Source organism: Vibrio sp. Scap24 (assembly GCF_013394185.1).
Lineage (GTDB): Bacteria > Pseudomonadota > Gammaproteobacteria > Enterobacterales > Vibrionaceae > Vibrio > Vibrio pomeroyi.
Map to the genome: position 1 here is coordinate 230,686 of NZ_CP041332.1, position 922,746 is coordinate 1,153,431.

Genomic DNA, 922,746 nt, shown 5'->3' on the forward strand with positions numbered 1-922,746 from the left:
GGTATTTAATGCAGATGACCAAACCGACATTCCGACGCCTTGCGATTGCCAGTATTCTTATCGGTGCTATCAGTTCGCCAAGCTATGCTGCCCCGCTCACTTTTTCTGAGGCGTGGCAAATACTCCAAGAGAACAACAACTCTCTTGCGGCTCAACAAGCTAACGTTGAGCGTTATCAACACCTTCAAAATGCAACTGGAAGCCTTAACTTACCTTCTGTGACGCTTGGCGCTAACTACACTCACCTTGATAGTGACGTTACCATCAATGGCGAACAGTTTGCAGATAGTCTAAGTGGCGTCCCAGCTGGCTTATCTGGTATTGGAGCCATTGCTCCCGGGCTAGTTTCATCTCTCGGAGGTATCACCTCCACCATCACCGAACAAGACATCTTCAGCTCTTCCATTCGCGCAGTTTGGCCTATCTTTACTGGCGGACGAATTAACGCAGCACAAACCGCAGCCGAAGGTAAAAGTGAAGAAGCGCAGAGCCAACTCTTGATGGAAAAGCAGGCTCGCTACGAAGACTTAAGCAAATACTACTTCTCAGTGATCTTAGCGGAAGACGTTGTGAAAACGCGTCAAGCCGTAGAAGCAGGCTTAACTCAGCACCGAGATTTCGCCATCAAGATGGAACAACAAGGGCAAATCGCACGCGTCGAACGCCTACAAGCGGATGCTTCTTTAGATAAAGCAGTCGTTGAACGTACTAAGGCTGAGAATGACCTCAAAATTGCTCAGTTAGCACTGACTCAAATTCTTGGGCAAAGCCAGAGTGTTGAACCTTCAGAGCAACTGTTTATCAACAAGAACCTGCCTCATATGGATGTGTTCATTGACCAAACACTGATGACCTACCCCGGCCTTAAGATCCTTGATGCGAAAGAGAAACAAGCGAGCAGCTTAATCAAAGCTGAAAAAGGCAAATACTACCCAGAAGTGTACCTTTACGGTGATTACAGCCTTTATGAAGACGACTCGCTAGCAAGTGAAATGAAACCGGATTGGTTAGTCGGCATTGGTGTGAACGTACCGCTGATCGATACCTCTGGTCGCTCTGATAAGGTAGCCGCTGCGCACAGTGCGGTTTCACAGGTGCAATTCCTTAAGTCACAAGCCAAACAAGACTTAACCGTGTTGGTACAAAAGACCTACCTTGAAGCAAAGCAAGCGATTGAAGAGGTTCAAGGACTCAACTCTAGCTTGTCGTTAGCTCAAGAGAATCTATCCCTTCGCAAAAAAGCGTTCACTCAAGGGCTATCTAACTCGTTAGAAGTGGTTGATGCAGAGCTATACCTTGCGAGCATTAAGACACAGCAATCTGCTGCGCGATTCAAATATCTAATCTCTCTCAACAAGCTTTTGGCGCTTACCAGCGAAATGAATGCTTACTCAAGTTACTTAACTTCTTCTGTTACGTCTGATTTCGACTCAAAAACAGACACCGCTAGCCAGTCAAAAGGATAACTCATGAAACCTATTAAGCCCCTTCTTCTATCTATAGTTGGTATCGGCATTATTGGCTGGGTCGGATACAGTTTTTACCAAGCGTATCAGCCTCAACCGGTTAAGCTTCAAGGCCAAATCGATGCGCAGCAATACAGCATCTCTTCTAAAGTACCTGGCCGAATTGACCAAGTATTCGTGCGCAAAGGCGATTCTGTTGAGAAAGGTGAATTGGTCTTCTCTCTACTTAGCCCTGAGATCGACGCTAAATTAGAACAAGCGAAAGCTGGCCAGAAAGCCGCTGGCGCATTAGCTCAAGAAGCCGAGAATGGTGCGCGCACCCAGCAAATCCAAGCCGCTAAAGACCAATGGTTAAAAGCGAAAGCTGCCGCCGATCTGATGAACAAAACCTACCAACGTGTAAATAACCTTTACAACGATGGTGTCGTCGCTGAACAAAAACGTGATGAAGCCAAAACACAGTGGCAAGCCGCGAAATACACAGAAAGTGCTGCCTTCCAAATGTACCAACTGGCACAAGAAGGTGCTCGTGATGAAACCAAAGTAGCCGCAGCTCAAAAAGCCTTAATGGCTGCAGGTGCCGTGGCAGAAGTTGAAGCCTACGCAAAAGACACACAGATCCACAGCTGGTTCAGTGGTGAAGTGTCTCAAGTATTGCTAAGCAGTGGTGAATTAGCGCCGCAAGGTTTCCCTGTTGTCACCGTTATCGATACACAAGACGCATGGGCGGTGCTTAACGTCCGTGAAGACATGTTGAAGCACTTTGAAAAAGGCGCACAGTTTGACGCTTACCTTCCTGCGCTAGACAAATCACTGACCTTTAAAGTGACTCATATTGCCGTAATGGGTGATTTCGCGACTTGGCGTTCAACCGATGCAGCACAAGGCTTTGACTTACGTACATTCGAAGTAGAAGCACGCCCTGTCGACACTGACGAAACATTGCGCATGGGTATGAGCCTTGTGGTTGAGCTTTAGGTGACTTATGTCTGCTAACTTTCGATCTACAGGAGCACAATCTACAGGCTCTTATTCACCTGATCATCACAAAGTGACGAGTACCTTGCTGAGGCAGTGGGCGATAGTCCGCAAAGACAAGTGGTTGTTGTCGTGTCTGACTTGGATACCCTTGCTGCTTGCAGCAAGTATTTGGCTGATTTTCTCGCAAGGCATCGCTCGTGATTTACCCGTTGCAGTGGTTGATCTTGAACATAGCCAAATCTCGCAACAATTCACTCGTCTTGTTGATGCGTCACCTACCCTACAAGTGACTCAGAAATACAGCTCAGTGAGCGAAGCAGCTAAGGCGATGATTGAGCGCGATATCTACGGTTACGTTGTGATACCAAAACACTTCGACCGTGATCTCTACCTAGGCTTAAACCCGCAAGTGTCTGTGTTCTACAACAGTCAATTCATCTTGATAGGTAAACTGGTCAACTCAGCACTGTTGCAGGCTCAAGGTACTTTTAACGCGCAGCTTGAAGTCGTTAAACAGCTTTCACACGGCGATACGACGGTCCAATCAGCATTAGGCCAAGCGGTCACGGTGCAAAGTCAGATCACGCCGTTGTTTAACAAGAACACCAGCTATGCACAGTTCTTGGTATCTGCCGTTATTCCGGCTTTATGGCAAATCATGATTGTGGTCGGCACGATACTGGTGTTAACCGCAAACGTTCGAGCTCGTGGGCTAAAAGCTTGGTTGTCACACTCTCCTGCGAAGTCGTTAGTTTCAACGTTAACCCCTTACGTCGCTCTGTTTTTAGCGTTTGGTATTGCGTTTAGCTTTTGGTTCTATCGTCTGCTCGACTGGCCATTTAACGGCAGCTTCATGGCTTTAACGGTTGCTCAACTACTAACGGTTGTCAGCTGTATCATTATGGGTTGCTTGTTCTTCTTCTTGACGCTCGATCCAGCAAGAGCGATGAGTTTCGCCGGTGCCTTTACAGCACCAAGCTTCGCTTTCATGGGGATTACTTTCCCAGTAACCGACATGAACACGGCAGCTCAAGTTTGGAGAAGCTTACTGCCAGTGAGTCACTACATCGAAGTACAAACGGCTCAGTCCAGTTATGGCGTGAGCGCAGCACAATCGTTAATCAGCCTCACTTCTATGTTGTGGTATGCAGTTCCTGCATTGGTGGTTATGTTGTTAATTAAGAAACATCTAGCGCAAGCATCACTCTCAACTAAAACTAAAAAAGAAGCAGAACAAGGAGTAAAACAATGAGCTTGACTCAACTGCTAAAACAAGAACTGTTAGCGGTACTTCGCAACCCGGTTGTCTTGCTCACCGTATTTGGTGGTGTGGTCTTTTATTCATTCTTGTATCCGCTACCTTACGCAAATCAAGTACCTCAACAATTGAAAGCCTCGGTGGTGAACTTGGATAAGAGCCAAAGCAGCTACAAGTTAGAAAGAATGGTCGATGCGACCTCTCAAATCGATCTGGTTCGTCGAGATTCAACCATCGAAGATGCGAAACAAGCTGTGCTGAACCAAGAGATTGGCGGGTTCATCGTCATCCCAGAAGATTTCTATAAAGATCTACTTCTTGGAAAGAGCCCTACGCTCTCTTATGCCGGCGATGCGTCCTATTTCTTGGTGTACGGAACCATTGTTGAAGGGCTGGCCAAAGCTGGAGGGACACTAGCCGCACAAGTTAAAGTCAGCCACTTGCTAGTAGAAGGTGTGCCGTTGGAATCCGCAGCCAAAGGCTACAGCGCGTTTAGCTTGAACCTAAAGCCAACCTTCAATAGCCGCACGGGATACATCGATTATGTTGTTCCTGCTGTATTTGTGTTGATTCTGCAACAAACCTTAGCCATGGCTTCTGGTTTAGTTGGCGCAACGCAAAATGCTCAATCGACCTTTGGATATTGGAGTAGAACACCACCAGCCAAGTTGATCCTTGCTCGTTGTTGTACCTTAGTCGGCATTTACTATTTACTGTCCATGTACTACTTCGGTGCCAGTTTCTCGATGTATGGGATTAACTTGCTCGCCTCTATGACTCAAATTCTAACTCTGCTGCTGCCATTCTTATTGGCCAGTTGTTTGATCGGAATTTTTATCGGTGAGCTAGTACCAAGAAGAGAGCTAGTCACGGTTGTGGTGTTAATCAGTTCAATGCCACTTATCTTCTCGTCTGGATTTATCTGGCCTGTTGAAATGATGCCACAGTGGTTGGTACTGCTATCAGAACTGTTCCCAAGTACCCCTGCGATTCAAGGTTTCTTGGCGCTGAATCAGATGGGCGCTTCATGGCAAGAAGTAGCACCTCAATGGACGCTGTTATGGGGACAAGTTGCTCTATGGGGTTCGTTGTTAGCACTTAAGCTCTACCACAAATCGAGTAAAAGCGTCGTTATCAGTAGTACCAGCAACAGCAACATTCATTAAGCTGTTTGACTCATCAAAAACCATTAAAAAAGCTCTGATTAAGGGCTTTTTTAATGCCTTCAAACTTGATGCCTATTTACCATCGAATGGTTAGAAGCCGCCAAAAACATATCAAGTATTCAAACTTCATTCACTCTCTTCTATCAGGTTTAAAGCAATTTGATCGTAAATCCCCCCCCCTCAAGATCTAAGGAATCGTTTTAAACAAGGATAAACCGCCTACATAACAAAATGCACCTGCCGCTATTGCCATCACTGCATATGCCTTTTCAAACTCGAAAACCATCGACTTATTCCAAAATGATGACAAAACCCGAATAATTGTAAATTTATTGTAAAAATCTCTTTGATGGCATTATTTTTATGTATAGGGTTATCAATAAGACTTGATAGGCCGAATATCATAGTCTGATTGATGGACGTACCGAAAGGATCTCCATATAAAACGTGATTAGTAGTTATATTTATTTCGAATTTTGACTTAGCAACAGAGCTTTTGTCGCTACCAAAGAAATATATAAGCTATTGAAATACAAAACAAACACAACAGCAACAAACATAATTTAATAAAAAGCAGGGAAAACCATGAAAAACATAAGAGAATTATTTTTTGGGTTTATATTATTGTTTAGTTCCAGTGCATTTGCAGAAGAAGGGTCATTTAATCAAGCCATTAGCAACTTAAGCCAAAGTGTTGATGGATTTTTCAACGAGTACACAGGATGGTTCGTTGGATTAATATTTAAAAGCGTGCCAGTAGGTGAAGCAAACTTCCCGATTATTGTTGGGTGGCTATTACTGGCTGCACTCATCTTTACTGTTTACTTTGGCTTCGTTCAATTTAAACGTGTCGGCATGGCTATCGACATCATTAAAGGTAAGTACACCGACCCTAAATCGAAAGAAGATGGCGAGGTTTCTCACTTTCAAGCTCTAACAACCGCTCTTTCAGGAACGGTAGGTCTTGGTAACATTGCTGGTGTGGGTGCCGCGCTTGCGATTGGTGGTCCTGGGGCAACATTCTGGATGATCTTGTGTGGCATCCTCGGGATGGCTTCTAAGTTCTGTGAGTGTACCTTAGGTGTGAAATATCGAACTATCTTACCGTCAGGCGTTGTTTCAGGTGGTCCTATGTACTACCTAAGCCAAGGTCTTGGTGAAAGAGGTCTAGGTGGACTCGGTAAAGTGCTGGCTATCGGCTTTGCACTGATGTGTATCTTGGGTTCTTTGGGTGGCGGTAACATGTTCCAAGCCAACCAAGCTCATGCAATGTTAACATATGCATTTGATATTCCTAGCGAATACGGTGTTATCACTGGCCTTGTGCTCGCTGCTCTAGTTTTCTCTGTAATTGTTGGTGGTATGCCTTCTATTGCATCGGTAACAGAAAAAGTTGTTCCTTGGATGGCTGCGCTATATATCGGTATGGCTGTGATTGTTATCGGTTCTAACCTTGATCAAGTTGGTCCTGCGTTCAGTGCAATCTTTACAGGTGCATTTACTGGCGAAGGTGTCGTTGGTGGATTCATCGGTGCGTTAATTCAAGGCTTGAAACGTGCAACGTTCTCGAATGAAGCAGGTGTTGGTTCAGCAGCTATTGCTCACTCAGCGGTTAAAACAAAAGAGCCAATCACTGAAGGTCTAGTATCACTATTAGAACCGTTCGTTGATACGGTAATCATTTGTACAATGACAGCATTGGTTATCACTATCGCAGGCCTAAACACAGGTCCATTCGATGGTACAGGCCTAACGGGTGTAACCTTAACTGCGGCATCATTCACTGAAACTGCAGGCTTCTTCAAATACACACTAGCCCTTGCCGTTATCATGTTTGCGTTCTCTACCATGATTTCTTGGTCGTACTACGGTCTTAAAGCATGGACTTACCTATTTGGTGAAGGAAAGGCAACGGAACTCGTATTCAAAGTGATGTTCTGTGTGTTCGTTGTAATTGGTGCGACCATTCAATTTGGCGCGGTAATCGACTTCTCTGATGCAGCTATCTTTGCAATGTCTATCTTTAACATCTTAGGTCTATACTTCTTGATGCCTGTTGTTAAGAAAGAACTGCAATCATTTGTTGCTCGCGTAAAATCTGGCGAAATTAAAACGTATGAGAAATAACTTCTCTTCAGTGCTTATCGTCAAATAACACTGTTCTAAAAATTTTTGTAATACCCTTTGCTTGAGAAAGCGAGAACAGTACTGCAATTAATCTAAAATCCCTACTGGCTATGGTTTAGCTCGTAGGGATTTTTGTATCTGGATTGTCTTGTTCAAGCAGTTCAGGATCTTGGCTTACTCTTTTACGCTCCAACACTTCTTCTACTTCAATCATTTCTCGTTGCGCTAATGGCGAATTACAATCATCGAAGCAATAGGCTACGGTGCAGTTCTCACACTGATATTCATTCATGGTTTAATCCCTGTCCATTGAGATGGTCTAATCACAGAATGACAACAGACCGCATGTTCATCCTAGAACACCGCTATTATGCTGTTTCTCAACCTTATAAATATGCGTGCAAAGTCACCAAGTATTCAATTAATCACATATTAAAACCATTTTACGGCTCTAATCACGAATAGCTTGGTAATAGCGTGAAAACGGTTCTTAACTGTACGACTTTCCTACAGAAATAATATGGAACGAAAAACGCCCACACCATTTTCATGATGTGGGCGTTTGAATAGTTATAGCTAAAGACGAATGAATTAAAGGTTTGAGCTTATAAACCCATCTCTTCGGTTAGCGTTTTGATTTGCTTGAGATCCATGGTGTGGACTTCAATCATTTGTCTGATGTCACTTAGACGAGAGTTCGCGTTGTCTTGCTTCTCACACGCGTCAGATTTCGCATCCCATGAAGTGCCATCTAAGAACACATCACACGCTTTCTTAAGTGATCCAAGGTTCTGTTCAAGCTCGTCTCTTTCCTTCTCAAGCTTTTCAAGCTCTTGAGATATTTGTAATTCTTTACGGAACAGCTCACGAGAGCGTTCAAACAAGGTCGACTGCATATCCGCCTGACGGTTTAGCTTCTGGTTATCTTGCTCGGTTTTGTCTAGCGTTTGCTTTTGTTCGTTTAACTGCTGTTCTAGTGAGTAGTTCGCCTTCTCTAAAACTGCAGATTGCTTCGCTAAATCTTGGATCTCTTTTTGATGCTCTTCAGCCTGTTTAGCTAACGCGACTTCTACTTTTGCGTCGATCTCGGTATCGACTTTTGCCACCTTAGCTTCAACCGACGTCATCAATTCTATTTTACTGTCGCGCACTTCTTGATAACGGGTTTCAAGTACCTGATAAGTGGACCCCCACTTCGAAGCCGTCACTGTCGAACCGATTAAGCCACCCAGTGCTAAACCTATAACCGCAGCAATGCCGATATAGAGCTGACTGCGCTTATCGCGTTCTTCAATAACAACCACTTCATCTTGTTCGCTTTGTCCAGATTGCTGGTTCACTAGCGGGTACTCCCAAAAATATGTTTAACGTTACGCGGTCACTGGTACTAATACCAATACTGATTTGTAGGTTCAGTTAAACCTGTCTCTCAAGTCAGAAGCACTTGAGCTTTCCTAACACGTTCATCCCACCTGCTCACAGACGGTTTAACGCGTTAACTCCGAAATCATCAAGCTGGCAGTATACAAAAGGAAGCTGCTAACGATAACTATCACTACCCATTTTTGCAGTTTTTCGTTGGTCCGGTAACGAAACAATACAAATGCCAAAGCCAATAAAAAAACAATCGCTATTAATCGAGTCATAACTCCTCCTTGTTTCCCTATTTTATACCATTTAAATAAGCAAGTTACGTCAGAGTCGCGTTGTTTGATCATTTAGTTGAACAACATTTGTGCAAACAGATATTTTGTAGCTGACATCACATTTTATATGATCTAGGATACGCCTACAGATTACCTAATTATTTAGGTAATTGTTCCGATGAAGACTGCAGGAGAGTGGTTTTTAACTAAATATTAACATTTAGTTAGATTGACCCGCCGAAGAAGTAAATCTTTCAGGTGCTTTATGCTGGAGAAATCCAGAAAAGTGAGGACTGTCGTTGGAGGAACCTCTGGAGAGAACCGTTAGATCGGTCGCCGAAGGAGCAAGCTTAGTGCCCGTTACTTATCTATAAGTGATTCGCTAAGTGAAACTCTCAGGCAAAAGGACAGAGGAGTGGAAAGCAACAAGCCTTAATTAACAAAAGAATTCTATCTAGAAATCCGTATGTATTAAGTAGTGCTACCGATCCCTGTGATCTGCACTGCCTTCCCTCTTCTCCTTAAATTTTTTAATTTATTAAGGGGAATCTATGAACCACCTACAAGCTACACTACAAACCATCAACCAATTCGTTTGGGGACCACCACTGCTTATTCTGCTAGTGGGTACAGGTATCTACTTTACTTTTCGCTTAGGCTTACTCCAGTTTAGACACCTTCCAACCGCGCTAAAAATGGTATTCAGCAAAGACAAATCAGGCACGGGTGACGTATCAAGTTTTGCCGCTTTGTGTACCGCACTTTCAGCGACCATTGGTACTGGTAACATCGTTGGTGTAGCGACCGCAATCAAGATTGGTGGCCCTGGTGCCCTATTTTGGATGTGGCTTGCCGCTGTATTTGGCATGGCGACAAAATACGCAGAATGTCTACTTGCCGTTAAGTACCGCAGAACCGATAGCAATGGCGAAATGGTTGGCGGCCCTATGTACTACCTTCAATACGGTGTTGGCTCAAGAATCTTGGCGGTAATGTTCGCTGTGTTCGCTTTGGGTGTTGCCTGCTTCGGTATTGGTACCTTCCCACAAGTTAACGCGATCTTAGACGCTACTGAAATATCATTTGGCGCTTCGCGTGAGATGTCTGCTGTTGTTCTAACGATATTGGTGGCAGTGGTAACGCTTGGTGGTATTCAATCTATCGCTAAGGTTGCAGGAAAAGTGGTTCCAACCATGGCAGTTATGTACATCGTCGCGTGCTTGAGCGTTCTGGTTTCAAATGCAGACCAACTACTGAATGCCATTACCCTTGTTGTTACCTCTGCGTTTACTAATACAGCGGCAACAGGCGGTTTCTTTGGTGCCAGCATCATGCTTGCTATCCAATCGGGTATTGCTCGTGGCGTATTCTCTAACGAATCTGGTCTAGGTAGTGCACCAATGGCTGCGGCGGCTGCAAAAACAGATTCATGTGTGAAGCAAGGTCTTGTCTCTATGACAGGTACGTTCTTCGACACCATCATCATTTGTACGATGACAGGTTTGGCGCTTATCTTAACTGGCGCTTGGCAGACTGACCTTTCTGGTGCTGCGATGACCACTCATGCATTTGCTGTTGGTCTGAACGCAGACACGCTTGGCCCTATGTTGGTTTCTGTTGGCCTAATCTTCTTTGCGTTTACTACGATTTTAGGTTGGAACTACTACGGCGAGCGTTGTGTTGTTTTCTTGCTAGGTACAAAAGCAGTCTTACCTTACAAGATCATCTTCATTGCGTTGGTGGCTTCTGGTGCATTCTTGAAGCTCGACATGATCTGGATAATGGCAGATATCGTGAACGGCCTAATGGCAATTCCAAACCTAATCGGGCTTATCTTGCTACGCCACGTGGTTATCGAAGAAACTAAGCTGTTCTTCAAACCTTTAACGTCTTCAAACGATTGTGAAGCTGTAAAAGCATAATCAGAATTGATTGAACCAAAGCCCGCACTCAAATGCGGGCTTTTTTATATCTATTCAATACTTAAACTGACTAAATTATTACTACCGTATACCCACAAATAAAATAAGATTTTAATTAGAGCACTGTTCTAATTAATTTATAGACAAAGATTAATCCAAAAATCTCTAATTAAAAGCTCACTAATAAAACCAACACTTAATTAGATGTTACTTATATTTAACAGATTATGACTAAATGGCAGAGTTTCTTTCATAAACAAATAATGAACGCTTTTGTTTTGACCACTCAAAAACACACCAGAATAAAACATGTGACTTTAATTCATATAATAGTCAGTTTATAGTCATCTAAATTGTTGAGAGAATTATAATAAAAATAAAACGTTGGCTATATGATCAGATTCGACCCGATTAAAAACCGTATTTATAACGACGAACGTTCTATTAAAATAGGATATCGTGAGACTCGCGTTTTAGAGTTATTACTTAAAAACTCACCCGAGATTGTGAACAAACAAGATATTATTAGTTTCGCATGGGGAAGCGAGTTCATTGGGGATACGTCACTGGCGAAGTGTATCAGCTTACTTCGCCAAGGGTTCGTTAAGCTTGGCATCAAGGAAACGCCCATTGTCACGGTGCCGAAAGTCGGTTACCGCCTTATTGATGAATACGTCTTTATTGACTCGCAACCACAAAGCGAAGTCACGATTCCCCTCACACCTGTGAGCGAGCAAGGTTCGCTAGGTCAAAGTAATATTGCTGCCTCTGTTTCGAGCAACGATACACCTGAATCCAAATCGAATTCACTTACCTATTCTCCACTTAGCTATTCTCAAGTCAGCTTATACAAAAACAGGCTGTGTTACTTCATAACAGGCTGTTTGTTGTTGTCCTCGGCGCTGTTGGCTTTTGCTAAGGTTCACGATAAAAGCCTTGGTGATATCACTCCCTTTAACCGACTTAATGAACAATGGGTTGGGCAAGTGCAAGTTTTTCAAGAAACAGAGATGTCCTTGAGCCCAGAACTCGAGGCCATTCTCTACAAGCACCAATGCGATTGCGTAGCCTACATCAGCAATGAGCCAGGCTATTCAGAACTCTCCATGCTCAACAAGACAACACGTCAGTCCATCAATATCTTTTACACAGCCACGCAATTAGATCGAGCGAGTGAAGAGATAGCATTATTCCTAAAGAGAGGCCAATTATGATGCCATTTGTAGCTCTGCTTTCCTCGCTAGCCTTATTGATTGGTATCTGGAGTATTCCTTCTTCTCCTCCCCAAGAAGAGCACCGTTATCAACATAGCGTGGTAGATCTTGTGTTAGATGGAAATGTATTGCGAACCGATGGGCTCACCAAAATAAGTGATAACAAAGTTCTGCATCTTATGTCCGTCCAAGATGACAATATGCCCGACCCGATTGTTCTACGATTTAGAGGAGAAGCTGGTCCTTCTCAATCCCTATTCTTTTCAATAGCTGGCACTATCGACTTAGTCTCCGTGCAAAAAATAAATAAAACCATGAATGACAGCTTATTGTCACCCTACCTACTTATCAACAATGACCCTTTAACATTGAAGGTTGATATATTAAGTTCAAATGATTTATTTGCCATCATTCGAACATGTAATACAGGAAGAACACAACTTTTGGCTAAGCGATAATTTATCTTCGTTTGGCCACCAGCTGAATCCACTTCATTTTAATTAACACCGTTCTGAATATTACACATAAAAAACGGATGGTTATATTTATTACTGCATCAATAAACATCTCTTGTATTTTGAGTATTCAATTAATCGGATGTTTAAAACACTGGATTAAATTTTAAAACCCAAGTCTCATTTATCGCTTTCCTGTTGATATTTACATCAAATAAAAACGATGTGAATAATATGTCTTCTCTCGTACTTAACCATTCATTTCACCCGCGATAGACCACGTTAAAAACTATTTGACGTGAATGTATCAATCATCACGCCTCATTTTTCTAAAAACGGTTTGAGCCCTATCAAAGATTTTCTTTTCAGTTACAGCCTCTTTCACCGAACAAACAAATAAAACAATACAAACCATTGAATTAAAAAGGAAATTTAATTCAACCCTTTTCAGTATCTATCTATTTATCAACATGAAAAAGTGAACTTGTCTTGTTAACTGCACGGCACAAAAAACATTATCAAAATAGAAAAATTACAAATGAGGGAATTGTTAATGATCCGAATAAACAGAAGTCTCTTAGCAACCGCAGTGTTGTCTGTTCTATCTACGGGCGTAAACGCAAAGATTTACCCAGACCAAATAGTCCATGACCAACTTGGTGACGATGTATGTCGCTCTGGCTATCGCCCGTTAGACCGTTTTGAAGCCGAAGAGCAAAAGAGCGCTTTGCTGGCTAGAATGGGCACTTGGCAGATCACAGGCTTAAAAGGAAACTGGGTGATCATGGGCCCGGGATACAATGGCCTTATTAAACAAGACACAACCAACGGCAAAACGTTCTGTTATCCGAACAATGACCAGTCTGAAATTCCAAACTACTCTGCTAAATCGGTTCCAGAAGGCAGCGAGTTGGATGTTCAATATGAGCTGGTCAATAACCGTAATGATTTTGTTCGTCCGTTAAGCTATTTGGCTCATAACCTAGGTTACGCATGGGTTGGCGGCAATAATAGTCAGTACGTGGGTGAAGACATGACGATCAACCGCTCTGGCGACAGCTGGGTGATACAAGGAAACAATGGTGGTTCTTGTAGTGGTTATCGCTGTGGGGAAAAAACTAAAATCACCGTCGACAACTTCGCCTACACCGTTAACGACGACAACTTTTGGCATGGTGATGTTATCGAATCAGACCGTGAGCTAGTGAAGACAGTTTACGCGACGGCAAGAAACAACAGTAATATCGCGCAACAAGTGGTTGTCGATCTGAAAGTGGATGAATCAACAAACTGGTCAAAAACGAACAGCTACGGGTTCTCGCAAAGCGTTCAAACAGAGAATACGTTTAAGTGGCCTCTTGTTGGCGAAACTAAGCTCACCGTTAAATTTGAAGCCAACCAAAGCTTCTCTAAATCCAATGGTGGCTCTACTAGCGAACAAGTGACACTTCAAGCGCGCCCAATGGTTCCAGCCAACTCAGAGCTTCCGATTCGAGTCGAGTTGTATCGTTCAAGTATCTCCTATCCGTACCGATTCAACGCTGATATTAGCTACGATGTTGAGTTTAACGGCTTCCTTCGTTGGGGTGGCAACGCATGGCATACACACCCAGACAACCGCCCTTACAAAGCCCACACCTTCACTATGGGTCGCGGCGGTGAGAAATCTGCAGACATTCGCTACCAATGGGATCACCGATACATTCCAGGTGAAACCAAATGGTGGGATTGGGGTTGGGCAATCAAAGAAGCGGGCTTATCTAGCATGCAATACGCAACAGGCGGAAGCTTGCGTCCATTCCACTCTTACGTATCGGGTGATTTCTACGCGGACTCTCAATTTGCAGGCACCATTGAGATTGGCCAAGCAACACCGATTGCTAACAATCTACGCAGCAAAAGAAGTACAGATTCTGTAAACGAAACGACTGAACGTATTGGCGATATTGAAGTTACCACCAACTTCAATGCTGATGAGTTGAGTGCCTTAGGTTTCGAAGGTGCTGAGATGAACATCAGTGTCGTCGAATAGCTAGACGGTAAATAGCGACACTGTGAACAACAGTATTGCTGAATAAGAATGGTACAAAGTTCTACAAGCAATAAAACGCAAAAGCCCACGACGTGTCGTGGGCTTTCATATGTTCTATTAAAAAAGGTGAACTACACAGGTTCTTCCATCAGAAGCTTAACGCCCAGTCCCACCAGCACCATGCCAGTCACACCTTCCATCCACTTCATAAAGCTCGCATTCTTTAGCAAGTTTTTAGCCGAGTTAAGCGCGCCAGCTAAGCCACATTGCCACACCATCGCAATCATAAAGTGGACCGAAGCCATCAACATAGATTGTAATAATGGCGAGCCCTCAGGGTTTACGAATTGAGGCAGAAAAGCCAAATAGAAAACCGCCGTTTTCGGGTTAAGCACATTAGATAAGAAACCTTCACGCAAAGAACGTTTTGCACTGTAGGCTTGATGAGCTTGCTCACCCACCTTCAACCCGCCGCCATTTTTCATCAAAGCACGTAAACTGCTTAAACCAAGCCAAATAAGGTAAACCGCACCCACCATTTTAACGGCTTGAAAGAGTTCAGCTGATTGAGCAAGAATCGCAGAGATACCCACAGCAGAGAAAAAGGCGTGCACATAAAGACCGCTACAGATACCAAAGCTGGTCATCACACCGTCAGATAAGCCAGAACGGCTCGTATTGCGAATTACCAAAGCCGTATCTAAACCCGGCGTTAACGTTAAAATAGTGATGGCAATCAGAAATGCCTCAAAGTTCAAAATATCCATATCATTATCATTCTTGTTCAGCGATCTATCATCAATACCGTGTATCTGAACAATTCGCAAGCAACAATTGTCATCAGCTATACAACTCACTGATTTTGTGCACAATGGTACAGTTTAATTTGTTAACAAATAGTAAATTACTGGCATATCACTGCCCTACCTTGTTTAGGCTATATCTTCTACTGGAAGAACTGCCTCAGAAACAAAGTGAAGTGACCAACTTCAAAGTACTAAACATCGAGATGCCCCTTAAACTGATGCAGCCTTATGGGTCATTTAAAGAAACCAAATTAAGAGTAGTCAAATGAGCGCATTCAAAAAACTAGTCGAACACTCTCAAAAATGTTCACGCTTTCAACACCTAGCCTCTATCTGTGGTTGGGACCAAGCTTCCATGATGCCAACTGGCGGTAACCAAGCACGCAGTGAAGCGATGGCCGAGCTTTCTGTTCATATTCACGGCTTAATGACTCAGTCACAGCTTGGCGATTGGATTGCAGACGCTGAAAACGAAGCGCTGAACAACGAGCAACAATCGTCACTTCGTGAAATAAAACGCCAATGGCAACAAGCTAACCTACTTCCAGAAAAACTGGTTGAAGCGAAGTCTCTAGCGGGTTCAAAATGTGAACATGCATGGCGTAGCCAACGTGGAGAAAATGACTGGGTTGGTTTTGAAAAGAACTGGCGTGAAGTGGTTGAGCTATCACGTGAAGAAGCACAAATTCGCGCAGATGCCGCTAACTTAACGCCTTATGATGCGATGCTGGACATCTATGAACCAGGCACCAGCTCTGCTTCATTGGATGTCTTATTTGCAGACGTTAAAACATGGCTACCAAGTTTGATTGACGAAGTGATCGAAAAGCAATCGAGCGAGCAATTTAACGCGCCATCGGGTATCTACTCGACAGAGAAACAGAAAGCACTTGGCCTAGAAGTGATGAAGCTACTTCAATTCGATTTCGAACACGGCCGATTAGATGAAAGTGTTCACCCTTTCTGTGGTGGTGTTCCTTCAGACGTGCGTATCACGACTCGCTACGATGAAGCTGAATTCGTTCAAAGCTTAATGGGCATCGTCCATGAAACAGGACACGCACGTTACGAGCAAGGCTTACCTAAACACCTAGCAGGACAACCAGCAGGTGAAGCTCGCTCTATGGGTATCCATGAATCTCAGTCTTTGTTCTTCGAGATGCAAGTTGGCCGCAGTGACCCATTCATCGGACACTTAGCTAACCTAGCAGGACAACAGTTCTCAGGCTCAGAATTTGAGAAAGATAACTTCCAGAAGATCTATACTCGCGTGAAGAAAGACTTCATCCGTGTTGATGCCGATGAGTTGACCTACCCAGCGCACGTGATTTTACGTTACGAGATTGAGCGTGACCTGATCAACGGCAAAATCAAGCACACTGATGTTCCTGAACTTTGGAATACTAAAATGCAGTCTTACCTTGGTTTAAGCACTCAAGGCAACTTCACTAATGGCTGTATGCAAGACATCCACTGGACCGACGGCGCATTCGGTTACTTCCCGTCTTACACACTAGGTGCGATGTACGCGGCTCAGTTCATGGCTTCAATGAAGAAAACGGTCGATGTGAATTCAGTGATTGAAAGCGGTGATTTATCACCTATCTTCACTTGGTTAGAATCGAACATTTGGAGCAAAGGCAGCCTACTCACCACTGATGATTTGGTGAAAGGCGCAACAGGTGAAACCTTGAATGCACAGTACTTTAAAGATCACTTGAGAAGCCGTTACCTTTAATGGAATAAATCGATAGAGGCTGATCAGTTTATTGATTCAGCCTTTTTAATCACATTTTCAAAACATACTTAGGTTGATTTGAAGGATTTATCCCTTCATCGAACTTAACAATCACAGAATATTCTGATACCTACTAGAACGGAATTGGACAAAACTAAGTTATACGGGTTGCTAAATTAGCATTTAACGAATGACTTAAACTATAGCAAGACCTTTAATCTAGTGGCCAAACTTTCTTATCCACTAAACATTTATCGGTGTATGTTAAGTATCCAAAACAACGTGAAAGATGACTAGAGAATGTTAGATGGCTATTCAAGCTGCTAAGTTTAACCAATCTACAACAGATTGGCTAAACTCCTTTATCTACTACATCTATAGTCGATTTGTAATGTTAAATTGCTGATAAGTAAGCTTTGTAAGATTTAAGCCTAACCGTTGCTGCACCGATAATATCTATGAAACCAAGCATTGGATGAGGTTTTGTTGCAGAAACCCATCCGGAACCAGTAGCCCCAATTGGAATGTTGTATCCCTCTGGTTCATCAAATTCAATCACAATTGTTCGGCCATGATCGTTCATATTGTTCCCAACGTGTTGGCGTACATGTTGCGAACCATTCATGACAGAAACACGTGCTTCACCCGTACCAGTGGTTAAACTATGTACACGGCCACGGAATATCTCACCTGGGTATGCATTCACATAAAACTCTGCAAATTGACCGACTTTGAGTCCGCGATAGGTTTGGTCAGCAATACGCATTTCTACAAATTTCTTATTCGTGTTGTATAAGTGCATGTTACCTACACGCGTACCATCAACAATGTTCGAGATTGAAAGCTGCCCATCAAAAGGAGCACGAACTTCTCTTCGCTCATTTTGCCATTCTGCTGTTGCAATCTGAGCCTCAATACTCAAAATTTTTGCATTGGCTGACGCAATTTGAGCGTTAGTAGTGTCGATACGTGTCCGTAGGTTATCTCGTTCTGATTCTTGTGAAAAGTCACCAAGTTGGGTTAAACGATCAAGGTTCTTTTCATCGTTAGCAATCTGATGAGTGAGTGCGAGTATTTCAGCTTTTGCCGCCTTCTTCTCTGCGTCTAATCCTATCATTTGAGATTCAGTGTCAACCGAACGCAGGGTGTATATTAAATCGCCTTTTTTGACTACCTGATTATGATCCACGAAAACTTGTTCAACTTCTTGTCCAATTAATGGACTTAAAACGGCATGTGGCGCTTTCACTGTCGTACTATCGGTTAGATCTGAAGGAGACCAAAATCGGTGTGCCGTAAACAAAGCAAACGCGAGCGTCAAACCTATCGCAACAATGATTGTAGCGTTACGTAGCGTCCATTTAACGACACCTATTTTAACTAAGATCCAACAAACTAGAATATATGGAAGCATTATTTCTTTCATCTTACTGCTCCTTATTCGTAGAGATCACAGTACGACCATTTCGAATTATGGACGAAATCGCTTCGGCTAATACGTCCCAACGCGCAAAAGCAATGATGATGGCTAAAACCCACCACGTTTTATCTATAAACAGACCACACAGTGAAAGAGCGAATACAATTTGTGTGTGAGCACTCGACATTTTCGCGGACTTATGCACTGCAATTTCATGCAATTCCCAAAGCAGATAAAGGACATACACAATAATGGCGACGGTTACAAAAAATACAAATCCCATAAATACTTCAGAATCAAGCAGCTTCAAAATAGTGGGATAACCATCAATAAAGTAGTTCTCAGGAAGAGTTTTTCCATGGATAGTACCAAGCTTAGACAAACCAATTGAACTTCCAATTAATACCGCCAATATCACAATAGCTTTTATCAACCACATTGCGAACCCGATGATTTTATTGCCTTTGTTTGCTTCCTCGACCCCATCCCTAGTATCGTTTTTCACTTTGCTACGAGACATACATTTTACCTTCGTAAGCGCCCCATATTTGAGGCGCTGTAGACTTACCTTAGACCATTACTTCACAAATATTGCGGCTGAACAAGTGTAAACCCCAACGATTCCGGGAAACTAAAAAACCATCCATCATACTTCCACGTCACTTTGAGCAATAACATGCTCCCCCTCCATCTCGGAGAGTTCAAAACCCAATAATTTCGCTAAGCCTTGCGCGTAATTACGATCGGCGAGAAGTGCATGTTGAACATGTTTCAGTTGCACTTTCCTAGAGGCAGAGCTAATTGAACGTGCTGTATTTTCAAATAGACTCTTCTGTTCACTCGATGTCATAATTCGGAACAAATTGCCTGCTTGAGTGAAGTAATCCGTGTCTTCACGATGATCCCAATGGTTCACTTCGCCCTCTAGTTCTAGCGCAGGTTCAGCATGCTCTGATTGCTGTGCCCATTCTCCATACTGGTTCGGCTCATAGCCTTTGGTTGAACCAAAGTTGCCGTCAACACGCATCGCACCATCACGATGGTAGCTATGCACAGGGCAACGTGGCGCATTCACTGGAATTTGATGATGATTAACGCCCAAACGGTAACGCTGCGCATCACCGTAAGCAAATAAACGACCTTGCAACATTCGGTCTGGAGAGAATCCAATTCCGGGTACGATAGCGGCAGGGTTAAATGCTGATTGCTCAACTTCTGCAAAGAAGTTTTCTGGATTGCGGTTGAGCTCAAGCTCCCCGACTTCAATCAACGGAAAACGCGCATGAGGCCATACTTTTGTTAGATCAAATGGGTTGAACTCAACGTCGTTCGCTTCTTTCTCTGTCATCACTTGGATTTGCATCGTCCATTTCGGGAACTCTCCATTTTCGATGCTATCGTAGAGATCACGATGATGGCTTTCTCGGTCTTGACCAATCAGTGTCTCTGCTTCTTGATCCGTCAGGTTCTTGATTCCCTGCTGTGTTTTGAAGTGGAACTTCACCCAAACACGTTCGTTGTCTGAATTGATCATACTGAAGGTATGGCTACCGTAACCATTCATATGACGGTACGTTGCTGGAAGACCTCGATCACTCATCACAATCGTCACTTGATGGAATGCTTCAGGAAGTGACGTCCAAAAGTCCCAATTATTTTCGGCGCTGCGCATATTAGTGCGCGGATCGCGCTTTACCGCGTGATTCAAGTCCGGAAACTTGAGTGGATCTCGTAAAAAGAATACCGGAGCGTTGTTACCCACTAAGTCCCAGTTTCCCTCTTCTGTATAGAACTTAAGTGCGAAACCACGAATATCACGCTCAGCGTCTGCAGCTCCTCTCTCGCCTGCAACCGTTGTAAAGCGAGCAAACAGTTCGGTTGTTTTGCCAATTTCAGAGAAAATTGACGCCTTCGAATACTTGGTAATATCGTTAGTCACTGTGAATTTGCCATAAGCCCCAGAACCTTTCGCATGCATTCGACGCTCAGGAATCACTTCACGGTCAAAATGTGCAAGCTTTTCCAAAAACCAGACATCTTGCAAAAGCATCGGACCACGTTTACCCGCAGTCATTACATTTTGGTTATGTGCAACAGGACAACCTGCTGCTGTGGTGAGTTTATTTTTCATTGACTTCGTTCCTTAATGATTGAAAATTAACACTTACTCAAAACTACGCCGTAATACGCTTTACGAACATGGGATAAACTGCAGCCGGGTGTCCTAGCTTGATTGCCTCTAGCATTGCGGCAAAATAAGGCATTGCGTGCACAAAGAATTTTTTATATCCAAAACATAAATGATTTAAACCCGGCTCAAGGTCTGCGGTAAGAGAAGTACGCTCTTTTGGGCAGCCGCCATTGCACATTGGTCTGAAATCGCACTCTCGGCACTGCTTAGGCAGTGACTTCCACTTGTTTAAACCAAATTCAACTTGCTTCGAGGAGGATGCTAGAGCGCCTAAATCTACCGATTCTATATCGCCAACTTTATGATTTTCATAGCTATAGTGGTCACAAGAGTAAATACTGCCATCATGTTCTAGCATCATTTGTTGGCCACAAGTTTCCGAATGGAAACACATTTGACTTGGTTGACCCGCAAGAATACCGAGCGTGTTCTCAAAAAACTGAATGTGTACTTTCCCCACGTCTTCTTTGCGCCACTCATCGAATACATCACACAAAAAGTACCCCCACTGATGTGGGGTCAAAGACCAGTCTTTTTCCCCACGACGATCAAGGGAGTGCTCAACGCAAGGCTGAAACTGAATGACGTTAGAACCTAATTTTTTGAGTGTCTGATAGGTTTGCTTACCTAGATGCGCGTTGTCGTTATGCACAACGGTCAAGGTATTGAACTGTACTTTATGTTTTTGCAGCTTGGAGAGGCCACGTAATACTCGTGAGTAGCTGCCATTCCCTTTTACGTCAGGTCGGCCTAAGTCATGATTTAGCTTGTCACCATCAATACTAAGTCCGATCAAGAAATTATTCTTTTTGAAGAATTTCGCCCATTTCTCGTTGATCAGAGTTCCATTACTTTGGAATGTGTTTGAGATCGTCATACCTGAACGAGCATATTTTTTCTGCAGTTCTACAGCTCTTTCGTAAAATTCAAGACCGCGCAGTGCAGGCTCCCCACCTTGCCAACTGAAATCAACAAATTTGATGTGTTTTGGCTGAGCAGCGATGTATTGCTGGACATATGTTTCCAAGAGAGCGTCTGACATCTGCATTGTCGCACCTGGCTGATAACGCTCTTCTTTTCTCAAGTAGTAACAATAGTGACAATCTAAGTTACATTTTGAGCCAACAGGCTTAACCAAAAGGTGGAATGGGTGTGGTGATGTCATCGTCATATCTGCGCTCCTGTTGGATTTAGGATAATTATCCTTAGGCGGCCTAAATTAGACCACTAGGACATTTCCTAACGGGAGGAGATATGGATTAGAGAGGTGGCGGGTAAGTTAGATGAACTTTCGACTGTGAGCCCAAGCAATAAGCTCAGATGCACTAGCAAGTTCAAGTTGTTCGATCATCTTGTATTTGTGGTATTCGACCGTTTTAGAAGAAATATTAAGCTCCAAAGCCACTTTCTTCGCAGAAAAACCTTGAGCTAATAGTTTAAGGATATCAACTTGTCTGGCGGTCAAATCCGTCTTTTGCTCAATAATGCTTTTCAACTCATCTGGTATGTAGCGTTCTCCGGCGAGTACATTTTTCATCGTCGCTGCTAGCTCAAAACCGGCTTGATGTTTCAGTACATACCCGTCAGCACCATATTGATATGCAGCCTTAACGATCTCTGGTTCATCATGCATAGATAAGCAAACAAGTTTACTGTTTGGCGAAGTTCGCTTAAGCAGTGAAAGCGTAGTGTTTAGCTGCATACCAGGCATAGAAATATCGGTAATAATTAAGTCGGGCTGATGTTGCTTAACAAGCTGAAGTAGCTCTGTTGCGTCAACGCTAATCCCGACAACTTGGTGGGTTAAGTCCACTAAGCGGGCAATACCTTCACTGACTATCTGGTGGTCATCTGCAATTACAACGGTTGCCATTTATACCTCACTTGTTTTTATGGATAATTTAACTGTAGTTCCTGCTTTTGGATCATTACGTTTAATAACCAATTCTCCACCAATCAATTCTCCGCGTTCAATCATAGATTGAAGACCTAGCGAAGGAGATTGAGTATATGTTTGCTCTTGATCGATTCCGATACCGTCGTCTCGAATCGACAATTCTACGCGCCCGCAGCTATATGGCTTTAACGTGATTGTTACTGCAGAAGCATTTGCGTGTTTCACAATGTTGGATAACGCTTCTTGGATAATGCGATAGACATGCAATGAAACATCATTGTTAAAAGAAGTATCGTCATCAAGCTCAATCGATAAGTACAACCCTGAGCGTTCGGCTACTTGTTCAGCATGAGATTGGATAGCGGCATTAAGCCCTACTCTTTCTATGACCACTGGGTGCAAATGACGAGACAGATGCTGAACATCTTTGGTGATTGATGCGAGTTCATTGGCGCACTTCATTAGCGCAGGTCTTGTGGTTTCATCACAAATACTAGAGACAAGACTGAGCTCGATCCCTAAAGAAGCAAGGCGTTGGCTGAAATCATCATGTAAATCGCGCGCAATATTCTGTCGTTCTCTTTCTCGTTCTCCAATGATGCGTTTGTTTCTCTCAACTACATCTTGGCGGCTTTTTATTAGCTGCTCATAATGACGTACACGCTCAATACTGGATGCAATCATATTACCCAGCACTGTCGCCGCGTTTATAAACTCTTCTGAATAGCCGTCTACCTCACTAAAATTTGCACAGGCCAATAAGCCCCATGGTTTCCCCATAGCAGTTATTGGAACCAATATATGACGCAGCGGATTTTCATCCTGTAAGTGACTAGCGAGCTCAAGCAGTTCTGGTGATTCCTCACTTGATACAACAACTCCCGCTTGGATATGCCGACGATATTCTAAAACCAAGGATTCCGGAAGTTGAGATTTGACTCTGGGAACGCCTTCTCCCGCAGCCTCATAAAATCGCCAGTCACGTATTCTGGTTTGTTCAATAGGCAAGCATGATATACGGTCGACTTTTAAAGCAATTCGACATTCATGTAGCGTCTCTATGATGGTTTCTTCCATTTGTGCTGTTGGAGAATTTAATAACCGACTAGACATGGATATTAATGCTGAAGTGATTGAATCAGATAGCATTTGTAAACCTCTTTTCATTAATGAACTTCATTACCATAAACAGCAACACCCAAAATACCTAGTAGTATTTTAAGTAAGTAGCTCAACTTCAATTCGTTTAGGAATTGTCCTAGTTCAGTTCATTTTGGAAAAAAAACATACTGTGCTCATCTTATTTCAGGAGCATCTTATGAAAACCCTTTCTAAACGCTTACTAAAGAAAACCGTGCTCAGCACTGCTGCATTAGCTACCGTTGCTGCAGCACCAGCAATAGCAAAAAACACTTCAGAGAAACCAAATATACTCGTCATCATGGCCGATGACATAGGTTGGTCAAACACCTCTGCCTACAACCTGGGCATGATGGGCTACAAAACGCCAAACATCGACCGTATCGCAAATGAAGGCATGCTTTTCACTGACCACTATGGTCAACCAAGCTCAACTGCTGGTCGTGCAGCATTCCTAACTGGCCAACTTCCTGTTCGTACAGGTCTTCTAAATGTGGGCCTGCCAGGCTCTCCGGTCGGTATTCACCAAGATGATCCAACGCTGGCTGAAGTGCTTAAAGAGCAAGGTTACTTCAATGTACAACTTGGTAAAAATCACCTTGGTGACCGTGAGCACATGATGCCTCACCGCCGCGGTTTTGATTTCTTCTATGGCAACCTCTACCACCTAAACGCTGAAGAAGAGCCAGAACACCCAGATTACCCACAAGATCCAGAGTTTTTCGAACGCTTCGGCCCTCGTGGTATTGTCACGGGCACAGCCGATGGCCCAACTGAGTCGGCAGGACCTCTCACTAAGAAGCGCATGGAGACCATCGACCGTGAACTAACGGACATGGCTCTGGATTACCTAGACGACTTTGCCAAGACCGATGACCCATTCTTCATGTGGTATAACCCATCTCGAATGCACGTTTGGACTCACCTAAGCGAAGAGTGGCAAGGCAAAACTGGCTACGGTCTATATGCGGATGGTATGGCTGAGTTGGATCACTACGTAGGTGAGCTTCTAGAAAAGCTAGAAGAAACAGGCCAACGTGACAACACTGTCGTTATTTTCACTACCGACAATGGTGCCGAGAAAATGTCTTGGCCAGATGGCGGTAATACACCATTTAAAGGGGAGAAAGGTTTAACGTCTGAAGGTGGTGTGCGTGTGCCATTCATGGTTAGCTGGCCTGGTTACATCCCAGAAGGAGCTCGCAACAACGGTATCCAGTCTCACGAAGACTTGTTCACCACTCTAGCAACAATTGCCGGTGTTAAAGATGTTCAAGAGTCGTTCAAAACAAAACATGACGTTTACATTGATGGTTACGACCATACTAACGCGTGGTTCAACAACGAAGACACTGAACGTAACGAGATTTTCTACTTTGCTGAAACAGGTAATCTAGAAGCGGTACGTGTTGGTAAGATCAAAGCAACATTTATCCACCCAACAGAAGAGAGCTGGTTCGCTCCACGTCTAGCCTCTACTTGGCCAGAACTGGTTGACCTACGTGCAGACCCATATGAGGAAGCGCCAGAACACTCAGGGATGTACCTACGTTGGTACGCAGAACGTATGTTCCACTTCGTTCCAATCCAAGTTGAAGTGGCAGGTCTACTACAGACGTTTAACGAATTCCCACTGCGTCAGGAGCCAACTGCATTCAACTTAGACCGAGTGCTGTCTTCACTACCTTACCGCGAGGAATAACCCCCCTCAATCAGCGAGTACATCAACACAGGTGCGCTTTATGCGCACCTGTGTTCATTTTGAGGTCCATTTAGTAATACTCCTAGTTCACCACCACCTTCACAGTTATTACTCTAACACCATCGAATAGTTCTACTCAGCCTTCGGGCTAAACGACGTCCCTAAGGAGATAACGTGAGCGTACAAAAAAACCACTTTATTACGTTACAAGAGAAAATTAATTTGCGCGTGCTTGGGCAGGAAAAATCTGTTGAACAGTTAGTGATCGCTCTGCTTGCCAACGGTCATGTTCTTCTCCAAGGTTTACCTGGTCTCGCTAAAACCCGCAGTGTAAGCGTAATGGCTAGCCAATTAGATTCCGATCTAAACCGCATTCAGTTCACACCGGATATGCTTCCTGCTGACATCACGGGTAGCGAAGTTTACGAAAGTAATACTCAATCGCTGACATTCAAAAAAGGCCCTGTATTTACTCACCTTTTGCTGGCCGATGAAATCAACCGAGCTCCAGCTAAGGTGCAATCAGCACTGCTTGAAGCGATGGCAGAAAAACAAGTTTCGATAGCAGGAGAAACACACAAATTACCAGAACTGTTCATGGTTCTCGCCACACAAAACCCAGTTGAACAAGAAGGTACCTACCCACTGCCTGAAGCACAGATGGATCGTTTCTTAATGCAGATTTTGATTGATTATCCAAGTAAAGACGCTGAGAAAAACATGCTCAAACTCTTGCGCATTGAGAACCAAGGCTCCACTAGCAGCAAACCGCTCATGACCATCGAACAAGTGCTAGAGGCACGTCGCCATATTGATAAGATTCATGTCGCAGAACAGGTAGATCAGTACATTGTCGATCTTATCGATGCAACTCGCTACCCAGACAAATATGACGAACAGCTTAGCCAGTGGATTGAGTTAGGGGCTAGCCCTCGTGCAACCATCGCATTAGACAAGTGTTCACGTGCTCACGCATGGTTAAATGGCCAAGATTACGTGACACCAGACAACGTAAGAGCAGTGGCTCATTCAGTATTTCGCCACCGTCTAGTTTTGACTTTTACGTCTCAAAATCAAGGGGTGGATGCTGAGCAAGTCATCGATAAACTGCTAAACAGCGTTGCATTTTCTTAATTGCGGGGAGGCTTTATGACCGTCGATCTTCGTATCTATCCGACTTCAGAAAGGCTTGCAGAGCTAACGTTACTAGGTCGTAAGATCTCGTGGCAACCACCTTATCAAAAGTTGACTCCTCTCACTGGTAAGCATCGCAGTCAACAACGCGGCAGAGGGTTGGATTTTGTCGAACTCCGTCACTACTACGCAGGTGATGATGTTCGTTGTATTGACTGGAAAGTAACGCAACGAACAGGTCAACCTTATTTGCGAGTTTACGCAGAAGAAAACGATAAGAATATCGCTCTGCTCATCGATCTTAGAACTCGTATGTTTTTTGCGTCCGATGGCCATATGAAGTCTGCCATTGCTTGTGAAGCTGCCGCAATTGCCGCAGGCGCAGCCTGTCATCATGGCGATCGCGTAGGCGCTGTCATTCTCACCGACAGTGAAATAGTCACGTTACCATTTCGACGTGGCGAAAAAGCGCTCATGGCTCTTTTATATGCAATCATTGAGCAATCAAACAAACTCCCAAATTGGATAGTGTCTAAAAAAGCACCCAATTTAGAGCAAGCATTAAAGCACTTAGTCAATCTTGGATTAAAAGAGAGCCAGTGTTTTATTTTTAGTGACTTCAGCGACTACGACCAACGAAATTCTAGCGCGATGATCGACAACTTAGCTCGTCAAAATAATCTAGTGGGTATCCGAATTACCGATCCGCTGGAAGAACAATTTCCTAAGCAGAATCTAGTCATAGGTAATGAAAGCTATCAAGTCGAACTGAAGAAGAGTGATCAATCCACCAGAGCTCGTTATGAACATTACGTCCAAGAGCAAAAACAATCGCTTTCTGAGCACTTTATGCGTCATCGCTTGGCATTACTTGATATGTCCACGAAACACGATGCTTGGACACAATTACTTTCACTGACCAAACGATAGGCTTTTTATGGGCAATTCTACTCAAGGCCAAATTGTCGAATTTGGTAGTCATCTAGTAAAACGAGCTGAATGGATTGATCCACCTGCCGCAATATCTTGGCTCCCATCAACACTCACGTGGCAGTTGATTGGGTTAACCCTTGTCTCTGCGTTCATTCTTTTCTGGGTGCATCGCTACCACCAGTACCTCAAGCGCTCTTATTTGCGCCAAGCGTGGGCGCTGTTTCAACAGTATCACGCCAACAATCAACTCGCTTCGATGGCTGGTTTAATAAAGCGTCTAGCGAATCAGCATTGGCCAAATGAATCTGTAGGTTTAATGGATAACCAACGCTTTGCTCACTTCATTGCGAACAACAGCCATGGTCGCCTCACCGCAGATCAAGTAAAGGACCTAATGAACACCAGTTATCAGCCTGCTCCTTCACTCGATCCTGCCACGCAGAAGGCCATATACCAGTGGTTTAAGGAGTTAACATGTTAACCTTTACTTATCCTTGGCTAGGGCTTTTGGCATTACTTCCAATTGTGATGTTTTTCAGCCCAAAGTACTTCACTCGTCATAGTGCGCTGCGCTTTAGTCACTTTGAGCGTTTAATTGAAGTCACCGATTCTAAGCCAACCACTGGGGCAGTCGTCATTCCGCCGATTTGGTGGCAACGGATTCTTATTACAGTGACCTACCTAAGCCTAGTGGTCGCTGTGACAAAACCAGTTTGGTTAGGTGAGTCCGTTTCAATAGAAAAAAGTGGTCGTGAAATGATGGTGGCCGTCGATCTTTCCGGATCTATGGAGGCTCGCGATTTTGTCGATGCAGACGGTATCAACGTTCGCCGCGTCGATGGCGTTAAGTTACTGTTGGACGAATTTTTATCACAACGCGAAGGTGATCGAATCGGCTTGATTGCATTTGGCGATGACGCCTACCTACAAGCCCCATTTACTGATGACTTCGCTATTATTGCTCAGCTACTCAATGAAATGGACGTACGAATGGCAGGAGCGGGAACCGCCCTCGGTGATGCGATTGGTGTGGCCGTCAATCACTTCGAACATTCAAACAGTGCCAACAAAGTATTGATCCTCATGACGGATGGCCGTGATACCACCAGCAACTACCCTCCCATTGACGCAGCCCATTTTGCGGGTGAAAACGACATTACTATCTACCCCATTGCCATTGGCGACGCAACCAACGTTGGTGAGGATAGCATCGACTTAGAAATGTTAGAGCGTATTGCCAATTACACTGGCGGCCAGGTATTTGAAGCGCTCAATGGGCAAGATTTAGTTGAAGTATATAGCGCACTAAACGAGCTCGAAGCAACGCTTTTTGATAGTTACACCATACGGCCAAAAGTCGAACTCTATTACTGGCCACTTATTGTCAGTTTATTCCTCAACCTACTGACATTAGTTGTTGCTGCACTTCGCGGGCAAAGTAATACGAATAAAGGAGACAAAAATGGCTGAATTTCATTTCATTCGACCATGGTTACTTTTGTTAGCCATTCCTTTAGGCATTTTGGTCTATGTCCTCAAGAGAAAAGTAGACAACAGTGAACGGCTTCCTATCGCCGCTCACCTGTTGCCATTTCTCAATGCAGGAGAAAGCCAAACGCGTTGGTTTTCTCCTCAGAACTTGCTACCACTTTTCCTAGGTCTGCTGACTATCATTGTGGCAGGTCCAACATGGCAGCCAGAACCTGATACCCACGCAAAAAACCAATCGCCGATTCTATTTGTGGTTGATTTATCACGTTCAATGGGTGAGTCCGATATTGCACCAAGTCGCCTTGAAAATGCCAAATTGAAGTTATCCGACCTATTAGAATACAAATCTGATGGGATTATTGGTGCGTATGTCTATGCTGGCAGCGCTCATATGCTCATTCCACCGACAGAGGATCGGGAAGTGCTTGAACTGTATCTTTCTTCTTTATCAACAAACCTCGTCCCTAGACAAGGGAAAAACCTGCCAGCTGTCTTGGATCAGATTGCCCAGCAACAGACAGAGAGTAGCATCCCAGCAAGCATTGTCGTTGTAACAGACAGCCTCGATAACAGTGCTGCTCAAGCCATAGAGAATTATGAACGTACCTACAGTGATCAAATGATCGTTTGGAAATTTGGTTACAACGAAACTGTCGGTTCTCCCTCGGATGTCCGTCTAATTCAAAGTACTCCTGACCATAGCGACGTTCAAAGTATTAGCCGATGGATAGACAGCTTCAGTTACTTTGATCCAATGGATGAAGATATACAATGGCAAGAAGCCGGATTTTATCTCGTCTTCCCTGCTCTGCTGTTTAGTTTACTTTGGTTTCGCCGAGGCTGGAGTATCCGTTGGGTTCCTAGCTTATTGATCAGTATTGTTGCTCTCAGTGCCTTTCAACCAAGCCCGGCTTTAGCAAAGTCGTCGACTGATCTCACCACGTGTGATTCACTGTCAATGAGGCTCTTCCTCACGCCAGATCAGCAAGGACAATGGTTTTATAATCAAGGCAATTATGCATGTGCTGCACAAGCCTTCATCGATCCTGATTGGAAAATTGAATCCCTCATGCGCAATCAGCAGTGGGAATGGGCGCTGACCATGCTCAACAATCAGCCGGACTCTCTCGAAAAACGCTACAAAGTGGCTCTTGCTTATTTGCATATTGACCGTTTTCGTTCATCAGAGCGTTGGTTTGAACAAGTATTAGAATTAGACCCACAGCACCCACAAGCACTTCACAACCTTGATTTACTTGAAGAGATTTTCGACCTCATGGCTGATCGTGCGCAAGGCCAAGGCACCGCCGGAGAGGACATGACTGCCGATGTCATTTCCACACTAGAAGAAGATATAGGAATTGAAGAACCTGAAGACAAAATTGAAGTCATCAACAGTGCAGATTTAATGGCAGAAGAGCATTTGACTAAAATTTGGCTGGAGCAAGTTAAATCCAACCCTGAAGTGTTCCTTCGCAATAAGTTCTCTATTCAACTGCAGCAAATAGACAAACCCGTTTTGGTCGGCGAGCACACCCAACAGGAGGTGAAGTAATGAGCACGTTCAAACGTTTCATCGATGATATAGGGACCGCCATCGCTTTTGGCATGATACTCATGGCAAGTTTAAGTGCTCAAGCATCCATCTCTACAAATGATCCACTGTCGCTTGCATCTTCTCAACCGCCAAACACAGTGAATACGCAGTACCATGCCCGCTGGGCTCTAAGTAGTGAAACCTTTACAGAGAGGCAACGCCATACCGTTTTCCTAGAACTTCTCAGTGACGCAGCCATTACTGATGTCATCAACGTTGAAACGATTTCAGCCAAAGATCTCTTTTTTGAGCAAACCACCACATTTTGGCAATACACTAGGCCAACAGAAAACGGCAAACGTGTTGAAAAAGCAGCATTAAAGTTAGAACTATTTCCAGCTAAACCTGGAGAGTTCACTTTACCAGGTATCAACATCACCCTTGGCCGTAGTGACAACGTGGTTACTATTCCAACACAGCCATTGAAGATCACGGTAAAAGCACTTCCTGAGGCTGCGAAAGGTAAGATTGCCTCTCCTAACGTCACAGTAGAGCAAACTGTCAGTGACGTAGAGATCACTGAAGGCGGCGCGGTAACCCGTTCAGTCTCTCTCAATGTTGCTGATTTGCCGGGGCACTATATTTCAGAACTGCCATTGATTAACCAGATTGAAGACGTTGAAATTCGTACTGGCAATAGCCAAACGACAACCCAAACATTCCGCGCAGATATGACTGGCACACGCATTACAGATATTCACTATCGATTTGTTCACAAAGGGCAATACATCCTACCTGAACTGTCATTCCAGTGGTGGAACACAACAAAACGTAAAGTAGAGAAAATTTCGCTGCCAGCCATAACGGTGGAGGTCAACTCTGCACCACCTTTGCCTTTAGATCAGCGTATTGAGCTATGGAGTTCAAATATAAAGCTGTGGTTGGAAGAACAACGTAAAACACTCATTTTAGGGTTGTTAGTTGTGCTTGGCTTATGGCGTTTACGTTTTAAGTTTTCTCACTTATGGAAAGTGTTAAAAGTGCAGAATCAAACTGCCCTTCACTCTTCTTTTGTAAAACGCTTAATAACCATTTTTTGGGTTGCTGTAGGGACAAAAAAATGTGCCAGCCAAGCACTTTATCAATGGTTTTCATATCATGGAATTTATGACCTAAACCATTACCCAACACTGAAAAATGGCATCCGTACTAACAAACAAGGTCAGTGGCATTTAAAACGCTGCATAGTTGTTTGGGTGTTAACGAATGAAGTCAGACAACAATGGCGAGTAAAGTACCGATTAAAGCAGATCAATCCTGCGTAAATTCGTAAAGCTAGGACTAGGGAAAGTCCTAGTTAATCTCTTTTAGTAATCAATGTAATGTTTGAGTTACTTACACGGTCAACCACAAAGAGTTGTTAATATGAAATTTAACAAAATCCTATTTTTTTTTGCCGCATTAACCTGCACGAATGCACTTGCAAAAGATACCGCTACGCCTGAAGCAGAAGAAAAGCGGCCAAACAAACCATTCGTTATTACTGGGGATGAAATTCAACCACTCTCAGATACTCACTGGCGAATTAAAGTCTCCTACGCTGAAGCCGTCAAAGTTCGTTGCATCGCGTTTGATGAAAAAGAACAAGCCGTTGCAATCGATTCTATCGCTGTGATTCCGCCTTTTTCTGTGTCTGATATGTATACACGAGAAGACGATGGCAAGATCGAGGAAGTAAAATGTTGGATCACCAGTACCCGCTCGGAAGATCTAGCCAAAGACTACATTCGTCATGATACTTAGAATGCACCAAAGCAGTTAGTGATTGGACACGATTACAGCATGCAGTGATGAATCTGAACGTAGAGAGAAAAGCTCGTTTTGGAGCGTAACCATATCGAAAACTGGATTAACAATATGAAGAACCTTGTCGTTAGTACCCTTGCACTCAGCATGTTATTTTCTTCAGGTGCTGTCATCGCAAACGAAACCCAGCCAAAACTCATTCTGCAGCTTACCGTTGACGCGCTGCGTGGTGACTTACCCAATCGATTTAAACACAATTTTGGTGAAGGTGGTTTTAGGCTGCTCTTAGATGAGGGCGTTCACTATACGAATGCACACTACCAACATGCGAACACAGAAACGATTGTAGGACACGCAGCCCTTGCTACAGGCGCACCTCCCGCAGTAAACGGCATGATTGGTAATGTATGGTACGACCGAACTCAAGAACGTGTGGTGTACAATATCGAGGATACTAACTACAACTTATTGGCAATCGATGCTGACATCGATCAATCAACAGAGATCGATTCTACCCAACGCGCAGCACAAGGCGATGGTCGGTCACCGTTAAATATCCACACTTCTACAATTGGAGACGAAATTGTTAAAGCCTATCATGGTAAGTCTCGCGCCTTTTCTGTCTCTTTTAAAGACAGAGGGGCTGTGTCTTTAGGCGGTGAATTAGGCAAAGCTTTTTGGTTCTCTAAATCTGCCGGCGCATTTGTAACGAGTGATTATTACTACGACAAGAACCCAGCTTGGGTTGACGAATGGAATGCCAAGGATTTTACTCAACAGTACAGCGGTAAGCGATGGGAACTCACTCTACCCCAAGAAAAGTATCTATTTTCTGATGATGGTGATGTCGAATATAAAATTGACTTAGCCAATTTTAGTCGTAGTTTCCCTCACCCTTATGGCCCTGCTAACTACCCATACTTCACTACACTATTGAGCTTAAGCCCAGCAAGCGATGAGATCGTTGCAGATTTTGCAAAATCTGTCATTGACTCAGAAAGTTTAGGTCAAGGTGAATACCCCGATTACCTTTCGGTTAGTTTCTCAGCGACTGATTATGTCATCCATATGTATGGCCCTTCTAGTATCGAGGCAGAAGACAACCTAATACGTCTTGACCGCACATTAGAGGATCTATTCGCTCATGTGGACAAAACGGTTGGGCTTGATAACACACTTATAGTGTTGTCAGCAGATCACGGAGCCCCTGACGTCCCGGGCTACGTGAATGCGTTAGGTGGGAATAAAGCTGACTATTTTGGCATTGAAAAAATGAAACAGTCAGGCGTTTTTGAAGTGGTAAAGAAGCGTTTTGGATTAGGTGAGGATGTTGTTCGCCAATATGCCGATCCCTACCTATACCTGAACCATGAACTGATTGAATCAAAAGGCTATAAAGTGTCAGAGGTTCAGACTGTTATCGCCCGCGCATTAGAAAACATCGATGGTATTAGTCAAACAATTACAGCGACAGACATAATGAAAGGTCAACTTTCAGATACGCGTATTAATCGACTAGTGGCTAACAACCATCACCCCACTCGCTCTGGAGATATCTATGTGGTTTACAACCCAAATGTGTACATCAACAACTTTGATGGTTTGAAAGTAGCCTCAGTTCACGGGTCTCCATGGCGCTACGATACTTTCGTTCCTATCTTTTTTGCAGGAATGGATATCAAGGGTGCTAAAGTTCACCGGGAAGTCACCCCTTATGATATAGCGCCAACTATCTCTCAATTTATGGAAATCAACTTTCCATCAGGTTCGACAGGCAGCGTACTCACAGAGGTCGTTCCTTAACCCATAAGTTTTAGTTATGAGATACGTAGCGGATAAGAAAGTCTGGCCACATAGTGAGAGTTTTGTCATAAGAATAAGTGAGTCAAATTGTACAACTTAAAGCCAGGTTCAATCTTGCTCTGGCGCACAATGGGGCATAAATGAGCTACAGCTTCCCCTAAATTAACAATTCAGAGATAACTAAAGGTATGGAAAGTCGCTTAACGTAGCGTCCAGTATTGATGGTGCAGATCACTGACAAGTATGCGGGTCTTCAGACAATATGCTTTTTTCAAATATTTAAAATCATGTTCTCTACTGCCTCTCAATAAAAAAGCCCAAACAAAGGGTTGGGCTCAATTCAATAATCATGAAACCATTGTCACGGTGGTTATATTCCGATTAATTTCCCCAGATTTGGCTTACAAACTCTGGATGGTCAATAAACGGATTACGATTCCCTTGAAAATCATGCACCGCCTTATTCCGATCCATTTCTTTTTGACTTACTGGATCATCAGAATGCCAACGCTTTAGCATAGTAAGTAGCCAAGGTTCAAAAACAGTTGTATTGGTTCCATCTAGAACGGCATCAGAGCTTGTAGAGTTCCCATCCCAATTAGCGATTTCATTTTCATAACGTGTTGCCATGTAGAAATATGCTCTTGCGAAATCACCTTTAAACTCATCAATTGGCTCAAACACCGTACCCACATAACCAAGAGAGTTCGCTGCATTGCCTAACTTAGAACCGTTGCTTGATGTGTATGTCGCGCTACTCACCTCACCAAATGGCCAATTACTACGTTTCGAGTTAACGTAGCCGTCAGTGGCAAATAAATGGTGACCGTCAGAGTTCATTGGTTCGACTTTCCCACCAAACCAGCTTTTCGGGAATGAGTGCTCACGGTTGTAGCAATCACCTTCTTTGCTGTATTGACCACATTGATCGACCACCTTAGTAAATTGGATTGAATCTAAGCCTGAAGGTTTCTCCGAATACATATCGAGAATTGACCCATCAGTGTCATAGTATGCGTCTAGGTCAGCCTCAGACACCAACGTCCAAATAGCGGTGTAACCCTGACTACTATGATTATCAATAATTTGATATAAGGCCGTTTTTAACGCAAAGCCCATTTTGCCTTCAGCATCTTTGTAATACTCACCTAACACTGGTGGTTCAGTTGGTGGTGTAGTTGAGCTACCAATCGTAAATTCTGTACTCTGACTTGCTTGGAAATCACCACCAGATGCCACAACGGTTCCGTTTACCGACAAACTGTATGAACCATTCCCCACACTGCAGCACATTCCATCCCCATAAGAGTCTGAGACTTCTAGGGTGTAGCTACCATTCGCTAAACACATTTCCACTTCATTGATGGTGTTACTTTGATAATCTGAACCAGAAAAAAGAGTTTGAGAAACTGAGTTTTTGAGAGACCAACTGGTTTCAGAACCATAGTTATCCGTCGCTAGCGTGAGTGCGGCACTTGTGTCATTGCAGCTTTGTGTTGGTGGAGTCTCCGTAGGCTGAAAGTTATCTAAATACACCACTTCCGAACCATCAAAACCTGCATCATCATAAAATCGTACGCCCACAACGATATCTTTAGTGCTCGTAGCGTTGTACGAGTGAGTCAATGCTTGCCACTGATTCGTTAAACCATTATTCGAGTAACCTAAATAGCCATCAACAAAAAGGCGAGCTTTCACGTTGCCTTCCGTGTGGTAAACATCGACAGAGAAATCATAAGTTTTCCCTTGTTCAACACGTATCGTTTGAAGAAAATCGGTATTACTTTGAGTACTTGTATTCACTGTTACTTGTGCTGAGAGACTGCCGTTATTTACAGGATCGGTAGAGAGCGAAAGTGCAATGCCGGAGTCAATCACACTCCAACCAGATGGTACGTTTCCTTCCCAGCTTTCGAAACTTCCATTTTGCATTTGCGCATGCGCACTCGTTGAACAAAGTAATGCAACGCCACTTAGTGTTATTATTCTATTTATCATGTAACCTTCTGTTTAATTGGATAAAAACCAACTAAGCTTAGAAAGTAATCAAAAAATGAATGGAGATATACATCACATTTATAAATGTAAGCATTATGGGATTTATCAATATATGTGATGTAAAGCAATATAATATCGACCAGTTAAATAAATGTCTCGTCCTAAAATACGTTGACAGTATTTCTACTAAGCCAACAGCGCCAGCTGTTGGCTTTTTTCATGCACCTCATTTGGAGTTTTCATCATGAGACTGAGGTGCGGCCTCATATTGTTATAGATATTGATAGACTCTTTTACTAGTCGTTTAAGCTCCTCAAGACTCTTACACCTATCAAGTAAGAACTCTTGTTTCAGGATCCCGTTTATTCTTTCTGCTAAGGCATTTTGGTAGCAATCATAACCATCTGTCATCGAAGGCATTATGCCGCTAGTTTTCAGTTTATCTTGATATACACCTGAGCAATACTGTAGACCACGATCTGAATGATGGATACAAGAATGATGATATCGACGCTCTTTGATAGCCATATCTAGCGCTTTCACGACATCCGTCGCTTTCATTTCATTACTCAGCTCATAACCCATTATTTTTCGGCTAAAAGCATCTGTAACCAATGATAGGTAGTGAACTCCTTCATCAGATTGAACATAGGTTATATCGCTCACCAACACACTCTCTGGACTACATGGCTTGTAGTCCTTTAATAAGTTCGGGTGTTTCTTCATCCAATGCCGACTATTGGTCGTTTTTGTAAAACTACGCTTAGGTCTTACCAACAATCGCTCAGCGCGTAAGTAGTTGAAAAGCGCATCTCGGCCTAACTTGATACCTTGTTCTTGTAGTCTGGGTTTTATTAAAAAATAGAGCTTCCTAGTACCAACCCGAGGCATATAGCGCCTAATATCCAACACCATTTTTTTAATCGGTTTAAGCTCTAACCGACGGTGATGAGCTCGCTTTTCTCGTTGATAAACACTCTGCCTTGTTATGCCGCAAAGCCTACATACTCGAACTAGACTTATTCCTTCTTGCTTTTGAAGGCTTCTGGCTCCTTGGCTAGATACTTTTTTCTGAGACTGGTTCCGTGCTCAGCATCAAGGATATCAACCACTCTATTTAAGAAGAGGTTCTTGATTTTTTCGTCTTCCAACTCTTTTTCAAGACGTTTTATTTTCTGTGCAGGCGATTCTTTAGGCTTAGGTGATTGGCTCATGACATTCATCCTTGGATTTTGCGCCCAATTCATCTTACCGTGCTTTCGAAGCCAGGTTAAAACGGTTGAACGGCCTTGGATACCATAAATGGTTTGGGCTTGTTTATATGTCATATCGCCTCTTTCTACAGCGGCGACGACCTGTAATTTAAAGCCTAGTGTGTAATCACGCTGAGTGCGCTTAACGTAGGTATTATTTGAAGTAGTCATAATTCGTCCTCAATGTGTAAACACATTTCAGGACGAGACAAAACGAAAAAAAAGGCTGAGCAGATTACTGACTCAGCCTTTTTACTCTCAAGACCTCTAACCATCAATCGCCTGTCAACATATCTAAGAAGATCTGTCTGGACTCGAGTGTGTTATCTCTATGGGTTTCGTACTTTATATGTGTCTCTGCATCGGCAAATTGAGACAACTTGATGCTCCAAAGTGCTTGCAGTTGGTTCGGTACAATTGAATATCGAACATCGATAACACGCAGATCATCCATTGGGTCTTGTGCCACGTAACCATTTGAGAACCAGCGAAAACGCTCAATGTCTTTTGCTTGCTGTGAGTTAGGGTCAAGCCACGGGAAATCCTGACTCACATTAAGTTTAGCAATAGAGTCTCCAGGGTAGGTTTTAACAGAAGTACCAACTCGAACAGCATCTATGTAGTATCGAGATTCTGTTTCGTACACTACTTTCCACACTAAGATATTTGCAAAACTCGGCTTGGCTTCTAACCGAATAGGCGTATGTTGGCGTTCTTGTGCTAATTGCCATCCTATCGCTTCTGTTCTATCCCTTTGAATCATGCCTAACGTCGGATAAATCAAAGCCCACAGAAACGCAATACGAGCCAACCAAGGGGCTCGCTTCCATGTCGCAAACACAAGTAATATCAAGATAGGGAGTGTATATACAGGGTCGATAATCGAAATGGTATTCCAAGCATAACGTTCATTGGTGAGCGGCCAGAACAGTTGAGTGCCATACGTAGTACAAGAATCGAGTAAAGCATGTGTGCCATAACCTAACGCGCAATACAGCCAACTCTGTTTAAACGAGAGGCCACGCCTTTTCGCAATCAAAGGATACAAAATCAGAGCGCAAATCAGGCTGCCAATAGGGATAAACAAGAGTGAATGGGTAAACTGCCGATGGAACTCCAATGCGAGTAAAGGATCACTCTCAGATCGAATAAACGCATCTAAATCTGGCGCCATTCCAGAGAGCAAACCTAGAACCCCAGCGACCACCAAATATTGTTTTTTACTCGCCGATTGTGACAAAGAAGCACCTAGCACGCCCTGCGTTAACGGATCCATAAATCACTCACTTTTAGCATTCCCTTGAATTGAACAAGTACATTTAGCTATAGCAGTGAATCCGGTTAAACAACAAGATTTTGTCAACATACTCATAGACATAATCGTATAAATGTAGACGGGCAAACAAAAAAGAGCAGACTGATGACTGCTCTTATTAGGTTCTCATTACTCGTATTTAATCACGTGATGGTGTCGTCTTACTCAGCAATAGCTCCCAATCGGATAGCTCAACCTGCCCTTTGCGTATATTCACCTTGTGGTAACCTTTTTCGGTTAAGGATTTCACTTCAATAAAAACATGACCCAACACAGACTTTTTAACCACTAGGTTCGCCTTAATACCATGCAAATACACGTTCCCATCATCTAAAGACAAATGGCTTTTCGTGAGCCTTGAGGCAAACATGTAAACCAAAGTCATGAGGGTAATTGAGATGATGAAAGGAAAAAGCTGCAATTCAGTTTGATAAAAGAAACTGATCATCAGAGATACGATCGTATAGGTTATCGTCATTGATAAAACAACGTTCCATTGCGGCCCATTACCTTTGAATGAGATTTCCCGTGCCATCATAGATTCCTTCGAGTAAGTGCTTGAGCATATTTGAGATATTTATAAAACGGGACAAGTTATTATGAGTGGTGATGCATTTAAAGGGCTGAATTACACTATTGAAGTGATCAGATCGCAATTAGACATTTACGTGGTGTTTCACACATAAATATCTAATTAAGTCATCAGCCGGATAGGTCGTGAACTGCCTAAAATTAACGAGCCACCATGCTTGCCGCGATAACAACCAACAATACTGAGAAGATCTTCTTGATGGTTGGAACGGGTAAATGGTTTGTCGCTTTTGCGCCTAAAGGTGCGGTGAACCAAGACGTACACACGATACCCAATAACGCTGGTAAATAAACAAAACCTGCAAAGCCATCAGTTAGAGCAAAGTGGCTACTGCCCGACGTGATGTAGCCGATAGAGCCAAATAGCGCGATGACAATGCCACACGCAGACGCACAACCGATCGCCTTTTTCATATCGACCGAAAAGAACGTGAGCAATGGAACGAGCAACGCACCGCCACCAATCCCTATCATTGCAGACAATCCGCCAGTAATGGTTGTCAGAACTGTTAATACACCTTTATTCGGTAGCTTTCGCTCTTTAGGCGCGTCGCTTTTACTGCTTAAGAACATCTTAATCGCGATAAGAACAACGCTCACAGCAAACACGATACGAACCACCTTTTCCGGTAATAACGCCGCCATAAAACCACTGACCAAAGCACCAAGGGCAACACCCAACATGATCCAAGGTGCTAAATCCCAAGGCACGTTGCCGTTTTTGTGATGAGCGAGTGCAGATGAGGTTGAAGTAAATAAAATTGAAGCCAATGAAGTCGCAATCGCAGCGACAACAACTTGGTCAGATGGTAGAACGTCTAAATAAAGTAAAATGCTGCTTAACACAGGAACAATAATCAGCCCTCCACCAATGCCCAAAAGCCCGGCAAGAAAACCAACACCACTGCCTAGTAACGCACAGTAGAAAATCAACAACAGCAATTCACTCATTTCATCCATCTCTTATTCAATTAATTATCTTAAAGAACACAGTATTAATGTGGTTATATTTCCATTAAGCTAATTAATATAACTGACACCGACTTGAATGTTCAAACATATAGATCATGAAGATTCTTCATGATGAATGTGAAGTAATACCATTATTAATCCCACTCCCATCCACGTATAAAAACCTTAAGCAAATAAATTTATACGACACTTTTAGTGAAGACAGCCTCGATTCTTAATCCGGTCACACGCAAAAATAAAGCATTTAATTATTAAAGACCGAGAGAATCAGACAACGAATTGGGATACCAGATCAACATGAATAATGAATTTAACTTTACGATTAAGAGCATTAGCCTCGACGAAAACTACCAACCTGCAGACAGCACGCGTATCACAACTAACTTTGCTAACTTGGCTCGCGGAGACAGCCGTCAAGCGAATTTACGTAATGCACTACAGATGATTGACAACAGTTTCAATGCTTTAGCACACTGGGACAACCCAAAGGGTGACCGTTACTCTGTAGAACTTGAAATCATTTCTGTTGATATGGACATTGAAAGCAACGGCGAAGCCTTCCCTTCAATTGAAGTGCTAAAAACAAACATTCTGGACCACAAAACGAACGAGCGCATTGAAGGTATTATCGGGAATAACTTCTCTTCTTATGTTCGTGATTATGATTTCAGCGTATTACTTTTAGACCATAATAAAGGCCAAGATAAATTCAGTATTCCAGCCGATTTTGGTGATTTACATGGCAAGCTGTTTAAATATTTCGTTAACTCTCAAGCGTACAAAGAGAACTTTAAAAAAACACCTGTTATTTGTTTAAGTGTTTCAGATAATAAAACCTATTACCGTACTGAAAACCAACACCCAGTATTAGGTTTTGAATACCAACCGAATGAGTCTTCTTTAACTGAACAATATTTCAAGAAGATGGGATTACAGGTTCGTTATTTCATGCCGCCAAATAGTGTCGCTCCTTTGGCTTTCTATTTCTTTGGTGATCTGCTGAACGATTACTCTAACCTAGAGCTTATCAGCACCATTAGCACTATGGGTACTTTCCAGAAGATCTACCGCCCTGAGATCTACAACGCGAACGCTGTTGCAGGTAACTGCTACCAACCAAACTTGAAAAACTTGGATCACTCACTGACTCAAATCGTGTATGACCGAGAAGAACGAAGCAAGCTAGCTGTTGAACAAGGTAAGTTCGCAGAAGAAAACTTCATTAAGCCATACCAGTCGGTACTAGAAAACTGGTCTGCCAACTACGCGCTGTAATCGCTCTACTTTACGCGCATTAGGAAACGTACGATCCACTTTGGGAATCTAAGGACAGGCAGAATTATTATGAAAACACTATTACCGACTTCAACAGCAGGCAGCTTGCCTAAGCCATCTTGGCTAGCGCAACCAGAAACACTTTGGTCTCCTTGGAAACTGGAAGGCGACGAATTAACGGATGGCAAGCAAGATGCACTGCGCGTGTCTCTGCATGAACAACAACAAGCAGGCATCGATATCGTGAGTGATGGCGAACAAACCCGTCAGCACTTTGTGACCACCTTCATTGAACACCTGAATGGTGTCGATTTCGAGAAGCGTGAGACCGTTAAAATCCGCGACCGCTACGATGCAAGTGTACCGACTGTTGTTGGCCCAGTTTCTCGTCAGAAATCAGTGTTTGTAGAAGATGCGAAGTTCTTACGTCAGCAAACCGACCAACCAATCAAATGGGCTTTGCCAGGGCCTATGACCATGATTGATACACTTTACGATGCGCATTACCAAAGCCGTGAAAAACTGGCGTGGGAATTTGCAAAGATCCTTAACGAAGAAGCCAAAGAACTTGAAGCTGCAGGCGTTGATATTATTCAGTTCGATGAGCCTGCATTTAACGTGTTCTTTGATGAAGTGAATGATTGGGGAATCGCTTGTTTAGAAAGAGCCATTGAAGGGCTTAAATGCGAAACCGCAGTGCACATTTGCTATGGCTACGGCATTAAAGCAAACACAGATTGGAAAAAGACATTAGGTACGGAGTGGCGCCAGTATGAAGAAGTCTTCCCTAAACTACAGCAATCCAATATCGATATCATCTCGTTAGAGTGTCACAACTCTCACGTACCACTTGAACTGCTTGAGCTTGTTCGCGGCAAGAAAGTGATGGTTGGCGCAATTGATGTTGCTACAGATTCTATTGAAACACCGGAAGAAGTGGCTAGCACTCTAAGAGAAACACTTAAGTATGTTGATGCAGACAAGCTCTACCCTTGCACTAACTGCGGCATGGCTCCCCTACCTCGCGACATTGCCTCAGCTAAGCTGAATGCACTCAGCGCTGGCGCAGAGATAGTTCGTAAAGAGCTTTCAGCGTAACGGCTGATCTGAATAGAACAGCTAAATCTTGAAGCCTAAGTATCGAATGATGCTTAGGCTTTTCTCGTATTAAGTGAGGCGTGCTATTCGCAGTTTGTTTACCACGTTTTATCCAAGTCTTGAGCATATAAGGAGATCGCTCTTTGGTACTCTTTGATCGCATCACTATTGGTTGTAGAAACCAACAACTCAAGTAGCAGAGACGTCGCTTCTTTATGTCGGCCTAAATTGTACAAACACATCGCGTAGAAAGGCTGAACTTCAAGGGAATCAGGATACTCAGTCATCGTCTGTTCGAAATAGCTTAAAGCCTCTGCATATAGGCCTAGGCTTCGATAAGTACTCGCCAAACCGAAAAGCGCATCAAAGCGTTCTGTAGAAGTAAGTCCGCCCAAAAGAGACAGCAAATAATGCTCGATGGCCTGCTGTTCTTTGCCTTGATTGTCGTAAGACCAAGCTATCTGCAAGTGCGCTTTCGCAGCATACTTTTCATCATCGAGTAGTGTCGCTAACAAGTCTCGTGACTCTTGATACTTGGCTTCTTTTCGCAACTCGATGGCTTGTTTAATAATGGTGTCCATAACTCTCCCTGACGCTTAAGCGCTGTGCTATGCGTTCATTTCCTCAAACATCTGTTTATAAGATTGAGTTTGTAGTGCTGATTGAGTCAGCCCAAATCGACTGGCTAATAACTCCAATTCATCTTTGTAAACCGATAACTTAGACTCATCGTCCGTCATGATAGCGAACTCTGCAAAATCACCGATACCCTTTAGTGAGTCGACAGTAATATGAAATTCGCCCACGAAGTAGATACTGCGTGTCTTCTGTGCTTTTAGAATCACTTCGTAACCTAAGTTCTCAAGCATACTCTTGGCATTCGAAGCATCGGTGATGTTTGTCGCTTCACATCGGTCAGACTCTGGGCCTTTTACAATCCATAACTTAATGCCCGATGGCTCCATAGTCCGAATGCACAAGCTTTTGTTTTGAGCTTGTAAGCTTCTGTCTGGGCTATCGAAATACCAATCGCACTCAAGATTATCTTGGAGCATCACTTCATGGGGAATAAGACTCAATGTCTTCAAGAATTCTGATTTAGAATCGAGACGATACTTAAGCTCTACTTCGTATTTACCCTGGAAATGGTCGTTAGTCATATACTAGCTCGGTGCAAAAAATGGATACTAGCACACCACCAGAACCTAAAATACAAACTGGCGCACAACACAAACTAAAGAAGTGGAACTATGCACGGCAAGCTAATACACGCTGCCATTCATCTTGGTTCATGGCCCCTTTCGGAAGGTAAATATTGCGTTTTTGCATCGCACCTTTCGTGTAGGAAAGCTTAATAACAGACCCGATACCAAAAGGAAGAATATTTCCCTGTAACTTGATATCGCAAGCGTAACCATCGAAACAAACATGGTTGTTCGATATTTCAAAAGAGCGATTGCGGAACTGCCACCATAGCGTGACGACTTTTAATACCGCGACAGCACTGAACATCAAACCAATAGTAGGTAGTGATTGAGGGTTACCATCAAATAACCAATAAATAGACACTAATAAGAACGCAGCGAGTGCGAACTCAAGCAGAGTATATTTAACAAAATTTAATCGGATACGGCTAACCATGATGCCTTCCTTGTAGTGAATCCAAACGTAACTCCATTTCAACCAAGCCTTTAACCTCGGAAAGTTTGGTGAAGCCTTTTGATTGATAAAGCCTAATAGCGGGGTTCTCACTGAACACACGTAACACTAACTGAGTCGATGCTTGATTGTTCGCATGTTCGATCACTAAATCTAAACACTTAGCACCAAAGCCTCGGCCTTGATGTTCAGCTAATATCTGAAAGTCTCTGAGAAACGTGGTGTCACTGGTATAGCTGAATCGAATAACTCCAATACGGTTACCACCAACATAGACTTCATAGTTATCCAGCTCATCCCAGCTTCGTAAAAACTGACTATGGCCCCAAGCGATACCGCGAGCCTGATAGTAACTCGCCATATTCGTTTTGGTGATCGATTCAGCGAACTTAGGATCTGAACCTTTGACCAGATCTACTTCCATATTGTTTTCCTTACCTTCAAGTTGCTCCCTAATACTGCATCCAAAAATGCCATAAGTATTGAATCGAAAACGTTAAGAAGATTTAAGAGACATATCTGCGTCTAAAGCCTTTTCCAACCAAATTGAACTGATGTATTGGCCATTTTTCTTTGCATATTCATTGAACACACCAACTTCTCGAAAGCCAAAATGCTTATGCAGAGCGATAGATGCCTCATTAGGTAATGCCACACCGGAAAGAACTCGATGAACCCCGAAATCAATGATTGATGCGAAGAGCTGAGAATACAACTTAGAGCCTATCCCTTTACCTTTTGCATCTTCAGTTAAATAAATGGTGACTTCAGCTGTATCTTCAAATGCCGATGTAGCTCTGTATTGTTGAGAGCATGCGAAACCAAGTAACGAGTCGTTTTCGGTTGCGACGTAAAGTTGATATTTACTATTGCTCGAGAATTGAGAGAACCATTGCTGTCGATTTTCCAACGTAAACTTCTCTTCTTCAAAGCGCGCATTGGTATGTTCAATATAAAAGTTGAAGATATCAGTAACTCCTTCAACGTCAGACAATGTTCCTATTCTAATATCCATGTAATGTCCTTTTTAATTGTGCTTAAACACCCAAACCAACACATAAAATACACAACACACTTAGATTCATCTTTCGAGGGTGAGCTATGTACATTCCAGCCAACTGTACTCCATTTGACACGCAACTTTCTTGGCAAACTTTAGGCCGTTATGTACTGATACCAAATGTAAGCTCATGTCTATACCTGCCGAGATACCGCCAGATGTAGTGAATTTACCTGATGCCACCCATCGTTTATCACTGATCACATTTAAACTTGGGAATTGCTGCGCTAAGTCGGAGATGTCTTCCCAATGAGTGGTTACTTTTAACCCCTCAAGTAACCCTGCTTTAGCTAAAAGAAATACACCAGTACAAACAGACACGACTTGTGAGGCCGATTCTGAAACAGAAGATATCCAGTCGAGCACATTTGGCTTGTTCATTTCGTCAGTATGCACACCACCAACGACCATCAACAAATCTATTTTGGGGTGGTTATTTAACGAGTAGTCGGGCAATACCTTAAAACCGCCGCGAGCTATAACCGGTTCTGCAGTTTCGGAGATTAAGAATACATTTAGATCTTCAGCACCTAAGCGCTTTGCTGTACTGAAAACTTCAAACGGGCCAGAGAAGTCGAGAACTTCTGCTTGATTATAAATATAGATTCCGATGTTCATTGCACCTCCATGTACAACTTCATTAATAACTAGAATTAGCCATAAACATCTTGTCCGGCTAATTCATACAACCCATTAAGGATTCTTAACTTTACCCATTTTAGTCAGGGTGTCTTTGCTATTGCCATAAACAAAGATAAACCAACGTAGACTGAAACCCACATAGCAAAATTAAGAGTGGCTAACTTGAAGGGCTAACCATTGATTTTAACGATCGCACCGCGTTTTGATAACTCACTCGTGGGTTGTTTCCCCAATACGCCAAGGCGTAAACGCCTAGTACCTGTGAAGTCCAAAGCAAAGCCGATATCAGACAAGTACTATAAATATCGGGGAGCATAGAGATTGCCTTGTGATATTTTTCGTCTGGAATTGTCCCTTGCACTTCCATGATGCTCAAGGTGACGTTAATCGGCGTATAACCTATCCAGAATAAAACCCATGAGCCAGCAGCAACAGGTGATAAAAACAGAAACGGCTTTAACCATCGGTGAGGAAACAAGAAATATAAAAGCATGAACACATACAATACACTAAGAAACAGACTCCACGAGCGCACGTTAATATTGGCAATCCAATAACTTTCTTCGGCATACATAAACAAAACAACGGTTCCCAAAATACTTGCAAACATAAGTTTGCCGATATTAGTCGTCCTCTTTATCCGAAATAGGACATAACTTAGTATGGTCACCAAGACGGCAAACCACACCATAATGTCCCAGTCCATAAAGAAAAAGCGCGGAGCGTAGGTATTGTTAAGTATGACAACGCCCAGTAAAACTCCGATAGATAAGTACGCAATGACTAACCGTACCATGAACCAACCTAGCTTTTTCATTACTTCATTATTCATCAGCGCAGACCAACTTTAATTGAGAACGGAAAAAGGCAGAGTTCCCTAACGTAATTACCTTCTGCAAATGCGTATCGAAAATGCCAAATGTTGGATGTCATGAAAATTGTCCTTTATTCGTCAACGCCAAGATTGTCACCCAGCTTTTCCATAAACCAAGTTCCTTGGCACGGACCATTGGTTAAATGCCAACGACCATCAAATCGCTTGCTGTTGCCAGTTGCTGAAAAACGATAGTCCCACTGGCGATGTTTGGCATATAAACGTAAGTCGCCACTTTCCGTCACCCAACCTTCTAATGGTGTTCCGTTGTAGGTAAGCCTAAGCGTGGCTTTACCCTCACGAATGGTTCCGGTGATGGTTGTGCGTTCACACATATTATTGCCAGTGGTGTTAATACGGCGACCTAGCCACTCACCGTCAAAATCAGTAGATGGCACAAATTGGGGACGATCAGGAAGTTTAGGGAATGACTCGGAATTACTGGACCCGAACCATTGAAGTTCGCGGCCAACGAGGAAGAAGACAACAAAGCCAATTGATACAGCGATGACAAATCCCTTTTTCATAATCTAGTCGCCTTCTATAAAAATTAGAAGAACCCTAACATAATGAAAAGTAATGAGTTAGATAAAATAATATCAACTTTGATGTATACCACAGATTGCATTTGGATCTTTGTTCAACCGACTAACGGATTCTACACCTTAGGTTAAGCGCCCTTCTGGAAAAGCGCTCAACTTGGCATGTAATTCACACCAGTTCGCTTTGTAGTTTGTATAAATCTGAGCATCAATTTTGACAGGAATATCGACATCGAACGTTGATATCGCCAACTCGATATTTTCAAGAGGTTCACCTTGAACTCTGAAGCCAAGGCTTGATCCACAGTTGGAGCAGAATGTTCGTGTTGTGCCGTTTGATGCGACAAACTCTTTGAGTCGATCTTTGCCAGAAAGCCAGTTTAAGCCTTTTACACCAACTAACGTCCCGAAAGCGGCGCCGTGAAATTTTCGGCACATTGAACAATGGCAGTTTGCTGCTTTTTCGCTGAACCCTTCAACAGAAAAATGAACACTGCCACACAAACACGAACCTTTAAAAACTGCACTCATCCTGAGTCTCCTTCCCTTTCATACAGTGTGTTAACCCACTGGCTATTGCGGGCTTCTAACCATTTAACGCATTACGCCAATATTGCACCGTTTTATCAGACACAGAACCGGTTTCATTCGCTGCTGCGATCAAGAAGTCACATAAGTTGGTCGCAACCTTTTCATTGCCTAGCAAGTATAAACTGCGAATAGTTCGTGTTAGTCGAAGCTGGTTATGGTCATGATTCTTCAACCATACATGGTTCGCAGGGCTAAGTGGCAACAATGAAGATATCTCACTTCCGTCTCGCTGCATTCCCCAAAATTCAAGCATCAGGTCAAGCACTTGTAGATGGGCAGTGCGAAGCGCTTCTGAATTAGCAAAAAGCGCCCTATCTTCTTGGGTAACCAACGGGGCATGTTGATTAAACTTAGTCCCCTCATCGATTGGGAAAAACACTTGAATATACTTATGGTCATGCTCCAACCAAAAGTGATTGTAAGCTAACAACTGTTCTATATTACGACCAAACTTGTCTGGCACTTCACCAGATATAAAGCGAGCGATCTCACTCATTTTTAAATCCTACTGACTATAAATCCCCACTTGTGGGCGAATGCATTATTACGCAATAAGCAGTGAAAAGCCTAGTCCTTTACGTTGTAAGTACCGATCTGACTTCAAACTCCACATACCACGCATTAGGAATCACTTTCGAATAATTTCGACTTACTTTTCTAACAAAGGACACTGATAGTCTGCGATACATTTTAGCTCTGCTGCATGTTCAGGGAATCGTTCGTGAAGAAAGCACAATGCATCTGTTGGCGTAGCGTATGAGTTTTATACTAAAGCCAACAATCAGTGTGTTAATAACTGAGTACTAAAGCCTGAACGACTAAAAGAGATGGGAAATATATGCACCGAAAGATTACATCTTTCACAGAAAAAATCCTTCAGAAAGCGTCCTTCGGTGCATACAATTTCAAGCGACTGACATCAATGACTAGCGTAAGTCGCTAACATAAAAGACTAGCGTAAGCGTCTCAACACTACCTGCTGGTCAAGCTCATTCTGATAGTCCGTGTAATCAAGCCCTTGATCAAATATGTACTCAGTGACAAGAGTACGAATGCATTCAACTAATGTGTTTGCTTGCCAAGGCTTTTCAAAGTAACGGTCGATGCCTGCTGTATTAATCGCATTGATGGTATCAGTATGAGTGGCCTGCCCCGTAAGAAGAATTTTCTTTGTATTCGGAAAGCGACTGTCATGGAACACTTCAGTGAGTAACTCCACACCCGTTTTCCCAGGCATCACATGATCAGACACGATGACGGTAATGTGTTCGCCTTCTGCGTCAAGTTCATCAATGAGATCAAGCACTTCTTGCGCTGATTCACAATCTTCAATATTCAGCCAACTCGCCAGCGGCTCTAAATCTTGTATCACTGCGCTCAGTACTTCTCTCTGGTCATCGACACAGATTAAATTAAGCTTCTCCATGTTCACCCTCTATTGGTAACTTGATTCTAAATACAGTTTTAGAAGCATCACTTTTCACAATAATACTTCCGCCATAACCTGCCACAATCCGCTTAACTACTGATAAGCCCAAGCCCAATCCAAACGATAAACCACCTTTTTTAGTGGTGAAGTTGGGCTGAAATACCTTTCTACGAGTCGCCTCGTCTATCTCAGGGCCGTTATTCGCGATCGTAACTAATATTCTTTTCTTACTTAATCTGGTTTGAATCTCTATTGCGGCATCGTCTGAATTCGACATCGCATCACAAGCATTCTTTACAATGTTGACCCAAATCTGAACGAGCTCTGTTTTCGAACCTTTAAAAGACGGTAGATCCGCAGGGCTCAATCGCACAGACACTCTACGTAACTCACTTTGTAACAACGATAAGGCATGGTTAATGGAGTCGTTAATATCGACCGCTTCTTCGGTGTCGATATCAACTCTGCCAAGTTGTTTAACCGATTTTACGATGCCGACAGTGTGTCTAGATGCCAAACGTAAGTCATGTAAATCACAGCCCATCTGCCAAAAACGAATCGCTTCTTCTGGATTTTTCAGCCAATGCTTTGAAATAACGTCTGTTGCAGATAAAGCATCAATTGGAATCGCCTTCGCAAGAGAGCGAGCAATGTTTTTGTCTAAACCATATTTTCTTTCAAATTGTCGCCCACGTGTTCGTGCTTCTAACGACGACGTTTTCTGACCATGCATTAACCCAAAATCGAAAAATTGACTGGCTTCTGGATGCACTTCCTCAAGCAGATCCATGATGACCGTTTCAAGTCGACCTGATTTACTATTTACTACACCAATAGCGTTGTTAAGTTCATGAGCAATCCCCGCAGCTAATTGACCCAAGGTGGTCATTTGCTCAGCAGTATGTAACTTCTCTAGCGCTTTTTGTTTCGCAATGGCTTCTTGTGTTGCGCGGCGTTGACGACGTGACAACTCATTGACAATCACAGGTGTAAACTGTGCGGTAAGAGGACCAAATTTACGTTCATCTTCTGCAGGCGTGTCTTTATCGATCCACGCTAACTCAACATCGGTTTTAGCAACAACCGTTGAAGATGCTGTCCAATTACCTGAAAAGAAGCTATGAACGCCTATAAAAGCCCCACTACCCGCGCTAAATACTCGCACTTGCGGTGTATTCGCATCGGTATAAAACCCTTCCAGTTCTCCACTAAACACATAATATAAACGAGTGTTTAGCGCTGATTGTTCAATAATGGTGTTACCGGCACAGCACGTCACCCGACGTTCTGTGTGGTTAAAATAGCGATCGATAAGTGCTTCTAACTTTTGTTGATACACGTATCGTTACCCTATGTGACCAATTGAATGTAGCAGCCACACCATAACAAAACTCAGTAGCACACCAACCACACCCAAAATAATACCGATTCTGGCCATTTGATTACTTTGCACATGACCAGTGGCATGAGCCAACGCATTCGGTGGCGTACTGATTGGCAACGACATACCTAATGAAGCGGCAAAAGTCACAACCAGAATTAACGTTAACTCTCCGCCTAGTGGCGTGAGTGAAGCCATAGACGAACCTAATGCAGCCATAATTGGCATTAACAAGTTAGCCGTTGCGGTATGAGACATAAAGTTTGCCATTACCAAGCACAAGAACGCCGCTCCGAACAACACCACATAGGGTGAGTAAGCATCAAACGGGATACTGTGTACCACCAGCTTTGCTAAGCCAGTTTTATCGAGCGCTAAACCAAGCGCAATACCACCTGATACAAGCCACAATACGTCCCAAGAAATTTTCTTCAGGTCTTCTTTATTGATGATCCCAGTAAGAGAGAACACAGCAACAGGAATCAGAGCGACGGTATAAGAGTTCATGCCATGGCTTGAACCCATTAACCAAAGAATGATGGTGAGCGCAAAAGTGACGTATACCGCAATGGCTTTGGGTGTTTTAAGGAATTTACCTTTGATGCTTAGCTCGATTTTCTTTTGGTCAGCTTTGTACATAAAGCCGATTAAAAACCACGCTAACGCCATCATAATAACGACAAACGGCACACCAAATGCCATCCATTCACCGAACGTAATGAGGTTATCGCCAACTAAATATTTAAGTGCGATAGCGTTCGGAGGGGTACCGATCGGGGTACCAATGCCACCAATGTTAGCGGCAACAGGAATACAAAGCGCAAACGCTACACGACCGGGGTCTTTCGGACCAAACACAGCCAGTACCGGCGTTAAAATAGATAGCATCATTGCCGTTGTTGCCGTGTTAGACATAAACATCGAAAAGATACCAGTGATCAACATTAAGCCGAGCATCACAAACTTTGGGTCTTGTCCAAATGGCTTCAACAACACGCGAGCTAAGTTTACGTCTAATCGATATTTAGTGGCCGCCATCGCTAAGAAGAAACCACCTAAAAACAGCATGATGATTGGGCTAGCGAATGTCGCCATAATATCGCTGTATTTTAACAGCTCACCAAAATGTTCCTCCCCATGCTCAAACCTTAAAAAGATCAGCCCTTTATCCGACAACATCAATAATTGCAGAACGATAATAACAACAGACGTCGCGTAAATTGGGATAGGCTCGAACACCCAGCACAATGCCGCTAATAAAAAGATCGCGATAACGCGTTGTTGAATAATCGTAAGGCCTTCAAATGGAAACGCTGATAGCGGCATTACGAGGATAATGAAAGGAATTAAAATAGGGATAATGTATTTAATATAGGGGCGCATAGCACAAAAACTCTTCCTGAGATAACAACTACTTAAAAATTAGATTTAAAGTTCTAATTTAGATCCGACAACGAATTATCGAACTCTTGTCACTATCTCACCCTCGGCTAGATCAATGATTACGTGATCACGATATCCCCTTTTTCGATTCTGTGCGCTACCTCTACGTTTGTATGTCATTTATTGTTGCAATTAAATTTACTGTTCTAACAAACGACACTGATACTCTGCGACACATTTTAGCTCTGCTGTATGTTCAGGAAATCGTTCATGAAGAAAACACAATGCATCCGCTAGGGTTATCTGGTGCAGATTCGACGTATACCCAAAAACCAATCGGTGGACATTGTCATAGAACTCATCTGAATTATCTGAGCTTTGACACTGCGCCAAGATAGCTTGATCAATCTCATCGTCTGGATCTTCCAATAGACTATTAGCCTGTCGATAGAGATTAGAGAGCATCGCGTCATATTGCTCTTTCGACAGCTCTTCCTTACAACGCAATATCCACGTAAGTGTAATTAGGTTATGCCCAAAGAAACCAAACTGTTTTAGGCATGCTTGTAATACCTTATCGAGATCTACAACTTCACTTGTGCCAGTGCTTCGGTAGTCATCAGAACGGGTCGATGTGACAAATTCGGTGAAGCGGTTAAGGAATGCTGGAACTTGAGACGGCTCTAGCTCACGGTAAACACGATTCAGCGCCAATAAGATAGTCACATTGTGGGAAAGGTATTCGCTTGTTTTAGAAGCCTGCGAAACGTAATACGAGAAGATATCTTGAAAGCCCTTATTCTCATACCACTGCATCAAAGCGGCATACGCAGCTGGGTATACCCCACTTTTCAATATCCTGTGAATACGAAATTCTGAGAACTTTGGCGCCTGCACCGTTGCTGAGTACTCGCCTAAAACTTCAATCTCAGTTTGGTTTATCAGCTCACTCGTTTTAAGCCACACATTGTCTGATTTAGCGAAATACCCATTCAAATAATTCGCAGCCAAATAAGCTTTTAAAGAATGAGGTTGATGGATGCTGGCACTGCTATAAAGTGCCTTTTCTAATAGTTGGTCGCTTGTCATGTTTCCTCCGTGAAACTGAATTGGAATTGAGGTGAACAAGACACCCTTGGCTAATTTGTCCACCTTACACACATAAACCAATAGACAATGAGGTTTCCACGAGTCCATTATTCCAAAAAACAGAATTATTCTTAAATATTTGCAACAGGGAATCCCCATAAGTAGCGATAGTTACCTGTGAGATAAAAATAGCGTCAAAAATTAACTATTGACGCCATAGATTCTTGTTATACCCGTCCAAACAATATTGCAGACAATGAATTTTGTACAATCCCCCAACTACCATCAGGATGATTTATTGGCAAAGGCAGGAGGTCGTCAGATGAATAATTTAACCGAAGTTTGAGTGGATAATCCTCTCTTTTCCCTTCGACTGAAATAGTCAAACATACATCTAAAACGACGCTACTAGGGTTATCACAACACCCACCAAGAGTCTTATAGTCGATCAGTTCAAAGTTACCGTATGTTTCTTTAACTTCACTCGCTGACTTCCCGCGGTGCTTACCGACTAGATGGTACATATGGGGAACAACTTTCCCCCATTGCTTTTTCCGCCAGCTTTCCAAAAAAGCATTCGCCACTTCAGAAGCACCTGAACTGTCTAAAAATAAAAAGTCGTCCTCACGCTTACCAAACTTATCTAGGTAAAGCTTCAACTTTTCATTTTCTTTCGAAACATTTAGCTCAGCACCAAGCTTGCGTCTTTTGTAAGATTCATCTCTTTTATCACGATACCACGTACGTAAAACATACAATATATTCCAACATTTAGCCGATACACTTGCATTGGCATAATTTATATCTCTGCCATGTAATATACCGTTCCTGAAAGGAACGAAGATTTCATTGAAATTTGTTTTAGTTCTACTTTTTGTAAGAAAGTTCTTCTGTAAATAAGTGAAAGCATCATCATATTGACATATAGAATCCCACACGCTTATATCTGAATCTTGGGTGAATAGCCCAAGATTATTAATGTCATTAGAAATACCGTCAATAGCCATTAACAAAAGAGGAACAACTGCTCCATAGTTTTTTTGCAACTGTAGTTCTTTTGCGTTAATCAGAATATCTGAACGTTGTTCAAACTCTTGAGCCGTTAGTAAGTGTTGCATAAAAAGTGAAAGTCCAGCATCGACTCCCTGTATCAGCACTTTCTCAGCTTCGGAAAACTTACCACCCTGAGCTAACATCACAGCTTCTTCGCAATACGCTAACGGTAAGTAGTCATTTAACACCCACGCGTGATCTTTAAATAGTGGACTAAAACTTTTTATCACTGACAATACATTAGCTTCTCGTTCAAGTTCTGCCGACAATACCCCTAGACGTTCTAATACATCGTACATATTAGCCAATCTATCTACTGTCGGATTATTTGATTCATCGATGTCCATTTTTCCTCCTTAACGTATACGCCTAGAATAAGGCGTGCGGCATTTGACTCGCCAAATTCGGTAAACTCCACACCAAAACCGCCAAGAGTTGTGCGTGTTACCTCAGAATGTCAATTAGTTGAGATAAAGGCTCCGGGAGCTCTTCTGGAAGTGCTCTTTGTGCGATAGCTTTTCCAAAAATTGGCTTAGTCATTTTCTTACCACCAGAATTAAGTTTTCTAATTTCTTTAGAGAACTTAGCACCGGTTTCTTCGCAAGTTGCCCTCAGATCTGCGATGGCAGTTTCAGTCCAGCTTTCGGGTATATCTTTGTTGGAGCTTTCTAAATACTGTCGCCATGATTCAAAAAGCACATTGTCACTAAAGGCATCTTCAAATTCTTTGTTGCCAACTATAAAACGTCTTTCATTTGGTACATTTAATTCTTGTATAACCTCGTTGAGTTCATCTGTAGCATCGTTATCAAACAAAAGATAAATTTTTTCTGGATCATGTATTTCCAAAATTGCCTTACAAAAGCCTGGAATGTTTGTAATCCCCTTAGTATTTATTATTTTAACCAAGTTTGAACCAATAGGCTTATCAAATTGACTAATGAAATACTCTGGTAAGAAGCCATCTTCAGTCTCACCTTCAAAAATAACCAAATGTCTAGAGAAAAATAAATATGTATTCTCAACACCTAGGGATCTCAATATCCGATTAGATTTTTCTGGTTCATCCCTAAGAAACTTAACTTTACTGATATTATTTTTATTTTCAATTAACCTTATGTTTCTTGGCTGTATCTGGTTGATAACAAATGGAGAGTGAGTTGTCAGGATCACTTGATTACCAGAATCAGCAAAACCTTGAATTGTATCTAACAACTCAACCTGTGCCTTTACATGTAAATGTGTATCAGGTTCATCAAGCAAATATATTGTTGATGCATCTCCTTCAAGAATACTTTGTTCTTTCTTATATTCCAATAATGCCATCGATATGCGACGTTTTGTACCATAACCTTTTTTGCTAATATTAATTTCTTTTTCATTTTCTAAAAATTGGACTTTAGCATCAATATTTAGATCTTTAGATTGGTAAAGTGGAGTGATCTTTATATCAGCCCCCTCGCCCAGAAACATTCTTAGTTTTGTTAAAACCCCATCATCCCTTATTTTATTAGTTATTTCCTCTGAATATGTATCTATTTTATTTTGCACAAACTCTTCAATAGTAAGGTCTTCATCAATCTTTTCAGACCATATGCTTGTTTGCTTTTCTTTTAAGAATACCTCTTTAAAGAACGAAGGTACGTTTTCAAACTGGTTCCCATTTAATTGAATATTGTTAAATGCTGGAAATTTTGCTCCAGCTATTTCAATAACTCCATCTTGATTCAAAACCTCAACAATTCTATCTTTAAGAGTTCTAGGAACAGAGTTAGCTCTAACAATCAAGCCGAGTTCTTTAGCGACTCTTTTTATCTCTTTAATATTACCTTGATCTTCAGCATCATATTCGTCTACGAATATATCTTTCAACTCGTTAATGTAACTCTCAGACGGAGATGAAATCATTAGACCTTCAGCAACAATTAAACCATCTTTTGTAAACGTTTTTGTGAAAACGAAGTTTTCTATTTCAATTTTGATGGTAATATCATTCATATCAAAGTTGAAATCATCTAATTCAACTTTTTGATTTTGAGTAATGACTCTTAAACAATCAATCAATGACGTTTTACCAGCATCGTTTTCTCCAACAATAACCGTTAAACGATCATCAAATGTTAAATTAAACCCAACCAAACTTCTAAAACCATCAATACTAATGTTTTTAATCTTCATAGAACTCACTTTATTTAATTAACTCATAAAATCTAACTATGTATCTGACAACGTATACACGGACTAGGCACAAGAAACACAATTTTAAGCTGAGAAAAATCATTTTGTACACCGAATCACTGTTAAGTCATTTGCTATATGCACCATCATGTAATAACTAGATAAGATAATTACATAATTTAGTGACTTGAATAGCAAATGACTAATTTACCAACAAAGACCAGTTGAAACCCTATCCCTTTACCCACATTTTTATAGTGGTTATAAAGCCGCACTATTAAGGAATCAATTGTGAAACAGATCATAGGCAATGCAGGTAAGAACTTACACACAATAATTATCACTGCGCGTGAAAAAGACGGCACAGCTGAAACCCGAGAAGCTGAACCATATAGCTATAGAATAACTAAAGGTGAAGAGAAGTTCTTTTGCTTTGACATCCAGAAAGGTGGAATAAGAAACTTTGCAGTTTCTAACATTATCTCTGTTGAAGAAACTCAAAACAGCTTTACACCTAGATGGCCTGTTGAAGTATAAGATATTTCAGGCGCAAAATGCCCACCCGAAGCACCTAACACTTATTAGACAGAAAAATATTTATTTAAATTCATAACTTTCTGTCTAGTATCTATTTTAAACGACTTACTTGATTAATAACAATGACTTATGTTTACTAATTTGCGATTGAACAAGAAAATGTAGAAATTTTCTGTCTAACAGAACTAAATGAAGAGAACTCGATAACTACTCTGATTGATATTGTTAAAATAAGTTTACTATTGATAATAAAGACAATATTCCCACTTCCAAAAACCGGTTATTTACTGATTTATAATTAAGATAAAAACAGAAAAATATCGAGATTAACTAAGATACTTTCATTCTCTAGATTCAAACAAAGTGGCTTTTAATAACTCCCGACCCTTCATACGTTTACGATAAATAATAAATTTGTATTTTATAAAAACAATCTAATCAATAAGAACTTTTGTAAACTTTGAATTACATACTCTAAAACTTAATCTCTAATTAAAACTTGTCATAAGCCGAAATGCTCTTCCAATCTTGATTCGCAACACATGGCATGAGTGTGTTGCATATAGACTTCCTATAAAGCCGTTGGGAAGAAGGAGTTTATATTAAAATCAGGAACGAAAAATGAACCAACAACGTCAACTAAGCTGGAAAATAGCAGCCATTCTAGGTACGTCTTTCGGCTTTACTGCACACGCTGCAGAAATGGTCAGAATCGATAATGATACACTGCTACAACAAAGCCTCGTCGCGCAGTCGAAGAGTGTTGCTCCACTTGAATTAGGTTTTTCTGAAGTTAAACGGGTGGTATTGCCCAATGGAAAAACGAAAGTCCGCTATCAACAAACTCACCTAGGTTTACCCGTCTTTGATACCTCCGTTGTCGCCACCCTTTCCAAGAACCAACCCACTCAGGTATTCGGTTCAATGGCACAAGGCATCAGTGGAGACTTATCCAGCATCGCACCAAAGCTGAATCAGGATCAGGCGATTGAAGCTGCTATTTCCTCTCACCGTTCGTTTACTGTCGGCAAAAAGTCGATTGAAAACAAAAATGCAAAGCTCATGGTGAGACTGGACGAGAACCAAACCGCGCAAATGGTGTATCTGGTCGATTTCTTTATCGCTTCCTCTTATCCAGAGCGCCCTTTTTACTTTATTGATGCCATGACTGGCGAAGTAATCCAAAAATGGAATGGATTAAACCATGCTAAATCGTCTGGTACTGGCCCCGGCGGTAACCTCAAAACCACTCGATATGAATATGGCAGTGACTTCCCTAGTTTTCCCATCGACAAAACAGGCACGACGTGTAAGTTAGAAAACGATTCGGTTAAGACGGTCAACTTGAACCACGGAACGTCTGGTAGCGCAGCCTACAGCTACAACTGTGCCGATGGAACCAACTACACCGATCATAAGTACATTAACGGTGCTTACTCGCCTCTTAACGATGCGCACTACTTCGGTAATGTCGTGTTTGATATGTACAAAGAGTGGATGAACACCTCACCGTTAACTTTCCAGCTGACGATGCGTGTTCACTACAGCTCGAATTACGAGAATGCGTTTTGGAATGGCTCATCAATGACCTTTGGTGATGGTGGCAGCACCTTTTATCCATTGGTCGATATTAACGTGAGTGCTCACGAAGTCAGCCACGGGTTCACAGAGCAGAACTCGGGGCTTGTTTACAGAAACATGTCGGGTGGTATTAACGAAGCCTTCTCCGATATTGCAGGCGAAGCGGCTGAATATTACTTGCGTGGCAATGTGGATTGGATTGTAGGTAGTGATATATTCAAATCGGAAGGTGGCTTGCGTTACTTTGATCAACCTTCAAAAGATGGCCGCTCGATTGATAATGCCTCTGAATACTACGATGGTTTGAACGTTCACTTATCTAGCGGTGTTTATAACCGCGCCTTTTACCTTTTAGCGAACAAATCGGGTTGGAATGTACGCAAGGGCTTTGAAATATTTACAGTCGCAAACCAGCTGTATTGGACGGCAAACAGCACCTTTGATGCCGGTGCGTGTGGCGTTGCGAAAGCCGCAGCAGACATGGGTTATGTGGTTGCCGATGTTGAAGATGCTTTTAACACGGTAGGCGTGAATGCAAGCTGTGGTGTCACACCTCCAACTGGCAATGTACTGACGAAAGGCACACCGATTGCGAACCTAAGCGGAAACCAATCCTCAGAGAGCTTCTACACCTTCACTGTGGATTCTGCATCAAGCGTGACGGTTTCAATGTCTGGAGGTTCAGGCGATGCCGATCTTTACGTGAAATCGGGCAGCAAGCCAACCACATCCAGTTACGACTGTCGCCCCTATCGCGCTGGCAACAATGAGCAGTGCAGTTTGAGCGCGCAACCGGGCGTGACTTATCATGTGTTACTGCGTGGGTACTCGAACTACTCTGGCCTAACGTTGCGTTTAGATTGAGTTAGTACGTACCGCTAAAGGTAGCAACCAATAACTAAGCCTACTCACATGAGTAGGCTTGATTGCTTATTAGAAGGCTGAGTTGTTCTAGAGACTTAGACGACCTCTTAAAATGCCGAATTGATCACGCAGACAGTTTTAAGATCTCACTGGTAAACAGTTCTCTTAACCATCGGTTTACGATGTCATCGTTACGGTTGCTGTGCCAATACACACTCAATGATGGCTTGTTGTATTCGAATGGCAGTTCAAACATCTTTATTTTTTCTTCATCGAAATACGCTTTCGCCACACTTTTGGGGAAGGTTGCAATCCAATCACTGTTGTAGATGGTATCTGAGAAATCAGCGATCGAATTAAGCTTTCTTGCTACTTTTCGCTCAGAAAAGATTGGGCTGTGAAACTCGGAAAGTTGATTCACTCGGTAGTTATCATGTGTGAGCGTCACATGCTTTTCTGAAAGGTATCGCTCTAAGCTGACTTGCTGGTCAATGTTCGAGTGGTTTTGGCTACACACGATACATAACTCGTCGCTCCATACCTCTTGGCTTAATAAGGTTGGATGTGCGCTGGTTAAATCGACAACAAGGTCGATCTTTTTCTCTCGAATATCTGTTGCCATGTCTTCTTTGATGTTCACGATTTCAATCACGCAGTCTGGTGCTTCTTTCTGAATCCTATCCAGAACTTGCGGCAGCGTCACACTGCTTGAAATACTCATCGCGGCAATTCGAAACGTGTAACTGCACTCTTTCGGTTCAAAGTCGTGCGTTTCAGGTAACGAATGAGAGACAAGCTTGTGTGCTTGCTTGAAGATTGGGTACAAGTCGTTAGCAACAGGTGTCGGTTCAAGCGTGTACGATTTTCTAACGAAGAGCAGATCGCGATACTCGTCTCGAAGTTGCTTCAAGTGAGCACTGAGGCTGGGTTGTGAGATGTTGAGCCGCTCTGCTGCGTACGTTAAGTTTCCTTCTTCATATATCGCAATAAAGTAATAGATGAGGTTCAGATTAAATCGTTTCATTCGAGCCCTTTAGGCGGTCATTTATATGAATAAACGGAGAATTAATATCGTTTAACTTGCCCTCTATTATCGTGTTCAATTTCCATCATTCAGTTATGGTCATGACAGTTCATTGTAAAAACACCGAATACAAATAACACGAACTAGTACGGTAGGATCGAAGGAAATAGCAAGGGAAACAAACAAAGTGAATAAGCAAGATATTGGTTTATATAGAGATATAGGTTTTTCTGATATCAAGTATAGGCGTGGCGTTATATTAGAACGCAGATGACTTTGACATAATTATCCGTTCCTAAACAGACACGTGTAGAAATAGATAATGATTAACCGATTTGCAAAACCGATAATAATCTCAATGAGCCTTGTGACCTTATTTGGTTGTGTGGGCAGCAATGCCGTAACCGGAAAACTAATGGAATTTAACGTGAAAGCCGTTGATAACCGTTACGCTCGTGGTGGCCTAAACATGTTACTTGCCCCTGCTTACGGTATTACCGTTGCCGCCGATTACATCGTATTTAACTCACTGGAGTTTTGGACGGGTAAGAACCCAATCAACAAAAAGCCTCACATCTTTGACACCAAAGTAGATACGTACATTGATATTAATGACCAACTGGATGACAGCCTAACAGAAGCGCCAATCGACCCGCTGGCAAAGCATGTGATTGACCACAGTGAGATGAGAGTGATCAACGAAGACCAAATCGCAATTGAGTTAACTTACAACGACGGTTCTCACGCGACATTAACGGGCGAGCGCTTTGGCGATGAAGTTCACTACTCTATTGATAACCAAGTTATCGCAAAAACAAGCTTAGAAGAGATGCAAATGTACATGGCATCCGCAGAGCAATCACAGGGCTAAAGCGCTTATATAACGCCGCTCTGTAATGAGATAATAGATACACCAACAAACAGTCAGTCTTTATAAGCATTGCCGTTCGCTTATAAACATAAAAGGGTTAGCCAAGCGCTAGCCCTTTTTCTTATCTGCCCTATACAAGCCAACAGATACCCTCATACCTGAGCGTACTCTTTTGAACCTACAGACATATATACCCAGCCTATACAGTTAATAATTTTGTTAATTAACTACTGATTGGTTTATAAATTTGGATATATCAAGTCGTCACACACTTAATATTTTATAAATTATTTAAATTGAGATCCTGTGCTGCACAACGAAATAAAAATAAGCTGTCTAACTTTTAAACACATTCACCTTGCTGATAGGTTAATCCTTATAGGGCAAATGCTCTATTAATGATAAAAATTAAAATAAGGATTATTTATGAGACCATCTTTCTCTATCAGTATGGTGCTTGCAACAACAGTGGTTGGCTTCCAGTCCTATGCAAACAATATCGACACGACAGACACACGCTCTCTTTCAGAGAACTCCTCAGCACAAAAGCAATCTTTGGCGTTGCAAATCAGTGCCCGCTACTCGGAACTTGAGCTTTCTTTAAAAGATCAGATAACAGAAAAACAGCTGTCTACACCGATAGATAAGCTTAACTCAGACAAGCCCTACTCCTCGTTTTCAAGCAAAATGCAAAAGGCCGATCTTAGCTACCGCAAGATGAAAGGGATCAACGACTTCAGTGACTCTGTGTTAGAGATTCGCATGGCCGATGAAGCGATGATTGAAGCTTGGAAGAGTGGTGAAAGCCCACTGTTTGCTTACGAACCATCAGGCGATGATTCAAACTGGCAATACATCGAAGCCTATGATGTGTATGGACAAGTTCATGAGTTAGATGTGTACCAAATGCCAGACGTTCCTGTGTTTATTATTGATAGTAACGGCTCAGAAGAACTCAAAGCAGGCCTAATGGCAATGCAGGCTGAGATGAACAAACTGGGTACTGCAACACAAATCAATTCCGGCTCCAAAACCACCAGCGGCAGTAAAGCTAGTAAAAACAGTAAGGTTCAGAAGCATACGTTTATGAACAAAGCTCAACGCTCGATGGCGATGCAGGAACCTGAGCCATTAAATACTACACAGTTAACGAAAATCCGTTTGGCTGTCGACCAAGAACCGTGGATCTCTGGCAAAGCTGAAATCTATGCCATTGTGACGGGTGTCGATTCAAGTCGTTTAGAGCCACAGATTGATCTCGTTGAGATGCCTTATCTGGACTACGACAAACAGACGTATTACCCAAATCAAACCGTTATCTTCTGGCCTCGTTACCGTTGGGGCGCTGCCGATATGATTTTGATGGAGCACGATGATGGCACCGATTACAAAGCGTTAGCCAAGTTGCTGGTTGAAGCCGCAGAAGAGATCTTGAAGATGATTCCTGACCCAGAAGTTCAAGGGTATGCGATCATTGCTCAGATCACAGGTAAGATCATTGATGTGATTCCTGAAGGCGTACTAGTGAATGACGATGACTTCGTAGACGTGTACTACACCTTAATGCAAAACACCCCTTATGTTGATCGCCCGGGCGCAGGCGGAAATGCCGTTGCTTCGTTCGCCCCTGTCACGATTTCACCAACAGAGTAAATCGTTTCTTATTTCGTTAGGGCTTAATCACTAAGCCCTAACTCTTTGCTATAGAGGATCACAGATAGATCGAGACACAAAGACAAGCTAATTACATGGAGTAATCAAACACAATGATGTCTTCTAAAAGCGGACGAAACACATCTTTCAGCGCATCATGCTCTGGGTGTGGAAGGTAATTCTGACGGCCTTCTTCATCAGCAAACGTCATTAGCACCGAATGGGTATAACCTTGATTCTTGTTTTCTGGGCTGTCATTTAGCCCCCACTCGACTGAAGTCACACCTTCCACCTTGCTTGGCATTGCTTCAAACAGTCCTTTCAGCTTCTCTATTTCAGACACTTCTGCATCTTGTTTAAACTTAATCAGCAAAATATGACGAATCATTCCCGTTTCTTTTCGATTCATTCTTAATCCTTTTCGAGTCTTCGTTTACTGGTGTGTCATTCGAGCCCACACCAGTCGCAAGCTAACGTTAATAGAAAGACAAAATGCCACAGGTTACAGATACTGCCAAGGCTAGATGGCTGAATTTTATAAAAGACTCTAAAACGAAAAACGCTGCACCCGAAGGCACAGCATTTTCCATGGACATGGTAAGCACAGATTAAGCGTTAGTCGCGACGACCTGTAAGTTGGATCGTTTGGTCTTGATCAACGGTCTTTTGGAATTTTATTCCGCCATTGCTAGCGTCATTTCTTCCTTCAAGAGTAAGATCAGACTCAACACGCTCTACATTTACCTGATTGCCTTGGCTCATTGTCATATCAATGGTGCCTGTATAGGTTCCATCAGCCGCAAAAGCAGTATTCATTGAAATAGCCATCAAGCCTAGTGCGATTAACTTGTTCATACATCACCCCTCGTTATTTTTAATATTATGTTCGTTTAGTTACTGTGTTTCTTTGTTGAGGTAACTTTAACAACCGGATGCAGGCCATTCGAGGAAAAGCAAGATTTACAAAATGGAAACTTGCTCGATAAATCAACGAAATAGTTCACATCTTGACGTTGTGCTGTCTTAAAACTTAAAACTCATGACTATGATATTAGAGTCAGATGCTTTTACGTTTCTCTGTTGTCGCGCTTTTATGCTTTAACGCTTCATTCGCAACAAAGAATAGCATCGTTATCACCTAACCAATTCGGAGTGCTTGTGGACATCAATCTCGATATTCAGAATATCTTGGTCATCAAACGTATGTATGAGCTTCGCAATGTTGGTTTGGTTGCAGAGTCGCTAGGAAAAACCTCTGGGGCGATCAGCAAGAACCTGTCGAAGCTAAAATTACAGCTTGATGACCCCTTATTTATTCAAACCAAACACGGGTTTGAGCCAACGACTTTTGTCGAAACCAATATCGAAAACTTTGAGCAGATACTCACGAGTGTCGAAGCCATCAAACACCAAGTGTTCACTCCTGATACTTATCAGGGCGACATCAAAATTTACGCCAATACCCTGTTTTGGGAACGCTACGGATCTAAGCTCTACTTTGCTCTCAGCCAAGAAGCACCACATGCTCATTATTCCTTTGTGAGATGGGGAACCAATGTTAAAAACAGGCTCATCGACGGTGAGGATGCTGTCGCGGTTCACTACTTTGATGAAGGCTTGCCGCAATCCATTTCACAGAAGGAAATAGGTAAAGGCAAAGCGGTGTTTTTCGTTCGAAATGACCACGAAGCACAAACCTTTGAGTCATTGGTTAACTACCCAATCATCCTGTTCAAAACCCCAGGGTGGAATGACAATAAATACCCCATTATCGACAGGCTCAGAAACGTCGGTTTCAACGTCACGCCAAAAGTTGAGGTCGACCACCCTGCGATGATCCACGATGTGGTGTTGAAGTCGGACTATTTTGGGATCACCTTAGATGGCAGTGTGCCAGAAGGTTGTCGAAGCATTGATTTACCCGAGAAGCTGACTATCGGTGTTAGCTATGTGATGAGCTGTCGTCGTTCACAAAAAGACGCCCCTGTGAACCAATGGCTTTTAAAGATCCTCAAGTCCGTATTGCAAAACAAATAGCCACGAACCAATAAGGGCCTACATTATCAGTAGGCCCTTTGTTCATTCACGATCCAGCTTTTGATATCAATCGACAGCCATCGAGTTACTTAGTCTTGAGTCGTGTTTTTGTAGATAGTCCCGTTTTTCATGATCATGTCGAAATTGTCTGTTGGATTCGTTAATACCGACAAGTCTTCCAACGGGTTACCGTCGACCAAAATCAAATCCGCCAGTGCGCCCTCTTTTACGACACCTAGCTTCCCTTCATATGGGTTTCTAGGGCCAGACATTTCAAGCAGCGCAGCGTTACCAGAAGTCGCTTGGCGAAGGATCTCATAGTTTGAGAACCACTTAGTGCGGTTGGTAAACTCTTCGTTTTGACGCGCCATTAATGAGTGGTCGGCAATCACATCCGTGCCGAAGGCTATCTTCTTGTATCCCTTCTTCTTGATAAGCGAGAACGTATTGTCTAAGCCATCAAACGCTTGTGCGAACTTGGCCTTCTGGCTTTCGTTCACTCCTGCGGGTGTGTTGATGTACACCAAGGTTTGAACGCTCAACCACGCGTCTTTCTCAATCAATAAGTCGAGGTTTTCTTCGCTGATGAAGTTAGCGTGCTCAATCGATTTCACGCCATTATCCAGTGCCATACGAATCCCATGATTGTTGTACACGTGCGCTGCGACATAAGTGTTCCAGTTATCTGCCGCTCTTACTGCCACATCCACCTCTTCTGGCAAGAACTGAGTCACGTCAAGAGGATCGGTTGGTGAAGCTGCGCCGCCTCCAACCAAGATTTTGACCTGACTTGCACCTTTACGAAGCTGTTCACGAGCGCCTGTTAATACTTGAGACTGACCATCAACAATCTCGGTGTGACCACCACGAACAAATGGATCAGGGTCATTGGTGTGCAGCTTAGACAAGCTATTTGGCATGCGATAATCGGCGTGACCACCTGTTTGCGTTAGAACGCCACCGGACGGGTAGATTCTTGGGCCATTCACCATATCAGAATCAATCGCTTTCTTTAGAGAGAAGGTGTTGCCGCCCATGTCACGAGCGGTAGTAAAACCACGCATCAACATGGCTTCAGATTCCTCGACCTGACCAATAGCAAAACGGTACTCATCCGCGACCATCATTTCGCCGAAACCTAGCTGGAGCGATAGATGCACGTGAGCATCGATAAAGCCAGGTGTCAGTGTTTTGCCACCGCCTTGAATCACTGACGTTACACCTTGTTGATCAAGGTTCTCGCCAATCGATTTAATGGTGTTGCCTTCGACCAGAACATCCATGTTAGATGTTAGGCCATTGGTGGTGCCGTCGAATATTTTTACGTCTTTGATCAGCACGCTTTCTGCTGCAAGTGAAGAGAAAGAAAGTGCCGACAAGATTAAAGAAGAGATCACTGTTTTTTTGTAAAGCATAACGATAAACCTAAGTAAATTTGATTGGATTAGTTTCAATTGAATAAAATGAATCAGTTTAGAAATGCGACGTTGGTCGCCGTCATGTGGTAAATACTTTCCACACTATTCGTTCCATCGTAGTAATTGCCTTGGTCGATGTTTAACTCGCTCTGCAATGTCCCTTCAATGAACAATGGCGCCTCTAAAGAGGACATCACGATCCCCTCTGGGTAGTTGACCAGTATGATCTGATTCGCAGGTGGCGCAGGTGTGTGAATGCATTGGCCAGCGATAGGTACGAGAAAGAACTTGGTAACAGAAAGCCCTTCAAAATCAATCGGTACCATGTAACCGCCCAGCTTCCAGTTCTTATCCAAAACTTTAGGGTTCGGGGTATAAAAACGTTCTTCGTTGAGCGTTATCATCTCGTTTCGCAAGTCGTAGAGTTTGTTCGCATCTAGTCCTTCATCGAGCAAAACGTCTGCGATTTTGTGCACTTGGTTATTGATGTAGTCGCTGTATTTGGGGTCACTGTCTAAGTCACCTGTTTTAATCGCATCCTGGAAACCAGCGTACTCTCGTAACAAGGTAATGTTTTCGTATGAGAGGTCTTCAAAAGGGTTCTGAATTTCTTTGGTTGGTTTGATTAACGCATCCCAATTGAGATCAGCATTGTTCTTTTGGATATTCGAACTGTGAACGGAGTTAGACGTCATCAAATACCCAGTTAGAGCCACCAATAACGCGATTAAAACTTTAATCTTCATACACAAACCCTTCTACTATTCCACTTGAGTAAACAATCTTTTAAAGCCTTGCTCATCGATAACGACCTAGGCGATGAATGGAATTATATGGGGCGTGCCGATTTTACGTTTATCTCTCTTGTAGGATCGGATCCTACATAATTCGATTTCTGCTGTTCTCTCAATTTCTGCTTTTCCAACAATAGAAAGAACTCTCTCAGCTAAAGAGCTCCCAAAGTAAAAAGAGCTCCAAAAATAAAAGAGCACCCACAAAAAAAGAGCCGCTAAAAAACGGCTCTTTGGTCTGTGACTATTCGCTTATGTTTTTATTTTAAAATGCTTCTTCGAGCGTTTGTTCATTCTTTTTTCCTGCTTGTTTCTCGCTTATCTCTACCTCTTTCAAGCGCGCCGTAAAGTGTCTTAACACTGGCGGTTCATAGGTAAAGTCGAGCCCTTTCACTTTGCTTGCGTTCTCTTTCACTTTTTCGAACGCTTCGATAATGAAATCCATGTGTGTTTGTGTGTAAGTCGCGCGTGGAATGGTTAAGCGCAATAATTCTGCAGGACATGGATGCTGCTCTCCCGTTACCGGGTCACGGCCTTGCAATAACGAGCCAATCTCAACCGCTCTAATGCCCGCCACTTTGTACAGCTCACACGCCAAAGCATGCGCGGGGAACTGACCCGCTGGAATATGAGGAAGCAGTTTACCTGCATCGACAAACGCAGCATGACCGCCCGCTTGTTGACACACGATACCCATCGCTTCTAAGCCATCAACAAGGTATTGAACCTGACCAATGCGATACTCCAACCAATCTTGACGCATACCGTCATAAAGACCAACCGCAAGACGCTCCATTGCGCCACCTTCTAAGCCACCATAAGTTGGGAAGCCTTCTTGCACGACACACAGAGTTCGACAATCTGTGTACACATCCATGAAAGAGTCGTCTTTAAAGCACAACAAGCCGCCCATTTGTACCATTGCGTCTTTCTTGGCCGACATAGCCAAACCATCCGCGTATTTGTAAGACTCACGAGTGATTTGTTCGATAGTCCAATCTTGATAACCGGCTTCACGTTGCTGAATGAAGTAAGCATTTTCAGCGTAGCGTGCAGAGTCCATGATCACTGGAATATCGTACTTCTGTGCAATCTCATACACGGCTTTGAGGTTGGCGATAGAGACAGGCTGTCCACCAGCTGAGTTACAGGTAATGGTACTCACGATGTAAGGAACGTTGGCAGCACCCGCTTCTAAGATTGCCTCTTCCAATTTCACGATGTCAAAATTGCCTTTGAAGTCGGCATTCACTGAGGTATCGAACGCTTCTTTGGTATAAACGTTCTTCGCCACGCAGCAATTCACTTGAGTGTGGCCTTGGGTGGTATCGAAGAAGTAGTTCGACAAAGCGACCATTTTGCTACGATCGAGTCCTTTTTCCATTTCACGCTTCTTGATGAGAACAGGAATGTAAATCTGCTCTGCGCCACGCCCTTGGTGAGTAGGAATAGTCAGCTCATAGCCGAAGATATCTTTCACCGCGTTCGACAGTGCATAGTAACTGCGACTGCCACTGTAGGCTTCATCACCCATCAACATCGCTGCTTGCATACGTTGTGTGATTGAACCTGTACCGCTGTCGGTCAGCAAGTCGATAAACACGTCATCACTGTCGAGTAGAAACGGGTTCATGCCCGCTTCGACAATGGCTTGCTCACGGTAAGCACGAGTTGTTCTTTTTACTGGCTCTACAACGCGAATACGAAACGGTTCTGGTAGATGTTTGAAATTTTCCATAATAGTACCTTTCAACAAATTCAGCTTAAGGAGAAAAAGCCAAATTCATTATTTTTAGATGTCACGAGTCATCACCATTAGTTTTATTTAACACACGATCAAACTCGTGATAATTACGATATAAACTAATGGATAGAAATAAATTATTTAATCAATAATGTATTGATTGGAATCCAATTAATAATGACCAAGAGATAAAGAACCACATGCACAGCAATACAAACAACGAACACATGAGTTACTAAATTTCTTAAAGACGAAATTAATAGAATTGGGCAAAGCTCAGGGGCTCTGCTGGCGCGTGACGCCTAGAGGGTACTACTCTGAAGAAAGGTGGAACGAGAGCTGATGATCTAAAGTATACCAAGCTAACAAGGTTAGCCATGTTGTTGATTGCCATTTCAGATACATGTTCACAATATATCCCTACGTTGAAATCAAGGTGATCCGAAATTTAAATATAGTGCAATTGTTTTATAAATACAGCGAAAGAAAGTATAAATGTGATCAATATTTAGAATGGTAATTAAATACGATAGCGTGTTATATAAACTGTGAATATTGTCAGTTTATATACTATTAAACTAGTTCGTGGAATTAACTAGTGCCGACAAATAGCTGTAGTGATAAGGGATTTCGGTAATAGAGATTTAATTAAAACTAATGGCAGATAAAACAAGCTCTGATAATCACTGAGTTTCGTTAACTTCTTCTTCAGCTTCATCAGAGCTTGGTTGCTATTGCTCTTTCCACTTCCATGTAATCGGGTTACTTCTTCTTAACCACTTGTTTAATCACCATTTCAGCTAGCTTCGGTGTCGCGGCTTTAAGTGCATTGGGTGCCACCTTCTTACCTGCTTTTACCGCTTTGTTCAGCTGTCCTTTAACCGACGTCCCTCTTTTCATTGCTTCAAAACGTTGGCGATTTCTCTGCACGTTATTTGCGTCAGCGATACGCTCAAGCAACGTCTGCCTTAAAACATCTAAACCAAACTGCGCCTTTTCAGGAGCAATCGCCAGTGGTAACACGATATCGGTTTGCAGCAATATATGATTGTATTCGAGCGCTTGAGCAATGATCTTCGCTTTGGCCGATGCTGGATTCTCTAAGTCATACGGTGGCTGCCAATCGTCTACAGGCTTTAACCGATCTACCTGATTAACAACCGACACCACAATCGGCTTCTTGCGTGAGATGTTCTTCGGATCATCATAGAAAGCGTCAAACTTACCCTTCAACTGTTTATCCAACTCGCGAGCCGATTGATTGGCTTTAAGCACCCAAAGTACCACATCAGCTTGAGTCATCTCTTTAAGCATCAAGGCTTCGGTTTTTGCATTGCCATCAAGCCCTTGAAGATCAACCACTCTAACGTCATTGTCATCGACAAACGCGTTGTAAACGGTTGAAGTATCGGTTGATGGTAGAACGTCGACCTCGGCAACCAGCTCTTGCTTAAGGGCGTTAATCAGTGAGGATTTACCCGCACTTGTTTGCCCAACCAGCACAATTCGTACGGGCTCTAATTCAGGGGCAAAACGCTTTTCGTCGACTTCAGACACATCAGATGCTGTTAACGCTTCGTCTTCAATGCTGAATCGACCGCTATAGAGATCAATTGCTACCGCAGCTACTTCATCGAGTAAGGCTTGTTTGGCAGCGTATTGCATATCATCGACCACGCCTTTGGTCATGGTAGATGTGGCTTGCTCTCGACCTAAATCCGAAATCACTTTGAGCGGATTCAAATACAAGTTTTTAAGATGGTTGCCCCAAATAGCCGCTTTGAAGATCTTCTGCCCTAGCTCACCGTATTTGTCATAGGCTTCATAGCCCGCTTTGATGTAAGAAACCTTAAGATACTCAATGCCCGGGATGTGTTCTTTCACCACCAACTTATAGCGGCGGCTGACCTCTTCAAATAATTTAAGCCCTTCAGGAATCGAAAAATCGAGTGATTTTTTATCAAACTTTTTGGCGACAAATTCAAGCACCTCTAAACCAGTTTGGTCGAGGTTGCCCCACTCTATCTCGCCACTTAACTGCTGACGCACGTAGTGTTTCGAGTCGTTCCAAATCAACAACTCAGCTTGCGACCATTCATCGGATGCTTTGACCATTGCATCGTTTACTAACGCGTCATTGATGTCAGCACTCTTAGGTGATGATTCGGTTTCACCCTCGCAGGCTAGGTTTGCAAACGCATTGCTATAAGTGGGTTCGCGAGAAGAACGGCTAGAAATGTATAAAGGAATGGTGAACAGCAAGGTACTTACCGCTATAGCAATCGACATTTCCAACAGATAGCCGTATTTGACCGCCAAAAACAGACCAAAGCCCATCATGATGAGGCTTGGGAAGATCGCCGAAATCAACGCAATGCCCCAACGTCCGCTCGATAAAACGGCCAGTAATCGAAACAGATTTCTAATTTTCTTCATAGCCCGACGCCGCCTTACCTTTTTTCAGGGATTCTTTGTAGATCTTTTGCATCTCTTGTTCAGACACGTCTTCGCCTTTGTTCTTATGATAGAAGTAAAAACACGCTGCTCGTCCTAAACCATAACTGGTGCCGAAACTCATGGCTGCGGCCGCAACCGCACCGACCGTTTGACCATAAACCGGAATCAGCTTTATCAGCTGTCGAGTTCCGAGCTTCATGCCGTACTGCACTGCAAAGCTGCTTCCCAAAGTGCCTATCAGCTCGCTAAAGACTCTTTTGTTCCATTCCACCCCATATTGGTTTGCCAAACTGTGGAGCATCTTCGCTTGAATTGCAGGCACAGACACCAAGCCAACACCCGGAATCAAGTCACTGGCCGCTGCACTTCCTGCGTACCAAAGCACTTCGTTTTCTACTTGGTCAAAGTTGGCTTCTTCTTGGGTGGAATGCTCTTTGTCGACCACCATCATTCCGATAACAGGCAGTATATTAGTTAGCTGTTCAATCAAGGCTTCATAATTGTAGATTGCGCCACTGTTGTTGCTGTCGTCATCCGTTTCGAAATCCACTGCGACCGATTCAAATCCCTTTCCCCACACCTTTTCTATTTGATTGGTGTTGAATTGAATTTGCCTTGCGCGATCTGCTTCATTGGAAGACAGCACAGCGGTATGAACAAGCAGTAAGTGTTTAATCTTCTTTTGCTTCTTAATCTGTTGCAGAGCGGTAAGCACAGCGGATTGTTCAGGCTCATCGGCCTTCATCACCACGACGAGCGCATTACCCGCTTGGCCAATCTCTTGAAGATCGTCTGCCGGATCGTAATCGGCCTCACCCAGCCCTCGGGTATCGAGAAATCGCATAACCGGTTTGTCTTGTGGAAACGCATACGACATTGCCGTCATGGTGCATGGCGCAAAACCATTACCCACTTCAACAGAGGAGTTACCCGTGACCGCTTGAATAAACGATGACTTGCCCGCACCCGTTTTGCCCAACAGCCACAAGGTCGGCAGATGCTTACGCTGATATTCATGAGCCTGCGTGAGATCGGGGTTCTTGCTCGGATTAATGAAGTCTTTAATTTGATCAAACATGGTTAGACTAACGCTCACTTGATGTTGAGATTCGGGTTGGTGACAAGGTGCGATGACTTATATAATCAGGTTATCGCATTTAACTTAAGTTTGTTCAGTGACGCGTTTGTTCAGTCGTGCTGATTTACAATGCTTAAGCGCTTGTTTTTATAAGCCTGTTTTATATACGGTTCTATCACGTATTTAAGCATGCTCCAAGCTATTGAATGCTTGACGCTGTAACAGTTTAAGTCGTCTATTAGTAATCAACAGCCATCAGTTAAAAGCTAGCAACAAACACAGAGAGCCCAAAGAGAAGTATGGAACAAATTTATTTAGCAGGTGGATGCTTGTGGGGTGTGCAAGAGTTCATCAAGTATGTACCCGGTGTGATCAGCACAGAAGCAGGCCGCGCCAATGGTAGCTACCAGCCAACAGAAGCCGAAGCACCAAAAAGCGATGACGACCAAAACGCTTATGATGGCTATGCAGAGTGTGTGCAGATTGAGTTTGACCCAAGCATCACATCCGTCACGGTTCTGATGGAGCATCTGTTTGAGATCATCGACCCTTACAGCGTAAATAAACAAGGTGTCGATGTGGGCGAGAAGTATCGCACCGGTGTTTACAGCACCGACGCTCAACACTTAGCGGAAGCCGAGCGCTACATTGCATCTCGTGAAGACGCAGACCGAATCGCTCTAGAGGTTTTGCCATTAACCAAATACGTCGCCAGTGACGATATCCACCAGCATCACTTAAGCCACTTTCCTGAAGATCATCACTTATGCCATATCCCTTGGGATCTGCTGCATAAATACAAATCCTAGCTAGAAGCTATAAACAGAACACTAAAAAGCCCCAACAGGCACTCACTGTTGGGGCTTTTTCAAGTCTATTTGGGCTTGAAACAACACCCTATAGCCCATCAAATCACTCTCCCCAATGCGTTCGCCCTATTACACGATTTTGGTTACCAAGACTTCATAATTCTCCCACAGGGTAGTAGGAATAATCTGAAAAACACGTCTTTGGGCAGAATCTCATAGATCTCAAAAGCTTGAATGTAATAACTTACGCCGCCGCAATAGTGCAATATCAAGACTTACAGGTGTTATATGAATCTGTCCTTAAAACAGAAAATAACCTTTGCTTTCACGTCGGCCATCGTCGTCATGGCAACACTGCTCACGTGGCAATCCACCTCTGAACAATACGAGCAAAACCATAACTCAACGTATCTTAGAGCCGGTGGCATCATTCATGCCGAAACCGAGTCGATCAAACAATGGATCGATATCAGAACCAACATCATTGTCAGCACAGGTGCGCTGTTAGAAGCCGGAAGTATTGAACGCGCTCTGATACAAGCTAAAGAAAACGGGCATTTTCAAGAAGTCACTTTTGGCAATACTCATGGTGCGCTTTTTAGCTCGAATAATACCGAGCTGAAATCCAACACCGATGCCAGAAGCGAACTTTGGTATCAAAAAGGCGCAAGTTCTAATGAGCCAGTGACCAGTAAAACTTACAAAGATAAAGTGACCGGGAAAATGGTAATCACCATCGCTGCGCCCGTGACTCGCAATGGAAAACTTCAAGGCGTTATCGCGGCAGACTTGGACGTTGAAAACCTTATTTCAAACATTGTGAACCTCGATGTTGGTGAGAATGCTACGCCAATGTTGATCGATGAATATGACGGTACTTTAGTTGCGCACCCTTCTTCTCCCCTTCTCATGCAACCTACGACTCATATTCACAGAGATCTAACCCTTGATCTCATCCTCAACGCGGAAGAGAAACACCGCATTGATATTTTCAATCAAGACAACGAGCCACAACTCTTTTACGTTAAGAAGATTCCAGATAGCCATTGGTTATTCGCGATACAAATGGACAGAGCGACCGAAGAAGCTGGATACAAGGCGTTCCGACATCAATTGATCATTACCTCCGTGATTTTAACGATCGTTCTCATTACGTTGGTTCTGTCTTTGATTTCGTACCTGTTCAAAGATCTGCTCGCCGTTCGAGACTCTCTTGAAGAGATTGCTTCTGGCGAAGGAGATCTAACGCAACGAATCAACCCGCGTTCTGATGATGAAGTGGGTCAGCTGGCCAATAACTTCAATACCTTTGTATCCAAAATGCACGGTATGGTCACCACCTTAAAGGCAATATCGGCCTCGCTCAATCAGCAAGCCAAGATAACGTCTCAACAAGCCGAAGCGCGCAGTGTTCGCATTATCAAGCAGCAAGATGAAGTGAATATGGTGGCGACGGCTGTTGGTGAAATGTCTGCAGCCACTTCAGAGATCGCTTCAAATGCAGAAAATACCGCTCAGAACTCTCAAGTAGCGGTTGAAGCTTGTCATGAAGGTGCATCTCAAGTGACCAACTCGCAAACCTCGATTGAAGAACTCGCGACTGAAGTCCAAACAGCAACCGATGTGATACTCAAACTAGAGACACACGCAACAAGCATCAATGCGATTCTTTCGACGATCCAAGATATCGCTGAGCAAACTAATCTACTTGCCCTAAATGCAGCAATTGAAGCTGCCAGAGCTGGCGAACAAGGACGTGGCTTTGCCGTTGTTGCAGATGAAGTTCGAGTGTTGTCACAGCGCACTCACGCCTCAACACAGGAGATTCAACAAACAATTGAACTGCTTCAATCCACCACCAGCAATGCCGTTAACGTGATGGATCAAAGTCAAAATAAAGCGATGGAAAGTGTTGCGGTTGCAACGACAGCTTCGACCAACATCACCAGCATTAACTCGGCGGTTGATTTGATTTCAGACATGGCTGCACAAATCGCGGCGGCAGCAGAAGAACAAAGTATTGTGACCAGTGAAATCACCATCAACACCGAAGGGATTCGTGCAGTGTCTGATGAATTAGCGTTGGAAGCGAAGGACGCTGCGTCTCAAGCAGTGAAGTTATCGGAACTTGCTAACGAACTCGATGTGGAAATATCAGCATTCAAGCTCGGTTAAATGACAAATAGCTTTTGGCTGTTGGCTTATAACTGACAGCTAAGCAAAACTCTAGGGAGTTGGGTAACACTGACTCCCTTTCCTCAATTCAAAATCCAAACATCAAATTAGGTTAACCATGCCATTTATTAACTTAGTTGCTTCTTCGCTATCGGGTGTATTTTTCTTTCTCTGGTCAATGCCAATGCGGGTATTTAGAGAACGTGAGTTTAAGAACAAAAGAGTGTTCAGAAGCGACTCTCCGTTTCTTCAATTCAGTCTGTCTTTTTCATACTAGTCACCTCAATGCGCTTACATTTAGGACAAAGCAAGTAGTAATGGGTTCCGTAGGCGTAATCTCGCACAAGAGAAAGAGGCTTAATGGAGCAAGTACAACCGCTCTCTTGGTTTGATTGGTCTGGAGTAATTTTAAAACGGTTGGCTATCAGTAACTGCTGTAATCCTGGTTGTGTCATCGCTTGTCTTATCGTCGTTAAGTACATATAAGCCTCGCTCAGTCAGCTACATTTGGTAAGTGAGGGTTCGATGATTTAAGTACGAGCAGATACTCAATCAGCTTGTATTTTTGAACGTAAGACACCGATTTAGCGTGTTCAGAATGACAGCGACTCATATTCCAACGCTCGACGACTTGTCTATCACGGCACGTTAGATATTCCGTTTCGGCTTTGGTTATGAGAGACGCTTCCTGCATCGAGAATCCTTGGCTTTTCAGTAAATTTAAGACTGCATTATGGATAGGAGAACTCGAATACATTAACTGGGCACCTCACGCGTGGTCACTTTTTGTACGAAGACGCCCATTATTATTAATTTTCAGAGGATGCACAGGAAAATGACAATTTCCAAAACATAAAAGCCCCAGAACGCTGACACGCGCTGGGGCTCGTTTTTATGGTTGCCAGTTAAAAACTGACTTTATTTTGCGTTACTTCTTTGTGTTTTCAAGCACGTAATCAGGACCTGCTGTTTCAGCCGTTACCACTGCCAGTTTAGACACATCTGCACCTTCACCTTGGTAAGCGTTCATGCCATTTTCTACCGCTACTTTTGGTAGTTCTACCGAGTAGCTTTCAATCAGCTCAGAATCCGTCACTTGACCCACGTAAGTTTCGTCTGTGTAAGTCGCACCCACTAATGGGAAGTCGTGAGTTGCACGTACACTTACAAACTCAGGTGATTGCGAGTTATCAACCACGTTGTGTTTGAACGCCACGTCCACACCTGCGTAAATGCCTTCAACTTCTGCGTTGTTAAACAGGCTTACACGGTGGCTTTGGTTGCCGTAAACAATGCCCCACTCAGTATCGACTAGAGAGTTGTTTTCGATGGTGATGTTTTTCGGTGTCCATTGCTTGTTAAGCTCTTTGCCTTTCACCGATTGATCTAGCTGCTCGCCATTCGCTACGTCGATGATGCCCGTGTTAATCACGATACCGCCACGTAGGTCAGCGTTGCCTTCAATCACACCATCACGGCCACGAGTGTTAGCAATGTAGTTATTGCGGATCACATGGTCTTCATCGTAGATACGAATGCCGCCTGTTAGACGTTTCTCGTTACCCAAGATCATGTTGTTCTCAACTGTGTTGCCTTTACCATGACGCAGTGAAATTAGTGCTGCGCTTTGGAAGATGGTGTTGCCTGAAATCGTGTTGTCGCCCGACTTAATAGAGATAAGCTCACGCTCACCATCCATATCGATCATCAGGTTGTTTACAAACTTAGAGCTTGAATCCCACTGTGAAGATTTAGAATCGCCGATACGGATCGCTTCCCAGCTGTTGCCGTTGTATCGAATCGCTTCTTTGATATCGAATTCATTAAACTGGTTCGGCTTTTGATCCATAAAGATGTTGTTCGCGATAAGGTGGTTATCTGATGTGTCATCCTTTTGAACACCAATCAAAGTACCGCGCTTTTGCTTACCTTCGAAACGGTTGTTGATCACTTTGCCGTCTTTACCCCATAGAGAAACCCAAAGGTACTTTGGATACTCAGAGCGACGCTCATCTGGCTCGTACGTGTAATCGTGGTTGAAGTAGTAGAATGTTGAGTTTTGTAGCGTGTTGCCATTACCCATCATACGTACTGCGCCAAAACGTTCGTTTGGACCGCCTTCGGTAAACACTAGGCCATCAAGCGTGATGTCATCACCTTTCAATTCGAACTGAATCAAGCCAGTGATCCACGCAGAACCTGCTTGCTCAGCTTTGATGGTGATGTCATTCGCGGTAATCGTCACTTGACCTAAGTTCGCGTACTTACCATTAGGGATAACAACTTCGTCGCCATCTTTTAGGTTTTCAAATTGTGCTTTGAGTGCAGCCACTTGTTCTTCTGAAGCAACATCTAGTGTATTGCCATCAACCTCAGTTAAGCGGTCACTGCTTAGTAAGTAACTACGATCGATTTCGCTGATCGAAGGCACTGCTTGCTCAGCCGCGCTGATCACGGGTGCTGCTTTTTCTTGAGTCGTGCAGCCTGTCGCGAAAGCTAACGTAAACGCGCTAATAATGCTTACCGAAATTAATTTTTTCTTCATTTTACATCTCACATTAAATAATGGATTACCAAAATAACGGCCACCCAAACTGGTGACCGTTTTATTAAAGTTTTCTTTGTTTGAACTTATAATTTCTTAAGACTTGTCGTCTTATTGAAAGCCGTATCTCTTGAGGGATAAGGACTTAGCTTTCAGCTGGTGTTACTTCGTCTTGCTTCTCAACCTTGTCATCCACCGCTTTAACAAGCAGCAAACCAACAGAGAATACAATCAAGCCACAAAGAACGAACACCATGCGTCCCCACATTGGGTTAGGCAGTACGAACATTGTCATCACGCCCACACCCGCAACTGCGATGAGTGAACCCAACATACGACGTTGCTTGTTATCCAGTTTCTTCTGCTCGTTACTTTCAGCAACCAATGGTGTCGCTAGGTTGTTGAAGAACTTGTCTACGTCTTTCTCACGGTGCTCAGCAAGAGGCTTGTAGAACAGTGTTGATAGTACGAAGAAGCCAGCAGTAAATACGATGTGACCGATAAGGCCGATAGCCACTTTCAGGTCAGCCCACTCACGGCCTGTTAGCTCGTTTAGACCGAACCAGTTTTGGATCATGTCAGCTGTGATAACGAAACCAACGAAGTAAGAAACCACACCACCTACAACTAGTGTGCCCCAACCTGCCCAATCCGGTGTTTTACGGATGAAGAAGCCACAGAATGCTGGAATCGTCATTGGGAAGCCGATCAATGCGCCCACGTACATCATGGTGTCGAAAAGGCTCAGACCTTTAAGAGAGTTGATGAACAGAGCAACTAAGATTATAGCGATGCCGAAGAAAGTAGACGTTAGTTTAGACACAACCATTAGCTCTTTCTCTGTCGCTTTAGGGCGAAGAATCGGCTCATAGAAGTTCTTAACGAAGATACCTGAGTTACGGTTTAGACCAGAGTCCATTGAAGACATGGTTGCTGCGAACATAGCGGCAATCAGAAGACCAACCATACCTGCTGGCATGTATTCTTGAACGAAGTAAAGGTAAGCGAAGTCAGCGGCTTTGCTGCCAGCTTCAGGGTAAGCTGCTGCTAAATCAACACCTTGACCAGCCATGAACCAAGAAGGCATGAACCAGATGATTGGACCAAGCGTCATTAGTACACATGCAAGTAGAGCGGCTTTACGTGCGTTGTTTGAGTCTTTCGCAGCAAGGTAACGGTAAGAGTTAAGCATGTTGTTGGTAATGCTGAACTGCTTTAAGAAGATGAACACAGCCCAGATGCTGAAGATGCTCATGTAGTTCAGGTTGTCACCCGTGATGAACGAATCCGTTGGGAAGTCGCTAACGATTTGCGTAACACCGCCACCATGGTAAATAGCAACGACAGCACATGTTACCGTTACCGCCATGATGATAACCATCTGCATAAAGTCAGATGCGATTACCGCCCAAGAGCCACCCGTCACTGACATGATCAGTACAACCAGACCCGTTAGGATAATCGTCGTTGTCATATCAAAGCCGAAGATACCCGATGCGATGATCGCTAGACCATTCAACCAGATACCTGCAGAGATAACGCTGTTTGGCATACCAGACCAAGTGAATACTTGCTCATTCACCTTACCAAAACGCATACGAATCGCTTCAATTACCGTCACAACACGCAGTTGGCGGAACTTCGGAGCGAAGTAAAGGTAGTTCATTAGGTAACCGAACGCGTTAGCAATGAAGATAATCGCTACCGCAAAACCATCGGTAAAAGCTTTACCCGCGGCACCGGTAAATGTCCACGCACTGAACTGGGTCATAAATGCTGTTGCACCTACCATCCACCACAGCATGTTACCTCCCCCACGGAAGTAATCACTTGTCGTACTTGTAAACGTTCTAAACATCCACCCTATCGCAATTAAGAATAGGAAATAGATGCCAACTATCAGGGTATTGAGTTCCATCTTTAAGACCTTTTTATTTATGTTTTTTGTTAGGGTCACTATAGATAGATGGCAAGCATATTTGTACTACAATAATTTAAATGCGTGACGATGATCTTACAGTCTGACTCTCAATTAATCATACAAGTGATCGAGTTCAAATTTGCACCGCCTGGGAGCACCTTTTCATCAACTTAGTGCAGACTCCAGCGCCGGAAACCCATCAAAAACCCGTAAAATTAGAACAAAGTCACTAAAACACTGATAACAGTTGTTAAAAACGGTTAATCGTTACGGAAAATTTTCATATGTGAACAACGGAAACACCGCTAGATATAGTTTATAAAAATGAATAAACACGACATATTTGTATTACAAATATCACAAGTTTATAGTCAAATTACGCTTTGAAAAGTTCCCTTCATTAGACCGCTAATAATGAAAACTTGAAAACCACTAATAGATACTGACAGTCGGCCACTGAAGTGAAATGCTTTTAACACACCGGTTACACTTTCCCCTGTCCAATAAAAAGGTGTCATTATGAAGAAATACATCCCTATATTGATTGCTCTTAGTACGATGTCTTCTATGAGTTATGCAGCTACACCACGCGAAGATGCTGTCGACTATTTACAAATGCGTAAAGGCTTGGCTTATCAAGTAAACCATTCAAAACCCTTTACTGGTCAGTTTGAAGAGAAGTTCGATAACGGCCAAGTCGCGACCCAAGCTCAATTTGCCGACGGCCTAGAACTTGGTTTAGAAACCAGTTGGTATCCAAATGGCCAAGTCGCTTCTAAAGTGAATTACGTTAAAGGTGAATTACAAGGCAAGGCAGAAACCTGGTATCCCAACGGGCAGAAGAAAGCCGAGCTCAACTATAAAGACAACGAACTATCAGGTGTTGCCTCTCGATGGTATCCAAATGGCGAACAAAGCCTAACGGCAGAATACAGTGACGGACAAAAAGATGGTCTGGTCACTGACTACTACCCGAATGGCAATAAGGCGAGCCAAGCGAAATTCAGTGACGGTGAAATGGCGAACGGGAAACTGACTCGCTGGAACTCTAACGGCGACAAGGTCGAAGAACTGACGTTCAAAGACCAGAAAATCACGTCAAAACAAGTGTGGATGCCGACTCAAAGCTAGATTTGCTCAGTCGCTAGGTCTTCATAAAAGCTAAGCCTACTTTATGTCGCTTATAGAGAAATGCGTAACCTAAAACATAGCCACAAAAACTCATACTATGGTTGTTAGATAGCCTTTCTCTCAAACAAATCGACACTAGAAACGAGCATTCATGTAAACCGACGTGAATGCTCGTATTTTTTTGCCCCTAGACAGTGCCTTCCCTCTCCCGCTTGTTGTATTCCTTTCTCTTCCAGCTGACTTCCACCAATCTGTTAGTGACAAAGCGATCTCTAGCGCCAAAACAGCCTCTTAGTGACAAAAAAATCACCAATAGTCATTGAAATAATAAATATTTAACTTGTTAATAATCATTTTATAAAATACTGTTAGCAAACGTTTCCGTTGCGAGTCAGATCTCATTTTCGTTCTCATAAGCTATTTAACACGCAAATAAGAGAAACACGATTCCAAATACATTGTTGAGTCATATTGTTTGCTTTGGTACCCGTCTATGAAAATTAAAACTTCCCTAATTAGCCTTACTTGTTTATCCATCCTGTCTTTACTGATCGTGGTTTCATTTACAGAACTGGCCAATCTAAAACTGATCAAACTTGAGAAAACGCTGATCAAGGTAAAGTCACTCGAAGTCTCTATGCTTCAGCTCAATCGAACAGAATTAGAGCTTCTGATAAGCCACGATACAACGCTCAAGCCGGTGTTTGCTCAAGAGTACTCTCACTTTCAACAACTTATGGGCGGTTTCTCAGTCTTGCTTAAAGAGTCTGATATCGCAGTCCCTGAGTTAGAGAAGTTGACACTTGAAGTAAAGCAATACCACAAAGACTTCTCGTTAATGGTCGATGCCATCGACCGTAACCCCGCCAAGGTCGCTGAACTGAAATCAGAAATGAAAATGCTGTTTGAAGATATCATCTCTATATTCATCAACGTTGAAGGCCGATTAGAACAGCAAGTCGAATCGATTCAGCAAACCATTACCACCTTCATTGTAAGCTCCATTATTACCGTCGCGGCATTATTGATGGCGCTGTCTTATGGCATCTCATCTCGCGTAGCAAAGAAAATAGCCTCGCTGAACTCGACCATGATGCTCGTCGCTCAACAACGCGACTTTACCGTAAGAGCTGAAGACAAGGGATCGGACGAGATTGCCGATATCGCAAAGGCATTTAATACAGTCCTCACCGATATTCGTCAGCTTGTCGGCCAAGTTCAGGGCTCTATTCAAGAACTCGGCAATATTTCGAACCAGCTACAACACGACGGAATGGAAGTTGAGAGTGCTTTAAACAAGCAGCAGCAACAGACTGAGAACATTGCGACCGCGATAAACCAGATGGGCAGCAATATTCAAAACGTAGCGACCAACAGTGAAAACGCTTCATCCAATGCGCAAACCAGTTTCGCTACGGCAAACGAAGGTCTGAATGATGTGGCATTCACTAGAGACACCATCAATACCCTTTCGACTGATCTTGTCAGTGCCAGTGAAGAAGTGAATCGCCTTTCTGTTCACTCAGAGAAGATTAATACTGTATTAGAAGTGATTAAAGACATCGCAGAACAAACCAACCTACTTGCTCTCAATGCAGCCATCGAGGCAGCTCGCGCGGGAGAACAAGGCCGTGGCTTTGCGGTGGTCGCTGATGAAGTAAGAACGTTGGCTGGCCGAACACAACTTTCTACTGAAGAGATCTCAAAGATAATCCAAGGCGTTCAGGACCAAACACAAACGGTCGTAAATACGATTCAAAGTTGTTGTGAGAAAGGCAACAGCAGCGTCGACTCTTGTGAAAATGCGCATTCAAGAATCACTTCGGTGATTGCAGACATGGAAACGATTTTAAACAACAGTTTGGAAGTGGCGAATGCAATGAAAGAACAAAGCGCTGTTACCTCAGAGATCATTGAAAACGTGGGTGCCATTAAGCAGCTAACATTGGCCAATGTAACGGGAGCGTCGAAAAACGCCGCTTCTGCAACGTCTGTGGTAGAACAAACCGACTCACTTGAGCGAGCTGTCATCAACCTAAGAGCCTAGCTTTTAAACCGCGGTTTACACGCTTATTGAGCCTCAAACGACTCTTTACTGAAATTCCAGATAAAAAAACGCTCATGTTGCCTGTATCAACATGAGCGCAAGGGCAGATCTTCGACTACCATCTCCTACCTTTCTAAATGAAAGCAGAAGTTATAATTAGAATAGTTGGGAGCAATAATCAAAATGCTCTTGCAAGCACTTCAACGATTTCTTTTTTTCATCGATTTAGAGAGGCGTTAACCGTCTTAACTAAATTCGATTCTATATAGCAGGCGATGTCACTGCCTTGCCTACTACATTTCAAACCTGCTCTGATTGAAGCTTTTATCACCTCAAGCAAATGCCTCGTCCTTTGAACTATCCGTTCCTCTATCCACTTTACTTCACTACTTAGCGGTTCTTTATTGAATCTACATATATTCAACATACGAAAGATAAGTGTTGCTACATAAAGTTAGTAAATAATAATGTATTACAAATAAAAATAACATCTAAAGATTCAATTTTTTGCTGTAGCGCACATTTATTGATAAACAAGAACTTTATAAACAGACTTATCAAGATAAATTAACCAATAAAAACATAGTGTTATGCCACACCTTAACTTTGTAACCCTTTGTAAATAGTGGTTTTGTCACTACAACACGATCTAATTCACAGATCATCACGCCTCGGATCGCTACCATATTTGTATTATTTTAATTCAAAACAAAAGGCGTAAATATGAAAGCCCCCCGACTCCTACATCTGGCTGCCTGTATTGGTGCTATCACTTTCGGTTCACAAGCTATGGCTGCTGAATTCGTTTTCCTCGATGAAGCAACATTAGAAGCGAACCGCACTCTTCTTCAGTCAGATAAAGCTACTGATTCAATGAAAGATGCTTACACCAAGCTGATTGAAGAAGCAGAACTAGCTATGAACGATGGTCCTTTCAGCGTTGCTGATAAAGGCATGGTTCCGCCAAGCGGCAGCAAAAACGATTACATGAGCATCAGCCCTTACTGGTGGCCTGATGAATCAAAAGAAGATGGGCTTCCATGGGTACGCCATGACGGAAAAACCAACCCAGCATCAAAAACTGACGAAACTGACTCAAAACGTATTGGCCACTTCACCCGTTCTGTTCGCGCATTAGCGATCGCCTACTACTTTAGCCAAGACGAAAAATACGCTCAGCAAGGTATCGAATATGTAAGAACTTGGTTCTTCAATGAAGATACGAAGATGAACCCGAACGTGAACTACGGACAAGGTGTACCTGGCGTTGCTGAAGGTCGCCGCGGTGGAATCATCGATACCAGAACACTGACTGACCGCATGCTGGATTCAATCGCCATTCTGTCTCAATCACCAACGTGGACTGAGTCTGATGAAACGCAAATCACTCAGTGGTACAGCGAATATCTAGATTGGTTAATCATCGATGATCTGTCTGGTGGCCCTAAAGGCGAAGCTTACGCAGAAAACAACCACGGCACTTGGTACGACTATCAAGTAGCAGGCGTTTCTTACTTTATTGGTAACGACGCACTGGCTAAGCAGATGGTTCAGAAAGGCAAAATGCGTATCGACACACAATTCGAGAAAGACGGCTCTCAGCCCCATGAAATCGAACGTACACGTGCTTACCACTACCACTACTTCAGCCTAGACCCATTGGTCGGCATGGCTCAGATCGGTGACAAAGTCGGCATCGATCTTTGGAACTACACAAACAAAAAAGGTGGCTCTTTAGACACAGGTATTCAGCTAATGGCTGACTACAACGACCTGTCGAAAGAGTGGCCATACACACAAAAAGATGAACGTCGTCGCGTTGAACGCATGACTCCGCTTTACCTGAAAGCCGGTGTTGCTATGGAAAACCCTGAGTGGGTGAAACTGGCAACAGAAACTGACTTCAGTGCGTTCACGGTTAAGAAGAACCTAGCGGAAGTTTGGGCTCAACGAGATGTAGAACTGCTTTACCCGAAGCTTTAATCCAAATAACTACAAGGGGCTTTGTAACCGCCCCTTGAACAACCATTTTTAATTAAAAACAGTGGAACAAATCAATGTTAAAAAATAATAAAATCGCTTTAGCTGTCGTAGCAACTCTATTTGCAGGCAGCGTTTCAGCAGCATCACTTGATGCCCGCCAAGAGTACAAACACGGTTCAGAAGACTGGGCAAGCCGTATCAAGATGAGCGGTTCGGTAGATAACCACTTCTTCGGCGCTGAAATGAAGCAAAAAGGTAAGCCTTTCTCTGAATGGGAAGCAGCGGACAACGAATTTGAATACGGCTACAAATTCAAAATCAGCGATCACTGGTTAATCCAACCAAGTATGCCAGTAACATTTGGTTCTGATAGCGTAACCTACAAACCACAAGTACGTGTTCAATACTCTTTCGATTCAGGTGTAAAAGCGAAGCTTCGCTACCGTCACGAGTTCCGTGACTACACCTCTGATTCTTCAAACGACAACAAGAACCGCAGTAAAGTAACAGGTAACATCGATTACAACTGGAATGCTTGGCAGTTCGGCTTCGAAGCTAACTACGCAGAAGACTTCATTGATAATGAGTGGACTGGCGGCGGCGGTGCTGACAACGAGTGGGATTACAACCTTAAAGTGGGTTACAAAGAGGCTGACTGGAGCTGGCGTCCATACGTTGAGTTCGGTAACGTTCAAGACAGCCGTGACCGTCAACTGCGTAGCCGTGTAGGTATTACTTACAGCTTCTAAGCAGCACATTACATGAAAAATCTAAGATAATTACTGTCCTAATTTTCTAAGACCTAAACAAAAGCCAGCTTAATCGCTGGCTTTTTATCGTTTAAACTCGGCTCATTCAAACAAGAATCGAGTACGTGGGGCTTCTGCCCTTAGTGACTGATCCGATAAAGAAATGAAACGGTCACTTCATCGTTAGGCACGACTCTCTTCTGTTGAGCTAAAAACAACTCTGCGGTCGAGACGGCATCGGCTAGTGCATTGTGGCTGTTGTACTCCGGAAGCCCATACCTTGCACGCGTCCCAGCCAGAGTTAAGTCTACCTCTTCATGGTTGCTGATCGCTTTCTCCATGCTCTTCTCAATACACAGTGTATCCAACCAAAGTAAAGGCAGTTGCCTTAAGCCATAACATCTCAGCAAATATTGGCTAATGAACTTCTCTTCGACCACACAAGCGTGTGCAACAATAATCTTGCCTTTCGCTGCTTCGAAGAAAGTGAGCATCGCATCATGAATGGATGCCCCCTCTTCTAACATCTGTGGTGTGATGTGGTTAATTACCGCAGTTTCAGCGTTGATCTGAGAATCATTGTTCAGGTAGATATGCTTGGCCGAAGCCAAATCGATTCGTCCTTTCACCACATCGACCCATCCCATAGACAAGATAAGATCTTGCTCACTGTCTAAGCCTGTGGTTTCAAGATCCAACACAATATAGTCGCTGTCTTTAGCCAAATCCGTCATTTCAGGACAAGGCTGTTCTACCAGATCATGCAACGCTTCTGGCAGCTTAACCGTACCCAGATATTGCTTACGCTTGCGTTTTATTCGCTCAAGCGGATGAAAGTAGTTCAACAAGGCTTTCATTAACGCGCTCCGAAACGAATTTTCGCCGCTTCTTGAAGGTCGGCAATGATTCTAAAGGCATCTTTCAAGTGCTTACGTTCAAAGCTACCAAAGCTGTCTGGATTGATATTGTTGTCTGGCACTTCCCCGTTCTTCAAGGCTTCTAATTGATGGCCGAAACGGAAAGACAGAATGAACTGATACGCGCCAAGGATGTTCTTGAACGCATCATCGCTCAACATGCCTTTTTCATTAGCAGCAGCGAAACGTTCGTCCGTTGCCGACAAATCACACTCCACCGCCAGACCGTAAATACGCGCTAAATCGATGATCAAGTTAATAGCGTACTTCTTCACGTTGAGTGTTTTTTTATTCTCACCTGACTTCTCAAGTACCAAACTATTGAAGATGCCCAGTGGTGGGTTTGTGTTCACCGCATCTTTCACTAACGTGCTTAAGAACTCACGATTGCTGCGAATATTGTTATGCAGTTCATCACGGAGAATACCTTCAAACTCACTGTTGCCGTAAATTGTACGAATCTCTAGGAACACACTGATGTTAAGTAAGCGTTCGTACTCAGGGTTTGCCACCCACTTCTTATAGTAATGCTTCCATACGCTGAGCGGCTGACACCATTTTGGCGTCGCAGCCATGAATTTACCCGGACAGAGTGGGTAGTCACAGCTCGCTAGACCATTGGTCACCATCATCGCTAAGTGTTTGAAGTAAATACGGTCACTGTCGGTTGCATCGTCAGCCAGTACGATCGCACTGTCTTGATCAGACAACATGTGAACTTCGTTACGAGCGTGCGATCCCGCCACAATCCATGAGAAATCACACGGCGGTGGCCCCAACTTATCAATCGCGATCTGAATCAATCGGCGCGTGTAGGCATCCATAATCATGGTCATTACTTTGCCGACCGTTTCCGGTGCAACCTTACCTTCCACCAGCGCTTCAAAGATTGCTTGTCGCTCTGAAGTGAAGGAAGACATGGTTTTCACGCTGCCCGCGTATTTGATTTTCTCGATTAAGAAGATCGCTTGAACACGGTGGTTTTGAACCAAGTGAGAGGTAGTCAGAAGGCCAACGACTTTGTTCTCTTTCACTACAGGAAGGTTACGAATGTTGAATTGCATCATGATAGACGCGGCATGCAACACGAGATCATCCGGTTTTACCGTGAGTGGAGAATGCGTCATTACCTCAGAGATTAAATTTTCAGTACTAACACCGTGCGCAATCACGCGTTTGGTCATATCACGGTCGGTGATCAAGCCCACAATGGTTTCACCTTCATAGATCACCGCACAAGGAGAGCGTTGATGAAGCATTTCTACCGCGACCGATTGGATGGTTTGCTCAGACTTAACGATGGCCACCTGCCCGCTTGCCACCTCTTCAACCTTACGAATGAACAAGCCCTTCTCTTTATTTGACCACACCACATCCAACGCCGACTTCAAGCGAACTTGAGCCTGTGATGCAAAGTGTTCTGCACAACTTGGAAATGCTTTGAACAGCGTTTGAAGTGCCGAGTGTGGAATCACATAAAGCAGGGTATTTTCGATGGCGACGGCGCGATAGCCTTTCTCGTCGTTTACTTCAGAATCTAAGAACGTAAAGCCGAACAAATCTTCACTGCCTAAACGCGCACGAAGTACGCCGTCTGATTTTCTTTGCTCCATCGAGCCTGTTCGAATGATATAGAGCGACTTCTCTTTACCCGACTCACACAGATCAACCACATCTCCTTTACCGAGGTAAGTGATCTGAACATTAGAGGCAAGCTCACGAAGTGCTTCTTTAGGGATCTTATCGAAAGGGTCTATCTGACCGATGAATTGAAGAATATTTGGCAGCAGAGACTGGGGCATAATCACACTCACAATAATTTAATTAGTATTATTATATAACTTAAAATACTGGTTACTAGTGATTTTAATAAAACGGTAAATAATAGATTAAATATTGGACACCGGTCAGGTTTTCATCAAATTTGAAGACAAAAAAAGCACGTATTGAACGTGCTTTTTAGGTGTCAGTTTGTTTAGCTAAGGTTTTTAAATCACTATTTTTTATAAACCAAAGTCTTTTTAAAACAATCAGCTAGCCACTGGTAATCTGTGATTAGTTTCTAACAGGTGACTTGCAGACGCTTGGCGTGCTTTGTCACTGTTACCCGCCATGATTGCTTCATAAATTTGGCGGTGTTCGTTAATACAGGTACTTCCCTCTTCAGAAGAGTGAGAAATAAAGTTAACAAACATCGTCGTCAAGATATTACCGAACGGTAGGTAGAAGTCGTTGCCCGTTGCATTAAAAATCAGGCTATGGAACTTCATATCGATATCTAACCAACTCTCTTGGTCGAATTCTTCGGCACTCGAGATTTCTACCATCTGTTGGAAAATACCCGAGAGTTCAATACGTTGCTCAGCGCTCGCAAATTGAGCAGCCAACGCACACGCTTCTGGTTCAATCGCGCGGCGTAAACCCAAGAACTGATGACAAAATTGGTCTGTGTCTGCTAGGCCATCCATCCACTCGATCAATTGTGGATCGAGGAAGTTCCAGAATGCGCGGTCAACCACACGAGTACCAATCTTAGGACGAGATTCTAGTAGACCTTTTGAAGTCAGAAGTTTCACCGCTTCTCTTAATGCTGTTCTACTGATACCAAATTGCTCACACAGAGCCATTTCACCAGGGATAATAGAACCTTGAGGCAAATTGCCCGACAAAATACCACGAGCGATTTCACGTGCAACTTGCACATGAAGGCTTCGCTTAGAGCCTGAAATCGAATTGAAAGAGCCAGCCATGTGTCTACTTACTTATTAGATATGTATTATTTAACCCGGACTATAGCACTGATTTATATCTGCACCAACTCAGTATAAGAATAACGTGAGGTCACTCCTGATATAGTCTAGAGCAATATTTCACTCACCTCCCCCCTATTCAACACATTAAACCTCTTCAATCTATTTATGCATACAAATAGTTCTTATTTACACTTTTTGAGTATGCGCGAACTCACAAAACCACTCTTACTCTCACTATTTATGTCGTTAATGATCGGTTTTGAGATGAACACCCTTGAATATGGCAAGTGTTATTGTATGATTTATTAACGCAAATAATCTACAATATAGGCGACTCTGATGTTTAACGATTTAAAAGGCAAACGCATTCTAATTACTGGCTCTACCGCTGGTATGGGCTTAGCTACCGCACGTATTTTTGCAAAGTATGGTGCAAAGATTGGCATCAATAGTCGTGCTTTCAGCCCAAAAGTGGATGACGTTCTAACCGAACTCACGGCACTGGGTGGCGATGTTGCGTTTTTCCCAGCAAATCTGATGGACACATCAGAATGTGAAAGATTAGTAAAAGAGTTCACCGAGCATTTTGGTGGAATGGATGTCTTGATCAATAACGCAGGTGGCTTAGGCGGTCGTGCAAATCTAGAAAGTATCGATGACGAGTTTTATGAACGAGTCATGGATCTCAACGTTCGCTCTGCATTAATGACAACCAAGTTCTCTATCCCCCACTTACGTGCTTCTGCAGCTGAGTCGGGGCAAACATCGTGTGTTATCAGCACGGGTTCGATTGCTGCTCGTGAAGGTGGCGGTGTGGGTGCTGGCATCTATGCGGCTTCAAAAGCGTGGTTACACGACATTCACCGTAACTGGGTGAAAGAGTTTGCGAAAGACAATATCCGTTTCAACATTGTTTCTCCGGGCACTATCGATACTGCATTTCACGATGGTAAAAGCGACGAGCTAAAATCGAACATTGCTAGCAACATCCCAATGGGACGCTTTGGCAATATCGAAGAAGTGGCACCGACTTTTGCTTTCTTTGCATCCCATGCTTGCAGCGGTTACATCACAGGGCAAATCTTGGATGTAAACGGCGGACAGATAGCGCCTTAGCTTAACGGCTGTAGCTCAGCTTTAAGGCTGCACTTTAAGTTACACATTACATTAGGTCACAAGACCTTAATAGATGAGGCAAAACCTCACGCTATATTAGACGTATACACTGACATCAAAACGCCAGATTCGTCTGGCTTTTTTTGTTTTTAAAGTTTCAATTTCAGGTGGTTTAAATGTCAATATTTACATTGGTGGAAGATTCAAGCCGCCGAATTCATGTTCAAGTGGCGCGACAAATTGCTCGTAAGATCTTATCTGGCGAGTTACAAGAAAATCAAAAGTTACCTAGCGAAATGGAGCTGTGCGATATCTTTGGAGTAAGCAGAACTGCCCTTCGAGAATCAACCAAGCTACTTTCTGCAAAGGGGTTGATTGAGTCAAAGCCGAAAGTCGGCACTCGTATCAAGCCAAGAACGCAATGGCACTTCTTAGATCCGCAATTGCTGTACTGGATTCAAGACTTAGAAGACACCAAACCCTTCTTGTCTCAGTTCTTAGGCTTAAGAAAAGCGATTGACCCAGAAGCGTGTGCGCTAGCAGCAACCAACGCAACGGTAGAACAACGCAAAGAGCTTTCGATTCTGTTCCAAAAGATGACTATTGCAGCAAACAGCTTTGATTATGAAGAGTGGACAACCAACGATCACCTGTTTCACCAAACGATTTTCTTATCGACAGGCAATCAGTTCTACATCCCGTTTGCGAACATTCTGTCGACAATCTTCAAGCAGTTCATCGACCATTCAGCCGAAGGCGGTCGCTTCTGTTTAGAAGAACATAAAGCAATATACGATGCGATTATGTCAGGTAACGCTCAGCAGGCTCGAATAGCCTCACAAGTGTTACTAGACGATGAAAACCAAAAGCTGTCTCGAGTTGAACTCGCCATCGCATAACCAAGATTTACCAAACTGACTCGTGTATCTCAATACACGAGTCAGTCACATTTTAGCGTCCAATTTTTTACCATCCATACCGTAGTGTTTCATCTTTAAACCTTGAAGTCGGGTCGTCTCAGAGAAAGCTTACGGTTATACACATAAGGTGTTGTTTGTGTCTTCGCAATCGTACGTAAGGAAAAACTTCTCTCTCGCCTGGCCCCTCGCCTTAAACGCATTACTGATGCAATCGATGTTGATGATCGACACGCTATTGGTTTCTCCGCTTGGTGAAATACCTCTTGCCGCCATGGGCATTGCGACGACCATCATCGCGTTTGTGTTGGGTATTCAAATGGCCTTGGCTAATGGTACCCAGCTGGTTCTCAGCCGCGCAGTGGGCTCTGGTGTTAGCTCTTCACTATCCAAGGCATTTTGGGCGGGTCTGTTCATCAATGTTGGCGTCGCATCGATGTTTTGGCTTCTGCTGACCTTTTTTGAGCAACCTCTAATCCAAGCATTAACCGACGATAAGACACTTCACCTTGAGATCAGTCATTATCTAGACATCTCAAAATATTTGGTGATCTTCACAGCCTTAACACAGGTGATCATTGCCTTGTTTAATGGACTGGGCAGAACTAAGGTTCCGTTTAAAGGCTACTTAATCGAACTGCCTGTCAACGCCGTGCTCTCTTATGTACTTATTCATGGCTTCTCAAACTTTGAAGGCATTGGCGTACAAGGTGCAGCGTTAGGTAGTGTTATCGCTATTACGATTCGTCTTGTGTATTTGATTCTATGTGTGCATTACGATTCATCTGTGTCGTTGAAACTGGATACTGAAAAGTCAGAGTTCATCACTAACATCCGTCGTCACTTCATTGAGATTTTCCCGGTCGCAGCGAACGTGACTATGCTTTCGATTGGTGCAACGATCTATCAGCTATTGTACTCACAGCTCAATATTAATGCTTACGTAGCGATTACTCTGGTGATGCCGTGGATACGTGCCGGTACTCAATTCATTACGGCTTGGGCCCATTCTTCCGCGATTACGATCAGCCAAGCGATCGGTTCGAAGAAAATGGATGACCTAACTAAAAACGTTGATACCAGTATTGATGTGGCGGTTGGTATCTCTATGGTTTGTGCGGTGATGTTTGCAGGTTTAAGTTTGGTGATTGGCGATATTTACCCAGATCTTGACGCCTCGACTTATCAAGCTTTGGCTGTTATTGCCCCACTCTACATCTTCTTGCCAATCGTTCGTGGTTACAACACCGTTCACGGGCACGTATTAAGAGCTCTTGGCAAAACCACTGACGTATTCAAAATCAACTTTACGGGTCAATGGGTAATTTCAATTCCATTGTGTGCGTTGATCATCTTCGGTTTAGACGGCTCTATCTTTTGGGCATTTGCCATCCAACCATTCGAAGAGATAGTCAAAGCCTTCCCATTCCGTCATTTGGCGCGCAAGTCTCTTAAAGAGTTTGATGCAAACAAGGCCAATGAGTTGATGTATGACTAGTGATGGTATGTCGTTCATACCCAACTGACTCTAAGGGTCAGAGTTATCTCTAAAAGATATCTAAGCTCTGTCTAAGCTTTCTGAATACAACCTTGTCCTTTGGCAAGGTTGTATTGTTTTGGCTGTACCTTTCATTGATAAGCTTCACTACGCTCTCGCTGGTTTAAAACTCCTATAAAACAAAAAGACCACTCAACATTCGTTTAAGTGGTCTTAAGAAAACATCTACCATGGCTAGCTTCTGGTTAACCCTGCTAGCCTACTGGTGATGGCATGTACTATTTGCCGTTCAGCTTAAGGGCTGAGAAAGTCACACTGTTGTAATCGCCGTTCTTTTTATCGACAGCGAAATCGCCAGTGCCAGCACAACCTGGGCCCCAAACTGGGTGAGAGTCGCTTACACTACATTGACCGTACGCACCCGCTTTATAGTAAAAGTCATCTTCCGCATAACCTGTTGGCGAATCAAGTTCGTCAATGCCCTTGCTCAAGTCGATTTCATACTTAACCGTATCGTGGCGAGCCGTTTCAAATGTGAGGTACATCATTGTACCCTTCACTTCCACTTTGTAGCTGAACTCTTCACCTAGAGCAATCCCCGCGTCACCAGGTTCTGTTGGGTTTTCCCAAGTATTGCCCCAAACTGGGTAAGCAATATCAGCGCGGTTAGGATCTTTCTTCTCTAAGTTACGTTCATAGTTCCAAAAGACTGAGCCCATCTCTTGATCAGGAAACTTCTTATAGAAGATCTTCAGGGGTTCGTTACCATGGCCGTAACCTGTTTTTGCTTTGATCAAAGCATCGTGTTTCTTCGCGTGTATCTGACCAACAACCACCGAGTGAGCTGGATACCTTTCTGGGTGCTTAGCATTAATCGCAACGTGATTCACTTTTAGTGTCGCTTCTAATGTCCCACCAACCGCACTGTATTCACTCGCTGCTGGGTGGCTTGATAATGCCCACTGGTTTCCTTTGTCAGCCGTATCGATTGAGAAATCAGCACCGCGTGGCATCTGGCGTAATTCAGAGCGTGCGTTTTTCGAGTTCTTCGTGGTAATCGCTTGGTTTTGTACTTCAAAGACGAGATTACCGTCTTTATCAAGATGGAAGAAATCGCTATGTGAGTAGCTCATCATTGCTACCCCTTCGATTTCATCAACACGTCCATCTTCGTTAATATCTGAAGGGATCGTTATTTTCCAATTACGCATATCAAACTTATCAGCGGGAACTGGATAAGACACACCGTTATTCGCAAATGACACAATAGGAACTGCTGATAGCAAAGCTATAGCAAGCATATTTTTTTTGAACATCCAAATTATCCTTAATAACAAACGAGTATTTGTAAACCCATTAATATTAACTAGGTGTAAGAAAACTAGTTGGTAATAACAGGTGAATCTTTAATTGAATAAACTAAATTGTAAAAGTGAGCTTCGCTTTCACCATTTTTGAATTGGTTATAAACGCCCGCTTTATAATAGCTAATCATATCTTTCCAATAACTAATGTCATGATTAACAACAGTGCTGCCGTTATGGTTAATAATTAACCTTTGGTTGCCGACATAAATATCGAACTTATCTGCGCCTTTTTCAGCTATTGGCCCCAATGGTAATTTTATATAAGCCTTTTTGCATTCCGTTGAGCCTTTATTTCCACTCTTTGAACTACAGTTAACGGCATTATTTTTAATGATTGCCCAATACCAATCTGTCTTACCACTTCGGTCGGCGTCATAAACCACACGAACTAAAGGATGGGGAATATACCCTTCACCATGAGAACCTGGTTTTCCATCGTAGTACGTCCCTTTGTTATGCACTTGCAGGTACGTCATTTCATCACGTTTTTTTTCGCTGTTTTTTACCGAATCACGAGGATTAATGGGCATAAACTCAGCACTCAGATGATGGTACTTATTAGGCTCATCGACCTTAAAATTGTCATTGACGCGAATCTCACTGCGATTCTTGTAACCCGCCATTTTAAAGACCAATGCTTGAGTGGGTTCATCAACATAGAAGTGTTCAAACACAACGCCATCAAAGTTGCCTTTGCTCGCATAATCTTTCTTGTTCCCAGGTTTCCCTTCTGGATCAGACATTTGCAGCTTAGAGAGTTTGAGAATGTCTTGAAACTGACTGTAGTCAGCAGGAACTCCCATATCAGAAGCATGTGCGCCGAGGGAAAGTGACGCCGTTATCGCCAAACATACTAGGTTTTTCATTTTTCTTTTAACCATCCATTGGATAAACATTCAAAGTATGGCGACCAAAAACAGAACAACCAAAAAGATAAAAAATCGATTTATCTGATAGTTGGGAGTAACATATCGCCACATCAACCCATAAAACATTTGTATTATTTTATCACATGGATTTTGCATTTCTCGGCAACATTGAAAAATTGAGAGGGCTGTCATTATTGACATTAAACACAGCACTGAAAGTGGGATATTCATAACGTTTTGATATAAACAGGCGGTAAAAAGTTAAATTTGTTAACCAAGAGCAACCATAATTAACGAATTATGCCGTTTTGTGTATATACCATTCCAAAAATCAGTGACTCACAACTGAATTAACAAACTAGTCAATATCCAATTTATTCGAATTTCAACCTAGCTCACGGTTTTTCATAAACTTAACATATAAGATTATTGTATGAGTTATTAAGTAGCTCGGAAGAAAAACCCTACCTTTACTTAATTTTAAATCTAAAAATATGAGAGTAATGATGAAAAAAATGAATACGGTTGCTATCGCAGTGGCAACAACTTTATTTGCAGGCATGGCATCAGCAACAACACTTGATTACCGTTATGAGTATCGTGCAGCGACTGACTATACAAAAACTAACGGAGATGAAGCTCATGTTGACGCTCGCCACCAGCACCGCGTGAAACTAGGCCACAGCTTTAAGCTATCTGATAAGTGGAAGCACTCAACTGGCCTTGAAGTTAAATTCCATACTGACGACTCTTACTACGACGCAGACTCTGGCGAAGTTAAATCAGCGAACAGTAGAAGCTTCTATGATGGCAACTGGTACATTTACGGCATGGAAGTCGAGAATACAGCAACTTACAAGGTCGATAACAACTGGTATCTACAAGTAGGTATGCCAATCGCTTGGGACTGGGATGAGCCGAACTACAACGGCGGTGACTGGAAAATGAAAAAGGTCACTTACAAACCTCAATTCCGTGTTGGCTATAAAGCAGACATGGGTCTAACAACGGCTATTCGTTACCGTCACGAGTATGCTGATTTCCGTAATCACACTCAATTTGGTGACAAAGATTCAGAGACTGGTGAGCGTTTAGAATCAGCACAGAAATCAAAAGTCACACTAACGGGTTCTTACAAAATTCAATCTCTACCTAAACTTGGTCTTTCTTACGAAGCAAACTACGTGAAATCTTTGGATAACGTACTGCTTTACAACAGCGATGACTGGGAATGGGATGCAGGCTTAAAAGTTAACTACAAATTCGGTTCTTGGAAACCTTTTGCTGAAATCTGGTCATCTGATATCAGTTCGTCTTCTAAAGATCGCGAAGCAAAATACCGTGTTGGCGTTGCTTACTCATTCTAATTTGAAAATAGTCAATTTATTAAAGCACCCCTCTCCTCTTGTAAAATTTTGGGGCATATTTAATTACTTTATTTTAAAGAATAGGACGTTCTAATAAATATTGTTTAATCCTGAAAAATATTTAACGCCTATTCATTATCTATTTCTTATGTGGTTTACATACGGATTTAATATCATAAAGAGAATATTTTATGCAGATTTCTAAAATCGCTACTGCTGTCGCTCTTTCGACAGGTTTATTATTTGGTTGTAACAGTGATGGTTTACCTATTCCAACAGACCCAGGCGGAACTGACCCTGTTGAACCTGTTGAAGTTTACTCTATAGAAAACGTCTATTGGGATCTGACAGGTGGTGCTGTTGCTGCACAGTCACTCAGCGGAACTTCACCATATCGCTTTGATAATGATGAAGAAGGTACTCGTGCTCTAAGCATTTACAGTGGAGACGTAGCTAATGGCTTCACTTTTGAGAGTTCAATATATACTGCTGAAGAAGAAGGTGTTGTTTCCTTTGAAGGTAAGGACTGTACTTACACAGTGACTGAGCAACAGCTAGATATGACATGTGAAAAAGATGACGTAGAAACAGCTTACTCAGCAACAGAGATTACAGATGAATCTGTTATAACTGCATTAGAAAATGCCGATGATGGAAAACCTAAATCAGTCGATGATGTGAACGCTGCGATTGCATCAGCAGAAGAAGGCGCAACTATTGAACTATCATCTCAAGGTACATTTGATACTGGCGTTATCGAGTTAAACAAAGCCGTTATACTTGATGGTGCTAGTTTGGTAACAATTACCGGAGATGCTTGTATTGATGTCACTGCACCCGGTGCTAGTATCAAAAACATGACTTTTGCCAATGATAAGTTGGACGGATGTTTTGGTAGAGAGTCAGCAGGTACTTCAGATAATGAAACCGGCGCGATCATCATTGGTAAAATTGGTAAAGATTCAGATCCTGTAGCACTTGAAAATCTAAAGTTCGATGCAAACGGCATTACCGGAGATGATCTGGGCGAGAAAAAAGCTAGTTGGTTATTCTCTCGAGGTTACTTTACATTAGACAGTAGCGAATTTGTCGGTTTAAGTGGCAGTATCCAAAATAATGCAATTCGTATTAACTGTAGCAGTAACAATGCGCGATTTGGTTCACAAATCACTAATAATACGTTCACTATTAAATCGGGTGGTAGTGATGTTGGCGGAATTAAAGTTGGTGATTCTAGCAGTGCGGAAATAAAGGATACCGATAATAACAACACCTGTAATGTAACTGTCGAAAGTAATACGTTCAATGGTTATAAAACCCTACTTTCAGCAGACAACACTAGCGATTTTAGAAATACAGCTATTTACGCACAACCATCTGCAGTGAACACTGCGGCAGGTAAAGAAAATATATTGAATTAAGACTAGGAATATCAAAACAGACAAGTTGACTTGCTGTTTGCTAATCTTAGATCCTGACTTATTCAAAGCCATAGCAACTGCTATGGCTTTTTTATTTTTAAAACACAGAGCTTATGACACGATTAAATTTAACAAGCCAAATATCTATTTTATTAACTCTAATTAAAAACCAGAATAACTCTAGCACTAATTGTCATTCTACTGTTCTAACCCTCTCAAAGCCCTGTATCTATCATAGATAGACAAAGTCTCTCAGTTCTATACTGATACCTGAAAATTATTATTCAGCGTCACCGTACAACTACAATCAGGGCATTTACGACCTCCATAACTAACGCTAAATCACACAACCTTGAGCTGATCGAGTCGTTTGATTGTCGACTTTAACCTACCTATGTATTTCATAGAGCATAAGAGCTAATAGAGTGATAGCCCTGCCCTTCTAATTATGAAAGAGTTAAAGCACTATTTATTGCTGTTGCTAGGAGCCTTGCTAAACACCCCAAGAGTGACAGTTTCAAGAAAAGTACGGGAGTAATCAGCCGATCTAACATTTATTAGTAGGCCACACACAATAATATGTTCGTAAATAAACGCACATAGGTAAATACCTTAAGAACGAGGGCAAAGTTTTCGAACTATGGTGATTCCGATAAACATAACGACATTATTTGGGTTTGAATCCGCGACAAGTTGACCTATTAGTAGCTGAGATTAATCATGAGCGGCGCTTGGGGGATTAATAGCGACTGAAACTGATAATGACTGAAGTTAATACTGAATGAGCTTGATAATACTGTCCTAAATTCTGTGCAACTACCGCGACCCTCACTTCTTTACTCAATTAAATCATATTCTTTACACCTAAACAAAAGAAACAAAAGAAACAAAATGTCTCGTCCTAAAATACGTTGACAGTATTTCTACTAAGCCAACAGCCCCAGCTGTTGGCTTTTTTCATGCACCTCATTTGGAGTTTTCATCATGAGACTGAGGTGCGGCCTCATATTGTTATAGATATTGATAGACTCTTTTACTAGTCGTTTAAGCTCCTCAAGACTCTTACACCTATCAAGTAAGAACTCTTGTTTCAGGATCCCGTTTATTCTTTCTGCTAAGGCATTTTGGTAGCAATCATAACCATCTGTCATCGAAGGCATTATGCCGCTAGTTTTCAGTTTATCTTGATATACACCTGAGCAATACTGTAGACCACGATCTGAATGATGGATACAAGAATGATGATATCGACGCTCTTTGATAGCCATATCTAGCGCTTTCACGACATCCGTCGCTTTCATTTCATTACTCAGCTCATAACCCATTATTTTTCGGCTAAAAGCATCTGTAACCAATGATAGGTAGTGAACTCCTTCATCAGATTGAACATAGGTTATATCGCTCACCAACACACTCTCTGGACTACATGGCTTGTAGTCCTTTAATAAGTTCGGGTGTTTCTTCATCCAATGCCGACTATTGGTCGTTTTTGTAAAACTACGCTTAGGTCTTACCAACAATCGCTCAGCGCGTAAGTAGTTGAAAAGCGCATCTCGGCCTAACTTGATACCTTGTTCTTGTAGTCTGGGTTTTATTAAAAAATAGAGCTTCCTAGTACCAACCCGAGGCATATAGCGCCTAATATCCAACACCATTTTTTTAATCGGTTTAAGCTCTAACCGACGGTGATGAGCTCGCTTTTCTCGTTGATAAACACTCTGCCTTGTTATGCCGCAAAGCCTACATACTCGAACTAGACTTATTCCTTCTTGCTTTTGAAGGCTTCTGGCTCCTTGGCTAGATACTTTTTTCTGAGACTGGTTCCGTGCTCAGCATCAAGGATATCAACCACTCTATTTAAGAAGAGGTTCTTGATTTTTTCGTCTTCCAACTCTTTTTCAAGACGTTTTATTTTCTGTGCAGGCGATTCTTTAGGCTTAGGTGATTGGCTCATGACATTCATCCTTGGATTTTGCGCCCAATTCATCTTACCGTGCTTTCGAAGCCAGGTTAAAACGGTTGAACGGCCTTGGATACCATAAATGGTTTGGGCTTGTTTATATGTCATATCGCCTCTTTCTACAGCGGCGACGACCTGTAATTTAAAGCCTAGTGTGTAATCACGCTGAGTGCGCTTAACGTAGGTATTATTTGAAGTAGTCATAATTCGTCCTCAATGTGTAAACACATTTCAGGACGAGACAAAAGAAACAAAAAAGCCTCCAAACCCTGAGGCTGGAGGCTATTGCGATAACTTAAATATTAAGTGTTATTCGGTTCGATTACTTTTGGTACTGATCGTGCGATACGTCTAGTTGGTAGAAAGTCGCTTGTGAGTAATCGTCTAGGTCGCCGCTGATGTTTTGGTTGTAAACACCCGCTTTGAAGTACATGTACTTGCCGCCAACGTCGTAGCCGCTATTGCTCATGTCAACCACTTGTACAACGTCGTCTTTGCCTTCACGCATTAACGTAACCGTCATCGTGTTGCCTTTAACGTCAATGCGGTAGCTGAACACTTCGCCAAGCGCGATACCATCTTCACCCACTTCAGCCGTCATATCGCCCACTAGAGGGTAGAAATCCTCTTTTGTTGCGTCTTGGCTTTCGTGTGCAAAGTAAACTGCACCCGTTGGTTGGTTTGGCAATTTACGGTAGTACAAACGAATCGGCTCATCGTTTTGATCGTGAATCTGACCAATGATAAAGCGACCTACTTCATTCGCATTACCCGTTGTTGTTGCGTGGTCGATTTTCAATGTCGCTTCTAGAACGCCATCAATACCTGCCGCAGCTTCTAAATCAGATTCAGGTGCGCTTGAGAATACCCAGTTGTTCTTGTTAACACCTTTAGTGCTAATAGACTGGTCACCACGACGCATCATTTCACGAAGCTCAGTACGTGCGTACTTAGTGTTTTTAGAGGTACGTACACCTTTCACGTAAGCCTTGAATACTAGGCCGCCATCATCCGCTGTGTAGAAGATTTCAGGGTGCTGGTAACCGTTTGCAAGGTTCCACTCAGACACATCATCAGGCTTGCCGTTTTTGTCATGATCGAATGGTTGAGATAGGTACCAATGAGTCATGTCGAAGTTTTCACTCGGTGCATTACCGGCAACGGGTGTTGCTGGTAGGCCTGTCGGAACAGGTAGTGCGCTGCGCGTATCACATTCAACCGAAGTCTCACAAGGGTAAACCGCTGCTACGCCGAAGTTACCAGAGCGTAGATCTTTACGCGCTGCTTTACGTGCTTTTTCTGCCGCTTTCATTTCAGCGATAATTACCGCTTCTGCAGCTACCACGTCTGAAGTGATGATATGGCTAGCAGGACATGCGTTAATGCTACAGTTAACTGCGGCTAATCCAGTCACACTGTTCCAACCGTTTTTGGTGTTACCGTGACCAACATATCTTACGTAACGTGCTTTCACCGCAGGCTCAAATTGGAAACGCTCAAGGCCGATAGCTTTACCAGAACTCAGCTGGTTCTCAAGTACCGTCGTCCAGGTCTCACCATCGACGCTCACTTGGATATCAAACTTAGATTGGCGCTCATTACCTTTACTGAATGATGCTTGCACAGCGTCAAATTCTTGAACTGAACCATAATCTAGCATTGCCCACTCACCGTCACCCGCTGAAGACCAACGTGTTGTTAGATCTTGGTCAATTAGACGATCTGGGCCGTTACCATCATGGCTACTAGCGGCAACTGAAACTGGCGTTAGAAGCGCTTCACCCGTTTCTTTGTTATTTGGAAAATCAGCAGTCGTCGTGCTCGTGCTCGCACAACCAACCGCAAGTAGAATAGAAGAAGCGAGTAAGGTTTTTAGAGTAATTTGTTTCATATTTAATCCATTATTATAATACAAAGACAGCGTTCGTAAGTGAAAGCTAAATCAGCAAACACGAGCTATAAGGCGATTCCCCTCTCAGTATTTGCGATAACATGAAAATATTACGTAATCTTATAATACAAATAAAACATTTCGTTGAATAAATGAGACTGGGAACACTTTCCGATTTTTCCATACTTTAACTGGATCACACTTCCTATTGATAAAAACAATATATAAAAAAATTGAATGCGAAATAGACTAGCAATACCAAAATAACCCAGCTGAAATAACAAGTTTTGAATCCAGTGAATCCGTTCTTTTCAACAATAAGATCCAACGATTGCTTCCCTCCTCCCAGAACGTAAAAAGACCACATTGTTGGAAATCAATGTGGCCTTTTAAGTCACCGTTCTAGCTATTCAGGATTAGTGCGGCTATTTAATGACCAATGGTACTATTCAAGCATCTGTGATCGCATTCAAGTCCCTGGTAACTCAATAGTGCGCCGCTCTAAGAGAACTAAAGCTCACATCGAACACCTCACCAGCATAGTCGCTATCAGGTTTAAATTGTGGATAGATGCCCGCTTTGAAATAGAAAGCAATATCTGCCGATGTCCAATCTGATGTTAACGACACCGTGTCCCCATCTTTGTCGGTGTAATCTTGTCCCCAAGGGATTGAATGAGAAACGGTGTTGGTTCCATCTAAGTCATGGGTTGCTAAGTACACACCGTCTTGGTTGGCTCGTATCGTATATCGCCATTCTTCACTGGCCGAATAAGTACCTAACTCAACACTGAACGGTTCGCAATGACCGCAGTCTTGGTTGTTTCGTTCAAAGTCGGAGTTCAGAATCACGCGTACTGGCTTACCCTCACCTTCCCAAAGCAACTTCACTAGGGCTTGATTGATCTTCCAGCCGTGTATTTGACCAAGCACCACTTTCGGCTCTTGGCTATTAATGTTCGGATAGTCCTCGATTCTCAGGGTTGCGGTTAACTCGTGACTGGTTGCGTTGGTTCTAGTGTCGTCCAAATACCAACTCGTATCTTCATCGCTGGTGCTGCAATCTGGTTGAGCACTACTTTGGTATAGCTCTCTGAGCTCAGAGCGAATATAGCTAGAGTTTTGCGTAGAGGTGCCATATCCCATATCCGCTCTAAAGTGCATTCTTCCTTCATCTGCATTGAAGTAAGAAAGATTAATATCGCTGTGGTACACGTCGCTGTCATTTGAAAGAAGATCTTTACTCGAGTCACAACGTTCCGGTTCTAACTCAGCAGCACTATCACCACCGCTTCCATACCAAGTATCTTTACTTGCCGGAATGGTCAGCTTCCAATCATTAATGTCCCAATCGTTTGACCCATTGATTTGAGTCGTGGTGTATCTCAGCGCCTGATAGTAAGCATTCGCTTCACCATTCTCGAATTGGTTATAGATACCCGCTTTGAAATAGCTCAACAGGTGTTGCCAATACGCGATATCTTGATTCACTTTTACTTCATCATTTACTTTGATCGACAGTGTGTTCTCATAAACAGAAAGATCAAACTCGGTAAAGCTATCCAGTTCCGCCTCACCTAAATCGTAACGATTGTATGAAGTAGCATAACAATCCGAAGAGTCCGCCGCACTGCTACAGTCAGTTGCATTGTTCTTCATAACAGCCCAATAATGCCCTGTGAGGCCGTCCCTCTCTTGTTCCCACACCACACGCAATAACGGATGAGGGATGTAACCTGTCCCACTCTCATCAGTGCCCTTATTGTGTATTTGTAGCAACGTCACTTCATCATGATCGGCAGGTGAACTCGCCATTGCATGTTCGATATCAGGTAAGCTTATTTCCGCATACAGGCTTCGTCTTACACCCGTTTCATTGATATCGAAGTTTTCTCCCTCACGAACCTCAGAACGCATCTTATAGTTCGCCATTTTAAAAATTAGGTTTTCCGTCTCTTCATCTGCGTAAAAGTAATCACTGATGTAACCATCGAAATCACCATCTTTCACTTCAGAGGTTTTGTTACCCTCTGTGCCGTTAGGATCCGATACCTGAAGGTCAGAGCTGGAGAGGATGTTTTGATACTTAGCAATATCATAAGGCGCAACAACGCCAAAAGACGTACCCGGATTGGTGTTATCAGAAGAGTCATTGCTATCACTTGAACTATTTGAACTGCTTCCACCGCAGCCATAGGTGAGCGAAGCGAGCGCGACGATGAGGATTGGCTTATTCACATTTATCTCACTTATCCATAAGAGTAGAGTGATAATGTATATTTGTACTATTTTATGTCAATTATCTATTTATCAGAATGTGAGATGCGGCAAATGAGGCGATATGAACAGTTTTCACCGAGGGTTTATAGACAAAAACAACGCAGAAAGGCCACTCTAAACTCGATAGGTTATGAGTGGCTCTCAGGCTAAAAACCAAAATTAACGCATTGATTTTTATTGTTTATTAATAGAAACGTCAGACTTTAAAGCTACTCATTAGCTCGCTAACGCTGCCATTAAGTGTTTTGATTTCAGCGGATCCTGTTAGTTGGTCTTGGCTTAGCTTATTGAGTTCCTCAACGAAGCTTTCAATCTTATGCATGTTCTTAGCGATACTCTGAATCAGCGCATTTTGCTCAACAGAAGATCCTGAAATATCGTTGTTGAAACGACTCACGGTTTCCATCTGTTCCGTTAGCTTCGCTAGCATGTTTACCGCTTGGACAACTTGAGCACGAGTCATCTCGCAATTGCTCTTCGTTAACTCAATCGATTTAACCAAACCATCCGATTTAGACTGCAACCCAGATAACGCCTCTTCTATTTCAGAGGTACTGATTTGAGTTCGGTTTGCTAGCGCACGGACTTCGTCTGCCACCACAGCAAAACCTCGACCATGCTCACCTGCTCTCGCCGCTTCTATGGATGCATTCAACGCTAGCAAGTTAGTTTGCTCAGCAATGCCACCAATCACAGACACTATCGACTGGATGCTCTGCGTTTCGTTAGCCATAGAACGAATATCATCCGACGTCGTGCAAACCTGCTTCTCAAGATCACTGATGTACGTTTCTGTCACCGTGTTAATTTGCTTAGTCTCGTCACTAAACACGGCCGCATCTCGCGCTGCTTCTGCCGCTGACTGTGAGTTTTTCTCGACTTCACTTGAAGCTTCAGACAATCCATTAATCGCAGAGACTACTTGAACCGTTTCATCGGTATGAACTTTCAGTACATCGCTGGTTTCTTTGCAGCCTTCTCGAATACTTAATACCTTGGTATCAAGATCCGAGTTTTTGAATTTCACGTCCTTAACCATCTCTTGCAGGCCAATGATGAACAAGTTGATGTCTTTGGCGATGTGTCCTAGATCGTCATTACCTTTCTCGGCAAGCCTTTGAGTCAGGTCGCCATTACCTTGAGAAAGGTCGTGAACAATTTTACGCAGTGACACAATTGGGCGGTAGAAACGATTCAGGAGTAGAATCATCAATATGACTGACCCCAAAACACAGGCGATAATCAACATTCGAGCATCTGACATCACACCATTCAGCTGATTGAGCGCAAGTTCAGGGTCGATACTTGAAATCATGTACCACTCTTTCTGGCTGCCAATATCGACCTTTTTAGCCATCAAGATTCTCTGATTACCATCAATCACACCTTCAATGAATTGATCTGGTCGTTCGATGGCCTTGTTGAGTTTCATTAAGGCGTCAGCAGAAGAGATATTGCTCTGTGGAAGCACGTTTTCTATTGTGGATGCGACAACCATCCCTCTCTCATCCACGATGATACCTTTGGCTTCGTAGATGCTATCTAGCTGTTTGAGTTGAGTTTCCAAATCATCGAATCGAATGTCCGCCATGATCACGCGATCTTGGTATGAGTAAGTCACACCAATCATAGGCACTTGAGTACTCTTAGTGAAAAACAGGTCACTAAAAGATAAACCTGACTTCAATTTCGCTTGTTGATACCAAGGGCGAGTTGTTGGGTTGTATTTTTCTTTGATTCCAACACCGTTAGGGAAAGACTCTGAAGGACGAGAAGTGTAAGAACGGCCGTCGTCAAAACCCACCACAATTTTGTCAATGCCACCGAGCTTAGCCGCGTAATGCATCAGAGCTTCATTTGGCACTTGGTATGGGGATTTCATGAACTCTTGTGCAACGGAATTGACCGTATCTATGGTGCGCTGAACGGTACTTTCAATCTGATTAATTTCTATCGTTAGCGAGTGATCAATCTCGTTATAAATCGTTTGGTTTACCTGATCAGTCGCCAAGTTAAGCGTGAACCAGTTAGTAAATGCCAAGGCACTAGAACTGACGATCGCCACCATTAAAATCAATTTTCCTTTAAACCCTAGAGACAATTTTGAATTCATAAAACTCATCATCCATATCAACCTATGTCTATTATTTTCATCCGAATGAAATGGTCATTTTTTAGATATTCGAAGATACGGGAAGCAAAACTTATTCATGCCGTTCCATCGTCACAACCATCAATTTAATTAATATTGTATGTTTAATTAACTGCACTTTCTGTGAGCGATCTTGATATATCAAAACTGGCTAAAACCACCCTGTGACATAGGTATCATTTATGAGTTTGAACTTTTAACGTGATTAGAAAGGAATGATTAGCCAATCAAAACTGATCAACTTTCAGATAATTACCTCACAACTTCGCCGATAATGCCTCTACTCAAATTATTTATATCACTTTCGGTCATCTGACTAGGAAAGTGAGCCTTAAGTCACATTTTTACGAACCAACCATTCACTAAAGGCATTTAACCTTAAAATTTATTTGTAATACAATAAGCCTTAAGTTATGGTGTATTTGAATCATAACTTAAGTTCTTTCTGAATGCTTTTGTGCAATTCAAAGTGGAAATTGAAGCGTCTCGCTTTAAGGTCATTGAACACGTTTAACGTAGAAACTGTCGGGGGATCTCGTTAAGCGGTACTTCACTTAGATTGTTCATTCGTTTTTTCAGACGGCTCGTCCGAATACGCCCACATAGTCACCAGCTGTGTGGGCTTTTTTTTGTTTTGTTGATTATTGCTACGGGTTTTGGTTAGTGCTCAACAGTACGAACTATCGCGGATTAATGACGGTATTAGATATTTGATCATGTGAGAATAGAGAGTCAGCGGATACATAACAAAGCACGTCTAGAACGAAGAATTTCTGGAGACGTCAAGTGTCAACAAGCAGCATTGAAAATCGAAAATAAATGAAAGTCGAAACAAATAGAGTTTTGATTAAATAGAACAACAAGAAGCAAAAAGAGTAGAACGAGAAATTTAATACCGATGGCTGCGGGCTTTACGAGGGAGAGTGAAATCGTGGGAGCAAGCGAGTATTTAGAATAAAACGGGGAACGAAGATAAAGCGGGATTTGAGATAAAATAGGCTTATAGATCAGGCTTGTGCAGATAAAAACGAACCTCGCTGAGGTATCGCCGCCTAAAAGACAAACAATACCCTAGCGAGGTCGTACGTCGATTACTTCTCTAGTTTAGCGAAGTAGTCGAAGATTACTGGTACATCGTTGTTACCCATGCCTGCGTCAACAGCAGCTTGTAGGCTTGTTGCAGTGCCTTGAGCGATTAGAGACTCAGTACCTAGCTCTTCACAAAGAGCAAGGAAGTAACCAAGGTCTTTGTTAGCGTTAGCAACAGAGAAACCTAGCTTCTCTTCGCCGTCTACTGCGTAGAACTTACAGAATTGCATGAACGGAGAGTTAGATGGACCTGCAGACATGATGTCAAACAGTTGTTGGCCATCAACACCAGCGCGTTGAGCAACAGCGAAAGCTTGAGACATAGTTGCAACAGTCGTCATGCCCATGAAGTTGTTTACAAGCTTAGTAACGTGACCTGAACCTAGAGCACCTAGGTGGAATACGTTTTCGCCTTGCTCTTCAAGAACAGGTTTAACTTTGTTGAAAGTTTCCATGTCGCCAGCAGCCATGATGTTCAGAAGACCATCTTTAGCGTGTGCAGGAGTACGACCTAGAGGTGCGTCGATCATGCCCGCGCCTTTTTCAGCTAGAGCTGCGCCGATTTTCTTAGTAGAAGCAGGGATAGAAGTACCGAAGTCTACTAGTACTGCGCCTTCTTTGATGCCCGCTAGAACACCGTCTTCGCCGTAAACGATTTTTTCAACAACAGCTGAAGTTGTAAGACAAAACTGAACGATGTCACTTGCAGCAGCTAGTTCTTTAGCAGAAGTGAATGCAGTCGCATTGCCGCGATCTGTAACGCGAGCAACAGCTTCAGCGCTTAGATCCATTACGTTTACGTGGTAGCCGCGCTTTTGTAGGTTTTCAACCATGTTGCCGCCCATAAGACCTAGGCCAATGAAACCGATTACAGGTTTAGTCATGTTCAAACTCCAAATATAGTATTGTATGATTATATGGTCATTATAATAACGACGTCTTTTCCGTTACGCAATAGTTTTAGGGTAATCCTTCGATGCTTAGACGCAAGTTGTGACGGGGATTCACTTTACGAGAGAATATGGTCACGCTTTGTACTTTGAGGAACGATATCCCACTCAAAAATTCGCCGATTGATGAAATAACATACGTTAAATGTCATACGATTATTAAGAATAAGCCACGCCTCTAACTATTGTTAACTCGCTGGTCCTTTTTTCAGTCAGTACTAAAGCCGTCAGTGACTAAGAGCATTCACTATAAACAAGCACTCAAACGTGTCAGGAACATCCCTCTCCCTTAATCTGCGTAATTCAACAACCCCGTACCTGCTATTGCTCCTGTATCAATTGGTTTGGCATCAAGATGCCTAGAAAATGCAGTTGTCGCGCTGTTTGAGCGTGTGTGAATACACTTTAATAGAGGCTTGTGACACAGTGGTTTAACCTAAGATGTGTTTAAACTGTGCTGCCTGTTAACTGCGATGCCTTTAAACTGCGATGCCTTTAAACTGCTATGCAGCATCGCCAATCTCGCCCAAACTAACAGTGTTCCCCTTTTCACCCCACAAACTAAAAAACTCCAAGCTTTCGCCCGGAGTTTTTAATATATCGCCTCTGTTATTTCAGCAAATTACAGTTCAATTGAAACCGTTTCGCCGTCAACATTAAGCAGTAGCGTGTTGCCTTCAAGCTTGTGAGATACTTCAACTTGCTCGCCTTCGTTCTTATTAGGAACAAGAAGCGTTAGGATGTTGTGCTCTTTAGAAGGCTTGAATTCCACTTCAACGTGACGGTGAATTTCAAGATCTTCAAACTCGTATGGGTCAACTTCGCCGAAGCCTTCAACGTTCTTAACTGAAGTGATGTTATCAGCAGACTCGTTAATGAAGTTTACGTCTAGGTGCGCTACTTCGCCACGGATAGTGAAAGACTTATCAGCCACTTCGTTTGCGAAAGTTGTGTGCATTAGCCAAGTCATGTCTTTCTCTTCAGAAAGCGTCGCCTTGTCTTGCATTACGAATACTTTACCTTGAACAAACCAGATCTTACGCTTGTAAGATTCGATTTCAGGAACGAAGTACTTGTAAGATGCCGTTGCATCACCTTCAACCATCTTCACATCAGATTCTGTGTCGAAGTCAGAGATTGTGCCTCCCGCTTCAATACAGAAACGGTCTTGGTGGTTCTCGTAACCTGTGTTCTTATTCTCGCCGTACTGACCTTTTCCGCCAAATAATGGCAGGTTTTTAGAGAACGTGTGACGACGCCATTTGGTGTGCATATCAACACCGAAACCACCGTAGTAGCCAGTGATTGACGCTAGCGTTTCACCGAATGCATGCAACGTGAATGCATTTTGGTCACCGTGAGAGTGGCTAATTGAACCAAACGGAGAACACTTAAATACCATGTGAATATGGTTATCACGCTCAGTCATCTTGTTGTGGAATGCCGCCCAACCCGTGATTGGGAACACTTTCAACAATGGATCGTTTGATGGCGCTTTCTCTTCTGGCGCATCCCAAAGGATGTTGAAGCGAAGATCGTCGTAACCGAAGTCCCACCAGCCGAAGTTGTAGAACTTCGTGTGCGCTTCAGTATCACGGCCTTTAAGTTGGTTGTAGTACCAAACGTACTCAGGCTTCTGGTTAACACCTGCGTAGTGCTTGATGTTGTAAGCCAGTTTTAGACCTGGGAAATCACCGATTGAAGACTGGTCACAGAAGCTTGCGCGCTTAGAGTGAACAGGCATGCAGTAAAGCGGGAAGTCACCTGTGTTTTCGTAGAATGTTTTATTGAACATGTCTACGCCACAGTATGCTTTCAATAGGTCGAATGCTTCGCCTAGGAATGCAGTTTGCGTGTTCCAGTAGTCAGGACCTTCAGCCCAACCGCCGTCTACACCGCCCCATGGTGGGTAATGTACTGCGTAGTATTCTAGAGCGTAAGCAATGTACTCGCCTGCTTTCGGGTGATCGTGGTAAAGCGCGATACACGTTGGGATGATAGCAGAAGAGATAGAACGAACACCGTGGCTGTTTAGTGGGTTGTTCAATAAATCAACCGTCACTTTCAGGTGGTGCATGATTTCGTCTAAACGCTCAATCAACGCATCTTGAACTTGCTGACGTTCTTCATCTGTGAAGTAGCCGTGTAACCAGTCGTACCCCCAAGCCATAGCCGCGATAACACGGAAAGCCGCTTCATCGTTATAGCCACGAGAAGTCACACCTTCTGGATCGTACGTAGACAGTTTTAGAGTCCAAGCTTTTGCTTTCGCAATGAGCGCTTCGTCTTCTTTTACCACACCAGCAATCGCTAGGTTACGTGTCGCGTTCAGTGCCATTTGGCAATCAACGTACATTTGACGCCAGTAAGGACGCCACAAAGAAGCTTTGCCTACTGTTTCCGCAGGGTACGCTTGAGGCTCTTCGAAAGGTGCTGTCTCAAGGAACTTAACGGTAGAGTTGTTGTAGAAATCATCAAACATGCAGTGAGCTTCATCAGCTTTCACTTTTGCTTTGAATTCTTCTAGTTGATCAGCTTGAACAAGAAGACGTGGACGTGCTTCGCTCAAGTTGTCTAGGAATGATAGGTCGAAGTCACGTTTTTGTACTTCGATAGGGAGTAGGTCTACAAGATTACCTGCTGAAGTGTCATTCTCCAGCTTCATCTTCCTGATTGCATCAAGAGATTTTTGGTCGCTCATTCTAACTCACTTATATTCAAGTTGACTGAAAGGAATTAGCAATAATATACGTCTTATTGTAGGACAATTGAATCTGTTTCGATTCGATTGAACACTTTTTTACAGTTTTCGTGATTTAGGTCTGATGTTGCACTCCAGAGCAAGCGCTCCCTGTGATCCTACTCCAACCCAATCCACATAAATACTCGCCATCAAATCGCCAATGCCCTCCCCTAAGCGAGCGAGATTTAGACTTCCTAGCCTAACAGTGTTCCAGCTTTGCAAAGCAAAAAAAATGCGATGCCCTCTCGAGCATCGCATTCTATTAAACATTTTCTATGTATTAGCTTTCAGCGACCGCTTTCGCTTGCTTGCCGCCATCATCGACAGCTTTAACCAGCAGCATACCAACACCACCAACTATCACACCACATAGGATGAAGACTAGGCGTCCCCAAATTGGGTTTGGAAGCATTGCCATCAGCATGATACCAACACCCGCAACTGCGATAAGTTTACCAAGCATCTCACGCTGTTTGTTGTCTAGCTTCTTCTGTTCCGCTGACTCAGCAACAAGTGGCGTTGCTAGGTTGCCGAAGAACTTATCAACGTCAGCCTGACGCTTCTCAGTTAATGGCTTGTAGAACAGAGTAGATAGGATGAAGAAACCACCTGTCAGTGTAATGTGACCGATTAGACCGATAGCAACCTTAACATCAGACCATTCACGGCTTGTTAGCTCTTCTAGACCGAAGACTGACGACACCATTTCAGCATTAACAACGAAACCTACGTAATAAGAAACGAAACCACCGACCACTAGCGTACCCCAACCTGCCCAGTCTGGTGTCTTCTTAATGAAGAAGCCAAGGAATGCTGGAATTGTCATTGGGAAGCCGATAAGTGCGCCCACATACATCATTGTATCGAACAGGCTCAAACCTTTAAGCGAGTTGATGAACTGTGCGATAAGGATGATAGCGATACCAAACACGGCAGAAGTAATCTTAGAAACCGTTACTAGCTCTTTCTCTGTCGCGTTGCCTTTACGAACGATTGGTTCGTAGAAGTTCTTAACGAAAATACCTGAGTTACGGTTTAGACCAGAATCCATTGAAGACATTGTCGCTGCAAACATAGCGGCAACAAGAAGGCCAACCATACCTGCTGGCATGTACTCTTGTACGAAGTATAGGTATGCAAAGTCACCCGCTTTCTTACCTGCATCTGGGTAAGCTGCTGCTAGGTCGACACCTTGACCTGCAATGTACCAAGAAGGCATGAACCAGATGAATACACCACAAAGCATTAGCACACATGCTAGTAGCGCTGCTTTCTTCGCGTTCTTTGAATCTTTAGCCGCAAGGTAACGGTAAGAGTTAAGCATGTTGTTAGTAATAGAGAACTGCTTAACGAAAATGAAGAATGCCCAAATACTGAAGATGCTTAGGTAGTTAATGTTGTTACCAGAAAGGAAAGAACCGCCTTCTGCTACTGGGAAGTTATTTACGATTTCACCAACACCGCCGCCTTGAACAACCGCAACAACAGCACAAGTCACGGTTACCGCCATGATGATAACCATCTGCATGAAGTCAGATGCGATTACCGCCCATGAACCACCTGTTACTGACATCGCCAATACAACCAAGCCAGTAATCCAGATAGTCGCTGTCATGTCGAAGCCGAAGATACCAGAAGCGATGATTGCCAGTGCGTTTAACCAAACACCCGCAGAAACAACACTGTTAGGCATTGAAGACCAAGTGAATACTTGCTCGTTCGTTGCGCCGAAACGCATACGGATAGCTTCGATTACCGTTACTACACGTAGCTGGCGGAATTTAGGCGCGAAGTATGCGAAGTTCATGAAGTAACCAAATGCGTTGGCTACGAAGATGACCGCGACTGCAAAACCATCGTTATACGCTTTACCTGCCGCACCGGTGAATGTCCATGCACTAAACTGGGTCATAAAGGCGGTTGCACCAACCATCCACCACAACATGTTACCGCCCCCGCGGAAGTAGTCACTGGTGGTACTTGTAAATGTTCTAAACATCCAACCTATCGCGATCAAGAATAGGAAATAAATGCCGACAATAATCGTGTTGAGTTCCATCGTGTATCCTTTGTCCGTTGTAATTTGTTACGAGCACTATAGGAAACCTGAAACTTCATTTGTAGTACAATAATCCAAATAAGTGATGGTGATCTTATTTTGATTGATTAAGTTAATTATATATATGACATAGGATGGAATATGGCTAATTCATCAAGGAAATAACTGCGGTTTGGGATAACGAAGCACCAACTTTGCTTTCTTATCGACAAATACCATTTAAATCAACAGCTTAAAATAAAACGAGACTTTTCACACTTAATAACAAATACAACCAAACACATATAAATATAAAATCTTTAAAAATAACAAAATCCAACAACCCACCAAATCGCCGACATTTATCACACAATAAACCATTGATTTTCGCTCATCGAGAGCGCTCAATTTCATTAGAATTCAACCTAAATATAAAAATAGAGAAGCCAAAATTCCGGTTATGACCTTAGTTATTTCAAAATATAGTGGGATGAAAAATCACAGCTAGCGCATAATTATTTTGGCGAACTTGTAGCGTGTAGCGGAATGCATTTCCGGCGTAACTTCTTCTAAATTGAGGCGCGGAAAAAGACAAAAGCTAGGGGTTAGTTAAGGAGGTAAGAAGGTAAGAATTCAACCAAGAAACCGGTCAATAGAAGTGAACCAAAACAGTGCTATCCATGGTGCAACACGAGCCCTAGAAACAAAAAAAGGCATGCACATGGCATACCTTTTTAAACTTTGTCTAGGCTCATCAAGAGTTAACTAGAACTATATGCAGAGCATTTGAACCTGTAAGTAATTCAAATGAAGCTGAAAACCGTGTTTAGCTTGCGGTTGCTAAGCGGTGGTTAGCATCTTGCAGGTGCGCAGCTGACATTGTACGTGCTTTTTCACTGTCGCCAGCCATAATCGCTTCATAGATTCTGCGGTGTTCGTTGATACATGTGCTGCCCTCTTCTGAAGAGTGCACGATGAAGTTCATGAACATGGTCGTCAGGATGTTACCAAACGGCAGGTAGAAATCGTTGCCTGTCGCATTGAAGATCAAGCTATGGAAACGGATATCTATGTTTGTCCAACTTTCTTGGTCAAACACTTCAGCAGCATCCACTTCTACCATCTTTTGGAAGATCTCTGAAAGCTCGATACGTTGCTCTGCCGTTGCAAATCTTGCTGCTAGTGCACACGCTTCTGGCTCAATCGCACGGCGAAGGCCCAAGAACTGAGAACAGAATTGGTCTATGTCGGTTAGACCATCCATCCATTCAATCAGCTGAGGATCAAGAAAGTTCCAGTAGGCGCGATCCACTACACGAGTACCGATTTTCGGGCGGGACTCTAACAGACCTTTAGAAGTCAGTAGTTTAACAGCTTCGCGAAGTGCCGTTCGGCTGATGCCAAACTGTTCACACAACGCCATTTCACCAGGAATAATAGAACCTTGTGGAAGTTCACCAGACAAGATTCCACGAGCGATTTCACGCGCTACTTGCACGTGCAGGCTGCGCTTCGAGCCCGAAATTGAATTAAAAGTGCTAACCATAAGTTCACTTATGTTATGTTTATGTATTATTTAAGGATCACTATAACAGTATTTCAACCTATCGCCAATTGAGTAAAATGGCAACGAATAATAACCCACTAATTTACTCAACTAATCAAACACTTACAAAGTGCCTAACCTTACCCAGCCAGAAACATTATGTTACACCATTCATAAATCCGTCATCAAAACGCATCGGTTCTGTCATCCTCGATTTCTATACTCCCTCCCAACAAATCACTCAATTGGACTGAAATAATGAAACCGACAAAAACGAATCTCACGCTTAAAAGCGCTATTACTGCTGCGCTGATTTTTTCTGGTTCTGCATTAGCAATGGATACACGATACGAAGATCGCTCTGGCAACTTGGTCGCCGATGTTCCTCAAGATGAATCACAATGGGTGGATCCAAACACGCTAATTTTTGCTTATACGCCAGTTGAAGACCCAGCAGTATACGCTGATGTGTGGAGCGAGTTTTTGAGCCACCTTGAAAAAACAACGAAAAAGACGGTTCGTTTCTTCCCTGTTCAAAATAACGCAGCTCAAATCGAAGCAATGCGTTCAGGTCGTCTTCATATCGCGGGTTTCAACACAGGTTCTACACCACTGGCAGTTAACTGTGCAGGCTTCGCACCATTCACCATGATGGCTGCGGAAGATGGCTCTTTCGGTTACGAAATGGAAATCATCACCCACCCAGGTTCTGGCATTGAGAAAGTAGAAGACCTAAAAGGTAAGAACCTGGCATTCACAGCGCAAACCTCTAACTCTGGCTTTAAAGCACCTTCTGCGATTTTGGATGCTGAATACCAACTTCAACCTGACCGTGATTTCAAACCTGCATTCTCTGGTGCGCACGACAACTCTATCTTAGGTGTTGCGCACAAAGACTACGATGCAGCAGCGGTTGCTAACTCTGTATTGAACCGCATGCTTTCACGTGAAGTTGTGAAAGAAGACCAAATCAAGAGTATCTACAAGTCTCAAACCTTCCCAACAACGGCTTACGGCACAGCACACAACCTAACGCCAGAGCTGCAAGAGAAGATTCAAAAAGCCTTCTTCACTTTCGATTGGGAAGGCACAAAGCTTCAAGAAGAGTTTGAGCGTAACGGCGAAGCGAAATTTGTTCCAATCACTTACCAAGAGCACTGGGAAGTAATTCGTACTATCGATACAGCAAACAAAGTGTCTTACACCTGTAGCTAACCGATTCAAACGCGAAACCCGTAACACAATAAAGATAGCTGCAGGTACATGTGCCTGCAGTTACTCACCACTCTCCGCGGTTTACTTCCCATTTCAGCCTTAGGCGAACACTTAGTACACCGGTCTTATAGGAATACTATGTCTACTCTTACCCTTAAAGGGCTTACCAAGCACTACTCCAGTTCTGATAAAGCCCTGACCAACGTTAGCTTATCGGTGAATGCCGGCGAAGTAGTTGGATTGATTGGCCCATCTGGTGCCGGAAAATCAACACTTATTCGTTGTATTAACCGACTCACCGAGCCCACCAGCGGCGAAGTTATCTTTTCCAATACCAACCTAGAAACGCTTTCTAAGCGCCAACTAAGACAATCACGCCGCGAGATTGGGATGATCTTCCAAGAGTACGCACTGATTGAGCGTTTAACGGTAATGGAAAACGTGCTTTCAGGCCGTTTAGGGTATGTGAATTTCTGGCAAAGCTTCACTCGCCGCTTCCCAGAGTCGGATATCCAAGCCGCTTATGCCCTACTCGACCGTGTTGGATTGTTAGAACACGCCAATAAGAGAGCCGATGCTCTGTCGGGTGGTCAGCGCCAACGCGTTGGTATTGCACGAGCACTTGCTCAGAAACCAAAATTACTGTTGATTGATGAGCCAACAGCAGCACTTGATCCACGTACTGCGCGCCAAATCATGCGCTTGATCAGCGAGATTTGTTCAGAGCAACAGCTCCCTGCGATCATCAATATTCACGATGTTCAGTTAGCCAAACAGTTTGTGGATCGCGTTGTCGGCCTGAATGCAGGTTGTGTAGTGTTTGATGACAAGCCAAATCTACTCACCGAAGACGTACTGACACAGATCTATGGTGAAGAAGATTGGAGCCAACAAGCAGAAGAAGAGGAAGATGATCTGATCATCACGAACCCTCGCTTGTCTGAGGCAACAATATGACTCAACCATATCCAAATCAAACTCAGCGCCTAGCAAAGCAATATTCAACACAATGGACCAAGCCGCCACTGATTTCTAACCTATGGTTGCGTTGGAGTTTGATCATCATTGTTGCAGTGTACTTATACCTTGCAACCCAGTCGGTGCACATAAACTGGACTCGAATCTACGAAGGCAGCGAGCGCGGTTGGCAGTTCATTTTAGCGTTCATGAACCCAGATTTTGGTGGTCGTTGGAACAACATCTCACAAGGTTTGATTGAGAGCTTAACCATGACACTCACATCAACCGTGGCAGGTGTCATTCTTTCGATCCCATTCGGATTAGGCGCAGCCAAAAACCTTGCTCCGACGCCTGTTTACCTATTCTGTCGTGCGTTTATTTCAATCGCTCGTAGCTTACAAGAGATCATCGTTGCGATTTTGTGTGTGGCACTGTTTGGCTTTGGTACCTTTGCAGGTTTTGTCACGCTAACCTTCGCGACCATCGGCTTTCTTGCAAAACTGTTTGCTGATGAGATTGAAGCCATTGACCCAGCACCACTCACTGCAATGCGTGCGACTGGCGCAAGTTGGCTACAACAGGTGAACTATGCGATTCAAGCGCAGGTTATGCCGCGCTTTATCGGCCTTTCGATGTACCGACTGGACATCAACTTCCGTGAGTCTGCCGTGATTGGCATTGTTGGCGCAGGTGGTATTGGCGCAACGTTGAATACAGCAATGGACCGTTACGAGTACAGCGCCGCAGCCGCTATTCTATTGATTATTATCGTGATCGTGATGCTGTGTGAATACCTATCGACCATCATCCGTAAGCATGTGCAGTAAGGAACGACCAATGAGCACGCTAAATGACACACCTTCAAGCGCCATGAATCGTACCCAATGGCAGCGTTACGACAGTAAACAGAGCCTAATGCTCTGGATCGGCTGGCTTTGCTTTGTCGCTTTGACCGTTTTTGCATGGCAAGTCATGAACAAGGATACGATTTGGTACTTTGTGACTGACTCACCGAATCAACTTGCTGATATCTCTTCACGTATGTGGCCGCCGAGATGGAGCTACTTAGAATCACTTTGGAGCCCTTTGTGGGACACCATTAACATCGCAACACTTGGCACATTGTTAGGGATCGTACTGGCGTTTCCGGTTGCATTCTTAGCGGCACGTAACACGACACCAAGCATGACGTTTATCAGACCTATTGCGCTGTTCATCATCGCGGCAAGCCGTTCAATTAACTCGTTAATTTGGGCTTTGCTATTAGTGGCGATCATCGGCCCAGGTTTGTTGGCGGGTATTATCGCGATTGCGCTACGCTCGATTGGTTTCGTGGCTAAATTGATGTACGAAGCAATTGAAGAAGTGAACGCAACACAAATGTCAGCGATTCAATCAACAGGTGCATCTCCACTGCAAGTGTTGAACTACGGCATTCTTCCTCAAGTGATGCCAAGTTTCATCGGTACGAGCCTGTTCCGTTGGGACATCAATATTCGTGAATCTACAGTATTAGGTTTGGTCGGCGCAGGCGGTATCGGTTTGAAACTGCAAGAGTCGATGGCGATGCTGGCATGGCCTCAAGTGACTGTGATTTTCTGTGCGATTCTCGTAACGGTTATCTTCTCAGAATGGTTGGCAGCCAAAGCTCGAAAAGCCCTTATCTAAATAATAAAACAACGTCAAATAGACGGTTCGCTAGTCAATAAGATCAAAGCCTACTCAGTGAGTAGGCTTTTCGTTTGTTAAGACTTTACAGGCAAACCCTCGCTTAGAACCGCACTTCATTGACGACAGTCCCTACCCCTTCAATGGTAACACTCACTTGGTCTTTATCGGATAACGCAAACGTTCTGCCCGGTGTGCCCATAAAAATAAGATCGCCCGGCTTGAGAGTAAAATAGTGACTCAAATAGCTGACGACTTTTCGAGGCTTGTGAATCATGAACGAGGTATTTTCTTGCTGCACAACTTCGCCGTTGACACGTGTGGTCAGTCGCACGTTGTTATAATCGACACCACGAACAATCGTATTACCAATTGGGCCAAAACCGTCGGATGCTTTCGCTCGTAACCATTGTAAATCCGTCCCTTGCCAGCTTCTTTCTGTAATATCGTTGCCCACGGTGACGCCAAAGATCGCTTGATCGGCTTCTTCTTCACCGGCACGGCTCAACTCCTTACCAATCACAATCACCAGCTCTCCTTCAAAATGAACGTTCTTCGCTTTCGGTGGCACTTGAATCACTTCGCCGGTGAGGGTTAAAGAAGAAGGAAGTTTAAGAAACATAGGGGGAGGCGCATCGGCAGGTGATGCTAAGTGACTAGCGAAGTTCATGCCGACCGCAAACACCTTTTCAGGCGTTGTAGGTAACAATACTTCGACTGACTCAAGAGGAATCGAGGTTTTTGCGACTGAATACTCACCGAAGATATCGCCACTGATTGGTAACACATCGCCTTTAACTAACTTCCCATAACTGATTTTGTCTTGATATTGATAGCGCACAAATTCCTCGGTGCTGTTCTTAACTACGGTTTCTGCATTGACATAAGCAGCGCTTGAAATCATCAAAATCGCCATTAATCCCTTCATGCTTGATTCCCTTGTCGATTAGTCTCCAATCTAAACTTTAGTCCACTCTGATTATCTTCGGCTCACTCTTGTTATCTTAGAGCAACTCTAATTACCCACGGTCAATTCCAGTGCGCGTGAAAGAATGACTCTCAAATCGCAGACATAAAAAAACCGAGCAACTCGCAACGAGTTACTCGGTTTGACTTATTTCCGATATTCTTTGTCATCGACTTTAGTTTCGTTCAGTTACTTAGATGTGAACACCTTTACAACCGAACTTGATATGGCGCTTCGTTCCCGCAAAGCACCACATCAGCACACACCATCGTTAAACAGTATGTATATTGATCATTTACAGTTGAGCAAATGACCCTTCCCACGAGTATGTCTCACCAGCAAACTCAACTGTGTGAGTTGCTTGCTGCTTATCTTCAGCTTGGTTTGAAATACCGTAGTGGTGAGTGTTGCCAGATGTCGTTTGAATGCGCACAACAGTCCCGACACTGTTATGGCCAACAACAGACACTGATTTAACCAGACCACGAGCGCCTACAGAGGCTTCGATAGACTCGTTAAAGTAACCGTGTGTTTCCAATACAGAAGCAAACACATGGTTTTGACCAGACTGACGTAGAATGAACGCAGGCTCACTCTTAAGGTTGAAGTCTGGATCGTTAGCACCAGTGCGAGCAAAGATAACTTCGCTGCCCGCATTAGCGCTGGTTACTAGGCTGTAGTAGCTGCTGTCATGTAGCCAGCTTACGAGAGAACCTTCTTCGTTCACTTTACCTGAAGCAACGTTCCATAGGTGCTGGTAACCGTTGTCTTCACCTAATGGCTTAAGCGTTTTTTCCATGTTGTAATCAAAGTCAGTACGAATAATTTGACCCGAGTGGTGAACTGGTAAGTCGTACTGGTGCTCAGCGTCAGCTTCGATGCGGTAAACATCAATTACTAGCGGCTTTTCGAACTCAGGAAGATCAGCAAGAATCACGCTGCGCTGCATATCTACGCCAGTGTAGTACTCAGAAATCGTGCCGCTCATACCTTGTAGAGACTGGTCGTCTGCTACGAAGAAGTGCTTCTGACCAAACTTAGACTCAGCCAATGCTGTGTTGAAGTTGTTCTGCGTTTTCTGATCAACCGTTACTGTGTTGTGAGCAACCGTCTGCTTACAGTAAGACTTGTTCTCTGGGATGTAACGACCGCCAAACTTAGGCTCAACGTTTACCCAACGACCGAAGCCGTAATCGTGCAGTACTTCGTGGCCACGGTTGAATACGCTTAGATGCAGGCCGTCGTAGTGACCATGGTCTAGTGCAGAGTGGTACTGGTGGTCGCTGCCGTGTTGACCAAACCAGATCAACGCCATTGTGTCGTCGTCTTGCTCGTCACGGTGACGCAGGATGCTTACGCCGCCTTTTTCGCCTTCAGGGCCGTCTGTTACAAACAGGCTACCCCAGTTGAATGGTTTGATATCGTCTGCTGCATCAACCGCGTCAGACAGTGTTTTACCAGAAGCATGAACCCAAACATTTTTTTGGTGATCAGCCATACCAAGCAGAGTTTCAGTCTGCTCGTAACGGTGGTAACACACAGACGTCGCCATGATAACGCCTTCATCGTTGATAGAGATCGTCTTCGATGAATCGTTCAGAGCTGGCAATGTGCCGTCTGGGAATGCAGTTTTGAACACAGAGTAAGACGTTGTCTTGATCACTGAATCGTTAAATTCGTAAATACCGATTTCTGGCTGACGACGTTCAATCGCTTCCGCGAACAGGTAGATTGGACGTAGAGAGAAACGGTGGTAGTAAGGACCTTCCATGTAGTAGCCGTCTGGCGAGAACAGTTGGTCAAGTTGCGCTAGGAAACCGCCGCTTACTTTGTCCAATTTCAGGCCGTAAAGTGCTTTATCTACAGATTCTTGATCGTTGATCGCGTAACCACAGATACCTACCGCCGCCACTGCCCATAGACCGTGGTTGTGTACGATATCGAAATCATGTGCGTAAGTAACAACGAACATTTCGATCATTTGCTTAAGAAGATCGTCTTCGATAAGGCGCTTCTGCTCTTCAGAGATAGTGTGATAAATGCAGCTGTACGCACAAGAAGCGTAAAGCATCCACATGTTCTCGTTCAACGTTTGGTGGAACAGCTTACCCGGAGGGTTAGTGTCACGGCTTACGTTGCTTTCCAATGTTGGGTATACCGTCGCGTACGCTGTTAGCATATCAACGATGTAATCACGGTACTTTGTTTCCTCAGTAATAAGGAATAAACGACCTGCTAGATCCATATGGATGTAGTTTTGCTTGTGACGGTTGTGCTCGTAACCGCCGCCTTCACCGTGACCTGGTACTTCAATGCCAACTTCAGCCATGTAAGCGTCAGTTTGTTTAATGTCACGAGTTAATGCGTTACCTAAAAGGCTATCCTTGCCAAGTTCTTTACGAAGCTCTGCTGCTTCATCAAAGTTAAGTAAAAGTGGTTGATAGCTCATTATTATTTCCCCTGCTCTGCAGTGTTAAGTTCTTCTGAATTTGTTTCTTGTAACGTTGTCTCTACTGAGTAGAAGCCTGTCCAGCTGTATACTTTGCCGTTCAGCTCTACCTTGTGTTCAGTCTTGTCAGTCGCACCAAGTTGATTGCTGATCATCACTGTCACGTTTGATTTCTCTGTGCTGATTTCGACGACTGAACCGACATTTGTATGCGCTACAACCTTGATGTCTTTCACAACACCGCGAGCATTGACTGATTGCTCGAACTCTTCGTTGAAGTAACCGTGCGTTTCTAGAACAGAAGCGAACAGTGTTGTTTCGCCCTTGCTACGTAGAATGAAAGCAGGTTCTGAACGTAGGTTGAAGCTTGGGTCATTCGCGCCAGTGCGAGTAAAGATAACTTCAGCATTGTCGTTAGACGTTGCACCTAACCACGTGTAGTAGGTGTTGTTTTGTAGCCAGCTCACTAGTGCCGTGCCATTCACATCACCGCTTGCTACGTTCCATAGGTGTTGGTAACCAAAGTCGCTACCCAGCGTGTTCAACTCTTTGTTTGCTTGGTATTCAAAGTTAGTACGAACAATCTGACCAGCATATTGGTGTGAGTAGTCGTATTGGTGTTCGCCTTTGCCACCTTTCTCAGAATCTAAGCGGTAAAGATCCAATAGTAACGGAGATTCCAACTCTTCAAGATTTAGCATGAACACGCTGCGTTGCATGTCAAAACCTTGGTAGTGATCGTTAGCAAACGCACTCATGCCGTTGATTTGCTCGTCTTCTACTTTGAAGAAGTGTGGTAAGCCGTGTACTGCGTCTGCACGTTCAACATCAAAGTTATTCTGGCATGTTTCATCAATCGTTACTGCGTTGTGAGCAATCGTTTGACGAGCGTAAGATTTGTTTTCGTCTAGGTAGCGGCCGCCGAATTTTGGCTCCACGTTAACCCAACGACAGAAACCGTATTCACGTAACACTTCTTGACCGCGGTTGAAGAAAGAAATACCCAGCGTATCGAAGTTGCCGTGACCCATGCCGTGTTGACCGTAGTTCATCACTAACTGAGAAACGTCGCCTTTGTTATCCTGCATGCGGATAAAGCCTTGTGCGCCGTTGTGACCTTCAGGGCCTTCGTTCAATTCAACACTTGGCCAGAAAGGCATACCGATTTCTTGCTCAGCAGACGCCGCTTCATAAGCTTTAGATAGCTCAAGACCACATGGGTGCATCCAAACTGCGTCTTGAATCTTCGCCATACCAAGAATGTTTTGGTCAACGCCGTTTTCAGATGAGTAATGTTTGCTGTAAACGCTCACTGCCACCTGAACACCCATGTCTGTGATGCCCATTGTGCGAGATGCATCGTTCAGAGCTGGGAATTCACCGTTCGGGTACGCTGTCGCCAGCATCGCTTGTACCGTGTTACCAATCACACCACCTTTGTAGTTGTAGATATCCACTTCAGGCATATGACGGTGAATCACTTCAGCGAATACACAAGTTGGGCGAATCGCGTAACGGTGGTAGTAAGGACCTTCCATGTAGTAGCCAGAAGGTGCAAACAGTTGAGAGATTTGCGCTAAGAAGCCGCCAGTGTCGTTACGGTCAATGCCGTAGACTGACATTTCAAGGTACTCACGCTTACCAAGAGCAAGACCACAGATGCCCACAGCGGCTACAGCCCAAATACCGTGGTTGTGGATGCGGTCGAAGTCGTGTGCGTATTTAACTGTGAACATTTCTAGCATTGGTTCGAAAACGCGAGACTCAATGTTGTCACGCTGCTCTTGTGTCAATGTCGAAGCAACACAAGAGTAAGCCAAGCTTGAGAACATTAACCAGCAATGTTCGTTCAAGATTTGGTGGAACAAACGACCTGTAGGGTTAGTGTTTTTCTGTACGTGGAAATCAAACGTTAGGTATTTGTCTGCGTATTCTTCTAGTAGTTCTGTAACAAAGTCAGCGTACTTTTGCTCTTTAGTGATCAAGAACATGCGACCAGCTAAGTTCATGTACGTGTAGTTTTGCTTGTGGCGGTTATGTTCGTAACCACCCGCTTCTCCGTGACCAGGAACATCAATAGGTAAACGCATGAACGCTTCTAGGTCTTTCGCGTTCGCTGCAATGGTTTTGCCCATTAAGCTAGAACGGCCTACTTCAAGGTGAAGTTGCTCTATTTCAGCTTCAGTCAACAATACTGGTTTAGTCGTCATATTCTTTGTCACCCTCAATAAAGAGTTTATCTGCTTAAACTTTGATTAAATTTTCAAACTCCATATAAAGTAATACAATATGAGCTTTAATTATAGCAATTCAGTGCTAAATGATGAGTAGAATCACATAAATCACTGTAAGTCATTGATGTAGATAGCGAATGGTAAATAACAGGCATTTGTTAAGTTGTTGATTTATTTAGGCTATATAAAGTATCGCTTGATCGGTATCACACAATTTTAGATATATTGTATTACAATTGAAGTCATTCCCTTATGATGAACACAGTTAAGTAACACTTAAAAGATTTAAACAGATTAGGAGATACACAATGAACTCTTTCTTTATTCTAGATGAAAACCCATGGGAAGAACTTGGCGGCGGCATTAAGCGTAAAATCGTTGCTTACACTGACGATCTTATGGCTGTTCACCTATGTTTCGATAAAGGCGCGATTGGCCACCCTCATACTCATGAGATTCACGACCAAATCGGTTACGTAGTTCGTGGTAGCTTCGAAGCTGAAATCGAAGGCGAGAAGAAAGTGCTTAAAGAAGGCGATGCTTACTTTGCTCGTAAACACATGATGCACGGTGCCGTTGCTCTAGAGCAAGACAGCATCCTTCTTGATATCTTCAACCCTGCGCGTGAAGATTTCCTAAAATAATGAATAGCGCAACCTCAGTTGCTAAGGTAAGCATATGAAATCATTAAACATCGCGGTCATTGGCGAGTGCATGGTTGAGCTACAAAAGAAACAAGACGGGCTTAAGCAGAGTTTTGGTGGCGATACACTGAATACAGCACTTTACCTGTCACGCTTAACAAAAGAGCAAGATATCCAAACAAGCTATGTAACGGCGTTAGGTACTGACCCATTCAGTGTCGACATGTTGGAAAAGTGGCAAGCAGAGGGTATCGACACGAGCTTAATCGCTCAGCTTGATCACAAACAACCAGGGCTTTACTACATCGAGACCGATGAAACTGGTGAGCGTAGTTTCCACTACTGGCGTAGTGACGCTGCTGCGAAATTCATGTTTGATCAGCAAGACACGCCTGCTCTACTTGATAAGCTATTCTCTTTTGACGCGGTTTACCTAAGTGGTATTACGCTTGCTATCTTGACAGAAAATGGACGCTCGCAGCTATTCAACTTCTTAGACAAATTCAAAGCTCAAGGCGGCCAAGTATTCTTCGACAATAACTACCGTCCTAAACTGTGGGAAAGCCAACAAGAAGCGATTTCTTGGTACTTGAAAATGCTTAAGTACACCGACACAGCACTACTTACGTTCGATGACGAGCAAGAGTTGTATGGCGACGAAAGCATTGAACAGTGTATTGCACGTACGTCTGAGTCTGGTGTGAAAGAGATCATCATTAAGCGTGGCGCGAAAGACTGCCTAGTGGTTGAAAGCCAAAGCGCTCAGTACGTTGCACCAAACCCAGTAGACAACATTGTTGATACAACAGCCGCTGGCGACTCGTTCAGTGCAGGCTTCTTAGCTAAACGCTTGAGCGGTGGCAACGCGCGCGATGCAGCATTGGCTGGCCATATTGTGGCAGGGACTGTAATTCAGCATCCAGGTGCTATCATTCCTCTAGAAGCGACGCCTGATTTGTCTCTATAATTGCGCACTTTAACTATTAATCAAGGGTTTGCTTAGTTGAAAGCAGGCCCATTATTAACGTGAGAAAGAATTCATGACTACATTAAATGAACAACTAGCAAACCTAAAAGTAATCCCTGTAATCGCTATCAACCGTGCTGAAGATGCCATCCCCCTAGGCAAAGCACTGGTTGAAAACGGCATGCCATGTGCAGAAATCACACTACGTACAGAATGTGCAATCGAAGCGATTCGTATCATGCGTAAAGAATTCCCAGACATGCTAATCGGTTCAGGTACAGTACTGACTAACGAGCAAGTTGACGCATCTATCGAAGCGGGCGTTGATTTCATCGTAAGCCCAGGTTTCAACCCTCGCACTGTTCAATACTGTATCGACAAAGGTGTTGCAATCGTACCGGGTGTTAACAACCCAAGCCTAGTTGAGCAAGCAATGGAAATGGGTCTTCGCACGCTGAAGTTCTTCCCTGCTGAGCCTTCTGGCGGTACTGGTATGCTTAAAGCACTAACAGCGGTTTACCCTGTTAAATTCATGCCTACTGGTGGTGTGAGTTTGAAGAATGTAGACGAATACCTATCTATCCCTTCTGTACTTGCATGTGGCGGTACTTGGATGGTTCCAACTAACCTTATCGACGAAGGTAAGTGGGACGAACTAGGCAAGCTTGTTCGTGACGCAGTTGATCACGTTAACGCTTAATCTGTTTCAGATTTAGTGATAAAGCCTCACCTCGGTGGGGCTTTTTGTTTTCTAAAGTTCCGCGGGTTCAGTATTTGCCGTTATCGGTATCCGGAAGTTTGGAGAACTTAGCAACTTAGGGTATCCCCTGCTCAACCCGACGTTTACGCCCAATTAAGACCTCTCCAATACCTTCCTGTTAATCAAACTACCCACCAGCTTCACACTCGATGATATTACGTAGCATGCTATCTTAACGCTTCACAGAGCGCTTGCTTTGCTTGGAAAGCTATACTCAGAGAAGTCATCTCAATGGAATCCAGCATCATCGAGACCGCCATCAAGAGACACAACGCCTAAACCTGAAGCTATTGTTATAGATAGCGCGGCTTCCCACTCTTATTTCCGCCCATTAGACAAGCTAAGAGGCCAAACGCTAAAGCCGTGGTCAAATCAAAAAGAAATGGGAAACGCGAAACAGAAATAAAGACTTAAAAACAATAAGCTACACTTAAAAGCCGGAAACATGACTTAGCGATTGAGTATTGAAATTTAACGTGAATTCCATCGTAAAATCACGCCCACTTGTAGCATATTTGTTACGGTTATAATTAAAATCTTATAAATAAGGCAAACTGAAAGCTTGCTGCTTATATTGTAATACATATAAACATTTGAACTCCAATTTATTTTGAATCTAAAACAAATTGGGCGAACAATTTAGCCATTTAAAAACAACAACTTAAACAATACCGACGCAAGCAGATAAAAATCAATGCGACCTGGATCATACTAAAGACATATTGTAGTACAAATAAACCTTGGGACGCGTTAATCTAAGCCCAGTTAATTATGATATTTAAAAGGCTGAAAAGATGACTATTGATACTTTTGTTGTTCTCGCCTACTTCTTCTTTTTAATCGCTATTGGTTGGATGTTCCGTAAGTTCACCACGTCGACTAGTGATTACTTCAGAGGGGGCGGCAAAATGTTGTGGTGGATGGTTGGTGCAACTGCCTTCATGACACAGTTTTCAGCATGGACGTTTACAGGTGCCGCAGGACGCGCGTTCAATGACGGTTTCGTTATTGTAATCCTATTCTTAGCCAACGCATTTGGCTACTTCATGAACTATATGTACTTCGCTCCAAAGTTCCGCCAACTTCGTGTGGTAACGGCGATCGAAGCTATTCGTCAGCGCTTTGGTAAAACGTCTGAACAGTTCTTCACATGGGCAGGTATGCCGGACAGCCTTATCTCTGCAGGTATCTGGCTAAACGGTCTAGCTATCTTCGTAGCAGCTGTATTCAACATCCCAATGGAAGCAACCATTGTGGTAACGGGTATGGTTCTAGTATTGATGGCAGTAACGGGCGGCTCTTGGGCGGTTGTTGCTTCTGATTTCATGCAAATGCTTGTAATCATGGCCGTGACAATTACTTGTGCGGTTGCAGCTTACTTCCACGGTGGTGGCTTAACTAACATCGTTGCTAACTTCGACGGCGACTTCATGTTAGGTAACAACCTAAACTACATGAGCATCTTCATCCTTTGGGTTGTGTTCATCTTCGTGAAGCAGTTCGGTGTAATGAACAACAGCATCAACGCTTACCGTTACCTATGTGCGAAAGACAGTGAAAACGCACGTAAAGCGGCAGGCCTAGCATGTATCCTTATGGTTGTTGGTCCACTAATTTGGTTCCTACCACCTTGGTACGTAAGTGCATTCATGCCTGAGTTTGCTGAGCAATACACATCAATGGGCGACAAAGCCGGTGATGCTGCTTACCTAGCATTCGTACAGAACGTAATGCCAGCAGGTATGGTTGGTCTTCTTATGTCAGCAATGTTCGCTGCAACGATGTCTTCTATGGATTCAGGTTTGAACCGTAATGCTGGTATCTTTGTAATGAACTTCTACAGCCCAGTTCTTCGTCAAAACGCAACTCAGAAAGAGCTGGTTATTGTAAGTAAGCTAACGACTATCATGATGGGTGTTATCATCATCGCGATTGGTCTGTTCATTAACTCTCTACGTCACTTAAGCTTGTTCGATATCGTGATGAACGTAGGTGCGTTGATTGGCTTCCCAATGCTTATCCCTGTACTACTAGGTATGTGGATTCGTAAGACACCTGACTGGGCTGGTTGGTCTACTCTAGTGGTTGGTGGTTTCGTTTCTTACATCTTCGGTATCTCTCTTCAAGCAGAAGACATCGAGAACCTATTTGGTCTAGAAACAGCACTGACTGGCCGTGAATGGAGCGACTTGAAAGTTGGTCTAAGCTTAGCAGCTCACGTAGTGTTCACTGGTGGTTACTTCATCATGACTTCTCGCTTCTACAAAGGCCTATCGCCTGAACGTGAGAAAGAAGTTGACCAACTATTCACTAACTGGAACACACCGCTAGTAGCGGAAGGTGAAGAGCAACAAAACCTAGATACTAAACAGCGTTCAATGCTTGGTAAGCTTATCAGCACAGCAGGTTTCGGTATCCTAGCAATGGCTCTGATTCCAAACGAACCGACAGGACGCTTGTTGTTCCTACTATGTGGTTCGATGGTACTCACCGTTGGTATCCTACTGGTTAACGCATCTAAGGCTCCAGCTAAGATGAACAATGAGTCAGTTGCTAAGTAGCTAAACGCTAAACGCTAAACGCTAAACGCTAAACGCTAAACGCTAAACGCTAAATAAGCATCTAACACGTTAAACCAATAATGAAGCCTATGTTATTCGATAGCATGGGCTTTTTGTTTGTTACTCAAACCTGCGCATACTTTCAACTCTGAATAGCACTTTAATGTTTCTCCCCTCCTTCTCGAAACCCATCCAATACACCCGTTACCCCCCTCTTTTCAGACAGAGTTTTCTTACCTCTATTTTTTGTAATCTCACTTTCTTTTAAACTTTCCAATGGTTTGATCTCTTTCTGCTTTTCTTTCTGTTACTTTTAACAACTAGACAAACACAACAGATAATTACAATGAAAAAAACATCACTATTACTTGCTTCCATTACTCTGGCTCTTTCTGGTGTCGCACAAGCTGACCAATTAGAAGATATCCAAAAATCAGGCACACTTCGTGTCGGTACCACAGGCGATTACAAACCTTTTTCTTACTTCGACGGCAAAACCTACTCTGGTTATGACATTGACGTAGCCAAACATGTTGCAGAGCAGTTGGGCGTTGAATTACAGATTGTTCGTACCACATGGAAAGATCTACTGACCGACCTCGACAGCGATAAGTACGACATCGCGATGGGTGGTATTACGCGCAAAATGCAACGCCAGTTAAACGCAGAACAAACTCAGGGTTACATGACCTTTGGTAAGTGTTTCTTAGTTGCGAAAGGTAAAGCAGAACAGTACGACAGCATTGAGAAAGTAAACCTGTCTTCGGTTCGTGTGGGCGTGAATATTGGCGGTACTAACGAGGTTTTTGCAGACGCTAACTTGCAGAACGCAAGCTTCACACGTTACGAGAACAACCTAGACGTTCCGCAAGCCGTTGCGGAAGGCAAAGTTGATGTCATGGTGACAGAAACTCCGGAAGGTCTGTTCTATCAAGTGACGGACGAGCGCCTTGAAGCAGCACGCTGCGAAACGCCGTTCACCAACAGCCAATTCGGTTACTTGATTCCTAAAGGTGAGCAGCGCTTGCTGAACACTGTGAACTTCATTATGGATGAGATGAAATTGAAAGGCGTTGAAGAAGAGTTTCTGATCCACAACTCTCTGAAATAATCTTCTATCGTTCTAGATAAAAAAAATAGGCCAGCATTGCTGGCCTATTTCGTTTTGGTTTAATGGTTCGCGTTAACCGTGAGTGATCACATTCTGCTGTACTAATGCATCCAGAATATCCGAAGGCATAGTGCCACTTAGTGTTAACTGAGGAGCAAGGTCTTCAACCACGATCACTTGCTCTGTGGTTCCTATACCATCTGGGTTGATCGTAAGCTCAATATCATCCCCTTCCACTTTCGCATCTATCTGTTGTAGCAATGCAGTCATGTCTGGAGATGAATTCTTAAGCTCTGGCAAGACTTCGCGCAAATCAATACTGTCCCCTTCAGACAAATCAAAATCGGTAATCGTATCTTCAACACCATCTTCGATGTTCAGCCACACGAATGAATCCATACCATCGCCACCAGTTAGAATATCTGAACCGCTGCCGCCAATGAGCGTGTCGTTACCGTCACCGCCCACGAGCGTATCATCACCTGCACCACCTTCCAGTCGGTCATTACCTGAACCACCCGTTAAGTCAGTCGCATTAGCACTAGCCAGTAACTGAACATCATCGGTTTCCGAAGCCAAGTTGATATCAACCGAATTCGACACAATGTTCAAGTTCAGGTCTATCGATGCAGAGGTCGCTGTATCGTTGTTGTCAGTCTCTTCAGAAACTGCCTCAACTTTCAGTGTGTAGTTACCTGGAGTTTGAGAAAGCCCAACCGCTTGCAAGCTTTCGATTGCATCCGCCGTTGCCACCCACACACCGCCGCCAAGATCCGTCACTGAACCCGCTGTACTGGTGATTTGAGCGCCAGCAGGCACATCACTAATATGCAGCGTTAGCTCTTCTGTAATGTCCGTTAAGGCTGCGATAATCCCAACTAAAGGAATGCCACTCGCACTCACAGACTGACTCGCAGTAATGTTTCTCACGTAGTTAGTCGCACTATCGATAGACAGGGTTGGTGCATTCGCCACTGGCGTTACCGCGATGTTGTAAACCACAGGTGCTGTCTCTATCGCAATACCTGAAGGGTTGCCGCTGTCTTTGGCGACAACTTCTAATCCAATGCTATTGGTTGGAGACAGGCTCGCATCAAGGAACACACCATTTGGACTGGTTGGCGTATCAATCAACGCATTCAGGTCACTCAATGTCCCCACTAAGATGACTGAACCCGTGTTGTTGCCGTTAACAACAACCGTCGTCATTGCCGGAAGTGATACATTCAATGTACCGTAATCCACCGTCAGCGTGACTGTCATTAAGTCATCAGAAAATGTATCAACATAATCAGGGTCACTGACATTGATACCACTCAACAGTTGACCAGCATCCTCATCGACAAGTGTGGTGACACTGTCACCATTAACAACAGGCGTATCGTTCACTCCATCGACAATCGCGGTGATCTCCGCTGTATCCGTTAGGAAATCATTAGCGCCGTTGGTTGTACCATCATCCTCTACGGTATAGGTAAACTTAACGTTGCCGTTGTATTCATCAGCTGCCGTAAATACCCAGTATGGGCCAGTGATCATAGCGTCATCAACGCCACCTGCGTTCTCGAAGCGTTGTAGCTGACCTTGACCTTCATCGAGCACCAGATTAGTCACGGTAATCGTGTCATTTTCCAGATCGCTCGTCGCAGCAATTAAATCGCCCTCTTTGATGATCAACTGCCCTTCTTCAAGGATGTTGCCTAAGTCGATGTCCGTTGCCACCGGCTGATCATTCACTTCGGTTACTTCAAGACTAATTTCAGCACTGTCGGTTTGGAAATCATCCACGCCATTAGTTGTACCGTCATCAGTAATTGAATAATTGAATTTAACGTCGCCGTTAAAATCGTTGTCCGCTACAAATAGCCAGAATGGTCCGGTAATCGCCGCGTTATCTGCGCCACCTGCATTTTCAAAGCGCGTTAGTTGGCCTTGTCCCTGAGTCAGAGTTACACCTGTTACCGTTAAGTTGTGGTTTTCTGGATCAGAGCTTGCTGCAATCAAATCACCTTCAACAATGACGATTTGACCATCTTCCGCAATCGAACCTAAATCAACATCAGTTGCCACAGGAGCGTCATTCACTTCCGTTACGATGAGGCTAATTTCAGCGCTATCGGTCAGGAAATCATCCACACCGTTGGTGGTACCGTCATCAATAATGTCGTAATTGAACTTCACGTCGCCATTAAAATCATTAGCTGCAGTGAATATCCAGAATGGTCCAGTTATCCCAGCGTCATCAGCACCACCAGCATTTTCAAAGCGCGTTAGCTGGCCTTGCCCTTGTGTAATAGTGACACCAGTTACAGTGAGGTTATGATTTTCTAGATCAGAACTCGCTGCAATCAAGTCTCCTTCCACAATCACTATTTGACCATCTTCAGAAATCGAACCTAAATCAACATCAGTCGCTACAGGAGCGTCATTCACTTCTGTTACTTTAATGGTGAAAGTAGTTTGGTTGGTCTGTGCTGTATTCGGGTCACCGGCGTCAATCAAGCCGTTATTACCGCCGTCATCGAGTGTTGCATTGATCGTGACTAAACCACTCTGGTTGAGATAGTTCTGGTCTGGGTCGGGTTTGAAAGTCACGGCCCCATTAGTCAATGCGGTATTGATGTCGGCTTCTTTACCAGTAACCACCAATGAACCGTCTGGTTGCAATACAAACGTCACGTCAGGTGAGCTCGTAAACTCAAACACACCTTGCGCTCCCGGCAGTGTTTGATCAATTTCCAACGTCAACGTATATGGCGCATCTGGGTTATCAAAGTTAGCGTCAACATCGTAGATACTGAAGTTATCGATAGCGATGCTAATATCTTCCGGCGTCTCAATGTTGGTCACATTCACAAATGTCGGTTGATCGTTAATTGGATCAATCACTAAATCAACATCGAAGATGGTTGGTGTACCCAAGTATTCAGTATTGTCAGCATCGGTATCCACAGAGCGAACTGTGACCTGCAATGGGCCAGTAATGCCCAACGCATTACCAGTATCGCTATTGTGTTCACCAGAATTAAATACGATCTTATCGAGTGACTGAGCTGAGACATCCAGTGTCCATAGCTGTGTCACAGGATCGTAGCTCGCTAAGGTTGTACCATCAGGGTAGAAAATAGACGCATCTTGAGGCACGCCTGCCACTTCAACTCGAAGTGTTTCTGGCGCATTCTCGCTATACGTGCCACTGCCTGTTGCGGATAGCTCTTTATCCAAAATCGTCGCATTGATTTCGATATCAATGTTTTGGCCTTCATTGCCAGTCACAGAGTCAGTTGGATTGGTATCAACATCATCGCCCACAGGAAGCACATGGACTTCAAAGCTCGGCAACGTACCTGCATTCGTTGGAACACCTAACAAAGACTCTTGAGTAAAGACTTCGACACCAAATTCAAAGGTACCACTGAAATCTTTCGGCGGTAGAACAGAGATCTCACTTAAATCAAATGACGTTGACACGCTAGGCGGTAATTGGACACTCCAGACTCCTCCACCATTATTCTTCACAGTAAAGTCTGAATTGTTATCGACTCGGAATTGGAAACCATCCGGCACGTCAGTAAATTTAATGGAAACAAAGGATTCTGAACCATCTAAATCCGTCAAACCAATTGAGATCGGGCTAGTTCCAGACAACGAGATTTCTTGATCTTCGCTACCCGTAATTTCGATAACATCAGGGTCACTACCCGGCCCTGTGATTTGGACATCATCCACTACAGGGACCACTTCAAAGTTCACACTTGTAGAGAAGGTATCTGTGTCAGTTGCGCTGCCAAGAGGAGACGAGGCGTCATTGTAGGTCGCTGTATCGGTAATCGTACCGCTAACATTAACTTGTACCTGATTAATATCGTTACCCGTTGGGTAATTAAGTGCAGGACGGAACAAGACGTTATCGAGAGCACCTGCGCTGATCTGGGCTTCATTAAAGGTCACCGTTGTGCCAAGAGACGTACCCGTTCCATCATAGAAAGCGCCAACACTCGTGTCATCCAAAGTCAGCGTAATAGAAGTGAATTTTTCATCCCCCCCTTCAACCCCACTGACTTGGTCAGCAATGGTTGTGCTGAAATCAAGCTGAATGTAAGTATCTTCGTAACCGACAGGATCTTGTCCAGCTTGACCATCGGTATCGACAGGGATAAGAGAATCGTCAAGAGAACCAACAACCGTAACATCGATATCAGGGTTGCCTTCAACATCTGGTGCAACTTTAATGACCACTTCTGTCACTAGAGTTTTCTCATCACCCGACAATACGTCTTTAGTTACTATCGTCAACGGCAACCTAAAGTCGCCAGAATAGTCAGCAGGCAGATTAAGTAGTAGACCTGAGAAATCCGTTGGAACACCCTGATCGACCGTTGTTTCAAATACATATTTCCCGTTTACGAAGTCAACATCACTGCCTCCTCCTAAACTGATTGGGAAAGTTATTCCTGGCGGGATAGTCACAGAGTCATCAATAATGATAGTCACTTGGTCTGTTGAAGCGTCTTCACCGGAGAATGTGATCAGACTATTTAGTGCCGTTCCTAAGTCTAACTGTGTATCCTCTACAGCATCGACAACGCTATCTGGTGTCATCGTAATATCTGCAGCTACCTCGTTCCCGCCAACAAGCACTTCTGGGAATGACAAGTTCACCTCGCCTTCCCTCTGAACCGCAGCTGATGACTCAGTTTCAGCGCCATCACCTCGATCAATAACGGTACTATAGATGGTCATCTTGATGTCATTGAACACACCAGAGGTGCCTGATAGAGGTGGAAAAGCAAGACCGTTCGGTGCACTAATGCTAAACAGATCTTCATTGGTTACCACCCAACGACCATTGCCTTCATAAGCGGCACCAATAACAAGTAACTGATTAAGCACATCATCTGATAGCGCCGAGTCGTCCACGTTTGTTAATTGGATAACTAACTGGTCCACTTCTTCGATAGCGGATGAAGCATCTGTTTCTTGGTATCGAATAACAAACTCATCCGTAACCGATGTATTGTCACTGTTGGTTGTAAATTTGAGAACACCAGTTAGAGCATCCGCGACCACTGTACCCAAGTCTGTAAGACCTGCGACCTCATCGACCACCAGTTTGTTGCTCGCATCTTCAGGCTCAACCACAGGTCGCACACGAACATCAATTGAGCCCGTGATTGTCGCTGTAGCAATACCCTGGCTAGGGTCAGTTGCATCAACATGTTCATGATCGCGTTCTTCAATCATAACAACCGTATTAAGCGTAAAGTCGGTACTTGAATCTTGTTCGGGTGTTATCTGAATAAAATTATTGTTCAGCGCGATTTGAGTAAACTCTTCTGCCGTCTGTCCACTCTTCGGAGTAATGGTTAAAGTCCCTGCGGCAGCATCGTAAACCCAAGTTACATCGCCATTAACCACAACACTTTCAACATCCGTTGGAATGTCACTGATGATAATAGAAGTGAAATGCTCATCATCGTCAATATAGTCAGTACCTTCTGGGTGCCAATCGATGTTGATAGCCGTATCTTCGTCGCCGTTGGTCACGGTATTGTAAGTTGCTGAGGTATCGATCCTAGGCTCAACTAGTACTCGAACTTCTTGGTCGAACGTTAAGGTATGGCCATCGTTCTCGGTCACTATCACTTGACCTTGAATGTGGATATTCTCTGTCGATGAGTCGACAGGTCTGATGCGAATACCTGAGGTTTTACCCGCCTCTGTAATGTTCGCTTCGTAGATAGGTTTAGATAAATCAGGGCTACCGCCCGGTCCCGTTTCGTAACCAACAAAGTTAAGGTCGATCACCGTACCGTCGCCGTCTTCGAGAATCACGCCATCTGGAATGCCCGATAGAATAACCGTTATAGACTCCGAGCCATCGTCAGCTAATGGCGTAGTACCAGTATCAGGTCTTCTTTCTCCAGACAACACTGTGAAGTCCAACTCAGCAAAGCTATCGCCGTTTTGGCTCTCCTGAATGGTAGTTTGAACACCGCTTGCAGGGTTAGGATCGGTATCAGGTATTGCAGTCCATGCCGTACCGTTGGTACCGCCGTAAGGAATATCAGCAACACCTTTCACTTCTACGTTAACCGTTTTAGTACCTAGGATCTCTTCATCGACTTGCGCACCTGTAGAAAGGTTCGCGGTGTCTTTGACAACACCGGTAACCTCAAACGTGAAGTCAACATTGCTGTGTTTAGCCGGAACGATCTCTACGTTGGCTAGATCTGAATACGCCACTTCCTGATAATCGACACCGTTAATGGTGATTGTCGGAACCGGTGTGGTGGTTCCAAGGAAATAAAGCACCGCACCTTCAGTTATATTGCTGATGCGAACAAACAGCTCTTCGGAGCCATCAGTGTCCACCGAGCCATTCATGGTGATCACTTCATCCAATGTGAAGGCATCTTTATTCGCCAGAGGACCTATGTAGTCTGGATCATCAATATTGTCTTCATTAATACGAATTCGGTTAACACTGAACGAGCCAGGATCCGCGTCAGCAGTCACATCAATGATGATGTTTTGCTCTACAGAGCGAGCGGTCGTTTTGTCTACCCCACCATTAGCTGAATCATCGTATGGGTTAAGCGTCTCTTCCGTAATTGCCGTCGCTTTGAACTCAATTTGCCCAGAGAAGTTATCAATAGGATTAACTACGGTGCTATTGATATCAGCAGATGCGATAATATAAACACCATTAACTGGCGTAAGCACTGTGCCATTTTGGTCAAGCAGCTCAAACTTCCCGTCGCCTTGAACAGCTTCAAGCTCATAGGTAATGGTTTCAGTTTGGCTATTATCTTGTGACACTGCGTTCAGTTGCAACGTGACATCGTCTTCATCTTCGTTCACTTGATATTGATACGTGCTGTTGGAATCATCCCACGTTGCAATATCCGCTACCGCTTCAATCTCAATTCTGAAGTTTGAATTGACGGTGTGATCTGTACTGCCATTTTTCTCAATTTCAAGCTCATAACGAACTCGCCCACCAGTTTCATCCGAACTAGCGTGTTGGTCCGGAACAAAGAACAAGTTGTCTATCGTCGCGATAGTTTGTCTCGGTTCATTAGGATTAGGAGCAAAGCTTTGTTCGAGTTGAGGAGGACCAAATATAATGCTCCCATTTGGCTCAGGCACTAATTCAATGTACTTAGAGCTAACAGCATCCAAGTAATAAAAAGTACCTTGGTGACTGTCACCTCCGTTCGGGCTTTTAATCGTCAACTGCCCAATAGATTCAGCGTTATCTTGGTCATACAGACTCACTTGCAGCGCAACTTGCGCTGGTGCATCAGGCAAATCAATCTGGTTATCTTGAACATTCTCAAAAGTCGGCTCTTCGCCTGTTGCGTAAGGTATGGTTGAGTCTCTACCCGCATCCTCGAAGGTCGTCACTTTCAGCGCAATTCTTGTAGAGTCCCTATCAGTAATCGAAATATCTAACGGGGTTTCAGAGGTGTCTAAATCTCCATCCGTCGCAATCACGTTAATCGAGAAGTCGATGGTATCAAGGCCGTTATGATCTAGATAACCATTAGCTCTGAATTCAACTTCACCATTTGAGTCGATACGTAATCGACCAAGTTGACGAGTATCAGCTCCTCCATTCGTCTGCTCGTAGACTCGAACCACTTGGCTGCCACTACTTAAATCTAAGCCGCTGCTGTATGGCCCGTTGTTTCCTGTTCGGAACACAATATCGGCACCATTGCTGGTAATACCCTCTATGCGAGTCAGTGCTGCGCCATCAGCTCCCACATCCGTCGCATTGGCAAACATATCGACTTTAGAACCATTGTAATTCTGACCTTCAAGACGAGTAATCGACTGAGTTGTCACTAACGGAACATCATCCGTCACTGTGATTGTCAGATCAATCGCGTTTGATTGGTCTTGGTCAAAGTCTTCAGCCACAACTGAGAAACCAAGTTCGATGTTGTTTTCATCGCCACCATCAGGGTGTTTAAGAGGTTTAAACAATTCAAACTGATAGCTGTTATCCGAGGTATCGAAAGTAATCTCAAACACCGCCTCATTGCTCGTCACGGTTTGAGCAACATAGGTAAATGTTGTGCCTACCTCTGAAACAGTTAACCACTCTAAGCCTTCTCCATCGGAAGTTAAGCCAGCCAGAACCAAGTCTTCATCAACCAGTTCATACTTCACAACGCCATCGGCGCCTTCATCGACAGTGAACAATCCATTAATAATGGTGTCTTCCGTCTGATCCGACCCAATACCTGTAAGATCGTCTTCATCAACAACCGTTTCACCGGTCGGAGCGGTCATCACAGGCACATCATCTAGCACCTCGATTGGCAATACATATTGGTTAGAATCATCGCCATCACCGTCAACGGCAACAACATCAAATGGTATTGTTAATGTATCGAGGTTACTCGGTGTCGTAGCGTGATTGAGAGGGCCAAGCAAGGTAAAGGTGTAAGCACCATCATCAGTCAACACTAATGTGAAAATTGGCTTTCCACTTGGGTCGGTTGCCCCTTGGTAGGTGGTCGTATTAGCAGCACCGGTAATTTCAGTGATCTTAATACCTTCGCTGCCCGACGATAGCGTTGCTTCCAGCGTTGAGATATTACGCAGTTCGTAAACCTCAACTTGGTCTGCGCCTTCTGTGGTAACAAACGAACCCGTTGCTTGTGCCAGAGTGCCTAAATCATCTTCATCAACCACAAACGTACTTGCAACAGTCGTATCAGTAATGGTTGGCACATCATCAGTAATGGTCACCGTTAGCGGTTTCATCGCTGAGTCAGTATTGTCTTTGTCGACAGCGATAACTGGCAAGGTGAAAACTTGATCGTTATTACCCTGTACTGGAAGGTGATCTAACTCTTCCAACAAGGTGAATGTGTACTCTCCTAGAACCACGTTGCTAAACGTGATGGTGAAGATATCCGTTTGTACACCGCCGCTTTCAACGTAACCAATATAATTATCGCTGTTCAGAGGATCTTCTTTTAGCTGAACCACCAAACCATCCGCTTTCAGATCGCCAGATGTGTTGAACTGAGTAGTATCAATACGGAAGTAGCTCACATCATCACTTCCTGCTGTGAAAGTAATGGTTTCAGTTTGGCTCACGGGTAATCCCGGAGAAGAGCCGTCGACTAAATTCGCTTCTTCCAATGCAACCGTTGGTACTGTGTCTATTACTGGTGGAGCACCATCTGCAATAGTCAGCGTCACTGTTGAAGTGACAATGTCGCCATCTTTATCTTCCGATGTCACCGTAATGGTCTTAACAATGTCACCACCAGAATGATCGAGGTTGCGTTTAGGCTCGAAACGTACATCACCTTCGAGATTGATAAACAAGGAACCTTCAGCGAACATAAACTCTTGTTCACCCGTGTCGGTTTGTACTAGTGACTCTTCAGGTTGGCTGCCATAGGTAAATTTAGTGATTGTGGCGCCATCTGCACTTTGCGCAGGCATCACATCAAAGACTGTTGTAGTCGGTGTTCCTGTGGTTGGCTCTGTGATGTTGAGCGCACCTGACTGCATCAGTTGGACATCATCAGTAATAGTGACAGTAAGCGGTTTAGACGCAGAAATATCACCATCGGTATCTTCTGCATAAACAGAAAGATCAAAGCTCAGATCGTTATTTCCCAAGCCATCAACATGGTCTAAACGTTCAAGCAGAGTAAACGTATATTGGCTCGGATTCATGTCATCAAAGTCTAGAGTGAAGATAACTTTCTCAACACCCGAACCATCCGTCGTGAATGCGATGTAGTCACCAGAGTTTGCAGGGTCTTCGCGCAAACTCAATTCAAGGCCATCCGACTTCAACACGCCGTTGGTATTGAACAGCCCTACTTCCACCACTATTTCAGCAATATCATCACTGCTTGCAAGTGAAGTAATGGTTTGAGTCATACTCACAGGGTTTACGCTAGGCGTAGAACCATCCGCAAGTAAGCTTTCTGATAATGCCACACCCGGCACAACGTCTATTGTTGGTCCATCACCATCAACAATGGTGAGAGTGACTTTTGATGAGAAGATGTCGTTATCAAAATCTGAAGAGGTGAACACAATCGATTTAACAATGTCGCCTGCTGAGTGATCAAGGTTTCGATTTGGCTCAAACCTCACATCACCATCTAATGTCACAAACAGTGAACCTTCCGTGAAAACAAACTCTTGTTCACCGCTAATACTTTGATTCAGAGTAATTGCAGAGCCACCGTCATACGTAAACTGCGTAATGGTCGCACCGTCTGCACTTGGTATTGGCATCACATCAACGGTAGCCGTTGTAGGAGTACCAGTATTAGGCTCAGTAATGGTTAAGAAGCCATCTTGCATTTGCTGGAGGTCATCTTCTATCGTAACCACCACATCGCGTTTCGTTGATTCAGAATCATCTGTATCAACGGCATAGATAGGCAAACGGAACGTGAGATCGTTGTAAAGCACGCCATCAAGATGATCGAGAGCCTCGATTAAGGTAAATGTAAACTGAGCTTTGTTTACACTATCAAAGCTAATGGTAAATACATCGGTAACGTTACCCATACCATCATCGGTATAACCAATGTAGTCACCAGCAGAAGAAGGATCTTCTTTTAGTTGAACAACAAGACCACTTGATTTCAACAGATCACCAGGGTTGAATTCGTTGGTCGCAATTCTAAAGTGACTAAAGTCATCACTTCCTTCTGTATACGTAATTGTGTGAGTCGAACTGACCGGAGAACCAGTTGGTGTCGAGCCATCCGCTAGGTTAACTTCCGATAAGTTAACATCTGGAACCACGTCAATTACTGGATCGATACCGTCTTTGATCGTCAAAGTGACATCTGCAGTATCTGTATCGTTATCAAAATCACTGGTGGTAACGACAATCGTTCTTACGATATCGCCAGATGAATGGTCTAGATCTCGGCTCGGCTCAAAACGAACTTCCCCTTCAATAGTGATGTACAGCAAGCCATCGGTTACGGTAAAGACTTGTTCTGTGGCGATGCTTGGGTCTAACGTTACAGCTGTACCACCATCGTAAGTAAATTGTGTCACTTTCGCGCCATCAGCACTCTGCGTTGGCATAACATCAATAATTGGTGTCGTAGGTGGCGTGCCCGATGCCAAATCAGCTAATGAAGGCTCAGTTATACTCAAGGTACCATCTTGAACACCTTGTACGTCATCGGTGATCGCAACCGTCATTGGCGACATTGCAGAATCATCACCATCCGCATCAACCGCTAACACAGGGACATCGAAGCTTAGTATATTATTTTGCAATCCATCTACATGATCTAATGCTTCAAGCAGTGTGAACGTATATTGCCCTAAATTGCTCGTCGAGAAGCTAATCGTGAAGACGTTAATTTCTGCGTTAGAACCGTCTTTAACGAAGCCAATATAATTACCAGAATTAGCTGGTTGCTCTTTTATCTCGACATCTAAACCGTTTGATTTCAAAGCTCCCGAAGTATTGAACTGCGTAGGGTCAATTCTGAAATGACTGACGTCGTCACTACCTACGGTATAGGTAATGGTTTGTGTCATCGTTACTGGATTACCCGTTGGCGCAGAGCCATCAGCCAGATCCACCTCAGATAACGTAATCCCAGGAACAAGGTCGATTGTAGGAAGGTCACCATCAACAATCTTAAGTGTCACTGTCGATGTGACAATATCGCCATCGAGATCAACAGACGTCACCTCAATCGACTTGGTAATATCACCACCTGCATGATTTTGATTACGTACAGGCTCGAATCGTATCTCACCTTCCGTCGTAATAAATACCGAGCCTTCCGCGAAGACGAACTCTTGTTCACCATTCACATTTAGATCAAGGCTTTCTGCAGTGTTACCGTCAAAAACAAATGAAGTGACTTTCGCTCCGTCGGCGCTTTGGTTTGGCATCACATCAAAGGTATTTGATGTTTCAACACTTGATGCCGGCTCACGACTGGTGATTGTGCCGTCTTGCATCAATTGCACATCATCACCAATGGTCACACCAAGCTGAGAAACTAACGAGTCATCGCCATCACTATCAACCGCATACACAGGCAGATTAAAGCTTAAATCGTTGTTGCCACGTGCATCTTGATGATCCAGAGCTTCGATTAAGGTAAATGTGTATTCGCCTAAGGCTCCAGCGTTAAAGTCCAGCGTAAATACTGTCGTCTCTACATTAGACGAACTGGTAGTAAAACCAACATACTGACCAGATCCTTGAGGATCTTCACGCAGTTCGACCGCTAAACCATTCGATTTAAGTGCATCGTTCGTATTGAACTCGGTTGGTTCCAGACGGAAGCGAACAACATCGTCACTTTGGTTGGTGAAAGTAATCGTCTCCGTTTGACTCACCGCACTACCACTTGGCGCAGAACCATCAGCTAGGTTTGTTTCTAAGAGCGTAACGCTTGGCACCGCATCGATGGTTGGAATATCACCATCAGTAATGGTTAGTGTTACGGTTGAAGTCACAGGATCGTTATCAAAATCACTTGAGGTTACTACTATCGACTTCACGATGTCTTCGCTAACTGAATGGTCAAGGTCGCGATTCGGTTCAAAGCGCACTTGGCCTTGCAGAGTAATAAACAACTCCCCTTCTGTGAAACTGAATTGCTGCTCACCTACGATGCTTTGATCGAGTGTTTTGACAATACCGCCAAATGAGAATTCAGTGATCGTCGCACCATCGGCACTTTGATTTGGCATCACATCAATGGTGTTGGTTGTGATGGTTCCGTCTGCAAGATTTGGCTCAGTGATATCTAACGTACCGTCTTGCATGATTTGGACATCATCACCAATGGTCACATTGAGTTGAGACACCAGTGAATCATCGCCATCACTGTCGACAGCGTAAACAGGTAGATCAAAGCTCAGATCGTTGTTATCCAAACCATCCGCATGGTCTAACGCTTCAAGCAGAGTAAAGGTGTATTCGCCCAAACTACTCGTAGAGAAACTAATGGTGAACACTGGAACTTCAGCGTTCGAACCATTGGTAATAAAACCTATGTAAGTGCCCGGATTCGCAGAGTCTTCTTTTATCTCAACCGCAAATCCATTCGATTTAAGTGCACCACCCACGTTGAACTCGGTTGGCTCAATACGGAAACTGGTTACATCATCACTTTGATTGGTAAAGGTAATCGTCTCTGTTTGACTGACAGCAGTACCGCTTGGAGTTGAACCATCTGCTAGGTTGATTTCAGACAAGGTAACACTTGGCACCGCATCGATGGTTGGGATATCACCGTCAGTAATGGTCAGAGTGACCGTTGACGTCACCACATCGTTATCTAAATCGCTTGAGGTCACCACTATCGACTTCACGATGTCTTCGCTCAGCGTGTGATCCAGATTGCGGTTTGGTTCGAAGCGAACTTCACCTTGCAAGGTGATGAACAGAGAACCTTCAGTAAAGACAAATTTCTGTTCACCTGTGTCGTTTTGGTCGAGTGTTATTGCCGTCCCGCCATCGTAGGTAAACTGGGTAATTGTCGCGCCATCGGCACTTTGATTAGGCATTACGTCAACGGTGGCTGTGGTTGGAGTTCCCGCAGCCAAATCAGCAACCGCTGGCTCAATAATATCAAGCGCTTGGTTTTGCATAACCTGTACATCATCACCGATGGTGACGTTAAGTTGAGATACTAGTGAGTCATCACCATCGCTATCAACGGCATAAACAGGAAGATCAAAAGTCAGATCATTCTTCGCTAAGCCATCTACATGGTCTAATGCTTCAAGTAAGGTGAAGGTGTATTGGCCTAAATTGGTATCCGAGAAGCTAATCGTAAACACGTTAGTTTCAACATTCGGAGCCGTTGTCACAAAGCCGATGTAGCCACCCGGTGTGGTTGGATCCGCTTTCAACTCAACCGCCAATCCGTTCGATTGCAAAGCACCACCAACATTAAACTCAGTCGGTTCAATGCGGAAGCTCGTCACGTCATCACTTTGATTAGTAAAGGTAATGGTTTGAGTTGAACTTACCGCACTTGCATTCGGAGCAGAACCGTCACTCAGATTCGTTTCTGACAGCGTAACGCTTGGCACTGTATCAATGGTTGGGATATCACCATCAGTAATGGTTAGCGTTACCGTTGAAGACACAAGATCGCTATCGGAATCACTGGAGGTTACGACTATCGACTTAACGATATCGCCGCCAGTATGGTCAAGGTTACGACTTGGTTCAAAACGAATATCGCCTTGTAGAGTGATATACAATGACCCGTCTGCAACCACGAATTTCTGCTCGCCCGTATCATTTTGGTCAAGCGTTAATACAGCACCACCATCGTAAGTAAACTGAGTAATGGTCGTGCCATCAGCACCTTCTTCATCAAGGACATTAACGATAGGCGTAGTCGGCGTACCTAATGCCAAATCTGCAACCGTTGGCTCTTCAATAGTGAGAGAGTCATTAACCATCACTTGAATATCATCAGTGATAGTTACTGCCAGTGGCGACATTAGCGAGTCATCACCGTCGCTATCGACAGCGTAAACTGGCAAGTTGAATGTTAGATCGTTATTGCCTTGAATCGGCGTGTGGTCTATCGCTTCCAAAAGCGTGAAGGTGTACTCACCCAAAGTGGTACTGCTGAAATCGAGTGTAAACACTGTGGTTTCGACATTCGAAATATCAGTCGTGAAACCAATGTAATTGCCTGAACCTGTTGGTTCTTCTCGAATCTCAATGATTAAGCCATCGGACTTGAGCGCGTTGCTGGTATTAAATTCACTTGGCTCTAAACGGAATTTCTCAACATCGTCACTTTGATTAGTGAAAGTGATGGTTTCCGTTTGGCTAACCGCACTACCACTTGGCAATGAGCCATCAGCGAGATCCGCTTCTTTAAGCGATACACTCGGCACCGCATCAATAGTCGGATTGTCACCATCAGTAATGGTCAGCGTAATGGTTGAAGTCACCGGATCGTTATCAAAATCACTTGAAGTCACCACAATCGACTTCACGATGTCTTCGCTAACTGAATGGTCTAGGTCGCGGTTCGGCTCAAAGCGCACTTCACCTTCAAGGGTGATATAAAGCTTGCCTTCCGTGAAGCTGAATTGCTGTTCGCCAGTATCATTTTGGTCAAGCGTTCGTAGCTGACCATCATAAGTAAACTGAGTGATCATCGCGCCATCGGCACTCTGATTTGGCATCACATCAATGGTGTTGGTCGTGATCGTGCCGTCTGCAAGGTTCGGTTCCACAATATTTAACGTACCGTCTTGCATGATTTGAACATCATCACCGATGGTCACATTCAGTTGAGACACCAATGAATCGTCGCCGTCTGTATCAACTGCATAAACAGGCAGATCGAAGCTCAGATCGTTGTTATCTAAACCATCCGCATGGTCTAAAGCTTCAATTAAAGTAAAGGTGTATTCGCCCAGTACGCTCGTAGAGAAGCTAATGGTGAACACTGGAACTTCAGCGTTCGAACCGTCGGTAATAAAACCAATGTAAGTACCTGGATTCGCTGAGTCTTCTTTTATCTCAACCACAAAGCCATTCGATTTCAGTGCACCGCCCACATTGAACTCGGTTGGCTCAATACGGAAGTTTGCTACATCATCACTTTGATTGGTGAAAGTAATCGTCTCTGTTTGACTTACAGCACTGCCACTTGGTGCGGAACCATCGGCGAGATTCGTTTCATACAAGGTAACACTTGGCACGGCATCAATGGTTGGGATATCACCATCAGTAATCGTCAGCGTCACTGTAGAAGTCAGTACATCATTGTCTGAATCGCTTGAGGTCACCACAATCGACTTCACGATGTCTTCGCTAAGCGTGTGGTCTAGATTACGGTTTGGCTCGAAGCGAACTTCACCTTGAAGAGTGATAAATAACTCCCCTTCTGTGAAGCTAAATTGCTGCTCACTAGTGTCTGTTTGATCTAGTGTTCGTAGTTGACCGTCATAAGTGAGCTGAGAGATCGTCGCACCATCAGCACTCTGATTTGGCATCACATCGATGGTATTGGTTGCGATTGTGCCGTCTGCAAGGTTTGGCTCCGTGATATCTAACGTGCCACCTTGCATGATTTGGACATCATCACCAATGATTACGTTTAATTGAGACACCAACGAATCATCACCATCGCTATCGACCGCGTAAACTGGTAAGTCGAAACTCAAATTATTATTTGCGAGGCCATCAACATGGTCTAACGCTTCAAGTAAGGTGAAGGTGTATTGGCCTAAATTGGTACCTGAAAAGCTAATCGTGAATACGTTGGTTTCAACATTCGAACCATCCGTAACAAAACCGATATAACCACCCGGCGTTGTTGGGTCAGCTTTCAGCTCGACGGCCAAACCGTTGGATGTCAAAGCGCCACCAACATTGAACTCAGTCGGTTCAATTCGGAAGCTTGTCACATCATCACTTTGAGTGGTGTAAGTAATGGTTTGAGTTGAACTAACCGCGCTGCCGCTTGGTGCAGATCCATCACTCAGATTGGTTTCTGACAAACTCACAGTTGGCACACTATCAATGGTTGGGACATCACCATCGGTAATGGTCAGCGTGACGGTTGAGGTCAGCACATCGTTATCGGAGTCACTAGACGTGACCACGATTGATTTCACGATGTCTTCGTTCAGTGTGTGGTCTAGATTACGATTGGGCTCAAAGCGCACTTCACCTTCAAGCGTGATAAATAACTCGCCTTCTGTGAAGCTAAACTGTTGCTCGCCAGTGTCATTTTGGTCAAGCGTTCGAAGTTGGCCGTCATAAGTGAACTGAGTGATCGTCGCGCCATCAGCACTCTGGTTTGGCATCACATCAATGGTGTTAGTTGTCACTGTGCCAGCAGCCAAATCTGCGACGGTTGGCTCGACGATATCTAACGTGCCATCTTGCATGATTTGAACATCATCACCGATAGTGACATTTAACGGAGACATCACTGAATCATCACCGTCACTGTCTACCGCATAAACAGGCAGATCAAAACTGAGGTCATTATTACCTCGTGCATCTTGGTGATCTAAAGCTTCGATGAGTGTGAATGTGTACTCACCCAATGAACCAGCATTAAAACTCAATGTGAATACTTGAGTTTCTACGTTTGTCGCGCTGGTCGTAAAACCAATGTAATTACCCGACCCTGCCGGATCTTCACGTAACTCAACGGCTAAACCGTTCGATTTAAGGTCATCGTTAGTATTGAATTCCGTTGGCTCAATACGGAAACGAACAACGTCATCACTTTGGTTGGTAAACGTAATGGTTTGAGTCGAGCTTATCGCGCTGCCACTTGGCGTGGAACCATCACTCAGGTTCGTTTCAGAGAGCGTGACACTTGGCACCGCATCAATAGTCGGATTGTCACCATCCGTAATGGTCAGCGTAATGGTAGAAGTCAGAGAGTCATTATCGAAGTCGCTTGAAGTGACCACAATCGACTTCACGATGTCTTCACTCACCGAGTGGTCTAAGTTTCGGTTCGGCTCAAAGCGCACTTCCCCTTCAAGAGTGATATAAAGCTTACCTTCTGTGAAGCTGAATTGCTGTTCACCCGTGTCATTTTGGTCAAGCGTTCGTAGTTGACCGTCATAGGTAAATTGAGTGATCGTCGCGCCATCGGCACTTTGGTTTGGCATCACATCAATGGTGTTGGTTGTCACCGTACCGTCGGCCAGATTTGGCTCGATGATATCTAACGTACCGTCCTGCATGATTTGGACATCATCACCAATGGTCACATTCAGTTGAGACACCAATGAATCGTCGCCGTCTGTATCAACCGCATAAACAGGCAGATCAAAACTCAGATCGTTATTATCTAAACCATCCACATGGTCTAACGCTTCAATTAGAGTAAAAGTATATTCGCCCAAACTACTCGCAGAAAAACTAATGGTGAACACTGGAACTTCAGCGTTCGAGCCATCAGTAATAAAGCCTATGTAAGTGCCCGGATTAGCAGAGTCTTCTTTAATCTCTACCGCAAACCCATTGGATGTCAGAGCTCCACCTACATTGAACTCGGTTGGTTCAATACGGAAACTCGCCACATCATCACTGCCTGCAGTAAAGGTAATCGTTGCAGTTGCGCTCACTGCACTTCCGCTTGGTGCAGAACCATCGGCGAGATTCGTTTCAGACAAAGTAACGCTTGGTACCGCATCAATGGTTGGGATATCACCGTCAGTAATGGTCAGCGTCACTGTGGAAGTCAGTACATCGTTGTCTAAATCGCTTGAGGTCACCACAATCGACTTGACGATGTCTTCGCTAAGCGTGTGGTCCAAATTACGATTTGGTTCAAAGCGAACTTCACCTTCAAGAGTGATGAACAACTCACCTTCTGTGAAGCTAAATTGTTGCTCACCAGTGTCTGTTTGATCCAGTGTTCGAACTTGGCCGTCATAAGTGAACTGGGTAATCGTTGCACCATCAGCACTCTGATTTGGCATCACATCGATGGTATTGGTTGTGATTGTGCCGTCTGCAAGGTTTGGCTCAGTGATATCTAACGTACCACCTTGCATGATTTGGACATCATCACCGATGGTTACATTTAACTGAGAAACCAAAGAATCATCGCCATCGCTATCGACCGCGTAAACCGGTAAGTCGAAACTCAAATTATTATTTGCGAGGCCATCTACATGGTCTAACGCTTCAAGTAAGGTGAAGGTGTATTGGCCTAAATTGGTATCTGAGAAACTAATCGTGAACACGTTGGTTTCAACGTTCGAACCATCCGTAATAAAACCGATGTAGCCGCCCGGTGTGGTTGGGTCGGCCTTCAGTTCGACCGCAAAACCATTTGATGTCAAAGCACCACCAACATTGAATTCAGTCGGTTCAATACGGAAGCTGGTCACATCATCACTTTGAGTAGTGTAAGTAATGGTTTGAGTTGAGCTAACCGCGCTGCCACTTGGTGTAGAGCCATCACTTAAGTTGGTCTCCGATAAAGTCACAGTTGGAACATTATCAATGGTTGGGATATCACCATCGGTAATGGTCAACGTGACGGTTGAAGTCAGCACATCGTTATCGGAGTCGCTAGACGTCACCACAATCGACTTCACGATGTCTTCGTTCAGCGTGTGGTCTAGATTACGATTAGGCTCAAAGCGCACTTCACCTTGAAGCGTGATGAATAGCTCACCTTCTGTGAAGCTAAACTGCTGCTCGCCATTATCATTTTGGTCAAGCGTTCGAAGTTGACCGTCATAAGTGAACTGAGTGATCGTCGCGCCATCGGCACTTTGATTGGGCATCACATCGACAGTACCGGTTGTCACGGTACCATCTGCAAGATTCGGCTCGACGATATCTAACGTATCGTCTTGCATGATTTGAACATCATCACCGATGGTCACACTTAACGGCGACATCACTGAATCATCACCATCACTGTCTACCGCATAAACAGGCAGATCAAAGCTGAGCTCGTTATTGCCTCGGGCATCTTGGTGATCTAAAGCTTCGATGAGTGTGAATGTGTACTCACCCAATGAACCAGCATTAAAACTCAATGTGAATACTTGAGTTTCTACGTTCGTCGCACTAGTAGTAAAACCAATGTAAGTACCCGACCCTGCCGGATCTTCACGTAACTCAACGGCTAAACCGTTCGATTTAAGATCATCGTTAGTATTAAATTCAGTTGGTTCAATACGGAAACGAACAACGTCATCACTTTGGTTGGTGAACGTGATGGTTTGAGTCGAGCTTACCGCACTACCACTTGGCAATGAGCCATCAGCGAGATCCGCTTCTTTAAGTGATACACTCGGCACCGCATCAATAGTCGGATTGTCACCATCAGTAATGGTCAGCGTAATGGTTGAAGTCACCGGATCGTTATCAAAATCACTTGAAGTCACCACAATCGACTTCACGATGTCTTCACTCAACGAGTGGTCGAGATTTCGGTTCGGTTCAAAACGCACTTCACCTTCAAGAGTGATATAAAGCTTACCTTCTGTGAAACTGAATTGCTGTTCGCCAGTATCATTTTGGTCAAGCGTTCGTAGCTGACCATCATAAGTGAACTGGGTGATCGTCGCGCCATCAGCACTTTGGTTTGGCATCACATCAATGGTGCTGGTTGTCACCGTACCGTCGGCCAGATTTGGCTCGATGATATCTAACGTACCGTCCTGCATGATTTGGACATCATCACCAATGGTCACATTCAGTTGAGACACCAATGAATCGTCGCCGTCTGTATCAACCGCATAAACAGGCAGATCAAAACTCAGATCGTTATTATCTAAACCATCCACATGGTCTAACGCTTCAATTAGAGTAAAAGTATATTCGCCCAAACTACTCGCAGAAAAACTAATGGTGAACACTGGAACTTCAGCGTTCGAGCCATCAGTAATAAAGCCTATGTAAGTGCCCGGATTAGCAGAGTCTTCTTTAATCTCTACCGCAAACCCATTGGATGTCAGAGCTCCACCTACATTGAACTCGGTTGGTTCAATACGGAAACTCGCCACATCATCACTGCCTGCAGTAAAGGTAATCGTTGCAGTTGCGCTCACTGCACTTCCGCTTGGTGCAGAACCATCGGCGAGATTCGTTTCAGACAAAGTAACGCTTGGTACCGCATCAATGGTTGGGATATCACCGTCAGTAATGGTCAGCGTCACTGTGGAAGTCAGTACATCGTTGTCTAAATCGCTTGAGGTCACCACAATCGACTTGACGATGTCTTCGCTAAGCGTGTGGTCCAAATTACGATTTGGTTCAAAGCGAACTTCACCTTCAAGAGTGATGAACAACTCACCTTCTGTGAAGCTAAATTGTTGCTCACCAGTGTCTGTTTGATCCAGTGTTCGAACTTGGCCGTCATAAGTGAACTGGGTAATCGTTGCACCATCAGCACTTTGCTCTGGCATCACATCAATGGTATTGGTTGTGATTGTACCATCTGCAAGATTTGGCTCAGTGATATCTAACGTACCACCTTGCATGATTTGAACATCGTCACCGATGATCACATTCAGTTGAGACACCAGTGAATCATCACCATCACTATCGACCGCGTAAACCGGTAAGTCGAAACTCAAATCATTATTTGCGAGGCCATCTACATGGTCTAGTGCTTCAAGTAAGGTGAAGGTGTATTGGCCTAAATTGGTATCCGAGAAACTAATCGTGAACACGTTGGTTTCAACATTCGAACCATCCGTAACAAAACCGATGTAGCCGCCCGGTGTGGTTGGGTCAGCTTTCAGCTCGACCGCTAATCCGTTTGATGTGAGAGTACCGCCAACGTTGAACTCAGTCGGTTCAATGCGGAAGCTTGTCACATCATCACTTTGAGTAGTGTAAGTAATGGTTTGAGTTGAGCTAACCGCGCTGCCACTTGGTGCAGAGCCATCACTGAGATTGGTTTCCGACAAGTTCACTGTTGGCACATTATCAATGGTTGGGATATCACCATCGGTAATGGTCAACGTGACGGTTGAAGTCAGCACATCGTTATCAGAATCGCTAGACGTCACCACAATCGACTTCACGATGTCTTCGTTCAGCGTGTGGTCTAGGTTACGATTAGGCTCAAAGCGCACTTCACCTTCAAGAGTGATGAACAACTCACCTTCTGTGAAGCTAAACTGCTGCTCGCCATTGTCATTTTGGTCGAGCGTTCGAACCTGACCATCATAAGTGAATTGCGTCACCGTTGCGCCATCGGCACTTTGATTTGGCATCACATCGACAATACCAGTTGTCACTGTGCCATCTGCAAGATTCGGCTCGATGATATCTAACGTACTATCTTGCATGATTTGAACATCATCGCCGATAGTGACGTTTAACGGAGACATAAGTGAATCATCGCCGTCGCTATCTACCGCGTAAACGGGTAAATCAAAACTGAGGTTGTTGTTGCCACGGGCGTCTTGGTGGTCCAAGGCTTCAAGTAAAGTGAAGGTATATTCACCTAATGTGGTGCTAGAAAAACTCAGCGTAAATACCGTGGTTTCGACATTCGTCGCACTAGTAGTAAAACCAATGTAGTCACCCGACCCTGCCGGATCTTCACGTAATTCAACAGCTAAACCGTTCGATTTAAGAGCATCGTTAGTATTGAACTCCGTTGGCTCAATACGGAATTCCTCAACATCATCACTTTGATTGGTGAACGTGATAGTTTGAGTCGAACTGACTGCGCTGCCACTTGGAGCAGAGCCATCGCTCAGATTCGTTTCAGAAAGAGTAACGCTTGGAATAACGTCAATCGTAGGGTTATCACCATCGGTAATGGTCAGCGTTACGGTAGAAATCAGAGAATCATTATCGAAGTCACTTGAAGTGACCACAATCGACTTCACGATGTCTTCACTCACCGAGTGGTCTAAGTTTCGGTTCGGTTCAAAACGCACTTCACCTTCAAGAGTGATATAAAGCTTACCTTCTGTGAAACTGAATTGCTGTTCGCCAGTATCATTTTGGTCAAGCGTTCGTAGTTGACCGTCATAGGTAAATTGAGTGATCATCGCGCCATCGGCACTTTGGCTTGGCATCACATCAATGGTGTTGGTTGTTATCGTACCATCAGCCAGATTTGGCTCGATGATATCTAACGTACCGTCTTGCATAATTTGGACATCATCACCAATGGTCACGTTAAGTTGTGATACCAGAGAATCATCGCCGTCTGTATCAACCGCATAAACAGGCAGGTCGAAGCTCAGGTCGTTGTTATCTAAACCATCCGCATGGTCTAAAGCTTCAATTAAAGTAAAGGTGTATTCGCCTAACGTACTCTTAGAGAAGCTAATGGTGAATACAGGAACTTCAGCGTTCGAGCCATCAGTAATAAAACCGATATAAGTCCCCGGGTTAGCAGAGTCTTCTTTTATCTCAACCACAAAGCCATTGGACGTCAGAGCTCCACCTACATTGAACTCAGTTGGTTCAATACGGAAACTCGCCACAGCATCACTGCCTGCAGTAAAGGTAATCGTCTCAGTTGCGCTCACTGCACTTCCGCTTGGTGCAGAACCATCGGCAAGATCTGTTTCAGATAAAGTGACAGGTGGAATCAGATCTATAGTTGGGTTCTGACCATCGGTAATACTCAGCTCAAGTGTTGAGGTATCAGTATCTCCATCACCATCTTCAGCTAAAAATGAGAACTGTTTTACTATCGTTTCACTGCTTGAGTGGTCGATATCACGAGCGACTTCAAAACTGAAATCACCGTTTAATGAGATAGTGACGACACCCTCAGTAAAACTGAAAGTCTGGGGCGCATCGGGAAGCAGGCTTTGATCTAGTGAGTAATCAACACCATCATAGTTAAACGATTGAATTGTAGAGCCATCTGCGCCTTCGAAATTGAACAGGTTATACGAAACAATAGTATCACCCGCTAAAGTGGGCTCAGTGACTGACTCAACCTTATCAACTAGCTCCACAACATCATCTGTTACATTGACGAGAATCTCAGCGGCTTCTGGTGTGTTCGAGCCTCCAGACAGTGCAGAACGGTCTCCATCCGCATCAACGGCATAAATAGGCAGAGCGAAGGTCAACAACGCGTCTTCAGCGCCTTGGTGAGAAAGCTCTTCGTACAGAGTGAATTCATAGTTCCCCAATGATGGACTATCAACTTTCACGTCAAAGACCGTAATTCGAGAACCATTGACTTCAACATAGCCTTCGTAAGCTCTTACACCGTTAGTTTCATCAATAAGCTCAAGCAATACGGCTTCGCCATTAGACGTTAAAGAGCCACCAGTATTAAACTCCGTAGGTTCAAGCTCGTAATGATCGATGATGTCACTTTCAAAAATATCGGCAGTGATGCTTCCGCTACCCGCTACAGGCGCGGTTCCCTCTTGAGAACCACCCACAATACCAGCTTCATCAACATCAATACTGTCAACATTGGTCACAACCGGGCTATCGCCATCAGTAATCTCAATGTTAATGGTATTAGTTACAACATCTTGGTCAAAGTCCGTAACCGTGATCGGCAGCGAAAAAGAGAGTGAGTCAGTGCCGATCTGTTCGATCGGATTAAACTGCTCAAATTTATAAGTGCCATCGGTATCAAGTGAGATAGTGAGAACCACCTCACCACGACCTTGGATAGCCAAAGTGATCGTCGTGCCATCATCAGAAAGTCTTGCCAGAGTGTTCTGATTGTCACTGAGTACGCCATCAAACTGCTCTAATGCACTTGCATCAAAGACTACTGATTGAAGGTTGTCACTTCCGATATTGGAGAACGTGCCTTCGATTGCAGCACTGCTCGTTTCAACGTTACTGATATTCACACTTTCAGCAGACGGATCTACCCCGTCAAATACGGTAACTTGCGTGTTGATAGGTGTTGCTAATGGGTTTCCAGCGGTGTCTTCGCCTTGAATATCGAAAGTAATATCTATTTGATCGCCAGTATAGGAAACTTGGCCACCACCGACAGACGCTACATGATCAATCGGCTGAAAAATCGTTGTGATTAAAGAAAGCTCAATGTTATTTCCAACACTGACGGCATTAATGTCGATGCTTAAAACTGTATCGGTACCTTGGACACCAATAATAGAGTTGTTTGTCGCGTCGTAAGTGAAGGTGACAGGCTGGCCGCTTGAGGTTATGTCACTGTTTAGCTCACTGAGTAATGAGGCGAGGGATAAAGCCTCTGGAGCAAAAGAATCTGGAGCGAGCGCTAAACTACCAGCAATGATGGTTTCTATAGTCGTGATAGATTGAGGATAAGTATTATCAGATATCGAGCCTTCAGTAAGAGCTTCACTGATTGATTGGCCGCCTGATGAACGAGTGATCGACCTGAACTCTTCTCTGTCTTCATCAACGGTTTGTTCTTCCAGACCTGCGGTCTCGAAAAATGTCGAGGGATGAGTTTCTGTATAGTTATAGTCTATCGTCACAAAGCCTGCGTTTGCAGAACCTTGTCCACCACCAGCAGCTGTTGCTTCTAAGATTTGAGTCGGATCGGCACCACCTAAAATGGCTTCTTGGATAGCAGCAAGGTCGTCTTCGGTGAAGGTTTCTGCGTCTGCTTGCTGTAAGTCAAAATTAACCTCACCCGCTATTGGGGCGTCTACCCAAGCTGCATTTTCATCAACACAACCGACACAATTCTCTGCAACCGGAATCGAATCATTCTGAACGCCTAATACAAGTTCTGACTTGTTGGCCGTAATCACGATCTCATTTTCACGGATGGTATCGCCAACTGAAATTTTTCTTGCGCTGCCGTCTGGCTTAACTACGACGACATCTCCACTAGCTGCTTCAACTACCGCAACCTGGCGCGAAACTTCGATATCCATATATCCCCCGTTGTCACAAAACACTATTCTCGAGCGCTGTGAAAATTATTTGTAATAGCAATTTCAGGTTTCATTTGAATGCAGACTTAACTCTCATCAACGGCAATCCATTGTCACGTCCAACTGGCCTAAAAAGAGAAAAGCATTTCACCTGTTTTTTTATAGTTTACTTACTCTTAAGCCTAGTCTTCCCCATAAAAAATGCCATGTCTGTGCTAAGGGACGTCTTTTCACAAATCGAGGTATTCTTGTTGGGGTTTGAAAAACTTAGTTAAAAGTTAGTATGGTGCTGATTTATATGCAAATAAATTCACAATGTAATTGCACCTCATTATTTATAAATATATACAGCAATAAAGTTGATAAATCATTAGCAAACATGGGGCATTAATTGAGGCTAACTATGCGTTTGTAGCAAAGCAGAAGTAATTCCCATTTATGAGACACTAATTAGAGGAAAGGTGGTGAAATTCGAATCAAAAACAATCAAATAAGTTGCATAAAGCGTATCTGACGGAATTTTAATCAACTGATAAACAACTGCTAACCACTTCAATTTGGTCACAGGTTCTTTTCTGGAAGTGATAAACAAAAATGTATGGTCCGCCCCGTTATTGCAACTACAATTAAGTAATAACGGAGTTGGTTTGCGCTAATGTATTCGGAGTCCTTGTTGGGAGCACTAGCTTCCCAGCTCCACGATGATATCCGCGCCAGATTATCCTTAAAAAGCCCAAAGCATTGATTGCTATTTTTTGTGTCAGGTTCTTAATCTGGCCGATTGACCGTTTTTGTCATCACGTTCATTGACGTTGCAAACTTGGTTATAGCTAAACAGCCTTAAAAGCTTGGCGGTGGTATAACACCGCCCAAGCTATCCTCACTAGCTTGTTGGCTAATGCGACTACCACTACATTAAATGGTTTGGTGGCTCGTAGATTCACAAGCCACTCTCCAAACACTTTCCCTGTCGTCTCTAGTCTAGAGAGTACAGCCCTTGCCCCATGGACAAACAGAGTTCTGAGGTGTTTATTCCCTCGTTTACTCATACCAAGTAGCTTGGTCTTTCCTCCCGTTGAGAATTGCCTTGGCACAAGCCCCAACCAAGCCGCCATCTCACGGCCATTGGTAAAGTTACTCGGAGAGCTTACATCGGCAATACACAATGTGGAGGTAAGATCACCAATTCCAGGGATAGTTTTTAATAATTGAGCACTTTCGTTGTTATTAACAATAGTTTGAAGCTTGTTATCTTGAGTTTTGATTTGTTCATTAAGGTACTTGTAATGCTCGTGGATAGATATCAATTCACATAGCAAGCTTTTTGGTAATGAGACGGTTTGTTCTGCTAACCATTGAAACAAAGACTTCATCTTTGCATGCCCTTTGGGAAAGCTAAGGCCGAACTCAAGTAAGATCGCTCCGATCCGCGACATAGTGGCAGTTCTCTCCTTGATATAACTATCTCTGACTCGATGAATCGCTGCGATGACTTGAGCCTCTTCACTTTTTACAGCTACAAACCTCATGGTCGGTCGACCCGCAGCCTCTGCGATCGCTGAAGCATCGATGAAATCGTTTTTATTGCCTTTGACATAAGGCTTAACATACTGAGGAGGAATAAGTCGGGGTTGATGCCCAAACTCACTACACTTTCGAGCAAGCCAATGAGCACCGCCACAGGCTTCGAAAGCAATAGTTGTTGGTTCTATTTTGCTAAGAAAGATTAAGAGTTGGTTACGATTAAATTTACGACGAAGAACCACCACTCCACAACGGTTATGTGCGATAGCATGGAAGCAATGTTTACCTAGGTCGATACCTAAAATATGAATAGAAGACATATGGTTCACCTCATTCTGAGAGCCTACTCTAAGCTTAAGGGCTTGAGAGTGAGGCGGACCATATAATTAAGCCCACCAAGTTAAACCTGGTGGGCTTTTGAATCAGTATGCAGCGTTATGCATTTAGTTGTAAAAGGTTATGATTTAGCGAGGCGATTCGCCGTCCAAACATAAAGTAATTCAAGCGCAATCGTCGCGCCAGCCAAAGCGGTAATCTCACTTTGGTCATACGCTGGAGAAACTTCTACAACGTCCATACCAACCATATTGATGCCTTGCAGGCCACGGATGATTTTCAGAACTTTATCTGAGTTCAAACCACCACACACTGGCGTACCAGTACCCGGCGCAAAAGCAGGATCCAGACAATCGATATCAAACGTCAGATACACTGGCTTATCACCAACAATATCTTTCACTTGAGCAATGATCTCGTCCACACTCATGTCATTGGCTTGCATCGCATTTATGACGTTGAAGCCATGACCTTCTTGTTTGTACTCAGTACGAATGCCGATCTGCACCGAATGTTCTGGCGAGATAAGACCTTCGTTTGGTGCATGATAGAACATGGTGCCGTGGTCGTAACGGCTACCTTGGTTGTAAGTGTCGGTATGTGCATCGAAGTGAATCAACGCCATCTCACCGTACTTCTTACCATACGCTCGTAGTAAAGGCAGTGTAATGAAGTGATCACCACCTAAACCTAACAGAGTTTTACCGCTATTTAGAATCGCATCAGCCGCCGCTTCCAAACGCTGAGTTAGGTCTTCTGCATCACCACAATCGAATACAAGATCGCCAGCATCAATTACCGAGGTATGTTCAAATACATTGAAATCCCACGGGAATTTTTTGCCTTCCCACGCCAGGTTCACAGAAGCGCGACGAATCGCATCAGGGCCCATGCGAGCACCCGGACGACCAGATGTCGCCATATCTAGTGGCGCACCCAACACCACAACATCAGCGTCGTTGTCGATTGGATTTTGCACCAATGGACGACGCATAAACGTCATCGCATTTGAGTACAGCGAGTAATCTGGTTTCGTAAATAGATCGTTCATTAAAAATCCTCAAGATAGGTGTAACCCATCAAGCCTTGCTCTAACTCTTCAAGTACACTCTGCTGCTCTTGCGCTAGTACTTTAGCCGTTACCAATTCTTTGTAGTTCTGACGAATTAGGTCCATATCGATATGAACGTAACGCATCATGTCTTCTACTGTGTCGCCTTCGTTGATGTAGTCGATGTTTGCTTCGCCGCTCTCATCAACATTCACCACAACACTGTGCGTATCACCAAATAGGTTATGCATATCACCCAAGATCTCTTGGTATGCACCTACCAGGAAGAAGCCCATGAGATATGGTTCATCTGGGTTCCATGCCGGCACTGGCAATGTTGTTTCAATGCCTTGACCGTCAACATACTGGTCAATCGTACCGTCAGAGTCACAAGTGATGTCCAACACCACAGCGCGACGCTCATCTGCATTGTCTAAACCGCTCAGTGGCAATACAGGGAACACCTGATCAATACCCCAAGCGTCTGGCAATGATTGGAACAACGAGAAGTTCACGAAGAACTTATCCGCTAAACGCTCGCTCAACTCATCCAAAATTGGACGGTGGTAACGGTTCTTTGTGCTCATACGAGTACTAAGCTCGTAGTTGATGCGCAAAGACATCTGCTCAGCCCAAGCACGGTGCTGAAGGTTCAGCATACCAGTCGCAAATTGGTTGTGCGCTTCTGCAATATCACTCTGCGTGTCGTTGTAGATCTCAATCAACGCACGATCATCGTTACCAGCATCGAGCTCTAAGAAGTTCTTCCACATGTTGTTTAGCAACATTGGAGCGTCAGCTTCAGGCGCAGCCATATCTTCCGGCGAGTAGCTTTCAGTACCAATAACGTTGGTGATCAGTACAGCATGGTGCGCTGTCAGTGAGCGACCAGACTCTGAAATAATCACAGGTTGTGGCTGATTGTAGAGCTTACAAATGTCCCCTACTGTCATCACGATGTTACGAGCGTACTCAAGCAAGCCGTAGTTCATTGAGTTTGAAGATTGGCTACGTGTGCCGTCGTAATCGACTGCTAAACCACCACCAACATCTAAGAACTTCAGTTGAGCGCCAATATCACGCAGTTCACAGTAGAAACGAGCCGCTTCACTCACACCATTTCGCACGTCACGAATGTTCGCCATTTGCGAACCTAGGTGGAAGTGCACGAGTTCAAGTACATCCAGCTGGTCTTCTGCTTTCAAGCGTTCGATAACGGTAAGTACTTGTGATGCAGACAAGCCAAACTTCGACTTCTCACCACCACTTGCTTGCCATTTACCAGCGCCTTGAGAAGCAAGACGGATACGTAAACCCAAACGAGGTTTTACACCCAATGCCTTCGCTTCAGAAAGAACAAGATCAAGCTCAGACAGTTTCTCTAGAACGATAAAAACCTTGTGCCCTAGCTTTTCGCCAATCAGTGCAAGACGGATGTATTCTCTGTCTTTGTAACCGTTACACACGATCACAGAGCTCGCTTTTTGAGCCAGCGCCAATACTGCCAATAGCTCAGGTTTGCTGCCCGCCTCTAGTCCTAGCTGCTTTTGCTCTAACTGAGCTTGGCTCGCTAAGATCTCATCAACCACTTCTTTTTGTTGGTTAACTTTAATCGGATAAACAAGTAGGTAACGATTGTCGTATTGATATTCGTCGATCGCTTGGTTAAATGCGTTACAGATATTGTGCACACGTTGATGCACTATTTGAGGAAAACGCACAAGAGCAGGTAAACCAATATTTCTTTGCTCTAACTGTTTTACGATCTTACTTAGGGGAACTTGATGATCCGTTTCGCTTGGTGAAACATACACCTCACCGTTGTCATCAATTCCATAAAAACCTTGGCTCCAGTGCTTTACATTATACTCAGCACGGATGCGTTCCAAATTAACCGAATTTTCCAATTCTAGAGACCTCACACTATAGGGCCATCGACAGAAGATACCTCTTTGGAATAGCGAGGTATAACCCAACAAAAACGCTCGAAAACGATTTGTTGGCTGCATTAACCGATATTATTAAGAGTGAGTCCAACCATTGATATTTGTGGTTACGATTACGTTTTTTTATCAACAGATCGACTTAAAGTGACAGGTAAGGAATTACAAGGTTTTAGGCTAAAAATCAGGCGGGAGCGCATTAAATTTAAAGCACTTTCTAACAAAAAATCAGGTGAATAAAATAGTAATCACACCTAAAATTCCAAGTTAATTTGGTGATGTTAAGTCAGGGTTGTGACAAATATCGGCACTTCATTATCACAACTCTCGCTATCACCAAAATTGTCAGTATCCTGTTGTTCCATACCTATTGATGAGTGTTAAATCATGTCCGAAATATACACCACCTACGCAAAGCAATACGACTCTGCTGCTCGCGATAATATTTACAACGCCCTATTAGAACGCCCATCAACCATAGCCTTACTAGACGATGTTAAAGGGCTCGATATTGTCGACCTTGGTTGCGGCTCAGGTATTTACGCACAATGGTTTATTGACCAAGGTGCCAACAAAGTTACGTGCACCGATCTGTCTCAAGATATGGTCGACTTAGTGAACGGAAAACAAATCCCCAACGTGACCGCATACGCGCAAGATGCTGCACTTGGCTTGCCCAAAGAAGCCGACAACAGTGCCGATGTCATCGTGTGCCCATTAGTACTGCATTACATTGAAGACCTAAAACCTGTCTTTGATGACATTTATCGCGTTCTAAAACCGGCCGGTTACATCGTGTTTTCCACTCACCACCCATTTGCAGATTTTGAGTGCACCCTTTCAGGTAACTACTTTGAGCGCGAATTCATTCAAGAAGAGTGGAACACGGTCGGCACACCGGTTCAGGTAAGCTTCTACCGCCGTTCATTGACTGAGCTTTGCCAAGCTGTCAGCCAATCTGACTTGCTGATTTCACAAATCACTGAAGGCACAATCGACGAGAAAGCCAAAGCTATCTCTGAAGAAACGTACGAGCGCCTATCGAAAAACGTTAACTTCATCTTTATGCGTTGCGAGAAAATGTCTGCCTAACCCGCAAGCAAATCGCGTGTGCCTTTAACTACACCAAAGGCACACGATCATTTCTCTGCAAACCTGTCATTTCTTCCTCAAGATCAACCCTTCCGTTGTTGCGCCCACTTAACTAAACCGCCAGTTCATTGCACAAAAAATAAACTTTTCTTGTCTATATCTTGTATTCGACCATAACTTCTTGTAATTTTAACTGACCAACCAATCGGTCAGCTTTCGAATTTAGGGGATACTATGAGCCATAATCTAGACCTTGAACCAAACACGTCGAGCACCAACGACATGGATCAAATATTCAATCGACAACAAGATCACTACCGCAACAACGTTAACCCAACGCTTGAGCAGAGAAGAAAAGACCTCTCTGTATTGAAATCGTTATTAATGCGCTACCAAGAGCAATTGATTGAAGCGGTATCTGAAGATTATGGCCATCGAGCAAAGCACGACAGCTTAATTGCTGATATCACCCCTTCTCTGCACCAAATCAACTACAGTGATAAGAATCTTAAGAAGTGGTTGAAGCCTTCACGCCGTAAAGCTGGCTTGATGCTAACCCCAGCTAAAATAACCGTTCACTATCAGCCAGTGGGTGTTGTCGGCATTATTGTTCCTTGGAACTTCCCAGTAATGCTCGCTTTGGGCCCTCTCATCACAGCATTGGCAGCAGGTAACACAGCAATGCTCAAGATGTCTGAGTTTACCCCTGCAACCAACCGTGTTTTGAAAGCGATGTTGGCCGAAGGTTTCAGTGAAGATCAGGTGGCGATCATCGAAGGTGAAGCCGACGTTTCTGCTAAGTTTAGCCAGCTAGCGTTTGACCATATCCTTTTCACAGGCTCAACCGCTGTTGGTAAGCACGTGATGAAAGCTGCCGCTGATAACTTAACGCCCGTGACACTAGAGCTAGGTGGAAAGTCTCCAACCATTATTGCCCCAGATTTCGATGTCGCTGACGCAGTTGAACGTATCTTGTTTGCTAAGAGCTTAAACGCAGGTCAAATCTGTGTTGCACCTGATTACATCTTGCTACCCCGAGAAAAAGCCGATGCATTTATCACGGCTTACAAGCGCTACTTCAAGAAGCTCTATAAAGCGGGAATTGAGAGCAAAGACTTAACCTCAGTGGTTAACATGCGTCAGTACAATCGCTTGCAAGGTGTAGTTGAAGACGCGAAGTCAAAAGGTGCTGTAGTACACACCGTCACCGAGCAGGCACATGACGACGTGAACCACAGAATGACGCCGCACCTTCTCACCGAAGTGAATGACGACATGGTCGCGATGCAAGAAGAGTTGTTTGGTCCTGTTCTGCCTATCGTGCCTTATGATTCTATTGAAGAAGCGATAACCTACATCACAACCAGAGAACGTCCACTTGCCCTGTACCTAATGAGTCACGACAAGAAAACCCAAGACCGATTCCTATCGGACACTCATTCAGGCGGCGTTTGTATCAATGACTCTTTGGTGCATGTGGCGGCAGAAGACGCACCGTTTGGTGGTATTGGCCCTTCAGGCATGGGACACTACCACGGCATTGAAGGCTTCAAGACCTTTAGCCATGCTAAAACCGTGTTGACTCGAGGCAAGATCAACTTCACTAAGTTGATGCACCCTCCATATAACAACCCAATCAAGAAAATGATGTTCAAAGTACTGAATCGATGATTACAAAAAGGCAAAAAATCCTAGATGCTGCGCTCCTACTCTTCTCTCAACAAGGGTTAGAGGGCACATCTACTGGGCAGATAGCGAAGAGCGCAGGTGTAGCAAAAGCGACGCTGTTTCATCACTTTGAGAACAAATCTCTACTGATTGATGAACTGTTTCGTGAACTGAAAGTAGAGTTATTTTCTACTCTTGACCAGCACACTGAAATCGCTGAACAAGACCGCTACCAAGCCTTTAAATTCATGTGGATGACAGGGATTGATTGGGCGTTAGAAAACCCTGTCGCCATGAAGTTCTTCACCAATGTTCATTTTGACCCAACGACTCAAACTCGTGAAGTCATTGTGTCGCAGATGTTCGCATCACTCGATGACATCGTACTGAAAGGACAAGAAGCTGGAGAGTTAATGGTGTTAGACATCAACCTTGTTAGACACTTCATCCACAGCCATTTTTTGATTTGTGCCAACTGGCTAATCGAGCAGGCCGAGTTATCGCCAGAGCAATCAGCCAAGTACATCAATGATAGCTTTGATATGTGCTGGCGAGCTGTCGGCGGACAAAACTCGTAATTTCCACACTCTTCGAAGCTATTCTTTCAAAGAACACTCTAAAGCGCCTCATGGTTATCTCATGGTTATATAGGCGCTTTAATTATTTGGATACATTTTAATCAGGTCACCATATTGACTTTAAGCGCCCTCTTTCAGTAACATTCCACCATCATTTCAAAAGAGAATAACGCCATAATGAAGTACTAACATCCTGACATCCGATTTATTTTTATAAAAATCATTTGGACACTCGGGGTTAGTGGGCGTTACTTCGTCATCTATTTTCGCGACAAATCAAGTTCTTAAAGATCCGTCTTTTGACAAAATGAATCTTGCAGAACTGTACCTCAAAGACAGAAATCATCTCACCACAAGTTTTCTATTTTTGATTGGTCATCTACCTAAGTAACGTCTTTGGCGATCTATTGTTAGAGTCCTACATTGGAGTCTATATAGAAAAGCGCCTCACCCCTTTTACTCGTTTACATGTAAAGGGAGGTATTCTTATGCCTACTATATTAGCCAATAATCTCTCATTTCAGCTTGATACTGGTGAGTGGTTATTAAAAGACATCAGCTTTAATCTGAACACGCGCCTTACAGGACTAGTTGGAAGAAATGGGGCTGGAAAGTCACTGCTACTGTCGTTACTCACTGGAAAAACACAGCCAACATCAGGCAGTGTTTCCAGACAAGGTTCGATCGGCTTTTACTCACAATTACCTTCAGAGCTTTTGGATAGCGAAATCAACATTGCTGACTTTTTAGGTATCACTGAAAAGCTCAATGCCTTGCAAGCTATCGAGCATGGTAGCTGCGAAATTCAGCACTTCAATATCGTTGGTGACGATTGGGATTTACAAGAAAGCACTCAACAGCTTTTAGCTACATTGAAAATAACCAGTGAGTTAACCACACCATGCAACACATTAAGCGGTGGTCAACTTGCCCTCTTACAACTCCATCGCTTATTTACATCGAATCACGACATGTTAATTCTCGATGAACCTTCCAACCATTTAGATAACGACGGACGTAATTGGTTACTAGAGCAGTGCCAGTTGTTTGAAGGCAAAATACTAATCGTCAGTCACGATCGAAACTTATTGAGACACATGGAAGGAATCTACCATCTCAATAGTTTGGGATTACGTTTCTACAAAGGAAACTACGATGATTATTTCAAACAAATGTCGAGCCAAAGTGAAGCATTGGACAAGCAGATTGCGCATCACCAATCCGAAAAGAAACGTCTGGAGCGCCAAGCTCAAGCCAATAAGGAAAAAGCACAGCAACGTGAGTCTCAAGGTAATCGACTCAGAAAGTCAGGCAGCCAACCCAAGATATTATTGGATGCAATGAAAGACAAAGCAGGACGAACCCAAGGAGCATCAGCCACTAGCCAAAAGAACTTAAAGGATCAAAACCAACATAAGCTTCAATCCCTAAAAGAACAAAAGGAACAACTAAAACCACAGGCCTTATATCTACAACATGGTAATAACAGTAAAAAGAACTCGCTATTAACCGTTGAAGATTGCCACCTGAATTTTGGTTCTGGCGCTCCCATCAACTTCTCTCTATCGCAAGGTGAACGGTGTTATCTAACGGGTGCAAACGGCTGTGGAAAATCGACGCTGTTAAAGGCCATTCATGGGCAACACTCGAACTATACAGGTTTCATTAAACGCTTAGGAACCACAGTATACTTGGATCAGCACTTTGGACTGTTGGACCCCAACGACACCATGTTCGATAGCCTGATGACACATAGCTGCGGCATAACAGAAAGTGACGCACGCACCTTGTTAGCAGGTATTGGGTTTAGGCGAGACTCCGTTTACCGCAAAATAGCTCACCTAAGCGGTGGAGAGAAAATGAAACTGGCGATGTTGATCGTCAGCCATAAACAGGATTCGCCATTACTGCTGCTCGATGAACCAGACAATCACCTAGACATCGACTCAAAGCAAATATTGGCGTCAGCTTTGCGTGAATACCGAGGCGCGTTCATCCTAGTCAGTCATGATGCTGATTTTGTTGAGGAGGTAGGCGTAAGCCAAAATCACATACAACTTTAAACTTCCTCAATTCATTCAATAAGCTTAGTTAGGCGAGCGTCGTTCCGGTGCTCGCCTTTCTCGATTGAGACAAGTACACTACGCGCCTCGAACATCTACTCATAAGGCTAAGGTTTGCATACTCTAGAACAATTAAAATCAGGGCAACTAAAAGGTATTAAGCGCTTAAAGCTGTCAGAAGGTCTCACCGAGTTTCCATTAGAGATCTTAGAACTCGCCGATTCACTAGAGATTCTGGATCTTTCAGGAAATCAATTATCGGAGCTTCCACAAGAGTTAACACAGCTGACTAACCTGCGCATTATCTTTGCGTCGAATAACCTGTTCACGCACCTTCCTGATGTTCTTGGTTCACTTCCTAAGCTTGAAATGGTTGGCTTTAAGACCAACCAAATCAAAACCGTGAGCGAAGTATCTCTGCCACCTCAATTACGCTGGTTAATTCTGACGGATAATGCCATCGAAGTTCTCCCTAACTCACTAGGTGAAAGACCACGACTGCAAAAGCTCGCATTGGCAGGTAACAAGATTCGCGTTTTACCAGAAAGCATGGAAAACTTATCAAACCTTGAACTGGTTCGCCTGTCTGCAAACCAACTGACAGAATTTCCTGAGTTCCTTATTAAGCTACCAAAGCTTGCTTGGTTAGCCTTTGCGGGAAATCCGTTTTGCAAACACCCTAGCAGCTTAGATAGCGTGCCCGCTGTGAGTTCTCAATGTTACTCATTGAATCAAGTGCTTGGCCAAGGCGCATCAGGCGTGATATCTCATGCGAATTGGTTAAACAGTGATTTTGATTTCCCTCAGGAAGTGGCGGTTAAAGTATTCAAAGGCGAAGTGACAAGTGACGGTTACCCACATGACGAACTGGAAGCGTGTCTTCAAGCTGGTCACCATAGCAACCTAGTGAAGTCTATCGCCCAAGTGGACGAGCAAGATTACCTTGCATTGGTGATGGAGCTTATCCCAAGCAGCTATTACAACCTGGGCTTGCCTCCGACACTCGAGACTTGCACACGTGATACTTTCCCAGAAGATTTCGAACTTCCAATCGCGCAAATCGACAACATCGTTACTCAAATGATTGATGTATTTAATCACCTACACGACAACAAGGTTTGTCACGGTGACTTGTATGCGCACAACACCCTAGTCAATGAGCAAGGCCAAATGATCTTTGGTGATTTTGGCGCAGCGACTATCTACGGTTACCTAACAGAAGAGCAGCAACAGGGTATTCGACGCATCGAAGCTCGCGCTCTCAAGTACTTTATTCAAGACCTATTGACGGTTTGCTCTACTGAAGAGATAGATTCAGAACTGTACAAGAAACTTGAAAACTATCACGCATAAGCGCTACCAAGCCTAAGTAGCCAATCAAGGTTCGATAGAAATGAAGAAAGCTAACGTTTGACGTTAGCTTTTTTGCTTTTGGAGCTTGATGAATCAAACCGAGTTAGCTAGCTTCAACCTGAACAAGCTTAAGGTAAGAGTGAAGCTCTTGGTTTTTATATTCCACCGCTGAGTGGATATTCAAATCCTTACACGCAACCGCATCAAACTGGTAACGATTGTCACCTTTGCTGATTTCAACATGCAACAGCCCGCTTTTCAGCAGCCAATAACCTTGAGTTTCAAACCGATCAAACAAGCGGTATTCCGTTAGGCTACCATCCGAATGAAAGTGAACCTCAGTAATGTACCCTGCTGGGCAGCTTTTTACCCAAGTACGCCCTAAGACATCCTCTTCTACAAAGTTTCTTTTGCTCTCGCACCACTTTAAATAATCGGCGCTCTCGCTCAGGTCACTGTCTAAGTCGTGTTTATGCAGTAACTTTTGCTCTTGCTGTTCGCGGTAGTAAAGTTGAAGCAGTGTCTGTTGGTTATCACTCATTAATCGCCATCCCTAGCTAGTTAATCCAATCCAAGAAGGCTTAAGCTACCAACTCATAAGAGACAACATAAAGCTCAGAGATCCCAGGGTAGATATCTTGAATTACGCCCTTAAGAACTTCTAACGTCATGTTCTCTTGCTGAGCATGGAACTCACCCAGCTCATCAAACAAGATTGGCTCTACGCTGATGATTTTAAGATTACAGAACACACGTCCTTGCTCTAGCGTTGATACTTCCACAACGCTACCTGGCTGGTAATCGCGCTCAGATTCATCACGAATAGTAATCGTCTTTTTGCCTGAAAGGATATCGGTTTCAAAACGTTCGAAGAACGTCATAGTGGTAGGTGCGGTCATTTATCTCTGTCGCTTAACATTGAAAGGTTAGGTAGATGTTTATATACCAGAATGCTTGTTCAAGCGAATAAAAATTAGATGCGAGATGCGAGATGCGAGATGCGAGATGCGAGATGCGAGATGCGAGAGAATATGGCAGAGCCAAAGAGCAGGCAATAAAAAAGGAGAACCGAAGTTCTCCTTTTCTTAAACCTTTAAGCTAACTCTAAATTATAGAGATGCTTTCGCTTTTTCAACTAGAACAGCAAATGCTGCTTTGTCGAATACTGCGATGTCAGCAAGAATCTTACGATCGATCTCGATAGATGCTTTCTTAAGACCGTTGATGAAACGGCTGTAAGATAGACCATTTTGACGAGATGCCGCGTTGATACGTGCAATCCAAAGTTGACGGAATTGACGTTTCTTGTTGCGACGGTCACGGTAAGCGTATTGACCAGCTTTGGTAACTGCTTGGAAAGCTACACGGTAAACACGTGAACGTGCTCCGTAGTAACCTTTAGCTTGTTTTAGAACTTTCTTATGACGTGCACGAGCTTGTACACCACGTTTTACGCGAGGCATTATGCTTCTCCTAAACTAAACGAATTTATAAACTAAAAAGAATTAAGCGTATGGCATCATACGTAGAACTTGAGCAACTTCACATTTAGGAAGGATCGAGTTCGGACGTAGCTGACGCTTGTTCTTAGTAGTACGCTTAGTCAGGATGTGACGTTTACCAGCGTGCTTAAACTTAATACCACCAGCAGTTTTCTGGAAACGCTTAGCAGCACCTTTGTTGGTTTTCATCTTAGGCATGATGAATAACTCCGCATTGTTGAGTTGTTAATAACATAGTAATTAGGGCGAATAAAACCCCGCAACCTGAGGCTGCAGGGTTCAATTACTTGCAAAGCCGTTAATTACTTCTTTTTAGGGGCCAATACCATGATCATCTGGCGACCTTCAATTCTCGTTGGGAAAGATTCGACTACTGCAAATTCTTCAGTATCCGCTTTCAAACGATTAAGAACGTCAACACCGATGTCTTGGTGAGCCATTTCGCGGCCACGGAAGCGAATTGTTACCTTCACTTTGTTGCCGTCTTCTAGGAAACCAGTCAGGTTGCGTAGTTTTACCTGATAGTCTCCAATATCAGTTCCAGGACGGAATTTAACTTCCTTAATCTGAACCTGTTTTTGCTTCTTCTTCTGCTCTTTCGCAGCTTTGCTCTTCTCGAAGAGGAACTTACCGTAGTCCATCACACGACAAACTGGCGGCTCGGCGTTAGGGCTGATCTCTACAAGATCCATACCAGCTTCATTTGCAGCTTCCATCGCTTCAGCGATTGAAACCACACCAACAGCTTCGCCGTCAGCGCCAGTTAGACGCACTTCACGAACGCCACGAATGTCACCGTTTAAACGGTGCTGGTTTTGTTTGGCCGGTTGTTGGCCACGTCTTCCGCCTTTAATAGCTATTCCTCCAGATTGAGCTTACGGCTTGAAACCTCAGCTTGGATGTATGAAATAAAGTCATCCACTTTAAACTTGCCAAGGTCTTTACCTTTACGTGTACGTACTGCAATTTCGCCGGCTTCCATTTCTTGGTCACCACACACAAGCATGAACGGTACACGTTTCAAAGTATGTTCGCGGATTTTAAAGCCAATCTTCTCATTTCTCAAGTCTGCTTTGACTCTAAATCCACTTTTTTGCAGTTTTTTCGTAATTTCTTGTACATATTCAGACTGTTTGTCTGTAATGCCCATTACAACTGCTTGTTCTGGCGCCAACCACGTTGGGAAGAAACCAGCGTATTCTTCAATAAGAATACCGATGAAGCGTTCTAGTGAACCTAAAATCGCGCGGTGGATCATAACTGGCGTGTGACGCTCGTTATCTTCACCTACGTAAGTAGCACCTAAACGTTCTGGTAATGCAAAATCGAGCTGCACTGTACCACATTGCCATGCGCGGTCCAAACAATCATGCAAAGTAAATTCAATCTTAGGTCCGTAGAACGCACCCTCGCCTTCTTGAATCTCGTATGCAATCTCTAATGCTTCTAGCGCTTGCTTAAGGTCAGCCTCTGCACGGTCCCACATTTCGTCTGAACCTACACGCTGTTCTGGACGAGTAGATAGCTTAACAACAATGTTTTCGAAACCGAAAGTTGTGTAAGTATCGTAAACCATATCAATACAAGCTTTAACTTCTTGTTGAACTTGGTCTTCAGTACAGAATACGTGAGCATCATCTTGAGTGAAGCCACGAACACGCATGATACCGTGAAGTGCGCCTGACGGCTCGTTACGGTGACATGAGCCAAACTCAGCCATACGTAGCGGTAGATCACGGTAAGATTTCAAACCTTGGTTGAAGATTTGAACGTGACCAGGACAGTTCATTGGCTTGATAGCGTATTCACGGTTCTCTGAAGAAGTAGTGAACATTGCTTCTGCGTACTTATCCCAGTGACCAGAGCGTTCCCAAAGAACACGGTCCATCATTAATGGGCCTTTAACTTCTTGGTATTCGTACTCTGTCAGTTTCTGACGAATAAATACTTCTAGCTCACGGAAGATAGTCCAACCGTTGTGGTGCCAGAACACCATGCCTGGTGCTTCTTGCTGCATGTGGAATAGGTCAAGCGCTTTACCGATTTTACGGTGGTCACGTTTAGCCGCTTCTTCTAGGCGCACAAGGTGAGCTTTAAGCGCCTTCTTGTCGTGGAATGCAGTGCCGTAGATACGTTGAAGCATCTTGTTGTCACTGTTACCACGCCAGTAAGCACCCGCTACGTTAAGTAGAGTGAAGTGCTGGCAGAAGCTCATGTTAGGCACGTGTGGGCCACGACACATATCGATGTATTCTTCGTGGTGGTACAGGCCTGGACGATCGTCTTTAGAAACGTTCTCGTCCAAGATTTCAATCTTGTAAGTCTCGCCGCGAGCTTCGAATGCGTCGCGCGCTTCCTGCCAGCTAACTTTCTTCTTAACAACCTGGTACTTGGTCTTCGCTAGCTCTTTCATGCGCTTTTCGATCTTTTCTAGATCTTCTTGCGTTAGAGAGTGCTCAAGGTCGATATCGTAGTAGAAACCGTTATCGATGGTAGGACCGATCGCCATTTTCGCTTCTGGAAAAAGCTGCTTAACCGCGTGGCCTAAAAGGTGAGCACAAGAGTGACGAACGATCTCAAGGCCATCAACTTCATCTTTAGCTGTGATGATTTCTAGGCTTGCATCGTTTTCGATAAGATCACAAGCATCAACACGCTCGCCGTCTACACGACCAGCAATGGTTGCTTTCGCAAGACCAGGACCGATTGATAGGGCAACATCTAGAGTTGATACAGGGTTGTCAAATTGACGCTGACTACCGTCAGGAAGAGTAATAATTGGCATTATTTGTCCTTTACAGTGGTGTTGCACACCAAGCAACACATGAAAATGTTTAATATATGTTTGTCAGTCAACGAGTATGTTGACCGGAGATATATGCATAATAAAGATACCCACATAGAAGCAAATACAGATGCCCCATTTGTAGGTATCCGAGCATTGTAACGAAATAATATAAAATGACAATGACAGAGGGTCTCTCGCGGCTTTCTTATAACTCCGATAGATAAGAATTTGTCATGCTAACCAACACCTTCCCTCTCCGACAAACCCACTCTTGAGCTGCTCTAATCCAACATAGCAGTTTCGATTTAGTCATTTAGAACTAAGCTATAGATAAGTGACGGAATACGGATGAGATGCATATGGAGAAACAGGCTACTTTTATATCGTTTATACCCTCTTTACCGTTAATCATAACTGCTGTTATTTACACACCAGCGACATCGGCCAATAAAGATTACGGCCCCTTAATCAGTTATACCCAAGCACCATTGCAGTCCGTTCGCCTCACTCCGACACTTCGCTCTGGCTTCCCACTCGAAGAGAATAAAATTGAAGTATTCTCCGCGTTAACGGCCGCGAGTATCTGGGCCAATTCCCACGACTACCATTTAGACTATTATCAGAATCAACTTCAAACGGGTTTACGATGGCAATTAACTAAAGCATGGCAAGTAGAATTCAATTACCGTTACCTTTACGCCGCCAATAATCACCTCGACAAAATCACCATCAACTTTCATGACCTATTCGACATCGACCAAGCAGGACGCGATCGAAAAGAACGACATCAATTTGATATTTACGCACCAGACCACGACATCAATGTTCGGGACTTCTCCGGCGACACGCTAACTAGCGCTTTCACCCTCTACACTCAATACCAAATCATAGACATTGAAAACCACGGCTTATCTTTTGGCATATCTCTCTACCATAACAATGTCAGCCATGGTGCATTTGAAGGAAGCAGCACCGAGCAAAGCGCTCAATTCAACTATGCTTACCAACTTTATATTAATACCTTCTACACAAGCCTAGGGTTGGCGAATCAGTCCAATCGAGAGGTAGAGAGCGGTTTCTCACACAAGAAAACGACATGGTCATGGATGGGCGGCTATCAACTCACGTTATTCGAAAACCATGAATTGCACCTAGAATATCGTTGGTATGAAGGCGCAGAAGATGGCGAAACTGAGTTTTCAGAATCAGCTAATGAGATGATGTTTGGCTATCGTTACGTGATGCAACGCTCGGCAATTGAGGTATCCATCATCGAGAACATCTTCAACATGGATAACTCCACCGATGTCGCCTTTCAATTGGCTTATCGGCATCAGTGGTAGATTTGATTCACTTCGAGGTAATTGAATTAAAAAGCCGAACAATTAAGTTCGGCTTTGGAAACGGTGTTGTAATTACTAGTAGATAGAGCGACTACGAGCAGAGAGACAACTACGCACTCATGATTTTTGATACGGCATTGCGAATGTCTGAGTCAGCTGCATTAGCAGGTAAACTGAATGAGATGTATTGGTCGCCACGGAAGCTCATTGAGCGGTCAATTTCGGCTAGGCAGTGAACCATAGAGCCTTCAACGATGAATGATAGCTCGATCTCTTTGTTATTCATGAAGCCGCCGCTACGAAATTCAATCTCTTGGTAACAGCCAGAGCGTGAAGCAAAGCTATTACCTTTTAAGAAGCCCTTCTCTACGTCTGCTTTCACCATTTTCATGCCCGATGCTTCAACACCTTGGATGATTTTCGCGACTGTTGGCAGTGGATGAACGGAGATAAAATCACGGTCTTTAGGATCAATCGCAAAACCAATATCTAGGTTGGTTTCTACCCACACATGACACTGGTTCATTTGTGCGTTCAACGCGGTGACTGGCGTTTCATCATTCAACTTAAGACGGAATGGCACCAATTTGGTTTCACCCGGTTGAATTACGAAAGGCTCGACTGCTTGAATACGACCAAGTGAAAAGGTTTCGTAACTGGTGCTGTCTTCCGTTTCGACTTTAACTTCTGTATTGAGAACTAAGTTGATCAGGTCGATTTGTTGCTCAACGTCGCCACCAATGATGTGAACATTGCCAGACAACTCGCCACCTTGGAAAACGTCAATATTATCTAAGACGGTATCGACCTTTGCCGCACCGATGCCCAACGAGGCCTTTAATTTCTTAAACATATTATTTCCCTTTCTAATTATCTGATTTACGAATAGTTATTGCGTGACAATTTGCGACACTTGCCCCACAGAATCAAGACATTTGCGCTATCAATGTTGAACAAGCTCACATCCTCTGAGGAAATGTTGAAATCGTGAAAAAATCCGTTACTCTATTTGTATAGTCAAATAAGGTTTCATTATGTCGAAAGCGCCGCTCTACCTTCAGATAAAACAGTTCATAGACGACAAAATTACCAATGGTCACTGGCCGGTGGGTTATCAAATTACCACCGAACTCGAACTCACAGAGCAGTTCAATGTGAGTCGAATGACGGTGAATAAAGCAATTCGAGATCTTGTGTCTGAAGGCAAGCTCATCAGGAAGCCAAGACTGGGCACTTTTGTGTGTGAGCCAGAGGAAAAAGCGCAATCTCCCCTACTTGATATCAACAACATCGCCCAAGAGATCAAAGACCGTGGCCAAACCTACACAAGTCAAGTGATCAAGCATGAAAGTATAAAGGCCGATGAAAGCACCGCCACACGGTTAGGCGTGATGATCAACGCAGAGGTATTCTATAGTGAAATCATCCACTTTGCCGACAATATGCCGATACAGCTAGAAGCTCGTTGGGTAAACTCACAAGCGGCTCCCCAATACTTAGAACAAGATTTTTCAGCCTCTACACCCAATGAATATCTTTCAAAAAACTGCCCGTTAAGTGCTATAGAGCACACGGTTGAAGCCATTATTCCAGACTCGAAAATCAGAACGTCACTAAAGCTATCTGAATCAGAGCCTTGCCTTCTTCTTAATAGAAGAACATGGAGTAAAGAACGCCTTATCAGCTTTGCATTACTCTACCATCCCGGCTCTAAGTACAAATTAAGCTCTAAGATCGTTTTGGATTAAAGAATATCATCCTGATCGCCGATCACATTTTTGCAACATCAACTTGATTCGGGTCAGTATTTAGCCTATTTATTTGTATATACATTTATTGTTTAGCAAAGATCTAGGTGATTGGTGATTATGAATTTGATCCTCAAAAATGCACGAGTGGTCTCGATGAGCTCGGGAGGCGACGGTTACCAACCTTCTTCCCCGCAAGATATCGTTATCGAAAACGGTAAGATCGCGTCCATCTCTTGTTCAAATCAAAACGCACTGGCTTCTAAATCGGAACAAACAAGTGTTGATGGTTCTTTGGATTACACCACCTACGACTGCAAAAACAAGCTCGTTACCCCTGGGCTGATTGATTGCCACACTCACCTTGTATTTGCAGGCAATCGCGCCAATGAATTTGAACAACGTTTGAATGGCGTCTCCTACACCGACATCGCCAAGCAAGGCGGCGGTATTCTAGCTACAGTCACTGCGACACGCTCAGCACAAGAAGCCGAACTGATTGAGATGGCGCTGCCTAGATTAGATGGGCTTCTAAAAAGTGGCGTCACCAGCGTCGAAGTAAAGTCTGGCTACGGTTTAACGCTTGATGACGAACTCAAGATGTTACGCGCTGCCAAAGCCTTAGAAAACCACCGTCGTATTAAAATCACCACCACACTCCTTGCAGCACATGCTGTACCACCAGAATATAAAGAACAGCCAGATCGTTACATTGATCTGGTCTGCCAAGAGATCATCCCTAAAGCCGCAGAGCAAGGACTAGCTGACGCAGTCGACGTATTCTGTGAATCGATCGGCTTCAACCTAGAGCAAACCGAGCGTGTATTTGCGGCAGCCAAACAACATGGACTAGCGATAAAAGGTCACACAGAACAGCTTTCTAATATGGGCGGCAGTGCGCTAGCAGCTAAATACGGTGCTCTCTCTGTTGATCATGTTGAGTACCTAGATGAAACCGGAATAAAAGCGCTAGCGGAATCGGGTACAGTCGCCACCTTATTACCGGGCGCTTTTTACTTCTTGAAAGAGACTCAACAGCCACCTATTGCCCTACTTCGCGAGCACAATATCCCAATGGCAATAGCGACCGACTTAAATCCCGGCACTTCTCCTTTTGCTGACTTAACACTGATGATGAACATGAGCTGTACCCTGTTTGGCACAACTCCAGAAGAAGCATTACGTGGGGTTACTTGTCATGCAGCTGCCGCTATTGGCGAGTCGCAAAACAGAGGAAAAATTGAAGTAGGTTACGCTGCTGATTTGGCTATCTGGAATATCGAGCACCCTGCCGACTTAAGCTATCAAGTCGGTGTTCCTCACCTGCATAAACGCATTGTTAATGGCGAGGTATGTCATGACGCAATCTAAACCCAACAGCACTAACGCAACTACAGTCACCACCCACAACTTTGTGTGGACGGGACGCAATGATCTTGAAGATGGCGAACATGGCACCCGAGTTCATCACATCACCAACCAAGTCAAAAATGGCGATTTGGATGACCAACTGATGAAGAATGCTATCGCCTTGGTTGGCTTTGCTTCCGATGCCGGTGTTGCAAGAAATAAAGGACGCGTGGGCGCGAAGCAAGCACCTAATTTGATTCGCCAAGCGCTGGCGAATATGGCTTGGCACAGTGATACACATATTGCTGATCTTGGTGATGTTGAATGTAACGACGGTCAATTAGAAGTCAGCCAAAAACAGTGCGCTACTGTGATTGCCAATGCTCTATCAACCAACAAAGTGATTACCCTTGGCGGTGGTCACGAAGTGGCTTGGGCCTCTTTCCAAGGCCTCGCAGAGCACCTTCACCGAACTCAACCAGAGCACAAACCTAATATAGGCATCGTTAACTTTGATGCTCACTTCGACCTTCGTGAATTTGAAAGCGACATCGCTGACGTCAAGCCAAGTTCAGGCACACCCTTTAATCAGATTAACGAATACTGCCACACACATCAGTGGCCATTCCATTACGCGTGTCTAGGTGTGAGTGCTGCCAGCAATACCAAAGCGCTGTTTAATAAAGCCGACCAACTTGGCGTGTGGTACGAACATGATCGCGATATCACCCAAGTAAACCAAGTTGCTCAACTGGTTAAGTTGCAAAAATTCATCGCTGAGTGTGATTACCTTTATCTCACTATTGATTTGGATGTCTTCCCTGCGGCGACGGCACCGGGTGTCAGTGCACCAGCAGCAAGAGGCGTTAGCTATGAAGCGCTCGCGCCTTTCCTAGAACAGATTTTTAAACACAGCGAGAAACTCATTATCGCGGATATTGCGGAATACAACCCAGACTACGACGTCGATGGCCAAACGGCTCGATTGGCGGCACGTTTGTGTTGGGATATTACCAGTGCAATGGCCAGTGAATAAGCCAGCTATATAGATAAATACAACTACAACGATATAACGTGAAACAGAAGGAATTTCAAAATGACGGAACACCACAACAGTGACCCTCGTCTCGACACGACTCGCGAAATTCGCGCACCTCATGGCACTACTTTGCGCGCTAAATCTTGGTTAACAGAAGCACCCCTTCGTATGTTAATGAACAACCTAGATCCTGATGTGGCAGAACACCCACATGCACTGGTTGTGTATGGCGGTATTGGTCGTGCAGCACGTGATTGGAAATGTTACGACAAGATTGTTGAAGTATTAGAGCGTTTAGAAGACGACCAAACGTTACTTGTTCAATCAGGTAAACCTGTGGGCGTGTTCCCGACTCATAAAAATGCACCTCGCGTATTGATCGCTAATTCTAACCTTGTTCCACACTGGGCGAACTGGGAACACTTCAACGAGCTCGATAAAGAAGGCTTGATGATGTACGGCCAAATGACAGCAGGCAGCTGGATTTACATTGGCTCACAAGGCATTGTTCAAGGCACTTATGAAACGTTTGTTGCTATCGCGAAGAAGCACTTCCAAGGCGAAGCAAACGGCAAGTGGGTTCTAACGGGTGGCCTTGGCGGCATGGGTGGTGCTCAACCTCTTGCAGCGACCATGGCTGGATTCTCAATGATCGCGGTTGAATGCGATGAATCACGAATCGACTATCGCCTACGTACTGGTTATGTCGACAAAAAAGCCACCAGCTTAGATGAAGCAATGGCTATGATTAAAGAGTCAGACGCGCCTATTTCTGTTGGTCTATTAGGTAATGCTGCTGATGTATTCCCTGAGTTAGTAGAGCGTAACATCACGCCAGATGTTGTGACTGACCAAACCTCTGCCCACGATCCTTTGAATGGCTACTTACCGCAAGGTTGGACAATGGAGAAAGCAGCACAAGAGCGCACCATTGATGAAGCGAAAGTCGTAAAAGCCGCTAAACAATCGATGGCAATTCAAGTTCAAGCGATGTTAGACCTGCAATATCGCGGCGCTGCAACCGTGGACTACGGCAACAACATTCGTCAAATGGCACTGGAAGAAGGCGTAGAAAACGCGTTTGATTTCCCGGGTTTCGTTCCTGCTTATATTCGTCCACTGTTCTGTGAAGGCATCGGTCCATTCCGTTGGGCGGCCCTTTCTGGTGACCCAGAAGACATCTACAAAACAGACCAAAAAGTAAAAGAACTGATTCCAGACAACCCACATCTACACAACTGGTTAGACATGGCGCGAGAACGCATTCAATTCCAAGGCCTACCAGCTCGTATTTGTTGGGTTGGTTTGAAAGACCGTGAACGCTTAGGTCAAGCATTCAATGAAATGGTGAAAAATGGCGAACTGAAAGCACCAGTAGTCATCGGTCGTGACCACCTAGATTCAGGTTCTGTTGCCAGTCCGAACCGTGAAACCGAGGGCATGATGGATGGATCAGATGCCGTATCAGATTGGCCACTATTGAACGCACTACTAAACACAGCAGGCGGCGCAACTTGGGTTTCTCTACACCACGGCGGCGGCGTTGGCATGGGCTTCTCGCAACACTCAGGTATGGTGATTTGTTGTGACGGTAGTGAAGATGCATCACAGCGTATTGCTCGCGTACTTCACAATGACCCAGCAACCGGCGTTATGCGTCATGCGGATGCGGGTTACGATATTGCCAAGCAGTGTGCGAAAGAACAACAGCTTGATTTACCTATGCTAAACGAAGAACTTCGTCGCCTTTAATGTCTGGAGAGAACATGTTGAATTTATTACTTAAACCAGGACTTCTAGGCCTATCTGAACTTCGCAAGATCAGTCGTAGCCCGGTGAACTTATCACTCGACCCTGCTGCAATCCCAGATATTGAAGCGAGCATGCAGGTTGTCGAACAAGTGATTGCTGAAGATCGCACTGTCTATGGCATCAACACAGGTTTTGGCTTGTTAGCAAACACCAAAATTGCGCCAGAAGATCTCGAAGTTCTACAAAAAAGTATCGTACTTTCTCACGCGGCAGGCATCGGCAAGTTCATGTCTGATGAGACTGTACGTTTGATGATGGTGCTGAAGATTAACAGCTTGTCTCGTGGCTACTCCGGTATCCGCCTCAAAGTAATTAATGCTCTTATCGATCTTGTGAACGCGCAGGTTTACCCATGTGTACCACAGAAAGGATCAGTTGGCGCATCTGGCGACCTTGCTCCCCTAGCCCACATGAGTACTGTTCTACTTGGTGAAGGCCAAGCACGACATAACGGCAAAATCATTACTGGTTTAGAAGCGATGAAGATCGCAGGGCTAGAGCCAATCACGCTCGCACCGAAAGAAGGTTTAGCGCTACTAAACGGCACACAAGCATCAACCGCATTTGCGTTAGAAGGTCTATTCGCAGCAGAAGATCTGTTTGCGTCTGCAACTGTCTGTGGCGCTATGTCTGTTGAAGCAGCACTCGGTAGTCGCCGCCCATTTGACCCTCGTATCCATCGCGTTCGTGGTCATCGTGGCCAAATGGATGCGGCTCTTGCTTACCGACATATGCTTGATCAAAAGAGTGAAATTGGTGAATCACACACTTGTTGTGAAAAGGTTCAAGACCCTTACTCGCTGCGTTGTCAGCCTCAAGTGATGGGTGCCTGCTTACAACAAATTCGTAATTCAGCAGAAACGTTAAACGTTGAAGCAAACTCGGTATCCGATAACCCGTTGGTGTTCGCTGACGATGGCGACATCATTTCAGGCGGTAACTTCCACGCAGAGCCTGTTGCAATGGCCGCAGATAACCTTGCATTAGCCATTGCCGAGATCGGTAGCTTGTCAGAGCGAAGAATGGCACTGCTGATTGATAGTGCGCTAAGTAAACTTCCACCTTTCTTGGTCGATAACGGCGGTGTGAATTCAGGCTTTATGATTGCTCAGGTCACCTCAGCAGCGTTAGCAAGCGAGAACAAAACACTGGCTCACCCAGCTTCTGTAGACAGCTTGCCAACGTCCGCTAACCAAGAGGATCACGTGTCGATGGCAACCTTTGCGGGTCGTCGTCTTCGTGACATGGCAGAAAACACTCGTGGAATCTTGGCCGTTGAGTACTTAGCAGCCGCACAAGGGTTAGATTTTAGAGCACCAAATCTGTCTTCTCCTCGAGTAGAAGAAGCAAAACAGATCCTGCGCGAGAAAGTCAGCTTCTACGACAAAGACCGTTACTTCGCACCTGATATCGAGCAAGCAAATCTACTGCTCAAGTTATCAGTGCATAACCATCTAATGCCAGAAGGCCTACTGTGTAGCTTCTAAGGTTTAACGAAATAACTCATCATATAAACAGGGGCTATTGATTAGCCCTTGGTGCATTGAATCCAAGCCCCTATTCCCCTCAAAATCGTCACATACCATCCAACGTATTTATCTAATCGACTGATATATAAGCAAAGTTAACTGGATAGACCATTAGAACGAAGTTAGTTAGCTATAATCCACCCCAGATTTGATGACTAATAGCGATACTATGTTTCTGACACCTTACTTTTCTACTGAAGACAATCAATTTCAATTCACTCGTGAACAAGCTAGCCACTTTGCTAAAAAAGTAGCTGCTGACTTCAACCCAATTCACGATGAAGACAACAAGCGCTTCTGCGTGCCTGGCGATCTTTTGTTTGCAGTTCTTCTGCAGAAAGAAGGCATCAGCCAAAAAATGCGTTTTGATTTTTCAGGTATGGTTGGTAACGGTATTGCGCTAAGCGTTGATAACAAATGTGAAAAAGAAAGCTCACTGGTTGACGAGAAAGGCAAAGAGTACCTACACATGTCTTGTGAAGGTGAGAAAAGCCACGATCAAGCATTCATCGAACACGTAGTAACAAACTACGTTAAGTTCTCTGGCATGAACTTCCCACACATCATGGTTCCTCTTATGGAAGAGCAGCAAATGATGATCAACTGCCAACGTCCTCTTGTGATTTACGAGAGCATGGAAGTTGAATTTACTCGCCTAGATCTGTCTCACCCTGAAGTTGAATTCTCTGGTGCGACTTTTGACGTTGAAGGAAAGCGCGGCATCGTGACTCTGAACTTCGATTTCAAAGAAGATGGCGAAGTTGTCGGTAAAGGTGTGAAGCGCATGGTAGCAAGCGGCCTTAAGCCATACGACCAAGCTTCTGTAGACGACCTAGTAAACCGCTTCAACGAGCGCAAAGAGATGTTTCTAGCTCAGTTCGCAGCCGCTGCTTAATCGGCACTCTTATTTACACCACTTGATGTAAATGGCGCTAGAACAAGATCAATAAAGCCCAGCTTGATATCCTCAAGCTGGGCTTTTTAGTTTTTAACCATCAAATTATATTTGTAAGTGTTACTTTTCAAACTTCAAAAGTGAGGGTGACTTTCGCACAATTACACCGCCTAAAAGAACGAATAGCCAATGCCAAGTAAGTGAACCACCGCTGCCACCACCTGAGCTTTTTGCGTTCTGTGTTCCTTCAGACTTAGATATCTTTACCTCATCGGTATACGCAAAGTTTTTGATCGTAGCTTTGTCATTTCCTGAAGAACCTGACGAATCTTTCACATAAGTAACCATGAAGCTGTTGTCAGCATCTCTTACCATCGGTAAATTTACTGAGCCAGAAAACTCGCCCGATACTCGATCGAGTTGCTGCCCATTAATGTAAACCTCAACAAAGTCATATTTTTCTTCAGACGAAGCTGTAAGATCGAAAGAAACCGTACCAGTGGGAATGCCCTCAACAACAATGGATGTAGATTCACTATTGCCAATAACTGGAGAGGTTATAGTGCTTCCTTCCACATTCCAAGATTCTGTATTATAAACAGCGCTGTGCGGTACACCCACTAAAGCATTTACGTTACTTGTTGCAGCATTTGTCCCGATAACAGAAACCGTTGAAGTCACCGTGCCTAATAGTGAGTCAGTATCAACGTTAATACCAAATTCATGCTCACCGATTGAGTTTAGGTTATAACTCACCACAACTTCACAGCTTTGCCCTGCAGTTAAGGTGCTACATCCATTATCTGTTATGGCAGTATCATAACCGGAAATTGGATAGACACTGTTCACTTCGATGTTTTGATCAGACTTATTTGTGAATTCGAAGGTATGAGAAATAGTAGCCAATAACCTTGCACCTAGCATTTCCGTTTGACGGTAGCTAAACCCAACTTTCTGCTCATCAATCCAATCATCAAAGTAACTAATATTGGTATAAACACCGTAAGCATCAGCTAGCGCACAACCTTCTCCCCAACTTACAATACCCAGTTGTTCATAAACGCCATTGGTTGATACAACTATTGGGCCGCCACTGTCTCCCTGACAAGAGTCGTAACCACCATCACTGTAACCAGCACAGAATGCGTCATTGCCAATAAAGGAGTAACCATAGTAGGGAACACTATTACATTGGTACTGGTTAACCAAAGGAACATTGACTTGATACAATTCACTCTTCGATGAGTACCCATCAGATGCGTCCTGATCACCCCAGCCCATAACCGTTAGCATTTGGCCGTCATTCAAGTTGCCACGAGTATAACCATCAACGAGATTAACCACAGATTCTGACGGCTTTTCTACTAGCTCAATAATAGCTATGTCACTGCCTGTCGCTACAGAGTTGTAATATTGATGTACGTAAATATTTTCAACAGCATACCTATGCTGTGCTGCTTGTGATGAAGAGAGGTTGGATACGCCAATCACGACATCTAGATCTTCACTACTATTACCTTCCACACAGTGAGCGGCAGTTAATACATATCGCTCACCAATGAAGCTCGCACCACAAAACTGACCGTCATAAGCATTCACGTTCCTTGAGACCAACGCAGCCATAAATGGCCAATTTCCGTCTGTCGCTTCTTTACCGTTTATAATTCGAGCTGAAACATCTGCCAACACCGACGTTGAAGACAGACTCACTACATAGATACCTAACGACAACCATTTAGCCTGAACCATTTTTATTACCTAGCCTTTTATACATTTTAATAATGACGCGCAGGCTATTTTATAAAAACACAATATGAAACATTGGCTATATTGTTTTGTGATACAGCTCAACTAAATGATAACAATTCTTATCTAATTACTAAGTTGTATTTGAATCCACATCAGATCCAACGCCTAACCTTTTGTTTGTAATCAACATATTCTGCACCGAACAATTGCTCTAGAACACGCTCTTCTGGCTTGATTTGGAATTGATTCATGTAAATCACGAACACAAAGCTGAGTAAGATACTGAAGATGTTTTGAAAGTAGTAGCCGAAGCAAAACAGTAAAATGAATAGCCCTAAATACATTGGGTTTCGGGTGTAGCCGAAAATGCCGCTGTCTACGACTGCCGAGGCGGTTTCAACTTTGATCGGGTTAACGGTGGTTTTCTGTTTTCGAAACTCCCATATACCTGATAATCCAACCACGCCGCTCAATGCGATTCCAACACCTAAAACGATTAGCTTATAAGGCAATGCTATTGCCGCCGTACTTAGTTGTTGAGCGCAAAAATAAGACGCAACAATTACCAATATAAACAGAGCAACTGGTGGTACTTTTAACTCAAGAAATCTCATAGCTTTCCTTATTAACAATTCCATTGTTAGTTTAGAAAAAAGCCCAGCAATTGCTGGGCTAAATAGTATAAAGAATTTTTGCGAGCGCCTGTAATGGATGGGCAAGCTTCTCACCCTCAAAACGCTTCACTTGGCTTCGGCAGGAATAACCCGTCACTAAGCAACGCTCTTTTGGTAAGTCTTGCATCCTTGGCTTCCAACTTAGACCGTATATATCTTTCGACATTTGCAGCTTATCGACTTCGTGCCCGAAGGTACCCGCCATACCACAACAGCCGACAGGAACGCTGGTCAGTGCAGCACCAAAGTGTTTGAAGATAGCACCCCACTCTTTTTCAGCGTTTGGCATCTTGGTCTTCTCGGTACAGTGAGCGAACAAGTACCACATTTCCTCACTTGCAGAACGCACTTCAAAGTCACCGAGCGATGGCATTAACCATTCATGCACGGTGAGCACATCAAAGTCGCCACGCTTATCTGCTAAGATCTCGACGTACTCATCGCGGTAACAAAGCACCAGAGCTGGGTCGACACCCACTAAAGGAATACCGATATCAGCGACCATCGACAAGAAATCAGACGTCGATTTAGCCTCACGTGCAAAACGACTTAAGAAGCCTTTGATGTGCAGTGCTTTACCATTTGGCTTAAATGGCAGTAAGACCGGAGTTTTGCCAAGCTTTTGAGCTAGAGTAACGAAGTCTTCAACCACCTCTGCATCATAGAAGCTAGTAAACGGGTCTTGAACGATCAATACATGCTGCTTCTTCTCTTCCGAAGAAAGCCCTTCAAGATATTGAATATCGAACAGTTGCAGCTCTTTGCTCGCCAAACGATTCTTAAGCGTAGGTACCGACATCAATGGTGCATCGACATAACCGACTGTTTTCGCTGTTGCAGATTGAACCCACTTTTGACCCAATGCAGCATTAACGACTTTTGGCGCTTTCGCCATCAGTGGCAGCATGGTTTCAATGTTCGCTACCAAATAATCTTTCGCAGGACGTTGGTAACGTGAGTAGTAGATATTTAAGAATCGTGAACGGAAACTCGGCACGTCAACTTTGATCGGACACTGGCTCGCACACGCTTTACATGCAAGACAGCCGTTCATCGCTTCGTGTACTTCGTGTGAGAAGTCGTACTCATGGCGTTTGTTCATCGTGTTACGAACACGTTCCACCATGGTTTTAACCGGAGTGTTGTCTTTTAGCGCTTCTTGCTCTAAATCGAGAATATCGACGCCTTGCTCCGTTAACTGACGTAGCCATTCTCTTACTAAGCCTGCGCGACCTTTTGGAGAATGACGACGGTCAGCAGTGACTTTCATCGAAGGACACATTGGCGAGCTCGTATCATAGTTGAAACACAAGCCGTTACCGTTACATTCCATCGCTTGCTTAAAGCTGTCACGAACTTGAACGTCGATCTGACGATCGTAAAAGCCACGCTTAGTATCGGTGACTTTCACCAATTCAGCGTCGCTTTCTAAAGGCGTACAGATCTTGCCTGGGTTCATCTTGTTATGTGGGTCAAACGCCGCTTTAACTCGTCTTAATTCGGTAAATAGTTCTTCACCAAAGAAGTCAGGGCCATACTCAGAACGGAAGCCTTTACCGTGTTCACCCCACATTAAGCCGCCGTATTTCGCCACCAGCTTAACCACTTCATCAGAGACTTCGTGCATCAAGGCTTCTTGCATCGGATCACACAAGTCTAGAGCTGGGCGAACGTGCAGTACACCCGCATCAACGTGACCAAACATGCCGTAGTTCAGCTCTTTTGAATCAAGCAGGACTCTAAATTCAGAGATGAAATCCGCCAAGTTTTCCGGTGGTACACAGGTATCCTCAGCAAAAGCGACAGGCTTAGCTCGGCCTTTCGCCGCACCTAATAGACCTACGGCTTTCTTACGCATGTTGTAGATTCGGCCAATACTCGCCAAATCGCTACACACTTGGAAGCCAATCACGCCCGCTTCTTCGCTTTCAACCATGGTTTCAAGTCGTGCCGTCAGCGCTTGAACTTGTTGTTCAACTTCCGCTTCATCTTGGCCTGCAAACTCAACCATGTTGATGCCAAGCATCTCTTTGTTTGGAACATCAGTCAGCAAATCGCTCACGGTGTGCCAAACAATGTCTTGCTTCGCGAGGTTCAATACTCGTGAATCCACCGTTTCAACAGAGAGAGCTTTCGCTTCAACCATGAACGGCGCATTACGCAGTGCAGAATCAAACGTATTGTATTTCACGTTAACCAGTGTGCGCGCTTTTGGAATCTTCGTTAGGTTCAGCTTTGCTTCTGTAATGAATGCTAAAGAGCCTTCTGCGCCACATAGAACGCGAGTCAGGTCGAAGCTGTCATCTTGTTCGTTGATTGCATTCTTTAGATCGTAACCTGTTAAGAAGCGGTTCAACGGAGGGAATTTATTGAGGATTTGAGCACGCTTGTCACGACAAACAGCCTCAGTCACCGCAAGTGCATGGTGAGCAAATTCACCTTCAACAGGCAAGCCATGTGATAAATCAGATTCTAGACATGAACCGTCTGCGAATACCGCTTGCAGCGACAACACGTGATCAGACGTTTTACCGTACTTCAATGACCCTTGGCCAGAAGCATCAGTGTTTATCATGCCACCCAAGGTTGCTCGGTTGCTGGTTGATAGATCAGGAGAGAAAAAGTAACCATAAGGGCGAACTGCATCGTTCAATTGGTCTTTAACGACACCAGACTGAACTCTTACCCAGCCTTCTTTCTCGTTAATCTCAAGAACCTTATTCATGTATCGAGATAGATCAACCACGACGCCTTTTGTTAAAGATTGTCCGTTGGTTCCAGTACCACCGCCACGAGGGGAAAAAGTCACGCGTTCGTAAGCAGATTTAGAACCCACTTTACCGAGCAGCACAACGTCTTGAGTTGTTTTAGGAAGGATGACCGCCTGCGGCAATTGCTGATAGACACTGTTATCAGTCGCCACAGCCAAACGGCTAGAATATTGAGATTCAATGTCGCCAGTAAAGCCCGCTGTTTTTAGTTCATCTAAAAAGCGTACAACAACTGGATCGACATCAGCATTGAGTTGAAGTCTTGGTAACATTTGCTTCCTGCCCCTACTTCGCTGATCCTATCAGCATTGGGTTATCTGAGATTTTTAATAATTTTCTTTGAATTTCGTCACTTTACTACTATTAAGATCATATAAAAAGGTGATCAAATCAGAATCTCAGTGCAAGAATGGAGAAATAGTCACTTTCGTCTTAATTCGGTAGCAATATACTGAATAACATTTTGTTTAAGACATCTCCATGAGCACATCACAATGAAAAAAAACAAAACAGTCACAACTGAAGATATTCTTCTTAAGCTATGCCAATCAGTCTCAAGCGTACTCACTTCAGCAACGGCTTCTCAGGTGTCCTATTCAGCCATGGTTCAAAAGATCAACAAGACAAGTCTGAAGCCAGATTTCGGTTGTTTCGTTCTTTTCGACGGCGGTTTTTCTGGTCTTGTTGTTATCAATTTTACGTCGAAAGCCGCACTAGAGATCTATACCAATTACATGCGTAACATGGGCATGCCTGAAAATGAGCTAGCCGTGCTGCATACGTCAGACGAAGTGGGCGATGTTTTGGGCGAATTGATGAACCAATTGGTAGGTGATTTCACCAATAAAATCCGTAAAGAGCTACAAACCAACATCACTCAGAACCAACCGAAGATGTTGGCGTTAAATAAGCAAGTAAACCTTTCTGTTGATACCAATCTCGATCGCCCACAAGCTCGTCGTGTTACCTTCTCGACGCAAAACAACAACATCTTCTACCTCGAGCTTGCTATGGATAAGACAGAATTCATCCAATTGGAAGAATTTGAAATTGCGGAAGACGAGTGTCCAGACAGCATCCTAGAAGCGACTCAGAAAAAAATGCAGGAAGAGAACAAACCAGCACAAAGCTCAGGCAACGACTCAGCAGCAGATCTGCTCGATGAACTTGGAATCTAGTGTGCTAATACTCTAGTCACTCTGAAAAATCGTGTCACGAACGCCATCAATACACTTGATGGCGTTTTTGTTTATGTAACCAAGCGGCCTTTTACTTTCCTATGTTCACCGCCTCACTTACGCCTCAAACGAGTTTTGCCTTTCTGTTACCCGCGAAAACATGTAAAATGTCGGACTTTTAAAAATTTGCGGTAATGATTAAGTAGTCGATGGATAAGAAAAAAGCCCTAAAGAAAATTGCCAAGTGTCTTGAGCTTGGAAATTCTGCGAACGTCAATGAAGCTGCCAATGCGATAAAAATGGCGCATAACTTGATGCTGAAATATGGTCTCGAAAAAGACGATATTGAATTTATCAAGATGGGGAAAACTCAATCCACTCACCTGTTACCTGCAAATATCAGTTCTACACTGCTGCGTGTTATTCGCGGTATCAACACCAAGTTTGGCGTAGAAGCCGTATTGCTAAACCACAAAGGCCTCAAACGTGTTGAGTTCATTGGTGAAGCCGATCGCGCAATCTTCGCTGCCTTTGCTTTCGATATCATCTATCGCGAACTTAATGAGCACACAGGCCAATTCAGAAATAGCTTTGCTGGTTCAGGCACTGGTTCTTTAGAAGTGACACGTCGTGTGAACTCGTTTGTTTCAGGCTGGGTTGAAGGTGCACTTGAAAAGCTGCCAACCATTACTCCAGATGACGAGTCGAACAACAAGATCAACAACTACATCGATAAAGAATTCAAAAATATCGACCGCGAAACCTTCAAGCAACAACTCAGAGAAGCGATGAAAAATCTTACCGCCGATTATGAAGTTGGTCTGAAGAAAGGTCGTAAATTGTCTGTTAATCGACCAGTTGCCGGCGCCCAGGCAGCTAAAAAGATAACTAAATCATAGAGCCGCTTTACATTGCTTCAACGTATTGATAAAAACCATCAATAAGATTTACAGGACTATGTTTGTCATTCGAATTCATTTGTTTGACAGAAGTACATGATGGAGAAAATACGTTGAAAAAAATCACACTAGCCCTAGCACTTACTATCGCTTTAACAGGTTGTCAGGCAACTCAACGCCAAAACGCAACAACTGGCGAGTCTGAGACGAACTCTGCAACTCAAGGCGCTCTAATTGGTGCACTTGCTGGTGCCGTTGCTGGTGCTGCTACCGGTGACTCTAAAGACCGCGGTAAGCGTGCACTTATTGGTGCAGCAGGTGGTGCGGCTGTTGGCGGTGGTATTGGTTACTACTTTGACCGACAAGAAGCAGCACTTCGTGAAGAGCTAATGAACTCTGGCGTTCAAGTAGAACGTGTTGGTGAGAATCAACTTCTGCTTCGCCTAGAAAACGGCATCGGTTTTGATTCTGGCTCTTACGCTTTGGAATCGAGCATTCACAACACTCTTCGCGGCGTTGCGCGTATCCTAGTTGAATACCCAGACACAAGCCTAGTGATCGAAGGTCACACGGACAGCACTGGCAGTGAGTCGACTAATCAAATCCTTTCTGAGCGTCGTGCTGAATCTGTTCGTGCATTCTTGATATCTCAAGATGTAGCTGCAGGCCGTGCCATTGCTCGTGGTAACGGTGAGCGTTACCCTCTATGTGATAACAACACGTCTCAAGGTCGTGCTTGTAACCGTCGCGTAGAAATTCAAATCTTGCCGCTTAAGTAGCACGATTAAAGCCCAGTCGCCTTTATCTATTGAATTAACCACTATATAGTTGTTTGTCAGTTGTCGCGCTTGTCTCAAACGTTACAACCTAATTAACAGCCACATAGCGTATTCATACTGATATATCGGCACTGGGCTTTTTACGAGACTTATCTTTTGCTTATCCTATCCAACTTTCTGTCATCATCGTCTATTAGAACTCTGCTTCTTACCTTCATCTTTGCCACGATACAGCTGTTCTCGATACATTTGGTCCATGCAGAAAGTAGCCCTCAGCTGTCAGTAAATTCACAACCTCAAGACCCAGCATCTCAATACCAATTGGCGCAAGCCTATGAATTGGAAACCGATGTGCCTGAAAACATCGATGACGCATTCTATTGGTACTCGCAATCTGCCGAAAATGGCAATGCAAATGCGCAATTTAGACTCGGCGAGTGGTACTTGGCAGGAACAAGTGTCGAGCAAGACAACAAACAGGCCTTAGAGTGGTTCATCAAAGCAGCACTGCAAGGCAACAAGCAAGCGCCTCTTGAAGTAGCAAAGATCTACGAGTCCTCACTTGATAAGGAGCTCCTTCAACCACTAGATGCCGCGCAACTATGGTATGAAGCCGCTTTAAAAGACAACCCGAATGCAGAAGATGGCTACAACCGTATTCTAGAAGCACAATTCAACCAGCAACGTGCCAAGCAGATCTCTTCAATAGAACAGCTCGATGACAGCATCGACTCTGAAATAGACAGCAGTCAGGGGTTACCTCAGCAAGTGCAATCTAGCCAAATTCAATCTGACCAAATACTATCTGACCAAGCCTCACGCTCTAACCTCTCCAGTTCTAACCTAACCAGCTCTGACTATATGATTGGTGCTGCGTTGGCCTTACTGATTGCGATCGTGAGTATCAGCGCGACTCTGGTGATCTCGCGAAAGAGACAGGTGCTCAAGTCTGGCGAATTGAATCAGCAACAACAGACGCTTGAAGCGCAGCTTAGCTCGAAGGATTTCACCATTAAGCAGCAAAATCGTCAGCTTCAAACCATTTATCACGAATTGAAGAAGCAGAAAAACAGCAAAAGCCTAAATCAATTACAAGTGGCTTGTGCTCTTTTTGGGTACACACCGAGTTCAATCCCTGACCAAAAAAGCATCAAAGTTCGATACAAACAACTCTCGAAAATTTATCATCCTGATGGTCATGGATGTGACGAAGAAATGAAACGTTTGAACAATGCGCTAAAAACCATTTTACAAAGTGTTACAAAATCGTAAACAAGCACACACCTTTGGCTTTCCAATTCACGGAGATATCGATTTTATTGGTGTTGCAATCGATCACCTTCTCAAAAACGGGTAACAAACTATTAACTAATGGGTCTTACTTGTGTCATAATTTGCGCCGAAAATACACCTGACATATACAGGTGAGGAGAGAATATGTTCACAATAGAAGGCGTTTGTGATTGGTGCAAAAAGCCAAGCCTAGTTAAAAAACACGACTACCTAGATGGTAAGTGTCATCATGCATGTAAAGAGTGTAATGATATTGCAACCATTGATGTTCGCCAGTTCAATATTGGTGAAATGGAAATGAGAGCAAAACTCTCCCAAGCAACACTGAGATAAGTTACACCGTTGAAATATAAGAAAGCGCCCAAGGCGCTTTTTTTGTATCTGGGATTTATCTTCTTATCTTCTTATCTTCTTATCTTCTTATCTTCTTATCTTCTTATCTACTTATCTACTTATCTACTTATCTACTTATCTTCTATACAGGTGTATACAGTACTTTTCTGTAAAAACCACTGTATACACCTGTATAAAGCTCACATTTCTTCAACTTATGAGACAAAACAACAAATTCATTCGAATTTAATTTAGACAATAATTTCAATCACTTAAGTTAAAACCATCCCCTTACCTGTGCAAAATCGTCCAATAATCCCACAAAAAACGCTTGATCTTATAAGCAACAAAAACTACTGTATACACATACAGCATGTATATAAGGACAGCAAAATGATTCAAGCACACGTTAAAGCCCAACACTCTAGCCCGCTAGTTCACTGCGCATTTACATCAGTTTCTCGTAAAAGCAAAAATTCAAACGAGGAAGCGTTGTTCGCAAGAATGGCGTTGCTGTCCAATCAACATCAGTGGTTGCTGTTTACAGCGCAAACACCAAGACCATCGGCTAAGCAGCTTAAGCAACACAACGTGTGCTGCGACCGCGTTATTCACATGAAAGCCTCTCACCAGATGACGGAAGTTGAAACGGTCGAGAAGGCCATCCGCTCGAAAAATGCGAGTGCGATTGTTGCAAGTGCATCGATTGATCAGTTCAGCCAGCAATACCTAAGAACATTAGGAATGCGCTTTCAATGTGAAGTCTTCTTTATGGATGCAAATTCAGAGCGTATTCACTGATCTACCTTGCTTAACATTTTGGCTAACAAACTTAAGTCAGCTTGACAGCATGGCTCCAAAACACAGTCCAAACATACTGCCTTCCCCTGCCCTACAATTCGCCAATTTTTCAGCGGATAGTTAGGCGGGGGTTTTTATTTGATTAATAGATTTAGCAATCGTTTGCTTTTTCTCTGGAAGCAAACAGTAGATTGGGTATAATGCCCGTCTAATCATGTGCACACCGCACTTCTCTGTATGACGTTTGATAAAAGATAGGAATGTCTAAATGAGCCTTGCTGATCAAGTTCTTGCCGTAAATGATGACCTACCAATCCGTACTGACAAACCTGTCCACAGTGGCAAGGTTCGCTCAGTCTACTGGTTAACTGAAGAAGATAGCCAACGACTAATTAAAGAGAAAGGCTACGACGTAGCACCCGATGCGCCTCTAGCTATCATGGTGATCAGTGACCGTATCTCTGCGTTTGATTGTATCTGGCGCGGTGAAGGTAATCTTAAAGGTGTTCCAGGTAAAGGAGCGGCTCTGAATGCTATCTCTAACCACTGGTTCAAATTGTTTAAAGACAACGGCCTTGCTGACAGTCATATCCTTGATATCCCTCACCCATTCGTATGGATTGTACAAAAAGCTCGCCCAGTAATGATTGAAGCGATTTGTCGTCAATACATCACGGGCTCTATGTGGCGTGCGTACGCGAACGGCGAACGTGAATTCTGCGGTATCGAGATGCCTGAAGGCCTAGAGAAAGACAAGAAGCTGCCTGAACTACTTATCACGCCTTCTACCAAAGGGATTCTGAAAGGCATTCCTGGTGTACCAGAAGCTGACGATGTGAACATCACACGTAACAACATCGAAGATAACTTTGCAGCATTCAACTTTACTCAAGCAAGTGACATCGCGCACTACGAGAAGCTGCTAAAAGAAGGCTTCAACGTTATCAGTCAAGCACTGGCGAAAGTAGACCAAACCTTTGTCGACACTAAGTTCGAGTTCGGTTACGTGAACGATGCTCAAGGCAAAGAGAAGCTTATCTACATGGACGAAGTCGGTACTCCAGATTCATCTCGTATTTGGGATACTCAGGAATACAACAATGGCAACATCGTTGAAAACTCGAAAGAAGGTTTCCGCCAGTTCTTGCTCAACTACTTCCCTGATGCGGACATTCTATTGAACAAAGAACGTATGCCAGAGCGAGAAGCATTAGCGCGTGATAATGAACTGCCTTTGGACGCATTAATGTCGCTTTCTCGCACTTACCTTGATATCGCAGCGAAAATCACAGGTGCAGAGATTGTATTAAGCGACAATCCGAAGCAAGAGATCATCGACGTATTACGTGCAGACTACGGACTGATCGATTAAGACCAAGTTTGTAGCACCACCTAAATACAAAAAGGGCCTCAATATTGAGGCCCTTTCTACATGTACGTTTCTGATACGCTTTTATCTGTATCCAGATCTGTAAGCTCTAAGCTCTAAGCTCTAAGCTCTAAGCTCTAAGCAATACTGAGAAATTACAGCTTGATAGTAAACTCTTCTCCAGTATTACCTGCAATCACTAAATGACTGCGCGATTCGATGTACTCGATCTGCTCTTCTTCAAGAGAGTATGGCATAACCACCTTGAGTTCATTGATACCTTCAAGCTTGGCAAGCTTCAGCAAAGTAACAATGTTTGATTCATCGCTTTTACGTGTCGACATTGATTTCAATGCCATCTGCCATAAGCGATCCTCTGGGGTGCCCAGCTCTTTAATGCTATCTCGCCAGACGGTACTGAACACTGGCGCAATTGTGGTAAGTGCTTCCAGAAAAGTCCATTTTTTACTGCATGAGGCGCCAAGAAATGTTGTGTAATCAAACTCTACACGCGTCTCTTTCTGTTTATCCATGATGTCCCCCGACACTTTGGCAACACAATATACTCAATATCTATCAACTTTTTCTTTATAGCAATAGGATATAGAAGAATAGTCTTTTATGACCTTTTGATTGGTTAAAAAGGCATATAAAAATCAAATCCGTAACATAATAAGCACTGAAAAATAATATATGCGCCTATTTGATTAATATTTTAGAGATAAAACTTATCCATCTATTTTATATCAATTATTCGGCTCGCTTTTTTATACTGAATACGCCACCCAGACCATGTGGGCAGCTCCCAGCGTTTTGGTGATAACTTCCGACTACCCGATTGATAATGAACGTAAATCAACTTCCTTCCTGTCAGATATTCCACCTCAAGTTGCAAGTCGGCAAGACACAATGAAAACGGGTATTTTTCCGAGAACTCGTTATACAGCCAAGTAGGTATACCATCAAAGGGAATATCGTCATGTTCGAACATTTCCAGCTCACTGACATCCGTCACGCCTAACACTTCCAGTTGCTCTATAAACCATAGTTCAAAGCTCAATTGTTCGAGCTCTGGTGTAAATTGAGTCTGCTCATCCAGCCCAAGTTTCACGTAAAGCTGCCAATGCTTAATCTCTTGAGTGCGAGCCTCTGCAAAGCCTGGAAGTTGAGCACCACTTACCACCAGATCAACGATAGGCTTCAAAGATAACTGACCTTCTGCCGCCACCAGTTTAGTCGTAATCGTGCGGCCAGCGTGCACCAATGCCATTTCGGTAAACACGCCCTCATCATTGACCACGGTTTCACCTTGCTGCCATTCACCTAATTCTGCTTCAACAACCAGTTCTAAAGGAACAGGTGCAGTGGTCGTCGCTAAAGTAAGTGTTTGCTTCACACCTCGGCCCGGTAAGCTGTGAGTGTCCAACACCAACATCGCTTGTGCATTGTCAGGGAAACGATTCTGGCGACCGAGTACGACTTCTAACATCCCATTAGCGAACGCTTCTTTTCGTTTCAATCGACGAACAAACACCAGTTCAGGGTGCAGCTGAATAATAGTTTCAAGTAAAGCGGCACGTTGATAGCGCGACGCGACTTCTAACTGCGGAAGTTCAAACACTTCTCGCATTTGCTTCGCCAAACCTTGGGCTTCATTCAAGGCCTGCTGGTCTATTTCAAGATGCGGATAATCACGACCGCGAACAATCTGAATTAACAGGGATAAATCACACCCTTCTTTTTCTTGTTGCGCGAGCGCTTCCAGATGTTCTGCATTGTTAGGTAATTGATATAGGCGAGCAGGCACAGACAGCGCAGCCGTGAGATCGACCATCGCTTCTTTGAGTGCTTTGGTTTTAATGCGAGTTACAATATCGGCATACAAGGCATCAATCGGCAGTGGATACAACTTTTTTCCGTGCTCGGTAATTTGGTGATCAGTGTTAATCGCTTCCATCGTCAGCAAGGTTTGAGTCGCGCTGTTTAGTGACTTCTCAGGCATAGGATCGAGGAAAGACAAACTTTCAAGAGTCGCACCACAACATGCCGCCGCCAACATAGGTTCGGTCAGTTCTTCACGCTGTAGTTCAGGAGGCGTAACCGACTCCAACGCAGCGTGTTTGCCATACAAACGAACACAAACGCCGTCCATTACCCTACCCGCACGACCCGCGCGTTGTTTGGCACTGGCGCGTGATATGGATTTCAACATCAAGGTGGTTCTGCCGTTACGCTGAACGGTGCGTCTTTCTAATCCGGAATCTATCACCACACCAATATCAGGAATGGTTAATGAGGTTTCTGCCACGTTGGTCGCAAGGATGACCTTTCGCAAACCGCTGCCATTGCCATTGCCATTGCCATTATCACTATTGCCATTATCACTATTGCCAGTATTACGACCAGATAAAGCGAGATCTCGCTCTTTGTCACTGACCGAGGCATGCAGTTTAACGACTTGGATATCTGGATTCTTTGCCAAGGCTTGTTCACATTGTACGATCTCTTTCTTACCCGGTAGGAAAACCAAGATATCGCCATGTGACGCAATCAGTTGATGATTCACTTCTTCAGCGATGCGCTGCTCTAGATGTCGACTATCCGGCAGAGCTCTAGATTCATTCGCTCTGTGTTCAATTTCAACCTGATAAGTTCGGCCTTCACAACTGATCCGACTCGCATCCAAATAATCAGCAAGGCGCTCACCCTCAATGGTTGCCGATGTGATGACTAAACGATGACTCGCTTTTTCCTTTAGGATCGCCACCAGCAAGTCAATGTCCCAGCGTCTTTCGTGGAATTCATCCACCACAATCACATCAAAGCCAGCGAGCACATCTTCTGATAGCCAACGCAGTGCGATACCGGGAGTCACAAACACCACGTCTGTTTGCTCGTTGTATTCCGACTCTAGCTTGATCGCATAACCAACTTTTGAACCTAACTTTTCACCCGATTGTTGCGCTAAATATTTCGCAAGTGATGTACACGCAATTCTTCTCGGCTCCACCACCAAAACACGCCCATGTTGAGATGCCCAAATCGGCAAGCGCGTTGATTTGCCCGAACCGGTTTCGGCTTCGACAACAAGATGAGAATCGGAGATCTGTTCATGGAAAACATTTTGATAAGAATCGATGGGAAGTAGAGACATAAAAAGGAAGCGTCGCGAAAAAGTGTGAGCAAAGTATAACGAATTATGGCGTTCAAATTCGATAAGTGTGGGACATGGGTAAGAATATCATTTTGTTTGCTAAGATCGGAGGGAAACTATTTACAATTGAATAACTAAACCGTTATCATTTTTCAGTTACCCTTTCTCCCATATTAGGCATCCAATGAACAACGATAAACGCCCTCTATATATCCCTTATGCTGGTCCTGCTCTACTTAGTACCCCTCTTTTAAACAAAGGCAGCGCATTCTCTGCTGAAGAGCGCAGTTCTTTCAACCTTGAAGGTTTGTTACCGGAAACAACCGAAACAATCCAAGAGCAAGTAGGACGTGCATACAAACAATATTGTAACTTCGAAAGTGATATGGATAAGCATATCTACCTTCGTAACATCCAAGACACTAATGAAACGCTTTTTTATCGTTTAGTTCAAAACCACATTTCTGAAATGATGCCTATCATTTACACGCCAACGGTTGGCGCAGCATGTGAGAACTTCTCAAATATTTACCGTCGTGGCCGTGGTCTGTTTATCTCTTACCCGAACCGCGATCGTATCGATGATCTACTGAATAATGCGACAAACCACAATGTTAAAGTCATCGTGGTTACGGATGGTGAGCGCATTCTTGGTTTGGGAGACCAAGGTATCGGTGGTATGGGGATTCCAATCGGTAAGCTAGCACTTTACACAGCGTGTGGCGGCATCAGCCCTGCTTACATGCTACCAATCGTACTTGATGTAGGTACAAACAACCCTCAACGTCTTGCTGACCCAATGTACATGGGCTGGCGTCACCCTCGTATCACAGGTGCTGACTACGATGCATTCGTTGAAGAGTTCATTCAAGCCGTTCAACGTCGTTGGCCTGATGCTCTAGTTCAGTTCGAAGATTTCGCACAAAAGAACGCAATGCCACTGCTTGAGCGCTACAAAGATCGCATCTGTTGTTTCAACGATGATATCCAAGGCACAGCAGCAGTAACGGTAGGTTCTCTACTTGCAGCATGTAAAGCAGCCAACAGCAAATTGTCAGACCAACGTATCACCTTCTTGGGTGCGGGTTCTGCGGGTTGTGGTATTGCTGAAGCTATCATTGCTCAAATGGTGTCTGAAGGTATCAGCGATGCACAAGCTCGCTCTCAAGTTTACATGGTTGACCGTTGGGGTCTGCTACAGGAAGGCATGCAGAACTTGCTTGATTTCCAACAGCGCCTAGTTCAAACCAACGCGAATACTAAAGACTGGGAAAGTGATGGCACTGGCTTCTCACTACTAGACGTTGTTCGCCACGCTAAGCCAACAGTATTGGTTGGTGTATCTGGTGCACCAGGTCTGTTCAGCAAAGAAGTCATCAAAGAGATGAACCTTCACTGTGAACGCCCTATCGTATTTCCACTGTCGAACCCAACTAGCCGTGTTGAAGCAACGCCAAACGACATCATTCGTTGGACTGATGGCCAAGCACTTGTTGCAACAGGTAGCCCATTTGAGCCAGTGGTTCACAACGGCACGACTTACCCAATCGCTCAGTGTAACAACAGCTACATCTTCCCAGGTATTGGCCTTGGTGTACTGGCTGTGAACGCTTCACGCATCACTGACGAAATGCTAATGGAATCGAGCCGTGCGCTTGCAACATGTTCTCCGCTAGCAATCAACGGTTCAGGCGCTCTGCTTCCACCATTGGAAGAGATCCACACAGTATCTAAGAAGATCGCTTTTGCTGTTGGTAAGAAAGCGATTGAACAAGGTGTTGCACTAGAGATCACTGAAGAAGCACTGCAACAAGCGATTGACCAGCACTTCTGGCAGCCGGTTTACCGTCGCTATAAGCGTACTGCATTCTAATAGAGCGTACTTGTTCTCAAATACCACTCTTACAAGAGCCTCTGCAACTGCAGGGGCTTTTTTCTTTACACTGTCTTGTCTTTTTAACTGATTTTTCTCATTTTTATTTGGTATTATCGAGCACTCAAAAATTAATGCTCAGTCAAGGACCATGCCGAGAGTGAAATTCGATTCTCACATTTACCGTAGCTACCTATCAAAAGCTTACAAAAAACTGCAAGGTTTTCTGTTTGGCGCTTTCCTCGTGTTCTTAGTAGGCAGCGCTTCGGTTATTGCGATCGATTATTGGGTTTCATGGCAAGCAGAAGACCGCATCATTTACGATATTGATGAAGTGCCTGAGCTTGAAGTTGCAGTGGTACTTGGCACCAGCAAGTATTTGGGTAGAACACTCAACGACTATTATAAGTATCGAATCGAAGCTGCGATTGAGCTCTTCGACCGTGAAAAAGTCGACCAGTTTCTGTTAAGTGGCGACAACGCTCACCGCTCTTACAATGAGCCGTGGACGATGAAACGAGATTTGCTGAAAGCCGGTGTGCCTGATGAACGCATTAATCTCGATTATGCAGGGTTTAGAACATTAGACTCGATTGTTCGCGCTAAAAAGATCTTCGACACCGACAACTTCCTGATCATCACTCAAAAATTCCACTGTGAAAGAGCACTGTTTATCGCTAATTCTTACGATATTCATGCACAATGTTTAGCGGTTTCAGGCCCTACTCACCATTCGGGTACGTCTATCCGTTTACGTGAAGTTTTTGCGCGTACGAAGGCGTTCTTAGACTTGTATATTATGGGGACAACGCCAAAGTTCCTTGGACCTAAAGAGCCGATTCAACCGAGTCCAAAACCGGAATCATTTCCGATTCCAAACCCTATGACTGACCCCTCTGTAAACCCTGTTGTAGATCCTACAACAAGCCCTATTTCAGACCCAGCAGAGACGGATGTGTAGAAAACTACACATTTTGAATTTGTTGCCTCACATTTCCCCACTGTTACACAAAAACACACCAACACGCCTTTATTAACTTAAGTAACATTCTCCCAACAAAGTCTGGCCCTACATCAAGCTATATACCTCGAAAATAATAAGCACGACTCAATGAAGTCGTGCACCAATAAAACGAGGATAACAAAAGGAGCGTCTTATGACGGCACTTGTTACTACACTGAAACACTGGTTGTTCACCCGCAACAGCATGATATTAATTGGTAATTTCATGTTATTTGCTCTGTTAATCAATACCCTCCCTTTCGAAACACAAGTCAATACTGGTCTGAGTATTCTCGTGTTTGTCGCCGTTTTATGGTTAACCGAAGCAATTCACGTCAGCATTACTGCTCTGCTCGTTCCACTCTTAGCCGTGCTGTTTGGTGTGTTCAACACATCGGCTGCATTGGCGAACTTCTCGAACCCAATCATCTTCCTATTCATGGGTGGTTTTGCCCTTGCTGCTGCGCTCAACAAGCAAGAGCTCGATAAGGCGATTGCCGACAAAGTACTGCTGATTGCAAAAGGCAGAATGTCGGTGGCAGTGTTCATGCTATTCGGTGTAAGTGCGGGTTTGTCGATGTGGATTTCGAACACAGCAACCACGGCAATGATGCTTCCCCTTGTTCTTGGCATCATGAACAAAGTTGACCAAAGTGAAGACCGTAATACGTACGTGTTCGTGCTGCTAGGTATCGCTTACTGTGCATCGATTGGTGGTATCGCGACCTTAGTGGGTAGCCCACCGAACGCAATCGCCGCTGCAGAAGTGGGTTTGAGCTTTACTGAGTGGATGGCGCTAGGTCTTCCAATCTCACTTATCTTGATGCCAATCGCGATGTTCATCCTTTATGTGATGACGAAGCCTAAGCTTGACCACAAATTCGAGCTAGACCACGCACCGGTAGAGTGGACGAACAGCAAAAAAATCACGCTATCTATCTTCTTACTAACGGTTACGCTTTGGATATTCGGTAAGCCAATCAACGCAATGATCGGCGGCTTCTCTAAATTCGACAGCTTGGTAGCGATTGGCGCGATTGTACTACTAGGCGCTTCTAGAGCAGTTGAGTGGAAAGATGTTGAGAAGACGACAGACTGGGGTGTATTAATCCTATTCGGTGGTGGTATCTGTCTAAGTAACATTCTTAAAGCAACAGGCACCAGCGTATTCCTAGCACACTCACTCAGTGGCTTCTTAGAAACAGCAGGCGTTCTGCTAACGATTCTAGCGGTAGTGGCATTCGTAGTGTTCCTAACTGAATTCGCAAGTAACACAGCCAGTGCAGCGCTTTTGGTGCCGGTATTCGCAACCATCGCGGAAGCACTTGGTATGTCGCCAGTTATCTTGTCTGCACTGATCGCTGTAGCTGCGTCTTGTGCCTTCATGCTTCCTGTTGCAACACCACCAAACGCAATTGTGTTTGCCTCTGGTCACATCAAGCAGAAAGAGATGATGCGAATTGGTATGGTGCTTAACCTAGTTTGTATCCTAGTACTGACACTGTTCGCTTGGATTTTCTGGTAAGCAATAAATGCTCCCCTAAACTGGCTGCAGTTCCCCCACTCAGCCAATATAAAAAGCCCGCTCAACATGAAACATACACTGAGCGGGCATCCAAAAAAACAATAAAACGCTTTTCCCTTTTGGTGGCTCTTCGCCACCTTTTTTGTTTCTAACCTCTAACCTTCCAATATTCCAACTAACCAACTCACCAATGACTAAATCGCACTGGGTACTAAATTGCGCTCAGAACTAGATTGCACTTGGGACTAGACGCGTCCAACCCAACAGCAACATAGAGGCACACAGAACCCACACGACTGTTGCCAATGACAGCGTCGACACCAAGTTGTAGCGATAACTAAATACATAGACCGCACCAAGATAAGCCGCGTAAGGCACAAGCGAAAACAAGCCAAACAGTGCTGTGGTACGCAATTCCACCATGGTTTGTTCCGTGCCGACAATGTAGTGGGCAATCAAAGCAAAAGTAGGAAACAGCGGCACAAGGCCAGAGATATAAAAGCTCTTACTTTTTGACAACAGCGCAATCAATAAAACCGCCGCCGCACCAAGCAAGCATTTAAAAAACAGGGAAATCATTTCAATACGTTATCCAAACAAACCAACAAAAGGCTCTAGAGGGTAAACTCATATAGCGCCCATAAAAACGCCACACGTCACATATGCACGTGTGGCTTATTAAGTAATCAAAACAATTTGCAGATTAGTGACTCAAGATCACCTGATTACGTCCTGAGTGTTTGGCTTGATAGAGCGCTTCATCAGCGCGAGCTATCGTCTCTGTCACCCTCTCTTGTTTCATCTCGGCGAGACCAATACTGCAAGTGAGCGGGTCGCCATGAACCCAAAGATGCTGGCTAACCAGTAGTCGAATGCGTTCGGCTTTGATCTGCGCCTCTCCGGCTTCGGTCTCTGGGCAGAAAACGATAAACTCTTCACCGCCCCAACGCACCAGTTTGTCGGTCGCACCGATGGAGCTGCCCACGACCATGCTGAATTCACGCAGAATATGGTCACCCATTTGGTGTCCGTATTTGTCGTTCACACTCTTAAAGTAATCAATATCGAGATAGAGCATACTCAGCTTACCGTGGCCTTGCTTCACGTGTTGCGATTGCATCTTCAACCAATCACGAATTGCGTGTCGATTGAGGATCCCCGTTAGCTCATCACGGTGCGCTTTCTCAGAGAATTCAAAGTTCTGCTCTCTCAATGCTCGGTTCACGTTCTTTAAGTGGTTGTGTCTCTTCTCGGCAATCACCATACGCTTTCTCGAACGATGTAATTCTGAAAGTAAGAACACAGTACCCGTGCCGACCCAGATAAACAGTAAGATCAAGAACAAGCTTTCCGCAGAGATATACGAGCCTTCAAACTCGATGCTGCGAATAACAATTCGATGATGGCCTAACTTCGCACCCGATGCGGTAGCAAACTCGACCATATTCACGTTCGAATATTCAGGCGCTGAGTGCTCTAACGCCACATCATTGTCGGCTAACCACCATGTCATCACCTGTAGATTGGCGATTGGGATTTCAATCACACCACCATCGATTCCTGGAGAAAACTCCATGCCGTTGTACTTGTGTGTGTACTCGTCATCAGGAACAGAATAAGCGGGATTGTAGTTGCGTAGGTAAGTTCTCAAACGGCCACTAGAGTCCGCTTCCGCATGGTAATCAATATTTACTCTAAAGGTGTGATACTGAGAGAGATCAAGGCCTTTGGTAATGTCTGGGTTGATACGAATCGACAGGCCGCAATAAGGCCAAGGATATTCCGACTCTTTAAGTTCACAGTCGAGAATATACTGCCCATTTTCGTAGGATAATTGGGATGTACTGACGCCCCTATCAACTCGATCGCTGGTCGCGATAAATTCATATTTATCAGGGGTTATTGCTGTTATCACACGATTTCCGCTCACACGGTAATACTGCACAATGGCAAGCGTTGCGATAACGAGAAAGATAACAATCTTATGGATCCACTTCACGTCTAAGCTTCCGGCTTAAGATCCCTATAGTTGGGATTTCACGATAAAAAACAAGTCAGATAAATTAGTGATCTTAATACCAATAAATCACTAAAAAACGTTATATCACGCCCGAACAAAATGTCATACTATATTTTTATGCATGTATTTGCTGTTGATTATCCACGACGAGAATCAAGTAATATTGCGTATAAAAACAGGCTCTATTTGTTATACTCATCGCATAATCATCGTTAACCGTACTGCCTGCTCACAGCGCAATCGAGTCGACGAAATAATAATCAAAATACAATGAGTAATGTCATGTCTTTATTAGCAAAAGGAACACTCAAAAAGATGAGTGCTTCCCTTGATGGCGCGGTTACCTACCGTTTGCCTGTAGGCGAAGAGTTTGTAGAGCTAAACCCTCTGATTGGTAAAACCATCAACCTCACTCACACTGGCAACATTTTTTGCTGCTCATGCGGTAAGAAAACCAAAAAGAGCTACTCTCAAGGCCACTGTTTTGTGTGCATGAAAAAGCTAGCAAGCTGCGACATGTGCATCATGAAACCAGAGACTTGTCACTACGATGAAGGCACGTGTCGCGAGCCTCAATGGGGTGAAGAGAACTGCATGGTTGATCACTTCGTTTACCTATCGAACACATCTAGCCTTAAGGTTGGTATCACGCGTCACACTCAAATCCCAACACGTTGGATTGACCAAGGTGCGACTCAAGGCCTACCTATCTTGAAAGTAAAAACTCGTCAGATTTCTGGCCTGATTGAAGTTGAATTGGCAAAACACATCGCCGACAAAACCAACTGGCGCACGCTGTTAAAAGGCGATGGCGACGATATGGAATTGGTCGAAAAAGCAAAAGAACTGTTGCCATTGGTTGAGGATAAAATCCAAGAGATCCGAGCAAAGTTTGGTGACGATGCTATCGAAATTCTGAGTGAGAACATCACTTCATTGAGCTACCCAGTAGAACAGCACCCAGTTAAGATTGTGTCGCACAACTTCGATAAGAACCCTGAGGTATCTGGTGTGCTGCAAGGCATTAAAGGCCAATACCTAATCTTAGATACGGGCGTAATTAACATCCGTAAATTTGGCTCTTACGAAGTTGAGGTTTCTGCATAATTTGTAGAACTTGAGCGCTTCTAATTGTTAGCGATCTGTCGCTGATAGCCAAAACGAAAAATGCCCTGAAGCTCATTACTTCAGGGCATTTTAAATTAAAAACCTGTGTTACTTATTATCAAGATCTAAAGCGCGACCACATCGCCACACACGCGATTCTTGCCAGCCGCTTTTGCACGATACAGGGATTGGTCGGTCACATTCACAAGTGCATCGATAGAAACCGTTCCTTCACAAGCTCGGCTATCACTCACACCGATACTCACACTCACATTAAAGCGAACGTGCTCATCAATCTTAAATTCGGTTTGATTAAACTGCTCTCGGATCTGATCAGAGACTTGACGCGAAACCTGAGGCGACGCATTTGGGATAAACACGATGAACTCTTCACCGCCCCATCGACCCGCTACACCGCCCACAGCCTCAACATTACGCTTGGTAATATCAGCCAATGCGCAAATCACCTCGTCACCCACCATATGTCCGTAGGTATCATTGATCGATTTAAAGTCATCGATATCAAGCAGCATACACACTAAGTGAGTCTCAGAGACAAGGTGCTCTCTCAGCCACTCATAAATCGCCCTACGGTTAAGCAAATCCGTCATTTCATCGTAATTCGCTTGGTGAACCAGTTGCCTTTCTAGCATCACCTTCTGAGTCACGTCTTCAAGCACAACCTGAACCGCAGGCTGGCCTTTCCAAGTGATCGCATTATCGTAAATATTGAAGAAGCGATGAACACCATCTAAACCGATATTCTCGACCACATTGCTCATGCCTGAAGGCTTACCCGAAATCACCGATTGATAGCGTTGATAGATGCTTTCAACATTTTTCTTCGGCACCAAGTCGAGGATAGAGTCTAGCTTCAAGGCTTGCTCAATCGACTCTCCGCCCTGAAGTTTCACCCAAGATTGATTGACCATTAATGGCTTAAAATCTCGATGAACCAAGATGCCCTGACCGGACTGCATGATCATATCGTGGTACATCTTATCTTGCTCGCGCACCACGTTTTGTAACTGAATCGCAGGAGAAAGATCGATAACCGTCACTTGCAGTGCTGGCCTACCTTGCCATTCAGTCACATGGTCGATTGAAAACACGGTGAACTCTCTACCATTGCAATCAACATTGGTATAGGTATGCCCTTTCGGGTCGCGTTGACCGCTGACGGTTTCAAGGTAATTTTGGTAGGCGAGAACATGAAACTCTGCTGGAATGAGGTCCAGAAAGCTATCTATATTGGAAAGTAGTTCTTCGGGTGATTGGTATCCATAAATACGAGCATAATTAGCGTCAACACTAACCACATTCATATCTTGAATAGTTATTACACCGTACGTGGATTCGAAATTTATTGAAGACATTGCCAACTCCGCATTATAGCTATACTTCACGAACTGGAGCATAACAACACATCCCGCCAACGCTTCCACACAATCTATCACGCGCTAGGGACATTAATATACCATCTAGTATATCGTACTGTTGCGGCCTTCTCTACAACTCAATCGCTAACACGAGTTAGTAAAAGTAGACAAGCATCTCAATCCCATTATTCGCGTCAAAAAACAGAAATAGATAACCTATACCAATGTAACTATTATCTTTTTCTATTTTTGGGTTAAATCTGATCAAAGAACCCGCTCACTACCACTTCAAATCCTGTTCGCTATTCTTTTAAACCTGCGCACTATTCTTTTAAACCTACGAGCTATTCATTCCAATCAGAGAAATAGGAAACTAAGAAGTCGATAGCCAACCGTGCTCTCTGTGGAAGAAAACGACGGTTCTGATAAACAATCCAACTGCTTGTTCCCGCTCCCCAATACTCTTCTAACACAGGGACGAGTTTTCCATTGCTAAGACTGCCATTGAAGCTGCTTTTAGGAAGGTAAACGATGCCAAGCCCCTCTTCGCAAGCTTTCAGTACCGCGCTTGAATTGTTGCTTCTCCAACGGCCATGAACTCTTACCGCATTTAGCGGCTTTCCATCTTTCTCGAACAACCATTGGTCACTGTTGGCGATAATACAGCTGTGCAGCTTGAGTTGTTCTGGATTCGCTGGCGTACCAAACTCAGCAATGTAACCTTTGCTTGCTGCCGCAGCCATCGGGCGATCAACCAGCTTTCTTGCCACCAGCCCTGAATCGTCTAATCGACCGTAGCGAATGGCGAAGTCGATACCATCTTCGATGAAGTTAACCATCTTGGTGTTGAAGTTCATTTCGATAGTCAGATCGGGATGATCTTTCGCAAATTCCATCAGCGCCGCGGCAACATGATTCTCAGCAAATGCGCCCGCCGCACTGACACGTAAAGTACCGCTAAGCTGAGTTTGTTGAGACGTGACTTGTTCATTCGCTTGTTGCAGCCCAATCACCAAGTCTTTGCACTGTTGGTAATAAGTGTGGCCAGATTCAGTCAGGCTAACCATACGTGTTGAACGCGCAAGCAGAGCCACCCCAACTCTCTCTTCTAACCTTGAAACTTGTCGACTCACATGGCTGGTACTGCAACCTAACTGTTTGGCGGCCGCTGAAAAACCGTGGCATTCGGCGACCGCAACAAATTCATTAATCCCTTCAAAGCTATCCATACTTAATCTACTCGCATTCTATCTTTGCTATATAGCAACAATGTTTTGCCTGTTTTGCATATTATCACCTAATCAGTTTGGAACTAGTATTAGATACAACAAGACAGCGATAGTTAAGTAACAGCGCGATACCTAGCGCCTAACGAAAAGCATCAGCATCACAATAAAAAACAGCAGCTCAAAGGGATGAATCATGAAAAAAATACTAATTCCAGTAACGAACCACGCAACACTTGGCGATACAGACCAAGCTAACGGTACTTACGCTCCAGAACTTACCCACGCTCTGAAAGAAATCATGGCTGCTGGATTCGAATACGACATCGCTTCTATCAACGGTGGCAAAGCGCCACTCTACGGAACGGATATTGAAGGAGATGTGGTTAACGCTGATATCTTGGCGGATGATGATTTCCAAAACCGCATTAACAACACGATTCCAGTAAGCCAAGTCAATGCAGAAAGCTACGACGCTATCTTCTACCCAGGCGGTTTTGGTCTGCTTTCGGATTTGGCAACCAATGAGCAGTTCGCTAGCATCGCAGCAAAGCACTATAAAGATGGCGGTATTGTCGCAGCGGTATGTCACGGCCCTGCAGCCCTACTTCCTATCGTACTGAGCAACGGCGAGAAACTACTAAGCTCTAAATCGGTGACTGGCTTTACACGTGAAGAAGAGATCGACTTTGGTACGATCAACGACATTCCATTCCTACTGGAAGAGTCGCTTGCTCGTAGCGCAGCGCGTTTCAACAAGGTTCAACCTTGGCAAGAGCTTGTGATTGTTGATGAGCGAGTGATTACAGGCCAGAACCCAACCAGCGCACACGCAGTGGGTGTCGCCATTGTTGAGCAGCTTTCTTAGTCGAGTAACTGTCTTGATTAGGTCACTGGCGCTAACTAAATAAGCGCGTGAAACGAAAAAGAGCATGCTTCCTACCAACACTCTTGAGAGAAGTATGCTCTTTTCTAATTCTATAGCTATTAAGTGCTAGTGACTTCTTTCTAATGACTTCTGCTAATGGCTTCGCAAGATTCCTTCAAGCACATTGAACAGCAAGTCGATCTCCTCAATCGAGTTGTAATGCATACAACCAATACGCACCACGCCCTGCTCTTCAATACCCAACTGCTTCACCAAACCTAGCGCGTAGAAGTGTCCGTTCCACACACAGATATTATGCTCACCCAGCTTCTTAGCGATGAACTCTGGCGAGTGATTATCAAAGGTGATGGCGAATGTTGGCGTTCTCAGGTTCGAATCAAACTCCGTTTTACCATAAAGTTTCGCTCCTTCCAGCTCGCCCAAGCGTTTTAGGAAGTACTCACTCAGTTGGCTTTCATGCTTGTTATAAAGCGCGTAGCTTTGCTCTAAACGAGAACGCAGTGAATCTGTTGGCTCACCAAACTGCGCTAAATAATCCACCGCCGCAATCACACCTGCAAGGCCTTCAAAACTTTGTGTTCCTGTCTCAAATCGACCTGGGCCAATGTTAGTGGCTGGCTCTACCTTGTAAGGCTTTAACGTATGCAGCCATTGAGGTGCAATGTAAGCAATACCCACATGCGGGCCGAAGAACTTATAAGCTGAGCACGCTAAGAAATCACAATTCAGTTGTTGAACATCGATCAAGTGGTGTGGCGCATAATGCACAGCATCAACATAAACCTGCGCACCGTGCTGATGTGCAAGCTCAATAACTTTCGCCATATCAACAATCGAGCCTGTCGTATTCGAAGCAAACGTCACAGCAACAAGCTTGGTCTTCTCATTTAATAGAGACTCGAAGTGCGCCATGTCTAGGCTGCAATCTGATTCGTCTACACGAACTTGGCGAACAATCGCGCCTTTGTCGTCGGCCGCTTGCTGCCAGCTTGATACATTCGAGTAATGGTCTAACGCAGTGACGATAACCTCATCGCCCTCTTTCCAATCGCGGCTGATCGCGCGGCTAAGTTGGAAGGTCAGCGAGGTCATGTTCGCACCGAACACAACATTGCCAGAAGACTCCGCATTGAGTAGCGCTTGCGCCGCTTCTCTCGCTTGCTGCATTAAACCTGTGGTCTTTTGGCTAGAAAAGTAATGACCGCCTAGGTTTGAATTAAAGTGCCCAAGGTATTCCGTCATGGATGCTAAAACATTTTCAGGAACCTGAGAGCCACCTGGCCCATCAAAAAAAGTCACCGGCTTACCGTTATGGTATTGGCCTAGCGCGCTAAACTGCTGGCGCACATCATTAAGAGTGAAGGACATTGCGCGCATCCTTAGCCGTTAGAACAAACACATCCATATAGCCCATCTCATCGTGGTCTATGGTACGAATCGGTTGTGCGTTGTGCCAAAGCTTGCTGTCGGCCAGCATTGCGACTTCACCGTCTTCAAGCACTTTTCTAAAGAATGGGGCTTCATGAGAATCTTGGTACAGCATGATCTCGCCACCCACAATGTTATGACGGTTAACACCAATTAAAGCGATGTGGTCGAAGCCATCTTGGTGAACACCTTCTGGCGCAACCTGTGTCTCTTCAAAAATGGCAGCGATGCGGATTTGGTGGATTTCGATTTCTTGTCCGTCTTCAAGCCCATTGGTTTCAATAAACAGTTCACACATCTCTTGCATGCCTTCGCTGCTTAAGATTGGTGCTTCAATTGGCTCGAATTGGCGAACAACGTCACCTTGAAAGTGATTAATGTCTTCAGACTGAACAAAGTTATGTTTGTCTAGCTCTACGACTTGTCCATTACTGAATTGAACCACCGAGTACCTTCTCAATCGAAACTGACCATCCGCATGCTCTGTGCTTGGAAGCTTAGAGAATGACGGTGACAACTCCTCAACTGCGTGGTTACTGAGGTGGGTAATATGTAGGGTATTTTCGTGAGCATGTAACATCATCGACTCCTTAATGATTGTTAATTAACTTTCGATATTTAACGTTTTGCTTACATAAAGGATACTTGAAGATCTTGCCAAATCAACATTAAACAATCATTTATCCCGTCAGATTTAATAATTCAGACTCTAAATCTAACCTGAAATTCAAAAGCAGTGTATAACACCAGAATAAAAGATGACCAACTCTTAAAACTAGCACACTCCACTAGCTAGTTATAAATCCCTGAAAATTTAAATTTAACGATATTATTAACTGGCAAGTGATGTTTCATATTGTGTCAGCCCTTTCGCTTCAATACGCCAGCCTCCTTGCATGAGTTCAGGCATCACACTCGTCATCATTCATTTCTATGCTTTTGCACAGCGAAATACGACCTACCTATCAATTGCCAAGTTATTGATTATTTACACAACAAACTGAAATTGGTTAATTTATGACTAAGCCAGAAACCAAACGCCTTTGCTTGCGCGTCTGGAACAGGTCGAGTTCGGGGGGAACTCGGCCGCCCTTAATTCAATTTGCTTCCTTTCAGATAGTGGCTTCACTATTCTTTTCAGTCACGAAGACGTTGTCTCCATTAAGCTCCAGTCGAAAATACCTATCGTTATGCTCAATAACACAACTGAATAGCGACAATGCTCACTTTTAAACGGCGTACCGCCTAATTCGAATTAATGATGTGATTTATGTGAAGTGCTAGAAGTGGAATATTGCGAAAGGAATTTACCTAGTGGTTTCTGACAACTAAGAGCATGACGCTTTTGAAATCGACCACAACAACGGACGCAACTTCAAGATCATCGGCAAGGCGATAGCGCTTGTTTTTAGGAAGGTTCTTTGATTGTTAACAACTAGGATGGTTTAGTTAGCCGACGACCTAACAGATGGGTGATCACAAATGTTAGGCGTTTCTCTCTAACACGTTATACACCATTTCTTATTCCTAGAGTTTACCCCACCATTTCACCAACGAGTTATATGGCTTGCTTTTTCTTACGTTAGTAACCTTTATTTAGATAGGGCTATTTGTTAAAGCACAATATATACTTCACAAACAAAAAAACGATTCCTTGTTATGTTAATAAAAACATTCAAAAAAAAGACAGTACTTTAACAGTAAAATGAGTGGACTAAATGGAACTGATCATAGGTTTGGTAGCTATCTACCTTATATATAAAATTTTATTCGGTGGAAAGAAAACAGATGCAGAAGCTGCCAATAACAATTCACGATCTTCTAATATGAGTAAATCAACTCCGCGTAATCAAAGTCAAAATAAAATCAGAGTTTCAGTTTCAACTATTGATGATGGTAATGAGGATGATTTTTCAACATTCGAGATACATACAAGCTTTGGGAATGAACCTACTCGCTCAAAAAACACCTCTGAAGGACGATGGTTAGGTGAAAAAGAAGCATTGGTAATTAATGGTCGTAACATTACTAAAGGTTTCTTTTACTTTGGGGGAGTATTAAATGGGTTAAATGGTTATGGACTCGAACCATCTTTGGTTGATAAAGATAGACCGGCTTCAGAGGTGAATGATTGTGATTTCGAATATCAAGATGACTCGCTAGGGTATTGGCCAAGCTATGCGACTCTATCTAAAGAGTGTCGAGGCCTGTACTTAGATTGGTTAGCATCGGATCGTACAAATGAAGATATATCGATCGGTTATGTATTCATTTACTTTTATGGCTTTGAAAGAAGAATAATTGAAGACATTAGTGAAACTAAAGTTAGTGATGTTGAGTTTTTAGCCATTTTTAATGAAATTACTAGATTACTTGGGATCTACGGTGTGAATCGCTCGTTTAGAAGCTATTCATCTGGATTACTTGAGTTGATGTATTTTCTTAGAAAAAACGTAATCGATGATGCAGGAGTAAAAGCACCAGAAAGTAATAATTCACTAGCGTTTAAGTTTAGGCTAGCAAAAAACGTGCAATCGGGAGTCGCTCTACAATCAGAGCTTGCACTGGAGTGGCTTAAAGATACGAGTGAGTATTCACTGAAGGCACCAGCGCGTCGCTGTGAAGATGAATTTGCGAAATTATTCAAACTTAAATTTGACAATAAATTCCCAGAAGGGTTCAGCGTAAAACCAAACAAGACAAAGCTAAAATTAACATTCCGTGCTGCAAGTAATGCCATTCCGGTCAGTGAGATTGACGCTGGAGATCTCCCGGACCCAAGTATATTGAAAGGACCAATCAAAAAGCTGATCCCAATAGCGGACGAGTGTACAGAACAGTTGAATGCTTATAGTCGATATTTAGCTAAATCAAATACATCAAGACAAGATGTAGCTGCGTTATTATTGCTTCCAAATGAACTGGTTACAGAAATTAAGTCTCCTGTGATTGAAAGGTTCAAATCATGGTCAATGGCAGTGATTAATGAAAATAATGGGCTAACAAGCGTTAAAGAGTTTTGGAAGCATCTTGATATGCCTCTGCCAAAAGCAACCAATAAAAAAGAAAATGAACTGATTATTAGCCTGGCAAGTAAGGTTGATGTCGGTGTTGCTCCTGATTTTAGATACCATCAGTCTAATGTAAAGCTTGATGGTAATTTAGTTCTATTTACACCTGGACACGGTAAATTCTTTGAACCTAGTCGAGCTTACTATCAAGTTGCTACAGCGCTCCGACTAGGTGCAATTGTTGCCACGATCGATGGGCGTGTTGATGACAGTGAAATGCAAGTATTGAAACGTCTTATTGATAGTGATGACAGCCTATCTCCAGGTGAAAAAACATCACTTCACGCTTACCTTAAATGGCGTTTAAATAGCCCTGTAAACATGGTTGGTTTAAAAGCCAGAGTGGAAAGCTTGAAAGATGACGAAATAGAGTTCGTCAAAAAGATTATTGTGTCGATAGCTCTAGCCGACGGTTCAGTCGAAGTATCAGAGGTTCGACAGTTAGAAAAGCTTTATGCAGCGATTGGTTTAGATAAGTCACAAGTATCCAGTGATATCCATAAGCTAACGTCAAACGATGTTCATAAAGCGCAAAACGGCACATCAACTAATACTGATATTAATTCTTTTAGTATTGATAAAGCAGTATTGGCTATGCATGAAAACGATACTAAAAGCGCTAAGAGTATGTTGGAGAGTATCTTCATCGAAGAAGAACCAAAAATTGAGGTTGAATTTCAAGGTCATAATGATGGTTTGGATGACGCCCATAAAGCGGTGTACAACATATTGGTGACAAAAGAGCAGTGGTCGCGTAATGAAGCTCAGTCTATATTCTCCGAACATAAGCTAATGATTGATGGGGCTATTGAAACCATCAATGACTGGTCTTTTGACATGGTAGACGCTCCCGTTTTGGAACAAGATGATGACATTTTTATTGATTTAGAAATTGTTGATGAATTGAAAGGATAATATCGTGGGTAAAAAAATTAGAGCAAAAGAAAGAGATTCCATTATTCAATCTCTAAAATCTGGTGTAACCCCGCGAGTTGGAATTCAGCATATCCAAGTAGGGCGAGTAAATGAGTTAAAAGCTCTCATTCAAGATATTGACCGTGTTTCCCAAGGGGGCTCTGCATTTAGACTGATAATCGGAGAGTATGGTTCAGGGAAAACCTTTTTCTTAAGCGTTGTAAGAGCGATTGCTTTAGAAAGAAAGATGGTTAGTGTGCATGCAGATTTATCACCGGATAGACGCATTCATGCGTCGTCGGGGCAAGCAAGGAATCTGTATTCAGAGTTAATGAGAAACATGTCCACCCGAAACAAACCCGATGGAAATGCACTAACCAGTGTTGTTGAAAAGTTTATTACCGAAGCTAGGAAGACTGCTGAGAAAGAAGGACTCACTATCAATTCCGTTATCCATGAAAAGCTTGCATCGCTAACGGAGCTTGTTGGTGGATATGATTTCGCAAAAGTGATTGAAGCATACTGGAATGGTTATGAAAATGACCGCGAAGATTTAAAAATCAATGCTATTAAGTGGCTTAGAGCAGAATATTCGACCAAAACAGAAGCCAGAAAAGATTTAGGTGTACGGTCTATCATCTCTGATTCATCTTTCTATGACGCGCTTAAATTAACAAGTATGTTTGTCCGTCAAGCGGGCTACCAAGGATTGCTAGTAAACCTAGATGAAATGGTTAATTTGTATAAGTTAAATAGCACTCAAGCTCGAACTTCAAACTATGAGCAGCTCTTACGAATTCTAAATGATTGCTTGCAAGGGTCTGCGGAAAACTTGGGGTTTTTATTAGGTGGAACACCCGAGTTTCTATTGGACCCACGAAAAGGGCTCTATAGTTATGAGGCCCTACACTCGCGCTTGGCTGAGAATAGCTTTGCTAAACAAGCAGGGGTTATTGATTATTCGTCACCCGCTTTACACTTGGCAAGCTTGACTCCGGAAGAGCTATATATTTTATTGAAAAATTTGCGACATGTTTACGCATCAGGAGATGAAACCAATTACTTAGTTCCAGATGATTCTTTGATATCCTTCTTAGAGCATTGCAGTAAAACTATAGGAAATGCCTATTTTCGTACACCTCGAAATACGATTAAGGCATTTTTGGATATGCTAGCAGTCATAGACCAGAACCCATCGATACAGTGGGATCAATTAATTAAGTCAATCTCCATCACCAAGGAACAACCATCGGATTTAGAGTTATTTGATAGTGTTGAGGAACATGAGCTGACCGACTTCAAATTATGATAGACGCGCACACAAAGCTGGATCGTCGAATTCAAAAATGGATCTTTAATCAAGGTTGGTACAGCCTTCGTGAGATTCAGTGCAAGGCTATAGCCCCAATTTTAGCTGGAAATGCAGATGTTTTGATTAGTGCTTCTACAGCTGCAGGTAAAACAGAGGCCTTTTTCTTACCTGCAATAAGCAAGATGCTCAGCGGAGGGAAAACTGGTGTCAACATTTTATATATCAGTCCTTTGAAGGCGCTTATTAATGATCAGGATCGCCGCTTAGAAAGTCTTGCAGATCTTACAGACGTAACTGTTACCCCTTGGCACGGCGATAGCTCCAAAGGACGAAAAAATAGGCTTAAGAAGTCGCCAGCTGGTATTGTTTTAATCACACCTGAGTCGTTAGAGTCAATGTTAATAAGAGACGCAGGATGGGTAAGGGAAGCGTTTTCTAAATTAGATCATATCGTTATCGACGAATTCCATGCTTTTTTGGGGACAGAACGAGGTCATCACCTTGTGTCATTACTCCATCGATTGGAGCACTTGTTAGGTCGATTAGAATCACCAATCCCGAGAACGGCATTAAGTGCAACGCTGGGTAATATAGAAAATGTACCGGTACTTTTACGTCCAAATCAGTCGTTACCCTGTCGAATTATTAGGGATTCTCAATCAACGACGTCCTTAAAAGTGCAAGTTAAAGCATATGTCGAACCAAAAGAGATATCGGAAAAGGGGCCAGAAAGTGCGGAAACCCAGGTGTGTCGAGATCTATTCAAATTTTGTAGAGGAGACAGTCATCTTGTATTTGCTAACAGCAGAAAGCGAACAGAAAGCTTAGCTGCGACTCTGACTGATTTCTGTGATGAAGCGGTCGTACCGAATGAATTTTTCCCTCACCACGGATCACTTGCAAAAGAATTGCGAGAGGATCTAGAGAGAAGACTACAGAACGAGCAATTACCTACCACTGCAATCTGCACCATGACTTTAGAACTCGGAATTGATATTGGTAAGGTTAACTCAGTAATCCAAGTTACTTCCCCTCACTCAGTGTCGAGCTTGCGACAGAGAATGGGGCGCTCTGGAAGGCGAGGAGGTCCATCTGTTTTAAGGATGTTAATCACAGAAGATGAGCTTGACCAAAACTCTGATGTTGTGAGCAAATTAAGATTACAGCTTATCCAGTCACTTGCCATGATAAGACTTTTAATTAGAAATAAATGGTATGAGCCTGCGGATACGGATAAATATCATTTCTCAACGCTTCTCCACCAAATACTGTCTGTTGTAGCCCAATGGGGCGGCGTCAGAGCAGATCAGTTGTTTACGTTATTGTGTAAAAATGGCGTGTTTCAAAAGATCAATGCGAACCAGTTTAAAACGCTTTTGATACACATGGGCCAGCAAGACCTGATCACGCAACTAGAGAGTGGTGAGTTATCTCTGGGCTTAACTGGAGAACGTTTAGTTAGTCATTATTCCTTTTTTGCTGTATTTAAAACACCAGAAGAATATCGAGTTGTTAACGGTGATAAAACACTTGGTTCATTACCAGTAGATTCTTTAATTATGACAGGACAGCACATAGTCTTTGGAGGAAAACGATGGAAGGTTTTAGATGTAGACCCAGACAAAAAAGTTATTAGTGTAGAGTACGCTCGCGGTGGTCAAGCTCCTAAATTTGGAGGTAGCGGTTTAATCATTCATGATGAAATCAGAAAGGAAATGTTCAATATTTTATTGGATGGCGACTATCGAATCTCGATAGACAATCAAAAAGTTGATTTTGTTGACGCTACCGCAAAAGAGTTATTCACAGAAAGTATTGAATATTTTAACGCAGCAGGGTTAGCAAAAAAGTCGATCCTGCAAGTTGGAAAATCAACATGTATTTTTACATGGATGGGTGACAAAGTAGTAAATACGATTGCGGCGCTGCTTATTAATTTAGGCTACGAAGTTGGAAATTTTGCTGGTGTGTTGATAGTTGAAGATGCGAAAGAAGAAAGTATAGAAGCATCACTTAAACAAATTTTGCTAGATTCATTACCAACAGAACAATCATTAGCTAACTCTGTACGTGATAAATGCACAGATAAATTTGATGAGTACCTTCCTGAAGATATTCTCGCATTAAACTTTGGTGCAGCCGCTTTTAATATAGAAAAGGCAAGGCTTTGGCTCAAAAATGTGGTGGTTGAGTAAATCTGATTACGTGAACAAAAGTTTGTAAGTACAAACATTATATTTAATTTTCCATAACGCTTTTTTGTCCAATTGTGAGCTTAAGAATGGGAACGTCTTGCACTCACTACAACATACAAGCTTCTTCAAGGTCGATTTCAAAATCAACGGGCGGTAGGTTTACTAAGTGCTTGTTCGTTGTGTTTAGCAGGGGCTTCCCTACTTCGTTTGTATAGATAGTCGCTAGATAAAGCTTGTCTGAACGGTGGAACGCATCGTGAAAACTCACTTCTTTGTTAACAAGCTGCCAGCAATGGCTTTCACTGTTCTTCCAGCCACGAAAACGTTTGTCTCGATTAAGTTCTAAACTATAACGATTAATTACACTTCAGCCCTTGTTTACACTTTTATTGCCTCCATATTTTCCATACAATCCTAAGCGATTATAAATAAAAACAAATTCAATTTCGGAGTCCTCATGAGCGACGTAAAGCACTGTAATTTATTGATTCTTGGTTCTGGCCCTGCTGGCTATACAGCTGCAGTTTACGCTGCTCGTGCAAACCTAAACCCAGTACTTGTTACGGGTATGCAGCAAGGTGGTCAGCTTACAACAACAACAGAAGTGGAAAACTGGCCGGGTGATGCTGAAGGTTTAACGGGTCCAGCTCTAATGGATCGCATGAAAGAGCACGCAGAGCGCTTTGAAACAGAGATCCTGTTCGACCACATTAACGAAGTCGACCTTTCAAACCGCCCTTTCCGTCTTAAAGGCGATTCTGGCGAGTACACGTGTGATGCGTTGATCATCTCAACAGGCGCATCAGCTAAGTACCTAGGTTTAGATTCTGAAGAAGCATTCAAAGGCCGCGGCGTTTCTGCTTGTGCAACGTGTGATGGTTTCTTCTACCGCAACCAGAAAGTAGCGGTTGTGGGTGGTGGTAACACGGCTGTTGAAGAAGCACTTTACCTATCTAACATCGCGTCTGAAGTTCACCTAGTTCACCGTCGTGACACGTTCCGCGCTGAAAAGATCCTAGTGAAGCGTTTAATGGACAAAGTAGAGAACGGCAACATTGTTCTTCACACTGACCGCACACTAGACGAAGTTCTAGGCGACGACATGGGCGTAACTGGCGTTCGTATTAAAGATACTCAGTCTGACAAAACAGAAGATATCGAAGTAATGGGCGCGTTCATTGCTATCGGTCACCAACCGAACACTGAAATCTTCAAAGGCCAAGTAGATATGAAAGATGACTACATCATCGTTCAGTCAGGTCTTGAAGGTAACGCGACACAAACAAGCATCCCAGGCGTATTCGCTGCGGGTGATGTAATGGACCACAACTACCGCCAAGCAATCACTTCTGCTGGTACAGGTTGTATGGCTGCACTGGATGCTGAACGCTTCCTAGATGGCCTTAACGATAAGTAAATCTGAGATTGCAGATTTGATTATCGGTGCTCTCGCCTCAGTAGATGCAGGGCGTCATCACATTTTGTTGTAAATCCCTAAAGCCCAGTGGTATATCCACTGGGCTTTCTTTTGTATACTAGCCGCCCTCAACAAATAATAATTATCATTAAGCCTTCATAATGGATAAGAAAAAACAACGCAGCTTGAACAAGTGGCTTAAGCAACAGAGTAAGTTAGCGAAACGCTGGCTTATGATTGCGATTAGCCTTGGCGTACTTTCAAGCGTGTTTTTAATTGCTCAAGCAGCTCTTCTCGCCTCTATTCTTCACCAGCTGATCATCGAGAATGTCGATAAGTCTGAACTGGTTGGTCATTTTGCTGGCTTGGCACTTTCGGTCGTTGGCCGTGCGGGCTGTACATGGGGTCGTGAAATCGCAGGTTATCGCTGTGGTGAACAGATCCGTGTTTACATTAGGCAGCTCATTCTCGATAAGTTACGCGAACTAGGCCCTGCGTACATCAAAGGTAAGCCTGCAGGTACGTGGGCAACCTTGTTGCTAGAACAAGTCGAAGACATGCAAGACTTCTTCTCTCGTTACTTACCTCAGATGTCTTTGTCGGTAATGATTCCGTTCATTATTTTGGTCGTGGTGTTCCCAGTAAACTGGGCAGCTGGCCTTATCTTCTTGCTGACTGCGCCACTGGTACCGATGTTCATGGCACTTGTAGGTATGAAAGCGGCCGATGCAAACCGTAAAAACTTCAAAGCGCTTCAGCGTCTTTCAGGTCACTTTTACGACCGTTTGCAATCCATGACAACAATTCGTCTTTTCGACCGTACTAGCGCTGAAACCGAAGTATTGAAAGGTGCATCAGAGGTGTTCAGAACGCGCACCATGGATGTATTGAAGATCGCTTTCTTGTCTTCTGCTGTGCTTGAGTTCTTCACGTCTATCTCTATTGCGATGACGGCGGTTTACTTTGGTTTTACTTACATCGGCGAGCTTAACTTCGGTCACTACGGCGTTGGTATTACTCTATTCGCTGGTTTGTTTATCCTTATCTTGGCTCCTGAGTTTTACCAACCTCTACGCGACTTAGGTACGTTCTACCACGCGAAGCAACAAGCGGTTGGCGCAGCCGAAAGTATTGTCGAGTTCCTAGAAACCGACATCACTAAGGTTAAATCAGGCGACACTCAACTCGATCCGGCTCAAGGCATCAATATTGAAGCTCAAGATCTCAAAGTATTAAGTCCTGAAGGTGTTCAATTGGTTGGTCCTATCTCGTTCGCGCTTAACACTCGACAGTCGACTGCGTTAGTTGGCCCAAGTGGTGCGGGTAAAACGAGTTTGATCAACGCTATTCTTGGTTTCATGCCTTATGAAGGAAGCTTGAAAATCAATGGCATTGAACTGCGTAATTTAGACTTGGTATCTTGGCGCAAGACGATCAGCTGGGTTGGTCAAAACCCATTGTTGCTTCACGGCAGCATTCGTGACAACGTCACTCTGGGTAAGCAAGATATCACTGACCAAACTGTTCAAAACGCACTTGAGCAATCTTTTGCTAACGAATTTGTAAACGAGCACGGCTTGGATTACATGATCTCTGACCGTTCAGGTGGCCTATCTGTTGGTCAATCTCAGCGTTTGGCCTTGGCTCGTGCAATGATTCAAGACGGCCAATTCTGGTTGCTTGATGAACCGACTGCCAGCCTAGATACTCGCAGTGAGCAGCTCGTGATGAAAGGCATCAACAGCAACATCGAAAGTCGCACTGCCCTGCTTGTGACGCACCAACTTGCTCCTCTTCAATCGGTCGATAACATTCTGGTTATGCGCGATGGTGGTCTTGTGGAACAAGGTCATTACTCTCAGCTCTCGACTGCGGGTGGTTTATTCGAAGAGATGCTAAACGCGAACTTAGCTCAACAAGACAATAAGGGTAATTTAGATGCGTGATTTACTGCCTTACCTGAAACTCTATAAAAAGCATTGGTTTGGCCTATCGCTAGGCATGCTATTGGCCTTTGCTACTCTATCGGCTTCTATCGGCTTGTTAACACTATCGGGTTGGTTCATTTCAGCTTCTGCGGTTGCTGGCCTGACGATTGCGCGTGAAACCTTCAACTACATGCTGCCGGGTGGCGGTGTACGTGGTTTGGCAATGAGCCGTACTGCGGGTCGTTGGGGTGAACGTGTTGTGAGCCACAATGCGACATTCAAGCTTCTGACTGATCTGCGTATCTTCTTCTTCAAGAAGCTGGCTCCGCTGATCCCAGGTCGTATTTCAAACCTTCGTGACGCCGACCTGCTTAACCGCTTGGTTGCGGATGTCGACGCAATGGACCACGTTTACTTGCGCTTAGTAAGCCCAGTGACGGTTGGTGTGTTCGGGATTTTCTTCCTGACTCTGTTCTTGATGTGGTTCGATAGCTCGCTTGGTTTAATCTTAGGTTCTATCCTTCTGATCATGCTGCTAGTTTGGCCTGTCTTGTTCTACAAGCTAGGTAAGCGTAACGGCGGTGAGCTAACACAGAACAAAGCAGATCTTCGTGTTACCACTCTAGATTGGATTGAAGGCTACAGCGAACTGACTCTGTTCGGTGCGGAAGAGCGTTACCGTAATGCGATTCTAGAGACGCAACACAAGCTGATGGCGAATCAGTTTGTGAACGCTAACCTAACAGGTATGGCTTCAGCAGCGCTCATGCTGTTCAACGGTTTAACGCTGGTTCTTATGCTTTGGCTTGCAGCTGATGGTGTTGGCGGCAATGCTCCAGACCCGTTCATCGCGCTAATGGCATTCGCAACTATGGCAAGCTTCGAGCTATTAATGCCAATCGCAGGCGCGTTCCAGCATTTAGGTCAAACTCTGTCTTCTGCTCGTCGTTTGAACGAAGTTATTCTGTCAGAGCCTGAAGTTCAGTTCGCTGACGAGAAGCTAGACATCAACAAGCCGCTTGATATTACGTTCTCAAACGTGACGTTCAACTACCCTGACTCTGAGCGCAGTGTTCTGAACGCTGTCGACCTAACGATTCCGGCTACGAATAAGGTTGCGATTGTGGGTCAAACGGGTTCTGGTAAATCGACACTGATTCAGCTTCTAACTCGCTACTGGGATCCGAAAAAGGGTTACATCTCTATCGCGGGTATTGAGCTGACACAATGGAACGAATCACAACTGCGTGAATCTATCAGTGTGGTAAGCCAACGTGTCGACATCTTAAACGGCACGTTGCGCGACAACTTGCTGATTGCAAAACCAGATGCCAATGATGATCACCTAGCGAACATCCTTAAAGACGTTGGCCTAGAAAAGCTGCTTGAGAATACTGCACTTGATAGCTGGTTAGGTGACGGTGGTCGTCAACTGTCTGGTGGTGAGAAGCGCCGTATTGGTATTGCACGTGCAATCCTTCATGATGCCCCTATCCTGCTTCTTGATGAGCCTACAGAAGGCTTAGATAAGCAAACTGAGCAGAGCATCATGGCACTGTTTGAGAAGCACTTTGAAGGCAAGACGGTTATCTTCATTACGCACCGTTTGATCGGTCTGGAATCAATGGATTCTATCGTTCTGATTGAACAAGGCGAGATTGTAGAAAACGGTTCTCACGAGACACTACTGAACGAAGAAGGACGTTATTTCCAACTTCGTCAGGCAATCTAGCGCCTTCATAGATTCTATCTAAGCTATAAAAAAAACCATTTAAAGCCCGAGTTCATGCTCGGGCTTTTTGTATCTATCGATCTTGTTAGCTCTCGAGCATTGTATCTTCTCACTAGACTTACCCGACACTCACGCGTCATTGAACTCAAAATAACCCCAAAGCAATATTCAAATCATAAACTTAAGCAAGGCTAAGCGAATACGTTACTTTTTAAACCATAAAGCTAAAAACACACCAAAATCACACATTATCAAACCGTGTACTTTCGGTTATTACTTAAACAATCCAATAGATAAAAATATCAGCACAAACACCGGCACTGTTGCTAATCAGGAGTTAAACGTTGAAACGTATTTATCTAGCAGGACCAGAAGTATTTTTAAGTGACGCCGTCTCTATCGGCGACCAAAAGAAGAAGATTTGTGAAGCTTATGGCTTCGAGGGTATTTTCCCGCTCGACAATATTCTAGAGTTGAATGAACCTAGCCCGCAGCAAAATGGCTTGAAGATTGGCCGTGCTAATGAAGAGTTAATTGAAAGCTGTGATGTGGTGATTGCCAACATGACCCCTTTCAGAGGCGCAAGCTGCGATGTGGGCACAGCCTATGAGATGGGCTTTGGTAAAGCGCTAGGTAAAACAGTACTTGCCTACAGCAACAATTCAGATCTTTTCTTAAAACGAAACCTAGACCAATTGCCAAACGCAAAACAAGTAGACGACCAAACCTATGTAGATGGCATCGGCATGACGCTAGAAAACTTTGGTTTAGTAGACAACCTAATGCTCGATAATGCAGTGTCAGGCCCAATCGAACTAGAAAACGTCACCATGTTTTATGACCAAACGGATGTATACCGTAACCTGCGTGCGTTTATCCGTTGCCTCGAACAGCTAAAAAGTGACGTTAAGGCAGCATAAACTGCAACCCTAGTAGACTGACTATGATTCTCCCGGCATCCTCACAATGTTGGGAGGATTTCTATTAGCGATAAGGTACTAACGATAAGATATTAACGATAAGGAAGAAATATGAGCGAGACTTGCATGATGTCTCTGACCAGAGACGAAGTAGCGGAGCGCAAAGACTATGATGCAATCAAAGCATCCTTCGATGATTTATGGTATTCGATTAACTCAAACGAAGACGCAGGTGTTAGCATCTGTACCAGTGAAGGGACTTGTCTTTTTGTAGATAGAGAACACCAGCTGTACAACATCAAGCTAGGCGTTGATCAGAATGAAGAGTACCTATCATGCAGAGTGAATCAGGCTGGCCTTGAAGAGGTTGAGAGATTTCTCCATGCCTATTGCACGTATAGCAAAAGCCAATTGATTCAGTTAATCAAAGAACGCAATTCAGAAGGTAATTCAGAAAGCGAACTGTAATCATCGATTGGAATACTGATAGCCCTCCCCTCCTAAACTATTCTGTTCAAAATCATTCAAATAACACTCGACCCTATCGATTTCACGGGCTAAAAAGCTAACCTCCCACACGAGAGGTTAGTGAACTAAAAGCAAAGGCAGTTCAGTTAAGGGAAATCTAAAAATTGCTTGTATCTCAGAACTCACCACACGCTCTATCTTAGCTCTTACTCCGAAAATCAGCGTATTCCAAATATCACTTAAATGGACAACCAATCTTATGAGTAACATTATTCTAGAAAGTGGAGAGAGCGCTAAATAAGCGCTTATAACTAAATGATGCGTGGGTAGGAAGAGTAAGCCAAGTGACGTTGTATCTTAATTATTGTAAATTGGGTCCTCCCACACATCTTTAAGCTGAGCCTCTATCTTGAGTTTATTTAGCTCCGCTTTTAACCGCTTAATTTCTAAATCATACAATCGGTTACAGTTTAAACGTTCTTGCTTCTTACCAAGCGGTATCACCAATTGAACGTAAACACCGCTATCGTCGCTATCGGTTCGGTTATTGATCGATTTATACTGTTCAGAACTTTGAGTGTCGTATTTATCGTCTGTTACCGTTGTGTACATACCCGTTTGCAAATACATTTCTGGCGTAATGCTCGCTTCACAAGTAGTACCGTCTGCTGTAGATATTCTATCGTATCCTGTTGGAACATTAGCACTTGGTATGTAAAACGAGGCAAAAGCTAGCTTTGTAATTGTAAGCGAGAGTATGGATACAATAATTTTACTGATGTGCATATACGAGTCCGTATTTTCACTTTTGAGGTTGGCAAAGAAACGCTGCAAACTTCAAATGTTTCTTTTCTATCTCTCTCTACAGGAAAAATGATTGATTTTACTTTCTGTTTCGAGCTTCTAATTAGAAATTTATCTCCTGAAACAACGCCATCGACATAAATTTGGAAATACTGGTCGAACGAAGAGTCATTGCCTACCGTTATATCAATTGATGTGTTCTCACTGTAAACAATTTTTTTAACAGTCATCGGGCCTTGAAAGTGAGCAAGCGTATTAAAAGAACACATACAAACTAACAATATTGAGTATTGAGCTATTTTTGACATGTTATCGTAACCCCCATTTCTAATTTACCACTACCGAGCTGTGACCTTGGTACATTGTTAAAGTTGGCATACACCTCAGCGTCGAGCCTCCGACGTTTCCTTAACGGATATAACTCGTTGTGTGCCAATTGCGCATCCAGATAACCTCCTCCAGCTTTAAGTACAAATAGGCTTTGAGAATTAAGTACTTTAGACCAAGTATCTGCGCTCACCTTTCGATTATTAACGGTAAGTGAATCAACATCTAAAGAAATGAAATAACCGCGACCAAAACTATTTACTGTGAACCTTGCTGGATCGTTATGTGATAAGCCATCAAGACTAATTTCTCCACGCTTATCATAAACTATTAAGCTGCAATAATTTTTGCGATTAGAATCTCTAAAGACTAACTGAGCTAAACTAGTATTATTAAGGTACACAAGTAAATCACTCGTATGGATCTGAGAATTATTTTGAAATAATCTGACGACAAAAGTCTTAGACTCTTCACCTTTCAAACTAAACCGGCTTCGATAATAAGTATTAAGCCTAAATTTCTCTGCTCCACTAGGTAATTGACCGTTAGCTGATACCTGATAAGCGATGGCATTACTCCAAATACTTAACAGTTTTAGCTCTAATTCCACTTTAACGTTAGATAGATTTGTAACTTTGATCGGAACCCCAGTGCTAAAATCATCTCTATTAGGATTAGGTTTATTCCAACTTCGCTTATTCTCTAGCACTCCCCTAGCTGCGTAGCACAATCTGATTTTCACTTGGTGCTTAGAGGATAAATCCCTTGTTGTTTTATCTATGCACTGCATGTCATTAGAAGCATTGGTGGTGCCCGTTAGTAAAATCCACACCAATGCAATTGCTAATATACGCGACATATTAGAAGAGAAAATTGAGCTTAGGTGCATGTCAAAGTTGCTACAGCAGTTATCGAATGATCCCCTGCTGCAATATCAGAATAATTCGCATCGACTGTGGTTGAGAACTCGATTTTCCCATTATTTGTCGTATCTTGTTCTACGTTTTGCGTAATCTCAGTGCCGGCCTTGTTGTATAGCTTTATTTTTGCAAGTGCTAATACGGAGTTGTCACTTTGATTTTTCAAAGTTGTTGCCGTAACGTTCAGTTTATATTTGAGTGTCCCTGAACCTTTATTGGTATATGGAAAAAGTACTAAATGCTTTGTCGCATCGTCAACGGTAGTATCTGTGAACTTTATTTGGTTACTCGTGGTTGTTGTTTGACTTCCACTTTTAAAGCCACATACTTCAGGAATCGTTGTAGTAAAGGTTAAATCTCCGCTGGTACTTTGATCATTCAATAGAGCAACAGCTGAATATGTATTACACGAAATTAGTGCTGTTGTTATAAAAATCATATGGCTAGTTTTACTTTTCATTTATTATACCCTAGTTGAAATTATAGACATATTGTCTAAATATGAATTTAGTTGGAATTTGTTAACTGGCTTAGGTATATCTTTTTTTGCTATAGTGACTGGGTACGTTTTTGGTATATCCAAATAATAGCCTTGGAAAAAATCAGCACCATACTGTTCAGCCACGTTATAGTTTTCAATATTTTCAATTCCTTCGAAAATAACGGTTATTCCTTGTAAGCTTGTAATTGCATTTAGCTCTGCCAGTAAATTATCTTCTTGTGGTTGATTCATACCAAACTCAACCAACATGTCTCTACTTACTTTTATGTAGTTTGGTTGTACAACAGCCATTCGGCTATACCCTGACCACCCAGTACCAAAATCATCTAGGGCAAAAGATATTCCAATACTCTTGAGATATTCCGTACCTTTATGAAGACTTTCGATATCTGATATTGGGCAATAGTCTTCTACAATCTCTACTACAATCTGTTTTAAATCGACATTTTCTTCTTTAATCAATGGGAGATACAACTTGGCAAGGTCGTCACCTACCGAAAAGTATTTAAAAAAGCATGGCGTTAAATTTAGGAACAACTTAACGTCTCTACTATAAATGTTTGAATTTCTAAAATTACGTAGATGCATAATGTTCAGATAAAACTTAAATCTAAATTCTGCCTTTTCACCAAAACCTTCTAGAATCTTAAAAAATCGCTTGATGTTGACGCGTTCACCTTGCATTTCAATACGGCAAAGCGCTTCATATCCAAAGACTGTTTTATCGCTTCGGCTTATCGACTGAAATACACTGTGAACTTTAAACCCAAGAACTGTCATTTCATATCGACTGTTATCTGTGTTCCACTCGACCATAGAATAATTCCCAACTGTATTAGTTTTTGTCCAACAATATCTTCATAGAAGCTACTAATATTGTTTCTGCTTCTTCTAATTCCATACGCTGCACAAACACCAATTCAGCGCTAATTAAGTCATTGATATGAGATACTAATGTTTCTCGATCGCTCTTCGTGATTTGTTTGCTCTGTAAAGCCAATAAGCGAATCAACAAGCTAATGGCATCAAGTTCTTTAGACTCTACACAAGCCACCTGCCGATATTCCTCAATGTAATCATGTAACTGCACTACACATTTTTTAGAAATGGTTCTCATCCAAACTCCCACAAGCTTTGTTGATTATCCCTCTAACAATTCAACTCCTATCCGTGAAGTACGTCCCAATAATACGCACCAAATTTATAAATCTCATCACATAAAAGTAACGAAAAACACACTAAACCTACATGCCACACATTTTTCAAACGAACTTGATTTTAGATAGCCAAAGCCATAAAAAAAAATAGAATCGACAACAAATGGGTTAGCGTAATAAAAAGAAAATAATTAATTTTTGAGAAATAGAATGAATGATAATAATTCACTAGTAATTAATGACGAGTTACATATCAACCTAAGTGATCGCTCGGTCATGAACATGGAAAATAAAACCTTAATCAAACTAAGGCCAAAACCTTTTCGTGTCTTACTTTATCTTCATTACCACAATGGCCACTGTATTAGTAAGGATGAACTCTTTAATGAATGCTGGAATGGAGCTGTTGTATCCGATCAGTCATTAACGAATACAATAAGCACACTAAGAAAAGCACTTAATACCATTGGGATAAACAGCATAAAACTGACGACAGTAAGCAAAGCCGGATACCTACTAGAGAATGTAACGGTCGAAGTACCAGTGGGTACTATTAATGCTTTAAGTACAGAGGTTACAGAATCTGAAGAAGATGTCGACGTTGAATTATTCCCACCTCTGAAAAAAGAAAAAGGCAAAGAACTCCCTACAAAAAGTAATGATAAACTGGTTTATCTGAAAAAATTAATGATGTTGATGCTAGCAATTACGTCCTTATCTTTAATAAGGGGTTGCTATAACACAAATAACATTAACAAGAACATGAATCAGCGCCTGGTGTCTACCGAAAGTATCTCATACAACCTTGTAGATCATACGGGTGTATTAGATCTTGAGAATATTGAAGGGATAATACGATTAAACTCGTACAAAAATTGTAAAGCGCGCCATATTGATATCACAGTAACTAAAAATGATGATGGCGTCTTCGAAACAGACTTCTCAATCATCTACAAAAATAAAGCTCATAATTACTTACACTCTTACAAAGTAAGAAATGACAATTCAGAAGTGAGAATAATACAGATCTCCAAGATACTCAGTTTATGTAAACTTTCTTTTTAACAAATAAGTCAATAGTGCGTCATCCATTGTATTGGCACGTTAATTCGATTGTCATTAGCGTATTACATCAATTGGTGTAATTTTCGTTATCTATTTGTTTGAACAAAACCTGAATAACTCAGTTAGAGTGCGCTCAGCTTGAACACAGAGCTTAAATAAACAAATTCAAGAGACTAAACATGAAAAAAACGCTAATCACGCTAGCTGCACTATTGCTTACAACGACAATGGCAACAACGGTTAATGCTGCGGACTACTTAACCACAAGCGATACAGCCCCAACAGGCAAAGACAATACGCTGACTTTATACTATGAGACGACTTTCAACCTTGTTGGCAACAGCCTGTCTGTGGGAGACTACTTGCCTTCGGTTACCTTGATGACGAACCAAAATCAACCATACGACACCACAGCGAAAACGGACAAAGTTCGTATTTTTAGCGTGCTGGCGTCTGTTGATACGCCGGTATGTAACCAACAGGCACAAGATCTTTCGAACTTCGTCGAAGCAAACCCTGAACTCACCAAGAATATTGAATTTATTGGTTTGAGCGCAGACACAACGTTCGCTCTAGATCGATTCAAGAAAGAGAAAAGTATTACCGACAAATTAACTTTGCTTTCAGATGCAAAAGACCACGCATTTGGATTTGAGTCAGGTACGCAAATCAACGAGCTAGGCTTACTAGCTCGTAGCACTTTCGTTGTCGACAAAAACAACAAAATTGTTCATATTCAACGTGTTCCGGAGCTGACGATGATTCCAGATCTGAACAAGGCTGTTGAAGTCGCGAAAGAGTACTTCTAACTCAATAATCAAGGCCTCTGTGCAATTACTATAAGCATAACAGGCACAAAAAAGCCGAATGTGACAATCACATTCGGCTTTTAAATTTACGAATTAGCGCTTACAGCTTGAAGCGGCTGATTTCGCTTTCTAGCTCGTGAGACAGTTCAGACAGTTGAGCAGCTTGCTCTGCAGCTTGGTGTGCTTCGTCAGCTAGCTCGTTAGACACGTCGCGGATTCCTTCAGTGTTACGAGTAATCTCAGACGTTACAGACGCTTGCTCTTCTGCAGCAGAAGCGATCTGTGTTGCCATGTCGCTGATGCGTTCAACAGCTGCATGAATTTGCGTTAGGCTCGCTGCTGCTGAGTTAGCGTCATCAACACTGGTTTCAGCAAGCGTACGGCTATCATTCATGATGTTAACCGCTTTACCTGTCGTGCCTTGCAGCAATTCGATCGTCTGTTGAATTTCTTGAGTTGAACCGTGTGTACGTTGGCTCAGAACACGAACTTCATCAGCAACAACCGCGAAACCACGACCTTGCTCACCCGCACGTGCTGCTTCAATCGCCGCGTTAAGTGCAAGTAGGTTAGTTTGTTCAGCGATACCTTGAATGTTCGACAGGATAGCGTTGATGCTATTACCGTGCTCTTCAAGTTCTAGAATCACGTTTGTTGCGATTTGAACTTCTTGAGCAAGGTTTTGGATTGAGCTTTGAGTCTGTGTCACTTGACCAGTACCGTGCTCACACGCACCAACCGCTTCAGATGAGTTCTGAGCTGTGTGGTCAGCGTTACCTGCGATTTCTTGTGTTGCCGCAGCCATTTCGTTAACAGCTGTCGCTACCATGTTGATTTCGTCTTGTTGCATCTGGATGCGAGCACTACGTTCTTCCGCTTGAGAAGCTGTTTGGCGCGCTTGGTTGCCCAATGCAGCAGACACTTCGCTTAGCTTGATAACCATAGTGTGCATGTTGCCCACGAAACGGTTGAAGTTTTGTGCAAGCTGACCAATCTCGTCATCGCTCTTAGGCTCAAGACGTTGAGTAAGGTCACCTTCACCTGATGCAATCTCTTCAAGTGCAGCAGAAACACGGTTTAGGTCGCGGAATAGGAAGCTCACTAACCAAGAAACCAATACGATCACGATAAGCGTAATCACAACAGCGGTCATGATCAGCTGAGTAAGCAATGTTGAGTGGTTTGCTTCTTCAGTCGCACGGTCCATCTGAACCGCGAAGATCCAGTTAGTGTTTGGTACTTGCGTGAAGTAAAGCAGCTTCTCAGCGCCGCGCTCTTTAATGATCTCGATGCTACCAGTACGCACTGCGTTCTCGATGATAGGCATAGAGATGTCGTTTGAAAGCTGGCTTACTGGCTTCAAGCTTAGAGCTGAATCTGGGTGCGCTAGGAACGTGCCGTCAGACGCATCAATTAGCATTGCGTAAGCGTTGTCACCCACATCTAGGCTGATAACGTCGTTAACGAGTTGGTCGATAAGTACGTCTGCACCCACTACACCAACCAATTGACCATTGTAACGAACCGGTTCTGCAATCGTTACTAGAAGTGCTTTCGTGATCGCATCTTGGTAAGCCGTAGTAATGATTTGCTTACCTGCAGCGTTTGCTTCTTGGTACCAAGGACGTTGACGAGGATCGTAACCTGCACGGTTACGTTCAGGATGTGAACGGTACATTCCGCCTTCTGGAGTACCTAAAAAGATATCGTCAAAGCCACCCGCTACACGAGCTTGCTTAAGGAAAGGAACAACATCATGCTCTCGTGAAAAGTCATTGAATGCTGAAGCGATATCCGTACGAATATCAATCCAGTTCTTAATACCTTCAGATGCTGCTTCTGATACGCTTTCAGCTCGTAGGTAGACGCCATTACGAGTCTGTTCAAATAACTGGTTTGCTGATAACCAAGTCAACGCTGTAGCCATAACGACAACAGCAGATAGGCTAGCACCTATTAACTTCTGTTTTAGTGTTAGTTTCATGTCAAAGTTCACGAGTGGTGGGAAATCCCGCGCATACTACCCAATATCAGTATTAAATTCGAGCGATTTCACAATTTAATAATGGAATATATTTTTATGTAAACCATAACCTTAGCATATGCCAATTAGTTGTCATGTCGCCAAATTCAAGGCGCTATTATGTGTATGGTTATTAGGAAATATGTCAGATCTAATACGGTAAAATAGGTGTGGAAATAGGTATAAAATCTAGATAGAAAATAAATGCAAAAAAGGCAGGTGAGTCTCCTCACCTGCCTTCTTATTATCTGTCGTTCGACCGCATATTCAACACGGTCGAATCGAGCTTTATGAGCTAGCGTTTCTCTGTACGCATACCCATTAGCAAGCTTACACACATCAACAATAGAATGATGGTGAACGGCAAGGCTGTCGAGATAGCACCCGCTTGCAGAGCTTGTACTGCTTCTGTACCGCCAACCCACAATAGAGCTACAGCGATCGCACCTTCAAGGAACGCCCAGAACACACGTTGAGGCACTGGCGTATCCACTTTACCACCAGCAGTGATGCTGTCGATAACAAGAGAGCCTGAGTCAGACGATGTAATGAAGAATACTAGAACCAATACAACCGCAATGATTGATAGCAGCGTACCAAACGGTAGAGCATCAAACATTTGGAACATCGCTAGTGATACATCAGTCAAACCTTCTTGACCAAGGATACCAACGTTATTCACGATTTGGTCAATCGCCATGCCGCCAAATACTGACATCCAAATGATAGTGACAGTAGTTGGAACGATCAGAACCGCTGTGATGAATTCACGAACCGTACGACCTTTAGATACACGAGCGATGAACATACCTACGAATGGTGACCATGAAATCCACCAAGCCCAGTAGAATACCGTCCAACCGTGCAACCAAGCTTGGTCTTCACGACCATGGGGGTTACTCAGTGGAATGATGTTCTCGATGTATGCCATCAATGTTGTTGGGATTGAACCTAGCGTTACTGCGTAGCCGATCAGTGCAACCAAGATAAGCAGTAGGAAAGCCACCAACATGTTGATGTTACTGATAACCTTAACGCCGCCGTCAATACCACGAAGTACCGAAACGACCGCCAGCAATGTCACTACAGTAATAACGATAACTTGCAGCCCTAAACCAGCTTCAAGACCGAATACGTGTTGAATACCACTCGCGGCTTGCTGCGCACCTAAGCCTAGCGACGTCGCCAAACCAAACAGAGTTGCAAGAACGGCAAGAATATCAACGATGTGACCAGCCCAGCCCCACGCTCTATCACCTAAAATTGGGTAGAAGATAGAACGAATCGAAAGCGGTAATCCCTTGTTGTAAGAGAAGAAAGCCAGTGAAAGCGCTACAACACCATAAATAGCCCAAGGGTGAAGACCCCAGTGATACATAGTTGCACCGAGTGCCAGTTTTGCTGCTTCTGGTGTATTTGGCTCTACGCCAAGTGGCGTTTCAAACCAACCCGTGTAGTAAGCCGCTGGCTCTGCCACACTCCAGAACATTAGGCCGATACCCATACCTGCTGCAAACAGCATCGATAGCCAAGACATGAAAGAGTAATCTGCCGTTGCATCAACACCACCAAGGCGGATTTTACCGAACGGAGAAACAATCAAGCCTAAGCAGAAGAGTACGAAAATGTTGCCTGACCAGATGAACAGCCAATCAAATGAATTGATGATTTGACCTTTAACGCCATCCAGTGCCGCCTTTGCGGATGCAGTATCAGTAACCAGAACACCAATCAAAAACAGAGTAATTAAACCTGCACTTATGCCAAATACTGGGTTATGAACATCAAAACCCCATTTTTGAACATTGTCCTGACCAACAGTGTAATCGGTACTGTCGATACTGTATTTATCTATACCTTTAGTCATTATCCCTCTCTACGGAATACTAATAGGGTCTGATGACCGAGTATCCCTTACTTACCTGTGACCTAATCACAAACTTGAACCTACGATCCAAGCAGAACAAGCGTGCTGTCACAATAATTCAAATACTTGGATGTCTGAAGTTTAGCAGGTTAACTTATTGTTTTCAGTAAACCTGAATCGGTTCGATGGGTTTTCATCCAATATTCACGTAATTACTCAAATTACTGGCGAAAAAAAGGTCGAACGAGTCGACCATTGTTTCAATAATACTTTCAGCTCAAAGCACTTTGCTGATTAACCAATTGATTTTCGGTTCGTAAACCAAGCAATAAGCTTAGGCACATAAGCAATAATATGAATGCAAATGGCAGCGCCATAGAGACGGTTCCGGCTTGCAGTGCTTGGATAGATTCCGTACCACCAACCCACAATAGAACCGCAGCAATTGCACCGCCCATCAACGCCCAAAATACACGTTGTGGCACTGGCGCATCGACTTTACCGCCCGAGGTGATGCTATCGATAACAAGTGAGCCAGAATCTGATGAGGTGATAAAGAACACCATGATCAAACCAATCGATACCACAGAAAGCACAGAACTCATCGGCAAGGCATCGTAAGTATGGAACAGAGAAAGGGTAATATCTTGCAGGCCATTCATGCCAATCTCACCCACCTTGTTCGCCACTTGATCAATCGCGATGCCACCGAAAATAGCCATCCAGATGATGATCACAGTGGTCGGGATGAACAGTACAGCCACGATGAATTCACGGATCGTACGACCTTTAGAGATACGAGCGATGAACATACCTACGAACGGAGACCAAGACATCCACCATGCCCAGTAGAATACCGTCCAACCTTGCATCCAAGTTTCATCGTCACGGCCATGTGGATTACTTAGAGGAATAAAGTTATCAATGTAACCCATCAGTGCTGTTGGGATGGCTTTAATGCCCGCCATGCCACCCGCAATGGTTACGAAGATAAGCAGACCCAAAGCCACCAACATGTTGACGTTACTTAGAACCTTTACACCACCGTTGATGCCACGAACCACTGACATTGTTGCTAAAAAAGTGACCACTGCGATAACAATCAACTGCATGCCAATACCACCATCGGTACCGAATACATGGTTAATACCACTGGTTGCTTGTTGCGCACCCAAACCTAACGATGTCGCAAGGCCGAACAAGGTTGCCAGTACTGCCACGATATCAACGATATGACCAAACCAACCCCAAGTTCTGTCACCCAAGATAGGATAGAAAATCGAGCGAATTGAAAGAGGCAGACCTTTATTGAAAGTGAAAAAGGCAAGAGCTAGAGCAACAACCGCGTAGATAGACCAGCCGTGTAAACCCCAGTTGTAGATGGTTGCACCCAGTGCCAACTTAGCCGCTTCTGGCGAGTAAGCTTCAACACCTAAAGGCGTTTCATACCAGCCCGTGAAATAAGCCACTGGCTCAGCCACACCCCAGAACATCAAACCAATACCCATTCCCGCGGCGAATAACATCGACATCCAAGATAGGTTGGAGTGCTCTGCTTTGGCATCATTGCCACCAATACGTATCTTGCCATACGGGGAGACAATGAGGGCAAAACAGAAAATAACAAAGATGTTGGCTGCCCACATGAAGAAACCATCGAAGTTACCAATGACTTTCCATTTTATTCCATCAAGAGCCGCTTTTGCGGTTTCCGGATCTGCGACTAGAAGTGCAATCAGGAAGATAATGATCGCCCCTGCACTGATTCCAAATACTGGGTTATGAACATCAAAACCCCATTTCTGAACGTTATCTTGTCCTACTGTATAATCGGTATTTTCAATACTATACCTATCTTTTACAGGCTCCATGCTTCCTCTCTAATTTGCAGCGCACAGTTTGCAACATTGCATTCGGCGCTTAAATTTCGAAAAGAAGAATATCAACCTGTCGCAAAAATACTAAAAAAACCTCCATAAAGGAGGCCTAAATTACACATTTAGTAATTAAATTACACATTTAATGTAATTTAGCGTAAGATCAGTCCACAAGCCCGGAGCTGACCGCGTACTTAGCGAGCTCAGCTGTAGAGTGAATGTCGAGCTTATGCTTAATATTTTGTCGATGGGTTTCTACCGTTCGATAGCTGATATTCAGTGCCTTCGCGACCTCTTTGCTACTCTCCCCTTTCGCGACTAATTTCAATACTGCTTCTTCACGTCTACTCAATGGATTCTTCACAGATTGCGTCGGGGTAATTGGCTGAGTAAACAAATTCTGCGTCACTTTTTCACAGAAATAGGTCGAGCCTTGATTGACCGTTTTGATTGCCTGCACCATTTTTTCAGCCGAAATCTCTTTCAACATATAGCCGACCGCACCCGACTGCATCACCTTCATGATGTATTCACGGTTGTTATGCATGGTCAGCATCAGCACTTTCGCTTCTGGGTCTTCTTCTTTAATCAGGTGGGTCGCGTCAATGCCATTCATGATAGGCATACTAATATCCATTAACACCACATCAGGGCGCAGCGTTTTCACTATCTCGACGGCTTCTAGCCCATTACTGGCCGTGCCGATCACGCTAATATCTGGCTCAAGTTCCAATCTCGCCATAAAGCCATCCATTACCACTTGGTGATCATCAGCGATCACAACTCGAATAACTTCACTCATTCACTAATCCTTCTAGTGTCAGTAACACTGTAATTTCCGTTCCGAAGCCAATTTCACTCATCAGTTCAAAGTCACCACCAATGAACTCCACTCGCTCTCTCATATTACGCAGACCGATCCCTCGTTTTTCCATCGCTTTATAGGTGTTGAAACCGACACCGTTATCTTGAATCAGTAACTGCAGCACATTACCAATTTGCTGCGCAATGACCGTTACCTTGGTCGCTTGTGCGTGTTTCTCTATGTTATTCAGTGATTCTTGTACCACTCGATAGAGGGTCGTCGCCGCCTCTGATTTCAACTTGCCCGGTTGCGTAGCAAACATCGTCTCGACTTCTATGCCTGAGTGCGCCTGAAAATCTAACAGCAATGAAGACAATGCCGCCTCTAGACCAATATCATCCAATGAACTTGGGCGAAGTTGGTGCGAGATGTGCCTCACCTCTTCAATGGCTCGCATCAGTGAATGCTGTGATTTATTCAGATGCGCTTTTAAGTCTTCACTCTGTAACTTATTACCAAGTAGCTCCAAGTGGCAACGACTCGACACTAATAATTGGTTAATACCATCATGTAACTCACGCGCTAGGTGTTTCTTCTCGTCTTCTTGGAACATCACAGTCTTATGTGCCAGTTCTTTTAGATTGTTATCGGCAATGCGATGTTCATGCATGTTGATGGCTAAGGTAAGCACGATAATAACCGCGACTGTCACGCTCAGAATCACCACAATAGAAAAGAACGTGGTTTCAATATTCTTGTTGATCTCGGCCTGCATCGAAGCCACTTCTTGATGCACATCTTCGATATACAAACCGGTGCCAATCATCCAGTCCCAGCGTTCTAACCAAGCGGCGTAACTCAACTTAGACACCACCTCACCCGTTGATGGCTTTTGCCATAAATACTGGTGAAAACCTCCACCGGTTTGCGCCTCTCTTAGCAGCGCTTCTATCAGAAAGTCGCCATCTTCGTCTTGCAGTTCGAGTAGGTTTTGACCAATCAATTCAGGTTGAATTGGGTGAACTAAATTGGTTCCGTGGCGATCGTAGGCGAAGAAATACCCGTCTGATCCATATCTAAGTTTAGACAATATGGCTCGAACTTCCGTTTTGGCTTGGGCTTCTTGGATGTCAGGGTCGTTATAGATGTGCTCAATGGCATCGAATGCGAGGTCTACAGTGTCCTTTAAGGCGTTTTCACGCGACTTGATTAAGCTGTCTCTGAAGATCTCGACCTCTTTCGCACCTAACGTTTTGGTTTGGTGTAACGAGATCCAACTAATGCTCGCCGTTACCAGTAGCAACGGGAGTAGCGTCAGCAAAATCAGCTTGGCTTTTAGAGGCATTCCTTTTCCTCACTAAAAACGGCCTATTGAACATCAATAAGCCGTTTTATTTTAGCAATTTATAGATAGCCGTTGAAACATATCATTCACATTCTTGGCGTCACTCACATTCCATAGAACGCAGGAAATGCGAGAAGTGATCCAAGTACGAGGATTTGAATCAGAATGAATGGCATCACTCCGCGGTAGATGTCTTTCGTAGTTACGCCTTTTGGTGCCACACCTTTTAGGTAGAACAAGCTGAAACCAAATGGCGGCGTCAGGAATGAGGTTTGTAGGTTCATCGCAATCAGGATAGCGAACCATGTCATGTTGATGCCCATTAGCTCAGCAACTGGCGCAATGATTGGTACGATGATGAAACAGATCTCTACAAAGTCGATAAAGAAACCCAGAATCAAAATCACTAACATAGTGATGATCAGGAATCCCCATTTCTCACCCGGAAGCTGTAGCATCCACTCTTCAACCAGATAGTCACCACCGGTATAAGTAAACGCCATCGAGAATGCGGTTGCACCCAGCAAGATAGCAAACACCATCGCCGTTACTTTCACCGTCTCTTTCGACGCTTCATACACCATCGACCAACTAAATTGACCATACAGCAGTGCCAATACCATCGCACCCGCGCCACCTAATGCCGCAGACTCTGTTGGCGTTGCCACACCCGCAAAGATTGAACCCAACACGACAATGATTAACGCAAGAGGCGGAAGAATCGCTTTAAGTGCGTCTAATACTTCTTGCTTGCGGCTGATTGAATCGTCTCGCTCAATCGGTTGAGCCGCTTCAGGGTGTAGCTTGGCGTATATCAAGATGTAGAGAATGTACGCACCGACTAACATCACACCCGGCCAGATCGCTGCTTGGAACAAGTCTCCTACTGGCACACCTAATACATCACCTAATAAGATCAATACGATGGATGGCGGGATGATCTGCCCTAACGTACCAGACGCACAAATAGTGCCGCACGCTAGGCCTTTGTCGTAGTTGTACTTAAGCATTACTGGTAAAGAGATTAGTCCCATTGCAACAACAGAAGCACCAACCACACCAGTAGAAGCCGCAAGCAGTGAACCTACTAATACGGTTGAAATCGCGATACCACCACGAACGCCTCCGAACAGTCGTCCCATAGACTCAAGTAACTGCTCAGCAAGCTTGGTCTTTTGTAGAACAAGTCCCATGAAAACAAACAATGGAACGGCCATCAGCACCGTGTTTTCCATAATGGATTGAATTCGATATGGCATGAAGGCAAACATTTCAATGCCCTCAGCCCAAACACCAAAGATTAACGCGATACCACCAAAGGTGAACGCCACTGGGAAGCCAAGTAAAAGCGCAAACAAGGCTACGAAAAACATTACTATTCCAATCATGTTCAGCCTCTACTTGTTGTTTGTATGAATATTGTTTGCATGCGTGTTATTTGCATGAATAAGGTGCGGATTAAAAATCTTGTTCAGTGAATGTAAGATCAAACCTACGCCACTGAGTGCCATTAAGAAGAATGACAGCGGGATCATGGCTTTGATGATCCAGCGATACGGCAGACCACCGGGATCGCCTGAGGTTTCACCCAGTTCATAGCTCTCTTTGGCAACATCGATACCAAACCAAGCCACCAGCAGGCAAAACGGAAGTAGGAAGATTAGCGTGCCAAGCAGATCAATAATGGCTTGCGCCTTGAAGCTCAGTTGCTCGTAGAACACGTCAACTCGAACATGACCACCCGCTTTGATGGCATAAGGAACACCAAGTAGGAAAACGGCTGAGAAAAGGTGCCATTCCATCTCTTGGAAGGCGATAGAGACATCGTTGAAGGCATATCTCATGACAACGTCATACACGACGTTGGCGATAAGTAAAATAAACAACATACTGGAAAGCCATCCCAGTGCGTCACCGATACGATTAAACAGGCGTTCAATATAAATTAGACTTCGCATTCCCGACTCCATGGAATTTGAAAAGACATCGCGCAGCTGAGGTAACGAGCTGTAGGACGTAGAAAAGGTTCTTGAGCGTAATACAGGATTTATCCTGCTTAGTTATTATGGTTTAAATGAACCCGCCACTTACTCACTCTTAGTTGCCTAACATGGAAAGCTTTGGGTTCATTTAGATTCAGTTCAACAACTGTCGATTATTTCGCTTGGCTATTTAGGTAAGCTCTGTGGGAAATATCCGTCCATGAACGTACTTGCTCTAGGTAGTTTGCTTGTGAAGCTTGAATCTCTTTTGCCAGCTCATCTTTCTCAGCATGTGCAGCAAGTAGGCGATCGTTCGCTTCCTTCAAAGCAGACATAACCTCTGGCGGGAAATCTTTCACTTGTACATCAGGGTATTCTGTCTTCATTGAAACCCAGTTCTTACCACTTTCGTGCGTTGCTTGTGTGTACATGTCGTAAGCTGCTGTACGCATTGCAACACGCAAGATTTCTTGTAGGTCTTCAGGCAGCTTGTTCCATGTGCGCTTGTTCACTAGGAATTGAAGCTCTGAACCCGGCTCGTGCCAACCTGTGTAGTAGTAAGGTGCGATTTTATGGAAGCCCATTCGTAAATCCAGTGATGGACCTACCCACTCGAGTGCATCAATCGTGCGACGCTCTAGAGATGTGTAAAGTTCACCTGGGGCAATGTTCGTTGGTTTCGCGCCTAGCTCAGCAAGAATCTCGCCGGCAAAGCCTGGGATTCGCATTTTCAGACCTTGTAGATCTTCAACACTGTTGATCTCTTTTTGAAACCAACCACCCATTTGGATATCTGTGTTACCACCTGGGAACGACATCAAGTTGTGTGGAGAGTAAACCTGCTCCATCAACTCCATACCACCACCGTGATAGAACCACGCGTATTGTTCTGCTGGCGTCATACCGAAAGGCATAGAAGTGAAGTAAAGAGTGTTTGGAACTTTACCTTTCCAGTAGTAAGAGCCTGAGTGACCCATGTCGTATTGACCAGACTTAACCATGTCAAAAACGCCAAGAGGTGCTTTGTGTTTGTTTGCTGAATCGATTCTGATTTGAAGTCGACCATTCGACATCTTCTCAGCCATCGCTGCCATGTTCTTAGTTGCATCACCGAAAACTGGGAAGTTTGGTCCCCACGTTTCTGCAAGCTTTAAACGGTAAACCTTATCAGCGGCTGTAGCACCAGTAGCAACCAAAGCTAAACAAGCCGCAGCGGTTACTGCAACGTTCTTAAAAACTCGTGTGAGGGAGTTAGAAATGAGACTCATGTTCACGTCCTTTGTTGGGTTAACACTCTTTCTATGAGCATTTTTTATGATTCAACATAAGAGTGCACCGTGATGAGGCAACAAGATATCAGGGAGAGCACGCACGCATGGCGTGAGCAAAGTTACGTATTAGACCAAAGGATTAAGTAGAACTACGTAGGAGATGATTGAATAGCGTCGATTTTAAAGGAGTTTGGATATTCACCAAGGCAATGCGTATTGATAAATACCTAAGTAGTTATAATGAACCGCTATTAACAATTGATTCCCATTTCGTGATGAAGCTCTATCCATTGCTGCATTTTAGGGAAAGTCACCCGCGCTTTTTAGTTAGCCGCCCTACTTTAGGGCTCGCTGATGAGAAGCAAAGCTAGGAATTAGGGATAGCAAGTTAGGCGGTCGCTTGAAATGGGAGTAACCAGTAAATGAGAATAAGCGGTAAATGAGAATAAGCGGTAAATGAAGTTTATGGCAGATACAAAAAAGCCTCGATAATCGAGGCTTAAAAACTTAACGAAGCGAATGTAATCCCACAGGATTAGATAGCTTTGTAGATAACCTTGTTACCTGCTAGCTGCTCTTTCGCTACTAGGTTTTCTTCAAGAAGTTTTTTCAATGCGCCTGTTGCCCATGAAGCTGCTTTCGCGTCTTCTTGACCAGCTTCTAGGCCGATACCTTTAGGGTTAATGCCTTCAGCATTGCTAACAACGATGTCTAGAACTTGTTGTTGCTTAGGAGTCAGTGCTACTGCAACTTCTTTAGTTGCTGCTACTGTTTTCTCTACCGCTGGTTTTGCTGCTACAGTTTTTTCTGCTACAACTTTCTCTGCGACAGGCTTCGCTTTTTTCGGCGTTGCCACTGCTTTAACTACAGCCGCTTTAGTGCGTTTCTGCAGTTTAGCCTGCACCTTACGCTTATGAGCAAGTCTCATTGAATATTTCTCCAGTTCACTGCTCTTTTCGCAGTGGTGAAAATTTGAAGCGCGATTTATACCAAAAAACAGGAGCTATTTGTAGAGTGAAGCGTCGAAAGTCGACGAAAAATACCGATATTGTCTACTAGCGTCTATTATTTAAACATCGACTTATCAATTCAGGGTCATATACACTGGTTATCCATCCAGACAAAAATATGAAAACTTGGTGTTGCCTATGGACACTCGTCATCTTACTAATTTCTCTTTGCCTTCATTCACTCGCTCGTACCGTATCCTAGCCGTTATTCTAGGCTTCATTTGCTTAATCGTTGCACTGTATAGCGACAACCCAAAGTTACTGATCGTTGGTGCTTTTTGCAGTATTACCCTTCTGGGAACTGGCTATTATTTGATGCTGCGCAGCCGAGTGATGTTCACGCTGACTCCGACTCATTTTCAGCAACATTTCTATAAAGGCGGCTGGGTTTTGAAATGGAGCAACATCGAAACAATCGGCCTGTGTACTTACGAACAAGATGGCTGGCACCAACCTTTGCCTTGGGTCGGAATTAAGGTCAAAGACTATTCGCCCTACCTCGATTCAATCTGCCCTAAGATCACCTGTGAATTGCTGCTCAGCCAACGTGCACTTTTGTACTTGGGAGCGAAGCAAGCGGGTAAAGAGTCGAACTTTGAAGACATGGTTTTAGACTCATCGCACTACCACACGCGTTGTACCGAAAACGGCTGTGTTGAATTAAGCCAATATAAAGAATCAAAGAATACCGACGACGTGCATTTCAACGCTCAACAAACGCAATTGGATACGGACTCCTCCGATGAAGTAAATAATCAAAATGCGGTGATCAAGGACTATTCAGGATTACAGGCGATGCTTGCCAACAGAATGAAGTATCAAAGAGGCTTCCACGGTTATGACATTTTCATATCAACTCATGATTTGAATATTAGTGGAGAAGAGTTTGTTGGTTTGGCTCGACGCTACTTGGCAGCATCCGAGCGCCTTTCTGATTAAAAAAATCGGTTTAAAAGTAAACTCACACCCAATAAAAAAGCTTAGCTTTCATAAGAAAGCTAAGCTTCATTTTCAATCGTTCTTTTACTAAGACAGTGGTTTAGTAGAGAGGCATTTCATCTGCGACGAACGGGTTTGAAGCGCGCTCACGACCGAATGTCGATTCAGGACCATGACCCGGCACGAAGGTTACGTCACTGCCTAGCGGCCAAAGCTTAGTCTTGATTGAAGCGATAAGTGTATTGAAATCACCTTGTGGGAAATCAGTACGGCCAATAGCACCGTTAAACAACACATCACCAACAAACGCTAAACGAGCTTGCTCACTGAACAGTACAACGTGACCTGGCGTATGGCCCGGCGTATGAATCACATCGATAACTTGGTTACCAAAAGTCACTTTGTCGCCCTCTTCTAACCAAGTGTTTGGTTCAAAGGCTTTACACAAAGGGAAACCAAACATCTGGCTTTGATTCTCTAGGCCTTGTAGCCAGAAGTTATCAGCCTTATGTGGGCCAACAATATTCACCTTCAACATCTCAGCAAGAGGCACAGTGCCACCTACATGGTCTAAGTGACCATGCGTCAGTACCAAGTTCACCACTTTAACACCCAGCTCTTCGATGATAGCGGCTAGTTGTTGAACATCACCTCCCGGATCGACAACGATGCCTTCCATGGTTTCATCACACCACACAATCGAGCAGTTTTGAGCGAAAGAGGTAACAGGTACAACTTGATACTTAAGAGACATATACAAACCTTAGAGGGCAAACTGAAATTTGGGCAAACTATGACATTGGATGTCTACTTTGACAAGTGCCTACCGTATCGCCCTTCAACTCAGATTAGCGTTACCAGCTGCGTACTGGACCAGTATCAATATGGATAAAGTTGCTACGCGCATAATAACCGACGCCACCTGCGTTCAGGCTTTTAGCTACATCTCTCAGCTCTTTGAGGTCAACACCATCGATACGGAAATCGATCGCTTTACCTAGCATGTGGTAACTCTTTTTAGCCACACCACTCGACTTAGAACGAAGAGCTTCATTGGTCGCTGGAGAGCGGTAACCAGAGATCACCTGGACTTCTTTTTGAATACCCAAGATATTCTGGATCTGAGTAATCTGATCGAACAGATTCTTATCCATTGGGTGAATTTCATTACGGCGGAAATCACGACATAGTTTGCTAAGGCGTGCCATCTCGTCACCAACATAGTTAGTGCCATCGAAATAACAAGTCTCTAATCGTTCACCAGTGTGAAGATTGTTCATGCTAATCGTTCTTGGTTGATCAGGGTATGAAGCAAAAGCGATAGAAGGAGTAAGAGAGGCGACAACAGCAGTACCACCAGCGTAAGTCAGAAACTGACGGCGTGAAAATAAACTTTGAGACATACAGCAAAAAAACCAATTAGATCGAACGAAAAATGCACGATACATAATGGTATTTGCTGCGTCAACGTACAAAAACCACGCAAAACGTTAGTATTTGTAACCTTTGCGCGGTTAGTTATTGATACTCATTATAATTTTATCAATAGAAGCTTCGTTGTCATTTTTTGGTCAAGATCACCTTTATTGGTCGTATTTTAATCATCCACCCTCTTTATCATATTGGTAGATGTCGCCGCGGTACTGTATGCCGCCCTCTTCAAACAGCACGGTTTGATAGATGATATGCACGGGAATTCGCTTCTTGAGGCGAACCTTAGTATTAGGAGCAAGGTCGTCATTCTGATTCGGGACCTTCCTTACCTTGGTCGCAAACAACAGCTCAGCCAGTTCTTCTGCGTGTTCAACACGTATGCAACCTGAGCTATAGGCACGGAAGTCGTCATTAAACAGACCTTTACTTGGTGTATCGTGTAGATAGATCGCTCGCTTATTGGGTGTATTGAACTTATACAAACCTAATGCGTTGCGCGAGCCGGCCTGTTGACGCATCCGATATGGGAACGAGTTGAAGTTGATGGTCTGCCAATCGATCTCTGTGGTGTCGACCGTTTCCATTGAACGCCAACCGTCAATCACTTGGAAGTTGTTCGTTTCAAGGTAGCTTTCGTCGGCTTTTACTTTGGGCAGGATGTCTTTGACCATGATTTTCCATGGCACGTTCCAAGTCGGATTTAAGATGACAGAATCTAGGTTTATCTCTAGAAGCGGCGTTTTTCTCGATTTTCTACCGACCACAACTTTCGACTCAAAAACCTCTTCGCCACCTTCCCAATACTTCATATCAAAACTCGGGACGTTGACGACAATGAGAGAGTCTCTGTCTCTTGGCCACAAACGAACACGTTCAGCATTCAGAGCTAATGAGGTTAATCGATCATCAAAGCCCATGTTGATCCACTTGATCGTGTCAGGGCCGATGATCCCATCGTCTGTAAGACCGTGCATACGCTGGAAGGACTTAATCGCAGTTTGCAGATCTCGATCGAACTTAGAGAAATCGACCGCGATCATCGAGGTATCAACGCCAACCAAGGCAATACGTTCAACAAGAATGGCTTTATCTGAAAGTTGGTCGCCCAAACGTTTCAAGCCCTTCTGTCTGTATCGCTCAATCTTGAGTTCAGACGCCGTTTCTAACACAGAATAGGTTGCTTTGAATTGGTCAAAATCCCCAACAGGAGGCGCGTAAGACAACACCATCTCTAATAAGTAATCATTAGCGACACTGCTTTTCAGTCTCATCAGAATATGGGGCGAAGGCGCAGGCAGTTTGGAATGCAGCTTACCCGAGAAGTACCACTCTTTACCGGCAAGTGGCGCATTCTCAACGTAGCTTAAGTAATAGATAAAGGTGTCGGTGAGTAAGATGTCTAGCTCTTGCCATTGACCACGAGATTGGTACTGACGGATTTGCTTCAATTGTCGATCAAAAAGCGGTGCCATTTGCGCTTGTTCTAACAGCGACAGTTGGAATTCAAACGCTTTAACAAGTTCCGGTGAGTCCCAAAGGATAGGAAGAGAAGAGTCTTGATAAATACTCTGAGTGAGCTCTGGATAAATCAGCATAAAAGAGAGTTCTGAATCAGCCGGAATGAAACGACTCTCGTCAGAACTCGTATAGCTCCATGCATGCACAGAAACTAACACCAATAATCCACAGAAGTATTTCGCTAACATGCTTAACTCCGTCACCAGTAATCCCATAAGTATGGCAAAGAAATGGGAGTAAGCATGTTATTTTTTAAGGGATTTTATGAATCAGATTGCACTCCAGTGATTATCCCACTGGACGGATGATTGCTGGCTTGATTTCTCATAAGGCTTGCGTTGGCTAACCACACTGCCCGCTCCAGAACTGAGTCTAAACTCACCATCAAGCAGCACAGCACCAGAAGCATCGGATAACGCAGACAGTTCCACTAACTCTTTCGTCTCTTTAGACCAAATACCGTAGCAATTGCCTCGTGGTGAGGTTGCAATAATCCAATCATCTGACGCCGCAATACTTGCGATATAGTGATTAAACCTTGCCCACTGTTCAGGCTCTGCGTTCAGTGATTCAAATTGCCCACCTTTAGTGTGCATCGCCAACAGCGAAGGATACTCGTCCGGTTCACCGCGATATTGCTGACCACAAAGCACGGTTTCAGCGCCATCGTGGGCTAAGTGTCGAATGCTTAGCTTCTTGTCCAACAACTCAACCTGATCAAGTAGTACACCTTCAGGAGATATATAACTTAAACTCGGTTGCATTGAATCCAAGTTTTTCGGTGTTCTTCCGTCAGTATGAACGCCACCAACGCCGATCGCGAGATTACCATCGGGCATGATGATCACTTCATGAGGGCCAATTCCAAAACCGGTGAACTCTTCAACCTTACGATAGCCTTGAGCGACATCGTAAACACCAATCACACCTTGGCTGCTGTCCGTTTTACCTTCAGTGGCATACAGTAACTTGCCATCTAACGAGTAAACACCATGACCATAGAAGTGGCGGTTGTTCCCTTTCACCACCATTTTAATCTGCTCGCCCTTTTTATAGTCGAACACCATAAAATAGTCACCAGGACGACGAGCAAACACCACGGCATGCGATGAGGTTGGACAAATCGCGACACCATGACCACGATCTGGAATCGGCAGTTGACTCAATGGCATTCCATATTCGTCAGCCACAACCGCTGAATATTGACCACGGCCATTTAGCGCACAGCCAATCAGCTGAGGATCATTAGATGTACTCACGCCATCCTTTCGGCTCGCACAGCCAAATGGAAGCACAGGAACAGCTGCACAACCCAGTGCAGCCTTGAGTAGCGTTCTTCTCGTATTATCAGTCACCATCGGTAGCATTAAATCCTATTACCACGCCAAGCTCGATCGCCACTTCTTCATGAATCAGGTACTTCAAACGTTCAAGTTTATTGTATTGAGTCAGCACCTCGCGGTAGCCCTCTTTACTCTGCAGTAACTCGAACAAGCTTGAATCAGTCGGCCAAGTCTCTAGCGTCAATATGAACTGGTCTGTAACACGATCAGCAAGGTCATTTAAGCCCTTCTCTCTCAATAATCCGTCTAGGCCATTGCCATCAGCAAGGTACAAGTTCTGAAGTGCTGCTACGTTTGCTTTTAGTTGAGTCATCGAGGTTTGTGCACGCCATGATTCTGAGAAATAAGGACGCGGATGACCAATTTTCGCCATCGGACGACTCAGCTTTTTCATGCTGTAGTCAAGCTGGTTAGTCAATAAAGCAATGTATTCAGATTCCCAACGCATCTCGTCCAGAGCTAACCACGGGTTTATCTGCCAAGCTTCAGCAATAGAGGCTGATTTCATCGCCAAGTTTTGGGCGATAGCTTGTGAAGATAGACAACCTGAAGCTTTGTCTTGAAGCAGTGGAGATTGCTCGTCGTACAGAGACCACTCCAATGCGCCAAGCCCTTGAACAGTAACACTCTGCTGTGCGATTTCGTCTTGTGACCAAGCTTTATCTTGCTGAGTCAGCTGACGCATCTTTAGGCCTGTGGTGTTCTTTTTGTCTGGCCAAAACTGAACATTCCAGCTCTCTTCCAGCGCCGCTGTTGGGCCTCTTTCTTGACCTTGCAGTGCCATCCAACTGTTCATCGTAAGCTGCCACTGATTTTTCAACGCATCCAGCTCAACATTGTTGGTTTCACAGTAACCCTGCATCAAGACTTCTAGCTCACTGGCTTGCTTAGCGAATAGTACGGCTGAATCAAACTCTTGTTGATACACGCTGCGACTGATATGAGCAGTCGTGTCTGCTTGATAAGAAACACCATTAACCTCAGATGAAGCTATTTGCTCACCTGATGATTGGCAGCCTGCCATGATTAATACCGACAAAGGCATTAACAAAAATTTATGTGTCATGCTGTTACCTTACTTCCTAGTTTTTCTTTTAATTATATGAGTTCAATAAATATGAAACGACCGCTGAGCTCGTATTCCTACAAGTTCAGCGGTTGTGTGCTTTAAGTTAACTTTTTATTCGAGCTAACTCAGTCGTAGAGGCGCTTAGCTTCAAACTGCCTATAGCGAGTTCAAAAATGCCAGTAGTGCTTCGCGCTCGGTCGCATTCAAAGACAGAACTTTTTGTTTTGCCATTTCAGCTTCACCACCGTGCCAAAGCACCGCTTCCATAACGTTTCTTGCGCGACCGTCATGAAGCAAGAAGGTGTGACCATTCACTTCTTTGGTATAACCTAATCCCCACAATGGCGTGGTGCGCCACTCTTGACCATTAGCAAGATACTCAGGGCGGTTATCCGCTAAGCCTTCACCCATGTCGTGTAGCAACATGTCGGTATATGGGCTAATTAACTGATTAGATAATGCAGGCAGACCTTCACGCTCAGCCGTGCGGAACTCAGCTTGGTGACAGCTTTGACAGCCAACGTCTTTGAACAGTTTTTTACCTTGCACGACAGCTGGGTTATCTACGTTACGACGAATAGGTACTGCTAAGTGCTGCGAATAGAACTCAACAAAATCTAGGATGTTGTCGCTGACTTCTGGCTCACCACCATTTGGGAAATCATCACAAGTCGATTGTGCTGACGTGCAGTTTTCGTTCGGGAACAAGCTGCTTGTTAGGCCTAAGTCACCATTAAATGCTGCTGCGTTTTGCTGCATTAGGTTTGGCTGTCCAGCTTTCCAACCGAAACGACCAAGCGCCATCTCATTGGTTTGAACATCAAGAACATAGTTGGCTTTACCCGATACGCCCTGCTTGTCTGCCAATTGTTGCTCGGCAAATCCTAAAATTGTTTCTTTTGGAATGCTCTCAAGCAAGCCAAGGCCGATCATTGGCGGAGCAACACGTGCTGAGAATTCAGTTTTAGGGTGCATCTCACCGAACGCAAGTTCAGTAATTTTCAAAATGGGTTTACGCAGAGTAACGACAGTGCCGTCTTTGAATTCAACAGGGACATCGGTGTAACTGATGTTCACTTTACCCTCTGGCTTAACACCTTGAAGTGCGAAATCTTGTAGCTGACCGCCATAAGTCGGTTCTGGGATACCACCATCGCGAATAAAGGCTTGTCTTTGCTCTGGCGTTTCAGCCGGAATGCTTAAACGAACCAACATGGATACTGCGTTCTCATCGCCTTTTTCTGGCGCGTGACCACGACCATCTTTGATGTGGCAGTTTTGACAGCCGTTAGTATTAAATAGTGGCCCTAATCCATCACGAGCATCGGTTGATGACGGCGCGGGAACCCAAGGGTTTCTAAAGAAGCTGTTACCTACGCTGAAATCCAGGCGTTTACTCATTGGTAGATTGGCTGCGGGAAGAGAAAAAGCGTTCGCTCCCTCTTTCTTCACGGTCGTTTTGCCACCAGAGTAGGTTTCATGGGCGTGTAATGGAGATACGAAAAACAGTGCGGTTAATAGTGAGGCTGAGAGATACGACTTCATACATTGCCTTGCTGTGTTTTTGATTTTAGTTTTATTTGGGAGTGACTTTCTTGAATAGCAAACAATTAAGGGCTCAATGAGAGCCCTTACATTGGTTTTGGTCTCGGGTTCTTAGAACTCGTGATCAGCCGTGTCTGGGTTTAGGCTATCAATACCAATCACACCAGCAGCACGCTCAATTGCAGCAGTTTGAGACACTAGCGCAACAATTGTTTTGTTTACTAGCGCGTTACCTGCAGCGTTGTCAGCAGCGATTAGCTGATCGAAGTGCTGGTTGTTTTTCTCTGCAGACGTTACTAGCTCGCCTACTTGTGCACGTGCTAGGTCAAACTGCTTTTGGATCTCTTTCGCAGCTTGCTCATCTTTTTGCTCTACTAGGTCAAATAGGCTTGGACCTGAAAGTAGAGTACCGTCTTCACGCTTGTATAGACCCGTGTAAACGTTGTAGATGCCTTGCTCGTTGTAGTAGTGAGAGTTGTGCGTGTTATCAGAGAAACAATCATGCTCGTCTTCCGTTGAGTTAGCTTCTAGTGCCACCTTCATACGCTCGCCCGCTAGCTCACCTAGAGACAGTGAACCCATGCCGAATAGCATTTTACGTAGGCCGTTCTCGCTAGATTCAGAAAGAAGCTCTTGACGGTAGTTGCCTTTCTCGCCTTCAGCCCACTGCTTTTCCATCCACTCTAGGTCTTGGATAAGTAGCTCAGCTGATGCTTTTAGGTATGCGCCACGACGGTCACAGTTACCATTAGTACACTCAGCGCCAACAACGAAGTCAGTGTAAGCACGCTCACCTGCACCGCTGTTAGTGCCGTTTAAATCTTGGCCCCAAAGTAGGAATTCAATCGCGTGGTAGCCAGATGCTACGTTCGCTTCAGAACCGCCGATCTCGTTAAGGTCTGCGATTAGCTCAGGGGTGATGTTTGTTGCGTCAACAGTTGTCTGACCAATTTGGAAAGTCTTGTTCGCAACGATGTTTGCGCTAGCGCCTTCGTTACCAAGCTCATATTGGTAATCAGAAGAAACGTAGTCGATAAGGCCTTCATCTAATGGCCACGCGTTTAGTTGACCTTCCCAATCATCAACAACAACGTTACCAAAGCGGAACACTTCAGATTGTTGGTAAGGAACACGAGACTCAAGCCAAGCTTGTTTTACTTGTTCGAAGTTGCCAGCAGAAGGAGAAGCTAAGAAGGTATCAATAGAAGAGTTCAACGCTTTTGCTGTGATAACTGAATCGGCAAACACTGCATGAGCAATATCTGCGTAATGTTCTACAACTTGATCTTGAGTTACTGCTGCGAAAGAAGAAGCAGAGGCAAAAATGAGTGACGAAGTTACGGCTTTTGTCACTAAAGATTTAATGGTCATGAAGCATCCTTGTTGAGCTTTAAATTATTATTCGTAGTAATAGTGCAAACCATTATCATTTACACTACGGATTTGAATAATACAAACTTACAATTTTATTGCAAGATAAATACAAAAAAACCTCACATTTGTGAGGTCTTTGAACATTTTTGTGTTATACGCAACAAAGATGGCTAATCAGATATCCAGATTATGCTTACCGTGTGAGACTTTGGCCTTCAAGTAGCTTTCGTTACCCGACTTAATGTGAGCAGAGGTGTTCACTACTTCTGCAATCTCAATACCAAACTCTTTAAGTTCATTGATTTTCTTAGGATTGTTGGTCACTAAGCGGATTTTTGTAGTACCCAAAGCACGTAGCATTTCTGCCGCTTCAGTGAAATCACGTAAGTCATCGCCAAAACCTAAGTGGTTATTCGCTTCGTAAGTGTTCATCCCTTCGCTTTGGAGACGGTACGCATCAATCTTGTTATATAGACCAATACCACGACCTTCTTGGCGTAGATAAAGAATCACACCGCCCGTTTCGCCCATAATTCTAATGGTTTCATCTAGTTGCTCACCGCAATCACAACGAGAAGAGTGGAAAACATCACCAGTAAGACACTCAGAGTGCATACGAACAAGAGGTATGTCTTGTGTCTTGTCTGCTGATTTAAATATTACAGCCACATGCTCTTTATCTGTTTTCAACCCATGAAAAGACAGAAGTTCAGCATCGATACTGCTTGTTACCCCTACTTTGAAATCTATTCTGGCACGCACTTCCGCCATAGCTATACTCACTTGAAAATTCAATGTATTTAACAACACTACAGGATATGTCTAGGCAATATTTTGTAGTGGACTATCTAATGATAGACACTATGAGGCTGTTAACAATTTTTTTCAAGGTCGACCACGAACAAATTGTTATAATATAACAATTTATTTTTCAGATAAGAAAAAACCCCACATTGAGGTGGTCAATGTGGGGTTGTAAATTAATCACTTGCGACTAAGACTGTGTTTTTACAGAACGCTCAACTTACTTGAGTTTGCTTCCAGATGACAAGCTGAACCCAAGCATTTTCTAATTCAGTGAGCTCTTCTTGCGTAAGTGTAGAAATGCTCGACTTCGCACTGTATTTTTCTGCCCACTTGTCTGACTGGACATGAGTATGGAACTCTTTCTTTAAATTTGAGATTACGTTATCCACAGATACATCCTTATATAACAGTGCTTAGCCTTTATAATCCTTTAATGTTACAAAATACAGCTCAATTGGTAAACAGTAATACATATTTTTTATGAGCCCTTTCTAACACTTTTTACTGATAAATATATAAATAAGAGAAATAATAGGCTTGGTAGAAGCCAAAGTAATAGGTTTGAGGCGCTCATTGCTGGCTTATAAAGCACAAACTCGCCAAATCGCTCTGTCATATATTGAGTGATTTCATTATTACTCTTCCCTTCTTTCACCATATTAAACACAACAAGACGTAAATCTTTTGCTATCGGCGAGTTCGATTCAATCAGGTTTTGATTCTGACATTGAGGGCAGCGCAGCGTTTTTGCCAAGCTAATAGCACGCTGCTGTTGATCCGGGCTTTCAAACTCAAACAGTTCAACTTGAATGCTTGTCTCTTTATTACTGGCTGTAAACAACTCTTCTGCCATGGTCGGAAAGCTAACAGTAATAACTGCAGACAAGATTACGACCATCTGTATTAAAGACTTCATCATCCAATCTCACCATCAAAATACATGGCAAGTTCGTTTTGCCATACGGATTCATTAATCACACCCAGTAGCTTCTTAATGATTTGACCGTCAGCATCAACCAAGTATGTCTCCGGCGTTCCGATGACTCCTAACTCCAAGGCTAGCTTCCCTTGAGGATCGCTGATGACTTTTAAATATGGGTTTCCATCGTTCGACAACACATTAATAGCGGCAGCTGTGTTATCTCGGTAATTGAGCCCAACAATAGGAATGCCTTTATTGTGGAGTTTGAGTAAAAAGGCATGTTCGGTTTTGCAGATACCACACCATGACGCCCAGACATTCACCAACTGGTAAGGGTGCTCAGTAATATCCGCTCGCGTTAGCTCTTGTTGCCCTCTGATGCCTTCGCTATTGGCTAACGCTGCCGATGTAAATTCAGGAAACGATCTCTGTTGCGTCGATACTGTGGTGGTTTGTTGCTTGCTATCAAGCGCGAACAAAAACGCCAACACCACGATCAGTGCCAATACAATAAGCGTGATGAGTTTGTTACGAACGCTGGTATTCATACTGTGACGCCTTAACGGTTTTCTTTTTACGATAAATCAATGAGAGCAACGCACCTAAAATAGAGAACAACCCACCGAACCAAATCCAACGAGCATAAGCCTTATATTGAACGCGGAATGCATAAGCGGTTGAATCCACCTTTTCCCCCATGGTGATATACACGTCGCCATGCCAGAACCACTTCATTGCAGGCTCACTCATGTTCATGACTCGAACTTGGTAATGCCTTCTTTCAGGTGTGATGTAAAAGCTTCCTTCATTAGCCTCTAGGTCAAGCACTGCCCTTTCGGCAGTAAAGTTCGATGCAACATAAAGCTCAGTATCACGATGAGAAAGCGTCCAGTCCATAAACTCAACCTGTTCTCCGGGGCTCAATTTATAGCTCCGCTCAAACGAATGGTAGCTATTCATCGCGGCACCTACGGCTAATACTGCGACACCCACATGTGCGAATGTCATTACCCATACTTTGCGTTGGAATTTGGAACTGTGCGTGACCGCTAGACCATAAACATGAGTCAGTACAACCCAAAACGCGAGTGACCATGTCATCAGTGCCATCACGTGAATCTTCTCTACTTGCAAAACATAACAAGTAAACCCGAGAGCAATAGATAGCAGAGCGATTAACGCCATAACGCCTTTCGAAGCTTGGGGTTTGATGCTGAGCAATGGAGCAAGGCCAACAACGCCCATTGCGAGCAAAGCTAACGGTGCTATTAGCAGGTTAAAGTAAGGTGCACCTACCGATATGTTTCCAAGACCTAACAACTCAAACACCATTGGATAGAAAGTACCGAACACCACAACCGCCGTTGCCAATACAAAAATGAGTACGGCGACTAAACTCAAAAAGCTTTTGCTGGCAAAGCGCGTGATTGGGCTCGATTCGAAAGATTCACCACGCACAATAAGCAGAGAAAACGAACTCACCAACACCACGACCAAAATCAGCAACAGTGCGATACCTTTACTTGGGTCAACCGCAAAGGCGTGTACTGAAGTGAGTACGCCAGAGCGAACAATAAAGGTGCCGAGAATACTTAGACAAAACGTAATGAAGGCAAGGCTCAGAGACCATTTCAACAATTGTTGCTTGCCCTTGGCAACACCCAAAGTATGTAGCAAAGCGGTAGAAGTGAGCCACGGTAACAAGCTGGCGTTTTCAACAGGATCCCAGAACCACCAGCCGCCCCAGCCCAATTCGTAATATGCCCACCAAGAGCCAAGAATGATCCCGGCGGTTAAAAAGATCCACGCGACTAAACACCAGCTTCGACAATGGGCGACCCAGTCAAACTCGATCGGATCCACTAATAGCGCTGCGACTGCAAAGGCCAGTACAACCGAAAACCCTACATAACCTAGATAAAGTAATGGCGGATGAAATATCAAACCGACATCTTGCAGCATTGGATTAAGATCTCGCCCTTCAAGCGGCAAGGTTGAATTCAATTCAAATGGGTTTGATGCGAATAACGTGAACCAAGCGAATATTGCGAGTAGTACATTCATCACCCACAGCACACGGCTTTGATATTCACTTGAGTAGCGTTTTTGCAAAGCGATAACACCGGACCAACAGCTGATGGTCAATACCCAAAACAACAATGAGCCTTCATGCCCTGCCCACACGGCTGCCATTTTGAAAAAGGGAGGTAACTGTGTATTAGAATGTTCTGCGACATACAGAATCGAGAAGTCGTCACTGATAAAGGCATAGCCAAGCAGAACAATAGCGCCAATGGAAAATAGTGCGCTTGAAAGAGAGAAACTGCGAATTAAACCTAGATTCGGTGATTGCTTAGCGAGCATTGGGTAAATCGAATGCACAGCGATAATGCTGCTAAGCACAGCGACCAAAACTAAACTAAACAGCCCCAAAGAACCGACCATATCACCTCAATAAGGCTCCACCTAAGCAGAGCCAAGTAAAACCGTTGTTAGCTTCTTTACGCAAAGAAACAGAGAATTAGTAAGCAGATGCCCAGTATCCAACATCTACTCACTAACAAACTTGAGCAGAATTAAGCGAGTGTTAATTGCCCAGCATAAAGGACAAAAGTTCGTAGCATTAACACGCCCATTAAGCTCAAAGACGTCACGGAAAAGATATACACCGAACTATGACGAATAGAGTCTGGCGTAACGGCATTGAGTAACAAGGGTAAAACCATGCCCACTCCAATAACGCCGTACCAGAACCAACTTGCCCAGAAGCCGCTGCCAATCGCGTTCCACACCGCTTGTTCACTTTGTCCACCAGCAAATACCAGCCCAGTAAAGAAAGTCACCAGAACAAACAACTCGAACATCACAACCGGACGCTCAAATCCGTGAATCCAAGAAACACTGATGCTGTGTGGCGATTCTTTGAAAACCAAAACACCAAACAAAATACACGCAGCCGCACCGGAAGATAAACTCGAGAATAAGAATAGAATCGGCAGTACTGGGTTATTCAGCATTGGGAAGGTATTTAACGCCGAAAGCAGGAAGCCAGTATAAGCGGCAAGCATCAGAGCAAGAATAGCTAAGAATATTTCCAAAGCATTTTCAAACACTTCTATTTTGCCAATCCAATTCCCAACAAAATCGAGTCGTCCTTTTAACCAAGCTTGGTCATTCAAGAACACGACGATTTGATCTCGGAATATAATGCCGATCCAAAGGAATAAGATCACCATATACACTTGGAATAAGATCACACCCATCGACATCACAGACGTTGGATTATAGAAGATCATGATCTTCCAAAAGGATAACGGTTTTGTTAGGTGGAAGACCAAGATCAACAGGCCTGAAATGATCCCAAATGGCGCAAGAAAAGCGGTCGCTTTTAACACACCATTATGAGCAGGATCGCCTTCAATGACCTTTCGTTTAAGGTAAATGGAAATCATGACGGCACCTGCCGACATCCCCGCCAGAAATAGATAGATGGCTATAATCCAGTCCCATACCACGGTACCAGACTGAAAAGCTATGTCCCATGCACTCATAATCAAATCTCCCCTTTTTGGTGTGGCACTTTATAGAGTTTTGGCTGAGTCCCTAGGTAGGCTTTATCCCTATAAACCACTTCCGATTGAAGCACTTGGTTTATCTCACTCTTAGGGTCGTTCAGGTCGCCAAATATCAGCGCGTTAGTTGGGCAAGATTCAACACAAGCAGGTAACTTCCCTTGAGCCAAGTTAGTATCACGGCAGAAGTTACATTTATCAGCGGATTTATTCTCTGGGTGGAAAAAGCGCACTTGATATGGACAAGCTAATAAGCAGTAACCACAACCCACACACTTATCTTTGTGCACATCAACAATGCCTGTTTTCTCATCTTTATAGGCTGCACCCGTTGGGCAAACCATCACACACGGAGCATTATCACAATGTTGGCAAGAGTTACGGGTAAAACGGTAATCAACATTCGGATATTCGCCTTGAGGTTCGCTCTTAATGATCTCTAAGCGCGATACACCTTCTGGCACTTTATTTACTTCACGACACGCTTCAGTACAGGCAGTGCAACCAATACACGCGGTTTCATCATGAACCATCCCGTAGCGCTTAGTGCCATCTTCCTGAACATTGGCCAACGTTTTTCGGCTTGTTACCGCCGCCGTTCCTGCAACCCCGGTCGTAAAGATCACTGCGCCTGCGCCAGCTAAAAAGTTTCTTCTTGAGCAGCTCATAGATTACTCCCCTTCTTTCTTCTGGTTGAAGTCTGAATGGCAATCCACGCACAGCTTAATGGTTTGCTTTTTATCTAAGCTCAACACCTTAGCTTCGGTCGCATGAACATCATGGCAGTTTGAACACGTTAAGTTCTGTGCGTGAACATCGTGAGTCCAGCTCGCTTCACGCAGATCATCCGGTTTATGACAATCGATACATTGGCTATTGGCGTCTAAAATTAAGCTAGGATCGAGGAAAACCTTTTCAGTTCCCGGTTGCGATTGAGCCGAACGATACTTCACCACTTCAGGTGCACCTTCACGGTGATCGGGGCCAATAGAGGTATGACAATCGGTACAATTCACTTCACGACCAAGTAAAGCGTGTGCGCTCTTACCGTGTGAACCCAATATCGTTTCTTTGGAATCTTTATGGCATTGAACACACTTGTAGTCTTTGTCGCGGATTAATTCAACTTCATGTCTTGTTGATTCTCCTACTGGCGTAACAGCAGGCTCAGCAACAGCATGAATGGAATAACCATAGAGGCAGAATGCTAGAAGGGATTTAAGCATTATGACTATGGCCAATTTAATATTGCCCATTTTATCCTTTCCTTATACCGGCATTATTTAACTCTCAACTAAATAATATTCCGGTTAAACAAAAGTACCCTTAAACGATATTATTAACGTTTAAATGATATCAATTCTTATTTTGGATAAGCCACAACGCTTTCTATATTTAGAATATACCTCTAATTGGGTAATGCGAAATTTACGAAGGCTAATATGTGAACACAATCACCCTATTTATCACAAGGTCATAGTATGTAATTGCTTGTTATATTTGATAATAATTATCACTTAAATTCCCCTCCACATGCTAACACATACCCCTTTAGGGTTATATAAACTTCAACGTGATTAAAGTCACTGCCATTAATTGATCTAAAACAAGCAAACTTCCGACACGTAACAAAATGTGTTTATTTATGAATTAATATAAACAGGAATTCTCCAGTTCTTAATTTGAATAGCAAACTCACAACGCTTGGTATAAAAATCAGTATATTGGAGATATCACTGTGAAAAAGCACTGGATACGTAATTCCGTCACAGCACTATTAATGGTTAGCGCGTCACTAGCAAGCGCGACCAGTTTTGCTGCGTCTGAACAAAAAGAAATTGGTGATCCTCGTAACGACCAGTTCGAGCAAAACCATCCTGATCAATATCACTCATGGAGACAAACGTCTGAAAGTGAAACTATTGAAGATGCGCTAAAAGAAGATCCAAACATGGTGATCATGTGGGCTGGCTACGGGTTCGCAAAAGACTACAACAAAGCGCGCGGCCACTTCTATGCGATTGACGATGTAAGACAAACCTTGCGTACTGGCGGTCCGACCGACGAAAACTCAGGTCCAATGCCAATGGCATGTTGGAGCTGTAAAAGCCCAGACGTTGCACGTGTTATTGAAGAACGCGGTGAAGACGGCTACTTCGAAGGTAAGTGGGCACGTCTTGGTAACGAGATCGTCAACCCTATTGGTTGTGCTGACTGTCATGACACCCAAAGCGATGAGTTCAAAAACGGCGAGCCAGCACTGAAAGTGACGCGTCCTTATGTTGAACGCGCTTTCGAAGCGATTGGTAAAAAGTTTGATGAACAGAGCCGTTTAGACCAACAAGCTTCAGTTTGTGCCCAATGCCACGTGGAATACTACTTCACCGGTCCAACCAAAGGCGTGAAATTCCCTTGGGATAAAGGGACACGTGTTGAGCAAATGGAAGAGTACTACGATGACATCAACTTTAAGGATTGGACGCACAAGGTATCTAAAGCGCCAATGCTAAAAGCGCAGCACCCAGGCTATGAAACATGGCGTGAAGGTATTCACGGTAAGAACAAAGTCGTTTGTGCTGACTGTCATATGCCTAAAGTCACCAAAGAAGACGGCACGGTTTACACCGATCATAAAGTGGGTAACCCGTTTGACCGCTTCGAAGATACGTGTGCTAACTGTCATACCCAATCTAAAGAGACCATGCGTAACATCGTTTCAAGCCGTAAAGCTCAAGTGCTAAACATGAAGCTGACTGCTGAGAAACAAATCGTTGCCGCTCACTTTGAAGCAGGCGCGGCATGGGAAGCGGGTGCAACAGAGCAAGAGATGGAGCCTATCCTACTGGATATTCGTCACGCTCAATGGCGTTGGGACTACGCAATCGCATCTCATGGTGTTCATATGCATGCACCAGAAGTTGCGCTTGAGGTTCTAGGTACAGCCGTTGACCGTGCAGCCGACGCTCGTACTAAGATCATTCGTCTATTAGCGAAGAAAGGCATCACCGACCCTATCGAAATTCCTGATATCTCAACCAAAGAAGCGGCTCAAAAAGCGCTAGGAATGGACATGGATAAGATGAACGCTGAGAAACAACACTTCTTAGACACGGTTGTTCCTAAGTGGGAAGAGCAAGCTGAAAAACGTGAAGCGAACTACGAATACTAGTTTCTTCAATTAGACCATTACGTAAAAACCAGTCACACTATTATTGTGTGGCTGGTTTTTTTAGGTTTTGGGGGAATACACATCAATACCTACCTCCAACCTACTCGCCAATTCAAGGAATCAAGAATGAGAACCCTACTTTCACTTTCAGCATTGTGCGTTGCACTATTAAGTTCTGGCGTTCACGCGTCTGAGCGCGCCAATATAGGTTGGGAGTTAATTGAGAAAGGCGCATTAGTGGTTGATGTCAGAACACCTGAGGAGTTCAAGCAAGGGCATATAGACAACGCCATTAACTACCCACTATCCGAGGTCGCGACACACTTTGCCAACATAGATAAAGAGCAACCTATTGTCTTGTATTGCCGCAGTGGTAATCGCTCAGGACAAGCCTATCAATTCTTGCAGGCTCAAGGGTTTACTCAAATCCACAACGCAGGTGGCTTGATTGAAATGCAGGAAAGTAAATAACGAAAGACAAACGATTAACGACTAGCGATTGTACCAAGCTTAACGGAGCATCTGTTTGGCTTGGTTGATCGAGTGGATAATAGATACACGATCAATCCCCTTCTGATTAGAGTCGAGAATTTGAGTCCACGCATCGATCGCATGTTGATAGCGCATACTGATGAAGTGATCGGTGGCGATTAACATTAAGGCCGTTCGATCGTTCGGATCAAGATCCATAGATTGCTCTAGCAGTTTGTTTACGTCATCACTCATCGCTTGTGAACTGAGATAATAAAGTGCGGTAGCCTTAGCGGCATACAAGCCTGAAGGCGCTTGAGGATCTAAACGAATCGCGTAATCGTAACAGGTGAACGCCGCATCAAACTCCCCTTTCTGCATATAAACACCACCAAGCTTAAACCATAAATCAGATTGATTCGGGTCTTGCTTAAGGCTTTGTTGCAGCTCATCTTGGAAATCTGTTGTGGTGTAATTTTCGTTGTCATTGGAAGGAGGCTGAGGCAGCTCTTGCTTCATTTGAAACCAGATAATGCTACTGAGTAGCACTGCGGCGAATGAGATAAGAAGGTTCCCCTTAAGGCTACTACTGTTTTTGTTTGATGCAACGACGAGCACCACCAAAAACAGGCTCATCAATAACAAAGCAACCAGTAACCAGATATCCATTTTACTCTCCCTTTTTATCCGCCCATCCACTCTACCTCTTTCGCCACAAAGCAAACTTGATCAAGGTATAGCTATTGGTATTTAACGATTCTCCACAAACAACAGGCAATAAAAAACCGAGCACTTAGGCTCGGCTTTTTCAATGGTAAGCTTAATTACTTAGCGTAATCAAGATTACTCAGTGTCTTGCTCGCTATCACTTTCAGAGTCAGAAGCATCTGATGCTTGCTCTTCACTTGAATCAGAAGCCACTGTTCCTTCTGCGTTAACTGCTTCAGCATTTGCTTCTTCAGCTTCGCCTTCTACAATCTCAGCTTCTTCTACTTCGTCGATACGTTGTAGACCTACAACGTTCTCGTCTTCAGCAGTACGAATCAGTGTTACACCTTGAGTGTTACGACCAACTTGGCTTACTTCCGCTACGCGAGTACGTACTAGTGTACCTGCGTCGGTGATCATCATCATTTCATCGCCTTCTTCAACTTGAACAGCGCCAACTACTGGGCCATTACGTTCAGAGACTTTGATAGATACTACACCTTGCGTTGCACGGCCTTTTGTTGGGTATTCAGCTAGCTCAGTACGCTTACCGTAACCGTTTTGAGTCACAGTTAAGATATCGCCTTCGTTAGAAGGAACAATCAGTGAAACCACTTGATCGTCTTCTGGAAGCTTCATACCACGAACACCAGAGGCAGTACGGCCCATTGCACGTACTTTGTCTTCGTTAAAGCGAACAACTTTGCCCGATTTAGAGAACAGCATGATGTCGCTATCACCGTTAGTGATGTCAACGCCGATCAGTGAATCGTCATCACGTAGGTTAACAGCGATTAGGCCGTTAGCACGTACGTTTGCGAATTGATCCAGAGATGTCTTCTTAACAGTACCGTCGCCTGTTGCCATGAAGATGAATTTCTCGTTAGAGAACTCAGAAACAGGCAGGATAGCCGTAATACGCTCACCTTCTTCTAGAGGAAGAATGTTCACGATAGGCTTACCACGAGCAGTACGACTTGCTAATGGCAGTTGGTAAACTTTCAGGCGGTATGTCTTACCACGAGTAGAGAAACATAGGATGTTATCGTGAGTATTAGCAACAAGCAGGCGCTCAATGTAATCCTCATCTTTCATCTTAGTTGCACTCTTACCTTTACCACCACGACGCTGAGCTTCGTAGTCGCTTAGGATTTGGTACTTAACGTAACCTGCGTTAGAAAGCGTTACTACAACGTCTTCTTGAGCAATCAGCTCTTCCATGTCGATGTCATGAACTGCAGCTGTGATTTCTGTACGACGCTCGTCGCCATAGATTTCACGTACCGCTTCAAGTTCTTCACGGATAACTTCCATCAAACGCTCAGTGCTTGCAAGAATGTGCATTAGCTCAGCGATTTCTTCTAGAAGTGCTTTGTACTCGTCTAGAATCTTCTCGTGCTCTAGCCCAGTTAGGCGGTGAAGACGAAGTTCTAGAATAGCTTGTGCTTGTGTTTCCGTTAGGAAGTATTGGCCATCGCGGATACCGTATTGGTCTTCCAACCAATCAGGGCGAGCCGCATCAGTACCTGCACGCTCAAGCATTGAAGCTACGTTACCAAGATCCCAACCACGAGACACTAAACCAACTTTAGCTTCTGCTGGTGTTGGAGCGCTCTTGATCAGTTCAATGATTTCATCAATGTTAGCAAGTGCTAGAGACAATGCTTCAAGGATGTGTGCACGGTCGCGCGCTTTCTTCAGTTCGAAGATAGTACGACGAGTCACAACTTCGCGACGGTGGTCTACGAAGCACTTAAGCATGTCTTTGATGTTGAACAACTGTGGTTGACCGTTGTTCAACGCAACCATGTTGATACCGAAAGTCGTTTGCAGTTGAGTTTGAGCGTATAGGTTATTAAGAACCACTTCGCCTACTGCATCACGCTTACATTCAATAACAATACGCATACCGTCTTTATCAGACTCGTCACGTAGTGCACTGATGCCTTCTACTTTCTTATCTTTAACCAGTTCAGCAATCTTCTCGATCAAACGAGCTTTGTTTACTTGGTAAGGGATCTCAGTAACGATAATGGTTTCTTTACCATTCTTCTCTACTTCGATATCCGCTTTTGAACGCATGTAAACCTTACCGCGGCCAGTCTTGTATGCATCTACGATGCCTTTACGACCACTGATAAGTGCTGCTGTTGGGAAGTCAGGACCAGGGATATAGTCCATTAGCTCATCAATAGTGATATCTTCATTATTGATAAATGCTAAACAGCCATCAACAACTTCACCAAGGTTATGTGGTGGGATGTTGGTAGCCATACCTACTGCGATACCAGAAGCACCGTTTACCAATAGGTTAGGAATTTTTGTAGGAAGTACTGCTGGAATTTGTTCTGTACCATCGTAGTTCGGTACGTAATCCACAGTTTCCTTATCAAGGTCAGCCAGGAGCTCGTGAGCAATTTTCGCCATACGAACTTCGGTATAACGCATTGCAGCCGCGGAGTCGCCATCGATAGAACCAAAGTTACCTTGGCCATCAACTAGCATGTAACGCAGTGAGAACGGTTGCGCCATACGAACAATAGTATCGTATACAGCACTATCACCATGTGGGTGGTATTTACCGATTACATCACCTACTACACGAGCAGACTTTTTATATGGTTTGTTCCAATCATTACCTAGTACATTCATCGCGAACAAAACGCGGCGGTGTACAGGTTTTAGGCCATCACGCACATCTGGAAGGGCACGACCAACGATGACGGACATCGCGTAGTCTAGGTATGAACCTCTAAGCTCATCTTCAATATTTACGGGCGTGATCTCTTTCGCTAGATCGCTCATAGAGCCATTTTCCCTCTATAGTCAGATCGTATTTTTGAATACGTATAAGACCGAAAAATATAACACAAATTTACCTACGGAGGCATCACTTTCCCTCTCCTTTTACCATCTTGTGACCCTTGTAGCCAATCAATTGATGAGAAATTGCACCTCCGCATCATATCTTGCTGAAACATGGTCACTTTACATCCAATAAACTAGCAAAATTGTAGATCTTCTGGTCAGGGCGAAAAGGCAAGTTATAATGCCTGCAATTTCATGGATGCATTATTTAACTTGGAAATGCCGATTATGACTAAATCACAGAACGTAGACCCAGCAGAAATCAAAAAATTCGAAGACATGGCGTCGCGCTGGTGGGATCTGGAAGGCGAGTTTAAGCCTCTACATCAAATCAACCCACTGCGCCTAAATTACGTGCTAGAAAAAACCGAAGGTTTATTTGGTAAGAAAGTACTCGACGTTGGCTGCGGTGGCGGCATTTTGGCTGAAAGCATGGCTGTTGAGGGCGCAGTAGTCACTGGCCTAGATATGGGTAAAGAACCACTAGAAGTGGCACGTCTTCACGCATTAGAAACAGGCACCAAGCTAGATTACATCCAGAGCACCATCGAAGACCACGCAGAACAGAATCCACAAACTTACGATGTGGTAACGTGCATGGAAATGCTAGAGCACGTTCCTGATCCACAATCAGTGATTAGTGCATGTTCAAAATTAGTGAAACCGGGTGGTCACGTGTTCTTCTCAACCTTGAACCGTAACTTCAAATCTTACCTGTTCGCTATTGTTGGTGCAGAGAAGCTGCTTAAGATTGTTCCTGAAGGCACTCACGAGCACGAGAAGTTCATTCGCCCTGCAGAACTCATCAAGATGATTGATAACACTCCGCTGCAAGAGTTAGGCATCACTGGTCTGCACTATAACCCACTGACTGACAGCTACCGTTTGGGCCACAATGTCGATGTAAACTACATCGTTCACACTCAAAATTTCGCCCAATAACTGCTCGTGTAATTACCAGTATCCCTACCGTAAAACCTTTTGTAAAAAAGACTAATGAAAAGAGTTGCAATTAACATAAGTTTGCGACTTTTTTCAGTCTAAATTTCGTGCGCTAGCTTCCATTTTGACCACCTAGATTTAATTTTAATCACCCAAAATCCATCGCTCATTTTGTCCAAAGATCAAGGGATTTTTTTTTATGGGAGTGCAAAAATAAAGCATCCTTAAAAGCCGACTTTTATACAATCAAGTCACATCTAACCTCATCAGTTAGTGGTCACTTACAGTTTTTTTTCAATCCACCACTTATCCACAAGCAACCCAATTTCTTTACCTTGAAAAATATCAGTTGTAGCACTATCTTGTAACCCAACAAACAAATGACCCCTATATGTTGTGTTTGAACTACAATGTATGGGTAGACCAAGATCACAAAGCCGAAACGTAATTTACAAAAATTACACAGAAATACACAAAAACACGGCCTTGTTCAGTTTTGTTAGGGAAATTAAGCAGAATGAACCAACAACTTACTGTTACCAAGCGTAACGGGCGCAAAGAAACGATCGATCTAGAGAAGATCCATCGCGTGATTACATGGGCAGCTGAAGGCTTGCACAATGTTTCTGTATCACAAGTAGAATTGAAAGCTCACATTCAGTTTTACGATGGCATCACCACTACTGACATTCATGAGACTATCATCAAGTCAGCAGCGGATTTAATCTCTGAAGAGACTCCTGATTACCAATATCTAGCAGCACGTCTGTCTGTATTCCACCTACGTAAAAAAGCGTACGGCGAATACGAGCCGCCTGCATTATACGACCACGTTGCAAAACTGGTTGATATGGGTAAATACGATAGCCACCTAATGGAAGACTACACGAAAGCTGAGTTTGACGAGCTTGACGAGTACATCGACCACAAACGTGACTTAGACTTCTCTTACGCAGCGGTTAAGCAGCTTGAAGGTAAATACTTCGTGCAAAACCGTGTAACGAAAGAAATCTACGAGAGTGCTCAGTTCCTTTACATTTTAGTTGCTGCGTGTCTATTCGCTAAGTACCCGAAATCGACTCGTCTTGACTACATCAAACGTTTTTACGATGCATCGTCTACGTTTAAGATTTCTCTACCTACACCGATCATGTCTGGTGTACGTACGCCTACTCGTCAATTCAGTTCTTGTGTACTGATCGAGTGTGGTGACAGCCTTGATTCAATCAACGCAACAGCAAGCTCAATTGTTCGTTACGTATCTCAACGTGCTGGTATTGGTATCAACGCAGGTCGTATCCGTGCGCTTGGTTCTGAAATCCGTAATGGTGAAGCGTTCCACACTGGTTGTATCCCTTTCTACAAATACTTCCAAACAGCAGTAAAATGTTGTTCTCAAGGTGGTGTTCGTGGTGGCGCAGCAACAGTGTTCTACCCACTATGGCACGGTGAAGTTCAGTCTCTATTAGTACTGAAAAACAACCGTGGCGTTGAAGAGAACCGTGTTCGTCACATGGACTACGGCGTACAGCTGAACAAGCTTATGTACTCTCGTCTTGTTCAAGGTGGCAACATCAGCCTGTTCTCACCTTCTGACGTACCTGGCCTTTACGATGCGTTCTTCGAAAACCAAGACCGTTTTGAAGAGCTATACGTTAAGTACGAAAACGATCCATCAGTGAAGCGTGAAACAGTAAAAGCTGTTGAGCTATTCTCTCTGCTAATGCAAGAGCGTGCTTCTACTGGTCGTATCTACATTCAGAACGTTGACCACTGTAATACACACAGCCCGTTTGATTCTGAAGTTGCCCCTGTTCGTCAATCGAACCTATGTCTAGAAATCGCGCTTCCTACTAAGCCACTTTCTAACGTAGAAGATGACGAAGGCGAAATTGCGCTATGTACGCTTTCAGCGTTCAACCTTGGCGCAATCAATGAACTTGACGACCTAGCAGAGCTTTCTGAGCTGGTTGTTCGTGCGCTAGATGCACTTCTTGATTACCAAGACTACCCGCTTCCAGCAGCATACAAGTCGACAATGAACCGTCGTACTCTAGGTGTAGGTGTTATCAATTACGCATACTACCTAGCGAAGAATGGTGTTAAGTACTCTGATGGCAGCGCAAATGGCCTGACTCACCGTACTTTTGAAGCGATTCAATACCACTTGCTAAAAGCATCTGTTGAACTAGCGAAAGAGCAAGGTCGTTGCCCATCTTTCCACGAGACCAACTACGCGAAAGGCCTACTGCCAATCGATACTTACAAGAAAGATATCGACTTAGTATGTGAAGAGCCATTGCACTACGATTGGGATTCTCTACGTGAAGAGATCATGGAGCACGGTCTGCGTAACTCTACGCTAACAGCGCTTATGCCTTCTGAGACATCGTCTCAAATCTCGAACGCGACTAACGGTATCGAGCCACCACGTGGTTACGTATCAGTGAAAGCATCGAAAGACGGCATCCTGAAGCAAGTGGTTCCAGATTTCCTAAATCTAAAAGAGAACTACGAGCTGCTTTGGAACATTGGTTCTAACGACGGTTACCTACACCTAGTGGGTATCATGCAAAAATTCGTTGACCAAGCTATCTCTGCAAACACTAACTATGATCCAAGTGTTTACGACAGCGGTAAAGTACCAATGAAGAAGCTGCTTCAAGACCTACTAACAGCGTACAAGTACGGTGTTAAGACGCTTTACTACCATAACACTCGTGATGGTGCTAAAGACGACCAAGGCGACGCAGTTCAAGTGCCGGAAGAAGATTGTGAAGGCGGCGGTTGTAAGATCTAAACCGCGATAAACATTAAGACCCCAGAGAAGAGTTATCTTCTCTGGGTTTAAAGCATTAACAGGGTCCGTTTTATGACGGGTCTTTAAAGGATTTGAGGCATTTATGGCTTACAGTACTTTTTCTCAGCAAAAAAATGACCAACTAAAAGAACCAATGTTCTTGGGTCAGTCGGTAAACGTTGCACGTTACGACCAACAGAAATTCGAAATCTTCGAAAAACTTATCGAGAAGCAGCTTTCTTTCTTCTGGCGTCCAGAAGAAGTTGACGTGTCTAGCGACCGTATCGACTACAACAAGCTTCCTGAGCATGAAAAGCACATCTTCATCTCTAACTTGAAGTACCAAACACTTCTAGATTCTATCCAAGGCCGCAGCCCGAACGTTGCCCTACTTCCATTGGTATCACTACCAGAAGTAGAAACTTGGATTGAGACTTGGTCTTTCTCTGAAACGATTCACTCTCGTTCTTACACGCACATCATCCGTAACATCGTGAATGATCCAGGCGTAGTATTTGACGACATCGTTGAAAACGAAGAGATCCTTAAGCGTGCTAAAGACATCGCTTTCTACTACGACGACCTAATCAAGCTAACGGCTGACTACCACCGCTACGGTGAAGGCAACCACAGCATCAACGGCGAAGACGTTAAGATTTCACTTCACGACCTGAAGAAGAAACTTTACCTATGTCTAATGTCAGTAAACGCACTAGAAGCAATCCGTTTCTACGTAAGTTTCGCATGTTCATTTGCATTCGCTGAGCGTGAGCTAATGGAAGGTAACGCTAAAATCATCAAGCTAATCGCTCGTGATGAAGCGCTTCACCTGACTGGTACTCAGCACATGATCAACTTGCTACGTAACGGTCAAGACGACTTCGCATTCATGCAAATCGCTGAAGAGTGCAAGCAAGAGTGTTTCGACCTATTTAAAGAAGCAGCAGAGCAAGAGAAAGAGTGGGCAGAATACCTATTCAAAGACGGCTCTATGATTGGTCTGAACAAAGACATTCTTTGCCAATACGTTGAGTACATTACCAACATCCGTATGCAAGCGGTTGGTCTAGGTACTGCTTACCCAGCAGCGACATCAAACCCAATCCCATGGATCAACGCTTGGTTATCTTCAGATAACGTACAAGTTGCTCCACAAGAAGCTGAAATCAGTTCTTATCTAGTTGGTCAAATCGACAACGAAGTAAAAGCTGACGACTTTGAAGGATTTGAGCTGTAATGCCAACAATCAAAATCAACAAGCTGACTTCGATTGAATCTAACCCTTCAAACACTCTGTTGGAAACAATGGAACAAGCTGGGTTAGAACCAGAATACAACTGCCGAGATGGCCACTGTGGCGCATGCCGCTGTACGTTGGATTCTGGTGAGGTTGAGTACGTTGGTTTTGCTATGGCTTACACACAAGGCGATGAGATTTTGCCATGCATCTGCAAAGCAAAAACCGATTTATCGCTGAGTAACGTGATTCACAGAAGCAAACAAAAGCGCGCCTAATCTATTCGATTTAAGTTCGCTTGCTGAGTTTCATTTGCTTTCGCTTTAGATAGAATCATGTAAGTTCAAACGCTTCATCAAAGATGATAAGTATTAAAAAGGGTCCGTCTCCTCTTGGAATGCGGACCCTTTTTCTATTTGTGTCTTTAGCTCTCAACCACCGAGCCAAACTAGATGGCTACTGTTGAGTCAGATTCAAAGTCACAGAGCCAATGTAACAAGCGCTTCGGCACTCTCCACAGCCATTGCACTTATCTTGAACGACCGTAGGCAACTCCCCAGCTTCAATGTGTATTGCACCGGCAGAACACGCGGTTTGGCACGCATTACAATCCATTTGCATGTAGTTATTGCAGCTATCAGCAAAGCTTGGCTTCAAGTCGATATAAGGCATCACGGTTTGATGAAGCGCGCCAGTCGGACACACTTCACTGCACTTATTACACATCGAACAACTGTTGTAATCCAAATTCAGCAGCGCACTGCCCTCTAGCATCTCAATAACGCTATTCGGACACGCTTGCTCACACAACCCACAACTGTCGCAAAGACGCTCAAACAGCACCTCATCGACCGCCCTAGGTGGCCTAGCATGTAGGCGCTGTGATTTCTCTTCATAACTTGCAGCCGCTTTAACCGGCTTAGAGAGTCGAGTTAAGAAACCACGCCTATTTGAATTTATTTGCTCAGACATTAGTCGATATATAACTTTTTAGTAGCAACGTTTAAATTATATTCAGATGTTAATTGATTAAGCCAATTTATTACATCGCTTGATAGCTTCTTATAAAATGATAAATCTGATGCTGTATTTAATTTATCTAAATAAGCAGAAGACCAAGATAATAAGTGGCACTCAAGTAATTCACTAGCTGAATTAATATTATTGTTTTCTAACAAATACGCATGGGCGAATAACATTAAACCAAATTGATCTTCTGGCTCTCTTAAACCTGTATCCAATTCAATTTGGTTTAATTCTAGAAACTGTCGATATTCCACAGTCGATGCACCAAACACCACACGGTCTTTATCTAAGTACACAGAACCCCAAGGCGGAGCTGGCATGTCTCCAACTCCTTCAAACAAGCGGCTAAACTCTGCAGCTAGAGCATCTTCCTGTTCGTTTTGAAGTGCCAGTAAACAATCTTCTGATAAGACTTGGCTCTCTACGAGTGCCTGAACAATATCTAATAACTGTTCTTTATTTGTTGCTTGATAAAATAATGAACCGAGCAATTTATGCGTATCAATAATCATTCTTATTTATACCGTAATTGGTTTAACGACAATTATATAAATACGACGACTAGATTCTTTGATCTATTTTATACATTCGATTCATAACATTTAAATTCCGCTCTTATTTGATGCCAATCAATCAATATTTAGAAATAAAAACATAGAAGCCAAACTACCTATAAAGTGCTAGCTATCAATAACAATAGGCATCTTAGAATGACGAATAAGAAAGAATCTGGGGTAATGAATCTTACTCGAAGAGGCTTCATGAAAGCTTCTTCGGCGGTAGGTAGTGCAGCCGCACTCGCGGGCGGCATCGCTTTACCTTTCAAATCCAAACCAGTAGCGGCTGCGGTTGCTGAGAATGTGGATGAGAAAATCGTATGGAGTGCATGTACAGTAAACTGTGGCTCTCGCTGCCCACTGCGTATGCATGTGCAAAACGGTGAAATCAAATACGTAGAAACAGACAACACGGGTACTGACGAATACGGTCATCACCAAGTGCGTGCGTGTCTACGTGGTCGCTCTATGCGTCGCCGTGTTTACAACCCAGATCGCCTGAAATACCCAATGAAACGTGTGGGCAAACGTGGTGAAGGTAAGTTTAAGCGTATTAGCTGGGAAGAGGCTTATGATGAAGTCGCTGGCACTATGCAACGCCTTATCAAAGACTACGGTAATGACACTATCTACCTAAACTACGGTACAGGTACGCTTGGTGGTACGGTAACTAAGTCTTGGCCACCAGCACAAACGCTGATTGCGCGTCTAATGAACCTAAGTGGTGGTTACCTAAACCATTACGGTGACTACTCAACAGCGCAAATCGCGAAAGGCTTGAGCTACACCTACGGTGGTTGGGCAAACAACAACTCTTTCTCTGACTTAGAGAACACTAAGCTTAATATCCAATTTGGTAACAACCCTGCTGAGACTCGTATGTCTGGCGGCGGTCTGATCCACCACTACGTAGAAAGCAAAAACAAATCAAACGCAAGAACGATCATCATCGATCCACGTTACACCGATACTGCCGGCGGCCGTGAAGATCAGTGGATCCCAATTCGCCCTTCTACGGATGCTGCATTAGTAGCGGGTCTTGCACACGTGATGATCACTGAAGACCTAGTCGACCAACCGTTCCTAGACAAATACTGTGTCGGTTACGATGAGAAGACTCTTCCAGCATCAGCGCCTAAAAACAGTGACTACAAATCTTACATCCTAGGTTTAGGTGAAGATGGCGTAGAGAAGACACCTGAGTGGGCTTCTAAGATCACAGGTATTCCGGTTGATACTATCGTTAAACTAGGCCGTGAGATGGGTACAGCGAAACCGTGTGCTATCCACCAAGGTTGGGGTCTACAACGTACTGCTAACGGTGAGCTAGCTTGTCGTGCAATCGCAATGCTGTCGCTACTCACCGGTTCTGTCGGTGTATCAGGCGGTTCAACAGGTGCACGTGAAAGTGACATCAACATTCCGTTTGTTCGCTTCCCGACTGTGCCAAACCCTGTTGAAACATCAATTTCAATGTTCATGTGGACAGACGCAATTCACCGTCACCACGAGATGACAGACATCACTGATGGTGTTCGCGGTGCAGAGCGCCTTAAGAACCCAATCAAGATGATCTGGAACTACGCAGGTAACTGCATCATCAACCAACACTCAGACATCAACAAGACGCACGCGATTCTTCAAGATGAAAGCGCATGTGAAATGATTGTTGTGGTTGATAACCATATGACGTCTTCAGCGAAATACGCCGACATCATCCTGCCTGACTTAACCACATCTGAGCAAGACGACTGGTGTATGGATGGTAAAGCATCGAACATGCCTTACTTCATCTACGCACAAAAAGCGATTGAGCCTCAGTTTGAAGCGAAATCTATCTACGAGATGTGTACGCAACTTGCTAAGCGCATGGGCGTAGAAAAAGAGTTCACAGAAGGTCGCACTCAAGAGCAATGGATTGAGCACCTTTACGCGGAAACTCGCAAGAACGATCCAACACTACCAACCTTCGAAGAGATGAAAGAGCTGGGTATCTACAAGCGTAGCTATGACCACCACTACATCGCTTACGAAGATTTCCGTAAAGACCCTGAAGCGAATCCACTGACTACACCAAGTGGCAAGATCGAGATCTACTCAGAACAACTGGCTGATATCGCGAAAACGTGGAAGCTAAAAGAAGACGAAGTGATTCACCCACTTCCGATTTACGCGGATTCTTTTGAAGGTCATAACGATCCACTGGCAGAGAAGTACCCACTTCAGCTAACGGGCTTCCACTACAAGGCTCGTACGCACTCAACTTACGGCAACGTTGCAGAGATAAAAGCTGCGGCACCACAAGAGTTGTGGATCAACCCAATCGACGCGAAAGAACGTGGTATTGAAAGCGGCGACATGGTGAGTATTTTCAACGACCGTGGCGAAGTACATATTCCAGCGAAAGTGACACCAAGGATTCTTCCTCGAGTTGTCGCACTAGGCGAAGGTGCATGGTACGCACCCGATGGTCAGAAGATCGACCATGCAGGCTCTATCAACGTGCTGACTACTCAGCGTCCGAGCCCACTTGCTAAGGGTAACCCTCAGCATACAAACCTAGTTCAAATCAAAGCGCTAAAGAAAGCATAAGGTAGGTTGGAATGAAACAATACGGCTTTTACATTGATTCAAGTAAATGCACGGGTTGTAAAACCTGTCAGCTTGCTTGTAAAGATTATAACGATCTAGACATCAAAACGAACTACCGCCGCGTATACGAATACGCAGGTGGCGGCTTCACTCAAGATGGCGATACCTGGGTTCAGAAAGATGTTTTTTCTTACTACCTGTCTATCGCTTGTAACCACTGTACTAACCCAGCGTGTGTGAAAGTGTGTCCTTCGGGCGCAATGCACAAACGTGATGAAGACGGCTTAGTTGTGGTTGACGAAAGTGTATGTATTGGTTGTCAGCACTGTAGCAATGCATGTCCTTACGGCGCACCGCAATACAATGCGAAGAAAGGTCACATGACCAAATGCGATGGTTGCTACCAACGTGTCTCTGAAGGCAAACAGCCTATCTGTGTTGAGTCTTGCCCACTTCGTGCATTGGAGTTTGGTGAAATCAATACACTTCGTGAGAAGTACGGTTCTGGAGCAGATGTGGCACCACTGCCATCTTCAACTGAAACACTGCCAAACATCGTGATTAAGCTAAACAAAAACGCGAAGCCGACTGGCGATACCAGTGGTCACCTAGCAAACCCGAAGGAGGTGTAAGATGATTTTTCATGAGTGGTCTTTGATCTTCTTTACGGTACTGGCTCAAACAGCCGTGGGTGGTTACTTACTTATTGGTGCTCGTGCACTGGTACTGGGTCATGACGAAGAGAAACTAAACAGCTACAAGGTTCCAATGTTCATTCTGTGGGCATTGATGGGGCTTGGTTTTATGTTCTCGACAACGCACCTGGGTTCTCCACTGCGCGCGTTTAATGCTTTTAACCAACTAGGCTCAGCTTGGTTGTCTAACGAAGTGTTCTTCGGAGCGGCATTCTTCGCAGTAGGCGGCCTACAGTGGCTACTGTCTGTGGTTAAGAAAGGTGGCCTTGCTATCCAAAAAGCACTGATGGTTGGCGCTATGGTGCTGGGTGTTATCTTCATGTACGCGATGATCAACGTATACATGATAAACACAGTACCAACATGGGACAACATCTACACCCCACTGAGCTTCACCATGACGATGGTTGTGGGTGGCTTGCTGCTGTCTCAGTTCGTGATTGTGTTTGCTAACGACAGCCGCTTTACGGTTGACCGTAACATCACCATGCTGGCTGTTATTGCGGTTGCGATCAGCTTGCTTGTAACAGTAGGCAAACTGAACCTAATCGGTGACATCCAAACTTCAGCAGCAAAAGCATCTGAGTTGGTTGACGGTTTAGGCAGTTATGTGACTCTTCAAGTTGCATTACTGATGGCAAGCTTACTGATTTGGATTCTACCTATGCTGAACAAAGCAAAAGTGAACCCAGTAAACCTAGGCCTAGCATTGGTACTGTTCTTAGCTTCAGAGTTAATCGGCCGTGGCTTGTTCTACAGCCTACACATGACAAGCGGTTTGTAATCACTTACTCAGTTTAAGTGCTAGCTACAAAGCTATTCGCCATTTGTTGGCTTATCTAGAAGGCTAGATAAACAAAAGGCCCCACAACCATATGGATGTGGGGCCTTTTTATTTGTTCTGTCTTAACCTTAGTTCAAGAGGTCTTGGCTCAAGAAAACTTGGTTAGCAGCAAGAGCTGCTTACTTGATGATAGCTGAAGGGATAAACATATCCTTCACGCGTTTTAGTGAAGAATAGTCACCAAACATAGGTTTGCTATCTAAGTGTCTTCTCAGCATATCTGCCGCTACGGTTTTGATAATGGTACGTGCATCTTCACGATTGTATTGGCGATAGAACTCTAGCACTTGTCCCCACTCACCCGCTTCGCTCGATAGCGCGATACTGAATGTATTGCCGTCTAACTTGCCCGTCACCAAGGCCAATTCCGTGCCGCACTTTTCTCTGGTTGCGCCCGCTAAGGCAAAAGTCGCCGCCAATGGGTCACTCTTTTCGAGTTCACTCTCTTTGGGTTCAGCCATTACCCATGAGTGACCAAAGCAATCTTCCACCTGCTCATTCGATTGTAGCCAAGCCGAAAGCGCACCTTTGGTCGACACTTCAGATACAGATAAGGTTTTCTTTCTCTCTGCCATGATATGGCCAATATGATCAATCATCGGCTCATCAACACTGACTACGTTGCTCTCTAACAGCTTGTACACCATTTGTAGCAGTTTAACGCGCGTTTCTAAGCCAGACTTAGGCCCAAACAGCTTCACCTCAATGAAGGGCAGATACGAGCGATAACCCAACTCATAACCTTCAGGCAGCTTTAATTGGTCTAACACATCCGAAATACCTGACTCAGATAAGCCAAACGTAAACAAGCGACTGCATTCTGAAGCAACGACTTGAGGATACGTGCGTGACAAATCAGGCAGAATTTCGAAGGTCACCATGCGTTTGAATTCACTCGGTACACCCGGCGTGAAATAGAAGGTCGCATCGTTGATTTTCAGCTTGAAGCCACAGGCAGTACCGACAGGGTTATCGACAATCTCAGAACTTGCTGGCAACAAGGCTTGCTTAAGGTTGCTGTCAGGCATCGGCATACCACGTCCTGAGAACATCTCTTCCATACGAGCGAGCCATTCAGGGAACATGACTAACTTTTGCTCGGAAGCAGCGGCAGCGGCGGATGCACTCATATCATCGGTTGTCGGCCCTAAACCACCATTGACGATAACCACATCATAGTTAAAGCTCAGCATCAGCAGTTCTTCAACCAGAGCACTCATTTGGTCACCCACAGTGGAACGTTTCGCAAGAGCAAAACCGTGCTGATAAAACTCACCAGACATCCAAGCTGCGTTTGTGTCTACAATGTCTCCGTGAAGAACTTCTTCACCTGTGCTTAACATTGCGATTTTCGTCATATTTCTATCCCTTGTGGTCATAAAAAGACACTGCATTATTCATAAACTGGTCTATGGTTGAATTTGAGACATTTCAGCTTTTCACAAATATTAATAATGTTAAATCTAAGGTTTTCTTAGGAAAAGCGACAAATTATTAGTTCCCTAAATCAGGCGTTTAATAGATAATTGTGACTCTGATCAATTCTTAACTTCTCATGGAGACCCTTGTGGCCAAATCACCGTTACTAGCAAAGGTTACTGCTGCATTTTCAATGCTAATGTCAGTTAACTCGGTTGCAAGCCAATACGACTTCGACCAGCCAATCAACCTTTCTTATTCGGATGAATGTGCTCAAGATTACTGTGTTAATGATAGCTTGTACACCTACAAGCCTAATACCAATTACGCACTGAGCGAATCAAGTGACGAGTACGACTTCTCAATCCAACAACCAAAACACATGTTGGTGAGCCAAGAGAAGGATTGGGACTACCTAATGGGCCAAACCTACACCATTTTGGGTTTAAGTGTCGCTACAGTAGGTTTGATGACTCTACTCCCTGAAAGTATCACTAAGTGGGATGATGACCAACGTGACATCAGCTCACTAGGTAAAAAATGGAAGGATAACGTGTCTGATGGCCCGGTATGGGACCGCGATGAACACTTCCTAAACTACGTGATGCACCCGTATTTTGGTGGTGTTTACTACACCGCAGCTCGACACGCAGGTTACGATGAGTTTGAGTCTTTCCTATATTCTTGGACGATGTCGACGTTCTTCTGGGAATACGGTGTAGAAGCGTTTGCCGAAGTACCATCATGGCAAGATCTGTTCATCACCCCATTCTTCGGTGCGGTTGTTGGTGAAATGATGCTAGAAGCAGAGCAAGACATCATTGCTTCAGGCGGCGAAGTGATGGGCTCTCAAACCATGGGTGATGTGTCTCTATTTTTCCTAAACCCTGTTGGACACATCCACTACTGGGTAAGTGATGCTTGGGGCGGTGACGCAGAAGTTAATCTGAATACTAACCCTTGGTGGGATAACCAAGACGCAGCCCGATTCGCATACGATGCTGGCGCACCCTACGATTCTCAGTTTGTTGGTATGAACTTTAAAGTAACCTTCTAATCCAGCGACCTAATTACTTTCGTGAAAACAAAACTCTTCTAAAAAGCGGCTCTCTAGCCGCTTTTTTTGTGCCCTACTCTTCATTCTCTTTTTTTGCATCACAGCTTAGTTTCAAAAATTGACACAGGTCAAACATTGTTCGATGTAACCTTCTACACTGAAATTAAAGAACTTTATCGCGTGATATCAAACATTTAATTAGCAACGATTTATTGAGACTTTGGGGGCTGATATGAACAGTACATTTATCGTAAACTTTATCGGAAAAGCATCACCAGCAACAATCAAACAACTTGCTGCGGTTACTCACGAAAACGACGGAAAATGGCTCATCAGTAAAGTGAATTTTATTGAAGACCAAGTCGCAGGCGTACTCAAGGTTCAACTTCCAGCCATCAACGAATCGATTGTTAAAGAGGCCTTCAGCGCTAATCCTGATCTCATCGTGCAGTTTGTTGATTCAGACCATTCGCACAATGTGCAAGACACTATCCATCACCTAAGACTCGACTCAAACGACCGAGCAGGTATCGTTAATGAAGTGACGCATGTACTGGATAGACAAGGTATAAGTATTCTCGATATGGACTGTCACCGAGTATTTATCGCGGGCGGCGGTGGTGTTAGCTCAAGTCTATTTACTTCAAAAATAGCGGTTAAGTTACCTATCGAAGTGCAAATTGATGACGTGGTTAATGAGCTAGAAACCCTAAGCGAAGATACTCGTGTGATGATTGAGGGCTAGTGGTTAGTTCTTAACGACACAAACTAAGCGTTATCTAAAAACAAAAAAGAGCAGCTCATCGGCTGCTCTTTTTATTGTTCTAATGCGATGTTCAGTTACTTAACCGACCATTGTGACAATGAACGTTTAAAGTCTTCATAACCGAATTCATTCAGCTTTTGAACGTCGCCATTGCTGCGCTCGCAGTAGATCGATGGCATCTTCAAACCATTGAACCAGTTCAGTTTCACCATGGTGTAACCTGCACTGTCCAACAGGTGAAGCTTTTGACCAATCTTCAAAGGCTCATCAAAGCTTGTTTCACAGAACTGATCGCCCGCCAGACACGAACATGAACCAATCACGTAGTCATGGCTGCCGTTTTCAGACGCTTCTAATACCGATGCTGGTTCATTGTAGATAAGCGTATCAAGACGGTGTGCTTCCGTTGCTGAATCCACAATTGCCGTTTTCTTCACGTTCTCAACAATATCTACCACTGTCACAACCAAGTCTGTTGTTTTAGTGATGATAGCTTCGCCCGGCTCAAGGTACATCTGCACGCCGTGCTTTTCAGAGAAGGCTTTTAGCGCAAGCCCCAGCTTCTCGATGTCGTAGCCCGGCCAAGTGAAGAACACACCACCACCCATGCTCACCCAATCTAACTTATCTAGGTGCTCGCCAAACTGTTCTGAGATTGAATCAAGCAAACCAATAAAGGCATCGACGTCCTTGTTCTCACAGTTCATGTGGAACATCACGCCATTAATCTCGTCAAAGATCTCAGGCTTAATGTGATCAGCTTGAACACCTAAGCGAGAGAATTGACGCGCAGGGTTTGCTAAGTCTTGTCCTGCGTAGCTTACGCCCGGATTTAGACGTAAACCCAGCGACGCTTTGCCTTCAACAATATGACGGTACGCTTCGAATTGGCTTTGTGAGTTGAAGATCATCTTGTCGCAAATATCCGCGACTTCTTTCACGTCATCTTCGCTGTAACCCACACTGTAAGCGTGCGTTTCGCCACCAAAGGTTTCGTGACCAAGTTTCACTTCGTATGGGCCAGAGCTTGTCGTGCCATCGAGGTAAGGCTTGATGATGTCAAACACACCCCATGTAGAGAAACACTTCAGTGCCAATACCAGCTTCACACCTGAAATTTCTTTCAGCTGCTTGGCTTTCTCTAAGTTCGCAATCAACTTGTCTTCGTTGATCATGAAATAAGGCGTTTTTAGTTCGTTGTTTTGCATGTTAATACCTTGCGGCCCTCGAGTTCACGAAGGCACATGATAATCGAACAAAGCCGACGCTAATGCATCGGCTCGATATAAGTAAGTACATTGGAAGTCTTTAAGTGTATTAGAGATTCCCTATTACACTCGTCCCTCGCTTTAGGGAATGACGATTTCTGCATTACCGATTAGATGAAGCAAATATCGCCTTCATCAAATACCAGAGAAAATAATCACCTTTCGTCATCCTCTAACGGAGTAAATACACTCTCCGTCATCCCCAAGAGGGAGGAATGAGCGAGTTGGGGATCTCCCAAAGCCACCTATCGTTCAATAGAATCGACAGCAACTGGGATTCCCTATTACGCTAGTCCCTCTCTGTAGGAAATGACGATGCTCTAAGTCATCTCATGGAAGAAGTAACCATCACCTTCGTCATTTCCCCAGTAATTCAAAGCGAGGTAAGAACCTAACTATGTATTACTTCAAAGTATGGATTAGAGGTAGACCCTGTCCTGGCTCTAGCTCTTGAACGTGCCAGTCTAGACCGATTTCTGGCATCGTTGCTAGGAACGGGTCTGGGTTTAGCTGTTCCATGTTGAACACGCCTTTATCAGCCCATTCGCCACGGAAGAACTGAAGTGCAGCCGTAATAGCTGGAACACCCGTTGTGTAAGAAATCGCTTGGTGCTCTACGTCTTCGTAAGCCACTTCGTGGTCTGCGTTATTGTAGATGAACACGCTGCGCTCTTTACCATCTTTCTTACCTTGAACCCAAGTACCGATACACGTTAAACCTGTGTAACCCGGAGCCAAAGATGTTGGGTCTGGCAGTAGCGCTTTAAGAACGTGTAGCGGCTGAACAACAGTGCCATCGTGCAGTGTTAGCGGATCTGGGCTCAGAAGACCAATATCACGCATGCAGTTGAAGTAGTTTAGGTAAGCATCACCAAAGCCCATCCAGAACTCGATACGCTTCGCTGGGATGAATTCCTTCATTGAACGAACTTCATCGTGCGCCATTGAGTAAACTTTGTGAGAACCACAGTTAGGGAAATCAAACTCAAGCATACGAGAGTGACAAGGTACCTGTTTCCACTCTTCATTTTCCCAGTAGAAAGAATCACCTTGGATCTCAAGCATGTTCGTTTCTGGGTCAAAATTAGTCGCAAACTTCTTACCGTGGTCGCCTGCGTTTACGTCCATTACGTCGATCGTATCGATCTCATCGAATAGGTGCTTAACCGCGTGCGCTGCAAATACTGAAACCACACCAGGATCGAAACCCGCACCAAGGATACCTGTGATGCCCGCCTCAGCGAACTTCTCACGGTAACCCCACTGCCAATCGTAAGCTTGTGGTACTTGTTGGCCTTCAGAACATAGGTCAACCGCTACCGATGTATCCAGGTAAGATACTTTTGCTTGGTAACACGCTTCCATGATCGCCATGTTTACCCAAGGAGGACCAGCGTTGATGACTAGGTCTGGCTTCACTTCGTTAATCAGAGCAACAAGAGCATCAACATCATCGGCGTTTACTGCGCGAGCTTCTAGTTTTTTAGTTGAATCTTTAAGGTTGTTTTTACCTTTGATTGATTCGATGATTTTTTCACATTTCGCGATTGTGCGAGAAGCGATTGTGATATCACCCAGTACTTCGTTATTTTGTGCTGCTTTATGTGCAACAACCCAACCAACGCCGCCCGCACCAATTTGTAGAATAGCCATAGTATTAATTACCCTTGTTGTTCTGCTAGCTCAGTGGCTAGAGTTTGAATTTTGTTAATTAGAGATTTGAAATCTGATGTCTTTAGGCACGGATTTAAGATAGTGAATTTAAGCGCGCTCTTACTATCCACGACCGTTTCACCCAATACCGCAACACCACGAGTCAGCGCTTCCAGTCTTAGCGTTTGATTTAGTTTGTCTAAATCTAGCTCACCGTTTGCTGACGGCTTAGATCGGAACAGCACTGTTGATAGTGAAGGCTCCGCGAGTAGCTCTAAGTCAGCTTGGTTTTGAATCAGGTCTGCCACTTCTAGCGTTTGCTCAAGAAGATGGTCGTACATATCGCCCAACGGCTTTGGACCAACACTTTGCATCGTCATGAAGACTTTCAATGCATCAAAGCGCTTGGTCGTCGCGATAGACTTGTCCACTAAGTTCGGCAGCTCATCGTGTTCGCGATTTAGGTAGTCTGCGTGATGCAGAAGGTACTTAAAGTTTGCTTTGTCTTTCAACAACACCGCGCCACAGCTGATTGTTTGGTAGAAAAGCTTATGGAAGTCGACACTCACAGAGTCCGCTTTTTCGATACCTTGTAAACGAGCTTTATGGCTACTTAAGATAAGCGCGCCACCGTAAGCACTGTCGACATGGAACCAAAGGCCTTGTTGACTTGCGATGTCTGCAATCGCATCAAGGTCGTCAATAGCTCCGTGATCAGTAGTACCTGCCGTACCCACTACAGCAAAAGGAATCAGACCTTGAGCTTTAAGTGCTTTGACTTCTGCGTCCAATAAATCCGGCTTGATGGTGCCGTTTGCGTTTGTCTCAACACAGCACACCGCGCTCTCGCCTAAACCAAGCAATGAAGCAGATTTTTGAACCGTGAAATGAGATTTGTTTGAACACAAGATGCGAAGCTTGCTCGCGTAATCTGGCAAACCCAGCTTTTGGATTGAGTGACCATCGTGATTATCCGCAACCCAGTCTCTCGCCAGCAATAAGCCCATTAGGTTACTTTGCGTGCCGCCGCTGGTGAAAACACCGTCCGCTTGATCGCCAAGTTGGTACTTGTCACACATCCAATCAACCACGCGCTGTTCAACGTAAGTTGCAGCCGATGCTTGGTCCCATGAATCCATTGATTGATTCAGAGCCGCGATAATGGATTCCGCAGCGACCGATGCCATAAGAGGAGGTGTATGAAGGTGTGCAATACAGTCAGGGTGTTGCACGAAGATGGAGTTTGCAGCGACAAGGTCTGCAGTGCTATCTACAACGTCAACCAAAGCGTGTGGGTTGTTGTCTAGGTCGACAGCCTTGATTGCAGCCTCCAGCACTTTTGGCTCTAGACCTGAGTATGGTGTTTCAACCTGCTCAAACACAGCTTTCATTGCTTGAGTGGTTTGGTTCATCACGTTAGCGAATTCGTCGCTACCGCCTAGGCCGGTGTGAATGAAGTGCTTGTTCCACTCTTGGTTTTCTTGCTCACTTGAAGCTTGATCTTCTTGAACATCTCCACCAGCAGCAATGATGGCTTCTTCCATCACGCGCAGTGCAAAATCAATCTGTTCGAAAGAGATAATCATCGGTGGTAGGAAGCGAATCACAGAGCCATCACGACCGCCCTTCTCGACCATCAAACCACGCTCTAATGCTGCGCGTTGAATCGCGAGGGTGAGTTCGCCGTCCGACTTCGGCTCACCAAATTTGTTGAGTTCACCGTTTGGTTGCTTGATCTCAGCACCAAGCATTAGGCCTTTACCACGAACCTCAGCAATACAGTTCACGCGAGATTGAATCTTCTCTAACCCGTGACGTAGGTATTGTCCTGCAATGTTCGCGTGCTCAACCAAACCATCTCGCTCGATGATTTCTAATGCTTTCGCTCCAGACACCATTGCTAGTTGGTTACCACGGAAAGTACCCGTGTGCTCACCCGCTTTCCATGTATCGATGCTCTTATCGAATACGAGCAGCGACATAGGCAGTCCGCCACCAATCGCTTTAGATAAACATAAGATATCAGGGTTAACGCCTGACTCTTCAAACGCAAATCGATGACCTGTTTTGCCGACACCACACTGGATTTCATCAAAAATCAGTAGGATACCGTGATCATCACAGATGCGACGTAGACCTTGCAACCAAGAAGCAGGAGCTGGAATCACACCGCCCTCACCTTGCACAGGCTCAACGATCATCGCAGCCGGTTTCATGATGCCAGACTCGTCATCGTTCAACATACGTTCGATGTAACGAATACTTGCATTAGCACCCGCTTCACCACCAATGCCAAACGGGCAGCGTAGGTTGTATGGGAAAGGCATAAAGTGCACATCAGACATCAAGCCGCTACGACGCTCTTTAGTACCGAGGTTGCCCATCATGCCCATGGTGCCGTTTGTCATGCCATGGTAAGCACCACGGAAAGCAAACATGGTGTTACGACCTGTGGTTTGCTTCGCTAGCTTGATTGCCGCTTCAACAGCATCAGCGCCTGATGGGCCACAGAATTGGAGAACCGAGTTATCAGAAAAGTCTTGAGGAAGAAAAGCTTTAACTCGCTTGATAAACGTCTCTTTTGCTTGAGTCGTGATATCAAGAGTTTGGTATGGCAGACCTGAATCAAGTTGGTCTTTAAGTGCTTGGTTAATCTCCGGGTGGTTATAACCCAAAGAAAGTGTACCTGCACCAGCTAAGCAATCGAGAAAGAGTTGGCCACGTGTATCTTCAACTAAGGCACCACATGCTCGCTTAATAGCGATAGGAAGGCGTCTTGGGTAAGAACGAACATCCGACTCATGCTGTTCTTGCTCAAGCAAAATAGCGTCAGGTGTTAGGTCGTAAGTTCCCTCTACGATAGGAACCATAGTTGAAAATGAATTTGCGATAGTATTGATATCGACTTCAAAGGCGGTAGTCATAAAAGTCCCCTTGAATGTGTTCATACTCACCTCCATCAGACGCAATTACACACCGACCCTCTATTGTTTAGAGAGAGTTCATGGTGGAGCACGCGTATTGTCTAGAAATGAGATATAGCTGTACGCTCGCATAAGTCAAATGACGAATACGAAATTAGGCCGTCTTAAGACAGCGAAAAATTGTTAGCGAAAGCTCAAGGTTCAGTAATGCTACTGTTTTGAAGAATTGGACATTTTTGCAGGATCGGGCAGCTATGAGGAGCTGGTCCCTTTGGAAATGCAGAGCTGATTAGCAATGTTGTAGTTAGTGTGTTCAATGTTGGGTTTCCCATTAACATGGCGAACTGCGCCATAAGTATCCCGTCTATCAGCTAAAGGACTAGCCAATACCTACCCTACGTAATGTCCCAATCAGCAAGAATGGTCATCACGCGTATCCCCCAGAAGCAATCACGGCTCTTTTTGAGCATCGGTCATTCCGAGATTGCGCGGGAAAGTAACATAAAGTGAAACGAACTATCAATAGTTTTTAATGATGGCTTAATAAATAACGGAAGTGACGGAAAGATCGTTGAAAATATCATCAACACAGCCTTTCATGACAGAGATCCCCGGTTCGCTCGTTCCTCACGCCCGAGGATGACGGTGTGGGTATAAAACGTTATTAGTAAGGATTTAATGCTAGGTGCTTTTGTCATTCCTTAGAACCAAAGGCGACCGCATAGCGAACCTTGCACTGAAACTAGAAAAATTCACTACACGGTAAGGGAGTGAAAAGTTATTCACCAGTTCGCGTTTACGTCATTCCCTAGAACGAGGGACGAGTTCATAGGGAATCTCTTTGAGCCAGTTTTTATATAGTTAGACTCAAACAACGACTTGATTATCAGCCTCCGATAAATAGACCTCGTTCGCTCGTCCCTCTCGCCCGAGGATGACGACGCGGGGTTAGAAACGTTGCTAGAGAAGCTTTAAAGCTGGATGCTTGCGTCACTCCTTAGAATCGGAAACGACCTCGTAGCGAATCTTGCACTGAAAGCATCAAAGTTCACTACACGACAAGGGAGTGAAAAGTTAATCACCTGCTCGCGTTTACGTCATTCCCTAGTACGAGGAACGAGTTCATAGGGAATCTCGCTTTTAAAACTAACTTGATTACGAAATTTTGAGACAGATATAGATATAGATATAGATATAGATATAGATATAGATATAGATATGAATTCTAAGTACGGGTTCGAACAAGAAGAATATCGATATAAAGCGCTGAACGGCAGAAACCAAAAAAGCCCGAACATTTCTGTTCGGGCTTTTTAATTTGGAGCGATACATCGGGTTCGAACCGATGACCTCAACCTTGGCAAGGTTGCGCTCTACCAACTGAGCTAGTATCGCATTTGCTTTATCGAGATAAAGACTTTAATAGATGGTGCCCCGGGCCGGACTTGAACCGGCACAACGCGAACGTCGAGGGATTTTAAATCCCTTGTGTCTACCAATTCCACCACCAGGGCACGCAATTCTTTATTGCGATGCCGATTACTGAAAAGTAAAACACCATCTTAATGCTGAAGCCAATCAACATTACAAAATTTGGAGCGATACATCGGGTTCGAACCGATGACCTCAACCTTGGCAAGGTTGCGCTCTACCAACTGAGCTAGTATCGCATTTTCATTCATCAGCTTTCTAAAATGAAAGAGAGAATGGAGGCGCCTCCCGGAGTCGAACCGAGGTCCACGGATTTGCAATCCGCTGCATAGCCACTCTGCCAAGGCGCCTTAGTAACTCCAATCGAATCGCTCATTGCCATCCTCTTGGGTACGGGATGCATTCTACGGATTCAGACGATTGAGTCAATATTATTTTTGTATTTTTAATTCGTTTGAATAGATTTCATACGAAACAGGCCAAATAGCTGACTTTATGTGCAAAAGACACTGTGAGCAGGTTATTCAAAGGAGATCTATATCACATTAGATATCGAGTATTGATAACTTAGCCTTAGGTTAAAGATCAAAAAAGCGAGCCTCAGCTCGCTTCTTCATCAATGGTGTTTTTCGTCTAACAAATCGTCTTTGGCGGCCATCAAGTATTGCGCCATCGACCAATAAGTAAGAACGGTTGCGACATACAGTGCAATGTAACCAACCCACACCATCCAATCGTCGTATCTCCAGATAAGTACCCAAAGAGCGAACATCTGAGAAACCGTTTTGACTTTACCGACCCAAGATACCGCAACACTTGCGCGTTTACCGATTTCGGCCATCCATTCACGAAGCGCTGAAATGATAATTTCACGAGCAATCATGGTCACCGCTGGGATAGTTATCCAAATTGAGTGATAGTGTTCAGTAATCAAAATAAGAGCCGTAGCCACCAGCACTTTATCGGCCACTGGGTCAATAAATGCGCCGAAGCGAGATGTTTGCCCTAGCTTACGAGCAAGCATGCCATCTAGCCAGTCAGTAAAACCTGCTACCCAAAACACCATCGCAGCAGCAAAAGGAGCCCATTGATAAGGTAGGTAAAAAACAACAACGAATACTGGGATCAAAAATAGTCTCAGTAAGGACAAAATGTTAGGTATATTCAAACGCATATTATTGGGCTCTTATTAATTGCGCTTTAATGGTGCGGGATTTTTACTATTGTTTCAATGCTTGATAAATGTTTTCTGCCAAAGAATGACTAATGCCCGGCACTTTGGCTATTTCTTCGACAGTTGCACGCTTAAGTTCTTGTAAGCCACCCATATATTTCAACAAAGCTTGACGACGCTTAGGCCCTACCCCTTCAATTCCTTCCAAAGCACTGGTTCTGCGCGTTTTACCACGTTTCGCTCGGTGCCCTGCAATCGCATGATTATGACTTTCATCTCGAATATGTTGAATAAGGTGCAGCGCTGGTGCATCACTAGGTAAATTAAACTCTTCACCTTCAAGGGTCACTAGAGTCTCTAAACCGGGTTTACGGGTTACCCCTTTCGCAATACCCATCATTCTCGGTCTAAACGGCCAGTCACCCCAATATTGGGAAATAATCTCATGAGCGCGGTTAAGCTGCCCTTTACCACCATCGATAAAGATAATGTCTGGGATTTTGTCTACATCGAGTTGCTTCGAATAACGTCTCTCAAGTGCCTGTGCCATTGCCGCGTAATCATCACCACCGGTGATGCCAGTGATGTTGTAACGGCGGTATTCTGGTTTCACAGGGCCTTCCTGATTGAACACCACACAAGACGCAATCGTGCTTTCACCCATGGTATGACTGATATCGAAACATTCCATGCGTTTAATCGCATCCATCGACAGCACTTCTTGTAACTCTTTGAAGCGCTGATTAATCGTCATCTTGTGATTAATCTTGGTCGTAATCGCCGTTAACGCATTGGTGTTCGACAATTTAAGGTAACGACCACGAGTACCAGAAGGATTAGTGTTGAAATGGATCTTACGACCCGCAACCTCACACAAAGCTTCTTGAATCGGAGTGACGTCTTCCATTAGGTCTGCGTTTAGAATCAAGCGGGTTGGAATGGTTCTCGCTTCATTATGCGCTAGATAATACTGGCTTAAAAAGCTCGAAAAGACCTCTTCTCGCACCGTATTGTTTGGAATCTTAGGGAAGTGGCTGCGGCTACCTAAGACTTTGCCTTGGCGAATCATCAAGATATGAATACACGCTACGCCATTCTCTTGAGCAAAGCCCAACACATCCATATCTTCCATAGAGTCGTCAGATACATACTGTTGCTCTTGCACACGTCGAATCGCTTGGATTTGATCGCGGAAAGCAGCGGCTTGTTCAAAGCGAAGCTCTCGGCTAGCCGTGTCCATCTTCTCGATGAGCGTCTCTAGCACCAATTTATCTTTCCCTTGCAGGAACAGACGAACATAGTCGATAAGCTCACTATACTCTTCATCAGAGATAATCGAGCTAACACATGGCGCAGCGCAACGACCAATTTGATACATCAAGCATGGACGCGTTCGGTTTGCATAAACCGTGTCTTCACACTGACGAGCAGGAAAGATTTTTTGGATTAGGTGTAACGTCTCACGCACAGCGCCGGAGTCAGGATAAGGACCAAAGTATTCACCCTTTTTCTTTTTAGCTCCACGGTGCATCGACAAACGAGGATGCTTGTGACCGCTAATGAAAATATAAGGGTACGACTTATCATCACGCAGAAGTACGTTGTATTTCGGTAGATACTGCTTGATGTAGTTGTGCTCAAGAATAAGAGCTTCGGTTTCCGTGTGCGTTACAGTAACATCGATCTTGTCAATATTGCTGACGAGAGCGCGCGTTTTTTCACTGTCGACTTTTTTACGGAAATAACTGGAAAGGCGTTTTTTGAGGTTCTTAGCTTTACCGACGTAAATAACGACAGCCTCGGCGTTATACATTCGATAAACGCCGGGCTGCTCTGTTACTGTCTTGAGGAATGAGACTGAGTCAAACAAGTTGGTCACTATACGATCTCAGTGTTAAAGGGTCTCAGTGTCTAACATTCCATGTCTAATCGCTAAGTGCGTCAGCTCTACATCGCCACTGATATCCAGTTTGCTGAACAAACGGTAGCGGTAACTGTTGACTGTCTTAGGACTTAGATTGAGTTGTTCTGAAATATCCGTCACTTTCTGACCTTTGGTAATCATCATCATGATTTGAAGTTCACGTTCAGATAAGTCTGCGAATGGATTTTCAGACGCAGGCGAGAATTGGCTCAATGCCATCTGCTGCGCAATTTCTGGTGAAATGTATCGTTGGCCACTGTTAACCACTCGAATTGCATTTACCATTTCATCCGGACCTGCACCTTTAGTAAGGTAACCTGCAGCTCCAGCTTGCATCACTTTAGTTGGAAACGGATTTTCCGTATGAACAGTTAAAACGATGATTTTAATATCAGGGTTGAAACGCAAGATTTTCTTGGTTGCTTCTAAGCCACCAATACCAGGCATATTCATATCCATCAAAATAACGTCAGTATTGTTAGTACGACACCATTTTGCAGCATCTTCACCGCTTTCAGCTTCCCCTGCTACGTTCATTCCACGGACGTCTTCAATAATACGTCGTATCCCTGTGCGAACCAGCTCGTGATCATCTACAAGGAAAACATTTATCAAACTTGTATCTCCACACTATTAATTGGCTCTGCAACCACTGTGTCGTTTCATCTGTTTGAAACAATTGAACAAAGGAACAGTGGATCGCAGCATTGAGTACATCTTAACTTAATTAGTAAAAAAAAGCTCTGTTGAATATGTGCTGAAACACGAACTTTAGCAAGTACTTATTTATAAATAAGCCAGCTAAAACAACAAGCTTTTGGTAAAAATCAACTAGTTAAAACAACACCCAATAAAATTACACAAGATAAAGATATTTTCAATACCATTGAATAACCATTCGTGACAATTTCACTTTTTTGCTTATATCGTCCCGTTATTCAACGCTATTAACGATAAATTAATGACTATTTGTCCAGCCTATTGTGCGGAATCCAGCGCTAGATGGTAGTATTCGATTCCCAGTTTCAATAGGTTACTACATTGGATATTCAGCAAGGCTTTGTACTCACTAGACAAGCAAGAGATTTTTCAGGGCGCACACAAATCGATTTGTGGCTAAGTACCCCTCAAGGCTCTACTCTGCTGACCATTCAAAATGAAAAGCCTGTATTTTTTGTCGCTCAATCTGATGTACCAGCATGTCAGACTATTGCGACCAAAGAATCGATAGACTGCCAATTTAAGCCTTTAGACCTCGCGACCTTCGAACAAACGCCTCTCGCGGCTTGTTACACATCGCTTTCAAGAAGCAGCTTTGGCTTAGCGCAAGCCTTCCATAACGAAGAAATTCAAACCTTTGAAAGCGATATTCGACTCGCTGACCGATTCTTGATGGAACGCTTTATCAAAGGAAGTGTTGAGTTCACAGGTACAGCGGTACAAAAGAATCAGCATCGCAGAGTATCAAACGCGAAATGCCGCGCAGGAAACTACTTACCTAGCTTGTCGGTGGTCTCACTGGATATAGAGTGTTCAGAGAAAGGTGTGCTTTACTCCATCGGCTTAGATAGTCCAATGGATAGCCGAGTGATCATGGTCGGCGAACCGCAACAAGCAGACACCAACATCCAATGGGTTGCCAACGAAAAAGCTCTTCTAGAGGCCATGATTGCTTGGTTCTCCGAGTTTGATCCTGACATCATCATTGGTTGGAACGTCATTGATTTTGACTTTAGGCTGCTGCACAAACGTTCAGAATGGAACGAAGTGAAACTCAGTATTGGTCGAGACAATCAACCCAGCTTCTTTCGTAGCTCTGCACAAAACCAGCAAGGCTTTATCACTATTCCGGGACGTGTTGTCTTGGATGGTATCGACATGCTTAAAACGGCGACCTATCACTTCCGCTCATGGTCGCTGGAATCAGTATCGCAAGAGTTACTTGGTGAAGGCAAAGACATCCATAACGTTCATGACCGAATGGATGAGATCAACCGGATGTTTAAGTTCGATAAGCCTTCACTCGCCAAGTACAACCTTCAAGATTGTGTGTTGGTAAACCGTATCTTCGAACATACTCACCTACTCGACTTCGCTATTGAGCGCTCGCGATTGACCGGTGTGGAACTTGACCGTGTTGGCGGTTCTGTTGCTGCCTTTACTAATTTATACCTACCACAGATACACCGAGCGGGTTATGTCGCACCTAACCTAGAGCCAGAGAACTGGATTGCAAGCCCCGGTGGCTACGTGATGGACTCGATTCCCAACCTCTACGACTCGGTTTTGGTGCTCGATTTTAAGAGCCTATACCCTTCAATCATTCGCTCGTTTTTGATTGACCCTATGGGGCTAATCGAGGGTTTAAAGTTAGAACTTGGCCCAGCAGAAGATCAAGCGGTTGATGGCTTCCGAGGCGGTCAATTCCATCGCTCTAAGCACTTTCTGCCAGAGATGATCGAGAACTTGTGGGCAGCTCGTGATGTAGCAAAGAAGAACAACGAAAAAGCCTTCTCTCAGGCCATTAAGATCATCATGAACTCGTTTTATGGTGTGTTAGGTTCATCTGGTTGTCGCTTCTTTGATACTCGCCTAGCCTCATCGATCACCATGCGTGGCCATGAAATCATGAAGCAGACCAAAGTGCTTATCGAAGATAAAGGCTATCAAGTGATCTACGGTGATACTGATTCAACTTTCGTGTCTCTGAATGGCAGTTATGATCAACAACAAGCTGACGAGATTGGAAATGAACTTGTCGCTTACATTAACGATTGGTGGACGAATCATCTCAAAGAGACCTACAACCTAACCTCAATACTTGAATTGGAATATGAGACTCACTATCGCAAGTTTCTTATGCCAACAATTCGTGGTTCGGAAACTGGCTCGAAGAAGCGCTATGCAGGTTTAATCAATCAAGGCGACCAAGAGAAGATCATTTTCAAAGGGCTCGAAAGTGCACGAACAGACTGGACACCGCTGGCACAACAGTTCCAACAAACGCTGTATGAGATGGTGTTTCACGACCAAGATCCAACCGACTACGTGAGACAGTTTGTTGATGAGACTTCAGCAGGTAAACACGATGACTTATTGGTTTATCAGAAGCGTCTGCGTCGTAAACTGCATGAGTACCAGAAGAACATTCCGCCACAAGTTCGCGCTGCGAGACTAGCCGACGAGATCAACGCTCAGCTTGGTCGTCCGCTTCAATACCAGAACAAGGGGCGTATTGAGTATTTGATTACTCTGAGTGGCCCTGAGCCGAAAGAGTATTTAAAGAGCGGTATCGATTATCAGCATTACATCGACAAACAGATTAAACCGGTCGCAGAGGCTATTTTGCCCTTCATCGGTTTAGATTTTGAGAGAGTCAGTGGGCAGCAGTTAGGTTTATTCTAAAACTGCTTTTGAGCTTTAATTGAAACAAAAAAGCAGAGGAATGTTCAATTCGCTCTGCTTTTTTATACCGATAGATTATTAAGCTCTATCCGATTCGAAACTCTGTTTTCTGATACTGCTTAACCAGCCACTCTCCGAAACCATCCAGAATGCCGATCACCGAACGTTTCGGAATCGCTCTTCCAGAAAGTAAGATGCCCAATCGTTGGATTTCAACTTCTCTATCTGGGTGATACTTCAAGAACTGTTGACCACATTCAACAGGATCATCAAACCAATACTTATCTCGGTACATGACCAAAGAGTAGCTCGCTCTTAGCAGCTTCTTGGCAATGATCACTTGCGCGGCCACTTGTTGTTCTGGCGTTGTTGCTCGGGCAATCTTGTTGCGATACACCGCTAACCAGTTTTCCGCATCCATATTCCAATGCTTGGCAATTTCCCAACTCGTTTCAAAATCACCATAGCAATCCGATAAGTCTTCACCGTGCACACACACGGCCAAATGCTTAAGCATAAAGCCCCATGTAAAGATATTATCGAAATCGACTATCTCGCTAACTAAAGTCGTTTTAATCGCGACTTGAGTAACCTGCGGGAAGCTTTTTTGGAAACGCCATTTAATCGTGTTTAACAGCGTGGTTCGCAGATCAGGAAACGGACGGTGTGTCACCACAACCACATCAAGATTTGAGCGACCGACAACGGCTTGCTTGCGAGCGACACTGCCATAAATATAGACACTGTGTAGATTAGAACCTAACCCACCTTTTAAGAAGGTAATCAGATCGTTAACCACAGGTTGGAATTCAGGTTGAAAAGGCTGTGTTGGGTCAATAACAGGTAGCTGCATAGGTCGTTTCGGCAAATAAAATCATGATTTAACTGTGACTCTATGATCGCTTAGGTGACTTTATGATTCAAGCTATTCCTATTTATAGCATCTCCGAGATATAATCAGCGGATAGACCCAATAAGGACAAACACAAAATGCCTAGAGCAAGTGAAATTAAAAAAGGTTTTGCTATCACAGTAGAAAGCAAAACAGTGATCGTTAAAGATATCGAAGTAACAACACCAGGCGGCCGTGGCGGCCAAAAAATTTACCGTTTCCGTGGTAACGATGTAGCAACTGGCGTTAAAACTGAAGTTCGCCACAAGGCTGACGAAATCGTTGAAACTATCGACGTAACTAAGCGTGCAGTAATGTTCTCTTACGTTGATGGCAACGAGTACATCTTCATGGATAACGAAGATTACACACAATTCATCTTCAACGGTGAAACAATCGAAGACGAACTACTGTTCATCAACGAAGAAACTCAAGGCATGTACGCGATACTTATCGACGGCAACGCTGCAACGCTTGAGCTACCAACATCTGTTGAGCTAGTTATCGAAGAGACTGACCCTTCAATCAAAGGTGCATCAGCGTCTGCTCGTACTAAGCCTGCTCGTCTTTCTACAGGTCTTACAATCCAAGTACCTGAGTACATCGCGACTGGCGACAAAGTAGTAGTAAACACTGCTGAACGTAAATACATGAACCGCGCAAGCTAAGATATTTATTATGACCGAAGCTAACGACCTAATGTCTTATGACGACGCAATTGACACTGCATACGACATCTTCCTAGAGATGGCACCTGACAACCTAGAACCTGCAGACGTGATTCTTTTCACTGCTCAGTTTGAAGATCGTGGCGCAGCAGAGCTTGTTGAAACTGGCGATGATTGGGTTGAACATGTTGGCTTTGAAGTCGACAAAGAAATCTACGCTGAAGTGCGCATTGGTCTTGTGAATGAAGCTGATGACGTGCTAGACGACGTATTTGCTCGCATGCTAATCAGCCGTGATCCAGACCATAAGTTCTGTCACATGCTGTGGAAACGCGACTAGTACCGCTGTTGACGCTCATCTGCATGAGTAAACAAGTATTCATGTACGCGAGTTAAAAATTAGCCGAGCCCATTGCTCGGCTATTTTTATCGCGCTAATTCTCATCGTGACTACCCACTTTCATCATCAACGTTAGATTCACTGATTATGACCAAAGCAAAAACAGACACACAATCGAAAGGCTATGCCTGCATTGGCCTAGTTAACCCAAAGACGCCTGAAAACGTAGGTTCAGTAATGCGAGCGGCTGGCTGCTACGGCGCCAACTCTGTGTTTTACACGGGCACACGCTACGACCACGCGCGAAAATTCCATACCGATACCAAAGAGAAGCACCTAGCGCTGCCTTTAATTGGTGTTGAAGATCTGAAAGACATTATTCCAGTAGGCTGTGTACCTGTTGCTGTCGATCTGATTGAAGGCGCAAAGCCTCTACCGGATTACAAGCATCCACCACGCGCGTTTTACATCTTTGGCCCTGAAGACGGCACGCTGAAGAAAGAGATCACCGACTTCTGTCGTGAGACGATTTACGTCCCAACGAATGGCTGTATGAACCTAGCCGCATCAGTGAACGTTGTGCTTTACGATCGATTGGCGAAAGGCGATAACTTTTCGAATCATAAGTAAAAGAAACGAGATACGAGATACGAGATACGAGATACGAACAGATTATAGATGCGAAAAGCTCGCTTACTGCGTTTATGGCAGCATGTTTTCGATACTCGGTTACTCGCACCCCGCATCTTCTATTTCTCCAGATGTAAAAAAACCTGCTCAATGAGCAGGTTATTTAGTATTCAGTGCTTTCAGCTAATGAAACTTTAGAACTTACGAAATTACTGACGTGTTCTTGGCTTAGCTGGTTTAGCCGGACGACCATTGTTCATCTTAGGCTTGCTTTTGTTAGCCTGAGGCTTGCCTTTAGCTGCTGGAGCGCTACGACCTGAATCAGGTGTTGTAGTACCGCGAGTCGCTGGCTTCTTACGCTTAGGTTGGTTGCTACGACCTTTAGGTGCATTTGCGCGCTCTTCGTGACGCTTAACAGCACGACGAATTTTTTGGCTACGAGAACGCTCACGCTTACGAGAAGTGTTTGAAGGATCAAGATCCAACAAAGTTTCTTTCTCTGGGTTCAGTTCAACTAGCTGACGTAGGTAGTTAACTTCTTCAAGATCTAGCTCTTTCCAACCGCCGCGAGGCAGTTTCTTATCAAGGTAGATATCACCGTAACGTACACGTTTCAGGCGGCTTACTGTTGTTTCTTGTGATTCCCAAAGACGACGAACCTCACGATTACGACCTTCGTTGATTGCTACGTAGAAAGTATGGTTCATACCTTCACCACCAGCGTAAACCACGTCTTCGAAACGAGCCATACCATCTTCTAGTTCAACGCCACGCACAAGGTTCTTAACCTTCTGCTCAGTCACTTCACCGAATACACGTACTAGGTACTCACGTTCAACCTGACGGCTTGGGTGCATTAGGCGGTTTGCAAGTTCACCATCAGTAGTGAAAAGCAAAAGACCCGATGTGTTTGCATCAAGACGACCAACTGAAATCCAACGAGAACCACGGATCTTAGGTAGACGATCGAAAACAGTACGGCGGCCTTCAGGGTCGTGACGAGTACAAAGCTCACCTTCAGGTTTGTAGTAAGCAAGTACACGACAAACAACTTCTTCTGAAGCTTTGCCTGAAACAGTATGGCCATCGATACGGATCACTGAGTTCTCGTCTTCAAGACGCTCGCCCAGTTTCGCAACTTGCCCGTTAACACTTACACGGCCAGATTTAATTAAACCTTCTAGTTCACGACGAGAACCGTGACCAGCTCGCGCTAAAACCTTCTGTAATTTTTCGCTCATTTACTCTTTTCTACCTAATTGTCGTCTTCACAGACGTCGAATGAATTTTTTCGCGACCAAATCGCGGTCGCGTATTATCGCAAAGAACCCGCTAAAAAGCACTTGTTATTTGCTATAGCAGGTTCGTTGTATCGTTACAGACTGTTAATCAGTAAAGCGATTATTCAAACGGCGCAGGATCACCAGCACCACGACGTAGAATCACGGCGTCATCGTCACTGAAGTCAATAACAGTCGTTGGTTGCTCACCCAAGTAGCCGCCATTCAAGATGACATCAACGGCGTGCTCAAGGCTGTCACGAATTTCTTCAGGATCCGATTCGGTTGTCTCGTTACCCGGCAGAATCAGTGACGTCGACATCAACGGCTCGCCCATCGCTTCCAACAGGTCTAGCGCGATCTTGTTGTCTGGTACACGAATACCAATGGTTTTACGTTTCGCGTTCATTAAACGCTTTGGCACTTCTTTGGTTGCTTTGAAAATAAACGTGTAAGCACCCGGCGTATGCGCCTTAAGCAGACGGAATGCGACGTTATCCACGCGTGCATACAGCGACAGTTCAGACAGGTCACGGCATAACAGGGTGAAGTTATGTTTATCGTCGATACGGCGAATTTTACAAATACGTTCAAGTGCTTGTTTGTTCTCAAGCTGACAACCCAGTGCATAACCGGAATCAGTTGGATAAACCACAACACCGCCATTGCGGATAATCGCAACCGCTTGGCTGATTAAACGTGCTTGTGGGTTATCTGGGTGTACATAAAAAAACTGGCTCATTGTTGATCCTCGTTATCGAATCTCTCGACTCTATCATCAGAAGGAGCTGGTTCACCTAAAGACTATTCAGATGGTGAAACCGTTTGAAACTCCCAATCTTTCCATACTTCTTCTACCCCAGAAGGTAGCCAGAGATTACGTCCAAGTTCCATCCACGGAGATGGGTAATGGAAATCGCTGCCTTGGGAGGCTAATAGTTTGTATTGTATAGCATAATCCGCAAGTGTGCGTCTTTCTTGTTGCGCTTGCTGAGGTTGAGCGACTTCCATCGCGTCCCCTTTTGCTTCAACAAATGCCGCTAACAGGCGCTTAACCCACTTCGCTGTGAAGCCATATCGCCCTGGGTGCGCCAGGACAGCTTGCCCACCAGCGGCATGAATCGCCGTGACAGCATCACTCATTGAACACCACGTTGGCGGAACGTAACCTGGGTTATTACGAGTCAGAAACTTTTTAAACACCTGCTGCATGGTTTTCGCGTAGCCATTGTCGACTAACCACTTAGCAAAGTGAGCGCGAGTGATAGGCGCATCACCAGCAATCAACTTCACTTCGTCCAGCACCCCTTCTCGAGTCGCTTTCTCCAGACGCTGGGCAATAAGCTCGGCACGCCCGATACGGTGTTGCTTCTGTTGTTCAATCAGTGCTTTCAATTCCGGCGATTCAGGATCAACGTTTAGCCCAACAATATGGATATCTTTGTTTTGCCAAACGGTTGAGATCTCGATGCCATTAATCAACTGAATAGGAAGGTTGTTATCAGCAATGTAGCTACGTGCTTCAGCAAGCCCATCAGTCGTATCATGATCTGTAATCGCTAACGCTTCGATGTTAAAGCTTAGCGCTCGGTCAATTAGCTCAGGTGGAGTAAGTCGGCCATCTGAGGCTGTTGTATGACTATGTAGATCAATTCTCATATATTCTTTTTCATTGTTTTCAATTTTTATCGTTATATTTGTGTCAACACACTTGACCCGCAAGCGGAAAACTAGTTAACTAGTACACAAATACGAAGTGTCACATTTGATAGGTTCACCATGTTACAAGAATTTAACCAAAACCATAAAGATAAAGTTTTAGAACTTTCTTCAGTAGAAGCAAGTTCAGAGCTTAATTGGTGGCGCACTTGGACAAGTTCTTGGTGGGCTAACGTGTACTTCTAATTAAACAGTTTGTTTATAAAAAAGTTATCACTAAGCCCGCTTCCATAGCGGGCTTTTTAATTTGTCGAACATCTCACATTCAACTGACTAACAAATCATCGAATTGACCATATTCTAGATTGGGTGAAAGGTATCTTTATGCGACTATGTACGGCAGGAAATTTAAAGAATCATAAAGGAGGTCTTGTGAACAAGGCCATTGAAATCAAAAAGCTGGGAACCATTGAGGTCATCAATTCTTCAGTTCCTTACTCGCAAGATCCAACCAGTGTTTTTCATACTTTGTGTGAGAACAAAACAGACAGTTTGCTGTTGGAATCTGCTGAGATTGAATCTAAACAGAACCTGACAAGCCTACTCCTTATCGACTCTGCTGTTCGTATTGTATGTCGCGGACATGAAGTAACCTTTCAAGCGTTGACTCAAAACGGTCAAGCGCTTATCGAACATCTGACTCAAAACGTTAAAGCAGAGATTAAATCTGATTTGACGGATAACTTACTGACGCTGACTTTTGTCGAGCCAAGCAACGAGTTAGACGAAGACTCACGCTTGAGAGAAGCTTCTTCTTTCGATGCACTGCGTTTGGTTCAGCACAGCTTTGAGCAAGACACTGATAATAAGCACGCCTTGTTCATGGCTGGCCTATTCGCTTACGACATCGTGGCGAACTTTGAACCGCTAGGCGATGCTGAAGCAACCAACAATTGTCCTGACTTTGTTTTCTACGTGGCTGAAACACTGTTGCGTTTCGATCACCAAGAGAACGAAGGCCTACTACACGCAAGCTTGTTCGCTCAAGACGAAAACATCAAAGCACAGCTAACTGAGCGCTTAACCGACATTCAAACACAATGTCAGTCGCTGAAAGCCATCACAGAAGTTACGCCACTAGACAACGTTGACGCCGTACCAAGCGTTTCAGATGAAGACTTCTGCCAAACGGTTCGTGACCTAAAAGAGTACGTAGTAAAAGGTGATGTGTTCCAAGTGGTACCTTCACGCCGCTTCACGCTTCCTTGCCCTGCTCCACTGGCAGCCTACAAAGAGCTTAAGCAAAGCAACCCAAGCCCTTACATGTTCTACATGCAAGATGAGCTGTTTACTCTGTTCGGTGCTTCTCCAGAAAGCGCGCTGAAATACGAAACCGAAACCAACCAAATTGAGATCTACCCAATTGCGGGTACTCGTCGTCGCGGTAAGCGTCCTGATGGTCAAATCGATTTCGACCTAGATAGCCGTATTGAGCTTGAACTGCGCACCGACAAGAAAGAGAACGCAGAACACATGATGCTAGTAGACCTAGCACGTAACGATGTGGCACGTATTGCCGAAGCAGGCACTCGCCACGTAGCAGACCTGCTAAAAGTAGACCGCTACAGCCATGTGATGCACTTGGTTTCTCGTGTTGTTGGCCAACTACGTGAAGACTTAGATGCCCTACACGCTTACCAAGCTTGTATGAACATGGGGACGCTAACAGGCGCACCAAAGATCCGCGCAATGCAGCTTATTCGCGATGTAGAAAAAACGCGTCGTGGTAGCTATGGCGGTGCGGTAGGTTACCTAACCGGTGAAGGCACGTTAGATACCTGTATCGTGATTCGCTCTGCTTACGTTGAAGATGGTGTAGCACAAGTACAAGCTGGCGCTGGTGTGGTATTCGATTCAGACCCACAAGCAGAAGCGGATGAAACGCGCGGCAAAGCACAAGCGGTCATCTCAGCGATTCAAGCTGCACATACTAAGAACATCTCAAATAAGAAGGAGTCGTAATCATGGCTGATATTGTATTCATCGATAACTTCGACTCGTTCACTTACAACCTTGTAGACCAGTTCCGTTCATTGGGTCACAACGTAAAGATTTACCGTAACAACATCTCTGCAAAGGTCGTTGAAGCGGCGATCAACGAATTAGACAACCCTGTTGCCCTACTTTCTCCGGGCCCTGGCGCTCCAGCAGACGCGGGCTGTATGCCTGAGCTGATTCAGTTGCTAAAAGGCAAAGTGCCAATGATTGGGATTTGCTTAGGCCACCAAGCGATTGTTGAAGCCTACGGCGGCACCGTTGCAGGCGCTGGCGAAATCATTCATGGTAAGGTGTCGATGATGGAACACCAAAACCATGCGACTTACCAAGGCTTACCTTCGCCACTGGCTATTGCTCGCTACCACTCTTTAGTAGCAACGCATGTATCCGATAGCCTAACAGTGACAGCTGAAGTCGATGACTTGGTGATGTCTGTGGTTCAAGAACAAGACAAGGTGTGTGGATTCCAATTCCACCCTGAATCAATTATGACGACCTACGGTGCGACGCTTCTTGCGAACGCTATCGAATGGGCTCTTGAGAAACCTCTCTGCCTTGAGAAGAAAGCCACTCTTGATAAAAAGACTAACTAGGACGAAATCATGGAACAGATTAATAAACTTTACGAACAGCAGTCTCTTACTCAAGAAGAAAGCCAACAATTATTTGATGTAATCATCAAGGGCGAACTAGACCCAATCCTGATGGCTTCTGCGCTGACTGCACTTAAGATCAAAGGCGAGACGCCCGATGAGATTGCAGGCGCAGCGAAAGCACTGCTTGCCAATGCAAACCCGTTCCCACGTCCTGATTACGATTTCGCTGACATCGTAGGTACAGGCGGCGACGGTCACAACACCATTAATATTTCGACGACTTCAGCATTTGTTGCAGCGGCATGTGGTTTAAAAGTTGCGAAACACGGTAACCGCAGTGTATCGAGCAAATCAGGCTCTTCTGATCTACTGGATTCATTTGGTATCAACCTAGCAATGACGGCAGAAGACACTCGTACAGCTGTCGATGAATTAGGTGTAGCGTTCCTATTTGCTCCGCAATACCACGGTGGTGTACGTCACGCGATGCCTGTCCGTCAAACCATGAAAACACGAACCATCTTCAACATCCTTGGCCCACTGATTAACCCTGCTCGCCCTAACATCGAGCTAATGGGTGTTTACAGCAAACAGCTAGTACGCCCTATCGCAGAAACCATGCTGCAAATGGGCATGAAGCGCGCGGCGGTTGTTCACGGTAGCGGACTTGATGAAGTGGCTATTCACGGCGAAACCATGGTTGCAGAAATCAAAGATGGCGCAATTCACGAATACACAGTGACACCGGCAGACTTTGGTTTAAACACTCACCCGCTTGAAGCAATCAAGGGCGGCGAGCCAGAAGAAAACAAAGCCATCACAACAGATATCCTGACGGGTAAAGGCACTGAAGCCCAAGTTGGCGCAGTAGCCGTTAACGTTGCTCTATTGATGCGTCTATTTGGTCACGAAGACCTAAAAGCCAACGCACAACAAGCCATTGATGCGATGAACTCTGGCAAAGCGTACGAGCTTGTACAAAAGCTTGCTGCACACGCCTAACGAACGACGAATTGAGACAAAGAACATGACACAGACTACCGAAAAATTGTCGACCCACGTTTCAGTCAAAGAAGCTGAAATGGCGGAAGTACTAGCAAAAATCGTTCGTGACAAATACCAATGGGTTGAAGCGCGTAAGCAAACTCAACCATTGGAAGAGTTTAAAGCAGCGTTAACCGCAACAGACCGCAGCTTTTATGATGCGCTGAGCGGCGAACAAACGGTTTTCATCACTGAATGTAAGAAAGCCTCTCCGTCAAAAGGTTTGATCCGTGACGAGTTTGATTTGGACTACATTGCATCGGTGTACAACAACCACGCAAATGCAATTTCAGTTCTGACAGACGAGAAGTACTTCCAAGGTGATTTTGAGTTTTTACCTAAGGTTCGCAGCATTGCTAAGCAGCCAATCCTGTGTAAAGACTTCATGGTGGATACCTACCAAATCTACCTAGCTCGTCACTATTCGGCTGATGCTATCTTGTTGATGCTATCGGTATTAGATGATGAAGAATACAAAGCACTTGCAGAGGTTGCTCACTCACTCAACATGGGTGTGCTTACGGAAGTCAGTAACGAAGAAGAACTTCACCGTGCTGTGGCTCTAAACGCTAAGGTGATCGGCATTAATAACCGTAACCTACGTGACCTTTCGACTGATTTGAATCGTACCAAAGAGTTGGCTCCACTGATTCGCGAACTGGCTCCAAACGCCATCGTGATTTCAGAGTCTGGTATCTACACACACCAACAAGTGCGTGATCTTTCAACATTTGCAGATGGCTTCCTAATCGGTAGCTCTCTTATGGCTGAAAAGAACCTTGAACTGGCCGTTCGTAAAGTAACGCTGGGCGAAAACAAGGTGTGTGGTTTAACTCACTCTGACGATGCTTCCAAAGCGTATCAAGCAGGCGCGGTATTCGGTGGTCTGATTTTCGTTGAAGCGTCTAAGCGTCATGTGGATATCGAAGCGGCTCGTTTAACGATGAGCGGTGCACCGCTGAACTACGTCGGTGTGTTCCAAAACCACAGTGTGGCAGATGTTGCTAACACGGTTTCTGAGCTCGGTTTGTTTGCTGTTCAACTGCACGGTGATGAGTCTCAAGCGTATGTCGATGAGCTAAAACAATCACTGCCTGAAAACGTTGAGATTTGGAAAGCTTATGGTGTTGCTTGTGGCGCTGAGAGTGCATTACCAGAATTACTGGAAAGCAACGTGACTCGTCACCTGCTAGATACTAAAGTGGGTTCTCAAACAGGTGGTACAGGTCAAGCGTTCGATTGGAGCCTGATCAACAACCAAAACGCAATCATGTTGGCGGGTGGTCTAAACCCAGAAAATGCCAATCAAGCCGCTAAGTTGGGCTGCTTAGGGTTAGACCTAAACTCTGGTGTAGAATCTGCTCCAGGTAAAAAAGACGCAGACAAGCTACAACGTGCTTTTGCAGCGATTCGTAATTACTAGTCTGGCTTTAAACGCAGAAACTAAAACATATTTGTGAGCTTTGCCTTAGCGAGGCTCAAACAAGACTAAACGACTTGGTGTGAAGGCACGCCAATAGAATTGAAGGAATAAGATAATGGCTAAACTCGATGCCTACTTCGGTGAATACGGTGGTCAATACGTACCGCAGATCCTAGTGCCAGCACTAGACCAACTTGAACAAGCATTTATCGATGCACAAGCCGATCCTGAGTTCCGCAGTGAATTCATGACGCTTCTTCAAGAGTACGCAGGTCGTCCAACGGCACTAACGCTAACTCGCAACCTAACTAAAGGTACAAAAACCAAACTGTACCTTAAGCGTGAAGACTTACTTCACGGTGGCGCGCACAAAACAAACCAAGTACTGGGTCAGGCGCTACTTGCTAAACGTATGGGTAAGCAAGAAATCATCGCTGAAACAGGCGCTGGTCAACACGGTGTTGCGACGGCGCTAGCATGTGCTCTATTGGGTCTTAAGTGTCGCGTTTACATGGGTGCTAAAGACGTTGAACGTCAAAGCCCGAACGTGTTCCGTATGAAGCTAATGGGTGCAGAGGTTATCCCTGTTCATTCTGGTTCTTCTACGCTAAAAGATGCATGTAACGAAGCACTTCGTGACTGGTCTGCGACTTATGAAGATGCGCACTACCTGCTAGGTACGGCTGCGGGTCCTCACCCATTTCCAACCATCGTTCGTGACTTCCAACGCATGATTGGCGAAGAAACGAAAAACCAAATTCTAGCTCGTGAAGGTCGCCTTCCTGATGCCGTTATCGCTTGTGTTGGCGGCGGTTCAAACGCTATCGGCATGTTCGCTGATTTCATTGAAGAAGAAACGGTTCGCCTAATCGGTGTTGAGCCAGCTGGTAAAGGTATTGATACCGACCAACACGGCGCGCCGCTTAAGCACGGTAAAACGGGTATCTTCTTTGGTATGAAAGCACCACTGATGCAAGATGAAAACGGCCAAGTAGAAGAGTCTTACTCTGTATCTGCGGGTCTAGACTTCCCATCAGTAGGTCCTCAACACGCTCACCTGAACGCAATTGGCCGTGCTGAATACGAAAACGTAACCGATGACGAAGCACTAGAAGCGTTCCAATCTATCGCACGTAACGAAGGTATCCTCGCAGCGCTAGAGTCATCTCATGCTTTAGCTCATGCAATCAAAATGGCTCACGACGAACCAGAAAAAGAACAGCTATTAGTTGTTAACTTGTCTGGCCGTGGTGACAAAGACATTTTCTCTGTACACGACATCCTTAAAGAGAAAGGAGCATTATAATGGATCGCTATCAATCACTATTCACTCGCTTAGCTGAAAAGAATCAAGGTGCATTTGTACCATTCGTAACGGTTGGCGATCCTAACCCTGAACAGTCTCTTAAGATCATGGAAACTTTGGTTGAAGCAGGTGCTGATGCGCTTGAACTTGGTATCCCATTCTCTGATCCACTGGCTGATGGCCCAACAATCCAAGGTGCGAACATTCGTGCGTTAGATTCTAAAGTAACGCCTGATGTGTGTTTTGATCTTATTGGTCAAATCCGCACGAAATACCCAGAGCTACCAATCGGCCTACTGATGTACGCGAACTTGGTCTACGCACGTGGTATTGAGAACTTCTACGAGCGTTGTGCAAATGCGGGTATCGACTCGGTACTGATTGCAGACGTACCAACCAATGAAAGTGATGAGTTTGTTGCAGCAGCTAAGAAGTTTGGCGTTCATCCAATCTTTATTGCTCCACCAACAGCAAGCGATGAAACGCTTCAGTCAGTATCAGAACTTGGTGGTGGTTACACTTACCTACTTTCTCGTGCTGGCGTAACAGGTGCAGAAACAAAAGCAAACATGCCAGTAACGGCATTGCTTGATCGTTTGAACAAGTTCGATGCGCCACCAGCACTGCTTGGTTTTGGTATCTCTGCTCCAGAGCAAGTAAAAGAAGCGATTCAAGCTGGCGCTGCCGGTGCTATCTCTGGCTCAGCGGTTGTAAAAACCATTGAGAACAACGTTGAACAGCCAGAAGCAATGCTTAAAGCACTAGCTGAGTTTGTAACGCCAATGAAAGCTGCCACACAGAAGTAATCTTTAGCATTCGCTAAACACGACTTTAGATTCTAAAAGGCACCACAGATGTGGTGCCTTTTTTATTGCTGCTAGAAAACTTGCTAATCTTCGGATTTCATCGCTTTCTTAATCGCGGCCTCATTGAGTGTCGCTTTGATTGGGTCAGTGATTTTATCCACCAAATCGACCGGCATCGGGAATACGATGGTTGTGGTGCGTTCATTCGCGACCTCGGTTAATGTCTGCATATAGCGTAACTGAATGGCATTAGGCGCTTTGTTCAGCACTTCTGCGGCTTCTCTTAGCTTAGTGGATGCCTCTAGCTCACCCGTAGCATGTATCACCTTGGCTCGACGGGAACGTTCTGCCTCTGCTTGTTTCGCAAGCGCTCGCACCATACTGTCATCAAGATCAACATGCTTGATCTCGACATTAGCAATCTTAATCCCCCAGTTATCGGTATGTTGATCCAGTATCGATTGTAAGTCTCTGTTGAGCTCTTCACGCTCAGACAACAGCTCATCCAACTCATGCTGACCTAGAACAGACCGCAACGTGGTTTGTGATAGCTGGCTAGTGGCTTCCAGATAGTTCTCCACGTTGTTGATTGCCATCTTAGGATCAAGTACTCGGAAATAGACCACGGCATTAACCTTGACCGAAACATTATCTCTGGTGATCAAATCTTGTGTTGGTACATCTAAAACTATGGTTCGTAAGTCGACTCGCACGATTTGTTGGATGAAAGGAATGATGATGATTAACCCCGGTCCTTTCACACCGTAAAAGCGCCCAAGGAAGAACACCACTGCACGCTCATACTCGCGCAGAACTCTGAACATGCTGGCTATCAACAAGATAACGAGCACGATAACAATACCTATAGTGTGTATAAACATAACCGCCCCCCTAGTGGTAACGATGGTTAAGCCATTAATAATTCAATCAAGTTTGTCCTAGCATTCCACGCTAACAATGTGTGCTAACAGTCCGCACTAACCAAGTTTCGATGGTGTTTCATCGGACAGCGCTTCAACATCCAAAGAAAGCCCTGTGAGCTTGGTGACTCTGATACTCTGCCCTGCTTTCAGTTCATTAGCGCACTTAGCTTGCCAGATCTCACCTTCAACCAGCACGCGACCCGCACCGGGGAAACCGCTGACGACTTTACCAATCTCACCGACAACTGCTTCCATCCCGGTAGTCACTGGCTTGTTTCTCACTCGGACTAGCATTGATATTGTTACGACGATAAATGCTACAGAGAACAAACTGATTCCGATAATTAACGGTAATGCGATTTGATAGCCCGGTACCTCAGTGTCCATCAGCATGATTGAGCCCAATGTAAACGCAGCAACGCCTCCCAAACCAAAAATACCAAAGCTCGGACTAAATGCCTCTGCGACCATTAAGGCAATTCCCAATAGGATTAAAGCAAGGCCGGCGTAACTCACAGGCAGCATTTGTAAGGAGTACATCGCCAATAACAGGCAGATGCCGCCCAATACGCCCGGTAAACCGACACCAGGGTTGTAGAACTCAAGCAGCAAGCCGTAGATACCAATCAGCATGAGAATGTAAGCGACATTTGGATTGGTGATCACCGAAAGCAAACTGAAACGCCAATCTTGTTCTCGTTCGACAAACGCCACATCACTAAGTTGAACTTGCTGACTGACGCCATTAACAGTAATGGTGCGTCCGTTGCTCATTTCCACTAGCTGCTGTAAATCACTCGCGATGAAATCAATGACGTTAAGTTCGAGGGCATTCTCTGAATCTAAACTCGCCGCTTCTCTTACCGCCTTTTCTGCCCACTCTTCATTACGGTTGTGCAATTTGGCCAAGCTCACAATGTAAGCGGACGCATCATTGATCACCTTCTTCTCCATCGCCGTGGTGGCTTTTACTTGCTCAGAGTTCTCTTCTTTAGGTGAACTTTGCTCACTGGCTTTGGCGTTGTCGTCTTTATTAGGCTCTTCTTGTGGGGATAACGGATTAGTAGGGCCTTTACCTCCGCCAAGAGACACTGGAGTGGCTGCACCCAAGTTGGTTCCGGGTGCCATAGAAGCGATGTGACTGGCGAGTAAAATATACGTCCCTGCACTTGCTGCGCGTGAACCAGCAGGTCCAACCCAAGTTGCTATCGGAATTGGTGACGTGGTGATGGATCGAATAATGTCGCGCATCGATGTATCTAACCCACCGGGCGTGTTCATTTTCAATATGATGAGCTTAGCTTGCTCGTCGTGAGCTTGTTCTATTTCTCTCGTGAGGTAATCACTGGTCGCCGGACCTATACCTCCATTCACCTCTATCACCCAGACATCATCGGCCTGAACATTCGCAGAGGCGAACAACAGAAGAAACGCGAACAAGCACTTTAATATAAAAGTCATAGCCCCTCTCCTTAAAACTGAGATGCTAGATAGACGTTTTATTTAAAGCGTAGAGGTAACATCTTGGTAATAAATAGATACCTTAAGCATAGTTCAGGCTGAATTTCCCACAACACACCACTCAAAATCTCCCCCCGATCGTAACGAGCAAAAAAAGCGCAAAAATGAAACACAAATGTTAACAAAGCCCACTAAATACCGAAGTATAGAAATCATTCACAAAACACCAGATAGATTTACATTTATAAACTCGACAAATAATCAACCAATAAAAAACAAAAGCAAACGTTTGCATCGGTACAAAAAAACGACAAATAACATTAGACCTCCTATTTTTAGACCTCTTTCACCTCTGCTCATATTGATAAATGTAAAGGATACGTGTAAAACTCTTCGCGAAATATTTATCCAATGGTACATCGTACATTGGTAGGTAGTTCTGGGATTTTTATATTTAGTAGCACAGAGGTTATGGAAGTGTTAAAAGAAAAGAGTTTACTAAGCAACATCGGCGTTCAAGTCGTTATTGCAATGATCATCGGTACCGTAGTCGGCGCGATGATGGGTGACAGCGCAACTATGTTCGCTCCACTGGGTGCTATCTTCATCAACTTGATCAAGATGCTGGTTATCCCTCTAGTCGCAGTTGCCCTAATTTCAGGTGCTGCTGGTCTAGGAAATAGCTCATCGGCTGGTAAAGTCGGTGTAACAACACTGGGTTACTTCGCACTAACGTCTGCACTTGCTGTAGCACTAGCGCTTGTAATGGGTGAAGTATTCGAACCGGGTCGTGGTATCGATGTTTCTGGCGTAGAAGGCATGTTCTCTTCTGAATACGCTGCGAAAGGCGAACTTCCAACGTTCTGGGCAACCATTACTGGCATGATCCCTACCAACGTTTTCCAATCATTGAATGAAGCAAACATTCTGCAAATCCTAGTTTTCTGCTTATTCTTTGGTATCGCGCTTTCTAAGCAAGCGAAAGAAAAACGTGACCCTATCATCAATGGCGTAAACGCGATTGTTGACGCTATGGTTTGGATGATCAACAAGGTTATGATCATCGCACCACTTGGCGTATTCGGCCTAATGGCAGAAGCAGTAGGTACGTTCGGTTTCGGCGCACTAATGGTTGTATTCAAACTGTTCATCGTTTACATCGCTGCGATCCTGATCTTCGGCTTTGTTGCTTACCCACTGATGATTCAAATCTTCACTAAGACTTCAGCTAAGAAGTTCCTAGTAGCAATGAAGAAGCCTCAAGCGGTTGCACTATCAACGGCTTCATCAATGGCGACACTACCAGTAACAATGGAAACAGTTGAGAAAGAACTTGGCGTTCGTAACTCTACTGCTTCATTCGTTCTGCCTCTTGGCGCGACAATCAACATGTCTGGTAACGCGATCTACTACGGCCTAGTGGCTATCTTCTTCGCACAGCTATTCAACATCGACCTATCTATGGGTGCTTACGTTGCTATCATCGTAACGTCTACGCTAGGTGCAGTCGGTCAAGCTGGTGTTCCAGGTCCTTCTTTCCTAGTGGTTGCAGTTCTTCTAGCGGCTGGTATCCCTATCGAAGGTTTACCTCTGTTGTTCGCACTAGACCGTATCTTCGACATGATCCGTACTGCTCTGAACATCACTGGTGATGCAGCATGTGCAGTTATCGTTGACTCTCTAATCGAAGACGAAGCAAAAGAAGCTGAGCTACAAAAACAGCAAGCTTAATCTTGTCGTTCACTTTGAATGAATAAATAAAAACCGCCTTATTTTAAGGCGGTTTTTTATTAGATACTTATTCTGGTTGAGTCGATTAATCTCGTACTTGAAAGGTTAATTGATTAACCCAAATGCACGAGGAAGAGCCAAGCTGATTTCTGGAATGAAAGTAATGGCCAACAATGTGACGATCAATACGGCACAAAACGGCATGATACTTCTTATAACATTCTCAATTTTAGAACCACTGACACTACAACCTACAAATAGCGCAGTACCAACGGGTGGCGTGGCAATGCCAATACATAAGTTGAAGATAATCATCATCGCAAAGTGAATGGGATGCATGCCTAAATGCTCGGCTATCGGCATAAAGATAGGGGTAAAGATCAATACGGCTGGCGTCAGATCCATAAACATACCCACAATTAGTAGAATCAGATTCATCAGAATAAAGATGATAATCGGGTTATCTGAAATAGAGAGCATCCAATCACTGATCATTGTTGGTAGACCTGTAAACGCCATTGCCCATGACATAATCGTAGAAGCACCAATCAAGAACAACATAATGCCAGTAACCTGAACGGTTTCTCTGCAAATTACCGGGAAGTGCTCCCACTTGAGGGTTCGATAACAGAGTGACAGTACAAAAGAGTAAAGAACCGCGATACATGCCCCTTCTGTTGCAGTGAACACACCACCAATAATACCGCCAATAACAACAAAAATAAGCCCTAAGCTTGGTGTTGCTTGCCAAACAATATTGAGCACATCTTTCGTTGTAAAGCCGTCATTGGCACTTGTTTTATAGCCTTTCTTTTTAGCGATGAAATAGGCTACGACCATACAACTTAGACCCATTAAAATACCTGGGACATAACCTGCGATAAACAGTGCCGCAACGGATGTTCCACCCGATACCACTGAAAATACGATCAGCGAATTACTCGGCGGTATTAATAAACCAGCCGGGCAAGATGCAACGTTTACTGCTGTAGCTAAGTTTTTATCATAACCATCTTTTTCTAATTCAGGGCCTAAGGTTTTGCCAACCGCAGCTGCAGCTGCAACGGCTGATCCTGAAACGGCGCCAAACATCATATTTGCAAAGATATTAACGTGAAAAAGTGAACCAGGAATCCAACCCACCAAGAGCTTTGCAAGGTTTATCAGTCGACTCGCTATCCCCCCCACATTCATGATATTCCCAGCGAGGATAAAGAAAGGGATTGCTAATAAACTGAAACTATCGATACCGGTAATAATTTTTTGGCCCGCAGTAATGCTTGCGACTTCAAACGGTAAGATGAAATACATGATCGTTAAAGATGACATAGCAATTGCAATCGCAATGGGCATGCTTATCGCGATCATGAATAAGAAGAGGCCTAGCAGCCAAACACCAATGGACAAATCCATAATATAGAGTCCTTTTAAAACTTACTGTTTATTGGGTTCACAAAAAAGATCAAACGTATTCATGACCAAATAGATGAGGATAATAACGGCTGAAATTGGCAATATTGAATAAACCGTCGACATCGGTAATTGCAGTGCTGGAGATAGTTGTTGTGTGGTTCTTCCCATTAAGGCAATACCACCTTGAAGCATTGCTAAAGAGACAAATGCGCCAGAGATTACATTGATGAGTAAATGCAGGGCTATGTGTGCTTTGCCCTTAAGGTAACCATCCAATAACGTTATTGCTAAGTGTCCTTTGATACCAAATAAGTAGCTTGCTCCCAATAGGCCCAGCCATACCATCGCATAACGAGCAAGTTCATCAGTCCAGTTACTTGGGTCATTCAACACATAGCGACTAAAAACCTGCCAAGTGACCGTCACGACCAGTAACATGAGCGCAAACGAAGAGACAAAAAGAATCAACCTATCAAGTAGGTTTCTGAAAGTTGCTAACATGGGGTGATACCTCAAAAAATTTTGCCTTAGCAAAGCCAGGGCAAAATTATATTTTCACTAATACTGGTTAAAGAACTTCAATTTTTTCAATAAATGAAGCTAATTTAGGGTCTTTTTTCGCTTCATCAATCATAGGTTTAACCGCTGCACGGAAAGGGGCTTTATCAACCTCAACAAACGTCACGCCTGCTTTCATTCCTTTCTCTTTGTTCATGTCATCTGTTGCGTCCCAGATCTTGATCTGCTCTTCAAGAGACTCTGCTGCTGCTTCCTTTAAGATTTTTTGTTCGTCTGGCGTTAGTGAAGCCCATTTATATTCTGAAATGATGATCACATCAGGTGTCATCATGTGCTGATCCATAGAGTAAAATTTAGCAACTTCACTGTGTTTCATTTCAACTAAGCTAGAAATATTGTTTTCAGCGCCATCAATTACGCCTTGTTGCAGTGCCGTGTATACCTCATTGAAAGGTACAGGTGTTGCTTTACCACCTAATAGGTTGACCATTTCCATCATGGTTGGAGAACCAGGAACTCGAACTTTCATTCCGGCTAGATCGGCCGGCGAGTTGATTGCTTTTTTAGCGTAGAAGCTACGTGTACCTGAATCATAAAATGTAAGTCCAATGAAACCTTTACCTTCGCTCGAAAGCAGCATCTCTTGTGCAGCTTCACTTCGCATGAACGTTCTCATATGTGGAACATCACGGAATAAGAAAGGCAGTGCATTAACCTTAAACGTTGGTTCAAAAGATTCAGCTAATCCACCATTGATTTTCGCCATATCAATCGCGCCAGTAACCACTTGCTCAGCTTGGTCACGCTCAGAGCCTAGTTGACCGTTCGGAAAGATCTTAATCGTAAGGTCACCATTCGATTTTTCTTTAACTTTATCAGCCATGATCACCATGCCTTGGTGAGCAGCGCTTTCTAGTGACATTGCATGCCCTAGGGTCAAAGTTTTTGCTTGAGCTCCAAATGCCATGAGAATTGATGCTGCAGCAATCGTCAGTAGGTGTTTTTTCATGTTCTTCTCCAGAATCCATTTTTGTAAGAGGTACAGTTTTATATGTCACGTTAGAGCTGAGCTTGAGATCTAAAAATCAATTGCATACCACTCACTCGTGTAACGCTTCATTACAATATTCTTACCCTATGAATTTTGTATTACAATAACATCTGTATATTTTGTGAACTAAGGTTCGTATGTGAGCCTGATGCTTGAATTGATTGTGATACCAATCATATTTGGCACAACTTAAGCCATGAATTAGCCTAATTTAGGGTTTGTTTGGAATTCTGGGGACTTTCAACTGCTTTAAGAACAAGCTCTTAACTAAAAACCAGATACAAACTTGTGTTATTTTAAGACTTAAAATCCAATTTCAAAGCATGGACAAAGAAGGATTCATAGATTGAAAAGTGGGTTGTTAACTGCGCTTGGGAGAGGTGATAAAGGTAAAGCTTTGGCAACAAGAGTGGATCAACGGGTATGAGAGCAAAGGCGGGAATCTTACTGGATAGAATTGTTTGTAACAAAAATCCGAGCGCCTCACAGCTCTCGGATTTTTGTTTTTAGTGATTTAACTTTAGGTGCTAGCTCAATTACAAATCACTACCATAGATATCAAACGTGAAGTACTTAGAAGCGATTTTGTCGTAAGTACCGTTCGCTCTGATCTCTTCAATAGCGTTGTTGAACTGTTTTGCCAGTTTTGAGTCTTGCTTTCTTAATGCTAAAGCCGTGCCTTCGCCAATGTAGGCTTTGTCGGTTACCGCTTTACCTTTGAATTCAAAGCCCTCTCCTTCTTTCTTATCTAAAAAAGCGAGTGACAGTTGATCGGAATTGCCGAAGGTAAGATCCAGACGGCCATTTTGCAGATCCAGATACACTTCATCTTGCCCTGTGTAACGCTTGATGTTGGCAACACTACCAAACTTGTCTGTTACGTAACGGTCGTGGATCGTGCCTTGCTGAACACCGATGGTTTTACCTGTTAAACCTGACTCATCAATTGCAAACTCTGTACTCTTTGCTGCAACAAACACGGCTGGTGTTTGATAGTACTTATCAGTAAACAAGATTTTGCGTTTACGCTCTTCGGTAATACGCATAGAAGCCATGATCACATCTGACTTTCTTGCCAATAGGCTTGGAATCAACGAATCCCAACTTTGTGATACCCAAGTGCAATCTAGTTTGGCTTGTTCACACAAAGCATCAGCTATCTCAATATCAAACCCGACAGGCACGCCTTCACTGTTTTTATAGTTGAATGGCGGATAGGTAAAGTCTGACGCCAAACGGATTTCTTTCGCCTGTACCGTTGTACCAAGTAAAGCGGCCGCACAAGCAAGTCCTAGTATTATCTTTTTCATCATTGCCATCCTAGATATGATCTTTGTCGAGTTGAAATTGAGGTTCTTTATCTTGAAGCTGTTGGGTTAGTTGCTTCTTTTCTAATTCGGTTTGGTAACTTGTAAGTGACGCTATCACTTCCGCCATGCTCTCTGGGCTACCAATGCTGATTCGAACGCAGTGACGTAATGAAGGCTCATGATGCTGATTCCTTGTCACAATGCCATCTTTCGCCAATACACTAAACAGCTCATGTTCAGGCTTGTGGCGTAATAACACAAAGTTGGTTGATGACGGGTAAACCTGCTCAATGAAATCAAACTGATTCAGTTCAGAAGCAAAGCGATTTCGTAATTCCACCAGCTTTGACGTTGCTTCTTGCATCACGGCAACACGCTCACTAGATAGCGCCTCTAAAACTATCTGAGACGAGCAATCTGGCATTGGGTATGGCGGAATGAGCTTAGCGACATACTGCATCACATTTTGGCTCGCCAAGATAAAACCACAGCGTACTGCTGCAAGTCCAAATGCCTTAGACAAGGTGCGAATCACAACCAAATGTGGGTAGCGTTCAATCAGGCTCACCGCCGATGTTTGAGGTTCAAACTCAATATACGCTTCATCCACCACAACCAAAGATTTACCCTGAGTCCCTTCAAGCACCTGAATCAGATCCGATTTCGGAATCACATTGCCTGTTGGGTTGTTCGGCGAACAAAGGAAAACGATATTAGCCAACTCAGCTTTATTCACGATATCAGCAACGTCTAAACTGAAATCTTCCTGCAAAGGAGAATCAAGCGTTTCAATCGCTAATGCATCAGCGCAAAACTCATACATGGCATACGTTGGTGAACAAATAAGGATATTATCTTGAGCGGGTTTGCAGAATGTTCTGATCAGTAAATCAATCGCTTCATCGGCACCACGCACCGCAACGGTTGCAGCGTCAGTTCCGCAATAAGCTTGGTAAGCCTTGGCAATGTCTTGCGGTAAAAAGTCTGGGTAACGATTATGGCTGGCTTCTCCTTGAAACAGAGAGTTTTCCAATTCATTTGCGTTTAACCAGACACGTCCATCACCACCAATTCTTCTTGCTGACTGATAAGGTATTAATTTTTTTACAGCCTGAGGCACTAAGTTATCAATAAAAGATGTCAAGAAGCTATCCCTTTCACATAATCACAATGTCTTCACCACTGCTTTCATATTCAAAAAATGTGATTTATACACATATTGAATCACTAATGATGATTAAGTATTTACATTCAAACAGAACACTATTGATAAATGAATCGAAATAATCACATAATAGACATGATAAAAAATCATAGGTAAAGATATGAACAACACACTGCCTTCAACCAAAACCTTGCTCGCATTCCTGTCTACGGCAAGACATCTCAACTTTACACGCGCAGCACATGAGCTCAATGTGACGCAAGGTGCGGTGAGTCGTCAGGTGTTGTCATTTGAAGAAAGCCTGGGGTGTGATCTCTTCTATCGCCATGCTCGTGGTTTGTCATTAACGCCTAAAGGAGAAGAACTGGTTCCTCTCATTCAAGGGACCATTCAGCAACTGCAATCGGCACTTAACCAGGTCGCGAGCTCTCCCTCTAAGATAAAACTCAATGCCCCGAGTTGTATTACCTCTTGGCTATTACCTAAGTTGATGTCATTTCAACAGGCCTACCCTGAGATTGATGTCGAGCTCACATCGACCATCAAGCACGTTTTTGAGCCAAGCTTTGATCCCTTCGATGCGGTGATCACCTATGGCAAGAAACCAAGCCAGCACTCAATTGTTAGCCAGTTATTGTTCAACGAACAACTCGCCCCTATCTGCCAAGCACAGAGTATTGTTCCAAGCCACCTGATTGACAGCGCTTCAACTGTCATCAAGCCACACAAGCTTGCTCAGTACACTTGGTTACACGCTAACAATGAGCAAAGTGACTGGCGACTTTGGTTAGAGCACATCGGCAGCCATGATCTTTCCAGTAAGAATAACCAACAATTTGCCACACTCGACCAAGCGATGAACGCGGCCATTCAAGGGTTTGGGATAGCGATAGGCGATATCACACTCGCTAAGCAAGATATCGATTTGGGTAGATTGGTGAAAGTGAGCGAAGGCAGTGTGTTCTCCGGCAATGGTTACTTCTTGCTGCAACCTAAGAATCGTCAAAATGCGTCATTATCAACTCTGGTAGATTGGCTTATTGACTAAAGAGTTACTGGGAATGACTCCAATAAAATTTCCTTTTTAACAAGGTGTTATAAAGGCAAAGCGCCCTCGCTCGTCAGAATGAGAATCAAGTGATTCCCAAATTGATGTAAGAAATCGATTCTCAAAATAAAACTATTCCTCTTCCACAACGTATTGTTTGGGTGAGAGCAGACGAAACCTTCTTATAGCTCAATGAAAATACAAATCAAATCATTTCGTTAGGTTAAAAGATCTGTCCTCATAGAGAAAATGGCATTCGAATTGCTTTGTCATAGATAACCCAACCAATATACAGCAGGTTGCATCTTATTCATCATGCAGCTTGTCACGGAGGATAGGCTATGACCTTACAAAGACATACGTATTACGGCTTGATTCACCACGGAATTAAGACCTTGCTAATGGATAGAGTTGGTCACTTTACTGAGCGTGAATATCACGAATATCTGGATCTGACGACGGGAAAATCAACGTGTTTTGCCATGAGCGAGCAAGAGCTAGAGAACACCTTAGATAATCTGAAAAGCGAAGGTTATTTAGAAGACATCAAGAAGTTGATTCCTCGCTACCAAACGTCGTCAATCCGCTGACTCGTGCTTAACAAAATTAGTTTTACAGCCAATTGCCTCGGGCTATTTAGCATCGGGGCAATTTTAGTTAGACTGTTTGCAACTCAACTAACTGGATAGTCAGTCCACATGAAACAAATTCTTGATTTCATCCCTCTCATCATTTTCTTTGCGCTCTACAAGATGTACGACATCTACACCGCGACAGGTGCTTTGATTGTTGCCTCTGCAGTACAGATTGTTTTGACGTACTTCATCTATAAAAAAGTAGAGAAAATGCAGGTGGTCACGTTCCTTATGGTTGCCGTATTTGGTGGCATGACCATCTTCTTACACGACGACAACTTCATTAAATGGAAAGTAACGATCGTTTACGCTCTGTTCGCTATTGGCCTGACAGTCAGCCACCTTATGGGCAAATCAGCCATTAAAGGCATGTTGGGCAAAGAGATCACACTACCTGATGCCGTGTGGGGCAAAATCAACTGGGCTTGGACTCTGTTCTTTACCCTGTGCGCTATTCTCAATGTTTACGTTGCTTTCAGCCTGCCGTTGGATGTTTGGGTTAACTTCAAGGTGTTTGGTCTGCTCATCGCAACCTTGTTGTTCACATTACTTACGGGTGTGTACATCTATAAGCATTTGCCAAAAGACCAGCAGAAAGAGTTAACGGACAAAAATACTGACGAGAAGTAACCCTAAGGGATGAGTCCTCATTCCCTTTTTGATACAATTCTTATCAATATGCTATTTAACAGTGGCCAATGATACTTGTGATCATTGGCCACTGGCTTTTTTGTGTTGCGGAAACTGGTCAAAATAAAGCCTATTATTTAATGACAATCTCACTAAATTAGCGGTCATCTGGTTTCTTGTTGTTCATTGCACTCATTTGCCAATGTGCTTAACCAGTCAACACATCAGTTTTTATTTAAGATAATCAATACCACCAAGAGTACTACAATGACGATTCAATCAACTTTGAACCCTATTGGTTCTTTACTTCTTCGCACATTAGCGATGCCTTCTGACACTAATGCAGCGGGTCAGATCTTCGGTGGTTGGATAATGTCTCAGCTCGACCTAGCTGGTGGCATCTTGGCGAAAGAGATCTCTAACGGCAAGATTGTGACTGTTTCAGTATCAAGCATTGAATTCAAACAGCCTGTATCGGTTGGCGATGTGGTGTGTGTGTATGGTGACTGTACCAAGATTGGCCGTAGTTCAATGAATATCGATCTAGAAGTATGGGTTAAGCCTGTGCTTGATCACGGCATCGGCGACCGTTACAAAGTTTGTGGCGCGACCTTCAACTACGTGGCAGTTGATGAAAGTGGCAAGCCTCGCCCTATCAATAAATAGTACTTTCACTAAGTCATACACGTCAGTGGTCTTTAGTTTCAGCAAATGAAATTACTAGGGCGTATTGACCTTTCGAGCTGATTTTTGCAGCGAATTGCTGGGTATTTATACAAGGCAGAGGCTTTGATGTGTAGCTAGCCTCCATAAGAAGCCGATAACGTAGTAGAAATGACCAGCAAACGCTGCCCGAAGGGTTCAGCTAAAAGCGTTTTACTCTTTGTTGAGGGAGATTTGCTTAGAATGCTAGGCTACTTCCCCCTCGCCGCGATTAAAACGCTTTTGACTAGGCGTCCCCATCCGAACAAAATTTAACCACGAAAGGTCAACACGCCCTAACGACCATACTACTCTCTCGCACCATTTCACAATTTCTTATCATTAGCCCTTCCAATACCAATTAGTTCGCGTAAATTAGCAAGATAGCGAATTTAAACGCCCCAATTCAGTGAAGTAAAATAAGGATATCTCAATATGTGGTACGTGATTTTTTCTCAAGACGTCGAAAATTCATTAGAAAAGCGCCTAAGTGTTCGCCCACAACATCTAGAACGCCTACAAACACTTCACGATGAAGGCCGACTTTTGACAGCAGGTCCAATGCCAGCTATTGATTCGGATAACCCTGGCGAAGCTGGTTTCACAGGCTCTACTGTGATTGCTGAGTTTAACTCTCTAGAAGACGCACAGGCATGGGCAGACGCAGACCCGTACATCGAAGCTGGTGTCTACCAAAATGTCATCGTAAAACCATTCAAGAAAGTATTTTAACGTGAAAAAATGGATTATTGGCTCACTAGCAATGGCTCTGCTTGCAGGCTGTGCTTCAAGTGAGCAAGACCAACAAAGACAACTCGAGATGATGGCGCAGCACCGTGCTGGCGTTTTATCTGCAGGCCTACCAATTGAGTATGGCCCGTTGTCGGTCATGCGAGTGCTCGCAAAAAACACCGTTATTGAGATCATGATGATTTACAACCAAGATGCTAAAGGTGCGAAGCCTTTAAACCAAGTTGTAGACATGAGTGTGAATAGCTACTGCACTAACTCAGAAGTAAGAGCAAACCTAGACATGGGCTTGGCTTACAACATCAAGATTCGCAACACACGCGGACAATTGATGGTTGAGAAGCTGATCAGCAAAGATACTTGCCAGAGCAGCAGCTAGATTCGAACATATATAAACGTCAAAGCCTCGCAGTCGCGAGGCTTTTTGTTTTGAGTCATCTAGCTCTAATGATAGTTAAGCTTCTACTGACTCCCACTCTTTACGCAATGCCTTAGTCGCTGAGACTAAGTTAGTCAGTGCTGTTTCTGTTTCAGCCCAATTACGAGTTTTAAGACCACAATCTGGGTTTGCCCATAAGCGTTCTGCTGGGATTTTTTCAGCCGCTTTCTTCAGTAGACCAATAATCCATTCTTGTGATGGGATGTTTGGCGAGTGAATATCGTAAACTCCTGGGCCAATCGCATTCGGGTAATTGAACTCTTCAAACGCTTTCAAAAGTTCCATGTTCGAACGAGAGGTCTCAATGGTAATCACGTCGGCGTCTAGTGCAGCCACTGAATCAATGATCTCGTTGAATTCGCTGTAACACATGTGAGTATGAATCTGAGTCTCTGGCTTGGCACTCGCGGCTGAGATCTTAAAGGCATCCACCGCCCACTCTAGGTATTCTGCATGATCGCGTTTTTTCAGTGGCAAACCTTCACGAATCGCTGGTTCATCAATCTGAATAATGTTGATTCCTGCATCTTGTAGGTCAGACACTTCATCACGCAGCGCAAATGCCAATTGGTTAGTGATCTCTTTGCGCGAGATATCTTCGCGTGGGAACGTCCAACACAAGATAGTGACAGGGCCAGTTAACATGCCTTTCATTTGCTTTGAAGTTAGAGATTGCGCATAGGTCGACCACTCTACCGTCATCGGTTTTTCACGCTCGATATCTGCCACCACAATCGCAGGTTTCACGCAGCGAGAACCGTAGCTTTGTACCCAACCAAACTTGGTGGTTTGGAAGCCTGCTAGGTTTTCAGCAAAGTATTCCACCATGTCGTTACGTTCAGCTTCACCATGAACCAACACATCTAAGTCGAGTGCTTCTTGGCGCTTCACCGCATCCGCGATATGACCTTTTAGTGCTGTGGTGTATTCCGCTTCGCTCAACTTTCCGGTGCGATAAGCGCTACGCTGAACACGGATCTCGCCAGTCTGTGGGAACGAACCTATCGTTGTGGTTGGCAATAAAGGTAAACCTAGTACCTCTGATTGATGCGCGGCGCGTTCTGCATAAGGTGCACTGCGCTCCGCTAATGCTTTAGTGATTGTATTAATACGAGCCTGTACCTGCGGCTTGTTTACGTGAGTCGCGCTCTTGCGGGCAACAATCGGCTGGCTATAAGTCTCACACGCTAAAATGGCATTTTGATCGCCGTCTAGCGCCGCACCCAATAAGCTAACCTCTGTGACTTTCTGTTTCGCGAAAGCAAACCAGCTTTTCACCTCTTCGCTAAGTGAATCTTCTAACTCTAAGTCAACTGGGCTGTGCAGTAGCGAACATGAACTTGCCACCCAAAGCTTGTCACCTAGCTTCTCTTTCACAGGTTGCAGTTTCGCTAACTGACTAGCCAAGTCTGCTCGCCAAACATTGCGTCCGTTGATGACACCAGCAGACAACACCCACCCTTCCGGTAATTTACTCACGACTTCATCGAGCTGTTGTGGTGCAGCGGCTAAATCAATATGTAAACCGTTCACTGGCAGTTTTACGATTTTGTCTAAGGTGTCCGTCACCGAATCAAAGTAAGTGGTCAATAGTAGCTTCACATCACCTTGAATCACTTGATAAGCCAATTTGAATGAATCTACCCAATGTTTTTCAAGCTCGAGCGACAGAATAGGTTCGTCGATTTGCACCCACTCAACACCCAATTTGGCAAGCTTAGCTAAAATCGCTTGGTAGGCAGTAAGTAGACGTGGAAGTAAGGCTAAGCGATCAAAGCCCTCTTCTACTTCCTTACCCAAGTACAAGTAAGACAGCGGGCCAAGAAGGACTGGCTTAACCTTATGCCCAGCTTGAATGGCTTCATTCACTTCATCAAACAGTTGCGGCCAGCTCACTTCAAACGAATCATCTTTACTGAACTCGGGCACAATATAGTGATAGTTAGTGTTGAACCACTTGGTCATGTCAGATGCAGCTGCACCATCTTGAGCAATTTCTGAACCATGTTTCCCACAACAAGTAGCTTCAACTTGTGATTGCCCACGTCCCACTCGGAACAAGGTATCTAAGTCTGGGAAGGCTTTTTCTTCTTCAGATCCACCAGCGTGACGTTGTGGCACATGACCTAAAAGCAAAGTCGTAGTTAACACATGATCGTACCATGCGAAGTCACCCGCAGTTGCAAAGCTTAGATTCGCGTCGGCTTGTACATTCCAGTTACGATTTCTCAGTTCGTTACCGAGCTGCTTAAGCTGTGATTGGTCAATCTCACCGCGCCAGTACTTCTCTAATGTGAATTTGAGTTCGCGTTTTTCACCGATGCGTGGGTAGCCAAGAATATGCGTTGTCGTAGTCATGAACCTGTTCCTTATTCAATAATTATTAGTTTCTGTTCAAACGGCCTGTCGTAATGCTGATTACACAAAGGCGTCTGGATGGCTAAACTATCTACCCAATCCGAATAATGAACAACGTCCAAATATTCATCTTGTTTATTAAAAATATTCATCTTGAATAAACCAAAGATGAGGAACTTAAATCCATCTGGACATCTAGACGTTTACAAATGATAAAAAACCCCGTAGGGTGATTATTAAGAAATATTGAATTGGCTTAGGGAATATGAGGAATACTCATGATAGAGCTTAAACACCTTCGAACATTGACTACCTTGAGAGACAGCGGCTCACTGACAGCAACTGCAACCTCTCTTCATCTGACGCAATCGGCACTTTCTCATCAATTGAAAGACCTTGAGGCGCGTATTGGCGGTCAGCTTTTCCTACGTAAAACTAGGCCAGTTAAATTCACTTCTGAAGGTGAGATTCTGCTTAAGCTCGCCGATGAGATACAGCCAAAAATCGCTAAAGCAGAGAACGAACTCGCAAGTCTGAAAGAGGATGTGAATGGTCGTTTGCACATGGCGATCGAGTGTCACTCATGCTTCCAATGGTTAATGCCCGCTTTAAAGGAATACCAAGTTGCTTGGCCAAGCGTGACATTAGATTTTTCATCAGGTTTTGGTTTTGAGCCTCTACCCGCATTAATGGCTGGTGAATTAGACCTGGTGATCACCTCAGACATTCAGCCGCGTTCAGAGGTTCACTATGAGCCACTTTTCGATTTCGAGATGCGTTTGATCACTGCAATTAACTCGCCTTTGGCTGAAAAACCAAGCATTGATCCGCAAGATCTTAGCGATCTCACTATGCTCTCCTACCCTGTTCAAAAGCAGCGCTTAGATGTAGTGAAACACTTTTTACAACCTGCAGGCATCGAGCCGAAGAAATGGAAGCAGGCAGACAACACATTGATGTTGGTCCAAATGGTATCGGCAGGATTAGGTGTCGCAGCATTGCCAAACTGGGCAATCAGTGAGTTTTCAAGACAAGGCTTAATCGCCAGTAAGCCATTAGGAACAGGACTCTCAAGAAGACTATTTGCAGCGGTAAGAAACTCAGAAAAAGACAAGCGCTACCTGCAAGCTTTCTTTAGTACAGCAAGACAGCAAAGTAAGAGTCACCTTGATGGTATTGAGGTCGTTTAACGATAACCATCATCAGCTAACTCCGCTTACACCAAGCACAAGAGGCAAATGCCAGAAACAAAAAAGTCACAGATAACCTGTGACTTTTTAGTTTCAGTAACGATGATTTTCGATATCTGTTGATTAGCGAAAAATAGACTATCTTGCGTAAGATTTAAACTGGTTAGTCAGCGGGTCGTATTGATAGCCAAGCATATCAAGCTTACCGACGACACTTTCTATATCCATCTCATACATGCTAATGAGCTCTTCAAAACTGTCGCACTCTAAGCGCAGTTTCTCGTTCACTATTCCCAGCAAGATAATGCTATCCAGACTTTTGACGTTGCTTAAATCCATCTCGTACTCCTTACGAACACACTGACTAGAATTAAGTTTAGAACGCTTACTAAGGTCACGCTAAAAAACAGATCACACTTCTTAAATCAGATACGTGGTTACCATACCCAAAGTTACAATGCCCAAACTGGCGTTAAACCAACAGCGGCCGCTAACAACATCAACAATGAAACCGTCAGTTGAAGCTTTTCAGGTGTCTTAACAAACAGTAGATGCCAACACCACACCACGATAGACGAGATCAACAAAGCGAAGCTAAATAGCAAGGTGGAAATTACTGGCTCTAACTGAGCTTCAGAGAGTGAGTAAACATTCACGACTGTCGCCAGTACCACCAACATACCCGTCAAGACACCCACCACAGGCAAAACACGGTGGAATGCTTGCAAACGCGTTCTTGCGATCGTCAGCAGTAAATGGCCAAACGCGGCACCTAACAATACCACCAACAGCAGAGTCGTAATGATGCCGACTGTGGTTGCTTGCTCCGTCGCTTGAATAGCAACGTAAGACAACGCCAAACCACACGCCAAATACATAACCCAGATAGGGCCAGAATCACGTGTCTTTTTAGTTTGAACTTGAGAATAGAAATAAAAGATTGCGAACACGACCAGAAAGGCTTCAATTTTCACTGAGGCAACCGCCAGCCACAGCACGCCAATTGCAGGCAACATCTTGTGAATACGGCCACGTTGTCCCGGGCAAATATCCCCTTTCACCAAGATGAGGGTTAAGATCAGTTGAGCTCCTAAAAGCATCGGAGCAAATTGTACTAATAACGTTTCGACCATTGTGGCTCTACTTCTTCAGACTTATTTTCGCGAATAATATCAAAAACTGCTGCGAACACTAATCAAAATCACAAATTAGCGACGTTATTCAAGGCTTCAACTATGCTGTTGTATGGCTCTTTTGCTGCTTTTAAAAGCGATAACACGAAAGACACCAGAACTAACAGGGGCATGTTCTACTGGCTAGTCAGGGCGCATGCCGCTATAATTCCCGCCTCAAAAATCAGAGGTCGAAATATGTACAGCGATATCACTCCTATTCACGAACACAAAAAATACTGGGCCGAGTGCTACGGAACTGCACCCTTTTTGCCTACCAGTAGAAAGGAGATGGATGCTCTTGGATGGGATAGCTGTGACATTATTATTGTAACTGGTGACGCTTATGTCGATCACCCGAGCTTTGGTATGGCTATCATTGGCCGTCTTCTTGAAGCTCAAGGTTTCCGCGTGGGCATTATTGCTCAACCTAAGTGGGACAATAAAGATGCCTTCATGAAGCTAGGTAAACCTAACCTATTCTTCGGCATCACTGCGGGTAACATGGACTCCATGATCAACCGCTACACCTCTGATCGCAAATTACGTCACGATGATGCTTACACGCCAAATAACGAAGGTGGTAAGCGTCCTGACCGTGCAACTCTAGTTTATTCTCAGCGTTGTCGCGAAGCCTACAAAGGTACACCAATCGTTCTTGGTGGTATTGAAGCGAGCTTACGTCGTGTTGCGCACTACGACTACTGGTCGGATAAAGTTCGTCGCTCTGTATTGTTCGATGCAAAAGCAGACATCCTTCTTTTTGGTAACGCTGAGCGTGCACTGGTTGAAGTAGCACACCGCATTGCTGATGGCGAAGATATGTCAACGTTGACAGACATTCGTGGTACGGCAATCAATCTTGCTGCAGCGCCTGAAGGCTTCAAAATCATCGACTCTTCTCGTATCGAAAAACCGAACAAAGCTTACGTGCCGGTAAACCCATACGAAGTGGAAACGCAATGTGATACTAAAAAAGATGAGAAAGAAGAAGTAAAAGCGCAGCCGATTACGATTCGTCCTTCTCGTCACGATGCAAAAACAACAGCCGTTCGTATTCCTGCATACGAGAAGCTAAACAACGACCGTATTCTTTACGCTCACGCTAGCCGTATCTTGCACCTAGAGACAAACCCGTACTCAGGTCGCGCTTTGATTCAACGTCACGGTGACCGTGAGCTGTGGGTTAACCAAGCACCAATTCCATTGACGACTGAAGAGATGGATTACGTGTTTGGCCTTGCATACAAGCGTGTTCCTCACCCTATGTACGGCAAAGCGAAGATTCCTGCTTACGACATGATCAAAACCTCGGTGAACATCATGCGTGGTTGTTTTGGTGGTTGTTCTTTCTGTTCAATCACAGAGCACGAAGGTCGTATCATTCAGAACCGTTCGAAAGAATCTATCTTGGATGAGATCGAAGACATTAAAGATAAAGTACCTGGCTTTACCGGTACGATTTCTGACTTGGGTGGCCCAACGGCGAACATGTACCGTTTAGGTTGTTCAGATCCGAAAGCAGAAATTAACTGTCGTCGTCCATCATGTGTGTTCCCTAAAATCTGTGAGAAGCTAAACACAGACCACCAGCACACGATTGACCTGTACCGCTCTGCGAGAAAAGTACCGGGCGTTAAGAAGATCATGATCGCTTCTGGTGTTCGTTACGACTTAGCGATTGAATCTCCAGAATACGTGCGTGAGCTTGTAACGCACCACGTAGGTGGTTACTTGAAGATTGCTCCAGAGCATACTGAAAAAGGCCCTCTGGATCTGATGATGAAGCCAGGCATGGGCACTTACGATCGTTTCAAAGAGATGTTCGAGAAGTACAGTGCGGAAGCCGGTAAGAAACAGTATCTAATTCCTTACTTCATCTCGGCTCACCCGGGCACAGAAGATGAAGACATGCTTAACCTCGCGTTGTGGCTGAAAAAGCACAACTACGAGTGTGACCAAGTACAAAACTTCTACCCATCGCCAATGTGTAATGCAACGTCGATGTACTACTCAGAGACGAACCCTCTGAAGCGTGTGAAATATAAGAAGCGTGAAGATGTGCCTGTGCCTAAAGGTGACCGTCAACGTCGTCTGCATAAAGCACTGCTTCGTTACCACGATCCAGAAAACTGGAAGATCATCCGCGAAGCGCTAATCGATATGGGTAAGAAACACCTTATCGGTGATAAGCCGGGCTGTTTGATTCCGGAAGAAGACTTTGATGCACAAACACCTGCACAACGTCGTAAGTCTGGTCGTCACGGATCACAGCGTTTTGCTACTAAGCACAGTAAATCTCAACCGGGATTAGGCGGCGAGAAGCCACGCAACCATTCCAAATCTGGTGGCAATAAGCCTGGTGGTAAAAAGCCGAATGGTAACGGCAACGGTAGCCAAGGCAATGCTAACCAAGGTAACGGAAAGCAAAACGGCGGCGGTAATAGCAGCGCTCGTAAACCAGCAACTGGCTTTATTAAGAAAGGCCCTGGTGGTCAATCACAAGGCAATGGCGGCGGAAACCGCAACAAAGCTGGCAATGGTCAAGGTGGCAAACCTGCTGGCAACGGAAAAAATCGCCAACGCGCGACACAACGTTAATATTGTGAGCCAATAAACTTAGTCATAATAAAATACAAAGCGCAGCTATTTAGCTGTGCTTTTTTGTGTCTTGAAGGTTTTCCAAGCCGTAACTAGCACAGTTATGAACGCTGCCATTGGTCAGGATAATGGATGATGTTATGGAAAACAGCTTGTTCAGTTCCAATGTTCTTGTATCCATGAAGTTGTTCGGCATTAAAGCGTACCGCTTGTCCCGGGCTCAATTCATACCAGCTATCATCGAAGAACACCGCCATACGACCTGAAATACACAGTATATGCTCGATCACCCCAGTGCTGTGTGGTTCAGAAAAATGCTCATAGTTCTCTGCTAGCCCAAGCTCATACACTTCAAAGCCTAACGAGGGTTCAAAAGGAAAAACAACACTGACCAAGAAGCCCTTATTCAGGCTTTCATCACGCAGTTCATTAGCGTCTCGGAATAAGCTCACCAGTTCATCACTAGAGCAAGACAGGATCAAACTCGAAAACGAAACGTTCAAGCCCGTCGCGATTTGCCACAACTTGGCTACGGTCGGGCTAGACTCTCCGCGCTCAATCTGACCGAGCATCGCTTTACTGACTCCAGTCGCCTTCGCGGTCGCGTCGAGGCTCCACCCTTTCTCTTTACGAATTCGTTTTAGGTTGTGGCTGACTCGCAACTCGTCTTGACCACTCAAACTCTCTTTTAGATTAACGCTAGCTTCTACATTGATTTTCTTCGGCATGTTTTCGTTCATCTACCTACTTAAGTTTGCTCACGACTAAAATTATCACGAACAAAATTTATACAAATAACACTTGTGCGCTATAACGCACAAATGCTAAGTTAAGTTCTATGTATGTTATAACGCACAACGAGAGTGGTTAGTATGGGTCAGATTAAGTTTTCTCACATCAGTACTGGTTTTATTGCGGTATTTATCGGTTATGCGAGTGCGGCGGCGATCATCTTCCAAGCGGCGACCAGTGCGGGAGCAAGCCAACAACAGATCGCTTCATGGTTTTGGGCGCTCGGAATTGGTATGGGTGTATCGACGATTTTGCTTTCGTGGCGATACAAACAGCCAGTCGTGACCGCATGGTCTACGCCGGGTGCTGCGCTACTTATCACCTCGTTGGATGGGCTCACCGTAGAGCAAGCTGTGGCTATATTCTTGTTTAGCTCACTGCTGATAACCATCACGGGTCTAACTGGCATCTTTGACACGCTACTTAAACGAATCCCAACATCCATTGCCTCTGCGATGCTAGCGGGTGTGTTGTGGATGTTTGGCATCGGGATATTTACCTCTCTATCTCAAGAAGCGATTATCATCGGCACTATGTTAGCCGCGTATATTTTTGCTAAGCCTAAGTTTGGTAATTTATTGATTCCGTTTATCTTATTGCTTGCCGTCATCATGAGTGGAGTCGCGGGGAAGCTCAATTTATCGGATGTGAACTTAACGCTGACTCAACCTATGTTCATCACCCCAGATTTTGACTTGGCGTCGCTGTTGAGTGTTGGCATTCCGTTATTTGTGGTAACAATGGCATCACAAAACCTGCCCGGTTTCGCAGTATTGAAAGCCAATGACTATAACCCACCAGCGTCACGCATTATCACCACAACAGGCATCACGGGGTTACTACTTGCGCCCTTTGGCGGCTTTGCCTTTAACTTGGCGGCGTTAACAGGCGCAATATGCATGAGCCCGAACGCTGACCCAAACCCGAAAAGTCGTTATAAGGCAGCACTAGCGATGGGTGGTTTCTATCTGTTGGCAGGGATATTAGGCACAACCTTTGTGTCTTTGTTCTCATCCGTTCCGCAAGCCATCATTATAACCATTGCAGGATTGGCCTTATTGCCAACTCTTGCGAACTGCCTAACGACGGCACTTGCTGATGAGACACATAGAGAGGCTGCACTCCTCACCTTCTTACTTACTGCCTCTGGGATTAATTTTGCCGGAGTCGGCAGCGCATTTTGGGGATTGTGTTTAGGTTTAATTTGCTACGCGATAAAGAACTGGCAGTTAAAAGCGTCTCGAACAAAACAGACTCAACCTGCACAAGCGAACGAAGGCAAAGAGCAGAGTTAAATTTACTATTATAGCTATCCAGAGATTCAATAAAAAAGGCAAGTCATTAGAAGACTCGCCTTTCTCTTTCTTTTTTAGCGGGTAAAGACCCAATACTGACTAAACAAATAGTTAGTCACCATACCGACTAAAATACCAACGGCCATCGCGATAAACACAGCCCCAGTAAACGCTGGCAGTAATTCAGTCATCAACTTAAAGCACAGTAGATTAGGTACTGCTGATATCGACGCTGAAAACATAAACTTTTGCCACTGAATCAGTTTTTCAGACCAACTACCCTGCCCTTGGAACCCAAAAGTAAGCACTCGATTACCAAACCAAGTTGTCGTTGCTGCAGCAATGAAAGATCCAATTCTCGCCGTCATCAAAGGCAAACCAATTATGTAATGCAGCAAGGCAAATACTGCACAATCAACAACAAACCCACCAACACCAACCACAGCGAACCGAACCATCTTGTGATGGGACTGAAGCCTTTGACTGTGTGTCTGAAGCTTGTTATTGATCATTTGCAGCCCTGAGTTAACGCTGAACATCACTTGCACTTCTAATGTGACTCAACGACAAATTTGGTTTGATGTTTTGGCTATGACAACTGAACAAAGCGCGCTTTATTTTCACCGTCGGCTCCAAAATACAGGTTAACGCGTTGTCTTTAATCTTAGTTTCCACTTCTGCTCTTTTACCAATCAAATAGAACTTATCGATGCCATCTAATTGTTCGATATCAAGCAGTTTTTTTGCTTGCCCGTGGCTGTAAAACTGCCCAGAGAACGGTCGTTTACCGACATAAAAACTTGGCGATGAATCGGTGATCTGTTCGAAAATGATACGGTCACTCTTCTCGTTCGCTTTACCTAGGTTTAGGTAAACCATCGCTATCATCAGCAACACAGGCAGAACTAACGCAACGCTCGAGAACCACTTCTTATCTTTTTCTACTACGAGTATAGCAACCAACAAACCAAGAGCTGGAATGCCCGGTAATACGTAAGCAGGAAGAATATTGCCCGCCATGGTGAAAAGAATCAGAGGTGAAATCAACCAGCACACAAGGAATGAAAACAACCCGCTATTCTCAGCGTTAACTTCCGCAATTTTCTTACGTCGAGCAAACGCCAGTATCGGCAATACAATCGACCAAGGCGCAGCAGCTTGGATCCAGAATACCCAAATCATGCCTCGAGTTTCGTCATGAGCGGATCCGTAAAGATCCCCTTCCCAGCCACTCACAACAAAGCGCTTAAAGTGTTCGCCAACAATAAAGTAATCAATAAAACCCGGTGTCGCCATTTCAGCCATGATGTACCAAGGCAGAGCAATCACTAACATCACACCTAAGCCGGACAACAATGGGAAACGTTGCCAAAGCGCTTTGAAAGCACCGAAGAAGCCATGCTGTAAGACCAACCAAGGAAATACTGCGATACCCATGATGACAATCGCTACTGGCCCTTTTGCAAGTAAACCTAGCGCTAAACCAATAAAGCCAACGTAACCCCAATTTCTATTGGTCTTCGCACTCTCTTCTCCCTTCCAACATAGGTAGAAACCCAGCATGGCAATAGTCATTGCTAAGGTTAATGCGATGTCTGTCATCACAGCACCCGCAGCGATAGAGAAAATACCGCATGTCGCTAACACAACGGCTGCGACTAAAGCGCTTTGCCCTGTTCGCTTCGCCATGTAAGCCGTCAGTAAAATCGTTACGACACCCGCTAACCAATGGGGTGCACGAACGGCAAATTCACTCAGGCCGAACAGCTCAATACCGGCAGCACTCATCCATGTAAACAGCGGCGGCTTACCCCAGAAAGGAATGCCGTAGTCGAATTGCGGTGTTAACCAGTTTCCTGTTTCCACCATTAAACGAGCCATTTCGCCATAGCGCGCTTCAGTGGTGTCCATTAATGGATAAGTTGCCAGAGATAGGAGCCTTAGAACCAATGCAAAAGCCAACAAATACCATAGGTGCGTTCTGTTCAGGCTCATGCTGACTCCTCTAATTTAAAATGTGTTTTTAATGCAGGTGTATCGACCACGGATTGGATCAGATACAAAGGACGATTCTTGGTCTCGATGAAAATACGACCTATGTATTCTCCCATTAAACCAATACTCAGAAGTTGAATGCCGCCAAGGGCAAGTTGAACGACCATCATTGATGGATAACCCGTGATAGGCTCACCAAACATCAGGGTTTTGAACACGATGACCATCCCATACACAAAAGCCGTTAGGGCAACGAGGGCACCGACTGCCGTTGCAATACGCAGTGGTCGAATAGAGAACGAGGTAATGCCATCCATCGCCAAGCCAATCAGCTTCAAGTAGTTCCACTTGGTCTCACCACAAAAGCGAGCGTCGCGCTTAAACTGGATCGTCGCTTGTCTGAAACCCGGCCATGAGAAAATGCCTTTCATGTAGCGATTACGTTCAGGAAGTTGATTGATATGGTCGACGACTTCACGGCTCAGCAGTCTAAAATCACCGACATTTTCAGGAACATCGATCTTCGCAGCCACGTTCATGACTTTGTAAAAGCTCGCCGCTGAAAACTTCTTAAACCAGGTTTCACCGTCACGCTGGCTGCGCTGCATGTTGACGACGTCATAACCTTCGCGCCACTTAGCAACCATTTGTGGGATCAGTTCCGGCGGATCTTGCAGGTCTGCATCTAACAAAATCACGGCTTGTCCGCGACAATGCTCAAGCCCAGCGCTCATGGCTGACTCTTTACCAAAGTTACGGCTTAAACCAATCACCGAGATTGAGCTATTGATTGAAGTGAATGAACTCACCAAGTCCAAGCTGTTGTCTTTGCTGCCATCGTCGACATAAACAATCTCACTCGTGATCGGTAAGCTATCGAGAACCTTAGTGAGGCGAGAATGGAACTCTTCCAACACCTCTTGTTCATCGTAAAAAGGCACAATGATAGATAAAGAGACCGCAGGGTTGATCTGCGATGTGGATATCTTAGGGCGGCTAATATGAAGTTCAGACATAATATGTTCTTCTATTTTTTAATCTGGAGCCAATCTACCCTCCCATAAGTGAAAGTTATGTTATTGACATATTTTTCACGCTCACTCAGGATAATGTTACTGTCTATTTCTGTATGAGAATCAAAATGAAACGAGTTCTATTAGTCGAAGATAACCGTGAAATTGCAGGTGTCTTGTTTGATTATTTTGAGTGTATTGGCATGGAACTCGATTACGCAGACAACGGCGAGCTTGGCCTGCAACTCGCGTTGGATAATTCATTTGATATCATTATCTTAGATTTGATGTTACCAAGAATGGACGGCCTAACGGTTTGCAATAAACTACGTGATCAAGGCAACGCGACACCCATTTTGATGCTGACCGCACTGGATAGCCGCGAAGACATGTTGAAAGGCTTTGAGCATGGTGCCGATGACTATCTGACTAAACCTTTTGATTTGGATATTCTAGAAGCGAGAATGAACGCGTTAGTTCGTCGTTACCGTGGAAAAGTTGCCTCTTCTAAGCTTCAGTTCGCTGAACTCACCATCGACCAAAAGACGCGTAAAGCTTACCGCCAAGATAAGCTACTTGCGCTAAACCCAACTACTTACACCATACTTGAGATGCTGTGCCAAAACGCACCTGAAGTGGTCACTCGCGAAGATATCTCATACAAGCTGTGGGAAGAAGACGAACCCAACAACGATGTGTTACGCAGTCACATCTATCAATTGCGAAATCAACTCGACAAGCCTTTCGACACGCAAATGTTGATTACCGTACCTAAAGTTGGATTCCGTTTGGAGTCGTCGAATTGATCTTAAATGTCCTCACAAGCACCAAAACCTTAACCGGCCGCCTAGCGCTTTTCTTTGGGTTAATGGCCGTGATTGTGTCGGCATTCGTCTATGTGGTTTTTATCGCCGCGCTGTACTTATCAGAAGACCGAGTCGGTGAAAGACGTATCCTGATTGACCGCAACTATGCGGTTGGTTTATTCCAAGCCGGTGAGAGTGGCGAGTTAAGAATTGATGACCTGACCATCGCCTACAACGACCCGTCGTTCATACCTCCAGAATACAAAAAATACGTTGAAGGCAAAGAGAGCTTTGTTGGTGAGGTCGGCGAAGAGCCAGACTCTCGCATGGTGTATGTTGGTGAGTATTCTGATGAAGGTGAAACCCACCCCATAATCCTGCTTTCTGAAATAGACCGCGTTGAATTTGATATTTACGAATTGGTGTATGCGACCACTTTTGTACTGACCCTACTCTCTATTCTGATTTTTAGCTTTGGGGCGCTGCTCTATCGATTATCTAAGCGTCTAATTGAACCTTTCAACTCCCTATCTGAACAACTCGAATCTAATAAGCTCAATCTAAACGAAGAGTTTGGTGTGAGTGATGATGCGGCGGTGGAATTCCGTCAATTAACCGATCAGCTCAATCAATATCGCAGAGAAATCAATTCGTTAGTCAAACGCGAACAAGCCTTTGCTCGCTACTCCAGTCATGAGCTGAGAACACCTCTGACTGTTGCTCGCGGGGCGAATAAGCTGCTCCTTCGCAGCGAAACAACCGAGTTTCAATCTCGTCAGGTTGAACGCATTGACGAAGCCATTATTCAAATGTCAGAAATGGTCGATGCCCTGCTTGGTCTGGTTCGCTATGAAAGAAACAGTGACGATGCACCATTGCGTTTATTCAGCCAGCAAGAGCTAGAGACCATCGTTTCTAAAAACTCGTTGCAGGCAGACGAGAAGGAAGTCGAGATAACCTTACAAGTTCAATCAGAGCCAACCATTCAAGCCACCAGCGCGATCATGAATATGTTGGTCGGAAACCTGTTGAGAAACGCAATTGCAGCCACTAACAGCGGCACAGTAACGGTCACCCTCTCCCAAGACAGCCTTGTTATCGAAGACCAAGGTGAAGGCCTGCAGGAGCAATACAACCCGAATGGACACGGACTAGGTTTGCTGATTGTCGATGACTTGTGTCAGCGTTTTGATTGGGACTTTGAATTGTTCAATCGCAGCTGTGGTGGATGCACCGCCAAGATCTCCTTTCAAGGCGATTCTTCCGCGTCAATATCGAACGAAAACTTGATTTAGTTGGTTTACAGCCGCCTCTGGCTACTAGATACTCGTCCGTCCTATTTGATTTAAAAATGCTGGCTCTTTAGTCAGCATTTTGTTTAAGTGCGATGAAACTAAATAATAGCCCTGTAACTCAGCATCAATTTAACGACCACACCTTTTTCTTAAAGCGTGACGATCAGCTTCACTCCCATTTTTGCGGCAACAAAGCCCGCAAGTTCATGAAGCTGCTGGAAGACGAGCACCCAGAGACCACAACCTTAATCAGTTATGGTTCTGCGCAGGCTAACTCTCTGTTCTCACTCGCGGCACTGGCAAAGATCAAAGGTTGGACGCTTGAGTTCTACGTCGATCATATTCCCGAGTGGTTACTAGAACGCCCAATCGGTAATTACCGTGGTGCTATTGATCTTGGCGCGAAGGTGATTCCAGTCAAAGAGACAGGCTCTGAGCTTCATCCACAAGCGTATATTGAGCAAGTAAGACAACCAGACTCCCATTGCATTGTATTACCAGAAGGTGGACGCTCTCAACTTGCTGAGTATGGTGTTAAGCAACTGGCGATGGAAATACTGAGCTGGACTCGCTTCGAAAACCAACACGATTTTGTGGTCGCATTGCCCGCAGGGACTGGCAGCACGGCTCTCTATCTTCATAAGCATTTAAAACTGCACAACATCCCAGTGTTAACCTGCGCTTGTGTTGGTGGCAGCGACTATTTAACGCAACAATTTAACGAGCTAGATGAAACTGATCATCCACAGATCTTATCGCTCGAAACCAAACACCACTTTGGAAAATTGTATCAACAGGATTATCAAACTTGGTTAGATCTACAAGAACAAACCGACATCGAGTTTGACCTGCTTTACGATCCATTGATGTGGCAATGCTTACAACAATGGCAAGAAGATAACCCAACCAAAACCATTATCTACATTCACCAAGGTGGCATATTAGGTAACGAATCCATGCTGCCACGCTACCAGCGAAAATATCCAGATATGTGCCGTAGCACGACCAACGCTTCTTGGTAATTGCATTCCCTCACACCTAGATCTGGATATGCAAATTCCCGTAATCTGAGAACTCTGTTAAACAGCTATCACACTTCATACGTGATGGCTGTTTTAGCATTTCCCCTTCATTTTTCACCTCTACTCTTACACTTCAAATTAGAAACAGAAATCTGGCGAGAATCATCGCGTTATCTATACTTTCGATTGGAACGTCATTGTCATCTGAAGGAATAACGCATGCGAAAACTCACTACACTCGGCCTGTTTTCAGTTTTACTACCCTTTTCAGCAATTTCTGGAGAAAACGTCACTTACCAAGTCGACGGTATGGACTACGAAGGTTATTGGAGTGAAGCCAGCGACCAAGCGCCTTTGGTGCTGCTAATACACGATTGGGATGGCTTAACCGATTACGAAAAGAAGCGTTCTGAGATGCTCAATGAACTCGGTTACAACGTGTTCGCTATCGATCTATTTGGTAAAGGCATCCGCCCAACCGAAGTCAAAGACAAAAAGCAACACACAGGCGAACTGTATAAAGAGAGAGAAAAAATGCGTGCGCTACTCAACGCTGGAGCCATGGAAGCGAAGAGACTTGGCGGCAACTTAGATAACAACGTGATGATGGGATACTGCTTTGGTGGAGCCGCTGTATTGGAAGCCGCTCGTGCGGGGATTCCTTCGAAGGCTTACGTCACCTTCCATGGCGGTTTATCAACACCAAAAGGTCAAGACTACTCGCTAACTAAGGCTCCGATTGTCGTATTCCACGGCACGGCTGATGCGATGATTTCAATGCAAGATTTTGGCAACCTCGCCGCTGAACTTGAAACGACCAAAGTTCCCCATGAAATGATCACCTACAGTGGTGCTCCACATGCGTTTACCGTGTTCGGCTCCAATAATTACCAAAATGAAGCTGACCAAAAATCGTGGGAACGATTCACACATGTGTTAGAAACCACCACCCGATAAGCCGCAACACTCAAATCAAATCAGCCCACGCTTAATAAACATGGGCTGCTTCGTATGACCAAGTATTTTGATGGACTACATGTAACGATGGATACTCAAGTCGTCTGCTTTTATATCGCAATCAGAGCCACTGACCACACTCGCTAACAGTTTTCCTGAACCACACGCCATCGTCCAGCCCAACGTCCCATGACCGGTATTGGTAAATAGATTCTTAATTGGCGTCTTTCCGATGATAGGCGTGCCATCTGGCGTCATCGGTCTTAACCCGGTCCAGTATTCGGCTTTAGAGAAATCTCCCGCTTGTGGGAAAAGGTCTTTAATCACCATATCAATCGTAGCTTTGCGTTTTTCTGGAATCAGGTAATTGAAACCAGCAAGCTCTGCCGTCCCGGCAATACGAATTCGATCATCGAAACGAGTCATCGCTACCTTATAGGTCTCATCCATAACCGTTGAAGTCGGCGACTTATCTGCACTCATGATCGGCAGTGTCAGGGAGTAGCCCTTCACTGGATAAACAGGAATCGATAAGTCCACTTGCTTGAGCAACTCTCGAGAATAACTCCCCGAAGCCACCACATAAACGTCCGCTTTGAATTCACCTTGAGTTGTCGTAATGCTCTCTATGACTTGGTTCTGATGATTCAAACTCACCACTTCAGTATCAAATACGAACTGAACGCCAAGCTTCTTAGCTTTTTCAGTCAAAGCTAAACAGAACTGATGGCAATCACCCGTTTCATCATGAGGTAAGTATAAGCCGCCCACCAGCTTGTCTTTCACGTCAGCTAATCCCGGTTCCACCGAAAGACACTGTTCAACACCAAACAACGAGTGTTCGATTCCACTCTCTTTGAGTAACTTCATATCCTGCTGAATCGCACCCAGTTGCTTCTCGCTTCTGAATACTTGCAGCGTCCCTTTCTGCCTTCCCTCGTAAGCCAAATCTTCACTGGTTCTTAGATGAGTGAGACAGTCTCGACTGTAGTTTGCCACTCTTAACATTCGTGACTTATTCACAGCGTATTTGGCTTCGTTACAGTTGGCGAGCATCTTGGTTGCCCAAGAAACTAATTCAGGGGCAAGTGACGGCTGCACCTTTAAGGGAGCATGTTCTTGAGTGAGCCACTTCATCGCTTTCAACGGAATACCAGGAGCAGCCCAAGGTGAAGAATAGCCGTAAGAAATTTGTCCGGCGTTCGCAAAACTGGTTTCTTTACCACTGCTATCCTGACGGTCGATAACCGTCACCGAGTGGCCCTCTTTCGCCAGATACCAAGCACTGGTCAACCCAATAACACCGCTGCCAATTACAATTACTTCCATTCTCTTCCCCTAATATCCGACACAGCAAAACATGCCGAACACTGCTGCCTGTTTCAAACTGCTTTCGTTAATAATTTGTAACTTATTCAGCACGCGTTGACTTAACAATGCATACAGTGTTGATAAAAAATCAATTCATAGGAAAATCGGGAGGATGAATTTTGGAAGTGTGATGTTGAAGCGCTTATAGAGCTTCAAGGTATAGGCTTATTGTTAAGAGAAAGTGCTCTACGAAAATGGAATACTGAACTATCGTGGAATGAAGTTAGGTGATGTGATTATGTACACCAACCCACTTCAATCTAAATATTGTGGGCGTCGTGACTTAAGAAAGTGGCGTTTTCGAGAAGGAAATCTAAAAAGGTTTCGGCTTGTAGCGTCAGGGCTCGTCCTTTGAGAGATTGAACTTTCACAGTTGCTTTCGAGAACATGTCTAGCTCAGTCGCAACCACTTCTATTTGTCCGGACTTTATCTCATCAAGCACCGTGAGTTTGGGCATAAAAGTCACGCCTAGTCCTGCCGATACAAAGTTGGTTAATGCGGTTACCGAGTTGGTTTGAAGCTTTGGCTGCAAGGTAAGATGAGAGTTTTGTTCGGCCTGCTTTACGAGTCTTCCCATACCTGTCGAGTTGTCGATCAAAGCAATAGAAGCCTCTCTAATGTCTTGCAATATCACTGGTGCTTGTTGTGCCGTCAGTGCGTGCCCTTTTGGAGCGATAAGCTCTAGAGGGTGGCTACGCTCGACGTGTGAATGCAGTTTAGGATGAGGAGCAGACGCATAAGTGATCGCGAAATCAATCTGTTGGTCTTCCAACATTTTCACGGCATCCAATGCACCTGCAATCTCAATCGACAAATTGATATCAGGGTATCGAGCCATGAAGGTTTGCATCGGTTTAGAAACCAAGTTAGTAATAAACCCTTCCCCAATCGCAATGCTGACATTACCACCCTTGAGGTTTTTCAACTTGGTTAGACGTGCCAGTACCGCCGTTTCACTGCGAACGATAGAACGGTAGTAATTCAACAATTCATTGCCCGCCTCAGTCAGCATTGATTGACGATTATTCCGTTCCCAAACTTTCATTTCCGCTTGTGCTTCAAGCTGCGTCAGCATTCGGCTCATCGCCGCAGGATCAACATTCATCATTTTAGATGCCTTACGCAATGACCCATATTTTGATAACGCATTCAGATACTCAAGCGCACGAAGATTAAAATGGTGCATGCAACTTCCTTGTAATTCGACTGACACAATACAAGCGTCTCATAGTTTTCTGATTTGCCCATCTAGGAATTGGAGATACCGACACTGCAAGTTTGCAAGTTGTGGGCTGAGTCACCAACACAAGCTCTTGAAGAACAATAGAGACCATGCAGAAGGCATAAGTATTCGCAGCTAATAAAACAAAAACACAGCTCAATCCAACGAAGAAATGAGCTGTGTTTGATGTTAACTAACGGCTGTTTGAAGCCGATAACCAGTGGCTATTTTAACGCAAACAGCTTATCGACAAACTCTGAGAAACCGTATCCGCCGGGCTTGCTCATCACCACTGATGGGTGATGCTCGAGTCGCTCCCAGTAATGCTGGATATTTGCCACCCCGACACTGTTGGGCAAAATTTCAAACATATATTGGTCATTCATCGAGTCACCGACATAGCAACTACGTTCGACTATCTCTTGGTCAGATAACCCTTTCTCTTTGAGAAAAGCGGTTGATGTCGCCTTCTTAGAGTGCTCACCATACCAAGCATTAATATGAATAGAGCTTGCTGTAGCGTGAGCGCCTAACGCGTGAATCTTAGAGACTATCTCTTCAATAATCGCATCATCAACTTTCGGACGGTTTTGACCGATGTCGATCGCCACCTCACACAAACGGTAAGACTGATCCAGCGTTAAACTGAGCTCTGGGTAATCGCTCAAAATAACTAATACTTGTTCTTTGAGTTTACTCTGATTGGCACTGACTTCTGGCAAAGGGATATCAGAACGCAATGTCAGATAACCGTTTTTCTTTTCCATAATGAATGCGCCATTCTCACCGAGAACCGCATCAACAGGCCAAAGCTGAGCAATATGATCACACCAACCGGCACATGCACCCGTTACCGCAACCACTTTCTTTCCTGAATCACGAAGCTTGCTTAACGCAATCAAGGTTTCAGGCGGCAATTGACCTTGCCACGTTAAGGTGTCATCCACGTCGGTTAACACCCAATCTATCTTTTTCCAATTTTGGTTCAATTCATTCGATACCGAATTCATTTCTACACCTCTAAATAATCAATCACTAAACAGTGTTAAAGCAAATTCGGTAAAAACATCACCAAGCTTTCAGAGAAAGTCAGCAACATCAGAACCGTGAGTAGTGCTAGCAACAACGGAGCCACTTCTTTCACGAAGTCGACCATACGAACTTTTAAAATCGAGCAAACCGTAAACATCATCGAGCCAAATGGTGGAGTTACACCACCAATCATGATATTCACAATCACGATAATGCCGAAGTGAACCGGGTTAACGCCTAGGTTAAGCACCGCAGGCAGCAGCAATGGCGTGAGTATGATCATTGCAGCGCCGCCTTCGATGAACATGCCAACCACTAACAGCAGCACGTTAATCAACAACAGCAAGACTAACTTGTTGTCGGTAAGCTCAATCAAAGCAGACGCAACATTGTGTGGGATCTGTTCTAGCGTCATGTAGTAACCAAAGACCATGGCACCGATAATGATGAACATAACGCTACTGGTGCCCTGCACTGTTTCACGCATGATGAGCGGGATATGGCGGAAGCCCAGTTGACGATAAACGAAGATGCCAATAATCGCGCAAAGAAATACGGCAATCGCACCCGCTTCGGTAGGCGTAAACAAACCGAAACGCATGCCCAGAATAATGCCGAACGGGATCAGCAGTGCCGGAATCGCTTTCAGGAAGTAATGAAAGCGCTCTTTGGCAGACGCAGGCTTAGAACGAGAAGGCTTGTAACGACGTTTACGAGCGATGAAGGCAATAGTCACCATCAGCGACAACGCCATCAAAAATGCTGGAACGTAACCCGCAATAAACATTTGATGGACAGAAACGTTCGCTAATAAGGCAAAGATGATGAGGTTAATACCCGGTGGTATCACTGGGCTGATACTTGATGACGCAGCAGTCACCGCCGCCGTGAATGGCAAGTCGTAACCACGCTTGGTCATCTCAGGAGCAAGAATCTTTGATTGCATCGCCGCATCCGCATTTGCAGAACCAGAGATACCGCCCATCAGAGTACTCAGCGCCACATTCACTTGAGCCAGACCACCAGTTTTGTGGCCAATCATCGAATCGGCAAAGGCGAGTAAGCTCTTACTGATCCCCGCATAATTCATCACCGAACCCACCATAATAAAGAACGGAATGGCTAACAGCGGAAAGGACTCAGCTGAGCTAATAAAACGCTGCATTACCAAGCTCACAGGAATAGAGTCATTGATAAAAAGAAAGTAAACCATCGCCGATGCAATCAGAGAAAACGCGATGGGTATGTTCAATAGAAACAGAATAAACAGAATAAGAATTGGAAGATAGCTTTCCATAAATCGTACCTACTTAGAAGAGCGCTTTAGAGAGGCGACATCGCTCGCGATAAATCGAACGGTGTGAATTGCCATCAATGAGAAACAAAGCAACAGCACGCCATTGATAACAAAATATGACACGCCCATTACCGGCGTTACCTTGTTAGATAGCATGAGATATTGATAACTCAGAACCGCCATTAAAATGTTCAGAGCCAGTAGGAAGACGGAAACACATAACCTAAATGGGATTTTTGCTTTTTCTGGCAACATGGCAACCACCACGTCTACACCCATGTGAAGCTTGTGTTTGTAACAGGAGCTAATCCCTAAGTAGACAGCCCAGATGAAGCAAATAACCGACAGTTCTTCACTCCACGGGACAACAAAGCCAAATCCATAACGCAAGACGACGTTAACGATAACAACCAAAACGGTGATCGAAATAGCGATAGAAGCGAGGATTTCTTCAATATTTTTCAATAAAAACAAAAGACTTCTCCAACGAAATACCTAATACGACGTGGGTATTTCAGGAATAAAACGGCCTAAAGATATTTAGGCCGTAATCATTAACTAATTAATTTAAGTATGCAGGACTACTGTGCCGCTCGAATCGTTTCCAACTCTTTCATGATCGTCGCGTGTATACCTTCGCTCCATGTTGGGAACTGGTTGTACACATCCGCAGTCAGTTGGTTGAACTCATCAGAATTCACTTCATTGAAGGTAACGCCTAGTTCTTCAAGTTTTTGAGTGTATTCAACATCCAACTTAACTAGCTCTGCAGTGTTAGATTCAGCACCCGCTTCTAACTCTTCATTAATAATTTGCTGTTGCTCTGGCGTAAATTTGTCCCAAAGCGTCGGTGAAATGTAGATACCAACCGTACCTAGGAAGTGCTTAGTCAAAGACATGTTCTTTGCTACTTCGTAGATTTTGGTTGAGTACATTGTCAGGATAGAACCTTCAAGACCGTCAACAACACCTTGTTGAACGCCTGCATAGGTTTCAGGAAATGGTAGAGAAGCAGGTGCTGCGCCCATTGCTGAAAGCGTGCTAATGAACAGCTGACTTTGTGGAACACGAATACGCATGCCTTTCATGTCTTCAGAATTAACGATCTCTTTATTAGTAATCATGTGACGGAAACCAAACATGTAGTCAGCATTCAATACTTTGATGCCTTTCTCTTCGGCTTTAGCCTTTAGGCCAGCGACAAATTCAGTGTCCATCATCGCTAAGTATTCATCGTAGGTGTTGTAAAGCATTGGACCAGCAAGTGCTGCAAAATCAGGTACGTAGTCACCTAGGTAAGTCAAATCTTCTACAGCAATCCAGTTTGCGCCGTTAACCACTTGTTCCAAGTTATCTTTATAAACAGGTAATTGACCGCCTGGAAAAACTTTAATGTTTACCGAACCATCGGTTCTTTCTCTAATTTTGTCGGTCGCTTTGATAAGTTCTTGTGTTAACAACTCATTTTGAGTGAACACAAGGCTCATGTTGATATTGATCGGCTCATCTTTAGCTTCAGAACCAGCCTTGTCAGCTTCACCACAACCAACAAGCAGCGTTGCCGCCATAATTACTGTACCTAATAGCTTTTTCATTTTTTATCACCTTTTCGTGGCTATCGTTTTCTAAATATAGAGGGTGTTATTAAGTTTTCGTAGAGTATGTAAGTGAATTATTACATTCATATGAACATTAATCTTACAGATTTGAACATTGTGAGCATAAGGTCTCACTATTGTACAAACTCTGTACAACACCTTTAAGCTCGCTCTCATTTAAAATAAGTAGATATAGCGGATAGATAATAAATCTGTAATAAAGTAGAGCTACTGTTTCCTGAATTTTCAAATGAACATCGAGATTGAATTATGATCACAGGCCACCGCGGTGCAGCTTCTTTAGCACCAGAAAATACGTTAGTGAGTATTGAACAAGCAGCGAAAGCTGGTGCTAAATGGATTGAAATTGATACCCAGTTAAGCGCTGATGGCACCCCAATGGTTTTTCATGATAAGACGGTCAATCGTTGCACTAACGGAACGGGCAATATCGCAGACTTAGATTTAACCGCTCTCAAAACGTTAGATGCCGGCAGTTGGTTTGGTAGCGAGTTCGCAGGAACAACTATTCCGACGTTGAGTGAAGCGCTCGACAAGTGCCTAGAGCTCGATGTGACCTTGAACCTCGAGATCAAAATTTACGACCATAAGGCTATCCAACCTTTAGTTAAGAAAGTTGCTGCGCTGATTGAACAAAAGCAGTTCCCTATTGAAAAGCTACTCATCTCAAGCTTCAAAAAAGAGTCACTAAGCCTTTGCCAACAGATGATGCCAGAAGTTAAAAGAGGCTTTATCTGCGAGGTTTGGAATGATTTCAGCCTGGAATCTCTTCAATCACTCGACCTTTACAGCATTCATATCGACCACCGAATTCTTGATGAGAAAACGGCCAAAGCGATCAAAGCTTCTGGCGCAGTTCTTAAAATATGGACACTGAACGATCCTCAATTGGCGGCTAAATATTTCAACCTTGGCGTCGATAACATCATCACCGACGTACCAAACCAATTTTAATGAGCTTCTATGGAACTGAACCATCGCCAGAAAGAAATACTCGCAACGCTTAAGGCTAATCAAGACATACAGATCGACCATTTAGCCGAGTTATTTTCTGTCACCACTCAAACCATTCGTCGTGATGTAAACCACCTGTGTGAGCAAGGCCTAGCACGCAGAGTACACGGAGGCGTGAGCTTACCCACTACGCTCACTAATACTAGCTACCGATTCCGTGCTGGTGTTGAGTCTGAAACAAAAGACAGTATTGCGATGGCGGTTGCCGACGCGATATCTGAAGGTTCAACCGTCATGATGGGGATTGGTACCACCGTCACTCGCATCGCTCAGTATTTGTTGGCAAAGCCTGCATTGCGAGTGATCACCAACAACCTGCAAGTCGCTCGTATCCTTGAAGCAAATGAGCAAATTGAAGTGTATTTGGCTGGCGGTTTGTTCCGACGAGAACACCAAGACATGGTGGGAAGCAGTGTGGTCCATTTCTTCTCTGACTTTGAAGCTGACATCGGCATTTGTGGTTGTGGCTCAGTAACAGACAGTCATTTCGCCATGGAACATGAGCAAGTTGAAGCTGACCTATCCAAGTCGATAATTAACAATAGCCGTGAAAGTTGGCTTGTCGCAGACGCCAGCAAATGGGGACGCTTTGCCGCTCTCAAAGTCGCTCCGCTGGATGACTTTGATCGTATCTATACCAACAACAGCCAATTGCCTTCGGAGCTAAGCATTCACCTTGTAGAAGATGACGTTCAGCCTTAAGCACAAAAAATGTATGGTCCGCCCCGTTATTGCAACTACAATTAAGTAATAACGGAGTTGGTTTGCGCTAATGTATTCGGAGTCCTTGTTGGGAGCACTAGCTTCCCAGCTCCACGATGATATCCGCGCCAGATTATCCTTAAAAAGCCCAAAGCATTGGTTGCTATTTTTTGTGTCAGGTTCTTAATCTGGCCGATTGACCGTTTTTGTCATCACGTTCATTGGCGTTGCAAACTTGGTTATAGCTAAACAGCCTTAAAAGCTTGGCGGTGGTATAACACCGCCCAAGCTATCCTTACTAACTTGTTGGCTAATGCGACTACCACTACATTAAATGGTTTGGTGGCTCGTAGGTTCACAAGCCACTCTCCAAACACTTTCCCTGTCGTCTCTAGTCTAGAGAGTACAGCTCTTGCCCCATGGACAAACAGAGTCCTGAGGTGTTTATTCCCTCGTTTACTCATACCAAGTAGTTTGGTCTTTCCTCCCGTTGAGAATTGCCTTGGCACAAGCCCCAACCAAGCCGCCATCTCACGGCCATTGGTAAAGTTACTCGGAGAGCTTACATCGGCAAGACACAATGTGGAGGTAAGATCGCCAATCCCAGGGATAGTTTTTAATAATTGAGCACTTTCGTTGTTATTAACAATAGTTTGAAGCTTGTTATCTTGAGTTTTGATTTGTTCATTAAGGTACTTGTAATGTTCGTGGATAGATATCAATTCACATAGCAAGCTTTTGGGTAATGAGACGGTTTGTTCTGCTAACCATTGAAACAGAGACTTCATCTTTGCATGCCCTTTGGGAAAGCTAAGGCCGAACTCAAGTAAGATCGCTCCGATCCGCGACATAGTGGCAGTTCTCTCCTTGATATAACTATCTCTGACTCGATGAATCGCTGCGATGACTTGAGCCTCTTCACTTTTTACAGCTACAAACCTCATGGTCGGTCGACCCGCAGCCTCTGCGATCGCTGAAGCATCGATGAAATCGTTTTTATTGCCTTTGACATAAGGCTTAACATACTGAGGAGGAATAAGTCGGGGTTGATGCCCAAACTCACTACACTTTCGAGCAAGCCAATGAGCACCGCCACAGGCTTCGAAAGCAATAGTTGTTGGTTCTATTTTTCTAAGAAAGATTAAGAGTTGGTTACGATTAAATTTACGACGAAGCACCTCCACTCCACAACGGTTATGTGCGATAGCATGGAAGCAATGTTTACCTAGGTCGATACCTAAAATATGAATAGAAGACATATGGTTCACCTCATTCTGAGAGCCTACTCTAAGCTTAAGGGCTTGAGAGTGAGGCGGACCATATAATTAAGCCTAGCATCATCGCTAGGCTTTTAAGTTTAAGAAAATAGCTTTTGATTAGTGCTACATACCAACAAAGAAGCTGATCACCAACGCGTTAATCAAATCGACAAAGAAACCACACACTAATGGCACCACGATAAATGCTTGTGGGCTTGCACCATAGCGATGTGTAACCGCAGTCATGTTTACGATCGCAGTGGCTGTTGACCCCAGAGTGATACCTCCGAAGCCTGAACATATCACCACTGAGTCGTAGTTTCTTCCCATCAAGTAATAAACGACAAAGATGGTAAACAGCAGTGAAAGTAGAATCTGGATACTCATGACCACTGAGATGTAGCCAAACAGACCATCAAGATCCCAAATACGTAGCCCCATCAATGCCATGGTCAAGAACATGCCCAAGCAGATGTCAGAGATCATTGCTAAGCCTTTACGACCTTGTGCAATTTTCTCTTGTGTACGGCGCTTCTTGAACAATGCACGTCCAACGTTACCGATTAGGATACCTGCGATTAAACAGCTAACGAATAACGGCAGTTTCAAACCCATTGAGTCGATAACTTCACTCAAGCTGTAACCCAGCATCAATGTTAAGTTAAGAATCAACCATGCCCACAAAACACCGTAGTGGCTTAGCTCTGTTTTGGTCTCACTCTCTTGGTATGCACCAACCGTCACCTCTTCTTCATTAGATGGGCTGACCTTGTGTTTATTGAGAAGGTAATTGGCAATCGGACCACCAATGACACACGCCGCTATCAAACCAACCGTGTTCGAAGCCACACCAAGTTCTAGCGCGTTAGCAATACCAAACTCTTCCACGAACATCGGTGCCCACGCCAACGTAGTACCAACGCCGCCAATCAAACTTACAGAACCCGAGAGCAAACCCGCTTTCGCATCCATTCCAAAGCCTGACGCGACAGCCATACCAACCACGTTTTGCAACACGATAAAAACAGCAGCAAGACATAACAAGATGAACAGCGGTCGCCCACCTTTTATCAGCGTTTTAATATCCGCTTGAAGTCCGATGCCAGCAAAAAAGTAAAGAAGCAAAAAATCTCTGACATCTAGGCTAAAAGTAATCTGAATTTCAAACAGATAGTAAAGCGCTGCTACGGTTGCAGCACAAACGAAGCCGCCAATAACCGGCTCTGGCAGTGAGTACTTCCTTAATACTTCCGATCGCTCGATCAGACCTTTACCGATAAACAGTAAAGAGATCGCGATGGTAAAGGAGAGCATTGGAGAAACGAGGGTTTCTGTCATGAGGTAATAAGTTCCTAGTGTTGAGATTATTCATAATGTTGCTTACCCTTAATAATCAAGATCTAGGCCAAAAAATCAAGCATTTATCGGTGACAAAAACGGCTAATATGGATCAATTTACGTCAGTATAAATAGAAGAAATAACTACTCAGGAATGATTAAAGAAAGTCATATTAGGGAAGCCTGAAGGTAGTGCGGAATATAGGGGCTCTAAAACGAGAAAACCCCAGCATTTCTGCTAGGGTTTTGAATAGTGGTGGAAGGATGGGGATTTGAACCCCAGATACGCTATAAACGTATACTCGCTTTCCAGGCGAGCGCCTTAAGCCACTCAGCCATCCTTCCACAAATTATGTGTTGAGCTTGTCACTCAACGAGGCGCTACTTTATTGATTCTGCTTGCTTTGGTCAAGGGGCATTCTCAAAAAAAGTGCCTTTTTCAGCTTGTTCGATTACAAATTAACTCATTAGATCAAAAACAAACCAAATTTTATTCTATCGCTACACTTAAGCTTGTTGCTTTTCTTAAGCTTGTTGATAGTAGCCTGGAACTCTAAACCATTTGCGGCACATGTCTAAGAAATAACCGTAAAGTACGCCCATACCACATGAGATAACGGCATTACTGGTTACCGCGGTCACGATCTGATCGCTTGAAGCGCCCACCGCCAACAAAATACCCGCATACACAGGTGATTGGAATAACACGTAAGCCATAAGATCAGACAAGTTCTTCATCAACGAACTTTGTGAAAGTTTTGCACCATTGCGCAAGAACCAATCACGAAAGACACCATAAGGCCATGCGATAGCTATGTTTACCGGAATAGATAACGTTCGTGAAGCAAGAGATTGCTCAAACGTCATTCCAGAGATAAACACTTCTACGATCATGCCAGAGATAAAACAGAAAACTACCATAGCAAATGTATCCGCCGCTGCGTTACGGATACAAAATGGACCACGAGACTTCATTGATGCCAAACCTAAAATATATCACTACCTATTTAGTGATTTAGTAACATATAAACAAGGTGTTTTCGCACCCTACCAGATAATGTCGCTATTAAATCACAAGATAGGTAGTCATACATTCCAAATTCAAAATCAAGTTGTAAATTAACAACCAAAAACCACTTAAAAAGCAGTCACTTCCACCAAGAAATCACATCAAGGTCAAATAATGGACAATTCGTTGTTTACTTTCTGTAATTAAACAACAACTAGGCCATAGGCAGATTGACAGTAATGATATTAATAACATCTTGAGTAGGAGGGGCGCCCTGAGAAACCTGCTCTAAAGCCTTATCCACTTGGTAGGTCAGTTCAGCATTGTTCATAGGTTTGACATGAACACGCAAGCTCTCTAAGGCAAATTGAATCAACTCGAGATTGTTGTCTTCAAGTGCCACGTAAAGTGTCACCAACAACTCTTCAGTATTGTCTTTGTTTCGCAGGTCAGGTTTAGGCAGCGAGCGACTTTGACTCTTTTGCCCATGAAGGTGTGTTTTTTGAGCATTAGCGTTATTGCTTGCTAGCTCATGGTTTTCTGTTTCACGACTTGCTCTTTCATCAATAGCTTGATCATCGATATAGTCGGCACTATCGCTCTGTTCATCATTACTCTCTTCCTCGTGGAACTGGTAAAGCTTATTCGAATAACGGAATAAAGCATCGTCTAGCTCTCGCTCATCGATTGGTTTTGCAATAATGTAGTCCACACCCGCACCAAGCATACGCTCGCGAGTCTCTTTAAACACATCAGCAGTACAACCAAATATTAAGACGGATGAAACATCGCCAATTAAAGCGCGAATCGCAGTGGTTGATTCCACACCGTCCATCACTGGCATGTGGTTATCCATCAACACCAAATCAAAATGCTCAGCAACAACGGCTTGGATAGCAAGCTCACCGTTTTCTACGCTTTTACATGTGAAGCCTTTACTGCTCATGAAGGTTTCGATAATGACGGTATTGGTTCGGTTATCCTCAACAATCAGAACTTTCAAGCCGGAGTAATCTAATTTCTTGTGAGGTAAGCTCTCTATCTCACCCGGCTGACACGGTTGAATCTTCAATCGAACATCAAAGCTTGTGCCTATGCCCTCCTCGCTGGTGACGGTAATACTGCCATCCATGAGCTGGGCAATCTTCTTCACAATCGCTAAACCAAGGCCAGTACCACCAAAACGTCTTGTGGTCGACGACTCTGCTTGTTCGAAAGGTTTGAAAATACGCTTTTGCGCTTCTTTAGAAATACCGATACCAGTGTCACGAACTCGAATACTCAGGTAGGTGTCGCTGCCCTCAACGATTTCTTTAAAGTACACCTCAACAAAGCCTCTAGAAGTGAACTTCACAGCGTTATTCAATAGATTAAACAAGATTTGGCGTAGGCGTGCTTTATCCGAGAAGTACCAACGACCTGAAGGCACTTCAGAGTACACTTTGAATTGGAGGCCTTTTTCAGAAGATAAGGTGTAGTAGACACTATTAATACTGCCGATGATCGAATCCAGAGGGAATCGAGTTTCATCGAGATCCAACCTGCCCTGCTCGATCTTCGAGAAATCCAAGATCTCATTGAGCAGTGTCATCATATGATCGCCCGACTCATACAAACTCTTCAGGTGCTTCTCTTGTTCCGAATTTAAAGGCGTTTTCAATAGGATCTGAGCTGTACCCAATACGCCATTCATCGGCGTTCGGATCTCATGTGACAGGGTCGCGAGGAAAGCCGTTTTAGCATTGGTTGATGCCTGAGCTTTAACCTTTTCCGCCTCGAGGTAGATGGTCTTCTCGTTGAAGGTTTTAATCAAGTGACCAATTTCATCTTCACTTGAATATTCAACATCGATGATCTCTCCCGCTTTAGAACCGCCGACCTTAGCGGCAATGTTGGTAATTGGGCTAATCAAATAGCGGTTCAGCAAGTAATAACCTGCCATGACACACAGTAGTAACAGCGGAACAATACCGCCCTCAATACTCATGACCTGACGAAACACTTCATCTGCTACACGTGATTTTGAGTTAACCACATCCACTTGCCAGCCAAACTCACCAAATTGATTGCTACTGATGTAGATCCCTTCAACGAGATTGAAGTTATGCGAAACCAAGACCTGGTTGAGTTTATCTCTGAGGGTGATACCAAGGTTGTACTCTTCTGCGTGGTTTTTAATGAAACCCAACAACTCTTCGAGTGAGAGATCCACCGTCGCAATACCAGCAAAGATGCCGTCATAGTAATAAGGTGACGAAGCCGTAATCATTCGAACGTGTGTATAGGGATCGATATAGACATCGCTCCAAGAGATGGTTCCCTGCGGCTTGTCTACAACCGAGGTATACCAATACTCTTCATGATAAGGGGCATTTTTAGGATTGTTGTAAGAGAACAGCTGGTCAATCGTGCCATCGTCAGCTTTGTTGAAAAAATAACTGTTTAAGAGCTTGTCGGAATCCAGCGCATAAGGTTCTGGCCAAATACCAGCACTCACGATTGTGTCATCGCTCGCGGCTAACATCGACTTGAATAGCGGGATGACATCTTCACCTTTACGATGTGCCTGAGCAAAACCAACTAAACTATCAACAAAGCCTTGAGAGCTGCTGAGTGGCTCTGTAATCAATGCGGATAACAGTTGCGTACGCAAGTCGAGGTTTTGCTGTAATTTGGCGCGCACGGGGGATTCTACGACGTAATACGTCACACTACCGACAATGGCAATAAACATAGCAAGGTAAAGCCCAAGTGCTACCATGCTTTTTTTCTTAAGAGACGACCGTATCTGCATAATTCTTTTATTGTTTTCTTTTCTGTTAAAACTAGTGTTTATCATCCATGACATCAAGGCTTTTTAGATTGAAGCTTGATTGGCACAAGTTCATTGGTACTATAAGCGCAAATATGTTCCCTTTTACGGTACCTCACTTTGACTTTACAAGATATTCTTGCGCTTCCAGAGTTGGAAGGAAAGCTAATCACAGAACACAAAACCATCGGATTTGTCACTGCAATGGCAGCGGCACCTAATGTGTTAACCCCGCATGAGTGGCTACCGTTCCTTTGGGGTGGCGAGGAAGTCGCTCCTTTTACTGATGGTGAGCAACTTGAAAGCTACATTGAAGTTATCATCGCGCTTTGGAATAAGACACGTCCAGAACTGATCGAAGGCACTTGGGTTTGGCCTGAAGCTTGTCAATTGGATGATGAAGAAGTCGTTAACACAGCGGCTCGCGATTTTTGTGAAGGTTTGCTTCAAGGCTGGCAGGTTGCCCGTGATGATTGGGAAACACTGATGCCTGAAGACAGCGAAGACAATGCATTAGTTGGCGGCGTACTGCTTTCACTGAGCATGCTTTACGATCCAGAAACTTCAATCGCAACACTTGCTGAGCAAGGTATTGAAGGTCTAGAGCAGTTCGAAGAGATCTTTAACGCGGTCCCTGTGATGCTTTGCGGTCTAACGCAGCGTGGCATCGCATTAGCAGAAGCTCAATAATCTCAACAAGCTCTGCAAAAATTAAGCTCACTGCTTAACTCGAACAAACGATAACAAAAAGGCCTCTAACGAGGCCTTTTTTAATTCTGAAGGTATTCGGCTGATTTAAAAGCCTTTCCAATCAAAATGATCAATCCGTTCATCAGCAATGTAGAACAACTTAGTACCGCTGCTGACAACTTGGTCCAGTTCCGGGTTAAGTTCAATACCACTTCCCGTATCAATCGCAATCAAAGTGGCTTGATACTTCTCTTTAAACACAGAGAAAATCGGCGCAACCGTCACTGGCTCAGAATTCTCTGGGTAATAGGTCGAATACTGTGTCATGCCCCTTGTTGAGCTCAATAACTCTTGGTGAAGCGCACTTGAACCCGGGTCAACCGCAGCCTTAGCCAACATTTCTGCACCCACCGCTGGAATACATTCTGAGTTAGGACAATGCTTATGTAGCAAATCGCTCAATGCTTCGTCTTTAAAGTAAACAAGAAGATGAGCTTTAGGGTTACGGTTTGCACAGTAAAGCGCTGCAGATAACGTAATGTCGTCTTCTGGGTTATCAATAAGAATACAACTGGCAGACTCGATGCCTGTTTTTTCCATCTCTTTGCCATCTGTGTAGCTGTTCACTTTAACGAAATTGATTTCGCCGGGTAACGGGTTCTCGATATCTGAACGAGTACATAACACGATTGGTCGCTTGCCCGTTTCTTCATGCTGCAACATGCGAATGAGGTGAATGGTTCTTTGCTCATTCCATCCAAGCATCAAAATGTGGTTGTCCACTCTAACTCTCCTTTTTCCTAGCAAGCCCGCTCGCCAATATTCAACACCTTCTGTCGCTACCTTACCAAGCAAGGCCGCGAAAAGACTCAGTCCACCCGGAATCACAAACAGTATAACGATCCACTGCCCGGCTTCTGTTGTGGGCGATAAATCACCGTAACCCACCGTAGACGCAGTCACGACTAGGTAGTAAGCGAACGTGGTAAACGAGCTGGTTAGCGCTGTTTCACCCGCTAAATACAAACTCGACCACGACAGAAATACGTAGCCTAAGAAGGTGAACAGTAAGTTTTTTCCATTCAAAACAAAGATATTTGCTTTGACCCAACGTTTGAGTTGTAACCAGATTATCATTCGAGCCTCAAATCCTTCGATCTTACTTACATGCTAGAAAAAATACCTGATATCAACAAGATGTATCATCAGAAAAAGATACATGACCACAAGATTGATAGTAGCGACCTATCTTTAGGCACAAAAAAACCAGCACTATTGGCTGGTTTTCGTTGGTTAGATAAAAGAACGGCTTACGCGTTACCTTTTACCTGCACATTTAACTGCTCAGCAAAATCTAGCATGCGGTTCAGTGGGATAAGAGACTTCACACGTAGTTCGTCAGAAACGAAGATCTCGTGTTGCTCACCACCGTTCTCAAGCGCATTTTCAATCGCTTCAAGGCCGTTCATCGCCATCCAAGGACAGTGTGCACAGCTACGACAAGTTGCACCAGCACCAGCTGTTGGCGCTTCAATCAGTTCTTTTTCAGGAACCAATTGCTGCATCTTGAAGAAGATACCTTTGTCAGTCGCAACAATCATCTGTGGATGAGGAAGCTCTTTCGCCTTCTTAATCAGTTGGCTTGTTGAACCTACAGCGTCAGCCAGTTCAACCACACTTGCTGGTGATTCTGGGTGAACCAAAATAGCCGCTTCTGGGTATACCGATTTCATTTTCTTCAGAGCATCAGCTGAGAACTCGTCATGAACGATACACTCACCTTGCCAAAGCAACATGTCAGCGCCGGTTTGATTTGCAATGTAAGAACCTAGGTGACGGTCTGGGCCCCAAATAATTGGTTTGCCTTCTGCGTCTAGGCTTTCAACGATTTCTAAAGCGATACTCGACGTAACCACCCAGTCTGCACGAGCTTTAACAGCCGCAGAGGTGTTCGCGTATACAACCACTGTGTGGTCAGGGTGAGCATCACAAAATTCTGTGAATTTATCAGCAGGACAACCAAGGTCAAGTGAACATTCAGCTTCAAGTGTTGGCATTAGAATGCGTTTTTCAGGAGTAAGAATCTTTGCAGACTCACCCATGAAACGAACACCTGCGATGATCAAAGTGCTTGCTGAGTGACGGTTACCGAATTTAGCCATTTCTAATGAATCGCCAACGAAACCACCAGTTTCTTCTGCCAGAGCCTGAATTTCAGGATCTGTGTAGTAGTGTGCAATTAGAACTGCATCTTTTTCTTGAAGTAGTTTTTTGATGTTTGCGATGTGGGCCTGTTTCTGAGCGTCGCTCAATGGAACTGGCTTAGGCGGAAACGGGTAAACTGTATCGATTTTATCTAGTATATGACTCATTGCTCTTGCTCTACGCAACTTCTTCCGAGAATCCGAGTATTCTACACAGGACAGCGATTGGGATCAAAAAGGATTGGTTGTAAGCAAGTACGGATAAGTATTAAAGAGGGTATAAAAAAGAGGCGCCTAAGCACCCCTATTTTGTTTTATAAGTGGGTTTTCGCCACTTTTGCCGAAGCACTATTTGGGTACTCGGTCACGACTTGTTGGTAATATTTCTTAGCTTGCGTCGCGTTGTTGTTGCGCGCAGCTATGTCACCAAGCTTAACCAGTGCATCTGCTCGCTTGTTTGAGTCTTTGTACGACACAACAGCGGCAAAGCTCTTCACGGCTTCTTTATCTTGCTTCTTAGCGAAATAAAGCTGACCTAACCAGTAATGTGAGTTAGGTGTGAAGGTTGAATCTGGGAAGTCTTTTTGAAACTTTTGGAATGCGGCAATCGCACCCGTGTAGTCTCGTTGCTTTAGAATCATATCTACAGCATTTTGATAAGCGGTTTGCTCATCGACATCAGTACTGAACGTACCAGAAGCATCTTTAGAGCCTTCACTCGCTGCCACTGCTACCGTTGCGGTTCCTGCTGCTTTCACCTCACCTCTTACACGATCCAGTTCAATGAACAGTTCACGTTGGCGCTCTAGCATTTGCTTCATATCGTAGCTGTTTCGTTCCAGCTCACCACGAAGTTCACTGATCTCCAGTGCCATGTCGTCGATTTGCTGTTGCATTTGAAGCTGAACAAGGTTGCGATTTTGAAGCAGGCGTTCTAAACGCTCAATATCTGATTCGTTAGATGCAGACGCTGCTCGAGAGGAAGATGATGAATTGGTTGCGGTGCTATTGAGATCGGATACTGGAGCTGGTGCAGCGAACGCGGTGTTCGCTGCACTTGCCAGTAACGAAAGCAAAATGACTCGCTTTGTGTTACTGAACATGAGGCAATTCCTCAATTATATAGCCTACTAAAATTAGTAAACTAGTACTGCGCGACGGTTTTTAGCGTACACATCTTCAGATTGACCTAGAAGAAGTGGCTTCTCTTCACCGTAGCTTACGATAGAGATTTGGTCTGCTTGAACACCTAGAGCTTGTAGGTATTTCGCTACAGCTTGTGCACGACGCTCGCCAAGTGCGATGTTGTACTCAGGAGTACCGCGCTCATCAGCGTGACCTTCGATAGTAACGTTCATGTCAACGTTCTTAACTAGGTAAGCTGCGTGAGCTGCTAGCATTTCTTCGTAATCGCCAGCGATAGTAGAGTTATCGAATGCGAAGTAGATTGTTTGAGTTTCACGTAGCGCTTGCTCTTTAAGCTCTTGCTCAGACAGTTGACCGTTAGCGTCAATTGGCGTTACAACAGTTGTGTCTACGTTGCCTTCTGAACCTGAAGTTGTTTGGTTGCTTTCAGTACCAGATGTTGCAGATGTTGCTTCATCAGTTGAGCTACATGCCGTTACTGCCATCACTGGTAGTGCAATCATCAAGCCTTTAAGAACTTTGTTAAGTTGCATCTTTTTTTCCTTACGTTATCAAACTTAGTTTCTACAGCGACTAAGTGCTATAGATAGTTAAACGCCACAATAGTTAACACTATCAATAGCTAATAGAATGTATCACTTAAACTAGAGGAACGGTGACCATGCAGGCGCTCTTACACGTCCGTTGGTTGCCGGTAATCTAGCTTTGAAACGGCCATCGATAGAAACCATCGATAGTACATTTGTCTTGTTGTAAATAGAGCTATAGATAACCATACCTCCATTCGGTGCAATACTTGGGGATTCATCTAACAGTGTTTTTGTTAGTACCTGAACCGCACCTGTTTCCAAATCTTGCTTAGCCAAGTTAAAACCTGAGTTGCTGCGATTAACCATGATTAGGAATCGTCCGTCAGGTGTGATCTGGCCACCTAAGTTTTGGCTACCTTGCCAAGTAATACGAGAAGTCGAATTATTTGACAAATTTACATTATAAATCTGTGGTTTACCACCACGATCCGATGTGAAAATTAGAGACTTGCCATCTGGGTGCCAGAATGGTTCAGTATTATTCGAACGGCCGCGGGTAATTTGAGTCAGCTTACGGCTAGCAAGGTCAAGTGTGTACACCTGAAGGCTGCCCGTTTTCGACAATACCAATGCCAATGTTTTACCATCTGGCGAGAATCTTGGCGCACCATTGTGACGAGGGTATGACGTCACTTTCTCACGTTCACCGGTGTAAATATTCATGATGAATATTTCAGCTTGGCCATTCTGGAAGCTCACATAAGCCAGTTTTTTACCGTCAGGTGACCATGCAGGTGACATAAGAGGCTGCTTAGAACGAAGTACTAAACGCTCGTTAAAGCCATCGTAATCAGCAACACGAAGCTGGTACGGGTACTTATCTTTATCGTTCACTACCACGTAAGAGATGCGAGTTAAGAACGCGCCTTTCTCACCAGTTAGCTCTTCATACACTAGATCTGAGATACGGTGTGCGTACTCTCTCAAGCGCTTTCCAGGAACTGTAGCCTTCTTGTTGAACAACACGTGGTCTTTAGAAAGCACTAATTGGCCTTCATCACTCAGTGCACGGCTTTGTCCTTTGGTCAGTTGACCACGAACAATGTCGATCAATTGGTAATTCACCACATACTGCCCTTCGGCATTTTTAGTGATGCTACCGGTAAGCAATGAATCAACACCTAGGTTAGTCCAAGCATCAAAGTTAACCTCAGTTTCGCTGTAAGGCGTTTGAGGCATTTTGCTTGTCGCAACTGGGCTGAATTTACCACTACGTTGTAAGTCAGAAGCGATAACTGCTGATACATCGTGTGGTAGCGGCTCTGCGCCTTCCCAGCGGAAAGGTACAATAGCGATAGGTCGTGCAGAGTTAATACCGTCTGTAATGACAAGCTCTAGAGCTGCATTTGCGACTTGAACACCGCTAAACAGTAATATACTCAGAGTAAATAATAGTTTTTTAAACACACTACATTCCTTTATAGCTCAACGGTTAAATTGATGTCTTTCAGTTTATCAACGATTGCAGGATCAGACGGTAATGGAAATGTTCCCGTTTGAGCAACTGCGCGTTTACTTGCTTCACAAAGGCGACTATCTCCACTCAAAACACTTACGCTTTTAACGATAGCATTTGAACCTGTAGCAAGTAGACGTAAATTAACTCTACATGATTTACCTGAGAAGCTATCTTCAACACGTAAATTACCTTGTATCATTTGTTTGTAGATTTCACCGTAACGCTGTGCTTCATCACTAATAAATTGTTGTCTTGCCGAAGAGTTTTGAGTCGCTTCAGTTTCAAGGCCAGCAAAGATATCGTTCAATGCTGCTTCTTGTTGTTTGCGCTCTTTTTCCGCTCTCGCTGCCGCTTCTTTTGCCTTACGGGCTTTCTCTGCTGCAGCTGCGGCTTCTTTCTCTTTCGCTATACGTTGCTTCTCAGCTCGCTCAGCGGCCTCTTTTTCTTTACGCGCTTTTTCAGCAGCTTCTTGCGCGGCTTTTTCTTTTGCCACGCGTTCTTGTTCAGCTTTCGCAATAGCAGCTTCTTTGGCTTTACGCTCATTTTCAGCTTTTACCAACGCCGCTTCTTTCAACTTGCGGTCAGCTTCTGCTTTAGCGGCTTTCTTTTGCTCTTGTTGTAAACGCGCTTCTTCAGCTTTGCGCTTCTTCTCGTTCTCGACACGTCGTTTTTCAGCCTCTCGAGCGGCTTTTTCATCCTTCGCTTGTTGCTCTTTTAGCTTACGGATGTTTTCTTCTTCCGCTTTACGATTCTTTTCCAGTCGTTCACTTTCACGTCTGAGTTTGTCTAGACGTTCTTGCTCTTTCTTGCTCGCAGCTTCTCGCTGTTGACGAATCTGTTGAGCTTGCTGGCGAACCAACTGAGGGTCAATCACCACAGCCTGAACCATTTGCCCTGTCGGCTTAGGTTCTGACATCGTGAAGTCCGCTCCCCAAATGAGCGCAACGAATAGAATGACGTGCAGCCCAAGTGAAATAAGAAGCGGTTTTCTGAAACTATTGGATTTTTTATTAGTCGCTTTCATGAATGCTACGGAGCTATTCCCTTATATCCGTTAAAAGGCCAACCTTTGGCACACCTGCACGGCTTAATTCATCAAGTAATAAAACCACTTCAGCGTAAGGCGTTGCGGCATCACCGCCAACCGCCACTGGAGAATTCGGCTTCAAAGACAACTCAGCTTTCACTCGGACGATAATATCTTCCATAGATAAGCCACGTTGTACTTCTTCGTCATTCACGCTCAAACCAAGCTCACCGTCTTTGTTCACTTCAACGATAATAAAGCTCGCGTTATCGTCACCCAAAAGATCTTGTGCAGACTTAGCCGTTGAAGCCTGAGGCAATTCAACGTCGACACCTTGAGTCACAAACGGTGAAGTCACCATAAAAATGATCAGCAAAACAAGCATAACGTCGATGTAAGGTACAACGTTAATCTCTGCTGTCATTTTGCGTTTTTTAGGTTGGTATCCAGCCATCTATTATTCCCTGCCAGCCATCGCTTGACGGTGAAGAATGCTGTGGAACTCTTCAGAGAAAGTCGCATAGTTATGCTCTAGCTTTCCTACTCGGCTGCTGAAGCGGTTGTAGGCCATTACTGCCGGGATTGCGGCGAACAGACCCATTGCCGTTGCAATAAGTGCTTCTGCAATACCAGGAGCAACCATAGCCAGTGTCGCTTGCTTCACTTCGCCTAATGCGATGAATGAGTGCATGATGCCCCAAACCGTACCAAATAGGCCGATGTAAGGACTGATAGAACCGACTGTCGCTAAGAAAGGTAAGTTAGTTTCTAGCTCGTCTACTTCGCGGGCTACGGCAACGCGCATTGCACGGCCTGTGCCTTCCATAATGAAGTCAGGAGATGTTGCGTTTGATTTACGAAGGCGAGCAAATTCAGTGAAGCCTGCGTAGAAAATCTCTTCGGTACCAGAAAGCTCATCTTTGCGCTTATTGCTCTCTTGATACAATTTAGCCAGATCAACACCAGACCAGAACTTATCTTCAAACACTTCAGTTTGTTTAGAAGCTTGAGATAACACTTTACTTCTTTTTATGATCATCGCCCAAGACACAACAGACATGCCCATAAGAGTCAGCATGACCATCTTCACTAGTAAACTAGCTTCTAAAATTAGGCCTAAGATTGAGATTTCAGCAGTCACTATTCGTTAGCTCCGTAAGAATAAATGTTGGCATTGCCTTTGGTTTCATTTTTTGATTGTCGATACATGCTACCTTAACCATTGCTTTACACAATGCTTTGCCATCAGGATTTACGATCTCTTGACAGAAGACCAAGGTAGCTCGCTTCAACTCGTAAATATTTGTAATGACTTGTAAAGAATCATCAAGGCGTGCGCCTTGAATAAAATCTATGTCCATATGTCGGACTACAAAACCGATGTTTTGTTCTAATAATACCTGCTGAGAAACGCCAATTGAGCGCAACATCTCAGTTCGAGCGCGTTCAAAAAATTTGAGATAGTTAGAATGGTACACCACGCCACCGGCATCGGTGTCTTCGTAATATACGGTTACTGGCCACGTAAACGGCTTAGATAATCCCTGCAAATTGATTCCACAACCCTAAAACGGTAAAGAGATTACTATAACCTAACTCATTATCATTAATAGTATATGGCAGTGAATTTTTTGAGTTTGGAGACGAAAAAAAAGGCCATCTGTATAAGATGACCTCTTTTTGACTAAAAACCCAACAGTTACCTAGGTTTACTTTGTTATAAACCTAATTCACAACCTTATTTAGATAAGGCGCAGCACCGTTAGGTAGAGCAAAATTGTGAGCGAAACGTAAGGGCTAAACAGCAGTTGCCACATCCAAGCTCTTGGCTTAAATCCGATACCGTAAACCATGCTTGAGCATACTGCCCAGATAAACATTGGCCCGATGATCGCGTTAAAGCCACCGATGCTCGTCGCATACGCTTCAGGATCCCACATTACCAAACCAACATGCATGAAACCCAATACCAGGGATAAAGCTCTTAACAGAGTCTTATCCATTGGTTGATGCAGCTTAGCAACTTGCTCTGCGAGATTACTCACTGTCTTTGTCCATCATTTCTGAATGCTCTAGCCATAGAGCATTGATGATGCCGAATGCACATGCTAGAAGTACACCCAAAATCCATGCGAAATACCACATAAAATTTCTCCTAAGTTATTTCACTTCTAGCTTAGTAAGCTGAAACGTCGTTATCTTCGATGTGTTTCTTATCTAGGCGACCGAACATTTTGTAGTATGTCCAAGTTGTGTAGCCAAGAATCACAGGAACCATTACCGCCGCAACTGCAGTCATAAGACCAAGCGTTAGCTCACTCGCTGTTGAATCCCACATAGTCAAACTATGGTTAGGGTTCAGGCTTGATGGCATTACGAATGGGAACATTGCAAAACCAGCCGTTAGAATAACACCAGCGTTAGATAGGCTTGAGAACAAGAATGCGAAACCACCACGCTCAAAGCGAGATGCAATCACAGCAAGCAGTGGCATTACTACACCAAGAATCGGCGCAGCCCACATTGCTGGATATGTTTCGAAGTTTGTCATCCAAGCACCAACTTGAAGTGATACTTCTTTGTTTAGTGGGTTTGAATCAGCAAACGTATCGATAGTGCTTGTAATCACATAGCCTTCGATAGATTGAACCCAGAAACCACCAATAACAAACAGAGCAATAGCAATTAGGCCAGTGATCTGAGCAACGTTACGTGCACGGTTGTGCAGTTCTTCTGTTGTCTTCATTTGAAGCCATGTTGCACCTTGCATCACGAACAACATTAGAGCCAACACGCCACATAGCAATGCAAACGGGTTTAGCAGAGCGAAGAACGTACCGTGGTACTTAGACATCATCAGGTCGTTTAGGTCAAATGGAACACCTTGCATTAGGTTACCAAATGCTACACCGAAGATGATTGGTGGAACTGTGCCACTAAAGCAAAGTGCGTAGTCCCAAGCCTTACGCCATTTAGGCTCTTCAATCTTTGAACGGTAATCAAGAGCAAGTGGACGTAGCCAAAGTGCTGCTAGCGTCACGTACATTGCAAAGTAGAAACCAGAGAAAGACGTCGCGTAAACCAGTGGCCATGCAGCGAACAATGCACCACCAGCCGTGATTAGCCATACTTGGTTGCCATCCCAGTGAGGGGCAATAGTATTCAGCATAATACGACGTTCAGTGTCGCTCTTACCGATAACAGGAGACAGAGCTGCAACACCCATATCAAAGCCATCAGTTACGGCGAAACCAACCAGTAGAACACCGATCAATACCCACCAAATAAGTCGTAAGCTTTCGTAATCAAACATAATATTCCCTCACTTATACTTCAACTGAACGGCTAACTTTGTCTTCAACAGAGTTATCGTTTTGTTCGAAGTGGTAACGGCCTGTCTTCAAGCTACTTGGACCTTTACGTGCGAATTTCAGCATTAGGTAAACTTCAGCAATCAAGAACACAGTGTACAGTGCCAGGATAGCGAATAGAGAAGTCCAAAGCTGTTCGATAGTTAGTGCTGATGCAGCAACGTTAACCGGTAGGATTTCACCAACCGCCCATGGTTGACGACCAAACTCAGCAACGAACCAACCTGCTTCAATCGCAATCCAAGGTAGTGGGATTGAGAATAGCGCAGCTTTAAGTACCCATGGTTTCTGTTCGATCTTCTGACGACACGTTTGAACAAACGCAGCACCGAATACAAACAACATGATGAAGCCACAAGCAACCATCAGACGGAATGACCAGAATAGAGGCCAAACTGTTGGGATAGAATCATCCGCAGCCATTTGGATTTGGTCTTCTGTCGCATCAACAACTTCGTCTGTGTAGCGCTTAAGAAGTAGACCGTAACCTAGGTCACCTTTCACTTCGTCGAAAGCAGCCATGTTTTCTTCAGACTTGTCGCCTGCACGTAGCTTTTCAAGCAATTCGTACGCGTACATACCCGTGCGGATACGATCAACGTGGTCATCACGTAGGTCACGCAGGCCCGTTACTTCTTTATCGAAAGAACGTGTTGCGATGATACCCATTACGTAAGGAATTTTAATTGCGTAGTCAGTATTCATTGTCTCTTGGTTTGGAATACCAAAAACAGTAAATGCTGCTGGTGCTTCTTCAGTGTGCCACTCTGCTTCTACAGCAGCGAGCTTCACTTTTTGAACTTCACCAAGCTCGTAACCAGATTCATCACCTAGTACGATTACTGACAGGATCGCCGCCATGCCGAAAGATGCTGCAATCGCGAAAGAGCGACGAGCAAAGGCAAGGTCACGACCTTTAAGAATGTAGTATGAGCTGATACCAAGGATGAACATTGCACCCGTTGTGTAACCAGACGCTACTGTGTGTACGAATTTAACTTGTGCTACTGGGTTTAGTACAACTTCAGCGAAGCTCACCATTTCCATACGCATGGTTTCAAAGTTAAATTCCGCACCCACTGGGTTTTGCATCCAGCCGTTTGCTACCAAGATCCAAAGCGCTGAGAAGTTAGAGCCAAGTGCTACTAACCAAGTTACCGCTAAGTGTTGACGCTTTGACAGTCTGTCCCAACCGAAGAAGAATAGGCCAACAAAAGTAGACTCTAGGAAGAATGCAACAAGCGCTTCGATAGCTAGCGGAGCACCAAAGATGTCGCCAACATAGTGAGAATAGTAAGACCAGTTAGTACCAAACTGGAACTCCATGGTTAAGCCTGTTGCTACACCAAGAGCAAAGTTAATACCAAACAATTTACCCCAGAACTTGGTCATGTCCTTGTAAATTTGCTTGCCAGTCATTACATAAACTGACTCCATAATGGCAAGTAGAAATGCCATACCTAAAGTCAGTGGAACAAATAGGAAGTGATACATCGCTGTAAATGCAAACTGCAATCGCGACAGATCAACAACATCAATCATGGTAACTCCTTTGTGTCGGCTGAATGACACTTGTGTGATTATTCACCTCAAAAATCCATGTTAAAACAATTTATGTAATTGTTATTACAAATTGAAATTTGTAGCAAAAACGTACCGTTATAGTTAGATTATTGTTAAGCATGAGCTAATATAGCTGGCGCTAATATTACTGGTAAAATCAGTATGTTTCAAAAGGTTTATGGGAGAACCCTGCGTTGATTTGTATCAAATTTATTCGAGCAAATTAGAGTTATTTTTGTACAATTATGATTAAAATCACACCAATTATGCTTGTCTTAATAACAGCGCATGATATCTGTGACAAATGCTCATCACCACCTCAACATCCAAATTACAACTACCTATAAAGTATTAACAAAAAATATGACAACTTATTTCATTTTCTGTTACCTAAATCAAACCTGAAATCAAAGTTTCCATTTTTGAAGCGCCCTTTTCGACCTTTTTATCGACTCGCTCAAAGAGTTGTTATTCAGTAAAAAGCAAAAAATCCCAGCGCTTATGCAACTGGGATCTTTAAAAATGAATAATTTAACGATTGGAGGGTTTATCTATTCCAAAGTGTAAATACGCTCTGTCGGTCGCTATTCGACCTCTTGGCGTTCTTTGTAAATAACCCTGTTGTATCAAGTAAGGCTCCAACACATCTTCAATGGTGTCTCTCTCTTCACCAATCGCGGCTGCCATGTTGTCGATACCCACTGGACCACCACCAAACTTCTCCATAATTGCGAGCAGAAGCTTTCTATCCATGTAGTCGAAACCTTTAGCATCGACATCCAACATGTTAAGCGCTTTATCGGCAACCTCAGGACAAATATGGCCATCCCCTTTCACTTCCGCATAGTCACGTACACGGCGCAGTAAACGGTTAGCAATACGAGGTGTGCCACGAGCACGACGAGCAACTTCCAATGCGCCTTCAGATTCCATAGATAAACCTAAGCAATCGGCACTGCGCTGAACGATGTTTTGCAGGTCTTCAACTTTGTAGTACTCAAGACGCTGGGTAATACCAAAACGGTCACGCAGCGGAGACGTCAGAGAACCAGCACGAGTCGTCGCGCCAATCAGAGTGAAAGGTGGAAGGTCGATCTTGATTGAGCGTGCCGCAGGGCCTTCACCGATCATGATGTCCAGTTGGTAATCTTCCATCGCTGGATACAACACCTCTTCAACCACAGGGCTTAAACGGTGGATCTCATCGATGAACAGCACATCATTTTCTTCAAGGTTAGTCAGCAATGCCGCCAAGTCACCTGCTTTCTCTAATACAGGCCCTGAAGTGGTGCGAATGTTAACGTCCATTTCATTGGCAACGATGTTCGCCAAGGTGGTTTTACCTAAGCCTGGAGGACCAAATATCAACAGATGATCGAGCGCCTCATTGCGAAGTTGAGCTGCTTTGATGAAGATTTCCATCTGACCACGAACGTGATCCTGACCTTGATAGTCGGCTAATGCTTTCGGTCGTATAGCGCGGTCAATAACATCTTCATCTTTAAAGACCGGATTATCAGGAGCAATGAGGCGATCAGCTTCAATCATAGAGGGTTCCAATTTAAGAGTGTTAACTCTGTTATCTTTAATTCTTGCTTAGTCGCTCACCAATATTGGAGCACTTGAATACTAAGCATATTCTAACGAGATAGGACTCGCTAGAGATTAACGCGATGCAGCATTGAGCTTACATCGCGGTTTCAGTGTCGGTTTTGATTAAACCATCGACTTCAAGGCATCACGAATCAGTTGTTCGCTCGTCATACCTTCTTTAGCTACTTGAGAAACAACCTTAGAGGCTTGAGTCGGCTTATAGCCTAATGCAAGCAATGCACTTACCGCTTCTTCTTCAGCGTCGTGAACGGTTGGCATAGAGTCAATCGGTGCAGCATCCGTTGCAGGCGTAAACAGATCACCTGCGCCCCACCCTTTCAGGCGGTCTTTCATTTCAACAACAAGACGCTCAGCCGTTTTCTTGCCGACACCCGGAAGTTTCACTAGCGTAGAAATGTCTTCACGTTCAACACTTTGAACAAACTGGCTAGCCGTCATACCTGAAAGGATGCCAAGGCCAAGTTTAGGACCAACACCGTTCGCTTTGATTACTTCACGGAACAGCGCGCGTTCTTTTACTGTGTTGAAGCCGTAAAGCAGTTGTGCATCTTCACGAACAACAAAGTGAGTGTAGATAATTGCCTCTTCGCCAACGTTTGGTAATTCATAAAAACAGCTCATTGGCATTTGAACTTCATAGCCAACGCCACTCACTTCAATTAATAACTCTGGTGGCTGTTTTTCTATTAATGTACCGCGTAGACGTCCGATCACAATTCACTCTCTTGGTGGAATATAATTTGAGGGACAGAATATAAAAGAACTGGATGCTTATCCAGTTCTTTGTGTTTATTCGGGTGATTTATTTACGCTTGTTTGGCTTGTGAAACCACGTTATTTAAGCTTTCGACCAGCTCTTTGACAGAGGTAACATGTCCTGTGAGTTCAGAACCATAATTAGCCACTAAGCCTGAAACAGATTTAGTTTCCGCGACACTTTGCGCCACCTCTGAACTCGCGAGATCGAGCTCCTTCAAAGAATTCATCTGCATCGCCATAATGTTGGTGAGCTGATTAACGTCAGTCGAGATAGTTTGCACCTCTGAGATAATGCCGTTCATTTCATTGGCCGTTGTTTCGATAATCGCTCGCCCATGCTCCACTTCGTCTTTACTGCGGTCCAACAAGCTTCGGATCTCGATGGCTGAATGACTACTTTTTGCTGACAGCTCCCTCACTTGGTCGGCGACAACCGCAAATCCTCTTCCCTGCTCACCTGCGCGAGCCGCTTCTATCGCAGCATTTAATGCCAACAAGTTAGTTTGCTCCGCTACTGAAGTAATCAAATCGGCGACTTTCATGATCTCTTGATTACTTTGAATGATCTGAGTGATAGCACTGGTTGAAGCTTCTAATGACTCAGAGCTCTTTTGCGCTTTCTCGCCGACCGCTTCACTGCGTTCTTTCAGCTCACCGACAAATGAGTTGGACTCTTCGATACCTTGGGTCATTTGGTGTAATTGTTGGCTCATCTGTTCTGCCGCACTCGCTTGAGATTCACAGTTGATGTTCAGCACTTCAACTTGAGAATGTAAGTCTCGCGACTGTTGGTCTAGATGAACAGACACACCCTGTAAGCTTTCAGAGTTGGAATTGGCTTGATCGAGCACAACCGATAAGCGCGCTTCACTTTGAGTTGCTTGATTGGCAACCTGCTGGCTTTCTAAAATCGCTTCTTCGGCCATTTCGATTGCCACTTCTTTTTGCTTGGCGGTAAACGCTTGAGCAATGCAAATCACCACCAGCGGCATAATCACACCAGACCAGGTTTCAACCACCACCGCTTCAGGAGTAAGTACTAACTGCGGAAATTCAAAGCCGTTAAGGTGAGCCGACGTCATCACCAATGAAACGCCAATCACTAACCCACTCCATACCAAGGCGATAATGCGTGTTCCTGACAAGAAAAAAGCGACCACTAACAAAGGAACCCAATAAGCCTGAGTCGATGCGACCACACCTCCGCTTTGGTAGATGATATTCAGCGCGTGTACCGCCATACCAACAAAACCAAAATTGAGTGCAAGGCTGGGTTTATTGGTGATACGCAAGAACAGTGCGGAGATCAGTTCAAACACGATAAGGAACACAGATGTGGCGATCAGGAGTTGCTCTTCGTGCTTTGTCCATTTGATTAGGCTGTAGACACCCACAAAGAAGGCGATAAAGGTAAAGAGTAATAAGATATCGGCTTGTCTGACTTCGTTGTTACTCCACCCATTACTTTTGGGTAAAAACAGCGCACGCCACAGCTTTATAGGGTTCATCAGTGATCATCCTTGATTAACTTGTTAGACCTCCGACCAATGTTAATAACATGTTAAATGATACGCAATGTTATTATTTGGTTTGTGTTCGAAAGATCTCATTTCATCAAGGATTTAGCTGCGTAGTGTTTTGATATGAGCCAAACAGGGCGTGAGGCTCATCAGTAGAATTGGTTTAAAATACTGTATGTAGGAGCTAACAGAAGAATGGCAATTAACGGTAACGCCCTTTTCTTGCGCCTGTCGCCTTACCCGCCAGTGCAATCAAGGTTTTGTTGGTGTTAGCGTGAGTGATCGCTACGCCCAGAGCATCTGCCGCATCGGCCTGTGGCTTGGCAGGCAGCTTAAGCATGCTCATCACCATATTCTGGACCATAGACTTATCTGCACCACCATTACCTGTCACCGCTTGCTTAATTAAACGAGCCGCGTACTCGTGAACAGGCAAATCCGCATTTACAGCCGCTACGATCGCACTGCCACGAGCCTGACCAAGCTTAAGCGCCGAGTCCGCATTCTTCGCCATGAAGACCTGCTCTATCGCAAACACATCGGGTTGAAACTGAGTGATGATTTCGCTCACACCTGCATAGATCTGCTTGAGTCGACCCGGTAACTCTTTTTCTGAGGTGCGAATGCAGCCACTCCCTAAGTAATATAGATGGCGGCCATTTTGACGAATAACACCGTAACCGGTAATGCGTGAGCCAGGGTCAATCCCTAAGATAATAGACATAACTTCAAATACTGATTATTTATACATGCTTTATGAGCTTAGTATATCGAACGCAAAAAAAAATGCCCGTCAAATTAACGGGCATTTTATTGTTCTACTGCGAAACTAAGCTCTAAAAAGCTAGGTTCTAAAAAACTAGGTTCTAAAAAAACAAGCTCTTTAGAAAGTTAGGCTAATCGTTTGATTAGTCTTCTTTCTTCGCTAGTTTAACTGCGATTGCTAGCTCTTCCAGTGATGCTGGGTTCGCTAGGCTTGGCGCGTCTGTTAGTAGACATGCTGCAGCTGTTGTTTTCGGGAATGCGATAACGTCACGGATGTTCTCTGTACCACAAAGTAGCATAGCTAGACGGTCAAGACCGAATGCTAGACCAGCGTGTGGTGGAGTACCGTATTGAAGAGCATCTAGTAGGAAGCCGAACTTCTCTTGTTGCTCTTGTGCTTCGATACCTAGGATACCGAATACAGCCGTTTGCATTTCTGCGTTGTGAATACGTACAGAACCGCCGCCTACTTCGTAGCCGTTGATTACCATGTCGTATGCATCAGAGTTTGCTGCTGCTGGGTTCGCTTTTAGCTCTTCCGCGTTCACACCTAGTGGCGATGTGAATGGGTGGTGCATTGCGTGTAGGTTACCTTCGCCATCTTCTTCGAACATTGGGAAGTCAACAACCCACAGTGGAGCCCATGCAGATGTGTCTGTTAGCTCTAGGTCTGTACCTAGTTTAAGACGAAGTGCGCCCATTGCTTCAGCAACGATGCCCGCTTTGTCTGCGCCGAACAGAATGATATCGCCAGATTCAGCTTGAGTGCGATCTAGAATACCGTTGATTACGTCTTCGCTTAGGAATTTAGCAACTGGAGATTGAATACCTTCCATGCCTGCAGCACGGTCGTTAACCTTCATCCAAGCTAGGCCTTTCGCGCCGTAGATGTTTACGTGTTCTGCGTAACCGTCGATTTGCTTACGAGTTAGCTTAGCACCACCTGGAACACGGATAACCGCTACACGACCTTTTTCGTCGTTAGCAGGGCCAGAGAATACTTTGAACTCAACGTCTTTAACTAAGTCAGCAACGTCCACTAGCTCTAGTGGGTTACGTAGATCTGGCTTGTCAGAACCGAAACGACGAATCGCTTCAGAGAAAGGCATTACTGGGAATTGACCTAGTTCAACATCTAGAAGCTCTTTCCACATATCGTGAACAAGCTTTTCAGTGATGTTACGTACTTCTTGAGAAGACATGAACGATGTTTCGATATCGATCTGAGTAAATTCAGGCTGACGGTCAGCACGTAAATCTTCATCACGGAAACATTTAACGATTTGATAGTAACGGTCAAAACCAGACATCATCAGCAGTTGCTTGAACAGCTGAGGAGATTGAGGAAGCGCGTAGAAGCTGCCTTTGTGAACACGGCTTGGTACTAGGTAGTCACGAGCACCTTCTGGTGTCGCTTTAGTTAATACTGGCGTTTCGATGTCTAGGAACAGGTTCTCATCAAGGAAACGACGAACGAAGCTAGAAGCGCGTGCACGAAGCTTGATACGATCGCTCATTTCTGGACGACGAAGATCGATGTAACGGTACTTAAGACGCTGCTCTTCAGAGTTCGTTTGGTTGAAGTCTAGTGGAAGCGCTTCTGAACGGTTGATGATCTCTAGACCAGTCGCGTAAAGCTCTACTTCACCAGTAGCCATGTCTTTATTTACTTGGCTGTCAGGACGAACACGTACTTCACCAGTAAATTTGATACAGAATTCATTACGCAGTTGGTTAGCGATCGGGAAGATATCTTTCATATCTGGATCGACAACAACCTGAACGATGCCTTCACGATCACGCATATCAATAAAGATAAGACCGCCTAAATCACGGCGACGGTTTACCCAGCCGCACAATTCTACAGTTTGTCCCGCCAGGGACTTGTTCAGGTTACCACAGTAATGGGTACGCATAATGAATTTCCCAATCTCTTAATTATTTACTAATTTCCAAGCTGTCAGTGGTCGTTCCACACAACAGAGCAAAGAAACATTTATACGCGGAAACTCGGTTAAAATCGACCTTCCACATTCGAATTTATTGTGTTTTATCTGGCTTTGCTGCTTTTTAGCCCATCAAGTGCGCAAAGATTCATCAAAACCGAAAAAATTGCGATAATTATATCTCGAAAGTACCTTAATCAGCAAAACTCTCGTAAAGTAGATTTTCGTTTCAACCCAAAAACTTTTTGTAATGTCTGATGGCGTGATAAATGACGGTGTAATAGATGGATGATCGTGTAATAACAACAGAAACGTTACCTTTAAGACTTGGATTAACCATGTGGTCTCACTCTGAGTGGCAAAGTCAGTTCTATGGCAAGGGAACAAAGCCTGCGGAACGTCTAGAGAAATACACCCAAGTTTTTCATACCGTTGAAGGCAACACGACCTTCTACGCGACGCCGAGTATAACTACAGTGCATAACTGGAAAGCGGCAAGCCACGATGACTTCAGGTTCACCTTTAAACTACCCAAATTCATCACCCACCAGCAACAATTGAGACATTGCCAAGCCGAACTCAAAGAGTTCTTAATGACCATGTCACCCCTGCATGAGCGCATTGGTCAATGGACGATTCAGCTACCACACAGCTTTGAGCCGAGCATGCTCCCAGTCCTGCAAAAGTTTTGTACTTTGTTTCCAAAAGACATGCAGCTTGGTGTTGAAGTTCGCCACTTGGGTTTCTTTGACAAAGGTGACGACGAAAAGCGTTTCAATAAATGGCTGGTTGAAGAAGGCATCAATCGCATTATTATGGATAGCCGCCCCGTTTTTTCCGCGCCGCCAACCACAGAGGCAGTGATCGATGCGCATCAGAAAAAACCACGCGTGCCCGTTCATGCCATAGCGACCGCCAACAACCCGATGATTCGCTTTATTGGCCACCCCGACCAAGCGCCTAACATCGAGTTTTTTAAGCCTTGGTTTAGCAAAATTCCAAACTGGCTCAGTGAAGGCAAACAACCGTATTTAATGATTCACACCCCAGACAATAACCATGCGCCTGAACTCGCGATTGCTATTTACGAACTATTGCAAAAGCAAGTGTCTGAAAATACGTCATTATTATTGCCCGATCTTGCTCAGTTTCCAGCTCAGAAAGGCAACCATCAAATCTCGATGTTTTAAGTCTTCTTGAACATCTGGTCATAATCCTCAGCAGTAATCTCAGTTTTCGTGACAGCAGTCCTTTTTTTACGTAAAATGCGTCCCCTTTTATTTGGTACGAATTTTGTGCCAATTACGCTGACTGTCGAGAGAGAATGCCATGAGCAACACAGACAATATCTTTTCCGCTCCTATTGATAAAATTGGAGACTTCACCTTCGATGCAAGGGTTGCTGAAGTATTTCCGGATATGATTCAACGCTCGGTGCCTGGCTATAGCAACATTATCTCTGCAATCGGCATGCTGGCAGAGCGCTTCGTAAAGCCACATTCAAATATTTACGACCTTGGTTGTTCTCTTGGTGCAGCAACGCTTTCAATGCGTCGCCACATCCAACAAGAAGGTTGCACGATTTTCGCGATCGACAATTCAGAAGCGATGGTTGAGCGCTGCAAATTGCACGTTAACGCTTACCGCAGCGACACGCCGGTAGAAGTGATCGAAGCTGATATTCGTGAAGTAGAAATCAAAGACGCTTCCGTTGTGGTTCTTAACTTTACGCTGCAATTTTTGTCTCCAGACGATCGATACGCTTTGCTTGAGAAAATTCACGCAGGCTTACGCCCAGGTGGCATTTTAATCCTGTCAGAAAAATACGTATTCGAAGACGAAAGTTCAAATGAGCTGCTTATCGACCTGCACCATGATTTCAAACGTGCGAACGGATACAGCGAATTAGAAGTGAGCCAAAAGCGTAGCGCGATCGAAAACGTGATGCGCCCTGACTCTATCCCTGTACACAGAGAGCGCTTTGATAAGATTGGCTTCTCTAGCAGCGAAGTATGGTTCCAGTGTTTCAACTTTGGTTCGATGTTCGCTATTAAATAGTCTAGCTAAGTGATACTGAAGGATACCCGTCATTCCCTACTGTGAGGGACGAACGTGATAGGGAATCTCTCTTTTTTGCTTTACCTTAATCACTAGTATTTTTATGAGTGTCGAGCGACTCAGAAAGCGCCCTTTAACAAAACACTCTAGCATCTATTTATAGATCCCCGATGCACTCGTCGACTCGCGTTCGAGGATGGCGATAGTATCGGGTAACAAAATTTAGGAACTTGTTCTAATGTTTAATTTTGCCAATTTTTATCAACTCATTGCCCAAGATACTCGCCTTCAGCCGTGGCTTAATGTTCTTCCACAACAGCTGACGGATTGGCAAAATGCAGAACACGGCGACTTCGACCGTTGGTTACGTGCACTGAACAAGATTCCACAAGGTGTGCCTGACCAAGTTGATCTGAAAAACTCAGTAACGATTGGCAGCTCTACACCGTTCCACACGGGTGAACTTAAAAAGTTAGAAAGCTTACTGAAGACTTTCCACCCTTGGAGAAAAGGCCCTTACACAGTTCACGACATCCATATCGATACGGAATGGCGCAGCGACTGGAAATGGGATCGTGTGCTTCCACATATCTCACCACTTAAAAACCGTTCTGTGCTCGATGTAGGTTGTGGCAATGGTTACCACATGTGGCGCATGCTTGGCGAAGGCGCACGTTTAACCGTGGGTATCGACCCTTCTCATCTTTTCTTGGTTCAGTTTGAAGCGATCCGTAAGTTAATGGGCGATGACCAACGCGCGCACCTGTTACCTCTAGGTATTGAACAACTACCAAAACTGGAAGCGTACGACACTGTATTCAGCATGGGAGTGCTATACCACCGTCGCTCTCCGCTTGATCACTTGATTCAACTGAAAGACCAATTGGTGTCTGGCGGTGAATTAGTGCTTGAAACCTTAGTGATTGAAGGCGATGAAAATGCAGTTCTGGTTCCTGTTGACCGTTACGCGCAGATGAGAAACGTGTACTTCTTCCCATCTGCTCGAGCACTAAAACGCTGGCTTGAACAGGTTGGATTTGAAGATGTTCGTATCGTGGATGAAAATGTCACGACAATTGGCGAGCAACGCACGACAGAATGGATGACACACAACTCTCTACCAGATTACTTAGACCCGAATGATCCAAGTAAAACGGTTGAAGGTCACCCAGCACCAAGACGTGCCATTCTTGTGGCGACCAAGCCATAAATGTGATGCCCGAAAGCCATTATTTAGTTGATAACAGAGTAATGGCTTTTTGGTGGCTACAACGCCACCTTTTGCTTCGCTGTGAGCTTTCACAAAAATGCGCGTAAATTGAACGAAAATTGACTTATGATTAATAAGTGAGCTATTTCAAATTGCAATAATTGGCGTCGCGCTCACATTGCGATTCAATATGACCAGACTCTTACAATAGGATGCTTCACGCATCCTTTTTTGTGGGCTAAACTTCTAAATAGTCTGAACTATTCTCTAATTTCCAAAGGTTTTTTTATGTTTAAGCGATTATCGCCTATTGTGGCGGTTGGTTTGCTCTCTGGCTGTACCCTAACTAACGGTGCTGCCTACCACCAAGAAACTCTCGATGCTATTGCCCGCTCAGAGACAAACATCGCAAATAAGGTTCAAAATCTTGAACTGCAAGTCAGTAATCAAAGTGATTACATTGAAAGCTTAGAAGACGAAATCATCACCCTTTCAAATCAGTTAGATGTTCATCTAACGAGCATGGAACACAAAGTCATTGAAGAGCTAGAGGAAGAAGAACCCGTGGCAGTTACAGCGGCTCCTATCGCTCCTACCTCACAACCGACTATCCTTGGCGGAATCGAAAAAGTGTCTATCGACTCAATCAAACAAAGCTTTGATGCTCGAGTGGATACTGGCGCAACAACCTCTTCTTTAAATGCAGTCGATATTAAAGAATTCGAACGAAATGGTAAGAACTGGGTTAAGTTCCACCTAGAAGACCAAGGAAAAGCGGCAGAAGACCAAAAATGGATTGAAGCACCTGTTGTACGTTACGTAAAAATCCGTCAATCAACGAATGATCAGACAGAACGTCGAGCTGTGATTGAATTATGGGTTAAAGTTGGAAAAATCCATGAAAAAGCGCAATTTACATTGGCGGATCGCTCTCAAATGAGTCACCCTGTATTACTAGGGCGCGAATTTATCAAAGACATAGCGCTAGTAGATGTAAGTAAAAAGTACGTACAAACGGAAGTTAAATAACAATAGTAGGGTAAGCTATGACGTCAAGAATTCCATTTTATATCTCTATATTCCTGCTTATCGTGGCAGGCATAACACTGAGTATGTTCAGACATACGACCTACGGTGTACCTTGGACTCCAGGGGAAACCAGGCAGGTTTGGGACGTTGAAGCTCGTATCGAGTTCAACGCTGTAGGCAAAGAAGCAAAAGTTTCCTTAGCGGCTCCTCATACTCAGTCTAACTACACACTTATCGGCGAATCGGCTTCATCACCAGGTTACGGTATTTCTTACTTAAATACTGAGTCAGGTCGTCGTGCTGAGTGGTCGATTCGTTACGCAGATGGCCCTCAAACCATCTACTACAAGACACAATTCCTAGTCGACAACCAAGCTAAAGTGAACGACACACCACCAGAGGGTGAAGTGGTTCAGCCAAGCTTCGACGGTCCGGAAGAAGCGGCGTCTCTTGCTCTGATTGATAGAGCAACAAAGCGTTCTGCAGACAATCTAACGTTCACTCGAGAGCTCATCAAAACGCTGAATGATCCAGACAGCCAAAACTCGGCGCTGATTCTGAACAACATGACCAAAGTGGAAGCGACACACAAGCTACTTTCAGCAGCGAAAATACACAACAAAGTGGTTGGTGTTATCGAGCTAGAAGATGGACGTCGTCGTCAGTCTATTCAGAACATGATTCAGATTTGGGATAACGATGAGTGGATTCTTTTCTCTCCTGAATCCAGCGAACAGCAAGTTCAACCAAACCTACTTATCTGGGACGAGTCAAACGTTTCTCTGCTTGATGTTGTGGGCGGTCAGAACAGTAAAGTTCACTTCTCTATGATTGCTCAAGAGGTTTCACCAACTGAAGCAACCAACAGTAAAGTGTCGGCTGACCAGCTGTTAAACCTATCAATCCACAGCCTACCGTTAGAAGAGCAAGCGATGTTTAAAACCATCATGCTGATTCCTATCGGTGCGCTTATTGTTGTGTTCTTGCGTGTCATCATCGGTTTGAAAACGTCTGGTACCTTCATGCCAGTTCTGATTGCGGTGGCCTTTGTTCAAACACAACTGGTAACGGGTATTGTTGGCTTCCTACTGATCGTCGGTACGGGTCTTATTATTCGAAGTTACTTGTCCAAACTCAACTTGCTACTGGTAGCCAGGATATCCGCCGTAATCATTACGGTAATCATGATTATCTCTGTGTTTACCGTGGTCGCGTTTAAAGTCGGTCTGACTGAAGGTCTGTCAATTACGTTCTTCCCAATGATCATCCTATCTTGGACTATCGAACGTATGTCTATCCTATGGGAAGAAGAAGGCGCGAAAGAAGTAATGCTACAAGGTGGTGGCTCTCTATTCACTGCGGTTCTTGTTTACTTAGGCATGACTAACCCGTTCATTCAGCACTTAACGTTTAACTTTATTGGTTTACAGCTTGTTATTCTAGCGACCATCTTGCTACTAGGTAACTACACAGGCTACCGTCTAACTGAGCTTCGTCGCTTTAAACCGCTAGCGGAGGACTAAGTTATGTTTGATCAGTTTACTTCACCGTTTAGGTTGAAAGACAAAGGCATAATGGGAATGAACAAGCGTAACCATAGTTACATTGGTCGCTACAATGATCGTTCCAAGTATCCACTCGTTGATGACAAGCTTAAGACTAAGATCATCGCTGAACAGGCTGGCGCTACTGTGCCAAAGCTGATTGGCGTTATTGGTCACCAAGCTGAAGTAAAAACAATCCACAAGATGGTAAAAGAGTGGCCGGGTTTCGTAATCAAGCCAGCTCAAGGCAGTGGTGGTAAAGGTATCCTAGTTGTGACTTCTCACAAGGATGGCGTTTATACCAAGCCTTCAGGTTCGACTATCAATGAAGAAGACGTAGAGCGTCACATCAGTAACGCTCTTGCAGGTCTTTTCTCACTTGGTGGTAAGAATGATGTTGCGGTAGTTGAAAACCTCATCAAGTTTGATGAGTGTTTCGATGGCTTCAGTTACGAAGGTGTGCCAGATGTACGAATCATCGTATTCAAGGGCTACCCTGTTATGGCGATGATGCGCTTATCTACTTCGGCTTCAGACGGCAAGGCTAACTTGCACCAAGGTGCTGTAGGCGTAGGTATTTGTATCGCAACGGGTAAAGCCGTTCGTGCCGTTCAGTTTGACCACCCAGTCACTCACCACCCAGATACGGGGAAAGAGTTAGCGCTACTTCAAGTGCCACATTGGGAAAAACTGCTAACACTGGCATCAAGCGCTTGGGAAATGACAGGTCTTGGTTACATGGGTACTGACATGGTTCTAGACCAAGAAGAAGGCCCAATGGTACTTGAGCTTAACGCACGTCCAGGTTTGGCTATCCAAATCGCTAACGGTGCTGGCCTACTACCTCGATTGCACCATATTGAGAACCTTGGTACACCAGCTGAATACCCGAAACCTGCAGAACGCGTGGCATACGCAGCTAAGCAATTCGGCGTTCACGGTAACGAGATTGTTCCAAACTAAGCTATTTGCTGACTAGGGCACTTGATGCCTAATGGAGCTCAATAAAAAGCCGCAAAACTCTGAGAGTTACGCGGCTTTTTAGTCTCTGCCATTTGTTAACGAGTTGGACTAAGCTTCTGTAGCTTCAATTTCAGGCTCACGAATCGGATCAATGCGCACTGCCGCAACCTTAAACTCTGGGATCTTGGCATGCGGATCTGTCGCTGTGGTAGTCAAACGGTTCACAGGAGACTCCACGAAATGGAATGGGATAAACACCACACCTTTCTGCATTCGCTTGGTTACAAAAGCCGCAATTTCAATTTCACCACGACGTGTCGATACTTTGAGCATCTGACCATTCGAGATCCCTAACGCTTCTGCATCATGCACACTGACCATGGCACGTGGCCCTGCTAAGTTATCCAAACCTTTTGTTTTACGCGTCATGGTTCCTGTATGGAATTGCTCTAAGATACGCCCTGTCGTTAATACTAACGGGTATTCTGCGTCTGGCAGCTCTGCCGCATATCGAAACGGAATTGCTTCCATCTGACCACGCCCACGAGTGAACTGAGTCTGGTGCATAATACGTGTGCCATCAGGATTGTTCTTATTGCTTGGCCATTGCACACCATTAACCGTGATGTTTTCCCAACGTAGGCCACCATATTGTGGCGTGACGCGAGCAATCTCATTGGTAATGTCCGCAACAGAATCGTAGCTCCAACCACCACCCATTGCGTTGGCTAGCATTTGTATTATCACCCAATCTTCTTTCGCTTCACCTGGAGGCAATACTGCAGGGTTAATACGCTGAACGCGTCGCTCGGTATTGGTAAAGTGACCAGATTTCTCGGCGAACGAGCAAGACGGTAGAACCACATCGGCATACTGCGCCGTTTCGGTTAAGAAGATGTCTTGCACCACAAGGAAATCTAACGCTTCAAGCCCTTCAATCACGTGTGCTTGATTCGGGTCACTGAGTACTGGGTTTTCGCCCATCACATATAAACCACGCACATCTCGCTTACACGCCCCGTCAATAATCTCGGTCAACGTTAAACCCGTTTCAGCAGGCAAATCAGCAACGCCCCACTCCATCGCGAATTTTTGGCGAACCATTGGGTTGTACACTTTTTGATAACCCGGCAGGTTGTTTGGCAATGCACCCATATCGCACGCCCCCTGCACATTCGATTGACCACGCAGAGGGTTGATACCACCACCTTCAATACCGATGTTGCCACACAAGAGCTGCAGGTTGGCGATCGAGCGCACGTTGTCGTGGCCAGTGGTATGTTGCGTGATACCCATGGAGTAATACACCGCCGTGCGTTTTGCAGTACCGATCAAGCGCGCCATCGCGAAGATGTCTTCCGCTTTAACACCAGTCACTAGTTCTACTTTGTCTAACGAGTAGCTTGGTGACATTACCTCTTGCAACAAGGTATCAAAGCCATCGACACGATCATCAATGTATTCTTGGTCATACCAACCGTGCTTGATGATCTGCTGCATCACACCATTAATCAGCATCACGTCTGTACCCGGTCGGTGTGCTAGGTAAAGTTCAGCATGGTCGGCAATATCGATTCTCTTAGGATCAGCGACGATCAAGCGAGCACCGTTATGCCTTACTGCCTGTTTGATGTGTGAGCCGATAATTGGGTGCGCGGATGTAGTGTCAGAACCAATGATAAAGATGACATCCGAGTGTTTGATGCTTGGGATATCATTGGTCATCGCACCACTGCCTAGCGAAGCTTCAAGCCCAGTTACCGTCGAAGCATGACAAAGACGAGCGCAATGGTCGACGTTGTTGGTGCCAAGTTCACGACGAATGAATTTTTGGAACGCGTAGTTATCTTCATTGGTAGTTTTAGCCGATGAGAAACCCGCCAGTGCATTACTACCAAAACCTTGTTTGATAGCCGTGAATTTATCGGCAATCAGCGTAATGGCTTCTTCCCAGCTCGCAGGTTGTAGCCAGCCATCTTTACGAATTAATGGCGTAGTCAAACGGGCGTCGCTGCCGACGAAGTCGAAACCGAAGCGCCCTTTAACACACAACATACCTTCGTTGACCGGTGAGTCACCACCTTCTATATAGCGAATCTTATTCTTCGCTTCGTCAACGTGCATGGTCAGCTTACAGCCCACCCCACAGTAGGTGCAGATAGTGTCGACCTTTTTAAGGATGTCGGTGTCGCCTTGTTTTCTATCTCTCGCATCCACCATCGCACCGGTTGGACACGCTTGAATACAAGAGCCACATTGAACACAGTTAGAGTCACCCATTAAGGTCTTGTCAGCCCCGAAATTCGGACGACACTCAGGTCTTGAAGCGGGCTTGCCATCAGCCTGATTCATGAAACTTAATACGCCATGAACATTCTGTTCACGACATGCTTGAATACACTGTCCACAACTGATGCAGCGGTTGGCGTCAAAGATGATGAATTCAGAGCTATCATCGACAGCAAACTTTTGCCTTGTCGAACCAACTTTGGATTCCTCTGCGCGAATAGCTTGCCAACTCTCATTAGAAGCGACATCGATTTTGTATTCTGGATGTGTTTGGGTTGCCTTGTATTCAGTCGAGTAATCACGCAGATCGCAGTCGGTATTAACTTGGCAACCACACTCTAAACATCTTGCTGCTTCTGCGATCGCATCAGCATTATCAAAGCCCGTTTCTACTTCTTCAAAGCTCTGCTCTCGCTGCTCTGGTGTTAGCTCTGGCATGATTTTACGTGCCATGCGCTGTATCGACTTGTACTGCTCAGGATCAACGGCTTTAAGCTGCTTATGCTTTCTTGAGTTAAACGGTTTAGCCGGAATGTTTTCCATATCACCATTGAAGAATCGGTCGATCGCTTGCGCAGCAATACGCCCGTCTCCTACCGCTTCGACTGCTGTCGCTGGACCACGCCTGAAATCGCCGATACTAAATATATTACCCGTACCTGTGTGCATGGTTTGCGGATCAGCGTCCGCTGTGTTCCAACGAGTCAATGGGATATCAATCTCTTCGTTATCCATGAAGCTTAGGTCGGGCTTTTGCGACACCGCAGCGATAACCGTATCGAACGCTTCAACAAAGAACTCACCCGTTGGTTTCGGGCTACGACGACCAGAAGCATCTGCAGGACCAAGTGCCATACGTTCTAATCGAATCTCAGATACATGGCCATTGTCATCAGCAATATTCTCAGCCGGATTGGTCAAGAAATGGAACTTCACACCTTCGTGTTCAGCCTCTTCGATCTCATAATCTTCGGCTGGCATTTCATCTCGTGTACGACGATAGATCAGCGTGGTATCGGCACCATCACGTACTGCAGTTCGAGCGCAGTCAATCGCCGTGTTACCACCACCAATCACAGCGACTTTTTTGCCGGTAGTGAAGTGTTGGTCAGTTACATAATCTTTCAGATAATCAACACCTAGATAGCAGCCACCAAGGTCACTACCAGCATAATTCATCTCAACAGCTTGTGACGCCCCCACGGCTAAGCAGACCGCATCAAAATCGCGACTAAGATCTGACAAGGTAAAATCGACACCAAGCTTTTTGTCGCACTCTACTGCCATTCCGTTACGACACATGAGTTCGATTTCTTTATCTAGAATCGACTTCGGTAGACGATATTCTGGAATACCATAGCGCAGCCAACCACCAGCTTTAGGCATCGATTCATAAACACTGACGTCATAACCTTCATTAGACAGGTAATAACCTGCTGTTAAGCCACCAGGGCCACTGCCGACAATCGCAATGCTTTTACCTTTGTTGGGTTTCTTCGCAGGCATGTAGCTCTCTTGAGCAGCCAAATCGGCATCGGCTGCGTGTCGCTTGAGCTGGCGAATCGCAATAGAGTCATCGACTAAGTTTCTTCGACACTCGGTTTCACAGAAAGCAGGACATACACGACCAATCGATAGTGGCATCGGCAATGTTTTCTTAATAACTTCGATGGCTTTGGTATGATCATTTTGAGCAATATGATGAAGATAAGATTGAATATCGACTCCCGCAGGGCAAGCGGTTTGGCACGGTGCTTCGCAGTCAGCGTAGTGGTCTGCCATGATACGATTCAGCGCATCTTGGCGATGAGTCGTTAGCTGTTTAGATTGAGTGGTGATGTTCAAGCCATTGGTTACCTCAAGCTCACAAGAGCGAGTGACGCCTATCCCATCCACTTCAACCACACACAAATCACACGGCACCTTGTCCGATGTTTTGTTCAAACCACATAACGATGGAATCTCTAAACCACATGTTTTCGCCGCCTCAAGAACGGTTTGCCCTTGTTCGACGATTCGAAATTTCCCATCAATGACGATTTGAATCATAGCCTGTCCTACCTTTACCTTTCGCACACTGCGAGTTATCAATAATTAAAAATAAAGTAATACAATATTATTAATATTATTTAATCTATGTAATTACCATACATTAATTATGGTTTTGTGCGTGTGACCTCAAACAAGTTCCATTGATAATAACCATAAGGTATGAGTGGTCTTATCTGTATATGGAAAACGTTAAGTTGAAGGTAAAGACCATTTTAGGAAGGCAAGTGTAATCAGGGAGATTAGATTTCAGATATTAAAAAGCCCCTACCACTGTATATAAAGTGAATAGGGGCTTTGAATAGGTATTAATGAATCAGCTTATTGCTTACTGCTCAGCTTCTTCAATCAGCTCTTGCACTGGTGATGCAGGTTTGTTTTGTGCAAAACCTCGCAGACCAACAACGTGTACATGTTCATGATCTTTGAAGACCTTACGTACCAGTTTGTAGGTTGTGCCTTTCTCTGGGCTGATGTTTTCCGGTGCTGCAATCAGAAGCTGCATACCTAGACGGTCACACAGTTCAAACAGTGTAGAGATAGACTTCGCATCCAGACGTGCTGCTTCATCAAGGAACAATAAGCGACATGGAACAATGTCTTTGCTACGAAGTCGACGAGACTCTTCTTCCCAGCTCTGAACAACCATCAATAGGATAGATTGACCAGTACCGATCGCCTCACCGGTAGATAGAGCGCCCGATTCCGCTTGTAACCAACCATCAGAGCCACGGTTAACTTCAACACTTAGCTCTAGGTAGTTACGGTAATCCAGTAGCTCTTCACCTAGAACTTGAGGAGAACGTTGACCCATGTCGATGTGTGGGTTCACACGTTGGAACAACTTCGCCATTGCTTCAGAGAAGGTGAAGCGAGTCGTCTCGAACAAGTCTTTGTGCTGCTCTTGCTGAGTCGCTAGACCTGATAGCAAGATTTCGTGACTTTCACGGATCTTAACATTCAGACGTACGCCCTTAACCTGACCAAAGTAAATGTTTGATAGACCTTGGTTCAGCATTCGAATACGGTTCTGCTCACGCTGAATCGTCTTCTTGATAATGCTTGCTACCGACTCAGAGCTGATCGCTAGGCGGTTTTCACGCTGGGTCAGTTCTTCTGTTAATCGAGCTAGCTCAACTTCCATCTCTTCGATTGCTTCAACCGGATCATCCGTATGAATGATGTCTTGGCGAATACGCTCGCGAAGATGTTGGTAAACCGCAATGTAGAACAGAACCTTACGCTCTGGATGTGCGTTATCTTCCGATAGACGCAGCGAATCACGTAGGTCGTCATTATCAGCCACAGCCAGACGCAGCGCACCCAGTGATTTATCCGACATTGAGCGAAGTTCGCCTGCCGTTAGGTAAGCCAGCTCACGCTTGTGTAGACGACGTTCAACGTCATTCTCACGAGCCAAGCGAAGTACTGAACACCAGCCTGCTTTTGCTGCAACCACAAAGGTACGAAGCTCTGTGTACTCTTTCTGTACTTTCTTAAGACGCTTAGCCAGCGCTTTCATCTCAAGTTCAGTCGAGGTAATCGTACGCTCGTATTCACTCTTACGGCTACGAGACGTGTGTAGACGCTCTTGTAGCTCGTCGCGACGACGTACAGCACGTTCTTCAGCGCCTTCATCAGCGTTAACACCGAACTCTTGAAGCTCTTGCTTGAACTCTTGAACCGTCTCTTGCTTCGCTTGGTGCGAGCTCTTCAGTGCTGCTAATACTTGGTTGTACTGGTTCATCTGCTCGCGAGCTTGCTTCAAGCCATCACGACCTTTCGCTCGTGCTTGTTCCGCTTGAACCAGTTTCGCTTTCAACTGCTCGCTCAGTTCGCTGCTCTTGTTAAGCAGGTCAACAGAATCAGCGTAAGCAAAGTAGTGACGACGTTCAATCAGATCAGACAGTGCGAACACTTTGCCTTTTAGCGTTTGCAGAGCGTTATCTGCTTGACGGTACTCCGCTTCTAAAGCTTCGAATTGCTCTGGGTCAGCATCGAGTGCAGAAACAATTTGCTCTAATGAAGTAAGCGCTTTGCCATGAGTGTTCAAGTAAGACTTAGCTTCGCTTAAACGCTCTAGTTGTGCTTCTAGTTCAGCAAGACGCTCAGCTAATGTTTCGTCTTCAAGAATACGAACCATAGGTGCCAGTTTGTCTAACGCACCAAGTGCTTGCTTGCTTTGTAGAAGCTGACTGCGTTGCTGCTGCTCTTTAGAATCTAGCTCTGCCAGAGAACGAACAATTTGGTTACGCTTATCACGAATAGACGCTAGCGCCTGTTCTGGATCTGCGTTGAACGCAACGTGCAGATGCTTCGCAACAAAGCTGTTGAATGCTTGGTATAGACGATTCAGTTTTTGTGAATCAAACGCTGCTTTGGCGTGATTCTCAACAACTACATCACGCTCTTCACGTAATTTCTCAAGGCGTTGTTCACGAGCCGCGCGACCAAACAGTGGAATCTCAGGGAAGCGAGAGTAACGCATTTGGCGATCGTTCAGTTGAACGCACACCGCGCCTTCTAACTCGTCCGCGTTGAATGAGCTGTCATCAAACGCGTCTACATCACCTTCAAGGATGTAAAGGTCTTCAGGACAATCATCAAGATCAATCAGCTTCTCTTTGATGCCATCAAGATCAGACACCACAATCGCGTGACGAGCCGGGCCGTACATCGCACTGAAGTAAGGTGCATCACCAATCGTGATATCGTCGTAGATCTCAGAAAGCAACACGCCACCAAGCGTATCCGCTAGGCCTTTCAGGCGAGGATCGTTAGAACCACCTGGAGATGCTAGACGCTCAATTTCTTGCTCAAGTTCAGCTCGGCGAGTTGCCAGTTGATCTTTAGCAACCGCTTGAGATTTTTCGTCTTCAAGCACTTGCTGCATTTGAGTCATTACCGCTTGGCTATCTTCTAGTTCAGCTTCGGTTTGATCTCTTAGTGCTTCAAGGGCATCGTTTGCCGTGATCCAAGCAGGAGCAATAGACTCTAGCTTTTGAATCTCTTGATCGTGGTTTTGTTGCACACGACGCTGTTCACTTTTCGCTTCACGTAACTCTTCTTGAGCATACTCAAGCGTTTCGATCTGCATTGCATGACGTTCGCGCTCTTCGTCGAAAACCGCTTCATCAGTCAGTGAGATGTTGTGTTGCTTTTGGTATTCAGTCGCAAGCTCTTTTGCTTGACGCTGCTGCGCCACATCACGAGCCATGTCGCGGTGCTGAGCACGCCATTGCTGTTCGTTCTCAACAACGTGTTTTGCGTTACGACCTTTTTCTAGAGCTTGCTTAGCACTGTGAGACGCTTCTTTACGTTCAACGTCACCAACGATGCTCTTAACCAAAGACAGTGCTTTGTCGAACTGTGCAGAAGCTGCAGAAGACATGTCTAGCTTGTGCTTAGTAGACAGTAGCGTCTGCGTGCTTGACTCTTCTTGTGCTTTTAGCTCAGAAACCAAGGTTAACGCGCTTTCTGCAGTAATAGATTCATCACCTAGCAACTGCTTGGTTTTCTCTAAAGCTTGAACGGCTTGCTGGTATTGAAGTGCACGAGTCTGCTGAACATCCAACGCTTGTTGGTAATCAGCAAGCTGAGTTTTCAGGCTATCCACTTCTTCTTCAGTAATGGTTGCCTGCTCTTCCGCAAGAAGTACACGTTCTTGAGCTTCTTCAACCACCATCATCTGCTCTTCTAGACGCTCATTAAGCTCTTCTAGATCTTCGCTGTAACGAGCAATTTTCTCTTGCTGGCGAAGTGCAGTTTGAACCAATTGAAGATGATCCGAAGCCGCTTGGTAATCTTGCTCTAGCGCTGACTCTTGATCCACCAGCAGCTCGAGTTCTTCTTGGACACGATTCAACAGGTTGTTTTGATCAAGCAAGGTTTCGCGAGAGCCAAACAGTTCACCACGGAACTTCATGGTTTGATCTAACTTGTTGCGACGATCGTTAGCATGGCGCATGTAGTCCGCAGCCACGTAGTTCGTTGATTCAGTGATCAAGTGTTTGAACAAGTCACGATCCGACTGAGTTGTCTTGATCGCTTCTAGCGTCATGCGGTTCTCGCGCAGTGCCGATTCCATATCTTGGAATGCTTTCTTCACACCACCGTTTTGCGGCAGAAGGTAATCACGTAGAGAACGTGTAATCGCACTTGAGATACCACCGTAAAGTGATGCTTCAATCAGACGGTAGAACTTAGAACGGTCGCTGCTGTTACGAAGTTTCTTCGGTACTACACCGTACTCAAACATCTGTGAGTGATAATCAACAATCGAAGAGAATGCTTTAAAGTGCGCACCTTCGTATTGTGCAACTGCAGCTTTCACATCGTTCAACTGACATACACGAGCGTGGCTGTCTGAAACGTTCTGAATCAATACATCCGTTGGTTTCACATGGCTAGGAAGGCCTTGGATAACAAACGGCTTGATGTCTACTTTCTTGTCACGACCCGCAACTTGCTGCAGTTTTACTGCAAACAACAGGCGTTGATTACGAGAGTTAACAACATCTAGCGCTGCATAACATGCGCCAGGCTGAAGCTTACCGTAAAGACCTTTATCACGAGATGACTGTGAGCTACCCGCTTCCGTTGTGTTACGGAAATGCAGAAGGCTTTGGTCAGGGATAAGTGCCGTGATGAATGCCGCCATTGTGGTCGACTTACCTGCACCGTTACCGCCAGAAAGCGTTGTAACCAATCCATCAATATCAAAAGTACGCGCGAAGAAGCCGTTCCAGTTGACCATGGTTAATGATTGATACTTACCTCTTTCAATCATGCTTCACCTTCTACTTTTGTTTGTTCGCCGTCGTTTGACTCAAGGTCAAAGTCAGCTTGATCGTTAAAAATGTCTTGTTGACCGTTTTCGTCTACGCCTGCATCGACTTCTGATGCGGCTTCAGCTTGCTCTTCATTTAACAAGCTGCCTTGGTTAGGCTCTTGAGTATGCACCACAGCTTCACCATCACGGATAAGACGCAGTTGAGCTTCTTTCATGTCATCGCCAACACGTACGTCAGCACCAAAGCGGAATACCGCTTCGCTGATACGGAATTTGCCCGTCTCACCAATCGCAATCAACATGCCGATACGACGTAAGCGACGCAGAGAAGTACGCACTTTTTCAAACAGTTTCTCTTTGTCTAAGTCAGAACCCGACGCACGGTTGGTTGCTAACTTCATGAGTTTTTTCTCATCCGCTAACGACATCAACTCATCAAATAGTTCTTGGTTAGTGAAAATACCTTCGTGTGCTAGACGCTCCGGGCTTAGGTACAAGAAACACAATACCTTACCAACAAGCATGTCCAGCTCAGACAAAACACTACGACCGATTAGCGACGTAGAACGCGGACGCAGGTAAAAGAAGCCTTCTGGCGCTTTCACAAGCTCGGTGTTGTAGCGTTGGTAGAAATGCTGAAGCTCAACTTCAAAGTCAGAAAGTAACGCGTGGTTATCTAAGTCTTCTGTTGAAATATGCTTACCTGAACGCAGCATGCTGTCTAGCGCAGGGAACAATGGGTTCGCTATCGCTTTTACCAGTTTCTCTGGCATGTAATCATCAGTACTTGTTAATGACATTTGCTTGTACCTTTGCACCGAAATCGTTGATTGCCTGCCAATCTGGCTGAATAGCCTGATAGTCAGACTCTGAGTAACCTAAGCGCACGGCTTGGTCGACAACAATTCTGGCTAAATCAAAATGGTGTGTGCGAGGGTGTGCCGCGAGGTAATCGCGTAGCACAAGGCCAAGATCAATTGGCGCACCTTGCTGTTTGTGAGCTTTTAACATCTCTGCAATTCGGTCTGAAAGCAGATCATTCACTTGCTCAAATTCTTCGTATTCTACGTCGATTGGTGCTTGGCCCATTACTTCGTCATCACGAAGTACCAAGGCTTCATCACGCAAATCGGTAAGCTTTTCAGCATCGGCGTAGGTCAATAACCAAGGCGCATCAAAGTAGTCGGTAACCGACTGACGCAAGCGTTGGCTAAAGGCACGGTTTTTATCCATATCAATCGCGGTACGGATAAACTTGTGAACGTGGCGGTCATAGCCGATCCACAAATCGATCGCTTGCTGACCCCAACTAGTGATTCGATCGAGCTTCATCTGCAAGCCGAATAGGGTTTCACCAACGAACTCGAGTTCGTCGTCACCGTAAACAATTTCTTGAATATCGAGGATCTGTGTTTGCAGTTCATCACCCGCAGCTTGCAAGGTGTCTTGCAACTCTTTTAGCGTGGAGGAGGTTTCTGATAGCAAGGTTTCACAGTTGTTGATCGCTTCTCGCCAATCCTTATTTAAAAGGTCGGCAATTTGCTGCTTAACGGTTTGCTGCTGCTCATCCATCACACGTTGGTTAAGATCGATCTGATCGAAAATTTCACCAACAGAATACTTGAGCACGCCGTAAACGTTCTTTCTCCAATGTCCTGAAGTTCCGCCCTTCTGCGCTGCTTCAATAGCTTTCGCCATCTCGTCCGCAACCATAGAAAGCTGGATAGACAATTTTAGTTTTGAGAACTGACGGTGGCGTAAGTAATAATCCGAGATACCAATCGCTAATGGCGACAAGCGGTAAATGCTCGCACCATCCGTGATTTCGCTAGTAAAGCGGCTAATCAGCTTCTGTTTAACCAACTCATTGATGGCGTTGTTGGCACGAAACGCAGACGCTTCGCCAGTATCTTCAAACAGTCGAGTGACGATGGTAAATGCATCGTGCAGTTCACCTTCGCCCAACTCTTCATCGAACCTTTCATTGCTTAGTACTGCGATAGCAATCAAAAATGCTAGGCGCTCTGGCGGCAAGTTTAATGAAAAATCATGCTGCTTGACCCAGCCCACCAACTCATCAATTGGCTGCTCTTCGGCAGTTTGAGTCATTTCACTCATTGTGGTTCCTGTTACTGTTCTTCGTCATATCGAACATGTTAGATATGACGCCTATTTCTTTATGACGCGGGCTTCTTACGATTGCATAGCGCATGTTGTGGCTTCTTTTACCACATTCACCGCTGTTATTGCGCAGGTTTTTGAGCCCAAACGTGAATATAACGGCCTAGTGACAGATATGGCTCTTGGCGACATAGCTGTTTTTCTAGTTCCAATACATCTTCAAATTGGTAATCGCCCATGTACTCCATATTACCTATGTAGTCACTAAAGGAGCGAATGCCTGATTTACCACAGATTTCTAGACCAGCGTCTTCAATCCATTGATAAACCTCTTCTGGCTTCAAGCCTTTTTGTGGTTGCAGCTTAAACCGTTTTCGATGTGGCATCCCATTCAATACATGAGGAATGTTGCCACAAATCACATTTTTCAGGACTAATCCGTGGTGGTTGTAAAACATTATCGAGGCAACGCCACCCGGTTTGACTTGTTCAAGCAACAAATCAAGCGCCTCTTTCGGGTCGGCTAACCATTCCATTACGGCATGAAACATCACCACATCGACTTTCTCTTCGAGATGCTCTGACACTTTTTGCACTGGAGAATGGATAAATCGATACTGCTCTAACAAACCCGCTTCGTTGATACTTTCTTCGGCAAGCTTAAGCATCTCAGAAGAGAGATCGCACAAAGAAACCTTATGACCAAGTGCCGCAATTTTTTGCGACATCTGTGCCAACCCGCCCCCAGCATCAAGCACATGCAGCGGTGACGCTGAATGCTCAAATTTGCTCAAAGCTTGTTCTAAATCTTCCCATACGATGATCTGACGGATCTCTCCTTTGTCAGAGCCGTAAATATTTTTTGCAAATTTGTGGGCAATATCGTCGAAATTACGGTCTTCAGTCACGGCTACTTGAGTTATTATGTCCTATCGTGCCTGCTATTCTGTCACAGGAATTTCAGGAATAAAGAGGCGATGTCTCTTTTTACTACTAAGTGATGTTTTTTCGGACTATTCGGATATGTTTGAGCTGAAAAAAGTAGTGTCTTCACTATTGATGCCACTGCCAGCAATGTTAATTCTCGCTTTTCTGGGCTTAGCCCTAGTGATGTTTACTACCAAAAGGAAGACTGGTTGCCTAATTACCCTTTCAGCCCTCTGTGGTATTTTCCTAATCGCTTTCCAGCCAGTTTCTAGCCAACTTTTAATGCCAATGGAAAGGCAACACACCGCTTTTTTACCTGTCGATGAAACCGTCGATTACGTTATGGTTCTCGGAAGTGGTCACGTCGTAGACGACCAGATTCCACCGACATCTGAACTTAGCCGCACAGGCCTGATGCGCTTGAGTGAAGGGATTCGTATTCTGCGTCTTTACCCTGGTGCCAAGCTTATCTTGTCAGGCTACGGCGCTGGCACTGAAGTAAGTAACGCAAGAATGATGGCCAAGGTTGCCCTAGCCCTTGGTGTTGCAAAACCCGACATCATTTTGCTTGAGACAGCAAAAGACACTTGGGAAGAAGCTCGCCAAGCTGCCGCGTTTGTTAAAAACAAAAAGATGGTATTGGTGACATCTGCGAGCCACATGACTCGTGCGCTGAATGAATTCCACGCTGCTGGCATGAAACCATTGCCTGCACCGACCAACTACCTTGCACAAGAAGGCATTGTGGAACCTTGGAATAAGTACATGCCTAAAGCGATCTATCTAGAACAGACAGAGCGTTACTGGCACGAGACCATGGGATTGGTTTGGCAAAGCCTACGTGACTGGCTAGACACCAGTAACGATATTTCGGAAGAGCCAATTGTTGTTCCTGAGCCTTCGAGCTTGATTGAGGAAGACGGTGAAGTTTCTGCAGCGCAGTAGACTCAAGCTGATGTTTATCTCTGTCTTATGTTTATCTCTGTCTTATGTTTAACTCCGCCTAATGTTTAAATCAGATTATTGGCAGGCAGAATCTTAAAACAATTCGTAGGCTGTCAGTTCGCTAACGACAACAGCTAGGCAATAAAAAAGCCGAGACATCATTGATGTCTCGGCTTTTTCGTTCATATGTCGTTGCTGACTAGAAAGTCACGAGGAATATTAGTCACCAGCGAACATGTAACCTTCACCGTGAACCGTCACAAAGATTTGTGGGTTCTTAGGGTCGAATTCCATTTTGGCACGCATGCGACGAATCAGTACGTCGATCGTGCGGTCATTCGGTGCGTCCACTCGATGACTGATCATATTCAGAATACGTTCGCGACTTAATACTTGGTTAGGGTAAGAAGACAAAGCCACCAACAGTTCATATTCAGCTTTAGTCAGCTTCACTGGCTCGCCATTTTTGCTTAGCGCACGACGAGGAATATCAAATGTCCACTCACCGAAACGAACCACAGACTCGTCTGATGTTTCTTCTACTGCGCCAGCTGCCGTTTTACGAGCGGCAGAAATACGCCAAAGTAGGTTTTTAACTCGAACCAATAACTCGCGAAGTTCGAAGGGTTTAGTAACGTAATCGTCCGCGCCCATTTCAAGGCCAACGATTTTGTCGATGCTATCCGTGCGTCCAGTAACTAAAATAATTCCAATGTCTGATTGACTGCGTAATTCGCGAGTTAGCATCAATCCATCTTCGCCTGGTAAGTTGATGTCCAGCATAATGAGGTCAACGTTGTTTTCATCTAACACGTTTCTCATTTGAGCGCCGCTTTCTGCTTCGCTCACGGTGTAACCTTCGTTCTGGAAGTATCCAACCAGTTTACTGCGGGTTACCACATCATCTTCTACGACTAATACGTGATAGCTCATCTACACCACTTTTCTTATTTAATAGTTTCAGTAACTATTCTATTCATAACTAGTAACAATTCTAGTGTTACAGAAGATAAAAGCCAGAAAGATGAATCTTTTTTGATACAAGACAATCTTAAACCTTGCTATTTATCGCCCATCGCAATTCAATATAGGCATTACTACTAACGAGTAACTTTGCGTTTCGCAAATAACCTTGTTATTCAGCCTTGGTGTTTATATCCCAAATCTCTTGACGATATTGAGTATACAAACGCCGCAAGACTAAATCAGGATCCAAGAAATGAAAGATACGAAAGCGTTCAACGAGCAAAGAGCAGAAATCTACTGGTGGCTATCAAGCTTATTCGCCAAAGAGCTCACTCAAGAAGAACTCGATCACTACCACTCTGTTGAGATTCGTTCTTTCCTAACTGGTTTAGGTGAAAATGAAACACTAAAGCCATCGATTGATAGCTTAGTTGACGCGCTAAACCGTCTGCAAACACGTGAAGACGCTCAGCTAGAACTGTCTGCTGACTTTTGTGACCTTTTCTTAAAGACAGATAAACATGGTGCCCTTCCATACGCTTCTATGTACATCGGTGAGACTGGCCTATTAAACGATAAGCCTGCAAAAGAGATGGAAGAGATCATGGCTAAACACAATTTAGTGGTTAACCAAGACCTGAAAGAGCCAGCAGACCACATTGCTATCGAACTCGATTTCCTTGGTAACTTGATCATCCGTTCTAACGAAACAGAGCTTGAAGAAGAGCTAGAGAAGTCATTTGCTATTCAACAACAGTTTATCGAGCAACAACTCTTAACTTGGGTACCAAAATTCAACGTTAAATGTCATGACGTTGATGAATTCGGTTTCTACGCTTCAGTCTCATCTCTGCTACTCGCATTCTGTCAGTTGGACACTCAATATTTAGCTGGTGAATAGCTTATTAGGCGACTAAGTAAATAAATTCAGTAGAATGTGACAATTCACCCGGATTTCTGGGTGAATTTTATTGCGAGTAATTTCTAGTCAGTCTAAAATTGTGACCGCAAACGATAAAATATGAAACATTCACGAAATGCTATGCTTATTAAAGTTCAGAGCATTTCGGTGTTAAGACAAGCCGCTCATAGCGGTTTTTTGTTTTTTAGCACTTTAGTACCCAAAGAGCCCTACAAATTTAAGCTCTTAGTTAGGTAGCTTAACGGCTACTTCATTCCGTACTTTGGGAAAGTAGCTTCTAATAGGATAAAACCATGGCCACTATAAAAGATGTCGCTCGCTTAGCCGGCGTATCAACAACAACCGTTTCTCACGTAATCAACAAAACACGTTTTGTTGCAGAAGCGACTCAAGAAAAAGTAAACAAAGCCGTAGATGAACTGAACTATGCACCAAGCGCGGTTGCTCGTAGTTTGAAGTGCAATACAACACGCACTATCGGCATGCTTGTTACTCAATCAACCAACTTATTCTTCTCTGAAGTTATCGATGGTGTTGAGAGCTACTGCTACCGTCAAGGTTACACTTTGATCCTGTGTAACACGGGTGGTATCTATGAGAAGCAACGTGACTACATTCGAATGCTTGCAGAGAAACGTGTAGATGGCATCTTAGTTATGTGTTCAGACCTAACTGAAGAACTAAGAGAGATGTTAGATCGTCACGCTGACATCCCTAAAGTTATTATGGACTGGGGCCCAGAGAGTTCTCAAGCTGACAAGATCATCGATAACTCTGAAGAAGGTGGCTACCTAGCAACCAAATACCTTATTGAGCGCGGTCACTCTAAGATTGCTTGTTTAAGTGGCCACTTAGACAAAGCCGCCTGTGTAGAACGTATCGCAGGTTACAAACGCGCACTCAACGAAGCTAAGATTACTGCTGATGACAACATGATCATTGAAGGTAACTTCGAGTGTGATACTGCTGTTCTTGCTGCAGAGCAAATCGTAGAAATGAAAGATCGCCCAACAGCGGTATTCTGTTTCAACGATACAATGGCACTGGGCTTAATGAGCCGACTTCAAGAAAAAGGCATCCGTATCCCTGAAGATATTTCAGTGATCGGTTACGACAACATCGAACTGGCTGAGTACTTCTCTCCACCGTTAACAACGGTTCACCAACCTAAACGTCGTGTTGGTAAGAATGCATTCGAGATTTTATTAGAACGCATAAAAGACAAAGATCACGAGAAGCGTGTCTTCGAAATGCATCCTGAGATTGTTGAACGAAGTACAGTTAAAACGTTAAATTAATTGATAAAACGAGTTTTATTTCATTAAGCGCACCTTTGGGTGCGCTTTTTTTATCAACAACTATAATGAACCTATATGCACAATAGAAAGATCATTAATTGAAGCAATATCACATTTTGAAATAACAAGTGTGAGCCTCATTCAACAAAAACTTTATTCTATTCAATCAGTCACGCACAGGGCAAACCACTTGAAAAAGTGGGACGCAAAGCTTCCGGCCTAAACCACTCGTTGGTATGGTAGCGGGGTTACCGATGGCAAAATGCAGTAACTACTGACAATTTAGTAATTTACAGCCTATTGACAATTTAATTGCAACATTTTGCTAATCTCTCGGACCTGCTTATTTGGTGGCGTAGTTCAAATACACCGAGATAAATAACATGGATAAACCGATACTAAAGGACTCAATGAAGTTATTTGAGCCCCTAGGAAAAATTAAGTCACGCTCAATGTTTGGTGGATTCGGTCTTTTTGCTGATGACACTATGTTTGCTCTGGTTGTTAATGACCAGCTGCATATACGGGCAGACAAATGCACAACGAAGCAATTCGAACAACAAGGGTTTCAACCGTACGTCTACAAAAAACGTGGTTTCCCTGTCGTTACTAAATATTTCGCTTTGCCTGAAGGCCTGTGGCAAGACCAAGAGAAAATCTTGGAACTTGCAACGACGTCTCTGGGTTTCGCTAAAGAAGAAAAAGCTGAACAGTCTTCTGCTAAGCCAACTCGACTCAAAGATCTGCCGAATCTTCGACTCGCTACTGAGCGTATGTTGAAAAAAGCAGGAATCGATTCCGTTGAACGTTTATATGAATCTGGCTCTGTAAACGCCTTTAACGCCATCAAGGAATCGCATGCGTCCTCTGTCAGTATTGAATTACTGTGGGCGCTAGAAGGTGCGATCAATGGAACACATTGGTCTGTTATACCGCAGCAGCGTCGTGAAGAGCTTATCAATCGCGTTAATTAACTTTGTCAGTTCAAACTACTTATATAACTAAGCCGCATTTTTTGCGGCTTTTTTTATATCTGCTGAAAGTTAATCTATGCTTTGCCTGTCTATCTATACTAATGGTATGCATTGAAAATTAGAGGAAGTATCAATGAGTAAGAAAATGATATTGGGTATTGTGTTGGTCGTAACCATCATCTTGTTAGGCGTCAATTTTGGCCAGTACCTAACGCTTGAAAACGCCAAGGCCCAACAAGCCGTTTTGAATGACTACATTGACAGCAACTTTATTGCCGCCGCTGCTATCTATTTTGTTGCTTACGTAATGATCACTGCTTTCTCAATTCCTGGTGCTGCGGTCGTCACGCTCTTAGGGGCTGCACTGTTTGGCTTCTGGAACAGTTTACTGCTGGTATCTTTCGCAAGTGCTATTGGTGCAACCCTCGCCTTTTTGAGTAGCCGTTACCTGCTACGTGATTGGATCCAAACCAAATTTGGTGACAAGTTAGCAACGATTAATAAGGGTGTAGAAAAAGACGGGGCATTTTACTTATTCTCGCTTCGCCTAATTCCTGTATTCCCGTTTTTCCTTATCAATCTACTAATGGGTTTAACCCCAATGTCGGTTTCTCGTTACTACATTACGAGCCAAATAGGCATGCTACCTGGTACTGCTGTTTTCTTGAATGCTGGTACTCAACTCGCAGAAATTGATTCACTTTCAGGTATCGTTTCACCTTCAGTACTACTATCGTTTGCATTGTTGGGTGTATTCCCAATTATTGCCAAATGGTTGATGAGCAAATTTCGCTCAGCACCTGTCGCTGACTAACGTGTATAACTGAATAACGTATACAGCTGACTAACACCTAAAGCCGAATAAGGTTCTATCTCAATGAAAATCTTCAGTGCATCGAATCCAACAGAAGCCCATATCATCTGTGGATTGTTAGAAAGTGAGAATATTGCGTGTGAAGTCCGTGGTGAAGGTTTGTTTGGTTTAAAGGGGGAAATCCCATTTACCGAAGAAACTGACCCTTACGTATGGTTATATGAGCCAGAATTGGCTAGTAAAGCCCGCACTATTGTCAATGACTACCAAAAACAGCAAGATTCGATCATCTATGAAGAGTGGCGTTGTGGTGAGTGTCATGAAGTTAATGAAGCACAATTCGGTTCTTGTTGGCAGTGTGGCGCAGCCTCTCCTGAATAATACCTCATGACAACAACCTGAGATTCAGTCAGATACCTCCTCCAAATAAAAAACGGGAAGCTAACTTAGTTAGCTTCCCGTTTTTTATTTCAATTCGATTTAACTCTCGGCTTAGAGAATGAACCTAGAAGATCACTGGATTTGTTTTTGGATAAACTCGATAGAATGTTGATTGAATTCTTCAGGGTTTTCGACATTACACACGTGACCGCAGTTTGCGATTTCAACTAGTTCACTCGACTCATGCGCCTCAACCATTTCTTTAACGGGCTTGATGAACATGTAATCACGTTCTCCCATCAAATAGAGAGTTGGGATTGGTAACTCTCTATCTTTGAAATACTTCATCAGAGGGTTTACATCAGCCGTCAGGATGAACCAGCGTTTAAACTCTTTTTGACAAAGCTTTTTGGCTTCGCGGATAAACAAGTGGCGCGATTCTTTTTGGCTTTTCTGCGGCATCACAATGTAAGCAAACAGGCTATAAAGCCACATGTAAGGAATGATGTGCTTACTCAGGTTACCGAGTTTGACCAACACTTGCGAACGAGTGTTGAGTTTGGTTACCGCCCCACCAAGTACCATTGAGCGAACACGGCCTGCTGCTAGCTCTGCAACGTTACGAACGATAATCGTCCCAAGAGACATGCCCACGAAGTGTGCGGAACGGATTTTGAGGTGATCTAACACTTTAAGAATATCGAGCGTGACCGATTTGAACGTATAGCGATTCGAAATCAGCTCTTTAAGTATGTTGTCTGATTTACCATGCCCTCTCAGGTCAATGAGAAGCAAGTTGAAGTGCTGCTTATACGCTTTGATCTGCTTAAACCAGATAGAGGAGCTGCCTCCTGCGCCATGCACAAATACAACCCACTCATCGCTCGTAGGGTGAGTAAATGTTTTATGAAATAATAAACTGTCAGACATACCTATCGCTTTAATTATTAAAATGGAGCTATGCCTCATCACGAGGCGATGACTAAGGATATCACGCAATTAAGAACTTTAAGTGATAATAGTGTCAAACCTGTCATTAGTCATGTGAATACCAACCTCACCTTTTCTACCTGACTAAAATGAGTTTGCAAGCTTTGTCTTTATAAACGTGATGTGATCTGACCAGAAAACAAAAAGGCACCCTATTATTAGAGCGCCTCTTTTATTAAAGACAATTGCTGTACATACACTAATTTTAGAAGCTAAAGCAGAGCGCTAAAATGCAGAGTGATACATCGCAAGATACTCTTTTGCCGCATCTTCCCAACTAAAATCTTTCTGCATAGCATAAAGCTGAACACGCTTAATTTCAGATGGGTTTTGTGCATAAAGCAGTAATGAACGATGCAGTACAGCCAATAACGCTTGCGGCGTCGGTTCTTCAAAAGCAAACCCAGTCGCTACCTCAGGATCCTGATCGTAATCATTCACGCTGTCTTTTAAACCACCCACAGAACGAACAATCGGTAACGTACCGTAAGCCATGCTGTAGATCTGGTTTAAACCACAAGGTTCGAATTCGGAAGGCATCAAGAAGAAATCGGAGCCCGCTTCAACCAAGTGCGCTAGCTCGTTGTTGTATGCTTCTACAAACGAGAACTTGTCTGAGTGAAGTGCCGATAGTTCTTTCAACTGACTCGCCAACACAGGATCGCCTGTACCTACAATCACGATCTGAAGATCGTTCTTCAAAAACTGCTCAATGATAGGCAATAAGTAATGCACGCCTTTTTGATTTGTCAGGCGACAAACCATGCCATACACAGCGCAATCGATGACTGGCAGGCCAACATCTTGTTGCAGTTTTTGCTTACAAGCTGACTTTCCGCGAACCATGCTGTGCTTAGTTGCTTTGTATTTACGAGGCAAGAAAGCATCCGTTTCAGGGTTCCAAGCGCCGTAATCACAGCCATTCAGAATACCGACTAAATCAGAAGACCTGTGTTGAAACTCTGCCGCCATACCATGGCTGCCAAGCTCAGTTTTGAGCTCTTCTGCATAGGTTGGGCTTACTGCATTCACTTTGTCTGCACACATCACACCGGCTTTTAGCATGGTGACATGAGTATCACTTACCGAAGCTTCTGGAACATTGTAGCTGTGCATCTCAGGAAGAGACTGCAACTCATCGTAAGAGAACACACCTTTGAAAACCGCATTGTGAATTGAGATAACACTGCGTGTATTTTCAAAGAAGTCGTGTTGTTGGTAACGCGATTTAAGCAAGAAAGGAACAAAGCCAGTATGCCAGTCGTTCGCGTGAATGATATCAGGTTGGAAGCCAAGCTTAGGAAGCATATCAAGGCATGCTGCACTGAAGAATGAGAAGCGCTCTCCATTATCAGCGTAAGCTTGGTTATTTTCTGCGTACATTTCTGGACGGTCAAAATACTTGGCACATTCAATACCAAAGACTTGAACGCCTTCTACACTCAGTTTTTTTACTTGATAAGCGGTATGAGGCCAATGGTCTAGCTCAGTCGCTAAGATGACTTCTGCTGAATCAATGTTTGGAATGTTGCGGTAAGCGGGGATGGTCACTCGAACGTCCTGTTCGAGTGTTTGTAACGCTTTCGGCAGTGCCTTGGCTACATCAGCCAAGCCACCACTTTTAATCAAGCCTTCAACTTCAGACGCTACAAAAAGTACCGAGAGAGTCTTAGTAACCAACTCGTGCTCCTTTAGGAATAACTACTACACCATCGTCAGAGACGTGGTAATGCTTTTTATCTTCTTTCAGGTTTACGCCGATCTGCGTGCCAGGTGCGATGTCTGCATCTTTATCAACGATAACACGACGAAGTACACAACCCTCGCCCACTTTCACATCGCCCAATAAGATACTTTCGCTAATATCACACGCTGATGCGATATTGCTGCGGAAACCCAGTACACACTTCTCAATACGAGAACCGCGTACGTAACTACCGTTACACACTAAGCTGTCGATGATCTGAACACGGCCATTTGCCGAATCAGTAAACGTCGCAGGTGGTAATGGCGGATAGTAAGTATGTAGTGGCCACTTGCGGTTGTATAGAGAGAATGGCGCATCTTTTTCAAGAAGGTCCATGTGAGCTTGCCAGTACGCGTCAATCGTACCTACATCGCGCCAGTAAACTTCTTCTTTCTCACCAGTAATACGGTTGGTGCTGAAGTCGTAAACAAACACATCACCGCGTGGAACCATATTTGGAATGATGTCTTTGCCGAAGTCGTGCGTCGAATCTTCTTTATCTGCATCTTCAACAAGCTCAGCGAAAAGCTCGTTTGCTTCAAATACGTAGTTACCCATAGAAACAAGCGCAGATTCTGGGTCACCCGGAATTGACTTAGGGTTAGCTGGTTTTTCTTCAAAACCAATCATACGACCTTCCGCATCCACTTCGATAACACCAAACTCTGATGCTTCAGCAAGCGGCATACGCAGTGCAGAAACAGTTAGCGCAGCTTTCTTTTCTTTGTGGAAATCAAGCATCTGCTTAATGTCCATTTTGTAAATATGATCTGAACCAAAAATACAAACTTGATCTGGTTCTTCCAACTGCATGAAGCGAAGGTTTTGATAGATGGCATCTGCAGTACCTTCATACCAACGCTTACCCGTACGCATTTGCGCAGGAATTGGATCGATAAAACGATCTGTTATGCCACTGATATTCCAACCTTTTTTCATGTGATGGAACAGGGATTGTGACTTGAATTGTGTTAATACATAGATCTTCATAAGATCAGCATTAACGAAGTTGTTCAAAGCGAAATCAATTAAGCGGTAGCTACCACCGAAAGGAACCGAGGGTTTGCTGCGAGATTCAGTTAAAGGTCTTAAGCGAGAGCCTTCACCACCAGCAAGAATCATTCCCAATACACCAGCCATTTTATTCTCCATATATTTATAGCTTGTCGATGTCAGTGCTCGTAGAGGTATCTTCCTCTGGGGGATGAGCACCAACACTTATTTCGGTACTTAGCGAATATCCATTCACATATAGTGACAGTATCCTAAGCCAAACGTTGTTGTCCGTGCACTATTCTTTGCACTTGGTTTTATATACGTTATCGACTTTCCTGCCGATTTCAATTTTTAATACGCCATTCTGTGCTACGTAAGCTGATTGCTTTCCTAAGACTTAAAGCAGCTCACATTACACCGTCTGAGCGAAACATTACATTAACACCCGACACACATCAGGTATACAACTAAACACTGATCTGTGACTTACAATATTTTAATTAAGTTACATTCTCGTTAAAGTTGCATAAGAAGATTTGATTAATTGCCATCATTTATTTTACGGCGTGAATTTAATAAATTCTCGCAGACGAAACACAAACTCAACAAGTTGCATAATTAGTCATATTGAGATCAAAAAAAAGCAGCCAATGGCTGCTTTTTTAATCGATTAATCTTCAGTTACTTTTCTTTGGGCTTTTTACGTTTATCCGTAACTTCCCATTTACCGTCGATATACAGAGCGGTCCAACCAGATGGTTTTCCATCGACTTCAGTACGAACGTAGTTTTCTTTTGTCTTACGACTAAAACGAACCACTGCCGGCTTACCATCAGGATCTGCAACGGGTGCTGACGTCAGGTACTGGAACTTAGGTGAAATACGGTCTTTAAAACGAACCAGCTCTTCCACTAATGGTGCACGTGTTTCACGTGATTTAGGGAAATTGCTCGCCGCCATAAACAGACCAGAAGCACCGTCACGAAGTACGAAGTACGCGTCTGAGTTTTCACATGGAAGCTCAGGGAAGTGCACTGGGTCTTCTTTTGGTGGCGCAACTTCGCCATTCTTCAGAATCTTACGAGTGTTCTTACAATCGTCATTGGTACAATCCATGTACTTACCGAAGCGACCGTTCTTTAGAACCATGTCAGAGCCACATTTGTCACACTCAACAAGCGGACCATCGTAGCCTTTCACTTTGAACTCGCCGTGCTCAACCACATAACCTTCACAGTTCGGGTTGTTACCACATACGTGCATCTTGCGCTTATCATCAATCAGATAAGCATCCATTGCCGTCTCACAGATAGGACAACGTTTCTTAGCTCGAAGTGCTGCTGTTTCAACGTCTTCTTCAAGCACATTGATAATGCCTTCTTCGTCACCAAGGTTGATTGTTGTCTTACAACGCTCTTTTGGTGGAAGTGCATAGCCAGAACAGCCTAGGAATACGCCTGTCGAAGCAGTACGGATACCCATCTTACGACCACAAGTTGGACACTCAATATCAGTTTCTACGATGTGGTTTGGCTTCATGCCGCCCGCATCTTCATCAAGATCCGCTTTTTCCAAATCGCCAGTGAAATCTTCAAAGAAGTTATCCAGCACGCCTTTCCAGCTAGCTTCGCCTTCAGCAATTTGGTCTAACTTCTGCTCCATACGAGCAGTAAAGTCATAGTTCATTAGGTCATTGAAACTGCCATCTAGACGGTCAGTAACAATTTCACCCATCTTCTCAGCATAGAAACGGCGTTGTTCAACTTTCACATAACCACGATCTTGAATCGTCGAGATGATCGATGCATACGTTGAAGGACGACCGATACCACGCTTCTCAAGCTCTTTAACAAGCGCCGCTTCAGTGAAACGTGCTGGTGGCTTAGTGAAGTGCTGTTTAGGGTCTAGAGCAATCAGGTCAAGCTTATCGCCAATTTGAACTGCTGGAAGAATCGTATCTTCGTTTTTACCCATTGGACGTTGAACGCGAGTCCAACCATCGAACTTAAGGATACGACCTTTCGCTTTTAGCGTGTACTCGTCAGCTTTAACGCTTACCGTTGTTGAATCGTATTGCGCTGGCGTCATTTGACACGCAACAAATTGATTCCAAATCAGCGAGTAAAGCTTGTGTGCGTCTGCGTCTACGCCGTTTAGATCTTCCGACTTAACATCTACACTTGAAGGACGAATCGCTTCGTGGGCCTCTTGAGCGCCCTCTTTGCTGCCGTATGTCAGTGCTTTCGGTGGAAGATATTGAGCACCAAACTCAGAACCAATGTATTCACGAGCGGCTTCTACCGCTTCTGAACTCAAGTTGGTCGAGTCAGTACGCATATAAGTAATGTAACCCGCTTCATACAGGCGTTGAGCCAGCATCATGGTTTTCTTTACGCCGTAACCAAGACGTGTACTCGCCGCTTGTTGCAGCGTCGATGTAATGTAAGGTGCAGACGGCTTACTCTTCGTTGGGCGGTCTTCACGTTTACATACTTCGTATTGCGCTTTTTCTAAAACACTAACTGCAGCTTGAGTTTGCGCTTCATTTTCAGGTTTAAACGCAACACCGTCTTTCTGTGCAACTTGCAGTCTGAAGTCGGTTTTTTCTGCTGTTTTGGTATCAGCGTGCACATCCCAGAACTCTTCAGGGATAAAGGCATTGATCTCGCGCTCACGCTCTACCAATAGTTTTACAGCTACTGATTGAACGCGGCCAGCGGATAGGCCTCGTGCTACTTTCTTCCAAAGCAGAGGTGACACCATGAAGCCAACAACACGGTCCATAAAACGTCGTGCTTGCTGTGCGTTTACGCCGTCGATATTTAGCTCGCCTGGAGTTTCGAAAGCTTGCTGAATAGCATTCTTAGTGATTTCGTTAAAAACCACTCGCTTGTATCGCGTTTCATCGCCACCGATGATCTCACGAAGGTGCCATGCGATAGCTTCTCCTTCGCGGTCCAAATCGGTTGCGAGATAAACATGGTCTGCGTTCTCAGCCAGTTTTTGCAATTCAGCAACGACTTTTTCTTTACCAGGTAGTACTTGGTAGTTCGCTTCCCACTCTTTATACGGGTTGATACCCATTTTTTTGATAAGAGCTTTGCGATCTTTTTCTTTCTTGATACGAGCTTTTTCTTCTGGGCTCATACCCTTTGTTGAAACTGCAGCAGCCTTTTTACCAGTACTTTGACCAGCCGTTGGTAAATCACGAACGTGACCTACACTCGACTTAACGACAAAGTCTTTGCCAAGGTATTTATTGATAGTTTTAGCCTTGGCCGGCGACTCCACTATAACGAGCGATTTACCCATATTGACTCTAACGTCCTTAATCACGATGCTTCAGCACCAACAATTTAACTTGTGGGCTTTTACGCATGATATTCTAAATTCATTGCTTCTTTTTTTACTATTGTGCGAGATTACTAGAAGATCAACCGCTTTTTTCAAAATTGGATCTGATCGCTCGACAATTCGACGACTCATAGATAAAAGGGGCACAATATAAAGAAGCTATAAAGTACTCATTAAGAATACTTGCAAGAGCCTATTCATCAGGCATTACGTCTAAACGGGCTCATACTAAGCTTGTCCGCGAATCTAACGCGAGCCCCATTCCATTATTTTTGCCGTAAATCACAAAATAAATTGTGGATATCCGAAAAGACTCTCTTAATCGGTTGTGAAATCATTGAATTTCTAGTTCGACACCATAAACTCAACGTTATATTCAGTTATCAGAGATAAACTCATGACAAAGAAAGTAATAGCAGAATTTGATTTACTGCTTATCGCAAACCAAATTATCCAATCACATGATGACTACATTGAAGGCATGCGCACAAACAGCGTAGTAGAGAAAGACGATGTACTCATCTTCAAAGGTGAATACTTCCTAGACAGCAATGGAATGCCGACAGAGAATACAACCGCAGTGTTTAACATGTTTAAATACTTAGCGCACCATCTTTCGAAAGAGTTTACGCTTCAGCAATAATTAAAAAGCTTGCCATTTAGGCAAGCTTTTTTACTTCCTGAACCTTTATATACTTCGTATTTTATTGACTCAGCATTTTCAGCTTGTCGAAGTAATCAGGGAATGTCTTTGACGTACAACCTGGATCATTAATGGTCACAGGCGTATCGCTAAGAGCAACTAGCGAGAAACACATCGCCATGCGGTGGTCATCATAGGTATCAATCGCCGCGTGTGTCAGTTCAGCAACCGGGTTAACGATGATGTAATCTTCACCTTCTTCAACCTCAGCACCGACTTTACGTAGTTCGGTTGCCATCGCAGCCAAACGGTCTGTCTCCTTCACACGCCAGTTGTAGACGTTACGGATAGCCGTTGTGCCTTTCGCAAACAGTGCGGTTGTCGCGATAGTCATTGCAGCATCAGGGATATGGTTATAGTCCATATCGATGCCTTTTAGTTCACCACAACGAGAGATAACGTAGTCATCACCCCATTCAATTTCAGCACCCATTTTTTCAAGTGCATCAGCGAATTGGATATCACCTTGGATACTGTTTTTACCAATACCCGTCACCTTGATCTCGCCGCCTTTGATCGCAGCTGCTGCAAGGAAGTAAGAAGCTGAAGATGCATCGCCTTCTACTAAGAAGTCACCCGGAGCTGTGTAAGATTGCCCCGTCGGAATCACGAACTCTTGGTAATCGTTGTTGATCACGTCCACACCAAATTGTTTCATGATGTGTAGCGTGATATCAATGTAAGGTTTAGAAACCAATTCACCGTCAATTTTGATGGTCACTTCGCCTTCAGCTAACGGTGCTGCCATCAAAAATGCCGTCAAAAACTGGCTAGAAATAGAACCGTCGATTGAAACCGTCCCACTCTTAAGACCAGTACCTGTGATCTTCAGTGGTGGGTAGTTTTTGTTTTCTAGATATTCGACTTCAGCGCCGGCTTCTCGTAGTGCCGTGACTAAGTGACCAATCGGACGCTCTTTCATACGAGGCTCGCCTGTCAGAACGTATTCACCACGGCCTAAACACAATGCTGCAGCAAGCGGGCGCATCGCCGTACCTGCATTACCTAAGAAAAGTTCAAGGGCTTTATCGCTTGAGAATGCACCACCAACACCTGTTATTTCACAAACAGTTTTGTCAGCAGACAGCTGATAATTAACACCTAGTTGAGTCAAGGCATTCAGCATATGACGAATGTCATCACTGTCTAGCAAGTTTGTTAGGCGAGTCGTTCCAGTTGAAAGTGCAGCCAAAAGAAGTGCACGGTTAGAAACACTTTTTGAGCCAGGTAGGTTAACTTCCCCACTCACTTTTTGAATTGGTTGTAACGTAAGGCTTTCCATTAAATCTTATAGTCCTTGTACCACCCGAAGTCACTGGCGCGTATTTATTTTCGGGTGATGAATAATTCTTCGTACTTGCAGACTAACGAACTTTTCCGACGAACTCCAGAGCTAATCCCCCTTATAAAGGTGATTAATTAGCCAATCAATCGTATTTACATACTAGTATACTAGATCAACACGTACACCATCGGAAAAATAGAGAATTCGCACATCGTCTCCTCGGTTAAACAACATCGAGTTATCGACATCTTGGATGATGTTAACCAGCTTGTTGTCTTTGGTTTTGACCAATAACTCGACAAGTTTGTACTCGATTTTATATTGTGTATTGCCTCGATTTCGAGCAATCCCTGCACCAGCCACAGCACCAACAGCCGTCGCTACTTCTTTGCCGGTACCACCACCAAACTGGTTACCAATCAAGCCGCCGATCGCAGCACCCAATAAGGTTTCCCAACCATTCGCTTTCGATTCAACGATCTCTTGTTGAGTGATGTATCTAACCGTATCGATCTCACCATAAACAACTTCGTTCACTGGTCGAGCTTCGTTTCTGTTGTAAGCTGCATTTGCCAACATGGGCAAAACAAGTAAAATCCAAAGCAACTTCTTCATGGTAAAACTCCTAAAGACCTCTTGGTCAGTGATTAATCTGTAACGCGGTACTTATGGCTATATACCTAACCGAACTTGATACTACTAGTATAGAGTTTCCTTCGCCCTTCGACGCGCTTGATGAACCCAACGGTCTGCTCGCCTTTGGTGGTGACTTGTCACCAATGCGAATTTTAAATGCTTATAGCCAAGGTATATTTCCATGGTATGGCCCAGGTGAGCCTATACTTTGGTGGAGCCCAGCACCGCGAGCGGTATTTAATCCTAAGACATTCGAACCGTCAAAAAGTCTTAAAAAGTTTCAAAGAAAACACAATTATCGTGTCAGCATAAACCAAGCGACTGACAAAGTGATTGGCTACTGCTCGTCACTAAGGCCCGAAGAAGAAACGTGGCTGAACAATGACATGCAGTCAGCCTATTGTGAACTCGCTTCATTAGGATTCTGTCATTCCGTTGAAGTGTGGCAAGACGATGAGCTGATCGGCGGGCTTTATGGCTTACAAAGAGGCCAAGTCTTTTGCGGTGAATCTATGTTTAGCTTGAAGACCAATGCCTCTAAAATTGCGCTATGGTACTTTTGTAAACACTTTACCCGATTCGGTGGCAAGCTCATCGATTGCCAAGTTATGAACCCTCACTTGGAATCCTTAGGCGCTATCGAGGTCGAGAGAGACGAATTTCTGAGCTCTCTACAGTTACTCAAAGAAACGCCCGTTGACGATGCATGCTTTGAAAGCCAATGGCTAGAGGAAACGCCTTAATGAATCCAGATTTACAACAAATCAGAATTGGATTAACAGACAATCATGCTTGCAGCTACTTGCCTCACCTCGAAGAAAGAGTGGCAGTAACGCTTGATGAACACATGCACACCTCAGATAACTATGAAGTTCTACTTGCCAACGGGTTTCGTCGTAGCGGTTCAACGATCTATAAGCCACATTGCGATAATTGCTCAGCGTGCCAAGCTATTCGTCTTTCTATTCCAGAAGTTAAGTTTTCTAAGAGCCAACGACGCGTCCTCAACAAAGCAAAATCACTTCGTTGGGAACTGAAAGGCACGATGGATGACAACTGGTTTGATTTATATAGCCGCTATATTACCGCTCGTCATCGTTCGGGAACCATGTATCCACCAAAGAAAGAAGAGTTTCTACAATTCTCACAAAATGAGTGGCTTACAACAAAGTTCATGCATATCTATGACGAGAACAAGTTAATCGGAATCGCGGTTACCGATGTTATGGCTCATAGCACCAGCGCGTTTTATACCTTCTTCGATCCTGATATCGATATATCCATGGGAACACTTGGCGTTCTATTCCAGATCCAACATGCCCAGAAAGAGCAAAAACAGTGGTTATATTTGGGTTATCAAATCGATGAATGCCCTGCGATGAACTATAAAGTACGATTTCAACGTCATCAAAGGCTAGTAAATCAGCGGTGGCAAGGGTAGAATACTCGACAACTTTACATATTTTGATTTTAACGGCACAATCAAGCCGTTGAAAACCGCCAAATTTCGAAAGAGGATTAGATGGCTAAAGAAGACGTAATCGAGATGCAAGGCACTGTCCTTGATACTCTACCAAACACAATGTTCCGTGTTGAGCTTGAAAACGGTCACGTAGTGACAGCACACATCTCTGGTAAAATGCGTAAGAACTACATCCGTATTCTTACTGGTGATAAAGTAACTGTTGAGATGACTCCATACGACCTTTCTAAAGGCCGCATCGTCTTCCGTGCTCGTTAATTATTAATTAGCGAATACAATAAGAAGCGGAGCTCAATGCTCCGTTTTTTATCGCCTGAACATTGCCCTTTAACAAAACCTATCCGTCGCATCTCGCAAGCATAAAAAAACGCACAACCTAAGTCATGCGTTTTATAGTTAAGCTCTTGAACGATATATCAATTGGTTAGTGCATAACCTCTTCTTTTGCACCAACGTAGATGAAGTCAAGTTCGTCTTTCTTCAGAGATACTTTAACCGTACCGCCATCAACCAAGCTACCGAACAGCAATTCATTCGCAAGAGGCTTCTTAAGCTTCTCTTGAATCACACGCCCCATAGGACGAGCGCCCATGGTCTTATCGTAGCCTTTGTCTGCCAACCAGTGACGAGCATCTTCAGAAACCTCTAGAGATACGCCACGTGCGTCCAGTTGAACCTGAAGCTCAACAATGAACTTGTCGACTACTTGGCTAATCACACTTGGATCCAAGCTGTTGAACCAAATGATGTTATCAAGACGGTTACGGAATTCAGGAGTAAACACCTTCTTAATTTCGCCCATCGCGTCTGGCGCATGATCTTGTTGGATCAGGCCGATCGATTTCTTCTCAGTTTCAGCAACACCAGCGTTGGTTGTCATCACCAAGATAACGTTACGGAAATCCGCTTTACGGCCGTTGTTATCAGTTAGTGTGCCGTTATCCATCACCTGCAGTAGCAGGTTGAAGATATCTGGGTGAGCTTTTTCGATCTCATCCAGTAGCACAACAGAGTGTGGGTTCTTGATTACCGCGTCAGTCAGAAGACCACCTTGGTCATAACCAACATAACCAGGAGGAGCACCGATTAGACGGCTCACTGAGTGACGTTCACCATACTCAGACATATCAAAGCGCAGCAGTTCAATACCCATCAGTTTAGACAGTTGAACCGTAACCTCGGTTTTACCCACACCAGTAGGACCTGCAAATAGGAATGAACCAACCGGTTTATTGTCGGCACCTAGTCCTGCACGAGTTAGCTTGATCGCTTCGCTCAATACATCGATAGCTGGGTCTTGTCCGAATACCAACATTTTCATGCGGTCATCCAGTTTCTGCAGCGTATCTTTGTCTGAAGACGATACTGACTTCTCAGGAATACGCGCCATTTTCGCAACCATTGACTCAATATCAGCCACGCTTACCGTTTTCTTACGACGGCTTGCTGGTGCTAAGCGACTACGAGCGCCTGCTTCATCAATTACGTCAATCGCCTTATCAGGTAGGTGACGTTCGTTAATGTATTTAGCAGACAGTTCCACAGCCGCACGCAACGCTTTGTTAGTGTAACGGACTTCGTGGTGAGCTTCGTATTTTGGCTTCAAGCCAATCAGAATCTTAGTCGTGTCATCTAATGATGGTTCAACAATATCGATTTTCTGGAAACGACGAGATAGCGCACGCTCCTTCTCAAAAATACTGCTGTACTCTTGGTAAGTTGTTGAGCCAATGCAACGTAATTTACCGCTGCTTAATAACGGCTTAATTAAGTTTGCGGCATCAACTTGACCACCAGATGCTGCACCCGCACCAATAATGGTGTGGATCTCATCGATGAATAGGATCGCGTCTTCTTCTTTCTCGAGTTGCTTAAGAATCGCTTTAAAACGTTTCTCAAAATCACCACGATATTTCGTTCCCGCAAGCAGTGAACCAATATCTAAAGAGTAGATCACGCTGCTCTGAATAATTTCAGGCACTTGACCTTCAACAATGCGCCACGCAAGACCTTCAGCGATAGCAGTTTTACCCACACCCGCCTCACCCACTAGAAGAGGGTTATTCTTACGACGACGACATAGGACTTGAATAGTACGTTCAAGCTCTTTGTCACGACCAATTAGAGGGTCAATATTACCCTGCTTCGCAACTTCGTTAAGGTTAGTCGCAAAATTTTCTAAACGATCTTCAGAATTCGCTTCTTCAGCATTTTCTGCACCACCAAATGAATCTGATGATGAAGCACTATCGCCTTCGTTGCTGGCTTTAGTAATGCCGTGTGAGATGAAGTTAACGATGTCTAGGCGACTGATGTCGTTTTTCTTAAGAAGATACGCCGCGTGAGACTCTTGCTCACTAAAAATAGCCACAAGTACGTTTGCACCTGTTACTTCGCTGCGACCTGAAGATTGAACATGAAAAACAGCGCGTTGAAGTACTCGTTGAAAGCTCAATGTTGGCTGAGTTTCACGAGTTTCGTCGCTTTCAGGGATAAGTGGGGTCGTTTGATCGATAAAAATATCGAGCTCATTGCGAAGAGCATCGAGATCAGCCTGACAAGCTTGGAGCGCTTCCTTGGCCGCATCATTTTCTAATAATGCTAGTAGGAGGTGTTCGACAGTCATAAACTCATGTCGCTTGTCTCGCGCACGAGCAAATGCGCCATTTAAACTCGACTCTAATTCTTTATTTAGCATAAGTACCTCCTAAGGGAACAACAGTGTTGTTCGAGCAATTTATACTTGCTCCATTGTACATAGTAGCGGATGCTCATTTTCCTTTGAGTACATCGTGACCTGCGCTACCTTTGTTTCCGCTATTTCAGCACTGTACGTGCCGCATATAGCTTTACCTTCATAATGAACCTTGAGCATCACTTCCGTTGCTTTTTCGATATCTAGTGAGAAGAATCGCTTTAGGATCTCGATTACAAAGTCCATGGGCGTGTAGTCATCGTTATTTAACACAACGTTATACATTGCCGGTGGCTTTACTTTTGTTGCTTCTTTCTCCAGTAAATCTGAGCCTGGAGATGCCCATTCAAAGTTTCTGCTCATATCGCTTTGCTAAGGGTTATTTTTCGGAAGTCGTGAGTGTTTGCCTAATTCAAATTTACCACATTCACGCTTTACGGTGTACTAAGAAACTGCACCGAGAAACAGTACCAAAAAATATTCCTCTATACTGAGCCTAATCCACCATTTCCATCGCTGCAAATAAAAGATCTCGATTAACAGGATTAACATATGTGATTGATTAAAAAGACGCCATAACTATTGATACTGACGATAAGATCACCGCTAAGTTACTATTTAGTTAATAGTTTGCAGTTAATCTCGAATGTGATTTGTTATTAAGTTTGATCAATTTTATACCAATTTGCTATTGACTGTGCTCAATCATTAGCTACATTGGAGCTAAAAGGTTTTTTAATACATTTTTGCAACATGATTTAAAACCAGTAACACGCTTTAAAACTTAACAATAAGGAATAATTACGCAGGGTAGCGTTAATTTCCGTAAGCAATGTATGAGATTCAAGCTATCAGCTGAAATTCTTTAGGTGATAGGAATGATATCAATCTGACTTACAACAATTGATATAACAACGTTAGTAACAAAATGCATGAGGGATGTATAGCATGGCTACAGGTACAGTAAAATGGTTTAACAATGCCAAAGGGTTTGGCTTTATTTGTCCAGAAGGTGAAGACGGCGATATTTTCGCGCACTACTCCACAATACAAATGGAAGGTTATCGAACCTTAAAGGCTGGTCAGCAGGTCGACTATGAAGTAGAAAGTGGACCCAAAGGCTCGCACGCTAGCTCTGTTGTTCCTGTAGAAGGCAGCGCCGCAAAATAGGCGAATGCCAACTCATGTTAACCTTCATCAGTCGTGCTTAACGGCTGACAGGTAAACAGAATATTGAAACCGCTCATTTAATACCTGTAATACAGGATTACGTGAGCGGTTTTTTCGTTTTAGGAGCTCTAAGATTGCCCACTAAACAATGAGTTCGAGGGTGTGTTCCAATTAAGCTAGGGCTTAGGAGGATGACAAAAGAACAAAAAAAAGACGCTTTAACGTTACCGTTAAAGCGTCTCTCATTTTGACTTTATCTATTACTTAGCCATCCGACCAAGTAATTCGTTAACAAATCACGTTCATGACTTACTAACGATGAGCCCCATCACTATGCGTCAATAAATGCGTTTAGTGTTGAGCTTGGGCGCATTAGTGTTGAAACAAGTGCATCATCAAGTAGGTAGTAACCACCTAAATCACCCGCCACACCTTGCGCGTTGTTCAACTCAGCAACAATCGCTTCTTCACTTTCAGCCAGTTGGCTCGCAACACCTGCGAACTCAGCAGCTAGGTCAGCATCAACCGTTTGCTCTGCAAGCGCTTTAGCCCAGTAAGCTGCTAGGTAGTAGTGACTACCACGGTTATCAAGCTCGCCCACTTTACGTGAAGGTGACTTGTTGTTGTCTAGGAATTCACCCGTTGCTTTATCAAGTGCGTCAGCCAGAACTTGTGCTTTAGCGTTACCAGTTACTACGCTTAAGTGCTCTAGTGATGCTGCTAATGCTAAGAACTCACCCAGAGAATCCCAACGAAGGTGGTTCTCTTTCTCTACTTGTTGCACGTGCTTAGGAGCAGAACCGCCAGCACCTGTTTCAAACAGACCACCACCGTTCATTAGTGGAACAATCGATAGCATCTTAGCTGATGTACCAAGTTCTAGAATTGGGAACAAGTCAGTTAGGTAATCACGTAATACGTTACCTGTAACCGAAATAGTATCTAGACCTTCTTTGATACGAACTAGTGAGTATTGAGTTGCTTCTAGCGGAGCAAGAATCTTAAGTTCAAGACCATCTGTATCGTGCTCAGGAAGGTAAGCTTCTACTTTCTTAATAAGCTCTGCATCGTGTGCACGAGAAGCATCTAGCCAGAATACAGCTGGAACACCTGTAGCGCGCGCGCGCGTTACCGCAAGCTTAACCCAGTCTTGAATCGGTGCGTCTTTCACCTGACACATACGGAAGATATCGCCTTCCTCTACCTCTTGCTCAAGAAGTACTGCACCAGAAGCATCAACCACTTGAACCTGACCAGCAGCTTCTAGGATGAAAGTCTTATCGTGAGAACCGTACTCTTCTGCTTTTTGAGCCATCAGACCAACGTTTGGTACGCTACCCATAGTTGTTGGGTCGAACGCACCGTTCTCTTTACAGAAATCAATAACCGCTTGGTAGATGCTCGCGTAGCTGCGATCTGGGATCATTGCTTTGGTATCTTTTTGCTTACCTTCTGGATCCCACATTTGGCCAGAAGAACGGAGCATTGCTGGCATAGATGCATCAACAATGATATCGCTTGGTACGTGTAGGTTGGTAATACCACGATCCGAATCAACCATCGCTAGTGGTGGTTGTGTTTCGTATACCGCTTGCAGGTCAGCTTCGATTACTTCTTTTTGATCTTGAGGAAGCGCTGCAATCTTCGCGTAGACATCACCGATGCCGTTATTAACATCAACACCTAGTTCTTCAAAAAGCTGACCGTGCTTAGCGAAAACGTCTTTGTAGTAAACCTTAACCGCGTGACCGAAGATCACAGGGTCAGAGACTTTCATCATCGTTGCTTTCATGTGCAGAGAAAGCAGTACACCTTGCTCTTTAGCCGATGCGATCTCTTTTTCAAAGAACGCAACCAAAGCAGCTTTGTTCATTACTGATGCGTCGATGATCTCTTTATCTTGCAGTGCAAAAGCTGGCTTAAGTGTTTTCTTAGCGCCATCTTTACCTACAAACTCGATGCTAACTTCAGTAGCACCTTCAATCGTTGTCGATTTTTCGCTACCAAAGAAGTCTTTGTCGTCCATGCTTGAAACATGAGACTTAGAATCCGCAGACCAAGCACCCATTGAGTGTGGGTTTTTCTTTGCGTAGTTTTTAACTGATAGTGGTGCACGACGGTCAGAGTTACCTTCACGTAGTACTGGGTTTACTGCGCTGCCTTTGATCTTGTCGTAAGTCGCTTTTACTGCTTTCTCTTCGTCAGTGTTTGCTTCTTCTGGGTAGTTAGGAAGTGCGTAGCCTTTTGACTGTAGCTCTTTGATGGTTGCTTGAAGTTGAGGTACAGATGCAGAGATGTTTGGAAGCTTGATGATGTTTGCTTCTGGTGTCTTAGCCAATTCACCTAGTTCTGCTAATGCATCACCAATACGTTGCTCTTCATTCAAGTAGTCAGGGAAGTTGGCAATAATGCGCCCTGCAAGTGAAATGTCGCGAGTATCAACGTCAATACCAGAAGAAGCCGTAAAAGATTGAATGATTGGCAGCAAAGAATAAGTTGCTAGTGCCGGAGCTTCGTCTGTAATGGTATAGATGATAGTTGGTTTTTCAGTAGGCATGAAATTTCCCTATAGTTCTGACAAGCTCACTTAAAAAAGTGAGAATGTTATAAATTGACCAGTAAGCTACTCTATGAGTGAAAACTGCTTACTCGATAGTCGTACTCTATCTTATTTTTCATGCAATCTAATGACAGCATGAACCAAATCCGTGAGTGCGTTGTTATAATAAAACACGTAGGTATAATTAAACAAATCAGGCTTAAGAGTCCATAAACTTGTTCTATTTTGTGTCTTTTAGGCGCGCAAATGATAGCTCAATTCCGTTTCAGTGAAAACTTTTCAGCACACTTCGTTTACATTTTTGCAAGGTAGTTAACATGTCTACTCGCTCACGCAGCGCATCTCGTTCAGACAAACCCGCTCGTTCTGGCGCCACATTAAAACAAAGCGGCAACAGACAAGGCCGAAACGGTGATAAAAATAACACTGGTAATTCGCATAAGAAATCGCACTCAAGTAAACACAGATACAAAGCGAAACCTGCGAACGCAAAACCTAAAATTGCACTCGAAGATCGCAAGGTTATTTTGTTCAACAAGCCATTCGATACCTTAAGCCAATTCACTGATGGAGAAGGCAGAAAAACACTGGCTGATTTTATTCCAGTTAAAGATGTTTATGCCGCAGGCCGACTTGATCGTGACAGCGAAGGGCTATTGGTCTTGACCAACGATGGCATATTTCAAGCTAAGCTGACTCAACCGAACTCAAAATCACCAAAGACTTACTGGGTACAGGTTGAAGGCGCACCTTCTGAGGAAGATTTAGATAAATTGAGAAAAGGTGTAGAACTAAAAGATGGTATGACGTTACCTGCTAAGGTGGAGTTAATGTCTGAACCTGCTGTTTGGGAGAGAACTCCTCCAGTAAGGTTTAGAGCCGCTATACCAACAACCTGGTTAGCAATTACTATCATTGAAGGGCGCAACCGTCAGGTAAGACGCATGACAGCAAATATCGGCTTCCCTACCCTGCGCCTTATTCGCTATTCAATGGGTGACATGAACGTAGGTCAGCTTCAGCCTGGTGAGTGGAAAGAGATTTAAAGTCTAAATACCGAGAATATAAAAATGGCCGCTAGTTTGAGCGGCCATTTTTATATGCGTTGACAAATATCAGACACAAAAAAGCCAGTCATAAGACTGGCTTTTACAGCGTTACTTAACTAAGAGTTAGACTATTAGAAGTAGTAGTAAGCAGCTGCGAATACGAATGTCTCTTCGTCAGAGCTCTCAGCACGAACACCTTGTGGTACGTCAAGCTCTTGCTTGATATCGATACCCATGTCTAGGCGATCGCTGTGCGTGTACATTACTGCAACGTTCATGTAGCTGTAATCTTTGTCAGCAACAAAATCTTGCTCTTTAGTGTTTGCACCGTAACCAGCAGCAACAGTTACTTGCTCAGATGCAGTGAATGCGCCTGATAGGTAGTAACCAGTGTTCTTCTTATTTGTTGCATTTGTTTTGCTTGCGTCTTTCTCACCGTCATCAATCCAAGTATTGAAACCTAGTTTTACAGCATCGCCAACTTTAACATTACCAGAAACAGAGGTTACCGTGTAATCTGCTTCGTCACGATCTTCGTAACCAGCGTAGATGTTGAAGATTTCGTGTTCGAAACCAACGTAACCGTTCACACCTTTGTCAGCAGCAGAGTGGCTTTCGTCTGTTTCAAAGTAAGAAACACCGTAAGCAAAACCAGAAGTAGCACCTTGGAACTTAACAACGTTGAATGCATCAGAAGCATCGCCAGCAGAAGCACCAAACTCGTAAGTCATATCACCAGCGCCATCAACTTTATCTAGAGCTGTATCATTTTCCCAACCGAAAGATGCAACACCAAAACCAGTGTCAAAACCTAACCATGCTTTATCAACGTCAGTATTTGGACCAGACTCGATGCCGCCGTATACTTCTGAAACTTTAGCTGACTCGTTTGTGTCAGAGATGTAGTTCATCATTAAGTCAGTTTCAAAGTAACCAACCCAACGGTTGTTTTTGTAGCTTACAGCTAGTGTTAGAGCAGTTGCCCAATCATCGTAGAATGCACCAGAGTATGAATCGTAGTAACCACCAACACCCCAAGCACCAGATACTGAGAATTGGTCTTTGTGCATGTCTTCAAACTCAAACATTGGCTTAGAGTTTTGAGAACTTGTTTCAACTGCGAATGCAGAAGTTGATACCGCTGCGATAGCTAGCGCTAATAGAGTCTTTTTCATAATAAATCCACTGCCTTTTCTAAGAATGGGAGATCCTTGCCCGGTTCCCTTTTATTTTTTATGACTGGTCATTACCACTCTTTGTTGGTTAATCACCGTCACTAAATTTCGAGGTCTAGATTGCAAAAGATTATCCTGCGTGTCAAATAAACTAAAAACAAACCTAAAAAAAACATAAATCAATCAAAATCAAAGACTTACATTTTTTTTCATTGTTTTACGAGCAGGTTATCCTTAGTTTTACCAGGAAATATAATAACCCAAAAAAAGAACAAAACAGAATTAAACACCACCAACAATCTAAAAAACAACCAACAATCAGAATTTAACACCTACAAGCCAGTCTTTTTTAATATTTATATTTCGCAAGATAAATAAAATCGTTAAGTTCCTGATGGTTCAGTTTTTTTTTGTGAACAAGATCTACCTTTGGTTCAAAAGCAAGCTATTTCACGGTAAATGTACCGACTAGTGATATGTGCTACTATCCTCGCTCCGTTACGTAGGTCACAGTATGCTAACTACTAAAATTCAAAATTCTATTCGCACCAGTTATCAAAACCTCCAAGATCAGTTGGACAACTTTGTACCTAGACGTGCTCAAAATTACCTTGTTGCAGAAATCGCGAAGACACTTTGTGGTCAATACCACAAAAGTAATCGCATGATTGTTGCTGAAGCAGGAACGGGGATTGGTAAATCACTTGCTTATTTAATGGCGACGATCCCGGTTGCGGTACTCAACAATCGAAAAATCGTCATTTCAACAGCGACAGTTGCACTTCAAGAACAACTCGTAAATAAAGATCTCCCTCTATATAGAAGACTAACTGATAGAGAGTTCTCTTTTATACTCGCCAAAGGTAGACAGCGTTATTGCTGTGCCGAAAAGCTAGCCGCTGCTTGTGGGGTTGATGGTGGTCAGATGGCTATGTTCGAATCCAAGCCAAAGCAAAAAGACATCGAACAATTACAGACCATGTACCGCAGTTTGACTCAAGGTAAATGGGATGGTGACCGTGATTCATGGCCGAAACCAATCGACAATATGATTTGGCAAATGATTGTCAGTGATAAGCACAGCTGTAATAACAGTATGCCTACTCATAGAGACTGCCCTTTCCAAAAAGCACGCTCAGAGCTAGATAAAGCAGACGTGATTATTGCCAATCACAGCTTGGTGATGGCAGACGCTGACTTAGGTGGCGGCGTGATACTGCCAGAGCCAGAAAACAGCATCTATATATTCGATGAGGCTCACCACTTACCACACGTAGCGAGAGATCACTCGTCTGCGGCGGCAAGCTTAAAAGGTGCCGCCTCATGGCTAGAGCGTTTAAATCAATCCATCACCAAGCTTTCAGGCTTGGCGGATGAAAAACGAGTGGGTCGATTCAGAAATGAATTGCAAGATTCTGTACAACAGCTAATTCCTACTCTGACTCAGCTAAGCAAGCAGTTTGACGCCACCCATTTTGAAGATGGATTGTACCGTTTTGAACATGGTGACTTACCAGAATGGTTAGAGAACGAATCTAAAGACCTCAAACAATTGAGTCAAAAAGCGAGTCAAGCTGTCGCTAAGATTGCAGACCTTATTGCTGAGCGTGTTAAAGATGGAGAGCTTTCAGCGAAGTTAGCCGAGCCTGCGCTTGCTGAAATCGGCTTCTATATACAAAGAACGGAAAACCTAGCGCAAGTTTGGCGCTTAATGGCCGAACCTAAACGCGAAAAAGGCGCGCCTTTAGCTCGCTGGCTTGAACTCAATAAAGAAAGTGAAGGCGATTTCGTCGTGAATGTTTCTCCACTCGAAGTTGGTTGGCAGCTTGACCAACAGATTTGGAGCCGTTGTGTCGGCGCGGTACTTGTTTCTGCGACCATGAGAGCACTCAACTCGTTCAGCTTTTTCTGTCACCAAGCGGGGATCAGTCAAAAAGAAGAAGATGGCGTGCAATTTCTGGCTTTAGCATCACCGTTTGATTATCAAAATCAAGCGGAGCTGATTGTTCCAGCCATGAAATACGAACCGCAAGCGCCTCAGTTTACCGAATATCTTATTGAAATTTTGCCTAAGGTAATAGAAGACAACAAAGCCAATCTCGTTCTATTCTCTTCTTACTGGCAAATGAATAAAGTTGCAGAAGCTTTGGCAACAGATTTCGTTAAAAAGTCATGGGCTTTGCAGGTTCAAGGTGATACTTCACGTACCGAAATCCTAAAAAAACATAAAAAGCTCATAGACCAAGGTAAAACAAGCGTTCTTTTTGGAACCGGCAGCTTTTCAGAAGGTCTTGATCTACCAGGAGAGCTTCTTGAAAACCTGGTTATTACCAAGATTCCTTTTGGCGTTCCTACTTCACCTGTAGAACAAGCACATTCAGAATATATTGAATCTCGTGGCGGTAATCCTTTTATGCAGATTACTGTTCCAGAAGCGAGTAAAAAGCTTATTCAATCTGTCGGTCGACTACTGCGTAAAGAACGAGATTCTGGTAAAGTCACGATCCTTGATAGACGCATGGTCACGAAGCGATACGGGAAGTCCCTACTCGACTCACTACCGCCTTTTAAAAGAACAATAAAATACTAATTTTCCTACCCTAAAGGTAGTTATGGGCCAGTTATCGCTAGGCCCTGCATTCACAACCCAACATGATTAATCCATCGATTATTCGTGTGGCTGCATCAACAGCCAATAACGAGAACACTAGCTATTTATGGAAATGATTGAGCCAACCATGTTGGTTATCCTCGCTCTAGTTGCATTTGCAGCGGGCTTTATTGATGCAGTCGCCGGTGGTGGTGGGATGTTAACCGTCCCAGCTTTGCTGTCGCTTGGCCTGCCGCCACATATTGCACTAGGGACGAACAAGCTCGCTGCAACATTTGCCTCATCGACCGCAGCCTTTACTTACTATCGTAAAAAGCTATTTAAGCCCGAATGTTGGATCAACGCATTCATAGCCACCTTGATAGGCGCGACTATTGGTACTTTAACCGTTGATGCGATAAGCACTGAGTGGCTAGAGAAAGTACTACCATTAGTTATTCTTGCTGCAGCGGTCTATACCATTTTTCACAAGACACCAAATGCCAATCACAACGTGTCTCCGAAACCCTGCCCTGTGCTTAAGAAAAAGCAAAAGTACCAAGGTTTCATTCTTGGCTTTTACGATGGCGTTGCGGGCCCGGGAACTGGCGCATTTTGGACAGTAAGTTCTATGGCGCTTTATCGCCTAAACATCTTGCTTGCTTCAGGTCTGTCCAAAGCCATGAACTTTACCAGTAACTTCACTTCTTTAGTGACCTTTGCAATTCTTGGTCATATTGATTGGGTTCTTGGTTTAACCATGGGTGTTTGCTTAATGGCTGGGGCATTCGTTGGCGCACACTCCGCAATTCGTTTTGGTGCGACGTTTATACGACCTGTGTTTGTGACTGTGGTCAGCGTGCTTGCAATTAAACTGGCTTACGAAGCGTGGTTTGTGAACTTATAACCACCAGCAAATGGGAAGCAAAATGAATCAGTTTTCAAAGCTCAAAAGTGTTATTGATACCTTGATTGGCCATTGCTCTCAGGTCGATAAGTCTCGTGGCGCTTATCATCAAGCACTGTTTGATAGAGCCTTGTTTAAGTGCGGAGCCTCGACTCTTCTTCCTTATGCCCTTGAAACTCAGGCGACTTATAACACCATTATTCGTGAACAGAGCACCAATCAGCTCACTTCATCACGAGCAAATTATCTGACTGAAAGGCTGACCAACCAGATTGCAGCGATTCAGCGAGAGTTAGCCAACCACGATTTGCGCCTAGATAGGAAAAGTAAATCAGGGAAAAGCTTAAACGACTTGTACAACGAACTCGCACAACACCAAGATTGGCAAAAGCGGCTCGTCGATTTAGTTCAAACACGAAAGTTAGCGTTTGATTCTGCGCCACGCCACCATCAGAAAAAAGCGGAAGAGGCTTGGCAACTCGCAAAAGAACGATTGGAACGCTGTGAGGACTCAATGAAGAACATTGAGAGATTGATTAACTTAGAGAACCCTAAGCGAAATGAGCACTGATAACACATCATCACCACTGGATAACGCACCTGAAGAAGTTAAGTTAGCTGTCGACCTTATCTACTTACTCGAAAGCAACGAGATCGATCCTAAGGTTGCGTTAGAAGCAATTAAGATTGTCCAGCAAGATTTACAAGCCAAACTAGCATCTAGAATCTAGAATCTAGAATCTAGAATCTAGCATAAAAACATACAGGATTCACATGTACCAACTTAGCTTTTCTATGCCCGAGTTTCTTGAAAACTACTGGCATAAAAAACCAACCATCTTAAAAGGTGGCTTCCAAAATTTCGTCGACCCAATTTCGCCGGAAGAACTTGCTGGTTTATCGATGGAAGAAGAAGTGGATTCTCGCTTTGTTTCTAACCTCGACAACAAATGGACAGCCGAACACGGACCATTTACTGAAGAGAAGTTTGGTGAACTCACAGAAACACATTGGCAATTGATCGTTCAAGCAGCCAACCATTGGCATCAAGGTGCAAATCAATTGACTGAAGCGTTCCAACAATTACCAAACTGGTTGTTCGACGATCTGATGATTTGCTACTCAGCACCGGAAGGCGGTGTTGGCCCTCATATCGATCAATACGATGTATTCATCATTCAAGGCCAAGGTAAACGTCAGTGGAAAGTGGGCGCGAAAGATGTCGGTCAATACAAAGAGACCGTACAAGCGTCTGCTCTACGCCAAATAGAAGGCTTTGAGCCAATCATTGATGAAACCTTAGAGCCAGGTGATATCCTTTATATCCCGCCAGGCTTCCCACACGAAGGCAACACGCTTGAACCATCAATGAGCTACTCTATTGGCTACCGCTCTCCTAAAGAGCAAGAGTTAATCAGTAACTTTGCCGACTTTGTGCTTGCTCATGATATGGGCGACGTGCACCTGCATGATCCAGAGTTCAAAACGCAAGATGGCTACGGAAAGATTCGTTCGTCAGATTTGAGTAACCTAACTGATATGTTGAAGTCCGCATCAGAACAGCCTGAAACCGTGAGTGATTTCATGGGTTGTTTATTGAGCCAATCACGCCATCAACTTGATATCGTTGCCCCAGAGCCACTATGGACTCAAGAAGAGATCGCTCAACACTTGGAGTCTGAAGGCGAGATCCATCGTGTATCAGGCTTAAAAGCGCTTTACCACGAAAATGAAAGCAACACAGCTTACATCAATGGCGAAGTGGTTAAGGTTGATGAAGCGGACTCTTCGTTACTCAACATACTTTGCGATAAAACTGTAATTACTTCGGCTACTGCCCTATCTCCTTCAGGAGTAACTGTGGTGACTGAATTAGTGAACAAAGGCTACTGGTTCATCGAAGAGTAAGCAGCGTCAACCGCTCGTTGTTGACTAGCTTTGGTAGCAAGATATAAAAAAGGGACAAATGAAATCTTCATTTGTCCCTTTTTCAATTCTAGAGTTTATTAAGTCTTAAAGGTTATACCTTGAACTGATTGACCAATTTCTGTTGCTGCTGAGACAGCTGATCAATTTCGTTGCCCACTTGTTCAGAAGCCGCAGCTTGTTCCAAGATCTTCGCACTCAAGTCCCGAATGTTAACGACGCTTTGATTCACTTCACCAGACACCGATTGCTGCTCTTCTGCCGCTCTTACGATCTGATTGTTCATATCACTGATCGCTTCTATCGAAGTAAAGATCGAACCCAGATCTTCAACCGCTTTTTGGACATGCAACGCAGTATCGTTGGCGAGAATATTACCTTCTTGTATCGCCTCAACCACATCTTGAGTACCAGCATGAACCTTATCGATCACAGCTCTGATTTCACCCACTGATGATTGTGTGCGGCTTGCTAGGTTTCTTACTTCATCAGCAACAACCGCAAATCCGCGACCTTGTTCGCCTGCCCTTGCCGCTTCAATCGCAGCATTCAGTGCTAGTAGGTTAGTCTGTTCAGAGATCCCTTCAATCACACTTAAGATCTCTGTGATGTTGCCATTATTCTTCGCTAGCTCTTCAACAATAGGCACAGCACTCGACATGCGTTCCACCAGCTTTCTCATTTCGCCGGCTGAAAGCTCGATAACTTCTTGCCCTTGCTGAGCTGAACGGTTCGCTTCGCACGCTGCATCAACAGCAACTTCTGCGTTTTGTACCACTAAACCTGCGGTTTGAGTCATCTCTTCTGCCGCTGTTGCAACTAAATCGACTTCTTTGAATTGAGATTCGCTGCTTTCACGTGTGCTTGATGCAGACGCTTTCGCTTGGCTAGTTGTGCTCGCCACCTGTTCCGTCGTTAGAACCACTTCTTTGATTGTGTGCTGAAGCTTATCTAAGAACAGGTTAAACCCTTTCGATAACTGGCCGATTTCATCTTGAGATTTCACTTCTAAGCGCTGCGTTAAATCACCTTCACCAGAAGCAATATCATTCAACCTCTCTACCACCTGTCGAATTGGTTTAACAATAGACAGTGAAGCAAATGCGATAATAGCTAGACCAAAGAAAATAAACACAGTACCTGCGATCACTTCTGTCTTGATGCCTTCGCTTAATTTCGTACTAATGATGGAATCCAATTTATTTGCATCGGCGACGACACTCTCTCTTGGAATCTCGAACAACACGCCCCAAGTTTGGTTAGCGGCCACAACTGGAGCGAATGCGAGTAACCACTCACCGTTCTCACTCCATTTCGTTGTCACTTCGCCACCAAAGATAAAGTCGGTCATCAAGTCGCTGTTGGTATTGTCACTTTGGAAGCTCGAACCAACCGCAATGCTTGAATCATCAGAAGCAATAACAGAACCATCTAGGCTCACCACATAAACCGCACCTGCGCCATCGAACAAGCTTTGGTCAGATTGAGTTACTACATTGGTTAAGCCATCTAGTCTGAGATCAATCCCTAAGAAACCGATCGCCATGTCATCGACTAAAATAGGCACAGAGATTGAAGAGGTCAGTAAGGTTTTACCCCCGCTATTTACAACTCTTGGTGTACTGATACAGGTTTGCCCTGATGACAAAGGACAGTAGAAACGCTCACTGTTGCTGTCATCACTCAATATCGATTCTGAAAGCACATTCGGCAGAACATTCTCACCGTTGTCTGCCACCTTCCAATAAGGTGCAAAACGGCCTTTTTCGTTAGAGCCGACATAATCGGCATCAACGTAGTTCGCATCTTCACTATCGAGCAAGTCTGGCTTAAAGACTAAATACGCCCCTTGAATCGAATCAAAGTTTAAAACTGAACGACGCACCATCTCGTCCAGCGCAGTACGAAGCTCTTCACTTGGCGTAAAATTTTCATCGGCATTGTTCTTTAGAAACTGAGCACTTGCCGCTAGCATCTCTGCGCGGTAAATAGCTTCGTCGACGTAACGTTGAGTTTCTTGAGCATTAAGCTGAGAAACAGACGCCAACAACTGCTGAGTTTTATTGATAACTGATTCTGAGCTTTGAGATTTGATGACTTGTTGATTACTCGTCGCGTTATAGATCGAGAAACCAATAAGAGACAGTGAAGTAATGATTAGGCAACAACCTGCTAAGAGGGTTATTTTCCACTGTACCGATAGAGAGCGCATTTAATATCCTTATTTAAGCCAAAAGACTTCCTTAACCATAACTCTCACATTGATAACGGATTGCTGTCCACAATGTTAATGAGTTAGACGAATAGCTTAGCGGATGATTACAGCACAATTTACGCACATATAAAACGAAAGTTTACATAAATGTTAATAAGTCGTGTTTTTTGTCTTTTGTTACTGTGATTTCAAGAGCTTTCAGCTTGTCACGCCAAGTTAAACTATTGAAGCAAGAACGCCCAACTAACGGTGTTCGCAACTTAGACACATCTTTGAACTAACACTCTTAATGGAAATATTGCCTTATCAAAAAGGCATTTCAAGGAAGCCCATCCCCCACACTCTACATCTTTAATACACCGTGAATTTGGATTACTTTTTCTAATCCAAGTTATAGATTTTTATCTTGATCAACTTCACATTTTTTGATTGCTAAGTCGTCAATCAAGCTCTAATATCTCGCGCCTAGATTCCCTGAATACTTTATTCTTTTGGCTCTCCTCAATGGAGCGCTAAGGCTTTTTACGTCTTTAATTTTTGGAGAGATACGCAAATGTCTGCCTCGTTTCCATTAGCGAAACTTACCTTTTTAATCGCTATTCTGACAGCCGTAGGTCAAATGACTCAAACGATGTACGTGCCTTCTATCGGTCATATGGCGGGTGAGTTCTTGGTTTCTGCGTCTTCACTTCAAGCTGTGATGGCGTGCTACTTGATCCCTTATGGTCTATCGCAATTTGTTTACGGCCCGCTTTCTGATCGCCTCGGTCGTAAACCTATAATCGTTGCAGGTTTGATCATCTACATCATCGGTACTTTGCTGGCGTTGTTCGCTCATGAGTATCAATGGTTCCTAGCGGGCAGCTTTATCCAAGGTTTAGGCATAGGTTGTGGCGGTGCGATGTCTCGTACATTGACTCGTGACTGCTTTGAAGGCGCAGAGCTGCACCGCGCAAATAGCTTAATCAGCATGTGTGTGATTTTCTCACCACTAATGGCCCCTGTTTTGGGCGGTTACTTAACAGAAGCTTTCGGTTGGCGTTCTAGCTACTTGTTCCTAGCACTGTTTGGTATCGCGGTTGTGATCACCATGATGACGAGCATGATGGAAACTCTGCCAAAAGAACGACGCAAAAACGAGTCTGTTGTAAACAGCTACAAATTCGTTCTGTCTGACAAACGCTTCCAAGGTTTCTTACTAGTATTAGTGGCAACGTTTGCGGGCGTCGCAGTATTTGAAGCAGCGGCTGGTGTGCTACTTGGTGGTGCACTGGGTTTACCGGCAACCACAGTCAGCTTGTTGTTTGTTTTGCCTATTCCGGGCTACTTAGTGGGTGCAGGCCTATCTAGCTACATCGCACAACGTCGTTCTGAGCGCCGCGCACTTAATGTCGGCCTAGTGTCGATCTTAGTCGGTTCAGCCGTGGTGCTTATACCGGGTCTATTTGGCCAAACAACAGCATTAACTTTGATTGGCGGTGCAACCATTTACTTCTTGGGTGCTGGTATCTTATTCCCGGCGGCAACAACAGGTGCACTTTCGCCATTCCCATACCATGCAGGTACAGGAGGCGCGATCTTAGGTGGTATGCAGAACCTAGGTGCTGGTATCGCAACATTGTTGGCATCGTTCTTCCCTGCTCAAGACCAGCTTCCACTCGGTTGTTTGATGATTGCAATGTCATTTATCGTGATGCTTGGTTTACGTTGGGTCAATCGTAAACCTGACCACTCAAACGAAATGCCATTGGCTATCTAAAGCAAGCTCGAATCCTACCCAAATACAGAAAAGGGACATACTGAAAAGTGTGTCCCTTTTTGTTACCCGCTTCCCCTTACCCACATCTATCATCAATTTCATTTAACATTACTTTGATTTTTTGAAAACAATAACAGACACTTACGTTGAAAGTGCATATCCAGAATCCAATTATAAATAATATCACTGGAAGAAAACCAAGGTACCTAGGCTCTGATAGAAAAGGATGCTGGCATTAAAACGAGTAAGGTGCACACTAAGGATATACAGATGCGTTTCGCTTTAACCACATTAGCCGTATCGGTGGCGCTTGTCGCTGGATGCAGCAATCAAGGAATAACAACCATGAAACACTACTCTCCATCTCAACTCGTCGCTCAGCAGACACAAGCTCCTGTTGCTAAGAAAGTCCCTCATGCAATGACGATTCATGGTGATACTCGAATCGATAATTACTACTGGATGCGTGATGATGAACGCCAAGATCCAGAGATCTTGAAGCATCTTGAGCAAGAGAACCAGTACGCAGAGGCTGTGCTGAAGCATACAGAATCAACACAAAAACAGTTATTTGAAGAGATCAAAGGCCGAATCGCGAAAGACGACAATTCAGTACCGGTTCGTAAAGGCAGCTACTACTACTCGAATAAAGTTACAGGTGACAACGAATATCCAGTTCACTTGCGTGAAAAAGACTTTTTAGGCACAGACAAGCAAGTCATCTTAGACGTTAACGAACTAGCAAAAGAACACGAATTCTTCAGTATCGGTGGCTTAACAATCAGCCCAGACGAAAACTTGTTGGCCTATGGCGAAGATACCCTGAGTCGCCGCATTTACACCATCAAGATTAAAGACCTCACCACTGGTGAATACCTAAAAGATGAAATTGAAGGTGCTTCGAGTGCTATCGCGTGGCAAAACGATAACCAAGCCTTTTACTACATCAAGAAAGATCCACAAACACTGCTGGGTTACCAAGTTTACCGCCACGTTTTAGGCACACCTCAAGCAAGCGATGAATTAATCTACGAAGAAACCGACAGCGCTTACTACACCTCATTGAGCAAAAGCAAAGATGGTGAAGAGGTCTACATTTGGCACTCGAGCACAGAAACCAGTGGTGTTTCAGTCATCGATGCCAACAATCCACAGGCTAAAGCCGAAGCTTTTTACCCAAAAGAGACTGGAATTGAGTACAGCATCGCTAAACTGGGTGATTGGTATTACATCTACACCAACTACCAAGCGGTCAACTTCCGTTTAATGAAAGTCGCAGCAGAAGACATGCATGACCGCTCAAAATGGGTCGACGTCATTGCAGCAGACGACAACTCTCAGCTTGTTGATTTCGAGTTGTTTGATGACCATCTTGTTTACGAGCAACGTGCGGATGGCTTGTCAACAGTCACGGTTCGCCAACTCTCAACAGGCAAAGAGTTCCCACTTGAATTTAACGACACCGCTTTCGCCGCTTACTTAACGAGTAACTATGAGTTAGATAACTCAAAAGTTCGAATCTATTACAGCAGCTTGACTACACCGGGGACTTACTACGATTTCGACCTAAGTACGGGTGAATCTGAAATCAAAAAGCAAACACCAGTATTAGGTGATTTCGAAGCGGATAATTATCAATCAGAGCGGAGCATGGTTACGGCTCGCGATGGCAAGCAAGTACCTGTCTCTTTGGTGTATCGCAAAGATTTATTCAAGAAAGACGGTACTAACCCAATCTACCAATACGGCTACGGATCTTACGGTTCTACCATTGAACCGACCTTCAGTTCGACTCGTCTCAGCCTGCTTGATCGAGGTTTCGTTTTTGCGATCGCTCACATCCGCGGTTCAGAAATGCTTGGTCGCCCTTGGTATGAAGACGGCAAAAAGCTGACCAAACAAAACACGTTCAATGACTTTATCGATGTGACTAAGGGCCTAGTTGAAGAAGGCTACGGCGCTAAAGATAAAGTATTTGCGGTGGGAGGTTCAGCTGGCGGTCTATTAATGGGAGCAATCATCAATCAAGCGCCTGAACTATATAAAGGCATCGGAGCACATGTTCCGTTTGTTGACGTAGTAACAACCATGCTTGACGAGTCGATCCCTCTTACGACTAACGAGTACGATGAATGGGGCAACCCTAACAATAAAACCTACTATGACTACATGCTGAGTTACTCACCGTACGACAACATTAAGGTACAAAACTACCCGAACATGTTGGTGACAACAGGTCTGCATGATTCGCAAGTACAGTACTTTGAACCTATGAAGTGGGTCGCGAAGCTGCGTGAGATGAAAACAGACAACAACGTACTTGTGTTCAAAACCGATATGGAAGCCGGTCACGGTGGCGCTTCTGGTCGATTTAAGCGATTAAAAGAAGATGCTCTTGAATACGCCTTCTTTTTAGACTTACTAAAAACTCAATAGACCAGCGTAACTGTAAGTATTCACATCATTTAATGTCGCCATTTAGTCTCGACAAAATGGCGACAGAAATTATTAAGCATGGTTAAATACGATGAACCATGAAATCCACCAAATCAAAAAACCTTTGAAAACTCGCAGTGACAAAGGTTTACGAGAGGTATAAAAACAAATGAAAGTAATTAGCTTCAACATCAACGGCCTAAGAGCCCGACTTCATCAACTGCAAGCTGTTATCGATAAACACCAACCTGACGTAATTGGTCTGCAAGAGATAAAAGTACACGATGAAGCCTTCCCTATTGCTGATGTTGAGGCGATGGGCTACAAGGTTTACTTTCACGGCCAAAAAGCACACTACGGTGTGGCTATGCTGTGTAAGCAAGAGCCAATCTCTGTTCAGAAAGGTTTCCCAACCGACAATGAAGACCATCAAAAGCGTATGATCATGGCGACGTTTGAAGATGAAAATGGTGAAAAGGTTACAGTACTAAATGGTTACTTCCCTCAAGGGGATAACATCAAGCATGAAACCAAATACCCGTACAAGCGCCAGTTCTACAAAGACTTGATGACTTACCTAAACGATTACCACAATAAAGATGAACAAGTGATCGTAATGGGCGACATTAATATCAGCCCAATTGATGCTGACATCGGCATTGGTGAACCTAATGCAAAACGTTGGCTGAAAACCGGGAAGTGTTCTTTCCAACCAGAAGAGCGCGAATGGTTAAAAACATTGATGGATTGGGGTTTTGTAGATAGCTTCCGTTTACTGCACCCTGAAGTAAACGATCAATACTCTTGGTTTGATTACCGTTCAAAAGGTTTCGTAGACAACCGCGGTCTGCGTATTGATGTAGTCCTAGCAACTCAAAAGCTTGCCGATAAGTGTACTGAAGCGGGCATCGACTACGAGCTACGCGGTATTGAAAAACCGTCTGATCACGCACCAATTTGGTCGACGTTTAAGTAATTAGCTCATTTAACTAGTTTTTTGTTTAACTGCTTAAAAAAGAAAGGAGAGTTGGGATTACCATTTCTCCTTTTTTGTATCGATCTTTTATTGGTTAATCATATTGGTGATATTGATTCATTAAAGTGGCCAAACAGCACTTCCATCCACATCCAATGGATACTTCGCAAAGTCATCCAAGCAATAGCCAGTATTCTCAGATGCAAAATACTTGAGAGGCATAGTCGTTAAATTCAAGCTTTCAACTTGTTGTTTCGCCTTATTCTCAAAGCTAAAGCCCCACATATCCAAGTACGCTCGCATATCTCGTTGAGTGACATAGCTCATCGCGATCAATTGCCAATCATCACTAGAGATAGCTTTTGCCTCTTCAATTGTGTAATCAGAGAAACCTATCGAGCTTCTTTTCGCGTTCCATAATTCTTCTGATTTTGCCAAACGATTAAACTCTCGCTCTATCGTATGCAAACGTCCCAGTAAGTGCCAACCCGTTGTCAAAATCCCCTGCTCTTGTGCCAACATCATCATCTGAATATAGATGCGTGCACCCCAACTCCAATTCGCTTGGTTCTGAGTAGCCATATAAGCATTCGGGTCGATTTCCAAACGACTCTGTTTAAGTATTTCGAATTGACCTTTGAAGTCTAAACCTTGGCAAGCAGATATCTTTCCTGTCTCTTGGTAATAACGAGACTTACTGTAATAGGAGTAGTAGTTCGTTGTTGAGTGACCTTCCCAACCAGAGAAACGAAAGCGACTCTTCTCAAGCCCATGCCCTAATTCATGTAGATCACCATGCCCTAGTGGGTCAAAAGACCAATAAGCATCATAAGGGTTTCCTGAACAACCGTAACCACAGTTCGCTTGGTCGGCGTTCATATGCTTCACAATATCAATGGTTTCAACCTGCCAACCCTGATTTTTTGCGTATTGCTGAATTTCATTAATGACATCAATTCCAGGGCCTTCAAAACCAGCAAGCGCATGAGGTAAGTTATGAACGTAACGCTCTGTTGCTAATGCCATATCTTGTGGCTTGTCCCATCGCGCAGGGCTTACTGAATCCTGCATTTTTTCTAGCTTTGAGTGAACTTCAAACCCCGGAGTAATCAGCTCGGCCCAATCAAAGTTTCCTTCCTCAAGCTGTGCAACAAAACTGTCGTTGTCTGCCTCACTGCGCCAAACGGGGTGTTGCGCGACATTTTCAAAACGCAGCTCCACATCAATATCATTGGTATCAAAATGAACCTGTAATGTTCCACCATGGGCTGAAGTGAGATAAATCGTCTCTCCCGTTTTCACTGGGTAGGTTACCGAGGTGAGAAATTTTGGCCGAGCGTAACCGTCATTGCCTGAAAACTCGTGTGTCGCGCCGCTACGCAATGTATTAAATGCAATAGACGTAGCCACATCGTTATTGTCTAAGCGAGTCACCTTGATTGTCTTACCCGGCAAGGCATACACACCAGCGGATCGGAAGTTTCTTTTAGACTCCAAGGCAATGGTTTTCGAGACGAGCGGTACATTCTCAAAACTCTTGGTACTAAAGTTCCCTAGACTTGGTTGCGCCGCGTTATACACGCGACTGTTGTATACCGCATAATCACTGTAATAAGAGCGAAGAAAATCAATTCTCTCTGTCACGCCTTTACCCATTGGGTACTGAACGTCTTGACGGTAATGGTCAGCAAGTAGCAGTAACAACTTTTCATATTCGTAATCATCCGTTGTAAACAGATCCACTTTCTTACTATCAAGCGATGTTAGATGGGAACGAATACTGTTTGCTGCAATATAGAACTCTTCATCCATATTGGATTCAGCAGGGCAAGATTTGTCATCACAGGTATTCAGGTCAACAGTAAAACTGTCGTCTTTCAATCTCTGTAAAAGTGATTGTTGTTGAACAATGTTATCCGGAACCTGATTAATAAGCTGTGTAGAATCCCAATTAGACAGGCCGAGCTTGCGCCAATAGTTATCACCAACGTAGGTCATGTGCATTTCAGCGAACAAGGCATTACCTAAGTCCGTCATACCACCATCAAGATGCAGGTATAACACAGGAATATTGTTGCTGAACGCGAGGCGTACGCCCTTAAGAACATCGTCTATGCTATCGCCAGCATTAAGCTTTTGAGACACGATCAACAAATCAGGGTTATTGGCTTCAAGACACTGGCTTAACTGACTGCCATCACAAGTGTTGTCTGCGTTGATAACCATAGAAGCGTTAACATTGTCGGTTAACCATTTTCGTGTCGCTTGGTCATCAGGAAAATAATGAGACTGATCAAGCTGAGCTAACACGACATTCTGGGGTGCATCAGTACCTGAAACCCAAGTAACCAAGTTCTTCAACCAAGTGTTCATCTCGTCATTAACAGAATCAGGGAAACGTTGCTTCGTTCTAAATGGGTTACTCGCTAATGCTGCATAGCGACTGTTGTTTGATGTATAGCCAGCAATACCTATCACTAACTCTTGATCATCATACCCATCAATCATCGCTTTATTAGTTTTTAAGATGACATCATTAAAGCCATAGGTAGGTAAGATAATTGCTGTGTCATGGGTTGGATCCCAATGAAGATTGCGTAACGGCTCCCCATCTGAGCTTTGAGATAAAGCTTGTTTAATCAGATTGTAATCCGAGTTGTATCGAGTTACTAAAGCTTGGCTAGCTTCAATAAATTCATTAGAGTCAGTTACATACGAGGCATCGCCCGTGGACAATGCCTTTTGTACAGCTGTTTGTGGAGTAGGAGTAATATCAGGGTCACCGCTTCCGTCACCTCCGCCCCCTTCCCCACCAGAACCACCAGAACCACCAGAACCACCAGAACCACCAGAACCACCAGAACCACCAGAACCACCAGAACCAGTTTGGGCACTTTCACCGCCGCTACCACCTCCGCATCCTAAAAGTGATAGGGCGATAACACAAAGAATCAAATTGGATAGTAAGTTACTCTTTTTCATCATTATTCCATACAACAACAAAATTTCGCCGAGTCTATCTATAGTTAAATCTAAAGCAATTATTCTAATGAATGTGTAAGCACAATTTGAAGCAAGTTAACTGTTTTGAAAAATCGATAGCTCTCCAAGGTGAACCTATCCAAAGCCATCACTGAGCTTTCTTGTGATACAAAAAAACGGCGCTCAATGAGCACCGTTTTGTTAACTATATGGATACCATGCAATTAGCTAAGTGGTCTTAGGTAAGCAAGGAAACGTTTCTCTGCGAATTTGAAAATCGCGATGATGATGAACGTTAACGCCATGTAGAACAGACCTGCTGTTAAGAAAGACTCGAATGGAGCGTAGTAACGTGAGTTAACCAAACGCGCTGCACCTGTTAAGTCCATAATCGTTACGATACCCGCAACGGCTGAACCGTGAAGCATGAAGATAACTTCATTACTGTAGGCTGGCAGTGCGCGACGTAGTGCACTTGGTAAAATGATACGGCGGTAAGTCTTCGGCGTACTCATTCCGTAAGCTTTTGCTGCTTCAACTTCACCTTTCGGTAAGCCGTTAATCGCACCACGAATGATCTCTGCGGTATAAGCTGACGTGTTAAGAATGAATGCCACCAACGCACAGAACCACGCGTTTTCCCATAATGTGTCTTTCACAGGGAAGAATTGGTCCATACCGTAGTAAATTAGGTACAACTGAACCAGTAATGGCGTACCACGGAAGAAATAGATGAATGACCAAGCCGGAGCATTAATCAGCATATTCGGACTGTTGCGAGCGATAGCTAATGGTATGGCGACAAATAAGCCAATGATCAAAGCAACACAAACCATCCAAGCCGTTGTCCATAAACCACCAAGGTAAATCGGCAGGCTTTCAATTATCAATGAAAAGTCCATAACTACCTCGCGTGGATACTGAATTTACGTTCAACCAGCTTAAGTAAGCCCGTCGAAACACTGGTGAAGAACAAGAAGATAATCGCCACAGTCATGTAAAAGGTAAATGGCATTTTGGTTGAACCTGCCGCCAGAGCGCTAACACGTACCATGTCTTCTAGGCCAATAATCGAAACCAGCGCGGTGGTTTTAAGTAGTACCAGCCAGTTGTTACCAAAACCCGGTAAGGCGTGACGAATCATCTGCGGTAACAGTATGCGGTGAAACGCCTTTACAGGGCTCATACCATAAGCTTTTGCCGCTTCCATCTCACCGCTGTCGACAGCCATGATCGCACCGCGGAATGTTTCCGCCATGTAAGCACCAAAGATAAAGCCTATGGTTAAGACACCAGCAACAAATGGGCTGACATCAATGTAATCAGGTAAGTAAGAGGTCCATTCGTGGTTAGGATCACTGGATGCGAACCACTCGTTGAGCCACTCATTGATGGAATACAAACTGTTGTTTAAAAGGATTTGTCCACCAAAGAAAATCAGCATCATCAGTACGAGATCTGGAATGCCTCGAATGACGGTTGTGTAAAGGGTTGCAATAGCACGAGCCCAGCGATAAGGCGCGAGTTTTGCTAAGGCACCTAGCATACCAAGAACCATAGCTAAAATTAGCGATAGCAAGGCAACTTCGATTGTGAGCACCGCCCCTTTCAGGATCGACGCTTCATATCCTTGTAAATCAAACATAATGGATTCCAACAGAACTGCGAAAAAGTTGGTAAGACAGGGAGAGGAGAACCTCTCCCTTAAGAATTGACGCTAAAGATTACTGACCGTATACGTCGTAGTTGAAGTATTTAGCCGCGATATCTTGGTAGATGCCTTTTTCACGTAGTGAAAGGATTGCCGCATCTAATTGCTTAGTCAGATCTTTGTCTTGCTTACGTAGAGCAATACCAAAACCTTCGCCGAACCACTTAGGATCCGTTAGTGATGGACCAACGAATTCGTAGTCTTCACCACCCGCTTTGTTTAGCACACCTTCTTCTAGAGCAGATGCATCACCTAGTACAGCAGCAACACGACCGTTTGCTAGATCAAGGTAAGCTTCGTCGAATGAACCGTAACGAACGATCTCTACAGTGTCGCCGTAGTTGTCTGTTAGGTATTTATCGTGAGTTGTTGCACGTTGAACGGCAATCTTTTGACCGCTTAGATCATCAAAGTTAAGGCCTGCACCTTTCTTAGCGATGAACTTGTTTGGGATAAGTGCGTATTTACCAGTGAAGTCGATTTTTTTCTTACGTTCTTCCGTGATAGACATTGCCGCGATGATCGCATCATATTTACGAGCAAGTAGAGAAGGAATAATACCATCCCAGTCTTGTGCAACGATCTTACACTGCACCTGCATTTCAGTACAAAGCGCGTTAGCCATATCGACATCGAAACCTTTCAGTGAACCGTCAGCTTCTGTCCAGCTAAATGGAGGGTAAGCACCTTCAATACCAAAGCGTACTGTTTTCCATTCTTTTGCTTGAGCTACGCCCGTTGCAGCAGTTGCAGCAAGTGCCGCGACTAATAACCACTTTTTCATATCCCTACTCCTGTGATTTAGGTTTTTATGTTTTGCTAGTTTTAATATTGTGTTTGTTGTTACTTATTAACTTACTTGTTGTGTTTTATTGTTCACACCGTCGCTGTTTACCTTGGCAACGGCATTTCAATTCTGATTAGTAAATCGATGAGATAAATTGTTGTAAACGTTCAGATTCAGGTTCCGTAAACAGTTTTGCTGGATCGCCCTGTTCTTCCACTAGACCTTGGTGCAGGAACATCACATGGTTTGATACGTCACGAGCAAAAGCCATTTCATGTGTTACCACAAGCATGGTTCTTCCTTCTTCTGCTAGATCGCGCATAACACCAAGTACTTCCCCTACTAACTCAGGGTCAAGTGCCGATGTTGGTTCATCAAACAGCATCACTTCCGGATCAACGGCTAACGCTCGAGCAATTGCCGCACGTTGTTGTTGTCCACCTGATAAATGACCTGGGTAGTAATCTTTGCGCTCATACAAGCCTACTTTTTTAAGGAGTAGTTCTGCATTTTCAATCGCTTGAGCTTTAGGTACACCTAATACGTGAACGGGTGCTTCGATAACATTTTCGAGAACGGTCAGGTGAGACCAAAGATTGAAGCCTTGAAAAACCATCGCCAAACGAGAACGGATTCGCTGAACTTGTTTTTCATTGGCAGGAACAGATACACCTTGGCGGTTGTTTTTCATTTGAATTAATTCGCCATTAACCCAAATCTCGCCTGCAGTTGGTGTCTCTAAAAGGTTGATACATCTAAGGAAAGTACTTTTACCCGATCCTGAAGATCCGATAATCGATACAACATCGCCTTTATGCGCAGAAAGTGAAATTCCCTTTAAAACTTCATTTTGACCAAACGTTTTGTGTAGATCCTTTATGTCCAGCGCTGGTACATCTTTCATGCGCTTTCTCTCCCAAGTTTGTGAAAATGCAAGGTACTCCGACCTTTTCATGCGATACAAACTAGCACCACACGAAACAACATGCAACAAATTATTAACCCAATAAATTGGAATAAATAGCGATTCACTCTGACTTATTATGCAAAAGGTAGCGTTTTCGCCTCAATTTAATGAATGAGTTCTATCAACAAGCTGTAATTACACCCCTTACATTGTTTAAATAAAGTTAACCAAAATGAGATTCCCGTAGCTTGATGTCTCACAAGAAAAACAAGTTTTGTGAACTTAGATACGCCGAGATCTGCAAAATATAATCTGCACGCTCAACGCTACATACACACCATAAGGCACAATTATTTTAAGGTTATTACATTGTAAGCATTTCACTGGGAACAGTTGGGAAGCAAGTACAAGTAATAGTGAAATAACTCAGTAAGAATTGGGTATTGAGCTCGAGCCATGACGACAAAGGCTCTAAGAAGATAGGTAAACGTCAATTTGTGAAAACTAATTACACGATTCATCAATGGTACGTTAATGAATCGCTTCGTTTTGTAGCTTTCTTTCACATAAACTCATAAAGTGATCAAGATCAATCACCCTAAAGGGTAAGCTTGTTAGACTCCTCAGCAAAGAATAAGGCATTAAAAATGCCAAACATTTCTTTTAACTTAGCTGCATAAAGCACATCAAAACCGTGCAACATAATGTTAATGAGTTATAACTAAGAAATAACGCAATTACGCGAAATTATAGAATTCAATTTTAGAATTACTAACATAAAAATATGAGGAATCTATGTCAGACGTTGTCAATAATGCGAACTCTGAAGTAGAAGAGAAAAGCTATAAAGAGCTACACCGTCCTGCTTCTGAATTTGAGAGCCGCTCAGATTATCTAGATCACGAGCTTCAAATCATGAAGCCTCGCCGCTTCGGCCTAAACCTTCCTGGTCGTGACTTCCGCTTTGAACTTGAAGATCTTGTTCCTGCACTTGCTGGTACTATTGGTATCATCGCGATGTACTCTGCAGTAATGATGTCTTGGGCTGACGGCCTGACTCAAGCTTGGGATCACGTAAACCTAGGTAAAGAGTTTGCGATTGAAGTCGCTCGTGTAGAAATGCTTATCCCTGCACTGCTGTTCTGTATCTTAGCTTCTGGTTTCTTTAACCCTAAAGCAAACCTTGCCGGTAACCACGGCCCAATGATTCCTCTTATTGGTACCATCGCTCTAGCTGGTGCTCACCCTCTTGCATTGGCAATCCTTATCGGTGTCTTTGGTCTAATCCTAAGTTTCCTAAAAGGCGGCTCCAAGCTGGTTAACCTGACTTCTGAAGGTACCGCTGGTGGCTTGCTCATTTTCTTAGGCCTAACCGGTACAATGAGCCAAATCAACTCAATTCAAGAATGGGCGGTTGGTCTTCAATCTTCTACTGTTGAAGCGGGTAGCATGGGTTACGTTGGTCTAATCGTTCTTGCTATTACTATTGCTATTTACGCTTTCCTAGCAAAAGTGAACAAGCGTTGGTTGGCTATCCCAGTGTGTGCATTCACTGGCCTTGCTATTGCATTAGTATTAGGCGCAGGCTTCGACATCGTATTCGAAACTGAAATGGGTATTCCAAACCTAAACCCAGTTTACTGGTGGGGTTCTACTTCTGAAGGTTGGATGCTTGGTTTACCAAACGTTGAGCACTTCATTGCTTCTCTACCGTTTGCAATCCTTGCTGTTGCTATGTGGTCACCTGACTTCCTTGGTCACCGTATCTTCCAAGAGTTGAACTACCCTAAACGTTCTGAAAAAGTACTAATGGACGTAGATGACACAATGACTATGTGTTCAGTTCGTCAAATGGTTGGTACTGCGGTTGGTGGTGGTAACATCACTTCTTCTTGGGGTACTTACATGATCCCAGCAGCTATCGCGAAACGTCCAATTCCTGGCGGCGCAATCTTGCTTGGTTCTCTATGTATTATTGTTGCGATTCTTGGTTTCCCAATGGACGTTGCAGTATGGCCACCAGTGATGCGTGTTGCGCTACTTGTAGGTGTATCTCTACCTCTACTTGAAGCGGGTATGCAAATGGTTAAGGATTCTAAAGATTCTCAAGCGGCTGGTATCTGTATCTTCGGTTCAGCGGTTGTTAACCCAGTACTAGCATGGGCATTGACTATGCTTCTAGATAACAACGGTCTAATTGGTGACAAAGAGCGTGCTAAGCGCCTATCATTTGTAGACAAGATTGTTATCCCAGTTGGTGTTTTGGTTATCTGTCTAGTAGCAATGCTTGCAGTTGGTATGCTAGAAAGCCAATATGGTCTAAAAGCTTGGCTATAATAGTCCTTACTACACAAAAGTAGTATTCGGATTAAAAAAAAGTTTGGGTGGCAACCCCTGTCACTCAAATTTTTTCAACTTTTTTTGGTATTTATTGATTTAGTTTAAGGTTTGCAGGAATTTTTTAGCGTAGTCTTGAATTCATAGAGTAAAGACAACATATAAAAAGTAGTGACAATATATATAACCATATGACGCTGATATGCTCATATATATTGTTATTAATAAGAGTGTACTACCCTTACGAGGGGCGCTGGCTCAACAGTGTTAATGTACGTATTTTTTCTACTAAAAAGGTAGGTATGTCATGGCAGAGCAATTTGCTAAAGCTTGGGAAGATTTTGCTGCAGGTGAGTGGCAAAGCGAAGTAAACGTTCGTGATTTCATTCAAAAGAACTACACGCCGTATGAAGGCGACGAGTCTTTCCTAGTTTCTGAGGGTACTGAAGCAACTAACAAGCTTTGGTCTTCGGTAATGGAAGGTATCAAACAGGAAAACGCAACTAAAGCACCTGTAGATTTCGATACTTCTGTTATCTCTACCATTACTGCTCACGATGCAGGTTACATTGAGAAAGATCTTGAGACTATCGTTGGTCTACAAACTGAGAAGCCACTAAAACGTGCAATCATCCCTAACGGTGGTGTACGTATGGTTGAAGGTTCTTGTAAAGCATACGGTGAAACTCTTGACCCAATGGTTTCAAAAATCTACTCAGAATACCGCAAAACACACAATGCGGGCGTTTTCGATATCTACACTCCTGATATCCTAAAATGTCGTAAGTCTGGTGTTCTGACTGGTCTTCCTGATGCTTACGGCCGTGGTCGTATCATTGGTGACTACCGTCGTGTTGCACTTTACGGTATTGATTTCCTAATGAAAGACAAGCAAGCTCAATTTGCTTCTCTTCAAGAGCAATTCGAAAACGGTGAAAACCTAGCAGAAACAATGCAACTGCGTGAAGAGATCTCTGAGCAACACCGTGCTCTAGGTCAAATCAAGCAAATGGCTGAGAAATACGGTTTCGATATCTCTGAGCCAGCTCAAACTGCTCAAGAAGCTATCCAGTGGACTTACTTCGGCTACCTAGCTGCTGTTAAGTCTCAAAACGGTGCTGCAATGTCTCTAGGCCGTACTTCGAGCTTCCTAGACATCTACATCGAGCGTGATATCGCTGCTGGCAAGATCACTGAAGAACAAGCACAAGAAATGATCGACCACTTCGTAATGAAGCTGCGTATGGTTCGTTTCCTACGTACTCCTGAGTACGATGAGCTGTTCTCTGGCGACCCAATCTGGGCAACAGAGTCTATGGGTGGTATGGGTATCGACGGTCGTACGCTAGTAACGCGTTCGAACTTCCGTTTCCTAAACTCTCTATACACTATGGGTCCTTCTCCAGAGCCAAACATCACTGTTCTTTGGTCTGAGCAACTACCTGACGGCTTCAAGCGTTTCTGTGCGAAGGTATCTATCGATACTTCTTCTATCCAGTACGAAAATGATGACCTAATGCGTCCTGACCTAGAGTCAGATGATTACGCTATCGCTTGTTGTGTATCTCCAATGATCGTTGGTAAGCAAATGCAGTTCTTCGGTGCTCGTGCTAACCTTGCGAAAACAATGCTTTACGCAATCAACGGCGGTGTGGACGAGAAACTTAAGATGCAAGTTGGTCCTGTTTCAGACAAGATCACTGACGAAGTTCTTAACTACGATGACGTAATGGGTCGCCTAGACACATTCATGGACTGGTTAGCTAAGCAATACGTGACTGCACTAAACAGCATTCACTACATGCACGACAAGTACAGCTACGAAGCGTCTCTAATGGCTCTTCATGACCGTGACGTTCGTCGTACTATGGCTTGTGGTATCGCTGGTCTTTCTGTTGCTGCTGACTCACTGTCTGCAATTAAGTTTGCTAAAGTGAAGCCAATCCGTGACGAAGACGGTATCGCAACTGACTTCGAAATCGAAGGCGATTACCCTAAATACGGTAACAACGACTCTCGTGTAGATGATATCGCTTGTGAACTAGTTTCTACGTTCATGAACAAGATCCGTAAGCTTAAGACTTACCGTAACTCTATCCCTACACAGTCAGTTCTTACTATCACGTCTAACGTTGTATACGGTAAGAAAACTGGTAACACTCCAGACGGTCGTCGTGCTGGCGCTCCTTTCGCTCCTGGTGCAAACCCAATGCACGGTCGCGATGAGAAAGGTGCTGTAGCTTCACTAACGTCTGTAGGTAAACTACCGTTTGCTGACGCACAAGATGGTATCTCTTACACGTTCTCTATCGTGCCAAACGCACTAGGTAAAGAACTTGATAGCCAACGTGCTAACCTTGCAGGTCTAATGGATGGTTACTTCCACCACGAAGCTGGCATTGAAGGTGGTCAACACCTTAACGTTAACGTTCTTAACCGCGACACTCTAGAAGACGCAGTTAAGCACCCTGAGAAATACCCTCAGCTAACAATCCGTGTATCTGGTTACGCTGTTCGCTTTAACTCTCTAACTGCAGAGCAACAAGCTGACGTAATCGCACGTACATTTACTGAGTCTCTATAAGCTCACCGCTTAATAGACAGTAAATAATATTAGCCTCGCCAATGTGCGGGGCTTTTTTATATCCGTTGTAAATCGCACAAGCTTAACCCATCCTTCGAAGTGTTAGATTGAGCAAAAAAGCACCCTGCCATTCACTTTTTTTCCACAAATTCTGTCAAATTACGGTAATATCGCGGTTCATAATTTAAGAGTAACTGCTCCATGAAATACCTGCGTTGTTTACCCCTGATTCTTCTCTCTTTCTCATCTTTAGCATCTGAGCGTTCGACGCTGACTTTTGCTTTAGATAATGATGGTATTTTTGGTGTCGACCAAGACTATACCAACGGCTTATTTCTGGGTTACACATCATCAAGTATTACGCCATACAACTGGGTAAAACCACTGAGCCTTTCTTACTGGGGCGCAAGCTCTCTAGATAAGTGGGAAATTACCATTGGCCACAAGATGTATACGCCTTCAGATATTGAGTTGGAAACACCATCTGCCAATGATCGTCCGTATGCAGGTTACCTACACACAGAATTCAACTACATCAGCTTGAACCCACAACAAGCTCAGCGTTTTAACATCACGTTTGGTACAACAGGCGAACGTGCACTGTCTGAAGATGCTCAAAAACTGGTTCACTCAATCACAAAATCAGATGAGCCTATGGGCTGGGAATATCAAGTTGATGATGAATGGGCGGGAAGCGTTGGTTACCTAAGCCATTTCAACTTAATGCGTAACCAAGCACTAGCAAATTCAGACTTCGAGATCTCTAACGTTTCAGAAATCAACGTCGGTAATTTTAGAAGTGACATTTCAACGGGCTTCATGTTCCGTTGGGGTACAGACCTAGGTGGTAACTTTGGCGCGGCGAACATCAGCACAGAGAACCCATTTAAAGCCGGTATGATCGGTGCATCTAACACAGGTTGGTTTACCTATGCAGGCCTTGAAGGTCGTTACCGATTTAATGACCTAACCATCGAAGGCGATCGCTCTGGTGTAGATGAATATTCTGATAAAAACGGCCTAGATCCTGCTATTTACGATGTGACATTAGAGAACGTTCAAGCAACGGCTGTGCTAGGTGTGGCTTGGTATAACCAATACGTTGGTGCATCCTTCGCACTTACGGCAAAAACACCTGATTACAAAGAAGCAAAAGAGTCGGTGTACACCACTGGCGGTATCACAATGTTTGCGTTTTTCTAGCCACCAGCAAGGGCTTTCGTCCTTCACTGTTCAAGTTTAATAAGGGCAATCATCTTCACAGGTGATTGCCTTTTTTTTTAAAGACCTCGTTACCATTTGACCCTATTTTATGTACCGTTTTTGTAATAAAATAAAGGGTATAAATTCCTCTACGAGAATAGCTCATGTCTACAACTGGTCGCATTCACTCATTCGAATCTTGTGGTACTGTCGATGGCCCTGGTATCCGCTTTATTGTGTTTCTTCAAGGCTGCTTAATGCGCTGTATGTACTGCCATAATCGCGATACATGGGATCTTCATGACGGAAAGGAAGTAACGGTCGAAGAGATCATTAACGAAGCAAAATCATACCGTCATTTCATGAAAGCTTCTGGCGGAGGTATCACTTGTTCAGGTGGCGAAGCGATGCTACAACCTGAGTTTGTTCGTGACTTTTTCCGCGCAGCTCAAGCTGAAGGCATTCACACTTGTCTTGATACTAATGGCTACATTCGTAAGCACACAGAAGTGGTTGATGAAGTTCTTGAAGCCTCTGATCTAGTGATGCTTGACCTTAAGCACATGCGAGACGAGATTCACCACGATTTCATTGGTGTATCAAACCGACGTACTCTGGATTTTGCACGCTACCTGCACAAAATCGGCAAGAAAACTTGGATTCGCTATGTGATTGTTCCTGGCTACACAGATACTGCTGAAGATGCACACCTTCTTGGTGAATTCATTAAAGATATGGACAACATCGAGAAAGTAGAACTGCTTCCATACCACAAGCTTGGTGCTCATAAATGGGAAGCGCTGGGTCACGACTATCCACTTGATGGTGTTAACCCGCCAAGTAAAGAAAAAATGGATGAGATTGTCGCTGTTCTTAGTCAGTACCATTCAAACGTAAAATACTAACCGTTTAAAGAACTAATCTAGACGGTACTCAGCCTCCGTTTCAAACGCCTCAATTTCTATTGGGGCGTTTTCTTTTTCGAGCAAAACAATCCTTTCACTTTTCTTTACAACTTTTGTTTATCAATTCAAAAAATCATATTAAATCCGTGTTGAGATCATGTTTCCACTCGTAGGAATGCTGTTACTCTTACTGCAACAAAAGAATACAACATTTAGTTTTTTAGTGAGGCTTCTCCCATGGAAATGACCAATGCTCAGCGTCTAATTCTATCAAATCAATACTACCTAATGTCTCAAATGGATCCTGAGAACTCAGCTAAATACCAACGTCTACAAACGATTGTAGAACGTGGTTACGAACTCCAAATGCGTGAGCTTAACAAAGAATTTGGTTGTTTGACTGAAGCAGAATGTCGCGAAATTATCGACATCATGGAGATGTACCATGCAATGCAAGAGTCAAACAAAATGCTAGCAGAACAAGAGCGCGCTGAAGTTGATCAACGCCGCCTACAGTTCTTAGGTTTTGATATCGCTTCTGAAGCGCAGATCGTACACTACGTGCGTTTCCTTGTTGACTCTGAAGGTCTTTACCCTCAATTTGACAAAGCTGATCACCACTTCAATAGCCAAATGCCAATGCTAGACAAATACCGTCGCATGCTAACAACATGGCGTAACTGCCCTCGTCAGTACCACCTTTGTGCGACAGAGCTGTCTCAAATCTTCAGTGCTTAATGCATAAAAAAGATAAGCCTAAATTTGGCTTATAAAGTTTCAAATAAAAAGGGTTACTCACATGAGTAACCCTTTTTTGTATTCGCTTTTTTTAACTAGAAAACGTAAGCAACACCGACGTTGGCCGCCATATTAATCCCGCTTTCAAGGATTGGGCTGTTCTCGATATCACCTTCTAGGTTGGTGTAACGAACGCCGCCAGTCACTCGAACATTCGGCGTTACATGTAAGTAACCACCTAAACCAATAAAGTACTGGCCGTCCCAATCTGCATCGAACTCATTCAAGTTCGTTCTCGACGCTTCTGCCGAGCTCACACCATACAAGTGGTTGTTCAAGCGTTCACTGTTATACGCGTAACCAATAGATGGAGTAATCGCCCAACCATTGCGACGAATAGGGAGGCGCCATGCTGCTTCCGCATAAATACCGTTGTGTTTAAAGCCTAAATCCGACCCCGCCGTCGCTTCAAACATACCCACCATAGTGATCACTTGATAGCTTACGCCACCCAATACTGAAGCTTCACGCTCATCTAATTTTTGAATATCCACGTTATCAGAATCACCCGGCTTTAATGTTCTTGAATCGTACACCGCTCGAAAAACGATGTTTTGCGGTGAACCCGCAGGAAATAAACGATAGCCAGCACTGAAACCACGCATGAAAAAGTGCTCGCCTTCATAACCAATCATTGGAATAACTGCGCGGTTTGACGGCGTATCTTTATAAACGGCAGGAGAATAGGAAGCAGCCACACCCAATGACCATTGTGATATTTTTGCGTGTGCAGCAGTCGCCATGAGCATTGTCATTCCAACAAAGGCGATTTTTAACCAGAGACTCTTCACTATTTCTACCTATTTTTTAAGCGATTTTTGATAACGCCGCGCATTATATGGTATTTCATTCCAAAAAATCAATAAGGCTTCGTTATACATCCAATACGCATAAATCCACAGCAAGAATTGGAAAGCCTCCTAAAATCATAAAACAAACCGTCGATACCCCATGAATGTAAAATAATTCGATTCCTCTCGGCTCAAGTTACCCATTGCTTTCGTTTGCCATTCAACACGCAAAATTGTAAATAAATACATAATTGTTAAGCAAAATTGTGGAAGCGGGTCTAACCTTAAAATGTAGGGAGAGCCTATTTTTCAATCGCTCGTCAGTTTTGACTGGTTAACAAGGGGAATGTGACTATGAGTATATTTGACCACTATCAATCACGTTATGAAGCAGCCAAGGAAGAAGAGCTGACACTGCAAGAGTTCTTGGCGCTGTGTAAAGACGATAAAAGTGCTTACGCTAACGCCGCGGAACGCTTACTTCTTGCCATTGGCGAACCGGAGGTCATTGACACCGCTCAAGACCCTCATCTCAGTCGTATTTTCTCGAACCGAGTCATATCTCGCTACCGTGAATTTGAAGATTTTTACGGTATGGAAGACGCGATTGAACAGATTGTTTCTTACCTTAAACATGCGGCTCAAGGCCTAGAAGAACGTAAACAGATCCTTTACCTACTTGGCCCTGTGGGCGGTGGTAAATCTTCGCTTGCTGAAAAACTCAAAGCCCTGATGCAAAAGCTACCCATTTATGTATTGTCTGCTGACGGTGAACGAAGCCCAGTAAACGATCACCCATTCTGTCTTTTCGATGTCAACGAAGACGGCGACTTACTGAAGAACGAATATGGCATTGAGAAACGCTACCTTCGCTCGATTATGTCTCCGTGGGCAGCGAAGCGCCTCCATGATTTTGGCGGCGATATTTCTAAATTCAAAGTCATCAAGCTGCGCCCTTCTATTCTCGATCAAGTTGCGATCGCGAAAACAGAGCCAGGTGATGAAAACAACCAAGATATTTCATCTCTGGTAGGTAAAGTTGATATTCGTAAGCTTGAGCACTTCTCTCAAGATGACCCAGATGCCTACAGCTACTCTGGTGCGCTATGTAAAGCAAACCAAGGTCTGATGGAATTTGTGGAGATGTTCAAGGCTCCAATCAAGGTATTGCACCCTCTACTAACAGCGACTCAAGAAGGTAACTTCAACGGTACTGAGGGGCTTTCTGCACTGCCATTCGACGGGATGATTTTGGCTCACTCGAACGAATCCGAGTGGCAGACTTTCCGTAACAACAAGAACAACGAAGCCTTCCTCGACCGTGTGTACATTGTAAAAGTCCCTTACTGTCTGCGTGTGTCTGAAGAAGTTAAGATCTACAAGAAACTGCTTGAGCACAGTGAGCTATCCCAAGCGCCTTGCTCACCAAGCACACTCGATCTGCTATCGCAATTCAGCATCCTGTCGAGACTGAAAGAGCCTGAAAACTCTTCTCTATTCTCTAAGATGCGTGTTTACGATGGTGAGACCCTAAAAGACACCGATCCAAAAGCGAAGAGCTACCAAGAGTATCGTGACTATGCGGGTGTTGATGAAGGCATGTCTGGTCTATCAACACGTTTCGCCTTTAAGATCTTGTCTCGCGTGTTCAACTTCGACCAAGCCGAAGTAGCTGCGAACCCAGTGCATCTGTTCTACGTGATTGAGCAGCAAATCGAACGTGAGCAATTCCCTCAAGAAACTGCCGAGAAGTACCTAGAGTTCTTGAAAGGATACCTAGTGCCACGCTACGTAGAGTTCATCGGTAAAGAAATTCAAACCGCCTACCTAGAGTCTTACTCTGAGTACGGTCAAAATATCTTCGACCGCTATGTAACCTACGCTGACTTCTGGATTCAAGACCAAGAGTATCGCGATCCAGAAACAGGCCAGCTATTTGACCGTGCTTCTCTAAATGGTGAACTAGAGAAAATCGAGAAAACAGCCGGTATCAGTAACCCTAAAGACTTCCGAAATGAGATTGTGAACTTTGTGCTTCGTGCCAAAGCCAACAATAACGGTCAAAACCCAGTTTGGACGAGCTACGAGAAACTGCGCACTGTGATTGAGAAGAAAATGTTCTCTAACACAGAAGAGCTGCTTCCTGTTATTTCGTTCAATGCTAAGACCTCAACGGATGATCAGAAAAAACACGACGACTTCGTTGCTCGTATGATGGAAAAAGGCTACACCGAGAAACAAGTTAGACTGCTATCTGAGTGGTATCTAAGAGTTCGTAAATCCTCATAAACCAAACTGTATTGAGCTGCTCACGTGAGCAGCTCGTACAAACCAATAACTCTTATATCCTAATAACTCTTATACCCTAATAAAAAGTAGGATCGTGACATCAGCTGAGAGGGAGTTCTTATGGCACAATTTATCGATCGGAGGCTCAATGGCAAAAATAAGAGTGCTGTAAATAGACAGCGATTCTTACGACGCCATAAAGAGCAAATCAAAGAATCTGTGGCCGATGCAGTCAACCGACGCTCAATCACCAATACTGAAACCGGTGAGGACGTCACTATTCCTCATAAAGACATCAAAGAGCCAAGCTTTCATCAAGGTCAAGGCGGCGTAAGAGAACGCGTTCACCCTGGTAATGATCAGTTCATCACTGGTGATAAAATTGAGCGCCCTAAAGGTGGCGGTCAAGGTGGTGGTTCAGGCCAAGGTGATGCAAGCCCTGATGGCGAAGGCCAAGATGAATTTACCTTCCAAATTTCAAAAGATGAGTATCTTGATATTCTCTTTGAAGATTTAGCTCTGCCTAATCTAGAGAAAAATCAGGTCAACAAAATCACCGAATGGAAAACACACCGCTCTGGTTATCAAAGTGCGGGGATTCCATCCAACATCGCTATTGTCCGTTCACTGCAGCAATCTCTTGCTCGTAGAACCGCGATGACAGCAGGTAAAAAGCGCGAGCTTAACCTACTGATGGAGCAACTTGACCAAGTTAAAATGACGGAACCGGCACAACCCTTTGAAGAGAGTCGCTTAAAAGAAGAGATTGCCGAGCTACGCAAAAAAATTGAAAACGTGCCATTCATTGATACCTTCGACTTACGTTTTAAAAACTATGAGAAGCGCCCTATTCCATCTAGCCAAGCGGTAATGTTCTGTTTGATGGATGTGTCCGGCTCAATGGATCAAGCGACCAAAGACATCGCAAAACGCTTCTACGTACTGCTTTACTTGTTCCTCAATCGTACCTATGAGAACGTCGATGTGGTGTTTATTCGTCACCATACTCAAGCAAAAGAAGTGGACGAACATGAGTTCTTCTACTCGCAAGAGACGGGCGGTACCATCGTTTCTAGTGCACTGAAATTAATGAAAGAAATTGTCGCAGACCGTTACCCAGCTAATGAGTGGAATATCTATGCGGCACAAGCATCTGATGGTGATAACTGGGCTGATGACTCGCCTCGTTGTAAAGAGCTGTTGGTCAACACGCTTCTGCCAACTTGTCAGTATTACTCTTATATCGAAATCACACGCCGCTCTCACCAAACGCTTTGGCACGAGTATGAGAAGTTAGAAACGAGCTTCGACAACTTCGCAATGAAAAACATAAAAACGGTGGATGATATCTTTCCTGTGTTTAGAGAACTGTTCCAGAAAGAGACAGCGTAAGGGGGCTTGCCATGACAGCGAAATCAAACGTTGCAGAGAAAGACAAAGCTGCACAAAAGAAAAACGACAAGATGCTGCCTGATGGTCCAGATTGGACGTTCAACCTCTTAGAGCAATATCACGTGGAAATTAAGCGCGTGGCGCAGCATTACCGTTTAGACACTTATCCAAACCAGATTGAAGTGATTACCTCAGAGCAGATGATGGATGCCTACTCCAGTATTGGTATGCCGATCAATTACAATCACTGGTCATTTGGTAAGAAGTTCATTCAAACCGAACAAAACTACAAACACGGTCAGATGGGACTAGCGTACGAAATCGTGATCAACTCCGATCCGTGTATCGCTTATCTGATGGAAGAGAACACGGTAACGATGCAGGCACTGGTAATGGCGCATGCTTGTTACGGCCATAATTCTTTCTTTAAGGGCAACTACCTATTCCAAACTTGGACAGATGCAAGCTCCATCATCGATTACTTACTGTTCGCGAAAAAGTACATCAATGATTGTGAAGAGAAGTATGGTGTGGCTGAAGTTGAGCAACTGCTTGATTCTTGTCATGCGTTAATGAATTACGGCGTAGACAGATATAAACGCCCAGAAAAGATCTCCATCGCGGAGGAAACCGCTCGCCAAGAAGAGCGTGAAGCTTATCTTCAGTCTCAAGTGAACGAGCTTTGGAGAACGGTTCCTCAAAACAAAAGTAAGGAAGAAGAGACTAAAATCCGCTTCCCTAGCGAGCCTCAAGAAAATATTCTCTACTTTATTGAGAAGAACGCCCCACTGCTTGAACCTTGGCAACGTGAGTGTGTTCGTATTGTTCGCAAGGTGAGCCAGTACTTCTATCCTCAGAAACAAACGCAAGTGATGAATGAAGGTTGGGCAACCTTCTGGCACTACACCATTCTAAATCACCTTTACGACGAAGGTTTGGTGAGTGACAAGTTCATCTTAGAGTTCCTACACAGCCATACCAGTGTAGTCGCGCAACCTGCTTACAACAGCCCTTACTTTAGTGGGATAAACCCTTACGCACTTGGCTTTGCGATGTTTAGAGACATTCGACGTATCTGTGAAGAGCCAACCGATGAAGACAAAGAGTGGTTCCCTGAACTCGCCGGAAGTGATTGGTTAGAAGCGGTGCACTTTGCAATGCACAACTTCAAAGATGAAAGCTTTATTAGCCAATACCTTTCTCCAAAGATCATTCGTGACTTTAAGCTGTTTTCTGTGCTTGATGATGACAGAAAGAACACCATTGAAGTGAGTGCTATACACGATGACCCGGGCTATCGCCTGATCCGTGAAAAGCTCGCCGCGCAATACAACCTCAGCAACCTTGAACCGAATATTCAGGTATTTAACGTTGATGTTCGTGGTGACCGTTCAATGACGCTGCAATATGTGCCTCATGACCGTATCCCGCTTGATAAAGGCTACGACGAAGTAATGAAGCATCTTTATCGCTTGTGGGGCTTTGACGTAATTCTTGAGGAGCTTAAAGACACAGGTCATCGAGAAATCCTGACTACTTGTCCGAAACGCAATGACTATGGAGCCAAGATTTAATATCCATCATAGTAAGTAGATAATGGGTATAAAACTCCGCTCCCCCTACAACATAGTGGTCACCCGCTCGGAAGTGGAGCAATAAAAAAGCGCATAAGTCATCAGACTTATGCGCTTTCTTTTCAAGGCTAAAACGTCTTTTAATAGACGTGAGGTACTCTACCTAGAACTAAAACTAAATAAGCTTAAACAATCGGCTTTTGACCGCGTTCAATCAGCTTCATCAGCACGCTGTCTGCAGATTTACCTGCCACGCCAGCTAGCTTGTCCGATAGCTTTTTCTTCTGTACATAGTGAATCGCTAGCACTGTCTTGTCTTTGCATGCTTCAACAACTAGGTCATCAGAAGTACGGATCTCATCCACCAGCCCAAGTTCATGTGCTTGCGTACCAAACCAGTGCTCACCCGTTGCAACCTTATCAAGGTCTAGTGCTGGACGGTGGTCTCGAATGAAGTCTTTGAATAAGCCGTGTGTCTCTTCTAGCTCTTCTTTGAATTTCTCACGTGCTTTATCGCTGTTCTCACCAAACATGGTTAGAGTGCGTTTGTACTCACCCGCAGTTAACTGTTCAAACTCAATGTCGTGCTTTTTAAGCAGTTTATTGAAGTTTGGTAGTTGAGCAATAACGCCAATAGAGCCAACGATAGCGAAAGGTGCCGACACAATTTTGTCTGCGATACATGCCATCATGTAACCGCCGCTTGCTGCTACTTTGTCTACCGAGATAGTCAAAGGCAGGCCTGCCGCTTTGATACGATCAAGTTGAGAAGACGCCAAACCGTATCCGTGGACCATGCCACCGCCAGATTCAAGTTTCAGCAATACTTCATCGCCTTCACGAGCCACAGCCAGAACCGCCGTTACCTCTTCACGTAATGAAGCCACTTCTTTTGCATCAATGCTGCCGTTAAAATCAAGAACGAACAGGTGTGGTTCACGCTTGCTATCGAGCTCACCCTCTTTCGCTGCTTTCTTCACTTCTTTACCGCGTGATTTTACTTTCTCTTTTTCCGCTTTCTTTTCTGCTTTATCACGGGCTTTGATGAAAGCATCATCGTGTAGATGGTGCTCTAATTGTTCAATCGTCTGTTTATGATGTTCAGATAGGTTCGTGATTTCCAGCTCACCTTTAATCGCGCTTGATTTTCCACCCACAGATTTAGCAATGACTAAAATTGCAATGATGGCGATTACAACGGTCGCAATCTTGGCTAAAAACAAGCCGTAGTCCAACAAAAATTCCAATGTCATATCCCCTATTGTATGAATTAGTGTATTGTAACCATCTTGTCACGATTACCAAGAATTTCTCATCATTCCTGCGGTTATCTGTGTGATTAAACATCAATGGAATGACGAACATAATAAAAGAAAGAAGGATAAGCACAGTGGATTACCCAATCTCTACAGATGCCCTCAAAGATAAAGTAATTTTGGTTACAGGTGCCGGTGCTGGCATTGGTCGCCAAGCCGCACTAAGCTTCGCTCAACATGGCGCAACTGTCATCCTGTTAGGTCGCAATGTAAAAAACCTAGAATTCATTTACGATGAAATCGAAAGTGCTGGTTACCCGCAGCCTGCGATTATCCCACTGGATTTAAAAGGCGCGACAAAACAGAACTACATTGATATGGCTGAAACCATTGAATCGCAGTTCGGTCGTTTAGACGGCCTACTTCATAACGCTGGCGTTCTCGGTACCCTGAGCCCGTTTGAGCAGATTGATGAAGAGACCTTTGATGATGTTATGCAGATCAATGTGAAGTCTGAGTTCTTGATGACTCAAGCACTTTTACCTGCACTAAAGAAAGCGGAAGCGGGTCGTATCGTATTCACCTCTTCTACCGTTGGTCACTCTGGCCGTGCATTCTGGGGCACTTACGCAATTTCTAAGTTTGCTACCGAAGGTATGATGCAGATCTTAGCGGATGAGCTTGAAGACACAAACATCCGTGTTAACGCGATCAATCCGGGCGGCACTCAAACACGTATGCGTGCAAAAGCGTACCCAGGTGAAGATGCTAACAAGCTGAAAACGCCACTGGACATCATCCCACTGTACCTACACTTAATGAACCCAAGTGTGACAGACATTAATGGTCAATGTATCGACGCTCAACCTAAGTAGTTGATATTATAACCAATAACAAGAAGCCGCTTTAATCGCGGCTTTTTTTGTATCTAAATCAATCAACTAGCACTTACTTCCTCTGATTTTCATCATTTTGCTTTGCATCTTTTTCATTGTTAAATATACTGTATAAATATACAGGTATTTAATTATGCATGAACTCATAAAAAACTTACAAGACCGCCAGCTAATCTGGAAAGGACTACAATCAACAACGCAAGGACGTACCACTTCGACAGGCTATCCGCAATTGGATAAACAGCTTGATGGTGGCTTTCCGACACACGGCGTTATTGAAGTTGAATCACAACAAGGGATTGGCGAACTGCGCCTGCTTACGCCCTATTTAGCTCAGCAAAACTCACAGAAGCTAGCCATATTCATTAACCCGCCAGGGAAGATCTGTGCCGAGTTTTTTAGCAGCCAAGGGATTGAACTCGATAACATCTTAGTAATCGAGCCTCAACGCGACCTCGATGCATTATGGGCAGCCGAGCAATGCCTCAAGAGCGGTGCTTGTCATTCTGTATTGTTATGGGGAGCCGATCTCGAAATCCACCAAACCAAACGCCTACAAGCCGCAAGTGAAACGGGCAAGTGCCTGCAATTTCACTTTAAAGCCACCAGCCATAATCAGTTATCTCTGCCCGTTTCTTTAAGCATGAAGCTCTCTTCTCACGCGCAGGGTTTAAAGGTTGAGGTGACGAAAAGAAAAGGTAGCTGGTCGTATGGCAGCTTTATTCTCGACATGACCCCAAATTGGCCGTTACTAACAGAAAAAGTCATCAGCATCGACAGTTCACATCACAACCTGTCAGATAATACTGTGTTGGCCTTCCCTATTGCGAAGCAAGGTTAGCGCATGCTGTGGCTTTATCTGCACTTTCCATCTCTGCAGTTGGATACCTTATTTAACTCTAATGAATTGGGTTCGAACGAAGAATCATACGAGCAACCTATTATCATCGTGGATGAAAAAGATCATCGTGTGCTGCAAGCTAACCAAGCCGCATTGGACTCAGGTATTACACTGGGCATGGGTCTAGGGTCTGCGGCGGCGCTTTGCCATAACTTACACGTCCACCCTTACAGTATTGAGCTAGAGAAAAATAAGCTGAAAGAGATAGCTCAATGGGCGTATCTGGTCACTTCTGATATGGCGTTATTGCCGCCTAATGGTTTGTTGATTAAAGCCTCTAACATGCTGTCACTCTATGACGGACTAGATAACTATTGGCATGAACTCAAAAACCATTTAGAAGCACTCAACATCCAGTTCAGCTTTGCCACGGGTTACTCACCGCTTTCTGCGATCCTTTTGGGCAAGCAAGCGATCAACCAAGCAACGAACAATGTTCAACACATGAAGGCTTGGGTTAATCAGCAAGCTCTAAGTTCTAGTGAGCTGCCGCCTAAGCAAGTTGAACGCTTAAATCGTGTCGGCATTAATATCGTTGAAGAGCTATTGAAACTGCCTTTGCAAGAAGTCGCACGTCGCTTTGATATCGACTTGGTCAATTATGTTGGTCGCCTTAATGGGCAGTTCAAGCACCCAATTGATTTCTATCATCCACCAGAAAGCTTCCAGCAATATCTGGAGCTGTTGTTTGATATTGAAAACATCCTGTTTATCGAAAAGCCACTGCTGAAATTATTGAATCAACTGGAATGCTTTTTGAAGCTACGTGACCGAGTGGCTTTTGAGTTAACGTTAATTCTGCATCTTAGGGATAAAGACGATCACCATGTCTCTTTCTATTCGGCGCAGGGAGATTACCTTGCCAGTAAATGGGCGAACCTAACGCATCTCACCTTAGAGTCACTCAAGATCACAGCCCCCGTTCAAGGGCTCACTCTCTCGTTAACTCGTCATGGTGAACCACAAATGGCCTACCATGACCTTTTTGATGGAAATACCGGAACACTTGCTGCGTTAGACCTACTTTCATTGTTACAGGCGAAGCTTGGACAGGCCTGCATTCAAACGCCGAAAATACAGCAGGACCCTAGGCCAGAAAAAGCTAATCGCTATTCGCTTCCAACCCTGAGTAAAAACGTAGCAAAGAAACAAGCCACCTTTGAGGTCGTGGAACAAACAGCACCAACTCTCAACATAGCTCAGCAGCGACTCAGGCCCAGTATTTTACTGCCAGAACCAGAAGCCTTAACCGAGAACGTCACCTTATCCCAAGGCCCTGAGCGGATTGTTTCTGGGTGGTGGGATGGCGAAAAAATCATTCGTGACTACTTTATTGCTCACAGTGAAAACGGTCGATGGCTATGGATATTCAGAACGCCCGACAAACAGTGGTTCTTACACGGCTTGTTCAGTTAGTCAGTAAAACAGTTTGGTAAATCGCTCTTACCACTTGTTTCATTAAAACGTCCCTTTTCAATCATGTTCATTCGCAATGGCTAAGTGAGATTACGTTATGTCTCAGCAATACTCAGAGCTTTTCTGTCAAAGTAATTACTCCTTCCTTGAAGGGGCTTCACACGCGGAAGAGCTGGTTTTACAGGCCGACTTCTTACGTTACAAAGCACTCGCGGTTACTGATGAGTGCTCAGTCGCGGGCATCGTGAAGGTTCACTCTGCAATCAAGCAACACAAACTGTCACTCAAGCAGATTGTAGGGAGCATGTTTTGGCTAAATGACGAGTGCCAATTAGTCTTGTTATGCCCAAACAGACAAGCCTATGCCGAGCTGTGCCGTATTATTACCAATGCGAGACGTCGTAGCAGCAAAGGACATTATCAGCTCTCTGAGTGGGATATAATGTCGGCTAAGCACTGCTTCATTCTTTGGTTACCTCAGCAGAAAAATGAAGACGCACATTGGGGACAGTGGCTTTCTCAACATCATTCCGGTCGATTGTGGATCGGCTTACAACGACACCTAAAACAAACCGATCAACAGTACATCGATTACTGTGTGGAGCTGTCACAACATCATCAATTGCCGATTACAGCTTGTGGTGGCGTGTTAATGCACAATGCTAATCGCTTACCCTTACAACACTCACTCACCGCGATTAAATATCAAAAATCAGTGACCGAAGTTGGTTGTCACTTACTGGCGAATGCCGAGCGCTGTTTACGAAGCATCAATAAGCTCTCTCATATATTCAAAGCTGAGTGGCTGGAAGAGAGCAACCGAATTTCTGAGCTGTGTGAATTTGATTTAGGTAGCCTACGTTACGAATACCCAAGTGAGCTGATTCCTCAAGGTGAGACACCCATGAGTTATCTGCGTATGTTGGTCGAGAAAGGAAAAAAGGCTCGCTTTCCACAAGGTGTCCCTCATGACATCCAACAGATCATAGATAAAGAGCTAGGGCTGATTGGCGAGCTCGACTACCCTTTCTTTTTTCTCACGATCCACGACATCGTGATGTTTGCTAAAAGCCAAGGCATTCTTTACCAAGGTCGAGGGTCAGCGGCTAATTCAGTGGTCTGTTATTGCCTAGAGATCACCTCTGTCGACCCAAGACAAATCTCGGTACTGTTTGAGCGCTTCATCAGTAAAGAGCGTGATGAGCCGCCTGATATTGATGTCGACTTTGAACACGAACGCCGTGAAGATGTCATCCAATACATCTACAAAAAATACGGTCGAGAACGTGCTGCGCTTGCTGCTACGGTCATTTCTTATCGCTTTAAAAGCGCGGTAAGGGATGTCGGAAAAGCATTGGGACTGCAAGAAACCCAACTTGATTACTTCATTAAGAACACCAATCGAAGAGACAAGAGCCTAGGTTGGCAGGCTCAACTCACTCAATTAGGGCTACAACCAGACTCTTTGAAAGGTCAGCAGTTTATCCATTTGGTGAATGAAATTATCGGCTTTCCACGTCACCTGTCTCAGCATGTGGGCGGCTTTGTGATCTCTTCTGGGCCTTTGTATGAATTGGTTCCAGTCGAGAACGCTGCCATGCACGATCGCACTATTATTCAATGGGATAAAGATGATCTTGAAACCTTGGGGCTGCTTAAAGTTGATGTACTCGCATTGGGTATGTTGTCTGCGATTAGAAAATGCTTCGACCTGATCAAGCGTATTCATGGCCGCTCGTTAACGATCGCAGAGATCACTCGGCTTAAGGACGATCCTCAGGTTTACGGCATGATTCAGCGAGCAGACACCGTCGGTATATTCCAAATTGAGTCACGCGCGCAAATGAGCATGTTGCCAAGGCTTAAGCCGAGAACTTATTACGACCTAGTGATTCAAATCGCGATCGTGCGCCCAGGACCAATTCAAGGTGATATGGTGCACCCATTCTTAAAGCGTCGCGATGGTATCGAGCCAATCAGCTATCCATCTAAGGATGTTGAATCGGTACTCTCGCGCACTTTAGGCGTACCGATATTTCAAGAACAAGTGATTAAGCTCGCGATGGTGGCTGCAGGCTTCACAGGGGGTGAGGCGGATCAGCTCAGACGCGCAATGGCCGCTTGGAAAAAAAATGGCAACGTCTTTAAGTTCAAAACCAAGCTCATCGAAGGCATGCAAAAGCGAGGCTACGAAACCGAGTTTGCCGAACAGATTTTTAAACAGATATGTGGCTTTGGTGAATACGGTTTCCCTGAAAGCCACTCGGCTTCATTTGCGGTATTAGCCTATTGTTCAGCTTGGTTGAAATGCTACTACCCAGAGTGCTTCTATGCTTCTTTGTTGAATAGCCAACCCATGGGCTTTTATAGTCCATCGCAGTTGGTTCAAGATGCGCAGCGACACAATGTGACGATACTTCCGGTATGTGTGAACGCTTCTCAAAACGACCACACGGTTGTCTCTCATCAGAATGATCTAGCGATTCGATTAGGGCTGCGACAAATCAAAGGCTTGAGTGAACACGGTATTCAGAGCGTACTTGCTAACCGCCCACATTCCGGTTATCGCCATCCTAGCCAAGTAAAGCAGCTATCGATGAATAAGAAGGACATAGAGCTACTCGCATCAGCCAACGCGCTGCACAACGTTTCGGGAGACCGCTTTCAGACGCGCTGGGCAATAATGGATTCCGCTTCTGATCTACCTCTGTTTAGCCAAGTCGATGACGACACTGAGAGTGGTCATGGCAAACACACACTGCACAAACCCAACGAGATGCAGGATTTACTTGAGGACTTCACCAGTGTCGGGATTTCATTAAATAAGCACCCTATCACCTTACTAGAAGAAGCGAATCGATTAGGCCGATTTACTCATATGAAAGACTTGATACAGCAAAGGCACAAATCCATGGTCACCGTTGTCGGGCTAGTTACAGGTAAGCAATCACCGGGTACTGCGGCAGGTGTCACCTTTGTCACACTGGAGGACAGCACTGGCAATATCAACGTGGTGGTATGGGGCGCCACAGCACGCGCTCAACAGCAAGCTTATCTCACAGCCAAGGCGTTAAAGGTACAGGGAATATTAGAAAAAGAAGGGGAAGTGGTACATGTGATTGCCGGGAAGCTCATCGATATTACCGATGAGATTGTTGGGTTGAAAACCAAGTCACGAGATTTTCATTAGCGATTCAAATCGCCCCCCATAAACACTGAAAGGCTAGAAACGCTAGAAACGCTAGAAACGCTAGAAACGCTAGAAACGAAAAAGGGAAGCATCAGCTTCCCTTCATTTCAAATTGTTGAGTTATACCTCAACGTCAGCTTCCGTACGTCTTTTCTTAAATTCCCTATATAGTAATAAGCTCAAAGTCATAACGACTTTAGACGTTAACCATATCATTAAGAGGAACTACCTTAGATTGTGCATGAAAAGTTACGTTAGTAGTGGGCATATTTCGTGTCGATTAATATGCTGCATCAATATTAGCAAACGTTTTCTATCAGGTCACTCAAAACAAACCGTACAGCAGTATTAATTATAAAAGTTGGCGCATTCGCTCTTGAGTCACTTCAACTAAGAGATCCGGTTGGAACTTAGAAATAAAGCGGTTACACCCTACTTTCTCGACCATAGCCTCATTAAAACTTCCGCTTAATGAAGTATTTAGCGTAATAAATAGGTCATGCATTCTTGGGTCAGTACGTACTTCGTGAGTCAGTTTATAACCGTCCATTTCAGGCATTTCGGCATCGGTGATCATCAACAAAATCTCTTGATTGATGTCTTTGCCTTCATCACACCAACCCTTAAGTAGGTTCAGTGCTTCTAAGCCATCGCAACACTCAATAATGTTTAAACCGAGCTGCGATAAAGTGCCTTTAATCTGGTTACGTGCGGTTGAAGAGTCATCAACGATAAGCACGTTTCGGCCAATCATTTCGTTGGCTAACTGCTCATCTAACACACCTTCAGAGATCGACACATCGTAATCGATGATCTCTGCTAGCACTTTTTCAACATCGATGATCTCAACGATTTTGTGCTGCTCTTCTTCTTGAATATGCGTGATAGCCGTTAGGTAGTTTGCACGACCCGTAGTCTTTGGTGGCGGCTGGATTTCAGTCCATGTCGTATTGACGATATTACGCACTTGCCCAACCAAGAAACCTTGTACGGTTCGGTTGTATTCAGTAATGATCAGGTTGCTCTCCTGAGCCTCTGCACGTGACGGTGGAAAGCCAATCGCACTGCGCAGATCAATCACAGGCACCGATTCACCACGTAAAGAAGCAACACCGGTAATGTGGTGGTGAGAGCCCGGTAAGCGAGTAAGTACAGGCACTTTTAGGACTTCTTTCACTTTAAATACGTTAATCGCAAATAGTTGACGACTATTTAAGCTGAATAATAAGAGTTCCAGACGGTTTTCACCGACTAGCTTGGTTCTCTGATCAACCGAATTTAAAACGCCAGACATACAACACCTTAGTGACAAATAATAACTGTGGCTACAATAGCCTACTTCAATGGGTTAAAGCAAAGCGCTAATGCACAGAATGCTTAAACTAAGTACAACAAATGATGTTATACAAAGCTTAAGTACATGGAAAGATTTGGGGTAAGGCTAAAAGAAGAGAAAAAGAGTTAGCCTTCAATAACTTTCATTAACAGCTGACCGTCATACAAGGCCTGCTTAATAAGTGCAGCGCCTGGCATGGTTGCCTGCTTATAGAATCGAGATTCCACCAGCTCTAAGTCTTGATGGTAAACCGATAAACTCTGCTCTTCGATACACTTTTGAATCGCAGGGTACAACACGCTCTTAGCCTGATTAATAACACCACCGACCAAGATTTTCTCTGGGTTAAACAGATTAATCACAATAGCAATCGCAGAGCCTAAGTAACGACCTAACTGTTCAATCACTTCAACAGCCAGAGGGTCGCCATCAGCCGCAGCAGCACAGATTTGCTCAATCGTAACATCCTCAAACACAGTCAGCGTTGATTCTTCACCATTGGCTAATCGCTCTTTCACTTGCTCACGGATCGCCTGTGAACTCGCGACCGTTTCTAAACAGCCTCGGTTACCACAATGGCAAAGCTTGCCCTCTTTATCGATCTGGATATGACCCAGTTCACCGATGTTACCGTGACGCCCTTGAAGAACGCGGCCATCAAGAATGATCCCGGCACCTAAACCATGGTGAATCGAGATAAGAACAGAGTTGTCGTTGTCTTGTGAGTTACCAAACAGCTTTTCTGCTAGTGCCCAGGCTCGGGTGTCATTGGCAATAAAGACTGGTAGACCGGTTTCTTTGTAGATCTCCGGACCCAACGCTAAGTTTTCAACGTTGTAATGCGGCATTTGCAACACAATACCTTGCTCTGAATTCACCAGACCTGGCAGTGTGATGGCAATGCTCGTTACCCTGTCGAGTTGCTCGGCATAGGTTTGGAAGAACTCATCGATTTCATGGAGAAGACGTGCAAGCACATCATCTTGATCACGTTCGTGAATATCAATTTTGGTATCGATAAGCACATCGCCGCCCAATTCATGGAGCGCTATCGTGAGGTAACCACGACCAAGACGCATCGACAAAAATTGCCAACCTTCGTTATTGGTTTGCAGACCGACAGCAGGACGCCCACGAGTCGTGGCTTCTTGAACCGTGGTTTCGTGAATAAGGTGAGCTTCAATGAGTTCACGGGTAATTTTAGTAATACTCGCCGGAGCCAACTCACTTTGCTTGGACAGATCGATACGAGAAATAGGACCTTTAAGGTCAATTAGTTTATATACACGACCAGCATTGACCTGTTTGATATGATCAATATGGCCCGGTTGAGCCATGTACATTTTACGCTCCAGAAATCATCAACGAGGTAATTTTTTTACTTTGCGAAGTAATTGTGAAGTCACTTGGTATATCGCCGTGACCAGTATCACGTATATACATGAATCTTTGTGTATCGAGTCAAATAGTTCGAGGAAAATTAACACCCACATCGATAAATCGAGACTTAATTTTCATAAAAAAACATCGCGCTTGAGTCCTGAATTCAATAATTAGAGGCAAATCAAGAAATATCCTCCTAGCTCCCAATAAATTATCAATTAATGCATATACTTAATTCAGTCTTGTAAAAGATTACTTGGTCTCACTCTAGGAGTATTCATGACAGCCGAATTAAGAAAAACGAAAATCGTCACAACGCTAGGCCCTTCAACAGATAAAGGCAACGTGCTTGAAGAAATCATCAAAGCCGGTGCCAATATCGTCCGTATGAACTTTTCTCACGGCAGCAGCGACGACCATATCCAGCGCGCAGAAAAAGTCAGAGCGATAGCAAAAAGACTCGGCACTCAAATCGCCATTCTCGGAGACTTACAAGGTCCCAAGATTCGTGTGTCGACATTTAAAGATGGCAAAATCCAACTTGCCGTAGGCGACCTGTTCACTCTCGATAGCAGCCTAGGTTTAGGCGAAGGTAACCAAGAAGCTGTTGGCCTTGATTATAAAGAACTGCCTAACGACGTATCCGCCGGCGATATCCTGTTGCTTGACGATGGTCGTGTTCAACTCAAAGTAACCAAAGTCGAAGGTTGTCGCGTTCATACCGAAGTCATCATTGGCGGCCCACTCTCAAATAACAAAGGCATCAACAAAAAAGGTGGTGGCCTTTCTGCAGAGGCACTGACCGACAAAGACAAACGAGACATCGTCACCGCCGCTCAGATTCAAGTCGATTACCTAGCTGTCTCTTTCCCACGTAACGGTGAAGACATGCACTATGCTCGCCAATTGGCACGAGAAGCAGGGTTAGAAGCTCACCTCGTGGCTAAAGTCGAGCGAGCAGAGACAGTTGCGACCGTGGAGAACATGGATGACATCATAATGGCCTCAGATGTGGTCATGGTGGCCCGTGGTGACCTCGGAGTGGAAATAGGTGACCCAGAGTTGGTCGGGGTACAAAAACAGCTTATACGCCGTGCTAGAGCACTTAACCGAACAGTAATCACTGCAACTCAAATGATGGAGTCGATGATCTCCGCACCAATGCCAACTCGTGCCGAAGTGATGGACGTTGCCAACGCGGTATTAGATGGTACCGATGCCGTGATGCTTTCAGGTGAAACCGCTGCGGGTGATTACCCTGTCGAAACCGTGAAATCCATGGCCGAAGTGTGTATCGGTGCTGAAAAGATGGCGGGCATTAACCAATCGAATTACCGTATTGACCGAACCTTTGTTACGGCAGAAGAAACCGTTTCGATGGCAACTATCTATTCCGCGAACCACATGGAAGGCATCAAGGGCGTGGTGACGCTTACTGAGTCCGGACGCACAGCTTTGATGATGTCACGACTCAGTGCCGACATGCCTATCTACGCGCTGTCTCGTAACGAAGGAACGCTAAATCGCTGTACTCTATACCGAGGCGTGACACCTATCTACTTCGAAACTGAAGCCGAAGACAGCTTTGATATTGCACTATCGACTCTTGCTTGCCTGAAAGAAGCAGGGCACCTAAAATTTGGTGACTTAGTGATCGTCACTCAAGGTGACATTATGGATGTCGCGGGCTCAACCAACTGTATGCGAATCTTACCTGTCACCTAATCTCTGAACACTAGAGGTTTACATACATAACAAGTTAATAAGCACACAAAAAAGGGTTATCGAACCAAGTTCAATAACCCTTTTTCTTTTTGAATAGAGTGAGCCAACCACTCGTTAATTTTCCAATTTCAAATATCACTTATCCGTGGCACTGGTTGCCAACTTTGGTATGTGTGAATTGCGCGCATTCTTTGTTGATGTATAGGTTTCGACAAATCGGTATCCAGCTTCTAGTCCTAGGTCGTAATCATGCAACAAGTCTTCTTTATCACTCATTAATGAACTCGACTTTAGTGGTTTGCTAGGTGCTATCTGTACCACAAACGCGTCGTCTGGCGGAGAGTTTAAAAAATCTTGGGTTAAGGAGTATGTTTGGTAATGCACCATCAACATGTCCGCCAAACCTGAATCAAATTTATCACCGATTAAATGACTTAAGCGGTAGATATCGTCAGCGCCAAATAACCACCGACCACCATTGAGCAGATCCAAATGTCCACGATCGCGCTTCTGCTCTTTAGAACGCATAATTTGTTGTTGGAAGAAAGAAGTCCAATCGGTTTTCCATTGTTCCACTTTCTGTTGCCAGTGATCTTGAACACTGTCGAAAGACTCTCTGAACCATTCCAGCTCTTCCGCTGATATAGGCTTAGGCGCTTTCACTGCGGTGCTGCGATTAGGAGCCTCAACCAAGAGTTCACCTCCCTCCTCGACCACAGGTTCAGTACGAATCACAACAATAGAGCGAGCTTGCCTACGCCAGGCTTCTTGAACTGGGATACAAGCAGACACACCACCGTCAACATAAGCACTATCGCCAATAAAGATCTCATCATTGTACAAACGAGGAATCGCACAGGTGGCAATCATCACCTTGTACCAATCTTCTCCCAATAACGGAAAGTAGTGATCGCGTAGATCTTTAGAATCTGTCACTGCCGCATAGAAATGTCTGTCGCCTAAGGTTTGTCGCCCTAAATCGAGATCCAGCTTATAGGGGTAAGCCATGATTTGTTCTAAGGCCCACTCTAATCCCAGATTCTTCCTGTGTCGTATATAGGAGAAGATATTGAAGAATTCTGGTGAGGTGGTGAGGTCGAGCACGAAAGAGCGGCCAAGGCCTTTATCGCGGCAAAGGTACGCACATAGGTTAAGGGCACCCGCAGAGGTACCAAAAAATTCATCGAAGGGGTCAAAATTAGAAAGAAGAAAAGCATCCAGCACACCTGAAGTAAAAATACTTCTCTGTCCGCCACCTTGAGCGACCAGTGCTGTTTTTCCAGCAATAAACTTAGCGTAGTAATCCAAGTCTATTGCTGTATCAATATTAGTTACAAGCCCACTATTCATTAGTCCCTGAGTATCAAAACTCAGCCTCGCAATAGATGGTATTAACTACCAATCGCAATAAAGCCAAATGAAAGAATGATCATGTAAATAAACACGGTAATTTGTAGGGCATTTTTCAGATTATGGTCCATAGACACCTCTGGCTTATTATTAATTTGTCGAGTCTCTATTTAAGTACTATCAGGTGTGTGAAGTATCTTCAAGAATCGTCGAAATTAGTCGCACAATATTGATGTAACCATCACAATTAGTAAGTGTATGGATAAGGATATACTCATGAATAACAAAGCAAATATGATAGCGCTTATCGCGCTTTTCTCTGTATCGAGCGTGTATGCTTCGCCGGAGATCATCATTACCCCAATGGTGGGTTATACCGGCGGTGGTAGTGTCGAAGACCAGGATGGCAAAACCTACGACATGAAAGCGTCTGAAAACTACACCTTTGCCATTGAAACACCACTTGATAAAGGTCGTATCGGCTTTTTCTATTCTAACCAGAGCTCTGAGCTAGAAACGCTCAACCTAAGCTCCTCCATCCAATACCTGCACTTGCAAAGTAGTATCTACTACCCGGCTTCGCCTGTGTTATCTGGCTACCTTGGATTAGGTCTTGGTGCTTCTTACGTGGATGTTGACTGGGCGAAAGATAAGTATGGCTTCTCGACCTCTATCTTTGGCGGCTTGGAATACAAATTCAGCGAGCGTTTAGCGCTCAACACCCAAGTGCGTTGGTTGGGCACGGTTGTTGATAACGACACATCCGGTGTGTGTAACATCCCTAGCACAGGTCAAGACTGTATTATCCGCTTTGATACTGATTGGATGAATCAATTCCAAGCCAATGTCGGACTGAGTTTTACGTTCTAATTACTGTAGCTGATAAAACGAAAAAGCCAGCTCGATGCTGGCTTTTTCATTATAAAAACGGTGTAAGTTCATTTTAGAACTTATAAGTCACACCCAGTGCACCACCGACTTGCAGCTCAACGCCTTTGTACATGTCTAGCTCAGGGTGAACTTGTGCGTAAGCATTCCAGCCTTCGTAGAAATTCACTTTCACGCCTAATGGCAAACGCAAGCCAAAATCGTCATTCCATTCAGCCCAAGCACCCGCGCCGACGTACCAGCTCAACGGAGCTTCAGTCTCGAACTGACCTCGCTTCCAGATGTAATCAAATGCAGCGCCGTCATTACCAATGGTGACACGGTATTTCTGGTCAAACTCAACAACGGCACTCAGATCTTGGTCAACGGCTAGACCAACTTCTAACGCAGGAGCTTCAGAAGCGTGAGCTAACGAGGCAAGGCTGCCGCACATAAGGCCAATCAAGTAACGATGTTTCATAATATTCTCAGAATGTGTTTAAAAACGGTAGATTACTTAAATCACAACGGATGTTGTCATCATAAAGTTAAAGATAAGAGGTACCCAAAGCGGGTAATAGAGCATCAGAACATCGATCTGTTCAATAACTGATTGAGTACAAAAGAATAAGTGCAGGAAGGACTTTCATAAGGCAGAAAACAAAAAAGGAGGCCTCTCGGCCTCCTTTCAATTTATTGAATCAGTGAATTAACCGTTGTTACGGATCCACTCATCCATGTCTGTCTTAAGGTTGTCAGACTTAGTACCGAAGATAGCTTGAACGCCACCAGCAACTACAACAACACCAGCTGCGCCTAGTTTCTTCAGTTTGTCTTGGTCAACAACTGCTGTATCAGCAACTGCAACACGTAGACGAGTAATACAAGCGTCAAGACCAGTGATGTTCGCTTTGCCACCGAATGCAGCAACTAGCTCACCAGCAAGTTCAGAACCAGTCGCAACTGACTCTTCTTCAGTCTCGTCTTCGCGGCCTGGAGTTTTAAGGTCTAGAGCTTTAATCACAGTGCGGAATACGATGTAGTAAATTGCAGCGTAAGCAATACCACATACAACCATTAGGCCCATCTTAGACGCGTTGCCAGATAGAACTAGGAAGTCGATTAGACCGTGTGAGAAAGATGTACCGTGTACAAAACCTAGAGTGTTCGCAAGAACGTAAGCAGAACCAGCTAGTAGAGCGTGGATTGCGTACAGTACAGGAGCAACGAATAGGAATGAGAATTCGATTGGTTCAGTGATACCCGTTAGGAATGAAGTTAACGCAGCAGAAGCCATGATACCCATTACTTTAGCGCGGTTTTCAGGCTTAGCTGAGTGTGCAATAGCGATTGCAGCAGCAGGTAGACCGAACATCTTGAACATGTAACCACCAGCTAGCTGACCGAAGCCATTGCCCGCTGCACGAGATGCGTCATCAGCAACTAGGTAACAAGTAAGAACACCGTTTTGAGTTTCGCCAGCAGCGTTTACACAAGTACCAGCTTCAAAGAAGAAAGGTACGTTCCAAACGTGGTGAAGACCAAATGGAATCAGAGAACGCTCAACGATACCGTAGATACCAAACGCCACTTGTGGGTTTTGGTGAGCAGCCCAATCAGAGAACGCAGAGATTGCGCCGCCAACAGGTGGCCATACGATAGATAGTAGGATTGCTAGACCAATCGCAGAGAAACCTGTGATGATTGGCACAGCACGCTTACCAGCGAAGAAGCCAAGGTACTCTGGTAGTTGAATACGGAAGAAACGGTTGAATGCCCAAGCAGCAACACCACCGACTAGGATACCACCTAGTACACCAGTATCGATTTTATCAACGCCCATTACACCAGCCATTACGCCAAGTGTAGCAGTCATGATGCCGTAACCAACGATTGCAGCTAGACCAGCTACACCATCGTTGTTAGTAAAGCCAAGTGCAACACCTACTGCGAACAGTAGTGCCATTTGACCGAATACTGAACCACCAGCTTGTTCCATTAAGTTTGAAACGATTTCTGGAATGAAAGGAAGATCTGCTGCACCGACACCTAGCAAAATACCCGCAACTGGTAAAACTGATACTGGAAGCATCAGAGACTTACCAACTTTCTGCAGGCTAGCAAAAAGGTTCTTAAACATGTTTATGCTCCTGATAAAGATAAAATAATTATATGGGTACTAACGGCACACCCCCGTAGCCTATATGTTAGCACCCTGCGAAAATGTAACCATGTATTGCATTATATTTTCTGCCGCTAAATATATATTGATGGGGAACTAACTTTCTAGTCACTTACGAAATTTAGTTTCAAAACACGTCTTGGATCACATGTCAAATCAAGAAATGCAATGCTTTACAAGAGTTTAATTTATTGAAATATATGGTTATTTTTAAAGAGCCCTATTATTTTACTGGGTAAATAAAATAGGAGCGAATGTTATTTTTAGTAACAAAATTACAAATGTTATAATTAGCGCTCTCAAGTTCAACATAATTCGTAAACATTAAAAAAAAACGCACTTTTGGTGATCAAAAACACAAAAAGGGAGCTTTCGCTCCCTTTTATTTGTTTACTTAGTTTTTTATCGCAAAAAAAGTTTTTGATAGTTTTTGGTCGTTTGTTCAGCAACCTCTTTCATCGACACACCTTTCAACTGCGCAATATAGGCCGCCACTTCCACGACATATGCAGGTTGATTCTGCTTTCCACGATATGGGATTGGTGCCAAGTATGGAGAATCTGTCTCAATCAGTAACCTATCTAGCGGCAGGTTCTTAACAACTTCTTTAAGTTCTGTTGCCTGCTTAAAGGTCACAATGCCTGAAATTGAGATATAGAAACCTAATTCCATTGCCGCTTCAGCGAACGCTTGATCTTCGGTAAAACAGTGGATCACACCACCACACTTCTCTGCACCACCATCACGCAAAATCGCGAGAGTGTCTTCACGCGCGTTACGTGTATGGATGATCAAAGGCTTGTTCAGCTCTACGGCCAACGCGACATGTTGCTTGAATCGCAGTTGTTGCAATTCCGCCGTCTCTGGTTGGTAGTGGTAATCTAAACCTGTCTCACCAATCGCGACGACTTTTGGGTTACTCGCGTATTCACGCATTCTCTCTAAGCAAAAATCACTCTCTACATCGAGAGGATGAACGCCACAAGACGCTTTAACGTTATCAAACGGCGAGATCATCTCGAGCATATTTTCAAACGAATCCAGTGTCACACCAACAGACAACAGCTGGTCTACGTTTGCTGCCTTCGCCTTGTTCACAACATCTTCTACGCTTGTGTGTAAATCTTGGTAATCCAGTTTGTCTAAATGACAGTGGGAATCTACGAACATGTTTCCTCGCAAGTGGCTATCAGCCAATTCATTATGAGTAGCTCCGTATTGAGCCCAGGGTGTTGCTTTAACTGCTCAATCAATGTGAGCAGCTTATTCGATGCTGCGTAAGCACTTTGATAAGACATCACCTCAACCAGTGCTTTCGCGCTAGGAGTGATAGCCTGATTCGCCAAGCCAAAATGCAGCTTCTGTACGTCAGACAATAAGTGCCATAGCCAACCCAATTGAGTCAAAGGGTCTTTGCTAAGCTCTGTCGAGAATTTTAGCATGTCAGGTTGAGTGCCCTTGATGACATTAACAAAGCCATCGAGCGCTTTGGTCGAAGCCTCTACCCCACCCTGCTCAAACATCGCCTTTGCTTTTAAAGGCGCGTTGTCATTGAGCGCTAAAATATATTGTGGAACAACCTTACCAACTTCACCATCTAACCAAGCCGACCCTGCCTCCAACTGTGGGCTTACCACATTAAATTGTTGGCAACGGCTAATGATAGTCGGCATCAAACGGTTACTGTTACGAGTAGAAAGAATGAAGATACACTTGCTTGATGGCTCTTCCAGCGTTTTCAACAACGCGTTAGAAGCAGACTCATTCATTGCCTCTGCCGGGTTAAGCAAGATAACGCGTAAGCCACCTAACTGAGATGACTCTTGAGCCCAGCGGTTACTGGCACGCACTTGATCAACGGTGATCGACTTACCTTCTTTCTCTGGTGAGATAACATGAAAATCAGGATGACTGCCCGACTTCATCAATTCACAGCTATGACAAAACCCGCACGACTCACTTTCGTAGTTAGTGCACATTAATGCTGCGGTAAGTTGATCAATCAACGCATCAACGCCAAGTCCTTCCGGCGCATTAACAATCACCGAATTAGGAAAACGCTCAGCATCGAGACTTTTTTTCCACTCATTCCATACGGGAGTGAGCCAAGAATACACTTCAGCCATGACTACCTACTGTTTGTCGAGCCAAGCACCAAGCGCTTGCTTAATATCCGCAGCCACTTGATCGATCTCTTGTTGTGCGTTAATCACAAGCACCGAATCATCTTGTGCGGCAATCTCAAGGTAACGCTCGCGTGTACGATCGAAGAATGAGATATCCATCTTTTCGATTCTATCTAGCTCACCACGACCTCGTGCGCGCTCAAGCCCTACTCTAGGGTCTAAGTCCAAGTATAGGGTTAGATCAGGCTTAAAGTCGCCTAGCGTGGTTGCTTTCAATGATTCCATCGTAGTGCGTGCGATCTGACGACCTCCCCCTTGATAAGCCTGAGAAGACATATCATGGCGATCACCCAATACCCACTTACCACTGTCTAGTGCAGGCTTAATCACGTTTTCTACTAATTGAACGCGTGCCGCGTACATCAGCAGTAACTCAGTCATGTCTTGAAGCTTTTCGCCTTCGTGCTCTTCTTTAACCAGTGAACGCATCTTTTCTGCCAACACGGTACCGCCCGGTTCACGAGTGTTGACGAGTTCTTCTACACCAGATGCTTTCAATGTTTCTACGATGGCATTGATTGCAGTGCTTTTACCTGCGCCTTCAAGGCCTTCAACCACGATAAATTTCGACTGATTCATAATTCTTTCTTTATTTGTTTTTTCTTAATTGCTTTAAGTAAGCTCGTACTGCACGGTTGTGCTCAGCCAAACTCTTTGAAAATACGTGACCGCCCGTTCCGCTCGCAACAAAGTACAGGTAGTTGCTGTTCTCTGGGTTCAGAGCTGCATTAATCGACGCTCGACCCGCCATGGCAATCGGCGTAGGTGGCAAACCGCTCATTGTGTATGTGTTGTACGGCGTTGGTGTACGCAGATCTTTCTTACGGATATTACCTTTGTAACTGTCGCCCATGCCATAGATAACCGTTGGGTCAGTTTGCAGACGCATACGCTTGTTCAAACGGTTAACGAATACAGAAGATACACGCTCGCGCTCTGAAGCAACGGCGGTTTCTTTCTCAATGATAGACGCAAGAATCAGAGCTTCATACGGTGACTTAAGAGGCAGTTTATCAGCTCTGTTTTCCCATTCATCATTCACCACATTCATTAGGTCACGATGGGCGCGTTTCAATAAATCTAAATCGGTTGTGCCATAGGTGTAGTGATAGGTTTCCGCTAAGAAAAGACCTTCTAGCTTTTCATTTTCGATGCCCAGCTTTTCAGCGATCTCTTTTTCAGATACACCGTCCAACGTCTGTTGAATGAATTCATTGTCTTTTAGCTGCACTAGCCATTCATCAAAGCGACTGCCTTCAACGAAAGTAATTGTGAATTGGTGTTCTTTGCCCTCAACAAGTACTTGTAGCGCCTGCTCTAGGGTCAAACCCGGCTCTAGCAGAAATGTACCCGCTTTTACGTCAACCAGCTCAGGATGCAACTTACGTATTAATTTCTCGTAAGGAGAAGCCTCAAATAGCCCCTCATTTATCAACTGTGCTAGAACACGATTAAAGCTGCTGCCTGAAGCAACGGTTACGACCTGTGGTTTTTCTAATTGGATGACTTGTTTCAGGTTATCTTGCGCTTGGTTGTAAACATAGAACCCAGCAGCGCCCGCTGCGATTAGGCACAAGATAAGAAAAATAAATAACTTTTTAATCACGAGTTTAGTTGTCCTTGAAGGCTACGAGTAACGGTTCCAATGTTAAATTGGGTTTCACTAATACGGGTAACTGGGGCAACCCCTAAAATGGAGTTGGTCATGAAAACCTCATCAGCTTGCATGAGTTCAGATAAGCAATAGTCACTAATAGTAACGGAAAGTTCAGCTTGATTCAGCGCGGTTAACACTTGCTTACGCATAACCCCTGCGACGCCACTCTGCGTCAGTTGAGGTGTGAAAATGGTATCCCCTTTTCGCCAAAACAGATTAGCCATTGTGGTTTCAATGACATTGCCTGAAATATCAAGCACCACACCATCGACTTCATTAGCCTGATCCATTTCATCTTTCATCAAGATTTGCTCTAGGCGATTATTGTGCTTATGCCCGGCAAGCAGTGGGCTCAAACCTAAAACTTGTTGGCAAACACCGAGCTCAACACCAGAGTCTTGCCACGCTGAATAATGACTCGGAAAAGCAAACGTACTGATAGTGACCGTAGGTTTAGCGATATTCTTGGTGCTATAACCTCTGCCACCAGCGCCGCGACTAACGTGCAGCTTTATTCCTGCTTTTTCATCATGAGGCTTGCTTGTCCCATGAAGCGCATTGTTTTGGATATGTTGAAGCGCACTATCGAGCCAAACATTAACCACATCCCAATCAAGAGCAGAAATGCGTAACGCTTTCAGGCATTCATCGACACGACGCTGATGATCGTGAAAATGTTGAACCTGGCCACCTTGAACAAGCATGGTGGTAAAACAACCGTCTCCGTATTGAAACGAACGGTCCAAGATATCGACAGTTTGCTGGCTTTCTCCATCAACCCAAAACATGTTTTTCCCCATAAAAAGAAACGGCTCAATGCTAAAGCATCAAGCCGTTTAAAAACAAGTCTAATTGTGACTATCTACGAGTGTTTACGTCTTTAACAAGATGATTAAATCTTTTTGAAGATCAAACAGCCGTTTGTACCACCGAAACCGAATGAGTTACATGCAGCATATTCCATGTTGCTAACTTCACGCGCAGTGTGAGGTACTAAGTCAATATCTAAGCCTTCTTCAGGATCATCTAGGTTGATTGTTGGTGGAACAATTTGGTCAACCAGAGACATAGCCGTGATGATAGCTTCAGCAGAACCTGCAGCACCTAGAAGGTGACCAGTCATCGATTTCGTAGAAGAAACCAATACTTGCTTGCTGCCTGCTTCGCCAAGAGCACGCTTAATGCCCTTAACTTCCGCTACGTCACCCGCAGGAGTCGATGTACCGTGTGCGTTAACATAACCGATTTGTTCACCAGTAATGCCAGCATCACGCATAGCCGCTTCCATCGCTAGTGCACCACCAGAGCCATCTTCACTTGGAGATGTCATGTGGTAAGCGTCACCCGACATACCGAAGCCAACTAGCTCACAGTAAATCTTAGCGCCACGAGCTTTCGCATGTTCGTACTCTTCAAGAACCATCATGCCTGCACCGTCACCAAGAACGAAGCCGTCACGGCCTTTGTCCCATGGACGAGAAGCTTTTTGAGGCTCATCGTTACGAGTAGACAGTGCTTTAGCCGCACCAAAACCGCCCATACCTAGTGGTGTAGATGCTTTTTCAGCACCACCCGCTAGCATTGCGTCAGCATCGCCGTATGCAATCATACGTGCCGCGTGACCAATGTTATGTAGGCCAGTCGTACATGCAGTAGAGATCGCGATGTTTGGACCGCGTAGGCCGCGCATGATAGACATGTGACCAGCAATCATATTCACGATCGTCGACGGTACGAAGAACGGGCTAATCTTACGAGGACCTTTTTCAGTTAGAGCTTGGTGACCTGCTTCGATCAAACCAAGACCACCAATACCAGAACCGATTGCAACACCCACACGTGGAGCGTTTTCTTCAGTAATAGTTAGGGCTGAATCATCTAAAGCTTGAATACCTGCTGCGACGCCGTACTGGATGAACAAGTCCATCTTACGAGCATCTTTTTTAGACATATACTCTTCGCAGTTAAAGTCTTTAACTAGACCTGCAAAACGAGTTGAGAAATTGGTTGCATCAAAGTGCTCGATATTAACGATACCACTTTGACCAGCTAGCAGGGCTTTCCAAGAAGATTCTACAGTGTTGCCTACCGGTGACAACATACCCATGCCAGTGACAACTACACGACGCTTGGACACGATTTTACACTCCGGAGATTGAGGTGATTTAAGATGAGGATAGATGAGTTAGATAAAACACAGGCGGTCGAGGTGACCGCCTGGGAGAGATTATTACTGAGCGCTAGTTACGTAATCGATAGCTGCTTGAACAGTAGTAATTTTCTCAGCTTCTTCATCTGGGATTTCAGTGTCGAATTCTTCTTCTAGAGCCATTACTAGCTCAACTGTGTCTAGAGAATCTGCACCTAGGTCATCAACGAAAGAAGCTTCGTTTTTAACTTCAGCTTCGTCTACACCTAGCTGTTCAACAATGATTTTCTTTACGCGTTCTTCGAGGTTGCTCATTTTTTCTTTTCCTTTACAGAGTTCGCTTTATGCGATGTTTTCCGTAGTTTATTCAATCTATTGAAAGTTGCAAGGTCAACTTTTCTGGTCAAACCACAATTTTCACGATTTTAACCGAAATTACGTATGATCTTGACTTAAATCATGCACAAATGTTGCACATAATTTACACCATGTACATACCGCCATTGACGTGAAGTGTTTCACCTGTGATATAAGCTGCCGCAGGTGACGCCAAAAATACCACAGCTTCAGCGATTTCGCGAGGGTCACCTAGTCGACCTGCTGGTACATTCGCCAAAGTTGCTGCACGTTGGTCATCATTTAGCGCTTTAGTCATATCAGTTTCGATGAAACCAGGAGCAACAGTGTTCACTGTAACGCCACGAGATGCAACTTCACGAGCCATTGATTTAGTAAAACCAATTACACCAGCTTTAGCAGCTGCGTAGTTAGCTTGACCAGCGTTACCCATAGTACCTACTACAGAACCAACGTTAACGATACGGCCTTGACGCTTCTTCATCATGCCACGCAATACAGCTTTAGACATGCGGAAGATAGGCGTTAGGTTAGTATCGATGATGTCATTCCATTCGTCGTCTTTCATACGCATAAGAAGGTTATCACGAGTGATACCTGCGTTGTTAACTAGAATGTCAATCGCACCGAACTCATCGTTGATGGTTTTCAGTGTAGCTGCAATTGAGTCAACATCCGTTACGTTAAGAGCAAGACCTTTACCGTTCTCACCAAGGTACTCGCTGATTGCAGCAGCGCCGCCTTCAGACGTAGCAGTACCGATAACTTTAGCACCACGCTCAACTAAAAGTTCAGCGATTGCACGACCGATGCCACGGCTTGCGCCTGTAACGAGTGCAACTTTGCCTTCTAAATTCATCATAACTTCTCTATTAAGTGGTTATTTACTTAGCAGCTTCTAGTGATGCAGTGTCATTAACTGCAGCAGCTGTCATAGTTTTTACGATTCGTTTTGTTAGACCAGTAAGAACCTTACCTGGACCTAATTCTAATAGCTTCTCAACGCCTTGCTCGTTCATTGCTTGTACGCCTTCTGTCCAACGAACTGGGCTGTATAGCTGACGAACAAGTGCGTCTTTAATTTTTGCAGGATCTGTTTCAGCAATAACATCAACGTTATTAATAACAGGTAGTGCTGGCGTGTTGAATTCTAGAGCTTCTAGAGCAACCGCTAGCTTGTCTGCTGCAGGTTTCATCAGTGCACAGTGAGATGGCACAGAAACAGGTAAAGGAAGTGCACGCTTAGCGCCCGCTTCTTTACATAGTGCACCAGCACGCTCTACTGCTGCTTTGTTACCAGCGATAACAACTTGGCCTGGCGAGTTAAAGTTAACTGGCGACACAACTTCGTCTTGCGCAGCTTCTTCACACGCTTTAGCAATCGCTTCATCATCTAGACCGATGATTGCGTACATTGCACCAACACCCGCTGGCACTGCTTCTTGCATCAGTTGACCACGTAGTTCAACCAGCTTGATCGCTTCTTTAAAGTCGATAACGCCAGCACATACTAGTGCAGAGTATTCTCCTAGGCTGTGACCTGCTAGGTTTACAGGTTGCTCTAGACCAAGCTCTTGCCAAACACGCCAAATTGCAACAGACGCTGTTAATAGAGCCGGTTGAGTGCGGAAAGTTTCATTTAGATTTTCTACTGGACCATCTTGAACCAATGCCCATAGATCGTAACCAAGTGCTTCTGAAGCTTCAACAAATGTTTGTTTAACAACATCATACTGTTCGCCTAGGTCAGCAAGCATACCGATAGCTTGAGAGCCTTGGCCTGGGAATACGATAGCAAACTTGCTCATTGTAATTATCCTTTAAGCAAAGCAAAAAATTGAATAAGGCACATAAGTTATGTGCCTTGTTTGTTGATTATCGCTTGAGGTTAGAATTTAACTAACGCAGAACCCCAAGTGAAGCCGCCACCAAAGGCTTCAAGAAGAAGCGTTTGACCACGTTTAATTCGCCCGTCGCGAACAGCCTCATCAAGTGCTGTTGGTACGGTAGCTGCCGACGTATTGCCGTGCTTATCAAGGGTAATTACCACTTGATCAAGCGACATTGTCAGCTTTTTAGCCGTTGCCGAGATAATACGGTAGTTCGCTTGGTGTGGAACTAACCAATCAAGCTCTGACTTATCCATATTATTCGCAGCTAATGTGTCTTTAACTAGCTTAGAAAGCTGAGTTACCGCCACTTTGAATACTTCGTTGCCCGCCATGTGCAGCCATTTGTCTGCATCACCGCCGCGCTCTGGTACTTCTAAGCTTAGAAGCTCACCATATTTACCATCAGAGTAAATGTGAGTAGACAAAATACCTGGCTCTTCGCTTGCGCCTACAACCACCGCGCCTGCTGCATCACCAAATAGGATGATAGTAGAGCGGTCAGTCGGATCACAGGTTTTTGACAGTGCATCCGCACCAATTACCAAAACGTTCTTACACATGCCAGTCTTGATGTGTTGGTCAGCAACAGACAGTGCGTAAACAAAACCAGAACACGCTGCAGCTAAATCAAACGCAGGGCAACCTTTAATACCAAGCTTACCTTGTACCTGACATGCCGAAGACGGGAATGTATGGCTACTGCTGGTTGTCGCAACGATGATTAAATCTATATCTTCTTTGTCGATACCTGCCATTTCAATGGCATTCTCAGCAGCGTAAAACGCCATATCAGCAACGGTTTCGTTTTCCGCTGAAATACGACGCTCTTTAATACCTGTTCTAGCAACAATCCACTCATCGCTAGTCTCTACCATTTTCTCTAAGTCTGCGTTTGTACGCACCTGAGATGGCAAGTAGCTGCCAGTACCTAAAATTTTGCTATACATGAAGACTAATAATGCCTCTCGAGTAAAACCGCTTCCAAACGATCGCTAATGCGGCTGGGGACTTGTCGTTTGACCTCGTGTACTGCTTCACCAATCGCGTTGACGACTGCAGACACATCAGCACTTCCATGACTTTTAATGACAATGCCGCGCAATCCTAACAAACTTGCGCCGTTATACTGGTCGGGGTTCAAGGTTTTTAATTCAGTAAATAGCTCAGAAAACAACATTCTGGCTATCCAACCCTTTATTGTTGAAGCCATCATGCGCGTTTTTAGCTTATCAATAAAGAGCTGAGCTGTACCTTCGCACGTTTTTAAGCAGACATTGCCCACAAAACCATCACATACGACGACATCAGCAGCATCTTGAAGTAATTGATTACCTTCAATATAGCCTATGAAGTTCACAGACTGAGTGTTCGACAACATTTCAGCGCATCGTTTTACAAGGTCATTGCCTTTGATTTCTTCTGCACCGATATTCAAGATGGCGACACGTGGAGCGCGACCTAAATGTTGTTCCGCTAATGCACTGCCCATTACGGCAAACTGAAAGAGTGAATCCGCGTCACTAGAAACGTTCGCCCCTAAATCAAGCATCCATGTGCGATTCCCTGATGCGGTAGGCAAAGCTGAAACCAATGCAGGCCTATCAATACCAGGAAGGAGTTTAAGTCGGAAACGGGACAAAGCCATCAGTGCGCCAGTGTTACCACCACTCACACAAGCATCAGCCTGTGATTCGGCAACCAGATCGATAGCGGCACGCATAGAACTGCCCTGACTATTACGTAAGGCTAGTGAAGGTTTTTCAGAATTGGAAATAACTCGATCACAATGCTGGATGCTCAAACGAGAATCAGGCATTCGACCTAATGAAGATAATTGAGATGTGATCGCGTTTCGATCACCTATGAGAATGACTTTTAGCTCTGGGAAATACGACAGTGCCTGCACGGCGGCAGGCACTGTTACACGAGGACCGAAGTCCCCGCCCATTGCATCAAGCGCAACGGTTAGATTTTGCAAAGGTCAACCTTACTTGTTGATAACCTTTTTGCCGCGGTAGAAACCTTCGGCAGTCACGTTGTGACGTAGGTGAGTTTCACCTGAAGTTGCGTCTACAGAAAGTGCAGCTGTAGTTAGTGCATCGTGTGAACGACGCATGCCACGCATTGAACGTGATTTCTTGCTCTTTTGTACGGCCATTGACCCTACTCCTATGTAAATTCTTAAAGAAGCTGTTACTTCTTCAAGCTTTTTAAAACATCAAATGGATTCGGCTTTTTATCTTCCTCAATTTCTTCAGGAAGTTCGCCAAACACCAAATTATTTGAGTTAACGCTACAGTCCGCATCGTCGTGCATTGCTATTTGTGGCAATCCAAGGATGAACTCGTCTTCAACTAATTGAATCAGGTCTAACTCACCGTACTCGTTCAGATCTACCAAATCGTACTCTTCCGGTGCTTCCTCTTCACTTTTCTCACTGTAAACAGGAGTATAAGTAAATTGGACATCGCACTCATGTGCGAAAACCTCATTACAACGTTGACACTCTAAATCGACTTCGACGTTAGCTTTACCAGAGATAACGACTAATCGTTGTTCATCAAGCCCAAATGACATTGAGACTTGCGCGTCACGTTTTACGCCTTCAGTTGCTTCAGTTAAACGCTTTAAAAGACTGACTTGAATGATGCCATTCATATCCAGTCGTTTTTGAGCCGTTCTTGCCGGATCAACTGTACGCGGTATTTTTTCCTTTTGCATAGGGCGCGAATCTTATCTTCCAAATCATGTTTAGTCAAAGGAAATGGCAAAAAAAATGTACTTTCCTGCCTTTCCTATTCAGAGCATTATGAATAGCAGGACAAGTTACGTTATCCTGAGATAAATGCTTCCTTGAATTGTAAATTAAAATGAGAAATTACCAACTAGTTTTAGCCTCTACATCACCATTTAGGCAAGAGATCCTCAAAAAACTACAGTTAAGCTTCATTACTGCTAAACCAGACTGCGATGAAACGCCGCTTTCAAATGAGACGCCTCAACAGTTAGTCATGCGCCTTGCCGAGACCAAAGCTAAGTCTTGCGCGGTAGAGCAACCGAGCTTGGTGATTGGTTCTGATCAAGTTTGTGTGATTGATGGAGAGATCATTGGTAAGCCACATACTCGTGAAAAAGCAATTGAACAGCTATCTCGTCAAAGCGGTAAGAGCATCACTTTCTATACTGGTCTTTCGGTTTGGAACAGCGAGACCAACAAAGCTGACACGCGTCTCGACACCTTCATCGTTCATTTTCGTGATTTAACCGAGCAGCAGATCGTCTCTTATGTTGAGAAGGAAGAGCCTTATTACTGCGCGGGCAGTTTTATGTGTGAAGGGTTAGGTATTGCGTTATTTAAGCAAATGGAAGGCAAAGATCCGAACACCCTAATCGGTCTACCACTGATCGACTTAGTCGATATGCTTGAAGTACAAGGAATGAGTGTGCTTTAACTAGCGCTTATCATACTTAAGGAGATTCCCTATTCCTTCCTTCGTCAGTCCAGGGAATGACGGAAACTAATAATTACAGTCCTGAGGGCTTCTAGTTATTTAGTCATGCTTAATTCATGTGTCGTCATCCTCAAGAGCGAGGAACGAGCGAGTTGGGGATCTCTTGCAATTTACACAAACAAAAAAGGTTGACGATATTCGTCAACCTTTATCATTTTCAGATAGCTGATACTAAATTCCGAAAGAGTGCTCCCTCTCGTATCTCGTATCTCGTATCTCGTATCTCGTATCTCGTATCTTCTTAGATCTTACGCAATCCGGTCAGTGCTTTTTCAAGTCTCGCTTCCATTGGCGCCGAGATATCCATCTTCTCTTCGCTACCTGGGTGCGTGAACTTAATGTTTGCTGCGTGTAGGAACAAACGATCCAGACCAACCTTACCCGTGTAAGCATCAAAACGACGATCACCGTAGCGATCATCCCAAGCAATTGGGTGGCCAGTATATTGAGTATGTACACGGATTTGGTGCGTACGACCCGTAATTGGACTCGCTTGAACTAACGTCGCATCTTTGAATTTTTCTAAAACTCTAAAACGCGTCTCAGATGCTTTTCCGTTCGGGTTCACACGAACAATACTGTTCACTTCGTTTTTCAATAATGGAGCATTAACAACCTTACAGCTGTTCTTCCACTCGCCCATGACTAAAGCGAAGTAATATTTTTGAACCGTTTTTTCACGGAACTGTGCTTGAAGGTGTCTTAGCGCCGAGCGCTTCTTAGCAACAAGCAGAATGCCAGATGTATCTCTATCGATACGATGCACTAACTCAAGAAAACGAGCATCAGGACGAAGTGCACGCAATGCTTCGATTGCGCCGAACTTCAGCCCACTGCCACCATGAACAGCAGTACCCGAAGGTTTGTTCAGAATCAGCATGTGATCATCTTCATAGATGATGCACTGTTCTAATTCTGAAACCTTGTTGAGTTTCGTGCTTGGCACGTTTTCTTCAGTTTTTTCTTCAATCGTGACTGGCGGGATACGAACTAAATCACCAGCTTTTAGTTTGTACTCAGCCTTGATACGTTTTTTATTTACGCGGACTTCGCCTTTACGCACGATTCGGTAAATCATGCTTTTCGGGATGTTTTTTAATTGGTTGCGTAAGAAGTTATCAATACGCTGACCAGCCATATCTTCGTCAATGTCGACAAATTGGACTTGGGTTCTAATTTCGCTCATTGGGCTATTGTATCACTGTCACTTTTGATAATTGAGATTTTCTTAGCTCGATCCCGAACTTATTTATCCATAATCCCTACCGATCTATCCTCAAATGCTCGTTGAAGTTCTATATTTCTTTGATTCTTCGAACAAAAAAGCACCAAGATTCCTGCAAATTAAAATATCAATTGATAAATTATTTATAGACAGTGAGTTAGAGCTATCAAAACCCAAACAAAAACTGTTTTTTTTACAGCATTCCGACAAAGCAGATTGCTGTGTTTACCGACCGCTGCTATAGTTCACAGCTGCTATCAGTGGTTTGACTATTATTTAAACAGCTAACCATTCATAAGCAAGTAAATGAGTAGATAACTCAGATTAGACAGTGCTGCAATCGGCGTAAGACACGGCCAACTGAGTTCCTTATCGCTCTACTCACGTACGCTCATGTTGAGTATTCACCGCCACATCGCGGATCATAGGCTAACTCCCTATGATGACTGACGTGCCCCAGAGCATCCCTCTCCAGCCGGGAGGCTGCACCGATAAAGCCATGGGATCTGGCACCATGAGAAACGAAATAAAGCGATAAGAACAATGATGAAAATAAGAAAAGACAATGAGAATTTCTAAATGAAAAGAATGTTAATTAACGCAACTCAAAAAGAAGAGTTGCGTGTCGCTTTGGTTGATGGCCAGCGACTGTTCGATCTAGATATCGAAAGTCCAGGTCACGAGTCAAAAAAAGCGAATATCTACAAAGGACGTATTACCCGTATTGAGCCAAGCCTAGAAGCGGCATTTGTTGATTACGGCGCAGAACGTCACGGTTTCCTCCCTCTTAAAGAAATTGCCCGCGAATACTTCCCTGAAGGTTATACATACCAAGGCCGTCCTAGCATTAAAGAAGTGCTAAAAGAAGGCCAAGAAGTAATCGTACAAGTAGAGAAAGAAGAGCGTGGTAGCAAAGGTGCTGCACTGACAACTTTCATCTCTTTGGCGGGTAGCTACTTAGTTCTTATGCCTAATAACCCTCGTGCTGGCGGTATTTCTCGTCGTATCGAAGGTGATGAGCGCACCCAACTGAAAGCAGCATTAAGCACTCTTGAGCTTCCTCAAGGTATGGGCTTAATCGTGCGTACAGCAGGTGTTGGCAAAAGTGCAGAAGAGTTAGAGTGGGACCTGAATGTTCTATTGAATCACTGGGGCGCTATCAAGCAAGCTTCTGATTCAAATGCAGCTCCTTTCCTAATTCACCAAGAAAGTAACGTTATCGTTCGCGCGATTCGTGACTACCTACGTCGTGACATCGGCGAGATTCTAATCGACAGCAACACTATTTTTGAACGTGCACAAGCGCACATTCAATTAATACGCCCAGATTTCATGAGTCGCGTTAAGAAGTACGATGGTGAAGTACCACTATTCAGCCATTACCAGATTGAAAGCCAGATCGAATCTGCTTTCCAACGTGAAGTTCGTCTTCCATCTGGTGGTTCTATCGTAATCGACCCAACAGAAGCTCTAACTTCTATCGATATCAACTCTGCTCGTGCAACAAAGGGCGGCGATATCGAAGAAACAGCGCTAAACACTAACCTAGAAGCAGCGGATGAAATTGCACGTCAATTACGTCTACGTGACCTAGGTGGTCTTGTTGTTATCGACTTCATCGATATGACTCCGGTTCGCCACCAACGCGAAGTAGAAAGCCGTCTACGTGATGCCGTTCGTTTAGATCGTGCACGTGTTCAGATTGGTCGTATTTCTCGCTTTGGTCTTCTAGAGATGTCTCGTCAACGTTTGAGCCCATCACTAGCGGAAGCAAGCCACCACATTTGTCCTCGTTGTACAGGTACTGGTGTTGTTCGTGATAACGAATCTCTAGCACTGTCTGTTCTACGTTTGATCGAAGAAGAAGCTCTAAAAGACAACACAGCGCAAGTGCTTGCTGTTGTGCCTGTGCCAATCGCTTCTTACCTTCTGAACGAAAAACGTCGCTCAGTAAACCACATCGAGAAGAACCAAGAAGTTAAGATCACTGTTGTTCCTAACTCAGACATGGAAACACCACACTTTGAGGTTATCCGTGTTCGTGAAGGCGAAGAGTTCGATCTACTGTCTTACCTACTTCCTAAGAAGCTAGACGCTCTTAAAGAAGCAGAAAGCAAAGAACCAGCAGAACAGACTATTCGTCCTAAGAAGATCGAAGAGCCAGCTCTGAAAGGTTTCGCAGCCCCTGCTCAATCAGCACCAACTCCTGCTCCAGCACCTAAAGCTGTAGAAGAGAAGAAAGCTGAGCCAGCAGCGACTCAAGAACCAGGTCTAATTGGTCGTTTCTTCAAAGCTATCGGTAGCTTCTTATTCGGCTCTTCAACTCAAGAAGAGAAGAAAGAAGAAGAGAAGAAAGAAGAAGAAAAACCTAAGAACAATCGCAACAACGGCAACCGTCAACGCCGTGATCGTAACGATAACCGTCGTCGCAACCAACGTGGTGAGCGTGGTGACAATCGTAACGAAAACCGTGACAACAAGCGCCGTCGTAAGCCAGCTCGTGACGAGAAGCCTGAAGAGCAGAAAGAAGCAGCTCCACAGCAAAATCGTCAACCTCGCAAGCCTAAGCAAGATCGTCGCAACAAGCCACGTGATGAGCAGAAGCAACGCGAAGAGCAAGTTCCTTCTAAGCTAGCAGAAGAAGGTCTACAGCTAGCGGCAGAAGCTCAAGCTGACAAGCCAGAAGCGCCTAAAGCTAAGCCTGAAGCGAAAGCAGCTAAGATCAAAGAGCGTCGTCAACGTCGTAAACTGAACAAACAAGTTCGTGTTAAAGACCAACAAGCTCAAGCTGAAGACAACGCGTCACAAGAACAGGCTGTTGCAAAAGAACTATCTGTTTCAAAAGAACAATCAGTCGCTCAAGAGCAAAAAGTTGCGGAACAAGTAGAAGCAACTCAAGCAAATGCTGAGCAAACTGAACAGGAAGAGCCGAAGCAACGTCGTAACCGTCGTTCTCCACGTCACCTACGTGCAAGTGGTCAACGTCGTCGTCGCGGTCGTGATCGTCGCCCTAACCCATTCCGCCTACGTAAAGGTGGTGTAGCTTCTCCTGAGATGGCTATGGGTAAAGTGATGCCTCGCTTCATTCCGAAACCTCACCACAAACAGGCAAAACCTGAAGTGGCTGAAGTTCAAGTAGCAGCTGAAGCTCAAGTTTCTGTTAAAGAACAAGAGCAAAACGTAGCTCAAGAGACGGCTCCACAAAGCAACGTAGCAATGGCAGGCGGCTTTGCATGTCCTGAACTGGCTATGGGCAAAGTGATTATCCGTCGCGAAGAAGCTGCTGTTGAAGCTCAAGTAGCTGAGACTCCTGCTGTAGTTGAAGAAGCTCCAGTTGTTGAAGCACAAAAAGTTGAAACGCCTAAAGCTGAAAGTGTGGAAGTTGAACAAGCTTCGGTTGAAACTGTAAAAGCAGAAGAAGCCGTGGTTGAAGCACCAGTTGTTGAAACTGCTGTCGTTGAACCAACAGCAGTTGAAGCGCCTAAAGCTGAAAGTGTGAAAGTTGAAGAAGCTCCGGTGGTAGAAACACCAGTTTCAGAAGCAGCACCAAAAGCGGCAGTTGCTAAGAAACAAGCGGGCTCGCCAATGACTAAAGCTCCTGGTCCTCAAGAGATCAAAGAGATTGAAGTTGTTGCTGCTCCATTCCGTACTGAGCGTTTTGTACCGAAAGGTGCAGGCAGTCAAGCAGCGTCAAACAAAGCTGGCGCAGGCATGACTAAGCCAAACTACTAGCGTTTACTGCTAAGTAATCACTAGAAAATCGAATCAAAGGCTGCTTATTAAAGCAGCCTTTTTCATATCTGCTAATCGAATAAAAATTAATATATATATTACTCAAAGTTAGGTTCAACCTTGAACTTAATCACATTTTTGGGTAGCATTCGCGCACTTATCTTTTCGACACTTCGCTATTGCCGCTCTTTTCAATCACCGTTTGGCTACGCAATACACTCGTGTCGGGTAAATCCATCTTAAGCATAGCTGAGCAAACATGTTCGAATTCCCACAATTTTCAAAGCACTCTGTAAAGAATGATGTGCTTTCAGGTCTTACAGTAGCCCTAGCTCTGGTACCTGAAGCCGTAGCATTCGCCTTTGTTGCAGGCGTTGACCCAATGGTTGGTCTTTACGCAGCATTCATCGTAGGTTTAATTACTTCTGTCTTCGGCGGTCGTCCAGGTATGATTTCTGGTGCAACTGGCGCAATGGCTGTTGTAATGGTGAGCCTAGTAGCAACCCATGGCGTTCAATACTTATTTGCGGCAGTTATGCTAGCCGGCCTTCTGCAAATTGCAGCGGGTGTATTTAAGCTAGGTAAATTCATCCGTATAGTTCCGCACCCAGTAATGATTGGTTTCGTGAACGGCTTAGCGATCGTTATCTTCCTAGCACAGCTTGGACAATTTAAAGCACCAGACGTAACAGGCGCACTAACTTGGTTACCAAGTGGTCAAATGACACTAATGTTAGGCCTTGTAGCGCTGACTATGGCTATCATCCACTTCCTACCTAAGCTAACAACAGCGGTACCATCGTCATTGGTTGCCATTGTTACGGTAACGGCTTTGGTTGTTGGCCTTGATCTAGAAACTCGTACTGTTGTTGATTTCTTGCGCACTATGTCTGGTGACGAAGCAGCAACACTTGCGGGCTCTCTACCAACATTCTCTATTCCAGCAGTACCATTTAGCCTAGAAACGCTATACATCATCCTGCCTTACGCAGTGATTCTGGCAGCGATTGGTCTAATCGAATCACTACTGACGCTAACCGTACTAGACGAAATGACAAACACTCGTGGTCAATCTAACCGTGAATGTGTTGGTCAAGGTATGGCGAACGTGACGTGTTCAGTATTTGGTGCGATGGGTGGTTGTGCGATGATCGGTCAATCGATGATCAACGTAAACTCAGGTGGTCGTGGTCGTCTTTCTGGTATCGTTGCTGCCGTTGCACTACTGATGTTCATTCTGTTCGGCTCTGCACTTATCGAAATGATTCCTCTAGCAGCGCTAGTGGGTGTAATGTTCATGGTTGTAATTGGTACATTCGAATGGGCAACCTTCAAGCTTGCACGTCGCGTACCTAAGCAAGACTTCTTTGTTATCGTTCTTGTTACGGTTGTAACTGTAATGACTGACCTAGCGGTTGCTGTATTTGTGGGTGTCATTGCATCTGCACTGATGTTTGCATGGCAACATGCTAAGCATATCTACGCAGACACATCGGTAAACGACAAAGGCTCTAAAGAGTACAAAGTTAACGGTCCAATCTTCTTTGGTTCAACGGCTAACTTCCTAGAGTTGTTTGACGCATACAACGATCCACAAGATGTTATCGTTGATTTCGCAAACTCACGCGTTACCGACCACTCAGCTATTGAAGCGATTGATACTATTGCAGAGCGTTACGCAGCACTAGGTAAAACGCTTCACCTTCGCCACCTAAGCCAAGACTGTGTTGCTATGCTGCACAAAGCTGGTAGCTTAGTTGAAGCGAACGTAGCAGAAGACCCAATCTACAAAGTAATGTCTAAGTAATCTTAGGCAGAACGTAAAGCTAGATTTAAAAGGCCGACATTAAATGTCGGCCTTTTTTATACGTCGTATTTAGTCACTAGCCAGTAAAGCACTGAACATAGCTTTGACGTTAAATAGACCTCAATATCGCTTCGCTCGACTCTTCGATTAAGTCCAAAACCAGCTCAAAACCATCGCCCTCTCCATAATATGGATCCGGAACCTCTTGATAGTCCGATTCTCCAAAACTCAAAAATAACGCAAGCTTGTATTGCAGGTGCACTGGGCACTGGCTCATTAAGTCATCTAAGTTCGCCCTATCTGCCGCGAGTATCAGGTCAAACTCTTCGAAGTCATTCACGACCACTTTACGAGAGGTAATGCCCTTGAAACTGTAGCCTCGCTTCTCGCCTGCCGCCTTTGAGCGCGAATCCGGTGGGTTTCCTTGATGGAAGCCAATCGTCCCTGCAGAATCGACTACAACATCAATATCCAGCTGTTGCGCTTTCTTTCTGAGTACCGCCTCACCTGTTGGCGAGCGACAAATATTCCCCATGCAAACCACGAGTATCTTTTTCATCCGTAATCACCTGTTCTTCCGATGGTTTTTGCTATCGTTAAGTTAGGCTATGATAGGCGCAATCACAACTTAAAAGGATTTGTTATGTCGACCGAAGACAACAAAGAACAACGTCATAAAGCAAGACAACAGAAAGTAAAAGAACAAGTCGATGCACGAGTGGCTGCAGCACAAGAAGTTAAAGGCCTATTATTGGTGATCACTGGTAACGGTAAAGGTAAGTCGACATCAGGTTTCGGCACCATTACTCGCGCAGTGGGTCATGGTAAAAAATGTGCCGTTGCTGAGTTTGTCAAAGGCACTTGGGATAACGGCGAAAAGAACGTTCTTCAAAAGCTCGATGTAGAGTTCCAAGTAATGGGCACAGGTTTTACTTGGGAAACTCAGAACAAAGCGCAAGATATTGAAGCTGCACAGCGCGTATGGAAAGAGTGTCAACGCATGCTGGCTGACGAGTCGATTGATGTGATTTTGTTTGACGAGCTGACTTACATGGTGAGCTACGGTTACATCGAACTCGATGAAGTAGTTGAAGCGTTGAATAACCGTCCGAAGATGCAGTCTGTCATCATTACAGGCCGTGGCGCGCACCGTACTCTTACAGAAATGGCAGATACCGTATCTGAAGTTCGTAACGTCAAACACGCATTTGAATCTGGTGTTAAAGCGCTACAAGGCGTTGACTGGTAATCACCTTCAACCAGAGATCCCCCGACTCGGTAATTCTTCCCTCTCGAGGGTGACGACCACGAGGCCGTTACGCTCTTGAACAAACGACGACGGCCTATCGTCATTCCCTAGAGCGAGGAACGAGTGTCATAGGAAATCTCTCTCAGGTATTATCAAAGCCAAAATAAAAAGCGCCATTCCTACAACAGGAATGGCGCTTTATTCATTTTTAAATGAGATGAAGATTAGTTAAACAAACCTTTTAGTAGACCGTTTACTGCATCTCTTGTTTTCTCATCTTTGATCTTATCACCGTACTTTTCGTCTAGCTTTTCTAAACCACGATCAATCTCTTTCTGTGCTTTCTGTTTCAACACATCATCAAAGACAAGCGCGAATTTTGGTTCAGCCCACTGACCAGTGACTTTAATTGGGATCGTCACATCTTTCAGATCATCAATGCTCTTACCGCCCTGTCCTTCTAACGAACCAACGATCGACGTTCTTACTAGGAAATCTACGGTTTCATTAATGAAGTTCGCTTTACCTTGGCCAGTAACGCGCAGTAGTGGTGACTGTGCCGACAAGTCGTTGGTTGAAACCCAACCTTTGTCGACCTTCAACGTCGCTTTCATTGCACTGAAGTCCGTTTTTTGAGCTTCATTTGTGCTTTCAACTTTCTCGCCTTTGATCTTCGCGTAATTCTCACGAATCAATTGCGCAACGTTGATACCGTTTACCGCACCATCTTCAAAGTTAATCGCGATAGTACCAACTAGGTTCTTCTTAATACCCGTCGGAGTCAGGCTCTTACCTTTCACATTAACATCGATATTACCGGTACCTTCCAGCATATCGTTATCTGCAACATCAACCAGTAACGGCTGAACTTTCACGCCTTTAATTTTCTTCTTAGCCGTGTAAGTCGCTGGCGTTTTACGTGCGTCTAATTTAGCTGTCGCAGAAATAGAGCCTTGGTAAAGGTTCGATGTGAATGAGGTAAGTTCTGCGATACCACGGTTAACCGAGAATGCTGTTTTAACATTCTGCATTTTCGCATTGCTCGCCTTGAACTTATCAATCGTGATATCACCTTTCACGTCTAACGTTTTCAATGCCGACAGATCAGGTTCTACTTCTTTCGCAGGTGCAGAGCTAGCTGAGTTTGACGTTGAACCACCAGCAGACTCAGAAGGAGCCGTGCTTGCCGTTTCTGTTGTGTTACCTAAGCCTAAGAACTCATCAAGGTCGATGTTCGGGCTATGAAGGGAGAAACGAACCTTTGGAATTTCAGACAGGGTTACGTCAGCTTTACCATCTAGCGCGATAGAGTTTGCTTGTAGCTTCTCTAACACGAAGCTCAAGTGGCTCTTAGTTAAGTCAAAGCTCAAGTCAGACAACATATCGACTTTCATTGGTGATTGCGGAAGCGTGTCACCTTTGAATGTTGAGTCTAGCGTTAGCTTATTCAGTGTCACTTTTGAAATCGCGCTATCGACAGTTAACTCACCACCACCTTTCAGGTCTAGATCAAGACCCGCAGCTTTACCTACCACAGCGTAAGTAAGTCGGTTTACCTTATCGAATTCAAACGTATCCAAGCCAATCTTCGCAGAGTCAATCGACGTTGCTGGATCATTGAATTTCGCATTAAGGTCAATATTGCGTAGTGCATAACTTGCGAAACCTTCCGCAAGTTTAAATTCAGCACTGCCGTTTGCAGAGAATTTCTGTTGATTGTTTTCACCAGAAGCGGCGAAGGTTGCTGTTGTCCATGTATCCACTGCAAACTCAGATAAGTTCAAAGACACATCGTACAACTTGGTGAATGAACCCGCTTGCTTGTCGTCCATTTCAAACAGTGCGTTTGATACAGTGACACCCGCAAGGTTAATCGTCCAACCAGATGCTTCCGTTGCGCTTTGTTCTTGAGGTGCTGGAGCTGATTCAGTATTGGTATCTGCAGCTGGTTCAGACTCTTGAGGCGCTGACGCTTGTGTTAATGCATCAATGTTCTTGCGACCATCTTTAAGCGTTTCTAAATAAAATTCTGCACCGTCTAGAGTAATGTTGCCGATCTCTAGTTGGTTGCTAAATAGCGGAGTAACCGAAACATCAACACCAACGGTATCAACCTTGAATAGGTTCGGTTGGGTGAACCCTTCTGGGTTACGTAATTCAGTTTGACCAAGTTCAAAGCCAATAGATGGGAAGAATTGCCAGCTGATATCGCCCTCGATCACTAGCTCTAGGCCTGTGTGTTTCTGGGCTTGTTCGACAATTAATGGCTTAAATTGGTTGGGATTCACTAACAGCACTAGTGCCAGAATTGCTGCAATAACAACAAACACTGGTACAGCTATGAAAATGAGTAGTTTCTTCATCCGCATATTCCTTGCTTAGATTCCAAAAGAAAGTGGCACTATAAAAGTGCCACTGATTCGGTAAAAAATAAAGCTAAGTGAGTCACTTAGGCAAATTTTTATTCGATTAAGACTTCAACAACTTCGCAATGTGCGCTTTTAGCACATCAATCGCAATACGGTTTTTACCACCACGAGGAACGATGATGTCTGCATGTTGTTTTGAAGGCTCGATAAACTGCATGAACATTGGACGTACAGTTTCTTGGTATTGCTTAAGTACTGTGTCCATTGTACGACCACGCTCTTCCACATCACGCTTAACACGGCGTAGTAGACAGATGTCTAACGGTGTATCCATAAACACGCTTGCGTGCATTAGTTTACGAAGACGCGGGTCTGTAAGAAGCAGAATACCTTCTAAAATGATCACTTTCTTAGGAGTAAGTGTAGTCGTTTCAGAAGTACGTGTGTGCTCTGTGTAGCTGTATTCAGGAACTTCTACGGCATTACCACTCATTAGCTGCTGTAGATGTTCACATAAAAGGTCATGATCTAGTGCATTTGGGTGATCGTAGTTAGTTTTAACTCGCTCTTCCATACTCAAGTGGCTTTGGTCGCTGTAATAGCAATCTTCCGTGATAACACCAATTTGATGGTCGCCTACTTTTTCGCGCAGCTCATTATAAATCGTACTAGCAATCAGACTTTTTCCTGAAGCTGAAGCGCCAGCGATACCTACGATGACACATTGATTATTATCAGACATTATTTTGCACCCGATATGGTTTGGTGGTGGGAATAGATAAACCGCCTGATTATAGGGGCTAAAGCACATAGATTCTAGTCGCCATTTTAGCTAATTGCAGTCAAATTGATGATCTCAATACATTTACTTAAGACAATCGTTTGCTTTCAAATAACTTGCCTACAACTATTTGCACAAGCCCAATGGATATTGGCTTAAATCCACCGCTGTTTATCTAATCCAAACTATATTTAAACGGCTTTGTGATTAACTTGCGTTATTCAACCATAGGTTCGCTATTCAACCATCGAGAAGTTAATCGCTTCCGGCCTCGCTTTACCCGTCCAGAACATTTTCGCAGCCACATTCTCTGCAAGCTCTAAATAGTGACGAGTATGTTCGCTATCTGGTCGACGAACGACTGTCGGGCAACCAGCATCGATATCTTCACGAACATCAATGTGCAGTGGGATTTGCGCTAAGATATCGAGGTAAAACTCTTCTGACATCGCTTCTGCCCCCCCCGCACCAAAGATATGCTCTTTCTCACCACAGTGACTACAAATATGGTAGCTCATGTTTTCAACTAAGCCCGCCACTGGCACGCTCACCTTATCAAACATCGCGACACCTTTACGTGCATCCGCTAATGCTAAATCTTGAGGAGTAGTAACAACAACTGCGCCTGTTACTGGGATTTGCTGAGATAGAGTTAACTGAATATCGCCCGTGCCCGGTGGCATATCGATAACTAGGTAATCCAACTCTGGCCATACAGTTTCGTTAACAAGCTGACCTAAAGCCTTGGCCGCCATTGGGCCACGCCAAATTGCAGCGTCATCTTTCGACACAAGGTAACCAATAGAGTGCGTGAAAATGCCGTGCGCTTCGATTGGCATCATCCACTTATTGTTCTGAACTTCTGGTTTCGCATCTAATTGGCCAAGCATCATCGGTACAGAAGGGCCATAGATATCGGCATCCAATAAACCTACCTTTGATCCAGACTTAGATAAAGCCAGAGCAAGGTTGACTGAAGTGGTCGATTTACCCACCCCACCCTTTGCGGATGTCACGGCGATGATGTTCTTCACGCCCTTCAAGGGTGTCGCTACCGTGGTTTCTAAAGCAGATGGCTTCACCTTCACTTCAAATTGGAAAGCACTCACAAGCTTTTGCTCAATCTGGGCATTAATCCAATCTTCTAGATCAACAGCAAGCTGGTTGGCAGCGAAGGGCAAAGTAATAACAAACGATCCGCGGGGATCAACAGAGACGATATTTTGGTGTAGCGCCCACTCTGGGATGAGGATTGGTGACTCAAACTCATTCAACCATGAACAGAAATCTTGCTTCGAAGTAAAGTTACGCATTGGGGCTCCTTTTTTTATTTATGCTATCACCCACGAGATGAAGACTGAACCCCTAAAAAACTAGGGGAATCCTTTGTCTGATACCTTGGCGTATCACACGTTATAAAGTAGTATTACCTCTCAAATTTATACCTATCAAAAAAGCGAATTATTAAGTATGGCAACTGATCCAAGACAACTTTTGGTAACTTGTGCGCTTCCGTACGCTAACGGCTCTATTCACCTTGGCCATATGCTTGAGCATATCCAAGCTGATATCTGGGTTCGATACCAGCGTCTACGTGGCAACACTGTAAACTTCATCTGTGCTGACGATGCTCACGGCACGCCAATTATGCTTAAAGCTCAACAGATGGGTATCACACCAGAAGAGATGATCGCTGCTGTTAGTGAAGAGCACCAAAAAGACTTCGCTGGCTTTGATATCAGCTTTGATAACTACCACAGCACACACAGCGAAGAGAACCGTGAACTGGCTTCTCACATCTACCTAGAACTTAAAAAGAACGGCTTCATTTCTAGCCGTACTATTTCTCAGCTTTTCGATCCTGAGAAAGAGATGTTCCTACCAGACCGCTTCGTAAAAGGTACTTGCCCTAAGTGTAAGTCAGAAGACCAGTACGGTGATAACTGTGATAACTGTGGTGAGACATACAGCCCAACTGAACTGATTAACCCGAAATCAGCGGTTTCTGGCGCAACTCCAGTAATGAAAGACTCTGAGCACTTCTTCTTCGACCTACCTCAGTTCGAAAGCATGCTTAAAGAGTGGACTCGTTCTGGCTCTCTACAGAACGAAACTGCAAACAAAATGCAGGAATGGTTCGAGTCTGGTCTACAACAGTGGGATATCTCACGTGACGCGCCTTACTTCGGCTTCGAAATCCCAGGCGAAAAAGACAAGTTCTTCTACGTATGGCTAGATGCACCTGTTGGCTACATGGCTTCTTTCAAGAACCTATGTGACAAGCGTGACGACCTAAACTTCGACGAATACTGGAAGAAAGACAGCACAGCTGAACTTTACCACTTCATCGGTAAAGACATCGTTTACTTCCACAGCCTATTCTGGCCAGCAATGCTAGACGGCGCGGGTTTCCGTAAGCCAAACAACGTATTCGTACACGGCTACGTAACTGTGAACGGCGCGAAGATGTCTAAGTCGAAAGGCACATTCATTAAAGCAAGCACGTACCTAAACCACCTAGACCCTGAGTGCCTTCGTTACTACTACGCTGCTAAGCTAAACAGCCGTATCGATGATTTAGACCTTAACCTTGAAGACTTCACTCAACGTGTAAACGCTGACGTAGTAAACAAGATTGTTAACCTAGCTTCGCGTAACGCTGGCTTCATCACTAAGCGTTTTGAAGGCAAGCTTTCTGCTGAATTTGCAGAACCAGAACTTTACAACGAATTCGTTGCTGCTGCTGAGCGTATCGGTGAACTATACGAAACTCGTGAGTTCAGCCGCGCTATCCGTGAGATTACTGCGCTAGCAGACAAAGCTAACCAGTACATCGACGAGAAAGCACCTTGGGTTCTTGCAAAAGAAGAAGGTAAAGAGAAAGAACTTCAAGAAGTTTCTTCTGTAGGTATCAACCTATTCCGCGTACTAATGGCTTACCTGAAACCAGTAATGCCTGAGCTTGCGGCTCGCACTGAAGCTTTCCTAAACGAAGAGCTAACGTGGGAAGGTGTTGCAACGCCGCTAACTGATCACGAAATCACTAAGTTCAAAGCGCTATTTAGCCGTATTGATCCTAAGAAAGTGGAAGCGATGATCGAATCTTCTAAAGAAGATGCAGCAGCTGAAGCAGCAGCAAAAGAAAAAGCAGACGCAGATAAAGAGCAAGCAAGCCAAACTGAGCTAGACAAAGAACCAATCGCAGATGAGATTGAATTCGATGCCTTTGCTGCAGTCGATATGCGTATTGCTCGTATCATCTCTTGTGAAGAAGTACCAAAAGCGAACAAACTACTGAAGTTCCAATTGGACATCGGTGGTGAAACGCGCCAAGTATTCTCTGGCATCAAGTCAGCATACAAACCTGAAGAGCTAGAAGGCAAGCTAACTGTTATGGTAGCAAACCTAAAACCTCGTAAGATGAAGTTTGGTATGTCTGAAGGTATGATCCTAGCAGCTGGCCCTGGCGGCAGCGACCTATGGATCCTTGAGCCACACGAAGGTGCTCAACCTGGTATGCGTGTAATGTAATCCTGACTTCAGTCAGATAGACAACACTCATAGCAAAATCCCTAATGCACTTTTAGCTTGAAAGAGCTAACCAGCATTGGGGATTTTTTTATATCTACCGAAAATAGGCGTTCTCTGTTAGAGTCGCCGTCAACTATGCTAAGTAAAGTATGAAATGGTTTATCAATAGCAATGCGCCATTTGAATCCACTTTACTCTCTAAACCTCTTTAGGACACCTCAGTGACTAACAATGAAATCTTGCGTCGTATTCAGCACGCACTAAACCTTAAAAATGCACAAATCATCAAAGCTATCGAACAAGCAGATGTGACGGTTGCTCATGACCAAGTGATTAACTGGCTGAAAGACGACAACGACAAGTCATGCTCTAAGATGAAAGATAAAGAGCTAGCGGTATTCCTGAACGGTTTCATCAATCTGAAGCGTGGCAAAAAAGAAGGTGCTCAGCCTAAACCTGAGGTAGCACTGACAAACAACATGATTTTCATGAAGCTACGTATCGCGTTAAACATGAAAGCAGAAGATGTGCTGGACGTGTTAGAAGTGGTTGGCGTAAGTCTAAGTAAATACGAGATTGGTGCCTACTTCCGTAAGCCAGAGAACAAAAACTACAAAGTGTGTGAAGACCAACTGCTTTGCGATTTCCTAAATGGCGTTCAGTTTACTAACCGCCCAGATTCAGAAGAATTTGCAGGTTAAATGAAAACCTACTGGTAAATTAGCCAGATTCTAAATAAAAAGCGGCGAGATAATTGAATTATCTCGCCGCTTTTTTTGTTCTTTCTTTAACGCTATTTAGTTAGCCCAAAAGATTAGCTATCGTCTTCAGTGAAGTTCGTTGGCAACGTTGTTTTCATTTCGTTCCAAACCTGCGCGCTTGCGATACCGTAGTTACGAATCACCAACGGCAAGTTTTCACGTTGGCCGCTCTCACAGATAACGAACAACTCTTTATAGAAGTCCATCGCTAAACGTCGTGCTTCTGGGTTAGAGAAGTAGTAACTGCCAATACGGTCATACAGTTTACGTACACCGTTGAAGATCAGGCCGTAAATTTGGTTGCCTGAATGGAATGCTAAACGTTGGAAAAGCATGTAATCATAGAAGTTGAAAGTCTTCGCGATTAAGATCGTTTGACGTTTCGCTTCATCTTTCTCTGAATCTTCTTTGACTGCTTGCTTGATCTTGTCAGCGTATGGTGATGATTCTAAGAACTCATCCCATGTTGGTGCCGCAAGTAGCGCTTCACAAGATTCAATCACGTTGCTAATAGTACGCTCTGAAGCTTCTTTGTTTGCTTTGAATGCATAACGCATAAAGATCGGGCTGATATTAGTACGAGCAGCAAGTAAGTCTTCTACCATCTTGCTTGCGTTATCAACGTCCAACGTCATTAGCGTATCAAGGATATGAAGACCTGATGTCTCCATAAACTGGTTAACTTTTGTTGGTTTGCCGTGTTGGATTGTCAACCAACCATCACGAGCAAGACGTTGAAGTACTTCACGAAGCGTAGTACGTGTAACACCAATTAGCTCAGAAAGCTCACGCTCTGCTGGCAAGATAGAACCTGGAGGGAAACGGCCATTCCAAATACTTTCAATGATATACTTTTCTGCAAATCCTGCCGGGCTCTTCGCCTTAATGACCATCTACACTTCAATCCAATTTAATTATTCTGTTCTAATTTACTCATCATACCACTAGTTAACACCTAGCGGAAACACCCTCAAAAATTTTACTCACTCAAAACATCAGTAGAGTTAAAACTCTAAAGTTCAGCACACGTTTGCACCTCAGGTTTAGAAAGCAAGCGACTATAAATCACTATTTCAACAAATCATTAACACAACAAATTTTCTTTAAAATCAATGAGATTGGTCATAATTTTAAAGCCATTAAATTGCAATATTAAGTTGTAATAATCATATATAAACCGTCTTTATTCTGTAAATTTCAATCATTTCGCTGAAATATTGATTCTAGTCGGTTTTTATCACATTTTAAGTGGTATGCTTCCGCTACTTTGATCGCGTTTCTCAACAAAAAAGAGGTATTTTTAGTGCTACAGGGCTTTTCCTGTTGACTAAATGTTATCTAAGAGTAGAGTTGCGCTCAAAAATAAGCAGTGCTTGAGTTTCTAAGGGAGTGACTTGGCAAGACCACAGAACATTACATGGAATGTAGTTTTTCTAAGTCACTGTTAGTTATAGTTTTTAACAATTTCTATAGCTCGATTCTCAAAATGTTGTATTGCTTGTCTATTCATAATCAACATAAAAGAGTATTAACATGCCGATGTCTCTCGGAAACGCTTTTATCAAGAACTTCCTTGGTAAAGCTCCTGATTGGTATAAACTTGCCATCATTTCCTTTTTAATCATCAACCCGTTTGTTTTCTTCCTAGTTGACCCATTTGTTGCGGGCTGGCTATTGGTGGTTGAGTTTATTTTCACTCTAGCTATGGCTCTCAAATGCTACCCTCTTCAACCGGGTGGTCTATTAGCTATTCAAGCAGTCGCCATTGGCATGACTAAACCAGAGATGGTTTATCACGAACTGCAAGCAAACCTTCCTGTATTACTCTTGCTCGTATTCATGGTTGCTGGCATTTACTTCATGAAAGAACTGCTTTTGTTCATTTTCACGAAGATCTTGCTTGGCATCCAATCTAAAATTTTACTTTCTGTTGCCTTCTGTGTTGCTGCTGCTTTCTTATCAGCATTCCTAGATGCACTAACAGTAATCGCCGTAGTTATTAGCGTTGCGGTTGGCTTCTACTCTATTTATCACAAGGTTGCATCGGGTAAAGGCACCACGTCTGCACACGATCATACGCATGATGAAGAGATCTCTGAGCTTACTCGTGATGACCTAGAGAACTACCGTGCTTTCCTACGCTCACTGCTTATGCACGCAGGTGTTGGTACAGCATTGGGTGGTGTAATGACCATGGTAGGCGAACCACAAAACTTGGTAATTGCTAAACAAGCGGGCTGGGAATTCGGTGAATTTATCATCCGTATGCTGCCAGTAACACTGCCTGTTTTCTTCTGTGGTATTGTGACTTGTGCACTAGTAGAAAAATTCAAAGTATTTGGTTACGGTTCTGAGCTACCAACGAATGTTCGCCAAATCTTGGTTGAGTTCGACAACAAAGAACGTGCAAACCGCACCAAACAAGACGTAGCAAAACTATGGGTTCAAAGTGCAATCGCAGTATGGCTTATTGTTGGCCTTGCACTTCACGTTGCTGAAGTAGGTTTGATTGGTCTTTCTGTGATCATCTTAGCAACTGCATTTACCGGTGTTATTGAAGAGCACTCTATGGGTAAAGCATTTGAAGAAGCGCTGCCATTTACTGCACTTCTTGCTGTTTTCTTCGCTGTTGTTGCTGTAATAATCGATCAAGCTCTATTTAAGCCAGTAATCGATGCTGTACTTCACGTTGAAGATAAAGGCGCACAACTCGCCCTCTTCTATGTAGCCAACGGTATTCTATCGATGGTTTCAGATAACGTATTCGTAGGTACGGTTTACATCAACGAAGTGAAAACTGCATTAGTAGAAGGCATCATCACTCGTGACCAATTCGATCTACTTGCTGTTGCTATCAACACAGGTACTAACCTACCTTCTGTTGCGACGCCAAACGGCCAGGCTGCATTCCTATTCCTATTAACATCAGCACTTGCTCCGTTAATTCGACTGTCTTACGGCCGCATGGTTATCATGGCTCTGCCATACACCATCGTGTTAGCACTGGTTGGCCTTGCAGGTATTGTGTTCTTCGTAGAACCGATGACAGCATGGTTCTATGATGCAGGTTGGATCATTCAGCGTACTGGTGAAGCTGTTGCTCCCGTTATCTCTGGCGGTCACTAATCTGACTTTGTGTTGCAAAGCACAATAAGTGTATTTAGGGCGTGTTGACCTTTCGAGCTGATTTTTGCAGCGAGTTGCTGGGTATTTATACAAGACAGAGGCTTTGATGTGTAGCTAGCCTACATGAGAAGCCGATAACGTAGTAGAAATGACCAGCAAACGCTGCCCGAAGGGTTCGGTTAAAAGCGTTTTACTCTTTGTTGAGAGGAATTTACTTAGAATAACTAGGCTACCTTCCCCTCGCCGCGATTAAAACGCTTTTCTCTCGAACAAAACTTAACCGCGAAAGGTTAACACGCCCTAGCTAATCAAAAATATTAGTTGATTAGGAAACTTATCCAAGATAAAAAGCTCTGAGTAATCAGGGCTTTTTTATTTTATAGACAGGATTCAATTCGTGAACTTTTTAGCAATGATCAAAGACTTCTCTAAGGGACGTTTATCTTGGCTTTTACTGCTGGCTTTTATTGTCTTTTTTGAAGCGTGCGCTCTCTTCTTCCAACACGTGATGATGCTTGGTCCTTGCGTAATGTGTATCTATGAGCGCGTTGCTATGCTCGCTATCGGTGTTGCTGCCATGATTGGTGCTATTGCCCCGAATAACCCAATATCACGCTGGTTAGGCCTTGCTGGTTGGGGATTTGGCGCATACAAAGGTTTGATGCTTGCTTTAGAGCACGTCGATTACCAGTTCAATCCGTCTCCTTTCGCAACCTGTGACTTATTCGTCACCTTCCCTAGCTGGGCGCCTTTGAACCAATGGGCACCTTGGATGTTTGAAGCGTACGGTGACTGCAGCAAGGTGGTGTGGCAGTTCTTCGATCTTTCTATGCCACAGTGGCTTGTGATTATCTTTGCAGGTAACTTGGTGGCTTTCGCTATTGTGGTTATTTCTCAATTTGTTAAGTCGAAAAACGACTAACAGTAAGCCGCTGAAATTTAGAAAACAAAAAAGTCGACCATCAGATCGACTTTTTTATTACTTAAGCTTTTGAACACATAAAGAGAGTCTGCTACTGACTCAAGTAATGTTCATCAACAAACTGCGATTAGCTGTTTTTACCACAGCATTGCTTGAACTTTTTACCACTTTCACATGGGCAAGCATCGTTGCGGCCGATATCTTTAAATGGATTCACGCTCTGCGATTTATTACCTAGCATCGCCTCATCAGCCGCCATTGCCACTTCTGAGATCATCAGATCGACCTGACCCACTAAATCGGCAAGCGATGGCGGGTTTTGAAGCCCAGCCGAAACCATTTGTTGTTGAGTTTGCTCTTCATCAATCGCGAGCATTAATGTCGTCAACAGAGCTTGCAGCATGCGCAGAGTGCCGTCCGCTACCGTTATGCTTTGCCACTGCTCTTCCACTGTCGGCCAAACCATCATAAAACCTTCCGCAAAATCTGCGAACTGCTCATCGAAGTCACCTTCTGCAAACACGTCAGTCAGTAAGTATTCACTACGCTGAATCAGGTTGTGCTGGCGGTTAATCTGTTCCGTCACTAATGTTACAAGCTCTTTGCCCGCTTCAGGAGCTACGATAGCAATCCACTCTTCAGGATCGAGTGGCTTTGTCGCTAAGTTAGACGCAAGGATTGCACCTTCGATAAACTGCGGCGTAATGTCTGAAATAGATTCTGGTAGGCTTAATAATTGATATGTCATGAAAGCTCTGGATATTTGGGCATTTTCGATATTATAACGTTATCCCCGCCAAGATGTCGCCAACCACTTCCCTCTGTTTTCTAACCGATAACGATACGCAAACCATTGCTATTCAGATATTGGCGAGATTTCACTTATTTCGCTTTGATAATCAGAACCTTGGGTGTAAAACGCTTCCATAAACATTTAGTTACATTTAGGCGTGATCAACATGAAATCAAAATCCCAAGGTTTTACATTACTCGAACTTGTCGTTGTGATCGTTATTCTAGGAATATTGGCAGTGACCGCTGCACCTCGATTTCTTGGTGTTCAGAGAGACGCTCATGAAGCATTAGCACAAGGCGCATTTGCTGCGTTCAGAAACAGCATTGATATGTACCATTCTCAATGGCTTGTTGATGGAGAGCCAAATTTTGATCAAGTGGTGAATTACGGTCAAGGTGACATTTATCCTTCTTCTTCAGGATTTCCATTCGCAGTTGGTGATGCTCCAGTCAGCGCTGGTGTAGGATTATCTGGTGACGACTGTGTTGAGCTTTGGAACGCACTAATGACGACCGACCTAACAATAAGAGCCCATGGAAGTTCCGTTTTTCCATCTGAAGAGAATATCGTCGGCTGGTATACTGCAGATCCAAGCTGCTATTACTATTACACGAGTGGTTTTTCATTTGGCGAAGATATCCCGAGACTCAACTACTTCCCACTAACCGGAGAAGTAACCATTACTGCAGATAGTCCTAGCTCATAGTGACAATCCAGTAAGCACACCGTACAATCACGCCTCTTAATTTCAGGACAGAGATGTTTCGGTAGATCAGCATGCGAGTAATACTTGGCCCGATGGAGGGCGTTCTAGACCACCTAATGCGTGAAATTCTCACAGAGATCAATGATTACGATCTCTGTGTCACTGAATTCGTCCGTGTTACGGATCAATTACTGCCACCGCATGTATTCCATCGCTTGTGTCCAGAACTCCACCAAGGCTCACAAACCATGGCTGGTGTTCCTGTCCACGTTCAACTACTTGGACAACACCCCAAGTGGATGGCTGAGAACGCTATCCAAGCTGCAAGTCTTGGCGCAAAAGGCATCGACCTTAACTTTGGTTGCCCAGCAAAAGCGGTAAACAAAAGTAACGGTGGTGCATCTCTGTTGAAAGAGCCAGAGCTTATCTACCAAGTCGTCAAAGCAACGCGAGAAGCAGTGCCTGCACATATCCCTGTTTCCGCGAAGATTCGCTTAGGTTGGGAACACCCAGACGAGTGCTTTGAGATTGTCGATGCTATTGAACAAGCAAAAGCCGACGAACTGACCGTGCATGCAAGAACCAAAACCGGTGGTTACAAGGCCAGTGAAATCAAGTGGGATTACATCAATCAGATCCGTCAGAAAACCTCTCTGCCGCTGATTGCGAATGGTGAGATCTGGAATTACCAAGATGGTCAAGATTGTATCAAAGCCACAGGTATTGATTCATTGATGGTTTGTCGTGGTGCATTTAATGTTCCAAACCTTGGTAACGTCGTTAAACACAACCACCAGCCAATGCCTTGGCAACAAGTTATTGCCCTGCTGCTGCGTTACTCTGAGTTTGAAATTGAAGGTGATAAGGGGCTGTATTATCCAAACCGTGTAAAACAGTGGTTTGTGTATCTACGCAAAGAGTACCCGGAAGCTGAAGAGCTATTTCGTGAGATCAGAACCTATAAAAAAGCGGCTCCAATTGTCGAGCAGATTAAACGTTATCAAGAGCAGTACTGCCAACCTGTTTAAACCTTCGAACAAGCTGGCTGCTCCCTACTTCTAACAATACGCCGATTAAATAACGTGGCTAAAATTCGAGACGATCTTTACCCGTCGTCTTAGCCACATAAAGCTTTTCATCGGCGTACTTAAATATCTCTTCGAAGTTAAGCTTACTTTGCTCTGTTTCTACAATGCAGACACCGCCAGACACGGTGAACCCATTCGGAACAATATCGACTGATTTAGCACTGATTGCGTTTTTAACGCGCTCTAGTGTTCTCATTAGAGTTTCACGGTCATCGCCTTTCATGTAAACGACAAACTCTTCTCCACCAAACCTTGCGGCCACATCGCTACTTCGAACACTGTTACTGATCTGGCGCGACATGTAACGAATCACATCATCACCTTTGTCGTGGCCATAAGTATCATTGATTAACTTGAAATCATCGATGTCAAATACCGTCAAGGCAAACAATTGATCGTGGTCTACGCTTCGCCAAAACGCTTCTAAGCCACGTCGGTTTAACAGCCCTGTCATTGGGTCTTTCGCAGCGAGCTCTTTGAAGTAACCTCGTTCAATAGTCGAATTTACATAGAAAAAGATCGTGACAGAGAAAAGATAGACAATGATAGCAACGATAAGGCTGTCTTTCTCATACACGAAAAAGTGCTCAATCTCTTTGGCAATATCCAATTCGTAATACATGGCATGATGGGATGCGACACCTTCGAGGTTAATCTCATGGTAAAAAGCCGCACTATCAATCGGCGCAGAGCGAGTGGTATCGATAATATCTATCCGACCAGCAAGATGCTCATTAGAGTTCTCAAGCAACCTGCCAGCATTAATATCCACCGACAGCATCCCTTGGTGAACGCCTTTATGGAACACGGGGATGGTCATACTGATCATGCGGTCAAGGGAATCAAAACGATAACCAGGGCCAGAAAGCGTGAGTTGGTCAGGGTTGTTGGCGGTTTTCTGCCAGTAAGGACGACTCTTGATGGTCGAGAGCAGCTCTTTACTGAGTCCTTTGGCAAAATCTTCCGGCGAAGAGATCACATAGCCACTCGTATCAATAAAGTGCACGCCGTCATGGTATTCATCAAGCTGAGATAAAAATGAAAGAATAGGAGCCAGTGCTATCTTCTCTGAGGCGCTCTTGTAGCTGTCACTTGTTTCGGAGCAAAGGGATTCTTGGCCGACCAGCATATAGTCGATATCGACAGAAGGAATGTCTGAGGTTTTACCATCCGCGAGGAGTAACACATCAATAGGCCAGATTTGGCAAAGCCCATCCACCACTTGTTTGTTGTGATCGAGAAAGAGAGGGTTTCCGGATTTGTAGTAGTTGGAGAAGCTGTAGTCTAAGGCAGTCACCACTTTTGTGGTTCTTTTGAACACCTCTTCGATACGATGGAACTCGCTGTCGATGTCTTTTTTAACCGAATCAAAATGGTTCTTTCCGATTAGGCCAAGCAGCATCGTCGCGATCACCGCGGGAAACCCGAAGATAAAGGTAAGGCTAAAGTGCCTATTTACTTTCATATAATTTGCTCTTAGCGCTCAGCTATTTTCATTTACCCCATTAATATTATTACATTAATTGTCATTTCCCACGAGGTAAAAGAGTGTAAATTGATATGAATCGATCTTTCCCATTCACTCAGAGCTTTAAAAACTAGCCCAGACTAAGCAGGGCTAGTCTTGAGTGATTTAATCCAGTTTATTGCCGACGTCAAAAATCATCGACTGCATCGCTGGAATAACAATATCTACGGTACCGTTACAGATCAAAACACGTTCTATTTGACCAAGCAAAGCGACCAGTTCACCTTGCTCTTGTCCAAGCATCCATACAGGTAAAACTAGCGACTTTTCTTTGTTAGACAAGTTTAGTACAACTAAGGTCTTTTCCCCTTTCAGGCAACGCGCAAACACTAAAGTTTCAGCGTCACAATACAACTCTAAGTAAGCACCACTTTGTAAGCTTCTGCGTTCAGTTCGCAAACTTATCAACGCTTGATGGAATGAGAACCAATGAGAGGTTTGCTCTGCTCCCCACGGAAAACATCTTCGATTATCCGGATCTTGACCGCCTTCTAAACCCACCTCGGTTCCATAGTACAAACACGGCGTCCCAACGTAAGTGAATAATAAAGTCAAAGCCAACTTCTGCTTCGCTTCATCGCCATTAAGAAGCGTCAACATCCGCGCCGTATCGTGGCTATCCAATTGATTCAGTTGCGATAACTGATTCAGCCATGGCACCTTAGCTCTTGCTTCTGCTAACCAATCAGAGAAAGCGAACATATCAATATTGATGGGCTCATAAGCGATATCTTGTTTTGCTAATAACGCGCGTACCGGATGGGCAAAACCATAGTAGTTCATTGACCCGTCTTCTTGCTCTCCCTGTAACCATTGGCTGGCCTCAAAGAAATGCTCTCCCAAGATATAAGCCTCTGAGTTCTCGGCCTTTGCTGAGTCACGGAATGCCTTTACATAATGTGCATTGTTATAGGCGCCTTCGCCTTCCCCTAGCATATGGATCACATCGAAACGCCAACCATCGATATGGTAAGGCGCTTTCAGCCAATGTTTGATCACTGACTCTTCGGATTGGTAGATATGATCTCGAACCGCTTCGTTAGAGAAATTTAAAACAGGAAGCGATGAGATCCCTTTCCATCCTACGTACTTCTTCGAATCACTTGGTTCGAAAAAATAGTAGTCATGATAAGGAGAATCAGAATGACCATAAGCCCCTTTCTCTGAGTTCAGACTTGAACTTGAAATGCTGGTTTTTAGCTTATCAAACCATGGGTGCTCGACCGATGTATGGTTGAATACGGCATCTAAGACAATTTTCATGTCACGAGCATGAATGTCGCTAGAGAGCGTCGCGAACTCTTCATTCGTGCCAAAGTGTGGGTCGACCTTGTAGTAATCGGTCGTGTCGTATTTGTGATTACTCGGTGATTGGAAGATCGGGTTTAGGTATAAGGCGGTAATACCTAGATCTTGTAAGTAGTCTAGCTTGTTGTGAATGCCCGCTAAGTCGCCACCAAAAAACTCAGCAGCCCCTGTTCCATTGTGTCCTTCAACAGAATCGCCCCACTCTTTCACAACGACATCTAATGTGTTTTCTTTTAAGCGATATTCCCCCGCTTTAACACTGATACTCGGGTTACCATTGCAAAAACGTTCAGGAAAGATTTGATAGAAGACCTGCTCCGAGACCCATGATGGTGGGCAGTGATGGGCATTAAACTTGAAATGAAATTCACGGCTTGGAACACGACTATGTACACCCCTAGCATCAAGCCAGTGCTGTTCTGTTGAGTCGACTAACTTGAACACATAGTGAGTAATATCTCTGTCTGAATTAACTGGAAAAGAGACTTGCCACATGGTCAATCGACCTTCAGTACCGACTTTGCTCATATCAAGCAGGTACTCTTCGTTATCCGGCTCATGCCTCAACAGAACCCGATTCCAATCACTGCGGTCAGTCATTAACTTAACAGTCAGAATGCCGTCTTTTTCGTGGAAGTAGTCGGGGGTTTGCGCATGAAAGATAAATGGCTTCATAGTGGTTCTCGAGCAATGTTTAATTTGCTTAAGATATGAAATTATTTGTTGGCGACAATCAGAAAAATATCGTCAGTCAAAGTAGATCACGCTTTGTAGACCCACTTTGTTTTCAGTAAGACGATTTCTCTCATAATGATCAAATGAAAAGACCAGTAACCAAGCATAGATCGCGTTTGAAGTAGACCTATTAACGACTGACTACCGCGCGGTCGATCACTGATTGAGGCAATGTCACACCTAACTCACGAGCAGCTTCCAAATTCACCACCAGTTGTGAGCTTTGTGCTGTTTTAACGCTCAATTTTCCAGGCTTTTGTCCGTTGAGGATAGCTGCTACATAGTCCGCAGTTTGTACCCCAACGTCATAGTAATCTAGACCTAAACCTGCAATAGCGCCCTTTCCTACGTAAGATGTAGCGCCTGCGACGACAGGTGTATCTGCTTGGTTAGCCGCGTTGATAAGACCTTCCATCCCACTCGCAACAGTGTTGTCCGTTAAGGCGTAGATAACATCCGATTTCTTTGCCACTGATTCTGCTTTTGATTCCACATCATCAATGGTGAGTACTCTTTCTGTGTAAAGAGTAAAACCGAAGTCTCGCGTCGCTTTCTTTAATAGTCCAACCAAGGCAACTGCATTTGCTTCTGCCGGGTTGTACACAACACCGATTGAGTTAGCTTCAGGAAGCAGTTCTTTGATTAATGACACATGCTGAGTGATCGGAGATAAGTCAGAAAGCCCTGTGACATTACGCCCCGGCTTTTCTAATTGTTTGACGAGCCTAGCGCCGATAGGATCCGTAACCGCGGTAAACACAATAGGAATAGAGCGAGTCGCCGACACTAAGGCTTGTGAGGTCGGTGTTGCGATACCAACCAATACATGGGGATTTTCACTGACGAGCTCTCTGGCAATTTTGGCAGCTTGCGCTGGATTCCCATCCGCCATTTCATAAGAAAACTCTAAGTTCTTTCCGGGTTCATAGCCTTTAGCTCTTAATCCTTCAAGAAGCCCTAAGCGTGTTGCATTCAAATCTGGATGATCTACGACTTGTGACACCGATACCTTGGCAATATTTGCTGCCACACCACTAGCCCATAGCAACAGGCAACCGCTTAACGCAACCGTTAATACTTTTCTTACAGACCCCATCAATACTCCCTTCATCAAGCGCTCGTTGTTATTGCTCGATCTAGAGAGAACACAACATTAAATTCACTATTGATATTATTACCAGTAACTTTTGATAACTTGAAGTGATATTTAACAAAAACACAACAAAGCTCGAATTATGCGTCAAAAGGTTGGTTGGGTTGAATCTCTAGGTAAGAAACGAAGTGAATAGAAAGAGGCAAATAAAACAAGCAACAAAAGTAAGATGAACAAACAGAGTCAAGAGGAACGAATCTGAGAACATGCCATCAACTCTGTATAGCTGTTCTCAGACGATAGGGAGAAGTGAGGTTTTCTTAGAACCAGCGTTCCATTGAAGATTTGTCTAACTGACGGAATGCTCGATTCAGAATAATCGCCAATTCCTTATAACGGGGGCGTGGCTTCATTGGCTCTAACGCAAAACCCGTTTCAGTGATCTTCTCATGCAGTTCGCGATACCACGATACTAACGCTGGCGGAAGTTGTGTATTTGAGCGATTACCTAACCACCACATGCCTTGAAGTGGCAAACTAATAGCAAACAAAGCCATAACCACTGCTTGTGGCATCGCTTGGTAATTATTAAAGACCATTTGCGTAAGAACGCTGATAGCAGCTATCGCGGGCATCACCTTTACACCAAAGCGCGTCGCTTTAATTATGCGTTGCTCAGGGAAAATAGCGTTTAACTCTTTTCGAACAGGCCAGAGATCCATGTACTTTTGGCCATCTTTTAAACTGCTAGCTAAACCAACTCTATTGCTCATCTGAGTCTCCCATTAAAAAAAAGTTGAAATCATCAACTAAAAACACAAAAATTTGACGAAAAATAATATTCTTTCAAATTTTTTTGTTATATTTGCACAATATCGCTATTATTTGCAGACCTCAATCTCATTGTTGCCCTTATTTACAATTTAAGCAACTTTGAGAAGACTTCTGCAAGGAATGCACAAGCCTCTTTTTTTGAAAAAGTGCGCTTTCACTTTATACGGAAATTAACGTTTTTTTGACCAAGGTTAGTACGCAAGCTACCGTGCTTCGTCTATTCTTGAGATTAATTTTCATCCTTAACTGATTTCGATCAGAAAAATTAACAGGTAGTCATTAATGTCTAAGCTAGTTTTAGTTTTAAACTGTGGTAGTTCTTCTCTTAAATTCGCTGTGGTTGATGCAGAAACAGGTGCTGAGCACCTAACTGGTCTTGCTGAGTGTCTGGGTCTCCCAGAAGCTCGTATGAAGTGGAAACTTGATGGCAAGCACGAAGCACAACTAGGCGCGGGCGCAGCTCACGTAGAAGCACTATCTTTCATGGTAGAAACTATTCTTGCTTCTAAGCCTGAGCTTAAAGCTAACCTTGGCGCTATCGGTCACCGTATCGTACACGGTGGCGAGCAGTTCACTTCTTCTGCACTTATCACTGATGAAGTACTTAAGGGTATTCAAGACGCTGCGACTTTCGCACCTCTTCACAACCCAGCTCACCTTATCGGTATCGAAGCGGCTCAACAGAACTTCCCAGGCCTTAAAAACGTTGCTGTATTCGACACTGCGTTCCACCAAACAATGCCTTCTGAGTCTTACCTATACGCTCTACCGTACAACCTGTACAAAGAGCACGGCATCCGTCGTTACGGCATGCACGGTACTTCTCACCTATTCATCACTCGTGAAGTTGCAGGCCTACTAAACAAGCCAGTTGAAGAAGTTAACATCATCAACTGTCACCTAGGTAACGGCGCTTCTGTATGTGCTATCAAGAACGGTCAATCTGTAGATACTTCTATGGGTCTTACTCCTCTTGAAGGTCTTGTAATGGGTACTCGTTGTGGTGACCTAGATCCTGCGATCATCTTTCACCTACACGACGCTCTTGGTTACTCTGTTGAAGAAATCAACAACATGCTAACTAAAGAGTCTGGTCTTGCTGGTCTAACTGAAGTGACTTCTGACTGTCGTTTCGTTGAAGACAACTACGGTGAGAAAGAAGAAGCAACTCGTGCAATGGACGTGTTCTGTCACCGTCTAGCTAAGTACGTAGCTGGTTACACTGCAACTCTAGAAGGTCGTCTAGACGCAATCACTTTCACTGGCGGCATCGGCGAGAACTCTGGCCCAATCCGTGAAATGGTTCTTAACCGCCTAGGCATCTTCGGCATCGAAGTTGACGGTGAAGCTAACCTTAAAGCTCGTTTCGGCGGCGAAGGTACTATCACTACAGCTAACAGCCGTATCCCTGCAATGGTTATCTCTACTAACGAAGAGCTAGTAATTGCTGAAGACACTGCGAAACTAGCAGGTCTTTAATTGATTTTCCTGACTAGCTTCACTCGAAGCTAGTCAGTTTTTCATATCAAGAAAATGGGGCTCAACTTCTATTCCTACCCCAATTTAAATATCGGTGGGAATAGCAGTTGAGCTTTTTTTATTTCCAATAGTCAAAGGTGTTCGTCAATGTCACGTACTATTATGCTTATCCCTACAAGCGCTGGTGTTGGTCTTACTAGTGTTAGCATGGGTGTTCTTCGCGCTATGGAGCGTAAGGGCGTAAGTGTTTCTTTCTACAAGCCAATCGCTCAACCTCGCAGCGGTGGTGATCAACCAGATCTAACGTCTACTATTATCAGCGTAAACAGCGACATTAAGATTGGTGAGCCAATCGCAATGACTAAAGCTGAAGCTTTGATCGGTAGCGAAAAAATGGACGTACTTCTTGAGTCTGTTGTTGAGCAATACAACAAGATCAACAAAGACGCAGAAGTAACGCTAATCGAAGGTCTAGTACCTACTCGTAAGCACCCATTTGCTAACCAAGTAAACGCGGAAATCGCGAAGACACTTGGTGCGGAGATCGTATTCGTTGCGACTCCTGGTACTGACAACCCTACGCAACTTAAAGAGCGTATCGAAGTAGCATGTTCTAACTTCGGCGGTACTAAGAACAAGAACATCAAAGGCGTAATCATCAACAAGCTTAACGCTCCTGTTGATGAAGCTGGCCGTACTCGCCCTGACCTATCTGAAATCTTCGACGATGCAGATACAGCTCAGCAAGCGAACCTTGAAGTAATGCAAATCTTCAACTCTAGCCCTATCCGTGTTCTTGGCTGTGTGCCATGGAGCATCGACCTAATCGCAACTCGTGCGGTTGATATGGCTAAACACCTTAACGCTGAAATCATCAACGAAGGTGAAATCGCAACTCGTCGTATTAAGAGCATCACTTTCTGTGCACGTTCTCTACCGCACATGATTGAGCACTTTAAGCCAGGTTCACTGCTAGTAACTTCTGCAGACCGTCCTGACGTTATCGTTGCTGCGGCTCTTGCTGCGAAAAACGGTGTTGAGATTGGCGCAATCCTGCTTACTGGCGGTTACGACATCCCAGAAAGCATTGCTAACCTATGTGCACCAGCATTCGCTTCAGGTCTACCGATCTTCAAAGCGCAAGGTAACACTTGGCAGACGTCTCTTAACCTACAGAGCTTCAACCTAGAAGTTCCTGCAGACGATAAAGAGCGTATCGAGTTCGTTAACGATCACGTTGCAAGCCACATCGATGGCCCTTGGATTGATTCTCTATCTGAAGGCACTCAAGGCATCCGTCGTCTAAGCCCACCAGCATTCCGTTACCAGCTAACTGAATTTGCTCGTAAAGCGGCTAAGCGCATCGTTCTTCCTGAAGGTGATGAGCCACGTACAGTTAAAGCTGCGGCTATCTGTGCTGAGCGCGGTATCGCGACTTGTGTACTTCTAGGTAACCCAGAAGAAATCCGTCGTGTTGCTGCACAGCAAGGTGTTGAGCTTGGCGCTGGCGTTGAGATCATCGATTCTGCATCAGTTCGCGAAAACTACGTAGCTCGTCTAGTAGAACTTCGTGGCGCTAAAGGTATGACTGAAGTTGTAGCTCGTGAGAAGCTAGAAGATTCAGTATTCCTAGGTACTATGATGCTTGAAGCTGGTGAAGTTGACGGCCTAGTTTCTGGTGCTGTTCACACAACGGCGAACACTATCGTTCCTCCGTTCCAGATCATCAAGACTGCTCCTGATGCTTCTATCGTATCTTCAATCTTCTTCATGCTTCTGCCTGATCAAGTTCTTGTATACGGTGACTGTGCGATCAACCCAGATCCAACAGCTGAACAGCTTGCTGAAATCGCTATCCAATCTGCAGATTCTGCTGCGGCATTCGGTATCGACCCACGCGTTGCTATGATCTCTTACTCTACTGGTGAATCTGGTAAGGGTGCAGATGTAGATAAAGTACGTGAAGCAACTAAGATTGCTCAAGAGAAACGTCCAGATCTAGTGATCGACGGCCCTCTACAGTACGACGCGGCTATCATGGAAAACGTTGCTGCTTCTAAAGCACCAAACTCTCCAGTAGCAGGTAAAGCGACTGTATTCGTATTCCCAGACCTAAACACTGGTAACACGACTTACAAAGCGGTACAGCGTTCAGCAGACCTAGTGTCTATCGGTCCAATGCTTCAAGGTATGCGCAAGCCAGTAAATGACTTGTCTCGTGGTGCTCTAGTAGACGATATCGTTTACACAGTAGCTCTAACGGCTATCCAAGCAGACCAAGCAGCTCAAGCTGAAGAAAAAGTAATTAACTAATTTTTCTTTAGTAGAAAGCAAAAACCCTAGATGTTTATCTAGGGTTTTTTTATGTCTGGAGTAAAGGAGCTAACTGGTAAGCCTAGCCTCGGCCATGTGGCGATTCTAAATCTAGCGCGGGTCCTTTAGGAACAACCTGAGTTGGATTAATGCCCGTGTGGCTGTAATAGTAGTGACGTTTGATATGGTAAAAATCGGTCGTCTCTTTGATGCCTTCGATCTGATACAGCTCTTTTAGGTAACCCTGAATATTTGCATAGTCCGCAATTCGCTGCTTGTTACACTTGAAGTGACCTACATACACAGCATCGAATCGAACCAAAGTAGTAAACAACCTCCAATCCGCTTCTGTAATCTCGTTACCCGCCAGATAACGGTGTTCGCCAAGATGGGCATCCACTTTATCTAACGCTTCAAATAACGCGTCATACGCTTCTTCATAAGCCTCTTGTGTGGTCGCAAAGCCGGTACGATAAACGCCGTTATTGATGTTCGGATAGATGTTGTCGTTCCATTCGTCAATCTTGCTCGCCAATTCCCATGGGTAGTAGTCGTCGGTGTTACCCGTTAGCTCATTAAATTCTGAGTTAAACATGCGGATGATTTCAGACGACTCGTTGCTCACAATGGTGTTGGTTTTCTTATCCCATAAAACAGGAACTGTGACTCGACCTGTATAGTCCGGTTTGGCTTGGGTGTAGATTTGGTGCATGCGAGTGTGACCAAACAGAGGCTCAGGCAAGCCCATTTGCCACCCTTCACTCATCATGTCAGGGCAAACTACTGTCACGTCGATGTGATCGGTTAGGTCTTTCAGTTCACGGAAGATCAGCGTGCGATGCGCCCACGGACAAGCTAACGATACGTATAGGTGGTAACGACCACTTTCTGGCTCAAATTGCGCTCCGGCTTTGTTTTCAACCCAGTTGCGAAAGCCCGCATCTTCACGAACGAATTTACCACCACTTTCTTTGGTGTCGTACCACACATCGTGCCAAACACCTTCAACTAACTTGCCCATATCCAAACCTCTGTGATGCTAACTTTTCTCTAGTATAAAAAAAGCCAACTTTTTCAAAACTAGAAGAAGTTGGCTTAGTTGTTCGAATATTTTGATGAAGCTTGTTGCGCTGACCAATAAGCCTAAACTTAAGACAAAAAAAGCGCGACTCTAATAACTAGTCGCGCTTAAGCCTGTCACAGGCTGAACCGTTTTAAATAGGCTCTAGACTTGTACGTGCAAGCAAGATACTGCGTGAACGTCATCGCCTTGAATCGTTGGCTTAGTTTGCGCACACGCCTCTGTTGCTTGTGGGCAACGAGTACGGAACACACAACCTGATGGCGGATTGATTGGTGACGGTAGATCACCTTCCAACATCTGAATGGTTTTGCTGCGCTCTAAGCGTGGGTCAGGGATCGGAACTGCAGACATCAACGCTTTGGTGTACGGGTGCTTAGGATCAGAGAACAACGCATCTGATTCGCCAAGTTCTACCGCGTTGCCTAAATACATCACCAACACGCGGTCAGAAATGTGTTTAACAACCGACAAATCGTGCGCGATGAATACCAAAGACAAACCTAGCTCTTTTTGTAGCTCCTTCAGAAGGTTAACTACTTGAGCTTGGATAGATACGTCCAATGCTGAAACTGGCTCATCACAGATGATCATCTTAGGCTTCAAGATAAGAGCACGTGCAATGCCGATACGCTGACACTGGCCACCAGAGAACTCATGCGGGTAACGATTGATTACGTTTGGTAGTAGACCAACCTTTGCCATCATCTCTTTAACTCGGTCCTTCACTTCCTGTTTAGAAAGTTCTGGGTAAAAAGTTTCTAGAGGCTCGGCAATAATGTCACCAACAGACATACGCGGGTTAAGCGATGCTAGTGGGTCTTGGAAGATCATCTGAATCTCTTTACGAGTTTCACGACGCTGTACTTCCTGCATTTTAGTTAGGTCTTGACCTAACCACATAACTTCGCCGTCTGTCGCTTCAACCAAACCAATGATTGCACGAGCAAATGTCGATTTACCACAACCAGACTCACCTACTACACCCAGCGTTTCCCCTTCGTAAAGGTGAATATCAACGCCATCAACGGCTTTCAGGTTTGACGGTTTTGCCCAAGGCCACGCTGATTTAGCTGCGATGCTAAAGTGAACTTTCAGGTCTTTAATATCTAATAATAACTGCTTATCTACACTCATTTTGTCCAAGTCTCCCAGTCAGAAAAACAAGCACGCTGACGGTCATTACCAAATGGCGTCAAAATAGGTGCTTCTTGCTTACAACGGTCCATTACGCGGTGACAACGATCTTGGTAAGGACAGCCTGTTGGCAGGCGAAGTAAGTTTGGTGGATTACCTGGAATAGTCGGTAGAATTTCACCTTCTGTATCCAAACGAGGAATCGCTTTCAGTAGGCCCTCTGCGTATGGGTGGCTTGGCTCGTAGAAGATTTCATCAACCGTGCCGTACTCCATTGTACGACCAGCGTACATCACAAGTACCTTGTCACATGAACCTGCAACCACACCCAAATCGTGGGTGATCATGATGATTGCCGTGTTGAACTCATCTTTCAATTCGTTCAGCAATTCCATGATTTGTGCTTGAATAGTTACATCCAAAGCGGTTGTTGGTTCATCAGCGATAAGCAATTTAGGACGACACAATAGTGCCATTGCGATCATCACACGCTGACGCATACCGCCAGAAAATTCGTGTGGGTACATGGTGATACGCTTGCGGGCTTCAGGGATTTTAACCGCTTCAAGCATGCGTACTGATTCTTCAAATGCCTCTGCTTTACCCATGCCTTTGTGCAGCATAAGAACTTCCATCAACTGATCACTTACTTTCATGTAAGGGTTCAGTGATGTCATCGGATCTTGGAAGATCATCGCGATCTGTTCAGCACGAACTTTGTTCAGCTCCTTCTCTGGAAGGTTAAGAATCTCTTTACCTTCAAACTTCGCGCTACCCGAGATGATGCCGTTCTTAGCCAGCAGACCCATGATAGAGAATACAGTTTGTGATTTACCTGAACCTGACTCACCCACGATACCCAGCGTTTCGCCTTGGTTGAGTGAGAAGTTCAGGTCGTTTACTGCGGTTACGATACCATCTTGCGTGGTAAATTCGACGCGCAGATCTTTGACATCTAATAAGCTCATTATTGCTTCCTTAATCTTTTATAGCTTTTAATTGCTATTTTTTATCTGTCTTTTGGATCAAGCGCGTCGCGCAGACCATCACCTACGTAGTTAAAGCAGAACAGCGTAACTACCATGAATGCCGCAGGGAACGTCAATTGCCAGATAGCAACTTCCATTGTTTGCGAACCTTCTTGAAGCAATGCGCCCCAGCTTGTCATAGGCTCTTGAACACCAAGACCAAGGAAAGATAAGAATGATTCTGTAAGGATCATGCTTGGAATAAGCAGCGTAGAGTAAACCGCTACGATACCCAGTACGTTTGGTACGATGTGACGTGTAATGATCTTCCATTTGCTCACACCACATACGTGTGCTGCTTCAATGAACTCTTTACTACGTAAGCTCAGCGTTTGACCACGTACAATACGCGCCATATCTAGCCAAGCAATCGCACCAATAGCAACGAAGATTAGAATGATGTTACGACCAAAGAATGTTACTAGAACGATAACTAGGAACATGAATGGAACCGCGTACAAAATCTCTAGGATACGCATCATCACTCGGTCAGTACGACCACCGATGAAGCCAGAAGCAGCACCGTAAAGCGTACCAATAAGTACCGCTACGAAGGCACCCATCACACCAACCATTAGTGAGATACGGCCACCGATAAGCGTACGAACGTATAAGTCACGGCCTAAGCTATCTGTACCAAACCAGTGATCCGCGTTTGGACCTACGTGCATTGCGTACCAGTCAGTATCATCATAAGTGTACTGAGCTAGCATCGGTAAGAAGATAACTGCCAGTACCATAATGGTAAGGATGAACAGGCTGACCATCGCAGCTTTGTTACGCATGAAACGAATGCGTGCATCCTGCCACAAACTACGACCTTCAATCTCTAAACTCTCAGAGAACTTTTCGATCGCTTCTAAATTTTCTTTTTTCTTCAACATAACCAGTCCCTGTTAGTAGCGAATTTTCGGGTCAATCAGCGCTAGCAAAATATCAACGATTGCGTTGAACAAGATGAATAGGAAACCAATCAAGATGGTTACACCCATTACTAGCGAGTAGTCACGGTTAAACGCGGCGTTAACAAACAGCTTACCGATACCTGGTAGGCCGAAGATGGTTTCAACAACAACTGAACCTGTGATGATACCTACGAACGCAGGGCCCATGTAAGAAACAACAGGCAGCATTGCTGGCTTAAGTGCATGTTTTAGAATGATGTAACGGTAACTTAAGCCTTTTGCACGTGCAGTTCGGATAAAGTTACTGTTTAGCGTTTCAATCATGCTACCGCGAGTAATACGAGCAAAGGTTGCTACATAAAGAAGAGACATCGCGATAACAGGTAGCACGATGTACATGAATGTACCGCCATGCCAACCACCTGCTGGGAATATGTTCCAGTGCAGGGAGAAAAGGTAAATAAGCGCCGGTGCCAACACGAAGGATGGCATCACCACCCCGAGCATGGCGGTCGACATTATGGTGTAGTCGACCCAGGTATTGTGCTTCAAGGCAGCAATCGTCCCGACAGTGACCCCCATCAATAGTGTGAAGATAAAGGCAACGAAACCTACCTTCGCAGATACTGGAAGTGCAACCGCGATCAGCTCATTTACTGTGTAATCTTGGTATTTAAACGAGGGACCGAAGTCACCTTGTAAGATATTTGTCAAATACGTGGTGTATTGTTCAAATACTGGTTTATCTAAGCCGTATTTAGCTTCGATGTTAGCCATAACTTCTGGCGGTAATGGACGTTCGCTTGAAAACGGGTTACCCGGTGCGAAACGCATGAGAAAGAAAGATATAGTGATCAACACCAACATGGTTGGAATCGCTTCAAATATCCTTTTCATAATGAATTTAAGCATAAACTCACTCTTTCAGTCTGTGACAATTAAAATTAGAAAGACGCTACATGCGCGCCCTGCGCATGTAGTGTCTGTATCGTTATAGTTATATTAACTTTTTAGAATCGAAGCTTATTATTGAGCTTTGATGTATAGGTCTTTCGAGAAGATCTTATCTTCCGCGTTGTTGATTGGGAAACCACCAACATGCGGGTTAAGTAGACGAGATTTAACGTATTGGTAGATAGGAGCGATTGGCATGTCTTTTGCCATTAGCGCCTCAGCTTCTAGGTAAAGTGCTTTACGCTCTTCTTCTGAAGTTGAGTTAAGTGCTTTATCGATGATTTGATCGTAAGCCGCGCTGTCGTAGTGAACACCACCGGTAGTGTTGTTACTCTTCATTAGCGTTAGGAACGAAGACGCTTCGTTGTAGTCACCACACCAACCAGCACGTGCTACTTCGAAGTCACCAGAATCTTTAGAAGATAGGTACGTTTTCCACTCTTGGTTCTCAAGTGTTACAGAAAGACCCAGTGTTTTCTTCCACATAGAACCTAGCGCTACAGCAATCTTCTTGTGGTTCTCTGAAGTGTTGTAAAGTAGGTTGAATTTAAGTGGGTTGTCTTTACCATAACCCGCTTCTTCAAGAAGACGTTCCGCTTCTGCGTTGCGCTCTTTCTGAGACATCTTACCGTAAGCAGGTAGCTCAGGATCGAAACCAGCTGTGATTTCAGGCGTTAGGAAGTACGCAGGTTTTTGACCTTGCGCTAGGATAGCACCTGTTACGATATCACGGTCGATCGCGTAAGAGATTGCCTGACGAACACGAACATCATCAAATGGTGCTTTCTTCGTGTTGAAGATGTAGTAGTAAGTACATAGGTTACCCGCTACAGATACATCTTCCGCGTACTCTTTTTGAAGACGCTTGAAGTGCTCAGTTGGAAGTTCGTTTGTGAAATCGATTTCGCCAGATAGGAAGCGGTTCATTTCCGCTACTTGGTTTTCGATTGGTAGGAAGGTTACTTTATTTAGAACCGTCTTATCGTTGTTCCAGTATTGGTCGTTACGCTTAAGTACTAGACGCTCGTTAACAACCCATTTATCAACAGAGAATGCACCATTGCCAACAAAGTGCTCTGGCTTAGTCCACTGGTCACCGTATTTTTCAACAGTCGCCTGGTGTACTGGCTTCATTGTTGTGTGGCCCATCATCATTACGAAGTATGGTACCGCTGTTTCTAATTCAACAACAAGCGTGTTTGCATCTACAGCTTTAACGCCTAGCTCACTCTTGTCTTTCTTACCCGCTACGATGTCCTTCGCATTCGCCATCTTGGTATATTCCATGTACCAAGCGTATGGAGAAGCCGTCGCAGGATCGACTGCACGTTTCCAGCTGTATACGAAATCTTGAGCTGTTACAGGATCGCCGTTAGACCATTTTGCGTCTTTACGTAGGTGGAAAGTGAATGTTTTGTTGTCTGTCGTTTCCCAGCTTTCAGCAACACCAGGGATAGTATTACCTTCGCCGTCTTGGTTCACTAGACCTTCAAGAAGATCACGGATTACGTGAGATTCTGGTACACCTTGAGATTTGTGTGGGTCGATTGTCGCAACTTCAGTACCGTTACCACGAACAAGTTCCTGAACTTTTGCCAGTTCTGTACCTGCTGGAACTTCAGCAGCAATAGAAAGAGTAGAAGAGGCAGCCACTGCCAAACCAGCACCTAGAAGAAGGGCCTGAGTGATTTTATTCTTGTACATTTAATAAACTCCAAGTTTTATGTATTGCATCCATGACTTCTTTGCTTGGTTCACTGAACGGCAGTGATTTAGATTTATTTAGCTCAAAATTTAAGCATAAAAACCTAAAACCTTACAAAGATTGAGGCACACACTATCAACCATTGAAGTAATTTGCCATAAACAAGTCGCAAAAAATCGGATAATTCTCCGAATTACTCAAGGTAACAGTGTAAATCTCTAATAAAAACCTAATGAATAGTGAGTTACACATAGGGATTAATTAAAAAACAGCCTTTAGTGTTGATGTATCTGTATTGATACTTTTTTTTAGCATCTTATGCTAGAACACGGTCAGCAAATTAACATTAATGCCACATGAAATCTAATTGCACATCACATATCCCCTAAATAGACTCCACTATTTGTGAGGATTATCACTTTATACAAAACAGCATAATGCACTGCACCAAAACAGATTTAGAAATGCACCAAGACAGACAAAATCACGCACCGAATTTATATGCGACTTGAATGATTAACCATTTATTAATACACCAATTATTTATAAATAGCTTTGTAGCACGCACAAAAAAACCGACTTTAATAGTCGGCTTTTAATAATTGTTCTGAAGGTGAGTAACCTTGGGTGGTTATTTTTCCCAGCGCTCTGCAGCTTTCGCATCTGAATCTCGAGAGTCAACCCAACGAGTTTCTTCAGTGGTACGTTCCTTCTTCCAAAACGGCGCTTTGGTTTTCAGGAAGTCCATCACAAACTCACAGGCTTCAAAGGCGGCACCGCGGTGTGCACTGGATACACCAACGTAAACAATCTGGTCACCGATATCTAGGTCACCCACGCGGTGGATAACACGCATCTTTTGTATTGGCCAACGAGCCTCAGCTTGATCACAGATCTCGCTCAGTGATTTCTCTGTCATACCCGGATAGTGCTCCAGAGACAAACCAATCACATTGTCGCCAAGGTTCATATCGCGAACTTTACCAACGAACGTCACAATCGCTCCGGCAGCTGTACCTTGAGCCAAGTAATCGTATTCGTCGCCTACAGAGAAATCCTCTGCTGTCACTAATACTCTTGGATCCATGCTTAGCCTCCAGTTACAGGTGGGAAGAAAGCCACTTCATCGCCATCTTTCACTTCAGTTGTCAGAGGTACGATTGATTGGTTAAGCGCAGCCAGAAGCTTGCCTTCTTCCAAAGCGATATCCCATTTGCCTTCTTGTTCTACAAGGTGGCTGCGAATAGCTTCAATCGTCTTGAACTGTGCGTCAACTTCAACGCTGTCCACACCAACAAGTTCACGAGTTTGAGCAAAGAAAAGTACTGTTATCATGATTCCACCTTAAAGTGACCAGATTTACCACCCGTCTTCTCTAACAGGCGTACATTCTCGATAACAATGTCTTTCTGAACAGCTTTACACATATCGTAAATGGTTAGTGCGGCAACAGAAGCCGCCGTTAGCGCTTCCATTTCTACGCCTGTCTTACCAGCAAGCTTACAAACAGATTCGATGCGAACCTTGTTTTCAGACTCGATAGCCTCAAGCTGAACTTCGACCTTAGTCAGCAACAAAGGGTGACACAGTGGAATCAGGTCCCACGTCTTCTTTGCCGCTTGAATGCCAGCAATACGTGCCGTTGCAAAAACATCACCTTTATGGTGGCTGCCAGAAACAATCAGTTCTAGCGTTTCAGCAGACATTTGAACGAAAGCTTCTGCTCTCGCTTCACGTACTGTCTCTGCTTTAGCCGATACATCGACCATGTTTGCTTCGCCAGACGCGTTAATGTGGGTAAATTGGCTCATGCTCAAACCACCTTATACAGAAAGATGTGGCATGAAGTTACAAGGACGGTGGCTAGCATCCATCTGTTGCTTGATTATCTTAGTCCAACCTGTACGGCAAGCACCTGTAGAACCTGGCATCGCAAAGATTACTGTGTGGTTAGCAAAGCCCGCAATTGCACGAGATTGAATTGTCGATGTACCGATCTCTTCGTAAGACACTTGACGGAATAGCTCACCAAAGCCTTCTACTTCTTTGTCGAATAGTGGCTTAAGCGCTTCAGGCGTGCTGTCACGAGAAGTGAAGCCCGTACCACCAGTGATCATGATCGCTTGTACGCTTTCATCAGCGATCCACTTAGATACGATCGCACGGATCTTGTACATGTCGTCGATAACAATTTGCTTATCAACAACGTTATGACCCGCTTCTTTAGCATGCTCCGCTAGGTAACCACCTGACGTGTCATTTTCTTCTGTACGCGTATCTGAAACAGTTAGTACTGCGATGTTTGCTGCTTGGAATTTGCTTTCTGCGTGACCCATTTGTTCACCTATATAAATTTTTCAATTATGAGGGCGTGTTGACCTTTCGTGATTAAATTTTGTTCGAGATAAAAGCGTTTTAATCGCGGCGAGGGGGAAGTAGCCTAGTCATTCTAAGCAAATCTCCCTCAACAAAGAGTAAAACGCTTTTAGCCGAACCCTTCGGGCAGCATTTGCTGGTCATTTCTACTACGTTATCGGCTTCTCATGTAGGCTAGCTACACATCAAAGCCTCTGCCTTGTATAAATACCCAGCAACTCGCTGCAAAAATCAGCTCGAAAGAGCAACACGCCCTAGACTGATTCGCCCAGCCTGAAGAAGCTGAGCGATAAAATGCTTTAGAGTATATAGCGGGTTAACCGCCGATTGACGCCAAGTTTGGAGTCATGCCGCTGTTGCCATCATGCAAGAAGTGGCTAACGGACTTGGTTTGAAGCTGAGCCTGAATTCGATCAATGAGCTCTTGCTCTTGTTGATCTTCTTGAATCAGATCTCTCAGTTCAACACCGTGGTCGCCAAACAGACATAGGTGAAGTTTACCGGTCGCAGAAACACGCAGGCGGTTACAACTCTCACAAAAGTCTTTCTCGTAAGGCATGATCAAACCAATTTCACCCTTGTAGTCTGGGTGGACAAACACTTGTGCAGGGCCATCATTAACGGCTTTGACTTTTAGTAGCCAACCGTTAGCAATAAGCTGGTTGCGAATCGCAACGCCCGATACATGGTGTTTATCAAACAACTCGTCCATCTCGCCGGTTTTCATCAGCTCGATAAAACGTAATTGAATAGGTTTGTCTTTGATCCAATTAAGGAAGGCTGGTAATTCCTGACTGTTGAGGTCTTTCATCAATACAACGTTGACTTTGACTTGTTCGTAGCCAACCTCAAACGCTTTATCAATGCCTCGCATAACCTCAGTAAACTTATTCTCACCAGTGATCTGATGGAACATACGTGAATCTAAGCTATCCACGCTCACGTTTATATGGGTTAAACCAGCATCACGCCACTGCCCTACTTGTTTCTCCATGCGGTAGCCATTCGTTGTCGTGGCTACTTTTTCGATGCCTGGAGTAGAAGCAACGGTATGTATGATTTCAGGAAAGTCTTTACGCAGACTCGGCTCTCCGCCTGTGATGCGGATCTTTGAGGTACCACAATCTGCAAACGCTTTTACAACGCGTTTGATCTCGGGAACACTTAAAAAAGACGAGTTTTTTTGCCCTGACGGTTTATAACCATCCGGCAAGCAGTAAGTACATTTAAAGTTACAGACGTCTGTAACCGACAAGCGCAAGTAATAAAACTTGCGATGGAATCTATCTTCGAATTGTTGCGCCACGGAACACCTTTCCAAACACGGGAGGCATAATCATTTCCAATTAAGCCCTTGTGACAACATGTCACTGGCTCTTGATGCGTATCGGTACAGCAAATACCACTGTGCGACTTAGCATGCGAGAGCTCGGAGTTATGGCAACCGCACGTTATATTCATACGTGCAGTAGCTGAGTAATAAAATACTTAATATTTGTACGTGAATCTAGCTCTGATGGTAAAAAACGGGTCACATCGGCAAAAAAAACGTATCAAACGCTCAAAATAACTCTTGTTGAGTATATAGCGAGAAGCATTTAACCTAAATTATAGTTGGTAATAATCTAACAAGAACAAAAAATGAATATTTACTCTTCAAAGAAAGTCGTAGCAATCGGTGGAGGCCATGGCTTAGGTCGTATGCTTGCTGCACTAAAAGACTTTGGTAACAACGCAACTGGCATTGTTGCAACAACGGATAATGGCGGTTCAACCGGACGAATCCGAGACTGCCAAGGTGGTATCGCTTGGGGAGATACTCGTAACTGTATCAACCAATTGATCACTGAACCTTCAATCAGCTCGATGATGTTTGAATACCGCTTTCGCGGCCAAGGTGAACTCGATGGTCATAACTTGGGTAACCTGATGCTCACTGCATTAGACAACCTCTCGGTTCGTCCATTGGAAGCAATTAACCTAATTCGAAATATGCTTAAGGTCGACGTTAATATTGTGCCGATGACAGAGCACCCTTCTGACCTCACAGCCCTATCAATGGACGGCCGCTGGGTAACTGGCGAAACCAATGTTGATGACATGACAGAAAAACTGCGCATGATGGACTTGTCGCCAGAAGTGCCAGCAACCAAAGAAGCCGTAGCTGCGGTGGAAGAAGCAGACTGTATTGTGCTTGGCCCAGGCAGCTTTTTAACCAGTGTGATGCCTCCGCTGCTACTGCCAGAAATTGGCAAAGCAATCTCAGAAAACACCAAGGCAAAAGTTATCTTCATTGAAAACCTGTCTCCAGAACACGGTCCAGCAGGTAAAATGACGCTTCAAGAGCAATTGGAGTGGTGTGAACGTACTTGTAAAGCACGTAAAATAGACGTTGTACTAGGCAATGAACCACACCCAGAACTAGAAGGTCAATGGAATTGTGTGACCACGGATCTTGCATCTGCAAACCGAGATTGGCGACACGACCGAGTGAAGCTTCAACAAGCGATCGAAGCTCAGCTGGCTTAGTTCATTAGTTCATTAGTTCAAGCATCAGAAAACGAAAAGGAGCATCATGCTCCTTTTTTAGTCTCTGTATCTCTACCTGTATATTTCGCGATTAACCGCTTTAGAGATCCGTCATCAACTGCTGATACTCGGTATAAGTCGATAGCAGAAGTTCCTGCATATCTTGAAAATCAATATCTGTCACGGGCAATGCTTGCTTCACTTTTGCGTCTAAGCTAATAGCAAAATTACACAAAGAATCAGCACCAAAACTCGCCGCACTGCTCTTCAATGCATGGCTGATATCTGCCAAATACTTAGACGTATCGGTATCTTTGTTTAGCTCTAGGTGCTCGTAGTACCCCTTCAATTCACCTAAAAAGATTTCCAATAACACTGGGACATTCTCTTGCCCAATCTCACCGGCAAGCTCATCAACTTTTTGCTGATTTAATACTTTCATCATCGTTCTTTCTTATTGTTTGGCGATTACTGCTTCGCATTCCACGTTTGCAATTTACGGTATATCGTTGATGGACTGACATCCAAGAAACCAGCCGCACGAGGGATATTGCCATCACACGCTTTTATGGCCTGTTCGATTGCCGTTTTCTCAGTGATCCACAATGGGAAAATATCTTTTACTGTGATGTCTTCACTCTGCTTCTCTTTCAGGCGCAGACTGTTTTCAATCGGTTGATTCAATGGTGGCGGAAGCATGTTCAGAGTAATTTCTTTACCATTATTCAATACCACCACATTCCGCAATACATTTTGTAGCTGACGAACGTTACCCGGCCACTCATATTGGTTAAAGCGATCCAACACTTCCTGAGCAAAACGCACAAACGCCTTGCCTTCTTCAACCGACATGTAGCCCAATAATGAGTATGCAATCTCGATGACATCTTCACCACGCTCACGCAATGGCGGCAAGTGCAGAGGAATCACGTACAAACGGTAGTATAAATCTTCTCTAAAGCGACCTTCCTGTACTTCTTTCCAAGGGTCACGGTTGGTCGCACAAACAAAACGAACGTCCACACTCTTCATCTTCGAAGAGCCTACCTTTTGAAAAGTACCAGTTTGAATAAAACGCAGAAGCTTGGTTTGCAGTTCAAGGTCCATCTCACACAGCTCATCGAGGAACAGTGTTCCACCATCAGCCAATTCAGCGGCACCTTGACGATCGGTTGCCGCGCCCGTAAACGCCCCTTTTACGTGGCCAAACAGCTCACTTTCAATCAAGTCTTTAGGAATTGCCGCACAGTTGATTGCGATGAACGGCTTATCGCCACGCTTACTCGCCGCGTGAATCGCTTCTGCACACACCTCTTTACCCGTACCACTTTCACCAGTAATGAAAATACTCGCTTTACTCGATGCCGCAGAATCGATAGTTCGGTAAACCTGCTGCATGGTTTGGCTACTACCAATAAAACCTTGGTAGTTCTGGTTTCCCGGATGTTCAGAGCTGTTCTTAAGCTTGGTCGCTTTGCGGATCGCATTATTCACCGTAATACGAAGTCGGTCGGCTTCACACGGTTTGATAAGGAAGTCTTGAGAACCATGACGCATCGCTTCTACAGCGGTATCGATAGAGCCGTGCGCTGTCATGAAGATAACGGGCACTTCAGGGTATTTTTGTTTTACAGCAAAGAGTACGTCCATACCCGTCATATCAGGCAGACGTAGATCTAATAAAATGAGGTCAGGGATTCGATGATTCAAACTCTCAATTGCATCGCGGCCAGTACCGACAATGTTGATATCAATTTCGAGCGGTGTAAGATACGAGCGATATAACGCTGCGACTGAAGCTGTATCCTCCACCATCAACAAATACTTTGATTTGTTATCTAGCGTTTTTGATTGCATATCCTAGCCATTTATAATTTGCATTTCTTATTATAGTCGCATTCCGCTTTGCATTATGCAAATTAGCCACAATATTTGTATTGTATTTTTTTACTTGCTTCAAATAATCAATGTTTTATCTATATGGCACGAACGATGCAATTGTGTAGATGACCTTCGGGTCACCTAGCCAACTGACGTTGTTAGTGGACTGAGTGTTCACAAACGTAAGCCAGTAGAACATTTACTACTGGCTGTTTTTTTGTCTGAAACACTCTCAAATATTGTCTTTTGAGGCGAACTTCTTTAGTTAATTCTTGAGTTAAAAAGTACGATTAAGTGGAGTTAGCTATTGGTAATGAATTGCTTTCTTAGCTGCTCTATTTCATCACGCTTCTGTGCTGCCAATTCAAATTCCAAGTTCTGAGCATGCTGATACATTGCCGCTTCCAACTTGCTGATCTCTTTATCAAGCTGTTGCGGCGTAAGCACTGCATAACTTTCTGAAGGCTCAGCCACCTTAGACAACGGAACCTGTTTAGATTGTCGCTGTTGTTTCGACTTGGTGATGTCACCCAGTTCCATAATATCTTTGATATTACGCTTAAGCGCTTGTGGCGTAATACCCTGCTCTTCGTTGTAAGCTTGCTGTTTCTCTCTACGACGGTCGGTTTCATCAATCGCTTTTTTCATCGACTTAGTAATCGAGTCACCGTATAAGATCGCTTTACCTTCAAGGTTACGCGCAGCACGACCAATGGTTTGAATTAGAGAGCGTTCAGAACGTAAGAAGCCCTCTTTGTCTGCATCAAGAATCGCTACCAGCGAGACTTCAGGCATATCCAAACCTTCTCGAAGTAAGTTAATACCCACCAACACGTCGAACTCGCCTAGACGTAGGTCTCGAATGATCTCTACACGCTCAACCGTATCAATATCCGAGTGCAAGTAACGCACTTTAACGCCATGCTCGCTTAGGTATTCGGTTAAGTCTTCCGCCATTCGCTTGGTCAACGTGGTCACCAAAACACGCTCTTCTTTCGCTGAACGGATTCTGATTTCAGACAACAAGTCATCAACCTGAGTCGCGACCGGTCTTACTTCAATAATTGGATCTAACAGGCCAGTAGGACGAACGACTTGATCAGCAATCTCGCCATCTGATTTTTCAATCTCGTAATTACCTGGAGTGGCAGAGACAAAAATCGTTTGCGGCGCGATAGATTCAAACTCGTCGAACTTCATTGGACGGTTATCCAATGCAGAAGGTAGACGGAAACCAAACTCAACCAGAGTTTCCTTACGCGAACGGTCACCTTTGTACATGGCGCCAATTTGCGGCACAGTCACGTGTGACTCATCGATAATCAACAGACCATCATCAGGCAAGTAGTCAAATAACGTCGGAGGCGCTTCCCCTTCAGCACGACCACTTAGGTATCGTGAATAGTTTTCGATACCAGAACAGAAACCAAGTTCCGTCATCATCTCGATATCAAACTGAGTTCTCTGAGAAATGCGCTGCTCTTCCAAAAGCTTGTTATTGTCTTTTAGATATTGAGCTCGGTCTCGAAGTTCGTCTTTAATGTTCTCGATCGCCTCAAGGATTTTCTCTCTTGGCGTTACATAGTGAGTTTTCGGATAAACGGTAAAGCGCGGTAAGTCTCTCTGTTTAACCGCACCAGTCAGTGGGTCAAAGATACTGATGCAATCCACTTCATCATCGAACATCTCGATTCGCACAGCATCTTGGTCAGATTCAGCAGGGAAAATATCAATCACTTCACCACGAACGCGGAACTGACCACGCTCGAACGCCACGTCATTTCTTGAATATTGCAGCTCAGCCAAGCGGCGCAAGATATCACGCTGATCCATGACCTCACCGCGACTCAAGTGAAGCATCATCTTCAGGTAAGACTTAGGATCACCCAGACCATAAATGGCCGATACAGACGCGACAATGATGGCATCTTTTCGTTCTAGCAAGGCCTTGGTTGCCGAAAGCCTCATTTGTTCAATATGGGCGTTCACAGACGCATCTTTCTCGATGAATGTGTCTGTTGTCGGAACGTAGGCTTCCGGTTGATAGTAATCGTAGTAAGACACGAAATACTCGACGGCATTGTTAGGAAAGAAGGATTTCATCTCACCATACAATTGAGCGGCCAACGTCTTGTTGGGCGCTAACAAGATCGCCGGTCTTTGAGATTGAGAAATGACGTTGGCAAGGGTAAAGGTTTTACCTGAGCCCGTTACCCCTAATAGCGTTTGATGTGCCAAACCAGAATCCAATCCATCTAGTAATTTGGTTATCGCTGTCGGCTGGTCACCGGACGGGCTGTAGTCCGATACCAAGTCAAAGAGTTTACTCATAGGTCGCCATTTCCATACTGTTTTTTTAATCAGGTCATTGTCACTCTAGGAGGAGTGTCGTTGCAACTATTATCTAGAGAAATGCTTCTTAAGATTCGAGATCAGTTATAGCTTTTATTTTTAGAACTTGATATTATCCGTGCCCCTGCAAAGTTTCCCCAGCTAAATTACTCGAATTTTAATCCACTACTTTTCCCCAAAAAACCTAAAAATACCGCTTGTTTTACTGTTCAATTTATAATCTAGAAAAGTTATACAACCGTGATATTTTGATACTATTGCTTTAAATACATCAAGTTAGATCCATTTTTTACATTTTCAGATTTATCCCAATTATTGTTGTTAAAGTTTCACACACACACTTATCCACAATTTTGGTGGATAACTAAAGCAAACCTAAATCCAATAAGGCGTTCCAGAAAGTAAAGTTTTTTATCTTACTTTTTTCTGCTATTTTTTGTTGACAGAAAAACGGACTGTTATTAGAATTCGCGTCGCTAACAAGCAATTCCCCTTTAGTTCAGTTGGTAGAACGGCGGACTGTTAATCCGTATGTCGCAAGTTCAAGTCTTGCAAGGGGAGCCAAATTTAAAGAAGCCGCATCACTCGATGCGGCTTTTTGCGTTTTAGTCGAAACAAAAGCTCTACAGCACGGCTTTGATTAGGTAACACCCATAAAAAAACGCCTCACAAGGAGGCGTTTGGGCTTAGTGACTAAACTGAGCTTTATTCAAGGTTAAACAGTGTGTTTATGCTTCAGCAGTAACAGTATTCACCTGTGTCTCTGGATCCGCTTGTTCTTTATCAAAGCCTTCATGCAGATGGTAGTAACGCTTGTAAACAAGAGCACTTACCGTCATTAGAATGGCAGGCAGTCCTACCATCATAAATTGTAAACCCATAATTGTGCTGTCAGACTGTTCCACGTTTGGTACATACCCCACGATTGATAAGCCGATACCCACGATGAAACCACCCGCTGCGCCAGCAAACTTCACAAGCATAGTTTGAACAGAGAAGATAACACTCTCGCTACGACGACCTGTTTTATGCTCACCGTAATCTACAACATCCGCTAGCATAACCGTTTGAAGTGCGTTCGCGATGCCCACACCAAACTTGATTGCCGCACCTGCGATACCGATTAGAATCGCGTTACCTGGAGCAATGAAGCCCATGATTAGCAGAGTGATACAAGACAACACAGGGAAACCACAAGCGATAACCCATAGATGTTTACGTGGTAGCGCAGAAGCAATACGAGGGAACAAGAACACACCAGCAACTTCAGCAATACCTGCAACCATCATATAAACAGGGAACAAGTCTGCGTTGCCTAATGCGTAAGAGAAGTAGTAAATAGCAAAACCACCCACCAACAAGTTCGCAATTTGGAACGACAATACCGTACCAATAAGTGCTTTTAGTTGGTCGTTTTTGCCGATGATAACTAGTACATCTTTGAAGCTGAAACGTTCAGCAGGTTTAGCATTCGCTGGTGCAGATTTTTCTTTTACATTACGAGCAATCAAGAATGCGCTCATCACGAACAATACCGCAATCAACATAGCAACGTTGAAGAAGCCTTGTCCTTGGTCACCATCACCTAACTTGCCAACAATGTGTAAACCGTAAGTACCCGTAATAAACCACGCTAAGCTAGCAAACAGTCTTGGCCATACCACAAGCTTTTCACGCTCTTGACGAGAACTTGATAGCGCAGGAATCATAGACCAGTATGGAATATCCATAATGGTGTAAGTAAGACCCCATAAGATATAAGCAGCAGCCGCATAAATGTATAACGTAGTGCCTTCGAACATGTGCGTACTGAAAAGACCAACGAGCACTACCGCATTTAATAGAGTACCAATCACAATCCAAGGTCGGAATTTACCAAACTTAGATCGTGTGTTATCAACGATAACGCCCATCATTGGGTCGGTTACCGCATCGACGATACGAGCGGCTAAAAAGATGGTACCCACGAACGCAGCTGAAAGCCCGGCAACATCCGTAAAATAGAACATCAGGAAGATGTAGATCGGGGCACAGGCAAAGTCTTTACCAAGAGCCCCAAGTCCATAAGATAATTTGGTTTGTAGAGTAATTTGATCAGACATAATATTTCCTTCAGGCACGTAACCCCATCTCCTAACAGACGTTGAAACGCTCACCTTTTATTTATAATAATTCATCCACTTAAGTTCCGTTTTAGAGCCACTCTTTGGTCGCTTCTTAAAACACTCAAGTATCAAGTCCGACGCTAATGTAACCATTCGTCTTAATTGATACTGTGATCAACAACCACTTCATGGAAACGTTTTCAGTCCAGTTATCAAAGTGAGAGATCAAACAATAAATCACTCTCATTTTTGGAGAATAAGCGCGATTTAAGTCATGAAAATCATCTACTACGTACTCACTTTTATGAGAACGATTACAGAAAACGAATGCTACGACCTGTTATCAACATGGATTCTTACTGAAAATAACGAGCTCGATTCATTTTTTCGTAGCAAAAGTAACGTTGTTAATGGCAATAAAAAACCGCACAAGTCTCCTTGTGCGGTTCATGGGTTTCAAAATTATCTATATGAGTTAATCGATACGCTCAAACTTAATCAACATCGCGGTTTCAGCATCAAGGATTGGCATTGTCAAACCAACCTCAGCACACCATGCTCCAGACAGCTCGCAACCAGATTCCGTCCAAGGTGGTTGATAATTAGCGATGTCGCTGTAATTAGCAGGCTTGTCTATCACAGACACCTTATAGATACTTTGCGGATCTAACCCAGGGATTCGTAAGTGCCCACTCAATGAATTAGTTGGCATCGCCAGTTGTGCCACCATAACAACAGCTTCTGATGTATCTTCTGACACCACGGCATGTATTTGATGAGCGTTATCGTCTGCCGGAATTCGCCAGGTTCGCCCACTATGCAGCAATGGACGTAGCATCTTATGTAAACGAATATAGTGTTCAAAACCCTGTTTTTCTTCTTCGACTTCTTTCACAGGATCTAATTCAATACCCATGTGACCAAAAAGCGCCGTGAGCCCACGAAATTCAATACTATGGCGACGACGAGTACTGTGGCAGTGGCTTGCTCCTATATGGCTTCCCATCACCTCTGGCGGGAAAAAGTAACTCATTCCACGCTGAATCGTTTGTCTTTCCAGAGCGTCATTGTTATCAGATGCCCAAAAACGTTGTGTACGCTTAAGGACTTCAAAATCAATGCGTCCACCACCCGCTGCACAAGATTCAATATCGACTGCTGGGTGCTTCGCTCGCACTTTGTCGACCAGCTCATAATAGCGAGCCGTTTGTTGGTGAGCAGCCGCTCTGCCTAAGTGTGCAGGTTGTACAACTTCTCGATTCATATCCCACTTGATGTAAGCGATATTGTATTGGCTCAAAAAATGGTCAAGGCGCTCAAACAAGAAGTCGAATGCCTGCTGATTCTGGAGATCGATAACATATTGATTGCGCCCTGTCGGCTGATCATAACCGTCCACCGCCAGCAACCAATCAGGATGTGCTCGATATAAGTCTGAATCTTTGTTGATCATCTCTGGCTCAAACCACAAGCCAAATTCCATACCTAATTGATTCACGTGTTCAACGACAGGCTTTAAACCATTAGGGTATTTTTCTTCATCTAAGAACCAATCGCCTAATGCGGCTTTATCGCCGTCACGCCCTTTAAACCAGCCGTCATCAATGATAAAGCGCTCCACTCCCATCTCAGCTGCTTGGCTAGCCATCGACATAATGTAATCAGGGTCATGGTCAAAATAGATACCTTCCCAGGTATTCAGGTGGATAGGTCGAGGTTTTTGTACGAAAGATTCAGGCAAAATTGAGTGGCGTACGTGTGAATGGAATTGGTGACTCATTCCATTTAAGCCAGCAGCACTGAAGCTCGCGTAAAGCCAAGGCGTTGTTAAGGTTTCGCCTTCATCCAATGCGATCTCGCCCGGTAGATAAATCACTTCGGCTTGCACATAGCGACGACCATCTGCTTTTACATCAGCACGTAATCTGTGGTTTCCACTCCAAGCGAAGTGAATCCCCCATACATCACCGTTCATTTCATTGAAGTTGGATGTACCGACAACCATTGCAGGGTAATGCTCATGAGACGTTCGTCCGCGACGGTTTTCTTGTTGATACCCGCCTTGTTGTAAGGGTTGACGCACCGTTTGGAACTCATGAACCCAACGGCCGTAATACGTCATGAGCTCACTGGCTCTAGCAGGTAACGGCAAGGTATTTGCCAGACGGCTCACCTGGTAAAGCCCAGGTTTAATATTGGTTAGCGTGTGACGGGATTTAACGACGTCATATTCATCAAGGCATAGCTCCGTTGTCAAACGTAAGCCAGCTCGTAGGTCTTCACTCTCAATGAGTAAGCTCGATGGCGTCTGTTGAATCTCCGTAATAGAAAAAACAGGCGCCCAATCCATGCCATCTCGGTGCCCTTCCAGTGCAGGACTGCTGAAAACGCCACGTCCGAGCTCGGGACTCAGTGACATTGCAACATCATTATCAAGACGGCCATATGGAACTGGCCTTTCAAGAGAAACACGGAAGTTGGCTAAATCACCACGAACGGGGACTCCCCAATGAAGAATTTCGGCAAAATCGCCAAGTTCTACAATCAGTTGCGAGTGTTTACCGGTAATATCAATTAGGGATTTATTCGTCATTTTTTTAACCTTAACGCGTTTAATTACCCCGTATCATAATTATTGAGCCCAGAGTTTCTGTGATCAAACTCGAAATCATGAAAACGTTTCCAGTAAAAATTTAGGACTGATAACTTTGGTAAATAACACCTAATTCAAAGATTTAGACTGACCACCATTCCATCTCATATCACGAACCTCTAGGTAGAATTGAACTTTCCACTCAAAATAAAGCAATATAAAACGATAATTAACGGCTATTTAACCCTTTAAATTCAGTACATTAAATCAAATCCCCCACTAACACATACGCTAAAATACATTTCCTCTTGAACTGATCACATCACACTCGTATTCTTAGATCTTCGAGTACATCTATGAAGTGTCTCTCTGGGTCCTAACTTTTACATTCCAGCTTGACGGTACAGAACACAATGCTTGTAGCCATGCTGCTGCATTTGCTTTGATACTTACTTCCTTGTCTCACGAGCCCAGTTATCATTAACTGGGCTGCTTTTCCCCCAAAGCCCTCGAACAACTGACACTCAAAGCACACCACGCCCACTTCACCTCTACTTTCAAGACAAACAACAGCATCATCACTCCTTCTAAACCACCGCACAGCACTGAGTAAAGAAAACGATTCCACTTAAAAATCACAAACCCTTGCGTAAAACCGCCTCTACAAGCCCAATAATCAGATCAAAATCACACAAAATAATCACAAACCCATCAATAGCATAAAAATGCCAACCTCATCATGAAAACGTTTCCAGAGTTTATTTACACTCTCGCTTGAGTTAGGACTCAAACATAAAAATATCCATAAATAAAAATAATGGAGACACTTCATGAAACAAAAAATGCTAGTCAAAGCATTAGGATTCACTCTGTCCCTCGCCCCATTAGTCAGCTTCGCTGCAGTGGAGAACGTAACGTATTTTGGTTATGCAAAATGGGGCAACATCTACACCGACAATGACCAACATAACGACGGAAAAGGAGAACGAAACGACGTTATTCGAGCTGGCCAAGGTTACGGTAACTACCGTTTAGGTAATGAACTAAATTGGTGGGAAGCGGGTGTGAAAGCCGATGTATGGCGTGACAATGACGCTTATTTTGACACCACGATTTATCTAGGTAGTGGTGATAGCTGGGGAGACGTGAGTACGATTCAGCTTTGGTCAGCAGGCCATGGGCTTATCGACGGCCAACCCAACGCAAAAATTTGGGCAGGTGAACGTTTTTACCGTCGCCACGAAGTCCACATGATAGATGTGAAGTACTGGGATACATCCAGCACCGGTCTTGGTATTGAAGATTGGGATCTCGGCTTTGCTGATGCTCACTTAGCTTGGATGGCACCAAACTCTTCAAGTGACGATGGACGCAGCCTTCATAACATCGATGCCCGCTTAAGTGGCATTGAACTGAGTGAAACTGCGGACCTAACACTCGGCCTAAACTACGTAACTACGCAGAACTCAAGCTACGACGATAAAGACATTACTACTTCTGGCGCAATGCTCTCTGCTCTTTACCGTCAAGCTTGGAACTACGGCTCAAACACCTTGGCCTTCCAATACGGTACCGATGCGTTGGCAGGCGGGTTAATGAGTGCTGAAGGTGGATCAAACAGAAAATACAGCACGGGTGTGGAACACGATGGCTCTAGCTGGCGCCTATTTAACCACGGTGATTTGAATATCAGTGAAGATGTTCAAGTGATGTACTCCATCGCTTATCAAGATAAAAACCTAGATAACAACGATGGTGAGAAGTGGTTCAGTGTCGGAGCTCGTCCTCAATATGCTTGGACAGATTACATGTCGACAGCATTAGAAGTGGGTTACGAAACGGTAGAAGCTCAAAATGGCTCGGGCACCAACGATATGTATAAAGTGACCGTGGCTCAAATGTTCCAAGCTGGAAAAGGGGTATGGGCTCGTCCATCTATTCGTATTTTTGCGACGTACTCTGAATCCAACAACGAATGGGACCGTGGTAACGAAGTGTATGGCACGGCGACGAGCATCAATGCAGAGACCGTCGATGAGATTACCTTTGGTTTCAACGTAGAAACTTGGTGGTAAACACAGAAACAAAGCGTCAATTCAACCATTGAGTTGGCGCTTGAAACTGGAATAGCAATTTAATGGGGAAGCCAATGGTTCCCCCTTTACAAAGGTAGTAATCAGATGAAATTAAAATCATTGGTAGCCATTCTCGCGGCATTAACTGTAAGCGCATGCAGCGGAATACCAGAACAAGAACTCAATACTGATTTCAATAGCAGTGCATGTTGTTCTCAACTCAGCGCGCTACCTGTCACTCAATTATCTATTCCATTCCACCAGCAAGTCATCATGGACGGTGATTTGCCGACCCTGTCCGCTTCAATACTGAATGAAAACGTAGCAGCAAATAACCAACGGTTTCCAACGACCGCATATCAAATTAGTGACGATGCAGAATCGCTATCACTGCTAGTACGCTCATACATAAAAGATGATGCCTTGTTCGCTCCATCGATCTATATCTTTGATAAGCAATGGCAACTGCTCGGCCAGTACCGCGCGAACGACTTCACTTATTACCCAACCGCTATGCAAGGACTAGAAAGAATTGAGGTATCCATTTCACTGATGCCGCAACGAGACAATGCACAGTATGTTGTGGTGAGTGCCGATAGCACCAAATTAGACAGCACTATCAGTCGTATTCACCCTGAAGAACTGTATTCAGAATCTCAGCAAATCATCGGCAATAAGCAACTGCCTCTAACCGCCACATTTAGCAGTGTTGGGATCATTGATATTACGGCGAGCAAATCTACAAACAGTACGGTTTTGACGCTCTTGGCTGAGCTTGGTGTTTCATCAAATACTCAACCTGAAACCTTAGGTTCTCAGCCATCACCTGTCGAAACGAACCAACAAGCACAATGGTTGGATGTTCAACAAGAAATTGATCAAGCACTCGATAATAACGACGTCAAACAAGCCGCATTTGTTGCTAACCAAGCGGCTGAACAGGGCTTGCCACAAGCGAAAGATTATTTATTAAAACAACTCGCTGAGTAGCAAAAGAAACACGTAATACAAACCATTTGAACAGCGGTCACCACAGCTTAAGAAAGTGGTGACTCAATAGAATAATTATCAATATTGAACACTTTAAGAGTAGGAATACCATGAAGGCATTTTCAAACATCATCCAAAGACGCGATTGGGAAAACCCGCAGTCTGTGAATATCCACTGCCTAAATGCGCACAGCCCATTATCAAGCTACCGCAGCCTCGAACACGCTCGAGAGGGCATTGAGTCACAACGTAAATCTCTTAATGGACAATGGAAGTTCAAATACTTTGATGCACCGGAACACGTTAACGGTGAGTTCATCGAAACGAGTTTTGATGACTCGCAATGGGACGAAATAACCGTTCCTGCTAACTGGCAACTTCAAGGTTACGATAAGCCGATTTACGCCAACGTAAAATACCCATTTGAAGTGAATCCACCGTTTGTTCCAGCGGACAACCCAACCGGTTGTTACCGCACTCAAGTTACATTAACGGAACAAGATTTAGAAAACACACAACGTATTATCTTCGATGGTGTAAATTCTGCTTTTCATCTCTGGTGTAACGGTGACTGGGTTGGCTACAGCCAAGATAGCCGTTTGCCTGCCGAGTTTGACCTAACTCAGTATCTGACCGTTGGCGACAATACCCTTTCAGTAATGGTGATGCGTTGGTGTGATGGTAGTTACCTTGAAGACCAAGATATGTGGTGGCTAAGCGGTATTTTCCGTGATGTCATCTTACTAGCAAAACCAAAGCAGTGCATTGAAGATGTGTTCGTTACACCAGACTTAGACGCATGTTATCGCGATGGTTCGCTGTCTATCGTGACAAAAATTACAGCTCCAGACACCTTCCAAGTACAGATTCAATTGTTTGAAGGCGAGAACACGGTGACCGAGCCGATTATCGACCGTCCACACAATCGCCGCATTGATGAGCGCGGAACATATGATGATGTCGTATTTCAGACTCTTCATGTACGAGAGCCAAAAAAATGGAGCGCAGAAGTTCCTAGTCTCTACCGTGTTGTTGTGTCTTTACTTGATGAACAGGGTAACCACATCGAAAGCGAAGCCTATCAAGTCGGTTTCCGAAAAGTAGAAATGACCGACGGTCAGCTGAAGCTAAATGGAAAACCACTATTGATCCGTGGTGTGAATCGTCATGAACATCACCCAGAGCTTGGGCATGTAATGACGGAAGAAGATATGATTCGTGATATCTGCTTAATGAAGCAATACAACTTCAATGCTGTGCGCACGGCTCACTACCCTAATCACCCTCGATGGTATGAGCTGTGTGATGAATACGGTTTATATGTGTGTGATGAAGCGAACATCGAAACTCACGGCATGCAGCCGATGAACCGATTATCTGCCGATCCACAATGGGCACACGCGTATATGAGTCGCTACACACAAATGGTAATGCGCGATAAAAACCACGCTTCAATTATCATTTGGTCTTTGGGGAATGAGTCCGGACACGGCAGCAGCCACAATGCGATGTACGCATGGTCGAAACAGTATGACCCTTCTCGCCCAGTTCAGTACGAAGGCGGCGGTTCAAACACCACAGCAACCGACATCATTGCTCCTATGTACGCACGCGTTAACAGCACTATCGAAGACGATGCAGTTCCGAAATGGTCTATCAAGAAATGGGTTTCTTTGCCTAATGAGCAACGCCCACTGATCCTTTGCGAATACGCGCATGCAATGGGTAACAGTTTAGGCAGCTTTAACGATTACTGGGATGCATTCAGAGAGTACCCTCGCCTGCAAGGCGGTTTCATCTGGGATTGGGTTGACCAAGGTCTTAGCCAATGGGATGAAAACGGTGAACACTTCTGGGCATACGGTGGCGACTTCGGTGACACGATCAACGATCGTCAGTTCTGCATCAATGGTTTGATCTTCCCAGATCGCAGCGTACATCCAACCTTAGAAGAGGCGAAGTACTGCCAAAGAATGATCAGCGTGACATTGGATGAGCAAACTGAAAACCAAGTCCGCATAACTGTGAACAACGAAAACCTATTCCGTGCGACCGACAATGAAACACTGAACTGGCAATTGCTTGAAAATGGCATCGCGATTCAATCGGGCCAGCAAGTTTTATCGATTGCTGCAGACAGCTCGCAAGCTCTTGAAATAAATCTTACGTTCGCACCAAAAACAGAGGCCCAATATCACCTCAACACAGATGTTACTTTGACTCATGCAACCCAATGGGCGGAAGAAGGCCATGTTTGTGCAACTGAACAGTTTGCCTTGCGTAACCAAGCTGGATTACAAATTCCTGAGCCGAAGAACGCCCTCGCACCTCAAGTGAAACAAAACGACAATCACGTTATGGTGTCTAGCCTAGATGAAACACATCAATGGCAATGGGATACACAAAGTGGATTACTCACCAACTGGATTGTCGATGGACAACCTCAGGTACTTAAAGCCCCTGAAGATAATTTCTATCGCGCGCCACTTGATAACGACATTGGCATCAGCGAAATAGACAACATCGACCCAAACGCATGGGCTTGTCGATGGGAGCTCGCGGGAATTGGTCAATGGGAACGTCAATGTACTAGCTTTGTTATGCAAGGTCTCGCGGATTCAGTGCAAGTGACTTCTGTGTTCGCTTACCAGTTTAATGGTCAAATCCAAGCTGTGACAAAATGGCTGTACACGTTAAACAATCAAGGTGAAATGCACATTGCGGTTGATGTCACCCTAGCCGACCATTTACCCCCAATGCCACGTATTGGTCTTGAAATGGAACTGCCTTTATCAATCGAAACCGCAAATAAAACACAGATTGCATGGCAAGGTTTAGGGCCATTTGAAAACTACCCTGACCGTTTAGCCGCTGCTCGATTTGGGTTACACAAGCAAACCCTAGATCAAATGCACACGCCTTATATCTTCCCAACAGACAGTGGCTTGCGTTGTAGCACTAAGCATTTGAACGTCGGTAACATCAGTGTCGAAGGCGACTTCTCATTCAGTGTCGGTCAATACAGTCAGCAACAATTGACGAACGCCAAACACACCAATGATCTCACTCGAGAAGAGAAAATCTACGTACGTGTTGATCATAAACATATGGGCGTTGGCGGTGATGACTCTTGGAGCCCAAGTGTCCATCAAGAATTCCAACTCACTGATAACCAATACCGTTATCAGGTAGCACTAAAAAGCACATCATAAGCAAAATTAAACCCGCGGCTCAGCCTGAATCCGCTTGGTTTTACGATGTCCTGATTCGCTTAATTCACACGCCAATGTGACTATAAAGCCAAGCTCAACCTAAGAGCTTGGCTTTTCATTTTTAAACTGTCGAACAACCCCAAATAAACCCTCAAACCCCGTCATATTTAGCGTTTAGTGTTTGAATTGCCTAAGTATCCGTTGTTAAATGTCCAACCATCACCACCACACAGCGTTAAATTTAGAATAAGAGAGCGGAATGGCTACCATTAAAGATGTTGCGAAAGAAGCAGGCGTGTCAATTGCGACCACCTCTCGAGTGATCAACAATGCGCCTCACACCAGTGAAACCGCCATTACGGCAGTAAAAGCGGCAATGGAGAAGCTTGGCTATCGCCCAAATGCCAACGCTCGTGCACTGGTCAGCAAGTCTTCAAACGCGATTGGTGTGTTAGTTAATGATGTTTCTGCCCCTTTCTTTGGTTCGATGATCAAAGCCATTGATACCGTAGCAAGTGAACAAGAAAAACAGTTACTGATTGGCAGTGGATATCATGACGCAACCAAAGAGCGCAATGCAATTAACTTGCTGATCAACAGTCGCTGCGAATCACTTGTGGTTCATAGCAAGGGCATTAGCGACGAGGAATTGGTAAAGCTGGCGAATGAAGTGCCCGGCTTGGTTCTTATCAATCGAATTGTTCCCGATATCGAAAACCGCTGTATTGCTCTCGACAACCGCCGCGGTTCTTACATAGCAACTGAGTATTTGATTAAAAACGGTCACAAGCACATCGGTTACATCTGCTCGAGTCACAACATTGAAGATGCTCATGATCGCTTAGCAGGTTATTTAGATGCGCTGAAAGATAACGGTATTGAACCTAGTGACGAATACATCGAATACGGCGAGCCTGATGAGTTAGGTGGTGAACAAGCCATGGTTAACCTAATGGCTAAAAACACCGACATCACAGCGATTGCCACTTATAACGATTACATGGCTGCTGGCTGCTTGGCACTGCTGCAAGAAAACGGCATTCGAATTCCAGAAGACATATCAGTCATTGGGTTTGATGATGGCCACATTGCGCGCTTCATTTACCCTAGATTGACGACCATTCGCTACCCAATTCAAGTTATGGCAAATCAAGCGGTTAAGTTATCTCTTCAACTCGCTAGCGATGAACCGAAAGAACAATCAGAACATAAGTTGTTTATGCCAATACTGGTGCGCAGAGCTTCGGTTCGAAACATCAGTTAAGAATACTCGGGGCACTAAAAGCGTAGCTTCATAAAGCTAGCAGTTACTAGGGCTGAGTGTTTTCGATTCCTGACACTTTTTACAACAAAGAAAATAGGATTGATTTGATGAGTTATCATTCGGTTAATCTTATTTTTCATTCCCATCAAATACCCTCCTATACTTAACCTGATCTATCTTAATCAAACGTTTACTCGTTGATTTTTTCACCAAGTGTCTAAATCCCTAGTGATCCTTGGTTGTTATTAGGTGAGCAAAGCAGGATAATATCGGGATCGGAATCTCAAGAATTAATCCATTATGACCGAATACCTTTTGTTGTTGGTTGGCACAGTGCTAGTCAATAACTTTGTGCTAGTGAAGTTTTTAGGGCTATGTCCTTTCATGGGAGTCTCCAAGAAACTGGAGACTGCGATTGGCATGGGCCTCGCGACGACTTTCGTTCTGACGTTAGCGTCGGTATCTGCATACCTAGTAGAAACCTACATCCTTACCCCTCTGGGTATTGAATACCTGCGTACCATGAGCTTCATCTTGGTTATCGCGGTGGTTGTTCAATTTACGGAAATGGTCGTTCACAAAACCAGCCCGACTCTTTATCGCCTATTGGGTATCTTCCTACCTCTTATCACCACTAATTGCGCGGTGTTAGGTGTGGCACTTTTGAACATCAATGAAAACCACAACTTCATTCAGTCGATCATCTATGGTTTCGGCGCAGCGGTGGGTTTCTCTCTTGTTCTGATCCTATTTGCTGCGATGCGTGAGCGTATTGCGGTTGCTGATGTTCCAATGCCATTCAAAGGCGCATCAATTGCGATGATCACAGCAGGCCTAATGTCTCTGGCATTTATGGGCTTTACTGGGTTGGTGAAATAAGCATGAGTACCATTTTAATTGCGATCATTGCGCTAGCCGTTTTAGCCGCTGTTTTTGGCGCTATTTTGGGCTTTGCTTCTATCCGCTTTAAAGTAGAAGCCGATCCTATCGTTGATCAAATCGATACCATTTTACCGCAAACTCAATGTGGCCAATGTGGCTACCCAGGTTGTCGCCCATACGCAGAGGCGATCGCTAACGGAGACAAGATCAACAAATGTCCTCCAGGCGGTCAAGCAACCATTGAAAAGCTAGCAGACTTAATGGGCGTAGAAGTTGAAGACTCCGCTCATGACTTAGATAACAAAGTAAAAACCGTTGCTTTCATTCATGAAGATATGTGTATCGGCTGTACCAAGTGTATTCAAGCCTGCCCTGTCGACGCCATTGTTGGTGGAACCAAGGCACTGCACACAGTAATCAAAGATGAATGTACAGGTTGTGATCTATGTGTCGCACCGTGCCCTACTGACTGTATCGAAATGATTCCAGTGGCAACAACGACTGAAAATTGGAAATGGCAGATGAATATCATTCCTGTTACTGATATCACTAACCAAGCGACTGATGCGGCTGCGTCAGAGCCTAAGGCGTAGGGTTAGTATGATCTCTTTAATTGAACAAATTCGCACGGGCTCTATTTGGAACTTCCCGGGCGGCGTGCACCCTGCTGAAAACAAGAAACAGTCCAATACCACTGACATCGTTCATGCAAGGCTTCCTGAAGAAATCGTTCTTCCTGTAAAACAGCACATCGGTAAGCCAGGTAACTTATTGGTTGCTGCGGGTGACACCGTACTAAAAGGCCAACAACTGACAGCCTTGGACACAGGTTTTACCTTGCCAGTACACGCACCAACATCGGGTGTGATTACTGCTATCGAACCAAGAACTACCGCTCACCCTTCGGGCTTAAGCGAACTCAGTGTAGTCATTAAACCTGATGGCTTAGACACTTGGATTGAAAAACACCCAGTTGAAGACTTTTCAACAAAGACCTCAGACGAACTGCTTGATGTGATTCGCCAAGCTGGTATTTCAGGTATGGGCGGCGCAGGCTTCCCTACTGCGAAAAAGCTTCAGTCAGGCCTTGGCCGTACTGACATTTTGATCGTCAACGCTGCTGAGTGTGAACCTTACATCACCTCTGATGACAAGTTGCTTCAAGAACATGCCGAAGAAGTACTAAAAGGCATCGAAGTAGTTGAACACATCCTTCAGCCAAAGCTGACGGTTATCGGCATAGAAGACAACAAGCCAGACGCGATAAAAGCACTTGAGATTGCAGCGAAAGACAAAGATATCGTCATTCGCGTTATCCCAACTAAATACCCTTCTGGTGGTGAGAAACAGCTCATCAAGATCCTCACCAATAAAGAGGTTCCAGCTGGCGGCATCCCTGCTGACATCGGTGTTTTGGTTCAAAACGTCGGCTCTCTCTACTCGATTAAGAGAGCAGTAATCGACGGCGAACCTGTCGTTAACCGCGTTGTGACTTTAACCGGTAAGACCTTTAAGCAACCTCGTAACGTTTGGGCGCTCTTAGGCACGCCTGTACATGAGTTGCTTGAGGAGTTTGGCTACAAGGCCGATAAAAAGCTGCCGCGTTTGATTTTGGGCGGCCCTATGATGGGCTTCACCTTGCCACATGCCAATGTGCCAATCACTAAAACGTCGAACTGTATTTTAGCGCCAACGCGTCGTGAGATTTCACCAAGCACTTACGAGATGGAATGTATTCGATGCAGTGCTTGTGCCGAAGCTTGTCCTGCCTCCCTACTGCCTCAACAGCTGCAATGGCACGCTAAAGCCAATGAGCTGGACAAGTGCGAAGAGCTAAATATTAAAGACTGTATTGAATGTGGTGCTTGTGCGTTTGTTTGCCCAAGTGAAATCCCTCTTGTTCAGTACTATCGCCAAGCGAAAGCCGAAATCAAAACAAGAAAAGACGAAGCAACCGCCGCAGAGCGTGCCAAGGTTCGTTTCGAAGAGAAAAACGCTCGTATGGAGCGTGACAAAGCAGAACGCGAAAACCGTTTCAAGAAAGCTGCGGATAACCGTCGCAAAGACATGAAAGCGGCAGACGGTGACGATGCAATTGCTGCTGCGATTGCTCGTGTTAAAGCACAAAAAGCCGCTGCTGATCAGGCTCCAAATGAAGAGCCAACAGTGAAACCTGCGGTTGCAGCTGCGATTGCTAAAGCAAAAGCGAAACAAGCAGCTGCTCAGAAAGCAGACGGTGCTGAGCCAGACAACTCTGAAATGTCGAAGCTACGTGAAGAACGTAAACGACAAGCTCGAGAACGCAAGGCCCAACAAGCTGCTGACACTCCGGTTGAAAGCTCTGGTGATGGCAAGAAAGATGCTGTTGCTGCCGCTATCGCTCGTGCTAAAGCTAAGAAAGCACAACAAGCGGAATCAGCTTCTGATGCCCCAGCTGAAAGTACTGGTGATGCTAAGAAAGATGCCGTTGCTGCAGCTATCGCGCGAGCTAAAGCGAAGAAAGCTCAACAAGCGGAATCGGCTTCTGAGGCTCCTGCTGAAAGTACTGGCGACGCTAAAAAAGACGCAGTTGCTGCTGCGATTGCACGCGCTAAAGCGAAAAAAGCACAACAAGCGGAATCAGCTTCTGACGCTCCAGCTGAAAGTACTGGTGATGCCAAGAAAGATGCCGTTGCTGCCGCAATAGCTCGTGCCAAAGCGAAGAAAGCACAACAAGCGGAATCAGCTTCTGATGCTCCAGCTGAAAGTACTGGTGATGCCAAGAAAGATGCCGTTGCTGCCGCAATAGCTCGTGCTAAAGCCAAGAAAGCACAGCAAGCGGAATCGGCTATTCAAACAGAAAGTGAAGCTCCAACTGGAAGCTCTGGCGATGCTAAAAAAGATGCAGTTGCTGCGGCCATTGCACGCGCCAAAGCGAAGAAAGCACAGCAAACGAAGCCGGCTGAGACAGCAAAAACGTCTGAGCCAGTAATTGAAGATGAAGCTGAAACTCAACAAGAGTCAGTCGATCCTAAAAAAGCGGCTGTTGCTGCCGCTATTGCACGCGCTAAAGCGAAGAAAGCTCAGCAAGCGAAACAGACTGAGACAGCAGAAACGCCTGAACCAGTGATCGAAGTAGTAGCTGATGCTCAACAAGAGTCAGCCGACCCTAAAAAAGCGGCTGTAGCTGCCGCTATTGCGCGCGCTAAGGCGAAAAAAGCTCAACAGGTTGAAGCACCAGAAATCGCTTCTGAAGCCGTGGCTGAACCATTAATTGAAAAAGAGACTGTGGTTGAATCTGAGGCTCAATCAGAACCCGTCGATCCTAAGAAAGCAGCCGTTGCTGCCGCAATTGCTCGTGCTAAAGCAAGAAAAGCGCAGCAAGAGCAAGATAAAAAGAACAATGAGGAGAAAGAGTAGTGGCCTTCTTTATCGCCAGCTCACCGCACGCACACAATCGTAGAAGCACCCCAGATCTCATGAAATGGGTAGCTATTTGTGCATTGCCAGGTCTACTAGCTCAAACCTACTTCTTTGGATGGGGTACGCTCATCCAGTTAGTATTTGCTATCGCACTTGCTGTTACCTTTGAAGCAGCCGTAATGCTGCTAAGAAAACGCCCGCCAGTAATGGCGCTGCGTGATTACAGTGCTGTTGTGACCGCTTGGCTACTCAGTGTCGCTATTCCTCCACACTCACCGTGGTGGATTCTAGTGATTGGTATGTTCTTCGCGATTATTATTGCAAAGCACCTATATGGCGGGCTTGGGCAAAACCCATTTAACCCAGCGATGGTGGCTTACGTTGTGTTGCTGATCTCATTCCCAGTTCAAATGACCAGTTGGAATGCTCCAGCCAGCTTAACGGCAGAAGCAACAAGCTTTGTTGACTCTTTCTTGATGATCTTTACGGGTTTCAATAACGAAGGTTTATCTCTTCAACAAGCACGCCTTGGTATTGATGGCACCACAATGGCAACGCCGCTTGATGCATTCAAAACGGCATTAACGGCAGGTAACACAGCGTCTGAAGCTCTGTCTCAACCGCAATTCAGCTGGCTAGCTGGCGTAGGTTGGGAATGGGTGAACCTTGCTTACCTAGTTGGCGGCTTGGTACTTATCAAGCAACGCGTGATTCAATGGCATATTCCTGTGGCGTTCATCGGCAGCCTTGCGCTGTTTAGCCTAGTGTTCTTAATCCTAACTCCGGGTGAAACGGCTTCTCCAACTATTCACCTATTGTCTGGCGCAACCATGCTTGGTGCATTCTTTATTGCAACCGACCCGGTTTCAGCTTCAACGACAGTAAAGGGTCGATTGGTATTTGGTGCCCTGATTGGCGCGTTAGTGTTTATTATCCGCAGTTGGGGTGGCTTCCCCGATGGTGTGGCGTTTGCTGTATTGTTAGCCAACATGTGTGTTCCACTGATTGACTACTACACCAAACCTCGTACGTACGGTCACTAAGGAGCGGATACCATGCTAAATGCTATAAAGAAAAACGGCCTTGTACTCGCGATTTTTGCGTGTGCTTCAACTGGTTTGGTTGCGGTGACTCACTACCTGACCAAAGATCAGATCAAACAGCAAGAACAGGCTCAACTACTGTCTGTTCTTAACCAAGTGATCCCGCACGATCTTCACGACAACGCACTGTTTTCGTCTTGTACTTTAGTTCAAGAAGAAGAGCTTGGTACTGAGCAAGCGATGCCAGCTTACATCGCTAAACTTAATGGTGAGCCAAGCGCGATTGCTATCGAAGCGATTGCACCAGACGGCTACAATGGCGCGATTAAAGTCATTGTTGGAATGAAAATCGACGGTACGATTTTAGGTACTCGCGTGCTTTCTCACCAAGAAACTCCGGGCTTGGGTGATAAAATTGATCTGCGTGTGAGTGATTGGATTCTTTCGTTTGCTGGTAAGCAAGTCACGGATTCTAATCTAGACCGTTGGAAGGTTCGTAAAGACGGTGGTGATTTTGACCAATTTACTGGCGCGACCATTACGCCAAGAGCGGTCGTTAAGTCAGTTAAACAAGCGGTTCAGTACGTTAACCAAAACAACCAAGCATTGCTTGCTCAACCTCTAAATTGTGGTGGTGAATAATGAGTGACCATAAAACACTAATCAAAAATGGCATGTGGGCTAACAACCCTGCCCTAGTTCAACTTCTTGGCTTATGTCCTCTGTTGGCTGTGTCTTCAACGGTGACCAACGCACTTGGGCTGGGTATTGCTACTCTGCTTGTATTGGTCGGTTCGAACGTTGCCGTTTCTTTGGTTCGTAACCACGTACCAAAAGAAGTGCGTATTCCAGTATTCGTAATGATCATTGCATCACTGGTAACCTGTGTCCAGCTTCTGATGAATGCTTACGCATATGGCCTTTACCTGTCTTTGGGTATCTTCATCCCACTGATCGTAACCAACTGTATCATCATTGGCCGAGCTGAAGCCTTCGCTTCTAAAAACGAAGTGCTGCCTGCTGCTCAAGATGGTTTCTGGATGGGTCTTGGCATGACATCGGTACTGGTTGTACTAGGTGCAATGCGTGAGGTTATTGGTAACGGTACTCTGTTTGATGGTGCAGACCTGCTTCTTGGTGATTGGGCTTCTGTGTTACGAATCCAGATATTCCAATTTGATAACAGCTTCTTGCTAGCCCTGCTTCCACCGGGTGCCTTTATTGGTGTTGGCTTCTTGATTGCGTTGAAAAACATCATCGACAACCAAGCAAAATCTAGACAGCCTAAACAAGAAAAACCAGTCATTGAACGCGCTCGCGTTACCAATGCTTAATAAGTTACAGTAGCTTGAACCCTGCTGAGTAGCTCAACCCGCTCAGCAGGTAATTAGATTGACCAAGTACACATAATAATGACGCTCATAAGAGCGCGTAACCGATGATAAAGCCTGAGCATTGAGAGTTTATTGAATACCAACTCCGGATCTCAAGCCCTAACTATTTGAAAGTAATGTCGCTATGAACAATGTAAAACGAGTAGAAATACTTGAGCGTTTAAGAGAAAACAACCCAAAGCCAGAGACTGAGCTTAACTGGAACAGCCCTTTCGAGTTGCTGATCGCGGTACTTTTATCAGCACAGGCAACCGATGTCAGTGTCAACAAAGCAACGGATAAGCTTTACCCAGTAGCTAATACTCCACAAGCCATTTTCGACCTAGGTGTTGATGGCTTAAAAGAGTACATCAAGACAATCGGCCTGTTTAATTCAAAAGCAGAAAACACCATTAAAACGTGTCGAATGCTGCTTGACCTACACAACGGTGAAGTGCCGGAAGATCGTGCGGCATTAGAAGCCCTTCCTGGCGTTGGTCGTAAAACAGCTAACGTTGTACTCAACACCGCTTTTGGTTGGCCAACTATTGCCGTTGATACTCACATCTATCGTGTATCGAACCGCACTAAGCTCGCTATGGGTAAGACAGTCGATGATGTCGAAGCCAAGCTACTTAAAGTGGTTCCAAAAGAATTCAAATTGGATGTCCACCACTGGCTCATTCTTCATGGACGTTACACCTGTGTCGCGCGTAAACCACGCTGTGGCAGTTGTATCATTGAAGACCTATGTGAGTTCAAAGAGAAGACCGAAGATTAGTCTTTCCGTTCACAACGATTAATCAATACGGCAGCGCTTAAAGCGCTGCTTTTTATTATGACTCTCTAGAAGCCGCCTCTATATCAGTTTTCATTTCTCATTCTACGTTCCCAAGATAACAGGCATAAAAAATCCCGCCTTTTGGGGCGGGATTCAATTATTTAGCTAAGAAGTCTGTCTTAGATAAACTTCACTTTAGTCACTTCCTTGATAGCAGATAGAACAAATGTTGGTACTGCTGCAATGAAGATTAACGATATTAAGTGATCAAACTCTAGTGCTTCTGTGCTGAATACCAGCTGGCCGAAGCTTGTGTAAACAACGCTTAAAGACAAGATAGCCGATACTGCCACCGCACCAAGTAGGTAGTGGTTAGTGAACGGATTCTTACGATAAATCGTTGTAAACGTACGTGCATCGAACAAGCTCCAAAGTTGAGCAAAGATCAGTGTTAAAAACGCAACGGTTTGTGCGTATTGAGCACTGTAGCCACCGTCGAGTGCGTAAGAGAATGTCACAAAGCTTAGACCACCTAATGCGAGACCACGAGTTAGGATACGAGCGCCTAGACCATTAGAGAAGAAGCCTTGGTCACGTTTGCCTGGCTTACGCTCCATGAGATCTTTCTCTTCTGGCTCAACACCGAGTGCGAGTGCTGGTAGACCATCAGAAACGAGGTTAACCCATAAAATCATTAGTGGAGTTAGCGGAAGTACTACATCTGGTCCCATGAGTAGGAATGCAAATAGGATTACCGAAACCTCACCCACATTCGCTGTAAGTGCTTGGCGGATAAACTTACGTAAGTTATCGAAAATTTGACGACCCTGACGTACCGCCTTCACGATAGTACTGAAGTTATCATCCAACAGGATAAGGTCACCTGAGTCTTTCGCAACAGAAGTACCTGTAATACCCATCGCAACACCAATGTCTGCACGACGCAGTGCTGGCGCATCGTTCACACCGTCACCGGTCATAGAGGCAACTTCGTTGTTCTCTTGCTGCGCTTTTACGATACGCAGCTTGTGCTCTGGAGTAACACGTGCAAATACTGCAACCTGAGAACAGATAGACAACAGCTTCTCGTCATCCATTTGATCAAGCTCAGTACCCGTTACCACTAGATCATCTTCGCTACGGATGATTCCGATTTCACGAGCAATCGCTGCTGCCGTAACTGCGTGGTCACCGGTAATCATTACCGTACGAACACCAGCGCTATAACAGCTATTTACTGCATCACGCACTTCTGGGCGTGGTGGATCCATGATGCCATAGATACCCAGGATACTGACGTCTTGTTCAAGCTCAGGGAAGTCTAACTCTAGCTCTTCCTCTTTTAATTCACGGAAACCAACGGCAAGTGTACGCAGAGCATCACCACCAAAGGTTTGGATTGCCTCTTCAAAGTTTAAATGAAGATCTTGAGACGGTGCAGTATCGAGAGCCAAGTTGCCTGATACTCCACAGCCAAGCGTTGGTACGAAACCACCGTCAACCATGAAGCTAGTTGATTTACCAAGAACAACATCTGGCGCGCCTTTCAATGCTAGGAAGTGCTTACCTTGTGGGTCACGAACGATAACAGAAGCCATCTTACGACCAGAATCGAACGGGAACTTCTTAACGATTGAGTAGCCTCCCGTTGATAGCATTTCATCTTGTTTAAGACCAGCTTTTGCCGCTGCAACAATTAGTGCACCTTCTGTCGGGTTGCCACGAACCGTCCATTTACCATCAGCATTTACATATTCAGCATCATTACAAAGTGTTGCAACTACAAGACCTTTCATCATTGCAGGGCTGTTTGTCGCTTCGACATTGTGACCTTTGGTAATGAATTCACCCTTTGGATCAAAACCTTTACCTGACACATCCCAGTAACGACCAGACACATCGTACGCTTTCATTACCTGCATTTGGTTTTGTGTCAGCGTACCTGTTTTATCTGAACAGATAACAGTTGTAGAACCTAGCGTTTCGATTGCTGCTAGCTGTTTAGCCAATGCATTATTCTTAACCATCTTAGTCGAGCCCATCGTTAATACGATAGTAACCACCGTTGGCAAACCTTCAGGAATAGCGGCAACCGACAAAGAGATACCTGTTGTTAGAATTTCTAACCATGGCATACCGTGGTAAACACCGATAGCACAAACAATAGCAACAACCACAAGAGCAACAACCAATAATGCGAGTGCGATAGTGTCCATACGCTCTTGCATTGGTGTTTTCGTCTCTTCCGTTTGGTTCATCATATCAGCGATGTGACCAACTTCAGTTTGCATACCTGTGCTTGTTACAACAGCAAGGCCTGTACCCGTAGTCACTATTGTTGTCATGAAGCCCATGTTCTTCTGATCGCCAAGACCAAGAGTCTCATCTTCAAGGCGTTCAGACTGCTTATTCACTGGCTCAGATTCACCGGTCAGCGCTGCCTCATCGACCGTCAGACGGTTTGACTCAAGAATACGAACATCAGCTGGCAGAATATCGCCAGTATTAATTTTAATGATGTCACCAGGAACGAGGGTTTTCGCTGGAACACTGATCCATTTACCATCTCGCATCACTTCGGCTTCTGGAGCTGCCATTTCTTTTAGCGCTTCCATCCCTTTCTGAGCTTTAAACTCCTGCCAGAATGCAATACCAGTATTAATAAGAATAATCACTGCAATAGCGATAGCATCAATGGCGTGGCCAGTAGACCAAGAAACGATTGCGCCAACAGCTAGAATAAAAATCAGTGGGTTTTTATATTGATGAATATACAGTTCCCATGCAGACGCAGACTCTTGTGCTGTCAGCTCGTTGGTACCGTGCTTCTCTAAGCGTGCATCCGCTTCAGAATTTGATAAACCTGTAGTTTGATCCGCGTTCAATTCCTTTAGAACATCTGAACTTTGTTGTGTAAACCATTTACTCGTCATTTGAGTACTCCACATCAATGCCTCACATCGAGGCTAATGTAATAAAATAATACTTATTTTTATATGATAAAAAAATCGCACAAATCAAAAATGAATATTTAGTCGATTTAGTGCGCTTGAAAAACTATATATTAAGGATTCTCTATTTAGCAAAGATCACAAAAAAACACTTGATACACACTTGACAACCACTTTAAAAACATAACCACCCAAAATATCAAACATAAAACCAACAATGAAAACTCAACCCATTGTTTAATAAGAGTAAGTACAAAAAATAAACACCCCTTATTACTTCGTAAAAACCACTGATTATTGGCGTGATTTATCGAAAATTCCTTAATAACGAAGTAAAACATCGGAATAACCTTTCTATAAACAGGGAAATATTGGCGTAATCATAAATTGATAAAATGGAAAGTTAGATGCCAATTGTAAAAATGAAGGCAGTTCAGTAACAAGATGGAGATACAAATCACAATTCAATAACTAAGGCTACTCTTGGACCTCACGAAAAATAGCAACACTTGAACTTACTACTTATGCAAAATATCGAACTAGGCTCTAGTGATGGACAAATTAAGAATGCCGTTTTCTTTGGTTTTATTGTAATACAAATAAAAGAAAAGGTAGAGACGGAGAGTAAGACAGATGATGGGAATAAGAAAATATGACCAAACTTGTCATCTCTTTGGTGTTGCTTATGAGCTTGCTCATATATAGTGCTATAAAAGAAACAACCAATAAAAAGCTAGGAGCAAATCATGTCAAACGGTCGTATTTTACACACCATGCTACGCGTGGGTGATCTAGACAAATCTATCGAGTTCTACACTAATGTAATGGGCATGCAGCTATTACGTAAGAATGAAAACAAAGAGTACGAATACACACTGGCTTTCGTTGGCTTTGGCGACGAATCTCAAGGTGCTGTGATTGAACTAACGTACAACTGGGGCACGACTGAATATGACCTTGGCTCAGCTTTTGGCCACGTTGCTATCGGTGTTGATGACATCTACACAACGTGTGACGCGATTAAAGCAGCAGGTGGTAACGTGACTCGTGAAGCAGGCCCAGTAAAAGGCGGCTCTACGCACATCGCATTCGTTAAAGATCCTGACGGCTACATGATTGAGCTGATTCAGAACAAACAAGCAAGCGCAGGTCTAGAAGGTTAATTCCTAAATACCTTTGCAAGATTAGGCTAGAACGCCTGATAAAATGAACAAAGAAGCGAGCACTATGCTCGCTTCTTTTTATCACTCTCCCCATAATCGATATTCTTTATTAGGGCTTGTTGATGTTTTGCGGTTGAATTTTGTTCGAGATAAAAGCGTTTTAATCGCGGCGAGGGAGACGTAGCCTAGTCATTTTAAGCAAGTCTCCCTCAACAAAGAGAAAAACGCTTTTTGCCGAACCCTTTGGGCAGCGTTTGCTGGTTATTAACGACTACGTTATCAACTTCTCTTACAAACAATATATCAAAGCCTCATCCTTCCATATAAACCCAGCAACTCGCTGCAAAAACAAGCTCAAAAGGTCAACACGCCCTATATATTATTAACAATCTCACTGATGAAACTTTACATGATAATGATTATCATTTAAATTAACCACCTATTGATTAGTGAGGTAATACAATGATTAGCGAATGGGAAAAACACACGTTACTCGCCGATACGGCATTGCAGCTCGATGATCCTGTACGAAGTATTCTTCACTATCAGCAAGCATTGAACTTAAGCGAAGAAATCACAGAACGTACCGATATTCAGGCCGATGAACGCCTACTGATTTCGGTGATTTCTTGTCACAACCTCGCGCAATTCTGGCGCTGGGCTGGCGACACCGAATACGAGCTTAAGTATCTTCAACTGGCTTCCGAAAAGGTACTTACACTGATCCCTCAGTGCCCTAATACGCAGTGTTCTAGCTTTATCGATTCTATTGGTTGCTGTAAGAAAGCGCTTATCGATTTCATGAAACGCCATCCCAACCCTAAAATTGCTTCTATGGTGGAAAAGATCGATACCGCGACCAACTGTGAAATGATTGCTCGTTTCCGCCTTAACTAGCAAGCTCCTCGCAGATGAAACGCTTAGCCTGTTGATTCAGATACAAAAAGCCCGTCATGACGACGGGCTTTTTAATTTGAGCTTTAGATTTTTTAGAGCTAAACCTGCGTTCTGCCCAATGAGATAACAACGCGTCGGTTCTTGTCTTTACCAATTGGCGAGTTGTTGTCTGCAATTGGACGACGCTTACCATAGCCTTGTACTTGAATACGGTCTTCTGGCAAACCGAGAGACTTAAAGTACTCTCTTAACGACTCAGCTCTGCGCTCTGATAAGTTTTGGCTAATGCCTTTGCTGTCGACAGAGTCGGTGTACGTTGCCACCAGCACAAGATCAATGTCTTGGTTGTAGCGAACATAATCAGCAATCTGGCTCAGCCTTTTACGTGACGACTTATTCAGCTGATCGCTGTTACGATCGTAATGCAAGATAGTGAAAGAGATATCTTCAAAGCTGTAAGGCAGTAAGTTGGCAACACAATCACTAAACACATTGTATTTTTCTTGGAACAACACCGACGACAACGACACTTCGATACGTTGATCTCGGCTTTGCCACTCTTGGTAACTGAATGTCGGGTAGCGCCCTTTCTCCAGCTCGCTCAAAATACCCCAAGCCGTTTGTCCGCCCACGTAACCATCAAATTGTTGGAAGAACTTAATGGTGGTCATGCGATCAGCACTTTCGCCGGGACGCCAAGGTGGTGGCATGGAAATCAAGCTGACATTGCGTGTCGCACCCATTGGGCGACGCATTTTAAGCTCAAAGTCCAAAATGATTTTTTTACTCGCACGAGATGAGAACTCAGCGTCACCAAAATTTGGGATTGGATGAACTAAGCGACATTCTAATGGTGTATTAGCCACCATCTCCCACGTCGACTGTTGAGGAGATGCTCCGTAACGCTTTTCTTGTGCCATTACCGATGACGACATAAGAAGCGAAAATAGCATTGAACCTGTTATGAGTTGTTTCTTCATAAAGTGGAGTATCTCTTAAGCAATTCGTTTAACAATGCAGCCAATTGCCGCATTTTTCTCTCGCGTTTAAATATGCAATTATCAAGCCGCAATGGGTCGGCTAATTTATGATTTATTGCCCTTCCCTAGTTTTTATCACTGCTATTATCTGCAATAATGCAGCCTTAATCACACTTATTTGGGCTAACATGACTGTAGAAAACGAAGCTCTGACCCTAAAAAAACGCTTTCGCGGCTATTTTCCAGTGGTCATCGACGTGGAAACCGCAGGGTTTAACGCAGAAACCGATGCATTATTAGAAATCTGTGCCATTACATTAAAAATGGATGAGAACGGAGATCTGCAACCTGCATCAACGCTTCATTTTCACATTGAGCCTTTTGAAGGCGCAAATATAGAGCAGGCAGCATTAGACTTTAACGGAATTAAAGACCCATTTAGCCCATTACGTGGTGCTGTGTCGGAACAAGAAGCCCTTAAAGAAATCTACAAGCTAGTGAGAAAAGAACAAAAAGCTTCAGATTGCAGTCGTGCAATCATGGTCGCTCACAACGCTACATTCGATTTGAACTTCGTTAATGCGGCAAGTGAGCGTTGTAAGCTTAAACGCGTCCCGTTCCATCCATTTGCAACTTTTGACACTGCAGCTCTTAGTGGTCTTGCCTACGGTCAAACCGTTTTGGCTAAAGCTTGCCGCACTGCAGGGATGGAATTTGACAACAAAGAAGCACACTCTGCTTTGTATGATACGCAAAAAACCACAGAGTTATTTTGCGGCATAGTAAACAAATGGAAAGCCCTTGGTGGTTGGCCTCTTGTTGACGAAGAATAAAAAATAGAGTCGGTAAACGTTTTTTCGTATTGCCTTCATAAAAAACACAACATCCCGAGAATAATATGAATCCTGTTGTAATTTCAGTTTGCATCATGCTTGTTTTAGCTTTGATGCGTGTAAACGTAGTCGTTGCTCTGACGTTCAGTGCAATTATCGGTGGCGTAGCCTCTGGTATGAGCTTGAACGACGCAGTCGCGGCTTTCGAAAGTGGATTAGGCGGCGGTGCAACAATTGCACTTAGCTACGCTATGCTTGGTACATTCGCTGTTGCTATCTCACGTTCTGGTATCACAGACCTACTTGCTCAAAGCGTTATCAAACGCATTCACGGCAAAGAGAACAGTGCAGCATCGACTGGTCTTAAATACGGCATCCTTGCATCTTTGATCTTAGTGACCATGTCTTCGCAAAACGTGATTCCAGTACATATCGCCTTCATCCCAATCTTAATCCCGCCTCTATTAGGCGTATTCGCAAAAATGAACCTAGACCGTCGTCTGGTTGCGTGTGTGCTGACTTTTGGTCTGATTACACCTTACATGGTTTTACCGATTGGTTTTGGTGGCATCTTCCTAAACAACATCCTGCTTAAAAACCTTCACGACAATGGTCTTGAAAACGTTGTAGCAAGCCAAGTACCAATGGCGATGTTGTTACCCGCTGCGGGCATGATCTTCGGCCTTCTAACGGCAGTATTCTTTACTTACCGTAAGCCTCGTCAATACAAAGAAACATCTCACACGATTGTTTCAACTGAGACAAAAGAGATCAACAAAAAGCACATCCTAGTAGCGGCGGCGGGTATCGTTGCAGCACTAACGGTTCAACTATCGACGGGTTCTATGATCATCGGTGCTCTTGCTGGTTTCATGGTATTCACCTTCGGTGGCGTAATCGCTTGGAAAGAGACACAAGATGTCTTCACCAAGGGCGTTCACATGATGGCAATGATCGGTTTCATCATGATTGCCGCGGCAGGTTTCGCAGCAGTAATGAAGCAAACTGGCGGCGTTGAATCTTTGGTTGAAGCGCTTTCAACTAGCATCGGTGACAACAAGCCTCTAGCAGCACTACTTATGCTAATTGTTGGTCTATTGGTGACTATGGGTATTGGTTCTTCGTTCTCTACGATTCCAATCCTTGCAACTATCTACGTTCCACTAGCAGCAGCATTTGGTTTCTCACCAATGGCAACGATCGCTCTAGTAGGTACAGCTGCAGCGCTTGGTGATGCGGGCTCTCCTGCTTCTGACTCAACATTAGGTCCAACATCGGGTCTTAATGCTGATGGTCAACACGAGCACGTATGGGAAACCGTAGTACCGACGTTCCTACACTACAACATCCCACTGATCGTATTCGGTTGGATTGCAGCTATGGTTCTGTAATTAGGTTCTGTAGTTAAACAGTCCTACGCTCACTTTTATAAAGACCGCCTCGTGCGGTCTTTTTTGTATATAGGGTCTGTTGACCTTTCGAGCTGATTTTTGCAGCGCTTTGTGGGAAATTTCCACAAGGCAGAGGCTTTGAAGTGTAGCAAGCCTACATGAGAAGCCGATAACGCAGTAGAAATGAACCACAAAGGCTGCCCGAAGGGTTCGGCTAGAATCGTTTTATGCTTTGTTAAGAAGTATTTACTTAGAGTGACTAGGCTACATACTCCTTGCCGCGCCTAAAACGATTCTATCTCGAACAAAATTTAACCACGAAAAGTCAACAGACCCTAGCCTCTTTCCCCTTTTATCTCTAACTTTAGAAACACGCTAACCTTCTGAACCAACGTCACTTTCTATACATTATCCCGTGCGCATTGATATGCAACTTATGGCTATTCATTAAATTCACTTCTACACTTAAGTGTTTAATAAATAAGCCGCTAATTCATAGAAGACGAAGTGGCAAGGCTCAATACGTCAGAAGGCTACTATATGGATATACTCGCCCGATCGCGCTACCTCATCATTGATGACAGCAGCGTCATTCAAAGTGCGACACGTGCACTGCTTATCAAGCTCGGTGTTCCGAACAACAATGTAATCAGCGCCTCCAATGCCCAAAATGCGATTGAGGCTTGCCGCGCACATCGATTCGATATCTTACTGATTGACCATGATTTAGGCTCAGGAAGTAATGGCTTACAGCTATTAGAATTTTTGCAGCAGAAAGAGTTAATCAAACCACAAACCCTTGTGTTTATTGTGACGGGCCATGATAGCCAAGACATCTTCTTTGGTTATGCTCACTTCGAACCTGATGGCTACCTGATCAAGCCAATCAGAGCCGATGACATCATAAAACGAGTGACATCAGCCCTGTGTCGACAGCAATACTTTTCGGCATTAGAGCAAGCCTATCTTAAGAATGGGCTCAACGCGGTAAAGCCGCTCTTTGGAAAAGCCCCTAACCCATCGACATTAAAAGACGCCATTATCTACATGGCGAACATTCTGATTAAGAATCACCACCTAGATGAAGCACAAGCCATGTTGAATGGGTTGTTGCAGCTTCATGATTACTTGCCTGCCAAGGTTAAGCTGGTTGAAATCCACATAGCTAAACAGAATTATCACGACGCGCTCAGTCAGATAGATAGCTTGATAGAAAACAACCCTCGCAACATCAAATTGCAGCAACTTAAGGTCAAGATCTGCCTCAATACCAGTGACTTCGAATCGGCTAACCAGCTAATTGACCAAGTGCTCACCGTAAACGGCAGTAATATTGAGCTGACCAACACCATGGTTTGGCTACAACTGTTAGATAAAAACGTTGAACAAGCGACCTTACACCTCAAATCGCTTGCTCAACTCATCCCCCACTCGATTTGGGATTCTGCGGGTAAGCGAGCAATGATCTTATGGGCAGACAGTTTAACCCTCACTCAAAAAGAACTAGCGCTTTGGAAACCTGAAGGTGCTTGGCAAAGACTCTCTCATTCTGAAAAGTCATACGCACTCAGTAAGCCGTTGTTGAAGCTTTGTCGAACCTTACAGCTCATTCAACTCGAACAGCATGAGGTGGCAAAAGAGCGTATTGAGAGCATTTCGATGAACGAATTCTCAGACAATGATGTCGAAGCCTTCTTCTTATTAGCACTGTGCTATCAAGCCTTGGGTCTACAAGACAAAGTCGATCAAATAAAGCGCCAAATAGAGATCCATCTAAAAGCAGACCATACCAGCCTCGCCCTTTTGCAGCGTATGGCATTACAACAAGCAGACAATTTTGCATTACCCACACTAACCAAAGCGCCTTTGGCCGCCGTTAGTTGAGCATGCCGTCAAACCCAAATGAGTATGTAAACGACAGGATGTCTTTATGCAGAACAATGCTACAAAAACGAAAACGTGGTGTTTCGCCTTTCTATTGAGTTGCCTTACGGTATTCATGTGGCCACTGCACAGCCTTGCTGAAAGCGCACCTCAAGAAAACTCATCGAATAACCAAGTTGTATTGCGTGTAGGCCTGCCTTCTTACAACATGGTTCCTTATAGCTACCAACATCAAACGCCCTCTGGGAACATTGTTTCTGAAGGGCTACTCATCAGCATGTTGGACGAGGTATCGGTAAACGCAGGCTTCAAATATCAGATTGAGCTGTTCCCAAGATTTAGCGGCGTACTCAGTGCATTTGAAAAGGGTGAATTAGATTTATTGGTCGGAGTCTCTTCGACCAAAGAGCGCCAAGAATACATGACGTTCAGTGAACCGATGTTCTCGATTCGACGAGCGGTCATTACTCAAGATCTAAAAATAAACGACCTAAGTGAACTGGCAACTGCAAACTTAGCGCTAGAGAAAGGGTTTGCGCTCAATGACCTTCTTCCTAGTTTGCTTCCAGACAGTCGAATTACCACACTAGACAGCACACAAGCGGCCTTCACTGCCATTCAAGGGAATAGTGTTGATGCATACATTGGTGATGCACTTGCGCTTTCTGCGTTATTGCGAGAACAACCTAAAGACTCACTTACACTATCGGTACTTCCTGACTTGCCAGCTGATCACTTGCACTTCGCGGTCAACAAAGGAAAACACAAACTACTCAGCCGAATCAATTTCGCTTTAGAGGATATCAAGCAAGGTTCATTGCAGTCGATTTACAATCAATGGCTTGCTCCCTCTCAACACTCGATGTTGCTGGATTATGGCACATTGAATTTAACTCAAGACGAAAAGAACTGGCTTGATAACAACCCGTCCATCCCTGTAGGCACACACTCCAATTGGTATCCTTACGACTTTACCAATGAGCAACAGCAACACTCAGGCTTATCTGCTGACGTCTTAAATCTAATCAGTAATGTGCTCGGTGTATCATTTGAAAGTACCACTTACCTAACCCCAGAAGCGGCAGAGGTCGCATTCAATAATGGTGAGACCATGGTGCTAACCAACATCACGCCAACCACAGATAAAGCGCGATATATGGACTTCACTCACGCTTACAGTTTTGAACCTTGGGTGCTATTGAGTCGCTCTGATCGCTTAGGCAACTTTGCACCAAATGGCACTAAGGCGATTGGTGTGATTGAAGATTCTGGAGGCACAACGGTTCTACCTTCTCTCTGCCTGACTTGCCAAGCCGTTCCTTACATCAATCACGTCAGCGCTTTCCAAGCATTACAGAAAGACGAAATCAGTTTCGCGCTTGCTTCTCTTCATCATGCTGCGCCTTTGTTGCATCAAGACTATGTAGGGCAATTCAAAATCACAGGCACCATTAATGAGCAAAACAGCGCTCCTTTGGCTTTAGCAGTTAACTTCCGCCACCCCATGCTGTTGAGTATTCTCAACAAAGCCATTGGCGCATTGCCTGCCAATGAACTTGAGCGCTTGGAGAACAAATGGCTGACCTATGAATACCAAGAAGGTTTGTCACCACGCGAAGTGGCTAAATGGTCAGTGATCATCGGGCTTGGGATCTTTGTGGTCATTTTCGTAATCGTATTCTGGAACCGTAAAATGGCAGCAGAAATCGAGCAGCGAAAAGTCGCAGAACAACGTGCCAAAGCCGCAGAAGCCCATTTACAAACATTGGCCGACAACATCGATGGGGTTGTACTTAAACACATCCAAACAAACCCCAAGCAGCCTTTGAATATCCAGTTTAGCTTCGTCAGTGCCGGTGTAACCGATATGTTCGGCTTATCCGTGGATAGTGTAAAAGAGCACCCTCAACACCTTTTCGAGCTTATCTCGAAGGATGACCTGCCACAGTTTGAAGCCAGTATGCTTGATGCTATTGAAACCGGGCATTGGGAAAGCGAACAGCAAGTGCAGTTAAAGTCTGGTGAACTGAAATGGGTGAAATTTAATAGCCAGATATCGAACAACAAGGCTATCGAATGGAACACGGTGATTACAGACATCACCCTACTGAAAAAACAGCAACAGGCTTTAGACAATGCTCGCCAGAAAGCAGAAAGTGCCACCGCTGCTAAGTCACAATTCCTAGCAACTATCAGCCACGAGGTTCGCACTCCAATTAGTGGGATCTTAGGGTTACTGGAATTAATGCAAGAACATCAGCTGAGTGAAGAGTTACTGAACTTGCACGGAGGATTGAATCAGTCTGCTCGTAACTTACTGCACATCGTTAATGACGTACTCGATTACTCCAAGATTGAAGCGGGAAAACTAGAGCTTAGCCCGACCGAGATTGAACTTGGCAAAGTACTAGCGCGCATCGTACAACCGCAATCCATTCACGCGCAGCAAAAAGGCTTGGCTTTCCATTATTGGCAAGATCCAAACCTCGCTCAATGGTTGTTCGCAGATGACATACGAATCCACCAAATTCTGAACAACTTCCTCAATAATGCGATTAAGTTCACCGAACACGGGACAATTTCGTTACATGTCGACGTCATTGAGAAAAACGAACATCAACAGAAAATTAGCCTCACAGTCTCAGACACAGGCATTGGTATCCCGAAAGACAGACAACAAAGCTTGTTTCAGCCTTTTGAACAAGCTGACAAAACCACCAGCCGTCGTTTCGGTGGCACAGGGCTTGGGCTGTCTATCGCGTTGAAGTTGATTGAACAGATGAATGGCACCATAAAGTTGTCGAGTGAAGAAGGAAAAGGCAGCCACTTTACGGTTACCGTTACCCTCCCAACTTGTACGCCTGAACAGGCAGTCAGCAACGCTTTGGCTCTGCCACAAACTTTGCTCTGCACTTCGCAGACTGAGAACTCTATTGAGCTAGATGTGGGGAATCACTCACACGAGGTGTATGTGGTTGGTTACGTTCTTCAACAAGAAGAGCTGTGTCGATACCTGAAACACTTCAGCCTTGAACCAAAGGTTCTACATATTAATCAAAAGCACCTGCTCAAAGAAATGGTCGTCAAACACCAGCCAAAACACATCTTCGTTGCGATGTCTGTATGGCAACAACTGGCGATTACCGATGCATGGATTCAACAACATACAAGCTCAACACGGTTCACCGTGATCAACCAAAATCCTATGTTATCACCTGAACCTTTAGGCAACTCGTGGTGTTTGTCGGTCAATCCATTGCTACCTGATAACTTGGTTCACGTTCTAACGAAGCCCGTCAGTCACGACAATCCAATCTCGCCATCAGACAACGAAACTAAAGCGCCGGTCGCCACAGAGACTCGCGAACAAGCAGAGAACAACGGCAGGCTGATTCTGGTTGCGGAAGATCACCCCATCAACCAACAAGTCATCGCCAAACAGCTTGAAAATATTGGTGTCCACGCCGATATCGTTGATAACGGAGTGTTGGCTCTGAACGCCCTGAAAGATAAACGCTATGGCCTATTGCTAACCGATTGCCACATGCCCGAAATGGACGGATACACACTTGCATCAAGCATTCGTCAAATAGAACAACGCAAAGAGGAACTTAACCAAGAGACTCAAAGACTGCCAATCGTCGCGCTGACGGCAAATGCAGTGCAAGGTGAAGATGCTAATTGCTACGCGCACGGCATGGATGACTTCTTGGTTAAACCCGTTTCGATTAAGCAGATGAGATTAACCATTGAGAAGTGGTTACCCACAACCGACGCTTCCAACCCGACTCGTGAAACTGATGTTTACGATGCAGAGGAATTAGATACACAGAACCAGGAAGTCAGTGCTTCATCAAACTCTTCACCTAAAGACGAGGAAACCAATAAAGACGAAGAAGCCAATGAATTTTCGATGCTGTTCCAAGATATTGAACAGAGCTTTGAGGATAATCAGAGCCGAGAGCCAAGCGAAGATCTCATTCCTGCAATCACCCAAGACAGCTTCAGCGATACCAACAATCAAGTGATCGACTACGCCGCACTCTATGATCTTTTCGAAGATCACGATGTCGTAATGACCTTGCTTGATGAGTTTGCCGTAAGCTTCATTGAAGAGAGTAAACAGATAAATGAGCTGTGGGCTAACAAGGAATACCGAGAACTTAAAAGCACGGCACACCGACTTAAAGGCGCAGCAAAAATGGTGGCATGTGACACGATTGCTTCTTCGCTCGCATTCATTGAGACACAAGCAAACGACCTTGTAACCGAAGCCACGGACTTAGAGCAAGTCGAATCAGAAATTGAAGCATCAATCGCGGAAGTCACTAACACATTCGAACGGTTTACAGAGGAGATAAACCAATTACGTCAGACAAAAGAAAAGGCTTACTCTTATGAGTAAGCCTTAGAAGTCGTTGCGTCAATACAGACAGCTCTCGCTAGATTATGCAGCGGGAGCGTTATTCACTAGAATTTCGCGAATAGATTTAAGCGTCGCTTCCGTTGAATGGTAATCCAACTCAACTTCACTAAAAATGCCATTCACTTCAAGCATTAACGTCGGGTAAGAAAACACACCCATCGCTTCTTTAAAGCCTAACTGGTCATCTAATTCACTTTCCAATAACTTACTAGAAAGGTCATTTTCAAACTGTTGTACATTCATGCCGAGTTCTTCAGCCAACTGTAGATGCGTTTCTTGGCTGTGTGGCAACATCGCACGAAGGTAGTACGCGTGTTGAATCGCTTCCAGCATCGCTTCATAGTGATCTTGAAAACCTGCGGCGATCACAGCACGGCACGCAGGGTAAGTGCTGCGAACAGGCTTGCACTCTGTCCAAAATTCATGATTGAACTCAGTACTTAGCTTAGCTTCGATCTGCTTCCAGATCGCTTGCAGCTTGCCTTTCATTTCTTCTGACATTGGCTCATCAGAATCCGGAGCCAAGCCACCCACAACGTAGTTAAACTCAATGCTCGCAGGCAATTGTTGTTTCAACAACTCAAGCGTTGGCTTGTATCCCCAACACCAGCTGCACATTGGGTCATGCACATAATGAAGTTTTACGTTCATTGTTCGTTCCTTATCGAGTCGACTTTTCTATCAATTCCAACAAAAAAGGAGCCTGATTAAGGCCCCTCATTTTAACTATTCAGCGCAAAGGCTAGAGCTTACTCAGCATCATCACCAGCAACTTTAGCTGCTGCTTCTTTGATGATTGGCTGAAGTTCGCCTTTTTGGAACATCTCAAGAATGATGTCACAACCACCGATTAGCTCACCTTCAACCCAAAGTTGTGGGAAAGTTGGCCATTGTGCGTAAGCTGGAAGCTCTGCACGGATATCAGGGTTTTGTAGAATATCTACGTAAGCAAATTTCTCGCCACATGCCATTAGAGCTTGAGACGCTTGAGAAGAGAAACCACAGCTAGGTAGCTTAGGAGAACCTTTCATGTACAGTAGAATAGTGTTTTCTTCAATTTGCTGTTTGATTTTATCGATAGTTTCCATTGCTTCCTCGTTAATGGATTACGGCTTTTATTGCCTTTATTCTACCCCAAACCAAAAGAATAAAAACCATATAAAAAAAGCGGTTAACAAGCTAAGCTAACAATTCACACAAAAGTGATGAAATAAGCTTTTAATAAAGTAAAAACTTGCTAAACTATATCGCAAGTCAGCAAATTGACCATGGTTGGCAGTATAGCGAGCCATGAATAATAATATCACTGGAAGCAATCGAAAGAGTTAACTCTTTCATATCAATGGAGAATTGAGCAATGGCATTTGAACTACCGGCTCTTCCTTACGCGAAAGACGCACTAGAACCACACATCTCAGCAGAAACGCTAGATTTCCACCACGGTAAGCACCACAACACTTACGTTGTTAAGCTAAACGGTCTTATCCCAGGTACTGAGTTTGAAGGAAAAACACTAGAAGAGATCGTTAAGACTTCTACTGGTGGTGTTTTCAATAACGCTGCTCAAATCTGGAACCACACGTTCTACTGGCACTGTCTTGCTCCTAAAGCAGGCGGCGAACCAACTGGCGCTGTTGCAGAAGCTATCAACGCTGCATTCGGTTCTTTCGAAGAATTCAAAGCAAAATTCACTGATTCAGCAATCAACAACTTCGGTTCTTCTTGGACTTGGTTAGTTAAGAAAGCTGACGGTTCTCTAGACATCGTTAACACTTCTAACGCTGCTACTCCTCTAACAGAAGAAGGTGTTACTCCACTTCTAACTGTTGACCTATGGGAACACGCTTACTACATCGATTTCCGCAATGTTCGCCCTGACTACATGGCTGCATTCTGGAACCTAGTAAACTGGTCTTTCGTAGAAGAGAACCTAGCTAAGTAATCTATTACTTACGCTGCGCTATTTATAGCGAGTTACCTGTTAAAAGCTCATGCCTCGGCGTGAGCTTTTTTGTATTTGTCGTATTCCTATCAATACGAACATTACGAAACAAATTAGCCAATCAAGCCTGCTTTTTACCCTATTTTTACCTTTCTCAATCACCCTGCATAAATTCTCTATTCGCCTGTAATTAAAGGCTAAAGTTTGCCGACTCCATGCCGTTAAAGGTGTATCAAACGAGAGGCGTCATGCAAATACATACTTTAGACAAAGCAGGAATCATTAACGAACTGAAGTTCGGCATCGGAATCAGCCAAGCGGTTGAGCAAGGTCGCCGTGCTGATTTCGCGTTGCTGCTATCTATGTTTTCTAATGATGTTCGCGATTGCACGCCCATCGACACCATTGAGGTTACAGAAACAAACGAAGATCGCCTGCGCAAACAATTTGGCGTAGCAGAACCGCAGCAACTGCGTTCAAACCAATCTTCATATGAGATTTCAGCACAACAATCTAATCATTTTCATCAGGCGAGCCTTGCCAGCGCAAAACTCAGCCATTACTTGAAACCCGAAGCCTTGGCTTTTATGCCTGAAGATACTGCTGACTTCCCAGAAGAGGTTTATCAAAACCTTTCAGGTCACGATCGACGTAAACTGGCGAACAAGCAGGTCCCTGATTTGCCTCATGCCACACTCTACAACGAGCTATCGACTGCCCAACGTCAGTATCAAATTCAAGCTCAGGTATAACTTCAGCCCCGCTTTCTCGATTTATTTCTGCCTCTCTATCGACTTTGTTCAATTCACTTTATTGAATGATTCACGTGAGTGATATGAACCACCAGCCTTGGGCATACTCGAAACACCCGTTGTCGATTACCGCTTGAAGTTACTACAAAATGTGACGTGCCACTAAGTTCATAAAAACTTATTAATTGGCGCACCTTAGTTTGAACCAATTCACACCCATTGTATGAAATTTAACCCATTCTTATCCGACACGGATGATTTGTTTAGGTACTGGGATGGAAATAAAAAGCTCAATCATATTGGTGACATCTGCCGGCTCGCGACTGGGAGGGACGATTGCGAACCACTTTGTTAACCTTGGAGCCACAGTCATCCTTTGTGATAACGATACCGAAGCACTTCAGGCTACCTATTTACAGTGTGCTCGATTCTCTGATTCTGTTTACCACTACCCGCTCGAAAGTCATGACAACCAGTCGATTATCAGCGTGTTTGATTTTATCCAAACCACTTTCAACACCACACCCGATGTACTGGTCAATAACTGGATAAGCTCACCAATGCCAAGCCTAATTGGTGATCAGCCCGTCAGCAGCTTTATTAATGATCTTTCTTCTATGGCATCGACCCTTTTCGCATTTGGTCAAATCAGTGCAGAGAGATTACGAGATGAAAAGAAAGAAGGCGTGATTGTGAACGTGATATCACACGATGATTTTCATGACGTATCTGGCTTAGAGAGCGCCAACTCCATGATCACCGGATTCACACACAGTTGGGCCAAAGAACTCACCCCGTTTAAGATCCGTGTTGGCGGTGTCGTTCCCGCGATTCACAATGCCGATGGCAAGTTCAACCGTTGTCATTGGGCACAGCTGCAAGATGAACTCACTAGAACCGCAGAGTACATTATCTCTAATGATTACTTTAGTGGGCGAGTAGTGGCAGCAGAGGTTTAGCCTCGCCTATTCCTGCTCAGATAAAGCCGCTGCTCTAAGGGCAAATCACTAATCAACTAATCAACTAATCAACTAATCAACTAATCAACTAATCAACTAATCAACTAATCAACATGTCTCGTCCTAAAATACGTTGACAGTATTTCTACTAAGCCAACAGCGTCAGCTGTTGGCTTTTTTCATGCACCTCATTTGGAGTTTTCATCCTGAGACTAAGGTGCGGCCTCATGTTGTTATAGGTACTTATAGACTCTTTTACTAGTTGTTTAAGCTCTCTGAGGTTTTTACATTTATCAAGCAAGAACTCTTGTTTCAGTATTCCATTTACTCTCTCTGCTAATGCATTTTGGTAGCAGTCATAACCGTCTAATATCCAGCACCATTTGTTTGATGGGTTTAAGTTCCAACTGGCGATGAACAGCTCGTTTTTCTCGTTGATAAACGCTTTGTCTCGTTATCCCGCATAACTTACATACTCGAACTAAACTTATACCTTCCTGTTTTTGAAGGCTTCTTGCTCCTTGGCGAGATACTTTTTTCTGAGGCTAGTTCCGTGCTCAGCATCAAGAATATCAACCACTCTATTTAAAAAGAGATTCTTAATTTTTTCGTCTTCTAACTCTTTTTCAAGGCGTTTTATTTTTTGTGCTGGTGACTCTTTAGGATTAGTTGATTGGTGCATGGTGTTCATCCTTGGAGTTTGCGCCCAATTCATCTTACCGTGCTTTCGAAGCCAAGTTAAAACAGTTGAGCGGCCTTGGATACCATAAATGGTTTGGGCTTGTTTATATGTCATATCGCCTCTTTCTACAGCGGCGACGACCTGTAATTTAAAGCCTAGTGTGTAATCACGCTGAGTGCGCTTAACGTAGGTATTATTTGAAGTAGTCATAATTTGTCCTCAATGTGTAAACACATTTCAGGACGGGACAACAGTATAAAAAAAGCCCCAGTCTTTCGACTGGGGCTTTAAGCTTTTCCCGATAGATAAGTATCGTGCTAGCGAAAACTTATCTCAAAACTAATGCTTACTTATTATGCGTTAGCTTTTTCTTTTTTAGCTTTTGGTGCTTTAGCTTCAGCTGGTTTTTGGTCAGCTTTCTTAAGGATAACTGTAGTACCTTCGAAAGTTTCACCTTCAACGTATGCTTCGCCGTAGTAAGAAGTTGTTAGAACTTCTTTTAGCTCAGTGATTAGTGGGTAACGTGGGTTAGCACCTGTACACTGGTCATCGAACGCTTCAACAGCTAGCTCGTCTAGTTTAGCAACGAAATCAGACTCGTTAACACCCGCAGCTTGGATAGATAGTGGGATGTCTAGGTCTTTCTTAAGCTCTTCTAACCAAGTCAGTAGACGTTCAATCTTCTGAGCAGTACGGTCACCAGCTTGGCTTAGGCCTAGGTGGTCAGCAACTTCAGCGTAACGACGACGTGCTTGTGGACGGTCGTACTGAGAGAATGCAGTCTGCTTAGTTGGGTTATCGTTCGCGTTGTAACGTACAACGTTTGAGATAAGTAGTGCGTTAGCAAGACCGTGTGGTAGGTGGAACTCAGCACCAATTTTGTGAGCCATTGAGTGACACACACCTAGGAATGCGTTCGCAAATGCTACACCAGCGATAGTTGCTGCGTTGTGTACTTTCTCACGAGCGATTGGGTCAGCCGCACCATTTTTGTAGCTTGATGGTAGGTATTCTTTAAGCATCTTAAGAGCTTGAAGAGCTTGACCGTCTGAGTATTCGTTCGCTAGAACAGATACGTAAGCTTCAAGAGCGTGAGTTACTGCATCGTAACCACCGAACGCTGTTAGAGACTTAGGCATATTCATTACTAGGTTCGCATCAACGATAGCCATGTTTGGCGTGATTTCGTAGTCAGCTAGTGGGTACTTAGCACCAGTCTTGTCGTCTGTAACAACAGCGAATGGAGTAACCTCTGAACCAGTACCTGAAGTTGTAGTGATACATACAAGCTCAGCTTTTTGACCCATTTTAGGGAACTTGTAGATACGTTTACGGATATCCATAAAGCGCATTGCTAGTTCTTCGAAGTGAGTTTCTGGGTGCTCGTACATAACCCACATGATCTTAGCAGCATCCATTGGAGAACCGCCACCTAGAGCAAGGATTACGTCAGGTTGGAAGCTCTTCATTGCTTCAGCGCCTTTCTCAACAACAGATAGCGTTGGATCCGCTTCTACGTCGAAGAAAGTTTGAACTTCGATGCCTTGTGCTTTAAGCAGGCTAACTACGTCATCAGCGTAACCGTTGTTGAATAGGAAACGGTCAGTTACTAGGAATGCGCGTTTCTTACCTTCTAGGTCGCTCATTGCGATTGGAAGGCTACCACGACGGAAGTAGATAGACTTAGGTAGTTTGTGCCACAACATGTTTTCAGCTCGCTTCGCTACAGTTTTCTTGTTGATAAGGTGCTTAGGACCTACGTTCTCAGAGATAGAGTTACCACCCCATGAACCACAACCTAGAGTTAGAGAAGGTGCAACGTTGAAGTTGTACAGGTCACCGATACCACCGTGAGTAGTAGGGATATTGATTAGGATACGAGCAGTTTTCATCTTGTCACCGAAGTAACGGATGCGGTCTGCGTTAGTATCTTGGTTAGTGTAAAGACCAGACGTGTGACCGATACCACCGATTTCAACCATAGTTACCGCTTGAGCAACAGCATCTTCGAAGTCGTCTGCGCGGAATAGACCTAGAGTTGGAGATAGTTTCTCGTGAGCGAACTCGTCATCGTAAGAAACTTTACCAAGACCTTCACCTACAAGTACTTTTGTATCAGCAGGAACTTTAACACCAGCCATTTCAGCGATTGCTGGAGCAGGTTGACCTACGATTTTAGCGTTTAGGTTGCCGTCGATAAGAAGTACTTTACGTACTTTATCTGCGTCAGCTTTAGATAGAACGTGAGCTTTGTGAGAAGCGAAACGCTCTTTAACTTCTTCGTATACATCGCTAACAACGATTGCAGCTTGCTCAGAAGCACATACAACGCCGTTATCGAATGTTTTAGACATTAGGATAGATGCTACAGCACGTTTGATGTCTGCTGTTTCATCGATAACTACAGGAACGTTACCAGCACCAACACCGATAGCAGGCTTACCAGAAGAGTATGCTGCTTTAACCATGCCTGGACCACCAGTAGCAAGGATAAGTGCGATACCGTCGTGCTTCATAAGCGCGTTAGAAAGCTCTACAGATGGTTGGTCGATCCAACCGATGATGTCTTTTGGAGCACCAGCTGCAACAGCTGCGTCTAGAACCAGTTTCGCTGCGTCGTTAGTTGAGTTCTTTGCACGTGGGTGTGGCGAGAAGATGATGCCGTTACGTGTCTTAAGAGAGATTAGAGATTTGAAGATTGCTGTAGAAGTTGGGTTCGTTGTTGGAACGATACCACAGATAATACCTACAGGCTCAGCGATAGTCATTGTGCCTAGGTTGTCATCTTCTTCTAAGATGCCACATGTTTTTTCGTCTTTGTATTTGTTGTAGATAAATTCAGATGCAAAGTGGTTTTTGATAACCTTATCTTCAACAATACCCATTCCAGATTCAGCAACTGCTTGTTGTGCAAGTGGAATACGAGCGTGGTTAGCAGCAAGAGAAGCTGCGCGGAAGATTGCGTCTACTTTCTCTTGAGAGAATGTTGCAAACTCTTCTTGTGCTGCTTTAACGCGAGCTACTAGAGCATCAAGTTCCGCTAAGTTAGTTACAGGCATGGTGGATCTCCTAAAATAATAAATATTAAAAACTTTTTATTAAATTCGCTGCTTGCCGTTAACCTTAAACACCAGCGCTCTTAGTAAATTGCTTTCAGGGCTGAGTATATTATTTCACAGTGTGAAAAAAATTGACCCAGATCAGTTACCCAAAAAGAATTAACCAGAAAGTAGTAAGGCAATCGCAAAAATGAACTTAAGACTATGATTTATATAGATTAATATCACACTTTTCGTTCGTGCAAAAAACAAGCAAACAAACAACTTTTTTCTACATTGCGTCATAAACTGTAAAAAAGTTTCATTTTTAGTCAGCTCAATTACATGTATACGGCCAAAACTGTGCTACTGAGAGTATATCCATACCATTGCAACGAGCTAGAAACTGTCATAATTTTTATTAAAAGCGTGCGTGAGATAACATTTAGTTCAAATTGCGTTACAACACGAAACACGAGAAAACACTTTGTAACACTGGCATTACACATCTCACACTCAATTAGTTTTTCTAAAAAATAGCCCCTTCTTCAAGTTAGTTTTTTTCATTCGCTCTCATTGAATTTGTCCCTTACATTACGCACTCTGACAAAGGTCAGATCAAACCCACTACCCTACTTAACGTTACTGGAGATCGCTCTCATGCAAGGTTTAGAACTCGCAATCTTTATGCAATTCTTCCTTGGGCTTGTTGCAGCCGTAAACCCAATCGGCATCATGCCTGTTTTTGTTTCTTTAACTGCTCATATGCCACCAGAAGAGCGAAACAGGACAGCCTTACAAGCCAACATTGCTGTTGCCGTTATCTTGATTGTCTCGCTTGTTGCAGGGCAAATGCTTCTTGATATGTTTAGCATCTCGTTGGATTCATTCCGCGTTGCAGGCGGTTTACTGTTGTTGAGCATCGCATTTTCGATGATGAGCGGTAAGCTCGGTGAAGATAAGCAGAACAAACAAGAGAAATCGGAATACATCAGTAAAGAGCAGATCGGCGTTGTTCCACTGGCTATGCCTCTGATGGCTGGTCCGGGTGCAATCAGCTCGACGATTGTTTACGGTTCTCGCTACCCTGCTGCTATTGATACGGTAGGCATCGGCATTAGCATTATTGCTTTCGCAACTTGTTCTTGGCTTTTATTCCGTTCAGCGCCAGTTATCGTTCGTTTCCTAGGTCAAACCGGTATCAACGTTATTACACGTATCATGGGCTTGATCCTGGGTGCGCTAGGCATCGAGTTCATCGCCAACGGCTTACGTAACCTATTCCCAGGGTTAGCATAACGTTTAGCGGAATTGGCTCGTGTATTGCGGGCAATCAAGATTGATATATAGATGAGGCGAGTAAAGCGATTGGGCTTTCACTCGCCTCGTTATTATGAAGCTTGTATAATGACTGTTAATACATTTAACAGAAGACGAACCTCTCCTTATGTCACGTAAGCCACTTAAGCATCATTTGTACGTCATTATCTTTGGCACTCACACCCCAGCCGGACGCGCATTTGATATTTCACTGATCGTTGCAATTTTGGCTTCGCTGTTAGTGCTTATCTTAGAGTCGATCCCTAATGTGATGACCGAGTGGTCACAACAGCTGCGTTACATTGAATACAGCTTTACTGCCCTCTTTACACTTGAGTACCTGTTGAGGCTCTATTGCTCTCCAAAACCAAAATCTTATGCCACCAGCTTTTATGGTGTTGTTGACCTGTTAGCGATTCTCCCAACTTACCTAGCGATCATTTTCCCGGGCGCTTCATTTATGGGTGTGGTGAGACTGCTTCGTGTGATGCGTATCTTCCGTATCCTAAAATTGGTTCGCTACCTACAAGATTCCAACATATTGCTGCGCTCACTGTTAATGGCGAGACGAAAGATTCTGATCTTCTTCAGTACTGTCGGCATCTTGGTTGTTATCTTTGGTGCTTTGATCTTTGTTATTGAAGGCCCGGAGAATGGCTTTACCAGTATTCCTCACAGTATCTACTGGGCAATCGTGACCATCACAACCGTAGGCTACGGTGACATGGTGCCGCAAACTGCATTAGGTAAAGCCATCGCATCCCTGACTATGCTTTTGGGTTACTCAATCTTAGCCGTGCCGACCGGGATTATTACCGCAGAACTTAGTAATGAAATGAACTCGCACAAAGAGTTAGTTAAGTGCCCAAACTGCAACCGTTCAGGCCACGATTCTGATGCCATCTATTGTAAACACTGTGCCAGTGAATTAGCCGATCCCGACAAGCGTGTTGTGGTTGAAGATGAATAGGGCAGGTGCGGGATTCGAGTGGCGAGATGCGAAAGGATTTAAGAGCAGTTTCGTGATTTGAGTATGTGACACAAAAATACTAAAAGGGTGGCGTTTATCGTCACCTTTTTTGATGTTGGTTCACTGAGCCAAAACGAGATTCCCGACTACGCTCCTTCGTCGCTATCGGGAATGACGCAATTTAAGTTAGGAGAAAAACGTCATCCTCAAGAGTGAGGAACGAACGAGTTGGGGATCTCTTCCTTGTCCTATTCCAACGAGAAGATTTGGGTGAAGTCGCGAGTGAAATTAATCAACCTTCCGCGATCAAAAAAGCCGATGTATTAACACCAGCTTTTGTCTCTCACGAAGCTAAGCATTCACACAGAGTGGCGCCTGCTTTAACTTCTAAATAGAAAGAGCTTTCAATTACGCTTTCTCAGCAAGAATAATACGTAATGTACGACGTAGTGGTTCTGCAGCACCCCAAAGCAGTTGGTCACCAACTGTGAATGCGTTTAGGAAGTCGTTACCCATAGACATCTTACGTAAACGACCTACTGGTACAGACATCGTGCCTGTTACTTTAGCCGGAGTCAGTTCTTGCGCAGTGATGTCACGATCGTTAGGAATCACTTTAACCCAATCATTGTGCGTCGCGATGATCTCTTCGATTTCGTCCATTGGAACGTCTTGCTTAAGCTTGATCGTTAGTGCTTGAGCGTGACAACGCATTGCACCGATACGTACACAAGTGCCATCGATAGGTATTGGCTGACCATCTAGGCCAAGAATCTTGTTCGCTTCAACGCCCGCTTTCCACTCTTCTTTGCTCTGGCCGTTTTCACGCTTCACATCGATCCAAGGAATCAATGAGCCTGCAAGAGGAGCACCAAATTGGTCTGTTGGGAATGAAGATGAACGAATCGTATCCGCAACCTTCTTATCAATATCAAGAATCGAGCTTGAAGGATTTGCTAACTCAGAGCTTACGCTGTCGTTGATCACACCCATTTGTGAGATAAGCTCACGCATGTTTTTAGCGCCAGCGCCCGATGCCGCTTGGTAAGTCATCGCACTCATCCACTCGACCATGCCTTTTTCATATAGGCCGCCTAGTGCCATAAGCATCAAGCTCACAGTACAGTTACCGCCAACGAAAGTGTTGGTGCCGCTGTGAATGCCTTGTTGGATTTGAGCCAAGTTAACAGGATCAAGAGTGATGATTGAATCAGCGTCCATACGCAGAGTAGAAGCCGCATCAATCCAGTAGCCTTTCCAACCTGCTTGGCGCAGCGCTGGGTATACTTTTGACGTGTAGTCGCCACCTTGACAGGTAATCACTGCATCTAGCTGTTTTAGGCTATCAATATCAAAAGCGTCTTGAAGTAGACCAGCATCTTTACCGCCTAGAACAGGGGCAGGAATACCAATCTGAGATGTGCTGTAATAAACAGGCTCAATCAGGTCGAAGTCTTTCTCTTCAACCATACGTTGCATCAGTACAGAACCAACCATACCGCGCCAACCAACTAGACCTACTCTCATCGCTCACTCTCCATGTATAAAATTAAAAATTGCTCTCCCCCATCTATAAGTTTTTCAGAAACAGAACTCAAGTGCTTTTTGTCAAAAAGTGTAACTTTTTCGTTTCTTTTAAGTGAACGTAATGAATCGTGCAGTTATCCCTGTGTCGACACTCAATATCCTCATCACCAATAAAGATCTCAATATCGGCAAATTCAAACATTTGCACGGTAGAAATCGTTGAAATTCAGTCTGATCGTAAACAGTAATTCCCTCTTTTAAATCAAGGTTACTCAGAATTATATTTTACATAACGAAAACAACGTGCGACAGAAATCAACATGTAACAATCATGAATTTAACAATATTTTAGATTATGAAACCACAATTGATTGAGTTAACAGTCAAATATCACAACTTAGACGTATTTTTTCGATATAATAAACTAATTACTGTAGTGTCCGTTTCGTACCACACACTATAACGAAGCACTATAAATGCTCGAAATCACAAGAGGCTTTTATGAAGCAGAGTAAAACTCGCCTACCGAACCTATTACAGGTATTCATCGCGTTAGGACTATTTCTATCCCTTGCTTTTTCCTTTACTGCAAAGTTTGACCTTCCAATCCAACTTGCCTTGTATATTGGCTGGTTCATTATAATGGTTCTTGGTGTTCGTCTTGGTCACCAATACAAAGACTTAGAAAAAGCAGCACTCAAAGGAATATCTAATGGCTTAGGCGCAGTTTTAATACTTTTAGCCGTTGGCGCTCTTGTTGGTACTTGGATCTCAGGCGGGATCGTCCCGACCATCATTTACTATGGTCTGAAAGCTATCCACCCTTCTATCTTCCTTTTGGCGACCATGATCATCTGTTCTCTAACTGCATTGGCTACCGGTACTTCTTGGGGTGCAGCAGGTACAGCGGGTATTGCGATGATGGGCATTGGCCAAGGCCTTGGTGTTCCAGCGCCAATCACGGCAGGTGCGGTACTGTCAGGCTGTTACTTCGGTGACAAGATGTCTCCGCTATCTGATTCAGTGATTCTTGCTTCTTCAATGTCGAATGTTGAAGTGGTTGAACACATTAAGGGTATGTTGCCAGTTGCGTTAATCAGCTACGTAATTACCGGCATCATGTTTACTGCGTTTGGCTTCCACTACGCGGGCAACGTTGATATGAGCCAAGTTGAGTCTGTAATCAAAGCAATGGAAGTACAGTTCTACATCACACCTTACTCATTCGTTCCTGTATTGATCGTACTTGGCCTGCTGGCTTTCCGCATGCCTTCATTCCCAGTGATCAGCTTCGGTTCTCTGCTAGGTATTATCTGGGCAGTGATGATCCAAGAGATCGACTTCCTAACGGCATTCAATACGGCTTGGGCGCCGTTCTCAATCTCTTCTGGTGTCGAGTTCATTGATTCGATTCTTAACCGTGGCGGCATGTCTTCAATGCTGGGTTCGGTTGCGGTTATCGTATTTGGTTTAGGCTTTGGTGGCTTGCTAGATAAAGTCGGCGTGCTAGAGACAATTGCGAAGGTATTCGAGCGCCGCGTAAACAGCGCAGGCTCATTAGCAACCAGCACCATTGGTACAGCGTTCATGGGTAACGTATTCGGTTCAGCAATGTACGTGTCGCTTATCCTTACGCCAAAAATCTGTGCGAAGAACTACGACCGTTTAGGCTACAAACGTAAGAACCTGTCTCGTAACGCTGAGTTTGGCGGCACGCTAACATCAGGTATGGTGCCTTGGAGTGATAACGGCATCTACATGGCGAGTATTCTTGGCGTTGCGACGCTATCTTACGCGCCGTTCATGTGGTTAAGCTTCATCTGTATCATCGTGACTATCGTGACATCTTACATGGGCTGGTTCGTTGATAAGTGTGAACCAACAGCGCCAGCACTTTACACTGAAGAAGCGGCAGAGCTAACTAAGCAACAAGCCTAGTACTTCATCGTTCAGGGCGTTAGAACGTAAAACAAAACGTTAATGGTATAAATGCAAAAAGAGCGCCCTAGAGCGCTCTTTTCTTATCTGCTGATTTGCTTATTTATTGGCGGTTCGTTTACCCAACCAATAACCGATACCCAACGGTGCAAAGAACACCACTAAGATAAACAAGATGAAGTAGATAATCACACCTTTGATTAGCTCCATCAGCTTATCAATCGCAAGCACGACCACCTCTTGAGATACACGGTCTAAATCTTTGGTGAACAGCTCTCTTTCTGATGTCACGATACCAGCAATCTCGATGCGCTCTTTCTCAATCATCTGAACCAAAGCTTCTCTCTCACGCGTCACCATCTTTTCTAGTGCCACACGCTCATCGCTCAGCATTGCTAACTTTTGGTCGGTCTTATCGCTGAGGTCGTTGAGCAATGGCTGCATTTCTGTCGACATAATAGAAGCCAGTGTTTGCATGTACTCTGGGTTGTTCTCAATGAAATCCTGCATGCTTGCTGACGTTTGACGAAGGCTTTCCAATGTCATCGACAAGTCTTCACCGGTGAGTGAACTGTTCATCGCAACCAACTCGGCTTTCCAGGTCATCAATTTTGGCGTTTGGTCAGCCATTAAGCTTAAGCGGTCTGATGCATCGCTCATGGCTTCTGGCATAGTACCTAGGCTCTGAACGATTTGAGATTCGTCTTTACCCAGATAAGCCAACCATTCGCGATAAGCAGGCGTGCTTCTGAAGGTAAGATCATTAAAAGGATTGTTCGCGGCAAACTCTGCGACGAATGCTTTGCTCTTTTTGAAATCACTTGAGCTCAATACGCCCTTTGCTAGCTTCTCAGCTTCTTGATCAAGAAAACGAGCTGTTTCTACCGCATCATCGGTCACGAACAAATCAGCACCGTCACCTTGTGCGTAAAACTGATTCATTTGCGCAGTGAACACCCATGAGTCAATTAAGGCTGACATAGGAGAAGTTTGGTAAGCCGCTTGCTGTAAGCCCTGCTCTGCGTGGATCTTCCAAAGCAACACATAAGATTGATGTAAGGTGTCATCAGCCGGGTAAGATTGCGCGATTACATCCGCCGAGTCTTCTACTCGTGTGAAAAACATCTTGGCGTATTCACGCGTCATGAGGCGAGCATTCAGCTCTTGTTGAGTGAGAGGCGTCGTCTGACTATCTAACTTAACTTCTAAGAGAGAACAACCACTTAGCACAATGCTAAGCACCAACACCATCCAACTTCGACTCGAAACTCGTAACATATAAACCTCTGACAAAGACTAAGGGCGCGGATTGTATGAGCACTTCGTCAGAGTATTGTCAAAATTCCTACAAAAGTTAACGTTGATTATCTAAATATGCATGAGCTGAATCTACCGAGGCTTTTATTGCCTGCTCGAGCTCGGTTAAATCATGATCACTGATGGCTCTTGATTGCTTCATCGTCATTTCGATACTCGCTGCAATGATCGCCAATCGAGACGCTTTGATGCTACCCGCCACGCCTTTCAGGCTATGCACAACACGAGCAGCGGAAGTCTCATCTTTGGTCAGTAGCGATTTAAACTTCTCATAATCGTCAGCGTGATCTTGTACAAATACGCCAAGCAACAATTCAACAGACTCTGCGTCACCATCGAGTGTTTCTAACATGTCTTCAATATCAATCGCAGGTTTTGAATCCGTGACACTGGCAACGTGTTTCTCTACCACTGGCGTATCTTCAATATTTTGTTTAGCAGCGGGTTGACTTGCCACCACACTAGAACTCGGCTGTGATTGAAAATTGGAGTGTTGGCTACCTACAACATGAGAGGTATTACCTGCTGGTTTCACTACTGAGGCAGCGGCTTCTTCTAGCTCAACCTCTTCATGATCAGTCCGAGAATCACTTGGGTTACTTGATTCGGCTTCAGGCTCAGGAGTGAATTCTTCATCTGTTTCTTTAGTTAATTTTTTTGCATTAGCGCCCCACAAAACCAGCGCTATCATCGCCACCAAACTCAAACCAAGCATCACCAATAATAGGTTAAATTGACGATCGTGAAACTCAGCTTCAAGCTTGATGATCTGCTCGTTGACTGAGTTCTTCTTAATCTTATCAACCAAATAGTTAAGCTGAGCGTAATCACTCAACAATGCAGATGCATCTGCTAGCAACTGTTGAATCGCGTCTTGTTCTTCGGTTTCTAATGCATACGACTTATCAAGAATAGAATCAAAGGCGCGATAAGTGGCAGACGAGCTTTGATTATCAGAATACATGGCTTCGAAAACCACCACTCCGAATTCATTCAGTAGCGGTTTTAGCTTAGGAGAGAGTTCAGTATCGGCACGCAACAGCTTGATGTTGTCGACAATGTCTTGAACCTGACTTTCTATTGGGATGAACTCATCAAATTTTTCTAGGAATTGGTCTGCCACGTAAAGCAGTTGATTCACATCAGGGCGAAAGAGAGCGTGTTGGAAATCAGATTCAATCTGCAGCCTGATCGAGTAAACCAATTGAGCATCAAGTGCGAGGTCATTGATTCGAGATACTCGCAGTGGCTCCGAGAAATAAAGCGATTGCCTTAGTTCATTAACGCGAATACCGAGTTCTTCAATTTGAGCAAGAGAATGTGTGTAGGAACGGCTTAGATTGAGAAGTGCTAATGAAGGCAGTAGCCACAGAGCCAAGAGCACAACCAAGAAAGTGGCTGGTTTTTTAAAGCGATTGGGCTTTGCTACTGATTGTTCCATCTATATTCCTTGTGCGTATTTGCTGTCAGCCATTATCGTTAGCTAAAAGACTAAGCACAAAACAAGCGACAACATCCTGCTGCCGCTTCTACCCGTTAACTTCCGACTATGACTTATTGCGAGTCAGCTGGTCACGTAAGTTCGGTGGTGTGCCTTTAATTGTTAGCGTGTCTGTCTCCGGATCGTAGAAGATACGCTCGCCTAGAAGCAGACTATCAAAACTAACATTCAAACCGCCACCAGCACCAACAAATTTTGTTAGTTTACGCATAGTTGCGCGATCGGCTGGGAAGCTATCTTCTAACTCATAGCCTTGCTCACTAGTATAGTCGAAGAAGCTCGTGCCATCAGTGCTTGCTGGTAATTCGCCAGAAAGCTCACGAACTTGCACTTCATCACCCGCTTTTAGCTGCTCGTTACAGTAGTCGGCAACCTGCTTTTTGTAGCTGATCGCTTCTTCTTTCTCTAATTTAGAGTCAGAAACAAAATCTTCTACCGCTTGCATCAACACTTGGTTTTGCTGTTTAGCATCTAAACCGACTTCAGCTTGAAGAAAATCTAGGAAGAAATCCGCGACTTTACGGCCAACACGTCCTTTAATATAAGTTAAGTAACGATTTGACTCTTTGTCTGTCTCGTAAGTCGACAAGTCTAGGCGCGCCGCGATATCCATTTTAGAGATATCTAGGTAGTCAGTTGCGCTAATATCTAGCCCTTCTGTCACTTTTAGGCTTTGGTTTGAAGGCAGCAAGCCGATGAAAAGGTAATCTGTCGCAAGTGACTGATATTCAGCCATTACCAAGATACCCTCGTCAGCGAATGGGTACTTTGACAGCTCGTCTTTTAGACGTTGCGCACTCTTTTGAGAAAAATCGTAAAAGTTTGTCTCACCAGCACGAAGTTGATGCAACCACTGCTGAAATTCGCTGTCAGATTTGAAAGAACCAAACCCTTTGCCTGCTTTTGAATTAAAAACACGGTGAAGTTCAGCAACTAGGCTTTCAGATGAAGCATCGTTTTCTAGAGATTCAGCACGATAGTTAACAATCAGTTCATCCTGATCGTTCTTGCTCAGCTGGTGTAAAATTACGTTGGAAAGGTGAAGGCTCATAGTGAAAATATTACCGTTCAGGTTTCAGTTGTCGTGCATAGTAGGTTATCATAAGCCGCTTTTACTATCATTATTAGAGTCCTTATGCCGATTATATCTAAATACACAGATGAACAAGTTGAAAAAATCCTAGCTGAAGTAGGTGCTGTACTATCTAAGCACAAAGCTTCACCAGAACTTTCACTGATGATCGCTGGAAATATCGCAACCAATGTCTTAAATCAGAATGTTGCTGCTTCACAACGCAAAGGAATTGCTGAAAAATTTGCCGAGGCTTTAATTTCTTCTCTTGAAGATAAAAAGTCTCACTAAATTTGATTGACGGATAAAAGAATTATAAATGGTAGACAGCGCAAACTCATATAGCGATCGTGTATCTCGACTGGTTGGTTGGGGTCACTGGTTTGCATTTTTCAACATCATTGCTGCGATGTTGATTGGTACTCGTTATATTACTCAATCTGCTTGGCCAGAAACCTTGCTGGGTCAATTCTATTTGGCTGCATCGTGGGTTGGTCATTTCGGCTTTTTAGTGTTCGCGCTCTATCTATTAGTGCTGTTCCCGCTCACTTTTATTCTTCCGTCGAGGAAGTTATTACGTTTGGTTGCCGTTTGTTTCGCGACCATAGGTTTAACTGTCCTACTGATTGATACACAAACGTATCAAAATATAAACCTCCACCTGACGCCTGTCGTGTGGGAGGTTTTATTCAGTGGAGAGGAGTCTGCATTCACCTCTGACTTGCAGCACCTCTTCATTGTTATGCCGCTTATCTTCTTACTGCAACTCGGTCTGTCTGAGTGGGTTTGGCGTAAGCAGCGTAAACTGTCTCATAAACACATCGGCCGTCCAATTACCGCCGTATTCTTCTTGTGTTTCATCAGCAGCCACTTGACCTACATGTGGGCTGATGCGTATTTCTATAACCCGATTACTAGCCAAAAAGCGAACTTCCCACTGTCTTACCCAATGACAGCGAAAAGCTTTATGGAGAAACATGGCCTATTAGACCGTGAAGAGTACCTACAGCGTTTAGAAGCGAACAAAGAGAACGTAAACCTAGTTAGCTACCCGCTAGAAAAAATTCAATACAACCGCCGCAGTGATGATCTGAATATCCTGATGGTGAGTGTAAACAACCTTCGCTCTGATGCACTTAATGCCACAGCGATGCCAAACAGCTACGCTTACGCGCAACAGTCGATCAATTTCACCAACCATTACAGTTCAAGTAATGATATGTTTGGTATTTTCGGTCTGTTTTATGGCCTTCCGAGCAGCTACGCAAGCAGCATCGAAGCACAAGGCTCAAGCGCAGTACTATTGGATGTTTTAGACAATCATAATTATAAGTTTGCCGCTTTCAGTGGCGACAACTTTGACGATGCACTTTACTCGGAAATCATATTCCGAGGCCGTGACGTGATGCCAGAGCAAGCAACTTATGATGATCAAAGCGCAATACAAGCTTGGGCAGATTGGATTCAATCACCACAGGCTAAACGTCCTTGGTTTAACTTTATTGAACTGACCACGCTGGATAACTTCTCTAGCTACGATTCAAGTTCTGAATCAGATTCGACATTGAGCACAGCAGAACGTTTTGCGGCAGACTATCAGAAATCTGCTCAAGCGGCCGATGCTCAACTAGCGACTATCTACGCTGAACTAGAGCGCTTAGATCTTATCGACAATACGGTGGTTATCATTACTTCTAACCACGGTACTGAGTTTAACGAAACCAAAACCAACAGCTGGGGTGCAAACTCTAACTACAGCCGTTACCAATTACAGGTGCCTCTATTCATCAGTTGGCCTGGTAAGTCTGCTTCTGAGTACACTCACCGCTCTAGTCACCTAGATGTGTCGGTAACGCTAATGCAGGAGCTGTTAGGCGTATCATCGAACCCAACTGACTTCAGTAGCGGTCGTAGCTTGTTTGATGAACGTAAGAGAAAGTGGATTCTAGCGGGTGATTCTCGCGAGCTTGCACTGGTTACTGATCAGCAAACAACAGTGTTAGATAAATTTGGTAACTACAAATTGTACGACCAGAACTACAAACGCCTGAAAAACGTAAGCCCTCGCTTACCTGTATTGATGCAAGGCCTCACTGAACTACAGCGTTTCTACACAAAAAATGACTAAATGATCATCAATGAGAAAAGGGAAGCCAGTGGCTTCCCTTTTTTATTGCCGTGAATGATTAGAAAACAAGCAACAAAACAAAATTATGAAAATTAAGGGTTTACAAGCCCCTTCGCCCCTTATATTATTCTCGCCACTGGAGGGATGGCTGAGTGGTCGAAAGCACCGGTCTTGAAAACCGGCAACCGTTAATAGCGGTTCTAGGGTTCAAATCCCTATCCCTCCACCACATTAAAGAAAGCCGCTGAGAAATCAGCGGCTTTTTTGCATCTGAAGCTTTTTAAAATTTGAAGTTAGGTATCGACTTTCATCCTTGTCATAAAAAGCCACAAGCCGACCAACCTTTATCAGTCGTACTTTATTGTTGTCCTCAAGTCGCGCTCAGCCAACAAATCGATATCTGAACTAGACCATTTATTGCCTGCGATTAGTTCATCACACAGGCCAAAGCTCATAGCGAATATTACGAAGATGATTTTTAATAGTTGAACTTCATCTCTTCATCGATAAAAAGCACAACAAATAGCCATTCAGCACAAAATTATCGAAAAGCGTTCATAAAAAAAGCAGTCAGTTGATAAGGGTATTTACAAGCGAAAGTCACCCTTATATTATACGCGGCATCGGAGGGATGGCTGAGTGGTCGAAAGCACCGGTCTTGAAAACCGGCAACCGTTAATAGCGGTTCTAGGGTTCAAATCCCTATCCCTCCACCACATTAAAGAAAGCCGCTGAGAAATCAGCGGCTTTTTTATATCTGAAGTTTACGTATCAGGCTGACACAGCCTTTTCACTACGCCACCTTTCGGCTCACTTCAAAGCGTCCTATCAATTGATCTAAGCGGCTTAATGCATTACCCATTAACGACACCCGACGTGCGAGTTGCTTCGTCGACAGTTGTAGGTCAGAGATAGAACGTTGGGCTTTGTCTGCCGTTTGTCCATTTTTCTGACTGTTCTCGTCTAGGTTAGACATAGTCGTAAAGAGATCCGCCACTGCTGCTTGAATTTGCTCACTGCGGGCGTTCGAGTCGACGGTTAAGTTTCCTTTACTCACATTCTCAACGCCTCGCTCCATCGACTCCACTGCGCTGCGAGACTTGGTATGCAGCTCTTTCATTAGGTCACTAATATGGTTCGCGGCTTGTGAAGTTCGGTCAGCTAAAGTTCTTACTTCTGAGGCAACCACAGAAAACCCTCTTCCGTGTTCACCTGCTCTTGCAGACTCTATGGCCGCGTTCAATGCTAGAAGGTTCGTCTGCGCTGTAATGTCGGTAATGATGTCTATAATGTCAGACACTTTGGTCATTTCATTATTCACCTCATTTACGCTGTGGGCTGAGCTTTCTACAATATGCCGCACAACTTCCATGCCTTCAACCGACTGATTGTATTCCTTCTCCGCATTAAGAACGGCTTGCTTCATGACTGTATCCATTTGCGTTGCCGAAACGGTCGCATGAGTAATTTCACTCTGTTGATACTGACTTAGGTCCAACATATTGCTGAGCGCCAGTGACGCATCATCACTGGTTTGCTTCATCACGACACTCCGACGAAACATCGATTCCGATACTTCCCTAACTTCGTGGCTCGCATGAATCAAGTCACTCACCGTGCTATCTAAGTTATCGATGAAGCTGTTAGTCCAGCGCCCCAAATTACCAAGTTCATTATGGCTAAATGTGGTTGGGTCGAGTCTCCGACTTAAATTGCCATCACCTTCGGCTAAGGTTTGCATCACCCCGGTCATTTCATGGACCTTATTTGCTAACGGTTTAGCACTCACTAGACGGAATAAACCGAGAGCGAGAAGCGCGCACACGAACATGACACCGCCGTGCAAAAGAGGGGTTAACGTATAAAAGTGAGCAAGCAGTAATGGAACAGATAGAGGCAGTAACATGCAGCCGATAAAATGTTTAGATAAGGTGTAACTTAGGCTTCGATCTCTATAGACCTCTTCTAAGTCAGACTCACACATCATGCCGAAGGTGTCTGGTGAACCGTCCAGTTGAAAAGTGATACCTTTACCGATGACCGGAATGTGGCGATAGTCGGAATACCCCGGGTAACCAATAAACAGGTTGCTGCCATTTTTGATGGTTTCTCTGACGCCGGGATGAAGTTGATTCGTGGCAGGATCCGTAAATCGAATCTCAAATTCAGTGTGCTGTTGGATCTTAACCGTTCCCCAATCAGTATGAATCCCTTGTTTTAAGTTCTCGCCATGTGAAAAGGTATTATCTTCAAAGCGGGAGCGAGAGAGCGCAACACCTGGTTGAATTTGAGGGTCATGAATAGAGTCGACCATAAAGATATAGTTATCACCCGACTCACTATAAATATGCCCCGCTTCTCTCTGAATAATGTCACCAATAACATCATTGGGAACACGACCACATAAGAACTGCTGAGTCCCTTCGTCCCGAGAAAAGGGCACATAAAACATCAGAGTGACTTGATCATGAAACGATGAACTCGATGCCCCTACATTCAGCGTGCGAGGATCCATATACGGCCCGTGTAGATAACGCTTCGATGTCCCTTCGACTAAAGCCTTCTTATCTGCGAGAGTTGAACCGATATGGTCGTGATAACTTGATGCTTGCGCGACACCTTTAGAATCGACGATCGCCAGCTCAGAGAAATCCGTGCCACGTTTAAGAAGACTTGATAATGTACTTTCCGCCTGTTCTTCCGCTCGGCTTGCCAAATAAACGGCAGAGTCTTCTAAAAAGTCCCATTGGTTCTTCACCCAATTATGAAGAAGTTGAACTCTAGTATGGGCGATACTTTCAAATGTTTGCTCGAGCTCTTCTGTCCTACTTCGATTTAGAAAACAGGCTCTACGCATTGCCAGTTTCCCTGTTGCGCCAAACCAATTAAGCCAACTGCGTTCCTTGTCCGTCAGGTTCATTTACATCCCTTGTGTTTTTATATTCACATGGGTAAAGCAATTTACAGACCAGAATTAATCACACAAATACGTAACTAATTAATAAAAAAGTAATTTTTGCGTATCAAGGTGGTGCAAGTCGTGTCTTTTTTGGTGCAACAGATACTTCTTCTTTATCACCTTGTTAATGAGGTTTCAGCGGTTAATTTGAGAAGCTAATCGTAAACATGATGAGCCGCTTTCAAAAGCTGCATGTGAATAGGAACCAGATCTTCATGTTGTGTTCGATAGCCACCACCAACAACACACACCATCGGAATGGATTCTGATTTCGCTAGGCCAATCATCAAGCAGTCGCGTTCAAATATGCCTTGTGTAGACACATTTAAATAGCCTAGTTCGTCATCTTGATGGATGTCGATGCCAGCATCATAGATGATAAGGTCAGGTTGGTGATGCGCAATCGCCAGCTTGGTGACTTGTTCGAAACACCTTAGAAACTCTTCATCTTCGGTTTCACGACTTAGCGGCACATCTAAATCCGACAGAGGTTTACGTGCAGGAAAGTTTTTATCACAGTGGAAAGACAGAGTAATAATCTCATCGCTATCTTGGCAAAGCGTCGCTGTGCCGTCGCCGTGGTGAACATCGCTATCCACAATCAACACCTTATCTATGTGCTCAAAGGTCAACGCGTGCTTTGCTGCCAGCACAAGATCATTCAACAGACAAAAGCCACTGCCAAAATCATGATGCGCGTGATGGTAGCCACCACTCAAATGAATCGCTAAACCACTCTCTATCGCCATTTCTGCGGCCAAACAAGTTCCTCCGCTGGAATAGAGCGTTCTTTCAATAAGTTGTTCACTCCAAGGAAAGCCAATACGCCTCATCTTTGCCGCGGGCAGGTTTCCAGAAACAAGCAAATCCACATACTCGCTATCGTGTACCTGTTTTACTTGCTCAACCGAAACGGGCGTTGGTTGGAACACTTCAAACTTGCTGTTCCATAGTGGCTCGCTATCCATTAGCGCCTCAACAGCACTGTGTAACAACTGGTATTTGTTAATCGGATAACGGTGACCTTCAGGTAAAGGCAGTTGCGAATAGATTGGGTGGTAAATTAAAGGAATCATAATAAAGTTAATTGCGTATCTTTCTCAAAATCATAACAGCCTCAGACTTGGCGACAACCTTAATTAATGATAACAATTATCATTACCTTTAATCCATTTCAGAGGCAACAATGAAAAACGTAATACTCATCCTTGGGGTGATCTGCGGCTCGATGGCTGCAGTAATGATTTTTGTAGGAATGCTAATGGCCAGTTGGTGGACCGTTGATTTTCTCGTGTTAAGCCATCAAACTTAACTAATTGAACTGAAAAGGAATCACCATGAGCGTTATTTTTATTACTGGAGCGAACCGCGGCATTGGCTTAAGTCTGACTCAACAATACTTGAAAGGTAATCACAAGGTGTACGCAACTTATCGTGATGCCAATTCAGCAAAAGAGCTGCTCTCACTCGCAGACCACAACAGCAACCTAACCTGCATTCAGTTAGAAATAACCGATTACCAAGCGGTGAGCCAACTTCCTTCTCAAATTCCGTCGATTGATATCTTGATTAACAACGCTGGCTACTATGGGCCAAAGGGTTACGGACTGGGTAATACTGACGTTGAAGAGTGGCGCCGTGTTTTTGAGGTCAACACGATTGCGCCATTGAAGCTTGTCGAAACGCTATTGCCCGTTCTAGAAAACAGTGGCGTGAAAAAGATCGCTTGCTTGTCTTCTCGAGTGGGCAGCATGGCAGAGAACACCTCCGGCGGAGGCTACATCTATCGCTCCTCTAAAGCAGCTCTCAACTCCGTTGTGAAGAGTTTAAGCAACGACCTAACCGATAATGGCTTTACCGTGTTAGCGCTGCACCCAGGTTGGGTACAGACCGAAATGGGTGGTCCTAATGCTCTAATCGATACAGACACTTCGGCATCTGGCCTTATCAAAGTCATCGAATCTGCCAATACCGAAGTAAGTGGTCACTTCTTCAATTTCGATGGCTCTGTAATAGCCTGGTAGGCTCCCCATGAATACTCGCCTTCTTTCAGATTTACTGCAACGTTCACCACTGATTTTGTTAACCGTGGTGCTCGGTGGGTGTTTTGGGGAAGGCCCTGGAGACTTATTCGACGACTATCAAACTAAAATAGCCAGAGTACAAGACGCTGACGAGATAAAAGAGAACTGGGAATTTGAAAGCCTACCGAGAAAGCGAGAGCTGTTACTGGATATCCCTTCGCTCTCTATCGGGCTCATCGACAGCTACCAGCTTCGCCAATGTGGATTGTTCAACCTGATTGCCGAAAGAAACTCAGTACTCGGAAAAGTCGCGGACGAGTTCCGAAATTATGACTATCAAGTCGCTCTACTGGAAGGCGTTGGTCAATGTTTAGCTAATAACGAGTTAGACCCAGAGATCGTAGAACTACTAAAAGAAATTGAGCAACAGAAACTCGCACAGTTTCCGCTACATCAATGGAATCTCATCTATGCCAGTGATGCTATGCAGTCGCAAATGCGGGGGAGTCAGTGGTTACGTGCTGATATTGGCGATCAAGTGAGACAGACAAGCGACGCCCTAAAACATATCAATCAAGCGTTAAACACATCTCTCGTTTCGGGCAAAACCATTGAGGTGCAAGAAGTACTGGAGAAGAGTTCTACGCTTGGAGATTTGTACTACTCACTCGCGCGAGCCTCGGTTGAACTCGATACCATCACCAAGCAACTCAAAACCTTTGATGGCAATATCATCTGCGGGAAACAACGAGACACCACTAAGTTTCGTTATCTCAACAATGTGTTCGAACAACAGTATATTGGCAAGGTTCAGCCTTACATGGCACAACTCGATGGCTATTATCAGCAGTTAGCATCGCAGCTGGTTATGTTTGATGCTCAGCCAGAACTTCACAGCTACTACTTTCCCATCCAAGATACACACCAAGCCTTTCGCGCATCAACTCGCCGCCATGTAGATTACTGGCAGCAATTATTTAAGCGTTGCGGACGCAAGGTTGGACGTTAATATCTCTACCGATAAGTGCTAGCTCTTAGTGCCCTTTTTTGCTGAAGTACCTTTCTTTGCATACGACCCGTTCTTGGCATAAGACTTCTTAGCACCGCCTCCTTTACGACGTTTAAACGCTGGTCTTTCGACTTTAGGAAGGTGGCGGAGTGATTCAGGAACTTCTCCCATTTTCACTTTACCCATCAAGCCATCTATCTTGCTTTCTAGCGCTTGCATGAAAGGTTGATACGCTTGATTTCGTTCTGCCATGCCTTGCAACTGGTGTTCCCAATGCGCTGTCATGTCAGGAAAGGTCGAATCCTCGGGTAGAGCATGAATCAAGCCTCGACCAGCAGGGCTACTATGAATACTCTTACCTTGACGCGTGAGCAGCTGCCTTTTAAAGAGAGTATCGAGAATACCTGCACGAGTCGCCTCTGTTCCAAGACCGTCCGTCTCTTTCAAAATAGCTTTCAGGTCTTTGTTCGCAACAAAACGCGCGATACCTGTCATCGCTTGAAGTAATGTCGCTTCTGTAAAGTGTTTTGGCGGCTCGGTTTTCTTATCGCCAATCACACCTTCACGACAGGTGAGCACAGTCCCTTTATCGAGCGGTGGGACCGTATCAGTACCATCACCTTTCTCTTCGGTGTCTGTTTTACCCATCAACACTTTCCAGCCGGGGTTAATAAGCTGACGCCCTTTCGCAATGAACACGCCACCAGCGATATCAAAAACCAACTTAGCATCCGCAAAAACAGCCGGTGGGTAGAACTGCATCAGATACTGGCGGGCGATTTGTTGATAGATTTTCATCTCATTGGCAGACAAACCATTCACCGATGATTTCTTCGGAGTAGGAATAATCGCGTGGTGAGCATCAACCTTGCTGTCGTTCCATGCTTTTGATTTAAGTGAAAGATCCGCGCCTTGAGCACCACTTTGCAGCTCTTTCGCATTATTAGCGATGGCGTCTACGATCGACTCTCGCTGCGAATAGTGCTCTTTAGGGAGATAGCGGCTATCAGAACGCGGGTAAGTGATGAGCTTGTGCTTCTCATATAAAGACTGACAGGTATCTAGCACCTGCTGAGCACTCATGCCAAAACGTTTAGACGCATCAATCTGCAACGCAGACAACGAATAAGGAAGTGGCGCTGCTTGTTTGCTTTGCTTCTGCTCTGACTCTGTGACGGTTGCAGGTTGGTTCGCGATTCGCTGAGCGACGTTTTCAACCAACTTTCGATTGAGTACACGGCCTTCTTCGTCTTGCCACGGCTTACATGCTTCACTTGGTTTCCAACGAGCGCGAATATCAAAGCTCTGACCGTTGTTTTGATAAGGGATCAAGGCATGCAGAGTGAAATAATCTTTCGGAATGAAGTTCTCGATCTCTTCATCACGTCTCACCACCAAACCAAGTACTGGCGTCTGCACTCGCCCTACCGACAATACACCTTGGTAACCGGCTTTTTGACCAAGCAAGGTATAGGCGCGAGTCATGTTCATGCCATACAACCAATCGGCTCTAGAGCGCGCCAATGCGGAAATTGAGAGTGGGATAAAGTCACGGTTACTGCGCATTTGAGAGAGCGCACGTTTTACGGCAGGTAAGTTCAAGTCACTGATCAATAGCCTGTCCATCGACTCTTTCTTAGCCTTAGAGACTTTGCAGTAATCAATCACTTCATCAACCAGTAGCTGCCCTTCTCTATCCGGGTCTCCGGCGTGAACAATTTGAGTGGCGTCCTTCAATAGCTTTCGGATCACCGTAAGCTGTTTGCTCGATGTCTTACGAGGTCTTAACTGCCACTGCTCTGGCACGATAGGAAGATCGGCCAAGTTCCATTTCTTATAACGGTCGTCATAAGCGTCTGGCTCAACCTGCTCCAACAAGTGTCCAATACACCAAGTCACCACATCCCCATTGCCACATTTGATAAACCCTTGGTCTTTCTTCTGTGGATTAGGCAGTGCAGCGGCGATCGCGCGGCCGAGGCTTGGTTTTTCAGCAATAATAAGGCGAGACATTTTTTTCCAGATGCTACAAACAATTAGGGTCACATTATCTAATGTGACCCTAATAAATCAAGAAAAACTGGTTGTTTATACAGTTAGCATTCCACTATTCAAGCTTCAGCGTTCTTATAAGAACTCAACAAACTTCGCGAAGTCACGCTCTGGTATTTTCATCGGTGTACAGCCCGGAGTACCAAGATATAGGAAACCAACGATCTCATCGTCACCTTCTAAACCGAATGCTTGATGCACTTCTGGGTGGAACATCCATTTACCAGACCGCCAAAAGCCTTGGAAGCCTTGAGCGACGGCGGCCATTTGCATTGCTTGCGCCGCACAGCCTGCAGAAAGATGTTGCTCAATCGCTGGTACTTTCTCGTGCTCAGTCACTTTAGCAATCACGGTGATCACCATAGGTGCTCGGAACGGCGCCTTTTTCACTTTCTCGATCACCATCTCTTCGCTCTCATCCGCTTCAGCGGCACGAACCAAGATATCAGATAGCTTCTGTAGCCCTGAACCTTGCGCGATGACAAAGCGCCAAGGTGTTAACGCACCGTGGTCAGGAGCTCGTAAGCCCGCTTTGATGATATTTTCTAACGCTACACCTTCAGGTGCCGGATCAGAGAGTTTTGCGATAGAGCGTCTGTTGAGCAATAGATCCAAAGCATCCATTTGAAGTCCTTACTATTTCTTTATTATTTGTATACTTGAACTTTAGCACAGAATACAAACGATAATAAATCTCAACCACCGCCCATTTGGGTTCGATTAGAAACAATAAAGGCTCCTAAATCTATGACTTAGGAGCCTTGTTAAAAATCTAACTCAGCGAATTAAGTAACAATATCTACCGATAAAGTTACAGTTTGATAGCTGATTCTATAACTTAATCGCTAGCTCAACACCTTGACGGATAGCACGTACCGCATCTAGCTCACCGGCATAATCAGCACCGCCTATCACGTGCAGTTTGCCACCAAACTCTTGCCACATATCTTCGAATGGTCGGACCGATACTTGGCCTGCACACACGATAACCGAATCGGCATCAAGCACCTGTTCCTGCTTACCAACGCTGATATGCAGACCTTGGTCATCAATCTTGTTGTAGCTCACACCACCCAGTAGATTCACACCGCGTTTTTCTAATGTGCGTTTGTGAATCCAGCCTGTGGTTTTGCCCGGCCCTTTACCAACACGACCCGCTTTACGCTGCATCACCCACACCGTTTTATCGCTGAATGAATCAGGGTAAGGGTAAAGCCCGCCTGGGTGTTCCATATTCTTATCAATGCCCCACTCATGCAGCCAATCGTCTAGGCTGTGTGACGTCGGCTCTGTCAGCATGGTTGCCACATCGACACCGATACCACCAGCACCAACAATCGCGACCTTTTCGCCTACTGGTGTCTTTTCCCGAATCAAGGTTTGATAATCGACCACGTTTTCTTGGTCAATGCCCTCAATGTCGAGCTTTCTCGGCTCTACGCCGGCCGCCATCACGACTTCATCGTACTTCAACAACATCTCAAACGTTGCTTCGGTATCTAATTTCAAATTCACACCCGATGCGTCGATTTGGTTGGCAAAATAACGAATCGTTTCTCTGAATTCTTCTTTGCCCGGGATCTGCATCGCCAATCTGAACTGGCCACCGATACGGTCATTTTTCTCAATCAAATCAACCTTGTGTCCACGCTGCGCTAACGTTGTCGCACAAGCTAAACCTGCAGGGCCTGCGCCGACTACCGCAATGGTCTTAGTCGCTTGAGCTGGTTGAACAACAATTTCAGTCTCGTAACACGCGCGTGGGTTAACCAAACAGCTCGCGCGTTTACCTTTAAACACGTTATCTAAACAAGCTTGGTTACAACCGATGCAGGTATTGATGAACTGAGCTTGGTCTTGAGCTGCTTTGTTGACGAAATCAGGGTCCGCCAAGAAAGGACGAGCCATAGACACCATATCAGCCTGCCCAGAACTAAGAATACGTTCTGCTTCTTCTGGTGTATTGATTCGGTTACAAGTGATCACAGGAATAGAAACGTGCGGTTTAACTTTCTCGGTTACCCAAGAGAACGCACCGCGTGGTACTTGTGTCGCGATGGTCGGAATACGTGCTTCGTGCCAGCCGATACCCGTATTGATAATGGTAACGCCTGCTTCTTCCAGCTTTTGAGCCAATAGAACAACATCTTCGAAGGTACTGCCTTGCTCAACCAAATCGAGCATCGACAGTCGGAAAATAATAATGAAGTCGTCGCCCACCGCTTCGCGAATCGATTTAACGATCTCCAGTGGAAAACGCATACGCTTCTCATAAGAACCACCCCATTCGTCGTAACGCATGTTGGTACGTTTACAAATGAATTGGTTAATCAAGTAACCTTCAGACCCCATGATTTCAATGCCGTCATAACCCGCGACTTGAGCGAGTTCAGCACTGTTGGCAAAGGCACCAATGGTCTTTTTAATCTGACGAGGGCTCATCTCGCTCGGAGCGAACTTAGCGATAGGCGCTTTAATGCCAGAAGCACTTTGCGCGAATGGGTGCATCGCATAACGACCGGCATGCAATAGTTGAAGCGCAATTTTACCGCCGTGCTTGTGGACGGCTTCGGTAACAACTTGGTGCGCTTTAGCGTGCTTTACTTTACTGAATTCAGCACTGAATGGGGTTAATCTGCCACGTAAATTAGGAGAGAAACCACCGGTAACAATAAGACCAACGCCTCCTTTTGCTCGCTCTTCATAAAACGCGGCGAGTTTGTGTAGGCCTTCTTTATTTTCTTCTAAACCTGTGTGCATTGATCCCATCAATACACGATTACGTAACTGAGTAAATCCAAGATCGAGTGGTTCAAGTAAATGTGGGTACATGGCAGACATCACTTCTATTATTTTATCCTTGTGGTCTGACCACAGTATAGTTCAATCACCAAAAGTTCAAACAACCGTTTACATTTTTGTAACACCGATCATAATGCAGAGCGTATTAATCGTTCAAAAGTCCTAGGGGCTGTTGACCTTTCGAGTTGGGTTTTGCAGCATCTTGTGGGAAATTTATACAAGGAAGAGGCTTTGACGTGTAGCTGGCCTACATGAAAAGCCGATAACGCAGTAGAAATGAACCACAAGGGCTGCCCGAAGGGTTCGAGCTAGGCGCCCCCACAAAAATCGTTTTATGCTTTGTTGAAGAATATTTGCTTAGAATGACTAGGCTACATACTCTTCGCCGCGCCTAAAACGATTTTATCTCGAACAAAACTTAACCACGAAAGGTCAAAAGCCCCTAATCTGACTACACTTAATGAGAATATATATCGATTAACAATTCTTGGTATAGTTTGAGCTTGGGAATTATCGTAGGATACTAAGCAGTTCATATTATTGAGATTAATGGTACTACGGCTTGTTAAAGCGACGTGATCTCACTGCGGAGACAGAATGAAAAAAATATTCAAATTTATAGGCATGATCTTTAAAGGGATTTGGAAGCTCATTACGTTTGTGCGTCTTGCGCTTGTTAACATCATCTTTTTACTCAGTATTGCCATCATCTACTTTGTGTACTTCCACTCAGATACGGCTCAGCCAACGGTTCCACAGCAATCGGCTTTGGTGCTTAACCTTTCTGGTCCGATTGTAGAGCAAAGCCGCTATATCAATCCGATGGATTCGGTGACAGGTTCACTGCTTGGCAAAGACCTTCCAAAAGAGAACGTTCTGTTTGATATCGTTGAAACGATTCGCTATGCCAAAGATGATGAGAACGTAACAGGCATTGTATTAGCGCTTAAAGAGCTACCAGAAACTAACCTGACCAAGCTTCGTTACATCGCTAAAGCACTGAATGAGTTTAAAGCAGCGGGTAAGCCGATTTATGCGGTGGGTGATTTTTACAACCAAAGCCAATACTACCTAGCCAGCTACGCGACCAAAGTATACTTATCGCCAGATGGTGGTGTGCTTCTTAAAGGCTACAGCGCTTACTCGCTTTACTACAAAACCTTATTAGAGAAACTAGACGTGAACACCCATGTGTTCCGTGTAGGTACTTATAAGTCTGCCATCGAACCTTTCATTCGTGATGACATGTCTGACGCGGCGAAAGAATCCGCTTCTCGTTGGTTAGGCCAACTGTGGGGTGCTTACGTTGATGATGTGAGCCACAACCGCCAAATTGACGCGAAAACGCTTAACCCAAGCATGGACACTTTCTTGAAAGAGCTTGAGTCTGTCGATGGTGATATAGCGAAACTGGCCGAAAAACTGGGCTTAGTGGATGAGCTAGCAACCCGCCAACAAGTTCGACTAGAGCTTGCAGACGTGTTCGGCAGTGACGGTCAAGACAGCTACAACGCATTTGGTTACTACGAATATCGTACAACTATGCTTCCAGAGATGAACAGCGAATCACACGACGTTGCTGTGATTGTGGCAAGCGGTGCCATTATGGATGGCAAACAACCTCGCGGCACTGTTGGTGGTGATACTACTGCAGCCCTACTTCGCCAAGCTCGTAATGACGACAAAGTTAAAGCAGTTGTACTTCGTGTAGATAGCCCAGGTGGCAGTGCATTTGCTTCTGAAGTTATTCGCAATGAAATCGAAGCGATCAAACAAGCAGGTAAACCGGTTGTGGTTTCTATGTCTAGCCTTGCAGCTTCTGGTGGTTACTGGATCTCGATGGGCGCAGACAAGATCTTAGCTCAACCGACCACACTAACAGGCTCGATTGGTATCTTCAGTGTTATCACGACCTTTGAGAAAGGCTTGAACGATATTGGCGTTTACACCGACGGCGTAGGCACGTCACCTTTCTCTGGCCTTGGTATCACTACTGGCTTAACTGATGGTGCTAAAGACGCTTTCCAAATGGGTATTGAAAATGGTTACCGCCGTTTCATCAGCTTGGTTGGAGAAAATCGTGACATGGAAGTGAGTGCTGTCGATGAAATCGCTCAAGGTCGCGTTTGGACAGGTCAAGATGCGATGCAGAAAGGCTTAGTCGATGAGATTGGTGACTTTGACGATGCGATTGCAGCAGCGGCGTCACTTGCAGAGCTTGAAAGCTACAACATTTACTGGGTAGAAAAGCCACTTTCAGCAACTGAACAATTTATTCAAGAATTTATGAACCAAGTTCAGATGTCGATTGGTCTAGATATTCAGTCAATGATTCCAAGCAGTTTACAGCCTGTTACGCAACAGTTAGCTCAAGATAGCCAACTATTAGGCAACTTTAACGACCCACAAGGCCGTTACGCTTTCTGCCTAAACTGCCAAGTTCAATAAGTTAAACCAATAAGTCATAAACCAAGAGGCGCCCGTGTGTTAGGCGCCTCTTTTTATTGCATGATAATTCGCTATAATCGCCCACCTGTTCCCTACATCACACTAAGTATTAATCGCCATGGAAAGAAAACACATCTATATCGCGTACACCGGCGGCACAATTGGCATGCAAAAGTCTATTGACCACGGTTATGTTCCAGTCGCAGGTTTCATGGATAAGCAGCTTGCTGGTATGCCTGAATTCCATCGCCCAGAGATGCCTGAATACACCATTCATGAATACTCTCCATTAATGGACTCGTCAGACATGACACCATTGGATTGGCAGACTATCGCTGATGATATTCGTGCGAACTACGATAAGTACGATGGTTTCGTTATCCTGCACGGTACTGACACAATGGCCTACACTGCGTCTGCGCTGTCGTTCATGTTAGAAAACCTTGGCAAACCAGTGATTGTAACCGGCTCTCAGATCCCTCTGGCTGAGCTACGTTCAGACGGACAAGCAAACCTACTAAATGCACTGCACATTGCGGCTAACTACCCAATCAATGAAGTGACACTGTTTTTCAACAACAAGTTGATGCGTGGTAACCGCAGCACCAAATCTCACGCTGATGGCTTCAATGCGTTTACGTCTCCAAACCTAAACCCATTGCTAGAAGCGGGTATCAATATCCAAATTAGCAATAACGTTGTGGTAAACGAGCAGCCTAAGGGTGCGTTCAAGGTTCATAACATTACTCCGCAACCTATCGGCGTAATCACTATGTATCCGGGCATCTCACACGAAGTGATCCGTAACACGCTACTACAGCCTGTTAACGCAATGATTCTGCTTACTTTTGGTGTTGGCAATGCCCCACAAAATCCAGAATTACTTCAACACCTAAAAGACGCATCTGAGCGCGGTGTGATCGTGGTGAACTTAACTCAATGTTTGGCTGGTAAAGTGAACATGGGTGGCTACGCAACTGGTTGTGCTCTTGCAGAAGCGGGCGTTGTTAGTGGCTTTGACATGACACCAGAAGCGGCTCTGGCGAAGTTACACTACCTATTAAGCCAAAACCTCAGCTACGAAGAAGTGAAGACTCAGATGCAACAAGTGTTGCGTGGTGAGATGAGCTTATAAGCCTTCGCTTAAATGCGAATAACTAAACCGCTTGAATGCGATTAAAACGGTTTAACGTGAACTAAATCGTTTTACTGCTTATAAATAAACGGCTTAACATTAAAAGGGGTGGCACATTGCCACCCCTTTGTTGTAATTTAAGCTTAATGATTCGGGTTAACCCTAACAATATCTTCTTGGTCTGACTTAAACTGTTTCTTGAGTTCAGACTTAGATTTAAAGCTAATCTCACCACCAGCTGCAATTGTCATGTGTTGAGCTTCAGAGTTATGTTTAGATTGGTATAACATAACCGCCTGCATACACGAGTCGCGCTGTTCTTTTGAGAGCGCCGTACCTTCTGGCCATTTACCCGTCTCAACTGCGTAAGTTAAACGTTCGTAGACCTCGGGTGTCATTGCGCTAAGAAGTTGTTCTGCATCCATGGTAGAGCCTTAGTTTTAACAATTTTCACCAGAAAATAACCCGTAACAGAATTGAGTCAAGAACCTGACCGAAAATAAGTGTATTTGATCACAAGTGAAGGAATATGAAAATTATGAAATGGTTGGCGATGAGCCTATTGCCTTTCACTCTGGTTGGGTGTCTTGAAGGGAACAAAAATACCGATCAACTGTGCCAAAGCAACCCGGGGCTACAGTGCGAACAATTGAACATGAACGATGGACAATGTCGTGTCGCACGTACCGACTTAATCTGGCATCGTTTTGAAGTTCAAAAGCAACCTACCGAAATCAACAAGATTAAAGAGTTCAAGTTAGTCACAGCTTATAAAAAGTGCTTAGAGCTTGCCGCACAGATCGAAACGATTGACCAATCTAAACTGCAAGAACGCCGCTTTACTTCTTTAATGCACAGTATTGAAGAATCTGAACGCATTGTTGAAGAGCTCGCTCAATCAGACACGCCTGAAACACTCTACTTTTTGTGGTCGCAAACAGGCGATACCAACGCAAGGCGCAGTTTCTTACAATTAGAAGGAACAGAAGCATTAAACACGGCAGATATGCAATACGCCCTAGCCACCTTCTATACCACCAGAGATCATACGAAAACACTTAAGCTGCTTAATAATGCTTTAACTTTGTCGAGCAACTCAGCAGTCAATACTGAGATCTTTAAGTCGATGGCGAGCATCAACCATAGCTTGGGTCATATGGAAAAAGCGTATGTCTGGGCAATGGTTGCTAAAGAGTTTGATGTACCAATTGCCTCAGAAGCGGAACTGGCTGTTCTCTATCGTTTTGAAGATTCAAAATACAAACAGTTAAATAAAGACGCCGACAAAATTGTCGAAGCTATTGAGGATGGGATCTACAGCCCGGCGATCGTCCCGAGTTATTGATCGCACCGTCTATATAGACAAAAAAACAGCTACCATCATGGTAGCTGTTTTTATTTGTACTAGAGTTAACTCTGAAATTCTGAAGTCTTGGGCAATTCAGTCTTAGTCGATCAGCAAATGCGACCTGTAAGGATTAAACAATAGTTACAAGTTATTTCGTACTTTTGTCATTTTTGTTGAAAATTAACGACACCGAATTAACACAGAAACGTTCACCGGTTGTCTTCGGTCCATCAGGAAAAACGTGACCTAAATGGCTATCACAAGCGGTACAACGGATCTCTACACGCTTCATTCCGTGACTTAGATCTTCTATATAGCGTACTGCTTCGTCATTCACTGGTGCATCAAAGCTAGGCCAACCGCACCCTGAGTCGTATTTGTTGTCCGACAGAAACAAAGGGCTTTCGCAGCATGTGCAGCTATAGACACCTGTGTCTTGGTTGTGCAGTAACTTACCGCTATATGGGGCTTCAGTACCACGTTGACGACACACTGCAAACTCGTCGTCTGATAGGCGTTCACGCCAGTATTCATCAGGCTTTATCATATTTTCTCCCTTTTGAATCACGTTAATATCTCTCCACATTCTCATTTATTATATTTACTTTTTTCTATAAAGGCTTGCATATGAGTCGTTTTGTAGCACATACTTTCTCACTAGAAAACATTGTACATATACACTCATAAGTGAATCATCATTTAGGGGTATTTTACCCAACTGGAAGGGTACAGAGCCACTCGCAATGGTCAATTTTCAACCACTTACACCCAATTGTTAAGAAAAGCGTCGCTTTTTTTTGACATTAAACAAGTTAAGTCGGATTATCTATTGCAGATGTATACTGGATTCTGTAATTTTACTACCAGTTATCTTTAATCAGAAATTAAGTTGTGGAGCAACTACAATGACTATCAAAGTAGGTATTAATGGTTTTGGCCGTATCGGTCGTTTCGTATTCCGTGCAGCGCAAGAGCGCAATGACATCGAAGTTGTTGGTATCAACGACCTTATCGACGTTGAATACATGGCATACATGCTTAAGTACGACTCAACTCACGGCCGTTTCAACGGTACTGTTGAAGTTGAAGGCGGTAACCTAATCGTTAACGGTAAAACTGTACGTGTTACAGCTGAGCGTAACCCAGAAGAACTTAAGTGGGACGCAATCAACGTAGACGTTGTTGCTGAAGCTACTGGTCTTTTCCTAACTGACGAGACTGCACGTAAGCACATCACTGCTGGTGCTAAGAAAGTTGTTCTTACTGGTCCTTCTAAAGATGCAACTCCAATGTTCGTAATGGGCGTTAACCAAGCATCTTACGCTGGTCAAGACATCGTTTCTAACGCTTCTTGTACTACTAACTGTCTTGCACCTATCGCTAAAGTACTTAACGATAAGTGGGGCATTGAGTCTGGTCTTATGACTACAGTTCACGCTACTACAGCAACTCAAAAAACTGTAGATGGCCCTTCTGCTAAAGACTGGCGCGGTGGCCGTGGTGCTTCTCAAAACATCATCCCATCTTCAACTGGTGCTGCTAAAGCTGTAGGCGTTGTTCTTCCAGAACTAAACGGCCTTCTAACTGGTATGGCTTTCCGTGTACCAACTGCTAACGTATCTGTAGTTGACCTAACAGTTAACCTAAAAGAAGCTGCATCTTACGAAGAAATTTGTGCTGCAATGAAAGAAGCTTCTGAAGGCGAAATGGCTGGCGTTCTAGGTTACACAGAAGACCAAGTTGTTTCTCAAGACTTCATCGGCGAAACTCAAACTTCAGTATTCGATGCTAAAGCTGGTGTTGCTCTAACTGACAAATTCGTTAAAGTTGTATCTTGGTACGACAACGAAATCGGTTACTCAAACAAAGTTCTAGACCTAATCGCTCACATCTCTAAGTAATTTCTTTTTAGAAATAGCTTTAGATAAGCATTAGCGAAGACTGTTTTGAGCAGACTTTGAAAAAGGCGACCTTAGTGTCGCCTTTTTAATACCTGCTATCTTTTAAACCGCGTCTATCTAACTTCATCGAGATAGCCCAAACGCAAAATTCAATTCTAATACTGACTCTTGCTTGTTACTCACGAAAGCACAAGCACCGCTCTAGTCAGCATTTGAATTCAATTTCCTTAGAAGGATCATGTAATGGATTTATCAACTCTACCTGCACTGGCTGTACTTTCTGATAACGTCACTATCGTTGAACACGAAGGTGTAAAACTGGTTCGCGTTATCCACGATAAAGCAAACGCAGCGATTTCACTGTTTGGCGGTCATGTGGTGTCATTCCAACCGCAAGGCCAAGAAGACCTGATTTGGATGAGCCAACAAGCTAAATTCGACGGAAAAACAGCACTGCGCGGTGGTATTCCAGTATGTTGGCCTTGGTTTGGCCGCATTGCAGCACCTGCACATGGTTTTGCTCGTTCAAGCGAGTGGCAATTAGTTGAGCACCGCGAAAGCGAAGCTGGTGTGGTTGTAAGCTTAGGTCTAAAGCCTAGTGAAGAGACGCTGGCAGCATGGCCTCATCAGTTTGATGCACGTCTAAATGTCGAGATTGGCGATGAGCTGAAGGTAACATTAGATGTGAAGAACACAGATTCTCAACCATGGACTTTCTCAGGCGCTCTGCACACTTACCTAAACGTTGGCGATATCCACAACACAACCACCACAGGTATGGGCGCTGAGTACATTGATAGCCTACAAGGTGGCAAGATCTGCCAAGGCGGTGCTGAGCTGGAACTGACTGACACAATTGACCGTGTTTACACACAGCCAGAAGCTCAAATCTTCGTTGCCGACAAAAAGCTGGATCGTACTCTAACGGTTGAAAACCACGGCCATAACTCTGCTGTACTGTGGAACCCGTGGGCGGAAGGCGCTACTAGTATGGGTGATATGCAAGACGACGGTTACCTAACCATGCTTTGTGTGGAATCAACACTGCACGCACCTAGCCTAGAAGCAGGCAAAACACTGCAGCCAGGCGAAAGCCACCAGCTGATTACGGTGCTCTCTTCAAACAAAGCTCCTAAGTAATCTAGTTCGAAACAAAAATGCAGCCATATTGGCTGCATTTTTTTATCCGTCTAATCTCGCTCACACCTAAGCAACTGAATCTTTTCACAGAAATAGAATCCTCTTCTGTTCAAATCAACGCCAGCTTACGATTTATTCGTTTAATTTATAAATATAACTATCAATTCATTAATTCTTATCAATTACTGCCGATAAATAAGTTCCTATGATAGAAAACTCAATAACAAATTTAACTAAAACCACTTAACAACACCTCAATGAAGACAGGATAGTGAATTCATGCTCGAGAAATACAAAAATCAAAGTGTTGGCTTCCAACTTAAGTTGGTCATTTTATTGTGCTTGCTTATCGCCTTTAGCTCGATAGCGACCCTCGTTTATCGTAACGCCTCACAGGTACTTTTAGAGAACACATTAAAGGAACATCAATCAAAAGTAGAAGCGATGGCCAAAACCATATCCGGCCAATTTGACGCCTACCTGCATACCGCCAAAGTTTTAGAATCTACCTTTCGCAACGGTTACTTAGCAGGTGTTTACGTAGAAAACTATGATGTTGAGTTTAGCGGTCACTCCATACCAAACATGACTCAATATGGTGAGAGCCTGATCAACGATACCAAACTGGTGGATAGCTTTACCCGAGACACAGGAGCCGTTGCTACCCTATTTGCCCCATTTGGTGACGATTTTATCCGCGTATCTACCTCTCTAAAAAAACCTTCAGGCGAGCGTGTAGTTGCCACAACTCTCGGCAAAGATCATCCCGGTTACAGCAAACTGAAAAGTGGCCAACCTTATTACGCTCAGGTAAAACTTTTCGGTCAACGCTACATTACCTATTACGCGCCTCTTATGAACGCACAAGGTAAGGTCAATGGTGTATCCTTTATCGGCTTACCGGTTGAGGAAGCAACACAAAGCCTATTTGAATCTTTACGTTCAGTATCATGGGGCGATACTGGTTACACCATCATTGTGGATAACGAAAAAGAACACCAAGGCCAATACTTACTGCACCCTACTCACGCTGGCGGCGGTAAATCGATAATTGATGTAGCTGACTACGACGGTAATAAACCTTTCCATCAGATATTCGAACAATCATCTGGATTGATTCGATACCCATATAAATTCCAAGAAACGGTTGGTGAAAAGTACCTGGTATATACCGAAGTGCCAGGTTGGGACTGGAAACTACTTGGCGGTACATTCATTAAAGAGGTGACCAAGGGCAGTGACGATCTGCTGAAACTTATCGCGGTCATTTCGGCCTTGATTGCCGCCGCGACAATCGTAGCGTTAACCTTCGTATTGAATCGCACGCTCACGCCACTAACGACTCTAAACGAATACATGCTTCGATTAGGTAAAGGTGAAGTCAGCCTGCACATTCCAAACACCGGCAAGCAAACTAAAAACGAGATCAGCAACCTTAATACTGGCGTTGCAACTATGGCAGCTCAGCTGAACACCCTAGTGGGCGAGATTCGCGCGACAAGCGATCAAGTCCAAAACAGCTCGAGCAGTGTGTCACAAGATGCCAGCCACAACTTAACGCAGTCTGATCGCCAACAGGCGCAAGTGGAACAAGTGGTGACAGCAATCGAAGAGATGGCCACCTCTGCGGAATCCGTAGCACAGCAAGTCAATAGCATTGCTGAAAACGTTCGCCTTGCCAATGAAGACAGTCAACAAGGTCTAGAGGTGGTTGAGGGAGTCTGTATAGATGTTGCGCAGCTAAACGACCAACTCGATAAATCTGCATCTGCCATCGAGCAAGTAAGTGCAGACAGCGAAAGCATACAAACCGTCACTAAGATGATCGACGATATTGCCGAGCAAACTAACCTGTTAGCGCTAAACGCTGCTATTGAAGCCGCACGTGCAGGCGAACAAGGCCGTGGTTTTGCTGTTGTTGCTGATGAAGTAAGAACACTCGCTCATCGTACTCAAACATCAGTACAAGACGTAGTAAGCATCATCGAGAAGCTAAAGTCTTCAACCAACAATGCCGTGAACTTGATGACACAAAGCCAATCAAATGCCAACCAAGTACTCGATAAAGCGCAAGAAGCGGGTACGGCACTGGAGTCTATTGCTTCTCAAGTTGAGTCGATCGCTTCTCAAGCTGAAACGATTGCTGCTACATCAGAAGAACAAGCTCAGGTTTCTCAGGAAATTGCGGCAAACGCGCATGCAATAAGCGACCTCAACCAACAGAGCCGTGAAACCAGTGCTCAGACATCTCGCAGTGCTGATGAACTTCAAAAGCAAGCGGAGTCGTTGAAAAATCAAGTGAACTTCTTTAGCTAATTCTTAGTAGACGTTCCATTAAACAACTCACTAAGCATTAATAGAGCCAGCCATCGTTGGCTCTATCTCTTCATGAATTATCACTCGCTAAGACAACTGCGTTTATTCTAGCGCCCCACTATGCTTCCTGTTAAAATTTTGGACTTGAAATTTCTACCTCGAGTTCGCAATGACTTACCAATGCCCTTTGTGTCACCAACCTTTATCTCAACACGATCGTACGTTTAAGTGTGAAAAGAACCATCAGTTCGACCTAGCGAAAGAAGGCTATGTCAATTTGATGCCAGCACACCACAAACGCTCAAAAGATCCAGGTGACAATAAAGAGATGATGCAGGCACGTCGTCGCTTCCTTGAAGGTAACCATTACGATCCAATGCGCCAAGCAGTCGTTGGCTTATGCTCTAGCTACCTGCCAGACTCAGATCCTAGCCTGTTGGACATTGGCTGTGGTGAAGGGTATTACACCAACGAAATCGCGTTGAATCTTCAAAATAAAAACGGCGCGATTTTTGGCCTAGACATTTCTAAGATTGCTATCAAATACGCCGCTAAGCGCTACCCTGCTGTCGACTTCTCTGTTGCTTCTAGCCATCGCCTACCCTTTGCTGAAAACAGCTTAGACGGAATCCTGCGCATTTACGCGCCATGCAAGGCTGAAGAGCTGCAACGTACCATCAAAGACAATGGTGTCGTGATCACCGTGACACCAGCCAGTCGACACCTATACCAGCTGCGTGATGCAATTTATGACGGCGTTCGCTTGCATGACGAAGATCCAGAAGTGATCGAAGGTTTTACGCTTGAGCACCAAGAGCAACTAAACTATATGATGGAACTATCGGGGTCAGATGCATTCGACCTGCTACAGATGACGCCGTTTGCTTGGAAAGCGACAGATGAGTTTAAACAGCAACTCACCGAAGCTGAGCAATTCAACTGTGAAGCGGACTTTATGCTGAGGGTGTATCGCAAACAGATTTAACTGATATTGATTATCGTTTGCATTGAAATGTCATCTTGCCTCCTTTAATATGCGTGTTCTTCAAGGAGGCATTTCATGCAACGTATTATTCTTATCGGATTAGCTACCCTGCTTACGGCTTGTGCTAATCAACCTTCAAACAGCACTTCTCAACAAGTGGCTAACACGCAAACGGAAACCGTTTCCACATTCTATGATTACCAGTTTGCTTCTCCACAAGGTGAAACGCTTTCTCTCAATGCTTTACCCGAGCAGCTGATTGACGCTGATGTGGTTCTTATTGGCGAATGGCACACTCACTCGGCAATTCATCGTTTCCAAACCGACTTCTTAAAAGCGCGCCGCAACGCAACATCAAACATTGCGCTTTCAATGGAACAATTCACTCGAGAACATCAAGACACGCTAAACCAATACTTAAACGGTGAAATTGGTGAGCAAGTGCTTATCTCCAAGGCAGCTGCTTGGCCAAATTACGAAAGTGATTACCGCGCACTGGTTGAGTTTGCTAAAACGAATGATTTAGATGTTATCGCAGCAAACGCTCCAAAGCCTTTCGTTCAGTGTATTGGCCGTAAGGGATTACCTTACCTAGAGCAGCTTTCTTCAGAACAACGAGATTGGGTTGCGACTGAGGTTAATATTGGCGATAGCCCTTACAAAGAAAAGTTCATGGCTTCCATGCATCACGGTACGCCAGAGCAAACAGAAAAGCAGTTTGCCGCTCAGGTTACGTGGGATGAGACCATGGCTGAATCAATCGTTGATTACTTGGCGTCTAACCCAGATAAACAGGTAATTCATGTAGCGGGTAAGTTCCATACAGAAGGTGGTTTAGGCACAGCGGCTTCGATTCTGCGTCGTAACCCTGATCTAAAAGTGGTAGTTATCAGCCCGGTTGCTGAATTCTCATCGGATGCTACCGATTACCAACTAAAAGTACTTTCTCCACCAGCGCGCTTTGTTCAGAAAGAGAATCGAATGAAAGCATACAAGCACCTATCTAAGCGTGGCGCGAATCTTAAGTGCGATTAAACTCGCGAGTCAGACTTAAGCTTATTTAAGTTTAAGCCTGACGCATTAAAAGTTTGTGCAATAACGCTCCGAGACAAATATAAATATCGGCATAGGAATTGCTTAAATACCAAGCAGTTTTGATTAAGCAGAAGAAAATATAATGTGCGAATAAAAAACATCACTATCGATGATTAATTGCACAAGTTTTTCACACCTCTGCCGATACTATATTTAAGGATAGGTAAGGAGAGCGATATGACGCCAGTAGGAACGAGTAACACTCAGCTGTATTCACCTTCGCAAATGAACACACAAACCAAGAGTACCGAAGCTGAAAAGCCCGCCCCTCTTAAGGTTGAGCAAAATACCGTTAAGCTCTCTGATGAGGGCAAAGCCCTATTATCTGCTCTTAAAGAGATCGATAAAGAAGCGAAGAAAATCGAAGCGGAAAACGAAACCGTGACAGATAAAGTTGAGTCATTTGCTCACGGCGCACTAGGTATGGATCACCCTGATAAGATTGAAGAAGAAGACGATGGTTCTTATTCAGCAGGGCAATACCTGTCCGCAGCGGCAACCGTTGGTGGCATTCTTCTCGCTCTGATTTAACGTTACCCTCACTCTATACTATCCCTTCCACTGCCCTCTTTTGCATTGGCACTTCACGCCTTGCCTATTACTTTTTGCCAAAAGCAATTTGTCGTCACGACAATAGACCCGATTTGTTCTAAAAAACGAGTTCACTTCATAATTCCTCTCTCATTTTAATGGAATAATACTCGTGAAAAACACTTTTGAGCTTATTGATAAGCCAACCTTCTTTGGTGCTATTGCACTCCTACTCACGATAGTTTTCCCGCTCATTTTGTTCCCGGCTCAGGGCGCAGACTGGATTGCGGTTGCGAAAACATTCATGACTGATCAACTAGGATTTCTATATCTTGCGCTAGGTCTCGCGGCTTGTGCATTTATGGTTTACGTTGTGTTCAGTGATATGGGACAGATTAAACTGGGCGAAGCTGATGAAGAGCCTGAATTCAAAACTGCATCATGGGCAGCAATGCTATTTTGTGGTGGTATCGGTGCAAGTATCCTGTACTGGGGCTGTATTGAGTGGGCTTACTACTACCAATCACCTCCTTTCCAGCTAGAGCCGGGCAGTGAAGAAGCAGTTCGTTGGGCGGCTACTTACGGTTTGTTTCACTGGGGACCAATTGCTTGGTCTATCTACCTAATACCTGCAATTCCTATTGCTTACTTTTTCTACGTACGTAAACAGCCTGTTCTAAAGATCTCTAGCGCGTTAATGCCGGTTCTTGGTGAGCACCGCAGTAAAGGCGTACCTGGAAAAATCGTCGATATCCTATTCATTTTCGGTCTACTTGGCGGTGCAGCAACAACATTAGGTTTAGCCGCTCCTCTAATTACTGAAGGTCTGAATCACCTATTCGGTCTACCTAAAAACAACCTAACGCAAGTGATGGTGCTTTTAGTTTGTACTGCAATTTTTGCTTACTCTTCTTATGCTGGATTGGAAAAAGGCATCAAGATTCTAAGTAATATCAACTTCTGGGGTGCGATGGGTCTGTTGGTTTTCGTACTGATTGCGGGTCCAACTATTTTCATGCTTGAAACCGGACTAGATTCAATTGGTCGTCTACTGTCTAACTTCTTCGTGATGGCGACATGGGCGGAACCATTTGGTGGCTACGGTACATTTGAAAACACCCACTTCCCACAAGACTGGACGATTTTCTACTGGGCATGGTGGCTAGTATTTGCACCGAGTATGGGTCTGTTTGTTGCGCGTATTTCTCGCGGCAGAACCATTAAACAAATGGTGTCAGGTTCTATCTTCTTCGGTTCATTAGGTTGTTTCTTATTCTTCATGATTCTAGGTAACTACGGCTTATCACTCCAGCTTTCTGGTGAGCTAGATGTGGTTGCTATCCTGAATGCAGAAGGCGCAACTAAGGCTATCTTCTCGATGCTAGCGCAGTTGCCGATGAGCACTCTAGTAATCGCTGTATTCACTTTGCTTTGTATCATCTTTACAGCAACAACGTTTGACTCTATCTCATACATCCTTGCATCTGTGGTTCAAAACAATGTGACTGAAGAGCCAATGCGTTGGAACCGTATGTTCTGGGCATTCACTCTGTCGTTCTTACCAACGATTCTGATGTTCTTGGGTGGCCTAAGTACGCTACAAACCGCAGCAATTGTGGGTGGTTTACCGTTATTGGCTATCTCTGTGATGCTGATGATCTCTGCAGTTCGTGCAACCAACCTCGACCTGCGCCATCAAGACGCGTACATCGAACCAACGATTAATATCGAAGAACTGCCAGACATGGATCCATGGTCTGCAGAAGGTATGGCGTTGGCTCAATTTGAGAAAGAAAGAGATGCAGCACAAGAAGCTGCAGAACTTGAGCGTGTTGCTTACACAGAACTTGCCGCAGTGAAGAAAGAAATTCGCGCTTATGTGTTAGAGCAAGGTTCACAAATGGAAACTCACGAGTTACCAGAGAACCTACAACAAGCACTTGAGCAGGCCGAGAGTAATCTTAGTGCCGCACAAGCGAAAAAGATCGAGTTATCTGAGCAAGCTCAGAATGCTCGTATCACGTTCAATCAGGTGGTTGCAGACTTACCGCTTGCTTGACATTAGCCATGACGCAGTCCATTGATTTGGACCCTCCTAAATACGACAAAGGCTCACAGAAATGTGAGCCTTTTTTTATTCGGTCATTTGTTACTAATCAGCAACTAACGGTTCGGATGGTTTAAGATGTGGTCTTCCCAATCGACAACATCAATTTCGTAAACCACTTTATTACGCACACTTTCACCTGCTGCATGCATCTCTGTTTTTGATCCAGTGATCAATGGGTGCCATTCTGGAATCGGCTTAGATTCTGATAGAAGACGGTAAGCACAAGTGTCTGGTAACCAGTGAAACTCATCGATCTTGTCACGAGTTAGCTTCAAACACTCTTCACCTGAAGTGAAGCGGTTTGGGTAATCTTTACATGAACATGTTTTGTCGTTTAACCAGCTACACGCCACATTGGTGTAGTACACTTCATCGCTATCTTCATCCATTAGTTTATGTAGGCAACACTTACCACAGCCGTCACACAGTGATTCCCACTCATTCTCGGTCATCTGTTCTAGTGTTTTTTCTTGCCAAAATGGATTCGTCATAGGATTACTTCTTACTCTTTTACTGGGGTGCGTGTTATACCGCTAGCCCATAAAAAGTTCAAGGATAATAATTGTTCATTCTTTGATCCAATCAATAGCTGTCACTCCCATTATTTTTTGCTACTATCGCGCACCCTGTTATTTAGTGAGTTTAATTTGATGGAATGTCGTTTAGGTTGTGGAGCTTGTTGTATTGCTCCAAGTATTACATCAGCTATTCCTGGAATGCCTAATGGAAAGCCTGCAGGCGTGCGTTGCATTCAATTAAATGAACAAGATCTGTGTAAGTTATTCGGTCAAGCTTCACGCCCGAAAGTATGCCATCAATTCAAAGCCTGCCCTGTTATTTGTGGTAAGACAGACCAAGAAGCTCTTGATAACCTGATCGAATTAGAAGCAATTACCTAAGCGTATTTACCCTTTTCTTCCTCCTATATGCCCAAGATTTCACAAAGTTGCGAAATCTAAACTATCTTGTTGATACTGGTACAGATTAATAAGGATCGTTATGAATAGGTATATCGCAGAAATGTTTGGTACGTTTTGGTTGGTGTTAGGTGGCTGTGGTAGTGCTGTCTTAGCCGCTGCTTTCCCCGATGTCGGTATTGGCTTGCTCGGAGTCTCTCTTGCCTTTGGTTTAACCGTGCTCACCATGGCTTTTGCTATCGGTCATATATCCGGTTGTCACTTAAATCCCGCTGTTACTATCGGCCTTTGGAGTGGCGGACGCTTTGATGCCAAAGATGTCGCACCTTATATTATTGCCCAAGTGATTGGCGGTATTATCGCAGGTGGCGTGTTATTTGTGATTGCTTCAGGCCAAGCTGGCTTTGATGCTGCGGCGTCAGGATTTGCTTCCAATGGTTATGGCGAACACTCACCGGGCGGCTACTCGCTCACAGCAGCTCTCGTCTGTGAAGTGGTCATGACCATGGTGTTCCTATTCGTGATTATGGGCGCGACTGATTCAAAAGCACCTGCTGGGTTTGCTCCTATCGCAATCGGTCTCTGTTTAACCTTAATCCACCTTATCAGTATCCCTGTAACGAATACCTCTGTGAACCCCGCTCGAAGTACTGGCGTGGCTGTGTTTGTCGGTGATTGGGCTGTTTCTCAACTATGGCTATTCTGGGTTGCGCCGATTATCGGTGCCGTGATTGGCGCAATGATATACAAAGCGGTGAGAGGTTCAGATTAAGCTCAAAGAAGTGTTTTAGAATAGAAACCTGGAAACCATAAAAGAAAAAGCCGCTTAGTGAAATTCACCAAGCGGCTTTTTTAGATCTTATGACGACCGAGTAATGAGTGCGAAAGCGTGGTGCCATCCACCAGCTCTAGCTCACCACCAACGGGAACACCATGGGCGATACGGCTTGCGTTCACTTCATGGGCATTACATAGCTCAGCAATGTAGTGCGCTGTCGCTTCCCCTTCAACTGTCGGGTTGGTCGCTAGAATTACTTCAGAGATATCACCACGACGCAGGCGGTAGTCCAGAACATCGAGACCGATATCACTTGGACCAATACCATCAAGTGGTGAAAGGTGACCCATAAGCACAAAGTAACGACCAGAATATTGGCCAGTTGCTTCGATAGCTGCAATGTCTGCAGGGCTCTCTACTACACAGATTTGACCATTTTCCTGACGTTTAGGATTGGTACAAATGTGGCAGGTATCTTCTTCAGTAAAAGTACGGCACTCATTACAGTGACCAATTTCGGTCATTGCTTGACTAAGAGCTTCAGCCAACTGTAGGCCGCCTTTTCTATCGCGCTGTAACAAATGAAAGGCCATACGCTGCGCCGACTTGGGGCCAACCCCAGGTAGACAACGTAAGGCCTCCATCAAATGCTCCAGCATATGACTGGTACGCATATTTAACCGTTCTAATTTTCAAGTAACGGTTTACTCAAGATAAACCGCAGCTTGAATAAACCCTTAGAAATAGTTTCTTAGAAAGGCATCTTCATACCTGGTGGAAGTTGCATTCCGCCAGTTACGCTAGCCATTTTCTCTTTTTGAGTTTCTTCAACGCGACGAGCCGCATCGTTGAAAGCAGCAGCGATAAGATCTTCAAGCATCTCTTTATCGTCTTCCATTAGGCTTTCATCGATATCAACACGGCGAACGCTGTGGCTACCAGTGATCGTTACTTTTACAAGGCCAGCACCTGACTCACCTGTAACTTCCATATTTGCGATTTCTTCTTGAAGCTTTTGCATGCGCTCTTGCATTTGCTGGGCTTGCTTCATCATGTTGCCCATACCGCCTTTACCAAACATGTTAATACTCTCTGGTCTAATTGGTTTATTAAAATTAATTAAGCTATACGTGCTTAAATGGGGGTTAAGCCAGTGTGATTCAACCCCTCGATGTTCAGTTCTCAGATTTGCTTATCTGGGATGATATGCAAGTCACTAAACGAGAAAATGTTCTAGATAGGACGAACACTGTCTCTGTCGAGTTCTGCAGCAAAACGTCTTTCGATAAACTGTACGTTGGCATCGTTTTCCAAGCTGGTAAACGCGTCTTTCAACTTACCTTGGTACAACCTTTCTCGTAATTCTAGTGGCGTTTCTCCACCATCACCGATTTCAACACTCAAATGACACTCTTCTCCGAGCACAGTATTGAGCGACTGTAATAGTTCGCTCTGCGCGCGATCCGTATTCAAGTGAGCTTGGCTCGCTCTTAACGTTAAAGTGATTGATGTGTCGTTTTTAGCAAACACTGAGTTTAATGCTAACTGTTCAACAAGCTTGGCTGTCTCTAGCTTTTGAATCGTGGCGGACCATTCATCTTGAGCAATCGACTCTTGAAGCAATTTATCAACCATTTCTGGTGTCTTAATATGCTCTAACGCACGCTTGATCTGAGTAGGTGTAAGCTCTTTGCTCATCTCTTTCACTACAGGTTTAGACGGTTTCCAGCGATAAGGTTCATTATCATTGGTGACCTTTTCTGCAGAAGAGGCAGATAAAGAAGCTGGCGACACCCGCTCAGAACCACCGTGTTGCTGAGCAACTCGGTCAAGAACTGAAGTTTTAGCTGGTGTCGCTTTAGCCTTTTTTGGCGCTGATCCTTTGTTTTCCGGTGCCGCACTGCCTCTGCGTTGAGAACGCAATTGGTGGCGTAAACCACTGACAGGCGAAGCCGGACGTTCTGATTGTCCTTGCGGAGCAGCAGAAGCAGGTGGCGCTGAAGGTGCAGTGTTTTGCGGCTGAGCCGGAGCTTGATTCTGATAATTCGATTGTTGAGGCTGCTCTGCACCGTAGCTAGGACGTTCGTCATAAGCCGGTGGCGCATCATACTGACTGTGCGGGTAATCCTGCTCAGGATAACCTTGGTTGCCTGAATGGTCAGCGTAACCTTGCGAATCTGAATACTGTGCTGGATTCTGCTGCGGAGCCTGTTGTACGGGTTGCTGCTGCATAGCTTGTTGAGGCGCCTGTTGTTGCATCTGAGGCTGTCTCGGAGCTGCCATTGGCGCAGGTTGGCTCACAGGTTGAGCAACGCTCTGAGCTTGAGCTACTGGTGCTGGCGCAGTGCTTGTCGACTGAGTCGAGATTGCTGTTGCAACCGTTTGTTCAGCAGGTCTAAAGGCCAACATGCGTAAAACCACCATCTCAATACCAACACGAGCAGTTGGTGACAACGGTAAGTCTTCGCGACCTTTCAATACGATCTGATAGTAAAGCTGAATGTCTTGAGGGCTTAGCGCCTTACTCAACAGTTCTAGCTTCTCAGCATCCGGCTGTGCTTTGTCTAATGTTGACGGCAGAGCTTGGAACATCGCCAAACGATGCAGTTGAGTCGCAAGCTGATTCAACAAACCATCCCACTCTACGCCATTCTCAGCAAGACTTTGAATACAAGCCATTGCCACTTGAGGCTGCTTACTGCTGATCGCTTCAAGCAAGTGAATTGCTTGGTCGGTGTCTAGTGTACCGAGCATGTGCGCCACGGTGTCTGTCACGACATTACCGTTGCCTAATGCGATAGCTTGATCCGTTAAACTCAGAGCATCACGCATACTGCCATCAGCAGCATGAGCAATCATCCCTAGCGCACGAGATTCAGACGTCACACTCTCTTGTTCAAGAATGTGGTCAAGCTGTTCGTGAATATTATCAACGCTGATCGGCTTAAGATGAAACTGAAGACAACGCGACAGAATCGTTACAGGAAGCTTTTGTGGATCGGTCGTTGCGAGCAAGAATTTCACATACTCAGGCGGCTCTTCTAACGTTTTTAGAAGCGCGTTGAAACTGTGCCTAGAAAGCATGTGTACTTCATCGATAAGGTAAACCTTGAAGCGACCACGTGCAGGCTTGTACTGAACATTGTCCAGAAGCTCGCGGGTATCTTCTACCTTGGTACGTGATGCCGCATCGATCTCTAGCAGGTCAACAAAGCGACCTTCGTCGATCTCTTTACAGGTTGCACATTCACCACAAGGGGTTGAGGTAATGCCTGTTTCACAGTTGAGTCCCTTAGCAAACAAACGGCCGATCGTCGTTTTACCAACACCTCGTGTACCGCTGAACAGGTATGCATGGTGCAACCTATTCTGGCTAAGAGCATTCTCTAATGCTGTTAAAACATGGGCTTGACCAACCACTTCTTTAAATTTGGTTGGTCGCCATTTTCGCGCTAACGCAAGATAGCTCATGAATAATTCCGAAAAGGATTAGTGACCGTCGAATTCGCAGATGCTAAACACTTCTAGACCTAAGCCTTGTAAGCGCTTGTCACCACCGATTTCTGGAAGGTTAATAACAAATGCAGCGTGTTCTACCACACCACCTAGCTGACGAATCAACTTCGTTGTTGCTTCAATCGTACCGCCCGTTGCCAGCAAATCATCAACCATCAACACTTTATCGCCTTCAACGATAGCGTCAGTATGGATTTCCAGCGTATCTGTGCCGTACTCAAGCTCATAAGATTGTGCCACAGTTTCACGAGGCAGTTTGCCCGGTTTACGAACAGGAATGAAGCCAACACCTAGCTCTAGTGCCAAAGGCGCACCAAATAAGAAACCACGAGCTTCAGTACCAACGATCTTAGTAAAGCCCATGTCCTTATATGTTTCCGCTAGCAGGTCGATTGTCGCTTTGTAAGCCGCTGGGTCTTCCATCAAGCTTGTTACGTCACGGAACAAAATACCCGCTTTAGGGTAATCAGGAATGCTTTTGATGCTTGCTTTGATCAGAGAGATTTTTTCTGTGTTCATAATCTTATGCACTTCATTAGGCCGCTTTCCAAACTCTCGTTAACGAATCAAACATCAACGCTTGGAATTAAGGAAAGGTACGATTGGTATTCATTGCAACGAGAGTCATAACTCTGATTGCTGAAATAATAAACGCCCGCTATACAAGCAGGCACACTGGCTTAATGGTAGTGATTTTCTTTGCTGTCAGCAACCAACTCATGGGTTGGAAGTCGCATAAACCATGTGAGAAGAATAACAAGTACACAAATTAGGAAAGCCTTGACCCAAATGATCGGGGCAAAGTAGATGGATAACGCAAAACTCAACAAGATAAAGAATACGCCGCGCGTTTTAACTTGTTTGGTTACGGCACCGTGTTGGTACCAATTGTTCAGTAAAGGACCCAGCGTTTTGTGCTCGTGCATCCACTTATGAACTTTCGGATTACTTCGCATGAAGCATGCGCTAGCAAGAAGGAGAAAAGGTGTGGTTGGCAGAACAGGTAAAACTATCCCCAGAACTGCGAGAAATATGCAAAGGCCACCAGCTATATTCAGGCTTAAAACTCGAACGCTAATTGTGGCCTCCTTGAGTCAGCTATCACCAATCGGCGATGAGAGCTTAACTAGAATGTTGCGTAACCATTGAATACTCGGATCAACGTAAGTGTTGCTGGTAGCAATGGAATCATTAAAAATGCGGCTAAAAATCCTAAAAAGTAGAATACATTAAACGGGTCTTGAAAGTCTTTGTTATCTGCCATGATTGCTTCTTGTTTTTGTTAGTAAAGGTAAGTATCTGGCGAACCAAACCCGCTTTGCTAAATCAACATTTAACAAAAAAGGCATAGCCACACCATTTGCGCAACTATACCTTAATCAATTATTCACAAAAACCGAGGAAATATAGGGTTAATCGGTCGACCCTTGGTGTATGTCTAAACTAAAACTCGCCGCTCCAAGCAGACTTAATGAAAGTTGGCAGCCTTGCTCAATCGGCAAGTCTCTCGTAATGAAATTCTTCTTACAGTTTTCGCCTAAGCGTTCACCTGCGGCAATGTGTTGATTCATCTCACCATTCGACCAACGTCCATCTAAACCAGCAGGCAAAATAGAGATGGTACCCTCAGCAAGATTGGCGACACCAAACAGAGCATTAACGGGCGTGGCGCATTTCGAACACTCAATCCCCTTCTCTAGAATCTCCGCAATATCTTTCAGATCAACATTAAAATCTTTTCGATTTCTTATGTAATCGTGGAATAAGGCTCTCACCAGCAGTGTTGACGCTGAACTGCCGTTATCGGAAGAAGACGAATCGACGAGGTAAAAGGCAAACTGCCCATTCATCATCCAAGCGTAATCAAACACGAGTGGCATCATCTCTGTTGATTGCAGCAGTCGGTAACTACAACGCCATGAGCCTTGTCTTGTGTCTTTTTCGGGAAGCAAGGCATGCAGTAAGTCTTTTGCCGCGCTCGGGTTATCTTGTAGGTAATTAAGGTGCCAATGCAGCTCTTGGTCTTCGGGGATCTCGCCTCCGTCATCCACACAGAACCATTGGCTTGAAAAATCTCGTTGGTCTGAAATATTGTCGAAAGAATCTTTTAGCGTATTCGCTATCGCACTTCCTAAATGACCGTGATCCTCTAGAGGTTTTGCCAAAAAGTCTTTAATACCAAATCGCAATGCTTTCGCCACATCAGACATGTCGTCGGTGGCAGAAACGACGATCATAGGCAGTGACGGATATTCTAAACTGAGCTCTTCTACAAGCTCGATGCCGTCCAGGATCGGCATTGATAAGTCACACACAATTAAATCTGGTGCTGAGTCTCTAAGTTTCTGCAGAGCATCCAGCCCATTTTCAGCCTCAACCACTTTATAACCAACCTTGTCTAAATACGCGCTGGTTACACGGCGAAAAATAGGATCATCATCAACCAACATTACGCATTTTTGGTTAATTACTTCCTGAGCCGAGGTCATTACTGGCTGACTGTGAGTTTTGTACATAATCTATAACCTCACAAAACTAAGTCGAATTATTATTGTTATCTGTTCTAAGAACTAATATAAAACTTAGTAATAAAATGCTAAATACACAAATTTGCACTCTTTACTGGTAATTCGTGACGAGGGTTGGAATACTTGTAAATAATGCAACGAGTTGACGTAACGCAAACATTGATCTCACTGTTACGTATAAATTAGATGAGATTGTAAACAAATGTGTCTGGATTTATGAAATTAGATGACTTAAACCTCTTTCGACTCGTCGTTGAAAATGGGAGCTACACCGCAACATCGCGCAAGACTATGATTCCGGTTGCGACCATTACACGACGCATCCAAGCCTTAGAAGACTCACTGAACCTGAGGCTTCTCAATAGACACGCGCGTAAACTCTCTTTAACAGAGGCTGGTGAACGTTTTTTCAATGAATGCTCTCCGCTATTGCAACGTCTGTCTTCTACTGCAGAAGAGCTCACGGACGTGTGTAAAGGAGCTTCCGGTAAGATTCGTATTACGGCACCCTCCAACCTGACCAAACGCATGATGATGCCAATGTTCAGCGACTTCATGACTCAATACCCAGATATAAATATTGAGTTGATGATGAACAACCAAGCCGATCAGCTTGATCCAACCGAGTGGGACGTGATTTTCCGTGTCGGACCACAACGTGACTCAAGCCTAATCGCAAGAAAGATCAGTGAAGTAAAAGATATTCTTATTGCTAGCCCTGAGTACTTAGCGAAGAACCCAGCACCAAGTCATGCAGAAGAGCTGGCTAACCACTCTCTTCTAAAAGGCTACCCACTGATTAAGTGGCAGCTGAGCAATTCGAATGAAGAGACAGTGGTAAACAGCGAGAAAGGCCGTTTCAATGCGAACGCGCTTAATGTGGTGAGACAAGCATGTTCTGAAGGCCTAGGTATCACCCTGATGCCTGACGTGATGATTCGTGAATACATTGAAGATGGCAGCTTAGTGCAAGTTTTAGAAGACTGGAGCGCTAACCCTCGTGATATTTACATGCTTTATAACCACAAAGACCACCTGCCAGAGAAAGTTAGATTGTTTATTGATTTTGTGATCGCGTACCACATTCATTAGATTAATCCCCTGTCTCAAAAACAAAAAAAACCAGAGCCGATGCTCTGGTTTTTTATACTTTCAATACTAACGGAAACTAAGCGCCTTCGTTGTGTAGCTCTAGGTTCGCTAGATCTTGTTGGATTTCGCGTTGAACCTTTGAATCGTCGTTACGCAAAGAGTCTAGGAAATCTAGGTACGCTTGGTCGATATCGCCCGTTACATATTCACCGTTAAATACCGAAGTATCAAAACGAGAGATGTCTTGGTTGCCCATACCTACTGCAGAGATTAAGTCTGGTAGCGTTTGGAAGATCAAAGCGTCTGCGCCAATCTGCTTACAAATCGTTTCGTTGTCACGACCATGAGCAATCAGCTCAGTTGCGCTCGGCATATCGATGCCGTAAACGTTAGGGAAGCGAACCTCTGGAGCCGCTGAAACCATGAAGACTTTGTTAGCACCTGAATCACGAGCCATCTCAATGATTTGCTCTGATGTTGTACCGCGCACAATAGAGTCATCAACCAATAGAACGTTCTTATCTTTAAACTCAGAACGGATTGCATTCAGCTTACGACGAACCGATTTCTTACGCTGTTGTTGACCAGGCATGATGAACGTACGGCCAACATAACGGTTTTTCACGAAACCTTGACGGTATGGCTTATTGATCGCTTGAGCGATGCGTAGCGCAATATCGTTCGATGTTTCAGGAATGGGGATAACCACGTCAATATCTAAGTCTGCATACTCTTCTTTAATACGCTTACCTAGCATCTCACCCATCTCAACGCGTGCGCTGTAAACCGAGATTTTGTCGATGAATGAATCTGGGCGTGCAAAGTATACAAACTCAAAGATACATGGGTTTAGTTGTGGGTTGTCTGCACATTGCTTAGTGAAAAGTTCACCGTCGAACGTTGCGTAGATAGCTTCACCCGGTGCTACGTCGCGCATGAAATCAAAACCAACAGCATCAAGTGCTACCGATTCAGATGCAACCATGTACTCTGTTTTACCATTAACTTCACGCTTACCAAGACACAGTGGACGAATACCATGCGGGTCACGGAATGCGATCATACCGTGGCCGATGATCATTGCCGTTACTGCGTAAGCACCACGAATAGTGCGGTGTACATTAGATACAGCACGGAAAACATCATCAGAAGTCACGTTACCTTTAACGGTATCGATCTCATGAGCCAATACGTTCAGTAGAACTTCAGAATCAGAGGTTGTGTTTACATGACGACGGTCTTTCTCGAACAACTTCTCACGAACTTCGTTTGCGTTCGTTAGGTTGCCGTTGTGAGCCAATGTGATGCCAAAAGGCGAGTTTACGTAGAAAGGCTGAGCTTCCGACGCACTTGAGCTACCTGCTGTCGGATAACGTACATGGCCAATACCAACGTTACCTTGGAGGCGTTGCATGTGTTTTGCTTCAAAAACATCTTTTACTAAACCGTTCGCCTTACGCAGACGGAAACGATTGCTTTCTATGGTACAAATACCAGCGGCATCTTGGCCACGATGCTGCAATACCGTTAAAGCGTCATAAATAGACTGGTTTACAGGTGTTGAACCCACGATTCCAACAATACCACACATGTCCTAATCCTCGATTTTTCGACATTAACTGGCGCTAGAGCGCGCCAGATAAGAAACTAGATGTTGCTTGTAAATGCTCGAAGAACGGCGCAATGATTCGACTAAATTCCGGAACCAACTGCGAATTCTTCCACCACTCAGAACTTGGGAATGCAGTAAACGCATCCATGAAAAACAACACTGCAGAAACAATCAAAACACCACGTAAGCCGCCAAAGACGACACCGAGGATTCTGTCTGTACCTGACAGGCCTGTTTTCTGAACTAGCTGACCGATGACATAGTTAACTAAGGCACCAACAACTAACGTTGCAACAAACAATGCTGCTATCGCAGTTCCGTTTCGAAACATCTCATCTTCGATATTGGTGAAGTACATCGCTAATTTAGCGTAGTACTGGCTAGCAATGAAAAATGCTCCAAACCAAATTACGAGTGACAAGGCTTCTTTAGCGAAACCACGAACTAAACTGATCACGGCAGAGAAGCCGATCACGCCTAAAATGACAAAATCTAACCAATTCATGAATTCTTCATCTTAAGTTGGCGCGCATTTTAACAGAAAAAATGCTGACGCAAACGTTTTCTTATGGATTTAACGGTTTAAATTTGAGCAATTGGCCTTTTGAACCCGTAATTTTTTCTAATTCCTTAATTTGTCGCTCAAGTTTGGATTTAGACACATCCGGGCCAATAATTACTCGCGTAAAAGTTTTTTCTTGCTTGGTGTGAGCTTGATAACCACGCTTCTGTAAATCCTTAACAACGTTTTTTGCGTTGTCAGCATTCTTTAAAGCCATCAATTGAATGATCCAAGCGCTGTCTTGGTATTCATTTTTTTCTGGTACCGGCTTAACCACCACTGCCACTTTGTCAGCTTCTTTTTCAGAAGCCGATGCCGTTTGCGTGTCTGAATGATCATCAACACCGCTTTCAACCACTCGCTCAACCGGAGAGTCCGGTAATGCTATCTGATCTTCAACGGGATCGAGCACTTCAAACACTTCAACATTACTATCAAGCTCTGGCTTAATCGGAATGCTTGCAAACTCTTCTTTATAGTGGAGCTTCTTACCATCGAGCACATCTGGCAATACAATCACGCCAATGGCCACTAAAATGATGGTGCCGACTAATCGGCTTTGGAATTTACTTGCCATTTAGTTTCCTTTTTTCTGCCAATGCTCCAAGACTTCGCCTACGGTATGGAAAGAACCGACCACCAACACAACATCATCGCCTTGAACAGAAGCTAAAGCCGCTTCAAACGCTGAGACAGGGTTTGAATACTGCTCTACACCCTGAGGTAGGCTTTTACACAATTCAGCCGCTGTTGCTGCGCGTGGGCCTTGCAATGAAGCTGGGTACCAATGTGTTGTGATAGGGGCTAATACTTCCAATGTCGCTGGAATATCTTTGTCATGAAGCATAGCGACTACAACGTGTAAATTTTTGCCTGCGTATTGCTTCGTTACTTGCTGTGCAAAGTATTCGGCTGAATGTGGGTTGTGTGCCACATCAAGAACAATCACAGGTTGATCGCTAATTTGCTGCATACGCCCTGGAAGCTGTGCGTTCTTCATGCCATTAACGACATTCACATCACTGATGCTAAGTTCTGAAGTGCCCAATGCCATCAACGCGGTTGCTGCGTTTGGTAGCGGTAGGCTTGGAATAGGTAGAGATTCTAATTGGAATGCACCGCTGCGCCAGTTCCAAGTGTCGCCATCCACATCATAGGTGTATTGAATGCCTACTTGGTAGAACTCAGCCTTAATATCATCAGCGTGCGCTGCAACCGTAGCCGGTGGCTTAGGTTGACCACAGATAGCTGGCTTACCACTACGATAAATACCTGCTTTCTCAAAGCCAATCACATTAATATCATCACCAAGCCAATCAACGTGGTCGACAGCCAAGCTCGTAATCACGGACACGTCATGATCAACGATATTTGTTGCATCTAAACGACCGCCTAGCCCTACTTCCAATAGCACGACATCGACCGCTTCCGTTTGAAATGCGCGTAACGCGGCTAAAGTGCCGTATTCGAAAAAGCTAAGACTGATTTCGCCACGTTCTTTCTCAATGAAATCGAAAGACTGAACCATCTTCTCATCTGAGAGATCTTGGCCATTGATACGAACACGTTCGTTATAGCGAATTAAGTGAGGAGAGCTGTAGACACCAACAGAATAACCAGCGTCCAATAGAATCGCTTCCATCAGGGCACACGTTGAGCCTTTGCCATTGGTTCCGGCAACAGTAATGACGTGTTGAGCAGGTTTGGTGAGGTTTGCCCTAGAGGCGACGGCCTGAACTCGGTCTAATCCAAGATCAATAGCACTGGTGTGGATGTTTGATAAATAATCAAGCCACATCTCCAAAGAGGATGTGGCTTGAGGAATAGGTTGTTGACTCATCTAACTCATAACCATAATAAAGTTGGTTTGTTAGAAGGTACTTTACCCTTTTTCTGGCGCTTCTGGTACTTCATAAGTAGCTTCATTCGGTGAATCGTTCACAGAAACTACTAATGGTGAAGGCTGGTTGGTCATTTTAGCAACAAGGCTTGCAACACGTTGACGCATCTCACGACGGTCAACGATCATGTCGATAGCACCGTGCTCTAATAGGAACTCACTGCGTTGGAAACCTTCAGGAAGGTCTTCACGTACAGTTTGCTCGATTACACGACGTCCAGCGAAACCGATCAGTGCTTTTGGCTCACCAATGTTGATATCACCAAGCATTGCTAAACTTGCAGAAACACCACCCATTGTTGGATCAGTCATTACTGATACAAACGGTAGACCTTTCGCAGATAAACGCTCTAGAGCAGCACTGGTTTTCGCCATTTGCATTAGAGACATAAGCGCCTCTTGCATACGCGCACCACCACTTGCAGAGAAGCAAACTAAACCACAGTTGTTTTCAATTGCAGCATCAACCGCTTTCACAAAACGAGCACCTACAACAGAACCCATCGAGCCGCCCATGAATGAGAATTCAAAAGCACACGCTACGATAGGTAAACCAAGCAGTTCGCCTTTCATTGCTACTAGTGCGTCTGTCTCACCACTGTTTTTCTGTGCAGCAGAGATACGTTCTTTGTAACGCTTAGAATCTTTAAATTTCAGCTTATCTTGTGGCTCAAGATCAGTACCTAGTTCAACACGTTCACCTTTGTCTAGGAATGTATCCAGACGACGACGTGCTTTCATGCGCATGTGATGATCACATTTTGGACATACTTCTAGGTTACGCTCTAGCTCAGCATGGTAAAGAACCTGCTCACAAGAAGTACATTTAGTCCAAACACCCTCAGGGATAGACGCTTTACGAGATGTTACGATGTTGCTTTTTTCTAGAATCTTTTCAAGCCAACTCATGGAAGACCTTTTTGTTTCGATTCTTCCGCTTGATTGCGAAAGAAATAAATTTGGGAATTATGCGTGGGAATTAAAGCACATAAAACAGCGACTGTAGATAAAAAACTGGTTGTACCTATTTTCTGGGACTATCTTACGCACTAAACCGTAATAATTTTTGAACCTAAGTCTCACATTTAGTTCAAATTATCCGGTAAAAATAGAGGGCCAATTGGCTCTCGTGGTAGTTCAAAATGTTCAGGATAATCAACGTCCACCAGATACAAGCCTTCCGCTTTTGCAGTCGCACCTGCCACTTTTCGGTCTTTGGCCTCTAAAAGCCACTGGATCCACTCTGGTTTCTGCTCACCTTTGCCTACCGCAATAAGGCTACCAGTAATATTCCTCACCATATGGTGAACAAACGCATTCGCTTTAATGTCGATCACTATGTAGTGTCCATGACGAGTCACATTCAAGTGAATCATGTTTCTCCATGGGCTACGAGATTGACAGTGTGTCGCTCTGAATGAAGTGAAGTCGTTCTCGCCTAACAAGTACTGACCCGCTTCATGCATTTTTTTCTCATCCAGATGACCATGATAATGGCTCACGCCTGAATTCAGAATGCCTGGGCGTAGTGCATGGTTAAAGATGATGTAGCGGTAACGGCGTGCAGTCGCTGAAAAACGAGCATGGAAATCCTCATTCACTTCTGTCGCCCAACGAACCGCAATATCTTTTGGCATGTTGGCATTCGCGCCCATTGTCCATGCCACCATTTTACGATCGACATTAGTTTCAAAGTGAACGACTTGTCCCGTACCGTGAACACCGGCATCTGTACGACCTGCGCACATAACTTCTACAGGGTGATTCGCGACAACTGAAAGAGCCTTTTCCAATTCTTCTTGGACACTTTTCACGTCTCGTTGGCGCTGCCAACCAAAGTAGTGGGTACCGTTATATTCAATACCTAAAGCAATTTTCATGTTCTTGTTCTCTTTGAAAATGGGCGAGAAGTATATACGGAAATGAGTGCTAGCCCAAATAGGATGGGGCTAAAACTTCAATAAACACTCACCATCGCCCTAGGCTAGCTTTGAGAAGCCAAATAAAACGACGGCTCTTAACCTCACCTAAAACAAAGGGTAGCCAATGCTACCCTTTTCGTTTCGCTGAGCTTATCGACCGTTTAACGTGTCGATGAGATTCTTGGCCTCGCGGCGAATGTCATCGCTTCCGTCAACAATCGCCTCTTCTAGGAGCTTAATCGCTCCTTGAGGATCACTCATCTCGATGTAGATTTTAGCCAAATCAAGCTTACCTGCAGCCTCTGCATTGCTATCAACATCATAGTTGCCAATGTCGCCGATAACGTCTGGGAATTCATTTAGGCCAACATCCAGCTTCAATTCTTCGTCATCTGGATTAATGACCTCTTCGCCTTCTTGCTCGACTTGTGCCATCAGTTCATCAATCGTCATGTATTGCTTATCACGACCATTGCCTGATTCGGTTAAGTTGTCCTGCTGTCCCCAATTCTCTTCTTTGATTTTAGGTTCAGCTTGTTGCTCTGCCGATGCCCAAATCTCTTGTTGATCATCAGGCACATCATTGTGCATGCTCGATTGCTGCTCTGGCGCTAAATTAAAGCCCTTCCAATCTTCGCCGCCCACTTCAAGCATTGCATCAATATCTAGCCCTGCGCTATCAATCGATGTTGCATCAAGAGGTTTGTCGAACATGTTATCGACAGAGTCCTGAACGTCTTCCGACAGCAACTCAGCCAGTGCAGTCTCATCAAAATCATCAAAGCCTTCTAGTGGTTCATCTTGAACCGCCGTTGACGCTAGGTTTGACTCTGCTGGCGCTAGGTCTGATTCTGAAAGAGCATTCGATGATAGCTCTGGCTGTGTAAAGCCAGCCAGTTCAGACTCTTCCGCATCAGACAAATCATCAGCATGACTAAAGCTTTGTGGGTTTGAGAACAAATCATGCAGCGCATCTTGCTCTTCGCCTTGTGGACTGAAAGAGGTTAGCGGTGTTGGTTTCTCAGCAAACGCATCAGAGATGGCTTCATCTTCACCGTACTCTGGTAAATCAAGCTCATCGAACTCTACACCTTCATCTTCTGCTACTGGCTCAGCACTGCTTTGCTCAATATCATCCAAGACAGAATCGGCTTTAGCGCTCTCTTCATCATATTCTGGCAGATCAAGGTCATCGAATTCGAACTTCTCAGTGCCATCAGATAAGTCTTGCTCTAACTGTGCTTCATCCGGTTCACTCACCACTTCAGCTAGTGCATCTTCTTCACCGAACTCAGGCAGCTCAAAATCATCAAACGAGAACTCTTCTTCGCTTTCTGGTTTCGCAATTTCAGCCTGTGGTGCAGCATCTAGCTGAGGCTCAGCGGTTGGTTGTGATTCAACACTTGGTTGAGAATCAATAGCTGGCGTTACTGGTTCTGGTGTTACTTCAGTATCTGCTTCTGCTAGTGCGTCTTCTTCACCGAACTCTGGTAGCTCAAAGTCATCAAACGAGAACTCTTCGTCGTCTTGAACCTTTGCTTCAGCTTGAGGCTCAACAGCAGGCATTACTGGTTCTGGTGTTACTTCAGTATCAGCTTCTGCCAGTGCGTCTTCTTCACCAAACTCTGGCAGCTCAAAGTCATCAAACGAGAATTCTTCGTCATCTTGAACCTTAGCTTCAGCTTGAGACTCAACAGCAGGTACTACTGATTCTGATGTTGATTCGGCATCAGCTTCTGCCAGCGCATCTTCTTCACCAAACTCTGGCAATTCGAAGTCGTCAAACGAGAATTCATCTTCGCTTTCTTGTTCTGCTACTTCCGCTTGTGGTGTCGCTTCAACTTGCGGTTCAGCGTCTAATTTAGGTTCAACAACAGGTGCTACTGGCTCTGGTGTTACGTCATTTTCTGTTGATGCTCCTGGTGCAGACGTCTCATCTTCAATCAGCCAATCGTCGTCTTCTGGTACGCCGAATTCATTTGGAATGATTTCCGGCATATTTGCAGCTCGAACTGGCTCTGGCTCTGGCTCTGGCTCTGGCTCTGGCTCTGGCTCTGGCTCTGGCAAGGATTCAACGACATCTTCAAATTCATCGCTACCTTGAATTTTCGGCTCAAAGTCGAAATCAGAGTCGATGTTCGCTGGAGACTCAACATCGTCGATCGCTTCTGCTAACCAATCTTCAACCGTCTCTTCTTCATCTTCCGAGATATCACTCAGTGACGTTGGTGAAGTTTGGTTTTCAAAGCTAGGCGCGATTTCTTCGTGACTCTCTTGTGTATCTGTTGTTTTCGGCTCAAGCGTTTCTTGTTCTAACTCAGCGAAAGCGGATTCTTCAACATCAGAATGTTCAGATAACAACGAATCAATATCCAGTTCGTTATCTTCAACAGACGGTTCTGTTTCTTCCGGTAATGAATCTAAAACATCCGAACTTGATGTTTGTTCTGATTCCGCAGCCTTTTCGCTTGGAGCTTCAAGTGGCTCTTCAATCGCTTCCAATACATCACTATCATCAGACGTCATCAATTCATCAATCAACGCTTCGTCTGTGGTTTCTAATGAATCATCAAGCAGAGCATCTGTTGCTGGAGCTACACCAAATAGATCATCGATAAAGTCATCACGATTAAAGGCTTCATCGTTTTGTGGCTTAACATCATCGCTTTCTGGCTCTGAGCTGTCTTGCGCCAATTCTGAATCTAATGACTCATCGTTAATTTGCTCAGGTTGTGATGTTTCACTAACGTCCTCAGCTTGCTCTGGTTCGGCTTCAGAAGGCTCTAACGGTAATGGCGTAGTCTCAACGTCTGAGTTTTCAATAGTCTCATCGCTGACTTTGTCAAAATCAAAGGCCGCGTCTAACTCTTTATCAAACGTCTGCTCTTCTGATTCAAGCTCGTCTTCAATGCCGCTTGTTAGTAGATCATCAAACGGGTCTAAAGATTCCGTATCCTTCTCGCTCGCTTCATCGGTTGATGCATCATCAGCTAACAATTCGCTATCAAGGAAGTCATCAAGCAGATCAGTGCTATCTTCATCGAGTTCAAAGTCATCATCGTCAGAATCACCGATCAGCTCATCTAAAGTTTCCGTGCTATCTTCCGCAATATTTAGCTCATCGTCCGTCGATAGGCCAGAAAGCTCTTCAAGCTCAGACAAAGAATCAAAGCCAAGAGGTTCACTTTCAGAGTCATCATCCGAATCGTCCCCTAGCATCTCATCAAGAAGGTCTGTTGAGTTACTTAGGTCTACGTCATCGCCTGCCAGTTGCTCATCAAGCAGATCAACGCTGTCTTGAGTTTCTTCGTCTACAATTGGCTTATCAAACTGAGACAGGATATTTTCGATATCATCATCAGATGCCAAACCGCTGTTCAAGTCTTTGGTAACATCGTCGTCGCCATCAAGATTGAAAGGGTCGTTTTGATCATTTTGAGCGGCAACCTGAGCAAAGATGTCATCAATATCATCCTCTACACTTGGCGCTGCCGGTTGTGCTACTGGCTGTGGAGCCTGCTGTTCAGAGATTAGAGCATCGATATCGAATTCGTCATTGTCCAAATCCGTTGGCTTAGCATCACTCTGTTGCTCTGAGATAAGCGCATCAATGTCGAAATCATCGGAAGCTGAATTGGTGCTCGTCGAAGTTGAGTCACTTTGTTCTTCCGAAATCAAAGCATCGATATCAAAGCTATCATCGTCTTCGTCATCAAGGGCGAACAGATCGTCTAGCAGGGATTGGTCTAGCTCATTCGAACCTAAATCTTCCGTCTCAGCTTCTTGAGATAGCAGCGCTTCAATGTCGTCAGCAGACATTGAGTTATCATCAGAAAGATCAAAATCGACATCGTCAGAATCTAAAGCGCTTTCTGCCGTTTTATCGAGCGCGCGCTCCATCTCTTCAAGACCAAGCGCCTTTTCTTCACCGTTGACACTGATGCCGTTGCTGCTGTCTAAGTCCAGATCATCGAAGTTAGTGTCTAAGTCACCGTTTTCGCCAATGCTGGCAAACGGGTCATCATCTTCACCGTCGAGATTAAAATCGAGATCCGATTCGTCTAAACCTGCAAATACATCGTCTTCTTCAGCCAGAGCTTGATCATCAAACAGCTTATTGGCGTCATCTTCCGTACCGAACAATTCATCATCGAGAGACAGCTCGTTATCAAGGTCGTCTATCTCGTCGCCTAGAGTGATAGGCGCAACGCTGCTTGCTTCTGGTTGAATCGGTTGATCTTGCGTTGCTTGTTGTTGGTCATCGTTTTTAGAGCGGCGACCCAATAGCACAACAATGATTAAGCCAAGCAGAAGGCCAGGAATAATCGCCAGTGCAGCCACTAACCAACCGTTAGACAACAGTTGATCCATCGTACTTGGTGCCATTTTTTCAATTTCAGCGTTCTTTCTACGCTCTTCCGCCAGTAACTTTTCAACTTCACTGCGGATACGGTCTTCATCGCTGAGTTCTGTTTTCAGCACATCCACTTCTGACTGTACATTCGACAGCATTAAGCGGAGTTGATGGTTTTTCTCTTCAAGTGAAAGCAGTTCTGTTTCTGAAAGCTCTAGCTGTTTCTCAAGCTTATTCACCTCTTTCGCTGGAGATGATGGAACAAGAGAGGCTGGTTTATTAGCGACTTCAGCTGAGTTGGCTTGTTTTGCAGGCGTGGTATTTTTAGAACCAGTATCCGATTGATTTGAGGCTTGTGCTGCTTTTGGCTTCGAAGCTGCCGGTTTCGTCGCCGGATCATCAAGCTTCGCTAGGTGCGAATTCATGATATTGATGGCTTGCTGCGTCGAGCTTGCACGCGCTTGCTCTAAAGAAGGCACGCGTAGATTGCTAGCAGGCAACAGGCTATGGATATTCTGGTTTTCAAACGCTTGAGGATTTAAGCGATAAATTGCCAACAAGGTTTGTTGGACTGAAACGGAGTTATCCGGACGTAATCTTGAGGCGATAGACCACAGCGTCTCTGAACCACGAGTTGGACCATAGAAACGAGAAGGCTCAGCGCTATTTGACTGCGCTCTTGAGAGAGGTTCTGAAAACGTAGGCGCTGATTGTATCTGGCCATCAGGCCCTACAACTCGAATGGAATCTGCACGAACAACGGAAATCTGAGTCGCAATGATAACGGCAAAAGGCATTAACCACTGCTTGAAAATTTGAAACATAAAAGGCTCAGCTAGGTGCTTAAATTCGGATAAAGTGATGATCTATTAAATATATCGGATAAATGACGTAAAACTATAGAGATGAAAACAAAAAATGTGTTGCAGCGACAATATTCGCAGCAATTTCACACAATTTGACTAACAATATTTTCAATCGATTAAAAAAGCCCCACTAAAGAGTGAGGCTTGTTTATCAAAGCAGTAAAGCTTAGAAGTAATCGCGAATCAGAACTTCAGCGATTTGCACTGCGTTTGTCGCTGCGCCTTTACGAACGTTATCAGCAACCACCCACATGTTCACACCGCTGTGATGGCTGATGTCGTTACGAATACGACCAACCATAACGTGGTCTTTACCACCAGCATCGCGAACCTGAGTTGGGAAGTCTAACGCTTGGAAAACTTCAACGCCTTCTGTGTTCTCAAGAAGCTGAACCACTTGCTCTGCACCGATTGGAGCGCGAGTTTCAATGTGTAGAGATTCAGCGTGACCGTAGAATACAGGTACGCGAACACACGTTGGGTTCACTGTGATTGAAGAGTCAGCAAAGATTTTTTGAGTTTCCCAAACCATCTTCATCTCTTCACGCGTGTATCCGTTCTCAGTAAACTCATCGATTTGAGGAATACAGTTGAACGCGATCTGCTGAGAGAACGCTGAATTTTCAGCTGGCATGCCGTTAAGAAGCTTAGCCGTTTGACCTGCTAATTCATCGATACCCGGCTTACCTGCACCAGACACAGATTGGTAAGTTGAAACGTTAATACGCTCAAGACCCACTTCATCGTGAATTGGTTTTAGTGCTACAACCATTTGGATAGTAGAACAGTTAGGGTTCGCAATGATGTTGCGGTTACGGAACTCAGCAATCGCTTCAGGGTTCACTTCTGGCACAACCAGAGGAACATCGTATTCGTAGCGGAAGCGTGATGTGTTATCGATAACAACCACACCTTCATCCGCAGCGATTGGAGCCCAACGCTCTGAAAGTTCGCTACCTGCAGAGAAAAACGCAATATGTACTTGAGACCAATCGAAGTCTTCTACGTTTTGTACTTGTATTGTTTTGCCGTTAAAACGGGAAGTTTTGCCTTCACTACGTTCACTTGCTAGTAAGTGCAGTTCACCGACAGGGAATTTACGCTCTTTAAGTACTTCAAGAATGGTTTCACCAACCGCACCAGTCGCACCTAAAATAGCAATATTAAATTCTTGGCTCATTGTTTCTCTCTTTTATAAAGTTGGCTTTACCATAAAACCGAGTTTAGATAACGGCGTTAAATTACAAGATTCGTCGCCCGTTAACTCGACAGCACTGTACTCTCTGCGGTCCCAATATTCTTTACGCATCTTGTCAAAAGAACCCGGCGTAGAGATATTGCGACGGAATAAGGCGTCGTCTTTGCGCACATCATAGATCAACTGAGTCAAATTGTGCAGTGTTGCTTCGTCCCAAGCTCTATCTAATTTCATTTGAGGCACAGGTGCCGTCGGCAGAAGATCGCTTGCATAAGCACGTTGTTCCGTACCTAAAAACTCACAATAGCTGTTGAAGATCATCGTCGTACCGCGCGCTTTGCCCTCTAAGCCGTAGCCCGCTACGTGAGGTGTTGCGAAAGCAAGCAACGGAAGTAATTCCATGTCGACTTCAGGTTCAAACTCAAACACATCCAGAACCGCAGTAAAACCATCTGCTTTTTGTAAACGAGCTTTTAGCGCTTGGTTATCCACGACAGGGCCACGAGCGGCATTAATCAGGATTTGATCAGCGCGGAAGTTGTTCAGCACCTGCTCATTAATCAAGTGATGAGTTGGGAACTCACCGGTTTTAGTAATTGGCGTATGTAGCGTGATAACGTCTGATTGCTCAAGCAGTGTATCTAGTTCAGTAAACTCACGAGTGTCACCCTCTCGCTGTTTTAGAGGATCGTTAAGCAGAACTTTAATACCAATACCTTCTAGGCATTTCGCTAAGTAGCTACCTACTTGACCACAACCGATAATACCGACCGTTTTATCAAACACAGAGAAGCCTTGTTGCTGCGCAAGCACCATCATTGAACTGAACGCATACTCAGCCACACCTACCTTGTTACAGCCTGGTGCCGCAGTAAAGAAAATGCCACGCTCTTTCATCAACTCTTGGTCGACGTGATCCATACCAGCCGTCGCAGTACCAACAAACTTCAGTTTATTGGCTTTGCTGATCAGCGACTCGTTCACCTTGGTGACTGAGCGAATCATTAATGCGTCTACGTCAACTAGGTCGTCAGCAGTAAGTGTGCGACCAGACTTCATTGTCACTTCCCCTAGCTGGCTAAAAAGCGCTTCAGCATAAGGCATATTTTCGTCGATTAAGATTTTCATTTGGCGAGTACTTTTGTTGGGGTCTATCGACCTAAATGTGAATTGAAATGATTGTGCAAAATTCCACACACGGTGTCGAGTAGCAAATGGAATACATTATGAATAAAGGGCTGAATCGCAGAGTCTGCACAAACAACAGAGATAAGAGTCTTTACCCAGAAACCAAAAGGCTAAAACGAAAAATGCCCGATTGAATAAACAATCGGGCAAACATCCAGAACAAAAGGATCCTATCTCGCTCTCCAGGAGACAGAGTCTTGCGTCTGTTCAACCAGTACTAACTAAGTTACTACTGATCAAGCTCTGGAAACCTTTCAACTTTTAAACCGAGATTTAAAATCCATGTTTAAAAAGCTTTGTTCTGTGGTTCATGATTAATGAGTTACCTGTGCGTGTTGAATCTACACTCGCGTAACCCGTTAACAATTAACCTTTGTATATCTGACTCAAGCCTAAATTAAGCTTGGTACTTTTTGATTACTAGCGTTGCGTTTGTACCGCCGAAACCAAAGCTGTTAGACATAACTGTAGTTAGCTCTTGCTCGCGAGCTTCAGTTACGATGTCTAGGCCAGCTGCTGCTTCGTCTAGGTTAGAAACGTTAATGCTTGGAGCGATAAAGCCGTTGTCTAGCATTAGCGTTGAGTAAATCGCTTCGTGTACGCCAGCAGCACCTAGAGCGTGACCAGTCATCGCTTTCGTTGCAGAAATTGCTGGGCTGTTGCCACCAAATACTTCTTGGATAGCACCTAGCTCTTTAACGTCACCAACTGGAGTTGAAGTACCGTGAGTGTTCACGTAGTCAACGCCATCAACGTTTTGCATAGCCATCTTCATACAACGAACCGCGCCTTCACCTGAAGGAGCAACCATGTCGTAGCCATCTGAAGTTGCGCCGTAACCTACGATCTCACCGTAGATCTTCGCGCCACGAGCAACTGCGTGCTCAAGCTCTTCGATTACTAGCATGCCGCCGCCACCAGAGATAACGAAACCGTCACGGTCTGCATCGTAAGTACGAGAAGCCAGCTCAGGAGTGTCGTTGTACTTAGTAGAAAGTGCGCCCATTGCGTCGAACATCATAGTCAGAGACCAATCCAGTTCTTCACCGCCACCAGCGAATACTACGTCTTGCTTACCAAGTTGGATAAGCTCCATTGCGTGACCAATACAGTGTGCAGATGTCGCACATGCAGAACTCATAGAGTAGTTCACACCGCGGATTTTGAAAGGAGTTGCTAGACAAGCAGAAACCGTTGAAGCCATTGTACGTGGAACCATGTATGGACCAACACGCTTAACGCCTTTCTCACGGATGATGTCTACTGCGTTTACTTGGTTAAGTGAAGAAGCACCACCAGAACCCGCAACGATACCCGTGCGGTCATTAGATACTTGATCTTCTGTTAAACCAGAATCAGCAATGGCTTGCTCCATTGAAAGATATGCGAATGCCGCCGCATCACCCATAAAGCGCATTTTTTTGCGATCAATATGGTCAGCTGGGTTCATTTTTAGGTTACCCCAAACTTGAGAGCGCAAGCCATTTTCCTTGAACTGCTCTGAAGCGGTAATACCAGATTTACCCTCTTTCAGTGATGCTAAAACTTCTTCGACGTTGTTACCGATACTTGAAACAATACCCATACCGGTGATTACGACTCGTTTCATGTGACATTCCTATAATTCTAAATTCAGCTAGATGATAACTAAGAAGCCTAACAAAAGTGGTCAGCTTTCCTAGAAATTCGTACAATCCCTACCAACATATCGCTTCAAATCACAAAATGATAGATTTTATGACTTCAATTACTAATGCAGAACTGGAATGGAATGAGTCTGGCACGCCAGTTTCAGACCAATTTGACGACGTTTACTTCTCCAATGTTAACGGTTTGGAAGAAACTCGCTACGTCTTTTTAAAGCAAAACCACCTTCCAGAGCGTTGGGTTGAACATCAACAACGTCGTTTTGTCATTGCAGAAACCGGCTTTGGTACAGGTCTTAACTTTCTTGCTGTTTGGCAATGGTTCGATACTTTCCTTAAAGATAACCCTCAAGCTATTACCAAAGAGTTACATTTCATCAGTTTTGAAAAATATCCTTTAAATAAAGAGGATCTCATCAAAGCGCACCAATCGTGGCCAGAATTAGCCGAGTATGCGACGCAACTCCAAGAACACTACCCTATCGCACTGCCGGAATGTCACCGCATTGTGCTGGGTGATGGCGCTATCACGCTTGATTTATGGTTTGGTGATATCAAAGATTGTATGCCTAACGTCCCTACACCAAAACAAGGCTTAGTAGATGCTTGGTTCCTAGATGGCTTTGCACCGAGCAAAAACCCAGAGATGTGGAATCAAAACCTATTCAACGGCATGGCCAAACTGGCTAAACAAGATTGTAGCTGCGCAACCTTCACCGCCGCTGGTTTTGTTCGTCGTGGTTTGATTGAAGCTGGCTTTGAAATGAAAAAGGTTAAAGGCTTTGGCACTAAACGCGAAATGATTGCTGGCCGACTGGGCGAAAAGCATGCTCACACCAACATCAAACCTTGGTATGGCCTATCAGAGCACAGTGACTCACAAGACATCGCGATCATTGGCGGTGGTGTTGCTAGTGCTGCACTCGCTAAAACGCTAAGCCGCCGCGGTAAAAACATCACCCTTTATTGCGAGCACCCACAAGCAGCGGGCAATGCTTCAGGCAATAATCAAGGTGCTATTTACCCATTGTTAAGCGAAGCGACCTCGAACGTTTCTCGTGTGTTTGGACCAGGCTTACTGTTTGCTCGCCAGTTCATTAATCAAGCTGCAAAATCGATTCAGTTCGATCATAACTGGTGTGGTGTGAACATTTTGATGTGGGATGAAGGCTCGACTAAGAAACTCAACCGCATGTTGGAAGGTAATTTCCACACCGATTTGATTCAGCGTTTATCGCCAGAACAAGCGAATGAAAAGATTGGCCTACCGGTTGATAAAGAGAGTGTTTACTTCCCACTGGGTGGTTGGTTAAGTCCTCTACAACTGACACAAGGCTTGATCGGAAAGTTAGAAGAGACCAACCAAGTTAGTGCTCACTATCAACATCAAGTGACTCAGCTTGAATGGCTCGAAGTTGAACAACAATGGCAACTAACCCTTGAAACACCACAAGGTGAGATTCAAACTAAGCATGACCAAGTGGTCGTTGCGAACGGCCACAAGTTCACCCAATTTGAGCAGACTCAGCCTGTACCTCTAACGCCAGTTAAAGGCCAAGTAAGCCATATTCCGACCACGGAAGACTTAACCAAGTTAAAAACCGTGTTGTGCTTTGATGGTTACCTAACACCACAAAACCCAAATAACGGTCACCACTGTATTGGCGCGAACTACGACAAAACCAATATCGACCAAGAGTTTGATATTGAAGTTCAGCAGCATAATGGCGAACGCCTACACGGCTCACTGCCAGACCAAGAGTGGACAAAAGATGTCGATACCAGTGGCAACCTAGCACGCCAAGGTATCCGTAGCGTAAGCCGTGACCACTTACCTTTTGTCGGAAACGTGGGGGATTTCGAATCAATCAAAGAGCAGTATCAAGATCTGCATAACTTTAACCCACAACGTGACTCGGTTGATGATGTTCAAACAGTCTCAAGCTTCCCTAACCTGTACTGCTTTATCGGGCTAGGTTCGCGCGGTTTAAGCTCCGCACCGTTGTTAGCTGAAGTGTTAGCCTCACAAATCTGTGGCGACCCGCTTCCTTTGCCTGTTGATGTGCTTGAAGCCATTCACCCAAGCAGAATGTGGGTGCGCAGACTACGTAAAGGGAAAGCATTAACTGCTGGCTGGGTTGCAGATAAACACTCAAAAACAAACCAATAGACTCTAGTTCAACTATTCTGAACATCGAAAACATCTGAATATTGGAAATACCTGAAAGTTAAAACTAAAAAGCCCGAGCGACATTATGTCTCTCGGGCTTTTTGTTGATCGGGTTATTCTAAACCGATTTTTTAAATGGCTCGATACTTACAGTTTAGCAACCGCGTCTTTGATCTGCTGAGCAATCTCTTCGTTGCTGATAGAACCAGACTCAAAATCAAAGTTGTCGTAGAAGCTTGGTACTGAAACTGACGCTTTTACGTTGCCGCCAAAGTATGGTGCTGAACCCGTTGCTGCGCCAAGTACCGTTTGTGCACCGCCTGGGCCAGGTGAAGTCGCTAGGTAAACCGCTGGCTTCTCGCCAAACACTGAGCGCTCAATGCGTGTCGCCCAATCAAATAGGTTTTTGTACGCGGCTGGGTAGTGGCCGTTGTGCTCAGCAAAAGAGATAACAAACGCATCCGCTTCGGCTAGATCACGCAAGAATGCTTGCGCACCTTCCGCTTGGCCAATCTCTTTTTCAGTATCTTCACTGAACATAGGAACGTTGTAATCGTTGATGTTTAGAGCTTTAACTTCTGCACCTTCAATCAAGTTAGCTGCGTAAGTTGCTAGAGTTTTGTTGATAGAGGTAGAGCTTGTGCTTGCGCCAAATGCGATAACTTTCATGATGTGACCTTTTCTGTAATTCCGTTAAGTGGGATTAGAATAACGTAGTCAGAAAATGGAACCATCACAAGGATTGAACGGACTCATTCAAAAATTTCGAATGAGTCTCAAACTATTCACGACTCAGCAAAATGAAAAGGAAGGGACTGAGCGGATAATGATATATAACCAGCGATTAAGCTTGGTTTTGCAGTTCAACCCATAGGTCATTAACGATAGTGCGGTCTGCAGGCGTTAGTTCAGAGCGAGCATCATCTAGGCTCTTTTCGATGCGTGCTTTAACTTCTGCTACGTCTTCAATGCCTTCTTCTTCACATGAAGCCACTGACAGAGAAATATGACCACGTAAGTAACCACCAGCAAACAGTTCGTCGTCTGATGCGTTTTCAATGCGCGCATCAATTACTTCAAGTAGTTTTTCTTCAAATTCGATAATCATAATATTCTCTTATTTCACAATAAATTGGCTAGCACATAAAGGTTCTACATCGTAGAAGCTGCGTAATGCTTCAGAGAGCATTTTTACGCGAGGCGGAAAGCCCACTTCAAAGATACCCATAACTTCGCTATGTACTTTATTCATAAAGGCCAAACGATCTGGCTCAAAATCGCCGTGTAGATTGTCACAGCTGACATTAAAAGGAAAGCCTGCGCTCATCGCAATGATCCATTCATACGCTTGCGGGCGAATTTCTACTTTTTCAAACTCAGCTTGAACCGATTCCGTTCGACCATCAGGTTCATACCAATAGCCAAAATCTTCCAGTAAACGACGCTCAGGCCCAGCAACGCACCAGTGTGCGATCTCATGGAGTGCAGAGGCGTAAAAGCCACGTGCGAACACGATTCGATGATGTGAGATAGTGTCATCAGCAGGCAAATAGATCGGCTCATCAGCCCCTAGCTCTAGTTTGGTATTAAAGCTTTCAAAAAAGGTCTGATTGAAGATATCGATAATGTCTGAGTATTGGTGTGTCATAAAATCAAATTTAAGTAAAAAGAACTGGGGCATTTTGCGTTTTTTTAAGCGCCCGGTAAAGCCCTATCAAGCGTAATGACATCAGGTTCGCCATTATACTTTACGGTGACAATCGATTGCCATTCCCAGATTACACCACTTTAAGGTGAATGATTAGTTTAGCTAATCTGAAACGCCCATTCACGGTACAAATATTCATTCGTCAACAAGCATTTTTACTACTACACTCGCGCTTCATTTTTATATCCCTAGGGCCTATAAGACTCGAATTTATAGACCTAAATTATAGAGCTACAGCAATGCTACTAAGTGTTTTGTATATCATTGGCATCACGGCAGAAGCCATGACCGGCGCTCTCAGTGCTGGCAAACAAAAAATGGATTGGTTTGGTGTAATGTTGGTTGCGAGTGCAACGGCAATTGGCGGCGGTACGGTGCGAGATATCTTACTTGGCCATTACCCTTTAGGTTGGGTTGAAAACCCGCAATATCTGGCCATCACCTGTATAGCAGGTGTTATTACAACCGGACTGGCTAAATGGGTTATCAAGCTAAAAGGTTTGTTTATTCGCTTGGATGCCTTAGGCCTAATCGTATTCAGTATCATTGGTACCAAAGTAGCGATGACTATGGGTCTGCACCCGATGATTTGCATGGTATCGGCATTAGTGACAGGTGTCTTTGGTGGCTTGCTGCGCGACCTTATCTGTCGTCAAACACCATTGGTGTTACATGAAGAGCTGTATGCGTCTGTCGCTCTTGTCGCTTCAGGTTTATACCTAGGTTTGCTTGAGCTTGGCATCAACGACGTAACAGCGACCATTGTGACGCTTGTAGTTGGTTACTTGTTGCGCATGGCGGCGGTAAGATTCAAATGGCGTTTGCCTTCGTTTCAGCTTGATCCTGAAAGCTCAGTGCATTAATGAATTAAGAGTCAGTATTGAGAGCGATCGTTAATACTGATGCTCTCTGACTAGACGAACAATCCTACTAATGTGAAAAAGGGTTGCTTCATTACGAAGCAACCCTTTTTGTTTTTATCAAATCAGTTTCAATTCTATTCTAAATAAAAAGAAGCAGAATTAGATTTGTGGCGTTTCAGTTGTCACACCAAAGTTCTGACCGCGATGACGTAGCAAGTGGTCAAGCAGCACGATAGCCAGCATTGCTTCTGCAATAGGCACCGCACGAATACCAACACATGGGTCGTGACGACCTTTCGTGATTAACTGCGTTGCTTCACCATCTTTCGTGATTGTGTCACCAGGAACCGTAATGCTTGATGTCGGCTTAAGCGCGATGCTTGCCACAATATCTTGGCCAGTAGAGATACCACCTAAGATACCGCCAGCATGGTTGCTACTAAAACCTTCTGGAGTTAATGGATCACGGTGTTCACTACCGCGTTGATTAACCACATCGAAGCCATCACCAATCTCAACACCTTTCACAGCGTTAATGCTCATTAGAGCGTGCGCGATGTCAGCATCTAGACGATCAAAGATTGGCTCACCAAGGCCTACAGGCACTTTAGTCGCAACCACTTGAATCTTCGCACCGATCGAGTTGCCTTCTTTTAGCAAGTCACGAATCAGTTGATCAAATTCTGGTACTTTGTCGGCATCAGGACAGAAGAAAGCGTTGTTTTCAATCTCGTTCCAATCCACTTTATCAATTGAAATATCACCCATTTGAGAAAGGTAAGCTTGGATTTCAACACCAAATTCTTGTTTTAGGTATTTCTTCGCAATTGCACCTGCAGCAACACGCATTGCAGTTTCACGAGCTGAAGAACGACCACCACCTCGGTAATCACGCACACCGTACTTTTGATGGTACGTATAGTCAGCGTGGCCTGGGCGGAACTTGTCTTTAATTTCGGAATAGTCTTTAGAGCGTTGGTCTGTATTTTCAATCAATAGACCAATAGAAGTACCCGTAGTTTGGCCTTCAAATACACCTGATAAAATCTTAACTTCATCCGCTTCACGGCGAGCCGTTGTATAGCGAGAAGTACCGGGGCGACGACGATCCAAATCTCTTTGAAGGTCTGCTTCGGTAATTTCTAATCCTGGTGGGCACCCATCTACGATACATCCTAGTGCGATACCGTGACTTTCTCCGAACGTGGTCACGCGGAAATGTTGTCCGATACTGTTTCCTGCCATTACTTCCTCTAAATCAGCTATTGAGCAGAAGGTTTGATTCCTAAACCCACTGGTGAACAGCTTTACTTGTCTATTCTTCGTGAATTCATAGTGGCTTTATTACCAAATGATGTAAACCCCAAAAAAGGAACAATTTTAACTTTCTATTACATAGGTCGAACGAAATGAATAACGGGTGGAAACGAGCGTCGCTTTAAAGTGGGCGTTTTCACCAGTAACATTGACCAATTAACAAAGGTTAATGAACTCGATTTAAATACTCTCTATGTTGTAGCCCACAATAATAAGGAGAAGAATAATGATTGAGTGGAGAGTTAAAAAATTTGCGGATCTGTCTGTTCAAGAGCTCTATGATTTCTTGCAACAAAGAGTCGATATTTTTATCGTGGATATGAACACGCCATACAGTGATTTGGATGGTAAAGATAACCATCCCGAGACTTATCACGTCATGGGCTATGAGAACGGACGTCTCGTCGCTTACAGCCGTATTATGGCTCAGAAGCTTGGATACCCAGTAGATGTGCTTCCTCTACTCGATTCAGATGCTGATGATGTGTGTATCGGCCGAGTAATCGTGGCAAAAGAGTATCGTGGTAAACAGGTTGGTAACCAACTTATGCAAGTGAGCTTCGATGCGACTCGCAAGATTTATCCTGACTGCTCTATTTTTATTTCGGCACAAGCACACCTTAAAGACTACTATGGTAAATTCGGTTTCAATGTGGTGACAGACAGTTACTTAGAAGATGGATGTACGATGCTAGGACTTCGATATATTCCGGAGATCGTGGTGGTTTAGCAGAAGTCGACAAGTACGTAGAAGAACAAGTAGAAAGAAGTTTAAGTCGCTCTGAAATGCAAAAAACCCGACAACTCGGAGAGTTATCGGGTTTCTTTAAATAATGGCACGCCCTGAAGGATTCGAACCTTCGACCACATCCTTAGAAGGGACGTGCTCTATCCAGCTGAGCTAAGGGCGCGCTACAGGAACGAATTATACGAATTCGAATCAGTAAAGCAACGGCTTTATGTAACATTCTGATCTAAGTGAGTAAAAAAAGGGCAACAAACATATAAGTGTTGGAAAATAGACCAAAGCAAACGTTTGCTTGATGGTAATCAAAAAGATTTTCTGGAATAATGCGCCAAAAACATCAGCCACTAACTTGAATATCAATACTAAGGAAATTCATGACTGCTCAAAATATTGATGGAAAGCTAATTTCTCAAACGGTTCGCTCTGAAGTTGCTGCACGTGTAAAAGCTCGTACTGAAGCTGGATTACGCGCTCCGGGCCTAGCGGTTGTTTTAGTGGGTGAAGACCCTGCTTCTCAGGTTTACGTTGGAAGTAAGCGTAAAGCGTGTGAAGAAGTTGGCTTCGTATCTAAATCTTACGATTTGCCAGCCACTGCGACAGAAGATGAACTGTTAACATTAGTAGACCAACTTAACCAAGATCCAGAGATCGACGGTATTCTGGTTCAACTGCCTCTACCTGCTGGCATTGATAGCACTCACGTTCTTGAGCGCATCACGCCAGAGAAAGACGTTGATGGTTTCCACCCATACAATGTTGGCCGTTTGGCTCAACGTATGCCTAAGCTACGCTCTTGTACGCCAAAAGGTATCATCACGCTGCTTGACCGTTACAACATCGATTTACGTGGCAAACACGCGGTTGTTGTTGGCGCATCAAACATTGTAGGCCGTCCAATGACTCTAGAGCTACTTCTAGCGGGTTGTACAACGACGACATGTCACCGTTTCACCAAAGACCTTGAAGGCCATGTACGTCAAGCAGACGTTGTTGTGGTTGCCGTTGGTAAGCCTAACTTCATTCCGGGAGCTTGGATTAAGAAAGGTGCTGTTGTGGTCGATGTTGGTATCAACCGTTTAGAGTCTGGCAAGCTAGTGGGCGACGTTGAGTACGACGTTGCTAAAGAAAGTGCAAGCTTCATCACGCCAGTACCGGGCGGTGTTGGTCCAATGACGGTGGCGAGCCTAATTGAGAACACTATGATCGCTTGTGAGCAATTTCACTCTAAGTAATCTGCGAACGACAAATCTGCGAATGACAGTATAAATAGAAAGCCGCAACGTGAAGAACGTTGCGGCTTTTTTGATATCAAGCGATTCGTTTTAGATACACAGCTAATCGCTTTTGATAAAGGGATTCGCTATTTGTCTGGAGTCTCAATTTTTTCTGTCTGGTCTGACGGTGGCAACAAACTAATGATCTCGCATTCCGTTGATATCAGTTTTTCCAGTTCAGAACCTTGGGTGATTAATCTAAAGTCACCGTTAGTAATCACACCAAGTAGGATCGCTTTAGGGTACAACGCATTAAACTCACTCAGATCAAATGCCTCAGTTAACCCTGTGCTCTTAATTTGACTGCCTTGAGCCATTAACGAATTAAGCTTGGAATAAGTAATCCCTTCCGAGAACAAACTTCTATTGCCATCGCGGCTCACTTGATGTCTTTCATGCTTAGTCTCTGACGATTCAAGCTCAAACACCTTATTGACACCAAACTCATCTTGATAGTGCATGCTGACTAGCGGGTTGGTTTGACGATAAGGCGAGACGATCATCGCGCGCCCTATCCCATCCAATTCCAAATTGTTTTCCGCGTGGCTTGAAGCGGGGTTACCAAAGTAGACATTCAAATTATCCATCCTCGCCAAACGAATACTCTCCCAGTTAGTATCGGCAAGCACACTATTGATGTTGTGAGTCGCTAGCACCTTGGCAAACTGTCTTGCAAAGTGAGTGGCGCCAAAGAAGATAACCCCTTGTGCTTTCTCTTGAGTCACACCTAACCTTCTCGCCCACCAGCTTGCGGTTAAACTCTGAATAACAACCGTGCCGATAATGACTAAGAACACCATGGGCACGAGCAGATCTGCGCCTTCAATCAATTGCTTCTCTTGCAGTTTGATAGCAAACAAAGAAGAAACCGCAGCCGCAACGATCCCGCGAGGAGCCATCCAACTCAAAAACCATTTATCCGCCGAAGTAAGATCCGTACCGATCCCGCTGATCCACACACTTAACGGGCGAGCCACCAGCATAACCACAGCTAATAAACCGATACCGCCCCAACCTATAGAAAGGAAGGTCCCCGAGTCGAGTCGACTGGCTAACAGAATAAACAACGCAGAAATGAGTAACACGGTCAGGGTTTCTTTGAATTCGATAATGTCTTCGATATCCAAGCCCTTCACATTGGCAAGCCAGATCCCCATGATGGTCACGGTTAGCAAGCCCGACTCTTCACTCAAGTCATTAGAAAAAGAGAACGCCGCCAACATTAGCGTCAGCACCGCCACATTACGTAAATAGTGAGGTACCCAATGCCCTTGCAGCATCTTGGCAATCAAATGGCCACCGATGATCCCTAAGCCTAAGCCAATGGCTAAGGTTAGTCCCAGTGCTGAAAGTACATGCCCTGTAGGGTCTGCCGAAGAAACTATGTATTCATAAACTAGAACAGCAAACAGAGCGCCAATCGGATCAATCACTATCCCCTCCCATCGCAAGATACTGCCTAGAGAAGACTTAGGCTGAATACTGCGAAGCATTGGGACAATCACTGTCGGGCCTGTCACCACCACCAAGGCACCGAATAGAGCCGCCAATGGCCAACTGAAGTTAACGAAGTAGTAAGCACCAACAACAATGCACGCCCATGTAATCAACATGCCGAAACTCACGAGGTGAGTCACCATGCGACCGTGTCCTCTAATTTCCTTAAAGTTCAAGGTCAATGCGCCTTCAAACAGGATGATGGCTACACCTAGTGAAATCAGCGGAAATAGAACATCACCGAAAATAACATCGGGATTAAGGATATTTAGACCGGGGCCTAACAACAGGCCAACGATGAGAAGAGGGAGAATCGCGGGAAGACGCAAACGCCAGCCGAGCAGCTGACAAGCTAAGGACAAGAGTCCAATTAACGCTAGAGAAGAAGTAATCGACAAATCCATTTGTGCCCCTAAAAAATTCGTACCACACCCTGTGATACAAACCTATTTGCTGAAACAAGAAAGCCTATGTCATTAAACTATAGGCTCTCTTTTTCGTGCTAACCGAATATTATTGTGATTAATCAGTCACTTTACTATAGGGGAAATAAAGTGACTGACTCATCCACTCGGTACTTATCATCTAACTACAGAGAAAGTACCACACCAGCAATCGCTGCACTCATTAGGTTAGCAAACACACCTGCACAAATTGCTTTAAAGCCGTATTGTGAGATGAAAGAACGACGCTCTGGTACCAAGCTGCCCAAGCCACCAATTAGAATCGCCATGGTAGAGATGTTAGCAAAACCACATAGAGCAAAAGTCACGATCGCTTGTGAGTGTTCACTTAGCGCTTCTTTAGCGTCCATTAGCTGGATGAAAGCCACAAACTCGTTCACGACAATCTTGTTACCGATCAGTGAACCTGCAACCACAGCCTCAGACCATGGTACACCGATCAGCCATGCAACGGGTGCGAACACATAACCTAGGATAAGTTCAAAGCTTAGGTTTACGCCAAACCAGCCACCAACAATACCTAATAAGCCATTCAGCATTGCAATCACACTGATAAAGGCTAGAAGTGTCGCACCCACCGCAACGGCAATACGAAGTCCAGACATAGCCCCATCTGCCATTGCCTCAACTACGTTTGTTGCTCGTGGAATCTCAACATCAGACTCAATATTTTCTTGAGCATCATCTGCACTACCTGGTACTAAGATCTTAGCCATCAATAGACCAGCAGGTGCAGACATGAATGCCGCAGCGATCAGGTAGTTTAGGTCAACACCTAGCGATGCATAACCCACTAGCGTACCACCAGCGACAGAAGCCAAACCACACACCATCACAGCGAACAGTTGTGAATCTGTCATGTGCTTCAAGTAAGGTTTAACCACTAGCGGCGCTTCAATCATGCCAACAAAGATGTTTGCCGTAGCAGACAGTGACTCGGCACGACCTGTGCCCAAGAACTTCTGCAGCGCACCACCGATAAGGTTGATTACCTTTGGCATAAAGCCGATGTGGTACAAACCCGAGATCAGCGCAGAGAAAAAGATAATGATGCCTAGAACGTTAATCGCGAAAACGAAACCGTTATTCGTTAGGCCACCAAATAGGAAGTTAATCCCCTCTTGACCGTAGTTGATCAAGCTAGATACCGCACCTGTGGCTGCATTCAACGCTTCTTTACCCATTGGTACATACAGAACCAATAGCGCGAATGAGATTTGTAATAAGAAAGCCAAAGAGACTGTTCTTAGTGGAATATTTTTTCTGTCCGTAGATAGTAACCAAGCGGCAACTAAAATAGTGATAATTCCAAGTAGCGAAGCCATGTGCGTCAACCTAAAAGTTGTAGATAGGAAAGGCGACGCATTCTATAGAGGAAATCGTTTGCGGCAAGTGGCGGTTGTTAACGTGATGTTGGGGTAATCATCTTTAAGTAATGATATAAATTAAGTTCTTGAATTTTAATAATTAAGTTTGATTAAAAACCATACTTTTTCCATATGGAAATTATATTTATAGATTTGGAAACAGTTAGCGGTGCAGTTCAACGCAAGTTTTCAGGTTTTCATCCCAGTACGTCGGCGATCCGATATGATCTTTGATGAACTCAATCACCGCAGAAAGCTTCTTCGGCATGTTCTTTCGACTCGGATACACAGCATAGAACGGCATCAGTTGACTCGCTCTCCATTCCGGCAATACTTGGATTAATTTGCCCGTTCTAAACTCTTCTTTGACTAAGTAAGTTGCCAGATAAGCAACTCCCCACCCTGACACGGCTGCGTCTCGCACTGCCTCAGCTAAATCCACCGAGTAATCACCCGCTACTTTAACGCTAAGGTTCTCTTGCCCGTTATCAAACGCCCAAGATGTGTAATCTCGCTCTCGGCTACGATAGATAAGGCAGTTATGGTCTATCAGATCAGAAGGCACATGTGGCGTCCCGGCCTTAATCAGATAATCCGGTGATGCAGCCACCACAAACTGACTGTCCGCTAATCGCTGCGCAATATAACCTTCTGGCAGATCTTCGTTGTTGGTGATCCATAGGTCCAGTCGCTCTTCAATCATATCCACCTTGTAGTCAAACAAGTGAACCTCGATTCTCAGCTGAGGATAAAGCTGTCTGAGCTGATCAATCGCAGGAATGATGTGCAAGGTACCAAATGACTGTGACAACCCAACGCGCAGTATTCCAGAGATGTCATCACGCTGGCTGTCCATATCCATTTGAGCCGCTTTTACCGTGTTAAACAGCTGCTCACAGTGCTGATAGAACACCTCTCCTGCTTCAGTCAACGTTAAACTACGTGTGGTTCGTTGTACCAACTTGATGCCGATTGAGTCTTCAAGCAAAGCAACCTGCTTACTGATGTGAGACACCGACACGTTCAAGCTTTTTGCAGCACTGGTAAAACCTTCATGCTTGATCAACGCATGGAATATCACCATCTGTGCAGCTCTATCTGTTAGCACAAGGCCACCTTCTTAATTCTCTGAAATATAAAATCAAAAAGGACTCCGAAGAGTCCTTTAGTTCGTTCTGCCTATGGTAGGCCAAATGCTAGCTAAGCGACCTAGAACTATTAATCAAATTAAGTCTGCCAATCAAATTAGGCCGATTAATCAAACTTGATTCTGTCTGCTAGGTGGCTAACTGCCAAAGCAAAGTAGTAAGAACGATTCCACTTCATTAACACATTGTAGTTGTTGTAAATGAGGTACGAACGACCCGCTTCGTCATCCGGCATAATCAACCAAGCTTTAATGTCTTCATCAAGCGTTGGCAGTGGGCGATCGTCGTAGCGCTTAATACCAAGTTCAGACCACTCTTTTAAGTACTTCGCTTTGTCTTCAGTTCGGCCTTGCAAATCAATAGACACGGTTGACGGTACATGAACCTGACGGCCCCAAGTGTACTTATCATCCCAACCTGATTGGCTAAGGTAATTGGCTGCCGAAGCAAACACATCTTCTTCAGTGCCCCAAATGTCTTTCTTACCGTCGCCATTACCATCAGCGGCAAACGCTAAGAATGAGCTTGGCATAAACTGAGGTTGCCCCATCGCACCAGCCCAAGAGCCTTTCATTTCTTTTGGTGCAATATGGCCTTGATCAAGAATCTTCAACGCCGCCATTGCTTCGCTACGGAAAAACGCTTCTCTGCGCCCTTCGTAGGCCATGGTCGTTAGCGCATCGATAACACTGTAGTTACCGGTGAACTTACCAAAATTACTCTCAACGCCCCATAGCGCGACGATGAATCTTGGTTGAACACCATATTCATCACCAATACGCTTTAGCGCTGTGTAATGCTTCTTATAAAGAGAACGAGCTTGCTTCACTTTCCAATCTGGTACCGCTCGTGGAATGTATTCATCCAGAGTCAGCTTCTTCTCAGGTTGGTTTTTGTCGGCTTTCACCGCTCTTGGCTTAAACGTTACACCATCAAAGGCTTCATCAATGATCGCTTCAGAAACGCCTTCTTCACGGCCTTGTTGCTTTAGTTTTTCTACATATTGTTCGAAGCTCAATTCTTCAGCATGTACTGAGCTAATGGTCAGGCTATTACCCAATAGTAATGCTGACACTGCCAATATGGTTTTCGAAAATTTACTCAACGATCACTCCTCCTTGAATTGAGGTGGCTATCACTCTTCGTCTTGAGATTTCTGTTGAGCTTTACGCTCTTTATGAAGCTCAAGTTCGTTAACTGGTGGTGGCGGAACCTGCAAAAAGAAACCATCGGTATTCAGTGATTCTTTCACTTTTTCGATGTTCACTTGAGCCAGTTTACGGCCATCCATTTTAATTACCATTACAAAACTAGGTTTACCAAACATTTGCATCAATGCGTCAGGAACTTGTGAAAAATCATCCTTCTTAGGGATATAAAGGTATGTTCCTTCTTTCTTTGAGCTTTTATATATAGAACACAGCATGACAAACCTTTTTAATTGATTATGACTACAAAACTCTCACTTGCGAGATCAATAGTTTATGTTAGGGAAATATTGGGAACAAAACGTCCATTTGACAACAAGATTACTTGCTGTGCTTGGTTTGGGAATATAACATGATAAACCTAGTTTCAGGCAATGCCCTTTATTTTATTGATAAAGAAATTGTACCAATTCGCTATTGAGGTCCTGTAGTTTTTCGATGTCTAGTAACCCAGATCTAAAAGGTAGCAGCTTTACGCTATCTGTTTTGCACTTATCCGATGATCAAGTCGAAAATGCAGTGTCTTTTCTTCAAGAGAAGGTAGACCAAGCACCCACGTTTTTCGCCGCTGCGCCTGTTGTTATCAACATCAGCAAAGTCGCAGGCGATATCGATTTTGTGCAACTGAAAAATGGTATCTCTCAAGCGGGCATGATCCCGGTTGGCGTGGCTGGCTGCTCTGATAAGCGTATGCAAAACCTAGCGAAAGAAGCGGGCTTTGCTGTTATGACGGCAAGTAAGTCTCCATCGCAAGCACCCGCTAAGATGGCACCAATTAAAGTGGTTCGAACCCCAATACGTTCTGGTCAGCAGGTTTACGCGAAAGATGGCGATCTATTGATCCTTAGCCATGTAAGTGCAGGTGCAGAAGTGATTGCCGATGGCAGCATCCATATTCATGGCACATTACGCGGCCGCGCGATTGCAGGTGCAAGTGGTCAAACTGAAGCAAAAATAATATGTAATGATTTACAAGCCGAGCTGGTTTCTATTGCAGGAAATTACTGGCTCAGCGATCAAATTGAAAGCGAGTACTGGCAGAAGAAAACCATGTTCAGTATGGCAAACGATGTATTACACGTTGACGTCCTCGCAATATAAGAGAAATAAAAGGAAAAAATAATGGCACGCATTATCGTTGTAACGTCAGGTAAAGGCGGGGTAGGCAAAACGACCTCTAGTGCAGCTATTGCCTCAGGTCTGGCTTTAAAAGGGAAGAAAACCGCAGTTATCGACTTTGATATCGGTCTGCGTAACCTAGATTTAATCATGGGTTGTGAGCGTCGTGTTGTTTACGATTTCGTTAACGTGATCAATGGTGAAGCTACGCTGAACCAAGCGATGATCAAAGACAAGCGCACAGAAAACCTGTTCATTCTTCCTGCTTCTCAAACTCGTGATAAAGATGCACTAACGAAAGACGGTGTTCGTCGCGTATTTGATGAACTGGATGAAATGGGCTTTGATTTCATCATCTGTGATTCTCCTGCGGGTATCGAGCAAGGCGCTCTAATGGCGTTGTACTTTGCTGATGAAGCGATTGTAACGACCAACCCTGAAGTCTCTTCTGTACGCGACTCAGACCGTATTCTAGGTATTCTTGACTCTAAATCTCGTCGTTCTGAAGACGGTTTAGAGCCAGTGAAAACTCACCTTCTATTGACTCGCTACAACCCAGCACGTGTAACTCAAGGTGAAATGCTGAGTGTTGAAGACGTTGAAGAGATCCTACATATCTCTCTACTGGGCGTGATTCCAGAGAGCCAAGCAGTACTGAACGCATCGAACAAGGGTGTTCCAGTTATCTTTGACGAAGCAACCGACGCAGGTATGGCTTACAATGATACTGTAGAGCGACTACTAGGTAGCCAAGTGGACTTCCGTTTCTTAACGGAACAGAAGAAAGGCATCTTCAAAAGACTGTTCGGGGGCTAATACGCAATGTCATTACTAGAGTTTTTCAGACCACAGAAAAAGACGACCGCAAACCTAGCCAAAGAGCGTTTGCAGATCATTGTTGCTGAGCGCCGCAGTCATGACGACCCTGCTCCATCATACTTACCGCAACTGAAAGAAGACATCTTGAAGTGTATTGCGAAGTACGTTGAAGTAGATCCATCAATGGTTGATCTTACTTTCGAACACAAAGATGACGACATCTCTGTATTAGAGTTGAACGTTAAGCTACCAGAAGACGATAAGTAGTCTTCGCTATCTTGTAAGTAGTAAGCAGATTAAATAAAAAAGAGAGCCTAGGCTCTCTTTTTTATTTAATCTGCATTTTATATCTGTAACTGGCTAACTCTTATAGCAAGAACAGATTACTTAATCGCTTTATTCAGCTTTTCGCCAACCACATCTAAACGCCAACCTTGCATTACATCAGGTAGCTTTTCAGGGTTACGTTGGTGTTTCCAAACCCAGCTTAACACTTGGTTAAGTTGCTTCTTCGATGCCAAAAACTCGGTCGCTAAACCGCTGTGTTGTGATGCTGTTTTCACTTCATCTTTTAACACTTTGAAGATTTGCTTGTAACCTGGGTAGTCCATTAGACGTTCTACTGGTGCTGGGTACTCTTCTTCTGGCGTGTGCTCTGCCAACTTCACAATTGAGCTGATCTTCGCACCATGGCGACGTACAGAGCGGTAATCAAAACCTTCCTGTTCCATGTGCTTAGGATCTTTCATAGCGAATCGAGCCACAGCCCACAGGTCTTGCTCTTTGAAGACAAAGTTCAGCGCTAAATCACGCTTAATTGCTTCTTTTAAACGCCAAGTCGCTAGTGGTCTTAAGATAGCTAACTGTTTAGGTTTCAGCTGCCATGCACCTTTGATATCAAGGTAAGCATTGTCTGGATTTGCTTTACGAATACGTTTAGCTACTTGTAGATCAGACTCTTGTTGAGCCGCTTCCCACCAACCTGCTTCCATCACTTTTTCTAGAAGCTTGTTGTACATTGGCATTAGGTAATGCACGTCTGCCGCAGCATAGTCTAACTGCTTTTGAGAAAGCGGACGAGCCAGCCAATCAGTGCGCGATTCACTCTTATCGAGATCAACACCAACAAACTCTGAAACCAGAGCAGCAAAGCCCGTTGATAAGCCATGACCTAAGAAAGCCGCCATGATTTGCGTATCCACCATTGGTGTTGGTGTACAACCAAATGCGTTCTGGAACACTTCCAAATCTTCGCCACAAGCATGCAGCACTTTCAATACTGATGCGTCTTTCAACAAGGTAACAAACGGTGTCATGTCATCAAGAGCAATAGGGTCAATCAGTGACAGCGTTTCACCATCAAATAACTGAATCAAGCCTAATTGAGGATAATAGGTTCTTGTACGAACGAACTCCGTATCAAGCATAACGACATCGGCTTCACGTGCTTGTTGGCAAACTCGCTCAAGGTCTTTCAATTGGGTAATGATTTGATAATCCACAAAAACTCTCACTGGTTTCTATTTGATCGCCGGATACAAAAATGCCGACATTAACTGTCGGCATTCTAACACCATTTTTCAGCGCTCGCTTAGATTAAGCGCCTCAATGGTTTCTCGTGCTATGGTTTCTCGAGTAGTGGTTACCCATAAACTGACTTATTATTCGCTCGCGCGTTTAGCCAATTCAGCATCGTTCTCTTCACGAAGCACACGACGCAAAATCTTACCTACGTTGGTCTTTGGAAGATCTTCTCTGAATTCAACCAGTTTAGGGATCTTGTAACCCGTTAGATGTTCACGACAGTGCGCGATAATATCTTCTTTGGTTAGGCTAGGATCGCGCTTCACAACATAGATCTTAACCAGTTCACCAGATACTTCATGAGGTTGACCGATAGCCGCTACTTCGAGCACTTTGCCGTGCAGCGCAACGACGTCTTCAATCTCATTCGGGTAAACGTTAAAGCCAGACACAAGAATCATGTCTTTCTTACGGTCAACAATGTGCAGCAAGCCTTCATCATCAAACTTAACGATGTCACCCGTAGATAGCCAACCGTCTTGGTCAATCACTTCTTTGGTCGCTTCTGGACGCTGCCAGTAGCCTTGCATCACTTGAGGTCCGCGAACTTGCAGCTCGCCCACTTGATCATTAGCAACCACTTTACCTTCATCATCAACAATACGAACTTCTGTTGATGGTACAGGCAGGCCAATAGCGCCAGTGTAATCTTTAAGGTCGTATGGGTTACCCGTTACCAGTGGTGAACACTCGGTTAAGCCATAGCCTTCCAACAAGTGAATGCCTGTCGCTTTCTTCCATTGCTCAGCAACAGAGCGTTGAACCGCCATGCCACCGCCAACAGATAGGCGTAGGTTACTGAAATCCAACTCGTGGAAATCTTCGTTATTCACAAGTGCATTGAATAGAGTGTTTACGCCAGTAATCGCGGTAAACGGCACCTTTTGTAGCTCTTTAATGAAACCAGGAATATCACGAGGGTTGGTGATAAGAAGGTTTCGACCACCCATCTCAACAAACAGCAAGCAGTTTACGGTCAGTGCGAACACGTGGTAAAGCGGCAGTGCCGTTACCACCAGCTCACGGCCTTCTTGCAGAACAGGACCGTATGCCCCTTTCGCTTGAAGTACGTTCGCGATCATATTGCGGTGCGTTAGGATTGCGCCCTTAGCCACACCTGTAGTACCGCCCGTGTACTGTAGGAAAGCAATGTCATCACCCGCCATAAACGGCTTCACATACTGAAGACGGCGACCTTTATGCAGTGCTTTTCTGAAAGAGATAGCGCCCGGTAGATCATACTTAGGCACCATGCCTTTTACGTATTTCACTACGAAATCGACAATTGTACCTTTCGCGCGTGGCAGCATTTGCCCTAGGCTGGTGAGTACAACGTGTTTAACTGGCGTGTTATCAACGACTTTCTCTAGCGTGCTCGCAAAGTTTGAAACGATAACAATCGCCTTTGCACCAGAATCGTTCAGTTGATGTTCAAGCTCACGAGGTGTGTACAGTGGGTTGACGTTCACTGCAATCATACCAGCACGCAATACACCAAAAAGTGCAATTGGGTATTGCAGCAGGTTTGGCATCATCAGTGCAACGCGATCGCCTTTCTTCAGTTTCAAATCATTCTGCAGGTAAGCGGCAAAAGCACGGCTGCGCTCTTCAAGCTTACGGAACGTCATTATTGAGCCCATGTTCTCGAATGCTGGTTGGTCTGCGTACTTCTGTACCGACTGTTCAAACATTTCAACAAGAGATGGGTACTGATCTGGGTTGATCGTCTCTGGTACGTCACTTGGATAACGTGAAAGCCAAGGTTTATCCACTATGTTACTCCTCGTTTATCAGCTGACGACTGTTTCGCCGCTTTTTATCATTGCGGTATTACAGCACAGCTTTAGTGCATGAGCACTAAAAGGCTCAAACACTTGTTTAAATTTTGTTAACTACACCAAAAATTAGCTCTGAAACTAACTCTGGACTCTCTAAATGACAATGATGTCCGCCAGGAACAGTCTCTATATTTAGAGGACTATGGGCTGATTTGTAGCGATTATGCTGCAAATGTCGGAATCCATCATTTCCTAAAACTATTAATTGAGGGCATTCAATAGCCGCCATAATCGCTTCAGCGTGCGCCTGTGACATTCGATATAACGAGTCACATTTTAGGTTAGGGTCGCATCGCCATTGCCAAGAGTTATCTAACTCGACAATTCCTCGCTCTACTATAGGAGCAATTAATTCAGCATTGATTTGATTGGCGTGAGCTCTCAGCTTAATAGCATCCTCAAGGCTTGCCAGAGGACGTGAAGGCTTTCTTCGCTGTCGAAGACGACTGAGTACCCCATCTCTCAAGCGAGAAACTGTTTCTTGGGGAGCTTCTGAAAGAGGTCCGTGACCTTCAATTTGAATTAATTCTGACACCTTTTCAGGAAAGGCGGCACTATAGCAACTTGCGATCAATGCACCAAGTGAATGTCCTACCAGTACCAGTCTGTTTGGCGATAATTTAGTCACCAACTGGTGCAAATCATCAATATAGTCGTGAAACGGGTAGTAACTGCCCGACTTATGCGACGAAAAGCCATGACCAAAGAGATCAATCGCAACCAAGTGAGAGTTTGGTGAAAGTGTTTCGAGATTAGAGAGAACAGAAGAGAAACTCGCGGAGTTATCTAACCACCCATGAATAAAAACGACCGTCGTAGCGGTCGTTTCTGGGTTACCTATCTGCTGTGTTGCAAGCTTCCCGCTCGCAAGGGAGTATGACTTTTCAATCATCAAGCATCTAATTCCATCTGGTTGCGTAATCAAGCTCTAGCAATCAGCCTTTAGTAATCAAGAGCCAGCAAAGTGGGCTACTCTACGTCCTGTATCACTCGACCTTGTCTTGGCATCGTTTGAAAGCTGCGGCAATGTAAGCTTCTGCACGAGTAGTAGGTTGGTGCAAAATCGTTAACAACGACGCGCTCCGTAATGTTCCACAGTCGTTGGTTGTCCACTTGCATCACAGGGAAGGTGTAAGGGTATTCCCCTATTTTTCCATCTTCACTTCCGCTTGATTGACCAACCAGAGTAATCAGGCGGCCTTCTGCAAAGCTTAAAGGCTCAACGTAGCCTTCAATGTAGCCGACAAAACGTCCGCTTGGCTCTGCGTCTAGATCTGGCTTACCGTTACTAGAAATTGGCATATTAGCGACTTCGATTCGAGTCTTATCTTTCAAGTTGGTGACTTTAGATATTACGCCACCTAATCGAACACTTTTAGCATCCGGTAGTTGGTCGACCCATTGTTGGTAATCGCTAATAACAGGCTCTGATTTTGCTTCGAGTTCGCTAGGTAGTGACGAACACCCTGCAAGCACCAAGATACCAAGAGAAAGGGCAATTAAGCGAATTTTAGATAAGTAATTTGACATGGTTCTGGTCCTTAAACAGGCATTAATAACAAGCTCTAGATGTAGATATCGACACCGATAAGCTTTGCAAGTTCTTCTTTCTTCGCCTGATTCATTACATCCATATACTCTTCCATAGCCTTACGTCCTCGGCCTTCTGGAAGATCATACTGGATTTGAGCCTTATGGAGTTCAGACTCTTTAACTTGACGAATAGAGTGGGAAACAGCATTAGCCACCTTAGTTGGTTGTCCAACCGCAGTGCTAGCATCAGATTTTTTTGCCTGCTCCTTCTTTTTGATTCGATTAGGCTTAGACGTGCTACCTATCGAAGAAGGAGGTAAGTTGTTAATTGATACCATGACTAAATATCTGCCCTCTCAAATCTAAATAATACGCATTTAGATCTAATTTGCATCAGAACCTTGTAAAAATTATTCGCGACCTGGCAGTTTCTTCCAAGTCACTTTATCACGAAGGTAAACTGGCTCAGACTCTTCAGCGGCAACCGCTTTGCCTTCTGCGTAAGCAAATTGAGCAAGGAGCGCCATATCTTGAGCTTCTGGGAATAGCACTTCACACGCTTTGGTGTTGATCGCTAGAGTATCCATATGTTCTGCGTACGCTTCCCAACCTGTGCCGACTTTTGCCCATGTTTCAGAGTCAGCTTCAAGCTGCGCAGCCAATTCGCTTGGTGGTGTAACACACTCAGCATCAACCGCAGTCCAACGACCGTCTTCTTCACGGCTATAACGAGCCCAGTACACTTCACTCATACGCGCATCAATCGCTGTTGCTACATGAGTTTCACCAAATTTACGATAGCTGCCTTGCGCCATCGCTGCCAGTGTAGAGACACCAATCATTGGTAAATCCGCACCAAAAGCCAAGCCCTGAGCGATACCAATACCAATACGTACGCCCGTGAAGCTGCCTGGGCCTTGACCAAACGCGATAGCATCGATATCGGTTAAAGCGACATTCGCTTCTTTCAGTACTTCATCAACCATAGGTAGAATTTTTTTCGTATGGTCTCGAGGAGCCTCTTCGCTACGTGCGAACACCTGGTCACCCATTACTAGTGCAACTGAACAGTTTTCAGTTGCGGTATCTACTGCAAGAATTTTCGCGCTCATTTGTGTCTCAAATATTCGTTATCTAATCTAAAAATAATGGCTAAACTCAACAATGCCAATTACTCAGCAGCGGTTGAATGGTCTTTAGCTAAGAATTCTTTAATGACCCCTAAGTCACGTGTACGAGGGATAGGCGGTAAACTCGCCAAAAATATGCCACCGTAATCGCGAGTCACCAATCGGTTATCGCAAATAATCAAAGCGCCATTATCGCGCTTGTCACGTATCAATCGGCCGACACCTTGTTTCAAGGTAATCACAGCGTCTGGCAACTGTACTTGTGCAAAAGGATCACCCCCTTTTAGCTTACAGTCCTCGATTCGAGCCTTAAGTAAAGGGTCATCAGGGGCCGTAAAGGGCAATTTATCGATGATAACACAGCTTAATGCATCGCCCCTAACATCTATCCCTTCCCAGAAAGCGCCTGTCGCTACGAGCAATGCGTTACCCAATTCCATGAACTCGGCTAAGGTTTTTTGCTTACTCGTCTCACCTTGCAATAGAACGGGAACCGTAAGGGTTTCTCGGAATCGCTCGCCCAACTCTTTCATCATGCTGTGTGAAGTACACAAGAAGAAACAGCGGCCTTGGTTTTGCTCGATCACAGGAGTCAGCATTCGAACTAGTTTATCTGCCAAACCCGGACTATTGGGCTCTGGAAGATAACGGGGCACACATAAACGTGCCTGATTCGGATAATCAAATGGGCTCGGCAGTGAAAACTGAGCCGACGGCTTTAAGCCAAGTCGCGAGGTAAAGTGGTCGAAATCATCTGACACCGCCAGGGTTGCTGAGGTAAACACCCAAGCGCCCGGTTTAAGTTCGATTTGCTCGTGGAATTTATCCGCTACCGACAGTGGTGTGATGTGCAAAGCGAATTGCCTTGGTGTTGTGTCATACCAATAAGAGTATCCCGTAATCGACACATCGCACACACGTTCAATGCGTGACTTAATCATGTTTGCACGTTCGAAAGCGGTGTCTAACAGTTGGCTTCTACCCAATGCCAGCTTCAATACATCGACGGCCAGTTGCAGCGCATCTTGTAGACGAACAAGTTCTCGTGCAATCGACTCCGATTTTAAGGCTTCACGCCAGTTACCACGAAAGCCAGTATCACCCAATACAATGCGTAGATCGGCGGCTGACTGAACAAGCCTATCCCCTACTTTTTGTAGCTGACGCATGTCTTTTGCTTCAGTTCGGTAGGCGATCTCGATGTCTTTAGCAAGCTCATTGATCTGTCGACTCGACACGGACTGACCAAAGTATTGGCTGGCAATATCGGGAAGCTGATGCGCCTCATCGAAGATAAACACGTCGGCTTCAGGAATCAGTTCACCAAATCCGGTTTCTTTAATCGCTAAATCCGCTAGGAAAAGGTGGTGGTTTACGACCACCACATCGGAATCCATCGCTTTTTTACGCGCTTTAAGCACAAAGCAATCGGTGTAGCTTGGACACTCTTTACCTAAGCAGTTGTCGTTAGTCGAAGTAATCGTAGGAATAATTGGGCTGTCTTCTGCAATATCATCACAATCGCCTAAGTCACCCGTTTGGGTCGCAGACGACCAACTGCGAACTTTCACCAGTTGCGCTAACAGTGTTGGATCGGTGTGAGTGCCATGACTCTCGATCATTTGACGACTCAGCCTATCCAAACACAAATAGTTAGAACGTCCTTTGAGTAACGCAACCTGACCATAAAAGCCAAGCGCATCGACCATTAGCGGTAAATCGCGATGAAACAGCTGTTCTTGAAGGTTTTTAGACCCCGTACTAATGATGGTTTTCTTGCCACTAAGCAACGCAGGCACTAAGTAAGCAAACGTCTTACCGGTACCCGTTCCAGCTTCAACAACTAATTGACTTTGTTTTTCAATAGCTTGTGAAACCGCTTCAGCCATGTCTAACTGAGCTTGTCTTGGTTGAAACCCGGGGATTGCTTTGCCTAGAGCGCCATCAGCAGAAAACGTTTTAGATATCATAGGGTACGAAGTTTAGAAAAAGAGAAGGCGAATTATGGCAGGTTTAGTGAGCCGGCGCGAATCAAGAATGACTTCGCACCGGAGGTGTTTGGTTTAGTTTTATTTGGTCTAAGCGTCCTTAAAAGCGAAAGGAACAAAATTCAAAGAAAGGGTTTTATTTGCGGCTGAGGTAACGCGACAACCAAGGGGCGCCTTCAAATTGGTTCTCGCAAGGCTGCATGGCTTTCGCAGCATCGGTTGGTGAGGTTTTACTTTCCCACATTTCATCTAAAACATTACCATCTAACTCCGTACCACCCGCCAATGAATTCACGCGCTTGCAGTACAGTTTTTTTGCTAGTAACTCTTTATCCATAAGTATCACCTCTATTTTTGGCCAAGGCGTAAATACCTCGGTTGAAGTTCAAATGCGTACTACGGTCAAAACTTTAAAAATGAAGCTTCTGCCTGTTTTCCTATCTAAAAACTGATATTTCCATATCAAACAATTTATCAAAGCGATAAATGAGCAGCAGAATTTGTTGAAACCAACTTGATAATAGATTAATTATAACGGTGATATTGCGGCTCAGTTCACCGTTCGACGGCCTGCATTAAATTTGAAGAATCCCGATTTCATATAATAAGTGCAACATTTCATGGAAGTAAGATGCAAATGGAAAGAAAAACTTTACTAACACATTGTACTGATGCCCCAGGCCTCATCTCGAAGATCACCAACATTTGTTACAAGCACCAACTCAATATTGTGCACAACAATGAGTTCGTAGATAACACCAGCGGCCACTTCTTTATGCGCACCGAGCTAGAGGGTTACTTCAATGACGAAACCTTGCTAGCCGATTTAGACCAAGCGCTGCCAGAGAATGCAAAACGCAAGCTAATGAGCTCTTCTCGCAAGCGTGTTGTGATTCTTGTAACCAAAGAAGCGCACTGCCTTGGCGACATTCTAATGAAGAATTTCGATGGCAGTTTAGACGTGGAAATCGCAGCCGTTGTTGGCAACTATGACATTCTACAAAGTCTAACCGAGCGTTTTGACATTCCTTACCACCATGTTTCACACGAAGGTCTGAACCGTGAAGAGCATGAGCAGAAAATGCTAGAAGTGATTGACCAATACGAGGCTGATTACCTTGTTTTGGCTAAGTACATGCGAGTACTGACTCCGGGGTTTGTTGAAAAGTACAACCACAAGATCATCAATATCCACCACAGTTTCTTGCCTGCGTTTATCGGTGCGAAGCCATACCAACAAGCGTATGAGCGCGGCGTAAAGATCATTGGTGCAACGGCACACTTCGTGACAAACGATTTGGATGAAGGCCCAATCATTAAGCAAGACGTTATTCCAGTGGATCACAACTTCAGCGCGAAAGACATGGCGCAAGCGGGTCGTGACGTAGAGAAGAACGTATTGAGTAAGGCGCTAAACAAGGTGATCAATGATCACGTGTTTGTTTACGGCAACAAGACTGTGATTCTGTAAGTCGCTGATTTAACGTCGACTTACAGTTAGCACCCAATAAAAAACGCGCAATAGGGTTAAGCCATTGCGCGTTTTTTTGTATCTGATGATCAAACTAGCTTTATGAGATTCCCGACCACGCTCCTTCGTCGCTATCGGGAATGACGTCGTATTGTCCAGTAACGCTTGGAGCCCACCCATAGAATCATAGAGAACCAGAAAAGAGATCTGATCCTTTGACTTCACTCAAGCTTTGGAAAAACATTTAAAGTTGAAAACCAATAGTCCGTCATTCCGACGAGCCTAAGCGAGATCAGGAATCTCTTCTTTGAACAACCTTAAGCTAAGCCTGCTCTGACTCCACAATCTTCTTCAACGAATGTGGATGCAGCTTGATGCAAATTCCTTGATGCTTGAATGCAACCGTTGGGTTATTCAAACGTTCGCCCTCGCCTTTCGGGCTAGAGAGTTTGATCTTAATACCTTGCTCCGCCAAAGAGTCGAACTTAATCGCGAACAGTGGGTAAGTCTCTTTAAGATCCGCTAAATATTCATCAGCCGTTTGTGCGTGAGAAGGAATCACGAACTCAACATGTTCCCAATCTTGGCTCGGGTAAATCTTGCCTTCAGCTGGGTATGGCAACTCTAAGCATTCAATCTTCCAACCAAGGCTTTGCAGTGGTTCATCGAAAGCCAACACCACAATTGGGCGACCGTTGATCATCGCCTCTGAAATCGTAGAACCATATTCAGACCATGCTTGATGCGCAGATTTCGCCAGTTCAGTTTCATTGATTCTGAGCGCAATATGATCCGCTTGAGCAAAGCTTAAATCCAAACCCAATGTATTTCCTAGGTTCTCAATTTTCGCCATAAACGTATCAAGGCGGGCAATCATTTGTTGTGGTTCGAGTTCGGCTTGCTTGAGGCTCATCGTCATTGTCTGTGTTCTCCAATTAATGGCAGCATGTTATCAGTTTTGCTTTCTTCAACAAGCGTTGCTTTTGCAAAAGATACTCAATAAGTATGCTCATTCGACTCCTTAAACATTCAAACTCGGCTTGGCAAAAGTTGTTTGTCAAAAACCCCTGAGGAAATGTTAATTTTCTATCAATTCGACCTATAAGAAACCGCACAAAATTGGTATGATTACCGCCATTTCTGTGAACTTAAACAGAGTCTGCTGCTGATTTTGGCATTAAATCGTTAACTAGAAGCATAATTAACCAATTTAATGACCAAGAATTAACGGCCACTCTTATCATCCTTGAATTGAAGGAAACGCGTGTGAATATCCAAGCACTTATTAATGACAAAGTATCTCAGGCTCTAGAAGCCGCTGGCGCACCTGCAGGCTCTCCTGCTGCTGTTCGTCAATCTGCAAAACCACAGTTTGGTGACTACCAAGCAAACGGCGTTATGGGCGTTGCTAAACGACTAGGCACTAACCCACGAGAATTTGCTCAAAAAGTATTGGACGTTCTAAACCTAGACGGTATCGCGTCTAAAGTTGAAATCGCAGGTCCGGGTTTCCTAAACATCTTCCTAGATGAAGCTTTCCTAGCAAAACAAGCAGACGCAGCATTGGCTGACTCTCGCCTTGGTGTAGCAGTTGCTGAAACGCAAACTATTGTTGCGGATTACTCTGCGCCAAACGTTGCTAAAGAAATGCACGTTGGCCACCTACGTTCAACTATCATCGGTGATGCCGTTGTTCGTACTCTAGAATTCCTAGGCCACAACGTTATCCGTGCTAACCACATCGGTGACTGGGGTACTCAATTCGGTATGCTTATCGCAAACCTTGAGCGCGTTCAGGCTGAGTCTGGTGAAGTTTCAATGGAACTTGCTGACCTTGAAGGCTTCTACCGTGAATCTAAAAAGCTTTACGACGAAGACGAAGAGTTCGCAGTTAAAGCACGTGGCTACGTTGTTAAACTGCAAAGCGGCGACGAGTTCTGCGCAGAGATGTGGAAGAAGCTTGTTGACGTAACAATGATTCAAAACCAACGTAACTACGATCGTCTAAACGTGTCTCTAACACGTGATGACGTAATGGGCGAAAGCATGTACAACCACATGCTTCCAACTATCGTTGCGGATCTGAAAGAACAAGGTCTTGCTAAAGAAGATGACGGCGCACAAGTTGTATTCCTAGACGAGTACAAAAACAAAGATGGCGACCCAATGGGCGTTATCATCCAGAAGCGCGACGGCGGTTTCCTTTACACAACAACCGACATTGCTTGTGCTAAATACCGTTTTGAAGAACTAGGCGCAGACCGCGTTCTTTACTTCATCGACTCACGTCAACACCAGCACCTAATGCAAGCTTGGACTATCGTTCGTAAAGCAGGTTACATCCCAGAATCTGTTTCTCTTGAGCACCACGCGTTCGGCATGATGCTAGGTAAAGACGGTAAGCCATTCAAGACTCGCGCAGGCGGTACGGTTCGTCTAGCTGACCTTCTTGATGAAGCTGAAGTTCGTGCAGCACAACTGATCGAATCTAAGAACCCAGAACTAGCAGAAGACGAGAAGAAAGCGATCGCGAACACAGTTGCAATGGCAGCGGTTAAGTACGCAGACCTTTCTAAGCACCGTACTACTGATTACGTGTTCGATTGGGACAACATGCTTGCGTTTGAAGGTAACACAGCACCGTACATGCAGTACGCGTACACTCGTGTTGCTTCTGTATTCGCTAAAGCTGGCGTTTCTATGGACTCTCTTGAAGGTGAAATCAAAATCACTGAAGAGAAAGAGAAAGCACTTATCGCGAAACTTCTACAATTCGAAGAAGCGGTACAGTCTGTTGCTCGTGAAGGTCAACCACACATCATGTGTAGCTACCTATTCGAACTAGCAGGTCAATTCTCTAGCTTCTATGAAGCATGCCCTATCCTAGTTGCTGAAGACGAAGCTGTTAAGCAAAGCCGTCTGAAGCTTGCTGCACTAACTGCGAAGACCATCAAGCAAGGTCTATCGCTTCTAGGTATCGATACTCTAGAGCGCATGTAAGCGATTCGAGATTCGAGATTCGAGATTCGAGATTCGAGATAATTAGAAAGGTTGACGTGAAAGCGTCAACCTTTTGTTTTATCTGGAGACTACGTTTGTTTAGCAAGCTCTGCTACCCGCAGACCTCCACTGTAAGAGATCTCCTATTACGCTCCTTCGTCGCTCTAGGAGATGACGGGAATAGGTGTCGTGAATCCAAGACAGCATCAAGGATACGCAATCAAGCCACACCAGATCGCTATCAATTTCCCAAACCGTTACTCACAACAGTGGGTACGGACGTGATAGTGAATCCCCGAAAAGCACGCAACACCAACAAACCAATTCGTTGTCACTATCCCCCAACCGTCATTCCCTACAGTGAGGGACGAACGTGATAGGGAATCTGCTTATTGAGAGCGAAGCGCTAGCCACATATCTGTTCCAACCTTATACTCAACTAAAACAACTAATTGGAAAGATCATGAGCTTCGAACTTCATCCTCAATTGGCAAAAGACACCACCGTTATTGGCGAATTCCCTCTTAGCCTTGCGCTACTGCACAAAGACAACGCTGTGCCTTGGGTTATTCTGGTACCAAAACGTGCCAACCTAAAAGAGCTGCACCACTTACCAATGAAAGAACAACAGCAGTTCTTACATGAGTCTCAAGCGGTAAGCCAAGCACTAGAAGCAACGTTCCAACCAGATAAGCTCAACCTGGGCGCACTGGGGAACATGGTGCCACAACTACACATCCACCATATCGCACGTTTCAAAGATGATGTGGCGTGGCCAGGCCCTGTATGGGGTAACACCAAAGGCGAACAACGCAGTGAAGAAGATCAAGCCGCTATCCTGACTCGTATTCAAAATGTGCTATCACTGAGCTCTATCTTCAAGAAAGCGTAATTCGAGTCTCTCGTTAAGCTTCAAACCAGAGAGTTCAGAAAAGACACATAACAAAAAGCCGCTTATCTATAATAGATAAGCGGCTTTTTAACTTTCTAACCTCGCCGTTCTCAACGAGTGTATGCAGCTCTGAACTACATCATCACGTTAAGCGACAGGCCATCTTGTTTGCTGATTGTGTAGCGAATGCGCGTTGTATGGCCATGCTTGTTAGTATCAACCAAGCGAGAAATTTTCCCTTTCTTGACCCACACACCCAGCATCGCATCGACGCCATCTTCACTCATGCCAAACTTTGCAGCGAGTTCTTTACGAGCCGCGACACCTTGGCTGTCTATGTATTGATGAAGTTCAGTTAAGATCATACGACTTGCACCTCTAGCGCTTTCTGCTTGTTACCAATTTTCTTGAACACGCGATATGTCACCACAAAGCCACCAGCAATTACCACCATCCACACAGCGCTTGTCACTGGGTGCGCAGCAAAGTTTGCTGCTTGGTAATAGAAGGTCGCACCGAAGTAGCCAAGCGCCATTGTCCAAACCGCAATGAAGCGTGCAAACGTCTGGCCAAACTCACGTACGTAAGCACCCATCGCAGCAACACAAGGCGTGTAAAGCAGGATAAGAATCAAGTAAGCGAATGCCGCATGACCAGAAACAAACTTGTCCTTCAGGTTACCAAAGATAGATGAATCGACTTCTTGATCTTCAGCCACTGAGCCAGAGTCTGATAAATCACCCACTTCAATACCTAGTGGATCTGAGTAGCTCAGACCAGACAAGTTTTCAGGAATCGTCATCACCGCTTCTTGCAAGCTTGCTGCTAAATCAAATTCAGCCGCTTCTTCACCAGAAGGCGTTGTGTATAGGCTGTTTAATGTACCTACAACGGCTTCTTTTGCGAAGATACCTGTAATGATACCAACCGTCGCAGGCCAGTTTTCTTCAGTAATACCAATTGGTTGGAATACCGGAGTCACGACTTGTGCCGCTTTAGACAACACAGAGTTCTCGCTGTCTTCGTTACCAAAACTGCCATCCATACCTAGCGAGTTTAGGAAGCTCAGGATTGCCACAACCATTACAATTGTTTTACCTGCGCCAAGTACAAAACGCTTCAGTTTTTGCCATGTTTTTAGCATCACGTTTTGCACTGTCGGCAATTCGTAATCTGGCATTTCCATTACCAAGCTATCGCTGCTACCCGGGTATATGGTGTTCTTAAGGAACAGACCCGTAAACACAGAAGCAACAATACCCATGATGTACAGAGCGAATACCACGTTTTGTCCAGCACCTGGGAAGAATGCAGCGGCAAACAGTGCGTATACCGGAAGACGAGCACCACATGACATAAACGGTGCCATTGATGCAGCCAGTTTACGTTCGCGTTCTTGGTCAAGAGTACGAGTTGCCATGATTGAAGGTACGTTACAGCCAAAACCAAGCACCAGTGGGACAAACGCTTTGCCCGGTAAACCAATCTTCTGCATTACTTTATCAAGTACAAATGCCGCACGCGCCATATAGCCTGAGCTTTCAAGCACTGCTAAGAACAAGTAAAGAGCTGCAATAACCGGAATGAAGGTTGCAACGGTTTGAATACCACCACCGATACCATCAGCCAATATAGTGACTAGCCAAACAGGCAAGTGACCATCTAGTAAGTGATGTCCACCATCAACCAAGATTGCCCCAACACCGATATCAAAGAAGTCGATAAACGCACTACCGATATTGATAGAGAACATGAACATTAGGTACATGATCACAAAGAAGAAAGGAATACCGACCCACTTGTTCAGAATGAATTGGTCTGCTTTTTCTGTGAAGTTGCGGCTTAGCTTACCTTCGCTGCGACGAACACGTTTACAAAGGTCATGTAAGAATGTGTATTTCGCGTCAGCGACTGCAAGGTCAATATCAAAGTCAGCACCAAGACGTACGCCATCAATCTGAGTACGAGTTTGAGGAGCCAGTCCATTCAAGACCAAGTAATCATTTTCTAAAGCACGAATAGCCAGAGCTCGGTGAGAAACGTCAGCATCATCAAATTGTGATTCAACAGAAGGGATAAGAGCTTCTAATGCTGCGTCGTAATCAATAGAGATAGGATCAAGGCTCACACCTTGAACAAGCAATTTATGTAGGCGTTCTTTAAAGCGAACCACTTGGCCTTTGTCGTTTGCAGACAAGCTTAATACTGGACAACCAAGCTCTTTCTCAAGCGCTTTAAGGTTAATCACTTGACGCTCACGCTTTAGTACGTCCATTTTATTCAATACCACGATCATTGGGCGACCCAATTCTCGCAGTTGTAATGTCATGTATAAGCTTCGTTCCAGACAGCTTGCGTCTACCACATTGATGATCACGTCTGCCGGATGAGTAAGAACGGCGCGAGATGCTATCGACTCATCGATGCTGTTCGCGTCATTACCACTGTCTAGTGCGTAGATACCTGGTAAGTCGGTAAGCTGGAACTGATCACCAGCGTGCGAATATACGCCCGTCTTCTTTTCTACGGTTACACCAACCCAGTTACCAACATGCTGTTTAGCGCCAGTCAGTGCATTAAATAATGTTGTTTTACCACTATTCGGGTTACCAACGGTTAGAACTTGATAATCCATTTAGATAACCTCGATTTGTTCTGCGATGCTTTCACGAATGGCGATTGAAACCCCTCTCACTTCAACTTGAAGCGGATCACCCATAGGTGCACGGCGAATCAACGTCACCTCGGTTTTTGGCAACATGCCCATGACCATAAGTTTCTTTCTAACTTCTGGTGTTAAACCTGTTAGTGCAACAATAGAAGCCGCTTTGCCTTGCTCTAGTTGTGAGAGTTTCATAAGTACCCAATTCGTGACTGATAATGAGAAAGATTGTTATTACGAGCATGATACACATACATGACCACAATTCCATTGTGTGAAATCAATGTTTTCGAAAATACATGCTCGTAAATTTCGTTAAAAACGTTTACGTCAAAAACGTTACTTTCAACAAGCAACGAGAACTATCTCACTAGTACGAACCACTCAAATCACAATAAAGCTATTGATTATCAACAACTTAAAATAATGTCGGTTTTCTCATGACCATCTGTCGTTAATTTTATAAGTAAAATAAGTACCTGAACGTATAGTTACTCCATCGAAGAGAAACTCCTTCTCTTTAATTTTATTCCAGAGGTGATGTGGCTTGCCATATCACTCCGGCAGCAAGCGAAGGTGTCTTTGGCACCCGTGGTATAGTCCCCCCGGCTATACCACGATATTTTTTTTCTTCCTCTTGTTTATCCCAAACATATTTCTAAACTCTCGTTATCTCGTTATCTCGTATCTCGTATCTCGTATCTCGTATCTCGTATCTCGTATCTCGTATCTCGTATCTCGTATCTCGTATCTCGTATCTCGTAGGAGCATAAAAAAGCCCCGACACTAATGTCGAGGCTTAGAGTATCTTTATCGATGTGAAAGTAGAGTGAATCCCGCAGTGAGCTACTCTTCGTTGTTTTCAGCAAACTTAGACGGAGACATACCAAAGTGATGCTTAAACCTTTGGCTAAAGTAAGAAGGGTCATTGAAGCCCGAGTCAAACGCAACATCTGAGATCTTCTCTCCTGCAAGGAGTCGCTCACACGCATGTTCGAGGCGCACTTCATTCAAGTGTTCTTTAAAGGTCTTGTTATAAGCCAACTTAAAGCGCCTCTGTAAACTTCTCTCCGACATGAACAGATACTTAGCAGCAGTTGCAGTGCCGAACTCTGCATCAGCGTAGTGTTCACTAACAAGCTGCGACACTTTATTCTTCCATTCTTGTTCAGCGGTCAGCTTTTGTTGCTCTGGTGTTGAAGCAGCAAGCTTAATGGTTTCAATCTGTTCTATGGTACTTGCTTCAAGGTCATCCAACATCTGATATTCAATAGGCCAAGAAAGCTGAACCTTGTTCTGAGAATCAGACACAAAGGCGTTCAACTCACCACCGCTCTGATTCATCAATAAAGGAAGCTTCTCAATATTAAGGTCGGTCGACTTACCGTTGTTATCACTGATGCTTGACGCTAATTTGGGAAAAGGCATCCCATGATCTCGAATCGTGACAACAAGGTGTCCTTTCACCTCTTCAACTAGCACAACCATGCTCTGCGACTTAAAGTTACGTTTGATGATGCTCGCTACTAGGCTATTGAAGATTATATCGAGATTAAAATACAACAAGGAGACATGTCGCTGCTTAGTCTCAACTTTAATGTCCAGTTCAATGCCGGCTTTCGCTAAATCATCTTTCCAAGCCTTAAGCACCGATTCCAAGATTAAAATCATGTCATAACAAACCGCGCCCTCACCTTGTTGGCTATTACTCAACTGAGCTAAGCCATTCTTCAAGGTTAAGATAGGTGACTTCCCTTGTTCATCATTCCAATTCGGGAGCATGGCCGCGATATTATTCACTTCAGAAGACAGCTCTTTAGCGGTGTGAGACACAAGCGCATTTTTAACCGATAGCTGCTTTTTCAGCTGTTGATTGGTCGTCAACAAGATACGACTCTGATGTCTCAGCTGATCCGTTTTTAGTGCAACTTGCGCCTTTAAGTGCCTGTTGGCAAAAGTAACATAACGGGAACGCCAAAAAACCAAGATGGTCACTACACAGATGAGCAAGATAAGAGAGCTCGCTGCCGCCCAATTACTCAGATACCAAGGTTCTGCAATCGAGAAACTTTGATTGGTTGAGACGAAACGGTAATGGGAGTCCTTCACTGGCTTTACTTCAAGTGTGTAATCCCCAGGAAGAAGATGATCGAGCGTTAACAAGCCACCTTCAAACTCACTCCAAGGTTCATCGTCGCTCAATCGATACTCCATAGCAGGAGCAAAAGTCGCAGGCAAAATACCCAACTTGAAGCCAATCGATGAACCATAAGGGATCTCAGCTAAGTCGGCAGTCTTACCACCCAAGGATACCGTTTGTTGGTCTACGCTAATCTTACTCAGCAACGCGCGACTATGAGGGGTCGTGGATACCAATAGCTCATTCGATAATGCACTCACCACACCATACTTTGAGCCTAAAACGAGTCGTGAAGATTGACTCTCTTCACTGTAAAACAACGCACATGCACCTTCCGCCAGTTCGTTGGTAATCAATCCAAAAGGAGAACCGATGTGTTTATGCAGTCGACCATCTAAACCGTAGTAACTGATGCCTTTCGAAGACCCTAACCACACGCCATTGTCATCGCTGATCAAACAGTTAGGGCTGATATTATCTTCAACGAGGGTGATTTCTTGAATCGCTGAACTGTCATATGGAATTCGATACACACCGTAACTACCTGCGAACCATTGAGCCCCATCTTTCGCTTTTTCAATATCGACGACTTTGCCAAATCGTTCGCTTGAGCGACTAAAGCTGATTCGCTTATCAATAAAAGAATAGAAACCGTGGTCTGTGCCTATATAGACTCGACCTTGCAACCCTATATTGAGATCGGTGATTTTGGCTGGCAAAAATTTATCGACTAACCAATCAATGCCATAGCCCGTTAAATTCATCGTATCAACGGAAAGAGAATAAAGGTTCTGCCCAGAGGTCATCCAAAGCAGGTTGTTAGATTGCAACGCAAAATTTTCAACATGTACCCCGTCAATCGCTCTCGGTAAATCGAGTGCTTCAGGTTCTAGTGTTTCTGTATTAAAGCTAATAATGCCTTCTTCGGTCGCCAACCAAATTGAAGATCCAAAGATGACGAAATCCTGTACTGAATTCGAATAGACACGAACCGGGCGCTCTTCGCTTTGAGAATCGACAAAATAGAGCCCCATTGAAGAAGCAACCCAAGATAAGTGGTCACTAACAGGTTGCACTTTGTTGATCACCACACTGCTCGAGTGCATCCCCATTCCGGTTAATGGTGTTCTTGAGAACGTCTTACTGAAAAGTGAGAAGTAGCGGATACCATTATTAGTCGCCACCCACATGCCACCAGCGTGGTCGTTAATTAATGAGTAAATTTTCTCACCCGGTAACGAGAAGTCTTGGTTAGTCGCTTGTTCGAATCGCGTAATGTGACCCGTAATAAAGTTGTAGCTGATCAAGCCATGCTCGGTACCAATCCAATATTGGCCTGAGGTTTCAGCCAGTGAAAGAACATGAGAGCCACTGACTTTTACCTCTTTGTCTGGATTCGCAAGATCGACGATCACCGCCCCCTTCAAGGTGCCAATCACTAACTCACGTCTCGCATTCGAAAAATAGACCGTCTCTATGTGATTCTTCTCTGAGGCTGTTACATGGGTAAATTCTTGATTTTCAGAAAGGTAAACGCCTGAACTGGTCGCGAGTACCCATTTTGATAGCACCCACTCAGCGTCATTGATCGAAATGTCACTGCTGTTGTTGTAACGATACAACTTAAGCAATGAGTAGGTATTAAATTCTAAGGTTTGAGTATTGTAGGTGTAAAAATTACTGCCATCGGTCACCCATATATAATCGCCCGATGCACCTATGTTTGAGATCTCAGCGCCTGGGCTTAAGCTAAACGCCAGTTCGTTACCAATGCCCGGACTGTGTCGGTACACTTCATTATCGAAAAAAGTCCAAAACTCATCATTCAGGAACGCCACGTTTTCAGAGGAAAACTGCAACAAACTGCCCTTTCTCGGAAGCAGAGTTCGACCATCATAAAAAAGTACTTTTCCATGAACATCATGAACCCAAAGTCCACCTCCGGCACCGAGATATAGATTTTTGGCCGCAAGAAAGTTCCCTTGCGCTTGAACAGGCAAAGGGTAGAAAACTGAAGGTGATGTATTTACCGCAAGAACGCTAAATGAAATGCTCATTAACATGAACATTCTGAAGATAATCTGATACAACTTTTAATCCTGAACAGCAACAACACGTGAAGTTTCGTTAACCACAACGACCTAACGTTGCTTAAACAAAAACTGAGTTTTTTTGTGCTTATTATTATCTTTCTATTTTAGCGGAAATTAACAAAGGGGAAAGGAGGTTTGCGATTTGTTGGAAGGTTTTATCTTAGCGGTCACGAAAATGCCGCAAAAAGCGGCATGATTCATAAATTAACGAGAGCAAAGTAGAGTAAGGAATACTCTCTAGCGATTACTTAGCACTTAGGCAGCTCGTGTAGCTGTCTGTAACTTGTTGAAGAAAATCGAAATAACTTCCGCTCTTCACTTCAACCGTTGAACCGATTGGATCAAGTTGACCTTGCTTCGCATTGCTTCCGCGAGTCACTGATTCGATGACAGCAGGCGTAAACTGAGGCTCAGAGAAGACACACTGAACATTCTCACGTACTAAGGTTTTCTTGATAGCAATTAGGCTTTTTGCACCCGGTTTACGTTCAGGGCTTACCGTGAAGTGACCTAGGTTATTCAACTCAAACTCTTGCTCAAAGTAGCCATACGCATCATGGAACACGTAGTAACCTTTATCTTTTACTGGCGCAAGTTGCTCGCGAATTGACTGCTGTTTTTCTTTCAGAGTAATCAAGAATGAATCTAAGTTCTCTTGATACGCCATTGCGTTGTCAGGATCAGATTCAATCAACTTCGCTGAGATGTATTTTGCTGCTACCTCAACTTGATCGATGCCTAACCAGAAGTGAGGGTCATGGCTGCCGTGATTATGTCCTTCATGAGCATCGTGATCATGCTCTTCATGTCCGAACTCTCTCAAGTTAATGCCAGGGATCTCACTGATCTGGATAACGTTCTCTTTTGAACCAATCACTTTCGTCAAGAAAGCTTCTAGGTCTGGACCGAACCAAACCACCATGTCTGCACTGTGAACTTTTTTCACATCAGATGGCTTAAGCGCATAATCGTGCGGCGAAGCGTTGCTGTTCATCAGCACGCCCGGTTCACTAACGCCTTGCGTTAATTCCGTCACAATCATTTGAATTGGTTTAAAACTTGTTAAAATAGTATTGGCACTTGCAACACTTGGCGCTAAAAGCAAAGTAGCAAGTATAAAAGATGAACGTGACATAATCCCTCGATAATAGAAAAGTAGCTTAGGCTTGAGGTAAATGTTACATTATAACATTAGCGAATTGCAAATGAGTTCTATTCATGGATAACTTAATCCAACTAGATTCTGTGAGCGTCGAATTTGACGGTCGAAAAGTTTTAGACAACATCTCTCTAAATTTAGAGCGTGGCAGAATCACTACCCTAATTGGGCCAAATGGCGCGGGAAAATCAACCTTAGTTAAGGTACTACTAGGGCTCCAGAACAAATATTCCGGAAAGATCACCAAATCAAAAAAACTAAAAATTGGTTACGTTCCTCAAAAGCTAAAGTTGAACGACTCTCTACCTCTTAATGTAGAGCGTTTTCTTAAGCTCACCGGAAAATTCAGCAAACAAGAAATTCTAGAATCTTTGATGCTAGTGGGCGCTGAACACCTAATAAAAAGTAACATGCACCAACTGTCTGGTGGCGAAAACCAACGCGTGCTGATCGCTCGCTCACTACTAAAACGACCCGATCTGCTTGTTCTTGATGAACCCGCACAAGGTGTTGATGTACAAGGCCAAATCGATCTTTACGACCTGATAGATTCTATTCGTCACCGCTTTGGTTGCGCTGTGTTTATGGTTTCACACGACTTGCATTTAGTGATGGCAAAAACCGACGATGTGATCTGTTTGCATCACCACATCTGTTGTTCGGGTGCACCGGCTGATATTAAACATCACCCTTCTTATATCGCGCTATTTGGTACTGCGGTTCAAGAAAGTTTGGCTTTCTACCACCACCAACATGACCACCATCACCATGACTTGGCGGGCCAGCCAGTTTCTGGGGATGTGCACGACTGCTCCAACCATAAACACGGACATCACCACTAATGCTTGAGTTTCTTCTACCTTCTATTCTTGCAGGCTTAGGCATTGCTCTTATTGCTGGACCACTGGGTTCGTTCGTAGTGTGGCGCAAGATGGCTTACTTTGGTGACACGCTTGCACACGCCTCTCTAATGGGCTTAGCGCTTGGTTTCCTGTTCAACATTAACTTGTACTTCGCACTGCTGATCTGTTGTTTGATGCTGGCTGTGTTGCTCGTGACATTGCAAAAACAAAAGCTGGTCGCGACGGATACCCTACTCGGTATTTTGGCGCACAGCGCGCTATCACTTGGCTTGGTTGCTGTCAGTTTCTTAGACAATGTTCGTGTTGACCTGATGAGCTACCTATTTGGTGACTTGTTAGCGGTATCTCCGACTGATCTAGTGTTCATCTATGCTGGTGCCGCTGTAATTGGACTGGTACTGGCTATCTTTTGGCGACCACTATTATCAACAACCGTTAACGAAGATCTCGCGGCTGTTGACGGCATCAACATTGATTTAATGCGTCTGATTTTGATGCTGCTTGTTGGTATCGTGATTGCTGTCGGTATGAAGTTTGTGGGTGCATTAATCATGACATCACTACTGATTATTCCTGCAGCAACAGCAAGGAAGTTCTCCAATACCCCTGAGCAGATGGCTTTCCTCGCATCGATTATTGGCTCTATCTCTGTATTCGGTGGATTAAGCCTGTCTTGGTTCTATGACACGCCGGCTGGTCCTTCTGTGGTTATCAGTGCAGCCGCGATGTTTATGCTATCTCAGATGGTGAAGACCCGAGCGTAGTCATACGATTCATGTCTCGTATCTCGTATCATTGAAGACATACAAAAAAGGCTTGGTCAGTGACCAAGCCTTTTTAATATCGTTCAGTTAGCTTCTATCTCATTCGATAAAAGTTAGCTGATTACCAACCTGTGATTTCACGTAGGCCTTTACCGATGTCAGCAAGAGACTTAACTGTCTTAACGCCTGCTGCTTCTAGTGCTGCGAATTTATCTTCAGCAGTACCTTTACCGCCAGAGATGATTGCGCCTGCGTGGCCCATACGTTTACCCGGAGGAGCAGTAACACCAGCGATGTAAGAAACAACTGGCTTAGTTACGTTCGCTTTGATGAACTCAGCCGCTTCTTCTTCCGCAGTACCACCGATTTCACCAATCATTACGATTGCTTCAGTCTCTGGGTCTTCTTGGAAAAGTTTTAGGATATCAATGAAGTTTGAACCTGGGATTGGGTCACCACCGATACCAACACATGTAGACTGACCAAAGCCTTCATCTGTTGTTTGCTTAACTGCTTCGTACGTCAGAGTACCTGAACGAGATACGATACCTACTTTACCCTTCTTGTGGATATGACCAGGCATGATACCAATCTTACACTCATCTGGAGTGATAAGACCTGGACAGTTAGGACCGATCATGCGAACACCAGTTTCTTCTAGCTTCACTTTAACGTCGATCATATCTGTTGTAGGGATACCTTCAGTGATCGTTACGATCAGTTCGATACCTGCATCAATCGCTTCTAGGATTGCATCTTTACAGAAAGGTGCTGGTACGTAGATAACTGTTGCTGTTGCGCCAGTTACTTCTACTGCTTCGCGTACTGTGTTAAATACTGGAAGGCCTAGGTGAGTTTGACCACCTTTACCAGGTGAAACACCACCAACCATTTGCGTACCGTATGCGATAGCTTGGTCTGAGTGGAATGTACCTTGACCGCCAGTGAAACCCTGACAGATTACTTTAGTGTCTTTGTTAATTAATACAGACATTATTTCGCCTCCGCAGCAGCAACAACTTTCTGAGCAGCATCTGTTAGAGATTCAGCTGCAATGATATCAACATCAGAATTAGCAAGTACTTCGCGACCTAGGTCTGCGTTAGTACCTTCTAGACGAACAACTACAGGAACTGTTACGCCAACTTCTTTAACCGCACCGATAATACCTTCAGCGATCATGTCACAACGAACGATGCCACCGAAGATGTTTACTAGTACTGCTTTAACATTGTCATCAGAAAGGATGATCTTGAATGCTTCAGCTACACGTTCTTTTGTCGCGCCGCCGCCTACATCAAGGAAGTTTGCTGGCTTGCCGCCGTGTAGGTTTACGATATCCATCGTACCCATCGCAAGGCCTGCACCGTTAACCATACAGCCAACGTTGCCATCTAGTGCTACGTAGTTCAGTTCCCACTGTGCTGCGTGTGCTTCGCGCTCATCTTCTTGAGATGGATCGTGCATTTCACGTAGTTTAGGCTGACGGTACATCGCGTTTGAGTCGATGTTGATCTTGCCGTCTAGACAAAGCAGGTTGCCTTCGCCAGTAATTACAAGCGGGTTGATTTCTAGTAGAGCTAGGTCGTACTGAGAGAACATTTGGCCAAGACCCATGAAGATCTTAACGAACTGTTTAATTTGATCGCCAACTAGACCAAGTTTGAACGCAAGTTCACGGCCTTGGTAAGCTTGAGGACCCACTAGAGGATCGATCGCTGATTGGTGAATCAACTCTGGAGTTTCTTCAGCGATTTTCTCAATGTCCACACCGCCTTCAGTTGACGCCATGAATACAATTTTGCGCGTTGCACGGTCAACAACAGCACCTAGGTAAAGTTCGTTAGCAATGTTCGATGCTTCTTCAACTAGGATCTTTGTTACAGGCTGACCATTAGCGTCTGTTTGGTAAGTTACTAGGTTTTTGCCTAGCCACTTTTGTGCAAACTCTTTAACGCCTTCTTTCGTGTCATGTAGCTCTACGCCGCCCGCTTTACCGCGGCCACCAGCGTGTACTTGACACTTAACGACTTTCTTGGCTGTACTGATACGACCTGCAGCTTCGAAAGCTTCTTGTGCAGTATCACATGCGAAACCTTCTGGTACAGGCAAACCGAATTCTGCAAACAGCTGTTTGGCTTGGTATTCATGCAAATTCATTTTGATATTCCGTTTATTTTCCCTTAAGGGATTATTATTTCCATAACGACACAGTTTCCTGTGTTACGTCTGTAGGGTCTTCTCAAATAAACTGCTGTCCATTTTCTAATGGCTTTACAGTTCAAGTGAAGGCCAGACGTTGAGCAGCCTAGCCTTTGAAACTTTTTACGTCTAGCTAACTGGGCTAACTAGACGTTTTAGCGATACTAAACGTCTAATAGCAGACGTGCAGGATCTTCTAGTAGCTCTTTGATAGTCACTAGGAAGCCAACTGATTCACGGCCATCGATTAGACGGTGGTCGTAAGAAAGCGCTAGGTACATCATTGGTAGAATCTCTACCTTGCCATCAACAGCCATTGGACGATCTTGGATTTTGTGCATACCCAGGATTGCCGCTTGAGGCGGGTTGATGATTGGCGTAGACATTAGAGAACCAAATACACCACCGTTTGTGATAGTGAAGTTACCGCCCATCAGCTCATCAACAGTTAGCTTGCCGTCACGACCTTTGATTGCTAGCTCTTTGATGCCTTTTTCGATGTCAGCGAAACCTAGTGTGTCACAGTCTTTCAGTACTGGAGTTACTAGACCACGTGGCGTTGATACTGCCATGCTGATGTCGAAGTAGTTGTGGTAAACGATATCTGTACCGTCGATAGAAGCGTTCACTTCTGGGAAACGTTTTAGCGCTTCTGTTACTGCTTTCACGTAGAAAGACATGAAGCCAAGACGCGTGTCGTGACGCTTCTCGAATTGGTCTTTGTACTGCTTACGAAGGTCCATGATTGGCTTCATGTTCACTTCGTTGAAAGTCGTCAGCATTGCTGTGCTGTTCTTCGCTTCTAGAAGACGGTTAGCCACTGTCTTACGTAGGCGAGTCATAGGTACGCGTTTTTGGCTACGAGCTGCTGCTGGCGCTTCAACTGCTGGTGCAGATGCTGCTGCCGGAGCCGCTTTCGCTGCTGCTAGGTGTGCGTCGATGTCTTCACGAGTAATACGACCACCAACACCAGTGCCTTTAACGTCAGCTGGTTGTAGGTTGTGCTCTGCAAGCAAGCGACGAACAGCTGGGCTTAGTGCGTCGTTGCTCTCTTCTGTAAGAGCCGCTTTGTGGCGCTTATCAGGAGAAGCTTCTGTATCTTCAGTTGTATCTTTCGTTGGTTCACCAGCGACAGCACCCGGCTTGATTTTAGCCAGAAGCTGTTTAGAAAGTACTGTAGCACCTTCTTCTTCGATGATAGCTTCCAGAACACCCGCTTCAGGAGCCGGTACTTCTAGAACTACTTTATCAGTTTCGATATCTACAATGACTTCATCACGTGCAACCGCTTCGCCCGGTTTTTTGTGCCAAGTAGCAACTGTTGCATCAGCCACAGATTCAGGTAAATCTGGAACCAGAATTTCAATTGTCATGTGCGTATTTTCCTTTTACTTCTAGTTCTTAAGTAGGGTCAAAGCGTCGTCAACTAACGCTTTTTGTTGTTTCAAGTGTACCGACATATAGCCAACAGCTGGTGATGCTGATGCAGGACGACCTGCGTATTGAATATCAGCACCCACTGGGATAGCAGCTCGGAAATTATGTTGGCTACTGTACCAAGCACCTTGGTTTTGTGGCTCTTCTTGACACCAAACGTAATCGACTACATTCGTGTACTGTGCAATTGCAGCTCTCACGTCCTCGTAAGGGAACGGGTAAAGTTGCTCAATACGCACAATAGCGACATCGTCTTGCTCGTTCTTACGTCTTTGGTCAAGTAGGTCAAAGTAAACCTTACCTGAACAGAACACGACGCGTTTTACGTTCTCAGGAGCCAGGTCATCAATTTCTGCGATAGCTGGTTGGAACGTACCTTCTGCCAAATCTTCCAGAGAAGAAGTACACAGAGGATGACGAAGCAATGACTTAGGTGACATTACGATCAGAGGACGACGCATTGGTCGAACAACCTGACGGCGAATCATGTGGTAAACCTGAGCTGGTGTTGAAGGAACAACAACCTGCATGTTTTGTTCAGCACATAACTGAAGGTAACGCTCAAGACGTGCAGAAGAGTGCTCTGGGCCTTGACCTTCATAACCGTGAGGAAGCAGCATAGTTAGACCACATAGACGTGCCCACTTTTGCTCACCTGACGAAATAAATTGGTCGATAACAACTTGTGCACCGTTTGCGAAGTCACCAAATTGTGCTTCCCAAAGGGTTAGACCGCTTGGCTCTGCTGTTGCGTAACCATACTCAAATGCCAGTACCGCTTCTTCAGACAATACCGAGTCAAACACTTGGAATGGCCCTTGCTTGTCATGAATGTTCGCAAGAGGAACATACGTGCTTGCATCTGATTGGTTGTGCAGTACTGAGTGACGGTGGAAGAACGTACCACGACCAGAATCTTGGCCAGAGATACGAATACGCTTACCGTCATCAACCAGTGTTGCGTATGCCAGAGTTTCAGCCATACCCCAATCGACTTGTTTCTCACCATTCACCATGGCAGTACGATCGTTGTACAGTTTATTGACTCGGCTTTGCAGCTTATGGCTGTCTGGGTATTGGCAAAGTTTGGTACCAAGCTCTTTCAGGCGCTCGATATCAATCTTGTTATCCCATTCGATGTTCCAGTCGTGACCTAGGTAAGGAGACCAGTCCACAGAGTGAAGTGCCATTGGGCGCCACTCTTTAACCACAACTTCACCGTGATCAAGTGCATCACGATATTCGTTAACTAGTTGAGTTGCTGTATCAATACCAAACTCACCACGCTCCATTAGCACGTCAGCATAAAGCTTACGTGGCGTTGGATGTTTCTTGATTTTTTGGTACATCAAAGGCTGTGTTGCATTCGGCTCATCGGCTTCATTGTGACCGTGACGACGGTAACAAACCAAATCAATAACAACATCACGCTTAAACGTATTACGGTAATCCAATGCAAGACGCGCAACGAACGCAACCGCTTCTGGATCATCAGAGTTAACGTGGAAAATCGGAGCCTGGACCATCTTCGCGATATCAGTACAGTACATCGTAGAACGAGTATCGCGTGGGTTAGACGTTGTAAAACCAACTTGGTTGTTTACAACGATACGAACCGTACCACCTACACAGAAACCACGAGCTTGAGACATGTTAAACGTCTCTTGTACTACACCCTGACCAGCGATAGCTGAGTCACCGTGGATAGTGATTGGAAGTACACGGCTACCGTCACTATCACCAAGGCGATCTTGACGTGCACGTACTGAACCGATAACTACCGGGTTTACGATTTCTAAGTGAGATGGGTTAAATGCAAGTGCTAAGTGAACATTGCCGCCTGGCGTTGCGAAGTCCGCAGAGAAGCCTTGGTGGTATTTCACATCACCAGTACCCCACGTGTCATCGTGCTTGCCCGCAAATTCGTCAAACAGGTCTTGTGGCTTTTTACCAAGCACGTTGACCAACATGTTTAGACGACCACGGTGAGCCATACCAACAACAACTTCACGCATGCCTTGCCCACCAGCATGACGAATAATTTCTTTCGTCATTGGGATAAGCGCATCACCACCTTCCAACGAGAAGCGTTTCGCGCCTGGGAATTTCGCACCAAGATAGCGCTCAAGACCTTCAGCTGCAGTTAGCTCTTCTAGGAAAGCTTGCTTTTCTTCTTTATTGAAAGAGGGTTGACCAGATACAGACTCTAAACGTTGTTGAATCCAACGTTTTTGCTCTGTATTTGTCATGTGCATGTATTCAGCACCAATAGAACCACAATAAGTCTGCTTTAGAGATTTGTATAAATCTTTAAGCACCATCGTCTCTTGGCCAATCGCGTAAGAGCCGACGTTAAACGTCTCATTGAGGTCATCTTCGGTAAGAGTGTGGAAAGAAGGATCCAGCTCTTCAACTGTATCTCTTTTCCATAAACCTAGGGGGTCTAGATTTGCTGATTGATGCCCTCGGAATCGATAAGCATTAATTAGTTGCAGAACCTTTACTTGTTTCGCATCGACATCTGGATCACTAACTTGGACACTGTAATGCTTTGTTTCTTGAGCGAGTCGACGGAAGTATTCACGAACACGAGAGTGTGGTTGTTCCACTGTCTCTGAAGCTTGCACAGGCAGTTCTTCAAAAACACTTCTCCATTCGTCACTTACCGAATCTGGGTCACTTAGATACAGTTCATAGAGTTCTTCTACGTACGTTGCATTGGCGCCAGCCAAGTGTGAAGACTCGAGCCATGCCTTCATCACGCCGTTGTGCATATTTTCCCTTAACCAGTAGTTTTCACGTTTGCTGCGGTCTATGCCGAGCTATTAAAAGGCCGCCCCAAAACTTCTAGGGCGGCAATTTTTATATAACTTAAACCGAACGATTCACCAACATGGTCTTGATGTGACCAATAGCTTTCGTCGGATTTAATCCCTTAGGACAAACACTTACACAATTCATGATGCCATGGCAACGAAAAACGCTAAATGCATCATCAAGATCGGACAAACGTTCGTCTGTCGCTGTATCTCGGCTATCAATTAGCCAACGGTACGCTGCAAGTAGGCCTGCTGGTCCGATGAATTTGTCAGGGTTCCACCAGAACGATGGGCAAGATGTAGTACAACATGCACACATGATACATTCGTACAATCCATCTAAGTGCGCGCGCTCATCAGGGCTTTGTAAGTTTTCACGTGCCGGTGGTACATTGCCATCAGACACTAAGAATGGCTTCACTTTCTCGTAGTTATCGTAGAACTGAGTCATGTCTACAATCAGGTCACGAACAACAGGCAGGCCAGGCAGCGGACGAATCACAATCTTGTCTTGGCCAGAAAGCGCCGACAATGGAGTGATACACGCCAAGCCGTTTTTACCATTCATGTTCAAACCATCCGAACCACATACACCTTCACGGCATGAGCGACGGAATGAGATAGTTGGATCTTGCTCTTTCAACAGAATAAGCGCGTCCAAAAGCATCATGTCTGAACCTTCATCCACCTCTAGGGTGTATTCCTTCATATAAGGCTTCTGGTCGACATCTGGATTGTAACGGTATAAAGAGAAATTCAGTTTCATGGTCATATCTCCTTAGTACGTACGTGCTTTGGGTGGGAACGCTTCACGATGGATAGGTTCCATGTTTACACCACGCTTAGTCATGCTCTCTGACTCTGGATTGTAAAGAGAGTGGCATAGCCATTGCTCATCATCACGGTCAGGGAAATCGAATCGAGCGTGTGCGCCACGGCTCTCTGTACGGAAGTTTGCAGCAACCGCTGTTGCGAATGCAGTTTCCATCAGGTTTTCAAGCTCTAGACACTCGATACGTTGAGTGTTGAACTCTGTCGACTTGTCAGATAGGTGTGCATTCTTCAGACGCTCGCGAATCGCTTTAAGCTCTTCTAGGCCTTCAGCCATTGCTTTGCCTTCACGGAATACTGAGAAGTTGTTCTGCATACATTGTTGAAGATCTTTACGGATTTGCGCTGGATCTTCGCCGTCAGTACTATTTTCCCAACGGTTGTAACGTTCTAGAGAACGCTCAATGTCGGCTTCAGTTGCTGGTTTCGCTTCGTCTTGCTTCTTCAGAGTCTCACCTAGGTGTAGACCTGTTGCACGACCAAATACCACTAAATCAAGTAGTGAGTTACCACCTAGACGGTTTGCACCGTGTACTGATACTGATGCGATTTCACCACAAGCAAATAGGCCTTGGATTTCAACATCAGTGCCATCTTCAGTTTGCTTAATAGCTTGACCAGAAACTTGTGTTGGAACACCACCCATCATGTAGTGACATGTAGGGATTACTGGGATTGGCTCTTTTACAGGATCAACGTGAGCAAAGGTACGAGACAGTTCACATACACCAGGCAGACGAGATTCAAGTGTCTCTTTACCTAGGTGATCAAGCTTAAGCTTGATGTGTGGACCCCAAGGGCCATCGCAACCGCGACCTTCACGGATTTCAACCATCATTGAACGTGCAACAACATCACGACCCGCTAAGTCTTTAGCATTTGGTGCGTAACGTTCCATGAAGCGTTCGCCGTCTTTATTAAGAAGGTAACCACCTTCACCACGACAACCTTCCGTTACCAATACACCTGCGCCAGCGATACCCGTTGGGTGGAACTGCCACATTTCGATGTCTTGCATTGGAACGCCAGCACGAATCGCCATACCAACACCATCACCAGTGTTGATGTGTGCGTTAGTTGTCGAAGCGTAGATACGACCAGCACCACCAGTAGCAAGGATTGTTGCCTTCGCTTTGAAGTAGCAAACTTCGCCCGTTTCCATACAAAGCGCAGTTGTACCTAAGATCGCACCGTCTTCGTTTTTAACAAGATCCAGTGCATACCACTCAGAGAAAACCGTCGTTTTATGCTTAATGTTTTGTTGGTAAAGCGTGTGAAGCAGTGCGTGACCAGTACGGTCGGCTGCAGCTGCGGTACGAGCCGCTTGCTCACCACCAAAGTTTTTAGATTGACCACCGAAAGGACGTTGGTAAATAGTGCCATTCTCGAAACGAGAGAAAGGCAGGCCCATTTTTTCAAGTTCGATTACCGACTCAGGACCGTTTTTACACATGTATTCGATAGCGTCTTGGTCACCGATGTAATCAGAACCTTTTACTGTGTCGTACATGTGTTGTTCCCAATGGTCTTCGTGCGCGTTACCAAGAGCAACAGTGATGCCGCCTTGTGCTGAAACCGTATGAGAACGAGTAGGGAAAACTTTAGAAAGCAATGCACAAGATAGGCCTTGCTCAGAAATTTGCAGTGCGGCACGCATACCTGCACCACCAGCGCCGATAACTACGGCATCAAACTCACGAACAGGAATAGTCACTTACGCACCCCACAAAATAAACAGACCAGAGAAGAAATATCCAAGAAGAACTGCAACAACACCGACTTGAAGACCAACACGCAGTTTTGCGCATTTGATGTAGTCAGTTAGTACTTGCCATAGGCCGATCCACGCGTGAACCAAAACAGAAGTAAGCGCTAACATGGTGAAGACTTTAGTGAAGGTTCCACCAAAGAATTGCGTCCAAGATGCGTAAGAGATATCACCAGAGAAAGCACAGAAGCTCACTAGGTAGATAGTGTAAAGAGTCATAATGATGGCAGTTGCACGAATCAGTAGATAATCATGAACACCATTACGACCAAAAGTAGAAACGTTGTTTACCATACTAAGATCCCCGCTAGTAGAGACAATACCGCTGTTGCTGCGAATGCAACCTTAGCGCTCTTAGCGCCAGATTCCAGCTCTTCAAAGTGACCTAGGTCCATAAGAAGGTGACGAATACCACCAGCAATGTGGTAAGCCAAAGCGGTTAGAATGCCCCACAGAATAAACTTCACGAAGAAACCGTCGACAATGTCGCTAGCTTCCATAAAGCCTACTGGGGATGAGAGGGAAGTGGATAGTAACCAAAGCAGAATTCCAATCGCGACAAAAGTTATCACCCCAGACACACGGTGTAGGATGGAAGCTATTGCAGTGATAGGAAAGTGGATGGTCTGTAAATCTAAATTAACAGGTCTTGTCTTTCTTTCTTTCACGGGCTTGCTCACTCAGCTCCATTGAGCATTATGGTCATTAAATAACCTTATGATATTGTTATGGACAAAATTTGATCGCAAACCTTCAAAATTTAACATTAACTTAACAAATAACCGAAGTTGAGCCTTAGATAATTGTAAAATAATTGTTAACTGCCAGATTAAGAAAGACACCTCACATTTCTTCTTAGCCTTGCATTTATAAGGTTTTAACCAAACTTTTCAGCGCCACTATACGGCTGGCAACATTCTAATACAATTGATGTAACAAATAATGCTACACAGACCAGATTTTTAACGAATTTAATGTAAAAAACACTAACAAGTGCACACAAAGCTGTAGAAAAATTGACTTTCCCACGTAAGACCAGTAAAAAAATGGCACATAAACATCCTGGACGGATTAATAATAAACAAAGGAGATTGTTATGGCGGATAAGAAAGCTACCCTTCACATTGAAGGTCAAGCGCCAATCGAGCTGCCGATTACGGAAGGTGTACTTGGTACTCCAGTGATCGATGTTCGTACACTAGGTTCTAATGGTTTTTTCACTTTTGACCCTGGTTTTCTTGCCACTGCATCTTGTGAGTCTCAAATCACTTTTATTGACGGTGGAAAAGGTATCCTTCTACACCGTGGTTATCCAATTGACCAACTTGCCAATAACGCTGATTACTTAGAGGTATGTTACATACTTCTTTACGGTGAAGCCCCATCTCGAGCTGAATACGAAAAGTTCAAGACTACCGTGACACGTCACACTATGGTGCATGAGCAGATTGCTAGTTTCTTCCACGGCTTCCGTCGTGATGCTCACCCTATGGCTGTAATGTGTGGTGTTGTAGGCGCTCTAGCGGCGTTCTACCACGACTCACTTGATATCAACAACGATACACACCGTGAAATTGCGGCTTACCGCCTAATTTCAAAAATGCCGACACTGGCAGCAATGTGTTACAAATATTCAATCGGTCAGCCGTTTATCTACCCACGTAACGACCTAGGCTACGCAGAAAACTTCTTACACATGATGTTTGCAAACCCATGTGAAGAGTACGAAGTGAACCCTATTGTTGCTCGTGCAATGGATAAAATCTTCACACTACACGCTGATCACGAACAGAATGCTTCAACGTCTACTGTACGTCTATCTGGTTCATCTGGTGCTAACCCATTTGCGTGTATCGCAGCAGGTATCGCATCACTTTGGGGCCCAGCTCACGGCGGTGCAAACGAAGCTTGTCTACGTATGCTTGAAGAGATCGGTAGCGTAGATAACATTGAAGAATACGTTGCGAAAGCAAAAGACAAAGATGACCCATTCCGTTTGATGGGCTTTGGTCACCGTGTTTACAAGAACTACGATCCACGTGCAACGGTAATGCGCGAAGCGTGTCACGAAGTACTGAAAGAGCTAAATATCCAAGATCCACTACTTGACGTAGCAATGGAACTTGAGCGTATCGCTCTGTCTGATGAGTACTTTGTGTCTAAGAAGCTATACCCGAACGTAGATTTCTACTCAGGTATCATTCTGAAAGCAATCGGTATTCCAGTATCAATGTTTACTGTAATCTTCGCGATGTCTCGTACTATCGGTTGGATTGCACACTGGAACGAAATGCACAGCGATCCGACAAACCGTATCGGTCGTCCTCGTCAGTTGTACACCGGTCAAGAGCAGCGTGATTTCCAAGCTCTACACGAGCGCGAATAGTAAAGTTTCTGATTTTCTAATCGAATAAAATCAAAAAGGGTTGATGTGAAAACATCAACCTTTTTTGTATGCTCTCAGCTCCGTCATCCTCAAGAGTGAGGAATGAACGAGCTCATTTCATCGACAGGTACAAATTTACAGTTACTCGTCATCCCCGAGAGCGAGGGACGAGCGAGTTGGGGATCTCACGAAGCGTATAGAAAAACTTACGAAGTTCCCCAAAGGTTTAAGGGATACTCTCTAAACGCATCCCTAATCCCGCATCTGTTCTTAAACTGGGTTGTCGATATCAATAAACTCAACATCCAAGCCGTGCTCTTCTGCTAACCACTCACCCAGCGCTTTCACGCCATAACGTTCTGTTGCATGATGGCCTGCTGCAAAATAATGAATATCTTGCTCACGCGCTGAATAGGTTGTGCGCTCAGAAATTTCACCAGAAATAAACGCATCGATACCTTGAGAGGCTGCAAGCTCAATGTAATCTTGGCCGCCGCCAGTACACCAGCCGACAGTCGTAATGATTTTGTCTTGGTTCTCCGGAGCGATATGCAGTGGCTTGCGATTTAGAACTTGGTCGATTTTTTCGGCAAACTCAGCACCTGTCATTGGTGTTTTCAACTTACCAAACATTGCAACCGATTGTGGGTGCCCTTCCAAGCCACCTTCTACTTCGATATCAAGCAGTTCAGCGAGTTTAGCGTTGTTACCAAGTTCAGGGTGGATATCGAGAGGTAAGTGATAACCCAGAAGGTTGATGTCATTCTTAATCAATGTACGAATGCGCTTGCCTTTCATGCCACGAATCGCTTCTGACTCACCTTTCCAAAAGAAACCGTGATGAACCAATAAAGCATCGGCGTTCAATTCTACCGCTTTATCAATTAACGCTTGAGAGGCTGTTACACCAGTAACGATGCGCTTCACCTCAGAAGCACCTTCGACTTGAAGACCATTAGGACAGTAATCTTTAATCTGCTGTGGCTGCAGTTTTTCGTTCAGTAGCTTTTCTAATTGTAAGTTATTCATTTTTATTTCCAGCTTACCTTTATAATAACGTCGTTATATCAATTTACAGGTAGAATGTCGAAAGCCCTGCCCTCTGTTTATTAAGAACAGATGACTAAAGTTTACGAGGAACCGATGACTGAACTGCAACGTTTTTACCAATGGGTGATTGGCTCACCACCACTACTGGAAATCAAGCCACCCATTTCTGATCTCGGGGTATTCTCAAACCACCAAGTACTCGACACATCACATACTTATAATGGTAACCCTAGATTGGGCTTTATCTACCAACACCTATGTGAACAAGTCATCATTGCTTCGGATAATTATTCAATCAAGCACGATGAGATTCAGATTAATGTTGAGGGCAGAACACTAGGTGCTATCGACTTTATTCTCGAAGACGCGAACAACCAAAAGTTAGAACACTGGGAAGTCGCGATTAAGTTTTACCTACTTCATGAGCAGACATGGTTTGGTCCAAACTCTCATGACCAATTGGATAAGAAGCTCGATAGAATGCTCAGCCACCAGCTTGGTATGTCATCTTCGGCCGCCTTTATTGAGCAGTATCCAGAGATCGAGGTCGACTCAAAACATCTCCTCATGCAAGGTCGCCTATATACCAACCCATTCTTAGAACAAAACGTACCTACTACATGTTTGGGTTACGATATTAATCCAAGCCAAGTAAACGGGTTTTGGTGCTATCAAAATCAAGCTCATCTAATCACTGAAGCGCTCTACCCTCTCACCAAAGAACAATGGGCAGCTGGGACGGATGATTTCAGCGGTAAACCTATCACTGAGTTTGGTGATCGCTTTGTTCATGGACAAACCAAGTCTGGTCAATTCTGGTTTGTGATGCCGCAAAGCTGGCCACACGGCTAATCCATTCAGCCATTGAGTTGACTTAGTCTTAGCTGCTTACTTACAAGCAGGCAAATAAAAAGGGTTGATGCTTTCACATCAACCCTTCTTCTATTTTCTTAGCAACTCTAGTAATCGAGATTCGATTACAGGCCAGCGGCTGCAAATACTTGATTAACAATCTCTTGAGCTTCTGCTTCAATTGCTTTTAGGTGCTCTTCACCTTTAAAGCTCTCACAGTAGATCTTGTAGATGTCTTCAGTGCCTGATGGACGAGCAGCAAACCAACCGTTCTCAGTTGTCACTTTAAGGCCACCAATCGCAGCGCCGTTACCTGGAGCATGCGTCAAGCGAGCAGTAATCGCATCGCCAGCAAGTGTTTCAGCAGAAACCATCTCTGGAGACAGCTTCTTCAGCACGTCTTTTTGTGCGCCATTTGCTACCGCTTGAATACGGTTGTACTTAGATTCGCCGTGTTTAGCAGCAAGCTCTTCGTAGTATTCTTGTGGATTCTTACCCGTTACCGCAGTGATCTCAGCCGCAAGTAGGCAAAGAATTAGGCCATCTTTATCTGTTGACCAAGGCGTTCCGTCTTTACGTAAGAAAGATGCACCCGCACTCTCTTCACCACCGAAGCCGAACTGACCGTTGTATAGGCCATCAACGAACCATTTAAAACCAACTGGTACTTCACAAAGTTCGCGATCTAGGTCAGCAACAACACGGTCAATCAATGCACTTGATACCAGTGTTTTACCAACAGCAACGTCTTTGCCCCAACCTTCACGGTTACGGTATAAGTAGTCGATACAAACAGCTAGGAAGTGGTTTGGATTCATTAAGCCTTTTGGGGTAACAATGCCGTGGCGATCGTAATCAGGGTCGTTACCAAACGCTAGTGCATACTCGTCTTTAAGAGCCAGTAAGCCTGCCATCGCGTATGGAGAAGAACAGTCCATACGAACCACGCCATCTTTATCTAGAGACATGAATTGGAAAGAAGGGTCAACCGCTTCACTTACCAGAGTAAGATCTAGGTTGTACGCTTTACCAATTTGGCGCCAGTAATCGATACCGCTGCCACCCAGTGGATCAACACCAATCTTGATGTTTGCTTTCTGGATCGCTTCCATATCAACCACGTTAACCAAATCAGCAACGTATGGAGTAACTAGATCCACTTCTTTCACTAACTCAGACTGTTTAGCCTGTGCGATAGGAGTGCGCTTAACACCTTGCATTTGTTCAGCAATGATCACGTTCGCACGGTCTTCAATCGCTTGAGTCAATTCAGCTTCAGCAGGACCACCGTGTGTCGGGTTGTATTTAATACCGCCGTCTTGTGGTGGGTTATGTGAAGGCGTGATAACAATGCCGTCGGCTTTCTTATCATTCACTAGGTTGTGCGTAAGAATCGCGTGCGAGATACCCGGTGTTGGAGTAAAGCCATTGTTTTCTTGAATAATAACTTCAACACCATTCGCTACAAGCACTTCAATAACCGTAGAGAACGCAGGCTCAGATAGAGCGTGAGTATCTTTACCTAAGAAAAGTGGGCCTGTTGTACCCTGCTCGGCACGAACCTCAGCAACCGCTTGTGCAATCGCTAGAATGTGGTTTTCGTTAAATGTTGATTTGTCTGCTGTACCACGGTGACCTGAAGTACCGAACAGTACTTTGTGATCTGGGTTGGTAGCATCCGGTTGCTGTAAGAAATAGTTAGCCACTAAAGCCGGAATATTATGAAGATCTTCCTGCTGAGCTTTTTGCCCAGCACGAGGGTGCATAGCCATTTTTCGACATCCTTATATATAAAATTTAAAAACAAAAAAAACCTCATAATATCTTCTTATCCATGGATATTATGAGGTTTAAATCAGATTTCGTTAAATTGAACCTGTTACTTTTTCTATCAATTCTGCTTGGAAACTCATGCGGCTCATAAGCTGCTCAACCATCTGTCTTTTACGGCTTGTATTGTTATTAGTAATAACCCAAAAAGGACTTTGTGGAATAGCTTTAGGCTTAGTGGTGTTACCGTTTGCTAGCAACGTCGCTTCGTTGTCTGCAAAGTAAACACGCTTACGGCCTTTTACTTGAGTTGCTTCTGAAAAGCTTAAAGGGTCGATTTTATGCAGTGTTGATAACACAAGCATGAAACGATCAATGGCTTTCTTTAGTGATGCAAACTCATCTGATATTAGTAGTGAGCGCATTTCTTTAACGCCATCGAATTTCTCTGGAGTAAAGCCTACCTCTTTGCTAACAACGATACCTTTTGGCTCAACGATCTCTTCGATCGGAACCATGCCTTGGCTATCAACCTGTAACAAGCGGCGCAGAATATCTGAAGCGCTTTCGCCAATACGTTCTGTCTGACCCGCAATAAAACGGTATAGGTCCTCATCAACCTCAATTGTTTTCATTCGCTTTTCACAATCTCAATGTTTAAACTCTGGGGGATTATAGCGAGATCCGCGCGGATACTCTACGTCAAACCCACCATGAATAAGATAAAAATGTCAGTACAGCTCAACTATAAAATTGAAGGTGAGGGTCACACCATTGTTTTGATCCATGGATTATTCGGTAATCTGGACAACCTTGGCTTGCTCGCTAGGGATCTAAAAGTCGATCATCAAGTGCTTAGTATCGATCTACGTAACCACGGCAAATCTTTCCATAGTGACACTCACAACTATCAAGCGATGGCACAAGATGTGGCTCAACTGCTGAATGATCTTGAGCTAGAAGATGTGACTGTAATTGGTCACTCTATGGGTGGCAAAGTCGCAATGGCGCTAACCCAACATCTCGAACTGCGTAAGTTAGTTGTACTGGACATGGCACCGGTTGCGTACACCCAGAGCCGTCACGATAACGTATTCGCCGGCCTGCAAGCCGTGATCGAAGAACAACTGACCTCTCGCTCAGAGGTGCTAAAGGTTCTCGCAAAACATATCGAGATTGATGGGGTTCGCCAGTTCTTGACCAAATCTTTATTTAAATCAGAGCAAGGCATCATGGAGTGGCGCTTTAACGTCGCATCCCTGCTCGCAAATTACGCGCACATCATTGGCTGGGAACCGATCGACAAAACCTCAGTCAAAACCTTACTAATAAAAGGTGGGGATTCTGACTACCTCACGGCTGAGCACCAAACTGCGGTCCAACAGCAATTTTCTAACGCAAAGGCGCACGTTATTGCGAATACAGGCCACTGGCTACACGCAGAAAAGCCTGCTGAAGTGCTAAGAGCAATTCGAAAATTCATCGCTTAAGTGCGCTTTTTCATGCAGATAAATGAGAGCTGAGTAATCACTGCACATTAACTTTATCTCGCAACAGTGATATAGTGCGCCCAAGCAAAATTGGTATATAAGGTTCCCATGCTTTACGACTACATGAACATCATTGAATCTGTTGGTTTAGATCTCCTATTTGCCGCGATTTTCTTTTTAATCGGTATGGCAATTAAGGACGTTCTCAAGCAAGGAAATGTTCCTCCATTTGGTCGTCGCATTGTGTGGTTAGTACTTTTCCTTGGCTGTGCAGGTTTTATCGCCAAAGGGATAATCCAACTAAGCTGGGAAGGAACCGGGATCTAACGATTCCCTTCCGAACTTTATTACACCGACAACAGACAAAATGAAAGGTAATGATTCTATGGCAAGTGTAGGTCTCTTCTTTGGTAGCGATACAGGTAACACTGAAGCTGTTGCTAAGATGATTCAAAAGCAATTGAGCAAGCAGCTCGTTCACGTTCAAGACATTGCAAAAAGCAGCAAAGAAGATATCGATAACTTCGATCTACTGCTGCTTGGTATCCCTACGTGGTACTACGGCGAAGCACAATGTGATTGGGATGACTTCTTCCCTGAGCTAGAAGCTATTGATTTCTCAACTAAGCTTGTTGCTATCTTTGGTTGTGGCGACCAAGAAGATTACGCAGAATACTTCTGTGATGCTATGGGTACTATCCGTGACATCGTTGAAGCGAAAGGCGGTACTATCTTAGGTTACACATCAACTGAAGGCTACGAATTCGAAGCATCGAAAGGTTTAGTTGAAGGCGATGACAGCCAATTCGTTGGTCTATGTATCGATGAAGATCGTCAACCTGAGCTAACTGATGAGCGTGTATCTAACTGGGTTAAACAAATCCACGAAGAAATGTGCCTAGCAGAGCTAGAAGACTAATTCTCTAGCGGTTGTTAATTGTTACAATTAATGGCAAATATGTAGATATGAAAAAACCTCCTTTTGGGAGGTTTTTTGCTATTCAAGGGTTATCAATTAGCACTCAGCTTCGAGTGCTTCGTCATCATCTCTAAATTGCGGCTTCTTTCTTACATAAAGCGTACGCTGAATTTCTGATACCACATTTCCCTGCTTATCTTTGACATAGATAATAAACTCAGGAAAACACTTCTCACCGAGTTGTGTCTGACGATAAATCTCATCAAGTTGCCCTTGGCTTATTTCGAAATCTGCATACAAGTCAGATTGACCAGGTTTGATAAAGTTAATGCTCGCTTCCTTATCCCAAACATAATATCGCTCACCCAAAATTCCCATTAACATCAATGAGTAAACAGGATCGGTTAAAGAAAAGATGCTACCGCCATATTGAGTACGATTGGCATTTTTGTTCCACCAACGTAGCTTGAGCACTGTCTTTACTACCCTGAAGTCTGAACTTATGTGCGCTATCTTAATGCCCGCTCCCCAGAACGGAGGCCAGATATTAAGAGCGAATTTTACGATGTTTGGTTTGTATATTTTTGCAAGTTGCTTATTCATAACAACATTCCGTGTTCATATTAGAATTACCGCCACCTTCACTGGTCGTACCTCCACTATAAGTGAGATACTTCCAATTTACAAAACAGATTGTGATGTCGATTAGTAACCCTTTGAAGTTCGTGGTTTATTGTTATGCCTGACTAAACTATAATGGTATTAATATTGAATTCTGTTAATTGCTGCAGATCATCAACAGGAAAGTATATGTCAGACAATAATCAAGCGCTAAAAGATGCTGGTCTTAAAGTGACCCTCCCAAGGCTCAAAATTTTAGAAGTATTACAACAACCAGACTGCCAACATATTAGTGCTGAAGATTTATATAAAAAGCTGATCGACCTAGGTGAAGAGATCGGACTTGCGACCGTTTATCGAGTATTAAATCAATTCGATGACGCTGGCATTGTAACTCGCCACCACTTCGAAGGCGGTAAGTCTGTATTTGAACTTTCAACACAGCACCACCACGATCATCTAGTATGTCTAGATTGTGGCGAAGTTATCGAGTTCTCTGATGACCTCATTGAAGAAAGACAGAAAGAAATCGCAGAACGCTACAACGTGAAACTGACTAACCACAGTTTATACTTGTACGGAAAAAGTATTACCGGAGATTGCAAAGGTAACCCTGACGCACACAAACCGAAGAAGTAATACTGAACGCTGGCTTAGGCCAGCGTTTTTTATATGGTCACTACATAAGTACGATTCTCCCATATTATTCAGACACAAAAAAACCGGCTCTAGGCCGGTTTTTTATTGGGTTGCTTTTAACAAGCTAAACACTCAAGCATTAAGCTTCAGTTTTACCCCAAGTGTCGCGTAGACCAACCGTGCGGTTGAATACTAACGCGTCTGCTTTAGAGTCTTTCGAATCTACGCAGAAGTAACCTGTACGTTCAAACTGGTACGCTTGCTCTGCTGCACCTTCTGCTAGGCTAGGCTCAACAAAACCGTTTAGCGTAACGAGCGACTCAGGGTTAAGCGTTGCTGCAAAGTCATCAGCTGCGGCTGGATTTGCCACAGTGAATAGACGATCGTAAAGACGAATCTCAGCAGGTAGTGCTTTATCAGCAGATACCCAGTGGATAACACCTTTCACTTTACGGCCATCTGCTGGGTTCTTACCTAGTGTTTCATTGTCGTAAGAACAGAAGATAGTCGTAATGTTGCCTTCCGCATCTTTCTCGATACGTTCAGCTTTAATCACGTAAGCACCGCGCAGACGGACTTCTTTACCTAGAACCAAACGCTTGTATTTCTTGTTTGCTTCTTCACGGAAGTCATCACGCTCAATCCACACTTCACGAGTAAATGGTACTTCACGAGTGCCCATTTCAGGTTTGTTCGGGTGGTTAGCAACTGTTAGTGTCTCTACTTTATCCGCATCGTAGTTTTCAATCACGATCTTAACTGGATCCAGAACGGCCATTGCACGAGGTGCATTTTCGTTCAGGTCGTCACGGATACAAGATTCAAGTGAACCGAATTCAATCATGTTCTCTTGTTTGGTCACACCGATACGCTTACAGAATTCACGGATAGACGCAGAAGTGAAACCACGACGACGTAGGCCAGAAATAGTAGGCATACGTGGGTCATCCCAACCTTGAACTAGGTTTTCAACCACAAGTTGGTTCAGCTTACGCTTAGACATCACTGTGTATTCAAGATTCAGACGGCTAAACTCGTACTGACGAGGTTGGCAATCGATCGTGATGTTATCTAGAACCCAATCGTACAGACGACGGTTGTCTTGGAATTCAAGCGTACAGATAGAGTGTGTAATACCTTCTAGCGCATCAGAGATACAGTGAGTGAAGTCGTACATTGGGTAAATGCACCACTTGTCACCCGTCTGATGGTGGTGAGCAAAACGAACACGGTAGATAACAGGATCGCGCATCACCATGAATGAAGAGCTCATGTCGATCTTAGCACGTAGACACGCTTTACCTTCTTCAAAGCCACCGTCACGCATTTTTTCAAATAACGCTAGGTTCTCTTCTGGACTACGGTCACGGTACGGGCTCGCTTTACCTGGCTCTTTTAGCGTGCCACGGTATTCACGGATCTGCTCAGGACTTAGCTCGTCAACGTACGCTAAGCCTTTATTAATTAATTCCACAGCATAAGCGTAAAGCGTATCGAAGTAGTTTGATGAGTAACAAATGTCACCAGACCATTCAAAGCCTAACCAGCTTACATCATTCTTAATTGACTCAACGTATTCAACGTCTTCTTTTTCAGGGTTTGTATCATCGAAACGAAGATTACATTGTCCCTGGTAGTCCTGAGCAATACCAAAATTCAAGCAAATAGATTTAGCGTGACCAATGTGCAGGTAGCCGTTCGGCTCCGGCGGGAAACGAGTATGCACGCTACTGTGTGTACCATCCGCTAAATCTTTGTCGATAATTTGGCGAATGAAATTCGATGGACGAGCCTCAGCTTCACTCATCTATAGCACCTCTATGTATTTAGTATTGTCAGAGAAAGTTATCTTTTATCTTCAAGAAAACGGACGCTTGAAGCGCAAGTCAAAGATAGAAAGATCATTGTTGCTAATCATCCACAATTCTTCGCCTTTGCACAATAAGAACCGTCCGTTAATTGCGATTATTTCTGCTATTCGATGAAGAATAGAACGAACCGTGTTCGCTGGCCTTAAACGGCAGGCACAAAAAAGCCTCCCATGTGGGAGGCTTTCAATTTGAAACTTACTTAAGAGTAACTTTACGTCTTAGTTAAGTACTTCCCTTACTATGGAAGTTTTACATCAGATAGGTCTTCACCTGCACCGATAGCTTTCATTTCGCCAGCTACGATTTCAGCTAGTGGGCCTAGGATAACCTGTAGGTTGTTTTCACCTAGTTTAACCACACCTTTAGCACCTAGTTTCTTAAGAACAACTTCATCTGCAACAGAGCGGTCTTTAAGAGTTAGACGTAGACGAGTGATACAAGCGTCGATTGAAGTTAGGTTGTCGTGACCACCTAGAGCTTTCAGGTATTGACGTGCAAGGTCGCCTTTTGGAGCTTCACCAGCAGGAGCTGCAGCAGCTTCGTCATCATCTTCACGACCTGGCGATTTCAGGTTGAAAGCGCGGATTGCGAAAGAGAAAGTGAAGAAGTATAGAGCACCGAAGCCTAGACCGATTAGTAGTAGTACGAATGGTTTAGTTGCTAGACCCCAGTTCAATACGAAGTCGATTAGACCAGCAGAGAAACCGAAACCGTGCAGAGTACCAAACATGTTTGCAACTACTAGAGACAGACCAGTAAATACAGCGTGCATTGCGTATAGAGCAGGAGCTAGGAATACGAACATGAATTCTAGCGGCTCTGTGATACCTGTTAGGAATGAACAGAATGCTACTGAGAATAGTGCGCCACCAACTTGGCTGCGTTTTTCAGCAGGAGCAGCTAGGTACATTGCAAGTGCAGCACCTGGTAGACCGAACATCATTACAGGGAAGAAACCGTTCATGAATACGCCAGCGCCTTTATCGCCACCGAAGAAACGGTGTAGGTCGCCAGATTTAACAGTTTCAGTCACTTCTTTAACTACAGTAGTGATTTCTGGAGTTACAGAGTTAGCGAATGTGAATGTGTGCTCTTGGCCAACAACTAGAGTTTTAGCTAGTGATGGGTCAACACAAAGTTGAGTGATGTTAGCGAATGCGCCTTGACCAGCAACGATGATTTCTTGACATGTACCCATACCGAACCAGAAGTATGAGTTCAATACGTGGTGTAGACCTACAGGGATAAGTGCACGGTTAAGAGTACCGTAAACGAATTGACCGATAGCGCCAGACGTTGATACTGCGTGAGCCAGTGCGTCTAGACCAGATTGAACACCAGGCCAAACCACACCAGACACAGCACCTGCAACAAGTGCAAATAGACCGGCCATGATAGGGACTAAACGTTTACCCGCGAAGAATGCCAGCCACTCAGGAAGGCGTGTAGCGTGGAAAGCGTTGTAAGAGTGACCTGCGATGATACCTGCGAAGATACCGCCGAAGAATGACATGTTAACGTCTGCGTTAATTGTCGTTGCTGTAGCTGTTAGTACGAAGTAAGCAACTGCACCAGCAAGACCTGCTGCGCCGTTACCGTCTTTAGAAAGACCAATCGCGATACCTAGACCAAATAGCAATGGTAGGTTACCGAAGATAGCACCACCAGCTTGCGCCATGAATGGAATATCAAGTAGATCGCCTTGACCTAAACGTAATAGAAGCGCCGCAATCGGAAGCGTTGCGATAGGTAGCATTAATGCCTTACCCAGCTTCTGTGCATATCCTAGAATATTCACCAGTTGTTTCCCCCTATAGGATTTTTTAGAATTCGTCTGAGAAACTTATTTTAGTCACTCAATTTAGTCCTATTCAGTGTATTCAATTAATTTTGCTCCGCAAATTAAAACCTTACCATTTGTGATCGTAATCACCAGTTTTTACCAAATCCAGAGGTTTTTGCTAGCGAGATCATAAAACTTATTTTATCATTCAAAAAAATGAACATTTATAGATAAAATCTAGATCTAATGTTTGGGCTAACAACGGGTTATTTGAGGCAAGCAATACCAGATAAACCACTGATAACACTTAGCCTGAACTTATAAATAAAATGAATTGTTCGCATATTTTTCAAACACTTAAAATCGCTTCCCATTTTGAAGCCGTTTGCCCATAAAAGATAAATCGTTACGTAAATGATGCTCGCAAACTAAGTACCCATTTAGGTAACGAAGAATTTTTAAAGATCTCACGAAATAAGGATTAGCTGACTATGTACGCGCTAAGTAACTGTAAAATTTACACTGGTAGTGATGTTCTGACCGATCATGCTGTAGTAATCGAAAACGAACTGATCAAAAAAGTCTGCCCTATCTCTGAATTGCCAGAAGGAATTGAGGTTCGCGACCTAGACGGAGCAAACCTAAGCCCAGGTTTCATTGACTTACAACTGAACGGTTGTGGTGGTGTAATGCTGAACGATGAGATCACTGCAGATACTATGCAGATCATGCACAAAGCAAACCTTAAATCTGGCTGTACTAGCTTCCTACCTACGCTTATCACCTCTTCAGACGAAGACATGCGTGCGGTTATCACGGCAGCTCGTGAATACCACAATCAGTACCAAAACCAATCTTTAGGTCTGCACCTTGAAGGTCCGTACCTAAACGTTGCGAAAAAAGGCATCCACAGCGTCGATCACATTCGTAAATCTGATAACGAGATGATTGAGCTTATCTGTGAAAACAGCGACCTTGTTGCAAAAGTAACTTTAGCGCCTGAGCTTAACGATCCTGAACACATCGAACGTCTTCAGAAAGCGGGCGTGGTGGTTTCTATTGGCCACACCAACGCAACTTATGCAGAAGCACGTCAAGGTTTCGAGTCTGGTATTACTTTCGCGACTCACCTATTCAATGCAATGACACCGATGGTTGGCCGCGAGCCAGGTGTTGTTGGCGCGATCTACGATACGCCTGAAGTATACGCAGGTATCATCGCCGATGGCTTCCACGTTGATTACGCAAACATTCGAATTGCGCACAAAATCAAGGGAGAAAAGCTCGTATTAGTGACGGACGCCACAGCTCCTGCAGGTGCTGACATGGAATACTTTATTTTTGTCGGTAAGAAAGTATATTACCGAGATGGTAAGTGTGTTGATGAAAACGGCACACTGGGCGGCTCAGCTCTGACTATGATTGAAGCAGTTCAGAATACAGTTGAGCACGCTGGTATCGCTTTAGACGAAGCTCTTCGCATGGCTACGCTATACCCAGCTACGGCTATCGGTGTAGAAAGCAAGCTAGGTCGAATCAAAAAAGGCATGATTGCAAACCTAGCTGTATTTGACCGAGACTTTAACGTTAAAGCGACTGTTGTTAATGGACAATACGAGCACAATTAAGTATGAATGGCGGACAAATAGGTAACGTAGACTTAGTTAAACAACTAAACAGTGCGGCGGTATACCGACTAATAGACCAACAAGGGCCTATCAGTCGTATACAAGTGGCTGATGTAAGCCAACTCGCACCGGCAAGTGTTACAAAAATTACCCGCCAACTTTTAGAGCGCGGCCTAATCAAAGAGGTTGCGCAGCAAGCGTCTACTGGCGGTAGACGCGCTATCTCACTAACCACAGAAGTAGAACCTTTTCATTCTGTCGCCGTGCGCTTAGGCCGAGACTATATTCAAATAAGCCTTCATGACCTTGGCGGTCGTGAGTTGGCTTTCCAACAGCAAGACCTGAATTATTCAGACCAATCAGACCTTACCCAAGGCTTGGTTAATAATTTGAAGGCTTTCATTGCTGAGCACCAACCAAAGATTGATCAGCTGATCGCGATTGGCGTTACTCTTCCAGGCTTGGTTAACCCAACGACTGGTGTTGTTGAATACATGCCAAACACAGACATCGATAACCTAGCTTTAAGCGACATTATTCGCGACACATTCCATGTCGCTTGTTTTGTGGGTAACGATGTTCGAGGAATGGCGCTTGCTGAACACTACTTCGGCGCAAGTAAAGACAGCCAAGACTCTATTTTAGTGAGTGTTCACCGTGGTACCGGCGCAGGTATTATCGTGAATGGTCAGGTTTTCTTAGGTCACAACCGCAACGTAGGCGAGATTGGTCATATCCAAATCGATCCACTAGGCGAGCAATGCCAATGCGGTAACTTCGGTTGTCTTGAAACCGTAGCAGCAAACCCTGCTATCGTTGAACGAGTTCAAAAATTGATTAAACAAGGCTATGAGTCTTCTTTAACAGAGCTTGACCGTATTACGATTCAAGATGTGTGTGACCATGCAATCAATGGTGACGAACTGGCGAAACAAAGCTTAGTTCGAGTGGGAAACCAGTTAGGTAAGGCGATCGCCATGACGATTAACTTATTTAACCCTCAAAAAGTTATCATCGCAGGTGATATTACAAAGGCACAAGAGATTGTTTTCCCTGCAATTAAGCGCAATGTAGAGAATCAGTCGTTAACGACTTTCCATAGCGGCTTGCCTATTGTAGCATCACAGATCGATAAACATCCTACGATGGGAGCTTTTGCCATGATTAAGCGCGCCATGCTCAACGGTGTGTTGCTGCAGAAGCTTCTCGAAGATTAAAGAAAAATAATTCTGATTTTCCGCGGGCCGTGTTTGTATAAACACGGCCCGTTTTTTTAAGCTAGGGAACTACAACAACAAGTTATGGAACTTATATTAATATCCACTGCGTTTATCGCAGGATTTATTGCTTTAAAGTGTCACCTTCCCCCATTAGTTGGTTTTTTGGTTGCGGGCTTTGGGCTTTTTGCCTTTGGCTTTGAAACCAATGACACCATCATTACTTTAGCTGACCTTGGTGTCACGCTGCTTTTATTTACTATCGGCTTAAAACTCGACATCAAAACCCTACTCTCTAAAGAGATCTGGGCTGGCGCGACAATCCACAACCTTTTGTCCACTCTGTTTTTCGCTGTCGCCCTATTTGGTTTTAAGTTCTTAGGTATTTCATCGCTAGCCGCCATGTCGGTAGAACAGATCGTTCTTCTTGGTTTTGCTCTTTCATTCTCTAGTACGGTATTTGCGGTTAAGACTCTGCAAGAGAAAGGTGAAATGAATGCAACCTACGGAACGTTGGCGATTGGTATCTTGGTCATGCAGGATATCTTCGCCGTAGTATTCCTAACGGCTTCTACAGGCAAAATACCGGAGTGGTATGCGATTGCTCTGTTTGCCCTCCCCTTATTACGCCCACTGTTCTACAAAGTGCTCGATTGGGTTGGTCACGGTGAGATGCTAGTTCTGTCCGGCATCTTCTTCGCATTAGTCGTCGGTGCTGGTTTATTCCATTTGGTTGGTGTTAAACCAGACCTGGGTGCTCTTGTTCTAGGTATGTTACTTGCTGGTCACCCAAAAGCCTCAGAGTTATCAAAATCGCTGTTTAACCTTAAAGAGCTTTTCCTTGTCTGTTTCTTCTTGAACATTGGTTTATCAGAGCAACCAACCATTCAAGGCTTTATGCTTGCAATCTTGTTCTTGCTGATGCTACCAGTGAAAGGTGTTCTCTACTTCTTGGTGCTCAACCGTTTCAAGTTCCGTGTTCGAACGTCTCTACTCGCCTCATTATCACTGTTTAACTACAGCGAATTTGGCCTCATCGTTGGTGGTCTCGCCTTCAAGATGGGTTGGATGTCGGGTGATATTCTGGTTGCCGTCGCGATTGCTGTTTCACTGTCGTTCTTAATCGCTGCACCTTTAAACCGAGCTGGTCACAAGCTTTATCAGCAGTCAGGCAAATGGCTGAAAGAACATGCGTCAGAAAAGCTTCACCGACGTGATAAGCGAATTGACCCAGGCCGAGCACAAGTGCTTATTCTTGGTATGGGTCGAATCGGTACTGGTGCTTATGACGAATTACGCTCTCGCTATGGCAAAGTCAGCCTAGGTGTCGAAGTTCGTGAAGAAGCAGCACACAACCACAGAAGCCATGGCAGGAACGTGATCTCTGGTGATGCGACTGATCCGGATTTCTGGGAACGCATCTTAGATACCGCCAATGTGAAATTAGTGATCTTAGCGATGCCTCACCACCAAGGTAATCAAACCGCTTTAGACCAATTGAAATCTCGAAACTTCAAAGGCCAAATTGCGGCGATTGCTGAATATCCAGATCAACTCGAAACCTTAAAAGAAAACGGTGTTGATGCTGCATTTAACATTTATAGCGAAGCCGGTAGTGGTTTTGCTCGCCACGTATGTGAACAGTTAAACCCAAACATCAATAAAATCTAGCCTAAAACGCCCTCTTCAAAGCCTCTCAAAATTGCGAATTTTTGCACTTTTGAGAGGTTTTCGTATAAAAAACCAACTTCAATTAGATACCAAACACCAAAACCAATTAATAATTAGATAATTTCTAACATAACCCCCTTTATATTATTTTTTTGCTTACATCCGGTTGCTTTTTTTAGCCAGAATGGCAAATTGAATACAGTTGATTTAGAAATTATTTAAAAGGAAGTTCTATGTGTTCAGTATTTGGCATTCTCGACATTAAAAGTGATGCCGCAGCACTTCGCCCAATTGCTTTAGAAATGTCTAAAAAGCTTCGTCACCGCGGACCTGACTGGTCTGGCATTTATGCTGGTGAGAAAGCAATCCTTGCTCATGAGCGTTTAGCTATCGTTGGTTTAAACAGCGGTGCTCAACCGCTATACAGCCAAGATAAAAAGCATATTCTTGCAGTAAATGGCGAAATCTATAACCACAAAGAACTTCGTGCACGCTACGAAGACAAGTACCAATTCCAGACAGATTCTGACTGTGAAGTGATTCTTGCGCTATACCAAGAAATGGGTGCTGACCTACTAGAAGAACTGAACGGTATTTTCGCCTTCGTTTTATACGACGAAGAGAAAGACGAATACCTAGTAGGCCGTGACCACATCGGTATCATCCCGCTTTACCAAGGCTACGATGAACACGGTAACTACTACGTTGCTTCAGAAATGAAAGCACTGGTTCCAGTATGTAAAACCATCAGTGAGTTCCCTCCTGGTAGCTTCTACTCTTCTAAAGATGCAGAGCCTCAGCGTTACTACATTCGTGATTGGAACGAATATGCAGCGGTTCAAGGCAACAGCACAAGCAAAGAAGAGCTTACTGAAGCACTAGAAGCAGCGGTTAAACGCCAACTAATGACTGACGTACCTTATGGTGTACTTCTATCAGGTGGTCTAGATTCATCAATCACTTCAGCAGTAGCGAAACGTTATGCCGCAATGCGTATCGAAGATGATGAGCAATCTGAAGCTTGGTGGCCACAACTGCACTCATTTGCTGTTGGCTTAGAAGGTGCGCCAGATCTTATCGCTGCTCGTGAAGTGGCTGACAAGATCGGTACTGTGCACCACGAGATGACGTACACAATTCAGGAAGGCCTAGACGCAATCCGTGACGTTATCTACCACATCGAGACTTACGATGTAACGACAATTCGTGCATCAACTCCGATGTACTTGCTAGCTCGTAAGATCAAAGCGATGGGCATCAAAATGGTACTTTCAGGTGAAGGTGCGGATGAAATCTTCGGCGGTTACCTGTATTTCCACAAAGCGCCAAACGCTAAAGAGTTCCACGAAGAAACAGTACGTAAATTGCTAGCTCTGAACATGTTTGACTGTGCTCGTGCGAACAAATCGTTGGCAGCATGGGGCGTTGAAGGTCGTGTACCATTCTTGGACAAAGAGTTCATCGACGTGGCAATGCGTTTGAACCCTGAAGATAAGATGTGTGGTAACGGTAAGATGGAGAAACACATCCTACGTGAGTGTTTTGAAGACTATCTACCAGATTCAATCGCATGGCGTCAAAAAGAGCAATTCTCTGACGGCGTTGGCTACGATTGGATTGATACATTGAAAGCAACAGCTGAAGCGAAAGTAACGGATAAGCAAATGGAAACAGCTCAGTTCCGTTTCCCATACAACACGCCAACAACCAAAGAAGGCTACGCTTACCGTGAAATCTTTGAAGAGTTGTTCCCGCTAGAATCAGCAGCAGAATGTGTACCTGGTGGTCCGTCTGTCGCTTGTTCATCAGCAAAAGCTATCGAATGGGATGAGTCTTTCCAAAACTGTGTTGACCCATCTGGCCGTGCAGTACAAGCCGTTCACAACGATGCTTACAACGCTTAAAGCGATTGGTAAATTCTAAATACTAAAAAAGGCGCATGATGCGCCTTTTTATTTTTAAGCCGATTTTTTATTGTTGCATTTATGCGTGAGCTTGTAGTGCTTCATTCTCAATACTGATAGGAACCACTTGGCTGATCATTTTTACGAGCATGATAGAGCGAGCTTCACCATCTTTCTGATGAAAAATCGCTTCAATGCCAGCGAACTGGCCACTCTTAATCTTAACCACCTGCCCAGACTCAAACTCAACACAACAATCTTCCGTTTCGTTACTGCAGCACTTCTCAAACTCTTTAAGTTCAAAAACTAAGTCACCTTGGACTTCATGCGGTCTAGCGCCGAACTTAATAAAGTCGACCACACCGCGCGTTGAACGAACTGTCGTAAAGCTAGGGCCTTGTTCATAATCAAAGCGAACAAAGATGTAAGACGGGAACAGCGGCTCTTTGACCTGCTTCTCTTTCCCTCTAACCACCTTTTCGACTTCTATTTGAGGGTAAAAGCACTCTACCCCCTGATTTTCTAGGTGCTGTTGAGCGCGTTTTTGATCACCACGCTTACAGTAGAGCAAATACCAACGTTTCATTTTACTAGCCATTTTCTATTTTTGGACATTTTACCACAAGCCTAAAACGGTTTAATCACCGTTAATAAAATGAAGACTGATAAGCAAGAAATTATGCGTAACAGACCAACTTATCAACAAAAAGTCATAGGTCTGAAAAGTGGTTAAGCATTGTACAGGGATCATTTACAGATAAAAAGGCGCATTCTTGTAAGCGTATGTATGCCACACAAATAAAACACACCATACCCTATGAAGATCAAAACGATACGACAAGCCAATGCATTTCACTTTTGTTATTCGGTAATTCTTTTAAAAAGCTCACTATGCGTCCAGTTCAAAACTGGAAAATTAGTTTGCAGCACGAGTTATCTGGGTAACATTGCACAGAAAATCCCTTATTTTCATTAACTTATAAAAAATCAGTTATCGTAACCATAAAAGACGCCTATTGCAGATGGTTATTCCACTCTGTATACATAAGTAACTATAAAATCTTTTAATACCTGAAATTAGTAAAACTTATGCCAAGCACTCACAACATCTTTGGCCACCCTAGAGGCCTATTTCTACTATTTAGCACAGAGCTATGGGAACGTTTCTCCTACTATGCAATGCGTGCAATTCTTGTTTTATTCTTAACTGATACCACCCTTAATGGTGGCCTTGGTTGGTCAACAAAAGACGCTCTCGATCTCTACGGGATCTACACGGGTCTAGTCTACATCACACCATTAATTGGTGGCTGGATTGCCGATAACTACCTAGGACAACGTAAATCGATCCTAATTGGTGGTGTATTGATGGCTCTAGGCCAATTCACACTGGCTCTACCTAACGGCTTTATTGGCTTAGACCAAGTCAACGCTCTATACCTTGGTTTAGCACTGCTTATCAGTGGTAACGGTATGTTTAAACCAAACATCTCGACCATGGTTGGCGACTTGTACCAAGAAGGTGATAACCGCCGTGATGGTGCTTTCACCATTTTCTACATGGGCATCAACTTAGGCGCACTACTTGGTGGCTTGATTTCGGGTGCAGCAGTCGATTCATTCGGTTGGAAAGCTGGCTTCTTGGCTGCTGGTATCGGTATGGTTATTAGCTTGATCATGCAAATGACGATGGCTCAATCTTGGTTAGGCAACATCGGTTCTGTACCTGCAGCTGCTCGAGCAAAAGAGCTGAACAAATCAAAAGAGAAAGCGCCACTCACCAAAGAAGAGTTCGACAGACTAAAAGTTATTCTGATTATGGGTCTGTTCGTGATCGTTTTCTGGGCTGGCTTTGAACAAGCTGGCGGCCTAATGAACATCTACACTCAACAATATACTGACCGTATGATTGGTGGTTTTGAAGTTCCAGCGGCTTGGTTCCAATCTCTGAACCCATTCTTCATCATTACACTTGCACCGATCATCGCTGCATTTTGGGTGAAATTAGGTAAGCGTGAACCAAACTCACCTGTTAAGTTTGCGATGGCGTTGTTCTTCTTAGCACTTGGCTTTGTGTGCATGATGGGTGCGGTAATGGAGCAAGGTGGCGATCTAACAGTGAAAACATCGATGTTATGGCTAGTAGGTGCATTCTTCTTCCACACCCTTGGTGAGCTTTGTTTATCGCCTATTGGCCTGTCGTTGGTCACTAAGCTAGCTCCACTTCGTTTAGCATCACTAATGATGGGTGCTTGGTTCGGCTTCAATGCAGTTGCAAACTACGTAGCAGGCCTAGTGGGTTCTCACGTTGGTGAGCTTGGCGCAATGTCTATCTTTGGTGGTATCGCGATTACAGCAACAATTAGTGGCGTATTACTGCTTCTTTGTGCTGGTAAGCTTGTATCATGGATGCATGGTGTAGAAACCAACATGACGCTTGAAGCAGAGCCAAAAGCTGAGACAGCAGAAACCTCTGTGGCTTAATATCTAGATCTATTTCAAGAAGAAACATCAAGATCAAAAGGGCTGCTCAATGAGCAGCCCTTTTGTTATCTATTCAATCGACACATCAATTAGCGATGAAGCGCTACCAATTCAGCCATCATGTCGATATGCGAGTCTCTATCGTTAAGACACATAATGTAGCTAAAGTCTGAGCCACCAGCTTCAATGAAAGTCTCTTTACACTGGTCTGAAATCTCTTCCAATGTTTCCAAGCAATCCACCGAGAATGCAGGCGCCATGATATCAATCTTCTTAATACCTTTTCCTGGCAATGATTCTAGTGTTTCGTCTGTGTAAGGCTTTAACCACTCCTCTCGACCAAATCGAGATTGGTAGGTCATGGTGATGTCTTCTTCAGATAAACCTAGCTCCGCTGCAAGCAGTTTTGTCGTTGCTTCACAGTGCTGTGGATAGATATCGCCTTCATCAGCTAAGCGCTTCGGAATGCCGTGGAACGAACAAACCAAGTGATCGGCTCTGCCATTTTGATCCCAATGACTGCGAACGCTTTCAGCCAGTGCTTTGGCGTAGCTCGGATGTGAGTAGTAATCACGAATAAAGCGATAGCTTGGGATTACAGGCATCTGCTTAAAAGCTTTGGTTAAGCCATCAGAAACAGCCGCTGTCGTTGTACCTGAGTATTGAGGGTACAAAGGCAATACAATGATCTCTTCTACGCCCTGCTCCATCAGTTGTTCGATACCCGTCTTAAGGCTTGGGTTACCATAGGTCATTCCCAATGCAACCGGCATCTCTAATTTCTTCTCTAGCTTTTCAGCTTGTCTCTGCGAGTAAACGAGCAAAGGTGAGCCATCATCCATCCAAACCGAATGATACAGCTTCGCGACCTTAGGTGAACGAATAGGAAGAATCACCCCATGCAGAATAGGACACCAAAGCCAACGAGTTAGGTTCACTACTCTTTTGTCGTGCAAGAATTCACTCAAAAATCGACGAACGCCAGCTGGGGTCGCAGAATCTGGCGTACCTAAGTTCACCAGTAAAACGCCCTGCTTTTTATTATTTTCCATAGATACCTGAGACCAATATGTGATTTTCTGGAAAGTAATATACTAATCTGCATAAGTTTAAGATCATTGCTTCCCACTAAATGTCTGAATAATCATTCTTTAAAAGGGATATCGCAACATCTACTCTCGATTGTGAGCCACCTTAATCAAAAACGGTTTCATCTTGAATGGTGTGTAATCGAATTATCTAGATTGGTATCGTACTAAAAATTGAAACAAAAAAAGCGACCCTTAAGGTCGCTTCCAATATATCAAATTCTAAAACTGGCTGTTAGCCAATTATGCTAGTGCTTTCTCAAGTTCTGCACTAACTTCAGCAACTTGCTTAGTACCGTCAAACTTAAGGTACTGAGTGTTGCCTGCTTCAGCTTCTTTACCGTAGTAAGAGATAAGCGGAGCTGTTTGATCGTGGTATACGCCTAGACGTGCACGAACTGTTTCTTCTTTGTCGTCATCACGTACAACTAGCTCTTCGCCAGTTACGTCATCTTTACCTTCTTCTTTAGGCGGGTTGTACACAGTGTGGTATGTACGGCCTGAAGGAAGGTGAGCACGACGACCAGCCATACGCTCAACAATCACATCGTCAGCTACGTCGAATTCAACAACGTAATCAACAGCGATGCCCATTTCTTTTAGGCCATCAGCTTGTGGGATTGTGCGTGGGAAACCGTCTAGTAGGAAACCTTTCTCACAGTCATCTTGAGCGATACGCTCTTTGATAAGACCAAGGATAATTTCATCAGAAACTAGCTGACCAGCGTCGATTACTGATTTTGCTTGCTTACCAAGCTCAGTACCCGCTTTGATAGCAGCACGTAGCATGTCACCAGTTGAAATTTGAGGGATACCAAATTTGTTCATGATGAAGTTAGCTTGAGTACCTTTACCCGCGCCAGGAGCACCTAGAAGAATGATGCGCATGTTTAATCCTCTTATAAAATTATGATTTATACCGAAGCTCACTATCCCACCTTCCTCGTTCATTTTTAATGATAAACAGGAAAAGTTAGGTAACAGCTGAGGTTAAGCAAAACTGTAAACAGAAGCAAAACGGTAAGTTTCGGTATAACGTTTAAAAATCATACAACTGGAAGGAATGAGTTCCTAGCTCCAGCTGATTAGGTCGAGCATTCTATCACATTAATATTCAATTTGGCTGAATTTACGACTAAAGAATGTATCGGCAACATTTGTTGTGACGATAACGGTGACGTTGACCACGTTTAATAGATTTTCAGCGACGTTCATAAAAAAAAGCCCGCATTTGCGAGCTTTTTATTTCAATTATTGGCTTAACCAAAAGTCGAAAGACTAACGCTTTGTCAGTAGCTCGTTGATTGCACCCAAGAATTGTGACGGATCTTCCATTGAACCCTTTTCAGCCAGCATCGCTTGACCAAGTAGCAACTCAACCCAACGACCAAACGCTTGCTCGTCTGCTTCGTCGGCCATCTGTTTAACCAGAGCGTGCTCAGGGTTAATCTCGAAGATGTACTTCACTTCAGGTGCCGCTTGACCTGCAGCTTCAAGAAGCTTAGCCATTTGCGTACCCATTTCGAAGTCGTCAGTCACAACAACAGCTGGTGTTGTTGCTAACTTGAATGTTGTGCGAACTTCTTTAACACGACCACCAAGGTAAGATTGAGTACGCTCTACAACAGACTTGAACTCTTCTTCAGTCTCTTTCTGCTTCTCTTTCTCTTCTTCACCTTCAAACTTGCTTAGATCTAAGCCCGCTTTGGTGATCGATTGGAACTGCTTGCCATCAAAATCAGTTAGGTAATTCATTACGTACTCATCAATGCGATCGTACATTAGAACCACTTCAATACCTTTTGCTTTGAACTGCTCCAAGTGTGGGCTGTTCTTAGCTGCAGCATAGCTATCCGCTGTTAGGTAATAGATCTTATCTTGGCCTTCTTTCATGCGCTCAACGTAAGATTCTAGGCTGATAGTTTGTTCAGCAGAATCGACTTCCGTTGATGAGAAACGAAGTAGACCCGCGATCTTCTCTTTGTTCGCCATGTCTTCAGCTGGGCCTTCTTTCATAACTAGGCCAAACTCTTTCCAAAACTCTAGGTACTTGTCGTTGTCATTTTTCGCCATGCGCTCAAGCATAGTCAGTACACGCTTAGTACATGCACCACGAAGAGACTGAGTCACCTTGTTATCTTGCAGGATTTCACGCGACACGTTCAGAGGCAGATCGTTTGAATCAATCAAGCCGCGAACGAAACGCATGTAAGATGGCATGAACTGTTCAGCATCGTCCATGATGAATACACGCTGTACATAAAGCTTTAAGCCGCTCTTATGGTCACGGTTCATCATGTCCCAAGGTGCTTTAGCTGGGATGTAAAGCAGGCTTGTGTAGTCGTTCTTACCTTCAACCTTGTTGTGACTCCACGTCAGTGGATCAGCAAAGTCGTGAGATACGTGCTTGTAGAACTCTTGATACTCTTCTTTTTCGATATCAGATTTGTTACGAGTCCAAAGCGCTTGCGCCTTGTTAATCTGTTCCCAGTGCTTCTCTTCGGTGTCTTTACCTTCGTCATCTTTCACAGCTGTGAAGATAGAAACAGGGATACCGATGTGATCAGAGTACTTACCAATCACTTCACGCAGACGCCATTCATTTAAGAACTCTTTACCGTCTTCACGCATGTGCAGAATGATGTCAGTACCGCGAGATTCTTTAGTGATGTCTTCGATTGTGTAATCGCCTTCACCAGCAGAGTGCCATTGAACGGCTTCATTGTTTGCTAGGCCAGCCGCACGAGTGCGAACGGTTACCGCGTCTGCAACGATGAATGCTGAGTAGAAACCAACACCAAATTGACCTATCAATTGAGAGTCTTTGCTTTGGTCTTCAGACAGTTTTGAGAAGAAGTCTGCAGTGCCTGATTTAGCAATCGTACCTAAATGCTCAATAACGTTGTCGCGGCTCATGCCGATACCGTTATCAGAAATCGTTAAGGTATTTGCTTCAGCGTTGAATGAAAGTTTTACACCTAAATCAGCATCGCCTTGGTAAAGGTCACCATTAGATAGGGCTTGAAAACGAAGCTTGTCAGCCGCGTCAGATGCGTTAGAGATCAGCTCACGTAGGAAGATTTCTTTGTTTGAATACAGTGAGTGAATCATTAGATGAAGTAGTTGTTTTACTTCAGATTGAAAGCCACGAGTCTCTTTATTTTGCGTTGCCGTTTCGCTCATTTTTACTCCAAAACATCTATACTTTATATTGAATAACCATAGGGGCGTAACACTTGATGCCACTCTTATGTTCATTAACATGAGGATGACAAATGTAAATTCAAGGTCAAAAATCATAAAAACACTGTTTTTTTGATCTGTTTTTATTATCCTTGAGTCTGATAAATATAAAAGAACATAAAAGAAGCCATAATTTGGTGAAGAATTAACTGAACTTCACCTGAGATTTGTCTATTTCGCACCCCAAATCATCCAAAAGTAGAAGAATTCAATGAGCAATATCGGCACAAAGTTTATTCTCGCACAGCGGTTTGTCTTCGATCCAAACAGCAACTCACTTGTTGACCAAATGAGCGACGGCGAAGTCGTGCGTCTTGGCAGCAATGAAAGCCGCATTCTCCTGATGCTGTCGGAAAGACCCAATGAAGTTATCACTCGTAATGAATTACACGAGTATGTTTGGCGAGACCAAGGCTTTGAGGTTGATGACTCGAGCTTAACGCAAGCAGTATCGACACTAAGAAAGATGCTGAAAGATTCGACCAAATCCCCAGAGTTCGTAAAGACCGTGCCTAAACGCGGTTACCAATTTATTGCGACTGTTGAGCGCTCTGCACCACTTTCATCAAATGATCAGCCAGTAGCTGCTGAAATTGCCGAAAATGACGTAGAACCTATCTTGACGTTTGCAGCGACTGAAGAAGCGATCACTGAAACGGTTGAATCAGAGCCAGTAGCAAAGGTTCAGGAAACCAATGTTGAAGCTGAGCCAGCACGAGCTCCTGCTGCAACTCCAGTTAAAAGCACAAATAAGTGGTTAACGTTTTGGTTGCTACTCATTGCTTTCATCATGCCGATTCTCGTTTTAACGTTTACTAACCCGGCAGAATCAGAGTTCAAAACATTAGCTGAAGTGGATGGCGTAAAGGTTCAATCACCAGTTAACCACCCAGATCTTAGCAGTTGGCTGCCAGCGATAGAGAAATGTGTATTGCGTTACAACACCAATCACACTGGCATGCTAAAGCCGACTGAAGTAATTGCAACTGGTGGACAAACCAACAACCTTGCCCTCAACTACATTCACCCGCAAGACTACTCGAGCGAGAATGTAACCCTAAGAATTTATGCAAACCAGTCGGATGTAAACGACATTTGTAACGGTGGTCAGTAACATGAAATTAAAAGTATCGATTATTTTACTGGTTCTATCTGCATTTTTGAGTGGTTGGTTATATTGGGGAAGCGATGCAAAAGTAGAGCGTCTACTTACTGCACATGAATGGCAATCTAAGATGGTCACTCTTATCAGCGATAACAAACAAGCGGACTCAATCGGCCCACTTCGCAAAGTTGAACTGTCATCGAATGCGAAATACCTACCAAATGGTACATATCTGAGAATGTCAGTGGTTAGACTGTATGGTACTCAAACTGAGCCTGCGAATGTCATCAATATTTCGGAAACGGGTCAATGGGATATCAACGACAACTACCTATTGGTTTCACCAACAGAGTTTAAAGATGTGACTTCTGCTCAGCGCCAAGATTTTTCGGAAGGGCAGCTCGAACTGATCACCCAGGTTATTAAGATGGATGCAGAACAAAGCCGACGCATCGACATCGTTAACCCGAAAGCACTGCTACTGACTAGCTTAAATCACGGTTCAACCGTATTGTTTTCAAACTAACATTGGAAAGCCGTTTACTGTGTATCAATAGCTGAATACCATGAAGCGGTAAACCAATAGAAAGGGGCATGATGCCCCTTTTTGTTATCTAAAACTTACAAGTACGAAATTCTATGGATTGGATAAACTCACTTGCCCTCTTTTTTGGTTCATTGATCGCCAATACCCTCGCCTCCTTATCGGGTGGTGGTGCCGGGCTACTTCAATTCCCACTGCTTATCTTTCTTGGCCTCCCCTTTTCGGTTGCCTTAGCAACACACAAAGTCGCCAGTGTCGCTCTAGTTTAGGCGCTGCTTATACGCATATTAAGGGCGGTACGCTCAGTTGGAGAATTTGTTGCTACCTGATCCTTGTTGGCAGCATCGGCGTTGTTATTGGAGCAAATATCGTCTTACTGATTCCAGATGATATTGCACAAAAGCTGCTTGGGGCGATGATCTTAGCACTTGGCGTCTACTCCCGACTAAAGAAGCAATTAGGGCAAGAAGAACAACTCAAAAACCGAGATTCCAAAGGTTGGATTATTGGTGGCATTGGGCTTGCGCTAATTGGCATCATCAATGGCTCGCTCACTGCCGGATCAGGGCTGTTGGTGACCTTGTTTCTTGTTCGCTGGTTTGGTTTCACTTATAAGCAGGCCGTGGCACTCACCATGATCTGTGTTGGCTTGTTCTGGAATGGCATCGGCGGTATCGCAATCGTACAAGCTGGCGCGCCGATATACTGGTTGTGGCTACCCATACTTCTACTTAGCTCATTTATAGGTGGAAGCCTAGGTGCATTTCTTGCCAACCGTTCAAGCAATCAGCTCGTCAAAACTGCTTTTGAAATATTGACGTTTGCCGTCGGTATCAAGCTACTGGTATAGAATTTAAAAGGATTACCTATGAATACGGAATCGAATCCCACCACGACAACAGTATTGAAAGCGACGATAGCCATACACTATTGCCGTCAATGTAATTGGATGCTTCGCTCAAGCTGGTTGTGCCAAGAATTGCTGCACACCTTTAGTGAAGAGATAGAGCAAGTCAGTCTGCACCCTGATACAGGCGGACGATTCGAGATCTTTTGTAATGGAATACAGATTTGGGAAAGAAAAGCGGACGGCGGTTTTCCTGAGGCTAAAGTTCTGAAGCAGAGAGTACGAAACATCATTGCTCCAGACAAAGACCTCGGCCACGTCGATTCAAAGTAAAACTACGCGACCGATTTTGTCATTTAAAGCTGACCGCTCACAATGAGGTCACCTTCAAGGCTGATCACTTTGAAGGTGTTGTCTTCATATAGGCCATAGCTTGCTGCGTGCCCTTCTCGTGGGAATGTCACTGAGCTAGGGTTGAAAATGAAGATCTCATCTTGGTATTCAGCAACTGGGATATGAGTATGACCGTGAGCAAGAATATCGCCCGCTTTCAATGCTGGTCGCTTCGTTGTGTTGTACAGGTGACCATGAGTTAAGAAGATACGCTGACCTGACTCAAGCAGTACCCATGAGTAATCCATCATCATTGGGAAAGACAACAGCATCTGATCCACTTCGCTGTCGCAGTTACCACGAACGGCAATGATCTCTTGAGAAAACGCATTCAACTTCTCTGCAACCGCCGGCGGGTTGTACCCCTCTGGAATCGGGTTTCTCGGACCATGATTCAGAGTATCACCCAATAGAACCAAATATTGCGCACCAGACGCTTGGTATAGCTCTAATACTTTTTCTGTTGCTGGTAGCGAACCGTGTAGGTCTGAAGCAAAAAATAATTTCACACGTACTTCTCCATAAAATTTATGAGCCTATTGTACGTATCTAGGGGCTACACGTCATCTCTCGCCATACCGTTGATCACGATATTATTGTAACTAACCATACCGACTATCTTATGGTTACTGACCACAGGAGCACGACTGATACCAAAACGCTCAAACAAGCGCGCACAATACTTCACATTCATATCGGCAGACACGCTTAAAGCTGGTTTAGTCATGATTTCATAAACGTTAGTGCGCTTAGGCGATCGGTTCTTGGCTAACACTTTCTTAGCGATATCATTCATCAACACGATGCCGTATTCATCGTCCTCATGGCGTTTATCAACAATGATAGCTTTTACTTTGTGCTTTTTTGCCATCTCAATCGCTTCTAACACCGTCGTTAATCCGTCAATAATCACATAAGTGTTAGCCATTACATCGCTTACTCGAATTGTCTCACCCGTATTCATAGCTCATCCTCCACAACCTTGGTTAATGTCTCGACTTGGTGCGCGACCCCGACCGCATCCTCGACATCGATCTGAACAGCAATGCCTTGCCCTGACTCTTGGTCGAACTCTCCAACTTCACCGATGGTTTCTAAAATATGTCTCGCCAAATGCTCTTCGACGACAAACAGCAACACATCTTTTTGCACCTCCAAGGTTAAGCCAAAGAAGGTGGTTTTTTGGTTTAGACCTTGCCCTCTGGCATTGTTAATCACCGTAGCTCCAGTTGCGCCCGCATCACGCGCGGCATCGAGCACACTGTCTGTCTTGCTCTCTTCTACAAACGCTAAGATAAGTTTAAAGCGCATCTTTGCTCTCCTTAGAGGTGTGTAAACGGTTTAACCATTGTGTTATTTGGGCATAGCCCATCACTGAAATAATCGGAAATAAGCTGGCAAAAGCAATTAAGCCAAAGCCATCAATCACAGGGTTTCTTCCAGGCACAGTTGAAGCGAGCCCTAGTCCAAGCGCCGTCACTAAGGGAACGGTCACGGTGGATGTCGTCACCCCGCCCGAATCATAGGCCAATGGGATGATCAGTTTGGGGGCATAGAAGGTTTGGATAACCACGACGACATAGCCAAAAATGATGTAGTAATGGATCGGGTCACCAGCAACGATCCGATAGCTTCCGAGCGAGATGCCGATAGCGACTCCTAATGCCACTGCGATTCTCAACCCATTAACACTGATGCTGCCGCCGGAGACTTGATTTGCCTTTATCGCCACCGCAATCAAAGATGGCTCGGCAATCGTGGTACTAAAACCAATGCAGAATGCAAAAAGATAAACCCAATAATAGTCAAACCAAACTAACGTAAGGCCAGAGCTAACCTTAAACTCAGTCAGAAAGCTGGGTTCGGTCAACTGCATGGCCATGGTCTCCCCCAAGGGAAACAGTGCGAGTTCCAATCCCATCAAGAAGAGAGACAACCCGAGGATGACGTAGAAAAAACCAATCAACACCTTGGCTAAGTTATTGACGGGCTTACGTAATACCGCCAACTGAAAACCAAAAATGATCACCGCAATCGGAATCACATCCATCACAGTGCCTAAAAAGGTGTCGATAAACTGCTGAGCACTGATCATGTCACCACCATCCCGTAGACCATGACAAACATCATCGGCAACAGTGACGCAAAGGCGATCAATCCAAAGCCATCGATCATTGGATTACGGCCCTTGATTGCTGATGCTAAACCCACTCCTAATGCTGTCACCAACGGAACGGTGATGGTTGATGTTGTCACTCCACCAGAGTCATACGCTATCCCAATGATATTTTCAGGGGCGAAAGCGGTAAGTACTACCACGCCAATATAACCACCGATGATCATGTACTGAATTGGCCACCCTTTTAAGATTCTCAATACTCCAAGTAAGATGGCGATACCTACCGACAATGCTACGGTGAAACGCAGACCATCTGCATATTCTTCCATTTCATCTAACGTATTGGGGATAACGCCTCCCTCGGCGGCCACTTCTGCTGCTTCAGCCGCCACCGCAGTTAACGCAGGCTCTGCAATGGTTGTTCCAAAGCCCAAACAAAAAGCAAATGTCAGCAACCAGAACACACTCCCCTTACGGGCAAAGGCTTGGGCCATAGACTCACCGATAGGGAATAGCCCCATTTCAAGACCGAATATGAAGAAGGTCAACCCAAAGACCACCAGCACTAAGCCAGTTAGAATTGATAGCAGATGAGGAAGTGGCTCTTGCAAGACAACCAACTGGAAGAAGGCGATCACCGCGACAATCGGCAACAGATCTCGCAGGCTACCTAACATGGCTCGAAACAAAGCAAGTACTGCCGCCATCGCCACTCCTTATCGCTGAAATTATGTCGGGTTATTGGTTACTAATAATCATGGCAAATCCTTATCATTCCTTATGTGATAAATATTACGCAGTTGGTAACATATCCGAGTAAAATCCATAAGTGTGATAACGGTACACATCCTGGCCAAATGAATTTAATTTCACTCATTCTTAATTTTAAAACGGCGTAATTTGGGTATCACACGATTGAAACCAACTGATCGTTATAGTGATTTTTTCGTATTGATTGGCGATTAAAAACAAGCCATGTCTATAATTATGTTTAATAAGGAGATTGGTATGAAGATATTGTTAACTGGTGGTACGGGATTTATTGGCTCTGAATTGGTTAAAAGCTGGAACACTGACGATGTGACATTGCTGACGCGGAGCCCTGAAAAAGCAAAGCAAAATCTAAATCACCTGAACCAGAACAACCTTCATTACATTCAATCCCTTGACGAACTGAGCAATCTTAATGACTTCGATGTGGTGGTTAACCTTGCTGGCGAACCGATAGCCGACAAGCGTTGGAGCGAAGAACAAAAAGAGAGAATCTGCAGTAGCCGCTGGCACATCACAGAAAAGTTGGTCGAGTTAATTCATGCCAGCAGCAACCCGCCTGAGGTTTTCATTAGCGGTTCAGCCGTCGGTTATTATGGCGATCAACAACAACACCCGTTTGATGAATCATTACAAGTGGAGGATGAGAGCTTCCCTCATAAAGTTTGTGCTCACTGGGAAGAGATAGCTAAACGAGCTGAATCAGATAACACGCGAGTGATACTACTCAGAACGGGGATTGTATTAGGCGAGAATGGCGGCGCGCTAAAGAAAATGCTAATGCCCTACAAACTGGGCGTGGGTGGGCCTCTAGGTTCTGGAAAACAGTACATGCCATGGATTCACATGCTGGATATGGTAAGGGCCATCAACCACTTGTTGTCGATGCCTCATGCTCAAGGCGAGTTTAATATGTGCGCGCCACACCCTGTGACTAACAAGCTATTCAGTAGCACGTTAGCCAAACAATTGGGCCGACCGCATTTCTTGTTCACACCGAAATGGGCAATGTCACTTCTGATGGGAGAATCATCGTGTTTGCTATTTGATAGCATTCGATCCAAACCAAAAAAGCTCACCGAAATGGGATTCATCTTTAGTTACTCAAGAATAGAGCCTGCACTAAAAAACTTGTTACAACATCAAGAGTAATTCTTTACCCTAGAGTCATAGAGACTCTAATAAAGGATTAAGCGTGAACAAGTCGATTCTTATCACAGGTTGCTCAACGGGTATTGGCTATACATGTGCTCATGCACTACAAAAGCGCGGTTTTCATGTCATTGCATCTTGTCGTGACCCACAAGATGTTCAACGCCTTCAAGATGAGGGTCTCACCTGCATTCAACTCGATCTTGCCAACCAAGAAAGTATTGAAAATGGCGCCAAGCTTGCGATTGAACTCGCACCTAACGGACTATATGGGTTATTCAACAACGGTGCTTACGGCCAAGCCGGTGCGCTAGAAGACTTACCAACTCAAGGACTCAGAGAGCAATTCGAAACCAACTTCTTCGGCTGGCACCATCTCGTTTGCCAGATCCTCCCACATATGCGTGAACGTGGCGAAGGACGAATCGTACAAAACAGTTCAGTGTTAGGTTTCGCCGCTATGAAATATCGCGGTGCCTACAACGCTTCAAAATTCGCAATAGAAGGTTGGACTGACACTCTTCGTTTAGAACTGCATGGCAGTGGCGTACACATTTCATTACTTCAACCCGGTCCTATCGAAACCCAATTTAGAACCAACGCCCTAAAGGCCTTCAATAAGTGGATACGCATCGAGGGCAGTGTCCATCAAGAAGCTTACCAGCAGCAAAAAGACCGACTTGAAAAAGAGTCGTCGAACAACGCTTTTGTTCTGCCTGCTGAAAGCTGCATTGCACCTGTTTTGCACGCGCTGACCGCCGATAAACCTAAGTTAAGGTACCGAGTGACGACACCAACTAAGGTGTTCGCTGTGCTAAAAAGGCTCCTGCCAAGCCGCTTGCTAGACCCTATTTTAAGAAAAGCAGCATAAATTACTAACTTTGAATGCACAGTCGCAAACTTTAATGTAACGATGTAATTTATTCGTAACAATAAGATGTCATGATTTAGCCTATCTCATCAATTATTCCCAATTGATGAAGCTACTTCTGGATATTTCATGACTTTAAACCGCCTTAATTGGGTAGGTGTGAGTTTGGCTATTACGTTGTTTATTCTGTTTTGAATATCTTAAGTAATACCTCACTGGCCACCTCAATGAGAACGCTGTGTCTTCCGTGTTGAGATAACAACTCTATCAACATCGAAGCATGGCGTTTTTCTATTTTTGGCGCTTTTTATCTGAGATAACCGAGTTAGATCTTGAAGTTACCGACTTCTCACCCCATATTTGCAACGTATCCATAAAACAAACCTCAAGGAACGTAAATGCAATCTCCGCATATTGTTGAACTTAATGAGCAGAACTTTCGTCAAGTATTAGAAGGTTCGATGCAGACCCCTGTACTCATCCATTTTTGGGCACCAATGAGCCAAGAGAGCGCCCAAGTCATTCCTGAACTCCAAACATTAACTCAGCAATACAACGGTGCTTTCACGTTAGCCCTATTGAATTGCGAGCAAGAACAAGCGATTGCTAGCCAATTTGGTGTTCAAGCACTTCCTACGATTGCACTGTTTGTTAACGGTCAACCTGTCGACGGGCTGGGTGGTCCTCAAAGCTTAGACGCGATTGTAGAGATGCTAAGCAAGCACCTTCCTAGTCAAGATGAGCTCGCGCTGCGCCAAGCACTCGAGTTAATGCAAGCAGGCGATCACACTCAAGCTCTAGCGGCAATGCAACAGCTTCCAGTAGAGCTTACAAACAAAGGTGAAGTAAAACTGGCGATAGCAGAGTGTTTGTTAGAAACACAACAGTTTGACCTTGCTGAAACTCAACTAGCAACCATCCCACTTGAGTACCAAGATAATTACTACAAAGGCTTAGTTGCGAAGCTTGAACTTCATAAACAGGCAGCAGACAGCCCTGAGATTCAAGCACTAGAATCCGCGCTTCAGCAAAACCCAAGCGATGCTAAAACGGCCTCTGAATTGGCACTGCAATACCACCAAGTGAACCGTAGCGAAGAAGCAATGGATCTACTGTGGTCTTTCCTAGCAAAAGATCTTAATACTCTCGATGGTGACATGAAGAAAGAATTCATGGATATCTTAAGTGCGCTTGGACAAGGCAACCCAGTTGCGAGTAAATACCGTCGACAGTTGTACTCTCTGCTTTACTAGCAATCGTCAACGCTTGTTAAGCTAAGCTAAGCATTGTAAAACACTTCGAAAACTAACAATTCAATCAATTAGTTTATCGAATGTAAGAATGCCAAATGGGCCATAAAATCAATATTTTATGGCCCATTTTTCGTTTATAAATTTGCTCCGATTTTAAATATGAGCCAGTATCAATAATGAACTATCAAAAACTTAAACTTGCAAAGGATTTTGTATGGCTATTGATACATTGATTACTATTGGCGTCTTTACCGTCGTCGCACTGTTATTTATTTTTGCCGGAGTAAAAACCGTTCCGCAAGGCAATAACTGGACGGTAGAACGCTTCGGTCGCTACACGCATACCCTAAGACCAGGCTTAAACTTGATCATTCCGTTTATTGATAAAGTTGGACAACGCATCAGCATGATGGAGCGTGTTCTCGACATCCCAGCTCAAGAAGTCATCTCAAAAGACAATGCGAACGTAGTTATTGATGCGGTGTGTTTTGTTCAGGTTATCGATGCCCCTAAAGCGGCCTATGAAGTGAACGATCTTGAGCACGCGATTCGTAACTTAACCCTCACCAATATCCGTACTGTACTGGGTTCTATGGAACTGGATGAAATGCTCAGCCAGCGTGACATGATCAATACCAAACTGCTGAACATCGTCGATGAAGCAACTAACCCTTGGGGCGTAAAAGTTACACGTATTGAAATTAAAGACGTACAACCACCAGCCGATCTTACCGCTGCGATGAATGCTCAAATGAAGGCAGAACGAAACAAACGTGCTGATATTTTAGAGGCAGAAGGCGTAAGACAAGCAGAGATCCTAAAAGCGGAAGGTCACAAGCAGTCTGAGATCCTGAAAGCTGAAGGTGAAAAACAGGCCGCGATACTTCAAGCCGAAGCTCGTGAACGTGCTGCAGAAGCAGAAGCCAAGGCAACAGAAATGGTATCTACGGCGATCGCTCAAGGTGACATGCAAGCCGTAAACTACTTTATAGCACAAGGCTACACCGACGCACTGAAATCAATTGGCCAAGCTGAAAACGGTAAGATCATCATGCTACCACTTGAAGCAACAGGTCTAATGGGTTCTGTCGCGGGTATTGCAGAGATGTTTGCGCATAAGAATGACAAAGGTAGTAAGGACTAACTTATGGTCGAATTACTAGAACAAGTAAACCACTGGCACTGGCTAGCATTTGGTCTAGCACTGCTTGCACTTGAACTGGTTGGAACCGCTGGTTACTTTTTATGGATCGGCATATCTGCCATGTTAGTCGGTGCACTTTTGGGTGCTCTACCAATTGGTTGGCAGATGCAATGGCTTTCCTTTGCAAGCTTCTCACTTATCACGACTTGGTTGTGGTGGAGAAGACAACTGTCTAATGACAAGCAATCGGATGCAGGGCGAGAGTTAAACCAAAGAGAAAAGCAACTGGTAGGTCAAACCGTTATTCTAAGTGAAGACGTAAAGAAAGGTAGCTGTCGAATCAAGTTCGGTGACTCTTCTTGGTCTGCAAAGGCGAGTCAAGATATTCCATCTGGCACCGAAATTAAGATTGTCGCTTTAGACGGAATAGTTCTAATAATAGAACCTTTATAATCAAGTGCTATATGTAGCCTGCATTTTCAATAAATGCAGGCTTTTTCTATTTTTGAACCTTAATAATATTCGAATTATCATTGCGATAGATTGAATTGAAAAAAAAATAAGTTCTTATTTCGTAAAGCTAAAAAGTTTGATTAAGCTAAAAAGGTATAAGAAAGCCAGATTTCTTACCCAAGATATATATGAATAATTAGCCTGACTCTCGCTTAATTATAATTATTAAAAATGTTAAGTCCGTCCAGTTTTTGAAATTTTCTTTTCCTTGTCCATACTTTCATTTATCTCAATCAGAGATAAACCTAATGGAGTTTGTATGAGACATTTTTTAATAATTCTAACGGCTATTTTCAGCTTATCATTCGGAAGTGCTCTCGCGAGCAGTCAGTCTCCTGGTAACGGAAACATGGGGCCAATTGTAAAATGTTCAGATGGTAATGCAGTCACTCACGTACCATTGCTGATCTGTAAACATTACGGCGGAAAAGTGCTGTGATAGGAGACTAAAGTCAGGCTGGTAATATAATTGCGGCCTGACGATTATTTATGACTGACACAACCTAACTGCGGCCAGATAGATTGTTTAAGATAGGACATTCCGTTGAAGCATCACCAGGGCAGTCATGAACCCAAGACTGCAGTTGAGCTTTCATCTTATTTAACTCAGCAAGCTTCAACTCTATTTCATCTAACTTCTGCGTTGCCTTCTTTTTTACCTCGTAGCTTTCTCTATTGGGATTCATTGCTAACTCAACCAGTGCTTTACACTCATCAAGGGTAAATCCAACCATTTTAGCTCTTAGTACAAACTCTAACTGTTCGATGTGAATCTCGCCGTATTGCCTATAGCCGTTTTCTGAACGATGTGGGGGGCTCATCATGCCTTTACTTTCGTAAAAACGAATGGATTTCGCTGTTGTACCAACACGCTTCGCTACTTCACCAATATTCACAATCTTACCTGTAAGCCTAAAATGAAAAACCGCAGTACTGCTGTTATACAATACTGCGGTTGAAAAACATAGTTAGGGCGTAACGTTAAAGGTTTACTCTTGCTCTAACAACCAAATCATAGTTTGAGATTTTTCTTCACTGTCTAGCTTATTAAACCAGTATGAAACCATTTCGATCTCTTTTGAGCCTTCTAGTGATGCTGGGTTAGCGTTCTTACGGTTCTTGAATGCCCAATCTGTTACTGCAGCTTGCTCTTCTTTTGTTGCTTCACCGTACCAATAGTTAACCATCTCTTGAGCTTGAGACGCTTTTGGTTCTTCAGCAACTACAGCCGCAACAGGTACCGTTACTGGAGCAACAGCGATAGCTGTATGATTATTTGCGCCATTATAAATTGTGTCGATATACGCTTTCGGCACAATGAAAGTTGTACTCATTACTGAGTTTTGTCCATCAAGTGTAAATTCTAAGTTCTTTTCTCTTGCTTGCTGGATATCAGTTTCGCTCAGTGGAAATTTAATATACTGAGTCTTTGTGCAGTGTTCGCTGCAGCTTTCTCTTGGTACTTGTCTGTCTTCTAGTTCTATCGTTTTACCAAAAAAACTAACCGTTTCGTACTCTTTGTAACTTTGGAAGTAACTCACGTCCATAGTAATTGAAGATTCTGGGGCAGTATTCGGTGTTACTTCTTTATTGTATGTAAAGTAAAGCGACGACTTGAGAATGTCTGCGCCTACATTTGCTCTATTTTCTGCTACGTAAGATTGACCTGTTACTTTAATGTAACCACCTTTGGGCTGCACATCAGCAACTGAGTCTGCAAAATTACTTTGTGAATCGAGTGAACTACAAGCTCCCAAAAATAATGATAATACGACTACACTAACTTTATTCATTATGACTAATTCCTTACGTTCACTATGGAAAAACGCTGGCAAACAAAATTTACCAGCGTTTTGATTTTTATCTAACTGTTTAAGCTAAAGATTCTAGCTTAGAAACCGTATTCAAGACCAACGCGAGTTACGATATCTGTATCAGCGTCACCAACAGTACGACCCGCTACACGTAGGTAAGGTACGAAACCGTTATGAACAGCCATTAGCTGACCAGAGATAGTGTTGCTGTCTGAGTTAGCGTCTTTCTTACCGTTTGTTTCAGACTCAAGGTTAGCTGCGTAGCCTAGTTTGAAACCGATTGGACCATTCCAGTACTGACCAATGATAGAGTAAGAATCTTGAGTTACTTTGCGGATGCTGTTATCCAGCTCTTCGCCTTTATAAGCTGCTGCGAAGCCAAAACCTGCAGGTAGGCTAGCTTCAAAACCAACGATGTATGCAAATGTATCGTCTTTAATTTCTGCAGCAGCAGCTACAGGGTCTGCAACACCCGTCTCTGGGTTAAACTCAAAACCAGCATCAACAGCTGGAGTTACACGTGTACCAGATTCAACCGCACCCATCAAAGTTACTTTTTCAAAGCTATATTTAGCACTTGCGCCAGCAAAGCTTGCATCACGTGTAGCGTTACCACCACCATTGTTATCGTCATCACGACCAACAGAAGCAGCAAAAGAGAATCCACCAAATTTAGCTGAATCGTAACGAACTTGGTTAGATTGACGATCGTAGTGGCCGTTGATGCCGCCCCAATCGAATACAGAACCTAGACCAGGGTTAGAGAATGGCCAGTCGACGATTTCGTATAGTGGTGTCAGAACACGACCGACACGTAGGTTACCCCAAGAGCCAGAAGCACCGATGAAAGTATCACGGAAACCTAGCACACCACCTGAAACACCACCGTGAGACCAGTCTGTGCTATCTACGTAACCAGATTCGATCTGCATTGTGATTAATACATCATCAAACATATCTTTATGAGCACGGAAACCGATACGAGATTCATTCTCTACGACAAAGCCCTTGCTGTTGTTGTTGTTATCAGTCGTGTTGTAGTTAACCATTGAGATAGCTGCAACACCGTATACGTCAACGTTAAAGTCAGAGTTGATACCAACTTCTTTCGCCATTACGCCTGTCGATAAAAGTGCAACGGATGCACCTAGTAGAGTACGTTTGAAAATTTTGTTTTCCATGGAATAAAACTCCTAAAAATGGATATAGCTGTTTGAATATTTCCCGCCTAAAGTTGGCCGCCGTAGAGAGAAATACCTTTTCTTGTTTGAGAACCCTTAACGCTGAATTCTCTATTTCCTTTCTGGGTATACACATCGTGCATCCATGGCATTAAGACTAACTTCGCCCTCAAAAAGATCAATGAGAACTTAATTTTCATCTAAAAAAATATGAGTTGGTGCAAATTTAGTAGGTACTTAGTGATCCAGATCGACAAAATGAAAAGCTCACAACTAAAAACAGCAATTACAAATAAAAACAACAAGTTAAATGAAAACACCTTTTATAAAAATAGATATGACTCGCATTTTAAGCACAACTAGAACAGCATTTCATTAATGTTGAGCACCATCACTGTCCTGATTTGAGACTTCGTATAGGAACAAAATTCTCAACAAACAAAAAGCTTGCTAATTTATAGCAAAAACAAAAAAGGCACTCCCTTGAAAGGAGTGCCTTTGAGCTTTTTTTATCTGAATTTACTTACGATATAAGGGCTATTAGATCTTCTTCGGTTCTTATTTCGATTCCTAAATCTTGTGCTTTAGTTAGTTTAGAACCCGCAGCTTCACCAGCAAATAAGATATCAGTTTTCTTCGATACGCTACCCGTCACTTTCGCACCTAATGCTTGTAACGCAGCTTTCGCTTCACTTCGACCTAATTGCGACAATGAACCTGTTAAGACAACGACTTTTCCTTCTAATGGTAGCTCTTGATCATCGGCAGCTTCTTCGATGATTGGCCAATTCACACCTAGCTCTATCAACTGATCGACAACAGCTCTATTTTTCCCTTGTGAGAAGAAGCTGGTGATATGGCTAGCAACGATGTCGCCAATATCTGACACTTCAACTAATTGTTCATGAGTGGCTGCCTGAACCAGTTCCAACGTCTTAAAGTGTTGCGCTAGGTTCATCGCTGTCGCTTCACCGACTTCACGAATACCGAGTGAATAGAGGAAACGCGCTAATGTCGTGTCTTTAGCTTTATTCAGCGCGCTCACGACGTTTTGTGCCGATTTAGGTCCCATTCGGTCAAGAACAGTAATCACGCCAGCGCTGAGCTTAAACAAGTCAGCCGGTGTTTCTACCATTTCACGGTCCACAAGTTGCTCAATTACTTTCACGCCCAGTCCATCAACGTCTAGCGCCTTTCTAGAAACAAAGTGTTTAAGTGCTTCTTTACGCTGCGCCTGACACACGAGACCGCCAGTACAACGCGCTACCGCTTCGCCTTCAACACGCTCAACGGCAGAACTACATACAGGGCAAGCATCAGGGAAAACTATGTCTTTCGCTGTCTCAGGACGACGATCTTGTACAACCGCGACGATCTGTGGAATCACGTCACCAGCTCGACGAATAATAACGCTATCGCCTACCTTCACACCTAGACGAGCAATCTCGTCAGCGTTGTGGAGTGTGGCATTACTCACCGTCACACCACCAACAAAGATAGGTTCCAGTTTAGCAACAGGCGTAATAGCGCCCGTACGGCCTACCTGGAACTCAACATCGTTAAGCAAAGTTATCTCTTCTTGCGCTGGGAATTTGTAAGCAATCGCCCAGCGAGGAGCTCTAGCAACAAAGCCAAGCACTTCTTGTGCGGCAATATCATCGACTTTGATAACCACACCATCAATCTCATAAGCCAGAGCATCGCGACGGGTCATGATATCTTGATAATAAGCCTTTACGTCCTCAAGTGAGCTAAGCTGCTTAGTCTCAGGGCACATAGGTAAACCCCAACTTTTCAGCTGTAAGAAACGTTGATAGTGGCTATTAGAAAGCTCAGCGCCCTCTACAACACCAACACTGTAGGCATAGAAAGCCAGCGGACGTTTCGCTGTAATACGAGAATCAAGTTGACGCAAACTACCTGCTGCGGCATTACGTGGGTTAACAAAGACTTTTTCGCCTTTCTTCAACGCCATCTCATTTAATTTGTCGAAGCCTGCTTTTGGCATGAATACTTCACCACGAACTTCGATACGCTCAGGCCAACCTTCGCCTTGCAGCTTAAGTGGAATCGAACTGATCGTACGTACGTTTTCTGTAATGTTTTCGCCAGTCGCACCATCACCACGAGTCGCAGCTTGAACTAAAGTGCCATTCACATAGAGCAAGCTTACAGCAAGGCCATCAAGCTTAGGCTCACAACAGAAAGTTTTAAGGTTCGCGGTTGGTGCTCTATCCGACATACGCTTATTAAACGCATCCAAGTCTTCGTCAGAGAATGCATTATCTAGAGAAAGCATTGGGATTTCGTGAGTCACTTGCGTGAAGCCATCCAAAGGCTGACCGCCAACACGTTGGCTTGGTGAATCGACCGTCACGAGCTCTGGGTTCTCTTCTTCGATCTTTAGCAATTGCTGCATTAATCGATCGTACTCGACATCAGGGATCTCAGGGCTATCTTCTACGTAATAACGAACGGCGTGATAATGCAGAGTTTCTCTTAACTGCTCTAAGGTAACTTGAATCGATTCTTTCATATCATTCTCTGTCGTGATTGAAATATCAAAAAGGGCTCCCTTAGGAGCCCTTTTCTATAAATATAGATTATTTATAAGGCTAAACAATACGGCTAGGCATTCGATGCCGTCATAAAATCTCTGATTTGCTTGCGGTAGTCAGACAAACGGTTTGGTGTCATTAAATTACGTGACTCATCCAATACGTTTCCGCCCATATCATCAGCAATTTTCTGCGCCGCACTCAACATTACATTGAAGTTTTGATCAGCTTGACCGTAACAAGGCAACGTCATAAAGAACGAAATACCTTTCGTCGTGAAATCAGCAGGGTCGTCATGTTCTAGAGTGCCTGGCTGCATCATGTTTGCTACGCTGAAAATAACTTTTGGTTCGTCACTCGACTGCGCAAAGCAGTGGTAGATAGACATCTCACCATAAGTTAGACCGTTATTTTCCATGCTGCGGAACAGCTCAGTCCCCACGAATGGGATTTCTCCAGCACAATGAACATTAAGAACGATAACTTCTAAACCAAGTTCTTCATCTGGCTTCGCTTCTTCAACAGGTGCGCTTTGTGGAGTAACGACTTCTTTCGCAACAACAGGTTCACTTTGAGTGAACGTTTCGTTTGGAACAAGTTGCTCATCAACCGTCTCAGAAGTTTCTTCAAACGAACCGTACTGCTCTTTAAAGCCTGCATGGTTTTCTTTTTGTTCGTCGGTCAACTCAAAGCTTGGAACTTCAGGTTCAATAACCTTCTCTTCTTCAAGCTCTTCCGGCTCACTTTCAACCTTGATTGGGTCTTCAACACTGAAAGAAGGAAGATCATTCAATTCGATGTCGTCTTCGTGAGCTTCTTTCATTTGTGGCGCTGTAAGTGGATCTGAATCGATCAGAGGATCAGTCGCAGATGGCGAAACAGCAAAATCCGGTTCTTTACGTTCTTTTCGGATTATCTCAAAATCATCTTCTGGGGCGAATGAACGATTTGGGATAGTTTCTGCTTCATCTAAGCTATCGTTATCAAGCTTACCAAGCGGCTTATCACCAAACTTTGCTTTCCCTTCTTTTTTACTCGTCCACAGACCGTGGAACAATAATGCGGCGATAGCTAGTGCGCCAACAATAATGAGTACAAATCGCAATTCCTGCATTTTTCGCTCTCAGCTTTCTTAGTCAACTAGCGATAAAGACGCTGTCACTAAGTTGGGTTAATTTGGCCAATCTCACTACTCTATCAAAAGTAGCCACTGTTTTAGAACAACTTAATACAATTAGTTCCTTACATGGTGTGATTTTCGCCACGCTTTTTTTCTTAATTTCGGTCGAGTACACTAGACATGTTTGCTATTTAATCAAATTCACATGTGACCTAATTTAAATATGACTATTGAATCTGTTCCACGCTCAGGCTTTGGCTATTTTATTTTCGGAATAAAAATCGCTTTATCACCGAGCATTCGTAAGTTTGTACTACTTCCTTTGATCGCTAACGTATTGCTTGTTGGTGGTGCCTTGTTTTATATCTTCTCCAATCTAAACACTTGGATTGAAGGTTGGATTGGTGCATTGCCAAGCTTCTTGTCTTGGTTGTCATACATTTTATGGCCGTTACTTGTCTTAACCGTCTTGGCCACGTTCTCGTATTTCTTTAGTACGCTCGCTAACTTCATTGCCGCACCGTTCAACGGTTTACTCGCAGAAAAAGTGGAAGAGTTGCTGAGCGGTAAAAAAGTCAATGACGATGGTTTACTTGATGTTCTCAAAGATACCCCACGTATATTAGCGAGAGAATGGCGCAAGCTTGTCTACGTTCTGCCAAAAGCGATCGGTTTATTCCTACTTTTGTTAATTCCAGCCCTAGGGCAAACCGTTGCACCGTTTTTATGGTTCATCTTCACAGCATGGATGTTAGCGATTCAATACGCTGACTACCCGTTCGATAACCATAAAATCAAGTTCGATGACATGAGAAACAATTTGAAACAAAAACAAGGTAAGAGCTACAGCTTCGGTGCGCTTGTTTCTGTTTTCACTACTATTCCAATTTTAAACCTGATTGTGATGCCCGTTGCCGTTTGTGGCGCAACTGCAATGTGGGTTGCTGAGTTTAAAGACCAAGCCCTGCGCTCACGTCTATAGTTCTCTTCTCTAACCCTGCCATACTTCCTAGTGTCGCCTATCTTTTTGAAGTTCTGATTTCAATAAAGATAGGCGTCAATTCTGCTACATATCTATATGATATAACTTTTTAATCCTTTTACCTTTTTTTCAACTTGTTTAATCTAAATTCAAGCTGAACAAACATCGAAAGACACTAGACGGTAAAGTGATTGATATACTACGTTTAGTTCTGTCATTAAATGAAGGAATATCGCATGAGCAAGATCTACGAAGACAACACCCTAACGATTGGTAACACACCTCTAGTCCGCCTTAACAAAGTAAGCAAAGGTAACGTTCTAGCTAAGATCGAAGCTCGTAACCCAAGCTTCAGTGTTAAGTGTCGTATCGGTTCAAACATGATCTGGGAAGCAGAAAAAGCAGGTACGCTGAAGCCAGGTATCGAGCTTGTAGAACCTACTAGTGGTAACACTGGTGTTGCTCTTGCATTCGTCGCTGCGGCGCGCGGTTACAAGCTAACGCTAACTATGCCTGAGTCAATGAGCCTAGAACGTCGTAAGCTGCTTAAAGCACTTGGCGCAAACCTAGTACTGACTGAAGCACCAAAAGGCATGAACGGCGCGATTGCTAAAGCAGAAGAGATTGTTGCTTCAGACCCAGACAAGTACCTACTACTTCAACAGTTCAACAACCCTGCTAACCCACAGATTCACGAGCAGACAACTGGTCCAGAAATTTGGGAAGCAACAGACGGCGAAATCGACGTGTTTGTAGCGGGTGTTGGTACGGGCGGTACTATCACTGGTACAAGTCGTTACATTAAAGGCGAAAAAGGCAAAGCGATTACTTCAGTAGCGGTTGAGCCGGCAGAGTCTCCAGTTATTGCACAAGCGCTTGCAGGTGAAGAAATCAAGCCAGCTCCGCACAAAATTCAAGGTATCGGTGCAGGTTTCATCCCTGGAAACCTAGATTTAGAGATTATTGACCGTGTAGAATCGGTAACTTCTGAAGAAGCGATTGAGATGGCTCAACGCCTAATGAAAGAAGAAGGTATTCTTGCTGGCATCTCATCTGGCGCAGCTGTAGTAGCCGCAAACAGAATCGCAGAACTCCCTGAATTTGCAGGAAAAACCATTGTAACGGTACTACCAAGCTCTGGTGAACGTTACCTAAGTACAGCCCTATTTGCTGGCATCTTTACGGAAAAAGAGAACCAACAATAATATGTGGTCAAATCAATTTTTCGTCCAAAAAAGCCCCGTTTAGGGGCTTTTTTGTTGATCCCTGCCCCACCTTTGGTAATATCGGGTCTGTTTTATTTTTCGCTTCAAAATAAAAGAAGCAATAAACAAATTCTGAAAGTCATGAGTACTCAACAAAAGACGACCATGGCTGGATAAAAATTTATAACCAGTCTAAGTTCTAACACGAACATGGCGTACTAGCCTCTAGCGCATTTGGGCTAAAGCAGTTAAGCTAATCTGGTTACAAACTTACAAAAAATAAATTAATTGGGGTATATAAAATGTACGAGAAGCAAGTAGAAATCACAGCAGAAAACGGTCTTCACACTCGTCCAGCTGCACAGTTCGTTAAAGAAGCAAAATCTTTCGACGCTGACATCACAGTGACTTCTAACGGCAAAAGCGCTAGCGCGAAAAGCCTGTTCAAACTACAAACTTTAGGCCTAGTAAAAGGTACTAACGTTACTATTTCAGCTGAAGGTCCTCAAGCTCAGCAAGCAGTAGACCACCTAGTTGCTCTTATGGATCAACTACACTAATACGGTCTCCTTCTTTCAAAGCCATTTTGCATAGCAAAGTGGCTTTGTTCGAAATAGATAGGAATAAGCGCGACATTAGTCGACGACTTAAAGTCACACACTCTCCCGTTTACAGTTGAACAACTAAGGTAAGGCTATGATTTCAGGCATCCTAGCATCTCCTGGTATTGCTTTTGGTAAAGCACTACTACTTCAAGAAGATGAAATTGTCCTAAACACTCAATCTATCTCTGACGACCAAGTTGAAGCAGAAGTACAGCGTTTCTTTGACGCTCGTAACAAATCTTCTCAACAACTTGAAGTTGTTAAGCAAAAAGCACTTGAAACTTTTGGCGAAGAAAAAGAAGCAATCTTTGAAGGCCACATCATGCTGCTTGAAGATGAAGAGCTAGAAGAAGAGATTTTAGCACTCATCAAGAAAGACAAGATGCACGCAGACAACGCGATCCACACTGTGATCGAAGAGCAAGCTGTTGCACTAGAGTCTCTTGATGATGAGTACCTAAAAGAACGTGCAACTGATATCCGTGATATCGGTACTCGTTTCGTTAAAAATGCACTAGGCATCAACATTGTTTCTCTAGCAGACATCAATGAAGAAGTTATCCTAGTTGCTTACGACCTAACACCATCTGAAACTGCACAAATCAACCTAGACTACGTTCTTGGTTTCGCTTGTGACATCGGCGGTCGTACATCTCATACTTCAATCATGGCACGTTCTCTTGAGCTTCCAGCTATCGTTGGTACTAACGATATCACTAAGCAAGTTAAGAACGGCGACATGCTTGTGCTAGACGCGATGAACAACAAGATCATCATCAACCCTTCTGAAGCTGAATTAGCAGAAGCTAAGAAAATCAAAGCAGATTTCGAAGCAGAAGCGGCTGAACTAGCAAAACTAAAAGATTTGCATGCTGAAACTCTAGACGGCCACCGTGTAGAAGTTTGCGGCAACATCGGTACAGTAAAAGACTGTGACGGTATCCTGCGTAACGGCGGTGAAGGCGTTGGTCTGTACCGTACTGAATTCCTATTTATGGACCGTGACGCGCTTCCTACTGAAGAAGAGCAATACGTTGCTTACAAAGAAGTAGCAGAAGCAATGGAAGGCGAGTCAGTGATTATCCGTACTATGGATATCGGTGGCGACAAAGACCTACCATACATGGACCTTCCACAAGAGATGAACCCTTTCCTAGGCTGGCGTGCAGTACGTATCAGCTTGGATCGTCGTGAAATCCTACGTGACCAACTACGTGGCATCCTACGTGCATCTGCACACGGTAAACTACGTATCATGTTCCCAATGATCATTTCTGTTGAAGAGATCCGTGAACTGAAAAAAGCAATCGAAGAGTACAAAGTTGAACTTCGCGCTGAAGGCCTAGCTTTCGATGAAGAAATCGAAATCGGCGTAATGGTTGAGACTCCAGCAGCTGCTGCAATCGCACACCACCTAGCGAAAGAAGTATCTTTCTTCTCTATCGGTACCAACGACCTAACGCAATACACTCTTGCGGTAGACCGTGGTAACGAAATGATTTCTCACCTATACAACCCACTATCTCCTGCTGTTCTTACAGTAATCAAGCAAGTGATCGACGCATCACACGCTGAAGGTAAGTGGACTGGTATGTGTGGTGAGCTTGCTGGTGATGAGCGTGCAACGCTACTTCTTCTTGGTATGGGTCTAGATGAGTTCTCTATGAGCGGTATCTCTATCCCTAAAGTTAAGAAAGTAATCCGTAACTCTAACTTCGCTGAAGTTAAAGCTATGGCTGACGAAGCACTATCTCTACCAACAGCTGCTGAAATTGAAGCTTGCGTAGAAAAGTTCATCGCTGAGAAAACTCAGTAATCGCCAATCGCTTAATAACGTTAGACGGCTAAAAATAGTCGTCTAATTTGTTAGATTGGTATAGTATATTCTACAGAATAAAACTAAACGTTAGGAGCATGACACAATGGGTCTGTTTGACAAACTGAAAAAGCTTGTATCTGATGACAGCGCTGATGCTGGTGCAATCGAAATCATCGCACCTCTTTCTGGTGAAATCGTAAACATCGAAGATGTGCCAGATGTAGTTTTCGCTGAAAAAATCGTTGGTGACGGCATCGCGATCAAACCAGCTGGCGACAAAATGGTAGCTCCAGTTAACGGTACTATCGGTAAGATCTTCGAAACTAACCACGCATTCTCTATCGAGTCTGACGACGGTGTTGAGCTTTTCGTTCACTTCGGTATCGATACTGTTGAACTTAAAGGCGAAGGCTTCACACGTGTAGCTGAAGAAGGTCAATCTGTTAAAGCTGGTGACACTATCATCACTTTCGACCTAGCGCTTCTAGAAGAGAAAGCGAAATCTACGCTTACTCCAGTTGTTATCTCTAACATGGACGAAATCAAAGAGCTGAACAAGCTTTCTGGTTCTGTAACTGTTGGCGAAACTCCAGTTCTTAAAGTAACTAAGTAATCTCAATTACTTATCTGCTTTAATTAAAACGCTACCTAAGGGTGGCGTTTTTTGTGCCTGCTGTATTTGTTCTATTCACGATTTACCCTTTCTCAATGATTCTTCCGTAAGATACAACTCGCCCTCTCAAAGCTGCCTCCACGAACGTAAAAATAACGGATGTCTGTCTATAAACTACCGAGCTAACTTCTAATTAAGTGGTGTTAAAATCCATTCCAGACGCTAACCTTGCATATTGAGTGCACTGTGTGAATCTCAGAAAACATAGATCCCTGATATCTCGTTCTACTCGATTCTGGGATGACGGTCGCGTTCGCTATAACTCACAGATAACTCCTTTTACCTTCAACGACAAACATCGTTTCGACAGAAGCTCTACCTAAGAAAACAGATTCCTGATATCTCGTTCCACTCGATTCTGGAATGACGAGTAGTGTTCAACTAGTTATAAAAACTTCACGAATGCGAAAAGTAAACCTGGAATACCAGCCTCTCTTTGAAAGCGGGATTCCTGAAACCTCGTTCTACTTGGTTCTGGAATGACGATAAAAGTATTTGTTCTGCTGAGTCGTTACTTACTCGAACCGAGCGTACTTATATTACAAAGCTATAGGATCACCATAACCCAATCGTCGTCATTCCCTACAGTGAGGAACGAACGTGATAGGGAATCTCGCTTTTGCTTGTGTTTACCCGCATTACACTTTTCCAAATACACCTTCGCTAAATAACAGGCAATAAAAAACCCAGCCGAAGCTGGGTCTGTTTAGCGCTCATCTCTCACCACGAGCTAATTTGTGGAAGCCTAACGTCAACACTATTGGTCAACGTGGCCTTTCAATCGATTAACCTAGTAGGCTAAGTGCCGAGTTTGGCGCTTGCTTCGCTTGAGCAAGAATCGAGCTTGAAGCTTGAGAAAGGATCTGAGATTTAGTCATCTGAGTCGTTTCTTTCGCGAAATCGGTATCTTTAATACGGCTCTTAGATGCATTAACGTTTTCGTTAATGTTGTCTAAGTTGCTGATTGCGTGGTCGAAACGGTTTTGGAAAGCACCTAGCTCAGCACGGTGGCTGTCTACGTACTTAAGTGCCGCATCGATGACTGCTACAGACTCTTGTGCGCCGCCAACAGATGTTACGTCGATAGTATCAACCGTTACGTCTTTAGCTGCTTGAATGCCTAGCTCACCAGCAAGACCGCCAGAGAAAGACACATCGCCGCTCACTTTGTTGTTGCCAGTGAACATTTGTAGTTTGCCGTCTTCAGTAACAGACGCTTTAACAGAATCTTGTTGACCGTTGATGTAAGTCGCTAGCTCTTCGATGTCGTCACCCGCTTTTGCGCTGATGTCGATTTCTTGTGCTTGACCGAAGTTGTCAGTGAACGACAGTTTTAGGTCGTTAGAACCCGCTTGAACGTTCCAATCTTTGTCTTTCGCGTTCTCAGTTTGGTAGCTCTTACCACCCATCTGAGCGTTGTCAGAGCGCATATCTTTCAGTTGAAGCATTACCGCTTCACCGTTGTCTGCACCGATTTGGAATGATTTAGTACCGTGAGTACCGTTAAGCAGCTTGTTACCACCAAAAGACGTCGTTTCCGCGATACGGTTTAGTTCGTCGTTAAGTGCGGTTACTTCTTCTTGAATCGCTACACGCTCAGATTTTGAGTTTGAGCCGTTTGAAGATTGCAGAGACAAATCACGCATACGTTGCAGGATGTTCGTTGTCTCGTTCATTGCGCCTTCAGCAGTTTGTGCAATAGAGATACCGTCGTTCGCGTTACGTACAGCAACATCAAGACCACGGCTCTGAACGTTCAAACGGTTCGAGATTTGTAGGCCCGCAGCGTCATCTTTTGCGCTGTTGATTTTAGAACCTGAAGCTAGACGCTCCATTGATGTTTGTTGTGCGCTGTTTGCGTTGTTTAGGTAACGTTGCGCTGTCATCGCTGAAACGTTTGTATTTACATTCACTGCCATGGTGACTTCTCCAATTGATTTTCCGGTATAGCGGTTTCCGACGTCTCGGAAAACCAAGTAGTTATCTCTAAGTTACTTTTAATAACGGCGTGATTGGCGAAACCTTTAGGAAAAAAACAACAAAATTAAAGAAATAGCGATAAAGGAGAAGAAAGCGTGACTGGCAGTAAAATTATCAAAAAAAGATGAGAAAAATGCTAAAGTTGCCGAGAAGTCGGTCGAGCAATAATTTGTATTTTAATTAACCAAACGGACTGGTTAAGCTGAAATACCTTTATAAGATTTGAGGTGATTTATTAGCCCAACAAGGTCAAGGCAAGGTTCGGCGCCTGCTTTGCTTGAGCCAGTATTGTGGTGCTCACTTGCTGCAAAATTTGTTGCTTAAGCATTTGAGTGGTTTCTTTGGCGTAATCGGTATCTTTGATTCGACTGTTTGATGTTGCCAAGTTCTCATGAACATTTTCGAGATTATTAATCGCATGATCAAGACGGTTTTGCATTGCGCCTAATTCAGAACGATGACTATCCACATACTTCATGGCTGTATCTAAAATAGAAACAGCACGCTGCGCGCCACCCACATCGGTCACATTGATGTCGTCGACAGATTCGTAATAACCCGCCGACATCGAAAGCTCACTGGCTAACGCACCTGAGAAAGAGATCGTGCCTGCCGTATCTTCACCAGACATATAAATCTGAAGCTGACCGTCATCATTGACAGAAGCCGAGACAAGATCCGTTTGACCATTGATGTAAGTCGCCAACTCTTCGATGTCATCACCCGCTTTCGCATTAATGGTGATCTCTTGAGGCTGACCAAAACGATCGGTAAACGACATCGTCATATCATTCTGGTTGGATTTTACTTCCCACGAGTCATTGGCCATGCCATTTGCGACATAACTAAACCCGCCCATGTTGATGTCATCGGTGCGCATGCTCTTCAAGCCAATTTGCACCGCTTCACCAGAACTGCCACCAATCTGAAATGACGTACTACCAAAGCTACCGTTAAGGAGCTTTTTACCACCAAAAGAAGTGGTCTCTGCAATACGATTTAGCTCATCGTTTAAGGCAGTAATTTCTTCTTGAATAGCCGTTCTTTCCGACTGGCTATTTGAACCGTTGCTCGCTTGTAGAGACAAGTCACGCATGCGTTGCATGATATTGGTGGTTTCATTCATCGCCCCTTCTGCGGTCTGCATAATGGAGATACCGTCATTCGCATTTCGAACTGCTACATCAATACCGCTCATCTGCGCTTCGAGTCGATTCGAGATTTGTAGGCCTGCAGCGTCGTCTTTAGCGCTGTTAATACGACTCCCTGAAGCCAAGCGCTCCAAAGATTGGTTCAGCATGTTGTTGGCATTAGAGAGGTTTCTCTGAGCCACCAGCGCTGAGACATTTGTATTAACAGTTATAGCCATAGACCTTCACTTACAAAAAGAGGAATAAAACTCACGATTGCTCTTATATCGACCAGTTCATATAAAGCTTTAATAAAAAAGGAGCCCTGAGGCTCCCTTTGTTTATTCTTTTTGAGACGACTTACTTAATCTTTAATGCGCTCAACATCTCAGTTGAAGGAGCAAAGTAGTAAGCGCCAGTAACGGCTTTAGTAAAGCGAAGCAGTTGGTCGGTTTTGCCATCGGTTACGCCGTACATGCTCTCTAACATCGCATCAAAGTTATGACGAACGTTACAGTAAGCAATGAACAGCAAGCCGTGATCGCCTGTTGCTGTGCCGTAAGGCAGGCTGTGACGAACGATTTTAAGACCCTTGCCTTCTTCTTTGATATCTACACGGCCAACGTGAGACGCTGCTGGAACATCATCTAACTCGATAGAATCTGGCTTAGTACGGCCAACCACTTTCTCTTGTGCCGATACGTTTAATCGGTTCCAAGCAGGTAGGTTATGCACAAAGCGTTGCACCATCACGTAACTACCACCCGCGAATTCACCTTCAGGCACAATCGCCACTTCAGCGCGCTGTGCATCTTTCGGGTTTTCAGTGCCATCAACGAAATCAGTCATGTCACGTGAGTCTAGGAAGCGGTAACCGTAAGTTTCATCCACTACTTCAACGTCTGCAGCTACTTCAGATAGCAATTTGCGTAGGATGAAGAAATGCAGATCATGTCGGTTTGAGTGACAGTGAATCAAAACATCAGACAATGTGCTCGGTGCTGTAACATCACCTTCACCAAGCGCAGGGAAATCAATTAGATCAGAAGGAGCGGTTTGCTCGAACTTATCCCAAAAAGCTTTTGAGAACGCAACCGACGCCGTTAGGTTCGCATCAGGTTGAGTTTGGTTTAGCTCGTCGATTAGAGTCGGAAGCTTTTGAATTTCTGTTAGTACATTAGCAGTATTAGCGTTCACTTTAAGTTGAACGTAAAGAGCGAAAGGCCCAGCTTCAGGCAAAATAGCACTTTGAACGTTAGGCTGCTCATTTGAAACATTAAGCATAGATTATTCCTTCCAGTTTTAGCTTCTAAGTATAATTGTGAATGGGACAAATGTTTTGATGAGAATCAGTCTTCGAGCTCAACCACTTTAAAGCAATCCCTTGCAGCATGGCTATTGGTTAGATAAAGCGCTAACCACAACAGCAACAATAGGGTGATGCCATTTGACCAACGGAACCATCCGTTATCCAAATAGATTAAATAAATCGTATGGGAGCTCTGCGCCAAGATAGCCATCATGGTCACCCCGCGCCCCCATGACACGACTTTGTTAAGGCGCTTTCTATCTGGAGATCTTAGCCCAAATAACCACATCAGTAGCAAACTAGGAACACTCAATGCAATTCCAACATAAAACATCTGATGGTCTGGGTAGATTATCTCAAGGATATCGGTTCCCGATTCTCGGCTTGCGCCTGCAACAATGAAAACGACCAAGGCTTTCGCAAGGAACAGCCAACCTAGCCAGAGCAAGATTGGGGCTTTCAAAAAGCCATGCTTGTCGTATTGTTCTATGGAGTACCGCACAAATCTCACTTTCACTTATTTTCAAACCAACACTTTAACGCAAATCATTCATACTTAACTAGCTTTGCGTTATCTTAGTAGCCAATCCGTTTTAATTATCGAACTCAGTATGAAAAAGAAAACTAATACGCCGTCTGTTGAATCTCAACAAGAAGCACTGAAGATAGCCAAAGCGACTCAAAAGCCAGCTCAAACCAAAGAACAAACTAAACTGATTGCTCAGGGGATCGAGAAAGGCATCGCACTGTATAAGAAACAGCAAAAAGAGCGCAGCCGCCAAGCCGATAAAGCGAAGAAGCGCGTACAGAAAGAAAAGCAGACTCAACAAGCTAACCAAAACCAAGAAGACACGATCGAAACAAGTGTTGAAACACCATCAAACCACGCAACTAAACTGCCGTGGTTACTACTGATTGCAAGCTGGGTAGGCTTCGCGATTTATTTGATGCAATAGCAGGGTAAACGTATGAAAAAGGAATTAGTCGCTTTGGCTATGAGTGGCATGTTACTCGGGTGTACTACGCCCACATCAACGCCTCATAACAAAGCGGACAAGGTACAGATGGATTACCACGGCCTGATTAACATCGAGCAGTGTGAATATAAAGGGGAAGTCACTGGCAGCGAAGGTCACTGGTACAGCTATTTGTTCTTTCCCAATGACACCCTGATTCAAGGTGCGATGAATGAGCTTAAGTCGAATGCCATTGAGCTAGGCGCAGACACCGTTATCTTTACCCTTCCCCAAGATTTCAGCACTTCCGTGACCATGCTTGGTACTGCCTACCTGTGCGAGTAAGCAATTAAATCGGCATATCGTTATGCTTCGATTTTATAACGCCCAAAAGAAAGCCAGCTTTCGCTGGCTTATGCACTAAATCCAAGGCTTGTTGCTATATCGCCTTTACGTTCTAGAACCCACTGACTGTCAAATGGTCCCCAGTCGGATAACTGGTAATAACCATCATTATGACGTCGCCCATCTTGAACAAACATAAGTTCGATACCGATCCCCGGTAACGCCTTGAGTACATCTTGAATAGTACGACGAGGCCAACCCGTTTTTTCGATGAGTTTAGGCACATTTGGCCTATCAAGGCTTTCGACTAACAATGCTAAATATAGCCGCCTTGCAAAAACAGGACTCAACTCCATTGACACCTCCTATATATGTGCAACTCAATTATTTCTTTTTTCGCTGACAACATGTTGAGGCTGATCAATAACTCTCCAATAGTGACATTTTCTTACTGTTTTTTTTCGCTCAATGAAATATTCCTCACTCTATTTTGTCTGAATTGCTGCTTCCTGATAGGATTCAACTCATAACAATGAAATAAAATCACCCAAAGGAAGAATAATGACTATCACTATGTTTGGTATCCCAAATTGCGACACCATCAAAAAAGCAAAGAAATGGCTCGAAGCTGAAGGTATCGAGTTCGAATTTCACGATTATCGCAAACAAGGCATCACTGAAGAGCTAGTAACAAGCTTCTGTTCAGAGCTTGGTTGGGAGCTTGTGCTAAACAAACGTGGTACGACTTATCGCCAACTTTCTCAAGAGCAAAAAGACACATTAACGGAAGAAAAAGCCGTCGCTCTGCTTGTTGAACAACCAGCAATGATTAAGCGCCCTATCTTGAAAGTCGATGGCAAGCTTCATATTGGCTTCAAAGCTGACCAATACGCTGCTATTTTTGCGTAATCAGCGATATTAGAACAGATAACAGAGCGTTGAACTTCCCTCTGTTCAACGCCTGAAAGTAATGACTAGACGTTTTATTTAAACAAGGAATTCAAGGATGACAGATAGCCCAACTTTGGCTCTGGCAAAAGACCTCATTAGCCGTCAATCGGTAACCCCTGAAGATGCAGGCTGCCAAGAGCTGATGATTAATCGCTTAAAAGCGCTCGGTTTTGAAATCGAAGTGATGGTATTTGAAGATACGACAAACTTTTGGGCTCGTCGTGGTACTGAAGCTCCACTGTTTGCCTTTGCTGGCCACACTGATGTTGTTCCGGCAGGCCCGATTGAGCAGTGGAATACTAAGCCATTCGAACCGACTATCGTAGACGGTTTCCTACACGGCCGCGGCGCAGCAGACATGAAAGGCTCTCTGGCTTCGATGATTGTTGCGGTAGAACAGTTCATTGCGAAGCATCCAGACCACACAGGTTCAATCGGTTTCCTTATCACATCGGACGAAGAAGGCCCGTTCATCAACGGTACTGTGCGTGTTGTTGAAACGCTGATGGCACGTGGTGAGAACATCGACATGTGTATTGTTGGTGAACCATCGAGCACTGAGTTCGTAGGTGATGTAGTGAAGAACGGCCGTCGTGGCTCTATCACAGGCGATCTAACGATTAAAGGTACACAAGGTCATGTTGCCTACCCTCACCTAGCAAACAACCCAGTACACAGCTCTCTGCTTGCTATTAATGAGCTTGCAACAACTGAGTGGGACAAAGGTAATGATTACTTCCCACCAACCAGCTTCCAGATTCCAAATGTGAGTGCGGGTACTGGCGCGTCAAACGTGATCCCTGGTGAGTTTAATGTTCAGTTTAACCTGCGTTTTAGTACCGAGTTAAGCAACGACATCATCGTTGAGCGCATCACAACAACACTCGACAAGTATGATTTCGAATACGACCTTAAGTGGACATTCAATGGCGACCCGTTCTTAACAGACGCAGGTTCACTGCTTGATGCTATTGTTGATGCTGTGGGTCACGTCAATGATGTGAAACCAGCATTGCTAACGACTGGCGGTACGTCTGATGGTCGCTTTATTGCGCGTATGGGCGGACAAGTGGTTGAACTAGGCCCTGTGAATGCAACAATTCACAAGGTTAACGAATGCGTGAAAGTAGCTGATTTAGAAAAGCTAACTGACATGTACGAAAGAACATTAGTGAACCTGTTCGCTAAATAATCTTTCATGAGCGATTCATAGCATCTAATTATTGAGAGACTCGTTATGACACCAGAGCAGCTTACCGGACAATCAGATTCTCACCTAGAGCCTAGCCTGATCGGCACCAAGACCTTCTTGGTCCACAGTGAGGTTAAGAATGACCTGAATAATTTGATTGAAGCTGCTCAACTCGCTGGTTTTAAAATGGAGATTGCCAGTGGCTTTCGCGACTATGAAAGGCAATCTCTGATTTGGAACCGTAAGTTTTCCGGCGAAGCTCCGATATTAGATTCAGAAAGCCAACCTCTTGATGCTTCAACACTCACTGAACATCAAAAGCTATCGGCTATCCTGAGATGGTCTGCACTTCCCGGTGCGAGTCGTCATCATTGGGGTTGTGACTTCGATGTATTTGCTCGTAACCACTTACCTGAAGGCACACAGCTGCAATTAGAACCATGGGAATACCTTACTGGCCACCAGCAAGCATTTTACCAATGGCTATCAGTTCATGCTGCGCAATTTGGGTTCTTCTTTCCTTACAGCCAAGACTTGGGTGGTGTGGCGATAGAACCTTGGCATATTAGCCATCGTGACGTTTCGGAGTCGTGTTTATCACAGTTATCTCCCACTTTACTTGGCAAGCAACTCCAATCTAAGCCAATATTAGGGTATGAGATTATTATGGAGCAGCTAGACGAGATCTACGTGCGCTTCGTAGCGAACATCAGTCATTAGGAGCGCTTATGTTGGAGTGGCTTACAAACCCTTGGGTTATCATCATAATCGTGGTTAGCGTTGTGGTGGGTAACATCGCAGCTCTTAAACAGACCGCTAATATGGATCTGACTGGTCGTGGCAAAACAGAGCGAGACTTAGATAAGCTCAATCGCTTGGATAAGCAGAATCAAGAGAACACTCAAAAAGAAGAGTCCAAAGACAGCAAAAACGTTTAGCCTTTTTGCTTTGGAAATCCTGCCTGGTTGTTCAACAGACTGCTGAAAACGAATACAAAAAAAGAGGACACAGTGTGTCCTCTTTTTTATTGGTTTTAGCTAATCACAGAGCTGATTTTACTCAGCTCTGAAACGGCTTAAATGCGACTACTCAGCTTTCGCTTCTTTGTCATCTTTGGTTTGGTCTGCGATATGCGCGAGTACCGGAACCATTGATTTAAGCAACTCTTCTTCTACTGGCTTACCTGATGCATCCGTTACGTTGATCGACGTACGGTTACCAAGGTCACCAAATAGGAAGTTGTAAGTGCCTGGCGCTAAGTCGATAGGCTGTAGGCCAATTTCTTCCCAGAATTCATCATCTGGAGCAGCGTACTTAGCTTTCACTGTACCTTGAGACTGGTTGCGCTCTTCAAGCTCAAAGCCCATAGCAGGCAACAAGCTTGGCAGACGCTGCCAGAATACATTGTATGGTGTACGAGCAATAATCACAGGGAAACCACTACGGTCAGCACCCATTGAAATTGGAATACGCTTCACCAACTCTTGCGCTTTCAGCGCCGCTTCAGCACGAAGGTTTTCATCGTACTTAGCCATTACTAAGTTAGTTAGGAACGCGTTGTAACGCTCTTTGTTAGTAGCCGTTACTGGCTTCACTTCAGAGCCTTCACGCCAATCAATCAGGTTAATCTTGAAGCCGTGGCGGTTGTTTGCTTGGAAACGAGAGATAGAATAGCGGCTGCCAATCTCTACATCTTCATCTTCAGAAACCCAAGTTACCCAATCAGTCTCAATCTCATCCTCTGATTGCTCACGAATGCCAATACCACGCTGAGTCAGCATGTCTACAGCAGTTTGCCATACACGATCTGCCTCTTCAGCACGAAGAAGCCATAGTGTCACTTCACCATTTTGACGCTCAGCACGAGCTCCCGGGATCAGCTCAAGCACTTGTTGCGGTGGACGAATATCCACTTCACGACCGGTACCACCACTGAATTCACCGCTTGGGATGTCAAAGTTTGGGTAGAACTGAGGCTGAGCATCTTCAGGCAACTGCCATTGTGAAAACTCAGGTGTTTCTAAGTATTCGAAATCATCTTTGGCTTGGCGACGTTGAGTCGGGCTGCCAGAACATGCTGTAAGAACGAAAACAGCCAGTGACCCAATCACTAGCTGGTGAGAATACTTCATTTATACTCCTAAATGCCGAAGGTTCGCTTCGGCATCACTTCATACGTTTTAGTAAATGCACGCTTCAGTCATTGCTTGAGCAACAACAGGTTGAGCTGGTTCTGACAGTTCAGTCAGCGGTAGACGTAGGCCACCTTCAGCAATCAGACCCATTTTATGAACCGCCCATTTTACGGGAATAGGGTTAGACTCAACGAACAAGTTCTTGTGTAGAGGCATCAAACGCTCATTGATCGCTTCTGCTTCTTCAAACTTACCTTCTTTCGCTAGTTTGAACATGGTTGCCATATCAGCGGCTGCAACGTTGTTAGTTACAGAAATCACGCCATCGCCACCACGCTTAACAAATTCTAGGCCTGTTAAGTCATCACCACTTAGTAAGATAAAGTCTTCGCCACAAAGTTCACGGTGAATTGCAATTCTGTCGAGATCACCCGTCGCATCTTTAAGTGCAACGATGTTTTCGATCTCAGCAAGGCGAGCAACCGTCTCTGGTAACAAGTCTACTGCAGTACGACCCGGTACATTGTATAGGATTTGAGGAACGTCACTTACTTCAGCAATTGCTTTGTAGTGTTGGTACAAACCTTCTTGAGTCGGTTTGTTGTAGTAAGGCGTTACGCTCAGGCAACCAGCAATGCCAGAACCATTTAGTAAACGGCTGAATAGCACAGACTCGTGAGTTGCGTTTGCCCCCGTACCAGCAATAACAGGAATACGACCATCAGCAAATTCAACGATCTTATTGACGACTTTGACATGCTCTTCAATTGTGAGTGTTGAAGACTCACCTGTTGTGCCAACCGCAACCAGACCATCACTACCTGCAGCAACATGGTGATCAACCAACTTTTTAAGGCTGTCGAAATCCACTTCGCCATCTGCGTTAAATGGCGTAACTAGCGCAACGATACTTCCTGAAAACATGTCTATCTCCCTTAATTTATTCTTTTTGCATGTTACTGTAAGCCAATCAATAAACACAAGACATTAAAGTGGCTTAGCGGCAACATCTGCAGTAAATATTGTCGTATGTTTGAGGTAAAACGACTTCTAACGGCGTTATACCTGTAATTTGGGTAACCTGCGCTCAATCTAGCGGATAGCGCATCGATGGATGTCAGTAACAAGTAAGCTGTCGCCTCACTTTGTCATCTCTGTTTTTAACGTTCTCAACATTCCTATCATTTGTTACCAATTAGACGCAAGGTGCCTCATAAAAAGCCCCGCCCATACGCTTATTCCTCAGGCTAACTGTGCTAACATGCAAGCATCAATGGAATATATAGAGACGTGATTTTATGACTCAACATCTAGTAATCACAGCTGTGGGCACTGATCGCCCAGGTGTATGCAACCAAGTGGTTCATTTAGTCACCCAATCAGGCTGTAACATTATTGATAGCCGTATCGCTCTGTTTGGCGAAGAATTTACGCTTATCATGCTACTGTCTGGAAAGGCAAATAACATTACCCGCGTTGAAACCACCCTGCCCTTGCTTGGCCAAGAGCACGACTTGATTACGATTATGAAGCGAACCTCACCTCATGATGTTATTGAGAACTCCTACACGCTAGAAGTTTTCGTTGAGTCAGACGACAAACTCGGCCTAACCGAGCAGTTCACTCAGTTCTTCGCAGACCGAAACATCGGCCTCGATTCGCTTAGCGCGCAAACCATCAATAAGTCCAAAGTTCAGCTCGATAACGACCAATTCCATATCTCTATTACCGCTTCTGTGCAATCAGAATGTAATTTGATGCAGCTACAAGAAGAATTCAATTCACTGTGTCAGAGCCTATCAGTCCAAGGCTCGCTCAACTTTATCAAAAACAGTCTTTAAAAAGGAAATGTCATGAATACGCTAACGGCTGGTGTTCCAGCACCTGCTTTTTCTCTTCCAGATCAAGATGGCAATATCGTATCTCTTGGTGACTTCAAAGGTAAAAAAGTACTTTTCTACTTCTACCCAAAAGCAATGACTCCAGGTTGTATTGTGCAAGCAGAAGGCCTACGTGATATCAAAGCACAGCTTGATGACCTGAATGTGGTTGTTTTAGGTGTGAGTGTTGACCCAGTAAAACGCCTACCAAACTTCGTTGCGAAGAAATCTCTTAACTTCACACTGCTGTCTGACGAAGACCACAGCGTTGCTGAACAGTTTGGCGTTTGGGGCGAAAAGAAATTCATGGGTAAGGTATACGATGGTCTGCATCGTATTAGCTTCCTAATTGATGAAGAAGGTCAAATTGAACACGTCTTCAATAAGTTCAAGACCAAGACTCACCACGAAGTGGTTCTAGATTACTTCAATCAAGAAGCTTAATAGTCGGCTCCGGTTAAAGGCTCTCAGTTTAAAGCAAGCTTCTTAACCGAATAGACATCAGCGATACATAAAATTAAAAAGGCCGAATCTCAGTGAGATTCGGCCTTCTTCGTAATGGATCTTCGTTAATGCTTAAACTAAGACATTAATCAGTGCGAGTGCTCAGGGTCATCGTCTAATGCATGACTCGGTAAGGCATTCCAAACCGCTTTCACTAGCGTTGCCAGTGGGATAGCAAAGAACACGCCCCAGAATCCCCACAGACCGCCAAACACTAATACCGCAACAATAATCGCGACTGGGTGCAGGTTCACAGCTTCTGAGAACAGTACTGGCACTAACACGTTGCCGTCTAGAGCTTGAATGATGCCGTAAGCAACTAATAGCCAGTAGAACTGAGGCTCTAGTCCCCATTGGAACAGGCCTACAATCGCCACTGGCACCGTCACAGCCGCAGCACCGATGTATGGGATTAGAACCGAGAAACCCACCGCGACAGCCAATAGTGCTGAGTAACGTAAATCCAAAATCGCAAAGGTCACGTAGCTCACACCACCAACGATTAGAATTTCTAACACTTTTCCTCGAATGTAGTTCGAGATTTGTTGGTTCATCTCTACCCAAACCTTAGTCGCTAGACGGCGGTTTTTAGGCAGTACGCCACTTGCCATTCTGATCATCTCTTCTTTGTCTTTCAAAAGGAAGAAGATAAGCAGTGGTACAAGAATTAGGTAAACCGCTAACGTTGCCAGGCTTACTAACGATGCTAAAGAGCCTTTCACTACGCTCTCACCAAAGCCTAGCGCTTTATTTTTCGCGTTAGATACAATCGACTCAACGATCTGTAAGTTTGCTAGCTCAGGGTAACGCTCAGGAATGGTTGCGATGAACTTCTGCAAGCCACCATACATGCTTGGAATATCATTGATAAGGTTACCTACTTGTTCCCAAATCGTTGGTACCAGACCAAACAGCGCAAGTAACATCACGCTAAAGAACATCATGATCACCAACATCACAGATGGGGTTCTTGGAACACCGAGTCTTTGAAGTTGGGTAACAGGCCACTCAAGCAAGTAAGCCAACACGATAGCCACCAATAATGGCGCTATAAGGTGACCAAAAAAATAGATGGTAATAAAGCCGAATAGAATGATGGCAACCAAACTGACAGCGTGGGGATCAGAGAAACGTCGTTTATACCAACGATTGACCATTTCAAGCATTTGACTGCAATTCCTTTTTAGTGACGAGGAGATGGTGGTAATTAGAACAAACCTCAGTGACGACGACATAGGCTTGCTTAGATAAAAACGTAACAATATCTTTCATCGAGCTGATGTCAGAGACATAAATTGACAATGTTTGCCCTACTTCTAACTTTACACTGTGACGCTTGGCTAATAATAGCGCCATTGGACAGCGCTCTTGGCGTAAATCTAGAATATTAGGTGTCATTCTTGAGCTCGATGCTTATTATAAGGGTCGTATTGTAATCTGTTTTTGAAAACGCGCCATCATTGATTCATCTTCCTTCATGATAGCGCACGCACTTGGCAAAGGTTAAATCAGATAAAGAACCAATTTGCATCGCACTTGTCTTACTGTCAGAAGAAACGGAGTATTACTGACTAATATGTTTAAACGCGCTCGCTCAATTGCTTGCTTATGCATCGCAGCTACATTAAGCACCCCAACTTTGGCGAATACCAACAGTTTGGAGCTACCAGATATCGGTACCGCTGCTGGCGGCACACTCTCTATTGACCAAGAACTTATCTATGGTGATGCCTACATGCGCATTATCAGAAGCAGCCAGCCTATCGTTAATGACCCGGTTCTAAACCTATATATCGATACGTTAGGCCACCGTTTGGTCGCGAACGCAAATGATGTAAAGACACCATTCCAGTTCTTTATGATTCGTGATCGCAACATCAACGCTTTCGCATTCTTTGGTGGTTATGTTGCTTTGCACTCAGGGCTATTCCTGCACGCACAATCTGAGAGTGAACTCGCTTCTGTATTGGCGCACGAAATCGCGCACGTTACCCAACGTCACTTAGCACGTAGTATGGAAGACCAAGCTCGTCGTTCTCCTGCAACTATCGCTGCACTTGCGGCTTCCGTGTTACTGGCGATTGCAGCCCCTGAAGCAGGTATTGCAGCCCTAACCGCAACAACTGCGGGTAACATGCAAAGCCAAATCAACTACACGCGTAGCAATGAGAAAGAAGCTGACCGCTTTGGCATCAACACGCTAGCGAAAGCTGGCTTTGATGTGAATGCAATGCCACGTTTCTTCGGCCGTTTGGCAGACGAATACCGCTATGCAAGCACACCACCACCAATGTTGCTAACTCACCCATTACCAGAAGACCGTATTACGGACTCTCGCGCTCGTGCACGCAGCTATCCACCATTGAAGTTGGCTCCTTCGCTAGATTATCACCTAGCAAGAGCTCGCATCGTGGCACGCTATGCAGGTATCAACAATGATGCGTCACTTGACTGGTTTTCACGTCAATTGAAAAAGGCACCAAAAGAGATCGTCCCATCTTTAGAATACGGACAAGCGTTGGTTTATCTCGACTCTAAGAAGTTAGACAAAGCAGAACCGATTCTGACCAAGCTTATCAACAGCGATCCGACCAACCTGTTTTATTTAGATGCTATTTCCGATCTTCACATTGAGAAGAAGCAGCCTGAGATTGCGATTAAAGAACTTAAATCTGCACTGGTTCGTCAGCCAAACAATCCGGTTCTGACCATTAACTATGCGAATGCCTTAATCGAAAAAGAAGATCTTACAGAAGCCGTTCGCGTATTGCAGCGTTATACGCACGATAATCCGAACGACACCAACGGCTGGCACCTGCTTTCAAAAGCGAACACCAGCCTTGGGAACAGCGACGAAGATCTTGCCGCTCGTGCAGAAATTTTGGCACTACAAGCCAACTGGAACAAAGCGATTCAGTACTACACGCAGGCAAGCCAAATCGCTGAACTGGGGAGTCTAAAGCAAGCGCGTTACGACGCTCGAATTGATCAGCTGATGATTCAGCGTGAACGTTTCTTGTCTCTGCAATAAGTGTGATTGATTAGCAAAGACTCGAAGCCAAAAATAAAAGAACGCTCAACGAATACAATGAAGCCACTCGAATGGCTTCTACTGAATAACGAAATCAAAAATAATAATGAGGAAGAACCATGTCTGTCGTGATTTATCATAATCCACGTTGCTCAAAGAGCCGTCAAACGCTTGAACTGCTTGAAAAAAACGGTGTACAACCTGAAGTTATCAAGTACCTAGATACGCCTTTAACTGTTGAGCAGCTGAAAGTACTTTTCACTCAACTGGGCTTTGACAGTGTTCGCGAGATGATGCGCACCAAAGAAGCGGATTACAAAGAAGCAAACTTGGGTGATGCATCAGTCACTGATGAAGACCTTTTCTCAGCAATGGCAACCAATCCAAAACTGTTTGAGCGCCCTGTGGTTGTCGCGAACAACAAAGCAAAGATTGGTCGTCCACCAGAGCAAGTATTAGAGATTCTGTAATCCAATATGAGCATTAACATTCTTGTTCTTTATTACAGTCGCCACGGCAACACACAAGCTTTAGCAAGACAGATTGCACGAGGGGTGGAGTCCATCCCTGAGTGTGAAGCTATGCTGAGAACAGTGAACGACGTGTACACGGTAGAAGAGCAGCCCGATTCACGTCATCAGCCAACCGACCCAATTGCGACATTACAAGAGCTGCGTTCTTGCGATGGTTTAGCGCTAGGCAGTCCGGTTTGGTTTGGTAACATGGCAGGGCCAATGAAGCACTTTTGGGATAGCACGACGTCACTGTGGATCAATGGCGATCTTATCGATAAGCCAGCTTGTGTTTTTACTTCTTCTTCATCACTGCATGGTGGCCAAGAAACAACACAGCAAAGCATGATGTTGCCACTTCTTCATCATGGCATGTTAGTCGTAGGCATCCCCTACTCAGAGCCTGCGTTGCACACCACTCAAACCGGTGGCACACCTTACGGTGCAAGCAGTACCGGAGAGAGTGCTTCATTGAGCAAAGAAGAGATTGAGTTGGCACAGAATCTAGGTAAACGCTTAGCGCGCATCGCCATCAACCAGAAGGGAATTTCTCAATGATGTATATGGCCGAGAGGGCGATGTCCCCCAAGACAAAGTTATTTCGCTACCTTGCTTTAGCTGGCAACGTATTACTATTAGGTTGGGTCGTGGCGTGGCAGATGACACTTTCCCCGCATCCACATCTGAGTAATACCACGCTTGCGATTGCTTGGGCGGTACCGCTATTACTGCCATTACCGGGCATTCTAGCTGGTAAACCTTACACGCATGCTTGGGCAAACTTCGTCTTAATGCTCTACTTCCTGCATGCATTAACCATCTTGTATATAGACGGTGGTGAACGCTTACTAGCGGCTGTAGAGCTGCTTCTAACGACATTAGGCTTTGCGGGTAATATCTTATTTACTCGTTTTCGTGCCAAAGAGTTAGGCATCAAACTGAAGCGTCTTTCTGAAGTAGAGAAGAAAGAGAAAGCGAAATTCGAGCAGTAATATTGATTCGTTACTCTTGAACTGACACAGGATAAACAAAAAGCCCTGCAGGATTACTCTTGCAGGGCTTTTTTAATGTTTCGATTTAATCAGTGATGTCAGCAGACAATTACGAGCGAACCCATTCGTAGACCAAACTTGGCTTAGCATGCAGCGGTGCAGTTACTTCTAACTCTTCGGTACCTATATCTTCGGAGTTAGCCTCCGAGCCAGCCAACGAGTCATCACTTGATACTTCACTACCTTTAACTACTTGAACGTCAGTACCGGCTTCAGTCGCTGTTGCTTCAGTATCAACGGTCGCTGTTGAATCATCACCCACAGACATAGTGTTGTCTTGCGTTTCAAACTCAGGGCTAACTTCAGGTTCAATGTAAGACTCTTCAACTTTCGCTACTTGACGGATGCTTTCAACTTCTTGTTCAAACTCTTGTTGAGTCGACAATAAGTGGATCCGGAAAGTCACTTCGTTGTTTTGAATCTTAAGGATATCTAGGCTTGCAACCGAGTTTAGACGCTTAAGTGCGTTCTCCAATTGGAAGAAGTCTTGAGCATTATTCAGGCTAATAAACTGAGTTAAAATCGACTCTGATGATTCACTTGCTACCGTCACAGCACTCTTACCTGCATAGTAGTTGCTGATTTGGTCGACAAGCTTCTTAGACGTTGTTGCACTGTTACCCGATAAAGAACCACTCACTGGCGATGTTGGTGCGCTCGTCAATTGACTTGGTTTTTGGTCGTACAGCGTCCAACGTAAACCTGAAGATTGAGCCTTAATTACCAACACAGCATCAACTGGATAACGTTGACTCGCTTTACTGATTGGCGTGACAAAGCTGCCCCATAAATCAGAAGTCGCAATCCCCGTAATATCATCAAAGTCACCAACAGGCAGCGTTAAAGGCAAACCACGCTCTTTTGCGTTCGCTTGTAAGCCTGCAGCCAGTTGTGAGTTCGAGTGCTCCCACACAATGTTTTTGTCGTAGCTGTCTTCTTCTACGAGCCAAACCAAGATGTTTGAACGAGTATCAGGCCAATACGGCAATTGCGCTTGAGTTAATAGAGAACGGATTTGAGCACCGTTAAAACGCATACGCAATGTTGATTGGTCATTGCTTTCGCCAAAACTCATTTGAGACATGTACTGCGCACTCTTACGCATCGCCTTTTGAATCGTTTCATTTGAAGCGACATCAGTTTGGCCAGTCGCACGTATCAATACCTGCTCCATACCTGTATTTCTTGCCACTTGTTCTGGCTGTTTGTCTTCAGCGTTAATCGCAACTTCAGCACTAAAGATATCTACTTGAGTTAAGGCATAACTCGGAGAGGCTAATAGTCCCATCAACAACAATGCTATGTAGCGCATATTGATCCTAATATTCAAAGCTTGTGCCTTGATGATAAGCAACTATGGATTGAGGGGCAAGGTCGATAGCGCCCACTGTGTTTAATAACCACAAAATATCACCTGGCCATGATAAATCGCTAACTTATAAACTGAATTTTCCGAGCTTAGATGGATATAAAACATCACTAAGATAAATAAATTTGATCTATCTGGTGTAGCAATCGATTGCTAAGTGATAGAATCCCGCGAATTTTATTTTTCACTTTTCATATAACGACCATTTTTAAGGACATATCATGAAAAATGCTTTGCAAGGTGCGCAAATGCTGTTCGTAGCTTTTGGTGCGCTTGTACTCGTGCCGCTACTAACAGGGCTTGATCCTAACGTTGCACTCTTTGGCGCAGGTATCGGTACCCTTTTATTCCAACTTATTACACGCCGTTCAGTGCCAATCTTCTTAGCGTCTTCTTTTGCATTCATCGCTCCTATCATGTTTGGTATTCAAACATGGGGCGTTGGCGCAACCATGGGTGGCTTAATGGCGGCAGGTGTTGTGTATGTATTGATGGGTGCATTGATTAAAGTAAGAGGCGTTGGCTTCATTCATAAGCTACTTCCACCCGTCGTGGTTGGCCCTGTAATCATGGTTATCGGTTTAGGTCTTGCGCCTGTTGCGGTAAACATGGCGCTTGGTAAGACTGGCGATGGTGCTGTTCAGCTTGTTGATGCAGATGCAGCACTGTGGATCTCTTCGATTTCACTGCTAGTAACGATTGTCATCAGTGTGTTCTCGAAAGGCTTCCTAAAACTACTGCCTATCTTTGGTGGTATTGTTGCGGGTTACATCACTAGCTTGGTATACGGCGCGGTAGACTTCACGCCAGTAGCTCAAGCATCTTGGTTAGCACTACCAAACTTCACAGCACCTGAGTTCAACATTAACGCTATCTTCTTCATGGTATTTGTTGCGATTGCACCAGCCGTTGAACACGTTGGCGACATGCTTGCTATCTCTAACGTAACCGGCAAAGACTACCTTAAGAAGCCAGGCTTACACCGCACTATCACAGGTGACGGCGTGGCGACAATCGCAGCTTCTATGCTGGGCGCTCCGCCAAACACAACCTACAGTGAAGTAACAGGCGCAGTAATGCTGACGAAAGCATTCAACCCAGTAATTATGACTTGGGCTGCTGTAACAGCCATCGTTCTTGCATTGGTTGGTAAGCTAGGCGCACTACTTCAAACGATTCCGGTTCCTGTAATGGGCGGCATCATGATTCTGCTGTTTGGCTCTATCGCAACCGTTGGTCTTAACACGCTAATCAAGAACAACGTTGACCTGCACAAATCACGTAACCTTGTGATTGTGGGCATTACTTTAGTCTTTGGTATTGGCGGCATGGCCTTTGGTATCGGTGACTTCAGCCTACAGGGCGTAAGCTTGTGCGGTATCGTCGCGATTCTACTTAACCTCGTACTTCCAGAAGAGCTAGGTGACAACACTGTGGTAGACAAAGCTCAAATCGATTAATCAATCGGTAAGGCTAGATTCAAAAGAATCACAAACCAACAAGATCAAAAAAGGGAGAGCATTGAATGCTCTCCCTTTTTGTTAATACGGCTAATTCAGCGAGTTAAGAAACAGTTTAGAGTCACTTAAGCTGAAGCCGAATTACTTAGTACCGAAGATCTTATCACCAGCATCGCCAAGACCAGGAACAATGTAGCCCTTGTCGTTTAGCTTCTCATCGATTGCAGCTGTGTAAAGCTCAACGTCTGGGTGCGCTTTTTCTAGAGCAGCGATACCTTCAGGAGCAGCAACAAGCACAAGAATCTTAAAGTGCTTACAACCTTTCTCTTTCATTAGGTCGATAGTCGCGATCATAGAACCACCTGTCGCAAGCATTGGGTCTACCACTAGAGCAATACGCTCGTCGATGTTAGATGCAAGCTTGTTGAAGTATGGTACTGGCTCAAGCGTTTCTTCGTCACGGTAGATACCAACAACACTGATACGTGCACTTGGGATGTGCTCAAGAACGCCGTCCATCATGCCTAGACCAGCACGTAGGATTGGCACTACAGTTACTTTTTTACCTTTAATTTGGTCAACTTCAACTGGACCGTTCCAACCATTAATAGTTACACGCTCAGTTTCAAAGTCTGATGTCGCTTCGTATGTTAGAAGGCTACCCACTTCTGTCGCTAGCTCACGAAAACGCTTAGTGCTAATCTCACCTTCACGCATCAGGCCAATTTTATGTTTTACTAGCGGGTGTTTCACTTCAACAACTTTCATTTCCAACTCCGGCAATATTTAAACAAACCTGTAGATTATACACGAACTTTGTGGTTATTTCAGAATCTTTATTCTAATAAAAAAAACCGCGCAAACGTTTGCTCTTCGTAATCAAGCCCTGTTAGAATAGCGCCGTTTTCACATCCAACTTAAGTTCGAGGACTATCCCGTGAGTGGTAATACTTCTTCTCTAAGCTACAAAGACGCTGGTGTTGATATCGACGCAGGTAATGCACTAGTAGACCGTATTAAAGGTGCTGTTAAACGCACTCGTCGCCCTGAAGTAATGGGCGGTATTGGTGGCTTTGGCGCCCTATGTGAACTTCCAACGAAATACAAAGAGCCGGTACTTGTTTCAGGTACTGATGGTGTTGGTACTAAACTTCGCCTTGCTTTGGATCTGAAAAAACACGACACCATTGGTATCGACCTAGTGGCAATGTGTGTGAACGACCTAATCGTTCAAGGTGGTGAGCCGCTATTCTTCCTAGACTACTACGCAACAGGTAAGCTAGATGTAGATACAGCAGCAGACGTTGTTTCTGGTATCGCTGAAGGTTGTGTTCAAGCTGGTTGTGCACTAATCGGCGGTGAAACGGCTGAAATGCCAGGCATGTACGAAGGCGACGACTATGACGTAGCTGGCTTCTGTGTTGGTGTTGTAGAAAAAGCTGACATCATCGACGGTACTAAAGTAGCTGCAGGCGACGCACTTATCGCTGTTGGCTCAAGTGGTCCACACTCAAACGGTTACTCTTTGATTCGTAAAGTTCTAGAAGTATCTGGTGCTGATAAGAACGAAGAACTAGAAGGTCGCACTATCGGTGAACACCTACTAGAACCAACTAAGATTTACATCAAATCAGCACTTAAGATGATTGCTGAGCATGACATTCATGCTATCTCGCACATCACAGGTGGTGGTTTCTGGGAAAACATCCCACGCGTACTTCCTGAAGGTACTAAAGCCGTGATTGATGGTAAGAGCTGGGAATGGCCTGCTATCTTCAGCTGGCTACAAGAGAAAGGTAACGTGGAGACATTCGAAATGTACCGCACTTTCAACTGTGGTGTTGGCCTAGTTGTTGCTCTACCTAAAGATCAAGCAGACGCTGCTGTTGAACTACTGAAAGCTGAAGGCGAAAACGCTTGGGTTATCGGTGAGATCGCAAACGCTGAAGCGGGTGAAGAGCAAGTTGAAATCAAATAAGTGATACGTTCACTTACTTAGTTAATCAATGGGGACCTAATGGTCCTCATTTTGCTATTTGGCCCGCAGAAAACCTTAGTTTATGTAGGTAAATTGTAAACAGTCCCGTTAATCAATCGTATGACCCACTCTATGAAAAACAATCACTCAAATAAAACCAGTCACTCTCAGAAAAATATCGTTGTGTTAGTTTCAGGAAGCGGAAGCAACTTACAGGCAATCTTGGATGCCTGCGATAGCAATATGATTGATGCGTCAGTTAAAGCTGTCTTCTCAAACAAAGCAGAGGCTTTTGGATTAGAGCGAGCGAAAACCGCAGGTGTAGACGCTCACTCAGTGAATCCAAAGGACTTTGGTTCACGTGAAGAGTTTGACCATGAATTGATGGTTCAGATCGATGCTTACCAGCCAGACTTAATCGTACTCGCTGGCTACATGCGAATCCTGAGTTCAGAATTTGTTCGTCACTATGCAGAGAAAATGGTCAACATCCACCCTTCCCTATTACCGAAATACCCAGGCCTACACACCCACCAGCGCGCCATTGATGCACAAGACAAAGAACACGGTACTAGCGTCCACTTTGTTACCGAAGAGCTCGATGGCGGCCCTGTGATCTTACAAGCTAAGGTACCGGTATTTGAAGATGATGATGCTGATATGTTGGCAAGCCGAGTGCTGACTCAAGAACATTGCATTTACCCTATGGTCTGCAAGTGGTTCGCGGAAGACCGTTTATCAATGGTCAATGGGCAAGCTGTACTAGACGGTAAGACATTAGGTAAACACGGTTACGCAGAAGAGTAATTCGTCAAACGACTCTCACGCGACAAATTGCTTAAAACAAAAAGGCCGCTTACTGACTGATTAGTACAGTAAGCGGCCTTCGCTTGTTCGGGTTAAAGCAATATGATTTATAGCATTAACTTAATGGCTCAGTAGGTGCTTGGCTCGCGACCTTTTTCGGCGCATAAGCAACATCTTCTAACGCTTGATGGTTGTTACCAATCAGCTCACCAAAATGAAACAGTGCGTATTCGCCCGGCTTCATTCTAAACCACTCTTCATTATCCGTAAGAGGTTGAGTTGCAACGACCGTCACCACATCATTCGGCGTGGTCTCTTCTTGGAAGTTAATCTCAACGTCTTCATCAATTAAGCTCGCTTTACCAAAAGGTGCGCGTCTGGTTATCCAGTACAAATGGTTGGTACAGTAAGTCATCACGTACTCACCATCACTCAACAACATGTTGAAAACGCCTTTCTCGCGTAGCTTGTCACAACACTCAGCCACGAAACGAAACATACCTTCCATGTCTTGAGGCGGCTCAGGAAAACGTTCTTCTAGTTGTTTCAGTAGCCAACAAAAAGAGAGCTCACTGTCCGTTTCGCCGACAGGTCTAAAACGCCCACTCACCAGATCATCATAATCAGACAATTGACCATTGTGAGCAAAGGTCCAATATCGCCCCCAAAGCTCACGGGTAAAAGGGTGTGTATTTTCTAGATTAACGCCACCACGGTTGGCTTGACGGATATGACTGACAACAGCTTGGCTTTTAATTGGGTAGTTTTGAACCAGTTCAGCGATCTTAGATTCACAGCTCGGATTCGGATCTTTAAAGGTGCGAAAACCCTTGCCCTCATAAAAGGTAATACCCCAGCCATCACGATGCGGGCCAGTATTGCCTCCACGCTGCATAAGACCAGTAAAGCTAAAACAAATATCAGTTGGCACATTCGCGCTCATACCGAGCAATTCACACATGGTTTAATCTACTCCCTATTAAAACCAATGGAGCCACAAAGCTAGGCTCCAAACGTCTGTAAACTATTATTCCATCTCTTTTTCAACAAGTTGAATCACAATGTGGATGATCTTAATGTGAATCTCTTGGATGCGATCGGCGTAGCCAAAGTGTGGTACTCGGATTTCAATATCCGCACAACCCGCCATTTTACCGCCATCTTTACCCGTCAATGCAATAGTCTTCATGCCTTTCGCTTGAGCCGCTTCAATCGCTTTTAGAATATTGGCAGAGTTACCTGAAGTCGACAGACCGAACAACACATCGCCTTTACGACCTACCGCTTCTACATAGCGAGAAAATACGTGGTCGTAGCCAAAATCATTACTCACACAAGATAAGTGGCTAGGGTCTGAAATCGCAATGCCAGCGTAGCCCGGGCGATTTTCACGGTATCGGCCTGTTAGCTCTTCCGCGAAGTGCATCGCATCACAGTGTGAGCCACCGTTACCACAAGAAAGCACTTTGCCTTCTTGTTTGAATGAGTCAGCAATCAGTTTTGCAGCCGCTTCAATTTGAGCAATGTTGTGATCATCACTCAAGAACTTGTTAAGAACGTCAGCAGCTTCGTTCAATTCACTTTTGATTAGGTCTTGGTACATAAGGCTTATCTCTTATATTTTTTTACGCAACTTAAGGTACGTGAAATGAGAGCTGAGGGTTTTTCCCTCTTTTACCTGAGTTTACCCACAAACATGAAATAGTGTCGACACTTAAGCCCAAAGATTGCCACCTTAATTAATATCTCACTGCAGAACCGTCCAATTATTCACCACTAACCTCTCACAATTAGAATTTTAACTCTATTAAGATCACTTTTTACCCAATTTAGAGTTTTACAAATATTTAATATTTTGTTTACACTTAACTGGTTAGACCTCTTACCTAAAATCATAACGATAAGTGATCTCTGAAAAGGAAATCGATCATGAACATATTGCTCTCCCTACTCGGCATGACAGCCATCTTAGGCGTCTGTCTTTACCATAGAGTTAGTCTGGTACGCGCGTTAATCGTATTAACTGGCGCGATGGTAGCATTAACACTGTTTGGCGGCGTGGCTGTCACCGGCTGGCTATGCTACATGTTAGCCGTTGCGATCTTTGCAGTTCCAACTATTCGCCAAACTTTAATCAGTCAAAAAGCACTCTCTTTATTCAAGAAAGTTCTACCGGCGATGTCTCAGACAGAAAAAGAAGCACTAGAAGCTGGCACAGTATGGTGGGAGGCAGAGCTGTTCAAAGGCAAGCCTGAGTGGAAGAAACTTCAGAACATTGCTGATCCAAAACTTTCTGAAGCGGAACAAGCGTTTTTAGATGGCCCAGTTAATGAAGTGTGCGAAATGGTCAATGATTACCAAGTGACACATGAACTTGCTGATTTGCCACCGGAAGTATGGCAATACCTGAAAGACCACAAATTCTTCGCCATGATCATCAAGAAAAAATACGGCGGTTTAGAATTCTCAGCTTACGCTCAATCTCTGGTTCTACAGAAGCTAACGGGCGTTTCTAGCGTGCTTTCATCAACGGTTGGTGTACCTAACTCATTAGGCCCAGGCGAGCTGCTACAACACTACGGAACAGAAGAACAAAGAAACCATTACCTCCCTCGCTTAGCTGAAGGTAAAGAGATCCCTTGTTTTGCCCTAACGAGCCCAGAAGCAGGATCGGATGCGGGCTCTATCCCTGATTACGGCGTGGTATGTAAAGGTGAGTGGCAAGGTGAAGAAGTACTGGGCATGCGCCTAACTTGGAACAAGCGTTACATCACTCTAGCGCCTGTCGCGACTGTTTTAGGCTTGGCCTTTAAATTGCGCGACCCGGATGGCCTACTTGGTGACCAAAAAGATCTTGGCATCACATGTGCTCTAATCCCAACAGATTTAAAAGGCGTTGAGATTGGCAACCGCCACTTCCCACTCAACGTACCTTTCCAAAATGGTCCAACTCAAGGTGACGATATCTTCGTCCCTATCGATTTCATCATTGGTGGTCAGAAAATGGCAGGCCAAGGTTGGCGTATGCTGGTTGAGTGTTTGTCGGTGGGTCGTGGTATCACACTGCCTTCAAACTCAACGGGCGGTATCAAAACAGCCGCGCTTGCTACAGGTGCTTACGCTCGCATTCGTCGTCAATTCAAACAGCCTATCGGTCGTATGGAAGGGGTTGAAGAGCCACTTGCACGCCTAGCTGGTAATGCTTACGTAATGGATGCAGCAAGTAACCTAACCGTTGCGGGTATCGACCTTGGTGAAAAGCCTTCGGTTATCTCTGCCATCGTTAAGTACCACTGTACTCACCGCGGTCAACGAAGCATCATCGATGCGATGGATATTGTTGGTGGTAAAGGTATTTGCTTGGGCCCGTCGAACTTTCTAGCTCGTGGCTACCAAGGTTCACCTATCGCGATTACCGTTGAAGGCGCGAACATCCTGACTCGCTCGATGATCATCTATGGTCAAGGTGCAATTCGTTGTCACCCTTACGTTCTTAATGAAATGGAAGCGGCTTATTCTGAAAGCAGTGATGCTCTGGATAAGTTTGATTCAGCGTTAGCAGGACACGTCAGCTTTACTATGAGTAACCTAGTCCGCAGCTTGTGGTTTGGTTTAACCGATGGTCGTGGTTCAGATACGCCAACGCCAGCCAATAAAACCGATAAACAAACACAACGCTACTATCAACAACTGAACCGTTACAGTGCAAACCTAGCGCTACTGTCTGATATTTCAATGGCCGTGTTAGGCGGCTCACTAAAACGCAGAGAGCGCCTATCTGCAAGGCTGGGCGACATCCTGAGTCAATTGTACTTAGGTTCAGCAACGCTGAAACGCTTTGAGAGCGAAGGCAGCCACGCTGAAGATCTACCGTTAGTACATTGGGGGATGCAAGATAGTTTACGTCAAACTGAGGTAGCGATTGATGAGTTCTTAGCAAACTTCCCTAACCCAGTAGTTGGTCGACTGCTGCGTGTTGTGCTAATGCCATTTGGTCGTATTCGTCGCGCACCAAACGACAAACTGGATAGCCAAGTTGCGCACATCCTGCAAACACCGAGTGAAACACGTTCACGTATCGGTCGTGGTCAATACTTAGCGGACACTCAATACAACGCCGTTGGTAAGATTGAGAAAGCACTGGAAGTAATTCTTCAAGCTGAACCTTTGTTCGACAAAGTCTGCAAAGAGACACATCAAAAACGCGCCTTCCTAAGACTGGACCTGGTTGCTGAACAAGGCTTAGAGAAAGGTATCTTAACCCAAGAAGAGGCTGACCTTCTGATCAGCGCAGAACAACACAGACTGTACACGATTAATGTTGATGACTTCTCCCCAGAGGAGCTAGCAGCAAAGCCACAATATCCAGGCCAATCAATTGATAACGTAGCCTAGATTTTGTAATAGAAACGAAAACGGGACTCCTATGAGTCCCGTTTTTTTATTTGTACATCGCTGTCACTAATTCGAAGGCTTTACCTTCATAGACTCTGTTCACTCAAGACCACTCAAATAATACGGGCAAGTTACTTTGGCGCCTTGAGTTGCATCTCTGGTTGAGCTCTTTTCTTGGCTGTCACTTTACGAACCACAAACCAAATCAGTAAGCCCAATAGAATGGCGACCACATTACCCACTCCGATAATGATCATGCTGCGCTGCCTGTCATCTTCACGCTTTTGAAGAATCATTAATTCCGTAGCAATACGCTTCTGTTCAGCAAGTGCTTCTTCTTGAAGGCGTCGAGATTCTGCTAAGTCGATATCTTCCACAACACTGTACGACTGCTCTGTAATTGGAAAGATCAGCGGACGTTGGCTTGAAGCGTCGGTGGCATAAACCATCCCAGACCAGTTATAGATCCCCAGCTCACCATTGTAAGGCACCTCTAAAGGCACTTTCATTGCATCGACATCGGCTTGGCCTTGCTTATACGTTACATAATCATCAGGCGCTTTATGCTCAACATGAACCGCTAAAGAGCTCGGTGCGATCATACCTTGTTCGCCAGACACAACAATGGTGTGAGGTACCCCCTCTTTACGAGACTGAATGAAGGTAGTGGTGATCGGTGTTGGGTAGACTAAAACCTCTTGCTCTTGTGCTCGCAAGAACACGCCATTGCCAGAAGTAATACGCGCGCGGTATTTGCCCGGCTCAATATCAATCGGCAGTGACACAGTAAACACGCCGTCTCCCGCTTTCTCGTCGAGATCCACACCGTCGTCAGCAAACTCACCCATAACAACAGGCACTGGACGTGCTTCTCTCACTAAAGACTCTTCGTTTTCGACAAACTTAGTAAACGTCACCTTAAGCTTCACGCGATCGAGAAAATCACGCAGCACAAGAGGTTTGCCATCTGAGGTCAAACGGGCAGTAAATTTGATGTGTTCGGTTTGATACAGCTTGTCTGGAAACTCATTGGCATCCAAAACAAGGTGAGACAGGAGCTTGATGTTGTTCTTAGGGGAAACTTTACCGACCGCTTGCCAAGGGCCAGGCATCGGCTTGTCGATAGAGATAATGTCCATGGACGACTCTTCGTACCAACGGACATTATCAGCATTACGCCAAGAGTAGTATTTCTTGCCGTCAGGGCGAACCAAAACGACAGGCTTAGAGTTATCGGCTCGATAAATCACAAAGGTGACTTGTTCAATACTGGGATCAACGCGAAAACGGTTGTCCAATAAACTCATTACGGATTCCGTTGCCGCATGTAAGCTAAAGCTTAACAGCAATAAGTAACCGGTAGCCAATACCCTTAACATACTTTCTCCCTACTGACGCCAAAGGCAGCTTCCGCTTTTCTCGACGAGGTCTAAACGATTTTGATGCGCTTCTACTTCATCGGCCGTAGCTCGTAAAACCTTTAGGGATTTTCGACCACTTTCTACTCTTCGTATGCTTTCGGCTTCGCCTTCTTGTTGGCCAGCGTTAAATTGCAGCGAAGTTTGGCCACCCGTCATCAATAAGTAAACGTCGGCTAGGATCTCCGCATCGAGCAATGCGCCGTGGAGAGTACGGTGCGAGTTATCAATACCGTAACGGTCACATAAGATATCTAGGTTGTTTCTTTTACCTGGGAATATCTTTTTCGCCATTGCCAAGGTATCGGTAACTTTACAGTAGTCATCCGTTTTACCTATCGCGGGATTAAGCTTCTCAAACTCATAGTCCATAAAGCCCGTATCGAAGGGTGCGTTATGAGCCACCAGCTCGGCACCTTTGATAAAGTCGAGAAACTCTTTATGTATGTCTTGGTATTCTGGCTTGTCCACCAAGAATTCATCGGTAATACCGTGAACGCCAATCGCCTCTTCTTGAATCGCACGATCGGGCTTGATGTAGACGTGGAAGTGACGCCCAGTCAGTCTACGGTTGATGATCTCTACGGCACCAATCTCAACGATGCGATGCCCCATATAGTGAGGGCCACCCTCTGTATTCATACCGGTGGTTTCGGTATCGAGTACAACGATGCGCTTATTTTCGTTCGAACTGTTTTTTTCGTTCGTGGTTTGTTCTGGAGTGCTACTGGTATTCATAAGGATAACTGTGTCAGACTATGCCGATAATGTGCTTGAGGTAATAGTATCAAATCATGACGAAACAAGTTGAAATTTTCACTGATGGTTCTTGTTTAGGTAACCCTGGTCCGGGTGGCTATGGCATCGTACTTCGCTACAAAAAAGTCGAAAAGACATTAGCGGAAGGTTTCACCCTAACAACCAATAACCGCATGGAAATGCTCGCCGCTGTCGTGGCACTTCAAACCCTCAAAGAGCCTTGCTCCGTGATTCTGACCACAGATAGCCAATACGTGCGCCAAGGCATCACACAGTGGATTCACAACTGGAAAAAGCGTGACTGGAAGACAGCCGATAAAAAACCAGTTAAAAACGCCGACTTATGGCAAAGACTCGATAGAGAAACGGCACGTCATAGCGTTGACTGGCGCTGGGTTAAAGGACACGCCGGACACAGAGAAAACGAAATGTGTGATGATTTAGCAAGAACGGCCGCAGAGAACCCAACTCAAGAAGACACGGGTTATCAGCCAAGCTAATCACCTTTTGAAATGAGATGTAAGTTTCGAAGCAGATTTATAGTTTCTTAAACGGACAGTGTACCGTCCTGATATGGGTTGACACTTGATTGACTAAAACGCTCGATGTATTTCATCGGGCGTTTTGTATTTTAGAGCAGTGTGAGGCCTATATTCATTATAGATTTTTACTGATTCGGCGACCATTTTCTTTGCTTCATCTAAATCATTCGGTTTATTCAACAGATACTCCATCTTCAATATTCCGTTGATCCTCTCTGCTAACGCATTTTGATAACAGTCATAGCCATCAGTCATTGAGCAAGATACATCATACTGTCGATGCAACTCTTGGTATTCAACAGAGCGGTACTGAACACCTCGATCTGAGTGATGAACAAGCTCACCTGTATTCTTCCGCTCTTTCAACGCGTTTAAAAAGGCCTGCTTGACCGTGCGAGCTTTCATATCATCACCTATGTGATAGCCCACGATTTTTCTTGAATAAGCGTCCGTCACTAAACTGAGATAAGTACTACCACACCGCGTTGCTAGATAAGTAATATCGGCAACCCATAATTGCTCTGGTCTTTCCGGTATTAAGCCTTCTTTGGTTCGATTTGGATGGCAGTAAAAGCGATGATTACTGTTTGTGGTTCGATGATAAGCCCTTCGATTCTGCACTAATAATCGATTCATTCTCAGTAGAGAGAATAAGCGGTCTCGCCCGATTTCAATTTCGTTCTGAGCAAGTAAATACTTGATCTTACGAGTTCCTATACGAGGGTGCATCATCCTTTGCTCCTTCACAAAACCGAGTACTGATTCATCTTTCTTTGTCTGATGAATTTCCGCAACACAGCGCTTGTAGAAAGCTTGTCGTGTAATACCGATGAAGTGACAAGCTTTAGTGACGGTCAACTTTCTGACCGTTTTTTCCTTAATAACTCGGCCTTGCGCTTCTTTGAGATTCGGACACCGAAATCTCGATCCATGACTTTTACAACCGCTTCAAAGAACTCAGCTTTAAGCTGAGTTTCTTCTAATTGCTGTTCGAGTTCTTTGATTCGTTGCTCTGGGGTTTGAGTTGAGGAAGAGTTTGACATAGTCGCTCCTAACGCTCTCGATTGTTCTATTCCTTTAGACCAATCTAGTTGACCATGTTTGCGAAGCCAAACTAAAACGGTAGAGCGACCTTGGATCCCATAACGCTCTTGAGCCTGCTTATAAGTCATTTCGCCTTTTTCAACTTGGCTTACTACTGCCAATTTAAAGGCAAGAGAATAATCTCGTTGAGTACGTCTACTTGTTGTTTTCATGACACTCTCCAATTTCATGTTGGAAATGTGTCAACCATATTTAGGACGGTACACAGATAAATGAAAAGCCGACTACGAGTCGGCTTTTTCTGTTTTTAACGGGTATGGTGCTTTTGTGGAATGCACTGAACGACGAGAGTTGGTTCTAAAACTTGCTCCCACAGGAGAGAAGCGTCGCTTAAGGTGCCAATGCGGCTTAATAGGTTTGAGCGGATAAGTACGCTTACGAGCAACAATAAAGTATTGGCTGCCAGCAAAAGAGGCACAACCGCCTAAGGCGTTCTCCAACCAAGTCCACATCGCTTGATACTTACTCATCGGAAACAACGCATAAGTATCACAATGAATCACTTCATAGTTAAGTACACCGAGCCAATCTTTAATTCGATTTGGCGTGTACATGCGCCCACTCCAAGGCAAGCTGTTCTTCCGCCAAGGCATCAAACTGGCCAGCCCCGTCACACTAAAAGGATTGAAGCCAGTAATGATGATATAGCCATCGTCCATCATCACTCGGTCGACTTCTCTCAATAATCGATGCGGGTCATTGCTATAATCTAATTGATGACTGAGCACCACAACATCAAAACTTTTCTCCAAAAAGGGCAAATTATAGCCATCCGCTATCACATTATGTAATGGGTTCTGGATATCTAGGTTTACTTGATGTTGAATGTTGCATGTGCAGCTAGAAATCTCACTACTGAGGCCGCCGAGCTTGAGCATATGGTAACCAAATAGCTTTGGGCACCACTCATCGAGTCGAGTTTGAATAGATTCTCTCAACCAATCCCCATTGTGCAACTGTGCCCAAGTGTAGGGATGTTCAAACTTCTTTCTGCTACGTGCTGGCTTCATCAATAATCTGTCTCACTTATTCTGTCGCACTGAAAGTGACTGGAGAACCAATAATGTTACATATCAAAAGCATACCTGCATTTAACGACAATTACATCTGGCTGATTGAAAATAGCGATCGCCGTTGTGCTGTCGTCGACCCTGGTGATGCGGCTCCAGTATTAGAGTACTTAGCGAACCATGAGCTAACTTTAGATGCAATCTTGATTACACACCACCACCACGATCACATTGGTGGCGTTCCAGAGTTGGTAAGGCAATTTCCCGACGTCGATGTTGTTGGCCCAAGAAATGAACCTATCCCGACATTAACGCATCCGGTTGATGATGGTGACCAGTTAGAGCTGTTTGGTGAAGTGTTTCTCGTATTAGGGCTCAGTGGACACACTGCAGGTCATATTGGCTATGTGGGTGATGCCAAGCTATTTTGTGGTGATGTATTGTTCTCCGCAGGCTGTGGCCGAATCATGGAAGGCACCCCACAACAGATGTTCGATGCGTTGAATAAGATCACAGCGCTACCTCAAGAAACCGAAGTTTATTGTGCACATGAATACACTGCAGCCAATATCGCTTTCGCGCTTGCCGTCGAGCCAGACAACCAACATTTGCAGCAATATCGCGACCAAGTGAACCGACTGCGTGCTCAAAATAAGTCGACCATCCCCACAAATTTGAGACAAGAGAAGTTTGTGAACCCTTTCTTGCGTTACACCGAACCAAGTGTAGTCAAATCAGTATCTAATCGTACCGAACAGACCGATCCCCTATCAGTATTCACCGCTTTACGTGCGTGGAAGAACGAATTTTAACAAATACAGACTTGTCACTCATAGGGGGTGGCAAGTATTATCATCGGCCGTTTATTAAAAAGGCTGTAACATGCGAGTTAAGTACAGCTGGGCTTTGGTATTACTACTTTCTGGTTGCCAATTAACTCAGTCAGAGAATCCAGACCAAGCTTCCGAGCAAACCAACACATCTCCTACTAAAGAAGTTTCTCAAGCGAACGTTTCATCAGAAGCGACCAAAGAAGAACCAAAAGTTGAAGCACCAGTCGTTACTCCTCAAACACAAGAAGATGTTTGGAAACGCATTGCGATGCAACTTGAAATGGAAGTGCCAGACCAAAAGAAGGTCGACTACTACCGAACTTGGTATCTAAAGCACCCTAGCCACCTAAAAACCGTCTCACAACGAGCTGAACCTTTCCTTTATTTGATCACCACCAAAATTGAAGAAAGAGATATGCCTTTAGAACTGGCACTTTTGCCGGTTGTTGAAAGCTCATTTGACGCATTTGCTTATTCTCACGGCAGCGCTGCCGGCCTATGGCAGTTCATTTCTGGCACTGGCGAGGCTTACGGACTCGAACAGAACTTCTGGTACGACGGCCGTCGTGACGTTGCTGCTTCTACCGATGCGGCATTAGACTTCCTAACCGATCTCAACAAACGCTTTGATGGCAACTGGCAACACGCAATTGCGGCTTATAACAGTGGCGGTGGTCGTGTAAACAGTGCAATCCGTAAGAACAAGAAGCTTGGTAAGCCAATCGACTTCTTCTCTCTGGATCTGCCAAAAGAGACCAGCAGCTACGTACCTAAACTACTGGCTCTCGCAGACGTGATCGCTAACCAAGAAAAGTACGGTATTGATATCCCAGCGATTCCAAACAAGCCGGTACTCACTCTGGTTAACCCTGAAGAGCAACTTGATCTAGCGATTGCGGCAAACTACGCGGGCATTCCAGTCAAAGAACTGCAAGGCTACAACCCAGCTTATAACCAGTGGGCGACATCACCTGAGAAGCACCAACAGCTACTGCTTCCTATAAGCTCAGTTGAAAAATTCAATAAAGAAGTCGCAGCGAATAAAGGCAAAGGCATGAAGTTGGTACGTTACCAAGTTCAGTCGGGTGACAGCATCAGCGTACTGGCAAGCAAATACAACACCACCAGCAAAGTGATTCGCTCTGCAAACGGGTTGAGCAACAACAATATTCGTATTGGCCAGCACCTGCTTATCCCAACCTCAACCAAAGACGACAAGACATACGCACTAAGCGCTTCAAACCGCCTAGCAAGCACACAGTCGAAGAGTCGTGGTCAATATAAGCTCAGCCATACAGTAAAAAGTGGTGACAGCCTATGGACGATTGCACGCGCAAATAAGGTATCTCACCAATCACTGGCTAAGTGGAACGGTATGGGCCCACGCGACACCCTTAGAGTTGGTCAAGAACTGGTCATTTGGAAGAATGGTTCAGACGGCGCCATCATCCGCACGATCTTCTATAACGTAAGATCTGGTGACACAGTCAGCGGTATTGCATCAAAGTTCAAAGTAAAAAGTGCAGATGTTGTAAAATGGAACACTTTGCAGAATAAGAAATACCTACAGCCAGGACAAAAACTCAAGCTGTATGTTGATGTAACTAAGGTAAGTGTATGAACCCGTCAAGTAACCCACTCGTCATGCTGTTGGATATATTCCGATCACCAACAGCTTGTTTCTTAGCGCTTTATCAAAGAAGCGCTTGGGGATGGCAACCCTACGTCGTATTAATACTCAGCCCATTTTTATTTTGGGGTGCCTATTTTTCGAATGTAGATTTTGCTTGGTTAAGCGCAGAGTTATCAAAACAACTGGCTCAAACTAACCCTGACCAATTGGCGTTACTTGACAGCAATACTTTACTCGCAAGTGAGATCATCAACGATGTATTTGGCCGAACGTTAACCATCGTTCTGTTGGCGTTCTGGTTTAACCTCGCAACTAAGCCAAGCCAACATCAGCATAGCTTTTGGCGCTGGTTCGCAGCGGCATCGGTTGTGATATTCCCTGCAGTGTTAGGTGATGTAGCGAGCTACGCAAGCCTAATCCTCAAGCACGGCCATGTGATGAACTACGCCGCTGACCTGAACAGCTTAAACGGCTTAATCAAGTTGCCTCTAACCAGCGACTGGTCTCAGTTTGCAAGCTCATTACCACTGCTATTACCTTGGTACATCGTGCTTGGTTACGCAGCCGTACTAACTTGGACTGAGTTTGAACGCGGGCAAGCACTGGTAATTTCAGGTTTACCTTGGGTTGGTTACTACCTAATCTGGGCTATCTACATTTTAGTTTCGTAGATAACCGTTACTTAGTCTTATCTTTACGCTATTTAGCCTTAAAGGTGACTAACATTGGATTATGATCAGAAGCGTCCGTCATGGGCGCTTTTGCTTTTTCTACCTCTAGGCCTCGATAGAACACATGGTCGAGCACCAAACCCGTCATAAATTGAGTTCGGTTATCTGGGTCAAACGCCACCTCTGTTAAACCCACATTTTCCAACGCATCTTTCAATACCGTAAAGCGCGCTTCGCTCCAGCTATTGAAGTCGCCAGCAAAGATGACGGCACCGCGATATTTTTGCAGGTTGTCGGTTAAGCTTTTGAGTTGAGCTTCGTAATCTTCCGTACCAAACGTAAAGTTCACCGCGTGAATATTGATCACCGCAAGCTCTTCACCATTGCTCAACTTGTAACGTGACCAAAGGGCAGACTTAGGTAACTGCAACCAAGGCTCTTCATGAGTATAAGCACAAGCCTCGATAGGCAAATGAGTCGCGAGGTTGAGCACACCTGCACTTTTTTCGAATGCCTCAAACGCATTGACTCGAGTACTTCCCCATTGACCACTCGTCACCCATTGGCGAAGCCCATCCGTCATGCTCGCCTCTTGCAGTAATACTAAATCACTGCCTGCCGAGAACTTATTCAGTTCGCTCTGCCAGTTGTTGCGGTTCTGCTTGTAGATGTTCCAAACGGTGAGGCTCAACCCATCTGACACATCAATCGCTTTTGGCGCTGCGTTTTGGTAACAGCTGTAGATATCGTTACTGGTGTTTTGAGAAGAAGTGATCAGATTAGGTTTATTCGGGATCACGAAAATAAGATGAAAACTAGCAATAGCAAGTGTTATCAAGACTGCGATAACAATGATGGTTTTCTTAAACATACAGCACCCTACCAGAAATGAAAAAGGAGCGATAAACGCTCCTTTTAGGGTAATAGTTTTTTTATACGGCGTCTTCGTCTTCTTCGCCAGTACGAATACGTACCACACGTTCAACGTCAGTAATGAAGATCTTACCGTCGCCAATTTTGCCTGTTTGCGCCGTTTCGATAATGGTATCAACACATTGGTCAGCCACTTCGTCGGTCACAACAATTTCCAATTTCACTTTAGGTAAAAAGTCGACCATGTACTCTGCGCCGCGGTATAGCTCAGTATGACCTTTTTGACGTCCAAAGCCTTTAACTTCAGATACTGTCATACCCGTAATACCCACTTCTGCAAGTGCTTCACGTACATCATCAAGTTTGAATGGCTTGATAATGGCTTCAATCTTTTTCATGTTCATCCCTTAAACTGTGCGAATGGCTCATTATCGGTTAGCTATAGTAAACATTCAATGAAAAAAGCCAGAGCTTTAAAGCTCTGGCTCGAAATTTATCATCTTGTTTAATCAGCGCTTTGAGAGGATTTTACTTAAGGCTTGCGTAGTAAGCGGCTAGATTAGCAATATCTGCATCATTCAGCATTGAAGCTTGAGCCTGCATTACAGCGGCCAAACCGCCGGTGCGCTGACCATTCTTATATGCGTTAATTGATGAAGCGATGTATTGCTCGTTTTGACCTTTAAGGTTTGGATAACCAGGGATGACCGCGATACCGTCTGCACCATGACATGCCGCACAGATTGCTGCTTTAGCTTGACCCGCAGCAACATCACCCGCCAGAGCGTTACCACTCAATAGTCCAAATCCAAGAACTAATCCTAGTGTAATTTTCTTCATTGCATATTCCATTAATTATTTTTATTAAAGTGACGTCGAATTGTGACACAAACTTTTTCTACTTGCTCCAAAGCGCTTCACAATCTTGACCTTCGTAGTTTTTATCTACGAATAAGCCTAAAACAGCGATCACTCGCTCACCATCCATTAATATTGGCGTTCTGCGTCGTAACCAACTGGGTACTTGGTATTCCTGAAAGAGTTTTTTGAGCTTTCGACTATGACCGCGTCCAACAGGATGTGCTGATAATCCTTCAGGGTTGAAGATAACTCGTAGCGCTCCGCTTGAGTCCTTCAAACTAAAGTTTTGCGAATTACGACCATTCGCTACAGCATCACTCTGTGACGGCATGAATTGTAGCTCCCCTAAACCATCGGGCAGTTCCATGCTATCACCAAGCACAACATCAGCATGCCAATTCGACAAGTCTTTAGTCTCTTTCACTATGTAGAGCTGATGATTAAAACGTCTAACCTCAACATCATTCAACACCAGTTTAGGATTGGCATCAGCCTGCGCACACGCCACCTCATTCCAGATAAGCTTGAGCTGCTTTTGACTCGGCATTGCTTGATTAGAATGACTCAACCACATTCTTAGCAGTCGTGCTCGTAACAAGTCTGAGTGTTGAGATAACGCCTTAATACTTAAGCTCTGGCTATCCCCTAAAGCTTGCTGAAAGTGTGACTCAAGCAACTCATCGAGCAATAACTCTTGCTCCGCACAAAGCTGCGCACTGCGACTGACCGATTCACGAAAGCTCGGCCAACGCTCAGTCAGCACAGAAGTCACTTGATGACGGATAAAGTTACGATCAAAACGCACATCCTGATTACTCTCATCTTCTACCCAAGTTAAGCCCATGTCATGAGCGGCTGCTTCAATCTCGGTTCGGGTTACCGATAGCATAGGGCGAACAATATGAGCATCAGAAAACGGCATCACTTTCGCCATTGAAGAGAGGCCTTTCGGACCACTGCCTCGCTTCAACGCTAACAGGAAAGTCTCGACTTGATCATCGATATGTTGGCCAGTAACAAGTACATCGCCGTGTCGGATATGTTGTTTGAAGGCGTGATACCTAGCATCTCGAGCGAGCTTTTCTATGCTTTCCCCACAGTTAACATCCAGCGACACTCGCTCAATAGCTAGTGGAATAGACAAAGCGTCACACCATGTTTGGCATTGTTCTGCCCAATGATCTGCATTCTTGCTTAGGCCATGGTGAACATGAACCGCATGGCACTCAATGGCGTGCGCTTGGGCATATTGAGCAGCTAACTCCAACAACACTCGTGAATCGACACCACCACTGAAAGCGACGACCAACCGACGAGGCTTAAGTGCGCTTTGGCGAAGTACAGATGTGAAGGTTTCAATTAGGTGCGTCATGAGGCGAATAAACCAAGAGGTCGTGTGTGAAAGGATAATGTTTTAATAATAAAAAAGGGTTGGCACTGAGTCCAACCCTTTCATCAACTTGTTACGTTAAGCAGACCTTATCGCTAAGGCAACCTATCAGCAGTAGCCGTAGCTCATTAGACGCTGGTAACGACGCTCAAGAAGCGTTTCGTTATCAAACTGCTCTAGCTCTTCTAGTTGTTTAACTAGCATGTCTTTCATGTTCTGAGCAGTCTGTACTGGGTCGCGGTGCGCGCCACCTAGAGGCTCAGGAATGATTTCGTCGATAAGCTCAAGCTCTTTAAGACGAGGAGCGATTAAGCCCATCGCTTCAGCCGCTTGTGGTGCTTTGTCTGAATCACGCCATAAGATTGAAGCACAACCTTCTGGAGAGATTACTGAGTACGTAGAGTATTGAAGCATGTTTACGTAATCGCCAACACCAATCGCTAGTGCACCACCAGAACCGCCTTCACCCACAACGTTACAGATAACTGGAACAGAAAGACCAGCCATAACCTTTAGGTTTTTCGCGATAGCTTCAGATTGACCACGCTCTTCAGCACCAACACCTGGGTATGCGCCCGCTGTGTCGATGAAAGTAATGATAGGCATGTTGAAACGCTCAGCGGTCTCCATTAGACGTAGTGCCTTACGGTAACCTTCTGGCTTTGGCATACCAAAGTTACGGATCACTTTCTCTTTAGTCTCACGACCTTTCTGGTGACCAATAACCATAACAGGACGGCCATTTAGACGAGCCATACCACCCACAATAGCTTTATCGTCAGCGTAAGCGCGATCGCCCGCCATCTCTTCAAACTCTGTGAATGCATGCTCCAGGTAATCTTTTGTGTAAGGACGTTGAGGGTGACGAGCAAGTTGAGCTACCTGCCATGCACCTAAGTCACTAAAGATTTTCTGTTTAAGCTCTAAGCTTTTTTTCTCTAGTTGTTCGATTTCTTTGTCTAGATCTACCGCTGTGTCACCACCGTGACGCGAAACGTCACGTAGCGCTTCGATTTTTGCTTCAAGTTCAGCGATAGGCTTTTCAAATTCTAGAAAGTTCAGGCTCATCTATGAATCCTTGTTGATTCAGCTCCACAGTCATGGAGCTAAATTTTAGTTAAATTCGAGTTCTACTTGGCTATTTCCAAGCAGCTGTTTTAATTCGTCTAGTAATGTATCACTTGGCGTCACGCGCCATTCTGTGCCCAATGTTAACCGCGCTCTAGCGTCGGCACGTTGGTAGTATACATTGACTGGGACCGTTCCGGCTCTATAAGGTTCTAAGATTTGACCAAAGCGTTCAAAAAATTGACCATTAATCTGGGATTGGTCGATAGATATCGATACCCCACGAGCATATTTTTCACGGGCGCTTCCTAAGTCCATGACCTCGCGCGCGGACATTTTAAGCCCACCGTTGAAGTCATCAAAGCTGACCTGTCCAGAAACGACCACAATTTTGTCTTTTTCGAGCAATTCTGCGTAGCGATCGAGCGCATCTGAGAACAACATCACTTCCATTCGGCCAGATCGGTCATCAAGTGTCATCAAACCGATTCGTGTACCGCGTTTAGTGGTCATCACCCTAGCCGCAATCACTAAACCTGCAATCGTTAATGACTGGTCACGACGCGTTGGCGTGGCATCCTTCAAACGACAGCTGGTGTATTTCGCTAATTCCTTGATGTAAGCATTAACCGGGTGGCCCGTTAAATACAAGCCAAGCGTTTCACGTTCACCCTCAAGCCAAACCTTCTCAGGCCACTTAGGCACTTGGGTATACTTGTGTTCGACCTCTTCAGGAGCATCGGTCAACACGCCAAACATATCTGATTGTCCAAAGGACTCAGCGTGGTGATGTTGGCTTGCCGCTTTAACAGCATCCGGCAATGAAGCCATCATCGCAGCACGGTGAGGACCTAATCTATCTAAGGCACCGGATAGAATCAACTTTTCGATAACACGTTTGTTGACCTTCTTCAGATCAAGGCGTGCACAGAAGTCGAATAAATCTTTAAAGTAACCGCCCTTATTTCGCGCTTCGATGATCGCTTCGATAGGGCCTTCACCTACCCCTTTGATCGCGCCGATACCATAAACAATCGCGCCATCTTCATCCACGTTAAAGCGATACAGACCCGAGTTGATATCGGGTGGAAGCAGCTTGAGCTTCATACGGAAACATTCATCAACAAGGCCAATAACCTTCTCGGTGTTATCCATATCCGCCGTCATTACCGCAGCCATGAATTCCGCGGGGTAGTGCGTTTTCAACCACAGCGTTTGGTAAGAAACCAGTGCGTATGCAGCCGAGTGAGATTTGTTAAAGCCGTAGCCCGCAAATTTCTCTACCAAGTCAAAGATCTTCATGGCAAGTTCACCATCAACACCGTTGGCTTCAGCACCTTCTTTAAAGGTACCACGCTGTTTCGCCATCTCTTCTGGCTTTTTCTTACCCATCGCACGACGCAACATATCCGCGCCGCCAAGCGTATAGCCCGCCAGAATCTGTGCGATCTGCATTACCTGTTCTTGATACAGAATGATGCCGTAGGTAGGTTCTAGTGTCTCTTTCAGTGATTCGTGTTGCCACGTTTCATCAGGGTAAGAAACCGCTTCTCGGCCATGTTTACGGTCGATAAAGTTATCTACCATGCCTGATTGCAGAGGACCCGGACGGAACAGGGCTACCAATGCGATGATATCTTCAAAACAGTCGGGCTGTAGACGTTTGATCAGGTCTTTCATACCACGCGATTCCAGCTGGAATACCGCGGTGGTTTCAGAATTTTGTAATAGATTGAACGACGCTTGGTCATCAAGAGGAATCGACTCGATACGAACCGGGTCTTTACCCTCTTTCTTCAAACGTGGGTTCACTAGGCCTAGCGCCCAGTCGATGATGGTCAGGGTACGCAGGCCCAAGAAGTCAAACTTAACCAAGCCAGCGGTTTCAACGTCATTCTTATCGAACTGCGTTACTGGGAAGTTACCTTCAGCATCGGCATAGATTGGCGCAAAGTCAGTGATCGTGGTTGGTGAGATTACAACACCACCCGCGTGTTTACCGGCGTTTCGCGTACAACCTTCAAGAATGCGACATTTATCGATCAGCTCACGAACCTCTTCATCGCCATCGTAAAGCTCCGGCAGTGCTGGTTCAGCAAGGAATGCCTTCTCTAGCGTCATGCCCGGATCTGGCGGTACAAGCTTTGAGATTCGGTCAACGAAACCAAACGGGTGACCCAGTACACGGCCTACGTCGCGGATTACCGCTTTCGCCGCCATGGTACCAAAAGTGATGATCTGAGATACCGCATCACGACCGTACATTTCAGCTACGTGGTCGATAACTTGGTCGCGCTTATCCATACAAAAGTCGATATCGAAATCGGGCATCGAGACACGCTCTGGGTTCAAGAAACGTTCGAAAAGGAGATCGTATTCAAGTGGATCGAGATCGGTGATATCCAAGGCGTAAGCGACTAGAGAACCGGCACCAGAACCACGGCCAGGACCTACTGGCACATCGTTGTCTTTTGACCACTGGATGAACTCCATTACGATCAAGAAGTAACCTGGGAAACCCATGTTGTTGACAACTTCGAGCTCGATCTTGAGTCGCTCATCGTATTCCGGTCTACGCTCAGCACGCACTTTTTCATCAGGGAATAGGAACGCTAGACGTCGCTCAAGGCCTTCTTCAGATTTCTTGATCAGGAAGTCTTCAATCGCCAAACCTTCGGTTGGGAAGTTAGGCAAGAAGTACTCGCCCAGACGAACCGTTACATTACAACGCTTGGCAATCTCAACACTGTTCTCAAGTGCTTCAGGGATATCTGAGAACAACTCGCACATCTCTTCTTCGCTACGAAGATACTGTTGCGCGCTGTAATTTTTAGGACGACGAGGATCGACCATAGTGAAACCATCATGAATTGCCACGCGGATTTCATGGGCATCAAAAAGATCTTCAGTTAGGAATACCACTTCGTTAGTTGCAACAACAGGCAAGTCTTCTTGCTCAGCCAGTTCCAACGCGAAGTGCAGGTACGACTCTTCATCCGGACGTCCGGTACGAATCAACTCAAGGTAAAAACGATCAGGGAAGTATGTTTTGTAAAACTCAACATTACTTGCAACCAGTTCACGGTTGCCTTTCAACAACGCTTTACCAATCTCACCTTCCTTCGCACCCGATAAAATAATCAGGCCTTCAGCATTCTCAATTAACCACTCTTTATCGATAACAGGCTGATGCTGCACATGACCACGAAGGTAAGCTTTTGAGATAAGTAACGTTAGGTTGTTATAACCTTTATTGTCGGTTGCAATGACGGTGAGCTTGGTCAACTCGTCACCGAACTCTGGAGACTGCATCAAGAAGTCAGCACCAATAATTGGTTTAACCCCGCACCCATGAGCAGTACCGTAGAACTTAACCAAACCACAAAGGTTGGTAAAGTCGGTAAGTGCTAGAGCTGGCATACCCATCTCAGCGACTTTTTTAACTAATGGCGGCACCTTAGAGAGGCCATCCACCATAGAAAAGTCACTGTGTACGCGTAGGTGAACAAATTTTGGATCTGACATTATTTTTCCTGAATTCTAGGTTTGAGCCTAGGGTTACAACTGTGTGTATTCTATTTTTTTCTACTGCTAGTAAGCAAATTTATTCGAAGCTAAGCTCTACTATAAGAGAGTTTAATCAATGCCTAGAATACGCTTTACTGGCTTAAAGCTCTTACGGTAATGCTCAGTGACACCATGTTTTTCAATCGCTTCGAAATGTGCTTTGGTTGGGTAACCTTTGTGTTTCGCAAAACCAAACTCTGGATGCAACTTGTCGAGTTCTTCCATCTCTTGGTCACGAACCACTTTAGCGATAATAGACGCCGCACTGATCTCTGCTACTCGTAAATCGCCCTTCACAATAGCCAGACCGTCCATTGGCAGTTGAGGAACACGGTTGCCATCTATCAGTGCCATATCAGGCTGAACGCTCAACCCAGCGATAGCGCGCTGCATAGCGACCATGGTTGCCTGTAGAATATTCAACTCATCAATTTCTTGTGGTGAACAACGACCAACTGACCACGCCAAGGCTTTCGCTTTGATTTCAGGAAGCAGAGCAAGGCGCTTTTTCTCAGACAGTTTTTTGGAGTCGTTCAAACCTTCGATTGGATTATTTGGATCGAGGATCACAGCAGCGGTCACTACATCGCCTACCAATGGCCCGCGCCCTACTTCATCCACACCAGCAAACAACTGGTAGCCTTGCGGGTATTCAAACGGGGGAAGCTCTTTTTTCTCTTTTACTGCCATGACAATTCTCTTTGTAACTTATAATTCAGTGCTTGATGGAATGGCACTTTATGATTCAACAAATTCTCGACCGATTAATTTCAGCACCGCGTTGGCGGCTTGCTTATCAGCATCTTTACGAATCCAGTGGTGCATCTCGGTAAAACGTTCGATCAATGCACTGTTGTCAGCTGATAGCATTTTGTCGACAGATGGGAACAAGAAGTCTGGGTGGCACTCTTCAAGGATATGCTCTTTCACGATCTCTTCGCCAGCCAAAATATTCGGCAGTGATACGAACTCAGTGATTGCTAACTTCTTCACAATGTAGCCAGTCAGCTTGTTCACTTTGTAGCCAACAACCATTGGGCGCTTCAGTAACATACACTCAAGAGCCACTGTGCCAGAAGCTAGAAGCACAGAGTCAGCAGCGGTAATCACGTTGGTTGCCGTATCTTCGACTAACGTGAATTCAAGCTCTGGCGCTGTTGCTTGCCAGATTTCAGTAAACTGTTTTTTACGCTGTTCATTCACGAGCGCAACAACAAAATTGATGTCAGGGTATTTTTGCTTAATGCGTTGGCACGTTTCGATAAATGGTTGAGCGATCAAACTCATCTCACCACCTCGACTGCCTGGTAACACGGCTAACCACTGCTTGTCTTGATCTAAGCCTAACAGCTCACGTGCATCTTGTTTGCTTGGTTCTAAAGGAATTGCGTCTGCCAACGTGTGACCAACAAATTCACAGGCAACGTTGTATTTATCGTAAAACGCTTTCTCGAACGGCAGGAAAGCCAAAACCAAGTCGGTCGCTTTGTCGATTTTAAAGATACGCTTAGGACGCCAAGCCCACACGGAAGGGCTCACGTAATGAACCGTTTTAACGCCAGCGTTCTTAAGATCGAGTTCAAGTCTTAGGTTGAAGTCAGGTGCATCAATACCCACAAACACATCTGGCGGGTTTTGAGTGAAATACTTCACCAGCTCCGCTTTCACTTTTAATAAGCGAGGTAAACGGCCAAGTACTTCAACTAAGCCCATGACAGCCAGCTCTTCCATCTCGAAAAGAGACTCACAACCAAGCGCCTTCATTTTTGGTCCGCCAATACCGACGAATTCAGCATTCGGGTACTGCGATTTGATCGCTTTGATAAAACCTTCACCAAGCGTGTCACCAGAGAGTTCTCCGACAACGATACCTACGCGCAGTGGTTCATTCGAAACAAAGTCCGTGCTGTTGGTTGCTGCTTCTTGCTGTGCCATAGTTTTCCAATTCCCTTCTTGCCTAAAACAAAAAAGATCGCCTAATGATTAGCGATCTTTTTGTTATACCAATCTAATTAAGTAATTATTGTCATACTTACGCGGATTGGTACACAACCACATCCAGTATTAACGAATAATACCGCGCTCAGAGCTCTCTAGCATTTCTAGCATAGGAGCCACCGAAGTAAACTCTTTCGCCATTTCAACTAAAGCCGCTTTCGCTTCTTCAAGTGTTTTACCTGAACGGTATAACTCTTTGTACGCTTTCTGTAGTGCACGAATCTCTGGCTTCTCAAAACCGTTACGCTTCAAGCCCACTAGGTTAAGACCGAATGGCGCAGCATGGTTACCCTGTGCAAGTACGTACGGAAGTACATCTTGAACAACAGCGGAACAGCCGCCAATGTATGCGTAAGCACCAATTGAACAGAATGGGTGAATCGCAGACAGTGCCATAACACCAGCGTAGTCGCCTACCGTTACGTGCCCGCCAAGGATAGCGTTATTACCAATGTGAGTATGGTTACCAACAATAACATCGTGCGCTACGTGAGCATTTACACAAAGTAGGTTGTCATCACCGATTACAGTGGTTGCTTTGTCTTGAACGGTACCACGGTGGATTTGAACCGCTTCACGAATTACGTTGCGATCGCCGATCACAACCGTCGTGTCTTCGCCGCCGTATTTCTTATCTTGGTTTTCTTCACCGATAACAGCGTGTGGGAAAATGCGGTTTTCTTTACCAATGGTAGTGTGACCTTTGATCACAACATGCGACATGATTTCTGTGTCGTCGCCAATGGTCACATTACCAGCAATGTAAGTGAAAGGCCCAACCGTCACGTTAGCACCGATAGTTACATCACCTTCGATTACTGCTGCCGGGTGAATTTTCGCTGTTTCATGAATCATATTAAAACTCTCTACGAGCACATTTAAGTTCAGCTGAACATACAACGTCGCCGTCAACTTTTGCTACACCGTTGAACGATGCAATGCCACGACGCTCTTTTAAGAATTCAACTTCGATAACCAGTTGGTCACCAGGTACGACTGGCTTACGGAATTTTGCTTTATCAACACTTGCAAAGTAGTAAAGCTCGTTGCCAGAAGGCGCACCAAAAGATTTAAATGCTAGAAGGCCTGTTGCTTGTGCCATTGCTTCTAAGATCAACACGCCTGGGAATACAGGAAGTTGTGGGAAGTGGCCTGTGAACTGAGGTTCGTTAACAGAGACATTCTTAATCGCAGTCAGTGTTTTTTCTTTTTCAAAGCTAGTCACACGATCAACCATTAAGAATGGGTAGCGATGAGGTAATAGTTCCTGAATTTCAGTAATGTTCATCGTTGTCTGTTCAGTAGTCAAAGTCGTATTCCTATATATATTCTTTATTTAATTAGAAGGATTATAAACGAAAAAGACTCGCTGTACGCGAGCCTTTTATTAGAAATGCTGGAATTATGATTCCGCGCTCTTCTCGATAAGTTTTTCAACGGTTTTCAAACGCTTGTTCATTTCATCAATTCGATGCACACGCGTTGCTGTTTTACGCCAATCTTTGTTTGGCTGTAAAGGAATACCTGAAGAGTACATGCCTTTCTCAGTGATGCTGCGCATTACCATCCCCATACCGGTGATTGTAACGCCGTCAACGATTTCAATGTGACCATTAATCACACTGCCGCCACCAATAATACAGTACTTACCTATCGTCGTGCTGCCTGCGATGATAGTACCACCCGCAAGAGCAGAACCATATCCGATGTGAACATTGTGAGCAATTTGAAGTTGGTTATCTAAGATAACGTTATCTTCAATGATTGTGTCATCCAATGCACCACGGTCAATGGTAGTACACGCGCCGATCTCTACACGGTTACCAATGCGAACAGAACCCACTTGTGGGATCTTAACCCACTCGCCTTTCTCGTTCGCATAACCAAAGCCATCAGAACCGATCACCGTACTTGATTGAACTAAACACGCTTCACCAATAACTACTTCATGATAGATACTTACGTTAGCCCAAAGCTTAGTGCCAGCACCAATCTTTACGTTTTTACCTATAAAGCAGCCCGCGCCGATGATCACATCGTCACCAAGAACAACACCAGACTCAATCACAGCGTTTGCACCAATAGACACGTTTTGTCCAATGATCGCATCACTTGCAATCGAAGCTGAATCAGCAATAGCCGCAGCGGGTGCTGGAGTAGTATCAAGCGCTTGAGCAACTTTAGCAAAAGCAACGTAAGGGTCATTAACCACAATCACGTTAGTCTTACACAGTTCACGCTCACTCTCTTTAACCATAATAGCGGATGCTTTACAGTCACCTAGGTGCTTGCTGTACTTCACGTTAGAAAGGAACGTAATGTTACCTTCTTGCGCTTTATCCATAGGAGCGACTGCTGAAACGGTAATAGTACCATCTCCGTGTAGCTCTCCCCCGGTAATCGTTGCCAATTCGGCTAAAGTCAGATTCTTCATAAAACTTATTTCAGTGCTTTAATTACTTTCTCAGAGATGTTGTATTCTGGCTTGCCGTATTGCAGAGCTTGAATATCAACGATCATGTCGTAGCCTTCTTTCTCTGCAACTTTCGTTACAGCATCTTGAATCACTTTGAATAGCTTCTGCTTCTCTTGTGCTTCACGACGTTGGCTTGCTTTTTCTAGTGCTTGAGCTTTGATTTTGTACTTGCTGTCTAGTTGGCCTACTTCGATACGTAGCTTCTCAACTTCGTCAGGACCTAGTAGCTCGCCATCACGCTTAAGCTTTTCAATCTTCGTTTTTGCTTCAGCTTGAATACTCTGTAGCTCAGCGGCTTTGTCTTTGAACTCTTCCTGCATTTTTTGAAGAACAACTTCACGCTGAGGTAGAGCCTGGAATACTTGTGCAGTGTTTACATAACCCACTTTTTGCGCAGCTTCAGCAGCTGTTGCAAAGAAAGAAGAGCTAAGAACTACAAGGCCTAAACCTGCTGCTTTAATCATATTTTTCAAAATATTGTCCTTTAAATATTAGAAAGTTCTACCAATGGTAAATGTGAAGAATTCCTCATCATCACCTTCGTAAATTTTAATTGGCTTCGCTAGAGAGAAAACCAGTGGGCCCATCGGTGACATCCATTGAAGGGCTGCACCATAAGATGAACGGTAATTCGTTGGATCAGAGTAATCGTAGTAGTACTGGCCGCCACTATTAGGTGCGCCACGGTCTACGAACTCGGTATCCCATACACTTGCCATATCGAAGAAGACACTGGTACGAATTTGGCTGCGTGCTTCATCAGAAGCAAACGGCGTAGGTACGATTAACTCTAAACTCGCCAAGGCAACCGCGTTACCACCGACCGAATCGTCAGTAGCGGTATCGTAGGTTGGGTTGTTACCCGTGCTGCTTCCGTAAACGGCTTTCGGACCTGCCGAGTTAGAACCAAAACCACGTAGGGTTGTAAAACCACCCGCATAGTAGTTCTCGTAGAATGGGAACAAGTTATCGTTACCATCCGTTTGACCATAACCATTACCATAGCCTAATCGGCCACGCATCAATAGTGTGAACTCATGCTTTTTGGTCAGCGGGATGTAATGTTTTACATCGTACTGCATTTTGAAGTACTGAGCATCAGAGCCTGGTACCGTCATTTTAGCGAAAGCACGTTGGTGGTTACCCTCAGTTGGGAAGAAACCACGGTTCAAATTGTTACGCGTCCATGAAATATTGATATCGAAGTCATCAGTTAAGATGTGTTCGTCACCGTATTGGTCGATACTTCTCGCGAACTGTTCAACCTGGATATAAGTCGGTACGTTACCGATCTTGTTGTGCGTATAACCCACACCAAACTCGATACGGTTCAGCTCATCCATAGGGAAACCCCATGTTAAGCTAGTACCATAACTTTGGTTGGTATAGTCGACGATACCCGCTTCAGATGCTTCAAATTCGTTGTAGAAGATCTTACCACCCAAGCTCACACCATCAAGGTTCCAGTATGGGTCGCGGTAATCTAAGCTCACGTTCTTTTGGTAATCGTTCATCATGGCACTAACGCCAACACGGTTACCAGAACCTGCAAAGTTATCTTGTTGTAGACCAACTTGGAAGCTCACACCCGATTCAGTACCGTAGCCGACACCAAAGTTAATACTGCCCGAGTTCGCTTCTTTAACGTTGTAAACCAGATCCACTTGGTCTTCACTGCCAGGAACACGTACTGTTTGTACGTCCACAGTCTCGAAGAACCCCAAACGGTTAAGACGGCTCTTACCCGTATCAATGGATTTAGAGTTAAGCCAGCTGCCTTCCATTTGACGCATTTCACGACGTAACACTTCATCTTTTGTCGAGTTGTTACCCGTAAAACGAATATCACGAACGTAGATACGGCTACCCGCTTCTACATTGATAACGAGCGAAACTTCTTTCGTCTCGTCATTGAATTCTGGAATAGTACGAACTTGTGGGTAAGCATAGCCAGACTCACCAAGAATACGTTTTACGCCTTCTTCAAGTGACGTAACAGAGGAGCCGTTGTACGTATCACCATCTTCAAATGGCACTAGAGCATCAAAATCAGCCTCACGGCCAATTAGCTCACCACGGAACGACACATCTTTAACGGTGTAAGCTTCGCCTTCATCTAGGCCAAGCGTAATATAAACACCTTTCTTGTCTGGAGAGATCGCAACCTGAGTTGAGTCTACCTTAAACTTCAGGTAACCACGGTCAAGGTAGTACGATTTCAGCGCTTCAATATCACCCGCTAAAACTTGCTTCTGGTATTTCTCATCCGCAAGGAAGTTCCACCATGCAACGTCAACGTTGAGGTTAAAACGGCTAAGCAGGTCAGCATCAGAGAAGACTTCGTTACCGATAAAGTTGATTTGCTGAATCTTAGCGGATACGCCTTCAGTAAACACAAACTTAAGGTCAGAACGGTTACGTGGCAAAGGCGTCACAACCGCTTTTACTGTCGCGTTGTATTTACCAACACTGTAGTAAAAGTCTTCAAGGCCTTTCTCAATGTTACTCAGGGTTGTGCGGTCAAGGGCTTCACCTTCACGAACACCAGACGCATCTAGGTTCTGCTGAAGCTGTTCTTCTTTAATCGCTTTGTTGCCAGAGAATGAGATGCTTGCGATGGTCGGTCGTTCTTGAACTTGAACAATCAATACGCCTTCATCACGAAGTACTTTAACGTCCTCAAAGTTGCCCGAAGCATACAATGCACGAATGATCTCCGACACATCGCTTTCATCCACTTCATCGCCAATACGTACTGGCATTTTCAGTAGAGCTGCACCAAGTGCAACACGCTGTAAACCTTCGATCTTGATATCTTGAACTACAAAGTTTTGTGCTCCGTTCGCAGCCACACTAGTGGCCAATAGACTTGCGAACAGAATTTGCTTAATCGCCATACTTATTCTAATTATTCCTTGCTACTACCAATGCCTGTGAGAAACCATTCACAGACGAGTAAAATCGTTAAATATTGCCAGAGCCATCAATGAGAAGAGGATTGCCCCTCCCACTCTGTATCCCATTTCCTGAACTTTCTCAGGTACCGGTTTACGAGTAACGGCCTCAATAGCGAAAAACAGCAAATGTCCGCCATCAAGCATAGGCAGCGGAACCAAATTAATAATCCCTAAGTTAACACTAATCAGAGCCAAAAAGCCCAAGAAGTAAACCAGACCATAATCGGCGGTTGTACCTGCACCTTTAGCGATTGAAATAGGGCCACTCAAGTTGTTTAAGCCAACATCACCAACGATGAGCTTCTTAAGCATTGTCAGTGTCAAACCAATGATTTGACCTGTTTTATCAAATGCTTTTCCTACAGACTCAATTACACCAAATTGTAACTCAAAGCGATAATCTTCTGGCCATTCTGCGACTTCCGGAGCAATACCTGCATAGCCGATTGTCGAACCATCAGAAAGCTCTCGACTTTTTGGTGTCATAACCAATGACTGCTCAGCGCCATTTCGCAATACGACCAAGCCCAATGATGTCATTGGATTTGCACGAATTAACTCAACAACCGACTGCCACTGTTCAATAGGTTGCCCGTTAATCTCAACAATTTTATCGCCAGCTTCAAGACCTGCATCGTATGCAGCGCCATCATCAATGATTTGAGCCAGTACGGTCGATATCTCTGGAGAATACGGTCTAAAGCCCAGCGTTGTCATTGCAGACTCAGTTTCTGGGTTGAACGACCAGTCTGAAATATCCAATGTCATTTGTTGCTCAAAGCCGATGTCGTCTTGAGAGGCAACCGTCACTGTCATGGATTGATCACCAATGTGTGATATCAAACCCATATTGACTGATTCCCAATCTGCGGTTTTGATTCCTGAAATAGATTTAAGTTCCATCCCAGTTTCAATTCCGGCTTGTGCAGCAATAGATTGCGGAGTGACTTCACCAATCACGGGCTTAACCGCGGGTACGCCAATCAAAAATACTAACCAATACGCGAACACCGCGAAGATAAAGTTGAATGCAGGGCCTGCACCCACAATCGCTGTTCGTTTCCACAACGGCTTCTTGTCGAAAGCATATCGCTGTTCATCTTCAGAAAGGTCATCAACACGACCATCGAGCATCTTAACGTAGCCGCCCAGAGGAATCACTGACAAGCTGTATTCAGTGCCATCACGGCCCACTTTACTCCAGATTGATTTACCAAAACCAATCGAGAATTTTTCAACTTTCACACCACAACGACGAGCGACCCAGAAGTGTCCAAACTCATGAACAGCGACCAGAATGCCAAGCGCTACGATAAAAGATGCGAAGTTCCACAGAATTCCACTCATGCTAGCTGCTCTTTAATAAATTGAATGGCTATTTGACGAGACATATTATCGAGCTCGAGAAGGCTTTCCAAGCTATCTAAGCCCTCAGAGTTATGTTGTTCACATACTTTGCTCATAACATGTTCGTTAATGACAGCAATATCGGTAAACTTCACTTGATTGTTCAAGAAAGCATCGACCGCAATCTCGTTTGCCGCATTAATGGCTGTTGTCGCATACTGACCCAAGTAGCACGCTTCAATCGCTAACCTCAAACACGGGTAACGACTGAAATCTGGTTCTAAGAAGGTAAGCTCGCCCACTTTAGTAAAGTCTAAAGGCTTAACACCCGCCTCGGTACGATTAGGGTAAGACATCGTCAAAGCGATTGGCGTTGCCATATCTGGTTCGCCCATTTGAGCAAGCACAGAGCCATCCTTGTACTGGACCATAGAGTGAATCACGGATTGCGGGTGAATGATGACCTTTAACTGCTCCTGAGAAGCATTAAATAGCCATTTCGCTTCAATGTACTCTAGCCCTTTATTCATCATAGTCGCAGAATCGACAGAGATCTTAGGACCCATAGACCAGTTAGGGTGTGCAATTGCACGTTCAGGAGTCACTGATTCGAGTTCAGCCACGTCGGTATAACGGAAAGGACCACCAGAACCAGTCAGAAGGATATGGTTAATGCCATTTTCTTCAAGGTCACAGCGACCTAGGTTGGTTTGTACATTCTGCGGAAGACATTGGAAAATAGCATTATGCTCACTGTCGACCGGAAGTAGTTCTGCACCGTATTTTTCCACGGCGTCGATAAACAGCTGCCCAGACATCACCAAAGCTTCTTTATTAGCAAGCAAGATACGCTTACCCGCTTTAACCGCAGACATCGTAGGAAGTAGACCTGCTGCACCAACAATCGCAGCCATTACTGTATCCACGTCTTCTAAAGAAGCAATCTGACACATGCCTTCAGAGCCTGAAAGGACTTTAACGCTTGGGTAATCTGCAGACAAGATTTCAGTCAACTGAGATGCAGCATCAGGGCAAGCCATAGCAACATAGCTCGGTTGCCACTTTTCAACTAACGCCAGCATCTTTTCAACATTCGAGCCGGCAGCCAGTGCAACAACCGAATAGAGATCTGGGTTTTGCTCAACGACTTTTAGGGTACTTGCACCAATTGAGCCGGTAGCGCCAAGGATAGTTAGATTTCGCATCACATATGACCGTAGAAATGTAATAAAGGGCAGAATCACTGCCCTTTTAATTAGAATGCTAAATAAAGCAGAGTAAAGACAGGGAATGCAGCCGTTAAGCTATCTATTCTATCAAGTATACCACCATGACCAGGAATCAGATTACTACTGTCTTTCACCCCAGAAACACGCTTAAACATGCTTTCAACAAGGTCGCCAAGAACAGAGATAACGACGGTCACAAGGGTAATAACAATCATGTGAAGCGGACTGGTGAATTGAATATCAAATAAATCAGCGAAGATCCAAGCCACGATCACCGCAGTAATAATGCCACCAATCAGACCTTCAATGGTCTTGTTAGGGCTTACTGCTGGCGCCATTTTACGTTTACCAAAACTCTTTCCTGCAAAATAAGCACCGCTGTCTGCAGCCCAAACGAGCAAGCAAACAAACATCACCAATTTCGCACCGTGGTAAGGGTCTGCATCAATACCATTAGCACGCAGGATAACCACACTCCAGAAGAATGGCAGCAGAGTCAGTACACCAAAGGCGTGACGAAGAAGAGAGGAATCTTTCCATGCCGGCATAGACTTAGGATAAGTCACAGCCATGCCACTTGCGATTACCCACCAAATCGAACCAATCGTTAGAATGGCGTAGTGAGCACTCGATAAATTATTGAGACTAAATGCATCAAAAGGGATAAAAGCAAAACTTGCAGCACTTACCACAACCGTAGGAATCAACGCTAGATAACGCGATTTGCTTTCAACAAATTGAGTCCACTCCCAGTATCCCAATAGCGAAATAACCGCTAATGAAAGAATAAACGTGGGAAGTGATAACTCGAAAATTCCTAGAATAACTAGGGGAGCCAAAATCAACGCCGTAATAATTCGTTGTTTCAAACCAAAAAATCCTTATTAACTGTCCATCAGAGCTTTAATTTGCTCACCGGTGCATCCAAAACGACGCTCACGGTTAACAAACCAAGTCACAGCTTCTACTAAGCTGTCTTCATTAAAGTCTGGCCAGAATTGTTCAGTGAAATACATTTCGGCGTAAGCCAATTGCCAAAGCATAAAATTACTAATGCGGCATTCGCCACTGGTACGGATAAGTAGATCAACCTCAGGAATATCTGCCATCGTCAGGTGCTGTGTAATCATAGCTTCATCAATGTCATCTACATTAATATCGCCAGACTTTACCTGTTGAGCAATAGAGGTCATTGCTTGCTGGATATCCCACTTACCGCCGTAGTTAGCTGCAATATTAATAACCATACCGGTATTGGTGCTAGTCAAAGCTTCCGCTTCTTCTATCTTCTTTTGTAGTCGCTCATTGAAACGACTTTTATCACCAATAACACGAAGTTGTAGATTATTTTTATGAAGCTTTTTTACTTCACTCGACAGCACTGAAATAAACAGTTCCATCAAGATACCGACTTCTTCTTCAGGACGACGCCAGTTTTCGCTACTAAATGCAAAAAGAGTGACTGCTTTGATGCCAAGTCTGGCTGCAGAAGAGATGGTTTTACGAACGGCTTGAACACCGTTTTTATGACCAAAGACGCGAGGCTTGCCCTGAGCTTTTGCCCAGCGACCATTACCATCCATAATGATAGCAATGTGTTTAGGAAGAGAGTCTGTGAACGCTTGAGAATTATGCATAAAAGAGTGAATCAAATTCTAATAGTCGAACAGAGTAGCATAAAAAAACGCTGCACCGTGAGTACAGCGTTTTTCCGGAAAGAAAAGAATAGGGAAAATTAAACTTCCATCAACTCTTTTTCTTTAGTTGCTAGAACTTCGTCTACGTTCTTAACCGCAGCGTCAGTTAGCTTTTGAATTTCGTCTTGTGCTTTACGATCTTCGTCTTCAGAGATTTCTTTATCTTTAAGAAGTGCTTTTAGATCGCCATTCGCGTCACGACGGATGTTACGGATAGCAACACGGCCACCTTCAGCTTCGCCACGAACGATTTTAACTAGGTCTTTACGACGCTCTTCCGTTAGCGGTGGAAGTGGAACACGGATAACCGTACCAGCAGACATAGGGTTTAGGCCTAGGTCAGATGTTAGGATAGCTTTTTCTACTAGAGGAGTCAGTGTTTTATCAAACACTGTGATAGCTAGTGTACGTGCATCTTCAGCGATAACGTTAGCTACTTGAGTCAAAGGAGTTGGAGCACCGTAGTACTCAACAGTAAGACCAGAAAGTAGGCTTGGGTGCGCACGACCTGTACGAATCTTTTGCAGGCTGTTTTTTAGTGCATCAACACTTTTTACCATGCGCTCTTGAGCGTCTTTTTTGATTTCGTTAATCACAATTTCACCTTGATTATGTTCTTTCTTCAAGAAAGCTTTTTATTTGGAGTGATAAGGATAAGCTTACCGAAGTATAACCTTCAGTAAGCCCGAAAAATTAGTCAGCGTCGCTGATTAATGTACCTTCAGTTTCACCCATAACCACGCGACGTAGTGCGCCTGGCTTATTCATGTTAAATACGCGGATTGGCATTTTGTGATCACGTGCTAGCGTAAATGCAGCCAAGTCCATTACTTTAAGTTCTTTATCAAGAACCGTGTTGTAAGACAACGTATCATACAGCTCTGCGTCTGGGTTTGCTACAGGGTCAGAAGTAAATACACCATCTACCTTTGTCGCTTTTAGAACTACGTCAGCTTCGATTTCGATACCACGTAGACATGCAGCAGAATCCGTAGTAAAGAATGGGTTACCAGTACCAGCAGAGAAGATCACAACGCGACCTTGACGTAGTTGGCTGATAGCATCTGCCCAGTTGTAGTCGTCACACACACCTTTAAGAGGGATTGCTGACATTACACGTGCGTTTACGTAAGCACGGTGTAGAGCGTCACGCATTGCAAGGCCGTTCATTACCGTTGCAAGCATACCCATGTGGTCACCAACAACGCGGTTCATGCCAGCTTCTGCAAGACCTGCACCACGGAAAAGGTTACCGCCACCGATAACAACACCTACTTGAACACCTAGTTCAACCAATTCTTTTACTTCTTGAGCCATACGATCAAGGATCGTCGGGTCAATACCAAAACCTTCTTCGCCTTGTAGTGCTTCACCGCTAAGTTTTAACAGAATACGTTGATACGCTGGTTTAGGGTTCGTAGTCATGGAGTTTACCTTCCAAAGAGTTGATGATTAACAGTCATGGATAAAAACTGAATATGTCAGTTCGCATTCATAACAGCTAACGTTGCGAGCAAAAAATAATTCACTATTCATAAAAAGACCGCAGCAATGGCCACGGTCTTTTTTCAAACAATACGCTAAGGATTAACCTTTTTGTACCGCTGCAACTTCGTCAGCGAAGCTCATTTCAGCAGCTTTCTCGATGCCTTCACCAACTTCTAGACGTACGAAGTTAGATACTGAAGCGCCTTTCTCTTTAAGGATAGCGCCAACAGTTTGCTTAGGCTCCATGATGAAAGCTTGACCAGTTAGAGAGATTTCGCCCGTGAATTTCTTCATACGGCCAACAACCATTTTCTCTGCGATTTCAGCTGGTTTGCCTTCGTTCATAGCGATTTCAACTTGAACTGCTTTCTCTTTAGCAACTACGTCTGCAGGTACGTCTTCTGGGTTTAGGAACTCAGGACGTGATGCAGCAACGTGCATTGCAACGTGCTTAAGAGTTTCAGCTTCGCCTTCACCAGCAACAACAACACCGATTTTCTCGCCGTGACGGTAAGAAGCTAGTGCAACACCTGAAACGTATTGTACGCGACGGATGTTGATGTTTTCGCCGATTTTTGCAACTAGAGCAACGCGAGTTTCTTCGAACTGTGCTTGTAGCTCTTCAACAGTTGCTTGAGAAGCTACTGCTGCAGCTGCAACTTCTTCTGCGAATGCAGTGAAGTTAGCATCTTTTGCTACGAAGTCAGTTTGGCAGTTAACTTCAAGAAGAGCAGCTACGCCGTTCTCTTCTTTGATGATGATTGCGCCTTCAGCAGCAACGTTACCAGCTTTCTTAGCTGCTTTCGCTGCGCCAGATTTACGCATATTTTCAATTGCTAGTTCGATGTCAGCGTTTGCTTCTACAAGCGCTTTCTTACATTCCATCATGCCAGCGCCAGTGCGCTCGCGAAGTTCTTTAACTAGAGCAGCAGTTACAGTTGCCATTCTCTATTCCTCGGTTGATTCGAAAATAAGGTAAAAATCAGGGGCCAAAATGAGGCCCCCGATCTAACTATAACTTAGCTTACATTTAATAAAGATTTCAAAATCTAAATTAGCTAAGCCAAGCGTGATTCAGAGCCGCTATTATTCAGCTTCTACAAAACCATCTTTTTCAGCAGCTACAGCAGCAACATCTTTGTTACGACCTTCTTTAACCGCGTCTGCAGCAGCGTTTAGGTAAAGCTGTACTGCACGGATAGCATCATCGTTACCTGGGATAACGAAGTCAACGCCGTCTGGGTTAGAGTTAGTATCAACTACAGCGTAAACTGGGATACCTAGGTTGTTTGCTTCTTTAACTGCGATGTGTTCGTGATCAGCATCGATTACGAATAGAGCGTCTGGTAGGCCGCCCATGTTCTTGATACCACCAAGAGATTTCTCTAGCTTCTCCATTTCGCGAGTACGCATTAGAGCTTCTTTCTTAGTAAGCTTGTCGAAAGTACCGTCTTGAGCTTGCGCTTCAAGTTCTTTCAGACGCTTGATAGACTGACGAACAGTTTTGTAGTTCGTTAGCATACCGCCTAACCAGCGGTTGTTAACGTAGAACTGGTTGCTGTTGATAGCAGCTTCTTTAACAGCTTCAGATGCAGCGCGCTTAGTACCAACAAAAAGAACTTTACCTTTCTTCTCGCCAACTTTAGCGATTTCAGCTAGAGCGTCGTTGAACATTGGTACAGTTTTTTCTAGGTTGATGATATGTACTTTGTTACGAGCACCAAAGATGAATGGCTTCATTTTTGGGTTCCAGTAACGAGTTTGGTGACCGAAGTGAACACCAGCTTTAAGCATATCGCGCATTGATACAGTTGCCATTTTAAAATCCTCTATGGGGTTAGGCCTCCACATCCCCCATGAATCCGACCCCTAACAACTAACCACTTTTCAGCCGTTATTCGTGTTGTTGAGGCACCCCGGAACATGTGTCGGAATGTGTGTGATTTAAAGATATAAGTTAGTAGACACAAAGTCAGTTTCGCCAATTGGAGAAAACAGTCCTGATGTCCGGCGCGCTTTATACCATATTTTGTCTATCTATGGCTAGAAAAAAATCTAAAAATGGCGACTGCTATACTGATCCCTAAAGGCAAATTTCCTCTATAAATAGTGTCCCTTTCCAATCACTTCGGTATCAACAAACCGAACATTATTCACTCAGGCTGAGAGGTATCCACCAGCATTGTACGGATATGGGAATGTTGCGCTAAATTGCTGCACTGATAGAATAGCCCCAATATGCACACTTAGGTGCTACCAAATTAAGAGATATGCAATGGCTGTAAAAATTAAAACTGCTGAAGAAATTGAAAAAATGCGCGTCGCCGGCAAGCTGGCTTCTGAAATTCTAGAGATGATTGAACCTCACATTCAAGTGGGTACAACGACAGAAGAGCTAAACCAAATCTGTCACGAGTACGCTCTAGAAAGAGGCGCATACTCAGCACCACTTGATTACCACGGTTTCCCTAAGTCTATCTGTACGTCTATCAACCACATTGTGTGCCACGGTATTCCAGCATCACAAGATGAGACTGGCAGCACTGGTCAATTCAAGCCTGCTGTACTGAAAGATGGCGACATCCTGAACGTTGATATCACAGTAATCATCCCTGATGACGAAAACGCAGATTTAAGCACTCGCCCACAAGGCTACCACGGTGACACATCTAAGATGTTCCTAGTGGGTGAAGTATCACCGGCTAACAAGCGTCTGTGCATGGTTGCTCAAGAAGCGCTTTACGAAGGTATGCGCCAAGTTAAGCCAGGTGTTCAACTTGGCCAAATCGGTACCGCTATCGAGAAGTACATCAAAACAAACAACAAGAACAACCCACGTGCGAAGTTCTCTATTGTTAAAGATTACTGTGGTCACGGCATCGGTTCTGAGTTCCACGAAGATCCACAAGTGGTTCACTACAAAAACAACGACCGCACTGTACTAAAAGCTGGCATGTGTTTTACTATCGAGCCAATGATCAACGCGGGCAAGTTTGGCTGCCGTCTTGATGACCAAGATAGCTGGACAGTATACACAGCAGACAGCAAAAACTCGGCGCAGTGGGAACACACACTGGTTGTAACAGATACAGGTTGTGAAGTACTGACACTACGCAGCGACGATACAATTCCACGTATCATGAAGAACGCTTAGTTCACCGAACTGAACGCATCAGCCTTTTAAAAATATCCTCGCTTTGTCGAGGATATTTTTTTATTCACTCAATTTCGATTTTCCATCAGCTTCTGGTAAATTGTTTACTATTCTCATTTGCTTGCACGGATAGCAGACCCTATGCCTTATCAATGCCCTCTTACGTTCAATGACGAACAAATTGAAATCTGCGAATTAAAAAATCAGCTCGAGATCTTCACGCAGTATCAAAAAAATGAATTCCTGAATCATCACCCAGTGACCGACTTAGTGTTGCTGCGCTCCGAATACATGGACTTGCTTCTTAATCGCCTATGGGAGCATTTCGGATTCAACAAACTGCCTCATATTTCCCTCGTCGCTGTAGGTGGTTATGGCCGTGGTGAGCTTCACCCCTTGTCTGACATTGATATCCTTATCGTCTCGCAGAAAACACTGCCACCAGCACTCGGTGAAAAAGTCAGCCAGTTCATCACCCTACTCTGGGATTTAAGACTCGAAGTCGGCCACGCGGTACGAACCATTGCTGAGTGTCTTGATATCGGCATTGATGACTTAACCGTTGCAACTAACCTGCAAGAGTCACGCTTATTGTGTGGCAGTGAAGACACCTTCCAAGAACTGAAACTGAAGATTCACTCTGATTCGTTTTGGCCAAGTGAGACCTTCTACAAGGCTAAGATTCAAGAGCAGAGAGAGCGTCACGCTCGCTACCACGACACCACTTACAATCTTGAACCCGACATTAAATCGACTCCAGGTGGACTCAGAGACATCCACACCCTGAGCTGGGTTGCGCGTCGACACTTCGGTGCCACATCTTTGCTGGAAATGAGTAAGTACGGCTTTCTAACTGATGCGGAATATCGTGAGTTAGTGGAGTGCCAAGATTTCCTATGGCGCGTTCGTTTTGCGCTGCATATTGAGTTGCGCCGTTACGACAACCGCCTGACGTTTGCCCACCAAGCTCAAGTCGCTGAACATTTGGGTTATACCGGCGAAGGCAACCGTGGCGTTGAGATGATGATGAAAGAGTTCTACCGCACGCTTCGTCGTGTCGCTGAACTCAATAAGATGCTGCTTAAGTTGTTCGATCAAGCGATCATTAATGGTGGTCAGACTCAAGACGCCGAGATTCTAGACAATGACTTCCAGCGTCGTGGTTCACTGATTGAAGCCCGCAAGCCTGCTCTATTCCAAGCGAGACCAGAAACCATTCTCGATATGTTTATCCATATCGCGAACGACTCCTCTATCGAAGGGGTTAGCCCACCAACATTGCGACAACTGCGTACGGCACGTCGTCGATTGAACCGATTCCTTCATACAATTCCTGAGGCTCGCGAGAAGTTCATGGCCTTGGTTCGTCACCCTAATGCTCTGCACAAAGCCTTTAGCTTGATGCACAAGCTAGGCGTACTTTCGGCGTACTTGCCCCAGTGGAGCCAGATTGTCGGTCAAATGCAGTTCGACCTGTTTCATGTTTACACCGTGGATGAACACAGTATTCGCCTGCTCAAGCACATCAATCGTTTTAGCCAAGTAGAAAACCACGACAAGCACCCTATCTGTTGTGAAGTGTATCCTCGTGTGCAGAAGAAAGAGTTGCTGATTCTTGCGGCTATCTTCCATGACATCGGTAAAGGGCGCGGCGGTGACCACTCAGAGATTGGTGCGGTTGAAGCTTATTCTTTCTGTATTGAACATGGGTTATCGAAACCAGAAGCCAAGCAAGTAGCATGGCTCGTTCAAAATCACCTGTTGATGTCTGTGACTGCGCAGCGTCGTGATATCTACGACCCGGATGTGATTACCGAGTTCGCTAAGAAAGTACGCGATGAAGAATCATTAGAGTTACTGGTGTGCTTAACCGTCGCCGATATCTGTGCGACTAACCCTGAGCTATGGAACAGCTGGAAACGCACCCTGTTAGCAGAGCTATTCCACTCAACACAACGTGCACTTCGCCGCGGCTTAGAAAACCCTGTTGATGTACGAGACCGTATTCGCCACAACCAACAAATGGCATCAGCATTGCTGCGTAAAGAGGGCTTCACTGCTCGTGAAATTGAAGTGTTGTGGCAACGCTTTAAAGCCGATTACTTCTTACGTCACACGCACAAGCAAATCGCTTGGCACTGTGAGCACTTACTTCGCCTCGAAGACCCAAGCCAACCGCTGGTGCTGATCAGCAAAAAAGCGACACGTGGTGGAACAGAGGTATTCGTTTACTGCAAAGACCAAGCAGCACTTTTCGCGACCGTGGTTGCCGAGCTTGATAGACGTAATTTTAACGTTCACGACGCGCAGGTCATGGTCAGCAAAGATGGTCATGTTTTGGATACTTTTATCGTACTCGACCAACATGGTGAAGCGATTGATGAAGCAAGACACAAAGCCGTGGCTAAGCACCTGACTCATGTTCTGGCGGATGGTCGTCCGACTAAGATCAAGACACGCCGCACACCTCGTAACTTACAGCACTTCAAGGTGAAGACTTTGGTTGAGTTCCTACCAACCAAGAGTAAAAAGCGCACCTTAATGGAGTTAAGAGCTCTAGACACGCCAGGGCTATTGGCTCAAGTAGGTGCTACCTTTGCTGAGTTAGACATTAATTTACACGGCGCAAAAATCACCACTATAGGTGAACGAGCAGAAGATTTGTTCATTCTGACCAGTGAAGCGGGAGGAAGGCTTTCTGAAGAACAAGAGCAAGCGTTGAGAGAAAGATTAACGGAACATGTTTCGGAACTTGCGCCTTAAAAAGAGAATCTAACCGTCGAATAAATGTGGGTAAAGATAGAGAGCGATCTTGCCCACAACTTACAATCAATTCCCAGATATCAACTATCTAGCTCGTCGTTAGGCTGCTACATTGATTAAGTCAATTACATAAAAGTATTACATTCATAAACTAGAGGTCGCTTATGTATCCAAACCTCACTGGCTTAGGTATCCACGAACCTAAACAGATTGAACGTTACTCCCTTCGCCAAGAAGCGCACAAAGATATCCTGAAGATTTACTTTCGTAAGCAGAAAGGTGAACTGTTCGCGAAAAGCGTTAAGTTTAAATACCCAAGACAAGTAAAAAGTGTGCTTGTTAGCGGTGGCAATAATCAATACAAAGAAGTGACTGAGATAAACCGCAACCTCACTCTTGTGATTGATGAACTGAACAAAATCACCAAACCGACACCAACCACTGAGATGGACGTGAAGCAGAAGATCCTTACTGACTTGCGCCACCTAGAGAAAGTGGTATCGAGTAAGATCTCTGAGATCGAGGCCGATCTAGAAAAGCTAAAATGATCCAGAGGACAATAACTAACAATCACGATTAGTTGTTCCGCTCAGATCACACAGACATTAAAAAAGGGCTGATATCATTATCAGCCCTTTGTTTTACTCTACTTTCTATGCTTACTTACATGCGAGTGCTTTTACTTAGACGAACACGCTTTAGCATCGATTAAGTTGGTGTCCCACTCAAAGGTTTCAAACAACCTTAACCACGTTTCATCTAGGCTGGCCTTCATTACCAACTCTTCTTTAGTAAAAGGGTGAATAAAACGTAATTCAGACGCATGCAGTAACAAACGGTGCGAATCTAAATCATCACGAAACAGTCGATTGTGCTTACCATCACCATGCGAAGTATCGCCAACGATTGGGTGTCTTAGGTGAGCCATATGACGACGCAGCTGATGTTTGCGACCTGTCTTTGGCATCATCTCAACCAAGCAGTAACGGCTAGTCGGAAATCGCCCCGTTGAATATGGCACTTCGACTTTTGCTAGCGGCTCATAGACTGTCACCGCCTCTTGCGCTTCTTTGTCTTCTTTCGCGAACTTATCTGCGATCTTATCCAATTCAACCTTCAGTGCGTAATCGAGCGTATCGCCCTCTTCTATCCAACCACGAACAATTGCATGGTAAGTCTTTTGCATCTCATGGTTAGCGAACATTGGCATCACCTCAGACGCAACCTCACTCGATAGAGCAAACACCAATACGCCAGACGTTGGACGGTCTAAACGGTGCAGAGGAAAGACGTGCTGGCCAATTTGATCACGCAGAGTCTGCATCACAAATTGAGTCTCGTGTTTATCCAACCATGAGCGATGCACTAGCATGCCCGCCGGCTTATTCACCGCGACAAAATACTCATCTTGATAAATGATCTCTAACATTACGCACATACCTCATCAATGCTCTGAATCGTCACTAGCAGTTCGGCCTTGTCTGCCTCATTTTTCCATACTTCACCAAAGTAAGGGTGAATAGCAAAGCCCTTTGGTAGGCTCATTTGTGCATCCATCATTGCGTTGATCTTAACGATGAAGATCCACTGCAACCACTCTTCAGGTTGTAACGAATCAATCGCGAAAGGTTCAACACTGGCCAGAGCTTCGCTTGAAGGTGGAACGTCACTCCACAGCGAACATTGGCGCATTTGTTGTTCTAATTGTTGAAGTAAAAGAGGTAACTTTGTGGCAGCTGTCATTTTTCACCAAGTTATTTATCTAGTGACCTTGAAATTGGGGCATAGAGTACCATCTATTTAGGAAAGAAAGTTAGGAGCTTTATTACTATGGAAACGATTCACACGCTCACTCAGTTACTAAAGAATAGCGGTTGCCAATACGATATCTACGACCTAGGTCGTCGCATTCAGAAGATCGACAACACCTTATTCTCTGATGTTGAGCAAGGGAAACAGCCGTACCCATTTCCACTTCAGAAACAAGCTCACTTAGCCATTAGTTACTGGAACGAACACAAGCAGCCGTGGATTTGGTTCCTAAAGTTCAAGCTGGACGAAAGAGGCCTATTGCATCAAGGCGATGTAGGCAACTTCCTTAAGTTTGTTATCGAAGCGATGGGCACTCGTCTAAACGGCGAGATCAGCGAAGAGCAACAACAAAAGCTGTCTAATAATCCATACACGTTTAAGCCTTCAGAAGACAAGATGGCCGTGTTCCATAGCCAAGTAAGAGCAGGTTTAGACCTGGCGACGAGCCAATACTACGAACACGCTCAACACTACTTCACTGGCGATCTAGGTTGGGACAACTGGAAAACGGTTGGTCTTCAAGGCATCACCGATATGTGTGCTCGCCTAGGCAGCCAACAAAACGGTGTCGCGATTCGTAAAGCATTGAACAAACTACCATCAGAACCTCTATACGCAACGCTAGGGGCGCTTGAGCACACGCAAATCAATGACAAACTGGCTCAACGCTTACAAGAGATGGCCGAAAATGAGATTAACAGCCAAGAACCGGATCTGTTCTTGCTGTCTGCGTTGGTTCGTGCCCTTTCTGGTGCTGAGCAAAGCACAACGAATGCCGTAATTAACCAAGTTCTGGCGAGCCCACGCTTAAGTCACCAAGAGGTATTAATTGGTTTGGCTGGTCGAAGCTGGCACGCACTGCAAAATCCAGCGATTGCTGAGCAGTTCTTGCTGCGTCTCGCACAAACGGGCAACCAAAACTTGTTCAATCAGTTATTTGCAGATTTAGTGATGATTCCAACTCTGAGAATGGTATTTTTACCGCTACTGAACTCAAATCCATCACCAGAACTTGCCAACGCACTGGTCGAACTGCAGCAAGCGGCCAAAGCTAAATAAGCAAAATAGGCTAAATAAGCTCACTAAGAGATTCACTTTGTAGCTCATCAAAACGCGCAACTATCACAATTGGAATGAAGAGATAAAAAAGGAAGTATGGATTAAATGATAGATAACTTATTGGCTATTTTGTTTCTGTGCTTCTTTTGCTTTTTATTTTGGCAGCAGCGCAGGCAATCAGAGCTTGCGAAGGCTGCCATTGCGAGAAAGTGTAAAGAGCTGGACTTACAGTTGTTGAGTGTCGCTTTTAGTGGTCATAAGCTTAAGATGCGCCATGAGTTAACCACGATTTGGCGCTGGCATACTGTGTACCAATTTGAGTTTTCAGCGCTAGGTGATGACCTATACCAAGGCAAGCTGACCATGGTTGGCTTCCGCTCTATGCGGTTTGAGCTGCAGCCTCATAGAATGTAACGTCACAATACGCGGTATAGCGATATTCATGATAAGGACCAAACTGATCTTGTTTGGTCTCTTTAAATGCAAAGCCGAGTTTTTCTAACAACTTAATGGATGGGTTATGGCCGACATTAACGGTTGCGACGACATTCGTTAGGTGCTCTTCAAAACACACCAAGCTAAAGAAAGGTTTTAGCACTTCACTCGCAAGCCCTTTATTCCAGTGTTCTTTATCCAAAATAAAGCCAAGCTCATGCCTGCCCTTTTCAGATGAAATAAAGACATGTCCTAGATATTCGCGAGTTTGGTTATGGATGATCGCACGGCAGAAGCCGACGTTGTCTTGCAGTATTTCTTGAAAAAGGTGCTTTGCAGAGGCAACAGAATGCGGCCCGTTCATTTCAGCACGATTAATGGGGCAACAGTTTAACTTGATAAAGTCGAGTTCTAGCTGTTCAGTATAAGGTACCAACAGCGTTCTTGAGGTTGCTATCGTCATAAAACACTCCTTGTGTTGACCATTAGCAGAAAAGCAGATGTCGCGCTCTTAGATGAAAAGCTCTCGATTAAAAAGCCTCCTAGACAGAGAAAGCTTCAGAAAAAGAAAAGCCCCGACACCGAAGTGTCAGGGCTAGGGTCTTACTCGCAGCAGTCCGGCTACTAATTAATGCTCCATGCATCATCCATAATAGTGGCTGTAATCCTTCAGCTCTTTCCTTTACTTCGCCGTCCTAGCGGTGTCCAATCATCCTGAAAGCTAACAATCCTAGTTAGCGCACATCACTTGTTCCGTGAGCGGTGTCCTTTACATCGTCCTGATGCTAATCCAACCCTTTAATCCTAAAGGTGTCCATTGTCATTCCGTTGCAGCTAACTTCCTGTTAACTGACTGTATCCCTACAATGTCCTTACGCTCCATGCTTGATCACTCAATCCTAAGTAACCAAATCTTCATCCTGAAGATAACCAAATCCTTGGTGCTTTCCTGTTCCGTGTCAGAATCCTTCCGACAAGGTTTAATTTACGCGATTTAGGATTTCGGACAATAGATTTACATCACACTTTGAATTCAATTGAGTTGTTAATTATATAAAACAATTAAAATTCAACACCTTAACCATATGCATATCAATCTCTCTAGGCAAGTATTCGTGTTATCTCACAGCCTTTGTAAGAGATCTCTCACACGCCATGGGATGTTTTATGATTCGCTATCATCCACCGGAGCGAGTAAAATGACCAAAGACTAAAAATGGAGGTCAACATGCTGACAAAAGATGTTTCTGAAGAGTTGAAATCAGTGCTTGAAGGACTGCAAGCACAAGGCAAAGAGCCGACCGTTGCATTAGTAAAAGCTCGCATGAGTACATCGGTTCCAATGCCTGCTTTAATCACAACCATCAAGAGCTGGAAAAGTGCGAATCGCGTACCTAAAGTTGAAGTCGCGACACAAGAAGAGCCAGCACTAGACCGTGTTAGCCAACTGGAAAAGCAAATCCTAGAACTTACCGCTCGTGTTGCCACGCTTGAAGCTAAGTTAACTGAACAATAAGCTAACTGAGAAATAGAACACTATGAAGATATGGGTTGATGCGGACGCTTGTCCCAAGGTTATCCGAGAAACCATCGTACGCGCAGCTGAGCGAACTGGTGTTGAATGCACCTTCATCGCAAACCACGTTGTTCCTGTACCAAAACGAGTGAACATCCACTCTATTCAAGTACCAAGTGGCTTCGATATCGCCGACAACGAAATAGTAAAACGAACAGAGAAAGGCGACCTTGTCATTACTTCAGACATCCCTCTGGCAGACGAAGTGATCACCAAAGGTGCTCTGGCGCTAAGCTCGCGCGGTGAGCTTTACACCAAAGAAACCATTAAAGCGCGTCTCAACATTCGTGATTTTATGGAAACCATGCGTTCAAGTGGCATCCAAACTGGCGGACCAAGCACCCTTTCTCAAACCGACCGCCGTGAGTTCGCCAACCACCTCGATCGCCTGCTAGCAAAACGCTAACCTCGACTTTTCTTATTAAGAGAGAGCTCAAAGCCATCTCTTAGTCGCAGTAGCCCAGATGAAATTTTAATCGACATACTCCGTTCTTGATATTTATTACAATAACGGAGTATTGATTATGGTTCGTCGAATCGCCCTCTCGCTATCCATTCTTTTTTGCAGCACTCAACTTTCCTTTGCCGATGAAAGTTTTGCTGATGAAGGCTTTGCCCATAAAGATTTCGCCGATGAAGAATACGGAATCATTGGAGGCAGCATCACCTATGGTGAAAGTGTTTTCTCCACTAACAGTTCTCTTCAATTCAGTGCAACACCTAACCTCTTCTATTCTGGCCCGAAAGGCTTTATTGATGGCAGCCTAGCCAATTGGCAACTGCTACCTTATGTGGGGTTATCAGGAAACTGGCGCTTTGCTGAAGTGTCAGACACCTTCGTTGATCTGCCTAATGGTATTCAAGACAGAGATGGCAATGGAGAGTTAGGGATAACCTTAGGCACGGTAGGCGCACGCCTCACCTATTTACACGACGTGACTTCAGAACATAACGGCTACGAAGTTCAACTTCACTTAGGCAGAACCTTAGAAACGTGGACCCAGCCATTCACGATTACACCTTACCTAGAAATCGACTATCGAGACAAGAAGCTCTCAAATCATCTTTACGGCATTTCTAACGCCGAAGCTTCTTCCTCAGGGTTGAGTCAGTTTGATTCTGGCTCAACCTTTGTCTATCAAGCTGGGTTAATCGGACTCTATGAGTTCACACCCACTTGGATTGGTATCGCACGAACTGACTTAATACATCACGACAGCAACAGCTACTTGGTCCAGCGAGATTTAGGTTGGTCATTTGAATTGGGGGTAACCTATCGTTTCGCGGGGTTGTAAGTTTGTAGGCTTGAATAATTTATAGGCTTCAAGAATTTTCAGACTCCAATAAAAAGAGCCTGCATCAATGCAGGCTCTTTGGTATCTCATAGTTTAAGTTGATAGCGAATCAAAATGTTCGCCCATCACAGCTTACTAAGGCGTGTAGTACGTTGCAGCCCCCGGACCTACTGGTAGGCCAAATACGAATACCCAAACGTAGAACATTAAGCTCCAACCAACCAAGAATACGATTGAGTATGGAAGCATAGTTGCAATCAGAGTACCGATACCTAGGTTCTTCATGTAACGCGTTGCTACTGCAAGGATAAGACCGAAGTAGCTCATCATTGGAGTAATGATGTTCGTTGTTGAGTCACCGATACGGTAAGCAGCTTGAATCGTTTCTGGTGCGTAGCCTACTAGCATTAGCATTGGAACGAAGATAGGTGCTGTTACTGCCCACTGAGCAGAAGCCGAACCGATCATTAGGTTAATGAAGCCACACATTAGGATGAATGCGAAGAACAACATTGGACCCGTTAGGCCGATATCCTGTAGGAACGTAGCACCTGCAACTGCGAATACTTGGCCGAAGTTAGTCCACTTAAAGAAAGCAACAAACTGAGCAGCGAAGAACACAAGTACGATGTACATGCCCATTGAAGACATAGACTTAGACATTGCATTGATAACGTCACGGTCTGTTTTCATTGTGCCGGTAACTTTACCGTAAACAAAACCAGGAACTGCGAAGAATACGAAGATGAACGCTACGATACTTTTCAGGAATGGAGAACCCGAAACCGTACCTGCTGCTGAACGTAGAACACCATCAGCTGGAACAATCGTCCATGCAAGAAGTGCAGAAACCGCTAATACTGCGATACCCGCAAGCTTAAGGCCTTTCTTCTCAACGTCTGTTAGCTTGCCCATTGAATCATTTGATAAATCTTCAGACGCTTCTTCGTCGTTGTATTTACCCAGTTTTGGTTCAACAATCTTCTCAGTTACAAATGCACCTGTAATCGCGATGAAGAAAGTAGAAACAAACATGAAGTACCAGTTTGATTCAGGACCAACGTTGTAAGTCGGGTCGATCATTTGTGCTGCTGTTGTGGTAATACCAGAAAGCAGTGGATCAACCGTACCAATTAGAAGGTTTGCAGAATAACCACCAGATACACCAGCAAATGCTGCCGCTAGACCTGCTAATGGGTGACGACCCAAAGAGTGGAAAAGCATTGCTGCAAGCGGGATAAGTACTACATAACCCAGCTCTGAAGCCGTGTTAGAGATAATACCTGCAAAAACGACGGTTACCGTAACCATGCGCTTAGATGCGCCCATTACCATGCCACGCATCGCCGCAGATAATAGACCTGAGTGCTCAGCAATCGCTACACCTAGCATTGCAACAAGCACAGTACCTAATGGCGCAAAGCCAACAAAGTTTGTCACGAGATTAGTAACAATGAGCTGTAAGCCTTCAGCATTAAGTAAGCTTACAACGTAGATCATGCCGTCAGCAGCACGACCTGGAGCACCTTCTGGACGAGGGTCCATAACAGATACTTCAAAATATCCAGCGATACCTGAAGTAACTAGAATAGCGACACAGAAGATTGCGAAAAGAGTGATCGGGTGGGGTAATAGATTCCCCAAATACTCAACACCATCGAGAAAACGGGTAAAAATAGGTTTCTTTGGCGAGTTGTTTTTTATTGAAGCTGATGAACTCATCAGTTCCCTCCTTGTAGTGATTCCTATGCAATTGTGACAAAAATGTTCAAATTGCCAGCGAAGGGTACGCGACAAAATTATCAATTAGAAATTCAAAATGTTACAAAATGTGTAACAAACGACGATTTTTAACTCTATTTGAACAATTAATTAGCAAATAAATCTACATTAAATACAAAATCTAGATTTATAATTCACAATTACGCATTCACTACAAATATAACTAACGATATAACCTATTGATTCACTTGAAAATAAAACACATCGTACGCTAAATAAACAGTCTATATTTAATCCGGTTCCTCTTGAGGGAAAAGAAAAGCAGGCAAATGAATGAAGTTTGACTTTCCCCTCGTTTTTTACACACGTGTCACATCAAATTGACGGCTTATTTCTGAACCGCTTTGAATCTCGGATTGGTTTTACAGATAACATAGTGGCGGCCTCGGCGTTTTACTATCTGGCAATCTGGGTGACGGTTCTTTGCACTTTTCAGTGATTTCACGACTTTCATTTATTTCGCTCCCTTACCTAATTGACCAAAACGACGAGTGAAGTTCGCAACACGTCCCTCTTTATGTAGCACTCTCTGTTTACCGGTATAGAAAGGGTGCGACTTTGACGACACTTCAATAGTGAAATAAGGATAAGTATTACCATCTTCCCATTCGATAGTGCGGTCTGTTTTCAGCGTAGAGCCTATTAAGAAGTACTCATCAACGCTGGTGTCATGGAACACCACTGTGCGGTAGTCCGGGTGGATATTCGGTTTCATTGTCTTTCCCTAAATAGTTGACCTGTTATGTTATAACGTTGCAAATGATAATCATTATCAAAAGAAAAACAAGCGAATTTATGATATTTTTCCGCCATAGATCGTAATTAGAGAGCGTCTACTCATGTACTCCATTGAACCGATTGGCTTTATAGAGTCTCCTTATAAAGAGAAGTTCGCAGTACCAAGGCAGCCTAGATTAGTGCCAACATCCACCTCAAGAGTCAGGCTGGTTGACGCGGCAAACTGCCTTGAATCTGTTCGTAACATCGAACAATTTAGCCATGTGTGGCTGTTATTTCTGTTCGACAAGAATCTTGAAGCGGGCTGGAAACCAACAGTGAGACCACCTCGGCTTGGTGGTAATGAACGCATCGGTGTGTTCGCATCACGTGCGACATTCAGACCGAATGGGATTGGTATGTCCGCGGTTGAGCTCAAAGGTGTCTCTCAAGAAAAGGGACAAACTTGGTTGGACTTGGGCAGTGTCGATCTCGTCGACGGCACGCCTATCATCGACATCAAACCTTATATCCCCTACTCGGATTCGATTCCTGATGCATTAGGAGGGTTTGCTGCTGATGAACCGGAAGTGCTAGACGTGAACTTTTCACAGCAAGCCCAAGCGAAACTGGCACAGCACCCGCAGGCGCGCCATGTCATTCAAGTGATCAAAGAAGTGCTTGGTCAAGATCCACGCCCTGCCTATAAAAAAGGCAAGCCAGACAGTAAGGAATATGCGGTAAATTTGTTCGATCTTAACGTGAAATTCGTTGTTGAGGCGCTTTTCATCAATGTAACTGACATTGAACGCTTTTGAGATCCCAAATAGGCTGATATTATATGCGGCTATATCAGATTTGCTGTCGTCACTCACTGCAGTAAATTTTCTTTTATCAATGATGAAACGGATACCATAGAATGCGTACCAGTAACTACCTTCTTTCTACTCTGAAAGAGACTCCAAACGACGCAGAAGTTATCAGCCACCAGCTGATGCTACGTGCAGGTATGATCCGTAAGCTAGCTTCAGGTTTATATACTTGGCTACCTACTGGTCTACGTGTACTGCGTAAAGTCGAAAATATCGTTCGCCAAGAGATCGATAATGCAGGTGCCGTTGAAATCTTGATGCCCGTAGTTCAACCGTTTGAGCTTTGGGAAGAGACTGGCCGTTCTGAAAAGATGGGCCCTGAGCTACTTCGTTTCACAGACCGTCACTCTCGTCCATTCGTTCTTAGCCCAACAGCTGAAGAAGTAGTGACGAGCCTAGTACGTAACGAGATCAGCTCTTACAAACAGCTACCTTTAAACCTGTACCAAATCCAGACTAAATTCCGTGATGAGCGCCGCCCTCGTTTTGGCGTAATGCGTGCACGTGAATTCTCGATGATGGATGCATACAGCTTTGATATCGACAAAGAAGGCTTAGAAAAGTCTTACCAAGCGATGCACGATGCTTACTGTAAAGCATTCGACCGCATGGGCCTTGAATACCGTCCAGTATTAGCGGACTCTGGCGCAATCGGCGGCAGCGGCTCTCAAGAGTTCCACGTTCTTGCTGAAAGCGGCGAAGACCTAATCGCATTCTCTTCTGAATCTGATTACGCAGCAAACATCGAGAAAGCAGAAGCACTAGCTCCTACTGAAGAAGTTGCAGCGCCAACTCAAGAGATGGAACTGGTTGATACGCCAAACGCAAAAACAATTGCCGAGCTTGTAGAACAACACGGTCTAGCAATCGAAAAGACAGTTAAAACTCTATTCGTTAAAGCATCTGATGAAGTAGAAGCAGATATCATTGCTCTAATCATCCGTGGTGACCACGAGCTTAACGAAGTGAAAGCAGAAAACCTTCCACAGGTTGCCTCTCCACTAGAGATGGCTTCGGAAGAAGAAATCCGCGCACTTGTTGGAGCAGGTCCTGGTTCACTTGGCCCTGTTGGCCTAGAGCTACCATTCATCGTTGACCGCTCTGTTGCTGTAATGAGCGACTTCGGCGCTGGTGCAAACGTAGACGGTAAGCACTACTTCGGTATTAACTGGGGTCGTGACGTTGAGCTTGCTCAAGTTGAAGACTTACGTAACGTTGTTGAAGGCGACCTAAGCCCATGTGGTCAAGGTACTATCCAGCTTAAGCGTGGTATCGAAGTTGGTCACATCTTCCAACTAGGTAATACTTACTCTAAAGCAATGAACTGTAACGTGCTTGGTCCTGATGGTAAGAGCGTAATCCTAGAAATGGGTTGTTACGGTATCGGTGTTTCACGTGTTGTTGCATCTGCTATCGAGCAAAACCACGATAAATTCGGTATCACTTGGCCAGACGCACTAGCGCCGTTCCAGGTTGCTATCGTACCAATGAACATGCACAAATCTGAGCGCGTTAAAGAAGCAGCTGAGAAGCTATACGCTGAATTAACAGCTATGGGTATCGAAGTACTATTTGATGACCGTAAAGAGCGTCCAGGTGTTATGTTTAAAGATATCGAACTTGTGGGTATTCCTCACACTATCGTTATCGGTGATCGCAGCATGGACGAAGGTAACTTCGAATACAAAAACCGTCGTACTGGTGATAAAGAAGCTATCGCAATGGACACGGTTATCGAGCACCTTAAAGCTCAACTAGCTTAGTAATCCGATTACTGACTAGATAAACATTGAAAGGCTGCCATTAGGCGGCCTTTTTTGTACCTGTCGTTTCCCTTCAAGTTCTCTTCTATTTATCACTAGAGTAAATAACGTAAGTTAATCCCCTGTTCATCTTTAAATCCGTATATTGGGTTCATCAACTTTTTAGACCCGCTTACATTGGAGGTATCGATGGATATCAAAAGCTTACTTAACCAAGCACTTAAGTCAGATCTCGTTAAACAAGGTACTCAGAAGCTTTACCAAGGATCTTCGAGTTTAAGCAGCCTCTCTCAAGGCAGTAGCAGCAATGGCAAAGGTATCAACAAGAGCACACTTGGCGCTTTCGGTGCAGGTGCTGTTGGTGGTGGGCTATTAGGGGCGTTAATGGGCTCTAAAAAGACCAAGAAAATGGGTAAGAAAGCGGCTGGCATTGGAGGCGCAGCAGCACTGGGCGCTCTCGCTTATAAAGTCTACAACGACTACCAATCTAAACAAGGCCAGACACCCAATGTCGAACAGGCTCAGTTTGATGAAAATGATGCAAACCACAGCGTTCTGATTCTACGATCGATGATTGCCGCGTCTAAAGCTGATGGCCATGTTGATGAAGAAGAGATGGCTAAGATAGAACAAGCCGTCGAGAATATGGGCGCTGATTATCAACTGACTAAATTGGTCTCTGAAGAACTGCATAAGCCACTCGATCCAAGCGAAATCGCTCAATTAGCAACGTCACCTCAACAGGCGAGTGAGATCTACTTAGCCTCTTTGATTGTGGCCGACGAACAGAACTTCATGGAAAAGGCGTACCTGAAAGAGCTCGCGAAACAGCTCAATCTTGCTGATGAAGTCACCTATCAACTTGAACGACAAGTCTCTGGCTAATCGGCAAGTACCAAACGAAGCAATAAAGAACGGCCTAAGCAGCGAGCTAACCAAGTGAGATATTGAGCAAGGACAAACTAACTCTGAACTTGATCAGATCCACTTTGTTTTTGCTTATCTCTATGTGTATATTGAGATCAGTTATCATTTGGTTAGGTATAAAAATGAAAGTATACGATTGTTGTGATTTGGTTCGTGAACTGTATTCTCAAATTGGCAGTGGCGACCAAGGCTATATCCCTAAAGCGATCACCTGCGCAGTAAAAACATTGAATGACCTTGCTGCCGATGAGTCTCTTCCTAAAGAAGCTCGTGAACGTGCAGCCTTTGCTGCTGCTAACTTACTGATTTCAGATTTCGAGGACTAATATGAACCTCGCTAACTTTGAAAAAATGGATCCAGTGATGTTGATGAGTATCGTCAATATGAAGCTTCGTGACGACTTCGGCGGTGATTTAGATCGAGTGGTCAATTTCTATGAAATCGACAAAGCAGCATTGATCGCGAAGCTCGCGTCTGCTGGTTTTGAGTATCTTCCAGAAGCCAAACAGTTTCGATAGTCGTTTAAAAACTCTTCCTATTTGAAGGCCAACCTCTGTGTTGGTCTTTTTTTGTTGGTAATACGTAATAAGGAAACATGCAGCAAACCCGTTATAAATTATCTGTCTGCACCTATACTTTTATATCTTAGAGTCAACGAACGCGCCTTGAACCAAAGCGTATTGTTGTATAGGCTACTCAAACTAGCATATAAAACTCATCACTCAACTTGATGATAGTGAAGGATTAACAATGAAAAGACTCGGACTTTTAGCCGTTATCGCTGCCGCATTCACCGCAGGTTGCGCTTCAAATACTCAGCAAGACAACTTTCGCGAAGCCTCTTTTGAGCTGTGTAATACTGAAGTCGATATTTACTCTGTAAGCCATGATGAACGAGTTCGCATCGTCTGCTCTGATGGCTCTAAATTCGCTCTGAAAAGCGAAGACACACTAGAAGTGATGCGTGACATCAACATCGACTACTGTGATGGCGAAGGCCTAGGTAAGTTCAGTGAAAGCCGCCACTACTACTCTTTCAAGTGTAAGTCAGGCACTCTGCTTAGCATCAAAAAGTAGAATCGACACTACCAAATACCAAAGGGTTAATGTGAAAGCATTAGCCCTTTTTAGTACCTGCTGCTCTATACTCCCATCAACTGGCCACCCGATACAAAAAAGACTCCCAACAGGAGCCCTTCAAGTCGTATTCTTCAATCAAATAGTTTTAGTTCAAGAAAAAGGCGCGGAGCTTTCAACACCTTCCCTAAAACAAAAAGGCCCCAAAAGGGACCTTTAAAAGCATTTATCAAAGTAGATGAGCGAAGTTCAAGGAGCTCACACGGAGTTTGCGCTAGCAAATGAGTATGTGCGACACAGAAATTCGTTCACTCTACGCAGAAAAAATTAAGCGTAAACAGGTAGACGCTTACAGATTTCTAATACTTTTGCTTTTGTCGCTTCGATAACAGACTCATCACCCATGTTATCTAGGATGTCACAGATCCAACCTGCTAGCTCTTTCGCGTCTGCTTCTGAGAAACCGCGACGAGTGATAGAAGGAGAACCGATACGGATACCTGAAGTAACGAATGGGCTACGTGGGTCGTTTGGTACTGAGTTCTTGTTTACAGTGATGTTTGCTGCACCTAGTGCCGCATCTGCTTCTTTACCTGTGATGTCTTTGTTGATTAGGTCAACTAGGAACAGGTGGTTCTCTGTAGAACCTGAAACAATGTTGTAACCACGAGCTAGGAATTCAGCAACCATTGCTTTTGCGTTAGCAACAACGCGTGCTTGGTATTCTTTGAACTCTGGCTCTAGAGCTTCTTTGAACGCTACAGCTTTACCAGCGATAACGTGCATTAGAGGACCACCTTGGCCGCCAGGGAATACTGCTGAGTTCAGCTTCTTGTAAAGATCTTCGCCTTCGTTAGAAAGGATTAGACCACCACGAGGACCAGCAAGCGTTTTGTGCGTAGTTGTAGTTACTACGTGAGCGTGTGGAACTGGGTTCGGGTAAACGCCTGCAGCGATTAGACCTGCTACGTGAGCCATATCTACGAACAGGTAAGCACCTACTTTATCAGCGATTTCACGCATGCGCTTCCAATCACAGATTTGAGAGTAAGCAGAGAAACCACCGATGATCATCTTAGGCTTGTTCTCGATAGCTAGCTTTTCCATCTCTTCGTAATCGATTTGACCTGCTTCATCGATACCGTAAGGGATGATGTTGTAAAGCTTACCAGAGAAGTTTACTGGAGAACCGTGAGTTAGGTGACCACCGTGCGCTAGGCTCATACCTAGAACCGTATCGCCTGCATTTAGTAGTGCCATGTATACAGCGTTGTTTGCTTGAGAACCTGAGTGAGGCTGTACGTTTGCGTACTCTGCACCAAATAGTTCACATGCACGTTCAATTGCTAGAGTTTCAACTTTGTCTACGTACTCACAACCACCGTAGTAACGCTTGCCTGGGTAGCCTTCAGCGTATTTGTTTGTTAGCTGAGAACCTTGAGCTTCCATTACACGTGGGCTTGTGTAGTTTTCTGAAGCGATAAGTTCGATGTGCTCTTCCTGACGAAGAGTTTCTTCTTGGATAGCTGCGAATAGATCCGCATCGTAATCAGCAATGTTCATGTCACGCTTAAGCATCTGTATCTCCTGACTCAGATTGTACTGAAAGTTTCAAAAAAACCACACAACGACCGAAAGCAAACGTTTCCGTCACCGTTTTGATGTGACGCATTCTACATAATTTGATCTAGGTCATAAAGAGCTAATTGCAATTTTATCATGCAGTTTTTTCATAATCACAAATAAGATTCATCATGGTTATTAAGCTTATCCAACCAAAGATGACGCTTACTGTCAATTTTACGATTTACACCCTGTAAAACGCAGATTACATAGGTTTACCTTAATTTTGCCCCTCTAGCTACCGAAAGCTAAGGTTTTTCTCTACTATGCACGCCTTTATTGGTTAGGTAATTATAAAAACGATGGAAAAACACTCACGTAAAGAAGATTGGGTAGCAATCCTCACTGGCACGTTTTTAGTGGCGTTAGGCGTCTTCTTTTTACAGTCAGCGAACCTGCTTACTGGTGGCACTACTGGCTTGGCTCTGCTTTTGAGTCAATTTATGCCGGTAACCTTTGGTATTCTGTACTTTATTGCTAATTGCCCATTCTACTTATTAGCATGGAAACGATTTGGCCGTCACTTCGCAATAAGCAGTGCCATATCAGGGGCTTTAGTGTCTGTGTTTGCCGATCATTTATACTTGGTGATTTCGTTAGAAGTTCATAATGAGATTTACTGTGCTGTTGCAGGTGGCCTGTTGATGGGCTTAGGCATGCTGATCTTATTCCGTCATCGCTCAAGTTTGGGTGGCTTCAACGTCTTGTGTTTGTTCATTCAAGATCGCTACGGTATCTCAGTAGGCAAAACCCAAATGGCTATTGATGCGTGTATTCTTTTTGCATCATTCTTCTTCGTATCACCTTGGGTAATTGCTGTTTCTGTATTGGGCACCGCGATATTGAACATCGTATTAGCGATGAATCACAAGCCTACGCGTTATTCAGTGAACTACGCGTCTTAGCGCCAGCTATCCAATCAATGAATTACTAGCTGTTTTTCATAACGAAAACAGCTAGTATTTAGCTTTTATAAGCTTACCCTCTCTTTTCTTATGCAAGATTACCTCTCTAGTGCCAAAGACACTCAAACCTCGATCTCTATCGAAGGTTTAGAATTCAATCCCGCGACACGTGTCTTAAGTTGCAACGAGCAGGTCATCGATCTAGAACCTCGTTCTATTGAATTACTCGAACTGTTTCTGACTAGCGTGGGTGAACCGCTCGCAGCTGAGCAGATCATCGAGTCGGTTTGGCAAAGTAACTTCATCTCGAAGAATGTGCTTACTAACAGGATCAGTACACTGCGCTCAGTGCTGCAGAAGTACCTACCAGAAAGTGATGCGACTAAGATCTTGGTCACCTACCCACGCAAAGGGTACTTCCTTAACCCTAGCTCTGTGAGCTTTGCTAATGCACAGCCCGAAACCCTTGAGATAACCGAACAACCTCAAGCGAATAAAAAGACATCACCGTTTAATCTTTTGTTACTGTCACTCTCTGTTGTGCTGCTAATAAGCACCGCGACTTTAGGCTATATGTTTTGGCACTCTTCAAACCAAGCCTCAGAGCTTGAACGAACACAGAGGCTGATTCCTAAGGTCGAGCTATTGCTAAACCGTATCGATGCCATTGGAGACAATGCGAGAACGTATCGCAAAGCCGTTAAAGCGCTACTACTTCAACAACAAATTGAATACGCTTATACCGATTTAGCAAATCAAGACGCACCAAGTTATTTCGTAGACCCAATAGACAGCACGCCCTTTTTTCCGGGCGCCAAAAACATGCGCACCAGTGATTACCTGCTCAATATTCAATTGAAAGATCAGGAAGTCGATACACGCCTTGCGGCTAAAGTCAGCCTTATTTACCCAAGTTCAGGGAAACTTGCTTTCCGCGGTGTCTACTCAATCGAGATTGATAACCTCAGTGAAGACTTGATGGAGATAAATAGAGAGCTAGCGAACTACTTCGCTTTACCAGCTCCACTATCACCAAAGTGGTCTGTCAGTGATAAAGAGCTGAGCCGCTTGCTAAACGGGGAAACGCTTAAGCTTGATAGCGTGCCACTCAACGTGATGACTTCAACCTTGCTTGCTCGACAACTGGCACTATTTGAGACTGACCACCAGCGTCTTATTAGCTTCACTAGCCTGGTACAAACGCGTTTTAAGTTGATTCCCGACGAGCTAAAACTCTGGCTTGGGATTATTCACTTCAAGTTAAGAGACCTGCAAACCGCGAAGGAATTTCTGACCAATACGGCGGGCAACTCGACCATTGAGAACGCACTTGTCTATATGATGATTTCCCATATTGCTTACAAGCAAGGGGACATGGATAAGTTTCGCCTCAACTACATGGAATCCTTAGTCGCGTTATTGCGAGTGGTTCCTTCTGAAGAGTTGTTTGCTCGCTTATCCAAACCTGAGTCGAAATCGACCTGTCTCCAGCCTTGGAAAAATCTAAAATTGAGCATCAAAGAGCCACTTATTATTAAGCAGTGGGAAAACCTAATGCTTAACTACTGCACGAATGTCGGTCATCAACTTTCCGAATAAAGAAATATAAAACATTTAAAAACAAAAGCTTAAATATAAATTAAGATCTTATGTATCTTCATTTTTTGCCCTATTAACTCTCTCACCAATAGCATTCCTAAAAACATCAGGCCGCTCTAGGCCAACTATATTAGGAATGCTCAACATGAAAAAATCCATGACGCTGCTTGCGACTTCTCTCTTTGCTCTTTATGGCTGTGGCGGCGGAGGTGGCTCTTCTTCATCAGGCTCAACTGGAGCAACTCAGTTCGATTACCCGATCAACAACTCTCAGTTTGCACCAAAGAACATCACATTGTTGTCTTACCTAATATCAGAAGATGGCGGAGTGAACGTAGCACTGAATCTTGCATACCGAGATATCAGTTCACAGCAAATGTTGGCCAATATTCAGTTGGAATTAGATAAGTTAGCGATCTCTAATGAGACTGAAGGTGTAGCTGAGTTAGAGAAGCTAAAAACAACGTTAGAGAGCATGGTTAACAGCGGTATCAACGACTTCTACGCCGCTGATATGACGGTACAAGGTGAAACGGACAGTGGCTTGTTTTATAAAGGCAGTGATGGCTTTGTTAACTCAGTTGATTCCAATATAGAATTGACTAATGGTGAGGCTGTCGACTTTTTGGTGACTAACCCAGTATTCAAATCTTCAGGCAGTACAGTAAAAGAAAAAAGCCCCAATATTAGTCACAGCAGTAGTTCTGTCGGGCTTTCGTTTGAGGTTACTACTGGCCAACTAGAAGCCTTGCTTGATGATTTCTACGAAGGCGAGATCGATGATTTAGGACCGTCAGACACACGATGTGACTTCCATTGGCAGCAACAAGTTTCCGAAAATGGTCAGCGCTCAACGGTAACGGTTCAAGACAAGAAAATTGAAACGGCGTATCTGAAAGTTGAAAACACTTACAACGTGGTTTGTGATGGGTATGATTCAGCTGAATTTCAAAGCAATACTGAAACATGGTTCAACCCAAGCTTTGGCGTTGTGAAAATGATGGACTGGGATGAAAAGAATGGCACCCAACTGAGCGAAACGACGTGGGCTCTCGATTCATTTACAGTCAACAAAAGCTAGCAACCGAAGCCTTCCATTAAAGAATAGGAAGGAAAGCTTTGAGCCTGACACATAGAGTTCTGGCTCAAAGCTTATACTCGCATAGGGGAACGAGTATTATTGCTCTATCAAGAGAATTCTTGTTTCATATGGTCGTAAGGCTACCATGTTTGAAGAAACTGGCGACTGCTCATCAGAGTAATTCCCCAATAGCAATTGCGCTTTATCCAGTTCAAATTCATTAGGTAACTCAACCTGACACGCTTCACCGTAATAGTTGTTAATACACAACAAAGTCTGACTATCCGTCTCGCGAGAATACGCAAATACCGATGGGTGCTCAGGCAATAGATCTTTGTAGCTACCATGGGTAATCACAGGCACTTCTTTACGTAACTCAATCAAGCTCTTGTAGAAGTAAAAAACAGAGTCTTTATCCTCTAGCGCTTGCTCAGCGTTGATCTCAGTGTAGTTATTTGCAACATCTAGCCACGGCTGAGCTTGTGAGAAGCCTGCATGCGCTTCGCTGTTCCACTGCATCGGCGTACGAGAGTTATCACGAGATTTCTGCGCCAGAATCGCCATCATATCTTGATGCGCCACACCATCACGGTTCACCATGATGTCATACATGTTGGTACTCTCAACATCACGATACTGGCTGATCTCGGTGTAACCTGGGTTGGTCATGCCAATCTCTTCACCTTGATAAATATAAGGCGTGCCTTGCATCATGTGGACAGACGCAGCCAACATCTTCGCCGACTCAACACGATACTGCTGATCATCACCTAAGCGGCTCACCACTCGCGGTTGGTCGTGGTTACACCAAAATAGTGCGCCCCAACCCTTGCCGTTCAAGCCTGTTTGCCAATGATTGAAGATCGACTTGAGCTTTAAGAAATCAAACGGCGCATTAGTCCACTTCTCACCATTAGTGTAATCCACTTTAAGGTGGTGGAAGTTAAACACCATCGATAGCTCACTGTTATCAATGTTTGAGTACTGTTGGCAATGCTCGAGTGTCGTTGAAGACATCTCGCCTACTGTCACGCTGCCGTATTTCTGGAATACCGCTTCGCTTATCTCTTTCAGGTATTCGTGCACACGTGGGCCATCAGTGTAAAAACGACGACCATCACCGATATCATCATTAGGGAAATCTTGCTGTTTCGAAATCAGGTTGATCACATCCAAGCGGAAGCCATCAACACCCTTCTCAGCCCAGAAGCTGATGACGTCTTTCACTTCTTCGCGCACAACCGAGTTCTCCCAGTTAAGGTCGGCCTGCTCTTTTGCAAAGAGGTGTAGGAAATACTGACCCGTCGCTTCATCCATCTCCCATGCATTACCACCGAACTTAGACTGCCAGTTGGTTGGTGCTTGGCCGTTTAATGGATCTTTCCAGATGTAGTAGTCGCGGTATGGGCTGTTTTTGTCCCCCAATGCCGACTGAAACCACGCATGCTCTGTTGAGGTGTGGTTTACCACGATATCCATCACGATACGGATACCACGTTGGTGCGCTTCAGCCAGCAATAGGTCGAAGTCTTCCATGGTGCCGAATTGCGGGTTAATCGCATAGTAATCTGAAATATCGTAGCCGTTATCGATCATTGGGGATGCGTAAACTGGGGTTAACCAAATTGCATCCACACTCAAGTGTTTAAGATAATCCAGTTTTGAAATGATCCCTTTGATATCGCCAGTACCTTTACTGCCACTATCACAAAAACTCTTTGGGTAGATTTGATAGATGGTTGCGGTTTTCCACCAACTTTCATCATGCTCAGTCATCGCCATCTCTAACACTCACTTACCAGAAAATATAAAATAAAAATCACCATGTGAATCATGGTCAAATAGCCGTTATAACTAAAAAAAAGCTATCACTAAGAGAAAAAGCGATGACTCACTTTGGAGTCATCGCTTATTTAATGCATTACGCGTTGGCGGTTTCTAGTTCGCCTTTCATCTGTGCTCGTTTATAGAAGAACAGTGTTAACGTGACGGGTAATACAATCGCCACCAGCATCGCAATTAAGTAAACAGACCAATATTGCGGTTGAATCGATAAGATGCCCGGTAAACCACCAACACCGATACCATTCGCCATAACACCTGCACTACCACAGATTGCAGCCGCTGCGGCACTGCCGATCATTGCGCTCAACATTGGGAATTTGTATTTGAGGTTGATGCCGTACATCGCAGGCTCTGTCACACCTAAGTAGGCAGAGATTGCAGCTGGAACCGAGATGTCTCGTTCGCCTTCGCGTTTACTTAAGATGATGATGCCGACAACCGCTGAAGCTTGTGCGATATTTGATAGAGCAATCAAAGGCCAGATTGGCGTGCCACCTAAGTCTTGCATCAGTTGTAGGTCGACTGCGTTGGTTGTGTGGTGAATACCTGTAATAACCAAAGGTGCGTATAGGAAGCCAAATACCACAGAGCCAAGAATCGCAAAGTCACCCGTCATTGCCGCTTTAGCCGCAAATGCCACGCCATCGCCTAACATGCGGCCAAATGGGCCAATGAAAGCGTGAGCTAGAATCACAGACAAAATAATCGATACAAATGGCACGACAACAAGATACAGATAAGAAGGAACAATACGCTTAAGGTTGGTCTCAATGAACGCCAGAGCCACGCCTGCTAGCATCGCAGGGATCACCTGCGCCTGATAACCAACTTTCTCAATCACGAACAAGCCAAAGTCCCACACCTCAGGTACCGATTTACCTATCATGTAAGCGTTCATCAATTGCGGGGAAACCAAGGTCACACCGAGCGTGATACCCAAAATAGGGGTTCCGCCGAGCTTCTTAACCGTCGCCCAACACACACCAACCGGCAGGAAGAAGAAAATCGCTTCGCCAATCAACCACAAGAAAGAGTGAACGGTTGCCCAAAATTGGCTGATTTCAACGAGGGTTTTGCCGTCGAACATGCGAATGTCGCCAATCACATTACGGAAGCCAAGAATCAAACCACCCGTAATGATGGCAGGCAGCAGTGGTACGAAAATTTCGGCTAAATGGGAGATACCACGCTCAAGGAAGTTCATGTTCTGACGAGCAGCAAGCTTCGACTCATCTTTTGATGATGCCTCTTTACCCGTTTGCTCAATCAGAAGTGCGTACACTTCATCAACCTCTGTACCAATCACGACTTGGAATTGACCTGCGTTCGTAAAGCAGCCTTTTACCAGCTTCAGCTTTTCTAGTTCTGCTTTGTTCGCTTGTTCCGTATCATTCAATACAAAACGCAGTCGAGTCAGACAATGGCTGACACTCGCAATATTCTCTTTGCCACCGACTAACTCGATAAGACGCGCAACGTCTTGCTTCGCTATCTTACTCATACTACCCCACCCTGGTTTCATTCAATTACTCATCTAAACCATGCAGCAACAACCACTCAAGATTTAGACTCATGGGAACATTCCCAATCACAGTTATTATAATGCCCGTATGAATAATAAATTAAAATGGGAACAGTCCCATTAATTGAAAGAGATCACACTCTAATTTTAATCTAAGCGGTTCGATTTCGCCTAATTGAGTGGATTATAGAATCGGAGATTGGGTGTGATGAGAGATCTCTGAATTGCCTAAAAGCTGAGAGATCAATAGATTAGCCGCTAGCTTACCTGCAGATTGGTAGCCAGGATCAATGCTAAATACACGAGGGAACAAGAAAGAGAGAAGATCATTGCCACCAACGCCTGTTACAACCACATCTTCACGTTGTAGTTCTTGTAGACGCTTGATCACGCCAAGAGCCAATGTGTCACTGGCACAAACAAGTGCTTGAGTTGTAGGAGTCAGTACCTCATCCACCAGCTGATAAGCGCTTTCATGATGAAGCTGACCAGTACGATAGTTCGCAATCACTCCAGTGCTTTCGCACCAATCGAGATAAGCCTTAAGACGCAGCTCACCGGTTGATTTATCGCTAGGATCAACACCAATAAAGCCGACATCTGAGATCCCCTGATCTGACAGATGCGCTAACGCACTATTGATCACCTGTTGGTTATCGTAGTTAATCGACGTTACGTTCTCGGTATCCAGAGCAATAACCACGGCCTTGTGCTCCCACGCTTCGATTGCGGGAATGTCACAATCCGTAAAGCCAAACACAATGATGCCATCCACATTACGACGCTTAAGAACCTGAAGGTGCTCGTTGGCTTTGTCTCTGTCGAGTTGGCTTTCCATGATCACCACGTCGTAATCCGCTCGATACAACTCAGCTAGCATGGTGCTAACGGCTTTGTTTTCAGAGGGAGAATCTAAACGAGAAATGATCACGCCGATGACTTTTTGACTGCCACCACGCATTGATTGCGCAGACTTTGAAGGCGTGTACCCAGATTCTTGAATTACTCTTTCCACCCTTTCACGGGTTTCAGGTTTCACTTTAGGATCATTGGTCAGAACGCGAGATACGGTTGACTTACCAACACCGGACAGCTTAGCAATATCGAGAATAGTGAGTTTTTTGCTCATAAAAAGTCTAACGTTAAAGGGAAGAGAAGAAAAAGTGAGGGTAGATTCCCTCACTTAACTGTTTGTAAATTATAGCAGTTCTTACTATGACTTACTTTTGGCAATTACGATAGACCACACGGCCAAGTTCGAGGCGTGCGTCGTCACCTTTAGTACGCAAAGTGATGCTGTTAATCATCTCTGAGGTGCCATCGTCTAAGATGTATTTGGTTCCTGAGCCTGCTGGTACCTGAGTCAATTGGTACTCGTTATCAGGTAAACGTAATACTGCTTTTTCATTACTAAGGTAAGCCACATCAAACGAAACGTCAGACTCACATTGATAAGTCACGAATTGATTATCCGATGCTGCACTATCAGGGGCTGCTGATTTAGAGCACCCGACCAATGCTACCGTACATAGAGATGCTACCAACATAGCTTTCATACTTCGTTCCTCATCTTTATATAGTCAATGACACTTAGTTTAGACTCAGGTTAGAAAAACCTAATTGATAAGCAAGTGCCTAGTGATAGGTAAATACCTTAGTGACAAATAAACGCTTAGCCTTTTAAGAAAGCAGGTACATCTTTAATGCTATCAAGTACCACACTAGCTAGTGCTTCACCCTTGTCAGTGATTGGCTTACCGGTTCTTACCAATACTTTAGTGCCAACACCTGCGGCTTCTGCAGCCATCATGTCTTCAGCTTTATCGCCAATCATCACAGAGTTAGCCATATCAATCTTCAGAAAGTCACGAGCAGAAATGAACATGCCTGGCTTTGGCTTACGACATTCACAATCTTGCTTGTAGTCACCAATGCCGTGCTCAGCGTGGTGAGGACAGTAATAAATGCCATCGAGCTCGACACCATTATCAACAAAGTTCCAATCCATCCACTGCGTTAAAGAAAGAAAACGGTCTTCGCTAAACATGCCACGAGCAATGCCAGACTGGTTAGTCACTAGCACCAATAAATAGCCCATATCTTTAAACGCTTTCGCCGCTTCAAACACACCGTCGATGTATTCAAAGTCATGCTCATCATGTACGTAGCCGTGATCAACGTTAATCACACCATCACGATCTAAAAAAACAGCAGGTTTAGACAAAATTTTGTTCTCTATCAACTCTCTATTAATCATTAATTATTACACGCTTTATTTGCTTCATCACTATCTATTTAGTTTTGCGTTCGTTAACGATTTGTTTCCATCCCAGCAATACAATCGACGTTTAGCCGTCTAGACGTAAAAATATCTATTGACTTAGATCATAGAACACCATAGCATCGTCTGTAAATCGAGCGAGCTATCGACATATTATTCTGTTCTACCTGCACGGGTTTCTCTATGATTAAAGTGAATCAAGTCAACAAGGTTTTTTATCAAGGCACTAAAGAAATCAATGCCTTAATTGATATCAACCTCCACATTCCTCAAGGTCAAATCTTTGGAGTCATCGGCTCTTCAGGTGCAGGCAAAAGTACCCTAATCCGCTGTGTAAATATGTTGGAAGCGCCAACGTCAGGTGAAGTGATTGTTGACGGTATCGACCTGACAAAACTCAGCAAATCTGAACTTAGCGAAGCGCGCCGTAACATCGGCATGATTTTTCAGCACTTCAACCTGCTGTCTTCTCGTACTGTATTTAACAATGTAGCACTGCCTTTAGAACTTGCTGGTAAAGATAAAGCGATTATTGAAGCGAAAGTGAGTGAGTTACTTGAACTCGTTGGCTTGGCGGATAAGCGTGATACTTACCCTGCAAACCTAAGTGGCGGTCAAAAACAGCGTGTTGCGATTGCTCGTGCACTGGCTTCAGACCCAAAAGTACTATTGTGTGATGAAGCGACCAGCGCACTGGATCCGGCAACCACTCAATCGATTCTTGAGCTACTGCGTGAAATCAACCGTAAGTTAAACATCACTATCCTGCTTATTACGCACGAGATGGATGTAGTGAAAAGCATTTGTCACGAAGTGGCGATCATTGGCGGTGGTGAATTGGTAGAGAAAGGCACAGTTGGTGACATCTTTGCTCACCCTAAGACTGAACTAGCGCATCAATTCATTCGTTCAACGCTGGATCTGACGATTCCTGAAGATTACAAAGCACGCTTGCAAGAGACTCGCGTAAACAGCAGCTACCCGCTAGTGCGTCTTGAGTTTACGGGCGCAACGGTTGATGCTCCGCTGATGACGCAGATTGCACGCAAATTCAATATCGATGTCAGCATCCTAAGCTCTGACCTTGATTACGCCGGTGGCGTGAAGTTCGGCATGATGGTTGCTGAACTGTTCGGTAATGAAGCAGATGATAATGCTGCTATCCAATTCCTACGCGACAACAATGTAAAAGTAGAGGTGCTTGGTTATGTCCTTTAGTTTCAACGAGATTGCTGAATGGATCAGCCTTAACGGTAACCTTCTATTAGTCGCAACAGGCGAAACACTTTACATGGTTGCTGTTGCAGGCATTGTTGGCTTTGCTGTCGGTATTCCATTAGGCGTGATTCTACACACGACTAAAAAAGGTGGTCTGTTAGAGAACACCAAAGTAAACAAGATTCTAGGTGCGATTGTGAACGTGGGTCGTTCAGTACCTTTCTTAGTTTTGATGGTTGCGATTATCCCACTGACTAAGATGCTGATTGGTACCTTCATCGGTACGACAGCTGCGATTGTTCCACTGACTATTGGTGCTATCCCATTCGTGGCTAGACTAATCGAGAGTGCGCTACTTGAAGTACCAACAGGTCTAGTAGAAGCAGCTCAATCAATGGGCGCAACACCAACACAAATCATCAATAAGGTTCTGCTTCCTGAAGCACTACCGACTATTATCAACTCAGTAACGATTACGCTAGTGACGCTGGTGAGCTACTCAGCAATGGCAGGTACGGTTGGTGGCGGTGGTCTAGGTGATGTCGCGATTCGTTACGGATTCCACCGCTACGATGTGACCATCATGGCTGTAACGGTGGTGATGTTGATTGTGCTTGTACAAATTATTCAATCAATCGGTGATTCATTAGTTCGCCGTGTTGACCACAGATAAAGACTCAGCGTTAAAACGCAAACTATCTAAGACAAGAGTCGTCTGAACCAAATTAAATAGATTTATTAAAAGGAGATTATTATGAAATTTAGCCTTAAAGGTTTACTTACTATCGCAGCAGCGGCATCAGCGCTAGTACTAGCAGGTTGTGGTGATAAAGAAGTGGATACTTCTAAAGTAAAAGTTGGCGTAATGGCAGGTGCTGAAGCGCAGGTTGCTGAAGTTGCAGCTAAAGTAGCAAAAGAGCAGTACGGCCTAGACGTTGAACTGGTTACTTTTACGGATTACGTAACACCAAACGCAGCACTGGATGACGGTTCTATCGACATCAACGCATTCCAACACGCACCGTATCTAGATCAGCAAGTGGCTGACCGTGGTTACAAACTGACTATCGCTGGTAACACGTTTGTTTACCCAATTGCTGGTTACTCTAAAGAAGTAAAATCTGTAGACGAAATCCAAGACGGTGCTCGTATTGCGGTACCAAACGATCCAACAAACCTAGGTCGCTCTCTACTGCTTCTTGAGCAACAAGGTCTTCTTGAGCTTCGTGAAGGTGCTGGTCTTCTAGCAACAGTTCGTGACATCGTTAAGAACCCTAAGAACCTAACAATTGTTGAACTAGACGCAGCACAACTGCCACGTTCTCTTGATGATGTAGCGCTTTCTATCATCAACACAACTTACGCAAGTTCTATCAATCTTACTCCACAAAAAGATGGCGTATTCGTTGAAGACAAAGATTCTCCTTACGTAAACCTAATCGTTTCTCGTGAAGACAACCTAAATGCAGAAAACGTACAGAACTTCGTTAAAGCTTACCAAACTGAAGAAGTGTACAACGCAGCTTCTGATATCTTCCAAGGTGGCGTAGTTAAAGGTTGGTAATCACCTAAACTGCAGCATTGTATAGATACCCGAAGGGGCTGACATAACGTCAGCCCCTTTTTTATCTACGGCAGTTTTTTATGTACCGCAGTTCGTTAGAAAGGCTCGGCTTACCACCAAGCTTCCACTTGCATACCAACACTCATCTCACTGTTCTTACCTTCACCGAAGGCATTGTCATTTTCAGCATCGTTTAGGTAAGTCGCAAAAATACGGAATTCAGGACGAGACCAAAAACCCACTTGCGGCACCCAAGCCTGAGCGACGGTAAACTTACCACCCGCGCCGTCTTGGTTATCAATGGTTTCCACAAAGCCACCAATTTCAAGGATGGTACGCATGCGCTTGTCCCACTTATAAAGCGGACGGATTACAGCACTGAACGACTCATCATCACTGTTGTTCGCACCCACACCCGATGACGCAGCGTAACGAACTGTGTGACCAAATTCGATGTTCTCACCGATAGCAAGCACACCCCAGTTAATCAATCGGAAGCCATCCGCATCGTTGTTGTTTGCATCACGAACGATGCCCTTACCGGTACCAAAGGTGGTCATCTGCTCGGCATAACCAGAGTTAGCCACTTGGAGAATGGTTTTGTTGAAACCACCCGCTAGGTTTTGATTTAGGCTAGCTGTCAGCATCACGCTATCATCCGCGTCCACCGTTTGGCCCTGCTTTTCATTGGCGAAGTTCATATCAATACCGACTTCAAGATCCGCATTGTTCCACAATGGAATACCCGCATAACGTATATCCGCAATCATGGCTGTGGTCTCTTTTCCATCAAACACATCGCCTGTCACAGTGTCTTGAATCAAAGCCACCGATAATTTACCTGGTCCCATATTGATGTGTTCAACACCCGCACCAATACCGCTGACATCCCAGTAGTAGTTATCAACGATGTGTACATCATGGCGTTGGTAGTAGCGCTCACCCGCCCAAATGCCAATGTCCTTATCTTCAAAAAGCCCTACCGCTTGGACATTGAGTTGAACCACATCCACGCTTTTATCCGCCGCATTCTCATCTTGGCCTTGCCAGTACGACAACATAGAATCAACTAAAAATGAAACGTCGTCCTCAGCATACACTTCTTTTCTAAAACCAAACTCGCCATACAGGTCATTTTCGTTGCCGAGTCGTCCAACTTTACTCACCTCCCATTTACTATTTGAACCGCCTTCATTACTCAGGCCAACGCCGCCGCGCATGTAGCCATTAAACTCCAATGGCGTGGTTTCATCAGCGTATAAATTAGGTGCAAGTAAAGCAGTAGAGAGTGCAGCAGCAATAGGTAACAGTTTCATCGTCCATTCCTTTAAGATCTATAATTGCGTTATTTTTATAAATGGGAACATTCCCATGGGATCGATCCCATTTATATTGAGAGGAATATAAATTGAAAGGGAACTGATTGATTACTGTGATCCAGTTAACTATTGAAATGATCAAAAGTTGATGGATGTGGAATTATGTTGGTGAATACTTGAGGGCTACAGAGAGAGACATACGGCACAGAATGTGTGCATTTAAGAGCTGAATAGGTTCGACAATATTGGCAAAGCCCAATACTGATTAATGCTCAATATGGAGGTCAAAAAAAGAGAAACAAACAAGAAGCTAACAAGGAGAAAACAGAAGAATAAGTATCGAAGTATTGATCAACACTTCGATACCTTGAATCGCAAATTAAGCTTTAGGAGTTAGGGATTTAGAGTTACTTAAGATGATCCCAAGAGATATTTGATACCAGACGGCAGTCATCACACTTGAAATAGAAAATATCGTGGATCGGCGCATCTAGCAGCCATTCGCCACCACATTGAGGACATTTACGCTCTTTTTCAGCTTTTAAGCTGATGCCACCTACGCGGTACAAGTAGTAATAAGTCGGGATCTTCGTAAGATATTCAATGCGTCCTCTTAAGCCCCAACCGCGTTTAAACAACACACTTTTGGTATCGCTGATCTCAGTCAGAGTTGCGTGTTCAGCACGACACCCCCCACCCATTTGGACTTCATCACAGGCTTGCCATTCAGTCTGCCATTTCAACACGGCTTTATGGTCACCATTGAAGGTTGGCGGGTTGCGGTACAGAGGGATCGGTAACAAGCTATCGCCACTACGTAGCGGTGAACAGGTATGAACGAACGTCGTGTAAAGTACCTGCCAGCTAGGCGCTTCGTCTTCAGCTACTTCTTCAGAGTTAAGATCTCGACCAAGTAAACGCATTTTTGGCGCAAGCAGGCTCGCGTTAGACAAGCGATCAAAACACACTTTCACGAAATCTGAGTGGTTACGCGGATGTAAGCTGTCTTGCTCTGGACAGACAACGCGAACATAAAACTCACCGTCACCCATCACGATAGGAAACTCACGACCCAGCACTTGTCCGTTATAACGAAGTGCATCCATTAAGCCATTAACAGCCTTGTCGACAGCGCTTACCGTTGTGTTATCAAAACACTCAAATTGAAGTTCTAGTACGTACATCTATTTATACCGCTGGTTGTAGCTTTTCTAAGAATTCTGCCAATGTCTCGGCGAGTACATCTCGATTTTTAGTGCCTAAGCGCTCTAAAATCACGTTGCCCGTTAGGTTACAGATAGAGATAACATCCAGTTCCGCGTCAGTAGCTGCGATGAAAACCGTAGGCTTTAGCTTTAAGCGACGTTGAGTCACGAGGTGACCTAAGATGTTTTCTTGTAGGCATTCGAAGTCTTCGTCACTCCAAATCTGTAATAGAGTCAGTTCATTACCGTCGAAGGTCGCATTCATGTCTGCGCTGTATTGCGCACCGTAGAAGGTTTTGATGTCTTCGTGCAGCGTCAATTCAATGCCCGTTTCAACGTTAGTGAAATCTGCGAATTGCTCACGTGGATAGTGCTTCCATAACACGGCATCGCCGCTCTTTTCTTCTACACATGGCGATACCACGTCCACCAACTCCTCATTGCGAGGTAAGCTTTGGTGTTGCTGTTGCCACGCGTCAACGTATCGCTGACTAAAAGAAAGTAGTGCGTCTTGAGCACGTTGAGTCATGAAAATCTCCTAAACACAAAATAATAAATAGAATCCGAGCCCTTTCCGTGTCGATTAGGCGATGACTTAATGACAGGGTAATGGGGATTCAGTAAAATCGACCCCATTCTAATCGAATTTGAAACGAAAGTATGAGCAAATATTCTGACGCAAAAGAGCTAGCGGGTTTAACCCTAGGCCAAAAAACTGAGTACTCTAACCAATACGATGCAAGTTTATTGCAACCTGTACCCCGTAGCCTGAATCGTGATGATCTTGCGCTAAACGGAGAACTGCCTTTTGTTGGTCATGATATTTGGACAATGTACGAACTTTCGTGGCTAAACACTAATGGCCTACCACAAGTGGCCGTGGGTGAAGTTTTCATCCCAGCAACGAGCCCAAACTTAATTGAATCAAAATCTTTCAAGCTGTACCTAAACAGCTACAACCAGACTCAATTTGAAAACTGGGAGCAAGTAACTGAGCGACTGACCCAAGATTTGTCAGCATGTGCAGGCGAAACTGTCATTGTGAATGTAAACTCAGTAACCGACTACACCAACCAACCTATCGTAACGATGGAAGGCGACTGTATCGACAACCAAGACATCCAAATCACTAGCTACGACTTTGAAGCATCACTGCTTGAAGGCGCTGCTGGCGAACAAGAAGTGGAAGAAACACTGCACAGCCACCTATTGAAGTCGAACTGCTTGATCACCAACCAACCGGACTGGGGCAGCGTTGAGATCGCATATTCAGGTAAGCAAATTGACCGTGAAGCTCTGCTACGCTATTTAGTTTCTTTCCGTGAGCACAACGAATTCCACGAACAATGTGTTGAACGTATCTTCACTGACATCATGAAATACTGTAGCCCATCGAAGCTAACCGTATTCGCACGTTACACGCGTCGTGGTGGTCTGGATATCAACCCATACCGTTCAACAGAGCAAGATAGACCAAGCCACAACAAGCGTATGGCTCGCCAATAATAGGCTCAAGACACACACTTATTGGAACCTACCTCATCTTTAAAGGGACATTGAAATGCGTTGGTTATACGTCGTTAGCCTATTTATTTTAAGCTTAAGCACATCGGTTAATGCGTCGGTCTATTCATCGGCGCTGCTCAACGAAGCCAATAATTTGGTTGAGATCGAGCCGAGCCAAGCAAAACAAATGGCCAACAGCTACCTAACGCTACGTGTCCTTTCTGATCAGCGTGAGAAAAGCCCTTCGGCAATTTCTCGCGAAGAGACAGACTCTTCGATTCGAACCCCAAACAGCAGCATCGATGCCTACAAGATACTAGCGAAAGCCGAGTACAACCTTGGCAACATTCGCATTGCGATTCAGCACATCGACAAAGCCTCTGAGCTCGCGAAAACCTATAAGCTTGAGTACCTCAAACTGGATCTCGAGATCCTAAAAGTACGCTTACTTTGGCTAAGTGACAGAAAGTCCGCCAAAGCAAAGGCAGAGCTAGCCAATATTGAAACAAACCTAGAATCGGTGAATAAAACCTTACGTCTGACGGAAGGCATCACCTACCGCTTGATCATGCTGAAAGCCGATATCGCCTCTTACGATAACAAGATCGATGAAGCGGAAAAGTACTACCAAGAAGCGAAGACTTACCTCGACCAACGTTACTCTGAAAAAGTGACCATCGATTACCACATCTCGGTCGGTGAGTTTTACCTGAACCACAAAGAGTACAACCACGCGCTATCTGAGTTGTTGTATGGTTATTGGAAGTCGGTAGAAGGCAACCTGAGCTCTCGTTTGGCTAAGGTAAACCGCCTGCTGGCGCAGCTTTTCTTTGAGCGACAAGTACTAGATAAAGCACTAGAACACCTATCTCAAGCTGCTGATTTTTATGACAACTTTGAAAATTCTCCAGTGTTAGCACAAGTGCTTAAAAAGATGGGTGATGTGTACTTCTTCCAAGGTAAATACAACCTAGCCCTAGTCCACTTTTTCAATGTTCTTGATCACGAGAGTACTGACCGAGACATCTACCAAGTCATTGATATTCGTCTAAGTTTATCGGCAACCTACTTACGTCTTTATAACTACCCTCTTGCAGAGCAGTACCTAACCCGAGCCCTCGAACTGCTCGAGTACACTGACATTCCGAAACTGGAAGGTCGCGCTGCACTGCTATCGGCAGGTTTGGCTTACCATCTGCAAGAGAGCGAAGATGTCATCAAGCATGCGACACGTGCGCTTGAGATATCGCGTCAGGTCGAGAACATGCGTTTGTCGCAACGTTCATACTACTTACTCTCTTTGGGTTATGAACAAGCTGGTCGTCCGCAACAGGCGTTGGCTAACCTTAAGCAATACAACAGTCTTGTCTCTTTAGAACAGCAAAAACTCAACCGTGTTGGTGAAGACGCATTCCGCCAACAGAAAGAGTTTGCCGAACAAACCCTGCACTACGCAGGTCAGGCGCAAGAGCTAGAGAAATACAAACTGGAGCATCGCAAGTTCCAAAAGATATCGTTCGCCCTATTCTTGTTCAGCATTATCTTGTTCTTCTTTGTGTTGCGTCGCGGCTACATCATTCAAACCTTAGCCAAAGAAGTGGACTCACTGCGCACTGATCTGTTTACGCACTCACGTTCAAAACTTCCGAACCTAAGAATGCTCAATGCGAAGCTTTCAAATTCATTAGAGCAAACCAGCCAAACTTTTGAGCAATGGCAGATGGGTGAATTGATTCATGAACCGCTCAACGACCGTTTACGCTTCGTGATGATTGACCTGCCGTTCCTACGCAACATGTACACGCAAAATGGTTATAAAGCGGGTCTCGAGCTCGAAGACGCTTTCGGCGAGTTCTTAAAATCAAAGCTGGAAGGCCCAGCTCGTGTTTACCACTTCTCAGATGCGAACCTACTTTATATCGAACCTAATTCTGATCGTGATTTATCACCTGAGGCGATGTTCAAAAAGATTCAATCTTGGGTGAATAACTTCGAACCTGAACGCAACATCAACCGAACCGTTCGTATGGGCATCGCGGATTACCCGTTCTTGCCACGCGCTTATACCGCGATTAACGATCAAGAGCTGCTTGACGTGTTATTGATGTCAACCAACCTAGCGCGTGAGATAAGTCTCAAAGAGCGCAGCAGCCAGTGGGTATACCTCAAAGCTATCGACAATGCACCAGCAGCAAGCCTTGCAACCGGTAACATAAGAGAAGCGTGTAAACATGCGATTAATCAAGGGTTAATAAAAATACAATCGTCGTACCAGAATGAGGACAACATCAAAAAAATGCTAAAAGATGACTGATTTGCGAGCGGTTAAGACTTGCAAGTCGTGACCTTATTTTTAGTTTTGTTATTATCGATGTAACGGAATTTCATCAAAATGATCGAGATCGGTCTACGCGGCGCTAATTAATACATCTATGGGCATTCTTGAAAAAGACATTCAGGCGCAACTCCACCAGCTGAAATCTCAGTTGGAGCAGGTACGTTTGACGCAAAGAGACACCTCGTTCAAATTTATTCGAGAACAAAAAGTTCTAAAACGTATCGTCACATCTTTAAGTGATGCATGTGTTGGCAGTAACAGCCATTTAGATGAAAACCTCATTGCCCTTAGGGAAGAGCTAGAAAAGCAAAAAGACATTAGCTCAATGATCCCAAAGCTGGCAGTATTAGAAAGGATGCTTAAGCAGAAAACGTTGGCTATGGATAAACAGAACGGATATCTGGACGATAGCATTAAGCACAGTGGGGAAACGCTGCAACGCATCACTGGTTTACCAGCGCAGTTGAAACGCGACCTACGAAACTTACTTAGCTTCTCCGAATGCAATGGCAGTCAGAAAGTCGACCATGCCATGAAACTTCTCGGTATTTATGAGCGTGCCATAAAGATTATGGCGAACAACTCACGCACCCATTTTGCCGACGCTGCACAATCTCCAGAGCAAGAACTCCTTTCCGACCTATCAAACGAATTACAACATCTGATCACTGAACTCGACTTCGAGGGTGAATCGGGTGATCTGCTTACCGATATTCGAGCAAAACTGCTGCTTGGTGTTTCCACACAAAACCTACTTGAGCTGACACTGCAAATTCTCAAGCTGGTCATTGAAGGCACCAATCTAGAGCGTAAAAAGTCTGAACAGTTTATTGATCAGCTTAACTCTTCACTTGCGTCTAGCATCAAAACCGCAGACCAAAATGCCGACCAGAGCCAAAGCTACTTTGAGCACCGCCAAGGCCTTAATTCAGAATTGAATGAGTTGGTTTCTAAAAGCCAAAGCTCAGTGGATAAAGCTACAGACATCGATAATTTAAAGATGTCGATTAATCCGCTGCTCAGTGAAATAGCCTCGCTTTCAGAAAGGCTGAATCACGCGGAGCAGAAAGAACAAGCTCTCATAGAGAGAATGAGTTACGGAAAAACTCAGTTAGACTCGCTCTATGAAGTCACCCAAGATTATCGTAAGCGCTTGGAAGATCAGGCTCAGCGTATGCTGCTTGACCCTCTAACGAAGGTGTACAACCGCACTGCTTTTACCGATCGCTTAGAACTTGAATACCGCCGCTGGATTCGCGCGCAGCACTCACTGCGTGTAGTTCTGTTAGACATCGATAACTTCAAAGCCATTAACGATAGCTTTGGTTATACCGCAGGTGACAAGGCACTCAAGATCATCGCGAGAACCATCACCAAAGAAACCGGCACCACCGATACTGTGGCGCGCTTTTCTGGTGAAGAGTTTATCTTGTTGCTACCTGAGCAGACCGATGAATATTGCCATCAAGTGATTCAAAACATCCAGACTCAAGTTAGCCGCTTACCGTTTAAGTTCCGTGACCAACAAATCACGATTACCTTATGCGCTGCGAGTACTCAATTTAAAGAATCAGATACACCTGAAGAAGTGTTAGAGCGACTCAATAAGACGCTAAATAAAGCAAAACAGCGCGGTACTAACCAACTGGTTTGGAACTAGACCTTTTCTAGATTTAATTTATTTCATTTTTTCAAATACTTATCACATACCATTTCCCTCAATGTTTGCTAAGCTAATGATTAACATTCGCTTAACAAGCATTCTTGGCAAACAATGCTGTAAAGTCGCTCTTAAACCAATGTATAGTCGCTCTTAAGCCGATACATATGAGCTATTAAGCAAGTTTACATAAGCCATTAAGCAACGCTGTCGTATCCGTTTCGTCTGGTTAACTCTCTCACCCTTAACCAAACACTTTCAACGTTTGCTTCTCACTCTCGAGCCAGAGGGTCATTTCAACGTCCCCTGCTCTTTTCAACAAGGAGGCACTATGATCACTCATATCAGCCCTGCCGGTAGCATGGATTTACTCTCTCAACTTGAGGTTGAGCGTCTTAAGAAAACCGCGTCTAGTGATCTGTACCAACTGTATCGTAACTGTACGTTAGCGGTACTCAACTCAGGTAGCCACACCGACAACTCCAAAGAGTTACTCGACAAGTACCTGTCGTTCGATGTCGAAGTCGTTCGTCGTGAGCGTGGTATCAAGCTCGAACTGAGCAACCCACCTGAGCATGCTTTTGTTGATGGTGAAATCATCAAGGGCATCCAAGAACACCTATTTTCAGTGTTGCGTGACATTGTTTACGTCAATATGCATTTGGCCGATAACCAAAGACTCAATCTCACCAACGCCACTCACATCACCAACCTTGTGTTTGGTATTTTGAGAAACGCAGGTGCACTAACTCCAGGCATCGAGCCGAACCTCATCGTGTGTTGGGGTGGTCACTCAATCAATGCCAGCGAGTACCAATACACACGTGAAGTGGGTAATGAACTTGGCCTGCGCGAACTGAATATCTGTACGGGTTGTGGACCGGGCGCGATGGAAGGTCCAATGAAAGGGGCTGCGATTGGTCACGCAAAACAACGTTACACCGATCATCGTTATCTAGGACTTACTGAGCCTTCGATCATTGCGGCAGAGCCACCAAACCCGATAGTGAACGAACTGGTGATCATGCCAGACATCGAGAAACGTCTTGAAGCCTTCGTTCGTATGGCGCATGGCATCATCATTTTCCCGGGCGGCCCAGGTACTGCTGAAGAACTGTTGTACATCTTAGGGATCATGATGCACCCGAATAACGCCGAACAACCAATGCCGATTGTGTTAACGGGCTCGAAAGAGAGCGAAGCTTACTTCCGCTCGATTGATAAGTTCATAGGTGAAACCTTAGGTCCTGATGCACAAAAACATTATGAAATCGTGATTGATGACCCAGCACGTGCTGCGAAGATCATGAAGCAAGCGATGCCAAATGTGCGCTCTCACCGTAAAGAGACAGGTGATGCCTACAGCTACAACTGGTCATTGCATATTGAACCAGAGTTCCAACTGCCGTTCGACCCGACTCATGAATCTATGGCGGCACTGGATCTTCACATGGACCAAAAAACAGAGAGCCTAGCAGCGAATTTACGTAAAGCGTTCTCAGGTATTGTAGCGGGTAATGTCAAAGCCGAAGGGATTCTAGAGATCGAAAAACATGGCCCATTCATTATCGATGGCGACAAAGAGCTAATGACCAAAATGGACCAACTGCTGAATGACTTTGTTGAACAGCATCGAATGAAACTGCCGGGCGGTACTGACTATGTGCCTTGTTATAAAATTGCACCGAGCAATTAGTTACACTCACTCATTGCAACCAAGTAAATGATAGCTAAGTAAGTGCTGACCAAGAAGCTGATAAACAATTGGCAGGCATAAAATTAATCAGGTTATGACGTTTACGTTGATAACGTTTCAACTCACCAAGTGATACGTTACTATAAGGGGCTAGCAGCCCCTTTTTTATTGCCTATTTAGTGGAAACTTATGTCTATCCATCTTGTTATTATCGATGCCTTAAACCTCATCCGACGCGTGCACTCTGTTCAGCCGGATCCAACCGATATAGCAAGAACCATCACCACGACAACTCGTACGCTCAATAAAATTCTTTCTGAGTCTAAGCCAACCCACATCATCGCGGTTTTTGATCACCATCTACAAGACCGAGGCTGGCGTGCTGAAGTACTGCCAGCTTATAAACAGAATCGTAAACCGATGCCAGAACCACTGATGAAAGGCCTTGATGCGATCCAACAAGCTTGGTGGGAGTTAGGTATTGATTCACTATTATCAGATGGCGATGAGGCGGATGATCTAGTTGCAACATTGGCAAAGAAAGTGGCTGATCACGGCGAAACCGTCACCATTATCTCTACAGATAAAGGCTATTGCCAACTGCTATCACCAACACTCCAGATCCGTGATTACTTCCAACATCGTTGGTTAGACAAACCCTTTATCGAAGCTGAATTTGGCGTAAAGCCTGAGCAATTAGCAGATTACTGGGGATTAACCGGTGTGAGCTCTAGCCAAGTGCCGGGGATCCCAGGTGTCGGCCCGAAAGCGGCAAAAGAGATATTAACCACCTACCCTGATATTGAAGCCGCCTATCAAGCAGAAGACTTGCCGAAGAAATATCGTAAGAAATTCGATGAACACATCGAGTCAGCTCGTTTATGTAAGCGGGTTTCGGCTTTGAAAACAGACATTGATTTAGGCTTTAACCTGCAAGATATTCGCTACGAAGCAAACGCTTAGCTCTATGTAGAACTCTCTGTTCTAAAAAGCTTCAGATACAGAAAAGCCTTAGTCGATACTAAGGCTTTTTGTTATTTACGGCGCCCGCCTAAGCGGACTTAATCGGATGATTAGAAGTTATAAGCGATAGAGGCTTTGAAGTTACGACCCGCTTCATAGCTGGTGTACTTATCAGAGCCCCAAGAGATACCAAAGCCAGTGTGCTCTGCGTATTTCTTATCAAGTAGGTTATCGATACCGATGTTCATCTCTAGGTCTTTAGCAAACGTAGGAGTGTAAGCCGCCCAAATGTTGTGTGTTGCAAAACCAGCACGCTTCACTTGTTCACCATCTTCGTCCATGTAGTCATTACCTGGCACAAAGCGAGAGTCCCAACCAAACGCAAACTCACTGTTTAGGCTGTAGTTGAAGCCCGCTTTGAAGTTGTGAATACCTGTTTTGCTCATATGGCTGGTTTTGCCATTTTCTAGATCTTTCTGGTCGCCGTCTGAGTATGAGTGGTTCGCGTATACGCTCAGAGAATCTAGCTCATAACTCAATACTGTTTCCACACCCCATACTTCAACATCATACTGGTTTGCCAGTGTTGAGTTGTTCTTGGTTGGGTGCATTTGGTTATCAAGGTTATAGGTGTAAGCCGTGAAACCTAAGATAGCGTAGTCAGCAGCAAGCAGACGCGTCAGCTCGTAATCAAAACCCGCTTCGTAGTTGTTGCCCGTCATCGCTTTAGTATCAGACTGGTTAACATCAGGCGCAGCTTTCATCGTTAAAGCTTCTGGCAATGATGCACCTTTAAACAGACGACCATAGCCGACACGAAGTTTTAGGTTATCCGTGGTTTGGTATTCACCTTTGAATTTCGGAGACAACTGGTCGAAGTCGCCATCGTAAACACCACCAAGTTTATGAACGTCGTAACGCAAGCCAGTGGTTAGGCGGAAATCACTGAATTCATACATGTCTTGTAGGTAAAGTCCGTAAGCAGTGACTGTACCACCATCCATGCCGTACTTCTTGGTTTCACCTTGCTTAGAACCGCTTTGGTAAACGCCGTCACCCGCGTCAATCCATTGCTCTGCCTTGTAACCATCAAGGCCGTAAGTCAGCTCATGCTCGCCAACCCAAGAGATATTACGGATGTCACCACCAATGGTCGTCACGTTGTATTCGCGATGTGGGATTGATAACTCACCATCTTTCGTAAATTCCCAAGAGCCATTTACTTGATTCCAATCGCCGTAGTCTTCAGTTAAAGCATCACGATCCATGTACTGTCGGTTGTAGTAGATATTGGTTTTCAGATGTACCAAATCGCTACCTGCGTCGTATTCGTGTTGCAGAGTCACAGTATCGCGGTTTAGCGAGTGGTAGTTGTGTTCATCGTCAGCATACAGAGCACCTGCCTTCTCACCTGACAATTGGCGCTTACCGCCATCGTTGTATCGGTTGAAAGTCAGCTTGAATTCGTTGGCATCGTTAGGGATGAAAACAACCTTAGCCAAACCTGATTTCAGTTCGCCCTGCTTAGACGTTACCGCTTCCTGATCTGGGATATGCAGGTCGCCATCTTCTGAGTAGTTTGCGATACCCATGAACTGCAGCTTGTCGTTCACTTTTGCATACACAGCAACGTTGGTTGCGAAACGCTCGTAAGCGGTTTGGTAACTGGTTTTAACTCGAGCACCAATGCTTTCACCTGGCTTAAGAAGGTCGCTTGGATCTTTAGTCTCGTAGCTAAACGAGCCATTGATCGCACCTGAACCCGATAGCGCAGAGTTACCGCCGAGTTCAATTTCAGCACGCTTAAGCATCGCAGGGTCAATCGCCTGATCACCCGAGTGGTGGAACAGCTGACCTTCTTGACGCGCACCATCAATGGTCACTACGGCAAATTTGTCTTCCATACCACGTACATACACTTTACGAGAGTAACGTGCGTTTCCGTCTACCGTTACGCTTGGCATAGTATTCAGAACGTCTTTAATGTCTGATGCTTGTTTCTTTTCAAGAGTGTCAGAGTTGATTTCAGTCTGAACAAGTTGGTCAAGGGCAGAACCGATAACAACAACGGTTTCTTGTTCGTCAGCAGCAAGCGCTGTAAATGAAGTTAAGGCAACCGTAACGGCCACTGATAATGCTTTAAGTTTCATATTCTGTTTTTATATTTTATAGATTCAAGTGAGGAGGCGTGAATATTACATAATTTGAATGATAATTCTTATCATTTACATTCTTTACTTACGTTCCCTTACTTTTAATAAAACAGAATTCGATTAGGATGTTCTGGCTGTAAAACTTACTTCGTTTTGCTGCTGAATCTTTGAATAAACCCTTCTTCGTATCACCCCTGAATTAGGTAGCCGTATGTCTCGATCACTTACGGCTTTTTTCATATAAAATCACCGCTGATATAGGAAGTTTAACGATTTTCATGCCAGTTATGTTGACAGTCATAACACCAACATCTGGCTCATTGATGCGACTTCTCACGACATGTAACAATGGATTTAACTGAGCAATTGCCAGACTGCAGATACAAAAAATGCCCCTTAAAGGAGCATTTTCTTTATCTCGACACTGAGACTGACACTAACGTAAATATTAGTGCGGTGAGATGTTTGAAAGCGACTGGATATGAACCGTGATCTCTTCGCGATCGTGGTAAAGGTGCTTAGCTTGCATCTTGAACTTCACTTTGTTCTCAATAAGGAACACTTTTAGGTTCTCGATATCTTGCAGTACTTCATCGTAACGGCCTTTCATTGGCAGTTTCAGGTTGAATAGTGCTTCTTGTGCCCAACCTTTGATGATCCACTCACCCATCAGGTGTGCAACACGAGCTGGCTTTTCAACCATGTCACAGATAATCCAAGTGACGTTCTTGCGGTCTGGTTCGAATTTAAAGCCATCCACCATGTGGTGCTTAATCTGACCCGTTTCCATTAGGCTGTCTGCCATCATGCCGTTATCTACACAGTGAACGAACATAGAACGCTTAACCAGTTGGTAAGTCCAACCGCCTGGACACGCACCTAAATCAACACCCCACATACCCGGAGCCAAGCGCTCATCCCACTCATCACGAGGGATGAATACGTGGAACGCTTCTTCTAGCTTCAATGTAGAACGGCTAGGTGCATCTGATGGGAATTTCAGACGAGGAATACCCATGAAGAACTGTGAGTTGTTCGATGGGTAAGAGTAACCCACAAAGCAGTGACCCGGAGCGATGAAGCACAAGTGCAATACTGGCTTCTTAGCGTTATCTTTAGCGGTCATCAAGCCTTTGCCACGCATTGCTTGACGCATTGGCACGGTAAACTTACGGCAGAACTTCAATAGTTCTTTTGCTTCGTTAGTATCTGGCGTTTCAATACGAATATCGCCACAACGTGGGAAGCCTTCTTTTTCAGAAAGCGCCTCAAGAATAGGAGAGATACGGTCATCAGTTGGCAGGTCTTTGATTTCAACCGCTACAGCTAGCATTTGACGAGCAAAGATCAGTGATTGGAAGTCGATCTCTTTGATCAACTTGTCTGCTTCACCTGCTTGGTAACATTCAAACAATACAAAGCCTGTATTGTTCTTTAGGCGAGGAAAACCAAACACTTCCAGTTGTGTTGCCTTGTCTTGAATTTCGCCAGCACATTCTTTTTCAAAACCAGAGCGACAATAAAGTAGTACGTGTTTCACTGAGTTACCTCTTTTATATTCAAAGCAGCGAAGGAGAAGGCTCCCCAACCAATGATAAATAGTAGACCACCAAACGGTGTTATAGGCCCAAACCATTTTATTCCTGTCAGTGCTAGCCCATAAAGGCTGCCACTAAAACAAAGGATGCCGATGATAAAGCAAATTGCCGCAATGAAAAAATATTTTTGTGATTTAGCGCCAAGTTTCATCTGTAGCAGAGCACCACACGCCAATATCGCTAGAGTATGAATAAACTGGTACTGAACACCCGTCTCGAACACCCCCAAAAGATACTCAGGCAAGATGGCTTTCAAACCGTGTGCAGCAAATGCCCCAAGCATCACAGCGATCGCGCCAGAGATGCCTGCGAAAGTGAGTAAATACTTACTTTTCATTCAGCACCTCTTTGATAAACGCAGATAGCTTTTCAACGGTTAACGCGATGTTCTGTTGTTCCGTATAGCCTGAGCTCTTGCGCGGCTTGAAGCTATGGTCGCCATCAGGAATAAACTCGACACGAATTGAATCCGATAGATTGAAGTCAGCAAACTCTTCACGCTTACCAAAGGTATCGCGCTCGCCTTGTAAAATAAGACACGGCTTGGTTAACTCTGCGAGATGTTCGCCTTTGTACTTCTCTGGTTTGCCCGGCGGATGGAAAGGAAAACCCAAACACGCCATCGCAACCACTTTATCCAATTCAGATAAATGACTCGCCATGCGTCCTCCCATCGATTTACCACCAATCACAAGCTTATCAGCATCGCATTGCTCGATGATCTCTTGGTAGGCTTCAAGTAGCTTAGGGGCTCTGTCAGGTGGACGACGCTTGCCATCTTCAGCACGCTTGATCATGTAAGGGAAATTGAAACGAATCACCCGTATCCCTTTAAATGCCAGCCCTTTTGCCACTGACTGCATGAACTCGTGGTCCATGCCAGCACCCGCGCCGTGAGCGAAGATAAAGGTGATTGGGTTGTCTTCACCATCGATAATGATGTTATTCATCCAGCAAGTCCTCTTGTTCACTTTGCGCTTTAGCCAGCATCCAATCACGGAAAGTCGCGATTCGGCCCATGTCCGCTTGTTTCTCGTGACACACTACATAGAAGGCGTTCTTACTCACCAACACCTCATCAAACGGCGCTATCAAGCGACCCGCTTCTATTTCAGGTTGTGCGAGAACGTTGTTACCCAATGCGATGCCTTGGCCGTGAGCTGCCGCTTGAAGCACCATGGTTGAGTGACTGAAGATCGGGCCATGGTTTACGTTAACTCCGTCGATACCATTTTGTTTAGCAAACTGTTTCCAATCTTTTCGAGAGGTATCGTGCAATAGCGTATGGCATGCCAAATCACTTAGAGATTCTAATGGTTTTGTTCCTAGCAGCACTGAAGGAGAACAAAGCGGAATCAGATACTCTTGATACAGCTTGTCGGCTCTCAAACCTGACCAATTGCCTCGACCATAATAGATAGCAACGTCGACATCATCCGTTAGCGAGCCTTCATCCATATCCACGGCTTTGATTCGCACATCGATATCAGGTTCTTGCTGATTAAAGTCGGCAAGCCTTGGTACTAACCATTGAATAGCAAAACTTGGCGGTAAGCTGATGGTCAATGCACCCTTCTCACTTCGCTCAAGCACTTTGTCAGTGGCTTCTGCGAGTGATGTGAAAATATCTTTGATATCTAAGAAGTAGCTTTGCCCTTCTTCAGTTAGCAACAAAGAACGGTTTCTTCGACGAAAAAGCTTCAAAGATAAGAATTCTTCAAGTGCTTTGATCTGGTGGCTAACCGCGGCTTGAGTAACAAACAACTCTTCTGCGGCACGCGTAAAACTCAAGTGTCGAGCAGCGGCTTCAAACACTCTTAACGAGTTTAATGGGGGTAATCGACGAGACATAGTTACTCTCTAAATAAGCATTAGTTTTTTTTATCTGAAACATTATAATTTGTCCATTGCCTAGCGGCCAGAGAAATTCTATATTTCATTCCGCAGCAGCTAGCCTGAACGGCTTGATTCTCTCTAGAATCAATTGGCTTAGCTCCTGCGATGTTGTGTTTGCAAACTCGTACTTTTCGAGTTGGGTAGAGTTCTACCAAATGTTTTGTTGCAGTTATACCCTGAAACGAGGCATATACTTCCTGTATTTATTTTGACCTGTCTGTCAAATTTGTTTACACCGCCTATATGGCGGTGTTTTTTTATACCCAAAGAAAAGTAACAACAAGTTTATCAATAGCTGTGCTAATTAATCCTTACTATTTTCTCACTCTAATCACAAAATTTAACGCCTGCTTACGTAAACAATCATACGCATACAAGTATAAGCACTTCATTGCGCATTTTGATAACAACTCTCACCTAAATTCTTTTTATCACACAGCCTTGTTTTTACGACCAAAAACCGCACGAACGAGGCTAGTAAACCACTTTATCGACGACAGAATAACAATCAACCGATAAATAAAAAGCCGCTTACTTTCCAGTAAGCGGCTTTTCGTATGTGTTTGTCTCGTCCTGAAATGTGTTTACACATTGAGGACGAATTATGACTACTTCAAATAATACCTACGTTAAGCGCACTCAGCGTGATTACACACTAGGCTTTAAATTACAGGTCGTCGCCGCTGTAGAAAGAGGCGATATGACATATAAACAAGCCCAAACCATTTATGGTATCCAAGGCCGTTCAACCGTTTTAACCTGGCTTCGAAAGCACGGTAAGATGAATTGGGCGCAAAATCCAAGGATGAATGTCATGAGCCAATCACCTAAGCCTAAAGAATCGCCTGCACAGAAAATAAAACGTCTTGAAAAAGAGTTGGAAGACGAAAAAATCAAGAACCTCTTCTTAAATAGAGTGGTTGATATCCTTGATGCTGAGCACGGAACCAGTCTCAGAAAAAAGTATCTAGCCAAGGAGCCAGAAGCCTTCAAAAGCAAGAAGGAATAAGTCTAGTTCGAGTATGTAGGCTTTGCGGCATAACAAGGCAGAGTGTTTATCAACGAGAAAAGCGAGCTCATCACCGTCGGTTAGAGCTTAAACCGATTAAAAAAATGGTGTTGGATATTAGGCGCTATATGCCTCGGGTTGGTACTAGGAAGCTCTATTTTTTAATAAAACCCAGACTACAAGAACAAGGTATCAAGTTAGGCCGAGATGCGCTTTTCAACTACTTACGCGCTGAGCGATTGTTGGTAAGACCTAAGCGTAGTTTTACAAAAACGACCAATAGTCGGCATTGGATGAAGAAACACCCGAACTTATTAAAGGACTACAAGCCATGTAGTCCAGAGAGTGTGTTGGTGAGCGATATAACCTATGTTCAATCTGATGAAGGAGTTCACTACCTATCATTGGTTACAGATGCTTTTAGCCGAAAAATAATGGGTTATGAGCTGAGTAATGAAATGAAAGCGACGGATGTCGTGAAAGCGCTAGATATGGCTATCAAAGAGCGTCGATATCATCATTCTTGTATCCATCATTCAGATCGTGGTCTACAGTATTGCTCAGGTGTATATCAAGATAAACTGAAAACTAGCGGCATAATGCCTTCGATGACAGATGGTTATGATTGCTACCAAAATGCCTTAGCAGAAAGAATAAACGGGATCCTGAAACAAGAGTTCTTACTTGATAGGTGTAAGAGTCTTGAGGAGCTTAAACGACTAGTAAAAGAGTCTATCAATATCTATAACAATATGAGGCCGCACCTCAGTCTCATGATGAAAACTCCAAATGAGGTGCATGAAAAAAGCCAACAGCTGGCGCTGTTGGCTTAGTAGAAATACTGTCAACGTATTTTAGGACGAGACAGTTCTCAAACCGAAGTCATACCATCAAAGGCTAACTATGGACGGTAAACCTTAACGTTTTTGAAGCCTTGCTCTTGCAAGTAAAGCGCTTGCAGACGGCTCATTACGCCACGGTCACAGTACAGTAGGTACTCTTTACCTTGGTCAAGGTCACCAAACTGAGTCGCTAGCTTGTAGAAAGGTAGGTGCTTCACTTCAACACCGTCGATTTCTAGTGGGCTTTCGTCTTCTTCGTCTGGGCTACGGATATCTAGAACGATAGCGTGGTCAGCAACAGCCTGAACTTGTTCAACTTCAGGTGCTTGCTCTTGGCTCTCTTTCTCAATGTCACGGATATCCATAACACGAGCGTTCTCGATCACTTGATCCAGCACTTCAAAGTTAAACTTAGCTTCTTCTGCTTCTAGTTTACCTTTCTTCGCTTTCACTGTTGGCTTCTTAGAGATAACACCACAATACTCAGGCATTACTTTCGCGAAATCTTCAGTACCAATGATACGAGACAGGTCGATGATGTCTTCTTTGTCCCAGTTGATAAGTGGACGAAGGATTAACGTATCTGTCACGTTATCGATGTGGCGAAGGTTAGTTAGTGTTTGGCTAGAAACCTGACCTAGTGCTTCACCAGTAACCAATGCTTCGATCTTGAACTTGTCTGCAACCATACCACCAGCACGCATGAACATACGCTTAAGAACAACGCCCATTTGGCCGTCTTCTACGTTCTCAAGGATCTCAGCAACAACAGGTTCGAAGTCTACAGAGATGAACTTCACTTTTGCAGATGAACCGTATTTGTTCCATAGGTAGTGAGCCACTTGCTTAACGCCAATCTCATGCGCAGGGCCACCAAGATTGAAGAAACAGTAGTGAACCTTAGAACCGCGTTTGATGTGCAGGTAGCTTGAAACGCCAGAATCGAAACCGCCAGAGATCAAGCTTAGTAGGTCTTCTTGAGTACCAAGAGGGAAACCACCAAGACCTTTGTGACGAGCCAGAACTTGGTTAAGTTTGTCGTTAGCCACTTCAACTTTAACCGTTACGTCTGGGTTCTTAAGTCGAACTTTCGCTGACTCAACAGCTTGGTTTAGACCGCCGCCTACGTAGCGTTCTAGCTCGATAGACGTAAAGTCATGCTTACCACGACGCTTAGCGCGAACAGAGAAAGTCTTGCCTTCAATGTCAGCACGGCTGCGTTCTAGTACTTGCTCGTAAATATCGTGCAAGTCTTTGAATTCAGACTGTTGAACTTCAAGAGAGTGGTGAATACCTGGAGTGTGAGTCAGAGCCTCTAACACTTCTGTGTAGTACTGGTCACTCTCAGAGGTCACTTCGATATGGTCACGACGGTTGAATACCGCAACACTTTCACAGCGACGCTGAATAACGTTACGAATGTTGCACTCTAGAATCCTTGTGAAGCGCTTACGCACCGATTCACTTTTTACAAAAATTTCCGGATGGGGCTTAACAATAAATTTCATAGTACTTTCACAACATTAATGTTCAAAATTTTTAAAAGGCTCTTCGCCAAGTAAATTAGAGAATTTACACAGCACTTGAAGCAAGAGTAGATCATATCTAAATCTAAGGGCGCGAATTATACATGAGAAAGTGAAACAAGGAAAAGAGTGCTTGCTTGGGCACCAGTAATAAATACGCACCTTATTAAAAATAGCACCTCTGTTCACTATCGACAGTTTGATGGATGTACAAAGCAATGATCAGCTAAGAACTAACGGACAAAAGAAAAAGCCCAACCTCATCATAAGGTTGGGCTTTCTGGTTTATTTAATCACTCGATATAACTCAAATCTCGATACTATTGAGAGATAGCTGGGACTTCTTCACTGTATAGCGGCTCGCCCTGCATGATGCTGATCTCTACGCGGCGGTTTAGGCTGCGTTGCCATTCAGTATCGTTCGGTTCTACTGGCTCGGTGTCGGCCATACCACGTACTCTCAAGCGTTGATGAGAGAATCCGCGAACCTTTTCCATCTCTTGAGCAACAGATACGGCTCGCTGTGATGATAAGTCCCAATTCGAACGATACAGCTCAGAATCAAGCCTTTGGTTATCGGTGTGCCCTGAGATTCGAACAATACCCGGAACATCTTTCACCAGTTCAGCCACCTGTCTAACCAACGGTCGGAACTTAGGCTGTAGAAAAGCAGAACCTGATGGGAATGCGCCCTTCTCACGAATTCGAATCACAATCTGTTGGCCAAGGTTTTCCACCTCAATCGCGCCTTGGTCGATTTCTCTTTCCAACGCCTTCTTGATGCTCTCCATCAAGGTTTCCATCTCTTGCGATTGAGCTTCAGCTTGCTGTTGCTGTTGGTCTGACTCAGAGTTTTGATTATCGTGAGTCGAAACCTCTGGCGACTTGCCTCCGGTCATCTTGCCTTGGTCACGCATGGTGCCGCCAGCACGCTCAGATTCACCTTCATGAAACTCCAGCGTCTGCTGAGTAATATCAATGGTTTGCTGCATGATCACATCAATCGGTGTCGGCTCTGGACGACCAGGGCGAAACTCTTGTGCAATGATGCTGGTCCCTTTCGGGATGTCTTTTACTTCTAAGCGGTTTTGTACACCAAACGCAAACTTCATCGAGCCTGCGATCTGTTTAAACTTCAGTACGTCCATCTCAGAGAATGAGAGCAGCAGTACGAAGAAACACATCAGCAGTGACATCAAGTCAGCAAATGTCCCCATCCATTGAGGTAACCCCGGTGGAGGACATTTACATGGATTCTCTTCATCCATCTTAAACTCCTCTTACGCCGGTTCACCATCAATCGTACGCTTACCTTCGTTGAGGTAGCTCTTGAGGTAACCATCAATAACTCGTGGGTTCTGGCCATCTTGAATCGCTAACACGCCATCCATCACCAAGCGACGGTTAAGTGTCTCTTGGTCACGACGTAGCGCAAGTTTATCGGCAATTGGGAAGAACACCATGTTCGAAAGAATCGCACCATATAGGGTGGTTAAAAGTGCCACCGCCATCGCAGGACCGATCGCTTTAGGATCATCCATGTTCGAAAGCATGGCTACCAGACCAACTAAGGTACCAATCATACCCATCGCAGGGGCAACATCACCGAATGCAGAGAACACTTTTGCGCCCTGCTCGTGACGCTCTGTCGTTAATGCGATGTCTTTTTGCAGTGCAGCACGCACCACATCACCATCATGGCCATCCACCAATAAGTCGATGCCCTTTTGCATGAAGCTGTTGCTGATTTCCATCTCTTCAAGTGCTAAGAAGCCACCTTTACGAGCAGCGTCTGCCATCTCAACCACTTTCGCGATCAGATCTTCAGGCTCATCGGCTTTAAACATAAATGCTTTGCCGGCAATTTTGGTCGCACCAAAGAACTGCCCCATGGTGAACTTCATTAGAACAACAAATGTTGAACCACCAACCACGATCAAAATGGATGTCGTGTCATAGAACATCCCGAGGCTTCCACCTAGGATCATTGCCATGATTACAAAGGCAAATCCACCAATCAAACCTATTAGGGTTGCTAAATCCACTGAGCACTCCTCATGCTTTTTTGTAGCTCTATGTCGACGATAATCTTTTTATCGGCAAGACTATAAGATCTTTTAGTAAATTCTTGGCCTAAGTATCACACTTTTGGTTTTTGAATCACAACTATTACCCGCTTTGCTCTTATCAGCCAGTCATAAACTCGATAAAGGTGGGGTTATTCGATGAAAGTGGCTTGAAGCCTCTTAAAAACGAACTTTCTAGCAAAATTTATTGGTTACATTTGACCATATCAGCGGCCTAGGGTAACGTTCGTTCATCTTTCCAAACGCAGATTTATTATGGCTACTAAGAAACCTGAAAATATGAGCTTTGAAGCAGCAATCGAAGAGCTTGATGGCTTGGTTGATCAACTAGAAAATGGTGATCTAGCTTTAGATGATGCGCTGAAAAAATTCGAACGAGGCATCTCCCTCGCTCGTGCCGGTCAAAGTAAACTAAACGATGCTGAACAACGTGTTAGCATCCTACTGCAAAATGATGAAAATGCAGAGCTGAGTGACTTTAACCCACAACCTGAATAACGAATTGTATGAGATCCCCTATGATCGAGACTTTATTGTCTTATCAAGCACGTAATAACGAGCAATTGAACCTTTGGCTTGATCGCCTACCACACCAAAATCAGAATCTTATCAACGCGATGCGTTATGGATTACTTTTAGGTGGTAAACGCGCACGTCCATTTCTTGTCTACATTACAGGGGACATGCTCGGTTGTACCGCTGAAGAGCTCGATACTCCAGCCTCTGCAGTCGAGTGTATTCATGCCTATTCTCTGATTCACGACGACCTTCCAGCAATGGATGACGACGAACTGCGTCGTGGCCATCAGACTTGTCACATCAAATACGATGAAGCGACAGCAATTTTAACCGGCGATGCACTACAAACTCTCGCGTTTACTATACTTGCGGAAGGCACATTAAGTGCTGACGGGGAAAGCAATCGCGTTCGAATGATTCAACGCCTAGCTGAAGCCTCTGGTGCTCAAGGTATGTGTATTGGTCAGGCACTTGATATTGAAGCAGAAAACTGCGCTGTCACACTAGAAGAACTGGAAGAAGTTCACCGCAATAAAACGGGGGCTCTGATGAAGAGTGCGATTCGTTTAGGTGCACTGGCTGCTGGTGAGAAAGCGTTTGAAGTACTACCTCAATTAGACAAGTACGCCGATGCCATCGGGTTAGCCTTCCAAGTTCAAGACGATATCTTAGATATCACTAGCGACACTGAAACGTTGGGTAAACCACAGGGTTCTGACCAAGATTTGAACAAAAGCACCTACCCTTCTTTGTTAGGTTTAGAGGGCGCTCAAGAAAAAGCGCAAACTCTGCTACAGGAAGCGCTTCAAGCTTTGGCTGCAATCCCATACAATACCCAGTTACTCGAAGAGTTCGCCCGATACGTCATCGAGCGCAAGAACTAAGACAATAAGCGCGCATTACCTATGACTCTTGATATATCAAAGTACCCAACTCTTGCTTTGGCTGATAAGCCAGAGGATTTGCGTCTTCTTCCGAAAGAGACGCTAACACAGCTTTGTGATGAATTACGCACCTATCTTCTTAACTCAGTGAGCCAGTCAAGTGGTCACTTAGCGTCAGGCTTAGGTACGGTAGAGCTAACAGTCGCTCTGCACTATGTGTACAACACGCCTTTTGACCAGTTGGTTTGGGATGTTGGCCACCAAGCATACCCGCACAAGATTCTTACTGGTCGTCGTGACCGCTTGTCGACTATTCGTCAAAAAGATGGTCTACACCCATTCCCATGGCGTGGAGAAAGCGAGTACGACACGCTTTCTGTTGGTCACTCTTCAACATCGATCAGTGCAGCTCTCGGCATGGCAATCAGTGCTAAGAAAGAAGGCAAGAATCGTAAAGTCGTGAGTGTGATTGGTGACGGCGCAATTACTGCTGGTATGGCTTTCGAAGCGATGAACCACGCAGGCGATATTCACAATGACATGCTGGTTATCCTGAATGATAACGAGATGTCGATCTCTGAAAACGTAGGTGCTCTGAACAACCACCTAGCTCAAGTTCTTTCTGGCAGTCTTTACACGTCTATTCGTGAGGGCGGCAAGAAAGTGCTATCTGGCGTTCCGCCGATTAAAGAGCTGGTTCGTCGTACAGAAGAACACCTAAAAGGCATGGTTGTCCCTGGCACCATGTTTGAAGAGTTAGGCTTTAACTACATTGGTCCAGTTGATGGTCACGATGTGAATGAGCTGATTAAAACGCTGAAGAACATGAGAGACCTCAAAGGCCCTCAGTTCTTGCATATCATGACCAAGAAAGGCAAAGGCTACGAACCAGCAGAGAAAGATCCAATTGGCTACCACGGCGTACCTAAGTTCGATCCTGCACACTCAAGTCTGCCTAAGAGCACCAGCTCTAAACCAACTTTCTCTAAGATTTTTGGTGACTTCCTGTGTGATATGGCCGCGCAAGACCCTAAGCTAATGGCGATCACGCCAGCGATGCGTGAAGGTTCTGGCATGGTGCGTTTCTCGAAAGAATACCCAGAGCAATATTTCGATGTTGCGATTGCTGAGCAGCACGCCGTGACGTTAGCAACCGGTATGGCGATTGCGGGTGATAAGCCGATTGTGGCTATCTACTCAACGTTCCTGCAACGTGGCTACGATCAACTGATCCACGATGTGGCCATCATGGATCTACCGGTTATGTTCGCGATTGACCGTGCAGGTCTTGTGGGCGCCGATGGTCAAACTCACCAAGGTGCGTTCGATCTAAGCTTCATGCGTTGTATTCCAAACATGGTGATCATGGCACCAAGCGATGAAAACGAATGTCGCCAAATGCTATATACAGGCCACCAACACACAGGTCCAAGTGCGGTTCGTTACCCTCGTGGTAATGGCATGGGTACTGAGATTCAAAGTGAGTTTACTGCGCTTGAGATTGGTAAAGGTCATATTGTTCGTGAAAGTGCGAAAGCAAAAGATGGCTCGAAAGTCGCTATCCTAAGCTTTGGTACCTTCCTTGAGAGCGCGCTTCAAACCGCTGACGCTATTGATGCGACGGTTGCAGATATGCGTTTTGTGAAGCCGCTAGACGAAGCTCTGATCAAGCAACTTGCTGCTGACCACGATGTACTGGTGACTATCGAAGAAAACGCTATCGCAGGTGGTGCGGGCGCGGGTGTAATTGAATTCTTGATGCAAGAGAAGCTGCTAATGCCAGTGTTGAACCTTGGCTTACCAGACAAGTTTATTGCTCAAGGTACTCAAGGCGAACTGCATGAAGAGCTTGGCTTAGATGCGAAAGGTATTGAGAAGTCTATCTCTGACTACCTTGCTAAATAGCTTTCACAAGCAAACAGCATAAGCTACAAAACAAAAAAGGTTGGCCCTAGGGTCAACCTTTTTAGTCTCTGCTAACTGATAAACTATTCGTTGTTTAGCTGTTTAGCTTAATAGTTGGTAGTTATTAGCAATTAAGCCTACTTAGCAACAAGGCTTAAGCACAGGTGCGTCATAGTTCTCAGGTTCATCAGAGTAGATAGCAACATTGAAGTTCTCAACTAAGCCAGTCTCTTCAACACACTGCTCTTGGAAAAACTGTTGAATCTCACGACGTTGGCAATGCGCTTCAAACGCTTCGTTATTCGCCCAGATTTCGTTGAAAGCAATTGGGAAACTCTGGCCTTCAGCAAACGGGCTCTGAATGTGACGAGTCACTGTGTATTGAATACAACCATCTTCACGCAGAGTGTTTGGCTCTAGTGACTTTAAAACCTCGAATAGCTCGTTCAGTTTGCCTTCTTTTGGCTGAAATTGAGCGATGCAGTAAACCTTCTTAGACATTGTAATTCCTTGTTTTTTTTACTTTAGACTTAAGCCGTTATATCTAAATCTTTATAGCAAATACAGCCTAGCTCTTAAACTAGCCAACCTGCAAAGTGCGCCACAGCATACAGTGAAATCGCCGCCATAATACCCGCCACGATATCATCAATCATGATACCTAAGCCGCCATGAACTCGAGCGTCTAACCAACCAATTGGCCAAGGTTTTACCATGTCAAAGAAACGGAACAAAACAAAACCCGTTAGCAGCCATTTCCAATCATCGGCAGGAATGCTCAACATTGGCACTAGGGCCATGGTGATCCAAAAGCCTGCGAACTCGTCCCATACGATGGAACCGTGATCGTGTACACCCATATCATCAGACGTGACTTGGCAGATCTTGATACCAATAATGCAGCTGATCACTACGATGGCAACATAAGCCGGGAAAGGTAATTGAACCAACAATAAGTACAATGGAATAGACGCAAGCGTGCCCATGGTTCCGGGAATAATAGGCGATAAGCCACTGCCAAAACCCGTTGCTAATAAGTGCCAAGGGTTTTTAAGAGAGATTGCAGATAGTGGGTTTGTCATCAATTAACCTTAAAGTGATCGTAACCAGTTAAGCTCCAACTTAATGGTTCACCATTATTGTGTAATTCAAAATATTCTACAGGTCTTATCTGGCCAATGCAGGTGACTTTTGTTCCAGTGTGTGACAAAGCACTTTCCAGTGAACCTTTATTTTCTTCCGGCACGGTAAAGCAAAGCTCATACTCTTCACCACTGGTGAGCGCATACTGCTGTGCTGCCGTAATATCAGGTGCAAACTGGCGTAACTCTTGAGAGATAGGCAACGTACTCACATCAATGCTTGCACCAACCTCTGAGCGCTTCAGGATATGCTTTAGGTCAGCAATCACACCGTCAGAGATATCAATTGCAGACGAAGCAAGGTTCACAAGAGCCTGACCTGCCAATACTCGTGGAGAACTTATGTAGTGCCTCTCTTCAAGCTCAAGAGCATAAGGCTTAGCTTTGTTCTGTTCAGGGTTAAGTAACACCTCTAGCCCAGCTTTGCTGTCACCCAGATTGCCGGTTACGTAAATCCAATCACCAACCTTCGCGCCATCTCTGCGTAGTGCTCGACCTTCAGGAACAAAGCCTTGCACGGTAAGCGTCAAGCTCAGAGGCCCTTTGGTAGTGTCTCCGCCAATCAGTTGGATACCAAAGTAGTCAGCCAGTTTGAAGAATGAATCGCAAAATGGGGCAAGCCACGCTTCATCAACTTCAGGCATAGTTAACGCAAAAGAGACCCATGCAGGTGTCGCACCCATAGCGGCAAGGTCACTGATGTTAGACGCCAAAGCCTTGTGTGCGACCCAAACTGGGTTCGCTTCTGCTAAGAAATGAGTGCCTGCAACTAAGGTGTCCGTGCTGATCGCTATCTCAACATTGCTCGGTGCTTTAACCAAAGCACAATCATCGCCTGCTGCCAGATGCACGTCTTTACGTTGTGGTTGTCGATTTACAAAATATTTTTCAATCAGGTTAAATTCGCCAGACATCACATGCCCTATCTTTAGTCTTCATACAAATCACCGTAATTATTGGTATTACAGAAATTTAGTTACAAAAAAGGCCAGCATGATAGCTGACCTTTAGATTCAATATACGAACGTCTTATTTCTTACGAACGTGCGGTGCAGCTTTATCAAGCACACCGTTAACAAACTTATGGCTGTCTTCTGCTGCGAATACTTTCGCAAGCTCGATAGCTTCGTTGATAACCACTTTGTATGGTACATCTTCGCGACGAGTCATCTCGTACATAGCTAAACGTAGAAGCGCTAGTTCCATCAGATCCAGATCTTGCATAGGGCGAGATACGAATGGACGAAGCTTGCTATCAAGTTCCATGTGGCTAAGAGCAACACCAGTTAGCAGGTCGCGGAAGTATGCAACGTCTGTTTCTGGCATAGCAAGTGCAGGTTCTGCAGCATGATGCTCTTCTTCATCATACTTACCACCAGATAAGAACTGTTCTTCAACGGTAGCAATATTTTCTTTAGTAATTTGCCAAGAATAAATTGCTTGTAGAGCAAATTGACGTGCGTTACGACGTGCGGCTGGTTTCACACTGGCCCCCATTAGGAATCGATTTCAGAAAGAACGTTGATCATCTCAAGTGCGCTAAGTGCAGCTTCTGCACCCTTATTACCAGCCTTGGTTCCTGCGCGTTCAATAGCTTGATCGATCGTATCAACAGTTAGCACACCGAATGCTACTGGAAGAGAGTATTCCAGAGAAACTTGTGCCAAACCTTTATTACATTCACTACAAACATAGTCAAAATGAGGCGTACCGCCACGAATTACTGTACCAAGAGATACAATCGCATCGAACTTACCCGTTTTTGCAACGCGCTGCGCTACAAGTGGAAGTTCAACTGCACCAGGGCAACGAACAACAGTGATGTTGTCTTCGCTTACTTGTCCGTGACGCTTTAAAGTATCGATTGCACCAGAAAGTAAACTTTCGTTAATAAAACTGTTGAAACGAGCAATAACGATAGCAATTTTTGCATTTGGCGCTGGGAAGCCACCCTCGATCACTTTCATAAGCCTTCCTTTAACTATTTTCATCAAGTGAGAATCGCCGGATTCTAGCACAAAACTGTGAGCAATATCTAATGCTAATTTAGCAGAACAGACACCGGAGATGTAAAGATGATAACGCAGCGCTGCTCCCAACCGTATAGGAGCAACAAGTCGCCAAGCATCTGCATTTAACGCACGAAAAATTGAGCTTAGCGACTGTGCTCTTTTGGTCTAATTCGTCACCAAAAGAGCAATCAGAGTCATCATTGATTATGTTGCTACAAATTAATCTATGAGTGGTTACTCACAAACGTATTCAACCACGTTCAGACCGAAACCACCTAGTGCGTGGTAACGCTTAGTGCTTGAAGACAATAGACGCATATCATGAACGCCAAGGTCTTGTAGAATCTGAGAGCCTACGCCAACACGACGCGAAGTACCTTGCTTCTTAGCCATCGTTGGCTGTTCATTCTTATCTTGAGCTTCGAATGTCTTCACTTTGTGGATCAGAGAGTCAGACGACTCTTCGTTGCCAAGAATCACCAACACACCGCCTTCGTCGCCAATGCGCTTCATCGCTTTATCTAGAGACCAGCTACGCTCAGTACCACGATCAGAATGAAGCAGATCGGTAAACGTATCATGCAGGTGAACACGCACTAAAGGAGCACCATTAGATAGGTCGCCCTTTTGCATTGCGTAGTGGATCTGGTTATCAATCGTGTCGCGGTAAGTCACCAACTCAAAATCACCAAATTCAGTCGGTAGGTGACATTGTGCAACACGCTCGATCGTTGTTTCTGTGTTGTTGCGGTATTCAATCAGGTCAGCGATGGTACCTAGCTTGATATCATGCTTTTCAGCGAACACTTCAAGATCAGGGCGACGCGCCATAGTGCCGTCGTCATTTAGGATCTCAACGATGACTGATGCTGGCTCACAGCCTGCTAGACGAGCTAAATCACAACCTGCCTCTGTGTGACCAGCGCGAGTTAGAACACCACCGTCTTGTGCTGTTAGCGGGAAGATATGACCTGGTTGTACAAGGTCAGCCGCTTTTGCATCTTTCGCCACTGCAGCTTGAACTGTAACCGCGCGATCTGATGCTGAAATACCGGTCGTTACACCCTCTGCCGCTTCAATCGAAACCGTAAAGTTCGTGGTGTACTGAGCGTTGTTGTCTTGAACCATAGGCGCAAGACCCATGCGGCTTGAGCGCTCTTTGGTCAGCGTTAGACAGATTAAACCACGGCCGTACATCGCCATGAAGTTAATCGCTTCTGGCGTAACATGTTCTGCTGCCATGATCAGATCGCCTTCATTTTCGCGATCTTCATCATCCATCAGGATAACCATTTTTCCTAGGCGAATGTCTTCAATAATTTCTTGAGGAGTACTAATTGGCATTGTTCTATATCCTTTGAAATGGTTCTGCTTCCTAGAACCGACACTATTTAAACCTGATGATATTGCTTCGCTTTACAAAGTGATGCTTAACGCACTTTGTCTCAACGATTAGGCAAAACCATTCTGCTGTAAGAATTCCATCGTCAATCGAGATTCAGGCTCAGACTCTTGCTGTTGGCCTTGAAGTAGACGCTCCATATAGCGTGCTAACACATCGACTTCTAGATTCACTTTACGACCGACATTGAACTGGTCGATGGTGGTTTCTGAAGATGTGTGAGGAACGATCGTCAACTTAAATGCATTCTTACGTAAATCGTTCACGGTAAGACTAATACCATCCACCGTCACCGAACCTTTTTGAGCTACATATTTTGAGATTTCAGCCGGCATTTCTACCCAGAACTCAATCGCACGGCCAACTTGGTTACGTTCAACAATCTCGCCCACGCCATCGACGTGACCCGATACGATGTGACCACCGAAACGAGTCGTCGGTAGCATCGCTTTCTCTAGGTTCACCTTGTCGCCGGCTTGGTAATCGACAAAACCCGTTTTTTTCAGGGTTTCAAGCGAAAGGTCTGCACTGTAGCTGTGGTCGTTGAACTCAACAACCGTCAAACAAACACCATTGGTAGCAATACTATCGCCTAACTGAACGTCAGCCATATCAAGCTTACCCACGTTAACCGTTACGGTGATGTCTTCTCCGCGGGGAGTGATTGCACTCAATGTACCTACGGCTTCTACAATTCCTGTAAACATTTTAAAACTCTTTTTGTTGTCAACGACATGTATGTAGTGAGCGGATTTATTCCCACTATAGTTTCGTTACTATCGGTTTCGAAATACGGGTTTCGCTACGATGCGAATATCCACACCAACCTGTCGAACATCTTTAATTTCTAGGTCAATCACATCAGACATTGAGGTGAGCCCTAATGCGCCCATCAAACCTCGTCCGTCACTGCCCATAAGTTTAGGTGCTAAATAGAGGATTAGCTCATCCACCAGCTGCGCTTCAATCAAGCTTTTTGCCAACGTGGCGCCCGCTTCGACCCAAATATGGTCGATATGATTGGCAGGTAATTGGCGCATCAAATCGTGTAAGTCCAGATGACCTGCATCCGTTGTTCCGACTGTAATATCGGCAGAGGCTTCAGCGACTCTCAATACCGATGTTGGCGTCTGGTATAACTTGAGCTCAGGGCGCAGTTGATTTTGGCGATCAAGAATCACGCGAATCGGCTGACGTAGTTCGCCTTCAGCGTAATGAGCTTGAGCGCTGCTTGGTAATTCAGCCCAACGAACATTCAGCGATGCGTTGTCTTCAATCACCGTTTGGCTGGTTGATAACACCGCACCGGACTTTGCTCGATAATTCTGAACATCACGACGTGCTGCTGGCGATGTTATCCATTGGCTTTGACCATTTGCCAATGCAGTTTGCCCATCAAGGCTGGCTGCCATCTTAAGCTGAACAAAAGGCATGCCTGTTTGCATACGCTTGATAAATGCAGGGTTCAAATCGAGAGCATCTTGCTCAAGCAAACCGATTTCAACCTCAATACCCGCCTCGCGTAGCATGTTGATACCACGCCCTGCGACTTTAGGGTTTGGGTCCTGCATGGCGCAGATCACTTTCGAAACTTGAGCCTTAATCAAACCTTCAGCACAAGGCGGCGTTCGACCGTAATGAGAACAAGGTTCTAGCGTAACGTAAGCCGTCGCGCCTTTTGCCTTCTCACCGGCCATTCGCATGGCATACACTTCAGCATGAGGTTCGCCCGCTTTAGCATGAAAACCTTCACCAACGATCTGACCATCGGCTTGTACGATGACACAGCCCACATTTGGGTTTGGCGCAGTGGTGTAAATGCCGCGTTTCGCTAATTGAATAGCACGCGACATCATTTGAAAATCTAGGGGAGTAAAATTAGACATGATTGAGGGGTTAGTCCTCTAATTTAGCGATTTCTTCGCCAAACTCTCGGATGTCTTCAAAGCTGCGGTAAACAGAGGCAAAACGGATGTACGCCACTTTATCCAACTCTTTCAATTGGCCCATCACAAGATTACCGATCATCTCGCTTGGTACTTCACGCTCACCAGTTGCACGGAGTTGTGACTTAATCGTACTGATCGCAAGTTCAATTGCATCAGCACTCACTGGGCGTTTTTCTAGGGCGCGCTGTACACCACCGACCATTTTATCTTCATTAAATGGTTCGCGGTTTCCATTCGACTTAATTACTTTAGGCATCACAAGTTCTGCCGATTCGAACGTAGTAAAACGTTCGCTACATGCAAGGCATTGACGGCGACGACGAACCTGATGGCCATCGGCTACCAGTCTTGAATCGATTACTTTAGTGTCGTTCTCTGAACAAAAAGGACAATGCATATCACCTCCAAATAATTGAATATCAGTGTAACGGAATTGCCAAACGTTAGGAAAGAAAAAGGGCCAATTAAGGCCCTTTTGTGTGGTGATTCATTGATTATTGCTACGCGATAGCAATTTCTAAATGAGCTGAGGAGGAAAATTAACGAGAACGTTAACCTCGAACTAAATAGTTCGCTTTGCCCACCCATTTGTAGCTTGTCAGTTCTTCTAAACCCATTGGGCCGCGAGCATGCAGCTTTTGAGTAGACACAGCAACTTCAGCACCTAAACCAAACTGTGCGCCATCAGTAAAGCGAGTGGATGCATTCACATAAACCGCAGCAGAACCTACCGAGTTAATAAAGCGCTCAGAGCTTTCTAGGCTGTTAGTCATGATTGCGTCGGAGTGACTCGCGTTGTGTACGCGCATGTGGTCAATCGCTTCTGCAACGTTAGCAACCACTTTCACGCCTAGCGTATAGCTTAGCCATTCAGTGTCAAAGTCGCCTTCAACCGCATCACGTTGGTCTTCAAAACCAGTAAGCAATGATTTTGCACTCGCGTCAGCAACCAAGGTAACTTTGCCAGCTAAACGCTGTGTTAGCTTAGCAAGGAAAGCCTCAGCTACGGCTTCATGCACTAGCAGCGTATCCAATGAGTTACATGCAGATGGACGTTGAACTTTCGAGTTTTCAACTACATCAACAGATTTCTCAAGGTCAGCGCTCTCATCAACAAAGATATGGCTGATACCGAAACCACCGATGATAACTGGAATAGTGCTGTTCTCTTTACACATCTTGTGCAGACCAGCGCCACCACGAGGAATGATCATATCCACATAGTCGTCCAGTTTAAGCAATTGAGATACTAATTCACGATCCGGTTTCTCGATGTACTGAACAGAAGCCGCAGGAAGTTCCGCTTTCTCTAGTGCAGACTGGATGACTTTAACCAGCTCCATGTTCGAGAAGAACGTCTCTTTACCACCACGTAGGATGCTTGCGTTACCTGTTTTCAGACACAGTGCCGCAATATCGATGGTTACGTTCGGACGCGCTTCATAGATAACACCAACCACACCAAGTGGTACGCGACGACGAGACAGTGACATACCGTTTTCCAGTACCTTGCTGTCAATCTCGCTGCCAACTGGGTCATTCAGGCTAATTACGTTACGAACATCGTTAGCAATGCCTGTTAAGCGCTCTTCGTTAAGAAGTAGACGGTCAAGCAGTGCGTCAGTTAAACCCGCTTCACGGCCTAGTTCGATATCTTTCGCATTCGCTTCTAAAATCGTTGCTGCGTTTGCTTCTAGTTCATCAGCGATGATCGCCAATGCTTTATTCTTTTGCGCCGTAGATGCGGTCGCTAGGTGGAAAGCAGCCTCTTTTGCTGCGATACCCATATTAGTTAAATCCACGTTTAACTCTCCCTAAATTCTGTCTGTCTTTAGATGCAAAAGGCGGTTCGCCTTATCATCACGAGCTATTCTTGGATTACAACAAGGTCGTCACGGTGAATGACTTCTGACCCGTAATCGTAACCAAGGATGTCGCCAATATCTTTACTGTGCTTGCCTGCTATTTTTGCTAGGTCTTGGCTTGAGTAGCTAGCGATACCACGCGCTACTACCTTGCCTTTGCTGTCTGTGACTTGGGTGACTTCACCACGAGAAAACTCGCCTTGAACTCGAATTACCCCTTTTGCCAACAAGCTGCTGCCTTTGGTGTTAACGGCGTTTACCGCACCATCGTCTACCACGATGTCACCTGCAGAAGCAGGGCCAGCTAAAATCCAACGCTTACGGTTTTCAAGCGCTTCAGCTAACGGTAGGAAACGGGTTCCTTGTGGATTGTCGCTCAAAGAGTCGAACACCACGTTTTCAGCACTGCCTGCTGCAATAATAACTTCAATACCTGCACGACGAGCAATATCCGCCGCCTGCAGTTTTGTTGCCATGCCGCCAGTGCCCAACGTAGTACCACTGCCGCCTGCGATCTTACGCAGTGTGTCATCAATTGTTTTTACTTCTTTGATGAGCTCAGCATTTGGGTCTTTACGAGGGTCAGCTGTAAACAGCCCTTTTTGGTCGGTTAGCAGCAAAAGCTTATCCGCACCGCATAAAATACCAACCAGCGCCGACAAGTTATCGTTGTCGCCCACTTTAATTTCGTTGGTCGCTACTGCGTCGTTTTCATTTACGACAGGAATAATGTCGTGTTCAACGAGTGCGTTGATCGTGTCACGTGCATTTAGAAAACGCTCGCGATCATCAAGATCAGCACGAGTCAGTAGCATCTGGCCAATTTTAAGGCCATAGATAGCAAACAAAGACTCCCAAACTTGAATCAACTGACTTTGCCCAACTGCCGCAAGCAACTGTTTGCTCGCCATTGAGTTGGGAAGTGCGGGGTAACCAAGGTGCTCACGTCCTGCTGCAATTGCGCCAGACGAAACCATAACCACAGAGTGGCCTTGTTTTTTTAATTCAGCACATTGACGAACCAGCTCAACCATGTGAGCACGATCTAATGCCAATGTTCCACCAGTTAAGACACTGGTACCCAGTTTAACAACGACAGTTTTACGCTGTGTTGTTGTCCCGCTTTGATGATTTGTTGTCATGAAGTCTTTTATGGATAAAACAAATAAGAGGTGATGTTTTAGCAATCAACAGGGGAATTCACAAGTAGAAAAGGTGCGAAATCGCACCTTTTTGCTTTATAGAGAAGAGTAACCTTTAAAATCAGACGAATTCGACAGACTCTTCGTCTAATTGGATACTGATTTCAAACTTACTTTGAAGTTCATCAACCAGTTTTTGATGGAAGGCTTCTTGAGTTCGAGACACCTCAGCGACCGCCTTTTTAGGCAGTGGTAAAGAATCCCAGTTGCCTTCAATGTTGTATTTACCGATGTTGTACTTCGCCGAATATCCCTCTTCCGACTTATCCAATTCCAACCACCAGCCCCAGAACTCACGTTCTTCTGGTGATTTTTTATCGTTCACACACACAGACAAGCAATCAAAAAGATAGTGGCCTTCTTCTGATTGCGGCTCCCTCAAATAAGGACCAATGGCCTTTAAAACGTTTAACAAGCGATAATGCGTTGGTTCTTGTGTCACTTCTGACATATTGAATCTCCGTTTTCAATGTTAAGAATGACGTTACTCAGACTGCAATACGTAGAAAGTACGCAGTTGGATTTTATAAATTTTCTCTGAGTATCAGGTACTTAATCTGTACACTTTTCATGCTTAACTAATTTCGGAGAAATGTCATCTAAATAATTCATCCTCAAGCCACTTTATCGCCAATTCGAGGGATTGCTCATAACCTTGTGTAATTGATTTAGCTTTGATTTTCTTCGCTTTACCGTAATCACTGTAAATAGCAACCAGTTGATTATCCATTGGCGGTGATACTGGGTCCCCTTCTAAGGCTAATGCCAAGATAGGAACACGGGTTTTGCTGTTCGACAGCAGCCCTTGTACCTTAAGTGACCACGCCATCAACTGCCCAGAAAGGCTATTGATATCCACCGCACCTTTACCCAGGCGAGAAGCCAACACATCTAAATGCATCTTCGGCATCTGCTTAAGTTTATCGGCATGAACAAAGATATCGTGGATAGGCGCACCAAGAGAGATACACGCTTTGATCTTCTGTTGTTCAACGAACGACAATCTAACCATGGCATTACCACCAAAGCGGAAGCCAAATAAGCCCACCTTGTGATGATCAACCCAAGGGATGTTTGGCAGTTCGTTCAATACCGCTTGGTGCAAGCACGAAGAGTCTTCGGTTAACGGCCAATGAGAACTGTGGCCTATCGATGGCATGTCTACCGTCAGCATCGCAATGTTCTTAGGTGCTAAGTAATCCCTAAACAAACGCCACATGTCTGTTTGTAAGCTATCCAAACCCGCACTCACGATAACAACCGGTTGAGGCTTGTCTGTTTTCGCTAGGTGCAAATTCGCTTTGATCTTCTTGTTTTGGTACGGCACTTCAATCTGCTTAACGATCAGCTTGGTGTGCTTAATCGCCTCTGAATAGGCCGCATTCGCCAATACCTGAGCCTGAGCCGCCAGATTATCGTTCTTAAGATGTGGGTAGCCCGCAATGCTGAAACACAAAGACGCCGAGAACAGCTCTTCCGCCATCTCTTCACCGCTCTTTTCATTAGAACGGTTCTGATGCTGCATACCTAACTTGGTCCACTCGTATGCCCAGTTACCGCTACGGTAGCCCATCACGGTATCCAACCATTCATCGGTTGTGCGTGAGTTGTCTGACGATGCGATTCGCGACAATACCGCCTCTTGCTCAATTGGGTTAACGCCTTGCCATACCCACTGAAGACGTCTTAGGTTTCGATACCAAGATAAGTTTTGCTGTTCACGCTTCTCATCCAATAACGCTTCAGAGCTTGGCATGTATTGTGTCAGCATTGAGGTCTCTTTGGCCTGCTTGTGCTTTACAAACAAGGTTTCCGAAAGGTTCGAGCTCGTTTCTTCTGATTCAGACATTGGGATACTTAATAAGAAATGGTTGTCACTAATCATATAAAAAAAAATGACCCTATAAAGGGTCATTTCTCAAAAAACTAAGTTTGCGCTTATTTTGACTTGCGATTTACTGGTTCAACGTAGCTTAGGCTTGTATCCCAAGGTTGCTCAATCCATGTATCTTGAGCGATATCTACGATGTACTCGTCTAGTAGGTGTGCGCCAGATGGTTTTGCACATACTGCGATTAGTTTCGCTTTCGGGTACATTTCGCGAAGCTTGCGTGCAGTGTCACCACTGTCCACTAGGTCTTCAACGATGAGGAAGCCTTCGCCGTCACCTTCAGGTGCTTTAACTACTGTCATATCACGTTGGTGATCGTGGTCGTAGCTAGAAATACAAATCGTATCTACGTGACGAATACCTAGCTCACGAGCCAAGATTGCACCAGGAACCAAACCACCACGGCTTACCGCCCAGATGCCTTTCCACTGCTCTGCTGGCATTTGCTTTTCAGCTAGTTGACGGCAGTAAGTCTGCATGTTGTCCCAAGTGATAACGAATTTGTTGCTCATAGTATAAAACCTAATAATTTTGTCATGTTATTAGAGGCTATGTTGTACATAGCCCCTTCAGCGATTAAGCAGAAATCTAGACGATTAAGCGAAAATGTATTTAAGAATAAAGATAGCCGACATTACCCACACAGCAGGTGAAACGTCGCGACCTTTACCACTTAGCAGCTTAATTGCAGCGTAAGCGATGAAACCTAATGAGATACCCTCAGCGATAGAGTACGTCAGCGGCATTAGCAGACATGTTACCACGACTGGTGCAGCTTCCGTAAGATCACGCCAATCAATGCCAACTAGGCCAGACATCATCAGAATTGCTACATAGAAAAGCGCGCCTGATGTTGCGTAAGCCGGAATCATACCTGCAAGTGGCGAGAAGAAAAGAGCCAATAGGAATAAGATACCAACAACAACCGCTGTTAGACCTGTACGACCACCTTCAGCGACACCTGCAACACTCTCTACATAAGAAGTTGTGTTTGATGTACCGAGCAATGCACCAATAGACGTTGCTGTAGAGTCAGCAAGCAGTGCTTTGTTTAGACGAGGTAGTTTACCGTCTTCTTTGATTAGGTTTGCTTTCGTTGCAACACCCACTAGCGTACCCGCAGTATCGAACAAATCGACGAACAAGAATGCGAATACTACTGAAATCATACCGATTTCAAATACAGCAGAGAAATCAAGCTGCATGAACGTAGGAGCTAGGCTTGGTGGTGTAGACATGATGCCGCCGTATTGAACGTCACCAATAATAATACCAAGAGCCGTGATCGCTAGAATAGCAATCATTACTGCGCCTTTCACACCACGGTGAACAAGAGCAATCGTAAGGAAGAAGCCTAATGAACCTAGGATAGGTGCAATCGCAGTAATGTCGCCCAGAGAGACTTTAGTTGCTGGGTTAGAAACAACGATGCCAGCATTGCTCAGTGCAATAAACGCTAGGAAAAGACCGATACCCGCAGAGATACCAACACGTAGAGACATAGGAATCGAGTTGATAATCCATTCACGGATCTTAAAGATACTTAAGAAAATGAAAATTACGCCTGATACAAAAACCGCTGCCAGAGCAACTTGCCACGTATAACCCATACCCATAACTACTGCGTAGGTAAAGAATGCGTTCAAGCCCATACCTGGTGCTTGAGCGATTGGGTAGTTAGCAACAAAGCCCATGATGAAACAGCCAATAGCAGCCGCTAAACAGGTTGCTACAAATACAGCGCCATGGTCCATACCAGCATCAGCTAGAATCATTGGGTTTACAAAAATGATGTAAGCCATTGTTAGGAAGGTTGTTAGACCTGCGATGATTTCAGTGCGCACATTGGTGCCGTTTTCACTGAGTTTGAATAGCTTTTCGAACATTATCGAATCCTATAAGGGTAAAAAGTAAACGGTTGCGTAATCGATTGGCTGTGGATTATAAAGTTATCAAATAACAAATTCCAGATAGAATTAAGGCTCTAATCGATATTTATCAGAATGCCGTATGAAACAAAGCGATTAAAAACGAAGTGACCACCAAGAAATAACCATAATAAACAGTCAATTAAGGTAACTTAGCCTAATAAAGAACCTTGGTTACTTTTTCGACCATCGATTATTTTGATAGAGAATCTAGCCATTAAATTCTGAATTCAAACCCACAAGAGTTGTGTATTTTTCAACAGGATCAGTAATAAGGCGCAAATTGATATTTTGGCGTTTAAAAAACAACCACGCAGAACAGCAGGAAAAGAGACAAGATAAAGCGGTTTGGAAAAGTAACAGGCAAAAAAAACGCCACTCAAAACTGAGTGGCGGTAGAATCTGTCAACCAAAAGGGCTGTAAAAGAATTCCAATATATAGGGGTGAACAAAACTGTTCGAGTTACATGCTTACGGTATTAGTAACCGAAGCTTGTAGGGTATGCAAAGTTGCTAGTGTAAACAGAGCTGTTAAGCCAGAACATTGCAGATGGTAAACCTTTCATAACTATCACCTTAATAAATCAATAAAAAACGAATTTGATTTCTCGGTTCCTTGGAGGCGATAAAACGGACTCATCCTTTGAGCATTTACTCTTCACTTCAGAAGTTGGTTATTAATATACCTCAAAGAAAAAAGATTACAAGCATTTTTTGCTACAGGTCACATTTTTTGCCATTTATGGTTATTTTGCAAACTTAATTTCGTAATTAAATTACAGAATAGACTTAAACAAACGTTTGCTTGCACCATTTATAAGCATCAACGCACTTATTCAAGATCAAATGAACAAGATGGCGTTCAAAATTTGAGGCATTTCAGGTTTAGAAGCGCTACTCGTCAAAACACTCTAGTGGTATGCTGTTGCCATCAAAACAGACCCATATTTTAGATTTTTGTTCTAAGTTTTTACCTATAAAAATCCTAAATATATGGTTATCAAATAAAAAAGGAGTCATCCGTGTCTGAATTCCATTCTGAGATCAGTAAATTATCCCCTGCCCCTATTTGGCAGTTCTTCGATAAGATTTGCTCAATCCCACACCCTTCAAAGCATGAAGAAGAGCTTGCTCAATACATTATTGCTTGGGCAACAGAACAAGGCCTAGATGTACGTCGTGACCCAACGGGCAACGTATTCATCAAGAAGCCAGCAACGCCGGGTATGGAAAACAAAAAAGGTGTGGTGCTACAAGCTCACATCGATATGGTTCCACAAAAGAACGAAGACACCGTTCATGACTTCGCTAAAGATCCAATCCAACCATACATCGATGGTGAGTGGGTTACAGCAAAAGGCACAACGCTTGGCGCTGATAACGGCATGGGCATGGCTTCTTGTTTGGCAGTTCTTGCTTCAAACGAAATCAAGCACGGCCCTATCGAAGTTCTACTAACTGTAGACGAAGAAGCAGGCATGACAGGTGCTTTCGGTCTTGAAGCAGGTTGGTTAGAAGGTGACATCCTTCTTAACACCGATTCTGAGCAAGAAGGTGAAGTTTACATGGGTTGTGCTGGCGGTATCGACGGCGCAATGACATTTGATGTGGCACGTAACGCAATTCCTGCTGACTTCGTAACACGTAAGCTAACGCTGAAAGGCCTTAAAGGCGGTCACTCTGGTTGTGACATCCACACTGGTCGTGCAAACGCGAACAAACTGCTTGCTCGCTTCCTAGCGGGTCACGCGAAAGAACTAGACCTACGCATCGTAGAATTCAAAGGTGGTAGCCTTCGTAATGCGATTCCTCGTGAAGGCTTCGTAACGGTTGCAGTACCTGCTGCAAACCAAGAGAAACTGGCTTCGCTATACAACTACTACACAGAGCTTCTTTCAACAGAGCTAGGTAAAGTAGAAGACAGCATTGTTACTTTCAACGAAGAAGCTTCGGTTGAAATGGGCGCTCTAGCTGCAGCTGACCAAGCTCGCTTTATCGCTGCACTAAACGCGGCGCCAAACGGCGTGATTCGTATGAGTGACGAGATCGAAGGTGTTGTTGAAACGTCTCTAAACGTTGGTGTTATCACAACAGAAGAGAACTCAATCACTGTGCTTTGCCTGATTCGTTCTCTGATCGACTCTGGTCGTAAGCAAGTTGAAGGTATGCTGAACTCTGTTGCTGAACTAGCAGGCGCGAACATCGCGTTCTCTGGCGCTTACCCAGGTTGGAAGCCAGACGCTGATTCAGAAATCATGCACATCTTCCGCGACATGTACGAAGGCATCTACGGTCACAAGCCAAACATCATGGTTATCCATGCTGGTCTTGAGTGTGGTCTGTTCAAAGAACCTTACCCGAACATGGATATGGTTTCTTTCGGCCCAACGATCAAGTTCCCTCACTCTCCAGATGAGAAAGTGAAGATCGACACCGTTGAGCTATTCTGGAACCAAATGGTTGCACTGCTTGAAGCAATCCCAGAAAAAGCTTAATTCGATAAGCTATGTTTGTTCAATGAATGGTATTTAATAGTAAGCACCATTTATTCAAGACAAAATAAAACAGGTACTCAATGAGTACCTGTTTTTGTATCTAATCTTTGTCATCGACTATTTGTGACTCAAGAAACAATTAAACGCGTGAAGCCGCGTAGCTTTCTAGCTCATCAATTGAAGTTTGTGCCACAACTTCGCCATCGATGAAGTACGTCACCATCTCGCCATCACGAACACCGATTAACGTCGCACGCTCACCAGATTGGTAAGTAATGTCCATTTGGATCGTGTTTTCATCAATCTGTTGCATTTGACCTTTCTCGATCACATCTGCACTCGTGATAGGACCAACAGGCGCTTCCGTTAGAGACGGGTCCAACTGATGGTTGATGTCTAGGTAAGTGTCAGTCTTTGTATCAAAGATGTGAGGAGAACCAGTCAGTGGGTTGCTACCAGTCCAGAACTCTAGTGAGTTGAATACCAGGTAATCAGCAGCAACCGTTAGGCCGTAAGCAGGTGCAAGTAGCATGTTCAAACCACCACGTGCGTAACGGTTATCAACAGCCTTAACGTTGAACTTCATTAGGTAACCCGTTACTGCGTTACTACCAACACAGCCAGATAAAGCGACAGAAACCACCGCCAGTGCAACGACTTTTGAAATTGTTTTTTTCATTTTTATCTCGATATTTGAATTTGGCCGCCAAAAAATGGCGATGGATAATACCAAGCAAGCAAACAACAAATATCAGAGCTAAATCAATGTATTGTCAGGAAATTCACAATTAGAAACACCCTCTATTTGACCAAATCAAAAACTGAAACCAATTCTGAAGCCCCTTCATAAAAAACTTTTGTCGTGACCGTAAAGTGATTGATTCGTACTAAAAATCAACGATTGATACATTCCGTGTTAACGAATTATCACCATGTTGAGAACAACCTAAATGGCAAGACTAAAACCTAATCAACCATTCGAATTACTTGGTTATACTGTTCAGCCAGGACAACGAATGGAGATTGAACTGCAAGCAGCTCAGCTTTACACGCACTCTCCACTTTCGATCCCGATTGAAATCATTCACGGTCGCCAAGCGGGCCCAACACTGATGGTAAACGCGGCGATCCACGGCGATGAGCTAAACGGTGTTGAGATTGCTCGACAACTGACGAACGCTATCGATCCAAAGAAACTGAAAGGTACCTTGATTGTCGTGCCTATCGTTAACGTGTTCGGCTTCATCCATAAGTCTCGTTACCTACCAGACCGTCGTGACCTAAACCGTTGCTTCCCAGGTAGTGAGAAAGGATCACTAACATCACGTATCGCTTACACCTTCTTCGAGAACGTGGCGAAGCACTGTGATTACATCTTGGATCTACACACGGGCGCGATTCACCGTACCAATCTGCCACAGATTCGTGCAAACCTATCGAACCCAGAAACGATGCGCATCGCGAAAGCATTCGCAACACCAGTGATCATCGATTCTCCACTGCGTGACGGTTCACTGCGTAGCGAAGCAGAAAAGCTTGGTATTCCTGTACTAACTTACGAAGGTGGTGAAGCGCTGCGTTTCGATCACCTAGCGATTCGTGCTGGCTACTTGGGTATTCACCAAGTAATGAAAGAAATCGGTATGCTTCGCCCGAACCGTAAGAAGCTGCCAGAGCCAGTATTGAGTAAATCAACCAGCTGGATCCGCGCTGAATCAGACGGCATCTTACGTAATATGGTCAGACTGGGCGAACAAGTTGAAGCAGGGCAAACTCTGGCTTACATCAGTTCTCCGCTGGGTCACCAAGAAGGCCAAGTGATCACGACCAAAGGCGGTATCGTGATTGGTCAGCAGACTCTGCCTTTGGTGAACGAAGGTGATGCTGTGTTCCACATCGCTTACTTCAAGCAAGACGATGAAGAAGTGGGACAATCAGTAGAGAGCTACATTGAAGAAGTAGCAGAAGACGATTGGCTAACGGCGTTGAATAACTGATTAAAGCTTAGGAGATCGACGTTAAAAGCGACAAGCCAAAGCTAGAGCTAAAGCTAAAACCGTCGGTCTCAAGCAAACTAGAAACGAACTCCACAAACGAAAAAGCCCCAATATAGGTGACTATATTGGGGCTTTTTTTATAAGTCCCTTATCTTAAAATTAAGGAACCTATAAGTTAATCGTGCACCGAATTACTCAGCGTCTTCTTGCTCTTCTGCACGAGCTTTAGCGCGTGCTTCACGTGCTTGCTCAGCTTTAAGCTCTTTAGTGTGACGTAGTTCGTCACGCTCTTTACGCTGTTCTGATTTACGCTCGTTACGTTCAGCTTGGTTTGCGATGAAAGAGGCTAGCTCTTTCTCTGCCCACTCTTGTGCAAGAGCTTCAGTTTCGAAACCAGACTCACGCTTAGATACTGTTGTGCTGCGAGACGTTACTTGACGAGTAATCTCTGCACACCAACCGTTGCGTTTTTCTGTAAGGCGGATATCAAATTTTTTGTTCTTAGACATGTTCTATTTTTTCCTAAGGGAGATCATTAAGGGATCGGTCAACTTTGATAACTCCATCTAAGTGAGCATCTTTTAACACCATCCCTTGGTAAGCGCGGTATTAGAGCACAAATCAATGAATATTGCTGCAAATATTTGCAGCGGATCACACTCCTATGCAGCAAATCGTTTGCGGCTCATTTCAATTCCTTAGCAAGCCTCTGCTCACCATCAATTTCGGCACTATTTTATCGACCACAATGAAATGAACTATGCTCAAACAGAGATAAATGAATCGCCTAAGACTTCATATTGTTAGGCAAAAACATCTCACCTACTCCGCCCATAATTAAAATAGCTAAGGAGTTGCTATGGATAGCTTCATCAAAAATTTACCGAAGGTTGAGCTGCACTTACATATAGAAGGCACATTAGAACCTGAGCTGATGTTCGAGCTCGCTAAACGTAATAACGTGTCGATTCCCTTTGAAAACCCAGATCAAGTGCGAGACGCATACCAGTTCCACAATCTTCAGTCCTTTCTCGACATCTATTATCAAGGCGCCAACGTGCTGATCCACCAGCAAGATTTCTACGATCTGACGTGGGCTTACCTATTGAAATGCCAACAAGATAACGTGGTTCACACTGAGATATTCTTCGACCCACAGACCCACACGGAACGCGGCATCAGTTTTGATACGATTGTAGGCGGCATTACCCAAGCACTAGAGCAAGCCACACAGGAACTCGGGATCAGCAGCCAACTGATCATGTGTTTTCTACGCCACCTTGATGAAGACAGCGCATTTGAAACACTCCAACAAGCCCTTCCCTACAAAGACAAAATCATTGCGGTTGGGCTAGATTCATCCGAGCAAGGGAACCCGCCAGAGAAGTTTAAACATGTCTTCCAAGAAGCCATCAATCAAGGATTTCTAACCGTCGCGCACGCCGGAGAAGAAGGCCCTGCACAAAACATTATCGATGCGTTGAGCTTGTTGGGCATCACTCGAATTGACCATGGAGTTCGCTGTATCGAGGACGCTGAATTAGTCGAAGAGTTAGCAACAAAACGGATTCCACTCACGGTCTGCCCGCTATCGAATACCAAACTCAAAGTCTTCGACACCATGCAAGAGCACAATATTGTTGAACTCCTCAGAAAAGGGCTTTGTGTCACCATCAACTCCGATGATCCGGCTTACTTTGGTGGCTACATGAATGACAACTTCCTCGCCGTGGCCAATGCACACCCACTCACTCATCAAGAATTAGCGCAGTTCAGCATTAACGCCGTCGAGGCGAGCTTTATCTCCCCTCACGCCAAAGAAGACCTCATCACCCAAATACGCCAATATCTTGCAGAGAATAGTGAATGATTTATTGGAGTGACCGCACTTTTCAGCACGATCGAAAAAGGGAAGCTCAACGCTTCCCTTTGTTAATCAATAGGCTGAAGTTCACTTAACCCGGATGACCATCCACTCGTGGAGTTAACAGCATCATGCCGAATTTCCAGATAAACAGACCAAACGCCAATGTCCATAAACCTGCGCTGATGTTAACCATCTCGAACAAGTAAGCAGGGAAGAAAGTCACGCCTAAGCTACGAACTAACGCGGCAATAAAAATCGCTGAGAAGGCTAGCGCCATGCTTGGTCCTTTGTAAATAGCACGACCAGTATGCCCCATAGTCACGCGAGTAATCATCGCAAGAATCAAACCGCTCAAGCCACCAATCGCAAACAGGTGCAGCATGTTATGACTCGCAAATGGGTTATCTAACAAACCACGTAACAGTAAGCTTAGAGGAATACACAAGTAAGCCGCATGTAGTGACCACACCAAAGGCTCAGATAACGTCGTCCAAGGCTTCCAACGGATAAAGCGGACTAACTGAGTCACGCCAGCAAACACCATTAGCTCATTGCCTACTTGAGCAAAGGTAAGTGAGAAGAAGCTTAGAACAAACAGTCCTACCAAAGGCAGATTCGCAAGCCATTCCAACCAGACCAATGGCTGCGCTTTCTCAAAGTCGAAGCGACGAGCGGTGAAGAATGGAATCACTCGTCCACCCATTACAGACAGCAACAACGTAAACCACCACAACATCGCTTGCCATACCGCGGATGAAGGAAATGGAGGCATACCTTTAATGGTCGCGTAGCTCGCAAAGTTCGCCACGATAGCCAATATAAACAGGGGCACGAAAAACAAGTTCTTCCAACCTTTCGACTTCACGACACGGAAACCGATCTCGTAAGCCGCGAAGATTAAGAACAACGCTTCAATCGAAGAGATCAACCACAACGGAGCCGGTGTCCAAAACAGAATGCGAGGTGCCAACCACAATCCGACGAGCACAGCTAATCGATAGTGCTTGGTGCCATTAACGCCAGTCCAAGTTTGCACGGCAGTGAGCACAAAACCGACAACAATCGCCATCGAAAAACCAAACAGCATCTCATGCACGTGCCACCACAATGCAGGCACGTTTAAAATCTCAGGCTGACCGTTTTGGAACATGATGACCCAAGCCACAATCGCAATCACGGCATAGAGACTGCCCAAAAAGAAGAAAGGTCGAAAGCCTAAACGCAGGTAGGCTGGAATCGCGTCTTCTACACTTTTATCTGTGATATTTAACAAACTCGCTCCTAATTCTCAGATAAGCGGCCAAGGTATTACCTAAACCAAATTTGGTGTGCATCAAATTCGATGCAATATGCAGATCACATTGCATGAAACGCGCCAATTAGATAAAGCCAGTAAAAACAGCCACTCACGAGATTCACCAGCCAATAAACAAGTCAAAAAAACACAACCAAAAGAGTCATAAAGACATATAGATGTGTAAATAGAAACTTACTGACTTTTACTATCTCGCCACATATAGTAAGACTAGTCTCAAATACAACAGAACAGACAAGGAACGCGATGTATATTTTTGGTTATGGCAGCTTGATCAACTCATCTTCACGTCAACTTACCGGTCAAACGGGTCAAGCGATCCCAGCGATTGTTCATGGCTTAGTGCGCCATTGGAGTAAGATCGATGACAGTTACGTGTTATCTCCTTTGATCGTCAACCTTGGTGAAGGGCAAGTGAACGGTGTTTTGCTTGAGGTCGATGATGTTGCATTGGCTGAATTTGATCGTCGTGAACGCGGTTATCATCGAATCAAATTAAACGCCGATCAGATAGAGAGCCAAACTGACTTTAAAACGGATCAATCGATCTGGGTATACATCAAAGACGAGATTCAAGCGCCTTGTGAAAACAGCCCTATCGTTCAAACCTATGTCGATACCGTTTTGGCAGGATGCCTAGAGGTATCTGAAAGCTTTGCCGCGCACTTTGTGAAACATACACAAGGTTGGCACCACCCATTAGAAAATGATCGCCACCAGCCCAAATACGGCAATCTTGCTGGGGTGTCGGATCACCACCACAGTGTGATTGATGGTTTGATACTGAGTGTTCGCAGCTAGTCTTTGAGGGTTTTGTAGCTTTGAGAACAGAGAAGTCGATGAGCTTATAACGAATGAGCTCACCGACTAAAATAAACCGCTTAAACCACTCGAATACCCGCTGGCATTGCACGTTCTGGTGTCAGCAATACACTTTCAGATTCATCATCCGTCTCCGCACACAGCAGCATGCATTCAGAAGTGTGGCCTCTCATCTTGGCTTTCGCTAAATTACACAGCACAACAACCTGCTTGCCCATCAACTCTTCTTCTGTGTAGTAAGGGACTAGGCTGGTCACTGTTTGTAGCGTCTTCTCACCCACATCCACTTGCACGATGTAAAGCTTGTCTGCGTTTTCATGACGCACAACCTCGATGATCTTACCCACACGCATTTCTAACTTAGCAAAGTCGCCATAAGAGACAGTATCCATTTCTCACTTCCTATATTAATTGATTCTTTACTCATTAAGTAAGTTTACTAAAATTAAGTAAAGTAAAATCTAACATTAGCAATAAGCCTAATAATTACAAGCGGTAAAGATCTCATTCTGATAAGTAAAGATCATGAAATTTGTCAGCGACAGTTACCAAATCTCACTTAATTTTGGCCAACCCCAAGCCGTGATTTCAACGCCTTTAAAAACATCGAGAAAGCTGAGCGTTTGCCTATGGTGAAGCATTGGGCAAATCAAGCCTTCATAGATAAGAACAGACCCGAGCTGCTCAAGTTGATTGAGGTACTCACCCGGTGAGAAATCCTCTCGGATACGATTGAGCTCAGCCACCAACCATTCACTCACCTCAGAGCCTATCGTGGCATGCAGAACCGGATCACTCAAAAAGAACAACAGCGCCGATACTTGGCGGTTGTCATCAAGGTTAAGGCTGCTTAAAACAATCTCTTCACTGAAACCATCGCCCTGCGCTTTCTCTATAAAGGCTTCAAATGAGTAAAGGTTGATCTTCGCTTCAATCCCCTCTTTCGCCAATATTTGCACAGCGGCTTTGGCACTTCGTTGAACACCTAAGTGGGAATAACAGGCAATCTCAACAGAGCGAGGCAATTCGATCGGTTGGCTTCTGATGTGTTTCACGTTGTGCCAGAAAGGAAAGAAGTTATGGGCGATTTCGGCGCCAAAAGTCGTTTCATTCAATTCAAGCTGACGCCAAATCTGCTCTCCATTGAGTCGTTCACTCAACCAACGACGTTGAGGGTAAGACAAGCTCGAGTTGTTCTGGTTAAAAATAACAAACAAGCATCCTTCCTCAATGCGAGCCCTTGATGCTGTGTGTGGTAGGTCAGCAGTATTTCCTGTGCCCAAAGCGCTTTCACTCGGCTCAGTTGTCGCATTAGTGATGATCTTCTTAGAGTACTGCTCTGTGTCAGGAAGCGTCTGTGAATCGCCAGAGGTCTGATCATGATTCGCGGTAGCCGCATTCAAAGACCAAATCGTCACTTTATCCGTTAGAGAACGAAAGCCATGAAAGTGCTCGTTGGCCGCCAAGATAAGCTTGCTGTCTGAATGCAGTTCAAGAGCAAAGATGCCGCAGCCAACAACATTAGACGATAAGTTTTTGAGTTGTTCTGGAGGCTGAAGTGAGTACTTTAAATCACTCATTAATGCCGCAAAGCCTTTGTCTCGGCGATTGAGCTGAACGGAAAATCGATAAGGCGTTTCAACCGTAATCGACTCTAGATGCTCGAGTTCATTTTGATAATAAGGAAGCTCTTGCAGTTCAAGTAACAGTTGCGCGACAACCTCCGCGTCTACTTTTCCGCCCGAATGAAAGCTCACAGAAGGACGAAGATAGAACGTCCATACTGTCCAATCTTGGTTTGCTTCCCAGTGGTGTGCGATGTTCGGAATCAACTCGCCTTCTGGCGTCATTGAGACTAAGCAAGAGTGGATCTGACGAATCAGGTAGCGCTCGCTGTTTCGGTGCGGCGTTGTCGGGTTAAGAGAAGCGAATGGTCGATTATAAGTAAGCTGAACACTCACCTTTCCTTCCTTCACTTGTGCTCCTGAGGTTTGTTTGAGCAGCTGTTCGAACACCACTTGGTTGTAGTCGAGAAATTCCAGAGCTCGGTCGTACTTGCTCTCTTTGATCCACTCTAAGGCAATCGCGCGCTTTACCTCGGTGCGGTCGATACGACGAATCAGAGTCGAACGCTGATTTCGCCCGACTCGTGGTATCCAAGCAATCCACTTGAGCTCACTCATCTGCTTGAGAATCACACGTGCGTGTCGTGGGCTGGTACACATTTTGTCTGAAGTCTCAGCAAGCGTGACAGGATGCTCAACCAGCAATTCAAATTCTTCTAGGCGTTCGTAGTATCGAAAAAGGTTAATGCTTTCCAAAACAGGCACTCCAAAACTAAGTTTGAGTTCCTTATATTAGCTCACCAGTACCTAACTCAAGTAAAAAGGTCTAAAAACTTCGTTATAGGGAACTTAAAACCTAAAAATCACGCTCTTTTTCCCTACCTCATTTTTAGCAAAAATAATCATAGATTCTAGCGCAGCCCTACAGTTGAGTAATTCAGCTGAAGACAACTCATCGGTTATTGAGTGAAAAAAGCATTCACAAGAAAAGCCTCTTTCCACCATCGGCAAATCCACACTTTAAAGCTTTAGCGATAGCAACCTACTTTATGTTTATGCTCCTACCCCCTGCAAACCATAATCTCGCTGCTATCGCTAATCCCCCTTTTGCCATTACTCACCGATGATGCGCGCCCCAAATTTTAGATAACAAATTGGAGTATATTTATGTTTGCTAACTTTTTTGCCAACCTGTCTAAGGTCGGTAAAGCCTTAATGCTGCCCATAGCCTCAATGCCTGCGGCGGGTATTTTGTTGGGTATTGGCTCGGCGCAATTTGGATTTATCCCACCTGTGGTTTCCGAGTTAATGGCCGAAGCCGGTGGTGCCGTATTTGGTAACCTGCCACTGATTTTTGCATTAGGCGTAGCGATTTCATTCACCAACAATGACGGTGTCGGTGCGGTAGCCGCAGGTATCGGTTACTACGTTCTAGTGGCAACACTGAAGGTAATGGCGGGTGTACTGGGTGTTGACCATATTGATACCGGCGTATTAGGCGGCATCATCTCGGGTGCAGTTGGCGCTTATATGTTTAACCGCTTTTACACCATTAAGATGCCCGCCTATTTGGCCTTCTTTGCGGGTAAGCGCTTTGTCCCAATCGTGACGTCGTTTTCGATGCTGTTCTTGGGTATCGCTATTGCCTTTATCTGGCAGCCGATTGGCGCAGGCATTGATTGGTTTGGCGCTTGGGCAACAGAACAAAACCCACTGATGGCATTTTGGGCTTATGGCACTGCAGAACGTGCGCTGATCCCATTTGGTCTTCATCATGTGATTAACGTGATTATTCAACTGCAAGCGGGCGAATTCATTAATTCGGCTGGGCAAGTATTCCACGGTGAAATCCCACGCTTCTTCGCTGGCGATCCAAATGCTGGAAATCTAGCGGGTGGCTTCCTATTCAAGATGTTTGGCCTTCCTGCCGCGGCTATCGCAATTGGTCGTGCAGCAAAACCCGAGCACCGCACCAAGGTTATGGGCATCATGATTTCAGCAGCACTGACGTCATTCCTAACCGGTATCACTGAGCCAATTGAGTTTGCTTTCATGTTCATCTCGCCAGTGCTTTACGTGATTCACGCGATCATTGCAGGTCTTGCTTATCCACTGTGCATTCTGTTGGGTGTGAAACACGGCTACAGCTTTAGTGCGGGTTTGATCGACTATGTGACCTTCTTCGGTATATCAACCAAAGGTTGGATGATCATTCCACTCGGTCTGACATACGCAGCGCTTTACTATGTTGTGTTTACTTGGTTTATCAAGACGTTCAACTTGAAAACTCCTGGCCGTGAAGATCAAGACAACGGTAAAGTCATCAATGACACCAGCTCTGAGTTCGCCAGTGAATTGGTAAGTGCATTTGGTGGTAAGCAGAACATCTTAAGCACAGACGCATGTATTACACGTTTAAGAATCCAAGTGTCTGAACAAGACAAGGTAGACGAAGCAAAACTGAAGCAACTTGGTGCTGCGGGTGTCGTACGAGTAGGCACAGGCGTTCAAGCTATCTTTGGTGGCAACAGTGACGTGTACAAAACCCAAATGCTTGATTGGATGAACAATAACTAGTTCTGGAGTCATCCTGTTACCAGAGCAAACCTATCATTTTGCTCCAAGAATCGCGGCCCGTGCTTTGGCCGCGATTTATATTTCCTACCGAATTCCCTAAATTGTTCTGACAAATTAGGACAACGTTTACACATCTCATATTACTAACAAATTCATATATTAAGATGCTCATCGAGAAATATAGAATCGACATCAATTGCACTTATTACACAATGCGTGTTTAATACTTTGGTTAACATTTTTCAGCCCAGAAAGGTCTCTCATGGCAACAATCAAGGATGTCGCAAAAGAATCCGGTGTATCAGTCGCAACCGTATCTCGGGTGATCAACAAATCTCCTAAGGCCAGTGCGAGCTCTATTGAGTCGGTAACGAAAGCGATGGCGAAGCTCGGCTATCGCCCGAATGCCAATGCCCGTGCGCTCGTAAGCCAAAGTACCAATACCGTAGGTGTGTTGGTGGGTGATATTTCCGATCCTTTCTTCGGCACGCTAGTTAAATCGGTCGACAACGTTGCAAGAGAGAACGGCAAACACATCTTGGTCGGTAATGGTTCTCACAATCGTGAAGAGGAACAACAAGCGATTGAGTTACTGATCAACAGCCGCTGTGATGCGCTGATCATCCACTCTAAAGGCCTGACTGACGAAGAGCTGATTGCTTACTCTAAAGAAGTGAAAGGCTTAGTGCTGATCAACCGTTACATCGAAGAAATTGCCAATCGCTGTATCTTTCTAGATAACAAGAAAGGCGCCTTCCTCGCGACTGAATACTTAATCCGACATGGTCATAAAAACATTGCGTGTATCGCCTCCTCTTCAAGCATTGAAGATGCCAACGAGCGTGTTGAAGGCTACCAAGCCGCGCTCAAAGAGTATGGTATTGAGTTATCTGAGAGCTATGTTGAACAGGCTCTGCCAACCAGTGACGGTGGCGAGTATGCGATGACGAACCTGCTGACTAAGTCATTGCCAATCACAGGCATTGTGGCATACAACGATTACATGGCGGCGGGTGCTTTGTCGGTACTCGATGAAAACGGAATCCAAGCACCAGAGAAAATGTCGATCATCGGATTCGATGATGGCTTAATTGCCCGCTATGTTCACCCTAAGCTGACTACGATTCGTTATCCAATTCAAATGATGGCTGAGAAAGCAACACGACTTGCCTTGAACCTAGCCAAAGGTGAAGACACCTCGGCAGAGCCAATGATGTTCTCACCAACTTTGGTGCGCCGTAATTCGGTAGAGAAAATCTAAGTTCTGGTCTCAGACCAAACAGCAAACGAAAAAAAGCCCTAACAGAATCGCTTCTGTTAGGGCTTTCCTACCTTACTCTCGTACCCAACAATCGCTCCCTTATTAGGTCGTAGATTGCTAGGTGCCACTTTTATTCATCCCCCCAAGAGCAGCGGAATAAATCACACCGCTCCATTCATAAATCAACAAAAGAACTTGGCATCACCGCTTTGAGCTAGAGTGTACTAGTTTGAAGAATCCCCCGAAAATTCAAACTGGTAGCTGGTACGGTAGTGGTATTCTTGTTCAGGCTGGAGAATACAACTGTCCTGCTTCCACTCTGGGTGGTTAGGAGAGTCAGGTAAGAACTGGGTTTCTAATGCCAACCCTGCGTAATCTTCATAGCTACCACCACTTCGGTTTGGTGTGCCACCAAGCCAGTTTCCGGTGTATAGCTGCATCGCAGGTTTGGTTGAAAATACTTTTAAGGTGACTAGCGCATCTGGCGAGGTCACGGTCGCGGCACATTGAGTGCGTTTACAGCCGTCAGCCAATAAGAAAGAGTGATCGTAACCTTTGGCGGCTTTCTGTTGTTCATCACCCAATAAACGCTCTGAGATCATCATAGGCTGAGTGAAGTCGAAGCTGGTCGATTTCACCGATTTCAAGTTGCCTAATGGAATGCCGACAGAGTTGGTTGGCAAGAACTGAGACGCGTTGATACTCACAATGTGGGACAAGCAGTCGTGCCCAGCTTCTGCACCGAGCAGGTTGAAGTAGGCGTGATTGGTCAGGTTCACTATCGTTGGTTTATCGGTGTTGGCTGTGTAATCGATAGAGACTCGATTATCTTCGGTGATTTCATAACGAACCGACACGTTCAAATTACCCGGAAAACCTTGGTCGCCATCCGCTGATACTAAGCTAAACACAACCGATGTTTCAGTCTGCTCAGTAATACTCCAACGGCGTTTATCAAAACCATTCGGCCCACCGTGTAAGGTATTCCCAGCTTGGTTGGTTTCCAACTTGTAATTCTTGCCGTCAATCTTGAAACGACCATTGGCAATGCGGTTGGCATAACGACCAACTGTCGCCCCCATATAACTGGCTTGCTTCTCGAAGTTCTCCATTGAATTCACACCCAATAGCACTTCTCGTCCGTTTCCTTTTACTGGCAAGATACAGCTCAACCACGTTGCGCCAATATCCATGAATGTCACTTCTATGCCGTGTGCATTCGACAGCGTGACAAGCTGAGCAGGTTGGCCATCATAGGCTGCAGTTTCTGTCATGGATTGATGCAGGTTCTGCGCTTGTGTCATTCTAAATTCCTTCTACTGCCAGTAAAAAGCCTCTACGTTGAGGTAAAGGCTTTAGTATTTGGCCTACCATGATCTTTTTACTTGGTAAGCTCTATCTTAAGTCTCGAAGCAGTTAGATTACTTCAATTAGGCCGGCGCCGTCTTTCGCTTGGCACACATAAATTGATTCTTTTAGACCTGTCGCTGTTTGATATTTCTGCTCAACGGTTGTTTTAATTTCATCAACTAAAGCTGGCGGAACCAATGCCACGATACAACCACCAAAGCCACCGCCCGTCATACGCACGCCGCCTTGATCGCCAATCACTTCTTTAACCATATCCACTAGCGTATCGATCTCTGTAACTGTGATTTCAAAATCATCACGCATTGATGCATGTGATTCTGCCATCAACTCGCCCATGCGCTTCATGTCATGAGTACGCAGAGCTTGAGCCGCTTCAACGGTACGGTCATTTTCGGTAATCACGTGGCGAGCGCGCTTAGCAACCATCTCATCCAATTCAGACTCTTTCGCTTTGAATTGCTCAATCGTTACATCACGCAGTGCTGGGACACCGAACAAGCGAGCCGCTTCTTCACACTGCTCACGGCGTGTGTTGTATTCACTGTCGACTAAGCCACGTTTCTTGTTTGAATTGATGATCACCACCGCCATATCTTCTGGCATTGAAACCGCTTGAGTTTCTAAGCTACGGCAATCCAAAAGCATCGCGTGGTTTGCTAGGCCTTCAGCCGAGATCATTTGGTCCATGATGCCGCAGTTACAGCCCACAAATTCGTTCTCTGCTTGCTGACCATTCAACGCCACTTCCGCTTGAGTGATCTCTAGGTTGTAAAGCACCTTGAATGTCTGACCAATCACCACTTCTAGTGCCGCTGATGAACTCAAACCCGCACCTTGAGGTACGTTGCCAGAGACAGAAATATCCGCACCTTTAAACTCGTAGCCACGACCAATTAAGCACTTCACCACGCCACGAATGTAGTTCGCCCACATCTTGTCTTGTTGGAAGGTAATCTCTTGCGTGATATCGAATTCGTCTACCGCATTATCGTAGTCGACAGACACCACACGCACCATGTTGTCATCACGCTTTGCTGCTGCAACAACGGTTTGGTAGTTAATGGCACACGGTAGAACAAAACCATCATTGTAGTCAGTGTGCTCACCAATCAGGTTCACACGACCTGGCGCTTGAACGATGTGAGTCGCTTGGTAACCAAGGACTTGCTCAAAAGATGCTTTCACGTTTTGGATTAGATCAGACATAAGTAAACTCTCTGCTTAAACTCTTTGTTCAATTGTGGCCCCTTAATGGCACCACTTTAATTCTTTGAGATTCCCGAATCCTTTGTTCCTCACTCTCGAGATTGACGCTAAAAGTTTCAATGAAACTGTCATTCCAGAATCGAGGGACGAGATATCAGGAATCTCGCTTACTATCTAAGAAGCTGCGTATTACTGCTCTTTGTAGTGAACGTCGCTCAAATCGCGAAGACGTTGCGCCGCTTGTTCTGCGGTCAAGTCACGTTGCGATTCCGCCAACATTTCGTAGCCCACCATGAACTTACGAACCGATGCGCTGCGTAGTAGTGGCGGGTAGAAAAGCGCGTGCAGTTGCCAATGGTCGATGTCGGTGCCTTCTTCAAAGAACGGCGCATAATGCCAGCCCATCGAGTATGGGAATGAACACTGGAACAAGTTATCGTAACGGCTTGTTAATTTCTTAATCGCGACCGCTAAATCATCACGCTGCTCGTCAGTCAGTTCGCTCATGCGACGAATATGTGTTTTTGGCAGCAACATGGTTTCGAATGGCCACGCTGCCCAGTAAGGCACGACAGCAATCCAATGTTCCGTTTCAACCACAGTGCGTGAGCCGTCTTTCATTTCAGCTTCAACGTAATCCACTAATAGGTTTGAGCCCTGTTGCTCAAAATATTCTTTTAGAAGCTTTTCTTTACGTTCAATCTCGTTTGGCAGAAAGCTGTTCGCCCAAATTTGACCGTGCGGGTGTGGCTGAGAACAACCCATGGTCTCGCCTTTGTTTTCAAACGCTTGAACCCATAGGTAATCTTTACCAAGCTCTTCAATCTGCTCGTTCCAGGTATCGATCACGCCGCGGATTTTATTTACCGGCAACTCTGGCAGCGTTTTGCTGTGGTCTGGAGAGAAACAGATAACGCGGCTCAACCCACGAACACCTTGAGTCTTAAATAGAGGGTTGTCAGACTCTGGAGCGTCAGGCGAATCAGGCATCAACGCCGCGAAATCATTACTGAACACATAAGTGCCTTCGTAATCTGGGTTTTCGTCACCCGAGATACGTGTGTTGGTCGGGCACAGGAAACACTCTTTCTCGTACTCAGGAAGTTGTTCAGTCGATGGCTTCTCGTCTTGACCGCTCCACGGGCGTTTAGCACGGTGCGGTGATACTAAGATCCACTGACCCGTTAGTGGGTTATAACGACGATGCGGGTGGTCTACTGGGTTAAATTCAACTTTTGACATACTTACATTGCTCTTAATTTTTGTGTCTTGGTCAATTCACCAAGACGAATAATTCTTCTACAAGGAGATTCCCTATCACGCTCGTTCCTCGCTGTAGGGAATGACGTGTAATCTCGTTGTGCTATTTGTGCAAAGGCGACCGCTTCATTGCCTTATGCTCATCCGTCATTCCAGAATCGAGGTACGAGACATCTGGAATCTCTCTTTTCTCAATAACCTAAAAGTTTCTTAGTAACCCTGAGGGTTATTCGACTGCCATTTCCAGGTATCCGCCGTCATTTCCATCACGCTGCGTGTCGCCTTCCAACCCAGTTCACGCTCTGCCTTTTCTGTGCTTGCCCAACATTCGGCAATATCACCAACACGGCGCGGGCAAAGTTCATAAGGAACAGGCTTGCCCGACGCTTGTGCAAAGGCTTCAACCATCTCAAGTACGCTTGAGCCTTTACCTGTACCTAGGTTGTAGATGTGCAAACCCGCTTTCTCACCCACGGCTTTTAATGCTGCTGCGTGGCCATCAGCCAGATCCATCACGTGAATGTAGTCACGAACGCCTGTTCCATCCGGTGTTGGGTAATCGTTTCCAAAGATAGAAAGCTTCTCTCTACGGCCAACGGCAACCTGTGCGATGAACGGCATTAGGTTGTTTGGAATGCCTTGCGGATCTTCGCCCATGGTGCCTGATGGGTGTGCGCCAACAGGGTTAAAGTAGCGCAGTAAAGTCACGCTCCAGTCGTTTTCAGCGTTGAATAAATCACTCAAGCACTCTTCGACCATGTACTTACTACGACCATAAGGGTTCGTGGTATCGCCCGTTGGTGAGCTTTCGGTGATCGGCACAATCTCAGGGTCGCCATACACGGTTGCCGAAGAGCTGAACACGATGCTTTTCACGCCTGCTTTCTTCATGCTGCGCGCTAGAACCAGAGAACCATTTACATTGTTATCGTAGTACTCCAAAGGCTTAGCGACTGATTCGCCGACTGCTTTTAGGCCAGCGAAATGAATGACGGCTTGAATGTCATGCTTAGCAAACACGCCATCTAAGAAAGATTCATCACGAATATCGCCAAGGTAAAATGTTGGTGTTTGACCGGTTAGCGCATTGATTCGCTCCAGTACTAGCTCTTTGCTGTTGCAAAGGTTGTCTACAATGATTGGCTCCATACCCGCCTGCATCATTTGAATACATGTGTGACTTCCGATGTAACCCATGCCGCCCGTTACCAGTACTTTCACAATCAACCTCTCTTCACTGTCATTCATGATGAAATCTGAACCGATACTCTGTGTATTAGTTCGTTGTTACAGAAATAGTAGCAGCCAATCTGACTATAATTCTGTGATCAGAACCACGAAGTGTAAACGTTTACACAAAGTTCCACGAGACATATTCATATCAACATTGAGTTGATGAATCGATAGATAGTGCTAATCCATTGAAATTAAATGAGATCTTTATAGATAGTGAGATTTGCGACATCACAGAGGAGTTGGGCATTTATTTTACTAAAAGTTAATGCATTGGCTTTCAGTTTGATTACAATAGGTCAGTAGAATAAAGAGGTGCATTGCTTTTTTTACTAAAGACGAATTTCAAAGCAGCGCAATGTTCCAAGAACAGGAAGTGAGTATGGCAACGTTAAAAGATATCGCGACGGAAGCAAATGTTTCATTAGCTACCGTTTCTCGGGTTCTCAATGAAGATCCTACATTAAGCGTCAAGGAAGAGACCAAAAGGCGTATCTTTGAAATTGCCGAGAAGTTGGAATACAAAACCAGCAGCTCACGTAAATCGGTTAGCGGTAAAAAGCAGAACCACCACTTCCTTGCTCTGTACAACTACAAGCAAGAAGCGGAAGTTAACGACCCTTATTATCTATCGATTCGCCACGGTATTGAGACTCAATGCGAGAAGATGGAAGTTAACCTAACCAACTGTTACGAAAGTAAAATACAGACAAACTCTAGCCAGATAACCGGTATTTTACTGGTTGGTAGAATGACGCAAGAAGTTATCGCACAAGCGAAAAAGCTCACCGATAATATCTGCTACGTTGACTTTACCGATCACTCTGAACCTTATGACTCTGTTGATATTGACCTTGCTCGCATCAGCAAAGAGATCACCAACTTCTTCATCAATCAAGGCTACGAACGCATTGGTTTCATCGGTGGCCAAGACGACATTAACACCTCCGATATTCGCGAAGTCGCGTTTGCTGAATACGGTGGTTTGAAGAACGTAGTCAGCGAACAAGATATCTACCGCGGTGACTTCTCTAGCTCATCTGGTTACAAACTGGCGAAGAAGATGCTAGAGAGCGGCGATTACCCGAAAGCGATGTTTATTGCATCAGATTCGATTGCAATTGGTGTTTTACGCGCCGTTCATGAACACGGATTAAGCATTCCAGAAGACATTGCGCTGATCAGTGTCAATGACATCCCAACCGCTAAATTTACCTTCCCAAGTTTATCAACCGTTCGTATTCACTCTGAACTGATGGGAATTCAAGGTGTTAACCTTCTGATTGAGAAAGTACGCGATGGCCGTACTATCCCACTAAGAGTTTACGTACCAAGTAAACTCAAGCTGCGCGACACAACAAAATAGCACTATATTTCAAATAGATAACTAAAGGTCACCTCTACTATAGGTGGCCTTTTTTATGCCTGTTATCTCCCTCTCCAATCACATATCGTCTCTTCCAATCTGCTGTATAAAACACCAAATAGCATTCTTTTAAGTGGATCACACAGCACCGTAAAAAGCCCACAAAAAACGTGATGGAGTTAAAGTAAAACGTTTTCATCAATTTCATTTAGTAAAACTTTTACTAATAATTACCTCAGTCCAAAAAATACTCGTATTCACTACGACCCAATTACGCATAAGAACGTCGGCCAGCATTCAAACAGGCCGAGAGAGAGGCAACGTGAACAACTGGGAAAACTTCCTGAACTTACATGAGAACCGTATGGCACCACGTGCTTACTTCTTCTCATACGCATCAGAAAAAACAGCTAAGACATTTCAACGTGAATTAAGCAGCCACTTCCAACTGTTAAGTGGTCAATGGAATTTCAGCTACTTCGCTAACCCGCTATTGGTTCCTGAAGAGTTTTACTCTCAAGAGATGAGCGACTGGGGCCACATTACGGTTCCAAACATGTGGCAAATGGAAGGCCACGGCGATCTTCAATACACAGATGAAGGTTTCCCATTCCCAATTGATGTGCCTTTCGTACCATCAGACAACCCAACAGGCGCCTACCAACGCTCTTTCTTCCTTGGCGAAAGCTGGGGCGAGAAGCAAATCATCATCAAGTTTGATGGCGTAGAGACCTACTTCGAGGTTTACGTAAACGGTGAGTATGTTGGTTTCAGCAAGGGCAGCCGCCTAACCGCTGAGTTCGATATCTCTGGCCACGTAAAAGCGGGCAACAACCTACTTTCTATTCGCGTGATGCAGTGGGCAGATTCAACCTACATTGAAGACCAAGACATGTGGTGGACGGGCGGTATCTTCCGTGATGTTTACCTTGTTGGCAAAGAACAACTGCACGTTCAAGATCTAACGGTTCGTACTGATTTTGACGATGCTTACCAAAGCGCGACCCTGTCGTGCAATGTTGCTCTAGAAAACCTAGCAGCAGCGACAAACGCAACCCTTGAGTACGCATTGCTTGATGGCAGCCAAGTTATCTCGCAAGGCTCTGTAGATAGCTTAGCTGTTCCTAACCAACAGACTGGCGGCAATGCGAACACTCAATTCTCTATTGATGTGGTTAACCCAGTTCAATGGAATGCTGAAAACCCGTACCTTTACCAACTGCTGCTTACCCTGAAAGACGCAGACGGCAAAGTGCTAGAAGTGATCCCACAACGTGTTGGTTTCCGTGACATTAAAGTTCGTGATGGTCTGTTCTACATCAACAACAAGTACGTGATGCTGCACGGCGTGAACCGCCACGACAACGACCATCTAAAAGGTCGCGCTGTTGGCATGGATCGCGTAGAGAAAGACTTGGTGCTGATGAAGCAACACAACATCAACTCAGTCCGTACCGCACACTACCCGAACGACCCACGCTTCTACGAACTGTGTGATATCTACGGCCTATTCGTGATGGGCGAAACCGATGTTGAAACACACGGCTTTGCTAACGTTGGCGACCTAAGCCGTATCACTAACGATGCAGCATGGGAAGCGGTGTTTGTTGAGCGTATCGAACGTCACATTCACGCTCAAAAGAACCATCCTTCTATCATCATGTGGTCTTTAGGTAACGAGTCTGGCTACGGCTGCAACATTCGTTCTATGTACGACGCAGCAAAAGCAATTGATGACACACGTTTGGTTCACTATGAAGAAGACCGTGATGCTGAGGTAGTAGACATCGTTTCAACCATGTACTCACGTGCTCAATTGATGAATGCCTTCGGTGAATTCCCACACGAAAAACCACGTATCATCTGCGAATACGCGCACGCAATGGGTAACGGCCCGGGCGGTTTAACCGAGTACCAGAACGTGTTCTACAAGCACGATTCGATTCAAGGTCACTATGTTTGGGAATGGTGTGACCACGGCATTCTGGCACGTGATGAAGCAGGTACTGAGTTCTACAAGTACGGTGGCGACTACGGTGATTACCCGAACAACTACAACTTCTGCATGGACGGTTTGATCTACCCAGACCAAACACCGGGGCCAGGTTTGAAAGAATACAAGCAAGTGATTGCCCCAGTGAAGCTTCGCGATTTCGATGCGCAAACTGGCACCTTCACCGTTGATAACAAACTGTGGTTCTCAAACATTGATGACTACACCATCACTGCAGAAATTCGCGCTGAAGGTGAAACCATTGCTGTGCAACACATCAAGGTTGAAGAGCTGGCAGAAAACTCTAGCCGTGAACTAACACTTAACTTGCCACAACTTGATGAGCGCGAAGTGTTTGTGAACTTTACTGTTCGCAAAGATTCCCGCACGCCTTACAGCGAAGCGAACCACGACATCGCGGTTTACCAATTCCAAGTAAAAGAGAACACGGCGCAGCTAGAAGCCTTCACCAACAACAATGCGACAGCACTGAATGTTGAAGAGTCTCGCCTCGCTTACCTAATCAAAGGCCACAACTTTGCACTGAACTTCTCGAAAGTGAACGGCAAGCTGACGTCATGGCTAGTCAATGGCGAAGAGATGATTAAGTCAGAACCAAGACTTAACTTCTTCAAACCAATGATCGATAACCACAAGCAAGAGCACGATGGTTACTGGGAGCCAGCACACCTACAGATCATGCAGGAACACTTCCGCACGCTTAACGTGGAAGTGAACAACGGCAAGGTAGAGATCACGACCACCAGCATCATTGCTCCACCAGTATTTGATTTCGGCATGCGTTGTGAATATCGCTACCAAATCAGTGCTGAAGGTCAGCTGAACGTTGAGCTAAGCGGCGAACGCTACGGTGATTACCCACATGTGATTCCAGTGATTGGTTTCGATATGGGCATCAACGGCGACTTCGACCAAGTTCAATACTACGGCCGCGGCCCAGAAGAGAACTACCAAGACAGCAAGCAAGCCAACATGATTGATGTGTACCAATCAACGGTTGCAGACATGTTCGAGAACTACCCGTTCCCACAAAACAATGGCAACCGCCAGCATGTTCGTTGGGCTGCGCTTTCAAGCCGCGCAGGTAATGGTATTGCAGTAAAACCACAGCAAGAAATCAACTTCAGCGCATGGTTCTACACCAATCAAAACCTGCACCAAGCACAACACACTATTGAGCTAGAGAAGAGCGGTTACATCACGCTAAACCTAGACCACCAAGTGATGGGCTTAGGCTCTAACTCTTGGGGCAGCGAAGTGCTCGACTCTTACCGCGTGTACATGGACGAGTTCCGCTACGGCTTAACTCTGATTCCATTCCAAGCAGGCGATTGCGACGCGCAGCACCTAATCAGTCACAACTTTGGCGATGAGTTTTTTACGGCGAACGCACCGAAAGCTCAACCACAACAGAACGAGGCATAAGCGATGATCGTTTTAGAGAACTTAGAACAATTTAAAGTCGTTTACCGCGATGGCCGTAAATGGCAACGCTGTGTAGAGGCGATTGAAAACATCGGCAACATCAAAGATGGCGTGATGTATTCGATTGGTGACTCACTGGCTTACATGATTGAAGACGGCGTGGCTCGTAACACCGAAAACTTTACTGGCAACCGTCGCTACTTCGACGTGCACTACTACCTAGAAGGTCGTGAATCTGTCGAGTTCGCAGCCAAATCAGAGCTAGAACAAATCCAAGCTTACAGCGATGAAACCGACCGTGAACACCTATTGGGTAACGGTGAAACTCGTGAGTTAGCTGAAGGCCAAGTGGCGATCTTTGATAACAGCAAAGCTTACCGCTTCCACGGCGATCATCGCGTTCGCAAAGTAGTTCTGAAAGTGACCATTGAAGACGGTTACTTCCTAAATAAGTAAGTAAAACCCTATTAATTCACAGCGCGTTTGAGCCTTGCCGTTCAAGGCTCAAATAGACTGAACAAACCCTCTATGCTTCTTCCCTACAAAGAAGCATAGAGAAATAACGACTATAATTATGTGATTCCCCGGAGGACACTATGTCTGAATCTGTACGCGGTAAGTTGGGCAAATTTGCCTTGCTCTCCATGACATTTGCAGCGGTATTTAACGTTCGCAACATCGTAAATAACAACATCGAATTGGGATTGAGTTCTGCTCCTATCTTTTTGCTTGCGACCCTTATTTACTTCATTCCATTCGTGTTCATCATTGCTGAATTTGTATCAGCAAACAAAAATTCTGAGTCAGGCATGTACGACTGGCTTAAAAAACCGCTGGGTACTAAAGCGGCCTACCTAGGTTCGTTCCTGTACTGGTTCGTGAACCTTTTCTGGTTTGTATCGCTGCTACCAAACGTTATCGCCTACGCATCTTACGCGATGCTTGGCTACGAATACGCCTTCTCACCTGTCGTCACATCGGCAATCTCGATTGGTCTATTTGCTGCGGCAACGCACATCTCAACCAAAGGCGCGAGCTGGTTAGGTAAGATTGCAGAGATCGTGGCATACGGTGTATTTGCTCTGTTCGCGATTTACGTTATCGGTGCACTGATGGCACTGGGCGGTAACCACGAACCAGTTGAACCAATCACGCTAGAAGCAATGACACCAACCATCAACTGGGCAACGCTGGGTATTATGTGTTGGATCTTCCAAGCAGCTGGCGGTGCAGAAACAGCTGCCGCATACCTAAACGATGTGAAAGGTGGTCATAAGTCTTTCATCAAGGTCATCATTGGTGCAGGTATCGCGATTGGTGCGATGTACGCAGTCGGCTCTCTACTAGTAAACGTATTCGTTGCACGTGATGAATTAACTTACGCTGGCGGCATGGTTGAAATCTTCACAGGTATGGCGAACTACTTCGACATTTCACAATCTCTAACGGGTCGCTTCGTTGGTATCGTACTGTTCGTTGCAATGTTCGGCTCGATGATGATGTGGACTGCGGCTCCTGTAAAAATTCACTTCTCTGAAATCCCTAAAGGTGTTTACGGCGAGAAGACAACAGAACTGAACGAGCACGGTGTTCCTGTTCGTGCAGCATGGTGGCAATTTGCGTTCGTATTCGTGATGCTTGTGGTTAACGGCTTCGGCTCTGAATCTGTACAAGACATGATGAACACGGCAATCAACCTAACGGCTGGTACCGCAATGCTACCGCCTATCTTCATCATGGTGGCTTACTTTGTATTCCGCTTGAAACACGACGACACACCGCGTGATTTCCGAATGGGCACTCGAGTTCAAGGTATGGCAGTGGTTTCGGTACTGATTGGTATCTTCGTTGTGAGCATGACAGCATCGGCATTCCCGACAGGTGTTGACCTTGTTCAAGCCTTCTTCATCAACGTGTTCATGACAGCGGTATTCTCTGGTATTGCATGGTGGTGGATCTCTCGCTTTGAAAAGAAGCAAGCAGGTAAAGAAGCAAAGCTAGAAACGGCTAAGCAGTCGTAATCCAAAATCTTCACATCTAATTAAAAGCGCCTTCATTGGCGTTTTTTTGTTTTAAATCAGATAATTGAAACAACAATCTCAAAAATAAAAACACCGTTCCGTCAAGGTTTCACTTCACGAAAAACACCAATTAATCGGTAATAAAACTCGAATAAAAACCAAGGTAAAACATTAACTAAATTTATTTACTCAAGGTCACATAATTGATCAATTTTGATTAACTTCCCGCCGCTTAATCTTTAATCTTCTTGCTGAAGAGACAAGCTGTTCCATATAAAAAAACGACACAAAGCCCCTACAAGCCTTATTAAACGTCGCACATGAAACAACCAATCTCTTTACAGAACTTCTGAGTCGTTAACCTGTTGTTTGGGTAATAAATTTACTGAAAACAGCAAAGGTAAATCACTAAGAAGTCCGATCGTAAATCTATAAAAATAATATCTGAGCCAACCCTGATTGATCTGAGCGGGTGTTTGCCAAACCAACATAACAATAAAAGTGCGGCCTAGAGCTTCCCTCTCTAGGACCAAGTTATAACGATCATCAACGTGATTCACCGGAGAACATCATGTCCGATAATAAACGCAGTACGATAGGCAAATTTGCCCTACTGTCTATGACCTTCGCGGCGGTATATAGCTTCAATAACATCATTAATAACAACATCGAAATCGGCCTATCTTCGGCTCCGATGTTCTTTTTAGCAACCATCTTTTATTTTATTCCTTTCTGCCTGATAGTCGCTGAATTTGTGTCACTGAATAAAGACTCTGAAGCGGGTGTTTATTCTTGGGTTAAAAGCTCGCTAGGCGGCCGCTGGGCGTTTATTTCGGCTTACACTTACTGGTTTGTTAATCTATTCTTCTTCACGTCTCTGCTGCCTAGAATCATCGCTTATGCGTCGTATGCGTTCTTAGGTTTCGAGTACATCTTCACGCCAATGACCACGGCAATTCTGAGTACCATTTTGTTTGCGGTCGCGACTCACATCTCGAACAACGGCGCGAAGCTACTGGGCCCTATCACCTCTTTAACTTCGTCACTGATGCTATTGCTGACTTTGTCTTACATCCTGTTATCAGGCGGCGCATTGGTTGGTGGTATAGAACCCGCTGATCCAATCACGATTGAGGCAATGACACCAAGCTTTAACTGGGCATTCCTTGGCGTAATCACCTGGATCTTCATGGCAGCAGGCGGTGCAGAATCGGTCGCGGTTTACGTAAACGACATCAAAGGCGGTCACAAGTCTTTCGTTAAGGTAATCATCATTGCCGGTATCTTTATCGGTGCACTTTACTCCGTTGGTTCTGTACTTGCGAACGTGTTTGTTGCTCGTGAAGAGCTTAAGTTTACTGGTGGTTCAGTACAGGTATTTGAAGGTCTAGCAAGACACTTTGGCTTGTCTGAGATCCTAATGAATCGCTTTGTGGGTGTGGTTTCATTCACTGCGATGCTGGGCTCGCTACTGATGTGGACAGCAACACCGGTTAAGATTTTCTTCTCTGAAATCCCTAAAGGCATCTTCGGCGAGAAAACTGTCGCACTCAACAAACAAGGCGTGCCAGAGCGTGCGGCTTGGGTTCAGTTCTTCATCGTAATTCCACTGATGTTCATCCCAACACTGGCGTCGGACACAGTACAAGACCTAATGAGTACCATCATCAACATGACAGCCGCAGCCTCTATGTTGCCGCCACTGTTCATCATGATTGCTTACCTGCACCTGCGTGTAAAACTCGACCATCTACCTCGTGATTTCCGCATGGGCTCACGCCGTGTAGGCATTACCGCAGTGTCGATTCTTATCGGTATTTTTACAGTTGGGTTCTTTGCATCAACGTTCCCGACTGGCGCAGACATCATGACCATCATTTTCTACAACGTGGGTGGCATTGTTATCTTCCTTGGCTATGCGTGGTGGAAGTACGGTCAATACGAGAAAAGCCTGTCTCCTGAAGAGAAGAAGTTAGAAGCAAAGCCAGAACCTGCTAACGCTTAATTTGGCTTGATACTCTCATTAAAAATCTAAGGCACTCTCCATTTGGTGAGTGCCTTTTTATTTACAAGCCTGTTTATTGGTTAAAAATTCGATTCATACCCCAAATACCTCCCACCCCAAGCATTAGCGTACAAATTCAACTAAAAACCAAAATAAATTAAAAGTAAATATTTACTAAAAACAGATCACATTTTTAGATCGATTTAATTTTAAACACAAAAATAATCATTAATATCGGTTTTGCGATCGTAAGTGACCTGACCATATACGCCTTGAAGAGCACCCCAATATTAGAAGTCAGAACAGCCTACGAAGCTTCATTTATCAACCCGAAACAGAAGTGAATAAAATGAAACGTAGTTTTACTAAAACCACTCTTATTACAAGCTGTATCCTTGCTGCTCTAACGGCTAATGCCCACGCTGATGAAACAGCCGCTAACCACAGCGACACTCAGCCCCCTAAAACAGAATCTGAAACGCTATTTAACTTCTATGGTGAGCTTGGCCTTGGTGGTCACGTTGCACTAGAAGGCGACGACAAAGGCCGCTACGCAGACGGCACTTACATTGAGGCTGGCTTGGCTATCGAGCATGGCAATTGGTTTGGTCTTGCTTACATGGAAGGCTGGACGGTACAAGCCGATGACGAAGGCAATGCTTGGGCGACTGGCCATGGCTGGGGCGGCTTCGAAGGTGGTTTTAACCGCTTTTACGCTGGCTACCGCACTGATGCAAAAACAGAATTTATTGTGGGTCGTATGGACTCGTCACTGGATGACGTTCAATGGTGGGGTGACCCTACCGTTGAGTACGGCTACGCGATCTCAAACACGCGTGACGTGCATGTTGGTGTGAAGATACAAAATCTAGAAGGCAAGCTACGCTACAGCGTTTCCTTCGCACCTGAATCAGACTTCTCTGAAGACGATGCCCTGCTTCACTTCGGTAAGTACGACAACTTCGCAGACCAATGGAAAGACAAAAATGCCATGGTCAACGGTTACCTCCAATACGATCTAACTGACGACCTAACCCTAATGGGCGGAGGTGAAGTTCGTAATAACGACGGTGGTGAACTTCTACTGTTAGGTGCTGAGTATAAGAACTTCGCAACGCGTGTATGGCACGACACAGACAAAGGCAACCAAGAGTCTTTCGGTAGCGAGTCAGGTATTCAAACCAGTGCTTGGTACGAAGCGGCGCAAGGCGTTTACCTATCAGCAGCCTACAACTACGCAAACTTTGATGGCGACAATGGTGAAAAAGAGATCACCTCTTACATCAACGCAGGTGTTTGGTACGAATACGGCAACGGTGCGTTTGCGACTGCTTTCGATAGCCGCTTTGGCGTAGGCAGCGACACTGAAATTGGCGACGCACAAGTGTTCGCAATGCAATACTTCTACTGGTAATAACAGGAACTCACTATGAAACTGAACAAATCATTCGCAGCTCTCGCTATTGGCGCAGCACTTGTTGTTACTGGCTGTACATCAAATACAGGCTCTGAAGAACTTCAAGCCAACCAATTTAAAAACGTTATCGACCGTACTGGCTCACCAGAATACATGCGTGATTACGACTTCGATGACCACCAGCGTTTCAACCCATTCTTCGATTTAGGTGCATGGCACGGTCACTTACTGCCAGATACAGCTGAAGGCATGGGCGGCTTCCCGGGTACAGCGCTGCTTACCGAAGAGTACATCAACTTCATGGCTGATAACTTTGACCGCTTAAGCGTGTTCAAAGATGGCAAAAAAGTCGCGTTTACCATGGAAGCTTACAGCCTACCGGGCGCATTGGTTCAGACACTAAAATCTGACGATGTGACGGTAGAGATGACAATGCGTTTTGCTTCTAACCGTACCTCTTTGCTAGAAACCAAAATCACCACAGACTCACCTGTTGAGTTGGTGTGGGATGGCGAACTACTAGAGAAGACACACGCGAAAGAAGGCGTCGCGCAAACCGATAAAACCATTGCTGAAACCTACCCTGAGTACGATCGTAAAATAGTCACAACCGACGATGGCCTAAAGGTCACTTTCGGTAAAGTACGTTCAACGTGGGATCTACTGACTTCAGGCGAGTCTGAGTACCAAGTTCATAAATCGATTCCAACCCAAACCACAGTTGATGGCCTAACGTTTACTTCGACGGCAAACATTGATGAATCGACCACCATCTACACCACATACTCGCATGTTCTAACGGCAGAAGAAGCACAAGCTGAACAGCCTGAAATCAAAAAGATCATGGCAAACCCGACTGACTTCTTAGCGGCATCAGCAGAACGTTGGGAAGGCTACCTAGAGATGGGCTTAACCAACCCGAACGCAACACCAGAACAAGAGCGTGTTGCAGTAAAAGCGATGGAAACCCTAAACGGTAACTGGCGTGGCGCAGCAGGTGCAATGGAGTTTGATTCTGTCACTCCATCGGTAACCGCTCGCTGGTTCTCAGGCAACCAAACATGGCCATGGGACACATGGAAACAAGCTTACGCAATGGCTCACTTCAACCCAGATGTGGCGAAAGATAACATCCGCGCGATGTTCGCTTACCAGATTCAGGCTGACGACGCGGTTCGCCCTTGGGATGAAGGCTACGTGCCAGACCTACTGGCATACAACCTAAGCCCAGAACGCGGTGGCGACGGTGGTAACTGGAATGAACGTAATACTAAACCTAGCCTAGCGGCATGGGCGGTAATGGAAGTCTACAAGACCACCAGCGACGAAGCTTGGTTAGAAGAGATGTATCCAAAGCTAGTCGCATACCACGACTGGTGGCTACGCAACCGTGATAACAACGGCAACGGCGTTCCAGAGTATGGCGCAGCGCGTGACAAAGCACACAACACTCCTGAAGGTGAAATGTACTTCACCGTGGTTCGTGGTGATAAGCATGAAACCGTCGTAGGCCAAGCGGCACTGGATAAAGTCGTGGCAGAAGGTAACTATGACTACATCGAGAGCCCAGCTCAAACCGCTGCGTCTTGGGAATCAGGTCGTGATGATGCGGCAGCCTTCGGTTTCATTGATAAAGACCAGCTAGACGCATACGTTGCCAACGGCGGCAAACGTAGTGATTGGGATGTTGAATTCGCTCAAAACCGCGCGGAAGACGGCACCCTATTGGGCTACTCATTGCTGCAAGAGTCGGTTGACCAAGCAAGCTACATGTACAGCGATAACAAGTATCTAGCGGAAATGGCTGACATTCTGGGTAAAGACGCAGAAGCGAAAGAGTTCCGCGAAAAAGCGGAGCACCTATCGAACTACATCAACACCTGTATGTTCGATGAAGGCACTAACTTCTACTACGACATTCGTATTGAAGATAAGCCTTTAGCTAATGGCTGTGCGGGTAAACCGATTGTTGAGCGTGGTAAAGGCCCTGAAGGTTGGTCACCACTGTTCAATGGCGCAGCAACGCAAGCACATGCTGATGCGGTTGTTTCTGTGATGAAAGATATTGGGGAGTTCAACACCTACGTTCCACTGGGCACAGCAGCGCTTTCTAGCCCAGCATTTGGCCCTGATATTTACTGGCGTGGACGTGTATGGGTAGACCAGTTCTACTTCGGCCTAAAAGGTATGGACAGCTACGGCTACCGTGATGATGCGATTAAAATGGCAGGCGCATTCTTCGACCACGCAGATGGCTTGGTGCAAGACGGTCCTATCCGTGAGAACTACAACCCACTAAACGGTGAACAACAAGGTGCACCAAACTTCTCTTGGAGTGCGGCTCACCTATACATGTTGTACAACGATTTCTTTACTGATGCAGAGTAAGTAAAAACCTATACCTGTCTTCTGAAATTCAATGAAAATCTAACCTCATAAATTTCAGGCTTTGGCACTCAGTATCTCGCTGAGTGCCTTTTTTATATCTGAAGTAACGTAAGCGAAAAACAGGTTATCAGAGTATTTGGCCTACCATGATCCTTTTACAATCTAACCTATATAAAATCATTAATATCAATTAGCTAGGAAAGAACCTTACTTGATAGTGGTAATGTTCTCGTTGCAACTTGAATTCATCATGGACACTTGGCGTCCATGAATCGTCACCGCCCACACCCATATGAAAACCATCGACATAGACAAACAACTGGTCTTGCTCGGTTAGGTCACAAGTGTGCTTCGCTTGTTGTAGTTGCTGTTGACCAATACGGCTGACAGAGAACTGGAAATCGCCTTGTAGCTCAAATCCACCAATCACGGCTTCACGCACGTCACAGCGCAATCCGCAATCGGAGGGGAAAATATAAGGAGTATGCATCTGCTCGATACTCTGTTGGTACAGTCCCATATACGCAGCAAGTTTACGATCAGGATAGTTTTCATGCGGGCCTCGACCAAACCACGCCACATTCTCAGGCACATCAGCCAAAGCAAACGTAAGCCCAACACGCGGTAATGATGGTAACCCTTTCGCTGCTTCAACATGTACATCAAGCTTCACCTCACCATCGGAAAATAATTGATAGCGCCATGTCGATAGCAATCGTACTTGCCCGGAAACGACGTGTGCAATTTTTGAAGTCACCACAACACAGTTGCCCGGAGTGCCGAAGGTAAACTCAATACATTCTGGAGACAGCTTATCTAGCCCCATGGCTTGCCAACGCGCGATCCAAGAGCTGGGGTCAACTCGATTGGCTTCACTAACACCAATATCATTATCTAATGGCGCACGATAGAAATGGTCTCGAATACCACTCGCCAATTGCTCGACACCTCTTAGCTGCCAGCTCTCGAGCGTACCCGTCAGTCGATTAAATTCGACCTGATAATCATCTCCTCGAATCGTCAGTGTAGCTCCCATTTCTTGAACTTTAGGAGGCTTAGCGGAGAGGTTCATATCGAGCAACAATTGCGGTGCTGCAGGCAGAAGTAATTGTTCACTCGCGGTAACGTGCCCTTCATTAGCCCATGAGGTTTTTGCACTCAATACCACCTCTAAGTTCAAGTGATTGAGCGTATTAATTGAAGGTGTCACGTCGACCCCATCGAGCTCTATACGTGTGCAAGAATCCAGTTCAACCAGCAGTTCAATGCTACCTTGGCTCTGCATCTCGCCATCTTGGGTTATGTTCCAGTTCAAGATTTCAATCTGACTCGTATGGAATAAGTGCTCACTGCGTATCTCAATGACCAAAGGTGATACAGAAATGAGAGTGAACTGATAAAACTGCTGCGCTTTCTTCACTTCATGCAGGGTTGGATGAACCGTCCTGTCTGGGAAAACCAAGCCGTTGATGCAAAATTGACGGTCGTTAATGTCGTCACCAAAATCACCACCGTACGCCCAATAAGGCTGGCCGTTTTTATCTTGTTTGGTGATGCCCTGATCGACCCAATCCCAAATAAAGCCGCCTTGTAGCCTTGGGTTATCACGAAAGGCTTGCCAGTATTTATCAAAGCTACCTAAGCTATTGCCCATCGCATGTGCGTATTCGCACAAGATCAGCGGGCGCTGTTCATTAGGCAAGGCAATCGCTTTACGAATACCGACACGCGGCGTGACCTCAGGTTGATGCTCAACCACAGGTAAATCCCAATCGACACGAGCATACATAGGACACAAAATATCAGTGGCAGCAGTGTTTGCGCCACCGCCCTCATATTGAACGGGGCGAGTTGGATCGGCCAGCTTCACCCATTGGTACATCGCGTGGTGATTACGACCAATTCCCGATTCATTACCCAACGACCAAATGATGATGCTGGCGTGGTTCTTATCACGCTCCACCAAACGAGTCATCCGTCGCATATAAGCGTTCAGCCAAGAAGCAGCATCCGACAAGCGACACATCGGGACTTGTCCATGAGTTTCAATGTTTGCTTCATCGACCAAGTACAGACCATATTCATCACACAACTCATACCACATCGGGTGATTCGGATAGTGCGCGGTTCTGACTGCATTAAAATTGTTCTGCTTTAGCAGCTTGATGTCTTCAATCATCCCTTCTCGAGTCATGGTATGACCGAGTTCAGGATGATGCTCATGTCGATTCACGCCTCGAATTAGCAAAGGCTTGCCGTTCACTTTTAGCAGCCCATCATTAATCTCGACGCTACGGAAACCAACATCGTAAGCCTCACAATCGATCAATTCGCCCTGTTCATTCTCTAATGAGATAACACAACGATAGAGATAAGGAGATTCAGCGCTCCACTTGTGCGGATTGGCAACTGAGGGTTGACTGTGTGCCACTTCCTGCCAAGGGCCTTTTTCATCAATATACCTTTGCCCAAAACCAACCACATCAGGCTCATTCACTCGATGACCTTGCGCATCATACAGCTCAACCTTTACCTGATAAGCACCGCTACTCTCGTTATCATTTTTTGATATTTTGACATCGACATTAAGCTGCGCATCACGATAAGCACCATCTAATTGAGTTTCAATTCTTACATCTTCTATCGCTGTCTTTGGCTTACTTAGCAAAGTGACATCACGGAAAATACCGCTCAACCACCACATATCTTGGTCTTCAAGGTAAGAGCCATCCGACCAACGCAATACCATCACCGCAAGTGTGTTTTCACCTACACTAAGATACTCAGACAGATCAAACTCGGCTTGCAATCGGCTGTCTTGCGAATAGCCCACCCATTTACCATTACACCACACATGAAAAGCAGAATTGACGCCATCAAAGGCTAGCCTATGGGTATCCAATAACGCTTCTTCGGTACATTCAAAACGAGTTCGATATAGCCCTGTTGGGTTATCGCTTGGCACAAAAGGGGGCGTATCAGAAAAAGGGTATTTCACATTGGTGTAGATAGGTTTATCGAAGCCCTGCATTTGCCAATTACTTGGGACATCTATCTGCGCCCATTGTGAGTCATCAAAGTCTTGAGATACCGATTCCTCCGTCACTAGCTCGGGGGCAGAAAACAACTGAAAGCGCCACTTTCCGTTTAGAAACAGCTTACGCTCAGAACGTTTAGCGAGTGCGTCGGCACCTGAAAGGTAGCCGTTCAAAGGCGCGTGAGCCTCAATAACATTGTGGTGAGTAACGTGTTGGTTTTCCCACTCGCGAGCCGAGATGATTTGAGAAAAGTTTCTCATGGAGCATTCCTTACTATAAACCGTGTAACGTGAATCATTGCGAGTGCGACTGAGTGACAACAAGCGCTAGAGAACTACACAAGGGCTAGCGATCTAAACAAAGGCATTGGCAATGACAAACGAGAAAAGAAAAGCCGCAACCAAAATAGCTGCGGCTTATGAGTATTACTTGAAGGCGCGTTTGCTCACCTTATCCAGTTTTTTCAAGATCTTATCGATTCGTTCAGGGTGAACCATAAACTCTTGAAAACCTTTCATGCCCTCTTTGGCCATTGCAGGGTTGGTGTCACGGTCGTAGAACTGAGCAGTACCTGCGCTTGACGCTAACATCGCAACGCCTTTGTCTAAGAACGGATCAGATTTCGCCTTGGCTTTGTTGTTGGTTGGGATCTGTAGCAACATCTCATTGATCAGTTGTTGGTTTTCAGCGCGAGCAACAAATTCAAGGAACTTACGTGCATCTTCTTTGTTCTTTGCCTTAGAAGGAATGTGCAGCGTATCCATTGGTGCATCTTCAGACATAGGAATACTTGGATCGATCACCGGGAATTGGAAGAAATCCATCTTACCATCCAACTCTTCAGGGAAGTTTGGCGTGATGAAGTTACCCATCAGGTACATCGCCGCCTTGCCGTTATACAAGAAAGGCTGCGCTTCTTGCCAAGAGTAAGACGCGTGATTCTCAAGGAAATAGCCTGGCTCAACTAATTCTGCCCAGTTCGCGAAGGTTTTCTTCACACGTTCATCCGAGTAAGGCACCTTGCCATCCATCAACTGGATATGAAAATCAAGACCATTGGTACGCATGTTGATGTAGTCAAACCACCCTGCCGCCGTCCATAGGTATTTAGTGCCTATCGCGAATGGCGCAACACCATTTTCTTTCAACGTTGCAGACGCTGACTTTAGGTCTTCCCACGTTTTCGGCTCACCAATGCCGTACTGTTCAAAAATGTCTTTGCGGTAGTAGATACCCCATTGGTAATACGTGTATGGCACACCATATTGCTTGCCTTGAACTGTCATCGCTGGAGCGGCGGCAGCAAAATCTTGCTTCATGTTTTTGTCTGCCCAAATGTCACTCACATCTTCAAACAAACCACGGTCAACGAAGGCTTTCATTCGGTTACCCGCATACCAGAACACCACATCCGGCGGCGAAGTCACCAGCCAGTTACGGATCGTGGTCTTATACGACTCATGGTCATATAGATTGTACTTCACCGTAATATCAGGGTTCTCTTTCTCAAAGCGACTGATGATCTCTCCCCACGCCTCTTTAGGTGCAGGATCGGACGCATCTGAGTTAATGACTAACGTGCCAGCAAAAGCAGTGGTCGTCAGAGAGGCAGCAAGCACTGCAGAAGCAGCGATATGTTTCACGTATTTCATATTAAGGTCCTTGTTGTGGAGCTAAGCTCACTAAGTCCAATTTTTATTATTGTGTTGCGTAGAGTTTGTCGTGCTTGGTTACTCTTTTTGTATTAATCCACGATGGATTGGGTTCAATAAAGGCACCTGTTACATCGGCGCCTTTACATTGTTTCTATCCTTTCGTTGCGCCTAATGTGAGGCCAGCAATGAAGTGTCTTTGCATGGTAAAGAACAAGACAACAGGTGGGATCGCAGCGACAACCGCGCCTGCTGACATAAATTGCCAAGACGCTAACCACTGCCCTTGCAAAGAACTTAAGCCCGCAGTCACAGGGCGAACTTCGTCACTCTGTACTAGAACTAACGCCCAGAAGAAGTCATTCCAGATGAAGGTAAACACCAGTACCGAAAGGGCCGCTAGCGCAGGGCGAACCAATGGCAACACCACATGCCAAAATATTCTCCATTCACTCACCCCTTCTACACGTGCCGCTTCAATCAATGCATCCGGAATTCCAACAATGAAGTTACGCATGAACAAGGTACAAAAACCTGCTTGGAAAGCGATATGGAAGAAAATCAGAGCCCAATGGGTATCGTAGAGACCAAGGCCAATCGTTAGGTCACGTACTGGAATCATCAGGATTTGAAATGGTACAAAGTTACCCGCGATGAACATCGCAAAGATCCATACATTGGCTTTGAAGTTGTACTTCGCCAAAGCATAGCCAGCCAGTGTCGACAACGCCACAGCCCCTGCAACGGCAGGTAGAGTGATGATCAAACTGTTGATTAAGTACTGTCCCATCGAGGTCGAGGTAAAGACTTGGGTATAGTTTTCAATGAATTGAATCTCGCTCGGCCAGCCCCAGTAGTTACCTTTGTTGATGTCTTCCATCGAACGGATCGATGTCATCATCACCGCGATCAATGGCAATAACCACATCACGATCGAGAGCGGTAGAGCAACGCGATAACTGATATTGGTAAAGCGGCCAGCTTTTTGAATTGGTTGCGGATACATTATTTTTCACTCCTTAACATACGCCACAAGAAGTAAGCGATATAGATATCCATGATCAGGAATAACACTACAGACACCGCGGCACCGTAACCCATGCGGTAGTTGAATATAGACTCTTCATACATTTGATACGCCAGAACGGTTGAGCTACCCCAAGGGCCACCAGCAGTCATGGTCGCCACCAGGTCGAATGAACGCAGTGCACCGATCACGGTAACTACGACCGCGATAAAGGTGGCAGGCCTTAGTTGAGGCAACACCACATACCACAACATGCGCCACTTCTTAGCTCCATCAAGGCGAGCTGCTTCTAACTGTTCAGGGTCGAGATTATTCAGCCCCGTTAAATATAAGATCATGCAATAAGAGATCTGCGGCCATAAGCCCGCAGCGATGATTCCGTAAGTCACGTAGTCCTCATCGGCAAGTATCGAAATAGGCTCGAAACCAAACGATCCAAGAGCAATATTGAAAAGGCCAAAAGAGGGATCGTAGAACCAAGCAAATACGAGACCGACCACCACTTGAGAGATAACAAACGGGAAGAAAAACAGAGATTTTACGACACGAATGCCCTTCACTTGCTGGTTGAGAAAAAGGGCAATGGCCAAGCCACACGGTGGCGCGAGCATAAAGAAGATCAACCAAAGGAAGTTATTCGTTAACGAAGTATAAAAAGCATCTGAATCAAAAAGCTCACGATAGTTCTCAAGCCCCACCCACTCTTTTTCACCTAAGCCATCCCATTCAAAGAAGCTCAACCAGATACTGTCTAAAATGGGGTAGATGACATAGAGCGAAAAGATAGCGATAGCGGGCGCTAAGAATAACCAAGGGGATACCTTGGAACTAATACGCCGCTTTTTATTGGCTGATGGGGTACGATTTTCTGGGTATATCGTTTTCACAGATTGCTCCATTTCCCGAAATTCCTTGTCTTCAAAGCTTTATTTTCTATTTGATGAATTACCAGTCATTTTCGTAAATTCAATCAAGCAGCTCAGCGTTTATAGTAATTACGTTCAAATATTAGGCTTATTGATAACATTACGCACAGTTATGTTTCATTTCTGTAAACGTTTCCACAAAAAACAATATGATTTGTAAAATTTGTATGACGAGGATCAATAATTCATGCGAGGCATCTAACAAATTTCTGATGAAAGCGTATGTTTTAAAGGCAAAGTGATGTAGTCCAACGAGGCAAGGAGAAAGCATGGCTGATATCAGCTTAAAACAGGTCATCAAGCGTTACGGTGATATACAAACCATCCATGGTGTTGATCTAGAGATAAATAATGGCGAGTTTGTTGTATTTGTTGGCCCGTCTGGCTGTGGTAAATCAACCCTCCTACGCTTAGTGGCTGGCCTAGAAGAGATCACAGAAGGTGAAATCCATATTGGCAACGACCTAGTCAATGATGTTGATCCCGCTGAACGTGGTGTCGCTATGGTGTTCCAGTCTTATGCACTCTACCCTCACATGACTGTTGAAGAGAACATGGGCTTTGGCCTGAAGATGAATGGCGTCGCCAAAGAAACCGTCGAGAAACAGGTCACCAGTGCTGCGAAAACGCTTCAACTAGAACCTCTATTGAAACGTAAACCTAAAGAGTTATCTGGCGGACAACGTCAACGTGTCGCTATCGGTCGAGCAATAGTTCGTAACCCAAGAGTGTTCTTATTCGACGAACCCTTGTCTAATCTAGATGCAGAACTTCGTGTCGATATGCGCTTACAAATCGCTAAATTGCATCAAGATCTGCAAAATACCATGATTTACGTAACTCACGATCAAGTCGAAGCAATGACACTTGCGGACAAAATCGTCGTGCTTAGAGACGGTCGAGTGGAGCAAGTCGGCTCACCTCTCGACCTGTACCATTCTCCTCAAAATGAATTTGTGGCAGGCTTTATCGGCTCTCCGAAAATGAACTTCTTACCTTGCTTGGTCAATAGTACCTCTGAGACTCATGCCCAACTGACTGTTAATGGCCTTAGTAAAATCACTCTGCCCCTGCCAAGTGATGGCCTTGCTGAAGGACAAAAGCTGACTCTTGGTATTCGACCAGAACATCTAGAGATCAATGGCGAATCGGATATTACTATTGAGTTCCAGAGCGAAGTGGTAGAACGATTGGGCAACAGCACTTACATGTTTGGCCAATCATGTGGCGTTGATAGCTTTAAAGTTCACCTCCCTGGAGATCAAGAGGTCACTCGTTATCAGTCCCTCAATTTAAATTTCGCATCCATTAACTGCCACCTATTTGATGCCGAAGGTCAACGTATTAACTAGCTATTTCAAACGGTAAAGCTGGCTCGAAAGGCTAGCTTTACCTCATAATTCATTCACCGTAATCACCTTATTCTTCAGTGATTACCTCCCTTCTTTACTTCTTATCTCTCTATGAAACGATTCAAAAAGTTTCATGTACCCCACTTAGTTTTTGGCTCTAACGACCTTATTGGTATTTTCTTTACCCTTAATAGCTATCCGGACATTAATTTGATAGTCGTTTACTAAATAATCGCTAAACTATAGCGTCGCCTACCCCTTTTTTTGAGAAAACCTAAATGCCTAATGCTGATTCCACCCTAAACAAACGTATGGGAATCGTTGCGCTCACCTGGCCAATTTTTATCGAAGTTCTTTTAAGAACGGCACTCAACACCAGTGATGTATTCATGTTATCGGGATACTCAGACAAAGCCGTGTCTGCCGTTGGTGTTATCTCTCAGATATCCTTTTTCCTTATCATCGTCTCGACCATGGTCAGCAGTGGTACTGGCATTCTAATCGCCCAATATAACGGCGCCTCTCGCGACCAAGAAAGCGCACAGGTCGGCGTTGCTAGCATCATATTGGCGATTGTTATGGGTGTATTGCTGAGTATTTTCGCTGTGCTGGGCGCTGAATACTTTATTCCGCTCTATCAACTTGAAGCTCAGGTCGAGCAATACGCTCAAGAGTATCTGTTCATCAGTGGTGCGCTGACCTTTAACGTCACACTAGGTGTGGTGCTCACCACGATCCTACGCAGTCATGGCTATTCAAAATCACCCATGGTCATCAATATGATTGCAGGTGTTATTAACGTGTTCGGCAACTACTGCGCACTCTACCAACCTTTTGGTATGCCGGTTTACGGCGTGCAAGGCGTAGCGATTGCGACCGTCATTAGCCAAGTAATCGGGATGTTTATCTTAATTGGTGTCGTGAGAAGTAAAGGCATTGATCTACCACTGAAACAGTTTAAGTCGGTACCTAAAGCCATCTACCAGAAGATCATTAAGATTGGCTCAATGAACGCCGGGGAAGTGCTGTCTTACAACATGGCGCAGATCACCATCATGTTCTTTGTCGTGCAAATGGGCACGGCTTCGTTAGCAGCATTCACCTATGCACAAAATATCGCACGCCTCTCTTTTGCGTTTGCACTGGCAATTGGTCAGGGAAGCCAAATTCAAACCGGTTACTACATCGGCAAAGGTTGGATTGATGAAATCGCCAACCGAGTGCAACGTTATTTTGTGGTTGGCTTTATCGCCTCGACCACCCTTACCTGCGTGATCTATCTGTTCCGTTTCGAGATATTGGATGTGTTCACACAAGACCCTGAGATTCTCGCGCTGACGGCCTCTCTGATTGCTGGCTCTATTATTTTAGAAGCAGGTCGCGTGTTTAACCTGATCTTCATCTCTTGCTTGAAAGCCGCTGGCGACATCAAGTTCCCGGTGAAAATGGGCATTGTTAGCATGTGGGGGATTGGTGTCGCGATGAGCTATCTACTTGGTGTGCATTGGGGTTATGGTGTATTTGGTGCTTGGATGGCGATCGCGATGGATGAATGGTTCCGCGGGTTAATCATGGTTCGCCGCTGGCGAGCAAAAAAATGGACTCGCTTCTCTTTATAATCCAATAAAAACAATACTCTACACAACATGTTAGGCATCTCAGTTATCGCTACTGGGCTGCCTTTCATAGTATTTGGCCTATGATGTTCCTTCCCGTTTATTAACTGTACGGCCTCCATACCCTACCCGTTCAATCCCCTCTTGTTTCTAATCACACCTCTACTCTTCATTACCTTCAATCCAATATAGAAAGTGTACCTGAAGAAAGCATTATCAACATTTTCTATATAAAGATTATTCAATCGTAGGGATTATCAAACAGGGTCACTCGAACTACTATTATTTCGTCCGCTAGCCAAGACGTTAGCAAGACAGCTAACCAATAACTAAAGTGCACAGACTCATTCAGAGCGTACAACGTAGAGAACATCATTATGTCTTACTATTCAGTACTAGAAGTAACACCAACAACAGATGCATGGGTTGCCGATTACATTGGCCCTGCAAACAAACTGGTTGCTCAATACGGCGGTAAATACCTAGCGCGTACTTCTAGCCACGAACGCCTTGAAGGCGATGCAGAACAGCCTGCACTTCGTATCATCATCGAGTGGCCATCAAAGCAAGCTGCGGTAGATTTCATGAACGATCCTGGTTACGTTCCACACCTAGCAGCACGCACTGCAGGTTCAGTTAGTCACCATGCGCTTATCGAAGGTAAAGACGACCTAGCGTAATCAGGAGTCCAATTATTGGTTAATGGCTATGATTAAACATGACCATTTCCAAAAGTAGAAAAGCCGCACCATCATTGTGATGGTGCGGCTTTTTATTATTCGTTCTAAAGCATTTGGCCTATGATGATCTTTTCACTTAACCAACTATTAATTACCAAATAATCAGATAGTTAATAAGTTATCTTAGAGCATCAGACCGTCGCTTCAACACCCTTCTTTCGTTTTGCTAGTCGTCCAAAAATACCAAGCAACATAACAATGCCACACACGCCATAAACTTGCATGATGGTTGGATCGTCCGATACAAAACCAACATCAGAGAACATAACGTAAGCGCCAAGCACCATGTAAAGAATAATCGCTGAAGCCTCGAAGCGGAACTCCCACGGCGTCACATCGATATTTTCGTTTACTGGCATCTCGTACTCAGATTCACGAGGCATAAAGTGACCAATGATGAACATCAGCGTGGTACATACTACGAACAGAATCGCCAATTGGTGTAGGAAGTGAATCGGTGTTTTGAAGACTAGCTGCATTGCCGCATAAGAACTTACGAACACCACCAGCGCCACTTTTGCTGCTAGAGCAGGTACACGTTTAGAGATGTAACCAACAAATACGATGGTAAAGATTGGCACACTAAAGAAACCAGCCACCATTTGCAGGTACTGGAACAAGCCTTCAGGTGCGTACATGATGAAAGGAGCGATACATACCGAGATAATCGCAATCACAACACCAAAGATACGTCCTTTACCGACCAACTCTTCATCCGTTTTACCTTGACCAAACAGCGGCTTATACACGTTCAATGCAAACAAGGTAGTAGAGCTGTTCAACACGCCGTTGAAGGTACTCAGAATCGCACCAAACATCACTGCAACGAAGAAGCCAACCAAAGGCTTAGGCAATACTTCGTTAACCAAACGGGTATACATGGTATCTGGGTTGCCCGCATCAGCACCAAACATGTGGAACGCAATAATGCCTGGAATGATCAGGAACAGCGGAGAGATAACCTTAATTGCACCCGCAAGGATGACACCTTTCTGGCCTTCTTTTAGGTTCTTAGCACCCAATGCACGTTGGATGATCGATTGGTCAGTACCCCAGTAATACAAGTTCACCAATAGTAGACCTGTGAACAATGTTGAGAACGGCAGTGGATCACTTTCTGTGCCGACAGATTGAAGCTTCTCTGGCGCCGCATACAACAGGATATCTAGACCCGCACCAAAGCTGCCCTCACCCAGTACCATCAAACCAAATACTGGAATCATCATGCCGCCGACAATCAAACCAATACCGTTGATGGTATCTGCGATGACCACAGCTTTAAGGCCGCCATAAATAGCGTAAAAGAAGCCAAGTAGTCCGATTGTCGCCGAAATTAGCGCTATTGAGCTAAATTCAGAGATATTCAGTAAGGCTTGAACATCGAAGATTTCACCCAGAACAACGGCACCAGCGTAAAGTGTGGTTGGCAAAATATTGATAACGTACTGGCACAAGAAAAGCAGTGTCACGAACTTCTTCACAGACATGTCGTAACGGCTTTCCAAAAAATCTGGAATGGTGGTAATACCTTGCTTCAAATAGCGAGGAACAAGCATCAATGCGATGATGACCAACGTGACACCCGATGCGACTTCCCACCCCATAACGCTCATATTATGCGTGTAAGATTGGGCACTCATGCCCACAAAGCTGGTGGCGCTTAGGTTGGTTAAGATCAGTGAACTGGCGATCAGGCCACCGGTCAGGCTTCTTCCGCCAAGAAAGAATCCATCTTGTGAGGTGTTTTTGTCGTTCTTAACTTTGTTGTAGGTGTACGCGACAACAAAACCAGTAAACAACAAAAATGACAGCAGAACTGTAATAGACATTTTGTTTTCCTTTCGTTTAGTTATTGCGGCAGCACTACCTCGCTGCCGATTATAATTTTTATATTTAGATTTTTATTTGTAGGGGTACTCAGAGTTAGCAATTCACATCTTTTTTAGATGCACAATTAAGGCTGACTCTGGGTCTAAAATAGGTAAGGTCAATCCAATTTCTTTGAGGTTGTCACCGCTTAACGTCAGTGTTTTATCCAGCCATTGAGGGCGTTGCTTCATCAGTTGGAAGCTGGTTTGCGGCATCTCCACCAGCTTCACTTTGTATTGAGCGTTGTCTTCGACGCAGCTGATTCGCAGGGGTGATGGTAGAGCGTGATCTGGCATGGCTAATTGGCACACCGTAATCAACATCTCGTTATCATTTTGCACACCATAAATGTTCTGATTCTTATCCGCAGGATCCATACGGAAGCTACGACCAGAGTGCAGAATATGGCGGAACTGTTTATGCAAAGCGATGTAGTGAGAGAAAGCTTTCTTCTCTTCTTGGGACTCTTTTACTGGGTCTAACTCAACGCCCATGTGCCCCATTAATGCTGTTACACCGCGCATATTGATACTATGACGACGATTAGTTGAGTGGCACTCAGCTGGGCCAATGTGTGCACCCATCACTTCTGGTGGGAAGAAGTAACTCATGCCCTTTTGAATCGCTTGACGCTCAAGCGCATCATTACAATCCGATGCCCAAAAGCGATGGGTACGCTTAAGGATTTCAAAATCGATACGGCCGCCACCAGACGAGCAAGATTCAATCTCAACCTCTGGGTGTGCTTCGTTAAGTTGGTCAACTAAGCGATACAAAGCCTGAGTTTGACCGTGCACTGCCGCTTTACCGTTATGGCCAGGTTGAACCAATTCACGGTTCATGTCCCACTTGAGGTAGGTGATGTTGTAGCGAGTGAGCAGATCATCTAAGCGTGAGAATAGGTAATCAAAGCACTCTGAATTTTGCAGGTCTAAAACATACTGCCAACGACCTGAAGGCTGATGATAGCCTTGCAAACCAAGCACCCAATCAGGGTGGTTACGATATAGATTCGAATCTTGGCTCACCATTTCAGGCTCAACCCAAAGACCAAACTCCATACCTTGTTGGTTCACATGGTCAATAACGGGCTCTAAACCATTTGGGTATTTCGCTTCATCGAGATACCAGTCGCCTAACGCTGCACGTTCGCCGTCACGCCCAACGAACCAACCATCATCAATAATGAAACGTTCAACGCCCATCACACCGGCTTCCGTCGCCATCTGCATGATGTATTCAGGTTTATGATCGAAGTAGATCCCTTCCCAAGTGTTTAAATGAACAGGACGTGGTTTGTCGGTTGGAAAGTTGATGATGTTATCGCGAACAAATTGCTGAAAACAGTGAGCGATGCCATTCAGGCCTGAATTACTGTAACAGCCAAATAGCCAAGGGGTTTGATAGCTTGCTTGAGGTTCAAGAATGGATTCGCCCGCCAGCAATAACTCGCCAGCTTGCACAAAACGACGACCGTCACTACGAACGTCAGCACGCATTTGGTGGTTGCCACTCCAACCTAAATGGAAGCCCCACACCAAACCTTGTTGCTCTGAGAATCCTTGAGTGCCCGCAAACATACCTGGGAAATTTTCGTGAGAGGTTCGGCCGCGGCGGTTCTCTTGCATGAAACCACCGTGCTCAAATCGCTGACGCTGTGTTTGGAACTCATGACACCAACGACCATGGAACGTCATCAGCTCATTAGCATGATTCGGAAGTGGCAGTGTTGAGGACAATTTGTTGAGGTAGTATTTACTGTCGCCTTTATTGGTAATCGTGACACGTTTTTGAACCACATCAGATTGGTAATCAAGCTTAATTTCGACGGTCAGTTCAAGCTTGGCTACCGTGTCTTCAAGAACAAATATCGCTTGCTGCACGTTAGCTTCACCGTCTGTAGTACCAGCCTCAACACGCGTGGTATTGAATACTGGCGCCCAATCTAAGCCATCACGATGCCCTTCTACTCCCGGCGCGTTAAAGTGACCACTGCCAAGTTCAGGACATAGAGAAAGTGGCACATCGACATCAAGGCGCGCTTGAGAAATCGGTCTCTCAGTTGATAACAGCAGATCTTTATCAATGCTGGCGATCTTCACTCCCCAGTGCAGGATCTCTGGAACACGCCCTGATTTGATGATCAAACTGTGGTTTTTACTTGTTAGATGAATAAACTCGCTCATAGCCAATCTCATATTGTTTTCGTAAACATAACTTGAGATTAATAGTGAACCTAGAGACTATAATTAATACCAAATAGAGCAAATAACGTGATCCAAAAGCAGTTATTCCTTTTCAAAATTTGCACAAGATCGATTGTTTTCGGAAACATAAATAGTGTTTCAAATGACATTTATTTGAAGGTGTACAAGGTTTATTTCATATAGATTGGTTAAGCTTGTTTCATTGTCAAAGTCTGATGAGCAGAATAATGAGTGTCACCTTTAAAGATGTCGCAAAGCTAGCGGGTGTCTCTACCCAAACCGTTTCTCGAGTGACAAATGGTTCAGAGAGCGTCGCCGAATTAACACGTAACAAGGTTAATGCGGCCATTAAGCAATTGGGATATGTACCAAACAAGGGCGCGCAAATGCTCAGTCGAGCTAAGTCCACCAGCGTTGGGTTGGTGACTCTCGATATGGCATTGCATGGCGCAGCGATGATCGCCAATGGCGTGCGAATGCAGGCTCATGACATGAATTATGGTATTGCTTTCTCTGTTGTGTCAGAGCCCAACCTCGCTAACACGCGTGAAGCTATCCGTGAATTAATGGCTCAACAGGTCGACAGCATCATTCTGAATGTGCCTTTAAAAAGTGCCGATGCAGAATTATTAGTCGAACAGTACCAACACTTAAATCTTATCTTCATTGATGTCCCCTCCAACAGCCAAGTGAACTATGTTTGCGGTGATCACGCTGAAGGAGCAAAACTTGCGGCTCAACATCTGATGGAGAGTGGGCGAACTCACTACCTATTGATCACAGGTCCAAATGAATCCAGTGCATCTCAGATTCGTCACCAGAGTTGGTTAGCAGCGTTATCAGATGCCGATTGCAAAGTGCAGTATCAATACCAAGGAAACTGGCAAGCAGAAAGTGGCTATCTTGGTGTTCGCGAAGCTATCGCGAAGCAAGCCGTATTTGATGCTGTGTTGGTGGCAAGCGATCAGATGGCATTAGGAGCATTGCGCGCCCTGCAAGAACTGCAAATTCCAGTGCCTGACAAGGTCGCAGTCGTCGGTTTTGATGGCATCGAAGACAGCGCTTTCTTTAACCCACCATTGACTACCATCAAACAGGACTTCACCACGATTGGTCGACAAGCTGTGGTACTTGCAGAGAAGCTCAACGCTAATTCACAAGATGCTTTGCTACAACACTATATAGAAACTACATTACTCCCAAGAGAAAGCAGCCAACCTAAGGTGACCGCACAATATGAGAAACAAGAGATAGAACGACTGCTGCAACGGATTCAAACCCTTCTGCCTGAATAGAGATGAAAAGAAAAAGCGCTAGGGGGAGCTAGCGCTTTAAGACCAACTAAGTCCGTTTAGCCTGGTAGGTTTTTGAGCTATATCATGGGGATATAACCAATTTTTTTACTTAGGTAAATCAAAAAGCCTATTCTTTACGACTGCTTTGAGCCGTAAATTAAGTATAGTCGGGTTGTGAAAAATGGAAGGAATTATTTCTTTTATTTTTGCTAAAGCGAATAAAGCTAAAGTAGCAAAGGAGCTTAAATGAACTAACCTTTAATCATGATAGGAAATCTTGATGAGGGGTTACATGGACCCAGAGACGACAACCGCTAAACCCGTTCCTCAAAATGATAAATCAAGCTTGTTATCGTCTTTACTTCATGAATTCAGAAGAAACAAACTGATTTTGTATTATGTTGCATTCATTGCCCCACTCACTTTAATCATAAACATGTTTGTTCCCGAGAATATGAAATATGACATTTATAGCTATATCGATGTTTTGATTACTATTTGCTATGTCACTTTTATTATTTGGGCCACATATTACTATTGTTATTTATTGTTTAAACGAGAAAAGAGCCCAACGATACGGCTAATAAAAAAAGTAAAATCACTGCTATTCCCCATATCTAAGCCTATTTATTTTGTTTTGTTAATGCTCGTATTAAACATTTCATTCTCGAGCTATACATTTATAAAATCACTCATCCCTCACTTTAATCCATACAACTTAGACCTTACCTTTTATCATTTGGACAAGTGGCTGCACTTCGGTATATCTCCATGGGAAATAACACATTTCTTCCTGCCTAATGCAGCTTCAACTTTAGTGATTAATTTTCTATACAATTTGTGGTTTTTTCTTATGTGGGGGATGTTACTGTTTTTCATTGTCTATCGGAAAAATGACCAACTGCGTAACCAGTTTATCCTCACATTTTTAGTCTCGTGGTTCCTTCTGGGAAACATCATGGCAACATTATTATCATCTGCTGGCCCTGCATTCTTTCATCATTTTCATCATCAAGATCTCTATCTAGAGTTGATGCAACGTCTGGATCTACAGAACAATGAAATAACTCAACTAAGTGTATTTTCTTTATGGACATTGTCAGCACAGGATATGCTTTGGGATAGCTATGTTACAGGAATAAGAGGTAGAGGAACGGGCATCTCCGCCATGCCTAGTTTGCATGTAACAATCGCAGTGTTAATGGCCATGACCGTATTTCGGTTAAACAAAAACTGGGGATATATTGCGTGGGTTTACGCTTTTTTTGTCCAAATTGGTTCCGTTCACCTAGCTTGGCATTACGCGATAGATGGCTATTTCGGCGCAATACTTGTTGTTGCTCTCTGGCACTTGATCGGTTACTTACTCCAAAAGAACGCGCCCTCAATTACTCGGCAGTAATAACAATCTCAACCGCTTGAGAAATTATCTTTCTCAAATGAGTATTCTTGTCGTTTAATTGTTTTCCCTTGCGATAAACAAGCTGTATATCGAAGTCTGGAACATCTATCGGCGGAGCAACTGCTATCAATGAACTATCTACATTAGGGGCATTTCTAGCAACTAGCTTAGGCACAATGCACAATAGCTTTCTTCCACTGATCAATCGTTTAACCGTTAAGAAGTTACTCGATGCGATTGCCACTTTTCTTGTGTAGCCCAACTCCGCAAGTTTAATATCAACCGCCGTTGTTAGCGCGCCACTCGGTGACACTAATGCGTGCTCTACAGAGACAAACGATTTTAGTGACATCGGTAGGTCTATATCCATAATCGATTCATCAAGCAAGCAGACATGCTGCTCAGTGTAGAGGTGTTCAATACCATACAATTTAGGAGCCTCACCGAAACTACCTATTGCAATATCTAGCTTTGCCTCTTCGAATACTTGCTGGTAATTGGTTCGATTAACGTTGAAAAACGCAACTTGAGAGCTTGGTGAAGCTTGTTTGATAAAGTCGAATATCATTGGCCCAAACATCTGCTCTGCGTAATCGGTAAGCCCAATCTTCCAACTGCCTTTATAGCTATCAATTTCAAACCTTTTAGATAAAAGAACTTCTGATTGAATGGTATTAAGCAGCGCATCAACGGTGCTTGATAATTCAATCGCTCTGTCAGTTGCTTCCATTTTGCTACCAACACGTTCAAATAAAGGGTCATCAAACAGCTTTCGTAATCGTTGTAGGCTATGGCTCATCGCAGATTGACTGACATAACAACGCTCAGCAGCCTTGCTGACACTGTTGGTTTTATACAGCGCCTGCAGTGCAATCAGTAAGTTAAGATCGATTCCTTTCCAGTTAAAATCAGCCATGTATCAGAACCCATTTCATTAATAGTTATAATTAAAATAATTAATTTGAATCATAGTCCAACTCCACCTAAATTACGCTAAACATTTATCTGGAATCGATCATGCTTTCAATTTTTAAAACCTTTTTCTGGCTTGGCTGGATTAGCTTTGGTGGACCAGCTGCACATATTGGCTACTTCCGTAAAACCTTTGTTGAGAAACTGAATTGGTTATCCGACGAAGAATACGGGCAAATTGTTGCTCTCAGTCAGTTCCTACCGGGCCCAGGCTCAAGCCAAGTTGGCTTTGCGGTTGGTTACAAAAAAGGTGGCTTAACCGGTGCGATTGCCGCATTTATCGGCTTCACATCCCCATCGGTCATTCTTATGCTGATATTGGCTTTAGTGAGCAACCAACTATTGGAAGCGCCGTTGTTCAACTCAATCATCCACGGACTAAAGCTACTCGCAGTTGTGGTTGTAGCTGATGCAACGTTCGGCATGTACAAAAACTTTTGCCAATCAAAGATAGCGACCGCCCTGTGTGTGATTACAGCGATTGTCCTGCTGTTAGTTCCAGGGATCTGGCCGCAAATCTTCGTACTTCTGTTTGCAGCTATCATTGGCAGCACGTTTTTGACTTCACAAGAGCTAAAGACGGTTCCATCGACACACAAGATATCCATAACACCGCTCGTTATTTTCGTAGCGCTTTTGGTTGGCCTTCCTCTGTTCAGTGCATACTCTCAAGGTATTGAAGTCTTTGGTTTGTTCTACCAAGCGGGCAGCTTAGTATTTGGTGGCGGCCATGTGGTACTCCCATTGCTACAAAATGGTATTGGCGACCAACTATCGCAAGATGCATTCCTAACAGGTTATGCAGCAGCACAGGCAGTACCAGGGCCTATGTTTACACTCGCGACTTACTTAGGTTATGTATTGATGCCGTCAGCACCGATCACAGGCGCACTGTTAGCGACGATTGCTGTGTTCTTACCGGGCTTCTTATTACTACTAGGTGTACTGAAAAACTGGCAAGCAATTGCGAGCAAACCTCTGGTTGCTGGCGCTCTTACTGGTGTGAATGCGGCAGTTGTAGGTCTACTACTTGCTGCCCTGTATCAACCTATCTTCACAAGCGCAGTGAGCAGCGGCATAGACTTCGCTCTTATCATTATTGGTGTGTGGCTATTGAAAACAATGAAGATGCCGATTGTAGGGTTAGTTGGTACCTTTATCGCGGCAGGTGTAATTCTTAACTACTTGTAATTAAGCGCTTAAATACCAAACTGACTAACAAATAATAGCCCCTGATAAGGAAACTCATCAGGGGCTATCTTCTTTGTAATGGTTTAACTCGATAGAAGCGTTATATCGGAGTGCTTGCTTTCATTTCCCTTACCTCTGCCAACGCGCGATTTAGGTTCTCATTAGCAATTTTGTAGTAAGAAGGTTTTTTATCGATGGCTTGTTGAAGATAGGGAATCGCTTCATCAGGTCGACCTTGGATAATAAGAAAATACCCAACATTGTTGAGAGCTTCCGGTGCATCCATATGGCGCATGAAAACGTTTATTGCCTTTTTCACATCACCTGATGCTAGGTAGATAAGTGCAAGGTTGTTCTGAGCTTTCTCATTGTTAGGTTCTATCTCTAACGCCGAACGCGTGTACTGATACGCTTCTTTGTAGTTACCATACATGTAATGGGAATAGCCCATGTTCAATAGTGCTTTTACCGAAGTCTTATCGATAGTCAGCGATTTCTTAAAATATTCTTGGGCGATCTGATGTTTACCTTCAACATCTTCCAACACACCAATCCCCATGTAAGCCAATGCTGGAGACATACTATCAACCTTCAAACCAGCGACTTCACTTTGGCTTAATGCTTGGTAATTCTTCGTCGTTTCACTGCTCTTCAAACGAACTTGGTCTGCATTAACGGCTTTAAAGAAATAGCTGCGACCTTCGTCGGTGCGACGCTGTTTGGTATATAAAACACCTAATTGCTCTAAGACTTCAGTATGTGCTGGGTTAAAATCTAGTGCCGCTAGATACGCTTTTTCAGCGAGAGCATAATTGCCTCTAGATGAGTGAATTCGACCGATCGTAAAGAGCGTTTTATCGTGAAACTCTTGTTCAGGAAAAGACAGAGATCGGATATATTCATAAAGTGCTAAATCGATGTTGTTATCTCTCAATGCAACATCACCTCGCATGATGGCTTCTTTTTCACTGACTGGTGGATCGTCACTGGTTAATGTGTCTATTGGCTTACCCGAATACAGCTCGGCATCAAACTGATTGGTTGGTTCATCAGAAGAGGCACACCCGAGAATCAATAAAGGCAGTAAAAGTAAAACCATTCTGTTCATTCGCATCATAAACCTACTCCTGGCGCACTTAATGCGTCCATAACAATCATCATCCCTGGTCCTAGGGCAACAATGAAAAAACAAGGCCAAATAAATAACAACATAGGAAACAGCATCTTGGTAGGTATTTTAGCGGCAATTTCTTCGGCTGCTTGCTGGCGTTTATCTCGAAAATCTTCGGTGTAATCACGTAAGGTTTGCGCCAAACTGCCCCCCATTCTTGAAGCATGTGAGAGCAAAGACACAAGCCCTTCTAGCTCACGAAGTCCCGTCCGCTCAACGAGTTGACTCAAAGCATCTGGCATGGTGACACCCGCTTGGATTTTGGCAAATACCGTATCTAGCTCATCGGCAAGTTCAGGTTGAGAAATGTAGAGCTCATTAGCGACGCGCCCTAGAGCAGCATTAAAGCCAAGGCCTGATTCAGTACACACAACAAGTAGATCAAGTGCATCCGGCACCCCATTTCTAATTTTTCTTTGTCTCTCTTTTTGCATTTTACTCAACACAAAGTTAGGTAAAAACGTACCGACAAAGATACAAGTCACAATCAATAAATTGTTGTAACTGTCGCCAATAGCTAGATAAAACACCATGAATGCACAAACAAACCCGATTAATGCTGAAAGCACTTTTAGAGCGTAAAACACCGAAAGTGCACTTTTTTCATGGTATCCCGCATGCATTAATTTTTCGGAATACGTTTCGTTGTCCTTTGTGTTTCCTCGCCCAATAAATGGCGTTAAAGACTCCAAGGTATTAGTAAAATCATAAGGTTTTCGGTTACCCGTTTGGCTGCCCCCAGAAATCTGCTTTAACTTTTTATCCAACGGCGAACGTGAACCAACAAACAAAAAACCTAAAGTAAGAGTAAGTAACATCGTGGTGAGCAGAATCATTCCGTAAAGCAAGGTTTGACTGCTGAAACCGATCTCAGAGAGTGTTTGTTTCCATGCTTCCAAATCAAAGAATTCCATAATCTATATCTCGATATTGATGATCTTTCTTATCCACAAGGCCCCAATAGCCAATAAAACCACTCCAACACTGACCATCGATATTCCTCTCGGGTCACTGTACAAAGGCTCGATATATTCGGGGTTTACGAATTTAAGACCGAAAAAAAGGGCAAACGGAGACAGAGTCAGTATCCAAGCTGAAAGTCGACTCTCGGCAGAAAGGGTTTTAACTTTCCTTTCTAATTTAAAGCGGGCTCTTAATACTTCAGATACTTTTTGTAGGTTCTCAGAGAGATTGCCCCCGGTTTCTTTCTGCAGCATAACCGCACTAGAGAAAGCCAACATTGAGACGGTCGGCACCCTTTCTGACATTTGTAAAATGGCGAGTCTTAAATCGTAGCCATAGTTGAGTAAGTTATAGGTATTTTTAAATTCGACCCCAATAGGCTCAGGCATCTCTTCGCCTACCTCATTGAAAGACTGAACCAGTGGTTGGCCAGCTTGTAAGGCCCTTCTGATAATATCCAAGGCTTCTGGTAGCTGTTCTTCAAATCTTGCCATTCTGTAGGTCACTCTATTTTGTACAAACAGATAAGCGATGACCCAAACAAAGACAAAAGCGGCAACACAAATGAACCACACCTGATTAAAAACCAGAGCGATCAGAACTAATAACGTTCCACATAAAAATACAATCAACAAGAAACGACTCAATGTGAGTTTAAGGCCAGCTAACTCAAGCATGCGTTTCAGGTCAGCAAAGAAAGGAATAACGATCAATTTTCGATCGAGCGGTGATAACTCTTTGTTGTAGTGTTCTTTTAAGAGCGACAAGCTCTCCTCGTCGATATTCCTCTGCGTCTCTTTTAAACGACGAGATAGCTCTTTGTGCTTGGCTTTCTTACCAGCCGCAGGCAATAACAAGGCCTGTGAAATAAACAACACTGCGACAAACAAAAGGGCCAACGATACAGTTACATTATCCATAATTGGCTCCTCAGCTATGTGACTCAGTAAAGAGCTCAAACGGCAAGTCAAGGCCACGCTTAACTAACTGGTCATGAGACTGAGGTACCACGCCTGTTGCAGTGTAGTAACCTAGGATGTTGCCATGCTCATCTACACCTTGACGCTGGAAATGGAAGATCTCAGACATGGTTATCATCTCTCCTTCCATCCCATTGATCTCTTGGATACTGACCATGCGACGCTTACCGTCTTCTTGGCGCTCCATTTGAACCACCAAATGAATCGCAGAAGCTATCTGTGCTCTGAGGTTTTTCGTTGAAATATTCCAGCCAGCCATCGAGAACATGTTTTCGACACGACTGAGTGCATCTCTTGGTGTATTAGCGTGAATAGTTGCCAATGAACCATCATGACCCGTGTTCATCGCCGCTAACATATCCACCGCTTCACTACCACGCACCTCCCCAACAACAATACGGTCAGGTCGCATACGTAAGGTGTTTTTGACGAGCTCTCGCTGACTGATCTCACCTTTACCTTCAAGGTTTGCAGGGCGAGTTTCTAGGCGAATAACGTGTGGCTGTTGAAGTTGGAGTTCGGCGGAATCTTCAATCGTAATGATTCGTTGGTCTCGAGGAATAAAACCAGAAAAAATATTCAGTGTGGTGGTTTTTCCTGACCCGGTACCACCTGAAATCAAGATATTAAGTTCACCTTTTACAGCAGCTTCGACAAACTTAGCCATCTGTGGGGACGCAGACTTATATTCCAATAAGTTGTCCATCGTTAAGCTGTCTACAGCAAAACGTCGTATCGATACCGATGGGCCGTCTAAAGCCAGAGGAGGGATAATCGCATTAACCCTTGAACCGTCGACCAATCGAGCATCAACCATTGGCGACGCTTCATCAATTCGACGCCCGACTTGGCTAACAATGCGATCTATGATGTTTCTAAGATGTCGGTCATCTAAAAAGGTATAAGGTGTTTTTTCTAATTTACCGCCACGTTCAACGAACACATTTTTAGGTCCGTTAACCAAAATATCGGATACCGTTTTATCTGCCAGCAATGGCTCTAATGGCCCCAAACCAAAAACTTCATCTTCGATTTGTTTGATAACTCTTTTTCGCCCCTCAGCACTCAGAGCATGACTTTGGTCGTCAGCCATTAATTGAACAATGGCTTCATGAAGATCAACCTTGGCACGCTCTTTATCAAGGCTTGAAAGCAAACCAAGGTCGAGAGTTTCGAGCAACTGCTTATGAAAATAGTGCTTAATAGAAAGCTCTTGCTCTAAGACTTTTCTGGCTTCATTGACTGATTTTTCCTGCTCTTCATTGGCATCTAAGCCTTGCGGAGCAGTCGATTCATTAACAACACCCATAGGAAAAGCCGCAGTGTTATCACTTTCTTGTTGTGAAAATTGTTCTACTTTTTTTTCAAACTCAGGGTTTATATTTTTCCGTTTAAAAAACATACCGATCCCTCACCTATGCTTAGAACAAACAACCTATGAAAATATCTTTTTGAGCCAGCCTTTCTCTTCCTGCTCGGGAGGAGAAAGGATATGAGACAAATCGATGATCGAGCGCGTAATCGAACTCTTCTTCTTTGACTCAACCAAAGGCTGTCCTAAATTGGCGCTCTCTAGCGCCACTTTAAAATCGTTGGGCATTAAATGGATATCATGCTTTCCAACGGTTTGTTCTATATCCGATAACTTAATGGTTTGTCGCTTCTCATAGCGATTCACAATGATCTCGATTGCGTCTTGCTGCAACCCATACTCAAATTTCAGAGTTCTTACCAATCGGTTACTGTTTTTAACAGATACTAAGGTTTGCTGAGCAACCAGTAGCACCTTAGTCGCAGGAGAGATAGCCGATGCAAAAATATGATCTAACCCTCGAGAGAAATCGATAATAATGTAGCGATAGAAGCGACGTAATACGGGCAATAACCGCCCAATTTTCTGCGCGTGTTCATAATCATCCGCGTTATTTTCATGCTTGAAGCTTAAGACGTGTAATCCTGACGAGTGCTTGTTCACCAAGCTTCCCAAAGACATCTCATCCAAGTCATTGGAGCTATCGATGGCATCTGAGATGCTGTAAGTTGGTGTGATATTTAAATATTCAGGAATAACACCAAATTGAAGGTCTATATCAAGTAAAAGCACCTCATCTGGATGATAGCTGGCTATTTCTACGGCCGTATTGAGCGCCAAGGTTGTTGCTCCCATTCCACCTTTGGTGTTGATAAATAGGAACACTTCTCCATAACTCGAGTTTTCAATTTTCTCTGCCGCCGTTTTCTTGAGTAGAGGCAGAAGACCAGAAATAGAAATATCGTGAGATAGGAAATCCGAAGCGCCAAGTCTTAATGCTATTTTTAATGACCCGTTGTCATTCTCGTCACCAAACACAACCAAAGATAAATCATGCTCTTCTAACTGCAGATTATAGCTTTGTAGATCCACCATTTTCTGAGCCCAACCACCACTGGCTTCGACAAAAATCAGATCGGGCGCGTCAATATTTTTCACGTATTCTTCCGTCATCCCAAGCAAAGAAAATGACTCGATGTGAACATTTCGGCAGCGTTTCAACTGCTGTCTCATGTGAGAATGAAAATTCTCATTATTATAAATGAGCCACACATTCAAGTTGGTTTTAAGGCGAATCGCATCGTCTTCATTTGGTAAAATATCAATTGCTTCGCCCATATTACCCACCCTGTATTTGTTCCGGACATCTTGTCCTAGTATTTGTATTGGCTTTGATTACACCTAAATTCTCAGCGGGTAAAATCGTCTCAAACGCAGGTGCCGCAAGAAACCCATTTGTCCCTAAAAAACTGAGGTTGCTGATCAACTGAATGCCATAGCCTGTTGCTCTTGCTCGTACAAACTTAATTGCACTAAAATTGGTTTCGAAATCAGAGGTAATTTCAGCGCCAGCAGCATCCAAATACGCCACCTCCAAGTTGCTGTCGCTAAACCCCAGTAGTGGAATGTCTTCTACAACAATCTCCGCAATATTATCGCGATCTAAGACGTAACAAACGGTCGCCAGCCTTGCCGCTTTTCTCGTCGCCTCGTTAACAATCTGGAGTGAGAACACATAAGCCCCCAAAGCCAAAATCAGAAAAATCAGCAAGAAAACCAACCAAGAAACTATCGTAAACTCGATAATGGCTAAGCCGTTATGCTTCTTGATTGATTTCATCAGAAAACCCTCATAACTGACGACACACTCAAGGGGACAGATAAGCTTTCAGATGAAAATGGAATCGATAAAAAGTGAGGAACATAGTCGTAATTAACCGTTACTCTCACATAACTGTCTGCTGAAGGAGGAGTGACAACTACGTCAGAAGTAGCAAGACTAGAAAGTATGGCCGTACCTGCAGTATTCTTACCGTAAACCACAACATTTTGAATTTCCGCAGTAGGAGCCAATGTCCCACCCTTTGTTCCGTAAACCTCACTCACAGCATAACGAACCCCGTTTTGAACCGATTTTGATATGATATTGTAGTGAATTAGGATGTTTCCCAGTTCAAGAACCAACACCAAGAAAAACAGTAATACCGGTGTCGCAATTAACATTTCAATCGCAGCGAGGCCTTGTTGTTTTTTTAAGTTGTTATCCATAACTAAGAGCCTCCTCCATCTGGGTCTTTATACAAAACAATTTTGTAAGGACCTTCAGTTGATGACTCAGCCCCACCTGAACCGCCAACAACACTGCAAGAATGTATAAATTCACCAAACACTGCCGGAGTACCTGAATTGTTAGTTGGCGCCTTTTGCAATAAGAAGAAGCACCCTATTTTCTGAACGGTAAAACTGGTTACTCCACCACTTTTACCTGAGCAATCAACCATAGGAATAGGAAGAATGCGTCGCCATGCTGTACCATCAGAGACACAGCCAGAGCCCATACTTGCTATACATGCGTTGGTGTCGGCCTCATATTGGGAATAGGTATAAGAGCCATCAAAATCAATATCACCCGTTTTACTGTCTATCTTAATTTCAGAACTGGGCTCAGTAGTTACATAATCAGATGGGTAATCTGAACTTGATAAGCCGCCACCATAATCACCAAAACGAGTATTTAAACCATCAGCTGTAGGACCAACCGTTCCCCCAGGCTTGGTAGTAACACTGTCTCCAATAGCGACGGAGTAATCATAGTAACCAGCTAAGGCTTCTTTTACCGTGCTTCCTCCAGATCCAAAATCCAGTAAGTGATAATTACCATTTCCCATTTGAGACAGTTTTTTATCGCCCACTTTTAGAGCATGAACTGCGCCTACCTCATAACCAAAGACATTGGTAATTGCCTCACCGGTAGCATCATCATAACCATCTTCGTTAATATCGTTATCTGAAGTCCCGTCACCAATACACACTCCAATAGGCACAATGTTATTCACGACTTGCAGCCCTGAACTTGGTCCTGCAACCGCCGATGCCGATACGCTTTTCTCTAAACCGAACATCTGAATAAAAAATTCATCCATATCTAATGAGCTGACATTAACTCGAATATATACATCATCATCAACACCAAACGTAGGTGTCCCCGCAAAGCTTTGAGGATCATTAGAGTATTCAACGCTAACCACAGCCGTCGAGAAATCAAATTCATGATTACCAGAAGATCCAGCCATGGCATTCAATGTTGATGTAACTTCAGCAGATACCGCGGCTTGATCTTTACTGTTATCCAAAATCGTCGCTGCCGCTAACGCCGCTGAATCAACCGCATTCTGTAAGCGAGTTTTATTCACTAGCATATGGTTTATATCCACAGCTAAAGCTGATACGGCTAGAAAAACTAACAGGGCAATGGTCACAAAGATGACTACCAACCCGCTCTGTTTTTTAGGCATTTTTGATACTTGATACAACATAAAGTACCTCCAAACTAATTAAAGCTCTTCAAAACCTGGCTGCTACTTCCGGAGAGTTCTTCATCACCTTTACCCACATACTTATCGTATCCCGCTTGCATGCGCTCCCCAGTACCATCAGGTAGAACCTGCAAGTTCTCTTGAGTTGCATTCGGGTTGTACGTTTGCTCCATTTTCAGCTTAGCAACCGACTGACCTAAAGGGGCATCATTCGCACACCCCACCAATAAAACGACGAGAAAGACCATCATTGTTTTAATCATATCTATCTCCTTATAAATCATGACCAAATGAGCCTTCACTACCACCATCAGTTGGCGCGATACTCTTAGAAGAACTTGTACTACTGTTATCTTCGGAATCGGAAGGCTCAGCAATATAAGCACCTCTACCCAACAGGTAATATTCAAGATCATTAGGATCAACAAAAGCATCGGTTGGTAACGTGACTTTACTTCGGTCTACGGGTTTAGCGAGCCTCGGTGTAACAAGAATGACGAGCTCGGTTTCACCGGATATATATTCTTGGCTATTAAAAAGCTGACCTAACACTGGCACATCACCGATACCAGGCATTTTGTTACTTACATCTCGTACGTTTTCACTCAAAAGCCCTGCAATACCGATAGTTTGACCATCAGCGAGCTCAAGTGTGGAAGAAGCACTTCTACGTGTGATCGGTGGAATAAAGTATGTTGCATTGGTCGAACCTGGGTCGATCGTCAATGAGCTGTTATTAGCAATCTCACTCACATCTACCGCTAGGTTCAGATTGATTTTTTGATCGCTGAGTACAGTCGGAATAAATTTCAGCCCTACCCCGTACTCTTTGTACTCAATGGTAATACCGTCATCGTCTGGAACAGGAATAGGGAACTCACCACCCGCTAAGAACTCGGCCTTAGATCCACTCAATGCCGTTAGGTTAGGTTCTGCTAATACCTTAGCCACACCATTCTGCTTGGCGACATCCAACGCAAAGGTAAACAAGGTATTGCTATCAATGAATGAACCTAGAATCCCATAATCGGTTGACGTGGGAATATCAAAGATGGGCGTTGCCCCCAATACACCAGCTGGAACCGATGAGCCACCCCAAGAGAAATTAGAACCACTGGTTTGGAAGAAGTGGAAGTTTGCATCGAACTTTCTCACTAGGCTTCGCTGCACTTCTGCGACGGTCACCTCTAGCATGACTTGCTGAGCACCACCAATCGACATCAAGTTGATAACCCCAGTTGCAGCCGCTTGCTCACTGCCACTTTCTTTTGAATCATCCGCGGCTTGCCCTGCTGCGTAAGTTTCAGCAATTCTCATCGCCACATTCATTTTTTGTTGGTTACTGATTTGCCCACTTAACAGCAAACGATTCTGAGCGCTGTGTACCTCAATCGTTTCATCAGGAAGGAACTCGTACAGCTTCGACTTCAAACTATTAAGATCATGAGTGACTTCGATATTAATAGATTCAATCAACTGGCCGCGTGAATCCCATGCCATCAGGTTGGTTGCACCCAATTTGTTACCAATTAAAAACACTTCGTTTGACTTCAGAATCACGATATCCAAAACATCAGGATCACCAAGAGAAACCTTGCTCGCTTTGCCTGAAAGCACCACATGCGTGGATTTATGATGTGGAACCGTGACCGTTTTTCCGGTTTGTAATGAAGCAAAACTTACAGTCGAAAAACAAATCAGGCTCAACGCACACACTAATATTATTCTCATATCTCACCTCAATCCTTGACGCGAACATTGGATGTTTCCGTACCCTTAATAATGATCACGCTTGGTCTAGGCACGTATCGACGAACGACTTTCTTTTCTACTTCATGAGGATTTCTTAAGGTTAGCTGGATACTGCCTTTGCTCTTCGCCGTCAGAAGCTTTTCAGCATCTTTAGGGGTTACCTCAAGCGTTACCGCACGAACAATAATAGGGCTGTTTTCTTTGGTTCTGGCAGTCTGGTCAACGGCTAATACCTTAATGTCTTTCAACACCGTTTGAGTCGACGCAGAGTTTTTACCGTAGGAAACGGTATTAAGAATATCGACCTTATTTCCGGGTAGTAGGAAACCAGCTACACCAATAACATCATCCACTCGAATCGTCACTGCTCGCTTATTCTCAGGAATGAGTGCCGCAAGTGTCGAACCTTCACCGGGAACGGTAAAACGTAACTTATGAAGTACCTCTCCGGCATAAATAGTGTTCGCAACAACCTTACCAACGAGCTCTGACTCATCTGAATAGTTGTTGTCATTAATCCAATCAACTTCCATCAACTTAGTCGTTAAGAATTGCTTTTCAATTATGGTTCCAGCTTCAATTTCTTGAGACGCAACTACAACCGGGTGACGTTCAACCTCTTCGACTTCAACAGTCGGTTGAACTTGGTCGTCCATCCATTGCTTAGCAAAGAATACAGCTGCTAAGCCGAATACTACGGACAGTAAAAACAGTAGGAAAACCTGACTCTTATTCATTATTTTCTTCCTCGTGTCCATCAGAGGTAAAGTAGACTTCCCATGCCATGGAAAGAATATCGAAAGTAATAACGGGCGGGAGTTGCTCAAACGAAAGAATGTCTTTACTAATACCTACGAGGTCTTTCGGTAAGCAGGGGAAAAGTGGCACCTTATAAAGGGTGTGCATTTGCGACAGACGCTCAAAGAATCCATCTTGTAGCTCCATCTCTTTCTCCGCTACAACGTTCATCCATAAAGCTTCATAATCACGTTGATTAAGAGGTTTAAACTCAATTTTATAACCCAGTCGGCGTAAGAATGCTGGGTCACTGATCTTCTCAGGGTTCAAGTTCGTGGAGAAGGCAAGCGTTAACACAAATGGCATCGTGACTTGTTGGCCATTAGGTAACGAGAGGTAATCAAAAGAATACTCCATCGGCACAATCCAGCGATTAAGCAATGTATCCACTGGCATTGGTTGGCGTCCAAGATCATCAATAACAAAGATGCCGTTGTTGGCCATCATTTGTACGGGAGCCAACCAAACTCGACTGTTCTCAGAGTGATTAACTTCAAGCATGCTCATGGTCAGCTCACCACCAACCTGAATGTTCGGTCGTTCACAATTAAGCCAACGCTTATCGTATTGATCTTTAAGAGAGACGACATTCTCACTACCATTACTATCTAGTGGTTTATGGTGTTGAGTAGAAAAAACCTTAATGATATTTCCGAGCGCATAAACGGCATAAGGAATAAAAACGGATGTGTGTAGAGCATTCACAATACGTGTTGCAACAAAGGTTTTACCGGTTCCTGCATGCCCATACAGAAGCAAAGCTCTACCCGAATTAATTGCAGGTCCCAACACCGAGATCATTCTGTTGACGCCATAAACATCACTCAGTGCCGCTTCGACATGTGGTCGCGTCACTAACTCAGCTCTCAGATCTTGTTGTTTTACAATGTCACTATATTGAGCAAGTGAAACAGGAACAGGTCCAAGATAGGCATCACGGGTAAAGGCGAGGTCAGCTTCTTCCATACCTTTCTCCGACAAGGAATATCGGACATGGCTATGTGAAGATGACTCTAAGGAGAGAGCTGACACTGGCTGGAAAACTTCAATCAATGATTTTTTTCTGAGTACCGCAAGTCCGTTTTCAACAATATGCGTCACTACACACAAGTAGTTAGAAAGCTCTAAGACATCAGATTTAGGGTATGCAGATAAGTGCTTGAGCAATAGATTTTCAATCACAACTTCAGGTATACCAAGCGATTCAATGGAAGTCGGAACCAAAGGAGCTGATATTTGAGGCTTTAAAGTGCTCGGGGAAGGAATCCCTCTCATATCCATATGTTCTCTCCAACACACCGAATAATGGTTAAATTTAAATTACATAAAATAGCTATACATTGCTAAGCCTATAACAACTGAAGGTGCGAAAGGCATCGTCACCTTATTAGAATACCTAGAATGAACTGTAGACAGTTTTCTAGTAATTGGCGATATTCCACTGACTAACATTAATTTTTCTTCAAAATAACCTCTAACGGTTAGAGACTCGCTATTAGCTCGACTATGAAATAAGTAAAAGGTAGCTATTATTCCTGAAGCAATAAGAATATAGAAAGAAATATCGACTAAATTACCCCACCCAACATATAAACCTATCACACCTAAAAATTTGACATCCCCCGCTGACATTGCTCGTAAGAAATATAAAATAAGCCCAGATACGAAAAATGCTGCCGACCCTGCCAGAGAAATGGCAAGTGAACCCCAAGTTAATCCGTTATTAATTGACAAAACAAAATATAACAATATAAATAAAATCAATACTTTATTTGGTATCCTGTTTTCTTTTACATCGAAAACCGATACGACAACTAATAACACCCAAAATACAAGAGATTCACTTATCATTCATTCATATACCTGACACAATTATTAAAAATTTACTGAATAAAGCGGTGGCTATACCAGAGAATATTGCCCAAGCAAGAAATACAAGCAAAGCCGCACCTATAATGTATTCGACAATGGTTAGTCCTTTCTGCTTTTTAATTCCCTTAAGATTCATATTTCTATGGTGCAGTTGTCGTACTAATCGCACCAACAATCGCGCTTAGTTTGGTGGACAACGCACTACCTATTCCACTAAATATGGTTGTCAATCCTAAAACTAACATAGCAGCACCGATTACATATTCGATGACAGTTAGACCTTCTTCATCGTTCATGAATTCTTTAATATTTTTCAATAAGTTGTTCATAAGAATCTCTCCTTGATTTACGTATCAGGTTTTGTTTACCTGTAAACTAAATCTAGAGCTGAACAATATATTCGGTTAGGATTTTCTTGCCATTTACTTGCACTTTCTTGTCGTACTTCTAATCTATTTAATAAACACGGTTTTGTTATATTTTATCGCCGCCAATCTGAATATGATACAGGTTCAATATTAATGAAAATAATTACACCTTTACTGTCAGATATCGATAGCGACTTTAATTCAATTATCATCAATAAAATAAGTCGTTACTTTCCTATTGATAACTATAAACAAGATATATCTATAATCAGTAACTTAGATGTAAGGCTCGTATTCTTTATATTGAATAGAACAGATAATCTTCAACTGATTAAAATGGCCCTCTCTATTTGTGAAAACCTCAATAAACGAATAGTCATTATTTGTTCAGGACAGATACCTAATATCGTGCGAAATCATAAGAATATATTCTTTGTTATCGAAACGAACAGTAATCATCTGACCAGTACCTTTGAAGAACTTAAAAATAAAACACAACATATCTTCGAACCTCACTTCGATCTCGACCGAAATACCAATAGCAACAATCAACTGCCAGCAAAGCTGTTCACGTCTGAGGTCGTTAACTTTGTTATGGACAACATTAACAAAGAGATAAGAGAAACAGAGATCGCTGAAAAGTGTCATTGTTCCACCACCTACTTTTCTAAGAAGTTTCATCTACACTTTGGAGTGAGCTTTAGAGACTTTGTATGCGACAAACGAATTCTGTTAGCCAAGAAGTTAATCGAAGCCGATACCGAATCAAAAATCGCTGTCATTTCTTATCAATGTGGATACAAGGATGTGTCGTATTTTTCGAGAATATTTAAGAAAAGGACCGGAGTAACGCCCGCAAGTTACAGACGTGCCTGCACGGATAACAGAAAACGCTAATTTTACTCCCTAAAAGAAAAAATCATGGTACATTTAACATGATTTTAACAAAAATAACTTAGCGAAAAACATGGAGTTAGACAATGATTCAGCCTAACGAGTTTAGCCAAGAACAAGCAACAGCTCTCCCTACACCCAATGACATGATTTTAAAATGGGCAGAAGAACGCCCAAATGAAGTCTATCTAAAACAAATAATTAACCGCCAATTTGTTGAATTCACTTATAAAGAAGTGGCCGACAAAGCGCTCAAACTGGCGTCAGCATTAGAAGGACTCGGAGCCCAGCCAGGCGATCGAGTCGCTCTCGTTTCAAAAAACTGTGCAGAGTGGTTTATCTGTGATCTTGCCATGATGTTAGGAGATTTTGTCAGCGTCCCAATCTTTCCAACAGCGGGTGCTGACACCATTCAATACTGTATTGAACACAGTGAAAGTAAGATTGTGATCGCCGGTAAACTTGACGATCCTAAGGCGACTCAACAAGTACTTGATGACAACCCGAGCTTGGTCAGTATCTCACTACCTTACGATAGTGCGGCGAAGTGCCAACACACATTCGAGCAGCTCATCGAGACACATGAACCCTCAAGCAAACGACCTCAGCACCACGACGATAAGCTGATGTCGCTTGTGTATACGTCTGGTACATCTGGGTTGCCGAAAGGCGCAATGTTGACCTACGGCGCCTTTACGTGGTCAGTTCAGAGGTTGATCGATCATATCGGTATCCAAAAAGATGATCGTCTCTTTTCTTACCTCCCACTTGCCCATATTACAGAGCGAGTTTACATCTTCGGTTCTTCAGTGATGGGTGGTGTGGTTACTGCTTTCCCTGAGTCTTTAGACACCTTTATTGATGATGTGAAGATGCATCGTCCAACCTTATTTATATCAGTACCTCGTTTATGGACCCTGTTCCAACAACGAATCCAAGATAAGCTGCCTCAGAAAAAACTGAATTTCCTACTCAAAATTCCATTTGTGAATAACATCATTAAGAAGAAGCTAGCTGACGGCCTAGGCTTAGATCAAGCGCGCGTTCTCGGATGTGGTTCTGCACCTGTATCACCCGCTCTACTCGCATGGTACGAAAGCGTTGGCTTACACATTACTGAGGCTTGGGGCATGACTGAGTCTTTCGCCTACAGCACGCTCAACTACCCTTTCAGAGCCGATAAAATTGGTACTGTCGGTAATGCTGGTCCAGGGATCGAACTCAAGATAGCTGAAGACGAAGAGATTCTCGTTCGAGGTAAAGGGTTATTCTCTGGTTACTACAAAAATGATATTGCGACCCAAGAGTCTTTTAACTCTGAAGGTTGGCTTCATACAGGAGACATCGGTGATATCGATAGCGAAGGCTACCTAACAATTCGTGGACGTAAGAAGGATACCTTTAAAACCGCGAAAGGTAAGTTTGTTGCTCCCGTTCCGATCGAGAACAAACTCTTTGAATACAGCCGTGTAGAAATGATGTGTTTGATAGGCTTAGGCTTACCTGGGCCTATTCTGCTTGTCGTTCCACACGACTTCCCTAATTTTGATCGAGCTCGTTATGAGAAAACGACCAAGCGTGTTATCGAGAAGATGAACGAACAACTCGCTTCACACGAGAAGATCAAAGGCGTATTGATGATCAAGGAACCGTGGAGTATTGAGAATGGTGTGTTAACTCCGACTCTTAAGATCAAACGACATATTCTCGAGCAGAAATACCACGAAGTTGGCCATAACTGGCCGAAAGATAAACTGGTGGTTTGGGAAGAATAACCGACGACACAACAACGCATAGCACTAAGAGGGGGCTGAAAAAGCTCCCTCTTTTTATTTACCTCAACTCTCTGTCGCGAGCTTAATGATCAAAGTTAATCAAAGGTGATTAACAGACACCTTATAAGGTGATTAACAGACACCTTATAAGGTTAAACGAATAATCACATCCAACATCTCATCAAAGCAAGGGCCTAACGCCTCTTCATCGATAGCGTGACAATACACTCCCTCTAACTGAGCAGGGTCATAATCCGCACTTAAATCAGGATCATCTAAAAGCGCACTAGAGTTTGCCATTCGCAACAACAAGTCCTCACCAAATTCACTATCTGGCCCAGTTGCCGATGTTAATGATGAACCTAAACCCAAGGTAAAGACGTAAATATCTTCCCCTCTCGCCGCTTCAGCAATGTCTTCCACTAAATTACGCGCCACCCGGTTAACTCGGGTATACAGATCATTGGCAGAGTGACTATCAGGGTCGTATTGTGCGACAGGACGAACCGAATGAGTTGGATTCAGAATATTGAACTCTGTAGCACTGGAATCATGAGTCGTGTAGTACTGAGGCATTTCACTGATATGGTCGTCAATATTATTCCCTTCATAACCACCAGACAAAGTGGTTGCTATAGAGTCATGTCTCCAAAGCCCTCTCGGTGTGCCACTACTACCATCACTCGAGCGAATTGCCCCAGTGTGTGAGTCGCCATCCTCAAAATCAAACGTCGTCGCAAAAGTATTTGGCGCCCCATCGGTGAAGAATACGATCACTTTCAAGTTTGCAGGATCCGTCACCGTTCTTAATTCATTCAGAGCACGATACATCCCTTCTGATGCATTGGTATATTGTGCATTAGACGTGCTACCAAAGTTAAAGCTATCAATTTCTGATTTGATAGTGCTTCGGCTATGACCTCGAGTCGCGTTAAATGCGACTGGCACCTCTGAGCCGAACGCAAATTTGACCAATGAAACACGGTCAAAACCTTCATGAAAATTCTCAACGAATGACTTAGACCTGTCGATAACGTCTTGTGTCACGTCACCTATACTCCCGAGTCTCAAGGAAGTCGTATTATCAATCACTAACACTAAATCCACAGGACGACGAATAGACTGTGCTGATACGCCCGGATTGAACGTGTCTAATCCTATCAAGGGTAAAAAGAGGGTCGGCACTTGTGCCGTTGCTGAGATATCGATAGAGATATTACCAAACGAATCATATGCGAAGTTGACGGCACCTAAACTAGGTGTCGCCGAATAAAAGTCGGCAGGAATGTTCGCAGTGAAATATTTTTGTGCCGCTGCTCGTCCTGCATCTTCACCATTAGCTACCGCTCTTGCAGCCGCAATACTCGCCGCATCGACTGCAGCAAAGAGTTTAGACTTAACAATATAAGCACGCCCAGCATCAACAGAAAGTCCCACAACTAAGAGAATAAAAGGCAGTGCGATGACTGACATCAAAGCCACTAACCCTCGACTGTAACGATATTTGATTGGGGTTCCATTATCCATATTGACCTCCCTTACATATATGTTGTGTCGCTCAGAATATATTCATCATCAAAAACTCGACTAAAAATAGGCGAATAGTCATAGAATACTTCTACGCTGTACACGATCTCCCCATCATCAAGCGCCACCGCTAGATTGTTAATGAGAGGAGGATCATCAGCATCGACATCTGAACACTCTCCATCGCTTGCCCAATTACTGCAACTCGACCAAATGGCGCTATTTTTACTCAGGCCATGTTGGTTCCATCGGTATTGGCTTTTAATGTATGGAGACGCATCTTCTTGCCCAACCACCTCGGTAATATAAATGACGCCGTCTTGCGTCAAATCTAATGTTCCAGATGTCGTCGCTATGATATCCATGACTTCTTGTGGGGTATCAGTATTGCTCCGCGAGATAATATTTCCGCCCTCTCGACTGATACTGATAATGATATGGTTAGCTTGAATGAGATGTGTGATGTCGACAGCAGCAACAATGAGCAACATAAATAATGGTGCTATCAACGTCATTTCTATTGCCGCAAACCCTTTCTCAGCGGCTCTTTTGATCTTCAAAGGAAACATCCTGTCCCTCCTTAAAAAGCTTCGTTTTTCATTGCTGCACTAACGGTAAATTTAAACTTTCCGTCATCGAGCAAAACATACATATAAGGGTTTACGGATGGCCACTCGCAATCAAGGTGAATAGAAATAATGTCTCCTGAACCACCGAATCCGGCGATCGCATTGCCGTAGACATCTTCAACACGTATGTTTTGGACATCCATCACTTTGTCGAGCAGACCGCTCGAAGATTGGGAGATTTTTTCTAAAATTGCCGCTTCTCGGTTACTCGATGCGTCGGGGTCCAGATCAGAACGACCTGTAATGGCATATCTTGCGCCCTCTCTTGCCGAGTGTTGCATGGTTAATTTAACAAACCCGTAGATCCCAAGGTCAACAACCGTTAAAAAAAGCGCGAAAAACAGACTCACCACGATCGTAAACTCGATAATAGCGATGCCTTTTATTTTGGATTTGAGATAGCCTAGTGCGCGATTACGCCCCGAGCCTCTTACAATAGACATTATACAGCCCCCACCCATGCGTTTTTCTAATCATCACTTCCGGCCCATTGGAAATTCAGAAAACATAGAAAAACTTATCCTACACCTATAGTTTTGACAGATGGGTTGATCAAGATTTATATCACAAGCGTATTTAAAAGGTTATAAATGGAAGATTAATAATAACCAAAATAAGTTTAACCATCTTATTTTCAATTACTTAATAGAGATTTTGATAAATAAAAACACAATAAACATCGAGTCTTCATTTGTTCATCATTCAAATAACTGTATGTTTTATATCCATTAGAAAAAGAAAGGATATAAAGAGTATGAAGGTGATTTCCATATAAACCTGAGTTCCAGTCTCAAAAATAAGACAGCAAATTTTTAAAACTAAGCATTTAGTTTAGTAGCAAATAGAATTCTAAAAACGCTAAGTTATTATTGGTGAATAATCAGATTGAGTTGAGTTGAGTTGAGTTAAGTTAAAAAAATAAACTCGGTGATAGAACCCAGAACAGCCATTCTCGATTTTATGTTCTTTTATAAATAAGTTCTGGTTATAAATATTTTGTGTAATCAGACGCATCATTGCTCTCATAATCTAATCCTACATCCTTTTTTAATCTAGGGCTTAGCTGCTCTAAATATAAAGCACCATTCGGTTTCAACTCAGTCTGATGTTCCTTTATATTATTATTTTTAAATACTTTAATACCAAACCATCTCATCCAATTCATTAGTGCTTCCATAATTTCTCTCTTGTGTTTGCTATCATTCTGTCGTTATTATGAAAACAACCTGTTCGATAAGCGAACAACCATTCCTAACAAGAACTATAAGTAGAAGTTATGGACAATCGACTGCGCCACCTTTCCGGACTGCGCTATTTTGAAGTAGCAGCTCGTTTAAGCAGCTACAGCAAGGCAGCAGAAGAACTCTTTGTTAGCCAAGCCGCTGTTAGCCAAAAGATCCGACAGTTAGAGGAGCAACTTGAGTGCAAGTTGTTCATTAGGAAAGGGCGTGAAATGGCTCTGACTCAAGAGGGTCGAACACTCTTCACACATGTATCAGACGGATTCAAAGAGCTTGTTGTCGGATTAAACAAGATTCAGTCGGAGCCGCTACAAGGCGTAATCATCGTTCGAAGTCCCCCCTCTTTTGCTTCACGTTGGTTGCTGCCGAGGCTTTGGAAGTTCTCAGTCAAACACCCCGAGATACCAATCAAGATCCTGACAGGGTGTGACACTCCGAACCTAAAACATGGCGAAATTGATGTCGCGATCCGCCAAGGTGAAGACCTGTGTGTTGAGCAAGGCTTAGCACTTGAAGTACTATTCAATGAACCTTTATATCCCTTTTGCTCACCTGAACTCGCTAACTCTTTGAAGTTTACTTCGCCAGAACAGCTACTTAAGTGTTGGTTGATCCAGTTTGAGGGTGGTCTCTTCCCTTGGGAGGAATGGTTCAGACAAGCGGATATACCAATGCAAGACAGTACCGTTCAGTGGATGGAAGTGGGTACCTTTGATATGGGTTTAACGACGGTGATGGCAGGTCATGGAGTTTGTCTAGCAACAGATAGCTTGGCTGGAGACTTTATCGAACGTGGCCTACTTGTGAAGCCCTTTAATATTGGGATGACACCAGGCGTTCAAGTGAACTTATGTTTTGATCCTAGCTCGCCGAGAAAAGAACGTATTGAGGCATTTACTGAGTGGTTGCATGAAGAAGTGTCTGAAATATCTAAGAGCTAAGCTTTGGCTTTGCAAAGATAACTCAGCATTACTTATCACACTCCGCGTTCACGTAACTCCTTTTATATTGAAAGAGTTACGTGTGTGAAGGTTAGTTATTCCCAAAAAGATTTTCTCATCTCTTCATTAGCCTGCTCTCGGGTAATACCAACATCTTCAAGTAAATGATCCGATAGCTCAGCTAGGTGTTTTCTCGTCCTACGATTCTGAAGATAAATCCTAAATTTAGAATAGAATTTCTTACCTGATAACGATGATAAGAATGAATGATGGGTATTTGATGTCGTTGTTATCGTGTTCATAATCGCTCTCCTATTGACGCTTTGCTTTCTTATGGTCAATAATCGACCAGTAACGCATTCACGACAAACGATAGATACTGACATTCAATTAAGGAAAACTAATGTGAAGGAGCGAACCCCACCATTCCAAGGGATCTATTATTTTTATACTGCGGCTGAAACAGGCAGTTTTAAGCTTGCAGCAGAAAAGCTATTTGTTACTTCTGCTGCGGTGAGTCAACAAATTCGTCAACTTGAGGAGTGGTTAGGAGCTGACCTCTTTATTCGCCAACACCGAAAAATAGTATTAACTCATGAAGGTGAAGTGCTCTATCTGCAAGCGAAGAAAGGCTTTGCTCATATTCAAGATGGAGTAAGACGAATAAACCAAGACCCTAACCCCACCCAGTTATCGATTTCTACCGTACCTTCTTTTGCACAACATTGGTTAGTTCCTAGAATTGGCGACTTCCGCGACCGTCATCCAGATTTATCTATGTTAATAGAACCGACCAACAAACTGGTTACCTTTGAAGACTCGGCTGTCGATGTCTGTGTTCGATATGGCCATGGTAACTACCCAAACATTGAATCACGTTGGTTAATGGACGAAGTGGTTTACCCTGTCTGCCATCCTATCTATCAAGAAAATTATGGAATCTATGACATCAGCGATCTGCATAAAGCAGAGTTGATTGAAGACCGTTGGCCTGATATGGATTGGAATCTATGGTTAGACGTTGTTGGGGCGAAGGCAGGACGTTCATCACTGCAATTTGACGGCTCACATTTTGTTTTAGAGGGTGCATTATCCGTTCAGGGCGTAGCCTTAGTTAAGCACAGCTTGGTGTATCGCTATTTGCAGGAAAAGAAACTCGTCCGAATCGGTAACATCGCGCTGAAGCCTAAATACAATTACTTTTTATGCGCGCCTCCAGGTTACTTCCATCGAGAAAAGATAAGACGCTTCGAAGAATGGATGCAGGCTCAAGTTAAATTGTTTGGTGATACAGGTAGAGAAGAACTGTCGATTATCCACACCGATTACGAACTTAAATGGTCTGATAATTCATAAAGCGAAACTGGTATACTGAGCTCAAATAAATGGCGAGAACATCTCATGACACAAGAAAATAACCCACTTCACGGTATCACTCTTCAAAAGCTACTGACTGAATTGGTTGAACATTACGGTTGGGAAGAGTTGAGTTACATGGTCAACATCAACTGTTTCAAAAAAGACCCGAGTATTAAATCTAGCCTAAAGTTTTTGCGTAAAACCGACTGGGCTCGTACCAAAGTAGAGCAGATCTACATCGACTTAAAGCGTTAATCTCTCCCTTCTTTATCAGTCCCGTGTTGATTAAATACGGGACAACCCCGGTGTCTACTTTTTAGGGACAACACCAACATCATATCTCGTATCTCGTATCTCGTATCTCGTATCTCGTATCTCGTATCTCGTATCTCGTATCTCGTATCTCGTATCTCGTATTATGTTACAAGCAATAAAAAGCCCCGCAAGCTTTCACTTGCGGGGCTTTATTAGCTAATTGAGAAAAGGGCTAATTACTTACCAGCTTCTTTTTCTGCTTTAACTTTTGCAATCACTTCGTCAGCAACGTTAGTTGGACATGGTGCGTATTGTGCGAATTCCATAGAGAATTGGCCACGACCAGAAGTGATAGTACGTAGGTGACCGATGTAGCCGAACATCTCAGAAAGAGGTACGTCAGCTTTAATACGAACACCAGTTACGCCAGCTTGTTGATCTTTGATCATGCCGCGACGACGGTTAAGGTCACCGATAACATCACCAACGTGATCGTCTGGAGTGAACACGTCAACGTTCATGATTGGCTCAAGAAGTTGCGCGCCAGCTTTAGGCATAGATTGACGGAATGCGCCTTTCGCTGCGATTTCAAATGCGATAGCAGATGAATCGACTGCGTGGAAACCACCATCGAAAAGTTCAACTTCAACGTCTAGAGTTGGGAAGCCAGCTAGTACGCCGTTTTCCATCATAGATGCGAAGCCTTTCTCAACTGCAGGCCAGAATTCTTTAGGAACGTTACCGCCCACAACTACAGAGTTGAACTTGAAGCCAGAACCAGCTTCGCCTGGTTTGATACGGTAATCGATCTTACCGAATTGACCAGAACCACCAGATTGCTTCTTGTGCGTGTAGCTATCTTCAATTGCTTGAGTGATAGTTTCACGGTAAGCAACTTGAGGAGCACCTACAGTTAGGTCAACGCCGTATGTACGCTTAAGGATATCTACCTTGATGTCTAGGTGAAGTTCACCCATACCTTTCAGGATAGTTTCGCCAGTCTCTTCGTCAGTCTCAACTTGGAAAGATGGATCTTCTGCAACCATTTTACCGATCGCGATACCCATTTTCTCAGAACCGCCTTTATCTTTTGGAGATACAGCGATTGAGATTACTGGAGTTGGGAATACCATTGGCTCAAGCGTTACTTGGTGCTTAGGATCACATAGAGTGTGACCAGTTTGCACGTTCTTCATACCAACGATCGCAATGATGTCACCAGCTTGTGCGCTAGTTAGTTCGTTACGGTCATCAGCTTGCATCTCAACCATACGGCCAACACGTTCAGTCTTGCCAGTGAATGAGTTAAGAATCGTGTCACCTTTGTTCAGTTTACCAGAGTAAATACGAACGAAAGTTAGAGCACCGAAGCGGTCATCCATGATTTTGAATGCAAGCGCTTTGAAAGTCTCATCTGTAGAAACGATAGCGTGTTCGCCAGTTTCTTCGCCGTTCTCATCCATTAGAGGCTGAGGATCAACTTCAGTTGGTGCTGGTAGGTAATCTACTACAGCATCAAGGATAAGTTGCATACCTTTGTTCTTGAACGCAGAACCACAGAACGTTGGGAAGAATGCGATATCACGAGTACCTTTACGGATACAACGCTTGATGTCTTCGATAGAAGGCTCTTCACCTTCCATGTAAGCTTCCATTAGGTCATCGTCTTGCTCTACAGCAGTTTCGATTAGCTCTTCACGGTATTGCTCAACGTCATCAACCATGTCCGCAGGAACATCTTTGATTTCGTAGTTTTCAGGAAGACCAGTGTCATCCCAAACGTATGCTTTACGGCTTAGTAGGTCTACAACACCAACGAATTCGTCTTCACGACCGATTGGTAGAACCATAACTAGAGGAGTAGCACCTAGAACGTTTTTAACTTGGTCAACAACGTTGTAGAAATCTGCACCCATACGGTCTAGTTTGTTAACGAAGATCAGACGAGATACTTCTGATTCGTTAGCGTAGCGCCAGTTAGTTTCTGATTGAGGTTCAACACCACCAGAACCACAGAATACACCGATACCGCCATCAAGAACTTTAAGAGAACGGTATACTTCAACTGTGAAGTCAACGTGTCCAGGAGTATCGATAACGTTTAGACGGTGATCGTTCCAAAAACAGCTTACAGCTGCTGATTGGATAGTAATACCGCGCTCAGCTTCCTGTTCCATGAAGTCAGTCGTTGATTCGCCATCATGTACTTCACCAGTCTTGTGGATTTGACCAGTTAGCTTAAGGATACGCTCAGTGGTAGTTGTTTTACCCGCATCAACGTGCGCGAAAATACCAATGTTTCTGTATTTCGATAAATCTGCCATTGTCTTACTCTGTTAATAGGATATAAAATGCGCGCAGAGTATATCACAATCTGTGAAGACTGATAGCTTTGCATGCATTTGGGACTAAAAAACTTTGCCTTTTTCTAACATATAGAAAAAGGCACTCAGTAGTAACAATCTAAATGATTGTTAATTATAGTGCTAACCTAAAGCCTAATCGGCGTTAAGGTTAGGCTGAATTGCTGCTGTATAGAGTAGCTGAAGTGAGTTCAATTACAACTCATCAAAAGCATTAATTGCTTCCGATAATTTTTTCACACCGTGGATCTGCATTCCTGGAATGCCACCTTTAGGCATGTTCGCTGCCGGTACGATTGCTTTCTTAAAGCCGTGTTTAAATGCTTCATTTAAACGCTCTTGTCCGCTCGGTACAGGTCGAATCTCACCCGCTAGGCCTACTTCTCCAAACACCACCACATCTTTTGGCAATGCGCGGTCTCTGAAACTAGAAAGTAGAGCCATCACCAACGCAAGATCAGCACTGGTTTCGGTTACTTTAACACCACCGACGACATTCACAAACACATCTTGGTCAGCCATTTGTAAGCCGCCGTGTTTATGCAGCACTGCTAATAACAGTGAAAGCCTGTTTTGCTCTAGGCCGACAGCGACGCGACGTGGGTTGGCCAGCTGTGAATAAT

General features: G+C 44.4%; 754 protein-coding genes, 9 tRNA genes, 7 pseudogenes, 3 riboswitches and 1 other annotated feature (1 of these 774 only partly in view). Of the genes and pseudogenes, 327 read left to right on the forward strand and 443 right to left on the reverse strand.

Annotated elements, in window-relative coordinates; genetic code table 11:
• The first annotated feature begins 8 nt into the window (after positions 1-8).
• From FLM53_RS00915 to FLM53_RS00935, 5 genes are all read left to right on the forward strand, one after another.
• Positions 9-1,466, forward strand: a complete 1,458-nt coding sequence (locus FLM53_RS00915) for a TolC family protein (RefSeq protein ID WP_176681087.1) — start codon at positions 9-11, stop codon at positions 1,464-1,466.
• A 3-nt stretch (positions 1,467-1,469) separates the two neighbouring features.
• Positions 1,470-2,444, forward strand: a complete 975-nt coding sequence (locus FLM53_RS00920; RefSeq protein WP_176681086.1) for an HlyD family secretion protein — start codon at positions 1,470-1,472, stop codon at positions 2,442-2,444.
• 7 nt (positions 2,445-2,451) lie between these two features.
• Complete coding sequence (locus tag FLM53_RS00925) at positions 2,452-3,699, forward strand: ABC transporter permease (RefSeq protein WP_176681085.1); 1,248 nt, start codon at positions 2,452-2,454, stop codon at positions 3,697-3,699.
• Entirely contained in the window at positions 3,696-4,871 is a 1,176-nt protein-coding gene (locus tag FLM53_RS00930) for an ABC transporter permease (protein WP_176681084.1), read from the forward strand. The genes FLM53_RS00925 and FLM53_RS00930 overlap by 4 nt, the downstream gene beginning before the upstream one ends.
• Positions 4,872-5,456: 585 nt before the next feature.
• Positions 5,457-6,998, forward strand: coding sequence for a sodium:alanine symporter family protein (locus tag FLM53_RS00935; protein ID WP_123296870.1), 1,542 nt, complete (start codon positions 5,457-5,459; stop codon positions 6,996-6,998).
• A gap of 115 nt (positions 6,999-7,113) precedes the next feature.
• On the opposite strand, the gene FLM53_RS00940 is transcribed toward FLM53_RS00935, so the two are convergent.
• Together FLM53_RS00940 and FLM53_RS00945 are read right to left on the reverse strand one after the other, a co-directional pair.
• A complete protein-coding gene (locus tag FLM53_RS00940) occupies positions 7,114-7,290 on the reverse strand; it encodes a hypothetical protein (RefSeq protein WP_176681083.1) in 177 nt (58 codons plus the stop codon).
• Between the two features lie 313 nt (positions 7,291-7,603).
• Positions 7,604-8,338, reverse strand: a complete 735-nt coding sequence (locus tag FLM53_RS00945; protein ID WP_176681082.1) for a chromosome partitioning protein ParA — start codon at positions 8,336-8,338, stop codon at positions 7,604-7,606.
• Between the two features lie 607 nt (positions 8,339-8,945).
• Positions 8,946-9,065, forward strand: a riboswitch (glycine riboswitch).
• 130 nt (positions 9,066-9,195) lie between these two features.
• Here FLM53_RS00945 and FLM53_RS00950 point away from each other — a divergent pair.
• The 4 genes from FLM53_RS00950 to FLM53_RS00965 all read left to right on the forward strand — a co-directional run bounded on the left by FLM53_RS00950 (position 9,196) and on the right by FLM53_RS00965 (position 14,267).
• The gene (locus FLM53_RS00950) at positions 9,196-10,566 is read left to right on the forward strand and encodes a sodium:alanine symporter family protein (protein WP_123296866.1); all 1,371 of its coding nucleotides are present in this window, start codon (positions 9,196-9,198) and stop codon (positions 10,564-10,566) included.
• A gap of 392 nt (positions 10,567-10,958) precedes the next feature.
• Positions 10,959-11,780, forward strand: coding sequence for a winged helix-turn-helix domain-containing protein (locus FLM53_RS00955; protein ID WP_176681081.1), 822 nt, complete (start codon positions 10,959-10,961; stop codon positions 11,778-11,780).
• Complete coding sequence (locus FLM53_RS00960; RefSeq protein ID WP_176681080.1) at positions 11,777-12,238, forward strand: hypothetical protein; 462 nt, start codon at positions 11,777-11,779, stop codon at positions 12,236-12,238. Before FLM53_RS00955 ends, FLM53_RS00960 begins: the two co-directional genes overlap by 4 nt.
• Positions 12,239-12,788: 550 nt before the next feature.
• A complete protein-coding gene (locus tag FLM53_RS00965) occupies positions 12,789-14,267 on the forward strand; it encodes an aerolysin family beta-barrel pore-forming toxin (RefSeq protein WP_176681079.1) in 1,479 nt (492 codons plus the stop codon).
• Positions 14,268-14,398: 131 nt separating this feature from the next.
• Here FLM53_RS00965 and FLM53_RS00970 read toward each other — a convergent pair whose 3' ends face one another.
• Positions 14,399-15,034 (reverse strand): LysE family translocator, encoded by a 636-nt coding sequence (locus tag FLM53_RS00970; protein WP_048659471.1) that lies wholly within the window; start codon positions 15,032-15,034, stop codon positions 14,399-14,401.
• Positions 15,035-15,338: 304 nt separating this feature from the next.
• Between FLM53_RS00970 and FLM53_RS00975 the strand changes: the two genes are divergently transcribed.
• Positions 15,339-16,811 (forward strand): carboxypeptidase M32, encoded by a 1,473-nt coding sequence (locus tag FLM53_RS00975; RefSeq protein ID WP_176681078.1) that lies wholly within the window; start codon positions 15,339-15,341, stop codon positions 16,809-16,811.
• 394 nt (positions 16,812-17,205) lie between these two features.
• Here the strand turns inward: FLM53_RS00975 and FLM53_RS00980 are convergent, their stop codons facing one another.
• The 6 genes from FLM53_RS00980 to FLM53_RS01005 form a co-directional block, all read right to left on the reverse strand.
• Positions 17,206-18,237, reverse strand: coding sequence for an HlyD family secretion protein (locus FLM53_RS00980; protein WP_176681077.1), 1,032 nt, complete (start codon positions 18,235-18,237; stop codon positions 17,206-17,208).
• Between the two features lies 1 nt (position 18,238).
• The gene (locus FLM53_RS00985; RefSeq protein ID WP_176681076.1) at positions 18,239-18,751 is read right to left on the reverse strand and encodes a magnesium transporter; all 513 of its coding nucleotides are present in this window, start codon (positions 18,749-18,751) and stop codon (positions 18,239-18,241) included.
• Between the two features lie 126 nt (positions 18,752-18,877).
• Complete coding sequence (locus FLM53_RS00990; RefSeq protein WP_176681075.1) at positions 18,878-20,362, reverse strand: catalase; 1,485 nt, start codon at positions 20,360-20,362, stop codon at positions 18,878-18,880.
• A 43-nt stretch (positions 20,363-20,405) separates the two neighbouring features.
• A complete protein-coding gene (locus FLM53_RS00995; protein ID WP_176681074.1) occupies positions 20,406-21,593 on the reverse strand; it encodes an anaerobic sulfatase maturase in 1,188 nt (395 codons plus the stop codon).
• 108 nt (positions 21,594-21,701) lie between these two features.
• Positions 21,702-22,295, reverse strand: coding sequence for a response regulator transcription factor (locus FLM53_RS01000; protein ID WP_176681073.1), 594 nt, complete (start codon positions 22,293-22,295; stop codon positions 21,702-21,704).
• The gene (locus FLM53_RS01005) at positions 22,296-23,486 is read right to left on the reverse strand and encodes a GAF domain-containing sensor histidine kinase (RefSeq protein WP_176681072.1); all 1,191 of its coding nucleotides are present in this window, start codon (positions 23,484-23,486) and stop codon (positions 22,296-22,298) included.
• A gap of 151 nt (positions 23,487-23,637) precedes the next feature.
• Between FLM53_RS01005 and FLM53_RS01010 the strand changes: the two genes are divergently transcribed.
• The 9 genes from FLM53_RS01010 (at position 23,638) to FLM53_RS01050 (ending at position 33,865) form a co-directional block, all read left to right on the forward strand.
• Positions 23,638-25,161, forward strand: a complete 1,524-nt coding sequence (locus FLM53_RS01010) for an arylsulfatase (protein ID WP_176681071.1) — start codon at positions 23,638-23,640, stop codon at positions 25,159-25,161.
• A 174-nt stretch (positions 25,162-25,335) separates the two neighbouring features.
• On the forward strand, positions 25,336-26,295 hold the full coding sequence (locus tag FLM53_RS01015; RefSeq protein ID WP_176681070.1) for a MoxR family ATPase: 960 nt from the start codon (positions 25,336-25,338) through the stop codon (positions 26,293-26,295).
• Between the two features lie 15 nt (positions 26,296-26,310).
• On the forward strand, positions 26,311-27,225 hold the full coding sequence (locus tag FLM53_RS01020; RefSeq protein WP_176681069.1) for a DUF58 domain-containing protein: 915 nt from the start codon (positions 26,311-26,313) through the stop codon (positions 27,223-27,225).
• Between the two features lie 7 nt (positions 27,226-27,232).
• A complete protein-coding gene (locus tag FLM53_RS01025) occupies positions 27,233-27,709 on the forward strand; it encodes a DUF4381 family protein (RefSeq protein WP_176681068.1) in 477 nt (158 codons plus the stop codon).
• Complete coding sequence (locus FLM53_RS01030; RefSeq protein ID WP_176681067.1) at positions 27,703-28,698, forward strand: VWA domain-containing protein; 996 nt, start codon at positions 27,703-27,705, stop codon at positions 28,696-28,698. The genes FLM53_RS01025 and FLM53_RS01030 overlap by 7 nt, the downstream gene beginning before the upstream one ends.
• Complete coding sequence (locus tag FLM53_RS01035; protein ID WP_176681066.1) at positions 28,691-30,274, forward strand: VWA domain-containing protein; 1,584 nt, start codon at positions 28,691-28,693, stop codon at positions 30,272-30,274. The genes FLM53_RS01030 and FLM53_RS01035 overlap by 8 nt, the downstream gene beginning before the upstream one ends.
• Positions 30,274-31,581, forward strand: coding sequence for a BatD family protein (locus FLM53_RS01040; protein ID WP_176681065.1), 1,308 nt, complete (start codon positions 30,274-30,276; stop codon positions 31,579-31,581). The genes FLM53_RS01035 and FLM53_RS01040 overlap by 1 nt, the downstream gene beginning before the upstream one ends.
• A gap of 100 nt (positions 31,582-31,681) precedes the next feature.
• Complete coding sequence (locus FLM53_RS01045; RefSeq protein WP_176681064.1) at positions 31,682-32,059, forward strand: hypothetical protein; 378 nt, start codon at positions 31,682-31,684, stop codon at positions 32,057-32,059.
• Between the two features lie 114 nt (positions 32,060-32,173).
• Entirely contained in the window at positions 32,174-33,865 is a 1,692-nt protein-coding gene (locus FLM53_RS01050; protein WP_176681063.1) for an alkaline phosphatase family protein, read from the forward strand.
• A gap of 381 nt (positions 33,866-34,246) precedes the next feature.
• On the opposite strand, the gene FLM53_RS01055 is transcribed toward FLM53_RS01050, so the two are convergent.
• From FLM53_RS01055 to FLM53_RS01075, 5 genes are all read right to left on the reverse strand, one after another.
• A complete protein-coding gene (locus tag FLM53_RS01055; RefSeq protein WP_176681062.1) occupies positions 34,247-35,863 on the reverse strand; it encodes an endonuclease in 1,617 nt (538 codons plus the stop codon).
• 186 nt (positions 35,864-36,049) lie between these two features.
• Positions 36,050-37,287 (reverse strand): IS3 family transposase gene (locus FLM53_RS01060; protein ID WP_176679224.1). Its coding sequence is split into 2 segments (ribosomal slippage): positions 36,050-36,915 and positions 36,915-37,287, totalling 1,239 coding nucleotides; the frame shifts between segments, so codons are not numbered across the junction.
• Positions 37,288-37,390: 103 nt separating this feature from the next.
• Complete coding sequence (locus FLM53_RS01065) at positions 37,391-38,392, reverse strand: metal-dependent hydrolase (protein WP_176681061.1); 1,002 nt, start codon at positions 38,390-38,392, stop codon at positions 37,391-37,393.
• A 178-nt stretch (positions 38,393-38,570) separates the two neighbouring features.
• The gene (locus FLM53_RS01070; protein ID WP_176681060.1) at positions 38,571-38,966 is read right to left on the reverse strand and encodes a hypothetical protein; all 396 of its coding nucleotides are present in this window, start codon (positions 38,964-38,966) and stop codon (positions 38,571-38,573) included.
• A gap of 197 nt (positions 38,967-39,163) precedes the next feature.
• The gene (locus FLM53_RS01075; protein ID WP_171388104.1) at positions 39,164-39,973 is read right to left on the reverse strand and encodes a sulfite exporter TauE/SafE family protein; all 810 of its coding nucleotides are present in this window, start codon (positions 39,971-39,973) and stop codon (positions 39,164-39,166) included.
• 318 nt (positions 39,974-40,291) lie between these two features.
• Between FLM53_RS01075 and FLM53_RS01080 the strand changes: the two genes are divergently transcribed.
• Entirely contained in the window at positions 40,292-41,269 is a 978-nt protein-coding gene (locus tag FLM53_RS01080; protein WP_176681059.1) for a DUF1852 domain-containing protein, read from the forward strand.
• A 69-nt stretch (positions 41,270-41,338) separates the two neighbouring features.
• Positions 41,339-42,367: a methionine synthase gene (locus tag FLM53_RS01085; RefSeq protein ID WP_108021161.1), complete on the forward strand. Its 1,029-nt coding sequence runs from the start codon at positions 41,339-41,341 to the stop codon at positions 42,365-42,367.
• Between the two features lie 98 nt (positions 42,368-42,465).
• On the opposite strand, the gene FLM53_RS01090 is transcribed toward FLM53_RS01085, so the two are convergent.
• The 16 genes from FLM53_RS01090 to FLM53_RS01165 all read right to left on the reverse strand — a co-directional run bounded on the left by FLM53_RS01090 (position 42,466) and on the right by FLM53_RS01165 (position 56,248).
• Positions 42,466-42,948, reverse strand: a complete 483-nt coding sequence (locus FLM53_RS01090; RefSeq protein ID WP_176681058.1) for a tetratricopeptide repeat protein — start codon at positions 42,946-42,948, stop codon at positions 42,466-42,468.
• Positions 42,949-42,975: 27 nt separating this feature from the next.
• Positions 42,976-43,527, reverse strand: a complete 552-nt coding sequence (cyaB, locus tag FLM53_RS01095; RefSeq protein WP_176681057.1) for a class IV adenylate cyclase — start codon at positions 43,525-43,527, stop codon at positions 42,976-42,978.
• Positions 43,528-43,615: 88 nt separating this feature from the next.
• Positions 43,616-44,008 carry a hypothetical protein gene (locus FLM53_RS01100; RefSeq protein WP_176681056.1) on the reverse strand — a complete coding sequence of 131 codons (393 nt, stop codon included), beginning with the start codon at positions 44,006-44,008 and terminating at the stop codon, positions 43,616-43,618.
• On the reverse strand, positions 44,001-44,450 hold the full coding sequence (locus tag FLM53_RS01105) for an N-acetyltransferase (RefSeq protein WP_176681055.1): 450 nt from the start codon (positions 44,448-44,450) through the stop codon (positions 44,001-44,003). Before FLM53_RS01105 ends, FLM53_RS01100 begins: the two co-directional genes overlap by 8 nt.
• A gap of 72 nt (positions 44,451-44,522) precedes the next feature.
• Entirely contained in the window at positions 44,523-45,041 is a 519-nt protein-coding gene (locus FLM53_RS01110; protein ID WP_176681054.1) for a GNAT family N-acetyltransferase, read from the reverse strand.
• Positions 45,042-45,125: 84 nt separating this feature from the next.
• On the reverse strand, positions 45,126-45,704 hold the full coding sequence (locus tag FLM53_RS01115; RefSeq protein WP_176681053.1) for a DJ-1/PfpI family protein: 579 nt from the start codon (positions 45,702-45,704) through the stop codon (positions 45,126-45,128).
• A 181-nt stretch (positions 45,705-45,885) separates the two neighbouring features.
• Positions 45,886-46,560 (reverse strand): hypothetical protein, encoded by a 675-nt coding sequence (locus FLM53_RS01120; RefSeq protein ID WP_256099359.1) that lies wholly within the window; start codon positions 46,558-46,560, stop codon positions 45,886-45,888.
• Between the two features lie 113 nt (positions 46,561-46,673).
• A complete protein-coding gene (locus FLM53_RS01125) occupies positions 46,674-47,129 on the reverse strand; it encodes a hypothetical protein (RefSeq protein WP_176681052.1) in 456 nt (151 codons plus the stop codon).
• A gap of 138 nt (positions 47,130-47,267) precedes the next feature.
• Positions 47,268-47,675: a GFA family protein gene (locus tag FLM53_RS01130; RefSeq protein ID WP_176681051.1), complete on the reverse strand. Its 408-nt coding sequence runs from the start codon at positions 47,673-47,675 to the stop codon at positions 47,268-47,270.
• A 55-nt stretch (positions 47,676-47,730) separates the two neighbouring features.
• Positions 47,731-48,231, reverse strand: coding sequence for an opioid growth factor receptor-related protein (locus FLM53_RS01135; RefSeq protein WP_176681050.1), 501 nt, complete (start codon positions 48,229-48,231; stop codon positions 47,731-47,733).
• Between the two features lie 456 nt (positions 48,232-48,687).
• A complete protein-coding gene (locus FLM53_RS01140) occupies positions 48,688-49,161 on the reverse strand; it encodes a response regulator (RefSeq protein WP_176681049.1) in 474 nt (157 codons plus the stop codon).
• On the reverse strand, positions 49,148-50,503 hold the full coding sequence (locus FLM53_RS01145; RefSeq protein ID WP_176681048.1) for an ATP-binding protein: 1,356 nt from the start codon (positions 50,501-50,503) through the stop codon (positions 49,148-49,150). Before FLM53_RS01145 ends, FLM53_RS01140 begins: the two co-directional genes overlap by 14 nt.
• A 6-nt stretch (positions 50,504-50,509) precedes the next feature.
• Entirely contained in the window at positions 50,510-51,928 is a 1,419-nt protein-coding gene (locus FLM53_RS01150) for a DASS family sodium-coupled anion symporter (protein ID WP_016791670.1), read from the reverse strand.
• A 198-nt stretch (positions 51,929-52,126) separates the two neighbouring features.
• Complete coding sequence (locus FLM53_RS01155; RefSeq protein ID WP_176681047.1) at positions 52,127-53,017, reverse strand: hypothetical protein; 891 nt, start codon at positions 53,015-53,017, stop codon at positions 52,127-52,129.
• A gap of 227 nt (positions 53,018-53,244) precedes the next feature.
• Positions 53,245-54,417, reverse strand: a complete 1,173-nt coding sequence (locus FLM53_RS01160) for a hypothetical protein (RefSeq protein WP_176681046.1) — start codon at positions 54,415-54,417, stop codon at positions 53,245-53,247.
• 97 nt (positions 54,418-54,514) lie between these two features.
• Positions 54,515-56,248 (reverse strand): ATP-dependent endonuclease, encoded by a 1,734-nt coding sequence (locus FLM53_RS01165; RefSeq protein ID WP_176681045.1) that lies wholly within the window; start codon positions 56,246-56,248, stop codon positions 54,515-54,517.
• 291 nt (positions 56,249-56,539) lie between these two features.
• On the opposite strand from FLM53_RS01165, the gene FLM53_RS01170 reads away from it, so the two are divergent.
• Positions 56,540-56,785, forward strand: a complete 246-nt coding sequence (locus FLM53_RS01170) for a WYL domain-containing protein (RefSeq protein ID WP_218113554.1) — start codon at positions 56,540-56,542, stop codon at positions 56,783-56,785.
• Positions 56,786-57,406: 621 nt separating this feature from the next.
• Positions 57,407-59,230, forward strand: coding sequence for a M4 family metallopeptidase (locus tag FLM53_RS01175; RefSeq protein ID WP_176681044.1), 1,824 nt, complete (start codon positions 57,407-57,409; stop codon positions 59,228-59,230).
• A 124-nt stretch (positions 59,231-59,354) separates the two neighbouring features.
• Here the strand turns inward: FLM53_RS01175 and FLM53_RS01180 are convergent, their stop codons facing one another.
• A complete protein-coding gene (locus FLM53_RS01180; protein ID WP_176681043.1) occupies positions 59,355-60,254 on the reverse strand; it encodes a LysR family transcriptional regulator in 900 nt (299 codons plus the stop codon).
• Positions 60,255-60,576: 322 nt separating this feature from the next.
• Here FLM53_RS01180 and FLM53_RS01185 point away from each other — a divergent pair, with 322 nt between their 5' ends.
• Together FLM53_RS01185 and FLM53_RS01190 are read left to right on the forward strand one after the other, a co-directional pair.
• On the forward strand, positions 60,577-61,125 hold the full coding sequence (locus FLM53_RS01185) for a DUF3332 family protein (RefSeq protein WP_176681042.1): 549 nt from the start codon (positions 60,577-60,579) through the stop codon (positions 61,123-61,125).
• A gap of 426 nt (positions 61,126-61,551) precedes the next feature.
• Complete coding sequence (locus FLM53_RS01190) at positions 61,552-62,778, forward strand: DUF3103 domain-containing protein (RefSeq protein ID WP_176681041.1); 1,227 nt, start codon at positions 61,552-61,554, stop codon at positions 62,776-62,778.
• Between the two features lie 91 nt (positions 62,779-62,869).
• Here FLM53_RS01190 and FLM53_RS01195 read toward each other — a convergent pair whose 3' ends face one another.
• Positions 62,870-63,187 carry a Dabb family protein gene (locus tag FLM53_RS01195; protein ID WP_176681040.1) on the reverse strand — a complete coding sequence of 106 codons (318 nt, stop codon included), beginning with the start codon at positions 63,185-63,187 and terminating at the stop codon, positions 62,870-62,872.
• Between the two features lie 206 nt (positions 63,188-63,393).
• The gene (locus tag FLM53_RS01200; RefSeq protein WP_176681039.1) at positions 63,394-63,633 is read right to left on the reverse strand and encodes a hypothetical protein; all 240 of its coding nucleotides are present in this window, start codon (positions 63,631-63,633) and stop codon (positions 63,394-63,396) included.
• 303 nt (positions 63,634-63,936) lie between these two features.
• Here FLM53_RS01200 and FLM53_RS01205 point away from each other — a divergent pair, with 303 nt between their 5' ends.
• Complete coding sequence (locus tag FLM53_RS01205; protein WP_176681038.1) at positions 63,937-64,815, forward strand: LysR family transcriptional regulator; 879 nt, start codon at positions 63,937-63,939, stop codon at positions 64,813-64,815.
• 89 nt (positions 64,816-64,904) lie between these two features.
• Here the strand turns inward: FLM53_RS01205 and FLM53_RS01210 are convergent, their stop codons facing one another.
• The 5 genes from FLM53_RS01210 to FLM53_RS01230 form a co-directional block, all read right to left on the reverse strand.
• Positions 64,905-66,230 (reverse strand): amidohydrolase family protein, encoded by a 1,326-nt coding sequence (locus FLM53_RS01210; RefSeq protein ID WP_176681037.1) that lies wholly within the window; start codon positions 66,228-66,230, stop codon positions 64,905-64,907.
• Between the two features lie 53 nt (positions 66,231-66,283).
• Complete coding sequence (locus FLM53_RS01215) at positions 66,284-66,979, reverse strand: DUF3299 domain-containing protein (protein ID WP_176681036.1); 696 nt, start codon at positions 66,977-66,979, stop codon at positions 66,284-66,286.
• A 310-nt stretch (positions 66,980-67,289) separates the two neighbouring features.
• Positions 67,290-68,762: a tryptophanase gene (gene tnaA, locus FLM53_RS01220; RefSeq protein WP_176681035.1), complete on the reverse strand. Its 1,473-nt coding sequence runs from the start codon at positions 68,760-68,762 to the stop codon at positions 67,290-67,292.
• 768 nt (positions 68,763-69,530) lie between these two features.
• Positions 69,531-71,204 carry a GTPase family protein gene (locus tag FLM53_RS01225; RefSeq protein WP_176681034.1) on the reverse strand — a complete coding sequence of 558 codons (1,674 nt, stop codon included), beginning with the start codon at positions 71,202-71,204 and terminating at the stop codon, positions 69,531-69,533.
• On the reverse strand, positions 71,191-72,303 hold the full coding sequence (locus FLM53_RS01230; RefSeq protein WP_176681033.1) for a YcjF family protein: 1,113 nt from the start codon (positions 72,301-72,303) through the stop codon (positions 71,191-71,193). Before FLM53_RS01230 ends, FLM53_RS01225 begins: the two co-directional genes overlap by 14 nt.
• A 299-nt stretch (positions 72,304-72,602) precedes the next feature.
• On the opposite strand from FLM53_RS01230, the gene FLM53_RS01235 reads away from it, so the two are divergent.
• Both FLM53_RS01235 and FLM53_RS01240 read left to right on the forward strand, forming a co-directional pair.
• On the forward strand, positions 72,603-73,112 hold the full coding sequence (locus FLM53_RS01235; protein ID WP_176681032.1) for a peptide-methionine (S)-S-oxide reductase: 510 nt from the start codon (positions 72,603-72,605) through the stop codon (positions 73,110-73,112).
• 288 nt (positions 73,113-73,400) lie between these two features.
• The gene (locus tag FLM53_RS01240) at positions 73,401-75,287 is read left to right on the forward strand and encodes a methyl-accepting chemotaxis protein (protein ID WP_176681031.1); all 1,887 of its coding nucleotides are present in this window, start codon (positions 73,401-73,403) and stop codon (positions 75,285-75,287) included.
• A gap of 254 nt (positions 75,288-75,541) precedes the next feature.
• Here FLM53_RS01240 and FLM53_RS01245 read toward each other — a convergent pair whose 3' ends face one another.
• The 4 genes from FLM53_RS01245 to FLM53_RS01260 all read right to left on the reverse strand — a co-directional run bounded on the left by FLM53_RS01245 (position 75,542) and on the right by FLM53_RS01260 (position 79,750).
• The gene (locus FLM53_RS01245) at positions 75,542-75,769 is read right to left on the reverse strand and encodes a hypothetical protein (RefSeq protein WP_176681030.1); all 228 of its coding nucleotides are present in this window, start codon (positions 75,767-75,769) and stop codon (positions 75,542-75,544) included.
• Between the two features lie 11 nt (positions 75,770-75,780).
• Positions 75,781-75,981, reverse strand: coding sequence for a hypothetical protein (locus tag FLM53_RS01250; RefSeq protein ID WP_176681029.1), 201 nt, complete (start codon positions 75,979-75,981; stop codon positions 75,781-75,783).
• Between the two features lie 234 nt (positions 75,982-76,215).
• Complete coding sequence (locus tag FLM53_RS01255; protein ID WP_123296806.1) at positions 76,216-77,832, reverse strand: polysaccharide lyase 6 family protein; 1,617 nt, start codon at positions 77,830-77,832, stop codon at positions 76,216-76,218.
• A 145-nt stretch (positions 77,833-77,977) separates the two neighbouring features.
• Positions 77,978-79,750, reverse strand: coding sequence for a transporter (locus FLM53_RS01260; RefSeq protein ID WP_026084408.1), 1,773 nt, complete (start codon positions 79,748-79,750; stop codon positions 77,978-77,980).
• 522 nt (positions 79,751-80,272) lie between these two features.
• Between FLM53_RS01260 and FLM53_RS01265 the strand changes: the two genes are divergently transcribed.
• The 4 genes from FLM53_RS01265 to FLM53_RS01280 all read left to right on the forward strand — a co-directional run bounded on the left by FLM53_RS01265 (position 80,273) and on the right by FLM53_RS01280 (position 85,663).
• Positions 80,273-80,884, forward strand: coding sequence for a toxin-antitoxin system YwqK family antitoxin (locus FLM53_RS01265; RefSeq protein ID WP_017632457.1), 612 nt, complete (start codon positions 80,273-80,275; stop codon positions 80,882-80,884).
• A gap of 493 nt (positions 80,885-81,377) precedes the next feature.
• Entirely contained in the window at positions 81,378-82,931 is a 1,554-nt protein-coding gene (locus FLM53_RS01270) for a methyl-accepting chemotaxis protein (RefSeq protein WP_176681028.1), read from the forward strand.
• Between the two features lie 723 nt (positions 82,932-83,654).
• A complete protein-coding gene (locus FLM53_RS01275; RefSeq protein WP_176681027.1) occupies positions 83,655-84,914 on the forward strand; it encodes an alginate lyase family protein in 1,260 nt (419 codons plus the stop codon).
• 74 nt (positions 84,915-84,988) lie between these two features.
• Entirely contained in the window at positions 84,989-85,663 is a 675-nt protein-coding gene (locus FLM53_RS01280) for an oligogalacturonate-specific porin KdgM family protein (protein ID WP_017632460.1), read from the forward strand.
• 140 nt (positions 85,664-85,803) lie between these two features.
• On the opposite strand, the gene FLM53_RS01285 is transcribed toward FLM53_RS01280, so the two are convergent.
• The 3 genes from FLM53_RS01285 to FLM53_RS01295 form a co-directional block, all read right to left on the reverse strand.
• A complete protein-coding gene (locus FLM53_RS01285) occupies positions 85,804-86,520 on the reverse strand; it encodes a 3'-5' exonuclease (RefSeq protein ID WP_048663523.1) in 717 nt (238 codons plus the stop codon).
• The gene (locus tag FLM53_RS01290; protein ID WP_017632462.1) at positions 86,520-88,382 is read right to left on the reverse strand and encodes a DUF294 nucleotidyltransferase-like domain-containing protein; all 1,863 of its coding nucleotides are present in this window, start codon (positions 88,380-88,382) and stop codon (positions 86,520-86,522) included. Before FLM53_RS01290 ends, FLM53_RS01285 begins: the two co-directional genes overlap by 1 nt.
• Positions 88,383-88,610: 228 nt before the next feature.
• Positions 88,611-89,330 (reverse strand): FadR/GntR family transcriptional regulator, encoded by a 720-nt coding sequence (locus FLM53_RS01295; protein ID WP_017632463.1) that lies wholly within the window; start codon positions 89,328-89,330, stop codon positions 88,611-88,613.
• Between the two features lie 342 nt (positions 89,331-89,672).
• Between FLM53_RS01295 and FLM53_RS01300 the strand changes: the two genes are divergently transcribed.
• The 3 genes from FLM53_RS01300 to FLM53_RS01310 all read left to right on the forward strand — a co-directional run bounded on the left by FLM53_RS01300 (position 89,673) and on the right by FLM53_RS01310 (position 92,864).
• Complete coding sequence (locus FLM53_RS01300; protein ID WP_105057246.1) at positions 89,673-90,449, forward strand: SDR family NAD(P)-dependent oxidoreductase; 777 nt, start codon at positions 89,673-89,675, stop codon at positions 90,447-90,449.
• A 176-nt stretch (positions 90,450-90,625) separates the two neighbouring features.
• Positions 90,626-91,348 (forward strand): FadR/GntR family transcriptional regulator, encoded by a 723-nt coding sequence (locus FLM53_RS01305; protein ID WP_017632465.1) that lies wholly within the window; start codon positions 90,626-90,628, stop codon positions 91,346-91,348.
• Positions 91,349-91,496: 148 nt separating this feature from the next.
• Complete coding sequence (locus FLM53_RS01310; RefSeq protein ID WP_176681026.1) at positions 91,497-92,864, forward strand: MATE family efflux transporter; 1,368 nt, start codon at positions 91,497-91,499, stop codon at positions 92,862-92,864.
• Between the two features lie 278 nt (positions 92,865-93,142).
• Here the strand turns inward: FLM53_RS01310 and FLM53_RS01315 are convergent, their stop codons facing one another.
• Both FLM53_RS01315 and FLM53_RS01320 read right to left on the reverse strand, forming a co-directional pair.
• On the reverse strand, positions 93,143-94,180 hold the full coding sequence (locus FLM53_RS01315; protein ID WP_176681025.1) for a polysaccharide lyase family 7 protein: 1,038 nt from the start codon (positions 94,178-94,180) through the stop codon (positions 93,143-93,145).
• A gap of 65 nt (positions 94,181-94,245) precedes the next feature.
• Positions 94,246-95,097, reverse strand: coding sequence for a polysaccharide lyase family 7 protein (locus FLM53_RS01320; RefSeq protein WP_256099358.1), 852 nt, complete (start codon positions 95,095-95,097; stop codon positions 94,246-94,248).
• A 509-nt stretch (positions 95,098-95,606) separates the two neighbouring features.
• On the opposite strand from FLM53_RS01320, the gene FLM53_RS01325 reads away from it, so the two are divergent.
• Together FLM53_RS01325 and FLM53_RS01330 are read left to right on the forward strand one after the other, a co-directional pair.
• On the forward strand, positions 95,607-96,467 hold the full coding sequence (locus FLM53_RS01325) for an oligogalacturonate-specific porin KdgM family protein (protein ID WP_176681024.1): 861 nt from the start codon (positions 95,607-95,609) through the stop codon (positions 96,465-96,467).
• Between the two features lie 191 nt (positions 96,468-96,658).
• Positions 96,659-97,888 carry a hypothetical protein gene (locus FLM53_RS01330; RefSeq protein ID WP_176681023.1) on the forward strand — a complete coding sequence of 410 codons (1,230 nt, stop codon included), beginning with the start codon at positions 96,659-96,661 and terminating at the stop codon, positions 97,886-97,888.
• Positions 97,889-98,814: 926 nt separating this feature from the next.
• Here the strand turns inward: FLM53_RS01330 and FLM53_RS01335 are convergent.
• From FLM53_RS01335 to FLM53_RS01370, 8 genes are all read right to left on the reverse strand, one after another.
• Positions 98,815-100,052 (reverse strand): IS3 family transposase gene (locus FLM53_RS01335; protein ID WP_176679779.1). Its coding sequence is split into 2 segments (ribosomal slippage): positions 98,815-99,680 and positions 99,680-100,052, totalling 1,239 coding nucleotides; the frame shifts between segments, so codons are not numbered across the junction.
• A 118-nt stretch (positions 100,053-100,170) separates the two neighbouring features.
• Entirely contained in the window at positions 100,171-101,739 is a 1,569-nt protein-coding gene (locus FLM53_RS01340) for a polysaccharide lyase family 7 protein (RefSeq protein ID WP_176681022.1), read from the reverse strand.
• 485 nt (positions 101,740-102,224) lie between these two features.
• Positions 102,225-103,976 carry a polysaccharide lyase family 7 protein gene (locus tag FLM53_RS01345; protein WP_176681021.1) on the reverse strand — a complete coding sequence of 584 codons (1,752 nt, stop codon included), beginning with the start codon at positions 103,974-103,976 and terminating at the stop codon, positions 102,225-102,227.
• A 238-nt stretch (positions 103,977-104,214) separates the two neighbouring features.
• On the reverse strand, positions 104,215-106,086 hold the full coding sequence (locus tag FLM53_RS01350) for a methyl-accepting chemotaxis protein (RefSeq protein WP_176681942.1): 1,872 nt from the start codon (positions 106,084-106,086) through the stop codon (positions 104,215-104,217).
• Between the two features lie 1,175 nt (positions 106,087-107,261).
• The gene (locus FLM53_RS01355; RefSeq protein WP_004733521.1) at positions 107,262-108,143 is read right to left on the reverse strand and encodes an NAD(P)-dependent oxidoreductase; all 882 of its coding nucleotides are present in this window, start codon (positions 108,141-108,143) and stop codon (positions 107,262-107,264) included.
• A gap of 688 nt (positions 108,144-108,831) precedes the next feature.
• Positions 108,832-110,910 carry a DUF4962 domain-containing protein gene (locus tag FLM53_RS01360; protein WP_132763252.1) on the reverse strand — a complete coding sequence of 693 codons (2,079 nt, stop codon included), beginning with the start codon at positions 110,908-110,910 and terminating at the stop codon, positions 108,832-108,834.
• Positions 110,911-111,232: 322 nt separating this feature from the next.
• Complete coding sequence (locus FLM53_RS01365; protein WP_176681020.1) at positions 111,233-113,011, reverse strand: transporter; 1,779 nt, start codon at positions 113,009-113,011, stop codon at positions 111,233-111,235.
• 805 nt (positions 113,012-113,816) lie between these two features.
• Positions 113,817-114,536: a FadR/GntR family transcriptional regulator gene (locus FLM53_RS01370; protein ID WP_123302284.1), complete on the reverse strand. Its 720-nt coding sequence runs from the start codon at positions 114,534-114,536 to the stop codon at positions 113,817-113,819.
• Positions 114,537-114,794: 258 nt separating this feature from the next.
• On the opposite strand from FLM53_RS01370, the gene phnD reads away from it, so the two are divergent.
• From phnD to phnE (FLM53_RS01390), 4 genes are all read left to right on the forward strand, one after another.
• Positions 114,795-115,751, forward strand: coding sequence for a phosphate/phosphite/phosphonate ABC transporter substrate-binding protein (gene phnD, locus FLM53_RS01375; RefSeq protein ID WP_176681019.1), 957 nt, complete (start codon positions 114,795-114,797; stop codon positions 115,749-115,751).
• 138 nt (positions 115,752-115,889) lie between these two features.
• On the forward strand, positions 115,890-116,708 hold the full coding sequence (gene phnC / locus FLM53_RS01380) for a phosphonate ABC transporter ATP-binding protein (RefSeq protein ID WP_123304921.1): 819 nt from the start codon (positions 115,890-115,892) through the stop codon (positions 116,706-116,708).
• Positions 116,705-117,538: a phosphonate ABC transporter, permease protein PhnE gene (gene phnE / locus FLM53_RS01385; RefSeq protein WP_176681018.1), complete on the forward strand. Its 834-nt coding sequence runs from the start codon at positions 116,705-116,707 to the stop codon at positions 117,536-117,538. Before phnC ends, phnE (FLM53_RS01385) begins: the two co-directional genes overlap by 4 nt.
• 10 nt (positions 117,539-117,548) lie before the next feature.
• Positions 117,549-118,379, forward strand: coding sequence for a phosphonate ABC transporter, permease protein PhnE (gene phnE / locus FLM53_RS01390; RefSeq protein ID WP_123304919.1), 831 nt, complete (start codon positions 117,549-117,551; stop codon positions 118,377-118,379).
• A 103-nt stretch (positions 118,380-118,482) separates the two neighbouring features.
• Here phnE (FLM53_RS01390) and FLM53_RS01395 read toward each other — a convergent pair whose 3' ends face one another.
• The 3 genes from FLM53_RS01395 to FLM53_RS01405 all read right to left on the reverse strand — a co-directional run bounded on the left by FLM53_RS01395 (position 118,483) and on the right by FLM53_RS01405 (position 124,005).
• Positions 118,483-119,307: a fumarylacetoacetate hydrolase family protein gene (locus FLM53_RS01395; RefSeq protein WP_176681017.1), complete on the reverse strand. Its 825-nt coding sequence runs from the start codon at positions 119,305-119,307 to the stop codon at positions 118,483-118,485.
• A 334-nt stretch (positions 119,308-119,641) separates the two neighbouring features.
• Positions 119,642-121,795 carry a heparinase II/III family protein gene (locus FLM53_RS01400; RefSeq protein WP_176681016.1) on the reverse strand — a complete coding sequence of 718 codons (2,154 nt, stop codon included), beginning with the start codon at positions 121,793-121,795 and terminating at the stop codon, positions 119,642-119,644.
• A gap of 2 nt (positions 121,796-121,797) precedes the next feature.
• Entirely contained in the window at positions 121,798-124,005 is a 2,208-nt protein-coding gene (locus FLM53_RS01405; RefSeq protein ID WP_176681015.1) for a heparinase II/III family protein, read from the reverse strand.
• Positions 124,006-124,337: 332 nt separating this feature from the next.
• On the opposite strand from FLM53_RS01405, the gene FLM53_RS01410 reads away from it, so the two are divergent.
• The 5 genes from FLM53_RS01410 to FLM53_RS01430 all read left to right on the forward strand — a co-directional run bounded on the left by FLM53_RS01410 (position 124,338) and on the right by FLM53_RS01430 (position 130,072).
• The gene (locus FLM53_RS01410; RefSeq protein WP_009846518.1) at positions 124,338-124,673 is read left to right on the forward strand and encodes a cupin domain-containing protein; all 336 of its coding nucleotides are present in this window, start codon (positions 124,338-124,340) and stop codon (positions 124,671-124,673) included.
• A 34-nt stretch (positions 124,674-124,707) separates the two neighbouring features.
• Positions 124,708-125,640 (forward strand): sugar kinase, encoded by a 933-nt coding sequence (locus tag FLM53_RS01415; RefSeq protein WP_176681014.1) that lies wholly within the window; start codon positions 124,708-124,710, stop codon positions 125,638-125,640.
• 73 nt (positions 125,641-125,713) lie between these two features.
• Entirely contained in the window at positions 125,714-126,340 is a 627-nt protein-coding gene (locus FLM53_RS01420) for a bifunctional 4-hydroxy-2-oxoglutarate aldolase/2-dehydro-3-deoxy-phosphogluconate aldolase (RefSeq protein WP_017069898.1), read from the forward strand.
• A gap of 854 nt (positions 126,341-127,194) precedes the next feature.
• Positions 127,195-128,961 (forward strand): sodium:solute symporter family protein, encoded by a 1,767-nt coding sequence (locus FLM53_RS01425; protein ID WP_123304909.1) that lies wholly within the window; start codon positions 127,195-127,197, stop codon positions 128,959-128,961.
• Positions 128,962-129,307: 346 nt separating this feature from the next.
• A complete protein-coding gene (locus FLM53_RS01430) occupies positions 129,308-130,072 on the forward strand; it encodes a transporter substrate-binding domain-containing protein (protein ID WP_176681013.1) in 765 nt (254 codons plus the stop codon).
• A 72-nt stretch (positions 130,073-130,144) separates the two neighbouring features.
• Here FLM53_RS01430 and FLM53_RS01435 read toward each other — a convergent pair whose 3' ends face one another.
• From FLM53_RS01435 to speA, 4 genes are all read right to left on the reverse strand, one after another.
• On the reverse strand, positions 130,145-155,410 hold the full coding sequence (locus FLM53_RS01435; protein ID WP_176681012.1) for a retention module-containing protein: 25,266 nt from the start codon (positions 155,408-155,410) through the stop codon (positions 130,145-130,147).
• Positions 155,411-156,240: 830 nt separating this feature from the next.
• Positions 156,241-157,254 (reverse strand): IS110 family transposase, encoded by a 1,014-nt coding sequence (locus FLM53_RS01440; protein WP_176681011.1) that lies wholly within the window; start codon positions 157,252-157,254, stop codon positions 156,241-156,243.
• Positions 157,255-157,391: 137 nt separating this feature from the next.
• Entirely contained in the window at positions 157,392-158,321 is a 930-nt protein-coding gene (gene speB, locus FLM53_RS01445; protein WP_176681010.1) for an agmatinase, read from the reverse strand.
• Positions 158,321-160,228: an arginine decarboxylase gene (gene speA / locus FLM53_RS01450; RefSeq protein ID WP_256099357.1), complete on the reverse strand. Its 1,908-nt coding sequence runs from the start codon at positions 160,226-160,228 to the stop codon at positions 158,321-158,323. The genes speB and speA overlap by 1 nt, the downstream gene beginning before the upstream one ends.
• A 423-nt stretch (positions 160,229-160,651) precedes the next feature.
• Between speA and FLM53_RS01455 the strand changes: the two genes are divergently transcribed.
• The 5 genes from FLM53_RS01455 (at position 160,652) to FLM53_RS01475 (ending at position 167,018) form a co-directional block, all read left to right on the forward strand.
• A complete protein-coding gene (locus tag FLM53_RS01455) occupies positions 160,652-161,356 on the forward strand; it encodes a class I SAM-dependent methyltransferase (RefSeq protein WP_176681009.1) in 705 nt (234 codons plus the stop codon).
• Positions 161,357-161,590: 234 nt separating this feature from the next.
• Positions 161,591-163,027, forward strand: a complete 1,437-nt coding sequence (locus FLM53_RS01460; protein ID WP_176681008.1) for a coniferyl aldehyde dehydrogenase — start codon at positions 161,591-161,593, stop codon at positions 163,025-163,027.
• Entirely contained in the window at positions 163,024-163,602 is a 579-nt protein-coding gene (locus FLM53_RS01465; RefSeq protein WP_176681007.1) for a TetR/AcrR family transcriptional regulator, read from the forward strand. The genes FLM53_RS01460 and FLM53_RS01465 overlap by 4 nt, the downstream gene beginning before the upstream one ends.
• A gap of 488 nt (positions 163,603-164,090) precedes the next feature.
• Positions 164,091-165,665, forward strand: coding sequence for an ABC-F family ATP-binding cassette domain-containing protein (locus FLM53_RS01470; protein WP_176681006.1), 1,575 nt, complete (start codon positions 164,091-164,093; stop codon positions 165,663-165,665).
• Positions 165,666-165,779: 114 nt separating this feature from the next.
• A complete protein-coding gene (locus FLM53_RS01475; RefSeq protein WP_176681005.1) occupies positions 165,780-167,018 on the forward strand; it encodes a leucine-rich repeat-containing protein kinase family protein in 1,239 nt (412 codons plus the stop codon).
• Positions 167,019-167,121: 103 nt separating this feature from the next.
• Here the strand turns inward: FLM53_RS01475 and FLM53_RS01480 are convergent, their stop codons facing one another.
• From FLM53_RS01480 to thrS, 6 genes are all read right to left on the reverse strand, one after another.
• On the reverse strand, positions 167,122-167,559 hold the full coding sequence (locus FLM53_RS01480; RefSeq protein ID WP_176681004.1) for a hypothetical protein: 438 nt from the start codon (positions 167,557-167,559) through the stop codon (positions 167,122-167,124).
• Between the two features lie 40 nt (positions 167,560-167,599).
• Positions 167,600-167,917 (reverse strand): N(4)-acetylcytidine aminohydrolase, encoded by a 318-nt coding sequence (gene yqfB / locus FLM53_RS01485; protein ID WP_017630814.1) that lies wholly within the window; start codon positions 167,915-167,917, stop codon positions 167,600-167,602.
• A 210-nt stretch (positions 167,918-168,127) separates the two neighbouring features.
• On the reverse strand, positions 168,128-168,481 hold the full coding sequence (rplT, locus tag FLM53_RS01490) for a 50S ribosomal protein L20 (protein ID WP_004733517.1): 354 nt from the start codon (positions 168,479-168,481) through the stop codon (positions 168,128-168,130).
• Between the two features lie 42 nt (positions 168,482-168,523).
• A complete protein-coding gene (gene rpmI / locus FLM53_RS01495; RefSeq protein WP_004738430.1) occupies positions 168,524-168,718 on the reverse strand; it encodes a 50S ribosomal protein L35 in 195 nt (64 codons plus the stop codon).
• Between the two features lie 104 nt (positions 168,719-168,822).
• Positions 168,823-169,374, reverse strand: coding sequence for a translation initiation factor IF-3 (gene infC / locus FLM53_RS01500; protein WP_080566530.1), 552 nt, complete (start codon positions 169,372-169,374; stop codon positions 168,823-168,825).
• 2 nt (positions 169,375-169,376) lie between these two features.
• Positions 169,377-171,305, reverse strand: coding sequence for a threonine--tRNA ligase (gene thrS, locus FLM53_RS01505; RefSeq protein WP_176681003.1), 1,929 nt, complete (start codon positions 171,303-171,305; stop codon positions 169,377-169,379).
• A 362-nt stretch (positions 171,306-171,667) separates the two neighbouring features.
• On the opposite strand from thrS, the gene FLM53_RS01510 reads away from it, so the two are divergent.
• Positions 171,668-172,651: a DUF3187 family protein gene (locus tag FLM53_RS01510; RefSeq protein ID WP_176681002.1), complete on the forward strand. Its 984-nt coding sequence runs from the start codon at positions 171,668-171,670 to the stop codon at positions 172,649-172,651.
• A 109-nt stretch (positions 172,652-172,760) separates the two neighbouring features.
• Here the strand turns inward: FLM53_RS01510 and FLM53_RS01515 are convergent, their stop codons facing one another.
• Positions 172,761-173,504, reverse strand: coding sequence for a sporulation protein (locus tag FLM53_RS01515; protein ID WP_176681001.1), 744 nt, complete (start codon positions 173,502-173,504; stop codon positions 172,761-172,763).
• 181 nt (positions 173,505-173,685) lie between these two features.
• On the opposite strand from FLM53_RS01515, the gene hutC reads away from it, so the two are divergent.
• The 6 genes from hutC to FLM53_RS01545 all read left to right on the forward strand — a co-directional run bounded on the left by hutC (position 173,686) and on the right by FLM53_RS01545 (position 181,024).
• Positions 173,686-174,399, forward strand: a complete 714-nt coding sequence (hutC, locus tag FLM53_RS01520) for a histidine utilization repressor (RefSeq protein ID WP_176681000.1) — start codon at positions 173,686-173,688, stop codon at positions 174,397-174,399.
• 120 nt (positions 174,400-174,519) lie between these two features.
• Complete coding sequence (gene hutI / locus FLM53_RS01525) at positions 174,520-175,770, forward strand: imidazolonepropionase (protein ID WP_176680999.1); 1,251 nt, start codon at positions 174,520-174,522, stop codon at positions 175,768-175,770.
• A complete protein-coding gene (hutG, locus tag FLM53_RS01530; protein ID WP_176680998.1) occupies positions 175,757-176,785 on the forward strand; it encodes a formimidoylglutamase in 1,029 nt (342 codons plus the stop codon). The genes hutI and hutG overlap by 14 nt, the downstream gene beginning before the upstream one ends.
• Positions 176,786-176,845: 60 nt before the next feature.
• Positions 176,846-178,540: a urocanate hydratase gene (gene hutU, locus FLM53_RS01535; RefSeq protein WP_176680997.1), complete on the forward strand. Its 1,695-nt coding sequence runs from the start codon at positions 176,846-176,848 to the stop codon at positions 178,538-178,540.
• A 14-nt stretch (positions 178,541-178,554) separates the two neighbouring features.
• Complete coding sequence (hutH, locus tag FLM53_RS01540; RefSeq protein WP_176680996.1) at positions 178,555-180,087, forward strand: histidine ammonia-lyase; 1,533 nt, start codon at positions 178,555-178,557, stop codon at positions 180,085-180,087.
• A 211-nt stretch (positions 180,088-180,298) separates the two neighbouring features.
• Positions 180,299-181,024 carry a DUF3581 domain-containing protein gene (locus FLM53_RS01545; protein ID WP_010438254.1) on the forward strand — a complete coding sequence of 242 codons (726 nt, stop codon included), beginning with the start codon at positions 180,299-180,301 and terminating at the stop codon, positions 181,022-181,024.
• 120 nt (positions 181,025-181,144) lie between these two features.
• Here FLM53_RS01545 and FLM53_RS01550 read toward each other — a convergent pair whose 3' ends face one another.
• From FLM53_RS01550 to FLM53_RS01560, 3 genes are all read right to left on the reverse strand, one after another.
• Positions 181,145-182,773, reverse strand: coding sequence for a trypsin-like serine protease (locus tag FLM53_RS01550; RefSeq protein WP_176680995.1), 1,629 nt, complete (start codon positions 182,771-182,773; stop codon positions 181,145-181,147).
• 152 nt (positions 182,774-182,925) lie between these two features.
• Positions 182,926-183,387, reverse strand: a complete 462-nt coding sequence (locus FLM53_RS01555; RefSeq protein WP_176680994.1) for an isoprenylcysteine carboxylmethyltransferase family protein — start codon at positions 183,385-183,387, stop codon at positions 182,926-182,928.
• A 58-nt stretch (positions 183,388-183,445) separates the two neighbouring features.
• Entirely contained in the window at positions 183,446-186,490 is a 3,045-nt protein-coding gene (locus FLM53_RS01560) for an FAD-binding and (Fe-S)-binding domain-containing protein (protein ID WP_176680993.1), read from the reverse strand.
• 222 nt (positions 186,491-186,712) lie between these two features.
• On the opposite strand from FLM53_RS01560, the gene FLM53_RS01565 reads away from it, so the two are divergent.
• The 7 genes from FLM53_RS01565 to FLM53_RS01595 all read left to right on the forward strand — a co-directional run bounded on the left by FLM53_RS01565 (position 186,713) and on the right by FLM53_RS01595 (position 192,873).
• The gene (locus tag FLM53_RS01565; protein WP_132763326.1) at positions 186,713-187,396 is read left to right on the forward strand and encodes a DUF3334 family protein; all 684 of its coding nucleotides are present in this window, start codon (positions 186,713-186,715) and stop codon (positions 187,394-187,396) included.
• 209 nt (positions 187,397-187,605) lie between these two features.
• Complete coding sequence (locus tag FLM53_RS01570) at positions 187,606-188,295, forward strand: DUF2786 domain-containing protein (protein ID WP_132763329.1); 690 nt, start codon at positions 187,606-187,608, stop codon at positions 188,293-188,295.
• Positions 188,296-188,408: 113 nt separating this feature from the next.
• Positions 188,409-189,074: an OmpA family protein gene (locus FLM53_RS01575; protein WP_048607125.1), complete on the forward strand. Its 666-nt coding sequence runs from the start codon at positions 188,409-188,411 to the stop codon at positions 189,072-189,074.
• A 156-nt stretch (positions 189,075-189,230) separates the two neighbouring features.
• The gene (locus tag FLM53_RS01580; protein ID WP_176680992.1) at positions 189,231-190,346 is read left to right on the forward strand and encodes a J domain-containing protein; all 1,116 of its coding nucleotides are present in this window, start codon (positions 189,231-189,233) and stop codon (positions 190,344-190,346) included.
• Positions 190,347-190,511: 165 nt separating this feature from the next.
• Entirely contained in the window at positions 190,512-190,700 is a 189-nt protein-coding gene (locus FLM53_RS01585) for a hypothetical protein (protein WP_004733419.1), read from the forward strand.
• Between the two features lie 393 nt (positions 190,701-191,093).
• Positions 191,094-191,501 (forward strand): SulA-like leucine-rich domain-containing protein, encoded by a 408-nt coding sequence (locus FLM53_RS01590; protein ID WP_004733418.1) that lies wholly within the window; start codon positions 191,094-191,096, stop codon positions 191,499-191,501.
• Between the two features lie 268 nt (positions 191,502-191,769).
• Positions 191,770-192,873 (forward strand): phosphoribosylaminoimidazolesuccinocarboxamide synthase, encoded by a 1,104-nt coding sequence (locus FLM53_RS01595; RefSeq protein WP_132763338.1) that lies wholly within the window; start codon positions 191,770-191,772, stop codon positions 192,871-192,873.
• A gap of 152 nt (positions 192,874-193,025) precedes the next feature.
• On the opposite strand, the gene FLM53_RS01600 is transcribed toward FLM53_RS01595, so the two are convergent.
• On the reverse strand, positions 193,026-193,403 hold the full coding sequence (locus FLM53_RS01600) for a transporter (RefSeq protein WP_176680991.1): 378 nt from the start codon (positions 193,401-193,403) through the stop codon (positions 193,026-193,028).
• A 203-nt stretch (positions 193,404-193,606) separates the two neighbouring features.
• On the reverse strand, positions 193,607-196,024 hold the full coding sequence (locus FLM53_RS01605; RefSeq protein WP_176680990.1) for a helicase-related protein: 2,418 nt from the start codon (positions 196,022-196,024) through the stop codon (positions 193,607-193,609).
• Positions 196,025-196,208: 184 nt separating this feature from the next.
• Here FLM53_RS01605 and FLM53_RS01610 point away from each other — a divergent pair, with 184 nt between their 5' ends.
• The 3 genes from FLM53_RS01610 (at position 196,209) to FLM53_RS01620 (ending at position 200,425) form a co-directional block, all read left to right on the forward strand.
• The gene (locus FLM53_RS01610; protein ID WP_009846476.1) at positions 196,209-197,897 is read left to right on the forward strand and encodes an NAD-dependent malic enzyme; all 1,689 of its coding nucleotides are present in this window, start codon (positions 196,209-196,211) and stop codon (positions 197,895-197,897) included.
• Between the two features lie 160 nt (positions 197,898-198,057).
• Complete coding sequence (locus FLM53_RS01615) at positions 198,058-198,858, forward strand: vancomycin high temperature exclusion protein (protein WP_176680989.1); 801 nt, start codon at positions 198,058-198,060, stop codon at positions 198,856-198,858.
• 196 nt (positions 198,859-199,054) lie between these two features.
• The gene (locus FLM53_RS01620; protein ID WP_017631290.1) at positions 199,055-200,425 is read left to right on the forward strand and encodes a DASS family sodium-coupled anion symporter; all 1,371 of its coding nucleotides are present in this window, start codon (positions 199,055-199,057) and stop codon (positions 200,423-200,425) included.
• A gap of 228 nt (positions 200,426-200,653) precedes the next feature.
• Here the strand turns inward: FLM53_RS01620 and FLM53_RS01625 are convergent, their stop codons facing one another.
• The gene (locus FLM53_RS01625) at positions 200,654-201,004 is read right to left on the reverse strand and encodes a GlpM family protein (RefSeq protein WP_017631289.1); all 351 of its coding nucleotides are present in this window, start codon (positions 201,002-201,004) and stop codon (positions 200,654-200,656) included.
• Positions 201,005-201,128: 124 nt separating this feature from the next.
• The gene (locus FLM53_RS01630) at positions 201,129-202,424 is read right to left on the reverse strand and encodes a GGDEF domain-containing protein (protein ID WP_176680988.1); all 1,296 of its coding nucleotides are present in this window, start codon (positions 202,422-202,424) and stop codon (positions 201,129-201,131) included.
• 303 nt (positions 202,425-202,727) lie between these two features.
• Between FLM53_RS01630 and FLM53_RS01635 the strand changes: the two genes are divergently transcribed.
• On the forward strand, positions 202,728-203,552 hold the full coding sequence (locus FLM53_RS01635; protein ID WP_029235797.1) for a DUF2797 domain-containing protein: 825 nt from the start codon (positions 202,728-202,730) through the stop codon (positions 203,550-203,552).
• 125 nt (positions 203,553-203,677) lie between these two features.
• Here the strand turns inward: FLM53_RS01635 and FLM53_RS01640 are convergent, their stop codons facing one another.
• Positions 203,678-204,970 (reverse strand): sensor domain-containing diguanylate cyclase, encoded by a 1,293-nt coding sequence (locus tag FLM53_RS01640; RefSeq protein WP_176680987.1) that lies wholly within the window; start codon positions 204,968-204,970, stop codon positions 203,678-203,680.
• 305 nt (positions 204,971-205,275) lie between these two features.
• Positions 205,276-206,160 carry a LysR family transcriptional regulator gene (locus FLM53_RS01645; RefSeq protein WP_176680986.1) on the reverse strand — a complete coding sequence of 295 codons (885 nt, stop codon included), beginning with the start codon at positions 206,158-206,160 and terminating at the stop codon, positions 205,276-205,278.
• 193 nt (positions 206,161-206,353) lie between these two features.
• Here FLM53_RS01645 and FLM53_RS01650 point away from each other — a divergent pair, with 193 nt between their 5' ends.
• Positions 206,354-207,025 (forward strand): type 1 glutamine amidotransferase domain-containing protein, encoded by a 672-nt coding sequence (locus FLM53_RS01650; RefSeq protein WP_176680985.1) that lies wholly within the window; start codon positions 206,354-206,356, stop codon positions 207,023-207,025.
• A 153-nt stretch (positions 207,026-207,178) separates the two neighbouring features.
• On the opposite strand, the gene FLM53_RS01655 is transcribed toward FLM53_RS01650, so the two are convergent.
• Positions 207,179-208,414, reverse strand: coding sequence for a cysteine desulfurase-like protein (locus tag FLM53_RS01655; RefSeq protein WP_176680984.1), 1,236 nt, complete (start codon positions 208,412-208,414; stop codon positions 207,179-207,181).
• The gene (locus tag FLM53_RS01660) at positions 208,398-209,054 is read right to left on the reverse strand and encodes a 2OG-Fe dioxygenase family protein (RefSeq protein WP_029405418.1); all 657 of its coding nucleotides are present in this window, start codon (positions 209,052-209,054) and stop codon (positions 208,398-208,400) included. Before FLM53_RS01660 ends, FLM53_RS01655 begins: the two co-directional genes overlap by 17 nt.
• A 1,138-nt stretch (positions 209,055-210,192) precedes the next feature.
• Between FLM53_RS01660 and FLM53_RS01665 the strand changes: the two genes are divergently transcribed.
• From FLM53_RS01665 to FLM53_RS01675, 3 genes are read left to right on the forward strand one after another with little or no spacing between them, the layout of a single operon-like run.
• Positions 210,193-212,460, forward strand: a complete 2,268-nt coding sequence (locus FLM53_RS01665) for a TerB N-terminal domain-containing protein (protein WP_176680983.1) — start codon at positions 210,193-210,195, stop codon at positions 212,458-212,460.
• A gap of 4 nt (positions 212,461-212,464) precedes the next feature.
• The gene (locus FLM53_RS01670; RefSeq protein WP_218644173.1) at positions 212,465-213,769 is read left to right on the forward strand and encodes an ATP-binding protein; all 1,305 of its coding nucleotides are present in this window, start codon (positions 212,465-212,467) and stop codon (positions 213,767-213,769) included.
• Positions 213,766-215,967, forward strand: a complete 2,202-nt coding sequence (locus FLM53_RS01675; RefSeq protein ID WP_123284460.1) for a DEAD/DEAH box helicase — start codon at positions 213,766-213,768, stop codon at positions 215,965-215,967. The genes FLM53_RS01670 and FLM53_RS01675 overlap by 4 nt, the downstream gene beginning before the upstream one ends.
• 106 nt (positions 215,968-216,073) lie before the next feature.
• Here the strand turns inward: FLM53_RS01675 and FLM53_RS01680 are convergent.
• Positions 216,074-216,266, reverse strand: a pseudogene (locus tag FLM53_RS01680) (hypothetical protein); the annotation flags it as partial.
• A gap of 158 nt (positions 216,267-216,424) precedes the next feature.
• Here FLM53_RS01680 and trxB point away from each other — a divergent pair.
• The 5 genes from trxB to FLM53_RS01705 all read left to right on the forward strand — a co-directional run bounded on the left by trxB (position 216,425) and on the right by FLM53_RS01705 (position 222,432).
• Positions 216,425-217,384 carry a thioredoxin-disulfide reductase gene (gene trxB / locus FLM53_RS01685; protein WP_004733400.1) on the forward strand — a complete coding sequence of 320 codons (960 nt, stop codon included), beginning with the start codon at positions 216,425-216,427 and terminating at the stop codon, positions 217,382-217,384.
• Positions 217,385-217,545: 161 nt separating this feature from the next.
• Positions 217,546-219,330: a cysteine/glutathione ABC transporter permease/ATP-binding protein CydD gene (gene cydD / locus FLM53_RS01690; protein ID WP_176680981.1), complete on the forward strand. Its 1,785-nt coding sequence runs from the start codon at positions 217,546-217,548 to the stop codon at positions 219,328-219,330.
• Positions 219,323-221,044 (forward strand): cysteine/glutathione ABC transporter ATP-binding protein/permease CydC, encoded by a 1,722-nt coding sequence (gene cydC, locus FLM53_RS01695; RefSeq protein WP_176680980.1) that lies wholly within the window; start codon positions 219,323-219,325, stop codon positions 221,042-221,044. Before cydD ends, cydC begins: the two co-directional genes overlap by 8 nt.
• Positions 221,045-221,388: 344 nt before the next feature.
• Positions 221,389-221,964 (forward strand): nucleoside 2-deoxyribosyltransferase, encoded by a 576-nt coding sequence (locus tag FLM53_RS01700; RefSeq protein WP_176680979.1) that lies wholly within the window; start codon positions 221,389-221,391, stop codon positions 221,962-221,964.
• A gap of 111 nt (positions 221,965-222,075) precedes the next feature.
• A complete protein-coding gene (locus FLM53_RS01705; protein WP_176680978.1) occupies positions 222,076-222,432 on the forward strand; it encodes a hypothetical protein in 357 nt (118 codons plus the stop codon).
• A gap of 357 nt (positions 222,433-222,789) precedes the next feature.
• Here the strand turns inward: FLM53_RS01705 and FLM53_RS01710 are convergent, their stop codons facing one another.
• The 5 genes from FLM53_RS01710 to FLM53_RS01730 all read right to left on the reverse strand — a co-directional run bounded on the left by FLM53_RS01710 (position 222,790) and on the right by FLM53_RS01730 (position 226,102).
• Positions 222,790-223,218, reverse strand: coding sequence for a hypothetical protein (locus tag FLM53_RS01710; protein WP_176680977.1), 429 nt, complete (start codon positions 223,216-223,218; stop codon positions 222,790-222,792).
• 313 nt (positions 223,219-223,531) lie between these two features.
• Positions 223,532-224,452: a hypothetical protein gene (locus tag FLM53_RS01715; RefSeq protein WP_176680976.1), complete on the reverse strand. Its 921-nt coding sequence runs from the start codon at positions 224,450-224,452 to the stop codon at positions 223,532-223,534.
• Positions 224,443-224,943, reverse strand: a complete 501-nt coding sequence (locus FLM53_RS01720; RefSeq protein ID WP_176680975.1) for a hypothetical protein — start codon at positions 224,941-224,943, stop codon at positions 224,443-224,445. Before FLM53_RS01720 ends, FLM53_RS01715 begins: the two co-directional genes overlap by 10 nt.
• A 3-nt stretch (positions 224,944-224,946) precedes the next feature.
• A complete protein-coding gene (locus tag FLM53_RS01725) occupies positions 224,947-225,801 on the reverse strand; it encodes an EAL domain-containing protein (RefSeq protein ID WP_176680974.1) in 855 nt (284 codons plus the stop codon).
• A 19-nt stretch (positions 225,802-225,820) separates the two neighbouring features.
• Positions 225,821-226,102, reverse strand: a complete 282-nt coding sequence (locus FLM53_RS01730) for a hypothetical protein (RefSeq protein WP_176680973.1) — start codon at positions 226,100-226,102, stop codon at positions 225,821-225,823.
• Between the two features lie 250 nt (positions 226,103-226,352).
• Here FLM53_RS01730 and FLM53_RS01735 point away from each other — a divergent pair, with 250 nt between their 5' ends.
• Together FLM53_RS01735 and FLM53_RS01740 are read left to right on the forward strand one after the other, a co-directional pair.
• Positions 226,353-227,207, forward strand: coding sequence for a winged helix-turn-helix domain-containing protein (locus FLM53_RS01735; RefSeq protein ID WP_176680972.1), 855 nt, complete (start codon positions 226,353-226,355; stop codon positions 227,205-227,207).
• A 179-nt stretch (positions 227,208-227,386) separates the two neighbouring features.
• On the forward strand, positions 227,387-228,016 hold the full coding sequence (locus tag FLM53_RS01740; protein ID WP_176680971.1) for a redoxin family protein: 630 nt from the start codon (positions 227,387-227,389) through the stop codon (positions 228,014-228,016).
• Between the two features lie 100 nt (positions 228,017-228,116).
• Here the strand turns inward: FLM53_RS01740 and FLM53_RS01745 are convergent, their stop codons facing one another.
• From FLM53_RS01745 to FLM53_RS01785, 9 genes are all read right to left on the reverse strand, one after another.
• Positions 228,117-230,000 (reverse strand): methyl-accepting chemotaxis protein, encoded by a 1,884-nt coding sequence (locus tag FLM53_RS01745; RefSeq protein ID WP_176680970.1) that lies wholly within the window; start codon positions 229,998-230,000, stop codon positions 228,117-228,119.
• A 334-nt stretch (positions 230,001-230,334) separates the two neighbouring features.
• Positions 230,335-231,906, reverse strand: coding sequence for a BCCT family transporter (locus FLM53_RS01750; protein WP_176680969.1), 1,572 nt, complete (start codon positions 231,904-231,906; stop codon positions 230,335-230,337).
• Positions 231,907-232,178: 272 nt separating this feature from the next.
• Complete coding sequence (locus tag FLM53_RS01755) at positions 232,179-233,777, reverse strand: BCCT family transporter (protein ID WP_176680968.1); 1,599 nt, start codon at positions 233,775-233,777, stop codon at positions 232,179-232,181.
• Between the two features lie 169 nt (positions 233,778-233,946).
• Complete coding sequence (locus tag FLM53_RS01760) at positions 233,947-234,585, reverse strand: response regulator transcription factor (RefSeq protein ID WP_176680967.1); 639 nt, start codon at positions 234,583-234,585, stop codon at positions 233,947-233,949.
• Entirely contained in the window at positions 234,578-235,933 is a 1,356-nt protein-coding gene (locus tag FLM53_RS01765; protein WP_048659562.1) for a cache domain-containing protein, read from the reverse strand. The genes FLM53_RS01760 and FLM53_RS01765 overlap by 8 nt, the downstream gene beginning before the upstream one ends.
• Before the next feature lie 104 nt (positions 235,934-236,037).
• Positions 236,038-237,321 carry a TRAP transporter large permease subunit gene (locus FLM53_RS01770; protein WP_048669258.1) on the reverse strand — a complete coding sequence of 428 codons (1,284 nt, stop codon included), beginning with the start codon at positions 237,319-237,321 and terminating at the stop codon, positions 236,038-236,040.
• Between the two features lie 9 nt (positions 237,322-237,330).
• Positions 237,331-237,903, reverse strand: coding sequence for a TRAP transporter small permease subunit (locus FLM53_RS01775; protein ID WP_176680966.1), 573 nt, complete (start codon positions 237,901-237,903; stop codon positions 237,331-237,333).
• A gap of 185 nt (positions 237,904-238,088) precedes the next feature.
• The gene (locus FLM53_RS01780) at positions 238,089-239,183 is read right to left on the reverse strand and encodes a TRAP transporter substrate-binding protein (RefSeq protein ID WP_017631192.1); all 1,095 of its coding nucleotides are present in this window, start codon (positions 239,181-239,183) and stop codon (positions 238,089-238,091) included.
• Positions 239,184-239,721: 538 nt separating this feature from the next.
• Positions 239,722-240,114 (reverse strand): hypothetical protein, encoded by a 393-nt coding sequence (locus FLM53_RS01785; protein ID WP_048664741.1) that lies wholly within the window; start codon positions 240,112-240,114, stop codon positions 239,722-239,724.
• 220 nt (positions 240,115-240,334) lie between these two features.
• Between FLM53_RS01785 and FLM53_RS01790 the strand changes: the two genes are divergently transcribed.
• Entirely contained in the window at positions 240,335-241,135 is an 801-nt protein-coding gene (locus FLM53_RS01790; protein ID WP_176680965.1) for a DUF2982 domain-containing protein, read from the forward strand.
• Positions 241,136-241,235: 100 nt separating this feature from the next.
• Here the strand turns inward: FLM53_RS01790 and FLM53_RS01795 are convergent, their stop codons facing one another.
• The 15 genes from FLM53_RS01795 to nrfB all read right to left on the reverse strand — a co-directional run bounded on the left by FLM53_RS01795 (position 241,236) and on the right by nrfB (position 255,975).
• The gene (locus tag FLM53_RS01795; protein WP_176680964.1) at positions 241,236-241,889 is read right to left on the reverse strand and encodes an MBL fold metallo-hydrolase; all 654 of its coding nucleotides are present in this window, start codon (positions 241,887-241,889) and stop codon (positions 241,236-241,238) included.
• Positions 241,890-241,989: 100 nt separating this feature from the next.
• Complete coding sequence (locus FLM53_RS01800) at positions 241,990-242,538, reverse strand: YcbK family protein (RefSeq protein WP_048607178.1); 549 nt, start codon at positions 242,536-242,538, stop codon at positions 241,990-241,992.
• Between the two features lie 198 nt (positions 242,539-242,736).
• The gene (locus tag FLM53_RS01805) at positions 242,737-244,275 is read right to left on the reverse strand and encodes a murein L,D-transpeptidase (RefSeq protein ID WP_176680963.1); all 1,539 of its coding nucleotides are present in this window, start codon (positions 244,273-244,275) and stop codon (positions 242,737-242,739) included.
• An 81-nt stretch (positions 244,276-244,356) separates the two neighbouring features.
• Positions 244,357-245,445 (reverse strand): DUF1513 domain-containing protein, encoded by a 1,089-nt coding sequence (locus tag FLM53_RS01810; RefSeq protein WP_176680962.1) that lies wholly within the window; start codon positions 245,443-245,445, stop codon positions 244,357-244,359.
• Complete coding sequence (locus FLM53_RS01815) at positions 245,435-246,496, reverse strand: imelysin family protein (protein WP_176680961.1); 1,062 nt, start codon at positions 246,494-246,496, stop codon at positions 245,435-245,437. Before FLM53_RS01815 ends, FLM53_RS01810 begins: the two co-directional genes overlap by 11 nt.
• Positions 246,497-246,655: 159 nt before the next feature.
• Positions 246,656-248,044 carry a di-heme oxidoredictase family protein gene (locus tag FLM53_RS01820; protein WP_176680960.1) on the reverse strand — a complete coding sequence of 463 codons (1,389 nt, stop codon included), beginning with the start codon at positions 248,042-248,044 and terminating at the stop codon, positions 246,656-246,658.
• Positions 248,045-248,155: 111 nt separating this feature from the next.
• Complete coding sequence (locus tag FLM53_RS01825) at positions 248,156-249,415, reverse strand: imelysin family protein (RefSeq protein ID WP_176680959.1); 1,260 nt, start codon at positions 249,413-249,415, stop codon at positions 248,156-248,158.
• 177 nt (positions 249,416-249,592) lie between these two features.
• Entirely contained in the window at positions 249,593-250,228 is a 636-nt protein-coding gene (gene ribA / locus FLM53_RS01830; RefSeq protein ID WP_370780665.1) for a GTP cyclohydrolase II, read from the reverse strand.
• 209 nt (positions 250,229-250,437) lie between these two features.
• Positions 250,438-250,614 (reverse strand): hypothetical protein, encoded by a 177-nt coding sequence (locus FLM53_RS01835; protein WP_176680958.1) that lies wholly within the window; start codon positions 250,612-250,614, stop codon positions 250,438-250,440.
• An 89-nt stretch (positions 250,615-250,703) separates the two neighbouring features.
• Positions 250,704-251,144, reverse strand: coding sequence for a heme lyase NrfEFG subunit NrfF (gene nrfF / locus FLM53_RS01840; RefSeq protein ID WP_176680957.1), 441 nt, complete (start codon positions 251,142-251,144; stop codon positions 250,704-250,706).
• A complete protein-coding gene (locus tag FLM53_RS01845; protein WP_176680956.1) occupies positions 251,141-251,695 on the reverse strand; it encodes a DsbE family thiol:disulfide interchange protein in 555 nt (184 codons plus the stop codon). Before FLM53_RS01845 ends, nrfF begins: the two co-directional genes overlap by 4 nt.
• A complete protein-coding gene (locus tag FLM53_RS01850) occupies positions 251,676-253,592 on the reverse strand; it encodes a heme lyase CcmF/NrfE family subunit (RefSeq protein WP_176680955.1) in 1,917 nt (638 codons plus the stop codon). The genes FLM53_RS01845 and FLM53_RS01850 overlap by 20 nt, the downstream gene beginning before the upstream one ends.
• 131 nt (positions 253,593-253,723) lie before the next feature.
• On the reverse strand, positions 253,724-254,698 hold the full coding sequence (gene nrfD / locus FLM53_RS01855) for a cytochrome c nitrite reductase subunit NrfD (RefSeq protein ID WP_176680954.1): 975 nt from the start codon (positions 254,696-254,698) through the stop codon (positions 253,724-253,726).
• 2 nt (positions 254,699-254,700) lie between these two features.
• Positions 254,701-255,387, reverse strand: a complete 687-nt coding sequence (gene nrfC, locus FLM53_RS01860; RefSeq protein WP_176680953.1) for a cytochrome c nitrite reductase Fe-S protein — start codon at positions 255,385-255,387, stop codon at positions 254,701-254,703.
• A 3-nt stretch (positions 255,388-255,390) separates the two neighbouring features.
• Positions 255,391-255,975 carry a cytochrome c nitrite reductase pentaheme subunit gene (gene nrfB, locus FLM53_RS01865; RefSeq protein WP_176680952.1) on the reverse strand — a complete coding sequence of 195 codons (585 nt, stop codon included), beginning with the start codon at positions 255,973-255,975 and terminating at the stop codon, positions 255,391-255,393.
• A 482-nt stretch (positions 255,976-256,457) separates the two neighbouring features.
• Between nrfB and nrfA the strand changes: the two genes are divergently transcribed.
• Complete coding sequence (nrfA, locus tag FLM53_RS01870) at positions 256,458-257,888, forward strand: ammonia-forming nitrite reductase cytochrome c552 subunit (protein ID WP_176680951.1); 1,431 nt, start codon at positions 256,458-256,460, stop codon at positions 257,886-257,888.
• A 126-nt stretch (positions 257,889-258,014) separates the two neighbouring features.
• A complete protein-coding gene (locus tag FLM53_RS01875; RefSeq protein ID WP_176680950.1) occupies positions 258,015-258,359 on the forward strand; it encodes a rhodanese-like domain-containing protein in 345 nt (114 codons plus the stop codon).
• A 39-nt stretch (positions 258,360-258,398) separates the two neighbouring features.
• Here FLM53_RS01875 and FLM53_RS01880 read toward each other — a convergent pair whose 3' ends face one another.
• Together FLM53_RS01880 and gyrA are read right to left on the reverse strand one after the other, a co-directional pair.
• Positions 258,399-259,028 carry a tetratricopeptide repeat protein gene (locus FLM53_RS01880; protein ID WP_176680949.1) on the reverse strand — a complete coding sequence of 210 codons (630 nt, stop codon included), beginning with the start codon at positions 259,026-259,028 and terminating at the stop codon, positions 258,399-258,401.
• A 174-nt stretch (positions 259,029-259,202) separates the two neighbouring features.
• Positions 259,203-261,872 carry a DNA topoisomerase (ATP-hydrolyzing) subunit A gene (gyrA, locus tag FLM53_RS01885; RefSeq protein WP_176680948.1) on the reverse strand — a complete coding sequence of 890 codons (2,670 nt, stop codon included), beginning with the start codon at positions 261,870-261,872 and terminating at the stop codon, positions 259,203-259,205.
• A gap of 258 nt (positions 261,873-262,130) precedes the next feature.
• Here gyrA and ubiG point away from each other — a divergent pair, with 258 nt between their 5' ends.
• From ubiG to yfaE, 4 genes are all read left to right on the forward strand, one after another.
• Entirely contained in the window at positions 262,131-262,877 is a 747-nt protein-coding gene (gene ubiG, locus FLM53_RS01890; protein ID WP_176680947.1) for a bifunctional 2-polyprenyl-6-hydroxyphenol methylase/3-demethylubiquinol 3-O-methyltransferase UbiG, read from the forward strand.
• A gap of 517 nt (positions 262,878-263,394) precedes the next feature.
• Positions 263,395-265,677 carry a class 1a ribonucleoside-diphosphate reductase subunit alpha gene (gene nrdA, locus FLM53_RS01895; protein ID WP_048659581.1) on the forward strand — a complete coding sequence of 761 codons (2,283 nt, stop codon included), beginning with the start codon at positions 263,395-263,397 and terminating at the stop codon, positions 265,675-265,677.
• A 103-nt stretch (positions 265,678-265,780) separates the two neighbouring features.
• Complete coding sequence (gene nrdB, locus FLM53_RS01900) at positions 265,781-266,914, forward strand: class Ia ribonucleoside-diphosphate reductase subunit beta (RefSeq protein WP_017632067.1); 1,134 nt, start codon at positions 265,781-265,783, stop codon at positions 266,912-266,914.
• Positions 266,914-267,192: a class I ribonucleotide reductase maintenance protein YfaE gene (gene yfaE / locus FLM53_RS01905; RefSeq protein WP_017632068.1), complete on the forward strand. Its 279-nt coding sequence runs from the start codon at positions 266,914-266,916 to the stop codon at positions 267,190-267,192. The genes nrdB and yfaE overlap by 1 nt, the downstream gene beginning before the upstream one ends.
• 178 nt (positions 267,193-267,370) lie before the next feature.
• On the opposite strand, the gene napF is transcribed toward yfaE, so the two are convergent.
• Positions 267,371-267,886 carry a ferredoxin-type protein NapF gene (gene napF / locus FLM53_RS01910; RefSeq protein WP_176680946.1) on the reverse strand — a complete coding sequence of 172 codons (516 nt, stop codon included), beginning with the start codon at positions 267,884-267,886 and terminating at the stop codon, positions 267,371-267,373.
• Positions 267,886-268,452, reverse strand: coding sequence for a molecular chaperone TorD family protein (locus tag FLM53_RS01915; RefSeq protein ID WP_176680945.1), 567 nt, complete (start codon positions 268,450-268,452; stop codon positions 267,886-267,888). Before FLM53_RS01915 ends, napF begins: the two co-directional genes overlap by 1 nt.
• A 198-nt stretch (positions 268,453-268,650) precedes the next feature.
• Here FLM53_RS01915 and FLM53_RS01920 point away from each other — a divergent pair, with 198 nt between their 5' ends.
• Genes FLM53_RS01920 through FLM53_RS01930 form a run of 3 tightly spaced genes read left to right on the forward strand, consistent with a single transcriptional unit; the run spans position 268,651 to position 272,568 of the window.
• The gene (locus tag FLM53_RS01920; protein WP_017632071.1) at positions 268,651-271,089 is read left to right on the forward strand and encodes a DmsA/YnfE/YnfF family dimethyl sulfoxide reductase; all 2,439 of its coding nucleotides are present in this window, start codon (positions 268,651-268,653) and stop codon (positions 271,087-271,089) included.
• An 11-nt stretch (positions 271,090-271,100) separates the two neighbouring features.
• Positions 271,101-271,721: a DMSO/selenate family reductase complex B subunit gene (locus tag FLM53_RS01925; protein WP_004733360.1), complete on the forward strand. Its 621-nt coding sequence runs from the start codon at positions 271,101-271,103 to the stop codon at positions 271,719-271,721.
• A 1-nt stretch (position 271,722) separates the two neighbouring features.
• Positions 271,723-272,568, forward strand: coding sequence for a DmsC/YnfH family molybdoenzyme membrane anchor subunit (locus FLM53_RS01930; protein ID WP_176680944.1), 846 nt, complete (start codon positions 271,723-271,725; stop codon positions 272,566-272,568).
• 179 nt (positions 272,569-272,747) lie between these two features.
• On the opposite strand, the gene FLM53_RS01935 is transcribed toward FLM53_RS01930, so the two are convergent.
• Positions 272,748-273,986, reverse strand: coding sequence for a CinA family nicotinamide mononucleotide deamidase-related protein (locus FLM53_RS01935; protein WP_176680943.1), 1,239 nt, complete (start codon positions 273,984-273,986; stop codon positions 272,748-272,750).
• Positions 273,987-274,195: 209 nt separating this feature from the next.
• On the opposite strand from FLM53_RS01935, the gene FLM53_RS01940 reads away from it, so the two are divergent.
• A complete protein-coding gene (locus FLM53_RS01940; RefSeq protein ID WP_017632074.1) occupies positions 274,196-275,104 on the forward strand; it encodes a DUF3943 domain-containing protein in 909 nt (302 codons plus the stop codon).
• 232 nt (positions 275,105-275,336) lie between these two features.
• Entirely contained in the window at positions 275,337-275,849 is a 513-nt protein-coding gene (locus FLM53_RS01945; RefSeq protein WP_017632075.1) for a glycine cleavage system protein R, read from the forward strand.
• Between the two features lie 95 nt (positions 275,850-275,944).
• On the opposite strand, the gene nspC is transcribed toward FLM53_RS01945, so the two are convergent.
• From nspC to uvrY, 10 genes are all read right to left on the reverse strand, one after another.
• Entirely contained in the window at positions 275,945-277,078 is a 1,134-nt protein-coding gene (gene nspC / locus FLM53_RS01950; RefSeq protein ID WP_176680942.1) for a carboxynorspermidine decarboxylase, read from the reverse strand.
• Between the two features lie 462 nt (positions 277,079-277,540).
• A complete protein-coding gene (locus FLM53_RS01955; RefSeq protein ID WP_123284447.1) occupies positions 277,541-278,791 on the reverse strand; it encodes a carboxynorspermidine synthase in 1,251 nt (416 codons plus the stop codon).
• An 8-nt stretch (positions 278,792-278,799) separates the two neighbouring features.
• Positions 278,800-281,739, reverse strand: coding sequence for a pyridoxal phosphate-dependent class III aminotransferase (locus FLM53_RS01960; RefSeq protein ID WP_176680941.1), 2,940 nt, complete (start codon positions 281,737-281,739; stop codon positions 278,800-278,802).
• Between the two features lie 1,295 nt (positions 281,740-283,034).
• Positions 283,035-283,110, reverse strand: a tRNA-Gly gene (locus FLM53_RS01965).
• 32 nt (positions 283,111-283,142) lie between these two features.
• A tRNA-Leu gene (locus FLM53_RS01970) sits at positions 283,143-283,229 on the reverse strand.
• Between the two features lie 80 nt (positions 283,230-283,309).
• Positions 283,310-283,385 (reverse strand) — tRNA-Gly (locus FLM53_RS01975).
• Between the two features lie 37 nt (positions 283,386-283,422).
• A tRNA-Cys gene (locus FLM53_RS01980) sits at positions 283,423-283,496 on the reverse strand.
• A gap of 266 nt (positions 283,497-283,762) precedes the next feature.
• Entirely contained in the window at positions 283,763-284,320 is a 558-nt protein-coding gene (gene pgsA, locus FLM53_RS01985; protein WP_017061490.1) for a CDP-diacylglycerol--glycerol-3-phosphate 3-phosphatidyltransferase, read from the reverse strand.
• Between the two features lie 46 nt (positions 284,321-284,366).
• Positions 284,367-286,199: an excinuclease ABC subunit UvrC gene (gene uvrC / locus FLM53_RS01990; RefSeq protein WP_102432892.1), complete on the reverse strand. Its 1,833-nt coding sequence runs from the start codon at positions 286,197-286,199 to the stop codon at positions 284,367-284,369.
• Positions 286,200-286,214: 15 nt separating this feature from the next.
• Positions 286,215-286,859: a UvrY/SirA/GacA family response regulator transcription factor gene (gene uvrY, locus FLM53_RS01995; protein ID WP_026084475.1), complete on the reverse strand. Its 645-nt coding sequence runs from the start codon at positions 286,857-286,859 to the stop codon at positions 286,215-286,217.
• A 426-nt stretch (positions 286,860-287,285) separates the two neighbouring features.
• On the opposite strand from uvrY, the gene FLM53_RS02000 reads away from it, so the two are divergent.
• The gene (locus FLM53_RS02000) at positions 287,286-289,649 is read left to right on the forward strand and encodes a DNA polymerase II (RefSeq protein ID WP_176680091.1); all 2,364 of its coding nucleotides are present in this window, start codon (positions 287,286-287,288) and stop codon (positions 289,647-289,649) included.
• A gap of 85 nt (positions 289,650-289,734) precedes the next feature.
• On the opposite strand, the gene FLM53_RS02005 is transcribed toward FLM53_RS02000, so the two are convergent.
• On the reverse strand, positions 289,735-290,502 hold the full coding sequence (locus tag FLM53_RS02005) for a nucleotidyltransferase domain-containing protein (RefSeq protein ID WP_176680092.1): 768 nt from the start codon (positions 290,500-290,502) through the stop codon (positions 289,735-289,737).
• A 137-nt stretch (positions 290,503-290,639) separates the two neighbouring features.
• Between FLM53_RS02005 and yeiP the strand changes: the two genes are divergently transcribed.
• The 3 genes from yeiP to FLM53_RS02020 all read left to right on the forward strand — a co-directional run bounded on the left by yeiP (position 290,640) and on the right by FLM53_RS02020 (position 292,179).
• Positions 290,640-291,209, forward strand: a complete 570-nt coding sequence (gene yeiP, locus FLM53_RS02010; RefSeq protein ID WP_017055115.1) for an elongation factor P-like protein YeiP — start codon at positions 290,640-290,642, stop codon at positions 291,207-291,209.
• A gap of 10 nt (positions 291,210-291,219) precedes the next feature.
• Positions 291,220-291,549, forward strand: a complete 330-nt coding sequence (locus FLM53_RS02015; RefSeq protein WP_017055114.1) for an HI1450 family dsDNA-mimic protein — start codon at positions 291,220-291,222, stop codon at positions 291,547-291,549.
• Positions 291,550-291,696: 147 nt separating this feature from the next.
• Complete coding sequence (locus tag FLM53_RS02020; protein ID WP_017629620.1) at positions 291,697-292,179, forward strand: RNA methyltransferase; 483 nt, start codon at positions 291,697-291,699, stop codon at positions 292,177-292,179.
• Positions 292,180-292,388: 209 nt separating this feature from the next.
• On the opposite strand, the gene rluB is transcribed toward FLM53_RS02020, so the two are convergent.
• The 3 genes from rluB to FLM53_RS02035 all read right to left on the reverse strand — a co-directional run bounded on the left by rluB (position 292,389) and on the right by FLM53_RS02035 (position 295,118).
• Positions 292,389-293,420, reverse strand: coding sequence for a 23S rRNA pseudouridine(2605) synthase RluB (rluB, locus tag FLM53_RS02025; protein ID WP_017631784.1), 1,032 nt, complete (start codon positions 293,418-293,420; stop codon positions 292,389-292,391).
• 160 nt (positions 293,421-293,580) lie between these two features.
• The gene (locus tag FLM53_RS02030; RefSeq protein WP_060467459.1) at positions 293,581-294,201 is read right to left on the reverse strand and encodes an L-threonylcarbamoyladenylate synthase; all 621 of its coding nucleotides are present in this window, start codon (positions 294,199-294,201) and stop codon (positions 293,581-293,583) included.
• A 62-nt stretch (positions 294,202-294,263) separates the two neighbouring features.
• Complete coding sequence (locus tag FLM53_RS02035; protein ID WP_017631786.1) at positions 294,264-295,118, reverse strand: PHP domain-containing protein; 855 nt, start codon at positions 295,116-295,118, stop codon at positions 294,264-294,266.
• Positions 295,119-295,238: 120 nt separating this feature from the next.
• On the opposite strand from FLM53_RS02035, the gene FLM53_RS02040 reads away from it, so the two are divergent.
• From FLM53_RS02040 to trpA, 7 genes are all read left to right on the forward strand, one after another.
• Positions 295,239-295,364, forward strand: a complete 126-nt coding sequence (locus FLM53_RS02040; RefSeq protein WP_009848753.1) for a trp operon leader peptide — start codon at positions 295,239-295,241, stop codon at positions 295,362-295,364.
• Positions 295,311-295,425: a sequence feature (Trp leader region), on the forward strand. It overlaps the preceding gene by 54 nt.
• A 125-nt stretch (positions 295,426-295,550) precedes the next feature.
• A complete protein-coding gene (locus FLM53_RS02045; protein WP_176680093.1) occupies positions 295,551-297,140 on the forward strand; it encodes an anthranilate synthase component 1 in 1,590 nt (529 codons plus the stop codon).
• A gap of 2 nt (positions 297,141-297,142) precedes the next feature.
• Positions 297,143-297,769 carry an aminodeoxychorismate/anthranilate synthase component II gene (locus FLM53_RS02050; RefSeq protein WP_017631788.1) on the forward strand — a complete coding sequence of 209 codons (627 nt, stop codon included), beginning with the start codon at positions 297,143-297,145 and terminating at the stop codon, positions 297,767-297,769.
• A 9-nt stretch (positions 297,770-297,778) separates the two neighbouring features.
• On the forward strand, positions 297,779-298,774 hold the full coding sequence (gene trpD, locus FLM53_RS02055) for an anthranilate phosphoribosyltransferase (RefSeq protein ID WP_176680094.1): 996 nt from the start codon (positions 297,779-297,781) through the stop codon (positions 298,772-298,774).
• Positions 298,775-298,799: 25 nt separating this feature from the next.
• A complete protein-coding gene (trpCF, locus tag FLM53_RS02060) occupies positions 298,800-300,239 on the forward strand; it encodes a bifunctional indole-3-glycerol-phosphate synthase TrpC/phosphoribosylanthranilate isomerase TrpF (protein WP_176680095.1) in 1,440 nt (479 codons plus the stop codon).
• 115 nt (positions 300,240-300,354) lie between these two features.
• A complete protein-coding gene (gene trpB, locus FLM53_RS02065; protein WP_017631791.1) occupies positions 300,355-301,545 on the forward strand; it encodes a tryptophan synthase subunit beta in 1,191 nt (396 codons plus the stop codon).
• Positions 301,545-302,351, forward strand: coding sequence for a tryptophan synthase subunit alpha (gene trpA / locus FLM53_RS02070; RefSeq protein WP_176680096.1), 807 nt, complete (start codon positions 301,545-301,547; stop codon positions 302,349-302,351). The genes trpB and trpA overlap by 1 nt, the downstream gene beginning before the upstream one ends.
• 83 nt (positions 302,352-302,434) lie before the next feature.
• Here the strand turns inward: trpA and FLM53_RS02075 are convergent, their stop codons facing one another.
• Both FLM53_RS02075 and FLM53_RS02080 read right to left on the reverse strand, forming a co-directional pair.
• A complete protein-coding gene (locus tag FLM53_RS02075) occupies positions 302,435-303,232 on the reverse strand; it encodes a slipin family protein (RefSeq protein WP_048659607.1) in 798 nt (265 codons plus the stop codon).
• A 96-nt stretch (positions 303,233-303,328) separates the two neighbouring features.
• Positions 303,329-304,735 (reverse strand): nodulation protein NfeD, encoded by a 1,407-nt coding sequence (locus FLM53_RS02080; protein WP_176680097.1) that lies wholly within the window; start codon positions 304,733-304,735, stop codon positions 303,329-303,331.
• Between the two features lie 411 nt (positions 304,736-305,146).
• On the opposite strand from FLM53_RS02080, the gene FLM53_RS02085 reads away from it, so the two are divergent.
• Complete coding sequence (locus FLM53_RS02085; protein WP_370779784.1) at positions 305,147-306,466, forward strand: dicarboxylate/amino acid:cation symporter; 1,320 nt, start codon at positions 305,147-305,149, stop codon at positions 306,464-306,466.
• Between the two features lie 105 nt (positions 306,467-306,571).
• On the opposite strand, the gene FLM53_RS02090 is transcribed toward FLM53_RS02085, so the two are convergent.
• From FLM53_RS02090 to hisC, 5 genes are all read right to left on the reverse strand, one after another.
• Complete coding sequence (locus tag FLM53_RS02090; protein ID WP_176680098.1) at positions 306,572-307,879, reverse strand: TRAP transporter large permease; 1,308 nt, start codon at positions 307,877-307,879, stop codon at positions 306,572-306,574.
• Between the two features lie 21 nt (positions 307,880-307,900).
• Positions 307,901-308,380, reverse strand: a complete 480-nt coding sequence (locus FLM53_RS02095; protein ID WP_176680099.1) for a TRAP transporter small permease — start codon at positions 308,378-308,380, stop codon at positions 307,901-307,903.
• 67 nt (positions 308,381-308,447) lie between these two features.
• On the reverse strand, positions 308,448-309,407 hold the full coding sequence (locus tag FLM53_RS02100) for a TRAP transporter substrate-binding protein (RefSeq protein WP_176680100.1): 960 nt from the start codon (positions 309,405-309,407) through the stop codon (positions 308,448-308,450).
• A gap of 578 nt (positions 309,408-309,985) precedes the next feature.
• A complete protein-coding gene (locus tag FLM53_RS02105; protein ID WP_176680101.1) occupies positions 309,986-310,759 on the reverse strand; it encodes an ABC transporter substrate-binding protein in 774 nt (257 codons plus the stop codon).
• A gap of 10 nt (positions 310,760-310,769) precedes the next feature.
• Positions 310,770-311,903 carry a histidinol-phosphate transaminase gene (hisC, locus tag FLM53_RS02110; RefSeq protein WP_176680102.1) on the reverse strand — a complete coding sequence of 378 codons (1,134 nt, stop codon included), beginning with the start codon at positions 311,901-311,903 and terminating at the stop codon, positions 310,770-310,772.
• A 181-nt stretch (positions 311,904-312,084) separates the two neighbouring features.
• Between hisC and FLM53_RS02115 the strand changes: the two genes are divergently transcribed.
• The 6 genes from FLM53_RS02115 (at position 312,085) to FLM53_RS02140 (ending at position 316,068) form a co-directional block, all read left to right on the forward strand.
• Positions 312,085-312,972 carry a LysR substrate-binding domain-containing protein gene (locus FLM53_RS02115; RefSeq protein ID WP_176680103.1) on the forward strand — a complete coding sequence of 296 codons (888 nt, stop codon included), beginning with the start codon at positions 312,085-312,087 and terminating at the stop codon, positions 312,970-312,972.
• Positions 312,973-313,313: 341 nt separating this feature from the next.
• Positions 313,314-313,562, forward strand: a complete 249-nt coding sequence (locus tag FLM53_RS02120) for a hypothetical protein (protein WP_176680104.1) — start codon at positions 313,314-313,316, stop codon at positions 313,560-313,562.
• Between the two features lie 108 nt (positions 313,563-313,670).
• On the forward strand, positions 313,671-314,237 hold the full coding sequence (locus tag FLM53_RS02125; protein ID WP_176680105.1) for a septation protein A: 567 nt from the start codon (positions 313,671-313,673) through the stop codon (positions 314,235-314,237).
• Between the two features lie 267 nt (positions 314,238-314,504).
• Complete coding sequence (gene yciA, locus FLM53_RS02130; RefSeq protein WP_017061510.1) at positions 314,505-314,903, forward strand: acyl-CoA thioester hydrolase YciA; 399 nt, start codon at positions 314,505-314,507, stop codon at positions 314,901-314,903.
• A 471-nt stretch (positions 314,904-315,374) separates the two neighbouring features.
• Entirely contained in the window at positions 315,375-315,671 is a 297-nt protein-coding gene (locus FLM53_RS02135; protein WP_017631803.1) for a YciI family protein, read from the forward strand.
• A 1-nt stretch (position 315,672) separates the two neighbouring features.
• Positions 315,673-316,068 carry a GspS/AspS pilotin family protein gene (locus FLM53_RS02140; RefSeq protein WP_176680106.1) on the forward strand — a complete coding sequence of 132 codons (396 nt, stop codon included), beginning with the start codon at positions 315,673-315,675 and terminating at the stop codon, positions 316,066-316,068.
• A 75-nt stretch (positions 316,069-316,143) separates the two neighbouring features.
• Here the strand turns inward: FLM53_RS02140 and metE are convergent, their stop codons facing one another.
• Positions 316,144-318,486 (reverse strand): 5-methyltetrahydropteroyltriglutamate--homocysteine S-methyltransferase, encoded by a 2,343-nt coding sequence (gene metE, locus FLM53_RS02145; RefSeq protein ID WP_176680107.1) that lies wholly within the window; start codon positions 318,484-318,486, stop codon positions 316,144-316,146.
• Between the two features lie 278 nt (positions 318,487-318,764).
• On the opposite strand from metE, the gene FLM53_RS02150 reads away from it, so the two are divergent.
• Complete coding sequence (locus tag FLM53_RS02150; protein WP_176680108.1) at positions 318,765-319,676, forward strand: LysR substrate-binding domain-containing protein; 912 nt, start codon at positions 318,765-318,767, stop codon at positions 319,674-319,676.
• Positions 319,677-319,814: 138 nt separating this feature from the next.
• Here the strand turns inward: FLM53_RS02150 and FLM53_RS02155 are convergent, their stop codons facing one another.
• Both FLM53_RS02155 and FLM53_RS02160 read right to left on the reverse strand, forming a co-directional pair.
• The gene (locus FLM53_RS02155) at positions 319,815-320,015 is read right to left on the reverse strand and encodes a DUF4250 domain-containing protein (protein ID WP_004741624.1); all 201 of its coding nucleotides are present in this window, start codon (positions 320,013-320,015) and stop codon (positions 319,815-319,817) included.
• Positions 320,016-320,128: 113 nt separating this feature from the next.
• Positions 320,129-320,809 carry a hypothetical protein gene (locus FLM53_RS02160; RefSeq protein ID WP_176680109.1) on the reverse strand — a complete coding sequence of 227 codons (681 nt, stop codon included), beginning with the start codon at positions 320,807-320,809 and terminating at the stop codon, positions 320,129-320,131.
• Positions 320,810-321,046: 237 nt separating this feature from the next.
• Between FLM53_RS02160 and FLM53_RS02165 the strand changes: the two genes are divergently transcribed.
• Positions 321,047-323,449 carry a YgiQ family radical SAM protein gene (locus FLM53_RS02165; protein WP_176680110.1) on the forward strand — a complete coding sequence of 801 codons (2,403 nt, stop codon included), beginning with the start codon at positions 321,047-321,049 and terminating at the stop codon, positions 323,447-323,449.
• Between the two features lie 101 nt (positions 323,450-323,550).
• Here FLM53_RS02165 and FLM53_RS02170 read toward each other — a convergent pair whose 3' ends face one another.
• Entirely contained in the window at positions 323,551-324,189 is a 639-nt protein-coding gene (locus tag FLM53_RS02170) for a helix-turn-helix domain-containing protein (protein ID WP_176680111.1), read from the reverse strand.
• 132 nt (positions 324,190-324,321) lie between these two features.
• On the opposite strand from FLM53_RS02170, the gene FLM53_RS02175 reads away from it, so the two are divergent.
• Positions 324,322-325,536, forward strand: coding sequence for a benzoate/H(+) symporter BenE family transporter (locus FLM53_RS02175; RefSeq protein WP_176680112.1), 1,215 nt, complete (start codon positions 324,322-324,324; stop codon positions 325,534-325,536).
• A 74-nt stretch (positions 325,537-325,610) separates the two neighbouring features.
• Here FLM53_RS02175 and FLM53_RS02180 read toward each other — a convergent pair whose 3' ends face one another.
• The 3 genes from FLM53_RS02180 to FLM53_RS02190 are packed head-to-tail and all read right to left on the reverse strand — an operon-like array spanning position 325,611 to position 328,547.
• Positions 325,611-326,075 (reverse strand): GtrA family protein, encoded by a 465-nt coding sequence (locus FLM53_RS02180; RefSeq protein WP_176680113.1) that lies wholly within the window; start codon positions 326,073-326,075, stop codon positions 325,611-325,613.
• Positions 326,062-327,531 (reverse strand): glycosyltransferase family 39 protein, encoded by a 1,470-nt coding sequence (locus tag FLM53_RS02185; protein WP_176680114.1) that lies wholly within the window; start codon positions 327,529-327,531, stop codon positions 326,062-326,064. The genes FLM53_RS02180 and FLM53_RS02185 overlap by 14 nt, the downstream gene beginning before the upstream one ends.
• Positions 327,528-328,547 (reverse strand): glycosyltransferase family 2 protein, encoded by a 1,020-nt coding sequence (locus FLM53_RS02190; protein ID WP_176680115.1) that lies wholly within the window; start codon positions 328,545-328,547, stop codon positions 327,528-327,530. Before FLM53_RS02190 ends, FLM53_RS02185 begins: the two co-directional genes overlap by 4 nt.
• Before the next feature lie 125 nt (positions 328,548-328,672).
• Between FLM53_RS02190 and FLM53_RS02195 the strand changes: the two genes are divergently transcribed.
• The 4 genes from FLM53_RS02195 (at position 328,673) to FLM53_RS02210 (ending at position 332,624) form a co-directional block, all read left to right on the forward strand.
• On the forward strand, positions 328,673-329,350 hold the full coding sequence (locus FLM53_RS02195) for a response regulator transcription factor (RefSeq protein WP_176680116.1): 678 nt from the start codon (positions 328,673-328,675) through the stop codon (positions 329,348-329,350).
• Entirely contained in the window at positions 329,347-330,645 is a 1,299-nt protein-coding gene (locus FLM53_RS02200) for a HAMP domain-containing sensor histidine kinase (RefSeq protein WP_176680117.1), read from the forward strand. Before FLM53_RS02195 ends, FLM53_RS02200 begins: the two co-directional genes overlap by 4 nt.
• A gap of 92 nt (positions 330,646-330,737) precedes the next feature.
• Complete coding sequence (locus tag FLM53_RS02205) at positions 330,738-331,667, forward strand: pyridoxal-phosphate dependent enzyme (protein WP_176680118.1); 930 nt, start codon at positions 330,738-330,740, stop codon at positions 331,665-331,667.
• 219 nt (positions 331,668-331,886) lie between these two features.
• The gene (locus FLM53_RS02210; protein WP_176680119.1) at positions 331,887-332,624 is read left to right on the forward strand and encodes a dienelactone hydrolase family protein; all 738 of its coding nucleotides are present in this window, start codon (positions 331,887-331,889) and stop codon (positions 332,622-332,624) included.
• 75 nt (positions 332,625-332,699) lie between these two features.
• On the opposite strand, the gene FLM53_RS02215 is transcribed toward FLM53_RS02210, so the two are convergent.
• The 6 genes from FLM53_RS02215 to FLM53_RS02240 form a co-directional block, all read right to left on the reverse strand.
• The gene (locus FLM53_RS02215; protein WP_176680120.1) at positions 332,700-333,953 is read right to left on the reverse strand and encodes a D-amino acid dehydrogenase; all 1,254 of its coding nucleotides are present in this window, start codon (positions 333,951-333,953) and stop codon (positions 332,700-332,702) included.
• A gap of 302 nt (positions 333,954-334,255) precedes the next feature.
• Complete coding sequence (locus FLM53_RS02220; protein WP_176680121.1) at positions 334,256-335,182, reverse strand: LysR family transcriptional regulator; 927 nt, start codon at positions 335,180-335,182, stop codon at positions 334,256-334,258.
• A 260-nt stretch (positions 335,183-335,442) separates the two neighbouring features.
• On the reverse strand, positions 335,443-336,228 hold the full coding sequence (locus tag FLM53_RS02225; RefSeq protein WP_176680122.1) for an HAD-IIB family hydrolase: 786 nt from the start codon (positions 336,226-336,228) through the stop codon (positions 335,443-335,445).
• A 35-nt stretch (positions 336,229-336,263) separates the two neighbouring features.
• On the reverse strand, positions 336,264-337,547 hold the full coding sequence (locus FLM53_RS02230; RefSeq protein ID WP_176680123.1) for a TRAP transporter large permease: 1,284 nt from the start codon (positions 337,545-337,547) through the stop codon (positions 336,264-336,266).
• Between the two features lie 9 nt (positions 337,548-337,556).
• Positions 337,557-338,021, reverse strand: a complete 465-nt coding sequence (locus tag FLM53_RS02235; RefSeq protein WP_052879053.1) for a TRAP transporter small permease — start codon at positions 338,019-338,021, stop codon at positions 337,557-337,559.
• Between the two features lie 107 nt (positions 338,022-338,128).
• A complete protein-coding gene (locus tag FLM53_RS02240) occupies positions 338,129-339,142 on the reverse strand; it encodes a C4-dicarboxylate TRAP transporter substrate-binding protein (protein WP_050643806.1) in 1,014 nt (337 codons plus the stop codon).
• Positions 339,143-339,415: 273 nt separating this feature from the next.
• Here FLM53_RS02240 and FLM53_RS02245 point away from each other — a divergent pair, with 273 nt between their 5' ends.
• Together FLM53_RS02245 and FLM53_RS02250 are read left to right on the forward strand one after the other, a co-directional pair.
• Positions 339,416-340,120: a glycerophosphoryl diester phosphodiesterase gene (locus tag FLM53_RS02245; protein ID WP_176680124.1), complete on the forward strand. Its 705-nt coding sequence runs from the start codon at positions 339,416-339,418 to the stop codon at positions 340,118-340,120.
• A gap of 9 nt (positions 340,121-340,129) precedes the next feature.
• Complete coding sequence (locus tag FLM53_RS02250) at positions 340,130-340,882, forward strand: DeoR/GlpR family DNA-binding transcription regulator (RefSeq protein WP_176680125.1); 753 nt, start codon at positions 340,130-340,132, stop codon at positions 340,880-340,882.
• A gap of 245 nt (positions 340,883-341,127) precedes the next feature.
• On the opposite strand, the gene FLM53_RS02255 is transcribed toward FLM53_RS02250, so the two are convergent.
• From FLM53_RS02255 to FLM53_RS02275, 5 genes are all read right to left on the reverse strand, one after another.
• Positions 341,128-342,141: an IS110 family transposase gene (locus FLM53_RS02255; RefSeq protein WP_176679423.1), complete on the reverse strand. Its 1,014-nt coding sequence runs from the start codon at positions 342,139-342,141 to the stop codon at positions 341,128-341,130.
• A 123-nt stretch (positions 342,142-342,264) separates the two neighbouring features.
• Positions 342,265-343,479, reverse strand: a complete 1,215-nt coding sequence (gltS, locus tag FLM53_RS02260) for a sodium/glutamate symporter (protein WP_176680126.1) — start codon at positions 343,477-343,479, stop codon at positions 342,265-342,267.
• A 254-nt stretch (positions 343,480-343,733) separates the two neighbouring features.
• A tRNA-Ser gene (locus FLM53_RS02265) sits at positions 343,734-343,824 on the reverse strand.
• 180 nt (positions 343,825-344,004) lie between these two features.
• Positions 344,005-344,454 carry an L-alanine exporter AlaE gene (locus FLM53_RS02270; RefSeq protein WP_102423554.1) on the reverse strand — a complete coding sequence of 150 codons (450 nt, stop codon included), beginning with the start codon at positions 344,452-344,454 and terminating at the stop codon, positions 344,005-344,007.
• A 248-nt stretch (positions 344,455-344,702) separates the two neighbouring features.
• Positions 344,703-347,282 (reverse strand): ATP-binding protein, encoded by a 2,580-nt coding sequence (locus tag FLM53_RS02275; protein ID WP_370779791.1) that lies wholly within the window; start codon positions 347,280-347,282, stop codon positions 344,703-344,705.
• Between the two features lie 138 nt (positions 347,283-347,420).
• Here FLM53_RS02275 and FLM53_RS02280 point away from each other — a divergent pair, with 138 nt between their 5' ends.
• Positions 347,421-347,990: a UPF0149 family protein gene (locus tag FLM53_RS02280; RefSeq protein ID WP_017630625.1), complete on the forward strand. Its 570-nt coding sequence runs from the start codon at positions 347,421-347,423 to the stop codon at positions 347,988-347,990.
• Positions 347,991-348,095: 105 nt separating this feature from the next.
• Here the strand turns inward: FLM53_RS02280 and FLM53_RS02285 are convergent, their stop codons facing one another.
• The 18 genes from FLM53_RS02285 to aspS all read right to left on the reverse strand — a co-directional run bounded on the left by FLM53_RS02285 (position 348,096) and on the right by aspS (position 365,924).
• Positions 348,096-349,127 carry a potassium channel family protein gene (locus FLM53_RS02285; protein WP_132743010.1) on the reverse strand — a complete coding sequence of 344 codons (1,032 nt, stop codon included), beginning with the start codon at positions 349,125-349,127 and terminating at the stop codon, positions 348,096-348,098.
• A 173-nt stretch (positions 349,128-349,300) separates the two neighbouring features.
• Positions 349,301-350,362 carry a quinolinate synthase NadA gene (nadA, locus tag FLM53_RS02290; RefSeq protein WP_017062067.1) on the reverse strand — a complete coding sequence of 354 codons (1,062 nt, stop codon included), beginning with the start codon at positions 350,360-350,362 and terminating at the stop codon, positions 349,301-349,303.
• Positions 350,363-350,508: 146 nt separating this feature from the next.
• Entirely contained in the window at positions 350,509-351,297 is a 789-nt protein-coding gene (gene ybgF / locus FLM53_RS02295; protein WP_029405341.1) for a tol-pal system protein YbgF, read from the reverse strand.
• Between the two features lie 33 nt (positions 351,298-351,330).
• Positions 351,331-351,873: a peptidoglycan-associated lipoprotein Pal gene (gene pal / locus FLM53_RS02300; RefSeq protein ID WP_017062069.1), complete on the reverse strand. Its 543-nt coding sequence runs from the start codon at positions 351,871-351,873 to the stop codon at positions 351,331-351,333.
• A gap of 111 nt (positions 351,874-351,984) precedes the next feature.
• The gene (tolB, locus tag FLM53_RS02305; protein WP_176680128.1) at positions 351,985-353,337 is read right to left on the reverse strand and encodes a Tol-Pal system beta propeller repeat protein TolB; all 1,353 of its coding nucleotides are present in this window, start codon (positions 353,335-353,337) and stop codon (positions 351,985-351,987) included.
• A gap of 11 nt (positions 353,338-353,348) precedes the next feature.
• On the reverse strand, positions 353,349-354,413 hold the full coding sequence (tolA, locus tag FLM53_RS02310) for a cell envelope integrity protein TolA (protein ID WP_176680129.1): 1,065 nt from the start codon (positions 354,411-354,413) through the stop codon (positions 353,349-353,351).
• Positions 354,414-354,426: 13 nt separating this feature from the next.
• Positions 354,427-354,870: a protein TolR gene (tolR, locus tag FLM53_RS02315; protein ID WP_017062072.1), complete on the reverse strand. Its 444-nt coding sequence runs from the start codon at positions 354,868-354,870 to the stop codon at positions 354,427-354,429.
• Positions 354,871-354,873: 3 nt separating this feature from the next.
• Entirely contained in the window at positions 354,874-355,557 is a 684-nt protein-coding gene (tolQ, locus tag FLM53_RS02320; RefSeq protein ID WP_017062073.1) for a protein TolQ, read from the reverse strand.
• Positions 355,547-355,966, reverse strand: coding sequence for a tol-pal system-associated acyl-CoA thioesterase (gene ybgC / locus FLM53_RS02325; RefSeq protein WP_009846376.1), 420 nt, complete (start codon positions 355,964-355,966; stop codon positions 355,547-355,549). The genes tolQ and ybgC overlap by 11 nt, the downstream gene beginning before the upstream one ends.
• A 192-nt stretch (positions 355,967-356,158) precedes the next feature.
• On the reverse strand, positions 356,159-356,461 hold the full coding sequence (gene ybgE / locus FLM53_RS02330; RefSeq protein WP_017630632.1) for a cyd operon protein YbgE: 303 nt from the start codon (positions 356,459-356,461) through the stop codon (positions 356,159-356,161).
• Positions 356,454-356,561, reverse strand: coding sequence for a cytochrome bd-I oxidase subunit CydX (gene cydX, locus FLM53_RS02335; RefSeq protein ID WP_000270284.1), 108 nt, complete (start codon positions 356,559-356,561; stop codon positions 356,454-356,456). Before cydX ends, ybgE begins: the two co-directional genes overlap by 8 nt.
• A gap of 31 nt (positions 356,562-356,592) precedes the next feature.
• Positions 356,593-357,729 (reverse strand): cytochrome d ubiquinol oxidase subunit II, encoded by a 1,137-nt coding sequence (cydB, locus tag FLM53_RS02340; protein ID WP_176680130.1) that lies wholly within the window; start codon positions 357,727-357,729, stop codon positions 356,593-356,595.
• A 13-nt stretch (positions 357,730-357,742) separates the two neighbouring features.
• Complete coding sequence (gene cydA, locus FLM53_RS02345) at positions 357,743-359,329, reverse strand: cytochrome ubiquinol oxidase subunit I (RefSeq protein WP_029405340.1); 1,587 nt, start codon at positions 359,327-359,329, stop codon at positions 357,743-357,745.
• Positions 359,330-359,881: 552 nt separating this feature from the next.
• Positions 359,882-360,898 carry a Holliday junction branch migration DNA helicase RuvB gene (ruvB, locus tag FLM53_RS02350; RefSeq protein WP_017062078.1) on the reverse strand — a complete coding sequence of 339 codons (1,017 nt, stop codon included), beginning with the start codon at positions 360,896-360,898 and terminating at the stop codon, positions 359,882-359,884.
• Positions 360,899-361,066: 168 nt separating this feature from the next.
• On the reverse strand, positions 361,067-361,678 hold the full coding sequence (gene ruvA, locus FLM53_RS02355) for a Holliday junction branch migration protein RuvA (RefSeq protein WP_008219934.1): 612 nt from the start codon (positions 361,676-361,678) through the stop codon (positions 361,067-361,069).
• A 92-nt stretch (positions 361,679-361,770) separates the two neighbouring features.
• A complete protein-coding gene (locus FLM53_RS02360) occupies positions 361,771-363,231 on the reverse strand; it encodes a methyl-accepting chemotaxis protein (protein ID WP_176680131.1) in 1,461 nt (486 codons plus the stop codon).
• 214 nt (positions 363,232-363,445) lie between these two features.
• A complete protein-coding gene (gene ruvC, locus FLM53_RS02365) occupies positions 363,446-363,967 on the reverse strand; it encodes a crossover junction endodeoxyribonuclease RuvC (protein WP_008219936.1) in 522 nt (173 codons plus the stop codon).
• Between the two features lie 184 nt (positions 363,968-364,151).
• A complete protein-coding gene (gene aspS, locus FLM53_RS02370; RefSeq protein ID WP_017630636.1) occupies positions 364,152-365,924 on the reverse strand; it encodes an aspartate--tRNA ligase in 1,773 nt (590 codons plus the stop codon).
• 314 nt (positions 365,925-366,238) lie between these two features.
• Between aspS and FLM53_RS02375 the strand changes: the two genes are divergently transcribed.
• The 6 genes from FLM53_RS02375 (at position 366,239) to FLM53_RS02400 (ending at position 372,758) form a co-directional block, all read left to right on the forward strand.
• Complete coding sequence (locus FLM53_RS02375) at positions 366,239-367,144, forward strand: DUF72 domain-containing protein (protein ID WP_176680132.1); 906 nt, start codon at positions 366,239-366,241, stop codon at positions 367,142-367,144.
• Between the two features lie 139 nt (positions 367,145-367,283).
• Positions 367,284-368,012 (forward strand): carboxy-S-adenosyl-L-methionine synthase CmoA, encoded by a 729-nt coding sequence (gene cmoA, locus FLM53_RS02380; protein WP_017062083.1) that lies wholly within the window; start codon positions 367,284-367,286, stop codon positions 368,010-368,012.
• A gap of 238 nt (positions 368,013-368,250) precedes the next feature.
• Positions 368,251-369,222, forward strand: a complete 972-nt coding sequence (cmoB, locus tag FLM53_RS02385) for a tRNA 5-methoxyuridine(34)/uridine 5-oxyacetic acid(34) synthase CmoB (RefSeq protein WP_009846365.1) — start codon at positions 368,251-368,253, stop codon at positions 369,220-369,222.
• 288 nt (positions 369,223-369,510) lie between these two features.
• Positions 369,511-370,251, forward strand: a complete 741-nt coding sequence (locus tag FLM53_RS02390) for an ATP-dependent zinc protease (RefSeq protein ID WP_176680133.1) — start codon at positions 369,511-369,513, stop codon at positions 370,249-370,251.
• A 17-nt stretch (positions 370,252-370,268) separates the two neighbouring features.
• Positions 370,269-371,774, forward strand: a complete 1,506-nt coding sequence (locus FLM53_RS02395; protein WP_065585128.1) for an inactive transglutaminase family protein — start codon at positions 370,269-370,271, stop codon at positions 371,772-371,774.
• Between the two features lie 3 nt (positions 371,775-371,777).
• Positions 371,778-372,758 (forward strand): alpha-L-glutamate ligase-like protein, encoded by a 981-nt coding sequence (locus tag FLM53_RS02400; RefSeq protein WP_026084277.1) that lies wholly within the window; start codon positions 371,778-371,780, stop codon positions 372,756-372,758.
• A gap of 108 nt (positions 372,759-372,866) precedes the next feature.
• Here FLM53_RS02400 and fdhF read toward each other — a convergent pair whose 3' ends face one another.
• From fdhF to cmoM, 5 genes are all read right to left on the reverse strand, one after another.
• Entirely contained in the window at positions 372,867-377,096 is a 4,230-nt protein-coding gene (gene fdhF / locus FLM53_RS02405; protein WP_176680134.1) for a formate dehydrogenase subunit alpha, read from the reverse strand.
• A 328-nt stretch (positions 377,097-377,424) separates the two neighbouring features.
• A complete protein-coding gene (mukB, locus tag FLM53_RS02410; protein WP_176680135.1) occupies positions 377,425-381,885 on the reverse strand; it encodes a chromosome partition protein MukB in 4,461 nt (1,486 codons plus the stop codon).
• Positions 381,882-382,688, reverse strand: coding sequence for a chromosome partition protein MukE (gene mukE, locus FLM53_RS02415; RefSeq protein ID WP_017631172.1), 807 nt, complete (start codon positions 382,686-382,688; stop codon positions 381,882-381,884). The genes mukB and mukE overlap by 4 nt, the downstream gene beginning before the upstream one ends.
• Complete coding sequence (gene mukF, locus FLM53_RS02420) at positions 382,669-384,006, reverse strand: chromosome partition protein MukF (protein ID WP_176680136.1); 1,338 nt, start codon at positions 384,004-384,006, stop codon at positions 382,669-382,671. Before mukF ends, mukE begins: the two co-directional genes overlap by 20 nt.
• A 125-nt stretch (positions 384,007-384,131) precedes the next feature.
• The gene (gene cmoM, locus FLM53_RS02425; protein ID WP_176680137.1) at positions 384,132-384,917 is read right to left on the reverse strand and encodes a tRNA uridine 5-oxyacetic acid(34) methyltransferase CmoM; all 786 of its coding nucleotides are present in this window, start codon (positions 384,915-384,917) and stop codon (positions 384,132-384,134) included.
• 115 nt (positions 384,918-385,032) lie between these two features.
• On the opposite strand from cmoM, the gene elyC reads away from it, so the two are divergent.
• A complete protein-coding gene (gene elyC / locus FLM53_RS02430) occupies positions 385,033-385,881 on the forward strand; it encodes an envelope biogenesis factor ElyC (RefSeq protein ID WP_176680138.1) in 849 nt (282 codons plus the stop codon).
• A 219-nt stretch (positions 385,882-386,100) separates the two neighbouring features.
• Here elyC and torR read toward each other — a convergent pair whose 3' ends face one another.
• Positions 386,101-386,814 (reverse strand): two-component system response regulator TorR, encoded by a 714-nt coding sequence (gene torR / locus FLM53_RS02435; RefSeq protein WP_017631175.1) that lies wholly within the window; start codon positions 386,812-386,814, stop codon positions 386,101-386,103.
• Positions 386,815-387,100: 286 nt separating this feature from the next.
• On the opposite strand from torR, the gene torD reads away from it, so the two are divergent.
• From torD to FLM53_RS02460, 5 genes are all read left to right on the forward strand, one after another.
• The gene (gene torD / locus FLM53_RS02440; protein ID WP_176680139.1) at positions 387,101-387,748 is read left to right on the forward strand and encodes a molecular chaperone TorD; all 648 of its coding nucleotides are present in this window, start codon (positions 387,101-387,103) and stop codon (positions 387,746-387,748) included.
• 314 nt (positions 387,749-388,062) lie between these two features.
• Positions 388,063-389,067, forward strand: coding sequence for an HTH-type transcriptional repressor PurR (gene purR, locus FLM53_RS02445; protein WP_176680140.1), 1,005 nt, complete (start codon positions 388,063-388,065; stop codon positions 389,065-389,067).
• A 170-nt stretch (positions 389,068-389,237) separates the two neighbouring features.
• Positions 389,238-389,323: riboswitch (cyclic di-GMP riboswitch) on the forward strand.
• A gap of 127 nt (positions 389,324-389,450) precedes the next feature.
• Entirely contained in the window at positions 389,451-390,041 is a 591-nt protein-coding gene (locus FLM53_RS02450) for a TfoX/Sxy family DNA transformation protein (protein WP_176680141.1), read from the forward strand.
• 133 nt (positions 390,042-390,174) lie between these two features.
• The gene (locus tag FLM53_RS02455; protein ID WP_176680142.1) at positions 390,175-390,855 is read left to right on the forward strand and encodes a TVP38/TMEM64 family protein; all 681 of its coding nucleotides are present in this window, start codon (positions 390,175-390,177) and stop codon (positions 390,853-390,855) included.
• 63 nt (positions 390,856-390,918) lie between these two features.
• Complete coding sequence (locus FLM53_RS02460; RefSeq protein ID WP_017111051.1) at positions 390,919-391,236, forward strand: DUF2007 domain-containing protein; 318 nt, start codon at positions 390,919-390,921, stop codon at positions 391,234-391,236.
• A 132-nt stretch (positions 391,237-391,368) separates the two neighbouring features.
• On the opposite strand, the gene FLM53_RS02465 is transcribed toward FLM53_RS02460, so the two are convergent.
• The 4 genes from FLM53_RS02465 to topA form a co-directional block, all read right to left on the reverse strand.
• Positions 391,369-392,166, reverse strand: a complete 798-nt coding sequence (locus FLM53_RS02465) for an alpha/beta fold hydrolase (protein ID WP_176680143.1) — start codon at positions 392,164-392,166, stop codon at positions 391,369-391,371.
• A gap of 285 nt (positions 392,167-392,451) precedes the next feature.
• Positions 392,452-393,906, reverse strand: coding sequence for a glycogen synthase GlgA (gene glgA, locus FLM53_RS02470; RefSeq protein ID WP_176680144.1), 1,455 nt, complete (start codon positions 393,904-393,906; stop codon positions 392,452-392,454).
• Positions 393,896-395,125 (reverse strand): glucose-1-phosphate adenylyltransferase, encoded by a 1,230-nt coding sequence (glgC, locus tag FLM53_RS02475; RefSeq protein WP_128644363.1) that lies wholly within the window; start codon positions 395,123-395,125, stop codon positions 393,896-393,898. The genes glgA and glgC overlap by 11 nt, the downstream gene beginning before the upstream one ends.
• A gap of 525 nt (positions 395,126-395,650) precedes the next feature.
• Complete coding sequence (gene topA, locus FLM53_RS02480) at positions 395,651-398,281, reverse strand: type I DNA topoisomerase (protein WP_176680145.1); 2,631 nt, start codon at positions 398,279-398,281, stop codon at positions 395,651-395,653.
• A gap of 439 nt (positions 398,282-398,720) precedes the next feature.
• Between topA and FLM53_RS02485 the strand changes: the two genes are divergently transcribed.
• Complete coding sequence (locus tag FLM53_RS02485; protein ID WP_017630857.1) at positions 398,721-398,966, forward strand: YciN family protein; 246 nt, start codon at positions 398,721-398,723, stop codon at positions 398,964-398,966.
• A 61-nt stretch (positions 398,967-399,027) separates the two neighbouring features.
• On the opposite strand, the gene aroA is transcribed toward FLM53_RS02485, so the two are convergent.
• Entirely contained in the window at positions 399,028-400,308 is a 1,281-nt protein-coding gene (gene aroA / locus FLM53_RS02490; protein ID WP_176680146.1) for a 3-phosphoshikimate 1-carboxyvinyltransferase, read from the reverse strand.
• A gap of 162 nt (positions 400,309-400,470) precedes the next feature.
• A complete protein-coding gene (locus FLM53_RS02495) occupies positions 400,471-400,926 on the reverse strand; it encodes a glycine zipper 2TM domain-containing protein (protein ID WP_132762763.1) in 456 nt (151 codons plus the stop codon).
• A gap of 53 nt (positions 400,927-400,979) precedes the next feature.
• Here FLM53_RS02495 and aat point away from each other — a divergent pair, with 53 nt between their 5' ends.
• The 3 genes from aat (at position 400,980) to infA (ending at position 402,688) form a co-directional block, all read left to right on the forward strand.
• Entirely contained in the window at positions 400,980-401,690 is a 711-nt protein-coding gene (gene aat / locus FLM53_RS02500) for a leucyl/phenylalanyl-tRNA--protein transferase (protein WP_176680147.1), read from the forward strand.
• A complete protein-coding gene (locus FLM53_RS02505; RefSeq protein WP_176680148.1) occupies positions 401,690-402,388 on the forward strand; it encodes an arginyltransferase in 699 nt (232 codons plus the stop codon). Before aat ends, FLM53_RS02505 begins: the two co-directional genes overlap by 1 nt.
• Positions 402,389-402,469: 81 nt before the next feature.
• The gene (gene infA, locus FLM53_RS02510; protein ID WP_001040192.1) at positions 402,470-402,688 is read left to right on the forward strand and encodes a translation initiation factor IF-1; all 219 of its coding nucleotides are present in this window, start codon (positions 402,470-402,472) and stop codon (positions 402,686-402,688) included.
• A gap of 166 nt (positions 402,689-402,854) precedes the next feature.
• Here infA and clpA read toward each other — a convergent pair whose 3' ends face one another.
• Positions 402,855-405,128: an ATP-dependent Clp protease ATP-binding subunit ClpA gene (gene clpA / locus FLM53_RS02515; RefSeq protein WP_176680149.1), complete on the reverse strand. Its 2,274-nt coding sequence runs from the start codon at positions 405,126-405,128 to the stop codon at positions 402,855-402,857.
• Between the two features lie 39 nt (positions 405,129-405,167).
• Positions 405,168-405,488, reverse strand: coding sequence for an ATP-dependent Clp protease adapter ClpS (gene clpS, locus FLM53_RS02520; RefSeq protein ID WP_176680150.1), 321 nt, complete (start codon positions 405,486-405,488; stop codon positions 405,168-405,170).
• A 585-nt stretch (positions 405,489-406,073) separates the two neighbouring features.
• On the opposite strand from clpS, the gene cspD reads away from it, so the two are divergent.
• Positions 406,074-406,295, forward strand: a complete 222-nt coding sequence (gene cspD / locus FLM53_RS02525; protein ID WP_004736548.1) for a cold shock domain-containing protein CspD — start codon at positions 406,074-406,076, stop codon at positions 406,293-406,295.
• 331 nt (positions 406,296-406,626) lie between these two features.
• Here cspD and FLM53_RS02530 read toward each other — a convergent pair whose 3' ends face one another.
• Complete coding sequence (locus tag FLM53_RS02530; protein ID WP_176680151.1) at positions 406,627-408,852, reverse strand: NADP-dependent isocitrate dehydrogenase; 2,226 nt, start codon at positions 408,850-408,852, stop codon at positions 406,627-406,629.
• Positions 408,853-409,172: 320 nt separating this feature from the next.
• Here FLM53_RS02530 and FLM53_RS02535 point away from each other — a divergent pair, with 320 nt between their 5' ends.
• The gene (locus FLM53_RS02535; protein WP_176680152.1) at positions 409,173-409,901 is read left to right on the forward strand and encodes a pseudouridine synthase; all 729 of its coding nucleotides are present in this window, start codon (positions 409,173-409,175) and stop codon (positions 409,899-409,901) included.
• A 134-nt stretch (positions 409,902-410,035) separates the two neighbouring features.
• Here the strand turns inward: FLM53_RS02535 and FLM53_RS02540 are convergent, their stop codons facing one another.
• Complete coding sequence (locus FLM53_RS02540) at positions 410,036-411,079, reverse strand: porin (protein WP_176680153.1); 1,044 nt, start codon at positions 411,077-411,079, stop codon at positions 410,036-410,038.
• A 514-nt stretch (positions 411,080-411,593) separates the two neighbouring features.
• On the opposite strand from FLM53_RS02540, the gene dinG reads away from it, so the two are divergent.
• The 5 genes from dinG to FLM53_RS02565 all read left to right on the forward strand — a co-directional run bounded on the left by dinG (position 411,594) and on the right by FLM53_RS02565 (position 416,484).
• Positions 411,594-413,669, forward strand: a complete 2,076-nt coding sequence (gene dinG, locus FLM53_RS02545; RefSeq protein ID WP_176680154.1) for an ATP-dependent DNA helicase DinG — start codon at positions 411,594-411,596, stop codon at positions 413,667-413,669.
• A 127-nt stretch (positions 413,670-413,796) separates the two neighbouring features.
• Complete coding sequence (locus tag FLM53_RS02550; RefSeq protein WP_048659683.1) at positions 413,797-414,576, forward strand: TSUP family transporter; 780 nt, start codon at positions 413,797-413,799, stop codon at positions 414,574-414,576.
• Positions 414,577-414,598: 22 nt separating this feature from the next.
• The gene (locus FLM53_RS02555; protein WP_176680155.1) at positions 414,599-415,147 is read left to right on the forward strand and encodes a primosomal replication protein; all 549 of its coding nucleotides are present in this window, start codon (positions 414,599-414,601) and stop codon (positions 415,145-415,147) included.
• Positions 415,137-415,307: a pleiotropic regulatory protein RsmS gene (rsmS, locus tag FLM53_RS02560; RefSeq protein ID WP_176680156.1), complete on the forward strand. Its 171-nt coding sequence runs from the start codon at positions 415,137-415,139 to the stop codon at positions 415,305-415,307. The genes FLM53_RS02555 and rsmS overlap by 11 nt, the downstream gene beginning before the upstream one ends.
• Positions 415,308-415,350: 43 nt before the next feature.
• Positions 415,351-416,484 (forward strand): cupin domain-containing protein, encoded by a 1,134-nt coding sequence (locus FLM53_RS02565; protein WP_176680157.1) that lies wholly within the window; start codon positions 415,351-415,353, stop codon positions 416,482-416,484.
• Between the two features lie 112 nt (positions 416,485-416,596).
• On the opposite strand, the gene FLM53_RS02570 is transcribed toward FLM53_RS02565, so the two are convergent.
• Positions 416,597-418,714 (reverse strand): methyl-accepting chemotaxis protein, encoded by a 2,118-nt coding sequence (locus FLM53_RS02570; RefSeq protein ID WP_176680158.1) that lies wholly within the window; start codon positions 418,712-418,714, stop codon positions 416,597-416,599.
• Between the two features lie 556 nt (positions 418,715-419,270).
• Between FLM53_RS02570 and emrD the strand changes: the two genes are divergently transcribed.
• The 3 genes from emrD to xthA all read left to right on the forward strand — a co-directional run bounded on the left by emrD (position 419,271) and on the right by xthA (position 423,888).
• Positions 419,271-420,476, forward strand: coding sequence for a multidrug efflux MFS transporter EmrD (emrD, locus tag FLM53_RS02575; RefSeq protein ID WP_218113489.1), 1,206 nt, complete (start codon positions 419,271-419,273; stop codon positions 420,474-420,476).
• A 345-nt stretch (positions 420,477-420,821) separates the two neighbouring features.
• The gene (locus FLM53_RS02580) at positions 420,822-422,912 is read left to right on the forward strand and encodes a S9 family peptidase (protein WP_176680915.1); all 2,091 of its coding nucleotides are present in this window, start codon (positions 420,822-420,824) and stop codon (positions 422,910-422,912) included.
• Positions 422,913-423,081: 169 nt separating this feature from the next.
• Positions 423,082-423,888: an exodeoxyribonuclease III gene (gene xthA, locus FLM53_RS02585; RefSeq protein WP_123301206.1), complete on the forward strand. Its 807-nt coding sequence runs from the start codon at positions 423,082-423,084 to the stop codon at positions 423,886-423,888.
• 120 nt (positions 423,889-424,008) lie between these two features.
• Here xthA and FLM53_RS02590 read toward each other — a convergent pair whose 3' ends face one another.
• The 5 genes from FLM53_RS02590 to FLM53_RS02610 all read right to left on the reverse strand — a co-directional run bounded on the left by FLM53_RS02590 (position 424,009) and on the right by FLM53_RS02610 (position 430,272).
• Positions 424,009-426,870 carry an ImpA family metalloprotease gene (locus tag FLM53_RS02590; protein WP_176680159.1) on the reverse strand — a complete coding sequence of 954 codons (2,862 nt, stop codon included), beginning with the start codon at positions 426,868-426,870 and terminating at the stop codon, positions 424,009-424,011.
• Between the two features lie 224 nt (positions 426,871-427,094).
• Positions 427,095-427,772 (reverse strand): ABC transporter permease, encoded by a 678-nt coding sequence (locus FLM53_RS02595; protein WP_017062123.1) that lies wholly within the window; start codon positions 427,770-427,772, stop codon positions 427,095-427,097.
• Between the two features lie 2 nt (positions 427,773-427,774).
• The gene (locus FLM53_RS02600; RefSeq protein WP_017063493.1) at positions 427,775-428,515 is read right to left on the reverse strand and encodes an ABC transporter permease; all 741 of its coding nucleotides are present in this window, start codon (positions 428,513-428,515) and stop codon (positions 427,775-427,777) included.
• A 79-nt stretch (positions 428,516-428,594) separates the two neighbouring features.
• Positions 428,595-429,365, reverse strand: coding sequence for an ABC transporter substrate-binding protein (locus tag FLM53_RS02605; RefSeq protein ID WP_010437364.1), 771 nt, complete (start codon positions 429,363-429,365; stop codon positions 428,595-428,597).
• 136 nt (positions 429,366-429,501) lie between these two features.
• The gene (locus FLM53_RS02610; protein ID WP_004736532.1) at positions 429,502-430,272 is read right to left on the reverse strand and encodes an ABC transporter ATP-binding protein; all 771 of its coding nucleotides are present in this window, start codon (positions 430,270-430,272) and stop codon (positions 429,502-429,504) included.
• A 798-nt stretch (positions 430,273-431,070) separates the two neighbouring features.
• Here FLM53_RS02610 and FLM53_RS02615 point away from each other — a divergent pair.
• The 5 genes from FLM53_RS02615 to FLM53_RS02635 all read left to right on the forward strand — a co-directional run bounded on the left by FLM53_RS02615 (position 431,071) and on the right by FLM53_RS02635 (position 438,042).
• Positions 431,071-432,612, forward strand: coding sequence for a DUF3360 family protein (locus FLM53_RS02615; protein ID WP_019820901.1), 1,542 nt, complete (start codon positions 431,071-431,073; stop codon positions 432,610-432,612).
• Between the two features lie 307 nt (positions 432,613-432,919).
• Complete coding sequence (pflB, locus tag FLM53_RS02620) at positions 432,920-435,196, forward strand: formate C-acetyltransferase (protein ID WP_048659694.1); 2,277 nt, start codon at positions 432,920-432,922, stop codon at positions 435,194-435,196.
• 201 nt (positions 435,197-435,397) lie between these two features.
• The gene (locus FLM53_RS02625) at positions 435,398-436,399 is read left to right on the forward strand and encodes a lipid A deacylase LpxR family protein (protein ID WP_176680160.1); all 1,002 of its coding nucleotides are present in this window, start codon (positions 435,398-435,400) and stop codon (positions 436,397-436,399) included.
• 164 nt (positions 436,400-436,563) lie between these two features.
• The gene (gene pflA / locus FLM53_RS02630) at positions 436,564-437,304 is read left to right on the forward strand and encodes a pyruvate formate lyase 1-activating protein (RefSeq protein ID WP_017631242.1); all 741 of its coding nucleotides are present in this window, start codon (positions 436,564-436,566) and stop codon (positions 437,302-437,304) included.
• A gap of 237 nt (positions 437,305-437,541) precedes the next feature.
• Positions 437,542-438,042 (forward strand): YfbU family protein, encoded by a 501-nt coding sequence (locus FLM53_RS02635; protein ID WP_017631241.1) that lies wholly within the window; start codon positions 437,542-437,544, stop codon positions 438,040-438,042.
• Positions 438,043-438,137: 95 nt separating this feature from the next.
• Here FLM53_RS02635 and FLM53_RS02640 read toward each other — a convergent pair whose 3' ends face one another.
• A complete protein-coding gene (locus tag FLM53_RS02640) occupies positions 438,138-438,851 on the reverse strand; it encodes a MipA/OmpV family protein (protein WP_176680916.1) in 714 nt (237 codons plus the stop codon).
• A gap of 396 nt (positions 438,852-439,247) precedes the next feature.
• Here FLM53_RS02640 and FLM53_RS02645 point away from each other — a divergent pair, with 396 nt between their 5' ends.
• The 3 genes from FLM53_RS02645 (at position 439,248) to FLM53_RS02655 (ending at position 444,148) form a co-directional block, all read left to right on the forward strand.
• Entirely contained in the window at positions 439,248-441,182 is a 1,935-nt protein-coding gene (locus FLM53_RS02645) for a PrkA family serine protein kinase (protein ID WP_017631239.1), read from the forward strand.
• A 120-nt stretch (positions 441,183-441,302) separates the two neighbouring features.
• On the forward strand, positions 441,303-442,574 hold the full coding sequence (locus tag FLM53_RS02650; RefSeq protein ID WP_176680161.1) for a YeaH/YhbH family protein: 1,272 nt from the start codon (positions 441,303-441,305) through the stop codon (positions 442,572-442,574).
• Between the two features lie 11 nt (positions 442,575-442,585).
• Positions 442,586-444,148, forward strand: coding sequence for a SpoVR family protein (locus FLM53_RS02655; RefSeq protein ID WP_176680162.1), 1,563 nt, complete (start codon positions 442,586-442,588; stop codon positions 444,146-444,148).
• Between the two features lie 185 nt (positions 444,149-444,333).
• Here the strand turns inward: FLM53_RS02655 and sohB are convergent, their stop codons facing one another.
• Positions 444,334-445,395 (reverse strand): protease SohB, encoded by a 1,062-nt coding sequence (gene sohB / locus FLM53_RS02660; protein ID WP_004737399.1) that lies wholly within the window; start codon positions 445,393-445,395, stop codon positions 444,334-444,336.
• A 143-nt stretch (positions 445,396-445,538) separates the two neighbouring features.
• On the opposite strand from sohB, the gene FLM53_RS02665 reads away from it, so the two are divergent.
• The 4 genes from FLM53_RS02665 to FLM53_RS02680 all read left to right on the forward strand — a co-directional run bounded on the left by FLM53_RS02665 (position 445,539) and on the right by FLM53_RS02680 (position 451,807).
• Positions 445,539-446,279, forward strand: coding sequence for a YciK family oxidoreductase (locus FLM53_RS02665; RefSeq protein WP_017629695.1), 741 nt, complete (start codon positions 445,539-445,541; stop codon positions 446,277-446,279).
• A gap of 154 nt (positions 446,280-446,433) precedes the next feature.
• Complete coding sequence (imuA, locus tag FLM53_RS02670) at positions 446,434-447,141, forward strand: translesion DNA synthesis-associated protein ImuA (RefSeq protein ID WP_176680163.1); 708 nt, start codon at positions 446,434-446,436, stop codon at positions 447,139-447,141.
• A gap of 3 nt (positions 447,142-447,144) precedes the next feature.
• The gene (locus tag FLM53_RS02675) at positions 447,145-448,617 is read left to right on the forward strand and encodes a DNA polymerase Y family protein (RefSeq protein ID WP_176680164.1); all 1,473 of its coding nucleotides are present in this window, start codon (positions 447,145-447,147) and stop codon (positions 448,615-448,617) included.
• Positions 448,618-448,714: 97 nt separating this feature from the next.
• Positions 448,715-451,807 carry an error-prone DNA polymerase gene (locus tag FLM53_RS02680; RefSeq protein WP_176680165.1) on the forward strand — a complete coding sequence of 1,031 codons (3,093 nt, stop codon included), beginning with the start codon at positions 448,715-448,717 and terminating at the stop codon, positions 451,805-451,807.
• A gap of 352 nt (positions 451,808-452,159) precedes the next feature.
• Here FLM53_RS02680 and FLM53_RS02685 read toward each other — a convergent pair whose 3' ends face one another.
• Positions 452,160-453,101, reverse strand: coding sequence for a chemotaxis protein CheV (locus FLM53_RS02685; protein WP_176680166.1), 942 nt, complete (start codon positions 453,099-453,101; stop codon positions 452,160-452,162).
• Positions 453,102-453,268: 167 nt separating this feature from the next.
• The gene (locus tag FLM53_RS02690; RefSeq protein ID WP_017632359.1) at positions 453,269-454,486 is read right to left on the reverse strand and encodes an ROK family protein; all 1,218 of its coding nucleotides are present in this window, start codon (positions 454,484-454,486) and stop codon (positions 453,269-453,271) included.
• 319 nt (positions 454,487-454,805) lie between these two features.
• On the opposite strand from FLM53_RS02690, the gene pyk reads away from it, so the two are divergent.
• Positions 454,806-456,251, forward strand: coding sequence for a pyruvate kinase (pyk, locus tag FLM53_RS02695; protein ID WP_176680167.1), 1,446 nt, complete (start codon positions 454,806-454,808; stop codon positions 456,249-456,251).
• A gap of 135 nt (positions 456,252-456,386) precedes the next feature.
• On the opposite strand, the gene FLM53_RS02700 is transcribed toward pyk, so the two are convergent.
• The gene (locus FLM53_RS02700) at positions 456,387-457,601 is read right to left on the reverse strand and encodes a patatin family protein (protein WP_176680168.1); all 1,215 of its coding nucleotides are present in this window, start codon (positions 457,599-457,601) and stop codon (positions 456,387-456,389) included.
• Positions 457,602-457,642: 41 nt separating this feature from the next.
• Positions 457,643-457,732 carry a YnhF family membrane protein gene (locus FLM53_RS02705; RefSeq protein ID WP_100214626.1) on the reverse strand — a complete coding sequence of 30 codons (90 nt, stop codon included), beginning with the start codon at positions 457,730-457,732 and terminating at the stop codon, positions 457,643-457,645.
• A 145-nt stretch (positions 457,733-457,877) separates the two neighbouring features.
• On the opposite strand from FLM53_RS02705, the gene FLM53_RS02710 reads away from it, so the two are divergent.
• The gene (locus tag FLM53_RS02710) at positions 457,878-458,471 is read left to right on the forward strand and encodes an outer membrane beta-barrel protein (protein WP_176680169.1); all 594 of its coding nucleotides are present in this window, start codon (positions 457,878-457,880) and stop codon (positions 458,469-458,471) included.
• A 73-nt stretch (positions 458,472-458,544) separates the two neighbouring features.
• Here the strand turns inward: FLM53_RS02710 and FLM53_RS02715 are convergent, their stop codons facing one another.
• The 15 genes from FLM53_RS02715 to yceD form a co-directional block, all read right to left on the reverse strand.
• Positions 458,545-458,949 carry a hypothetical protein gene (locus tag FLM53_RS02715; RefSeq protein WP_132761978.1) on the reverse strand — a complete coding sequence of 135 codons (405 nt, stop codon included), beginning with the start codon at positions 458,947-458,949 and terminating at the stop codon, positions 458,545-458,547.
• A 228-nt stretch (positions 458,950-459,177) separates the two neighbouring features.
• Positions 459,178-460,608 (reverse strand): PTS glucose transporter subunit IIBC, encoded by a 1,431-nt coding sequence (gene ptsG, locus FLM53_RS02720; RefSeq protein ID WP_017630544.1) that lies wholly within the window; start codon positions 460,606-460,608, stop codon positions 459,178-459,180.
• A gap of 444 nt (positions 460,609-461,052) precedes the next feature.
• Positions 461,053-461,820 (reverse strand): TatD family hydrolase, encoded by a 768-nt coding sequence (locus tag FLM53_RS02725; RefSeq protein WP_176680170.1) that lies wholly within the window; start codon positions 461,818-461,820, stop codon positions 461,053-461,055.
• Positions 461,811-462,776 carry a DNA polymerase III subunit delta' gene (locus FLM53_RS02730; protein ID WP_176680171.1) on the reverse strand — a complete coding sequence of 322 codons (966 nt, stop codon included), beginning with the start codon at positions 462,774-462,776 and terminating at the stop codon, positions 461,811-461,813. Before FLM53_RS02730 ends, FLM53_RS02725 begins: the two co-directional genes overlap by 10 nt.
• 6 nt (positions 462,777-462,782) lie before the next feature.
• Positions 462,783-463,415 carry a dTMP kinase gene (gene tmk / locus FLM53_RS02735; protein WP_176680172.1) on the reverse strand — a complete coding sequence of 211 codons (633 nt, stop codon included), beginning with the start codon at positions 463,413-463,415 and terminating at the stop codon, positions 462,783-462,785.
• Between the two features lie 10 nt (positions 463,416-463,425).
• Positions 463,426-464,442, reverse strand: coding sequence for an endolytic transglycosylase MltG (mltG, locus tag FLM53_RS02740; protein ID WP_132743046.1), 1,017 nt, complete (start codon positions 464,440-464,442; stop codon positions 463,426-463,428).
• Entirely contained in the window at positions 464,439-465,281 is an 843-nt protein-coding gene (pabC, locus tag FLM53_RS02745) for an aminodeoxychorismate lyase (protein ID WP_176680173.1), read from the reverse strand. The genes mltG and pabC overlap by 4 nt, the downstream gene beginning before the upstream one ends.
• A gap of 104 nt (positions 465,282-465,385) precedes the next feature.
• Positions 465,386-466,630 carry a beta-ketoacyl-ACP synthase II gene (fabF, locus tag FLM53_RS02750; protein WP_017630538.1) on the reverse strand — a complete coding sequence of 415 codons (1,245 nt, stop codon included), beginning with the start codon at positions 466,628-466,630 and terminating at the stop codon, positions 465,386-465,388.
• Between the two features lie 93 nt (positions 466,631-466,723).
• Positions 466,724-466,957: an acyl carrier protein gene (gene acpP, locus FLM53_RS02755; RefSeq protein WP_004737381.1), complete on the reverse strand. Its 234-nt coding sequence runs from the start codon at positions 466,955-466,957 to the stop codon at positions 466,724-466,726.
• Between the two features lie 166 nt (positions 466,958-467,123).
• On the reverse strand, positions 467,124-467,858 hold the full coding sequence (fabG, locus tag FLM53_RS02760; protein ID WP_026084209.1) for a 3-oxoacyl-ACP reductase FabG: 735 nt from the start codon (positions 467,856-467,858) through the stop codon (positions 467,124-467,126).
• Between the two features lie 25 nt (positions 467,859-467,883).
• Positions 467,884-468,807 (reverse strand): ACP S-malonyltransferase, encoded by a 924-nt coding sequence (gene fabD, locus FLM53_RS02765; protein ID WP_176680174.1) that lies wholly within the window; start codon positions 468,805-468,807, stop codon positions 467,884-467,886.
• Between the two features lie 80 nt (positions 468,808-468,887).
• Positions 468,888-469,838 carry a beta-ketoacyl-ACP synthase III gene (locus FLM53_RS02770; protein WP_010437276.1) on the reverse strand — a complete coding sequence of 317 codons (951 nt, stop codon included), beginning with the start codon at positions 469,836-469,838 and terminating at the stop codon, positions 468,888-468,890.
• A gap of 5 nt (positions 469,839-469,843) precedes the next feature.
• Positions 469,844-470,869 (reverse strand): phosphate acyltransferase PlsX, encoded by a 1,026-nt coding sequence (plsX, locus tag FLM53_RS02775; protein ID WP_017062152.1) that lies wholly within the window; start codon positions 470,867-470,869, stop codon positions 469,844-469,846.
• Positions 470,870-470,878: 9 nt separating this feature from the next.
• Positions 470,879-471,049 carry a 50S ribosomal protein L32 gene (gene rpmF / locus FLM53_RS02780; RefSeq protein ID WP_004737376.1) on the reverse strand — a complete coding sequence of 57 codons (171 nt, stop codon included), beginning with the start codon at positions 471,047-471,049 and terminating at the stop codon, positions 470,879-470,881.
• 35 nt (positions 471,050-471,084) lie between these two features.
• Complete coding sequence (yceD, locus tag FLM53_RS02785) at positions 471,085-471,612, reverse strand: 23S rRNA accumulation protein YceD (RefSeq protein WP_017630536.1); 528 nt, start codon at positions 471,610-471,612, stop codon at positions 471,085-471,087.
• Positions 471,613-471,761: 149 nt separating this feature from the next.
• Here yceD and FLM53_RS02790 point away from each other — a divergent pair, with 149 nt between their 5' ends.
• A complete protein-coding gene (locus FLM53_RS02790) occupies positions 471,762-472,343 on the forward strand; it encodes a nucleoside triphosphate pyrophosphatase (RefSeq protein WP_176680175.1) in 582 nt (193 codons plus the stop codon).
• Between the two features lie 301 nt (positions 472,344-472,644).
• On the opposite strand, the gene rluC is transcribed toward FLM53_RS02790, so the two are convergent.
• Positions 472,645-473,589: a 23S rRNA pseudouridine(955/2504/2580) synthase RluC gene (rluC, locus tag FLM53_RS02795; protein WP_048659718.1), complete on the reverse strand. Its 945-nt coding sequence runs from the start codon at positions 473,587-473,589 to the stop codon at positions 472,645-472,647.
• Positions 473,590-474,207: 618 nt separating this feature from the next.
• Here rluC and rne point away from each other — a divergent pair.
• Both rne and FLM53_RS02805 read left to right on the forward strand, forming a co-directional pair.
• Positions 474,208-477,360, forward strand: coding sequence for a ribonuclease E (rne, locus tag FLM53_RS02800; RefSeq protein ID WP_176680176.1), 3,153 nt, complete (start codon positions 474,208-474,210; stop codon positions 477,358-477,360).
• Positions 477,361-477,619: 259 nt separating this feature from the next.
• Positions 477,620-479,167: a SulP family inorganic anion transporter gene (locus FLM53_RS02805; RefSeq protein WP_176680177.1), complete on the forward strand. Its 1,548-nt coding sequence runs from the start codon at positions 477,620-477,622 to the stop codon at positions 479,165-479,167.
• Positions 479,168-479,276: 109 nt separating this feature from the next.
• Here the strand turns inward: FLM53_RS02805 and FLM53_RS02810 are convergent, their stop codons facing one another.
• Positions 479,277-479,726 carry a low molecular weight protein-tyrosine-phosphatase gene (locus tag FLM53_RS02810; protein WP_176680178.1) on the reverse strand — a complete coding sequence of 150 codons (450 nt, stop codon included), beginning with the start codon at positions 479,724-479,726 and terminating at the stop codon, positions 479,277-479,279.
• An 84-nt stretch (positions 479,727-479,810) separates the two neighbouring features.
• Here FLM53_RS02810 and cobO point away from each other — a divergent pair, with 84 nt between their 5' ends.
• Positions 479,811-480,416 carry a cob(I)yrinic acid a,c-diamide adenosyltransferase gene (cobO, locus tag FLM53_RS02815; protein WP_176680179.1) on the forward strand — a complete coding sequence of 202 codons (606 nt, stop codon included), beginning with the start codon at positions 479,811-479,813 and terminating at the stop codon, positions 480,414-480,416.
• A 224-nt stretch (positions 480,417-480,640) separates the two neighbouring features.
• Here the strand turns inward: cobO and FLM53_RS02820 are convergent, their stop codons facing one another.
• From FLM53_RS02820 to apbC, 3 genes are all read right to left on the reverse strand, one after another.
• Positions 480,641-482,779, reverse strand: coding sequence for an AsmA family protein (locus FLM53_RS02820; RefSeq protein ID WP_176680180.1), 2,139 nt, complete (start codon positions 482,777-482,779; stop codon positions 480,641-480,643).
• 106 nt (positions 482,780-482,885) lie between these two features.
• Positions 482,886-483,527: a uridine kinase gene (gene udk, locus FLM53_RS02825; RefSeq protein ID WP_004734002.1), complete on the reverse strand. Its 642-nt coding sequence runs from the start codon at positions 483,525-483,527 to the stop codon at positions 482,886-482,888.
• A 275-nt stretch (positions 483,528-483,802) separates the two neighbouring features.
• Complete coding sequence (gene apbC, locus FLM53_RS02830) at positions 483,803-484,879, reverse strand: iron-sulfur cluster carrier protein ApbC (RefSeq protein ID WP_176680181.1); 1,077 nt, start codon at positions 484,877-484,879, stop codon at positions 483,803-483,805.
• A gap of 157 nt (positions 484,880-485,036) precedes the next feature.
• Here apbC and metG point away from each other — a divergent pair, with 157 nt between their 5' ends.
• Positions 485,037-487,097, forward strand: a complete 2,061-nt coding sequence (gene metG / locus FLM53_RS02835; RefSeq protein WP_176680182.1) for a methionine--tRNA ligase — start codon at positions 485,037-485,039, stop codon at positions 487,095-487,097.
• Between the two features lie 221 nt (positions 487,098-487,318).
• Positions 487,319-487,798: a DUF1456 family protein gene (locus tag FLM53_RS02840; protein ID WP_176680183.1), complete on the forward strand. Its 480-nt coding sequence runs from the start codon at positions 487,319-487,321 to the stop codon at positions 487,796-487,798.
• Positions 487,799-487,911: 113 nt separating this feature from the next.
• Here the strand turns inward: FLM53_RS02840 and fadR are convergent, their stop codons facing one another.
• On the reverse strand, positions 487,912-488,751 hold the full coding sequence (gene fadR / locus FLM53_RS02845; RefSeq protein ID WP_019823572.1) for a fatty acid metabolism transcriptional regulator FadR: 840 nt from the start codon (positions 488,749-488,751) through the stop codon (positions 487,912-487,914).
• A 640-nt stretch (positions 488,752-489,391) separates the two neighbouring features.
• On the opposite strand from fadR, the gene nhaB reads away from it, so the two are divergent.
• A complete protein-coding gene (nhaB, locus tag FLM53_RS02850) occupies positions 489,392-490,984 on the forward strand; it encodes a Na(+)/H(+) antiporter NhaB (protein ID WP_017632516.1) in 1,593 nt (530 codons plus the stop codon).
• A 412-nt stretch (positions 490,985-491,396) separates the two neighbouring features.
• Complete coding sequence (gene dsbB, locus FLM53_RS02855; RefSeq protein ID WP_176680917.1) at positions 491,397-491,906, forward strand: disulfide bond formation protein DsbB; 510 nt, start codon at positions 491,397-491,399, stop codon at positions 491,904-491,906.
• 127 nt (positions 491,907-492,033) lie between these two features.
• Here dsbB and FLM53_RS02860 read toward each other — a convergent pair whose 3' ends face one another.
• Positions 492,034-492,654 carry an SEC-C metal-binding domain-containing protein gene (locus tag FLM53_RS02860; RefSeq protein WP_176680184.1) on the reverse strand — a complete coding sequence of 207 codons (621 nt, stop codon included), beginning with the start codon at positions 492,652-492,654 and terminating at the stop codon, positions 492,034-492,036.
• A gap of 211 nt (positions 492,655-492,865) precedes the next feature.
• Here FLM53_RS02860 and FLM53_RS02865 point away from each other — a divergent pair, with 211 nt between their 5' ends.
• Positions 492,866-493,408 (forward strand): type II secretion system protein, encoded by a 543-nt coding sequence (locus tag FLM53_RS02865; protein WP_176680185.1) that lies wholly within the window; start codon positions 492,866-492,868, stop codon positions 493,406-493,408.
• Positions 493,409-493,479: 71 nt separating this feature from the next.
• Complete coding sequence (gene dusC, locus FLM53_RS02870; protein ID WP_176680186.1) at positions 493,480-494,436, forward strand: tRNA dihydrouridine(16) synthase DusC; 957 nt, start codon at positions 493,480-493,482, stop codon at positions 494,434-494,436.
• A 58-nt stretch (positions 494,437-494,494) separates the two neighbouring features.
• Here dusC and FLM53_RS02875 read toward each other — a convergent pair whose 3' ends face one another.
• From FLM53_RS02875 to yfbV, 4 genes are all read right to left on the reverse strand, one after another.
• Complete coding sequence (locus FLM53_RS02875; protein ID WP_057621877.1) at positions 494,495-495,961, reverse strand: sensor domain-containing diguanylate cyclase; 1,467 nt, start codon at positions 495,959-495,961, stop codon at positions 494,495-494,497.
• A gap of 168 nt (positions 495,962-496,129) precedes the next feature.
• Complete coding sequence (malZ, locus tag FLM53_RS02880) at positions 496,130-498,007, reverse strand: maltodextrin glucosidase (RefSeq protein ID WP_176680187.1); 1,878 nt, start codon at positions 498,005-498,007, stop codon at positions 496,130-496,132.
• Positions 498,008-498,197: 190 nt separating this feature from the next.
• Positions 498,198-499,163 carry an ABC transporter substrate binding protein gene (locus FLM53_RS02885; RefSeq protein ID WP_176680918.1) on the reverse strand — a complete coding sequence of 322 codons (966 nt, stop codon included), beginning with the start codon at positions 499,161-499,163 and terminating at the stop codon, positions 498,198-498,200.
• Positions 499,164-499,480: 317 nt separating this feature from the next.
• Positions 499,481-499,933 carry a terminus macrodomain insulation protein YfbV gene (gene yfbV / locus FLM53_RS02890; RefSeq protein ID WP_017062168.1) on the reverse strand — a complete coding sequence of 151 codons (453 nt, stop codon included), beginning with the start codon at positions 499,931-499,933 and terminating at the stop codon, positions 499,481-499,483.
• 343 nt (positions 499,934-500,276) lie between these two features.
• Here yfbV and FLM53_RS02895 point away from each other — a divergent pair, with 343 nt between their 5' ends.
• Positions 500,277-501,473, forward strand: coding sequence for an acetate kinase (locus tag FLM53_RS02895; protein WP_010437209.1), 1,197 nt, complete (start codon positions 500,277-500,279; stop codon positions 501,471-501,473).
• 147 nt (positions 501,474-501,620) lie between these two features.
• Positions 501,621-503,786, forward strand: coding sequence for a phosphate acetyltransferase (gene pta / locus FLM53_RS02900; protein WP_017632510.1), 2,166 nt, complete (start codon positions 501,621-501,623; stop codon positions 503,784-503,786).
• An 82-nt stretch (positions 503,787-503,868) separates the two neighbouring features.
• Here the strand turns inward: pta and FLM53_RS02905 are convergent, their stop codons facing one another.
• From FLM53_RS02905 to moaA, 11 genes are all read right to left on the reverse strand, one after another.
• Positions 503,869-504,807, reverse strand: a complete 939-nt coding sequence (locus FLM53_RS02905; RefSeq protein WP_176680188.1) for a glutathione S-transferase family protein — start codon at positions 504,805-504,807, stop codon at positions 503,869-503,871.
• Between the two features lie 204 nt (positions 504,808-505,011).
• Positions 505,012-506,004 (reverse strand): murein tripeptide/oligopeptide ABC transporter ATP binding protein OppF, encoded by a 993-nt coding sequence (gene oppF / locus FLM53_RS02910; RefSeq protein WP_017632507.1) that lies wholly within the window; start codon positions 506,002-506,004, stop codon positions 505,012-505,014.
• Positions 506,001-506,972: an ABC transporter ATP-binding protein gene (locus FLM53_RS02915; protein WP_048659733.1), complete on the reverse strand. Its 972-nt coding sequence runs from the start codon at positions 506,970-506,972 to the stop codon at positions 506,001-506,003. The genes oppF and FLM53_RS02915 overlap by 4 nt, the downstream gene beginning before the upstream one ends.
• Positions 506,973-507,013: 41 nt before the next feature.
• Positions 507,014-507,916 carry an oligopeptide ABC transporter permease OppC gene (gene oppC / locus FLM53_RS02920; protein ID WP_048662067.1) on the reverse strand — a complete coding sequence of 301 codons (903 nt, stop codon included), beginning with the start codon at positions 507,914-507,916 and terminating at the stop codon, positions 507,014-507,016.
• Positions 507,917-507,928: 12 nt separating this feature from the next.
• Complete coding sequence (gene oppB, locus FLM53_RS02925) at positions 507,929-508,849, reverse strand: oligopeptide ABC transporter permease OppB (RefSeq protein ID WP_017062174.1); 921 nt, start codon at positions 508,847-508,849, stop codon at positions 507,929-507,931.
• A 114-nt stretch (positions 508,850-508,963) separates the two neighbouring features.
• Positions 508,964-510,595, reverse strand: coding sequence for an ABC transporter substrate-binding protein (locus tag FLM53_RS02930; protein ID WP_048659735.1), 1,632 nt, complete (start codon positions 510,593-510,595; stop codon positions 508,964-508,966).
• 632 nt (positions 510,596-511,227) lie between these two features.
• On the reverse strand, positions 511,228-511,683 hold the full coding sequence (gene moaE / locus FLM53_RS02935) for a molybdopterin synthase catalytic subunit MoaE (protein ID WP_017632502.1): 456 nt from the start codon (positions 511,681-511,683) through the stop codon (positions 511,228-511,230).
• A 2-nt stretch (positions 511,684-511,685) separates the two neighbouring features.
• Positions 511,686-511,931 carry a molybdopterin synthase sulfur carrier subunit gene (moaD, locus tag FLM53_RS02940; RefSeq protein WP_055319720.1) on the reverse strand — a complete coding sequence of 82 codons (246 nt, stop codon included), beginning with the start codon at positions 511,929-511,931 and terminating at the stop codon, positions 511,686-511,688.
• The gene (gene moaC, locus FLM53_RS02945) at positions 511,928-512,407 is read right to left on the reverse strand and encodes a cyclic pyranopterin monophosphate synthase MoaC (protein ID WP_004734026.1); all 480 of its coding nucleotides are present in this window, start codon (positions 512,405-512,407) and stop codon (positions 511,928-511,930) included. The genes moaD and moaC overlap by 4 nt, the downstream gene beginning before the upstream one ends.
• Before the next feature lie 12 nt (positions 512,408-512,419).
• Positions 512,420-512,932, reverse strand: a complete 513-nt coding sequence (gene moaB, locus FLM53_RS02950; RefSeq protein WP_004734027.1) for a molybdenum cofactor biosynthesis protein B — start codon at positions 512,930-512,932, stop codon at positions 512,420-512,422.
• 356 nt (positions 512,933-513,288) lie between these two features.
• Complete coding sequence (gene moaA, locus FLM53_RS02955; RefSeq protein WP_017632500.1) at positions 513,289-514,278, reverse strand: GTP 3',8-cyclase MoaA; 990 nt, start codon at positions 514,276-514,278, stop codon at positions 513,289-513,291.
• A riboswitch (molybdenum cofactor riboswitch) is annotated at positions 514,267-514,419 on the reverse strand. It overlaps the preceding gene by 12 nt.
• 194 nt (positions 514,420-514,613) lie before the next feature.
• On the opposite strand from moaA, the gene FLM53_RS02960 reads away from it, so the two are divergent.
• Positions 514,614-515,501 (forward strand): YvcK family protein, encoded by an 888-nt coding sequence (locus FLM53_RS02960; protein ID WP_176680189.1) that lies wholly within the window; start codon positions 514,614-514,616, stop codon positions 515,499-515,501.
• 100 nt (positions 515,502-515,601) lie between these two features.
• Here FLM53_RS02960 and luxU read toward each other — a convergent pair whose 3' ends face one another.
• The 3 genes from luxU to uvrB form a co-directional block, all read right to left on the reverse strand.
• Positions 515,602-515,946 carry a quorum-sensing phosphorelay protein LuxU gene (gene luxU / locus FLM53_RS02965; RefSeq protein WP_017632949.1) on the reverse strand — a complete coding sequence of 115 codons (345 nt, stop codon included), beginning with the start codon at positions 515,944-515,946 and terminating at the stop codon, positions 515,602-515,604.
• A gap of 23 nt (positions 515,947-515,969) precedes the next feature.
• Positions 515,970-517,358 (reverse strand): quorum-sensing sigma-54 dependent transcriptional regulator LuxO, encoded by a 1,389-nt coding sequence (gene luxO / locus FLM53_RS02970; RefSeq protein WP_017632950.1) that lies wholly within the window; start codon positions 517,356-517,358, stop codon positions 515,970-515,972.
• A 324-nt stretch (positions 517,359-517,682) separates the two neighbouring features.
• Positions 517,683-519,713, reverse strand: a complete 2,031-nt coding sequence (uvrB, locus tag FLM53_RS02975; RefSeq protein WP_017632951.1) for an excinuclease ABC subunit UvrB — start codon at positions 519,711-519,713, stop codon at positions 517,683-517,685.
• A gap of 509 nt (positions 519,714-520,222) precedes the next feature.
• Between uvrB and FLM53_RS02980 the strand changes: the two genes are divergently transcribed.
• Positions 520,223-520,298, forward strand: a tRNA-Asn gene (locus FLM53_RS02980).
• A gap of 164 nt (positions 520,299-520,462) precedes the next feature.
• Here the strand turns inward: FLM53_RS02980 and melB are convergent.
• On the reverse strand, positions 520,463-521,836 hold the full coding sequence (gene melB / locus FLM53_RS02985; protein ID WP_176680190.1) for a melibiose:sodium transporter MelB: 1,374 nt from the start codon (positions 521,834-521,836) through the stop codon (positions 520,463-520,465).
• 478 nt (positions 521,837-522,314) lie between these two features.
• A complete protein-coding gene (locus FLM53_RS02990; RefSeq protein WP_176680191.1) occupies positions 522,315-524,432 on the reverse strand; it encodes an alpha-galactosidase in 2,118 nt (705 codons plus the stop codon).
• Between the two features lie 830 nt (positions 524,433-525,262).
• Here FLM53_RS02990 and FLM53_RS02995 point away from each other — a divergent pair.
• From FLM53_RS02995 to nth, 11 genes are all read left to right on the forward strand, one after another.
• Positions 525,263-526,507, forward strand: a complete 1,245-nt coding sequence (locus FLM53_RS02995) for a carbohydrate porin (protein WP_136973539.1) — start codon at positions 525,263-525,265, stop codon at positions 526,505-526,507.
• A gap of 105 nt (positions 526,508-526,612) precedes the next feature.
• Complete coding sequence (locus FLM53_RS03000; RefSeq protein WP_176680192.1) at positions 526,613-527,497, forward strand: MalM family protein; 885 nt, start codon at positions 526,613-526,615, stop codon at positions 527,495-527,497.
• A gap of 110 nt (positions 527,498-527,607) precedes the next feature.
• A complete protein-coding gene (locus FLM53_RS03005; protein ID WP_176680193.1) occupies positions 527,608-530,709 on the forward strand; it encodes a beta-galactosidase in 3,102 nt (1,033 codons plus the stop codon).
• Positions 530,710-530,968: 259 nt separating this feature from the next.
• On the forward strand, positions 530,969-531,973 hold the full coding sequence (locus tag FLM53_RS03010) for a substrate-binding domain-containing protein (protein WP_176680194.1): 1,005 nt from the start codon (positions 530,969-530,971) through the stop codon (positions 531,971-531,973).
• 300 nt (positions 531,974-532,273) lie between these two features.
• On the forward strand, positions 532,274-532,852 hold the full coding sequence (gene rsxA / locus FLM53_RS03015; protein WP_004734039.1) for an electron transport complex subunit RsxA: 579 nt from the start codon (positions 532,274-532,276) through the stop codon (positions 532,850-532,852).
• Between the two features lie 2 nt (positions 532,853-532,854).
• Positions 532,855-533,448: an electron transport complex subunit RsxB gene (rsxB, locus tag FLM53_RS03020; RefSeq protein ID WP_048611571.1), complete on the forward strand. Its 594-nt coding sequence runs from the start codon at positions 532,855-532,857 to the stop codon at positions 533,446-533,448.
• Between the two features lie 7 nt (positions 533,449-533,455).
• Positions 533,456-536,254, forward strand: coding sequence for an electron transport complex subunit RsxC (gene rsxC, locus FLM53_RS03025; RefSeq protein ID WP_176680195.1), 2,799 nt, complete (start codon positions 533,456-533,458; stop codon positions 536,252-536,254).
• A complete protein-coding gene (gene rsxD, locus FLM53_RS03030; protein ID WP_017631119.1) occupies positions 536,254-537,300 on the forward strand; it encodes an electron transport complex subunit RsxD in 1,047 nt (348 codons plus the stop codon). The genes rsxC and rsxD overlap by 1 nt, the downstream gene beginning before the upstream one ends.
• Positions 537,301-537,312: 12 nt before the next feature.
• On the forward strand, positions 537,313-537,942 hold the full coding sequence (gene rsxG, locus FLM53_RS03035) for an electron transport complex subunit RsxG (RefSeq protein ID WP_176680196.1): 630 nt from the start codon (positions 537,313-537,315) through the stop codon (positions 537,940-537,942).
• A complete protein-coding gene (locus tag FLM53_RS03040; RefSeq protein ID WP_076656929.1) occupies positions 537,942-538,634 on the forward strand; it encodes an electron transport complex subunit E in 693 nt (230 codons plus the stop codon). The genes rsxG and FLM53_RS03040 overlap by 1 nt, the downstream gene beginning before the upstream one ends.
• A 184-nt stretch (positions 538,635-538,818) precedes the next feature.
• Positions 538,819-539,454 (forward strand): endonuclease III, encoded by a 636-nt coding sequence (nth, locus tag FLM53_RS03045; protein WP_176680197.1) that lies wholly within the window; start codon positions 538,819-538,821, stop codon positions 539,452-539,454.
• Positions 539,455-539,633: 179 nt separating this feature from the next.
• On the opposite strand, the gene FLM53_RS03050 is transcribed toward nth, so the two are convergent.
• The gene (locus FLM53_RS03050) at positions 539,634-542,387 is read right to left on the reverse strand and encodes a cation-transporting P-type ATPase (RefSeq protein ID WP_176680198.1); all 2,754 of its coding nucleotides are present in this window, start codon (positions 542,385-542,387) and stop codon (positions 539,634-539,636) included.
• A gap of 764 nt (positions 542,388-543,151) precedes the next feature.
• Between FLM53_RS03050 and gloA the strand changes: the two genes are divergently transcribed.
• Positions 543,152-543,568, forward strand: a complete 417-nt coding sequence (gene gloA, locus FLM53_RS03055; RefSeq protein ID WP_004734046.1) for a lactoylglutathione lyase — start codon at positions 543,152-543,154, stop codon at positions 543,566-543,568.
• Between the two features lie 462 nt (positions 543,569-544,030).
• Entirely contained in the window at positions 544,031-544,465 is a 435-nt protein-coding gene (locus FLM53_RS03060; RefSeq protein ID WP_004734047.1) for a DUF2753 domain-containing protein, read from the forward strand.
• 98 nt (positions 544,466-544,563) lie between these two features.
• On the opposite strand, the gene FLM53_RS03065 is transcribed toward FLM53_RS03060, so the two are convergent.
• A complete protein-coding gene (locus tag FLM53_RS03065; protein ID WP_017632535.1) occupies positions 544,564-545,445 on the reverse strand; it encodes an OmpA family protein in 882 nt (293 codons plus the stop codon).
• A 188-nt stretch (positions 545,446-545,633) separates the two neighbouring features.
• Between FLM53_RS03065 and rnt the strand changes: the two genes are divergently transcribed.
• From rnt to FLM53_RS03085, 4 genes are all read left to right on the forward strand, one after another.
• Complete coding sequence (rnt, locus tag FLM53_RS03070; protein WP_017632534.1) at positions 545,634-546,278, forward strand: ribonuclease T; 645 nt, start codon at positions 545,634-545,636, stop codon at positions 546,276-546,278.
• A 65-nt stretch (positions 546,279-546,343) separates the two neighbouring features.
• Complete coding sequence (locus tag FLM53_RS03075) at positions 546,344-547,669, forward strand: Na+/H+ antiporter family protein (protein WP_026084414.1); 1,326 nt, start codon at positions 546,344-546,346, stop codon at positions 547,667-547,669.
• Positions 547,670-548,209: 540 nt separating this feature from the next.
• A complete protein-coding gene (locus FLM53_RS03080; RefSeq protein WP_218113490.1) occupies positions 548,210-549,553 on the forward strand; it encodes a response regulator in 1,344 nt (447 codons plus the stop codon).
• A 46-nt stretch (positions 549,554-549,599) separates the two neighbouring features.
• Positions 549,600-553,958, forward strand: a complete 4,359-nt coding sequence (locus tag FLM53_RS03085) for a transporter substrate-binding domain-containing protein (RefSeq protein ID WP_176680200.1) — start codon at positions 549,600-549,602, stop codon at positions 553,956-553,958.
• Between the two features lie 42 nt (positions 553,959-554,000).
• Here FLM53_RS03085 and FLM53_RS03090 read toward each other — a convergent pair whose 3' ends face one another.
• Both FLM53_RS03090 and FLM53_RS03095 read right to left on the reverse strand, forming a co-directional pair.
• Positions 554,001-554,630 carry a DsbA family protein gene (locus FLM53_RS03090; RefSeq protein WP_176680201.1) on the reverse strand — a complete coding sequence of 210 codons (630 nt, stop codon included), beginning with the start codon at positions 554,628-554,630 and terminating at the stop codon, positions 554,001-554,003.
• A gap of 98 nt (positions 554,631-554,728) precedes the next feature.
• The gene (locus FLM53_RS03095) at positions 554,729-555,067 is read right to left on the reverse strand and encodes a Grx4 family monothiol glutaredoxin (RefSeq protein ID WP_004741702.1); all 339 of its coding nucleotides are present in this window, start codon (positions 555,065-555,067) and stop codon (positions 554,729-554,731) included.
• Positions 555,068-555,336: 269 nt separating this feature from the next.
• Between FLM53_RS03095 and sodB the strand changes: the two genes are divergently transcribed.
• From sodB to FLM53_RS03110, 3 genes are all read left to right on the forward strand, one after another.
• On the forward strand, positions 555,337-555,921 hold the full coding sequence (gene sodB, locus FLM53_RS03100) for a superoxide dismutase [Fe] (protein ID WP_004734050.1): 585 nt from the start codon (positions 555,337-555,339) through the stop codon (positions 555,919-555,921).
• A gap of 248 nt (positions 555,922-556,169) precedes the next feature.
• Positions 556,170-556,673 carry a VC2046/SO_2500 family protein gene (locus FLM53_RS03105; RefSeq protein WP_305144100.1) on the forward strand — a complete coding sequence of 168 codons (504 nt, stop codon included), beginning with the start codon at positions 556,170-556,172 and terminating at the stop codon, positions 556,671-556,673.
• A gap of 275 nt (positions 556,674-556,948) precedes the next feature.
• Positions 556,949-557,632, forward strand: coding sequence for an SDR family oxidoreductase (locus tag FLM53_RS03110; RefSeq protein ID WP_176680203.1), 684 nt, complete (start codon positions 556,949-556,951; stop codon positions 557,630-557,632).
• Positions 557,633-557,780: 148 nt separating this feature from the next.
• Here FLM53_RS03110 and FLM53_RS24155 read toward each other — a convergent pair.
• Together FLM53_RS24155 and adhE are read right to left on the reverse strand one after the other, a co-directional pair.
• Positions 557,781-558,524: pseudogene (locus FLM53_RS24155) on the reverse strand (integrase core domain-containing protein).
• A gap of 143 nt (positions 558,525-558,667) precedes the next feature.
• A complete protein-coding gene (gene adhE, locus FLM53_RS03125; protein ID WP_132761999.1) occupies positions 558,668-561,373 on the reverse strand; it encodes a bifunctional acetaldehyde-CoA/alcohol dehydrogenase in 2,706 nt (901 codons plus the stop codon).
• Between the two features lie 639 nt (positions 561,374-562,012).
• Between adhE and FLM53_RS03130 the strand changes: the two genes are divergently transcribed.
• On the forward strand, positions 562,013-562,651 hold the full coding sequence (locus FLM53_RS03130) for a YchE family NAAT transporter (RefSeq protein WP_004734056.1): 639 nt from the start codon (positions 562,013-562,015) through the stop codon (positions 562,649-562,651).
• 148 nt (positions 562,652-562,799) lie between these two features.
• A complete protein-coding gene (locus FLM53_RS03135) occupies positions 562,800-563,642 on the forward strand; it encodes an ion transporter (RefSeq protein WP_176680205.1) in 843 nt (280 codons plus the stop codon).
• A gap of 408 nt (positions 563,643-564,050) precedes the next feature.
• On the opposite strand, the gene asd is transcribed toward FLM53_RS03135, so the two are convergent.
• A complete protein-coding gene (asd, locus tag FLM53_RS03140) occupies positions 564,051-565,169 on the reverse strand; it encodes an aspartate-semialdehyde dehydrogenase (RefSeq protein WP_017629874.1) in 1,119 nt (372 codons plus the stop codon).
• Positions 565,170-565,670: 501 nt separating this feature from the next.
• On the opposite strand from asd, the gene nhaC reads away from it, so the two are divergent.
• Positions 565,671-567,107 carry a Na+/H+ antiporter NhaC gene (gene nhaC / locus FLM53_RS03145; RefSeq protein WP_176680206.1) on the forward strand — a complete coding sequence of 479 codons (1,437 nt, stop codon included), beginning with the start codon at positions 565,671-565,673 and terminating at the stop codon, positions 567,105-567,107.
• Between the two features lie 99 nt (positions 567,108-567,206).
• Here the strand turns inward: nhaC and FLM53_RS03150 are convergent, their stop codons facing one another.
• The 4 genes and pseudogenes from FLM53_RS03150 to yejK all read right to left on the reverse strand — a co-directional run bounded on the left by FLM53_RS03150 (position 567,207) and on the right by yejK (position 570,976).
• Positions 567,207-568,385, reverse strand: a complete 1,179-nt coding sequence (locus FLM53_RS03150; protein ID WP_176680207.1) for a chemotaxis protein — start codon at positions 568,383-568,385, stop codon at positions 567,207-567,209.
• A gap of 76 nt (positions 568,386-568,461) precedes the next feature.
• Positions 568,462-568,827, reverse strand: a pseudogene (locus tag FLM53_RS24160) (Hpt domain-containing protein); the annotation flags it as partial.
• Positions 568,828-569,093: 266 nt separating this feature from the next.
• A pseudogene (locus FLM53_RS24165) lies at positions 569,094-569,865 on the reverse strand (Hpt domain-containing protein); the annotation flags it as partial.
• A gap of 106 nt (positions 569,866-569,971) precedes the next feature.
• Entirely contained in the window at positions 569,972-570,976 is a 1,005-nt protein-coding gene (gene yejK, locus FLM53_RS03160; RefSeq protein WP_017061190.1) for a nucleoid-associated protein YejK, read from the reverse strand.
• 84 nt (positions 570,977-571,060) lie between these two features.
• Here yejK and FLM53_RS03165 point away from each other — a divergent pair, with 84 nt between their 5' ends.
• The 4 genes from FLM53_RS03165 to FLM53_RS03180 all read left to right on the forward strand — a co-directional run bounded on the left by FLM53_RS03165 (position 571,061) and on the right by FLM53_RS03180 (position 573,841).
• Positions 571,061-571,288, forward strand: coding sequence for a YejL family protein (locus FLM53_RS03165; RefSeq protein ID WP_004740674.1), 228 nt, complete (start codon positions 571,061-571,063; stop codon positions 571,286-571,288).
• 28 nt (positions 571,289-571,316) lie between these two features.
• Positions 571,317-573,125, forward strand: coding sequence for a DUF3413 domain-containing protein (locus FLM53_RS03170; RefSeq protein ID WP_017633039.1), 1,809 nt, complete (start codon positions 571,317-571,319; stop codon positions 573,123-573,125).
• A gap of 138 nt (positions 573,126-573,263) precedes the next feature.
• Positions 573,264-573,354: transfer RNA gene (locus FLM53_RS03175), tRNA-Ser, on the forward strand.
• A 396-nt stretch (positions 573,355-573,750) separates the two neighbouring features.
• Positions 573,751-573,841: transfer RNA gene (locus FLM53_RS03180), tRNA-Ser, on the forward strand.
• Between the two features lie 77 nt (positions 573,842-573,918).
• Here FLM53_RS03180 and FLM53_RS03185 read toward each other — a convergent pair.
• The gene (locus tag FLM53_RS03185) at positions 573,919-576,045 is read right to left on the reverse strand and encodes a methyl-accepting chemotaxis protein (protein ID WP_176680209.1); all 2,127 of its coding nucleotides are present in this window, start codon (positions 576,043-576,045) and stop codon (positions 573,919-573,921) included.
• A gap of 194 nt (positions 576,046-576,239) precedes the next feature.
• Entirely contained in the window at positions 576,240-577,160 is a 921-nt protein-coding gene (locus FLM53_RS03190; protein ID WP_176680210.1) for a histone deacetylase, read from the reverse strand.
• A 261-nt stretch (positions 577,161-577,421) separates the two neighbouring features.
• On the opposite strand from FLM53_RS03190, the gene FLM53_RS03195 reads away from it, so the two are divergent.
• Together FLM53_RS03195 and FLM53_RS03200 are read left to right on the forward strand one after the other, a co-directional pair.
• Positions 577,422-578,108 carry an SDR family oxidoreductase gene (locus FLM53_RS03195; RefSeq protein WP_176680211.1) on the forward strand — a complete coding sequence of 229 codons (687 nt, stop codon included), beginning with the start codon at positions 577,422-577,424 and terminating at the stop codon, positions 578,106-578,108.
• 7 nt (positions 578,109-578,115) lie between these two features.
• Positions 578,116-579,117: a DUF3080 domain-containing protein gene (locus FLM53_RS03200; RefSeq protein WP_176680212.1), complete on the forward strand. Its 1,002-nt coding sequence runs from the start codon at positions 578,116-578,118 to the stop codon at positions 579,115-579,117.
• 18 nt (positions 579,118-579,135) lie between these two features.
• Here the strand turns inward: FLM53_RS03200 and FLM53_RS03205 are convergent, their stop codons facing one another.
• The 3 genes from FLM53_RS03205 to FLM53_RS03215 all read right to left on the reverse strand — a co-directional run bounded on the left by FLM53_RS03205 (position 579,136) and on the right by FLM53_RS03215 (position 584,010).
• Positions 579,136-581,130, reverse strand: coding sequence for a DNA topoisomerase III (locus tag FLM53_RS03205; RefSeq protein WP_176680213.1), 1,995 nt, complete (start codon positions 581,128-581,130; stop codon positions 579,136-579,138).
• Between the two features lie 114 nt (positions 581,131-581,244).
• Positions 581,245-581,793, reverse strand: coding sequence for an NAD(P)H nitroreductase (locus tag FLM53_RS03210; RefSeq protein WP_176680214.1), 549 nt, complete (start codon positions 581,791-581,793; stop codon positions 581,245-581,247).
• Between the two features lie 207 nt (positions 581,794-582,000).
• Positions 582,001-584,010 (reverse strand): NADPH-dependent 2,4-dienoyl-CoA reductase, encoded by a 2,010-nt coding sequence (locus FLM53_RS03215; RefSeq protein ID WP_176680215.1) that lies wholly within the window; start codon positions 584,008-584,010, stop codon positions 582,001-582,003.
• A 558-nt stretch (positions 584,011-584,568) separates the two neighbouring features.
• Between FLM53_RS03215 and sppA the strand changes: the two genes are divergently transcribed.
• Positions 584,569-586,419 (forward strand): signal peptide peptidase SppA, encoded by a 1,851-nt coding sequence (sppA, locus tag FLM53_RS03220; protein ID WP_176680216.1) that lies wholly within the window; start codon positions 584,569-584,571, stop codon positions 586,417-586,419.
• Positions 586,420-586,537: 118 nt separating this feature from the next.
• Positions 586,538-587,554: an asparaginase gene (gene ansA, locus FLM53_RS03225; RefSeq protein WP_176680217.1), complete on the forward strand. Its 1,017-nt coding sequence runs from the start codon at positions 586,538-586,540 to the stop codon at positions 587,552-587,554.
• 143 nt (positions 587,555-587,697) lie between these two features.
• Here the strand turns inward: ansA and FLM53_RS03230 are convergent, their stop codons facing one another.
• Positions 587,698-587,979, reverse strand: a complete 282-nt coding sequence (locus FLM53_RS03230) for a YeaC family protein (RefSeq protein WP_010437067.1) — start codon at positions 587,977-587,979, stop codon at positions 587,698-587,700.
• A gap of 113 nt (positions 587,980-588,092) precedes the next feature.
• Here FLM53_RS03230 and FLM53_RS03235 point away from each other — a divergent pair, with 113 nt between their 5' ends.
• Positions 588,093-588,899, forward strand: coding sequence for a DUF2989 domain-containing protein (locus FLM53_RS03235; protein WP_176680919.1), 807 nt, complete (start codon positions 588,093-588,095; stop codon positions 588,897-588,899).
• Positions 588,900-589,050: 151 nt separating this feature from the next.
• Here FLM53_RS03235 and msrB read toward each other — a convergent pair whose 3' ends face one another.
• Positions 589,051-589,488: a peptide-methionine (R)-S-oxide reductase MsrB gene (gene msrB / locus FLM53_RS03240; protein WP_128644369.1), complete on the reverse strand. Its 438-nt coding sequence runs from the start codon at positions 589,486-589,488 to the stop codon at positions 589,051-589,053.
• A 319-nt stretch (positions 589,489-589,807) separates the two neighbouring features.
• On the opposite strand from msrB, the gene gap reads away from it, so the two are divergent.
• The 7 genes from gap (at position 589,808) to FLM53_RS03275 (ending at position 598,929) form a co-directional block, all read left to right on the forward strand.
• The gene (gene gap / locus FLM53_RS03245; protein WP_017630988.1) at positions 589,808-590,803 is read left to right on the forward strand and encodes a type I glyceraldehyde-3-phosphate dehydrogenase; all 996 of its coding nucleotides are present in this window, start codon (positions 589,808-589,810) and stop codon (positions 590,801-590,803) included.
• Positions 590,804-591,046: 243 nt separating this feature from the next.
• A complete protein-coding gene (locus FLM53_RS03250) occupies positions 591,047-591,943 on the forward strand; it encodes a D-hexose-6-phosphate mutarotase (protein ID WP_176680218.1) in 897 nt (298 codons plus the stop codon).
• A 279-nt stretch (positions 591,944-592,222) separates the two neighbouring features.
• Entirely contained in the window at positions 592,223-594,259 is a 2,037-nt protein-coding gene (locus FLM53_RS03255) for a methyl-accepting chemotaxis protein (RefSeq protein WP_176680219.1), read from the forward strand.
• A gap of 169 nt (positions 594,260-594,428) precedes the next feature.
• Entirely contained in the window at positions 594,429-595,244 is an 816-nt protein-coding gene (rlmA, locus tag FLM53_RS03260; RefSeq protein WP_176680220.1) for a 23S rRNA (guanine(745)-N(1))-methyltransferase, read from the forward strand.
• 75 nt (positions 595,245-595,319) lie between these two features.
• The gene (locus FLM53_RS03265; RefSeq protein ID WP_176680221.1) at positions 595,320-596,279 is read left to right on the forward strand and encodes a ChaN family lipoprotein; all 960 of its coding nucleotides are present in this window, start codon (positions 595,320-595,322) and stop codon (positions 596,277-596,279) included.
• 237 nt (positions 596,280-596,516) lie between these two features.
• Positions 596,517-596,870 carry a hypothetical protein gene (locus tag FLM53_RS03270; RefSeq protein ID WP_017630993.1) on the forward strand — a complete coding sequence of 118 codons (354 nt, stop codon included), beginning with the start codon at positions 596,517-596,519 and terminating at the stop codon, positions 596,868-596,870.
• 172 nt (positions 596,871-597,042) lie between these two features.
• Complete coding sequence (locus FLM53_RS03275) at positions 597,043-598,929, forward strand: BCCT family transporter (RefSeq protein WP_176680222.1); 1,887 nt, start codon at positions 597,043-597,045, stop codon at positions 598,927-598,929.
• A 104-nt stretch (positions 598,930-599,033) separates the two neighbouring features.
• On the opposite strand, the gene FLM53_RS03280 is transcribed toward FLM53_RS03275, so the two are convergent.
• Positions 599,034-599,471, reverse strand: a complete 438-nt coding sequence (locus tag FLM53_RS03280) for a YcgN family cysteine cluster protein (protein ID WP_017059388.1) — start codon at positions 599,469-599,471, stop codon at positions 599,034-599,036.
• A 159-nt stretch (positions 599,472-599,630) separates the two neighbouring features.
• Between FLM53_RS03280 and FLM53_RS03285 the strand changes: the two genes are divergently transcribed.
• Positions 599,631-599,879 carry a YkgJ family cysteine cluster protein gene (locus tag FLM53_RS03285; protein WP_065677683.1) on the forward strand — a complete coding sequence of 83 codons (249 nt, stop codon included), beginning with the start codon at positions 599,631-599,633 and terminating at the stop codon, positions 599,877-599,879.
• Positions 599,880-599,979: 100 nt separating this feature from the next.
• The gene (gene aqpZ, locus FLM53_RS03290; RefSeq protein ID WP_048610468.1) at positions 599,980-600,669 is read left to right on the forward strand and encodes an aquaporin Z; all 690 of its coding nucleotides are present in this window, start codon (positions 599,980-599,982) and stop codon (positions 600,667-600,669) included.
• A gap of 80 nt (positions 600,670-600,749) precedes the next feature.
• Here aqpZ and recR read toward each other — a convergent pair whose 3' ends face one another.
• The 7 genes from recR to FLM53_RS03325 all read right to left on the reverse strand — a co-directional run bounded on the left by recR (position 600,750) and on the right by FLM53_RS03325 (position 606,707).
• Positions 600,750-601,349: a recombination mediator RecR gene (gene recR / locus FLM53_RS03295; protein ID WP_019823189.1), complete on the reverse strand. Its 600-nt coding sequence runs from the start codon at positions 601,347-601,349 to the stop codon at positions 600,750-600,752.
• A 77-nt stretch (positions 601,350-601,426) separates the two neighbouring features.
• Entirely contained in the window at positions 601,427-601,756 is a 330-nt protein-coding gene (locus FLM53_RS03300; protein WP_017062338.1) for a YbaB/EbfC family nucleoid-associated protein, read from the reverse strand.
• Positions 601,757-601,908: 152 nt separating this feature from the next.
• Positions 601,909-604,146: a DNA polymerase III subunit gamma/tau gene (dnaX, locus tag FLM53_RS03305; protein ID WP_176680223.1), complete on the reverse strand. Its 2,238-nt coding sequence runs from the start codon at positions 604,144-604,146 to the stop codon at positions 601,909-601,911.
• Positions 604,147-604,164: 18 nt separating this feature from the next.
• Positions 604,165-604,710, reverse strand: coding sequence for an adenine phosphoribosyltransferase (gene apt / locus FLM53_RS03310; RefSeq protein ID WP_019823185.1), 546 nt, complete (start codon positions 604,708-604,710; stop codon positions 604,165-604,167).
• Between the two features lie 161 nt (positions 604,711-604,871).
• Entirely contained in the window at positions 604,872-605,243 is a 372-nt protein-coding gene (locus tag FLM53_RS03315) for a YbaN family protein (RefSeq protein WP_029225617.1), read from the reverse strand.
• A gap of 74 nt (positions 605,244-605,317) precedes the next feature.
• Positions 605,318-605,455: a hypothetical protein gene (locus FLM53_RS03320; RefSeq protein WP_017067606.1), complete on the reverse strand. Its 138-nt coding sequence runs from the start codon at positions 605,453-605,455 to the stop codon at positions 605,318-605,320.
• 148 nt (positions 605,456-605,603) lie between these two features.
• Positions 605,604-606,707, reverse strand: a complete 1,104-nt coding sequence (locus FLM53_RS03325) for a response regulator (protein WP_176680224.1) — start codon at positions 606,705-606,707, stop codon at positions 605,604-605,606.
• Positions 606,708-606,935: 228 nt separating this feature from the next.
• On the opposite strand from FLM53_RS03325, the gene FLM53_RS03330 reads away from it, so the two are divergent.
• Positions 606,936-607,811: a LysR family transcriptional regulator gene (locus tag FLM53_RS03330; RefSeq protein ID WP_060982248.1), complete on the forward strand. Its 876-nt coding sequence runs from the start codon at positions 606,936-606,938 to the stop codon at positions 607,809-607,811.
• Positions 607,812-607,887: 76 nt separating this feature from the next.
• Here FLM53_RS03330 and purF read toward each other — a convergent pair whose 3' ends face one another.
• The 9 genes from purF to FLM53_RS03375 form a co-directional block, all read right to left on the reverse strand.
• Positions 607,888-609,402, reverse strand: a complete 1,515-nt coding sequence (gene purF, locus FLM53_RS03335) for an amidophosphoribosyltransferase (protein ID WP_017629925.1) — start codon at positions 609,400-609,402, stop codon at positions 607,888-607,890.
• A 34-nt stretch (positions 609,403-609,436) separates the two neighbouring features.
• Entirely contained in the window at positions 609,437-609,928 is a 492-nt protein-coding gene (locus FLM53_RS03340) for a CvpA family protein (RefSeq protein ID WP_009848678.1), read from the reverse strand.
• A gap of 61 nt (positions 609,929-609,989) precedes the next feature.
• Positions 609,990-610,562 carry an SPOR domain-containing protein gene (locus tag FLM53_RS03345; RefSeq protein WP_176680225.1) on the reverse strand — a complete coding sequence of 191 codons (573 nt, stop codon included), beginning with the start codon at positions 610,560-610,562 and terminating at the stop codon, positions 609,990-609,992.
• Positions 610,563-611,825, reverse strand: coding sequence for a bifunctional tetrahydrofolate synthase/dihydrofolate synthase (gene folC / locus FLM53_RS03350; RefSeq protein WP_176680226.1), 1,263 nt, complete (start codon positions 611,823-611,825; stop codon positions 610,563-610,565).
• Positions 611,826-611,867: 42 nt separating this feature from the next.
• Positions 611,868-612,794 carry an acetyl-CoA carboxylase, carboxyltransferase subunit beta gene (accD, locus tag FLM53_RS03355; RefSeq protein ID WP_176680227.1) on the reverse strand — a complete coding sequence of 309 codons (927 nt, stop codon included), beginning with the start codon at positions 612,792-612,794 and terminating at the stop codon, positions 611,868-611,870.
• A 176-nt stretch (positions 612,795-612,970) separates the two neighbouring features.
• Positions 612,971-613,765 carry a tRNA pseudouridine(38-40) synthase TruA gene (gene truA, locus FLM53_RS03360; RefSeq protein WP_004734161.1) on the reverse strand — a complete coding sequence of 265 codons (795 nt, stop codon included), beginning with the start codon at positions 613,763-613,765 and terminating at the stop codon, positions 612,971-612,973.
• A 192-nt stretch (positions 613,766-613,957) separates the two neighbouring features.
• A complete protein-coding gene (locus FLM53_RS03365; protein WP_176680228.1) occupies positions 613,958-618,985 on the reverse strand; it encodes a FimV/HubP family polar landmark protein in 5,028 nt (1,675 codons plus the stop codon).
• Positions 618,986-619,193: 208 nt separating this feature from the next.
• On the reverse strand, positions 619,194-620,207 hold the full coding sequence (locus tag FLM53_RS03370) for an aspartate-semialdehyde dehydrogenase (protein ID WP_010436890.1): 1,014 nt from the start codon (positions 620,205-620,207) through the stop codon (positions 619,194-619,196).
• A gap of 12 nt (positions 620,208-620,219) precedes the next feature.
• Positions 620,220-621,353 (reverse strand): 4-phosphoerythronate dehydrogenase, encoded by a 1,134-nt coding sequence (locus FLM53_RS03375; protein ID WP_176680229.1) that lies wholly within the window; start codon positions 621,351-621,353, stop codon positions 620,220-620,222.
• 86 nt (positions 621,354-621,439) lie between these two features.
• Between FLM53_RS03375 and FLM53_RS24125 the strand changes: the two are divergent.
• Positions 621,440-621,731, forward strand: a pseudogene (locus tag FLM53_RS24125) (hypothetical protein).
• 79 nt (positions 621,732-621,810) lie between these two features.
• On the opposite strand, the gene fabB reads toward FLM53_RS24125, so the two are convergent.
• Entirely contained in the window at positions 621,811-623,022 is a 1,212-nt protein-coding gene (gene fabB, locus FLM53_RS03380; RefSeq protein WP_048660829.1) for a beta-ketoacyl-ACP synthase I, read from the reverse strand.
• A gap of 56 nt (positions 623,023-623,078) precedes the next feature.
• Between fabB and mnmC the strand changes: the two genes are divergently transcribed.
• Complete coding sequence (mnmC, locus tag FLM53_RS03385; protein WP_176680230.1) at positions 623,079-625,229, forward strand: bifunctional tRNA (5-methylaminomethyl-2-thiouridine)(34)-methyltransferase MnmD/FAD-dependent 5-carboxymethylaminomethyl-2-thiouridine(34) oxidoreductase MnmC; 2,151 nt, start codon at positions 623,079-623,081, stop codon at positions 625,227-625,229.
• Between the two features lie 147 nt (positions 625,230-625,376).
• Here the strand turns inward: mnmC and FLM53_RS03390 are convergent, their stop codons facing one another.
• From FLM53_RS03390 to FLM53_RS03400, 3 genes are all read right to left on the reverse strand, one after another.
• Complete coding sequence (locus FLM53_RS03390) at positions 625,377-625,898, reverse strand: NADPH-dependent FMN reductase (RefSeq protein WP_176680231.1); 522 nt, start codon at positions 625,896-625,898, stop codon at positions 625,377-625,379.
• A 175-nt stretch (positions 625,899-626,073) separates the two neighbouring features.
• Positions 626,074-626,337: a YfcL family protein gene (locus tag FLM53_RS03395; protein ID WP_017632537.1), complete on the reverse strand. Its 264-nt coding sequence runs from the start codon at positions 626,335-626,337 to the stop codon at positions 626,074-626,076.
• Positions 626,338-626,346: 9 nt separating this feature from the next.
• Positions 626,347-626,877, reverse strand: coding sequence for an elongation factor P hydroxylase (locus tag FLM53_RS03400; RefSeq protein ID WP_176680232.1), 531 nt, complete (start codon positions 626,875-626,877; stop codon positions 626,347-626,349).
• A 299-nt stretch (positions 626,878-627,176) separates the two neighbouring features.
• Between FLM53_RS03400 and FLM53_RS03405 the strand changes: the two genes are divergently transcribed.
• On the forward strand, positions 627,177-627,800 hold the full coding sequence (locus FLM53_RS03405; RefSeq protein WP_004734183.1) for a trimeric intracellular cation channel family protein: 624 nt from the start codon (positions 627,177-627,179) through the stop codon (positions 627,798-627,800).
• A gap of 159 nt (positions 627,801-627,959) precedes the next feature.
• Here the strand turns inward: FLM53_RS03405 and aroC are convergent, their stop codons facing one another.
• Positions 627,960-629,045 carry a chorismate synthase gene (gene aroC, locus FLM53_RS03410; RefSeq protein WP_017062360.1) on the reverse strand — a complete coding sequence of 362 codons (1,086 nt, stop codon included), beginning with the start codon at positions 629,043-629,045 and terminating at the stop codon, positions 627,960-627,962.
• 298 nt (positions 629,046-629,343) lie between these two features.
• On the opposite strand from aroC, the gene FLM53_RS03415 reads away from it, so the two are divergent.
• Complete coding sequence (locus tag FLM53_RS03415; RefSeq protein WP_176680233.1) at positions 629,344-629,847, forward strand: GNAT family N-acetyltransferase; 504 nt, start codon at positions 629,344-629,346, stop codon at positions 629,845-629,847.
• A 104-nt stretch (positions 629,848-629,951) separates the two neighbouring features.
• Here the strand turns inward: FLM53_RS03415 and FLM53_RS03420 are convergent.
• Positions 629,952-630,028, reverse strand: a tRNA-Arg gene (locus FLM53_RS03420).
• Positions 630,029-630,239: 211 nt separating this feature from the next.
• Between FLM53_RS03420 and folD the strand changes: the two genes are divergently transcribed.
• Entirely contained in the window at positions 630,240-631,097 is an 858-nt protein-coding gene (gene folD / locus FLM53_RS03425; RefSeq protein WP_017629535.1) for a bifunctional methylenetetrahydrofolate dehydrogenase/methenyltetrahydrofolate cyclohydrolase FolD, read from the forward strand.
• Positions 631,098-631,225: 128 nt separating this feature from the next.
• Here the strand turns inward: folD and FLM53_RS03430 are convergent, their stop codons facing one another.
• From FLM53_RS03430 to FLM53_RS03450, 5 genes are all read right to left on the reverse strand, one after another.
• Positions 631,226-633,040: a sodium:proton antiporter gene (locus FLM53_RS03430; RefSeq protein ID WP_176680234.1), complete on the reverse strand. Its 1,815-nt coding sequence runs from the start codon at positions 633,038-633,040 to the stop codon at positions 631,226-631,228.
• 185 nt (positions 633,041-633,225) lie between these two features.
• Positions 633,226-634,425 carry a NupC/NupG family nucleoside CNT transporter gene (locus tag FLM53_RS03435; RefSeq protein ID WP_017070302.1) on the reverse strand — a complete coding sequence of 400 codons (1,200 nt, stop codon included), beginning with the start codon at positions 634,423-634,425 and terminating at the stop codon, positions 633,226-633,228.
• 205 nt (positions 634,426-634,630) lie between these two features.
• Positions 634,631-635,551 carry a LysR family transcriptional regulator gene (locus FLM53_RS03440; RefSeq protein WP_016789605.1) on the reverse strand — a complete coding sequence of 307 codons (921 nt, stop codon included), beginning with the start codon at positions 635,549-635,551 and terminating at the stop codon, positions 634,631-634,633.
• A 170-nt stretch (positions 635,552-635,721) separates the two neighbouring features.
• On the reverse strand, positions 635,722-636,720 hold the full coding sequence (locus FLM53_RS03445) for a lytic transglycosylase domain-containing protein (RefSeq protein ID WP_176680235.1): 999 nt from the start codon (positions 636,718-636,720) through the stop codon (positions 635,722-635,724).
• A 30-nt stretch (positions 636,721-636,750) separates the two neighbouring features.
• The gene (locus FLM53_RS03450) at positions 636,751-637,041 is read right to left on the reverse strand and encodes a YcgL domain-containing protein (protein WP_017062372.1); all 291 of its coding nucleotides are present in this window, start codon (positions 637,039-637,041) and stop codon (positions 636,751-636,753) included.
• A 220-nt stretch (positions 637,042-637,261) separates the two neighbouring features.
• On the opposite strand from FLM53_RS03450, the gene minC reads away from it, so the two are divergent.
• From minC to minE, 3 genes are read left to right on the forward strand one after another with little or no spacing between them, the layout of a single operon-like run.
• Entirely contained in the window at positions 637,262-637,924 is a 663-nt protein-coding gene (gene minC / locus FLM53_RS03455; RefSeq protein ID WP_017629530.1) for a septum site-determining protein MinC, read from the forward strand.
• Positions 637,925-637,945: 21 nt separating this feature from the next.
• Complete coding sequence (gene minD, locus FLM53_RS03460) at positions 637,946-638,758, forward strand: septum site-determining protein MinD (protein WP_009848498.1); 813 nt, start codon at positions 637,946-637,948, stop codon at positions 638,756-638,758.
• 6 nt (positions 638,759-638,764) lie between these two features.
• On the forward strand, positions 638,765-639,028 hold the full coding sequence (gene minE, locus FLM53_RS03465) for a cell division topological specificity factor MinE (protein ID WP_004737949.1): 264 nt from the start codon (positions 638,765-638,767) through the stop codon (positions 639,026-639,028).
• 116 nt (positions 639,029-639,144) lie between these two features.
• Here the strand turns inward: minE and rnd are convergent, their stop codons facing one another.
• The 8 genes from rnd to FLM53_RS03505 all read right to left on the reverse strand — a co-directional run bounded on the left by rnd (position 639,145) and on the right by FLM53_RS03505 (position 647,171).
• On the reverse strand, positions 639,145-640,263 hold the full coding sequence (rnd, locus tag FLM53_RS03470) for a ribonuclease D (RefSeq protein ID WP_176680236.1): 1,119 nt from the start codon (positions 640,261-640,263) through the stop codon (positions 639,145-639,147).
• A 159-nt stretch (positions 640,264-640,422) separates the two neighbouring features.
• Positions 640,423-642,117 carry a long-chain-fatty-acid--CoA ligase FadD gene (gene fadD / locus FLM53_RS03475; protein ID WP_176680237.1) on the reverse strand — a complete coding sequence of 565 codons (1,695 nt, stop codon included), beginning with the start codon at positions 642,115-642,117 and terminating at the stop codon, positions 640,423-640,425.
• A 106-nt stretch (positions 642,118-642,223) separates the two neighbouring features.
• The gene (locus FLM53_RS03480) at positions 642,224-643,075 is read right to left on the reverse strand and encodes an alpha/beta fold hydrolase (RefSeq protein WP_176680238.1); all 852 of its coding nucleotides are present in this window, start codon (positions 643,073-643,075) and stop codon (positions 642,224-642,226) included.
• 77 nt (positions 643,076-643,152) lie between these two features.
• Positions 643,153-643,713 (reverse strand): Slp family lipoprotein, encoded by a 561-nt coding sequence (locus FLM53_RS03485; protein ID WP_176680239.1) that lies wholly within the window; start codon positions 643,711-643,713, stop codon positions 643,153-643,155.
• A gap of 35 nt (positions 643,714-643,748) precedes the next feature.
• Complete coding sequence (locus FLM53_RS03490; RefSeq protein ID WP_017062378.1) at positions 643,749-644,054, reverse strand: hypothetical protein; 306 nt, start codon at positions 644,052-644,054, stop codon at positions 643,749-643,751.
• 72 nt (positions 644,055-644,126) lie between these two features.
• Entirely contained in the window at positions 644,127-644,828 is a 702-nt protein-coding gene (tsaB, locus tag FLM53_RS03495) for a tRNA (adenosine(37)-N6)-threonylcarbamoyltransferase complex dimerization subunit type 1 TsaB (RefSeq protein ID WP_176680240.1), read from the reverse strand.
• A 59-nt stretch (positions 644,829-644,887) separates the two neighbouring features.
• On the reverse strand, positions 644,888-646,816 hold the full coding sequence (locus FLM53_RS03500) for an ATP-dependent DNA helicase (protein WP_116871772.1): 1,929 nt from the start codon (positions 646,814-646,816) through the stop codon (positions 644,888-644,890).
• A gap of 154 nt (positions 646,817-646,970) precedes the next feature.
• Positions 646,971-647,171, reverse strand: coding sequence for a hypothetical protein (locus tag FLM53_RS03505; protein ID WP_048664628.1), 201 nt, complete (start codon positions 647,169-647,171; stop codon positions 646,971-646,973).
• A 300-nt stretch (positions 647,172-647,471) separates the two neighbouring features.
• On the opposite strand from FLM53_RS03505, the gene purU reads away from it, so the two are divergent.
• Positions 647,472-648,305 carry a formyltetrahydrofolate deformylase gene (gene purU / locus FLM53_RS03510; RefSeq protein WP_116872060.1) on the forward strand — a complete coding sequence of 278 codons (834 nt, stop codon included), beginning with the start codon at positions 647,472-647,474 and terminating at the stop codon, positions 648,303-648,305.
• A 322-nt stretch (positions 648,306-648,627) separates the two neighbouring features.
• Here purU and FLM53_RS03515 read toward each other — a convergent pair whose 3' ends face one another.
• A complete protein-coding gene (locus FLM53_RS03515; protein ID WP_176680241.1) occupies positions 648,628-649,224 on the reverse strand; it encodes a VOC family protein in 597 nt (198 codons plus the stop codon).
• A 347-nt stretch (positions 649,225-649,571) separates the two neighbouring features.
• Between FLM53_RS03515 and argS the strand changes: the two genes are divergently transcribed.
• Both argS and FLM53_RS03525 read left to right on the forward strand, forming a co-directional pair.
• The gene (gene argS, locus FLM53_RS03520) at positions 649,572-651,305 is read left to right on the forward strand and encodes an arginine--tRNA ligase (RefSeq protein ID WP_017633387.1); all 1,734 of its coding nucleotides are present in this window, start codon (positions 649,572-649,574) and stop codon (positions 651,303-651,305) included.
• A 463-nt stretch (positions 651,306-651,768) separates the two neighbouring features.
• The gene (locus FLM53_RS03525) at positions 651,769-652,197 is read left to right on the forward strand and encodes an HIT domain-containing protein (RefSeq protein ID WP_176680242.1); all 429 of its coding nucleotides are present in this window, start codon (positions 651,769-651,771) and stop codon (positions 652,195-652,197) included.
• Positions 652,198-652,331: 134 nt separating this feature from the next.
• On the opposite strand, the gene FLM53_RS03530 is transcribed toward FLM53_RS03525, so the two are convergent.
• The 5 genes from FLM53_RS03530 to znuA form a co-directional block, all read right to left on the reverse strand.
• On the reverse strand, positions 652,332-652,562 hold the full coding sequence (locus tag FLM53_RS03530; protein WP_017630655.1) for a FeoC-like transcriptional regulator: 231 nt from the start codon (positions 652,560-652,562) through the stop codon (positions 652,332-652,334).
• Complete coding sequence (gene feoB / locus FLM53_RS03535) at positions 652,559-654,832, reverse strand: Fe(2+) transporter permease subunit FeoB (RefSeq protein ID WP_176680243.1); 2,274 nt, start codon at positions 654,830-654,832, stop codon at positions 652,559-652,561. The genes FLM53_RS03530 and feoB overlap by 4 nt, the downstream gene beginning before the upstream one ends.
• A complete protein-coding gene (locus FLM53_RS03540) occupies positions 654,833-655,054 on the reverse strand; it encodes a FeoA family protein (protein WP_008221191.1) in 222 nt (73 codons plus the stop codon).
• A gap of 651 nt (positions 655,055-655,705) precedes the next feature.
• Positions 655,706-659,089 (reverse strand): helix-turn-helix domain-containing protein, encoded by a 3,384-nt coding sequence (locus FLM53_RS03545; RefSeq protein ID WP_176680244.1) that lies wholly within the window; start codon positions 659,087-659,089, stop codon positions 655,706-655,708.
• A 247-nt stretch (positions 659,090-659,336) separates the two neighbouring features.
• Complete coding sequence (gene znuA, locus FLM53_RS03550) at positions 659,337-660,227, reverse strand: zinc ABC transporter substrate-binding protein ZnuA (protein WP_176680245.1); 891 nt, start codon at positions 660,225-660,227, stop codon at positions 659,337-659,339.
• An 83-nt stretch (positions 660,228-660,310) separates the two neighbouring features.
• Between znuA and znuC the strand changes: the two genes are divergently transcribed.
• Together znuC and znuB are read left to right on the forward strand one after the other, a co-directional pair.
• A complete protein-coding gene (znuC, locus tag FLM53_RS03555; RefSeq protein WP_176680246.1) occupies positions 660,311-661,093 on the forward strand; it encodes a zinc ABC transporter ATP-binding protein ZnuC in 783 nt (260 codons plus the stop codon).
• Complete coding sequence (gene znuB / locus FLM53_RS03560) at positions 661,093-661,878, forward strand: zinc ABC transporter permease subunit ZnuB (protein ID WP_017630651.1); 786 nt, start codon at positions 661,093-661,095, stop codon at positions 661,876-661,878. Before znuC ends, znuB begins: the two co-directional genes overlap by 1 nt.
• Positions 661,879-661,999: 121 nt before the next feature.
• On the opposite strand, the gene sucD is transcribed toward znuB, so the two are convergent.
• The 8 genes from sucD to sdhC all read right to left on the reverse strand — a co-directional run bounded on the left by sucD (position 662,000) and on the right by sdhC (position 671,615).
• Complete coding sequence (gene sucD / locus FLM53_RS03565; protein ID WP_004734209.1) at positions 662,000-662,872, reverse strand: succinate--CoA ligase subunit alpha; 873 nt, start codon at positions 662,870-662,872, stop codon at positions 662,000-662,002.
• Complete coding sequence (gene sucC / locus FLM53_RS03570; protein ID WP_010436793.1) at positions 662,872-664,038, reverse strand: ADP-forming succinate--CoA ligase subunit beta; 1,167 nt, start codon at positions 664,036-664,038, stop codon at positions 662,872-662,874. The genes sucD and sucC overlap by 1 nt, the downstream gene beginning before the upstream one ends.
• Positions 664,039-664,244: 206 nt before the next feature.
• Positions 664,245-665,453, reverse strand: coding sequence for a 2-oxoglutarate dehydrogenase complex dihydrolipoyllysine-residue succinyltransferase (gene odhB / locus FLM53_RS03575; RefSeq protein ID WP_009847318.1), 1,209 nt, complete (start codon positions 665,451-665,453; stop codon positions 664,245-664,247).
• Between the two features lie 21 nt (positions 665,454-665,474).
• Positions 665,475-668,291 carry a 2-oxoglutarate dehydrogenase E1 component gene (sucA, locus tag FLM53_RS03580; protein WP_017630648.1) on the reverse strand — a complete coding sequence of 939 codons (2,817 nt, stop codon included), beginning with the start codon at positions 668,289-668,291 and terminating at the stop codon, positions 665,475-665,477.
• Positions 668,292-668,388: 97 nt separating this feature from the next.
• Complete coding sequence (locus FLM53_RS03585; protein ID WP_010436773.1) at positions 668,389-669,102, reverse strand: succinate dehydrogenase iron-sulfur subunit; 714 nt, start codon at positions 669,100-669,102, stop codon at positions 668,389-668,391.
• A 12-nt stretch (positions 669,103-669,114) separates the two neighbouring features.
• A complete protein-coding gene (gene sdhA, locus FLM53_RS03590; protein ID WP_019820485.1) occupies positions 669,115-670,881 on the reverse strand; it encodes a succinate dehydrogenase flavoprotein subunit in 1,767 nt (588 codons plus the stop codon).
• The gene (gene sdhD / locus FLM53_RS03595) at positions 670,882-671,229 is read right to left on the reverse strand and encodes a succinate dehydrogenase, hydrophobic membrane anchor protein (protein WP_010436768.1); all 348 of its coding nucleotides are present in this window, start codon (positions 671,227-671,229) and stop codon (positions 670,882-670,884) included.
• A complete protein-coding gene (gene sdhC / locus FLM53_RS03600) occupies positions 671,223-671,615 on the reverse strand; it encodes a succinate dehydrogenase cytochrome b556 subunit (protein WP_010436766.1) in 393 nt (130 codons plus the stop codon). Before sdhC ends, sdhD begins: the two co-directional genes overlap by 7 nt.
• A gap of 416 nt (positions 671,616-672,031) precedes the next feature.
• Here sdhC and FLM53_RS03605 point away from each other — a divergent pair, with 416 nt between their 5' ends.
• On the forward strand, positions 672,032-673,321 hold the full coding sequence (locus tag FLM53_RS03605; RefSeq protein ID WP_132969351.1) for a citrate synthase: 1,290 nt from the start codon (positions 672,032-672,034) through the stop codon (positions 673,319-673,321).
• A gap of 270 nt (positions 673,322-673,591) precedes the next feature.
• Here FLM53_RS03605 and FLM53_RS03610 read toward each other — a convergent pair whose 3' ends face one another.
• Complete coding sequence (locus tag FLM53_RS03610) at positions 673,592-674,350, reverse strand: Nif3-like dinuclear metal center hexameric protein (protein WP_176680247.1); 759 nt, start codon at positions 674,348-674,350, stop codon at positions 673,592-673,594.
• 114 nt (positions 674,351-674,464) lie between these two features.
• Between FLM53_RS03610 and FLM53_RS03615 the strand changes: the two genes are divergently transcribed.
• Entirely contained in the window at positions 674,465-675,223 is a 759-nt protein-coding gene (locus FLM53_RS03615; protein WP_176680248.1) for a DUF1853 family protein, read from the forward strand.
• 125 nt (positions 675,224-675,348) lie between these two features.
• On the opposite strand, the gene pgm is transcribed toward FLM53_RS03615, so the two are convergent.
• Positions 675,349-676,995 (reverse strand): phosphoglucomutase (alpha-D-glucose-1,6-bisphosphate-dependent), encoded by a 1,647-nt coding sequence (pgm, locus tag FLM53_RS03620; RefSeq protein WP_176680249.1) that lies wholly within the window; start codon positions 676,993-676,995, stop codon positions 675,349-675,351.
• A 93-nt stretch (positions 676,996-677,088) separates the two neighbouring features.
• Positions 677,089-677,628, reverse strand: coding sequence for a replication initiation negative regulator SeqA (gene seqA / locus FLM53_RS03625; RefSeq protein WP_017630054.1), 540 nt, complete (start codon positions 677,626-677,628; stop codon positions 677,089-677,091).
• Positions 677,629-677,721: 93 nt separating this feature from the next.
• On the opposite strand from seqA, the gene FLM53_RS03630 reads away from it, so the two are divergent.
• The 3 genes from FLM53_RS03630 to fldA all read left to right on the forward strand — a co-directional run bounded on the left by FLM53_RS03630 (position 677,722) and on the right by fldA (position 679,402).
• A complete protein-coding gene (locus FLM53_RS03630) occupies positions 677,722-678,483 on the forward strand; it encodes an alpha/beta fold hydrolase (protein WP_176680920.1) in 762 nt (253 codons plus the stop codon).
• 108 nt (positions 678,484-678,591) lie between these two features.
• A complete protein-coding gene (locus FLM53_RS03635; RefSeq protein ID WP_004737900.1) occupies positions 678,592-678,810 on the forward strand; it encodes a DUF2788 domain-containing protein in 219 nt (72 codons plus the stop codon).
• 58 nt (positions 678,811-678,868) lie between these two features.
• The gene (gene fldA, locus FLM53_RS03640) at positions 678,869-679,402 is read left to right on the forward strand and encodes a flavodoxin FldA (RefSeq protein ID WP_004737899.1); all 534 of its coding nucleotides are present in this window, start codon (positions 678,869-678,871) and stop codon (positions 679,400-679,402) included.
• Positions 679,403-679,498: 96 nt separating this feature from the next.
• Here the strand turns inward: fldA and FLM53_RS03645 are convergent, their stop codons facing one another.
• Complete coding sequence (locus FLM53_RS03645) at positions 679,499-680,005, reverse strand: DUF4442 domain-containing protein (protein WP_004737898.1); 507 nt, start codon at positions 680,003-680,005, stop codon at positions 679,499-679,501.
• Positions 680,006-680,212: 207 nt separating this feature from the next.
• On the opposite strand from FLM53_RS03645, the gene fcrX reads away from it, so the two are divergent.
• Positions 680,213-680,662 (forward strand): ferric iron uptake transcriptional regulator FcrX, encoded by a 450-nt coding sequence (gene fcrX, locus FLM53_RS03650; protein WP_176680250.1) that lies wholly within the window; start codon positions 680,213-680,215, stop codon positions 680,660-680,662.
• 139 nt (positions 680,663-680,801) lie between these two features.
• Here the strand turns inward: fcrX and glnS are convergent, their stop codons facing one another.
• A complete protein-coding gene (glnS, locus tag FLM53_RS03655) occupies positions 680,802-682,469 on the reverse strand; it encodes a glutamine--tRNA ligase (RefSeq protein WP_176680251.1) in 1,668 nt (555 codons plus the stop codon).
• Between the two features lie 302 nt (positions 682,470-682,771).
• Entirely contained in the window at positions 682,772-684,331 is a 1,560-nt protein-coding gene (gene nagE / locus FLM53_RS03660) for an N-acetylglucosamine-specific PTS transporter subunit IIBC (protein WP_128644346.1), read from the reverse strand.
• Between the two features lie 476 nt (positions 684,332-684,807).
• Between nagE and nagA the strand changes: the two genes are divergently transcribed.
• From nagA to asnB, 4 genes are all read left to right on the forward strand, one after another.
• Positions 684,808-685,944, forward strand: coding sequence for an N-acetylglucosamine-6-phosphate deacetylase (nagA, locus tag FLM53_RS03665; protein WP_176680252.1), 1,137 nt, complete (start codon positions 684,808-684,810; stop codon positions 685,942-685,944).
• A gap of 2 nt (positions 685,945-685,946) precedes the next feature.
• The gene (locus tag FLM53_RS03670; RefSeq protein ID WP_017629614.1) at positions 685,947-687,161 is read left to right on the forward strand and encodes an ROK family protein; all 1,215 of its coding nucleotides are present in this window, start codon (positions 685,947-685,949) and stop codon (positions 687,159-687,161) included.
• Positions 687,162-687,245: 84 nt separating this feature from the next.
• A complete protein-coding gene (locus tag FLM53_RS03675; protein ID WP_176680253.1) occupies positions 687,246-688,832 on the forward strand; it encodes a cation:proton antiporter family protein in 1,587 nt (528 codons plus the stop codon).
• Between the two features lie 233 nt (positions 688,833-689,065).
• Complete coding sequence (gene asnB / locus FLM53_RS03680; protein WP_017629612.1) at positions 689,066-690,736, forward strand: asparagine synthase B; 1,671 nt, start codon at positions 689,066-689,068, stop codon at positions 690,734-690,736.
• A 79-nt stretch (positions 690,737-690,815) separates the two neighbouring features.
• Here the strand turns inward: asnB and rfaH are convergent, their stop codons facing one another.
• A complete protein-coding gene (rfaH, locus tag FLM53_RS03685) occupies positions 690,816-691,322 on the reverse strand; it encodes a transcription/translation regulatory transformer protein RfaH (RefSeq protein ID WP_176680254.1) in 507 nt (168 codons plus the stop codon).
• Between the two features lie 503 nt (positions 691,323-691,825).
• Between rfaH and FLM53_RS03690 the strand changes: the two genes are divergently transcribed.
• Complete coding sequence (locus FLM53_RS03690) at positions 691,826-693,220, forward strand: peptide MFS transporter (RefSeq protein ID WP_017629610.1); 1,395 nt, start codon at positions 691,826-691,828, stop codon at positions 693,218-693,220.
• Positions 693,221-693,309: 89 nt separating this feature from the next.
• Here the strand turns inward: FLM53_RS03690 and hemH are convergent, their stop codons facing one another.
• The 3 genes from hemH to htpG all read right to left on the reverse strand — a co-directional run bounded on the left by hemH (position 693,310) and on the right by htpG (position 697,491).
• Positions 693,310-694,272: a ferrochelatase gene (gene hemH / locus FLM53_RS03695; RefSeq protein ID WP_176680255.1), complete on the reverse strand. Its 963-nt coding sequence runs from the start codon at positions 694,270-694,272 to the stop codon at positions 693,310-693,312.
• Positions 694,273-694,551: 279 nt separating this feature from the next.
• Positions 694,552-695,196: an adenylate kinase gene (adk, locus tag FLM53_RS03700; RefSeq protein WP_048660860.1), complete on the reverse strand. Its 645-nt coding sequence runs from the start codon at positions 695,194-695,196 to the stop codon at positions 694,552-694,554.
• A 390-nt stretch (positions 695,197-695,586) separates the two neighbouring features.
• Positions 695,587-697,491, reverse strand: a complete 1,905-nt coding sequence (htpG, locus tag FLM53_RS03705) for a molecular chaperone HtpG (RefSeq protein WP_065675881.1) — start codon at positions 697,489-697,491, stop codon at positions 695,587-695,589.
• 271 nt (positions 697,492-697,762) lie between these two features.
• Between htpG and FLM53_RS03710 the strand changes: the two genes are divergently transcribed.
• The 4 genes and pseudogenes from FLM53_RS03710 to FLM53_RS03725 all read left to right on the forward strand — a co-directional run bounded on the left by FLM53_RS03710 (position 697,763) and on the right by FLM53_RS03725 (position 700,380).
• Positions 697,763-698,665: a transcriptional regulator gene (locus FLM53_RS03710; protein ID WP_176680256.1), complete on the forward strand. Its 903-nt coding sequence runs from the start codon at positions 697,763-697,765 to the stop codon at positions 698,663-698,665.
• A 1-nt stretch (position 698,666) separates the two neighbouring features.
• On the forward strand, positions 698,667-699,182 hold the full coding sequence (locus FLM53_RS03715; protein ID WP_017629605.1) for a regulatory protein ToxS: 516 nt from the start codon (positions 698,667-698,669) through the stop codon (positions 699,180-699,182).
• 113 nt (positions 699,183-699,295) lie between these two features.
• Positions 699,296-700,050: pseudogene (locus tag FLM53_RS03720) on the forward strand (sulfite exporter TauE/SafE family protein).
• A gap of 18 nt (positions 700,051-700,068) precedes the next feature.
• Positions 700,069-700,380, forward strand: a complete 312-nt coding sequence (locus tag FLM53_RS03725) for a SelT/SelW/SelH family protein (RefSeq protein ID WP_017629603.1) — start codon at positions 700,069-700,071, stop codon at positions 700,378-700,380.
• Positions 700,381-700,403: 23 nt separating this feature from the next.
• Here the strand turns inward: FLM53_RS03725 and yfcE are convergent, their stop codons facing one another.
• The 5 genes from yfcE to FLM53_RS03750 are packed head-to-tail and all read right to left on the reverse strand — an operon-like array spanning position 700,404 to position 703,266.
• Positions 700,404-700,949: a phosphodiesterase gene (gene yfcE / locus FLM53_RS03730; RefSeq protein ID WP_176680257.1), complete on the reverse strand. Its 546-nt coding sequence runs from the start codon at positions 700,947-700,949 to the stop codon at positions 700,404-700,406.
• 47 nt (positions 700,950-700,996) lie between these two features.
• On the reverse strand, positions 700,997-701,404 hold the full coding sequence (locus FLM53_RS03735) for a CBS domain-containing protein (RefSeq protein ID WP_176680258.1): 408 nt from the start codon (positions 701,402-701,404) through the stop codon (positions 700,997-700,999).
• Positions 701,401-701,751, reverse strand: coding sequence for a P-II family nitrogen regulator (locus FLM53_RS03740; protein WP_146490385.1), 351 nt, complete (start codon positions 701,749-701,751; stop codon positions 701,401-701,403). The genes FLM53_RS03735 and FLM53_RS03740 overlap by 4 nt, the downstream gene beginning before the upstream one ends.
• Complete coding sequence (locus tag FLM53_RS03745) at positions 701,741-702,535, reverse strand: DUF1538 domain-containing protein (protein ID WP_176680259.1); 795 nt, start codon at positions 702,533-702,535, stop codon at positions 701,741-701,743. The genes FLM53_RS03740 and FLM53_RS03745 overlap by 11 nt, the downstream gene beginning before the upstream one ends.
• Positions 702,532-703,266 carry a DUF1538 domain-containing protein gene (locus FLM53_RS03750; RefSeq protein ID WP_176680260.1) on the reverse strand — a complete coding sequence of 245 codons (735 nt, stop codon included), beginning with the start codon at positions 703,264-703,266 and terminating at the stop codon, positions 702,532-702,534. The genes FLM53_RS03745 and FLM53_RS03750 overlap by 4 nt, the downstream gene beginning before the upstream one ends.
• 301 nt (positions 703,267-703,567) lie before the next feature.
• Here FLM53_RS03750 and FLM53_RS03755 point away from each other — a divergent pair, with 301 nt between their 5' ends.
• The 5 genes from FLM53_RS03755 to FLM53_RS03775 all read left to right on the forward strand — a co-directional run bounded on the left by FLM53_RS03755 (position 703,568) and on the right by FLM53_RS03775 (position 708,203).
• A complete protein-coding gene (locus tag FLM53_RS03755; RefSeq protein WP_176680261.1) occupies positions 703,568-704,482 on the forward strand; it encodes a TIGR01777 family oxidoreductase in 915 nt (304 codons plus the stop codon).
• 43 nt (positions 704,483-704,525) lie between these two features.
• Positions 704,526-705,353: an SDR family oxidoreductase gene (locus tag FLM53_RS03760; RefSeq protein ID WP_176680262.1), complete on the forward strand. Its 828-nt coding sequence runs from the start codon at positions 704,526-704,528 to the stop codon at positions 705,351-705,353.
• 398 nt (positions 705,354-705,751) lie between these two features.
• The gene (locus tag FLM53_RS03765; RefSeq protein ID WP_176680263.1) at positions 705,752-706,606 is read left to right on the forward strand and encodes a co-chaperone YbbN; all 855 of its coding nucleotides are present in this window, start codon (positions 705,752-705,754) and stop codon (positions 706,604-706,606) included.
• A 214-nt stretch (positions 706,607-706,820) separates the two neighbouring features.
• The gene (locus FLM53_RS03770) at positions 706,821-707,750 is read left to right on the forward strand and encodes an SPFH domain-containing protein (protein ID WP_017629595.1); all 930 of its coding nucleotides are present in this window, start codon (positions 706,821-706,823) and stop codon (positions 707,748-707,750) included.
• Positions 707,751-707,753: 3 nt separating this feature from the next.
• Positions 707,754-708,203, forward strand: a complete 450-nt coding sequence (locus FLM53_RS03775) for an NfeD family protein (RefSeq protein ID WP_048660872.1) — start codon at positions 707,754-707,756, stop codon at positions 708,201-708,203.
• A gap of 563 nt (positions 708,204-708,766) precedes the next feature.
• Here FLM53_RS03775 and cueR read toward each other — a convergent pair.
• From cueR to zipA, 5 genes are all read right to left on the reverse strand, one after another.
• Positions 708,767-709,159 carry a Cu(I)-responsive transcriptional regulator gene (gene cueR / locus FLM53_RS03780; protein ID WP_136982045.1) on the reverse strand — a complete coding sequence of 131 codons (393 nt, stop codon included), beginning with the start codon at positions 709,157-709,159 and terminating at the stop codon, positions 708,767-708,769.
• A gap of 93 nt (positions 709,160-709,252) precedes the next feature.
• A complete protein-coding gene (locus tag FLM53_RS03785; RefSeq protein WP_176680264.1) occupies positions 709,253-710,056 on the reverse strand; it encodes a DUF2057 family protein in 804 nt (267 codons plus the stop codon).
• Between the two features lie 98 nt (positions 710,057-710,154).
• Positions 710,155-711,258 (reverse strand): porin, encoded by a 1,104-nt coding sequence (locus tag FLM53_RS03790; RefSeq protein WP_176680265.1) that lies wholly within the window; start codon positions 711,256-711,258, stop codon positions 710,155-710,157.
• A gap of 523 nt (positions 711,259-711,781) precedes the next feature.
• Positions 711,782-713,794, reverse strand: coding sequence for an NAD-dependent DNA ligase LigA (ligA, locus tag FLM53_RS03795; protein WP_176680266.1), 2,013 nt, complete (start codon positions 713,792-713,794; stop codon positions 711,782-711,784).
• 92 nt (positions 713,795-713,886) lie between these two features.
• Positions 713,887-714,930 (reverse strand): cell division protein ZipA, encoded by a 1,044-nt coding sequence (gene zipA, locus FLM53_RS03800; RefSeq protein ID WP_176680267.1) that lies wholly within the window; start codon positions 714,928-714,930, stop codon positions 713,887-713,889.
• 229 nt (positions 714,931-715,159) lie between these two features.
• Here zipA and cysZ point away from each other — a divergent pair, with 229 nt between their 5' ends.
• From cysZ to crr, 5 genes are all read left to right on the forward strand, one after another.
• Entirely contained in the window at positions 715,160-715,918 is a 759-nt protein-coding gene (cysZ, locus tag FLM53_RS03805) for a sulfate transporter CysZ (RefSeq protein ID WP_132743161.1), read from the forward strand.
• Between the two features lie 236 nt (positions 715,919-716,154).
• Positions 716,155-717,123, forward strand: a complete 969-nt coding sequence (gene cysK, locus FLM53_RS03810; protein WP_017061934.1) for a cysteine synthase A — start codon at positions 716,155-716,157, stop codon at positions 717,121-717,123.
• 302 nt (positions 717,124-717,425) lie between these two features.
• The gene (locus tag FLM53_RS03815; RefSeq protein WP_004734263.1) at positions 717,426-717,683 is read left to right on the forward strand and encodes an HPr family phosphocarrier protein; all 258 of its coding nucleotides are present in this window, start codon (positions 717,426-717,428) and stop codon (positions 717,681-717,683) included.
• A gap of 136 nt (positions 717,684-717,819) precedes the next feature.
• Positions 717,820-719,544, forward strand: coding sequence for a phosphoenolpyruvate-protein phosphotransferase PtsI (gene ptsI, locus FLM53_RS03820; protein WP_048660880.1), 1,725 nt, complete (start codon positions 717,820-717,822; stop codon positions 719,542-719,544).
• A gap of 106 nt (positions 719,545-719,650) precedes the next feature.
• Positions 719,651-720,160, forward strand: coding sequence for a PTS glucose transporter subunit IIA (crr, locus tag FLM53_RS03825; RefSeq protein WP_004737851.1), 510 nt, complete (start codon positions 719,651-719,653; stop codon positions 720,158-720,160).
• A gap of 845 nt (positions 720,161-721,005) precedes the next feature.
• Here the strand turns inward: crr and FLM53_RS03830 are convergent.
• From FLM53_RS03830 to FLM53_RS03845, 4 genes are all read right to left on the reverse strand, one after another.
• Entirely contained in the window at positions 721,006-722,139 is a 1,134-nt protein-coding gene (locus FLM53_RS03830) for a flagellin (RefSeq protein ID WP_102300543.1), read from the reverse strand.
• 296 nt (positions 722,140-722,435) lie between these two features.
• On the reverse strand, positions 722,436-723,569 hold the full coding sequence (locus tag FLM53_RS03835) for a flagellin (protein ID WP_176680268.1): 1,134 nt from the start codon (positions 723,567-723,569) through the stop codon (positions 722,436-722,438).
• Between the two features lie 121 nt (positions 723,570-723,690).
• Complete coding sequence (locus tag FLM53_RS03840) at positions 723,691-724,614, reverse strand: Dyp-type peroxidase (RefSeq protein ID WP_176680269.1); 924 nt, start codon at positions 724,612-724,614, stop codon at positions 723,691-723,693.
• 65 nt (positions 724,615-724,679) lie between these two features.
• Entirely contained in the window at positions 724,680-725,141 is a 462-nt protein-coding gene (locus tag FLM53_RS03845) for a DUF2919 domain-containing protein (protein ID WP_176680270.1), read from the reverse strand.
• Between the two features lie 109 nt (positions 725,142-725,250).
• Between FLM53_RS03845 and FLM53_RS03850 the strand changes: the two genes are divergently transcribed.
• Both FLM53_RS03850 and FLM53_RS03855 read left to right on the forward strand, forming a co-directional pair.
• Complete coding sequence (locus FLM53_RS03850) at positions 725,251-725,595, forward strand: DUF2956 domain-containing protein (RefSeq protein ID WP_107898666.1); 345 nt, start codon at positions 725,251-725,253, stop codon at positions 725,593-725,595.
• 12 nt (positions 725,596-725,607) lie between these two features.
• Entirely contained in the window at positions 725,608-725,940 is a 333-nt protein-coding gene (locus tag FLM53_RS03855) for a DUF4156 domain-containing protein (protein WP_176680271.1), read from the forward strand.
• A 68-nt stretch (positions 725,941-726,008) separates the two neighbouring features.
• Here FLM53_RS03855 and FLM53_RS03860 read toward each other — a convergent pair whose 3' ends face one another.
• Entirely contained in the window at positions 726,009-726,296 is a 288-nt protein-coding gene (locus FLM53_RS03860) for a helix-turn-helix domain-containing protein (protein WP_004741665.1), read from the reverse strand.
• A 205-nt stretch (positions 726,297-726,501) separates the two neighbouring features.
• On the opposite strand from FLM53_RS03860, the gene FLM53_RS03865 reads away from it, so the two are divergent.
• The 4 genes from FLM53_RS03865 (at position 726,502) to FLM53_RS03880 (ending at position 729,021) form a co-directional block, all read left to right on the forward strand.
• Positions 726,502-726,849: an ArsC family reductase gene (locus FLM53_RS03865; RefSeq protein WP_017096839.1), complete on the forward strand. Its 348-nt coding sequence runs from the start codon at positions 726,502-726,504 to the stop codon at positions 726,847-726,849.
• A 97-nt stretch (positions 726,850-726,946) separates the two neighbouring features.
• Positions 726,947-728,083: a succinyl-diaminopimelate desuccinylase gene (dapE, locus tag FLM53_RS03870; protein WP_176680272.1), complete on the forward strand. Its 1,137-nt coding sequence runs from the start codon at positions 726,947-726,949 to the stop codon at positions 728,081-728,083.
• Positions 728,084-728,128: 45 nt separating this feature from the next.
• The gene (locus FLM53_RS03875) at positions 728,129-728,803 is read left to right on the forward strand and encodes a M15 family metallopeptidase (RefSeq protein WP_176680273.1); all 675 of its coding nucleotides are present in this window, start codon (positions 728,129-728,131) and stop codon (positions 728,801-728,803) included.
• Positions 728,804-728,811: 8 nt separating this feature from the next.
• Entirely contained in the window at positions 728,812-729,021 is a 210-nt protein-coding gene (locus FLM53_RS03880) for a DUF2897 family protein (protein WP_176680274.1), read from the forward strand.
• Between the two features lie 147 nt (positions 729,022-729,168).
• On the opposite strand, the gene bamC is transcribed toward FLM53_RS03880, so the two are convergent.
• Positions 729,169-730,215: an outer membrane protein assembly factor BamC gene (bamC, locus tag FLM53_RS03885; protein ID WP_176680275.1), complete on the reverse strand. Its 1,047-nt coding sequence runs from the start codon at positions 730,213-730,215 to the stop codon at positions 729,169-729,171.
• Positions 730,216-730,263: 48 nt separating this feature from the next.
• On the reverse strand, positions 730,264-731,142 hold the full coding sequence (gene dapA, locus FLM53_RS03890; RefSeq protein ID WP_017632493.1) for a 4-hydroxy-tetrahydrodipicolinate synthase: 879 nt from the start codon (positions 731,140-731,142) through the stop codon (positions 730,264-730,266).
• 374 nt (positions 731,143-731,516) lie between these two features.
• On the opposite strand from dapA, the gene FLM53_RS03895 reads away from it, so the two are divergent.
• On the forward strand, positions 731,517-732,059 hold the full coding sequence (locus FLM53_RS03895) for a glycine cleavage system protein R (RefSeq protein ID WP_017632494.1): 543 nt from the start codon (positions 731,517-731,519) through the stop codon (positions 732,057-732,059).
• 12 nt (positions 732,060-732,071) lie between these two features.
• The gene (gene bcp / locus FLM53_RS03900; RefSeq protein WP_176680276.1) at positions 732,072-732,542 is read left to right on the forward strand and encodes a thioredoxin-dependent thiol peroxidase; all 471 of its coding nucleotides are present in this window, start codon (positions 732,072-732,074) and stop codon (positions 732,540-732,542) included.
• 149 nt (positions 732,543-732,691) lie between these two features.
• Here the strand turns inward: bcp and FLM53_RS03905 are convergent, their stop codons facing one another.
• Both FLM53_RS03905 and FLM53_RS03910 read right to left on the reverse strand, forming a co-directional pair.
• Complete coding sequence (locus FLM53_RS03905; RefSeq protein WP_017629427.1) at positions 732,692-733,768, reverse strand: AI-2E family transporter; 1,077 nt, start codon at positions 733,766-733,768, stop codon at positions 732,692-732,694.
• On the reverse strand, positions 733,761-734,000 hold the full coding sequence (locus FLM53_RS03910; protein ID WP_017629428.1) for a sulfurtransferase TusA family protein: 240 nt from the start codon (positions 733,998-734,000) through the stop codon (positions 733,761-733,763). The genes FLM53_RS03905 and FLM53_RS03910 overlap by 8 nt, the downstream gene beginning before the upstream one ends.
• Before the next feature lie 178 nt (positions 734,001-734,178).
• On the opposite strand from FLM53_RS03910, the gene FLM53_RS03915 reads away from it, so the two are divergent.
• The 4 genes from FLM53_RS03915 to FLM53_RS03930 all read left to right on the forward strand — a co-directional run bounded on the left by FLM53_RS03915 (position 734,179) and on the right by FLM53_RS03930 (position 737,137).
• Positions 734,179-735,633, forward strand: a complete 1,455-nt coding sequence (locus FLM53_RS03915) for a M48 family metallopeptidase (RefSeq protein ID WP_017629429.1) — start codon at positions 734,179-734,181, stop codon at positions 735,631-735,633.
• Positions 735,634-735,752: 119 nt separating this feature from the next.
• The gene (gene arsC, locus FLM53_RS03920; protein ID WP_176680277.1) at positions 735,753-736,103 is read left to right on the forward strand and encodes an arsenate reductase (glutaredoxin); all 351 of its coding nucleotides are present in this window, start codon (positions 735,753-735,755) and stop codon (positions 736,101-736,103) included.
• A 6-nt stretch (positions 736,104-736,109) separates the two neighbouring features.
• Positions 736,110-736,703, forward strand: a complete 594-nt coding sequence (gene wrbA, locus FLM53_RS03925; RefSeq protein WP_017629431.1) for an NAD(P)H:quinone oxidoreductase — start codon at positions 736,110-736,112, stop codon at positions 736,701-736,703.
• The gene (locus FLM53_RS03930; protein WP_176680278.1) at positions 736,700-737,137 is read left to right on the forward strand and encodes a DUF2069 domain-containing protein; all 438 of its coding nucleotides are present in this window, start codon (positions 736,700-736,702) and stop codon (positions 737,135-737,137) included. The genes wrbA and FLM53_RS03930 overlap by 4 nt, the downstream gene beginning before the upstream one ends.
• A 109-nt stretch (positions 737,138-737,246) precedes the next feature.
• Here FLM53_RS03930 and FLM53_RS03935 read toward each other — a convergent pair whose 3' ends face one another.
• Positions 737,247-738,509, reverse strand: a complete 1,263-nt coding sequence (locus tag FLM53_RS03935) for a DUF2066 domain-containing protein (RefSeq protein ID WP_176680279.1) — start codon at positions 738,507-738,509, stop codon at positions 737,247-737,249.
• A 278-nt stretch (positions 738,510-738,787) separates the two neighbouring features.
• On the opposite strand from FLM53_RS03935, the gene FLM53_RS03940 reads away from it, so the two are divergent.
• The gene (locus FLM53_RS03940) at positions 738,788-740,026 is read left to right on the forward strand and encodes a uracil-xanthine permease family protein (RefSeq protein WP_065583985.1); all 1,239 of its coding nucleotides are present in this window, start codon (positions 738,788-738,790) and stop codon (positions 740,024-740,026) included.
• Positions 740,027-740,167: 141 nt separating this feature from the next.
• Here the strand turns inward: FLM53_RS03940 and upp are convergent, their stop codons facing one another.
• On the reverse strand, positions 740,168-740,794 hold the full coding sequence (gene upp, locus FLM53_RS03945; protein ID WP_017060716.1) for a uracil phosphoribosyltransferase: 627 nt from the start codon (positions 740,792-740,794) through the stop codon (positions 740,168-740,170).
• A 169-nt stretch (positions 740,795-740,963) separates the two neighbouring features.
• On the opposite strand from upp, the gene purM reads away from it, so the two are divergent.
• Both purM and purN read left to right on the forward strand, forming a co-directional pair.
• On the forward strand, positions 740,964-742,004 hold the full coding sequence (gene purM, locus FLM53_RS03950) for a phosphoribosylformylglycinamidine cyclo-ligase (protein ID WP_017088931.1): 1,041 nt from the start codon (positions 740,964-740,966) through the stop codon (positions 742,002-742,004).
• A 132-nt stretch (positions 742,005-742,136) separates the two neighbouring features.
• Positions 742,137-742,811 (forward strand): phosphoribosylglycinamide formyltransferase, encoded by a 675-nt coding sequence (gene purN, locus FLM53_RS03955; RefSeq protein WP_176680280.1) that lies wholly within the window; start codon positions 742,137-742,139, stop codon positions 742,809-742,811.
• A gap of 115 nt (positions 742,812-742,926) precedes the next feature.
• On the opposite strand, the gene FLM53_RS03960 is transcribed toward purN, so the two are convergent.
• The gene (locus tag FLM53_RS03960; RefSeq protein WP_017630602.1) at positions 742,927-743,772 is read right to left on the reverse strand and encodes a class II glutamine amidotransferase; all 846 of its coding nucleotides are present in this window, start codon (positions 743,770-743,772) and stop codon (positions 742,927-742,929) included.
• A 66-nt stretch (positions 743,773-743,838) separates the two neighbouring features.
• Positions 743,839-744,414, reverse strand: coding sequence for a D-sedoheptulose 7-phosphate isomerase (lpcA, locus tag FLM53_RS03965; RefSeq protein ID WP_017063379.1), 576 nt, complete (start codon positions 744,412-744,414; stop codon positions 743,839-743,841).
• Between the two features lie 326 nt (positions 744,415-744,740).
• Between lpcA and fadE the strand changes: the two genes are divergently transcribed.
• Positions 744,741-747,206: an acyl-CoA dehydrogenase FadE gene (gene fadE / locus FLM53_RS03970; RefSeq protein WP_176680281.1), complete on the forward strand. Its 2,466-nt coding sequence runs from the start codon at positions 744,741-744,743 to the stop codon at positions 747,204-747,206.
• 131 nt (positions 747,207-747,337) lie between these two features.
• On the opposite strand, the gene FLM53_RS03975 is transcribed toward fadE, so the two are convergent.
• Together FLM53_RS03975 and dnaQ are read right to left on the reverse strand one after the other, a co-directional pair.
• The gene (locus FLM53_RS03975) at positions 747,338-748,585 is read right to left on the reverse strand and encodes a TIGR03503 family protein (RefSeq protein ID WP_176680282.1); all 1,248 of its coding nucleotides are present in this window, start codon (positions 748,583-748,585) and stop codon (positions 747,338-747,340) included.
• 9 nt (positions 748,586-748,594) lie between these two features.
• The gene (dnaQ, locus tag FLM53_RS03980; RefSeq protein WP_176680283.1) at positions 748,595-749,362 is read right to left on the reverse strand and encodes a DNA polymerase III subunit epsilon; all 768 of its coding nucleotides are present in this window, start codon (positions 749,360-749,362) and stop codon (positions 748,595-748,597) included.
• Positions 749,363-749,418: 56 nt separating this feature from the next.
• Here dnaQ and rnhA point away from each other — a divergent pair, with 56 nt between their 5' ends.
• Entirely contained in the window at positions 749,419-749,883 is a 465-nt protein-coding gene (rnhA, locus tag FLM53_RS03985; protein ID WP_176680284.1) for a ribonuclease HI, read from the forward strand.
• A gap of 93 nt (positions 749,884-749,976) precedes the next feature.
• Here rnhA and FLM53_RS03990 read toward each other — a convergent pair.
• Positions 749,977-751,181, reverse strand: a protein-coding gene (locus tag FLM53_RS03990) for an IS3 family transposase (protein ID WP_176680285.1) whose coding sequence is annotated in 2 segments (ribosomal slippage) — positions 749,977-750,794 and positions 750,794-751,181 — 1,206 coding nt in all. Because the reading frame shifts where the segments join, the coding sequence is not laid out codon by codon here.
• A 72-nt stretch (positions 751,182-751,253) separates the two neighbouring features.
• Positions 751,254-752,039 carry a class I SAM-dependent methyltransferase gene (locus FLM53_RS03995; RefSeq protein WP_176680286.1) on the reverse strand — a complete coding sequence of 262 codons (786 nt, stop codon included), beginning with the start codon at positions 752,037-752,039 and terminating at the stop codon, positions 751,254-751,256.
• Positions 752,040-752,092: 53 nt separating this feature from the next.
• On the opposite strand from FLM53_RS03995, the gene gloB reads away from it, so the two are divergent.
• The 3 genes from gloB to FLM53_RS04010 all read left to right on the forward strand — a co-directional run bounded on the left by gloB (position 752,093) and on the right by FLM53_RS04010 (position 755,176).
• Positions 752,093-752,851 (forward strand): hydroxyacylglutathione hydrolase, encoded by a 759-nt coding sequence (gene gloB, locus FLM53_RS04000; protein ID WP_176680287.1) that lies wholly within the window; start codon positions 752,093-752,095, stop codon positions 752,849-752,851.
• Between the two features lie 70 nt (positions 752,852-752,921).
• Positions 752,922-754,493 (forward strand): LysM peptidoglycan-binding domain-containing protein, encoded by a 1,572-nt coding sequence (locus tag FLM53_RS04005; RefSeq protein ID WP_176680288.1) that lies wholly within the window; start codon positions 752,922-752,924, stop codon positions 754,491-754,493.
• Positions 754,490-755,176, forward strand: a complete 687-nt coding sequence (locus FLM53_RS04010) for a YIP1 family protein (protein ID WP_176680289.1) — start codon at positions 754,490-754,492, stop codon at positions 755,174-755,176. Before FLM53_RS04005 ends, FLM53_RS04010 begins: the two co-directional genes overlap by 4 nt.
• 28 nt (positions 755,177-755,204) lie before the next feature.
• Here the strand turns inward: FLM53_RS04010 and FLM53_RS04015 are convergent, their stop codons facing one another.
• The 21 genes from FLM53_RS04015 to rpsB all read right to left on the reverse strand — a co-directional run bounded on the left by FLM53_RS04015 (position 755,205) and on the right by rpsB (position 777,945).
• Complete coding sequence (locus tag FLM53_RS04015) at positions 755,205-756,047, reverse strand: endonuclease/exonuclease/phosphatase family protein (protein ID WP_176680290.1); 843 nt, start codon at positions 756,045-756,047, stop codon at positions 755,205-755,207.
• Positions 756,048-756,108: 61 nt separating this feature from the next.
• Positions 756,109-756,447: a nitrogen regulatory protein P-II gene (glnB, locus tag FLM53_RS04020; protein WP_004738609.1), complete on the reverse strand. Its 339-nt coding sequence runs from the start codon at positions 756,445-756,447 to the stop codon at positions 756,109-756,111.
• A 130-nt stretch (positions 756,448-756,577) separates the two neighbouring features.
• Positions 756,578-756,889, reverse strand: a complete 312-nt coding sequence (locus tag FLM53_RS04025; protein ID WP_048661228.1) for a cytochrome c — start codon at positions 756,887-756,889, stop codon at positions 756,578-756,580.
• 58 nt (positions 756,890-756,947) lie between these two features.
• Entirely contained in the window at positions 756,948-758,282 is a 1,335-nt protein-coding gene (gene tilS, locus FLM53_RS04030; protein WP_176680291.1) for a tRNA lysidine(34) synthetase TilS, read from the reverse strand.
• Positions 758,283-758,408: 126 nt separating this feature from the next.
• On the reverse strand, positions 758,409-759,368 hold the full coding sequence (gene accA, locus FLM53_RS04035; protein WP_008224015.1) for an acetyl-CoA carboxylase carboxyl transferase subunit alpha: 960 nt from the start codon (positions 759,366-759,368) through the stop codon (positions 758,409-758,411).
• A 45-nt stretch (positions 759,369-759,413) separates the two neighbouring features.
• The gene (gene dnaE, locus FLM53_RS04040; RefSeq protein ID WP_176680292.1) at positions 759,414-762,893 is read right to left on the reverse strand and encodes a DNA polymerase III subunit alpha; all 3,480 of its coding nucleotides are present in this window, start codon (positions 762,891-762,893) and stop codon (positions 759,414-759,416) included.
• A 111-nt stretch (positions 762,894-763,004) separates the two neighbouring features.
• A complete protein-coding gene (gene rnhB, locus FLM53_RS04045) occupies positions 763,005-763,625 on the reverse strand; it encodes a ribonuclease HII (protein WP_176680293.1) in 621 nt (206 codons plus the stop codon).
• Between the two features lie 48 nt (positions 763,626-763,673).
• A complete protein-coding gene (lpxB, locus tag FLM53_RS04050) occupies positions 763,674-764,870 on the reverse strand; it encodes a lipid-A-disaccharide synthase (RefSeq protein WP_176680294.1) in 1,197 nt (398 codons plus the stop codon).
• Between the two features lie 129 nt (positions 764,871-764,999).
• Complete coding sequence (gene lpxA / locus FLM53_RS04055) at positions 765,000-765,788, reverse strand: acyl-ACP--UDP-N-acetylglucosamine O-acyltransferase (protein WP_176680295.1); 789 nt, start codon at positions 765,786-765,788, stop codon at positions 765,000-765,002.
• Position 765,789: 1 nt separating this feature from the next.
• Positions 765,790-766,242, reverse strand: a complete 453-nt coding sequence (gene fabZ, locus FLM53_RS04060; RefSeq protein ID WP_048661224.1) for a 3-hydroxyacyl-ACP dehydratase FabZ — start codon at positions 766,240-766,242, stop codon at positions 765,790-765,792.
• 93 nt (positions 766,243-766,335) lie between these two features.
• Positions 766,336-767,367 (reverse strand): UDP-3-O-(3-hydroxymyristoyl)glucosamine N-acyltransferase, encoded by a 1,032-nt coding sequence (lpxD, locus tag FLM53_RS04065; protein WP_176680296.1) that lies wholly within the window; start codon positions 767,365-767,367, stop codon positions 766,336-766,338.
• A 5-nt stretch (positions 767,368-767,372) separates the two neighbouring features.
• Entirely contained in the window at positions 767,373-767,873 is a 501-nt protein-coding gene (locus tag FLM53_RS04070; RefSeq protein WP_017056311.1) for an OmpH family outer membrane protein, read from the reverse strand.
• A 27-nt stretch (positions 767,874-767,900) separates the two neighbouring features.
• On the reverse strand, positions 767,901-770,306 hold the full coding sequence (gene bamA, locus FLM53_RS04075) for an outer membrane protein assembly factor BamA (RefSeq protein WP_176680297.1): 2,406 nt from the start codon (positions 770,304-770,306) through the stop codon (positions 767,901-767,903).
• Positions 770,307-770,354: 48 nt separating this feature from the next.
• Positions 770,355-771,713 carry a sigma E protease regulator RseP gene (gene rseP / locus FLM53_RS04080; RefSeq protein WP_176680298.1) on the reverse strand — a complete coding sequence of 453 codons (1,359 nt, stop codon included), beginning with the start codon at positions 771,711-771,713 and terminating at the stop codon, positions 770,355-770,357.
• Positions 771,710-772,918, reverse strand: a complete 1,209-nt coding sequence (ispC, locus tag FLM53_RS04085) for a 1-deoxy-D-xylulose-5-phosphate reductoisomerase (RefSeq protein WP_176680299.1) — start codon at positions 772,916-772,918, stop codon at positions 771,710-771,712. Before ispC ends, rseP begins: the two co-directional genes overlap by 4 nt.
• A gap of 50 nt (positions 772,919-772,968) precedes the next feature.
• Complete coding sequence (locus FLM53_RS04090; protein WP_176680300.1) at positions 772,969-773,811, reverse strand: phosphatidate cytidylyltransferase; 843 nt, start codon at positions 773,809-773,811, stop codon at positions 772,969-772,971.
• Positions 773,812-773,826: 15 nt separating this feature from the next.
• Positions 773,827-774,579: an isoprenyl transferase gene (locus FLM53_RS04095; RefSeq protein ID WP_052878904.1), complete on the reverse strand. Its 753-nt coding sequence runs from the start codon at positions 774,577-774,579 to the stop codon at positions 773,827-773,829.
• A gap of 98 nt (positions 774,580-774,677) precedes the next feature.
• A complete protein-coding gene (frr, locus tag FLM53_RS04100) occupies positions 774,678-775,235 on the reverse strand; it encodes a ribosome recycling factor (protein WP_026084234.1) in 558 nt (185 codons plus the stop codon).
• 97 nt (positions 775,236-775,332) lie between these two features.
• A complete protein-coding gene (gene pyrH / locus FLM53_RS04105) occupies positions 775,333-776,064 on the reverse strand; it encodes a UMP kinase (RefSeq protein WP_017630771.1) in 732 nt (243 codons plus the stop codon).
• Positions 776,065-776,226: 162 nt separating this feature from the next.
• Entirely contained in the window at positions 776,227-777,072 is an 846-nt protein-coding gene (gene tsf / locus FLM53_RS04110; RefSeq protein WP_017630772.1) for a translation elongation factor Ts, read from the reverse strand.
• Between the two features lie 141 nt (positions 777,073-777,213).
• A complete protein-coding gene (gene rpsB, locus FLM53_RS04115; protein ID WP_009847420.1) occupies positions 777,214-777,945 on the reverse strand; it encodes a 30S ribosomal protein S2 in 732 nt (243 codons plus the stop codon).
• Positions 777,946-778,402: 457 nt separating this feature from the next.
• Here rpsB and map point away from each other — a divergent pair, with 457 nt between their 5' ends.
• The 3 genes from map to FLM53_RS04130 all read left to right on the forward strand — a co-directional run bounded on the left by map (position 778,403) and on the right by FLM53_RS04130 (position 782,592).
• Positions 778,403-779,281: a type I methionyl aminopeptidase gene (map, locus tag FLM53_RS04120; RefSeq protein WP_176680301.1), complete on the forward strand. Its 879-nt coding sequence runs from the start codon at positions 778,403-778,405 to the stop codon at positions 779,279-779,281.
• 141 nt (positions 779,282-779,422) lie between these two features.
• On the forward strand, positions 779,423-782,044 hold the full coding sequence (glnD, locus tag FLM53_RS04125) for a bifunctional uridylyltransferase/uridylyl-removing protein GlnD (RefSeq protein WP_176680302.1): 2,622 nt from the start codon (positions 779,423-779,425) through the stop codon (positions 782,042-782,044).
• 164 nt (positions 782,045-782,208) lie between these two features.
• Positions 782,209-782,592, forward strand: a complete 384-nt coding sequence (locus FLM53_RS04130; RefSeq protein WP_017056299.1) for a DUF3461 family protein — start codon at positions 782,209-782,211, stop codon at positions 782,590-782,592.
• A 131-nt stretch (positions 782,593-782,723) separates the two neighbouring features.
• On the opposite strand, the gene truC is transcribed toward FLM53_RS04130, so the two are convergent.
• Positions 782,724-783,473 carry a tRNA pseudouridine(65) synthase TruC gene (gene truC, locus FLM53_RS04135; RefSeq protein ID WP_176680303.1) on the reverse strand — a complete coding sequence of 250 codons (750 nt, stop codon included), beginning with the start codon at positions 783,471-783,473 and terminating at the stop codon, positions 782,724-782,726.
• A complete protein-coding gene (locus tag FLM53_RS04140; RefSeq protein WP_176680304.1) occupies positions 783,473-783,787 on the reverse strand; it encodes a YqcC family protein in 315 nt (104 codons plus the stop codon). Before FLM53_RS04140 ends, truC begins: the two co-directional genes overlap by 1 nt.
• Before the next feature lie 87 nt (positions 783,788-783,874).
• On the opposite strand from FLM53_RS04140, the gene FLM53_RS04145 reads away from it, so the two are divergent.
• Together FLM53_RS04145 and FLM53_RS04150 are read left to right on the forward strand one after the other, a co-directional pair.
• Positions 783,875-784,915: a DUF3549 family protein gene (locus FLM53_RS04145; RefSeq protein ID WP_176680305.1), complete on the forward strand. Its 1,041-nt coding sequence runs from the start codon at positions 783,875-783,877 to the stop codon at positions 784,913-784,915.
• 105 nt (positions 784,916-785,020) lie between these two features.
• Positions 785,021-785,329, forward strand: a complete 309-nt coding sequence (locus FLM53_RS04150; RefSeq protein WP_019821602.1) for a DUF3301 domain-containing protein — start codon at positions 785,021-785,023, stop codon at positions 785,327-785,329.
• Here the strand turns inward: FLM53_RS04150 and FLM53_RS04155 are convergent.
• Entirely contained in the window at positions 785,295-785,813 is a 519-nt protein-coding gene (locus FLM53_RS04155) for a GNAT family N-acetyltransferase (RefSeq protein WP_176680306.1), read from the reverse strand. The genes FLM53_RS04150 and FLM53_RS04155 overlap by 35 nt on opposite strands.
• Before the next feature lie 765 nt (positions 785,814-786,578).
• Between FLM53_RS04155 and FLM53_RS04160 the strand changes: the two genes are divergently transcribed.
• From FLM53_RS04160 to FLM53_RS04170, 3 genes are all read left to right on the forward strand, one after another.
• Positions 786,579-786,866 carry a hypothetical protein gene (locus FLM53_RS04160; RefSeq protein WP_017110392.1) on the forward strand — a complete coding sequence of 96 codons (288 nt, stop codon included), beginning with the start codon at positions 786,579-786,581 and terminating at the stop codon, positions 786,864-786,866.
• 22 nt (positions 786,867-786,888) lie between these two features.
• Positions 786,889-787,332 carry a YaiI/YqxD family protein gene (locus tag FLM53_RS04165; RefSeq protein WP_017630780.1) on the forward strand — a complete coding sequence of 148 codons (444 nt, stop codon included), beginning with the start codon at positions 786,889-786,891 and terminating at the stop codon, positions 787,330-787,332.
• Positions 787,333-787,450: 118 nt separating this feature from the next.
• Positions 787,451-788,221: a MipA/OmpV family protein gene (locus tag FLM53_RS04170; protein WP_176680307.1), complete on the forward strand. Its 771-nt coding sequence runs from the start codon at positions 787,451-787,453 to the stop codon at positions 788,219-788,221.
• Positions 788,222-788,356: 135 nt separating this feature from the next.
• On the opposite strand, the gene FLM53_RS04175 is transcribed toward FLM53_RS04170, so the two are convergent.
• The 3 genes from FLM53_RS04175 to FLM53_RS04185 form a co-directional block, all read right to left on the reverse strand.
• Complete coding sequence (locus FLM53_RS04175; protein ID WP_017630782.1) at positions 788,357-789,943, reverse strand: AbgT family transporter; 1,587 nt, start codon at positions 789,941-789,943, stop codon at positions 788,357-788,359.
• 388 nt (positions 789,944-790,331) lie between these two features.
• Complete coding sequence (gene ykgO, locus FLM53_RS04180) at positions 790,332-790,457, reverse strand: type B 50S ribosomal protein L36 (RefSeq protein WP_123301017.1); 126 nt, start codon at positions 790,455-790,457, stop codon at positions 790,332-790,334.
• Positions 790,458-790,718 (reverse strand): type B 50S ribosomal protein L31, encoded by a 261-nt coding sequence (locus FLM53_RS04185; protein WP_008222928.1) that lies wholly within the window; start codon positions 790,716-790,718, stop codon positions 790,458-790,460.
• A 124-nt stretch (positions 790,719-790,842) separates the two neighbouring features.
• On the opposite strand from FLM53_RS04185, the gene tsaA reads away from it, so the two are divergent.
• The 6 genes from tsaA (at position 790,843) to FLM53_RS04215 (ending at position 795,360) form a co-directional block, all read left to right on the forward strand.
• Positions 790,843-791,538, forward strand: coding sequence for a tRNA (N6-threonylcarbamoyladenosine(37)-N6)-methyltransferase TrmO (gene tsaA, locus FLM53_RS04190; RefSeq protein ID WP_176680308.1), 696 nt, complete (start codon positions 790,843-790,845; stop codon positions 791,536-791,538).
• A gap of 101 nt (positions 791,539-791,639) precedes the next feature.
• Positions 791,640-793,355, forward strand: a complete 1,716-nt coding sequence (locus tag FLM53_RS04195) for a proline--tRNA ligase (protein ID WP_010436451.1) — start codon at positions 791,640-791,642, stop codon at positions 793,353-793,355.
• 189 nt (positions 793,356-793,544) lie between these two features.
• The gene (locus tag FLM53_RS04200; RefSeq protein WP_176680309.1) at positions 793,545-794,240 is read left to right on the forward strand and encodes a tellurite resistance TerB family protein; all 696 of its coding nucleotides are present in this window, start codon (positions 793,545-793,547) and stop codon (positions 794,238-794,240) included.
• Positions 794,241-794,404: 164 nt separating this feature from the next.
• Entirely contained in the window at positions 794,405-794,608 is a 204-nt protein-coding gene (locus FLM53_RS04205; protein ID WP_008222923.1) for a YaeP family protein, read from the forward strand.
• A 1-nt stretch (position 794,609) separates the two neighbouring features.
• Positions 794,610-794,801 carry a DUF4250 domain-containing protein gene (locus FLM53_RS04210; RefSeq protein ID WP_004738555.1) on the forward strand — a complete coding sequence of 64 codons (192 nt, stop codon included), beginning with the start codon at positions 794,610-794,612 and terminating at the stop codon, positions 794,799-794,801.
• 232 nt (positions 794,802-795,033) lie between these two features.
• Positions 795,034-795,360: a hypothetical protein gene (locus FLM53_RS04215; protein WP_017630785.1), complete on the forward strand. Its 327-nt coding sequence runs from the start codon at positions 795,034-795,036 to the stop codon at positions 795,358-795,360.
• 327 nt (positions 795,361-795,687) lie between these two features.
• Here the strand turns inward: FLM53_RS04215 and glyA are convergent, their stop codons facing one another.
• On the reverse strand, positions 795,688-796,938 hold the full coding sequence (gene glyA / locus FLM53_RS04220; protein ID WP_017066387.1) for a serine hydroxymethyltransferase: 1,251 nt from the start codon (positions 796,936-796,938) through the stop codon (positions 795,688-795,690).
• Positions 796,939-797,285: 347 nt separating this feature from the next.
• On the opposite strand from glyA, the gene FLM53_RS04225 reads away from it, so the two are divergent.
• The 3 genes from FLM53_RS04225 (at position 797,286) to FLM53_RS04235 (ending at position 800,568) form a co-directional block, all read left to right on the forward strand.
• Entirely contained in the window at positions 797,286-797,888 is a 603-nt protein-coding gene (locus FLM53_RS04225; protein ID WP_176680310.1) for a YitT family protein, read from the forward strand.
• Between the two features lie 90 nt (positions 797,889-797,978).
• Positions 797,979-799,487 (forward strand): winged helix-turn-helix domain-containing protein, encoded by a 1,509-nt coding sequence (locus tag FLM53_RS04230; protein WP_176680311.1) that lies wholly within the window; start codon positions 797,979-797,981, stop codon positions 799,485-799,487.
• A gap of 145 nt (positions 799,488-799,632) precedes the next feature.
• Entirely contained in the window at positions 799,633-800,568 is a 936-nt protein-coding gene (locus FLM53_RS04235; protein WP_256099338.1) for a hypothetical protein, read from the forward strand.
• 96 nt (positions 800,569-800,664) lie between these two features.
• Here the strand turns inward: FLM53_RS04235 and treC are convergent, their stop codons facing one another.
• The 5 genes from treC to gmhB form a co-directional block, all read right to left on the reverse strand.
• Entirely contained in the window at positions 800,665-802,350 is a 1,686-nt protein-coding gene (treC, locus tag FLM53_RS04240) for an alpha,alpha-phosphotrehalase (protein WP_176680312.1), read from the reverse strand.
• A gap of 139 nt (positions 802,351-802,489) precedes the next feature.
• Positions 802,490-803,914: a PTS trehalose transporter subunit IIBC gene (gene treB, locus FLM53_RS04245; protein ID WP_048661201.1), complete on the reverse strand. Its 1,425-nt coding sequence runs from the start codon at positions 803,912-803,914 to the stop codon at positions 802,490-802,492.
• Positions 803,915-804,119: 205 nt separating this feature from the next.
• Positions 804,120-805,064, reverse strand: a complete 945-nt coding sequence (treR, locus tag FLM53_RS04250) for a trehalose operon repressor TreR (RefSeq protein ID WP_019824953.1) — start codon at positions 805,062-805,064, stop codon at positions 804,120-804,122.
• Positions 805,065-805,155: 91 nt separating this feature from the next.
• Positions 805,156-805,491 carry an MliC family protein gene (locus FLM53_RS04255; RefSeq protein WP_176680313.1) on the reverse strand — a complete coding sequence of 112 codons (336 nt, stop codon included), beginning with the start codon at positions 805,489-805,491 and terminating at the stop codon, positions 805,156-805,158.
• A 116-nt stretch (positions 805,492-805,607) separates the two neighbouring features.
• Positions 805,608-806,192, reverse strand: coding sequence for a D-glycero-beta-D-manno-heptose 1,7-bisphosphate 7-phosphatase (gene gmhB / locus FLM53_RS04260; protein WP_176680314.1), 585 nt, complete (start codon positions 806,190-806,192; stop codon positions 805,608-805,610).
• Between the two features lie 207 nt (positions 806,193-806,399).
• Here gmhB and metN point away from each other — a divergent pair, with 207 nt between their 5' ends.
• The 3 genes from metN to FLM53_RS04275 all read left to right on the forward strand — a co-directional run bounded on the left by metN (position 806,400) and on the right by FLM53_RS04275 (position 808,998).
• The gene (gene metN / locus FLM53_RS04265) at positions 806,400-807,434 is read left to right on the forward strand and encodes a methionine ABC transporter ATP-binding protein MetN (protein WP_176680315.1); all 1,035 of its coding nucleotides are present in this window, start codon (positions 806,400-806,402) and stop codon (positions 807,432-807,434) included.
• Entirely contained in the window at positions 807,424-808,107 is a 684-nt protein-coding gene (locus FLM53_RS04270) for a methionine ABC transporter permease (RefSeq protein WP_176680316.1), read from the forward strand. The genes metN and FLM53_RS04270 overlap by 11 nt, the downstream gene beginning before the upstream one ends.
• An 81-nt stretch (positions 808,108-808,188) precedes the next feature.
• A complete protein-coding gene (locus FLM53_RS04275; RefSeq protein WP_017630795.1) occupies positions 808,189-808,998 on the forward strand; it encodes a MetQ/NlpA family lipoprotein in 810 nt (269 codons plus the stop codon).
• Positions 808,999-809,108: 110 nt separating this feature from the next.
• Here FLM53_RS04275 and FLM53_RS04280 read toward each other — a convergent pair whose 3' ends face one another.
• The 3 genes from FLM53_RS04280 to syd all read right to left on the reverse strand — a co-directional run bounded on the left by FLM53_RS04280 (position 809,109) and on the right by syd (position 812,051).
• Positions 809,109-810,314, reverse strand: coding sequence for a carbohydrate porin (locus FLM53_RS04280; protein ID WP_048661197.1), 1,206 nt, complete (start codon positions 810,312-810,314; stop codon positions 809,109-809,111).
• A 410-nt stretch (positions 810,315-810,724) separates the two neighbouring features.
• The gene (locus FLM53_RS04285; RefSeq protein WP_017630798.1) at positions 810,725-811,501 is read right to left on the reverse strand and encodes a Zn-ribbon-containing protein; all 777 of its coding nucleotides are present in this window, start codon (positions 811,499-811,501) and stop codon (positions 810,725-810,727) included.
• Between the two features lie 4 nt (positions 811,502-811,505).
• Complete coding sequence (gene syd / locus FLM53_RS04290; protein ID WP_017630799.1) at positions 811,506-812,051, reverse strand: SecY-interacting protein; 546 nt, start codon at positions 812,049-812,051, stop codon at positions 811,506-811,508.
• Positions 812,052-812,182: 131 nt separating this feature from the next.
• Between syd and queF the strand changes: the two genes are divergently transcribed.
• The 5 genes from queF (at position 812,183) to xni (ending at position 819,685) form a co-directional block, all read left to right on the forward strand.
• Positions 812,183-813,028, forward strand: coding sequence for an NADPH-dependent 7-cyano-7-deazaguanine reductase QueF (gene queF, locus FLM53_RS04295; RefSeq protein ID WP_176680317.1), 846 nt, complete (start codon positions 812,183-812,185; stop codon positions 813,026-813,028).
• 55 nt (positions 813,029-813,083) lie between these two features.
• Complete coding sequence (locus FLM53_RS04300; RefSeq protein ID WP_176680318.1) at positions 813,084-815,342, forward strand: lipopolysaccharide assembly protein LapB; 2,259 nt, start codon at positions 813,084-813,086, stop codon at positions 815,340-815,342.
• A gap of 118 nt (positions 815,343-815,460) precedes the next feature.
• Positions 815,461-817,026 (forward strand): GGDEF domain-containing protein, encoded by a 1,566-nt coding sequence (locus FLM53_RS04305; protein ID WP_017630802.1) that lies wholly within the window; start codon positions 815,461-815,463, stop codon positions 817,024-817,026.
• Positions 817,027-817,357: 331 nt separating this feature from the next.
• Positions 817,358-818,722 (forward strand): nucleotide 5'-monophosphate nucleosidase PpnN, encoded by a 1,365-nt coding sequence (gene ppnN, locus FLM53_RS04310; protein ID WP_176680319.1) that lies wholly within the window; start codon positions 817,358-817,360, stop codon positions 818,720-818,722.
• A 189-nt stretch (positions 818,723-818,911) separates the two neighbouring features.
• Positions 818,912-819,685 carry a flap endonuclease Xni gene (gene xni / locus FLM53_RS04315; RefSeq protein ID WP_176680320.1) on the forward strand — a complete coding sequence of 258 codons (774 nt, stop codon included), beginning with the start codon at positions 818,912-818,914 and terminating at the stop codon, positions 819,683-819,685.
• 110 nt (positions 819,686-819,795) lie between these two features.
• On the opposite strand, the gene FLM53_RS04320 is transcribed toward xni, so the two are convergent.
• From FLM53_RS04320 to FLM53_RS04340, 5 genes are all read right to left on the reverse strand, one after another.
• A complete protein-coding gene (locus FLM53_RS04320; RefSeq protein ID WP_176680321.1) occupies positions 819,796-821,835 on the reverse strand; it encodes a TonB-dependent siderophore receptor in 2,040 nt (679 codons plus the stop codon).
• A gap of 451 nt (positions 821,836-822,286) precedes the next feature.
• A complete protein-coding gene (rlmM, locus tag FLM53_RS04325; protein WP_086715245.1) occupies positions 822,287-823,378 on the reverse strand; it encodes a 23S rRNA (cytidine(2498)-2'-O)-methyltransferase RlmM in 1,092 nt (363 codons plus the stop codon).
• Positions 823,375-823,773 carry a DUF423 domain-containing protein gene (locus FLM53_RS04330; protein WP_176680322.1) on the reverse strand — a complete coding sequence of 133 codons (399 nt, stop codon included), beginning with the start codon at positions 823,771-823,773 and terminating at the stop codon, positions 823,375-823,377. Before FLM53_RS04330 ends, rlmM begins: the two co-directional genes overlap by 4 nt.
• Positions 823,763-824,386: an alpha/beta family hydrolase gene (locus tag FLM53_RS04335; protein ID WP_176680323.1), complete on the reverse strand. Its 624-nt coding sequence runs from the start codon at positions 824,384-824,386 to the stop codon at positions 823,763-823,765. The genes FLM53_RS04330 and FLM53_RS04335 overlap by 11 nt, the downstream gene beginning before the upstream one ends.
• Positions 824,379-825,287: a transcriptional regulator GcvA gene (locus tag FLM53_RS04340; protein ID WP_017080068.1), complete on the reverse strand. Its 909-nt coding sequence runs from the start codon at positions 825,285-825,287 to the stop codon at positions 824,379-824,381. The genes FLM53_RS04335 and FLM53_RS04340 overlap by 8 nt, the downstream gene beginning before the upstream one ends.
• A 649-nt stretch (positions 825,288-825,936) precedes the next feature.
• Here FLM53_RS04340 and FLM53_RS04345 point away from each other — a divergent pair.
• Positions 825,937-827,174, forward strand: a protein-coding gene (locus tag FLM53_RS04345) for an IS3 family transposase (protein WP_176679224.1) whose coding sequence is annotated in 2 segments (ribosomal slippage) — positions 825,937-826,309 and positions 826,309-827,174 — 1,239 coding nt in all. Because the reading frame shifts where the segments join, the coding sequence is not laid out codon by codon here.
• A 68-nt stretch (positions 827,175-827,242) separates the two neighbouring features.
• Here FLM53_RS04345 and thiI read toward each other — a convergent pair.
• From thiI to pomA, 3 genes are all read right to left on the reverse strand, one after another.
• Positions 827,243-828,691, reverse strand: a complete 1,449-nt coding sequence (gene thiI / locus FLM53_RS04350) for a tRNA uracil 4-sulfurtransferase ThiI (protein WP_176680324.1) — start codon at positions 828,689-828,691, stop codon at positions 827,243-827,245.
• Between the two features lie 338 nt (positions 828,692-829,029).
• Positions 829,030-829,977: a flagellar motor protein MotB gene (locus tag FLM53_RS04355; RefSeq protein ID WP_017633412.1), complete on the reverse strand. Its 948-nt coding sequence runs from the start codon at positions 829,975-829,977 to the stop codon at positions 829,030-829,032.
• A 12-nt stretch (positions 829,978-829,989) separates the two neighbouring features.
• Positions 829,990-830,754 carry a flagellar motor protein PomA gene (gene pomA, locus FLM53_RS04360; protein ID WP_004734406.1) on the reverse strand — a complete coding sequence of 255 codons (765 nt, stop codon included), beginning with the start codon at positions 830,752-830,754 and terminating at the stop codon, positions 829,990-829,992.
• A gap of 297 nt (positions 830,755-831,051) precedes the next feature.
• Here pomA and xseB point away from each other — a divergent pair, with 297 nt between their 5' ends.
• The 3 genes from xseB to dxs are packed head-to-tail and all read left to right on the forward strand — an operon-like array spanning position 831,052 to position 834,104.
• Positions 831,052-831,294, forward strand: coding sequence for an exodeoxyribonuclease VII small subunit (gene xseB / locus FLM53_RS04365; RefSeq protein ID WP_004734405.1), 243 nt, complete (start codon positions 831,052-831,054; stop codon positions 831,292-831,294).
• A gap of 20 nt (positions 831,295-831,314) precedes the next feature.
• Positions 831,315-832,199 (forward strand): (2E,6E)-farnesyl diphosphate synthase, encoded by an 885-nt coding sequence (gene ispA / locus FLM53_RS04370; protein ID WP_176680325.1) that lies wholly within the window; start codon positions 831,315-831,317, stop codon positions 832,197-832,199.
• A 21-nt stretch (positions 832,200-832,220) separates the two neighbouring features.
• Entirely contained in the window at positions 832,221-834,104 is a 1,884-nt protein-coding gene (gene dxs / locus FLM53_RS04375; RefSeq protein WP_176680326.1) for a 1-deoxy-D-xylulose-5-phosphate synthase, read from the forward strand.
• Between the two features lie 141 nt (positions 834,105-834,245).
• Here dxs and FLM53_RS04380 read toward each other — a convergent pair whose 3' ends face one another.
• The 15 genes from FLM53_RS04380 to FLM53_RS04450 all read right to left on the reverse strand — a co-directional run bounded on the left by FLM53_RS04380 (position 834,246) and on the right by FLM53_RS04450 (position 847,453).
• On the reverse strand, positions 834,246-834,605 hold the full coding sequence (locus tag FLM53_RS04380) for a putative quinol monooxygenase (protein WP_176680327.1): 360 nt from the start codon (positions 834,603-834,605) through the stop codon (positions 834,246-834,248).
• Between the two features lie 74 nt (positions 834,606-834,679).
• Positions 834,680-835,186 (reverse strand): phosphatidylglycerophosphatase A, encoded by a 507-nt coding sequence (gene pgpA, locus FLM53_RS04385; protein WP_176680328.1) that lies wholly within the window; start codon positions 835,184-835,186, stop codon positions 834,680-834,682.
• The gene (gene thiL, locus FLM53_RS04390; protein ID WP_176680329.1) at positions 835,186-836,160 is read right to left on the reverse strand and encodes a thiamine-phosphate kinase; all 975 of its coding nucleotides are present in this window, start codon (positions 836,158-836,160) and stop codon (positions 835,186-835,188) included. The genes pgpA and thiL overlap by 1 nt, the downstream gene beginning before the upstream one ends.
• Positions 836,161-836,275: 115 nt before the next feature.
• On the reverse strand, positions 836,276-836,743 hold the full coding sequence (nusB, locus tag FLM53_RS04395; RefSeq protein WP_004734399.1) for a transcription antitermination factor NusB: 468 nt from the start codon (positions 836,741-836,743) through the stop codon (positions 836,276-836,278).
• Positions 836,743-837,213, reverse strand: coding sequence for a 6,7-dimethyl-8-ribityllumazine synthase (ribE, locus tag FLM53_RS04400; RefSeq protein WP_004741508.1), 471 nt, complete (start codon positions 837,211-837,213; stop codon positions 836,743-836,745). Before ribE ends, nusB begins: the two co-directional genes overlap by 1 nt.
• 279 nt (positions 837,214-837,492) lie before the next feature.
• Entirely contained in the window at positions 837,493-838,602 is a 1,110-nt protein-coding gene (gene ribBA / locus FLM53_RS04405) for a bifunctional 3,4-dihydroxy-2-butanone-4-phosphate synthase/GTP cyclohydrolase II (protein WP_176680330.1), read from the reverse strand.
• A gap of 108 nt (positions 838,603-838,710) precedes the next feature.
• Positions 838,711-839,367 carry a riboflavin synthase gene (locus FLM53_RS04410; protein ID WP_048612249.1) on the reverse strand — a complete coding sequence of 219 codons (657 nt, stop codon included), beginning with the start codon at positions 839,365-839,367 and terminating at the stop codon, positions 838,711-838,713.
• Positions 839,368-839,436: 69 nt separating this feature from the next.
• A complete protein-coding gene (ribD, locus tag FLM53_RS04415) occupies positions 839,437-840,516 on the reverse strand; it encodes a bifunctional diaminohydroxyphosphoribosylaminopyrimidine deaminase/5-amino-6-(5-phosphoribosylamino)uracil reductase RibD (RefSeq protein WP_176680922.1) in 1,080 nt (359 codons plus the stop codon).
• A gap of 40 nt (positions 840,517-840,556) precedes the next feature.
• Positions 840,557-841,006 (reverse strand): transcriptional regulator NrdR, encoded by a 450-nt coding sequence (gene nrdR / locus FLM53_RS04420; RefSeq protein WP_004734394.1) that lies wholly within the window; start codon positions 841,004-841,006, stop codon positions 840,557-840,559.
• A gap of 154 nt (positions 841,007-841,160) precedes the next feature.
• Positions 841,161-842,411 carry a glutamate-5-semialdehyde dehydrogenase gene (locus FLM53_RS04425; RefSeq protein WP_176680331.1) on the reverse strand — a complete coding sequence of 417 codons (1,251 nt, stop codon included), beginning with the start codon at positions 842,409-842,411 and terminating at the stop codon, positions 841,161-841,163.
• A gap of 65 nt (positions 842,412-842,476) precedes the next feature.
• Positions 842,477-843,661 carry a glutamate 5-kinase gene (proB, locus tag FLM53_RS04430; protein ID WP_171349567.1) on the reverse strand — a complete coding sequence of 395 codons (1,185 nt, stop codon included), beginning with the start codon at positions 843,659-843,661 and terminating at the stop codon, positions 842,477-842,479.
• 76 nt (positions 843,662-843,737) lie between these two features.
• Entirely contained in the window at positions 843,738-844,127 is a 390-nt protein-coding gene (crl, locus tag FLM53_RS04435; protein ID WP_123311983.1) for a sigma factor-binding protein Crl, read from the reverse strand.
• Between the two features lie 144 nt (positions 844,128-844,271).
• Complete coding sequence (gene frsA, locus FLM53_RS04440) at positions 844,272-845,525, reverse strand: esterase FrsA (RefSeq protein WP_017633421.1); 1,254 nt, start codon at positions 845,523-845,525, stop codon at positions 844,272-844,274.
• Positions 845,526-845,614: 89 nt separating this feature from the next.
• Entirely contained in the window at positions 845,615-846,079 is a 465-nt protein-coding gene (tet(34), locus tag FLM53_RS04445; protein ID WP_004741499.1) for an oxytetracycline resistance phosphoribosyltransferase domain-containing protein Tet(34), read from the reverse strand.
• An 84-nt stretch (positions 846,080-846,163) separates the two neighbouring features.
• Positions 846,164-847,453: an NCS2 family permease gene (locus FLM53_RS04450; protein ID WP_017633422.1), complete on the reverse strand. Its 1,290-nt coding sequence runs from the start codon at positions 847,451-847,453 to the stop codon at positions 846,164-846,166.
• Positions 847,454-848,517: 1,064 nt separating this feature from the next.
• On the opposite strand from FLM53_RS04450, the gene FLM53_RS04455 reads away from it, so the two are divergent.
• A complete protein-coding gene (locus tag FLM53_RS04455; protein WP_176680332.1) occupies positions 848,518-849,990 on the forward strand; it encodes an aminoacyl-histidine dipeptidase in 1,473 nt (490 codons plus the stop codon).
• 139 nt (positions 849,991-850,129) lie between these two features.
• Here the strand turns inward: FLM53_RS04455 and FLM53_RS04460 are convergent, their stop codons facing one another.
• Entirely contained in the window at positions 850,130-850,669 is a 540-nt protein-coding gene (locus FLM53_RS04460; protein WP_176680333.1) for a DUF3332 family protein, read from the reverse strand.
• A 271-nt stretch (positions 850,670-850,940) separates the two neighbouring features.
• Between FLM53_RS04460 and FLM53_RS04465 the strand changes: the two genes are divergently transcribed.
• Positions 850,941-851,987, forward strand: a complete 1,047-nt coding sequence (locus FLM53_RS04465) for a succinylglutamate desuccinylase/aspartoacylase family protein (protein WP_017633425.1) — start codon at positions 850,941-850,943, stop codon at positions 851,985-851,987.
• A 191-nt stretch (positions 851,988-852,178) separates the two neighbouring features.
• On the opposite strand, the gene FLM53_RS04470 is transcribed toward FLM53_RS04465, so the two are convergent.
• Positions 852,179-852,496, reverse strand: coding sequence for a DUF3622 domain-containing protein (locus tag FLM53_RS04470; RefSeq protein WP_017056240.1), 318 nt, complete (start codon positions 852,494-852,496; stop codon positions 852,179-852,181).
• 350 nt (positions 852,497-852,846) lie between these two features.
• On the opposite strand from FLM53_RS04470, the gene FLM53_RS04475 reads away from it, so the two are divergent.
• Complete coding sequence (locus FLM53_RS04475; protein ID WP_176680334.1) at positions 852,847-853,857, forward strand: adenosine deaminase; 1,011 nt, start codon at positions 852,847-852,849, stop codon at positions 853,855-853,857.
• An 85-nt stretch (positions 853,858-853,942) separates the two neighbouring features.
• Here FLM53_RS04475 and FLM53_RS04480 read toward each other — a convergent pair whose 3' ends face one another.
• Complete coding sequence (locus tag FLM53_RS04480; RefSeq protein WP_176680335.1) at positions 853,943-855,127, reverse strand: NnrS family protein; 1,185 nt, start codon at positions 855,125-855,127, stop codon at positions 853,943-853,945.
• A 288-nt stretch (positions 855,128-855,415) separates the two neighbouring features.
• Between FLM53_RS04480 and FLM53_RS04485 the strand changes: the two genes are divergently transcribed.
• Positions 855,416-855,970 (forward strand): gamma-glutamylcyclotransferase family protein, encoded by a 555-nt coding sequence (locus tag FLM53_RS04485; protein ID WP_176680336.1) that lies wholly within the window; start codon positions 855,416-855,418, stop codon positions 855,968-855,970.
• Between the two features lie 80 nt (positions 855,971-856,050).
• Here the strand turns inward: FLM53_RS04485 and FLM53_RS04490 are convergent, their stop codons facing one another.
• Positions 856,051-856,383 (reverse strand): tRNA-binding protein, encoded by a 333-nt coding sequence (locus tag FLM53_RS04490; protein WP_102437284.1) that lies wholly within the window; start codon positions 856,381-856,383, stop codon positions 856,051-856,053.
• A 153-nt stretch (positions 856,384-856,536) separates the two neighbouring features.
• Positions 856,537-858,321, reverse strand: coding sequence for an SgrR family transcriptional regulator (locus FLM53_RS04495; protein ID WP_176680337.1), 1,785 nt, complete (start codon positions 858,319-858,321; stop codon positions 856,537-856,539).
• Positions 858,322-858,723: 402 nt separating this feature from the next.
• Here FLM53_RS04495 and ptsG (FLM53_RS04500) point away from each other — a divergent pair, with 402 nt between their 5' ends.
• On the forward strand, positions 858,724-860,133 hold the full coding sequence (ptsG, locus tag FLM53_RS04500; protein ID WP_176680338.1) for a PTS glucose transporter subunit IIBC: 1,410 nt from the start codon (positions 858,724-858,726) through the stop codon (positions 860,131-860,133).
• 262 nt (positions 860,134-860,395) lie between these two features.
• Positions 860,396-861,394 (forward strand): substrate-binding domain-containing protein, encoded by a 999-nt coding sequence (locus tag FLM53_RS04505; protein WP_102507700.1) that lies wholly within the window; start codon positions 860,396-860,398, stop codon positions 861,392-861,394.
• Between the two features lie 224 nt (positions 861,395-861,618).
• On the opposite strand, the gene galM is transcribed toward FLM53_RS04505, so the two are convergent.
• From galM to galE, 4 genes are all read right to left on the reverse strand, one after another.
• The gene (gene galM, locus FLM53_RS04510) at positions 861,619-862,698 is read right to left on the reverse strand and encodes a galactose-1-epimerase (protein ID WP_176680339.1); all 1,080 of its coding nucleotides are present in this window, start codon (positions 862,696-862,698) and stop codon (positions 861,619-861,621) included.
• Positions 862,699-862,810: 112 nt separating this feature from the next.
• Positions 862,811-863,971: a galactokinase gene (gene galK / locus FLM53_RS04515; protein ID WP_176680340.1), complete on the reverse strand. Its 1,161-nt coding sequence runs from the start codon at positions 863,969-863,971 to the stop codon at positions 862,811-862,813.
• Between the two features lie 189 nt (positions 863,972-864,160).
• A complete protein-coding gene (locus FLM53_RS04520) occupies positions 864,161-865,213 on the reverse strand; it encodes a UDP-glucose--hexose-1-phosphate uridylyltransferase (protein ID WP_176680341.1) in 1,053 nt (350 codons plus the stop codon).
• Between the two features lie 228 nt (positions 865,214-865,441).
• Positions 865,442-866,452, reverse strand: a complete 1,011-nt coding sequence (galE, locus tag FLM53_RS04525; RefSeq protein WP_176680923.1) for a UDP-glucose 4-epimerase GalE — start codon at positions 866,450-866,452, stop codon at positions 865,442-865,444.
• A 394-nt stretch (positions 866,453-866,846) separates the two neighbouring features.
• On the opposite strand from galE, the gene ebgR reads away from it, so the two are divergent.
• The 7 genes from ebgR (at position 866,847) to ygjK (ending at position 879,100) form a co-directional block, all read left to right on the forward strand.
• On the forward strand, positions 866,847-867,830 hold the full coding sequence (gene ebgR, locus FLM53_RS04530) for a transcriptional regulator EbgR (RefSeq protein WP_176680342.1): 984 nt from the start codon (positions 866,847-866,849) through the stop codon (positions 867,828-867,830).
• A gap of 322 nt (positions 867,831-868,152) precedes the next feature.
• Positions 868,153-871,269 carry a beta-galactosidase subunit alpha gene (gene ebgA / locus FLM53_RS04535; RefSeq protein WP_176680343.1) on the forward strand — a complete coding sequence of 1,039 codons (3,117 nt, stop codon included), beginning with the start codon at positions 868,153-868,155 and terminating at the stop codon, positions 871,267-871,269.
• A 3-nt stretch (positions 871,270-871,272) separates the two neighbouring features.
• Positions 871,273-871,725 (forward strand): beta-galactosidase subunit beta, encoded by a 453-nt coding sequence (locus tag FLM53_RS04540; protein WP_176680344.1) that lies wholly within the window; start codon positions 871,273-871,275, stop codon positions 871,723-871,725.
• A gap of 140 nt (positions 871,726-871,865) precedes the next feature.
• Complete coding sequence (locus FLM53_RS04545) at positions 871,866-873,290, forward strand: amino acid permease (protein ID WP_161748948.1); 1,425 nt, start codon at positions 871,866-871,868, stop codon at positions 873,288-873,290.
• Between the two features lie 571 nt (positions 873,291-873,861).
• The gene (locus FLM53_RS04550) at positions 873,862-875,295 is read left to right on the forward strand and encodes an amino acid permease (protein WP_176680345.1); all 1,434 of its coding nucleotides are present in this window, start codon (positions 873,862-873,864) and stop codon (positions 875,293-875,295) included.
• 349 nt (positions 875,296-875,644) lie between these two features.
• Positions 875,645-876,709 carry a protein YgjJ gene (ygjJ, locus tag FLM53_RS04555; RefSeq protein WP_176680346.1) on the forward strand — a complete coding sequence of 355 codons (1,065 nt, stop codon included), beginning with the start codon at positions 875,645-875,647 and terminating at the stop codon, positions 876,707-876,709.
• Between the two features lie 15 nt (positions 876,710-876,724).
• Positions 876,725-879,100 (forward strand): alpha-glucosidase, encoded by a 2,376-nt coding sequence (ygjK, locus tag FLM53_RS04560; RefSeq protein WP_176680347.1) that lies wholly within the window; start codon positions 876,725-876,727, stop codon positions 879,098-879,100.
• A 190-nt stretch (positions 879,101-879,290) separates the two neighbouring features.
• On the opposite strand, the gene FLM53_RS04565 is transcribed toward ygjK, so the two are convergent.
• From FLM53_RS04565 to FLM53_RS04580, 4 genes are all read right to left on the reverse strand, one after another.
• On the reverse strand, positions 879,291-882,398 hold the full coding sequence (locus FLM53_RS04565) for a beta-galactosidase (RefSeq protein ID WP_176680348.1): 3,108 nt from the start codon (positions 882,396-882,398) through the stop codon (positions 879,291-879,293).
• 165 nt (positions 882,399-882,563) lie between these two features.
• On the reverse strand, positions 882,564-883,790 hold the full coding sequence (locus FLM53_RS04570; RefSeq protein ID WP_176680349.1) for an ABC transporter substrate-binding protein: 1,227 nt from the start codon (positions 883,788-883,790) through the stop codon (positions 882,564-882,566).
• A gap of 154 nt (positions 883,791-883,944) precedes the next feature.
• Positions 883,945-884,796: a carbohydrate ABC transporter permease gene (locus tag FLM53_RS04575; protein WP_017632561.1), complete on the reverse strand. Its 852-nt coding sequence runs from the start codon at positions 884,794-884,796 to the stop codon at positions 883,945-883,947.
• The gene (locus FLM53_RS04580) at positions 884,796-885,716 is read right to left on the reverse strand and encodes a carbohydrate ABC transporter permease (protein WP_176680350.1); all 921 of its coding nucleotides are present in this window, start codon (positions 885,714-885,716) and stop codon (positions 884,796-884,798) included. Before FLM53_RS04580 ends, FLM53_RS04575 begins: the two co-directional genes overlap by 1 nt.
• 296 nt (positions 885,717-886,012) lie before the next feature.
• Here FLM53_RS04580 and FLM53_RS04585 point away from each other — a divergent pair, with 296 nt between their 5' ends.
• The 3 genes from FLM53_RS04585 to FLM53_RS04595 all read left to right on the forward strand — a co-directional run bounded on the left by FLM53_RS04585 (position 886,013) and on the right by FLM53_RS04595 (position 889,391).
• On the forward strand, positions 886,013-887,095 hold the full coding sequence (locus FLM53_RS04585; RefSeq protein ID WP_176680351.1) for an ABC transporter ATP-binding protein: 1,083 nt from the start codon (positions 886,013-886,015) through the stop codon (positions 887,093-887,095).
• A 278-nt stretch (positions 887,096-887,373) separates the two neighbouring features.
• Positions 887,374-888,714, forward strand: a complete 1,341-nt coding sequence (locus tag FLM53_RS04590; protein WP_176680352.1) for an MATE family efflux transporter — start codon at positions 887,374-887,376, stop codon at positions 888,712-888,714.
• Positions 888,715-889,088: 374 nt separating this feature from the next.
• Complete coding sequence (locus tag FLM53_RS04595; protein ID WP_017632557.1) at positions 889,089-889,391, forward strand: DUF1330 domain-containing protein; 303 nt, start codon at positions 889,089-889,091, stop codon at positions 889,389-889,391.
• 191 nt (positions 889,392-889,582) lie between these two features.
• Here FLM53_RS04595 and FLM53_RS04600 read toward each other — a convergent pair whose 3' ends face one another.
• Together FLM53_RS04600 and FLM53_RS04605 are read right to left on the reverse strand one after the other, a co-directional pair.
• The gene (locus FLM53_RS04600; RefSeq protein WP_176680353.1) at positions 889,583-891,280 is read right to left on the reverse strand and encodes a solute:sodium symporter family transporter; all 1,698 of its coding nucleotides are present in this window, start codon (positions 891,278-891,280) and stop codon (positions 889,583-889,585) included.
• A 102-nt stretch (positions 891,281-891,382) separates the two neighbouring features.
• Positions 891,383-893,506, reverse strand: a complete 2,124-nt coding sequence (locus tag FLM53_RS04605) for an alpha-galactosidase (protein WP_176680354.1) — start codon at positions 893,504-893,506, stop codon at positions 891,383-891,385.
• 248 nt (positions 893,507-893,754) lie between these two features.
• On the opposite strand from FLM53_RS04605, the gene FLM53_RS04610 reads away from it, so the two are divergent.
• Entirely contained in the window at positions 893,755-894,822 is a 1,068-nt protein-coding gene (locus tag FLM53_RS04610) for a LacI family DNA-binding transcriptional regulator (protein ID WP_176680355.1), read from the forward strand.
• Between the two features lie 292 nt (positions 894,823-895,114).
• Positions 895,115-896,224: a phosphatase PAP2 family protein gene (locus tag FLM53_RS04615; protein ID WP_256099340.1), complete on the forward strand. Its 1,110-nt coding sequence runs from the start codon at positions 895,115-895,117 to the stop codon at positions 896,222-896,224.
• Here FLM53_RS04615 and FLM53_RS04620 read toward each other — a convergent pair.
• The gene (locus FLM53_RS04620; RefSeq protein ID WP_176680357.1) at positions 896,211-897,140 is read right to left on the reverse strand and encodes a LysR family transcriptional regulator; all 930 of its coding nucleotides are present in this window, start codon (positions 897,138-897,140) and stop codon (positions 896,211-896,213) included. The two genes, FLM53_RS04615 and FLM53_RS04620, sit on opposite strands and share 14 nt — an antisense overlap.
• Positions 897,141-897,241: 101 nt before the next feature.
• Between FLM53_RS04620 and chrA the strand changes: the two genes are divergently transcribed.
• Positions 897,242-898,387: a chromate efflux transporter gene (chrA, locus tag FLM53_RS04625; RefSeq protein WP_176680358.1), complete on the forward strand. Its 1,146-nt coding sequence runs from the start codon at positions 897,242-897,244 to the stop codon at positions 898,385-898,387.
• A gap of 100 nt (positions 898,388-898,487) precedes the next feature.
• Here the strand turns inward: chrA and FLM53_RS04630 are convergent, their stop codons facing one another.
• The 14 genes and pseudogenes from FLM53_RS04630 to FLM53_RS04695 all read right to left on the reverse strand — a co-directional run bounded on the left by FLM53_RS04630 (position 898,488) and on the right by FLM53_RS04695 (position 911,100).
• Positions 898,488-899,504: a lipopolysaccharide assembly protein LapB gene (locus FLM53_RS04630; protein WP_176680359.1), complete on the reverse strand. Its 1,017-nt coding sequence runs from the start codon at positions 899,502-899,504 to the stop codon at positions 898,488-898,490.
• Entirely contained in the window at positions 899,501-900,472 is a 972-nt protein-coding gene (locus tag FLM53_RS04635; protein ID WP_176680360.1) for a type II secretion system F family protein, read from the reverse strand. The genes FLM53_RS04630 and FLM53_RS04635 overlap by 4 nt, the downstream gene beginning before the upstream one ends.
• 3 nt (positions 900,473-900,475) lie before the next feature.
• Entirely contained in the window at positions 900,476-901,441 is a 966-nt protein-coding gene (locus tag FLM53_RS04640) for a type II secretion system F family protein (RefSeq protein ID WP_176680361.1), read from the reverse strand.
• A gap of 10 nt (positions 901,442-901,451) precedes the next feature.
• Positions 901,452-902,762 (reverse strand): annotated as a pseudogene (locus tag FLM53_RS04645) (CpaF family protein); the annotation flags it as partial.
• 174 nt (positions 902,763-902,936) lie between these two features.
• Positions 902,937-904,151 (reverse strand): AAA family ATPase, encoded by a 1,215-nt coding sequence (locus tag FLM53_RS04650; RefSeq protein ID WP_176680363.1) that lies wholly within the window; start codon positions 904,149-904,151, stop codon positions 902,937-902,939.
• A gap of 1 nt (position 904,152) precedes the next feature.
• Positions 904,153-904,653: a TadE/TadG family type IV pilus assembly protein gene (locus FLM53_RS04655; RefSeq protein WP_176680364.1), complete on the reverse strand. Its 501-nt coding sequence runs from the start codon at positions 904,651-904,653 to the stop codon at positions 904,153-904,155.
• Positions 904,653-905,081: a TadE/TadG family type IV pilus assembly protein gene (locus FLM53_RS04660; RefSeq protein WP_176680365.1), complete on the reverse strand. Its 429-nt coding sequence runs from the start codon at positions 905,079-905,081 to the stop codon at positions 904,653-904,655. Before FLM53_RS04660 ends, FLM53_RS04655 begins: the two co-directional genes overlap by 1 nt.
• Positions 905,082-905,083: 2 nt before the next feature.
• Complete coding sequence (locus tag FLM53_RS04665) at positions 905,084-906,349, reverse strand: Tad domain-containing protein (RefSeq protein WP_176680366.1); 1,266 nt, start codon at positions 906,347-906,349, stop codon at positions 905,084-905,086.
• 14 nt (positions 906,350-906,363) lie between these two features.
• Positions 906,364-906,633: a hypothetical protein gene (locus tag FLM53_RS04670; protein ID WP_176680367.1), complete on the reverse strand. Its 270-nt coding sequence runs from the start codon at positions 906,631-906,633 to the stop codon at positions 906,364-906,366.
• Positions 906,623-908,080, reverse strand: a complete 1,458-nt coding sequence (locus FLM53_RS04675; protein WP_176680368.1) for a type II and III secretion system protein family protein — start codon at positions 908,078-908,080, stop codon at positions 906,623-906,625. The genes FLM53_RS04670 and FLM53_RS04675 overlap by 11 nt, the downstream gene beginning before the upstream one ends.
• An 8-nt stretch (positions 908,081-908,088) precedes the next feature.
• Positions 908,089-908,838: a Flp pilus assembly protein CpaB gene (cpaB, locus tag FLM53_RS04680; protein ID WP_176680369.1), complete on the reverse strand. Its 750-nt coding sequence runs from the start codon at positions 908,836-908,838 to the stop codon at positions 908,089-908,091.
• A complete protein-coding gene (locus FLM53_RS04685) occupies positions 908,831-910,180 on the reverse strand; it encodes an AAA family ATPase (protein ID WP_176680370.1) in 1,350 nt (449 codons plus the stop codon). The genes cpaB and FLM53_RS04685 overlap by 8 nt, the downstream gene beginning before the upstream one ends.
• A 39-nt stretch (positions 910,181-910,219) precedes the next feature.
• The gene (locus FLM53_RS04690) at positions 910,220-910,750 is read right to left on the reverse strand and encodes a prepilin peptidase (RefSeq protein ID WP_176680371.1); all 531 of its coding nucleotides are present in this window, start codon (positions 910,748-910,750) and stop codon (positions 910,220-910,222) included.
• A gap of 161 nt (positions 910,751-910,911) precedes the next feature.
• Positions 910,912-911,100 (reverse strand): Flp family type IVb pilin, encoded by a 189-nt coding sequence (locus FLM53_RS04695; protein WP_076675737.1) that lies wholly within the window; start codon positions 911,098-911,100, stop codon positions 910,912-910,914.
• A 192-nt stretch (positions 911,101-911,292) separates the two neighbouring features.
• On the opposite strand from FLM53_RS04695, the gene FLM53_RS04700 reads away from it, so the two are divergent.
• Positions 911,293-912,036 (forward strand): AraC family transcriptional regulator, encoded by a 744-nt coding sequence (locus FLM53_RS04700; RefSeq protein WP_176680372.1) that lies wholly within the window; start codon positions 911,293-911,295, stop codon positions 912,034-912,036.
• Positions 912,037-912,119: 83 nt separating this feature from the next.
• On the forward strand, positions 912,120-913,808 hold the full coding sequence (locus tag FLM53_RS04705) for an AMP-binding protein (RefSeq protein WP_176680373.1): 1,689 nt from the start codon (positions 912,120-912,122) through the stop codon (positions 913,806-913,808).
• Positions 913,809-913,952: 144 nt separating this feature from the next.
• Here the strand turns inward: FLM53_RS04705 and FLM53_RS04710 are convergent, their stop codons facing one another.
• From FLM53_RS04710 to FLM53_RS04725, 4 genes are all read right to left on the reverse strand, one after another.
• Positions 913,953-915,335 carry a VWA domain-containing protein gene (locus FLM53_RS04710; protein ID WP_176680374.1) on the reverse strand — a complete coding sequence of 461 codons (1,383 nt, stop codon included), beginning with the start codon at positions 915,333-915,335 and terminating at the stop codon, positions 913,953-913,955.
• Between the two features lie 11 nt (positions 915,336-915,346).
• Positions 915,347-915,904, reverse strand: coding sequence for a TadE/TadG family type IV pilus assembly protein (locus FLM53_RS04715; protein ID WP_176680375.1), 558 nt, complete (start codon positions 915,902-915,904; stop codon positions 915,347-915,349).
• Between the two features lie 11 nt (positions 915,905-915,915).
• Positions 915,916-916,410: a TadE family protein gene (locus tag FLM53_RS04720; RefSeq protein ID WP_370780656.1), complete on the reverse strand. Its 495-nt coding sequence runs from the start codon at positions 916,408-916,410 to the stop codon at positions 915,916-915,918.
• Between the two features lie 539 nt (positions 916,411-916,949).
• On the reverse strand, positions 916,950-917,141 hold the full coding sequence (locus FLM53_RS04725; protein ID WP_176680377.1) for a hypothetical protein: 192 nt from the start codon (positions 917,139-917,141) through the stop codon (positions 916,950-916,952).
• Between the two features lie 99 nt (positions 917,142-917,240).
• On the opposite strand from FLM53_RS04725, the gene FLM53_RS04730 reads away from it, so the two are divergent.
• The gene (locus tag FLM53_RS04730; protein ID WP_176680378.1) at positions 917,241-918,146 is read left to right on the forward strand and encodes a LysR substrate-binding domain-containing protein; all 906 of its coding nucleotides are present in this window, start codon (positions 917,241-917,243) and stop codon (positions 918,144-918,146) included.
• A 95-nt stretch (positions 918,147-918,241) separates the two neighbouring features.
• Here FLM53_RS04730 and FLM53_RS04735 read toward each other — a convergent pair whose 3' ends face one another.
• A complete protein-coding gene (locus FLM53_RS04735; protein ID WP_176680379.1) occupies positions 918,242-918,448 on the reverse strand; it encodes a DUF1127 domain-containing protein in 207 nt (68 codons plus the stop codon).
• 103 nt (positions 918,449-918,551) lie between these two features.
• Between FLM53_RS04735 and FLM53_RS04740 the strand changes: the two genes are divergently transcribed.
• Together FLM53_RS04740 and FLM53_RS04745 are read left to right on the forward strand one after the other, a co-directional pair.
• Entirely contained in the window at positions 918,552-919,502 is a 951-nt protein-coding gene (locus FLM53_RS04740) for a LysR substrate-binding domain-containing protein (RefSeq protein ID WP_176680380.1), read from the forward strand.
• Positions 919,503-919,547: 45 nt separating this feature from the next.
• Complete coding sequence (locus FLM53_RS04745; RefSeq protein WP_017106559.1) at positions 919,548-919,760, forward strand: VF530 family DNA-binding protein; 213 nt, start codon at positions 919,548-919,550, stop codon at positions 919,758-919,760.
• 236 nt (positions 919,761-919,996) lie between these two features.
• On the opposite strand, the gene fusA is transcribed toward FLM53_RS04745, so the two are convergent.
• Entirely contained in the window at positions 919,997-922,084 is a 2,088-nt protein-coding gene (gene fusA, locus FLM53_RS04750) for an elongation factor G (RefSeq protein ID WP_017629642.1), read from the reverse strand.
• A gap of 234 nt (positions 922,085-922,318) precedes the next feature.
• On the reverse strand, positions 922,319-922,746 hold the final stretch of the coding sequence (radA, locus tag FLM53_RS04755) for a DNA repair protein RadA (protein WP_017063288.1). Its footprint extends 952 nt past the window's final position; 428 of the gene's 1,380 nt are visible here — the last part of the coding sequence; its start codon lies beyond the right edge, outside the window; it ends in the stop codon at positions 922,319-922,321.

Coding starts and splice junctions, on each gene's coding strand:
- FLM53_RS01215 (WP_176681036.1), bottom strand. CDS start 66,979: ATGAAGATTAAAGTTTTAATCGCGTTATTGGTGGCTCTAACTGGGTAT.
- FLM53_RS03645 (WP_004737898.1), bottom strand. CDS start 680,005: ATGAATAAGCAACTTGCAAAAATATACAAACCAAACATCGTAAAATTC.
- ppnN (WP_176680319.1), top strand. CDS start 817,358: ATGATCACTCATATCAGCCCTGCCGGTAGCATGGATTTACTCTCTCAA.
- rsxA (WP_004734039.1), top strand. CDS start 532,274: ATGACCGAATACCTTTTGTTGTTGGTTGGCACAGTGCTAGTCAATAAC.
- FLM53_RS01930 (WP_176680944.1), top strand. CDS start 271,723: ATGATTTTTCATGAGTGGTCTTTGATCTTCTTTACGGTACTGGCTCAA.
- sdhD (WP_010436768.1), bottom strand. CDS start 671,229: ATGGTAAACAACGTTTCTACTTTTGGTCGTAATGGTGTTCATGATTAT.
- FLM53_RS03095 (WP_004741702.1), bottom strand. CDS start 555,067: ATGGAAACTATCGATAAAATCAAACAGCAAATTGAAGAAAACACTATT.
- asnB (WP_017629612.1), top strand. CDS start 689,066: ATGTGTTCAGTATTTGGCATTCTCGACATTAAAAGTGATGCCGCAGCA.
- upp (WP_017060716.1), bottom strand. CDS start 740,794: ATGAAAGTTGTTGAAGTGAAACACCCGCTAGTAAAACATAAAATTGGC.
- FLM53_RS04340 (WP_017080068.1), bottom strand. CDS start 825,287: ATGTCTCGTCGATTACCCCCATTAAACTCGTTAAGAGTGTTTGAAGCC.
- FLM53_RS01270 (WP_176681028.1), top strand. CDS start 81,378: ATGAAAATTAAAACTTCCCTAATTAGCCTTACTTGTTTATCCATCCTG.
- FLM53_RS02195 (WP_176680116.1), top strand. CDS start 328,673: ATGAAACGAGTTCTATTAGTCGAAGATAACCGTGAAATTGCAGGTGTC.
- FLM53_RS03050 (WP_176680198.1), bottom strand. CDS start 542,387: ATGACGAGTAAATGGTTTACACAACAAAGTTCAGATGTTCTAAAGGAA.
- FLM53_RS02050 (WP_017631788.1), top strand. CDS start 297,143: ATGGCTGATATTGTATTCATCGATAACTTCGACTCGTTCACTTACAAC.
- FLM53_RS04620 (WP_176680357.1), bottom strand. CDS start 897,140: ATGGCTGATTTTAACTGGAAAGGAATCGATCTTAACTTACTGATTGCA.
- FLM53_RS00925 (WP_176681085.1), top strand. CDS start 2,452: ATGTCTGCTAACTTTCGATCTACAGGAGCACAATCTACAGGCTCTTAT.
- FLM53_RS03390 (WP_176680231.1), bottom strand. CDS start 625,898: ATGAAAGTTATCGCATTTGGCGCAAGCACAAGCTCTACCTCTATCAAC.
- trpA (WP_176680096.1), top strand. CDS start 301,545: ATGGATCGCTATCAATCACTATTCACTCGCTTAGCTGAAAAGAATCAA.
- FLM53_RS03060 (WP_004734047.1), top strand. CDS start 544,031: ATGATTAGCGAATGGGAAAAACACACGTTACTCGCCGATACGGCATTG.
- frsA (WP_017633421.1), bottom strand. CDS start 845,525: ATGTCTGAATCAGAAGAAACGAGCTCGAACCTTTCGGAAACCTTGTTT.
- FLM53_RS01560 (WP_176680993.1), bottom strand. CDS start 186,490: ATGTTACCAAGACTTCAACTCAATGCTGATGTCGATCCAGTTGTTGTA.
- aroC (WP_017062360.1), bottom strand. CDS start 629,045: ATGGCAGGAAACAGTATCGGACAACATTTCCGCGTGACCACGTTCGGA.
- FLM53_RS04195 (WP_010436451.1), top strand. CDS start 791,640: ATGCGTACCAGTAACTACCTTCTTTCTACTCTGAAAGAGACTCCAAAC.
- FLM53_RS03605 (WP_132969351.1), top strand. CDS start 672,032: ATGGCGGATAAGAAAGCTACCCTTCACATTGAAGGTCAAGCGCCAATC.
- wrbA (WP_017629431.1), top strand. CDS start 736,110: ATGAGCATTAACATTCTTGTTCTTTATTACAGTCGCCACGGCAACACA.
- FLM53_RS00995 (WP_176681074.1), bottom strand. CDS start 21,593: ATGACGATGACATCACCACACCCATTCCACCTTTTGGTTAAGCCTGTT.
- FLM53_RS02570 (WP_176680158.1), bottom strand. CDS start 418,714: ATGCGCTCTCTATCGGTACAGTGGAAAATAACCCTCTTAGCAGGTTGT.
- FLM53_RS04465 (WP_017633425.1), top strand. CDS start 850,941: ATGGCAAGACTAAAACCTAATCAACCATTCGAATTACTTGGTTATACT.
- FLM53_RS03255 (WP_176680219.1), top strand. CDS start 592,223: ATGCTCGAGAAATACAAAAATCAAAGTGTTGGCTTCCAACTTAAGTTG.
- FLM53_RS01360 (WP_132763252.1), bottom strand. CDS start 110,910: ATGAGCGACCAAAAATCTCTTGATGCAATCAGGAAGATGAAGCTGGAG.
- FLM53_RS01620 (WP_017631290.1), top strand. CDS start 199,055: ATGACGGCACTTGTTACTACACTGAAACACTGGTTGTTCACCCGCAAC.
- FLM53_RS01265 (WP_017632457.1), top strand. CDS start 80,273: ATGAAGAAATACATCCCTATATTGATTGCTCTTAGTACGATGTCTTCT.
- FLM53_RS01480 (WP_176681004.1), bottom strand. CDS start 167,559: ATGAGTGATAACCAACAGACACTGCTTCAACTTTACTACCGCGAACAG.
- FLM53_RS01770 (WP_048669258.1), bottom strand. CDS start 237,321: ATGATTGGAATAGTAATGTTTTTCGTAGCCTTGTTTGCGCTTTTACTT.
- FLM53_RS03635 (WP_004737900.1), top strand. CDS start 678,592: ATGCTTTACGACTACATGAACATCATTGAATCTGTTGGTTTAGATCTC.
- phnE (WP_123304919.1), top strand. CDS start 117,549: ATGAGCACGCTAAATGACACACCTTCAAGCGCCATGAATCGTACCCAA.
- FLM53_RS01245 (WP_176681030.1), bottom strand. CDS start 75,769: ATGTACTTAACGACGATAAGACAAGCGATGACACAACCAGGATTACAG.
- FLM53_RS02905 (WP_176680188.1), bottom strand. CDS start 504,807: ATGGGCAAGTTAGTTGAAGGTGTTTGGCACGATGTGTGGTACGACACC.
- tmk (WP_176680172.1), bottom strand. CDS start 463,415: ATGAATCAGTCGAAATTTATCGTGGTTGAAGGCCTTGAAGGCGCAGGT.
- FLM53_RS01260 (WP_026084408.1), bottom strand. CDS start 79,750: ATGGAACTCAATACCCTGATAGTTGGCATCTATTTCCTATTCTTAATT.
- FLM53_RS04600 (WP_176680353.1), bottom strand. CDS start 891,280: ATGTCTATTACAGTTCTGCTGTCATTTTTGTTGTTTACTGGTTTTGTT.
- FLM53_RS02190 (WP_176680115.1), bottom strand. CDS start 328,547: ATGTCTGAACTTCATATTAGCCGCCCTAAGATATCCACATCGCAGATC.
- FLM53_RS04650 (WP_176680363.1), bottom strand. CDS start 904,151: ATGGGCGAAGCAATTGATATTTTACCAAATGAAGACGATGCGATTCGC.
- FLM53_RS02035 (WP_017631786.1), bottom strand. CDS start 295,118: ATGAGAATTGATCTACATAGTCATACAACAGCCTCAGATGGCCGACTT.
- FLM53_RS01795 (WP_176680964.1), bottom strand. CDS start 241,889: ATGTCTCTTAAGTATCAAGTTGTACCTGTTACCTCTTTCGCTCAAAAC.
- ribE (WP_004741508.1), bottom strand. CDS start 837,213: ATGAAAGTGATCGAGGGTGGCTTCCCAGCGCCAAATGCAAAAATTGCT.
- phnC (WP_123304921.1), top strand. CDS start 115,890: ATGTCTACTCTTACCCTTAAAGGGCTTACCAAGCACTACTCCAGTTCT.
- FLM53_RS03010 (WP_176680194.1), top strand. CDS start 530,969: ATGGCTACCATTAAAGATGTTGCGAAAGAAGCAGGCGTGTCAATTGCG.
- bamC (WP_176680275.1), bottom strand. CDS start 730,215: ATGAAGTATTCTCACCAGCTAGTGATTGGGTCACTGGCTGTTTTCGTT.
- FLM53_RS02960 (WP_176680189.1), top strand. CDS start 514,614: ATGAATATTTACTCTTCAAAGAAAGTCGTAGCAATCGGTGGAGGCCAT.
- FLM53_RS01810 (WP_176680962.1), bottom strand. CDS start 245,445: ATGGTGACTGATAATACGAGAAGAACGCTACTCAAGGCTGCACTGGGT.
- purR (WP_176680140.1), top strand. CDS start 388,063: ATGGCCACTATAAAAGATGTCGCTCGCTTAGCCGGCGTATCAACAACA.
- FLM53_RS02600 (WP_017063493.1), bottom strand. CDS start 428,515: ATGTTTGATTTACAAGGATATGAAGCGTCGATCCTGAAAGGGGCGGTG.
- cydX (WP_000270284.1), bottom strand. CDS start 356,561: ATGTGGTATTTCGCATGGATTTTGGGTGTACTTCTAGCATGTGCATTC.
- FLM53_RS04635 (WP_176680360.1), bottom strand. CDS start 900,472: ATGGAATTCTTTGATTTGGAAGCATGGAAACAAACACTCTCTGAGATC.
- FLM53_RS04595 (WP_017632557.1), top strand. CDS start 889,089: ATGTCTTACTATTCAGTACTAGAAGTAACACCAACAACAGATGCATGG.
- FLM53_RS01200 (WP_176681039.1), bottom strand. CDS start 63,633: ATGAACAAGTTAATCGCACTAGGCTTGATGGCTATTTCAATGAATACT.
- FLM53_RS02250 (WP_176680125.1), top strand. CDS start 340,130: ATGGAACTGAACCATCGCCAGAAAGAAATACTCGCAACGCTTAAGGCT.
- pyrH (WP_017630771.1), bottom strand. CDS start 776,064: ATGACTACGAACCCTAAACCAGCGTATCAACGTATTCTGTTAAAACTT.
- FLM53_RS04300 (WP_176680318.1), top strand. CDS start 813,084: ATGCGTTGGTTATACGTCGTTAGCCTATTTATTTTAAGCTTAAGCACA.
- FLM53_RS01515 (WP_176681001.1), bottom strand. CDS start 173,504: ATGTTTAAGAAATTAAAGGCCTCGTTGGGCATCGGTGCGGCAAAGGTC.
- FLM53_RS03265 (WP_176680221.1), top strand. CDS start 595,320: ATGCAACGTATTATTCTTATCGGATTAGCTACCCTGCTTACGGCTTGT.
- nusB (WP_004734399.1), bottom strand. CDS start 836,743: ATGGGGGCCAGTGTGAAACCAGCCGCACGTCGTAACGCACGTCAATTT.
- bcp (WP_176680276.1), top strand. CDS start 732,072: ATGAATACGCTAACGGCTGGTGTTCCAGCACCTGCTTTTTCTCTTCCA.
- FLM53_RS04485 (WP_176680336.1), top strand. CDS start 855,416: ATGTATATTTTTGGTTATGGCAGCTTGATCAACTCATCTTCACGTCAA.
- ygjK (WP_176680347.1), top strand. CDS start 876,725: ATGAAACTGAACAAATCATTCGCAGCTCTCGCTATTGGCGCAGCACTT.
- FLM53_RS01325 (WP_176681024.1), top strand. CDS start 95,607: ATGAAAAAAATGAATACGGTTGCTATCGCAGTGGCAACAACTTTATTT.
- FLM53_RS01195 (WP_176681040.1), bottom strand. CDS start 63,187: ATGAATCGAAAAGAAACGGGAATGATTCGTCATATTTTGCTGATTAAG.
- rlmA (WP_176680220.1), top strand. CDS start 594,429: ATGACTTACCAATGCCCTTTGTGTCACCAACCTTTATCTCAACACGAT.
- xseB (WP_004734405.1), top strand. CDS start 831,052: ATGGCTACTAAGAAACCTGAAAATATGAGCTTTGAAGCAGCAATCGAA.
- znuB (WP_017630651.1), top strand. CDS start 661,093: ATGCTTGAGTTTCTTCTACCTTCTATTCTTGCAGGCTTAGGCATTGCT.
- FLM53_RS01020 (WP_176681069.1), top strand. CDS start 26,311: ATGACCGTCGATCTTCGTATCTATCCGACTTCAGAAAGGCTTGCAGAG.
- nrfF (WP_176680957.1), bottom strand. CDS start 251,144: ATGATGAAGTCTTTAATACAGATGGTCGTAATCTTGTCTGCAGTTATT.
- FLM53_RS03875 (WP_176680273.1), top strand. CDS start 728,129: ATGACACCAGAGCAGCTTACCGGACAATCAGATTCTCACCTAGAGCCT.
- FLM53_RS01875 (WP_176680950.1), top strand. CDS start 258,015: ATGAGAACCCTACTTTCACTTTCAGCATTGTGCGTTGCACTATTAAGT.
- hutG (WP_176680998.1), top strand. CDS start 175,757: ATGACGCAATCTAAACCCAACAGCACTAACGCAACTACAGTCACCACC.
- FLM53_RS01160 (WP_176681046.1), bottom strand. CDS start 54,417: ATGGACATCGATGAATCAAATAATCCGACAGTAGATAGATTGGCTAAT.
- FLM53_RS03130 (WP_004734056.1), top strand. CDS start 562,013: ATGCAAGGTTTAGAACTCGCAATCTTTATGCAATTCTTCCTTGGGCTT.
- trpB (WP_017631791.1), top strand. CDS start 300,355: ATGGCTAAACTCGATGCCTACTTCGGTGAATACGGTGGTCAATACGTA.
- lpxA (WP_176680295.1), bottom strand. CDS start 765,788: ATGATTCATGAAACAGCGAAAATTCACCCGGCAGCAGTAATCGAAGGT.
- FLM53_RS04460 (WP_176680333.1), bottom strand. CDS start 850,669: ATGAAAAAAACAATTTCAAAAGTCGTTGCACTGGCGGTGGTTTCTGTC.
- FLM53_RS04270 (WP_176680316.1), top strand. CDS start 807,424: ATGTCCTTTAGTTTCAACGAGATTGCTGAATGGATCAGCCTTAACGGT.
- dnaE (WP_176680292.1), bottom strand. CDS start 762,893: ATGTCAGATCCAAAATTTGTTCACCTACGCGTACACAGTGACTTTTCT.
- dnaX (WP_176680223.1), bottom strand. CDS start 604,146: ATGAGCTATCTTGCGTTAGCGCGAAAATGGCGACCAACCAAATTTAAA.
- pflB (WP_048659694.1), top strand. CDS start 432,920: ATGGCAGAGCAATTTGCTAAAGCTTGGGAAGATTTTGCTGCAGGTGAG.
- FLM53_RS03850 (WP_107898666.1), top strand. CDS start 725,251: ATGAAAAAGAAAACTAATACGCCGTCTGTTGAATCTCAACAAGAAGCA.
- FLM53_RS02030 (WP_060467459.1), bottom strand. CDS start 294,201: ATGAGCCAGTTTTTTTATGTACACCCAGATAACCCACAAGCACGTTTA.
- asd (WP_017629874.1), bottom strand. CDS start 565,169: ATGAGAGTAGGTCTAGTTGGTTGGCGCGGTATGGTTGGTTCTGTACTG.
- FLM53_RS03415 (WP_176680233.1), top strand. CDS start 629,344: ATGATTGAGTGGAGAGTTAAAAAATTTGCGGATCTGTCTGTTCAAGAG.
- nspC (WP_176680942.1), bottom strand. CDS start 277,078: ATGCAAAACAACGAACTAAAAACGCCTTATTTCATGATCAACGAAGAC.
- dapA (WP_017632493.1), bottom strand. CDS start 731,142: ATGTTTTCAGGAAGTATCGTTGCGCTAGTTACGCCATTTAACGCAGAT.
- tnaA (WP_176681035.1), bottom strand. CDS start 68,762: ATGGAAAATTTCAAACATCTACCAGAACCGTTTCGTATTCGCGTTGTA.
- FLM53_RS02715 (WP_132761978.1), bottom strand. CDS start 458,949: ATGAAACATCGTTACTTGATTGGCCTTATGTGCGGCAGCCTTGCCTCG.
- FLM53_RS02400 (WP_026084277.1), top strand. CDS start 371,778: ATGTTTGATCAGTTTACTTCACCGTTTAGGTTGAAAGACAAAGGCATA.
- FLM53_RS01050 (WP_176681063.1), top strand. CDS start 32,174: ATGAAGAACCTTGTCGTTAGTACCCTTGCACTCAGCATGTTATTTTCT.
- FLM53_RS04605 (WP_176680354.1), bottom strand. CDS start 893,506: ATGAGCGAGTTTATTCATCTAACAAGTAAAAACCACAGTTTGATCATC.
- FLM53_RS01845 (WP_176680956.1), bottom strand. CDS start 251,695: ATGAATACCAGCGTTCGTAACAAACTCATCACGCTTATTGTATTGGCA.
- ispA (WP_176680325.1), top strand. CDS start 831,315: ATGATCGAGACTTTATTGTCTTATCAAGCACGTAATAACGAGCAATTG.
- cspD (WP_004736548.1), top strand. CDS start 406,074: ATGGCTACAGGTACAGTAAAATGGTTTAACAATGCCAAAGGGTTTGGC.
- purF (WP_017629925.1), bottom strand. CDS start 609,402: ATGTGTGGTATTGTTGGAATCGTGGGTTCAACACCTGTAAACCAGTCT.
- FLM53_RS03230 (WP_010437067.1), bottom strand. CDS start 587,979: ATGGATGCAGAACAACTTCTTAGCGCAATGACACCCGAGGTCTACGAA.
- FLM53_RS03320 (WP_017067606.1), bottom strand. CDS start 605,455: ATGGCAGATAACAAAGACTTTCAAGACCCGTTTAATGTATTCTACTTT.
- folC (WP_176680226.1), bottom strand. CDS start 611,825: ATGAGTCAACAACCTATTCCTCAAGCCACATCCTCTTTGGAGATGTGG.
- FLM53_RS02990 (WP_176680191.1), bottom strand. CDS start 524,432: ATGACGAATAAATCCCTAATTGATATTACCGGTAAACACTCGCAACTG.
- FLM53_RS02220 (WP_176680121.1), bottom strand. CDS start 335,182: ATGCACCATTTTAATCTTCGTGCGCTTGAGTATCTGAATGCGTTATCA.
- nadA (WP_017062067.1), bottom strand. CDS start 350,362: ATGAGTCATATACTAGATAAAATCGATACAGTTTACCCGTTTCCGCCT.
- FLM53_RS03765 (WP_176680263.1), top strand. CDS start 705,752: ATGCAATCTCCGCATATTGTTGAACTTAATGAGCAGAACTTTCGTCAA.
- FLM53_RS02550 (WP_048659683.1), top strand. CDS start 413,797: ATGGAAATGATTGAGCCAACCATGTTGGTTATCCTCGCTCTAGTTGCA.
- trxB (WP_004733400.1), top strand. CDS start 216,425: ATGAGCGACGTAAAGCACTGTAATTTATTGATTCTTGGTTCTGGCCCT.
- FLM53_RS01350 (WP_176681942.1), bottom strand. CDS start 106,086: ATGGTGGCGATCGTCAGTTCTAGTGCCTTGGCATTTACTAACTGGTTC.
- FLM53_RS02005 (WP_176680092.1), bottom strand. CDS start 290,502: ATGCAGCTACCTGTTATTGACCCAACACAGCCTTTTCAACCTGAATTC.
- FLM53_RS04205 (WP_008222923.1), top strand. CDS start 794,405: ATGAAAGTATACGATTGTTGTGATTTGGTTCGTGAACTGTATTCTCAA.
- FLM53_RS01365 (WP_176681020.1), bottom strand. CDS start 113,011: ATGGAACTCAACACGATTATTGTCGGCATTTATTTCCTATTCTTGATC.
- moaC (WP_004734026.1), bottom strand. CDS start 512,407: ATGAGCCAATTTACCCACATTAACGCGTCTGGCGAAGCAAACATGGTC.
- FLM53_RS01120 (WP_256099359.1), bottom strand. CDS start 46,560: ATGAATAATGAAGTAATGAAAAAGCTAGGTTGGTTCATGGTACGGTTA.
- glnB (WP_004738609.1), bottom strand. CDS start 756,447: ATGAAAAAGATTGAAGCCATTATCAAGCCATTCAAACTTGATGATGTA.
- FLM53_RS03300 (WP_017062338.1), bottom strand. CDS start 601,756: ATGTTTGGTAAAGGCGGTATGGGCAACATGATGAAGCAAGCCCAGCAA.
- FLM53_RS01715 (WP_176680976.1), bottom strand. CDS start 224,452: ATGCACCTAAGCTCAATTTTCTCTTCTAATATGTCGCGTATATTAGCA.
- FLM53_RS03690 (WP_017629610.1), top strand. CDS start 691,826: ATGCCAAGCACTCACAACATCTTTGGCCACCCTAGAGGCCTATTTCTA.
- clpS (WP_176680150.1), bottom strand. CDS start 405,488: ATGAGCAGAAACTTTGAATGGGCATCTCCAGGCTCAGATTTACTGGAG.
- FLM53_RS03785 (WP_176680264.1), bottom strand. CDS start 710,056: ATGAATAAAGTTAGTGTAGTCGTATTATCATTATTTTTGGGAGCTTGT.
- FLM53_RS03190 (WP_176680210.1), bottom strand. CDS start 577,160: ATGATTCCTTTAATTTACCACCCAATCTATTCGCAACTGCCTTTACCT.
- FLM53_RS00990 (WP_176681075.1), bottom strand. CDS start 20,362: ATGAAAAATAAACTCACCACAGCAGCAGGTTGTCCTGTTGCACATAAC.
- FLM53_RS02210 (WP_176680119.1), top strand. CDS start 331,887: ATGCGAAAACTCACTACACTCGGCCTGTTTTCAGTTTTACTACCCTTT.
- FLM53_RS00970 (WP_048659471.1), bottom strand. CDS start 15,034: ATGGATATTTTGAACTTTGAGGCATTTCTGATTGCCATCACTATTTTA.
- queF (WP_176680317.1), top strand. CDS start 812,183: ATGAGCAAATATTCTGACGCAAAAGAGCTAGCGGGTTTAACCCTAGGC.
- pabC (WP_176680173.1), bottom strand. CDS start 465,281: ATGTTTTGGGTTGATGGAGAAAGCCAGCAAACTGTCGATATCTTGGAC.
- FLM53_RS03770 (WP_017629595.1), top strand. CDS start 706,821: ATGGCTATTGATACATTGATTACTATTGGCGTCTTTACCGTCGTCGCA.
- FLM53_RS03200 (WP_176680212.1), top strand. CDS start 578,116: ATGAATACTCGCCTTCTTTCAGATTTACTGCAACGTTCACCACTGATT.
- FLM53_RS01155 (WP_176681047.1), bottom strand. CDS start 53,017: ATGACAAGCGACCAACTATTAGAAAAGGCACTTTATAGCAGTGCCAGC.
- nrdB (WP_017632067.1), top strand. CDS start 265,781: ATGGCTTACAGTACTTTTTCTCAGCAAAAAAATGACCAACTAAAAGAA.
- FLM53_RS04470 (WP_017056240.1), bottom strand. CDS start 852,496: ATGTCTAAGAACAAAAAATTTGATATCCGCCTTACAGAAAAACGCAAC.
- trpD (WP_176680094.1), top strand. CDS start 297,779: ATGGAACAGATTAATAAACTTTACGAACAGCAGTCTCTTACTCAAGAA.
- FLM53_RS00980 (WP_176681077.1), bottom strand. CDS start 18,237: ATGAAAGAAATAATGCTTCCATATATTCTAGTTTGTTGGATCTTAGTT.
- oppF (WP_017632507.1), bottom strand. CDS start 506,004: ATGAGTGTAGATAAGCAGTTATTATTAGATATTAAAGACCTGAAAGTT.
- FLM53_RS03505 (WP_048664628.1), bottom strand. CDS start 647,171: ATGGATAAAGAGTTACTAGCAAAAAAACTGTACTGCAAGCGCGTGAAT.
- FLM53_RS02080 (WP_176680097.1), bottom strand. CDS start 304,735: ATGACTTTTATATTAAAGTGCTTGTTCGCGTTTCTTCTGTTGTTCGCC.
- FLM53_RS02865 (WP_176680185.1), top strand. CDS start 492,866: ATGAAATCAAAATCCCAAGGTTTTACATTACTCGAACTTGTCGTTGTG.
- FLM53_RS02125 (WP_176680105.1), top strand. CDS start 313,671: ATGAAACAAATTCTTGATTTCATCCCTCTCATCATTTTCTTTGCGCTC.
- treR (WP_019824953.1), bottom strand. CDS start 805,064: ATGAGCAAAAAACTCACTATTCTCGATATTGCTAAGCTGTCCGGTGTT.
- FLM53_RS01665 (WP_176680983.1), top strand. CDS start 210,193: ATGGAACTGATCATAGGTTTGGTAGCTATCTACCTTATATATAAAATT.
- phnD (WP_176681019.1), top strand. CDS start 114,795: ATGAAACCGACAAAAACGAATCTCACGCTTAAAAGCGCTATTACTGCT.
- FLM53_RS02710 (WP_176680169.1), top strand. CDS start 457,878: ATGAATAACAAAGCAAATATGATAGCGCTTATCGCGCTTTTCTCTGTA.
- FLM53_RS02390 (WP_176680133.1), top strand. CDS start 369,511: ATGTTTAAGCGATTATCGCCTATTGTGGCGGTTGGTTTGCTCTCTGGC.
- FLM53_RS01650 (WP_176680985.1), top strand. CDS start 206,354: ATGAAAAAAATACTAATTCCAGTAACGAACCACGCAACACTTGGCGAT.
- FLM53_RS04335 (WP_176680323.1), bottom strand. CDS start 824,386: ATGAATAACATCATTATCGATGGTGAAGACAACCCAATCACCTTTATC.
- FLM53_RS02360 (WP_176680131.1), bottom strand. CDS start 363,231: ATGAACCCTATAAAGCTGTGGCGTGCGCTGTTTTTACCCAAAAGTAAT.
- FLM53_RS03170 (WP_017633039.1), top strand. CDS start 571,317: ATGGTAGACAGCGCAAACTCATATAGCGATCGTGTATCTCGACTGGTT.
- FLM53_RS01805 (WP_176680963.1), bottom strand. CDS start 244,275: ATGTTAGCGAAATACTTCTGTGGATTATTGGTGTTAGTTTCTGTGCAT.
- FLM53_RS01725 (WP_176680974.1), bottom strand. CDS start 225,801: ATGGTCGAGTGGAACACAGATAACAGTCGATATGAAATGACAGTTCTT.
- FLM53_RS02810 (WP_176680178.1), bottom strand. CDS start 479,726: ATGAAAAAGATACTCGTGGTTTGCATGGGGAATATTTGTCGCTCGCCA.
- FLM53_RS00985 (WP_176681076.1), bottom strand. CDS start 18,751: ATGTCTCGTAGCAAAGTGAAAAACGATACTAGGGATGGGGTCGAGGAA.
- FLM53_RS01395 (WP_176681017.1), bottom strand. CDS start 119,307: ATGAAGGGATTAATGGCGATTTTGATGATTTCAAGCGCTGCTTATGTC.
- FLM53_RS02460 (WP_017111051.1), top strand. CDS start 390,919: ATGAAAATCTTCAGTGCATCGAATCCAACAGAAGCCCATATCATCTGT.
- FLM53_RS03450 (WP_017062372.1), bottom strand. CDS start 637,041: ATGCTGTGTTCTATATATAAAAGCTCAAAGAAAGAAGGAACATACCTT.
- FLM53_RS04590 (WP_176680352.1), top strand. CDS start 887,374: ATGCCTAATGCTGATTCCACCCTAAACAAACGTATGGGAATCGTTGCG.
- FLM53_RS02085 (WP_370779784.1), top strand. CDS start 305,147: ATGGTACATCGTACATTGGTAGGTAGTTCTGGGATTTTTATATTTAGT.
- FLM53_RS01330 (WP_176681023.1), top strand. CDS start 96,659: ATGCAGATTTCTAAAATCGCTACTGCTGTCGCTCTTTCGACAGGTTTA.
- FLM53_RS02820 (WP_176680180.1), bottom strand. CDS start 482,779: ATGAAGAAACTACTCATTTTCATAGCTGTACCAGTGTTTGTTGTTATT.
- tsf (WP_017630772.1), bottom strand. CDS start 777,072: ATGGCAACTGTAACTGCTGCTCTAGTTAAAGAACTTCGCGAGCGCACT.
- cmoB (WP_009846365.1), top strand. CDS start 368,251: ATGTTTAATTTTGCCAATTTTTATCAACTCATTGCCCAAGATACTCGC.
- melB (WP_176680190.1), bottom strand. CDS start 521,836: ATGTCTGATCAAATTACTCTACAAACCAAATTATCTTATGGACTTGGG.
- crl (WP_123311983.1), bottom strand. CDS start 844,127: ATGTCAGAAGTGACACAAGAACCAACGCATTATCGCTTGTTAAACGTT.
- FLM53_RS01640 (WP_176680987.1), bottom strand. CDS start 204,970: ATGCTCCAGTTCGTGAAGTATAGCTATAATGCGGAGTTGGCAATGTCT.
- FLM53_RS02540 (WP_176680153.1), bottom strand. CDS start 411,079: ATGAAAAAGACTCTATTAGCGCTAGCTATCGCAGCGGTATCAACTTCT.
- FLM53_RS03860 (WP_004741665.1), bottom strand. CDS start 726,296: ATGGAGTTGAGTCCTGTTTTTGCAAGGCGGCTATATTTAGCATTGTTA.
- FLM53_RS04355 (WP_017633412.1), bottom strand. CDS start 829,977: ATGGATGAAGAGAATCCATGTAAATGTCCTCCACCGGGGTTACCTCAA.
- FLM53_RS04610 (WP_176680355.1), top strand. CDS start 893,755: ATGAGTGTCACCTTTAAAGATGTCGCAAAGCTAGCGGGTGTCTCTACC.
- malZ (WP_176680187.1), bottom strand. CDS start 498,007: ATGAAGCCATTTATCTTTCATGCGCAAACCCCCGACTACTTCCACGAA.
- FLM53_RS02655 (WP_176680162.1), top strand. CDS start 442,586: ATGACAGCGAAATCAAACGTTGCAGAGAAAGACAAAGCTGCACAAAAG.
- metG (WP_176680182.1), top strand. CDS start 485,037: ATGGCAACTGATCCAAGACAACTTTTGGTAACTTGTGCGCTTCCGTAC.
- FLM53_RS02185 (WP_176680114.1), bottom strand. CDS start 327,531: ATGAGCCTGAACAGAACGCACCTATGGTATTTGTTGGCTTTTGCATTG.
- FLM53_RS01320 (WP_256099358.1), bottom strand. CDS start 95,097: ATGAAAAACCTAGTATGTTTGGCGATAACGGCGTCACTTTCCCTCGGC.
- rluC (WP_048659718.1), bottom strand. CDS start 473,589: ATGAGCGAAATTAGAACCCAAGTCCAATTTGTCGACATTGACGAAGAT.
- FLM53_RS04630 (WP_176680359.1), bottom strand. CDS start 899,504: ATGATGCGAATGAACAGAATGGTTTTACTTTTACTGCCTTTATTGATT.
- arsC (WP_176680277.1), top strand. CDS start 735,753: ATGTCTGTCGTGATTTATCATAATCCACGTTGCTCAAAGAGCCGTCAA.
- udk (WP_004734002.1), bottom strand. CDS start 483,527: ATGTCTGATAATAATCAATGTGTCATCGTAGGTATCGCTGGCGCTTCA.
- glgC (WP_128644363.1), bottom strand. CDS start 395,125: ATGGAGAATAAAATGGCTGGTGTATTGGGAATGATTCTTGCTGGTGGT.
- moaB (WP_004734027.1), bottom strand. CDS start 512,932: ATGGGTCACGCAGAAAGCAAATTCCAAGCAGCAAACATCGCAGTACTA.
- FLM53_RS01035 (WP_176681066.1), top strand. CDS start 28,691: ATGGCTGAATTTCATTTCATTCGACCATGGTTACTTTTGTTAGCCATT.
- FLM53_RS01290 (WP_017632462.1), bottom strand. CDS start 88,382: ATGCCCCAGTCTCTGCTGCCAAATATTCTTCAATTCATCGGTCAGATA.
- rne (WP_176680176.1), top strand. CDS start 474,208: ATGAAAAGAATGTTAATTAACGCAACTCAAAAAGAAGAGTTGCGTGTC.
- torR (WP_017631175.1), bottom strand. CDS start 386,814: ATGAGCTATCACGTATTAGTCGTAGAAGATGATGTGGTAACCCGCAGT.
- yejK (WP_017061190.1), bottom strand. CDS start 570,976: ATGAGCCTTCACCTTTCCAACGTAATTTTACACCAGCTGAGCAAGAAC.
- FLM53_RS01230 (WP_176681033.1), bottom strand. CDS start 72,303: ATGTTTGATCAAATTAAAGACTTCATTAATCCGAGCAAGAACCCCGAT.
- FLM53_RS03775 (WP_048660872.1), top strand. CDS start 707,754: ATGGTCGAATTACTAGAACAAGTAAACCACTGGCACTGGCTAGCATTT.
- crr (WP_004737851.1), top strand. CDS start 719,651: ATGGGTCTGTTTGACAAACTGAAAAAGCTTGTATCTGATGACAGCGCT.
- FLM53_RS02860 (WP_176680184.1), bottom strand. CDS start 492,654: ATGACATATCAATTATTAAGCCTACCAGAATCTATTTCAGACATTACG.
- FLM53_RS01040 (WP_176681065.1), top strand. CDS start 30,274: ATGAGCACGTTCAAACGTTTCATCGATGATATAGGGACCGCCATCGCT.
- FLM53_RS03715 (WP_017629605.1), top strand. CDS start 698,667: ATGAAATTAAAAGTATCGATTATTTTACTGGTTCTATCTGCATTTTTG.
- FLM53_RS02135 (WP_017631803.1), top strand. CDS start 315,375: ATGTGGTACGTGATTTTTTCTCAAGACGTCGAAAATTCATTAGAAAAG.
- FLM53_RS03910 (WP_017629428.1), bottom strand. CDS start 734,000: ATGACACCTAATATTCTAGATTTACGCCAAGAGCGCTGTCCAATGGCG.
- FLM53_RS02275 (WP_370779791.1), bottom strand. CDS start 347,282: ATGCAGATACGGTCGTCTCTTAAGAAAAAAAGCATGGTAGCACTTGGG.
- FLM53_RS00965 (WP_176681079.1), top strand. CDS start 12,789: ATGATCCGAATAAACAGAAGTCTCTTAGCAACCGCAGTGTTGTCTGTT.
- FLM53_RS04640 (WP_176680361.1), bottom strand. CDS start 901,441: ATGGATAATGTAACTGTATCGTTGGCCCTTTTGTTTGTCGCAGTGTTG.
- ybgF (WP_029405341.1), bottom strand. CDS start 351,297: ATGTTCAGTAACACAAAGCGAGTCATTTTGCTTTCGTTACTGGCAAGT.
- FLM53_RS01925 (WP_004733360.1), top strand. CDS start 271,101: ATGAAACAATACGGCTTTTACATTGATTCAAGTAAATGCACGGGTTGT.
- FLM53_RS04275 (WP_017630795.1), top strand. CDS start 808,189: ATGAAATTTAGCCTTAAAGGTTTACTTACTATCGCAGCAGCGGCATCA.
- FLM53_RS02580 (WP_176680915.1), top strand. CDS start 420,822: ATGAAACACTACTCTCCATCTCAACTCGTCGCTCAGCAGACACAAGCT.
- rsmS (WP_176680156.1), top strand. CDS start 415,137: ATGAGCACTGATAACACATCATCACCACTGGATAACGCACCTGAAGAA.
- FLM53_RS03430 (WP_176680234.1), bottom strand. CDS start 633,040: ATGGATTTGTCGATTACTTCTTCTCTAGCGTTAATTGGACTCTTGTCC.
- fadR (WP_019823572.1), bottom strand. CDS start 488,751: ATGGTCATTAAGGCGAAGAGCCCGGCAGGATTTGCAGAAAAGTATATC.
- trpCF (WP_176680095.1), top strand. CDS start 298,800: ATGACACAGACTACCGAAAAATTGTCGACCCACGTTTCAGTCAAAGAA.
- xthA (WP_123301206.1), top strand. CDS start 423,082: ATGAAAGTAATTAGCTTCAACATCAACGGCCTAAGAGCCCGACTTCAT.
- FLM53_RS01440 (WP_176681011.1), bottom strand. CDS start 157,254: ATGTCTTCTATTCATATTTTAGGTATCGACCTAGGTAAACATTGCTTC.
- apt (WP_019823185.1), bottom strand. CDS start 604,710: ATGAACACAGAAAAAATCTCTCTGATCAAAGCAAGCATCAAAAGCATT.
- FLM53_RS02115 (WP_176680103.1), top strand. CDS start 312,085: ATGAACAACACACTGCCTTCAACCAAAACCTTGCTCGCATTCCTGTCT.
- FLM53_RS01430 (WP_176681013.1), top strand. CDS start 129,308: ATGAAAAAAACATCACTATTACTTGCTTCCATTACTCTGGCTCTTTCT.
- FLM53_RS02095 (WP_176680099.1), bottom strand. CDS start 308,380: ATGTTAGCAACTTTCAGAAACCTACTTGATAGGTTGATTCTTTTTGTC.
- FLM53_RS03790 (WP_176680265.1), bottom strand. CDS start 711,258: ATGGAAAACAAAATTTTCAAACGTACTCTACTAGGTGCATCCGTTGCA.
- FLM53_RS02495 (WP_132762763.1), bottom strand. CDS start 400,926: ATGAAGAAGTTGCTTTGGATTTTACTTGTTTTGCCCATGTTGGCAAAT.
- FLM53_RS03610 (WP_176680247.1), bottom strand. CDS start 674,350: ATGAATAACTTACAATTAGAAAAGCTACTGAACGAAAAACTGCAGCCA.
- FLM53_RS04580 (WP_176680350.1), bottom strand. CDS start 885,716: ATGGAGCAATCTGTGAAAACGATATACCCAGAAAATCGTACCCCATCA.
- FLM53_RS04280 (WP_048661197.1), bottom strand. CDS start 810,314: ATGAAACTGTTACCTATTGCTGCTGCACTCTCTACTGCTTTACTTGCA.
- FLM53_RS04005 (WP_176680288.1), top strand. CDS start 752,922: ATGCGAGTTAAGTACAGCTGGGCTTTGGTATTACTACTTTCTGGTTGC.
- elyC (WP_176680138.1), top strand. CDS start 385,033: ATGTTTGAGCTGAAAAAAGTAGTGTCTTCACTATTGATGCCACTGCCA.
- nrfB (WP_176680952.1), bottom strand. CDS start 255,975: ATGGGCAATATTAAATTGGCCATAGTCATAATGCTTAAATCCCTTCTA.
- FLM53_RS02530 (WP_176680151.1), bottom strand. CDS start 408,852: ATGCCTACTGAAAAACCAACTATCATCTATACCATTACAGACGAAGCT.
- FLM53_RS03185 (WP_176680209.1), bottom strand. CDS start 576,045: ATGAACCTGACGGACAAGGAACGCAGTTGGCTTAATTGGTTTGGCGCA.
- metE (WP_176680107.1), bottom strand. CDS start 318,486: ATGACTACGACAACGCATATTCTTGGCTACCCACGCATCGGTGAAAAA.
- uvrB (WP_017632951.1), bottom strand. CDS start 519,713: ATGAGTAAACTCTTTGACTTGGTATCGGACTACAGCCCGTCCGGTGAC.
- ligA (WP_176680266.1), bottom strand. CDS start 713,794: ATGAAAGAATCGATTCAAGTTACCTTAGAGCAGTTAAGAGAAACTCTG.
- nrdA (WP_048659581.1), top strand. CDS start 263,395: ATGAACCAACAACTTACTGTTACCAAGCGTAACGGGCGCAAAGAAACG.
- FLM53_RS04690 (WP_176680371.1), bottom strand. CDS start 910,750: ATGATAAGTGAATCTCTTGTATTTTGGGTGTTATTAGTTGTCGTATCG.
- yciA (WP_017061510.1), top strand. CDS start 314,505: ATGACGATTCAATCAACTTTGAACCCTATTGGTTCTTTACTTCTTCGC.
- FLM53_RS02995 (WP_136973539.1), top strand. CDS start 525,263: ATGAAACAAAAAATGCTAGTCAAAGCATTAGGATTCACTCTGTCCCTC.
- fabD (WP_176680174.1), bottom strand. CDS start 468,807: ATGAGCAAGTTTGCTATCGTATTCCCAGGCCAAGGCTCTCAAGCTATC.
- FLM53_RS03205 (WP_176680213.1), bottom strand. CDS start 581,130: ATGTCTCGCCTTATTATTGCTGAAAAACCAAGCCTCGGCCGCGCGATC.
- rsxC (WP_176680195.1), top strand. CDS start 533,456: ATGATCTCTTTAATTGAACAAATTCGCACGGGCTCTATTTGGAACTTC.
- ubiG (WP_176680947.1), top strand. CDS start 262,131: ATGGATGCATTATTTAACTTGGAAATGCCGATTATGACTAAATCACAG.
- FLM53_RS03740 (WP_146490385.1), bottom strand. CDS start 701,751: ATGCGCTTTAAACTTATCTTAGCGTTTGTAGAAGAGAGCAAGACAGAC.
- FLM53_RS01300 (WP_105057246.1), top strand. CDS start 89,673: ATGTTTAACGATTTAAAAGGCAAACGCATTCTAATTACTGGCTCTACC.
- accA (WP_008224015.1), bottom strand. CDS start 759,368: ATGAGCCTGAACTTTCTAGAATTTGAAAAGCCTATCGCTGAACTTGAA.
- FLM53_RS03865 (WP_017096839.1), top strand. CDS start 726,502: ATGACTATCACTATGTTTGGTATCCCAAATTGCGACACCATCAAAAAA.
- FLM53_RS03135 (WP_176680205.1), top strand. CDS start 562,800: ATGTCACGTAAGCCACTTAAGCATCATTTGTACGTCATTATCTTTGGC.
- pgpA (WP_176680328.1), bottom strand. CDS start 835,186: ATGACAAACCCACTATCTGCAATCTCTCTTAAAAACCCTTGGCACTTA.
- glnD (WP_176680302.1), top strand. CDS start 779,423: ATGCCTTATCAATGCCCTCTTACGTTCAATGACGAACAAATTGAAATC.
- cobO (WP_176680179.1), top strand. CDS start 479,811: ATGTCGACCGAAGACAACAAAGAACAACGTCATAAAGCAAGACAACAG.
- FLM53_RS01130 (WP_176681051.1), bottom strand. CDS start 47,675: ATGAGTGCAGTTTTTAAAGGTTCGTGTTTGTGTGGCAGTGTTCATTTT.
- FLM53_RS02610 (WP_004736532.1), bottom strand. CDS start 430,272: ATGAAAGATGTACCAGCGCTGGACATAAAGGATCTACACAAAACGTTT.
- FLM53_RS04570 (WP_176680349.1), bottom strand. CDS start 883,790: ATGAAATACGTGAAACATATCGCTGCTTCTGCAGTGCTTGCTGCCTCT.
- FLM53_RS03895 (WP_017632494.1), top strand. CDS start 731,517: ATGACTCAACATCTAGTAATCACAGCTGTGGGCACTGATCGCCCAGGT.
- moaE (WP_017632502.1), bottom strand. CDS start 511,683: ATGGATCCAAGAGTATTAGTGACAGCAGAGGATTTCTCTGTAGGCGAC.
- FLM53_RS01945 (WP_017632075.1), top strand. CDS start 275,337: ATGAACAGTACATTTATCGTAAACTTTATCGGAAAAGCATCACCAGCA.
- dinG (WP_176680154.1), top strand. CDS start 411,594: ATGCTAACTACTAAAATTCAAAATTCTATTCGCACCAGTTATCAAAAC.
- sucD (WP_004734209.1), bottom strand. CDS start 662,872: ATGTCTGTATTAATTAACAAAGACACTAAAGTAATCTGTCAGGGTTTC.
- FLM53_RS04305 (WP_017630802.1), top strand. CDS start 815,461: ATGGGCATTCTTGAAAAAGACATTCAGGCGCAACTCCACCAGCTGAAA.
- yfbV (WP_017062168.1), bottom strand. CDS start 499,933: ATGAGCAATAGAGTTGGTTTAGCTAGCAGTTTAAAAGATGGCCAAAAG.
- FLM53_RS03930 (WP_176680278.1), top strand. CDS start 736,700: ATGATGTATATGGCCGAGAGGGCGATGTCCCCCAAGACAAAGTTATTT.
- hutC (WP_176681000.1), top strand. CDS start 173,686: ATGTCGAAAGCGCCGCTCTACCTTCAGATAAAACAGTTCATAGACGAC.
- FLM53_RS03585 (WP_010436773.1), bottom strand. CDS start 669,102: ATGAAACTGAATTTCTCTTTATACCGTTACAATCCAGATGTCGACCAG.
- fadE (WP_176680281.1), top strand. CDS start 744,741: ATGAACATATTGCTCTCCCTACTCGGCATGACAGCCATCTTAGGCGTC.
- FLM53_RS03750 (WP_176680260.1), bottom strand. CDS start 703,266: ATGGCGGCAGTACTTGCTTTGTTTCGAGCCATGTTAGGTAGCCTGCGA.
- hutH (WP_176680996.1), top strand. CDS start 178,555: ATGTTGAATTTATTACTTAAACCAGGACTTCTAGGCCTATCTGAACTT.
- FLM53_RS03630 (WP_176680920.1), top strand. CDS start 677,722: ATGTCAGTACAGCTCAACTATAAAATTGAAGGTGAGGGTCACACCATT.
- FLM53_RS00960 (WP_176681080.1), top strand. CDS start 11,777: ATGATGCCATTTGTAGCTCTGCTTTCCTCGCTAGCCTTATTGATTGGT.
- FLM53_RS02015 (WP_017055114.1), top strand. CDS start 291,220: ATGACCGAAGCTAACGACCTAATGTCTTATGACGACGCAATTGACACT.
- FLM53_RS01955 (WP_123284447.1), bottom strand. CDS start 278,791: ATGGCTATTCTACAAATTGGTGCGGGCGGCGTTGGTTGGGTTGTTGCA.
- feoB (WP_176680243.1), bottom strand. CDS start 654,832: ATGGATTATCAAGTTCTAACCGTTGGTAACCCGAATAGTGGTAAAACA.
- FLM53_RS01000 (WP_176681073.1), bottom strand. CDS start 22,295: ATGGCAACCGTTGTAATTGCAGATGACCACCAGATAGTCAGTGAAGGT.
- FLM53_RS03040 (WP_076656929.1), top strand. CDS start 537,942: ATGAGTGACCATAAAACACTAATCAAAAATGGCATGTGGGCTAACAAC.
- minD (WP_009848498.1), top strand. CDS start 637,946: ATGGCACGCATTATCGTTGTAACGTCAGGTAAAGGCGGGGTAGGCAAA.
- FLM53_RS02635 (WP_017631241.1), top strand. CDS start 437,542: ATGGAAATGACCAATGCTCAGCGTCTAATTCTATCAAATCAATACTAC.
- pyk (WP_176680167.1), top strand. CDS start 454,806: ATGACAGCCGAATTAAGAAAAACGAAAATCGTCACAACGCTAGGCCCT.
- FLM53_RS04010 (WP_176680289.1), top strand. CDS start 754,490: ATGAACCCGTCAAGTAACCCACTCGTCATGCTGTTGGATATATTCCGA.
- FLM53_RS02930 (WP_048659735.1), bottom strand. CDS start 510,595: ATGTACAAGAATAAAATCACTCAGGCCCTTCTTCTAGGTGCTGGTTTG.
- FLM53_RS01070 (WP_176681060.1), bottom strand. CDS start 38,966: ATGGCACGGGAAATCTCATTCAAAGGTAATGGGCCGCAATGGAACGTT.
- FLM53_RS04215 (WP_017630785.1), top strand. CDS start 795,034: ATGAAAAGACTCGGACTTTTAGCCGTTATCGCTGCCGCATTCACCGCA.
- FLM53_RS02705 (WP_100214626.1), bottom strand. CDS start 457,732: ATGGACCATAATCTGAAAAATGCCCTACAAATTACCGTGTTTATTTAC.
- FLM53_RS04745 (WP_017106559.1), top strand. CDS start 919,548: ATGACACAAGAAAATAACCCACTTCACGGTATCACTCTTCAAAAGCTA.
- FLM53_RS01340 (WP_176681022.1), bottom strand. CDS start 101,739: ATGAAACAAATTACTCTAAAAACCTTACTCGCTTCTTCTATTCTACTT.
- fabB (WP_048660829.1), bottom strand. CDS start 623,022: ATGAAACGAGTCGTAATCACCGGTATGGGTATTGTTTCAAGTATCGGT.
- FLM53_RS01185 (WP_176681042.1), top strand. CDS start 60,577: ATGATTAACCGATTTGCAAAACCGATAATAATCTCAATGAGCCTTGTG.
- FLM53_RS01465 (WP_176681007.1), top strand. CDS start 163,024: ATGATTACAAAAAGGCAAAAAATCCTAGATGCTGCGCTCCTACTCTTC.
- FLM53_RS01210 (WP_176681037.1), bottom strand. CDS start 66,230: ATGCTTTACAAAAAAACAGTGATCTCTTCTTTAATCTTGTCGGCACTT.
- FLM53_RS03165 (WP_004740674.1), top strand. CDS start 571,061: ATGCCGATTATATCTAAATACACAGATGAACAAGTTGAAAAAATCCTA.
- hemH (WP_176680255.1), bottom strand. CDS start 694,272: ATGGAAAATAATAAAAAGCAGGGCGTTTTACTGGTGAACTTAGGTACG.
- FLM53_RS03370 (WP_010436890.1), bottom strand. CDS start 620,207: ATGAGCCAAGAATTTAATATTGCTATTTTAGGTGCGACTGGTGCGGTT.
- FLM53_RS02485 (WP_017630857.1), top strand. CDS start 398,721: ATGACAAAGAAAGTAATAGCAGAATTTGATTTACTGCTTATCGCAAAC.
- gloA (WP_004734046.1), top strand. CDS start 543,152: ATGTCAAACGGTCGTATTTTACACACCATGCTACGCGTGGGTGATCTA.
- galK (WP_176680340.1), bottom strand. CDS start 863,971: ATGTCTGATCTAATCCAAAACGTGAAAGCATCTTTTGAGCAAGTCCTT.
- FLM53_RS01800 (WP_048607178.1), bottom strand. CDS start 242,538: ATGTCTCAAAGTTTATTTTCACGCCGTCAGTTTCTGACTTACGCTGGT.
- FLM53_RS04145 (WP_176680305.1), top strand. CDS start 783,875: ATGGAAACGATTCACACGCTCACTCAGTTACTAAAGAATAGCGGTTGC.
- rsxB (WP_048611571.1), top strand. CDS start 532,855: ATGAGTACCATTTTAATTGCGATCATTGCGCTAGCCGTTTTAGCCGCT.
- FLM53_RS03285 (WP_065677683.1), top strand. CDS start 599,631: ATGGAATGTCGTTTAGGTTGTGGAGCTTGTTGTATTGCTCCAAGTATT.
- FLM53_RS04675 (WP_176680368.1), bottom strand. CDS start 908,080: ATGAGAATAATATTAGTGTGTGCGTTGAGCCTGATTTGTTTTTCGACT.
- FLM53_RS01850 (WP_176680955.1), bottom strand. CDS start 253,592: ATGGTCGGTTCTTTGGGGCTGTTTAGTTTAGTTTTGGTCGCTGTGCTT.
- FLM53_RS04475 (WP_176680334.1), top strand. CDS start 852,847: ATGGATAGCTTCATCAAAAATTTACCGAAGGTTGAGCTGCACTTACAT.
- FLM53_RS03000 (WP_176680192.1), top strand. CDS start 526,613: ATGAAATTAAAATCATTGGTAGCCATTCTCGCGGCATTAACTGTAAGC.
- FLM53_RS03375 (WP_176680229.1), bottom strand. CDS start 621,353: ATGAAAATCTTAATCGACGAAAATATGCCTTATGCTGAAGCGCTTTTT.
- ptsG (WP_176680338.1), top strand. CDS start 858,724: ATGTTTGCTAACTTTTTTGCCAACCTGTCTAAGGTCGGTAAAGCCTTA.
- cyaB (WP_176681057.1), bottom strand. CDS start 43,527: ATGACTAACGACCATTTCCAGGGTAAATACGAAGTAGAGCTTAAGTAT.
- odhB (WP_009847318.1), bottom strand. CDS start 665,453: ATGACAATTGAAATTCTGGTTCCAGATTTACCTGAATCTGTGGCTGAT.
- moaD (WP_055319720.1), bottom strand. CDS start 511,931: ATGATAACAGTACTTTTCTTTGCTCAAACTCGTGAACTTGTTGGTGTG.
- FLM53_RS02790 (WP_176680175.1), top strand. CDS start 471,762: ATGAGAAATTACCAACTAGTTTTAGCCTCTACATCACCATTTAGGCAA.
- fcrX (WP_176680250.1), top strand. CDS start 680,213: ATGTCAGACAATAATCAAGCGCTAAAAGATGCTGGTCTTAAAGTGACC.
- FLM53_RS03960 (WP_017630602.1), bottom strand. CDS start 743,772: ATGTGTGAATTGCTCGGTATGAGCGCGAATGTGCCAACTGATATTTGT.
- FLM53_RS00930 (WP_176681084.1), top strand. CDS start 3,696: ATGAGCTTGACTCAACTGCTAAAACAAGAACTGTTAGCGGTACTTCGC.
- pal (WP_017062069.1), bottom strand. CDS start 351,873: ATGCAACTTAACAAAGTTCTTAAAGGCTTGATGATTGCACTACCAGTG.
- yeiP (WP_017055115.1), top strand. CDS start 290,640: ATGCCTAGAGCAAGTGAAATTAAAAAAGGTTTTGCTATCACAGTAGAA.
- FLM53_RS01125 (WP_176681052.1), bottom strand. CDS start 47,129: ATGAAAAAGGGATTTGTCATCGCTGTATCAATTGGCTTTGTTGTCTTC.
- fabG (WP_026084209.1), bottom strand. CDS start 467,858: ATGAATTTAGAAGGCAAAGTTGCACTCGTTACAGGCGCAAGCCGTGGC.
- FLM53_RS01815 (WP_176680961.1), bottom strand. CDS start 246,496: ATGACACATAAATTTTTGTTAATGCCTTTGTCGGTATTAATCATGGCA.
- ispC (WP_176680299.1), bottom strand. CDS start 772,918: ATGCGAAATCTAACTATCCTTGGCGCTACCGGCTCAATTGGTGCAAGT.
- aqpZ (WP_048610468.1), top strand. CDS start 599,980: ATGAATAGGTATATCGCAGAAATGTTTGGTACGTTTTGGTTGGTGTTA.
- ruvC (WP_008219936.1), bottom strand. CDS start 363,967: ATGTCTATTATCTTAGGGATTGACCCTGGCTCACGCATTACCGGTTAC.
- ykgO (WP_123301017.1), bottom strand. CDS start 790,457: ATGAAAGTCGTGAAATCACTGAAAAGTGCAAAGAACCGTCACCCAGAT.
- FLM53_RS01055 (WP_176681062.1), bottom strand. CDS start 35,863: ATGATAAATAGAATAATAACACTAAGTGGCGTTGCATTACTTTGTTCA.
- rpsB (WP_009847420.1), bottom strand. CDS start 777,945: ATGGCAACTGTATCAATGCGCGATATGCTTAAAGCTGGTGTTCACTTC.
- minC (WP_017629530.1), top strand. CDS start 637,262: ATGTCTAGTAACCCAGATCTAAAAGGTAGCAGCTTTACGCTATCTGTT.
- FLM53_RS03280 (WP_017059388.1), bottom strand. CDS start 599,471: ATGACGAATCCATTTTGGCAAGAAAAAACACTAGAACAGATGACCGAG.
- tolA (WP_176680129.1), bottom strand. CDS start 354,413: ATGAAAGCGACTAATAAAAAATCCAATAGTTTCAGAAAACCGCTTCTT.
- rfaH (WP_176680254.1), bottom strand. CDS start 691,322: ATGAAACGTTGGTATTTGCTCTACTGTAAGCGTGGTGATCAAAAACGC.
- FLM53_RS01760 (WP_176680967.1), bottom strand. CDS start 234,585: ATGAGTGAAGTTATTCGAGTTGTGATCGCTGATGATCACCAAGTGGTA.
- ebgR (WP_176680342.1), top strand. CDS start 866,847: ATGGCAACGTTAAAAGATATCGCGACGGAAGCAAATGTTTCATTAGCT.
- dsbB (WP_176680917.1), top strand. CDS start 491,397: ATGATCAAAGACTTCTCTAAGGGACGTTTATCTTGGCTTTTACTGCTG.
- FLM53_RS04160 (WP_017110392.1), top strand. CDS start 786,579: ATGCTGACAAAAGATGTTTCTGAAGAGTTGAAATCAGTGCTTGAAGGA.
- FLM53_RS02595 (WP_017062123.1), bottom strand. CDS start 427,772: ATGGACTTTTCATTGATAATTGAAAGCCTGCCGATTTACCTTGGTGGT.
- FLM53_RS02215 (WP_176680120.1), bottom strand. CDS start 333,953: ATGGAAGTAATTGTAATTGGCAGCGGTGTTATTGGGTTGACCAGTGCT.
- FLM53_RS01080 (WP_176681059.1), top strand. CDS start 40,292: ATGAATAATGAATTTAACTTTACGATTAAGAGCATTAGCCTCGACGAA.
- FLM53_RS02675 (WP_176680164.1), top strand. CDS start 447,145: ATGCTGTGGCTTTATCTGCACTTTCCATCTCTGCAGTTGGATACCTTA.
- luxO (WP_017632950.1), bottom strand. CDS start 517,358: ATGCAATCAAAAACGCTAGATAACAAATCAAAGTATTTGTTGATGGTG.
- FLM53_RS01915 (WP_176680945.1), bottom strand. CDS start 268,452: ATGATTATTGATACGCATAAATTGCTCGGTTCATTATTTTATCAAGCA.
- FLM53_RS04210 (WP_004738555.1), top strand. CDS start 794,610: ATGAACCTCGCTAACTTTGAAAAAATGGATCCAGTGATGTTGATGAGT.
- ribBA (WP_176680330.1), bottom strand. CDS start 838,602: ATGCCAATTAGTACTCCTCAAGAAATTATTGAAGACATTCGCCTAGGA.
- FLM53_RS04155 (WP_176680306.1), bottom strand. CDS start 785,813: ATGACGATAGCAACCTCAAGAACGCTGTTGGTACCTTATACTGAACAG.
- cydC (WP_176680980.1), top strand. CDS start 219,323: ATGCGTGATTTACTGCCTTACCTGAAACTCTATAAAAAGCATTGGTTT.
- FLM53_RS01470 (WP_176681006.1), top strand. CDS start 164,091: ATGCCTACTATATTAGCCAATAATCTCTCATTTCAGCTTGATACTGGT.
- galM (WP_176680339.1), bottom strand. CDS start 862,698: ATGACACAAGCGCAGAACCTGCATCAATCCATGACAGAAACTGCAGCC.
- pgm (WP_176680249.1), bottom strand. CDS start 676,995: ATGGCTATGCACCCTCGTGCTGGGCAAAAAGCTCAGCAGGAAGATCTT.
- rpmI (WP_004738430.1), bottom strand. CDS start 168,718: ATGCCTAAGATGAAAACCAACAAAGGTGCTGCTAAGCGTTTCCAGAAA.
- FLM53_RS04550 (WP_176680345.1), top strand. CDS start 873,862: ATGTCCGATAATAAACGCAGTACGATAGGCAAATTTGCCCTACTGTCT.
- rsxG (WP_176680196.1), top strand. CDS start 537,313: ATGCTAAATGCTATAAAGAAAAACGGCCTTGTACTCGCGATTTTTGCG.
- recR (WP_019823189.1), bottom strand. CDS start 601,349: ATGCGTACCAGTCATATGCTGGAGCATTTGATGGAGGCCTTACGTTGT.
- nhaB (WP_017632516.1), top strand. CDS start 489,392: ATGCCGATGTCTCTCGGAAACGCTTTTATCAAGAACTTCCTTGGTAAA.
- FLM53_RS04170 (WP_176680307.1), top strand. CDS start 787,451: ATGGTTCGTCGAATCGCCCTCTCGCTATCCATTCTTTTTTGCAGCACT.
- FLM53_RS01460 (WP_176681008.1), top strand. CDS start 161,591: ATGAGCCATAATCTAGACCTTGAACCAAACACGTCGAGCACCAACGAC.
- FLM53_RS04235 (WP_256099338.1), top strand. CDS start 799,633: ATGAAAAAATCCATGACGCTGCTTGCGACTTCTCTCTTTGCTCTTTAT.
- FLM53_RS04255 (WP_176680313.1), bottom strand. CDS start 805,491: ATGAAAGCTATGTTGGTAGCATCTCTATGTACGGTAGCATTGGTCGGG.
- hutU (WP_176680997.1), top strand. CDS start 176,846: ATGACGGAACACCACAACAGTGACCCTCGTCTCGACACGACTCGCGAA.
- FLM53_RS03840 (WP_176680269.1), bottom strand. CDS start 724,614: ATGCTTAATGTTTCAAATGAGCAGCCTAACGTTCAAAGTGCTATTTTG.
- sppA (WP_176680216.1), top strand. CDS start 584,569: ATGAAAAAAATATTCAAATTTATAGGCATGATCTTTAAAGGGATTTGG.
- lpcA (WP_017063379.1), bottom strand. CDS start 744,414: ATGTACCAAGACCTAATCAAAAGTGAATTGAACGAAGCTGCTGACGTT.
- gloB (WP_176680287.1), top strand. CDS start 752,093: ATGTTACATATCAAAAGCATACCTGCATTTAACGACAATTACATCTGG.
- accD (WP_176680227.1), bottom strand. CDS start 612,794: ATGAGTTGGCTTGAAAAGATTCTAGAAAAAAGCAACATCGTAACATCT.
- FLM53_RS02690 (WP_017632359.1), bottom strand. CDS start 454,486: ATGTACATGGCTCAACCGGGCCATATTGATCATATCAAACAGGTCAAT.
- FLM53_RS01275 (WP_176681027.1), top strand. CDS start 83,655: ATGAAAGCCCCCCGACTCCTACATCTGGCTGCCTGTATTGGTGCTATC.
- FLM53_RS03395 (WP_017632537.1), bottom strand. CDS start 626,337: ATGATTATCGAATTTGAAGAAAAACTACTTGAAGTAATTGATGCGCGC.
- rnhA (WP_176680284.1), top strand. CDS start 749,419: ATGACGAAACAAGTTGAAATTTTCACTGATGGTTCTTGTTTAGGTAAC.
- purN (WP_176680280.1), top strand. CDS start 742,137: ATGAAAAACAATCACTCAAATAAAACCAGTCACTCTCAGAAAAATATC.
- cydA (WP_029405340.1), bottom strand. CDS start 359,329: ATGATTGATGTTGTTGATCTGTCGCGATTGCAGTTTGCATTTACAGCG.
- FLM53_RS03835 (WP_176680268.1), bottom strand. CDS start 723,569: ATGGCTATAACTGTTAATACAAATGTCTCAGCGCTGGTGGCTCAGAGA.
- FLM53_RS01565 (WP_132763326.1), top strand. CDS start 186,713: ATGAAAAAAAACAAAACAGTCACAACTGAAGATATTCTTCTTAAGCTA.
- znuC (WP_176680246.1), top strand. CDS start 660,311: ATGGATAACTTAATCCAACTAGATTCTGTGAGCGTCGAATTTGACGGT.
- FLM53_RS01255 (WP_123296806.1), bottom strand. CDS start 77,832: ATGAAGAAAAAATTAATTTCGGTAAGCATTATTAGCGCGTTTACGTTA.
- FLM53_RS04520 (WP_176680341.1), bottom strand. CDS start 865,213: ATGTCAAAAGTTGAATTTAACCCAGTAGACCACCCGCATCGTCGTTAT.
- FLM53_RS00950 (WP_123296866.1), top strand. CDS start 9,196: ATGAACCACCTACAAGCTACACTACAAACCATCAACCAATTCGTTTGG.
- FLM53_RS00915 (WP_176681087.1), top strand. CDS start 9: ATGCAGATGACCAAACCGACATTCCGACGCCTTGCGATTGCCAGTATT.
- FLM53_RS01315 (WP_176681025.1), bottom strand. CDS start 94,180: ATGTTCAAAAAAAATATGCTTGCTATAGCTTTGCTATCAGCAGTTCCT.
- ptsI (WP_048660880.1), top strand. CDS start 717,820: ATGATTTCAGGCATCCTAGCATCTCCTGGTATTGCTTTTGGTAAAGCA.
- FLM53_RS01610 (WP_009846476.1), top strand. CDS start 196,209: ATGAACAACGATAAACGCCCTCTATATATCCCTTATGCTGGTCCTGCT.
- FLM53_RS01305 (WP_017632465.1), top strand. CDS start 90,626: ATGTCAATATTTACATTGGTGGAAGATTCAAGCCGCCGAATTCATGTT.
- FLM53_RS02915 (WP_048659733.1), bottom strand. CDS start 506,972: ATGAGCTTATTAGATGTCAAAGATCTGCGCGTCGAATTTACCACGCAA.
- FLM53_RS04320 (WP_176680321.1), bottom strand. CDS start 821,835: ATGAAACTTAAAGCATTATCAGTGGCCGTTACGGTTGCCTTAACTTCA.
- FLM53_RS02650 (WP_176680161.1), top strand. CDS start 441,303: ATGGCACAATTTATCGATCGGAGGCTCAATGGCAAAAATAAGAGTGCT.
- glyA (WP_017066387.1), bottom strand. CDS start 796,938: ATGCTTAAGCGTGACATGAACATTGCTGATTACGATGCGGATCTATTC.
- rnt (WP_017632534.1), top strand. CDS start 545,634: ATGACTGTAGAAAACGAAGCTCTGACCCTAAAAAAACGCTTTCGCGGC.
- folD (WP_017629535.1), top strand. CDS start 630,240: ATGACTGCTCAAAATATTGATGGAAAGCTAATTTCTCAAACGGTTCGC.
- FLM53_RS01960 (WP_176680941.1), bottom strand. CDS start 281,739: ATGAACACATTCAAGGGGACTTTTATGACTACCGCCTTTGAAGTCGAT.
- FLM53_RS01180 (WP_176681043.1), bottom strand. CDS start 60,254: ATGAAACGATTTAATCTGAACCTCATCTATTACTTTATTGCGATATAT.
- phnE (WP_176681018.1), top strand. CDS start 116,705: ATGACTCAACCATATCCAAATCAAACTCAGCGCCTAGCAAAGCAATAT.
- ruvB (WP_017062078.1), bottom strand. CDS start 360,898: ATGATTGAAGCTGATCGCCTCATTGCTCCTGATAATCCGGTCTTTAAA.
- FLM53_RS01550 (WP_176680995.1), bottom strand. CDS start 182,773: ATGGTTCAGGCTAAATGGTTGTCGTTAGGTATCTATGTAGTGAGTCTG.
- FLM53_RS04545 (WP_161748948.1), top strand. CDS start 871,866: ATGTCTGAATCTGTACGCGGTAAGTTGGGCAAATTTGCCTTGCTCTCC.
- FLM53_RS00935 (WP_123296870.1), top strand. CDS start 5,457: ATGAAAAACATAAGAGAATTATTTTTTGGGTTTATATTATTGTTTAGT.
- FLM53_RS03515 (WP_176680241.1), bottom strand. CDS start 649,224: ATGACGATGAGCCTCAAGCAAGCCGAACTCGAACCACAACAAATGATT.
- FLM53_RS03935 (WP_176680279.1), bottom strand. CDS start 738,509: ATGCGCTACATAGCATTGTTGTTGATGGGACTATTAGCCTCTCCGAGT.
- ygjJ (WP_176680346.1), top strand. CDS start 875,645: ATGAAACGTAGTTTTACTAAAACCACTCTTATTACAAGCTGTATCCTT.
- FLM53_RS03815 (WP_004734263.1), top strand. CDS start 717,426: ATGTACGAGAAGCAAGTAGAAATCACAGCAGAAAACGGTCTTCACACT.
- FLM53_RS04715 (WP_176680375.1), bottom strand. CDS start 915,904: ATGTTTCCTTTGAAGATCAAAAGAGCCGCTGAGAAAGGGTTTGCGGCA.
- pflA (WP_017631242.1), top strand. CDS start 436,564: ATGTCTACAACTGGTCGCATTCACTCATTCGAATCTTGTGGTACTGTC.
- FLM53_RS04695 (WP_076675737.1), bottom strand. CDS start 911,100: ATGAACAACTTATTGAAAAATATTAAAGAATTCATGAACGATGAAGAA.
- nrfC (WP_176680953.1), bottom strand. CDS start 255,387: ATGAGCTGCTCAAGAAGAAACTTTTTAGCTGGCGCAGGCGCAGTGATC.
- FLM53_RS02020 (WP_017629620.1), top strand. CDS start 291,697: ATGACCAAAGCAAAAACAGACACACAATCGAAAGGCTATGCCTGCATT.
- glnS (WP_176680251.1), bottom strand. CDS start 682,469: ATGAGTGAAGCTGAGGCTCGTCCATCGAATTTCATTCGCCAAATTATC.
- FLM53_RS01045 (WP_176681064.1), top strand. CDS start 31,682: ATGAAATTTAACAAAATCCTATTTTTTTTTGCCGCATTAACCTGCACG.
- lpxD (WP_176680296.1), bottom strand. CDS start 767,367: ATGAAGAATCTGACTTTAGCCGAATTGGCAACGATTACCGGGGGAGAG.
- FLM53_RS04225 (WP_176680310.1), top strand. CDS start 797,286: ATGGAAAAACACTCACGTAAAGAAGATTGGGTAGCAATCCTCACTGGC.
- FLM53_RS03345 (WP_176680225.1), bottom strand. CDS start 610,562: ATGGCAAGTAAATTCCAAAGCCGATTAGTCGGCACCATCATTTTAGTG.
- FLM53_RS03330 (WP_060982248.1), top strand. CDS start 606,936: ATGAAATTAGATGACTTAAACCTCTTTCGACTCGTCGTTGAAAATGGG.
- sodB (WP_004734050.1), top strand. CDS start 555,337: ATGGCATTTGAACTACCGGCTCTTCCTTACGCGAAAGACGCACTAGAA.
- FLM53_RS02555 (WP_176680155.1), top strand. CDS start 414,599: ATGAATCAGTTTTCAAAGCTCAAAAGTGTTATTGATACCTTGATTGGC.
- FLM53_RS03615 (WP_176680248.1), top strand. CDS start 674,465: ATGACTGAACTGCAACGTTTTTACCAATGGGTGATTGGCTCACCACCA.
- FLM53_RS04670 (WP_176680367.1), bottom strand. CDS start 906,633: ATGATTTATAAGGAGATAGATATGATTAAAACAATGATGGTCTTTCTC.
- FLM53_RS01775 (WP_176680966.1), bottom strand. CDS start 237,903: ATGGAGTCGGGAATGCGAAGTCTAATTTATATTGAACGCCTGTTTAAT.
- truA (WP_004734161.1), bottom strand. CDS start 613,765: ATGAAAATTGCTTTAGGTATTGAATATAACGGTACCCACTACTTTGGT.
- oppC (WP_048662067.1), bottom strand. CDS start 507,916: ATGTTGAAGAAAAAAGAAAATTTAGAAGCGATCGAAAAGTTCTCTGAG.
- FLM53_RS03080 (WP_218113490.1), top strand. CDS start 548,210: ATGGATATACTCGCCCGATCGCGCTACCTCATCATTGATGACAGCAGC.
- FLM53_RS03755 (WP_176680261.1), top strand. CDS start 703,568: ATGAAGATATTGTTAACTGGTGGTACGGGATTTATTGGCTCTGAATTG.
- FLM53_RS02175 (WP_176680112.1), top strand. CDS start 324,322: ATGGGTCAGATTAAGTTTTCTCACATCAGTACTGGTTTTATTGCGGTA.
- napF (WP_176680946.1), bottom strand. CDS start 267,886: ATGTCTGAGCAAATAAATTCAAATAGGCGTGGTTTCTTAACTCGACTC.
- FLM53_RS04140 (WP_176680304.1), bottom strand. CDS start 783,787: ATGACAGCTGCCACAAAGTTACCTCTTTTACTTCAACAATTAGAACAA.
- FLM53_RS02645 (WP_017631239.1), top strand. CDS start 439,248: ATGAGTATATTTGACCACTATCAATCACGTTATGAAGCAGCCAAGGAA.
- FLM53_RS01415 (WP_176681014.1), top strand. CDS start 124,708: ATGAAATCATTAAACATCGCGGTCATTGGCGAGTGCATGGTTGAGCTA.
- zipA (WP_176680267.1), bottom strand. CDS start 714,930: ATGCAGGAATTGCGATTTGTACTCATTATTGTTGGCGCACTAGCTATC.
- FLM53_RS04130 (WP_017056299.1), top strand. CDS start 782,209: ATGTATCCAAACCTCACTGGCTTAGGTATCCACGAACCTAAACAGATT.
- FLM53_RS01660 (WP_029405418.1), bottom strand. CDS start 209,054: ATGTTACATGCTCACGAAAATACCCTACATATTACCCACCTCAGTAAC.
- FLM53_RS03855 (WP_176680271.1), top strand. CDS start 725,608: ATGAAAAAGGAATTAGTCGCTTTGGCTATGAGTGGCATGTTACTCGGG.
- FLM53_RS01435 (WP_176681012.1), bottom strand. CDS start 155,410: ATGGATATCGAAGTTTCGCGCCAGGTTGCGGTAGTTGAAGCAGCTAGT.
- FLM53_RS02075 (WP_048659607.1), bottom strand. CDS start 303,232: ATGTTTATACACACTATAGGTATTGTTATCGTGCTCGTTATCTTGTTG.
- topA (WP_176680145.1), bottom strand. CDS start 398,281: ATGGGTAAATCGCTCGTTATAGTGGAGTCGCCGGCCAAGGCTAAAACT.
- FLM53_RS01820 (WP_176680960.1), bottom strand. CDS start 248,044: ATGAAGTCGTATCTCTCAGCCTCACTATTAACCGCACTGTTTTTCGTA.
- FLM53_RS01455 (WP_176681009.1), top strand. CDS start 160,652: ATGTCCGAAATATACACCACCTACGCAAAGCAATACGACTCTGCTGCT.
- thrS (WP_176681003.1), bottom strand. CDS start 171,305: ATGCCAATTATTACTCTTCCTGACGGTAGTCAGCGTCAATTTGACAAC.
- aat (WP_176680147.1), top strand. CDS start 400,980: ATGGCTATATACCTAACCGAACTTGATACTACTAGTATAGAGTTTCCT.
- FLM53_RS02615 (WP_019820901.1), top strand. CDS start 431,071: ATGTCAGACGTTGTCAATAATGCGAACTCTGAAGTAGAAGAGAAAAGC.
- FLM53_RS03745 (WP_176680259.1), bottom strand. CDS start 702,535: ATGATCAGTGCTCAGCAGTTTATCGACACCTTTTTAGGCACTGTGATG.
- ribD (WP_176680922.1), bottom strand. CDS start 840,516: ATGATGTCGCGTGCTATTCAATTAGCGAAACGCGGCATTTACACCACT.
- FLM53_RS03400 (WP_176680232.1), bottom strand. CDS start 626,877: ATGACACACCAATACTCAGACATTATCGATATCTTCAATCAGACCTTT.
- FLM53_RS02455 (WP_176680142.1), top strand. CDS start 390,175: ATGAGTAAGAAAATGATATTGGGTATTGTGTTGGTCGTAACCATCATC.
- FLM53_RS01780 (WP_017631192.1), bottom strand. CDS start 239,183: ATGAGTCTCATTTCTAACTCCCTCACACGAGTTTTTAAGAACGTTGCA.
- FLM53_RS04615 (WP_256099340.1), top strand. CDS start 895,115: ATGGACCCAGAGACGACAACCGCTAAACCCGTTCCTCAAAATGATAAA.
- FLM53_RS01250 (WP_176681029.1), bottom strand. CDS start 75,981: ATGCAGGAAGCGTCTCTCATAACCAAAGCCGAAACGGAATATCTAACG.
- rpmF (WP_004737376.1), bottom strand. CDS start 471,049: ATGGCCGTACAAAAGAGCAAGAAATCACGTTCAATGCGTGGCATGCGT.
- FLM53_RS04410 (WP_048612249.1), bottom strand. CDS start 839,367: ATGTTTACAGGAATTGTAGAAGCCGTAGGTACATTGAGTGCAATCACT.
- FLM53_RS03090 (WP_176680201.1), bottom strand. CDS start 554,630: ATGAACGTAAAACTTCATTATGTGCATGACCCAATGTGCAGCTGGTGT.
- FLM53_RS01090 (WP_176681058.1), bottom strand. CDS start 42,948: ATGGACACCATTATTAAACAAGCCATCGAGTTGCGAAAAGAAGCCAAG.
- FLM53_RS01920 (WP_017632071.1), top strand. CDS start 268,651: ATGACGAATAAGAAAGAATCTGGGGTAATGAATCTTACTCGAAGAGGC.
- ptsG (WP_017630544.1), bottom strand. CDS start 460,608: ATGTTTAAGAACCTTTTTGCTAGCCTGCAGAAAGTTGGTAAGTCTCTG.
- FLM53_RS01585 (WP_004733419.1), top strand. CDS start 190,512: ATGTTCACAATAGAAGGCGTTTGTGATTGGTGCAAAAAGCCAAGCCTA.
- dnaQ (WP_176680283.1), bottom strand. CDS start 749,362: ATGAATACCAGTAGCACTCCAGAACAAACCACGAACGAAAAAAACAGT.
- FLM53_RS01705 (WP_176680978.1), top strand. CDS start 222,076: ATGAGCGAGACTTGCATGATGTCTCTGACCAGAGACGAAGTAGCGGAG.
- FLM53_RS03110 (WP_176680203.1), top strand. CDS start 556,949: ATGGAAATAAAAAGCTCAATCATATTGGTGACATCTGCCGGCTCGCGA.
- FLM53_RS03075 (WP_026084414.1), top strand. CDS start 546,344: ATGAATCCTGTTGTAATTTCAGTTTGCATCATGCTTGTTTTAGCTTTG.
- imuA (WP_176680163.1), top strand. CDS start 446,434: ATGCATGAACTCATAAAAAACTTACAAGACCGCCAGCTAATCTGGAAA.
- FLM53_RS01105 (WP_176681055.1), bottom strand. CDS start 44,450: ATGGAAGTAGATCTGGTCAAAGGTTCAGATCCTAAGTTCGCTGAATCG.
- FLM53_RS03975 (WP_176680282.1), bottom strand. CDS start 748,585: ATGTTAAGGGTATTGGCTACCGGTTACTTATTGCTGTTAAGCTTTAGC.
- FLM53_RS01825 (WP_176680959.1), bottom strand. CDS start 249,415: ATGACCATTAAATCTTTAGTGACAAAAGCCGTAACTTCGTCACTCATT.
- FLM53_RS03500 (WP_116871772.1), bottom strand. CDS start 646,816: ATGATATCTAAAACGTTTTCTGCTGATGGCGCTCTAGGCAAAGCAATC.
- FLM53_RS04655 (WP_176680364.1), bottom strand. CDS start 904,653: ATGAAATCAATCAAGAAGCATAACGGCTTAGCCATTATCGAGTTTACG.
- FLM53_RS01730 (WP_176680973.1), bottom strand. CDS start 226,102: ATGAGAACCATTTCTAAAAAATGTGTAGTGCAGTTACATGATTACATT.
- xni (WP_176680320.1), top strand. CDS start 818,912: ATGTCTATCCATCTTGTTATTATCGATGCCTTAAACCTCATCCGACGC.
- hutI (WP_176680999.1), top strand. CDS start 174,520: ATGAATTTGATCCTCAAAAATGCACGAGTGGTCTCGATGAGCTCGGGA.
- FLM53_RS04185 (WP_008222928.1), bottom strand. CDS start 790,718: ATGAAACCGAATATCCACCCGGACTACCGCACAGTGGTGTTCCATGAC.
- FLM53_RS01175 (WP_176681044.1), top strand. CDS start 57,407: ATGAACCAACAACGTCAACTAAGCTGGAAAATAGCAGCCATTCTAGGT.
- FLM53_RS03880 (WP_176680274.1), top strand. CDS start 728,812: ATGTTGGAGTGGCTTACAAACCCTTGGGTTATCATCATAATCGTGGTT.
- msrB (WP_128644369.1), bottom strand. CDS start 589,488: ATGTGGAGAGATATTAACGTGATTCAAAAGGGAGAAAATATGATAAAG.
- FLM53_RS03675 (WP_176680253.1), top strand. CDS start 687,246: ATGGAACTTATATTAATATCCACTGCGTTTATCGCAGGATTTATTGCT.
- FLM53_RS02395 (WP_065585128.1), top strand. CDS start 370,269: ATGACGTCAAGAATTCCATTTTATATCTCTATATTCCTGCTTATCGTG.
- FLM53_RS03905 (WP_017629427.1), bottom strand. CDS start 733,768: ATGCTTGAAATGGTCAATCGTTGGTATAAACGACGTTTCTCTGATCCC.
- FLM53_RS00940 (WP_176681083.1), bottom strand. CDS start 7,290: ATGAATGAATATCAGTGTGAGAACTGCACCGTAGCCTATTGCTTCGAT.
- znuA (WP_176680245.1), bottom strand. CDS start 660,227: ATGTCACGTTCATCTTTTATACTTGCTACTTTGCTTTTAGCGCCAAGT.
- FLM53_RS01420 (WP_017069898.1), top strand. CDS start 125,714: ATGACTACATTAAATGAACAACTAGCAAACCTAAAAGTAATCCCTGTA.
- FLM53_RS02170 (WP_176680111.1), bottom strand. CDS start 324,189: ATGAACGAAAACATGCCGAAGAAAATCAATGTAGAAGCTAGCGTTAAT.
- FLM53_RS03525 (WP_176680242.1), top strand. CDS start 651,769: ATGAGCTTCGAACTTCATCCTCAATTGGCAAAAGACACCACCGTTATT.
- FLM53_RS04585 (WP_176680351.1), top strand. CDS start 886,013: ATGGCTGATATCAGCTTAAAACAGGTCATCAAGCGTTACGGTGATATA.
- FLM53_RS01570 (WP_132763329.1), top strand. CDS start 187,606: ATGGATAAGAAAAAAGCCCTAAAGAAAATTGCCAAGTGTCTTGAGCTT.
- FLM53_RS03085 (WP_176680200.1), top strand. CDS start 549,600: ATGCAGAACAATGCTACAAAAACGAAAACGTGGTGTTTCGCCTTTCTA.
- FLM53_RS03710 (WP_176680256.1), top strand. CDS start 697,763: ATGAGCAATATCGGCACAAAGTTTATTCTCGCACAGCGGTTTGTCTTC.
- purU (WP_116872060.1), top strand. CDS start 647,472: ATGGAAAGAAAAACTTTACTAACACATTGTACTGATGCCCCAGGCCTC.
- FLM53_RS04450 (WP_017633422.1), bottom strand. CDS start 847,453: ATGTTCGAAAAGCTATTCAAACTCAGTGAAAACGGCACCAATGTGCGC.
- speB (WP_176681010.1), bottom strand. CDS start 158,321: ATGAACGATCTATTTACGAAACCAGATTACTCGCTGTACTCAAATGCG.
- FLM53_RS01740 (WP_176680971.1), top strand. CDS start 227,387: ATGAAAAAAACGCTAATCACGCTAGCTGCACTATTGCTTACAACGACA.
- FLM53_RS04735 (WP_176680379.1), bottom strand. CDS start 918,448: ATGAACACGATAACAACGACATCAAATACCCATCATTCATTCTTATCA.
- FLM53_RS01590 (WP_004733418.1), top strand. CDS start 191,094: ATGATTCAAGCACACGTTAAAGCCCAACACTCTAGCCCGCTAGTTCAC.
- cydB (WP_176680130.1), bottom strand. CDS start 357,729: ATGTTTGATTACGAAAGCTTACGACTTATTTGGTGGGTATTGATCGGT.
- FLM53_RS01165 (WP_176681045.1), bottom strand. CDS start 56,248: ATGAAGATTAAAAACATTAGTATTGATGGTTTTAGAAGTTTGGTTGGG.
- lpxB (WP_176680294.1), bottom strand. CDS start 764,870: ATGGCACAGCAAGAAGCAGCAACCAACAGCACGGACTTTGTTTCGAAT.
- FLM53_RS04710 (WP_176680374.1), bottom strand. CDS start 915,335: ATGGATAATGGAACCCCAATCAAATATCGTTACAGTCGAGGGTTAGTG.
- mukB (WP_176680135.1), bottom strand. CDS start 381,885: ATGATTGAAAGAGGTAAGTATCAATCATTAACCATGGTCAACTGGAAC.
- FLM53_RS01790 (WP_176680965.1), top strand. CDS start 240,335: ATGGACACTCGTCATCTTACTAATTTCTCTTTGCCTTCATTCACTCGC.
- FLM53_RS02100 (WP_176680100.1), bottom strand. CDS start 309,407: ATGAAAAAACACCTACTGACGATTGCTGCAGCATCAATTCTCATGGCA.
- pta (WP_017632510.1), top strand. CDS start 501,621: ATGTCACGTACTATTATGCTTATCCCTACAAGCGCTGGTGTTGGTCTT.
- FLM53_RS03065 (WP_017632535.1), bottom strand. CDS start 545,445: ATGAAGAAACAACTCATAACAGGTTCAATGCTATTTTCGCTTCTTATG.
- metN (WP_176680315.1), top strand. CDS start 806,400: ATGATTAAAGTGAATCAAGTCAACAAGGTTTTTTATCAAGGCACTAAA.
- FLM53_RS00975 (WP_176681078.1), top strand. CDS start 15,339: ATGAGCGCATTCAAAAAACTAGTCGAACACTCTCAAAAATGTTCACGC.
- dapE (WP_176680272.1), top strand. CDS start 726,947: ATGACAGATAGCCCAACTTTGGCTCTGGCAAAAGACCTCATTAGCCGT.
- FLM53_RS03670 (WP_017629614.1), top strand. CDS start 685,947: ATGAATGGCGGACAAATAGGTAACGTAGACTTAGTTAAACAACTAAAC.
- FLM53_RS03530 (WP_017630655.1), bottom strand. CDS start 652,562: ATGATCTTAACTGAACTTCATCAATACATAGACAGCCAAGGTGTCGCG.
- FLM53_RS03005 (WP_176680193.1), top strand. CDS start 527,608: ATGAAGGCATTTTCAAACATCATCCAAAGACGCGATTGGGAAAACCCG.
- FLM53_RS02805 (WP_176680177.1), top strand. CDS start 477,620: ATGTTCGAATTCCCACAATTTTCAAAGCACTCTGTAAAGAATGATGTG.
- FLM53_RS01745 (WP_176680970.1), bottom strand. CDS start 230,000: ATGAAACTAACACTAAAACAGAAGTTAATAGGTGCTAGCCTATCTGCT.
- htpG (WP_065675881.1), bottom strand. CDS start 697,491: ATGAGCGAAACGGCAACGCAAAATAAAGAGACTCGTGGCTTTCAATCT.
- FLM53_RS04175 (WP_017630782.1), bottom strand. CDS start 789,943: ATGAGTTCATCAGCTTCAATAAAAAACAACTCGCCAAAGAAACCTATT.
- infA (WP_001040192.1), top strand. CDS start 402,470: ATGGCTAAAGAAGACGTAATCGAGATGCAAGGCACTGTCCTTGATACT.
- FLM53_RS01720 (WP_176680975.1), bottom strand. CDS start 224,943: ATGAAAAGTAAAACTAGCCATATGATTTTTATAACAACAGCACTAATT.
- FLM53_RS04730 (WP_176680378.1), top strand. CDS start 917,241: ATGGACAATCGACTGCGCCACCTTTCCGGACTGCGCTATTTTGAAGTA.
- FLM53_RS03440 (WP_016789605.1), bottom strand. CDS start 635,551: ATGGTGATATTCCATGCGTTGATCAAGCATGAAGGTTTTACCAGTGCT.
- rplT (WP_004733517.1), bottom strand. CDS start 168,481: ATGCCTCGCGTAAAACGTGGTGTACAAGCTCGTGCACGTCATAAGAAA.
- FLM53_RS01115 (WP_176681053.1), bottom strand. CDS start 45,704: ATGAACATCGGAATCTATATTTATAATCAAGCAGAAGTTCTCGACTTC.
- FLM53_RS02155 (WP_004741624.1), bottom strand. CDS start 320,015: ATGGATTTAAGCAACGTCAAAAGTCTGGATAGCATTATCTTGCTGGGA.
- FLM53_RS01355 (WP_004733521.1), bottom strand. CDS start 108,143: ATGACTAAACCTGTAATCGGTTTCATTGGCCTAGGTCTTATGGGCGGC.
- seqA (WP_017630054.1), bottom strand. CDS start 677,628: ATGAAAACAATTGAGGTTGATGAGGACCTATACCGTTTTATTGCGGGT.
- FLM53_RS03325 (WP_176680224.1), bottom strand. CDS start 606,707: ATGTACAAAACTCACAGTCAGCCAGTAATGACCTCGGCTCAGGAAGTA.
- FLM53_RS04070 (WP_017056311.1), bottom strand. CDS start 767,873: ATGATTAAAGCAGCAGGTTTAGGCCTTGTAGTTCTTAGCTCTTCTTTC.
- FLM53_RS03210 (WP_176680214.1), bottom strand. CDS start 581,793: ATGGATGCTTTGGATCTATTGCTCAACAGACGCTCTATCGCAAAACTC.
- FLM53_RS04095 (WP_052878904.1), bottom strand. CDS start 774,579: ATGCATAATTCTCAAGCGTTCACAGACTCTCTTCCTAAACACATTGCT.
- FLM53_RS02505 (WP_176680148.1), top strand. CDS start 401,690: ATGAATCCAGATTTACAACAAATCAGAATTGGATTAACAGACAATCAT.
- emrD (WP_218113489.1), top strand. CDS start 419,271: ATGTCTGCCTCGTTTCCATTAGCGAAACTTACCTTTTTAATCGCTATT.
- FLM53_RS01280 (WP_017632460.1), top strand. CDS start 84,989: ATGTTAAAAAATAATAAAATCGCTTTAGCTGTCGTAGCAACTCTATTT.
- FLM53_RS01625 (WP_017631289.1), bottom strand. CDS start 201,004: ATGATTTCCCTGTTTTTTAAATGCTTGCTTGGTGCGGCGGCGGTTTTA.
- FLM53_RS01150 (WP_016791670.1), bottom strand. CDS start 51,928: ATGCGCCCCTATATTAAATACATTATCCCTATTTTAATTCCTTTCATT.
- tsaB (WP_176680240.1), bottom strand. CDS start 644,828: ATGAGCGCGAAAATTCTTGCAGTAGATACCGCAACTGAAAACTGTTCA.
- nrdR (WP_004734394.1), bottom strand. CDS start 841,006: ATGCATTGTCCTTTTTGTTCAGAGAACGACACTAAAGTAATCGATTCA.
- FLM53_RS01605 (WP_176680990.1), bottom strand. CDS start 196,024: ATGTCTCTACTTCCCATCGATTCTTATCAAAATGTTTTCCATGAACAG.
- clpA (WP_176680149.1), bottom strand. CDS start 405,128: ATGCTAAATAAAGAATTAGAGTCGAGTTTAAATGGCGCATTTGCTCGT.
- FLM53_RS01030 (WP_176681067.1), top strand. CDS start 27,703: ATGTTAACCTTTACTTATCCTTGGCTAGGGCTTTTGGCATTACTTCCA.
- yqfB (WP_017630814.1), bottom strand. CDS start 167,917: ATGACCGCACCTACCACTATGACGTTCTTCGAACGTTTTGAAACCGAT.
- FLM53_RS01370 (WP_123302284.1), bottom strand. CDS start 114,536: ATGGTTAGCACTTTTAATTCAATTTCGGGCTCGAAGCGCAGCCTGCAC.
- gltS (WP_176680126.1), bottom strand. CDS start 343,479: ATGACAGAAACCCTCGTTTCTCCAATGCTCTCCTTTACCATCGCGATC.
- FLM53_RS01140 (WP_176681049.1), bottom strand. CDS start 49,161: ATGGAGAAGCTTAATTTAATCTGTGTCGATGACCAGAGAGAAGTACTG.
- FLM53_RS01025 (WP_176681068.1), top strand. CDS start 27,233: ATGGGCAATTCTACTCAAGGCCAAATTGTCGAATTTGGTAGTCATCTA.
- dxs (WP_176680326.1), top strand. CDS start 832,221: ATGACTCTTGATATATCAAAGTACCCAACTCTTGCTTTGGCTGATAAG.
- FLM53_RS01935 (WP_176680943.1), bottom strand. CDS start 273,986: ATGACGAAAATCGCAATGTTAAGCACAGGTGAAGAAGTTCTTCACGGA.
- yceD (WP_017630536.1), bottom strand. CDS start 471,612: ATGCAAAAGGAAAAAATACCGCGTACAGTTGATCCGGCAAGAACGGCT.
- FLM53_RS02230 (WP_176680123.1), bottom strand. CDS start 337,547: ATGGAAAGCTATCTTCCAATTCTTATTCTGTTTATTCTGTTTCTATTG.
- FLM53_RS04285 (WP_017630798.1), bottom strand. CDS start 811,501: ATGTACGTACTAGAACTTCAATTTGAGTGTTTTGATAACACAACGGTA.
- FLM53_RS02225 (WP_176680122.1), bottom strand. CDS start 336,228: ATGAATTCGGTATCGAATGAATTGAACCAAAATTGGAAAAAGATAGAT.
- fusA (WP_017629642.1), bottom strand. CDS start 922,084: ATGGCAGATTTATCGAAATACAGAAACATTGGTATTTTCGCGCACGTT.
- FLM53_RS02885 (WP_176680918.1), bottom strand. CDS start 499,163: ATGGGGTCTGTAAGAAAAGTATTAACGGTTGCGTTAAGCGGTTGCCTG.
- FLM53_RS01675 (WP_123284460.1), top strand. CDS start 213,766: ATGATAGACGCGCACACAAAGCTGGATCGTCGAATTCAAAAATGGATC.
- FLM53_RS02090 (WP_176680098.1), bottom strand. CDS start 307,879: ATGGATTTGTCCATTGGTGTTTGGCTGCTAGGCCTCTTCTTATTCATG.
- bamA (WP_176680297.1), bottom strand. CDS start 770,306: ATGGCGATTAAGCAAATTCTGTTCGCAAGTCTATTGGCCACTAGTGTG.
- FLM53_RS01005 (WP_176681072.1), bottom strand. CDS start 23,486: ATGAAAAGAGGTTTACAAATGCTATCTGATTCAATCACTTCAGCATTA.
- FLM53_RS04575 (WP_017632561.1), bottom strand. CDS start 884,796: ATGTATCCGCAACCAATTCAAAAAGCTGGCCGCTTTACCAATATCAGT.
- FLM53_RS02700 (WP_176680168.1), bottom strand. CDS start 457,601: ATGAATAGTGGGCTTGTAACTAATATTGATACAGCAATAGACTTGGAT.
- FLM53_RS02120 (WP_176680104.1), top strand. CDS start 313,314: ATGACCTTACAAAGACATACGTATTACGGCTTGATTCACCACGGAATT.
- truC (WP_176680303.1), bottom strand. CDS start 783,473: ATGTTAGAGATCATTTATCAAGATGAGTATTTTGTCGCGGTGAATAAG.
- FLM53_RS03940 (WP_065583985.1), top strand. CDS start 738,788: ATGAAAAATGCTTTGCAAGGTGCGCAAATGCTGTTCGTAGCTTTTGGT.
- fldA (WP_004737899.1), top strand. CDS start 678,869: ATGGCAAGTGTAGGTCTCTTCTTTGGTAGCGATACAGGTAACACTGAA.
- mukF (WP_176680136.1), bottom strand. CDS start 384,006: ATGAGTGAAATGACTCAAACTGCCGAAGAGCAGCCAATTGATGAGTTG.
- cysZ (WP_132743161.1), top strand. CDS start 715,160: ATGACTATTGAATCTGTTCCACGCTCAGGCTTTGGCTATTTTATTTTC.
- FLM53_RS01555 (WP_176680994.1), bottom strand. CDS start 183,387: ATGAGATTTCTTGAGTTAAAAGTACCACCAGTTGCTCTGTTTATATTG.
- FLM53_RS02255 (WP_176679423.1), bottom strand. CDS start 342,141: ATGTCTTCTATTCATATTTTAGGTATCGACCTAGGTAAACATTGCTTC.
- FLM53_RS04025 (WP_048661228.1), bottom strand. CDS start 756,889: ATGAAGAAAATTACACTAGGATTAGTTCTTGGATTTGGACTATTGAGT.
- FLM53_RS03195 (WP_176680211.1), top strand. CDS start 577,422: ATGAGCGTTATTTTTATTACTGGAGCGAACCGCGGCATTGGCTTAAGT.
- FLM53_RS03480 (WP_176680238.1), bottom strand. CDS start 643,075: ATGATTGAAAAGTCATACTCCCTTGCGAGCGGGAAGCTTGCAACACAG.
- torD (WP_176680139.1), top strand. CDS start 387,101: ATGAAAGATACGAAAGCGTTCAACGAGCAAAGAGCAGAAATCTACTGG.
- FLM53_RS04540 (WP_176680344.1), top strand. CDS start 871,273: ATGATCGTTTTAGAGAACTTAGAACAATTTAAAGTCGTTTACCGCGAT.
- luxU (WP_017632949.1), bottom strand. CDS start 515,946: ATGATGAAAGTATTAAATCAGCAAAAAGTTGATGAGCTTGCCGGTGAG.
- FLM53_RS02165 (WP_176680110.1), top strand. CDS start 321,047: ATGTACAGCGATATCACTCCTATTCACGAACACAAAAAATACTGGGCC.
- cydD (WP_176680981.1), top strand. CDS start 217,546: ATGGATAAGAAAAAACAACGCAGCTTGAACAAGTGGCTTAAGCAACAG.
- nhaC (WP_176680206.1), top strand. CDS start 565,671: ATGAAGCAGAGTAAAACTCGCCTACCGAACCTATTACAGGTATTCATC.
- tilS (WP_176680291.1), bottom strand. CDS start 758,282: ATGACGCACCTAATTGAAACCTTCACATCTGTACTTCGCCAAAGCGCA.
- pgsA (WP_017061490.1), bottom strand. CDS start 284,320: ATGCGTTTGAATATACCTAACATTTTGTCCTTACTGAGACTATTTTTG.
- mukE (WP_017631172.1), bottom strand. CDS start 382,688: ATGTCATTAACAAGTACTGATGATTACATGCCAGAGAAACTGGTAAAA.
- FLM53_RS02680 (WP_176680165.1), top strand. CDS start 448,715: ATGTCTCAGCAATACTCAGAGCTTTTCTGTCAAAGTAATTACTCCTTC.
- FLM53_RS04725 (WP_176680377.1), bottom strand. CDS start 917,141: ATGGAAGCACTAATGAATTGGATGAGATGGTTTGGTATTAAAGTATTT.
- FLM53_RS04230 (WP_176680311.1), top strand. CDS start 797,979: ATGCAAGATTACCTCTCTAGTGCCAAAGACACTCAAACCTCGATCTCT.
- rseP (WP_176680298.1), bottom strand. CDS start 771,713: ATGAGTGGAATTCTGTGGAACTTCGCATCTTTTATCGTAGCGCTTGGC.
- FLM53_RS03915 (WP_017629429.1), top strand. CDS start 734,179: ATGTTTAAACGCGCTCGCTCAATTGCTTGCTTATGCATCGCAGCTACA.
- adhE (WP_132761999.1), bottom strand. CDS start 561,373: ATGCCTGTAACTAACTTAGCGGAACTTGATGCTCTAGTAGCTCGCGTT.
- acpP (WP_004737381.1), bottom strand. CDS start 466,957: ATGAGCAACCTCGAAGAACGCGTAAAGAAAATCATTGTTGAACAGCTA.
- cmoA (WP_017062083.1), top strand. CDS start 367,284: ATGAGCAACACAGACAATATCTTTTCCGCTCCTATTGATAAAATTGGA.
- FLM53_RS01765 (WP_048659562.1), bottom strand. CDS start 235,933: ATGCCTCTAAAAGCCAAGCTGATTTTGCTGACGCTACTCCCGTTGCTA.
- FLM53_RS02205 (WP_176680118.1), top strand. CDS start 330,738: ATGAAACTAAATAATAGCCCTGTAACTCAGCATCAATTTAACGACCAC.
- FLM53_RS00955 (WP_176681081.1), top strand. CDS start 10,959: ATGATCAGATTCGACCCGATTAAAAACCGTATTTATAACGACGAACGT.
- yfaE (WP_017632068.1), top strand. CDS start 266,914: ATGCCAACAATCAAAATCAACAAGCTGACTTCGATTGAATCTAACCCT.
- FLM53_RS02240 (WP_050643806.1), bottom strand. CDS start 339,142: ATGAAAAAGCTATTAGGTACAGTAATTATGGCGGCAACGCTGCTTGTT.
- aroA (WP_176680146.1), bottom strand. CDS start 400,308: ATGGAAAGCCTTACGTTACAACCAATTCAAAAAGTGAGTGGGGAAGTT.
- FLM53_RS03435 (WP_017070302.1), bottom strand. CDS start 634,425: ATGGCTTCGCTACTTGGAATTATCACTATTTTAGTTGCCGCTTGGTTA.
- FLM53_RS02875 (WP_057621877.1), bottom strand. CDS start 495,961: ATGAAAGTAAATAGGCACTTTAGCCTTACCTTTATCTTCGGGTTTCCC.
- ansA (WP_176680217.1), top strand. CDS start 586,538: ATGGAAAGAAAACACATCTATATCGCGTACACCGGCGGCACAATTGGC.
- FLM53_RS03540 (WP_008221191.1), bottom strand. CDS start 655,054: ATGAAACTCTCACAACTAGAGCAAGGCAAAGCGGCTTCTATTGTTGCA.
- chrA (WP_176680358.1), top strand. CDS start 897,242: ATGCTTTCAATTTTTAAAACCTTTTTCTGGCTTGGCTGGATTAGCTTT.
- FLM53_RS01755 (WP_176680968.1), bottom strand. CDS start 233,777: ATGGAGCCTGTAAAAGATAGGTATAGTATTGAAAATACCGATTATACA.
- minE (WP_004737949.1), top strand. CDS start 638,765: ATGTCATTACTAGAGTTTTTCAGACCACAGAAAAAGACGACCGCAAAC.
- FLM53_RS01410 (WP_009846518.1), top strand. CDS start 124,338: ATGAACTCTTTCTTTATTCTAGATGAAAACCCATGGGAAGAACTTGGC.
- FLM53_RS01750 (WP_176680969.1), bottom strand. CDS start 231,906: ATGACTAAAGGTATAGATAAATACAGTATCGACAGTACCGATTACACT.
- FLM53_RS04685 (WP_176680370.1), bottom strand. CDS start 910,180: ATGGATATGAGAGGGATTCCTTCCCCGAGCACTTTAAAGCCTCAAATA.
- FLM53_RS01405 (WP_176681015.1), bottom strand. CDS start 124,005: ATGACGACTAAACCAGTATTGTTGACTGAAGCTGAAATAGAGCAACTT.
- FLM53_RS01785 (WP_048664741.1), bottom strand. CDS start 240,114: ATGAGACTTGCTCATAAGCGTAAGGTGCAGGCTAAACTGCAGAAACGC.
- FLM53_RS02590 (WP_176680159.1), bottom strand. CDS start 426,870: ATGAAAAAGAGTAACTTACTATCCAATTTGATTCTTTGTGTTATCGCC.
- FLM53_RS03735 (WP_176680258.1), bottom strand. CDS start 701,404: ATGAATACGGGTGAGACAATTCGAGTAAGCGATGTAATGGCTAACACT.
- FLM53_RS02640 (WP_176680916.1), bottom strand. CDS start 438,851: ATGCTCATGGCGACTGCTGCACACGCAAAAATATCACAATGGTCATTG.
- FLM53_RS04015 (WP_176680290.1), bottom strand. CDS start 756,047: ATGTTTAAGAAAACCATCATTGTTATCGCAGTCTTGATAACACTTGCT.
- FLM53_RS03340 (WP_009848678.1), bottom strand. CDS start 609,928: ATGAATTGGTTAGATTTTGTCATTTTAGGCGTGATCGGCTTCTCTGCC.
- dusC (WP_176680186.1), top strand. CDS start 493,480: ATGCGAGTAATACTTGGCCCGATGGAGGGCGTTCTAGACCACCTAATG.
- gmhB (WP_176680314.1), bottom strand. CDS start 806,192: ATGATTAATAGAGAGTTGATAGAGAACAAAATTTTGTCTAAACCTGCT.
- FLM53_RS03405 (WP_004734183.1), top strand. CDS start 627,177: ATGCTACTAAGTGTTTTGTATATCATTGGCATCACGGCAGAAGCCATG.
- FLM53_RS04150 (WP_019821602.1), top strand. CDS start 785,021: ATGATAGATAACTTATTGGCTATTTTGTTTCTGTGCTTCTTTTGCTTT.
- FLM53_RS01235 (WP_176681032.1), top strand. CDS start 72,603: ATGGAACAAATTTATTTAGCAGGTGGATGCTTGTGGGGTGTGCAAGAG.
- gyrA (WP_176680948.1), bottom strand. CDS start 261,872: ATGAGCGATCTAGCGAAAGAGATCACGCCCGTAAATATTGAAGATGAG.
- FLM53_RS01635 (WP_029235797.1), top strand. CDS start 202,728: ATGTCTTTATTAGCAAAAGGAACACTCAAAAAGATGAGTGCTTCCCTT.
- FLM53_RS04665 (WP_176680366.1), bottom strand. CDS start 906,349: ATGTTGTATCAAGTATCAAAAATGCCTAAAAAACAGAGCGGGTTGGTA.
- syd (WP_017630799.1), bottom strand. CDS start 812,051: ATGACTCAACGTGCTCAAGACGCACTACTTTCTTTTAGTCAGCGATAC.
- FLM53_RS02375 (WP_176680132.1), top strand. CDS start 366,239: ATGGATGATCGTGTAATAACAACAGAAACGTTACCTTTAAGACTTGGA.
- FLM53_RS02685 (WP_176680166.1), bottom strand. CDS start 453,101: ATGTCTGGCGTTTTAAATTCGGTTGATCAGAGAACCAAGCTAGTCGGT.
- FLM53_RS04660 (WP_176680365.1), bottom strand. CDS start 905,081: ATGGATAACAACTTAAAAAAACAACAAGGCCTCGCTGCGATTGAAATG.
- gap (WP_017630988.1), top strand. CDS start 589,808: ATGACTATCAAAGTAGGTATTAATGGTTTTGGCCGTATCGGTCGTTTC.
- nth (WP_176680197.1), top strand. CDS start 538,819: ATGAACAATGTAAAACGAGTAGAAATACTTGAGCGTTTAAGAGAAAAC.
- adk (WP_048660860.1), bottom strand. CDS start 695,196: ATGCGCATCATTCTTCTAGGTGCTCCTGGCGCGGGTAAAGGTACTCAA.
- FLM53_RS01425 (WP_123304909.1), top strand. CDS start 127,195: ATGACTATTGATACTTTTGTTGTTCTCGCCTACTTCTTCTTTTTAATC.
- FLM53_RS02270 (WP_102423554.1), bottom strand. CDS start 344,454: ATGAAGTCTCGTGGTCCATTTTGTATCCGTAACGCAGCGGCGGATACA.
- FLM53_RS04330 (WP_176680322.1), bottom strand. CDS start 823,773: ATGAAAAGTAAGTATTTACTCACTTTCGCAGGCATCTCTGGCGCGATC.
- FLM53_RS01880 (WP_176680949.1), bottom strand. CDS start 259,028: ATGGATATCTGGTTACTGGTTGCTTTGTTATTGATGAGCCTGTTTTTG.
- FLM53_RS03365 (WP_176680228.1), bottom strand. CDS start 618,985: ATGTTTCAAATTTTCAAGCAGTGGTTAATGCCTTTTGCCGTTATCATT.
- FLM53_RS02160 (WP_176680109.1), bottom strand. CDS start 320,809: ATGGTCGAAACGTTATTAGTACAATTTGCTCCGATGCTTTTAGGAGCT.
- aspS (WP_017630636.1), bottom strand. CDS start 365,924: ATGCGTACCCATTACTGTGGTAACCTGAACAAGTCCCTGGCGGGACAA.
- FLM53_RS03235 (WP_176680919.1), top strand. CDS start 588,093: ATGAAATGGTTGGCGATGAGCCTATTGCCTTTCACTCTGGTTGGGTGT.
- tsaA (WP_176680308.1), top strand. CDS start 790,843: ATGTACTCCATTGAACCGATTGGCTTTATAGAGTCTCCTTATAAAGAG.
- FLM53_RS04705 (WP_176680373.1), top strand. CDS start 912,120: ATGATTCAGCCTAACGAGTTTAGCCAAGAACAAGCAACAGCTCTCCCT.
- FLM53_RS01190 (WP_176681041.1), top strand. CDS start 61,552: ATGAGACCATCTTTCTCTATCAGTATGGTGCTTGCAACAACAGTGGTT.
- FLM53_RS04380 (WP_176680327.1), bottom strand. CDS start 834,605: ATGTCTAAGAAGGTTTACTGCATCGCTCAATTTCAGCCAAAAGAAGGC.
- FLM53_RS02625 (WP_176680160.1), top strand. CDS start 435,398: ATGAAATACCTGCGTTGTTTACCCCTGATTCTTCTCTCTTTCTCATCT.
- FLM53_RS03150 (WP_176680207.1), bottom strand. CDS start 568,385: ATGTTACGAGTTTCGAGTCGAAGTTGGATGGTGTTGGTGCTTAGCATT.
- FLM53_RS02725 (WP_176680170.1), bottom strand. CDS start 461,820: ATGTTCGTAGATTCCCACTGTCATTTAGACAAACTGGATTACCAAGAT.
- FLM53_RS04165 (WP_017630780.1), top strand. CDS start 786,889: ATGAAGATATGGGTTGATGCGGACGCTTGTCCCAAGGTTATCCGAGAA.
- sucC (WP_010436793.1), bottom strand. CDS start 664,038: ATGAATTTGCATGAATACCAAGCCAAACAGCTGTTTGCAGAATTCGGT.
- FLM53_RS01735 (WP_176680972.1), top strand. CDS start 226,353: ATGAATGATAATAATTCACTAGTAATTAATGACGAGTTACATATCAAC.
- FLM53_RS02105 (WP_176680101.1), bottom strand. CDS start 310,759: ATGAAAAAGATAATACTAGGACTTGCTTGTGCGGCCGCTTTACTTGGT.
- FLM53_RS01510 (WP_176681002.1), top strand. CDS start 171,668: ATGGAGAAACAGGCTACTTTTATATCGTTTATACCCTCTTTACCGTTA.
- FLM53_RS02535 (WP_176680152.1), top strand. CDS start 409,173: ATGTCTACTCGCTCACGCAGCGCATCTCGTTCAGACAAACCCGCTCGT.
- FLM53_RS01595 (WP_132763338.1), top strand. CDS start 191,770: ATGAGCCTTGCTGATCAAGTTCTTGCCGTAAATGATGACCTACCAATC.
- map (WP_176680301.1), top strand. CDS start 778,403: ATGGCTGTAAAAATTAAAACTGCTGAAGAAATTGAAAAAATGCGCGTC.
- FLM53_RS01085 (WP_108021161.1), top strand. CDS start 41,339: ATGAAAACACTATTACCGACTTCAACAGCAGGCAGCTTGCCTAAGCCA.
- FLM53_RS03485 (WP_176680239.1), bottom strand. CDS start 643,713: ATGTCAAATTACTTATCTAAAATTCGCTTAATTGCCCTTTCTCTTGGT.
- FLM53_RS01710 (WP_176680977.1), bottom strand. CDS start 223,218: ATGCACATCAGTAAAATTATTGTATCCATACTCTCGCTTACAATTACA.
- FLM53_RS01240 (WP_176681031.1), top strand. CDS start 73,401: ATGAATCTGTCCTTAAAACAGAAAATAACCTTTGCTTTCACGTCGGCC.
- FLM53_RS01225 (WP_176681034.1), bottom strand. CDS start 71,204: ATGAAGAAAATTAGAAATCTGTTTCGATTACTGGCCGTTTTATCGAGC.
- sucA (WP_017630648.1), bottom strand. CDS start 668,291: ATGCACAACGGCGTGATGAAGGCATGGCTCGAGTCTTCACACTTGGCT.
- FLM53_RS03250 (WP_176680218.1), top strand. CDS start 591,047: ATGGATTTATCAACTCTACCTGCACTGGCTGTACTTTCTGATAACGTC.
- FLM53_RS01135 (WP_176681050.1), bottom strand. CDS start 48,231: ATGAGTGAGATCGCTCGCTTTATATCTGGTGAAGTGCCAGACAAGTTT.
- nagA (WP_176680252.1), top strand. CDS start 684,808: ATGTACGCGCTAAGTAACTGTAAAATTTACACTGGTAGTGATGTTCTG.
- rluB (WP_017631784.1), bottom strand. CDS start 293,420: ATGAGCGAAAAATTACAGAAGGTTTTAGCGCGAGCTGGTCACGGTTCT.
- FLM53_RS01100 (WP_176681056.1), bottom strand. CDS start 44,008: ATGGTTAGCCGTATCCGATTAAATTTTGTTAAATATACTCTGCTTGAG.
- FLM53_RS03725 (WP_017629603.1), top strand. CDS start 700,069: ATGAATACGGAATCGAATCCCACCACGACAACAGTATTGAAAGCGACG.
- FLM53_RS01600 (WP_176680991.1), bottom strand. CDS start 193,403: ATGGATAAACAGAAAGAGACGCGTGTAGAGTTTGATTACACAACATTT.
- FLM53_RS02285 (WP_132743010.1), bottom strand. CDS start 349,127: ATGATAATCTGGTTACAACTCAAACGTTGGGTCAAAGCAAATATCTTT.
- FLM53_RS01285 (WP_048663523.1), bottom strand. CDS start 86,520: ATGAAAGCCTTGTTGAACTACTTTCATCCGCTTGAGCGAATAAAACGC.
- treB (WP_048661201.1), bottom strand. CDS start 803,914: ATGAGTAAGATAGCGAAGCAAGACGTTGCGCGTCTTATCGAGTTAGTC.
- FLM53_RS01400 (WP_176681016.1), bottom strand. CDS start 121,795: ATGAGCTATCAACCACTTTTACTTAACTTTGATGAAGCAGCAGAGCTT.
- FLM53_RS04700 (WP_176680372.1), top strand. CDS start 911,293: ATGAAAATAATTACACCTTTACTGTCAGATATCGATAGCGACTTTAAT.
- FLM53_RS02180 (WP_176680113.1), bottom strand. CDS start 326,075: ATGTTCAGCGTTAACTCAGGGCTGCAAATGATCAATAACAAGCTTCAG.
- cpaB (WP_176680369.1), bottom strand. CDS start 908,838: ATGAATAAGAGTCAGGTTTTCCTACTGTTTTTACTGTCCGTAGTATTC.
- thiL (WP_176680329.1), bottom strand. CDS start 836,160: ATGTCTGGCGAATTTAACCTGATTGAAAAATATTTTGTAAATCGACAA.
- FLM53_RS04565 (WP_176680348.1), bottom strand. CDS start 882,398: ATGAGAAACTTTTCTCAAATCATCTCGGCTCGCGAGTGGGAAAACCAA.
- FLM53_RS04490 (WP_102437284.1), bottom strand. CDS start 856,383: ATGGATACTGTCTCTTATGGCGACTTTGCTAAGTTAGAAATGCGTGTG.
- FLM53_RS01065 (WP_176681061.1), bottom strand. CDS start 38,392: ATGGATCCGTTAACGCAGGGCGTGCTAGGTGCTTCTTTGTCACAATCG.
- cysK (WP_017061934.1), top strand. CDS start 716,155: ATGAGCAAGATCTACGAAGACAACACCCTAACGATTGGTAACACACCT.
- FLM53_RS02245 (WP_176680124.1), top strand. CDS start 339,416: ATGATCACAGGCCACCGCGGTGCAGCTTCTTTAGCACCAGAAAATACG.
- thiI (WP_176680324.1), bottom strand. CDS start 828,691: ATGAAATTTATTGTTAAGCCCCATCCGGAAATTTTTGTAAAAAGTGAA.
- FLM53_RS03270 (WP_017630993.1), top strand. CDS start 596,517: ATGACGCCAGTAGGAACGAGTAACACTCAGCTGTATTCACCTTCGCAA.
- FLM53_RS01645 (WP_176680986.1), bottom strand. CDS start 206,160: ATGGATAGCTTTGAAGGGATTAATGAATTTGTTGCGGTCGCCGAATGC.
- FLM53_RS02895 (WP_010437209.1), top strand. CDS start 500,277: ATGTCTAAGCTAGTTTTAGTTTTAAACTGTGGTAGTTCTTCTCTTAAA.
- FLM53_RS03105 (WP_305144100.1), top strand. CDS start 556,170: ATGCAAATACATACTTTAGACAAAGCAGGAATCATTAACGAACTGAAG.
- FLM53_RS03995 (WP_176680286.1), bottom strand. CDS start 752,039: ATGAAGCCAGCACGTAGCAGAAAGAAGTTTGAACATCCCTACACTTGG.
- FLM53_RS02450 (WP_176680141.1), top strand. CDS start 389,451: ATGGATAAACCGATACTAAAGGACTCAATGAAGTTATTTGAGCCCCTA.
- FLM53_RS01295 (WP_017632463.1), bottom strand. CDS start 89,330: ATGGCTGGCTCTTTCAATTCGATTTCAGGCTCTAAGCGAAGCCTTCAT.
- treC (WP_176680312.1), bottom strand. CDS start 802,350: ATGGCGATGACTGAGCATGATGAAAGTTGGTGGAAAACCGCAACCATC.
- fdhF (WP_176680134.1), bottom strand. CDS start 377,096: ATGATTCAAATCGTCATTGATGGGAAATTTCGAATCGTCGAACAAGGG.
- FLM53_RS04200 (WP_176680309.1), top strand. CDS start 793,545: ATGGATATCAAAAGCTTACTTAACCAAGCACTTAAGTCAGATCTCGTT.
- FLM53_RS01010 (WP_176681071.1), top strand. CDS start 23,638: ATGAAAACCCTTTCTAAACGCTTACTAAAGAAAACCGTGCTCAGCACT.
- FLM53_RS01075 (WP_171388104.1), bottom strand. CDS start 39,973: ATGAGTGAATTGCTGTTGTTGATTTTCTACTGTGCGTTACTAGGCAGT.
- FLM53_RS04505 (WP_102507700.1), top strand. CDS start 860,396: ATGGCAACAATCAAGGATGTCGCAAAAGAATCCGGTGTATCAGTCGCA.
- oppB (WP_017062174.1), bottom strand. CDS start 508,849: ATGCTTAAATTCATTATGAAAAGGATATTTGAAGCGATTCCAACCATG.
- nrfD (WP_176680954.1), bottom strand. CDS start 254,698: ATGAGTGCATGGGACATAGCTTTTCAGTCTGGTACCGTGGTATGGGAC.
- FLM53_RS03830 (WP_102300543.1), bottom strand. CDS start 722,139: ATGGCAGTGAATGTAAATACAAACGTTTCAGCGATGACAGCGCAACGT.
- apbC (WP_176680181.1), bottom strand. CDS start 484,879: ATGCGTAACTTTACTTCGAAGCAAGATTTCTGTTCATGGTTGAATGAG.
- FLM53_RS02040 (WP_009848753.1), top strand. CDS start 295,239: ATGTTACAAGAATTTAACCAAAACCATAAAGATAAAGTTTTAGAACTT.
- FLM53_RS01110 (WP_176681054.1), bottom strand. CDS start 45,041: ATGGATATTAGAATAGGAACATTGTCTGACGTTGAAGGAGTTACTGAT.
- rnhB (WP_176680293.1), bottom strand. CDS start 763,625: ATGGCAGTAAAAGAGAAAAAAGAGCTTCCCCCGTTTGAATACCCGCAA.
- FLM53_RS03215 (WP_176680215.1), bottom strand. CDS start 584,010: ATGTCTGCCATGTACCCACATTTACTTGAACCACTCGATCTTGGATTT.
- FLM53_RS02730 (WP_176680171.1), bottom strand. CDS start 462,776: ATGGCTGAAGTGTATTCTTGGCTCACTCCCGTATGGAATGAGTGGAAA.
- FLM53_RS02605 (WP_010437364.1), bottom strand. CDS start 429,365: ATGAAAAAGTGGTTATTAGTCGCGGCACTTGCTGCAACTGCTGCAACG.
- FLM53_RS02770 (WP_010437276.1), bottom strand. CDS start 469,838: ATGTATAGCAAAATTTTAGGTACTGGCAGCTACTTGCCATCTCAGGTG.
- tolR (WP_017062072.1), bottom strand. CDS start 354,870: ATGGCTGGATACCAACCTAAAAAACGCAAAATGACAGCAGAGATTAAC.
- FLM53_RS03490 (WP_017062378.1), bottom strand. CDS start 644,054: ATGGTATCAATTAACAACTTACCTCCTTCTTCGATAGGTAGCACGTCT.
- FLM53_RS02465 (WP_176680143.1), bottom strand. CDS start 392,166: ATGTCTGACAGTTTATTATTTCATAAAACATTTACTCACCCTACGAGC.
- FLM53_RS01545 (WP_010438254.1), top strand. CDS start 180,299: ATGTTTCTGACACCTTACTTTTCTACTGAAGACAATCAATTTCAATTC.
- FLM53_RS02150 (WP_176680108.1), top strand. CDS start 318,765: ATGATAGAGCTTAAACACCTTCGAACATTGACTACCTTGAGAGACAGC.
- FLM53_RS01655 (WP_176680984.1), bottom strand. CDS start 208,414: ATGTCCTTCACTCTTAATGATGTGCGCCAGCAGTTTAGCGCGCTAGGC.
- FLM53_RS02565 (WP_176680157.1), top strand. CDS start 415,351: ATGTACCAACTTAGCTTTTCTATGCCCGAGTTTCTTGAAAACTACTGG.
- FLM53_RS00920 (WP_176681086.1), top strand. CDS start 1,470: ATGAAACCTATTAAGCCCCTTCTTCTATCTATAGTTGGTATCGGCATT.